A 796840-nucleotide genomic window follows, 5' to 3' on the forward strand; every position below is an offset into this window, starting at 1 on the left:
CGGTCGGCGCGGCAAACCAGTTCGGCTTGCTGGCGGTCGTGTTCGAGGCGGCCCTTGCACAGGGGGCAGACGAGGATGTCGAGCAGTCGGGATTCCATGACCGCGATTCTAAAACAGTTTGGGTAGAGGATGGACCGGCACGTCCTGGGAGAAGTCCGATTTTTGCCGTGCGAAAAAAGCGATCGGCACTCACCTGGTTAATTAATGTTATGAATTGACGGGCTTGTCTCGAAATGTGGGATGCATCCCCGCGGTGTTCCGCAGCGCCTGCGCCAGCCAATCAAACAAACCCGGGTCTGAAAACGCAGCCTGGACCGGTACTTCCCACAAGCGCGCGTCGTGCAAGGCGGCGCACTTGATGGCGTCCTTGGACGTGACCAGGACGGTGTCCGCCGCCAGCGCCTTAAAGGGGGATTCCGCGTAATCGTGATGGTCGGGCAGGGGCAGCGTCGCCTCCAGCGTGATGCCCGCCGCACGCAGCGTCGTGAAGAAGCGTTCCGGGTTGCCGATGCCGGCCGCCGCCGCGATGCGGGGCTGCCCGGCATAAGCGGACAAGGGGCGCGTAGCGCCAGTTTCGATCTGACGGGTATCGCCCGGCTCCAGCCACATCCGCACCTGGCGGGGCCGGCCATTGCCCGTGTGGGCCGGGCGGCCGTCCGCCGTACCGATGTTCGTGACCACCACATCCACATCCTGCAAGCGGCTGGCGGGTTCGCGCAACGGGCCAGCCGGCAGCAGCCGGCCGTTGCCCACGCCGCGCGCATCCTGCACCACGATTTCGATATCCCGGGCCAGCGCCAGATGTTGCAGGCCGTCGTCAGAGACGATGACATCGACGCCGGGGTGGGCCTTCAGCAGCGCTTGCGCCGCCAGTGCGCGCTTGGGGTGCACGGAAACGGGGGCGCCGGTAGCGCGGGCGATCAGCGCGGGTTCATCGCCAAAGCGGGCGGCCTCCAGCGCGCCGGTGCCGACGCGAGCATCTGGGCCGATCTTCACGCCGTACCCCCGGCTCACGACGCCGGGCGTGTAGCCGCGCGCGCGCAGGCCTTCCACGGTGGCGATGACCATGGGCGTTTTGCCCGTGCCGCCGACGTAGACATTGCCCACCACCACCACCGGCACCGGTGCGCGGTAGCTGGGTTTGGCCCCGCTGAGATACGCAGCGCGCTTGCGGCTCACGGCCCAAGCGGTCAGTGCGGACAGCGGCAGCAGCAGGGTCGACAGCCAGCCGCCATGCTGCCACTGGCGGGCCAGCAGCGAAGGGGACGAACGCGGTTGGCTCACCGGGTGGTCTGGGCAGCGAAGTTGACGCGGCCGATGCCCGCCAGACGGGCGGCTTCCATGACGTTGATCACGGATTGATGGGTGGCTTGGGCGTCGGCATTGATGACGACCAGCGCATCGGGTTTGCCGGCGGCCGCCTGACGCAGCGCGTCGGCGATTTCGGGCGGGGTGGACACGTCGATCAGCGTGCCGTTCAACGCATAGCGCCCGTCCTGGCTGACGGCCACTTCCAGCGCGGGCGGCGTGTCTTGTTCGGACGAGGCTTGCGGCAAGGTGACCTTCAGCTGCGTGAAGCGCGCGAACGACGTGGTGGCCGCCAGGAAGATCAAGATGACCAGCAATACGTCGATGAGCGGAATCAGGTTGATGTCCAGCTCGTCGCGATCACCCCGGGAGCCGCGGAAATTCATGAACGCCCCTCGCGGGCCGCGGAATGCGACGACACGGCGCGCACCAGGCGCGATGCGGATTGCTCCATGGCGCTGAGATAACCGTCGACGCGGCTGCGCAGGTAGCGGTGCGCGATCATGGCGGGAATGGCGATCAGGATGCCAAAGCCGGTGTTGTACAGCGCCATCGAGATCCCGCGGGCGAGCTGCGCCGGGTCGCCGCCGCCAGGGGTGTAAGAGCCAAAGATTTCGATCATGCCGACGACGGTGCCGAACAGGCCCATCAGCGGCGCCACCACGGCAATCGTGCCGATGGCGGGGATGTAGCGGCTAAGGTCGTGCGCCACGGCGCGGCCGGTGTCTTCGACCACGTTGCGCAGTTCTTCGCGGGGCAGGTGACGGTGACGCATCACTTCGGCCAGCACGCGGCCCAGCGGCGAATTGCGTTCCAGCCGGTTGATGGATTCCGGGGTGTCCTGATGATTGCGCAGCATGTCGGCGACCTGTTCATTCAGGCCGCGCGGCAGGATCAGGCTGCGGCGCAGCGACAGGAAGCGCTCAAAGATCAGCGCCAGACCCAGCACGGAGGTGGCCAGCAAAGGCCAGATAGGCCAGCCGGCCTCGCGCAGAATGGATAGCAAAGCGTTCAACTCCTGGGGGGAATCCGGGCGCGCAGGACGGCGCGTGCAGACGTCTGATCAAGACGAAACTGTAACGGTGCGGCGGGGTTGTGGCAAGGCGGACAAGTGCCGGATTTATCCACAGAACTTGTGGATAATTCTGTGTAAAACTCTGCCGAAACGCTTGTGGGCACGGGGCTGGCGCTTGTTTGCTTCAATTGAGCGCAACGGGGTTTTTATAAAAATCCTATAAAAATCAGTACCTTGTGCGGAATTTATTGGCTGTCAGGGCCGCCGCTGCAAAAATCTGTGGACGCGGTATCATTGCGGCCCGCTACGTATGCCCTGTGGACAGGTACGCATCGGAAAGCCTCATGACAATTGAATTTGCAGTCACAAACAACGCATTCACGCGGGATATCCTGACAGTTGCCCAGCTAAACCAAGCAGTGGGGCAGTTGTTGGAGCGCAGCATCCCGGCGTTATGGGTGCGCGGAGAGATTTCCAACTTCACGCAGGCGGCATCCGGGCATTGGTACTTCACGCTCAAGGACAGCCGGGCCTCTGTGCGGGCAGTCATGTTCCGAAGCCGCGCCAGTGCGGTGGGTTTCGTGCCGCGCGCTGGCGACCAGGTCGAAATTCGGGCCAGGGTGTCGCTGTACGAGCCCCGGGGCGACTACCAGTTGCAGGCCGACGCCATGCGGCGCGCCGGGCTGGGCAATCTATATGAAGCATTTCTGCGGCTGAAAGAGCAATTGGCCTCTGAAGGCCTGTTCGATCCCGCCCGCAAGCGTGAGCCCGTCCGGCTGCCGCGCGCGATCGGGGTGATTACCTCGCTGCACGCCGCGGCGCTGCGCGATGTGTTGTCGGCGCTGGCCCGGCGCGCGCCCCAGGTGCCGGTCATCATCTATCCGGCCCCGGTTCAGGGGGCGGACGCGGCCGGCAGGCTCGCCGCCCAGGTGCGCCTGGCCAACGCGCGCGCCGAAGTCGACACGCTGCTGCTGGTGCGCGGCGGGGGCAGCATCGAAGACCTGTGGAGCTTTAACGACGAAGATCTGGCGCGCCAGGTTGCGGCCAGCGACATTCCCGTGATCAGCGGCGTGGGCCATGAAACCGACTTCACCATCGTGGATTTCGTGGCGGACGTGCGCGCACCCACGCCCACTGCCGCCGCCGAACTGGCTTGCGTGCCCAGGTCAGAATTGATGGGCCGGGTCATGCAATCTGCCCAGACCATGGTGCGAGGCCAGCAACGCCGGCTGGAACGCGCCGCGCAGCGGCTGGACCGCGCGTCGGGCCAACTGGTGTCGCCTGCGCAACGGCTTGAGCACCAGCGCGAACGCTTGAATGGCCTGCGCTTCCGGTTGGCGTCCGCGTGGTCGGGTCCGCAAGGCCGGCGCACGGCGCGCGTCAATCTGTTGGCGCAGCGTTTGACCCATCGCGTGCCCGATACCGGCCGCGCGGCCGATCGCCTGGCCAGCGCCACGCGCCAACTCGGCCAGGCGCATGCGCGGCTGCTCGTCCAAGGCCGCAACCGGCTGGCGGCGGCCTCCGCTCAGTTGCGTGCGCTGGACCCCGGCAATACGTTGTCGCGCGGTTATGCCATTGCGCGCGACGCCGATGGCCGTATCGTGCGCGACGCGTCTGGCTTGGCGGCGGGCCAAGCGCTGGACCTGAGCTTTGCGCAAGGCGGCGCCCAGGTTGAAGTTCAGCAAACCCGCAAGACGCGCGACCCCGGCTGACGTAGCCATTGCGGTTGGTCCCGGCTACAGGTTCCTAAACGCGCTGACGCTTCCACGCACCAATGGTTCGACGCACTGACGCTTCGACGCACTGACGCTTCGACGCCCTGACTTTACGACGCACTCTAAGGCGACGCGATGCAGCATAAGGCAAGCAAGGCTTGGTTTACCGGCGTTCTGGCCGGCGCGGCAATCGCGATGGGGCAGCCGGTCTACGCGCAGGCCGAAGCGGCGGCCTTTGAAGGCGTAAAGCTCGACCCGGCCGCCGTGGAATCCAGCAAAGCCCAACAAGCGGCGGACCAGCCACCCGGCAAACCCTGCGACTGCGAATCGCCTTACCGCGAATACAAAGCCGCCGACACGCCGCAAACGCAGGCGCTGTTTGCCGCCGTGCGCGCAAGCGACGACGCCGCGTTCCTTGCGGCGCTGCCTGCGGTGGATCATCCCGGCGACTACGCGCTGGATGGCGTTCCGCTGCTGCATGCCTTGCTGATGCCGCCGCGCGCTTTGCGCTCCAAAGACGTGTACTGGAGCATCACGCCAGAAGACGCTGCGAACATCCGCAAGGCGTATCACGCGATCTTGCCGGCCCGCACCCGCATGCTGGCCGCGCTGCTGGCCACGAAGCCCGCGCTGGATGACGTCACCTATGAATCGCGTCGGCCGCCTCTCCATCTGGCCCTGCTCTACGGCACCCCCGAGATCATGGACAGACTGCTTGCCGCCGGCGCCAAGCCAAACCAGCGCGGCGATGAAAACCGCACGCCGCTGGATTTCCTGCTGCACCGCGATTTTGAATTTGCCGTGCGCATGACGTATCTGCCGCGCATGGTGGATCGCGCGTCAATGACGCAGATGGTGCTGGCCTTGTTCAAGGCCGGTGCGGCCAAGCCCTTTGCCGATTTCGAGCCCGACGTTGCAAATTACCTGGCGTGGGGGCCGATGGTGGAATTGACCGAAGGCGCCGCGCCCTTGAAAGCGTTGGCCGCAACCGGCAGCAAGCCCGCCTACGAAGACGACCTGACCGCATTGGCGTTGGCGGCCTACCTGGGTAACGCCGGCGCGGTGCCTGTCCTGATGGAGTTGGGCCCGCGCCATATTCCCGCAACGAGCTACGGGGAAAGCGGCGGGCGCGACATCTGGCTGGACGCCGCCCAAGCCGCGGTGGCAGGCGGGCACCCCGATATTGCCGCGCAATTGCTGCGTGAAGGCATGCCGTTCGCACAGCGTGGCCCGCAGACGCGAGGCAGCGCCACGGTGTTCACGAAGTTGGAAATTGAGGCGCGGCCCATCATGAATCTTGCCGCGCGGCAGGGTGACGTGAAGACGCTGCAACGCCTGCTGGAATTGGGTGCAGCAGTAGAGGGCGACCCGCGCGACGAGTATGGCAACACGCCGCTTGCCGACGCCGTCCAGGCCCGCAAGCCCGATGCCGTCAAGCTGCTGCTGGCGGCGGGGGCGGACCCGCGCGTCAAGCGTACCGGTTATGACGTGAAGTCGGCAGTGGATGTCGCGCTTGAGGCCGGCGACGCGGCAACATTGCGGCAGTTCGCCGACGCCGGATTCGATTTGAAGTCATTGGGGGCGAACGCCATTCGCCGTGCGCTTGAGAACCGCGACACGGCGCTGGCCTTGATGCTGATCGACGCGGGCGCGTCCATCGAACTGCCGCGCGACAGCGCCGGCGACCCCACGCCCCTGCTGGTATTGGCCGCCACCTCCGGCCAGGCGCCGGTCGTCGACGCCTTGCTGGCCAAGCGTGCCGACCCGGCGGGCCTGGCGCCCAATGGCGAAAGCGCCTTGTATTGGCTGATTGGCCGGCAGGACACCGCGATGCTGGATCGTCTGCTGCGCGCAGGCGCCAAGCTGGATGACCCGCGCCTGCCGCGCGCGCCCGCCCCGTATGCCTTGTTGAACGCCGCAGTGGCGTCGGGCGACATGGCGCTGGTGCAGCGGGTCAGTCAGGCCACGGGCCAGCGCATCGCGGACGCGTGTGTGCCGGAACGGGGCGAGCTCAATCTCTTGGACAAACCGGAGGTCTTTGCGCAATTGCGGGCGGCGGGCTTTACGGGCGAGCAGGGCGCGTGCGCGAGCGACGCTGCGCCATTGCCGCAACGTATGGTGTTGCAGTTGCTGCACAGCCGGCAGTTGATCGTGGCGCGGCACGGTGAAGTTGTGCCCATGCTGCAATGGGTGAACGCATCGAAGGGCGCATTGGATGCGGTGCTGGACGATGGCCAAACGCCGTTGATTGCGGCCATACAGTTGGGCCGCGAAGACCTGGCGGATGCGATGTTGAGCGCGGGCGCGCAGCCGGATCTGGCCGACGCGGCGGGCCGCAGCCCCGCGTGGGTGGCGCTGGAAACGGGGCAGCCGCGCATGCTGGCCTTGCTGGCGCGTCACCATGCCCGTTTCGACAATGCGTCTGCGCCGCCGGGGCAAACGTTTTCGTACGTGCTGGCGTGCCAATCGTCGCCGGCGTTCGCCGCGGTCTTGCAGGACGCTGGCGTGTCATTGCCTGCCGAGTGTGCAACGCCTCTGTCCGCCAACGCACCCGCAGCGCGCGCCCGCGCCAAAGCCGCCAGCAAATCCGCCGACGCATCCGGGTTGCCCGGCCACTACTTTCTGCGCGGCGTGCGGGAAGTCGGCAGCGAATTGTTGTTGTCGCAGGATGGCAGCTTTGACTACATCATGAGCTACGGCGCGGTCGATATCGCGGCGCGCGGCACGTGGCGCAGCGACGGCAAGCAGGTGTTCCTGGACACCCCGCCGATACAACCGGATTCCCCCATTGCAGCGGTGCACGCCGAGACGGGGGCGGGCAGCGCCGATCCCCTGACCGTGCGCGTGTACTACCGCGACCGTCCCGTCAAAATCGATGTCGCGATGTCTTCTTCGGACGCTGACTATGGCGGCGGGCCGCGCTCCTCGGAAGGCGCGGACGGCGTCACGGCGCCAATCGCGCCGGGTGCGTTGAAGGCCTTGTCAGTGTTCCTGCCGCTGCCCTCGGGCGCGCGCTGGCATCAGGTTGATATCAGTAAGATTGATGCCGGCGCACGCGCCATCCGCATCGATGTCGAGGTGCCTGAATCGGCCGCCGGCACGCCGATGCACAAGACGTTCACGCGGGACAAAGACGGCGCGCTGGTCGAGTCCAACGCGGGCAGGGAACTGCGATACGAGAAAGAGTAGCGTTTACACGATCAACGCACGCCATGGCATAAGCACATGCATCCGTTAACCCCGCACGGGCGCGGGTTTAACAAGGTATCCTCATTAGTTGCCGATACAATTGAACGGCTTGATCGTGCACTCAACAGAAGGAACCAACACATGGCACATACTCTTCCCCCCCTGCCTTACGAACTGGACGCGCTGGCTCCGCACATCTCCAAGGAAACGCTGGAGTTCCACTACGGTAAGCATCACCAGACGTACGTCACGAACCTGAACAACCTGATCCCGGGTACGGAATTCGAAACGCTGTCGCTGGAAGACATCGTGAAGAAGTCCTCGGGTGGCATTTTCAACAACGCCGCTCAAATCTGGAACCACACGTTCTACTGGAACAGCCTGGCCCCCAAGGCCGGCGGCGCACCTTCGGGCAAGCTGGCTGACGCCATCAACGCCAAGTGGGGCAGCTTCGACGCTTTCAAGGAAGCGTTCAACAAGTCGGCAGCCGGCAACTTCGGTTCGGGCTGGACCTGGCTGGTCAAGAAGGCCGATGGCTCGGTTGACATCGTCAACACCAGCAACGCCGCCACCCCGCTGACCACGGCCGACAAGCCGCTGCTCACCTGTGATGTCTGGGAACACGCCTACTACATCGACTACCGTAACGCGCGTCCCAAGTATCTGGAAAACTTCTGGGCCCTGGTGAACTGGGAGTTCGCCGCCAAGAACTTTGCCTGATCGGTAAAGCGGGACGCCGCCGCGGTGCTTGCACCGAGGCCCCCGATGAAAACCCCTTGCGTGCCGCGAGGGGTTTTCTTTTTTCGTTCAGGAAAAATTCAGCTTACGAAACCCTGTCGATTGTCGAATTCATTGCGGCGAAATGACGAAGAAACTGGCTTTTCTTTAGGGTTCTCCCTAGGAATTCATCCCGCTATTGTTCCCATCGGTCTGAGACTGAACCACGGGGCCCAGGACTGCGGCTTGCCCGCCATAAACCGGGGTATCTACAGGGAAGGGAAGCATGTTGCGGTTATTTTCGGGCTTGCGTATTGGAGCGCGGCTGACGGGCGCGTTCTTGCTGGTGGCGGTGATTGGCGGCGCGATTGGGGCCTTTGGCGTTTGGGGGCTGTCTCGCATCAACGAATTGAATGATCGGCTTTATGACACCGAGCTGCGCGGCATCTCGGATCTGAAAGAAGCCAATATCAACCTGATTTACGCGGGCCGGGCCCGCAGCGGTTATCTGGCCGCCAGTACCGAGCAGGATCGTCAGGCGTTGAAGAAGCAGTTTGACGATGCGGTAAAGAACATGGACCTGCTGCGCGAGAAGGCGGCGAAGAACTTCCACGAAGAAGAAGGCAAGCGCCTGCTGGCTCAGTTCGTGGAGACCGAGCAGGTTTGGAAGCGTGAGTCTGAGGCATTCTTCGCGGCAGCGAAATCGCAGTCGTTGACGCAAACGGACCCGCGCGTGACCGAGATCGAAAAGCGCGTCATTGCGTCGTCGCAAAAGCTCGATGACTTGATGACCGACCTGGCCGTGGGCAAGGAAAAGTCCACGGCGCAATCCGTCGACCAAGCCACGGATCTGTACGACACCGTCCGCACGGTCATGATTGTGCTGGCCGTGGTGGGCGTGGCGATCGGCATGCTGCTGGGCTGGCTGGTCACGCGAGGCATCGTGCGTCCGTTGCAGCAAGCGGTATCGGCCGCGCGCCAAGTCGCCGCAGGCGATCTCACGACGGACATCCAGGTCGCTACGCGCGACGAAACCGGCGAGCTGATGAGCGCGCTCAAGGCCATGAACGAAAGCCTGGCCCGCATCGTTGCCGACGTGCGTGACGGCTGTGAGAGCATTGCCTCGGCGTCGTCGCAGATCGCGCAAGGCAACTCCGACTTGTCGCAACGCACGGAAGAGCAGGCGTCGTCGCTGGAAGAAACCGCCGCGTCGATGGAAGAGCTGACCAGCACCGTGCAGCAAAACGCCAACAACGCCAGCGAAGCCGACCGTCTGGTCACGCAGGCCTCCAGCGTTGCCGTGCGTGGCGGTGAAGTGGTTGAAGGCGTGGTGCAGACCATGAGCGCCATTTCCGACAGCTCGCGCCGCATCGCGGATATCACGGGCGTGATCGACGGTATTGCGTTCCAGACCAACATCCTGGCGCTTAACGCCGCGGTGGAAGCCGCGCGTGCGGGCGAGCAGGGCCGTGGCTTTGCGGTGGTGGCAGGCGAAGTGCGCACCTTGGCGCAACGCTCGGCCGTGGCCGCCAAGGAAATCAAGGCGCTGATCGATGAGTCGGCCACGCGGGTTGAAGGCGGCACGCGTCAGGTCGATGAAGCCGGACGCACCATGCGTGAGGTGGTCGACAGCGTGCGTCAGGTGGCGATTCTGGTGCGCGAAATCGCCAGCGCGTCGGAAGAGCAATCGTCTGGCATCGGCCAGGTGAACCAGGCCGTGGCGCAGATGGACACCGTGACGCAGCAGAACGCTGCGCTGGTGGAAGAAGCGGCGGCGGCAGCGGCCAGCATGCAGGAACAAGCCGGCCGTCTGGCGCAGGAAGTGCGCCGTTTCAAGGTCGATGCAAACGCCGGTTCGGCAGGCCATGCGCAAGCCCGCCTGGTGCAGGCCGTGCCGGTCTCGGCGAGAAAGCCTGCCGCATCGGCGGCGCGTCCGGCGCAAGCGCGTCCCGCGCTGGCCAACGCGTCGGACGACGACTGGTCGACCTTCTAAGCCGCTAGCAGAACGCGCACGGAGGCGAATGCACCGTGCGCGTTTTGTCTCGGTTTTTGAGCTGCGGGTCAGGTTGGAATGGTAAGGTTAGCCACTTTCCGCCGTCTGCCAGCAGCCATGAGCCTGACTGATTCTTTCCGCCGGACCTCCACCGGCGTCCGCCGCCTGATGCGCCGAAAGGTGCGCCAAATCAATCGTCTGTCACGCAAGAGCCTGCAAATGGCGCTGTTGCTGGGCGGCGCTGGTTTGGTGGCGTTGATGTCGCTGGGCTTTGCGTATCTGGCCGACAAGGCTTTGGACTGGAACCGCGAATGGGTGGGCCACAACGGTTGGCTTGCCTTGATTGTGCTGCCGTTCAGTCTGGCCGCTTTGCGATGGCTGACGCTGCGCTTCGCGCCCAATGCCGCGGGCAGCGGCATTCCTCAAGTCATCGGCGCGCTGTCACTGCCGCCCGGCCCCAGCCAACGCAGCTTGGTGTCGCTTGTCCAGACCCTTTGGAAAATTCCCCTTGCGTTCTTCGGCATGCTGGCCGGCGCCTCGATCGGGCGCGAAGGCCCGTCGGTGCAAGTCGGCGCGGCGCTGATGCTGGCCTGGGGCGACTTCTGGAAGCGACGCGGCGTGCAGTTGCGCGGTTTTCACTCCAATGAACTGATCGCCGCCGGGGCCGCAGGCGGCCTCGCCGCTGCTTTCAATGCCCCGCTTGCCGGCGTTATTTTCGCTATCGAAGAGCTGGGCCGCGGCACGGTGCTGCGCTGGCAGCGGCTGGTGCTGATTGGCGTGCTGGCGGCCGGCTTTCTGGTCGTGGCGGTGCAAGGCAACAACCCGTACTTCGGGGTGTTCGGCGGCGCGCCTTTGGCGCACGGCATGGTGATGTGGATTGTGGTTTGCGGCGCGCTCAATGGCGCGCTGGGCGGCATTTTTGCGCGCTTGCTGGGCAAGGGCGCCTCGGGGGCGGCGCCTGCCGCGTGGCGCGCCTGGATACGCGCGCATCCCATCTGGACGGCGTTCATCATGGGGCTGATCCTGGCCGTCATCGGCCTGTGTACCGCTGGCACCGTGTACGGCACGGGCTATGGCGTGGCGGCCAATCTGCTGTCGGGCCAAGACACCGCGCCGGCGGGGTTCGGCCTTGCCAAACTGGCGGCGACTGTCGCGTCGTATTGGGCAGGCATACCGGGCGGCATCTTCACGCCCGCGCTGACCACGGGCGCGGGCATTGGCCAGCACATCTGGGAATTGGCGGGCGACGGCGTGGACCAGCGCGTGCTGGTGTTGGTGTCGATGGCGGCGTTCCTGGCCGCAGCCACCCAAGCGCCGCTGACCGCCAGCGTGGTGGTGATGGAAATGACGGGCAGCCAGCCGATGCTGTTCTGGCTGCTGGTGTGTTCGCTGCTGGCCTCGGGCGTGTCGCGCCAGTTCTGCCCGCAACCGTTCTACCATCTGGCGGCAGGGCGCTTTCGCCGGCAGGCCATTGTCGAGGCCGCCCGCGCCGCGAAGGGCGATGCAGGCGCATCGCAAGCGAAGGCGCCGGCGGGCTGATGGTGTGCGTGCTCAGCACGCAGCTTCAGCCACGCAGCGACGGCCACGCACCTTCACTACGCACCGCAGCCGTGCATGCGCGGTGCACAATCAGGGTGAACACCTACTGGACACTGTCCGTGTAGCGGACATCCTGGTCGTGCACCAATATGGCGCGAAAAGCGCTGCGTTAAGATCGTCCGATCCCGTTTTTCTCACTTCACTCCGAGCTTCTCATGACCGTGAATGCCTTTATTTGTGATGCGATCCGCACTCCCTTCGGCCGCTACGGCGGCGCGCTGGCTTCGGTGCGCCCCGACGATCTGGCCGCTGTCGCCATCAAGGCGCTGGTAGCGCGCAACCCCGGCGTGCGCTGGGAAGAACTGGATGACGCGATCATGGGTTGCGCGAACCAGGCTGGCGAAGACAACCGCAACGTCGCCCGCATGGCCACGCTGCTGGCCGGTCTGCCGATCGAAGTGCCTGGCGCCACCGTCAACCGCCTGTGCGGTTCGGGCCTGGACGCCATTGGCACCGCCGCCCGCGCCATTCGCGCCGGCGAAGCCGGCCTGATGCTGGCTGGCGGCGTCGAAAGCATGAGCCGTGCGCCGTTCGTCATGGGCAAGGCCGACAGCGCGTTTTCGCGCAACGCCGCCATCTATGACACGACGATCGGCTGGCGCTTCATCAACAAGCTGATGAAGGCGCAGTATGGCGTGGACTCCATGCCGGAAACCGCGGAGAACGTTGCCGACGATTTCAACATCAGCCGCGAAGACCAGGATTTGTTCGCGCTGGCCAGCCAGCAAAAGACGGCTCGCGCGCAGAAAGAAGGCGTGTTCGACGCCGAAATCGTGCCGGTCTCGATTGCTCAAAAGAAGGGCGACGCCATTGTCGTTTCCAAGGACGAGCATCCGCGCGAAACCAGCCTGGAATCGCTGGCCAAGCTGAAGGGCGTGGTTCGTGAAGGCGGTTCCGTCACGGCCGGCAACGCGTCGGGCGTGAACGACGGCGCCGCTGCGCTGCTGCTGGCCGACGAAAAGGCGGCCGCCCGCCACGGCCTGACCCCGCGTGCTCGCGTGGTGGGCATGGCAACCGCTGGCGTTGCGCCGCGCATCATGGGCATTGGCCCGGCGCCCGCCACGCTGAAGGTGCTGGCGCAAACCGGCCTGACGCTCGACCAGATGGACGTCATCGAACTGAACGAAGCGTTTGCTGCTCAAGGCCTGGCGGTGATGCGCCAACTGGGCCTGGCTGACAACGATCCGCGCGTGAACCCCAACGGCGGCGCGATCGCCCTGGGTCACCCGTTGGGCGCTTCCGGCGCGCGTCTGGCCACCACCGCGATCAACCAGCTGCACCGCACGGGCGGCCGCTACGCGCTGTGCACGATGTGCATCGGCGTGGGTCAGGGCATTGCGCTGATCATCGAGCGCGTCTGATTCCCTGAAGTGTTGTTTTTTCCGCCGCTTCTGTCCGCGGCGGAAATGAAAAGGGAGCCCCGCGGGGCTCCCTTGCTGTATCTGGAGGGGGCGTAGCCGCCTCTGGGCGGGCCGTTCAGGGCAGGCCGTCGATTTTCCGGCCGGCCTTGATGCCATGCTGGTCGAACCAGCCCTGGGCCATTTCCAGGGCGTAGCGCACGGGCTTCTTTGCGCAGTGCGGGTCTTCGGTCTGGGGCGCCATGTCATCGATGTTGACGATCGTGCCGTCGTCGGCGATAAAGGCAATCGAGAGCGGCAGCAGGGTGTTGCGCATCCAGAAGCACTGCACGTCGGGCTGCTCGAACACGAACAGCATGCCGTCGTTACCGGGCAGCTCTTTACGGAACATCAAGCCGCTTTGGCGGGTGGCGTCAGTATTGGCGACTTCTGCGCGGATAATATGGATGCCCGCCGACAATTGCGTGGTGGGCAATTGCGGTTGCGGTCCGGTTTGTGCGTGGGCGCTGGCAGACAGTGCGAATGCGGCGGCGGCCAACGCCGCGGATAACGCTTTCAACCATGCGGGTTTAACGATTGAGGACGCTGTCTTAAGCAACGTACGACTGACAGGGAACGACTCGGTATTCTTCAGCATGGCCTGGCGCAGTAATTAGAAAATAACAAGGCGGGGCTCGAAAGCCCCGCCTGATAATGGTGCAACCTTACCGTTGCACTTTAAGGGTAACTCAGGCAGCCGTGATATTAAGTGCCTGCTTACCTTTGGGCCCCTGGATAATTTCGAAGGCCACTTTTTGGCCTTCTTTCAGGGTTTTAAAACCATTCATCTGGATGGACGAAAAGTGGGCGAACAGATCTTCACCGCCGTCGTCGGGCGTAATGAAGCCAAACCCCTTTGCATCGTTGAACCATTTGACGGTGCCCGTCGATTTGGGATTGTCCCCTTGGACGGCGGTTGCGGTCGGATCAGACATGCGGACTGCCTCATTGAATCGTATGTTGACAGAAGGGCATCGCGGTCTAGACCTCTGTCCCCCCCTCCGGCTTCCTGGCAGATTTTCGATGAGTTGAAAACCCCAGAATGCGCTGATAATGCGCCGCTTTTCTTCGTGTCGTCAAGTATGGAAACTACGTATTTCTGCGTGTAATTTTGCGTAAGTTGCGCGTTAGGCGTCCCCAGTTTAAATAGAATAGCCGCCCTATGAGTTCTACCTTGGATACCCAGCATGATTTGGCCGTCGAGAAGGCACCGGCACGCGCCGCGCCGCCTCCGATGTATCAAGTGCTGTTGCTGAATGACGACTACACGCCGATGGAATTCGTCGTGAAAGTCTTGCAGAAATTTTTCAATAAGAACCACGAAGAGGCCACGCGGATCATGCTGCAAGTGCATCACGAAGGGCGCGGAGTATGCGGGGTGTATCCCCGCGATCTCGCCGCGACCCGTATTGCGCAAGTTGGCCAGTATGCGCGGGCGCGTCAGCACCCGCTTCAATGCGTGATGGAACCCGTTTAATACTAAGAATGAAGACGCCGCCAGCAATGGCGGCGTTGTGCTGTCCATGATTTGAACAGCAGTATCCGCGCACCGGGAAGCGCGCGGATTGCGTTGGTCGGCAGCTCCGCCGCTAAGGAGCGTTGTGGTTGAGTAGGCGGAGGGGTTTGCCGTGAGTGGAAAGATCAGTAAGACCTGGCTGGCGGTTGCCGGCGTTGCGGTATTAGCGGGCGCGATTGGCGCGGGCTGGTGGATGGGCAAGGATCGCCAGACGGCGAACCCGACGCCGCCTGCTGCCGTGTCAGCCCCCGCAGCCGGTTCGGCAACGACAGCGACTCCGGCTACGCCGGCCGCTGGTGAAGCCAAGCCCGTGCTGCCTGCCAGCGCAACGGTGGGCGCGGCAGATCCGTTTGCGGCATTGACGTGCCAGCCGCGTCAATACAACGATGCCCTGGCGCTATCTGTCACCTTCACGCAGCCGGTAGACGCCAAAGGCAACCTGGACAATTTCCTGCAGGTGACCGACCTGGGCGCGTCCTCGGGCAAGGACGGCGAGAGCAGCGAATCCGCCTCGTCCGACCAGCCCGCCTCGGTCAAGCCGGGCGACTCCGCGCCCAAAGGCAAGATCCTGAAGGGCAACTGGGTCGTGGGCGAAAACCCGCGCATGGTGTATTTCCCCTACATTCAGCCGCAGCGCAAATACGCGATCACGGTCCGCTCCGGTCTGGCCGGCGTGGGCGACAAGGTCGTGCTGGCGGAAACGACCAACTGCGAAGTGAACACGCAGGCCATGCCGCCTTCGTTCTACTTCGCCAGCCGCGGCGTGGTGCTGCCGGCTGGTCAGAACGGCGGGTTGCCCGTGGCCACCGTCAACGTGCCGGAAGTCGACGTGCAGTTCCTGCGCGTGTCGCCCGAGCGCGTGCCTGAACTCTTCGAAACCGTGTTGGGCATTGGCCGCAACACCGCCACCGAGTCCGAGGACGACGAGGGCGGCTACAACGAAGATGATGGCTGGCGCTATTCCGACAACCGCAGCCTGAAGGGTTCGGTCAGCAACTGGGATCTGGACCGCCTGAATTCGTTGACGACCAGCGTCTACCAAGGCCGCTTCCTGACGGACGACAAGCCGAACCGCCGCCACGTGACGTTCCTGCCGGTTGAAGGCGTGAAGGAACTGCAAGAGCCCGGCATCTATATCGCGGTGATGAGCCAGCCCGGCCGTTTCCGCTATGAATACCAAGTGACGTATTTCTACGTCAGCGACATCGGTCTGCATGCGCGCCGCTATAGCGACCGCATCGAAGCCTATTCCGTGTCGCTGAAGTCGGGCCAGGCCATCTCTGGCGCCGTGTTCGAACTGGTGGATGGCAGCGGCAAGTCGCTGGCCAAGGCCGCGGCGGACGCGCAGGGCCATGTCCGTTTTGAGGGCAGCTTCACCAATGCGCGCGTCATCCGCGCCTCGCGCGACAAGGAAATGACGGTGCTGGCGCTGGCCGAGCCGGCGTTGGACCTGTCGGAATTCGACACGGGCGGCCATACCTCGCGCCCGAACAACCTGTTTGTGTACGCCGGCCGTAACCTGTACCGCCCGGGTGAAACGTTCAACGTGTCGGTGCTGCCGCGCGACCTGGACGGCCGCATGCTGACCCCCGCGCCGCTCACCGCCACCATCAAGCGTCCCGATGGCCGTGTGGTGCAGACCACGTTGTGGCAGCCGAACAAAGATCTGGTCGGCTATGTTGAGCGCGCCATTGATCTGCCGCTGGATGCGCAGACCGGTTCGTGGCTGCTTGAGCTGCGTGTGGACCCCGCGTCGCGCGCGCCGGATGCATCGTGGAAATTCCAGGTCGAGGAATTCCTGCCCGAACGCATGAAGATGGCGCTGACGTCCGAACAGGAAGTGCTGTCGCCCGACGAAGAATTGACGGTGGATGTGCAGGGCGACTACCTGTACGGCGCACCTGCCGCCGGCAACCGCCTGCTGTCCACCTTCCAGGTCAAGCGCGACCGCTTTGCGCTGGCGCAGCAATGGCCGGGCTTCATCTTTGGCGACGTGGCCGATGATTCCCGCCGCACCTTTGGCGAACTGCCCGAGGCCGCGCTGGACGACAAGGGTTACGCGCAACTGGAAGTCAATCCGAACACGGCCGGCACGCATTCGCCCATGAAGGTGCGCGTGTCCGCCAGCCTGCTGGAATCGGGCGGCCGCCCGGTTGTGCGTTCGATTGAACGCAGCGTCTGGCCCGCCGACAAGCTGATTGCCGTGCGTCCGCAATTCGATAGCGACGTGGCCCGCGAAGGCGCGCCCGCCGGTTTCGAAGTGATCCGCGTCAACGCGCAAGGCAAGGTCGAACCGCTGGCTCAGGCCCAGATGCGTCTGTTCCGCGAAGAGCGTCAGTACTACTGGCGTTTCGACGACCAGCGTGGCTGGAACAGCGGCTATACCGAAACCGAAGAACTGCTCGATTCGCGCGAGATCGCGCTGAACGATCGCAGCCAACTGACCGTGCCGGTCAAGTGGGGCCGTTACCGTCTGGAAATCGCCGACCCGGAAACGGGCGAGACCATGCGCTACCGCTTCTATGCGGGCTGGAACGCGCAGGACGCCGATTCGATGGGCAACCGCCCCGACCGCGTGCAGCTGAAGCTTGAAGGCGTGCCGGCCAAGCCGGGCGATACCGTCAAGGTCACGCTGACGCCGCCGCACGACGGCCAGGCGCTGGTCACCGTGGAAGGCGACCGCATGCTGTGGTCGAAGTGGGTGTCCGTGAAAGCGACGGGCACGGAAGTTGAAATTCCCATCAGCAAGGACTGGAAGCGTCACGACCTGTACGTGGCCGCCGCCGTGTTCCGCCCGGGTAGCGAAGGCGACCGTGTGACCCCGGCACGCGCGTTGGGTCTGGCGTTCCTGCCGATCGCCAGCGCCGACCGCAAGCTGGACGTCAAGCTGACCGCGCCGCCCAAGGCGGTGCCGGAAACCAAGACGACCGTGCGTGTCAAGGTGGATGGCGCTCAGGGCAAGCAGGCCACGGTGACGCTGTCTGCCGTGGACGTGGGCATCCTGAACATCAACCAGTACGCCACGCCGAATCCGCTGGATTATTTCTTCGGCAAGCACCGTTACGCGCCCGAGTTGCTGGACATGTACGGCAAGCTCATCGAAAAAATGGACGGCACCAAGGGTAAGCTGAAGTGGGGCGGTGACGCCGCCATGAGAGGCGACAGCAAGAGCCTGCCGAAGAAAGTGAAGCTGGTTGACCTGTTCTCGGGTCCGGTGACGCTGAACGCGCAAGGCGAGGCGGACATCCCGCTGGACCTGCCTGATTTCAACGGCACGCTGCGCCTGATGGCCGTGGCCTTCACCGCTGACAACTACGGCAGCACCGACACCGAAATGGTGGTGGCGGCGCCGATCGTGGCCGAGCTGAACACGCCGCGCTTCATCACCCCCGGCGACCAGGCCGCGATTGCGCTGGACGTGTCCAACCTGAGCGGCTCCGATCAGAAGATCACGATCAAGCTGGAAGCGCTGGACCCGCTGGCCATTCCCGATGGCGTGCGCACGCTGACGCTGAAGGACAAGCAACGCACGACCTTGCGCTTTAACGCCACGACGACGGGTTCGTATGGCCTGGGCCTGATCCGCCTGACCGTCGATGGCCAGGGCGCAGGCAAGCCCGTGCACCTGGTGCGCGAATCGGTGCTGCAAGTGCAGCCGGCCTATGCCGGTGAACGTCAGGTGCGCCGTCTGCGCCTGAATCCGGGCGAGACGAACACGGCGCAGGCGTCGTGGGTGTCTTCGTACTATCCCGATTCGGCGCTGGTCAGCGTGACCGTGTCCAACCGCCCGCCGTTCAACGTCAACCGCCTGGTTGAAGGCCTGCTTGCGTATCCGTACGGATGCACCGAACAGACCATCAGCCGCGCCTTGCCGTGGGTGCTGATCGATGCCGACGTCGCCAAGCAATACGGCCTTAAGCCGCATTCGCAGGCCGAACGCGCGGCGCAGGTCTCAAACGCCATCGCCCGCTTGTCCGGCATGCGCAACGCCGTGGGTTCGTACAACCTCTGGAGCGGCTCGACGTCTCGCGATGTCTGGCTGACGGCCTATGCCGTGGGCTTCCTGCAGGATGCGCGTGACAAGGGCTTTGAAGTGCCTGAAGCCACGCTGGACCGTTCGCGCCAATGGCTGCTGGAGCAAGTGCAGCAGACGTCCAATGGCTTTGGCACGTGGTCGGTGAACCTGCGCCGCAACGTTGAAGCCGGCCGTATCGACGGCAGCGACGCCAATATCCTGCGTGAAGACCATCGCCGTTTCGCCGGCCTTGCCACCGCCGTGCTGGCGTTGGCTCGCGACAAGAAGGCGCCGCTTGCTACCGTGCGCCAACTGTTCGACAACTACCAGGAACGCGCGCGTTCGCCGCTGCCGCTGATTCAGCTGGCCGCCGCATTCAAGCTGATGGGCGACGAAGGGCGCATGAAGTCCGCGCTGGACGCCGCCATGACGCGCGAATACGGTTTCCCGCGCCGCGATTACAACGCCTATTACGACGAGTGGCTGGGCGACTACGGCAGCAGCGTGCGTGACTATTCGCTGGCCTATGCGCTGGCGAACCAGTACGGCCTGAAGCATGACCGCCTGGAAAACCTGCTGACGCAACTGACGGCGCGACTGGGCAACCGCTCGTACTTGTCGACCCAAGAGCGCATGTCGCTGTTGTTGGCCGCACGCGTCATGGGCGGTGACAAGAGCACGCCGTGGTCCGCAGCGTTGTTGGTCAATGGCGCCCGCAAGGAGCTCGATGGCGGCAAGAGCGACCAGATGGTGTCTGTGCCGGCGGCCGACCTGGCCAACACGCAGATCATCAACACGGGTTCGCAATCGCTGTTTGTTGAGTACGACATCCAAGGCAGCCCGACGGTGGCGCCCAAGCCGCGCAACGACGTGATCCAGCTCAAGCGTGGCTGGTATCGCCCGGATGGCCGTCCGTGGGATGGCGGCAACCTGCAAACCGGCGACATGCTGGTGGTGTGGGTGCAGGCCAGCGCCAACCAGGTTATTCCTGATGCGTTGATCGAGGACCGCGTGCCGGCAGGTTTCGAAGTTGAAAACCTGAACCTGTCGCAAAGCCCCGAGATGCAGGAATGGACGATTGGCGGCCGCCGCGTGGCGGAAGCGATGTCGGATTCCAACATCAAGCATCGCGAGTTCCGCGACGACCGTTACGTGGCCGCCGTGTCTTTGGGCCGTGGCAAGGTGGATGTGTTCTATCTGGTGCGCGTCGTGACGCCGGGCCGCTATGCGGTGCCGTCGACGGTGGCCGAGGATATGTACCGCCCCGAAATCCGCGGCGTGGGTGAGCAATGGAGCACGGTCGACATCCGCGATCGCGGCGCCAAGCGTCCTTGAACGCCGCCGCTACCTCAACGCCAGGCGCCCAGCGCGCCCGGCGTTGGCGGCGGCGCGGCATCATCGCGGCCAGCGTGTTGTTTGCGCTGGCCGCGTTGTTATTCGTGCTCGACCGCTTGTATCCGCTTCCCCGTATCGACTCGGGCGGCGCGGCCGTGGTCGTCGCCGCCGACGGCACGCCGCTGCGCAACTATCCCAGCCGCGACGGCATCTGGCGTTATCCCGTCAAACCAGACCAGGTTTCCGACCGCTATCTGGAAACCCTGCTGACGTACGAAGACCGCTGGTTCTACTGGCATCCCGGCGTGAACCCGGTGGCGCTTGCGCGTGCTGGCTGGCAATGGGCCACGAACCGCCGCATCGTGTCCGGCGGGTCGACGCTGACCATGCAGGTTGCGCGCCTGATTGACCCTCAACTGGCCGGCAAGCCATCGCGCTCGATGTCCGCCAAATTGCGGCAGGCGTGGCGCGCAGTGCAGCTGGAAATGCACTACAGCAAGGACGAAATCCTGTCGCTGTACCTGACGCATGCGCCGATGGGCGGCATCGTCGAGGGCGTGGAAATGGGCTCGCGGCTGTGGCTGGGCAAGTCGGCCCGCAACTTGAGCGCAGCCGAAGCCGCGATGCTGACGGCCTTGCCGCAGGCGCCATCCCGGCTACGGCCCGACCGCCATCCCGACGCCGCTCAAGCCGCGCGCGACAAGGTGCTGGACCGCATGGCCGAGCTGGGCCGCTGGACGTCGGCAGAAGTGGCCGACGCCAAGATCGAAAACGTGATCGCGCCGCCGCTGCGTGCGCGTTGGCTGGCGCCGCTGGCGGCCCAAAGGCTGTTGCAAGAGGCGGGCGGCAAGTCCGCGGCGCGCCGTCCGGGCGAGCGCCCGCCGCTGGTGCCGTCCACGCTGGATGCCGACATGCAGGCGTCGGTGGAACAAATGCTGCTGGACCGCGTTGATGGCCTGCCGCCCAAGGTTTCCATGGCCGTGCTGGTCATGGATAACGATACGCTCGAGGTCAAGGCCTACGCAGGATCGGCTGATTTTTCCGACGATACCCGTTATGCGCATGTGGATATGGTGCGTGGCGTGCGCTCGCCGGGTTCTACTCTGAAACCGTTTCTGTACGCGCAGGCGCTGGACGAAGGCCTGATTCACTCGGAAAGCCTGCTGATCGATGCGCCCATGTCGTTCGGCGGTTACGCGCCCGGTAATTTCCAGGCGGCATTTTCGGGGCCGATCAGTGTGGCGCAGGCGCTGCAACGGTCGCTGAACGTGCCCGCTGTGGACTTGCTGGACCGTGTGGGCCCCGTCAGTTTTGCGTCAATGATGCTGTCGGGCGGGGTACGGTTACGTTTGCCCGCGGGTGCAGATCCAAATTTGAGCTTGATTTTGGGCGGGGGTGGCACCACATTGGAAGAATTGGTGGGTGCTTATCGGGCCTTGGCCCGGGGCGGCATCTCTGGGCGGCCTCGCCTGCGGGCGGAGCAGCCTCGGATCGAGTCCCGTATGATGAGCCCTGGAGCCGCCTGGATTGTCCGGGATATTCTCGAAGGCGGCGGGCACCCTGACCGGCCGTTTTATCAGTCGGGCAGTCCGGCCCGGCGGCTGGCCTGGAAGACCGGAACCAGCTTCGGATTCCGCGACGCCTGGGCCATCGGGGTGACCGACAGATGGACGATTGGCGTTTGGGTCGGCAGGCCCGATGGAACGCCGAACCCCGGATTTTTTGGGGCGAATGTGGCGGCGCCGCTACTGCAGGATATTGTGGCGGCGTTGCCGGAAGGGGCGCAGCAGGTGCGCAGCCGGCCCGAAACGGTGCAGGCAGCGGTCACGTGCTGGCCCTTGGGTTACAGATTGGGCAGCGTGCCCTCGGGGGAATGCCCCGAACAGCGCGCGGCCTGGCTGCTGAATGACACGGCGCCGCCGTCGTTTGCCGGTTATGCCGACGCCACGCAGGGGCCTTTGCGCTTGGGCGGTGTTGCAAACGGATCGGTGCTTCGGCCCGTGCCAGGCAGCAAGCAAGTGGCGCTGGATGTCGATGTGCAAGGCGCCGAAGGCGAAGTATGGTGGATGCTTGATGGGCGTGTGGTGAAACACGGCGCGTCGAGTCATCCGTTTAATTTAGTGCTGGCGCAAGACGGCCGGTATACGCTTACCGTCATGGACACGCAAGGCCGCCACGACAGAGTGGTTTTTGAAATCGCTGGCGTTACGCCATGATCGGCATAGAATATGAATCGTGTATTTGACCGCTTCGATGCAATACGGAGGAAGCGTGATTTCTCAAGAGCTTGAAGTCAGCCTGCATATGGCTTTCGTCGAGGCCCGTTCGGCCCGGCACGAATTTATTACGGTTGAGCATCTGCTGCTGGCATTGCTTGACAACGCTTCGGCAGTCGAGGTTCTGCGCGCATGCGCGGCAAACCTGGACGATTTGCGCCGCAACCTCCGCCAGTTCGTTTCGGAAAACACCCCGGTGATTCCAAGCGGCGCCGAGGTCGACACGCAACCGACGTTGGGCTTCCAGCGCGTGATTCAACGCGCAATCATGCACGTTTCCGCAGGGGGTACTGGCAAGAAGCCAGTGACCGGCGCGAACGTGCTGGTGGCCATTTTCGGTGAAAAAGACTCGCACGCCGTGTACTACCTGCAACAGCAGGGCGTCACGCGCTTGGACGTCGTCAATTTCCTGTCGCATGGCATTACCAAACAGCCCCAGGTGGAGTCCGCCGCCGTGCAGAAAGAGCAGCAGACCAATGGTGAAGAGCAGGGCGAATCGCGTCAGTCGCCGCTGGATCAATATGCCACCGACCTGAATGCCGCCGCGCTGGCGGGCCGCATCGATCCCCTGATCGGACGCGAGCACGAAGTCGAGCGCGTCATTCAAGTGTTGTGCCGCCGCCGCAAGAACAACCCGCTGCTGGTGGGTGAAGCGGGCGTGGGCAAGACCGCCATTGCCGAAGGCCTGGCCTGGCGCATCACGCGCGGCGAAGTGCCTGAAATTCTGCAAGCGGCTCAAGTCTTTTCGTTGGACATGGGCGCGCTGCTGGCCGGCACCAAGTACCGCGGTGATTTCGAACAACGCCTGAAGGGCGTGCTCAAGCAGATCCGCGGTAATCCCGACGCGATCCTGTTCATCGATGAAATCCACACGCTGATCGGCGCCGGTTCGGCCTCGGGCGGCACGCTGGATGCGTCCAATCTGCTGAAGCCGGCGCTGTCTTCCGGCCAGCTCAAGTGCATTGGCGCCACCACCTATACGGAATATCGCGGCGTCTTCGAAAAAGACCACGCGCTGTCGCGCCGGTTCCAGAAGATTGATGTGCCGGAACCCAGCGTCGAGCAAACCGTGCAGATCCTGCGCGGCTTGAAGAGCCGTTTCGAAGAACATCACAGCGTGCGCTATTCGGCCGCTGCGTTGTCGGCCGCCGCCGAATTGTCGGCCCGCTTCATCAATGACCGCCATCTGCCTGACAAGGCCATTGACGTGATCGACGAAGCCGGCGCTGCGCAGCGTCTGCTGCCGCGTTCGCGCCAGAAGAAGGTGATCGGCAAGGTGGACATCGAAAACATCGTGTCCAAGATTGCGCGCATTCCGCCGCAGTCGGTGTCCAACGATGACCGCAGCAAACTGGCCACGCTCGACCGCGACCTGAAAACCGTGGTCTTCGGCCAGGACGGCGCGATCGACGCCTTGTCCGCCGCCATCAAGATGGCGCGCTCGGGTTTGGGCAAGCCGGAAAAGCCGATTGGCGCGTTCCTGCTGTCTGGCCCCACGGGCGTGGGCAAGACCGAAGTGGCTCGCCAACTGGCGTTTACGCTGGGCGTTGAGCTGCTGCGTTTCGACATGTCGGAATACATGGAACGCCATGCCGTGTCGCGCTTGATTGGCGCGCCGCCGGGATACGTCGGTTTCGACCAGGGCGGTTTGCTGACCGAAGCCATCACCAAGCAGCCGCACTGCGTGCTGCTGCTGGACGAAATCGAAAAAGCGCACCCGGATGTGTTCAACATCCTGCTGCAGGTCATGGACCACGGCACGCTCACCGACAACAACGGCCGCAAGGCGGACTTCCGTAACGTCATCCTCATCATGACGACGAACGCGGGCGCCGAAACCTTGAACCGTCCGTCGATCGGGTTTGCCAATTCGCGGATGCTGGGCGACGAAATGGCGGAAATCCGCCGCATGTTCACGCCTGAATTCCGCAACCGCCTTGATGCAATCATCCCGTTCGCCGCGTTGGACCGCGAGGTCATCCTGCGCGTGGTGGACAAGTTCCTCATGCAGCTCGAAGACCAGTTGCACGAGCGCCGCGTGGAAGCCGTGTTCACCACGAAACTGCGCGAACACCTTGCCAAGGAGGGGTTCGACCCGCTCATGGGCGCGCGTCCCATGCAACGTCTTATTCAGGACACCATCCGCCGCGCGCTGGCCGACGAGCTGCTGTTTGGCAAGCTGGTCGACGGCGGTTCGGTCACGGTGGACCTGGACGATTCGGGCAAGGTGACGCTGGACTTCGACGACAACGGGAAACCGCCGTCATCGGATGCCCCGGATAAGCAGGAAGTCGAATTGATCGATTGATGACCGCGGACCGCCAGCCGCTGATCGAGTGCGAACATTGCGCAAGCGTATATCGCCGACATCAGCTTGAACCTGGCGAGACTGCCAATTGCGCCCGCTGCGGGGCCACGTTGTGGCGCTACAGCGGGCTTACTTTGTCCAATTGGCTGGCCCTCGCCATCACTGCCCTGATCGTCTTCGGGGTGGCTAACGCCTACCCGGTCGCTTCCATGTCCGTTCAGGGCATGGTGCAGCAGGCGTCCTTGCTGGACGCCATTTCCATTACATGGCGCCAAGGCCACTGGGTGGTTGCCGTGATGACGGGCCTGGCCGGATTCGGCCTGCCGCTGCTGCAATTGGTTGTGCTGCTGTGGGTGCTTGGCCCCTTGTCCCAAGGCCGCGAGCCCGCCGGGTTCCGGGGCGCCATGCGCCTGCTGGGCATTCTGCGCCCGTGGTGCATGATTCCCGTGTTTCTGCTGGGCGTGCTGGTGGCGGTGGTGAAGCTGGCCGGCATGGCGGCGGTGTCGCCCGGCATTGGCCTGGGCGCCTTTGGCGTGTTGACCATTTTCCTGACGATGCTCGGCCGCTTGTCGCCGCATGTGTTGTGGCGCTATGCGGAAACCGCTGGCGTGGCGCCTGTACACATCCCCGAGTCCGGGCCGGACACGGTGCTGGCCGGCTGCCACGTCTGTGGCCAGGTGCAGGCGCTGCCGCGAGACGCCGACCCCGAAGAAGAACACCACTGCGTGCGCTGCGAAGCCGTCGTCCACTACCGCAAGCCGGATCACCTGGCGCGCACGTGGGCGTTGCTGCTGGCGGCAGTGGTTTTCTACATTCCGGCTAACGTCCTGCCCGTGATGAAAGTCAGTTCCGTATTGGGCGACAGCGCCCATACCATTCTGGGCGGCGTGGTCGAGCTCTGGCAGATGGGGTCGTGGGACATCGCGCTGATTGTCTTCATCGCCAGCGTGGCCGTGCCGCTGACCAAGCTGCTGGCGTTGATTCTGTTGCTGTTGACCGAGCAGTGGCGTAGCACGACCAACCTGCGGCCGCGTACCCGCTTGTATCAAATGGTTGAGTTCATTGGCCAGTGGTCGATGCTGGATGTTTTTGTCGTTATATTGCTGGCGGCCCTGGCTGATTTTCAGGGACTGATGGAGATCAGCGCCGGCGCGGGTGCGGCGGCGTTTGGCGTGGTGGTGATTTTGACGATGTTGGCGGCCATGAGTTTCGACTTGCGCCGCAGTTGGGACCTGGAAGGCGAGAGTGAAGTCGACGCGCCCGAGGTCGAGGGCGCAAGCCACTCGCACCAAGCAGATCGCGCGGCGCCCCTTGCAGGCAAGGAAGTGGGTTAGCAACAACGATGGTTTCCCGCTCAAGAATAAAAAGGAAAGTAGATGTCCGAGCAAAAGCCTGAAGCCGGTGAAGAGCAGTTCAAGTCGCCAGCGATCTCGCGCAAGCAGAAGAGCCGGATCTCGTGGATCTGGCTGGTACCCGTCGTGGCCGCGCTGATGGGCCTGTCGCTGGTGGTGCGGACCTGGATGCAGGCCGGACCGGACATCTCGATCTCTTTCAACACCGCCGAAGGGCTGGAAGTCGGCAAGACCCAGCTGCGCTACAAAGACGTGAACATCGGCACGGTGAAGTCCATCGGCTTCAATGACGACCGCAGCAAGGTGGTCGTGAAGGCCGAGCTGGCCAAGGAAGTGTCGGACCTGGCCCGCGATGGCACGAACTTTTGGGTGGTGCGGCCGCGCCTGGACGTGAGCGGAGTATCGGGCCTGGGCACCTTGTTGTCGGGCGCCTACATTGGCGTGGACGCCAGCGAAGGCAAGAACGGTTCCGCCAAGGCCACCAAATTCAGTTTTGAAGGCCTGGAAATTCCGCCTGCGGTCACGCATGACCGCGCAGGCAAGCGCTTCAAGCTGAAGGCATCCGACCTGGGTTCGCTGGACATCGGCTCGCCCGTGTATTTCCGCCGCATCAATGTCGGCCGCGTCATCGGCTATGAGCTCGACAAGACCGGCACCGCCGTCAACGTTGAAGTCTTCGTGGACGCGCCCAACGACAAGTTCGTGACCAACGGCACGCGCTTCTGGAACGCCAGCGGTGTGGACTTCAGCGTCAATGCAGACGGGTTGAAGGTGCGCACGCAATCGCTCGTGTCGATGGCGATTGGCGGCGTGGCCTTTGAATCCGTGCAGAGTGCGCGCGACGGCAGTGCGCCCGCGCCCGCCGACGCCAACTTTGATCTGTATGCGACCGAAGCTGCCGCCAAGGCCAATCCGGATGGCGAAGCGTTCCCGATCCGCATGCGCTTTGACCAGTCCATCCGTGGCCTGAGCGTGGGCGCGTCGATCGACTTCAGCGGCATTACGTTGGGCAACGTCACGCAGATCACGCTGGACTTTGACCCGGCCACCAAGCGCTTCTTCTCCATCGTGGACGCGACCTTGTATCCGGAGCGTCTGGGCCGCGTCTATGAAGAGGTGCGCGAACGCGCCACCAAGGATGGCGACGTGGCGGGCAGCCGCTTGCTGGGCGTGATGATCAAGCACGGCCTGCGCGCGCAGCTGCGCACGTCCAACCTGCTGACCGGCCAGTTGTATGTGGTGCTGGACAACTTCCCGAACGCCAAGCCGGTTGATTTCCAGCCGTCTGACCCCGCCGTGATCCCGACGATCCCGGGCAACCTGGATCAACTGCAACAGCAGGTCAGCAACATCGTCGCCAAGATCGAGAAGATTCCGTTCGACAAGATTGGCGAAGACTTGCGCACCACGCTGGCCAGCACCTCCAAGCTGATGAACCGCCTGGACAAGCAGGTGGCGCCGGAAGCGCAAAGCATGCTGAAGCAGGCCAAGGAATCGATGGCGAACATCAACGCGATGCTGGCGTCCGATGCGGCCCTGCCGGTCAATACCGAAAAGGCGATGCAAGAATTGGGCCGCGCGGCGCGTTCGTTGCGCGCCTTGGCTGATTTCCTGCAATCCAACCCCGAAGCCTTGTTGCGCGGCCGTGGCAACGACCCGATTCCCGGTTCAGGCCCTGTCAGGAACTAAAGAACCATGACTCTTACCCACATGCGTCCCGTCCTGTCTTTGCTTGCACTGTCCGCCGCGCTGGCGGGCTGCGGCTCATCGCCGCCCGTGAATTACTACACCTTGCAGGGGCCGGCGGCCCAAACGCCGGCGTCGTCCGCCACCGCGCCCGCCAGCTATCTGATCGAGGTTCAGGGCGTCACCCTGTCCACCCAGGCCGACCAGCCGCAGCTGATGGTGCGCACGGGCGATGGCAGCGTGTCGGCGCTGTATTCCGAGCGCTGGAGCTCGCCGTTGGGCGATGAGCTGCGTGGCGCCTTGTCCGACGCGCTCAAGCGCGAATTGGGGGCGCTGGATGTGCAGGCGGTCAAGCCCGGGCCGGGGGCGCCTGTGTGGCGGGTGCAGACGGACGTGCAACGCTTTGACCTCGTCTCCGGAAAAATGGCGCAGCTGGACGCCACCTGGCGCGTGCGGCCCGTCAATGCCAAAGGCACGGGTCTGTTGTGCCGCAGCGTCGTCACGGAAAACGTGACGGAAACCGGCGTACCTGCGTTGATCGCCGCGCAGCAGCGGGCGGTTGTCAGTTTGGCGGGGGTGATGGCATCCGCGATCCGGGGTCAAACCCCAGCGGGGTCGAGTTCCGTGCAGATGTTGGGCTGCTCAGCGCTCAAAGATTGATAAACCTGCGCGATCTCAACCGGTTAACCATGGCCTAACCTAGGGTTAACCTTAATACAAACGCGGTTGCAACCTGTCTAGCATACGGTCCTACCCATACTGGGATTCATTCGAATCCAGTATTACCTTTGCCATGCGACAGGAAGCAATCTCTTATGGCCAGCACGACCCTCGGCGTCAAAGTTGATGACGCACTACGCGACCGCCTGAAAGCCGCCGCAAACAAACTCAACTGCACGCCGCACTGGCTGCACAAGCAGGCCATCCTGTCTTATCTAGACAAGATCGAGCGTGGCCATCTGCCCGCCGAAATGTCGCATCTGGGCATGGATACCAGCGCGGACGAAGAGGGCGGTGACGCCCACGCTGCGCCGACGCCGCCGTTCTACGAGTTTGGCCAGGATGTGCAGCCGCAGTCGGTGCTGCGCGCGGCGATCACCGCCGCCTACCGCCGCCCCGAACCCGAATGTGTGCCGCTGTTGCTGGGCCAGGCCCGCATGCCCAACCTGGAAAAGGTGCATGCGATGGCGACGGACCTCGTCAAGAAGCTGCGCGGCAAGCGCAGCGGCGGCGGGGTCGAAGGGCTGATCCAGGAATTCTCCTTGTCCAGCCAGGAAGGCGTGGCGCTGATGTGCCTGGCCGAAGCGCTGCTGCGTATTCCTGACCGCGCCACGCGCGACGCGCTGATCCGCGACAAGGTTGCTCGTGGCGACTGGAAGTCGCACATGGGCGGTTCGCAATCGCTGTTCGTCAACGCCGCCACCTGGGGCCTGATGATCACCGGCAAGCTCGTGGCCGTGAGCAGCGAACAGTCGCTGTCCAAGGCGCTGACGCGCTTGATCGGCAAGGGCGGTGAGCCGCTAGTGCGCAAGGGCGTGAACATGGCCATGCGCATGATGGGCGAACAGTTCGTGTCGGGCCAGACCATCTCTGAAGCGCTGGCCAACAACCGCAAGATGGAAGCGCGCGGTTTCCGCTATTCGTACGACATGCTGGGCGAAGCCGCCACCACGGCCGAAGACGCCGAGCGCTATTACGCGTCGTACGAGCAGGCCATTCACGCCATCGGCAAGGCCGCGGCCGGCCGTGGCATCTACGAAGGCCCGGGCATTTCCATCAAGCTGTCGGCGCTGCACCCGCGCTATTCGCGCAGCCAGCGCGAACGCGTGATCGCCGAACTGCTGCCGCGCGTGAAGGCGCTGACGGCATTGGCCCGCAGCTACGACATCGGTCTGAACATCGACGCCGAAGAAGCCGACCGTCTTGAAATCTCGCTGGATCTGCTGGAAGCGCTGTGTTTCGCGCCCGAGCTCGATGGCTGGAACGGTATTGGCTTTGTCATCCAGGCCTATCAGAAGCGTGCGCCGTTCGTGATCGATTACGTCATCGATCTGGCGCGCCGCAGCCGCCACCGCGTGATGGTGCGTCTGGTGAAGGGCGCCTATTGGGACAGCGAGATCAAGCGCGCCCAAGTGGATGGCCTGGAAGGCTACCCCGTCTATACCCGCAAGCTGTACACCGATGTGGCCTACCTGGCGTGCGCCCGCAAGCTGCTGGGTGCGCCCGAAGCCGTGTACCCGCAGTTCGCCACGCACAACGCGTACACGTTGGCGGCCATCTATCAATTGGCGGGGCAAAACTATTACCCGGGCCAATACGAATTCCAGTGCCTGCACGGCATGGGCGAACCGCTGTACGACGAAGTGGTCGGCCCGCTGGCCCAAGGCAAGCTGAACCGCCCGTGCCGCATCTACGCACCGGTCGGCACGCATGAAACGCTGCTGGCGTACCTGGTGCGCCGCCTGCTGGAAAACGGCGCCAACACCTCGTTCGTGAATCTCATCGGCGACGACAGCATTCCCGTCGAAACGCTGGTGGCTGATCCGGTGGAAGCGGCCTCGCGCATCGTGCCGCTGGGCGCGCCGCACGAAAAGATTGCGCTGCCGCGTGAGTTGTACGGCAATGTGCAGCACGGCGCTCGCGCCAACTCGGCTGGCCTGGACCTGACCAACGAGCACCGCTTGGGTTCGTTGTCGGCCGCGCTGCTGGCCAGCGCCGGCACGCCGTGGCGCGCCGGCCCCATGCTGGGCGAAGGCGAACAGGCCTGGGACCCGGCGCGTGCGGTTGAAGTGCGCAACCCCGCCAACCTGCGCGACGTTGTGGGTCACGTGGTGGAAGCGCAAGCCGAAGAAGCGGAAGCCGCGTTGCGTGCCGCCGCGAACACGGCGCCCATCTGGCAATCGACCCCGGTGGCCGAGCGCGCGCAATGCCTGCGCCGCGCGGCGCAATTGCTGGAAGAGCAGATGCAGACCCTGTTGGGCCTGATCGTGCGCGAAGCCGGCAAGTCGCTGCCCAACGCCATCGCCGAAGTGCGCGAAGCCGTGGACTTCCTGCGCTATTACGCCGATCAGGCCGAGCAGGAATTCAGCAACGACACGCACCGCCCGCTGGGCACCGTGCTGTGCATCAGCCCGTGGAACTTCCCGCTGGCCATCTTTACCGGCCAGGTCGCGGCTGCGCTGGCCGCGGGCAATACCGTCGTCGCCAAGCCCGCTGAACAAACCCCGCTGATCGCCGCGCAAGCCGTGGCCATTCTGCGCGCGGCCGGCGTGCCGGACGGCGCGGTGCAATTGCTGCCGGGCCGTGGTGAAACCGTGGGCGCGCAACTGGTGGCCAGCCCCGCCGTGCGCGGCGTGATGTTCACCGGTTCGACCGACGTGGCGCGCATCATTGCGCGCACGCTGGCCGACCGCCTGGACGACAACGGCCACACCATTCCGCTGATTGCCGAAACCGGCGGCCAGAACGCGATGGTGGTGGATTCGTCGGCGCTGTCCGAACAAGTTGTGTTTGACGTGCTGAGCTCGGCCTTTGATTCGGCCGGCCAACGCTGTTCGGCGCTGCGTGTGCTGTGCGTGCAGGAAGACAACGCCGACCACGTGCTGACCATGCTGCGCGGCGCGATGCGCGAGCTCAGCGTGGGCAACCCCGACCGCCTGTCGGTCGACGTTGGCCCCGTGATCGACACCGACGCCCGCAACGGCATCCAGCGGCACATCGAAACGATGCGCACGGCGGGCCATCGCGTGGATCAGGTGGAACTCAATGGCGAATGCCGCCACGGTACTTTCGTGCCGCCGACCATCATTGAAATCGACCACATCAGCGAACTGACGCGTGAAGTGTTCGGCCCGGTGCTGCACGTGGTGCGCTACAAGCGCGACGAACTCGACGCCTTGCTGGACGCCATCAACGGCACCGGCTACGGCCTGACGTTCGGTGTGCACACCCGCATCGACGAAACCATTGCGCACGTGACGGGGCAGGTGCATGCCGGCAACGTCTACGTCAACCGCAACATCGTGGGCGCCGTGGTGGGCGTGCAGCCGTTTGGCGGCGAGTGCCTGTCCGGCACCGGCCCCAAGGCGGGTGGCCCGCTGTACATGTACCGCTTGCTGGGTACGCGCCCGGCCGGCCTGCCGCCGGCGCTGGACGCCGCTGCGCCGTTGCCGCAACGCATTGCGTTGCCGGGCCCCACGGGTGAAACCAACACCTACATGGTTGAGCCGCGTGGCGCGGTGTACTGCGTGGCGGCGACTGACGCCGGTGCGCGTGCGCAGTGGTCGGTGGCGCGTCTGACGGGCAACCATGCCTGGTTTGCGGACACGCCTGCGGCGCAAGCGCTGCTGTCCACCTTGGACGCCGAGCAGCAAGGGCAGGCGGGCATCCTGGCTGATGATGAAGTCGATCAGGCCGATTACCAGGCCGTGCTGTTTGAAGGCGATGGCGACGCGCTGCAAGCGCTGAACCAGCGCATCGCGCAGCGCCCCGGCGCCATCCTGTCGGTGCATGGCTTGACGTCTGATGCTCTGGCGGCGGGGGCCGGATATGTGCCGGAACGCCTGCTGACTGAACGCTCCATCAGCGTCAATACGGCCGCCGCAGGGGGCAACGCCAGCCTCATGACAATCGGTTGATGTGACCGTCTGGGAACCCTCTGGGGACTGAGGGTTATCTCCAATATCGGGCAAGGTTGCACTGGAACGAAAATCCGGTCGCACCTCAAGTCTGGATGTCGCAACCCGGCATCCAGACTTTGCAGAAAATGCATACGCGGGACCCGGCCACCGCTGGGCCCGAGGTAGTGGAAAAAACCAAAAGCCTGGCTAAAAGCTCAGGTATAACAAGGCCTTAGTTACTAAAACAAGTACACGGCCAGTAGTCCGACATCCCGGAGGATTCCCCATGAAGTTCCGCACCACTTTGAAGCTTCTCGCCGCCAGCGTTGCTGCGGTTGGCATGACGGCCGCCGCGCAGGCTGCCGATATCAAACTCGGTTTCGCCGCGCCCCTGACCGGTCCGCAATCGCACTACGGCGAAGACATGCAGAACGGCCTGAATCTGGCGCTGGAAGAGGCCAATAAGAAGGGCATCAAGGTTGACGGCCAGCCCGCCAAGTTCGTGCTGGTCTCGCGTGACGATCAAGCCGACCCGCGCGTTGGCGTGCAGGTGGCGCAGCAGCTGGTTGACCAGGACGTCGTGGGCATTCTGGGCCACTTCAATTCCGGCACGACCATCCCCGCATCGCGTGTTTACCATGAAGCCGGTCTGCCGCAGATCGCCATGGCCACGTCGCCCGAATACACCAAGCAAGGCTACGAAACCACGTTCCGCATGATGACCAGCGACACCCAGCAGGGCGCCGCGGTGGGCAAGTTCATGGTGCAGAACCTGAAGGCCAAGAAGGTTGCGATCATCGATGACCGCACCGCTTACGGCCAAGGCCTGGCCGATGAAGTCGAAAAGGCCGTGAAGGCCGCCGGTGGCGAAGTGGTCCGCCGCGAATACACCACCGACAAGGCCAACGACTTCACCGCCATCCTGACCAACATCAAGGGCGCGGCGCCCGACGCCATCTTCTACGGCGGCCTGGACGCGCAGTCCGGCCCCATGAAGCGCCAGTTGGCCACGCTGGGCCTGAAGGCGCCGCTGGTTTCGGGTGAAATGACCCGCAGCGACACCTTCATCAAGCTGGCGGGCGACGCCGCCGACGGCACCTTCGCCTCGCTGGCCGGCGTGCCGCTGGACAAGATGACCGCAGGCAAGGACTTCGAACAACGCTATCAGGCGCGCTTCAAGAAGGCCCCCGGCGTCTACGCACCGTACGCCTATGACGGCGCATGGAACATGATCACGGCCATCGAACAGGCCGGTTCCGCCAAGCCCGAGAAGTACCTGCCCGTGCTGGCCAAGCTTGACCGCAAGGGCGCTACCAGCGAGCACATTTCCTACGACGCCAAGGGCGATCTGAAGGAAATCTCGGTCACCATCTACGAAGTCAAAAACGGCAAGTGGGAGATGGTTGAAACGATGGTCAGCCAGGCCAACTAAGGCCGGTTGAACGCAGGGCGGACCCGGCCATGCCGGCCTCCGCCCGCTCCGTCCGCACACGCCGCCCGGCGTGGCGGCGCGCGCACCGCACCCGGCCGTGATGGCTTGGGCCGCGTGTCCGGCGCGATTTTTCCAGGCTTATTTCCGCGGCCCCTATGGATATCTTCATTCAACAACTGATTAACGGCGTCACGCTAGGCAGCGTGTACGCCCTGGTCGCCCTTGGCTACACCATGGTGTACGGCATCATCGGGCTGATCAACTTCGCGCATGGCGACGTCGTCATGATTGGCGCAATGGCGGCTACGACGATCGCCATTTCGCTGGTGGGCGGCGACCCTGGCGTCTCCGCCTTCGTGGTGCTGGGCGTAGGCCTGCTGGTGTCCGTGCCGCTGTGCATGGCGGTGGGCTGGACGGCCGAACGCGTGGCGTACCGGCCACTGCGCCGCGCCCCGCGCCTGGCTGCGCTGATCACCGCGATTGGCGTGTCCATCATTTTGCAGAACGTGGCAATGATGGCCTGGGGCCGCAACTACTTGAACTTTCCGCAGGTGCTGTCGCCGCGCGTGTTTGAGTTCGCAGGCGCGCGCATGAGCACCTTGCAGATCGCCATTGTGGTGATTGCATCGCTGATCATGGGCGGCTTGCTGGCCATCGTGCACAAGACCCGTCTTGGCACGGCCATGCGCGCCACCGCGCAGAACCGCGAGGTGGCGGGCCTGATGGGCGTCAACATCAACACCGTGATCTCGGCCGCGTTCCTGATCGGGTCGGCGCTGGCCGCCGTGGCGGGCATGATGGTCGCCACCTACTACGGCGTGTCGCAATACACCATGGGCTTCATGCTGGGCCTGAAGGCCTTCACGGCCGCGGTGCTGGGCGGCATCGGCAACATGGTGGGCGCAATGGCGGGCGGCTTGCTGCTGGGCATTATTGAATCGCTGGGCGCAGGCTACATCGGTGACATCACCGGCGGCTTCCTGGGCAGTCATTACCAGGACGTGTTTGCGTTCTTTGTGCTGGTGCTGGTGCTGATCTTCCGTCCGTCCGGCCTGCTGGGCGAACGCGTGGGAGACCGCGCATGAGCACATCCATGAAAAACAGCGGGCTGTCGGCCCGCAACCTGATTGGCATTGCGCTGATCGGCATCGTGCTGGCGGTGCTGCCGTTTGTGATCGGCATGGCCGGGCAAAGCTGGGTGCGCATTCTGAACTTTGCGCTGCTGTACGTGATGCTGTCGCTGGGCCTGAACATCGTGGTGGGTTTCGCCGGCCTGCTGGACTTGGGCTACATCGCGTTCTACGCGGTGGGCGCCTACACCTGGGCGCTATTGGCGTCGCCGCATTTCGGGCTGCATCTGCCGTTCTGGGCGATTTTGCCGATTGCGCTGGCGGTGGCGTGCCTGTTCGGCGTCTTGCTGGGCGCGCCCACGCTGAAGTTGCGAGGCGACTATCTGGCCATCGTGACCTTGGGCTTTGGGGAAATCATCCGTATTTTCCTGAACAACCTGAATGCGCCCATCAACATCACCAACGGCCCGCAGGGCATTAACCGCATCGACACGTTCAAGGTGGGCGAGTTCACCTTCGGGCGAACGGAAACCTTGATGGGCATCCGGTTCACGGGGCCAGAGAAGTACTACTACCTGCTGCTGGCGCTGACGTTGATCATCATTGTCGTGTGCGTGCGCTTGCAGAATTCGCGCATCGGGCGCGCATGGGAAGCGATTCGTGAAGACGAGATCGCGGCCAAGGCGATGGGCATCAACACCCGCAACATCAAGCTGCTGGCGTTTGCGATGGGCGCGTCGTTCGGCGGTGTGGCGGGCGCATTGTTTGCGTCGATGCAAGGCTTTGTCAGCCCCGAGAGCTTCTCGTTGATGGAGTCGATTTCGATTCTGTGCATGGTGGTGCTGGGCGGCATGGGCCATATCCCTGGCGTGATTTTGGGCGCGTTGATTCTGGCCGCCTTGCCGGAGTTTCTGCGTGCGGTGGTGGAACCCATTCAGCACATGCTGTTTGGCGCCGTCGTGCTGGACCCTGAAGGCATCCGCATGCTGTTGTTCGGTTTGGCGATGGTGTGCGTGATGTTGTTCCGCCCGGCGGGCCTGTGGCCATCGGCCGTGCGCAAGCGCGAGCTGGCGACCAAGACCCAAGGAGGTGCGGCATGAGCAAACTGCTGCAAGCGCAAGGGTTGGGCAAACGCTTTGGCGGCCTGCAAGCCTTGTCGGACGTCAGCTTCGATATCGAGCAGGGCGAGATCTATGGCTTGATCGGCCCCAACGGCGCGGGCAAGACGACGCTGTTCAACGTGCTGACGGGGCTGTACATACCGGAAGACGGCAGCTGCACGTTCAACGGCGAATCCATGTCGGGCAAGAAGCCGCATGAAGTCGCTTATGCAGGGCTGGCGCGCACGTTCCAGAACATCCGTCTGTTCGCCAATTTGTCGGCGATTGAAAACGTGATGATCGGCCGCCACATGCGCACGAAGGCGGGGGTGTTCGGCGCCGTGCTGCGCACACGCGGCACGCGGGCGGAAGAGGCGGCCATCGAAGCGCGGGCGCAAGAGCTGCTGGACTACGTCGGCATCGGCCATCGCGCCAATGATGTGGCGCGGTCGCTGCCGTATGGCGATCAGCGCCGCCTGGAGATTGCGCGCGCCTTGGCCACCGACCCGAAGCTGCTGGCGCTGGACGAACCGGCTGCCGGCATGAACGCATCGGAAACGGTGGTGCTGCGCAAGCTCGTCGAAAAAATTCGCGATGACGGCGTCACCGTGCTGCTGATCGAACACGACATGAAGCTGGTGATGGGCTTGTGCGACCGCGTGCTGGTGCTGGAATACGGCAAGGTGCTGGCCATGGGGAAGCCCGCGCAAGTGCAGCGCGACCCCAAGGTCATTGAAGCGTATCTGGGCGCGGGCGCGGCCCAAGACCCGCTGATTCACAAGGAGAGCCCCGCATCATGACGGCATCCACACCCCTGTTGGAATTGCGCGGTCTGCAAGTGGCGTATGGCGGTATCCGCGCCGTGCGCGGCATTGATCTGCGTGTGGACGAAGGCGAACTCGTTTGCCTGATCGGCGCCAATGGCGCGGGCAAGAGCACGACGTTGCGCGCCATTTGCGGGCTGGTCCCGATGGCGGGCGGTGAAGTGGTCTACGCCGGCCAGTCGATCGGCGGCCAGAAGTCGCACGAACTCGTGCGCCGCGGGCTGGTCATGGTGCCGGAAGGCCGGGGCATTTTCGGCCAGCTGACCATTGAAGAAAACCTGGCGATGGGCGCGTACATCCGCCGCGATGCCGCGCAAGTGCGCCAGGACACGGACCGCGTGTTCACGTTGTTCCCCCGCTTGGCCGAACGCCGCAAGCAGGCGGCAGGCACCTTGTCGGGCGGCGAACAGCAGATGGTGGCGATGGGCCGCGCGATGATTGCGCGCCCCAAGCTGCTGTTGCTGGACGAACCGTCCATGGGCCTGGCGCCGCTGATGGTGGAGAAGGTCTTCGAGGTGGTGCGCACCATCGCCAGTGAAGGCGTCACGATCTTGCTGATCGAACAGAATGCGCGCCTGGCGCTGGAAAACAGCCATCGCGGCTATGTGATGGAATCGGGCGAGATCATTCTGTCGGGTCCGGCGCGCGACATGCTGCATGACCCGAAGGTGCGCGCCGCGTATCTGGGCGAAGTCGAGGAAGCGTCGGCATAGCCTTGGCATCGCGGTTCGTCCGCAATAAAAAGCCCGGCATTTTTGGATGCCGGGCTTTTTTCGTTGTGGGGCCGCGCTATCGCCGCAGCGGCTCGTCGCCGCAGCGGCTTGCAATCAGCGGGCCGGGTTCAGGCGGGTTGCGGCGCGGCTTGCTTCTTGCCGATCCGTAGCGCGATCACGGCGGCGATCAGGCCTGTGGCGCCCGAGATCACAAACGCCATCAGGTAGCTGCCTTGCGCTTCGCGAATGGCGCCCGCCATCCACGCAGCGCTGGCCGCGCCCAACTGGTGGCCCGCGACGATCCAGCCGAACACGATGCCGGCGTCGCGTTCGCCAAAAGCCTCGGTCGTCAGGCGCAGCGTGGGCGGCACGGTGGCAATCCAGTCCAGGCCGAAGAAGATGGCGAAGATCGACAGGCTGTAGAACGAAAAGTCGGAATAGGGCAGGTAGATCAGCGACAGGCCGCGCAGCGCGTAATAGACAAAGAGCAGCTTGCGCGGGTCGTAGCGGTCAGTCAGCCAGCCCGATGCCGTGGTGCCGACCAGGTCGAACACGCCCATCAGCGCGAGCAATCCGGCGGCTTGCACTTCCAGCATGCCGTGGTCGCCGCACAGCGCGATCAGGTGCGTGCCGACCAGCCCGTTGGTGGTGAAGCCGCAGATAAAAAACGTGGCGAACAGGAACCAGAATGTGGTTGTCTTTGATGCCCGGGCCAGCGCGCCGAACGTGGCGGCCACCATGCCGGTGCGCGGCGCGGCGGGGGCGGGCGGGGCGTGCGGGTCACTGCCGTAAGGCACCAGGCCGACGCTGGACGGGCGGTCAGGCACCAACCACCAGGCCAGCGGCACCAGCGCGGCCGCAGCGGCCGCCACCGTCCAGACGACACGCGTCCAGTCGCCCGATGAGGCCAGCGTGGCCAGGATGGGCAGGAACACCAGCGTGCCGCTGGCGGTGCTGGCGGTCAGCAGGCCCATGACCAGGCCGCGATGCTTGGTGAACCAGCGGTTCACAATCGTGGCGCCCAACACCGAGGCGACGGCGCCCGAACTGATGCCCGAAAACACGCCCCAGCTCATAAGCAGGTGCCAGGGTTCGGTCATGTAGGCGCTGACGGCGCTGGATGCCGACATCATGATCAGCGCGCTGATCAGCACCCGGCGCAAGCCAAAGCGTTCCATCGCCGCGGCGGCGAAGGGGCCGACCAGGCCATACAGAAAGATGCCGGCGGCGGCGGCAAACGAGATCGAGCTGCGGCTCCAGCCGAAGCTTTCTTCTAGCGGCACCAGCAGTACGCTGGGCGTGGAGCGCAGCCCCGCCGAGACCAGCAGCGCCAGGAAGATCACCGCGACGACGACAAACGCGTACTTTTGGCCGGCACGCCGAAACGGGATGGGGAGGTGGGATATACTCATGTTACTGACCGGTACGTATCGAGATTTGCGGGATTCGCGAATAGTACGTACCGGTCAGTAACATCGTCAAGCGGTATTTGATTCCGCTCTGATTGATGTTGTCCGTTTGATGCAGCACCTTTGAAGGAACCGTCCATGGCCAGTAAACCTTCCACCTCGTCCGGCGCCGCGCCGCAGTCCGCAGCCAAACCGCTGCTGGCCGCCGACCGCATCCGCAAGACCGCGCGTGAAATGTTCTACCGCGATGGCATCCGCGCCGTCGGCGTCGACGCCATCGTCAACCAGGCCGGCGTGACCAAGCCCAGTCTGTACCGCAGCTTTTCGTCCAAGGACGAGCTGGCGGCCGCCTATTTGCGCGATTACGACGCCGAATTCTGGGCGCGCTTTGACGGCGCTTGCGCGGCCCACCCCGGCGATCCGCGCGCACAACTGCTGGAGTACCTGTCGGGCTTGAGCCAGCGCGCCGTGCAGAACGGTTACCGCGGCTGCGGCCTGACGAATGCGGCCGTCGAGTACCCGGAAGCAGGCCATCCGGCGCGCGCCGTGGCGGTGGAACACAAGCTGGAGTTGCGCCGCCGCCTGAATGACATGGCGGCGGGCATGGGGGCGGCTGAGCCTCAGGCGCTGGCCGATGGCCTGCTGCTGCTGATCGAAGGGGCTTTCGTGTCGAGCCAGTTGTTCGGGGAGGGCGGCCCGGCCGGGCGGGTGGCAGAGATGGCCGATAAGCTGATCCAGACGCATCTGCCCCGCTGAAAGCCGTATGGCGCTGCACAAGACTAGTGCTTAATGTGGTGCCGTATGCACCGTAATGGTGGTGTTTGTACCCATTGCGCAACGAACAAAAAAATGGTTGAAGTTTTTATTGCAACGCAACAAACGCGGATCTAACATGAATTCGTGTTGTCCCACATCGCCTTTCTCAAGGAGAGAATCATGAGCGATACCGCGTTGAAAAATGCCCGTATGTCGGATGCGCTGGAGCGGTCCTTGATCCGCGAGGCCGTCAAAGCGGAAACCTTGTCCGGCCCATTCAACCGTGGCATGTGGCTGCGTTTGAAAGTGCGTCTGGCCGCCTTGGGCGGCGCCGTTGGCGAAGTCCTGCACGACATGGATGCCGGCCGACAGCAACACCCCGTTGTCTCCGCCCGCCACTGAGCACAAGCGGTCAGCCAGAAAAAACGCCAGCGATATTGCTGGCGTTTTTTTTGCGTCTTTTTTTGCGTTTTTCATGGCGCTTAGACCACCATGTCCACCAGCAAGTAGCCGTCCAGAATCACGATGCCCACGGTGGCGCTGATGGCGGCCAATGCCCAGGCGCCACGCAGCGCGTACTGGCCCATCAGCTTTTTGCGGCAGGCCAGCAGCACCAGCGGACCCAGCGCAAAGGGCAGGGCCAGGCTCAGGATGACCTGGCTCAGCACCAGCAGTTCGTCCGGGTCTTTGCCGCCCGTGAAGATCAGCAGGCCCACGGCGGCGGCGCCCGCAATCAAGCGCGTCATCAGGGCGCGGCGGCGGTCTGACCAGTTGCTGCGGATCTGAAACCCTTTGGATAGGATGCGGCCGGCCAACACGCCGGTAATCGTGGAGCTTTGGCCTGCGGCGTAGAGCGCCACGGCGAACACGATGGCGGCGCCCACGCCCAGCGTCTGCCCAATGACGGCGTGGGCATCGTCCAGGCTGGACACGATCAAACCCGAACCCGATAGCGACGCCGCCGCCACGATCATGATGGCTGAGTTGATCAGCATGGCGATGCCCAGCGACACGATGGTGTCGTTGCGGGCAACGCGCATGGCCATGTCGCGGGCAGAAACGGGCAGCGCTTTCGCGCGCTCAGCCAGCGAGCCGGAATGCAGGTACAGGTTGTGCGGCATCAGCGTGGCGCCCAGGATGCCCAGCGCGATCAGGAAGCCCTGCGGGTCGCGCAGCGCACGGCCCGTTTCCGTGACGCCATGCGCCACGGCCGTCCAGGCAGGATTCGCCTTGAACAGCAGGAACACGAACGACGCAGCCACCACCGCCAGCAGCAGGGCGATCACGCGTTCGTGCCGGTCGGCGTTGCCGCGGGTGAGCGCCAGCACGGCGAATGTGCCGACGCCGGTGACGGCCACGCCGGCAATCAGCGGCAGATCGAATAGCAAGCGCAACGCAATGGCGCCGCCGATCAGTTCGGCTAAGGCGGTCGCCAGAATGGCGGCTTCACCCGCGAGCCATGCGGCCTTCGACCAGCCAGGAGACAAATGCTGCGCGGTCAGCGATGCCAGGTCCTGGCCCGTGGCCAGCGCCAGGCGCGACACCAAAATTTGAAAGCCCAGCGCCAGAAAGGCGGACGTGATCACCACCATCAGCAGCCCATAACCGAAGCCGCTGCCGCCGGCGATGTCGGTGGCCCAGTTACCCGGATCGATATAGCCCACGGCCACCAGAATGCCGGAACCGACCATGCGGCGCAGGTTCGCCGACACTTGGGCGTCTTGCGCCAAGGCGGCTTTGCCGCCTGATATCGCGTAGATGAAACCGGTCATACGACACTCCTGAGAATGGTTCTCATTTTCTAGAAGTGATCGCCGACCGTCAAATTGATTTTCAGCAAGCCGGGGATAGGTCCGCCCAATGGGAACCCGCCCCGGCTGCTGGCGCGCCCGCGGCGGACGCACCCAACATCAAGCGTTCGGGATCAAGACTTGAGCTTGGCGTCCATGGTGATTTTGGCCTTCAGCACCTTGGATACCGGGCAACCGGTTTCCGCCTTGCGCGCGGCTTCCTCGAAGGCTTGGGCGGTGGCGCCGGGAATGACGGCTTCGACGGTCAGGTGGACGGCGGTGATGGAAAAGCCATCGTCCACCTTGTCCAGCGTGACTTCGGCTTTGGTGTCCAGGCTCGTCGCAACCATACCGGCTTCGGACAGGATATTGGACAGCGCCATGGTGAAGCAGCCTGCGTGGGCCGCGCCCAGCAGTTCTTCAGGATTGGTGCCGGGCGTGTCGCCAAAGCGGGTATTGAACCCGTAGGGCTGAGCCTTCAGTGCGCCGCTTTGCGTAGAGATCGTGCCTTTGCCAGTCTTCAGATCGCCCGACCAGGCGGCGGATGCGGTTTTCTTCATAGTGACTCCTTGTGAGAGGGGACGCGGCCCATGGCGGGCGCGTCCGGTGCAGGAATGCGCACCCCCGCGAAGGGTGGTGCGCGTTGCCTGAGCGGCATCGTCGATGATACGGCGAGGCCGGGGGGTGGGCGCAGCATCCACCGGTGCGCAACGGCAAGCCGATGTAACGGCGGGCCGCGCAGGAAGCGGGCCGATGCAACGTGGGCAGGTGCAAAGACGACGCGGACAAGCCCATTGCCGGCGCGCGCAGCCACAAACCCGGGCATGCCGGCCTGGCCCGCATCCGCATCAGGCAAAATACCGGCATCCACACACCCTCATCCCAAGAGCTGCTGTCATGTCTCGCAATTTTCTTCGCCTCGCCTGCGCCGCCGCGCTGGTCATTCCCGCTTTGTCCGTCCATGCCGAAATCGTGATTGGCGTGGATGTGTCGACGACGGGTCCCGCCGCCGCCATCGGCATCCAGACCAATAACGCGATCCGCCTGTGGCCCAACACGCTGGGCGGTGAACCGGCGCGCTACGTGGTGCTGGACGACGGCACCGACGTGAGCCGCGCGGTGAAGAACATGCGCAAGCTCACGTCCGAAGACAAGGTTGACGCCATCGTCGGCCCCAACACCACGGCGGCCGCCCTGGCCGCGCTGGACGTGCTGGCCGAGACCCAGACGCCGATGATTGCGCTGGCCGCCTCCAGCGTCATCGTTGAGCCCTTGTCCGACCCCAAGCGCGCATGGGCCTTCAAAATGCCGCAGAACGATTCGCTGATGGCGACGGTGCTGGTCGAGGACATGAAGAAGAAGGGCCTGAAGAACGTGGCCTTCATCGGATTCGCGGATTCCTACGGCGACAGCTGGTGGAAGGAATTCACCGCCGCCGCGGGCAATGATTTGAAGATCGTGGCGCAGGAGCGCTTCCAGCGCACCGACGCATCGGTGGTGGGGCAGGCGCTGAAAGTCATCGCCGCCAAGCCGGACGCCGTGCTGATTGCGGGGGCGGGCACGCCGTCCGCCTTGCCGCAGAAGACGCTGCTGGAACGCGGCTACACCGGCGCCATCTATCAGACGCATGGCATCGGCACGCTGGAATTCCTGCAAGTGGGCGGCAAGGACGTGGAAGGCACCTTGTTCCCGACCGGCCCGGGCGTGGTGGCGCGCGAGCTGCCCGACAGCAACCCGGTCAAGAAGGTGGCCGTGGCGTTTGCCGACAAGTACGAAGGCCAGTACGGCGCGAACACGCTGACGCAGTTTGCGGGCGACGCTTACGGCGCCTGGATGCTGCTGGATTCCGCCGTGGCGCGCGCGCTGAAAACGGGCGCCAAGCCTGGCACGCCGGCGTTTCGCAGCGCCCTGCGCGACGCCCTGGAAAACACCCGCGACTTGGTCGTGCCCAACGGCGTGCTGAATATTTCGAAGGACAATCATCAGGGCTTCGACGAGCGCGCCCGCGTGATGGGCATCGTCAAGAATGGCCGGTTCTCGTACGCGCAATAGGGCCGATGCATGGATTTCTACGGTTCGTAACATTTGCTGACGCTCCATAGGGGATCAGTCCCTAAAAGCAGGCTTAGGCCTGCTTTTTTACGCCTTAATGATTCGTATAGAAATCATTTCTTAGCGTATTATTTTTAGCGAAGCCATGTACCTAGAAATAAATACGGGAGAAATGATTCATGACCTTGCTACGATCCAGACGCTTGCTGTTGGCCCTGAGCCTGGGCGTATTGGCCGCATGTTCCGACTCGGGCGGCGACAAGGGCGCGCCCGCGGCAGGCGGTGCAGCGGCCGGCGCCGCCAATACCCTGGAAGCCGCCAAGGCAACCGGCAAGATCCGCATCGGCTACGCCAACGAGGCGCCGTTTGCCTACATGGACAGCAAGGAAGCCAAGGTCACGGGTGAATCCGTCGAGATCGCCCGCGTCGTGCTCAAGCGCATGGGCATCAATGAAGTGGAAGGCGTGCTGACGGAGTTCGGCTCGCTGATTCCGGGCTTGGCCGCCAAGCGCTTCGACATCATCGCGGCCGGCATGTACGTCACGCCCGAACGCTGCCAGCAGGTGGCGTTCTCGGACCCGACCTACGGCGTGGGCGAAGCCTTCCTGGTGAAGCAGGGCAACCCGAAAAACCTGCACAGCTATGAAGACGTGGTGAAGAATCCCGACGCCAAACTGGGCGTGGTGGTGGGCGCCATCGAAGGCGATTACGCCCAGAAAGTGAATATTCCGTCAGGCCAGGTGGTGGTGTTTCCCGATGCGGTCAGCGCCTTGTCCGGCGTGCAAGCGGGCCGGGCCGACGCCTATGCGGCCACCGCGCTCACCATCAATGACCTGATGGGCAAGACGCAAGAGGGCAGCGGCTTGGAGAAAGCCGACCCCTTCACCGACCCGGTGATCGATGGCAAGGGCGTGCGCGGCTATGGCGCCTATGCGTTCCGCACCGACGACAAGGCGTTTGCCGACGCGTTTAATGCGGAGCTGGCCAAGTTCATCGGCACCGACGAACACAAGAAGCTGGTGGCGCCGTTTGGCTTCACCGATCAGGAGCTGCCTAACGGGGTAACCGCCGCCAAGCTCTGCGCCGGACAGTAAGGGGGAGCCGATGCAGCTCGTATCCGAACATATCGCGGAGCTGGTGCCGCCCCTGCTTGAGGGGCTGGTCGTCACGCTTGAAATCATGGCGGGGGCCGTTGTGCTGGCGGTGCCGCTGGCGCTGCTCTCGGGCATCGGGCGGCTGTCGCCGTTGCGGCCGGTGCGCTGGCTGGCGTCGATTTACGTCGAGATCTTTCGCGGCACGTCAGCGCTGGTGCAGCTGTTCTGGTTCTATTTCGTGCTGCCGCTGTTTGGCGTGCAACTGCCTGCGATGCTGGTGGGCATTGTGGTGCTGGCGCTGAACGCGGGCGCTTACGGTGCAGAGGTGGTGCGCGGCGCCATTCGCGCCGTGCCGCCGGGCCAGCGCGAAGCGGGCGTGGCATTGAACCTGACCCGCGCGCAAATCATGCGCCGCATCGTGGTGCCGCAGGCCATACCCGCCATGCTGCCGCCTGCCGGCAACCTGCTGATTGAACTGATGAAGAACACCGCGCTGGTGTCGCTGATCACCATCACCGACCTGACGTTCCGCGGCCAGCTGCTGCGCAGCGAAACCCTGCGTACCACCGAGATCTTTACGCTGATGCTGCTGCTGTACTTCGCGGTGGCGCTGCTGATCACGGCGGGCGTGCGCATGCTTGAGCGGAGGGTTCGCGTCCGATGACACCGATATTCGATTGGTCTTTCGCACTGGAAATTCTGCCCACGCTGGGCGCTGCGCTGGTCATCACCATTGAAGCGACCGTGCTGGGCATGCTGGTCGCGGTGACTTTGGGCTTGGTGCTGGCGATGCTGCGGCGGTCGCGGTTGCGCATTGTGTCGTTGCCCACGGCGTTCGTGATCGAGTTCATCCGCAGCACGCCGCTGCTGGTGCAGATGTACTTCCTGTTCTATGTGCTGCCGCTGACGGGCGCGCAGATGTCGCCGCTGGTGACCGGGATCATCGCGCTGGGCCTGCACTACGCCACGTATTGCGCCGAGGTCTATCGCGCCGGCATTGAAGCGGTGCCGCGCGGGCAGTGGGAGGCGGCCACCGCATTGAACATGTCGCGCTGGCGCACTGCCGTCGGCGTGGTGCTGCCGCAGGCCATTCCGCCGGTGGTGCCGGCGCTGGGCAATTACCTGGTCGCCATGTTCAAGGACACGCCGCTGCTGTCGGCCATCACCGTGGTTGAACTGCTGCAGCAAAGCAAGATGATCGGGTCGGCAACGTTCCGGTACACCGAACCCCTGACGCTCGTGGGCGTGCTGTTCCTGGCGCTGAGCCTGGTGGCGGCATGGGGTGTGCGCGGCCTGGAGGCCCGACTGCAACGATACGGAGGAAAGCGATGAGCGCCAGCTTGAACATCAAGAATCTGCACAAGCGTTACGGAGAGCTGGAGGTGCTGCGCGGCATCAATCTGGAGATTCCGGCGGGCCAGACGGTGGCCGTGATCGGGCCGTCGGGCTCCGGAAAATCCACCTTGCTGCGCGTGCTGATGACGCTGGATCAGCCCACCAGCGGGGACATTGAAATTGATGGGCAGCCGATGTGGACGGACGAGCAGGGCCGGCCGGTTGGCGTCAATTCCGAACATCTGCGCCGCGTGCGCGGCAAGATCGGCATGGTGTTTCAGCACTTCAATCTGTTCCCGCACATGACGGCGCTGGGCAACACCATGGAAGCGCCGGTGCACGTGCTGGGCATGACCAAAGACCAGGCGCGCGAGCGCGCCGTGGAGTATCTGGACATGGTGGGGCTGGGCGACAAGCTGGACGTCTATCCGGCGCAGCTGTCGGGCGGGCAGAAGCAGCGCGTGGGTATTGCGCGCGCGCTGGCGATGTGCCCGGAGATCATGCTGTTCGATGAAGTCACGTCGGCGCTGGACCCGGAGCTGGTCGGCGGCATTCTGCAAATTCTGCGCGACCTGTCGGCCCGGCGCAGCATGACGATGATCATCGTGACGCACCAGATGAAGTTCGCCGAACGCAGCTCGGACCGCACGCTGTTCTTTGATCAGGGCAATATCGTTGAAGACGCGGAATCGTCCGTGCTGTTCAGCCAGCCCAAGGAGGCGCGCACGCGCCAGTTCCTGGATTCGGTGATCGAAGGGCAGTAGGCGGGCGATGAGCGGGGACGGGAGGCGATGGGGGTGGCGTTGGGGGTGGCGATGAAGGGTCGCGAGCCCCGAGTCCACGGCTGCCGTTTAACCCTGCCGGGGGCGTTGGGATTGGCGTTGCGGGCATGGGCGGTTGCTATGCTGTCGCGTTCAATCTGCCGGAGCCGCCCATGAGTCACCTGTTCAGTCCCACGTCAGTCGGTAACGTCCAACTGGCCAACCGCATCGTCATCGCGCCCATGTGCGAATACTCGGCCGAAGACGGCCGCGCGACCGATTGGCACATGATCCACCTGGGCCATCTGGCCTTGTCGGGCGCCGCGCTGTTGTTCACGGAAGCGACGGCGGTGGAAGCCGATGGCCGTATTTCGCCGGGGGACTTGGGCCTGTGGTCGGACGAGACCGAGGCGGCGCTGGGCCGCGTGGTGGCAGCCATTCGCCGCTACTCCCCGATCAAGCTTGGCATCCAGCTGGGCCACGCCGGCCGCAAGGCTTCAAGCGATGCGCCGTGGAATGGCGGCCAGCTGGTGCCGCCCAGCGCGGGCGGCTGGCAAGGCTGGGCGCCCTCGGCCATTGCCCACAATGCTTCGGAACCGCCGCCCCATGCGCTGGACGACGCCGGCCTGGCGCGCGTGCGCGACGCCTTTGTCGATAGCGCCCGGCGTGCGATTCGTTTGGGTTTTGACGCGATTGAACTGCATGCGGCGCACGGCTATCTGCTGCATCAATTCCTGTCGCCCTTGTCGAACCAGCGTGAAGACGCCTATGGCGGCTCGCTTGAAAACCGCATGCGCTTTCCGCTGGAAGTGTTTCAGGCCGTGCGCGAAATTACGCCGGACCACGTGGCGCTGGGCGTGCGCGTGTCCGCCTCGGATTGGGTCGATGGCGGCTGGGACCTTGAGCAGACCATCGCGTTTGCGCAGGAACTGAAAGCGCGCGGCTGTGAGTTCATCGACGTATCCAGCGGTGGCGTGTCTTCGCAGCAGAAGATTCCCGTGGGGCCGAACTACCAGGTGCCGTTCGCCGACGAGATCAAGCGCCAAGTCGGCATGCCCACCATCACTGTGGGCTTGATCACCGAGGCGCAGCAGGCCGAAGACATCGTGGCGCAAGGAAAAGCCGACATGGTCGCGCTGGCGCGCGGCATGTTGTATGACCCGCGCTGGCCGTGGCATGCCGCGGCGCAGTTGGGCGGCCAGGTCACTGCGCCCCATCAGTACTGGCGTTCGCAACCGCGTGATCAAAAAGACCTGTTTGGCGAAACGCGCTTCGGGCAGCGCTGATCGCAGACTCGCCAGACAAACAAAAACGCCACTTCGAAAAGTGGCGTTTTTTTGTGCGGGACAGCCGCGGATTTACAGGCGCGAATAGGCCAGTTCCAGCTCGCGTTGCATCGCGTCGGCGAAGTCGGCGCTGGCGGGGTCCAACTGCGTCAGCAGGCGGGCCAGCACCACGTTGTCTTCTTCGCCGTTCCAGATCTTGATGTACGTGCCTTCCTTGTAGCCATGCTGCTGGCGGAAGATGTTCAGCACGTTTTTCGACACGTACTGCGTGTAGGCGTCGTTCCACGTCATCTGGCAGGCCATCATGGTCTGCTCCAGCAGCTTGTAGCTGGCGCGGCCGCAAACGGCCAGGCCGCCGATCAGCTCCAGCAGTTCAGGCACGGTCAGGGCGTCAAGCGCATAGGCCTTGCCGTCCAGCGTGACCGAGGCGTCCGTGGCCAGATCGGCCATCAGCGTGTTCGCCGCGCCGTCCTGCTGGCCTTGGGCTTGAACGATGGTGTGCGACAGGTAGAAGTGCAGGATGTCGACCAATTCCATCTGCACTTGGGGCAGGTCTATGGTCTGCTTCTTCCACCACTTCCAGCCATAGTGCTCAAGCGCTTCGGCGGATTCGACGAAGGCGGCGCGCAGGAAACGGGAACCGCCATTGACCCAGTCAGGATTGATCATGCTGTTCAAGTGGTCCTGCAACTTCAGCATCGTGGCCGCCTGGGCCTGGTTCAATCCGACAACGTTATTCACTTTCACTCCGGGGGTCTTTAGGGGGTCTGCTCAATTGCGGCGGAAATGTTAGCACCAATGATTGGCGCCCATGATGGGCATCATTGGGTCGCCCACCCTGCGTAATCATGCATGTCCGCCAGCCTTGCCCGCTTACTTGCCGTCTTTGCGGTAGGACGACGTCTTCAACGGCGGCAGCTTGCCCAGCCCGTTGCGCGGTTTGCGCGCATTGCCCGCCGCCTTGAGCAGCATGAATGCGAAGAAGCCCAGGAACACGGCGGGCATGAAGGCGTCGAGCTCAAACTGGGGGCTGCGCAATGCGCGAAAGGCGATGTTCACCGCTGACCAGCCGGCCAGAATGCCGCCCACCGTCAGCACGATGCCAATTTTGCGTTGGCGCGCGCGCTGCGCCATCGACGCCTCGCCGGTGTCGGACGGGGTGGTAGACCCCGGCGCCTTCGCATTGGACGGCACGGACGGCATGCGCGACGCCGTATTGCCCCAGGGCGCGGTGGACAGGGAATCAGACGTGACGGGGGGCGGGACGGGGGCCGCCACCTTGGACGAAGCCTGCCGCGACGCCTCGCGCTTGTCGGGAACCCGGCCGGGCGTGACGCCGCCCGCGCGCGTCAGGTTCTCGATGTAGCGTGCGAAATCGCCGTTCTTCGGCTCCAGATCAATCGCCATGACTCTCTCTCGGGTTCAATTGCCGCGCCGCACGCGCGCCGGCTGACGGCGCTTGCGCATCATGGCGAGCAGAAGTCCGCATCCTAGCAGCACTGAGAGGCCTGCGCCGATCATCATGGCGATCTGTTGCGCGTTTTCGGCGGTGCCGAGACTGCGCGCGGTGATATAGCCCGGGGCCAGCATCAGCGGCATCCACAGCAAGGCGGACAGCACATTGGCCAGCTGGAAGCGGCTTTGCGCCATGCCCATGACCCCCGCAACCGTGGGAATGGTGGAGCGGATCGGCCCCAGAAAGCGGCCGATCAGCACCGAGGCGAACCCGTAACGGTAGAAGAACAGCCGCGCGCGCGCCACGCCCGTGCGCTGTTGCTTGAGCGGCCAGCGGCGCAAGACGCCGGGGCCGGCCCATCGGCCCAGCCAGTAAGACAGCGCGTCACCCACGATGGCGCCGGCAATGCCCCAGATAATGACGCCCCAGGGGTCGAGCGTGCCCGCGCCAATCAGGCCGCCTGTCAGCAACATCAGGGCGGTGGCAGGAATGAACAGGCCCAACAGCACCATGGATTCGCCCAGGGTCAGCAGGAACGTGATCGGGCCGGCCCAGATCTGGTTGGCCTCGATGAAGAGGCCGATCTTGTCGATATATTGGTCCATGAAGGCGGAGTCTGAAAATTAGCTGAATGCAATCGGGTATCTTAACGCCTGCTTTAATGGCCAAGTGTTATCTAGGCTTTCTGATTGATGCGTACGACTGGGGAACTATGGATTCGGTAACACAAGCGGTGCTGGGTGCGGGGATACAAGGGGCGTTGCTGGGGCGCTTTCAGGGGCGCCGGGCGCTGATCTACGGGGCGGCCCTGGCCACGGTGCCTGACCTGGACGTGCTGATGCGCTACCCCGACCCTGTTTCGCTGATGACCTACCACCGGGGCTTTTCGCATTCCATCTTCGTGCTGACCGGGCTGGCCTTGCTGCTGACCTGGCTGATACGCAAATATTGGCCGCAAGCGCAGTATGGCGGGCGAAGGTTGTTTTTGACCTTGTGGCTGGTGCTGGTGACCCACCCGGTGCTGGACGCGTTCACCGTCTACGGCACGCAACTGTTCTGGCCGCTGGCCGCCATTCCCGAAAGCTGGTCGGCCATTTTCATCATCGATCCGATCTATACGGTGCCCTTATTGCTGGGCGTGGTGTATGCGATTGCCGTGGGCATGACGGGCCGCGCGCGCCGGTTCCTGGCGGGGGCGTTGATCTTCAGCACGGCTTATCTGGGCTTCGGGCTGGCCAGCCGTATCGTCACCGAAGACCGCGTGCGCGACGCCATGCAGCAGCAGGGCATCGCCGTGACCGAGCTGCGCGCGGTGTCCATGCCGTTCAACACGCTGGTGTGGCGCGTCATCGCCAAGACCGCGGATGGCCATTACTACGAATCCGTCAGCAGCCTGTTCGACCGCGGGCAGCCGGAATGGCTGCGCCAGCCGCTGAATCTGGATCTGGGCCAGGCATTGGAGAACGTGCCGCTGCACGCGCGCCTGCGCTGGTTTACCGACAACTGGCTGCGGTATGACGCCATTGGCGATGCGCTCGTCGTGACAGATCTGCGCATGGGCATGGCGGGGCATTACACGTTCCGCTTCAAGATGGCCGAACGCGCGCCGGATGGCGGCTGGACTCCCGTTACGCCGTCGAGCTGGCCCAGCGAACGTGGCGGCTGGGACGAACTGAAGTTGGTGCTGGCGCGCATTCTGCACGCAGAGCCGCCGCTGCCGTTGGCGGAGTGGGCGGAATTGTCGGCGAAGTAGGGCGTGTGCGCAGTCAGGAACAGGCGCTAATCGCCATGTTCCCGACGCGTTGCACGATGTCCTGGATGTCCTTGGGCGACAAGGCCTGGACACCCAGCCGACGCAGCAGGGCCTCGCGCGCTACCGCGAAGGCAAGCGCCTGGCCCAGGATGGCGTGGGCGCGCAGAATGGCGTCGCGATCCCCATGCGTTTGCCCGCGGATGTCCGCCACTAGGTTTGCAATGCTCTCGTGCAGGGGCTGGAACAGCTGCTCATACAACGCGTCGAATTGCTCGGTGGGCTGTAGCTGTTCGCGCGCCAGCAGCAGGCTGCTGGCGGCCGACGCTTCTGAATCCAACAGAGCTGATACAAAATCCTGCATCAGCGACTGAAGCAGCGCACGGGCGGAATCGGGCGACGTCGCCGCCGGGCGCGGCAGGCCCAAACGCCCGGCGATGTGGGCGGCCACCTGCTCAAGCACCGCTGCATACACCCCGTCCTTACCCCCGAAATGATAGGGAATGGCCGACTGGTTCACGCCTGCCGCGTCGACCAGTTGCCGGGTCCGCACGCCGTCCAGCCCATAGCGGCTGAAGAGCGCCAGGCCAGCCCGGATCAGCCGGTCGCGCGTTTCGCGGGAGCGTGCGTTGAGAGTGTCTTGATCGTGCATCGATATCTTGGATTTGGCTGCCCGCGAGTGACTAGTCGTCTGCGTGCATCAGCCACGTTGAGTTCTGGTTCAGTTCCACCCCGGCCGTGCGGCCGACGAGAACGGTGCCGCCGATATTAGCCAGGTGGCGATCAAAGGCGCAATTCGGTTCGAAGGCAAAACACATGCCTTCTTGCAGCGGCACGTCGCGCCCCACGGTGGGCAGGCGCCGCAGGTCTGCATAGCGCGCGGCTTCGGGCAGGGATTCTATGCCAGGGGCAGTGCCAAAGCCTACCGGACCATAGGGATTGATGCTGTGAATCAAGGGATGCACATGCCAGCCGCCGGCCTCGAGCAGCGGCGCTTCCATGGCGTCGACCACATCGCCGAACGTATTGCCCACCTTTAACGCCGTGACCCCGGCCTCGTAGCTGGCGCGGGCAACCACGGCCGCGCGCAGGATGTCCGGGTGCACCGTGCCGATGGCCACCGCCGCCTGGTGCTGGGTTTCCATCATGCCGTACAGCGCAAAGATCTCTGACAGCACCACGTCTCCCTGTTGCAAGATCCGGGGCGCTTGCGCACGGTACTGCCAGGCGGCGGGCCCCCATCCCACGTATTCCGGGCCAGAACCCAGCAGGATTTCGGCGGTATAGCCGCCCATGGAAAAGCACGTGGCAGTGACCGCCGCGACCAGGTCTGCCTCGGATGCTCCCGGCTTGGCCGTAGCGCGCAGGGTTTCGCTCATGGCTTCGCCAATACGGGCGGCGTGCCGGATCAAGGCCTGTTCTTCTTGGCTCTTTACCGCTGCGCGCTGAAAGAAGGGGCGGAACACGGGTACGAATAACGCGTCGGGCAACGCAGCTTCCAGCCCTTGCAGCGTGCGCGCTGGCATGGCGCCGTCGAAATAGAAGGGGGGGTAGGGTTCCAAGCCGATCACGCCGATGCGGGCGCCGTTCAATTGCCGGCTGGCCAGCCAGGCGCCGACGTCGCGGCCTGTCTTGCCGACAAACAACTGTTCCGGAGTGATCCATTGCAGGTCTCCGCGCAGCGCGGCTTGCAGGTGGTCGGCCACCATCAGCGAGGCAAAGGTATAGACACGCGGCGCCTCATCGCCGATGAACACCACGATCGATCCCGGGCGGTCGTTGGTGAAGTAACAGTCATGGGCAAAACCTGCTGGTGCGGCGGCTTCGCGATCGCCGTACACGATCAGGGCGTCCAGGTGTTCGGCCGCCATCAGGTCGCGGGCCAGTTGCCAGCGCCTGTCGCGCTCGGTCAGGGAAAGGGGGGCGGGGGACATGGGTGAGTTGCTCCGTAGGCGGTGTTAGCGAGCGGCGACTATAAATCATTCATATGAATGAATCAATCAAATGAATTAATTGTGGAATAAATAAGATTTTTGAAATCGAGGCAGACCCTTGGGCACCCATCCATGTCCATGTCCCAACAATCCTGATATTGACCAGTTCCTGCGGCATGTTTTATTCTTGTTCTCTATTAAGGAACTTAAGTTCCGTTTTATGGAACAAGCATGAGCATTCTAGATGGTGTTCAACGCGTACTGTCGCTGTATGCGGAAGGCGCGACGGAGCTGAGCTTTACCGACGTCGCCGCGCGGCTGGCCATGCCCAAGAGCACGGCCTCGCGGCTGCTGAACCAGATGCAGCATTACGGGATGCTCGACCAGGACGCCTCAACGCGCCGCTACCGCGCCGGGGCCTTGTTGGCGCAGGCCGTGCGCGCCGGCATGGCCGCAACGCCGCTGGACGAAGCCTGCCGCGCGGTGCTGACCCGCCTGTCCGACGACAGCGGTTTGACCGCGTATTTGTCCACCTTGAACCAACGTGAAACCGTGGTGCTGCAACGCCTGAATGGCTCGCATCCGGTGCAGGTGCTGTCACCCCCTGGCTCGCGCCGCAATGCGTCTGGCACAGCGATGGGCCGGGCGCTGTTGTCGCGCTTGAGCGATGCTGAATTCCAAGCGCTGTACGGCGCCGACCCGGCCCAGCCCCTGCCGATGGAAGGCCGTGATTGTCCGGCTACCGTTGGCGATCTGGCCCGGCTGGTCGAGCAGACGCGCGCGGACCATTGCGGCGTGGCCATCGACCAGGCCATGCCCGGCATCGGCGCGGTGGCGGCCGCGGTGCGTGACCCGGCCACCGGCGAATTGCGCGGCCTGTGCCTGTCGTTCGTGTCGTTTCAGGCCGATGCGGCGCGCGTGACGCGCTTGCGCGAATCGGTGCTGCAACAGGTGGCGGCGTTGGGCCGCGAACTGCACGACCCTTATTGGTTGGCTTGAATCGGTTGGCTTGAATCTTTTGGCCTGAATCTTTTGGCCCGAACTCTTTGGCCCAAATCCTCCTGGCCTGAACTCTTTCTCTTTTTGACGCGCCTTCGCGGGCGCTCCCCCGAACATCCCCTGACGGAACCCACCCCATGAACCTCTTGCTACTCAGCAATTCCAGCAGCGACGCCGGTTATCTGGTCCACGCCATGCCCGACATCCGCGAACTGATCGAATCCTTGCCGCAAGGCGCGCCGGCCGTGTTTGTGCCGTTCGCCGGCGTCACGCGGAGTTGGGACGACTACACCGCGCTGGTGGTGTCTGCCTTGGCGGACACGGGGCTTGCCATTCAGGGCCTGCACCGTGCGGAAGACCCGGTGGCCGCGCTGGAAAGCGCCGCGGTCATCATCGTGGGGGGCGGCAACACGTTCAATCTGTTGGGCCAGTTGCGCCGTCAAGGCTTGCTGGACGTGGTGACGCGCCGCGTGCGCGCGGGTGCCGCTTATCTGGGCTGGAGCGCCGGTTCCAATCTGACGTGCCCCACCATCTGCACCACCAACGACATGCCCATTACCGACCCGGGCGGCTTCGACGGCTTGGGCCTGATCCCGTTCCAGATCAACCCGCACTACACCAACGCGCACCCGCCCGGCCATCGCGGCGAAACGCGCGCCCAGCGTCTGGCTGAGTTCTGCACGCTGAATCCCGCGATGCCGGTTCTGGGCCTGCCGGAAGGCGCGGCGCTGCGCGTGCGCGGGGGCAAGGTCGCGCTGGTCGGCCCGCATGATGCGCCGCTGTTCTTGGGCCACACCGAACCGCGCGTGTTTCGTCCGGGCCCGCTGGAGATCCCGGTATGAAGCATGTGATCGACACCATCGAGCTCTTGTCGTCCGCCCACATCACGGGCGATGTGGTCGCGCAGGTGCTGCGCGAGGCCGGCGAGTGCGAAGTGGAAGTGACCCGCCTGGAACGCGATGGCGCGGCTACGGATTTTCTTTCCATCGTCATTCCCGGCCTGGACGCCTCGGCGCCGCAGCTGGGCATTGTGGGCCGCCTGGGCGGCATCGGCGCGCGTCCCGCCGTGACGGGCCTGGTGTCCGATAGCGACGGGGCGGTCGTGGCGATTGCCGCGGCGCTCAAGCTGATGGCCATGGCGCGTCAGGGCGACGTCTTGCCCGGCACCGTGCGTATCCGCACGCACATCTGCCCGCGCGCCGGCACGCGTCCGCACCATCCGGTGCCGATGATGCGTTCGCCGTTTCCCATGCGCGAAATGATGTCGCACGAAGTCGACCCGCGAATGGACGCGATTCTGTCGGTGGACACCACGCGCGGCAACCGTCTGGTGAACAAGCGCGGCGTGGCGCTGACGCCGGTGGCCAAGCAGGGCTACCTGCTGCGCATTCCTGAAACGATGCTCGACGTGATGGGCTGGGTCAGCGGCGAATTGCCGGTGACCTTGCCGCTGACCACGCAAGACATCACGCCGTATGAAAACGGGCTGTGGCACGTGAACTCGCTGATGCAGCCGGCCATCGTGACCGATGCGCCCGTGGTGGGCGTGGCGCTGACCGCGCAGACCGCCGTGCCGGGTTGCGCCACGGGCGTGACCAACGCCGTGGATGCGGACGTCGCCATGCGCTTCTGCATCGAGATCGCCAAGATGTTTGGCCAGCGCACGATGGCGTTTTTCGATGACGCGGAATGGCGTGCGCTGCAAGGCCGTTATGGCTCGATGGCGCATCTGCAAACCGTGGGCCGCGAAGATGGCGGTGCGGCATGAACGCGCCGCGATCGCGCCGTGTGGCCTTCTTCACCATCGGCCAATCTCCGCGTAGTGACGTCGTGCCGGAAATGGCGCGGCTGTTGGGCGACGCGGTGCGCATCGATGAGTTCGGCGCGCTGGATGGCCTGGACGCCGCGGCGCTCGCCGCGATGGCGCCGCGCGATGGCGAATACCGCTTCGCGACGCGCATGCGTGACGGCGCGCAGATCGAACTGGACGCCGCCCGCGCGGAAGCGCGGCTGGCCGACGTGATGCGCCAAGCGGATGACGCGGGCTACGACGTGCTGGTGCCGCTGTGCACCGGTACGGCCATCGCGCCGATGCGCACGCTGGTTATCGAGCCGCAACAGGTGGTTGATCATCTGGTGGCGGGGTTGTCCACGCACTGCCGCAAGGTGGGGCTGGTGGTGCCGCTGGCGGAGCAGGTCGATTTCTTTCACATGGCCGTGCCGCTGGCTTGCGCGACCGAAGTCGTGCACGCCTCGCCCTACGAGGCCGACGCCGGGCAAGCCGCGCGCAACTTCGCGCAAGCGGGCCAGGCGCTGGCGTCGTGCGATTTGATCGTCATGCACTGCATGGGTTACGCCGAGCGCATGCGCGACGCCGTGGCCCAGGCCTCGGGCCGCCCGGTGCTGTTGTCCAACCGCCTGGTGGCGCAGGCGCTGTCGCAAGTTCTGGAATAAAGCCGCCTAGGTAAACCGATGCGTCGTCGCAGCGTAGACACACCGCGACGACGCCGGTAGAGCGGCAAGGGGAGACGAAGCCGTCTTCGTCAATTTATTGTTTGGAGTGTTCTTCATGTTTAGCCTTACCCTGCATCGCGCCGTGGGCGCTCTGTTTGCCGTCACGGCCCTGACGGCCGCCTCTTCGGCGCTCGCTGCCGACGCGTGGAAACCCACCAAGCCGGTTCGTCTGCTGGTCGGCTTCGCGCCGGGCGGTTCGGCCGATACGCTGGCGCGCCTGTTGGCCGAGCCGCTGTCCAAGCGCCTGGGCCAATCGGTGGTCGTTGAGAACCTGGCGGGCGCGGGGGGCAACATCATGGCTTACCGCCTGTCGCAATCGCCCGCTGACGGCTACACCATCGGCATCGCCGCCGCTGGTTCCATGGCCATTACGCATGTCCTGAACCCGAAGGGCACGAACTACAAGCCCGCGGACTTCACGCCGATCACGCTGGCCGCCGTGCAGCCCAACGTGGTTATCGTGAACAAGGACGTGCCGGCCAATAACCTGGCCGAACTCAAAACGTATTTCCAGAACACGCCGACCGCCACCTACGGCACCGCCGGCGTGGGCATTTCCAACCACCTGATCGCCGAGACCATGCTGTACAAGATGGGCGTCAAGGTTCCGCACGCGGCCTACCGTGGCGCGGCTCCGGTCATCACCGACCTGCTGGGCGGCCACATTGCGATGACGATGGACAACATCTCCACCGCTGCGCCGCTGGCCTCGCAAGGCAAGGTGAAGGCGATCGCCGTGGCGTCGCTGAAGCGCGCGCCTCAATTGCCCAACGTGCCGACGCTGGACGAACAAGGTCTGAAGGGCTTTGACATGCCGACGTGGCAGGGCGTGTTCGCACCCGCCGGCTTGCCGGCGGATGTGCTGGCGGCTTACTACGCGGCGCTGCAAGACGTGCTGAAAGAGCCGTCGGTCATTGAAAAGATGGCCGGGCTGGGCTCGGAGCCGGTCACGGACATGACGCCGGAGAAGACCGCCGCGTTCCTGGAAAATGACCGCAAGCAGTGGGCGGACATCGTGAAGGCTGCGAACATCAGCCTGGAGCAGTAAAAGCAAAGGGGCCCCGAGGGGCCCTTGTTCTGCCGGTGGAAATCGGCTGGCGGTATCGGCCTTGGACGTTGTATCAGGCGGGATACCGCGCTGCGATTTCCGCGATCAAGCGGCGCGCGGCGTCGAGCTTGTCACCCGCCGGCAGCGGGTGCGCGCCTTGCTCGTCGAACAGCACCAGCTCGGTGGTGTCGGCATCCATGACCTTGTGCGCCAAATTGCCCACCAGCAGCGGAATGCCCTTGCGCTGGCGCTTGGCTTCGGCGTGTTCGGCCAGCTTCTCGGTTTCCGCCGCGAAGCCCACGCACCACGGGCCGTTTTCCAGCTTGGCCACTTCGGCCAGGATGTCCGGATTCGGTTCGAATTCCATCAGCGGCGCGCCGCCGCCTTCGCTGGTTTTCTTGAGCTTTTGCGTGCTGACATTCTTCACACGCCAATCCGCCACGGCGGCCACGGCGATGAAGATGTCGGCGTCAGTGGCGCTGGCCATCACGGCGTCATGCATCTGGCGCGCCGTGGTAACCGACAGGGCGGTCACGCCGCGCGGCACGGGCAGAAAGGTGGCGCCGGTAATCAAGGTGACGCGGGCGCCGGCTTCGCGGGCGGCGCGGGCCAGGGCATAGCCCGTTTTGCCTGATGAGCGGTTGCTGAGCACGCGCACCGGGTCCACGGGTTCAGACGTGGGGCCGGCGGTCAGCAGCACATGGCGGCCGGCCAGCAGCTTGGGCTGGAAGAACGCGATCAGGTCGGTCAGCAGTTCATGCGCTTCCAGCATGCGGCCGTCGCCCGTTTCGCCGCAGGCCTGTTCGCCCGCCGACGGGCCCAATACGCTGATGCCGTCCGCGCGCAGTTGTTCAACATTGCGCTGCGTGGCCGGGTTGGCCCACATTTCGCGGTTCATGGCGGGCGCCACCAGAAGCGGACAGGCGCGCGCCAGGCACAGCGTGGACAGCAAGTCGTCGGCCATGCCATGCGCCAGCTTGGCCATGAAGTCGGCGCTGGCGGGGGCGATCAGCACGGCGTCCGCGCCACGCGTCAGGTCGATGTGCGCCATGTTGTTAGGCACGCGCGCGTCCCAGGCATCCACGAACACGGGCCGGCCGGACAACGCCTGCATGGTCACGGGCGTGATGAAGTGCGTGGCCGCCTCGGTCATCACCACGTCGACGGTGGCGCCTTGTTCGGTCATGCGCCGCACCAGCTCGGCGATTTTGTAGCAGGCGATGCCGCCGGTCAGACCGAGGACGATGCGTTTGCGGGCGAGATCGAGCATGAGGGCGTGGCGGCGGGTTCAGCGCCGTGAAAACGAGGAATGGAGGGTGATTTTATTCTGCATTGCGGCATTGCGCCGTTCGCCATGCATTCAGGGGGTATCAAATAGGACAAAACCCTGTGTGAAACAGGGCGGCCGGGGCATTGCGCCCCGGTTCGCAGGCGGGTTCAAGCCAGGTTTGGAATCCTGGCTTGGCCCGGTTCGCAGGCGGGTTCGAGCCAGGTTTGGAATCCCGGCTGGTCCCGGCTCGCAGGCGGATTCAAGTCAGATTTTGAATCCTCGCGAGCGTCGCTCCGCCGGTTGGCGGCAGCGGGTCCGGCGTCCGCCGGTCTGCCGGTCAGGCTTGCGGTTTCTTGCGGGCCCGCAGCAGTTCGTCCAGCACCAACAGCACCGCGCCGCAGCTGATTCCCACGTCCGCCAGGTTGAAGGCGGGGAAGTAGGAGTTGTTCCAATAGAACAGCAGAAAGTCCACCACGTGGCCATAGGCCACGCGGTCGATGACGTTGCCAATGGCGCCGCCCAGAATCAGCGTCAGCGCCAGCTTGAAGCGCGGCTGGCCGTGCGTGCGGCGCAAGATGATCGTGATGACGATGGCGGCTGCGATGCCCAGCCCCGTGAATAGCCAGCGCTGCCAGCCCTCTTCGGATGCCAGGAAGCTGAACGCAGCCCCGCGGTTGTACATCAGCGTGAAGTCAAACACCGGCAGCACGTTGACGCGTTCGCCGTACTGGAACGAGGTGTTGAAATACACCTTTGTTATCTGGTCCAGCACGATGATCAGCAAGGCCAGCGCCAGCCAGCCGCCCACGCGCGCAGGGGCGGCGCGGGCGGGCGCCGAGCCCGTCACTCCCGTATCGGAGGGGCGGGCCATGTTCAAGCCTTGTCGCGGGCTTCGCCCGTGCCGAACAGGTTGGACACGCAGCGGCCGCAGATCTCGGGGTGATCCGCGTCTTGGCCAACGTCCAGGCGCCAGTGCCAGCAGCGTTCGCACTTCTTGTGCGTGGACGGCGTGACCTCAATGCGGGTCTCGCCTTCGCCGGCATGCACGGTGGCGCGCGACACGATCAGCACGAAGCGCAGGTCGTCGCCCAGGCTGGCCAGCAATTGCTGGTCGTCGCCATTGGCGTAGAGATCCACCTCGGCTTGCAGCGACGAACCGATGTCGCCTGCCGTGCGCACTTCTTCCAGCTTGCGCTGGACCTCGGCGCGGATGGCGCGCAAGCGCGTCCACTTGGCCGACAGCGCTTCGGCGTCGGCAAACGGCGGCAGCGCGTGATAGACCTCGGTGAAGATCGTCGTGCGGGCGGCGTCGGCCTGGTGCTTCAGTGCGGAACCCACCAGTTCCTTCCAGGCTTCTTCGGCCGTGAAGGACAGGATCGGGGCCATCAGCTTGAGCAGCGTCTGCGTGATGTCCAGCAACGCGGTCTGCGCCGAGCGGCGCGCCACGCTGCCCGGGGCCGACGTGTACAGGCGGTCTTTCAGGATGTCCAGGTAGAACGCGCCCAGGTCTTCCGAGCAGAACGTCTGCAAACGCGAGACAGCCGGGTGGAAGTCATAGCGTTCGTAGTTGGCCTGCACTTCGGACTGCATCTGCGCCGTCATGGCGAGCGCGTAGCGGTCGATTTCGAAGAGCTCGCCGTACGGCACGGCTTGCGACACGGCGTCGAAGTCCGCCACGTTGGCCAGCAGGAAACGCAGCGTGTTGCGGATGCGGCGGTAGCCTTCGACCACGCGCTTCAGGATTTCGTCCGAGATGGAGAGCTCGCCCGAGTAATCGGTGGAGGCGACCCACAGGCGCAGGATTTCCGCGCCCAGCGAGTCCGACACCTTTTGCGGAGCGATCACGTTGCCCACCGACTTGCTCATCTTGCGGCCTTGGCCGTCAACGACGAAGCCGTGCGTCAGCAGCGCTTTGTAGGGCGGCTGGCCGTACAGCATGCAGCCCGTCAGCAACGACGAATGGAACCAGCCGCGGTGCTGGTCCGAGCCTTCCAGGTACAGGTCGGCAGGCCAGCCGAGTTCAGCGCCGTGGGAACCGGCGAACTCGCCGTCCTTGCCGCCCAACACCGTGGCGTGCGTGCTGCCGGAATCGAACCACACGTCGAGCGTGTCGCGGTTCTTTTCGTACTGGTCGGCTTCGTCGCCAAGCAGGTCGCGCGGTTCAATGGCTTGCCATGCTTCGATGCCGTCTTTCTCCACGCGCTGCGCCACTTGTTCCAGCAGTTCAGACGTACGCGGATGCAGCTCGCCAGTTTCCTTGTGCACGAAGAACGCCATCGGCACGCCCCACTGACGCTGGCGCGACAGGGTCCAGTCCGGACGATTGGCGATCATGGCGTGCAGGCGGGCGCGGCCCCAGGCCGGGTAGAAGGCGGTGGCGTCGATGCCGGCCAGTGCCGATTCGCGCAGGGTCGGGCCGCCATCCTTGGGGGCCACGTCCATGCCGGCGAACCATTGGCTGGTGGCGCGGTAGATGATCGGCGTCTTGTGGCGCCAGCAGTGCATGTAGCTGTGCTTGTGCTTTTCGACGTGCATCAGCGCGCCGGCTTCGGTCAGCGCTTCGACGATCTTGGGGTTGGCGTCCCAGATGGACAGGCCGCCGAACAGCGCCAGGCTGTCCACGTACTTGCCATCGCCCATGACGGGGCTGATGAAGTCGGTGTCTTTCATGCCGTGCGCCTTGCACGACACAAAGTCTTCAATACCGTAGGCCGGAGCCGAGTGCACAACGCCGGTGCCCGAGTCGGCCGTGACGTAGTCGCCCAGGTAGATGGGCGCGCGGCGGTCGTAAGCCGGGTTGAACTGCGCCAGCGGGTGGCGGAATTCAATTTCCGACAGGGCGGCGCCAGGCGCCGTGGCGATGACTTCGCCTTCCAGGTTCCACGACTTCAGGCACGCTTCGACGCGGTCTTTCGCAACCAGCAGCAAGGGACCGAACTTGGGCGCCGGCGAAACGCGCACCAGCGCGTATTCGATTTCCGGATGCACGTTCAGCGCCTGGTTGGACGGGATGGTCCAGGGCGTGGTCGTCCAGATGACGATGGCGCCGTCGTCCACAGAGTCCAGCCCGAAGGCGGCCGCCAGCTTGGCCGGTTCGGCAAACGGGAAGGCGACGTCCACCGCCGGGTCAACGCGGTCGGCGTATTCGACTTCGGCTTCGGCCAGCGCCGAACCGCAGTCAAAGCACCAGTTCACGGGCTTTAAGCCGCGGAACACGTAGCCCTTGTCCAGGATGCGGCCCAACGCGCGGATTTCGTCGGCTTCATTGCTGAAGTTCATGGTCATGTACGGGCGATCCCATTCGCCCAGCACGCCCAGGCGCTTGAAATCCTTGCGCTGGCGGTCGATCTGCTCAAGCGCATAGGCGCGAGCTTTCGACTGCACTTCCGCTACGGGCAGGTGCTTGCCGTACTTCTTTTCGATCTGGATTTCGATCGGCATGCCGTGACAGTCCCAGCCCGGCACGTAATGCGCGTCATAGCCGGCCATGTTGCGGCTCTTGACGATGATGTCCTTCAGGATCTTATTGACCGCGTGGCCGATATGAATGTCGCCGTTCGCATAGGGCGGGCCGTCGTGCAAGACGAAACGCGGCCGGCCGCGGCTGGCCGCACGGATCGCTTGGTAGACGTGATTTTCCTCCCACTGCGAAATCCAGGCGGGCTCGCGCTTGGCAAGGTCGCCCCGCATGGGGAAGGGGGTATCGGGCAGGTTGAGGGTCTTTTTATAGTCCATGAACGGCAAAATAGGCGCGCGCGTTTCGCGCGTCTTCGGCGATGGCGGCAGTCAGGGAAGGGAGGTCAGGAAATTTTTCTTCGTCCCGCAGCTTGTGCAGGAATTCGACGCGTACGAGTTTACCGTAAGCGTTGATGGTGTCGTTGAGCAGGTGTGACTCTAACAGCACGCGGCCACGGTCTTCGACCGTCGGGCGCACGCCCAGGCTGGCCACGGCGGGTAGCGGGTGGTCGGCCAGCCCATACACCTGCACCACGTAAATGCCCGAGCGCGCGGCGCAGCGTTCGGCCACGCGCAGGTTCATGGTGGGATATCCCAGCGTGCGGCCAAGTTTCTGGCCATGGATCACATGGCCGCTGATATGAAAGGGGTGGCCCAGCAGATGGCGGGCGCGGTCCAGGTCGCCCACGGCAAGGGCCGTGCGCACTTCAGAACTGGAAATGCGGTGGCCTTGCTGGTCAGTGACGTCAGCCAGCGTCTGGACTTCAAAGCCATGGCGCATGCCGGCTTCGCGCAGCAGATCAATGTCGCCGCTGCGTTTGTGGCCAAAGCGGAAGTCTTCTCCCACCAGCAGCCACTTGGTCTGCAAGCCTTGCACCAGCAGGTTTTCGATGAAGGCGTTGGCCGACATTTCCGCCAGACGGGCGTTAAAGCGTTCGACGACGACTTGGGACACGCCATAACGCGCCAGCGCCGCGAGCTTGTCGCGCAGCCCGGAAACCCGGGTGGGCGCCAGTTCAGGGCGTTGATTCAACGTGGCGAAATACTCCCGCGGATGGGGTTCGAACGTCATGACGGACGGCACAAGGCCACGTTCGCGGGCGACTTGGCAGACGCGCGCCAGCATGGCCTGATGACCGCGATGGACGCCGTCGAAATTGCCGATCGTCAGCGCGCAAGGAGCGCGCCGGTCGGGCGGGGGCAGGGATCGGTAGATACGCAGCGATGGTTTCACGAGCGAGAGTTTACAATTTTGGATTCCGGGTTTGTTCTAATCCCCCCAACCATTTGTGCGCCGACGGGTTTTCCGGGGTACGCAACGGTGGCGGACAAGCCCTTTGCGCCAAGCAAAGCGCGTCCCTGGCGGGGCGCCTCGGGGGCTCAATATTTGGATTCTTCTATCTTGCCGGAAACACAACTTTCTACGCGCCGACTCGTCATCCTGATTTCGGGGCGGGGCAGCAACATGCAGGCGTTGGTCGAGGCCTGCCGCCATGAGGGCTGGCCCGCCGAGGTGGCCGCCGTCATCGCAAGCCGCCCCGATGCGGGCGGCCTGGAATGGGCCGCCGCCCAGGGCATTCCCACGGCCGCCCTGTATCACAAGGACTACGCCAGCCGCGAAGCCTTCGACGCCGCGCTGGCTGCCGAAATCGACCGCTACGCGCCCGACTACGTCATTCTGGCCGGCTTCATGCGCGTGCTGACCCCCGGCTTCGTCAACCACTACGCGGGCAGGCTGGTCAATATCCATCCGTCGCTGCTGCCGGCATTTCCCGGGCTGCATACGCATGCCCAGGCGCTGGCGACTGGCGTGCGCGTGCATGGCTGTACCGTGCATTTTGTGACGCCGGTGCTGGACCACGGCCCCATCATTGCCCAGGGCTGCGTGCCGGTTCTGGCGGGCGACACGCCGGAACTGCTGGCCAATCGCGTCCTGGCAGTGGAACATCAGGCTTTTCCGGCCGCGGTGCGCTGGCTGGCCGAAGGCCGGGTTACCCTCACAAACGACCACCGGGTGGACGTGCAGGGTGACCCCGCACGCCTGTTCACCTGGTCGCCGGCCGCTTGAGCGGCCCTGAATCGCTTTTACCGGGCGGAACCCTTCCGCCCCACTGGAACACACCATGACTAAACCCCAATCTCCGCGTTCTCGTCCGGCAGGCTCCCCGAGGGCAGCCTCCGAAGGGCGCGACGGTCGGTCCTTTTTCTCGCGCCCCAAGGGCGAGGCCCGCGAAGTCCCGCCGCGCGAGCGCAACGAGCGGGTGCGCGAAGAGCGCCCCAGCCGCGACAGCGGCCGTCCGGCCCCGCGCGCTTCGTTTGACGCGCCGCGTGGCGAAGGCCGCAGCGAACGCGGCGCCTTTGGCGGCGACCGCCGTGAAGGCCAGGGCCGTCCCGCTCCCCGCCCGTCCTACGATGCGCCGCGCGGCGATAACCGCGGCGGCCCGCGTGGCGATAGCCGTGGCGGCGATCGCGGTTCGTATGGTTCCGAACGCGGTTCGTATGGTTCGGACCGCGGTTCCGATCGCCGCGAAGGCCAAGGCGGCCGCCCGGATTCGCGCCCGTCGTACGGCAATGGCCCGCGCGGCGAGAGCCGTGGCGGTGAACGCGGTTCGTATGGTTCCGATCGCCGCGAAGGCCAAGGCGGCCGTCCGGATTCGCGTCCGTCGTATGGCAATGGCCCGCGCGGCGACAGCCGTGGCGGTGAACGTGCTTCCTACGGTTCCGATCGCCGCGAAGGCCAAGGCGGCCGTCCGGACTCGCGTCCGTCGTACGGCAATGGCCCGCGCGGCGACAGCCGCGGCGGTGAACGTGCCTCCTACGGTTCCGATCGCCGCGAAGGCCAAGGCGGCCGTCCGGATTCGCGCCCGTCGTATGGCAATGGCCCGCGTGGCGACAGCCGCGGGGGTGATCGCGGTTCCTATGGTTCGGAACGCGGTTCCGATCGCCGCGAAGGCCAAGGCGGCCGTCCGGATTCGCGTCCGTCGTACGGCAATGGCCCGCGCGGCGACAGCCGCGGGGGTGAACGCGGTTCCTATGGTTCGGAACGCGGTTCCGAGCGCCGCGAAGGCCAAGGCCGTCCGTCCTTTGACGGCCCGCGCGGAGAAGATCGTGGTGAGCGCGGGCAATACGCCGGCCCGCGCGGTGAAGATCGCGGTGAACGCGGCCAATACGCCGGCTCGCGTGGCGGCGATTCGTCGCACGGCCATCGCGATCAGGCGCCGCAAAAGCCGCAGTTCAATCGTCCGCGCCAGTCTTACGCCGCCATCCGCATTGATCAGGTGCAGCGCGTGCTGGGCGAAATCCTCCAGTGGACGTACCCGGCGGACGCCGCGCTGTCGCACTGGCTGCGTCACCACCCGAACCTGGGCGCACGCGATCGTTCCGAAGTCGCTGAAGCCGTTTACGACGTGCTGCGTCATCTGCGCCGTTACCGCCAATTTGGCGAAAGCGGCGTGGGTCCTGCATCCCGCCGCCTGGCCATCCTGGGCCTGAACGCCACGCTGGGCGCCGAGGCGCTGGAAGAGGGCATGGATGCCGCCGAAGCCGAATGGCTCAAGCGCGTGTCGCAGATCGATCTGGCCACCTTGCCCCGCGCCGTGCGCGGCAGCATCCCGGATTGGCTGGACGAACGCCTGGCGCTGATGGACAGCCCGGAAACGCTGGTCGAAGCCTTGAACCGCCAGGCCAGCCTGGACTTGCGCGTCAACCCGCTGAAGGCTGAGCGCGATGCCATGTTGACCGAATTGCAGCAAAGCGCAGGCCGTTACGAACCCGTCGCCATGCCGTTTTCGCCCTGGGGCATCCGCATGGAAGGCCGTCCGGCGATCAACCGCTGGCCGCAATTCGAAAACGGCAGCATCGAAGTGCAGGACGAAGGCAGCCAATTGCTGGCCCTGCTGGTCGCCCCGCGCCGTGGCGAAATGATCATCGATTTCTGCGCCGGCGCAGGCGGCAAGACGCTGCTGTTGGGCGCACTGATGCGCTCAACCGGCCGCCTGTACGCGTTTGACGTATCGGCCGCCCGTCTGGCGCGCGCCAAGCCGCGCTTTGCCCGCAGCGGCCTGTCGAACGTCGTGCCTGTCGTCATCGACAGCGAAAACGACGCCCGCGTGAAGCGCCTGGCCGGCAAGGCCCAGCGCGTGCTGGTCGACGCGCCGTGCAGCGGTATCGGTACCCTGCGCCGCAATCCCGACCTGAAATGGCGCCAGCACCCCGAGGCGCTGGCCGAACTGGGCCAGTTGCAGGAACGCATCCTGAACAGCGCCGCGCGTTGCGTGGCCTCGGGCGGCCGCCTGGTGTATGCCACGTGCAGTCTGTTGGCTGAAGAAAACGAAGTGCAAGCCGAGCGCTTCCTGGCCAGCCACCCAGATTTTGAACGTCTGGATGCCGCTGAAATCCTGGCCGCGCGTTGCGAAACGCTGAAGCTGGAAGGCCCTTACGTCCAGCTGCGTCCCGACGTGCACGGCACCGACGGCTTCTTCGCCGCCGTGTTCGAGCGCAAAAAGAAGGGCGCTGCGGCCGAGACGGCTGAAGCGGCCGTGGCGGCTGATGCCGATGCGGGTATCGACGCTGACGTTGACGTCAAAGCGGATGTCGAGGCTGAAATGCCGGCCGAAGCCATCGCCGACGAGGCGGAAGCCAAGCCCCTGGCAGAGCCGGTGGCGCAAGCTGAAGCCGAGCCCGCTGCGGTGGGCGAGCCGGCTGAGGAAGTGAAGCCGGCTTGAGGAAGTGAAGCCGGCTTGAGCGTCTAAGCGTCCGTGCGACGCCGCGCCGGCTCAGGGAGCCGGCGCGACGCCGACCGTGGTGCTATAGCGGCGGGTGCCCAACGCCTTGGTCTGATATTTCACTTCCCAGCCCAAGGTGTCGGTGCCCGGCTGATCCGCCTGGTACACCACTTGCGACACCGCGACGGCCTTATACGCGCAGCGTCCAGACGCGGCGGATTGGCCGCGCGTTTGCACGATGCTGGCCTTGCCAAGCTGGGGCTGCTGAGTGATCAGCACCCGCGGCGCCCGCAGAGCCAGGCAATCCGACCCCCGGATCTCGTAGTAAGAAGCCAGCACGGCCACATCGCCCGACTTCATCGTCTGGGCCACAGTGGGCGCGGACAGCGCCATTCCCAGCAAGGCCAGGGCGGAAAACAAACGGGGTCGGAACATTTTGGGTGACATCAGTGGGACAAAAGAGACAGTTTGGTCTGCGGTAAGGGCGAAAAGTGTGCGCCACGCGTGTGGCGTTCTCAAGACGAATTCCCTTTGCTGACAGGAACTTTAGTAGCGGAATGTAGCCAAAACCTGGTGCCATTGCGAATACCCCCCACTTTCATGGGGTAGCCGGCCCAAGTGCCGGATGTCTGCAAGGCCCGGCCTCGCGATTTGCCTGAAGTGATCGCGAGAGTGGCTTTTTGTGCGCTCAAACTGGGGCTTAGTCCTTGATTTCGCTCAAAAACTATTTTGAAACTCCCTTGTCATAAGCAGACAAAGGTAAGCTAAACTTCAGGCACTTCTCAAGCGAGGCTCATAACAGCTTTATGGATTACATCCTCTCCTTCATTGCCGGCGGTCTGACCCAAGCCACTTGGTGGCAGATTGTCGTATTCACCTTGGTCGTGACGCACATCACGATTGTTGCGGTCACCGTCTTCCTCCATCGCAGCCAAGCGCACCGCGGTTTGGATTTACATCCGGCTGTCATGCACTTCTTCCGTTTCTGGCTCTGGATGACGACCGGCATGGTCACCAAGGAATGGGTCGCCATTCACCGCAAGCACCACGCCAAGTGCGAAAAGGAAGGCGATCCTCACTCGCCCATGCTGTTCGGTATCTGGAAAGTGCTGTTCCGCGGCGCGGAACTGTATCGCGAAGAATCGAACAACAAGGAAACCATGGCCAAGTTCGGCCACGGTACGCCTGACGACTGGCTCGAACGCAACGTCTACAGCAAGCACAGCTTGTGGGGCGTGCTGTCCATGCTCGCCATCGACGTCGCCCTGTTCGGCGCGGTCGGTGTGACGGTGTGGGCGGTTCAGATGGCCTGGATTCCCTTCTGGGCAGCCGGCGTCGTCAACGGTATCGGCCACTATTGGGGCTATCGCAACTACAACAGCCCGGACACCAGCACCAACGTGTTCCCGTGGGGCATCGTGATTGGCGGCGAAGAGCTGCACAACAACCACCACGCCCATGGCACGTCGGCCAAGTTCTCGGCCAAGTGGTATGAGTTCGACATCGGCTGGTGCTACATCAACATCCTGAAGTTCTTTGGCCTGGCCAAGATCAAGAAGGTTGCGCCGAAGCTGAAGCTGGACGACACCCGCACCGGTATCGACCTGCGCACGCTGCAAGGCGTGATCACGCACCGCTACGAAGTCATGGCCCGCTATGCGGACGTGATCAAGAGCGCGGCTCGTGAAGAACTTACCAAGCTGAAGGCTTCGCGCCAGGAAGGCAACGCGGATTGCGACTACACCAAGCTGCATCAAGTGCGCCGCGCCATCCACCGCAACGAAGACATCCTTCAGCCGGAACAACTGGCTGCCGTGGATAGCGCCATCGCCCAGAACAAGTCGCTGTCGACCCTGGTGCAGATGCGCCGCGAGCTCGGCCGCATCTGGGAAAGCTCCAGCGCCAGCAGCGAACAGCTTCTTCATGACCTGCAGGCCTGGTGCCAGCGCGCCCAGCAAAGCGGCATCGCCGGGCTCGAGCAATTTGCTCAACATCTGCGCCGCTACGCGGCATGATGCTAGAGAAGCTCAACCCTGAACAACGCGCCGCAGTAACGTTAGAACCGCAGCACGCCCTGGTCTTGGCCGGGGCGGGCAGCGGGAAGACCCGGGTACTTACCACCCGCATGGCCTGGCTGATTCAAACCGGCCAGGCTTCGCCTTTTGGGCTTCTCGCGGTCACGTTCACCAACAAAGCCGCCCGCGAAATGCTGGCGCGCATGTCGGCGATTCTTCCGATCGATACGCGCGGCCTGTGGATCGGTACGTTCCACGGCCTGTGCAATCGCATGCTGCGTGCGCACCATCGCGATGCCGGTCTGCCGCAAAGCTTCCAGATCCTGGACGTTACCGATCAGCTTGCCGCCATCAAGCGCCTGATGAAGGCCAATGGCGTCGACGACGAAAAGTACCCGCCCCGCGATGTGCAGCGCTTCATCAACGGCGCCAAGGAAGAGGGCCTTCGTCCGCAAGACGTCGAGGCCTATGACGCCCATCGCCGCCGCCTGATCGAGATCTATCAGCTCTACGAAGCCCAATGCCAGCGCGAAGGCGTGGTGGATTTCGCCGAGCTGTTGTTGCGCGCCTACGAACTGCTGTCGCGCAATGCGCCGGTGCGCGAACATTATCAGCGCCGTTTCCGCCACATTCTGGTCGACGAGTTCCAAGACACCAACACGCTGCAATACAAGTGGCTGCGTCTGTTGGCAGGCGGCGGCGCGGCCATCTTCGCCGTGGGCGACGATGACCAGTCCATCTACGCCTTCCGTGGCGCGAACGTCGGCAACATGTCCGACTTCGAGCGCGACTACGCGCACGGCACCGTGATCCGTCTGGAACAGAACTACCGTTCCTTCGGCCACATCCTGGATTCCGCCAACGCGCTTATCGGCCACAACAGCGGCCGCTTGGGCAAGAACCTGTGGACGGACCAGGGCGAAGGCGAACCCGTGCGCGTCATCGAGCAGCCCTCCGATGGCATGGAAGCCCAGTGGATCGTCGACGAAATCCGTTCGCTGATTCACGAAGGCAGCCTGCGCCGCGAAATTGCCGTGCTTTACCGCAGCAATGCGCAGTCGCGCGTGCTCGAGCACGCCATTTTCTCGGCCGGCATTCCGTACAAGGTTTATGGCGGCCTGCGCTTTTTTGAGCGCCAGGAAATCAAGCACGCGCTGGCGTATCTGCGCCTGATGGCCAACCCCAACGACGATACGTCCTGGATGCGGGTCGTCAACTTCCCGACGCGCGGCATTGGCGCGCGCACGCTGGAGCAACTGGCCGACGCGGCCCGTGCGCATGACACCAGCCTGTACGCGGCGGTGGCGCTGGTGGGCGGCAAGGGCGGGTCCAACCTGGCTCAGTTCGCCCAATTGATCCATCGCCTGATCGACGAAACGCGCGATCTGCCGCTGCCGGAAATGGTCGAGCACATGCTCGAAGCCAGCGGTCTGAATGCCCATTACAAGGCTGAACGCGAAGGCGCCGAGCGGCTGGAAAACTTGAACGAACTGATCACGGCTGCCGCCGTGTTTGCGTCCGAAGAGAATTACGACGGTATGCCGGCCGGCGTGGTGCCTGAACAAGCCACCTCGTCGACGTTGATGCCGGGCGTGGTCGATGCGCCCATCGTGGCGTCTGACGGCTTGACGCCGCTGGCAGGGTTCCTGTCCCACGCGGCGCTGGAAGCGGGCGACAACCAGGCCCAGCAAGGCCAGGACGCCGTCCAGCTCATGACGGTGCACGCCGCCAAGGGCCTGGAGTTCGACGCCGTCTTCATTACTGGTCTGGAAGAGGGGCTGTTCCCGCACGAGAACAGCATTCTTGAGCAGTCCGGGCTGGAAGAAGAGCGCCGCCTGATGTATGTGGCGATTACGCGCGCACGTCAGCGCCTGTACATCAGCCTGGCGCAAAGCCGGATGCTGCATGGCCAGACGCGCTACGCCATGCGCTCGCGCTTCTTGGACGAGATTCCCGAAGAGCATCTGAAATGGCTGTCGCCCAAGGCCGGCCTGGCGCCGGTCAGCAGCACGGGCGCGGGCTGGGGCGGCGGCAATCGTGGCGACGCGTTCGGCCGCAAGGCCACCAACACCATTGCGCCGCGTCAACCTCGCGGCGTGGCAAGCGGTGTCACGGTGGGCGACAAGCAGTATCGTGTGGGTCAGGGCGTGCATCACGCGCGGTTTGGCGATGGCACGATTATTGGCTTGAGCGGCGCCGGTCAGGACGCCCAGGCAGAAATCCAGTTCCGCGATGTGGGCGCCAAAACCTTGGCGCTGGGTATCGCGAAGCTGGATATTGTTCAGGGTTAAACATGGCTAACAATGAGTCCCCGAAAGCCGAGCTAGCGTCGTTGCGCGCTGAGGTCGACGAAATCGATCAGCAGATCATGCTGCTGTTGGGCGTGCGGTTTCGCTGCACGGATATGATCGGTGAATTGAAGACCAAGCACGACATGGACTTGGTGGACCCCGTCAGGGAGTCCCAGCAGGTTGAGCGCATCCGCCGCTTGGCGGAAGAGGCGGGCGTGCCGCCTGCCTTGGCGGAGACCATCCTGCGCGAAGTGATCGACACCGTGGTTGATCATCACACCCGCCTGCGCGAGCGTCCGTACTCGTAACGGCAGGCTGGCGGCGTGTCGGGACTTGCCTTGCGCTAGCCACCGGCATGCCGCTATTTCTTTCTGTACACACCGTTCAATAGCGCCAGCATGGCGTCGACGTCATCCGCGCTGAGCGTCAGCGGGCGGGTGGCTCGGACGTGCGCGGGCCGGCAGTGGCTGTCAACGATGTTGAAGGCAAGGCAAAGGGGGCGGCAAGAGCCGCCGCCCAGTGCCATGCGTCAGGCTTCGCTCTGGTCGATCTCTTCCAAAGAACCCTGGATCTCAAGCCATTGTTCTTCGAGCTCGTCCATGCGCTTGCCGTGTTCGCCGTGCTCGGCCATGACTTTTTGGCGTTCCGCGCGGCGTGCATCGGAATACAAGTCAGCGTCGGCAATGATGGCGTCCAGCGCGTGCAGTTTCGCGCGCAGTTTTTCCATCTCGGTCTCGACCTTGGCCAGCTTCGATTCCAGCGGCTTGCGCAGGGCGGACAGGCGTTGGCGCTGTTCGGCTTCGGCCCGGCGTTGGGCCTTGCGGTCCACAACCGGCTCGCTGCCTTCGGCGCTTTCGCGTGCGGCTTCAGCGCGTTCGCCCGCGTTGCGGGCGGCCAGCCAGTCTCGATAGTCTTCAAGGTCGCCATCGAATTCGCGCACGGCGCCATCCGCAACAATCCAGAAACTGTCGACGGTGGTGCGCAGCAGGTGCCGGTCGTGCGAGACCAGCAGCATGCTGCCGCCAAAGTCGGCCAACGCGGCGGCCAGGGCTTCGCGGGTTTCGACGTCCAAGTGGTTGCTGGGTTCGTCCAGCAGCAGCAGGTTGGGCTTTTGCCAGACGATCAACGACAGTGCCAGGCGTGCCTTTTCGCCGCCCGACATCGGGCCGACTTTGCTGGTGACGGTGTCGCCCGAAAAGCCGAAACCGCCCAGATAATTGCGCAGCTCTTGCTCGCGCGTTTCGGGCGCCAGCCGCGCCAGGTGGGCAATCGGCGTGCTGTCCACGTCCAACATGTCCAGCTGGTGCTGATGGAAGTAGCCGATAGCCAATCCGCGCGAGGCGCGGCGTTCGCCCGCCTGCACGGGAATTTCTTCCGCCAGCGTCTTGATCAGCGTGCTCTTGCCCGCGCCGTTCGCGCCCAGTACACCCACGCGGCTGCCCGCGCGCACCATCAAGGTCACGTCGCGCAGGATGGGAATCGCATTGCCTGCCGCATCCGTATAGCCGGCCGACAGATGCTCAAGCGTGAGCAGCGGGTCGGGCACCTGATCGGGCGAGGGGATGCGGATATCGATGCCGGCTTCGGCGTGCAGCGGCGCCAGCACCTGCATGCGCGCCAGCGCTTTGACGCGGCTTTGCGCTTGCTTGGCTTTCGAGGCTTTGGCTTTGAAACGGTCGATGAAGCCTTGCAGGCGCGCGGTTTCGCGGGTCTGGCGTTCGTAGGCGATATTGGTCTGGCGTAGGCGCTCGGCGCGTTGCGTCAGGAAATCACCGTAGCCGCCGCGATAGCGCACCAGCTTCGCGTGGTCAAAATGCAGGATGGACTTGGCCACCGCGTCCAGAAACTCGGTGTCGTGGGAGATCAGCATGACGGTGCCCGGATAGGCGCCCAGCCATTTCTCCAGCCACAACATTGCGTCCAGATCCAAGTGGTTGGTGGGTTCGTCCAGCAGCAGTAATTCCGACGGCGCCATCAGCGCGCTGGCCAACGCCAGACGCATGCGCCAGCCGCCCGAGAAGCTCTCGACGGGCAGCATCCATTCGCTGGGCTTGAAGCCCAGGCCGGCCAGCAGTTGCTCGGCGCGCGAGGCGGCGCTCCAGGCGCCGGCTTCGATCAGCGCGGCTTCCACTTCGGCAATCTGCGTGCCTTGGTCGTCCGTCAATTCGGCGCGGCGCGCCTGCAATTCGCGCAGGTGCGTGTCGCCGTCGATGACGAATTCGCGAGCAGGGCGGTCGTCGGCGTCGAGCTCTTGCTTGACGCTGGCAATGCGCCAGCCAGCCGGCAGGTTCACATTGCCGGCGTCCAGGTCCAGCGCGCCCGTCAACAGCGCAAACAGCGAAGACTTGCCCGCGCCGTTCTTGCCGACGATGCCTACGCGCTCGCCCGGGTGCACGACGAATTCAGCGCCGTCCAACAACACTTTCGTGCCGCGGCGCAGGGTCAATCCAGTAGCGCGTATCACAGGCTGAGTTGCTCTCGGGTCAGCAGCAGAAGCTGGTCGGACGCTTCTTCCGTATCCAGCCAGACGGGCGACAACTGCGGGAAGGCGGCTTCAAAGAAGTCGCGCTCGTGGCCGATCTCCAGCACGATCACGCCGTCTGGCGTGAGGTACTGCGGGGCCGCCGCCAGAATGCGCCGCACGAGGTCCATGCCGTCTTCGCCGCCGGCCAGCGCCAGATGCGGTTCGTGGCGGTATTCCTGCGGCAGCACATCCATGGAACTGCTGTTCACATAGGGCGGATTACAGATGATGACGTCGTACTGGCGCGCGGGCAGGTTGTCGAACAGATTGCTTTCGTGCAGGTCCAGACGGTCTTGCAGGCCGTAGTCGTCCACGTTGCGGCGAGCGACTTCCAGCGCGTCGGCCGACACGTCCACCGCGTCAACATGCGCGTAGGGGAAGGCCATGGCCGACAGGATGGCCAGGCAGCCCGAACCGGTACACATGTCCAGCACATTTTCCACGGCCGTGGCGTCCTGCACCCAGGGCGACAGCCCTTGGTCCAGCAGTTCGGAAATGGGCGAGCGCGGCACGATGACGCGCTTGTCCACGTAAAAGCGGTGACCGCGCAGCCAGGCCTCGTTGGTGAGGTAGGCGGCCGGCACGCGCTCGGTAACGCGGCGTTCCAGCAGATCCAGCACGCGGTCGCGTTCTTCACGGACGACACGGGCGTCCAGGAACGGCTCCAGCGTGTCCAGCGGCAGGTGCAGGGCGTGCAGCGTCAGATAGACCGCCTCGTCCCAGGCGTTGTCGCTGCCGTGTCCCAGCGCCACCTGGGCGCCGTTCAGGCGCGACACCCCGTAGCGGATGAGGTCGCGCAGGGTGTGCAATTCTTGGCGGGCGGATTGATACATAACAGGCCTTGTATTCCCGGTTCAGCAAGCCGAACCGGGAAAAAACACCCCCCTCTGAAGGGGGGCAGAGCGTCCGCGTAGCGGCGTTTTATTTAGGCAGCAGCAGGTTTTCCAGCGTGCGCCGATAGATGTTCTTCAGCGGTTCCAACGAGGCGACTTCAATACGTTCGTTGACCTTGTGGATGGTCGCGTTACCGGGACCAAACTCAATCACTTGCGGACAGATCTTGGCGATGAAGCGGCCATCAGAGGTGCCACCGGTGGTGGACAGTTCGGCGGTCACGCCCGTTTCGGCGTGAATCGCCTGCACCAGCGCGTCCGTCAACGACCCGCGCGGGGTCAGGAACGGCTCGCCGCCCAACTCCCAGTCCAGGTCGTATTCCAGGCCGTGCTTGTCCAGCACCGCATGCACGCGGGCCTTCAGGCTTTCAGGCGTGCTGGCCGTCGAGAAACGGAAGTTGAACAGCGCCACGGCTTCGCCCGGCACCACGTTCGTGGCACCGGTGCCCGAGTTCAGGTTCGACACCTGGAACGTCGTGGGCGGAAAGTATTCGTTGCCCTGATCCCATTCAATGCTGACGATCTCGGCCAGCGCCGGCGACAACTGATGCACCGGGTTACGCGCCAGATGCGGGTAGGCTACGTGGCCCTGGATGCCCTTGACCGTCAACTTGCCCGACAACGAGCCGCGGCGGCCATTCTTGCAGGTGTCACCCAGCACGTCGCCCGAGGTTGGCTCGCCGACGATGCAGTAGTCCAGCTGTTCGCCGCGTGCTTTCAGCGCGTCGCAAACGATGGCGGTGCCGTCGATGGACGGGCCTTCTTCGTCGGACGTGATCAGGAGCGCGATCGAACCGTCATGTTGCGGGTGGGCCGCCACGAATTCTTCGGCCGCCACCACGAAGGCGGCGATCGAGCTTTTCATGTCGGCCGCCCCGCGGCCGTACAGCCAGCCGTCGCGTTCAGTGGGCACGAACGGATCGCTTTCCCACTTTTCGCGCGGACCCGGAGGCACCACATCGGTGTGACCGGCGAACACGGTCAGCGGCGCGGCGCTTCCGCGCCGGGCCCACAGATTGGTGACGCCGCCCTGTGCGATGGTCTCGCACGTGAAGCCGATGCGCTCGAGCCGGGCGGCAAGCGCCGCCTGGCAGTCTTCATCCGCCGGCGTGACCGACGGGCGGGCGATCAGGTCCTTGACCAGATCCAGTACGGCTGACGTGCTCATTTACGCCCTCAGCAAATCATTGATGCTGGTCTTGGCGCGCGTTTGCGCGTCAACACGCTTGACGATGACGGCGCAAGCCAGGCTGTGCGAGCCATCGGCCGACGGCAGCGAGCCCGGAACGACGACCGAACCCGAGGGCACGCGGCCGTACGTGATCTTGCCGGTGGCGCGATCAAAAATCTTGGTGCTTTGCGACAGGAACACGCCCATGGCCAGCACCGAGTTTTCTTCAACGACCACCCCTTCCACGACTTCCGAACGGGCGCCGATGAAGCAGTTGTCTTCGATGATGGTGGGGTTGGCTTGCAGGGGTTCCAGCACGCCGCCGATGCCCACGCCACCCGACAGGTGGACGTTCTTGCCGATCTGGGCGCACGAACCGACGGTGGCCCAGGTGTCGACCATCGTGCCTTCATCGACGTAGGCGCCGATGTTCACGTAGGAGGGCATCAGGATGACGTTGCGGCCGATGAAGGCGCCGCGGCGGGCGACGGCCGGCGGAACCACGCGATAGCCGCCTTGCTTGAAAGCGTTGTCGCCGTATTCCGAGAACTTGAGCGGCACCTTGTCGTAGAACTGCAGCGGGGCCTGGCCCATGATGGCGTTGTCGTTCAGGCGGAACGACAGCAGCACGGCCTTCTTGATCCACTGGTGCACAACCCAGTCGTCGTTGATTTTCTCGGCCACGCGCAAGCGGCCCAGATCCAGGCCGTCGATGGTGTGTTCCACCGCTTCGCGCACTTCGGCGCTGGCGTCGGCGGGCGACAGGTTGGCCCGGTCGTCCCAGGCTTTTTCGATGGTGGTCTGCAGGTCGAGAGTCATATCGGCTCAGCTTTTAAAGGTTGATCAAACAGAAGTATGTACAAAATGGGCGATGCGTTCGGCTGCCTGCACGCAGTCAGCCAAAGGCGCCACCAACGCAATACGGATGCGGCCGTGGCCGGGGTTCACGCCATGCGCTTCCCGCGCGAGGAAGCTGCCCGGCAGAACGGTAACACCGGTGCGGCCATAAAGGTCGCGCACAAACGCCGTATCCGAGCCCGGCGTGGCCGCCCATAGGTAAAACGACGCTTTCGGGCGTGACACATCCAGCACTTTTTCCAGGATAGGCACGACCGCGTCGAACTTTTCACAGTACAGGCGGCGGTTGTCTTTCACGTGCGCCTCGTCCGTCCAGGCGGCGATGCTGGCCGCGGACACGAGCGGGCTCATCGCACTGCCATGATACGTGCGGTACAGCAGGAACCGGCCGATCAGCGCCGCGTCGCCCGCCACGAAACCCGAGCGCAGGCCCGGCACGTTGGACCGCTTGGACAGGCTGGAGAACGCCACCAGATTGCGGTAGTCGTTCCGGCCCAAACGGCGCGCCGCTTGCAGGCTGCCCAAAGGCGCGTCGCCTTCGTCCAGGTAGATTTCGGAATAGCACTCGTCTGACGCAATCACGAAGCCGTAGCGGTCAGACAGCTTGAAGAGCGTTTCCCATTCGTCCAGCGTCATCACGTTGCCCGCCGGGTTGCCCGGCGAGCACACGAACACCAGGCGCGTCTTTTTCCAAACGTCGTCCGGCACTTGATTCCAATCGCTGGAAAAATTGCGCAGCGGGTCGGCGTTGACGAAATAGGGCGTGGCGCCCGCCAACAGCGTGGCGCCTTCGTAGATTTGATAGAACGGGTTAGGGCAGATCACCACCGACCCGGCCGACGGGTCAATCACCGTCTGCGTAAAAGCAAACAAGGCCTCACGCGAGCCCAGCGCCGGCAGCACCTGCGTGTCGGCGTCCGGGGCGGGGATGCTGTAACGGCGCGCCAGCCAGTCGGCAATCGCCTGCCGCAATGCGGGGTCGCCCTTGGTCGACGGGTACACCGACAGCCCGCCCATGTGGTCGCGTATCGCTTGCGCAATCCGCTCCGGCGCGGCGTGTTTAGGCTCGCCAATCGACAAGTTGATAGGCGTCAGACCGTTCTGTTGCGCGGCGGCGGAAGCCAGCAACGCACGCAATTTTTCGAACGGATAGGGGTGTAAAGCATCGAGGCGCGGATTCATGACGCAAGATTTTAACAAGCAAGCTACAATAGCGGGCTTGACCTTTAGCGAAGGTGGCGAAATTGGTAGACGCACCAGGTTTAGGTCCTGACGCCGTAACAGGTGTAGGGGTTCGAGTCCCCTCCTTCGCACCATTTTTTCCCAATAGATTTTCCCAATAGAATCAACAGCTTAGTTTTTTGGCTTCGTTGATCTGGAATTTTGGGAGTGCTTTGGGTGTGCTCTGGGGTGCGCTTTTGGGTGTGCTCTGAGGTGCGCTCTTGGGTGTGCCTCGGGTATGCCGTTCAGGGCCGTTCTGGCTCCAGAACCTCACCATAGTCCTGCCTCTATCTTGATGCCCGCTGTTCCCGCCACAGGCCCACGGCCTTGCCTTCGGCGCCGGGATCAGTGGCCGGCGTCCCTTTCCCGCAGTTGCCGATGATCATAGCCCCGTTCCAGGGGCTCATTTGTTGCGCCTCCGAACGATGCGGGCATGCTGACGCCTTTGCGTAAAAGCGAAGAGCAGACCCCGTCTTGCATCAGCGTGAGAGCCGGGGAGGGATGTATCATTTGGAAACGGTTATATCTTTGCTGCCGCCAAGCGCCCATAGTCTGCCCGGGAATATTTTTTCCCTGTACATCTAGGACTTACATTGAAGATTGAAACAGGTATCGTGAAGTGGTTTAACAATGACAAGGGCTACGGCTTCATTTCGCCGGAACTTGGTGGGAAGGACCTCTTCGCGCATTACTCGGAAATTCAGGGTGACGGGCACAAATCTCTAGAAGAGAATCAGCGCGTTTCATTCGTTGCCGGCCAAGGACAAAAAGGTCCTCAGGCGACAATGATCAAATCGATTTAAGCGCTAAGCAGCTTGCTGTAAAGCAAGCTGCTTGGTAGCACGTGTGGGGCCGAATCCTTTGAAACATTGGATTCGGCCCTTTCGTTTTGGGCCTCGCGCCACTGCCTAGCCGCATCGACGTCCGTTAACATCCGGGCTCGATCAACCAATTCTTGGGTGTCAGGATGCTGCGCGATCTGGGCTGGTCGTTCTCAAGTGTCTGCGCGCTGCTTTGCGGCGCTGCGACCGCCTACCTGCATTGGTGGGTGGTGATGCACCAGGGGCTGTGGCCGTACATCATCTTTGAATTGATACCCGGGCTGCCGGGGCTGGCCTTCGGCCTTTATGCCATCCACCAATCGAATAGCAAAATCGCGTGGCTTGGCGTGCTGCTGTCGCTATCGCCGTTGGTGACCTGGCTAAGTCTCTGACGCGGGGGGCATTCAGCGAAGGCGCTGCATGCCGCCCGGAGCCTTCCGCACGCCGCCTTTCGCCTTCGACGTTTCGAATTTCGTCTTCAAGCTTCCGCGTCCGGCGCCGGCCGGTTCGGAAAGACGTTCAGCGACATGATGTCGCTTTCGTATTCCGTCATCAGCATGCCGACCAGGTGGCCGTGCAACAGGCCGAAGCGGGTCCAGTTCAAGGGTTCGCTGCCCGGCAGCAAGTCCAGCAGCAGAAGCTGACCCGTGCGCACGGTGCCGACGAAGTAAGCCCGTTCATCCAGGCCGCCCGCCGCGGGCGCATGGAAAATCTTCACGGCGCGCCCGGTGTCGTCTTTGCGCCAGGCGCTTGTGCCGCGGGCGCTAGCGTCGTCGGTGCGCTTCAGATTGTTCTGGATGGTGGTCCAGAGGCCTTTGGCGTTCGGGGTGTGTACAACGATCGTCATGGCGCTGGGTTTCCGTATTGGCGGGCAACACGGAAATTATCCGGATCATGCCGTCCACGACAAGCCCCCATCACATCACACGCTTCGGCCTCTGGAAAATCTGCGCTCAGTTCTTGATCTTGATGCGGTCGCGGCGCTTCTCGGTTCTGGGTTCTACATCCCGGCCCAGTTCCACATCCATCAAGATTGCCGCATGGACTTTTGCGCGGCTGGCTTCGATGCGATGCGCGCATGCCCAGCCCCGGTCGGCGGCCACCGCCAATTTCCTATCCAGCTCTTGATGGCGGCGACGCTTATTTTCCGTCGACATATTGCTGAGTTCTTGATCGGTGATTAAACGCATGGGTTTCTCCTTAGTGAAACGCGAGGGTTGCAAGATTCAAACGGGCGAACGCCCGCATGGCGCGCGTGAACATCACGTCGGGCCACGATGTGTTTTTTTGTTATTCAGAGTTTGGGCAAGCTTCGAGTATCGAGGCCTGCGCAGAGGAAGCAAGATCAAAGCGCGGGCGTAGTTTGACAGCTTAAATATTTAATGCAAGTCGTTGAAAAATAAAGAGAAAAAGATATAAATATTCGACTTTCCATATACTTTTAAGCGGCTTTGGATACTTTTCCCGCACCGCAAAAATCTGTGCGAAACAGGGTTTGTCCTGATGCCCCAACGCCTTGACACCCCTACGCGCAACCCATAAAGTCACCGCACAGATTTAGATAAAAGACCATCTGTAGGGTGGTCTTTTATTGCGCGCAGTTTGCGTCGACCTCTTACAGAAATAATTCCAAGAGGAGACGACTGTGCAATCATCGACCGTAAAAATACGTGGCATCGACGATGTCATCGCTTTTATTGATTCACGCCCAGGCATTACTGGCCGAGCTGGCTTGATTTGGTGGCTGGCGCTGGGTGGCCTGTTCCTGGACGCCTTCGCAAACTCCGCACTGAGCGCGGGCCTGGGGCCCATGACGCGCGACCTGGGCCTGAAAGCCGGTCAAGTTGCGTTGATGACGTCATTTGCCGCCTGGGTCGCCATCGCGTTCAACCCCATCGGGGGCTGGATGGCCGACCGCTGGGGCCGCATCCGTCCGTTGATCATCGCGAAGTTTCTGGCCGTGATTGGCGCGCTGCTGGTGATGTTTGCACCCAGTTTCGAAGTCATACTGGTGGGCCGCTTCTTTGTTGGCGCGGCGTATGGCATTGATTTCGCAATTGCCATGGCGGTGCTGGCCGAGTTCACGCCGGTGAAGTTCAAGAGCCGCCTGAACACCTGGCAGGGCATGTGGTACACGGCGGTCTGCACGAACCTGCTGCTGGCCTTGCTGTTTTTCTCGTGGGACGTGGGCGATTCGATCTGGCGGTATTCGGTTGCGGCCACGGCCATCTTTGCCGTCGTGATTCTGGTGCTGCAACTGAGCTACATGGTTGAAAGCCCGATCTGGCTGGCGCGCAAAGAGCGCGTGGAGCAAGCGGCGCTGGCCATGACCAAGATTTACGCGCAGCCATTCGCCGCCGCGCCCCTGCATGAGCGCATTCCTGTCACGAACCAGGCCAAGCGCGGTATCGCCAACGTGCTGCTGATTTTCCGCGGCGTCTACCTGCCGCGCACCATTCTTGCCGCCACGGTCCAGATCGGCCAGTCGATCCAGTATTTCGCGGTGGGCTGGTATCTGCCGCTGATCAGCGCTGCGCTGTTCGGCAAGGATTTCGTCTTCGCCACCATCGGTGCGCTGGTGTTCAACGTGTTCGGCATCTTCGGCGGATTTTTGTCGCCGTACATCGGCCGCAAGCTCGGCCTGCGGCGCGCCTCGGCGTTCGGCTTTGCAGCCGTGTTTTTGATGCTGCTGATTCTGGGTACCTTCCACGGCAAGATGCCGCTGTGGCTGGCGGTTGTGGTGCCGTCGCTGTTCATCCTGTTCCACTCGGGCGGGCCGGGCGCCAATGGCAAGAGCCTGTCGTCGCTGTCGTTTCGCAGCGAGCTGCGTGCAGGCGCCAACGGCATCATCGGCGCGCTGGGTTCCACGGGTGCGGCGATCGGGCTGCTGATCTTTCCGCTGTTCCGCGAAAACTACGGGCTGGAAAAGACCTTCCTGATCCTGTCCATCGTGCCGCTTGTCGCGAGCATCATTTGCTTTGTGATCAAGTGGGACCCCACCCGCACCCCCATCAACCCGGATAACGAAGCCGGCGCGCCGCAGTTCAAGGACGACGCCGTGCTGCCCGCCTTGAACCCCGTCATTGGGAAAGCCTCGCGATGATGAATAGAAAAGTGATTCTGGCCATTGACGAAGGCACGTCCGGCACGCGGGCGGCCACCGTCGCCGCCGATGGCCACGTGTCTTGCCTGCACTACCAGACGCTGCATGTGGCGTCGCCGCGGCCGGGCGTGGTCGAGCAGGACGCCAACGAGATCCTGAATCGAACCATTGACGTTTGCCGCAGCGCTATTGCACAGGCTCAGGCCGATGGCCAGGAGATCGTTGCGCTGGCGCTCGCCACGCAACGCGCCACGGCTGTGCTGTGGGACACGCAGACCGGCCGGGCGCTGGTGCCGGCCATGGTCTGGCAGGACACGCGTTTTGTGGACGAGCTGTCGCAGTTGGCGCCGGAGTGGGATGCGCGCCTGCGTGACCGCGTGGGCCGTCCCGTTGGCGTGCGTTCGCTGTACCTGTGGGCGGCGCGTCACCTGCGCGACACGCCGCACGTCGCCCGCGCCTGGGCAGAGAAGCGCCTGGCGTTCGGTACGGTCGACACCTGGCTGCTCTGGCATTTTTCGCAACGCCGCGAATGCGTGACCACGCCCACCAACGCCACGTCAGCCGGCGCCTATGTGCTGGCCGACCATCGCTACTACCTGGAGTGGGTGCAGGAGCTGGGCTTTCCGCACGAACTCTTGCCCGTCTTGCGCCAGGATGCCGACGACTTCGGGCATACCCGCTCTGACGTCCTGGGCATCGATGTTCCGATCCTGGCCTCGGCGGGGGATCAGCACGCGGGGGCGATTGGGCTGGGCTGCCTGGACCGCGGGCAGGCGATGTGCGTGCACGGCACCGGCAGCTTCGTGGACCTGATCGTCGGCACCGAACCGCCTGCCAATCCCGGCATGGCCGATGGGTCGCTGACGATGACGGCGCGCCGCCAGAATGGCGCGTCGCACTTTGCCGTCGAGACCTTTGTGGCCACCACCGGTTCCGCATTGGACTGGGTGTGTGAGAAGTTGAAGTGGTTCAAGGACGCGCACGAGATCAGTGCGTTGGCGCAGACGGTGACATCGTCGCAAGGCGTCACCTTCGTGCCGGCGTTGACGGGCCTGCGCGTGCCGCGCATGGAAACCGGCGCGCGCGCGTCGCTGACCGGCGTGTCGATGGCCACCACGCAGGCCGAAGTGGCCTACGCCATTCTGGAAGGCATTGCGCATTCAGTCGCCAGCTGCATCGAAGCGGATGAAGAAGCGTCGGGCGTGCGGGTGTCGGAATTGGTGGTGGGCGGCGGCCTGTCGCGCAGCGATCCGCTGCTACAGATTCAGGCGGACCTGATCGGCATTCCCATTCGCCGCATGCAGGAGGCGGACCGCGCCAGCCTGCGCGGCATTGCCTACCTGGCAGGATCGTCCGGTTTGCTATGGCCGTCGCTGCAAGACGCCCGCAAAACCATCGTGGCCGACGCCGTATTCCACCCGCTGGCCGATGCAACCGAACGCGCGCAGCGCCGCGCTTTGTGGCACGCCCGCGTGGGGTCGGAGCTGGGCCACGTGAAGCAATTCAAGCAGGACAACGAGGAGGCATTGCAGAAATGATCGGTTGGCTATCCAGAAGGCCCAGCAAGGACCGGGCCGACATGACCAGCACCGAACCGTTACGCCTGATACGCCAGGAGCAATTGGACCGGTTGGGCAGTGAGCAATTCGACATCCTCATCATCGGCGGCGGCATTACCGGCGTGTATGCCGCATTGGATGCGAGCCTGCGCGGCTATCGCGTGGCCGTGGTGGAGAAAGACGATTTCGCGTCCGGCACATCATCGAAATCTTCCAAGATGGTGCATGGCGGACTGCGTTATATCGAACAGGGAAACCTGGGCCTGGTGCGCCATTCGCTGCATGAACGCCAGCGGCTGCGGCGCAATGCGCGGCACCTGGTGCAGCGCCTGCCGTTTCTGTTTCCCATCCTGGAACGCGATGGCGTGTTCGACAAGCGTTTGTCCAAGGCCTTTGAAAGCCTGCTCTGGACGTATGACTTGGCGGGCGGCTGGCGGGAAGGCATCCTGCATCAGAAGCTGACGCCGGCCGAGGTGCTTTCGCATTGCCCGACGTTCAAGCAAGAAGGTCTGTTGGGCGGCTTTTTGTATTACGACGCCCGAGTGGACGACGCCCGGCTGACGCTGGCGGTCGCGCGCACGGCGGCCTTTCACGGCGCTACGGTCATCAACCATGCCAAGGCGATTGCCGTCACGCGCAATACGCACGGCAAGGTGGATGGCGCCGTCATCCAGGCCGGCACCCGCGAAATCCGCGCTCGCGCCCGCGTTGTCATCATGGCCACCGGCGTCTGGCTGCGCGATTGGACGGGCGCCAAGGCTGGCGAGCAACCTGCCTTGCATGTGCGCCCGGCCAAAGGGGTGCACGTGGCGGTGCCATGGATGAAGATCCGCAACGATTGCACCGTGACCATTCCGGTGCCAGGCCGCAGCCGCCGCGCCACCATCACGCGCTGGGGCGATGTGTCGTACCTGGGCACGACGGACGAAGACTACGAAGGTGATCTTGACGACGTGTACTGCACGCGCCGCGAGCTGGATTTCCTGCTGGAGGGCGCGCGGTCGGCGTTAAAGACGGATCTGCAACCCGAAGACGTTGTGGGCAGCATTGCCGGGTGCCGGCCGCTGGTTGCGCCGCCTGGCGGCAAGACGCTGGAGATCAAGCGCAATCACGAAATCCGCGTGGCCGCCGACGGCTTGGTCACGATTGTGGGCGGCAAGCTGACAACGTCGCGGCACATGGCGGAACAAACGATCGACGCGGCGCAGCAGGTGCTGGGCCAGCGCAACGCCTGCGTCACGAAGAAGGCGTATCTGCTGGGCGCGGCAGGCTACGACCCGCAGGCCATTGTGGCCTCGGGCGGCATGTCGGCGCATCTGGGTGAACGCTACGGCACCGAGGCGCGCTTCGTCAGCGACTTGATGCAGGCGCAGCCCGCGCTGCTTGCGCCCATTGTGGAAGGCTTGCCCTATACCGAAGCCGAGGTGCTTTACGCGGTGCGCCATGAACTGGCCGGTACCGTCGAAGACGTGCTGTCGCGCCGCATGCGGGCGCGCCTGATGGCGCGTGACGCGTCCGCGCGCGCCGCCGAACGCGTCGGACAACTCTTGCAGGCGGAACTCGGTTTGCCGCCTGCCACCATCGCGCAGCAGGTGAGCGATTACCTGGCTGCCATCCAGCACGAAAAATCCGTACTCATGGGAGACAAAGAATGATCAGCAAAGAAGCCATCAAGCGCGGCTACAACCGTGGCAACTACGTGGTGGGGGCGCATACGCCGCCGGCCTATGCCGCCACGCTCACGGCCACCGGCACGGAACCTGGGCTGCAACGCAAGCCCGTGCGCATCACCGATGCGCAGATCGATGCGCTGCGCCATGTGGCCGATGATGTGTTGACGGCGACGGCCGACGTCGTGACGTGGACGCGTGACTGGTGGGCCGGGTCGATGGTGACGGAAACAGGCGGCAAACCTGCCACGCCGCAAGCGGTGATCGTGGCGGTATCCACGGTCGAGCAGGTGCAGGCCGTGATGCGCATTGCGCACGCGGACGCCATTCCCGTCACGGTGTCGGCGGGCCGCAGTAACGTCACGGGCGCGGCCTTGCCTGTGCGCGGCGGCATCGTGCTGGATGTGTGCAAGCTGAATAAACTGATCGGCGTCGACCGCGAAAGCCAGATCGTCGACGTCGAGGCCGGCATGTTCGGTGACGTGTTCGAAGAGACCATCCAGAATGAATACGGCTTGACGATGGGCCACTGGCCGTCGTCGTTCGGCATCAGCACGGTGGGCGGCTGGGCGGCGTGCCGCGGGGCAGGGCAGTTGTCCACGCGCTACGGCAAGATCGAAGACATGGTGTTTGGCATGGACGTGGTGCTGGCGGACGGCAGCCTCATCACCGTGGGCGGGTACTCGCGTGCGGCGGTGGGCGGTGACGTGCAGCAGATGTTCATCGGGTCCGAAGGCACGCTGGGTGTGATCGTGCGCCTGCGTCTGAAGCTGCACCGCTTGCCTGACTACGGCCGCGCCATCGCCTACGGTTTCAAGACCTTCGCCATCGGCCTGGACGCGTGCCGCGAAATCATGCAACGCGGCGCCAACCCGGCCGCGCTGCGTTTGTATGACGAATTGGAAAGCGGCGTGCAGTTCAATCGCCCCGATCTGAACGTGCTGCTGGTGGCTGACGAGGGCGCGCGCCAGATGGTGGACGCCGTGATGGAAATCAGCGAAGGCGTGTGCGAGGAACTGGGCGAAAAGCTGGACGGCGACGCCATCTTTGAGCGCTGGCTGGAAACGCGCTATCTCACGGGGAAAAGCGCGGAAGGCTTCAAGCGCAGCCCGGGCTTCGTTGCCGACACGCTGGAAATGTCGGGCCGTTGGAGCGACCTGGCCGCCATCTACACCGAAGTGGTGGAAGCGGTGAATGCCGTGCCTGGCACGCTGGCCGGGTCGGCGCATCAGTCGCACGCCTATGTCGATGGCGCTTGCCTGTATTTTTCATTGCGCGGCGATGTCGAGGTCGAGCGGCGCGGCCAGTGGTATCGGGCCGCTTGGGATGCGGCCAATGCGGTGCTGATTAAATATAATGCCGCGCTCAGCCATCACCATGGCGTAGGCCTGCTGCGCGCGCCTTACATGCAGGAATCGCTGGGCGGCGCGTTCGACGTGCTGCGCACGGTCAAGCGCGCGCTGGACCCGCAGAACATACTCAACCCCGGCAAGCTGGGCTTGAGCGATCAGCGCTTTTACGATCAGGAAGATCGATAACCATGGATAGGTCATTCGGGGCATGCCTGGCGCGCCATCCGGTCATTGCAACGATGTTCGGGCTTGAGCAGATCAATACCTTTGTGGGCAGCGTGGCCGAAATCGGCATCGTCGCCAACGTGGAATTGCGTAAACTCGCGCCCGTCATTGCAACGCTGAACCGGGCGGGCAAGTTCGCCATCGTCAACATCGACAGTTGCGAAGGCTTGTCGCAAGACAAGGGCGGCGTGGAGTATCTGGCCGACATAGGTGTGGCGAGCCTGGTGTCCACCCGCGTGGCCACGATCCAGCGCGCCAACCGGGCCGGCATGGTCACGATGCAGAAAGTGTTCGTGACTGACCGTTCGACCTGGCCGCGCAGCGTGAAGGCGCTGGAGCAGAGCGACCCCAACCTGGTGCAGCTGATGCCCGCGCCGATGCTCACGCACATGGCGGCGCAAGACCTGAAGGCCTTGCCGCCGATCATCGCGTCGGGGTTTGTCTGCAATCAGACGGATATCGGCATTGCGATGAAGCACGGTGCGGTGGGCGTGTCGACAAGCGATCCGGAGTTGTGGAGCCTGGACCCCCGGCAGCTCAAGGGATGAAGGGGCGGGGTTGGCGGCGGTCCATCTGTCGAATCAAGGGGCTGGATATATAACCAGTATTCTGATTCAATCGCGGGTGCGGCGGCGCCTGCCCCGCGCCGCGCCAACTTCAACTTTCAGGGGATCACCATGAAATTCGGATACACCATCGTTTATGTGCCCGATGTGGCGGCGTCGCTGTCGTTCTTCGAACAGGCGTTCGGGTTTACGACGCGGTTCTTGCATGAGTCCAAGACGTACGGCGAACTCGAAACGGGCGACACCACCTTGTCGTTCGCGGCGCATGAGTTGGCGGGTATGAACTTTCCTACGGGCCACGTCGAAGCTTCGTCGTCGCCCAAGCCGTTGGGCATGGAAGTGGGATTCGTCACCGACGACGTGGCGGCGGCCCATGCGAAGGCCGTGTCCTTGGGCGCTACCGAACTCAGCGCTCCGACGGCCAAGCCCTGGGGGCAAGTGGTGTCTTACCTGCGTTGCCCGGATGGCACGCTGGTGGAATTGTGCACGCCGGTGCACGGCTGATTGCCCGCTAGCTATGCAAGTCTTTGCGGCCCGACGAATGAACGGCGCCGGTGATGTGACGCAAGCCCCGGGATAGCACGAGAGGCGGGGTTAATTCCCCCTCGTTCGTTTGCTCGATGCCGCAATTTGTAGAGTTGCCCTATGGTCGATACAGACCAGGCATCGGACTTCTCTTAAATACTGTCAAACATATCAAGCCTTTGAAGCTAGGCCGTTTCCTGCGCGCTACCTTGGACATTTCACTTCAGGAGAGGGTCATGGTTTCGCTTTCGAAGCGTTGCGGCGCGGAGTTCTTCGGCACGTTTTGGCTGGTGCTGGGTGGGTGTGGCGCAGCCGTGCTGGCGGCCGGGTTTCCCGCGTTGGGCATTGGCTTTGCAGGCGTCGCGTTGGCGTTCGGCTTGACGGTGCTGACGATGGCGTTTGCCGTGGGCCATATCTCGGGCGGCCACTTCAACCCGGCGGTAACGGTTGGCCTGGTGGCGGGCGGCCGCTTCCCGCCGAAGGAAATCCTGCCCTATGTGATTGCCCAGGTGCTGGGCGCCATTGTGGCGGCGGCGGTGTTGGCGTGCATTGCCAGCGGCAAGCTGGGTTTCGACTTGAAAGGCAGCCACTTCGCGGCCAACGGCTATGGCGCATATTCGCCGGGCAAGTATTCAATGGTGTCGGCGCTGGTGACGGAAGTGGTGCTGACCGCGGGCTTCCTGTTCGTGATCCTGGGCGCCACGTCCAAGCGCGCGCCTGCCGGCTTTGCGGCGATTCCCATCGGGCTGGCCTTGACCTTGATTCACCTGATCAGTATTCCGGTGACGAACACATCGGTGAACCCGGCGCGTTCGACCGGGCCTGCGTTGTTCGTGGGCGGGTGGGCGCTTGAACAGTTGTGGCTGTTCTGGCTGGCGCCGATTGCCGGGGCCATCATCGGCGCCATTGCCTATCGCTTGGTCAGCGAACCCGCAGCGGAGCGCGGCTAACGACGCATGCCAGGGGGAAGTGCTCAAGACGGCTCACGTCACGTCACGGCACTTCGCGGCCGTCCAGCCACGTCACGGCACTTCGTCCAATTGCGCGAGCTGCGCGTCTTCCGGAAAGCCTTGCGTGCGGTACCGGACAGGGTAGCCCCGTTCTTCGGCCAACAAGGGCTTGAGCACGTGCGCGGCTTGCTCCCAAGACACCACCCGCACTTCGCCAATATCGTCTTCGGCGTCCGGGCGTACCAAGGCCAGCCGGTCTACCTTGGGCAACGAGGTGTCGACGCCGCGCGTCCATGACGCCAGCGAAAACGACATAGCGGGATCATCGTCTGCCGTGAACAGGTTGTAGTTCGCAACGTAGAGGTCGGTGCCTTGCTCTTCGTGGATGTGATCCAGCGCGGCTTTCTGCGCGTCGTACTCTGCTTTTTCCAGCAAGCGTGCCAGATGGGCCAGGCGTTGGGCCAGCCCCGGGTCATCAGGCACATAGCGCTGCGCTTGCCGCTCTTCGTAGTGGTACATGTGCGCGCTGACCACGCGGCCGTGTTGCACGGCCTGGTGGCACAGTTCAACCATGGTGACCAGGCCGGCATCATCGTTGTCGCCGGTGACCAGCAGCACGTCACGCGTAGGCATCATGAACACGGGGCGGCCGCGTACCGGCACGCGTTCGAGCATGTCAGGCAACAAGGCGCGGCTGATGTCGTAGCCGTCGGCCCAGGCGCCGCGAAACACCCCGGGCGTCAGCTCAGCGAACTGGTCGGGGGCATCGCGCAAGTTATCGATGGCAATGGCCAACGCCTGGTCAAACGTCAACTGCCACGCGGCCTCGGGGCCATTGGTCAGGGTGGAGATGGCGTCGGGGTGGTCCAGCGCCAACAGCACCACACAGTCATCGCCAAAGGAAAGCGAGGCAGGGTGGAAGGCGGCGTCGTTGCCTTCTGTGCGCACATGATGCAGGCGGATGTCTTCCAGTGCGCTGCGGCTGCGGATGACCGGGCGGAGCATCGGGCGCGCCACCGTTGCCTGTTGCGGCGTGGTTTGCGTGCTGCTGGCCAACGCCGACACGAAGCCTTGCAGCGCGCGCTTTTGCTCCGCGCCGCGCGTGTTGCAGTACGCGTGGTAGGCGTTGTGCAGGTTGAAAAACGAGCCTTCGCCCAGCAACAAGCGGAACTCATCGGCCTTGTAGGTGACGTCTCCGTCAAAGCCTTGTTGCCGCGCCGCCTTCACGAACAACGAGGCGAACTGATCCGGCGTGGGCTTGCGCCGGAACAGCGTATCGAAGAAACCCATTTGCCTGCCTTTGATTCAAATGCGGGACGGCGCAAGGGCCTGTCCGCGACGGGTCATTGTGGACAGGGATGTCTATGGCGTCCAGCGATAACGCCGCGCTCAGGACGCTGTAAGTGGGAAATCAATAATCTGAGCGGTTATTCCCCCGCCCGAGAAAGCCGCTGATGACTCCGTCCCCCATGCCTGCTGCGACACCGGCACCCGCGCACTACGACCGCATGACGATCACCTTGCACTGGCTGACCGCCGTGCTCGTCGTCGGGCTGTTTGCGCTGGCTGAAATCTGGAGCTTCCTGCCGCGCGGCACGCCCACGCGCAAGCTTCTGCAATCGCTGCATATTTCGTTCGGCCTGGCTTTTGCGGCGGTGTTTGTGGTGCGCGTCGTCTGGCGCCTGTCTCGGGGCCGGCGCCTGCCACGCGCGGCCAGCGGGCTGTTGGGCGTGGCTAGTACGGGTGTACATGGTCTGCTGTACCTGTTGATGGCTACGCAGATAGTGCTTGGGTTTCTGTTTCGCTGGGCGCAGGGCGAGCCATTCGCGTTTTTCGGCCTGTTCAATGTGCCCACGCTGATCGCCATCGACCACGAACAGCGCCGCTTTATCGGCGGCCTGCACGACACCGTGGCCTGGATCATCATCGTGCTGGCGCTGCTGCACGCGCTGGCTGCGCTGTTCCACCACTACTTCCTGCGCGACGGCGTGCTGCGGCGCATGCTGTCCAGCCGGTGAATCCTGCGGGGGACGGGTGCAGGGGATGAAATCGAAGGCGGGCAGGTTGTACATTACGCACTGTCTCCCGCCTTATTTCTAGGATGCACCCCATCATGACCGCCCCCGAAGTCGTTATTTCCTCGTCGATCCAATGCGCAAACGATCGCCCCTTTGTGCTTTTTGGCGGCATCAATGTGCTGGAATCCCTGGATCTGGCCTTGCGCGCATGCGAGGAATACCAGCGCGTGACGACGAAGCTGGGCATCCCTTACGTGTTCAAGGCGTCGTTCGATAAAGCCAACCGCTCGTCGATTCATTCCTACCGCGGCCCGGGCCTGGAAGCCGGGATGAAGATTTTCGAAGCCGTGAAAAAGGAATTCGGCGTACCGGTGATTACCGACGTGCACGAACCCTGGCAGGCCGCGCCCGTCGCCGAAGTGGCTGACATTGTTCAATTGCCGGCCTTCCTGGCCAGGCAAACGGATCTGGTGGTGGCCCTGGCCAAGACGCAGCGCATCGTCAACATCAAAAAGCCCCAGTTTCTCAGCCCGACGCAAATGCTGAACATCGTCGAGAAGTTCACCGAGGCGGGTAACGACAAGCTGATTCTGTGCGACCGCGGCACCAGCTTCGGTTACGACAACCTGGTGGTCGACATGCTGGGCTTTGGCGTGATGAAGAAGGTCACGGGCAACCGCCCGCTGATTTTTGACGTGACGCATGCGCTTCAACAGCGTTCGGCGCTCGACGCCGCGTCCGGCGGCCGCCGCGAGCAGGTGGCGGAACTGGCGCGCGCGGGCATGGCGGTGGGTTTGGCCGGCCTGTTTCTGGAAGCCCATCCGGACCCGAAAAATGCCAAGTGCGATGGCCCCAGCGCCTTGCCGTTGGACAAGCTTGAACCCTTCCTGACGCAGCTTAAACAGCTGGATGATCTGGTGAAATCCTTTGCCGCGATTGATATCGAACCGTGACGCCGGCTGTCATGCCGCCTTCGTCAACTTGTTATACGATCCGGGCCACACATTAGGGAGGCCTGGATGTCTTTGTACGTGATCGTCGCCGTTCGAAAAGAACCCGTCAGCGGGCACATTGCCTATGTGCGGTGGGGCCAGGCCGAGCGCGGTGTGCCCGGCTGGGTTACCGAGCCCGTCACGGCGGCGGCGTCCGAAGTCATTGATGTCATCAAAGACGGGGTGGACGTGGAAACGGCCATCAGCGTCGATGGCATGCGCGTGGCGCTGCGTCCGGTGCGGGTGCTGGTCGATGGGAACGGACGCGAGCATCTCGCCTCCGTGCCCGTGCCCAGCTCCACGCTGCACACGCTCTTTGACCTGCCCGAGTTTTAAGCGGCGGCGCGGCGCCCTTCGGCGAAATCGCGCAGCGCGCCGTCCGTCAGGCGGTAGCGCACCCATTCGTCCAGCGGCCGTGCGCCAATCGATTGATAAAAATCGATAGCGGGCTGGTTCCAGTCCAGCACGCTCCATTCCAACCGTCCGCAGCCGTTGGCCACCGCTTCCCGCGCCAGGTGGCGCAGCAGGTCGCGCCCGGCGCCGATGCCTCGTTGCTCGGGCGTGATGTACAGGTCTTCCAGATAGATGCCGTTCTTGCCCAACCAGGTCGAATAGCTGTAGAAATAGACGGCGTAGCCAATGGCCTTGCCGTCCACCTCGCACATCAGCGCCTTGGCCGGGGCTTCTGGCGCGAACAAGGTGCGGGCGACGTCGTCGGCGCTGGCAATCACCTCATGGGCGGCGCGTTCGTAGACGGCCAGTTCAGTGATGAATGCGTAGATCTGGGCCGCGTCCGAGACAGTGGCGGGGCGGATGGCGATATTCACGTTGACTTCCTCCAAAAGGGAAGGCCATGCTACCCGCTAATCTCGGTGTTTGCAGGAGGGTGTCCCGGCCCGTTTCCGGGAATCCCCGCACTTGCGCGGGGCAGGCCCCGGCGCGACCCTGACCAGGGAATCCGCCTTGGAGTCCGGACGCGTACACAAAGGGGTTGTCCTCTATGGCTGAGTCTGGTTCTGCCGCAGGTCAAACGCCACCGCCTGCTCGGCGCCCGCCGCGCCGAGTGTCCTGGATCTGGCTCGTGCCTGCCGTGGCCGCGCTCGCGGGGCTGCTGCTGGTGTTGCAGGTGTGGCTGAACGCGGGCCCCACGGCCACGATTTACTTCCAAACCGCTGAAGGGCTGGAAGCAGGCAAAACGCAGGTCCGCTACAAGGAAGTCACCGTGGGATTGGTCGAGCGCGTCGCGCTGAATCCTGAGCGCTCTGGCGTCGTAGTGACCATACGGGTGGACAAAGACGCCAGCAACCTGTTGCGGGATGGCACGGTGTTCTGGGTGGTCAGGCCGCGGCTGACGTTAAGCGGCGTGTCCGGGCTGGGGACGCTATTGTCGGGGTCGTACATCGGTCTGGACCCGATTGGCAGCAAGGACAAGGCAGGCGAGCGGCCGGGCCGCAAAACAGAGTTTGTCGGCCTGGAAGTGCCTCCCGAGGTGGCGCAGGATCGGGCAGGCAAGCGCTACACGTTGATTGCAAGCGATCTCGGTTCCCTGGATGTCGGCTCACCGGTGTATTACCGGCGCATCGCGGTGGGCCAGGTGGTTGGATACCATCTGGCGAAGGACGGGCAGGGCGTCGAAGTGCAAGTGTTTATCGATGCGCCCAACGATGCTTACGTCAACGACGGCACGCGATTCTGGAATGCCAGTGGGGTGGATTTCAGCGTCGACGCGCGCGGCTTGCAGATGCGGTCGCAATCGCTGGTGTCGGTGTTTGTCGGCGGGGTGGCGTTTGAGACATCGGCCGAACACAGCCGCATTGCGGCGGCGGCCAACGCATCGTTCGAACTCTTTCCCAGTGAAGAGGCCGCCCGCGCGCAGCCCGATGGCTTGCCCTTGCCGATCCGAATGCGATTCGATCAGTCGGTGCGCGGCTTGGTTGTGGGCGCACCCATCGACGCCTATGGCGTGACGATTGGCAAGGTGGATGCGATCAACCTGGACTTTGATTCGGACACCAAGCAGTTCTACACCGTGGTCTCGGCCACGTTGTATCCCGAACGCCTGGGTGGCCAGACGTACAGCGAGGTCAAGGAGTTTGCCGGACCAGACGCGCAGCACCCCAGCGGCAAGTTGTTGTCTGCGCTGGTCGCGCGCGGAACGCGGGCGCAATTGCGCATCGGTAATCTACTGACGGGCCAGTTGTATGTGGCGATGGTGGAATTTCCCAACGCCAAGCCCGTCACGTTCAAAATGGAAGACCGGCCCTTCATCCCGACCGTGCCCAACAATCTGGACCAGTTGCAGCAGCAGCTAAACAGCATTCTGGCAAAGCTGGACAAAGTGCCCTTTGATGAGATTGGCACGGAGTTGAGTGGTGCGCTGCGCGGGGCGTCCCGGCTCGTCAAGCGAATGGACGTGCAGCTGGCGCCCGAGCTGCAGGCGTTATTGCGTCAGGCCAACCGGTCTTTGGCGGCGGTGGGCGGCTTGCTGGCGCCTGAGGCGGACCTGCCTGCAAGTACGGATAACACGCTGCGCGAGTTGGGGCGCGCAGCCCGGTCCTTGCGCGAGCTGTCCGATTATTTGCAGACCCATCCCGACGCGCTGCTGCGGGGGCGAAAGCCCGATCCGGCTGTCCGCCGGTAGTTTATGCATCCCTTTCTGCCTTCCATCGGAAGGTTTGACCACCTCTTTGGCTCGCGCCCGGGCAGATTGGCGGGTACGACACTTGCTGAACAAGCGGGTGCAACCGGCTGCCGGACAACGGGGCGACGGTGCGGTATTCGAGGGGGGACGATCGAATGGACCATAGTGAAATGATGGCGCGCATGATTTCGCAGCCCGTTGCGCCGGGCAAAGTCGATGGGTGGGATGGCATTCTGTCTGCGTACGCAGATTGTTTATTGCAGGTGCAGGCAAAACTATCGGATGCCGATGTGACGCGCTTCCTGGCGGTTGGCGCGCTGGTGTTTCGCACCTGCTGTCAGGAAGAGGCCCGGCAACGCTGGACGGCCGAGGAATTGGCGGCCTATCACCGCAAGCGGGAATTCGGTGTTTAGATGAATTGCGGCCGGATGCCGCAGCCAAGCGGGCTGGCGGCCGGCGCCGGCTTCAGTACAGGCACTGACTAAGCGCGAACTTGCGGCCAAAAGCGTGGACCTCGTCTCCATCCACCGAGGCCGCAACATCCCAATGACTACCGCGGGTCACCAGAAATGATTGACCCGTTAGCGCATGCCGCAGCGCAAACTGCCAGAACGCGGATTCCGACCCCATGGGCTCCAGATCGTGGGGCCCGATCAAGAGCCGCGACGGGCGGGGGGTGGCGCCCATCGTCCATCGCAACGCAATCGCCATGAAGGCGAAGCGCGCCGATATCGATGATGGCTGAACGCAAAGCACTCGGATCTTATTGCTCATGAACGTCACCCTCTACAGGTGCCGTCAGCGTAACAAAGACCCGAGTGACGTTCCATACCGCGTTTGGTGGATTTCGGCGCGTATCGTCGCAGATTTATGACTATGGCTTGGGGTTCAACGTATTGCGGCTGGCGACCGTGTCACGCGCGGCAGCAGCAGTAACGCCAGCGCCGGCGCCACGGCGAATGCGGCGAACAGCCAGCGCGCCGCCTGCTGCGCACCGGCGACGCCACCCGGGTCGGCCAAGCCGGCGCTGTTGGTGATAACGCCTGCCAACGCGGCCGTTAGTGCTGCCGAATAGAGCTGAACGGTGGTGATCGATGACGACGTCAACGTCTCTTCGCCCTGCGGCGCGGCGGTGAACACCTTCGTCAGCAGATGCGGCCAAGCCAGGCCGATGCCGAATCCCACGCCCGCCAACGCCAGGACAAATGCCGCGAATCCCGCCGCCGAAGTCAGGATGGATGCCTGCGGCGTCATGACGGCAAGCCCCACCAGCGATGCCAGGATCACGACTGGGCTCAGCCACACCAATCGGTTGGCCGCCGCGCCGCTGCGCGTGGCGCTGGGCATGGCGGCAAGCGTCCAGCCCGCCGCCATGGCCGCTGTCATGTAACCCGCCGCCAGCGGCGTCATGCCGTGGATGACTTGCAGGAAATACGGCACGAAGATTTCGGTGGTGATGGCGGCCACCACCAGACACATCACCGCATACAGCGCGCCTAGCGGCGCCCGGATCGAATAGGCCCCAGTGGGCAGCAGGCGCTTGCGCGCCCGCGTGTCCACAAAGGCGATCAGTGCGGCAATTCCCAGCCCGCCCGCGATCCCCGCCAAATTCCATCCGAGTTCGGTGGACAGGCTAGCCAGCGTGATGGCCAGCACCGACGCCACCAACAGGCTGAGGGTGCTTAACGGCAACGAGGACGGCGGGGCAGGGGGGACGGACGCACGGCCGCCGACCTTGAACGTCACGATGAGCGCCAGCGCCGCCGCCACGGGCAGCAGCGCCCAGAACGCCAGCCGCCAATGCCCCGTCTGCGCGAAGATGCCGCCGATTGCCGGCCCGCACAACGTCGCCACGCCCCACATGCCCGACACCAGCGCCATCGCGCGCGACCACAATGGCGCGTCAAACACCAGCCGGATCAGCGCGTAGCTCAGCGCAAACAAAATGCCGCCACCCAGTCCTTGTACGCTGCGCCCGGCCAGCAGCGCGGGCATGCTGGGCGCCAAGGCACAAATGACGGCGCCCAACGTGAACACCGCCACGGCCAGCAAATAGGCCGCGCGCGGCCCCACGGTTTCGATCAGCTTGGCGGATAAGGCGGACCCCACGATGGACGTCACGACGAATAGCGTGGTGTTCCAGGCGTAGTACTCCAGTCCGCCGATATCCTGGATGACGCTGGGCAGAATCGTGGTGACGATATACACGTTGATGGCGTGCAGCGCCACGCCGCCCGCGAGCGCAATGGAGCGCAGGGCATTGGCCCCGTGCAGCAAATCACCCCAGGACGCGCCGGGGTCAGGATGGGGGGTGGCAGCCAAAACAATCTCCGGTTTTATTTATACAAGTTAAGACTTGGATAATACGCGGATTCTGGCCGCTTGATCAGCCACGCGCTCAGCCACGCGCTCAGCCACGCGCTCAGCCACTCGCAGATCGCGGCAGGGAATTACCGGCGCAGCAAGCCGCGCAACAAGAGGTCCAGGGCATGCAGCGCCTGTTCAAGACGGGCCTCACCATCCGGGGCGTCGGCAATCCAGAACGCGCTCTCGGTCAGGCTGCCATTGATCAGATGCGCAAGCGCCTGCGGGTCGGCCGCGTCGATCATGTGGTCATCCATCAAGCGTTGCAGCAAGCCGCTAAGCGAGGCAATGCACTGTTGCTGCGTAGGGGGCGAGGCGGGTCCGAGCACCGCGCGCGCATCCTGCAAGACGATGCGGCGAATCTCGGGTTCAAGCGCCATGCGCAAATAGGCGCGGCAACGTTCGCGCAGAGCCGTCCAGACGTCGGGCGCCTGGTCCGAGATTGCGTTCAGCCGTTGATCGATTTCGTCATCGATGTGCGCGGCGACTGCGGCCAGCAAGCCTTTCTTGTCACCGAAATGGTGATACAAAGCCCCTCGCGTCAATCCTGCCGACGCGGTGAAATCGTCCATGGACGTCGCGGCATAGCCGGCTTGCTGAAAGGCAAGGCGCGCGGCAGCCAACAGTTTGGCGCGGGTGGCTGCGATCATCTCGGCGCGGGAACGCGGCATCCAGGTCTCCTATGACATACGGCGCGTAGGTTAATTGACATACGCAATGTATGTGAATACGATTCGGCCGTCTACCCCCGTTTCAAAGGTTATCGGTGCCCAATCCGTATCGCGAGTTGTTCAAGGCGCCTGGCGCTTTAGGTTTTGTGTTGGCGGGCGCTATCGCCCGCCTGCCGTTGCCGATGATCGGCATCGGCATCATTACGATGTTGTCAGAAGTGCGGGGAGCGTACACGCTGGCAGGCGCGGTCGCCGCAACGTTCGCGCTGGCCACGGCGTTGCTGGCGCCGCGCATTTCTCGTCTGGTGGACCGCCACGGCCAGGGGCGGGTGCTGCCGGTGGCGGCCACGGTCTGCGTGCTGGCGCTGATAGGCCTGAGCGCCTGCGTGCATTGGAATGCGCCGGATTGGACCCTGTTTGTGTTCGCCGCCTTGGCGGGCGCCTTGCCCAGCATGCCCGCCATGATCCGCGCGCGCTGGACGGAGATTTTTCGCGATCAGCCACAGTTGCGCACGGCCTATGCCTTGGAATCGGTGGCGGATGAGCTCAGTTTTATCGTGGGGCCGCCCTTTGCGGTGGGCTTGAGCGTCGCGTTGTTCCCGCAGGCGGGCCCGCTTGCCGCCGCGCTGCTGCTGGCGGTGGGCGTCACCGCTTTCGTCCTGCAACGCGCCACCGCGCCCGCCGTGCAACACCGCCAAGCCGGGCGTGCCGAATCTGTGCTGCGTATGCCGCCGATGGGTTCGCTGGTGGCCATGATGTCGGCCATGGGCGTCATCGTGGGCACGATCGACGTATTGAGCGTGGCGTTCGCCCGGGCGCAGGGCGTGCCTGCGGGGGCAAGCCTGATTCTGTCGGCCTATGCTCTGGGTTCCTGCGTGGCGGGTTTGGTGTTTGGGGTGATGAAGTTTCAGATGCCGCTTCCCCGCATGCTGTCCATTGCCGCCGCTGTGACGGCGTTCACGACCTTGCCGTTGCTGCTGGTGAACGACATGATCACGTTGTCGCTGGGCGTGCTGTTGGCCGGTCTGTCGTTTGCGCCCACGATGATCATCGCGATGGCGCTGGTGGAAACCAGTGTGCCGGGTCAGCGACTGACCGAAGGCTTGACCTGGCTGGTGACGGGCCTGGGCGCCGGCGTCGCGGCCGGCGCAGCGCTGGCGGGTTGGGTGGTGGACCATTACGGCGTGGGGGCGGGATTCTGGACCGCTGTCGTGGCCGGCGCTATCGTGCTGCTGGTAGCCCTTGCCGGGGCGCGAAGGGCAGCGGCGGGGCGTGTGGTGTCGTGACACCAGCCCCTCGTTAGAATTCGGGCTCCGGCGCGCTGCGGGGCGCGCCGTTCACAGGAGCACAACATGTCCCGAACTGTCATCAACCCAGACACCGTTTTCAACACTGTCCAGTACGGCTTCAGCCAAGCCGTCATCGTGACGGGGCAGCGCAGGATGCTGCTGTCCGGCCAAGTGGGTGTCGACATTCACGAACGCACGGTCGGACCCGGCCTGCAGGTGCAAACCGAAGCGGCGCTCGACAACATCGAACGCGTGCTGGCGGCAGCAGGCGGCACGATGGCGCAGGTGATCATGCTGCGCATCTACATTTGCGACACGGTCCGCGAAGAGCAGGAAGTCATTGCGCAGGCGCTGCGCGACCGCTTTCCGAAAGACCCGCCGCCTTCGTCGTGGGTCATCGTCAGCGGTCTGTCGCTGCCGGAATGGCTGGTCGAAATCGAAGCGGAAGCCATGCTGGATTAAGCAGGCGGGGCCTTCTCGCGCCACGGCGTCGCGGCAAAGGCCTCACGTAGATGCGCCAGGAAACCTGCGGTGCGCGCAGACAGATCCTGGCGCGATTTCACCAGCGCCACCACATTGGCGTCAGGCAAATTCCAGCCGGCAAGCAAAGGCACCAGCGTGCGTGCCTTCAGATGTTCGGCCACATCCCATTCCGACCGCGCCACGATGCCGTGGCCAGCCAAGGCCCATTCAAGCGCGGCTGCGCCCGTATTGCTGGACAGCACGGGCGCGATGCGCACGCCCACCGCCGGCCCGCGGCCGCGTTTGAAGCGCCACAAGGTGACGTCTTCATCGTTTTCGCGCAAGGCGATGCAGTCGTGGTCGCGCAGGTCTTCGGGTTTGGCAGGGGCACCGTGGCGCGCCAGATACGCGGGCGAAGCGCACAGAATGCGCCGATTCGGCGCCAGCGGATAGGCCACCAGCGTTGAATCCCGAAGCTCGCCAATGTGGACCATGACGTCCCAGTTGTCAGTCGCCAGCCGGGGCGGGCCATCGGACAGCGTCAGGCTGGCGGTGACGTTTTCCCCGGTCTTGCGAAAACTGGCGACCAGACCCGCAACATAGCGCTGGCCAAAGCCCAATGGCGCGATGACACGTAAATGTCCCGCCACCACGCCGCGCCGCCCCGCGAGTTCGTCTGCCAGATCGCCCAGCTCCCCACAGATCTGCCCTGCGCGCAGCGCCAGCAGCCGGCCTTCATCGGTCAGTGCGGTGCCGCGTCCAGAGCGGTTCACCAGCCGCACCCCCAGACGTTTTTCCAGCGCATGCAGCCGTTGTGTGACTGCGGGCGGCGTCACATCCAGCGCGCGCGCGGCCTGCGCAAGCGACGGCGTGGCGGCCAAGCTCAGGAAAAAACGCAGGTCATCCGTCGTGATCATTCAGATTGGTATTAAGTGAAAATTAAGCCCACATTAAACACGCAAAGGCGTGGGCGCGCCATACTGCAAACCTTCCACGCCGCACGGAGCCGGCGTTTCTGTATTTGCCTGAACGAGACCTGCCCATGATTGCCACTGCCTCTGCCACTGCCACCCTGGATACGCTGGAAACGCCCTGCCTGTTGCTGGACGAAACCCGTATGACGCGCAACATCGAGCGCCTGAACGCTTTGATGGCCGACCATGGCGTGCAACTGCGCCCGCATCTGAAGACGCCCAAGTCGATCGAGGTGGCGCGCCGTGTCATGAGCCGCCCGCAGGGGCCTGCCGCGGTGTCTACCTTGCAAGAGGCTGAGCAATTCGCGGACGCTGGCGTCACGGATCTGCTCTATGCCGTCGGCATCGCGCCTGCCAAGCTGGAGCGCGTGCTGGCGCTGCGTGAGCGCGGCGTTGACCTGACGGTGGTGGTCGACAGCATCGACGCCGCGCGCGCCGTTGCCGCCCGCGCCAAGGTGGCGGGCGAGGGCATCCCCGCCCTGATCGAGATCGACTGCGACGGCCACCGCGCCGGCGTGCAGCCCGGCAATCACGAACAGCTGCTGGCCATTGCGCATGTGCTGAACGACGCTGGCTGCCTGCGTGGCGTGATGACGCACGCGGGGGAATCCTACGGATGCCGCAGCCTTGAAGCCATTGCAGACATGGCCGAACAAGAACGCGCGGCCGCGGTCGGTTGCGCCGAAGCGATCCGGCAGGCTGGCCTGCCGTGCCCGGTCGTGAGCGTGGGTTCCACGCCCACCGCCCACTTCGCACGCCACCTGGACGGCGTAACCGAGGTGCGCGCGGGCGTGTATGTGTTCTTCGACTTGGTCATGGCGGGCCTGGGCGTATGCGCCGTGGACGATATTGCGGCTACCGTGTTGACCACCGTCATCGGCCATCAGCCCGATAAGGGATGGATTCTGGTGGACGCCGGATGGATGGCCATGTCGCGCGACCGCGGCACCGCCAAGCAGCCGGTCGACCAGTTGTATGGCCTGGTGTGCGACGCCCAGGGCAAGCCGTATCCTGATCTTCTGCTCGCGGAAACCAACCAGGAGCAGGGCATCATCAAATTGCGCGCGGGCAGCAATGCCAGCCTGCCTGATTTGCCGATTGGCGCGAAGCTGCGCATCGTGCCCAACCATGCCTGCGCGACATGCGCCCAGCACGATGCCTACGAGGTCGTGCGTGGCAGCGACCCTGGCGTGGTGGCCCATTGGGAACGTTTCCGCGGCTGGTAAGAATTGATCTGAACAGGAAGTCGATATGGACATCATTCACACCCCCAACGCCACGCCGCCTGCGGGCCACTATTCGCAGGCGGTGCGTGCCAATGGCTTTGTTTTTGTGTCGGGGCAATTGGGCTTTTTGCCCGCTACAGAGACTGGCGCGCGGCCCAGTCTTGCCGTCGGTGCAACGGCCCAGACCGAAGCGGCGCTGCGTAGCGTCAAAGCCATTCTCGAGGCCGCAGGCGCGTCCATGGGATCGGTCGTCAACGTTACCGTCTACATCCCCGATATCGGGCTGTGGGACGAGGTCAATCGGGTGTACGAACGCGCATTCGGCGATCATCGCCCCGCACGAGCCGTGGTGCCCACCCGCGAATTGCACTATGGCGCGCTGGTCGAAATCAGCGTCGTTGCGGTTGCCGCTCAAGGGTGATGGCAGGCGCGAGTCGACGCCTATAATGCGGGCGCCTCAATGCCTTCGGGGGAGCACGTTCGCATGCAGTACGAATATCTGTTCTGGTCCATGGCCGCGATGGTGGCGGCCGCGCTGATCGGCGGCTCGCTCTGTGGCCGCTTGCGCTCGGTCAAGCACGTGCTGATGGGGGTTGCCGCCTTGGCCGCCGCCATTTTCGTCGCGGTGCTGCTGCTGGCGCGGCATGGGGGGTTTAGCGACTTGGCGGCGATGCTGTCCATCGCCGCCTTCATGTTCAGCCTGGTGATCGGCACGGCCGCATCACTGCTTACGCGGCGCATCCTGCAGCGCCGCTAAGCCCAGGCTTCAGCCTTATTCTTCGGCGTCGAACTCGTCGGCGTCGTCTTCGTCGTCTTCATCCTGTTCCAGGGCGTCGTAGCCCTTCCAGGTAATGCGCCAGCGCGCCGCGCCTGCGTTGGCGGCCGTTTCGCTCACCTGTTTGACCAGGCCTGCATCCTCAAGCAGGTCCAGGTGGTGCGCAATGACCTGCAAACCCTGCTCTTCGGGGTGCGGCGCCAAGGCGGCGTTCTTGATGTCGTGCGTGCTCAGGTTGGGGCCGGGCGCGTCGCGCAGGGCGCCCAGAATCGTGACGACCAGGTCGAAATCGCGTTGCATGATATTCACCGTTTTGGAAATAGGTAGGCCGACAATAGCAGAGTTCCGTGGCGCCGATGCGACAGGGCGCAAGGCCGGGTTACAGTCCAAGGTTCTCGACAACAGAACACGTAGAACCCTATGAAGAAACCCGCTGAACGCGATTGCCTCGCGGTGATCCCTGGCTACACGGGCCAGGCCGCCAAGCTCTTCCTGACGCGCGGCGAAGACGAAAGCATCACTGGCGTGACGGTTTATGACCTGCTGGGCCACATCAAGCTGCAAGCTGATGCTGAGGCCGCATCGGTCTGGATTCGCGACTGGCTCGCCCAAGAAGCCGACAACCGCAAGGCGCGTCGTACGCAATTGCAGGCGCAGATGTTCATCTGCAAGCTGGCCGGCGATGACAAGGCGGCCTTCCTGGCCGCCCAGAAGCCCCTCATCCGCGTCCTGACCGACGCCGGGGTGCGCTGCCGTACCGTGGCAGCAACGTCCGGGGCCGCGCGCCAGTCCCTTGGTCCGAATGTCAAGAAGCATTAGCCTAAGGCTGTTATAGTCGCGCCTGGGCGTGAGATTGCACCTGCACGGTGCGTGCGTCCAAGCGGGCTAGAGCCCGCAGATCAAGGAAGATTGAACATGGAAATAGTAAGTCGGCACCTTGCCGACGTGGCGGGCGGCGTCGAGCTGCTCACGACGCTGGATGGCGAGCCCATCAGCGTCTATGTCGTGGTGGGCGTAACCGATCTCAATGCGATCGCGGACATCGTCCCCATCGAAAAAGTCGAGGCCGGAGCGGATATACACGCTTCTAATGTCGACAATGTTGATAATGCGCAAGAACAAATCGACCAAGTCCTGGAAAATATGAATCCCGGCGACGTGGCGGTTTTCCTTTGCTCGGGTTCCGATGCTTTTGGCGCGGCGCTTGATCTGTTGGGTTTACCTATCGACGAGTAAGCCTGACGGCAAACCAAAGTGCCGATCTGAACGGCGTATGAAGGATGTACGCGTTTAGACGGCATTTATATAAGCCTTGATTGTTTTTTTATGTTGTATGGGTGTTTACACCTATGCAGGGACAAGTTTTGCCTATGAAAACGTGCAAATTTTCAACGCAGTTTCTCTTTGTTGCATTATTGGCACGTATTTTTTAGGATTATGTTGACTTGTGAGGGGAACATAACGATAGTGTCGGCACACGATCACAAGCGTTGCGATTTTCGTTCAGTGCCGTGCCTTTTCCGGCTCAGCGTTATTGTTCTACTGTCCCCTCCTTGATTGATTCGTGACCTCCGGGCATTTGCCCATTATCTCTAGGAAATACAGTATGGAAACCGGCGTCGTTAAGTGGTTCAATTCGGAAAAAGGCTATGGCTTCATCACCCCGGAAGCGGGTGGTAAGGATCTGTTCGCTCACTTCTCCGAAATCCAGGGTTCTGGCTTCAAGTCTCTGGAAGAGAACCAGCGCGTCAGCTTTGTGACGGCCAATGGCCCCAAGGGCCCGCAAGCCACGAAAATTCAGGTCCTGTAAAGGTCTGACTTTTCGCAAAAAGCCCCTTCGGGGGCTTTTTTGCGTTTGGACGCGGTATTCTCACTGCGTTCCGTTGTTCCGTTGTTCCGTTGTTCCGTTGTTCCGTTGTTCCGTTGTTCAGCTTGTTCGGGCTTTCTGGCCATATCCTGGCCGCGCCTGGAAGCTCCACAAGCGCCGCCACGCCTCTGGCGCCGCCATTGCCATCAGGACCCTCGCCATGACCTCTTCCTCGCCCCAGCCCGTTGCTATGCACCCGCAAGACGTCGTTGCGTTCTGGCGGGATGCGGGGCCGCAACAGTGGTTCAGCAAAAGCGATGCGTTTGACGCTGAATTCCGCCAACGCTTCGAAGCGGCGCACTGGGCTGCGGCCGGGCGTGAATTGGATGCGTGGCTGGAAGATGCCGACGGGGCGCTGGCGCTGATGATTTTGCTGGATCAGTTTCCGCGGAATGCCTACCGCGGCACGGCGCATATGTTCGCCACCGATCCGCTGGCTCAGAATTTCGCTGAACGTGCGATCGCATCTGGGCTGGATCTGGCGGTCGAACCGCAGATGCGTCAGTTTTTCTACATGCCGTTTGAGCACTCTGAAAGCCTCATGATGCAAAACCGGGGCGTTGCGCTGATGGAATCTTTGGATGCGGATACGCTGCGCTGGGCCGTCTTGCATCGCGACATCATCAAACGCTTTGGCCGTTTCCCCCATCGCAACGCCGCGCTGGGCCGGCAGACAACGCAGGCCGAACAACAGTTCCTCGATGCGGGCGGGTTTTCCGGCTAAGACCGCCTTGCCGGCAAGGCTTGGCGTGCGGCCAGACGGAACATCGCGTCGGTATCGCCATGTATCCGTTCATACCAATCTGAAAATTATCCGCGCTGGGCAGCCCCGCAGGGCTGCTGCCGCGTGCCCCGATCCGTATGCACCCGTGCCTGCGTCCTTCCATCATTCGCATATTTGACGTTTTTTGGCGTTCACCAATACACTGGGTTCAGCGAGATTTTCAAGAGACGCGGTCTGCGTTACTTGTCGCCGTCAGTGGTGCTGCGGTTGCTTCCTCTCCCATCCTTGATGATCTGGCGCCCCGCGAGAAATCGCTTCTTCTAGGTTCAAGGACACTCCATGGCAACCGGCATCGTTAAGTGGTTCAACGCCGAAAAGGGTTATGGCTTCATCATGCCCGATGACGGCAGCAAAGACCTTTTCGCTCATTACTCCGAAATCCGCAGCGAAGGCTATAAATCGCTGCAGGAAAACCAGCGCGTCACCTTCGAGGTCGGTACCGGCCCGAAAGGTCCCAGCGCGAAGAACATCAAGGTCGCGGCCTGATGTCTTTCGGGTAGCGCGCCGGCAAGCCCGGTGTTCGGCCCATAAAAAAGCCCCCATACCTGCGTATGGGGGCTTTTTTTGTCCTGCTTTTTCGTTGACCGTTTTCTCAGTGCTTGTGCGCGGGCGGCGTGGCCAGGCGATCCACCACGGCAATGCCGATTGCCGACAGGATGAACAGCGCGTGGATGATGGTTTGCCACATCACGCCGGCTTCGGTGAAGCGCGCATTCGGCGTACCGATCGTGCCGGCTTCGATAAACGTGCGAAGCAGATGGATGGACGAGATCCCGATGATGGCCATCGCCAGCTTCACCTTGAGCACGCTGGCATTGACGTGGCTGAGCCACTCCGGCTGATCCGGGTGGTTCTGCAGGCGCAAGCGCGACACGAAAGTCTCGTATCCGCCGACGATCACCATCACCAGCAAGTTCGAAATCATGACCACGTCGATCAGGCCCAGGACGAGCAGCATGATTTCCATTTCGCCAAAGCTGGTGGCGTGCGTCAGCAAGTGCCACAGCTCTTTCAGGAACAGCATGACGTAGACGCCTTGCGCGACGATCAGGCCCAGGTACAGCGGCAGTTGCAGCCAGCGCGAACTGAAGATCACGCTGGGCAAGATGCCTAAGCGGGGAGGGGGGTTCTCAATCATTGTGGGTGCGAGCCGTTTTGAGTTTGCAATAAAAGTGCGGCGGCAATTCTATCAATGCCTGACCGCGGCAGGCAGCAGTTTTTTATGACGGATGCGTGACGCAAAAGGCGCGCTATTAGCACGCTTGTTCAGCGCTTGCAGCGCTTTTATGTAAGCGAAACTGGCATTTGCGAAACTCTGTGGCGAAACGCTTTGAGAGCTTTGGCCGTATATAGAATTGCCGCCTCACTCGCATAGAGCCAGTCAAGAGGAGTTTGTTCCCATGAAGATCCGCTACACCGTTGCCGCGTTGACCGTTGCGCTTGCCCCTTTCTCCGCGTCGCATGCCCTCGATATCGGTGGCCTGGTGGGCGCCGGCAGCAAGGTCGTGCAAGCGGCCACCCTGAGCGATGCTGAAATCAAGACGCTGTCGGACAAGGCTTGCGCGCAGAGCGATTCGCAGGAAAAGATCGCCGCGCCGGGCAGCAAGTACGACGTGCGCCTGCAGAAGATCGCCAAGTCGCTGGGCGGCACGGTCAATGGCCAGAAGGCCAACTACAAGGTCTACATCACCAAGGACGTCAATGCCTGGGCCATGGCCAACGGCTGCATCCGCGTCTACAGCGGTTTGATGGACATGATGACCGACGACGAAGTGCTGGGCGTGGTTGGCCACGAAATCGGCCACGTGGCCCTGGGCCACAGCAAGAAGGCCATGCAGACCGCCTACACGGTGTCGGCCGCGCGTGACGCCGCTGGCGCTGCCGGCGGCGCGACGGTCGCCGCGCTTAACTCGTCGCAGTTGGGCGACCTGACCGAGAAGTTCATCAACGCGCAATTCTCGCAATCGCAGGAAAGCGCGGCCGACGACTATTCGTTCGATCAGCTGCAGGCCAAGAAGCTCAACACCCGTGGTCTGGTGACCGCGTTTCAGAAGCTTGCCGAGCTGGATGGCGGCAAGAGCGATATGATGAGCTCGCACCCGTCCTCGGCTAAGCGTGCTCAGCACATCGAAGATCGCATCGCCAAGGCAAAATAAGGCGTCTAATCGACGTTTGCCCTCCCTTTTCGGGCGGAAAACGGGGCGCGAGCAGCCGGGCAAATCCGGGGCTCGCGCCCCTTTGCGTCAGGGTTCCGGAAGTTTCCGGTAAAATGCCGCGTTTATCCGCCCGTAATCTCATCTCTCGGAAAATAGGTCTTTTAATGCAGCCTGTGGTTGAAACCCTCTCCGGCCTGGAGCGCCGTGTTGATCTGGCCGTCTCGGTGGCCGACGTCGAAAAGGAAGTCCAGGCGCAATTGAAGCGCGTGGCTCGCACCGCCAAGGTCCCCGGCTTCCGCCCGGGTAAAGCTCCGCTCGCCATGCTCGAGCGCAGCCATGGCCCCAGCATCCGCTACGACGTGATCAATAGCCAAGTTGGCCGTGCCTTCGAACAAGCCATCGACGGCGCGAAGCTGCGCGTCGCTGGCGCCCCGAACCTCGAACCCAAGACTGAAGGCGTTACCGACGACACGCTGGCGTTCACCGCCACGTTCGAGGTCTACCCTGAAGTTGCCGTGCCGGATCTGTCGGCGCTGGCCGTCACCCGCTACGAAACGGCCGTCACCGACGCCGAAGTGCAACAAACCCTGGACGTTCTGCGCAAGCAGCGCGCCACGTTCGAAGCCCGTGAAGGCCGTGCGTCGCAAGACGGCGACCGCGTCACGCTGGACTTCGCCGGCACCATCGACGGCGTGCCGTTCGAAGGCGGCAAGGCCGAAGACTTCCCGTTCGTGCTCGGCCAAGGCCGCATGCTGCCGGAATTCGAAGAAGCCGCTCGCGGCCTGAAGGCTGGCGAAACCAAGGTTTTCGAACTGAAGTTCCCGGATGACTACCAAGGCGTGGAAGTTGCCGGCAAGACCGCCGAATTCACCATCACCGTCAAGGAAGTGGCTGAAGGCGTTCTGCCCGAGCTGAACAGCGAATTCGCCAAGTCCCTCGGCCAAGCCGAAGGCGACGTCGAAAAGCTGAAGGCCGACATCCGCAGCAACATCGAACGCGAAGTCAAGGTCCGTTCGGCTGGCCGCACCAAGTCCAGCGTCATGGACGCCCTGGTCGAAGCCGGCAAGTTCGACGTGCCGAAGGCCCTGGTCGACAACGACGTGCAAGGCCGTGTCGCAGCTGCCCGCGAAGAGCTGAAGCAGCGTGGCATCCCCAACGCCGAGTCCGTGCCGATCCCGGCAGAAGCCTTCTCGACCGAATCCGAACGCCGTGTCCGTCTGGGCCTGCTGGTGTCGGAACTGGTCAAGCAAGAGCAACTGCAAGCCAAGCCCGAGCAAGTGCGCGCGCGCATTGAAGAGTTCGCAGAAAACTACGAACAACCCGCTCAGGTTGTCAGCTATTACCTGGCTGACCGCCAGCGTCGTGCTGAAATCGAGGCTATCGTGCTGGAAGACAACGTCGTCGCGCACGTGTTGGAAAAGGCCAAGGTCACCGAAGAGAAGGTGCCTTTCGATCAGTTGATGGGGATGGCGTAACACTATGCAGAGATTCACCGATTTCTATGCGGCAATGAATGGCGGGTCTTCGGTGACCCCCACCGGCCTGGGCTACATTCCCATGGTTATCGAGCAGTCGGGGCGCGGCGAACGCGCCTACGACATCTATTCGCGTCTGCTCCGCGAACGGCTCATTTTCCTGGTGGGTCCGGTCAATGACGCAACGGCCAATCTGGTTGTGGCGCAGTTGCTGTTCCTGGAATCGGAGAATCCTGACAAGGACATTTCCCTGTACATCAACTCGCCTGGCGGGTCGGTGTATGCGGGAATGGCCATTTTTGACACCATGCAGTTCATCAAGCCGGACGTATCGACCCTGTGCACGGGCCTCGCGGCCAGCATGGGCGCGTTCCTGCTGGCGGCTGGCAAGAAGGGCAAGCGTTTCACGCTGCCCAACTCGCGGATCATGATCCACCAGCCGTCGGGCGGCGCCCAGGGTCAGGCGTCCGACATCCAGATTCAGGCTCGCGAGATCCTGGACCTGCGCGAACGTCTTAACCGGATTCTGGCCGACAACACCGGCCAGTCGATGGAGCGCATCGGCCTGGACACGGAGCGTGACAACTTCATGTCCGCCGAAGATGCGGTATCGTATGGATTGGTGGACAAGGTGATGAGCTCCCGCTCGGAAGGCTGACTTCCCGGTTGATCTGAACCCGCTGCCATCAAGTTTGAGTAAGCGCATGCGCCGGGCCCGTTACCGGTCTGGCGCATCTTTACCTGAGATACGAAACAAATATGCCTGAAAAAAAGGGATCGGCAGACGCAAAAGTGCTGCATTGCTCGTTTTGCAATAAAAGCCAGCATGAAGTCCGCAAGCTGATCGCGGGTCCGTCGGTATTCATCTGCGATGAATGCATCGATTTGTGCAACGACATCATCCGCGAGGAAGCGCAGGCTACCGCGCGCGCGGCGATTCGTTCCGAGCTGCCCACTCCGGCTGAAATCAAGACCTTCCTGGATCAGTACGTGATTGGGCAAAATTCGCCCAAGCGCATGCTGGCCGTGGCGGTCTACAACCATTACAAGCGCATTCGTCACGGCGAGATCAAGGGTGACGAAGTCGAGCTCTCCAAGAGCAACATCATGCTGATTGGCCCCACCGGGTCCGGCAAGACGCTCTTGGCTCAGACGTTGGCGCGCATGCTGAACGTGCCGTTCGTCATGGCTGACGCCACCACGCTGACCGAAGCCGGTTACGTGGGCGAAGACGTCGAAAACATCATTCAGAAGTTGCTGCAGAACTGCAACTACGAAGTCGAGAAGGCGCAGCGCGCCATCATCTACATCGACGAAATCGACAAGATTTCCCGCAAGTCCGACAACCCCTCGATCACCCGCGATGTGTCGGGCGAGGGCGTGCAGCAGGCCTTGCTCAAGCTGATTGAAGGTACGGTTGCCTCGGTGCCCCCGCAGGGCGGCCGCAAGCACCCCAACCAGGACTTCGTTCAGGTCGACACGACCAACATCCTGTTCATCGTGGGCGGCGCCTTCGACGGACTGGAAAAGGTCATCCGCGACCGCACCGAGAAATCGGGCATCGGTTTCTCGGCGTCGGTACGCGCCAAGTCCGAACGCGGTGTGGGCGAGCTGTTCTCCGAAGTCGAACCGGAAGATCTGATCAAGTTTGGTCTGATCCCCGAGCTGGTCGGCCGTCTGCCCGTCGTTGCGACGCTGGACGAACTCGACGAAGCGGCGCTGGTGCAGATTCTGACCGAGCCCAAGAACGCCTTGCTCAAGCAATTCCAGAAGCTGTTCGCCATGGAAGGCGCCGAGCTCGACTTGCGGCCTGCCGCACTGAAGGCTATCGCCCGCAAGGCGCTCAAGCGCAAGACCGGTGCTCGTGGCCTGCGTTCGATCATCGAACAGACGTTGTTGGACACCATGTACGAGTTGCCTTCACAAGGCAACGTGAAGCGCGTGGTCGTTGACGAGAACGCGATCGAAGGCGAGGGCAAGCCCTTGCTGATCTACGCGGACGAAGCCAGCGAGACCGACAAGCCCGAGCGCGGAGAAGTCCGCGACGCGGCAGCCTGATATTTCAAAAAAGCCCGTTCCTGTAACGGGTTTTTTTGCCTTTCCGCCGCCCTCCGGGGCATTTTTTTTCCCCTTACGGATATCTGGCAGCCGAGATCTTGAATTTTCGGCTATTGTTCCCATAACAGACGTAACTGACGTGGATAGCTCGGGGTATACCCCGGCCTCCTGTCCCCGATACGCCGAGTCATACCGAGGAACCTCCTATGTCTGCCAGCCAGACCCTGCCTTCCGACCCGATCGACCTCCCTCTGCTCCCACTTCGTGACGTCGTGGTGTTTCCGCATATGGTCATCCCGCTGTTCGTCGGCCGTCCGCGCTCTATCCGCGCGCTCGAGGTTGCGATGGAAGCGGGCAAGAGCATCATGCTGGTGGCCCAAAAGTCCGCCGGCAAGGATGATCCCACCCCTGAAGACGTCTACGAGATCGGTTGCGTGGCCGGTATTCTGCAGATGCTCAAGCTGCCCGACGGCACCGTCAAGGTGCTGGTCGAAGGCACCCAGCGTGCCCGCATCAACAGCATTGAAGATGCCGATTCGCACTTCACCTGCCAGGTGACGCCGATCGAACCGGACGCCATGCAGGGCTCCGAGACCGAGGCCCTGCGCCGCGCGATCGTCGCCCAGTTCGAACAGTACGTAAAGCTCAACAAGAAGATCCCCCCGGAGATCCTGACCTCGCTGGCTGGCATTGATGATGCCGGACGCCTGGCCGACACGATCGCCGCGCATCTTCCGCTGAAGCTCGAGCAGAAGCAAAAGATGCTCGAGATCGTCGGCACGTCTGAGCGCCTTGAAGGTCTGCTCACCCAGCTCGAAACCGAAATCGACATTCTCCAGGTCGAGAAGCGGATTCGCGGCCGCGTGAAGAAGCAGATGGAAAAGAGCCAGCGCGACTACTACCTGAATGAGCAGGTCAAGGCCATTCAGAAAGAGTTGGGCGAAGGCGAAGAAGGCGCGGACATCGAAGAGCTTGAAAAGAAGATCATCGCTGCCCACATGCCGAAAGAGGCGCGTAAGAAGGCCGATGCCGAGCTCAAGAAGCTCAAGCTCATGTCGCCCATGTCGGCTGAAGCCACGGTGGTGCGCAACTACATCGATACGCTCATCAACCTCCCCTGGAGGAAGAAGAGCAAGATCAACAACTCGATCGCCAACGCCGAGACGGTGCTGGACAACGACCACTACGGTCTGGAAAAGGTCAAGGAACGCATCCTCGAATATCTTGCCGTGCAACAGCGCGTGGACAAGGTGAAGGCGCCGATCCTGTGCCTGGTCGGCCCTCCGGGTGTGGGCAAGACCTCGCTCGGGCAATCCATCGCCAAGGCGACGAACCGCAAGTTCGTGCGCATGGCGCTGGGCGGCGTGCGCGACGAGGCCGAAATTCGCGGCCACCGTCGTACGTACATCGGCTCGATGCCGGGCAAGATCGTTCAGAACATGTCGAAGGTTGGCGTGCGCAATCCGCTGTTCCTGCTTGATGAAATCGACAAGCTGGGCATGGATTTCCGCGGCGACCCGTCCTCGGCGCTGCTCGAAGTGCTGGACCCGGAACAGAACCACACGTTCCAGGACCACTACATCGAAGTCGACTTCGACCTGTCCGACGTGATGTTCGTGGCCACCAGCAACACGCTGAATATTCCGCCGGCCCTGTTGGACCGTATGGAAGTGATCCGCCTGTCCGGTTACACGGAAGAGGAAAAGATCCATATCGCCCGCGACCATCTGCTGCCGAAGCTGATGAAGAACAACGGCGTGAAGGACAGCGAGTTGACGGTCGATGACAGCGCGCTGCGCGACATCGTTCGCTACTACACCCGCGAGGCTGGTGTGCGTGCGCTCGAACGCGAAGTGGGCAAGATCTGCCGCAAGGTCATCAAGCAATTGCTGACCCAGACGGATCGTGCCAAGGCCGAAGGCAAGACCCTTGAGGTCAAGCCGGTCAACGTCACGGGCGACAACCTGAGCGACTATCTGGGCGTGCGCCGCTACACGTTCGGTATGGCCGAAAAGGAAAACCAGATTGGTCAGGTGACGGGTCTGGCGTGGACGGAAGTCGGTGGCGACCTGCTGACGATCGAAGTCGCGGATATGCCCGGCAAGGGTGTCATCCAACGCACCGGTTCGCTGGGCGACGTGATGAAGGAGTCGGTTGAAGCGGCTCGTACGGTAGTGCGCTCGCGTGCTCGCCGTCTGGGCTTCGCTGACAGCGTCTTCGAGAAGCACGACATGCACGTGCACGTGCCGGAAGGTGCGACGCCCAAGGACGGTCCGTCCGCGGGTATCGCCATCACGACGGCCATGGTGTCCGCGTTGTCGCGCATCCCGGTGCGCGCTGATGTCGCCATGACCGGCGAGATCACGCTGCGCGGCGAAGTGCTGCCGATCGGCGGCCTGAAGGAAAAGCTGTTGGCGGCGCACCGTGGCGGCATCAAGACGGTCTTGATCCCGGAAGAAAACGTCAAGGATTTGGCGGAGATTCCGGACAACGTCAAGAACCACCTTGAAATCGTGCCGGTTCGTTGGATCGACAAGGTGCTGGAGCTGGCGCTGGAACGTCTGCCGGAACCTCTGGCAGAGGATGAAGCCGTCAAGGAACCTCTGGTTGCCAAGCCGGCCGAGCCGGGTTCGACTGATCCGGTGCTCAAGCACTGATCGTGACACCCAGGGCGCCTTCGAAAGCAGGCGCCCAATAAAAACCCCGCTGCGGCGGGGTTTTTTACTGGCTGGAAGTTTCGTGGAAAACCATCTTCCACGAAGCTTCCGCGCTTAATGCAGGGCGTGAGTTCGGATCAAGCCAACCGCGATGCCTTCCAGTGCGAATTCCTGATCGGCTTCAACGATGATGGTTTGGAAGTCAGGGTTTTCGGGCAACAGCTCGATATGGCCGTTTGTGCGTTGCAGCCGTTTGACGGTGACGTCGTCACCCAGGCGGGCCACGACGATTTGGCCATTGCGGGCTTCGGACGCTTTCTTCACAGCGAGCAAGTCGCCTTCAAGAATGCCGGCGTCGCGCATGCTCATCCCACGAACCTTCAGCAGGTAATCGGGCGCTTGCGCAAACAGGTGCGGGTCGACGCCCACTTCGCGTTCGACGTGCTCGGCCGCAAGAATGGGGCTGCCAGCGGCCACACGGCCCACCAGGGGCAGCAGCAACTGTGCAAGTGAGGGCAGGGGCAGGGAAGTCTGCGAGGATGCAGCGGCGCTGTCCTTCAAGCGGATGCCGCGCGATGCGCCGGCGGTAAGCTCAATGGCGCCCTTGCGGGCCAAGGCTTTAAGGTGATCTTCCGCTGCGTTAGGTGAGCGAAAGCCCAAAGCCTGGGCAATTTCGGCACGCGTGGGCGGGAAGCCGGTGCGCGTAACCGTTTGCCGGATGAGGTCCAGAATTTGTTGCTGGCGATCTGTAAGTTTGCTGGCCATGGCGATGATCCGGTGCGAGCGGACTGTACATATATACAGCGCCATTCTGGGGGACGCAGCGCAAAAATGCAAGCCGTGGGTGGCGCCAAAAACAAAACGGAGCCCGAAGGCTCCGTTCTTTAGGGCGCAGGCCTTCAGGCTCGCTCCGATTCGGCGCTTACAGAACGGCTGCGATGCCGGCTGCGACCTTGTCGATGTTGCCGCTGTTCAGGGCGGCAACGCAGATGCGGCCGCTGGACACCGCGTAGACGCCGTGCTCTTCACGCAGGCGATCAACTTGAGCCGAGGTCAGACCCGAGTACGAGAACATGCCGCGTTGTTCCAGCACGAAGCTGAAGTCCTGCTTGCCGCCGTGTTCCTTGATCTTCTCGACCAGTTGCTTGCGCATCAGGCGGATGCGGTCACGCATGCCGGCCAGTTCTTCTTCCCACATCGCGAAGAGTTCGGGCGAGTTCAACACCGTGGACACCACCGTGCCGCCATGGGTCGGCGGGTTCGAGTAGTTGGTGCGAATCACGCGCTTCAGTTGGCTCAGCACGCGAACGGCTTCGTCCTTGCTGCCGGCCACAACCGTCAGGGCGCCCACGCGCTCGCCGTACAGCGAGAACGACTTCGAGAACGACGAGCTGATGAACATGGTCATGTCCAGGTCGGCGAACAGGCGCACGACCGCAGCATCTTCCTTCAGGCCTTCGCCAAAGCCTTGGTAGGCGATGTCGAGGAACGGGACCAGGTTGTTTTCTTTGACGACGGCGGCGATCTGCTTCCACTGGTCGGCGGTGGGGTCCACGCCGGTCGGGTTGTGGCAGCAAGCGTGCAGCACGACGACGGTCTTGGCCGGGGCGGCCTTCAGGTCGGCCAGCATGGCGTCGAAGTTCAGGCCGCGGGTGGTGGCGTCGTAGTACGAGTACGTGCCAACTTCAAACCCGGCGCGTTCGAACAGCGCGCGGTGGTTTTCCCAGCTGGGGTTGCTGATCAGGACCTTGGAGCCCGGCAGCAGGTGATGCAGGAAGTCGGCGCCGATCTTCAGCGCGCCGGTGCCGCCCAAAGCTTGGGTGGTCAGTACGCGGCCGGCAGCGGCCAGCGCGGAATCTTTGCCCAGCAGAAGCGCTTGCGCACCCTGGTTGTATCCGGCAATGCCTTCGATCGGCAGGTAGCCACGGGCGGCAGCGGCTTCAATGCGGGCGGTTTCAGCTTTGCGAACGGCGCCCAGCAGGGGAATACGACCTTGATCGTCGTAGTACACGCCCACGCCCAGATTGACTTTTCCGGGACGCGTATCCGCGTTGTATTGTTCGTTCAGACCAAGAATGGGGTCGCGCGGCGCGAGTTCGACGGAATCGAAAAGGTTGCTCATGGGACTCTGATGAGGATGGGTGGACGCAGTACGATGTGCTGTGGATAATGGGGGGTTTACCCTGGAACAGTCTAGCATGCCCAAGAGCCCAATAGACCCGAGCAGCGCGGGAGATCTGACCGATGATCTCGCTGCGGATCTGACGGCGGCGCCGGCATCGGCTGCGGCCTTGCCAAGCGGGGAGGTCAAGCCCGGCTTCGTCGAGTTTCCAGATAGCCCATTCCAGCTGTATCAGCCGTATCCGCCGGCAGGTGACCAGCCTGCCGCCATCGAGGGCCTGACCCAAGGGGTCGAAGATGGCCTCATGTTCCAGACGCTGCTGGGCGTGACGGGGTCGGGCAAAACTTACACCATGGCCAACGTGATCGCCCGTATGGGGCGCCCCGCGCTGGTGCTGGCTCCTAACAAGACGCTTGCCGCGCAGCTTTATGCAGAAATGCGTGAGTTCTTTCCCAAGAACGCGGTTGAGTATTTTGTGTCGTATTACGATTATTACCAGCCCGAGGCCTACGTGCCGACGCGCGACCTGTTTATTGAAAAGGATTCGTCCATCAATGAACACATCGAGCAGATGCGGCTGTCGGCCACCAAGAGCCTGCTGGAGCGCCGCGACACGATCATTGTGGGTACGGTCTCCTGCATCTACGGTATTGGTAATCCGGGTGATTACCACGCGATGGTGCTGATCCTGCGTAGCGGCGATCAGATTTCCCGCCGCGAGATCCTGGCGCGCCTGGTGGCCATGCAATACACGCGCAACGATGCCGAATTCACGCGGGGTGTGTTCCGGGTTCGTGGCGAAACCATTGACATTTTCCCGGCTGAAAGCGCCGAGTTGGCGCTGCGTCTGACCCTGTTCGATGACGAGATCGAAAGCCTGGAGCTTTTCGACCCGCTGACGGGCCGCATTCGCCAAAAGCTGCCGCGCTTTACGGTTTACCCGGGCTCGCACTACGTAACGCCGCGCGATACTGTCCTGCGCGCCATCGAAACCATCAAGGAAGAGCTGCGTGATCGCGTGAAGCGCTTCGTTGACGACGGGCATTTGGTTGAAGCGCAGCGCCTTGAGCAGCGCACCCGTTTTGACCTGGAAATGCTTCAAGAGCTGGGCTTCTGCAAAGGCATCGAGAACTACTCGCGGCATTTGTCGGGCGCGGCGCCGGGCGAGCCGCCGCCCACGTTGATCGACTACCTGCCGTCCGATGCGCTGATGTTCATCGACGAAAGCCACGTCACGATCGGCCAACTGAGCGGCATGTACCGCGGTGACCGATCGCGCAAGGAAACGCTGGTTCAGTATGGGTTCCGCCTGCCATCCGCCTTGGATAATCGGCCCCTCAAGCTCGAAGAGTTCGAAGTCCGCATGCGCCAATGCGTGTTCGTTTCGGCGACCCCGGCCGCGTACGAAAAAGAGCACGCCGACAACGTTGTCGAGCAGGTGGTGCGGCCGACGGGCCTCGTCGACCCCTTGGTTGAGGTGTTGCCCGCCCGCACGCAGGTGGATGACTTGCTGGGCCAGATCAAGGCCCGGGTTTCGCTGGGCGAACGCGTGCTGGTCACGACCCTGACCAAGCGCATGGCGGAAGACCTGACGGACTTCCTCAGTGAGCATGGCGTGAAGGTCCGGTACCTGCATTCGGACATCGACACCGTCGAACGCGTGGAAATTCTGCGCGACCTGCGGCTGGGAACGTTCGACGTGCTGGTGGGGATCAACCTGCTGCGTGAAGGCCTGGATATCCCCGAGGTATCGCTCGTGGCGATTCTGGACGCGGATAAGGAAGGTTTCCTGCGTTCAGAGCGCAGTCTGATTCAGACCATTGGCCGTGCTGCCCGCAATTTGAATGGGCACGCGATTCTGTATGCGGACCGCATTACGGATTCCATGCAGCGCGCCATGGAGGAAACCAGCCGCCGCCGCGCCAAGCAGCTGCAATTCAACATTGACAACGGCATCACGGCGCGCGGCGTGCAGAAGGCGGTGCGCGAGCTGATTGACGGCATTGTGGCGCCGGTGCAGCACGACGCACTGGAAGCCGCGGTTCCCGCCGAGTTCCTCAAGGACGAAAAGGCGTTGGCACGAGAGCTCAAGCGCCTGGAAAAGTTGATGATGGATCACGCGCGGAACTTGGAGTTCGAGCAGGCTGCCGCCGCCCGCGACGCCCTGACTGCATTGAAGCAGAGGGTGCTTCTGGATGGCGCAGTGTGAAGGAATTCGCGTTTCTGAATGTATCTGGTTGCTGACAGCTAGCTGAACTGTTGTAAAGACTACTGCACTGCAATCAGGCTTTCATAAACCTTGTAATTTATGGGATATCAAGCTAAGAGTTTACTTGTTAAGAAATCAGTAAGTTACTGATTTTTAAGGATAAATTAAGCTGATGTATTTGCTCTTATCCAATCGGAGATTTGCAAAAAAAGCTTGCCTTATCTCGGGTTTTCCCGCACACTTACTCCCATGATGACCAAGGTACTTTTCGTTTGCATGGGCAATATCTGTCGCTCGCCGAGCGCAGAGGGCGTGTTTCGCCATTTGGTGAATGACGCGGGTTTGGGCGACGTCGTTCGCATCGACTCTGCGGGCACGCACGCGTTTCACATCGGCGAGGCGCCTGATGCCCGGGCGCAGGCTGCGGCGCGTAAGCGCGGCTACGAGATCACGCACTGTGAGGCGCGTCAGGTCACCGCGGAAGATTTCCGCGATTTTGATCTTATCCTCGCCATGGACTGGGACAATCTGTCCGCCATGCAGCAGCAGTGCCCCAAAACCTATCAGCACAAATTGATGCTGCTGATGCGTTTCGCCAACGAGTTCGAAGAGGCCACCGTGCCTGATCCGTACTATGGCGGCGCAGACGGCTTCGGCAAGGTGCTCGACTACCTGGAAGACGCCTGTCAGGGTGTTCTTGAACTGGTCCGTAAGCGCGCTACTCAGTATCAAGCGGCTTGATCGCTTTTCCGTAGAGCCGCCTGTAGTGCGGCTCTTGGCGTACTGGGGCAGTGAAAAAACCGCGCAACTGCGCGGTTTTTTCTAGCCGGGAGCCATACCAAATTAGTCGGGAATAGGCTATACTTGACCCAATTACTCGGGTATTGACCGCTGGATTCGCTGGCGGCCATTGCCGAATCACAGGGAACCCACCATGCGGCTAACTACCAAAGGGCGTTTCGCCGTGACTGCCATGATCGATCTGGCTATGCGGCAGCATAGCGGCCCGGTCACTCTTGCGGCCATCAGCCAGCGTCAGAATATTTCGCTTTCCTATCTGGAACAGCTGTTCGGAAAACTGCGTCGCCACGAACTCGTGGATAGCGTGCGCGGTCCGGGCGGCGGTTACTCGCTTGCGCGTCTTGCGCGCAACGTTACCGTTGCCGACATCATCTTTGCGGTTGATGAGCCGCTGGACGCCACCAGCTGTGGCGGCAAACGGGACTGTACGAGCGGCAATGACGGCAAGCCGGGCAAGTGCATGACGCACGAGCTCTGGGCCACATTGAATCGCAAGATGGTCGATTACCTGGATTCGGTGTCCCTGCAAGATCTCGTTGATCAGCAGCGCGTGCGCCAATTGCAGGAAGCCAGCAATCAAGCGCAGGCCTGCGCGGTACGTGTGAATCGGGTGGGTGGGGCGAACGCCGCCGCCAATGCCCCGACCACGGCCGTCGCCGCCAATGCCACCGTATAAGCAGTATCAGGAGTTGTAGATATGACCACCCGCCCGATTTATTTTGACTATTCGGCCACGACACCCGTCGACCCCCGCGTCGTGGACAAGATGGTGCCCTGGCTGTACGAGAATTTTGGCAATCCGGCATCGCGCAGCCACTCGTTTGGCTGGGAATCCGAAGAAGCCGTTGAACGCGCCCGCGAAGAAGTCGCCAAGCTGGTCAATGCTGACCCGCGTGAAATTGTCTGGACTTCCGGCGCTACGGAATCCAACAACCTGGCCATCAAGGGCGCTGCGAACTTCTACGCCGAACGCGGCAAGCACATCATTACTGTGAAGACCGAGCACAAGGCGGTGTTGGACACCTGTCGCGAGCTCGAGCGCCAAGGCTTCGAAGTCACGTATCTGAATGTGAAAGATGATGGCCTGATCGATCTGGATGTCTTCAAGGCTGCGCTGCGCCCTGACACCGTGCTGGTGTCGGTGATGATGGTCAACAACGAGATCGGCGTGGTCCAGGACATCGAGACCCTGGGCGAGATCTGCCGCGAGAAAGGGATCATCTTCCACGTGGACGCCGCTCAGGCGACCGGCAAGGTGGAAATCGATCTGCAAAAGCTGAAGGTCGACCTGATGTCGTTCTCGGCGCACAAAACGTACGGCCCCAAGGGGATCGGTGCGTTGTACGTGCGCCGCAAGCCGCGCATCCGCATCGAAGCGCAAATGCATGGCGGTGGCCACGAGCGTGGTTTCCGTTCGGGTACGTTGGCTACGCATCAGATCGTCGGCATGGGCGAAGCTTTCCGCCTGGCCCGCGAAGAAATGGGCACCGAGAACGAACGCATCCGCATGTTGCGTGACCGTCTTTGGAATGGCCTGTCGCAGATCGAAGAGGTCTATCTGAATGGCGACATGGACCAGCGCGTGCCGCATAACCTGAACGTCAGCTTCAACTATGTCGAAGGCGAGTCCCTGATCATGGCGATCAAGGAACTGGCCGTTTCCAGCGGTTCGGCCTGCACTTCGGCCAGCCTGGAACCTTCCTATGTGCTGCGCGCACTGGGCCGCAACGACGAGCTGGCGCACAGCTCGATCCGCTTCACCTTGGGCCGTTTCACGACCGAAAAGGAAGTGGATTACGCGATCGAACTTCTCAAGAGCCGTGTTGGCAAGCTGCGCGATATGTCGCCGCTGTGGGAAATGGCCAAGGAAGGCATCGACCTGAACACCGTGCAGTGGGCTGCGCACTAAGCGCCCGCGCCAAGAAATACGTGGAGAACTAATATGTCTTACAGCACTAAAGTCCTGGATCACTACGAAAACCCGCGCAACGTCGGTTCGTTCGACAAGTCGGACGAGTCGGTTGGTACCGGCATGGTCGGCGCACCCGCCTGTGGCGACGTGATGAAGCTGCAAATCAAGGTGAACGAAGCTGGCGTGATCGAAGACGCGCGCTTCAAGACCTATGGCTGCGGTTCGGCGATTGCGTCCAGCTCGCTCGTGACCGAATGGGTCAAGGGCAAGACGCTGGACCAAGCCATGAACATCCGCAACACGCAGATCGCCGAAGAGCTGGCTCTGCCGCCGGTGAAGGTTCACTGTTCCATCCTGGCCGAAGACGCAATCAAGGCCGCGGTGCAGAACTACAAAGAAAAGCACTCGGCTCCGGCTGAAGCGGTGGCAGGCTGATCATGTCCGTTACCCTGACCCAACAGGCTGCCACCCATATCGGCCGCTACTTGCAAAAGCGCGGAAAGGGTATCGGCTTGCGGCTCGGCGTTAGGACGACGGGCTGCTCCGGCATGGCCTACAAGTTGGAATACGTGGACGACTCGGCGCCGGAAGACGCCGTGTTCGAAAGCTTTGGCGTGAAGGTTTTCATCGACCCCAAGAGCCTGGCTTACCTGGATGGCACCGAGCTGGATTACGCCCGCGAAGGCCTGAACGAAGGTTTCAAGTTCCGTAACCCCAACGAAAAGGCGACCTGCGGCTGCGGCGAGTCGTTCACGGTGTAAGTCTTGGCTGGAGACGACCACTTCAGCCTGTTCGGCTTACCGGCACGCTTCGACCTGGACGCGCAAGCGTTGGAATCGTCGTGGCGCGCTGTCGCCGCGCAAGTGCATCCCGACCGTTTTGCCACGGCCAGCCCCGCGGAACGCCGCGTCGCCATGCAATGGGCGGCGCGTGCGAACGAGGCTTACCGTGTGCTGCGCGACCCGTTACTGCGGGCGCGTTACCTGTGCGAGCAGGCAGGCGTTGATTTGCAGACCGAGAGCAATACGTCCATGGACACCGCTTTTCTGATGCAGCAAATGACCTGGCGCGAAATGCTGGATGATGCGCGAGACGACGCTGCCGCGTTGGCCGCCCTGCAATCGGAATTGGAAGAGGCGCGCGTTGCGATGCGCGCCACGCTGACCCGCCTGCTGGATACCGAACGCGACTACGCGACCGCCGGGCTCAAGGTGCGGGAATGGATGTTCGTGGAAAAGCTGGCTGAAGAGCTGGCACACGCTCAGCCCGCTGGATAGCCCTACGCTGCGTTGGGGCGCCCCGGAGACGGGCGCCAGGACTTCGCCGCCTACTGACCAGAAAAATAGAATCATGGCCTTATTGCAAATATCCGAGCCCGGTGAATCGCCCGCGCCGCACCAGCGCAAGCTGGCGGTCGGGATCGATCTGGGCACTACCAATTCTCTCGTCGCGGCGGTGCGCAGCAGCGTGGCCGAAGTGTTGCCTGACGCGCAGGGCCATGCCTTGCTGCCGTCGGCGGTGCGTTATTTCCCCGGCGGGAAAGTCACCACGGGCCGCGAGCCGCTGGCTCAGCAAGCCGAAGACCCCTTGAATACCGTTGTGTCCGTGAAGCGATTCATGGGCCGTTCGTTGGAAGAAGCGCGCGCCACGCGTGCTCCCTACGAATTCGTGGACGCGCCCGGCATGGTGCGTATCCGGACGGCGCAGGGTGATCTGAGCCCCGTCGAGGTGTCCGCGCAGATTCTGGCCGTGCTGCGACAGCGCGCGGAAGACGTGCTGGGCGACGACCTGGTGGGCGCGGTGATCACCGTGCCCGCATACTTTGACGATGCTCAGCGGCAAGCCACGCGCGATGCGGCGCGTTTGGCCGGCCTGAACGTACTGCGCCTGCTGAATGAACCCACGGCCGCGGCCATTGCCTACGGTTTGGATCACGCGTCCGAAGGTGTGTACGCCGTGTACGACTTGGGCGGCGGCACGTTCGATATTTCGATTTTGCGTCTGACGCAGGGCGTGTTCGAAGTGATCTCCACCGGCGGCGACACCGCGCTGGGCGGCGATGACTTTGATGCGCTGATTGCCGATCACGCCGTGGCCAAGCTGGCGGCGGGCGAGTTTTCGCCGGCGGATCGCCGCGGGCTGCTGATGGCCGCTCGCACTGCGCGTGAAGCCTTGTCGGATGCCGAGACCGCCACGCTGAAGCTGGCTCTGTCTGACGGCCGCGATGTGAATCTGACGCTGACGCGCGCCGAATTTGAAACGCTGGCGCAGCCGCTGATCGAGCGCACGCTGGATTGCGCGCGCCGCGCTTTGCGCGACGCGTCGCTGAAGCCCGCCGATGTGCGCGGCGTCGTGATGGTGGGCGGTGCGACGCGCATGCCCGTTGTGCGCGCCGCGGTGGGCAAGGTGTTTGGCACCGAGCCGTTGACCGATCTGGACCCGGATCAAGTTGTGGCGCTGGGGGCGGCCTTGCAGGCCAATCTGCTGGCGGGTAATCGCGCGCCGGGTGAAGACTGGCTGCTGCTGGACGTGATTCCGCTGTCGCTAGGGCTGGAAACCATGGGCGGGCTGGTTGAGCGGGTGATTCCGCGCAACAGCACGATTCCGGTGGCGCGCGCGCAAGAGTTCACGACGTTCAAAGATGGCCAGACGGCCATGAGCATCCACGTGGTGCAGGGCGAGCGTGATCTGGTGGCGGATTCGCGTTCGCTTGCACGCTTTGAGTTGCGTGGCATCCCCCCGATGGTGGCGGGCGCCGCGCGCATCCGCGTGACCTTCCAGGTGGATGCGGATGGCCTGCTGAGCGTGACCGCGCGCGAGCAGAGCACGGGCGTGGAAGCCGCGGTATCCGTGAAGCCGTCGTACGGGCTGACCGACGATGAGATCGCGCAGATGCTGGCCGATAGCGTGGCGCAGGCCGATACCGATGCCCGCGCACGCATGTTGCGCGAGCAGCAGGTGGACGCGCGCCAACTGGTCGAATCCGTTCAGGCCGCGCTGGCGGTCGACGGCGACTTGCTGGACGCCGACGAGCGCAAGCAGGTGGACGACTGCCTGCAAGCCGCCATCGATGCGCAGAATGCAGAGAACGTGGACACGGTGAAAGACGCCTTGCAGGCCTTGTCGGCCGCGACCGATGACTTCGCCGCTCGGCGGATGGATCGCAGCATCCGCGCCGCGTTGGCGGGCCGCAAACTTGATGAGATCGCCTGATTAGACGTTATGCCGAAACTGACTGTATTGCCTCATCCCGATTACTGCCCGGAAGGCGCCGTGATCGAAGACGCGCCCAAGGGCGTGTCGATCTGCCGCGTGCTGCTGGATAACCACATCGACATCGAACACGCGTGCGAGCTGTCGTGCGCGTGCACGACCTGTCACGTGGTGATCAAGCAAGGCTATTCCGCGCTGGAAGACGCGACGGACGACGAAGAAGATTTGCTGGACAAGGCCTGGGGCCTGACGCCGACGTCGCGCTTGTCGTGCCAGGCGCTGGTGACCGATACCGATCTGACGGTCGAGATTCCCAAGTACACCATCAACCACGCGAAAGAGGGCCATTGATGAAGTGGACCGACACCTACGAGATTGCCACCGCGCTGGTCGACGCGCATCCTGACGTGGACCCGAAGACGCTGCGTTTTACGCAGCTGCGCGAATGGGTCATGGCCTTGCCGGATTTCAGCGATGATCCCGCCCACTGCGGCGAGAAAATCCTGGAAGCCATTCAGATGGCCTGGATCGACGAAGCGGACTGACCCGCTGGCAAGAACGCTCCCCACGGGGAGCGTTTTGTTTTGGCGCCTGCGATGCCGCGGCGATGACGGCCACGGTATTATCAGGGGTCCGATTGTTGTGTTCCTATTTGCCTGAGTCTACCGATGCCCGCTGCCCAATTGCGTTTTGGCCTGGCCGCCAATCGACTGCACCACGAAACTCCCGACGCCGCGCTGTTCACCTGGTTGCGGGCCTGTTCGTCCACCATACGCGAGATGGGCGTGCAACTGCACACCGTTGGCCGCACGCACGACGCCATCGTGCGCGAAGGTATGCTGCAAGGCTATAACGGCCTGGTGCGCTACCCCTATGGACGCGAAGGCGGCTTGATGAAGCTGGTGGCGCGCGTCACCGAGGGCCGTGATGGGCAGGCGCCGTTTGATGGCGCCATCTATCTGATTGATCCGGTGGACCCGTCGTCGATTTTCCCCGAAGCGTTGGCGTTGAAGCGTCAATGCATTACGCACGGCCGGCCGTTTATCTCGACGCTCGCGGGCGCCATCGAATGGATGGAAGTCGAACGCGTGCATGCCGGACTCGCGCCCGATGTGTCGGCCTCGCGCCTCTTTAATTTTGCAGGCCAGACGCTGGCAATGATCGCCCACGATGCGCTTAAAGACGAGATGGTGGCGTTTGCCCGCGAGCACTTTGATGTGCTGTCGCAGTTTGCGCGGCGCGTCGCCACCGGCACCACCGGCGGGCGTCTGAACGAGCTGGCGTGGTCGCGTGGCTGGCCGAAGGAGACGCCGTGGGTGCATCGTTACTTGAGCGGGCCGCTGGGCGGCGACGCGCAGATTGCCGAACTGGTGCTGGAGCATCAATGCCAGCGCGTGATCTTCTTTGAAGACCCGCACGTGGCGCGTCAGCATGAAGCGGATATCCAATTGCTGGAACGCGCCGTGCGCGTGGTGACGGAGTCGGCCACGTGCGCGACGTCGCCAACGGTGGCGCGGCGCTGGGCGCAGGCCGTGGAAAAGCGCGCCGGGCTTGTCTGATCTGGCTATTGCCGGGATGATCTGCGATGACCCGATGACCGGCCATTGTCCGGTCGCCCGCCATTATCCGGCCGGCTCACCATTATCCGGCCATCCGCGATAACCGCGTGAACAACGATCGGCCTTATCGGCCATTCCCAGCTCTTATTCGCCCTTGAACGCGGGCGCCCGTTTTTCGCGGAACGCTTGCACGCCTTCCGCGAAGTCGGCGCGCCGCGCGGAATCCAGAAAGCGCGCGGTTTCGTCCGCCAGCTGGGTTTCCAATGTGGCGTGCGCAGCCGAGCGCAGCAGCGCTTTTGCGCCGGCGATGCCATGCGGCGCGTGGCGGGCTAGGTCATTCGCATATTGTTCCGCCGCAACGCCGAGTTCGCCTGCCGGCGCCACGCGCGTGATGATGCCCCAGGCCAACGCATCGCTGGCGGTGAAGGCATCGTGGCGCAGCAGCAAGTCCAGCGCACGCTTCGGACCCAGCACGCGCGCCAGCCCGTGTGTCATGCCGGCGTCTGGTGTGGCGCCGAGTTTGAGATACGCCGTCATGAAGCGCGTGCCCGCATCGGCGATGGCCAGGTCGCACGCCAGCACCAACGACAAGCCCGCGCCCGCCGCCACGCCATGCACTTGCGCCAGCCACACCTTGTCCATGCGGCCGATGCGCGAGATGAAATCATTAAGCGGCGTGAACAAGTCCAAGAGCGTGTTGCGCACGTCATTGGGCTCGCCCGTGAACATGCTGATGTCGCCGCCCGCGCAGAAGGCTTTGCCCGATGCGCGCAAGCGCACGACGCGAATTTGCTTGCGGGTTTCCAGCCATTGGGCGGCGCGTTGCAGGTCGCGCGCCATGGCGACATCAATGGCGTTAAGCGTGTCAGCGCGGTTCAGCGTGACGGTCGCAAGTGGGCCTTCGGCCTCCAGCAGCACCGTCTGAAACGTGGGAAGTCCTTGGGTCATGGCGTGTCTCCGTTATCGGGTAAGTACCAACTGTCGATCCAAAAACCGCGATGCTATGGTCTGAACCGAGCGCTTGCTTGGTTTTGTTTTGAGCACGCTTAGCGTAACGCATCGCAGTACCGCATGAACGATTTTCCGGCGCTGAACAGGCAAAGGTAAAGACAGGTTCGTTGCATCTCCTGGCTCGCGGGTCGCCTGATTCACCGCTTAAAAAATGTCCGTCCCAAGGCGGCAAAAAAACTTCGCGATCATTCAGCGAGGAGACAAATGGTGGATCAGTCCGAGCAACCTCCCTTGCTGGAGGTGGATGGGGTTACCTTGGCGTTTGGCGGGGTCAAAGCGCTGACTGGCGTGGGCTTTCGCGTAGCGCCGGGTTCCATCACCACGGTCATCGGCCCCAATGGCGCCGGCAAGACCTCGCTTTTCAACACCATCTCCGGGTTCTATAAACCGGCCGCCGGGCAGATCCGTTTTGAAGGGCGCGACATTACGCGTGTCGCGGCGCCGACACGCGCCAAGCTGGGCTTGGCGCGCAGCTTCCAGAACATTGCGCTCTTTCGCGGCATGACGGTGCTGGACAACATCAAGCTGGGCCGCCACGCGCATCTGCGCACCAATGTGCTGGACGCCTTGTTCTACCTGGGCCGCGCGCGCCGCGAAGAGATGGCGCTGCGGGCTGACATCGAAGAACGCATCATCGATTTTCTTGAAATCGACCACATCCGCCACGCGCCCGTTGCGGCCTTGCCGTATGGCTTGCAAAAGCGCGTGGAATTGGCGCGCGCGCTGGCCATGAACCCCAAAGTGCTGATGCTGGACGAGCCGGTTGCCGGCATGAATCGCGAAGAAACCGACGACATGGCGCGCTTCATTCTTGACGCGCGTTCGGAGTGGGGCGTGACGGTGCTGATGGTGGAGCACGACATGGGCATGGTGATGGACCTGTCGGACCACGTGGTGGTGCTGAATTTTGGGCAGGTCATTGCCGATGGCACGCCCAGCCAGGTGCAGGCGAACCCGGAAGTGATCAAGGCGTATCTGGGCGCGGGCGATGTGGGCGACTTGCGCCGCCGCTTGCGGGAGGCCGCCTGATGGACATGCTGTTCTTTCTGGAAGTGTCGCTGGCCGGTCTGGGCAGCGGCGGCCTGTATGCGCTGGCGGCGCTGGCCTTCGTGATTGTCTACAAGGCGACGCGCGTGGTGAACATCGCCATCGGCGAATTCCTGATGCTGGGCGCCTATGTGTTCTATGCGTTCGCCACGAGCATGGAGTGGCCGATTTGGCTGGCGATCGTGGGGGCTGTGGTGGTGTCAGGCGCCTTGGGCGCGCTGGTCGAGCGGCTGACGATACGGCCCATGCTGGGCGAAGCGCCCATCTCGGTATTCATGGTGACGGTGGGGCTGGCGTCCATTCTGGTGGGCGTGGTGGAACTGATCTGGACGGCCGACCAACGCCGCTTGCCCGAGTTCATGCCGCGTTCGCCCGTGATGGTGGGCGAAGCCTTTGTAGCGCCCAAGGTGTTCTACGGATTCTGGGTGGCGGTGGTGCTGGCCTTGCTGGTGCTGGTGGTGTTTCGCTACTGGCGCGGCGGCGTGGCCTTGCGCGCGACAGCGTCTGACCAAGGCGCGGCGTATGCGATGGGCATCAACGTGCCGCGCGTGTTTTCGTTGGCCTGGGTAACGGCGGGTGCGTTGGCGGCGGTGTCGGGCGTGATTGTGGGGGCGATTGGCGGCATCTCGTCGTCGATGGGCGTGTTTGGCTTGTCGGTGCTGGTGGTGGTGATCGTGGGCGGGCTGGACAGCGTGGCGGGCGCCTTGGTGGGCGGCGTGTTCATCGGCTTGCTGGAGGCGTGGGCGGGCGCGTACCTGGGCGGCGAGTTCAAGCTGTTGGCCACGTTCATCGTGTTGGTGGTGGTGCTGATGGTCAGGCCCTATGGTCTGTTCGGCACCCGTGAAATCGAGAGGCTCTGACCCATGCGTATCGCTACTGCAAAGCAGACGTACCTGGCCGACGAAGCGCTATTCGATACGCGCACGCAACATCTGTGGCTGGCGTTGCTGGCGGCGTCCCTTGTGCTGTTCCCGTTTGTGGCGGACGCGTACTGGCTGTACCTGGCCTGCCTGGTGGCGATCAACATCGCCAGCGCGACCGGGCTGAATATTCTGACGGGCTACACCGGGCTGGTCAGCCTGGGGCAGGCGGCCTTCATGGGGCTGGGCGCCTACACCGTGGCCGTGATGGAGCTGCGCCTGGGGACACCGGTGCTGGTCAATCTGCTGGGCGGTGGGGTGGTGGCCATGGTGGGCGGGCTGCTCGTCGGCATTCCCTCGCTGCGGGTGAAGGGCTTGTACCTGGCCATCGCCACGATTGCCGCATCATTCATCGCGCATTTCATCTTTGCCAACTGGCAATTCACGGGCGGCACCACGGGCCTGCAAGTCCCGCCAGCGCGGCTGTTGGGGGTGGACCTGGACACCTCGTTCAAGATCTATTGGCTGATCGTGCCGGTGACGGTGCTGATGGTGCTGGGCGCCGCCAACCTGTTCCGCACGCGTATCGGGCGCGCCTTCATCGCCATTCGTGACCGCGACATTTCGGCCGAAGTGCTGGGCATCCGGCTGCTGCACTACAAGCTGCTGTCGTTTGGCTTGTCGTCGTTCTACGCGGGCGTGGCGGGCGGCCTGTGGGCGTATTTCTTTCGCGTCGTCACGCCCGAGAGCTTCCCGCTGATCATGTCGATCTTCTTTCTGGCCGCGATCATCGTGGGCGGCATGGGGTCGATTTTGGGCTCCATCCTGGGCGCCATCTTCATGACGATGGTGCCGGAATTGTTGAAGCTCATCGTGGGCTGGCTGCCGGTGGGCGGCGACGCGCTGCGGCTGGTGTCGCCCGTGCGCACCATTGTTTTCGGCCTGCTGATTGTGGGCTTTCTGATCTTCGAGCCGCATGGGCTCGCGGAAATCTGGCGGCGAGTGCGCCGCTTCTTCCACCTGTGGCCTTTCCGGACCTGAGCGCTGGCTGGCCGACTTCAATACCCATAAGACCCAAGGAGACACATCATGAAGCGCATCCGGATAGGCAGCGGTTTATCGAAGTTGTTGGCCCCATTGGGCCTGGCGGCGGCCTTGGCGGCGGCGCCGGCGGCGCAGGCCGCGGACGATCTGGTGCTGGGCGGGTCGATTCCGCTGAGCGGCGTGTTCGCGTTCGCGGGCCAGGGCATTCACGCGGGTATCACCGACTACGTGAAGATCATCAACGACCAGGGCGGCATCAAGGGCCGCAAGCTGCGCTACGTGCCTGAGGACACGGCCTACAAGGTGGATGCGTCGGTGGCGGCGTTCAAGAAGATCACCAGCCAGAACAAGGTGAACTTCTACTACGGTGATTCGACCGGCTTTTCGAAGACCATCAACGCCGAACTGAACCGCACGGGCGACATCCTGATGACGGGCGCCTCGTTCGCGACCGAGCTGAACGACCCGGCCAAGTATCCGGCTCAGTTCATGCTGGGGCCGGACTACACCGAGATGTTCGGCATCTTGCTGCGCTACATCGCCAAGGAGCAGCCGGGCGCGAAAGTCGCGTTCGTGTATTCCGACACCGAGTTCGGCCGCGACCCCATCGCCAGCTCGCGCGCGGTGGCGGAAAAGCTGGGGCTGAAAGTCGCCACCGAAATCATGACGCCGCCGGGCAGCGTGGATGTATCGACCGAAGTCATCAAGCTGCGCCGCGCCGACCCTGACTTCACGATCTTTCACGGCTATGTGCTGGCGCCCATTCCCGAATTCGTGGGGCAGGGCAAGCGCATGGGCCTGAAGACGCGCTACATGGGCACCTTCTGGACGATGGACAACTCCACCGTGATGCAGATGGGTGAAGACGCCGAAGGCTTCATGGGCGTGATGCCGTACCGCTACTACTACGACACGGAAGGCGACGCGCCGATGCTGAAGAAGATACGCGAAATGCGTCCGCAGTATCAAAGCACGGGCTACATGCAGGGCTTCCTGGCGGCGATGCTGTTTAGCGAAGTGGCCAAGCGCACGCTGGACGCGGGCAAAGAACTGACCAGCGCCAACATGAAGGCCGCGCTGGATGGCATCAAGGACTTTGACACGGGCGGCTTGATCGGCGTGCCAATCACGATCAAGGGTAATTCCATTCCGGTGGGCCGGATCTATCGCGCTGACGTGAAGCAAAAGCAGATGGTGCCGGCGTCCGATTGGATCGTGTTGAAGTGAGGCCACAGTGAACCCGGGACATGACGCGCAACCGGCGACGGCGCCGCCCGCAGCGGTGCTGGACATCAACAATATCGAAGTCGTCTACAACAAGGCGGTGCAGGTGTTGCGCGGCCTGTCCCTGTCGGTGCCGGCTGGCAGCATCGTGGCGCTGTTGGGCAGCAACGGCGCCGGCAAGTCCACCACCTTGAAGGCCGTGTCCGGCTTGCTGGACCTGGAAGACGGGGCGCTGGTGCGCGGGCATATCGTCTACAACGGCGGCGACACCGCGGGCGCCAAGCCGCAGAATCTGGTGCGCGCGGGGCTGGCGCATGTGATGGAAGGGCGGCGCGTGTTCGAAGACCTGACCGTGGAAGAAAACCTGGTGGCGGCCACCTACGCGCTGACGGGCAGGCCGGGGGCGCGCGTGGACTTCGATCTGGTCTACGGCTATTTCCCGCGCTTGTTCGAGCGCCGGCGCGGGCTGGCGGGTTACTTGTCCGGGGGCGAACAGCAGATGCTTGCCATCGGCCGGGCGCTGATCGCGCAGCCTCGGTTGATGCTGTTGGATGAACCTTCGCTGGGCTTATCGCCAATGCTGGTGGAAAGCATTTTTTCCATCATCGCGCGCATTAACGCCGAGCAGGGCGTGTCGATGCTGCTGGTTGAACAGAACGCCTCGGTGGCATTGGCCGTGGCGCATTACGGCTACATCATGGAAACGGGCAAGGTGGTGATCGACGGGTCTGCCGACAAGCTGGCGGCCGACCCGGACGTGCGCGAGTTTTATCTGGGCGTGGGCGGCACGGGCGAAGCGCGCGGCTTTCGCGACATCAAGCACTACAAGCGCCGCAAGCGCTGGCTATCATGAAGGACAAGACCATGATTGCCCCCATCGACCTTGCCGTCTGGCCCGAGCTGACCTTGCCGCAGATGCTGCGCGAGCAGGCGCGGCGCCAGCCTGCCGGCATTGCCATCCGCCAAAAGGACTTCGGCATCTGGAAGCCGCTGACCTGGGCCGGATATTGGCAGCGTGCGTGCCGCGTGGGGATGGGGCTGCGCGCCTTGGGGTTGAGCCGCGGCGGCCGCGTGGCCATCGTGTCCGAGAACCGCGTGGAATGGCTACTGACGCAGTTGGGGGCGGGCACCGTGGGCGGCGTGGCGGTGGGCGTGTATTCCACCAGCCCCGCCGAAGAAATGGGCTATGTGCTGGAGCACGCAGACGTTGAGCTTGTTGTGTGCGAAGACCAGGAGCAAACCGACAAGGTGCTGCAAGTGGCCAGCCGCCTGCCGCGCTTGCGCCGCATCGTGATGATGGAAACCAAGGGGCTGCGATCGTATGGGCCGGCCGAGCGCGAACGCATCGTGACCTTTGCTGAGGTCGAAGCCGATGGCGCGGCGCGCGAGGCCGCCGAACTTGCCGCGCTGAACACCGCGCTGGATGCCCAGGGCCTGGATGAGACCGGGCTGATGATCTATACGTCGGGTTCCACCGGCAAGCCCAAGGGCGCGATGCTGAGCTTTCGCAATATGCGCGGCGTGGCGCCGGGCATCGCGGACCGGCTGTCGATGGATGCGCGCAGCGTGCATCTGTCTTACCTGCCGCTGTGCCACGTGGCCGAGCAGATGCTGTCGACCTTTGTGCCGTTGTACCTGGGGTCGCAGGTGAATTTTGGGGAATCGATCCGTACCGTGCAGGAAGACCTGCGCGAAGTGGCGCCGACGATCTTCCTGGGCGTGCCGCGCATTTGGGAAAAGCTGCACGCGTCGATATCAATCAAGATGCAGGAAGCGGGGAGGCTACAGCAATGGCTGTACCGCCAGGCGCTGGCGCGTTGCGCGCCGTTTCTGGAAAAGTCGCCTGCGCAGTACAGCGTGGGCGAACGGATGACGCATGCCCTGTGGTACTGGCTGGTGCTGCGCGCCCTGCAAAACTTCATCGGCTTGCGGCGCGCGCGCGTGGCGATGACGGGTGCTGCGCCCATTCCGCCCGACGTGGTGCGCTACTTCCGCAATCTGGGTGTGCCGCTGCTAGAGGTGTACGGGCTGACGGAGTCCTCGGGCATGATTTTTGGCCAGCATCCTGACCGCGTGAAAGTGGGCACGGTGGGCGAGCCGATTCTGGGTGTCGACTGGAAAATGGGCGACGCGGGCGAACTGCTGGTGCGGGGCGATATGGTCTTCCAGGGCTACTACAAGAACGCCGACGCCACGGCCGATACCGTGCGTGATGGCTGGCTGCACACGGGTGACGTGGTGGCTGAACAGGATGGCCGCGTGCGCATCGTTGACCGGCTGAAAGACATCATGATCACGGCAGGGGGCAAGAATTTGACGCCGTCTGAAATCGAGAACGCCGTCAAGGGCAGCCCCTACGTGAAGGAATGCATCGTGATCGCGGACGGGCGCAAGTTCGTCTCGGCGCTGATCCAGCTGGAGTTCGATACGGTGGGCAAGTGGGCGGAGTCGCGCCGCATCGCGTTCACGCATTTCCGGTCGCTGGCCGAATCGGCGCAGGTGCGCGAGCTGGTGCAGCAGGAAGTGTCGCGCGCCAATGCCGGGCTGGCCCCGGTGGCGCAGATCAAGCGCTTTCACCTGCTGACCAAAGAACTGGATCATGACGACGGCGAGGTGACGGCGACGATGAAGGTGCGCCGCGCCAGCATCTATCGCACGTATGCGAAGGAAATCGAAACGCTCTACGTTGAGGAGACGATGGCATGAATGAAGCCGTGATCGTGGAAGCGGTGCGTACGCCATTCGGCCGCCGCGGCGGATGGTGGGCGGATACGCGGCCTGACACGCTGTTGGCCCAGACGGTGCGCGGGCTGCTGGCGCGCGCTGGGCTGCCGGGAGACAAAGTCGAAGACCTGATCGCCGGCTGCGTCAGCCAGGCGGGCGAGCAGGGCGCCAACATCGGGCGTTTGGCTGCCATGCTGTCCGGCTTGCCGGAAAGCGTGCCGGGCGTTTCGTTGAACCGCATGTGCGGCTCCAGCCAACAGGCGGTGCACTTCGGTGCGCAGGCCATCGCGGCGGGCGATATGCGCTACGTGGTGGCGGGCGGCGTTGAAAGCATGAGCCGCGTGCCGATGTTCCTGGACGTAACCTTGGGCCAGGGGGAATTCAAGGGGTTTGAATCGCTGAACCCCGCGCTGCTGGAACGCTATCCGTTGATCCATCAGATTGAAAGCGCGGAACGCATCGCCGACCACTGGCAGCTGTCGCAAGCCGCGATGGACGAGTGGGCGCGCGAAAGCCATGCGCGCGCCTGGGCGGCGGCGCGTGCCGGCTGGCATGCGGAACTGCTGCCGGGGCCGCAAGACGCTGCGCATCGCGACGAAGGCATCCGCGAGAAAACAGACCCCGCCCGCATGGCCGCCATGGCGCCCGCCATGCGGCCAGCGGGGCAGGGCGGCGTCACCGCAGCGAATGCCAGCCAGCTGGCGGATGGTGCGGCGGCGGTGTTGCTGGCCGACCGCGATACGGCGTTGTCAGACGGGCTGCGTCCGCGTGCGCGATTCCTGGTGCGCGTGGTGGTGGGCGCTGACCCGGTGATGCAGCTGACGGGCGTGATTCCGGCCACGCGTCTGGCGTTGGCGCGCGCGGGACTCAGTCTGGAAGACATCGATTGGATCGAAATCAATGAGGCCTTCGCCAGCGTTGTGCTGGCGTGGCAGCGCGAGCTGGACGCCAAGCCATCGCGCGTGAATCCCTGGGGTGGCGCAATTGCGCATGGGCACCCGCTGGGCGCGACGGGCGCGGGGCTGATGGCCAAGATGCTGACAGGGCTTGAAGCAACGGAAGGCGAGATCGGCATGCAGCTGATGTGCATCGGCCATGGCATGGCCACCGCGACGATTATCCAGAGGCTGTGACGCGTCATGACCAAGACCGTGGCCGCCGTGCCGCGCGACGAAGGCACCGATTCCGAACGCCGCCGCGAACTGGTGCTGACGGCGGGGCGGCTCTTTTGCAAGCACGGCTATGAGCGCACCACGGTGCGTGAACTGGCGCGCGCGGTCGGGCTGCAATCCGGCAGCTTGTTCCACCATTTCCGCAGCAAGGAAGAAATTCTGGTGGCAGTGATGAACAACGGCATCCAGGAAGTGATCGACGACGGCGAGCGCGCGCTGGCGCGATACCAGGCCCCGGCCGATCGTCTGGCGGCGCTGTTTCGCGTACATATGTGGAGCATGCTGCAAGGCGCGGGTGGCGACGCGATGAACGCGCTGGTGTACGAATGGCGCAGCTTGTCGGCGCCCAGCCAGGCGGCCGTGAAGGCGCTAAGCGACCACTATGAAGCCATGTGGCAGGCGGCGGTGGCGGGCGCGGTGGACGCGGGGCTGATCCAGGGGGATGCACGCGTCATCAAGCGCTGTGTGCTGGGAGCGATGAACCTGACGGTGCAGTGGTACAAGCCCGGCGGGCGCCTTGCGCCTGCCGAGTTCATTGATGCGATGTTGTTGGCGTCGCTGCCGGCTTTGCCCGCGGGAGCGGGGGCGTGGCCCGTTGCGGCATGACTGCGACTCAAGCACGACTCAAGCGCTACTTAAGCGCGGCATAACCGCGACTTAGCCGCGGCGTTTGATGAAGGCGCCGACGGCGCAGGCCACGGCCAGCGCCAGCAGCGAACCGGACACCGGCAGCAGGTAATCGGCTTCGCCGTGATAGCCGCCACCGGTGACGCCGCCCGCCACGCCGCCCATCCACAGCAGGGCGGTCATCAGCGCCGCCACGGCCGAGATGGCGGCGGCGATGCATAGCGCAATGAATACCGGACGTCGCGCTCGCACGGGCGCGTAGGACGCGCCCTGCGAGCCCGGCTGGATGCGGCGGGGTTGCTTGATCCAGTAGACCAGCCCCGCCACCACCAGCAACAGCATCAGGATCTTGAAGATCATGATGCCGCCGTGGCCTTGCGGCCTTTAGTCTTCACGGCGCAGGTGCGGGAAGAGGATGACGTCACGGATGCTGGGGCTGTCGGTCAGCAGCATGACCAGGCGGTCGATGCCAATGCCGCAGCCGCCCGTCGGAGGCATGCCGTATTCCAGCGCACGGATGTAGTCCGCGTCGTAGAACATGGCTTCTTCGTCGCCGGCGTCCTTAGCTTCGACTTGCGAGCGGAAGCGTTCGGCCTGGTCTTCGGGGTCGTTCAACTCCGAGAAACCGTTGGCGATTTCGCGGCCGGTCATGAACAGTTCGAAGCGCTCGGTGATGCCTTCGCGCGTGTCGGAAGCGCGCGCCAGCGGCGACACTTCGACCGGGTAGTCGATGATGTAGGTCGGGTTCCAGAGCTTGGCTTCCGCCGTCTCTTCGAACAGCGCCAGTTGCAGCGCGCCCAGGCCGGCGCGCGACAGCACGGGGCCGTCGGCGTCCGCGCCCAGCTTCTTCAGTTCGGCGCGCACAAAGACCGGGTCATCCAGCTGCGCCTGGGTGTAGCCCGGCGCGTACTTCAGGATGGCTTCGCAAATGGTCAGGCGGTCAAACGGCTTGGACAGGTCAAGCTCGCGTTCCTGATACGTCAGCACGGCGCTGCCGGTGGCCGAAATAGCGGCCTGGCGGATCAGCTCTTCGGTGAAGTCCATGAGCCAGCGGTATTCCGCAAAGGCCGCGTAGAACTCCATCATCGTGAATTCAGGGTTGTGACGCGGGCTGACGCCTTCGTTGCGGAAGTTGCGGTTGACTTCGAACACGCGTTCAAAGCCGCCGACAATCAGGCGCTTCAGGTAGAGCTCGGGCGCAATGCGCAGGTACATTTCCATGTCCAGCGCATTGTGGTGCGTGACGAAGGGCTTGGCCGCCGCGCCACCCGGAATCGGGTGCAGCATGGGCGTTTCCACTTCGAGGAAGCCGGCGTTCAGCATGAACTGGCGGATGCTGCCCACGGCCTTGCTGCGCGCTTCAAACGTGCGGCGCGTGGCGTCCGTCATGATGAGGTCAACGTAGCGCTGGCGGTAACGCAGTTCCTGGTCGGCCACGCCGTGGAACTTGTCAGGCAGCGGGCGCAACGACTTCGACAGCAGGCGGGCGGTGGCGGCGTGCACCGACAGTTCGCCCTTGTTGGTCTTGAAGACCGACCCTTCGATCGCGATGATGTCGCCGATGTCCCATTGCTTGAACGCGGCGTAGTTGTCTTCGCCCAGCGTGCCGCGGTCCAGGTAGATCTGGATGCGGCCGGTGCTGTCTTGCAGCGTGGCGAAGCTGGCCTTGCCCATGACGCGCTTGAGCATCATGCGGCCGGCGACCTTGACGGTGACGGCGGCGGCGGCCAGGGCTTCCTGTTCTTCGCCGTCGTACTTGTCATGCAGGGCCGCGGCGCGGGCGTCCGGGACGAAATCGTTGGGGTACGCGACCCCGGTTTCGCGCAGTTTGGCCAGCTTGGCGCGCCGTTCGGCGATCAAGCGGTTTTCATCCTGGGCGGGGGCCGGAGTGGTCGAGTGGTCGGTCATGGTCGGGGGATCAGTCGTAATTGCGGATGTCGTCGATTTCGGTTGTGCCGAAATCTTCGCGATCCAGGTAGGCGAGGATGCGGGTGGCCACATTGGCGGGCGAAGACAGCTTGCCCGTGGCGTGGAAGTCCTGGAACTTGGCCAGGGCCGGGAAGCTTTCCGGGTCGCTGGAACGGATGGCGACCTGCATGTCGGTGTCGACAATGCCGGGGGCCAGCGCAACGATGCGCGCGCCGTCGGCGCCTTGTTCCTGCTTGACCACGCGCGAGTACATATCAAGCGCGGCCTTGGTGGCGCAGTAAACGCCCCAGCCGGCGTTCGGGTTGCGGCCCGCGCCGGAGGAAATGTTCAGCACGCGGCGGTCGGCCTTCAGGTCTTCGACGGCGGCCAGGAAGCGCGCGGTCAGCAGCATGACGGCGGTGACGTTCAGATTGAAGGCGGCGGTGATGGCCGCGCTGTCGATCAGGGCGTCGGTGCCGGTCACGGGGTGCACCGTGCCCGCATTGTTGATGAGCAGATAGCGTTTGGCGTCGCGCGGCAGGGCCGAGCAGATGCGTTCGGCCGCGGTTTCAGCCGCCTTCAAGTCCGAGAGGTCCACGGACAGTTGTTCCAGCTGAACATCCTGCGACCGCGCATAGGCGGCCAGTTCGGGGTCTTCGCGGCGCGCCAGCGTGATCAGGCGCGTGCCCGGTTTGGCCAGGCCGCGCGCCATGGCGGCGCCGATGCCGCGCGAGGCGCCGGTAAGGATTGCGATGGTGTCAGACATTCGTGGACCTCTGGGTACGGTGAGGGGAAAAATCGCGGAACTTAGACGCCTTGCTTCAGGCTGGCCTGGATGAAGGGGTCCAGGTCGCCGTCCAGCACTTTCTGCGTGTTGGAAATTTCAACGTTCGTGCGCAAGTCCTTGATGCGGCTCTGGTCCAGCACGTAGGAACGAATCTGGTGGCCCCAGCCCACATCGGTCTTGGAGTCTTCCAGCTTCTGCTGTTCGGCCATGCGGTTGCGCATTTCCAGTTCGTAGAGCTTGGACTTCAGCATCTGCATGGCTTCGGCGCGGTTGCGGTGCTGTGAACGGTCGTTCTGGCACTGCACGACGATGCCCGTGGGGATGTGGGTCAGACGCACGGCGGAGTCGGTCTTGTTGATGTGCTGGCCGCCCGCGCCGGAAGCGCGGTAGGTGTCCACGCGCAGGTCGGCGGGGTTCACTTCAACTTCGAATGATTCGTCGACTTCCGGGTACACGAACACGCTGGCGAACGACGTGTGGCGGCCGCCGGAGGAATCGAACGGGCTCTTGCGGACCAGGCGGTGCACGCCGGTTTCGGTGCGCAGGTAGCCGAAGGCGTATTCGCCTTCCATCTTGATGGTGGCCGACTTGATGCCCGCGACGTCGCCTTCGGATTCTTCCAGCACTTCGACCTTGAAGCCCTTGCGCTCGGCGTACTTCAGGTACTGGCGCAACAGCATCGACGCCCAATCCTGCGCTTCCGTGCCGCCGGCGCCAGCCTGGATGTCCAGGAAGCAGTTCAACGGGTCGGCCGGGTTCGAGAACATGCGGCGGAATTCAAGGTTTTCCAGCTTTGCCTGGAAACCGTCGGCGTCTTGTTCAATGGCTTCAAGCGTGGAATCGTCATCGTCGGCCTTGGCCAGTTCAAACAATTCGTTGGCGTCGGCCAGGCCTGTGCCAAGCGCGGTGAGCGTTTCCACCACGTCTTCCAGGGCTTTCTTTTCACGGCCCAGGTCTTGGGCGTGCTTGGGGTCGTTCCAGACCGCCGGGTCTTCGAGCTCGGCGTTTACAACGTGCAGGCGTTCAGCTTTGGCATCGTAGTCAAAGATACCTCCGTAGAGCCTGTTCGCGCTCCGCGTAATCGGCGAGGCGGGCTGCGAGCTGGTTCTGACGTTCGGCTTCCATGATGATTCCTGATGACTTTTGTGCGAAACCTGGCATTTTACCGTGGATGGAACAACTACGCGGGCGCGTGTTGCAAGAAGAGGGACGGATTGGTCTCTAGGGGTTTGCGTGGGGATTACGCGAAACTGCCTGAGTTGTTCAGTTTTTTGTCATCCCGCGGGTTCTAGGCTAGGACCAGCGGCCATTGCGTCCCCGACCCGGGGCGGGGGCCGCAAGATGCCGGCGCACAGCCGGCCTATCCCGCTAGAGGACAGGAGACATAGATGGAAAACACGATGACCCCCGGGGTCACGCCGGCGATCCCGGCGAGTGAGGAGGACCGCATCTACCGCAAGGTAGGCTGGCGGCTGGTGCCACTGTTGGTGGTGTGCTACGTCGTGGCCTACCTGGACCGCGTGAACGTGGGCTTTGCCAAACTGCAAATGCTGCAGGAGCTTCAGTTCAGCGAAACGGTGTACGGGCTAGGCGCAGGCATTTTCTTCATCGGCTACTTCCTCTTCGAAATCCCCAGCAACATCATCCTGCACAAGGTCGGCGCGCGAATCTGGATCGCGCGCATCATGATCACGTGGGGCATCATTTCCGCCTGCATGATGTTCGTGACCAGCGTGCATATGTTCTACGCGTTGCGCTTCCTGCTGGGCGCGGCGGAAGCCGGATTCTTCCCCGGCATCATCCTGTACCTGACCTATTGGTATCCGGCCGCGCGCCGCGGGCGCATCACGACGTTCTTCATGACGGCGGTGCCGATGTCCGGGCTGATTGGCGGCCCGATCTCAGGCTGGATCATGGCCACCTTCCATGGCGACCACGGCTTGTCGGGCTGGCAGTGGCTGTTCCTGCTGGAAGGCATTCCTTCGGTGCTGATCGGGGTGCTGGTGCTGATCTATCTGGACGACCGCATCAACAAAGCCAAGTGGCTGACCGCCAACGAGAAAGCGGTGCTGATCCGCAACATCGCGGCCGAAGAGCAGCAAAAGGAAGACCCGCCGATTCGCGCCGCGCTGACGCGCCCGCGCGTGTGGGCGATGGCGCTGATCTACTTTTCGTTCGTGATGGGTTTGTATGGCGTGGGCTTCTGGATGCCGAGCCTGATCAAGAGCACGGGCGTGCAAAGCCCGCTGGCGATTGGTTTGCTGACCGCCATTCCCAACCTGTTCGCCGTGATCGGGATGATCTTGATTTCGCGCAATTCGGATCGGCTGCGTGAACGCCGCTGGCACGTGGCGCTGCCCGCGCTGTTTGGCGCGCTGGGGCTGTTCTTCTCGGCCGTCTGGAGCGGCAATACGGTGCTGGCGATTTTGGCGCTGACGGTGGCCAACATCGGCATTTGCACGGTGCTGCCCCTGTTCTGGAGCCTGCCCACGGCTTTGCTGGGTGGCACGGCGGCGGCAGCCGGCATTGCGCTGATCAACTCGGTGGGCAACCTGGCGGGTTTTGTCAGCCCGTATCTGGTGGGCTGGCTAAAGGACATGACCGGCACGACGAACACCGGCCTGTACATGCTGTCGGGCTGCCTGGTGGTGGGCGCCCTGGTGGCGCTGGCGCAGCCGGCCAAGCTGGTGAATAAATAACGGGGCGGCCCGGGGGCGTGCCTCGGGCCATTTGGGAAAAACCGGCGGCGGCTTTGACGAGCCCCCGCCGTTTTGTTTTCACCCCGCGTGTTCAATCACCAATTGCACCGACACCATCCCGTTCCACACGTTTTGCTCCAGCCGGTACGCGGCCTGGATGTGTTCGGGCAGAGACTGGTCGTGGCCGAACCAGATGGCGTCAAAGCGTTGATGGCCGCGTTCCAGCGACAGCTTCAAGTGCTTTTCACCGACCAGGCGCTGGTTGCGCACGGTGAATTCATCCAGGAACAACGGCGCGGCAAAGCCCGCGCCCCACACCTGTTGTTGCAGCATGCCCGCCACTTCCGCGTTGGCGTAACCGGACTCCAGCGAACCGTCGGTTTCGATGACGGGTTCGAAGGTGTCGCGCCCGGTCAGCTCGCGCACGGCGGCGTCGAAAGCCGGAGCGAAGGCGGGGAAGTCTTCGCGGCCCAGCGTCAGGCCGGCCGCCATGGCGTGGCCGCCGAACTTGCGGATCAGGTTGGGGTGGCGCTTGGACACCAGGTCCAGCGCGTCGCGCAAATGCACGTCGGGAATCGAGCGGCCGGAACCCCGGATTTCGTCGTCGCCCGCGGGGGCGAACGCTAGCGTGGGGCGCCAGAACTTTTCTTTCAAGCGCGACGCCACCAAGCCCACCACGCCCTGGTGCCAGCCCGGGTCGAACACGCAGACCGTGGCGCCCGCTGACGCGTTGGGTTCTTCCATGGCGGCCAGCGCCTGCTCGCGCATCTCGGCTTCGATGGTGCGGCGTTCGCGGTTGATGTTGTCGAGCTCGCGCGCCATTTCCAGCGCTTGGGCTTCGTCGTCGGTGGTCAGGCAGGCGATGCCCAGGCTCATGTCGGCCAGACGGCCCGCAGCGTTGATGCGCGGCCCCAGCGCGAAGCCCAGGTCGAAACCATTGGCGCTGCGCGGCTCGCGGCCGGCCACGGCGAACAGCGCACGCAGCCCCGGTTGCAGACGGCCGCTGCGCATGCGTTGCAGGCCTTGGGTGACAAGCAAGCGGTTATTGGCGTCCAGCTTGACCACGTCGGCGACCGTGCCTAGCGCCACCAGATCAGACAGCGCATCCAGGCGCGGGCCGCCGTCGGCGGCATAGACGCCACGGCGGCGCAGCTCGGCGCGCAAGGCCAGCATCATGTAGAAGATGACGCCAACGCCCGCCAGGTTCTTGGACGGGAAGCCGCAGCCGGGCTGATTCGGGTTCACGATGGCCAGGGCGTCGGGCAGGGTGTCGCCCGGCAAGTGGTGGTCGGTAATGACCACGCCGATGCCGGCCGCGTTGGCGGCGGCCACGCCGTCCACGCTGGCGATGCCGTTGTCGACGGTGATGATGATGTCGGGCTTGCCGCTGCGGTGCGTGACGGCCAGGTCCACCACGGCGGGCGACAGGCCGTAGCCAGTCTCGAAGCGGTTGGGCACCAGGAAGTCGACATCCGCGCCCATGGCGGCCAGCGCGCGCAGGCCGACCGCGCAGGCGGTGGCGCCGTCGCAGTCATAGTCGGCCACGATCAGCAGCTTCTTGCCGGCCTGGATGGCGTCGGCCAGGACGCCGGCGGCATGCGCCGAATGCGTCAGGCCAGCGGGCGGCAGCAGCGACGGCCAGGCCAGTTTGGTCTGGTCGGGATGGGTGACGCCGCGCGAGGCCCACAGACGGGCGAGCAGGGGGTGGATGCCCGAGGCTTCCAACACACGGCTGGCGTCCAGGTCGGCGGGGCGAATTGTTAAGCGGGGTGAGACCACCAGGCGCTCCAGTTTTTCTTGGGCGCGGGCAGCAAGCCAAGCAGGCCCCCGCGCGGTTTCAGGGTGAGGGCGACTTGGCGGTCGTCGCCCAGCAGCAGCAGGTCGGTGGGCGTATCCGGTACGCCTTTCTTGCCGGCCAACGGGCGCAAATGCTGCGCGTCCAGTTCAGCCAGCGCATCCAGCCAGGCGGACCAGTCGCCTGCGCGTTGCGGGGCGTCAAGCCCGGTCAGTACGCGTTCAGGGCCGGCCGGGGTGATGGGCCATGGCCTGCCGCCGCCGTACAGCCATAAGGCGTTGACGGGGGGCAGCCCGCGCGCGGCGCGGTCGTCGTTGACGGGGTGTTCATGCCACGCCATCTGTATTTCATTCAGCAACCGGCGCCACGGACGCGTTTCGGCATCCTGGCGCCACCACTCGTTCAAGCGGTGACCGGCCACGACGTGGGGCGATGCCGTCTGCGGCCGCAGCCCGTCGGGCAGCGTCAGCCGCCAACGCTGTGGCGACAAGGCCTGAACCGTGAAACCGGTGCCGTCGAACAGCGGACGAGCAGTGTCGAGCAGGGCAGCGGTTTCCTCGGGGCGCAGGTCCATCTGGCCCGGGTCCAGCAGGTTGGCCTGATCGGCCCCCAAGGCCAGGTGCACCAGTTCGGCGAGCCAGACGGGGCCGTCCGTGGCGGCATGGCCTGCCGTGGCATCGGCTGCCGCAGGATCGCCTGCCGCAGCATCGGCTGCCGCAGGATCGCCTGCCGCGGGATCGCCCGCCGCAGCATCACCCGCCGCAGCTTGACCGGCTGCGAGCAGCGGCCCCAGGCCTGCGCCTTGCAGCAGGCCGGGCTCGGGAGCGTAGCCTGCGCGGCTCAACTGCCAGGACTCAAAGGCGGTACAGCCGTGGGCGCGCGCATCGAAAGCGGCCGGGCGGGCGGCGCCCGCTTGCAGCCAGCTGTGCAGGGTGGGCGCGCGTTCGGGCAGGAGTTTGGCCAGTTCGGCGGCCACGGGTAGGGCGGGCAAGGCGCCCGGAATGACGATCAGCATGGCGGGGATTGTAGTCCGGGCGGGGGCAGGGAACTAAGGGGCATTGGCGCTTGCCATAGGTTGACACGGCTGGTCGTGGAACCGCACATTCGCGGCGCGATTTTCCAGCCGTTAATGCCATAATGCGCACGTGCTGAAAATACCCTACGAACTATGGATAGGCGCCCGCTATGCCGGGTTGGCCCGAATCCGCCAGCGACGCGGGCGCCGCGATCGCTTCATCTCCTTCATCGCCGCCAGCTCCATGGCCGGTATCGCGCTGGGCGTCGCCGCCCTGATCGTCGTGCTGTCCGTGATGAACGGGTTCCAAAAAGAAGTGCGCGACCGCATGTTGTCGGTGCTGCCGCACATCGAACTCTATATACCCGGGGCCTTGCCCGAACGGGTGCTGGAGCAGTGGCAGCAGTTCTCTGACGCCGCCAAGAAGAACCCCGAGGTCAAGGCCGGCGCGCCATTCGTGGCCGCCCAAGGCATGCTGGTGCGCGGACAGGCGTTGCGAGGCGTGCAGGTGCGCGGCATCGACCCCGCCACGGAAGGCAACGTATCTGACCTGCCGCGCCAGATGGTGTCGGGAAAACTGACCGACCTGAAGGCGGGCGGCTTCGGCGTGGTGCTGGGCAACGAACTGGCCGACGGCCTGGGCGTGAAGCTGGGCGACACGCTGCTGATGATGGCCCCGCAAGGCTCGATCAGCCCCGCCGGTTTTGCGCCGCGCATGCGCCAGTTCACCGTGGTGGGCGTGTTCTCGTCGGGCCACTATGAATACGATTCGTCGCTGGCGTTCGTTGACAACGAAGACGCCGCGCGCGTGTTCCGCGAAAACGGCACGGCCGGCGTGCGCCTGCGTATCGCCGACATGCAGAAGGCCCCGGAAGTGGCGAACGAGCTGAAAAAAGTGCTGCCGCCTTACGTGATGGCCAGCGACTGGTCGCGCAACAACCGCACCTGGTTCGCCGCCGTGCAAACCGAAAAACGCATGATGTTCCTGATCCTGGCGCTGATCGTGGCGGTGGCGGCGTTCAACCTGCTGTCGTCGCTGGTCATGGCCGTGAAGGACAAGCAATCGGACATCGCCATCCTGCGCACCTTGGGTGCGGGGCCGGGCGAAGTGGCGCGCATCTTCCTGGTGCAGGGCGCGCTGATTGGCGTGATCGGCACGTTGCTGGGCGTAGCCGGCGGTATCGTCATTGCCTATAACGTGGACGTGATCGTGCCGTTCATCGAGCGTCTGCTGGGTGTGCATTTCCTGCCGCGCGAGGTCTATTTCATCAGCGCCTTGCCGTCTGATCCGCAAGTGGGCGACATCGTCACGATTGGCCTGACGTCACTGGTGTTGTCGCTGCTGGCAACGCTGTATCCCAGCTGGCGCGCCTCGCGTCTGCAACCGGCTCAGGTGCTGCGCCATGATTAAGATTCAAAACGCTGACGCCCTGACGCCTGCGCTGCAGGCCGAGAACATCGTCAAGGTCTACGACGAGGGCCCCGCCCGCATCGAAGTGCTCAGCAATGTCAGCCTGTCTGTTGCGCGTGGCGAGATGGTTGCCATTGTGGGCGCATCGGGTTCGGGCAAGAGCACCTTGCTGCATATCCTGGGCTTGCTCGACGTGCCGACCAGCGGGTCGGTGTCGGTGGATGGCCAATTGGCCGTCGGCCTGTCCGAAGCCAAGAAGAGCGCCGTGCGCAACAGCAGCCTGGGCTTTGTCTATCAGTTCCACCATCTGCTGGCGGAATTTTCGGCGCTGGACAATGTGGCGATGCCGCTTATCGTGCGCCGCGAGAACCGTGACAAGGCCCGCGAGGCCGCGCGCGAGGTGCTGGCGCTGGTGGGCCTGGCCGCGCGCCAAGACCATTTCCCGGGCCAGTTGTCGGGCGGTGAACGCCAGCGCGTAGCGCTTGCGCGCGCGCTGGTGACGCGCCCCGTCTGCGTGCTGGCCGACGAACCCACGGGCAACCTGGACCGCAACACCGCGCACAAGATGTTCGAACTCTTGACCCAGGTGAATCAGGAATCGGGTACGGCGTTCGCCATCGTGACCCACGACCAGGAGCTGGCCGGCCGCGCCGACCGCCAATTGCTGATGGAAAACGGCCGCCTGGTATCGGGATAAGGGATGCGGGTGGATAATCCGCAACAGGAGGCCACGCCCATGCTGATCGACACCCACTGCCATCTGGACGCCGCAGAGTTCGACGCCGACCGCCAGCAGGTGGCCGACCACGCCTGCGAGGCCGGCGTCCAATCCATCGTCATCCCCGCCATCGAACGCGCCAATTTCGGCATCGTGCGGGACATGGCGGCCGAGGTGGCAGGCGGCGCCTACGCGCTGGGCATCCACCCCCTTTACGTCCAGCGCGCGGCCGATGCCGATCTGGACGCGCTGCGCGACGCGATCAAAGCGTCGCTAGGCGACCCGCGCTTTGTCGCCATTGGCGAGATCGGCCTGGACTTCTTCGTGCCTGAAATCTCATCGGGCGAACCCCGCGAAAAGCAGGAACGTTTTTACGCCGCGCAGTTGGCGATGGCCGCCGAATTCAAGCTGCCGGTGCTGCTGCATGTGCGCCGCTCGCAAGACATCCTGCTGAAGTATCTGCGCCGCCATGGCCGCATCGGCGGCATCGCGCACGCCTTTAACGGCAGCGCCCAGCAGGCGCAGGCCTTTATTGATCTGGGGTTTGCACTGGGCATGGGCGGCGCCATGACCTACGAGCGCGCCTTGCAGATCCGCCGCCACGCGGTGGACGTCGACTTGTCGCATCTGGTGCTGGAAACCGACGCGCCAGACATTCCGCCCGCCTGGCTGCACCCTCCGCAGCGCCGCAACCGGCCGGGGGAGTTGGCCCGCATCGCCCAGGTGCTGGCCGAGCTGCGCGGCATCACGGCCGCCCAGGTGGCGCACGCCACCACCGCGAACGCCATGCGGGTGTTGCCGCGTTTGCCGGCCGCCATTCTCGCTGACGACTGAAATCCGTCCCTGGATGTTGCCTGCGCGATAACGTGAGTTGTCGTGCGGATGCGTCACTTTTCTAAGATTTTTCTCAAAACTTTCTAAAAACTGAATAAACACTGACAAAAAGTTGAATGACATATTGGGAATGAATATCATTGCCGTTCATTGAAATTATCAATCAGCGCAATGCGCGCCGCCCGGTTCGGGCGGTTCCCTTTGATTCCCTATGTCGACTCTTCAACGCATCCACGGCTCGGTCCGAGCTCGTCGTTCACCTTCCCATTCCTTGCGTCTGTTGCCGCTGGCTTTGCCCCTGGCGCTGGCGCTGGCCACGATCGGCGCCGCGCATGCGCAACCCGCGCCACCCGCGCAAACCGTCGCGGGCCCCAAGGAAGACACCCTGGGTGTCGCGCAGCTGGACACCGTGGTGGTGACCGCGTCCGGCTTCGAGCAGGACATCAAGAACGCGCCCGCATCCATTTCGGTGATCACGCGAGAGCAGCTGGAGACCAAACCCTTTCACAATCTGGCCGATGCGGTGTCGGACGTGGAAGGCGTGACGGTCGAGCGGGGCGGCAAGGCGGGTGGCATGAATATCAGCATCCGCGGCTTGCCCAGCGACTACACGCTGGTGCTGGTGGACGGCAAGCGCATGAGCCAGAACAGCTCGGGCGCGCGCCCGAACGGCTTTGGCGACGTCGACACCAACTTCATTCCCCCGATGGCCGCCATCGAGCGCATCGAGGTGGTGCGTGGCCCCATGTCCACCCTGTATGGGTCGGATGCGATGGGCGGGGTCATCAACATCATCACGCGCAAGGTCAGCCAGGACTGGATGGGCCAGATCACGCTGGACGGCACGGCGCAGGGCGACAACACCTTCGGCAACAACTACGGCGCGGCGTTCTACCTGAGCGGCCCCATCAAGACCGACAAGCTGGGCCTGACCTTGCGCGGCGGCCACTATCGCCGCCTGAGCGCCAACGGCAGCTACCCCGTCAACCAGGCCGAGTACAACAGCGGCAACTACACCGGCGATATCGCCAGCTTCACCGGCCTTGGCGACAGCACGCAGCAGAACGTTGGGCTGCGCCTGTCGCTGACGCCGAACCGCAATCACGACGTGTTGCTGGACGTGGACAGCTACTGGCAGACGTATGACAACGCCAATGGCGAACTCGGCACGCTGAACACCAGCATCGCGCCCAATCGCCAAGGCGGCGGCTACGAGCCCGAAATGAAGTTCAACCGTCAGCGCTATGCGTTGACGCATCTGGGCCGATACAGCAATTCCATCAGCTCGGACACGAGCTTGGTGTACGACACCACCGAAACCATCGGCCGCACCAATCCCATGAACGCGCCCCGCATGCCGACGGACGGCGACAAGCGCGATCTGGAATACGACAACTGGGTGCTGGACACGAAGTGGACGATGCCGCTGTTCAACGACCGGCACAACCTGACGCTGGGCGGCCAGTGGCGCGAGCAGCACTTCAAGGACACGCTGGTATCCGCGCCGCTGAACCTGCGCCAGTATCAATGGGCATTGTTCGCCGAAGACGAATGGCGCATTGTCGACGACCTGGCCTTGACGGCGGGCGCCCGATACGACCGCAACGAACAGTTCGGCGGCAAGTGGAGCCCGCGCGGCTATCTGGTGTGGAACGCCACGCCGATGTGGACGGTCAAGGGCGGCGTCAGCAAGGGCTACAAAACGCCCGACATCAACCTGATGACCGACGGAATCATCGGCCTGGGCGCGCAAGGCACCATGCCGCTGCTGGGCAATTCGCAGCTGACGCCGGAAAGCAGCACCTCGTCGGAACTGGGCCTGCTGTTTGACGATGGCGAAGGCCTGTCCGGCAATCTGACCGCCTTCCACACCAAGTTCAAAGACAAGATCGACAGCCAGAACGTGCCGAACTGCCTGGCGGTGGGCGGCCCCGCGCCGGGCTGCCTGGACCTGGGCGTATGGGAGCGCAACGGCATACCGGTGGCGAACTTCTCGCAGCGCGTGAACATTGATACCGCGACCATCCAGGGCGTTGAGCTGGGCGGCCGGATTCCGCTTTATGGCGGCGTGTCGTTCAACGGGAATTACACGCTGACCGCCAGCGAAGTCACCTCCGGCGCCAAGCAAGGCCAGCCGCTGGGTTCGCAGCCTCGCCACAGCTTGAACCTGGGCCTGAACTGGCGCATCAACGACCAGTTCAACGCGTGGGTGCGCGGCGAGTATCGCGCCAAGCAATTCAATGACATGAACTGGGAGAAGGAGCAGGTGTTCTACAACCCGTACTGGCTGGCCAGCATGGGTGGCTCGTATGTAGTCAACAAGAACGTGACGCTGTCGGCGTCGGTGTTCAACCTGTTCGACAAGAACTTCGTTAACTACGGGCCCACCAAAATCGGCACGAGCGAGCCCGCCGCCAATGCGAACTGGGCCAACTCGTACCGCCAGGTGCTGGAAGGCCGCCGCCTGTGGGTGTCGGCGAACATCACGTTCTAAATTGCCGAGGTTATGCCGGGGATTGGCGCGGCAGCTCCATCCGCACGCTCAGGCCTTGCGGAGACATGTTGCGCGCCGATATCCGGCCCTTGTGCGCGGCGATGGCGGCTTGGGCGATGGACAGCCCGAGCCCCGCGCCAGAGCCCGCGAGGTTCTTGTCCGACGCCACCCGGTAGAACGGTTCGAACAGCGACTCCAGATCTTGCGCCGGTACGCCCGGCCCGCGGTCTTCGATTTCCAGGCAGGCTTCACGCGCGCTGATCAGCAGCCGCACCCGGATGGCGCTGTGCGCGGGGGCGAAGCGCAAGGCGTTGCGCAGCACGTTTTCAATCGCGCTGGACAAGCTGTCGCGTTCGCCCGTCACCATGACCGGCGCGGGCGGTTCCCAGGTGATGCGCACATGCAGCGCGTCGGCCTCAAAGCGCGCATCGTCCACCACGTCGGACACGATGGCGGTCAGGTCCAGCGTGTCGCTGGGTTCAGGCAATGCGCCAAGCCGCGCCAGCCGCAAGGTATTGCCCACCAGCGCATCCAGGCGTTCACATTCGCGTTCAATGCGATCCAGTTGCACGTCCTGGCGTTCGTCTTTGCGCCGCGCAAGTTCAGACGCGAGCCTTAAACGCGCCAGCGGCGAGCGCAGCTCGTGGGCGATGTTGTGCAGCAGCTGTTCACGCGTATCGACCAAGGCCTTGAGCCGGTCGGCCATGGCGTTGAAATCACGCGCCAGCAAGCCCAGTTCGTCTTTGCGCCGGGCAAGCTTGGGCGGTGTGTGGGCACCGAGCCGGCCCGCCGCCAAGGCTTGCGTGGCGTGGCGCAGCTGCGTCAACGGCGCGGTGACGTGCCGTGTCAACGCCCAGCAAAAAGGCGCGGTCACGGCCAGCGCAAACAGCAGCAAGGCCAGCGCCACGGGCGACAAGCCCAACACTTCCCAGTGCGAAGAGTCGAACGGCAGGAACAGCATCAGCAGCTGCGTGCCGTCGGGCAGCACCAGCAGTTGGGGCTGCCACCACGACACGCGTTCGCCGACGGGGTCGGGCTGAAGGTAGTCCGCTTGCGGCGGATGGTCTGACGCCGCGCGATACGCGCTAAGCCAATCGTGCATGCGCGCGGGCAGGGTGCGCCCCAGAATCTCGGTGTCTTGCGCGTCCAGCACGTAGATCTTCAGCGCGGAATAACGCTCGTCCATGGCGCGGACCCAGCGTTCCAATCCTTCCACACCGTGGTTGCGGGCCACTTGGCGCGCGTCTTGGGTGAGGCTGGCGGGGTTCAGGCCATCCAGCGAGTTGATGCGATACCAGGCCACCGTGGCGGTGAACAGCATGCCGCACACCAGGATGATCGCCATGGCGCACCAGAAGGTCAGAAAGGCGCGCCAGAAAAGGGACCGCGTGGGCAGCGGCCAGCTCATGCCGACGCGCCCGCCAGCACGTAGCCCAGCCCTCGCAGGTTACGGATCGACAGCGTGTCGCCGGACGCATCCAGGCGCAGCTTCTTGCGCAAGGTGCTGATGTGGGTGTCGATGCTGCGGTCGTAGCGTTCGGGGCGGCGGCCCAGCGCGTACATGCCGATCTGCTCACGCGCGACGACCTGGCCGGGCACGCGCATCAGCAGTTCCAGGATGCGTTGTTCGGCCCCGGTCAGCAGGACTTCTTCCTGACCCAATCGCGCCCGGCCGGACGCCGGGTCCAGCGACAACGCGCCCAGCGTCAGGCAGGGCTTGGTGGTCTCGGGCACTTCTTCAAAGCGGCGCATCACGGCGGTGATACGGGCCTTGAGTTCGCGCGGGCTGAACGGCTTGGCCAGATAGTCGTCGGCGCCGAACTCCAGCCCCAGCACACGGTCGGTCTCACTGCCGTGGGCCGTGAACATGATCACGGGCCGGCGCGATCGCGCGCGGTATTGCTTGAGCAGGTCCAGGCCATTGCCGTCGGGCAGCATCAGGTCCAGCAGCACCAGGTCGTAATCGTCTTGCGCCAGCAGGGCAAGACCCTGGGCGCCGGTATGGGCCAGTGTCAGCAGGCAGTGATTGGGTTCGAGGTATTCGCGCAGCATCTGAGCCAGTTCGACATCGTCGTCGATCAGGAGGATGCGGCGCGTAACCGCTGTGTGTGAGAAAAGCATCCGTTATCTGTGTTCCGCACCCGGTAGTGTGGCTGATGGCCGAACCGCCAAGTGTCAAGAAGTGCGAAGAAAGTAAAAGTTGCGGAAAGGCGTTTGCCGGATTCCGACAGCCTCAATTCTAATATGAGAATAGTTTTCATTAAGAAATAAGAGGTGGGCCCGGGGTTGCACGTGGGGTGCGGCAGGGTCCGGTACGGGAGAAAGCGGAATCATGAGCAGCAAAGATCTGGCCTTGGGCGGGCGCGTCACGGTGTCGCGTACGCAACTGGCGGTGGCCCTGTGCGCGGCCGGTTTGGGCATGAGCCCGGCGGCCGCTTGGGCGCAAAGCGACAGTTCGGCCAAGACCCTGGAAACCGTCGTGGTGACGGCCAGCGGCTACGAGCAGCAGATTCAGGACGCGCCGGCGTCCATCAGCGTGATCACCCGCGAAGATCTGGACAAGAAGTTCTACCGCGACGTGAATGACGCGCTGATCGACGTGCCGGGCGTCATCATCACGGGCGGCGGCGACCGCCAGGACATTTCGCTGCGCGGCATGGGCCCGCAATACACGCTGATCTTGATCGACGGCAAGCGCCAGAGCTCGCGCGAAACCCGTACCAACTCTGATTCTGCCGGCGTTGAAGGCGGCTGGACGCCGCCGCTTGCCGCCATCGAACGCATTGAAGTGGTGCGCGGCCCGATGTCGTCGCTGTATGGCTCGGATGCCATGGGCGGCGTGATCAACATCATCACGCGCAAGGTCCCCAATGAATGGCATGGCGAGATCCGCATGGATACGACCATTCAGGAAAGCAGCAAATCGGGCGACATCTATCAGGGCAACTTTTATCTGGCAGGCCCCATCAAGAACGATTTGCTGGGCTTGCAAATCTACGGTCAGGCCTCACAGCGCGATGAAGACAACATTGTCGACGGCTTCCGCAAGCGCAATTCGGATAGCGTGACCGCCAAGCTTGCGCTCACGCCGAACCGCGACCACGACATCGTGCTGGAAGCCACCACGATGCGCCAGAAAAACCAGGAAACGCTGGGCAAGACGGTTGCGCCGCTGGCCCCGGGCGAGGCCTGCGGGCGCAACGGCTGCCCGGCATCTGCCCAGACGGACTATCGCAGCAACAAGTGGGCGCTGTCGCATACCGGCCGGTGGGGTTGGGCGGTGTCTGACAGCTACGTGCAGCAGGAAGAGTTCGACAACCGCTCGCGGCAGATGAAGGTCAAGAACCTGAACCTGCAATCGAGCTGGACGCTGCCGTTGGGTTCGCACATGCTGACCTTGGGCGGCACCTACCTGAGCCAGCGCCTGAATGATCAAACCGGCAATCAGCTGGCGGGCGGCCCCAGCAAGATCGACCGCTACCAGTGGGCCTTGTTCGCTGAAGACGAATGGCGCCTGACCGACAGCTTCGCGCTGACCGCCGGCCTGCGCATGGACGAAGACGAAAACTTCGGCACGCACTTCAGCCCGCGTTTGTACGGCGTGTGGCACATGGCGGAGCGCTGGACGTTGAAGGGCGGGGTGTCCACGGGCTTCCGTGCGCCGGACCTGCGCCAGACGGTGGCGGGCTGGGGCCAGGTCAGCCGCGGCGGCAACATGTATGGCAACCCCGACCTGACCCCCGAGAAGTCGGTTACCGAAGAAATCGGCATCCTGTATGACGACGGCGAAGGCTTCAACGCCGGCCTGACCGTGTTCAACAACGACTTCAAGGACAAGATCACCCGCGTGGCGTGCCCGTTGTCGCAATGCACGGAAGGCCCCAACCAGTTCGGCTCCAACCCCACCACCTATATGAACGTGGACAAGGCGGTGTCGCGCGGCGTGGAAGCCAGCATGAAGCTGCCGTTGGCGCGCGACTGGTCGTTGACCAGCAGCTACACGTTCACCAAGTCGGAACAGAAGTCGGGCCAGTACAAGGGCGAGCCCTTGAACCAGTTGCCCAAGCATCTGTTCACCACCACGGTGAACTGGGAAGCGTCCGACGCGCTGCAAGCCTGGGCGCGCGTGAACTACCGCGGCAAGGAAAGCCAGCCGACGACGGGCGCGTCGTCGTCGTCGGTGGTGGCGCCGTCCTACACCTTTGTGGATATGGGCGCGTCGTACGCGGTGAACAAGACCGTGTCGGTGTACGCCGGCATTTACAACCTGTTCGACAAGCAAGTCACGTATGACGACTACGCATACGTGGAAGACGGCCGCCGTTACTGGCTGGGCGTGGGCGTGAAGTTCTAAGTTTCAGTAAAGGGGGGCGCTTGCGTCCCCCGCAACACGAAGAGGGTTCTATGACGAAGCAAGGAAAAACGGGCTGTGCCCGCCGCTGGTTGCTGCAAGCCGGCGCCGCGCTGGCCTTGGGCGCGGTGACGGCCGTATCCGCCGCGCAAACCACAGTGCCTGTCAAACATGCGCGCGGTGAAACCGCCGTGCCGGCCAAGCCCGCCAAGACCGTGGTGATGGACCTGGCCGTGCTGGACACGATGCATGCGCTGGGCGTTGAAGCGACGGGCGTGCCGGCCGTTGCCAAGTGGCCGCCGCAATTGGCGCAGTACGCCGATGCGCGCTATCTGAAAGTGGGTTCCATGTTCGAACCCAACTACGAAGTGATCCACGCCGCGCAGCCGCAGGTGATTTTCGTGGCGGGCCGCTCGGCGCCCAAGTATGACGAGCTGTCCAAGCTGGCGCCCACCGTCGACCTGACGGTAGACGCCAAGGACTTGGTCGGCAGCGTCACGCGCAACACCGAAACGCTGGCCGCCTTGTACGGCAAAGAGGCAGAGGCCAAGCAGAAGCTGGCGGCCTTGCAGGCGTCGATCAAGACGCTGCACGACAAGGCGGGCTCGGCCGGCACCGCGTTGATCGTGTTGACCACAGGCGGCAAGATGAGCGCCTACGGCCCCGGCTCGCGCTTTGGCGTGATCCACGACGCCTTTGGCGTCAAGCCCGCCGCGCCCGGCCTGAACGTGTCGAACCACGGCCAGGCGATCTCGTTTGAGTTCATCGCCCAGACCGACCCCGACTGGCTGTTCGTGATTGACCGCGATGCCGCCATCGGCCGCGAAGGCGTGTCGGCCCAGCGCATGCTGGACAACGATCTGGTGCGCCCGACCAAGGCGTGGAAGAACAAGCGGGTGGTGTATCTGAATGGCTTTAACTGGTATTTGCTGGGCAGCGCCGGGCTGACGGCGATGCAGCAGAACGTGGATGACATCACCGCGGCGTTGGCGCAAGGAAAGTAAGCGGCATGTGGGAAGCGTGGGAAGCGTGGGAAGGCCGCCCGTGAGTTGGCGGCAGACGATTAGCGGTTGGGGCGGCCTGGCCGTCGTGTTGCTGGTGCTGGTGCTGTTGTGCGCGGCCAGCGTCAGCCTGGGCGCGGGGCAGCTGTCATTGACGGCGTTGTGGGGCGAGGGCGACGCCGCCGACCGCGCCTGGCGCCTGATGATGGTCAGCCGCGTGCCACGCACCTTGGCCTTGCTGCTGGCCGGCATGTCGCTGGCGGTGGCCGGGCTGATCATGCAGATGCTGGTGCGCAACCGCTACGTCGAACCCACGACGGCTGGCACCGTCGAGTCCGCCACGCTGGGTATCCTGGTCATTACCTTGCTGGCGCCCGACACGCCGGTGATCGGCAAGATGCTCACCGCCACCGCCTTCGCGCTGGCGGGCACCTTGCTGTTCCTGGCGCTCCTGCGCCGCGTGCCGTTGCGCACGCCGTTCATCGTGCCCTTGATCGGGCTGATACTCGGCGGCGTGATTCATGCGATGACCACCTTCGTGGCCTTTCGCTTTGACCTGCTGCAATCGCTGCACGCCTGGACCACGGGTGATTTCTCGGGTGTGCTGCGCGGCCGCTACGAATTGCTGTGGATCGGTTTTGCGCTGGCCTGCGCGGCCTACGCCGCCGCTGACCGCTACACGGTGGCGGGCATGGGCCGCGAGTTCGCGTCCAACCTGGGGCTGAACCACGCGCGCCTGACGCTGGTGGGCCTGCTGATCGTCTCCGCCATCTCGGCCGTGGTGGTGGTGACGGCGGGCGCCATTCCTTTTCTGGGCCTGATCGTGCCTAACGCCGTCAGCCTGATTCTGGGCGACAACATGCGCCGATCCATTCCCTGGGTGGCGGCGCTGGGCGGCATCTTTGTGCTGGCCTGCGACATCATCGGCCGGCTGGTGATTCACCCCTACGAAATTCCTATCGGTACCGTTGTGGGCGTGCTGGGCAGCATCCTGTTCCTGTGCCTGCTGCGCCTGCGGAGGAATCGTCTTGGCTGAACATGTGAAAGCCGGCTTTGCGCTGCACGCGACGAAAACCCCGCCCCAAGCGATGCGCCTGTTCTGGCTGGCTGCGGCCGCGCTGGCGTGCGTGGCCGCGTTCATGACGTTGGGCGCCAACGGCCAATGGTCGTTCGTGATTCCATTTCGCGGCGGCAAGCTGATTGCGATGCTGCTGGTGGCGTACGCCGTGGCCGTGTCGTCGGTGCTGTTCCAGACGATCACGCACAACCGCATCCTGACGCCCGCCATCATGGGCTTTGACGCGTTGTATCTGTTGATTCAGGCCGTCGTGGTGTTCGGCTTTGGCCAGGCCGCCACGGCGGCGAACCACCCCGTGGCGGCGTTCCTGTTGGAAGTCTGCGCCATGACGGCGTTTGCGTGCCTGCTGTTTCGCTGGTTGTTTTCAGACGCGGTACGCAGCCTGCATTTGATGATGCTGGTGGGCATCATCTTCGGGCTGCTGTTTCGCAGCCTGTCCAATTTCATGGTGCGGCTGATCGACCCTAACGAATTCCTGGTGCTGCAAGACCGCATGTTCGCCAGCTTCAATTCGGTGCGCGTGTCGCTCTTGCCGATTGCGTTTGCCGCCGTCTGTGTGGCCACGCTGGTGATCTGGCGCATGCGGCATCGCTACGACGTGTTAGCGCTGGGCCGTGAGATTGCCGTGAACCTGGGCGTGGACTATCGCCGCAGCCTGATGCTGACGCTCGGCGCCATCGCCGTGCTGGTGTCGGTGTCTACCGCGCTGGTGGGGCCGGTGACGTTCTTCGGCCTGCTCGTCAGCAACCTGGCGTATCAGGCGATGGGTTCCGACAAGCACAAGTACACCATTCCCGCCGCCACGATGCTGAGCGTCATCTTCCTGGTGGGCGGCCAGACGCTGCTGGAACGCGTGCTGGGCTTGAACACCACGGTCAGTGTGGTGATTGAATTCGTAGGCGGCGTGATGTTCCTCGTCCTGATTTTGCGCAAGGGGCGCCGATGATTGAAATTACCGAAGTCAGCAAGCAGTACGGCGACAGCGTGGTCGTTGATGGCGTCAGCCTGCAATTGCCCGCCAACGGCGTCACCGCCATCATCGGGCCAAACGGCGCGGGGAAATCGACCTTGCTGTCGATGGTCAGCCGCTTGCTGCCGCTATCCGCGGGCCAGATCCAGGTGGATGGGCTGGACGTAACGAAGGCCGACAGCCGCGAACTGGCGCGCCGCTTGTCCATCTTGCGGCAAGACAACCATCTGCCGCTGCGGCTGACGGTGAAGGACTTGGTCGCGTTTGGCCGCTACCCGCACACGGGCGGCCGGCTCACGCTGGACGACAAAACCCACATCGACCGCGCCATTGCGTATTTGAACCTGGAGCCCCTGGCGGACCGCTATCTGGATGAGATGTCGGGCGGGCAGCGTCAGCGCGCGTTTGTGGCGATGGTGCTGTGCCAGGACACGCGCTACGTGCTGCTGGACGAACCGCTGAACAGCCTGGATATGAAGCACGCGGTGGCCATGATGGGCACCCTGCGCCGCGCGGCGGATGAGCTGGGCAAGACGGTGGTGCTGGTGCTGCACGACATCAACTTTGCGTCCACCTGCGCGGACCGCATCGTGGCGATGCGGCAAGGAAAGATCGCGCATCAAGGCACGCCGGATGAATTGATCCGGCCCGAGGTGCTGAGCCCTTTGTATGAATTGCCGATCGACGTGCACGAGATCGGCGGCAAGCGGATCTGCGTGTACTACCGGTAGGGGCGGGGGCGGGCGCAGCCCACCCCGCTGGGTCGTGAGCGCAGTGCGTTCTGGCAGTAGGTTCCGACAGGGTGCTAAGACCGCCCGTAGACTCAGCGCGCCGATTCCGTGCTGGCGACCAGCCCGCTGCGACGCGCGGCGCGATGCTGGCGTTCCAGCAAGACGGCCCACAGCCACAAAGGCAGGCTGGCCAGCGCCAGCAGGCTGCCGACCCAGCCGGTCGACGTCCAGCCATAACCCGCGGCAATCGCCAGCCCGCCCAGTAGCGGGCCCAGGGCGTTGGCGGTGTTGAAGGCCGAGTGATTCAGCGCCGCCGCCAGGCCTTGCGCATCGCCCGCGACGTCCATCAGCCGCGTTTGCAGCACCGTGCCCAACGCGCCGCCCACGCCCACCAGGAATACGTTCAGCGTGATCAGCCAGACGTTGTGCGCCATCAGCGGGAACAACGCCAGCACCACGGCCGACCACACCAGCAGCAGGCCGGCAGTGCGCATGACGGCGCGGTCGGCAAAGATCGGCACCACCATATTGCCCACGGTCAGGCCCACGCCAAACGCGCTGAGCACGAACGGCACCACCGACGGCGATACCTGCGTGACGGCGGTGAGCGTGTCGGCCAGATACGTGTAGACCGAGAACAAGCCGCCAAAACCCACCGCGCCGATCGCCAGCGTGATCCATACCTGGCCGCGGCCCAGGGCGCTTAGTTCGCGCAGCGGGCTGGCCTTGTGGTCGGCGGGGGTGTCGGGCGCGTAAATGGCCACGCTGATCATCGTCAGCACCGCCAGCAGCGACACCAGCCCGAAGCTCCAGCGCCAGCCAATCACTTGGCCCAGCCAGTTGGCCAGCGGCACGCCGACGATGGTGGCGACGGTCAGCCCCAGAAACACGCGGCCCACGGCCATCGTGCGCCGGTTGGCCGGCACAAGCGAACTCGCCACCAGCGATGCAATGCCGAAGTACGCGCCATGGGGCAAGCCGCTAAGAAAGCGGAAGAACAGCATCCAGTGGTAATCGGGGGCGATGGCGCTCAGGCCGTTGCCGACAGCGAACAACGCCATCAGCGCGATCAGCAAGCGGCGGCGCGGCATCTTCGCGCCCAGCACGGCAAGAATGGGCGCGCCAACGACCACCCCCAACGCATAGGCGCTGATGACGTGGCCCGCGGTGGGCGCGTCAATGCCCAGCGACTGGGAGAAATAAGGCAGCAGGCTCATCGTGGCGAACTCGGTGGTTCCGATGGCGAAGCTGCCGACAGCAAGGGCAAGCAGCACCAGCGCGGGCCGGTGCTGCGTAGAAGAGGGGTGAGACATGGATGGACGAGAGGAGATTCGGCGGATGTTGCGGCGCAACAGCGCTATTGTAAGCACCGAAAGCTGTCATTTGTCTGTGTCGGGATTGACGTTGCTGACAAGCTTTGGTGATAAGGCGGGGCGCCCCACCCGCAAAGGCGCCCCGCCTGTACGGCGGCTACTGGCTGAGATCCACCGCATAACGCGACAGCTGCGTCGTCGCATCCGGCGTCGCGTCAAACACCGACACGTTCGTCACGCCGTGCGCGGCGGCCATCGCCACGGTGCCAGGCACCGACCAGAACACCACCGGGCCGGCCAACGTAGCAAGCGGCTTGAAGCGCCAGCTGCGGTCCAGGCCGTACGTGGCCAGGTCCAGCGACGGGTTCTTCTTGATGTAGCTGATCAGCACATCACGGCTGGCGTCCGGCGCTTGCAGCACGATGTCACCCTTGCCGCCGGCCAGGCCGGGGAAGTCGCCGCCGCCGCTTGCGCGGTAGTTGTTGGTCACCACCAGGAACTGCGCGGCCGGGTCCAGCGGTGCGCCTTGGTACGTCAGCCCCGAAATGCGCGAGCCCTTGGGTTGGCTGACGTCAATCTCGTACTTCAGCGCATTGCCCGCCGCGTACAGCACGTCGAAGTTGAACGTGGGAAAGCTCGTATCGATCAGATCTTGCGGCGCGACCTGGGCGGGGTCGATCTGCTTGAACTGTTCGGCCGTCTTCTCCAGCCATTGGCGCACGGTGTCGCCCGTGACGCGCACCACTTGCAGCGTGTTGGGGTACAGATAAAGGTCCGCAGCATTGTTGATTGCCACATTGCCTTGCTTCACGAACGTGAAGTCGCCCGGGCCGTTACGCCCGCCTTTGAAGGGCGCGGCGGCCGACAGAATAGGCAGGTTGGCATATGACGGGTTGTTCTTCGCGATGTAATCCGTCAGGTAGTCGATCTGCGCCATGTTCACGATCTGCAACGCCGACACATCGCCCGTCAACGCGTAGTAGGTCGCCATGTCGAACTGGCTTTGGCCGATGGGCGTCTTCACGTAGTCGATAGTGGCGGCGTGTTCAGCCTGCACCAACTGCTGCACGGCGGTGTCGGGCGCCACATAGGTGGCCGGCGTGGAGCCGCTTTGCGCGGTCAGGCGCGTGGAAATGCGCGCGACCGTGGTCGCGTCCTTCTGCACCTGCCAGCCCTTGTCATAGGCAAGCTTTAACGTGATCTGGCCCAGGTTGTTGCCCCATTGGCCGGCCTGCACGGCAGGCACGCCATTGATCAGGCCCTTGGCCAGATCAATGCCCGGCTGGCCCGCGAATTGCGACGTCGTGCTGGTGTCGGGAAACAGCAAGTGCTGGTGGCCGGTGATCAGCGCATCAATGCCCGGCACCTGGGTCAGGTAGCCCGCGCCGTTCTCCATCGATGGGCTGTACGCCGTCTTCATGTCGATGCCGCCATGCGCCAGCGCCACGATGATGTCCGCACCTGCGGCCTTCATGTCGGGCACATAGCGCTGCGCCGTTTCCTTCCAGCCCGTGACCTCGACATGGCCTTCCAGATTGGCCTTGTCCCATTGCAGAATGGGCGGCGGCGCAAAGCCGATGACGCCCACCTTCAACGCCACATCGATGGCCTTGCCGCTGGCGTCCGTGGCCTTGAACGTCTTGTCCAGCACCACCCAGGGTTTGAAGATGGGTTGCTTGCTGGCGGCCGACACCACGTTGGCCGACACGAACGGAAAGCCCGGCGCGGCGCAATCGCGCGCGCCTGTGGGGTTGGTCTGCGCGGTACCTTTGCCAATGCCGGCCAGGCCGAAATCCACATTCGTGATCTGCGACAGAAAGGGCAGGCCGTAATTGAATTCGTGATTGCCCATGGTGCCGGCGTCATAGGCCAGCAGCTTCATCTGCTTGTAGACGGCAATCATGTCCGAGCATTGCACGGGCGAGACCAGCGCCTGGTAGTCGGACAGCGCGGTGCCTTGAATGGTGTCGCCGTTGTCAAACAGCAGCGTGTTGGCGTGCTGCTTGCGGGCGTTGGCGATCAGCGTCGCGGTGCGATCCACGCCGTAGCTCTTGTCTTCGGCCAGCTTGTAGTAGTCGTACCCCAGCACGTTGGCGTGCAGGTCGGTCGTGGCAAGAATCGCAACGTCCAATGCCGCGCCTTGCGGCACGCTGGCCGCAGGCGGCGTGACCGCGCCGGAGTCTTCGTCATCATCATCATCGTTGCCGCAACCGGCCAGGCCGGTCAGGAGCAGCACGCTGGCGGATACCGCAAACAGTTTTCGTACGTGTGGCTTCACTGTCTTTCCTTCCGTGTCATGAAGGAAATCGATTTTGGGGACAGTGTGTGACCTGGGCGTGACACGGCGGCGGTTCGGAGCCGCTGCGGCGATCCATGCCTTAGCAGCGCGGTACATCAGCGCATCGACGCGTTCCTGCATCGACGCGTCGATGCCTTAGCGCAGCGGCGATTCCCGCGTCAGGCTTTCCACTTCCAGCGCCGCCAGCGCATCCAGGAACCGCCATGCGAATGAGCCCGGGCCTTGGGCCAGCATGCCGGCGCGCTCGCCCGCAATAGCAAAGCAGGACAGGGCGGCGACAGCGGCGGTGAACGGGTCATCTTTTGCCACCGCTGCAAACGCGCCGACCAGTGCGCTCAGCGCGCAGCCGGTGGCGGTGACGCGCGGCATCAGCGCCGACCCGCCCGTGATGTGCACGGCACGCGTGCCATCGGTGACGTAATCCATTTCACCCGTCACGGCCACGACCGTGCCATGCGCGCGTGCGATGACGTCGGCGGATCGTTCCGCCTGCGCCACCGCGTCGCGCGCATCCACGCCCTTGCCGCTGCTTTGGCCACCCGCCAGCGCGATGATTTCCGAGGCGTTGCCGCGGATGATGGCCGGACGCAGCGCCAGCAACTGCTGCACGGCGCCGCGGCGAAAGGCCGTGGCGTGGTGGGCCACCGGGTCCAATACCCAGGGAATGCCGGCCTGGTTGGCAGATGCGGCGGTGAGCAACATGCTTTCCAGCCAAGGCGCGGACAGGGTGCCGATGTTGATGACGACCGCACCAGCCAGGCGCGCGAATTCCGGCGCTTCGTCCGTGGCATGCACCATGGCGGGCGACGCGCCCATGGCCAGCAGCACATTGGCGGCAATGTTCATGGACACAAAATTCGTCAGGCACTGCACCAGCGGCGCATCACGGCGCACGGCGGCGTACAGGTCTTGCGAGGCTTGGGCGAGGGCAGTGTGGGCGGATAGGTCAGTCATGCGTTGAATCGTAAGCGCTGCGGCGTTGCGCCGCGGAAGGCGGGGGTATGTTCGGGCGGCGGCCGGCGGCTTGTCAAGCGCGGAACAGCATTTTCCTTGAGCGGTGTCTTTGCCTTTGCGTTTGCGTTTGCCTTTGCGATTGCTTTTGCCTCTGCCTTTGCTTCTGCCTCTGCCTTTGTCTCTGCTTCTACCTCTACCTCTACCTCTGCCTTTGCCCTTGCCGTTGGCTAGCGCGGGCTTGGCCGCCTTCTATTCACGCACGCCGTCATCATGGCGCGCCGCCACCCCACCGCAATGGCGGACGGGAGCGTAGCCCCAAGCTGGCGGTTTTCGTCAGGGATGCGGCGCTACGGTCTGCGTGCGGGCGTCGGCTGACATTTACTGTGATTCACGGCGTGACCTGGTAGCCACGCTGTTGCATGCAACTGGTGTAGGCCGACGAGGCGTTGGCATTCGTCTTTGCGTCTTGGCGGCGGTCCTGGCGCTGCCGCGAACCGCCTACCACCGCGCCCGCCACGGCGGCATTTTTCGCCTTTTCCTGCCGGTAGTCTTGCTTGACGTCATCGTCGACGCGGTCAGAGATCTCGTCGTGTTGATTGGTGCGCGCACCTGCAACGGCCGCGCCGGCAACCGCGCCAGTGGCGGCGCCCCGGGCGCGTCCGCCTGATGAGGGTTGGCTGGCGGTGCTGTTGGCGCCCGACTGCGATTGGCACGCCGCAATGTCTTGTTGAGTCAGTTCAGGAGATTGGCCTTTCATCGGTGTCACGGTCTGCGCCGTGGCGCTCAGGCACACCAAAGTGAGTAAAGACGCTGCACAGGGGAATAGGGACGTTTTCATGAAAACTCCATTGAGATGATGGGGGTCCCCGGAAATTTCAGTCTAGCTCTGCAAGCAGACACCCTGCGCGAATCATCCATACCCCAGATGGGGTATGGGCGTATCCAGGGCCGGATGGGCAACATCATGGCCGCCCCTGCCACGGCCATCCTGAGGATCTGTTATGCGTATCGCGTTTGCATCCTGTATTGCCACCGATGTGTTCAGCGACCAACCCGTCTGGGATTGGATTGGTGCGCACGCGCCCGATCATCTGGTTCTGCTGGGCGACAGCATGTACCTGGACATCCTCGTCGAGCAGTCGGTGCATCCCAAAGACATGAGCGAAAACGATTTTGCGAAACATGCCTTTGGCCGATACCGCGAACTGCTGCATCAACCGCAATTCTCAACGCTGGTGAAATCGATGCCGGCAGGCTCCGTCTGGGCGACGTGGGACGATCATGATTTTCTTTGGAATGACGCCTTGGGAGCCGTCGCCGCGGCGAACCCCCAGCATGCGCCAAAGATACGCATGAGCACGGCCTTGCATGAGGCGTATCGACGCACGCTAGAGCTAGGGTTGGCCGCCGGTTCGTTTCCTGAATCCTATGCGGCGCCCGAGCTCTGGAACGTCAATCAGCCGGCGCTGGAAACGCCCAGCGTCTGGCTGTCGGACGACGTGATGCTGCATCTTGCGGATGTTCGCACCTGGCGCACAGGCACGTGGCTCGTGCCGAAGAACATATGCACCATGCTGGGCGCCCCACAACGCGCTGCGTTCGATGCGGCGATGGATGCGGGGCCGAACGCGGTTCATCTCTTTGCAAGCGGCTCGGTCTGTGCCGACTACAAAATCGGGTACGCAGCAGACTGGCGTTGGCTGCTGGGCAGGGCCGCGGTTAGCAAGACCCTGGTGCTCAGTGGCGACATCCATCGCAATGAGTCGGATGCCTTCTACACAGGCGGGTGGCCCCTGCATGAAGCCACATCGTCGGGCGTGGCGGTGAAGGACGCCGTGACCGTAGGAGACACGTGCAGAAACTACGGCTTGGTCGACATCGACAACAAGCACGTGTCGTTTTCTTTCTTCGCAGAGAATCAGCTTGAACCGCTGCATTCACGCACGTTGAGCCGCAAGACCTGGCTTCCGGTTTAAGGCAGTGGCGCGGTGGCGCTTGCGTGAGCGGCGCGCTGACTATGCCTGCGGTGTTTGCGGAATTTCGATGTGAAACGCAGGGTCGCCATTGGCGGGAGAGTAGAACTTCGAGATCTCGCCCGCGGCCTTTGCCTGTTCAAGCGCGCTGAGAAAGCGCGTTCGGTTGGCAATGGAAGAGGGGGCGATATCGATAACGTTCAGGGCGGAGGGGTCCGCACAATGCCGGCTGACCTTGCCTGGACCGAGCTCAAGAATTTTTGCTTCCATCGCGCCAAGTATGACTTGTCGGCCATGGCCCAGCGGTTTCAAGCGCTGATATTCCCGAATCACGGTTTGCCCGGCGGGGCCATAAAGGTCGAGTTGCTTCTGAATGCTTGCGGCCTCGATGTTCACGAACATGGCGCGGGCTTGGCCGGCGGGCGTGCGCACCGTGCTGGTGATGACGCAGGAGGGCAGCCCCGCGGAATCCAGGATCGAATTCAGGATGGATCGGGAGTGTTCGCTGACGACTGATGCGTCTGCGCTGGGTACAAATTTGATGCTGGCCATCGTGTCGGTCTCCTGTTGCAGATGCTAGGGATCAGTGGCGGGCTTTGCGTCCTGTGCGGGTAATCGGAATGTCACCGCCGGGCGAGTTACGGGAAAGATTTGTCGACCGGCTTATCGGTGTAGGTCGAGGACTGTTCAATGGGAGGCGAGGTTTCGCGCGGCAGCGTCGCGGCCAAGGGCGCCGGCGAATCTTTACCGAGCAGGTACCCGGCAATGGCACCGAAAAGTCCAATGATCGGCGTGAGCTGTTCGTTGCTGTAGCCGACGACCAAGAGCAAAGCGGAGAATCCCAGAATGCTGATGACTCCCATCGTTCGCAGCACTTGAACGCTAGTGGCGCGCGACCGCCACAGCAGCACGGCCGAGATGATCAATGAACATAGGGTGAAAGCGAGGAGCGACAGCGCCAATAGTTTGATCAGGTCAGGCGACCAGCCTTGCTGGGGAAGCTCTGCATTGCTTGCCATGGCCGCGTTGAAGTCGTTTTGCGCTTTCATCAGCGCATCAACGGAAGCCGTGCTGGCGGATAGTACGCGCGCCGTCATTTCTGCTGCTCCGCCACTTGCGCTTCAAGTGCTTGAATCTTCGCCTCTAGCTTTTTGACTCGTTCATCGAGCTCGGTGATCGCCTCGGTCTGCTTGGCGATAAGGTTTGATCCGGCCAGATTTAACGTGGTCTGTCCTGAATGGCCGGGCATCCAGGGATTACCTGAGGGTGTAGACGGCGCGTAACCCGGCTTGGAACTGCTCCAGTCTTTTGGCAGCGTCATCGTTTGAGGGAGCGTTTGGCCACTGGCGCCCGCCATCCCTAGGGTAAATAAGGAAATCGATAGAAACGCGCGCTTCATACTCGCTCTCCTGTTTCGGGGCGCCTGAATGCCAGCGAAGGGGATGATGCGGTGACTTTGCTCGCCCCGTACATACGCAGATTTTGGTATGTACCTTGAAAGCCAAATTGGATAGCCCGCCGCACGACGCCTTGAGGCGCTTGCGGCTTGCCGAGGTGGACAATTCCATTCACTCGATGATCCGGTTGAATCATCCTCGTCCTACGCTTCTGGCTTTAGGAGAAGGACATCACCGGTCGTTCATTTTGCTTTGGCGTCGTGGCGGGGGCGGCGGGCGTGCAGTGTTTGCCGGCGTTGCCTGGGTTTTTTGCGCTGCTGTTGATTGCCGGCTCAGGCGGCGTCGCATGCGTGGTTTGGGTCCGCTGCCGCGGTGACAGCGTTCGCATCTTTTGTTCTTTTTTGTTGGGCCTGAGCAGCGGCACGCTCAACGCCTGTGTTCAAGCGCATGTCCGCGTGAACGATGCGTTGTCAGACTTGCATCAAGACCAGGTATCGCGCCTGATTCTGCGCGTGGCGGAGCTGCCGGATGGCGATGATCGGCATCAGCGTTTCGTGGGCGAACTTGCTGAACCGCCGCGCGCGGGAATTCCCTCGCGTGTGCAGGTCACATGGCAGACGCCGCCCGGCGCGTCGTCCGCCATGCCTGCGGTGGTTCCGGGTCAGGTATGGCGCATGGCCGTGGTGTTGCGGCGGCCGCACGGGGTGTTGAACCCGGCAGGGCCGGACGCCGAGGCGCGGATGTTTGCGCGTGGGCTGCGTGCGGTGGGCACGGTGCGAGGGCAGCCGCGCTTGTTGGATGATCAGCCGTGGGCGTCGGCGGGCATCGCCATCGAACGCGCGCGGCACCATGTGCGGGCGGGTTTGCGTAAGGCCTTGGGAGAACACCGCTATGCGCCGGTGTTGATTGCGTTGGCGATCGGGGATCAGGCGGGGGTGGCGCGCGATGACTGGCGCATCTTCAACCGCAGTGGCATTACGCATTTGGTCTCGATCAGCGGCATGCACGTGACGTCGATCGCCGGCATTGCGGGCGTGCTGCTGGCGGCGTTGTGGCGGCGGGCGCGCTGGCGGGGCGTGGGCTTGGCGGAGTTTGCGCCGTCGCGCATTGCGGGTGGCGCGACGGCGGCCGTGGTGGCCTTGCTGTATTGCCTGCTGGCGGGGTGGGGCGTGCCAGCGCGGCGCACGTTCTTCATGTTGTCGGTGGTGTTGGTGGCGGCGGTGTCGCGCTTGCCGTTGACGGCGGGCAGGGTGCTGGCGGGTGCGGGGGCGGCGGTGGTGGCGCTGGACCCCTGGGCGCCAATGTCGCCGGGGTTCTGGTTGTCGTTCGGGGCGGTGGCGATTCTGCTGCGCATTGCCGACATGCCCTTCGATGCCGAAGCCTCTTGGCGCAGGCGCCTGGCCAGCCGCTTGGAGCAGGCCACGCGGTTGCAGTTGATCGTCACGCTGGGGCTGACGCCGTTGCTGGCGTTTCTGGTCCATCAGGTGTCGGTGGGGTCGCCGCTGGCGAACGCGGTGGCGATTCCGTCCGTGACGTTCATCGTGACGCCGCTGGCCTTGTTGTGCGCGGCGTTATCCGTGGTGCCGGGCGCGCAAGCGGTTGCCGGCTGGGTCGGGCAAATTGGGCTGGCGGCGTTTGATTACACAATGGTGCCGGTCGCCTGGGTGGGCAACGCGCAGTGGGCAAGCGTGTCCGTCGCGGCGGCCCCGTGGCCGTGGCTGCTGTGGGCGGTGGCGGGCATGGTCTGGGCGTTGCAGGCGCGGGGCTGGCCGGCGCGGCATCTGGGCTGGGTGTGCATGCTGCCCTTGCTGTGTTGGCGGCCCGACCGGCCTGAACTCGGCCACTGGCGGATGAGTGCGCTGGATGTGGGGCAGGGCAGCGCCATTCTGGTTGAGACCGCCAGCCAGACCTTGCTGTTTGACGCCGGGCCAAGGCACTACGGCGGCAGCGACGCAGGCGAGCGCGTGGTCGCGCCGTTCCTGCAAGCACGCGGCATTTCGGCGCTGGACGTGCTGGTGTTGTCACACGCCGACCAGGACCACGTGGGCGGCGCGCGTGTGGTGCTGGCGGCAGTGCCGGTGCGGCGCAGCTACGCCTCGTTTGACGTGGCGGCGTTTGTGAGACGGGACGCTAGCGTGTGGCCGGAGGCAGGGAAAGCCTCGCCCGGCGCGCAAGCCACGTTGCCCGATCGCATGTTGCGCTGCCGTCGCGATGACGCTTGGGAAGTCGACGGCGTGCGGTTCACGTTTCTGCATCCGGCCGATGACGGCGGTGGCGCACCGGCAGACCGCAATGCCGATAGCTGCGTGCTGCGTGTGCAGGGCGCCAGCCATTCGTTGTTATTGACGGGCGATATTGGCGTGGCGCAAGAGCGGCAACTGGTCGCGCGTGGCGTGCCGCCTACGGACGTCGTCCTGGCCCCGCACCATGGCTCGGCGTCCTCATCCGGCCGTGATTGGGTGATGGCGGTAAAGGCCAGCCATGCGATTGCGCAGGCCGGCCACTTGAACCGCTTTCGTCATCCCGCCCCGGCAGTGGAACGGCGTTGGTCGCGGGCCGGGGCCGTGTTCTGGCGTAGTGATCGTGACGGGGCGGTAATAGCGGAGTCGACCGCGCACGCGCTGCGCGTGGAGTCGCAACGGGATCGCGCGCGGCGGTACTGGCATGGGAGGTAGATAGGGTTCGCGTCAACGTCGACAGGCACGCGCTGCCAAGAATCACCGCGCACTGATTCCCACGCCATCCCGAATCTGTCTAAACGCCGGCAACGCGGCGGCCATCGCGTCGCGTGCCGTCGCGCACGCCAGGACGACGCGCGCTTGTGGCGCGTCGTATAGCGCGGTGTATTGGAGAATGCCGCCCGCGCCCGCCTTGCCTTGCGCGCCAGGCGCCACCACGTAATCCACGCCGGGGATGCCGGCCTGAACAAAACTATCCAGCGTTTCCAACGTTGCGCCTTGCGCCGTCTGCACGTTGCGCACGGCGGCCAATCTGGCGGCTTGGGCTTCGGGCGAATCGGGGGCGTGCTTGCTGGTGGATTTCGAGGTGCGTAGGGCTTGGTAGCCGACCGTGCAAACGATGTTGCCGCCACCCACCGCCGACGGGCCGCCGGCGGCGCTGGCGATTTCCACCAGCACGTCGTAGCGGGAGGTCTTGCGATGGCCCGCGATGTGGAAGGGGGCCGGCACGCTGACCTGGAATCCCAATTCGTTGTTGGCATAACTGCGCGGAAGGGGGGCCGCAGGCGCAGCGTTGCCGCTGCCTTCCACCACATATCGCACGGGCAGCATCAGGCTTTGCTTTTCCGCTTTCATATCGGGCGTGAAGGCGGGCAGGCGGCCGGCGCGGCGGATCATGGCGACGGTGGCGTTGTCGACTGCCGGGTCGCCGGATGACTGGCTGATCGTGACAGCATCCAGCGTGCCGTCCGCCAGGATGTCGATGCGCAACTGGACGTTAAGCGTGCGGCCCGCGCGCAGGACGGCGGGCGGCGTGACGATCTTGCGCTGCAATTGCTTGCGGATGGCGGTGTTCCACTCGGCTTGCGTCGCCAGGGTGTTGGCCGCGACGGGGGCGGACAGGCTAAGGACTAGCGCGGCAATGCAGGTTGCGCGGAACCGCCAAGGCATGGGGTGATCTCCTGGATGGGGGGCGTGCGGCATGCTGCCGGACAAATCAGGGGGCAGCATAACCGACGTGAATTCGACGCCAGCCTAAGCCCCAGCCCCAGCCACCCGGGTCAGCCCTTGCCCGTCACCAGATCGTCGAACAGCAACTCCCCGCCCATCTGTCCGCCCTTGAGCATCAATTCCACGCCGTCGACCAACGCGTTGTCGCTGCGCGCGATGCTGACGGTGACGCCGGGCGCCAGCACGCAGCGGAACGCCAGGCCCCACAGGCCCAAGGCGAGCGTTGCCTGACTAGAGGTGTCGCCGCCCGCGATGCCGATGCGCGACAGGCGCGTGCCGCGTTGCGCGCTGGCGCTGATGATGTTCGCGGCCAATTGCGCGGTGGCGCGCGCGGTGGACGCAGCCTGATCGGCGGTGACGGCATCTTGGGGCCGATCAGTGTGGACCAGCACGTTCTGGCCGCGCTGCAAGGTGGCGGCGGCCTGCTGGACCTGCGCGTTCGCATACGTTGGGTCGTGCAGCAGTTGTTGCACGTTCAAGGGCTGATGCACGTAGCGCTGGCACGCCGCGATCTGCCGCGCGGTGACAGGCGACAGGCTGCCCGCCACGACCAGCACCGGCCCCGATGCGGGCGTCAAAGGCGGGGCGGAGGGGGCGGTGGGGTTCGCGTAACCATCGTGGCCGGTGTGGCCAGGGGAAGCGGCCCGCGCCAGCGCCTGCTGCACGCTGCTGGGGCCCACCGCCAGCAGCGGCACGCACGCCGCGGCGCGCCAGATCAGGCGGCCGATGACGGCGAGTTGCTCGTCATCGGTCAGGTCGAACAGCACCGGGCCGTCGGACGTTTCGATGATGCTGTCGATCCAGTCTTCCACGCGCGGCGCGTCGTCGGCCTGGCGAAGACGCGGGTAGGCGGTGTGCGGCACCGAGCGGATACCGGGCAGCCCCTGCTCGGCCAGATGCCGGCGCAAGTCGGCCTCGTGCATCGGCGTGACGGGGTGCTGGCTCATGACCGGATGGCGGTCGATACGATGAATCTCGGGCGATGCGCCGGCGCGCGCGAACAACTGCGCGAAGCTGCAATAGCGCCCGATGCTGGGCTGCCCGCCAACGATGGGCACCAGCGGGTTGGGCATGTGGCGGCGCAGTTCGCGTATGGCCACGCCGATGCTGCCGACGTGCGGCGCGCTGTCGAAGGTGGAACAGCATTTGTAGTGCAGCACGCGCGCGCCCGTGCCGGCCATGAAGCGGCCGACGGCGCGCAGTTCGGTTTCCATGTCGGCGGGCGCCATGGCGCGCGCGGCGCCGGCGATGCCGATGGCGTCCAGCGGCCCGGCGCGGCGCAGGTGCTCGGGCGTTGGCACGCCCAGAAACAGCAGGCCGCGCAGGCCGGCGCGCGCTACCTCGGCCAGCGTGTCAGTGGCGCCGGTGAAGTCGTCGCCATACCAGCACACGCGCGGCGCGTGAACAACGGGCGCGTCGCGATGGGCTTCGCTGCCTGCCGCAGTCATGCGCGGTTTCCGAAGAAGGCCAGCGCACGTTGCAGTTCGGGGGCGTTGCGGGAGTAGTCTTCCAGCGTCTGGCCTTCGCGCACCGCTTGCCAGGCTTGGCGAATGCTCTGCACGCCCGCTGCCGGGCCATCCGGGTGGGCCAGGATGCCGCCGCCAGACATGAACATCAGGTCGTCGGTGCGCACCGCGGCCCACGTGGCGGGCACCGTGCCGGCCCATTGGCCGGACGAGAACGCGGGCATGACGGCGTCGTCGATGCCGGGCGTCAACGATGCCAGGCAGTCGCGCGCGGAGTCGACGACTTCGCGGTCGTCTTGCGCAAATTTTCCATGCAGGCCGTGCACATGCATATGGTCCACGCCCGCCAGCCGCCACAAGGTTTGATACGCCTGAAAGCCCATGCCCAAAAGCGGATCGCGCGACAGCGCGCCGTAGCCGTTGCGATGGCCGTGCAGCGCCAGCGGCGTGCTGCGGCGTAGCGTCTGGATGGCCGAGAAGCCGCACCAGTTCAGGCTCGCCATGACGCAGGTGCCTTCTTCGCGTTCGATCAGGTCGGCGTGGCGGCGCATGGCGTCGGTTTCGTCGCTGATGTTGAACGCCACCATGACCTGCCGGCCCGTGCGTTCGCGGTGCGCGCGCACCACCGCCATGACGGCGGCTACGCGTTGCGCCAGCGGGGCGTGGGCGGGGTTGGCGCAGACTTCGTCGTCCTTGATGAAGTCCACACCCGCCGCGCACAGCTGCGCCACCAGATGCGCGGTCTGTTCAGGCGACAGGCCGACGTTGGGCTTGATGATGGTGCCCACCAGCGGCCCTTGCGTCACGCCCGTCAACTGGCGCGTGCCGGCGATGCCCACTTGCGGCAGCTCAAACTGCGCGCGGTAGTTGGCAGGCAGCTCCATGCTTTCCAGGCGCAGGCCGGTGACTTCGCCCAGGTCGTACAGGTTGCCGCCGACAGTGGCGGCCAAGGTCGCCAGGTTGGCGCCTACGTTGGCCACCGGAAACGAAATGCGCACGCGGGCGCGCTGGTACGTACCCGGCATGCCGCCCGGCTGGCGCGCCAGCCACGCGTTGGGCAGGCTGGGCGCGGTAACGGTGTCCAATAGTTCAATGGACTCGACACGCGCGCGGGCCCGGGCGCGCAGCTCGTCGGTTTCACCTTGCACGCGGGTGAAGGTGCCGCAGGACTGTTCGCCGGCCATGACCTCCGCGACCCGCGCGGGGTCCATCGGGGTTTCGATCAGGTAGGTGGCGCTAAACGATTGGGAATTCATGGTGGCGGCGGACAACGGTGTCGAGTCGAAGGGGGCTTCAGAGGCGGGACAGATCGGGGAAGGGGCGGACGGGGTCTTTGCCATCCCAACCCGAAGCGCTTTCGCGGATCAGGTCGAACAAGCGGCCTTTGGGGCCGGCCACTTCGGACAGCTCGATCACGGTGCCCGGGTGGTATTCGGTATCGAAATAGATGAAGCGGCCTTTCTCGCCCACTTCACCGCTCATCTTGGGCTTAAAGCCTTGGGCCAGCAGGCGCTCCAGATCGGCGTCGTAGCTTTCGGTCCAGTACGCCACGTGTTGCAGGCCGGTGCGGCCGGCTTGCAGGAAGTCGCGGTACATGGACGGCACGTCGTTGCGGGTCTGGATCAGTTCCACCTGCACGAAGCCGGAGTTCGCCAGCGCAACCGAGTTGTGCGGTTCGTAGTGCTCGCCGTCGTACTGGTAGTTCACGATCGGCACGCGCGGGTTGTAGTACCACGGGCCCACGCCCAGCGTGGTGCTCCAGTACTCCATGGCGGCTTCGATGTCGTGCACGACATAACCAAGTTGGCGGATCTCGCCCAGGAAACGACTCATGATGGATCTTTATAAAGAGGGAGACGGAAGGGGAAGCGGCCCGGCGCTGAATCACATCCGGGCCGCGTCAGGTCACAGGAAGCCGATGGAGAACCAGGGGAAGGCCGCCACGATGATCAGCCCCACCAGCAGCGCGGCGATGTAGCCCCAGATCGGGCCGATGCCCTCGTTGGGGTCGACGCGGCTGATGGCGCAGGCGCCGTAGTAGCCCACGCCAAAGGGCGGCGCGAACAGGCCGATGCCCATGGCGAAGATCACGACCATCGCGTAGTGCACTTCATGCACGCCCGCCTGCACCGCGATCGGGAACAGCAGCGGCCCGAACAGCACGATGGCGGGGATGCCTTCCAGCACGCTGCCCAGAATGATGAAGGCCACGATGGACACGGCCAGGAAGCCGTAGCTGCCGCCGGGCATGCCGGCCATCAGGCGGGCCAGATCGCCCGAGAAACCCGATTGCGTCAGCGCCCACGCCATGGCGGTGGCGCAGCCCACGATCAGCATGATGGCGCCCGACAACGAGGCGGTTTCGATCAGCATGGGCTTCAAGCGCGCCCAGTCAAAGCGGCGATAGATCAGGATGCCGATCACCGCCGAATACACGATGCCGATGGTTGAGACCTCGGTTGCGGTGGCCACGCCTTCGACGACGGCCGCGCGGATGACGAAGGGCAGGGCGACGGCGGGCAGCGCAATCACGAAGAAGCGGCCGATTTCCTTGAAGGAAAAGCGCTGCACCAGGCTCAGGTCTTCGCCGCGATAGCGCCACCACACCACCGAGCACAGCGCCAGGCCTAGCACCACCGCGGGCAAGAGGCCGCCCGTGAACAGCGCCGCAATCGACACGCCCGTGACCGAGCCGATGGTGATCAGCACAATGGACGGCGGGATGGTTTCGGTTTGCGCGCCGGTGGCCGACAGCAGCGCCACCAGATCGCCCGGCTTGGCGCCGCGCTTTTGCATTTCCGGGAACAGCACGGGCGCAATGGCCGCCATGTCGGCGATCTTCGACCCCGAGATGCCCGACACCAGGTACATCGCGCCAATCAGCACATACGACAGCCCGCCGCGCACATGGCCCAGCAGGCTCGCCAGGAACTGGATCATGGCGCGCGCCATGCCGGTCATCTCGATCAGCGAACCCAGGAAGATAAAGAGCGGCACCGCCAGCAGCATCAGGTGCGACATGCCTTCGTCCAACCGGCCCACCATCACTTCCATCGGCGTGTTGGTCGTCAACGCCAGGTACGAGAACGTGGCCAGCGCGAACGAGAACGCAATCGGCACACCCGAGAACACCGTGGCCGCCACAATTCCCACAAAGAAGATCACCAGGTTAAGCTTGCCCAGCCCCTTGAACATCGGCTGCGCAAACCAGAAGAGGGCGACCACAACCGCCACGCCCGCCAGCGCCATCAGCACTTGCGGCAAGGGCTGCGTGCGCAAGAGGCGCAACAAGGCCACCACCGCCATCAGCGCCATGCCGATGGGAATGGCCGATGCGCGCCACGCGTTGCTGAGCTCAAGCGCGGGCGTGATGATGAAGTGTTCTTCGTGCGCGTACTCGATGGCGGGTGCCAGGATCATCACCAGAAACGCCAGCGATGCGGCCAGCGCCACGGTTTCCAGCTGCGCGCGCCGTGCGGGGCTGACGTTGTTGACCAGCGCCGTCATACGCATGTGCTCGCCGCGCCGCAGCGCAACCACCGCGCCCAGCATCGACAGCCACAGGAACAGGATGGAGGCGAGCTCATCGGACCAGACCAGCGGGCTGTGGAACGCGTAGCGCGCCACCACCCCGGCAAACAGCACAATGATTTCGACAAGCACAATCGCGGCCGCGACGTGTTCAACCACGCTGCCGAGCACACTGTCCAGGGCGTTGGCCGCCCGCCGCAAGGGGTTGGCGGGCAGCACGGGGGCGGCCGGGTGGGGGGCGGACAAGGAAGACATGGCGCGACCTCAGGCCAGCTTGCCGACACTTTGTTCCAGCAGCGACCAGGCTTCGTTGCCGAAGCGGCCTTGCCATTCCTTGTAGAAGCCCGCCGTGCGCAATTGTTCGCGGAAGCTGTCGGCGGCCGGCTGATTGAATTGCAAGCCCTTGGCTTCCAGGTCGGACTGCACCGAAGCGTTCAGCTTCTTGATGTCTTCGCGCTGCGCAAGACCCGCTTCGTTGATGCCGCGCGCAACGACCGTCTTCAGGTCTTCCGGCAGGCCTTCCCACATGCGGCCGTTGGCGATGAACCAGTAACCGTCCCAGATGTGATTGGTCAGCGAGCAGTACTTCTGCACTTCGTACAGCTTGGCGACCTGGATGATGGGCAGCGGGTTTTCCTGCGCGTCCACCACCTTGGTCTGCAACGACGAATACACCTCGCTGAATTGCAGGCTGGCGGGCGCGGCGCCCAGGCCCTTGAACATGGAGATCGGCAGCGAGCTCACGGGCACGCGGATCTTCAGGCCGTTCATGTCGGACGCCGATGCCACCGGCGCCTTGCTGCTGGTGGTTTGGCGAAAGCCGTTGTCCCACATCTTTTCAAAGGCGTAGAGCTTGCGCTGCGCGATGGCGGCGCGCACGTGGGCGCCGAGTGCGCCGTCCATGGCGCCCCAGACCTGGTTGTAGTCCTTGAACGCGAAGCCCACGGCGTTGATGGCGGCCACCGGCACCAGGGTGGCGATCACCAGCGCCGACGGCGTGAAGAAGTCGATACCGCCCGAGCGCACTTGCGCCAGCATGTCGGTGTCGCCGCCCAACTGGTTGTTCGGGAAAATCTTGATGTCCACGCGGCCGTTGCTTTCCTTCAGGATGCGTTCGGCGGCTTCCTGGGCGCGGATGTTCAGCGGGTGCGTCACCGGCAGGTTGTTGCCGTACTTGAGCGTGTAGTCGGCGGCGCGGGCAATCAGCGGGAATCCCCCGCCCAGGGCGACGGCGGCGGGAACGGCGCAAAGGCGGCGCAAGGCACTGCGGCGTGTCAGCAGCTTCATGGTTGTCTCCATAATCGTAGTTATGATGTTTTTTGATGTGCCACAAATACGCCAATACCATGCGGCAGACTGGACAATAGTGAATAGGCAGTATCATCGTCAAACCTTATTCATGATGGTTTTTGATGTGAATAAACCTGCTCCCGAACGCAAGCTGGCGCGCTTGGCCGATGTGGCCGAGCGCGCTGGTGTCTCCACCGCCACAGCCGACCGCGTGTTGAACCGCCGGCCGGGCGTGCGCGCCAATACGGCGCAAAAGGTCTTCAAGGCCGCCATCGAACTGGACTACCTGCCCGAACAGGAACTCAGCGCCGCGGCGCCCGCGGAACCGATGCGGCTGGTGTTTCTGCTGCCGCGCGGCAGCAACCGCTATCTGCGCATGCTGGGCGACACCGTCAGCTACGCGCATGAACATTTCGGGCCGCTGAACGCCAAGTGCCAGATCGAATACGTGGAAAGCTTCAACCCCGATGCGCTGGCGCAGGCCTTGGCCAAGCACGGCAAGCGCGCCGACGGCATCGCCTTCATGGCGCTGGAGCACCCGGTGGTGCGCGAAGCCGTCAATGCGCTGGCGCAGCAGGGCGTGCCCACGGTGACCTTGATTTCCGATATTGCCAACAGCGCGCGCACGGCTTATGTGGGGCTGGACAACCGCGCCGCCGGCCGCACGGCGGGCTATCTGATTGCGCGCTTCATTGGCATGCGCGCGGCGCATGTGGCGCTGATCGCCGGGTCGCGCCATTACCGCGCGCACGAAGAACGCGAAAGCGGTTTTCTTCAGCTGTATGCCGAACAGTTCCAGGCAATGCAGGTGGTGGATTTGCGCGAAGGCTATGACGACGCGCAGCGCAACTACGAACAGACGCGCCAGCTGCTTGAGCAGTATCCGAATCTTGCCGGCATCTACAACATTGGCGGCGCGTCCGACGGCGTCGCCCGCGCCCTGAAGGAAGCGGGCTTGCAACACCGCGTGGTGTTCATCGGCCACGGCCTGACGCCCGACACGCGTTCGTTGCTGATCGACGGCACGATGGATGCCGTCATCACGCAAAGCCCGATGGAAGCGCTGATGAGCTGCGTGCGCATCTTCTGCAACCTGCGCGACAAACGCAGCGCGATGAACGGCGTCGAGCTGGCGCGCAGTCAAGTGATTTTTCGTGAAAATCTGCCGTAGCCGCGTGATGGATTGAAACGGCAATTCTTTTTATGGCCATGCCTGTCTACAATCCGCCATCTGCGGACCACGGCTTTCATCGCTACCTTGCCATCCCCATCCTCTGCTTCGCGTCCCTTGGACTGGCTGAATTTTTTCGCAGCCGATGTCCGGGATGGCCTTGGGCCTTATCTGGCTATTTACCTGCTGGCGGTGCACCAGTGGCGGCCTGACAGCATCGGCTTGGTCATGACTATTTCCGGGCTGGCGGCGCTGGCGGCGCAAACGCCGGCTGGCGCGCTGGTCGACCGCACGGCGAACAAGCGCAGGCTGCTGATGGCGGCCGCCATTCTGGTGACGGTGGCGTGCATGGCGGTTCTGGCGAACGGCAATTTCGCGTGGGTCACCGTCACGCAGGCGCTGGCGGGCATCGCGTCATCGGTGTTCGCGCCGGCCATCGCGGGCATCACCTTGGGGCTGACGGCCGCCAACGGTTTCACCGGGCGTATCGCGCGCAACGAATCGTATAACCACGCCGGCAATGCGTTTGCCGCCTTGCTGGCCGGCGGCCTGGCGTATGTGTGGGGGCCGGTGGCGGTGTTTTACTTGATGGCCGTGATGGCGCTGGCCAGCCTGGCCGCGGCATCGCGCATCCCCGCGCATATTGATGTGGACCGGGCGCGCGGCCTGGACCACGACGCCGCCGCCAGCGCACACCCCGTTGCCTTGCGGCAGTTGCTCAGCAACCGGTCACTGCTGTTGCTGGCCTTGAGCTGCGCCTTGTTCCACCTGGCCAATGCCGCCATGCTGCCGCTGGTGGGCCAGAAGCTGGCATTGGCCAACCCGGCGCTTGCCACGCCGCTGACCGCCGCCTGCATCGTCGCCGCGCAGTTCGTCATGATTCCCGCGGCGATGGCGGTGGGGCGCTATGCCGACCGCCTGGGCCGCAAACGCTTGTTGCTGATCGGATTCCTGATCCTGCCGTTGCGCGGGGTGCTGTACACCTTTTCGGACCACACCGCCTGGCTTGTCGCCGTGCAGTTGCTGGACGGCGTGGGCGCGGGTATCTTCGGGGCCGTTCTGCCGTTGATGGTGCTGGACCTGACCCAAGGCACCGGTCGTTTCAACGCCAGCCTGGGCGCGGTGACGACGGTGTTTGGCATCGGTGCGTCGCTGAGCAACGGCGTGGCCGGCGTGATCGTTCAGCAGGCGGGTTACCGCGCCGCGTTTCTGGCTTTGGCCGGCATTGCGGCGCTTGCATGTATCACCTTGCTGGCCTTGCCCGAGACACGCAAGACGCACGCAAAACCCGCCACCTCCGTTTCCTCTATTTCCTGATTCCTTGCCGGTAAGCATGTCTTTGTCCAATGCACTGATCTGGTTGATTGCCGCGGCAACCACCATGGCCATCTTGTTCCGCCCCTGGCGTTTGCCTGAATACGTGTGGGCCTGTGCGGGCGCCGTCGCGTTGGTGGCGTTGGGCTTGCTGCCCGTCGCCCAGGCGGGCAGCGCCATCTTGGAGGGCACGGATGTCTACCTGTTCCTGATCGGCATGATGCTCGTGGCCGAGGTGGCCCGGCAGGCAGGGCTATTCGACTGGCTGGCGGTGGCGGCGGCCGATCATGCGGGCGGCTCGGCGCGGCGGCTGTTCGATCTGGTCTTCCTGGTGGGGACGGTGGTTACCGTGCTGCTGTCCAACGATGCGACGGCGGTGGTGCTTACACCGGCTGTCTATGCCGTGGCGCGCGTGGTGGGCGCGCCGCCATTGCCGTATCTGTACGTGTGCGCATTCATCGCCAACGCGGCAAGCTTCGTGCTGCCGATTTCGAATCCCGCCAATCTGGTGGTGTTTGGCGACCGCATGCCCGCACTGATGCCTTGGCTGGCGCACTTTGCGCTGCCTTCCGTGCTGGCGATTGCGTCTACCTACGTCACGCTGCGGCTGGTGTTTCGCGACGACTTGCGGCAGCCGCTCAAGCCTTCGCCGCCGCTGCCGCCGATGACGCCGGCCTTGCGGATTGCGGCGCTTGGCGTGGCGGGCACGGCGTGCACCTTGCTGATCACGTCGGCGCTGGGCTACCGGCTGGGCATGCCCACCCTGGTCGCGGGGGCGGCTTCGGCGGTGCTGGTGCTGGGCGTGACGCGGTCCAGCCCATGGCGCCTGATCAAGGGCGTCGCCTGGGGAGTGCTGCCCCTGGTGGCCGGCTTGTTCGTGTTGGTGCAAGGCATGGCCGCAAGCGGCGTGCTGCAAGACCTGGCGCAGTTGATGCGCGGCTTGTCCGCCAACGCCGCGCTGTGGGCCAGCGGCATCGGCGCGGCGCTGTCGGGCAATGTCATCAACAACTTGCCGGCGGGTCTGATGGCGGGGTCGCTCGCGCGCATGGCTGACCTGCCCAGCGGCACCACCGCTGCGCTGCTCATCGGTATCGACCTGGGTCCGAACCTGTCCGTGAGCGGCTCGCTCGCCACCTTGCTCTGGCTGCTGGCGGTGCGCCGCGAAGGCATGCACATCAGCGCGTTCAGTTTCCTGCGGCTGGGACTTGTGGTGATGCCTCCCGCCCTGTTGCTGGCCCTGGCGGCGTTGCACCTGACGAATTGACGCAATGCCCGTTCCCCCGGCCGCCCATTCCGGGCGGCACATTGTGCTTGTGTTTTTACTGCCTAGGCAGATAAAATCCGGGAATCGCGTTTCGCCTTGATGTTCCAGACCGCCATGCCGCCTGCCAAACCTTCCGTGCTGGACAGCTTTTACACCGGTGAACTCGGCTTCATGGTGACGTCCGTGCGCGCCAGCATTCACGATGCGCTCGAGCGCGAACTGGCGCCGTATGACCTGACGACGCCGCAGTATGTGGTTCTGAACTGTCTGGCCAAGGGCTGGGGCCGTACGCTTAGCGACTTTTGCCGGGTGCTGGCTTATGACTCGGGCGCCATGACCCGCTTGCTGGATCGCATCGTGGCCAAGGGCTTCATCCGGCGCGTCGAGAATGAGGCGGACCGCCGCAGCTACCTGATCGAACTGACCGAGCTGGGGCAGGCCGCCTTGCCGCAAGCGCTGGACGCCACCGAAGTCGCCATGCGGCGTTTGCTGAAGGGCTTTTCCGAAGATGATGCCGAGACGCTGCACAAGCTGTTGTCGCGGCTGCTGATCAACGCGGGCAAGGACTGAATCGGTTCGGCCGAATTCCGCGTCACCTTTTCCGCTTTTTTTTATCTATTTATCTGCCTAGGCATATACAGCCTGGGCATAAAGTCCAAAACCCTCGCCGCGCCATGCCAGCTTCCCCGCAACCTCCCATTCCGCCCGCCTTGCTGATGACGATCGGTGCGTTGACGTTTGTCGACTTTCTGCAAAACGGCATGGTCACGTTTGCGGCCTCGCCCATCATGGGCGAGATCGGCGCCAGCCCCGAGGAATACACCACCGTCGCGGTCATTTACGCCTGCGTGGCCGTGGTGATGATTGCGCTGCAAGGCTGGCTGGTGCATCACCTGGGTTTGCGGCGTTATCTGCTGGCGTCGTTGGGCGCCGCGGCGGCGGGGGCGGTGGTGTGTGCGCTGTCGCGCAGCGAAGCGGGGTTTCTGCTGGGCCGGGTGCTGATGGCGATGGGCTGCGCAGCCATGCTGACGTCATCGCGGCTGACGGTGAACCTGATCCCGCCAGGCCCCGCGCGGTTTCAGGGCATCAAGGCCTTGGCGACGGGGTTGTGCACGGGCACGGCGCTGGGGCCGTTGCTGGCCTCGGTGGCGGTGGATCAAACCGGCTGGCCCGTAATGTTCTGGCTGGTCGCCGCGCTGTCGTTGCTGGCGATGGTTCCGGTTGCGGTGTCCATGCCCGATAACGGCGGGATGACCGTCGCAGGGCAGGCGCGGCTGGCGCCGATTGCGGCGTTGGGGCTGGGCAGTTTCTTGCTGCTGCACGCGTTGCAGCGGTCTTACTACGATTTTTTCAGCGACCGCCATCTGCTGGTGCTGGTCGCCGCTGCGGGCGTGGCGGCGCTGGCGTTCTTCGTGCGCGCGGAAACGCGTCATGGCGCGCCGTTGCTGAAGCTGGGCGGCATGAAGGAAGTGCGCTTTCTGAGCGGTCTGGCGCTGTTCATGTTTTGTTATCTGATGCTGGGCGCCAACGGCTATCTGGTGCCGCTGATGCTGCAACGCGCGCTGGGCTTGTCGTGGGCGAACACGGGCGTGTTCTTCGCGATGGGGCTGGGCGCGGGCGTGCTGACGTTTGCAGTGATGTCGCAGTTGCTTGCCCGCTGGCCGTCGCCGCGCAAATTCTTCGTGGCGGGCTTTATTGCGCTGGCGGCGTTTGCCGTGTTGATGTCACGGCTGACGCCTTCGGCTGACCCCTGGACCGACGTGTTGCCCGCGCTGGCGTGTTACGGCGTGTTCATCATGATCGTCATGCCGGCCACCGCCATGAACACCTTTACGGGGCTCACCCACGACCCCGCCGTGTTCGCGCATGCGCAGCAGGTGAAGAACATGCTGGCGCAGGTGGGGCAGGCGCTGGGCATCATGGTGGCGACGGTGGGCCAGCAGTGGTTTACGTCGGAACACTACAACGTGCTGAAGGCCGGCATCGCCGAAGGCAACGCCAATTTTGAAGCCGCGAAGGCGCAGTTGACCGGCGTGTACGCGGCGGTGGCGGACCCGGCGCGGGCGCAGCAGATGGCCTTGGCGCACCTCTCGCAATGGCTGGACCAGCAATCTGTGCTGCTGGCGAACCTGGATCATTTCCGGGTGCTGGCCGTGCTGGCGTTGGCCGGGGTGGTGGTCAGCATGACGCAGCGGGTGTTCCGCTAGGCGGCGCGGCGGATCAATTCCCGGCCAGCTCGCCGATCACCTGGCGCGCCACGTCCGACAAGGACAGGCCGCCATCCATCGCCGCGCGTTGCAGCCGTTCGTGCGCCGCGTGCTCGGTCAGGCCGTAATGGCTGATCAGCAGCAGCTTGGCGCGGTCGATACGCTTTTTTTCTTCCAGCGCCCCGCGCATGGTGTGCAGCGCGTCGTCGGCGCGCTGCATGCGCAGCGTCTGCTCGCGCATCATGTCCAGAATTGACCGCTCCAGTTCGCTGCCCACGCCGTCGGGCGCGGGCGTGTCGACAATGCGGCTTTGCACGCTGAAGACCATGCTGGGCGCGTGGCCGCTGGCGTGCTCGGCATAGCGGCTGAGCAGCAGGCGGCGGTCGTCCAGTTCTTTGCGGGTGTCGGCGATACGGCGTTCGCACTGCTGCGCCAACGCCTGGGCCAGCAGGCTTTCCACTTCACGCATGGCGTCGATGCGCGCGGTGCACAGGTCGAACCACAGCTCGGCCAAACTGCCGTCCACGCGTTGCCCCTCGGCGGTGCGCTGCGCCATGTCGCGCATGCGTTCTACGGGTTCGCCTTGTTGCTGGATCTGTTCCCAAACCGTGCGCGGTGCGCCGTCAGCGTGTTCGGCGTAGATGTCGAAACTGCGGCGCTGATTGGCCGCCAGGCCCAGCATGCGGGCCTTTTGCGCCTCGGTGAAAAACCCGGCGGTAAAACCCATGACGCCGCAAGCGCGTTCCTGTCCGCTCAGCTCTTTGCCTTGCATGAAGTTCAACAGCGCGACCAGGATGCGGGTGACGCCGGGGTCCAGCGCTGAATCGGCCGCTTCGAACACCACGGCCAGCAGGCTGCCAATGACCTGCGTGAAGCGCGCATCGGCGTCCGCCACGGCGATGGCGCGGTCGCGGATCTGGCGGCGCAGGGCGGGCAGTTCGTCCAGCCGGAACAGGGCGAAGGCGATACCGTTGAGCAGGCGGGCCTTGCCGCTGCCATGCGCGGGGTCGGCCGCCAAGCCATCCAGAAAATGGCGCGCGTCGGCCTCGATGCGGACGGCGGTGTCGCTCAAGCCTGCCAGCGTTTGTTGCAAGCGTTCTTGCGGGCTGCACAGCGTCAGGTTGGAGTAGCCGCGTTCCTTTTGCAGCGCGTGCACCAGCGCGCTGATGCGCACCACCAACTCACAGGTGCCGGCCAAGGCTTCCAGCCCGTGGAGCTCGCTGCGCCGGGCGGCAAGCAGAAAGCGCAAGGGCGGCGGCATGTGGCGTTCGGCCATGGCGGTCTCTTTGTCAGTCTTTGAAAGTCAGGCGCGGCGGCGCAAAACGGGTTCGGGGGACGTCAGCAGCGGCGTATCCATGGCGCCGAAGACCTGGCAGGCGGCCACGTTGCCAATGACCAGCACGGCGGGGCTGCGCAATTGAAAGTCCAGGGCGTCGTGCGTCATGTTGGCGAGCGTTGAGCGGCATTCACGCTGGTCGGCCAAAGACGCGCGTTCAATCATCGCCACCGGGGTGTCGGGCGCCATGCCAGCGGCCAGTAATTGGCGGCTCAAGTCGTGCAATTTGGCTACCCCCATATAGACCACCAGCGTGGTGCCGCTGCGTGCCAGCCCCGTCCAGTCGGGCATCGTGCCGTCCTGGGAATGCGCGGTGATCAGTGTAACGCCCTGGGCCATGCCGCGTTGGGTCAAAGGGATGCCGCAGGCGGTGGCGGCGGCCAGGCCGGCGGTGATGCCGTTGATGATTTCGCAGCTTACGCCGTGGTCGCTCAGCCACTGCGCTTCTTCGCCGCCGCGGCCAAAGATGCAGGGGTCGCCGCCTTTCAGGCGCGCCACGCGCAAGCCTTGCCGGGCATAGCGCAGCATCAAGCGCTGGATGAAGGCTTGCGGCGTGGAGCGGCAGCCGCCGCGCTTGCCGACATGGACCAACCGGGCTTGCGCGCAGTAGTCCAGCACCTGCGGGTTGACCAGATCATCCACCAGCACGACGTCGGCCAATCCCAATGCACGCACGGCTTTGAGGGTCAGCAATTCCGGGTCGCCGGGGCCGGCGCCAATCAACCAGACGGAAGTGTTCATCAGAGGGCTCCTGGATTCAACGATCAAGAAAAAGGATAAGGATGACAATCAGCTGCGCCACGCACAGGCCTTTCCAGAAAGCGAGCGGATTGCGTTCCAGCAGCGGCAGGCGCGCCTGGTGGGCGGCGGACGCCGGCGGGTGGCGCAGCGCATGGGTGAACTCCGATAGCTCGGGCGTGCGCTTGGCCGGGTCGGGATGCAGGGCGCGGCTTAGCACGCCGTCGATCCAGGCGGGCAGTTCGCGCTCGCGGTCCAGCACCGACACATAGTTCAAGCGCAACTGCGCGGCCCGGCTGCGCGCACGCGCCACGTCGGCGCCATAGGGCAAACGGCCGGACAGCATCTGGTAGAGCATGGCGGCCAACGAATACAAGTCAGACCGCGCCGTGCCGGCTTCCCCCAGAAACAGCTCGGGCGCGGCGTATTGCGCGGTGCCCAGCATCGGGGGCGCGTCGTCATCGTGCGCGCTGCGGTCCAGAAGGCCCGCCGCTTGCGTGGAGCCCAGGTCGATGATCGTGGCCTTGCCGTCGTCGCCCACCAAAATGTTGTCGGGCCGCAAATCGTTGTGCACGATCTCCAACCGGTGAAACGCTTGCAGGCCGCGCGCAATCTGTTCGATCAGCGCCACCGCATGCTCCAGCGTGGGGCGGGGGTGGTCGGCCATCCATTGCGTCAGCGTGCGTCCCGCAATGCACTCGCTGACCGTGTACAGGTAGCGGCGCGCACGCGGCATCGGCCACGCGCGCACCACGTGGCGGCTGTCGATGCGGCGGGCGATCCACTCTTCGGTCATCAGCCGTTCCAGATACGCCGGGTCATGCCGCAAGTCCAAAGACGGAATCTTGATGACCACGGCGTCGCCGCTGGCGATGTCGCGGGCCAGGTAGACATGGCTGCGATGGCTGGCGCGCAGCTCGTCCTGAATGCGGAAGCCTTCGAATTCCATGCCGGCCGCCAGCAACGGCGGGCAGGGCAGGTTCAGGCTGTAGCGCGCGATTTCGTCGGCGCGGCGTGGGGGCAGGGCATCGATGCGCACCAGCTGCACGGTCAGGTTGTCGTCGCTGCCGCGTTCGAACGCCAGTTGGACCAGCGCGCGCGCCGCATCGTCCAGCGCGTCGGGATGCAACGCAATGGCGTGCGCGACGTCATGCGCATGGATGTGTTCGTACACGCCATCGGTCGCCAGCAGGAAGACGTCGCCCAGCTCCAGCGGCTGGGTGTGATAGTCGATTTCCAAGTGCGGCGCTAAACCCAGCGCGCGCGCCAGATAGCTGTTGTCTTGCGAGATCCACACGCGATGGTCGTCGGTCAGGGGCTCCATTGCGCCGCCGCGCAGCCGGTAGATGCGCGCATCGCCAATGTGCAGGATGTGCGCCGTGGTGGCCTTCAGCACCATCACGGTCAGCGTGCAGACGTAGCCGCGGTCGGCATCGCGCGGCTGGTCAGGGTGATGGCGCTGGCGGGTTTGCGCATGCAGCCAGCCGTTGGTGGCGCTTAGCACCTTGTGCGCCGACTTCTTCACCGACCACGTTTCGGGCGTGCAGTAATAGTCTTCCAGGAAGCTGGCCACGGCGGTTTCGCTGGCGATGTGGCTGACCTGGCTGCTGCTGATGCCGTCGGCCAGCGCGATGGCGATGCCCTTGGCGCCCAGCAGCGGTTCGGCCGGCACGCACAGGCCGTGAAAGTCCTGGTTGACCAGTTTGCGCCCCGGCTCGGTGTGCTGGCCCACCGCCACCTGCAAGCAGGCGGCGGCGCCGGGGGCGGGGCGGTCCATCACGGCGTGCGTCCTGGCGGGATCAGTTGAAGCGGCGCTTGGGCGCGGTCTTCATGTGGGTCGTGTAGAGCGTCAGGCCGGTCAGCGAGATGCCGCCGATCAGGTTGCCCAGCACCACCGGGATTTCGTTCCAGATCATGTAGTCCATGATCGAGAAGTTGCCGCCCATGATCATCGCCGACGGGAACAGGAACATGTTGACGATGGAATGCTCGAAGCCCATCGCGAAGAACAGCATCACTGGCATCCACATGGCGATGACCTTGCCGCTGACCGACGTCGAGATCATCGCGCCGACCACCCCCAGCGACACCATCCAGTTGCACAGCACGCCGCGAATGAAGATGGTCAGCATGCCGCCCGCGCCGTATTCCTTGTAGCCCAGCGTGCGGTTTTCGCCGATGTGCGAAATGACTTGGCCGACCTTGTTGGGCGGCACGGAAAAGCCGTAGGTGAACACGATGGCCATCAGCACCGCCACCGTCAGCGCACCGGCGAAGTTGCCGATGAAGACAAACCCCCAATGCTTCAGGATGGCTTTCACGGTGACGCCGGGCCGCTTGTCAAAGAGCGCAAGCGGCGTCAGCACGAACACGCCGGTCAGCAGGTCGAATCCCATCAGGTACAGGATGCAAAAGCCCACGGGAAAGAGGGCCGCGCCCAGAATGGGCGACTCGGTTTGCACCGTGACCGTCACGGCGAACACGGCGGCAATCGCCAAAATGGCGCCGGCCATGAAGGCGCGGATCAGGACGTCGCGGGTCGCCATGTAGATTTTCGACTCGCCCGCGTCCACCATTTTGGTGACGAATTCGGAAGGTACCAGGTAGGACATGATGATTCCCTATTGCGTTGTAGGTAAGGGGGGCGTGGCGCTTAGGCGACTTCGACGGCGTCGCCGTTAAAGCGCGCCTGCCAGGTGCGCAGGCGTTGTTCGGGGTATTGCACGCAGGTGCCGTCGGCCAGACGGAAGTGCTGCTTGTATAGCGGCGAGACCACGATCAGGTCGCCGCCCAACTGGCCGATGAGACCGCGCCCGATGACGTTGGCGCCGGATTTCGGGTCGCGGTTGTCGATGGCGTACAAGGGCGCGCCGTCGGCGTCAGGCAGGTAGAACAGCGCAATCTGCTGCCCGTCCAGCAGCGCGACGACGCCAGAGCCGGCGACCAGGTCCTGGCGGGTGCAGACGGCGCGCCAGACGGGGGCGGAAGCCGGGGGCAATGCGGGGTTCAATGCAGAGTTCAATGCGGCGTTCAATGCGGGGTTCAACGCGGCGTTCAATGCGGCGTTCGGGGCAGGTTGTGTGGCAGCCATCAGACGATCTCCTCGGCAATGGGAATGACGCGCGCGGCACGAGCCGGGGCGGGCCGGGGTTGGCCGCGTTCTTGCACGAATTGGATGTCGGGGTCGCCGCCGCGCTCGTTGACGAAGGTGCGAAAGCGCTTGAGCTTTTCCGGGTCGGCGATGGCGTTGGCCCATTCGCATTCGTAGCGGTCCACTACCAGCTGCATCTGCGCGTCCAGTTCGGCGCACAGGCCCAGGCTGTCGTTCAGCACCACGTCTTTCAAATAGTCCAGCCCGCCTTCCAGCGATTCGCGCCAGACGGATGTGCGTTGCAACTTGTCGGCGGTGCGGATGTAGAACATCAGCACGCGGTCGATGCTGCGGATGAGCGTGGCGTCATCCAGGTCGGTGGCGAACAGCTCGGCGTGGCGCGGGCGCATGCCGCCGTTGCCGCACACGTACAGGTTCCAGCCGTTTTCGGTGGCGATGACGCCGATGTCCTTGCTCTGCGCTTCGGCGCATTCGCGCGTGCAGCCCGACACCGCGAACTTCAGCTTGTGCGGCGCGCGCAGGCCCTTGTAGCGGTGCTCGATGTCTAGCGCCATGCGCACGCTGTCTTGCACGCCGTAGCGGCACCACGTGCTGCCCACGCACGACTTCACGGTGCGCGTGGACTTGCCGTAGGCATGGCCCGTTTCGAAACCGGCCGCGATCAGTTCAGCCCAGATGTCGGGCAATTCATGCAGCTGCGCGCCGAACAGGTCGATGCGCTGGCCGCCCGTGATCTTCGTGTACAGCTGGTACTTCTTGGCCACCGCGCCGATGGCGATCAGCCCATCGGGCGTGATCTCGCCAGCGGGTATGCGCGGCACCACCGAGTACGTGCCGTTCTTCTGCATGTTCGCCATGAATGTGTCGTTGGTGTCTTGCAGCGGCACCAGATGCGGGTCTTGAATGGGGCGGTTCCAGCACGACGCCAGAATCGAGCCCACGGCCGGCTTGCAGATGTCGCAACCGACGTGGCCCTTGCCATGGCGGGCCAGCAATTCGTCGAACGTTTCGATGCCGCCCACGCGCACCATCGCGTAGAGCTCCTGGCGCGTGTAGGCAAAGTGCTCGCACAGGCTTTTGTCGACTTCCACGCCGCGGCTGGCCAGTTCGTGTTCGACCACCTGCTTGAGCAACGCGGCGCACCCGCCGCAGCCCGAGGCCGCTTTCGTGCATTGCTTGACGCTGCCCAAGTCGGTGCAGCCGCCATCAATGGCCGCGCTGACCGCGCCTTTGCTGACGTTGTGACAGGAACAGATCGTGGCGGTGGCGGGCAGCGCGTCCACGCCGAGTGCGGGCGCGGCCTTGCCCAGCGGCAGGATCAGGCTGGCGGGGTCGGCGGGCGGCGCGATGCCATTCTGCGCGTATTGCAGCAGGGTGTCGTAGTAGCGGTTGTCGCCCACCAGCACCGCGCCCAGCACGCGTTTGCCGTCTTCGGACACCACCAGGCGGCGGTAGCTGGAACCGGCTTCGTCGATGTAGCGATAGCTGCGTGCGCCTGGCGTTGCGCCATGCGCGTCGCCAATGGAGCCCACGTCCACGCCCAGCAGCTTCAGCTTGGTGGACATGTCGGCGCCGGTGAAGGGCGCTTCGTCCGCGCCGCACAAGTCGGCCGCGACGATGCGCGCCATCTGATAGCCTGGCGCCACCAGCCCGAACACCGTGCCGTTCCAGGCCGCGCATTCGCCGATGGCGTAGATGCGTTCATCGCTGGTCAGGCAGCGGTCATCAATGGCCACGCCGCCGCGTTCGGCCAAGGTCAGCCCGGCTTTGCGCGCCAGCGTCACGTGCGGGCGGATGCCGGCCGAAAACACGATCAAATCGGTTTCCAGCGGCTCGCCTTCGGCAAAGCGCATGCGGTAGCGGTAGCGTGTGCCCGGCTTGATGTCTTGCGTGGCGCGCGACACATGCACGCCCACCCCCAAGGCTTCGATCCGCGCCTTGAGCGCCGCGCCGCCCGCCTCATCCAGCTGCACCGGCATCAGGCGCGGCGCGAATTCCACCACGTGCGCTTCCAGGTTCAATGACTTCAGCGCGTTGGCCGCTTCCAGCCCCAGCAGGCCGCCGCCCACCACCACGCCGCGCCGCGCACCGCGCGCGGCCTCGCGGATCAGGTCCAGGTCGTCGATGCTGCGATACACCAGCCGCGACGCGCCTTCCGCGCCCGCAATGGGCGGCACGAAGGGATACGACCCGGTGGCCAGCACCAGCTTGTCGTAGGCCTGGCGGCCGCTCTGCGTGACGACTTCCTGCGTGTAGCGGTCGATCTCAAGCACGGGTTCCCCCAGGTGCAGGTGCAGCCCGTCTTGTTCATAGAAGGCCGTGTCGCACATCGCCATCGATTCCGCGTCGCGGCCGTTCAGGTATTCAGACAGGTGCACACGGTCATAAGCGCGCCGCGTCTCTTCGCCGTAGACGTGAATGCGATAGCGCTCGAGTGCGCCGCGCGCGATCAGTTGCTCGACGCAATGGTGTCCCACCATGCCGTTGCCGATGACGACGAGCGTCTGCAAGGAATCGGGAGAGGCCGCTGCTTTCATGAATATCCCCAAGCGCTGAATGTGAATCAAAAGACAAAAGGCGCCCTGGACCTGTTGGTCGGGGCGCCTTTGCCGGTACTGCTCAAGTTGTGGTGCGGCCTTGCGGCCTGCATGAACCTTTAAGCAAAGACCATGCCAACGGGGCTGGTGCCCGATGACGGCAGCACGTTTAAACGCGCGGCTCATAGGGGAACGGGCGATCGGCAGGCGGCGTGTGCCGGGGCGCGATATGGCCTGGGCATGGCGCGGCATCAGGCTTGCGCGCCAAACTGGTGCAAGGCGTTGTGCGTTGCCGCACCGCTTTGGGTCTGCGCCGGCTCGCGGCAAGCGCGCGCGCGCGCCGCGCCGCAATGCCAGTTCATTGCCGCGGCGGAATGGGATATGCCTTTTTTGCCCGGCCTGACCGTGGGCGCTCCGTTGACCGTGCTGTTGTCGGTGACCGCAGAATTCTGATTGATGCGATGTGGGCGGGCGGCTAGGGGGTGGCCGTCTTGCCCACGCGCATCACTTGCCGCCGCACCCGCAGGCTGCCACGCACGGTTTTCTTTGCGCCTTTGATTGATGTCGGCTTTCGTCCCTTGTTCCGGTCGCTGCGGGCTTGGGCCCGCGCCCGCGCGGTGCAGGCCGCGGCCAACGCCAGCAGCTTGTCTTCATCCAGTTGCTCGGCGTCAACCAGCCCTTCATCGGCGCCTTTGAGCGCGATCAGCAAGTCGTCCAGCTTCAGGTGCAGGGCGCGGGCATCCTTGTTCTGGTTTTGCTGGATCAGAAACACCATCAGGAACGTCACGATGGTGGTGCCCGTGTTGATGACCAGTTGCCAGGTTTCGGAATACGCAAAGGCCGGGCCGGTGGCAGCCCATATCAATACCGCGATGAGCGCGGCGCCAAACGCCGTCGGCGACCCCGCCCATTTGGTGACGCGCGCGGCAAAGTGGTCGAAGAAGCGCGTGATGGCGTGCGACTGGGCAGGCGGCGTCTGCTCAAGTTTTGCGTTCTGCGCATGGGGCTTCGACATGGACGCCTCCTATTTCGGCCGGGGGCTGCGCAGGCCTTTGTCCGCTGGCGCCAGCTCGCCCGAGCGCAAGCGGGGCAGGCAATTGATCATGGCGCGCGCCACGTTGCGCACCTCTTCCTGCACGGCCTGATCGTGGTCCAGATCGGCGTGGCTGGTGGCGTAGGGCTCGTAGTAGCCGATGTAGCGATCCAGCCTCGCCATCGCCCCGGCGTCAACCAACCCCATCCAGTCCAGCCAGTCGCAAAGCGCGCGCCGCTGGACTTCTATGCCCGCGACATCCCCGTGCACCACCACGCCGTAAGCGCGGCCGGCAAGGTGCTTGGGGTAGGGCCAGCCGGCCAGTTCAAGCTGCTTGGCCTTTTCCACGTTTTTGCCGGACGTGGTCGTGGGATCAGGGTTGCCGCCATCGGCGCATACCAGGCGGTCGATCATCAGCTTTAACGGGCTGGGCGATTGATACCAATACGTGGGCGCCACCAGCATCACGCCGTGCGCCGCCACCCACTGTTCGTAGATCTCGTTCATGGCGTCGTTGTCTTGCCCCAGCGAATGGTTGGGGTAACAGCTGCACGGCCAATGGCACAGCGGCATGGCTGAAGACACGCAGCCTTTGCAGGCATGGATCTGGTACTGATATTCGGAGGTGAGCCGGCTCAGGTCGAGCATGTCGGCTTGCAGGCCCGCGTTTTCCACTTCGGCTTGCAGCAGCCCCGCCAGCCGCCAGCTTTTTGAGACTTCGCCCGGACAGGTACCGTCGTTGCGGGCGGACCCGATGACGATCAGCACACGCGAACGGGTGCCGGGGTCGCGCTGGATGTACGCGGCCTGCTCCAGGCGATCGTGCGCGTCTTTCCATTCCACGGACAAGTCATAGCTTGGGTCGGCGTAAGCCGCGCCGGCTTTCTCGGTGATGGGCGCCTTGCGGCCGTCTTGATAGGCATCCCACGCAATGGCCTCCAGCCGTTCCAGCGCTTCTTTTTCAGCGTTGAACGCGGGGTCGTAAAAGCGGCGCATGAAGCGCAGCGTGAAGGTGTTGCGCGAAAGCGGGCCGGAATATTGCCCCTTGCGGATGTCGGGCTTGGATGCGGTCATCGGCGTCTGCCTGCGGGGGATGATCCGCAGGGTCAGCAAACCCCGTGCCTGCCGCGTTACCCGTCGTGCCCGCCCGTCATCACGACCATGATTTCGGCAGGGGCGGCGCTACAGGACAAATAGATATGCCCCACGCCGCTGTCGAAGTAGGCCGTGTCGTGTTTGGCCAGCCGCATCGATTCGCCGTTCTCGAAGCGGAGCTCGATTTCGCCTTCCAGCACCATCAGGAATTCCTGGCCGGCATGGCGCATGTAGTCCTCGAACTCGGACGCATCGCGGGCCAGGATGCGGCCGTACATGGGCGTCATGCTGCGGCGGGGGTATTGGCCGGCCAGCAGTTTGTAGTCGTAGGTGCCCGTCAGGTAGCCGGGGGCGTCGGCCAGCGTGCAGCGCAAGGCGGTGGGCGGGGCGTCGCCGGGGGCTGCGTGTTCGACGGGGCCGAACAGTTCCGCGATGTCCACGTCCAGCGCGCGGGCCACGGCGGCGAATTTCGCATAGCTGATCGACACCTGGCCCAATTCCATCTTCGATAAGGTGGACAGCGCCACGCCGGTCAGCGCCGACAGCTCCTTCAAGGTCATCGAGCGCGATTTGCGCAGCGCGCGCAGGCGCACGCCCAGGCTGCTGCGGTCGGCCAGGATGTCAGCGGCGGGCGAGGGCGGGCGAACGGGGGCCATATCGGTGCTTTCCCTTAGCGGCACGGGCTAGCGTGTTTTTCGCTGGCCTTTTTGGTTGACGGGTATTTTGTCATATCCGAGAATTCTCATATCCGAGAATTCCGAAGGGCATCATGAGCACGCAGCAGTTTGATGTTGTCATCGTGGGGGCCGGCATTGCCGGCGCGTCGCTGGCCTACCGGCTGGCGGCGGAAACCGAGGGGCCGTCCGGTGCGCCGCCCCGGGTGCAGCGACGGGTGCTGTTGCTGGAGCGTGAGCCGCAACCGGGCTATCACTCCACGGGCCGTTCCGCCGCGATGTTCATGGAAACCTATGGCACGCCGCAGATCCAGGCGCTGACGCGCGCCAGCCGCGCGTTCTACGAACAGCCGCCGGCGGGCTTTTCCGAACACCCGATTCTTCAGGATCGCGGCTGCCTGTATATCGCCAGCCAAGCGCAGCGCGACACGCTCATCCACAGTTTCGAGGCCGCGCGGGCGCTGGCCGGCAATGTGGAATTGCTGGATGGCGATGACGCGTTGGCGCGCGTGCCGTGCCTGCGGCCCGAGGCCGTGGCGGGCGGCGCGATGTTTGAACCCGATGCGCGCGACCTGGACGTGCATGCGCTGCACCAGGGCTTTCTGGCGGGTGCGCGCCGTCATGGCGCGGTGCTGCATTGCCACGCCGAAGTCGCGTCGGGCGCGCGGCAGGGCGACGGCCGGTGGGCGCTGACCTTGACGGACGGCACGCATCTGGACGCCGGCGTCGTCGTCAACGCCGCGGGCGCCTGGGCCGATGAACTGGCCAAGCGCTGCGGCGTGGCGCCGGTGGGCTTGCAGCCGTGCCGCCGCAGCGCCTTCACGTTCACCGCGCCCGAAGGCGTGGACTGCACGGCGTGGCCGGCCGTGGTGGGCATCGACGAAAGTTTCTATTTCAAGCCGGATGCGGGCCAGTTGCTGGGTTCGCCCGCCAACGCCGACCCGGTCGACGCGCACGATGTCGTGGCCGAAGAGCTGGACGTGGCCACCGGCATCTATCACATCGAAGCCGCCACCACGCTGACGATCCGCCGGCCCGCCCACGTGTGGGCCGGGCTGCGTTCGTTTGTGCCGGATGGCGATCTGGTGGTGGGCTTTGACGCCACCGCGCCGGGTTTTTTCTGGCTGGCGGCGCAGGGCGGCTATGGCATTCAGTCGGCCGCGGGCGTGTCGGCGATGGCGGCCGCGCTCTTGACCGGGCAGCCGCTGCCGGACGCGCTGATCGATGAAGGCGTGGCCCCGTCGTTGCTGTCGCCCATGCGGCTGCGCAAGACGCCGGCGGCCCAGGCTTAGGCCTAAGCCCCAGGCTTTCAACGCATTATTTGCTGTGACTTCTGCTCAGACCAATTGAACAACAAGGGGAAAATAACCATGTTCATGCAACGCAGGAAGTTTGCCGTGGCGTGCGCCGCCATCGTTTTGGCCGCCAGCGCCGGGGCTGTGCAGGCCGCCGGGTATCCGCAACGGCCGATCCAGCTGATCGTGCCTTTTCCGCCGGGCGGCGCGGGCGACGTGCTGGGCCGCATCATCGCCAAGCGCATGGGGCAAGAGCTGGGGCAGTCCATCATCGTCGAGAACAAGGCGGGCGCAGGCACGATTCTGGGCGCGCAGACGGTGGCCAAGGCCGAACCCGACGGCTACACGCTGCTGCTCAGTTCGGGCACGACGTTCACGGTGAACCCGGCCGTGTACGACAAGCTGCCGTATAGCCCGTCGCAAGACTTCCAGCCGGTGGGCATGGTGGGGCGCGCGGCGCTGATCATTGTCGCGAATCCGCAGACGCCGTATTCAGATGTGAAGGGCCTGGTCGACGCCGCCCGCAAGCAGGGCGACAAGTTTTCGTATGGCTCGTTCGGCATCGGCACCGTGTCGCACTTTGCGGGCGAGATGTTCCAGGAAGCCGCCGGCACGCGCATGACGCACATTCCGTACAAGGGCAGTTCGCCGGCCATGACGGACTTGATCGGCGGCCAGATTCCGGTTCTGTTCGATACCGTGGTGTCGGCCATGCCGCAGATCAAATCGGGCAAGGTCAAGGCCATTGCCGTGACTACGCCGCAGCGCTCCGGCTTCCTGCCGGACGTGCCGACCGTCGCCGAGGCCGGCTACCCGGACGTCAGCATGGACACCTGGATTGCCGTGTTCGCGCCCAAACGCGTGCCGGCCGATGTGGTCGCCACACTGAACACCGCCATCGCCAAGACCTTGCAAGACCCCGACACCCAGGCCCAGTTGCGCGCCAGCGGTTTTGAACCCACGCCGATGGACGGCGCGGGCGTGGCGCGCATCATCGCGGAAGAAACGCCGCGCTTCGCGCAGATTGCCAAACGGGCGGGGATCAAGGCACAGTAAGCCTGCCCGCGCGCCGCTAAAGGCGTGCACGCGAAATGCACGCCGCGCCGCGTATTTCGCGCATCAACCCGGGGGGGGGCGGTGACGGCCGTCCCCGCGCTGTTTTCCAGACTGACAAGGAATTTTGCATGAGCCATTCCAACGATCTGCTGTCGCTATCCGCGGTTGAATTGCGACGGCGCATCGGCGCCCGCAGCCTGTCGCCAGTGGAGCTGCTGGATGCCTGCATCGCCCGCATCCAGGCGGTGAACCCGGCGATTAACGCCGTGACGGCCACGTGCTTTGACCGCGCCCGCGACGAAGCGCGGCGCGCCGAAGCGGCCGTGATGCGCGGCGATGCGCTGGGCGCGCTGCACGGCTTGCCCTTGGGCGTGAAAGACCTGGAAGACACGGGCGGCTTGCTGAGCACTTACGGGTCGCCCAACTTCCGCGAAAACGTGCCGGTAGCCGACAACATCCTGGTGGCGCGCTTGCGGGCGGCCGGCGCCATTGTGGTGGGCAAGACCAACGTGCCGGAAATGGGCGCGGGCGCCAATTCCCGCAATCCCGTCTGGGGCGCGACAGGCAACCCCTTCAACCCCATGTTGAACGCGGGCGGCTCATCCGGCGGTTCGGCCGCCGCGCTGGCCACCGATATGCTGCCCTTGTGCACCGGGTCAGACACCGGCGGGTCGCTGCGCATCCCCGCCGCCAAGTGCGGCGTGGTGGGCTTTCGGCCCTCTCCGGGCTTGATTCCCGTTGACCGCCGCCAGCTGGGCTGGACGCCGATTTCCGTCGTCGGCCCCATGGGCCGCAGCGTCGAAGATGCCTGCCTGCAAATGGCGCCCACCGTCGCCATTGATCCCTTGGACCCCTTGTCGTATTCCGATGACGGCGCGTTGTACGCGGTGCCGGGCCGGGTGGACTTGGGATCGTTGCGCGTAGCGTATACCGAAGACTTCGGCGTGTGCCCGGTGGACGACGACATCCGCCGCACCTTCCGCGCCAAGATCGAGGCCATGCGGCATTTGTTCCGCAGCTGCGATCCGGTATCGATAGACATGGGCGAGGCCGACCGCTGCTTTGACGTGGTGCGCGCCGAGAGCTTTGTCGCCGCGTTTCGCGACACGTACGAAAAAGATCCCAGCCTGCTCGGCCCCAACGTGCGCGCCAATTACGAGATCGGCGCCAACATGACGCTGGCCGATCGCGCGTGGAGCCATCTGGAGCAGACGCGCCTGTTCCGCCGTTTCCAGGCGCTGTACCGCGATTACGATCTGGTGCTGTCGCCGGTGACGCCGGTGTCGCCGTTTCCGTGGTCGGAGCTGTATGCGCAGACCATCGAAGGCAAGCCTGCGCGCAATTACTACCACTGGCTGGGTCTGACCTACGTGGTGACGCTGGTGGCCAACCCGGCGCTGTCCTTGCCTTGCGGCGTGGACGAACGCGGCATGCCATTCGGCCTGCAAGTCATCGGCCCGCATCGGGGCGATGCGCGCGTGCTGGCCTGCGGCCATGCGATGGAGCAGGCGTTTGCGGCCAGCGACGCCTTGCGCCGTCCGCGCCCCGATCTGACCAAGCTCGCGCAACCCGTGCCGGCGCTGCGTGAGCTGGCCACGCATCCCGCGCCTGAAGCCTTGGCGACGCGCGCGTTCACGGCAGAAGAGGCCGCCTCATTGCGGGCGGGCGGTTCGACGTCGGCCGCGGTGTAAGAGCGGGGGATAGGTTTGGGGGCAGGAGCCGGAGCGGGAGCAGGGGGGGCAGGCGAGGTTCAGTGCTGCGATTCGGTGCGGCGATTCAGTGTTGCGATTCGGCCCCGCGATTCGTGCGGCTTCGGCCGCTTATCCAAACGCCGCCTCGACCGCCGCAAACGCCGCCGCCACCAGCGGGTCGGTGCGGCGCGGCGTCTGCGTGATGAACGACAGCTCGGCCTGAATCGACAGCCCCTTGATCAGCAGCAAGCCATTGGCCTGCGACTCACGCAGCGCGATGGAGTCCCGCACCAGCGACAGCCCGACACCTGACCGCACCAGGTCGAGCATTGACGCTTCCTGATCCACCTCCGCCACCGCGTTGGGCGCGATGCCCAGCGTATCGAACTTGTCCGTCAGCAGGCGGTGGTGCACGGAATCTGGCGGGGTCCAGATCCACGGCAGCGCGGCAATTTCCGCCCAGCCGCGTCCGGCCACCTGCGCGCCCCAGCCCTTGGGCGCCACCACGTAATAGGTAAACGCCGCCAGCGGCAGCGCGTCCAGCCCTGCCCCGCCGGAGGTCCTTGCCGGCCCCAGAAAGAAGCCTACATCCAGTTCCCCGGCCCGCACCTGCCGGCCCACTGAGCCAGACATGCCGTGGCGCAGCGTGGGGCGGATCTTCGGGTAGTGCTCGACCAGGTATTGCAGGGTCGCGCCCAGCCGCAAGAATTCCGGGTCCAGGATGGTGCCGATACGCAATTCGCCTTGTACCGTGTCGCGCAGGGCGCCGATGGCGCGCTGAAAGTCGTCCAGCGCGTCCAGGATGCGCAGCGCCGACGGCAGCAGCGCCCGGCCATCGGCGTTGGGCGCCAGGCCCTGCGCGGTGCGCGCGAACAGGGTCAGGTCCAGCGATTCCTGAAAGTTCTTCAGTTGCAGGCTGAGCGCCGGCTGGGTCAGGTGCAGATGCTCGGCCGCGCGCGTCAGATTGCCTTCACGCGCCACGGCGGCAAAGGTGCGGATGTGCTTCAGGTCCATGGCGATGTCCGGAATCGGGGGATGAGCATTATTAAAGATGCTTATAAACCGGTTTTCAACATTTCATTGGACAGTTGCGGGCCGCTGCGCCAGAGTCTTGCCAGATGCCCGGCGCGCGCGCACGCGACGCAGCCGGGTCGGCTCATCGTGACGGCGGCCTTCAATGGCGGGCTACCGGATAAAACCAGATAAGAAGAGCTTATGGAGACATACGACATCATCATCGTCGGCGCAGGCTCGGCCGGCTGCGTGCTGGCCAACCGGCTGAGCCAGGACCCGGACACGCGGGTGCTGCTGCTGGAGGCGGGCGGGCGCGACAACTACCACTGGATTCATATTCCGGTGGGCTATCTGTACTGCATCGGCAACCCGCGCACCGACTGGATGTACCGCACGGTGAAGGAACCGGGGCTAGGCGGGCGTTCGCTGATCTATCCGCGCGGCCGCGTGCTGGGCGGCTGCTCGTCCATCAACGGCATGATCTACATGCGCGGCCAGCGTGAAGACTATGAAGATTGGGCGGCGCTGTCCGGCGACCCCGCCTGGAGCTGGGACCAGGTGCTGCCCGTGTTCAAGCGCAGCGAAGACTATCACCGCGGCGCCGACGAATTCCATGGCTCGGGCGGCGAATGGCGCGTGGAAGCGCAGCGCTTGCGCTGGGACATTCTGGAAGCCTTTGCCAGCGCAGCCGAACAGGAAGGCATTCCGCGCGTGCAGGACTTCAACCGGGGCGACAACTTTGGCAGCGGCTACTTCGAAGTGAACCAGCGGCGCGGCTGGCGGTGGAACACGTCGAAGGCGTTTCTGCGCCCCGTGCAAAAACGCCCGAACCTGCATGTGATGACGGGCGCGCATGTAGAGCAGCTGATGCTGGAAGGAAAGCGTTGCGTGGGTGTGCAACTGCGGCGCGATGGTAAAAGCCAGACCGTGCGCGCGCGGCGCGAAGTGGTGCTGGCGGCGGGGGCGGTGAACACGCCGCATCTGCTGGAACTGTCGGGCATCGGCGAACCCGCGCGGCTGCGCGAAAGCGGTATCGCGCTGCGCCATGCCTTGCCCGGCGTGGGCGAAAACCTGCAAGACCATCTGCAACTGCGCGTCATCATCAAGGTCAATGGCGTGAAGACGCTGAACCGCATCACGGCGTCGTGGTGGGGCAAGGCGGGCATCGGCCTGGAATATTTGATGAAGCGCAGCGGCCCGATGAGCATGGCGCCATCACAGCTGGGGGCGTTTGCGAAGTCGGACCCGGGGCAAACGCGCGCCAACGTGGAATTCCATGTGCAGCCGCTGTCGCTGGGCGCGTTTGGCGAACCCTTGCACGGCTTCGATGCGTTCACGGCCAGCGTCTGCAACCTGCGGCCGACGTCGCGCGGCAGCGTGCATGCGCAGGGGCCGGTGCAGGCGGGCGAGGCCAGTGCGCCCGTCATCGCGGCGAACTACCTGAGCACGGAAGCCGACATTCAAGTGGCGGCCGATTCCATCCGGCTGGTGCGGCGCATTACCGCCGCGCCCGCCTTGCAGCGCTATCAGCCGCAGGAATGGCTGCCCGGCCCGGACTATCAAACGGATGCGCAGCTGCGCGAAGCCGCTGGCAAGATCGGCACGACAATCTTCCATCCGGTCGGCACTTGCGCGATGGGCAAGAGCGCCGACAGCGGCGCCGTGGTGGATTCGCGCCTGCGGGTGTTTGGGCTGGAAGGCTTGCGTATTGCGGACGCGTCGGTGATGCCACTGATCACGTCCGGCAATACGAATTCACCCACCATCATGATTGCGGAGCGCGCGGCCGACATGATCCGTCAGGACGCCATGCCGGCCTGACGCGTTTAACGCAACGAGCGGTACGTCTCCTGACGTTGCGGGTGGGTCAGCATCACTTGCCAGAGCTGGCCCTCGCGCGACCGGAAGAAGCCCGCGCAACACATCAGATAGTATTTCCACATGCGGTAAAAGCGCACGCCATACCGCGCTTGCAGCGTGGGCCACGCGCGCTCGAAGTTGTCCCACCAGGCCATCAGCGTGCGGTCGTAGTCGGCGCCGAAGTTGTGCCAGTCTTCGATGATGAAGCGGTGTTCAACGGCGGTGGCGATTTCGCGCGCGGATGGCAGCTTGCCGTTGGGGAACACGTAGCGGTCGATCCACGGGTCGGTGCTTTGGCTGGTGGCCGCGATGCCGATGGTGTGCAGCAGGAACACGCCGTCTGTCGCCATCAGGCGCTGCACGTTGCTGAAGTACGTGTCGTAGTTTTTGGGGCCGACGTGTTCGAACATGCCCACCGACACGACCTTGTCGAAACTGCCTTGCAGGTCGCGGTAGTCTTGCAGGAGCAGCGTCACGGGCAGGCCTTTGACGCGTTCTTGCGCCAACGCCAATTGCTCTTTCGATACCGTTACGCCGGTGACCGTAACGCCGTAATTTTCCGCGGCAAACTTGGCCAGCCCGCCCCAGCCGCAACCGATGTCCAGCAGCGTCTCGCCGGGTTTGAGTTGCAGCTTGCGGCAGATCATGTCCAGCTTGGCCAGTTGCGCGTCTTCCAGCGTCTGGGCGTTTTCCCAGTACGCGCACGAATAGATCATGCGGCTGTCGAGCATGGCTTCGAACACGTCGTTGCCCGCGTCGTAATGCTGTTCGCCCACTTCAAAGGCGCGGCCCTTGGATTGCAGGTTGAATAGCTTGTGGCGCAGGTGCTCGGCAATCAGCTTGATACGCGCCACGCCCAGCGCGGCCGAACCCATGTCGGCGCGCAAGAGCCGCGTGAACAATTCGTCCAGCCGCTCGCAATCCCATTCCCCATCCATATACGATTCGCCCAGCCCCAGCGACCAGCTGGCGAACACGCGTTCGTACATGTGCTTGTCATGCACCTGGATGTCCCACGGGCGCGAGCCGTTGATCTGCACGTCGGCGCGCGACAGCACATCCTGGAGCACTTTGGGAGGTTCGGGGGGAGGGGGGCTGACCGCGGGGGGGGAACGGTCGGGGGTGGTCAGCGGAGAGGCAGGACTGCTTTGCTGCATACGGACTCCATATCAATTTTGGGATGACTGATCTGGCAATGCCTGAAGCTCATAACTCTCGCCCTAAGCGGCGGCCGATTCCAATTTAATGAATGGATCGGCGCGATAGAAAAATGCAATTTCCTGCCGGGGGCGCCGAAGAGAATGGGGTGATCGTAGCGAGGCGCGGGCGCAGTGTCCAGCACGGGCAAGCAGTGCGGCGCGCGGCCGACATTGCGCAGGCCTGCCCGCCCCATTCATGTGCATGTGCGGGTAGCGCGATTACACTAGTCCGCCCTGTTGTGCCGCCGTCTTGGCGTGCGCCGGTTTGTGGAGTGTATAGATGGTGGACGCCACCCAGCAGCCCCGATTGGACTTCGTCACTTGCGCCAGCCCGGCCGGTTTGCACCGGATGGCCTACTGGGAATGGGGCGACCCCGCCAACGACCGGGTGCTGCTCTGCGTGCATGGCCTGACCCGCAGCGGCCGGGATTTCGATGTGCTGGCCCGCCGGCTGGCCGGCGAATACCGGGTGGTTTGCCCCGATGTAGTGGGGCGCGGCCGGTCAGACTGGCTGGCGAACCCGGTGTTCTACACGGTGCCGCAGTACGTGTCCGACATGGTCACGTTGATTGCACGGTTGCAGCCGGGCCGGCTGGCGTGGGTGGGCACTTCGATGGGCGGGCTGATCGGAATGGCGCTGTCGGGCGCGGCTGTGTTTGCGGCCGCCATGCAGGCCATGCGCCCGCACGCGGGCATGCTGCCGCCCGGCCAGGGCATTCGATTGGACAAGCTGGTGCTGAACGATGTCGGCCCGCGCCTGGAAACGGGCGCCTTGTCGCGCATTGGCCAGTATGTGGGCGAGCCGGGCGAATTCGCCACGTTTGAGGAAGCGGTGGCCACCATGCGCGCCAATTCCGAGACCTTTGGCCCGCATACCGATGCGCAATGGGCGGACCTGGCGCAGTACCTGTACCCGGAACAGGGCGGCAAATGGGTCAAGCACTATGACCTGGCGCTGGCCCAGGCGCTGGCCGCGCAAACGCCTGAAGAACTGGCGGCGGGCGAACAGATTCTGTGGCGGTCCTATGATGCGACGCCTTGCCCCGTGCTGATCGTGCGCGGCGAAAAGTCCGACTTGCTGACGCGCGCCACGGTTGACGAAATGCTGAAACGGCATCCGCGCGCGCAGGCCATGGAAGTGCCTGGCGTGGGCCATGCCCCCACGCTGATTGCGGACGCGCAGGTAGAACCGGTGGCGGCGTTCTTGCTGGCGTGATCTGCGGCCCGGCATGGCAGGCGCGGAATTGTGGTCCTGATTATTGGGCCTGATTATTGGTCCGGATTCATTGCCCTGAATGCCGCCGTGACCGTCCGCCCCGCGATTATGGGGACAGCCCGGCGCTATCCACCGCGCCGGGCCTTCTCTACAATAGCCCGATGACATCGCCCACCTTGAACATCGATCTCCACTGCCATTCCACCGTTTCGGACGGCGCGCTTGCGCCCCGCGACGTGGCGCAGCGCGCGCACGGCAATGGCGTGGACGTCTGGGCGCTGACGGATCACGACGAAGTGGGCGGCCTGGCCGAAGCCGCGCGGGCGGCCGAAGACCTGGGCATGCGATTCGCCACGGGCGTGGAAATCTCGGTGACGTGGGCGGGGTTGACGGTGCACATCGTGGGCCTGCGCTTTGACCCGGCCAACACTGCGCTGGTCGAGGGCTTGCGCAAAACGCGCTCGGGCCGCGCCGAACGCGCCAAACGCATCGGCGACCGGCTGGCCGATATGGGCATGCCCGGCGCGTATGAAGGCGCGCTGCCTTTCGCCGGCAACCCTGAACTGATCAGCCGCACGCACTTTGCGCGCTATCTGGTCGAAGCCGGCTACTGCCCCGATGTGCAAACCGTCTTCACCAAGCACCTGGGCGACGACCGCCCCGGCCACGTGCCCATGCAATGGGCCACCTTGGCCGAAGCGGTGGGCTGGATTCGCGGCGCGGGCGGCCGCGCCGTCATCGCCCACCCGGGCCGCTACAAATACACCCCCTTGCAATTCGCCGCGCTGTTCGACGAATTCCTGCAACTGGGCGGCGAAGGCATCGAAGTTACGACGGGCAGCCACACCGTCGAAGAGGCCCGCCAATACGCCGACGTTGCACGCCGCTACGGCTTTCTGGCCTCGCGCGGTTCGGACTTTCACAGTCCCAAGGAAAGCCGGATCGACCTGGGCCGTTTGCCCTCGCTGCCGTCCGACTTGAAGCCAGTCTGGCACGACTGGTTCTGACGCGGGCGGCGCCGCCGCCCATCCTGCAAGCCATTGACTGGGATCGCGCCATTGCGGCGCAGCCGCTATGAACAAAGCCTTTGTGAAAGAGTCGGACAACGACGACGATGACGATCTGCCGCAAGCCCAAGCGCTGCCGGCAGGCACCAAGAACTACATGACGCCCGAAGGCTACGAACGCCTGCGCGCCGAACTCACGCACTTGATGAACGTCGAGCGCCCGTCGGTTGTGCAAGTGGTGTCCTGGGCCGCCTCCAACGGCGACCGCTCGGAAAACGGCGACTATCTTTACGGCAAGAAGCGCCTGCGCGAAATCGACCGCCGCATGCGCTTTTTGACCAAACGGCTGGACATCGCCGAAGTGGTTGACCCGGCCATCCAGCCCAACCGCGACCAGGTGTTCTTCGGCGCCACGGTGCTGTATTCGGACAAGGCCGGCGAAGAGCACAAAGTCACCATCGTGGGTGTGGACGAAGCCGAACCCTTGGCCGGGAAAATCAGCTGGATTTCCCCCGTGGCGCGCGCGTTGATCAAGGCGAAGGAAGGCGACACGGTGGTGCTGCGCACGCCGGGCGGCATTGAAGAGCTGGATATTCTGGAAGTCAGCTATCCGGGCTGATCGGCCCATACCCCCAAAAGGAAACAGGCGCCAGCTTGTGGCTGGCGCCTGTTTGGTTGGGAGGGATCTGACGTCCCTGCCTCGGTTTGGCGGCTTGCGCCGCCGTTCCCCTGGGGCTTGCTGCTAAGTCGGTACGGTTTACTTCTTGCGCGCGGCGATGGACTTCTCGGCCATGTTGACCAGGTCTTCGCCGATCTGCTTTTTCCACTTGTCGTAAACGGGCTGCGTCACCTTGGCGAACGCGTCGTGCTCGGCCGGCGACAAGGACGTGACCGTGACGCCGTGGCCTTCAATTTCCTTCAGCAACGACGGGTCTTCCGGCGTGACGCCCTTGCGCGCAATCACGATCTGCTGCTTGCCGGCATCCAATGCCGCCTGGCGCACGATGTCGCGGTCTTTTTCCGACCACGAATTCCACACTTCGCGGTTCACCACGAAGATCAGCGGGTCGGCCACGTAGTTCCACAGGGTCAGGTACTTCTGGCCCACGGTGTACAGCTTGGAGCCGGTGTAGATGGACAGGGGGTTTTCCTGGCCATCCACCGCGCCGCTGGCCAATGCCGGCTGCGCATCGGCCCAGCTCATCTGCGTGGGGTTGGCGCCCAGCGCGGTGAACGTGTCGATGTACAGCGGCGAACCCACCACGCGCAGCTTCATGCCCTTCATGTCTTCGGGCTTCTTGATTTCACGCTTGGAATTGCTGATCTGGCGGTAGCCGTTCTCGCCCCATGCCAGCGGCACGACGCCCGCCTTTTCGATCAGTTTGAACATCTCTTTGCCCACATCGCCTTGCACCAGCGCGTCGATGGCGGCGTAGTCGGGCATCAGGAAGGGCAGCGAGAACAGGTTCAGCTGCTTGACCTGCGGCGACCAGTTGATGGTTGAGCCCACGGCCATGTCGATCACGCCTTGGCGGATGGCGGTGAATTCGCGCGTCTGGTCACCTTGCACCAGCGATGTGCCCGGATAGACCTTGATGTTGATGCGGCCATCGGTGCGCTCGCGCACCAGCTTGGACCAGATCTCGGCGCCCTGGCCCCACGGGAAGGTGGTGCCCACGACAATCGACAGCTTGTATTCGGGCTTGTAGTTCTGCGCGTGCGCCGGCGTCATGCCGACGGCGGCTGCGGCGCACAGCGCGGCGCCGATCAGGTTGCGGAAGTTCATGCGATGTCTCCTCTCTTTGCGAGTGTGTCTGTTGTTGTGTTGAGAACCTGCACTTCAATAGCCCAGCTTTTTTGGCAACCACAGCGCCAGCTGCGGGAACACCAGCACCGCCACCAGCACCAGGAACATCGCGCCTAGCAGCCACACCACCCAGCGCACCGTGGACTCCATCGGCACGCGCGCAATGCGGCACGACACCATCAGGTTCACGGCCAGCGGCGGGGTGAATTGGCCTAGCGCCACCTTCAATGTCAGGATCACGCCGAACCACACCGGGTCCCAGCCGTAGGCGTTGGCGATCGGCATCAGCAGCGGCACGAAAATCAGAAAGATCGAAATGCCATCCAGGAACATGCCGACCGTCATCAGCAGCAAAATCAGCAGCGACAGCACGCCCCATTCGCCCAAGCCGGAATTGACGATGGCGTTGGTGATCGGGTCGATCACGCTCAGCGTGGACAAGGCCCAGGCGAAGATGCCGGCCAGCGTCACCACCAGCATGATTACGGCGGACAGCTCGGCGGCTTCGCGCAGAATCTTGTACAGGTCGCGGAACTTGATGGTGCGGTGAATGAAGCCGCCCACGAACAAACCGTAGAACACGGCGACGACGGCGGCCTCGGTTGGCGTGAACCAGCCCATGCGCATGCCGCCCAGAATCAGCACGGGCGCGGCCAGCCCCCACGACGCTTCGCGCAGGCTGGCCCAGAAAGGCGGGCGGGGCAGGTGGGCTTCCAGCGCGCCCATCTTGTATTTGCGCGACAGCCACACGGCCGGAATGATCAGCGCGAAGCCGGCCAGAATGCCGGGGATCATGCCCGCGGCGAACAGGGCCGGCACGGACGCGCCCGGCACCAGCACCGAGTAAATGATGAAGGCCACTGACGGCGGGATCAGGATGTCGGTAGCCGCGCCGGCGGCCACAACCGCTGCCGAGAACGAGCCGGGATAGCCCGCGCGCGACATGGCCGTGATCATCACCGCGCCCACTGCCGCCGCGCAGGCCGGGCCGGAGCCCGAGATGCCGCCCAGGAACATGGCCACCGCAATCGACACCAGCGGCAGCATGCCCGGGCCACGGCCCACGATGGCGATGGCAAAGTCCACCAGCCGCTTGGCCACGCCCGAGCGGTCGAAAATGGAGCCCACCAGCACGAACATCGGAATCGCCAGCAGCGGGTACTTGGCCAGCCCGGCGTAGAAGTTCTGCGGCACGGTCAACAGGCCATACCAGGGCGTGTCCAGGTTGGACAGCACGATGGCGACGGTGCCGCCAATACCCAGCGCCACGCCAACCGGCACGCCGATCAGCATCAGCACGATGAAGACAACGAACAAGAGGGTGGCGATCATTTTGTGTCGGCGCCCCGGGCGATGCGGCGGATCGTGCCGATCGTGCGCAGCGAAATCGCGGCCGCCATCACGGGCAGCCAGATCGAATACCACCAGGTCGGCACGCCGATCGCGGGCGAGGTTTCTTCGTAGAGGTATTCGTCAGACACGAGCTTTACCGACAGCACGGTCAGCAGCAGGAAGAACGCCAGCACGCAGCCGTTGGAAATCAGCGCCATGATGCGCTGGCGGCGCGGGGAACCGCTGTCGGCCAGGATTTCGATGCGGATGTGGTGGTTGCGCACGAACGCCACGCTGCCGCCCGCCATGGTCAGCACGATCAGCAGGAATACCGAAATTTCTTCGGTCCAGGCGAACGACTGGTCGGTGAAATAGCGCACCAGCACGTTGGCGAACGTGATCAGCGCCAGCGCCGCCAGCAGGATCACGGCCAGCCAGTCTTCAATGGCGAGCGGCACCCGGACGGCGGGATCGGATTCAACAGGGATGATCGGTTCGACAGGCTCGGCGGGGGCTTCGGAACGGGACATGGGGTGAGGCGACGGCAGGGCGCTAGGCGCGCTTTCTATTGAGAGTCGCTGCATCCTACCGTTGCCCCGGGGGCGCGATAGCTCGTGTTTTCCCGTGGTGCGGGGCGACAACAACATGCTGCATTGCGTCAGGCGAGGCCTGGGCAGGGCCGCGGGGCGGCGGATAAACCGCGATGCCTCTAGGGCTTTACCGGAATATTGCTACGCACCATCCGGGTGCAAGGTCCGCGGAATTCTTTTGTAACAATGGCGAAAAGCGGGCGTTGGCAAGTTTCTTGAACGGTTCTTGAACGCTTGTTGAATAAGCACTCCGGGAAAACCCCCTAAACAGGTAAAATCACTTTTTGCACCCATCCTTATACGGCGCCCGCATCGTGTCCCTAGTTCAGCATCTGCCTGGTTCCTCCGTCCTGTCCTCCTTTCGTCGCGATCGCCTACTGGCGCAATTGAAGGAAGCCGGCCTGCCGGTGGCCGACATCTCCGCTCGTTACGAGCACTTCGTCAGCACCGACGCCGCGTTGACGGCCGAACAGCAGCAACACCTGACCCAACTGCTGGACTACGGCACGCCCAGCACGGCCGACGCACCGGCCAAGAGCCTGTCCCTGCTGGTCATTCCCCGCCTGGGCACCATTTCCCCGTGGGCCAGCAAGGCCACCGACATCGCCCACAACTGTGGCTTGTCGTCGGTGCACCGCATCGAACGCGGCGTGCGTTACGTGATCACCCCCGAACGCGGCCTGCTCGGCACCAAATCGTTTGACGACGCCATGCTGGCGCGCGCGGCCGATTGCCTGCACGACCGCATGACCGAAACCGTGGTTGACGCCAGCTTCGACGGCCAGGCGCTGTTCCAGACGCTGGCCGGCAAGCCCATGCGCACGGTTGGTGTTCAGGCCAACGGCGTGCAAGCCCTGGCCGAAGCCAATATTTCGCTGGGCCTGGCCCTGTCGGAAGACGAAATCGAATATCTGGCCAAGTCGTTCACCGACCTGGGCCGCGACCCCACCGATGTGGAACTGATGATGTTCGCGCAAGCCAATAGCGAACATTGCCGCCACAAGATCTTCAACGCCGAATGGGTGATCGACGGCCAGTCGCAGCCCAACACGCTGTTTGGCATGATCCGCGCCACGCACAAGGCGCAGCCGGAAGGCACCGTCGTGGCGTACTCGGACAACGCCGCCATCATGGAAGGCGGCCCCGCGCAGCGCTTCCAGGCCGGCGTGCCCGGCGTCACGGGCGAGGGCGCTGACGGCGCCAAGTACATCCGCCGCGACACCACCGTGCACACCTTGATGAAGGTGGAAACGCACAACCACCCGACCGCCATCGCCCCGTTCCCGGGCGCGTCCACGGGCGCGGGCGGGGAAATCCGCGACGAAGGCGCAACGGGCCGCGGCTCCAAGCCCAAGGCCGGCCTGACCGGCTTCACCGTGTCGCACCTGCGTTTCGACGACGCGCTGCAACCCTGGGAAGCCGACCACCACGGCCTGCCCGAGCGCATTGCATCGCCGCTGTCCATCATGATCGACGGCCCCATCGGCGGCGCGGCGTTCAACAACGAATTCGGCCGGCCCAACTTGCTGGGCTACTTCCGCTCGTTCGAGCAGACCGCTGGCGGTACGCGCTGGGGCTATCACAAGCCCATCATGATTGCGGGCGGCCTGGGCAGCATCGACGCGGGCCTGACCCACAAAGACGTGATTCCCCCTGGCGCACTGCTGATTCAGCTGGGCGGCCCGGGCTTCCGTATCGGCATGGGCGGCGGCGCGGCCTCCAGCATCAGCATGGGCAGCAACTCGGCCGAACTGGACTTTGATTCCGTCCAGCGCGGCAACCCGGAAATCGAACGCCGGGCGCAGGAAGTCATTGACCGCTGCTGGCAGCAGGCCGAAAACAACCCCATCATCGCCATCCACGACGTGGGCGCGGGCGGCTTGTCCAATGCCTTCCCGGAATTGGTCAACGACGCCGGCCGTGGCGCCATCTTTGATCTGAAGCGGGTGCCGCTGGAAGAGTCTGGCTTGTCGCCCGCTGAAATCTGGAGCAATGAATCGCAGGAACGCTATGTTCTGTCGATTCTGCCGAAAGACCTGGAACGCTTTGACGCCATCGCCCGCCGCGAACGCTGCCCGTACGCGGTGGTGGGCGTGGCCACCGAAGAACGCCAGCTGCGCGTGGTGGATGGAGAGGGCTTGCCCGGCCTGGATACCATTCGCCCGCAAGGCGACGCCGAAGTGCGCCCCGTGGATGTGCCGATCGACGTCATCCTGGGCAAGCCGCCGCGCATGACGCGCGACGTGCGCCGCCTGCCGGGCGTGTCCGCGCCGCTGGATCTGGCCGGCATCGACCTGACCGAAGCCGCCTACCGTGTGCTGCGTCACCCGACGGTCGCCAACAAGTCCTTCCTGATCACCATCGGTGATCGCACCGTGGGCGGGCTGTCCAGCCGCGACCAGATGGTGGGCCCGTGGCAAGTGCCGGTGGCTGATTGCGCGGTGACCTTGGCTGACTACGAAGGCTTCCGCGGCGAAGCGATGTCGATGGGCGAACGCACCCCCATCGCCATGCTCGACGCCCCGGCGTCCGGCCGCATGGCCGTGGCCGAAGCCCTGACCAACCTGGCCGCCGCCGACGTGGCGCGCCTGGAAGACATCAAGCTGTCCGCCAACTGGATGGCCGCTTGCGGCGTCGACGGCCAGGACGCCGCGCTGTATGACACCGTGTCCGCCGTCAGCGAACTGTGCCAGGCGACCGGCCTGTCCATTCCGGTGGGCAAGGATTCGCTGTCCATGAAGACGTCCTGGGAACAGGACGGCGAACAGCGCCAAGTGGTGGCGCCGGTGTCGCTGGTGGTGACGGCGTTTGCACCCGTTGCCGACGTGCGCGCCAGCCTGACGCCGCAGCTTCGCACCGACGCGGGCGACAGCGTGCTGATCCTGATTGATCTGGGCCGTGGCCGTCACCGCATGGGTGGTTCGATTCTGGCGCAGACGTACAACCAGGTCGGCGAAACCGTGCCGGACATCGACGCGCCGCAAGAGCTGCGCGCGTTCTTCATCACGATCCGCACGCTGGCCGAAGCCGGCACCATTCTGGCTTACCACGACCGTTCCGACGGCGGCCTGTTCGCCACGCTGACCGAAATGGCCTTCGCTGGCCGCACTGGTATCTCGGTGAATCTGGACATGCTGACGTTCGATCCGCAATCGGCGGATTGGGGCGACTACAAGATTCGCCCGGATCAAGTGAAGGTGCAGCGCGAAGAACTGACGCTCAAGGCGCTGTTCTCGGAAGAGGCGGGCGCCGTGATCCAGGTGCCGGCATCGCAACGCGACGCCGTCATGCAAGTGCTGCGCGGCGCGGGCCTGTCGGCCCACTCGCACGTGATCGGCGGCCTGAATGGCGCCGACGAAGTCGAGTTCTATCGCGACGGCAAGAAGGTCTGGGGCCAGCCGCGCGCTGAACTCGGCCGCGCCTGGAGCGAAGTGTCTTACCGCATCATGTCGCGCCGCGACAACCCGGCGTGCGCGCAGGCTGAACTTGACGTCTGGAACGATACGACCGACCCGGGCATGAGCCCGAACGTGTCCTTCGACCCGCAAGAGAACATCGCCGCGCCCTTCATCAACACCGGCACGCGTCCGCGCGTGGCCATCCTGCGCGAGCAGGGTTGCAACAGCCAGGTGGAAATGGCCTGGGCGTTTGACACCTCGGGCTTTGAAGCCATCGACGTCCACATGACCGACCTGTTGGCTGGCCGCGTGGACCTGGCGCAGATGCAAGGCCTGGTGGCCGTGGGCGGCTTCAGCTACGGCGACGTGCTGGGCGCAGGCGAAGGCTGGGCGCGCACCATCCGCTTCAACAGCAAGCTGTCGGATCAGTTCGCCGCGTACTTCGCGCGCCCCGATACGTTCGCGCTGGGCGTGTGCAATGGCTGCCAGATGATGGCCGCGTTGGCCCCGATGATTCCGGGCGCCGAGCACTGGCCGCGCTTCACGCGCAATCAGTCGGAAAAGTACGAAGCCCGTCTGTCGATGGTGGAATTGGCGAAGTCGCCGTCCATCTTCTTCGCCGGCATGGAAGGCGCTCGCATTCCCGTGGCCGTGGCGCACGGTGAAGGCTTTGCCGACTTCTCGCAGCAGGGCGACGCTAGCCGCGTGCTGGCCGCCGCGCGCTATATCGACAACCGTGGCCAAGCCACCGAGGCCTACCCGTTCAACCCGAACGGCAGCCCGGGCGGCCTGACGTCCGTCACCACTGCCGATGGCCGCTTCACGGTCATGATGCCGCACCCGGAACGCGTGACCCGCAACGTCATGATGTCGTGGGCGCCCGAGAAGTGGGGCAATGCCGACACGGGCGGCGCGTACAGCCCGTGGATGCGCATCTTCCGCAACGCGCGCGTTTGGCTGAAGTAACTCCGCCCCACAAGCCACAAGCAACAATGCCTGCCAAACCGGCAGGCATTGTCACGTGGGAGCGAACGGAAAACGCGCTAGGTCTTGCTGCTATGACGCGGCGTTGCGAAAGTGCGTGGCTTCGCGCTCGAATTGCGTCGCCAGTTCTTCGGCGGCCGGCGTCAGCGGATGTGCGCTGCGCTGGAACAGGCCGATGGCATAGCTGGGCAAGGGTTCCGACACCGGCACGATTTCAAGCTGTTCGCGCAGCATGCCGGTGGTGATCAGCGCGGTGGGCAGCAGCGCCATGCGATCACTGTTGGCCACCAACGCTGCCGCGTCGATCAGGCCATCCGTGTACATATCCACGCGCGGCGCGCCCAGCCCGGCGTCGTCAAACACCTTGTAGACCGCCGCACCGGGCTGGCCGGGCGGCCCGGCAACGGTGAACACCACGTCCTGCAATTCATACATCGTGCGCGCTTGGCGCAGCGGGTGATCCCGGCGCGCCGCCACCACCAGCGGACTGTCGATCAGCGCGCGCACCTTCAGCTGTGAATCCGCGTTCTCTGCATTCACCGGGCAGATGGCGAAGTCGAGTTGGCCATCGCGCAGCAACGGCGTCAGCGTGTGGTAAAGCCCGCTGCGGCAACTGAGCTGGACTTCGGGGTAGACCTGCCGAAAGCGCTGGATGGCGGACGGCGCCAGCAACACCGATGCCGCCGCCGAGATGCCATATTGCACCGTGCCCATGCGTTCGCCGCGTATTTGCGACATGGTGTCGCGCGCGCGTTTGGTTTCATGCACCAAATGCTGGGCGTGAGGAAGAAAGCGTTTGCCGTAGTCGTTGGGCCGCATGCCTTTGGCGTGCCTGTCGAACAACGGTAATCCCAGCGTGCGCTCCAGCCGTCGCAGGGATTTGGTCATTGCCGGTTGAGTTTGCCCGGTGGCGCGGGCTGCCGCGTGCACGCTGCCATGTTGCGTGACCGCCAGAAAGTCGAACACTTGCTGCAACTTCATGTTGATGCCTCCCCGTTATTACTCGGTCGATCTTGCTAATAGCGTCCCCGCTTGCTCGCATCTAGAGTGCTCAGCGACCGTAATCTAGAGTGCTCAGCGACCGTAGTTCATTCACACGTTAGTGGCAAGCATGCGCGCCGGAAAACGGGGCGCCGTGGGGCTGCCGCCAGAGGGAGCGCGGTCAGCGCGCTGTAACCCAATGAGATATTTAACTTTTCATTGCATGAGGTCGTTAACCCGGGGAGCGTTATGCAAACCGGAGTGACCTATATGTTCAAGAATTTAAGTATCCGCGCCATTTTGACGACCGCCCTGGCCGTCTTTTTTGGCCTTTTCCTGGTCACCGGCGTGGCCGTCTATCAGCAACTCACGTCTAACCGCACGTCCATTGAAGTCTTGCTGGACACGAACCTGGTGCGCGCCAATGCCGTGGACGGCGCGGCTGCCGAGCTGCTGCGCGCGCGTCTCGTCTTGCTGGCCGCCCAGAGCGCGCTGATCGAAGGCAAGAGCATCGACAGCCTGCCCAGCATGCAGCGTTTGGACGGCTATACGAAAAAAGCGTCTGCCTTGATAGACGTAGCGCGCAAGCAACCCGAAACGTCGGCAGTAGGTAAGCCCTTGTTCGACGCCGCGTTGGCCGCCTATGACGTCTATCAGCGCGACGCTATCGCGCCGATGGTGGCGGCCATTCGCGCTGGCAAGCCGCAGGACGCCAGCCGCCTGAACCTGGAAAAGGTCACGCCGCTGGGCATCGCCTTTACGCAGGCCATCGAGAAGTACGTGGACTACGCGGACGAAATCGGCCAGCGCGTGGCGCGCGATGCGTCCTCGCGCATCAACGGCGCCATCGTGCTGCTGATTGGTTTGCTGGGGGTGGTGGCGGTGCTGGTGGTGAGCCTGTACGTCATCTTCGCCCGCTCCGTTTTCCGCCCCTTGCATGAAGCAGGCCGTTTGTTTGACCGCATCGCGGGCGGCGACTTGAGCAACCGCATCGAGCAACGCGGCGACAACGAAATCGGCGTGCTGTACGCCGCCGTCAAGCGTATGCAGGACAGCCTGGCGCGCACCGTGTCGGCCGTGCGTCTGGGCGTGGAAGAAATCCACACCGGTTCGCGCGAGATCGCGGCCGGCAACATCGACTTGTCTTCGCGTACCGAGCAGCAGGCAGCTTCGCTTGAAGAAACGGCCGCCAGCATGGACGAGCTGTCGTCCACCGTGAAGAACAACGCCGACAGTTCGCGCAGCGCCTCGCAATTGGCGACGGCGGCGTCCGAAGTGGCCACGCGCGGCGGCAAGGCCGTGGGCGACGTGGTGGGCACGATGCGCGGCATTGCTGATAGCTCCAAGCGCATCGCCGACATCGTCGGCGTGATCGACGGCATTGCGTTCCAGACCAACATCCTGGCCCTGAACGCCGCGGTGGAAGCCGCGCGTGCGGGCGAGCAGGGCAAGGGCTTTGCCGTGGTGGCCAGCGAAGTGCGCGCCCTGGCGCAGCGCAGCGGCCAGGCGGCCAAGGAAATCAAGGGCTTGATCGACGATTCCGTGCAAAAGGTGTCGATCGGGTCGGATCAGGTGGAAGCCGCGGGCGCGACGATGGAAGAGATTGTGACGTCGGTGCGCCGCGTGACGGACATCATCAACGAGATTTCCAGCGCGTCCGAAGAACAATCGCAAGGGATTCAGCAGGTGAATCAGGCGGTGTCGCAGATGGACAGCGTGACGCAGCAAAACGCTGCGCTGGTGGAACAGGCCGCGGCAAGCGCCGCATCGCTGGAAGCGCAAGCGCAACGTTTGCGCGAGGCGGTGGCCGTGTTCAAGTTGCAGGCGGGCGGGCAGGTGATCGATGCCGATGCGCCGGCGCTGGGCCGGGGCGCGCAGGCCGCGCTGATTGGCGCTTGATGCTTCAGACTAAGGCCGTATCGGGATGAAGCAATAGCCGAATTCCGAATCGGCTGACGCGAGCCACCCATGCATCGGCTGGCCGCCAACGTCAAACGCCCCGGGAAAGCCTGGCTTTCCCGGGGCGTTTGACGTTGTGCCGCGAGTTATTGATCCAGCTGGATCTTGGCGTCGGCCGCCACGTTCTTCCACTTCTTCACGTCGCTTGCGATCACTTGCTGGAATTCATCCGACGTGCCGGCGACTACGGTGCCGCCCAGGCTCGCCATCTTGGCCTTCACTTCGGGCGTGTTCAGCGCCTTCACGGAAGCGTCGTGCAGCTTCTTCTTCACGTCTTCCGGCAGGCCCTTGGGCGCCAGCAGGCCGTTCCAGGCGTTGGCTTCGTAGCGCGGCAGGCCGGCTTCCTTGAAGGTCGGCGTGTCGGGCAGTTCCGGCGAACGCGTGTCGGCGGCGATGGCGATGGGACGAATCTGGCCGCCCTTGATGTAGGGCAGCGAGGCCGGCACCGGTTCCCAGATCATCGACACCTGGCCGCTGATCACGTCGGTGAAGGCCGGGCCCGCGCCACGGTAGGCGATGTGCATGAGCTTGGAACCCGTCATCGACTTCATCAGTTCCATGGCCAGGTTGCCCAGGCCGCCCGCGCCCGACGAGGCGTAGGTGTACTTGTCCGGGTTGGCCTTGGAAACCGCGATCAGCGCGTTCAGGTCGGTGGCCGGGAAGTCCTTGGTGACGCTCAGCACGCCCGGCACGGTGACCAGTTGCGTGATGGCGGTGAAGTCCTGCACGGCGTCATACGTCAACGACTTGTACACGGCCGGGTTGGTGCCGTGGGTGCTGGACGACGCCAGCAGCAGGATGTAGCCGTCGGGTGCGGAATCGGCCACGTAACGCGTGCCGATCGAGCCGCCTGCGCCCGCCTTGTTTTCCACGACGACGGTGGCGCCCAGCTCGGTGCCCAGTTGGGCGGCGAACACGCGGCCGATGATGTCGGCCGTGCCGCCCGGGGCGAACGGCACGATCAGGCGCAGGGGCTTGGCAGGGTAGTCGGCGGCTTGCTGCGCCGAGGCGGCGCCGGCGGCCAGCGTCGCGCCGGTCAGCAGCGCCAGGGCAAGGGTGGATTTCTTGAAATTCATCGGTGTCTCCAGGCGAAGGTTAGTCGAGGCTGCGGTTCAGCCAATCGACGATCAATCCGGCTATCTGGTCGCTGTTGCGGTCCAGCATGCAGAAATGGGAATTGCCGGCGATGCCGGCGGCGGGCAGGTCCAGCACATCGGCGCGTTGGCCGGCTGTGCGCAGAGCGTTCCAGTAGGCGTCCGTCTGGGCGCGGTAGCGCTGCCAGGTGTCGTCCGCGCCAAAGTGATCGCCCCAGACCAGCAGTTGCGGCGGCAACTGGCAGGGAGCCGTGGCGGGCGTACCCGTCGGTTCGACGGCGACCACCGCGCGCACGGTGGCCGCGTATTCCTGGGCGAGCAGGGTGGCGAAGCCGCCGCCCTGGCTGTGTCCGATGACAATGCAGGGGCCGGCCAGGTCCAGCAATTGGCGGTAGGCGTCCAGCGCCATGTCGCCGTGAGTCAGCCAGCGCGGCACGAACTGCTTGGAAAACGTGTCGAAGGCGTCGATGGGAAATTGCTGCGCGGGGTACGCGTGGCGGGGCTGGCCCGCGGGCGCATAGCCGTCGGCCGGGCCGATGCGGAACAGCCGCCACGCTTCTTCCTTGGAGCGGAAGATGGGCGCACTGTCGTACACCTGCGGATACATCGCCCACGACGCGCGGCCCCGTTCGGGCGCGTCGGACACAAACACGTCATAGCCCGCTTGCAGCAAGCGCCACAGCCAGCCCTCGCGGCCATCGGGCGTGCTTTCCCATTGCGCGCCCGTCATGCCGCCGCCATGCCAAAGCAGGATGGGGTAGGGGTGGCGCGGCTGGGCCAGCCGGTATTCCTGCACGTACAACTGGCCGACGCTGTAGCCGCCGTTCATGTCGACCAGCCGGGCCGACGCGTTGTCCACCACTTGCTGTTGCTGCATCGGCACGCCGCCCGCCACGGCCTCGGCGCCGCCCAGAAAGTGGCTGCGGATGGATTTGAGCAAAACAGGGGCGTCGGGCATCAGGGTTTTCCAGAAGTCGATGTCGGGATGTTAGTTGCCAATTGTTTCTGGGTTGTGCAAAATGAGCACCCGCTGTGCCGAATCGGCACAACGCATAACGGCGGCGCCAGCGACGAACACCCGAGGGCCGACCCGGGACCCGACGAGAGAGACAGATGGACACCAAATGGCTGGAAGACTTCGTCGCGCTATCGAAGTCGCGCAATATGTTCCAGGCGGCCGAGGCGCGCAGCGTGACGCACCCGGCGTTCGGCCGCCGCATCAAGGCGCTTGAGGAATGGGCGGGCGTGGCGCTGGTGGAACGCGGCCATCAGGCCACCACCTTGAACGCGGCCGGGCGCAGCATGCTGGCCGCCGCCATCGACGTGCTGGATATCCTGCGCGACACCCGGCTGGCGCTGCAAAAGCCCGAGCAGGAACGCAACCGCAAGATCATCATCGCGTCGGGCAAGACGCTGGCGCATTCGGTGCTGCCCGGGCTGATGGCCAGCGTGCAGCAGGGCATGCCGGCGTTCCAGCTGAAGGTCATCACCACCACGCTGAACTACGGGGTGGACATGCTGGCGGATGGCGAGGTCGACTTCCTGCTGTGCCATGCGCACGAGCCGCTCTACGCCAAGATCGACAACCCCGGCTACCGTTGCCGGCGCGTGGGCGCCGACAAGCTGGTTGCGGTCAGTGCGCCCGTGGCGGACGGCGGCCGCCACCCCCGTTATGCCGTGCCTAAGCTGGCGTCGGACCCGGCCGTGCCGTTCCTGGCTTATGCCGACAGCATGTCGCTAGGCCGCATCCTGCACGACCGCCTGCGCGGGCTTTGTGTGGTGCCGCAGTTGCAGACTTTGTATGAATCAGATCTGGCCGATGCGCTGCACGCCATGGCGCGCCAGGGCTTTGGCCTGGCCTGGCTGCCGCACACACTCATCGAGGACGACTTGCGCGCAGGCAAGCTGGTGCGGGCCGACAGCGCGCGCAACGACATCCATATGGAGATCCGGCTGTATCAGTCGGTGGACAACGCCAAATTGCTAGCCCGCCAGGTCTGGGGCTGCATCGAAGCGTATTCGGCCCGGTAGTGGCCCGATAGCCGCCCGATGGCCGCCCGATGGCCGCCCGATATCGGCCGCGTTCAGGCATAAAATAGAAAAATTACCCCATTCCCGCACACAGGATTTCAGCGCCATGAACGCCCGTATCCCCGAAGACGCACTGCCGCCCACCCTGGACCCGAAAGCGCTCCAGGAATTTGTCGACGACAAATGGGACAACGAAATCATCCCCGCACTGACCGACTACATCGCCATTCCCGCCAAGAGCCCGGCCTTTGACGCCGACTGGGAAAAGAACGCGTTCATTGAACGCGTGGTGCGCGATGCGGCGCAGTGGGTCGAAGCGCAGAAAGTATCGGGCCTGAAGCTGGAAGTGGTGCGCCTGCCGGGCCGCACGCCCGTCATCTTCTTTGACGCGCCGGCTACCCGCAGCGACAACGGCGACACCGTGCTGCTGTACGGCCACCTGGACAAGCAGCCGGAATTCTCGGGCTGGCGCGCGGGCCTGGGCCCGTGGACCCCGAAGTACGAAGACGGCAAGCTCTATGGCCGCGGCGGCGCGGACGACGGCTACGCCGTGTACGCCTCGCTGACCGCCATCATGGCGCTGGACAAGCAAGGCATTCCGCGCCCGCGTTGCGTGGGCATCGTTGAAACCTGTGAAGAATCCGGCAGCTATGACTTGCTGCCTTACGTAGACGCGCTGCGCGACCGCCTGGGCAATGTCGCCCTGGTCGTCTGCCTGGATTCGGGCGCGGGCAACTACGACCAGCTGTGGATGACCACGTCGCTGCGCGGCATGGTGTCCGGCACGCTGGAAGTGCAGGTGCTGGACGAAGGCGTGCACTCGGGCGACTCCAGCGGCGTTGTGCCGTCGTCGTTCCGCATCTTGCGCCATCTGCTGGACCGCCTGGAAGACAGCGGCACCGGCCGTCTGCTGCCGCAAAGCCTGCACTGCGAAATTCCCGCTGACCGCGTCGAACAGGTGTCGGCCACGGCCCGCATTCTGGGCGACGAAGTGTGGCGCCGTTTCCCCTGGAGCTGCGGCGCCGACGGCGGCTTTGTGCTGCCGATGACGACCGAGCCCGAACAGGCCCTGCTGAACCGCACCTGGCGCCCGACCTTGTCGGTGACGGGCGCCGAAGGCCTGCCGCCGCTGTCCAGCGCCGGCAACGTGCTGCGCCCGCGCACCGCGTTCAAGCTGTCGCTGCGCTTGCCGCCGCTGGTGGACGCCGTGGCCGCGTCGCAGGAAATCAAGGCATTGCTGGAAGCCGACGCGCCGTACAACGCCAAGGTGATCTTCAAGGCTAACGAAGGCGCGGCCACCGGCTGGAACGCGCCGGCCGCCGTGCCCTGGCTGACGCAGGCGCTGGACGCCGCCTCGCAGCAGTATTACGGCCAGCCTTGCGGCTATATCGGCCAGGGCGGCACGATTCCGCTGATGAGCATCCTGCAAAAGGGCTTCCCCAAGGCGCAGTTCATGGTGTGCGGCGTGTTGGGCCCCAAGTCCAACGCCCACGGCCCCAATGAATTCCTGCACGTGCCTTACGGCAAGAAGCTGACGGCTGCCGTCGCGCAAACCATGGCGGCCATGCCGGCATGATTTCGACTTCTGACGCTTACGCCAATGTGGTGGCTGAAACCCGCCACTGGCTGAATCAGGCCGTCATCGGCCTGAACCTTTGCCCGTTTGCCAAAGCGGTTCAGGTCAAGGACCAGATCCGTTTTGCGGTCAGCGACGCCACCGACGCCGAGGGCGTCCTGACTGACTTGCAGGACGAGCTTGCCTTACTGTCCGAGGCCGACCCGGAACAGATCGACACCACCTTGCTGATCTTGCCCGACGCGTTGGACGACTTCCTGGATTTCAACGATTTCGAAGACCTGTCTGACCGCCTGCTCAAGCGCATGCGGCTGGTGGGCGAGCTGCAAGTGGCCACTTTCCACCCGCAGTTCCAGTTTGCGGACACGCAGCAGGACGACATCGAGAACTACACGAACCGTTCGCCGTACCCGATTCTGCATCTGCTGCGCGAAGACAGCATCGACCGGGCGGTGGAATCGTTCCCGGACGCGGCCGACATCTATGAAAAGAACATCGACACGATGAAGAAGCTGGGCCTGGAAGGCTGGAAGAAGCTGATGACCAAGGCGTAGCCGGTGTAGCCGGACTAGCCGGCCGCCTGCGCGCATCCAAATCCGTGCCGCCTTCGTATATGGGGCATGGGGCCACACACCACTGGCCCCATGCCCCATGTTCTTCACAAGGAGACGACCTTGCCGCCCCGTGATTCCTTCGTTCAGGCACGCCGATGCGCAGCGTGATGATGCTTGCCGTGCTGGCTTCGGTACTGGTGCTGGGGCTGGCGGCGTGTTCGCCGCTGGCCGTGCTGAATGGCGCGGTGCCTGATGACGCCAGCCGCGTCGTGTCAGGCGTGGCGTATGGCGACAGCCCGCGCCAGCAGCTGGACATCTACGCGCCGCCCGGCGTCAGCCGCCCGCCCGTGGTGGTGTTCTTTTACGGCGGCAGCTGGCGCAACGGTTCGCGCGCCGACTACAAATTCGTGGGTGATGCGTTGGCCTCGCGCGGCATCATGGCCGTTATTGCCGACTACCGGCTGTATCCCGACGTGTCGTACCCGGACTTCGTGGACGACTCCGCACGCGCCGTCGCCTGGACCTTGCAGCACATCGCCAACTACGGCGGCGACCCGGCGGAAGTCTTCGTAGCCGGGCATAGCGCGGGCGGCTACAACGCGGCCATGGTGGCGCTGGATGCGCGCTGGCTGGCGCGCTTTGGTGCGTCGCCCGCCATGCTGCGCGGCTGGATCGGCATGGCCGGCCCCTACAACTTCCTGCCCATCGTCGCGCGCAGCCTGAAACCCGTGTTCCATTTCCCTGGCACGCCGGCGGATTCCCAACCGATTGCCCACGTCAGCGCCGCCGCGCCGCCGGCCTTGCTGATGGTGGGCATGGCCGACACCACGGTCGACCCCGAGCTCAACACGGAACGCCTGGCGGCGGCGCTGCGGGCGGCGCACGCGCCGGTCGATGTCGTGCGTTATGACCGCTTGGGCCATGCGCTGTTGGCGGGCGCCTTGGCGCGTCCGCTGCGCTGGCGCGCGCCGGTGCTGGACGACCTGACGGCGTTCGTCTGGCAGACGGCCCGGGCGGGCCAGGGGGACCGGGCAGGGCAATCGGACCGGGCAGCGCAATCGGACCGGGCAGCGCAAGCGGACCCGTCGGACCCGACCGGCCAGGCCGCCACCTCGGACCGCGGCCCCTCGCAAGCGGCGGCCGCCCGTTCACAGCCATGATTTTGGGCCGTCAGTCGTGACCCACCCCCCGGCCCACCCCCCGCCCCAACCCCGCGCCCCTACTCCCGCCCCAACCCCCGCCCGATGCAAGGCTCGCCGCAATCGGGCATTATTTGCGCCACGGGTCGTGTTGACCAGCATAGAGGGGTAAGTCGTGCCGCAAGACATGCGCTTGGCGTTGGATGCACCAGACTGGATCTCGATGGCGCTGATGCCGATTGCACAAGCACAGGCAAGCGATATTGCGCGTACCGACGCCGACGCCCGGCGTCTGGAAACCGACATGCAGCCCATGGGCGCCAAACGGCGCGGCGAATTCCTGGCGGGCAGAGTGTGCGCGGCGCGCGCCCTGGAAGCCGCCGGCGCCGGGCGCATCGGCTACGTCCCGCGCGGGGAAGACAAGCTGCCCGTGTGGCCCGCAGGCTGGCACGGCAGCATCAGCCACAGCACGGCATGGGCGGCTGCGGCGGTGGCGGCGTCCCGCCATTGCGTGGCGCTGGGATTCGATATCCAGGAACGGGTCAGCCCGCGTGTGATGACCGAAGTCTTGCCCTTGATCGCGAACACCGCCGAATTGGCCCGCGCCAGCCCTTACTTCGAACGCCGCAGCGCGCTGACGCTGTTGTTCTCCGCCAAGGAATCGCTCTACAAGGCGCTGCATCCGCTGGTGCGCACGTTCCAGGATTTTGATGGCGCGGAATTGACGTCAATCACGCCCACCCGTTTGCAGCTGACCCTGACGCGCAGCTGGGGGCCGGGGGGCTGGGAGGCAGGGACGGCGGTGTGGATGCATTACACGTGGCAAGACGACCTGGTCGCCACCCTGTGTTGGCTGACCGGCGATCCCGGGGCGTGATCTAGGGTTTTCCCCAGGCATCTGACGGGCATCGGCGTTCGTATATGGCAATGTCCCCGCCAGATTCGCCAAGAGATGCCCACTATGACGCCGCACTCTGCCTCTACGTCTTCCGAGCCCTATGCGCCCGAGCCCGACGCGCCGCCGATGTCGTTTGCCGACCGCCTGCTGCGTGAGCACTTGCAGAGCCGCTTGGGCGGTTTGCGAGGCGGATCGCTGACCATCGAAGACGCCATGGGCCCGATGCGAGCAGGCGTCAGCGGAGCCGGCGTCAGCGGTTCAGCCCAGAGCCACAGCCCGGCCCACGCCCACCCATACCATCACCATCAGGCCCGCCCCGTGCACGTGCGCGTGCGGAACCCGGCTTTTTACCGGGCGCTGGCGGGCAGCGGCAGCGTGGGCGGCGGCGAGGCGTATGGCGACGGGCATTGGGAATGCGATGACCTGGTCGGCCTGATCCGCCTGCTGGTGCGCAACCGCGAGTGGCTGGACAGCATGGAAACCGGCAGTGCGCGCTTGGGCGGCCTGGCCATGCGCGCGCTGCATGCGCTGCGCCGCAACACCCGCGCCGGCAGCCGCCGCAACATTGCCGCGCACTACGACCTGGGCAATGCGTTCTTTCAGCTGTTCCTGTCAGATGACATGATGTATTCGTCCGCCATGTGGGACGGGGAGGACGACACGCTGGAGCAGGCGTCCACGCGCAAGCTGGATGTGATTTGCCGCAAGCTGAACTTGCAACCCGGTGACCACGTGGTCGAGATCGGCACCGGCTGGGGCGGCTTTGCACTGCATGCCGCACGCCATTACGGTTGCCGCGTCACCACCACCACGATTTCGCGCGAGCAGCATGCGCTGGCTTCCGAGCGCATCCGCCGCGCCGGGTTGCAGTTCCGGGTGGACGTCTTGCTACAGGACTACCGCGACCTGCATGGCCAGTTCGACAAGCTCGTCTCGATAGAGATGATCGAGGCCATCGGCGCGGCCTATCTGCCCACGTACTTCGCCAAAGTGGGTGAATTGCTCAAGCCCGAGGGCGTGGCGCTGATCCAGGCCATCACCATCGAAGACCACCGCTACGCGCAGGCGTTGAAAGCCGTGGACTTCATCAAGCTCCATGTCTTCCCGGGCAGCTTCATGCCATCGATTCAGGCGATGCTGAACGCCAAAACGCGCGCCAGCGACTTGAGCCTGGTGCATCTGGAAGACTTCGGGCTGTCTTACGCGCGCACGTTGCAAGCGTGGCGCCAACGCTTCGTGGCGCGGCTTGACGCGGTGCGGGCGCAGGGGTTTGATGAACGCTTCATCCGCCTGTGGGAGTTCTACCTGGCCTATTGCGAAGGCGGATTCCGCGAACGCGCCATTGGCGTATCGCATCTGCTGCTGGCGCGCCCGGCAGCCATGCCCGGCGCGCCGCGCTGGACGGCCCGGGAGGCGAAGGAGTTCCCATGACATTCTGGGCCAACCTGATCGGCTACCAGATCGTCTGGTTCGGCGCGGTAATCGGCGCCAGCCGGGGCAACCCGTGGTGGGGCGTCGTGCTGTCGGCAGGCTTCGTGCTGATCCAGGCCTGGGTGTCCCACAGCCGCCGCGCCGATTTGCGGCTGGTTGCCGTGGCCTTGTACCTGGGCTTGGCGCTGGATGGCCTGCTGGCCGCCAGCGGCTGGGCGCTGTACGCGACGCCCCGGCCCGCGTTGCCAGTGGGGGGCGCACCGCTCTGGATCTTGGCGCTCTGGGCCGCCTTCGCCATGACCTTCAACCATTCGCTGGCGTATCTGCGTGACCGCCCTGTCATGGGCGCAGCGTTGGGGCTCGTGGGCGGGCCGCTGGCGTATTGGGGCGCGGCGCGAGGGTGGGGCGCGATGGTGTTTGTGCCGCCCGTCTGGCGCAGCTTGACGTGGCTGGCCATCGGCTGGGCGCTGGCGATGTGGATACTCTGCCGTCTGGCCGGCCGTTGGGAACGGAATTTGCGGCGGCCAGCCGGTTCGATCACAGGGGGCGCAACATGAGCCCGGGTATGCAGATTCTGATGGTGGCGGTGATGGGGGTGGTGCTGATGGCGGCCGGGTGGCAGTGGCAGCGCCGCCATCGCAATGCCGGCATCGTTGATGTGATGTGGACGGCGGGTGTCGGGCTGGGCGCGGTGCTGACCGCATTGACGGGGCCGGGCGCCGTCATGCCCCGGCTGCTGCTGGCGGTGCTGGGCGGCGTGTGGGCGGGCCGGCTCGCGCTGCATATCTGGCGCCGCGTGCGCGAGGGCGAAGAAGACGGCCGCTACCGCGCGCTGCGCGCCCACTGGAACGGCAGCCAAACCAAGTTCGCGCTGTTTTTTCTGGCGCAGGCCGGCTTGATCGTGCTGTTTACCTTGCCCTTCATTGCGGTTGCCGCCAACCCAATGCCCGGCATGACGCCGTGGTTGTGGCTGGGGCTGCTGATCTGGATTGTGGCGGTTGCCGGTGAATCATTGGCCGACCGGCAACTGGCGGCCTTTCGCGCGGACGCGGCCAATGCCGGGCGCGTGTGCCAAGTCGGCTTGTGGCGCTATTCCCGCCATCCCAATTACTTCTTCGAATGGCTCCACTGGTTCAGCTACGTGGCGCTGGCCGTGGGCGCCAGCTTCGCGTGGCTGGCGTGGCTGGGGCCTGTCGTGATGTTCATCTTTCTGCGCTGGATCAGCGGCATCCCCTACACCGAGGCGCAATCGATCCGCTCGCGCGGCGACGCCTACCGCGAATATCAGCGCACGACGCCAATGCTTTTCCCCTGGTTTCCGAAACCGGCTTCCGCCGCCGGCTCCCCGCCACGCCACGCAAAGGGCAAATCATGAACACCGCCATTCTTAGCGACGTCCAACTTCCGTCGGATCGTCCCGCCCCGGGCTTGCTGGGCTGGGCCGAACGCGGGTGGGTGCCCGACGCCCTGGTGCGCCACGGCATCCGCCGCCTGTGCGCCGACCGGCTGCGCGACGAAAGGGCGGGCGGCCCGGCGGCCGAGGCAAGGCGCTATCAGCATTTGATGAACGAATTGCAGCTTAGCCCGCTGGCCATCCACACCGACGACGCCAACGCCCAGCACTATGAATTGCCTGCCGACTTTTTCAAGCTGTGCCTGGGCAAGCGCTTGAAGTATTCAGGCTGCTACTACGCCACCGGCCGCGAAAGCCTGGACCAGGCCGAAGCCGCCATGCTGGAGCTAACCGGCATGCGCGCTGAACTGGCGGACGGCCAGCGCATTCTGGAGCTGGGCTGCGGCTGGGGGTCGCTCACGCTGTGGATGGCGGAACGCTATCCACATGCGCGCATCACCGCCGTGTCCAATTCCGCGTCCCAGCGCCAGCACATCCAGCAGCAATGCCAGTTGCGCGGCCTGGGCAATGTGGAGGTCATCACCTGCGACGTCAACACGCTGCAACTGCCGCCTGCCGAATTCGACCGCTGCGTGTCCGTCGAAATGTTCGAGCACATGCGCAACTATCAGGACTTGTTGGCGCGTATCGGCACGTGGCTGCGGCCCGCGGGCAAGCTGTTCGTACACATCTTTGCGCACCGCAGCCTGATGTACCCGTTCGAAACCGAGGGCGCCGACAACTGGCTGGGCCGCCACTTCTTCACGGGCGGCATCATGCCCGCGGCAGACACCTTACTGTGGTTCCAGCGCGATCTGCACATTGAAGCGCGTTGGCTGATCGACGGCAGCCATTACGAACGCACGGCGAATCACTGGCTCGCGAACCAGGACGCGAACCGCGCCGCCGCCATGCAGGTGCTGGAGCACGCGTATGGTCCGGCGCTTGCGGCCTTGTGGTTTCAGCGCTGGCGCATGTTCTGGATGGCGTGCGCCGAATTGTTCGGCTATGAACAGGGGCGGCAATGGATGGTCGCCCATTACCGCTTTACGCGCCCTGACTAAGAGAGGAGTGCCATGCGCAATATCTTTCGCAGTTCCGCGTTGGCCGTGGCGGCCATGCTGGCAGGGTGCAGCAGCCCGCCGCCGATGCCGCCCGTGGCGCAGGTCGACATCCCGCGTTTCATGGGCGACTGGTATGTGATTGCCGGCATCCCCAGCTGGCCCGAACGCAAGTCGTTCAATGCGGTGGAGTCATACGCGTTGATGCCCGACGGCCGCATCCAGACCACGTTCCGCTACCGCCATGGCGGCTTTGACGCCGATGTGGAAACCATGCATCCGGTAGGTACCGTGCAGCCGGGCACAGGCAACGCCATCTGGGGCATGCAGTTCATCTGGCCGATTCAGGCGGAATACGTGATTGCTTACGTGGACGACGCCTATCAGCAAACCATCATCGGCCGCTCTAAACGCGATTACGTGTGGATCATGGCCCGCACGCCCACGCTGCCCGAAGCCGATTACGCGCGCCTGGTCGCCAAGGTCGGCGAGCTGGGGTATGACACCAGTCAGCTGCGCGTGGTGCCGCAACAGTGGCCGGAACCTGCGGCGCGCCCGCGCTAGTCATTGCATACCAAATACCACCCGGCGGAATTAAGCCCGCCCCACGCGCCTTAGCTTCCCCAGCCGCACCGGGATATCCCTAGATAGCCCATCGGCGGTATTGCATACAACATACGGCCATTGTGACCGCTGCTGTTCGGCTGGCGGCCTGTGCGTCCTTCCCCCTTTCCTCGTCTTGCCACGCGGCGCTTGCCTGAGCGCGCGCGGGGCTGGTGCCTTTGCCCTTGCTCGGAGAGCCGTATGCGATTGTCCCGCCGTCACGCCCTGGGTGCGCTTGCCGCGCTGCCCCTGATGTCCCTGAGCTCGCGCCCGGTCTGGGCGCAGAACACCTTTCCGACGCGCCCGGTGCGCCTGCTGGTGGGCTTTGCCCCCGGCGGCCTGACCGACATCGCGGCACGCGCCTTGGCCGAACGCATGGGCAAGACGCTCAAGCAAAACGTGGTTGTGGAAAACCGCCCGGGCGGGCAGGCCATCATCGCCACCGTGGCGGTGGCGCGTGCGGAACCCGACGGCTACACGCTGGGTTTTGCCGGCACCAACGGCATGATCCTGAACCCCTTGCTCTACAACAATCTGCCGTACCAGCAGTCTGACTTCAAACAGCTGGGGTCGATGGGCAAGTCGCCCATGCTGCTGATCGTGCACCCGGATCTGGGCGTGAAGAACGTGCAGGAATTCATTGCGCTGGCGAAGAAAAAGCCGGGCGACATTACCTGCGCCCACGCGGGCCGCGGCGTCATCAATCACCTGGCGCTGCTGCACTTTCAATCCAAGACGGGCACGCAATTCCAGGATGTGCCCTACAAAGGCAGCGGCCCCGCGTTGCTGGACCTAATGGCCGGCACGGTGCAAAGCACGTTCGACTTTCCGACGTCTGCGCTGCCCAACATCAAGTCGGGCAAGTTGCAGGTACTGGCCGTCACCGCCGACAAGCGCCTGTCCAGCCTGCCGGACGTGCCCACCATGAAGGAGGCGGGCGTCGACGGCTTCGAGCTGTACACGCGCATGATGATTTCCGGCCCCGCCGCCATGCCCGCAAACGTGGTGGCGGTGCTGGAAAACGCCGTGCGCGAAGGCACGCGCGACCCCAGCCTGATCCAGCAATTCGCGGAGCAGGGCGTGGCCGTGGAATTCACGTCGTCAGCCGATCTGGACAAAGTCATCGCCGATGAGTCCGCCATGTGGGCGCAGGTGATCAAGGCCAATGGCGTGCCCAAGACCGATCTGAAAGCCTGACGCCACCTTTAAGGACTCTTCCAAGGACACCCCGTGACTGAACAAGCCCGCATCACCGTCACCCCCGAATTTGCCTTGATCGACGTTGCGCGCGACATCCGCATCGACGGCTTTCCGGCCTATGCCTTCATCACCGTTACCGCCAGCATGCAGATGTGCGGCGCGCCGTGGCGCTCGCAGGCCGTGTTCGTCGCAGGCTTCGATGGCAGCCTGGACCTGGGGCGCGACAGCCCCGTGTCGGGCAGCTACGCCGAGCCCTCGGCCATGGGCATCGTGTGGTCCATGGTCTGCGAAGACATGAGCCGCGTGGTGTTCCCGCCCGACCGCACCGAGCCGCTGGTGATCCAGATCGAGGCCACGGATGGCGTGCGCCACGCGTCGGCGCAGCTGGTGCAAGACTTCCTGGAAGAGGGCGTCACGCACCGCGCCGTCCGCGAAACCGTGGGCGGCATGACGGTGTCTGGCGAGCTCTATACGCCGGCCGGCCCCGGCCCGCATCCGCTCGTGATCTACATGAACGGCTCGTCGGGCGGCGTCAACGCGCCACGCGCCGCGCTCTTTGCCGCACGCGGCTTCCAGTGCCTGGCGCTGGCCATCTTCAATTACGAAGGCCGGCCCAAGTACTTGAACGACATGCCGCTGGAGTATTTCGAGCACGCCCTGCGCTGGGCGCGCGACACGCTGGCGCCGCGCGACGGCTTTGTGGCGCTGTCGGGCATTAGCCGTGGCGGAGAAACGTCGCTGCTGGTGGCCTCGCACTATCCCGATCTGGTCAGCGCGGTGGTGGCGTACGTGCCGTCGCCCGTTACGCACGGCGTGGTCAGCGCCCGTTCGCCCGGCACCGGCCGCAATGCCCAGGTGTGGACCCAGGGCGGCGAACCCTTGCCGCATCTGTGGGAAAACAACGCCAGCGCGGATTGGGAAGCCGCCTACGCCTCCGAGCCGCCGTATCGGCAGACGCACGCGTTCCTTAGCGCCACGCGCGATAGCGCTGCGTTCGAGCGCGCGCGGATTCCGGTTGAAAACTATCCGGGTCCGGTCATGCTGGTCAGCGCGTCAGACGATGGCTTCTGGCCTAGCACCGCGTATTCGGAAATTGTGATGCGCCAACGCCAGGCGCACGGTCTGCCCACGTTTCATCACGTTTGCATGGGGGCGGGGCACCACGTGCATTACCCCTACCTGCCGGCCACGCTGATCAGCAAACCGCATGCGATGTCGGGCTTGCTGCTGGATGCGGGCGGCACGCCGGCCGCGAATGCGGCGGGCAACGAAGGCTCGTATGTGGCGGTGCTGGAATTTTTGGGAAGGGCGGCGGGCAAGCCGTAATCCGGCGCGTTCCCGCCGCCGCCGCGGCCACCGCGGCCGCCGCGCCCGCCGCAGCCACCGCGGCCACGCGCGTGCATGCGGTGGCCGGCCCGCCACCGCGCCACCGCGCTGCCGCGCGCTATCGCACGCTTATTCTTCGCTTGTCCATTCCACCTGCACGCCCAGGCTGCGCAGGTTTTCCACAAACTGGGGATGGGCGCGGCGAATCGGCGTGGCGTTGCGGATTTCCGAGCGGCCCTTGATGCTGCTGGCCACCATGAACAGCGCGATCGCCACGCGGATGATGTAGGGGCTTTCCACCACGGCGGGCGTGAGCGGCATGCCGCCAAACGTCACCACGCGGTGCGGGTCGGACGAGAACACGTGGGCGCCAAACTTCGACAGCTCGCCCGTCCAGCCCAGCGCGCCGTCATAGACCTTGTTCCAGAACATCGCGTTGCCCTCGGCGCACACGCCCAGCGCAATGAAAATCGGCAGCAGGTCCACGGGGAAGTACGGCCACGGCGCGGCTTCCACCTTGGTCAGCACATTGCTGGTGAAGGGCGTCTGTACCTTCAGCGGGCCGGAACGCAGCGCGCGCGACCAGCCGTCCTTATGCTCGATCTGCACGCCGAACTTAGCGAATGTGCGGTCGATCAGCGGGAAGTTGCCCGGCGTGCGGTTGCGCACCACGACGTCGCCGCCCGTGATGGCGCCCAGCGCCAGAAAGGTCGTGATCTCGTGGAAGTCTTCTTCAAAAGTGAAGTCGCCGCCCGTCAGCGTGGCGCCGCCGCGCACCGTCAGGCGCGACGTGCCGATGCCGTCGATGTCGGCGCCCATCATCACCATGAAGCGGCAGAACTCCTGCACGTGCGGTTCCGACGCCGCGTTGGTCAACGACGATTCGCCAACGGCTGCCGCCGCGCACAGCACGAAGTTTTCGGTGGTGGTGACGGACGCGTAGTCCAGCCAATGGTGCGTGGCTTTCAACGGGCCGCTGCTGCGCACCAGCAGCGAACCGCTGGCGCGTTCCACTTCGCCGCCGAACGAGCGGAAGATGTCCACGTGCGGATCAATCTCGCGCACGCCCAGCGTGCAACCCTTCACGTTGTCTTCCAGACGCGCCACGCCAAAACGCGCCAGCAGCGGCGGCACCAGCATGATCGACGAACGCATCTCCTCGGGCAGCCGGTGCGACGTGGCGTCAAACGTGGTGTGGCGGTGATGCAGGTTCAGCGTGCGCGTGGCTTCGTCCAGCTTCACGTCGCTGCCCAGCGTGCGGAAGATGTCGAGAATCTTGCGGACATCGGTAATGTCCGGCACGCCGTGCAGCGTCAGGGGCTGGTCGGTCAGCAGCGTGGCGCACAAGATCGGCAGGACGGCGTTCTTGTTGGCCGAAGGAATGACGCGGCCACGCAAAGGCGTGCCACCGTGGACGATGAGGTTGGACATGGGTGAGGCGGCGGGGAAGGGTTTTGTAGCGAGGAGTGGCGGGAATTGTACTGTTGTCGCCATAGGGCGGCCGGCCAGCCCGGTGATGAAACGTTTCAAACTGCAAATTGGCATGGCCGCCCGGGGCGCAATGCCCCGACGCGTAGCGTCCCCGCGCGGTCAATGCCCCGCCACCACCATGCCTGACGTTCGTAATCCGGGCCGGAACGCATGCGCGCGGGCCAGCCACGCGATCGCGAACGCCAGGGCGATCAGCGCCACCAGCGCCCACGGAAACGCCCCAACGCCCCAGGCCTCAAGCAGCATGCCGCCTGCCACCCCGGCGCCAGCGATTGCGCCATTCCACGCCACCACGTTCATGGACAGCGCCACGTCCGCGCCGCTGCCGGCGGCATCGGCCAACGCGGTTTGCAACAAGGTGGCGGCACCGCCAAAGCTCACGCCCCAAACCGCCACGCCCAGATAGACCACGGCCGCATTCGCAGGCGCCAAGCCGAAGACCAGCGCCGTGGCGCCAAACGCGGCCAGGCTCGCCAGCACCGTCACGCGCAAATGGTGGTCGACGAGCTTGCCGGTGATCCAGATGCCGGCAAGCGCCGCCGTGCCAAACACCAGCAACACCAGGTCCACCCGTTCAGATAAACCGGCAGGTGCGACAAAGGGCGCGATATACGTGTACAGAATGTTGTGCGCCAGCATTCACGCCACCACCACCGCCAGCACCGGCCGCACGCCAGGCGTCGTGAACACCCGGCGCAGCGGCAGGCGTTCATGGGCGGACTGCCCTGGGTAGTCAGGCACCTTGGCCAGCACCCAGACAATCAGGGCGAGCGTCAGCGCCGACATGATCCAGAACGCGACGCGCCAGCCCACAGTAGCCCCCAACAAGGTGCCAAGCGGCACCCCCAGAGACAGCGCAATGGGCGTGCCTACCATCGCCAACGCCATCGCGCGCCCTTGTTGCCAGGGGGCGACCATGCGCCGCGCGTAGCCCGCCAGCAGGCTCCACGCCAGCCCCGCCGCCATGCCCGCGAAGAAGCGCGCTACCAAGGTTAGCCCGTAGTTCGTCGACAGCGCCGTGGCGGAATTGAAGAGTAGAAAGCCGATGATCGTCATCAGCAGCACGTTGCGGCGGCGCCAGCCGCGGGTGGCGATTGTCAGCGGAATGGCCGCCAGCAAAGAACCCAGCGCGTAAGCGGTTACGGTCTGCCCGGCCAGCGCCTGGCTGACGTCCAGCCCGGCGCTGATCTGCGGCAGCAGCCCGGCGGGCAGGGTTTCGGTGACGATGCATAGAAAGCCGGTCATGGCCAGCGCCAGCAGCCCGGAGACAGGCAGGCTGTCAGACGCGGGTTGCCCGGTTGAAGTGGTTGAATGGTGCACGCAAAAGTCCTTTGTAGAGGGGCCGGATCGATATCGGCGGCGGTTCGGGCGCGGGGAAAGGGCGCCCAGGCATGTCGTGTTGATGGCCGCTAGTTATGTATCTATCGGTATAAATGTAGGCGCGTAGCTTTCGCGTTGTCAATGACTTTTGTATCGATTAGTATTGATGTCGCGTTCGAAAAAGGGAGACGGCTATGGCGCAAATGGGCAGGCCGCGCGCGTTTGACCGCGAGCAGGCGGTTGAACAGGCGATGCATTTATTTTGGGAACACGGCTATGAATCAACATCGCTCAGCCAGCTGAAGGCCGGCATCGGCGGCGGCATTTCAGCGCCCAGTTTTTATGCGGCGTTCGGATCAAAAGAGGCGCTGTATGCCGAAGCCGTTCAACGCTATCTGGACACCTACGCCCGCGTGAACGACAGCCTGTGGGATGACGCCATTCCCCCGAAATCCGCCATAGAACTGGCGCTGCGCCGGTCGGCGAAGATGCAGTGCGAACGCACGCATCCCAAAGGCTGCATGGTGGCGCTGGGCGTCATGAGCGCGCCCACCCCCGAACACGCCGGTGTCGCCAAGCCCTTGGCGGCATCGCGCCAGCGCACGCATTCGGGCTTCATCCGCTGCGTGGAACGCGGCATCGCCAGCGGCGAGCTTGCCGCCACCACCGATGCCAAAGTGCTGGGCACCTTGTTCAACAGTTTTTTGTTGGGCGTGTCGCTCGCGGCGCGGGACGGCGTGCGTTATCCGGTGTTCGACGCCGCGATCACGCAGCTGATGCTGCAATGGGACGCGGCGCGCGGGCCAGCAAACTAGGACAGCCAGCTAAGACAGGACGCGAAGACAGCACGCGAAGACAGCACGCCATGACAGCACGCTAAGTCAGCACGCCATGACAGCACGCCACAACCGCCCAGCGCTGTCTCACACGTCCGTTTCGCCTCGCCCAAACGTCAGCTCGCGGCCACGCGCATCCACGCGCGCGCGGGCCTGTTCCATGCGCCGCCGCAAGCGCCAGCCGCCAAACCAGCCGCTATCGTTATTGATTTCGCCGCTCAAGCGCTGCAAGTAATCGTCTTCGGGCGATAGCGCGCATGCGCGTGCAATCCACACCTTGGCCAGATACGCATTGGGCTCGCAACCGCGTCCTTCCATGAACGCGATGGCGTAGCTGCGTGCGGCGGTTTCGCGGTCGCCGTCATCGCTTTGGTCCCACATCCAGGGCAGCACGCGGTCCAGGGCGGCGCGCTGGTCCTCATCCGACCCGCTGTGCATCAGCATCAGCCAGCTCAGGTTGCGGGCGGCCATGGCTTCCATGCGGGAACCGCGATCGGCCACGCGCCAGTTGTTTTCCAGCCAGAGCCGGTACGCCTGGTATTCACCTTGCGGAATGTCGCGGCCTTCGTCGATGGCGGCATAGGCCAGGTTGTTGCGCGCCACCAGATGGCCGGCTTCGGCGGCACGCGCAAGCCAGTCGCGCGCGGCGGTCTTGTCGATACCGGCGTAGCCGGCGTCGATCTTGCCGGCATACAGCTCGCTTAGCGACATCAGCGCATCGGGGCGCTCGCGCGCGGCGCCTTCCTGCCACAGGAACATTGCGGCCTCTGGCGACACGTCGCCCCACAGGTTGCGGCCCAGTTGCGGCAGATTGAACGCGCGGTCCTTGCCGTCCAGCGCGAAGCCGCGTTCCAGCAGCGCCTGCGTGTCGAGCTCGCCCGCCTGCAAACCGAACAGGCCGAACTTGCTGCCCGCCGCCGCCAGCAGCACGGCTTCGACATCGTCGCCCCAGCGCGCGCCGCGCAGCAGAATCTGCCGGAACAGGCCGTGCGTGTCGGGCATGCCCTTGAACCACAGGCACGCCTGCAAGGTGAACACGGTGCCGGGGTAAGCTTCGTCGGTCAGGTCGATATCCGCCGGCGCCGCTGCGCAGGCTTGCGTCAGCAGTTCGTAGGCGTGTTGCAGCAGCGCGGCATCCCAATGCACGTCACCGTCATCATCGACATGGCGGGCGCGCATGGTTTCGAAGTTGGCGTAATGGCACAGGGCCACGGCGCGCTGCTCGGCGGGCAACTGCAAGGTCAGCCATTGTTCGAACGCGTCGCGAAACTGGGCGTTCTGCGCGTCGTCGTCCGCGTCGGGGTAGAAGGCGGAATAGCCGAGATAATCGAATGCTTTGTGAAACCGCAGTTCATCGCGCTCGGCGTCAGTCAAACCGGCGCATACGGGGCCGTTGATGAACGCGTCCATCGCGTCGTGGCTGCCGCCCCAGCGCGGATACAGGAAGTACAGGTACGTGGTGAGCACGCCCACATCGTTGGGGCGCAAGGCCAGCGAGGTCCGCAGCCAATAGGTTTTGGGATCGTTGTTGTCGTCCGCCTGGCGGGCGGGCAGGCCGGCAGGCAAGGACGCCGGCAGCTCGGCCAGGCCCATGCGGCTGTGTTCGGTAAGCAGGCTCAAGCCTTGTTCCCAGACGTCGGCCGGCCAGCGTTCCTGCAACGCATTGTGTGACGCCGGCGCGCCGGCTGCCAGCGCCGCCAGCCATTCCGGTTCGCCCAGGTAGGAGCAGACCCGCATGGTTCTCTGCACGGCCACCACGGGCCGCTCATGCAACGCCATCGCTTGCAGGAAGGCCCCGACGGCATGATCGCGCGCCATCATTGCGCCGGCCCATTGCTCATCGTCCACGTAGTCCGCCGTGTTGCTGCTGCGGATATTGCCGGCAATGGTTTCCCACTGGTTGCCGTAGGCAAGATGCGCGTGATACGACGCCGGCCGCGCCTCGCGCCAGGCGCGCAGGCGGGCAAGATTGTCGGCCGCTGAAATTTGCGGGTCGCTGATCTGGTCCAACAACCACCGATATCCGAACGACTCGCCTTTGCTATCCAGCCACCGCAGCGCGGCGGGTTCCAGGATGGCGTCCAGTTCATCAAACTGGCCGCCTAGCAGCCGCTGCCGAAGTTCCGCGCGGCGCGCAAGATGGGTATCGATCGTGTCAGAGGATGAAGTCATTCGCTACGCAGGTGGGTTCAGGAAAGGGCGAACCCACGCCGGCAGCGCGTGGCGCATGCGGGGGCCGCATGCTTATAACAACGGCAGATTGGCGGATTAGTTAAGGACGGGGTCTTTTGCCGCCGGATTTTTCCGCACCAGCACCGAGCCCAAAATCGCCAGCACCAGCCCGCCGCCCACATAGGGCAGGCCAAAAATAAGCGCCCAGAAAAACAGGGCGGTGTTGGCGTCGCGGGCGTCTGCGCTGCTGCCGGTGTGCGCGCCCACGTCCATCGTCAGCAGTGTGGCGGGAATCGTCAGCACCATGGCGGCGCCCAGCACCACGCAACCCCAGCCGATCAGGCGGCGCAGGTTGGCAATGCGCGCCAGCAGCACGCTGGCGATGACAGTGATGACGAGCCAGATGACGAGCCCGGCGGCGATCATCGTGTCCGGGTCGCCTGACGTGGCGGCTTGCTCACCGGGGCCCAAGGCCAGGATCACCGGCAGCAGCACGCCGTAGCTGACTCTGCCGATGAGCAATCCCAAGACGATGCTGACAATCCATTTGACGGTGTTTGAGGGCATGCCGAAGGTCCTGGCCGTTAGGCGGTTTGTCCATGGGGCGTTTGAGCCGGTCGGACGTTTAGCCATTCATCGAGTAGTGATCTTGCACCGGGAAAAATACCACGGCATCGCCTACGCCCGGCGGCGCACGTTCTCCTGGTGCAGCAGCTTGATCTGTTCCGCAAACTCCGGCACCGGGCCGTCTACGGTTGCGCCATCGATGACGTCTTGGATCGCCAACGGCTTGACGCGCGACGGCGCCACGCCCCATTCCCGCATCCACTGCGCATACTGCTTGGACGACGCGGCATACACGATGCGGCCCAAGCCCACCCAGCCATGCGCCGCCGAACACATCGGGCAGTGCTCGCCGGAGGTGTACACGGTGCACGATGCGCGCTCGGCTTGCGGCACATTGTTGGCCGCCCAACGGGCGATTTCGAATTCGGGGTGTTGCGTGTGATCGTCGCCCGAAACGTGGTTGTGGTCTTCGAACAGGACCTTGCCCGTGCCGGACACCAGCACGGAACCAAAGGGCTGATCACCCAGCTCCAACGCGCGCTTGGCCAGCTCCAAGCACCGGGCCAGGTGTTTCTTGTCCAGGTCATTGATCATGCGGTGTCTCCTTGTAGGGTTGGGGCGCTTGCGCAGAATTGCTTGCGGTAGGCCGACGGTGAAATCGCAAAGGCATGGGTGAAGTGTTGGCGAAACGATACCGAAGATCCGAATCCTACGTCTTCGGCGATGCGGTCCACGGCCAGCCGGCCGGTTTCCAGCAGCCGTTGCGCGGCGGCCAGCCGGTGGTTCAACAGCCATTCCGACACGGTGGCGCCCGTCTTCGCCTTGAAGTGGCGGGTGAATGTGCGCCGGCTCATGCCGCTTTTTTCCGCCAGCAGGTCCAGCGACAGCGGCTGCCGCAGGTTCTCGATGGCCCAGTCCAGCGTGGCGCTGAGCTTGTCCGAGCCGCTGCGTTCGGGCAGCGGCTGTTCGATGTATTGCGCCTGTCCGCCGTGCCGGTGCGGCGCGACGACCATGCGGCGGGCGACGCGGTTGGCCACTTCCGCGCCATGATCGCGGCGCAGCAGATGCAGGCAGCAATCAATGGCGGCGGCGGTGCCGGCCGAGGTCAGGATGTCGCCATCGTCGATGTACAACGATTTGCGGTCCAGCTTGACCTTCGGATAGCGGCGTTCGAAGTCGTCGCCCCAGACCCAGTGCGTGGCGGCCGTGCGCCCGTTCAGCAAGCCGGCTTCCGCCAGCACAAAGGTGCCCAGGCATAGCCCCACGATGCGCGCGCCCCGGGCGTGCGCGGCGCGCAAGGCCTGCAACAGGGCGGGGGAGGCGGCGGCTTCGGGGTCGGTCCAGGCGGGCATGATGACGGTGTCGGCCTGGGCCAGCACCGACAGATCATGGCCGACTTCGATCTTGAAGCCCGACATGGTGGAAATCAGCCCGGCCTTTTCTGCGCAGATCAGCAGGCGGTAACGCGGCACGCCAAGGCGCGCCAGGTCGTCGCCAAACACCATGCACGGCACGGACAGGTGAAACGGGCTGATGTCTTCAAAGGCGATGACGGCGACGGTGTGCATGGGGTGGGAGCGGGCAAAGAGATGGTCCAAAAGAGTTGGCCCAAGGGTTTGGCCCGATTCTAGCAATAGTTGTCCATCGGGCCACTATCAAGAAACCCGCATCGGCGTGACACTGGGTGTTCTTTCCCCTACCGACAAGAGACAAGCCATGAGCCATCCCACCATTCGCACCCTGGCCGGCGCCACCGCCCCGGCATCGCTCGACGCGTCCAGCACCGCCTTGCTGGTCATCGATTTCCAGAACGAATATTTCAGCGGCAAGCTGCCCATCCCCGCCGGCAAGACGGCATTGGGCAATGCGCAACGCCTGATCGCGCACGCCGACCAGGCCAAGATCCCGGTCTTCCACGTGCAGCATGTCACGCCCGCCGGCGCGCCGGTGTTCGCCGATCAAAGCCAGACCGGCGAGTTCCATCCCGACTTGCAGCCAGCCGCGCACCACAACGTGGTCCGCAAGACATCCGTCAGCGTGTTCCCCACCACAGACCTGGACCAGCAACTGAAAGCCGCCGGCGTCAAAACGCTGGTCATCACCGGCCTGATGACGCACGCCTGCGTCGCCGGCGCCGCCCGCGACGCCGTGCCGCTGGGCTATGACGTGATCGTGGCCGAAGACGCCTGCGCCACCCGCGACCTGGACCGCGCCGACGGCAGCGTCGTCAGCCACGACAACCTGCACCGCGCCGCCCTGGTCAGCATCGAAGACACGTTCGGCGATGTGATGACGACTGAGCAGGTGTTGAAACTGCGGGTGGTGTAAGCCACCCAGCAATCAATAAAAAATATCCACGTAATCCGTCAGACGGCCGCAGCTTTCCATCTCCTGCAGGCGCCAGTATTTGCGCTTGCCGGTGGCGCGGAATTCGTAGTCGCCGGTGCGTTCGCAGCGGCGGCCTTTTTCGGGGGCGTCCAGGATCAGGATGGTGCCGCGGAAGATGAAGCGGTCGCTGTCGATCGACACGATTTCGCCGTTGATCTTCAGCGTGCCCTCAAAGTTGGCCTGCTCGCCATCGATGCGGACGACGTCGTTCACGTCCTTGGCGTTCAGCTTGCCGCGCTGGGCGGACCACAGCCATTGCACCGTGACGCCGCTGTTGTTCAACAGGCGTTCGTAGGCGGCCTGGTTCTTGATTTCGGTTTTTTGAACCGGGGCGAGCTGGGTGGCGCTGTTTTGCTGGGCCGGCGAATGCGCCCGCAGCGAGCCATCCGTTTGCGCGGCGATGATCGGCGAGGCCGAGGCAAGGGCAAGGCCGAACATCAGCGGCACCAGCCGGGCAATGCGCGGCATTCTCTTGGGGCTAGTCGTATCGCGATCAGGCGTCATGGGCATGGTCATGAATGAAGTGGCTAAGGACAGCGCCACCCTCGGACGAGGGCAGCTACGGGCGCATAAAATAGCACGCAGCTTGCATCCAATTAATGCCGGTTTTCGGTGTTATGTATCCATCGGTTAACCGATGGGCGCGCCGGGCCGTTCACCAGGAGTCCGAATGCTGATCGTCCATCATCTGGGAAAATCACAATCCGAGCGCATCGTCTGGCTGTGCGAAGAACTCGCCATCCCCTACGAGCTGAAGGTCTATGACCGCGACCCGGTCACGCGCTTGGCGCCGGTTGAATACAAGGCGCTGCATCCGCTAGGCACCGCGCCGATCATCACCGATGGCGATATCGTGCTGGCGGAGTCCACCGCGATCGTTGAGTACATTCTGGCGAAGTACGGCAACGGCAGCCTGACGGTGCCCGCCACCGACGCGGCGTTTGCCGATTATCTTTACTGGTTCCATTTCGCCAACGGCTCGCTGCAACCGAGCTTGATGCGTTGCATGGTGCTGTCGCGGGCGGAAGTGCCTGAGGACAAGCCAACGATGCAGTTCGCCCAGGCGCGCCGCAAGCAGGCGTTGAGCCTGATCGACACGCAGCTAGGTAAAACAGACTATCTGGCCGGCCAAGCACTGACCGCCGCCGATATCATCGCGGTGTTTTCGCTGACGACGATGCGCATCTTCTATCCGTTCGATCTGTCGCCTTACCCAAACATCGTGGCGTATCTTCAGCGCATCGGCGCCCGTGATGCGTACCGCCGGGCCATGAAGAAAGGGGACCCGGACCTGGCGCCGATGCTGACCTGAAGCGCGCGGGCTACAGCACCAACGGCGAGATCTTGTTGCCGTCGACCGACACGCCCGCCATCAACCCGCCGTTGTTCATGACGAAGCCCACGATGGGTTGCTGGGCGGTGTTGGAATCGATGCTGCCGTTGGCGCCAACCGATGCGACGGCGACGGTGGCGTCGGCGCCGATCGTCCAGCCGCTGCTGGCGCGGAACTTGGCCAATGCGTCATCCGTCATGAACAACAACACCATGGCCTTGGATTGGGCGCCTGCCTGAAAGCCGATGGAGCCGCCCGTGATGCTGTAGTAGCCGGTATCCTGGCCATTCACACGAAGTACGCCCGAGCCGGATTGCCCGCCCACGATGAAGCTGGCGCTAAGCACCGACGGAAACACCAGCACGCCGCGCGCGCGCTCGACCAGCTGTTTGGATTGCGGAGAGGCTTCGTAAAGCCGGGACAAGGTAGCGTTGGTGGCGGAAGTTAACTCCTGGCGCTTTTCAGCGGGAGTGGCTTTCGCACTGGGCCCATTCATCGTGCAACCGGCGAACATCACGCTCGCCACGCCCAACGTTACTGCCGCCAGAGTGGTCCTACGCCATGTTGAAGAGATCTTATTCATAAGCGTTTCCTTTTGGATGCAGACGAATCTTTCAGATGGGTCATGCCCGGGGCGGCATGCCCTGCAATGCAGATTACTCTCGTTGGCGCGTATTGGCGCAACCTTCTTCACGCGTCCCGGCAAAAAATAGACGCCGTGCGGCGGTTTACTATCGCGCCATGTTCCTGTTTATCTTTTTCTGGATCGTGTTCGCCCTGGTGGTGGGCGTGTTGGCGGCCGGCCGGGGGCGCAAGGGCTTTGGCTGGACGATCTTGGCCTGCCTGATCAGCCCGCCGCTTGCCGCCGCGTTCTTGTTCGCCATCGCGGACCGGTCGCCGCATGCCCGCGAACCCGTGGCGCAAACGCATACCGGCTGCCCGCATTGTGAAGGCCGCATCCTGTGCGAAGCGCGGGTGTGCCGGCATTGCGGGGCGGACGTCAGCGTGTGACGGCGCAGGCGCCGAAGCGGGGGAACGCAAAGGCGCCAGAGCGTCGGCCGCCGAATCGCCTGCCCGTCATCTTTCTAGTCGAGCTTGATATTCGCCTTGCGCGCCACCTCGCGCCAGCGTTGCAGATCCGTCCGTAATTCGGCCGTGAACTGGGCAGGCGAGTCCAGCACGGGTTCCACCCCGCGCGACACCAGCGCCTGGCGCGCGTCGGGCGTGTTCAAGCCTTTGCGCAAGGCGTCGTATAAGCGGTTTGTCAGCTCGGCGCTTAAATGGGGCGGGGCCAGCACGCCAAACCAGGTGGTGGTCTGAAACCCCGGCACGCCTGCCTCTTGCACGGTCGGAATGTCCTTGGCGGTGCCAGAACGCACGGCGCTGGTCACGGCCAGCGCCCGCACCTGGCCGCTTTGAATCAAGGGCAGCGACGAGGGCAGGGTATCGAAATAGGCGTCGACGCGTCCGCCGATCAGGTCGGTCATGACCTGGCTGCTGCCCTTGTAAGGCACATGCTGGAAGTTCGAGACGCCGGACGACTGCACGAACAGCTCGGCGGCCATGTGCGTGATGTTGCCGATGCCGGCGGAGCCATAAGGAATGGGCGTCTTGCTGGCTTTGGCGTAACGCAGGAATTCATCCAGGGTCTTGACCGGCAGCTTGGGGTTCACGACCAGCACCAGCGGCGTGTAGCCCACTTCGGTGATGGGTGTGAAATCGCGTTGCGGGTCATATGGCAGCTTGGGCGACAGGGCGGGGCTGATGGATTGCGACGCCGTCACGCCCAGCAGCAGCGTGTAGCCGTCGGCGGGCGCGCGCGCCACTTCGGCGGCGGCGATGATGCCATTGGCGCCCGCCTTGTTGTCGACCACCACGCTGGCGTTCAGCGCCGCGCCCAGCCGTTGCGCCACCTGCCGCGCCACGAAATCCGCGCCGCCGCCCGGCGGAAACCCTACGATCAGACGGATCGGCTTGTCGGGGTATCCCTCGGCCGAGCCGGCCAAGGCTGGCGCAGGCGCCGCGCACAGCACGGCGATGCCTATCATCGCCGCAGACGTTATTGCCCCAGCCATGGCCTTGCTCAGGCCCGACATCATGTTGAGCTGTTTCACTTGCAGTCTCCTTGATTGATTGTCGGGCGATCTGTGCGCCCTTGTTTTGTTTTTTGCGCCTGAACAACAGGCGATTTATGCCTGCCGCCGTACCGGCGCCCACGCAAAATCGCCGGAACGAATCGCGGATACGGCGCCGCTTTCCAGCAAGGCCTTGCATTCGTCGGCCGACACTCCTGCCGCCCGCAATACCTCCAGCGTGTGTTCCCCCAAATCCGGCGGCGGCAGCGTCGGCACGCCGTTATCATCGGCATGCAAACGCGGAAACTCCGGGACATCGAATGCCAGATCGCGATAACGCACGTTGCGCAGCGTGCCTGCCTGCCGCGCCTGTTCGGCATCCAGCACGCGTTCCAGCGGCAACACTTCCGTGCAGCCCACCCCCGCCGCCTTCAACCGCGCGACCACGTCGTCAAAGCGATGCGCGCCTACCGCCGCCTTGACGATTTCCTCTACCTGCTCGCGCGCCTTCTTGCGGTCTTTCAACTGCGCGAGTGAGGCATCGGCCGCCTGCGGCAATTCCATCGCCTGACAGAATTTCAGCCAGTGTGCGTCCGTCAGCATCAGCAGGTACATCCAGCGTTCGTCCGAGGTCAGGTACGCACCATACCCCGGCATGCTGAATTCACCGTGCGGTTCGCGCTCGGGGCGGCCCAGCAATTGCGTCTTCAGTTGCACGCCAACCAGGTCGCGTGAGGCCACGTGCAAACCGGTTTCGTACAAGCCGATTTCGACGTGTCCGCCTTCAGTCGCCGTCTGGGGTTGCAGCAACGACGCCAGGATGCCAATGACGGCATACGCGCCTGCAAACTGATCGTGATACGACGGCCCCAAGCGGCTCGGGCGGCCATTGATGCGATTGGCCTCCATGACGCCGGTGGACGCTTCGGCCACAGGGTTCGAGGCCAGATCGTCGGCCTGCGGGCCATCGGCGTAGCCGCGAATGTGGCAGTAGATCAGGCGGGGGTTGACGGCCTGGCAGTCGGCGCGCGTCAGCTTCAGCTTGCGCGCCGCCTTGGGCGCCAGGTTATGGACCAGCGCGTCGGCCGTTTCCAGCATTTTCAGGAACGCAGCATGGCCGTCGGGGTGGGCCAGATCGATGCACACGCTTTTCTTGCCGTGGCTGTACGCAATGAACGTGCCGCTGGGGCCGCCGCGCACCAGGCTGCGGGTGGGGTCGCCGCGCGGGGGTTCCACTTTGATCACTTCGGCGCCCAGCTGCGCCAGGATGTGCGAGGCGAAGGGCGCGGCCAGCATGGTGCCCAGTTCAATGACCTTGCGGCCGGAAAGCGGTGCGTTCGGCATGATGTCTCCTGGCTGTTTTGTTAAAAGAATGCATTCTATATGGGTAGAGATTGCGCAATAACAGTCTTTTCACTAGGGAAAGTCCGTATTTTGCGGCTAGCTTAAAAATATAGAATGCATTCTTAGTCGCGCATCAGACAGCGGCCGTCGAAGAACAACCAGGAGACATCACCGTGCTCAGAAGGACATTTCTTTCCGGCTGTGCTGCGGCAGCCTCGATCTCGCTGCCAGGCTGGGCGCAATCCCAATCCCAATCTCAATCCGTCTCTCCGGGCATTGACGTGGCCAGCAAGACGGTCACGGTTGGCGCGTTCACGCCCATCACGGGCCCCGTGCCGTTCTATGCCATTCTTTCGCGCGCCGCCGACGCCTGCTTCAAGTGGGTGAATGAAACCGACGCACTGAAGGGCTGGAAGATCAAGTCCGTCAGCTACGACGATGGCTACGAGCCGGCGCGCAGCGTGGCCGTGACCCGCCGCCTGGTGGAAGAGAACAAGATCTTCGCGTTGGCCGCGCCGGTGGGTACGGCGCAATCCGTTGCGGTGATTCCCTACGCCAAGGAAGTGGGCCTGCCGATGATCGGGCCAATTGGCGGCGCGACGGCGCTGTTCGCCGAACGGCTCGTGTTCCCGCTGCTGCCGGACTACGGCTGGTCTGCCGCGTCCAACCTGGACTACGCCTTAGTCGGGCTGAACGCCAGCCGGGTCGCGCTGCTGTGGGAAAACGACGAACTGGGCCGTTCCGCCAAGCGCGGCTTTGATCTGCTGATGGCGGCCAACAAGAAGCAGCCCGCGGAATCCATTCCGTTTGAAGTGCGCAGCACCGACTTCACGCCGCATATTCGCCGCATCGCCAATGCCCGCGCGGATGTCGTGATCCTGTTCGGGTCCAACGCGAACTTGGCCGCCGCCTTGAAAACCGCCGACCGCCTGGGCTTTCAGGGCAAGTGGATGGCGCCGTTCTTCACCGCCGACCCCACCACCTACAAGCTGGCCGGCCCCTTGCTGGATGGCGCGTACTTTTCATCGTGGCTGATGCCCGTGGATGCCGACGACGCCAACATCAAGGCGTACCGCGACACGGTGGCCAAGCTCTATCCCAATGACCCCATCGGCGTGTTCGGCCTGAATGGCTGGAGCAATGCGGCGTTGTTCGTCAAGGGCTTCCAGATGCTGTTGGCCAGCGGCAAGCCGCTGACCCGCGCCAATCTTGTCGACGTGATGGAAACCATGACGAACGAAACCGTCGGCGGCGCACGCCAGGTCACGTTCAAGGCGGGCGACCACCGCGGCGCGCGCCAGGAAGGAATTATTCAGGCGGTGTCCGGCGGCGGCTTCAAGCTCGTGCGGGACTTCAAACCCTATCCCGCCGACGTGTTCGACGCAAAACTAGCCTAGGAGTCAGGGCGTGACCTCTATCTACGACGAATGGATTGGCCGCGAAGAATCGCGCACGCAGCACATCGACGCGACGGCGGTTGCGGCCATGGCGGCCACGCTGGACCGCGACGCGGCGCCCGGCGTGGGCGAGCCGCTGCCGCCGGGCTGGCAGTGGCTGTTCTTCAACCCGGTGGCGCGCCGTAGCGGCTTGGGCACGGATGGGCATCCTCAGCGCGGCGGTTTTCTGCCGCCCATTGAGTTGCCGCGCCGCATGTGGGCGGGCAGCCGGGTGCGGTATCTGGCGGACATGAAGATTGGCGCTGAGGCCACACGCCGCAGCCGCATCCTGAAAGTCGAGAACAAAGCGGGCAAGCGCGGATCACTATGGTTTGTGACCGTGGAGCACACCACGGGTTGCGATGGCGCAGACTGCATCATCGAAGAGCAGGACATCGTCTACCGCGAGGCCACGCCGCCCGGCGCCGCTGCCGCAAGCGCGCCCGAACCTTATGCCGGCCAGGCACGCTGGGGCCGAGAGGTGCAACCCGACACGACGCTGCTGTTCCGATATTCAGCGCTGACCTTCAATGGCCACCGCATTCATTACGACCAGGCCTATGCGCGCAACGAAGAGGGCTATCCCGATCTGGTGGTGCATGGCCCGCTGACCGCCACGCTGTTGCAGCAGTTGGCGCTGGACCATGGCGAAGGCCGCGCGCTGGCCAGCTTTGCGTTCCGCGGCGTCAGCCCCTTGTTCGTGTCGCGCCCGTTCCGGCTGGAAGGGCATACCAATGAAGACGGGTCGCTTGCGCTGTGGGCGCGCGGACCGGACGGAGAACTGGCGATGTCCGCCACGGCGACGCTGCGCTGACCGCCAGCGCACGCCCCAATAAAAAAACGATCAGGAGACAAGAAAAGATGGCACAGCATTTGAGCGGCCCCGCAAGTCTTGAAGGCCAGGTTGCGTTGATTACGGGCGGCGCGGGCGCCATGGGGCAGGCGATATCCAAGGCGTTCCGGCAAGCCGGCGCGCGCGTCATCGCCACCGACCGCGTCGAGCAGCAAGAGATCGGCGGCGGCATTGATTACCGGCGCTACGACGTGACCTCGCGCGCCGAAACGGATCAGGTCATCGACAAGATCATCGAGGACTACGGCCGCGTTGACATCCTGGTGCTGTGCGCCGGCATCATCGCCCGCACGCCGCTTGCCGACAGCACCGACGATGAATGGGACGCGGTGATGTCCGTTAACGTGCGCGGCGTGGTGAACCCCGCGCGCAAGCTGTTCCCGCTGATGTGCAAGCAAGGCTTTGGCAAGATTCTGGCGGCGGGCTCCATTGCGGCCAAGAACGGCGGCGTGGCGTCGGGGCCGGCCTATGTGGCGTCCAAGGCGGCGGTGCACGGCATGATGCGGTGGATAGCCAAGGCCGGCGCGCCCCACGGCGTGTACGCCAACACGCTGGCGCCCGGGCCGGTCGAGACCGCCATGTGGGCCAGCGTCACGGGCGGCGGCGCGCCGTCGGCCAACGGCACCGTGCCGCTGGGCCGCTACGGCAACCCGGACGACATTGCGCAGGCGGCGCTGTTTCTGTGTTCGCCCGCTTCCAACTGGATCACAGGCACGTCGCTGGATATCAGCGGCGGCATGTGGATGGACTAAGGCCCGGAGCACGCCATGACAGCAGACAAGCACCCCGTGATCGGCTTTATCGGACTGGGCGTGATGGGCGGCCCGATGTGCCGCAACGTTGCGCTGAAGCATCCGGCGGACGTGATCGCGTTTGACATGAACGCCAGCGCATTCGCGGTGCTGGAAGGCACGAAGGCGCGCCGCGCGGCGTCGGTGGCCGACGTGGCCGCGCAGGCGGACGTGGTGTTCCTGTCGTTACCGGGCGGGCCGCAGGTGGAGCAAGTGTGCGTGGCGCCCGGCGGCCTGACTGACGGGGCGCGCCGGCCCGCTGTAATTGTCGACCTGAGCACCACCACCGTCGCGTCGGCCCGCGGCGTGGCCGAGCAGCTTGCCGCGCGCGGCGTCGCCTTTGTGGATGCGCCCGTGGCGCGCACCCGCGAAGCGGCCCAGCGGGGGGAGCTCAGCATCATGGTGGGCGCAGACGAAACGCTGTACCCGCGCATTGAGCCGCTGCTGCGCTACATGGGTTCGGACGTGACGCGCTGCGGCGACGTGGGCTGCGGCCAGGTGGTCAAGCTGATCAACAACGCGCTGGTGTTCGAGAACACCGTGGCGCTGGCCGAAATGATGGTGCTGGGCGAACGCGCCGGCGTGCAGCCCGATGTGCTGCTGGACGCCGTGTCCAAAGGGTCGGGCGACAGCTTCGTCTTGCGCAACCATGGCCGCAAGGCCATGCTGCCGCGCCAGTTCCCAGACAAGTCATTCCCGCCGGAATATGTGTTGAAAGACCTGGGCTATGTGCTGGAGCTGGCCGCGCAAACTGAGCTGACCGCGCACGTGGCCGAGCTGGCCCGGCGGTATTACGCGGCGGCGGCCAGCGGCGGTTTCTCGGGGCGGTATTTCCCATCGGTGATTGAACTGATCGACCGGGGCGACGGGCCGGCGGCGGCGCAGTCTGAAGCGGCCGTGACCGCAGCCCCCGGTCAACCCGATGCGTCAACGCAAAGGAGCCGGGCTCATGGATGACCTGATCGGCTTGGTCTGGGCGGGCGTTGTCAGCGGCTGCCTGTACGCCATGGGCGCAATCGGCATTGTGCTGATCTACAAAAGCTCCAATGTCGTGAACTTCGCGCACGGCAATCTGGCGGGGCTGGCGGCGTTTCTGGTGTTCGGCTTCACGGCCGGCCTGTTCGCCAACATGGCCTGGGGCGCGGCGGTGTTGCTGACGCTGGCCATCATGGTGGCGGTAATGGCGGTCAGCTACTTTCTTATTGCGCCGCTGGTGTTCAAGTCGGACCTGACCAGCACCATCGCCACGCTGGGCGTGGGGCTGATTGCGCAGGGCGCGACCCAGCTGCTGTTCGGGTCGAACGTGGTGTCGCTGGACTTGCCGTTGCCGAAGTGGCGTGGCGAGCTGGGGCCGGTGTTCGTCACCGCGTATGACCTGGCCGTGCTGGGCACCACCGCGGTGGCGATTGGCCTGCTGTACTTGCTGATCGAACGCACGCGCATCGGCATCGCGTTTCGGGCGGTGTCGGCCAACCCTTTCGCCAGCCGCGTATGCGGATTGAATCTGCGCCGCGTGCATTTGTTTTCGTGGGTGGTGGCTGGCCTGCTTGGGCTGGTGGCGTCGCTGCTGATTGTGCCCACCACCTTTCTGTCTTCGACCAGCGTGTCGTCCTTCATGCTGCAAGCCTTTGCGGCGGCGGTGGTGGGCGGGTTCAACAGCCTGCCGGGCGCGGTGCTGGGCGGCATCTTCATCGGCGTCATCATGAACCTGCTGTCGTTCTACGTCGCGGCCGAATTCAACAACAGCTATCTGCTGCTGACGATACTGCTGGTGCTCAATGTCTTCCCCAAAGGCGTGCTGGCCATACGCGGAGGTGCCCGTGTCTAGTGTGATGCTATCCACCAATGCGTTGCCCGCGTCCCCGGCGCAGGGCCGCGCCGCCGTGTCGCCGCTGAAGCGCTGGTCCGCGGGAATAGGCGCGGCGGGTCTGCTGGCGCTGGTGCTCTTGCCGATGGCGGCGGGCGGCTACTGGACTTACACCCTGGGGCTGTGCTTTGCCAACGCCATCGCCATCATGTCGGTGAGCTTTCTGGTGCGCTATGCGGGCGAGGTCTCGATCGGCCACGGCGTTTTCGTTGCGGCGGGCGCGTACACGGTGGCTTTGATGGAAAAGTACCTGGGCGTATCGTTGCTGGCCAGCCTGCCGGCAGCGGCGGTTGCCGGCGCCGTGTTGGGCATGGCCTTCGCCTTCCCGTCGCGCTTTCTATCGGGCATTTATCTGGCGGTGGCCACCATGGCGCTGGCCTTGGCCTTGCCGGAAGTGCTGCTGCATTTCTCGTCGGTATCGGGCGGTTATGAAGGCCTGTACGTGAAGCTGGACGCGCTGCCCGGGCTGGCCAAGGAGACGCAGCGCTACTACCTGCCGTTGGCCGGGCTGGTGGCGGTGGCGCTGCTGCTGCGCCATTTCCGCCGCTCGCGTCAGGCGATGGCATTGCTGCTGATCCGCACGTCACCGCATGCGGCCGAATCGTTCGGCGTGCGGCGCAGCTGGGCGCGGCTGTCGTGCATGGCCTTAAGCGGCGCCATTGCCGCCATTGCCGGCGCGATGCTGTCGTTCAGTTCATCCACCGTGTCGCCCAACAGCTTTACGTTGTGGACGTCAATCTTCCTGCTGGTGGGGTCGGTGGTCAGCCTGTATTCGCTGTCGATACTGGGCAGCTTGCTGGGCGGCTTGTTCCTGACGCTGATGCCCTTGCTGTTGGCGGGGGCGGGTGACTGGGTGCCCATTCTGTACGGGTCGGCGCTGCTGATCGTGGTGCTGGGTTTCAATGCGCTGCCGGCGTCGCTGCGCGCCCGTTTGCACGGAGGCAATCCATGACGACCGCGCACGCGATGCCCCACACGGACGCCCTGGTGGTGGATGACCTGTCGCTGTCGTTCGGCGGCATTCAGGTGCTGCAACACATCGGGCTGCATCTGAAGGCCGGTGAAATCACGGGCCTGATTGGCCCTAACGGCGCGGGCAAGACCAGCTTCTTCAATTGCCTGACGGGCTTGTATTCGCCGCAGCAGGGCAGCATCCAGTTTGGCGGCCGCCGTCTGGAAGGCATGCCGCCCACAGGCCGCGCCGCGCTAGGCTTTTCGCGCAGCTTTCAGCATGTGGCCTTGTGCCCGGAACTTACCGTGGCCGAGAACGTGATGGTGGGGCTGGACCGGCAGTCGTCGGCGGGTTGGTTCGACGCGTTCCTTCCACTGCCGCGCGGCAAGGCCGAACGCGCGCTCAACCGGCAACGCGCCTTGACCGCGCTGGAGCGCTTGGGCGTGGCCGAGGTGGCTGATGAATATCCGTCGCAGCTGCCGCCCGGCGTGCTGCGCTTGACCGAGATCGCGCGCGCCATTGCGGGCAACCCCCGGGTGCTGTTGCTGGATGAACCGGCCGCGGGCTTGAACTCCATCGAGACCGCCGATTTGTCGTCCGCCTTGTTGCGGCTGCGTGCGCCCGGCCTGGTGCTGGTGGTGGTTGAACACGACATGGACCTGATCATGGAAGTCTGCGACACCATTCATGTGCTGAACGTGGGCCGCCTGCTGGCCTCGGGCGGGCCGGAGCAGATCCGGCTGAACCCGGACGTGGTGCGCGTCTATCTGGGAGACGAAGATGAATGACGCATCGCCGCGCTTGCTTGATGTTGACGGCCTGACGGTGCGTTACGGCGCGGGGCCGGTTGTGCATGGCATCGGCCTGTCTGTCAGCGCCGCGACCGTGGTGGCGTTGCTGGGCGCCAATGGCGCGGGCAAGTCGAGCACCTTGCGCGCCATTGCCGGGCTGGAACCCGCGCAAGGCCGTATCCGGCTGGACGGGGAAGACATCTCCGGGCTGTCGGCCGCGCAGCGCTTTCGCCGGGGCATCGTGTACGTGCCGGAAGGGCGCGCCATCGTGACGGACCTGACGGTGGCGGAAAACCTGGTGCTGGGCTCGTACTTTGTGGATGCCCGCACGCGGGCGCGCCGCGAACAGATGGTGATGGACTTCTTTCCCGAAATCGCCGGGCGTCGGAATGCGCCCGCCGGCCTGCTCAGTGGCGGTGAACAACAGATGCTGGCGATCGGGCGCGGGCTGATGTCCGGGCCGCGCCTGCTGTTGCTGGATGAGCCGTCGCTGGGTTTGGCGCCCTTGCTGGTTGCGCGGGTGTACGAACGGCTGGCGGTGATTCAACGCGAACAGCAACTGGCGGCCTTGCTGGTCGAGCAGAGTTTTCATGTGGCGGCCAAGTTGGCGGCGCACGCGTGGGTGCTGCGCCACGGCCATATCGTGGGCGAATTGGATGAACACGCGCTGCGTAGCCGCGAAGGGCGGCAGCAAGCCATCGACGCGTACTTGGGCGCGCGCCAGACCACGCAAGCGCCGTCCCCCACCATTCACGCATAGAAAAGGATTGGGCATGAAGCAACTGAAGCTGCAAGGTGAAGTCTTGGCAAGCGGGCTGGAATTTCCCGAAGGCCCCGTGGCGATGCCCGACGGCAGTGTGCTGGTCGTGGAGATTGCGGGCGGACGCCTGACCCGCGTGCTGCCCAATGGCGAACTGCGCAAAGTGGCGGACCTGGGCGGCGGGCCGAACGGCGCGGCGCTGGGGCCGGACGGCCATTGCTATGTCTGCAACAACGGCGGCTTCAGCTGGCGCACCGACGCGGGCTTTACCCGGCCCACCGGCCCGGCAGACGGCTACGACGGCGGCAGCATCCAGCGTGTGGATGTCGCATCCGGCGCGGTGCAAACGCTATACACCCATTGCGACGGCGTGCCGCTGCACGGCCCGAACGACATCGTCTTCGATGCGCACGGCGGCTTCTGGTTCACGGACTTCGGCAAAACCTTTGAAGACAAGATTTTGCGCGGCGCGCTGTACTACGCCCGCACGGACGGCAGCGCCATCCGCCGCGCGGCGCATCCCGTGCTGACGCCCAATGGCGTTGGTTTGTCGCCTGACGGCTCGCGGCTCTATGTATCTGAAACGGAAACCAGCCGGCTGTGGTCATACCCGATCCCGCGTCCGGCGTCTGCGCCCGGTGAGTTGCAGTTGGCGGCGTGGCCCTCGCCCAACGGCGGGGAACTGGTGCACGGCTTGCCGGGTTATCAACGCTTTGATTCGCTGGCGGTGGAAGCGGGCGGCAACATCTGCGTGGCGACGTTGGTACGAGGCGGCATCAGTGTGATCTCACCAGAAGGCGAACTCATCGAATTCCACGAAGCGCCCGAAGGCTATTGCACCAACATTTGCTTTGGCGGCAGTGACCGCCGCACGGCCTACATCACGCTGTCGGGCTACGGGCAGCTGTTCGCCGCGCGCTGGCCGCGTGCGGGTTTGGCGCTGAACGGATGATGATCATGAGGCTATCTTCGAAAGACGCGTTGGTGACTTCCCGCCCGGGTTCGGTGTTCGTTAGTGGCAGGGGGTTGCGCATGGGGTCGCCCGCGGGATTGCGCATGGGATTGCGCGTGAGTTTCCGCATGGGCTTGCGCATGGGATTTCGCATGGGCTTGCGTAGGGCCCTGGCCGGTGTCTGCGCCGCCATGGCCATCGGCATCCTGCCGCAGGCCCAGGCCGGCAGTTGGCCCGACAAACCCGTGCGCATCATCGTGCCGTATGCCGCGGGGCAGGGCGCCGACTTACTCGCGCGTCTGGTGTCGCAGGAATTGGCCAAGCGTTTGAATCAGCCCATCGTGATCGAAAACCGCGCGGGCGCGGGCGGCAATATCGGATCGTCCGCCGCCGCCCGATCCGCCAACGATGGCTACACCTTTCTGTTCGGCACCAACGCCACCAACGCCGCCAACGAATTCCTGTACGCCAGCCAGGGCTACGACGCGACCGCTGATTTTTCCGGCGTGGCGATGATCGGCCTGTTGCCGATGGTGATCGTTACGTCCGCAGCCGACCTGCCCGCCAACAGCGTGGGCGAATTGGTCAAGCGGGCGCGCGCCCGGCCCGACACGCTGAACGTCGGCTTGCCCAGCACCACGGCGCAAGTGGTGTTCGCGGAATTCGTGAAGTCGGCGCAGGCGCCCCTGTTCGCCGTGAAGTACAAGGCGTCGGGCCAATCGTTGACCGACACGATGGGCGGGCAGATCCCATTGGTGATCGACACCGTGACCGCCGCGCGCCCGTACCTGACCAGCGGCAAGCTGCGCGCCGTGGGCATCACGTCCTTGAAGGCCAGCGACATGCTGCCTGGCGTGCTGCCCGTGTCTGAGCAGGGCGTGCCGGGCTTTGACGTGGTGGCGTGGGACGCCTTGTTCGCGCCGCGCGGCACGCCGCCGCAGATCATCAAGGAAATGAGCGAGCACGTGCGCCACGTGCTTGAGCAACCCGACACCCGCCGCAAGATGCTGGACATCGGCGTCGAGCCGCTGGTGATGGGGCCCGCGCAACTGGATGCATTCGTCAAGGACGAACGCCAGAAGTGGGGCGCCATCATCCAGGCGGCAGGTATCCGTATCGAATAGTCATTCCGCATTCCCCCCCGCGATCAACGCGTTTTTTTAAGTTCTCAAAGAATGCATTCTGCATTCTCTTTATAGGTAGAGGAGTCGCAACCGTGAGCAATGTCATGAATCTTCCCCAAGCCGATGTCGGCAACGCACCCGCCGAAGGCCGTATTACTGACGAGGCCGTCGCCGCCGCGCGCGCCATGATCGGCTTGCACCTGCGTCCCGAAGGGCCGTACTTGCAAGACGCCACCGCGGACACGCTGCGCAATTGGTGCAATGGCATTGGCGACTTGAACCCGCTGTACCGCGACGCCGGCTACGCCGCCGGCACGCGCTACGGCACGCTGCTGGGCCATCCCATGTTCCCGATGGCGTTCGGCTGGCTGGGCCGTACCCGCTGGGGCCTGCCGGGCGTGCACGGCTTTTATGCCGGCAACGATTGGGAGCTATTCCGCCATGTGCGGCCGGGCGACCGCATCACGGCCATCGAACGCGTGGTGGGCGTGGAAGAAAAAGAAAGCAAGTTCTCGGGCCGGCTGGTGTTGCAGTACGTGGAAGCCAGCTACTACAACCAGCGCGGTGAACTCGTCGCCCGCGCACTCGGCACGTGCACGCGCCACGAACGCAAGGCCGCGCGCGATACCGGCAAGTACAAAGAAATCGTGCAGCACGAATACACCGATCAGGAACGCGACCGCATCGACCAGATGGTGCTGGACGAGCCGAAGAACATCCGTGGCGCCAACGTGCGCTATTGGGAAGAGGTGCAGGAAGGCGAAGAGCTGCCGACGATTGCACGCGGCCCCTTGTCGCTGATGGACACGATGGGCTTTCTGGTGGGTTGCGGACGCGGCCATACGCACGGCGTGGTGCTGCAAGCGGCGGTCAAGCATCCGGGCCACTTCTTCCGCAACCCGGAGGCGGGCGGCGGCGTGGAATACACCGGCATCGGCCACCATCGCGAATCGGTCGCCAAGGAAGTGGGCGTGCCTGGCACCTATGACTACGGCCCGCAGCGTTCGTCTTGGATGTGCTCGCTGGTGACCAACTGGATGGGCGACGCGGGCGTCATCAAGCGCGTGCGCACGGAAATGCGGCGCTTCAACATCATGGGCGACACCACGTTCTGCAAGGGCAAGGTGGTGCGCAAGTACGTCAAGGACAACACCGGGCTGGTCGACATTGAACTGGCCGCCGAAAACCAGCGCGGAGAACTGACCACGCCGGGGATCGCCACCGTCGCCTTGCCGTCGCGCGATGTGCGTCTGCCGGCCTTCCTGGATGGCTCCGGCGTGGACCTTGAACTGCCCGTGACCCGCTGACCGGCCCGCGGCCGCAACCTTGCGAGACAGCCCCTATGCAGTCCAACGATACGCAACAAACCGCCATGCTGCCCTTGTCCGGCTGCCGTGTGCTGGAGCGCTCGAACACGGTCGCGGCCGCTTATGCCGGACGAATGCTGGCCGTCATGGGCGCGCAGGTCGTCATGCTGGAGCCGCCTGGCGGCTCACGGCTGCGGCGCGCGCCGCCGTTGATTGGCGATAGCGATGAGAGCGCGCTGTTCGCCTATCTGGCGGTGGGCAAGCGCAGCCTGGAAGCTGACCTGACCACGCCCGCGGGCCGCGACGTGTTGGCGCGCGAGCTGTCGGCCGCAGACATCCTGATCGACGACACCCCCGTGCGCCAGCGCGAGGCGCAGGGCTTGTCGCCCGCGCAGATCGCCCGCGACTGGCCGGCGCTGGTCCACGTCAGCGTGTTGCCTTTCGGGGCGACAGGTCCCAAAGCGGATTGGGATGGCGAAGAGGTCAACCTGCTGCACGCGGGCGGTGAAGGGTTCCTGCTGCCCAACGGCTTGTCGCACGAGCTGTTCCCTGACCGCCCGCCCTTGAAAATCTATGGCCACTTCGGCGGCTACCAAGGCGGCGCGATGGCCGCGCTTTGCGCGCTGTCCGCCTGGTGGGCCGCCCCATCTGGGGGCGGGCAATACGTGGATGTGTCGGTGCAAGACGCCGTGCTGTCGGTCGGCGCATTCGCCCTGCAACGCCTGGGCGATGGGTCGCTGGAACACCGCAGCAGCCGCCGCTTCCGTTACGGCGGCGTGTTCGAGGCGCAAGACGGCTTTATTGAATTGCTGACGCTGGAAGACCGCCAGTGGCGGTCGCTGGTAGACCTGCTGGGCCAACCGGCCTGGGCGGCCGACCCGGGCTTGCGCGACCCCCTTGAACGCAGCCGCCGGGGCGATGAAATCAACGGCCACATTCGTGAGTGGATGGCGCGCCACACGGTTGAAGACATCGTGCGGCGCGCGCAGGAACTGGGCGTGCCGGCCGCCAAATACCGCTTGCCCGCCGAAGTGGTTCAAGGTGAACAAGAGCGCGCACGCGGCCTCTTCGCACCCGCCGTGCTGGCCAGTGGCCGCGACGCCCAGATTCTTGTCGCGCCGTTTCAGTTTCGCTGTACCCCATTGCCGCGCGCGGGCGCCGTGCCCGCCTTGAACGAGATGGCACAGGAGGCCACCGCATGAGCCAGGCTCTGGCACGTTCCCCGCAGACCGATCCCCTGCGTGCGCCGCTTGCCGGCGTGCGCATCGCGGACTTCACCATTCATGCCGCAGGGCCGTTCTGCACTCATCTGCTGTCCCAACTTGGCGCCGAGTGCATCAAGATTGAAAGCGCCACGCGGCCCGACGCGTTTCGTAAACCGCATGCGGTGTATGGCCGCATGTCGGCCGCCACGTTTGATCAGGTGTCGGCCAACAAGCTGTCGGTGCGCCTGAACCTGAAACAGCCTGAGGCCGTGGCGTTGGCCAAGCGCATCGTTGCGCTGTCAGAAGTGGCCGCCGAGAGCTTCCGCCCCGGCGTCATGGCGCGGCTGGGCTTGAGCTTCGATGCGCTGCGCGAAGCCAAGCCAGACCTTGTCCTGCTGTCCTTGTCATCCTGCGGCCAGAGCGGCCCCGACTCCCACTTCGCCGGCTACGCGCCGCTCTTTGGCGCATGGGGCGGGCTGGGCTGGATGAGCGGATACAGCGACGGCCCCCCCGTTGAAATGCGGCACGTCATGGACCACGCCGCGGGCGTGCACGCGGCGCTTGCCACCTTGGCCGCATTGAACCAGCGCCGCCGCACGGGCCAGGCGCAGCACGTCGACCTGGCGGCGCGCGAAGTGGCGTCCGCCATGATCGGCGACGCGCTGGTGCTGGCCAGCCTGGGCATCACACCCGAACGCCCGGGCAACGCCGACCTGGCCATGGCGCCGCACGGCGTCTATCCCACGGCGCAACCCGACCGGTGGCTGACCTTGGCCGTGCGCGACGACACCGAATGGCGCGCGCTGGCGCACACCTTGGGGCAGGGCGACGGCGGTGAACGCTATGCCACGGCAGCCCTGCGCCGCGAGCACCGCGCCGAACTGGACCAAGCCTTGACCCAATGGTTGCAGACGTGCGACGCCGAAGCCACGGCGCAGCGCTTGCAACAGGCGGGGGTGTGCGCGCACGTGTCCTGGACGATGCAGGACGTCGCCTCGGACCCGCATCTGCAAGCGCGCGGCGCAGTCACGCCGGTGCAAGCGCCCGACATTGCGCCGCGGCTAGCCGTTGGCGCGCCTGCGCGTTTCAGCGGGTCGGATCAAGTGGGTATCCGGCGCTTGACGCCCGCCTTGGGCCAGGACGAGGATTATGTGTTCGGGCAACTACTGGGCCTGAGCACCGCGCAACGCGCCGACCTCGAAGCCCGCGAAGTGATCTTGTGAGCGCAATCAGACATCCCAACCCCATCACGCAAAGGAATCCCTGATGAAAGACGCGATCTATCTGGTGCTGGACATGGAAAATGATCTGGTCCACGCCGACGGCCCCAACGGCCGCGCCGCCTACGGCGAACAAGTGCGCAGCCGCGGCATCCTTGAACACACACGGCGCGCGCTGGACAAGGCCCGCGCCGCTGGCCTGCACATCGGTTTCGTGCGCGTGGGCTTTTCTCCCGACTACCGCGAATGCCCGCCCAGTTCCCCGATTTTCTCGGGCGCACGCAAGAACGGCATCTTCAAACTGGGCGAGTGGGGCACGCAGACGCATCCCGATCTGGGGCAGCAGCCGGGCGACTTCGACATCATCAAACACCGCGTCAGCCCCTTCTACAGCACCAGCCTGGAAGCCATCCTGCGCGCCAACGGCATCAAGCGCATCTATTGCTCGGGCATTTCGACCAACGCCGTCGTGCAAGCCACCGTGCGCGAGGGCCACGACCGCGACTACGACATGATCGTGCTGGAAGACTGCTGCTGCGGCCTGTCCACCGAAGAGCACGACATCGCGATCAAGAGCCTGCAACGCTTTTGCCGCATCACCAATTCCCAAGACGTCGTTTTCGAATGAGCCGCCCATGAATCCGCTTGCCCGTAGCCTGTTGTTCGTTCCCGGAGACCGCCCAGACCGCTACGCCCGCGCCGTAGCCAGCGGCGCGCACGCGGTGATCCTGGACCTGGAAGACGCCGTCGCGCCGGCCGCCAAAGCGCAGGCGAGGGCGGAGGTCGTGGCCTGGCTGGCCCAGGGCGGCCAAGGCATCGTCCGCATCAATGCCGCCGACACCGAGTGGTATCACGAGGACGTGCAAGCGTTGCAAGGGTTGGAAGGGGGGGAAGGGTTGCCAGGGTCGGAGGGGCAAGGGCTGCATGGACGGCCAGGGCAGCAAGGGCCAGGGCGGCAAGTACCAGGGCAGCAAGGACAAGCGCAGCAAGGACAAGCGCAGCAAGGGGCGCCCGGCGCGGGCGTCATGCTGCCTAAGGCCGACGCGGCGACTGTGGCGCAAACCGTGCAAGCCTTGCCCGGCCGCCCCATCATCACCTTGCTGGAAACCGTGCGCGGCTACATGGACCTGCACAAGATGGCGCGTCTGCCGGGCGTCGCGCGCATCGCCTTTGGCAGCGTGGACTTCGCGGTCGACAGCGGCATCGCCGACGAAGGCGACGCCATGACCGCTATCCGCACCGAGATCGTGCTGGCCTGCCGTCACGCCGGTTTGGCCGCGCCCATCGATGGCGTCAGCCTGGAATTCAACGACCCGGAACAAATGCAGGCCGACGCCCGCCGCGCGCGCCAACTGGGATTCGGCGGCAAGCTTTGCATCCACCCCCGTCAGGTTGCCGCCGTCAACGCCGCCTTTCAGCCCACCCCCAGCGAGCAAGACTGGGCGCGCCGCGTGCTGGCCGCCTTTGACGCCAGCCACGGCGCGGCCACCGCACTGGACGGCAAAATGATCGACAAGCCGGTCGTCGAACGCGCCCGCCGCATCGCCGCCGAATCCCGGGGTGCGGCCATGGCTTAGCGGTTAGAATCAGGCCCACAGGGGCTTCGCGGCCTGTAATCAGGGTTAGCCCCAGGGGGTTTAACCCAAGGTTTAACCGGCAAGTCCGGGCCAATCAGGCTTAATAAATGGAATACCGAACGAAAGAGGAACAAGTCGCGGATTATTTGCGAGAGCGAATCATCTCGGGCGTGTTCCCGCGCGGCTCGCGCTTGAAGCAGGCAGAGATTGCCGAGCAACTGAAGCTAAGCATCACGCCCGTGCGCGAAGCGCTCAAGCTGCTGGAAGCCGAAGGCTACATCAGCGGCGACTCCTACCGCGGCGCGCGCGTCGTGCCATTCGACGCCGGCGCGTCGGCCGAAATATTGCAACTGCGCCTGCTCTTGGAATCGCAACTGGTCCGCGCCGCCATCGAACGCATCACCACCCAAGACATCACCGAATTGCGCGTGCTGGCCAACGACTTCGCCAAGTCCTTCGAAACCGGCGACCGCGCCACCGCACGCGGCATCAACTACCGCTTCCACCGCCAGCTCTACGACATCGCCCAACTGCCCCAAACTCTGCACTTCGTGCAGATCCTGTGGGCGCGCTATCCGTTTGACCTGATCAACTCGGCGTCGGGCCGCGGGCAGGACGCGGTAAGAGAGCATGAAGAGATCTTGCAGGCGTTCGCATCAGGCGACGCGTCCGCTGCGATGCTGGCGATGCGCAAACATATCGAGTCGGGGTGGACGGTGCTGAAGTCGTTGAGCGGGGCGGGGGAGTCTGACTAGGTGCTGTGCTTTGCTTTCTGAGTTTGGACGCTAGCCCGCACTGCGTGATTCAGCGTCCATTTCCGCTGGCCATTGCACCTTGGGTGCTAAACGAAGGGCCAGGTTAAGAGGCGGAACCTCGTTGGGATCATGAAGATCTTCGACAGGCGGCAAGGCTTGTGGGCCGAGTTGCATGTAGACGCGAACGTAGTCCCATGAACTGCCTTCGTCTTGCCCTACGCTTAACGGGAACCGGTCAATGACTTCGTTGGTGTCAGGTTTGACGACGGCGATGGAAACCCCCCATGTGATGAGCAGGCCGCCTTGCGCAGTGAAGCCGCGCTGGCGCCAAAGCTCGGCGCGCAAGTCGCCCCAGTTGTAGGTCTTGGTGGTGACGTACCAGCGTCCAAATGGGTTCCACCAGATGATGCGGAAGCTGTAGACGTATACCTTGCGACGAAGGCGGTTGAAGCGGATGGGTTCGTCGCGGGGGATGGCGGTGTCAATTCGTAGGCACAAGAGCGCGATTGCGGCAAAACTGCACGTGGGGGCCAACGCTCTTGCCGTCCTCACGAGACCTAAGCTCCACATTCTTTTCATAGTTGCCAGATCCGGCATCAAAAATAAAAAGAAGCCAACGCCGATCAGGAAGTACACGAACATTAAGCCGCGCATCTTTGCGGAGCGGCGAGAGATCTCCAAGTATGTATCATCGATGGCATTCAAGGTTGGTTGAACGTCCGCATGAATGTCTCTCTCAAACGCGGCGCTAGGCTCTGGTAAGTCGCGCTGCCATCCCGGAGAGGGCTTGCTCAGTGCTGGCCTTCTTCGTGTCATTTCGTGCCCCGGCTGCTGATTTCTCAGGTAATTACTTCGTCTACTGCCTTGATTGATGGACGCTTACCGAAGCTCTGTAAGGGTGGATTCTCCAAACACGTCTACATCATCCTTATTTGGCCAATATTTCGCGTGCACCGTCACAGCTTCAATGTCTGTTTCACAGAACTCGATAAGTAATGTTCCTGCTATCGCGGGCGCTGCAATCGAAGGTGTTCGTCTTGCGTACGCGTCAATTTGGTAACCATGGCCCGGCTCTCGCACTGACAATGTATTTAGCGCAGTGGCGTTATGTTGTTCTGCGACGGCGATATGTTCGCCCTTGTAGCTATGTAGGCTGACTGTCATGGTGTAAGCCGCCTTATCTGGATCCCATACCGGTAGTTCAACGTTGTAGGTCAACGCTTCGCCCCAGATGAAGCTAACCCCTGTAGTGTCGACCGCAGCCGGCTCTGGATTTCTTGAAAATGTGGCTTCAACCCTCAACCCCAGAATGGCAGCATTAAGTGCGCCAATCGCAACGTCTCTGTCGCGATTCGCAGAATTGGTCTTGGTGATTGCATCGGCTGTATTTGTATAAGCGGGTATTGACGGTATGGTTTTGGCGCTATTCCACCAAATTGGCGGTAATTCATCATGAAAGCCGAAATAGCAGCGTCGACACCATCGTTCTAATTCGGTGGATTGGAGCTTTTTGGCACTTTGTGATGCTGCGTAGGCAATAAGGCCAAACGCAAGGGCCACGCCCAAAGGGCCTAAAAGGGAATTTAGACCCAAGTAAGCTGCGCTGCCTCCAGCGGCACTCCCTAGGAATGCCAGTATCGCCGCCCATTCGTACCGTTCACTTGCGTTCAAGTCTCCAGCCCGCTTGCTTCGTTCCGCTGCGATGACGAACTGCACCGCATCTGCCGTGCCCGCCATCGCGCTCGTAACGCCTCCAAACCGTATAAATCCTTTCCCTAATTCCAGCGCGTTCAAGGTTCTGACTCCTCCTGCGCCTGCCTTGTTTGCTGCGTTCGCCAGCTCTCGAATTCCCACCCCCGTCAGCTCAACCCCCACCCCCAACACCCCAACCGCACTCGCCGCAACCCCCGCGACCGCCTCCGGGTACTTCGCTCCGATCGTCCGCTCCAGCTCCTTCACGCTGCGCTCCAGCCCGTCCTGCTGAAAAAACAGCGCGCCCATCGACAGCGCCAGATCCAAGCTGGCCAACCCTCGTAACCCCGCAAGCGCCTGATTGGCGCGCAGTTTTGCATCGACGGCGGTGGCGCGCAGCTCACCCGCCATCGCGCGCGCCTGCGGTTCCAAACTCTCTATGCCAACGACAATCCTGCGCCAGCCGCCAGCCGCCATCCACCGTGGCGCTTGCACCCGTCGCCATCGCCGCAAGCTTGTTCTTCAAGCCCTCAGCCGTATCCGCAATCCAGAACGACGCTTTGAATATCTGCTTCTGCGCCGGCCCAGGCAGCGCGATCATTCCGCTGAATATCATCGCGCGCACTTTCTTGCTCGCTGGTTGCGCGGCTTTGTCGAATGCTTCCCGCATCTGTTGAGTCAGCAGTTCCTGGTATTCACCCAGCGTCAGTTCAATCTCGACGCGGATCATCTGCATCTGGCTGCATAGCAGCAGGCTGGTTTGATGCAGAGCGGTCACGACCGGCCGGAGCTGCTCCTTTACCTGCGCGTCCAGGCCGAGGAATGCGTTGTTCAGCGCGCCTTGCAGTAGACCGATGGCTTCCAACACGGACGCGCGTAGGTATATCTCGCCCTCTAGGGAACCCAGCACGTCTTTCGCGGCCGCATAGAGCTTGCCGGAATCATTCGCCTGAAACCCTTGCGTGAAACTTGGCTTCAGCCCGGCAAGCAGGCTGTCGTTCTTGGCAAGCATGGCTTTGTATAGAACGCTGTCCGGGTTCTCCAGCAGGGCTTTCCATAGCTTCTGCGTGGGGCCTAGGGCGGTGGAATCGTTCGCCACGGGCGCCTCGCTCGGTCCGCCATCCAGGCAAGCCGCGACCATCTTCGTGAAGCTGGCAGCGGAATACGAATCCGCGGCCGAGTAGTCGTGTTCAGCAATGCGCTGCCAACTGTCAGACAACAGCCATTCGGCATAGCGCTTGCCGACCGTATCGATCAGGGCCTGACGACGTTGCCATTCCTTGTCGTGCTCCTGTTGAAACCGCAGGCGCAGCGGCTCGTCGTAGCGTTGTTCCAGACGCTCGTGGTATTCGGTGGTGATGCGTCGGGCGACGATCTCGGTTTCTCGCGCTATGTCCACGGGCGGCAAGTGTGTATGCGTACCCAGCACCGGGTGATCATTGTGCTGTTTGCGATATTCGATCTCTTTTTCTACCTCTTGCTGCGCTTGCCCCTGCGCCCAGGATTTCTCAAGCTCTTTGATTTGCAGCAGCGCGGCCGACGTGAACAACAAGTACTGGCGTTCGGCATTGCCGGCCCACGCCAGGCGATCTTGAATCAGAATCTGGCGTTGCTGATTCAGTTCCAGCACGGTGCCTACTGGATCGGGCAATACCAGAACGGGCACGCCTTGCGGCAGCGCGTGGGTGCGCGCGGCGTTGTCGACATAGTCATTCAGCGGCACGAGGCGGTGGGTGCGCTGGTGCAGCCCATGGCGGCTGCCAAAGTCGCGTGCGTCGTAGCGATACTCCCAGACCCGGTCCGTCAGAAAGCCATCCGCATACGTGAGCCCGTGGCCCAGCGTATTGGGCGTATCGCGCAACGCGGCCAGATCCACTTTCAAGAACCGCGACGACGGCGCGCGTTGCGACTTGTAGGCGTCCAGCACCGGCTCGGGCCAACGGTCGTGCGAGAACGCGATCCACGCTTCCTTGTGCTGCTTCGTATCAACGTGAATGAACGACGCGCGTATGTCGTGGCCTTCGGTGGTGCAGGCCTTGGACAGGGGCTTGGCCGGCCCCTTGGGCATACGATAGGGGTCGTATTGCCGCAGATGACCGTGCGCGTTGACCTGATAGGCGTGCCAGATTTCCTGATCGAGCAGCACATACACATAGCCTTCGCGCAGCATGCGATGCCGGTCTGCCTGGACGTCGATGTGATGGCGGTCACGATCGGGGTTGAAGTCGGCCGATGGAGGCAACGGCGATTGCCGCAGCAACAGCACGGGCATGCCGCCTCGCTCACAAGTGCGGCAAGCGCCCGCCGGCACCGAGGACGTTTCGTGCACGGCCAGCCTGATCTGATTGGCAAAGGAACCCATCGTTCAACTCCGCTCGCGAGCTAATGTTTTCAGGATGTAGTGCCATTCCCCGTCGCTCATGCGAGCAAGGGAGGCCTCTAGTGACGTCTTGCCGGATACGGCGTCGTGTATGCGCTGCTGAATGTGCGGGTGCGTTTCCAGGCGTGCGTGCACGGTCAGGTGCTGTAGCGCAAACGTCATGCGGTCCTGCGCGTTGCGTAGCCCAAGCGTGTGGCTACGCTGTAATAACGACAAGACCTTTGCCACGGCCTGGTTGGCGGGACCGCCCTCGTCGCGCAGCCTCGGTGCGAACCCGCGCGCCGCGCGAGGCATGGGCTGCGCCGCCAAGCGTTGCCACGCGGACAACACGCAGCTCACCAGCGGGGCAAGGTGTTGCGTGGCAATGTCCGAGGCGCTCAGCGGCGCGGCGGGTCTTGCGGCTTTGCCGCACAGTTGCAGCAAGCCGCCGCAGCTGGGCAATATCCATTGGCTGACGGGCCACAGCCAAGGCGGAACGCGGTCTTGCAGGCAAGTGGCCAGCAGTTCCAGACGCAAGGGCTCGAACAGCGGGATGAAGCGTTGCCCTTGCGCGTCGGGCACGACGCAGCGTTGGGCCAGATCGTGCGCCAGCTCGTCCAATGGCGACGGGCTGCTCAGCCAGCCACAGATCAAACGCTTCGCGCCAATGGGCTCCGCCAGCGCTGCGTCCACCGTCAGGCGGACAAGATCCTCGTCGAAGGGGTGTCCGGCGTCGGCGAGCGTGATCAGCTTGGGGCAGATTGACGGCGCGTAGGCCAGATCGGCGCGCAAGACGGTCTCGACGGCGTCGGAGGGAAACCGCTGCAACAAGGCGTCGGGGTGAATGGGTAGGTCGTCATCGCAATCCGCCAAGGGATCGATCAGCAGAAAGAAGTTCTGGTCCGCGAGTCGGGAACGGGTCAATAGCGCCGCGTACGGGGTCATCGTGGCGCCTGAACTTGCTGGATGCCGCAGCGGACTGAAGCGGGCTTGAACATGACGGATTCCTGGTTGCGGGAGCGGGCCGAAAGATCGGCGGCATCTCAAAAGACGCGCTATCCCGACTAATGCAAGATCCGTGCCATGCGTGGGGAAAGAAAAAATATCGTCGTTCTATCAATGGCTTAGCGCGCTTTGCATGCTTCACGACAACCAGTCGCAAGCGCAAACCCCATGAAAACCGCGTGTTTCAGGGAAGAATCGAGCCAGATTTGACCCGATAAAAAATTAGCGGTGCGATATCAACGACTTAGGGTGAGTCAAATTTGGCCCGGTCAGGTCAAATCTGGCCCGGCCTCGCTATACTGCCCCGCGACTTCACTTGATACCGGCTCATGCCCACATCGCCGCAATCCTCCGCATCCCCCATGGAAGGCTATTGGTTTGACCTTCCCGACGCGTCCGACACGTTGATCAGAAACGGCAATCACGTCAGGCTGCCGACCGCCGCGCCGCCGTGGATGGTGGTGGATCAAGCGATTGCGTCCATCACCATCGGCAGCCGCTGGCCCGGGCAACTGTGGCGGGTGCGCGTGCAGGAACTGGGTGACATGTCGGGGCTGGTGGCGCAGCCCGGCTACTGGCGCGCGGCGGCGATCGAGCTGCTTGAAGCCTTGCCGCTGTCGACGTTGTTCGGCGCGCATGGGGAGGCCGTGCTCACTATCCTGACGTGCATCAACGGTCTGACCCGCGCGCAAGCCGAAGCGCTGGCTCAAAATGTTGACCCGCATGCAGCGGCGGCCTACGGCCAGGCGTGGATACGATGGGCGCAAGCGGGCGGAGACACCCGGTCTGCCGACCCCGGCGAATGGCAAGGCACGCTAGCCGCGTCCCGTGGGCGAGACAAGGAGCGGTCGCCGATTCATTCCGGTTTTCTGCTGATTCATACGCAGCTTCGGCAACGCGCTAAAGCCATTGATGGCGACGATGCGTTCGTGTTGATAGAAGAGGACGGCGAAACAGAACAAGTGTTGTCGCCGCTGTGGCAACAAGCCTGCGACGCGTTGTTGTTCGCCGCCATGGCGCAGGGCGCGCCGCAGTATGTCTTGGCCGATGAGGCGCGGGCGTTGAATCGGGCTTGGGATGCGGCCCTCGGTTTGGCGACGCCGCCCGTTTAGCATTTTCATTTAGATTATCTGGCCACATGGCCCGCATTCAATCAGCGCCTTTTACCCATGTCTGAACACCACCAATTCATCTGCCCGCGCGATTTTCATTTGGCGCCCCCTGACTGGCCGGCACTTCAAGCGCGGCTCTTGGACGGCGGCTACCTGCTTGAGGCACGTGGCAAACAGGTGCCTTATCGTGCGTTGTCGAACCTGGGCTTTGGTCTAGCCCGATTCGATGAAGGCACGTACCAGCATCTTCACACCATCGACACACCAAGCGATTTGCTTGCGCAATATGTAGATGCGGGCGCTTTGCCTGACGGCCTCTCGGCCGGGCGCGACGCATCCCTTGACGAGGTAAGGGCGTTGCTCGCCAGCCATGGGATTACGCCTGATCCGCTCTATGACGATCACGAAGACAGTGACTGGCATAGCCCTCAATATTGCCTAGGCCCGGCCGCCCGGCCTTACCTGAGCGACCATGTGCGCGCCGGCTATGACGCGGACCCGCGAGAGGTTGCGCTGATGTTGCTGGCGTATGACACCGAAAATCCGGTTGTGGCGGTGGGCGAAAATCTTTCCGAACCCAGCCTGCCAGGGGTTGACGAACCGTTAGCGTCCTTGCCGCCGTTTGAGTCGCATGTGGATTTCATCGGTGCGGCGTTTGATAATCCGGGCGCGCAGTGGCATTGCCCCGAGAATGGCCTGGATTATCGAATTCTGGAGTTGGATTGGCATTACACCTTGGCGATGGGCTTTCGCCTGTTACGAGCCGAAGGGCTGGACCGGGAAAGCGCTGAAGGGCTGGCGGCGCTGATTGCGGAATTGACCGGGCAGCCTATGGTGTGCAGCCATCGGCATTTGTAATGCCGGCAGTTCGACTACCAGCCCTATGATCCGGCTTGGGCTTATTCATCTTCGCGCCAAGGCTTGCGTCGTCGCGATTTTGGTTTAGGCACAACGCCAAGACGCGGGTCACGCAACTGCGCAAGTGCCACGAGCCTTTGCGCAATGGCTTCAAATGTTTCATCGGTCTGTGGCAAATACAGCCACTTTCCGAGCTCCGGGTGCGGTACCAACGCAGGCATGTCGGCGATTAACGCCGCCTGACGATCGTGTGACGTGCACACCATCACGCCATTCCACGGCGCTTCGCGGTCGGCCACCACCAGATACAGCGAACCATCCAGATAGGCCGCTTCACACCCGAACATCTTGCGACGCGTATAGCCGGGGTCGCGTTCCAAGGGTTCAAGAATCCATAGCAGCGAGTTCAGGCGGGCAGGGCGCTGCTTGTTGGGCGGAGCGAAAGGATCGTGGTGATTGCGCATGGTCTGACAAGGGATCGGTCTGCGCCAATTATGATGGAAGCCCGGTCTGCAAGACGAGAATCCGGGCCTGCACGCCGCCCGGGCAGGGCCTGCCGCCACACTGCCTATAATTCCCCCATATTTCCCCCAATCTCCGCTTTGACGGCAACCCTGCCGTGCCTCATGTCCACTTCGCCCCTACGCGTGCTGTCGGTCATCCCGCCGATGACGCAGCTGAATACGCCTTACCCGTCCACCGCTTATCTGACGGGCTTCTTGCGCTCTCGCGAGGTGACGTCCTTTCAGGAGGATCTGGCGCTGGCGCTGGTGCTGCGTCTGCTGTCTGCCGATGGCCTGCGCGCCGTGGCGGACAAAATCGCCACGCTGCCGCTTGAAAAGCACACCCCCGCCATCCAGGCCTTCGTGGCGATGGAGTCGCGGTATTTGTCCACCATCGGACCCGCCATCGCCTTCCTGCAAGGCCGAGATTCCACGCTGGCGCATCGCATCGTCGGCCGCCACTTCCTGCCCGAAGGTCCGCGTTTCAGCTCGCTGGACGTCTATATGGACGAAGACGGCGGCGACCCCTTGGGGTGGGCGTTCGGCGCGTTGGGCTTGCATGACCGCGCCAAGCATCTGGCCACGCTGTACCTGAATGACCTGGCCGATGTGCTGCGCGACGCGATCGACTCGCGCTTCGAGTTCGTTCGCTACGCGGAATCGTTGGCGGGCAGCCAGCCCACGTTCGACCCCTTGGCCGCGTCTCTTGCCGCGCCGCTGAACCTGATCGACGAGACGCTGCGCGAGCTGACGATGGACGCGCTGGCGCGCCACACGCCCACCATGGTGCTGCTGTCGGTGCCGTTTCCGGGCGCTGTCTATGCCGCGTTTCGCATCGCCCAGGCCATCAAGGCGCACGACCCCAGCATCGTCACCGTGCTGGGCGGCGGCTTCGTCAACACCGAGCTGCGCGAACTGAAAGACCCGCGGGTCTTCGACTACTTTGACTTCGTTACGCTGGACGCCGGCGAACGCCCCTTGCTGGCCCTGCTGGATCACGTGCAAGGCAAGCGCTCGCGCCAGCGCCTGGTGCGCACCTTCCTGCGCGACAAGGACACGGGCTTGGTCCAGTACGTCAACCTGGTCGAACCCGACGTCGCCTTCGCGGAAGTGGGCACGCCCACCTGGGACGGCCTGCCGCTGGACCGCTACCTGTCGCTGCTGGACATGCTGAACCCCATGCACCGCCTTTGGAGCGACGGCCGCTGGAACAAGCTCACCGTCGCCCACGGTTGCTATTGGAAGAAGTGCAGCTTCTGCGACGTCAGCCTGGACTACATCGGCCGCTACGAAGGCGCATCGGCGACCGTGCTGGCCGACCGCATCGAAGCCATCGTGCGCGAGACCGGGCAAACCGGATTCCACTTTGTGGACGAAGCCGCGCCGCCCAAATCGTTGAAGGCGCTGGCAACAGAGTTGATCGACCGCAACGCAGGCATTTCCTGGTGGGGCAACATCCGCTTTGAGAAAACCTTCACGCCGGAACTGTGCGAGCTGCTGGCCGACAGCGGCTGCATTGCGGTATCGGGCGGCCTGGAAGTGGCGTCAGACCGCCTGCTGAGCCTGATGAAAAAAGGCGTGTCGGTGGATCAGGTGGCCCGCGTCACGCGCGCCTTCACCGACGCCGGCATTCTGGTGCATGCGTATCTGATGTACGGCTTTCCCACCCAGACTGTCCAAGACACCGTTGACGCGCTGGAGTACGTGCGGCAACTGTTCGAAAACGGCTGTATTCAAAGCGGGTTCTTTCACCGCTTTGCCTGTACGGTGCATTCCCCGGTGGGCAAGAACCCCGAGGAATACGGCGTGACCTTGCAGCCGCTGCCGGACGTGACGTTCGCCAAGAACGACATCGGCTTTCATGACCCGACGGGCGTGGACCACGACGCGCTGGGCCGCGCGCTGAAGAAGGCCATCTACAACTACATGCACGGCATCGGGCTGGAAGAAGACGTGCGGACGTGGTTCCCGTTCAAGGTGCCAAAGACGACGGTATCCAGAAACCGGATCAGCCGGGCGTTGAGCCAGCAGGGGTAGAAGGCGGAAAAAATGCAGTCTAAAAAATGCAGTCTGACTGCAATTCAATAAGTAATGCAGTCAGACTGCAATTTCGGTGCTTGGTGTCACGGTGCTTGGTGTCAGACTGCATTTTCAGTAGTGTTAATTGCAGTCTGAGTCCCTGGATACGTGTTCACCGTCCGACTGCGCGGGCAGTCATAAGGTAGCTTGATGATAAAAAATACTGCGTTCCTGGCACTGTTGGCCGCGCTCCTGACGGGATGCGGCCCAAACAAAATCATTGTGGATCTGCCTTCGCCCCAGGGCCAATACCACGTTGAAGTCCGCAAATGCCCTCAGCCGGGCTCTATGTCATCGGCCGAGCAAACCCAGGTTTCAATCCTGAAGTCTGGCATTTCAGAAAACTGCCAGTCTGCGGTGAATGCGTTGGCGCAGTTCCAGTCGTATTCGCCCGACGAGCAATTGCAACTGGAATGGCTCTCGGAGGCGGAGCTGCGGGCTTGGCATCCCGGATTTGATCCGAAGTCCGGGCCGGCATCGGCTTCGTACAAGGCGGATAACCCGGTCAAGGTGATATTTGCGCCGGCGAAGTGATCCGGGTGTCAGACGGCAATGCCGGCAGTGCTGATTGCAGTCTGACTGCAATTTGTGCTGGTTGCAGTCTGACTGCAATTTGCGCCGGCCTGCCCGTTAGCCAGATCCAATCGCGTCAAATCCCGCTGGCGTCGTGCTCGACGATTCCGCTGAAACTGCATGCGGCCCCGTGATAGTACGAGCACCCCGACACCTCTTCGATCTTCAATTTGTACTTGTCGAGGAAAGTCAGCTTGATCTCGCAGTACGCTTGATTCTGCGCGGATTCTGGTGACTTGGGGTCGTAGCCTTCGTTCTTGATCCTCATCGTGGCGCGCTTGTCTTTGATGACCGCTTCGCCCTCGACGCTGCCTGCGCATCCCGGCCGCTTGTCATTGATGGGGACGACCGTGGACAGCTTCACCGAATAGCGGTCTCCGTCTTTGCGGACTAGATCCGCGGACAAGGCCATCGCCTGATTATTCGAGTAATGCCCTTGATACGAGCCCTGATATTGGGCCAGGGCAGGAAATGCCGTGACCGCGATAGACACGCCTAGCAGTAAAGATCGAAACATCGGCCACCTCGTTTTCATGGTTGCGCCGCAATGTCATTGCGGAGGTTCGTGGATGGATGTTGCCGGAGGACCCCCGCGCTTTGCCAGCAACGCCAGCGCGTCAGCAAGCGACAGCACGGTGCTGCGCGACGCAAACGCCGTCGCAAACAGGTGCTCGTGCACAATCGAATCCGGGTCGTAGCAGCAGTCTTTGACGGTAAACAATCGATAGTCCGAATCGCTTGCATGCGCGATTGACGACAGCATGACGCCGGTGGAAGCAATGCCCACCATCAGCAGCGTATCGATGCCTTGCGCCGACAGCCGCAGTTCCAGGTCCGTACCAAAAAACACGCTAGCGCGATGGGCGATGATGATCGGCTCGTCGGGCTGCCGTCCCAATTCCGGCGAGATCTGATCGTCGATGAATAATCCCAGTTGTTTGATGCCTTGCCCGTTCTTATTTAACGGACTGACTTCGGGATAGCCCGGGCTGAACCGAATCTGCACGAAATAAACCTTGATCCCTTGACGCCGTGCCGCATCGCAAAGCGTGCGCGTATTCGCCAGCAAGGTGGGCGCGACAGAGGGGAACAGGTTGATGATGTCGGTCTGATAATGCATGACCAGCAACGCGCTGCGGGCGGGATCAAGGGTGGAGGCCGAGCTCATTTTCTCCGGCTCCTCATGTGAGTCAGCCTAACCGCGCCACACCGTTTCGATATTGTTGACATCAACATCCTAGTTGGGAATCAGACTGCATTTTTTTAGCACGAGCCGATGGAAATATTGCAGTCAGACTGCATAAAAAGTGTCAGACTGCATCTTTTCTCGGGGAAGGGCAGGCATTCGCCCTTTGGCCATTGCGCTGGGTCATTCAGCCACCCGGCGATCAATATGCAGTGTGTACGTATGACGTTGATAAAGGTCTTCCGATGCGTCTGAACCAGTGCCAGAATTTCCACGACTTTCGCCGCATGGCGCGCGAGCGCCTGCCTGGCCCCATCTTCAACTACATCGACGGCGCCGCCGACGATGAAACCACCTACCGCCGCAATACCGACGCCTTCGAGTCCTGCGACCTGGTGCCCGACGTGCTGCGCGGCGTCGAAAACGTGGATATGTCGGTCACCGTCATGGGTCAGAAATTAGCGCTGCCCGTGTACTGCTCGCCCACGGCCTTGCAGCGCCTGTTTCACCACGACGGCGAACGCGCCGTGGCTGCCGCCGCCGGCAAGTTCGGCACGATGTTTGGCGTGTCGTCGCTAGGCACCGTCAGCCTGGAAGAAGCCCGCCAGATCAGCGGCGGCCCCCAGGTTTATCAGTTCTATTTCCACAAAGACCGCGGCCTGAACCGCGAAATGATGGCCCGCGCCAAGACGGCCGGCGTCCAGGTCATGATGTTGACCGTCGACAGCATCACCGGCGGCAACCGCGAGCGCGACAAACGCACCGGCTTCGCCATCCCGTTCAGGCTGAATCTGGCCGGCATCGCCCAATTCGCTGCGAAACCCGCCTGGGCCATCAACTACCTGACGCATGAACGCTTCCGGCTGCCGCAACTGGACACCCACGTCGACATGGGCGGCGGCGCCATGTCTATTAGCCGCTACTTCACCGAGATGCTCGACCCCGCCATGACCTGGGACGACGTCGCCGCGATGGTGCAGGAATGGGGCGGCCAGTTCTGCCTGAAGGGCATCATGTCAGTCGACGACGCCAAGCGCGCGGTCGATATCGGCTGCACCGGCATCGTGCTGTCCAACCACGGCGGCCGGCAACTGGATGGGTCGCGCAGTGCGTTTGATCAGCTGGCGGAAATTGTTGATGCAGTCGGCGACCGCATCGACGTGATGATGGACGGCGGCGTACAACGCGGCACGCATGTGCTGAAGGCCCTGGCGTTGGGCGCGAAAGCGGTGGGGTTAGGGCGGTATTACCTGTTTCCGCTGGCAGCCGCGGGGCGGCCGGGGGTGGAACGGGCGTTGGAGCAGATGCGGGTGGAAATCGAGCGGGCGATGAAGTTGATGGGGTGTAGGACGGTGGGGGAGTTGCGGCGGCGGCAGTTAAGGTTTCGGTGAGGCGGCGGCGGGGATCTGTCCGGCTTAATGAAATTGCAGTCTGACAGCTCCCCCTCGGTACGAAATTGCAGTCTGACACCGGGCCATCAAGGGCGCCCTAGATTCACGTTGAACGCCCTTCCCGAGTGATGCGGCATGCCTACGTCGACGGCTTAGCGCCTTCGCAATGCTCCCTGAATGCCTTCTCCCCGGCGTCAGACACCTCAACCCATTTCTGATCCGGCGGCGCGTCCGCGACATAGCTGTCGTGCCAGTTCCACCACTTGTACGTCGGCGTTTGCGGGTAGCCTTCGGGGGAATCCTCCCAGACTTCCTGCCTGCCCAGCGGCGTAATGTCCAGGTAGTTCCACGTGCCGCCCATCTGCTCGTCGCCACGATTATTCAGAAAGTACGTGCGGAAGATGCGGTCGCCATCGCGAAAGAACACGTTGGTTCCGTGCCATTCATCCACGCCAAAGTCCGCATCGAAGCTGTCGGTGAGCGTGAACCACGGCATCGTCCAGCCCATGCTGGCTTTCAAGCGGGCGATGTCGGCCTGCGGGGCGCGCGAGACAAACACCAGCGTGGTGTCGCGCGCGTTCAAGTGAGCCAGATGCGCGACCTGATCGGCCACCATCGAACAGCCTCGGCACGCGTGCTCGGGCCAGCCGTAGACGCCGGGTTCGAAGAAGGCGCGATAGACAATAAGTTGGCGGCGGTTGTCGAAAAGCTCGCGGAGCGTTTGCTTGCCGTTGGGGCCGTCGAACGTGTAGTCCTTGTCGACGGGCGTCCAAGGCATGCGGCGGCGCTCGGCGGCCAGGGCGTCGCGGGCGCGGGTTTGGGCTTTTTCTTTCAGCAAGAGCTGCTGGCGGGCGGCTTCCCATTCGTCGGCCGTGACAACCGGCGGCGTGTGCATGCGGCCGGTGGGTGGGGTGGGGGTGGTCATGGTGTGATGCCTCCGGTGGTGATTCCTTCTCGGCGGGGATGAACGGCGGGTCGCATGGCAGCCCGCCGTAAAGGTGCTGAGGGATAGTGTTGCGCCGGAGGCCGGGAACCGGGAGTAACAAATGTGGCGCTATTTCAATGGCACGGCGTCCGTGGCAACGCCACCGAAGTTTCACGGAACGGAGCGCTACGCAACGCGTCTGCGCGGTGCCGGCGGCTAGTTCTGCTGCGCGTCAAACTCGCTTCGATTCATCAAGTCAAAGTACAGCGTGTTTGGCGAGCAGTTCGTCAGCAGATGCGCGAGCGGATAGCGATAAAGCTTGGGCGTCTGCGTGTGAAGACATGGTGCTTGACGACGCCTCTTGCCGAGGCGCGAATATGTGCTTCAGCCGATTGATAAGGGAAGCAGATTGCGGTCCGGGGGCCGCTGCGGGTTCAGCCGTGGCAGGCAAATCCGCCACAGCCGCCCGGACGATTTCCGTGAAGCGTTTGACGCGTGCCAAACCCGTATCGAAGTGACTGCTGATCGCGTATAGCGCGGTCTTGCTCTCGGGTTCGTCGCTGTCGAATCCGTCGGCGACCAAAGACGCGCACAGTTGCGGATCACCTGACATCAACGGTTGGCCATGGGTTAGTATTCAACCCCATTCAACGGGTCGTTATGCCCTTTAGGGTTAAGCCGTAATCTCCGGCCAGATCAATCCCTTATTTCGATATCCACTCCAAGGACGAAGAATTGCATTGCCAACAATGTGGGGCTGAGCACGATGGCAATCAGCGGCTGTGTCTTGAATGCCAGCGCGTGTTGCGGGGTACGTCGACGCCCAGCCTATTCAACGCCGGTGAAAGTGGATTTGGTATCGTCAAAGGCGGTCTGGCGCCGCTAGATCAGCCGCTCGGAGCCAAAGGCAGGCTGTATGCGGGTGGGATCGAGAGGACACACGTTTACGCCGCCACCTTCCGCGGAAGGCCAGCCAGGATTTCAGAGTTTCGCGAGTATGGTGTTGCGATAACGGTGTTCTCGGTATTTGGTTTCGTGTTCGCCCCTTCGGCTTGGTGGCTCGCTTTGCTGTTACCTAGCCTTTTTTCGATCAACGTGGGCACGGGCTTGAGAAGCAAACGCGTCCATCGCGTCGCGTCAGTGTTGACCGTGGAAGCGAATAAGTCTGGTCATGTGTTTCTCACCCGAATTGGCGGCGAATGTCCGATTTGCTGTGGCTCGCTAGCCCTAAGAGAAATAAAAGACGGCAAACTGACGAAAGCGATTATCGAATGCAAAGAGAATTCTCTTCATCGTTGGGATTATGACCCGGCGGTGTTGGAGGAGTTATCGGGGTCTGTGTGAGTTTGATCTGTCTATGCAGCATCAAACCCCCGCGAACCGCGCCGCCAACTGATCGCAGTACCGAACCAGGATCGCCGCGTCCACGCCCACCGCGGTAAACAAACTGCCCGCCTCGATATACCGACGCGCCAGCGTCTCATCCGTCGTCAATACCCCCGGCGCCTTGCCCGCTGCGCGCACTCGCCGGATAGCGCGTTCCACCTCTGCCACCACTTTCGGGTGCTGCGGCTCGCCCGGGTATCCCAGGCTGGCGGCCAGATCCGCGGGGCCAATGAACACCCCATCCACGCCATCCACGGCAATCATGGCGTCCAGGTTCTCAAGCGCCTCGCCCGTCTCGGCCTGCACCAGCAAACACAGTTCATCTTCGCACCGGCGCATGTAGTCTGGCACGCGCCCATACCGCGTTGCGCGCATCGTGCCGCTAACGCCCCGCACGCCACGCGGCGCATAGCGCATGCCGGCCACCGCGCTTTGTGCCTCATCTGCGTTCTGCACATACGGCAGCAGCAACGTCTGCGCGCCGATATCCAGATACTGCTTGATCTGCACCTTGTCATTCCACGACGGGCGCACCACCGGATGGCTGCTGTACGCGGCGGCCGCTTGCAACTGCGCCATGACGGTCGGCAGCACCACGGGCGTGTGCTCGGTATCCAGCAGCAGCCAATCAAAGCCGCTGGCCGCCACCAGTTCGGTGCTGTTCGCTGCCCCAAGCGTGACCCAGAGCCCGGTCTGATGGCGCTGTTCACGCAGCGCACGCTTAAAGGTATTGATGGGGAGTTCCATGCGCGCCGCCTTATGAAAAATGCACCGAGATGCTGCCCAGCTTGCCGTAGTCCGCATGCAGCGTATCGCCGCGCGTCACCGCGACGGTGCGGGTGAAAGACCCGGCCAGCACGATGTGTCCGGCTTCCAGCCCGGCGTGGTGCTGCGCAAGCTTGTTCGCCAGCCACGCAATGCCCAGCGCGGGATGCCCTAGCACCGCTGCCGACACGCCCGATTCCTCGATCACGCCATTTTTAAGAAGCAGAGCGCCGACCCAGCGCAAGTCGATATCCATCGGCCGTACCGGCCGGCCGCCCAGCACGATGCCGGCGCACGCCGCGTTATCGGCAATGTTGTCCACGATGCGGCGCGGATACTTGCTGCGGCCGTCGATCAGTTCCAGCGCGGGCACCACGTAATCCGTGGCGTCCAGCACATCGAACAGGCTCACATCCGGGCCGCGCAACGGCTTGCCCAGCACGAAAGCCAGCTCGACTTCCACGCGCGGCACGATCAGCTTGTCGGTGGGAATGGTCTGTCCGTCTTGATAGAACATCGTGTCCAGCAAATGGCCGTAGTCCGGCTCATCGATGCCCACGGTGCTTTGCATGGCCTTGGACGTCAGGCCAATCTTGTGGCCGCGCAGCTTTGCGCCGTCGGCAATTTTTTGGTCGATATTGCGTTGCTGGATGGCGTACGCATCCGCAATCTCAATGCCGGGAAACGCCTGGTCCAACTGCGTGGTGGGCACGCCGCTGCGTTCGGCCTCCAGCAGCAGGCTGGCCGCGCGGGCGCGGTCTTCGTCGTTAAGCATGGGGGGCTCCTGATCAGTGCGCGGCGACTTCGTCGGCCACGGGGTTGGACAACACGCCGATGCCGGCCACTTCCACCTCGACCACGTCGCCCGGTTTCAAGAAGCGCGGCGGCGTAAAGCGCACGCCTGCGCCGATGGGGGTGCCGGTAGAGATGACGTCGCCGGGCTTCAGCGTTGTCCAGATGGAGATGTAGCGGATCAGTTCCGCGAACGGAAACATCAGGTTGTCGGTAGCGTCTTGCTGGCGTAGTTCGCCGTTCACGCGCGTGGTCACCGTTAACGGCGCGGCGGGGTCGAATTCGTCGGCCGTTACCATCCATGGCCCCATCGAACCGCTGGCGTCGAAGTTCTTGCCCTGCGTCACGTTGAACTTGCCGTGCTTGATCCAGTCGCGCACGGTGCCTTCGTTCAGGCAGGTCAGGCCCGCGACGTGGCTCCAGGCGTCGTCCGCCGAGATACGGCGGCCGGCCTTGCCGATGATGATGGCGATCTCGCCTTCGTAATCCAGCTGCTCGGATTCCGGTGGGCGCAGCAAGGGCTCGCCATGGCCCACGAACGAACCAGGAAAGCGCGGGAACACGCTGGGGTAGGCGGGCGGCGCGCTGCCGTCCTGGTATTCCTCGTTGCGCTTGCCGTAGTTCACGCCCACGCAGATGATTTTTTCTGGCGAGGGGATGGGCGGCAACAGCCGTACCTCGTTCAGCTTGTGCGTGGGGGCAAGCGTGTCCGCCAGTTTGGCCAGCGCGGGCAGGGCGCGGGCTTCCAGCGCGTCGCGCAGGCTGGCAAAGGCTTGGCCGTGGCCTTGACCCTGACCATGGTCGTGGCGGTGGCCGTCCAGCGCCACGATCTGGTCCTGTCCGCGCAGTGCGCCAAAGTGCGTGCGGCCTTGATGCGTATAGCTAAGCAGTTTCATTCGTCGAATCCAAACAAGCGAGCAGGGTTGTCCACCAGGATTTTCTTAAGCGTCGCGGCGTCGCCCGCATAGCGCGCCAGCTGATCCACCAACTGGCCCTCGTCAGGCGTGGGCTTGACCGACACCGGATGCGGCCAATCGCTGCCCCACACCACGCGGTCGGGGTTGGCGGCGATCAGCGCTTGCGCAAGCGGCGTCACGTCGTCCCAGGGCGGGCCGCTGCGCGAGATCTTCTCGGTCAGCGACAACATCACCCAGAAATTGCCGCGAGCGAGCAACGACTCCAACAACTGCCGAGTCGGATCTGCCGCGCCCGCAGTGGGAGCAGCACGCCCCATGTGATCCAGCAGCACCGGAATCTCCAGCCGTTCAAACTGCGCCGCCTGCGCCATCATGCCGTCGGGCTCCGGCTGAAACTTGGCGTACCAACCCAGCTCTCGAACGCGGGCGATGGCGCGGTCAAACACGGCGGGCGCCATGCTGATGCCCAAGCCCTGCCGCGTGAACCGCGCCCCGCGCACGCCTGCATCGTGCAGCTTCTGAATATAGGCATCGTCACGCTCGGCCAGCACCACCGCATTCGCGCAACCGCGGTACGACGGGCCAGCGGCGGCCAGACCGTCCAGCACCACCTGGTGGTCGGCGCCATAGGTCGTGGCCTGCACAATCACGCCGCGCTCAATGCCCAGCAGGCGGTGCAGGCCCAGCGCGGTCTCGATGGTGGCGCTGGGCATCTCGTAGGCCGCGCCGGGACGCACCGGGTAACGGTCGGCGGAACCGAACACGTGAAACTGGCTGTCGCAGGCGTTAGGCGGCAGGCGGGTGGCGGGCGCGGAGGGGCGGGGATTGAAGGGCTGGTATTGCGAGGGTTGGTAGTGAGGTGATTGATGCTGGGGGGCTTGAGTCTGCCGCGGTTGGCTCTGCTTCATCGTTTGTCTCCCTTACTCGATCACGGCCACAAAATCGCATTCGATCAGCTTGTCGCCATCCAGATCGGCCTGCATCGTGTGCCGCGCCGGGCGGTTATCCGCATCCGGAAACGCTTGCAGCCACACGGCGTTGAGCGCCGCGCGCTGGCTCCGGTCGCGCATCCACACCGTCATCTTGGCGATGTGATCCAGCGTGCCGCCGCCCGCTTCCACAATGCGGCGCACGTGGTCGAACATCAGTTCGCACTGGCGCTCCAACGTCGCGCCATAGGCGCCGGTGGCGGGGTCGGTGCCTTGGATGCTGCCCGAATACAGCATGGGCCCAATCCGGCACGCGGCCGGAATGGGATTCTTGTGGCTGAAGCCTTCGGCATAGATGCTGCGTCTGCTCATGGCGGGTTCCGTGTGAAGAATAGGGGGGTAGGGCGGCATCGCTGTCATGGCCAGGCAGGGCCGCGATGCGTTCGGTTGGCGGCGCGTAGCCGCTGGTGGGGTGGGTCAGGCAGTCGTCGGCCTTAGTTCGCCGTGATGCCCGCACGCTTGATGATCGGCGTCCAACGCGCATCTTCCGCCGCCAGATAGCGCGTGAATTCCTCGGGCGTACTGCCGCGCGCCTCGGCGCCCAGCTCATCAAAACGCTGAATGATCGTCGGCTGCGCCAGAATCTGGGTCAGCGCCTGGCTCAAGCGCTTTTGCACATCCGGCGGCGTACCCTTCGGCGCAAGCAGCCCGGTAAACGTGGCCGCCTCCATGCCCTGCACACCCGCTTCCGCAAACGTCGGCACGTCCGGCATCGACGGCACGCGCTTGGCCGTCGTTACCGCCAACGCGCGCAAGCGCCCATCCTTCACATACGGCAGCGCCACCGAAATCTGATCAAAGTTGAAATCCACTTGGCCACCCAGCAAATCGGTCGTGGCTGGCGCGTTGCCCTTGTACTGCGCCGTCGTCCAACGCGCGCCCGTCAACGACTGCAACAGCTCGCTGACCAAGTGATTCGTCGTCCCCGCACCGGGCGACGCCATGTTCAGCTTGCCCGGCTCCTTCTTCGCCAACGCCAGCAAGTCAGCCAGCGTCTGCGCCGGCAAGCCCGGCTTCACCTGCAACACCAGCGGCGTGTACGACACCGAACTGATCGGCGCAAAGTCCCGATCCCATTTGTACGCCTCGCGCTTGAAAATCAGCGGCGAGAACAGCAGCGGCCCGTTTGCCGCCATGAACAAGGTGTAGCCATCGGGCTCGGACCGCGCCACCTGCTCACCGGCAATCATGCCGCCCGCACCCGGCTTGTTCTCGACAATAAACGGCTGCCCAAACGCCGCCTGCAAACCCGGCGCAATCAGCCGCGCCGCCACATCCACATTGCCACCCGGCGGGTAGGGCACCACGATCTTCACGGGTTTCTCGGGCCACGCGGCGTGCGCCATGGAAGTCAGAACGGTCAGCGCCACCGTGGCGCAGGCGCGAAGCGCATTGCGATGCATGGTTTGTCTCCTGGTCGTGTCACGTTTTGTTTGTTGTGTTTGACGACACTCTAGGAATTTCCCGGCTGCGGAACAACGCGAATTTCTATAAAAGTTCCAGATGTTGGACTCTTTTGGCAGGTTGCTTTGCGGGTGGCTTTTGGGGTGACTGCATTTCGCCGCAGAATTAGCCTGGGCGCTTATTGCGCGCGCGGTTTTATTCATTGTTGAATGTTCAATATCCGGACTACGGAGCCACACCCACCATGCACTTTCCCGCCAGCGACCTGAACCCCGAACAAACCTACCGCCTGATGAGCGGCATCGTCGTGCCACGGCCCATCGCCTGGATCAGCAGCGTCAACGCCCACGGCGGCGTCAACCTGGCGCCGTTCAGTTGCTACACCTTCGTCTCAAACAAACCGCCCATGATCGGCGTGAACATCGGCCGCAAAGCCGGCAAACGCAAAGACACCGCCGAAAACATCCTGGCCAACCGCCACTTCGTCGTCAACGTCGGCGACGAAACCCTGCTTGATCCCCTGCACGACAGCGCCCAAGAACACCCGCCCGAAATCAGCGAAGTCGACGTGCTGGGTTTAAGCGTGCTTCCCGGCGCGGTTATCGACACCCCAAGACTTGCCGCCGCACCCATCAGCCTGGAATGCCGCTTTCATAGCGTCACCCCGTTTGGCGACACCGGCGCCGAGTTCTTCGTGGGCGAAGTGGTGATGTTCCATATACGCGATGGCCTGCTGCAAGACGGCAAGATCGACACGGCATTACTACGCCCCATCTGCCGCATCGGCGGGCCCAACTACGCATCGCTAGGCCCCATCGTCACCAAGCGCGGTATTCAGCAAACGCCAAAATCCATTATCAAACCGGAGGCCGCGTGAGCGAATCAGAAGATAAAAGCGCATCCGGCGCGCAGACGGTACGCAGGGCTTTGGCGCTGCTGCGCCTGATTGCCTGCGGACAAGAGCGCGGCGTGCGGCTGGTGGATCTGGAACGCATGTCCGGCTTGAATCGGCCAACCGTGCATCGCTTGCTGAAGACGCTGGTGCAAGAGGGCGCGGTTGAACAGGATTCAGAAACTCGGAGGTATTTGATCGGGCAAGAAATCAGTTTGCTGGGGCTGGCGCGGACAAGGCGCTTTCCGCTGCTAACGCTGGCGGACCCGTATATGAGCGAGCTGGCCGATCAGGTGGGGGATACGGTGTTTTTGAGTATTCGACATGGGCACGATTCGATTTGTATTGGGCGGCGGACGGGCAGGCATCCGATACAGGTGCTGTCGATTGAGGTGGGGGTTAGACGGCCGCTGGGAGTGGGAGTGTCGGGGGTGGCGTTGTTGGCGAGTTTGGGGAGGGAGGAGAGTGAGGAGTTGGTGAGGGGGAATGCGGCCAGGTTAGAGGTGATGGGGGAGCGGGTGGAGGATGTGATTGCGCGGGTTGATGTGGCGAGACGGGAGGGGATTGCGTATGCGGCAATGGGGTTAATGCCGGGGACTAGTGCGGTGGCGGTGCCGGTGTTGACGGAGGGAGAGGTGGCGCTGGGGGCGATTACGGTGACGGCGATGGCGGAGAGGTTGGGGGTGGAGAGATTGGGGATGGTGGTGGAGAGGATGAAGGCGGCGGCGGGGGGGATTGCGGGGAGGTGGGGGCGGGTGGAGGGGCGCGGCGGACAGTGAGCGGCCCTCCGAGTCAGGAACTGTCAGAAATTCTGTGTTCTCGGTCGTTCCCTTGCTGACTGTAGGTTTTGAGCTCTTCAAGAGCGGCGTTAGTATCGCGCGCTAAGGCATTCAGGGAGGCGATCTACAACCCCACGCAAATCGAACCGTCGGAGCAAAGGCAGCCGAGTCAGTCGGCCACGGTGTCGAACCCAGTAATGCCGATCAAGGCGATTCAATTCGGCGCTGAATCGTCCGTAGGGAGCGCACGATGTTGCGACGGCCATGCATGCGCATGGCCGTCCTTTAGCAACGCCAGTCAGCGTACTCCGGGTAGTGAAGCTCGTGGTGTGTTGGCGTGCAATTCGGCCCGTCGCGATGGCGACGTACACGCAGGTGTCGACTATTTCGAACGCGGCTTCTGAGTTAAAGCCGAACCTGCTGCGGATTTCGCTGACTTGCCTGCGGACCCGCTGAGCGCTTTCGAGGCCGCAGAAGCGGCACCACTTGATGTCACTTTCGTCGTGCCTCTCTGGGACAGGGCCGAACCGGCGGCTGACTTCGCGGCTGAAGATGCTCCTGGGCTGCGCAACACTTTCGATGCCGCAGTGGCCGCTGACTTACTGGTTACTTCTGACTTGGCCATTTATTAGCTCCTTATTGAAGAAGTACACACTTGACGGTTCGTCGCATCTATTTAGCGCTGCTTGTGACACAATGCAACTACTTTCGAATTGAAGCGTCCTTCATCCTTAGGTCATCGAACTACCACGTACACCTAAACGACCATGCTTAAAACACCTAGAGTCTCGCCGGCCTGGGCATTAGCTTTTGTTGGCTTTCTCGTCCTTGCTGAATGGCTGGGCGCAGGAATCGCCGTTTTTCTAGTGCTCTTGATGGTCATCGCCTATTGCATTCTGAATGAGTGGTTTTGGTGCCGACACGAGGCTGCAGAACAGGAACGTCAACTGGCACGCGAAGAGCGCTTGCACGGAGTAATCCTCAAGCACAAACGTGTGTTGCAAAGAAAACGCCGCCAAGGAAGATTCCAAGATGAATACGGAATTTGGAACGAAGAGAAATGGCACCGTGACTTACGGCACTTTGTGACTAAGGTGCTTCCCTACGAAATGGACCCTGACGACCTTGATCAGCTCGGCGACGCCGCATCGTTTGTAGTTGCGTATTTGGATGAGCTCGAGGATGGCGCTGATATCAGTGACGAAGTTGATCTGCGTGGCAAAGGTTCTCCGCAGTCACAGGGGCACGCATTCGAACATAGTTGCGCCCAGATTCTGCGTGATCAGGGTTGGCGAGCGAGAGTCACAACTGCGTCTGGAGATCAGGGTGTGGACATCGAAGCAGAACGCGAGGGCTACCGGGTTGTCGTTCAGTGCAAGTTCTACAGCTCGACGGTCGGTAACGGTGCGGTACAGGAAATCGCTGCGGGCAGATTGCACTATCAGGCAGATCTTGGGATCGTTGTTAGTAGGACTTCCTTTACGCCTGCGGCGCGACAACTCGCTCAAACTACCGGCGTCGTTCTCGTGGACTACGACGACCTGCACGATATCAATATGTTGATACCTGCGCTCGCGCACGAGAACTCGGATTTGGATGAGGAAGTTCATTCGTCAGACATAGAAGATCAGCCTAGAAAAAAGATTCGCATCGAGCCTCGGCTGTCAACTGACTAAAGCGATATTAGGTTGAATGTAAACCAGAAAACCAGATAGTTAAAATGGTTGGTACTGAAAATCGGGGTATATTTTTGGAATCGGGCGTATGTAATCATGCGGTGACGTCGTGTACTTAGCCCTTGTGTCGGACACGGTCGCGCACGTGAAACTTTCATTCTGGTCGTATTAATAGGTGTAGCTAAAATGCCTACGATTGCCAACTCTTCACTTCCTATACCAAAGTCATGGGCTGAGTTTGAGGATATCTGTAGAGATTCATTTGGTGAGCGCTGGGCCAATCCGAATCTGGTGAAGCACGGGCGTGCGGGCCAAGCGCAGCAAGGCGTGGATATATACGGATGGGACAGCCGCCAGGAATTGGTTGCCATCCAATGTAAAAACACTACTGGAACTATTACTCCAGCGCTCATCAAGGCCGAAACTGCAAATGCAGAAAATTTTACTCCATCGATTAAAAATCTGTACATAGCGACTACCTGCAGCCCCGATTCTCATATTCAAAAGGAGGTCAGAGCTATATCGCGTGCAAGACTGAAACAAGGAAAATTTGGCGTAGAGATTGTTTTTTGGGATGAGGTCGTACAAGATCTGAGCAAGAATGTAAGTCTTGCCATAAAGCATTATCCCCAGTTCTTCGGCAGGAGCTGCCTTGAATCTCATCAAAAATTGTACGTTCCACCTCAGGTGAGTTTACTCGACCAAAACGGAAACCCGACCCAACGCCTTTGCTTGCCATTCAAACGCGTCCGAATAAATAATTCTAAATCTCTTCCCGATTTCACTGAGCGTCGTGGTTGGTTGATGAGGAAGTTTGATGGGGCTCCGAATCTCAATTACTGGCGAGAGTTGGCAGCGTATGAGTCGGTTAGATTAAATAGCGCGTGGCTAAGACTTGAAATTTTAAATGCGTCAAATAAATATTTGACTGAATGTGTGGTTCATATAACGGTAAGCTCGCCTCAAGGGCGACCTTTACCAGCTAACGTCGGCATGCCTAACGAGCCACTACGTTACGGTAAGAATGAAAAATGGCATCATACTTGGGCGGAATTTCTCTCAGAACAAATGAACCCTGCGAAATGCTCGCTGACGAGGGAGTTGCCGGTTCGCAGCTTACGTTCCGGTGAAAGGTCGGGCTTGAGTTACGGCGTACTTCTATATTTCGGCGATCATGAATACTTGAGAATTAAATACAAAGTTCTCGCAAAAGAATTGAGCGAACCAGCAGAAGGAGTGCTTATTGCAATTATGGATAGCGCTTCTGATGGTTGGGATTTTGAGCGATTAAAATCTCATGCGTCCCAAGATGCTCTTGCGCGAACTCCTCGTGCAGTGATCAAAACTCTCTGACTAACGTTATAGTCGCCTAGAAGATATACGTGATTTGATTCACATAAGCATAGGGAAACTTTAATGCCATATGATTTTAGTCAATATTTGGTGATTGGAATTTCCTCCAGGGCTCTGTTTAATTTGAACGCTGAACATGATATTTTTGTGGATCAGGGTTTGGAGGCGTACGCGAAATTTCAGTTGAGTCATGAGGATGAGCCTCTAGCTCCGGGGTCTGGCTTTCCGTTGGTGAGATCTATTCTGAATCTGAATAACTTGGTTCCGGGGAAAAGAAAAACTGAAGTTGTGGTTATGTCGAGGAATAGCGCGGAGACAAGTTTAAGAATTTTCAATTCAATTGATCATCATCAACTTGATATAACCCGTGCAGCGCTTACCGGCGGCGGGGCAATGTCCCCGTATCTTAATGCGTACGGCGTTGACCTATTTTTGTCGGCAGATGAGGTGGACGTGCAAGCAGCGATAGATGCTGGGATCGCAGCGGCCCGCATCTATAGTGTGCCCGAAGGGCATGAAGCAGTGCCCGATCAAATTCGCATTGCATTCGACGGCGACTCAGTGCTTTTCTCTGATGAGTCTGAAAGGATTTATCAGCAGCATGGACTGGACACATTTCTCAAGCATGAACGAGAAAATGCGCGAAAGCCAATGGCGGAGGGTCCATTCGCCAAGCTTTTGAAAACGCTGTCATATTTGCAGTTTGATGTCGAGTTACCTCGGCCTCCTATTAGAACAGCCTTAATAACGGCTCGAAATGGGCCTGCCCACGAGCGGGTGATTCGAACGCTTCGCGCTTGGAATGTGAGGGTGGATGAGGCTCATTTTCTGGGAGGAGCACCCAAAGCCCCTGTACTGCAGGCTTTCAAGCCTCATATCTTCTTTGATGACCAGCACCTTCATCTCGAGGAAGCGGCAAAGTCTATGCCTGTTGCGCATGTGCCGTATCGCAAATTAAAGGTTGGAAATATGGATAATGAGAATCTGTGATCTCGATGGATGTCAGTTGTGCAGGCCAGTAGCGAGCAAGCAGTCGGACTGCAATCTGGTATTGGGCGTTTGATGAAATTGCAGTCTGACATCGTTATTTTCTTGTGTGGTTAATTTAACCGTGAATAAAAAAATGCGTGCTTTTTTTGTTTCGTCTCTTTTTGATCGATCAAAATTCTTTCGGCGCGTCAAGATAAAAAGGGGCAACGGAGGGGCTTATTTTGAATGTAATATAAATTTCGGAGAAGGTGTTGTTCACGTTAAGAGCGCGGTGTTCAGGGGCTGCCTCTTTGATAAAAATGAGATTTCTAACATGACATTTACAGACTGCACCTTTATCGAGTGTAGATTTGTGGCTGTGAAAATGTCAAATTTAGAATTTCATCGTACAAAAATAATTAATTGCCTGTTTATGAAGCCTGTCTTCACTAATGTATATTTAGATCCAAGGAGTTTTTCCTTTGATTTTAATGAGTGGAAGTCTGGGGCTGCAAATATAAACACTTCGTTGTTTCAGCGATTGGAGTCAAATTTAAAATCCATGCACCAAGATGAGTTTGCTCGAACTGCCTATATTCAGTTCCGGCGATACGCGCGTTGGCAAAAAGTGCACCGATTGGATGGTTTGAAATTTCGTGAGATCATAAAGAGGCGAACTGCATTTTTGGTGGATTGTCTTTACGATCGGTCCATGCTTTACGGTTATGGGATATTTAATGTATTTATCACTACCGTATTAGCTATGGGTGCAGGAATCTTGGTGTTGAATTGTTGGTGGAGTTATTTTTCAATAACCTCTAATTTAAACGGAAATTTTCCTTATTTTGAAGATCCGGATATTATTCAAAAGATATACTATTTAGTCGTGACGGTTACAACGGTTGGTTACGGCGATCTATCCCCAAAACATGCCTCTGGGATGATTTTTGTTATTTTTGTTCTTCTTTTTAGCGTCGTTTGGACTGCGACGTTGACTGCCATAATTGTGAAAAGAATCGTGAAGTGATGACCTATTCTTTATACTTAATTGGTTCCAGAGCGCGCGGCGATAGTCACGAACTTTCGGATGTGGATTATGTCTGCATTCACGAGGGCAGAAAGCCGACGTTGCATCTTCCATATTCTGGGAATGTTTCGTATTACACGCCTGGTCGCATGATGTGGATGGTTAAGAATAGTAAATTATTTGTGAAACATGTTTTGGAAGATGGGATTGCGATTAATGAAAATTCCAAGCATAGAGCGATAATTTCATCGTTCAGAATTGATGCTTCCATTTTGACACGCGATCTGCTTTGTTTTAAATCAATGCTAAGTTGCTTGGGTTGGATTCCTCCGGGCGATGCTGGAAGAATGTGGGCGTGCGATTATATATATGCTGTGAGCAGAAATATATTATATATTTCAAATGCGCTGAATGGATTTTATGACTTTGGCTACGAGCGAGCGCTGAAGTTCTTTTTTAGGAATAGTGATTACTGCTACCTATCTGATTTTCTGCTCATTAGGGATGGGAAGTATAGGTACAGGTCCAACGGTAGTGGGGTTCCCGAGCATTGTGTGGCTTCGATGGCCAGAGTGTGCCAATCATTGATAGGAGATCCTATCTCCATCGCGATTGGCGGAAAATCGTCTCTAATCGTTGAGCAGCGGGTTTCCTATGAGACACTTCGACTGGTCGAGCGAGCGGTGATTAATAGAGAGGTTGAAGACGACGGCTTTGTAGCTAGGTTAAAGAGTCATGGTGAGTATTTTTTTTTGCTAAGGACGGCAGCGAAAAAAATTCTCTTAAAACTGAATAGATGAAGGTGCATCAGGCCTCCTATTGAGTGGGTAAAAATTTTTGCAAGTTTTTTTCCGATTGGGGCCTAGTCAACTACTTCGATTGTGAATTTCGGAAATCATTTCCGAACTTGGGCTCTTCGGGGACCCTTCGGCTACTCCAGCTATCGCGAAAACTGTGGAGATGATTCGGTTGAAAAGCCTTCATGAAATTCAGCGCAGATGCGCGTACGCGCTCGCACCCATCGGAACGAGCCGAATCTCGTGAGATTCTTGTCCACCTATCTCAGCATGAAAATCCGTCCCTGCGCGAGTACGGAAGAGAAGGCCTAAGCCGCTGGCCGCTTCCCTTCGAGCGCTCTTAAGCGTCTCGGTTCAAAGGCCGGAGCATCGTTCGGGGTGGAAAGCCGCAGTCAACCCAGAACTGATTCAGACATACAAGGGTGGCGCGAGCCGATATTGCCTATATGTTGGGTTGACCCGACTACACCTTTATAAGGCTGGCGCAGACGTCTATATCGACTGTGAAAGCTCTGACGGTGGTTCATCAATTGCGGCCGCTATGAGGTCGGCTAGATGATCGCAAAGACTCTCGACACTACCCATCAAGTTCGACATGACCCAGGTATCTGGCGAATTCGCGTGAGCGACTGTCGGTTCATTCATACGATTCCCCACAATCCTCGCAATAGCCCAAATCCCCAAGCAAGCCCGCTCGATCTTCCTCAAATCATCAACTCGAACAACCCCAAACTCCGGATCATCCGGCGTGGCCCAACGGTCATAGGTCAAAGGGTGGTCGCTCATATCGACGCTCCGGTGTTATTGACGCGATGAAAGAAAGGAGGCCGCCATTGCAGCGGCCACTTGTTCTGTCTTTCCGGCTGTCAACCCGGGCGATCCTTTGGACCACGGGGCGAGTATGCCCCGATAGGCGACGGACGCGAAGCGGTTCCGTGCCAAATTGATCACGCTTTCTCTTACGTAAGCGCAATCGCGGACTACTGATTAGGGAAGTATCAGCAGCCCACACCAGCGAAAGCTATCTCTGGTTCATGCCAATCGGCCAAGTAAATACCTACTCAGCGACGGCCACCCCAGCCACCGGCACAAAAAACCGATCCTTCAACTCCTGCAACCCAATCCTCTCCAACATCTCCGTCAACCTCTCCGCAGGCTTCCTAGTCGGCAAATCTTTAAACTGCGCCACGATCAGCTCATTCTTCATCGAATGCTCCCACCCGACCAGCTCCGTCACGCTAACCTGATACCCATGCGCTTCCAGCTGCAAGCACCGCAGCACATTCGTAATCTGGCTTCCAAACTCCCTGGTATGCAACGGATGCCGCCAAATCTCCGCCAGCGGATCAGCCAGCGCCTTGCCCTTATTCTTCCTTAGCACCGAAGCCACCTCCGCCTGGCAGCAAGGCACGACCACGATGTACTTCGCTTTCTTCTCCAACGCAAAGTGAATCGCGTCATCGGTGGCGGTATTACAAGCGTGCAGCGCAGTGACCACATCAATCGTCCCCGGCAACCGACTCGAAGTAATCGATTCCGCGACAGACAGATTCAAAAACGACATCCGGCCAAACCCGAGCCGCTTCGCCAGTTCCTCTGACGACTTCACCAGTTCTTCGCGCGTTTCGATCCCATAAATATGGGACCCATTCCCGACGGCATCCTTCTGTTCCTTGAAAAACAAGTCATACAGAATGAACCCCAGATACGACTTACCAGCCCCGTGATCCGCAAGCGTGACCGCGCCGCGTTCTTGTTGGACGTCTTTCAGCAGCGGCTCGATGAACTGGAACAGGTGATAGACCTGCTTCAATTTACGGCGGCTGTCCTGGTTCATCTTGCCGTCGCGGGTCAGGATGTGCAGGGCTTTTAGCAGTTCGACGGACTGGCCGGGGCGGATGTCGTGGGTTTTTTCTGACATGGGGGAAGGCAAAGCGCCCCGCACGAGGCGGGGCGCGTAGTGGCGCGGAAAGCGTCAGTTTAACGAAAACTGGCGCGCCCACAGGGCGGCGGAAAAGCGGGTCTTAGCCTACGGTGGCAAAAACCGGCTCGCCCAGGTTCAGCATCAAACGATTTGCCCAGGCGAAGATCGCGTCCGAGTGCAGCAGATCCAGCACTTCACCCTCGCTCAAGCCGGCATCCTTCAACGCCTGGATGCTGTTTGCGTTCACATCGGCCTCGGCTTCCGTGATCTGGATCGAGAACTGAGCAATCGCCAGTTCACGTGCCGTGGTGCCGGCGGTGTAGGGATCTTCGAACACTTGCGCGATCACCTCATTGCGCTTGGCCAGCTGCTCAAAGCGCTGCGCATGGACCGACGCGCAGTACACGCAGCCGTTCACACGCGAGACGACCGTGGAGCCCAACTCGCGTTCTGCGCGCGACAGGCCGCCCGGGGCGTACATGATGGCGTTGAAGGCGGTGGAGCGCTGGCGCAGGATTTCCGGTTGGTGGACCAGGAACAGGTAGTAGTCCGAGACCTTGGCCTTGGGGTGGCTTTCTTCCAGGACGGCGACTTGTTCCGGGGTGGCGGTGTCGACGTTGACGACGTCGAGCCATGCCTTCCACTCCAGCACTTCGTTGGTGAAGCCGTGGGCCTTGATGACGGCGCCGGGTTCGGTGGCGGCGGTGTTGGGTTCGAAGGGCGCGGGCGGGACGGCGGCGGCGCGGGGGGCTTGGCCTTCCAGGTCTTTCATCGCGGCCAGGCCTGCGACCAGACGGGTCTGGTACGACAGGAAGGCGATCAGTTGCGACAGGGTGACGACCGCCGGCGTGGAGACGCCTGCGGCCGGCAGGGTCTTCAGCGCAGCTTCGTCGCCTTCGACGGGGTTTTCGATCAGCTTGCGCGTGAATTCCAAGACCGCAACCAGGCGCGGGGTGGAGGCGTCTGACGGCTTGCCGGATTCTGCGGCGGCGATGTCGGCGGGGGCGGCATCCGTTTCGGCCAAGCGTGCACGGTAGTGCGAGGCCAAGAGCGGCGACGGGCTGATGCGGGTGGCGTACAGCGCGACCAGCAGGCGTTCGGCCAGCGACAAGCCGGGCAGCGCCGGGTCGAACAGCGCGTCGTAGCTGCCTTGCGTGGCGGCGGCGACTTTTTCGCGTTGGTGGCGGACCTCAAAAGTTTTGCTGCCGGGCGTCAGGCCGACAAGCTTGTCGACGAGATCGTTGGCGGCGTCATAGACGATGGGTTGTTGTGCCATGGGGATGTACTCCTTGGTGTCTGTTCAGCCGGCGTTGCCGGAAGTGCTTGCCGAATGTGCAGCCGCACGGGCTTTCACCGCCGCGTCCAAAAACGTCTTCACGCCTTCCCACGATTCCTGGTCGGCGCGTGCGTTGTCTTTGGGGTTGCCGCCGCTGGTGCTGATCTTGCCCGACACGGGGTGGGCGTAGACGAGCTGGGTGGTGGGCACGTACGGGAACAGGATCGAGTGGCCGCCGTTTTCGTAGTCGAGCCATTCGACGGGGTAGGGGTGTTTCACTTCGCGCAGCTTGTCCTGCACCATCTTCGAGTACAGGCTTGACGGCCACGAGCCGTCGTCGGTGGCCGACAGCAGCATGACCGGGCCTTCGATGTCTTCCACGCGAATGCGGGCGCGGGCGACGGCGTCGGGGTCTTGCAGCGCGGTCAGGATGGCTTTCTCGTGACGATGCGGCGATGGGCCTTCATCAAACGGCGCCCAGGTGGCGGTGCGGTTGTTTTCCCAGACGTGGGGCAGGGGCTTGCCGCCCAGCAGCCAGGTCGGGCCTTCGCGGCCGATCTTGGGGTCGCAGGCGTTCTGGCCGCTGTGGACGACGGCGCCGGGTACGTAGGCGACGACGGCGGACACTTCCTTGGGGAAGGTTGCGCCCAGCAGCAGCACGAGTTCACCGCCGCGCGATTGGCCGCTGATGGCGACGAAGTCGTGCTTGGGCTGAACCTTTTTGCGCAGCCAGCGCAGGCCGGTCTGGAAGTATTCCAGCGGGGTGTTCGAGATGTAGTCGGACAGGCCCGGCGCTTTGAAGTAAGCCAGCGCAAAGGCGGCGTAGCCGCGGGACGCATACAGCGCCGCGCGCGGTTCGTTGATGCCGCCGCCCGAGCCGTTCAGGATCATGACGGCGGGGTGCGAACCGGGCTTGCTGCCTGCAGGCAGGTACAGCGTGCCGACCAGACCTTCTTCGCGGACCTCGTGGCGCGTGACGCCGTCCAGCGCCAGGCGCTGCGTGAAGGAGGCTTGCGTTTGCGCACCCGCCGCGCGGGCGACCACTTCGGTGACCAAGGCGTCAGTGACCGGGTGGTTGAAGTGTTCGCGGCTGGGTGAGTCCACGGGCGCTTGCGACCAGACCAGCCCCATCGGGGCCACGCCGGTGTAGTCGCCCGAGACGGGCGCGTCGCGGGTCAGGTCGACGACGCCGTCGTCGCCTGCCTTGAACGCGGCTTGCGCTTGCCAGAGCACGCCGTTGCGGCGGGTCAGCGCGGTGATTTCCACCGTCTGGCCCGGCTCAACGTGCTCGACCCGGATCTGGCGCGGCACGTCGATCAACGCGTCCGCGGGGGTGATGGTTAGGGTCGGCGCCATGGCTTACTTGCCCGCGGGTTCTTTGGTGACCATCATGGCGGCCGTGCGGTCGCTGGTCATCGGGGTAACCTTCAGGCCCTTCTTGGTAGCCCAGATGTTCTTGTAGTGGTAGAGCGGGATGATGCCGACGTCGTCCGATACGAGCTTGACCGAGTCGCGCAGGATGGCTTCACGCTTGGCCACATCGAATTCCGACGTGGATTGTTCCAGCGCGGCGTCAACCTTGGGGTTGGAGTAGTGGCCCCAGTTGGACGCGCCCAGGCCCTTTTTGGCGTCGACGGTGGCCAGGATGTTGACCAGCGCGTAGCTGGCTTCACCCGTGCCATTGCCCCATGCCAGCATGCTGACGGCGAATTCGTTCTTGTTGGCGCGGCCCGAGTACACGGCCCATGGCACCACTTCCACTTGGGTCTTCACGCCCACGCGGGTCCAGAACTGCGCCACGGCTTGGGCCGTTTCCGGGCCTTGCGGGTAGCGGTCGTTCGGCACGTGCATGGTCAGCTTGAAGCCGTCGGGGAAACCGGCTTCGGCCAAGAGCTTCTTGGCTTGCGCGACGTCGTTGGGGATGTCCTTCACGTCGGGGTTGTAGCCGAAGGTGCCCTTGGGCATCCACTGGTTGGCTTCGGTGGCCGCGCCTTGCAGGATGCGGTCAGAAATGGCCTTGCGGTTGATGGCCAGGTTCAGCGCTTGGCGCACACGCAGGTCCAAGAGCGGGTTCTTGTCCAGCGGCTTGCCGTTGTTGTCGGTGATGTACTGGTTGGGCGCGGGGTTGAAGCTGGGTTGCAGGATCATGACGCGCAGGCCGTCGTACGGGTACACCGAGATGTTCGGGGCCTTTTGCAGCTTGGCCAGGTCCGACACCGACACCTTGTCGATCACGTCCACGTCACCGGCCAACAGGGCGGCGGTGCGCGAGGCGGCGTTGTTGATGTAGCGGTAGTTGACCTTGTCCCAGGTGGCTTTGTCGCCCCAGTAGCCGTCGTTGCGTTCCATGATGACGCGGTCGCCCGGCGTGTAGGACACGAACTTGTACGGGCCGGTGCCGATTACGGCCTTGCCCGAGTTGTAGTCTTCGGTGGTGGACTTTTCACCGACGTGCTTGCTGACGACGTGCACCGACGCCAGGTTCAGCGGCAGGTCGGGGTTGGGGGCCTTGGTCTTGACGATGAGGGTCAGCGGGTCCTTGGCGGTCATCGTGTCGATGGTGCGCAGGTAGCCGGCGTAGGTGGCCACGCTGCCCGGCACGGCGCGCGCGCGGGTGTAGGAATAGATCAGGTCGTCGGCGGTGAACGGCGTGCCGTCTTGCCACTTGACGCCTTCACGCAGCTTGAATTCCCAGGTGGTGGAGTCCAGCGGCTTCCAGCTGACGGCCAGGCCCGGCTGGAGCTTGTTCCACTTGTTTTCGATCAGCAGGTCCCAGAAGTGCAGGGCCACGGAACGGTCGCCGGCGTGGTTGTTCAGCTGCGGGTCCAGGGACGACAGCGGGTCGGCGAAACCGATCGACAGGTTGTCGGCGGACGCGGCGGCAGAGGCGCCAAGGATGGCGGCGGTCAGGGTCGAAAGAATCAAGCGTTTCATGTTCGGGGTCCTTGGTAGGGGGGGAACGATTGCAGTGTTCCGAAGGCTGCGCGGTGCCGGAGCACCGCGCGGCCGATTAGGTTCAGGCCATGTCGTTCAAATGACAGGCGCTTAAATGGTTGATGGCGATTCCCTTTAACGTGGGAACTTCGGTCTTGCAGCGCGGCATCGCATGCGGACATCGCGGATGGAAATGGCAGCCGCCGGGCGGGTTCAGCGGGCTGGGAATCTCGCCCTTGATCGCGGTAAAGATCTTGTGGCGCGACTTCAGGCTGGGAATTTCCGCCAGCAGCGCTTGCGTGTACGGGTGGTTGGGGCGCTGGAACACTTCGTCCACGGTGGCCGTTTCCACGACGCGGCCCAGGTACATGATGACGACGCGGTCAGACAGGTGTTCCACCACGCCCAGGTCGTGGCTGATGAACAGATACGTCAGGTTCAGTTCTTCGCGCAGGTCCATGAACAGGTTCAGGATCTGCGCTTGAATGGAAACGTCCAGCGCGGCCACGGCTTCGTCACACACCAGCATGGACGGCTGCACGGCTAGCGCGCGTGCGATGCCGATGCGCTGGCGCTGGCCGCCGCTGAATTGGTGGGGATAGCGTTGGCGCAAGGCGGGGTCAAGGCCCGCGCGTTCCAACTGGGCGCTGACGTAGTCGTCAAAGCCCGCGTTGTCGACCAGGCCGTGGATGCGGGCCGCTTCGCCGACGATCTCGTCCACGCGCAGGCGCGGGTTGAGGCTGGCGTAGGGGTCCTGGAAAATCATCTGCACGGTCAGGCGTGCGGCGTGGGCCTCAGCGGATGTCATGTCCGACGGGCGCACGCCGTTGATGCGCACTTCGCCGCCCGATGGCGTCAACAAGCCCGCGGCGATGCGGCCCAGCGTGGATTTGCCGCAGCCGGATTCCCCGACCAGGCCGACCACTTCGCCGGGGTTCACGATCAGGTCCACGTTGTCGACCGCGCGCGTGATGGCGGGCGGCTTGGACAAGCCCAGCGTTTGCATGGCGCGGCCGGCGGCGCCGACCTTTTTTTCGCCGAAGCGCTTGCTGACTTGAGCAAGGTCAATCAGCGGCGTGGGGGCGGCGGATACAGTCATGCCGTCACCTCGTTGTGGATCTGGATAGTCGGATGGAAGCAGCGCACGTCGTGTTCGGGCAGGGCTTGTGTGATGCCGGGTTGCTGGCCACAGGCGGCGGTCGCGCGCGAGCAGCGCGCGGAAAACGCACAGCCGGCGGGCAGGTGCAGCAGGTTGGGCGTCATGCCGGGAATCTGGCGCAGGCGCTGGCCCCGCTGGTTATTGCTGGGCAGGCTGTCGATCAGGCCCACCGTGTAGGGATGCTGCGGGCGGTCCAGCACATCGTCGACCTTGCCGTGTTCAACGATGCGGCCGGCGTACATCACGGCCACGTCATCAGCCAGGCCCGCCACGACCGACAGATCATGCGTGATCCAGATCAGGCTGGTGCCGTGTTGCTGCGCCAGCTTCTGCACTTCAGACAGAATCTGCGCCTGGATGGTGACGTCCAGCGCGGTGGTGGGTTCGTCGGCAATGATCAGGTCAGGGCGGTGCAGCATGGCGATGGCGATCGCCACGCGCTGGCGCATGCCGCCAGACAGCTGATGCGGGTAGGCCAGCAGCCGTTCTTCCGGGCTGGGAATGCCCATCATGCCCAGCGTGTCGCGCGCCAGCGTGCGGGCTTGGGCCTTGCTCATCTTGTTATGCGCGCGCACGGTTTCGATCATCTGCACGTCGACGCGCAGGACCGGGTTCAACGTCATCATCGGATCTTGGAAGATCATGGCGATGCGGTTGCCTTGCAACTTGCGCAAGTCACGCGGGGCCAGCTTGGTCAGGTCGCGGCCCTGGAACAGGATTTCGCCGCCGACGATGCGGCCGGGGGCGTCAACCAGACCCATGATGGAAAAGCCCGTCACGGATTTGCCCGAGCCGGATTCTCCGACCAGGCCCAGAATCTTGCCGCGCTCCAGCGTGAACGACACGTCGTCCACGGCGGGCAGCACGCCCGCGCGGGTATGAAAGTGCGTGCGCAGGTTGCGCACTTCAAGCGTGGCCGGCGCGCCGGTAGCGGTGCGGTCGGTCATTTGTGAGTCCTTGGGTTCAGCACGTCGCGCAGGCGGTCGCCCACCAGGTTGATGGCGACGATGGTGATCAGCAGCGCGATGCCGGGGTAGAAGCTGATCCAGTATTCGCCGGACAGCATGTATTGAAAGCCGTTGGAAATCAGCAGGCCCAGCGACGGTTCGGTCACCGGCACGCCCAGGCCCAGAAAGCTCAAGGTGGCCTCCAGCGTGATGGCGCGCGCAATCTGCAAGGTGCCAATCACAATCAGCGGCGGCAGGCAGTTGGGCAGAATGTGCTTCAACATGATCCGCCAGTTGGGAATGTCCAGGCAGCGCGCGGCTTCCACGTATTCACGGCGGCGTTCCACCAGGGCCTGGCCGCGCGCAGTGCGGGCGTAGTAGGCCCATTCCAGAATCACCAGCGTCAACACCACGTTGCCCACGCCCTTGCCCAGGTAGGCCAGGATCATCATGGCCACCAGAATCGACGGGAACGACAGAATCAGGTCGACCAAGCGCATGATGAAGGCGTCGACCTTGCCGCCCGCGTAGGCGGCCAGCAGGCCAAGCAGCGTGCCGACGATGCCGGCAATTACGGCCGAGCCCACGCCCACCATCAAGCTGATGCGCAGGCCGTACAGAATGCCGGACAGCAAATCGCGCCCTTGGCCGTCGGTGCCCAGCCAGTAGTGGAAGGTGTCCAGGCCGTTCATGGAACCCGGCGGCAAGCGGGAATCCAGCACGTCGATTTGCAGCAGGTCATACGGATTCTGCGGCGAAATCCACGGCGCGAAGATGGCGGCCAGGATCAGCAGGGTAGCGATGACCAGGCCGAACACCGCCGTCTTGGACGACAGGAATTCGCTCAGGTTGCGGCGCCAGGGCGATTCGCGGCGCAGAGCGGGAATCTTCTCGGGGGTTGCAGTGGTGCTCATGCCGAGCCCTCCAGCCGTACCCGGGGGTCCAGCACTTTATAAAGAATGTCGACGATCAGGTTCAGCGTCACGAACAGGCACACGACCACGATCAGGTAGGCCACGATCACGGGGCGGTCCAGCGCGTTCAGACTGTCAAGAATCAGCTTGCCGGCGCCCGGCCACGAGAAAATGCTTTCGGTGATGACGGCGAACGCAATCGTCGAACCCAGCTCCAGGCCCAGCACGGTCACCAGCGGGATCATCGTGTTGCGCAGCACGTGCACACACACCACGCGAAACGGCGACAAGCCCTTGGCGCGCGCGAACTTCACGAAGTCCAGCGGAATCACGTCGCGCACGCCGGCGCGCGTCAGGCGGATGACAAGCGAAATCTTGAACAGCGACAGGTTCAGCGCGGGCAGGATCAAATGGCGCCAGCCATCGGCGGTGAGCCACGACCACTGAAAGCCCAGGAACTCCACCGTCTGCCCCCGGCCGCTGGCGGGCAGCCAGCCGAGCGACACGCTGAACGTCATGATCAGCATCAGCGCCACCCAGAACGTGGGCAGCGAGAAGCCGACGATGCTGCCGGCCATGATCATTTTGGAAAAGCGGCTGTCGGGATACAGGCCGGCAATCAAGCCCAGCGGCAGGCCGATGATGACGGCCAGGCCCAGCGCGCTGATCGCCAGTTCAAGCGTGGCGGGCAGGCGCTGGATGACGAGCTCAATGGCCGGGATGTTGTAGACGAAGCTATTGCCCAGGTTGCCGTGCAGCGCCCCGTTCAGAAAGCCCAAGTATTGCTGCCACAGCGGCTTGTCCAGGCCCAGCTCCGCAATGATGCGGGCGCGGTCGACCTGGTCCACGTCCTGGCCGATCAGGATGTCCACAGGGTTGCCGATGGCGTGCAGGCCCACGAAGACAATCAAGGTCATCAGGAACACGACCACCGCCGCTTGCGCGACACGGCGTATCAACCAACCGGTCATTGCGCGGTCTCCGCTTGCGAGGCCGGGGTGGCCGCTGCGCTGGCCGCGCTGCCTGTGGCGTGCAGCGGAGCCGGGGGCGGGGCGGGGGTCCACTCATCGCCAAACACTTCCGGTTCGGAAAACGCTTCCATATTCGCGTAGTACGTTTCGACGTCTTCGCGGTAGAACAGGCCGGCGATGCCTTGCGCCAGGCGCTTGGCGCCGTCGCTGATGGCCGGGATGTCGCCCGAGATCGTGCCTTGCGTCAGCGCGGCGGGGTAGGAAAAGCAGTGCACGCGGTCCAGGCCCGGGCAGGCGCCGGGCACTTTTTCTTGCAGCTCGAAGACGGCGCCCAGGTCGGGCGAGTCATGCAGTTCCTGGTCTTCTTCGCCGGCGGGCGGGGTGAACCGGTCGCCCCAGTTGCGCACGTGAGGCGCCAGCGGCGCGAATTCCGGGCGCACGGTCCAGTCGATACGAAAGCCCGTGGAGAAGATCAGGAAGTCCAGCACGAACACGCTCTTGGGCGTGGTGACGTGGATGTCGTTGCCGATCATCTCCAGCTTTTGTACGCCGCAGCCCAGGTTGAAGCGGGCGTTCGGGAAGCGCGACACGCGCAAGGTGCTGCCGCGCGGGGGCGGCACTTGGGCGGCGTTGATGTAGTGGCGGATCTTCCACTTCCATTCGTCGGGCAGGGTCAGGTGGCCATGGGTCAGGCCGGGGTTGCCCGCGCCCTTGCCCTTGTTCACGCGCGGAATGTCGTTGCGGCGGATCAGCAGGTCGACGCTGGCGGCGCCGGCTTCCAGCGCGGTGCCTGCGCTGTCCATGGCGGACGCGCCCGCGCCCACCACGCCGACGCGCTTGCCGGCCAGCGTGGCGTAGTCCATGACGTCGGACGAGTGCGCCCAGCGGTCACGCGGCAATGTCTTGGCAAAGTCAGGCACATACGCGCCGCCCAAGCCATCGCGGCCCGTGGCCAGCACCACACGGCGCGCCAGCACCGTGCTGCGGCCGGCGGGGGATTCCACGTCCAGCTGCACCAGCCGGTCGGCGCGCGGCTGTACCGACAGCACGCGGTGTTCGTTGCGCACGTCCAGGTTCAGCACGCGGCGATACCAGCGCAGGTAGTCCATCCATTGCAGGCGCGGAATCTTGTCCAGTGCGTCCCATTCGGCCGAGCCGAATTGGGCTTCGAACCAGGCGCGGAAGGTCAGCGCCGGCAAGCCCAGGGCAGGGCCGGTCAACTGCTTGGGCGAACGCAGCGTTTCCATGCGGGCGGTGGTGGCCCACGGGCCTTCATAGCCTTCGGGCGCTTGGTCGAAGATGGGCGCGGTAATGCCCAGATGCGTCAACGACGCCGCCGCAGCCAAACCGGCCATGCCGCCGCCGATGATGACGACGTCCAGCACTTGCTGGCCGTCCACGAGCCGGGGCGCAACCCAGTTCTTGGCGGGAATTTCCAGCCAGGACAGGTCTTGCCGCAGGCGCGCTTCCAGCGCGGCTAAGCCTTGCGGCGGGGTGGCGATGGGCAAATTCATAGTGCGGGGGTTTCCAAAACAGGGGCGTCATCACCGTAGATCGACTGCAACAGCGCCGAATGCTCGCAGGCGTCGTGCAGCACAAAGCCGGGCAGCAGGGCGGCAGCGGCATCGGCCAGCGCGTCGGCCATGGCCTGGCAGGCGGGCGTCAGGGGTTGCGACTGCGGGGTGATGACCCCAAAGAAAAAAGGGATGTCCAGGTTGATGGGCCGGATCGCCACGCCCGGCATCGGGACGCCGTAAGCGGTGATCGGTTCCAGCACCGACACACCCAGGCCAGCGCGCACGGCGGCCAGGGCATTGACGGACGAATTGGTTTCGATGGTGCCGGGGGCGTTGCCGCCAGGCGCCAGCGCGGCGTCCAAACGACGGCGCAAGCGGTAAGGGTTGGCCATGGTGATCAAACGGCGCTCGGCCAGCGCCGACACCGGCACCACGTCCAACGCGGCCAGCGCATCGTCTTCGGGCAGCGCAGCCACACAGGCGGCCTGCCCAATCCAATGCACGGTCAAACCGCGGTGTTCCAACGGCAGGCTCGTTGCGCCCAATTGCGCGGCGCCGGTCAATACCGCATGCACCACGCGTTCCGGCGACGCGCTGCGCACTTGAATGCGAACCGCGCCGGCTTGGGATTCAATGCGCTTCAATGCGTCGGGCAACAAGCCCGCCGCCAAGGCAGACGTTGCGGCCAGCAGCAACGGCTTGGCCTGGCCGCGCGCGATTTCTTCGGCACGCCCGCGTATCTGCTGCAGGCTGGCCAGCGCGCGTTCCACATCGTCATACAGCAGGAAGCCCTGTTCGGTGGGCGTGACCCGCGGACCACTGCGCGCGAACAAGGCGTAGCCGATCTCGGCTTCCAGCTCCTGAAGCAAACGGCTGATGGCCGGTTGCGAGCGTCCAAGCACACGCCCGGCAGCGGTGACGCTGCCGGTGGACATGACGGCCGCGAAGGCCTCGAGTTGGCGAAGTTCCATCTGTCTTGCTTTATGCTCAGAGCGAATTCTTGCCCAGCAAGTATGCGCGCTGCAAATAGTTAAAAGGCATAAGCAAATACCCTAATTGGGGATTTCCTTATGCCTTTTCATAACTGCGCGTTATTTCAATGACTTAGCGGAGCCGCTATTCGCGCTTATCGGGCGCACGACGATGGTCGGCTGCTAGAGGAATCGAAAGCGTCAATCTTCCTCGAAGCCGAAAGCTCAAGCGGCGCCGGAAATTCGTCTGTGCGTACGACGTTGGCGTAACGCGATCAGGCGGGGCGGTGGTACACCGCCTCAATGTTGTAGCCGTCCGGGTCCAATATGAAGGCTCCGTAATAATTCAGGTGATATTGCGGACGAATGCCGGGGCCGCCGTTATCGCTGCCACCGGCAGCCAAAGCCGCGCGGTGGAAGGCGTCGACCTCGGCGCGACTGCGGGCACGAAAGGCGATATGCACGCGTGGGGTGCTCGGTGTGCCCTGGTGAATCCAGAATTCGCCGCCAGGGTCGCCGCCGTCATCGGGCTCACCAACGCCGAAGCCCATTCCTGTCGCCAGTGCCTTGCGCGGCACATAGCCGATAGCCGCGAGTGCGCTTAGGTAGAACGCCCGGCTGCGCTCAAAGTCGCTCACGTGAATTTCAATATGGTCCAACATGCGCAGGTCTCCTGTGTATTGCGGCCGCGGACGGCCAATCAAGCCAAGATAGGCCAGGTGTGCAGGCCACGAGGCTTCGATTTGCAACAGCGTTTGGGAGCGCTACTTGCGATGCCCGGGTACGGCTATGTGGCCGCACAAGGTGAAGCACTGACTTCACCCTTTCAAGAGAATCGTATGGCTACCAACAAAAGTGGTGACATGGCACGCATCCATGATTTGCTTTATCAGGCGCTGGAAACGGAGCTGGGCGGCATCAACGTCTACACCGCGGCGCTTTCCTGTGCCACGAACGAAGACCTGGCGAAGGAGTGGCAGAGCTATCTTGACGAGACCAAGACGCATCGGCAGGTACTCCTTACCGTGTTTGAAGAACTCGGCCTTGACCCTGACAAGCGGGTGCCCAGCCGCGACGTGGTCAAGCACCATGGTGATTCACTGGTGAAAGCCATTGCGCTGGCGAAGTCCAAGGGCGACGCGGTGGCGGCGCAGGTGGCCGCGGCGGAATGTGTCGTCCTGGCCGAAACGAAAGATCATCAGAACTGGGAGCTGATTGGTCTGGTCGCCGACAAGCTGAAGGGCAAAGAGGCCAAGATCTTGAAGAAGGCCCATGAAGCGGTCGAGCAAGACGAGGATCATCACCTGTATCACACGATGGGCTGGACCCGCGAACTGTGGATCGAAGCGCTGGGCTTTCCCGCCGTGCTTCCCCCGCCCGAGGAAGTGAAGAAGGTCGAGACGGCGATTGGTGCGGCGCGCGCCGAGCAGGCGCGGGACACGATGCTCTGACGCCTTGGCCCTTGGCCCTTGGCCCATGGCCCATGGCCTGACTACGGCTCATCCCAATCCGCGTGCTGGCGCGGCCCATGGCCGTGGCCGTTGATGACGGCATCGCGGTCGTCGGCCCGCCCGGCAGAACGCGGCGTTGCGGCGGCGCCTGTGGGCGACTTGCTCCAGTGCGGGGGCGGGGGTTTTGGGGTGGCCGCGGGCCGTGCTTCAGGCCGGTCGGTCTCTGGTTTCAGACCCGTGTGCCCGGGTGATGAGTTGCTTGAATGCTTCATGATGATCTCCTCTGCCGAATAGGCGGGTGATCTGTCCTGCTGGTGCCGTACGTGGAACGAGGGCTGACTTCAGTCCCGCCCCGGGCGACGGGCCGGACTCAGGTCTTGTCGCCTTGCAAAGCGCTGGCCTTGCTGGCGTCAACCTGTGCTTGTTTCTTAGCGGCGTCATCCTTGGTCGTGGCCTGGGCTTCCTGCGGCTTGCCGGGAGGCTGGGTTTTGTCTGGATGAGCGCCGGTCGCGTTAGCGCCAAAGCGGGTTGGGAATGTCATGGTGCGCACCTTTTTAAGGTTGTGGTGACGGTTTGCCACCTACCCACAGTAAGTCTTAAAAATCCGATCCCCTACGGATCAATTGAAACAGGCAATCTTGTTTTCGGCCGTTGCCCGCATGGCGGCAGCCGGCCAGATCTATCAAGTTGAAACATCCATATGCCATCCACTTGGATGGTTTTATGATCCGTTTCATGCCTCCTCGTCCCCCACGCCTCGCTTCCGCTCCCAAGCCTTCCGACGAAAAGATCACCATCAACCTGGGTTATGTCGACCTGGGTCAGATTGATCTTCTGGTCCAGGAAGGCTTCTACGCCAATCGGACTGACCTGATCCGCACCGCGATCCGCAACCAGCTCGCCACCCACGGTGAAGCCGTGCGGCAGGCGGTCAGCCGGAAAACGTTGGTGCTGGGCATTCAGCACTACACCGCCCAGGATTTGCTGGCGGTGCAGGCCGCCGGGGAAATGCTTCAGATTCGGATTTTGGGTCTGGCGACCATTGCGCCGGACGTGACGCCCGAGCTGGCGCTGGCCACGATTGAATCCGTGACGGTGTTGGGGGCGCTGCACGCCAGCGCCGCCGTCAAGGCCGCCCTGCGTCAGCGCATACGCTGACAGTCCTAGCCGCTTTAAAGGTCACACCATGCACCCTGAATTTCAGCAGCTCATGAGCCAAGCCACCCGGCTCACCCGTTCCGGCAATCTGGCCGCAGCGACGGCCGCCATTCAAGCCGCGTTGCTTGGCGTGCAACCCACGGCCACCGCCGCGCAGCCGCGTTTCGATGATGCCGACGTCATCGACGTCGAGGCTTGGGAGGTTCCGGAATCCAAGCCCGTTGCCGAACCCGTTTCTGATGCGCCTTCGCAGCCCGCTTCCCAACCTGATGTCTTCCTCTCAGGCGCCTTTCGCAACGCCGCTGGCCAGCGTAGCTACAAGCTCTACGTGCCGCCCGGCGCGGGCGATCAGCCCCGGCCGCTGGTGGTGATGCTGCATGGCTGCACGCAGGACGCCGATGATTTCGCCGCTGGCACTGCCATGAACGACGCCGCGCGAGAGCAGGGCTTTTATGTGCTGTATCCGGTGCAGCCGCGCGAGGTGAATCCGCAGAAATGCTGGAACTGGTTCAAGCACAACCATCAGCAGGCGGGCAAAGGCGAACCGTCGATTCTGGCGGAGATGACGCGCCACATCATCGCCGAACACAACATCGATACGCGCCGCGTTTACGTGGCCGGCCTGTCGGCGGGCGGGGCGATGGCCGCGATTCTGGCTGGCGCTTATCCGAAGCTGTATGCGGCGGCGGGCGTGCATTCTGGCTTGGCCGCGGGCGCCGCCAAGGATTTGCCAGGCGCCTTGGCCGCGATGAAAGGCATGGGCGCCGGGCCGGTGACGGCGTCGCCCAATGCGGTGCCGACCATCGTCTTTCATGGGGATCGCGATACCACCGTCCACCCCAGCAATGCGGACGCGGTGGTCGCCGCAAGCGCCGGGGCGAGTGCCCGCGCGGAAAGCCAACGCGTCGCAAGCGCGAACCAAGGGCGCGACAGCACCAAGCGCGTGTATCGGAATTCGGCGGGCGACGTGGTCGCGGAATACTGGGTGGTGCATGGCGCCGGCCACGCCTGGGCCGGCGGTTCCGCGCGCGGTTCCTATACAGACGCCAGCGGCCCGAATGCGACCCAAGAGATGCTGCGATTCTTCTTCGAACACCCCTTGGCCGCCCAGCACTGACGCACGTCGCGGCCTTGCTGTGCACCATGACTTGTGCAGCACGACTTGTGCAGTACAGGTATACGGCCAATGGGCGCGGCCTTCCGTTTCGGAAGGCCGCTAGCCGTAAGGGGTAAGACGTGACGGCAATCCCCGCGCCGCGCGATCAGACCAGCGTGACTTTGCCCGTGGCCAAGTCGTAGACGCCGCCCGCCACCATCAGCTTCTTCTGTTGAACCATGCCTTGCAGCACCGGTTGCGCCGTCTGCAATCGCTGGACGGCCAGGCGGACGTTTTCAGCGATGGCGGCGCTCAGCAGGTTCTTGGGGTCGCCCTTGCTGGCGCGCTCCACCGCGGGCTTGATGGCGTTGACCAGTTCGGGCAGGTGGCCAGGCAGTTCGGCTTGCTCTTTCAGTACCTTCACCGTGGCGTCCACCGCGCCACAGTTGTTGTGGCCCAGCACCAGAATCAGCGGCACGTTCAGGAACTTGGCGGCGTATTCAAAGCTGGCCAGGCCGTCGTCATTGACGAAGTTGCCCGCCACGCGAACGATGAACACGTCGCCCGGATTCTGGTCGAACGCCAACTCCGGCGCCACCCGCGAATCGGAACAGCTCAAGATCGCCGCAATCGGCTTTTGCGTTTTGACGCGCGCGGCGCGGCCCGCTGAAAAGTCTCGAACGTTGGGTTTGTTGGCGGCGTACCGCGCGTTGCCGGCCATCAGGCGCTTCAGGGCGGCGTCACCGCCAATATCGTTCGACGGGACTTCGGCGTGGGCGGCTTCAAGCCAGCCCGTGGCTCCGATGGCGGCAATTCCCGCCGCGCCCAATAGCAGGCGGCGGCGGGGATTCTCAGGGGTGGAGGGGGACAAACAGTTGGCGCAATCGCACATAGGGTTCTCCCAAAGGACGAGATGTCCAGAGAATTCGTGCGCGATCATTGTGCGGCGATAACGGTGTTTCGGCGCAGTAACCCGTGTGGACTTAACCATTGTTTAAAGCGACGGGCGCTTGACCTTGCCCACGTGGGCATCTTTAGGCTCGGGGTCTTCTCTTGGACAGGCCAAGACAGATAACTAAGGTGGCCCAATATGCCAAAAATCACCGTTCTTCCCCATCCTGATCTTGCCCCCGCCGGCGCAGTGCTGGACGTGTCCGCGGGCACGTCCCTGTGCGACGCGTTGCTGGATCACGGCATCGCAATTGAACACGCGTGCGAGCAAAGCCGCGCCTGCACCACGTGCCACTGCATCGTGCGCAGCGGCTTCGATGCGCTCAATGACGTGGAAGAGGGCGAAGAAGACTTGCTTAACCGCGCATGGGGCGTCGAGCCGCAGTCGCGCTTAAGCTGCCAGGCCATCGTCGGCGAACAAGACGTGACGGTCGACATCCCCAAGTACACGGTCAATCACGCAAAGGAAAACCACTGAAATGCGTGCGGCGATGGCGCTAAGCCTCCCGCGCAACACGCTCCACAATTTGCACGGACCGAAGGCCGCGAACTATGGACGTTTGTGTGCCACTGCCACTGCGACGGCGCCATCTGGCAGCCGGTACTTTCCATCACCCAGCCAAATGACTTGCTCGCCGGATTCCAATGTGCAGACATAACGATGTTCTGGCGACGCGTCTGCGCTACGAATAATGACCAGGCGACGTTCGACGCGCACCGTCGACCGGTCCGGCAGTTTGACAATTACGTCAGACAGTCGTGAGCCTGAGGCCATGACAAAGCCCTCCCTCAGATCGCCTATCCGCATCGGGCCGGATGTTGTTATGCCAGCGGATGGCGGTTTCTCCCTTGGCGCTTTTATTGATAGCACTCAAGGCGGACAGGGGAATATCGCCCGTGTGGGTGATTGCCGTGTGGATGTTTCGCCGGAAAGGCGTGGCCAGCCGATCAAGTTTCCAGCGGGGCTTGTATAGTTGCAAGATGCGCGTCCGGAGTCCGGGCAGCGGCAATATTGGCAAGCGAGGCAGCGATGGAAATTTCGTACGGTGAAAAGTTGTATGGCTACAAGTTAGTGCAGCGGGAGAAAATTCAACCCGCTCGCGAACTGCCGCCCGTGATGACCGAGAAGGACAAAGAAAAGGTGGCATCGGCGGCGAAGAGTGTCATTGCTGTCCATCGGGATGTGCTCATTGCACTGAAGGATCGGTAGGTGCTCGATTCTCAGTTTGTGATTGCCATTCACGATGAAATCCTGGCCGAGACCGGTGGCCTACCCGGTCTGGCGGGCGGTGGCGTCGGCGCGGTAGAGGCAGCGCTTTTCCGCATAGAGATGCATGCGCACTATGCCGGGTTGGATGATGTGTTTGGTATTGCCGGGCTCTATGCCGAAGCGGTGGCTCGCGGCCATGTCTTCAATGATGCGAACAAGCGGACTGCGCTGACTTGTGCGTTGACCTACCTGTATCGGCAAGGCATTCAAATTCCACGGGTTGCAGAGCTCGAAGAGGTCGTTGTCCTGCTGGCATCCGGTGAAATTTCTGGCGCGGCATTTGCTGATTTTCTCAGTGCAGTATGGCTTGCGCATGGAAAGCCAGCTGTAGATTTCCAGCCTGAGTAACGCTCGCGCGGATTGCGGCGGATCGTCGGCAGAAGGGCGCTCAACGCCCTTGAAGGGCTTGTTTTCGAACCCTTACATCGCTGTTACGACTGCGCAGATAGGATTCCTATATTCGCAAATTGGAGTCCATCATGAATAACGAAAAGCCGACCCCTGAACCGAACAAGCGGCGCTGGCCTTTTGGCTACGGCGACCAAGAATCGTCACGCTAACGGAGTCAGCCATGGATTGCTCAGTTGAAGGAAAGGTTGCTTTTGCGGACGGGCATTCGTACCACTTCGCCACGGTAGATGCCGCGCTGGCGTTTGCGGAATGTGTGAAAAGCTCGCAGCAGCCTGGCCAGTGTGCGGCGGCCAATGGCTGTACGCAGACGGTCAAGCTGCAAGCGGTGAAGACCGAGGCGGAAGAGAAAGAGGAAGCGGAAAAAGCAGAGGAACGGTCAGCGGCCAAGGGCGTCTGATCGCTAATCCCCTAATCCTCTAATCCTTTAATCCGCTAATCCCCTAATCCCCTAATCCGCTATTCCTCTGTTCCTCAAATCGGATAGCCCCTATCCCATCGCCCGCTACGCAGCAGCCCGCGCCGCATCGCGATCGGCCGGGCGCGTACTGCCGGGTTTGCCGTAGAACCAGATCGCGCAAAGAAAGGCGCTGAACATGCCCGCCGGGCCGCCGATCGCCAACGAGCCGTTAAGTTCTTCCCATGAAAACGCGCGGCTCGTGATGCCTTGAACAAAGCCCACGCCGAAGACGCCGCCCACCAGCGCAACTTTTGCGTAGGACCACCACGTGGTCCGAGCGGGCCGCAAGGCGCCTGCCACGCCGCCGCATAACAAGGCTGGCACGGCGCCAAACACATAAAACCAGGGCAAGCCGAAGATCAGCATCATCAGATTTTTCGGCGCCATCGCGATGGCGCTGATGGTGATGGTGACCGCCGCGCCGCCGATGGCCGGGGCAAACAACGCGAACATGATGGCGCCGGCCAAGACGTCGCTGCCAATGCGGCGCGGCGTGTCGTCCGGCGCACGCCGGGCATAGCGGTAAGCCACAAAAGCCAGCGCGGCCAGAGTCAGGATGCAAACGGAGATGAGTAGACGCATGGCGCCATTCTGTCATAAACCCTTTGCGCGCAAGGCAAGGCTAAACCGGTTTGCCCAACAGGCCGCCGCGCCGCGCCACCAGCGATGCTTGCGTGCGATTCGGCACGCCCAGCGTGGCCAGAATGACGGAGATATGCGCCTTGACCGTTTTCTCGGTAACACCAAGCTGCTCGGAGATGTCGCGGTTGCGGATGCCGTCGCACATCAGCCGCAACACCTCGATCTGACGCGGCGTCAACTCGCTAAGCAGGGCGGCGGCGTCGGGCCGCATATCGTTCTGCACACCGGACGGCGTGATGACCGGCGCGGTGGCCGGCGCGAATGCGGCTTGGCCGCCAGGCGCGGTATCAGCCTGGGCATCCGGCAGGCCATCAGGTAGATAAGGCAGGTCGATTTGTTCAAGGGCCGAGAGCAGCATCTGGCTGCTTGCCGATTTGTGCAGGAACGCGCGCGCGCCGGCAGTCATTGCGCTGTGGCGGTCGTGCGCATCTTCAGATGCCGACAACACCAGGATGCGCACGCCGGGCCGCACTTGCCGCAGCCGCTTCAAGAGAGCCGTGCCGCCAATGTCGGGCAGGTAGTAATCCATGATGACGCGGCTGATGTCAGCGCGCGATTCCAGAACGGCCAGCGCTTCAGCGCCGCTTGCGGCGGGGCAGATATCCAGCGAGGGCGCCATGTGTCCGATCGTCATCATCAGCCCCTCTCGGAACATGGTGTGATCTTCGATCATCAGCACTGCGGTCACTGGAGGTCTCCGGAAAGCGGGCCGCGCCAGCCAATCGGCCGAGTCGGATAGGGGGATAGCAGGGGAATCTGGCGCCGATGCGAGGGCCCGTGCAGGGCGGATCGGCTGTGACATAGTCGGAAATAAATTAACAAAGCTTGACTTGCCGGTCAACGAAATATCCCGCCCCGGCCGCATCGGATTGTGTTGCGGACTAGGACTAAAGTCCAATGCGGCCCTCATTCATTCGCGTTAATTTTCGGCGTCAGCGCAAGCATCAAGTTACCGGCTAATTAGTAACTTAATGTTTTATACCGCCCATTCGCCCCGGGCGGGAGACGGCCTGATTATTCATTTCTTGTCCATTTATCCCGAAAAATTCCGGGCCATTTTTGATGTGATGTGAAATATTTCGGTTTATGTCTGGACTTGCCCGCATTAGCCGGCAAGTTAGTGTTCTACATAGGGAAAATGACCAATTTCAGGTATGGACGAAGTTTGACAAAACCCGTCTAATTCTTGCGGTCGTTCACCCTTATGACGGATGGATTTTCCGGCAAAACTTCGTGCTGAAGTTGCGCATAATCCTTGCCGAAAACGTGGACAAAGTGACAAACACCGGGTAAGGAGAAATTAATAATGTCAGCAACTGTGTTTTACGAACGTGCCGTTGCACTGGACCGTGCGGCGCACCAGAACACCAAAATCCAGATCCAGCCGGACCACTACGCGTTTGCGCACGACACGAATGCGCTGCCCATCGCGGCCAGCGAATTCGCCGATGCCGGCCGTCATTACCCCATCGTTTTCGTGGGCGACGACGCCGGCAATTTCCACGTTGCCGTGCTGCTGGGCCTGGAAGACAAGTCCAACCTATTCGTGACCGAGCAGGGCACCTGGAGGGCCGACACCTACGTGCCGGCATTTGCCCGCCGTTACCCCTTCGTGCTGGGCACGACCTCCGAAGCCGACCGCCTGGCGGTGTGCATTGACGAGTCCTACCCCGGCATCAACACCGCCGACGGCGTGGCCTTGTTCGAAGACGGCAAGGAAACGGGCTACCTGACGCAGATGATGGAATTTCTGCGCGTGTTCCAGGGCGAAATGGAACTGACCAAGAACATGGCCAAGCGCTTGAACGAACTGGGCTTGCTGTCGGCCAAGACGATCACGATTTCGCAAGCCGATGGCGACCGCTACCTGAGCGGCTTCTGGGTGGTGGACGAGCAGAAGTTTGCCGGCATCGATGACGCGCGCGTGGTCGAGCTTCAGCGTTCGGGCATCCTGCGCCTGATCGAACTGCATCGCGCGTCGCTGGGCAACATCCAGCGTCTGGCCATGCAGCTGGACGAGCAGCGCCGCCTGAAGGCGCAGCAGCAAAAGGATGTGGCGTCCAGCACCGACGCCGCGCCCGCCGAGTCCGCGGCCTGATACCGCCACCCGGGCCATGCTGACCGCTACCTTGACTCCCGCGATCGGCCCGGCCGCCAGCCAACCCGGCGCCGAGCCGGAGATTCACATCCCCCTGCACACGCTGCGGGGGGAACGGCGGATCTGGGCGGATCGCCTGCTGTCTGTCTTCAAAGGCAGGCAGATCGACGGGGTCGAGTGGTCGATGAAGTTTTCGGCCGCGGGTCTGGTCGGCAACCGTTTCATGCTGGGCATCCAGCGTGAACACTGGCATCAGCTGGACATGGCCACGCTGTCGCAGGCGCTGGCCATTCCGCAATCGCTGTGGATGCGCGTGCAGCAAGACATGGAGCACGCACGCGCCATGTTCTTTGCCTACGAGCCCGACGGCGCGGCAGGCACCTACCGCATCTACCTGGAATTCATGCCCACGCCCGAGGCGCTGCGCCAGCACGGCGTGTTGCCCTTGGGTTGCGGCTACAAATGGCATCCGGCCACGCAGCAGGAAGCGGCCATCACCGCTTACCGCATGCGCTATCTAGCCGACCGCGCCGCGTTTGACGCGCATCTGGCGCCGCGTTTGGCCAAGCTGGCCAACCCGGTGTTGCGCCAAGTGGCCGAGCGCATCGTGCAGGCGGCCTGCGAGCAAGCCGACCACAGCGGCTTCATGTTTCTTGAAGTGGACGAAGCCGACACCCGCCGCGATTCGTTCACCGTCACTTTCCGCGGGGCAGACCTGCCTTTGCGAGCCTTCATCCCCGACCTGTTGCGTGTTGCCGCCAGCCTGGCGCTAGCCGAAAGCGAGGTCCTGGGTTTTCTTTTGCCCGACGAACCGCGCAGCCTGTACAGCCTGGCTGCCGGCGCCGCGCGGGACGGACACGAGTTCCTGACTGTCTACTATGACTGACAACGACAAGCTTCTCTTGCGTCCCGCGCCTGCGCGCACGGGCATGATCGCGCTGGCCGTGTTGACGGCAATGGGTATGGCGGGCTGCGCCGCGCAAAAAAGCGCACCGGCTGCGAAGGCTGACACCGCGCCGGTCTCGGCCGCGGGTGTCGCCACGCCGGACGCTGCCGCAACCCCAACTGCCGCAACCCCTTCCGGTGGCGTGCAGACCGAAGCTGGCACCTTGAAGATGGGGCAGCGCACGCCGGAGCAGGACTCGGGTTTTGGCAAGACGACGCCCAGCGCCCAGATGGACGAGGTTGCGCCCACGCCCGCGCCGCGCTTTGACGAAACCACTGTGTTGCCCGCGCCCGTGTCCTACCTGCCGCAAGACAACCCGGCGTACAACGGCGCGCAGCTGCCGGATCAAACCGATCCGATGACGCTTGATCAGGTTTACATGATGGCGCTCCAGAACGACCCACAATTGCAGGGCGCGTACCAAGAGCTGCAAGCGGTGGGTTACGGCGTGACGTCCGCGCGCGCGGGGCTATTGCCCAGCGTCACCGGCGAAGTGAACCGCAGCCGTGTGAAGCAAAACGTGGTCGATAGCGAAAACGCCGTCTACCAGACGGGCCGCGCCAACTGGGCCGAGAACGGCTGGGCGCTGACCTTGAACCAGCCTATCTTTGAGCTGGGCGCGTATCACAAGTGGCGTCAGGCGCAGGACGCCGAGCGCAAGGAAGTGGCCAGCTACGCCTACGCGCAGCAAGATCTGATGCTGCGCACGGCGACGGCGTACCTGAGCGTGCTGGCCGCGCAAGACCAGATCGAACTGACCGAGGCCGAACGCCGCACGACGCAAAAGCAGATGGAACTGGTTCAGGCGCGCTATCACAGCGGCCAGGAAACCCGCGTGGGCTTGAGCGAAGTGCAGGCGCGCCTGGACATCCAGGACGCCAACACGCTCTTGGCGAAAAACGATTATCTGGACAAGCAACAGGCCATTCAGGAAATCATCGGCTACGGCAACCTGAAGCTTCGCCCCGTGCGCAAAGACTTGCCGATGACTTTGCCTGTTCCCAACGATGCCCAGACCTGGCTGCGCACCGCGCTCGACCAGAACTGGTCCATTCGCGCGGCGTCGGCGGGCGTGGCCGTGGCCGAAAAGGAAGTGGCGGTGCAAAAGGCGGGCTACTACCCCAGCGTGAACCTGCGCGCCTCCACCGGCCGCAACGAAACGGGCGGCAGCTTGTTTGGCGGCGGCAGCACCGTGGCCGACACCCGTTTCACGGTGAACCTGTCGGTGCCGATTTTCCAGGGCGGCTACACGTACGGCATGAGCCACGCGGCCGCCAGCCGCTTAAGCGCCGCGTCGTCGGACTTAAGCCTCACGCGCCGCAAGGTGCAGCGCCAGGTGTTCTCGTCGTTCCAGAACATCGTCATCGGCGTGGACCGCATTCGGGCGCTGAACAGTTCGGTGACCTCGTTTGAAATGGCGTTGAAGCTGAAGGAAGAGGGCTTCACGGCGGGGCTGAATGACATCGTGAGCGTGCTGGACGCCTCGCGCAATCTGTACAACGCCAAGCGCCAGCAGGCCGAGGCTGGCTACAACTTTGTGCTGGACGGACTGAAGCTCAAGCAGGCGGCGGGAACGCTGAGCGCGGCGGATATCGCGGCGATCAGCCAGCAGATGCAGTAAGGCTGTCAGGCGGCAAGCAGGCCAACCGCAGGGCCATCGGGCGCGACGCCGGATGGCTCCGAATCGTTTTAATTCAGGGCGTGTCATACGCCCGCTTTCACAAATGTCGAGCGACGATATGAGCATGAAGAAACTGGCGCGCAAACTGTGGACCGGCCGTTCCTCCCGCGAGGTGCAGCAATCCTTGTTCCGCAGGCGGCCTCTCTTCGAGGCGCTGGAGCGCCGTTATCTCATGTCGGCCGACCTGCTGGTGCCGCCGCCGCCTCCTACCAGCGAGCAGGCGCCCGTGGTGGCGCCGGCCGATCCGGCCGCAGGCGCGCATCAGGGCAAGAAGCCCAGCGCGCCCGGCACGCATCCTTATCTGGTCGAGCGCGCGGCCTTCAAGGCGGTGGCGCAGCACAGCGAGATGCTGACGCTGGACCAATACGCCAAGGCCAACGCCACGCGCCAGGGCGACGCCAAGGCCTGGCTGCCCGGCCAGGAAGCCAACTCGGCCAAGCCATCCGCGCTGGCGGCGAACATTGCCGGCTACACCACGCAGTCTGAACAGACGCCGGTGCGCCAGATCATCTTCGTAGACCCCGCCGTCGATAACGCCGAGCAGATCGTGCAAGGCCTGTATGGCTTGATCAGCGGCAAGACCGAAGGCCTGGACGGCCTGATCAAACCCACGGGCGACGGCCCGCAAGTGCAGGTGCTGCGCGCGCACGACACCGAGATCATCGTGCTGGACGGCCGTTACGACGGCGTGGACCAGATCACGCAGATTCTGGGCCAGCACAAGGACCTGGCCGCGGTGCAGATCATGAGCCACGGCAGCGCCGGCTCGCTGACCTTGGGCACGGCCACGCTGGGCGAAGGCCAGCTCGACACCTACAAGGAACAGCTGCGCGCCTGGGGCGACGCGCTGTCCGACGACGGCGACCTGCTGCTGTACGGCTGCAACGTGGCTGCCGGCAAGGGCGGCATCGCCTTCGTGGACAGCCTGTCCGCCATTACGCGCGCAGACGTGGCCGCCGCGACGCACACGGTCGGCAGCGCCGCATTGGGCGGCGACTGGGTGCTGGACTACCGCAACGGCGTCATCGACACCAACTCGGTCACGGTCGCCAGCTGGAACGGCGTGATGGCGAGCGCCACCGGCCTGCAATCGGGCGGCTCGACCTTGCAGGGCGTGGCCACCAACGACCACCTGATCGGCTACGGCAGCAACAACACCTTCGTCTTCAACAACAGCTCCACCGCTGCGGTCACCACGATTGAAGTGCGCCAGGGCATGAAGCAGGAAAACGGCGTCTGGGTGCGCAACGACGACGACGAGAACAGCAACAACACGCTGGACTTCTCGGCCATCAAGGGCAACGTCACTGCCATCATCAGCAACGACGACGCCTACCAGATCCAGTACTCGACGGTGGACGCCGCCAACGTCTGGACGCAGCACACCGTGAACGTGGTGTTCAAGTCGGCCGACGGCACGCAAAGCCTGAAGATCGGCGGCAAGACCTTCAACCTGATCGGCACCGCGCTGGACGGCAAGACCTTGTTGGACTACAGCGGGTACGCCACCGGCGTCACGGTGGACCTGTCAGGCCCCACGGCGGATGCCAATGGCGAAGACGTTCCGCCGCCGCCGCCGACCGGATTCGGCTATGTGCGAGCGATCAGCGGCGTCAAAGGTTCGACGCAGGGCGGCAACAAGATCACGGTGGTGGGCGACACCACCGTCACAATCAACCACTCGCAAGACATCATCAGCGGCAGCGGCGGCGGCAACACCTACATCGTTGCAGGCGGCGCCATCGGTTTCACCCTGACCCAGCAGGCTGGCCAAAGCGGCAACACCCTGGACCTCTCCCAATATGGCGTTGACGTCACGGCCCGCGTGCAAACAAGCGGCGGCATTTCCGTGTACCTGGGCGCGGGCGTGGCCGCCGACGGCAGCGTCAACAACCTGAATGGCGCCACCGCGCTGGTCAGCAATCTTGATGTGCAGATGTTCTTCGGCGTGGCCGGCAAGACCACGCTGGACTACTCGGCCTACGAAGACAACGTCACCGTCAACCTGAACTTCCAGGACGGCAACACCGGCCTGTACGACGCCAGCGGGATGGCCGGCGTGCTGAACATCAGCAACGTCATCGGCGCAGGCGGCACCTACGGCAACGACATCGTCGGCAGCCTGGGCGACAACATCATTACCGTGGCCAATAGCCGCGGCCAGAACCGCATCAGCGGCGGCGGCGGCAACGATCTGGTGATCGGCAACCTGGCCACGGGCGGCGCCACCGAATACATCGCGGGCGTGGACAGCAACGCCACGTTAAGCGGCGACAAGACCTCGGCCACGCTGACGAACACGCCCGTGGGCGCAGGAGCCGCCACGACGGTGACCCTGCGCGGCGTGAACGCCGTGACCTTGCAGGACTATCGCACCATCGACCCCACCGCAGCGGCGGGCACGGCCGCGCACGCGGGCACCATCGTTACGCTTGATGGCACGAATTATCGCGGCGATCTCACCTTGATCGGCAGCGCGGGCGCCAACGTCCTGAAGGGCGGCTTGGGCCACAACACGTTTACCGGCTACCAGGGCGCAAACGAGCTCTGGGCGCAGGCCGGCTCCTTGAGCAACACGCTGGACGAGAACGGCGAGTGGAATTTCACGCTGACCAACACTGGCTTGTCGGCGACGTACCAAACGGACGGCACGGCGCTGGCGGCGGGCCAGGCGGCGCCAGTGCTGGCCAACACGCTGCATGGCGTCTTCAGCGACGCGCGCCTGAACGGCGGCCTGGGTTCGACGCTGATTGACGCGTCGGCGTTCAGCGGCAACACGGTGCTGGTCAGCGGCTTGATGGCGGGCGGCGTCATCAAGTCCGGCTCTGGCGCGAACACCAAACATCAGGTCATGCTGCTGGGCGGCCGCTACGCCATCACGGGCGGCACGGGCGCTAACGCCACCACCGAACTGGTCGTGGCGGCCGACGGCCTGACGGGCATAGACGGCGCGGGCTATACCGCGCAGATGGCCGCGACAGGCGGCGTGGGCTATGTGTCGTTCGAGCAAAGCGGCGCCACCACCTGGATCAAGCGCGCGGCCGGCGAAACGCTGGCCACCGCGTCCACCTACACCGGCATCACCAGCGCCCGCATCGTCAGCGGCGAATACGGCAACTGGATCGACACCTCGCGCTTTGCCGGCGCGGCGGTGCTGGACGGCGTGGCCGGCTTGTCGAACTATTTCGTCATCAGCAACGCCTACGCCACGCAGGTGATCGGCTCGGCCGGTTCGAACACCATCGAGCTGTCCACGGGCGGCAAGAACGTCACGCTGAACAACAGCCAGGTCGCGATCGGCACGGGCGGCCTCGCCATCAACAGCGCATTCACCAATGTGAATGACTTCCGCTTCGTGGTGCAGGGCGGGGCATCGGCCAACACCGTGGACACCACCGCCTTCACGGGCGTCACCACGCAGACCTATCTGGCCGACCTGACCTCGGGCTACACGCCCGCCGAAGGCCCGGCGCTGGCGTTCGTGTTTCCCAACCACGCGAACGCGCGGGTCGATGTCGGCCTGGAAGGCGTGCGCACCATTCAAGACCTGCTGGACGCCATCGGCGCGGGCATCATGGTCAACGCGGCGGGCGAGCCGTTGCGCATTGCTGTCAGCGGCCCGAACGCGGGCAAGCTGATTCCGAACACGGACACCACCACGCAATGGGACTATCTGTACGCATTGACGGCCAGCCTTGACGCCCAAGGGCGCTTGCAGGTGGCGTACAGCCAGGACGCCATTGCGGCGGGCTTCTCGGGCGTGTTCTCGTTGGCGCCGGGCATGCAGGCGGCGCTGAACGCCGACGGCACGGTGTCGAACTCCACGGTCACTCTGTCGGACGCGGCCTACAAGCTGGGCCTGATCGCGGCGGGCCAACTGCAAAGCAGCTCCACCAGCGGCGGCGTGTTGACGGGCGCCGCGCTGGCGATTGGCCATCAGACGGAGTTCGTGCTGGCGGGCTCGAATTCCATGATCCGCTCGGGCGGCGGCGACAACACCTTTGTCGTCAACTACGGCCAGTCGGCCAACAACACCGGCATCGCCAACAACATTGCGACGCAAACCGCGGCCAGCAATCACCTGGTGGTCAACACCAGCGTGGGCGCGGTGTTGAGCGGCTCGAACCTGCATTACGTCAATAGCGGCAGCAACACGTCGATTGTGAACTTCGGCGGCAACGCGTTTTCTGACGCCACCCTCATCGCCACCAACACCACGGGCGCCACCACGCTGGACGCGTCCGCTTGGGTCAACCCCGTCACGCTGGCCACCAGCGGCGGTTACGACACCTTGAAGGGCAACACCAGCAACGTCTCCTTTGTGGTGACGCAGCCCGCCGACACCACGTCAGGCACCGTCACGGTGTCGCTGGCGTCGAACGCCGGCGCGGGCAACAGCCTGCAAGTGATGGCGCTGGGCGCAGGCACGGCCCTGTCGAACCTGATCTCCACCACCGGCTCGATTGTTGGCGTGACGATGGGCGCCAACACCGACAAGCTGGACTATGTGCTGGACATCGGCAACGGCACGGTCGACAAGGCGCTGACCGTGACGGGCCGCAACGTCATCATCCGCGGGCAATCGTATTCGGTGCTGACCGACATCACGGTCGACACGGCCCATACCCTGCGGCTGGAAGGCGAGAAGATCACGGTAGGCGCGACGTCAGGCGCGAACATCGTGCTGGCGGCGGGCGCCGTTGAATTGGCGGCGCAGCGCTACCGCCCGTGGCGCAGTGGCTTCGCCCAGATCTACACGCTGGAAACCAGCATCACCATCAACAACGCCACGTTGTGGGCCAAGGACGGGGGCGGTTCGGGCGTCAGCTTGACCACCAAGATCGACAGCAAAGACTACGATCTGGACCCGCTGATCAAAAACGCCGCTAACCAAAGTGGCGTGCTTGGCACGCTGGCCGGTGGCGTGAATTCCGCGTTCGACGCGTTGATGAAGTTCCTGGATGGCGCCAGCGCCATGGCGTCGTGGGCGGGCATCACCTACAAGTCGTCCATCAATGTGGGCGCGCAGGCGCGGCTGGTGTCCAACAGCGATGTGACGATCAAGTCGACCTCGTCGGCCACGGTTACGCTGAGCCCGCTGGTCGCCAAGATTGCCGGCATTGCCGTTGGCGTGCTGCAAAACTACTCCCGCATCGACGTGCAAGGCACGGTGCTTGCCGCCAAGAGCATCACCGTCAAGTCCGAAGTCACCAACGAGATGTCCATTGCCCTGTTGCCGGGGCATATGGGCGCGGTGCCTGCCGTGATCGGCGTGGGCGTGGCGGTTGTGCTGAGCGAATCCACGGTGCATATCGGTGCAACCGCGCGCCTGGAAACCGGCTTGCAGCACACGGCGAACCCCACGACGGCTACCGTCAGCGGCGTGGGCGGCGACGTCACCATCCAGGCCATTACGAACCACAAGAGCACGATTTCAATCTCGGCCAATGGCGCGATGGCCGAAAGCGACGACACCCAGCCGGTGAAGGGCGCGGACGGCAAGATCGACCCGTCGAAAGAAACCGGCAAGTACAAGGCCAGCGTGGCCAAGGTGGGCGTGGCGGTGGGCTTTGCCTACAACCAGCTCACCACCGAAGCCTTCATGGACGGCACGATCGTGACGCGCAACGGGGGCAACGTCACCGTTGAAGCCAAGGCGGTGGACACGGGCAGCGCCATTGCGGTCAAGACCGTTCTGGGCGGCCGCGCCGCCACCGGCAGCGACTATCTGACGTCGGCGCAAACGGAAGCCAAGAACGCCGCCATCGCGAAGACGGTAACGCCCGTTGTGGGCGGCGTGGTGAGCGGTTTGGGTACCGGCACACAGTATGTGAAGACCTTTTTCAGCGCGCTGGTGTCCGAGAGCCGGGGCGGAAAGTTCAGCGAAAAGATCACGCAGATCAAGCAGGAAAAAGATTTCGAAGACCGCGCCAAGTACGACTCGGATATCCAGAAGGAAATCGACAATCCGTCCACCGAGTTTCAGGTAGGCGCGGCGCTGGGCATGTCGATGGCCAACATCACGACCACGGCCCGCATCGGTAACGGCGTCAACGCCGCCACGGTCACCACGGCGGGCGGCGATGTCACCGTCAATGCGGTGACGCAGTACAACACCAAGCTCACGGTCATGAGCGGGGTGGATGATCAGGCCATCGCCGACAAGCAAGACTTCCTGAACAAGAAAAACAACCTGACCACCAACCAGCCGGAACGCGCGGCGGGGCCGGATGGCTCCGACTTTGGCGCGGCGGCGGCGGTGATCATCGGCATCGACAACGTCAAGACGCAGGCAAGCCTCAGCAACCTGGCCACCGTCACCACGAACGGCGGCGACGTGGACGTAACGGCCAGCACGCTGAACCAGATCGACCCCAACAAGCTGTGGCTGGTGAACCTGTACGCGCCGTTCGATGGCATCGACGCCAAGTGGAACGCCGCCGATGGCACCAAGGCCAAGATGACGGTAGCCGGCACGGCCGCCGCCAGCTTCCTGAACAATCTGCAAGCCACGCTGACCAGCACGGGCGGCATTTCGTCCAGCTTCAGCAGCTGGGCCAGCGCCACCGCCAAGAGCAAGAAGCTGGCCCTGTCGGGCGCCTTCACGGTGCTGGTGCAAGACACCAAGACGCTGGCGAACGTGGCGGGCAAGATCGACACGCGCCTGGCGGGCGGCGCGGCGGGCGACGTCACGGTTGACGCCGAGAATTCCTCGCAGCGCTTAAATCTGGTGGGCAACATCATCCTGCCGTCGATCTCCATCGGCGGGGCGAAGTCATTGCAAAAGGCCGATCCCAAGGCGGACGGCCAAAGCCGCATGAGCTACGGCAAGGACCTGGTCAAGGGCTTCCTGACGCCGAAGTACCAAGGCTTTGACTACGGCAGCAGCTCGAAGGAAGGCTCGGCCATTGGCGTGTCGGTGTATGTGAACGCCGCAAAGCACGACACGCGTGCGCTCGTCAGCGATACGGCGGTGATCAACACCGGCAAGCTGACGGTGAATGCCGACAACGAATTGATATCGGTCACCTTGGGCGCCTCGGGCGGCCAGGCGAAGACGCTGGCGGTCAACGGCGTGGTGCTGGTCAATTCAACCAGCGCGACCACGCTGGCCCAAGTGGGGCGCGGCGCGACGGTGGACGCCAGCGGCGCGGCCGTCATCCAGGCAACCGACGCCACGTGGGTGGGCACCATTGCGGGCGCCGCCGCCAGTTCGCAGGCGGCGGGCGTGGGCATGAGCGTGTCGATCAATGATGTGAACCGCTGGACGCAGGCGCTGATCGGCGACACGCTGCGCGTGTCCGATGGCGCGCCCACCGGCTTGCCGGCCGGTTCGTTCTCGGCGGCGTCGCTGTCGGTGCGTGCGGAAAACAAGGGCTTTGTCGGCAACTTCGCGGTGGCGGGTTCGCGCGTGTCCAGCCCCGTGGCGGGGGCAGGCACCGGCACCGGCACAGGCTCCGGTGGCAGCGGCGGCGGCAGCGGCGGCGGCAGCGGCACCGATATGTCGGCCATCAAAACCCCTGGCAGCCAGGGCGACGGGTCGTCGTCTACGGATGTGGCGACGAAGCTCGATGAGCTGAGCAACCAGGTCAGCCAGCTGACGCAAGATGCGGGCGGGGGGGCTGGGGGCGGCGCGGGCGGCGGCGCGGGCGGTGGCGCAAGCAGCCAGCCGTCCAAGGCTGGCGTGGCGATCTCGGGCGCGGTGGCCGTCAATATGGTCAGCGACTTTGCCCAGGCTTACGTCAATGCGGCGGGCATGGTCATCAAGATCGGCGGCGATGCGTCAATCACGGCGTTGAACAACACGCACGCGCTGGCCCTGTCGGGGTCGGCGGCGCTGGCGCAGTCAGACACCGCGAAGTCGAACGTGGGCATTGCGGGCGCCTACAGCATGAACATGCTGGGCGGCGAAGCCCGCGCCGAAGTGATGGCGGTGGGTGAGCTGGCGGTGACAGCGAACCTGGCTCTGGCCGCGCGCCGGACTGGCGTGGCGGTGACGATTGCCGCCGGCATGGCCGGGGCGAAGGGGCAGAAGGGCGTGGCGGTGGCGGGTTCGGCCGCCGTGGGCGTGGCGGACTACGCCAACATCGCCGTGCTGAGCAACGCGGCCAAGGTATCGGCGCGCGACATCACGGTGCAGGCGCGCGACCTGAGCGTGCTGGCGACCGTGGCGGGCGCTGTCGCCACGACGGACGGCAAGGCGGGCGTGGGCGCGGCCATCGCGGTCAATGTCAGCACCAGCAATGTCGAGGCGGGCATCCGCCAGGTGACGGACCTGCTGTATACGGGCCGTATCGATGTGTCGGCGGAATCCACCCAGGTCGTCGTCGGCTTTGCCGGCGCGATGGGCATGGCGCGCGACGGCGCGGGCGTGGGCGGCTCGGTGTCCGTCAACGTGGTGTCCAACCGCATTGAAAGCTATCTGATCAACAGCAAGGTCACGCACGACGGCGCAGCCACCGGCAACCACGACGTCAACGTTACCGCGCAGGACAAGACCACGCTGGTCGCCATCACGGGCGCGGCGGGGGTGGGCAAGAAGGCGGGCGTAGGCATCGCCATCAGCTACAACGAGATCGGCAATGCGGTCACGGCGGGCATCCAGGGGTCGACCGTGGATACCCAGGGCCACGGCGCGGTGAAGATCAGCGCCGAAGACACGTCGTCCTTGGGCGGCGGCGCGGTGGGCGTCGGCGTGGGCATGGGCACGGCCAAGTTCGCGGGCGCGGGTTCCATACAAGTCAACCGCATCAGCTCGGCCGTGGCGGCCTATGTGCTGCCGCGCTACGACGCCAATGGCGCGGTCGCGGCGCGCAGCAGCATCAACGCCACGGCGTTGACGGTGACGGCCACCGAGAACAGCACGCTGGTGGCGGTGACGGGCGGCGTGGCAGTGGCGGCGGGCGGCTCGATTGCCGCGGGCGCATCGGTCAGCGTCAACGAGGTCAGTTCACGCGCCAGCGCGCTGATTGAAAACGCGGACGTGGACGTTGCCGGCAAGGTGGACGTGTCGGCGCATTCGTCGCCGTTGCTGGTGTCGGTGGGCGCGGCAGGCGCGTTGTCGAAGAATTTTGCGTTGGCCGGGGCGGTCAACGTCAACATGATGCGCGGCGCAACCGAAGCGCGCATCAGCGGCAGCACCATCAAGGCCGGCAGCCAGACGGGCTACACGGGCGACGCCGTGCGCGTGAACGCGTCGGACGCCTCGGCGCTGTACGCCATCACGGTCGCGGGTTCCATCGCGACCCAAGGCGCGGCGGTGGGCCTGGCCGTGGCGGTCAACATCATGGGCGGCAACACCGCCTTTGACCGCAACCTGCTGGGCTTTAACAACAGCACGCTGGCCGATTCCGGCGCGGCGGTTACGACCGTGGACGTGGCGGACAACGCGGGCGCGACGCCCAATCCGAAGGTCACGGCCGCCATCCTGCGCAGCGATGTGCATGCGGTGGCCGGCAACGTCAACGTGTTCGCCGGCCTGGTGGATCCGATGGCGGCGGGCGGCAATGCGCAACTGAACGGCGGCGACCAGCTGTCGGTGGGCGGCAGCGACATCAAGGTGGACCAGGGCGGCAGCACGCTGACCTTCACGGGCAACGCCGCCGCCGTCATCAACGGCACAGAAGACACGAGCGGCAACGCGGGCATGCCCGGCCAGACTGGCAGCACAGGCGGCGAATTCTCGGGTTGGCAAACCGGCGACGGCATTTACCTGAGCGCGGGCGCGGCCAACATCAAGCTGGCCGATGGCTCCAGCCTGCGCAACGACCGCGTGTACTACGTGATCCGCCGCGAGGCCGCCAATGGCGAAGCCGTTATTCAGCTGGCGGACACGCAGGAAGACGCGCTGCGCGGCAAGGCCTTGCAGTTCAGCAGCGTAAGCAATCTGGCCGCCGTGGGCTTTGCCCATGTGCGCATGCAGAATTCCACGAGCGTCAACCTGCAACCGTTCCACGGCGTGGATGCGGGCGTGACGCTCAACCCCGCCACCAACACGCTGACGCTGAACGCGCCGTTCGCGGGTGTGCAGGAAGGCTCGGCCATCGTGTATAGCGGGTCGGTGGGCAGCAACGGCCAGATCGACGACGTGCTGGCCAACCGCATCCTGGCCCAAGGCAAGGATGTGTTGAAGGTGGGCGTGACCTATTACGTGGTCAACCTGAGCGCCGATCAGACCTCGTTCCAGCTGCGCGACGGCCAGGGCAACCTGATCGACTTGTCCGGCGCCACGGTGGGCAGCGCCTTGCAGCGCTTCAGCGTGAACAACCCCGCAGGCGCGGTGCTGAACGCCGATGGCAGCCTGACCTTGCCCAAGGCGCACGGCTTGGCCACGGGCGACAAGGTGGTGGTCAGCGTGGGCGCCAATGGCGTGCTGACCGGCCTGGCGAATGACGGCGTCTACGTGGTGGAAGTGGTGGACAGCACCACGCTGCGCTTCAAGGACGTGAACGGCGCGGCGGTGACGCTGGCCGCGCGGGGCTATGTGGCCGAGTTCAATACCGGCACCAAGCGCTACGAATATTTCCTGACGGACGCGGCCGGCAACAAGGTGCTGGACGCGCAGAGCAAGCCGGTCTCGGTCAACCCGGATGCGATGATCGCGTTCACGCAAGTGGAGTTGCAGCGCCAGACGTCGCAAACGACGACCAGCACGGGCAGCGACGGCACGCAAAACACCAGCATCACGCAAGGCACGCCCACGGACGCGACCTTGTCGGCCAGCAGCAGCAAGACGCAGGTGACGGGCGAAAACAGTTTCACGTTTGCCGCCGACGCCGGCTTGGCCACGGGCGACACCGTGATCTACCGCAGCCAAGGCACGAACATTGCCGGCCTGGTCGACGGCCAGCGCTATTACGTGATCAACGCCTCGCAGGGCGGCGCGTTCCGCTACCAACTGGCCAGCTCGCTGGAAAATGCCCAAGACGGCATCGCCATGCAGCTGGGCGCGGCAACCGGCACGGGCGGCATCAGCTTGCAGAAGGCCGTGGACCGCGTCACCTCCGGCGGATTGATTTCGCTGGACATCGGTTCGCTGACCCAAGGCCATGCCCTGACCAACAGCATGCTGAGCATCACCGTGGCGGGCGCAGGCGGAAAGTCGCTGGGCGGCGCGGGCGCCATTGGCGTGAACCTGTCGCGCGCGGACGTCACCGCCATCATCGACAACACAGGCGCGGCCGCTGGCACGAAGGTGCTGGCGGACAGCGGCGCGGTGTCGGTGTCGGCGCAAGACGCCAGCCGCATCGTTACCGCCACGGGCGCGTTGGGCATTTCGCTGACGCAAGGCGCGTCGGCGGCCATCGGCGCATCGGTAGGCGTGGCGGACATGCGCAACAACGTGCGCGCCGCCATTGCGTCGGCGACGGTCACGGCGGATTCCGTCCAGGTGCGCGCGGAAGAACGCGCCAGCATCTACAACGTGTCGGTGGGCTTGGCGGGTGGCGCGGGCGTGGCGGTGAGCGGCTCGGTGGCCGTCAACACGATTCAGAACACGGTGCACGCGCAGATTCGCGACGCCGCGGTCACCGCGACCACGGGCGATATCCGTATCGCCGCGCGCGACATGGCCAGCATTTCGGCGCTGGCCGGCAATGTGTCGGTGTCGGTGGGGGGCCGCGTGGCGGCCGGCATGGCGTTTGCTGTGAATCAGATTTTCGACACGGTGTATGCGGGCGCGGTGCGCTCGTCGCTGTCGGCGGCGGGCGACATCGTGGTGCAGGCCACCTTCGCCAAACCCGATGATTTGTCGCCGGGCTTGAATGCGCAGATCTCCGCCATGGCGGTCAGCGGCGCGGTCGCGGCGGGTGGCTCAGGCGCCAACGTGGGCTTTGGCGGGTCGGCGGTACTGAACTGGATCGCCAACAACATCACCGCTGAAATCGGCGAAACCGTCAGCGGCCAGGACGTGGTGGCCGACGGCGATATCGTGGTGCAAGCTAGCGACGCTTCCACCATCAACAGCTTGGCGGGCGCGGTGGCCTTGGGCCTGGGCTCGCAAGGCGCGGGCGTGGCGGTGGGCGCCAGCCTGTCCTACAACTACGTGGGCGGCGCACCGGCTGGCACGGTGCGCGAACACTCGGTGTCGGCCTTGATCCGCGACACGCAGGGCGCGGTACGCGGCGCGCATGTGCAGGTGGCGTCGCTGTTTACCGGCCAGATCCACAACGTAACGGTGGCCGGCAGTGTGGCGGTGGGCACGGCGGCCGTGTCGGTCGGCGGCGCGGTGTCGATCAACCGCGTCAACAGCAAAACGGAAGCCGGCATCCGCAACGCGCGTCTGGTCGAGGCGCTGTCCTCGGGCGGTGCGCCGGGTGTGGCCGTGCAGGCGCGTGACGACGGCTATGTGCTGGCGGTGGCGGGCGGCTTGGGCGTGGCGGTGTCGCCGGGCAGCGGCGCGGGCATCGCGGCTGGCGTATCGGCCACCGACAACACGGTGCGCAACAACACGCGTGCCTATATTGATGGCACGTCGGCAACCGACGCGAGCCTGCGCACGCAGATCGGCTCGGCCAACGGCATCGCCGTGGATGCGATCAATGATTCGCGCATCGTGTCGGCGTCAATCGGCGTGGCGGCGGCGGTGGCCGTGGGCCAGGGTTTCGCCGGGGCCGGCGCGGGCGCGGGCAGTGGCAACACCATCGGCGGTTCGGTCGAGGCCACGCTGCGCAATGTGGACCCGCAGGCGGGCGGCGTCATGGACGGCGGTGTGCGCGTCAACGCCGAGAACACTGGCAGCATCGTGACCGTAGCCGGTGCGCTGGCCGTGGCCGTGTCGGCAGGCGGCATGGGCGCGGGCGCGTCCGTGGGCGTGTCGGTCGCCATCAGCGACATCAGCACCGTCGTCAAGGCGCTGGTGGACAACGCCGTCATTCGCACGCGCGGCGGCAGCCAGGGCGTGACCGTGTCCGCCAGCGACCGCGCGTCGATTACCGCCATCGCCATCGGCGGGGCGGTCAGCGTGCAGGCCGGCAGCGCGGGCGTGGCCATTGCGGTCGGCACGAGCGTGGCGGTCAACAAGGTGTTCAACACCGTGCATGCCCACATCCAGGGCGGCACGGTGGAAACGGGCGGGGCGGCGCTGACGGTCAGCGCCACGCAGCAGGCTGACATTACGTCGGTGGTGCTGGGCGCATCGGTCGCGGTGTCGGTGGGCGATAGCGCCAATGCCGCCATTGGCGGCGGCGGCGCGCTGGCGCGCAACGTAATCTCGGCCAGCGTGCAGGCGGGCATCTCGAATGCCAGCATCAATACGTCTGGCGCGGGCAATACGCTGGGCGCGCTGGATGTGCTGGCGCTGGGCCTGTCGCAGATCAACGCGGTGGTGCTGGGCATGTCGGCCTCGGTGTCGGTCAGCCATTACGCGGCGGCTTCCGCGTCCATCGGCGTGGCCATGGCCGAAAACGTCATCGGTTATGACGTCAACAGCGCGGGCCAGGTGGTGGCGCTGGGCGCGGGCCGTCCGGTCAATGAGATCGTGGCGTTCATCGACGGCAGCACGGTGACGGCGGGCGCGGTGCGTGTCAACGCCAGCAACGCCACGTTCAAGGCCGACGGCAGCGTCGACCAGCAGCAAAGCATCGACGCCGTGGTGGTGGCGGGCGCGGTGGCGGTGTCGGTGGCCTACGCGCCGCCCATTGTGGACGGCGCGAGCCTGGCGGTGTCGGGGGCCGGCGCGGGCGCGCGGGCCGTCAATAAGATCAAGACGGGCATCACCGCCCGCATCACCGACCAGAATCAGGCGCACGCCTGGAACGCGGCCAGCGTGTCGGTGGTGGCGATGGACGTGGCGCGCATCGACAGCACGATTGCCGCCGTGGCGATTTCGGTGGCGGTGTCGCTGGGCGCGACGGCGTCCTTGTCGGTGGCCGCTTCGCTTGCGCAGAACGACGTGGGCAATGCGGCGCTGGCCAAGGTTGACGGGGTGAACTTCGTCAACGCGCCGGCCATTACCGTCAAGGCGGACAGCAAGGCCAGCATTCACACCGTGTCGGTGGCGGCATCGATTGCCGTGGGCGTGAGCCTGGGCGGCATATCGCTGGCGGGCGGCGGGGCGGATGCGCGCAACGTGATCAGCTCGTCCGCAACCGCGATGATGAACGGCTCGCGTATCAGCGGCAACGGCGCCAATGCGCTGACCATTGATGCCGACATGAGCGGCACGATCAAGGCCACGGTGGTGGTCGCCAGCGTGGCCTTTACGGCGGCGGGCGGCTCGCTTGCCATCGGCGCATCGGTGGCCGAAAACACCATTACGCAAGAGGCGGGCGCACGCGCCACGCTGTCCAACACGCAGGTGTCGAACCTGGGCGCCATCAACGTCACCGCCGACACAATCCAGACGCTGGAAACCGTGGTGGTGGCGGGCGCGGTGGGCATTGCCTACAACGGCGTCGCGCTGGCGGCGGCCGGTTCCAACGCATCGAACACCACGCGCGCCGTGACGCGCGCGCAGGTGGACGGCCTGACGCAGATTGACGCCAACGTGCGCGGGGCGGACAGCTTGTCCGTCAAGGCGACGAACACGACCACGCTGAAAGCTACGGCGGCGGGCGCCAGCCTGTCTGGCACGTCGCAGGGCCTGGCCCTGTCGGTGGGCGTGGCGCTGGCCAGCAACAAGGCGCTGGGCGCGGTGGACGCGTCGGTGGCGAATTCGACGCTGAACGTTGGCACGGGCGCGCAGATGACGCGCGTGTCCGTCGCCGCCGAAGACACCACGACCCTGGACGCCAAGGCCATTGGCGCATCGCTGGCGTTTGCGATGGCAGGTGGGTCGCTCGCCGTGGGCGCTTCGGTGGCGAACAACGTGGCGGCGATGAGCGTGCAGTCGTACGTGTCGGCGTCCACCCTGAATGTGTCCCACTCGGTGGCCGTGTCGGCCAAGGAAACCGCCAAGGTGGATGGCGTGTCGGTGGCGGCGTCGGTGGCGGCGGGGTTCTCGGGCGTGTCCGTGTCCGGTTCGGGCGCGGAAGGCACGCACATCATCGCCAACGATGTGAGCGGCTACATCACCGGTTCCACCATCACGGCGGGCACGGGCGTGTCGGTCAAGGCGGACAACACGTCCACCATTTCGGCGGTGACGGGCGCGGTGTCGGTCAGCGCAACGGGCGCGGGCCTGGCGGCCAGCATCGGCGTGTCGCTCGCCAACGATACGTTTGGCGCGTACGCGGGCGACGGCGTCAGCCGCAGCAACCGTGCACAGGCATATATCGACAACAGCACCATCACGGTCAACAAGGGCAACCTCGATGTGCTGGCGACGTCTACCGAGACGCTGATCAGCGTCAACTTCGCCGGCAGCGTGGCGGTGGCGGGCGCGGGCGGCTCGGCTGCAGGCTCCGGCGTGCAAGTCACGAACCGCTTTGCCACCACCACGTCCGCCTACATCCAGGGTTCGGACGTGACGGTGGGCATGGCCGGCAGCGCGGGCTCGGTGACGGTGCGGGCGCAAGACACCAGCACCATTCTGAAGTCGGGCGCGTATGGCGTGGCCGTGGCGGCCTCGCTGCCGGTGCCGGGCAACTTTGGCCTGAACCTGGCCCTGGCCGTCACGCTGGTGGACAGCGTGGCCGAAAACCAGGTCAGTGCGTACATCAATACCGCCAGCGGCAAGAACGTGGGCGGGTATGACGCCCTGTCCGTGCTGGCGCTGGAAAAGACCGACTTCAAGGGCCTGGATGCCGTGACCGCGTCGGTGGCGGTGGGCGGCGGCATCGCGGCCTCGGGCGCAGGCGTGCGGGTCACGAACACAACGCGTAACAACGTCAGCGCCAAGGTGACGGGCGGGGGCAAGGTGGGCTCGCTGGGCAAGGTCGAGATCACGGCCGACACTCAGGTCACCGCCCAGATTGACCTGACGCAAGTGAGCGTGGCCGTGGGCATGGTGGGCGTGGCGGTAGGGGTCGGCATCGCCGAGAACGTCGCGCGCGACACCACCACGGCCTCGGTGGACGGCGCTGAGGTGGCCGCCCCGGTGGTGGACATGAATGCGCTGGTCAGCGTGGATTTCAGCCAGACCCAGACGGCCGGCGTGGCCGCCACGACGGGGCTGGCCGTCAACGTCAACAAGGCGTTGGTGGACATTGCCACGACGACGCTGGCCGAAGCCAAAAACGGGGCAAAGCTGACCGGCGCGTCGGTGACGACGCCCGGCTTGGGCACGGCGCCCGGCCTGGTCAACATCAATGCGCAAGGCACGTATTACGGCCGCGCCTATTCCAAGGCGATCACGGGCGGCGTGATCGGCGTGGGCGTGATGAGCGCCGAAACGCGCCTGGGCGGATCGCTGAAAGCCACGGTCGATAGCGCCACCGTGCGCGGCGACATCGTGGGCATCACGGTGGGCGCTACCACCGAACGTAACGGCGAAGCGGGCCTGCTGGCCGAAGCGCGTTCGCTGGAAGTGGGCGGGGTGACGGTGTCAGTCGACTCCGCATCGCTGACGACGAACCTGGACGCGCGCGTATCGATCGGCAATAACGCCCACGTGGACGGCGCCTTGCTCAGCATCACGGCGGGGCAGGTGCAGTCGGTGGACGTGAAGATGGACGCCGGCACGATTGCGCTGGTGGCGGGCCGCCAGGGCAAGATCGATGTGGAAGTCGGCGGCAAATCGGCCATCGACATCAGCAGTGGTGCGCAGGTCACCGGCAACAAGCTGGACATCCGCAGCAACAACACCGTACGCGGCACGTCCACGCTAAGCGGCTATTCCGTCAAGGTGGCGGGCGCCGACGTCAGCAAGCACACGGTGTCGATCAAGCCGGAATCCACCATCACCATCACGGGTGCGCGTCAGGCGGGCGACACCATCGCGTCGGCGGGCATGACGGTGGTGAGCGCGCGCGGCGACTATGCCACGCCCGGCATGCTGGACCTGGTCACCACCAACGACATCATCTACACCCAGCGCAACAAGATCACGGGCGTGTCCGGGGTTTCGGTGACGCTGTCGACCAACCACCTGAGCACCGACGGCAGCCTGTCCAAGGTCAAGGTGGACGGGGCCTTCCTGCGTAACGCCTTTGGCGATGTGGTCATGGCGGCCAACACGCGCGGCGTCACGACCACCATCAGCGACCTGCTGGTGGTGGCGGTATCCAGCTTCAGCAAGTCCGACAGCAATAACAACCTGACGGTGCGCAACGCCATCGAGATCGACAATTCGTCGATCGAGGCGGACAGCATCCTGGCGCTGGCGGGCAACGGCAAGGCGTCCGACCCCTTGTCCACCGGCTATCTGCTGGCCAACGACAATGTGTCGTTCACGCTAGTGGGCATTGCGCAGATTCCCGACGTGGACAGCGGCGCGAAGGCGCGCCAGATCAACACGGTGCTGATCGACGGCGTGTCGTCCAATGGCTCGCTGCTGAAGGCGCAGCGCAATGTGCGCCTGGAAACGAATCCGTCGACGCTGGACCAAGCCAAGGTGAATGGCACGGTGCAGGTCATCGGCCTGAACCTGAACCCCACGGCCAATCTGGCCGATGGCGTGGTGGACACCACGTCCAGCAAGGTCGCCACCGGCTCCGCCACGCAGATCATCGCGGGCGTGAACAACGCGGCCAACCTGTTCGTGATTCCGGCCGAACTGCTGAAGGAACTGGGTCTGTCGGGCCTGAGCGCGCAGGCGGCGGGCGGCGCGGTGAAGTTCGATTCGAACTCGGCCGTCGTCAAGGCCATTCTGGAAAAGCTGCTGGGCGCGGGCAAGACCAGCCTGGATGGTGCGCCCGGCACGGTCAATATCGACGTGAACTATGAGCTGACCGCATTCACCGCCGCGGACATCAAAGTCAACGTCACGACCGGCATGATCATTCGGGACGCCAATAACAACTACTACCGTTACAACAGCCTGGACAGCCGCGACCTGAACCTGGCCAACGAGAACTACAACAACAGCTACTGGCTGCGCCTGAATAACCCGACGCAGGCCCAGAAGGACGAAGCGCTGGGAACGGACTTTGGCGCCACGGCCGCCGCCCAGGTGGGCAGCCTGTACTTTGTGCTGAAGACCCTGGACGTGGGCATGCCCACGCTGCGTTACGCCAGCCAGCAGAACGTCATCAGCGAGCAGATCCGCACGCTGACGAAGATGCAGACCGAACACGCGTCCGACCCGCAGGCGGTGGCGCGCTACCAGGCCAACATCGCCGCGTTGCAGCGCCAGCTGCAAAGCATCCAGATGGCGACGGTGGTGGATGGGCAAGTCCGCTACCTGGATTCGTTCTCGACGTTCTATGTCGAAATCCCCGACATGTACGCGTCGGGCGGCTCGGTGTACGTCAGCGCCACCGACACCAGCGGCGTGAACCGCGCGGGCATTGATGCGCGCGCCAACACGCAGATCAACATCGTCAACGATTCGCCGATGCTGATGAACGTGTATGACGCCGTGGTGCTGGATGGCACCATCATCCGGCCGGGTTCCGATGGCCAGCTGAAGGTCTTCAAGACCGGCCATCTGTACATCAACGACGTGTCCGTCAAGGGCGCGTCGGGTTCCGACACGGCCGAAGTCAATATCAGCCAGGTCAAGAACACCTGGGCGGCGGACCCGTTTGGCGGCATGCTGGACGAGATCAGGCCCGATGGCAGCAGAGACACATCGCTGGCCACTCTGATTGCGAATGCGCCGGTGGACCTGGGCCTGCTGGGCGCGGTGGTCAACCCGCTGGGCAAGGTGTCGGTGATCAACACGCTGGGCAGCATCAATGTGTCTGGCACGATTCAGGCGGTTAGCCTGGATATTGTGGCCAAGGGCAATTTCAGCCTGCAAAGCGACGGGTGGTTCAACACCGGCTCCGATCCCACGCTGCTCAATGACAGCTGGGCCAGCGTCGTCAACGCCTTGAAGAGCGGCAGCACCAGCACCGGTATCAGCGACACGATGCAGAACGTGTTGCTGAAATGGGGCTACATGAAGCTGGACACCTTCGCCCAGTACATGAACAACAACTCGGCGGCGCGCGACTCGCGCATCTTTGCGCTGGGGGCGGTCAGCATTTCGGCGCTGACGCTGAACATCGACGGCAAGATCCAGAGCGGCCTGACCGACGCCTATATCAAGATCGATAGCTCGTTCCGCGGCGACCAGGACAAATCCCTGCAAGACGGCAACGGCTACGCCATCAGCGGCGTGTCGTTCAGCGCCGACGGGTCGCTGAACCGGTACGGCGCCATCACCGGCCGTTTTGACTACGCCACGCAGACCATCATCCTGGACCCGATCCGCCTGGCGGGCGGCAGCATTTCGCTGACCGGCCAGATCGTGTCGGTGGGCAACGGCAACCTGATTGTGGCCAATGGCTACGCGTCGGTGCACATCGACAACCAGACGACCTACGCGCTGGTTACCGGCGACATCGACGTCAGCACCTACCGCCGCGGCCGGATCGAAATCATCGACACCGCGCGCGGCCAGAAAGACCTGTACGAGCTGCAAGGCACGAACAACGTCGTGCATACGGTGTGGAACAAGTTCGTGCAGGTGCAGCCCACGCCGGGCGAAGTCAACCCCTTGACCTGGATCTGGGTGTACGACAACGGCAACGGCCAGCAAAGCACGGCCGGTTCCAGCAACACCGCAGGCGCGTTGCAGGACGGCCAGACGCTGACCTTGAGCTACAAGCCGCAGGCCGGCCAGATGATGGTGTGGGTCATGGGCTGGAGCTCGGGCGAAACCACCACCACCGTCTACACGACCAAGCAGTTCAACCTGTTCGGCGACTTCGACCCGTTGGGCTGGCTGACGGACAAGAACACCAGCAAGTCCGGCCCGGTCACCGTGTTTGAGACGCCGCGCCCGGTGCTGGTGTCGACGGTGGTTGCCTATGACGGCGTCAATTCCGTACCGGATGCGCTGAAACAGCAGCTGATTGCCAGCGGCAAACTGAACGACGCGCTGCTGCCCACCACCATCGAAGGCAGCGGCACGCAAACGCTGGTGGAAGACGCGGGCGGCAGTATCGAAGGCCCGGACGGCAAGCACTACCGCCTGGAAACCTCGGGCGGCACGGCGCTGGATACGTCAGTCTTCAGCGTGGCCTATCGTAAGTTCAACACCGGCGTCATCGTGCGTAACGATGGGCCGCACACCAGCGGCGGCGGCTGGCTGCGCACCAAGACCACGACCTTGACGCAGGTGGTCGAGAAGAAGCAGCAAGAGCTGTTCACCTTCTACATGCCGGCTTCCCAAGAGATCACGCTGAGCTTCATGGGGTCCAGCAACGCCGCCAACGCGATCTACATCCGCAGCAACGGCGACATCACGCTGGCGGGCAACCTGATCGTGGGCAACGGCAAGACGGTGCACATCGAGGCGGTCTCGGCGTCCAAGCCGACGTCGATCACGATGCAAGGCGACGTCGGCATCATGGCGCGCGACGTGAACGGCCAGATGCCCACGGGCGCGAACGCGCAGCTGAACGTGGACGCCATCGCGCTGGGCGGCGCGATCAAGCTGAACGTGATGGGCTCCAACGGCTACACCCGCGCCGAGGCGCGTAACGACATCCGGCTGAACTATTTTTCGGATGGCGGCAATAGCTCGTGGGCCACGCTGAAGAACGTGAACTCGTCGGCGGGCACGGTGTACATCGAGGCGCGTAACGGCATCTTCGCCCACGCATCCACGAGCAGCACCGACACCGTCGTGTCGGGCAACCGCATCGAACTGAACGCGGGCTACGGCGCCATCGGCACGGCGTCCAAGGCGCTGACCATCCATGCGCGCCAGGGCTTTGCCGCCCAGGCGGGCCTGGCGGGCGGCCCGGCCGGCGCCGACAAGAGCATTTACTTGTCGCAAAACGTGCTGAACGCCGACCTGACGCTGGTCAAGCCGGTGAACTGGACGAACCCGCAGGCATCCGTCTACGCGGAGCTGGGCAGCGTCAACATCACGTTGAACGGCGGTTCGCTGCTGGATGGCGAGCTTGCCGATACCCGCACCGCGACGGAAAAGGCGTACCCGACCGTCACGGCCAAGATTCTGGCCGACCTGAACGCGCAGTTGGCGCAGTACGACAGCTATTGGTCGGGCGTGCGGTCGTTGCAGACCGCCACGATTACGCTGGGCGGCGTCGGCACGTACCTGAGCACGCAGGCCGAAGGCGGCCAGTACCTGGCGCTGAACCTGACGGCGGACCAGTACAGCGCGGCGCTCAAGGCGGCGGTGGATGGCCACCATCTGGTGCGCCTGGCCTACAACGACAGCCTGAACGGGAACGTCCGCAAGGAAATCCTGGGCTATCTGGGCTTGGTGGCCGGCAGCGGCGCGAACAACATCTACCAGTTCACATTCACGGTGTATGACCCGCTCAACCCGACGGCGAACGCGGGCCCGGTGTCGCTGGCCTCGCTGGGTTACACGGCAGGCAGTCAGGGCGTGCTGTACGGCCCGTCGTATGCGCTGGCGGGCGCCACGGATCAGTCGAACGCCAATCTGCCGATCTCGTTCACGTTGCCGTCTGGCGCGTTGTCGGTGCAGCAGGGGTCCAGCACCTTGCGCCTGCAACTGACCAATGACCAGTTGAATACCTTTGCCAGCCTGTCGGGCCAGACGCAGGGCGACCTGTATCAGCGCGCGCTTGCCGGCCTGCGCACCTACACCTACATCCTGGTGGACGGCCAGCAGCTGACGATAGACCAGATCGTGCCAACGGGCGGCCAGTGGTGGGGGGCGAACACGTTCGACACGATTTTGGTCACGCTGAAGTCGCCGTATGTGGGCGACCTGACCAGCGTGGACAATACCGGCCATCACAACCTGAACATCGTGTTCGGCAATGCGGCCGGCACGCTGGGCGGGGGCGAGATCACCGGCACGCAGAACGCCACGCCTCCCGTGGTGCCAGCGCCGGGAACGGCGGCGCCGGCGCTGGGCGCCAACGACCAGAACATTTCGGCCGGCATCATCGCGGCGATTGATCAATACAACCTGGACCACCCGCAAGGCCAGATCAACACCGGCGTTGGGTCGCTGTACGCAAACCTGACGTCGACTACGCCGGGCAGCACGTGGACGGTGATTGAGCGCACCATCACCAGCAACCAGCTTCAGCTGGCTGGCAATACGCTGGGCTGGCAGGTGCCGTCAGGCAACACGGTGCAGCAGTACAACCAGTGGATGAACGACGCCGCCAACGGGCTGATTGGCAGCGAAATCACGTTCACGATTGACGGCGTCAGCTACACGCGCCGCATCGAATCGTTGAGCTTGGTCCAGGCTGACGGCACGCCCGCCACGAACGTCTACAACTCGCAGAACCAGATTTCGATCACGTTCTCGGGCGCGGCGGTGTCGCTGAAGAGCTTCTACGTGCGCAATGGCGCGAACACGGTCTCGTCCATGATGCTGCCGTCGCAACTCGTCTACGGGCTGACGGGGCTGGGCCACGGCGCCACGGGTTCCACGGCCGTGGCTTACACGATTCAGCGCGGCTTTGGCGCCGCGGCGTTGAAGCAGGGCGTGCTGACGTCGGATACCCCGAACAACAACTGGGGCTGGTTTGGCACGAACCTGCTGCCGTTCTACACCTATACGGAAATGGCGGGCGCCGGGTATGCCGAGTTCGTCGACATGGGCGACGGCTTCAGCTGGGATCTGACGAAGGCCAACCTGAGCGACGTGGCGCGCACGCAGCTGGCTAACAGCATCAAGGCGCTGCTGCAAAGCGGGCAGTCGATCTCGCTGGCCGGGCTTGAGCTGTACATGACCAACCAGAACGGCAAGCTGCAAGGCCATGATCTGGGCGTGTACGACAACGGCACGCTGCACATCCTGACCATCGTGGACGCCGACGGCAATCCGCTGACGGCGTCCAGCCCCGATAGCGCGTGGCTGACCGGCCGCATCACGTTCACGGGCAAGGTGTATGCGCAGAAGTCGCAGCTGGAAGACCTGAACGTCTACCAAAACACCAACGTGCATGACACCGCGACCTCGGGCAGCTACACGCCTGATTTGCACGGCATGACGGTGAACGCCGGCATCCGCCTGGTGGACAACGGCTTTACGCAGCAGTCGCTGACGCAGTTTGGCGCCGCTACGCTGACCTTGCCGGGCAACGACCGCCTGGTGCAAGGCCAGCGGGTGGAGCTGAGCTTTGCGAACTCCACGCAGACCGCCATTTATTACATCCAGAGCGTGAACGGCCGCGTCGTCACGCTGTCGAGCAGTGTGGATGGGGCCTTCAATGGCGGCACGCCGGTATCGATTGCGCAGATCTTTGCCGTGGCGGGCAGCACGCCGGGCGCGGTAACGGTGAAGCTCCTGGACGCGGCCGCCAGCGGCGCGACCGTGTCGGCGGACAACGTCATCACCTTGACCGACATGAATATCGTGCCGGTGACGGACGCCAACGGCCAGGTGACGGGCTACCGCGCCTTGCAGAACTACGACCGCGTTTATCTCAACGACGTGCGCGTGCAGATCGGCAAGACGGCCAGCCTGCAAACCAACGTGGCCTATTACGTGCTGGTGGGCGCGAACAACACCATCCAGCTGTTCGCGTCGAAGGAACAGGCCGTGCTGCATCAGCAGATTGAACTGCTGAACCAGACGGCCGCGGGCAGGGAACTCGCCAAGGCGCTCTTCACCGACGCCGGCATCACGGGCGAGCTGCTGCGCGGGTTTGCCGCGGCGGACGTGAGCGGCATGTTCACCGTGTCGACCCACCTGTTCCAGACGCAAGCCGCCGGTTCGACGGCAGGCTTGAACGCGTCGATGCTGGCGCTGCACGAACAGCTGAAGAATCAGGGCTTTGACCCCAACTACCTGCCGGCAGCGCTGGATATCACCGCCGCGCAGAACCTGGTCAAGTCCACGCGCAACCAGATCGTCTACGACTACGTGGTCGACAAGGAACTGGCGCAAACGGCCGAATACCACAACTACTGGCGCGACCGCCTGGAGTCCGCCCCGGGTGCGGTCAGCTCGGGTCTGACGGCGGTGGGGGCGGGCAGCTTCAAGCTCGCCAACATGAACATCGTGGACGACGGCACGGGCCAACTGCGTGCGCTGCGCACGGGCGACGAGATTTACTTCCGCCAGTCGGTGGGCAACGTGCGGGCCGACACGGCGTACTACGCCATTGTTGGCGCGGACGGCACGATTCGCCTGGCGGCATCTTTGGCCGACGCCATGCTGTACCAGACGGGGGCAGGCCAGAACGACGGATTGCTGGCGTTGTATCCCAACATGGGCGAGGCCATCACGCTGGCGTTCGACGCGTCCAGCCTGAACGGCGCGGGCGTAGAGGCCTACACGCGCACCTATACCGTGCGTGCGGATGCGCCGGCGCAAACGGCGGCCGAGATTGCGCAGTACGGCCAGACCTATGACGCGGGCTACTTCTTCTATTTCTCGACGGCCACGCTGCGCAATATCGAGAACAACCTGCTGTATCCGGTGTCGGCGGCCATCAATGAACAGGTCTTCGACGTGGACGGCGATACGGACGGCGCGCCGTCCGTGGACCGCTTCCTGAACGTGAAGGCGGGCGGCGGCATTGTGTTGCGCACGTCGGGCCAGGGTTCGATTGGTGCGCAGCTGGGCGACTACACGCTGCAACTGCCCAGCCTGGGCGGCTTGACCGATGACGAACGCGCCAACGTGTTTGACTCGCTGCCCGAGGCCGACAAGGCCATACTGTCGCGCGCCAACGCCGTGAACCTGGCGGGCGTGTATCACACGCTGTATCGCTACATCGGCCCGGCCGGCACCACGCCGCTGGACCGCGCCAGCGTGGACTTCAGCGACACGAGCCTATGGCAGCGCTTTGAGCCGGTGTTCTCCAACGACGCATCGCTGAAGCTGGGCACGACCTTGTCGGCCAATAGCGCGGTGCAGTTCCTGTTCGCTGACCGCTTCGGCCTGTACGAGAACAGCCGCGACGTCTTCATCTACAACAGCAAGCTGCTGGAAGGCGCATCGGCGGCTGACATCAGCCAATGGCAGGCCAACATGGCCGCCGCGCGCGCCAATGGCGTGCAGGTGGTGGATATAGGCAGCGGCTTCCTGGACCCGGTCTGGAAGCCCGTCAACGTGCCGTACATGGCGCAAGACGGCGCCAGCCCGCAGGCGCTTGCCAGCGGCATGCTGGTGGGCGACATGCGCGACCCGCGCTACCTGACGCTGAAGCTCACGCGTTCGCTGGCGGTAGAAGCCGTGAACGGCGTGGTGTCTGCCTACAGCGACACCACCGTCGGGCTGGATTCGCCCAAGGGCAGCATCCGCCTGGGCGATATCCACGCCAAGGACGGCATCACCATTACGGTCAGCGCCCAGGGCGGTTCCATCATTGGCACCGATGCGGGCACGCTGGAAAGCGCCGGCCAGGTCAGCCTGGTGGCGGATAAAGACATCGTAGGCAGCACCCGCGACGCCAATGGCATCTATCAGTACGACGCCTCGAAGCATCTGCAACTGAGCCTGTCCGCGGGCCACGCGCTGTATGTGGAAGCGGGCGGCGTGGCGCGCGTGTCGCAGTTGGGCGCGCAGGACTTGAACCTGGTTCTGGCCAATACCAAGGGAACGGCGGCAGGCGGCTCGTCTTACCAGACGGACGCGAACCTGCGCGTGGGCCAGGTGGTGTCGGCCGGCAGCGTGACGTTGAAGGCGGGCTTGTCCATCCTGAACGCCACGTCTGATGGCCAGCGCCAGTACGCCAACGTGGTGCTGTCTGACCTGAGCGCCGCCCAACTGGCGGGCCTGGGGTATGTGCGCGAAGTTGCGCTGATCGCCGGGCAGTCGGTGGGCCTGCTGGGGGCCGACGTATCGCAGGAAGGCACGCCACTCTTGATCAGCGTGTCGGCTGCCGATACGCAAGCCACGGTGCGGGCATCGGCGACGCAGGGCGTCAACCTGTATGGCATGCATGGCTTGCGCTTGGGCGGTATCGATGTGGTCGATGCCGGCGGGGTGCGCGGCGATGTGCGCCTGTATGCGTTGGACGCCATCTTGAACGGCACGGCTTCGGGCCAGGCCGCGATCACGGCGCGCAACGTGTGGCTGGAAACGCTGTCCGGCACCATCGGGGAGCTGGGCTCGCCGCTGTTGACGGATATGTCGGGTTATCTGGTGGCGTCGGCCTTGGAGTCGGTGTCGATCAGCCAGCTGGGCGCGCATGACCTGGTGCTGGCGCGGGTGGAGTCGCGGTCACGCGATGAGGTCCACTTGAGCAGCGCCACCAACATCGTCAACGACAAGACGGCGCATCCGGGCCTGTCCCACACGCGCGGCGATGCGGTCGTGACGGGCGGCAGCCTGTTCTTTGTGGCGGGCGGTTCGGTGGGCGGCTACGTGCAGTCCGACACGGCGGGCGCGGCGGTCAACGACGCGCTGATTGTGGCGTCGGTGGGCGCGCAGTCGACCATCAATGTGCAGGCGGGCGGCGACGTGGCGCTGGTGCAAGTGGGCGCCGCCACCGATGCGCAAGGCGTGTCACAGGCGCTGTCGTTCAACGTGGGCCAGATTGATGCGCGCAACGCGTGGCTCGTGGCGCGCTACGAAGGTGCGCAAGCGGGCTCCTCGGGCGATATCGTTGTGGCGCCGGACGCGGTGATCAGCACCGTGGGCGTGTTGAGCCTGCTGGCGGGCAACAACCTGGTGGTGGCGGGCCGTAGCGGCCTGCAAGCCGGCGGTTTGATCCAGGCCGGCCAGCGCATGAACCTGCGCGTGGACCGCGATGACCGCGGCGCGGCCGGCTACGGCAAGGCCTCGGCGGTGGATATCAACGGCCGCCTGCTGGCGCCTGAGATTTATGTGTACGGCAGCGACGCCGGCAACAACACCATCACCTTCAGCAACACCGCCGACGTTGGCGGCGCGCTGGACGGCAACGGCGCGTTGACGCAAGGCGTCTTGCTGGATATCACGGGCGGTTCGGGTCAAGACCAGATTCTGGTCAACGCGCTGCTGATCAATCAGCAGCAGACCACGGTACGCACCTTGGACGGCGCCGACACGGTCACGTTCGACGCCACGCAGGTGCGCGGCGATGTCACAGTGCTGGCCGCGGCGGGCGACGACGCCGTCACGTTCCAGCAAAGCGATATCACTGGCGCGCTGACGGTAGACGCCGGCGAAGGCGCCAACATCGTGCTGCTGGATACCGTGACGGTGGGCGGCGATACGACGATCACAACCGGCGCGGGCGCAGACCAGATCACGGTGGCAGACAGCAGCCTGACCGGCGCGCTGACGATCTCGGCGGGCGACGGCGACAACACCTTGTTGCTGGATACGAGCATGGTGGGCGGCGATACCGTCATCACCACCGGCTTGGGCCTGGATGCGATTGTGCTGCTGGACAGCGGTTTGACGGGCGCGTTGACGGTGGACGCGGGCGACGGTGACAACGCGGTGCTGCTGAATACCGTGACCGTGGTCGGCGGCGCGACGCTGCTGTCCGGCGCGGGCGCTGACCTGATCACGTTGACGCATAACAATTTCGGCGACGCGGTCTCGGTGCATGCCGGCAGTGGCGACAACGTCGTGCTGCTGGACGTCGTCACCATCGCCGGCGCAACGGTCATCACGGCGGGCGCGGGCGTGGATCAGATCACTGTGCAGCAAAGCGCGCTGACCGGCGCGTTGACGGTGGACGCGGGCGACGGCGACAACGCGGTGCTGCTGGATACCGTGACGGTGGGCGGCGATACGTCCATCACGACCGCCTCGGGCGATGACCTGATCGGGCTCGTGGACAGCGGCCTTGCCGGTTCGCTGACGGTAAGCGCGGGCGAAGGCGACAACGTCGTCGTGCTGCAAGCCTCGACAGTGGGCGGCGATACCACCATCACGGCCGGGTCGGGCGTGGACGAGATTGTCTTGGTGGACTCGGCGCTGATCGGTTCCTTGACCGTGAACGCCGGGGACGGCGACAACATCGTGCTGCTGGATACGGTGACGGTGGGCGGCAGCACCACCATCACCACCGGTGCAGGCGCCGACCTGATCACCCTGTCTGACGCCGATTTCCTGGGTCTGCTGTCTGTGGACGCAGGCGCCGGCGACGACAAGATCTGGATGGCGCGCATTCTATTGGGCGACGGCGCAACCGTGCTGGCGGGCGAGGGCGACGACACTATCTATCTGTCGGCGCGCGCGCTGGCCGGTGGCGTGTCGCTGCATGGCAATGACGGCAACGACCTGATCGTGCTGGATCAACTGCCGTCGCTGACCAGCCAGCAAGGCGCGCCTGGCGTGACCGACCGCGTGGATGTGGATGGCGGCCGGGGTTCGGATCACATCATCGTGAACCTGGCCGAAGCGCTGACGTCCATTGTGATCAACGTGCATGATTCCGACGACAACGGCCATGAAAACCTGTCGGACGTGAACTATCTGACGATCAACGGCACCACACAGGACGAAACCTTCCTGGTGCGCGAACACTTTGTCGCGAAGATCACGCCGCAAGGCGCGGGTTATGCGAATGAGGTGCAGCGCGTGAATTACGACCGCAGCATGACGGGCGGGCTGCGCCTGAATGCGGTCGACGGCGGCAACCGCTTCTATATTGATGACACCAGCACCTATGTGGTCATCGACGGCGGTCTGGGCAGCGATGCGTCCAAGCACAACGAATACCAGGTCGGCCAGCTGTACGCGCTGGACCGCCAGTTCCCGAACGTGGGCGCGGGCGACCAGATCGATACGGTGCAAACCACGCAGGGCTATCTGTCACGCGGCAACCGTTTCGGCCTGACGCTGTACGGCGCGGAAAACAGCAGCAACGTCTTCCGCATCTACAGCAACGCCGCGCCGCTGGCGCTGTTTGGCGGAAAGCGCGATGACGAGTTCATGGTCTACGCGTTCAAGGAAGCGCAGCAACAGCCCAACGGCGAACGCAACTATGTCATCAACGGCGCGGTGTCGATGGATGGCGGCGACGGGATCAATACCTACACCGTGCTGGGCTCGGAAGACGCCGACGCCTTCGTGCTGACGCAGGAAGGCATCCGTGGGGCAGGGCTGAACACCAGCTACCAGAACATTCAGCGCGTCAACCTGGATGCGCGCGAAGGCAACGACCACATCTATGTGCTGTCCACGCGCAGCAATGTCATCACGACCCTGATCGGCGGACGCGATAGCGACACCTTCGATCTGTCGGGCGACGTGGCGGGCAACACCATCGTGACGGGCCGCGGCGGTTCGCGCGACGTGCTCGATGGCGCGCAGCCGGTCAGCATCACGGCGCAGCCGGGCCAGTTGGACGCCAACGGCGGCAATACGCTGTCGCTGGCGATCAATCTGGATGCCAGCGTGCTGCCGCGTCCGGCTTCGGGCCAGGCGTATGTGTCGCTGAGCAGCGCGATGGTGGCGTCCGCCCTGTATGGCTCGCTGACGCAAGGCGTAGGCCTGAACGCGGCGGATTCGATGGCGGCGGCGCTGCAAAGCCTGCAAGGGCGCGGGCTGCTGCTGTCCACCGACGGCGGGCTGACGTGGCACCAAAGCGTGGTGCTGACGTTTGACGCCAACGGTGTCGGCGCGCAAGCGTGGGGCGCCATGCAGCAGGTGCTGGTCAAGGTGGAAGACGGCGCGGGCGCTGGCCTGCCGCCGCTGAGCCTGGCGGGCCTGGACTTGCACCTGTCGGCGTCGCTCTTTACGACGCTGCCCGGCCTGCAAGACGTGGCCTTGCCGCCGATTCTGGTGCGCGTGGCGGACCCGGCCTATGCCGGCCCCGCCAACGAACCGGGCAAGGTGCGCAACCCGCGCGCAAGCGACCAGCCCTTCATCACGGTGGACCCGGTGACGGGCATCAGCTACGCCAATTATGGCGACCAGCCGCATGACGTGTCGGGCATCCAAGGCACGCTGCTGATCGAGGGCGATACGCTGGACCGCCCGGATTACGATGGCGCGCTGCACGCGGGCGTGGGCCTGCCGGGCGAGACCGATGGCGTGCTGGGCGCGCGCAATGACGGCGTGGCGTCTACCGCTCCAGTCAATGACCGCATCCGCATTTTCAATGACGGCACCACGGCCGGCCAGACCGGCATGCAGGACCAGGTCGACAACATGAGTGGCCTGGACCGCGTGTACAGCAACGCGCAAGCGGGCGACTTCGGCCGCATCACCGGGCTGGGCATGACGCCGGGCTTGGGCGGCGCGGGCGGCACGGTGTTGCAGACGAGCCAGGCGGGCGCGCATGTGTTTGACCGCGGCATCGTCTTCCACGGCGTGCAGTCGGTGAACACGATGCTGGGCCAGGGCGACGACACCTACACGGTGCGCCACGCCACGGTTGGCACGGTCACGCTGGTGCAGGGCGGCGGCGGCAATAACCTGCTGGTGGCCGAAGGCAACACGGTGGGCGGCGCGGACCGGCCGGTGCTGCTGTTTGGCTCGACCAGCCAGGACGACGCCTACTACACCGCCTTGCCCGGTCAACGCGTGGCGGGCCAGGCGCTGCACTTTGGAAACGGCGGCAACAACGTGCTGGACGCGCGCACCACCACGCAGGGCGTCATCCTGTACGGCGGCGCGGGCAACGACGTGATCTATGGCGGCTTGGGTAATGACCTGATCGCGGGCGGCGGCGGCAACAACGTCATCCACGCAGGCCAGGGCAACAACATCGTGTTTGGCAATGCCGGCATGAACATCAACCTGGATACGCCGATGAACATGGGCGTGGCGGCGGTGGCCGACCTGCAATCGCTGGCCGCGCTGACGCTGGTGCTGACGCCGCAGCAGGCCGCGGGGCTGGCGGTGGGCGCGTCGGCAGATGGCTTGTCCGCAGGCGCCAACACGATTACGGCGGGCGACGGCAACAACATCGTGTTCGCCAACTTCGGCCGCATCGTGACCGTGGAGCCGGTCAACTACTTGCGCAATCGCGGCGACTTCATTGACGCCGCGGCGCCGGGTGCGGACGCGCGCTATCTGGCGGGCGCCGGCCTGCAACTGCTGGAGACCATCAACCTGCCATCGGGCGGCGTGAACGCCATCACGGTGGGCGCGGGCCGCAACGCGCTGTTTGGCGGCATGGGCGACGACATCATCCGCGCGGTGGGCGCGGGCGGTTTCAACCTGATCGCCGGCGACGGCGCGCGGGCCGTGTTCACCGCCGCAGGCCGCATCGCCCTGTTTGAATCCACCTACCCGTCGGTGGGCGGTTCGGACAGCCTCTATAACAATGGCGAAGGCGTGATGATCGGCGGCATGGGCGCCGACCAGCTGGAAAGCGGCGCGGGCAATAACGTGATGTTCGGCGACAACGGCCGCGTGGTGTTCGTCAACGACCGCTGGAGCCAAATCGAAACGATCGACATCGCGTTGGGCGGCAACGACATCCTGTTGGCGGGCGCGGGCGGCAACTACATGTTGGGCGGCATCGGCTCGGACAGCTTCCGCGGCAGCTTCGCGAAGGACGTGATGGTGGGCGACTTTGCCGCCATCTATATCGAACCGGAGAGCGGCCGCGTGGTGAACCTGACCCGCTTCGGCATGGGCGGCAATACGCCTGACCTGATCACCCGCGCGCTGGAGGATCTGTATTCCTGGAATGGCAACTTCGGCCAATGGCAGCGCCCGGTGTTCGAGCCGCTGCTGACCCGCTCGAATGCGGGCGCGTGGTACCTGCCGGGGCAGCTGGATGCGGTCAACACCATCCGTCTGGGACCGACGGCGCCAGACATCGTGATTGCGCGCCACGACGGCGGGCTTTCCGATTATGCTTCGTCGGGCGCGCCGGACGAGGTGTCCATGCGCACCGATCAAACGGTGCAGGACGGGGGCGGCCAGAGTTATGCCAGCGGCGGGAATCCGGCGTCCATTCCGGTGTCGAAGCCCGCTCCGGCGTCGACCCAGGACGCAGCGCCGCAGGACGCAGCGCCGAAGGACGCAGCACAGCAGGGCGCGGCGGTGTCGGACGCGGATCAGCCGGCTGACAACGTGGCCGCTGCTGAAAGCGCCCATGCAGCCACCCCGGCCGAGCGCGTCGCCATGGCGGCGGGCGTGGGCATCCTGGGCTTGAGCGGTGCGTTGGGCAAGTCGGGCAACGCCACGGTCGTGTTCAATTCAAAAACCAATACCTGGGAGCCGAAGGCCAGCCGCAAGCGCGGACTGAGCGTGCGGCAGCCGGCGCTGACGGAGAGTGGTAGCAAGGATGAATGATGCTGTCGTGCCCGCGCAGGTGAAGCGCGCGGACCTGGCCTGGTGGTCGGCGCTGTCTGCCGCAAGCGACCGCCAGTCTTTCCTGGACGCCTGGCTCGCCTTGCAGGCGGGTCAGCTGCCGGGCGTGCGTCACGCGGCGCTGATCCTGGGCGAGCCGGACACCGGGCCGTTCGAAGCGGTGTCGCAAACCCCGGCGGGCAGCCGCGCAGGCGCGGTGTTCTACAGCGCGGTGGACGAAGCCTTGCAGGGCCGCGAAGTGGCCGTGTCGGCGGATGCCAGCGGGCTGGTCGTGGCGTACCCCATCGTGCTGGGCGGGCGTATCCACGGCGTGGCCGCATTCGAAACCGCCATGCAGGCGCCCGAACCGCTGGTGCAGGCGCTGCGCTGGGGCGCGGGCGTGCTGGAAGCGTGGCTGGTTCAGCATCAGGAAACCGATAGCGCGCAGACGGTCGAACGCCTGATGGTGGTGATCAATTGCGTGGCGCGTTCACTGAAGGAAGGGCAGTTCAAGGATGTAGCGCTGACGCTGGTCACCGACTTGGCGACGCGGCTGGAATGCGACCGGGTCAGCATCGGCTTCCGGCAGGATGGCCGCAGCAAGGTGTATGCCTTGTCGCACAGCAGCCGGCTGGTGCAGAACATGAATCTGGTGCGCAGCGTGGCCGAGGCCATGGACGAAGCCATCGACCAGAATTCGACCTTGTGCGTGCCGCAGGACGAAGGCCGCACCATCCAACTGCGCGCGCACCAGAAGCTTGCGCGCGAATTCGGCAACCGCAACGTGCTGACGGTGCCGTTCGCGCCCGATGGCGACGCGCGCGGCGCGCTGGTGTTTGAACGCCCGGACGACCTGCCGTTCGACAAAGCCAGCATCGAACTTTGCCAAAGCGTGGTGCTGCTGGCCGGCCGCGTGCTGTATCAGCGCTTGCAGCAGGAACGCCCGTTCTGGCGCAAGTGGCGCGACGCGGTGCTGCGCGAGTCCGGCCGGTTGCTTGGACCCCGCTACATTGGCCGCAAGCTGGCGGCCGTCGCCGTGGTCGCGATGGTGGCGTTTGCCGTCTTCGCGCACGGCCCGTATCGCATCAGCGCGACGGCCACGGTGCAAGGCGTGGTGCAGCGCGTGCTGGCCGCGCCCTTCGATGGCTATATCAGCGACGCGTCACGCCGCGCGGGCGACGCCGTGAAGCAGGGCGACGCCCTGGCAGCGCTGGACACGCGCGAAACGGAACTGGAACTGCTGCGCGCGGGCAACCTGGAAGTGCAGTACCGCCGGCAAGCCGAAGAGGCATCGGCGCGCGGCGACAGCGCGGCATCCGCCATCGCCCAGGCCCAGGCGCGCCAAGCCATGGCGCAGATTCAGTTTTATCGGGAACAGATCCAGCGCTCGACGTTGCGCGCGCCGTTTGACGGCATCATCGTCAGCGGAGACCTGAGCCAGCAGCTGGGCGAGGCGGTCAAGCGCGGCCAGGAGCTGTTCAAGCTGTCGCCGCCCGATGGCTACCGGCTGTGGCTGGACGTGGAAGACCGCCTGATTGATGACGTGGCCGTGGGCCAGACGGGCCGCGTGGCGTTGGCCGCGATGCCCGACCGGCAGATTCCCTTTACGGTGACGCGCATCGTGCCGCTGGCGCAGGTGCAGGAAGGCAAGACCGTGTTCCGCCTGGAGGCCAGCCTGGAACCCCAGGCGGCGCAGGCGTTGCGCCCGGGCATGGAAGGCGTGGGCCGGATCGATATCGACGAGCGCCGCTACGTCTGGATCTGGACGCACGGATTTTTTGATTGGCTCCGCCTGAAGTGGTGGGGCTGGTTCGGCTGACGAGAAGATGTCTGGTACCGCGCTCTATAGCAATTCCTGGCACCGGGTCAGCACACTGCGCCCGCGGCTGCGTTCGCACATCCATATTCATCGCCACGTGTATCGCGGCGAGGTCTGGTACGTGATGCAGGACCAGAGCAATGGCGAATTTCATCGTTACACGCCCGAAGCCAATCTGCTGATCAGCCTGATGGACGGGCGCCGCACGGTGCAGGAGATCTGGGAAATTGCCTGCGGCCAGCTGGATGACGACGCCATGCCGCAAGATGAAGTTATCCGGCTGATGGCGCAGCTGCATCGCGCCGACGTGCTGACGACCGACCGCGCGCCCGACGTGCGCGACCTGGTCGAACGCCGCAAGCGTCAGCGCATGCAGAAGATCAAGCAATACATCGGCAACCCCAGCGCGCTGAAGATGCCGCTGGTGGACCCCGACCGCTGGCTGACGCGCACGCTGCCTGCGTATCGCTGGCTGTTCACGTGGGTGGGCGCGCTGTTGTGGCTGGCGGTGGTGGCGGCCGGCACGGCGCTGGGCGCCATGCATTGGCAGACGCTGACCCACAACATCTGGGATCAGGTGTTTTCCACGGGCAATGTGCTGGCCATGGCGCTGGTGTATCCGGTGGTGAAGGCCATCCACGAGCTGGGCCATGCCTGCGCGGTGAAGGCGCGCGGGGGCGAGGTGCATGAGATTGGCCTGATGTTCCTGCTGCTGGTGCCCATTCCGTATGTGGATGCGTCCGCGGCATCCGCCTTTGCCGATAAGCGCTGGCGGATGCTGGTGGGCGGCGCGGGCATTTTGGTGGAGCTGTTCCTGGCGGCGGTTGCGATGATTGCGTGGACGCAGCTGGAGCCAGGGCTGGGCCGGTCGCTGGCCTATACCGTCATCATCCTGTGCGGCATGTCGACGCTGTTCATGAATGGCAATCCGCTGCTGCGCTATGACGGCTATTACGTGCTGTCTGACGCCATCGAAATTCCCAACCTGGGGCAGCGGGCCAACGGCTATCTGGGCTATCTGTTCAAGCGCTATGCGCTGGGGCTGCGCGGCGTGGAAGCCCCGCGCGCGACGCCGGGCGAACGCGCCTGGTTCGTGGGCTATGCGCTGCTGTCGTTCTGCTACCGCATGTTCATCATGTTCCTGGCCATCTTCATCATGGCCGGGCAGTTCTTCTTCTTTGGCGTCTTGCTGGCCATGTGGGCGCTGTTCAACACAATCGTGATGCCGCTGTGGCGGCTGGGCCGGCAGTTCTATGCCGACCCGCAGATCCAGGCGCATCGCCTGCGCTCGTACGCCATCTGTGCGCTGTGCATCGCGGGCATCGTCGGGCTGGTGGGTGCGGTGCCGATGCCGTCGTCCACCGATACCGAAGGCGTGGTGTGGGTGCCGCCCACGGCGCAGGTGCGGGCGCCGGTGGCCGGCTTCGTGCGCGCGCGGCAGGCGGCCGATGATGCGCCGGTGGGGCTGGGCGCCCCATTGATGGCGCTGGAAAACGATGAACTTATCCGCCGCGACGCCATGCTGGCCGCGCAGGTGGATGAATACCAGGCGCGTTATGTGCAGGCCTACGCGCAGAACCAGGTGCAGGCGGCCATCATGCGCCATCAATGGACCAGCTTGCAGACCGAGCGCCGCGCCATCCAGGAACAGGTGCAGGCGCAGCAGGTGCGCAGCCCGCACGCGGGCCGCTATGTGTCGGCGCAGCCCGAGGACATGACGGGCCGCTATGTGCAGCGCGGTGAATTGCTGGGCTATGTGCTGACCGATGCCGAGACCGTGCGCGTGGTGGTGCCGCAGTCGAGCCTGGAGCGCATCCACCGGTCGCTCAAGGATGTGCGCGTGCGGCTGGTGCAGGACAGCGGGCAGGAGTTCGTCGCCCAGATTGCGCGCGAAGTGCCGGCTGCGACCGACGAGCTGCCCAGCCTGGCGCTGAGCTTGCAGGGCGGCGGCAGCATAGGCGTGGACCCGCGCAAGTCGCAGGAAGGGCGGGCGAAGTCGTCCGAGAACCTGTTCGTGATGGACTTGCGTTTGCCCGACGACGCGCCGCGTGCGTACTTGGGCGCGCGCGTGTATGTGAAGTTCTCGCACGAGCCGCGGCCCCTTGCGCTGCAAGCGTATGACGCCGTCCGGCAGATGGTCTTGCGCCAGTTCCGCTTGTGATGCGCGCGCCCTGACATGCACGCCTTCGCTACCTTGAACCCCGACCCGCTCTATCCTGAAAAGGAGAGCGAGCGGCATCCGAACAAGCTCGAAGCCTGGGGTACGGCCGCGTTGCGCTGGCTGGGCAGAAAGCGCCGGCAGCCGCTGTCGCGCACCCGCCGCATCGTGGCCCGCGTGCACCGCGAAACCGAGGCGTTGGGCGACATCGACCTGGCCGGCGTGCGCCGGCGCGCCGACGAAATTGCCTACGACTTGCGCTGCAACGGCATCACGCCCGCCAGCGCGGCACGCGCCTTTGCGCTGATCCGGCAGGCGGGCCGGCTGACGGTGGGCAAGGCGCATTTTGATGTGCAGCTGATGGGCGGCTGGGCCATGCTGCAAGGCATGGTCGCCGAAATGAACACGGGCGAAGGCAAGACGCTGACCGCCACGCTGCCCGCCGCCACCGTCGCCATGGCGGGGCTGCCCGTGCATGTGATCACCACCAACGACTATCTGGTCGAGCGCGATGCGCAGATCATGGGCCCCATCTACGAAGCGCTGGGCCTGTCGGTGGCGTGGGTCAGCATGGAAATGGACATCCCCACGCGGCGCAAGGCGTATCAGGCGGACGTGGTGTATTGCTCGAACAAGACGCTGGTGTTCGACTACCTGCGTGACCTGATCGTGCTGGACGGCGGCAAGGACGAAGACGCGCTGCGTTTGGAACGGCTGCGGGGCGAACAGGGGCGGCTGGCGCAGCTGTATCTGCGCGGCTTGTGCTTCGCCATTGTGGACGAGGCCGACAGCGTGCTGGTGGATGAAGCGCGCACGCCGCTGATCATTTCGGGCGTGCAGGAAGACGACACCACCGACGTCACGCGCCAGGCCATGGAACTGGCGGGTGCGCTGGACCCCGCGCACTACCGGTTGCTGCGCGGCGAACGCCGGGTGACGCTGACCGAGCTGGGCCGCGAACATCTGCGCGCCGAATGCGCCGCCTTGCCCGCGCCCTGGAGCATTCCGTTTCGCCGCGAAGAGCTGGTGCTAAGCGCGTTGACGGTGCTGCACATGTACCGGCTGGACGAGCAATACATCATCCGCGACGAGAAAATCATGGTGGTGGACGAGTTCACCGGGCGCGTGATGCCGGACCGGTCTTGGGGCCAGGGCTTGCACCAGATGCTGGAGCACAAGGAAGGGCTGGCGCTGAGCGAACCGCGTTCCACGTTAAAGAGCATCAGCTACCAGCGCTTTTTCAAACACTATCTGCTGCTGTCGGGCATGACGGGCACCGCGGCGGAAATCCGTTCCGAGCTGGGCCGTGTGTATGACCTGCCGGTGGTGCGCATTCCCACGCATCGCCGCTCGCGCCGCCGTCATGCGCCCGATGCGGTGTACGCCACCTTGAACGAAAAGTGGGCCGCCGTCTGCGACCGCACCCGCGTTCTGCACGCGCAAGGCGTGCCGGTGCTGATCGGCACACGTTCGGTGGCGGCGTCGGAACAGGTGGCTGAGGTGTTGCTCCAAGCCGGACTGCCTGCGGTGGTGCTGAACGCCAAGCAGGACGCGGACGAGGCCGACATGATTGCGCAGGCCGGCCAGATGGGCAGCATCATGATCGCCACCAATATGGCCGGACGCGGCACCGACATTCCGCTGTCCGACGCCGCGCGGGACGCGGGCGGGCTGCACGTGATTCTGACCGAACGGCACGAGTCGGCCCGCATCGACCGCCAATTGGAAGGCCGCTGCGGCCGCCAGGGCGACCCCGGCCACGTCGAAGCCATTCTGTCTTGGGAAGACGCGGTGCTGGATAGCGTGGCGGGCAAGGCATGGGCGAAGCCTGCGCAATTGCTGCGTGCCATGGGCGGCCATGGTGTGGCGGCCCGCTGGCTGCGCTACGCCCAGGCCCGCACGGAAAAGAAACTGGCCCGCGAGCGCCGCCATATGGTGGCCGCGGATGAAGAACTTGAAAATTCCTTGTCCTTTTCCGGGCAGGGGGATTGATCTCTACAAACCTATGACACATCGCCTACGTTTCTTTTGCCTTGGTCTATCTGGTCTATTCAGCGGCCTGATCGCAAGCGCCGCCGTCACCGCGCAGGGCCTGCCGCCCGATGCGCGGCTGCCGGTGCTGGCGGAACCCGCCTTGTCTTCACCGGCCGACACGTTGCAAACCCCGATGGCCTGCCTGATCGAACCCTTTCAGGTGTCAGAGCTGGGCAGCGCGTCGGCAGGGGTGTTGAGCAATGTGCTGGTACAGCGCGGCGACGTGGTGAAAAAAGGCCAGGTGGTGGCCGAACTGAACACCAGCGTGGACGAAGCCACATTGGGCCTGCGCCGCGCCGAAGCGGCCTACCTGGGCCGTGTCGTCGACCGCAATGCAGACCTTTTCAAGCGCCAATTGCTGCCCGCAGGCGACTACGACGAAATGACCTCGCGCAGCCGGCAAGCGCAGCTGCAAGTGGCGCTGCAACAGGCGATTCTGGCCGAACGCAGCATCAAGAGCCCATTTGATGGGGTGGTTGCCGAGCGCTACGCCGGGCCGGGCGACCGCGTCAACGACAACAAGATCGTGAAGCTGGCGCAGATCAATCCCTTGCTGGTCAAGGTGGTGGTGCCGGAAGGCTTGTACGGCCAGATCAAGGCGGATGCGGCCGCGCAGGTGACGGTGAATGCCGCCATCAGCGACAAGCCGCTGCAAGGCAAGGTATGGCGTATCGACCGGGTGATGGATGCGGCCAGCGGCACGTTCACCGTGCTGCTGCGCGTGCCGAACGAGGGCAACACGATCCCCTCGGGCATCCGGTGCTCGGTCAAGTTCTGAACTCGCGCCCGGCGCGGGAGCGCTAAGCGCGCGGGTGCTGCAAGCCGGCTAACCGCCGCGGTGGCCGCCGTGGTAACGCGGCGCGGACAGGTTGCGCGGGCTGTCTTTATGCTGCGCGCTGGCCATGGCCTTGCGGCGCGCTTCTTCTTGCTGATGCTCGGCGCGGACGCGATCTTTATCGGCGTGCGGGGGCGTGGGCGTGTCGGCGGCAGGCGCCGATTGCGGATGCGTCGTGCGGGAAGTCGGGGACGTCATGGTGCGACCCTCTCAAGGTGACGCGGCATATGCCGTGCAACTACGTTACGCCTGGCGCGGCGGGGCTTCCAGCGGTCAATTGCAACAGGCCGCACAGGTCGGACCCCGCCTGCGGCGTATAGCCGGTAGACTGGCGAACGCCGCCGTGCTGATTGTCAGGACGCGGCGCTAATCAGACGCCGGCCCAAGCGGGAGGCCCGGCGCGCATTACCAGGGGCTTTTACGACCATGAAAATAAAAAAACTCATAGAAGAACGGCGCCAGGGCGACCGGGCGGCCGTTCGCGAACGCGCCGATCCGTCCGAGGCCGAAGCGCTTGCCGCGCTGGATCAATTGGACGGCGCAGAGTTCAGTTCCATCGCGTTTGTGACCGAAGACGAAACCGTCATGGCGGTGGGAGGCGGCGCGGGCACGTTCGTGGTGTCAATCACGCTGGACGACGACGCGCGCATCTATACGCTGATTGATCCGTCGCGCTCGGAAGATCACGATGAAGACGTGGTGGTGGGCGGCCAGTCAGGCAGCTACCAGCAATATCAATGCGTGAGCCGCGAGCTGGCCGCGGCGGCCATCCTGTACTTCCAACAAGAAGGCGCGCCGTCGCCGGAGTTGAAGTGGGTCAGCGAATAGACTAGGCGGCGCGCGCTGCCCGTTCGACAGCGCCGCCAGCTTGACGCGCACGATGCAAGCGACGCGGACGTTCTAGATGACGCGCACGTTCTAGACAACGCGCGTCAGCACTTTCTCTTCCCGGAACCAGCCGTCCAGGTTGGCCACCATCAGGTCGGCCATGGCGCGGCGGGTTTCGTGCGTGCCGCTGGCGATGTGCGGCAGCAGCACGACGTTGTCCATCGCGTTGAACGCGTCCGGGGTGGCGGGTTCGTGTTCGAACACGTCCAGGCCCGCACCGGCGATACGCTTGCCCTGCAAGGCGCTGACCAGCGCGGCTTCGTCTACGACGGTGCCGCGCGCGATGTTGATCAGCCAGCCTTTCGCGCCCAGCGCGTCCAGCACGCGCGCGTTCACCATGTGGCGCGTGGCGGCGCCGCCCGGCACGGCCAGCACCAGAAAGTCGCACTCGGCGGCCAGTGTTTCGATGTCCGGCACGTAGCGGTACTCCGCGGGGGCGTCGGCGCGCGGCTTGCGGTTCGTGTACAGAATTTCCATATCAAAGGCGGCAGCGCGGCGTGCGATCTGCAAGCCGATATTGCCCAGGCCGACAATGCCGCAGCGCTTGCCGCTCATGCGGGTGCCCAGCGGAAAACCTTCATTGGGCCAGCGGCCGGCGCGCACGAAACGGTCGGCTTCGGCGATGCGGCGCGGCGCGGCCAGCATCAAGGCCAACGCGGTGTCGGCCACGCAGGCGTCCAGCACGCCCGGCGTGTTCGTGACGACCACGCCGCGTTCTTTGGCGGCGGCCAGGTCGATGGTGTCGTAGCCCACGCCAAAACTGAAAATGCCTTCCAGCGCGGGCAGTGCGTTGATCAATTCGCGCGTGGCGCCAAAGCGGCCGCTGGTGGCGATGCCGCGTATGGACGCGCCGTGTTCGCGCAGCAGCGCGTTGGCGTCGGCGGCTTCCCACAGGCGATGCACGTGGTAGCGCGACTCAAGGTCCGCCACCAGATCAGGCAGCAAGGGGCCGACCATCAGCAGGTGGGCGGCGGAGGAAGGCAGGGAATCTGTCATGGATACGGCTTAATCGGAAAGGGCGGGTTGAGTTGGCCCGGAGACCGGGCCGCCGGGGGTAGGTCAATTAGTTTGAATATTGCGGGTCTTGATGATCTGCCCGTAGCGCGCGCGTTCGCTTGCGGCCAGCGCTTGCAACTGCTGCGGGGTGGAGCCGTGCGCCACGGCGCCTTGCGACTCCAGCTTGGTTTTCATGGCGGGGTCGGCGGTGATGTCGCGAATCGCTTGCGACAGCTTTTCAATGACGGCAGGCGGCGTGCCGGCGGGCGCCAGCACGGCCGTCCACGAACCCGATTGCGCGTTCTTCACCCCGGCTTCGTCGATGGTCGGCACGTCCGGCATGGCGGGCGAGCGCGTTGCGCCCGTGACCGCCAGCGCACGCAGCTTGCCGCCGGTGACGTATGGCATGGTCTCCAGCACGGACGCGAACAGCATGTCGACGCGTCCGGCCATCAGGTCGGTCATGGCGGGGCCGCCACCCTTATAGGGCACGTGCATCAAATCCACGCCGGTTGCCTGCTGGAAGATTTCGCCCGACAAGTGCGGCGCCCCGCCCGTGCCGGAACTGGCAAACGTGTGCTTGCCCGGTTCAGCTTTGGCCAGCTTGACCAGGTCCGCCACGTTCTTGGCAGGCAGGTTGGTCGGCACGACCAGTACGAAAGGCAGGTCCGAGAACAATGACACCGGCGCGAACGCGGTGGCCGGGTCGGAATGCAATTTGTAGATCCATGGGTTGATCGCCAGCATGCCCGAGTTGGCGAACAGCAGCGTGTAGCCATCAGCCTGCGAACGCGCGACCAGATCGGCGGCGATCTGCCCGCCCGCGCCCGGGCGGTTGTCTACCACCACCGACGACGCGAGCTTGTCGCCTAGCGCGGCCGCCAACAGACGCGCCGAAATATCCGTGCCGCCGCCTGGCGAAAACGGCACGATCAGATTGATCGGCCGTTCGGGGTAGCCAGCCGCGTGGGCGCTCCAGGGCAACGCGGCGGTGGCGGCCAGGGCCAGCGCCGCGGCGATGAGCCGGACGCGGGGTCGGGCGATGGGGGTTGTCTCCATGTCTCTTCTCTTTTTTGGGTGAGTTTTGGGTTGGCCCGCGGCTTGCGCCGCGAAAACTTCGTGCTGCGGTGATGCTCCTTTGGGTCTTGCGGGCCGGTGTGCGGCCTTTTTTTCGGAGTATAGAAACGGCTTTCGATGGATAGCCGTTCGAGCTATAAATAGCATTGATCAATTCAAGGATTGAATCGATGGAATTCCGTCAGCTTGAGTGTTTCATTGCGGTTGCCGAAGAACTGCACTTTGGCCGGGCTGCTGAACGGCTCTGCATGACGCAGCCGCCGCTCTCGCGCCAGATTCAGCTGTTGGAACAGGATCTGGGCGTGACGCTGTTCGAACGCAATAGCCGCCAAGTGCTGCTCAGCGCCGCAGGCCGGCGCTTTCTGCGCGATGCGCGCCACTTGCTGGAATTTTCCGCGCGCGCGGCCGCCACCGCGCGGCGCACGTCAGGCGGAGAGGCCGGCCACATCACGCTGGGCTTTACCGCCGTGGCGTCGTACCGCTTGATGCCGTCGATGATCATGCAGGCGCGCAAGCTCTTGGCGGGCGTTGAGATTCAGCTGCGCGAAACCGTCAGCACCGATCTTGACCGCTTGCTGGTCGCGCGCGAGCTGGACGCCATTCTGGCGCGCAGCGTGCCGCAGCAGGCGGGTATCGAATCCCGCTTGATTGAGCGCGAACCCCTGGTGCTGGCGCTGCCCGCCGGGTCGCCCCTGTGCGAACACGAGACCGTGCCGCTGCGCCTGTTGCAGGGCCAACCCTTCGTGCTGTATTCGCCGCGCGAAGGGAAGTACTTTTATGACCGCATCGTGGGGGCGTTTGGGCTGGCCGATGTGCAGCCCGACTATGTACAGCGGGCAGGGCAAACCCATACGCTGCTGGCGTTGGTGCGCGCGGGGCTGGGCGTGGGCATCGTGCCGGATTCGGCGCGTGAACTGCGTTTCGATGGGGTCGAATTCCGGCCGATTGGCCAACGCAATCTGTATGCGGACATGTATCTGGCGTGGCATGCGCAGCACGACAACCCGGCGCTGGACGCCTTCCTGACACGCGTGGTGGGCATTGACACCGTGGAACCGCCAGGGCGCAAGTCGCCTGTCTGAGGGCGCGCGTGCTGCGTGTGGCGCGTCGCCTCTTGCCTACATCTGCATCTTCTTCTTGCCCAGCAAGGTCAACGCCAAGCTGCGGCCCGTGCGCATGAAGGGGTACAGCGTGGTCGACAGGCAGGGGTTGCGGAAGACGGCGGCGTTCACGCTATTGAAGAGATCGTTGCCGGTGCTAAGCAGCGCCAGCCGGTTGATGCAGTCGGCGCCCCAATAATCCTGGCCGTCCAGATGCAGCAGCATGCCTTGGTTCAGGTCATACCCTTGCGCCTTGTAGGCCACGGCCAGATCAGGGTGGTCGCGCATATTGAGCAGCTCGATCGGGCCCACCGCTTTTTGCAATTGCAGCATCCGCACATAGTTCGAGCAGAAGGGGCAGTCACCGTCGTAGAGCAGGAAATTCTTGGGCGTAGACATGATGCTCCTTGGTTGAAATGCACGGGTCCATTAAAGCGCAACGAGCGGCCAGCGGGGAATTCAGGCCAGCCGTTCGATCAGCCGCGGCGCCGACGCCGCCAGCAGCGCGACGCCGGATAGCGTCAGCAGGCCCAGCACAATCTGCCGAAAGCGCGCCTCGCTGATCCCGATATAAAGCTTGGCGCCCAGCAGCGTGGGCACCAGCATCGCGGGCGCCACGATGGCGAACAGCGGAAGCATGTCGCGGGTGACGATGCCCGTAGCAAGGTACGTGCCCATCGTCACGGCCAGCATCGACAAGTTGAAATTCTGGATGATGGCGCGCTGCTTGTCCTTTTCATAGCCGCGCAGCGTGCACCACAGCGTGGGCAAGGTTCCCGAAAACCCGCCGATGCCCGCCAGCACGCCACCCGAAAAACCGACCGCGCCGTCGGCCGCGCGTCCGCCCGCCGTGATCTTGGGGATGTTGCGAGCCAGCAGCATGGCGGGGCACCACACCATCAAAAATGCGCCCAGCATGGCCTTGAACCAGTCCATGTCCAGATGGGGCAGCACGGCCACGCCCAGCGGAATGCCGGCCAGCCCGCCCAGCACGAAGGGAGCCAATTGCTTGAGATTGAAACCGCGCCGAACCGTGACCGCGGCAAGCACCTGGCCCACCAGCGCGCCGAACACCGCAAGAGTGGCCGCCAGCCGCGGCTCCAGCGCCCAGGCCCAGAACGACATGGCGACCAGCCCGAATCCAAAGCCCGACAGGCCTTGCACAAACCCTGCGGCTACCGCCCCAACCACCACGACCAAATACACCGAATCCATCGTCATCCTCGAATTGTTATGGGCGCCTCGCGCATCTTGCCGACGGCGGGCTGAAAACATTCTGCTTCAGACCCATAAGGAAAAAATTCGATTTCTTGATGGAGGGATAAGGTGGGGCTGATGTTTGCGGGCGGGCGTTCAGGCCGGCGGCCGGCGCAGCGGCGCGTCGCGGTCCTGCTGGCGCCAGTTGGCGCGCAGTTCAGCGATGCGGCGCAGCGCCGCCTGCGACATCTTCCACCAGCCAAATGGCCGCGGGTCAGCCAGCATGCTCATGGCGCGGGCGTAGTCCAGCGTCAGCCCGGGCGTCCACGCCATCGTCAGCGCGCGTTTGCGTATCTGCGACGCCACCCACAATTCAGGCGTCAACAACAGCCGGATCAGCACGCGCCAACCGGCCTGGCTGCCATGCAGCCGTCCCACCACACCGTCCAACGCCGCGTCCAAGGCGCGCGCAACCGAGCTTGAACAATTGCGGTGCGTCAGGTTGTAGGTGCTGGTCTGCCGGTACACGTTCCAGAACGCGGCAAGCTTTTCGGCGTCGTAGTTCCGAATGCGTACCCGTGTGGTGGACGGGCACCAGGCTTGGGATTCGGTGGCGTAATCCGGCTGGTACACGCCGGGGATATCGTTCTCGGCGGTAGCGCGCAGCAGGTTGCCGAACTCGTCGGGCGAGCGGTCGATTTCGTCTCTGGGGTACAGGCTGATGTAAATGCCTTCGGGCGATTCCAGCGCGGCGTGGCCGGTCGAGATAACGCCGTTCACGTCTACCGCGGCGATGTAGCGGTCAACCAACGGGTAGTTGCGCGTTTGCGCTTTGGCCGACCCCGACGGCGTCCACACGTGCACCGTCAGCGCGCGTTCGGAATCGCTGGGCGGCCCATCCCACACCGGGGCGGGGGCGGCGGGCGAGGCCGGCATGAAGTCGGATGAATCGTTTTCCGCAAAAGCCGGGTTGGACGCCAGATGCCGCACGCGCCGCGCCAGCCACAGCAGCTTGATTGCCGCAATGCACAGGAACAGGCCCAGGCAGTAGGGCAGTGTGCCAACGTAATTGGTGGGGTAGGGCTGAAAGAAAAAGATGGCCAGCAGAATTTCGCCGATGCCGCCTGCAAACGCATAGCGCCAGCGGCTGTAGCGCACGACGTACGCGGCCAGGCATTGCAGCACGCCATCAACCAGGAACAGCAAGCCGAAGATCATCGACAGCACGAAGTGCCCATGATGCTGGCCGGCCAGAATCAAACCGCCTGCCAGCAACACGAACATCCCCTTGGCGTAGCGCAGCACGCGCTGACCGCCCACGCCGCTTGACGCAATCAATAAGGTGGCCAGCCCTTCGATGATGAAGAGCACGGCGAACACCTTCAGCGGAAAGTACAGGGCGTTGTCCAGCGCATCGATCAAGAGAAAGATGCCCGCCAATAGAAAGATCACGCCCGCGCCCGCCAAAGCACGCCAACGCTTGCGCAGATACGGAACTCCCAACAACAGCAATACGAGTTGTGGCATGCCAGCAATCCGGTGGAGGTGGGTCGGCTGAAGTCAGCATCGTACCGAAACCTTGCCGGGTTGCCGATCAGGAATTCGTAGCGATCAGGCCGCTGTTTGCGCCGGCCAGGCCAGGCTCATGGCGTAGCCGCGCACATCTTGCGGCCATGATTTCACGCACTGAACAAAGCGGCTTTCGTCCCCCGCATACAGCGCGCGCGTGGCCTCTTCGAAGCCGGGCAGGTCGCCCGCCATGCTGGACATGAAGCGATACGCGGCCTCTTGCTGTTGCCGCTGCCGGTCTTGCGCCTCGTTGTCGCGGCGTGCCTGCTCCACCAGCTTGCGCAGCGCAACAGATGCGCCACCGGGTTGCGCGCCCAGCCAGTCCCAGTGGCGCGGCAGCAGCGTCACTTCGCGCGGCACCACGCCCAGCTTGGGACGGCCGCGTCCGCGCGGCGGCGCGTCGGGCGTTTCGGCGGCGTCTGCTTGCGCCGGGGGCGCGCTGCCGGCCGGGGCTTGAGCGTGGCGCGCAATGATGTCGGCGTCGTCGCCGTGCAGATCCAGGTCGGTCTGCTGGCCGGTGCAGTCGTTGAACACCAGGGGGTTGCCGTGGCTTGCGTGCATGGCGCGTTTCACTGCTAGCGCGACGTCGGCGAGCGGGCCGGCGGCCAGAATGCGGTGGCCGTCAAAGGCGGTGTAGCGCGGAGTAGGGTGGGTTGTCATGATGTCCGGTTCCGATTCGTTTGATCGCAAAATCAATCACGGAGCGGATTATGATCCGGGTAAAAATAATCGTCAATATAATCCGGGTAAAAATATTGCCTTGTTGAATGTCGACAACAAGGCTATAAAACGGGGTCGGATTATCGGCGTTCTGGTGCCGGTTCAGCGGCGCCGCCGTCGCAAAAATTCCGTACAAACCTAGGGTCAACACCTAGGCAAAACATCCGGGCGGCGTATAATCTTGCTTTGCGCCCGGAGTTACCCATGCGTCTCGTTCAAAAAGCGCTCACCTTCGACGATGTGTTGTTGGTGCCTGCGTATTCCGAGGTGTTGCCGCGCGACACCTCCCTGGCCACCCGCCTGACCCGCAATATCAGCCTGAATATCCCGCTTGTGTCCGCCGCCATGGACACCGTCACCGAATCGCGTCTGGCCATCGCCATGGCGCAAGAGGGCGGCATCGGGATCATCCACAAGAATTTGACTGCCGATCAGCAAGCCCGTGAAGTGGCTCGCGTGAAGCGCCACGAATTCGGCATCGTGATCGATCCGGTCACCGTCACCCCCCAAATGAAAGTGCGCGACGCCATTGCGTTGCAGCGCCAGCATGGCATTTCGGGCCTGCCGGTGGTTGAAGGCCGCAAGCTGGTCGGCATCGTGACCAACCGCGATCTGCGTTTCGAAGAAAACCTGGATCAGCCCCTGCGCAACATCATGACGCCGCAGGAACGCCTGGTCACCATGAAGGAAGGCGCCACGCTGGACGAAGCGCAGGCCCTGATGCACAAGCACCGTCTGGAACGCGTGCTGATCGTGAACGACGGCTTTGAGTTGCGTGGCCTGGCCACCGTCAAAGACATCGTCAAGAATACCGAACACCCGATGGCCAGCAAAGACGGCCAAGGCCAGTTGCGCGTTGGCGCAGCGGTTGGCGTGGGCGCAGGCACCGAAGAGCGCGTGGAAAAGCTGGTTGCTGCTGGCGTTGACGTCCTGATCGTCGACACCGCGCACGGCCACTCCAAGGGCGTGCTGGAAGGCGTGCGCTGGGTCAAGCAGAACTACCCCAAGGTTGAAGTCATTGGCGGCAACATCGCCACCGCCGCCGCCGCGCGCGCGCTGGTCGAGTACGGCGCCGACGGCGTCAAGGTCGGTATCGGCCCCGGCTCCATCTGCACCACGCGTATCGTCGCTGGCGTAGGCGTGCCGCAAATCCATGCCATTTCCGAAGTGGCCAAGGCGCTGGAAGGCACGGGCGTTCCGCTCATCGCCGACGGCGGCATCCGCTACTCGGGCGACGTCGCCAAGGCGCTGGCCGCCGGCGCGTTCTCGTGCATGATGGGCGGCATGTTCGCCGGCACGGAAGAAGCTCCGGGCGAAGTCGTGTTGTTCCAAGGCCGTTCGTACAAGTCGTACCGCGGCATGGGCAGCCTGGGCGCCATGACGGACGGCTCGGCCGACCGCTACTTCCAGGACCCGGCCAACAACGCCGACAAGCTGGTCCCCGAAGGCATCGAAGGCCGCGTTCCCTACAAGGGCAGCGTGCTGGCCATCATTTACCAACTGGTCGGCGGCATCCGCGCCTCGATGGGCTACTGCGGCGCCGCCACCATTGACGACATGCGCACCAAAGCCGAATTCGTGGAGATCACCTCCGCCGGCGTGCGCGAGTCCCACGTCCACGACGTGCAGATCACCAAGGAAGCGCCTAACTACCGCGCCGACTGATCCGTACAGTCAACGACAATGTCATGCATCACGCACCGGCAGAATCGCATTCACAATAGCGGTTCTGCCGGTGCGGTTTTATTTAATCGGTAGAGCTCAATGCACCAGCGCATCCTCATTCTTGATTACGGTTCGCAAGTCACCCAACTGATTGCCCGCCGCGTCCGCGAAGCCGGCGTCTATTCCGAAGTGCACCCCGGCGACGTCGACGACGCCTTCGTGCGCGACCAGATGGCGCAAGGCTTGAAGGGCATCATCCTGTCCGGCAGCCACGCGTCCGCCTACGAAGAAGGCTCGATGCGCGTGCCGCACGCCGTCTTCGAACTTGGCGTGCCGGTGCTGGGCATCTGCTACGGCATGCAGTCCATGGCGCAGCAACTGGGCGGCGTGGTCAGCTTCTCGGACCACCGTGAATTCGGCTACGCCGAAGTCCGCGCCCACGGCCACACCAAGCTGCTGGAAGGCCTGGACGACTTCACCACGCCCGAAGGCCACGGCATGCTGAAGGTCTGGATGAGCCACGGCGACAAGGTCACTGAGCTGCCCCCGGGCTTCAAGCTGATGGCGTCCACGCCGTCGTGCCCCATCGCCGGCATGGCCGACGAAGACCGCCGTTTCTACGCCGTCCAGTTCCACCCCGAAGTCACGCACACCGTCCAAGGCAAGGCCATGCTGGCCCGCTTTGTGAACGAGATCTGCGAATGCCAGGGCGACTGGAACATGCCCGACTACGTCGCCGAAGCCGTCGCCCGCATCCGCGAGCAAGTCGGCACCGACGAAGTCATTCTGGGCCTTTCCGGCGGCGTGGATTCCTCGGTAGCCGCCGCCCTGATCCACAAGGCCATCGGCGACCAGCTCACCTGCGTGTTCGTCGACCACGGCCTGTTGCGCCTGGACGAAGGCAAACAGGTCATGCAGACCTTCGCCGAAAACATGGGCGTGAAGATCATTCACGTCGACGCCACCGCCCAATTCATGGGCAAGCTGTCTGGCGTGGCGGACCCCGAAGCCAAGCGCAAGATCATCGGCCGCGAATTCGTCGAAGTGTTCCAGGAACAAGCCGGCAAGCAGCAAAGCGCCAAGTGGCTGGCCCAGGGCACGATCTACCCCGACGTCATCGAATCCGCTGGCGCCAAGACGGGCAAGGCCACGTCGATCAAGTCGCACCACAACGTGGGCGGCCTGCCGGACACGCTGAACCTGCAACTGCTGGAACCCCTGCGCGAACTGTTCAAGGACGAAGTCCGCGAACTGGGCGTGGCCTTGGGCCTGCCGCCGCAGATGGTCTACCGCCACCCGTTCCCCGGTCCGGGTCTGGGCGTGCGCATTCTGGGCGAAGTGAAGCATGAATATGCTGAACTGCTGCGCCGTGCGGATGCGATCTTCATTGAAGAACTGCGCAATACCAAGGATGAGGCCAGTGGCCTGACTTGGTACGAGCTGACGTCGCAAGCGTTTGCCGTGTTCCTGCCGGTGAAGTCGGTGGGCGTGATGGGCGATGGCCGGACGTATGAGTACGTTGTGGCGCTGCGTGCGGTCCAGACGTTCGACTTCATGACCGCCGATTGGGCGCCGCTGCCGCACCCGCTGCTGGCTCGCGTTTCTTCGCGGATCATTAATGAAGTGCGCGGAATTAATCGCGTGGTGTATGACGTGTCGAGCAAGCCGCCGGCGACGATTGAGTGGGAATAACGTCTGTCGGCTTGGCGGCCGCTAGCGGCCTTCAATCGCCAGAACGGTTTGATATTCAATCAGTACATTAGGCCGAAAGTCAGCGGATATTTCTGATCCGCGAAAACGCTTGGCGGTAGACGTGGAAATAAGAACGGGAGGACTCGAATTCGAGTCCTCCCGTTTTTTTGTTCGCATGCAAAGCAGTCTCGCCAAGCCCCGCTTGCTCGTCGCCAGCAAACTAGGGTTATCCGGGATTCTTTATGCTTAAACTTTTGTGAAGAATAAGCGCCAGATGCAGGGCTCCACCGTGATGAGGCATCAAGGTGGTTCACCGGGGTGCGGCACCTGACGCACCGTACGCAGGATCGCGCGGTGGCGCCCCATAGGAGAATCGCATGCTGCTGCGTAGACATTGCCTGGCCGTGATGATGCTGGCGCTGACGGGCTGGGCGACGGGCAGCCAAGCGCAAACGCCGTCTCAGGCCTGGCCCAACAAGCCGGTGCGCCTGGTCGTGGGGCTGGCCCCTGGCGGGCTGGTCGACGTGCTGGCGCGCACGGTGCAGCCGCATTTGGCCGAGGGCTTGAAGCAGACCGTTATCGTTGAGAATCGGGGCGGCGCGGGCGGCAACCTGGCGGGCGCCGAGGTCGTGCGCAACGGAGGAGACAACCATACCTTCTTGCTCAATCCATCGACCACCGAGTCGGTCAACCCGCTGATGTTCGCCAGCATGCCGTTCGATCCGCAGCGTGACCTGCGGCCGGTCGCCTTGTTGGCCAACAGCCAGTTGTTCCTGTTCGTCCGGTCCTCGCTGGGCGTTGATACGCTCGAAGCCTTCGTCGAATACGCGCGCAAGCAGCCCAATCCGCTTAACTATGGGTCGGCCGGCAACGGCACGACGCCGCATCTGGCAGGCGAGCTGCTCAAGCAGGCTACCGGCATGCAGGCCACCCATGCGCCATATCGCGGCGTGGCGCCGGCGATACAAGACCTGGCCGCGGGCCAGATCGACTTTGCGTTTGGACCGGCCACGGTCTTTCCCATGGTGCAAGCGGGCAAGCTGAAGGTGCTGGCGGTGGCGAGCCGGCAACGGGCTGCTGTCGCGCCCGACATCCGCACCTTTTCTGAGGCCGGCATTGACGGCGTTTTCGCGGACAGCCTGTTCGGCGTGTATGCCGCCGCCGGCACCCGCGATGATGTGGTCGCTCGCATGAATGGCGAAATCAACAAGGTGCTGGCGCGGCCGGAGATCAAGGCGCGCTTCCTGGACGCCGGCGCTGAGGCGCTACCGCTAAGCGTGGCCGACTACGCCGCGCGTGTGCAGGACGAGAAGAAATTGTTCGCCCCATTGATGAAGTCGTTGGGGCTGAAGGAACAGTAGAGAAATCAGGTGTCAGACTGCCATGCCGCCGGTGCCAGCAAGAAATCAGGTGTCAGACTGCAATGTCGCCGATGCGAGCGCAACATGCAGTCTGACACCCTGGCGCACAACGTGCAGTCTGACACCATGGCGCATCAGCCCAACAGTTCCTTGCGAACGATTTCCGCGCCTTCGCTCAAAGCGAGCAGCTTGCCCTTCGCAATAGCCCGCGACAACGGCGCCATGCCGCAGTTCGTGCACGGATACAGCTTGTCGGCGTCCACAAACTTCAGCGCCTTTCTCAGCGTATTGGCCACTTCTTCCGGCGTTTCAACCTTATCGCTGGCCACGTCAATGGCGCCCACCATCACCTTTTTGCCGCGAACCAGTTCGAGCAGATCGATCGGCACGTGCGAGTTGTGGCATTCCAGCGAAATGATGTCGATATTGGACTTCTGCAGCTTGGGGAACGATTCCTCGTACTGACGCCACTCGGAGCCCAGCGTCTTCTTCCAGTCGGTGTTGGCCTTGATGCCGTAGCCGTAGCAGATATGCACGGCGGTTTCGCATTTCAGGCCTTCAATCGCCCGTTCCAGCGTGGCGATGCCCCAATCGTTGACCTCGTCGAAGAACACGTTGAACGCCGGTTCATCGAATTGGATGATGTCCACGCCCGCGGCTTCCAATTCGCGGGCTTCCTGGTTCAGGATCTTGGCGAATTCCCAGGCCAGTTTTTCCCGACTCTTGTAGTGCGCGTCGTACAGCGTGTCGATCATCGTCATGGGGCCTGGCAGCGCCCACTTGATGGGTTGCTTGGTTTGCTGACGCAGGAATTTGGCGTCTTCCACGAACACCGGCTTCTGACGGCTGACGGCGCCCACCACGGTCGGCACGCTCGCGTCATAGCGATCACGGATGCGAACGGTTTCGCGCTTTTCGAAATCGACGCCGTCGAGATGCTCGATGAACGTCGTGACAAAGTGCTGACGGGTTTGCTCGCCGTCGCTGACGATATCAATGCCCGCGTGCTGTTGTTCTTGCAGCGCCAGCCGCAAGGCGTCTTGCTTGCCCTCGATCAGCTCGTCGTCTTGCAGTTTCCAAGGCGACCAAAGTTTTTCAGGCTGTGCAAGCCACGAAGGCTTGGGCAGGCTGCCGGCGGTGGAGGTGGGCAGTAGTTTTTTCATGATCAGGGGTCTCGTGTGTTTTCTCAGTGATTAGCGCGCGTAGTTGGCGGCCCAGCTTTCCAGCACGTGCTTGTAGGGCTTGATGAAGTGCTCTTCCGTGAACTTTCCCTGCTTCACGGCGAGCTGGCTGCGCTCTTCGCGGTCATAGACAATCTGCGTCAGCGAGTAATCCTGATTCTTCAGGCTCGGTTGATAAAGCTTCCCCGCAGCGGAATTGGCGTTGTAGATCTCGGGGCGGTAAATCTTCTGAAACGTTTCCATCGTGCTGATGATGCTGATCAGCTCAAGATTCGTGTAGTGGCCAAGCAGGTCGCCCTGAAAGTAGAAGGCCAACGGCGCGGCGCTGCCCGGGGGCATGAAGTAACGGACCTGCAAGCCCATTTTTTCGAAGTACTGGTCCGTGGGCGAGAATTCGTTTTGTTGATATTCAACGCCCAGGATGGGGTGCTGATTTTCAGTGCGCAGGTACGTCTTGCTGCTCGAGGCGCTGATGCAGATAACCGGCGGTTTGCTGAACCGCTCTTGGTAAGCGCTGGAGCTGACAAAGTGCTTGAACAGCTTGCCGTGCAGATCGCCGAAACCGTCAGGCGAGCTGAACGTGGATTTGTTCTTGTTGTGCTCTTGCAAAAGCACGCTGAAGTCGTAGTCGCGCACGTACGAAGAGAAGTTATTCCCGACGATCCCTTCGATGCGTTCGTTGTTCTGGCGGTCGACGATATTGGTCTTCAGGATTTCAATCAGCGGAAAGACAGCGCTGCCGGCGTTGGCGGCGATGTTCATCTCAACGGAGATAATCTCGAGTTCGACCGTGTAGCGATCCCCCTTTGGGTTGTCCCAATGCGCCAGATTATTGAAGCGCCTGTCGATCATCTTCAGCGTGTTGCGCAGATTCTCCTGGCGGCTCGCGCCCCGGGCCAGATTGGCGAAGTTGGTCGTGATGCGTGTGCTGTCGGAGGGCTGATAATTTTCATCAAAAGGAATGCTCTTGATGTTGAATGTGAACGCGTTGCTCATGGTGTTGGGGGGTGCTGATTTGGGCGAAAGGAATACGAAGTCCGGCTGCCGCGTGGCGGCGGACGCTATCGCCGCTGCGGGCGGCGCTTGAACGGGCTTTGCGTCAGGCCGCGACGGCTTCTTCTGCGGCGGCGGTGCGTGAATGGCGCATCAATTCGATGAAGGGCAATGCGCGCTGGACCGCCAGTCTGGCCCGTTCGAGCAGGGCCAGGTCCTGCACGCGGTAGTCGGCAAAATCCTTGTCGGTCGCGTAGACGCCCAGCGGCAAGGTGCGTGCCTGGAAGAAGCTGAACAGCGGCCGCAACTGGTGGTCGATCATCAAGGCATGGCGTTCGCTGCCGCCGGTGGCCGCCAACAAGACGGGCTTGTCGATCAAAGCGTCCTGATGAATGAAGTCGAAGAAGTGCTTGAACAGCCCCGTATACGAGCCGCGGTAGACCGGCGTGGTCACCACCAGGATGTCGGCTTGTTCGACCGCGCCAAGCTCGCGCTCCACCGTGTCGGGCAATTGCGAGCGCCAGACGGCGCCAGCAAGTTGCGGGGCGAGCTGGCCCAGTTCAACCAGGTGCTGTTCGCACGGGACGTCGTCGGCGATCAGATCCAGCAGGTGCTCTGCCAGGGCCGCTGACTTGGAGGGGCGTTGCAGTCCGCCGGAAACTGCGACTAGACGGAGTGGACGTGTCATCTTTGCTTTACATGAATGAATCTGCCCGGCGCCGCATCTGATTTTGTGCAGTTGCAGCATCAAGCTGGAACCGCATGCTAAAGGGCGGTAACGATGAAGTAAAATGGTTTTATTTCAACAATCCATGAGCAAGAATCATCTGAATGCTTGAGCGCATCCACCTTAGCATCGTCCAGCAGGTCGAAAAGCAAGGGTCGCTGACGGCCGCCGCGGGCGTGTTGAACCTGACCCAGTCGGCCCTGAGCCACAGCATGAAGAAGCTGGAGCAGCAGTTGGGCACCGACGTCTGGCTGCGCGAAGGCCGAAGCCTGCGCTTGACGCAGGCCGGCCAATACCTGCTGGCGGTGGCGAACCGCGTGCTGCCGCAACTGGACCTGGCCGAAGAGCGGCTGGGCCAGTTCGCGCAGGGCGAACGCGGCGCGCTGCGCATCGGCATGGAATGCCACCCTTGCTATCAGTGGTTGCTAAAGGTGGTTTCACCGTATCTGGCGGCGTGGCCCGACGTGGATGTGGACGTCAAGCAGAAGTTCCAGTTCGGCGGGATCGGCGCGCTTTTTGGCTACGAGATCGACCTGCTGGTTACGCCCGACCCGCTGTTCAAGCCGGGCCTGAAGTTCGAGCCCGTGTTCGACTACGAGCAGGTGCTGGTAGTGGCCAAGGGCCACCCTCTGGCCACGGCTGCTTACGTGAAGCCGCAGCAGCTGACCCAGGAAGTGCTGATCAGCTATCCCGTGGACATCGAGCGCCTGGACATCTACAACCAGTTCCTGCTGCCGGCCGGGGTTACGCCCAAGCGCCATAAAGCCATCGAAACCACCGACATCATGGTGCAGATGGTGGCCAGCGGACGCGGTGTGGCGGCGCTGCCGCGCTGGCTGGTCGAGGAATACGCGGCCCGGATGGATGTGGTGCCGGTGCGGCTGGGCATGCGTGGCATCGCCAAGCAGATTTTTCTTGGGGCGCGCGAGGCGGACAGCGCCATCGATTATGTGCGGGCTTTCATCGAACTGGCCCGTCACCCGGTTCTGATCACCCCGGTCCCGGTCGCCCCGGCCCCCGTCGCCCCGGCCGCCATGGGGCACGAAGCCAAGGCATGAACGTCACCGTGGTGCGCAAGCGCTTAGAACATATGCCGCATCCCCGTCATCACCCCAATGCGCGTCGTGCTGCCAACGCCGGTTGCCGCCTGGCCGCTCCAGTACTCGGTTTCCCGGCCGACCGCGCCGCCCCGTGCTCGGGTGGCGTCAAGTTCTAGAAAAACGCTGGTGCGCGGGGATAGGGCGTAGTCCGCCACGGCCGCAACGATGTCGCCATTGCCGCTGCCAAGCAGCACCGGCGCGGGCTGGTACTGCGTCGTGACCTTGCCGCGTTGCTGGTAGCGATAGTAGGCGCCGGATACATGCAGTGCGGGCGTGACCTGATAGCCCAGGCCGATAAAGCTGATGGCGTAGCGCGGATGCTGCGCGGTTTCGCGCCGGCCCATGTGGCCTAAGTAGGCGGTGGCCTTGCCGACCGCGTACGAACCGCCAATGGAATAGTTGTGCAGCGTGTTGTCCCCGGTACGCGCGCGATGCTGGTCATAGGCCACGCCGACTGACAGCGGCCCTTGCTGGTACATCAGGCCGCCGCCAAACGTGGAGCCGCGCGACGTGCTGCCGGCCTGTTGCCCAAAGCCGTAGTCCACCTGCAAGGTGAGCGGCCCCGTATTGCGGCTGTAGACCACGCTGTTGTTGATGCGGTAATCCTGAAAGAAGACGTCGCCGCCGGTGTAGAGCGGGTCCGACCAGAAGTTGCCCCAGCTTTGGTCCAGCGGGTTGTATGCCCAGCCGATGTTGTTCAAGGCGTTGTATTGCCGGCCGAGGGTCAGGCTGCCCCAGGCGCCGGACACGCCCACATAGGCCTGGCGGCCGAACAAGGCGTTGTAGGCGGTCTTGCCATTATTGGTGCCGAAGCCATTTTCCAGCACGAAAATGGTCTGGTTGCCGTTGCCGAGGTCTTCGGAACCCTTCAGGCCCCAGCGGCTGCCGCCGATGCCGCTGGAGACGAGCTGGCTCAAGCTGCCATGTTCACCATCGATGTTGGAGGTGTAACGCAAGGCGGTGCTGATGACGCCATACAGGGTGACGTTGGTCTGCGCATGCGTGGCGAAAGGCAGCACTGCGCCCGCCAGCAGCCAAAGGCCGGCTATCTGTTTCATTGGTGGTTTCCTCCCCCTTTGATGCCCGGCACTCGGTGGCGCCGGGGCGATGTTGTGGTTTACAGGTCGAGCACGAGCTTTTCACCCTTGGCGCGCGACACGCAGATCAGCAGCGTCTGTTGCGCCGCCTTGTCTTTGTCAGTCAGGTACTGATCGAAGTGGACGGCTTCGCCTTCCAGAATGCGGGTTTCGCAGGTGCCGCACACGCCTTCGCGGCATAGGCAGTCGACCGGGGCCGTGCCGTCACGCTCAATCGCGTCTAGGATGGATTCGCCGCTGGCCACTTCCACGGTGACGCCGGACTTGGCCAGCACCAGCGCGAACGCGGCGCCAGACGGCTTGGCCGCGGCGAACTTCTCCACGTGTACACGCCACGGCGCAACGCCCACGCCCTGAGCCGCGCGGTGCACGGCGTCGATCAGCGTGCCAGGGCCGCACACATAGACGTGCGCGTCGGGTTTCAGGTCACGCAGCAGGCTGGCGACGTTCATGGTTTGGCCATTGCTGCTGTCATAGAACCTGACGCGGCCCGGGCAAGACTGGGCCAGCTCATCTTGGAAGGCGCCGTGCCCCTCTGCGCGGAAGGCGTAGTGCAGTTCGTATGAATCGCCACGGTTGAGCAATTCATGCAGTTGCGACATGAACGGCGTGATGCCGATGCCGCCCGCGATCAGCACGTGGTGGCCGGCCGAGCCGTCCAACGCGAACAGATTGTTCGGCGGGGTGATGGTCAGCAGGTCGCCTTCGCCGACCTGGTCGTGCAGGTAGGCCGAGCCGCCCTTGGATGGCGTTTGCCGCCGCACGCCTATCTGGTAGCTGGCAAGCGCGTGCGGTGAACTCATCAGCGAATAAGCGTTGTTGTAGTGGCTGTCGCCGTTACGCATCTGCACGATGATGTGGCTGCCGCCCGAGAAGGGCGGCAACGCGCTGCCGTCGCTGGATTCCAGCGTGAAGCGTTTGATCAGCGGGGTCACGCGCTCAATGCGCGCAACCCGCACCTGCATAGCCTGATGAAGAAGGGGCGCGTTGGCGGTCATGATCATGCGGGGGCGTGTTGAGACGTTGGCGCCGTGTGAGAAGGCGCCGCACCCTGGCGCTCGGCATCCTTATGCGCAGCGCCTGCGTGGTCAGCGCCGGCGTGTCCAGCACCCGCTTGACCAGCACCCGCGTGTCCAGCGCCCTGGTACTCCGTCGCCAATCGCCGATGAAAATGCACGATGCCGTGTTCGCTGATGCCGCTACGCTGGCGGTCGACCATGATGCGGCCCTGGCCGCGATACCCTCTAGACTTCAACCCCTTCTGCACGCTCTCAACCAAACGCAGGTCTTCAGGGCGGAACACATCGCGGTACCACTCCACCAGTTTCTGCTGTTCGTCGGTCAGCTCCTTGTTCAGAAAGTAAATCTCGTAGTGCTGCAACGTCACGCCAGCGCTGGCCGGGAATTCATAGATGACGGTCATGAAGTCGGCGCCCGGCGGCACGTTGAACATCGTGCAGGGCCAGGTCCAGAAGCCGGCGAAGCTGGGGTCCTTCACCGACGGGTCGACCTTGAATGACTTTTCGGAAGACTTCGCCAAGCCAAACTGCAACGTCCAGTTGCCGTGCATCGTGTGGGCGTATTTGTCGACTTGGACGGAGTCCGCGAAGCTGGGGTGCACGGGGCCGCAGTGGTAGCACTCCAGGTAGTTGTCGACGATGGACTTCCAGTTGGCGGGCGTGTCGGTGACAAAGCGGGCGGCCAGGTGCAGGTCGTCCACGACCGGGCACGCAGCGCGCAGGCGGGCTTCGAAGCCGGGCAGTTGTTCTTCCACGGAGCCAGCGTCCGGGTTCAGGTTGATGAACACAAAGCCGGCGGTTTCTTCGACCCGGATGGGGACCAGGGTCGCCTTGTCGCGGTCGAAGTGGGGCACGTTGTCGCAGTTGCGGGCAAGGGCCAGCTCGCCATCAAGCTTGAAGGTCCACGCGTGATACGGACAGGTGATGACGTTCTTGGCGCGGCCGCTGCCTTGCAGCAGTTGGTGGCCGCGATGCGGGCAGACGTTGTAGAAGGCGCGCAGGATGCCTTCGCGGTCGCGTAGCACGATGATGCTTTCGCCGATGATCTCGCGCGTGACGTAGTCGTTGGGCGCCGCCAGTTCGCTGCGGTGCGCGACGCAGATCCAGCTGTTGGCGAACACCTGTTCTTTCTCGTAATCGAAGACCGCGTCCTGGGTGTAGTACGAGGCGGGCAGGGTCCAGGCGTGTTCTTCGTCGGCGCAGAAGTTGGCGGGCAGTTGGGGGATGCGGTTCATGATGGTCTCCATGGAAGCGTTGGCGTGGGGGCCAGCGATTGATTGGGAAGCGATAGATTGGGAAGCGATAGATTCGGAAGCGATAGATTCGGAAGCGCGCAGCGCTTGCTGCGCGCGCTTTCGTTCAGGGCTATCCGTTTGCGACGGCGCGCGCGGTCTTGATCGGCTGGCGCAGGTCTGACACGACCGCGTCTTCTGATCCCGGCTGCGCGGCCGATTCGATCAAGTACGCCGGGACATCCCGGTAGTCCTGCATCAGCCAGCGGAACAGGCCGAACAGCTTGATGGCGAGGATGAACAGGAAGGGGATGGCGGTGAGCACCACTGCGGTCTTCATCGTTTCCAGCGATGCTTTGGCGAACAGCATCGCAAGCGGCACGAGCGTTAGCGCGATGCACCAGAACACGCGGCTGGTGGGCGAAGGGTCTTGGCCCTCGGACAGGTTGCGAGTGGTGGTGGCGGCCACGGCATAGGCGACGGCATCGACGTGCGCCGCCAGGAAGACGATCATGATCGCCAGGTAGAGGCCCAGGAAAAGTTTGCCGGCGGGCAGCGCGCTTAGCAGCATTTCGACGGCCGTTTCGCCGCCTTGCGCCTTCAGGATGTGCGGGACATCGATGGCGCCCGACAGGAACTGATGCATCGAGTAGCTTTCCAGCGCGCCAAAGAAGAACCAGCAACCGGCGCTGCCGCCCAGCAAGAGGGCGCCGATGACGTCCTTGATCTTGCGCCCCTTGGATACGCGCGCCACGAACATTGCCACGCCCGGCGAGTACGACACCCACCACAGCCAATAGAACACCGTCCAGCCGCGGTTGAAGGCGCCGTCGCCGGCGGGGTCGGTGAAGAGGCTCATGCGGACGTAGTTCTGCAACATCAGCCCCAGGCCGTTAACAATGTTGTTGCCGGAGAACTGGGTGGGGCCGACGACAAAGACGACGGCGGCCAGCAGCAGCGCGCCCCAACAGACCATATGGCTCAGGCGTTTCATGCCGCTGGCGATGCCGATGTAGGCGCTGGCTGAAAATAGCGCGGACACGCCGACGATCACGATCAACTGCATGGTGAAGGTGTCGGGGGTGCCGGCCAGGCTTGCGAGGCCGCGCGTGAAGGTGGTGGCGGTCAGGGCGATGGAAACCGTCAGCGCGCCGAACATCGTCAGCAGGAAAATCAGGTCTGCTAAGCGGCCGACCGGCCCCGTGGCGCGAAACCCGGTAATGGCCTGGATGATGGACGCAAGGTTCAAGCCCGCCTTCTTGCGCACATGAAAGTGGTAGGCCATCGCAAGCGAGGGCAGGGCGTACACCGCCCAGGCGCTCAGGCCCCAGTGAAAGAAGGAATAGCTGATGCTGTATTCCAGCGCGTCGCGCGTGCCGGCGGCAACGTTCAGGCCGGGCGACTGGTAGTAGTAGGCCCATTCCATTACGCCCCAATACAAGGTCGACGACCCCATGCCGGCGCAGATGAACATGAAGATCCATGACAGCGTCGAGTATTCGGGCTTGCCGTCGCCCAGGCGCACGTTGCCATATTTGCTGAACGCCAGCGCGATGCAGGCGATGACACAGGCAAAGACGAACACCTGGATCAGCGAGCCGAATGAACGGGTGGACCCGTCGAACAACAGGGTGGCGATGGCGGCCGCTTCAGCGGGCCAGCAGACCATGGCGATGACGGTAATCAGCACGGCAGTGAGCGTGCAGAGGGTTAGGAACCCGTCGCGGCGTGGCGCGGATGTTTTCACGTTGTCTCCTCCGATGCGTCTTGGCGCATGGGTATTTTGGTGTCGAGTCTGGGGGGTATCGCCTGCCCAAGCGCAACGCAAGCGCGCGGCTTCGGCAAACGATTATTCTTGCTGGGTGTTAACTAGTGGTTTACATTAACCAACAATTAACCAGACTGTAGGCACTACTTTCTTGATGGACAAGCATCGATCGGAAATCCGCGCGTTTGTAACGAGTCGTTTGGTTTGCCCGCGCGCAGGCACCGTATTTTTCCTTCGGCTGCGCCTCGGCGTTGCGCCTGCGGGGGCGATGTGATGACGGAAGATAGCTTTGCGTTTCGCTTAAAAGAACTGCTTGAGCACAAGCAGCTGACACTGCAAGCCGTCGCCACGGCGCTCAACGTGTCGCGTCCCGCCGTTCATAAATGGACCAAGGGCGGCGAGATCGACTACGAAAAGCTGCGCAAGCTGGCGGCGTTTCTGGGGGTGAACTGGATCTGGCTGCGCTACGGCGAGCAGGCGCGGGAAGAGGCGGGCGCATCAAGCGCGGTGGCGATGCCGATGACCGATACGCGCCGCCGCTACATGGCCGAGATCATGGAAAGCGAAGCGCGCATGAAGCTGGCGCAAGAGGGCGCGCGCATTGTGACCTGGGAATGGAACCTGATCACGGACGACGTCAGCTACTCGTCCAACGTCGAAGCTGTCTACGGCTGGCGTATCGTCAGCAACGAAAGCTTCTGGAAGCACGTGCACGCCGAAGACGTGCCGATGATGAACGCCGCGTACGAGGAATCGCTACGCACCGGCAACGCGCATGAATTCGATTTCCGCCTGATCCAGCCGGACGGCAGCCTGCGCTGGATTTCGTCGCGCGCGACCCCCGTGCGCGACTTTGATGGGCGCATCGTCAAGATTGTGGGCATCAGCATGGACAACACGGCGCGCAAGCTGACGGAACAGTCGCTGCGGGACCAGCAGGCGCGGTTCGAAGCCGTGTTTGAGTTGACGTCGCAGGGGATGGCGTTGCTGGACGCCGAGCTGCGCTGCGAGTCCGCCAACACGGCGCTGGCGGAAATGCTTGGCTATGCCAAGGCCGCGCTGATGGGCGACGGGCTGATGCGCGTGTTTGCCGATGGCGGGGCGCGTTTGAAGAAGATGCTGCACGGCAAGCCGACCGCTGTTTTTGGCGCGAAGATGCGCGCTAAAGACGGCAGCGCGCAGCGCGTGCGGGTGCGCGCTGTGCTGACGCGCGGCAGCGAGGGGGCGGCTGCGTACTTTGCGTTGGCGGTCGAAGGAGAATGAGCGTGGTGAAGGCCAGCCAACGGTAAGGGCCAGCCAACGGTGAAGGTCAGCCAGCGGTGAAGGTCAGCCAGCGGTGAAGGTCAGCCAGCGGTGAAGGTCAGCCAGCGGTGAAGGCCAGCCAACGGTGAAGGCTACTCTGGGCTGCAGACACGCCCGTCATTTATCCTTCTCGCCTTTCTCCCTCGTCCCTCTATCCCTCGCCCCTTACTCCATCGCCCCTTAGTCCCCGCGACGCTGCACCACCAAATTGCTGACGAAGATCTGCACTATCTCATCGTTCTGATTCAGCGTTGTCGTGCGCGCTTTTACCAAGCCTTGTTGGGGCCGCGTCTTCGACGGCCGTACCTCCAACACTTCGCCTTCGATCCTTAATTCATCATCCGGGCGGACTGGCAGCGGCCAGCGGATTTCGTCCACGCCCGCGCCGATGATGCCGCCTGCCGGTTTGAACTCGCTGGCGACCAGCAACTGCATCGTCAACGCCGCAGTGTGCCAGCCGCTGGCGGCCAGGCCTTTGAATAGCGTGCCGCTGGCGGCGTCTTCGTCCAGATGAAACGGCTGCGGATCGAATTCCGAGGCGAAGGCTTTGATGCGTTCGCGGGTGACGCGTACGCGGGCGGTGCCGATGAAGCGTTGTCCAGGGGTCAGGTCTTCGAGGTAGTGCTCGGCCATGTCGGGGTGCTCCGTCAAATCGGCGTTAAGCGCTAAGTGTTAAGCGCTAAGTGTTAAGCGCTAAGTGTTAAGCGTTTAGTGGTAAGCGTTAAATGCGGGGAAAACGTAGATCAGCCGGCGGCTTTCGGCGCCAACGACGCCAGCAGTTCGCTGCGGCAGGCTTCAAGGATTTCGTCCGCCAGCGGGGAATCATCGGGGCAGGCGCGCGACAGCGCGACGGCGCCAATCACATGGGCCAGCAGATCGATCCGCTTGGCGCGGGCGCGCTTGGCGGTTGAATCCGCGTCTGCCGTCAGGTCGGAATCTTGCATCGGATTTTTGGGCGAATCTTGCCTCGGATTCCGGGCCGAATCATGCGTCGCATTCGGGTCGGAATCTTGCGTCGAACCCTCCTCCTTTCCCAGCGCCGCCAGCATGTCTTCGATGCCCGCTGCGAAGGTGGCTTTGACGTCTTCTGTCTGGCGCGCGGCGTCGCCGCACAGCGCGGCCATGGTGCAGCCAGCGCCGCGTCCGTCTCGGTGCGCGCGTGACACGTAGACGTTGATGAATTTGGCAAGGTCCATCTTGCCCGTCATCGCCAGGGATTGCGACAGCCCCGACGCGGCGGTTTCGGCCATCAGGTCGGCCTTGGACCGGAAGTGCTTGTAGAACCCGCCGTGGGTGAACCCGGCGGCGGCCATCAGCTCGGCCACGCCGACGCCGTCGTAGCCGCGCTCTCGGAACAGGGCAGAAGCGGTCTCGACGATGTGCGCACGGTTGGCCTGCGCCTGCGCCTTGGTTACCTTCATTTAATGACCTTCATGTGGCGATCCCGATTTCGCGTGCCTGCGCGTCAACGCCGCGCCAACTCCTCATCCAGGCAGTGAATATACATTGATGTCGATCATCATCAAAGTGCTTGATGATATTTCTTCAGTTGTGGCAGGTGGCCCGCGTCTCGCACGTCGGCTTGCAAGAGAATGGGGCCGCGCCGGTGGCGCCGCCCGCCTTGGCCGTCTGCGCGGGTTATTGCAGCATCGGCGCCGTCAATCCGATGGCGCCCGTGTTGATTAGCCGTTGCAGGTAGAGCGTGCCCTCGCGCAACGCCTCGGCGGGCGTTTCCCATGGCGTGTGGGGGCAAGGCATGCACCAATCGACCAGGATGTCTGTGCCACGCACTACCTGCACCAGCGAAATAAAGCCGGCGGGCAGCGAACCAGGCTTTTCAAGTGCACGCAACGGAATCGCGCGAACGCTGAGTACGTAGCCGCGATATGGCGTGATGACGGAATGCTCCATGGCTCCCCTCCTCAAGATCTTTACAAGATCTGCACACGACGGCTCAAACGCCCATGCGCCCGGCATAGGCCGGGCGCATGGGCGTTGCCTGAAAATCACGTCACGGTGACCGAGATTTTGCGAGGCTGTGCTTCGCGCAGCCGCGGAATCTGCAACGTCAGCACGCCGTGCTTCAAGTTGGCCGAGATGTTGTCCTTGTCCAGGTCGTGGCCCAGGGTGAAGCTGCGCCGGAACAGCGGCTCGCGCAGTTCGTTGTGCACCAGGCGCACCTCGGCAGGCACTTGCACCGCGGCTTCACCTTCGATCAACAGCTCGTTGGACTGCACCTTGATCGACAGCCTTTCCTTGGACACGCCCGGCAGATCGGCCAGCAGCGTAATGCCGGTGGCGTTCTCGTAGATATCCACGGCGGGCAGGGTGGCCGGGCGCTGGCTCGCGTTCGAGACCTTGGCCAAGGATTCCGAGCCGCGCGAGGTGGCGACCGGGTTCCGTTCTTGCATGTTCCGTTCTTCCATGATGATCCTCCTGTGTCGTCGGCTAGTTCATTGGATAGTGATCTGGCGCGGCTTGGCGGATTCGCGCTTGCCGATGGAAATGCAAAGGCAGCCGTCGGTGTAGCGCGCCTGGATGTTTTCCGGGTCCGCGTCGCTGGGCAGCTCCACCACGCGGCTGAACCGGCCGCGCGCGCGTTCGCGTGCGTACAGGGTGGCTTGCCCCGAAGGTTCTTCTTCGCGCCGTTCGCCGGAAATCGTCAGCAGGCCTTTTTCCATGGTGACCTCAAGCGCGTTTGGGTCGATGCCCGGCACAAACGCCACGACTTCAATCGAGTCAGCGCTTGTGCCCACGTTCACGGGCGGAAAGCCTGCGCGCGCGGTGGACCGCAGATTCGAAGGCGCAGTCGAAGAGCGCAGGAGGTTGTCCAGCTGTTGCAGGGTGTCCAGCGCGGAACTGATACCGCTATCGAAAAATGGATAAGTTGCCATGTTCGTCTCCCGATAAGGTCTGGTTCAGGCGGCCGTAGGGCGCTGCGGCCTGAGACTTTTTCATGCTGCGTTGCCCCGCCATAGCGCAAATGTGGCAGCGGGTTCGCAGGTTTCAAGAGACGGATTGATTGATTTTTTCAATCAAGGCGGCGGAAAAAATTACCGGTTTTTAGCGCCGCATTTGGACGAATTCAGCTGGGTTGCCGGGCGGCGGCATCACGCGTCGAACGACGCTTTTTCGACGGCTTGCCGCAGCGCCCGGCGCGGTTGCCTTCAGGCGTGGCGGCCTGGGGCACGTTGCCTTCAGGCCGGGCGGCTCATGATGCTCAACGCCACCGCTTCGGCGATCTTGATCCCATCCACGCCCGCCGACAGAATCCCGCCCGCATAGCCCGCGCCTTCACCCGCCGGGAACAAGCCCTTGGTGTTCAGGCTTTGCAGCGTGTCGTTATCGCGCTTGATGCGAATGGGCGAGGACGTGCGCGTTTCCACGCCGGTCAGCACAGCGTCGTGCATGCCGAAACCCTTGATGGTCTTGTCGAAGGCGGGCAGCGCTTCGCGGATAGCCGTGATGGCGAAGTCGGGCAGGGCGGTGGCCAGGTCGGTCAGATGCACGCCCGGCGTGTACGACGGCAGCACCGAACCAAATTCCGTCGACGCCTTGCCGTCCAGGAAATCCCCCACCAGCTGACCCGGCGCGCTGTAAGTTTCGCCGCCCAGCACAAACGCCTGCGACTCCCACTTGCGCTGAAAGTCCACGCCGGCCAAGACGTGCTCGGGGTAATCCACCTCGGGTGAAATCCCCACCACGATGCCCGCGTTGGCGTTGCGTTCGTTGCGCGAGTACTGGCTCATGCCGTTGGTGACGACGCGGTTCGGTTCCGATGTGGCGGCGACCACCGTGCCGCCCGGGCACATACAGAAGCTGTACACCGAGCGCCCGTTGCTGGCGTGGTGCACCAGTTTGTAGTCGGCCGCGCCCAGAATCGGGTGGCCAGCGCTGGGGCCGAAGCGGGCGCGGTCGATCAGCGATTGCGGGTGTTCAATCCGGAAGCCGATCGAGAACGGCTTGGCTTCCATGAACACGCCCTGGTCGTGCAGCATCTGGAACGTGTCGCGTGCGCTGTGGCCAATGGCCAGCACGACGTGGTCGGCTTCGATGTGTTCGCCGCTGGCAAGCGTCACGCCCGTCACCTGGCCGTTTTCGCGGTGCAGCGTTTCAACCTTGCTGGAAAACCGAACTTCGCCGCCCAGCTTGGTGATGGTGTCGCGCATGACTTCCACCATGCCCACCAGGCGGAACGTGCCGATGTGCGGCTTGCTGACGAACAGGATTTCTTCCGGTGCGCCGGCCAGCACGAATTCCTTCAGGACCTTTTCGCCGTAGTGCTTGGGGTCTTTGATCTGGCTGTACAGCTTGCCGTCCGAAAAAGTGCCTGCGCCGCCTTCGCCAAACTGCACGTTCGATTCCGGGTTCAGGACGCGTTTGCGCCACAGGCCCCAGGTGTCTTTGGTGCGTTCACGCACCGCCTTGCCGCGTTCCAGGATGATGGGTTTGAAGCCCATCTGCGCCAGGACGAGCCCCGCGAACAGGCCACAGGGGCCGGTGCCGATGACGATGGGGCGCTTGCTCAGCGTGGCGGGCGCTTGGGCGACGAATTTGTATTCGGTGTCGGGCGTCGGCTTGACATGGCGATCATCGTGAAAGCGCTGGAGCAGCGCGGCTTCGTTTTCGATGTCGATATCCAGCGTGTACGTCAGCAGGATATTGTGTTTCTTGCGCGCGTCGTAGCTGCGCAAAAAGATGGTGAAGCCGCGCAGATCGCTGGCCGGAACGCCTAGTTTTTTAAGAATCGCGGCAGGCAATTCTTCGGGCGTGTGGTTCAACGGCAGCTTGATTTCAGACAGTCGCAACATGCTTTGGTCCAGAGGGTGGGCGATCACAACGTCGCCAAACCTCGGATTGTACTGGAGCGTTTATGGCGTGACGCCGCCCTTTCTCCACCACGGCGTGCCCACCCCCGGCGCCGTCATGTTCACCCGCACGCCCATCATGGGCGTGGTCAGCGAGACGTCATTTTCCTTTGCCAGCGCCATGATCCGTTCGAACGGTTCTTCCCACGGATGCAGCGCCAGGTCGAACGTGCCGTTGTGTATGGGCAGCAGCCAGCGGCCGCGCAGATCCTGATGCGCTTGCAGCGTTTCTTCGGGCTGCATGTGGACGAAAGCCCAGCGCTTGTCATAGGCGCCGGTTTCCATCAGCGTCAGATCGAAGGGGCCGTAGGCGTCGCCGATGGCTTTGAAGCCGTCGAAGTAGCCGCTGTCGCCGCTGAAGAACACGCGGAAGTCGGCGTCCTGGATCACCCATGACGCCCACAGGCTGCGGTCGGAGTCTGTCAGCCCGCGGCCCGAGAAATGTTGGGCCGGCGTGGCGGTCAGGCGCAGGCCGTCAGCGTCGGTGGACTGCCACCAGTCCAGCTGTTCGACGCACGCCGGGTCCACGCCCCAGGCGATGAGCTGGTCGCCCACGCCCAGCGGCGTGATGAAGCGGGCGGTCTTGCCGGCCAGCTTGGCGATGGCGGCGCGGTCCAGGTGGTCGTAATGGTTGTGCGACAGGATCACGCCGGCAATCGGCGGCAGGTCTTCGATGGAGATCGGGGGCGCATGGAAGCGCGCGGGGCCTGCCCATTGCACGGGGGACGCGCGTTCGGAAAATACCGGGTCGGTCAGCCAGTAGCGGCCGCGCAGCTTCATCAGAATCGTCGAATGCCCCAGTCGGTACAGGCTGCGGTCGGGCGCGGCTTCCAGCGCTGCGATGTCGATAGCGCGCACGGGGATGGCGCGGTCCGGCACGGTGTGCTTGGGCTTGGCGAAGAAGAACGTCCAGGTCAGTTTCAAGCCTTGCCAGAAGCCCAGCGACGGGCGCGGCAGCGGGTTGCGAAAGCGGCCATCGCGGTGTTGGGGCGATTCGGCGTAGCGGGGCGGCGAGGATTGCGGGCAGGAGGTCAGGGCGGTCACGGTAAGCATTCCAGGCAGAAAAATTACACTGCGCAGTGTAGTTTCGTTTTTCTGAAAAGTACACTGGCCAGTGTAAAATTCGCCGCACGTTAACCATTCGAGCCTGCAGCCGCCATGCCCCGTCCCCCGCAACGTCTGACCGATCGCAAACGCGAGGCCATTGTGCGGGCGGCCGTGGAAGAGTTCCGAACGGCCGGCTTTGAGGCCACCAGCATGGACCGCATCGCCAGTGCGGCGGGCGTGTCCAAGCGCACGGTCTACAACCATTTTCCCAGCAAGGAAGAACTGTTCTCTCACATTCTTGAGGAGCTATGGGCCAGCAGTATCGCCAGCGTTGACCTCCCGTATCGGGCCGACGTCGCCCTGGACGAGCAACTGCGGCAGTTGCTGATGCAAAAGCTCGCGCTGCTGGCTGACCCGAATTTCATTGATCTGGCGCGGGTGGCGATGGCCGAAATCATCCATTCCCCCGAACGCGCGCAGGGCATCGTGTGCCGCATGGGTGAAAAAGAGGGCGGCGTAACGGCGTGGATACGCGCGGCGATTGCAGACGGAAAGCTGGCGGATGTGGACCCGGACTTCGCCGGGCACCAGTTGCAAGGGCTGGTAAAGAGCTTCGCGTTCTGGCCCCAGGTCACGCTCGGGCAACCGCCGCTGGGCGAAGCCGAGAGCAAACGCGTGGCGGATGCGGCGGTGGAAATGTTCTTGGGGTGTTATGGGCGGCGGGGGTAAACGCCGCGATTGCAAACATCGCCACTAGCGCCCGATACGTTGCGTTAACCGCAAAAAATCAGACCGATTCACCGGGGGTAGGCATCTTGAACATCTGCTCGCCTGATACGGTTTCGCGCGCTTACCCCGGCCTTAGCTTCCCCCTCGTTCATACACGCCCCACGCATCTTGTGCGCTGGCGTTTTGGTGAATCATCGCCATCAGCGCCTGCACCACCGCTTGCGGGTTGGCGTGTTGGTAGACGTTGCGGCCGTACACCAAGCCCACCGCGCCTTGATCCAGCAGTTCGCGCGATCTTTCGAATACGCGTCGCAGATCTTCCCGGCCTCCGCCGCGCACCAGCACCGGGCAGCGCGCGGCCTGCACGACGCGGTGGAAGTCCTGGGTGTGGGTCGTGGGGTCGGCCTTGATGATGTCGGCGCCCATTTCGCGGGCAAGGCGCACCAGCGTCACGATTTTCTCGGCGTCGCCGTCGACCATGTACCCGCCTTTGGCAGAGTGCGGCGCCATGACCAGGGGTTCGATCATCAGCGGCACGCCATAGCGGTCGCAATCAGCCCGCACTCGCGCGATGTTGGCCACGCACTGGCGGAACAGGTCGGGCTCGTCAGGCAGCATGAACAGATTGACGACGACGCAGGCCGCGTCCATTTGCACGGCGGGCAACACGGGGTCTTGCGTGTTTTGCAACACCGCCCACATCACGCGGTGCGTGGTGGCGTTATAGGGGTTGCCCATGTCCAGGCGCATGACCAGCGCCGGTTTGTTGCGGCCGGGGCGATGTTGCAGCAGGTCGGCCTGGCCGAAGTTGAGCTGGATTGCGTCGGGCTGCGCGGCAGCCAGTTGCTCGATGACGGCGGGCATGTCTTCCAGGCCATCCAGGAAGCTGGGTTCGTTGCAGACCCCGTGGTCGACGGCGATGTCCAGGCAGCGTCCGCCGTTCAGCAGTCGGTTCAGGCGGGCGGTTTTATCTTGCGGCATCTTGGCGTCCTTGAGGTGGAATGGGGGGCGGCGCGCTTGTAGCGAAACGGATGTTCAATCCAGCGCCGACAGATGGCGTTGCGCCGCCGTGTTGATAGCGGTTATGGCGCCGGCGTTCAGGGTGATCGACGCGGCGCCTGCGTTCTGGCGCGCCTGCTCGGGCGTGCGCGCGCCGCACAAGGCCAGCGTGACGCCGCCCGGGCGGGTGGTCCAGGCGATCATCAGTTGCGCCAGCGAACATCCCAAGCGTTGCCGCACCGGTTCCAATTCCTGGAAGAAGGTCTGTAGCCGCAAGCGGTTGGCGGCGGAAAAGCGTGGGTTGCCTGCGCGCTGGTCGTCGCCGGTGAATTGGCGCGCCGGGTCGATCGGGCCGGCCAGCAGGCCAAGCGCCAGCGATGAATACCCCAGCGACGCCACGCCATGCTCCCGGCACAGCGGCAACAAGGTGGACTCGATGTCGCGGTCAATCAGGCTGTACCGTTCCTGGATGGCGTCGACCTGGCCATGTTGCAGGTACTCCGCCAGCGTGTCGGCGGACACGTTGCTCACGCCGATGGCGCGGATCTTGCCTTGCCGTTTCAGGGTCAGCAAGGCGTCCATGGTCTGGGCGACGGGCGTGGTGCTGTCTTGCCAATGCGTGATGTAGAGATCGATGTAGTCGGTCTGCAAACGCGCCAGGCTCTGTTCGACTTCATGGAAGATCGAGTCGCGGCCAAGAAAGCGGTGCACGGGCTTGCCGTCTTCGTCAAAAAAATGCGCGCCTTGCTGGGTGTGCCACACCAACCCGCATTTGGTGGCGATGATGGCGTCGTGGCGGCGGCCTTTCAAGGCCGTGCCTACCAGGGATTCGGCATGCCCCAAGCCATAGGCGGGCGCGGTGTCGATCAGGCGCACGCCCGCGTCAACGGATGCGCGGATGGCGTCGATGGCGGCGGCGTCATCGCCGCCTCCCCACATCCAGCCGCCCATTGCCCAGGTGCCCAGCCCGACGGAGTCGCAGGTGATGCCGGATGCGCCCAACGTGGTGATGTTCATCGGTGTCCCTTCTTGACGTTCATAAGATGATCGACGGTGACCGCGGCAAGCAGAATCAAGCCCTTGACCACGTCTTGCCAGTACGGCGATACGTCCAGCAGGATGAGTGAGCTGGTCACTACCGACAGCAGCGCCAGCCCCAGCACGGCGCCCAGCACGGTGCCCGAGCCGCCTTTCAAACTGGCGCCGCCAATCACGACGGCGGCGATGACGTTCAGTTCCATGCCCAGGCCGAACGTGGGCGTGGCGGCGCCGAAGCGCGCGGTGTAGACCACGCCCGCCACCCCCGCCAGCGCCGAGCACAACACGGTGACCCAGAATTTCACGTGGCCGGTGCGGATGCCGGAATAAAGCGCGGCTTTCTCATTGCTGCCGGTGTAGAACACCTTGCGCAGCAGGGCGGCGCGGCGCAGCGCGAAGTCGCTGATAAGAACAATCGCGGCGAAGATCAGGATTACCGCCGGGATGCCGCCGATGACGCCCTGGCCGATGAACTTGAATTGCGCCGGCAGGGAAAACAGCGACTGCGGCGTGCCTTGGGTAATGGCCAGCGACAAGCCGCGCACGATCACCATGAAGGCCAGTGATGCAATGAAATGGCTGAGCCCGATCCGGGTGACGCACAGGCCAATCAGTGCGCCGACGATGGCGCTTGCGCCGATGGCGGCTAGGCTGGCGGTCCAGGGGTCGACCCCCATCAGGAACAGCTTGCCGGTAATGACCATCGCCATGCAGACGACCGAACCCACCGACAGGTCGATCCCGCCCACGATCACCAGTAAGGTCATGCCGACGACCACGATGCCTTCGATGGAGAATGACAACAGCATCGCCCGGATGTTTTCCCACGTTAGAAAGTGGGGCGACGCGAAGCTCATGCCGATGGCCAGCAGGGCGATGATCAGCAGCAAGCCCGCTTCGCGCATGCTGGCCAGCTTGTGCCGCAGCTTGCTTTCGAGCGCGGGCCGGCGGGCGGTGAGACCGGCCTCGGGCATCAGCGCCGCGTCGGCCGAGGGGGAGGGTTTAAGTTCAGACATCAGATTGTCTCCTCGGCAGTGAGCCCCGACGCCAGTCTTAGCAGGCGCTCTTCGCTCATGTCGCTTGCCGCCAATTCACCGGCCAGCCGGCCGTCGCGGATCACCAGCGCGCGGTCGCACAGGCCGATGATTTCAGGAAGTTCAGACGAAATCACCACCACGCCCACGCCCTGGTTGGCCAGGTCACGCAGGATGTGGTGGATCTCGGATTTCGCGCCCACGTCCACCCCGCGCGTGGGTTCGTCCATCAGCAAGATGGCGGGCCGGGTGGCTAGCAGTTTTGCGATGGCCACCTTTTGCTGGTTGCCGCCGGACAGGCTGGCGGTGTCGATCGCCACGCCGTCGGACTTGAGCTTCAAGCGCGCGCCCAATTCCAGCGCCAGACGCCGTTCGGCCTGCCGGCGCAGCAGCCCGAAGCGCGAGCTGATGCGTTTGAGCGCCATGGACGATACGTTCTGTTCGATGGGCAATTCCAGGAACAGGCCGGCGGCCTTGCGGTCTTCGCTCAGGTAGGCGATGCCATGGCGCAGGGCGTCGCCATAGCGGCGCAGGCGCAGCAGCTTGCCGCGCAGGCGGACTTCGCCGCGGCGGGCGCGGCGCAAGCCGCACAGGGTTTCGGCAAGCTCGGTGCGGCCCGCGCCCATCAGCCCGGACACACCCAGAATTTCCCCGCGTTTGAGCGTGAACGAGATGCCGTGCACGGCAACGCCGTCGGCAATGTTGTCGACTTGCAGCAGCGGGGCGTCGTCGTTGTGATCGCCCAAGTGATCACCCACCGGATCGCCCACCTGATCGCCCACCTGATCGCCCACGTGATCGCCCTGCTTGGGCGGGTAGTAGCTGCCCAAGTCCCGCCCGACCATGCCGCGCACCAGCGCATCGGGAGTCAAGTCCGCAAGCGGGGCGCACAGTACGTCGCGCCCGTCGCGCAACACGGTGACGCGATCGCAATGTTGAAAGATCTCGGCCATGCGATGGCTGATATAGATGATGCCGATGCCTTGCGCCTTCAGGTCGTGCAAGACGCGAAAGAGGGCGGCGGACTCCACTTCGGTCAGCGCTGCGGTGGGTTCGTCCAGGATCAGCACCTTGCAGTTCAGCGTCAGCGCTTTGGCGATTTCCACCAGTTGCTGGCTGGAAATGCCCAGGTCGTCCACGCGCCGCGCGGGGTCGATGTCTTGCCCCAGCCGGGCCAGCACTTGGGCTGCGCGCGCATTCAGGCTGGCGAAGTCCATCCAGGCGCGCGGGCGCGTGGAAATTTCCGGCATGAAGATGTTTTCCGCCACCGTGGCGTCGCCGCACAGCGCGATTTCCTGGTGGACCAGCCCGATGCCCAGTTGCATGGCGTGCGCGGGGCCATGGATGACCACGCGTTCGCCATCCAGATGGATGTCGCCTTCGTCGGGCGTGTAGATGCCGTCGATGATCTTCATCAACGTTGACTTGCCCGCGCCGTTCTCGCCGCACAGGGCGTGGATTTCGCCCCGTTGCAGCGAGAAGTGCACGCCGGCCAGCGCCCGCGACGCGCCGAAGCGCTTGGCGATGCCGTGCAGCGCCAGCAGTGGCGGGGGGGCGCTCATTCGTTAATGCCCTTGGTGCCGCGGCGGGCCAGGTATTTATCCCAGTAGAAGTCGTCGGCGTTGGCCTTGCTGACAATGGACAGGCCGTTGTCCAGGAACGGCACCGCCATGGGATTGGTGCCATTGCGCTTGGCGTCGTTCATGGGGTCGATCAGTTGCTGGTTGCGCGCCAGGAACAGCAGCATCATGCCCATGTAGCCCTGCACGCCCTGGTTCGGATTGACCGCGCCATAGACCTCGCCCGACTTGATCATGTCCAGAATCTTTGCGTTGACGTCGCAACACAGCACCTTGATGTTCTTCTTGGTCTCGATGCTGGCCTGGGCGGCGCCCAGCGCCGAATTCGCCTCGGGCATGAAGAGCGCGGCCAGGTTGGGATTGGCTTGCGCCAGGCTCAAGGTGGCTTGATACGCCTTGTTGGGATCTTGATTGCTGGCCGCGCGGCCCACGAGCTTCATGCCCGGGTACTTGGTCTTCATGCGGTTGATGAAGGCGGCGATGCGGCGGTCGTGATTGTCCTGGCCCGGGTTCTCCAGCACGGCGTAATCGCCCTTGCCGTCAAGCGCGCCCGCAATGGCGTCGGCGGCTTGCACGCCTTCGCGTTCGTTGTCTGACGTCACGAACGACACGCGCTTGGAATTGGGGGAGTCGGCCGCGAAGGTAACGACCGGGATGCCCATGGCGGCGGCGCGGTTGATGGGTTCGATGAAGGGGTCAGGGTTCATCGGATGCAGCAGGATGCCAGCGGGCTTGCGGGCCAGCTCTTGTTCAAACGAGGCCAGCTGTTTGTTGACGTCGTACTCCGGCGTGCCGGAATAGCGCGTCTTCACGCCCAGGGTCTGGCCCAGCTGTTTCATCATTTCGTACACCGGGAACCAGTACTCCACCCCGGACACCATGACGTTCATCACATACACGTCGTTGCTGGCGCCTTTCAGCCCGGTTCCTTGCGCCGCGGGCGCGCTTTGGGCAAAGGCATTGGCTCCTGCCAGGCTGGCGCCCGCAGCAGCTACGGTCTTCAAGAAATCTCTTCTCATGTTGCGCTCCTTTTCCTCGCATTGATCCAATGCCTGGTGGCTCCGATACCCGGTTGGTGGGCCTAATTGGCTCACTCGTTGTTATGACATCGACTGAACTATATGGCAGCGTAATTATTTCTTTTACTAGGGGAAACACTGCTATCCTGCGAAAAATATCTGTAGACAATGTCATAACATGAACGCCGACATATTCCTGGGTATCGACATGGGGTCCACGGGCCTGAAGGCAGTTGCCTTCGAGGCCGGGACGGGGGCTACGCTGGCCGCTTCCGGGGGCGCGTTGCCGTATACGCACTTGCCAGGCGGCGGGTGCGAGCTGAGCGCGGACGCCATCGAATCCGCACTGATGCACGCGCTGCGCAGCGTGGCCGACCAGTTGGGGCCGCGCGTGGCAAACCTGCGCGCCTTGAGCTGCACGGGCCATGGCGCCGGGCTCTATGCGCTGGACGAACAGGGGCGGTTGTTGGCGGGGCGGGCAGTGGCTTCCACTGACCAGCGCGCCGCCGCTCGCGCCCGCGCCATGGCGCAGCGTTGGGGCGACGCCCTGTATCAGGAGGTGGGTTGCCGGCCCTGGGCGGGCCAATCCAGCCTGATCGCCGCCGAACTGTTCAAGGTGCAGAGCGGCGAACACCGGAAGATCCGGCGGCTGCTGTTTGCCAAGGACTACCTGACGTTTCTGTTAAGCGGCCAGGCCGCGACGGATGCCAGTGATGTCAGCACGGCGGGCTTGCTGTCCTTGGAAACGGGCGCGTGGTCAGCGATGGCGTTTGAGGCGGCTGGCTTGTCAGACCTGATGGCGCGCGCATTGCCGCCCATCGTGCCGTCTGGCACGGTGATTGGGCATCTGCTGCCTGCACGCGCGGCGGCTTGCGGCTTGCCCGCGGGGCTGCCTATCGCAGTCGGCGCGATTGATCTGCTGGCGTCGCTGGCGGCGGTGGGCGCGGTAAAGAGCGGCCACGCGGTGGCGGTGTTTGGCACGTGGTGCGTGAACGCGGTGGTGGCGCCCGCGCGCGAGCCCAAGCCTGACGTGGGCGCCATCGTGCGGTATGGGCCAGCCAGCCATCGGCTGTATCTAGAGAACAGCCCGTCGTCGATGGCCAACGTGGCCTGGCTGGCGCGAACCATGCCGTTCAACGATACGGCGGCGGTCGATACCGAGGCGGCCGTCGCCGCGGCGGCAGTCTCTACGGCGGCCGTGGTGGACTGCGCCATGTCGATGCCGCTGGGCGCGGAGGGCTTGCGCTTTCTGCCCTTCATCAATGGGGGCGGGGTGGCGGCGGGCGCTACGGCCGGCTTCGTGGGCTTGAAGGGACACCATGGCCGCGCCCACATGGCGCGCGCTGTCGTCGACGCGGTGGTGGCCTTGCATGCCTGGCACTTGAAGCGCTTGGCGGCGCGAGGCCTGGGCGTGCGGGCAGACAACGGCGCGGGTGCGAGCGCGGTCGTGGCGGCGTTGGGCGGCGGCGCACGCGATCCCCGGATGGTGCAACTGCTGGCGAATTTTATGGGGCACCCCGTGCAACGCTGTGGCGACGATGAGACCGGCGCGCGCGGTGCGGCGGGCTATGCGGCGCTATCGCAGGGGGCGTGCGCGGACGATGTGCTGCCGGTGCGCTGCGTTGCGGTCGCGCCCGACGCGGCTGCCGAGCACGCGCATGCGGAATACTTCGCCGGGTTTGAAGCGTTGATCGGCAGCATGGCGCCCGCCTTCGAACAGCTTGCAAGGTCCGCACCATGATGGCCGCCAATGTGCCGGAAACGTCGCCGGGCAGCAGACCGGAAATCGCGCCGGATTGCTTGCCCTATGTGCGCCCCGCCACGCTTGCGGGCCGCCACTTTTCAACGGTGATCGTGGGCGCAGGCATCAATGGCGTCGGCGTATTCCGCGACCTGTCTCTGCAAGGTGTTGACTGCCTGATCGTGGACAAGGGCGACTTCGCCGCCGGCGCCAGCAGTGCGCCGTCGCGAATGATTCACGGCGGGCTGCGCTATTTGGAAAGCGGTGCGTTCGGGCTGGTGGCGGAAGCCACGCGCGAACGCAATCTGCTGCTGCGCAATGCGCCGCATCTGGTGCACCCGCTGGAAACGGTGGTGCCGTTGTCCAGCCGCTTTGGCGGATTGTTGGGCAGCGTGCTGCGCTTTGCGGGGTTTGCGGCAACGCCCGGCGCCCGAGGCCTGTTCGTTGTGGCGCTGGGCTTGCGGCTTTACGACCGCCTGGGGCGGCGCCAGCGCGTAATGCCGGGCCATCGCATTGCCCGCACGCCGGTTGCGGACGCTGCCCTCTTCCGCAACACCGTGCGCTGGACGGCCACTTACTTTGATGCCTGGATCAGCCATCCCGAATGGCTGATTCTGGAATTGATGGCAGATGCGCACGCGGACCACGCCGCGTCGCTTGCCGCCAACTATTGCTGCGTGACGGCCTGCCGGGGCAAGACGCTCAGCTTGCGCGACGAGATCACCGGCGAGACCGTGGACGTCACTGCTGATACCGTCGTCAACGCCACCGGCGCCTGGCTGGACCGGTCGGCCAGTGCGTTGGAGGGGGCGGGCTCGCGCGTCATGGGCACGAAGGGATCGCATCTGATACTGGACCATCCGGCTTTGCGCACGGCGCTGGGCGGACGCATGGCGTACTTCGAGGCATCGGACGGGCGCGTCTGCATCGTCTACCCGTTCATGGACCGCGTGCTGGTGGGCTCAACCGACATTCCGGTTGATGATCCTGACCTGGCGGCGACCGAACCGGCCGAAATTGATTACCTGCTGGAGGTGCTGGGCGAGGTCTTTCCGCGCCTGCACTTTGCGCGCAAAGACGTGGTCTACACTTACGTCGGCGTGCGCCCGTTGGCGCAGTCTGATGCCGACAAGCCCGGGCAGATTTCTCGCAGCCATGCGGTGGCGGTCGATCCGCCAAACGCGGTGCGCACCGTACCGTTGATATGCCTGGTCGGCGGCAAGTGGACCACCTTCCGCTCGCTGGCCGAGCTAGCCGCTAATCACGTGTTGGCGCAATTGGGCCGGCCGCGGCTGCGCTCGACCGAAGCGCTGCCCATAGGCGGTGGCGCGGACTGGGCCTTGGATGGCGCCAAGCGGGGCCTCTGGATAGACGACGTGCAGGCGCAATCGGGCCTGCCGCGCGCGCGCATCGCGGCGCTGGGGGACCGCTACGGTTCTCGTGCCGCCGCGTTGGCGCAGGCCTTTGCGGCGGCGGGCGATACGCCCTTGCAGCACGCGCCGGCCTATTCGGCAGCCGAGATCCGCATGCTGTGCCAGGACACCGGGGTGAGGCATCTGGCTGATCTGGTGATCCGCCGCACCTTGTTGGCGATAGGCGGGCGCGTGAGCGCCGCGCTGTTGGAAGAATTGGCCGATGTGGCCGCCGCGGCGCTGGGCTGGAGCGCCACGCGCCGGCGCGAAGAGTGGCTGGCCTGCGCCGCCACCCTGCGTGACCGGCATTTTGTAGACCTTGCCGCAAGCAAGGGGGCGTTGGGGGCCAGCCCGAACGCCGCCTTGCCTGCGGATTCGATTTCAAGCCCCATCACGACATGAGCAGCTCCATTTCCCCCCAAGACACCCTGGACCGCAACGCGGGCGCACCGCTCTGGACGCAGTTCCGGGATGTGGTGCGCGGCAAGATACTTCAGGGCGAACTGCCGGTAGGCGCCAAACTGCCCACCGAGGCCGAGTTCGGCGAACAGTACGGCATTTCCCGGATCGTGGTGCGCGAGGCCTTGGCCGATCTGGTGCGCAATGGGCTCATCTACAAGATCCGAGGGCAGGGCGCCTTCGTGTCGGCGCGCGAACGCGATGAGGACTTCGTGTCGACCGTGCTGGGCTTTTCAGATGAAATGGCGCGCAAGGGCCGCACGGTGCGCACGCAAGTGCTGATGCAGGAATTGCGTGCGCCGACTGCGCAAGAAGCGTCGTCGTTGGTGTTGACCGAAGCGGACATGGTGGTGGCGTTAAAGCGCCTGCGCAGTGTCGATGGGGAATTGCAGCTGCTGGTGGAAACGGCGGTACCCGCGGATCTTGCCCCGGGCCTGCACCGCGCCCGTTTGGAAAACCGCTCTTTGTATGACGTGCTGCGCCGTCAATATGGCCTGCGCATCGTGCGCGCTGAACGGTGGATCGATGCGGTGGCGCCCGATGCGCAAACCTGCGAATTGCTGGGCATGGCCAGCGCCGAGCCGTTGCTGCGCATCGAGTCGATTGCGTATGGGTCTAACGGGCGGCCCTTGGAATACTACCGGGCGCTGCACCGCTGCAAGTCCAGCCGTCTGCATGTGCAGACTACGACGTAATGCGCTGAGCGCGCTGAATGTGCTGAATGCGCTGAGCCCGCTGCATGTGCCGAATGAGCTGAATATGCTGAATGCGCTAATTGCTCGCCGCTAGTCTTAAAACAGATTCAGCGCCCGCGCCACCCACAGCCCCAGGCCGATGGCGATGCCAATCAATAATGTGCGGCGAAATCCGCCACGAGCCGGCACCGCGCCGGGCGACAGGGCAGAGCCCGCGTTGATGGCCGGGGGCGATAGCGGCATCGCTCGTGATATGGGCCGCGTCGTCGTGGCGGCGGGCGAATCGGCGGCTTCTCCTTCAGTTTCAATCGTGAACGCGGGCTTGCCGCTACGCGCCGCCGCGCCGCCACCCAGCTCGCTCACGTCCACGCCGGCGCTTTTCAACATTCCCCACAAGCCTTCCATCCCCTGGCCGCTGCGCAACGCTTCGATGCGTTCGCGCTCCGCGCGCGGGACGTCGTCCAGGCTGTCGTAGCGGCGGCCGTTCACGGTGACTGCGCCGTTGTCGATGTCGACCTTGAACGTCTCGCCGTTTTCAGTGCCGGCGTAGCTCCATTTTTCCGACACGCTGACGCCGTCCATTTTGCTGTCCAGCAATTCTTCGATGCTGGCTTGTTGTTCCGGCGTCAGGTCGGTGGTGGAACTCCAGCTGCGGGTGGTCGTCGAACTTTTCCAGACCTTCGTGTTGTTGTCGCTCATGCTCGTTTTCCGTGAGGGTTCCTGTCGCGGAATATACAGAATCCATTCACCTTGCTGTCAGAAAAGCCCGCTTTTGCGGGCTTCTTACGTTGTCCTTAAAGCAAAACACTTTTCCATGTCAAGAAATTGAAACTGATCTGGTCATTCGAGCAGATCAGATGCGTTTCTGGGCGCATAATGCGTGCACCTTCTCTTACGTCCCTTTTCAAGAGCAGGTTCGATTTCAGCAGCACAGAGCGTGTTGTCACTAGCTCGGCAGTTCGTGTTTCCAGGGTTCATGTTCGGTAGCGCGCTAGGACAACTTGGAATATTCACGGAGATGTCTATGACAGATGATGCAAAGCCGCGCCGGCGGTTTCTGCAGGCGCTGGCCATTGTGCCGGCGTCGACGTTGGCGGTAGGTGCACTCACCACCGGCTGTACCAACGCGGCAGATGGCAAGGTCGCCCAGGCCAAGCCTTACGAGCCCACCTATTTCACCAAGCCCGAATGGGCCTTCATCGTTGCCGCGGTGGATCACCTGATCCCCGCCGACCAATATGGTCCGGGCGCGATCGAAGCGGGTGTGCCGGAATTCATTGATCGTCAGATGGAGACGCCGTTCGGCCACGGCAAGCTCTGGTACATGCAAGGCCCGTTCCACCCTGACCAGGTGCCGGAACTGGGTTATCAGCTGAACCAGAATCCGCGCGAGGTCTATCGTCACGGCATCGAAGCCTGCGACGCCTGGTGCGGAAAGACGCACGGCAAGGTGTACGCCGAACTGGATAAAGGCTTGCAGGAGCAGATTCTGAAGGATCTGCAAGGCGGCAAGATCGAGTTCGAAAGCGTGCCTTCCAAGACGTTCTTCAGTTTCCTGCTGTCCAACACCAAAGAAGGTTTCTTCGCCGATCCGATCTACGGCGGCAACAAGAACATGGTGGGTTGGAAGATGGTGGGCTTTCCCGGCGCGCGCGCCGACTATATGGACTGGGTTGACCAGCCCAACGTGAAGTACCCCTATGGCCCCGTGTCGATTTCTGGGGAGAAGGGTTAATCATGGCGATCAAGAAAGACAAAGTAGATGCGGTACTGGTCGGTTTCGGCTGGACCGGCGCGATCCTGGGTCAGGAACTGACCGAAGCGGGCTTGCACGTGCTGGCGCTGGAACGCGGCGGCATGCAAGACACCCCGAAGGACGCTGAATACCCCAAGGTCATCGACGAGCTGGCGTACTCCGTGCGCGGCAAGCTGTTCCAGGACCTGTCCAAAGAAACCGTGACGATCCGCCATGGCGTGGATGACGTTGCGGTGCCTTACCGCCAGAACGGTTCGTTCCTGCTGGGTACGGGCGTGGGCGGCGCGGGCTTTCACTGGAACGGCATGCACTATCGCGTGTTGCCGGAAGAGCTGGAACTGCGCACGCGCTACGAAACCCGCTACGGCAAGAAGTTCATTCCGGAAGGCATGACCATCCAGGACTTCGGCGTCACCTACGACGAACTGGAACCTTACTTCTCCAAGTTCGAATACGTGTGCGGCACGTCGGGCAAGGCCGGTAACCTGAACGGCAAGATCGTTGAAGGCGGCAACCCGCTGGAAGGCAAGCGCAGCAAGGAATTCCCGCTGCCGGCGCTGCCCAACACCTATGGCGCACAGTTGTTTGAGAAGGCCGCGCGCGAGGTCGGGTTCAATCCGTATCCGGCGCCCGCCGCCAACGCGTCGGGTCCGTACACGAACCCGTATGGCGTACGCCTTGGCCCCTGCAACTTCTGCGGCTTCTGCGAAAACTACGGCTGCTACATGTATTCGAAGGCATCGCCGCAGACGACGATTCTGCCGGTGCTGCTGAAAAAGCCCAACTTCGAACTGCGCACGCATTCGCAAGTCATCAAGGTCAACCTGGATTCGACGGGCAAGAAGGCCATCGGTGTGACGTACATCGACGCCCAAGGCCGCGAAATCGACCAGCCGGCCGATCTGGTGATCCTGTCGGCCTACCAGATGCACAACGTGCGTCTGCTGCTGTTGTCGGGCATCGGCAAGCCGTATGACCCCAAGACCAACGAAGGCGTGGTCGGCAAGAACTATGCGTACCAGATGAACGGCGCGGTCAACGTGCTGTTGCCCAAGGGCACCCAGCTGAACCCGTTCGTGGGTACCGGCGCGGGCGGCGTGGGCATGGACGATTTGAACGGCGACCAATTCGACCACGGCCCCCTGGGCTTTGTGGGCGGCGCCAGCATCCGCCACGTGCGCTACGGCGGCCGTCCGATCAAGCAGACGCCGACGACGCCGGGCACGCCGTCGTGGGGCACCGCCTGGAAGGCCGGCGTGCAGGACGCTTATCAGCGCTTCATGACCATCGGCATTTCGGGTTCGGTGATGTCGTACCGCGACGCTTATCTGTCGCTGGACCCGACCTACAAGGACGCCTACGGCCAGCCGCTGCTGCGCATGACCTTCGACTGGCATGACAACGAGTTCGACATGCTGGGCTATATGGGCAAGCGCATGGAGACCGTGGCCAAGGCCATGAACCCCGAGAAGCATTTCGTGGCGGTGCGCAAGAAGGGCGCGCGGTATGACACGCGCGTGTATCAGAGCACGCACAACACGGGTGGCGCGATCATGGGCTCGAACCCCAAGGAAAGCGTGGTCAACAAGTACCTGCAAAGCTGGGATGTGCCGAACGTGTTCGTGATGGGCGCTTGCGTGTTCCCGCAGAACATGGGCTACAACCCGACCGGTCTGGTGGGCGCCCTGGCTTACTGGGCCGCGCAGGCAATTCGCGACCAGTATCTGAAGAACCCCGGCCCGCTGGTCCAGGCTTAAGGAGACGGAACAATGTTGAAGCAAACCATTGTTGCGGCCTTTTCGGCCCTGGTCGCAAGCGCGGCGTTCGCCGCCGACGGCACGCCCGCCGCGCCCGATGCGCAGATGATCAAGCAGGGCGAATACCTGTCGCGCGCCGGTGACTGTATCGCCTGCCACACGGCCAAAGGCGGCAAGCCCTTTGCGGGTGGGCTGGGTATCGAGTCGCCGTTGGGCACGATTTATTCGACCAACATCACGCCCGATAAAGACACCGGTATCGGCAACTACACGTACGAAGACTTCGACCTGGCCGTGCGCCACGGCAAGGCCAAGGACGGGCATTCGCTGTATCCGGCCATGCCGTACACGGCATACGCCAAGGTCACGCCGGATGACGTGAAGGCGCTGTACGCGTACTTCATGCATGGGGTGGAACCGGTCAAGCAGGAAAACAAGGACACGGATATTTCGTGGCCGATGTCGATGCGCTGGCCCTTGACCGTGTGGCGCTGGATGTTTGCGCCCGACGTCGTCACCGGCCCCGCCACAAGCGACCTGAAGGGCGCTGACCGCGAAGCCTTGCTGCGCGGCCAGTACCTGGTGGAAGGCCTGGGCCATTGCAGCACCTGCCACACGCCGCGCGGCGTCGCCTTGCAAGAAAAGGCGCTGAGCGACAAGGACGGTTCTGCCTTCTTGTCGGGCGGTGTGGTCGAAGGCTGGCTGGCCAAGAACCTGCGCGGCGACGTTACCGACGGCCTGGGCAGCTGGACGAAGGAAGACATTGCCGTCTTCCTGAAGTCGGGCCGCAACGGCCATTCGGCAGCCTTTGGCGGCATGGCGCAAGTGGTGGAAGACAGCACGCAGCATCTGACCGATGCTGACCTGAACGCCATCGCGGTGTATCTGAAGAGCTTGCCGCCGGTCAACAAGGACGCCACCAAGCCGTTGGCGTACGACGAGTCCGTGGCCCAAGCGCTGCGTACGGGTAAGGACAAGGGCGACGGCGCCATGGCCTTCCTGAACAACTGCGCGGCCTGCCACCGCAGCACCGGCAAGGGCTACACCGAAACGTTCCCGCAACTGGCGCTGAGCTCGACGGTGAATTCGGCGGACCCGACGTCGCTGATTCACATCGTGTTGAAGGGCGCCCAGATGCCGGGCACGACGGCGGCTCCCACGGCCTACGCCATGCCGGGCTTTGACTGGCGCATGACCGACAAGGAAGTGGCTGACGTGGTGACCTTCGTGCGCGCAAGCTGGGGCAACAAGGGGGCGGCAGTCAGCGCTTCGGATGTGGCCAAGGTGCGCAAGGACGTAGGCGCGGCGGCTCAGCCGACGCGTTAAGCGGCGGCAGGTCCCGGCCAGCATCGCTTTGCGAATTTGCGAACCGATGCGAACCCGCGGCGCTGGAAAGCTCAGGCTTTCCAGCGCCGTTTTGTTTTTCTGAGGGAATTGACACGCGGCGTCGTCAGGCGCAAGCTCTGCTTCATGCGCCGACCCCTGACCCCGTTCGCCCTGATTATTACCACCATTACCATCATGGTGGGTTAGCGCGCGTCGGAACATCGCTACACAAACCCGCCAAGAGGCGGGTTTTTTGTGGGCTCGCCTTTTGCTTGTTTTTTCAAACGGAGAGCCCTTCATGACGTCATCAAATCCTTCAAGTCCTGCCGCTTTTTCCACGCCCACGCTGCATTTTCTTTGCGGCAAGATCGCCGCGGGTAAATCCACGCTGGCGGCAGCGCTGGCCGCGCAGCCCGGTACGCTGTTGATCAGCGAAGACAGCTGGCTGGCGGCGTTGTATCCGGGGGAAATCGTGGACATCACCGACTACGCGCGGTGCGCGAGCCGGCTGCGCAACGCGATGGGCAGCCATGTGGCGGCGCTGGTCGGGGCAGGGTTGTCGGTGGTGCTGGACTTTCCGGCCAACACCCGCCGCAGCCGTGAATGGTTGCGGCAGGTGGCCGAGCAGGCCGGATGCCCGCACCAGCTGCATTACCTGGACGCTTCTGACGCGGTGTGCAAAGCCCGGCTGCAAGCGCGAAACGCATCGGGCGCGCATCCGTTCACGACCACGGACGAGCAGTACGACGCGATCACCGCGTACTTCGTGGAGCCAGGGGCGGACGAAGGCTTCAACATCGTGCGGCACCCGCAGCGTTGAAGGGGGTGCTGAAGGGCGTGCTGAAGGGGGTGCTGAAGGGGGGGGCTGAATGTGCTGCTGAATGCCGTGCCAAATCCAGCACTATTTCCGCCACTGGCTGCGGATGCGCCTGCTATGATTACTGGATAAATACCCAGCTATCTGGCCAGGCCCATGTTTCCCCCGCACCGCTATTACTACCTGCACAATTTCCAGCGCGCCTTGGCGTGGGTCTCTGACCGCTACGCCGATCTGCTGGACGCCACTGAACGGCGCTTCCTGGCCGATTTTGCGGCCTTGCCGCAGCCGTCGCAGGCGTTGATGGTGCGCATGCTGATGCGGCGCGGGCCGTGGTTTCGCGCCAGCCGGTTGGTGTACGAGGAAATCGAAAGCACCGAAGCCGCCGCCGTGCCGCTGGTGGCGCTGGGGTGGCTGGATGCGCACGCGCCCATGTCGCTGGACGAACTCTTCACCCTGCATACGAAGCCAGAACTGGGCAAGATGTTTGCCGATGCGCCCGTCAAGGCCACGGCGCGCAAGGGGGATCTGCTGGAAGCCCTACGCGTCTTGCAGCCTGAACCCAAGGCCTATCCGTCCTGGAATCCCGCGGCGGACGAGCCCGTCTGGCGCGTGACGGTGGGCGATCTCTGCGAACGCTTTCGGCTGATGTTCTTTGGCAACCTTTATCAAGACTGGTCGGAATTCGTGCTGGCCGACTTAGGGGTGTTCCAGTACGAGGCCGTGCCGTTCGAGGCGTCGTCCCGCGCGTTTCAAACGCGTGCGGATGTCGATGGCTACCTGGCCTTGCAGGCGTGCCGGGCGGCGCTGGATGAAGGCGCGGACGTGGGCGCGCTGCTACAGGCGGTGGATGCCTGCGCCAGCCAGAACCCCTGGCTGGAAAAGCGGCGCGCCAAGGTCTTGCTGCGAATCGGACTCGCGTGTGAACGCGCGCAGCAGTGGCCTGAAGCGCAAGCCGCGTACGAACGTTGCGCCTACCCCGGCGCGCGGCATCGGCGTATTCGGGTCCATGAACGCATGGGGCGGTTTGACGATGCGCTGGCCTTGGCGCTGCTGGCGCAAGACGCACCCGAAAGCGAAGAAGAAAGCCAGCGCGTGGCGCGCATGCTGCCGCGCTTGTATCGCAGCGCGGGCAAGGGCAAACCGGCCCGGCCGGCGGCGCCCGCGTTGCTGCGTACCGATTTGGTGTTGCCGCGCCCGGCCGCGCCTGCGGCCGTGGAATTCGTCACGCGCGACCATCTGCATCAAGACGACGCGCCGGTGCATTACGTGGAAAACGCGCTGATCAATTCGCTGTTTGGGCTGCTGTGCTGGCCCGCCGTGTTCGCACCATTGCCGGGCGCGTTCTTTCATCCTTTCCAGCGCGGCCCCGCCGATCTGGACGCACCCGATTTTCATCAACGCCGCGTCGCCCAGTTCGCGGATTGTCTGGCGCAGTTGGACACGCCGGCTTATCGCGACGTGATCTTGCAGCGTTACGCGGACAAGGCGGGTGTGCAGTCGCCGTTCGTGTTCTGGGGCGCCTTGTCCGAAGGGCTGCTGGCGCAAGCGCTGGATTGCCTGCCCGCCACGCACCTGAAGCTGTATTTCACGCGGCTGCTGCGCGACGTCAAAACCAACCGTTCGGGCTTGCCTGACTTGATTCGCTTTTGGCCGGCCGAGCGCCGCTATGAACTCATCGAGGTCAAGGGGCCGGGCGACAAATTGCAAGATAACCAGATCCGCTGGCTACAGTACTGCGTGTCGCACGGCATGCCCGTGCGCGTCTGCCATGTCAGCTGGCAGGAGGGCGCGGCATGAGCTACGCCGTAGCGGTGCGCGCGCTGTGCGAATTCACCGCGCGGGCGGGGGATTTGGATTTACGCTTCACGCCCGCCCCGACGGGGCTGGAAGGCATGGCGGGCCATGCCGTCGTCACGGGCCGCCGTGGCCCGGACTACGAAACCGAAGTGGCGCTGTCCGGCCAGCATGACGCCTTGCTGGTGCGGGGCCGCGCTGATGGCTATGACCCCGCGGCCAATCAGCTTGAAGAGATCAAGACGTATCGCGGTTCGTTGGACAGCGTGCGTGAGAATCACCGCGTGGTGCACTGGGCGCAAGCGCGCGTCTACGGCCATCTGCTGTGCCAAGCGCGCGGGTTGGAGCAGGTGCGCGTGGCGCTGGTGTATTTCAATGTGGTCACCGAAGAAGAGACGGTGCTGGTGGAAACGCACCAGGCAGCAGAACTTGCCACGTTCTTCCAAGAGCAATGCAATCGGTTCCTGGCATGGGCCAAGACCGAGCTTGCGCATCGTCAGACGCGTGATGCGGCGTTGGAAAAGCTGGCGTTTCCGCACGGAGAGTTTCGCGCTGGCCAGCGCGACCTGGCGGTTGCCGTGTACCGCACGGCGCGCGATGGCCGTTGCCTGATGGCGCAGGCGCCCACCGGCATTGGCAAGACCTTGGGCACGATCTTCCCGCTGCTCAAAGCCAGCCCCGGCACGGGGCTGGACAAGGTGTTCTTCCTGGCGGCCAAAGGCTCGGGCCGCGGTTTGGCCATTGAGGCCCTGGACACGCTGAACGCCCAGCCCGCGGCGCCCGGCTTGCGCGTGCTGGATCTTCAAGCGCGCGACAAAACCTGTGAACACCCTGACCTGGCTTGCCACGGCGATTCCTGCCCGCTCGCGCAGGGCTTTTACGACCGCCTGCCTGAAGCGCGCGTAGCGGCGCTGCAACACGTGCGGCTGGATGCGCCCACCGTGCGCGCCACGGCGCGTGAACATCAGGTTTGCCCGTACTACCTGTCGCAAGAGCTGATCCGCTGGAGCGATGTGGTCGTGGGTGACTACAACTATTATTACGACTCATCGGCCATGCTGTATGCCATGACGCAGGCGTATCAGTGGAAGGTGGCGGTGCTGGTCGACGAGGCGCACAACCTGGTTGACCGCGCGCGCCGCATGTACACGGGCGAGCTGGATCAGGCGTCGTTGTCGGCGGCGCGCTATGCCGCGTCCAAAGCGTTGAAGAAACCGCTGGACGGCTTGCAGCGGTCCTGGAATGCCCTGAACAAGAAGCAGACCGAACGCTATCAGGCCTATGAGATGGTGGCGCCTGGGGTGCTGTCTGCCGTGCAAAAGGCGGTGGGCGCCATCATGGAATCCATGGCGGAAACCCCGTTGCCGCAAGATGACCCGGTGCTTGTTTTCTATTTCCAGGCGCTGCAATTCATGCGCCTGGCCGAACAGTTTGGCTCGCACGCGTTGTTCGATGTGACCTTGTCCGACGTGGGCGTGGCCAGCGCCAAGACGCGGCCTTCAACCTTGTGCGTGCGCAACGTGATTCCGGCGCCGTATCTGGCGGCGCGTTACGCGGCGGCGCACGCGACGGTGCTGTTCTCCGGCACGCTCAGCCCGCAGCAGTTCTACCGCGACACGCTAGGGTTGCCGAAAGACACCCCGTGGATCGACGTGGCCGCACCGTTTCAAGCGGCGCAACTGGCGGTGCGCGTGGTGGGTAACGTGTCTACGCGCTATCGCGACCGCGAACGGTCGCTTGCGCCTATCGTCGACTTGATCGCCAGCCAGTACGCCGACCGGCCGGGCAACTACCTGGGCTTCTTAAGCAGCTTTGATTACTTGCGGCAGGTGTCGGACCTGATGCGCGAGCGCCATCCGGGCGTGCCGATCTGGTTGCAGACGCCGGGCATGGGCGAAGCCGACCGCGCGGCGTTTCTGGCGCGCTTCACCGACACGGGCCAAGGCGTGGGCTTTGCGGTGTTGGGCGGCGCGTTTTCCGAAGGGGTGGACTTGCCGGGCAAGCGCCTGATCGGCGCCTTCATCGCCACGCTGGGGCTGCCGCAAGTGAACCCGGTGAACGAAAACATGAAGCGGGCCATGGACTTGCGCTATGGCGAAGAGAACGGCTACGACTACACCTACCTGTATCCCGGCATGCAAAAGGTGGTGCAGGCAGCGGGCCGCGTGATCCGCACCGAACAGGATGTAGGCACGGTGCATCTGATCGACGACCGCTACCGGCGCGCCAAAGTGCGTGGTCTGCTGCCAAGCTGGTGGCGGGTGGATTAGCACCGGTTGCTCTGCTGCGGCGATACGGCACGGGCAGCGGTTCGGTCAGTGGCCAGCGCCCCGTGCCGCGACGCGATGCGCTCACGCCGGCATAGCAACGCGTAGATCGCCAGCGCGGTCAACAGCGCGATGCCGGCCAACACATGCAGCACCACGCGGAAGGCGTCGTCATACGTGCGTTGCAGCAGCGCAATAGCGCTCAGGCCGCTGCTCGGTGCTGCCGCCGGCGTCTGCGGAATCTCCGTCAATCCGGTATGCAGTGGCTCGGCCGGCAGCAGCGCCGCGGCTTCCTCCAGCTGGCCCAGCGCTGCGCGATTTGCCGCCATCAACAGGGAAGGGGCATCGGTGGCGCCGGGCAGCGCTGCCGACAGCTGCGTCTGAATCAACCCAGCCAGCAGGGCGCTGACCACCGCAATCGCCACGCCGTCCGCCGACACGCGTACGGTGTTGAAGATGCCGGTCGCCATGCCGACATTGCGCGCGTCGACGACGCTGACTGCCATCGCATCCATCAAGCCCCACGGCAGGCCGATGCCGATCCCGATCAGGCACATGGGCAGCCACAACCCCACCGCGCCGGTCGTCATGATGCTGGCTAGCCACAACAGGCCGATGGCCACGGCGATCAAGCCGACGGCCGACAGTACGCCGGGCTGGAACCAGCGCGTCAGCAGCGCGGCCACGAACGGCACGATCAGCAACGGCGCGGCCAGGCCGATCATCAACTGCCCGGCCTCCCAGGCGCTGTAGCCGTCGATGCCGATGAAGCTGCTGGGCAAGAGCGCAATCAGCACGATGAACAAAAACGCGGGGGACGCCGCCAGCACCTGCACGCCCACAAAGCGCGAGCTGCGAAACAAGCTCAGGTCCAGCATGGGGCGGGCGACGCGGCGCTCGATGCGCACGAACGCCACGGCTAGCAGCACGGAGGCGAGCAGCGTGCCGATGACGTGCACATCTGCCCAGCCGGCTTCGGGCGCCAGCAGCATGCCGTAGGTGAAGAAGCCAAGCGCGCCGGTAAACGTGAGCGCGCCGGGCCAGTCCAGCCGGCCGTGCGCCGCCACGGCAGCCGGGCGCACGCTGATGGCGACCATCACGGCGCCCAGCACGCCCACGCCGCCCGTGGCCAGGAACACCCATTCCCAGCCCGCCGCCTCCACCATCCACCCCGACGCGAGCGGGCCGAACGACAAGCCGATGCCGAAGGTGGTGCCCAGCAAACTGAACGCGCGGGTGCGCGCCACACCATGAAAGAGCGGCGCCAGCGATGACATGGCAGCGGCGAACGCGGCTGCGCCGCCCATGCCTTGCAGGAGCCGCAGCACGTCGATCCAAGCGGCCGTGGGCACAAACGGAATCACGAAGGTGGCGGCGCAAAACCCCACCAGACCCCACAGCCAGACCCGGCGCGGTCCGTACAGGTCGGTCAGGCTGCCCGACACCATGATGACGCTGCCATACGCCAGGATGTAGCCGTTCAAGATCCAGTTCAGCTCGACAGGCGTGCCGCCCAGCGTGTGGCTGATGGCGGGCAACACGACGGCGGGGCCGGTGAAGCACAGGGGTATCAGCAGCGCCGTCAGGCAGGCGGACAGCAGTTGCAGCCATCGGTGTTGATGCGAGGCGGGCAGGGCGGGTGAAGGGGGCGAGGAGGGCGTGGGGGTCAATGATGACGCAGTCGCGGGGGTAGACATCAGGGGCATCCATACACAGGGAGGCCAAGCATAGGGGCCGGGTAATAAAAGAAAAATAGGCTAGGATTCCAAAGATTCCGGACAAATATGTCCGCATTGGTGTTTGCGTTGATATCTGCATAGATATCTGCATTGATAGCTGCATGGGAGTGCGTGGGATGGATAGCTTGAGCGGCATCGGCGTGTTCGTGCTGGTGGCGGAGACGCGCAGCTTTTCTGAAGCGGGCCGTGTGCTGGGCGTGTCGCCGTCGGCCGTGGGCAAGAGCGTGGCGCGCATGGAAGCGCGCTTGAAGGTGCGCCTGTTTCATCGCAGCACCCGGCATATCGCGCTGACCCCCGAGGGCGAAAAATTCCTGGACCGTTGCCGCCGCATTCTGAGCGAGGTCGAAGCGGCCGAGCTGGAATTGTCCGCCGCGTCCGATGCGCCGCAGGGCAAGCTGCGGGTCAGCCTGCCGCGCTACAGCGGGCTGTTCGACACCACCATCGCCAGCTTCATGCGCCACTACCCCGAGGTAGAACTGGACCTGGATTTCACCGACAGAATGGTCGACGTGATCGGCGAAGGCTATGACGCGGTGGTGCGCACCGGCGAGATGGACGACTCCGGTCTGAAGCGCCGCCGGCTGGGGCCATTTCGCCGCGTGCTGGCCGCAGCCCCTGACTACCTGCGCGAACGCGGCACGCCCAAGCGCGCGGCCGATCTGCTGCGCCATGCCTGTTTGCATTACCGCTACCCGGCCACGGGCCGGCTGGAGAAATGGCCGTTGAAGCTGGGGCCGGACGCGCCGCCGCCCGAGCTGCCGTTGACCTTGGTGTGCAACAGCGTAGAGATGCGGATTGCGCTGGCGGTGGGCGGGCAGGGCATCGTCTGCCTGCCCGACTTCACGATTCGCCGGGAATTGGCCGCAGGCCAATTGCAGATTGTGATGGAGGACCGCACGCGCGGCAGCGGCACGATGTGGGCGCTATGGCCCGCCAGCCGCCAGGCGTCGCCCAAGCTGCGCGTGTTTGTCGACCACCTGGCGCAGCATTTATTTCCGTGACATTTACAGCACGAGAGGGCTGAATTTGCCAGCTTGTGTCCAAGCGGACCCGCCATTAGCATGACGTCCATCATATGCAGTGGCGTCGTACGCGACCGCCGTGCTGACAACAAGGATCACTCCAGGAGACCCGCATGCCCCCCGCCACGCCGGCCGATTCCGCCCGCTTGAATCCCATCGTCGCCATGCCGGCCCACGCCTTGTCGGACGCCATCCGGCGGCGCGAGCTGTCTTGTGTCGAAGTCATGGCCGCCTATCTGGCCCATATCGACCGCGTCAACCCCAAGCTCAACGCCATCGTGGCCCGGCGCGATGCCGATACGCTGCTGCGCGAAGCCGCCGAACGCGACGCCCAGCTGGCTTCGGGACAATGGCTGGGCTGGATGCACGGCATGCCTCAGGCGCCCAAGGATTTAACGGCGGTGCGCGGCATGGTCACGTCGATGGGCTCGCCCGTCTACCAAGACCACGTCACGCCGCACGATTCCATCATGATCGAGCGGGTGCGCGCGTCGGGCGCGATTTTCATCGGACGCACCAACGTGCCTGAATTCGGCTTGGGCTCGCATACCTATAACGCGGTGTACGGCGCCACGGGCAACCCCTATGACCCTGCCAAGACCGCAGGCGGCAGCAGCGGCGGGGCGGCGGCCGCGCTGGCCGCCCGCCTGTTGCCAGTGGCCGACGGCAGCGATTTCGGCGGTTCGCTGCGCAACCCGGCCGCGTTCTGCAACGTATATGGCATGCGCCCGTCGGCGGGCCGGGTGCCATTCGGGCCGTCGACGGATGTGTTCTTGAAGCAGTTGTCGTACGAAGGCCCCATGGGCCGCAGCCCGCGCGACGTGGCCCTGCTGCTGTCGGTCATGGCGGGGCACGACAAGCGTTCGCCCTTGTCACTGCGGGATGACCCTGCGCAGTTCAGCGCGCCGTTGGACGCGGACATGCACGGCAAGCGTATCGGCTGGCTGGGCGACTGGAACGGGTACTTGCCCATGGAGCCGGGCATTCTGGACCTGTGCACGCAGGCGTTGGGCGAGCTGGGTTCCGCGGGTTGTGATGTCGTCGACTACCAGGTGCCGTTCGCGGGCGACCGCTTGTGGCGCATGTGGCTGGCGCACCGCCACCTGATGGTGGGCGGCCAATTGCACGCGCTGGTTGAAAACCCCGAGACGCGCAAGCTCGTGAAGCCCGCGGTGATCTGGGAAGTGGAAGGGCTGGACGGCATGACCGCGCGCCAGGTCTACCAGGCGACTGAAGAGCGCAGCGCCTGGTATCAGACGGTGTTGCGGATGTTCGAAGACGTCGATTTCCTGGCGGTGCCATCGGCGCAGGTCTTTCCATTTGACGTCACGCTCGACTGGCCCAAGCACATTTCCGGGCGCCCCATGGACACCTACCACCGCTGGATGGAGACGGTTACGCCGTGGACGCTGGCAGGTTGCCCCGTCATCAGCGTGCCGGTGGGTTTCAGCGCGCAGGGCTTGCCAATGGGGATGCAGTTGATCGGCCCGCCGCAAGCGGACTTGGAAGTGCTGCGTCTGGCGCACACCTACGAGCAGGCGGGGGCCGGGGCCAATGATTGGGTCAATACCCGCCTGCCAGACGCGCTGTGGACGGCGGCGGCTTGACCGCCAATCGGGTAGGCACGGTCGGCGGAAAAAACAAGTGCTTGTAAGCGAACTTTGCTTTTTTCCGACGATCGCGCCCAAAATGCAGGGGTTTCCCTTGTTTTTTCGTGGCTGACCCCACCCGCCTTTGCAATAATTAGCGAAAATCTCCACATCCCGTAATGGGCGCACGTCGGCTCGCGCGGCAACGCGCGCCTTGGTATTCAGGGGCGTCCCTTCGGGGGCGCTGTAGCGTTGGTCCGCACAAAGGTCTCCCGGCATGAAGAATCTGACACTCCGCCAGCGCATCCTGGCCAGCTTCCTGGTTATTCTGGCCATCATGGCGTTGATGGTGGTGGTGGACTACCGGCGCTTGCTGCACATCGAAACGGAAGTCGCCACGATCAATACCGACGCCGTGCCGGGCATTTACTACAGCACGTCGATCCGCGCGTCGTGGTTTGCGGGGTTCGTGGTGCTGCAGGACGCCTACAACGCCGACACCGATCAGGAACGCCGCGCCGCGTTGGAAGCGCTGCCGAAGAACGATCAGCAGCTGGATGAAAGCATCGAACAGTACCGCCGCACGATTGCGCGTGGCGATGACCGCAAGATGTTCGATGAGTTTGAAAAAGAATTGCAGGAATACAAGCGCATTCGCGCTGACATCCTGGCCCCCACCGCCGTCGGCGACGTCGCCCGCACGCAAGCGCGCATCAAGTCCGAGCTGCGCCCCGCCTTCTATAAAGGCCGGGATACGCTGGCCAAGATGGTGGCTGAAAACAAAGCGCAGGCCGATGACTCGGCCATCAGCATCCAGAAAGCGGTGGACACGGCCGAAGCCGGCATGTTGATTTCGCTGGCGCTGGCCATTGCCGCCGCCATTATCTGCGGCGTCCTGTTGATGCGCGCCATCGCCAACCCGATGCGCGACATCGTCAAGACCTTGGAATCCACGGGCGGCGGCGACTTGACCCGCCGCTTGTCGCTGGCGCGCAAAGACGAATTCAACGCCATCGAAACCGGCTTTAACGGCATGGTCGACGAGCTGACCGGGCTGGTCGGCAAGACGCAGCGTTCCGCCGTGCAGGTGGCGACTTCCGTCACGGAAATTGCCGCCACGTCCAAGCAGCAACAGGCAACCGCATCTGAAGTGGCGGCCACCACCACCGAGATCGGCGCGACCTCGCGCGAGATTTCGGCCACGTCACGCGAACTGGTCCGCACCATGACCGAGGTGTCCAGCGCCGCCGAGCAGACCGCGTCGTTGGCAGGCAGCGGGCAGGTCGGCCTGGCGCGCATGGAAGACACGATGCGCAATGTGGTGGGCGCAGCCGGTTCCGTCAACGCCAAGCTGGCCATCCTGAACGAGAAGGCCGGCAATATCACTCAAGTAGTCACAACCATTACAAAGGTGGCGGACCAGACCAACCTGCTGTCATTGAACGCGGCCATTGAAGCCGAGAAGGCCGGCGAGTACGGCCGCGGCTTCGTGGTGGTGGCGACCGAGATTCGCCGTCTGGCTGACCAGACCGCCGTCGCCACCTATGACATCGAGCAGATGGTGCGCGAGATTCAGTCGTCGGTGTCCGCAGGCGTGATGGGCATGGACAAGTTCTCGGAAGAAGTGCGGCGCGGCATGGCTGACATGCAACAGGTGGGCGACCAGCTGTCGCAGATCATTCAGCAAGTGCAGACGCTGGCGCCGCGCGTGCAGATGGTTAACGAAGGCATGCAGGCGCAGGCGACCGGCGCCGAGCAGATCAATCAGGCCTTGCAGCAACTGAGCGATGCCGCCCAGCAAACCGTGGAGTCGCTGCGTCAATCCAGCCTGGCCATTGAAGAGCTGACGCTGGTGGCCAACGACCTGCGCAGCGGCGTGTCGCGCTTCAAGGTGTGAGCCAGGCCATGGCGCATTGGGCTCCGGCATCTGACGCAAGCGCGGCCCGGGCGGCCGCGCGGCGGCTATACCTGCTGTTTCGCATCGGCGGCGACCGCTATGCGCTGGATGCGGGCGATGTCGTCGAGGTGTTGGGGCTGCGGGTGTTGAAGCAGGTGCCTGGCGCGCCGGCTTGGGTGGCGGGCATGCTGGACCGGCGCGGCGTGCCGGTGCCGGTGATAGACATGAGCCAATTGGCCGGCAAGGGCGCCGCGGCTGCCGTGACCAGCACGCGCCTGGCGCTTGTGCGCTATGGCGTGGACGCCACGGACGCCGCGGATGCCGCGGACGCCGGGAACGGCGGCCGTTTGCTGGGATTGATCCTGGAGCAGGCAACCGAAACCGTGCACTACGACCCGGCTGCGTTCAAGCCTTACGGGCTGGATAACCCCGGCGCGCGTTACCTGGGGCCGGTGCTAAGCGACGCGCAGGGTATGGTGCAGGCGGTCAAGGTGGCAGACCTGTTGCCGGCGTCGGTAAGGGCCTTGTTGTATCCGCCGCAGGATCGCGGGGAGGCGCACGGCGAACCGAACGCCGTCGCACACCACGGAGGCCAGCCGTGAATCTGGTCGACGATTTCAGCGCCTTGCTCAAGCGCAAGATGGGGCTGGACAGCGGCTCCATCGGCAAGGCCGCTGTCGAACGCGCGGTGCGCCACCGCATGGGCGCGGCGGATGCGGCGGACGAACGCGATTATCTGCTGCGGGTGCAGACCGACCCCGCCGAAATGCAGCAGCTGATCGAAGCGGTCATCGTGCCGGAGACGTGGTTTTTCAGGTATCCGGAATCGCAGGCCGCCATGGCTGGGCTGGCGCGTGAGCGCCTCTTCGCCGTCGGCGTGCCCGACACCCGCGTGTTGCGCGTGCTGAGCTTGCCGTGTTCCAGCGGTGAAGAACCGTATTCCATCGCCATGGCCTTGTTGGACGCGGGCATACCGGCCTCGCGTTTTGAGGTGGACGCGGTGGACATCAGCGAGCGCATGGTTGAATTCGCCCGGCGCGCCGTCTACGGCCGCAACTCTTTCCGCGGTGATGATCTGGCCTACCGCGGCCGCCATTTCACCGAAACGGCCGACGGCCATCAGCTTGCCGACCTGGTTCGTGCGCGGGTGCGCTTCCACCAGGGCAATCTGTTCGACACCCATCTGTTGGCGGGCGCTGCGCCGTACGACTTTGTGTTCTGCCGCAACCTGTTGATCTATTTCGATGGCCCGACGCAGGAACGCGCCGTGCAGGTGCTGCGCCGTTTCACGCGTGGCGACGGCGTGATTTTCGTCGGTCCGGCGGAAACCAGCCTGATGACCGCGCGCCGCCTGCCCGCCGTGCCGGTGGCGCGGTCATTCGCGTTTCTGGCGCAAACGCTGCCGCCGCCCGCCGAGACGTTCGCGCCGCCCAAGCCCATGGTGCACGCGTGGACGCCGCCGCGCCGGCCCGTCGCCCAAACGCCGGCCGCGCACTTGCCGCTGCCGCATACCGCGATCGCGCCGGGGACGATGGCTCGACCATCGATGCCGCCTACGCCGATGGCTTCCGCGTCGGCGGCGATCACGCCCGCCGCTCGCCCTGACACGCCCAGCGCCGATGTCTCGCTGCGCCAGATTGCGGCCCTGGCCGACCAGGGGCGGGTGCAGGACGCCCTGGCGAAGTGCCAGGCGCACCTTGATAGCCATGGCGCCAGCGCCGATGCGCTGCACCTGCTGGGCTTGCTGCAAGATGCGGCAGGCGACGCGCGCCAGGCGCAAACGTCGTATCGCAAGGCCCTGTATCTGGACCCGACGCACCGCGAAGCGCTGCTGCATCTGGCCGCGCTGATTGCGTCGGCGGGCGACATCGAAGGCGCGCGCCGCCTGCAAGCCCGCGCGGCGCGCCAGGAGGCCCGACGTGACTGAATCTCTTGCGTTCATGTCCGACGTGGACGATTGCTGGAACCGCATCGGCATCCGCGGCGACAAAAGCTGCGAGCAATTGCCGGGGCATGTGCATTGCCGCAACTGTCCGGTCTACGCGACGGCGGCCAAGCGCATCCTGGACCGACTGCCGCCGCAGATGGAATCGTTGGAAGACGAGTCCGACGGGCAAGACACCACCCGGCTGTCGTCTCTGCTGGTATTCCGCCTGAACCGCGAATGGCTGGGCCTGCCCACGCGCTCGCTGGACGAGGTGGCCGCCACGCGCGCCATTCTGAGTTTGCCGCATCGGCGCGACCCCGCCGTGCTGGGCGTGACGAACGTGCGCGGCACGCTGACCGTCTGTGTGTCGCTGGCGCGCTTGCTTAGCCTGGATGCGACGACGGTGGCGTCGCGTGACCGGCCGGCCGCGGCCCGCATGTTGATTTTCGGCGGCGCGGGCCGGGCGGTGGTGTTGCCGGTGGACGAAGTGGAAGGCATCCACGCCGTTGACCTGGACCAGTTGGAGCCTTTGCCGGCCACGGTGGAAGGCGCCAGCTTGAAATACTCGCGCGGCGTGGCCCGCTGCGGCACGCGCAGCGTGGGCGTCCTGGACGAGACATTGTTGATGCAAGCTTTGGAACGGAGCCTGGCGTGAATCCGGACGAAATGCGCGACGCATCGTTGCTGGAGCTGTTCCAGCTGGAAACCCGCACGCAGGTGCAGGTGCTGAACAACGGCTTGCTGGCGCTGGAGCACAACCCGACTTCGGCGCCGCAGCTCGAGGCCTGCATGCGCGCGGCCCATTCGTTGAAAGGCGCGGCGCGCATTGTGGACCTGCACCCGGCGGTGCGCATCGCGCACGCCATGGAAGATTGCCTGGTCGCCGCGCAGGAAGGGCGCCTGCGCTTGCAGGCCACTGACATTGATGCGTTGTTGTTGGGCGCGGACTTGTTGCAGCGCGTGGCCACCCCTGGTGTGGAGCTGGGCGCCGAGATCGATGACCTGGTTCTACGCCTGAGCAACGCGCCCAATGCGCCGCCCGCCGCGCCGCCCACGCCGCCGCGCCAACCCCGGCCGTCCGATTTCTTGCCGCCTATCCAGCGGCCGGATGATCCGCCGTCCACGTTTACGGCTGCTACGTCAGCGGCCGCCACGTCAGCGGCCGCCGCGTTATCAGCCGCTACGTTATCCACCGCGACGTCAGCGGCATCCCTGTCATCGGCACTCCCGCCATCGGCGCCCCAGGCGCCCGCCGCGCAGGCCATGACGCGCCGCACGTCGGACCACGGGCTGACGGACGGCGAACGCGTGCTGCGCGTGACGGCGGATACCTTGAACAAACTGCTGGGGCTGTCTAGCGAAACGCTGGTGGAATCGCACTGGATTGGGCCATTCGGCGCGTCCATGCTGCGCTTGCGCCGTTTGCAATCGGGCGCGGGGCAGGCGCTGGACGGCGTGCGCGCTGCGCTGGCGGGCCAGCAGGTGGATGCGCGCGTGCAGGCGGCGTTGGACGACGCGCAGCGCATCGTTGAACAATGCCAACAAGAACTCACGCAGCGCACCAGCGAAGTCGACGAATTCGGCTGGCGCATGAGCCATCTGGCGCAACGCCTGTACGACACCGCGCTGGCGTGCCGCATGCGGCCGTTTGGCGATGGGTTGGCCGGCATGGCGCGAATGGTGCGGGACCTGGGCCGTTCGTTGGGCAAGCAGGTGCGGCTGGAGATCGAAGGCGACGCCACGCAGGTGGACCGCGACATCCTGGAAAAGCTGGACGCGCCGTTGATGCATTTGCTGCGCAATGCGGTGGATCACGGCATTGAAATGCCGATGGACCGCATGGACGCCGGCAAGTCGCCCGAAGGGCTGATCAAGCTGTCGGCGCGCCACGCGGCGGGCATGCTGCTGATTGAATTGAGCGACGACGGCGCAGGCATTTCGCTGGACCGGCTGCGCGTGGAAGTCGTGCAGCGCAAGCTGACCAACACCGACACCGCCGCCCGCTTGAGCGAGGCCGAGCTGCTGGAATTCCTGTTCCTGTCGGGCTTCAGCACGCGTGGCGAAGTCACCGAAATTTCGGGGCGAGGCGTGGGGCTGGACGTGGTGCAGACCATGGTGCGGCAACTGCGCGGCGCCGTGCGCATCCATCAGACAACGGGCCAAGGCACGCGCTTTGTGCTGGAAATGCCCTTGTCGCTGTCGGTCGTGCGCAGCTTGCTGGTCGAGGTGCAGGGCGAGATCTATGCGTTCCCGCTGGCCTACGTCAACCATGCCTTGCAGGTGCGCGCGCAAGACATCGAACAATTGGAAGGCCATCAGCATTTCCGCTTCCTGGACCGGCAGATTGGCCTGGTCTCGGCGCGCCAGATCCTGCATGCGGGCGAACCCGCGCCGGGGGCGGAATCGGTAGCGGTGGTGGTCGTGGGCGATCACGACAAGCAGTACGGCATCGCCGTGGATCGTTATGTGGGCGAACGCACGCTGGTGGTGCAGCCGCTGGACCCGCGTCTGGGCAAGGTGCAGGACGTGATGGCGGGCTCGTTGATGGATGACGGCACGCCGCTGTTGATCCTGGATGTGGAAGACATGCTGCTGTCGGTGCAAAAGCTGATCGAAGGCGGCCGGCTGACGCGCGTGGATGGCGGCGGCGTCATCGCCCAGACGCGCCGGCGCAAACGCGTGCTGGTGGTTGACGATTCGTTGACCGTGCGCGAACTGGAACGCAAGCTGCTGGTCAACCGCGGCTTTGATGTGGCGGTGGCGGTAGACGGCATGGACGGCTGGAACATGCTGCGCGGCGAAGATTTCGACCTGGTGGTCACCGATGTGGACATGCCGCGCATGGACGGCATCGAACTGGTGTCGCGCATCAAGGCCGATCCCAAGTTGCAAAGCCTGCCGGTAATGGTAGTGTCCTACAAAGATCGTGAAGAGGACCGGCGGCGCGGGCTGGATGCCGGCGCTGATTACTATCTGGCCAAGGGCAGCTTCCACGATGATGCGCTGCTTGACGCCGTCGAAGATTTGATCGGAAAGGCACTCACGTGAGAATCGGGATCGTCAACGATCTGCAAATAGCGGTTGAGACGCTGCGGCGCGCCATCGCGCTTGAACCGGGCCTGCAAGTGGCCTGGGTGGCGTCCAACGGCGAAGAGGCCGTTGCGCAGTGCGCGCGAGATCGGCCCGATGTGGTGCTGATGGACTTGATCATGCCCGTCATGGACGGCGTCGAGGCCACGCGCCGCATCATGGCGGAAACGCCGTGCGCCATTGTCGTGGTGACGGCCGACGTGGCCCGGCACACGTCGCGCGTGTTCGACGCCATGGGCCATGGCGCGCTGGACGCGGTAGATACCCCTGTCGTCGGCGGCGCGGATATGCGCACCGCCGCCGCGCCCTTGTTGCGCAAGATCCGCAACATAGGCTGGCTGATCGGACGCTACGGCAACCGCCCGGCGCTGACGCCCGTTGAGAAACCCGCGCCTAAGCTGGATGCCCAGCGCTTGCTGGTGATTGGCGCTTCCGCTGGCGGACCCGCCACGCTGGCCCAGCTGCTGCGCGATTTTCCGCTGGATTTTCCGGCGGGCATCGTGCTGGTGCAGCACGTAGACGCCTCATTTGCCGCCGGCATGGCCGATTGGCTGAACGATCAGGTGCTGCTGCCGGTGCGGCTGGTGCGCGAAGGCGAACGGCCGCTGCCGGGCCAGGTACTGCTGGCCGGCACGGACGACCACCTGCATCTGCTGGCCGATGGCACCTTGCGCTATACCGAAAACCCCAAGGAAAGCCTGTACCGGCCTTCCATCGATGTGTTCTTCCATAGCGTGGCGCAGCATTGGCGCGGGCTGGCGGTGGGCGTGCTGCTGACCGGCATGGGGCAGGACGGCGCGCGCGGCTTGAAGGCGCTGCGCGAACGCGGCTGCCTGACCATTGCGCAAGACCAGGCCACCAGCGCCGTGTACGGCATGCCCAAGGCGGCGGCCGCGATACAGGCCGCCGTGGAAATCAGACCATTGGACCAAATTGCTCCCCGCTTGATTCAGGCGTTCGCCTGAGCGGTTTGCTATTGCCAGACATCAAGGAATGACTATGCACCCTCCCATTGACAGCTCGGCCTCCGCGGACCTGAATTCGCACGCGGCCATGGTGCTGCTTGTCGACGACCAGGTCATGGTGGGCGAGGCGATCCGGCGGGCGCTGGCAACCGAAGGGAACATTGATTTTCACTATTGCTCTGACCCGTACAAGGCGCTGACGGTGGCCATTCAGACGCGGCCCACCGTCATTCTGCAAGACCTGGTGCTGCCGGGCGTGGACGGCTTGAGTCTGGTGCAGGAATACCGCAACCACCCGGTCACGCGCGATATTCCCATCATCGTGTTGTCCACCAAGGAAGACCCCGCCATCAAGAGCGCGGCCTTTGCGGCCGGCGCCAACGACTATCTGGTGAAGCTGCCCGATTCCATTGAGCTGGTGGCGCGCATTCGCTACCACTCGCGTTCGTATCTGGCGCTGGTGCAACGCGACGAAGCCTATCAAGCGCTGCGTCAAAGCCAGCAGCAACTGCTGGAAAGCAATATGGAATTGCGCAGGCTGACCAATTCCGACGGGCTGACGGGCTTGGGCAACCGCCGTTACTTCGACGAATACTTGAACGCGGAATGGATGCGCGCGCGCCGCGATGGCCGCGAGATCAGCATGCTGATGATCGATGTAGACCACTTCAAGGCCTACAACGACACCTATGGCCACATCGCCGGCGACGAAGCGTTGAAACGCGTCGCCAACACCATCTTCGCCAGTTGCGACCGTTCAACGGATCTGGCGGCGCGCTTTGGCGGCGAGGAGTTTGCACTGGTGTTGCCCGGCACACCAGCCGGCAGCGCGCGTTTGGCGGCCGAGAAGCTGCGCCGCGCGGTGGAAGCCATGCAGATTCCGCAGAAGGACACGGGCTCCGGCCCGTGGCTGACAGTCAGCATCGGTACGGCCACGGCCATTCCCGCCGAGGGGCAGGCTTGCACCGATCTGATCCAAGTGGCCGACCGCGGCCTCTATCAGGCCAAGCGCCTGGGCCGCAACCGCGTCGTGCCGGGGCAGATGCCCGCGGCTGCGGAGTAAGCCGCAGGGCGGCGCCACTACCGGGGCCGCAACATAAGCGCTACTGCAAAGCGCTACGACAAATCGCTACTACAAATGCAGCTTGGTCGATGACTTCACTTCGTGCATCGACAGCGTGCTGAGCAGTTCCTTCACCCCCGGCAACGTGCGCAAGCGGTTGCGCACGAATTCCGAATACGCATCGAAGTCGCGCGCCACGATGTGCAGCAGGTAATCGTGCTGCCCGGTCGTGTTGTGGCAGGCCAGCACTTCGGGCATGGCCGCTATCGCCGCTTCGAAGGCGTGGCACAACTTTTCGGTGTGGTTTTCCAGCGAGATGCTGACGAACGCCACCACCCCCATGCCTAGCGCGCGGCGGTCCAGAATGGCCTGGTAGCCGCGGATGACGCCGGACGTCTCCAGCCGTTTCAACCTTTTCCAGCAAGGCGAAGCCGACAGCGATACGCGTTCGGCCAGTTCCGCATTGCTCAACCGCCCATCTTCTTGAAGGATTTTCATGATTTTCCAATCGATCGCGTCAAGTTGATGTAACAAGGCAGTGTCTTTCATGGATTCGTTCTAATGGGAAATAACGTTTCACATTATCGCGGTCTTGTGGACGAATTGGAAAGATAATTGGCGTGGCCTGCGCCCATACTGCAATACATTCCGAGGCGGCCGGCGCTATCGTCAAACCCTGTTAGACGCGCCTGCCCGATCGGCTGGACCCCCAGAGAAAGAGGCACACCATGACATATTCGACTTATCACAAGAAAGATATTTTCGGCCGGCCCCTGCATGCGGAAACGCAGATGATGTCTTACGGCTACGACCCGTTCCTGTCGGAAGGCGCGGTCAAGCCGCCGGTATTCCTGACGTCGACGTTTGCGTTCAAGTCGGCCGAAGACGGCGCGGAGTTCTTTGATCTGGTGTCGGGCCGCAAGCCCTTGCCGCAGGGCGAAACGGCGGGTCTGGTGTATAGCCGTTTCAACCATCCCAACCTGGAAATCGTGGAAGACCGGCTGGCGTTGCTGGATGGATCGGAAGCGGCCGCCGTGACGGCAAGCGGCATGGCGGCGATCAGCGCGGTATTGATGGCGTTCCTGCGCCCTGGCGATCAACTGGTGCAGTCGTTGCCCTTGTATGGCGGCACCGAAACGCTGATTGCCAAGATCTTTCCGGAATGGGGCATCGGCTCGCATCCCATTCAGGATGGCTTGTCGCCTAAACACATGCGCGCCGCGCTGGAAACGGCCGCCGCCAAAGGCCCGGTGCGCGTTTTCTATGTGGAAACGCCCGCCAACCCCACCAACGCGCTGATCGATTTCGAAGCCATGAAGAACGAGCTGGACGCCTTCGAAACGCGTCACGGCTATCGCCCGGTGTCGGTGTGCGACAACACGCTGCTGGGGCCGATTTTCCAGAAGCCCGCCGAGCATGGCGTGGACTTGTCGGTGTATTCGCTGACGAAGTATGTGGGCGGCCACAGCGATCTGGTGGCGGGGGCCGTCACCGGTTCGAAGGAACTGATCAAGAAGGTGCGCGGCATCCGCAGCGCGTTCGGCTCGCAGCTGGACCCGCATTCATGCTGGATGATCACGCGGTCAATGGAAACGGTGGTGCTGCGCATGAAGCAGGCGGCGCGCACGGGGACCAAGGTGGCGCAGTGGCTGGCCGGCAATCCGTATGAAAAGGTGCAGATCTTTCACCCCGAGATGATCACCGACCGCACGTATCAAGAGGTCTACAAGCGGCAATGCACGGGGCCGGGTTCGACCTTCGCCTTCGTGGTGGAAGGCGGCCGCGAGCGCGCGTTTCGCTTGATCAATGCGCTGCATCTGTTCAAGTCGGCGGTCAGCCTGGGCGGCACGGAATCGCTGGTGTGTCACCCGGCGTCGACCACGCATTCGGGCGTGCCAGCGGCCGAGCGCGATGCGGCGGGCGTGTCAGAAGGGCTGATCCGCATCTCGATCGGGCTGGAGCACGAGGAAGACCTGATCGCCGACATGGACCACGCCTTCCAGCGGCGCTGACACGTACAACGCGGCTATAAGGCTGACGCCGAGGCCGACGCCGATGCCGACGCCGTGGCCGCAGCGGTGGCCGAAGCCGAAGCCGAAGCCGAAGCCGACCCCGCCGGCCGCCGCGAGCGGTTCAGCAGCACGAACAGCGCGGTGGCCAGCAGCATCACCGTCGCCGTGGCGATGACGGCGGCGTAGCCGGTGTCGAATGCCGTCTTGGCCACGTGCGTCAACGCGGTGGCCAGATCGGCCGGCAGGCCTTCCGCCACGATCAGCGCTTCGTCCAGGCTGTCGCGCACGATGCTGACGCCTTCCACCCCCTTCGGCACGGCGATGGTTTGCGCATACACGCCGGTCAGGATCGAGCCCATCAGCGTGACGCCCAGCGCGCCGCCCAGCTCGTAAGACACCTCTTCAATGGACGCCGCCATGCCCGCGCGTTCCGGCGTGGCGCTTTGCATGATGGAGCTGGAGGCCGCCGTCATGGTGGCGCCAATGCCCACGCCCAGCACGCTCAGGCTGATCATCTGCGGCATGACGTTGCCGTCATAGCTCAGCAGATAGCCGCCCATGCCGGCGCCCGCCACGGCCAGCGCCACGAACATCAGGCGCGGGCCACGTATGTATCCCAGCAGCCAGCCCGCCAAAGGACCCGCCACGAAGGCGGCCAGCGGCAAGGGCAGGATGAACAGCGCGGCTTCAATCGGCGACATGCCCATCACCAGTTGCAGGCGCTGGCTGAACACGAGCTCCATGCCGAACAAGGCGGCGCCCGCGAACAGCGCGGCGGCCACGCCCGAACTGAAGGTGGCGTTGCGGAAGATGGAAAAATCGATCAGCGGATACGGGCGGCTGCGCTGGCGGCGCACGAACCAGGTCAGCATCGCCACGCCCGCCACGCAGGCTGCGCCGGCATGCAGCCATGACGTCGTGGCCTTGCCCAGCTCTTTCAGCGCGTAGGCGCACAAGATCAGTCCCACCATGACTTGCAGCGATCCGGCCAGGTCCCAGGGGCGTTCTGCGTTCGGACGGCTGGCGGGAATGAAGCGCCACGCCAGCGGCAGCGCCAGCAGCACGATGGGCACGTTGATAAGGAAAACCGAGCCCCACCAGAAATGCTCCAGCAGCACGCCGCCAATGACCGGCCCCAGCGCCGCGCCGCCCGAGGCGACCGAGGCCCAGATGCCGATGGCCACCGAGCGTTCGCGCTCGTTGGTGAAGGTAAGGCGGATGATGGACAGCGTGGCCGGCATCATCATGGCCGCGCCCAACGCCAGCAGCACGCGCGCGGCGATCAAGGCGGCGGCGCCCGGCGAATAGGCGGCGGCCAGCGACGCCACGCCGAACACGGCCAGCCCCATCATGAACAGGCGCTTGTGGCCCAGCCGGTCGCCTAGCGTGCCCATGCCCAGCAACAGGCCGGACACCACCAACGCATACACGTTCACGATCCACAGCTTGGCCGACGCCGATACGCCCAGGTCATGCGTGAGCCGGGGCAGGGCGGTGTACAGCACCGTCATGTCGACAACGATCAACAACAAGGCGATGGACACAATGCCCAGCACCAGCCAACGGCGCGGATCGGCCGTGGCGACAGCGTTCGAATGAGTCCGCTGCATAGTTCTACTCCTTGAATTCCACAACCGGTGGGCGCGGGAAGATGTGCTCTCCCGCAGGCCCGACGGATGCAAGGGCGCATTATCTATCTGGTTTGTTGCCGAAAAAAGTTTGATTCCATCTATAGAATGGATGGATAAAAGGAGGCTCTATGCAATGGACCCTGGATCAAATCCGGCATTTCGTGGCGGCGGCGGACGCCGGTTCGTTCTCGGCCGCCGCCCGCAGCCTTGGCCGCGCGCAGTCGGCCGTCAGCACCTCGGTGGGCTTATTGGAAGCGGATCTGGGCGTGGAACTGTTCGACCGCTCCCGCCGTAACGCCACGTTGACGCCCGCAGGCGAAGTGCTGCTGCAAGAGGCGCGCGAGCTGCTGCGCCAGGCAGGCGGGCTGGATCAGCGGGCGTTGTCGTTTGCGGCGGGGCAAGATGCGCGGCTGTCGATCGCGCTGGACGAAGCCTTGCCGTATCAGGTGCTGGGGGCGCTGGTGCTTGAATTGGCCGAGCGCTTTCCCGCCCTGGAATTGACGCAGCTAAACGGCACCGCGACCGAAGTGGCCGACTACGTGCAGCAAGGCCGCGCCAGCATCGCTTTTCATTTTGACCGGGGCGACCCGGGCAGCGCGTTCGCGCACCGGTACTTGGGCAATGTGGCGCAAGCGGTGTTCGTGGCGGCGCGGCACCCGTTGGCGGCGCTGGCCGAGGTCACGCGTACCGACCTTGCGCACTACCGGCAATTGGTGATGCAGATGGATGGGGTAGACGACGTGGTGCTCAGCCCCACGGTCTGGCGCACCGACAGCTTCTACAGCATCGCCGGCATGGTGGCCGACGGTCTGGGCTGGGCGATTCTGCCGTTGAACATTGCCGAGTACGAGAGCTTTCGCACAACGCTTGCGCGGGTTCCATGCGCGGGCCTGGCGCTGCCGATGCTGTCGGTCCGAACGCTATGGCTGCAAGGCGCAACGCCCGGCGCCACGGAGCTGTGGTTGCAGCAACGCATGGGGCAACTGCTGCGGGCGTGACGGAAAGGGAAAACGGACGCTGGGGATCAGCTTAGCAACGCGGTGACCAAATCGCCGCCCGCCTGGCTGTCGTCAGTGAAGTTCAGCGCGGTCTGGACATGTTCCAGGTGCTCATCCATCAGCGCGCAGGCACGCTCGGTGTCGCCCGCGCGGGCGGCTTCGATGAAGGCGTGGTGCTCTTGCGACGAGCAACTGGCGTCGTGCGAGCTTTGGTACAGCACGGTGATGACGGCGCTGCGCGCGGACAGCTCGCGCAGCATGCCCGTCAGCACCGAATTGCCCACGGCTTCGGCCAGCAGAATGTGGAAATGGCCCAGCAGATGGTTGCGCTTCTGAACGTCGCCGCTTTCCAGCGCCGCGCGTTCTTCAGCCAGGTGGGCGTCAATGCGGCGGTAGTCGGCCGCGGTGGCGCGGGCCACGAATTCCTTGGCCAGCGCCGCTTCCAGAATGCGGCGCACGGCGTAGACCTCGCGCGCTTCGTTCGCGTCCGGCTTGCTGACGAAGGCGCCCTTGTCAGGCACGATGTTGATCAGCTTGTCTTTGGACAGCATCAGCAAGGCCGCACGAATCTTCGTGCGGCTGACCTTATAGACGCGCGCCAGCGCTTCTTCGCGCAGCCGGGTACCCGGGGGCAGCTTGTGGGCCACGATGGCGGCGGCCACTTCGCGGGCGATATCGTCGGCGCTGGGGTCTGGCTGAACTTCCTGGGTCATGGGGCGCGGCAGCGGCTGCCGGGAGGGAAAAACCAATCGGGCAGCCAGTCTATCAAAAAGCCGAACAGGGAAGACAAACATTTTTTGAATACAAAGAATGAATTCAAAAAAGTCTGGCTCCCCGTTTGGCCCCGGCGTCGCCTGCCCGATGTTCGGTGCAGCCCAGGTTATGGCCGGGCTATTAGTCCTTCGCCATCAGCCCCAGATACTCAATCAGGCCCTTTTCCTTCACGTAGGTCGCCTGCGCCCATTCCTTGTAGTCCTGGCTGTTGCGGTACGCCGGCTGTTGGTTCAGCTGGTTCATGACGTCAATGCTGGCCGGGTCGAACAGCGCTTTCTTGAACGCATCGTGCAGCGTCTTCACCACGGCCGGGTCCATGCCCTTGGGGCCGGCCAGGCCATAAGGCGACGTGGACACGACCTTGTAGCCGAGCTCTTGCGCGGTGGGCACGTCGGGCCAGCGCGTGGTGCGCTTGTCGCCGAAAGTGACCAGCAGGCGCATCTTGCCGGAGTCCACAAACTGATCCCAGCCGGTTGCGTCGCTTTGCGCCATGACGTGGCCGCCCAGCAGCGCTTGCTGCATGTCGGCGTTGCCCTTGAACGGCACGTGGTTCAGCTTGACCTTGGCGTTGATGGCGATTTCTTCGATCAGCAAATGCGGCGACGAGCCGATGCCGGTAGAGCCGTAATCGATGGTGCCCGGCGCCTTGCGCGCCGCTTCGATGTATTCGTTGAAGGTCTTGTAGGGCGAGTCCGAGCGCACGGTGAAGCCGAACGTGTAGCCGGACAAGCCAATGATGAAACTGAAGTCGTTGATTGGGTCCCAGCTGCTTTTCTGCATGTAGGGCATGCGTAGCATGGCCAGCGTGTAGAGCGCGATGGTGTAGCCGTCGGGCTTGGCGGTGCGCGCCATGGTGGCCGTGCCAAGCGTGCCGCCCGCGCCCGGACGGTTTTCCACGATGACCGGCTGGCCCAGGTATTTGGACGCGTCCTGCGCGACGATGCGCAGGTGGCGGTCGGTGGAACCGCCTGCGGGGAAGGGCACGATCAGCGTGATGGGCTTGGTGGGAAACGCGGCTTGCGCGCTGGCGGACAGCGGCAGGGCGGCGCCTGCGGCGGCCAGCAGCAGGGCGCCCAGGCAGGCGCGGCGCATAGGCATCTTGGGCATGAGGGTTGTCTCCAGGGTGTTGTTATGGTTGGTGTTGATACGTCATCCGGCTGCCGGCGCGTCGCGTAACGCGACCTTTACCGGCAAGCGCGACAAAGCCTCGCGCAGCTGCTCCTTCAGCGGCGCGGATGCACCCGGCGCCGCTTCGACGGCGACATCCGGTTGCGCATCGGCCAGCACCCGGAAGACATCGCTGTCTTCGAGTAGCCCGGCCTCGTGCAGGGTGCGCGCCACCACGGCCTGCACCGATACGGCGGTGGCCAGGCGGCGCAAATCCGGTTTGTAGATCTTGCCCACGTTGGTCATGGGCATCGCGTCTAGCACGATGACGCGCTTGGGCCGTGCAGGCCCTTCGTCCACGTGCGCGGCGGCATAGGCGACGAGTTCGGCTTCGGTCGCTTGCGCGCCGTCTGCCAGCGTCACGAACGCCACGGGCAGCTCGCCCGCATACGCGTCCGGCGCGCCGACGGCGGCGCACAGTTGCACGGCGGGGTGCGAGGCCAGCGCGTCTTCGATGGTCTTGGGATCGATGTTGTGGCCGCCGCGAATGATCAGGTCCTTGGCGCGGCCCTGCAAATGCAGCCGGCCTTCGGCGTCCAGGAAACCGACGTCGCCGCTGATCAGCCAGCCGTCTTCGGTGAAGGCGCGCGCGGTGTCTTCGGGGTCGAGAAAGCCGGGGATCACGTTCGGCGCCTTGAACAGCACCATGCCCGCCGTGCCAGCGGGCAAGTCGCGCGCGGCTTCGCCTGCCGGGATGTCCAGGCCGACGATGCGCACCTGCACATAGGGCAAGGGGTAACCCACGCAGTTCACGGGGAATTCCGAGCCGGGCGGGGTGATGGATGAAATGCCCGCCATTTCGGTCATGCCCAGGCTTTCGTTCACGTGCAGGCCGAACAGGCGCTTGAAGCGCGCAGCCAATTCGGCGGGCAAGGGCGCCGCGCCCGTGCGGCAGTAGCGCAGCGTGGAAATATCGGCGCCCGCAAGCGGGATGTCGGCCAGCGCCGCCAGAATGGTCGGCACGCCCTGCAGGGACGTTGCGCGATGCTTCTCAACCAGCCGCCAGTAGTTGCGCAGCACATCGCGGTTGCGCAGCAGCAAGGTCGTGGGGATGACGGTTTCCACGCCCGCTGACAATGCGGCCAGCGACGCGGGCAGCACGCCCGCCACATGGAACAAGGGGTAGCCGTTGATGACCACGTCGTCCGGCCCTGCGTTTTGCAATTGCACGGCGGCCCAGGCCGTGAAGACCTGGTTCGCGTGAGTGTGAATGGCAAGCTTGGGCGCGCCCGTTGTGCCGCCCGTGTGAAAGTACGCGGCGACGTCGCTTGCGCGGATCACGCGTTCGCTGACCAGGCGGTCGGCCGGCTGCGCCAAACGGTTGGCGTTGAAGTCCAGCGCGTAGTCGGGCAGCGCAGGGCGTTCGGACAGCGGTTCGTCCAGCGGGGCCACGCGCAGCAAGGTCTGCAAGGTGGGCACGCGCTCGTGCAGCCGCAAGGCCTTGGACCACGTGCCGCATTCGGCGTCCGAGCCATAGGCGATCAGCACCTTGGCGCGCGCCGTCGTCATCAACGACGCCAGCTTGTCTTCCGACAGCAGCGGGTTCAGCGGCTGGACGATGCCTGCCGCTTCACCGCCCCACAACGCCAGGTGATATTCCAGGCAGCCGGGCAGCATCACGCCGATGGCGTCGCCCGCCCGCACGCCCAGATCGTGCAGCAGGTTGGCGGTTTGGTGAATGCCCGCCAGCAGTTCGCGGTAGCTCCAGCGCAGCGCATCGTCAGCGGGGTCGGCGGTGCGCAGAAAGGTCAGCGCGGTCTTGTCGCCGAAGGCGGCGGCGGAATTGCGGAATATCTCGTACGTGCTTTGCACCGTCAGCGTTTCCGCCAAGGGGCGCGCAGCCAGCCGCTGCACGTCGGCGGCGCTGCGCACCGGGAACGGCGCCGAGAACGGGCGCGACAAGGGCGGGGCGGCGTAGACCAGCGTCATGTCCGTAGCCCTCCGCTTACGCCTGCCCCAGCGCGATGTAGCGGCGCAGGTGGTGGTCTTCGTCGCCCAGCTGGTGGTCGATCATGACCAGGCGTTTGGCGTAATGCGCCAGCGGCAGCTCCCACGTCATGCCGATGCCGCCGTGCAGCTGGATGCTTTCTTCGGCCACCAGCGTGCCGATGCGGCCGATGGTGGTCTTGGCGGCGGACAGCGCGCGTTCGCGCGTGGCGCGGTCAGGGTGGTCAAGGGCGGCGGCGGCGTTGATGACGGCGGACCGGGCTTGTTCGATTTCCAGCAGCACGTCGGCCATGCGGTGCTGCAAGGCCTGGAAGCTGCCGATGGGGGTGCCGAACTGGCGGCGCGTGCGCAGGTATTCCAAGGTGGCGTCGCGCGCGCAATCCATCGCGCCCACGGCTTCCGCACACAGCGCCAGGATGCCCCGGCCCACGGCGCGTTCCAGCACGGGGTAGCCCGCGCCGGCTTCGCCCAATAGCGCATCGGGGCCGAGCTTGACGTTATCGAAGGTGAGTTCCGCGGCGCGCCCGCCGTCGATCAGCCCGTAGCCGCGTACCGTCAGGCCCGGCGTGCCGGCGCTGACCAGGAACAGACTGATGCCGGCTTCGTCGTCTTCCGCACCGGCGCTGCGCGCGGACACCAGGAACAAGTCGGCATGTTCGCCTGCGGTGACGACGGCCTTGGCGCCATTCAGTACCCAGCCATCGCCCGCGCGTTCGGCGCGCGTGCGCACTTGGTTCAGGTCGTAGCCGGAATCGGGTTCGCCCTGCGCCAGCGCGGCCGTGATGGCGCCTGCGATCAAGCCGTCCAGCGCTTCGCGTTGCGCGGGCGTGCCGGTGGCGGCGATCGCGCTGCCGACCATCAACGCGTCCAGGAAGGGTTCGACCACCAGCCCCCGGCCCAGCGCCTCAAAGACGACCGAGATATCAAAGCCCGCGCCGCCCAGGCCGCCATCGGCTTCGGTGAACAAGGCGCCGATGGCGCCGAGTTCGGCATAGCGGCGCCAGAATTCCACGCTGTAGCCTTGCGGCGATTGCGCGTGGCGTTCGCGCGTGGCGAAGTCGTATTGCTCGCTGACAAAGCGGCGCAGCATGTCGGACAGCATGCGCCGGTCTTCGGTGTGTTCAAAGTTCATGGCCGGCCCTTACAGTCCCAGGATCATCTTCGAGATGATGTTCTTCTGAATTTCATTGGAGCCGCCGAAGATCGACAGCTTGCGGTTGTTGAAGTACTGCGCGGCGGCGCTCTCGGCGCCGTCCGGCCCGATGGGCGGGGCGTCGTAGCCATCGTGCAGCGCTTCTGGCACGAAAGGGCGCGCGTACGGCCCCATGGCGCGGCGCTGTAGCGCTGTGATTTCCTGGCGGATCTGCGTGCCGCGTATTTTCAGCATCGAGCTTTCGGCGCCGGGCGCGCCACCGCCCGCCACGGCCGCCACCACGCGCAGATTGGTGGTGCGCATATTGGCCAGTTCGATTTCAACGCGCGCCATGCGTGCCGCAAAATCCGGGTCTTCGGCCAGCGGGCGGCCATGCTTTTTCTGCTTGGCGGCCACGGCCTTCAGGCGTTCCAGCGCGGCGGTGGACTGGCCCACGCCGGCGATGTTCGTGCGTTCATAGGTCAGCAGATACTTGGCGCACGTCCAGCCGCGGTTCTCTTCGCCCACCAGGTTTTCAACCGGCACGCGCACGTCCGAGAAGAACACTTCGTTGACTTCGTGCTCGCCGTCCAGCGTGATGATCGGGCGCACTTCCACGCCCGGGCTGTTCATGTCGATGAGCAGAAAGCTGATGCCTTCCTGGCGGCGGCCTTCTTGCGAGGTCCGCACCAGGCAGAAAATCATGTTGGCGTACTGGCCCAGCGTGGTCCAGGTTTTCTGGCCGTTGACGATGTAGCTGTCGCCCTCGCGCACGGCGGTGGTCTTGACGGAGGCCAGGTCGGAACCCGCGCCGGGTTCGGAATAGCCCTGGCACCACCAGTCGCTGCCGTCCAGAATGCGCGGCAGCCAGTGGCGGCGCTGCGCTTCGTTGCCGTACTTGATCAGCACCGGGCCCAGCATGCTCAGCCCGAAAGGCACGATGCGCGGCGCGGCGGCCAGTGCGCATTCGTTGTCGAAGATGTATTTCTGCGTGGCGCTCCAGCCGGTGCCGCCGTATTCCACGGGCCAGTGGCTGGCCAGCCAGCCTTGCTGGTTCAGAATGGCGTGCCATTCGGCCATGTCGTCGCGCGTCAGCAGCTTGCCTTGCGTGACCTTGTCGGACAGGCGCGACGGCAGTTTGGCCGCCAGGAAGGCGCGCACGTCGTCGCGAAAGGCGTTTTCTTCAGGGGTGAATTCCAGGTCCATGTCGGTCCTTAGTAGATTTCAAACAGGCCGGCCGCGCCCATGCCGCCGCCGATGCACATCGTGACGATGGCATAGCGCGCGCCGCGGCGGCGGCCTTCGATCAGCACATGGCCCGCCAGGCGCGCGCCCGTCACGCCAAACGGATGGCCCAGCGCAATGGAGCCGCCGTCCACGTTCAGGCGGTCCATGGGGATGCCGAGCTTTTCCTGGCAGTAAATGGCTTGCGACGCAAAGGCTTCGTTCAGTTCCCAGAGATCGATGTCTTCCACCTTCAAGCCGTGGCGCGCCAGCAGCTTGGGCACGGCGTAGACGGGGCCGATGCCCATTTCGTCGGGCTCGCAGCCGGCGATGGCCAGGCCACGGAACGCGCCCAGCGGGCGGATGCCGGCGCGTTGGGCTTCGGACGCTTCCATCAGCACGCAGGCCGCCGCGCCGTCGGACAGCTGTGAGGCATTGCCCGCCGTGACGAACTGGCCCTCGCCGCGCACCGGAGCCAGCCCGGCCAGCGCGTCGTAGGTGGTGCCGGGGCGGTTGCAGGTGTCTTTGTCGACCGTGACTTCGCGTTCAGAAACGGCGCCGGTGGCGCGGTCTGTGACCGACATGGTGGTGGTGACGGGGATGATCTCTTCGCGGTAGCGGCCCGCGGCTTGGGCGGCTTCGGTGCGGGCCTGGCTTTGTGCCGCGAAGCGGTCTTGCGCTTCGCGGCTGATGCCGTAGCGGGCGGCCACGATGTCCGCCGTTTCGATCATCGGCAGGTAAAGCTCGGGCTTGTTGGCGAGTATCCACGGGTCCATGCCGCTGACGCCATCGTCGCGCGTGCGGATTTGCGAGACCAGCTCAACGCCGCCTGCGATCACGGCGGGCGCGCCGTCCATCACGATGCGGCTGGCGGCGGACGCAATGGCTTGCAGGCCCGACGCGCAATAGCGGTTGATGGTGGCGCCGCCGACGCTGACCGGCAGGCCGGCGCGGATGACGGCCTGGCGGCCGATGTTGCGGCCCGTGGCGCCTTCGGGGTAGCCGCAGCCGATGAAGGCGTCTTCGATCAGGGCGGGGTCAATGCCGGCGCGGTCTACAGCGGCGCGCACCGCGTGGCCGGCGAGCGTGGGGCCAGCGATCAGGTTGAACTCGCCGCGCCCCGCCTTGGTGATGGGGGTGCGGGCGGTAGAGACGATAACGGCTTCGCGCATGAAGGTGTCCAGTATTGAAAAAGTGGAATCAGGCAGCCTGATTCAGGCTGGCGAAGTTGCGGCCGGATTCGGCCAGCTGCACGAGCAGCGGCGACGGTTTCCAGAACGCCGGGTCTTCCTTGGCGTAGCTGCGGATGTCGGCCAGCACGCGGTCCAGCCCAACGCTGTCGGCGTAGTGCATCGGGCCGCCGCGATAGCGTGGAAAGCCGTAGCCGGACAGGAACACCACGTCCACATCCGATGGGCGCAGCGCAATGCCCTGATGCAGCACATTGGCGGCTTCATTGATCATGGCGGCCAAATAGCGGCGCTGGATGTCTTCCTGCGTGAATGGGCGGGGCGTGACGCCTGCGCGGCGGCGCTCTTCGTCGATGATGGCCAGCACTTCCGGGTCGGGCGTGCCAACGCGCGCGCCATCTGCGTACTGATAAAAGCCGCGGCCCGTCTTTTGGCCGAACCAGCCGCGTTCGCACAGGCGGTCGGGAATTTGCACGTAGCGCAGGGCCGGGTCGCGCGTGGCGGCGCGGCGCTTGCGCGTGGCCCAGCCGATGTCGCCGCCCGCCAGGTCCGCCATTTGATACGGACCCATCGGGTAGCCGAATTCGCGCACCGCCGCGTCGATGTCATAGGGCGATGCGCCGTCTTCCATCATCATGTCGGCCGCCTGGCGATGCACGGCCAGGATGCGGTTGCCGATAAAGCCGTCGCACACGCCTGCCCGCACGGGCGTCTTGCGCAGCTTGCGCGCCAGCTCAAATCCGGTGGCCACGGTTTCAGGCGATGTGTGCTGGCCGACCACGATTTCCAGCAACTTCATGATGTTGGCGGGCGAGAAGAAGTGCAGGCCCAGCACATCGGCCGGCCCGCGCGTGGCCAAGGCGATGCGGTTCACGTCCAGGTAAGACGTGTTGGTGGCAAGCACCGCGCCGGGTTTGGCCACCCGGTCCAGCTGCGCGAAGACGGCCAGCTTCACGTCCATGTCTTCGAACACGGCTTCGATGATCAGGTCGGCGTTGTCCAGGGCGTCGTAGGTCGTGGCGCCCGTCAGCCGCGCCAGCCGGGCGTCGCGTTCTTCCTGCGTGATGCGGCCTTTCTTGACGAGCAGGTCGTACACCTGGGCCACGCGCCCGCGGCCACGTTCCAACGCGGCGTCGTCCTGTTCCACCATCACCACTGGCAGGCCTGCGTCCAGGACCGACACGGCGATGCCCGCGCCCATCGTGCCGCCGCCCACCACGCCGATTGTGTCCAGCCGGCGCGGCCGCGCTTCTTTCAGTTCGGGGATCTTGGTGGTTTCGCGTTCCGCAAAGAAAGCATGCACGAGGCCTGCGCGTTGCGGGCTGTCCAGGCATTGCAGGAACAGCGCGCGTTCGGTGCGCAAGCCTTCGTCAAAGGGTTGTTCGATGGCGGCGCGCACGGCTTCAACAATTTTCGCGGGCGAATACAGGCCGCGCAGGGTTTTGGCGACGTGTTCGCCGGCCGCCGCGGCTTGCGCCAAGGCGGCGGCCTTGTCGGCAAGCGCGGCCGTGGCGTCGCGGCTGCGGCGCGGGCCTGCGCCTTGCGCGAGCAACTGCCGGGTGTAGGCCAGGCCAGCGGCCAGTGCGCTGTTGCCGTCACTTTCGCCGTCGGCCAGCGTGTCGATCAAGCCGGCCTTTAGCGCCGCGTCGGCGGACAGGTGCTTGCCCGACAGCATCAGGTCCAGCGCGGCGGTGGCCCCGATCAGCCGGGGCGTGCGCTGCGTGCCGCCCGCGCCGGGCAGCAGGCCCAGGTTCACTTCAGGCAAGCCCAGCTTGGCGCTGGGCAAGGCCACGCGATAGTGCGCGGCCAGCGCCACTTCCAGTCCGCCGCCCAGCGCCGCGCCGTGCAGCACGGCCACGACGGGCTTGGCGCTGGCTTCGATCTGATTGCACACGTCGGGCAGGGCGGGCGGCTTGGGCGGTTTGCCGAATTCGCGGATGTCGGCGCCGGCAATGAAGTTCTTGCCTGCGCCCACGAGCAGAATGGCGCGCACTTGCGGATCGGATTGCGCGGCGTCAATGGCGTGGGCCAGATCGCGGCGCACATCGGCGCTGAGCGCATTGACGGGAGGGTGGTCCAGGGTAATGACCAGGATGTCGTCTTCACGGCGCGCGTGGGCGGCGCCGGCAGTGCTGCTGTCGGTCATGGATGCGTGTCTCCTGTAGGGCGTCCGCCGTCGCGGCGCCTGGCGAGCCAGGAACGGCTCATTTTTTATTTCTTATCGCTGATTTCTTTATTCTTTCCCAGTAAAGAAGTCTTGACAATGACATCAAGAATTGACACGGCGGATAAGAAAATTTGACAATCACGGCCAAGGAGACGCCGATGGACACCAAATCCCTGACCTTGCTGGTGGAAATTCTGGATGCCGGCAATTTGAGCGAGGCCGCGCGCCGGCTGAAGATGACGCGCGCCAATGTCAGCTATCACTTGAATCAGCTGGAGCGATCCGTGGGGATGCAGTTGGTGCGGCGCACGACGCGCCACATCGAAGCCACCGAAATCGGCCTGAAGCTGTATCAGCATGGCCGCAGCATTCAAGACGAACTGGTGGCCGCCCGCGAGTCCGTGGAAACGCTGGGCAAGACGCCACAAGGCCGGGTGCGGCTGAGCGTGCCTAGCGGCTACGGGCAATTCGTGATGACGCCGTGGCTGCTGGAGTTCAAGCAGGCGTACCCCGACATCGTGCTGGACGTGCTGTTTGAGAACAGCGTGGACGACCTGCTGCGCGATGAAGTCGATATTGCCGTGCGCATCATGTCCGAGCCGCCGCAGAATCTGGTGGCGCGCGAGCTGGGGCAGGTGCGCTATGTGGCTTGCGCGTCGCCGGCGTATGCCGAGGCGCACGGCTTGGCGCAACGGCCCGAAGATCTGGCGCAAACCCGGATCATCAGCGCCGCCGTCATCGGCCGGCCCTTGCGCCTGTCGGCCTACTATGGCGGCCAGCCGCGGCAGCATGTGGTGCTGGAACCCACCGTCATTTCGCGCAACTACGCGTTCCTGCGGGATGCGATCCGGGCCGGGCTGGGCGTGGGCGTGGTGCCTGACTACGTGGTGCACGATGACATCGCGCGGGGCGAACTGCTGCCGATGCTGTCGGAATGGCGTTTAAGCATCTTCGGGCGCGGCATGTACATGCTGTACATGCCAAACCGCCATCATCCGCGCGCCATTTCAATGATGATCGAGTTCATTCTTGAGCGCGCGCAGCGCGGGCATGAAGGCCAGGCGGGGTTGTTGGCGGTGGCGGGCTGAAGGGCCGGGGCTGAAGGGGGGGCTGAAGGGGCGGGAACGATACTTGCTGAGCGCATTCAACAATGACATGCGAGGGCAGGATGGAAAGCACGACACCGGCGGTCTTGACGCCACAAGGGGAGGACGCCGGTACGCGCGCGTCTGCGCCGCAAGCGGAGGCGGGCAAAGAAAGCACGGACAAGGAAAGCAAGGTCACCGTGCAAGACGTGGGCCTGATCCCCGAACCTGCGCCCAACGTCACGCATGTCTGGGCGCGCGGCGCGTGCCTGACGACCCTGACGGTGCTGGCCGTGCTGTTTTCCTTGAAGCTGGCGCAGGAATTCATCGTGCCGGTGGTGATGGCGATTGTGGTGGCTTATGCGCTGGACCCCGCCGTTACCCTGATGGAGCGCGCCCGCCTGCCGCGCGCCGTGGGCATTCTGGTGCTGATGGCTGTTTTGGCGATCGGCCTGACCGGGCTGCTTTACGCCACGCAGAGCCAGGTGGGCTCCATCGTGCAGGCGCTGCCGGAAATCTCGGGGAAGTTGTCGCGCACGCTTAGCGGCTTTACCAGCGGCGACGGCTCGATGATGGAACGGATCAAGGGCGCGGCCAGCGTGCTTCAGGACACGGGCGGCATAACGCCGGGCCGGCAAGTGGTGGTGGCCAAGTCCGATTCCGGGCTTAGCGACTTTCTGTTGTGGGGCTCCAAGGGGCTGGCCGCCTTTATCGGCCAGGCGACCATGGGCGTGTTCCTGGTGTTCTTTCTGCTGTTGTCCGGCAACGCGTTCAAGCGCAAGTTCGTGAAGGTGGCGGGCAAGACCTTGTCGCAGAAAAAAATCAGCGTGCACATGCTGGACCAGATCAACAACGCCATTCATCTCTACATGGCGATGATGCTGGTGACCAATCTGGTGCTGGGCCTGCTGTCCTGGGTGGCGTTTCGGCTGTTGGGCCTGGAAAACGCCGCGACGTGGGCGGTGGTGGCCGGGGCGCTGCACATCATCCCGTACTTCGGGCCGCTGCTGACGGCGGTGGCCACGGGCATCGCCGCGCTGGTGCAGTTCGGTGAGGTCGGGCCGGCGCTGGCGGTGGCCGGCAGTTCGGTCGCCATCGCGCTCTTGATCGGCGTGTTGGTCACGACCTGGATGTCTGGCCGCATCGCCCGCATGAACGCGGTGGCGGTGTTCATGATGTTGTTGCTGTTCACCTGGCTGTGGGGCATCTGGGGCACGCTGCTGTCGGTGCCTATTGCGTTCATTGCGAAGGTGGTGGCGGATCACATCGAAGGGCTGGAGGCGGTGTCGGAGTTTCTGGGCGAATAGGGTCTGCTGTCCGGGCGTGCTGTCCGGGCGTGAAGCCAGGGCGCGAAGTCAGGGCGCGGAGCCAGGGCATAACGCTGGAGCGTGCCGCCCAGGCTGCCGCACCCAATCCCCGCGTACGGAGCGTGAACGTGAACATCGAAGCGGTCTGGTTCCTGGTGATCGGCGCGCTGTTCGCGCTGATGGCGCTGGCCAAGCGCTTCATCGACGCGCTGCCGATGACGGGCGCCATGATCTACCTGGCTGTCGGTTTCGTGATTGGCCCGGCAGGCCTGGGCCTGCTGACCTTGGATGTTTACGACGACCGCCATGCGCTGCGGCTGATCACGGAAGCCGCGCTGCCGGTCTCGCTGTTCGCCATCGGCATGCACCTGCGGGTGGCTTGCGGACACACGCTATGGCGCCTGCCGCTGCGGCTGGCCGCGCCCGCCATGTTGCTGACGATTGGCTTGATGACGGCGCTGGGCATGGCGGGCTGGGGCTTGGCGCTGGGGCCGGCGGTGCTGTTGGCGGCGGCGCTGGCGCCCACCGACCCCGTGCTGGCCAACGAACTGCGCCCGCTGGAAGCCGGCGATGACGACCCGCTGCGCTTTGCCTTGTCAGGCGAGGGCGGGGCGAACGATGGCGCGGCCTTTCCCTTTGTGGTGCTGGGCATTGCCTTGTGCAATGCCGGGCCGGAGGGTTTGCTGCACCCCTGGACGTTGGCCGCCGAACTCGTCTGGGGCGTGGCCGTGGCCATTGCCATCGGCTGGCTGATGGGCACGCTCAGTGAACGGCTGATTGCCATGTTGCGCATCCGCTTTGGCAACGCGCTGGGGGTGGATGAGTTTCTGGCGCTGGGCCTGATTGCGCTGTGCTATGGCGCCACGCTGCTGGCGCATGGCTACGGCTTTCTGGCGGTGTTCTGCGCGGGCGTGGCCTTGCGCCAGCAAGAGCTGCGCGCAACCGGCAGCAGCCAGACCCCGCGCGCGGCGGTTGAGGACGTGACGCCCGCCAAGCAAGAGGAAAGCGCGCAAGACCCCAAGCTGGCGCATGCGCATCTGGCCGAATCGATGATGGCGATTTCGGTTGGGCTGGAACGTTTTGTGGAACTGGCGTTGATGCTGATCATCGGCTGCGTCGTGTCGGCATGTTGGCGCGACCTGCTGGGCGTGATGCCGCTTGTCGTCATCGCCGTGTTGTTCGTGGCGGTGCGGCCGGCGAGCGTGATGGTGTCGCTGGCGGGGTCCACGCTGGACAGGCGCCAACGCTGGCTGGCCAGCTGGCTGGGCATCCGCGGTGTGGGCACGTTCTATTACCTGCTGCTGGCCATGGAGCAAGCGCCGCGCGGCGTCACGCAGGGGCTGGCGCCGGTGCTGCTGGCGGCCATTGTGGGGTCGGTGCTGGTGCATGGCGTGTCGGCGCAACCCTTGCTGCGGCGCTATCACCGGGCGCGCGCGCCGTAATGGCCCGGCGCGCCAGACGCCTTGGGTCCGGTGGATTGGCGCATGGCCATCGCACCGTCCGCGCGTCTTCTGTCTTCTCTTACGCCGGCCCGCCCCGCCTGTTGTTATGCTGACGCATCGCCCCGCCGGATATTTCATGCCCGACTCTGCCCGTACCGTTCCGCCGCCTTCCGCTTCCACCGTTCACCCTTCGGCCTTGGCGTCCGACGTGCGCCGCACGCAATTGCGGCGCATGAAAATTGCTGCGCTGGCGTTGCTGGTGGCCATGGTTTGCGGCTTCATCACCAGCCACGTCATGGGCGGACAGGGCGCGTGGGCCTGGGTGCGGGCGTTTTGCGAAGCGGCTACCGTGGGCGCGCTGGCCGATTGGTTCGCCGTGGTGGCGCTGTTTCGCCGGCCCATGGGCCTGCCCATTCCGCACACGGCCATCATCCCCAGCAACAAGGACCGCATCGGCGACAACCTGGCCGTTTTTGTTCGCGACCATTTTCTGGACCCGGACACGCTGATGGAGAAGCTGCGCGTCTTTGACCCCGCCGCGCGCCTGTCGCGCTGGCTGGTGCGCCCCAAGCAGGCGCATGCACTTAGCGATGGCGCGCGCCGCGTGGCCTTGCAGACGCTGGACATGCTGGATGAACAGGCGGTGCGCGGCGTCATCCAGGAATTCGTGGTGAAGAATCTGCGGCGCTGGGATGCAGCCGGCACCGTCGGCGAAATTCTGGGGCTCTTGACGCGCGACGGGCGGCATCAGGAACTGCTGGATGCGGCCATGGAACGCCTGGGCGGTTACCTGGGCGAAGACGACGTGAAAGAGCGCGCGTCGACGCTGCTGGTGAAGTTTGCGCGCAAGGAATGGCCGCGCATCATCGCGGCGGTGGATGTCATCAAATCGGTGGATGGCATTGCCGACAACCTGGCCGACCGCCTTGCGCTGGCCCTGGTGCAGGAAGTGCGCGACGTGCTGTCCGAACCCGATCACCCGGTGCGGCGCGATTACGAGGCCTGGGTGCTGAACTACATCGAACGCTTAAAGAGCGATCCGGCCTTGGCGGCGCAAGTGGAAGACTTGAAGCAACGCGCCATCGACCATCCCAAGGTGCAGGAGTACGTGCAAGGCCTGTGGGACGACATTCATGCTGCGTTGCGGCGCGATCTGTCCGACGAAGATTCGGCGCTGGCCCGCCATCTGGAAAGCGCCTTGCTGGCGCTGGGCCGCAAGCTGGGCGAAGACCCGGGCCTGCGCGACGCCATCAACAACCACGTGCTGGGCAGCGCGCGCCGGCTGACCGGCCGGCTGCGCATTGGCGTCACCGAACACATCTCACGCACCGTAAAAAATTGGGATGAACGCCATCTGGTCGACGAACTGGAACTGAGCGTGGGCCGCGACCTGCAATACATCCGCTTCAATGGCACGCTGGTGGGCGGGCTGATCGGCGTGGCGCTGCACGCGCTGGTGCTGCTGGTGAATCGTTAACAAGCCTGCCCGCTTGTATCAGGAATGAAGATTGCTGGCTGTTCGTGCCGCCCCGGTGCTATTGTTTTCTGCGCCATGGGCCAGGGCGGCGCGGTTCGCCCGGCCGGGCATCCGCACCTTGTGTGCATGATTCCAGGAGGCACTTCATGAAGAAAATCCCGATGCTAGTTGCGACGCTGGCACTCGCAGGCGCGTCCAGCGCTGCGCTGGCCGAAAACGTCACCATGACGTTCCTGACGGCCGACGGCCTGGGCAAGAGCGCCGGCACGATTTCACTGAAGGACACCAAGGGCGGCTTGCAAATCACGCCGAACCTGAAGGGCCTGCCGCCAGGCGAGCACGGCTTTCACGTCCATGAAAAGGATTCGTGCATGCCGGGCATGGTGAATAACCAGATGGCGCCGGGCGGCGCGGCGGGCGGCCACCTGGACCCCAAGGGCACCAAGGCCCACAAGGGGCCGATGGCCACCGACGGGCATCAGGGCGACCTGCCGTTCATCGTGGTAGCGGCCGATGGCACCGCCAAGAAAGCAGTCGTTGCGCCGCACTTGAAACTGGCCGACGTGAAGAAGCATGCAGTGATGGTGCACGTGGGCGGCGACAACTACAGCGACACGCCCGCGCCGTTGGGCGGCGGAGGCGGCCGCCTGGTGTGCGGCGTGGTGAAGTAAGCCGGGTTTTGACGTCAGCCGGGTGGTTTTGAAGTCAGCCGCGTTTACGACAAACCCGCCCGCCTCGTCAGGCCGTGCCGTTGCGGCCATACAGCCGGTAGCCCTCGCGGGCGGCAAGCCGGTCGTAGTAGGCCGCGATGGCGGGCAGGGCGGTTTTAGCGACGCTGCCGAAAGGCGTGCAGAACCAGCGGTTGACGGATAAACCAATAGGAATATCCGCCAGCGTGAAATCCTGCCCCGCCACATACGCGCCAGTGCGCGCCAGTTGTTGCTCCAGAATGCCCATGGTGTGCGACCAGCTCTGGCACGATGCCTCGATGCTGGCCGCATCCGTATGCGCGGGCGATTGCCGCGCAAGCGCCATGAAGGCGTAGCTCCATGACCGGTTCAGATCGGTCGCCTGCCAGTCCATCCACTGATCGATACGCGCCCGCAGTTTTGGTTCGGCGGGGTAGAGAAGCTGCCCGTCATATTGCGCGCATAGGTATCGGATGATGCTGTTCGATTCCCACAGCACGAAATCACCGTCTTGAATGACGGGCACGATGGCGTTGGGGTTCAAGGCCAGAAAGGCGGGGTCGCTCGTCGGCTGAAAGCCCGCACCCCAGTCTTCCCGCGTGAACGGCAGGCGGAGTTCGGCGCAGGTCCACAACACTTTGCGCACATTGATGGACGAGGCCTTGCCTAGTATGTTCAGCATCTTGCAGCGGTGGCTGGAGGGGAATGTGCGCCAGTCTATCGGCGTGAAAGGCGCGCCGCCAGATACAGATCGGGGCTGCGCCGGGGGTAACAGCGCAGGGCGGGATCAACCCCCGTCCCTTCAACCCCCCGCGGCATCCGGCTGGCTGCGCAAGCGCCTCACGGGTGACGCGAACAACACCAGAAACTGCACCAGGAACCCGGCCGTGGACACCCACAGGCAGGCGTCCAGGCTGACGCGCGCGGCCAGCGTTGCGCCGATCAGCGCGCCCACGGGCCGCGCGCCGAACGTCGCGGTCAGGATCACCGCCGACACGCGGCCCAGCAGCGCATTCGGCGTCACCGCCTGGCGCAACGTGGTGGTGGTGATGGTCCATAGAATTGGCCCGGCGCCAAACAGAAAGAAGCCCACCGCGGCCCAGGGGCCGGACGCATAGGCCAAGGTCGACAGCAGAATGCCGCTCGCCACAAGCGCCGATAGCGGACCCAACGCGATCATCGCGCCGAACGACAGCCGGCGCGCAAGCCAGGGCGCGGCCAGCGCGCCCGCCAGCATGCCGGCGCCATACACGCCCAGCGTCACGCCCACCCCAGCCGCCGACAACGCCAGCCGTTCAATGGCGTACACCACGTACACGGCCTGGAGCACGAACCACGCAGTGTTGAAGAACACAGCGGTGATCAGCACCGGCCGCAACAGCGGATGCGCCACGACAAACGCCGCGCCCGCGCGCAGTTCGGCCAACACATCGCGGCGGGCCGTGGGCGTGGGCGCGTCCGGCGGCAAACCCGCCAGCAGCACGGCGGCCAATAGCGACAAGGTGGTGGCCAGCACATAGGCCGTGGACGCGCCCATCCAGCCCACCAGCGCGCCGCCTGCGGCCGGCCCCGCGGAAAACGCGCAGCTGCGCGCCAGTTCCAGCCAGCGGTTGGCGCTGGCCAGTTCGCGGGCAGGCACCAGCCGCGGCACCAGCGCCGGGGCGGCAACGTTATAGGCTACGGTGCCCACCGCGCCTAAAAACCCCAGGGCCTCCAGCCACACCAGGCTGAGCCCGCCCAGCCATAGCAGCGCCAGCAAGGCCAGCAAGCTGCACGCGCGCACGCACTCGGCCGCTGTCATCAGCGCGCGGCGCGACTTGCGGTCGGCCAGCACGCCCGCGGGCAGGGACAGCAGCAGGAAGGGCAAGGTCTGCGCGGTTTGCAGATAGCCCGTCTGCGCGGCGGTGGCGTCCAGCGCCAGCACGGCCACCAGGGGCGCGGCCGCCAGCGCCATCTGTTCGGAAAACTGCGCGGCCAGATTCGAGGCGGCCAAACGGCGGAAGGCAGAGGGCAGGGCAGGCATGGGCAACGCCATCAGGCGCTCGAAAACAACAAGGGCACGATCATGATCGCGCCCTTGTGCGCCCGCACTCCGGTCCTTGCCATGGGCAAGGGCGGAAGAGGTGATTAGGTCAGGGAATGGGCGGATAGTCGCCGTAGCCGTCGGGCCAGGGCGTCAGCACTTCGTAGCCGGTTTCCGTCACGACGACCATGTGTTCCCATTGCGCCGACAGCGAGCGGTCTTTCGTGACCACCGTCCAGCCATCCGGCAATTGCTTGGTGGCGGGCTTGCCGGCGTTAATCATCGGTTCAATCGTGAACATCATGCCGGGCTGCAGCACCAGGCCTTCGCCCGGGCGGCCGTAATGCAGCACTTGCGGTTCGTCGTGATAGATCTGGCCAATGCCGTGGCCGCAGTATTCGCGCACGATGGAAAAGTGTTCGCGATGCGCCACCGTTTGAATGGCGTGGCCAATGTCGCCCAGCGTGGCGCCGGGTTTCACCGCCATGATGCCGGCGCGCGTGGCTTCGTACGTGGTGTTGACCAAACGGCGCGCCAACTGGCTGGGCTGGCCCACGTAGTACATGCGGCTGGTGTCGCCGAACCAGCCGTCTTTGATGACGGCCACGTCAATGTTCAGGATGTCGCCGTTCTTCAGCACCTTGGAAGACGGAATGCCGTGGCAGATGACGTGGTTGACCGACGCGCAGATCGTCTTCGGAAAGCCGTGATAGCCGACGTTGGCCGGAATGGCTTTCAGCACGTTCACGATGTAGTCGTTGCAGATGCGGTCCAGCTCATCGGTGGTGACGCCGGGGCGCACGTGTTCGCCGATCATATGCAGCACTTCCGCCGCCATCGCGCCGGCCTTGCGGGCCATTTCGATATCGGCGGCGGTCTTGATGGAAACCTTTCTTGCCATTTACGCGGCCTCCTGCTGGATGCCGTCCGGCAAGCGCCGGGACAAGGACGCAATGGTGAAGCCTTCGGCCTGCTCGATGCGGATCAGCAATTGGCAGATGTCCGCGTGGCGCAGTTCGGGATAGAGCTCGGACAGCATGCCGATGCGCATCCAGTGTTCAGCTTGGGAATTGATCGAGCGGCTGAGTGCGCCGCTGGCGACGCGCAGATTTTCGTGCATCTGCTCGGAGACTTTGACGAGGCCCATGAGGGAATGATCCGTATATGGTTTGTATATGGATCGTATGGTAATGCCGAAAAGGGGCGGCGCGCAAATCAGGCGGCTGGAAGGTGACGAAGCCGCCTTCAGCGCGATCCGCGCGATCAGCGCGATCAGCGCGATTAGCGCGTCTTGGCGCGCGACGTTTTTTTGGCTGCGCCGGATTTGGCTGCGCCGGCTTTGGCGGCCCCCGCCTTGGCCGCGCCCGAACGCCCCGCCTCTTTGGGGGCGGGCGCCGTTGCGGCTTGAATCTGCTCCATCCACATCAGCGCGTCGGTGTACGACAGGAACTGCTGCAAATATCCCGGAGACAGCTCGCGCATCAGCGACAGCGCGCGGTGCACCAGCTGATTCGAATTCAGCGGGCCGGCGTTCTTGTGGACCTGTTCCTGCGACTGCCGCACCTGACGGTCGGCGCTGACGCGCGACCACACCGCGCGGAAATACTCCAGCATCTGCACATCGGGGTAGGCTTCGCGCAGCCCCAGCGCGTCGCGCGTCCAGGCGGCGTCGCCGTCCGGCGCATCCGGATACGCCAGGTAATCGATCAGGCCGGCCAGCGCGCTGCGGGCATCGTCGGCAGGGGGCGTTTCCTGCTCGGCGGCGGGCGCGTCCAGCAAGGCTTCATAGGCGCCAAGCAAGCCCGCCAATTTCTCGTCCAGCAACTGCCGCGCGGGGCCATCCAAGGCGGCCGTGCGCCGCGCCATGGCGGCCAGGAACTGAAAGCGCACCGGGTCGGCGCGGTCAGCGCCGCTGTCGCGCCAGGCGTCCAACGTGGCTTGTGCGTCGCAGGGGAGGCCCGCGCTACCGTCACTGCTCACGCGGCTTTCCCGGCTCGTTGGACGGCTTGGGGATCGGGGTGATCTCCACGCGGCGGTTCTTGGCGCGCCCTTCCTCGTCGGCGTTGGACGCTACCGGCTGCTCCGAGCCGAACGCGGCGGCGAACACGGTGGACGACGGCACGCCTTCGTCGATCAGCGCACGCGTCACCGTCAAGGCGCGCTGCGCCGACAAGTCCCAGTTGTCCGCAAAACGGCGGTTGCCTTCGCGCACCTGCTGGTCGTCGGTATAGCCGCTGACCATCAGGATTTCGTCGTGCGTCTTCAGATACGCGGCCAGCGGCTCGATCAGCGTCTTCAGAATCTCCCGCCCTTCGGGCTGCAACTGGTCAGAGTTCAGCGCAAACAGCACGCTGCCGCTGATGCCGATGCGGCCATTGATCAGGGTGACGCGGCCCGCCGCAAGCGGCCCGGCCAGCGCCTGCTCCAGCGTTTCGCGCCGTTGTGTTTCTTCCTGGCGCTGCTTGACCTCTTCTTCCAGCTGCGTCGACAACTGCAACTGCACGCCGATCACGCTGACCAGGATCAGCACAAAGGCGCCCAGCAGCACCGACATCAGGTCGCCAAAGACGGCCCAGGCGGGGGAGGAGGCCTCGACGCCGCCGTCGATGTCTTCGCTCATGCGGCTTCCGCTCCGGCGGTGGCGCGCTGGACGGCCAGCTGTTGCAGGTTCTCGATGATCTGCTTTTGCGACATCAGGCTCAGGTCAACCACTTCACGCGCTTGCGCCACGTAGTAAGACAGCTGCTCGTCGCCCCGCGCGATGGACTTGTCCAGCGCCGCTTCGATGCGTTGCAGGTGCGCAACCAGCTTGTCGTTGGACTCGCCGAACAGCTGCACCGCCGTGCCGAAGGATTCGCCCAGGCTGGCGACTTCCACGGCGCTGCTGGTCACGTGCGCCGCCACGTCGGCAAGCTTGCCGGTTTCGGCTTCGACGCGGTCGGTGAACTGCGTGCCGACGCGTTCCAGCAGCTCGGCCGACGAGGCCACCAGCGCGTCCACGGCCGTGCGTTGCTCGGCGGCGGTGTGGTTGACGGCGTTCAGCAGCGTGTCCAGCGTGTCGAGCAGGCGGTTGCGCTCTTCGAGCATGTCGTTGTCGCGCACCATGCTGTCCGACAGCTTCTGGCGCAGTTCGCCGATGACGTCCGCCGCGGCCTTCGGCGCTTCGGATGCGGCTTGCACCAAGCGGCTGATCTCGGCAATGGTCTCGCTGGCGTGCGCCTGCGTTTGCGACGTGATGTCGTGCGCGGTCTGCGCCAGCGTGTCGGCCACGGCGGCCAGCTTGCCGGTCCAGGCGGCCAGGCGCGCTTCGTCCTTCGCAGCCAGCTCGGCTTGCAGCGCCGAGTGCGATTGGTCCAGCGTTTGCAGCAGCGACGCCGAGTGTTGTTCGAACGTAGCGGCCGCCGTTTCCAGCGCCTGTTGATGGCTCGCCGCCAATTGCTGGCCGACCTGCTCTTGACGCGTCTGGGCGTCGGTCCAGGCCTGTGTCACGTGGCTGGCCGCCGTCTCCAGACGGGTCGATGCGGCCTCCAGCACGGTTGCCTGCGCTTCTGTTTGTGCGGTGATGTCGCGGGTGGTTTGCGCCAGGGCCTGCGTCAGCGCTTCCTGACGCGAGGCCGCCTGCACGCCCGCCAGCTCCCATTCCTGGCCCAGCGCGTCGGCCAGCGCGGCCAGCTTCGCGGTCCAGGCGGACAGCCGTGCCTCATCCTTGGACGCCAACGCCGCTTGCAGATCCGCGTGCGACTGGTCCAGCGTACGCAGCAACGACGCCGAGTGTTGTTCGAACGTGGCGGCGGCGGCTTCCAGCGCTTGCTGGTGGTTCGCCGCAAGCTTTTCGCCGACCTGTTCCTGGCGCGCCTGCGCATCCGTCCAGGCCTGCGTCACGCTGCTTGCCGCCGTTTCCAGGCGGGCCGACACGGTCTCCAGCAGGCGGGCTTGCGCTTCCGTCTGGCCGGTGACGTCCAGCGCGGTCAAGGCCAGCGTGTCGCTGATTTCCTGCTGGCGGGCCACGGTGTGCTCGCCCGCGGCCTTCCATTCCTGGCCCAACGTGGCGGCCATGGCCGTCAAGGTGCCGGTCCACGCCGCCAGACGCTCGTGGTCTTGTGCGGCCAGCGCGGCATGCAGATCGGCGTGCGATTGTTCCAGCGTGCGCAGCAAGGACGCCGAATGCTGTTCGAACGCGGCGGCGGCGGTCGTCAAGGCTTGCTGATTGTCGGCGGCCAGCTTCTCGCTGACTTGCTCCTGGCGGGCCAGCGCGGTGGTCCAGCGGTCAGACACGCTGTTCGCGGCGGACTCCAGACGGGCCGACACGCTTTCCAGCAGCTGCGCCTGCGCTTCGGTTTGCGAGGTGATGTCGCGTGCGGTGCGCGCCATCGACTCGCTGATGGCTTCTTGCCGGGTGGCGGCCTGCGTGCCAGCCTGTTCCCATTCCTGGCGCAGCGTGGCGGCCATGGCGGCAAGCGAATCCGTCCAGGCGGACAGACGCTCGTGGTCCTTGGCGGCCAGCGCCGATTGCAGGTCGGCGTGCGACTGATCCAGCGCGCGCAGTAGCGACGCCGAGTGCTGTTCGAACGCGGCGGCGGCGGTGGTCAGGGCCTGTTGATTGTCGCGGGCCAAGGTCTCGCTGACCTGTTCCTGGCGCGACAAGGCCGAGTCCCAGCGGGCCGACACGTTGTTGGCCGCGGCTTCCATGCGCGCCGACACTCCTTCCAGCACGCTGGCTTGCGCGGCGGCCTGGGCGTTGATGTCGCGCACGGTTTGCGCCAGCGTGTCGCTGATGGCTTGCTGACGGGCGGCGGCTTGCGTGCCAGCCTGTTCCCATTCCTGGCGCAGCGTGGCGCCCATGGCGCCCAGCGTTTCCGTCCAGGCGGCCAGGCGTTGCTGATCGCGCGAGGCCAGGTCCGATTGCAGCAACGCGTGCGAGTCGTTCAGCGTGCGCAACAGCGACGCCGAGTGTTGTTCAAAGCTGGCGGCGGCGGCCGTCAGGGCTTGCAGGTTGTCGCCCGCCAGCTTTTCGCTGACGCGCTCCTGGCGCGACAGCGCCGAGGTCCAGGCCTCGGACATATTGCCCGATGACGTTTCCAGGCGTGCCGACACGCCATCCAGCAGGGCGGCCGAACGTTGCTCAAAGGTTTCGGCAAAGCGGTCGAGCGACGCGCGCAAGTCTTGCGCCAGCGTTTCGCTTGCGCGCTGCTGGCCGGCCAGCGCCTGGTTCCAGATGTCGGCCACATTGGCGGTAGACGATTGGAAGCCGGACGTCAGGCTGCTCAGTTGCTGCTGCACGGCTTGCGTCACCGTGTCTTGCAGGCTGGCGGTTTCGCGCGACAGGCTGGCCATCGTGGCTTCCACGACGGGCTGCAAGGCCACGCCGGCGGAACGCGCGCTTTCGGCCACGCCTTCCTTCATGGACTGTTCCATCACCGAGGCCAGGCGGGCGTAGGCGGCTTCGGCCTTGTCCTGGAACGCATCCTGGCTGGCCAGTTGGCGGTCATTGATGGCGCGGGTTTGCTGCTCCATGTTTTGCATCATGGCTTGCAGGCGGTCTACCAGCGTGGGCATGGCTTCGGCCTGACGCTGCATCACTTCCGCTTGCCGTTGCAGCAGCTTGAAGGATTCTTCGCGTTGATAGCTTTGCGAGTAAACGCGCAAGGTCGTGGCGATCTTGGTGTCCAGCGATTGGGCCGCCTGCACGCGTTCACGGCGGCACAGCGCGGCCAGCAGGCCCAGCATGGCGGAGGTGGCCACGCCGGCAATCGACGTGCCAAAAGCAAAACCCAAGCCCTTGACCGGTGCGGCGAGGGATGCGCGGATGGCGCCCAGGTCGGTCGCGCTTTCCAGCGCCATGCCGGTGCCGCGCAGCGTCACGACCATGCCCAGGAATGTGCCCAGCATGCCCAGCAACACCAGCAGGCCGACCAGATACGGCGTCAGCGCCGGGCCGGGCAAGCCGACCCGTTCGCCTTCCACGCGCAGGCGCGCGGCGTTGCGCAGGCTGGGATGCAGCTGATCCAGCCACGACCCCAGGCTGGCCGGCGCTTCGGATAGCGATGCCGTGGACCGGGTCAGCGTGGACGTGGCCTGCTGATACCGCAGCAGCTCCCACGCGCCCGCCAGATAACAGACGCCAATCAGCAGCGTCACGGCCAGCGCCAGCGGGTTCGTGCCCGCATAGCCCGCGCCAATCCAGCCCACAACGGCCAGACCGGCCAGGAATACAACGAAATTGATCAGAGTCTTGGACATAGTGTCCTGGTTAGCTGGCGCGAAGGGCGGCAAGCAGCCCTTCGACCGGTTGTAAACGAACATCCAATTCGGCAAGCAGGACGCTACGCATATCCTTGCGGAACACGTCCAGCCAGGCGCCGGGGGTAATCGGCTGGGGGGCGGTTGCTGACCCGGGTACGGACGAGGATGGCCTGGCGGCCGTTGCCGCCGCATCCTCGGCCAGGCCGGCATCGCCGCCTTGCGCTTCAGCTTGCGCGTCAGCTTGCGCTAGTGCTTTGGCGTCGGCGCTGGCTTCTCCTTCCGGGGGCGCCAACGCCGCCGCCTCGGCCAGCCGCAGGCGCTCAAAATGCGTCTGTAGCAGCTTTGGAATCAGCCCAAACAGCGCGCGTTCCTTGGGCAGCAGTGCGCGGTCCATGATGGCGTCCACGACGGCCAGCCGTGTCATTTCGCCATTTCTGGCCGCCACCATGCCGCGCAAACGGCTGCGCAAATTGCCCACGCTGGTCTCCATCGTGTGCTGCAACGACTGATACCGCTGACGAAAATTCGAGTAATCGGCCTCGGCTTGCTCTACGGCCGCCGACTTCTTGGCGGGCGCTTGTCCGGGAACGAGCCGCTTGGCGGCCGTGGCCGCCGTATCGCTGGCGATGGCGTCGGCCAGCGTGGTCCGGACACGCACGCATTCGCGCTCTTCGGCACTGCTGAACTGACGCGCGCCCGGGGCGATCACCGGCGGGCGGGTATTCAAGGCCGCGGAAAGCGCGATCGCATCCGTCCAACCGAGCCACTGGCTCAAATGGTCGGACAGCGATTGCCTCGATTCCGGAACGTCGACATCCGTCAGGCGAGTCAGCAAGCGAATGAGCGTCGGGCCGCTTAAACCTGTGCGCTGTGGGGCTTGCAACATACCACCAGAGTCAAAAAGGGGGGAGTTTACACGCTGACGGGCAGGTTAAGGGTGGGGTGAGGGCGGGGTGATGGCTGCAAGTGTCATAAATAGGGACGCATTGCTTTGGCCCTGATCACTCCCTGTCATCCCCGCTGGCCCATTGGCTCAGGTCGTCGACGGGGCGGGGCAGATACCCTTCCAGCGTCTGCGCGATCCAGGCGGGGTCTATATAGTTGTAGGTCGATTCAATCACCCAAGACAAAAAGTCCTGCGGGCCGCCATTCAGATACGGGGGCGGCGACACCGGCTTGAAGACGGTGGGCAGCTTGTCGTGGATGGACGCGTCGTTCAGCACAAAGCCCAATTCCTGCACGACTTGCCAGGCCAGCGGGTTCTGAAGGTCGATATTGAACTTGACCCACCAATAGGCATCGCTTGTCACCTGCGAAGACAGCACGTTCACGCCTGGCATCCGCGACAGATAATCCACCAGCTTGGGCAGCCCGGCTTTCAGCACGGCGGGGTCGATGGCTTCAACCGGCGGGGTGATCGATTCCAGCTTCTTCAGAATGTGCGCGTGCAGCGTACGGTTGGCGTCCGCGGCCTCGCGTTCCAGCGGTTTTTGCAAGCTCTTGGGTAGCGTCAGTTCCATACGTTCCTGTGATGGCGGGTTGAACCCGGAGGCGGGCGGCCCCGCATTGTGCCAATTTGCGCGCCATCCGGCACGCGCCACGGGCCAAGCAGCAGTGGTAGATTGTTTCGCACCCGAATGCCAAGGCGGATAGGGACGTGGCCGAGATATCCATGGATGTTCTGATTGCGAGCGCGGCGCGCGCCTTGGCCGCGGGCGACCCGCTGGGCGCGCTGAACCTCGTGGCGTTGCGTGACGAGGCCCCCGCGCTGGCCTTGCGCGGCATCGCCATGGCGCAACTGGGTGATTTTTCGCGGGCGAAGGCGCTGCTGCGCAACGCGGCGCGGGCCTTCGGGCCGGCGCATCCCCTGGCGCGCGCCCGCTGCGTCGTGGCCGAAGCCGAAGTGGCGCTGGCCTCGCGGGATCTGGCCTGGCCCGAAAAATCGCTGGCCGCCGCCCGCGCCACCCTGGCGTCCCATGGCGACCCGGCCAACGCGGCGCATGCCGCGCACCTACAGGCGCGGCGGCTGTTGTTGCTGGGCCGCCTGGACGACGCCGATCAAATGCTGGCGGACATGAATGTCAGCGCGATGCCCGCCGCGTCGCGCGCCATCCACGCGCTCATCGCGGGCGGAATCGCGTTGCGCCGGGTGCAGGCGAACGCAGCAGGCGCAGCGCTGGCTCGCGCCCAACACGCCGCACGGCTTGCCGGCATTCCCGCCTTGATGGCCGAAGTGGATCACGCGTTGCAGACGCTGCATGCCCCCGCCGCGCGCGAAGTCCTGCCAGACGGCGCGTGCGATCTGCGGCTGGATGAGGTCGAGGCGCTGCTGGCGTCCCCCGCGCTGATCATCGACGCGTGCCGTAACGTCGTGCGCCAAGAGGGCCAGTCGGTGCCGCTGGCCGGCCGCCCCGTCTTGTTCACGTTGGCGCGTCTGTTGGCCGAGGCCTGGCCGCAAGACGTGACCCGCGAGCTGCTGATCGCGCAGGCGTTTCGTACCGGCTTTCAAGATGATTCCCATCGCGTGCGGCTGCGCGTGGAAATCGGACGCTTGCGCACGGCATTGCGGCCGCTAGCGGGCATCAGCGCCACGCGGCACGGCTTCGTGTTGCGGCCGCATGCGGGCGCCAAGGTTGTGGTGCTGGCGCGCCCCGTTGACGTGCCTGACCGCGACCACGCCGCCGTGCTGGCGTGTCTGGTCGATGGCCAGGCGTGGTCCAGTTCTGCGCTGGCGTTGGCGCTGGGCGCAAGCCAGCGCACGGTGCAGCGGGCGTTGGATGCATTGGCGGCATCGGGTCAGGCGCAACCGTTGGGGCATGGCCGCGCACGCCGTTGGACGACGCCCGCCGTGCCGGCATTCACGACAAGCTTGTTACTCCCGGCATTGCTGCCCGGTCAGTAGCATGAAGTCTCCTCTTTCAAGGACACAGTCATGAAACGAACCCAAGCCCAAATCCTCCGTGAATACGGCCCGTTCCCGGGTGTCGACAGCGTGCATGGCGTCACCTACGACGGCCATCAGGTCTGGATTGCCGTTGGCGAAAAGCTGATTGCGCTGGACCCCGATAGCGGCGACACCCCGCGCGCGTTGAACGTAGTGGCCAACGCCGGCACGGCCTTCGACGGCAAACACCTCTATCAAATCGCCGAAGGAAAAATCCAGAAGCTGGACCCGGCCAACGGCAAGGTCCTGTCCACCATCCCCGCGCCTGGTGGCGGCGGCGATTCCGGCATGGCCTGGGCCGATGGCTCGTTGTGGGTCGGCCAGTATCAGCAGCGCAAGATCTATCAGGTGGACCCCGGCACGGGCAAGGTGCTGCGCACGATCGACTCCGATCGCTACGTCACGGGCGTGACCTGGGTGGACGGCCAGCTCTGGCACGGCACATGGGAAAACGACGCCAGCGAATTACGGCGCCTGGAGCCGGACTCGGGCGCTGTATTGGAAAGCGTGGAAATGCCTGCGGGCGTGGGCGTGTCGGGTTTGGAGTCGGATGGCGCCGGCCGCTTCTTTTGCGGCGGGGGCAATTCCGGCAAAGTCAGGGCGGTGCGGCGCCCCGAGTAGAATCGGCCGATGTCCGCCATGGCTGCTGGGGGGCGGCAAGCGGCGCCACGTCGCGTTATGCGCCGCTTGCCCGCACCACCCGGCGCTATCCCGCAACACGCAGCGCGAATCCGCTGCACGCTAGGAACCGCATGAAATTTGCTCCGCTAGGCATATTGGGCTTGGCCGCGATCGGCTTCACGGCCCAGGCCCAGCCCCAGCCCCTTGTCATCCCCACGCCGGAAGAGGCTCACGCCGCCGTGCTGACCCTGCTGGGTGATGATCTTCCCGGAATGAAGACGTCGCAACTGGCCATCGGCACCTGCCTGCCCGCACCCAAGCCGTCGCACAAGGGCCGGGTGTCTTGCACCACCATGCTGCTGATGCCTGCCGGCACGTCCGAGGCGCCGATGGACTTCTATCAGGACGGCGGCAAGTGGGTGGCCTCGCCGCCGACCAATATGGAACTGCCGTTTCCCGACCCCAAGCTTACCGACAAGCATTGGGTGGACGGCAAGGGCAAGCCGTAGGGGCGTCAAGCCGCGGCGTCCCGCAGCAGCACATCCTCGTAAAACGCGCCGATGGGCTGGTGCTGATCGCGCACCTGAATCTCCAGCACCCAAATCCCATCGCCCGGCACGAAATCCGCATTGGCCAACTGATGCTTGCCATACAGCGCATGCGGAAAATCCGACACGCGATGGCCGGGTATCTCGTGCACCAGCTTGCAGCCCAGCGCGTGCGCGTAGGTGTCGGCCAGCGCATACAGCGCTTGGCCCGTCATGCCTTGCAGCCACGCCAGGCGCGTGCGTTCGAAGACACTGCGTGCGGCGTCGGCGCAGCGCTGCTGGTCGGCGTTGGCGCCGGTGACGAAGGTGTCGCCATAATCGCCTTCATACCCGTCCCAAACCGGGCCGATATCGATGACGAAGATGTCGTCTTCGCCCAGCCGCCGCTGGCGGTCGGTGGCTTGCACCGCAGGCGATTGCGAATCGGCGCCGAAGCGGATGTAGGTGGGGTGCCAGTTGTGTGACGCGCCCATCTGGCGCAGGTGCGCGTCGGCCAGTGCGATGGCGTCGGCGGTGGTGATGCCGGCCGTCATCAGCGCGGCGATCTCATGCACGGCGGTGATGGAACGTTGGCGGGCGTGCAGAATGCCGTCCATCGTAAAGCGTTCGCTGACGCGTTCCCAAGGGTGAGCGGGAAGGGAGGGCGCAGACGCAAGCGTGGCGCTTGCCGGTAGAAACGCTTCCGACTGAAAGCGGCCGTCGGGCAGCCCGGCATCACGCAAGCGCGCTTGGGCTGCGCGCACCATTGCCCCGTTGCCGCAGGCGTAGACCAGCGTGCGCGCCCAGTCATGGCCGGCTTGCGCGGCGCGGTCTTGCACGTAGTGCGCGCCGTCGGGCCGGGCAGTCGCATCGCCTGACAGAACGGCGTGCCAGCGGAACGCCGGGCCTTTGCCTTGCAGCGCATTCAAGAGGCCGCTGGCGTAGCAGTCCTCTTGCTGACGCGCCCCCCAGTACAGCGTTACGGTGGTGTAGTGATCGCTTTCCAAGGCGCGCATCAAGATCGGAAACACGCCGGCCAAGCCCGTGCCGGTGGCCAGCAGCACCAAGTGGCTAACCCCCTGTGGCGGCGTGCATGGCAACACACACGCGCCGTGCGGGCCGTCCAGCGTCAAGGCGTCGCCGGGCTGTAATGCAGGCAAGACGCCGTTGGTGAAACTGCCTTGCGGGGTGCGGCGGATATGGAATTCCAGCCGACAGGCGCCTGCCGCGCCGGGCGCATTGGCAATCGAGAAGCTGCGGCGTCCGCCATCCTTCAGCAGCAGCTGCACGTGCTGGCCGGGCAGATAATCGAACGCGTCATTGCCTTGGATTTCGATGATCAGTTGCGTCACGTCCGTGGCCAGCGGCCGGCACGAGACGACGCGCGCCTCACGGCGCTGCGCGGGGCGGGCGGGCGCGGTCCAGTGCGTAAAGCGCAAGCTCAGATCGCTGACGGCTCGGCATTGGCACATCAGCAATTCGTTAGGCGCTGGCACGTAGGAACGTTCGGTCGGCGCGGTGATGGGTTCGAAGTCACCGGCCACCACCTGCGCCCGGCACGAGCCGCATTCACCGCGTTGGCACGAGAACGGCACGGGCGCGCCCTGAGCCAAGGCCGCATCCAGAATGGACGTGCCGCCATCGCTTGTGAACGAGCCGGTTTCCAGTGTGATGGTGTAGGGCGATGACATCGATGTCTTCCTGATTGACGTAGGAAAAAAGGAATCTGGTGACGCCAATCTATCGATAGAATGGCTTATCGAATAGAGCCATATTCATAAAAATGAGCAAGCCACTTAGCGAGCGAAACAGCGCGCACCCACGCCTTGGTGACGGCACGGGCGCGGGCACCGGCACCGGAGCGAGCTCCAGCACAGGAATGCGCGCCGGCGCCGGCATACGCGTGCGCACAAAACAGGAGTCCAGCCTGGACCTGCCGGCCGACCCGCCCCGCGCAGGCGAATCCAAACAGGCCTGGGTGTACCGGCAGATTCAGGAACGCATCTTGAATGGCGTGCTGGCGGAGGGCGCCCGCCTGCCATCCACGCGTGAACTGTCGGCGAGGTGGCAGGTGTCGCGTTCGACGGTTGAAGCGGCCTATGACCAGTTACGCGGCGAAGGCTACACGGCGGGCACGGTGGGATCAGGCACCTACGTGTCGGCGGTGATTCCCGACAACTTCTTCCGCAGGGGCTTGCCTGGCGGCGGCGCCAGCATCGGCACCCGCCCCGGGCAGACCGGCCATGGCGGCGCTGCTCAGTCCGCAACCCTCGCATCCCCCGCATCCCCAGCAGCCCCAGCAGCCCCAGCAACCCCAGCCACCCCCACGCTCTTGTTCGCCGCGCGAACCGCCGACGCATCGCTCTTTCCGATGCCGGCGTGGCGCAAGGGCTTGATGCTCAGCGCGCAGCACGTCACGCCCAGCCAGTTGGCCAATGAGGAATCCCAGGGCTGGTTGCCATTACGCGAGCAGATAGCGCGCTATCTGGGCGCGGTGCGCGGCATTCCGTGTGAGCCGGATCAAATCGTCATCCTGACGGGCATCCGCGATGGCCTGGACCTGAGCGCCCGCTTGTTGCTGACGCGCCAAGACAAGGTGCTGATCGAAGATCCCGGCTACCTGACCGCCGTGCCGCTGTTCAGCCAGTTCACCCCCAAGGTGATTCCCATCGCCATTGATGAGCACGGCTTTTCCGTTGCGCGCGCCAAACGCCAGCGCGGTGTGAAGCTGGTGCACGTGACGCCCGCGCACCAATCGCCCACCGGCATCACCATGCCCGTCTCGCGCCGCCTGGAGCTGCTGGCGTGGGCCGCGGAGCAAAACTGCTGGATTGTCGAAGACGACTACGACAGCGAATTCAACTACGACAGCGCGCCGCTGCCCGCGTTGAAAAGCCTGGACACCGCCGACCGCGTCATTCACCTGGGCAGCTTCAACAAGACCCTGTTCAACGCGTTGCGCATCGGCTATGCCGTCTTGCCCAAACGTTGGGTGCCTGCCTACACGCGCGCGCGCCACACCACCGGGCGGTCCAACAGCATGATTGAACAGATGACGTTGGCCCGCTTTTTGGAAGACGGCAGTTTCGCGCGCCATATCCGCAAAGCGCGCGCGGTGTATGCGCAGCGGCGCGATCTGGTGATGCACGAACTGGCGCAAGCCGTGGGTGATGAACCCTTGCGCGTCAGCGGTGAACACGCGGGCTTTCATATGCTGTGGTGGCTGCCTGCGGATGCGGATATGGCCGGGATGCAGGCGCGGGCGCGGGCCATGGGCATCGGCGTGCTGCCGCTATCGGATTTCTGCCGTCGCGTGACCTTGCCGCCTGGGCTGGTAATCGGCTACAGCGGCTTGTCAGCGCCCCAGATCGCGCAACAGGGCGCGCAGCTGCGCACGCTGCTGGCGGGCGGCGGGCCCGCCGCATGAGCCGGCCGGGTTCGGCCACGCCGGGACGCGCGCTTAGAATATCGCCCCGGCCATCGGCCACCCCCATCGGAGTAAGCAGGCATGAATTCGTATCCCGCCTTGGCGCAAGCCCACGGCATCCCGTTGCCGGCCTTGTTGCGCCATTTGATTGAAGCGGGCCTGGCGGATTACGGCGCGGACGTCAAAGCCTGGGTGGCCAGCTGGAAGGCGAACACGCTGGCGGCGCAGCCCGCGTTGTCGTGCATCGACGACTTCGAATGGATCAAGGCGGACGAGGCCGCAGAAACCATCGATGAATGGTTGAATCCCGCCTATCAGCATGGCCGCCGTTTTCTGCCTTTCGCGCAAACGGGGGCGGGCGATATGTTTTGCCTGACGCCGCTTTCCAACGGCGGCGTGGGCGTGGCGCTGGTCTGGCACGACGACGACACCAGCAAGGTCGAAGCGGTGTCATTCGACGTGTTCGCCTATGAGGCCTTGGTGCGCAGCGCGGCGGATGTCTCGCACCGGATCGATGAAAAATTCAGTCGGGCTGAAGCCGCGCAGTGCGTGGCCGCAAACATCCGCGCCGTGGCGCCGTTGCTGCCGCAAGACCTGCGCGCGGAACTGGATGGCATCGCCCAGTTGTTGGCGGGCTCTGACGGGCAGGCGGACGGCCCGGCGCTGATTCCAGACACAGCGGTCAACGCCGCATTGGCGCGGGTGCCTGCCGTGCAAGACGCGCCATTCGCCGTGGTGGCGCGCTGGGAGTGCGGTGAGGTCTGACTAGTGCTTTCGGCTAGGGTAATTCCTGACAACAAGCTGATTGTCAGCGGTTTGTCAGGAAGGTTTAATCAGCACAAAGTTGCAAAGCAGTCGTAGCCCCGACACCGGGAAGCTCGCAGCAGGCGTTTCCCCGCGTCCTCGCAGGTGCAGTTACTACAAGCTGGTCCGTGTAGTCCACCCAAGGAGACAACAAGCCATGCAACAGGTCACCAAGCCCCGCCGCAAGTTCATTTCCGGCGCTGCCGCCGCAGGCGCCGCCGCCCTCGGATTCCCCGCTGTCACCCGGGCGCAGAACGCGCCCATTTCCCTGCGTTTTCAAAGCACCTGGCCCGCCACCGACATCTTTCACGAGTTCGCCCGCGACTACGCGCAAAAGGTCAACGATATGGCCGGCGGCCAGTTGAAGATCGAAGTGCTGCCAGCGGGCGCCGTCGTGAAAGCGTTCGACTTGCTGGACGCGGTATCGGCCGGCACCTTGGATGGAGGACACGGCGTGGTGGCCTATTGGTACGGCAAGAACACGGCCGTGGCGCTGTGGGGCTCGGGTCCGTCGTTCGGCATGGACGCCAACATGTTGCTGGCCTGGCACGAGTACGGCGGCGGCAAGGAATTGCTGGTTGAAATCCAGAAGGCCATGGGCGTGAACGTGGTGTCGCTGATGTACGGCCCCATGCCGACGCAGCCGTTTGGCTGGTTCAAGCGGCCGGTCACCAAAGTCGAAGATGTGAAGGGCGTGAAGTTCCGCACCGTGGGGCTGGCCATCGACATGTACACGGCCATGGGCGCGGCGGTAAACGCCTTGCCGGGCGGCGAAATCGTGCCGGCGCTGGACCGCGGTTTGCTGGACGGCGCGGAGTTCAATAACGCGTCTTCCGACCTGGCGCTGGGCTTTCAGGACGTGTCCAAGATCTGCATGCTGCAAAGCTTTCACCAAAGCGCCGAGCAGTTCGAAGTGCTGTTCAACAAAGCCAAGTACGACTCCTTGCCGCCGCACCTGAAAGCGGTGCTGAGCTATGCCGCGCAGGCGTGCAGCGCGGACATGTCGTGGAAGGCGGCCAACCGGTATTCGCAAGACTACGTGAAGCTGCAAAAGGATCACAACGTCAAGTTCTACAAGACGCCAGACGCCATTCTGCAAGCGCAGTTAAAGATCTGGGACGAGATGATCGCCAAGCGCTCGGCCGAAAACCCGCTGTTCAAAAAGGTGCTGGATTCCCAGCGGGCCTTTGCAGAAAGAGTGGGGCGCTGGCACGGCGACGTGTCGGTGAATTACCGGATGGCGTACAACCATTATTTTTCGCGCAGCACGAAGCCGGCCTGATCGTTGACCAGGCCTAGCGATGATCCGTCTTATCCGCCTGATTGACCGCGTCTCCACCTTCGTCGGCAAAACCTTCGCCTGGCTGATTGTGGTGCTGGCCCTGCACGTGTGCTGGGAGGTGGCGGCGCGGTATCTGCTGAATCAGCCCAGCGCGTGGGCGTTCGACTTGCAGATGATGTATTACGGCATCCTCTTCATGATGGCCGGCGCCTACACGCTGGCCAAGAACGGCCACGTGCGCGGCGACATCCTGTACGGCTTTCTGCCGCCGCGCGTGCAGGCCGGATTAGACCTGCTGTTGTTCATCGTGTTCTTCTTTCCCGGCGTCATCGCGCTGGTGTGGGCGGGCTGGTATTACGCCGCTTATTCGATCGCCATCGGCGAGCATTCGTCGCTGATGGCCAACGGGCCGCCCATCTATCCCTTCAAGGCGTTCATCCCGATCGCAGGCGCGTTCCTGCTGCTGCAAGGCGTGGCCGAAGTGTTGCGCTGCGTGCTGTGCCTGCGGCGCGGCGCGTGGCCATCGCGCGAAGAAGACGTCGAAGAAGTGGACGTGGACAAGCTGAAGAAGATGGTCCACGTGAAAGACGAAGACATCGCCCAACTTGACCGCTATGTGACCGCCCCCGGGGAGCCGCGCCGATGAAGATCCACAAGGCGTTGTGGTTTGGCCTGTCATGCATCGGGATCGTGCTGGCGATGATTGCGTTCCTGACGCCGTGGGGCCAGCTAACAACGGGGCATATCGGGCTGCTGATGCTGGCGCTGATCGTCGTGGCCATCATGCTGGGCTTTCCGACGGCGTTCACGCTGATGGGCATGGGCGTGCTGTTCACGTTCCTGGCCTATTACATGCAAAGCGCCGACGCGGGGCGGTCGATCGGGCAGACGCTGGACCTGATGGTGCAGCGCACGTACGCCACGATGACGAACGATTCGCTGATCTCGATTCCGCTGTTCGTTTTCATGGGGTATCTGGTTGAACGCGCCAACCTGATCGAAAAGCTGTTCCGGTCGATGCATCTGGCGCTGGCGCGGCTGCCCGGCGCGCTGGCGGTGGCGACCTTGGCCACCTGCGCCATCTTCGCCACGGCCACCGGCATCGTCGGCGCGGTGGTCACGCTGATGGGGCTGTTGGCCATGCCCGCCATGTTGAAGGCGGGCTATAGCGTGCGGCTGACGGCGGGCGCCATCACGGCGGGCGGCTGTCTGGGCATACTGCTGCCGCCGTCGGTGATGCTGATTGTCTATGGCGCCACCACCGGCGTGTCGGTGGTGCAGCTGTACGCGGGCGCGCTGTTTCCCGGAATCATGCTGGCCGGGCTGTACATGATTTACGTGATCATCGTGGCCAAGCTGCGCCCCGACATGGCGCCGCCGCTGCCGGTCAGCGAACGCGGCGTGCCGCTGTCGCCCGAAGCGAAGACGCTGGCGGCCACCGGGTACACGCGCGCGCTGACCGGCATGGTGGCGGCGCTGTTCAAGGGCCGGCGCAATCGCGATGTGCCGTTCGGTTTTCTGGTGCGCAACATGGCGACGGTGCTGGCGCCGCTGGCCGTCACCGTGCTGCTGGTGGCGGTGGTGCACCACGGGCTGACGCGGCCGTTGGTGGAATATGAAATTCCGGCCGAGTTGCAGCTGGGGTCCGGCGGGTTTGATGCTGGTGGGTTTGATTCTGGCGGCTTTGATTCGGGTCTGAGTGAGCCGCCCGCCGATGGGCTTGCCGAGCCGCCCGGGTCCAACGACCCGTCTCCCGGGTTGATGGAACCGCCAGGCACGCCGCAAAACCCGGCCTCAAGCGCAGCGGTCGAGCCTGCCCCGGAACCCGCCGCTGCGGCCGCCAATGAAACGCGCCCCGCACCTACCGGCTTCTGGATCTTCGCCGCCATCTGCGCGGTCGTGCTTGCCGTGTTCTACGCCGCGCTGACCTGGGCGCGGCTGGAAATCTTCAAGATGCTGATGGGGTCGTTCTTCCCCTTGGCGGTGATGATCGCCGCTGTCTTGGGCTCTATCGCGTTCGGGCTGGCGACCCCCAGCGAAGCCGCCGCCATGGGCGCGATGGGCGGCGCCTTGCTGGCGCTGGCGTACCGGCGGCTGAACCTGCCGGTGCTGCGCGAATCGGTGTTCCTGACGGCCAAGACCAGCGCCATGGTGTGCTGGCTGTTCGTGGGCTCGTCGATTTTTTCTGCGGCCTTCGCGCTGCTGGGCGGCCAGCGCATCATCGAAGAATGGGTGCTGTCGCTGGGGCTCACGCCGATCCAATTCCTGCTTCTGGCGCAGGTCATCATCTTCCTCTTGGGCTGGCCGCTGGAGTGGACTGAGATCATCGTGATCTTCATGCCCATCTTCGTGCCGCTCTTGAACGCCTTCGGCATCGACCCGTTGTTCTTCGGCCTGCTGGTGGCGCTGAACCTGCAAACGGCGTTCCTGTCTCCCCCCGTGGCGATGTCGGCGTTTTATCTGAAGGGCGTGTCGCCGCCGCATGTGACGCTGAACCAGATTTTCCTGGGCATGATGCCGTTCATGGGCATTCAGGTCGTGGCGATCTTCCTGCTGTACATGTTCCCGGGTATCGGCATGTGGCTGCCCACGGTGCTGTACCGATAGGCGGGTGATCCAGAAAGACCGGCCCATGCGAAACCTGGCCGGTCGGCGTATGCTTTCGTCAGCACCATCCTGGACACACTAACAGGGAAGCTGACGATGACATCTACACCCCCCTCAGCACAGCAGGCACGGCCGTTGGAGATCGGTGATATCACCGTCATCGACAACTCCAAGCTCAAGAAGGCCGTGACGGCCGCGGCGCTTGGCAATGCCATGGAATGGTTTGATTTCGGCGTCTACGGGTTTGTCGCCTTTGCGTTAGGCAAGGTTTTTTTCCCCGACGCCTCGCCCGCCGTGCAGACGATTGCCGCCCTTGGCACGTTCTCGGTGCCGTTCCTGGTCCGCCCGTTGGGCGGCGTTTTTTTTGGCGTGATGGGCGACAAGTTCGGGCGGCAGAAAGTGTTGTCGCTGACGATCATCATCATGGCGATCAGCACCTTTTGCATCGGGCTGATTCCGTCCTATCAGTCCATCGGCATCTGGGCGCCGGTGCTGCTGCTGGCGTGCAAGCTGGCGCAGGGGTTTTCGGTAGGGGGCGAATACACGGGCGCGGCGATCTTCGTGGCCGAGTACGCGCCCGACCGGCAGCGCGGCTTTCTAGGCAGCTGGCTGGATTTTGGCTCTATCGCCGGCTTCGTGCTGGGCGCAGGCATGGTCGTTCTGCTGCAAACCATATTGCTGGAGCAGACCTTCCTGGACTGGGGCTGGCGCGTGCCGTTCTTCGTGGCGGGGCCGCTGGGCCTGCTTGGCCTGTACTTGCGCCACGCGGCGGAAGAAACGCCCGCGTTCACGCAGCAGCTGGAAAAAATGGAAAAGGAAGACCAGGACGCGGTGCAAGAGCGGCCCACGGTTTCCTTTCGCGAGATTTTTTCCAAGTACCGCAAGGCGCTGCTGATCTGCATTGGCATGGTGCTGGTGACGAACATCACCTACTACATGCTGTTGACGTATATGCCGACCTACCTGACGAGCAATCTTGGGTATTCCGAAGAGCATGGCGTGCTGATCATCATTGTTGTGATGATCGGCATGCTGTTCGTGCAGCCCGTGGTGGGCTTCGCCAGCGACAAGGTCGGCCGCAAGCCGTTCCTGCTGGCAGGCAGCGTGGGCCTGCTGGTGCTGGCGGTGCCGGCGTTCACGTTCGTGGGCAGCGACAACACCGGGCTGATCTTCCTGGGCCTGCTCTTCATTGCCGTGCTGCTCAATTGCCTGACGGGCGTCATGGCGTCGACGCTGCCCGCGCTGTTCCCCACGCGCATTCGCTATAGCGCGCTGGCAAGTTCTTTCAACGTGGCGATCATCATCGCCGGCTTGACGCCGACGCTGGCGGCCTGGCTGGTCGAAGAAACGGGCAACCTGATGATGCCCGCCTATTACCTGATCGTCGCCGCAACCATCGGCTTGATCACGTCGTTCTTCCTGCCAGAAACCGCGAACCGGCCGCTGCGGGGCGACACGCCCAACGCGTCCAGCAAGCACGAAGCCAAAGCGCTGCTGAAAGAGGCTTACGAGACCATCGAGCAAAGCGTGCAGGACGTCGACGCCGAAATCGCGGAAATGGAAGCCAAGCTGGAGGTCTTGCGCCAGCGGCGCCAACGGCTGGCGGACCGGCATCCTTCATTGGAATAGCGCGCGGCGCGCTGCTGGCATCGCGGGAGGGTCTACTCGGTCACCAGATAGGCCTGGCCGCCGGGCTTCACAATCGGCGCCAGGTCCTTGAACGGCACCGTCGCGTGCGTGCCCAGGCACACGCCCATCGCGTGGCCGATGCCGGATATCGACAAGCTCAACACGCCCGGCGCTTCCGTTCCCAAGGCCAGATAGCTGGGCCACAGGTCCGAGCAGCTCTCACGCAGTTTTTCTTCGGTGTCGCCCGTGATGGCTTCGGCGGCCACCCGCGCGCGGGCTTTTTCCATCAGCGCCAGCAGGGTCGGCGTTTCCTTGCGCCAGCCGTTTTCATCGGGCACATAGGCGTCGAAGATGCGGTTCCAGTCCAGGTATTCGCCGCGCAGCAGATCGAACGTATAGGGCTCGAAATGGTTGTCGGGGTGCGCGCCGCCGCAGTACAGGCTGCCGGATTCCGTCACCGTCATCAGCGCGGGCGACAACCACTGCACGGTGATGGCTTCGTCGTCGTAGCTGCCCAAGGTGCCAGATGCCGGGTTGCCGTTGGTATAGGCCGACGCCATGCACGCCAGCGCGGCCAGATTCATTTGCCAGTGGCGTTGTTCCAGCAGGTGGTTGATGCGGGCCAGCACCTGCGGGTTGGGGTGCCGGCTTAAACGCGGGTAGCTGAACTTCGTGCGCGGGTCGCTCCATAGCCGGTACGCAACCGGGCCTGCGCCGCTGTCCGGGCCGACCGGCGCCGCGTGGCCGGCAAGCTTCAGGGTGTCGTAGGGCGCGTTAGCGGCATTGATGCCCACGTGGCGATTGATACCGCTGCCTGTGCCGCCGCTGATCGCGTCGGTGACGGCCTGCGCGCTGTCTGGCGCCAGCTTGTCGGGGTCGTACTCTGCGACGCGGCGCAGCGTGAATGTGCGCGTTTTTCCCGTGCGAGCGTCTTTCCATTGCCCGCGATAGCCGCTGGCATCGCGCTCGCCTTGCCACGTTGCAGCGGCGGCGGCGGGGTCCGTTTCCGGGTCTATGCCCAACTTGGCAATCTCTTGGTAAAGCTTCGGCTCCACCAGCGCCTGCGCCGTGCCCTTCAACGGAATGTCGACGCCGTGCTTCGGGTAGAAGTAGCGCCCGTTCAGCTCGCCATTGGCGCCGGCCTGGCTATCCAGTTCCATGACCACATCGCCCGCGCCTTGCAGCGTGCCGGTGTAGACGGTGCGTGAAGCGGCATCGGCCGTGCCCCCAAACAGCGGAAACACGGCCAGCGCCAGGGCGCCAAGCAGCAAAGGGGACGGGCGGCGAGCGGGCAGGGTCATGGGAAGGGCTCAGTCTTCAGAGGCGGACAACGTGACTTGTCCGAAGGTCATCCACACAAAGGCGGTCTCAGAGGCTTGCGCCCGGTACGTGCCGGTGGCTTCACCCAGGCGCATCGCAACGGCCGTGAATTCCCAGGCCAGCGCGTCATCGCATTGCACCTTGCGATGCGTATACGCGGGCAGGCCATGCGCCTGGCCAAACGCCAGCGCCAGTTGCGCGTGTTCCGACAATTCGACGGGCACCGACGGGTGGTCCCAACCCCACAAGAAGCTGCCGTCCGCCGTGTTCGACGTACCCACAATCTGCACCGGCGCCGTCGCGGTGATACCGCCCGGCAGTTGGAACACGATGCTCTCTTCGTCCATGTCCACCGACCACTGCTCGGCCTCGTCCAGATGCCAGGTGGCGCAGTGCGCGCTGGTCGCGGCTTGCATGCCCTCCAGGCTTTGGGCAATAAAGGCTTGAACGTCAAAAGGCTGCGTGGTGTCGGTCATGCTGGACGGTTCTTTGTAGGAGAAAAATCAGGATGATAGGGCATTGGGGCGAGGCAATACGTAGACATTCGTGTCGCGGTGGTAGTGCCGTTCTCGGGCGCTGAACACAAAACCCAGTTTTTCCAGGACGCGCCCGGATGCGTGGTTGCCGGGCCACACCACGGCGACCAGTTGGGGCACGTCCAGCGTGCGCCAGGCGTAGTCGCATAGAAGCTTGCCGGCGAGCGTTGCGTATCCATGGCCCCAGGCCGCGCGGCTCAGACGGTAGGCCAGCTGAAGCCGGCCAGAGTCCTCCAGCGGAACCAGGCTGATCCAGCCGACGGCGGCTTGGCCTACGACGATGGACCAATGGCCGATATCGGTTTGCGGTTCGGCCAGCCAAGCCAGAAGCTCCTGCCGCCGCGCTTCGGTCGCAGGCTTGACGCCCGTGCTGTGCTGCATGACGACGGGGTCGGCTTCCATCGCCAGAATCATGGGTACGTCGTCAGCTTGCACGCGACGCAAGGTCACAGTGTTGGACGGGGTGAGCATGGGCGCGAGTGGGGGAGTCAATGCCATGCCAGATGATACCGGTGGATTGTGGCGGTAGTGCCTGTTTGCATCAAACTGATTAGGTGCCTTACTATCGGCCGCTGAATCAAACTTGGAATGCGATCTTGCTCCCCACGCCACCCATGCTTGAACCCAAACACCACGCGCTGCTGGACGAAGCTGCGCGGCGGGGGTTGGACTCGGCCGACGACATCGGCCTGTGTTTTCAACTGCTGTCTTTAGCCAATGCGATCGACCGTGATTGCGCGGCTCGTCTTGCGCCGCGCCAGTTATCGGAAGGGAAATTCGTGCTGCTGTTCCTGTTGCACGAGCAGGCGGACGGGCTGTCGCCGCATCAGTTGGCGGACGGGGCGGGGGTGACGCGCGCCACCATTACGGGTTTGGTGGATGGGCTGGAACGTGACGGCTATGTGTCGCGGCAGGCGGGCACTGAAGACCGCCGCAAGATCATGGTGACGTTAACCTCGAAAGGAAAATCCATGGCGGCGAAATTGTTCAAGGAGCACACGGACTGGATTGCGTCCTTGTTCGGCAACCTGAGCGCACCCGACAAGGCGCAGTTAAGCGAATTACTGGCGCGCGTGTGGCATGGCACCGACACCGGGCGCGCCGCAATGAGAAAGGGCCAGCGGTGAGCGCGGCCGCATCGACCCGCGCGAAGCGCACCGCCGCTACGCTGCCCACTAAGCGTACCGCCGCTTCGCCGCCTACTAAGCGTACCGCCGCTTCGCCGCCTACTAAGCGTACCGCCGCTACGCCACCTGCTAAGCGCACCGCCGCTTCGCTGCCCACGAAGCGTACCGCCGCTTCCTCCGCTGCCAAGCCCGCCGGCCGCGGTGTGAAAGACATCAGCCCGGCGCGGCTGGCGCAGCTGAATGCGGGCGCGCCCGCCACCACGCTGACGGAATGCCTGGCCGTGGATTTCGCCGCGCTGATGCAGGCGGTGGCCCCGCAAGTCGGGCGCGAGGCCATTGCGCAGATGCAGGCGCACGCTGGCACAGGCATTTCCAAACGCATGGCGGTGGCGGCGCGTCTGCTGGCGGATCAACTGGGTGCCGACTGTGGCGCGATGCTGGCGGCGCATGCGTCTGACACAGTGCGCGGCTGGGCGTGCTTCGTGATCGGCGGGGTTCCTGATTTGACGCCCGGCGAGCGTCTGGAACGGATTCGCCCATTGGCCGACGATGCGCATTTTGGCGTGCGCGAATGGGCTTGGCTGGCGGTGCGTCCGCGCCTGGCCGCTGAACTGGAAACGTCCTTGCAAGCCCTGCAATCATGGACGCAAGACCCCTCGGAACGGGTGCGCCGCTTTGCCAGCGAATGCTTGCGTCCACGCGGCGTCTGGTGCGCCCACATTGCGGCGCTGAAGGCTGACCCGGCGCAAGCCTTGCCGCTGCTCTCGGCCTTGCGCGCCGACCCCGCCGTGTATGTGCAGGATTCGGTGGCGAACTGGCTGAACGACGCCAGCAAAGATCAGCCGGACTGGGTGCGCGACGTCTGCGCGCGGTGGCTGGCCGGCCAGCCGTCCGCCGCAACCGAACGCATCTGCAAGCGCGCGCTGCGTTCGATTGCGGCGTAACCGCTCAGAGCTGGCTCATCCCGCCATCGACGATGATCTCGGTGCCGACAATGAACGCGGATTCCGGCGCGGCCAGATGCAGCACGGTCGACGCCAATTCTTGCGGCGTGCCAAAGCGGCCCAACGGAATCTGCGACTGGATGCTGGCGGCGGTCTTCTCGAGCGTGTCCGCGTCCAACCCCAGCTTGCCGTAGATGGGCGTTGCGATCGGGCCGGGGCTGACCACGTTCACACGGATGCCGCGCGGCAGTAACTCTGCCGACAAGGTCTTGGCCAGCGAGATCAGCGCGGCCTTGCTGGCGGCGTAAATGCTGGATGCCGGCATGCCGATGTGCGCGTTGATGGAGCCATTAAGCACAATGGACGCGCCCGCGTTCAACAGCGGCTCCAGCGCTTGCAGCTGGAAGTACACGCCCTTGATGTTCGTGTTGAAGGTTTGGTCCCAGAGGTCTTCGGTGGCGTCCGCCAACGTTGCGAACTTGGCGATGCCGGCGTTGACGAAGACGGCGTCCAAGCGCACGTCCGCGGCCTTCAATGCCAGGGCCAGCTCGGCGGCGGCCCCCGGGGCGCCCGCGGCGTTACGGATGGCCAGGGCGTTGCCGCCCAGCGCGGCGCGGGCGCTTTCCAGCGCAGCTTTGTCGCGCCCGGTGACGATGACGCGGGCGCCTTCGTCGGCGAAGGCTTGCGCCGCCGCCAGGCCGATGCCGCTGGTGCCGCCGGTGACCAAAACGGTCTTATGTTCAAAACGGTTCATGGTGATCTCCTTGGGAGTCGTTCGATAAGGTGTAGCCATGTTGCGCCTGGGCTGGCGCTTTGTCGTACGATCTTTCGGACGAACACGTTCGAAGGAATCGCACATGTTGACGGCAAATGAACTGGCGCTGCTGGAAGCCATCCGGGACAGCGGCAGCCTGTCCCGCGCGGCGGCAAAACTGGGGCGGGCGCCCTCGTCGGTGTCGCACGCGGCCCGCCAACTGGAAGAACGCTTTGATGCCTTGCTGTTTGACCGCCGCCGCTACCGGCTGCAACTGACGCCCGCGGGCCACATCCTGGCCGAGGAAGCCGCGCGGCTGATGCTGGACGTGTCGCGGCTGACGCAGCGCGTCAAACAAGTCGCCAGCGGCTGGGAAGACCGGCTGCATATCGTCAGCGACGAAATCCTGGAATTCGAATTGATGGCCCCTTTGATCCACGCGTTCGACCGGCTGAATTCCGGCGTCAGCCTGCGTCTGACGCATGAAGTGCTGGGCGGCACGTGGGAAGCGTTGCGGGAAGGCCGGGCCGACCTGATCGTGGGGGCGACGAACGAGCCTCAGTCTATGCCGAACCTGCAATGGGCGGAACTGGGCGCAATGGAATGGGTGTTCGCGGTGTCGCCCCGCCATCCGCTGGCCAGGCTGAAACCCCCATTGCGGCAGGACCAGATTAAACAGCATCGCGCCGTGGTGGTGGCGGACACGTCGCGCACCAGCGCCGCGCGTGGCTACGGGCGGGTAGGGGGGCAGGCGGTGCTGGCGGTGCCCAGCATGCGCGCCAAAATTCTGGCGCAGCGCGAGGGGCTGGGCGTGGGCTGGCTGCCGCGCCATCGCGTGGCGTCCTTGCTGGCGCGCGGCGATCTGGTGGAAAAAGCGATCGAGACGCCGCGCGAACCCAACCTGCTGTATCTGGCGTGGCGCGGCGGCCACGAGGGGCGCGCGCTGCAATGGTGGCTGGAGCAACTGCGCCAGCCCACGATGGCGGCGGCGCTGATGCGGGGGATTGATGTGGGGGATTGATGTGGGGTGATCACTCTTCCGCCAACGCGGCCTGCACGCTGGCCCGTTCGCCTACGCGGGACATATACCCCGGCAGGGCGGGCCAGCGCGCCAGGGCAATATCGAAGAACGCCGCCCAGCGCAGCACGGTGTACAGATAGGCGTCCGCCACGCTGAACCGGCTGCCAGCCACATACCGCTGGGCGTCCAGCACGCCGGCAACATAGTCCAGGCGCTTTTCCAGCCGCGCCTGCCACCAGTCGCGCGCGGCTTGCGGCAGGGCGCGGTTGAACAGCGGGCCAAAGCCGCCATGGATTTCGGTGCTGATGAAGTTCAGCCACTCTTGCAGGCGGCTGCGTTCCCAGGTTCCGTTGGGCGGGGCGAGCCCGGCTTCCGGTTTCAAGTCCGCCAGGTACTGCACAATGGCCGGCCCTTCGGTCAGCACTTGCCCGTCGTCGCGTTGCAGCGCGGCCACGTAACCCTTGGGGTTGATCGCCAGAAAGTCACCGCCGTCGGCGGTGCGTTTGGTCTGGTTATTCACGCGCACCAGCGTGAAGGGCAGGCCCAGCTCGCGCAGCACGATGTGCGGCGACAGCGAGCAGGTGTCGGGGGCGTAATACAGCTTCATCGGGTCAGTCCTGAATTCAACAAGGCGTTCATGTTGAAGCCGCGGAAGGCATGCGTAAAATTACTTCTTCAGAAAATAGACATAAGAAGAGCTAATGCCATGATGAACCTGATGCACTGGCGGCTGGTGCTGGCGGTGGCGGATGCCGGCAACATTACGCACGCGGCGGCGCAGGTAGGCATGACGCAGTCGGGCGCCAGCCAGGCCATCGCACAGTTGGAAGACATGCTGGGCGCGCCGCTTTTCACGCGTGACCGGCGTCAGACGCTGCCCACCGCGTTGGGACTGCGCGTGGTGGACGAAGCGCGCGCCATGCTGGACGCGCTGGGCCGCATTCAGGCGCTGTCGCAGGATGCACGCGGCGCGGCGCGCGGCACCTTGCGGCTGGCCAGTTTCCCCATGGTGTTCTCAACCATTCTGCCGCCCGTGCTGCGGCGGTTTCGGCAATTGCATCCGGCGATTGATGTGGTGTCGCTGGAAGCCAGCGATGACGAAGTCGAAACCTTGCTGGCGGCAGGCACGGTGGATGTGGGCGTGGTCTTGAACGCTGCGCCGGGCCGTCACGTGTGCCCGTTGGGTGAAGACGAATGGATGGCGGTGCTGCCCGCTGCGCATCCGCTGGCGCGTGCGGGCAGCGCCATCGGCTTTGCGGCGCTGGCCGCGCAACCGTTCGTGCTGGCAACGGGCGGTTGCAGCGTGCACGCACAAAGCCTGGCGCAAGACGCCGGCATCGCCATCAGCGACGTGCGCGCCACGGTGCGCGATTGGGCAAGCGCATTCGCGCTGGTCCGCGAAGGGCTAGGCGTAACGCTGGTGCCCGCCTTGACCTTGCCCGAAAACCGCCGGGGCTTGCGCGTGTTGCGGCTGGCGGCGCCGCAGTACCGGTCGTTTAGCTTGGCGGCGTCCCGGCATGCGGCAAACAGCGCGCCGGTTCAGGCCTTGTTTGAGATGTTGCAGCCGCCCTCAACCCGCGCCAGCCGCAAACCGTAGCAGATAGCCGTCGGGGTCTTGCACCAGGAATTCCCTGCACACGGACCAGCCGTCGCCGACCCGGTAGCGCTTTTCTTCAATCGGACGAAAGAGCGGCCAATTCGCTTCGGCCAGCGCATCGGCGATGGGCTCGATGCTGGGCACCGTCATTTGAAAATTGATGCCTCGGCCGAAGGGGCGTTCAAGCGGTCCCGTGTCCCATTCATGGTTGATCTGGCACAGCATGATCTGTAACGGCCCGCGCTCCAGGTACGCAAAGCCGGCCTCGGGCCGCGCATAGGCCACGTCAAAGCCCAGCAGTTTGCACCAGAAGGCCAGGCTGGCGTCCAGGTTGGATACGTCAAGCTCCGGCACCATCGCCGCAAAGCCGCCGGTGGGCGGCCGTCCTTCCGAGGAAGCGTTGTTTCGTTCTTGTTGGTCCATGTCTCTGGTGGTTGTCATCTGTGCCGGATTTGCGACATGCTAACGGCACGCCGACGATTATCCTGGCAAATGCGTGATCGCGCGTTTCACTGCAAGATTGACCGCGAGATCCGCCGCAAGATCAATCGCTACGGCGCACAACAGTCCAAAGGACGGAAATGGAAGAGACAACGCACGACGCGGCCATGAACTGGCCGCAGCTGGTGGACGACCTGAACAAGCTGCTGCGCCTGAAGACCACGGTCATCGGCATGAAGCTGTTTGAAGATGAAGCGGACATGGCGAACGTTAAGGGGTTGCGCCGCCCGCAAGCCACGCACACCACGGACCAGATCGTGGGCATGGCCGCGCGGCTGGGCTGGACGGTGGGAATCACCGGCGACGATCTGGTCGGCGCGCAGTGCCGTGCGGTGATCGGCCTGGGTCCGCAAGATGAAGACTGGAAAAGCGGCAAGGACTACGTGGGCGTCTGGCATGCCACCGAAGCCGACGCGCGGGCGCGCCAATCGGCCCTGTCCTGCGTGCCGGCGGGCAAGTATCGCGGGCTGGTGGTGTCCCCCTTGGCATCGGGCCGGCTTGATCCGCCCGACATCTGCCTGGTGTATGCCACGCCCGGGCAGATGATCATTCTTATCAACGGCTTGCAGTGGAAAAACTACCGCCGCTTTGACTGGAGCGTGGTGGGCGAGACCGCCTGTGCGGACTCCTGGGGCCGGGCGCTGGCCACGGGCGAACCCAGCCTGTCCTTGCCCTGTTTTGCCGAGCGCCGATACGGCGGCGTGCCTGATGAAGAAATGCTGATGGCCTTGCCGCCGCGTTATCTGCCGATTGCCATCGACGGCATGAAGGCGCTGGCGGCCAACGGCTTGCGCTACCCGATTGCGCCCTATGGCATTCAAAACGATGTGCGCGCCGGCATGGGCGTGAGCTATGCGAAGAGGGCGCAATGATCGCGAGTGACACGCGCTGGGCCGCGGTGCTGGCGGTGGTGGGGGCGGGCGTCGTCGCGTCGTTGCAGGTGGGCAAGGTGATCATCGCCGCGCCGCTGCTGCGCACGGACATGGGCCTGGACCTGGCGTCGATTGGCACGCTGACGGCGGTGTTTTCCATTTTGGGCGTGGTGGGCGGCATCGCCGCAGGCGGCGTCATCGCCCGGTTCGGCGCGCGGCGCATGTTGCTGTTGGGGCTGTTGGCGACGGCGCTGGGCACCGTCATCGGTGCGATGGCGCCCGGCTACGGTGTGCTGTTGGCGTCGCGCGTGATCGAAGGGCTGGGTTTTCTGATGATTACCGTGGCCGGGCCCGCCGCGTTGCAACGCATGGTGTCGGCCTCGGGCCGTGACTTCGCGTTTGCGCTCTGGAGCTGCTACATGCCGGCGGGCATGGCCATTGCGATGCTGGCGTCGCAAGCCTTTGATCAGTGGCAGGCGTACTGGTGGTGCGCGGGGGTTGCGGTGGCGGTGGCGTTCGTGAGCGTGGTCGCGCTGGCGCCCGCATCGCCGCCGGGGCCGCCGTTGTCGTGGCGCGGCATGCGGCAAGACACCACCGACACGCTCGGCGCCGCAGGCCCGGTGCTGCTGGCGTTGTCGTTCACGCTCTACAGCCTGATGTTCTTTGCGCTGTTCACCTTCCTGCCCGTGCTGCTGATGGAGCAGATGGGCTTGACGCTGGCCCAGGCGGGGCTATACAGCGCCATTGCCAGCGCGGCGAATCTGATCGGCAACCTGGGCGCGGGCGTGCTGCTTGCGCGCGGCTGGCGGCGGTCGACGTTGATTGCGTGCGCCAGCGCGGCGATGGCCGTGGTGGCCTTATTGATCTTCCGCTCGGTGCTTCCCGCCATGCCCACTTTTCTGCTCTGCGTGCTGTTCTCGGCGGTGGGCGGTTTGATCCCCGCTACCTTGCTCGGCACCGCACCGCTGGTGGCGCCGCGGGCGGGGCTGGCGGCGGCGTCGGTGGGGCTGGTCATGCAGGGCAGCAACTTGGGCCAGGTCATTGGCCCCGTCACCGTCGGGGGCGTGATCGACCGTTACGGCTGGGGCGCGGCGTCTTACGTGGTGGTGGCGGCGGGCGTGGCGGGGGTGCTCATTGCAGGCGGCTTGCGGCGGGTGCGGGCGGCCAGACTCTAGCGGCATTGCGCAGCCTCAATCCACGCCATCGAAGCCCGCATGCACCCGTCATGAACGAGGCCTATCATGAAGGCCGACCTTGTTGGAGCCGATATGCAACCGTCTACCACCCGCCTTGTCATCTTCGATTGCGATGGCGTTCTGATCGATAGCGAAATCATCGCCGCGCGCGCACAGTCGCGCGCGTTGGCCGAACATGGCATTACGATCACGCCCGAAGAAGCCGCCCACCGTTTCGCTGGCATTCCCGATGCCGACATGTGGCAAACCCTGCAAAGCGAAAATTCCTGCACCTTGCCCGACAGCTTCGCGCGGCAGTATGCCGACCGCCTTGCGCACACGTTCCGCGAAGAACTGCGGGCCTTGCCGCATGTGCACGAAACGGTCGCCGCGCTGCGCGCACGGGGGATGGACGTCTGCGTGGCCAGCAGCAGCACGCCGCCCAAATTGGAAGCCGCGCTGAAGCTGGTGGGCCTGTGGGACGACTTCGCGCCCAACGTGTTCAGCACGGCGCAAGTGGCCAAGGGCAAGCCCGCGCCGGACGTCTTCCTGTTCGCCGCGCGCCAGATGCGCACGGCGATTCTGGATTGCGTGGTGGTGGAAGACAGCGTGCCGGGCGTGCGCGCCGCCCGCGCCGCGCGCATGCGGGCGGTGGGCTATGTGGGCGCGTCGCACAATGGGCCGAACCAGCGCCAGCGCTTGCTGGACGAAGGCGCGTTCGACGTCATTGATGACCTGAGCCGCTTGCCGGACTTGCTGTAGCGGGTATCGGTACGGGTATGGGCTTCACGCGCACCGCGCGCAGCACGCCCACGACCAGGCAGCCGATGCCAACCAGCGTCAGCGGTTCAGGCGCCGTGCCGCGCAGGATGAAGGCGTAGGCTAGCGCGGCCAGCGTTTCAAACACGATAAGCTGGCCGGCCAAGGCGGTGGGCAGCCGCTGGCTGGCTTCGTTCCAGCACAAGGTGCCCAGCCACGATGCGAACAGGCCGATGATGATCATCAGACCCAGGAACACGTCGGGGCGCGGGCCCAATGGCATGTCGAAGGCGCTGCCGGCGGCGGCCATGCCGCCCCAGAGTATGGCGTAGCCTGCCAAGGCCAGCGGCAGCGTGGCCACGCCCTGCGCCGTGGCCCAGGTGCTGGGGCTGCGGTCGGGATGCGCGCGCAACCAGTCGGCGTTGCGCAGCGGATACCAGGTCCAGCAGGCGACGGCGGCCAGCGCCAGCAAGGCGCCAACCGCGTAGCGCGACAGATCGGCATCGGCGTCCTGGCGCAGCGCTTGCAGCTCCACCTGATTGACGCAGCCTATGCCCAGCGCAATCAACGCAAGCGAAGGCGCCAGACGCTTCCAGGGCAGTTTGCCGTCGCGGCGCGCGTTGCGCAGATTGGCGCAGATGGCGATCACCACCGGTAAGGTGCCGATGATCATGGTGGGGACGGGGCCGCCCGCGCGCTGGATGGCGCTGGCCAGGCACAGGTAGTACAGCAGGTTGCCGATGGCGGCCAGCTTCAGCGCTTCCATCCAGTCGGCGCGGCGCAACTGCCGCAAGCGGTTGCGATCCAGCCACGCGAGCGGCAGCGCGATCAGCCCGAACGCCAGGTAGCGCGCCACGGATTGCAGCGCCGCCGGGTATTCCGGCAGCAGCAACGGCCCCACGAACACCAGCCCCCACATCAAGCCGGCGGCCAGCGCATAAAGGGTTCCTGCCCACATACCTTGCTCCTGCGAATCAATGCGGGCAGTCTAGCCACCGCGGGCAGGGCGGGTCTTGTACCAGATTGCGGTGGCGACGCGGTTCAAGTGTTGGCGTGGTTAAGACGCACCGGTTCAAGCGCGAACGGGGTGAAGGCAGAACCGATTCAAGTGCGAATGGGGTGAAGGCAGAACCGGTTCAAGCGCGAACCTGCTTCTGGTAACGGGCGGGCGTGACGCCGTAGCGGCGCGAAAAGGCGCGCGTCAGGTGCGCCTGGTCGGTCAAACCGGCCGCCAGCGCCACTTGCGCGGGTTCAATACCGGCGGCCAGCAGGCGCTTGGCCTCGAACAGGCGCAGCGCCATCAGCATCTGCTGCGGCGTGGCGTGATAGTGCGACTGAAAGCGCCGCAGGAAGTGAAACGGGCTTAAGCCGGCCACCGCGGCCAGGTCGTCAAGCGTGAGCCGGCGCGACAGGTTCGCGCGCAGGTAGTCGATGACGGGCGCAAAGCGCGGTGCGCCTTCCGCTTGTGCATCGCGCGGCACGCGGGCGTGGCGGCGGAATTCGTTCAGCAGGGTGTAGAGCGCGCTGTCGAAGGCCAGCGGTTCGTGCGCTTGCCACAGGGTGTCGAGCAAGAGGGTGACGCGCTGCGCGCTGGCGGCGTCATGGCCCACCGCGGTATCGAACCACCAGCCGGCTTCGCCCGTCACGCGCGCCACGACGTCCGCATCGATGTAGACCATGCGATAGCGCCAGCCGCCTTCCGTTTCGGCGCGGCCGGTATGCAGTTCGTCGGGGTTCATCAGCACGACGGAGCCTGACGGGGCCAGATGATCCGCGCCCCGGTAGCGGAAGCGTTCGACGCCGGATTCGATTGCGCCCAAGCCATAGGCTTCATGCGTGTGGGGTTCGAACGCGTGCCGGATGATGTGGGCGCGGTAAAGCTCCACGCCGGGCTGATGCGCGGCGTGACGGAATTCGGCGCGGTCATTGGGGTGGTCGAATGCCGCCGGCACGCCCGTCAGTACGGGCGCGCCCGGAGTGGGCGAGGGGGCATGCACGGAACACATGCCTGGGATTAAAGCACGGCCGCCGGCCGCAGCCCGTGGCTCGCCCGTGCAATGAATTCCCCCAATTTCTGGATGCTCATTGGGCGGCCGAACAACCAGCCCTGCGCATATTGCACGCCGCGCGCGCGCAGGATGTCGCGCTGCGCTTCGGTCTCTACCCCTTCGGCAATCATCTGCAAACCCAGCGAACGCGCCAGTTCGATGATGTGAAACGTCACCAGGCTGGTCGGGGCGTCGGTGCCCAGCGTATCGACGAACATCTTGTCGATCTTCAAAAAGTCCAGCTCGTAGGTCGCCAGGTACGACAGGCTGGAATGGCCCGTGCCAAAGTCGTCGATCGCCACGCGAAAGCCGCCCGCCCGCACGGCGAGCAACACGCCGCGCGCTTTGTCGGGCGACATCAATCCGCGCTCGGTGATTTCGAACATCAGGCTGGCGGGACCCATGCCGGCGTTTGCCGCCAGTTCCTTCATGCGCGTGTCCATGCCTTCCGAATGCAGATCGTCGGGCGACAGGTTGATGGCGATGTGCAGGTGGGGGTCGGCGCGCAGCAATTCGGCGGCGTCGCGCACCACGATTTCCATGACGCGGGTGGTGATGCGTTGGATCATGCCGTTGGCTTCGGCCAGCGGAATGAACACGTTGGGGCTGACCAGCGCGCCGTCTTCATTGCGCCACCGCGCCAGCGCCTCGGCGCCCACGCATCGGCCGTCTTGCAGGTCGATGATGGGCTGGTATTCCACGAAGAATTCGTCGCGGTCGATGGCGGCCTGCAGCTCGCCGCTGAGCGACAGGCGGCGGCGCGCGACGAACACCACGACGCCCGTCAGCAACAGCCCCAGGATCAGGCCGACGGGGCCCAGGATGTAGGCGAACCGCTGTACCTGCGCCTGCACCAGCGCCGAGGGCATGGCGGCCAACGCCGCGCTGTCGCCCGTGTCGGACGGCTGAATCACCACGAAGTAGCCGCCGTCTTCAAACTGGATGGGCTGGCCTTGGTAGCGGTCGATCCACTCGTCCTGGATGGCGCCGCGGCGGCCCAGAATCAAGCGCTGTCCGGTGGAAAAGAAGGCCAGCGAGACGGGCGATTCGCGGTTCAGCAGGTCGATCGCTAGATCGGGATACACGAGCGCGGCGTAACCGTCGCGGCCCAGCACGCTGAAGGTTTGCCCGGGCAGGTTGGGCAATTCGATTGCGCTCCAGAAGCGCAAGCCGTATTGGCGGTTGCCATGCGGTGCGCCCAGGTTCAACGGCACGCTTTGCGCGCCCAGCGTGGTACAGACCAGCGCGTCATGCTCCAGCCGCGCCATGCCCGCCACGTGGCTGAACGCCGCCGACAACATGCCCATGCGCGTCAGTTGCTCGGGCGAGCAGGGCGGTTCGGCGGGGTTGTTGTTCAGGGCGTCGATGGCGTCGCTGATTTGCAGGCGGGCATTGTCGGCGCGGTGCAGCACGTCTTCGGCCAGGTCGTGCAATGAGGCCAGCGCGTCGTCACGGCCCTGCGTCTGCGCCAGATAAAGCGACAGCGAAAAAGGCACGATCAAGGCCAGGACACCAACCGTTGATGCCAATAACACCATGCCTGTCTTGTTCATGCGACGCTCCGCAACCTGCTTTTCACGATACGGATCAGGCTACTCCCGGCCCGCGCGCGCGTTGCGTGCATTGACAATATTTGACAGTCGTCCAGGTTACGTGGGCATATCCTTGGCGCGCGCCAGCAACAGCGCTTGTTCGCGGGCGTTGCGTGTCATGCCGGCCGCGCGTTCAAATTCTGCGCGGGCTTCGGCGTGGCGGCCCAGCTTGGCGAGCAGGTCGCCGCGCACGCTGGGCAGCCAGTGGTAGTTGGCCAGGGCGGGGTTGGACGACAGCTCATCGGCCAGATCCAGCCCGGCTTGCGGGCCAAAGGCCATGCCGACGGCGACGGCGCGGTTCAGCGCCACGACCGGCGACGGCATCACCTGCGCCAACGCGTCGTATAGCGCGACGATGCGCGGCCAATCCGTGTCTTCTGGCTTACGGGCGCGCGCATGGCAGGCGGCCAATTCCGCTTGCAGCGCATACGGGCCGCGTGCGCCGCCCTGCGCGTCCGAACGCGCCAGCGCGGCCAGCCCACGCCGGATCAGCAGCGGGTCCCAGCGGCTGCGGTCCTGTTCCATCAACAGGACGGGGCGGCCTTGCGCATCGGTCCGGGCGTGCAAGCGTGACGCCTGCAATTCCATCAGCGCGACCAGGCCGTGCACTTCCGCTTCTTGCGGTGTGAGTTCGGCCAGGATGCGGCCCAGCCGCAGCGCTTCATCGCAAAGCGCCGGGCGCATCCAGTCATCGCCCGAGGTCGCTGAATAGCCTTCGTTGAAAATCAAATAGATCACTTCCAGCACCGAGGCCAGCCGGGGCGCGCGGTCTTCTGCACGCGGCACTTCAAACGGCACGTTGGCTGCCGTCAGGCTGCGTTTGGCCCGCACGATGCGCTGGGCGATGGTGGATTCGGACGCCAGAAACGCGCGCGCGATCTCGGCGGTAGACAGCCCGCCCAGCAGGCGCAGCGTCAACGCCACCCGGGCGTCGGTGGACAGCACGGGGTGGCAGGCGGTGAAGACCAGGCGCAAGAGGTCGTCGCCAATGTCGTCCTGGCGCGCGGCGTCCAGGGCGTCGACAAAGTCGGGCTCCACATCCGCATGCAAGGCTTCCAGCTCGTGGCCGATCTGCTCGTGCTTGCGAGTGTGCAGCGCGTCCAGACGCAAGCGGTCGCGGGCGCGGTTCTTTGCGGTGGTCATCAGCCACGCTCCGGGGTTGTCCGGCACGCCGGTATCGGGCCAGCGTTCCAGGGCGGCCACCAGCGCATCCTGCGCCAGTTCTTCGGCCAGCCCGACGTCGCGCACCAGCCGCGCAACGCCGGCGATGACGCTGGCGGCCTCGATCCGCCAGACGGCTTCAATGGCGCGATGCGTGGCCGCTTGCGTCATGCTGCGGGGACCTCGCCGGGCACCATGTAGACCAGTTCCCAGATGTGGCCGTCCAGGTCTTCGAAGCCGTGGCCATACATGAAGCCGTGGTCTTGCGGCTCGCGCGGCACCGAGGCGCCGGCGGCCCGCGCGCGGGCGACCAGGTCATCGACTTCAGCGCGGCTTTCGCACGACAGGCAGATCAGCACTTCGGTGGCCTGCTTCGCGTCCACCAGCGGCTTGTCGGTAAAGCCCTTGAAGAAATCACGGGTCAGCAGCATCGCGTAGATGTCGTCGCTGATCACCATGCAGGCGCCCTGGTCGTTGGTGAACTGCGGGTTGAACGTGAAGCCCAGCTGCTTGAAGAAGGCTTGCGATTTCTGCATGTCGCCGATGGCGATGTTGACGAAGATTTTCTTGTGCATGACGTGGTCTCCAGAGGATCAGTGGCTGACGCCGGTGATGTCGCGAAATCGTTCGACTTCCTGGCTGGGGGCGAATTCGTCCAGCTCGAAAAGCTGGCGCACCTCGATCTCGCAGCGCTGGCCGGGAAAGGGTGTGGGAAAGCGCATCGCCCATTGCATGGCTTCCTCGCGCGAGCGCACCTGAATCAAGGTGTAGCCCGCGATCAGTTCCTTGGTTTCAGCGAAGGGGCCGTCGATGACGGTGCGCTTGCCGTCCGGCTCGCCGTCGTATTGCACGCGCCAGCCTTTGCTTGTGGGGTGCAGACCGTTGGCGTCGAGAAGTGCCCCCGCTTTGGCCAGGGCCTCGTGGTAGGTCAGCATCGACGCAAGCAAGCTTTCGTCCGGCATCTTGCCGGCTTCACTATCGGGCGTGGCCCGCACGATGATCATGAATCGCATCTGAGTCTCTCCTTGGGGTAGGACATCGCCGCCTGGGTTCCAAAGGGAGCTTCGGGGGCTTGTAGGGGGACGACGAACGGGGGTGACTCAGATCGACAGGAATGTCGCGAAGCTAGGGTAAATACTAGGACTTCAGCGGTGTCGGTTCCTTTGGCTGAATAGCAACGCTTCCTCGTCGGTAAGGTTCAACTGCCGACCGATACGCGCGAGCAATGAACCCAGCCTGATGCGTTTTTCTGACCGGGTGGCCTCTTTCAGGATGGCGCGGACTTCGGCCTCGATAGTCCGTCCATGCTGCTCTGCCCGCATGCGCAGTGCGCGGAGCACGTCTTCCGAGAGATTTCTAATGGTCAATGCAGGCATGGTGCCGTTACTCCTAATTGCTTGTTGGGTGCCTGCAAATGCCTACATAAAGCACGGCCCCAGTTCCCGGACTTCCACCGTTGCCCATTGCGCCGCCGGGCATTCGGCGGCTAGCGCAAGCGCTTCTTCGCGAGACTCACAGGTCAGCAGGAAAAACCCGCCGATCATTTCCTTGGCTTCGGCGTAGGGGCCGTCCAGCAGCGAGCGTTCGCCGTCGCGGATTTGCAGGCGGACGCTTTCGGAGTCGGACTTCAGGGATTCAGCGCTGACGAGCAGGCCGCGGCTTTTCAGTGCTTCGGCGTAGCGCACCATTTGCGCATAGGCCTCGCGGCCTTCTTCGGGGGTGCGCTGGGCGCGCTGGCCTACCGGTTCAACGATCAGCAACATATAGGACATGGCGTTTCCTGTTCTGGCCTGAGGGTGGAATGGCCGAAGCTTAACGCCGTTGCCCGGCCACACGCCAGCTTGGATGGGAGACTTTTGTCACCCTTCCTGGAAGATCGTCATGGCGGCGCGCGATGCCGCGCGCCGGCCTGTTGCGGGGGGCTTAGGACCGAGCCGGGGCCGGCTGCGCGGCGGGCGTGGGAGCGGCAGCGGCAGATTCGGGCGCCGTGACGGCTGGGGCCGGGGCAGCCGAAGCCGCGGCTTTCGCTTCCTTCGCCGGCGCCTGCTTCGGTGCAATATCCATGATTAATTCGACGCGGCGGTTGGCGGCGCGGCCGGCCGGCGTGTCGTTGGACTCGATGGGGCGCGTTTCCGCATAGCCCACGGCCCGCAGGCGCTGGCCGGCGACGCCGTCGCGCACCAGCTCGCGCAGCACGCTGGTGGCGCGGCTGCTGGATAGCTCCCAATTCGAGGCGAACTGGCGCGTCTGGATCGGCACGGGGTCGCTGTGGCCTTCGACCGACACCTGGTGTTCGTTCTTGTTCAGAATCGTCGCCAGGCGTTTGATCACGTCCAGGCCGGCCGGGCTGAGCGTGGCCTGGCCCGACGGGAACAGCAGTTCGTTGCTGATGCGGAAGCTGACGGACTGTTCGTTGATGATCACGTCCACCGACTTGCCCAGGTCGCCCAGCCCCAAGGATTCCTTGGACGGCGCCATCAGCGGCGGGGCGGCATCGGCCACCTTGACGCTGTCGTCGTCGGCGGGGGCGGCGGGGGCCGCAGCCGTGGCCGCAGGGGCCGCGGGCGGTTCGGCCCAGCTGGCGGGAATGGCGGGCATGTCGAATTCAGCGTATTCGCCGTCGTACTTGGGCAGGCCGGCCTTGGCCAGCGTCCCGACAAGCTCCATCGGCTCGTCCGACGGGCCGGAGGCCTGGCCGTGCAGGCGCGACACCGCCAGCATCACGACCAGCATGGCCAGCAGCAGCGTGATCAGGTCCAGGTAGCTGAGCAGCCAGTTTTCAGAATCCTGTTCGACTGTCTCTTCAACGTGCCAGCGGGAATAGCGGTCCTTGCGGTCGCTCTTGGTGGGGCGCCAGCCGCTGTTGTTGGCCGCCGCTTTCTGCGCGCGCAACTGGGCCTGGCGGGCCTGCTCGATCCGCTGCGCCAGGGAAGGAGAAATCAGGCTCATTGACGCGCGGGGGCCGGGCGGTTGATGGAGACGGGCTGGGCGGCGGGTTTGACCTGGCCTTCCGTCTTGGGTTTGGGCTGGGCCGCGGCGCCCGCGCCACCGTCGTAGATTTCGTCTTCAACGTGCAGCACGAAGGAATTCAGCGTCTCGCGCACCACCGCCGGGCCGCGCTTCTCGCACATCATCGAGATGCCTTGCAGCACCATGTTCATGGATTCCACGCGGCGCGCGGTGCGGCGTTCCAGCTTCAGCGCAATCGGTTTGCAGATGAGGTTGGCCAGCAAGATGCCGTAGAACGTCGTCATCAGGCCCACGGCCAGATGCTGGCCGATCATCGTCATGCTGCCGTCACCCAGCACCGCCATCAGGTTGATCAGCGCAACCAGCGTGCCCAGCATCCCGAAGGCCGGCGCAAAGGTCGCCATCACGCGGAACATCTGCGCTTCGGCCTGCTCGCGGGCGCGCAAACGCGCCACGCGCCATTGCAGCACTTCAATGATCTGGTCTTCGGGGGTGTTGTCGATGATCAGCTGCACGCCGGTGCGCAGGAACGGGTTCGACACCTTCTTCAGTGCTTGCTCGACCTTATGGACGTCGGTGTTCATCCACAGTTGCGCCATCGTCGCGAGTTCTTCGATGTCGCGCTGCTGGTCATGCTGGTCGTTGCGGAACACGGTGCGCACAAGCGAGAACACGCGCAGCACTTCATTCAGCGGGTAGGCGATAAACAGGGCTGCGCAGGTGCCGCCCAAGACGATGGCCAGGCCTGGCAAGTTGAAGTACATGCTGGCGTCGGTGGCGGACAGCGCCACGACGATAAGCAGGGTAAGCAGGCCAACAACGGCGCCGATGACGGAAGACGGATTCATGGATCTTGCCCGAAGGGGAAGGCACCCCTACGCGCGGAATGCCGGAATGTCGGGAATTCTAGCCAGGAGTCATTCGGGTCAATTCGCCGGAAAGCGGGCCTAAAGGGCCGGTAAGCGCCGGCTTAGGCTGCCTGTCAGGGGGCGGCGGGGCAGGGGCAAAATAAGGGGCGGATCGGTGCAGTCAACCGCGCTGAACCGGTGGCGCCTGCCGACCTTGGGCGGCTTGCTGCGCTTGCCGCGCTTGCCGGGCTTCCCACTCCTCGCGCGTGATTTCCCAGATCTCGGCGGGGTAGCGCCCGCTGACAAACCCGCGTTCTTCAACCGCGACGACGCGCATGCCGCCGCGTTCCGAAATCTTGCGCGAACCGGTATTGACGATGGCCTTGGGCGCGCGCAGCAGCGGCTTGCCCAGCACGTCGAACCAATAGGCCGTGACGGCGTCGCTGGCTTCGGTCATATAGCCTTGCCCGCGAAAATCGGGGTCCAGCCAGAAGCCGCGATTGTTGTTGGCCTCGTTGTCCATCAGGCTGACCATGCCGATCATTCGGCCCGGGTCGGCATGGGTGCGCAGCGTCCAATGCCACTCGTCGCCCCGATGAATGGCGGGCAGCGCCACGTGCTCAAGATAGTCGCGCGCGCCGTTTTCCGGGTAGGGCCAAGGCACCTGATCCGCCAGGAACTGCACCACTTCCCATTGCGGAAAGATGCGCTGAATGGCCTCGGCGTCCTGCATGGACAGGGGCTGCAACGTCAGTCTGGGGGTGGTCAGGGCGGGGTAGGCAGGGGTGTCAGGCACGGCGGTTGATCGCGCAAAATGAGGGGCTGAAGCCGGATATGTATATCATGAGCGCTATCTGGCGGCCCGGTGTAACGTGGCCGCCTCGGCTTTGGAGAAGAATATGAATACCCCCAACGAAAACGTCAGCATGGCGCTTTTCTGCGACTTCGAGAACGTGGCGCTGGGTGTGCGCGACACGAAGTACCAGAAATTCGACATTCGTCCCGTGCTGGAACGTCTGTTGCTCAAGGGCAGCATCGTCGTCAAAAAAGCCTATTGCGACTGGGAACGCTATAAGGAATTCAAGGCCCCCATGCACGAGGCCAATTTCGAACTGATCGAAATTCCGCACGTGCGCCAATCGGGCAAGAATTCGGCCGACATCCGGCTGGTCGTGGACGCGCTGGACTTCTGCTACACCAAGTCGCACGTCAACACGTTCGTGATCATCAGCGGCGATTCTGATTTTTCGCCCCTGGTATCCAAGCTGCGCGAGAACAACAAGAAGGTGATCGGGGTGGGCGTGAAGCAATCCACGTCGGACCTGCTGATCGCCAACTGCGACGAATTCATCTTCTATGACGACCTGGCGCGCGAAGTGCAGCGCACCGCCGACGGCCGCCGCGACAACCGCGGTAGCGCCAGCACCGGCCAGCGCCGCACGCCCGACGAAGAAATCCGCCGCAAGGAAGAACTTGACGCCCGCAAGGCGCAGGCCGTCGAGATGGTGGTCGAAACCTTCGAAGCGCTGATGGCCGAACGCGGCGACAGCGGCAAGATCTGGGCATCGGCGTTGAAAGACGCGCTCAAGCGCCGCAAACCGGATTTCAACGAGTCGTACTACGGCTTTCGCGCCTTTGGCAACCTGCTGGACGAAGCCAAAAAGCGCGGTTTCCTGGAAGTTGGCCGCGAGGAAAATGCGGGCACGTATGTGTACCGCGATAGCGTGGACGGCGTGGATGCGGGCGAGGTTGCCGACAGCGCACCGGCTACGGTTCGGGCGGATCGCACGGAGCGCGCCGACCGCGGCGACCGCTCTGAACGTACCGACCGCGCCGAACGCGGCGACCGTGGCGAACGCACCGACCGTACCGACCGCTCCGACCGCTCCGACCGCGGCGAACGCAGCGACCGTACCGACCGCTCTGATCGCACCGACCGTGGCGGCCGGAATAATAGCTCGCGTTCCGCGCATGGCCGCCACGCCGCAGCCGAACCGTCGGCCGTGTCGGCGCCGGCTGATACGGGCGACACGCACACCGACGCCGTTGCCGTTCAGGAAGACACCGATTCCCGGCCCTCCCGCAGATCGCGTGGCGGCCGCAAGTCGGGCCGAGGCGCCAGCCAGCGCGGCGATCAGAACGCAAACGTAGCGTCCATGAACTCGCCTGGCGCAGCTGCCCCGGCTGACGCGCTTGCCGATGGGCAGGCCGCGGCGCCCGAGGCCGCGGCGGACGTGGCGCAAGCCCCCGCCGCCGCGTCGCCTGCGGCACAGGCCGAGGCGTTTGCCCAAGCCAGCCAGCAAGCGGAAGCCGACCGCGCAACCGCGCAGGAGCTCGCCAAGGAAGCCGCCAAGCTCGAAGCCATGCGCGCCGATGCGCTGGCGCGTGCGCAGGAAACCAAGCCGGTTCAACCGTCGCGCCTGCCGCCCATGCCGACCCCGTTGCCGCAGGCGCGCCAGCCGCTGCCCGCTGTGAACATCGCGGAATGGACCTTTGTGGAAACGCCGCCCGAGGCGCGCCGCGAGTCGGTCAAGACGCCGGTCAAGGTGTCGGACCCGTTTGAAGGCGGCGCCGCGCGCATCGCCGCCGAGGCCGCCGCCCGCGCGGCGTCCGAGCAGGAAGCCAAGAAGGCGCAAGAGAAGGCGCAAGAGAAGGCCCCGGAGAAATCGGCGGCCAAGACGGCAACGAAGACGCCCGCCAAGAAGACCACAAAGACGGCGACTAAGACAGCGACTAAGTCTGCAACTAAGTCTGCAACTAAGTCTGCAACTAAGACGGCAACTAAGACGGCGACTAAGACGGCGACTAAGTCTGCAACTAAGACCGCAGCGGCCAAGACGGCAGCTCAACCCCTCGCAGACGCGGCCCCCACCGATGCCGGCGCAGCCCCCGCCCAAACGGCCAGCCGTAGCCGTCGCCCGCGCAAGTCGGATGAATCGGCTTCCTGATCGTTCAGGGCGTCATTTTTCTGCGCAGACGTCGCCATGCAATATGTGTTGATCAGTTCCTGCCTGTTGGGCAACCCCGTGCGCTACGACGGGCGCGGGGTGCCCCACGATGACGCCGTCCTCGCGCGCTGGCGCGCCGAGGGCCGGGTCGTCTCGGTCTGTCCGGAAGTGGCGGGCGGGATGCCCATCCCGCGTCCGCCCGCTGAAATCGAACCCGGTAAACGTGCCGCCGACGTGCTGGATAGCGGCGCGCGCGTGGTTGCGGTAACGGGCGAAGACGTCACCTTGCCGTTTGTGCAAGGCGGTCAAGCGGCGCTGGCGCTTGCCCAACAGCGCGGCATTCGCATTGCGGTGCTGAAGGAAGGCAGCCCATCCTGCGGCAGCGGCTATGTTTACGACGGGCATTTCGCAGGCGCTCGCCAACCGGGCGTGGGCGTGACGGCCGAATTGCTTACGCGCGCGGGTGTGCGGGTCTTCAGCGAAAAGCAGTGGGGCGAAGCCGACGCCAGTTTGTTGCGGCTGGAGGCCGAAGATGGGGCGTAGGACGGGTATCGTCATGCGTATCGGCGCCGTGCTGTGCCTGGCGCTGTCCGCCTTCTTCTACTACGCCTGGTACGCGTTCTACTTGAAGTGGGACTTCAACGAACTGGGCCGCTACTACGACCCCGTCGACCAGGTGGTCTACACGTCTTCGGGTTTTGTCTGGGTGCTGCCGGCAACCGTGTTGCTGGCGGCCGGCGCCGTCTTTATCTGGCGCGGCAGGCGACGTTAAGCACGCCGCCTTGCCGCCGCTAATTCACTGCGGATAACCGGGGTTGCGCGCTCAGTTGGCGCGGTAGCCCCGGCTGGTCATGCAGGAATCCAGCGAACGGTTGTACGTGTCCACCATCACCTGCGTGGTCCATTGCGAAATGGTGGCGGGGTCATAGCCGCTTTGGTTCATGGCCCAGCGCTGGCATTCGTGGGTGGCGTTGGCCTGGGCCGAATTGACCTTGGGCGCCGACTCATATTGCACGGGCGCGTATTGCGGCTGCGGTTGCGAGTAGGCAACGGGCGGCGCGCTGTACACAGGGGGCGCTTCGTAGACGGGCGCGGCATAGGCAGGTGCGGCATACACGGGCGCGGCATACAGCGGCGGACTGGTGTAAGCCACGCCCGGCGACGCATAGACGCCCGTTTGCACATAACTGGGGCCAGAGTCAGCCGCCAGCAATAGGCCAACCGCGGCCAACGCAAACGCGCCGCCCACCCACCACCCGGCCGAGCTGCTGCCGCCACCGCCATGGTGGTGATAGTTACTGCCGCCGTAATACCCGCCGTGGTAGCCGCCGCCGCCATAGCCGCCGCCGCCCCAACCACCCCCGCGTCCGCCAGCCATCACGGGTGCGCTTGCAACGGCAAGCGCCAACGCCACGACAACCATCCGGCCTGTAAACCGTTTCATGATCTTGCTCCTGATTCGCCGAGCACCGCCTTTCAGAAAAGGCCCACGGCGATAGCCCTACTTTACTGCTGCGCGCGCCGGTGCGTCCGCATCAAAAGTGGTTGCAAACGCTACTGCTATTTCAAGTGACTTCAAACCGGGCCAGTGGAACGCGGCATGGCGCCCACCCCCTTTCTCGCGAAACTGGGACGGCATTTGTTTCAGGGTTTTGTCAGTTTGAAAAGCTGTACCTTTACGCGCTGTGTCAGCGCAGTCACAACGCGTTTCGCAACGCCTGGGAAGTAGTAGCGGAAAGCGGTGAACGGTAGTACTTTCTCGCGATGATTACGGCACTACCCCCATCTTTATCGCAAGACAAGCGTCTCACCAAAGGTGAACGCACCCGCTTACAGCTGTTGGAGGTTGCCGCGGCGGAATTCGCCGAACGCGGTTTCCAGCATACCCGGATCAGCGACATCGTCGCCCGGGCCGGCGTGACGCAGCCCGTCTTTTATCAATACTTCTCAAGCAAGCAAGCGGCCTACGACGAATTGGTCGGCATGTTCGCGCAACGCTTGCGGCTCGCCATCAGCCAGGCGCGTTTACCGGCCAGTCTTGGCGGCACCGAGCTGGCGGACCGCATCCGCCGTGGCGTCCTGGGCCTGCTTGCCATCTTGCAGGAAGATCCCAACCTGACCCGCATCGGCTTCTTTCAAGTGGCGGCGGCGGAAGCGTTGAAGGACGAACTGGTGGCGATGATCGCCGACAACATCCGCGCCGAACAGCAGGCGGGCCTGTTCCGCCCGGAGATTTCGGCGGACTGGTTTGCGCAGTCGCTGATGGGCGTCATCGAACGCTTCACGCGCCAGATGCCCGACGCGGCGCAGCAGCAGGCGTTGGCGGAGTTCATCACCGACTTACTGCTGGATGGCATACGCCACCCTCAACGACAAGCCTCCTAGCCGGAGGCTTTTTTTTTGGCTGTGGCGGATGCAACCGGCTGCAAGGGGCCGGCGTGGTTCGCCACTTGCAGCCGGCGCCCGGGGCTTACTCCACCCGTGCGCCTGACGCCACGACCAGCTTGCCTGCCGCTTCCCAATCGGCTTTCAGCAAGTCCTGAAACTGAGCCGGGGTTTTCGCTTCGGCTTCCACGCCCAGCGATGCCAGGCGCGTTTGCACCTTCGGGTCCGCCAGCACTTTGTTCACGGCTGCGTTGATCTTGTCGCGCTCGGCGGCGGGCAGGCCAGCGGGGGCCAGCAGGCCCAGCCAGGAGTCGAAGGCGTAGCCGGGCAGGCCGCTTTCGGCGACGGTGGGCAGGTCGGGCGCGAAGCGCGAGCGGGTCTTGCCCGTGTAGGCCAGGAACGTCACGCGCGGGTCGTTGCGATACGCGGTGACGCCGATGGTGGCGGCGGTTACCGCCTGCACGCGGCCGGCCAGCAGTTCGGTGACGGCGTCGCCCGTGGACTTCATCGGGATGTGCTGCATCTGCGCGCCGGCCGTGGCCAGGAAGGACGCCATGCCCAGATGCGATGCGCTGCCGTTGCCGGCCGACGCGTAGTCGTACGCGCCGGGTTTGGCTTTGACGGCCTGGATGAAGTCGGCGGTGGTCTTGGCGTTCAGGCTGGAGGACGCCAGGATGATGTAGCCGGTGTTGCCCAGGTACGCCACGCCCGTGAAATCCTTGTAGGGGTCGTAGCTCAGGTTCTTGTACAGGTAGCCGGCAATGTTGTGGCTGGCGGCGGCCAGCACCAGGGTGTTGCCGTCGGGGTTGGCGCGCGCCACTTGCGACGTGCCCACCGTGCCGCCCGCGCCTGCGCGGTTTTCCACCACGATCGAGGCGTTCAGCGCCTGGCCGAGTTCGTCGCCGATGGCGCGCGCGATGGTGTCCTGCACCGCGCCGGTGCCGTAAGGCACGACGATGCGGATGACGCGTTGTTCGGCCTGTGCCGTGCCGATGCCGGCGAGGGCCAGCGTCAGGGCGAGCAGGGTGGTGCGGCGTACAGCTTGGAATTGGGTGGGCATGACAGCGGCTCGTAGCGTTGGTGCGCCCGCCCGATATTTGGGGGCGCGAAGGCGTTGGACTCTAAAGAGTCAGGGCGCGCCCGCCAACGATTTATTTGCCGCTTGTTTATAGCTATCAGGGATATAGCGCCCGGGTCACGCCCAGGTTTCGTGCAGATGCGCCCGTGGCGCCCGGGCTCGCCGCGTTCGCCAGGCAGCATCCTGCGTTGCGCGTCAGCTATCAGGCGGGGGCGGCGCATGCGGACTTGATGCCGTCTTATGCGTTGCCGCCGCAGGCCGTGTATGCGGTGTATCCCGATACGCGCCATGTCAGCGCCAAGGTGCGGCGCTTCATTGATTTTCTGCGGACGGGGAAATAGCCCGTCCGCAGAATAAATCAGCGCGTGATGGCCGGTGTGCCGCCCGCGCCCAAGTCCCAGTACAAGCCCGTCATCAAACCCAGCGCCTGACGCAGCAGTGCCGGCGGCAGATGTTCATTGGGCGCATGCTGCGAACACCCCGGGTACGAATGCGGCACCCAGATCGTGCGCAGACCCAGCACATCCGTGAAGATGTCGTTGGGCAGCGACCCGCCCAGGTTGGGCAGCAGCGCGGTCTTCTGGCCCGAGGTGCGCTCCAGCGAATCCACCGCCCATTGCACCCAGGCGTCGTCGGGGTCAATGCGCGTCGCGCAGAACATCGACTCGCGCGTCAGCGCAATCTTCACCATCGGAAAGCCATGGCTATCCAGGTGCCGGCGCAGCGCGGGAATCAAGTCGTCAGGGTTCACGCCGACCACAAAGCGCAGTTGGCAACGCGCCCAGGCGCGCGGCGGAATGGCGTTGACGGGTGTGTCGGGGTTGCCGGTCTTGTAGGCCAGCACTTCAAACGAGCACCAGCCAAACACGCGTTCCGCGGGCGACAAGCCGGGTTCGCCCCAATCGGGTTCGATCTCGGGGCCATCTGCGCCGCCATCCACCTGGCAGTCGGCCAGCGCCCGGCGCACGGCGGCGGGCAGTTCAGCGGGCACCCATTCCGGGATGCGGATCTGGCCGGTGGGCGACACGATGGTGGAAATGGCGTGCGCCAGCTGGATGCCCGGGTTGGAAATCAGCCCGCCCCAGTTGCCGGAATGGTGGCCGCCTGCGCGCGCGTCAATGCTCAGGTCAAAGTTCAGGCTGCCGCGTGCGCCCAGGAAAATGGTGGGCCGCTGCGCGGCCAGGCGCGGGCCGTCGGACGCAATCAGCAGGTCGGCGGCAAGCAGGTCGCGGTGTTCGGCGCAGAGTTCGCGCAAGCCCATCGAGCCCGTCTCTTCGCCCATTTCAATCAGATATTTGGCGTTGAACCCCAGCTTGCCGCGCGCTTCCAGCACCAGGCGCAGCGCTTCCATATTGATGGTGTGCTGGCCCTTGTTGTCGGCGATGCCGCGTCCGTACCAGCGGCCTTCGGCTTCGGTCAGCGCCCAGGGCGACAGGCCTTCCTTCCATTCTTTTTCCAGCCCGCGGATGACGTCGCCATGTCCATAGCCCAGCACGGTGGGCAGGGCGGGGTCTTCAATGCGCTCGGCATACAGGAACGGCGCCAGCGCTTTGGGGTGCGTCAGCGTGCGGCAGGTGAAGCCCAGCGCTTCAAACGCCGGGCGGATTTCGGATTCCAGGTAGTCCGCCAGCACGGCGGCGCGTTCGGGATTCTGGCTTTCCGTGGGCAGCGCCAGCCGGCGCGCCAGCAGCGCGCGGAAAGCGCCCGAATCAAAACAGTGTTCCGCTTGGGCGATGGCTTGCTCACGGGTCATGATGGTCGGGCTCCGGTGGAAGTGGGGATCGAAGAGGGCGGTGAAGACGCATGCGATGCGGCAGCGGAAGACGATGCCGCGGGATACAGGTGGCAGGCCACGACCGACGTGTCACGCAGCGTCAGCGCCGGCCGTTCGGTCTTGCATTGCGCCATCGCGTACTGGCAGCGCGGATGAAACGGGCAGCCCGGCGGCGGATGCAGCGGGTCGGGAAACGACAGCCCCAGCCCCATGTCGGGAATGCCCAGGCCGGGTTCGGGCGTCAGCACCGACGCAAGCAGCGCCTGCGTATACGGATGGCGCGGGTCGTGAAACAGCTTGGCCGTGGGGGCGGATTCCACTACGCGGCCCAGATACATGACGGCCACGTCGGTGGCAATGTGCTCCACCACCGCCAGGTTATGGCTGATGAAGACATAGGTCAGGTTGAATTCGCGGCGCAGGTCCATCAGCAGATTCATGATCTGCGCCTGCACGGACACGTCCAACGCGGAGGTGGGCTCGTCGCAGATGACGATTTCCGGGTTCATGACCAGCGCGCGCGCAATCGCCACGCGCTGCCGTTGCCCGCCCGACAACTGCCCCGGGGTGTTGTGCGCCAGACGCGGCGGCAGGCCCACGCGTTCCAGCATCTCGATGGCCTTGTGCAGCTTCGGGTTGGCGATGCCGTGCACCTCCAGCGGCAGCGACACGATGGACGCAATGGAGCGGCGCGGGTTCAACGACGAATAGGGGTCCTGAAAAATCGGCTGCACGCGGCGGGCGAGCGCGCGGCGGTCCATCTGCCGGATGTCCTGGCCGTCGAGCTTGATGGCGCCTGCGCTGGGCGGCGTCAGGCCCAGCAGCATGCGGGCCAGGGTAGATTTCCCGCAGCCCGATTCGCCCACGATGCCCAGCACCGCGCCGCGCTCCACGGACAGGTCCACGCCGTTGACGGCATGCAAGGTGCTGCGCGGACGAAACATGCCGGTGCGGATCGAAAATTGCCGGCTGACGGCTTCCGCTTGCAAGAGCGCGCTCATGCCGGAACTCCTTCTTCTTGGCGGATGCAGCGCCATTGCTGTTCGGGCGGGTGGCCGTAGACGGGAATGGTGTCGCGGCACTGCGGTTGCACATAGCGGCAACGGTCGGCAAAGGCACAGCCGCGCAAATCCCCCACCAGCGATGGCACCACGCCGGGGATGGTGCCCAGCGATTCGCCGGGCGGCGTGCGGCCAGGCACGGGGATACAGCCCAGCAGCCCTTGCGTATACGGATGGCGCGGCGTGGCGAAAATGTCTTCGACCGGGCCTTCCTCGACGATCTGCCCCGCATACATCACGGCAACCTGCTGCGCGATGCGCGCCACCACGCCCAGGTCGTGCGTGATCAGCACCATCGCAATACCCAGCTCGGCTTGCAGGTCGGCCAGCAGGCGCAGAATCTGCGCCTGAATGGTGACGTCCAGCGCGGTGCTGGGCTCGTCGGCAATCAGCAGTTCCGGGCCGCACATCAGCGCCATGGCAATCATCACGCGCTGGCGCAAGCCGCCGGACAGCTGGTGCGGGTATTGCGTCAGCCGTTGTCCGGCCGAGGCGATGCCTACCTTTTCCAACAGTTCAACGGCGCGGTCGCGCGCTTGCTGCGCGCTGGCGTGGCGATGGTGGATGTAGTGTTCGGTCAGTTGTTCGCCGATGGCGTAGGCGGGGTTCAACGCCGTCATCGGTTCCTGGAAGATCATCGCCATCTTGCTGCCGCGCAGCGCGTTGATACGCCGTCCGCGCGCGGCCGACAGGTCTTCGCCCAGCACCGACAACCGGCGCGTCGTGCGCTTGGCGGCCTTGGGCAGCAAGCCCATGATGGCCAGCGACGTCATTGATTTCCCGCAGCCCGATTCGCCCACCAGGCACAGCGTTTCGCCGCGCTTGACCTGGAATGACACGTCGCGCACCGCATGCAGCGTGCCGCGTGGCGTGGCGATGTCGACCGTCAGCCCCTGCACGTCCAAAACGATTTCTTTGTCGGCCATGGTCAGGCCCTCTCTTCAGGCGTCAGCAGTTGATGCAGCCCGTCGCCCGCGAGGTTGATCGCGAAGATCAACAGCGCCAGCGCCGAACCCGGAATGGCGATGAGCCAGAACGAGAAGAACATATAGGCCTTGGCTTCCGAGATCATCAGCCCCCACGACGGCAGCGGCGGCTGCACGCCCAGTCCCAGGAACGACAGCGATGCTTCCAACAGAATGGCGCTGGCGGCTTCCAGGGTGGCGATCACGATCAGTTGCGGCACCACATTGGGCAGCACTTCGCCCCACACGATGCGCCACGTGGACGCGCCCGCGGCCTGCGCCGCCGCCACGTATTCCAATGAGCGCACCTGCTGCGTGGCGCTGCGCATGACGACGGCGTAGCGGTCCCACTTCAGAAAGCCCAGCACCAGAATCACCACCCACAACGAGCCGCCGACGATGGCCACCGTAGCCAGCGCCACCAGGATCACGGGCATCGACAAGCGGGTCGTGATCAGGAACGAAACCGCCATGTCGACCTTGCCGCCGAAGTAGCCGGCGGCCATGCCCATGGCCGTGCCGATCAGCCCGGATATCAGCGCAACGCTGATGCCGATCAACAGCGAAATACGCGCACCGTAGAACAGACGCGACAGATAATCCCGGCCCAGCTGGTCTGTGCCTAAAGGATGCAGCCAGGTGCCTTTGGCGTACCAGACGGGCGGCGCGGTGCGGTAGGCCAGGTCCTGGAAGTAGGGGTCGTGCGGCGAAATCCACGGGGCAAGCAGCGCAATCATCACGATCACGAACAGGATGCCGCCGCCTGCCAGCAGCGCCTTGTTGCGGCGCAGCCGGCGCCAGCGCAAGGTCGACGCGGTCAGTTCGATGGGCGCGGGAGCGCCGGGCACGATAGGAGTCAAGGTAGGCGTAGTCATGTCAGGACACCCGGATGCGCGGGTCCAGCCACGCGTTGGCAATATCAGCGGCAAGCGTCAGCAGCACGTACAACACCGACAGCAGCAGCACGATCAGCTGCATCACCGGATAGTCCTTGTATGTGATGCTCTGGTAGGCCAGATACCCCAGCCCGTCCAGCGCGAAGATGGTTTCAATGACAACCGAACCGCCCAGCAGATAACCCAGCTGCACGGCGGCCAGCGCCACCACCGGCACGATGGCGTTGCGCAGCGCATGCTTGAAGATGATCTTGCGGGCCGGCAGGCCTTTGGCGCGCGCGGTGCGGATGTAGTCCGCGCCCAGCACTTCGATCATGCCGGCGCGGATCAGCCGCATGAAGGCGGGTGCCACGTAGTAGCCCAGAGCAATGGCGGGCATCACGAAATGCTGCCAGGTGCCGCTGCCCGACACGGGCAGGATGCGCAGCGAGATCGAGAACAGCATGATCAGGATCAGCGCAAAGAAGAAGTTCGGCAGCGCCTGGCCCAGCACCGCAATGGCCAGGCACAAGCGGTCAATCGCGCTGCCCTTGTAGATGGCGGCCAAGACGCCCAGCGGAATCGAGATCAGCAGCGCAAAGCCCAGCGCGCCCATCCCCAGCAGCAAGGTGGTCTTGAGCTTGGACAGAATCAGCGGGCCGGCTTCGGTCTTGAAGTATACCGACGTGCCGAAATCGCCTTGCATGATGTGCCAGAGCCAGTCGGCGTACTGCACCACCAGCGGCCGGTCCAGCCCATAGGTCTTGCGGATCATGTCGATGTCGGCCTGGCGCGCCCCTTCGCCGGCCAGCGCCAGCGCCGGGTCGCCCGACAGATGCAGCAGCAGGAACGCCAGGATTGATACGGTCAGCGCCACCAGCGCCGCCAGGCCCAGGCGCCTGATCGTGAAATAAAGCATTGGACTTCCTCTAACGGTTCAGCCCGCCGGGCGCGCGCCATGCCCGCCCGGCGATTCCCTGGCGCTTACTTCCAGCTCATGTCCCAGAAGCGGACAAGCTCATCCGAATAGGGCTTGAAGTTCACGTCCTTGGTGGCCACGTAGTAGGCGGGCAGTGTCCACAACGGCACGGCATACGCCTTCTGCGCAATCAGGTCCAACGCTTCTTTGTAGGCGGCGTTGCGCGGGGCGCTTTCAATGGTGTGGTCGCCCTTGTTGAGCAGGTCGCGCACTTGCGCATCGCGCGTGACGTCGTCGTTGCCGAAGGCGAAGTACACGGGGGTTGAGGCCGACACGTCGTTGACCAGGTTGGAACCCCAGGTCTGGTGGGTCAGCGCCGCCTTGTTCGCGCGGATCATGTCGCGCATGGCGGCGTATTGCAGGAAGTTCAGCTTGGCGCGGATACCCACGGCCTGCAGGTAGTTGATGATGGCTTCGGTCTGGTTGCGTTCGCGGTAGGCCACGATGTCGATGTCGAAACCATTGGCGTAGCCCGCATCGGCTAGCAGCTTCTTGGCCAGCGCCGGGTCGTACTTGTAGGTGGGCGCGCCGTCTTGCGTGCAGCCCACTTGCGACGGCGTGCAGATGGTGTTGATCAGCCCGCCGCCTTCACCCACGATGTTCTTCAACATGGCGTCGCGGTCAATCGCGTGAATGATGGCCTTGCGCACGCGTTCGTCTTTCAACTGCGGCGCAGGAGTTCCGTCCTGAATGTTCATCTGCATGAACACGATGCGCATGGTGTTGCCGGTGACCATTTGCAGGTTCGGCATCTGGCCCAGCTGTTCCGCCTGGTCCTTCGGCACGCTCATGATCAGGTCTTCGCCGCCCGAGATGACTTCGGCCATTTGCGTCTGGCGGTCGGGAATGAAGCGGATGACGACCTTGCCGATCTTCGGTTGCGCCTTGGGCGAATCCTTGAAGTAGTCGGCGTTGCGTTCCAGCGTGATGGATTTGCCGGGCTGGTAGTCCACCACCTTGTACGGGCCTGACCCCACGGGCTTGGCGTTCATGCCCTTGGGGCCGACTTCCTGGTAGTACTTGGCGGGGTGGATGGCGGCGGTGGTGGACAGGTATTCCTTGGCGCCGGGGAAGGGCTCTTTCGTGGTCAGGCGCACCTTGTACTGGTCGATTTTCTCGACCTTGTCGATCCACGACACGTTCTGCTGCGTCACCGCCTTGTTCTTCGGGTCGGCCACGTAGTTCAGCGTGTACACGACGGAGTCCGCATCGAACGCTTCACCGTTATGGAATTTGACGCCTTCGCGCAACTCGAATTCCATCGTCTTGTCGTCAATCTGCTTCCAGCTCTTGGCCAGTTGCCCCTTGTACTCGTTGGTGACGGGGTCGCGGTAGAGCAGCGTGTCCCAGACGTTGGCGGCGATGATGACGCCGATCCGCACGTTGTTGAAATACGGGTCGACGCTTTCGGGCGCCTGGTCATACGCCATGCGCAGGGTGTCGTCCTTTTTGCCGGCCAGCACGGGCTGGGAAGCCAGCGTGGCGCAAGCGAAGAGGGCGGCGGCCAGGGCGCGCAAGGGCGTGATGCCGCGCAAGGGCGATGCAGATACAGCGGACGTGAAGCGATGCGATTTGAAGCGTTGCGGTGTGACGCGAAAATCAGCCATGGTGAAGGCTCCTCTGGAAGGCACTACATGTACTGCGTATCCATCATCTCGCTCCGGGCCGCGCCACCCTTGTGCTTATCGTTATCGTCCGTGCGCTGGGAATGGGCTCAACCAGTTTCGGACGATTGCGCGGTCTTGGGCGCCGCATCGGGGTTCAAGCTTTTCAGCGCGGCCTCGCACTTGCGCTGCAAGTGCTGCCGCATGATGCCGGCCAGCCGGTCCGCGTCGCGCGCGTCCAGGGCCTCGGCCATCTCGATGTGTTCCCGCATCGCCAGATCCCATTTCTGGCGGTTCTCGTTCGACACGAAGCGCAGGTTCTGGATGCGCGCGTTCTGCGCGTCGTACAGCTGCTTGAGCAGGCTGTTGTGCGAGGCCAGGCTGATGCGTTCGTGGATGTCGCGGTTGGTGCGGAAGTAGGTGGGCAGATCGTGGCGCGCGTGGCTGGCCATCATTTCGTAGGTCAGCGCGCGGATTTCGGCGATTTCGGTATCGGTGGCGCGCTCGCACGCCAGCCGGCACGACATCGCTTCCAGCCCGCCAATCACTTCAAAGGCTTCGCGGATGTTCGCTTCCGACAGCGCCACCACCTGCGCGCCCCGGTTGGGTTCAATCTGCACCAGCCCTTCAGCCGCCAGCACCCGGAACGCTTCGCGCATTGGCGTGCGGGACACGCCCAGCATGTCGCACAAGGCGCGTTCATTTAAGCGGGAGCCGGGGGGAAATTCACCTTGGATGATGCGTTCGCGCAGCGCGCTGGCCACCGCGCCGGGCAGCGTCCGGCTGTTGCCGGCCACGCGCGCCGCCGTCGGCGCAGCGGCCTCTTGCGGCGCGTCGGGCATGGCGGAACCGGCGCGCGCCGGCCCGGCCAAATTCGGCATCAGGCTAGGATTGCTGCTCATTGGTATACCAACTTTTCCCCGTGTTTTTTTGAACTATAAACCTGTCGCAACCACTTCAATCATGGGTGTATACCCTAGGTTATCGGTGCAAAAACAATGGGATAGAGTGGCGCATGCCGCAAGTCCGCCTGCGCGGCCGGGACGGCGTCCACCGCCGGTTGAACCGCCGCGCAACTTTCGCTGGTATACAAAAATTTCCACTTTGGGGCGTCGCATGCTTTCCCTGAATTCCCATCCGTCCGGCCGGCACTTCCTGCAAATTCCGGGGCCCACCAACGTGCCCGACCGCGTCTTGCGCGCCATTGACCAGCCCACCATCGACCATCGCGGACCCGAATTCGGTGCGCTCGGACGCGCCGTGCTGGAAGGCGCCAAGCACGTCTTTCAGACGCAAGCGCCCGTGGTGATATTTCCGTCGTCCGGCACCGGCGCGTGGGAAGCGGCGCTGGTCAACACCTTGTCGCCGGGCGACCGCGTGCTGATGGTGGAAACCGGGCACTTCGCCAGCCTGTGGAAGAAGCTGGCCGGCCGTCTGGGCCTGGACGTGGATTACATCGAAGGCGACTGGCGCCATCCCGTAGACGCCGCCGTGATCGGCGCGCGGCTGGCCGAAGACACGCAGCACCGCATCAAGGCCGTGTGCGTGGTGCATAACGAAACGTCTACCGGCGTCACCAGCAACATCGCCGCTGTGCGCGCCGCGATCGACCGCGCCGCGCACCCCGCGCTGTTGATGGTGGACACGATTTCGTCGTTGGGCTCCATCGACTACCGCCACGACGAATGGGGCGTGGACGTCACCGTGGCCGGTTCGCAAAAGGGCTTGATGCTGCCACCGGGCCTGGCGTTCAACGCCGTCAGCGCGCGTGCGCTGGCCGCGGCCGACACGGCGAAGCTGCCGCGTTCCTATTGGGACTGGCGCGAAATGCTGACGGCAAACGCCAAGGGCTATTTCCCCTACACGCCGTCCACGAACCTGCTGTACGGCCTGCACGAAGCCTTGGCCATGCTGCAAGCCGAAGGCCTGCCGCGCGTGTTCGCGCGCCATGAACGGCATGCCCGCGCGACGCGTCTGGCGGTCGCGGGCTGGGGGCTGGAGCTGCTGAGCCTGGACGCGTCCGCGCACAGCCCCGCGCTGACGGCCGTGCTGCTGCCCGAGGGCCATAGCGCCGATGCGCTGCGCAAGGTCATTCTTGACCGCTTCGATATGTCGCTGGGGCAGGGGCTGGGCAAGCTCACCGACCGCATTTTCCGCATCGGCCACCTGGGCCATTTCAATGACCTGACGCTGTGCGGCACGCTGGCCGGCGTCGAGATGGGGCTGGCGGCGGCGGGCGTGCCGCACCGCTCGGGCGGCTTGCAGGCCGCCATGGAATTCTTGGCGCGCACGCCTGAAGGCGCGGCCGCCTGACACACCACACAACATAAGGGAAACCATGAACACGCTTATGCAGCAGGCGATCCAGTTCGCCAACGACCACGAATCCACCTGGGACCGCAGCGTCAAGGGCAACTTCGGCGTACACCTGAACGACCCGCCGCCCTGGAACAAGCTGCTGGGCCCCATCCATGACCGCGGCCCGGTGTCGGGCGTGGTGGTGGTGGACGGCAAGACGGTGGCGCAATGGGGCGAGCCCGAGCGCGCCGACCTGACCTTCAGCGTGGCCAAGCTGTACCTGGCGATTCTGGCGGGCGTGGCGCATGACCGCGGCCTGTTGCCCGACGTGGATGAACCCGTGGGCAAGCGCGTGCCGGGCATCGGCTTTGATGACGGCCAGAACGCCGACATCACGTGGCGCCATCTTTTGCAGCAGACGAGCGAATGGGAAGGCGAACGCTTTGGCGTGTCGGACCAGGCCGACCGCTATCGCGCCGTGACCTTCGGCGTGCCGCCCGATGGCAAGAAGGGCGACGCGCGCCCCTTGCAACGCCCCGGCACGTACTGGGAATACAACGACGTGCGCATCAACCAGCTGTCGTACGCGTTGCTGCACCTGTTTCGCAAGCCCTTGCCCGACGTCTTCCGCGAAGCCGTCACGCGCCCCATCGGCGCCAGCGAAGATTGGCAATGGGTGGGGTACGACACCGCCTGGGTCGAGATCGACGGCCAGCGCATGCCGTCCGTGCCGGGCGGCTCGCACTGGGGCGGCGGCATGTCCATCAGCGCGCGCGACCAGGCGCTGATCGGGCAGATGCTGTTGAACGATGGCCAGGCCAATGGCAAGCAGATCTTGTCGCGCGAATGGATTCAAGCGATGCGCACGCCTTGCGCCATCGCGCCGTATTACGGCTATCTGATCTGGCTGAACCACGAAGGCCGCGTGTTCCCCAGCGTGTCGGCATCCAGCTTCTTTGGCGTGGGCGCGGGCAGTTCGTTCACTTGGGTGGAACCGGAACGCAAGATGGTGGTGATCGTGCGCTGGCTGAATTCCGCGCATGCGGATGCGCTGTTCGGAAAAATCCTGGCGGCAGTTGATGCGGGCAAGGAAACGCAGGTGTAGGATGGACGCCGCGCGAGCCGCCGGCATCGGGCTCGCGCCGCGCCGACCTCATTGATCAGAAAGGAATTGACCCCATGAAATACCGCCGTCTGGGAACCAGCAACCTCCGCGTCTCGCCGCTCTGCCTGGGCACCATGATGTTTGGAGAACAGACGCCGGATGACGAGGCCGCGCGCATTGTGGCGTCGGCGCGCGACCATGGCGTCAATTTCATTGATACGGCCGACGTCTACAACGAAGGCCGTTCGGAAGAAGTGGTGGGCAAGCTGCTGCAAGGCCAGCGCCACGACTGGGTGCTGGCCAGCAAGATCGGCAACATCGTGGGCAAGGGCCCGAATCAATCGCATTACTCGCGCCAATGGCTGATGCGCGGCGTTGAGCAAAGCCTGACGCGCATGGGTACGGATTTCATGGACATCCTGTACCTGCACCGCGACTATCACGAAGAAAATCTGGAAGAGGCGCTGTGGGCGCTGGGCGACCTGATCCGCGCGGGCAAGCTGCGCAGCTTTGGCTTGTCGAACTTCCGTGGCTGGCGCATCGCGGAAGTGATGCGCCTGTGCGAAAAAATGGGCGTGCCGCAGCCGGTGGTGTGCCAGCCGTACTACAACATGCTGAATCGCGGCCCCGAGGTGGAAATTCTGCCGGCCTGCAAGCATTACGGACTGGGGGTGGTGCCGTACAGCCCCATCGCGCGCGGCGTGTTGACGGGCAAGTATCAGCCGGGCCAGGCGCCCGCGTCCGATACGCGCGCCGGCCGTGGCGACCGCCGCATGCTGGCGACCGAGTTCCGTGAAGAGTCATTGCAGATTGCGCAGCAGCTGGTGCAGCACAGCGCCACGCGTGGCGTGCAGCCGGGTCATTTCGCTACCGCGTGGGTGCTGGCCAACCCGGTCGTGACCGGCGTCATCGCCGGCCCGCGCACCTTGGCGCAGATGGAGGATTACTACGCGGCGCTGGACGTGACGATCACGCCGGAAGACGAAGCCATCGTAGACGGCTGGGTCACGCCCGGCCATGCCTCCACCCACGGCTACAACGACCCCAACTATCCGTTCTTCGGCCGCCCCGTCGCGTCGGCCTGAGTGAACTCGCGGGCGTTAGGCCGGGGCGCGCGCCGGTTCGGTGGCGATGCCGTGCAGCATCATCTGTTCCACCACCGACGCGATGCCCAGCCGGGCCACGCGCCCGCGCCGTTCGGCGTCCACCATGCTGGTCAGCACGCCGAACAACATCTCGGTTAGCGCCGCCGCCGTCATGTCCACGCGGAAGGCGCCTTCGCGCTGTCCGCGCAGAAAGAACGCATCCAACGATTCCTGGTAGCCCGACCAGCTGTTCATGATGTCGGGCTGCTGCTCGTTGTCCGGCTTCCAGTTGTACATGAGGAAGGCCGTCAATTCCTTGTGTGCGAGATTCTGATTGATCAGGTTGCGCAGCGCCTCGCGCGGCGGGGCGGAGTCCAGATGCGAGTCCGCCAGCGCCTTTTTCATGACGTGCGCGCAATGCGTGGTGAGGCGCAGGACCAGTTGGTCCCGCGTCTGACAGAAGCGATACAGCGTTGCCTTGCTGACGCCCACGGCCTTGGCCAGTTCCTGCAAGGTCGCGCGCGGCTGATCCACCATCGCCAACGCCAACGCTACCAAAAAGCGTTCGTGCCCCGCCTCGTCAGACATTGCCTGCCCCTCATCGTGTGTGTGGAATCCCCGTTTGCCGGGTATTGGAGCATGTGCGATTCACTTTGTACAAACTTTCGTGATTTTGACAAGTAAAGACTTGTGAAGCGACTTTGTTGATCTTCACAAAATCAAATGAATCATTATTGATTCAAATCAATCGTTAAGGTAGCATCGCCCACTTGGTAAATGACAGTGCCGCGGGGCGCGAGGTTACAAAAATGAAAACTCACATGAAGCGGCGCTTGCCCTTGACGGCATTGTTGGCGGCGATGGTGTTGGCCGGTTGCGGGGGCGACAAGGCCGAACCGCCCCAGGCCCAAGCGCCGCGCGCGGTTCAGGTGCTGGCGGTGCAGCCCGAGCGCTTCACGATGACCAGCGCGCTGCCGGGGCGTGTTGAACCCGTGCGGGTGGCGGAAGTGCGCGCCCGCGTGGCGGGCATCGTGCTCAGCCGCAATTTCGAAGAAGGCGCCGACGTGAAGGCGGGCGACGTGCTGTTCAGAATCGACCCCGCGCCGTTCAAGGCCGCGTTGTCGCGCGCGCAGGGCGAACTGGCCAAGGCCGATGCCGCCGTGTCCGACGCGCAGGCGATCCTGAAGCGCTACACGCCGCTGGTGAAGATCGAAGCGGTCAGCCAGCAAGACTTCGATACCGCCGTGACCACGCTGAAAAGCGCCCAAGCTGCGCGCCGTTCGGCACAGGCCGATGTGGAAACCGCGCAGTTGAATCTGGACTACGCCACGGTCAAGGCGCCCATTTCCGGCCGCATCGGCCGGGCGCAAGTGACCGAAGGCGCGCTGGTGGGCCAGAACGAAACCACCGTGATGGCGAAGATCCAGCAACTGGACCCGATCTACGTGGACTTCACCCAGCCCGTGGCCGACATGCTGCGCATGCGCGCCGCCCTGCAGAACGGCAGCCTCGCGCAGGGCGAAGGCGCAAGCATCTCCATCACCATCGACGGCACCGACGAAAAGCGCAGCGGCAAGCTGCTGTTCTCGGACATCGCGGTGGACCGGACCACCGGCCAGGTGTCGGTGCGCGGTGAATTCGCCAACCCGGACGTGCTGCTGTTGCCGGGCATGTACGTGCGCGTGCAGACGCAGCAAGGCGTGGACGCCAACGCCATTCTGGTGCCGCAGCGCGCGGTCACGCGCAGCACTGATGGCAAGCCGCAAGTGATGCTGGTGGGCAAGGACGATGTGGTGGAGTCGCGTGCGGTGCAGACCGGCGCGATGCGCGGTTCCGACTGGCACATCGTTGACGGGCTGGCCGCGGGCGACCGCGTCATCGTCGGCGGCGTATCGGCCGCCGTGCCGGGCCAGAAAGTCACGGTGGCGCCCGCCGAGCAAGCCCGCGTTGCCGCCTCTGGCGAGGCGGCCGCCCGTGCCACGAACTAATCGGCCGCCCACGCACAGCGTGCAGCCCTAAAGGTAGATCATGTCCAAGTTTTTCATTGGCCGCCCCAATTTTGCGTGGGTGGTGGCCATCTTCATTTCGCTGGCCGGCTTGCTGGCGATTCCGTCGCTGCCGGTATCGCAGTTTCCCGTCGTGGCTCCCCCGCAAGTGACCATTGCCGCCACCTACCCGGGCGCGTCCGCGTCCGTGCTGGTGGACTCGGTCACCAGCGTCATCGAGGAAGAGCTGAACGGCGCGAAGAACATGCTGTACTACGAGTCGTCCAGTAGCTCGAGCGGCAGCGCCGAAATCACCGTGACGTTCGAGCCGGGCATGGACCCGGACCTGGCGCAGGTGGACGTGCAGAACCGCATCAAGAAAGCGGAAGCGCGCCTGCCGTCGGCGGTGACGCAGCAGGGCCTGCAAGTGGAGCAGGCCAGTTCCAACTTCCTGATGATCTACGCCCTGACGTACAAGGGCGAAGACGCGCACAAGGACGTGGTGGGCTTGTCCGACTACGCCGCGCGCCACATCAACAACGAAATCCGCCGCGTCAACGGCGTGGGCAAGGTGCAGTTCTTCGGCGCCGAAGCCGCCATGCGCGTGTGGATTGATCCGCAGAAGCTGCTGGGCGTGGGCCTGTCGGTGGCCGACGTCAACGCGGCCATCGCTGCGCAAAACGTGCAGGTGCCGGCTGGCAGTTTCGGCAGCCGCCCGGGTTCGCCCGAACAAGAGCTGACGGCGACGCTCGCGGTCAAGGGCATGCTGGACACGCCGGAAGAATTCGGCAACATCGTGCTGCGCGCAAACGACGACGGCTCCACCGTGCACCTGCGCGACGTGGCGCGGCTGGAGGTGGGCCGCCAAAGCTATGACTTCGAAACCCGTTTGAACGGCAAGAAGTCGGTGGGCGCGGCCGTGCAGCTGGCGCCCGGCGCCAACGCCATCGACACGGTCAAGGCCGTGAAGGCGCGCTTGCAGGAGTTGTCCGCGTCGTTCCCTGAAGACGTGGAATTCTCGGTGCCGTTCGACACGTCGACCTTTGTCAGCGTGGCGATCACGAAGGTGGTGCACACGCTGCTGGAAGCGATGGTGCTGGTGTTTCTGGTGATGTTCCTGTTCTTGCAGAACTTCCGCTACACGCTGATCCCGACGATCGTCGTGCCGGTCTGCCTGCTGGGCACATTTGCCGTGATGTCCGTGCTGGGCTTCTCGGTGAACATGATGACGATGTTCGGCATGGTGCTGGCCATTGGCATTCTGGTGGACGACGCCATCGTGGTTGTCGAAAACGTGGAACGCATCATGGCCGAAGAGGGCTTGTCGCCGCGCGAGGCCACCATCAAGGCGATGGATCAGGTGTCGGGCGCCATCGTGGGCATCACGCTGGTGTTGTCGGCCGTGTTCCTGCCGCTGGCCTTCATGAGCGGGTCGGTGGGCGTTATTTATCAGCAGTTTTCGTTGTCGCTGGCCGTGTCGATCCTGTTCTCGGGCTTCCTGGCGCTGACCTTCACGCCGGCATTGTGCGCAACGTTCTTGAAGCCCATTCCGAAGGGCCACCACGATGAAAAGAAAGGCTTTTTCGGCGGGTTCAACCGCGTCTTCAACCGCCTGACCGGCCGCTTCGAAGCGCTGAACACGCGGCTGGTGAAGCGCACTGGCCGCTATATGGTGATCTACGTCGCCATCGTGGCGGTGCTGGGCGTGCTGTATGTGCGCGTGCCGGAGTCGTTTGTGCCGGCCGAAGACCAGGGCTATGTGATTGTTGACGTGCAGTTGCCCCCGGGCGCCACGTACACCCGCACCGACAAGGTCGTGGCGGATGTCGAGCAGCACCTGATGTCGTTGGACGCCATGGGCGACGCTTTTACTGTGATGGGTTTCAGCTTTTCTGGCACGGGCCAGAACGCGGGCATCGCGTTCCCCACGCTGAAGGACTGGTCCGAGCGCGGCAAGGGCGAAGCGGCCTCTGATGTGGCCGATGGCGTCAACGCACGCTTTGCGGCGATCGATGACGGTTCGATCATGGCCGTGAACCCGCCGCCGATCGACGGCCTGGGTAACTCCGGCGGCTTCGCGCTGCGCCTGCAAGACCGGGGCGGCTTGGGCCGCGCGGCGCTGACCGAGGCGCGCGACCAGTTGCTGGCCAAGGCCAACAGCTCGCCCGTTATCGCTTACGCGATGATGGAAGGCCTGGCGGATGCGCCTCAACTGCGCCTGGATATCGACCGCCAGAAGGCCGAGGCGCTGGGCGTGGGCTTTGACACCATCAGCACCGCGATCTCGTCGGCTTATGGTTCGGCCACGGTCAACGACTTTGCCAACGCCGGGCGCTTGCAGCGCGTGGTGGTGCAGGCCGACGTGCGTGACCGCATGACGCCCGAAAGCATTCTGATGCTGAACGTGCCGAACAAGTCGGGAGGCATGGTGCCGCTGTCCGCATTCGTGAAGACGGATTGGGAGACCGGCCCGGTGCAGATCTCGCGCTACAACGGCTACCCGGCGTTCAAGATCGCGGGCGACGCGATGCCGGGGCACAGCACGGGCGAGGCCATGGCCGTGATTGAAAAGATCGTGTCCGAACTGCCCAACGGCATTGGCTATGAATGGACGGGCTTGTCCTATCAGGAAAAATTCGCCGGAGCGCAGGCGCCGATGCTGTTTGCGCTGGCGTTCCTGGTGGTGTTCCTGTTGATGGTCGCGCTGTATGAAAGCTGGGCGATTCCCGCGTCTGTGATGCTGATCGTGCCGATTGGCGCGCTGGGCTCGGTGTTGGCGGTGACGGTGCTGGGCATGTCGAACGACGTGTACTTCAAGGTGGGCCTCATCACCATTATCGGCTTGGCGGCCAAGAACGCCATTCTGATCGTGGAGTTCGCCAAGAGCCTGCGCGAGCAGGGCCATTCCCTGGCTGACGCGGCGATTCAGGCGGCCAAGCTGCGCTTTCGCCCGATTGTGATGACGTCGCTGGCGTTCATTCTGGGCGTGGTGCCGTTGGCGCTGGCCAGCGGTGCAGGCGCGGCCAGCCAGCGCGCACTGGGCGTGGGCGTGATCGGCGGCATGCTGAGCGCCACCTTGCTGGGCGTGATTTTTGTGCCCATCTTCTTTGTCTGGGTACTGTCGCTGCTGCCCAAGAAGCGCAGCGAGCCGGCCGCGGACGCCTTGCCTGCACCGCGCACGGCCGAGGAGTGAGAGTCATGATGCAAATGAATTTTCCCCGGAGCCTGGGGGCGCTGATCCTGACGGCGGCGCTGGCTGGGTGCTCGATGGCGCCGGTCTACCAACGGCCCGACGCGCCCATTCCCACGCAGTTCGGCCAGCCGGATGCGGTGGCCCCATCGGCCGCCGCGGCATCGGCTGCCGCAGCAACGGCTGCCGCAGCATCGGCCGCTGGCACGCTGGATTGGCAGCAGTTCGTTACCGATGAGCCGCTGCGCCAACTGGTGACGCTGGCGCTGGACAACAACCGCGACCTGCGCCAGGCGGTGCTGAACATTGAAGCGGCGCGGGCGCAATACCGCATCGAACGCGCCGACCGCCTGCCGGGCATCAATGCGCAAGGCACGGGCACGCGCCAGCGGGTGCCGGGCGACTTGAACAGCACCGGCAGCGCCGGCGTGCAAAGCAGCTATCAGGCGGGTATCGGCCTGACCTCGTTCGAGATCGATCTGTTTGGCCGCGTGCGCAGCTTGTCTGACGCCGCGTTGCAGGAATATTTCGCGACCGAGGAAACCGCGCACAGCACGCGCATCAGCCTGGTGGCCGAAGTGATCCAGGCCTATCTGACGCGTGACAGTGCGCTGCGCCGGATGCTCGTCACCGAGCAGACGCTGGCCAGCCGCGAGGCGTCGCTGGAGCTGATCGTCAAACGGCGTCAGGCCGGCACCGCCACGGCGCTGGACTACCAGGAAGCGCTGGGCTTGACGGAGCAGGCGCGCGCCGAGCGCGAGCGCATGGACCGCGAAGTCCGTCAGGCGGGCAACGCGTTGGGCCTGCTGGTGGGCGTGAATGACCTGAGCCCGTACCTGCCCAAGCAACTGGCGGCCACACCCGTGCTGGTGCAGGAAATTGCCGCGGGCGCACCGTCGGAATTGCTGGAGCGCCGGCCGGACATTCTGGCTGCCGAGCATCAGCTGCAATCGCGCAACGCCAGCATCGGCGCGGCGCGCGCGGCGTTCTTTCCCAGTATCACGCTGACGGGCTTGTTTGGATCGTCCAGCGCCGACTTGTCCAATCTGTTCGACGGCGGCCAGCGCGCGTGGTCGTTCACGCCGCAGATCACGCTGCCGATTTTCTCGGGCGGCCGTAACGTGGCCAACCTGGATCTGGCGACGGTGCGCCGCGACATCGCGGTGGCGAAGTACGAGCAGACCATCCAGACCGCGTTCAAGGAAGTGGCCGATGCGTTGGCGGCCACCGACACGTTGCGCCGCGAAGAGGCGTCGCGCCGCGCGTTGGCCGAATCCAGCCAGGAAGCGATGCGCTTGTCCGAAGCCCGCTATCGCGGCGGGGTGGACAGCCACCTGCGGTATCTGGACGCGCAGCGCAGCGCGTTTACGGATCAGCTGAGCTACATCGACGTCAGCACCCAGCGCCAGATCGCGTTGGCGACCCTGTTCAAGGCGCTGGGTGGCGGCTGGACGGGAGCCCAGCCGCCCGTGGCGCAGGCTGACTGACTGACTGACGGGCGGCCCGGGGTTACGCCTTGCGCAGCCCCGGCCGCGCCAGCGGCGCCGACGACTGCGCGACCGGGTCTTCGGCGGGCTTGCCGCGCCCGATCAGCCACGCGCACCACGCCGATACGGCGCCGGCAAACAACACGTACAGGCAGATCAGCCACGGCTGCCCGCCGCCCGTTTTCAACAGCGCAGTCGCGATGATGGGCGTGATGCCGGACGCAAAGATGCCCGAGAACTGATAGACGAACGAGATCCCCGTGTAGCGCACCTTGGCGTCGAACAGCTCGCAGAACAGCGCGGCCTCGGGGCCGTACACGGCGGCGTAGAAGATGCCGAAGGGAATGATGATGGCCAGCCAGATCAGCATCACGCTGCCCTGGCTGTTCAGCATCAGCCAGAAGCCGGGAAACGACGCCAGCGCCGTAATCAGCGAGCCCCAGAAGTACACGCGCGTGCGGCCGATGCGGTCGGATAGCCGGCCAAAGAACGGGATGAAAAAGCACATCACCAACGCGGCCGCCATCACGCCTGTGAGCGCTTCGGTGCGGGTGATTTGCACCGTCTGCGTCAGGTACGAAATTGAGAACACGCCGAACACATTGAAGAACACGCCGTCGATGTAGCGCGCGCCCATGCCCTTGAAAACATTGCCCGGATAGCGCTTTAGCATGTCGAAAAAAGGAATGCGGCTTTCGGCGTTGTTGGCTTTGACAGCGGTGAATTCCGGCGTTTCCTTGATGTTCAGCCGGATGTACATACCGACCAGCACCATGGCCGCCGAGGCCAGGAACGCCACGCGCCAGCCCCAGGCCATGAACTGCTCGTCGGTCAGCAAGGTGGACAGCAGCGCCACCGTGCCGGAGGCCAGGCACAGGCCTATCGCCAGCCCGATCTGCGGCAAGGACGCGTAAAACCCTTTTTTGCCGGGCGGCGCGTATTCATAGGCCATCAGCACCGCGCCGCCCCATTCGCCGCCCAGCCCGATGCCCTGGAACACGCGCAGCAGCAACAGCAGGATGGGCGCCCAGACGCCGATGCTGTCGTAGGTGGGCACCAGCCCGATCAGAAAGGTGGACACGCCCATGATCATCAGCGTCATCACCAGCATGCTTTTGCGGCCGATGCGGTCGCCGAAGTGGCCGAAGATGAGCCCGCCCAAGGGGCGCGTCACAAAGCCCACCGCAAAGGTGGTGTAGGCCAGCATGGTGGAGACGAGCGGGTCGCCCGTGGGGAAGTACAGCTTGTTGAATACGATGCCGGCCACGACACCGTAGAGGAAGAAGTCGTACCACTCGATGGTGGCGCCGATGAGTGACGCCGTGACGACTTTGCGTACCGCGGCTTCATTTTGCTTGGGCATTGCAGTCTCCTTTGGTGGGGCGGGGTGCCGCTGCGCTTGTTTGAAGTCTTCCAGCATTAAGTCGGCCGCGCGTTCGGCCAGCATCACGACCGGCACATTGGTGTTGCCGGAGACGAGCGTGGGCATGATGGAGCAGTCCACCACGCGCAAGCCCGCCACGCCATGCACGCGCAGGCGTTCGTCCACGACGGCCATCGGATCGCTGCGCGGACCCATCTTGGCGGTGCCGGACGGGTGGAAGATGGTGGCGCCGTATTCGCGGCAGAAATGCAGGATCTCGTCGTCGGTGCGCACGTCAGGCCCGGGGCGGAATTCCCGCTTCATCAGGCTCGCCAGCGGTTCGGTGGCGGCCACTTGCCGCGCGTAACGCACGGCGGCTACCGTCATGCGCCGGTCCCATTCCGTGGACAGGTAATGGGGTTGCATGGCGGGCGCTTCGAACGGGTCGGCGCTGCGCAGGCGCACGTGGCCGCGTGACGTGGGGCGCAACTGGCAGACCGAATACGTGCAGCCCGAGAACGGGTGCACCTTGCCGCCCGCCATGTCGGCCGACAGCGTGGCGAAGTGAAACTGCGTGTCGGGCGTGCGGCTGGCGGGGTCGACACGGCAGAACAGGCCGCCCTGGTTGATGCCGACCGCCAGCGGGCCGCCTCGGAACAACAGCCATTGCAAACCCATGCCGACGCGGCCGTGCAGCGTGCGCAGTTGGTCGTTGGTGGTGATGGGCTGGGTGGTCTCGTAGATCAGCCGGATCTGCAGATGGTCTTGCAGGTTTTCTCCCACACCGGGCAGGTCGCGCACGACGGGAATGCCGAATTCGCGCAGCAGGGCGGCCGGCCCCACGCCAGACAGCTGCAACAGCTGCGGCGTTTGCAGCGCGCCGGCGCACAGCACCACTTCACGGCGCGCGCGCAACGTGCGGACCTGTCCGTCTTGCCGGTAGCGCACGCCGCAGGCGCGGCCGCCTTCGAACAGAATGGCCATGGTGTGCGCACCGGTTTCCACGCGCAGGTTGGGGCGGTCTTCGGCGGGGCGCAGGTAGGCGACGGCGGTGGAGCAGCGGCGGCCATTGCGCGTCGTCAGCTGGTAATAGCCCACGCCGTCCTGCTCGCCCGTGTTGAAGTCCCGCACGTGCGGCACCCCCAGCGTGCCGGCCGCGGCGATCAGCGCTTCCACCAGCGGATGTGGCGTTTTGATGGAGGTTGCGTTCAAGGGGCCGTCGATACCGCGCGTGGGGCCCGCGCCCAAATCATTGGTTTCCAGCTTGCGGAAATAGGGCAGGCAGTCGTCCCAGCGCCAGCCGGGGTTGCCGGCATCGGCCCAGGCATCGTAGTCGCTGCGCTGGCCGCGAATGTAGATGAGTCCGTTGATGGCGCTGGACCCGCCCAGCGTGCGCCCGCGTGGCCAGTAGATGCGGCGGCCAAGCATGTTGGGGTCGGGGTCGGTGTAGTAGCCCCAGTTCACCACCTTGTGGAACATCGTCTTGCCGTAGCCGATGGGGATGTGTATCCACGGATACGTGTCGCGGGGGCCGGCTTCCAGCAGGCAGACGGCGTGCGCGCCGTCGGCGCTTAGCCGGTTGGCCATCACGCATCCGGCCGAGCCGGCGCCCACCACGATGACATCCACGGTATCGGACATATCGCCTTGTCTCCCTGTTATCGCCCGGCTGCAAGACCGGGGCGGAACGGCGCGTTTTCCCTGCTTGCCGCAGCGGGGCGCACTTATATACTGGGTCGGTCCCGCCGGCTTCGCGCGGTGTGCGACGTGGCCGGGATCTGTGACGATTCTAGGAATCAGGCGCGTAGAACAAAGCACAACACGCGTGGGGGCAGACAAATGGAACGGAACATGCAACTTCGGTTTCAAAATCGCAGTGCAGCATCGGCGGCGGCTGCGCAGCCGCCGGAGCCCGCCGCCCAACAGCAAGAGGCCGCGCGGTCATTACGCGCGCTGATCGTGCTGGAGCATCTGGCGCGCGCGCAGCATCCGCCCACCTTGGCGCAACTGGCGCAACGGCTGGACATGCCCAAGACCACCTTGATGCGTTTGTTGGCCGCGATGCAGCGCACGGGTTTCGTGGCGGCAACGCCCACCGAACACGGCTTTGTGCCCGGGCCGCAAGCCACCTCGCTGGCGCTGGCGACGTTGCGCGCATCGGCATTCACGCGCGCGTGCCGCGCGGTGCTGGCGCAACTGGTGGGCGCCTTGGGCGAAACCTGCAACCTGACGGCGCCCGACGGCGATCGCGTGGTCTATATGGAACGCGTGGAAACGTCGGAGCCCTTGCGTCTGTTTTTCGCGGTGGGCAGCCACGTGCCGATGCACTGCACGGCCAGCGGCAAGTTGTTCCTGGCGTCCATGAACCGGCTGGAGCGCGGCCGCGTGCTGGCGCGTTTGCCCTTGACGCGCAACACGCCGCGCACGTTGACGGACCCGGCGCAGTTGGAAGAAGAGTTAGAACGCCTGGCCGCGCGCGGCATCGGTATCGACAACGAAGAATTTGTGCGCGGCATGAGCGCGGTGGCGGTGCCGGTCAGAGACGCCGAAGACCGTGTCGTGGCGGCCGTGGCCTGCCATGCGCCAACCGCGCGCGTGATGCTGGACGATCTTCTGCGCGCCGTGCCGGTGATGCAACGCGCGGCGCAATCGCTGCATGACGTGCTGGCCTTGCATCGGCCGGGCAGCTGATGCAAGGCGAAGGCAGCCGCTTAGATCGTCACATGCGCGCGCGCCGCACCTCGCCGCGACACGCTTTCCCACACGGCGACGGCCATCATGATCAGCGTGGTCAGGCCGCCCACCATCAGGTTGTCGGTGACAAACGACACGGGCGCCAGCACCGCCAGCAACACCAGCCCCACCACGTGCGACAGCGGAAAGCGCGCATACACCACCGTCTTGTAGATGGCGTTACCCAGCAGGTACAGCGCCGGGCCGCCGATCAGCGCGGCGGCGGCGGGCGGGGTGATGCGGCCATCCGGGTGCAGGATGACCAGCTCGTTGGCCACGGCTGACACGATCACTCCCGCAATCAGAATGACGTGCACATAGTGGAAGTACGCGCCGATACGCCCCGGGTCGTTGGAGTGCACGATGGCCTCGCTGCCGTCCTTGCTGCTGGTGTCGAAGTACACCCACCACATGGCCGCCGTTCCCAGAAACGCGACCAGCAGCGCAATCAAGGTGGGAATGTCCCAATGCGGGTGCTCGCCCAGCGTGGCGCCCGTGATCAGCAGCGTTTCACCCAACGCCACGATCACGAACAGCTGGCAGCGTTCGGCCAGATGGCCGCCTTCGATCGTCCAGTCGCTGGTATGGGAACGGCCCATGCCGGGCAGCCGGAAGCCGATCATCGGCGAAATGTATTCGCAGGCCACGGCCAGTATCCATAGCGCCAGACGCCATTGCCCGGACGCCAGGCCGCCTGCAATCCACAGCACGGCGGAAATGCACAGCCAGCCCAGCATGCGCCGGAAGTTATCGGACAGCGGATGCTTGCGGCCCAGGTGCAGCACGATGAAGACCGTGCGGCCGACCTGGATCAACGCGTAGCAGATGGCGAAGATCAGCCCGTTTTCGCCGAACGCGCCGGGCAGCACGGCGGCGGCGATCAAGCCCACCAGCATCACCGCGAACAGCATGATGCGCATGGGAATGGCGTCGGGGTCGAACCAGTTTGTGACCCAGCAGGTGTATTGCCACCCGAGCCACACGGCGAACCACAGCACCAGCGTTTGCACCGCGCCCATCAGCGTCAGGTCGTGCAGCAGGCTGTGAGACAGCTGGGTGACGGCAAAGACGTAAACCAGGTCGAAGAACAGCTCGACGTAGGTGACGCGGGCTTCATGGCCGTCGCGGCGGCGTAGCAACGTGGCGCTGGCAAGAAAAGTCATGGCGGGCGCTTCCTGTGGAATGGAGCGCTGCCAGATTACTGCAAGGTTCGCGTGGAAGAATGCAAAAGATTTAAAAGCTGTGGGACGTTTGCCGCGTCACTGCGTCAATCGGCCGCCGCTTAGCATCCAACGCGTTCCAAACCGGTCGATGAGCGCCCCGTAGGCTTCCGCCCAGAACGTTTTTTGCAGCGGCATCGTGACGTTGCCGCCGTCGGCCAGTTGGTCGAAGACGCGTTGCGCGTCAGAAACGGTGGGGTAGACCAGCGCCAGCGCCATGCCTTTTTTGCCGGGGTAGGGGTGGCCTGCCGTGGCGTCGCTGGCCAGCAGCGTTTGTTCGTCCAGCGCCAGCCGGGCGTACATGATGCGTTCGGCGTCGTCGGGCGACAGGGCGGGCATGGCGGCGTCGGCGGGGGCGTCGGCGTAGCGGATCAGCGCCTCGATGCGGCCGCCCAGCACGCGTTCATAGAAGCGCATGGCGTCGGCGCAGTTGCCGTCAAAGCTGAGGTAGGCGGAGAGTTGGGGCATGATGTTTCCCGTGTGGGGACCGGGCCGTGGCCGATCTATGATGGAAGGCCCGATTCACGCTGCCGGCGGGCCTGGCGACTGTTTGCACTGTAGCTTGCCCCGCGTATTTTCGGCCCTGAACGGCCCAGAACGGCCTTAACCCATAGGAACCACGGCATGAGCACGGTCAAATTGTTATCGGACGATGAGGTCCGCAAGCACCCGGACGCCTGGGCGGTGTTCGAAGATATTCGTGCAACCCGCAAGTCGGATTTCGTCAACAATTTCTGGCGCGCGCTGGCCAATGACCCGCCGCAACTGCAACGCGTGTGGGCGCAACTTAAGCAGGTGATGATGGCCGACGGCGAGCTTTCGCCGCTGGTGCGTGAAATGATCTACATCGCGGTATCCACCGCCAACGGCTGCTCGTACTGCGTGCATTCGCACACGGCCGCCGCCCGGGCCAAGGGCATGACCGATGGCCAGCACGCCGAACTGCTGTCAGTGATAGGCATGGCGGCGCAAACCAATGCGATGGTGACGGCCATGCAAGTGCCGGTGGACGCCGCCTTCGACGTCAAGTAGGAGACAGCCATGGCGCTGATTCCGCTGTTCCCCTTATCCAATGCGCTGTTTCCCGCCGGCGTGCTGCACCTGCGTATTTTCGAGGTGCGCTACCTGGATATGATCCGCCGCTGTATCGCGGAGGGCAGCGAATTCGGCGTGGTGGGCCTGCTGGCGGGCAGAGAGGTCCGTACGCCCGAGGGCGAGGAGACCCTCGCGCCCGTAGGCACGATGGCGCGGATCGCGTCATGGGAAGCGCCGATGCCCGCCTTGCTGCAAGTGCGCTGCGTGGGCACGAGCCGTTTCCGGCTGCTTTCCAGCAAGGTGGCAAAATACGGCCTTTGGATGGGCCAGACCGAGCCCATCGCCGACGACCCGCCCACGCCCGTGCCAGCGGCCATGCAGCCCAGCGCCGATGCGCTGGGGCGTCTGGTGGCCCAATGGCAGCAAGAGGGCGTTCCCGCTGAAAGAATGCCGCTGGCGCCGCCATACCGGCTGGATGACAGCGGCTGGGTGGCAGACCGCTGGTGCGAGCTGCTGCCCTTGCCGCCGGACGACAAGGCTGTATTACTGGGCCTGACCGACCCCGTGGCGCGGCTGGCGGCCATTCAGGATCTGCTGCGAGGCCAGGGGCTGACGTAGCGGAAGTTGGCAAGACACCTATTGGACATCATGGATATCAGGATTGACGAGGGCCTGCGCGCCTATATAGACCCTTTGACCGAAGACGAGCACGAGGCGCTGGAGCGCAGCCTGCTGGCCGAGGGCTGCCGCGACGCGCTGGTGCTGTGGGGCGACCTGCTGGTGGACGGCCACAACCGTTACGCCATTTGCAAGAAGCACGGCATCGAATTCCAGACGCGTCAGAACACGACGTTCAAGTCGATGGAAGACGTGCATCTGTGGATGATCGAAAACCATCTGGGCCGGCGCAGCGTGTCGGACTTCCAGCGCGGGGTGCTGGCCTTGCGTAAGAAGGAAATTTTGCTGGCGCGCACGCCGCCGGAAGGCAGCGCGCCGGCTGACGCCGCCGCCAACGGCGCTTCGGCAGATGGCTCGCCGCCTTGGGACGAGGATGACACGGGCGCAGCCGGCGCTGACAATGCGCCGCGCCTGCCGCCCAATATCTCGTGGACGCCGCCCGTGCCTAGCCGTCAGGCCTTGGCGCGCGCCGCCCGGATCAGCAGCAATACGCTGGGCCAGATCGAAAAAATCCAGAAGGAAGCCGCGCCGGAACTGGTGCAGGCGGTAAAGGCGGGGGCGATTTCGATCAACGCCGCCGCGGCGGTCGCGTCCTTGCCGCCCGAGCGTCAGGCCGCCGCCGTAGCCGGGGGCAGGAAAGAGCTGCAACAGGCTGCGCGCGAAGTGCGCCTGGCCAAAGCCCCGCCGCCGCGTGAAGCGCCGCCCGAGGTGCCGATTGAAAGCATCGAGGACTTGCCCGCTGAGGTCGCACGCCTGCGTGGCGTGCTGACGCGCGTGACGGAAGAACGCGATCAGCTGAAAAAGAAAGTTCAGCATCTGACGGTAGCGCTGGCAGAGGCCCGCCAAGCCATCAGCGGCGGCGACGACTGAATGCGATGCACGAATTAGGGATTACCCTAATCGCTGTTATGTACGAATAAAATTCCTGAATCGCTGGGAATTTATATCGTTTTGAGGAAAGGCATGTGGGGCTTTGTAATGCATGTTCGCTTAATCGCCTCACGCATTCACCCCTGACTTTCCTTATGAATCCCATCGGATACCGCATTCTTTCCCGGCCCGCCCAGGCCGTCGCCGCTGACGTGCTGGCGGGCTTTGCCGAGATCGGCTCGGCCCAGATCAGCGACTGCATGAACCGCCTGTATGGCGTGTCGGGCCTGCGCCCGATGCATGCCGCCACGCGCCGCACTGTCGGCCTGGCGCTTACCGTCAAGACCCGCCCCGGCGATAACCTGATGATCCACAAGGCGATTTCGCTGGGTGGCGCGGGTGACGTCATCGTGGTCGACGGCTCGGGCGACACCAGCAACGCGCTGGTCGGCGAACTGATGATGATGGACGCGCAATCGCGCGGCATCGAAGGCTTCGTGATCGACGGCGCCGTGCGCGACTTCGACGTGTTCGCCCAGGGTGAATTCGGCTGCTTCGCGCGCGCCGTGTCGCATAAGGGTCCGTACAAGGATGGCCCGGGCGAAATCAACGTTCCCGTGTCCGTGGGCGGCCAAGTGGTCAACCCGGGCGACGTGGTCGTGGGCGACGCCGATGGCGTGGTGGTGATTCCCGCCGAACTCGCCGCCGCCGTGCTGGCCCTGGCGCAGAAGAAGGAAGCCGACGAAGCCGTGGCCAAGGAAAAGCTGCGCGCTGGCACCTACACCAAGCCCTGGCTGGAAAAGACGCTGGCCGAGAAGATGGGAGCCGCCAAATGAGCATCGTTGCCGACCGCATCAAGCGCATCAAGCTGTCGCCCAGCGTGGCCGCGCGCGCCATCATTGCCGAACTGCGCGAGCAAGGCCGCCGCATCATCGACCTGACGATTGGCGAGCCGGACTTTTCGACGCCGGAACATATCCGCCAGGCCGCCACCGCCGCCATGAACCGCGGCGAAACCAAGTACCCGCCGGCCCAAGGCACGGTGGCGCTGCGCAAGGCCGCCCGCGGCCATCTGCTGGAGGCGACGGGGGTGGACTACCCGGTCTCGCAGATCATCGTCAGCACCGGCGCCAAACAGGTGATTTTCAACGGCCTGGCCGCCACGCTGAACGACGGCGATGAAGTGCTGATTCCCGCGCCGTTCTGGGTGTCGTACCCCGACATGGTGCTGGTGAACGGCGGCGTGCCGGTCGCCGTGGAAACCTCGCCCGCTACCGATTACAAGGTCACCCCGGAAGCCCTGGAACGCGCCATCACGCCGCGCACCAAGTGGCTGATGATGAATGCGCCCAGCAACCCGACGGGCTCGGTCTACACCGCCGACGAACTGCGCGGCCTGACGGAAGTGCTCAAGCGCCATCCGCACGTCTGGCTGATGACGGACGACATCTACGCCCGCCTGAATTTCACCGGCGAACCCACGGTGCACCCGCTGCAAGTCGCGCCGGAACTGGCCGCCCGCACGCTGGTGGTGAACGGCGTGTCCAAGGCTTACGCCATGACCGGCTGGCGCATCGGCTACGGCGCCGCGCCTGACGAACTGATCAAGGCGATGGCCATTCTGCAATCGCAAAGCACGTCGGGCGCGTCGTCGGTGAGCCAGGCGGCGGCGCTGGAAGCGTTGTCAGGCCCGCAGGACTGCGTGGCGGAATTCGCCAAGGTGTTCCGCGAACGCCGCGACCTGGCGATTGCCGAACTGTCCGGCGCGCCGGGCCTGGAGATCGTTGTGCCGCAAGGCGCGTTCTACGTCTTCCCGGATTGCTCGGGCCTGCTGGGCAAGAAGACGCCTGCGGGCGACGTCATCGCCACCGACACCGACCTGACGCACTACCTGCTGCGCGAAGCCGGCGTGGCCGTCATCGATGGCCATGCTTACGGCGCGCCGGGCACGTTCCGGCTGTCGTTCGCGGCGTCGCTGGATGACATCAAACAAGGCTGCTCGGCCATTCGCGACGCCTGCGCCAAGCTGGTTTGATCCCGCGCCGCGCCCATTTATTCAGTACGACCACCACACAATCAGACAAGGGGAATCACGCATGAAACGCCACTCTCTTTTCGCGGCCTGCCTGGGCCTGGCCACGCTGACGCTGGGCGCTGCCGCCCAGGCCGATCAGATCGACGACATCAAGGCGCGCGGCGAACTCGTCTGCGGCACGCTGGGCACTTCGCAGCCGTTCAGCTTTCAGGACGCCGCCACGCGCCAACTGGTGGGCTACGACGTGGACGTGTGCAAGCTCGTCGCCGACAAGCTGGGCGTCAAGGTCAGCTACAAGCTGTTGTCGGTGGCGGCGCGCGTGCCGGAACTGAATGAAGGGCGCGTCGACATTCTGGCGGCCAACCTGGGTTATTCGCCCGACCGTGCCGAACAGATCGCGTTCAGCCACGCCTATTACGTCAGCCCGCAAAAGCTGCTGGTGCGCAAGGACTCGGGCTTTGACAGCATTGAAGCCCTGAATGGGCGCCGTGTTGGCGCCACCAAGGGCTCCAGCTCGGAACGCGAAATCAAGCGCATTCTGGACAAATCCCAGGTCATCGGCTACGGCGACAGCTCGGCCACTTACCTGGCCTTGCAGCAAAAGAAGGTGGACGCGCAGTTTGCGTCGGAGCTGGTGCTGGCGCGTCTGGTGCTGCAAAGCCCGCCGACGGCGCCGGTCACCGTCATCGCCAAGTCGGTGTTTGACGAGCCCTGGGGCCTGGGTGTGCGCAAGTCCGAACCGCGTTTCCTGCAAACGGTGAACCAGGCGCTGGACGAGGCCGAAAGCTCGGGCGCAGCCGCCAAGCTGTTCGACAAGTGGTTCGGCGCAGAGACGCCTTACAAGCTGGAACGCGGTTTCAAGATCGGCCCCATCGCGGGCTGAAGCGCGAACCCCAGCGCGGATCTCGGCCAGATACCTCATCAAGGCCCGAACGCCCCCGTCACGGTTTCCGGCGCCTGCCCAGGCGGGCGGTCGGAACCCGTGACGTTTGGCGTGGTCCGCGCGATTGTTGGAGATTGACTGCTTTATGAGCCTACTTGACGCTTCCCAATACCAGCTGCTGCTCAGCGGCATGGCGATCACCGTGCAGCTGTTTCTGGTTGCCTGGGTGCTGGCGTTCTCCATCGCGGTGACGCTGGTGGTGGTGCGCGCGACCAATCTGGCGCCGTGCCGCTGGGTGGTCGACGCCTATGTGGAATACCACCGCAACGTGCCGCTGCTGGTGCAGGTGCTGTTCTGGTATTTCGGCATGCCCGAACTGCTGCCGGAAGGCCTGCGCCTGTGGCTGTACGACCATAACGCCGAGATGTCGCTGGCGGCGATTGCGCTGGGGCTGGGGTCGGCGGCCTACATCGCCGAAGACATCCGCAGCGGCCTGCGCGCCATTCCCGGCACGCAATTCGAAGCGGCGCGCGCGCTGGGCGCGAGCTACCTGCAATGCATGCGCTTCGTGATCGTGCCGCAAGCGCTGCGCATTTCCATTCCGCCGCTGGTGGGCCGTGCGCTGCTGCTGTTCAAGAACACCAGCGTCGCCATGGCGATTGGGGTGATGGAGCTGACCTACCAGGCGCGCGAGATCGAAAACGAAACCTATCGCACCTTTGCCACCTTCGGCGCGGCGACGATCATGTACCTGCTGGGATCGTTCCTGATCATGGCGCTGGGATCGCGCATCTACGCCCGTTATCGTCTGAATCGCGGAGGCCACGGTGCTTGATCTGCTACTGCAATACTGGCCGACGCTGCTGGTCGGCCAATACCCCAACGGCCCCTTGGGCGGCCTGGCGCTGACGCTGATTCTGGCCGCGCTGGGCTTGGCGATGTCGATGCCGCTTGCGCTGTTGATCGCGCTGGCGCGAGTCAGCCCGTTCGGCTGGCTGCGCGTGGCCAGCAAGGCGCTGGTCAACGTTGTGCGCGGCATGCCGCTGCTGATGCTGATTTTCTGGGCCTACTTTGTGGTGCCCAAGTTGACGGGCCAGGTCGTCAGCGGTTTCTGGACGCTGATCTTCGCGCTGGTCGTCTACGAAAGCGCGTATCTGTCGGAGGTGATCCGGTCGGGCATCGAGGCGGTGCCGCGCGGCCAGATCGAGGCGTCGCGCTCGCTGGGCGTGGGCTACTGGACGACGATGCGCAAGGTGGTGCTGCCGCAAGCGCTCTTTAACGTGCTGCCCAGCATGACCAGCCAGTTCGTGTCGACCATCAAGGAAACGTCGCTGGGTTACGTCATCAGCGTCAATGAACTGACCTTCGCGGCCAACCAGGTCAACAACCTGGTGCTGACTCAGCCGCTACAGGTGTTCGGCATCCTGGCCATCATCTATTTCCTGGTGTGCTTCAGCCTGAGCCGCGGCTTGAGCTGGCTGGACCTGCGTATCCGCCGCTCGCGCGCCATGGCTTAAAGGAACAAACATGATCAAGCTTGAAAAAGTGAACAAGTGGTACGGCGCGCATCACGTGCTGAAGGACGTGGACCTGTCGGTGTCGCGTGGCGAAGTGCTGGTGGTGTGCGGGCCGTCGGGCTCGGGCAAGTCGACCATGATCCGCACGATCAACCGGCTGGAACCGATTGAGAAGGGCCGCATCCTGATCGACGGCGCCGACATCTACCAGAAGGGCGCCAACCTGAACGCGTTGCGCCAGAAGATTGGTTTCGTGTTCCAGCAGTTCAACCTGTTCCCGCACATGAGCGTGCTGGAAAACGTGATCTTCGCGCCGGTGAACATTCGCAAGCAGTCGCGCAAAGCCTCCGTGGAGCTGGCGAAGAGCCTGCTGGATCGCGTGGGCCTGGCGCATAAGATCGACGCCTATCCGGGGTCCTTGTCGGGCGGCCAGCAGCAGCGCGTGGCGATTGCGCGCGCGCTGGCCCTGCAACCGCCGGTGATGCTGTTTGACGAACCCACCAGCGCGCTGGACCCGGAGATGGTTGGCGAAGTGCTGCAAGTGATGAAGGGCTTGGCCAAAGACGGCATGACGATGGTGTGCGTGACCCACGAAATGGGTTTCGCGCGCGACGTCTGCGACCGCGTGGTGTTCATGGACGGCGGCGAGATCCTGGAAATGGACACGCCCGAGCGCTTCTTCAGCGCGCCGTCGCATCCGCGCGCGCAGCGCTTCCTGGCCGATATCCTGCATCCGCGCGGCTAAGGCCGGGCCGGACAGCGCGGCGGCGATGGTAAGGTGAGGGTTTCCATGCGTTTCGCATCGACCGCCGCGATGTACACCCTTAAGCAGCTAGAGGCTTTTTACTGGAGCTCCGAACTCGGCAGCTTCAGCGCATCTTCCCGAAAATTGCACACCACCCAATCGGCGGTCGCCAAGCGGGTGGGCGAACTGGAAGCCTTTGCCGGTTCGCCCTTGTTTGAACGCCGCGCCAAGAAATTGCTGATGACCCCGCAGGGCCGCAAGCTGTTCGAACTGGCGCGCGAAATGCTCGACTTGAACAGCCGCATCGTGCAGAACATGGCCGACCCGGCCAGCTTCGAAGGCGTGGTGCGGCTGGGCGTGACCGAACTCGTCGGCATGACCTGGCTGGCGCGGCTGATCAACCAGATCAGCCTGCGCTACCCGCGCGTGCAGCTGATGCCGGAAATCGATGGCGGCATCACGCTGTATGAACGGCTGGAGCAAGACCAGCTGGACCTGGCCATCATGCCCGGCCCGTTCTGGAGCTATCAGTACGACTGCACGCACCTGGGGGCCGTGACGAACGTGTGGATGGCGAGCCCCGCGCTGGACATTGATTTGTCGGCGCAACTGACGCCGCAGGATCTGGCGCCGTATCCGGTGATTTCACAACCCACGAATTCCGCGCTGTCGCATCTGTATGACGCCTGGTTCGCCGAGCAGGGCCTGCCGGTTAAGCGCGTGCTGACGTGCAATAGCTTGGGGATGATGGCGCAGCTGACGATGCTGGGCCTGGGCATCAGCTATCTGCCGGGCGCGTATTTCGCGCCGCTGGTCGAACGCGGCGCGCTCTGCCAGCTGAACGTGCAGCCGGACTTGCCGACCATCAATTACTACGCGGTGCACAAGAAAAACATCGTCAACCCGATCGTGTCACGGGTGATCGACATCGCGCGCGAGGAATGCGCGTTTGAGGTAGCGGGGGCCTTCCTGCCTCACGTGCCGCCCGCGGCCATGAACAAGGCATAGCGGCGGGCCGGGCGGGTCGCCGGCTCCGGCTAAACGCTCCGGCTGAACCCTCCGGCTAAGCCCTCCCGCTGAACCCTCCGACTAAGCCCTGGCCCCGTCTAAACCCCGGCCCGTGGTAGATGCCGGCCTCCGGGGCAGGACAGCAGTGCGATCATCCGCAGCGGATGGCGGTCATGACATCTTTGTCATCCACGATCAGGTTCAGGCGGGTTGCGTTGTATTCCATGGTGACCAACTGCCCCGGGCGCAGGATGCGGGCGGTGGTGCTGCCACTGCGCGAACGCAAATCTTCCATGACCGACTGGCTGGCCTTCTGGCCAATCTGCGATTGCAGCGCGCCCGCGTCGCACGTCTTGCTGCCGCCCATGCTGCTGCCAGGCATATTCGACGACGACCCATACGAAGACCCGCCATACGTTGCGCCACCGGACGAATCGGACGAGCTGGAGGAGCTGGAGGCTGCCGGCGCGCGGGCAGACGAAGACGACGTCCCGGTATTGGCGCACGCGCTCAGGGTGGCAACCAGAAGGAAGGGGATCAGCTTGCGGATCATGTAAAGCTCCTTACAACTACGCGACAAAAAAGCCATGATAGACCAGCCTTGGCGGGCTGTGATGGGGGGCGGCGGCAGCGTGGCAAAAAATGAAAAACCCGCATTGATCTGATGTCAAGGCGGGCCTGATAAAAGGAAACCGGGGCAGGGGCGAAGTCAGTTTGCGTCGGGCAAGATCGGATAAGGACGGAAAACCATGAACGGCTGACGTGCGCGGGCTGCCATTTCAGCCCAAATGCCCCGCGTGACTACCGGGATACCCTTCATGGATACCTTGATCACCCGGCCTGTCTTGTCGCAGCCTGTCTTGTCGTAGCCAGTCTTATCGTAGCCAGTCTTATCGTAGCCAACCTTATTGGCGCATTTCAGCGTAGTTTGGTCATTCATATAAGCCTCCCTGGCGCGATTTGATTGCTGATGTAGGGTACTAGCTTTTGCCACGAGGCGCTATGAGGTTCCAGATCAAAAACCATGGGCCTTTGCGATCCCGCTCGGTCCCACCAAGCTTCATCAACGGCCAACACCTCTTGCACGGTAGTGCATCCCGTTAACCTCGTTTGCCCAGCGGTTTCACCGGTATGTAGCGGGGCATCGAACCCGAGTTTCGGCCAGAAGCGATAGCCAATGTAGCGAGCGCTGTAGCCGAGGCCGCCCGCAGCCATCAGGGATATTCTGACAAGCCCAGACAGATACGCCGTAATGGCGCAAAGCGCAAAAGCGAAGCGGCCCAGGTAAGGGGGCGCCAAGGTGGCGCTCAAGTAGAAATGATCGATGTGCAGCGCGTAAATGAGGCGGCGATTGGTGCCGGCGTCTGTTGCATACAGGCCAAGCTTGTTCTTGAATGGCGCCTGTATCAAACGGGGGTTGACCACGGTGTAGTAGAGGCCGGGGGGCGCATTATCCAGCCCCAATTTGTGCTCTGCCTGTTGATGCACGCGACTGCCGTCGAAGACCGAAAACATGCGGGCGAATGCCAAGGCTGAGATATTGCCGAAGGGCGTGGAGAACGTGTCCTCGGGTAATAGCGCTACACCATCAAGGCGGATGTTCCGGCCGCTTAAATGCTTCAGCACGATCGGATGTTGAACCAAAGCCTGATGCAGATCAGCCAGGTGCTCTTGATAGAAATGAATTCGCGATGGCGACATGGGTCGGGCCCCGGCAACGATGGTGAGTCGAGGCGCAAAGCATAGGCCGCGCGCGTCGGAGATTGCCGCTGAGCGTGACGCTTATGTCACCCGGAATGCCCGCACTTCACAGGTCTAAACAACCTCTCAATGCAACCTCTCAATGCCACCCCTCAATGCCACCCCTCAATGCCACCCCTCAATGCCACCCCCCAATGCAACCCCTCAATGAAAATTCCGGCTTTGCGCCGCCAGCCCGCCCAGCAGGTCGGACATATCCACCAGCCGTTGGGCGATCAGGTGGCGGACGCCGTCTACGCTTTGCCAGGCGCCGTAGACGCCCAGCAGCGTGGCGCCCAGCAGTTCGCGGCGTTGGCGTTCGATGAGTTCGGGGCGTACGACAACGTTGACGGGGCCGGTCTCGTCTTCCAGGGTGACGAAGATCACGCCCTTGGAGGTTTGTGGCCGTTGGCGCACGGTGACGATGCCGCAGGCGCGTGCCGAGCGTTTGTTGGGATAGCGGTTCAGCACGTCTGCCGGCTGGAAATTGCGGGCGGTGAGTTGGGGGCGCAGCAGGGCGACGGGGTGGCGGTGCAGGGTCAGGCCGACGCTGCGGTAGTCGGCGGCGACCGTCTGGCTTTCGGACGGGGCTGACAGGCGGGGCGCTTGGGTTTCTTCGATGGCGGCGTCGCGCAGCAGGTCGCGGCTGTGTACGCTGGCGGCGGCTTCCCAACTGGCCTGGCGGCGGTGGCCGGCGAGCGTGCGCAGGGCGTCGCCCGCGGCCAGCGCATTCAGGTCATGGCGGTTAAGGCCGGCGCGGCGCGCCAGATCGCCCGTGTCGGTAAACGGGTCTTGGGCGCGCGCGGTTTCGATGCGCCGGACGGCGTCTTCTCGCATGCCCTGGATCAGGCTCAAGCCCAGCCGGACGGCGGGGCGGGTTTGCTCGACCGGGGGCGCGTGGGGGCGGGCGGGCCGGCGGGCGCCGGGGTGCTCGGGCGGCAAAGTTTCCAGTGCCGAATCCCAGCCGCTGACCGTGACGTCTGCGGGCAGTACGCACACGCCGTGGCGGCGGGCGTCCTGCACCAGTTGCGCGGGGGCGTAAAAGCCCATGGGCTGGGAGTTGAGCAGGGCGGCCAGAAAGGCTTCGGGTTCGTGGCGCTTCAACCAGGAACTGAAGTAGGCCAGCAGGGCGAAGCTGGCCGCGTGGCTTTCGGGAAAGCCGTATTCGCCAAAGCCTTCCACCTGGCGAAACAGCGCTTCGGCGAAGTCCAGCGTGTAGCCGTGCGCCAGCAGCCCGCCCACGAGTTTGACGCGGAATTTGTCCACGCCGCCTTTACGTTTCCAGGCCGCCATGGAGCGGCGCAACTGGTCGGCTTCGCCCGGCGTAAAGCCTGCGGCCACCACGGCAATCTGCATCACCTGTTCCTGGAAAATGGGCACGCCCATGGTCCGGCTGAGCACGCCGCGCACCTTTTCGCTGGGATAGGTTTCTTTTTCTTTGCCCTGGCGGCGGCGCAGGTAGGGGTGGACCATGCCGCCCTGGATGGGGCCGGGCCGCACGATGGCCACTTGCACCACCAGGTCGTAGTATTTGCGCGGCCGCAGGCGGGGCAGCATCGTCATCTGCGCGCGCGATTCAATTTGGAAGACGCCCACGGTGTCGGCGTCGCAGATCATGTCGTAGGTGGCGTCGTCGCCTTCGGGGATGTCTTGCAGCGCCAGCGGCTGGCCGCGGCGCTGGCCGGCCAGCTCCAGCGTGCGGCGCAGCGCCGACAGCATGCCCAGCGCCAGCACGTCCACCTTCAGCAGCTTCAGCGCGTCCAGGTCGTCTTTGTCCCATTGCACGACGCTGCGGTCTTCCATAGCCGCGTTCTCAATCGGCACCAGGCGCGACAGCTTTCCGCGTGAGATCACGAAGCCGCCCGGATGCTGCGACAAGTGGCGCGGAAAGCCCATCATCGTCTGCGCCAGCGACGCCCATTGCCGCGCCACCTGGGATTCCGGGTCCAGCCCGCAAGCGCCCAGCGTGCGCAGCATTTCCTTTTTGCCGTCCCACCATTGATGGGCGCGCGCCACGGCGTCGATGACGCCTAAGTCCACGCCCAGCGCACGGCCGGTGTCGCGCAGGACGCTGCGGGGGCGGTAGGAGATGACGACGGCGGTCAGGGCGGCGCGCTGCCGGCCGTACTTGCGGTAGATGTACTGGATGACTTCTTCGCGGCGCTGGTGCTCGAAGTCCACATCGATGTCAGGCGGTTCGTTGCGTTCCTTGCTGATGAAACGTTCGAACAGGTTATTGCCGCGCACCGGGTCCACTGCGGTGATGCCCAGGCAATAGCAGACGGCCGAGTTGGCGGCCGAACCCCGCCCTTGGCACAGGATGCCGACGCTGCGCGCGTATTGGACGATGTCGTAGACGGTCAGGAAATAGGCTTCGTAGTGCAGGTCGGCGATCAGGTCGAGCTCTTTTTCGATCTGATCGGACACGCTTTCCGGCACGCCTGCGGGAAAGCGGCGCGCGGCGCCCGCCAGGGTTTCCTGGCGCAGATAGGTGGCGGGCGTGTGGCCGGGCGGCACGATTTCGTCGGGGTATTCGTAGTGCAGCTCGTCCAGCGAAAACGCGCAGCGGCGCGCGATGACAAGGGTTTGCGCCAGCGCCTCGGGCGGATAGAGGTTGGCCAGCCGCATGCGGGTGCGCAGATGCTGTTCGGCGTTGCCCGACAGCTCGTAGCCGCATTGGGACACGGGCCGATGGGTGCGGATGCCGGTCAGCGTGTCGTGCAGCGGTTTGCGCGACCGCACATGCATCTGCACCTGGCCCACCGCCACGATGGGCAGTTCGGCTGCTTGCGCGGCGTGTTCGATGGCGGCGCGGTGCTGGTCGTCGCGCGAGCGGTACAGCAGATTCAGCCCCACCCAGGCGCGGTTCGGAAAGACGCGCGCCAGCCAGCGCGCCTGTTCGGCCAGGCGGTCGGCATCGGTGCCGTAGGCGGGCGTCAGGATGGCCAGGCATTCGGGCAGGTGGCGCAGATGCGCGCTGCCTTCGGGCGGATCGGTGAAGTCATCGGGCGCCAGCCGGTATTCGCCCTTGGGCGCGCGGGTGCGGGCCAGCGTGATGAGCTCCGACAGGTTGCCGTAGCCCTCGCGCGTTTGCGCCAGCAGGGTCAGCCCCAGCGGCGCGGCGTCGGGGGCGGCGCGCAGCTGGAAGGTGGCGCCGATGATGAGCGGCAGCTTCTGGGTCTTGGCTTCCATGTGGGCGCGCACGACGCCCGCCAGCGAACATTCGTCGGTCAGCGCCAGCGCGGCGTAGCCCAGTTCGGCGGCGCGTGCGGTCAGTTCTTCGGGGTGGGACGCGCCTTGCAGAAAGGAAAAGTTCGACTGGCATTGCAGCTCGGCGTAGCCGGGCAGCGTCGCCAACAGGTCGGACGGGTCAAGCGCGTCGTAGGAATCGTCGTCCATGCCGGCGGCCTCAGGCGTACAGCCCGTGCAGGAACCAGCGCGCGTGCTCCGCGTCGCGTTCGCGGTAGATCCAGTAGCGCGCGGCGGCCGCGTCTTCGGCGACGAAATAATCGCGCACGGTCAGGGCTGGGTCCCACCAGCCGCTTTCGATGCGTTCGGGGCCGCGCATCAGGCGCAGCGCCTGGCCGCCGTATTGCGGGCGATGGCCCGACAGTTTCAAGGGCAGCGGCGTTTCCAGCAGCCAGAAGGGGCGGTCCAGCAAGGGGGGCAGGGGCTCGGGCGGGCGGGGCGCGGCCAGCGCGTCGCCCCAGGAATTCGCGGCTTCGGGGCGGTGGTCGGGGGTGGGTTGAGCATGGCGGACCTGATCGCGGCCCAGCCGGGCCACCAGCAAGTCCAGCAGCCGGGCATGGTCGGCCGCCGTGCCGCCGGGCTCGGGAAACAGGGTGGTGCTGGCGGCCGGCTGCTCAACCGTGTCGGGCGCCAGCAGGGACACGGCGATGACGGGGGCTTCCAGAGTGAAGTGGTTCAGCTTTTCGCGCAGCAGGTGCAGCAGTTGCGGGGCTTGCCATACCGGCTGCGCCAGCGCCAGTTCCAGCTCGGTGGGCGGGCGGGCGTGGCGGCCGCGTTCGTGTTCCATGCTGAGCACCACGCGGCGCACGGCCAGTTGGCGCGCGCTCAGCCAGCCGCCCAGTTGTTCGGCCAGCCGGCGCGCCACCGCCAGCACGGCGTCGGTGTGCTCGACATAGTCCATGAGTTCGATGCGCCGCGAGAACTGGTTGGGCGGTTCGATCCAGCGATAGAGCTCGGGCTTCTGGCCGTAGGCGGCGTCCAGCGCTTGCAGCAATTCCGGCGTGCTGCGCCGTTGCAGGCCGGCGCGCGGCAAGGCGCGCAAGTCGGCCAGCGTGTGGCAGCCGATGTCGTCCAGCCAGTCGCGGCGGGCCAGCGCCTGCGGCAGCAGCGCCAGCGGCAGGGCGTCTAGCCGGCGCGTCAGCGTGGGTAGCGTCAAGGTGCGGCGGGGCATGCGGCGGCCCGGGCGGTGCGCCAGCAGCCAGGCGCCCGTGGCAGTGGGCGCCATGCCCAGCGACACGCGCAAATCCAGCGCGCGCAGGGTGGCGCGGATACGCTGGCTGAGCGCGCGCGGCCCGCCAAAGAACATCAGGCTGGCGCCCACATTCAGGAGCACGGTGTCGTCGTCGCCCAGGGCGATTTCGGGCGTGTATTGCAGCAGGGCCAGCGCCGCGCCGTGCAGCGCATCGGCTTCGGTTTGCGGCTGGCGCGGCAGCAGGTCGACCTGGGGGGCGATGGCGGCCGCGCCGGCGCGGCGCATGCCCGGCTTGACGCCGGCCTGGCGGGCGGCGGGGGTAAGGGCGGCAACGCGTTCCTGGTCCAGAACGGCGAATGCCAGACCCTCATGCGGCCAGTGCGGGCGTAGTGCGTCCAGCGGCAGGCAGCGCAGGTAGGCGGCGATCCAGAGGCGCATGGCGGGGGGAAGAAGGCGTAAGCGCGCCGGGTTCCAGGCCCACGTATAGCGGCGTGTCGCAGACAGGCCCCCGGCGCTTCAAAATATGGACAGACAGACCGCCCGGCGCGGGCGCAAGCGCCAGCCGCAACGGGGCGGGGGTAGCGTTCTGCGCGGCGTTGGCCGGGCGTACGGCAATAAAGAGCAGGTCACTGGCCTGCGCCGCAAGATGCAGGCGGCGTAAGGATTCGGGGCGCACATGCGGCAGCCAGCAGATCAGCGCGCCGCAACTGCCGTTTTTCAGGATCTGTTCGGCGGCCCACAAGGTATCAATGGGTTTTTTCGGGGCCACCCACAGCAACTGCCGGGGGTCCAGCCGCCAGCTCATCCAGCTGGCGATGTGGGGGGCATGCGGGGGCTGCACCAGGGCGATCGCGCGGCGCGTTTCCAGTTGGGCCAGCGCGGGACGCAGCAGGCGGATTTCACCGATACCGGGGTGCGGGGTCAGCAATTCAACCAACGCGCCCAGCGGCCACCCCCCGTCCGGCAGCTCGGCGGAAAGCGGAGCATGCCCGGTGGGCAGGGTGCGGGCGGCGCCTTTGGCCAGCTGGGTGGCGCGCCACAACGCGGGGTGGATGCGTTCGGGGGACTGCATGGCGGTGGGGCCCGGTATCGGGCTTGAGGCTTCTAGGGTGAATTTACACTGTATAAATATACAGTATTTCAACCCAGCCGGCATCCGCCATGCCTGCGTCACCTTCGATTTATGCGCCGCCGTAAAACCGCATGTCCTGGTATTTGACCCAGCGCGACCGCCTCACCACGCGATGCCCGATCCACAACGCCAGGAACAGCGGAATAGCCAGATAGGTCGACACCACGCCGATCCAGTCGATCCGCTCTTCCAGAAACGCCTGATAGTTCTGGCCCAAGGTCACGATCAGGCACAGCACAAACGCCAGCACCGGGCCAAACGGGAACAGGCCGGCCTTGTAGGGCAGGTCGTTCGGGTTGAAGCCATGCTTCACATAGCCCTGGCGGAACCGGTAGTGGCTGATCGCAATGCTCAGCCAGACGATGAATTCCGTCATGCCCGCAAAATTCAGCAGCCAGATATAGACCGCCTTCGGGCTGTACACCACGCTGAACAGGCACAGGCAGGCCAGGGCTGTCGTCGCCAGCAGCGCGTACAGCGGCACGCCATTGGCGGTCAGGCGTTTGAAGACGGCCGGCGCCTGGCCTTCGGCCGCCATGTTGAACAGCATCCGCGTGGCGGCGTACATGCCCGAATTGCCGGCTGACAGCACGGACGTCAGGATCACGGCGTTCATCACCGTGGCAGCCGACAGCAGCCCCGCATGCTGGAACACCAGCGTGAAGGGGCTGACGGCAATGTCTTCCACTTCGTTGCGCAGCAATTGCGGGTCGGTATAGGGCAGCAGCAGGCCGATGATCAGAATGGCCAGCACGTAGAACAGCAGAATGCGCCAGAACACGTTGTTGATGGCGCGCGGCACGTTGCGGCGTGGGTTCTCGGATTCGCCGGCGGCGACGCCCACCAGTTCGGTGCCTTGGAAGGAATAGGCCACCACCATCGCCACGCCCACCCACGTTGCCGCGTTGCCCACGAACGGGGCATCGCCCACTTTCCAATTGGCCAGGCCCACTTCACTGCCGCTATGGATGATGCCCACCAGCATGCCCAGCCCGACGGCAATGAAGCACAGCACGGCCACCACCTTGATGATGGCGAACCAGTATTCGGCTTCGCCAAAGCTGCGCGCCGAAAATGCGTTCAGCCCGAAGGTCAGCGCCAGAAAGGCCACGCTCCATATCCAGCCTGGCGTGTCCGGCAGCCAGTACGCCATGACCAGTTGGGCGGCCACCACGTCCACGGCAACCACCGTGGCCCAGCTGATCCAGAAGTTCCAGCCCAGCGCAAAACCAAAGCCCGGGTCCACATAGCGCGACGCATAGGTGCAAAAGGAACCGGACACCGGCATGAAGGTGGCCAGCTCGCCCAGGCTGGTCATGATGAAGTAGACCATCAGGCCAATCACCAGATACACCAGCAGGGCGCCGCCGGGGCCTGCTTGGGCGATCGCCGCACCGGAGGCGACGAACAGGCCGGTGCCGATGGCCCCGCCCAGCGCTATCATCGTGAGGTGGCGCGCCTTGAGCACGCGGTGCAACTGGTTCTGGCTCGCCGGCGTGGCGCCCGAGTCGGTGGTGGGTGTTTGCATTGCTGTCATTCGCATTAAGGCGCGCATTTTACAATGCGGTCATCAAGGCGTAGCCGGACGGTGCTACGCCAGCACGGAGCAGTTTTCATGGCATCTTCCCGCTCATTGGAATTCCTTCCTGAACCTGGCGTCGACGTACGCCAGTTGTTCATCCTGCTGCACGGCGTGGGCGGTTCGCCCGATAACCTTCGGCCATTGGCCGAGGCCGTGCGCGCGGCGTTTCCGGCAGCGGCGGTGCTGGCGCCCGAAGGCTTCGAGCCCTTCGATGGCGGCGGCTCGGGCCGGCAGTGGTTCTCGGTGCGCGGCGTAACGGAAGACAATCGCGCCGAACGCGTGGCGCAAGCCATGCCGCCCCTGGAAGCCTATGTGCGCGAGGCGCAGGCGCGCTTCAGCCTGTTGCAGTCCGACACCGCGCTGGCCGGTTTTTCGCAGGGCGCCATCATGGCGCTGGAATTGGTGCAGGCGCACGACGGCATGGCCGGGCGCGTCATCGCGTTCTCGGGCCGCTACGCGCAACTGCCCAAGGCCGCGCCGCAATACACCACCCTGCATCTGTTGCACGGCGCCGATGATCCGGTAATGAGCGTGGCCCACATCCAGGCCGCTCAGGCCCGCTTGGAAGAGCTGCATGGCGATTCCACCATCGACATCGCCAGCCACGTCGGCCACGAACTGCATCCCGCCCTGATCCAACGCGCCATCGTGCGCTTGCAGACCTGCGTGCCGTTGCGCGCCTGGGAAGCGGCGCTGGGGTTGAACCAGACGCCGCCGGACGGCACCACGGTGCATTGATGGCGGCCCAGGCCCCGTTGCCGCACGCTACTGATTCGGTGGGCGGCGCGCAAAGCATCTTCCGCGTGTTGCGCATCCTGAAATATGTGGGCGCTGCGCCCGCGCGCGGGGTCGGGCTGACCGACGTCGTGCGCGACATTGGTCTGACACCGCCTACCGCGCACCGCATGTTGGCCGCGCTGCTGCAAGAAGGGTTTTTATCGCTGAACCCCAAGCTCAAGACGTACAGCCTGGGGCGCGAGTCCTACATTCTGGGGCTGGCCGCGGAAGGGCGGCACGGCATCAAGGCCATCGCCGAATCGGCGGTGCTGCGCCTGGCGCAGTCCACCGGCGACACCAGTTTCCTGTCGGTTCGATCCGGGCATGAAGCCGTCTGCGTCGACCGCAAGACGGGCGACTTTCCCATCAAGATCCTGACGCTGGAAGTGGGGCATCGCCGGCCGCTCGGTGTGGGGGCGGGCAGCCTGGCGCTGCTGGCTTTCTTACCCAATGACGATATCGAACGGGTGCTGGCGCGTTACGACGCCACGGCGGCGCCTGACCTGCCGTCCACCGACATGCTGCGCGACGACATCGCCGCCGCCCGCAAGAACGGCTATGCGCTCAACCCGGGGCGCATCATTCCCGACATGCTTGGCGTGGGCGTTCCGGTGCTGGACCGCGAGCAGCGCGTGGTGGCGGCGCTGAGCGTGGCGGCGATCCGTTCACGCCTGTCGGGAGCCCGTTTGCAGGACGTGGTGGCCGCGTTGCAGCGGGCGGCGGCCGAGCTATCGGCCGACTTGGCGCCCCGCGTTTGAGAAAGTTGACGCTACCGACGGCGTCTTAGCGCCCGGCGCAGGCCTTGCCGCCGTCCACCGGCAGGCAGACGCCGGTGATGTACTTGGCTTCATCGCTGGCCAGGAACAGCGCCGCATGCGCCACGTCCCACGCATCGCCCATTCGCCCCATGGGGCTGGCGGCGTTGCGCCGGCGGCGCATTTCATCCACGTCTTCAAACTGCCCGGCGATCTGCGTATAGATCAGCGGCGTATCGATCACGCCCGGCAGCACGGCGTTGACGCGGATGTTGTCGGGCGCATACCGCACGGCCAGCGAACGGGTCAGGTGGTTCAGCCCCGCCTTGGCCGCGTAGTACGACGTGTACGGATACGTGTTGACCTGAATCGACGCCAGCGACGAGATGTTCACGATGCTGCCGCCGCCTTGCGCCAGCATGGCGGGCAGCACGTGCTTGCACGTGAGGAACACGCCGGTCAGGTTGGTGTCCAGCACGCGGTGCCAGCTTTCCTCGCTGGCTTCGATGGGGTCGCCCATTTCGGTGATGCCGACATTGTTGTGCAGCACGTCGATGCGTCCGGCCGTGGCCAGCACCGCCGACACCGCCGCCAGGATCTGCGCGGAATCGGTTACGTCGGCGGTCAGCGCCACGCAGCGGCCGCCCTCGGCCTCGATGACGCGCCGGGTCTCGTCGGCGGCGTCCGTGCGCACGTCCACCGCGAACACCCACGCGCCTTCCCGCGCATACAGGGCGGCCGCCGCCTTGCCGTTGCCCCAGCCGGGGCCTGACGAGCCGGCGCCGAACACCAGCGCCACTTTGTTCTTCAAGCGCTGGCCCATATCATTCCGCCGAAATGTGCGCGAAGTCGGCCACCTTTTTCCACTTGGCGACGTCGTCGCGAATCATCGCGGCAAACGCGTCGGGTTTGTCGGCGACGACATACGCGCCCACCCCGGCGTACTTGGCCTGCACGTCAGGATCGGCCAAGGCCTTGCGCGATGCGTCGTTCAGCTTGGCAAGAATGTCTTTCGGCAGGCCGGCAGGCGCCAGCAGGCCATTCCACATTTCCGCGTCGTAGTCGGGCAGGCCCATTTCGGCGAACGTCGGCACATCCGGCAGTTGCGGCAGGCGCGCCTTGGCCGCCACCACAATCGGCCGCAGGCTGCCGGATTGAATGTGCGCCATCGACGAGGCCGCCGTGTCCCACAAAATAGGCACCTGGCCCGCGATGACATCGTTGAGCGCCGGGCCGGTGCCGCGGTACGGCACATGCATCATGTCCAGCCCGGACAGCGATTTGTAGTATTCCATCGCCATATGGGTGGCGCCGCCGTTGCCCGACGACGCATACGAATACTTGCCTGGCGCGCCTTTGATCAGCGTCACGAACGACGCGTAATCCTTGGCGGGAAAGTTCTTGTTCACGACGATCACGCCAGGCACGCGGATGATCTGCGTGACGGGTGTGAAGTCCTTGACGGCGTCATACGGCAGATTTTTGTACACCGCAGGGTTCGTGCCGTTGGTGCTGGACGTGCCCAGCAGCAGCGTGTAGCCGTCCGGCGCGGCGGACGCGACCGCGCGTGAACCCACCGAACCGCCCGCGCCGCCCCGGTTTTCCACCACGACGGCCTGGCCGATCTGCTTGCCCAGCGCTTCGGCAAAGATGCGGCCCACCACGTCCGACGTGCCGCCGGGCGGGAAGGGCACGATCAGCCGGATCGGCCGGTCGGGGTAGCTGCTTTGCGCCACCGACGCGCCAGTCAGCGTCATGGCCAGCGTTGCGGCCGCCAGCGTCATCCAGGTTTTTGCTTTCATGATGGGTTGTCTCCTCGCTTCGATATTGTTGTGTGCGTTGCCGCTTTGTTGTTATGTCCAGGCTCAGGCGATGCGGTCGCCCGGCTTGATCTTGGCCGCCCGGCTGTCTACGCCCGGCAGCATGTGCGCGGGGTCGCGCGTGACCACCACGTCAAGAATGGTGGGGCGGTCTTTGCAGGCGAAGGCCTGGGCCAGCGCGGCCGGAATGTCGGCCGGGTCTTCCACGCGTATGCCCTGGCAGCCCAGCGCGCGCGCCACGTTGGCGTAGTTGGTTTCCACAAGATCGGACGATTGGTAGCTGCCGCTGCCGTACATCAGATGTTGCAGCGCCTTGATGTAGCCCGACGCGGCGTTGTTGACGACCACCAGCGTAAACGCCAACCCCATGCGCACGGCGGTTTCCAGTTCGCCCAACGACATATTGCAGCCGCCGTCGCCCGTCAGGCTGACGACTTGCCGCCCTGGCGCGGCGGCCGCAGCGCCGATGGCGCCCGGGATGCCATAGCCGATTGACGCAAATCCGCGGTCCGGCACGAAGCCGCGTCCCGCGCGCTTGGTGTCGAACAGCAAGCCGCCCCAGTGCGCGGCGAAGCCGCCGTCGGCCACCAGAATGCCGTCTTCCGGCAGCGCGGCGTTGATTTCATGCATCAGGCGCGCCATGCCGATGGGGCTGTCGGCCGACGTCAGCTTGCCGTTCACGGATTCGCGCCACGTGTGCATGGCCTGGCCCACTTCGTCCACATAGTCCTGGCGGCCTTGCGCGGATGCGGGTTGGGCGGCCAGGCGTTCGCCCAGCTCTTGCAGCGTGGCCCGCACGTCGCCCCACAAACGCAAGGCGGGCGTGGTGGTGCGGTCGAACTCTTCGGCCACGATGTCCAGGTGAATGATGGGCGTGCCCGCCGACAGCAGGTCGTAGCGGCGTGTGGCCACTTCGCCCAGCTTGCAGCCCACGACGAACAGGCAATCGGCCTTGGCGATCAGGTCGTTGGCGATGCGGCTGTAGCGGCCAAACAGGCCCGCGTTCAGCGGGTCGTTGCAGGCGACGGCGCCTTTGCCGCTCATGGTGTGCGCCACGGGGATGTTGAATTGCCGGGCAAAGGCTTGAACGGTATCGGCGGCATCACTGATGTGTACGCCGCCGCCGCACAGCATCAGCGGGCGGGAGGCGCCGGCCAGCATGCTGGCGGCTTGCGCCAGATCGTCAGCGGCTGGGCGGCAGCGCAGGGCGGGGGCGCGGCGGTAGTTGGCGCTGGAGTAGAAGACGTCGGCATCAAAGGCGTGGACTTCATGCGCAATGTCTTCCGGCACATCCAGCACCACCGGACCCGGCCGTCCGCTGGTGGCCACCGCGAACGCGCGGCGCACCAGTTCCGGGATACGCTCGATTTTTTCCACGCGCAGCACGTCCTTCACCACGGGCCGCAACACCTCCAGCTGGCGCGCTTCCTGCGTCATGTTCTTCCAGGAATGCATCCGGTGCGAATCGCCTACCAGCGCCACCATTGCCGTGCCGGCGTTGTAGGCTTCGGCCAGTCCGGTGACCAGATTGGTGGCGCCGGGGCCAAGGGTGGCGTCGCAAACGCCGGGGCGGCCGCTGACCTTGGTGTAGGCATCGGCGGCGAACACGGCGCAGCGCTCATCGTTGATCAGGTTGTGGTTCAGCTTCAGACGCCGCACGGCGTCGTAGAACGGCAGCAACTGAAAGCCGCCCATACCGAACATCAAGCCCACATCGTGCGCGGCGAACATGCGTGCAATGGCTTCGCCGCCCGTGATTTCCAGTTTTTCCGACATGCGGGTAATGCTCCTAGTAAGTGCCGCGCCCGTTCAGCAGGGCGTCGATAAAAGTTTTCAGCGGCGTGCCAACGCGGCAGCCCCATTCGCGGGCGCGGGCGTTGGCGCACGAAATCATTCCTTCCTGGTAGCACGAGCGGGCGTCGCCGATGCGCGCGCTGTAGGCCGACACGGTCAGCGCCGCGATGCCGCGCTGTTGCAGCAGCGGCAGCCGGCCGATGCCGGCGCTGTCTTTGCCGATACCGGCGTCGTTGAAAGTCACCAGCCGTGGCGAGGCTTTCACGCCGTCGGTGTCCAGGCCGGCCAGCCGCTCGCCATGCGAGGCCGTGACCACGATGCGTCCGTCGTCACCGGCATCCAGCAGCGACACGGAATCAGCGCCAATGACCAGCGGCGTGCCGTCGGCGGCGGTTTTGAAAATGGAGCGGGATTCTTGCTGCGCAGCGGGCCGCGTCTGGCCGGCAGGCGCTTGGCCCAGCACCCGGGCGGCGTCGGCGACGGCCATGCCCGTGCGGCAGCCCAGCGCCTGCGCCAAGGCATTGGCGTGGCTAATGACACCGTGGCGCGCCATGTCGGCGCCGTCGCCGATGCGGCAACTGCGGTAGTCGGCCGTGGCGGCGGGTACGCCCCATTGCTGCAAATCTGCCAAGCCCGCAATGCCCGCCTGTTCCCAGCCGACCCCGGCGTCATTCAGGATGACGGCGCGTACGTGGCCGCGCGCCGCGCAATAGGCCGCGTAGCTGCCGCCGTGCGAGCCCGCGATCACAACGCGGCCCGCATCGTCAGGACTTAGTTTGGTGATGCTGTCCAGGACGCGCGCACCCGCCGCCCCTGATGGATGTTCCATATTATGGATTTGTCTCATTGCCTGAACGGCTGTGGCGCCATCTGCCGCGCCACGCTGTTCATTGATAGTTGTAAAAATCAGCGATGAGACAATTCTACGGGCGGCCATTTCCCGCGAGCAATGTCATATCCATATTATGGAAACGACATTGCCGGCCTGCTGCTTACTTTTCCCAGCCGCCACCCAGCGCCAGGAAGACGGCGATCTGGTCGCTGCTGAGTTCCGCCTGCGAGGCGGCCAGCGCGCTTTCGTTGGTGGCCAGAGTGCGTTCGGCGTCCAGCACGGTCAGGTAGTCGGTCTTGCCGTACTGGAACAACTGACGCGCTTGCGAAGCGGCTTCGGCGCTTTGGTCGCGGGCGGCGCGCAACGACGCATCGCGGTCCAGCTGGCGGGCGTAGACGACCAGCGCGCTTTCCGTTTCGCGCAGGGCGTTCAGCACCGTGGCGTCAAAACGCGCCACGGCGGCCTTGGTGTTGGCTTCGGCTTCCGCGATGCGGGCCTGCACCGCGCCTGTGTTCGGCAGCGTCCACGAGATCAGCGGGCCGACGCTCCAGCCGAAGGTGCCGCGATCGCCAAACATCGAAGCGGGGCCGCCCGATGCGCCGGACAAGCCCAGCGTGATCTTCGGATAGAGGTCCGCCGTGGCCACGCCGATGCGCGCCGTGCTCGCGGCCAGCGTGCGCTCGGCCTGGCGGATGTCGGGGCGGCGGCGCAGCAGTGCGGCGCCATCGCCCACGGGAATGGTGTCGGTCAGGCGCGGCGCGGCGGCGCATTGCAGCAGCGATGCGGGAATCTCGTTGGGCGTCTGGCCCGTCAGCGCGGCCAGTCGGTACAAGGCGGTGCGTTGCTGCGCCTGGAAGGGCGGCAGGTTGGCTTGCAGCTGTTCGAGCTGGCTGCGGGCGCGGGTCACATCCAAGGTAGTGCCACGGCCTGCGCGTTGCAGGCGGCTGACGGCGTCCAGCGATTCCTTTTGCACCTGCACCGAGTGTTGCGCCGACGCCAGCTGCATGCCGGCTGCGCACATGTTGGCATAGGCGCGTGCGGTTTCGGCTGCCACTGTCACACGCGTGGCGTCGTAGGCGGCTTGCGCGGCCTGTGCGTCGCCGCTGGCGGCTTCAACCGCGCGGCGAATTTGCCCGAACAGGTCAAGCTGGTACGACACGCTGGCGCCCGCCGAGTACGACCAGCGGTTGGGGGGATCAATGCCCGGTTGCAGCTCTTGCAAGCCCGACACATGGCCGAATGTGGGCGAGGCGTTCACGCCTATCGTCGGTTGCTGCTGCGCCTGCGATTCCTGCACCGCGGCCTGCGCACGCTCCAGGTTGGCGCTGGCCACACGCAAGTCCGTATTCGCCGACAACGCTTTTTCAACCAGGCCGTCCAGTAGCGGGTCGTTATACAAACGCCACCAGTGGCCCGACACCGCTTGCTGCTGGAACACGCCCGACTGCGCTTCCAGGAAGGCGCCTTGCGCCGCCTGTCGCTGGACGACCGACTCGGCAGGCACCTGGTAATCCGAGCCCACGGTGGTGCATCCGGCCAGCGCAAGGGCCAGCATCAGCGGCAGAAGGTGTTTGGTGTTCATGGCAAGTACGGCTTGGCGTTGATAAGAAGGTTGAAAAATAGGTCGTCAGAAATCGGGTTGCGGAAAAATGGCGATCAGGCCGGCGGATGCGCGCCGGACGCGGCGCGTTGCGAGGTGCTCTGCGCCGTGGCCGGCGTTGCGCCAGGGTTCGTGTTTTGCGTTGTGTCTTGCTTGGCTGCCTGCGCGGGCTTCGGGTCGACCGACACCGTGGCCGTCTGGCCGGCGACCAGACGCACGCCGTCCGGCACGTCGTCAATCTTCACGCGCACCGGAATGCGTTGCGCCAGACGCACCCAGTTGAATGTCGGGTTCACGTTGGGCAGCAGGTTCGCGCCCGTGCTGCGGTCGCGGTCGGCAATACCCATGGCGATGCTTTCCACATGGCCGCGGATGTGGCGCGAATCGCCCATCAAGGTCACGGTGACGGGGTCGCCTTCATGTATGCCGGGCAGCTTGGTTTCTTCGAAATAGCCTTCGACGTAGAACGACCCGGCGTCCACCAGCGCCATCACGCCGTGGCCTGCGGTGGCGTACGAGCCCGCGCGCAAATCCAGGTTGGTGATGCGGCCATCGCTTGCGGCCAGCACGCGGCTGCGTTCCAGGTTCAGACGCGCGGTGTTCAGCTGCACCTCGGCCTGCGCCAGCGCGGCTTCGGTCTGCTGCACCTTGGTCTGGCTTTGTTCAACGGCTTCGGCGGCCACCAGCTGGCCCAGCGAGCGGTTGCGCTTGGCGTCGCGCAGCGCCTGGTCGTGCGCCACTTGCTGCGAACGCACCGAGGCTTGCGCCTGGTCGAACGCCAGCTGGAAGCGGGCGCGGTCGATTTCAAACAGCAGGTCGCCGGCTTTGACGTCCTGGTTGTCGTGCACGGGCACGGCAGTCACCAGGCCCGACACGTCGGGCGCTACCTGCACCACATAGGCTTTGACGCGGCCGTCGCGCGTCCAGGGTTCAACTTCGTAGTGCACCCAGAGCTGCCAGCCGGCGTAAGCGGCGGCGGCGACGACAACCGCCGTCACCGCGAACTTGCCGATAGCAGCAGGGCGAAGAGCATTGGGGAGTTTCATACCTATCTCTGGAGAAAATAAGGGGAAATCAGGGAGACGCCATACAGCAGCACCACAAACAGCGCCAGATCAAACAGCGCGGGGTGCCACACCAGGCGGTACAGGCCGGCGCGCGCCAGCACGCGGCGCAGCGCCCAGGCCACGCCAAGCGTGACCACGCCCAGCACCAGCAGCCATGGGAAGTAAATACCGTAGAGATTGAATTCGCCGATCATGATGCGTGGCCCTCCATGGCGGGATGGGCGGGTTGGTAGTCGGGGGCGTCGGGGAAGAAGGCGCGGCGGATGCCCACCAGGGCCACCACGGCGCGGTCGCGTGCGGCCAGGCCTTGCGGGGTAGCGGCCACGCTGGATAAGGCGCGGTCGATCTGCGCCAGGAACTCCGGCGTTTTTTCGCCGATGCGCCACGACGAACGCGCGCGGAAAAAATGCGCCAGGCTATTGAGCACCGGCTGTATCGTGGGTTCCGCCATCGGCAGATGACGGCGCGCGCGTTGCAGCTCGGTGATGTCGCGGCCCACGCGCAGGTCTTTCAGGGCGTCGGCGGCAACCAGGTCATCCGGGCGTTGGGCCAGCGCCAGGCGCGGCTGCAACAGGCCGATGCGGTCCAGCATGCGCGCAGTGTAGGTGTGGCGCGACGGCGCGCGCGGCGAGCTGGCCAAGGTCGCCAGTTCTTTCCAGTTGGCGGCCTGGATGCGGCGGGCGCTCCAGTCGGCGCTGACCGTACGGAAAATGGCGGCGATGATGGCGGCCGTAGCCACGCCCATGCACTGCGCCACTTGCGTGTCGATGAACGAGACGACATCCGCGGTGTTGGTGTCTTGCAGCGCCATCGTGCCCAGAAAACCGAACAGCATCGCCATGGCCTTGCCGGCGCTGGCGGGGCGGGCGATGAAAATACCCAGCACGAAGGCGGTGGGCAGCATCGCCAACGCCAGCATTTCAAACGAATGGATGGCGGGCATGATGCCCAGCAGATACAGCGCCGACAGCGGGATGGAATACACCGTGTAGGTCAGGAACTGCATGATGCCCGGCACGGGGTTGTCTTGCGACGCGAAGAAGCAGCTGAAGATGGCGGCCATGAGCGCGGCGGTGGCGCCGTTGCTCCAGGCCGTGCCGATCCAGAACGCGCAGCACACCGAAATGGCCACGCCCGCTGCCAAGGCCGACAACAGCGCCATGCCGTGGTCGCGGTGCAGCGCGGCGTTCGGGTCGCGGTTGGAACGCTGTGTGCGCATGGGCGTTCGCAGCGGCGCGCCTTCCAGTCCGGCGCGAATCTCGCGGCGCAGCGTCAGACATTCGTCATAGGTGTCGATCAGTTCGCGCAGCCGCGTCATCAGGCTGGCCAGCAGCGCGTCGCGCCACGTGGAATGGCTGTCGATGGCGGGGGTCAAACGGGTGACGGCCGCGCGCAATTGCACGGCGGTTTCATGCGAAGCCTGGGCGCCGGCATTGATCCATTCCGAGATGTCGTTCAGCAGCGCCGACACGGGTTCCGGCAGCGGTTGATCATTGGCTTGCAAGGCGCGCAGCCGGTCTTCCACGGCCGAGACGGCGGGCGTCAACGCTGAAATCTGGTCCTGCATGGCGCGCACCGCGCCGGACGTCCAGCGCAGGTTGCTGGTGTCAAACGGCACGTGGGTCGACAAGAGACGCAGCTGCGTGATGTCGTTGGCCAGCACGCGGCGGTCGCGGTCGCGCTGTTCGGCGTTCTGCCCGCTAAGCGTGTCGTGCATCCAGTTGCGCGCATCGCGCACGGCCTTGTCCAGTTGCAGCGTCAACGCAGGCGCCAGGCCTCGCGGCAGCACAATGCTGTGGACGAGCGTGGCGCAGACGATGCCCAGGCTGATCTCTTCCACGCGGGCCAGCGCGGTGTCGAACACCAGGGAAGGGTCAGTCACGCTGGGAAAGCCGATCATCGCGGCGGTGTAGCCGGCCAGCATGAACAGATAAGAGCGCGGCGTGCGGTCCAGCACCGACATGTACAGGCAGGCGCCCACCCACAACACCATGGCGCCCGTCATGACGACGGGCGAATTCGACAGCCGCGGCACCATGTACACGGTGGCGGCCGAACCGAAGAAGGTGCCGACGAGCCGGTACAGCGCCTTGGAGCGCACGGCGCCCGACCAGGGCTGGGCCACGACATAGGCGGTGGTCATCGCCCAGAACGGACGCGGCAAACCCATGCTGTAGGCCAGATAAAGCGCCATGATGGCGCTTAGGTAGCTCTTCAGCGAAAAGATGGTTTCGCGGACGTTCGGCAATTTCACGATTGATTGTCCTGTTGATGGCCGCCTGCGGCGCCGCGTCCCAGGGACACTTTCAGCGCATCGAAAACGCGCAGACAGGCTTCCAGGTCGGCTTCGCTGACGCCGTTGAACAGGCGGCGGCGCAGTTCCACCAGCACGTCTTCGACCTGCGCGCGCAGCGCATGGCCGGCGTCGGTCAGGTGCAAAGTCTTGGCGCGGCGGTCGTGCGCGTCTTCGCGGCGTTCCATCAGGCCGGCGGCCACCAATTGATCCAGCACACGAACCAGCGACGGGCCTTCAACACCCAGCGCCTCGGCCAGCGCGCCTTGGCGCACCCCGTCGCCCAGGCGGCCAGCCAGGATGACGGGCCAGGCCGTGGCTTGCGACAGGCCGTAGTCGGCCAGCGCTTTATCGGCGGCGCCACGATAGGCGCGGGACAGCACCATCAGGTTTGCGGTGGTGGCCATGAGTTGGGAGTCGGAAGGCGTGTTCATGGAGATAGATTGTATCCTATCTATTAGCTTACTAATAATTGAAAATGGCGAATATCCCCATTGATTTTTTCAATTGGCTAGATAGGAGGGGGTCTTTCCACAGATGGAAAAATGGGGCCAGCTACGCGGCGAACGTGGAACCAGCCGGCGTGGGCAGGGTGAGGCGCGCAATACCCGGGCCGAAAACTCGCCGGTCCACCGCGCGCCACCCGTGAATCACCCGTTGCAGTCCGCCCAGCAGTTGGGCGTTTCATAAAGACGCACGCGCGACAGGCGCAAGTCGGCGCCGTAGTGGCCGTGATAGTGCGGGGCCAGCGTGTCGAACACGATCTTGGCCAGGTTCTCGGCGGTGGGAATGCGGTCCAGCACCACGGTCTTGTGGCCGGGCAGGGTGTCCAAAAAGCCGCGCACGGCGGCGTCGCCTTCGAACACCAGGAACGCGTGATCCCATACGTCCACGATGTGGGTCTTGGCGATGTGCTTGATTTCGGAGAAGTCCATCAACATGCCGTTGTCGGATTCGCCGGGGGCTTGCACGATGTCACCCGTCAGGGTGATTTCCAACACATAGCGATGGCCATGCAGATTGCGGCACTGGCTGCGGTGATCAGGAATGCGGTGGCCGGCGTCGAATTCCAGCCTGCGGGTCACGGAAATCATTGCGTGCTCCGCCGCGCGTTCGGGTAAATCATGGAATGCCTATGTATTTGTGAGTCTGCAAACTGAGCCGCCATTGCGGGTGCTGCATACAGTATTGAACGGCTTGTTCGGTGTTCTTCACGCGCGTGGGGCCGTCCATGGGTTGCAGGAAAAAGTGCTCGAAATCCAGATGCACAAAGGATTCCGGCAGCGCATTGAGCTGCGGGTAGACAAGCTTCAATTCATTGCCGCGCTCAATGATCAGCGGCGCGGTGCCTTTGGGGCTGACGCAGATCCAGTCGATGCCCTTGGGCGGCTTGACGGTGCCATTGGTTTCAATGGCCACGGTGAATCCGCGCGCATGGACGGCGGCCAGCAGCGCGTCGTCCAGTTGCAGCAGCGGTTCGCCACCGGTGAAGACGACGTAGCGGTCTTTCGTGCCTGGGCCCCAGGACGCGGCGATGGCGTCGGCCAGCAGTTCGGCCGTGGTGAATTTGCCACCACCCTCGCCGTCGGTGCCGATGAAGTCGGTGTCACAGAACGTGCAGGCGGCGCTGGCGCGGTCGCTTTCACGGCCGGTCCAGAGGTTACAGCCCGCAAACCGGCAAAACACCGCCGCGCGGCCCGCATGGGCGCCTTCGCCTTGCAGGGTCTTGAATATTTCTTTGGCGGAGTAGGTCATAGGGGGGGAGTCATGGCGCGGTGCAGAGCCGGACGCCGTAAATTCACGCAAAAGCGGATTATTTTACTTGGTATAGACTCGCGGCCATGTTTCATGTTCAAGATTCCCTGTATATCGACGAGCGCGACCTGACGTTCTCCATGATCCGCGCCCAGGGCGCGGGCGGGCAAAACGTCAACAAGGTGTCCAGCGCCGTGCACCTGCGCTTTGACGTGCGCGCCTCCCGCCTGCCGCTCGAGGTCCAGGACGCGCTGTGCGCCGTCAGCGACCATCGCATCTCAAAAGATGGCGTTATCGTCATCAAGTCGCAGTCGTTTCGCAGCCAGGAGAAAAACCGGGCCGAAGCCATTGAGCGCTTGATCGGCATGGTTCGGGCGGCGATTCAGGTCGACAAACCGCGCCGCGCCACCAAACCGACCCGTTCTTCGCAGCGCCGCCGCGTGCAGCGCAAGGTGCAGCACGGCGAGGTCAAACGGCTGCGTGGCCGGGTGCAGGGGGACTGATCTTCTATGTTGCCCCAAGCAAAAACCCCAATCCGTACAGGGGCATGACTATATATCGATCGTTCACGATATATGATTCGATAAATTGCGATATACCAATATGACCGCATCCTCTTCACCGACCGATCAGACCGGCAACCTGCCGGGCATTGACGCCGACGCCATTCTCAAGGCGCTGGCCAATCCCGTGCGGCGCGACATCCTCGCGTGGCTGAAGACACCGCAGGCGTACTTCGAAGAGCGCCCCGGCCACACCTTTGAACACGGGGTGTGCGCGGGCCACATCGATGACCGCTGCGGCTTGTCACAGTCCACCGTGTCATCGCACCTGGCCGTGTTGCAGCGTGCAAGCCTGATCACGTCGACGAAGGTGGGGCAGTGGGTATTTTTCCGTCGCAATGAACCCGTGATTGCCGCGTTTTTGCGGCAATTGAATCAGGATATGTAGTCAGCCGCAGGCCCTTGGCCGCGGCCCCAGCGCCCCGTGATCCGGGACGGAAGGATTTTGCATGAGCTCCCTGTTTGACCCCCTGCGCGTCGGCGACCTTACGCTGCGCAACCGCATCATCATGGCCCCGCTGACCCGTCAGCGCGCCAGCGAAGGCCGCGTGCCCAACGACTTGATGCTTGAGTACTACACCCAGCGCGCCGACGCCGGCCTGATCCTGACCGAGGCCACCTCCGTGACCCCGCAAGGCGTGGGCTATGCCGATTCCCCCGGCCTGTGGTCGACCGAGCAAGTGAAGGGCTGGCGCAAGATTACCGCCGCCGTGCACGAGAAGGGCGGTTTGATTGCCGCGCAGCTCTGGCACGTGGGCCGCATTTCCGACCCGATCTTCCTGAATGGCGAACTGCCCGTTGCGCCCAGCGCGATTGCGGCTGGCGGCCACGTCAGCCATGTGCGCCCCAAGCGCGCCTACGTCACCCCGCGTGCGCTGGAAACGGCTGAAGTGGCGGGCGTGCTCGAAGCCTATCGCCATGGCGCGAAGATGGCGCAGGAAGCCGGTTTTGACGGCGTTGAAGTGCATGCCGCCAACGGCTACCTGCTGGACCAGTTCCTGCAAGACAGCACCAACCATCGCACCGACCAGTACGGCGGTTCGCTGGAAAACCGCGCCCGCCTGCTGCTGGAAGTGGTGGATGCGTGCGTGGAAATCTGGGGCGCGGGCCGCGTGGGCGTGCATCTGTCGCCGCGCGCCGATGCGCACACGATGGGCGATTCGGATCTGGCCGGCACGTTCACTTATGTGGCCACCGAACTGGGCAAGCGCGGCATCGCATTCATCTGCGCCCGCGAACACGAAGGCGAAGACAGCCTGGGCCCGAAGCTGAAGGCCGCGTTTGGCGGCGTGTACATCGCCAACGAAGGCTTCACGCGCGAATCCGCCGAAGCCGCCATCGACGCCGGCCGTGCCGATGCCGTGGCGTTTGGCGTGCAATACATCGCCAACCCTGACCTGGTGCGCCGCTTTGAATTGAACGCGCCGCTGAACACGCCGGACCCGTCCACGTTCTACGCGCAAGGCGCGGTGGGCTACACGGATTACCCGGCGTTGCCCTGAACGCAGGGGCGGGCCGCGCCGGGCCGCATAAGCCCGCGCCGGCTCGGGCTTACATCACCGCGCGCATCGGGTAGGTAAACAAACCGAAGTGCGCGGCGTTCAAGCCCAGATGCGCCAGCACGGCGGCGGCCAGACCGCCGTAGCGGTACGCCACGCCGTAGGCCACGCCGGCGCAACTGGCCAGCAATACCCACTGCCAGCCGCCCGCGTAATGCGCCAATCCGAATAGCGCGGCGGCAATCGCCAGCGCCGCCCAGCCGCCCCAGGCATGGCGGCGCCAGCGCATCGACAACTGCTGCTGCACATAGCCGCGAAACAACGCCTCTTCGGCCAGTGTGACCAGCAACGCGTTATTGATGAGCCAGAGCCAGGCGGGTTCCGGCCACTTGGGCGCCCAGCCCACCACGTTCAACGCCAACCCCAATCCCAAACACACCAGCACCGCGCCCGCGCAGGCCAGCACGGCGGCGGCGAGGGTTGCGCGCCCGGTCGCGCCCGCCATCGGCGGGGCCAGCGCCAGCACCACCCAGAACGCAACCAGCGGTTTGTCCAGGTTCAGATACATGCCGAACGGCAGCGCGTCCGGGCTTAGCGGCGCGGGCGCGATGACTTGCGGGTTGTGAAAGCCGGGCAGCAGATGCAGGAACAACGCCGCGGCCAGCAGCAGAAATAAAACATGGCCGGCCGCGCGGGTCCCGTTCGCCGCCGCTGGCCGCACCCCCACGGCCGCCAGCAAAAGCAGCGCGGGCGCAATCAACCCCACGGGATCGATCGCCCCATCCGTCAACGCCCAGCCCCACGCCACCATCAACGGCGCCAACGCCCAACGGCGTGTGGCGGGCGGCCAGAGCAGGGCGGCGGAAAGAAACAGCGCGGACCAGGGGCTAAGCAAGGGCATGGGAAGTGAAGGTGCGACGGCAACGCGCAGAGTGTACGTGTCTGCGAGGGGTGTCAGGGGTATGCAACCCGCCTAGCCAACCGGGGAATTCAACCGGGGATTCAACACGGGAATTCAACGCGGGTTTCAACGCGGAAATTAAACCCGGCCATCCAACTCTCCCGCTTTCCATTTCGCCGCTTTCAGGCGACCATGCCGCAGCGGCGGCGCAAGGCCCGCCATGTATCCGGCGGACCCGTTCGTTCGCCAGCACCGGGAGTCACAATGAAAATGATCGCGTGGTTGATGTTGGCGGCGGCGATTTTGCCGTTCGTATCGGCGCTGCTTGCCAAGGCGGGCGGCAAGAAGTACGACAACAACGATCCCCGGGCGTGGCTGGCCCGTCAGGAGGGCTGGCGTGCGCGGGCCAACGCGGCGCAGGTCAACACCTTTGAAGCGCTGCCATTCTTCTTCGCGGCCGTGTTGTTCGCGCTGTACAACCAGGCGCCGCCTGCGCATGTCGCCACCTTGATGGCGTGCTGGCTGGGCGTGCGGCTGGGCTATATCGCAATGTATCTGGCGGGCTGGGGCGCGCTGCGCTCGCTGGTCTGGGCGGTCAGCGTGGGTTTCGTGATCGCCATCCTGTTCTCTGGCGTCTGACGCGCGGGCGGTTTCACCGGGGCGGGGCGCTCAGCGGCGCTCCGCCCTAGTGTTGCCATGCGGTCCCGGGTTGACGTGCCTGCGCCCGCTTACTTCCACTCAAATACCGCGCGGGCGGTGCCGGTGTTCTGCACCGTCACTTCACGTTCCTGCGTCTTGCCTGCGTAGCTTGCCGAAATCTTGTAGGCGCCTGCCGGCAGTTTGATCAGCATGTACGGGCCTTCAGCCGTGGCCTTCAAGACTTCCTTGCCATGCGCGTCATGAATGGCGACGCCCACGCTGGCCACATAGTCCGCCTTGCCGTCGCGTTGCGCGGCGAAGGTGAGCGCGAGCGGATAGTCCTTGGCGGCCGCCTTCATGGCTTCCGATTCGTCAATGCCGATGCCGCCGCTCACGTACTGCACCGTGCCCTGATGTTTGACGGGCGGCAGCGCCGCTTGCGCGGTCGACAAGACGCCAGCCAGTGCGATGCTGCCCACCGCCATCATGGCGGCCAGGGTGCAGCGTTCAATGCGTTTGTTCATAAGGGTCTCCTGAAAAGGACCTACGGGTTTCGACTGGGACGCCGCCCGGGAGTTCGCGTTCGCCAAGCATATCGCCGCGTTATGCGGCCTGCCAATGAAACGCCAGCCGGCTTTCCCCGCTGACCGTGCCGTCAGGCGCAAAGCGCCTTTCATCCAGCTGTCCGGCGCCGTCTTCATGCAGCGCCAACACGCTGGAGCTGCGGGTGCCATAGTCGGGGCTGACAATGAAAGGGCTGCTCAATAGTTTTTCGCGATCTCGCGGCAGGCCCGTGGCGGGCATTTCTTCGTCGCCTGCGGTTTCGCGGTCGGCCAGGGCATTGAACAGCGCCGGCAGGTCGGGCTGCGGCGACCGCGCCAGCACGGCGGTGAACGCCGCCTTGGTGCGCGCCAGCTTGGGCCACGGCGTGTCCAGCAAATGGTTTGACAGCGCATAGATACCGGGTTCAAGCGCGCGCGGGCCGCCATTGCGGTTGCTCAAATACCAGGCTTCGCGCGTGTCGCCCACGATCAGGTTGAAGCCGTTGTACGCCTGGTCACCGGCGTGCGTACGCGCCAGGTAATCGGCAGGCGAGGCTGCGCCGCGCAAAAAATCTTCCACCAGCGCGCCGCGCGATGGCGCCGGGTTCAGGTGCTTGCCGGGCTCGCGGAAATTGGTCACCAGCGCAAAACGCCCCGACGTGGTCACGCCCATCCAGGTGCCGCCCGCCAAGCCGTCGCGGCCCGCGTAGATGGTCGGCGCGTCATCCCATTGCGCGGCGGGGCGCGTGGGTCGCGCGTGAAATTCATCGCGGTTGGCGGCGATCAAGACGGGGATGCCCGGCAAGGCATGCAGGGCCAATACGGCAAGACACATGGTTCAGACCTGGTGGACGGGGTGTTTGGGGGCGCCAGCGCCGGGGGCCGCCGCAAAATCCGGGCCGGCCAGCACGGCGCGCAAGGCTTCGATTTCGGCGGCCACATCGGCCAGCGCGGGCGAGGGGGCGGTGACGGCGGTAGCGGGCATGGCCACGCCTTGGCCGACGGCCACGCTCATGGCGTGCAGGGCGTCGGCCAGTTGCGCGACTTCGGCGGCGGGGGGCGGCGTCTGGCCTTCCGGCCATGACCACGCCGTGTCCGAAATGGCGTTGGCCACGCGCTCCAGCGCCACCTCAACCGGCCACCATGCCAGCGCGCGGCGGCTGACCAGACGCGGTTCGGACAGCCCGCGCTGCAAGGCGATGCGCAGGTCAGACAGCCGCGCATAAGCGCGAGCGCGCAGGTCGTGGCGGTTGGCTGGGTCGGCCTGAAACACGGTATTCAGATAGGCCGCCAAGGTGTCCATCGCCGCGGACACGGCGTGGTCCAGGTTGCTGCGTTCGATGCGTATCCAGGGCAGGTAGCCCACGACCAGCACAATGCCGGCCGCCACGCCCACATCCACCAGCCGGGCCAATGCGATGGTCCAGGTGCCGGGTTGCAGCGCGCCAATCAACAGCATCAGGATGGGCACCAGAATGGCCGAGAACAATCCGTAGTTGCGGCGAATGGACCAGGGCAGCAACGCGGCCAGCGCCGCCACCGTCAGCAGGCTGGCGACGCCGCTCTGGTCCACGGCCAGCACCGTCGCGCTGATGGCCACGCCCACCACGCTGCCGGCGCAGCTTTGCAGCGCACGCGCAAAGACCGATCCAAAGTTCGGTTTGAAAATGACCACGACAATCAGCGGCACCCAGTACGACCGGGGCAGCGATGCGGCCATCGCCACTGCTTCCGCCGCGATCAGGCACAGCGCCAGCCGGATCAGGTAGCGCACCGTCGTGGGCCCGGGCCGATACGTGCGAGCCAGCACCCGCCAGGGCGTGCGCGGCCGCACGGGCGCAAGGGTTGCCAGCGGGTCCGGGTTGGGAGGCTTTGCGCCGTCCAGCAAGGGCAAGGCCTGCGCCAGGGCGTCGGCCAGTTGCGGCATATTGGCGAGGCGCAAGGCGGCGATGTCGTCGCCGGGGTCAGGGTCGGCGTCGTTTTCCACGCGGTCGGCCAAGCGGTTCATGACGCGCGCGCATTCAGGCGGCAGCACGCGGCCCGCGCGCGCCAGCGCCAGCGCGGCGTTGGTCAGCGGCGTGCAGGCCTGCAACTGCGCGGCCAGCCGCGCCAGCCGGGGCGATGGCCCCATCGCCCGGCCACGCGCCGCCAGCACGGTGTCGTAAGCGGTGGTCATGGCCGCTTCCATGTCGCGGCGCGCCACCATCGTGCGCGACGTGCCAATGGCGGCGAACATGGCGGCCAGCTTGCGGTAGGCCAGCGCCACGGCGGCGCGTTCGGGCGCGATGGGGTTCACCACCCACCCCGACAAGGTCAGCCCCAAGCCGAACAAGCCGCCCACGCCCACCAGCACCGACGGCAGCCAGGGCGGCAGGGTCGAGGTCAGGCTCGCGCCCACAATGACGTACACCGCGAATTGCAGCGTAGCAACGGCGGCGATGTTGTTGAACGTGCCGATCAGGCTGGCGATGAGCACCAGCAGCGTCATCGCGGCGCTGGTCAGCAAGCCATGCCCGGCCACCAAATTACCCAGCAGATAGCCCAAGGCGCCGCCAAACACGGTGGACCCGATGGACAGCGCCCGGTTGCGGTAGGGGCCGCCGTTGTCGCCGGTAATGGCGGGCAAGGCGCCCAGCGCGACCAGCGCGGCAGCCGCGCTTTGGTCCAGCGCCAGGCCCACCGCCGAGGGCAAGCCGATGGCCAGCGCCGCCCGCAGCGCCACCCATCGGCTGACGGGCGAGGGCTCCATATGCGCCAGGCTCATCAGCCAGCGCATGTTCGAGCTGCGCGCGCCGCGGGTCAGGGATGAACGGGACACGGCGGTTTCATGGGTGATGACATCGGAGCGGCGACATCATGGTGGGCGGCGTCAGGCCTTGATCAGCGGCGCCACGTCGGGCGCGGCCAGCCGGAAGTAGTCTTCCGTGTTCAACAGGATGGACGCGTCCAGGCGGCCGGCATTGAACACGATTTCATCGTGGCGTGAACGCAGGCTGGGGTCCACCAGCAAGTGCAGGTCAGGGTTGAAGGAAAAGGGCGGGATGGCGCCGATCTCGCAGCCGGTCAGTTCGCGCGCCAGGTCTTGGGACGCCAGCGACGCCTTTTTGCCGCCCGCGGCGCGCGCAATGGCGTCCAGGTCGGCCTGCTTGTCGGCCGGAAACACGGCCAGCACGTTCTTGCGCACGTTCGACGAGATCTTCACCCGGCAGACCAGCGCCTTGGCGCCCTGGCTGACTTCGGTGCCGCGTATGGCGGCGACTTCGACGGATCGGCCCGCCGCAGCGTGTTCGATCAGGCGGTGGCGAACCTGGTGCTGGGCAAACAGGGCTTGCAGGCGTTCAAAGACTTCCATGGCGGCAATAGGTAAGTGGACGGACGGGGGCCGCAAGCCGCGGCCCCGCACGTCGCATGATACGCCCGCCAGCGGCGCTCAGATGTCTCCGGTGAAGGCATAGCCCCAGCCCCAAACGGTGCGGATGGGCAGCTCCACATTCACATCCAGCGCCTTGCGCCGCAAGCGGCTCACGACGACGTCGGTGCGGCGGATGGATTCGCGCCCGGCTTGCGGGTCCACGCCCGGCGGGTCGCTGCGCGGCAGCCGTTTGTCGGCGGACGCCGTGAGCTTGAGCAGGAACTCGCGCTCGGCCAGGGTCAACGACAGCCGCGTGCCTTGCGGGCTGACCAGCGTCCAGGCGGCGTCGTGGAATTGCCATTTGCCCGGCGCATCGGCGAGAAGCGGCGCGGCGGGCACGACGCGCGGCTCGACGTCCGGCACAAGCGGGCGGCGCCCCGTGGCGGGCACGCGGCGCACCAGCGCCTGCAACGCCGCGGCGATTTCGGCGGTGGCGACATCGGGCTGAAAGCAGGCGTCGGCGCCGCAATGCAGCCCCAGAATGCGGTTTTCGGGCGTGTCGAAGGTTGAGACCGCAACAATGCCGGCGGTCGTGTCCATGGCGCGCAGACCTGCGACGGCCATGCAGAGGTCGGTTAATTCGGCTTCCATTACCAACAATGGCGTGCGCCGCGCCTGAAACAGGCGGAACAGGCCATTGGAGTCCTCACAGCGTCGAGGCGAAAATCCCATGCCAGCCAGTGCGTCGCTGCGGCGCACTCGTTGGTCGGGATCGGGAGAGAAGACGATCAGGTCTAGTAGGTCATTCATGAATCGTAGTGATCTGTGCAGCTTGAGCGCATGCATGATGCTACGGATACCACCATTTCCCAAACGTCGCACAACGCCACTTTCGTACCCGAATTCTCAGACATGATTACGGGCCATCTGCTACGCGCGGGCGGGGTTTGACCGCCCGATTGAATCGAACATTGTTTGAATCAAGGCAGGGTGGCACCCCGCTGACTCGGGGTTGAACGCGCGCGGGCTATCGGGTTGCTGTGGCGGGCGGGGAAGCCGCGGGTTCGTTCCACCAGCCGCCGCCCAGCGCTTGCAGCAGCGCCGCCGTGTCCGCATAGCGCGCGGCATCGGCTTGCGTGCGTGCAATACGCGTTTGCAGCAGCTGGCGCTGGCTGTCCAGCAGGCTTTGATGGCTGATGCCGCCCGCGGCATAACGGCCTTGCGCGATGCGTTCGGCGTCTTCGGCGCGGCGCCAGGCCTGGTCATAGGCGGCGAAGGCTTCGCCGTCGGTTTGCACGGCGCGCAGCGCGTCCGCCACTTGCCGGAAACCGTCCAGCACGGTTTGCCGGTACGACGCCGCGGCGGCGTCATAGGCGGCTTCTGCCGAGCGTTTGCGCGCCCGAAGTTCACCGCCGCGAAATAAGGGTTGCACCACACCCAGCCCCAGGTTCCACACGTTTACGCCGTTGGCAATATCCCCCACACTGGTGCGTTGCGACCCAAAACTGGCCGTCAACGTGAACTGCGGATACTGATTTGCCGTGGCCACGCCCACATCCGCCGACGCTTTATGCCACAACGCTTCGGCGGCCAGGATGTCGGGCCGCTGCCGTGTCAGGGCGGACGGCACGCCGGTGGGAATATCGGCAGGCAGCGTCAGATCGGCCAAGCGCAACGGCGGCGTCGTCAGCGCCGCGGGCGGCATGCCCAGGTACACGGCCAATTGGTGCGTGGCCTGCGACAGCTGTTGATCCAGCGGCGGCAACGTGGCGCGCGTTTGCGCCACCAGCAATTCCTGATTGCTCAAGTCCGCCTGCGCAACCCCGCCCGCCGCCACGCGTTGCCGCATGATGTCTTGCTGGCGCAGTTGCGCCGCCAGCAATTCGCGGGTGGCGGCCAGCCGTTCGGACACGTCCGCCTGGCGGATGGCGGCGGTAACCACGTTGGCGGCCAGCGCCATGCGCGCGGCCTGCCATTCGTGCGACTGATAATCCACTTGCGCCGCCATGCCTTCCAACGCGCGGCGGTTGCCGCCAAACACATCCAGCGTGTAGGACACATCAATCGACGCGTTGTAGAGCGTGAAGGGCGGCGGCAATTCCGCAACGGGCACGCCGTAAGCGGACGGGTCCACTTTCTTGCGCGCGCCCGACAGGTTGGCGTCAACCGATGGGGCGAGCCGGCCGCCCGTTTCGGCATCCAGATCTTCGGTGGCCTGGCGCAGCCGCGCGCGTGCTTCATCCAGCGTGGGGCTGGCGTCCAGCGCCTGGCGCACCAATTGATCCAGCGCGTCGGAATGAAACAGCGTCCACCATTGCGCGGGGATATCCACGCCGGGCTTCAATTGCTGTGCGCCGGCCGTTGGGGCGTTGTCTTGCGAGGAATACGCGGCCACATCCGGCGCGGCGGGCGCTTGAAAATCAGGCCCCACCGCGCATCCGGAAACCAGCAGCAGAAGCAGGCTCAGCGCCGCCAGGGGCGGGCGGTGCTGCGGCAAAGCAAGAGGCGTGAACAGTGACATGGCGCGTTAATCCAGGGTTCGGCGGTAGAACTTCACGGCAAGGGTCATGACGACCGCGGTGAACACCATCAGCGGCCAGATGCTGGGCCACAGGTCCCACCAGCCGTTGCCTTTCAGCAGGATGCCGCGAATCAGCCGGTTGAAATGCGTCAGCGGCAGCAGGTTGCCCAGGTACTGCGCCCACATCGGCATGCCCTGGAACGGGAACATGAAACCGGACAGCAGCATGTTGGGCAGGAAATAAAACATGGTCAGCTGCATGGCTTGCAGCTGGTTCTGCGCCAGCGACGACAGCGTGATTCCCACCGTCAGGTTCGCCGCCACGAATAGCAGCGCCGCCAGATACACCGACAGCAGGCTGCCCAGAATCGGCACATGGAACACGAAGTGCGCGGCCAGCAAGATGATGGTGGCCTGGATCAGCCCGATGGCGATGTAAGGCACGATCTTGCCCGTCATCACCTCAAGCGGGCGCACCGGCATGGCCAGCAGGTTTTCCATCGTGCCGCGCTCGCGTTCGCGCGTCATGGCAAGCCCCGTCATCATCACTAGCGTCATCGTCAGAATCACGCCCATCAAGCCCGGCACGGTGTTGTATTGCGAGATCTGCTCTTCGTTATAGAGCTGGTGCACGCGCACGTCGAACGCGGGTTGCCCGCCCGCCAATCCGGCAAGCGGCCCCGTCAAATCCTTCTGCGCCACGGCCTGCGTCAGCTGCGTCGCCGCGCCAATCGCCATGCCGGTGGCCATGGGGTCGGTGGCGTCGGCTTCAATCAACAACGCGGGGCGCTCGCCGCGCAATAAGCGGCGCGAGAAGTCCGGCGGTATCGTCACCACGAACAGCACGCGGCCTTGCGCCAGCGCCGCGCGGCCGGCTTCCTCGTTGTCCAGCTCTTCGGTGATGTGGAAGTAGTCTGACGACTTCATCGCCGCGATGAAGCTGCGCGTGAAGGGGCTGTGGTCGGCCGTGATGACCGCCGTGGGCATCTGCTTGGGGTCCGTGTTGATGGCGTAACCGAACAGCGCTAGCTGCATGATGGGCAGGCCCACAATCATGCCGAACGTGATGCGGTCGCGGCGCAGTTGCAGGAACTCTTTCAGCACCATGCTCCACCAGCGCGACCACGAAAAGCCTTGCAGATGGCGCATCATGGCGGGCTCGCGAAGTTGTCGGTGGACCGGTTCATCAAGTAGATGAAGACGTCTTCAAGACTGGTGTCGATGCGTTCCAGCCACAGGTCCTGGCCGTCGATGGCCTGGCGCAGCGTGCGCTCCAGCTGGCCGGCGTCGCGCCCGCTGATGTGCAGCGCCGAGCCGAACGCCACGGTCTGGTCTACGCCCGGCGCGCCGCGCAGGCGCTTGCCCAGCGGCACCAGATTGTGGCCATGGATGGCCCAGGTGGTCAGATGCTGTTCGGCGATCACTTCGTCGGCCGTGCCTTGCGTCAGCAGGCGGCCGTACGAGATATAGGCCAGCTTGTGGCAGCGCTCGGCTTCATCCATGTAATGCGTGCTGACCAGCACCGAGATGCCGCGCGCGGCCAGCTCGTGCAGCTGCTCCCAGAAGTCGCGGCGCGCGGTCGGGTCCACGCCCGCGGTGGGTTCGTCCAGCAGCAGCAGGCGCGGTTCGTGCAGCAGGCAGGCGGCCAGCGCCAGCCGTTGCTTCCATCCGCCCGACAGCGACCCCGTCAATTGTTTGGCGCGGCTTTGCAGGCCCAGATCTTCCAGTGCGCGGTCCACGGTTTCCTTGCGCTGCGGCATGCCATACATGCGCGCCACGAAGTCCAGGTTTTCGCGGATCGTCAGGTCGTCCCAGTACGAGAATTTTTGCGTCATGTAGCCCACATGCCGCTTGATCTCGGCGCTTTCGCGCAGGATGTCGTAGCCCAGGCAGGTGCCGCTGCCTGAGTCGGGCGTCAACAGGCCGCACATCAGGCGGATGCTGGTCGTCTTGCCGCTGCCGTTGGGGCCAAGAAAGCCGAAGATCTCGCCTTCCTGCACACGCAGCGACACATCGTTGACGACGTGCTTGTCGCCGAAATGCTTGTTCAGCCCGTGCACGTCGATGACGGCGCGCCCGGCATCGGGGGGGGCGTTGTCTGGCGCGTTCATTGCAGCGTGGCCTCAACCGGCTGGCCGGGATGCAGCCGCGTGGCGGCTTCAGGCGTGGGGCGCGCTTCGACCATGTACACGAGCTTGCTGCGGCTTTCGCGGCTGTAGATCACCGGCGGCGTGTACTCGGCCTGATTCGACACGAAGTCGATATGCACGGGAATGGGGTCGCCGCAGCCGTCGCAGCGCAGCGTGGCCTGCTGGCCCACCTTCAATGCGCCCACCACGGTTTCCGGCACGAAGAAGCGCACCTTGATATTGCCGGGTGGAAGCAGGCTGACGACGGGGCTGCCGGCGGGCACCCATTCGCCCACGCGGTACATCGTGTCAAACACCTGGCCCGCTGCCGGGGCGCCCAATTGCTTTTGCGCCAGCGTCCATTCGGCTTGAGCAAGCGTGGCGCGGGCGGCCTCGACTTGGGCGGCCTGCGCGCGGCGCTGATCCTGCCGGCCCGGCAAGTTCGCCACTTCCAATTGCGCGCGCAATTCGCGCACGCGGGCGGCGTCTGACTGCGCCTGCTCGCGGCTGTCTTCCAGCTGCGCGCGCGCAATCCCGCCGATGCGGAATTGCGCGGTATCGCGTTGCAGTTGCGCGGCCGAGCGGCGGCTGGCGGCTTCGGCCTGCGCCAACTGCGCACGGCTTACGTCCACTTCTTCGGGGCGCTTGCCGGTGGCGATGTCTTCCAGCTGCGCGGTGGCCGCCGCCAACTGCGCGCTGGCCTCATCGCGGGCGGCGCGTTCGCGCGTGGCCTCCAGCGTGAACAGTGGAGCGTCGGCCGCCACCTGCTGCCCGCGCTTGACGGCCAGCGCATCCAGCCGGCCGGCTTCGGACGAGGCCACATACACGTAGTCGCCTTCGACATAACCTTGATAGAAGGGGTGGGTGTCGTTCCCGCAACCGCCCAGCAACAGCAGCGCCAAGGCGGGCAGGGAACAATGCAAAAGCGGGCGCGGCATGCTCATGGTTGGCATTCCTGGGGGGCAGGGGTGGGCGGGGCGGGCGGTGAAAACAAACCGCCGGTCAGCATGGCGATGGCGTGAGCGGCAATGGCGCGGGTGTCGATGGTTTGCGCTTGCGCGTCGCCTTGCCAGATGCGCCGCCACAGGTTGGACGTGGCAAGCGGCAGCAAGGTCAGGCCAAGTATGGACAGGAACACCAGCCGCGGTTCAACGCCGGGTGTGATTCCGCCTTGGCCTTGCGCTTGCGCGATCAGGCCGGCGAACACCTGCAAGCGTTCGGTCGGCAGATGGGGCAACACGCGTTCGCGTAACTGGCCGCCTTCGTTTACGACTTCATGCATCCACAGGGCGGGCAGCCACGGGCGTTCGGTGGCGCTCTGCACGATGCGGTTGACGATTTCAACCAGGTAGCGGCGTGCGGCGGCGGCGGGGTCGGCGTTCGTGCCGCCTGCGGATTCCGCCATCAGCGGCACCGGCGCCCACACGAAGCCGATCACCGGCAGAACCCGCTCCTGCACCACCGCATCAATCAACTGATCCCGGCTCTTGAAGTAGTAATGCAGCATCGCCGGCGTGACGGCGGCGCGCTGGGCGATATGCGAAATCGTGGTGGCCGCCACGCCTTGGGCCGCGAACAGACCCGTGGCGATGTCGAGCAAGTTGGCGCGCATGGCGGCATTGTCGGGGCGCACGGGGCGCCCGGGACGGCGCGGGGAAGGGGATGACGAAGACATGGGCCGCAGTTTAATTAAGGCTTTAATTAATTAAAAGGGGATCAAGCGTCAGGGTTACAAAACAGTGCGCGGGGCTTCGATGGTGTAATGGGCCGGTTCCCCATCTTGCCACCCGGGCCTTGCCCGCAAGACCCGGGCGGCTTCCCCGTAGGAGGCTGGATTCATGTCGCAATCACCGTCAATCAACCGCCGCATCGTGCTGGCCGCTCGCCCGCATGGCGAACCCGCAGACAGCGATTTCCGTCTGGAAACAAGCGAAGTCCCCAAGCCCGGCCCCGGCCAGGTGCTGCTGCGCACCGTGTACCTGTCGCTGGACCCTTACATGCGTGGCCGCATGAGCGATGCGCCGTCCTACGCCGAACCCGTGCAAGTGGGGCAGCCCATGGTAGGCGGCACCGTCACGCGGGTTGTGGCGTCCAATCATCCTGATTTCCCCGTTGGCGAATGGGTGCTGGGCCAGTCGGGCTGGCAGGACTACGCCTTGTCGGATGGCGCGGGCCTGCTGCGTTTGGGCGCAAAGCCGCAACATCCGTCGTATTCGCTGGGCGTGCTGGGCATGCCCGGCTTTACCGGCTACATGGGGCTGTTGGACATCGGCAAACCCAAGGCGGGCGAGACGGTGGTTGTGGCCGCCGCCAGCGGCGCGGTGGGCGCGGTGGTGGGGCAGATCGCCAAAATCCACGGCTGCAAGGTCGTGGGCATTGCGGGGGGCGCCGACAAGTGCCGCTATGTGGTCGATGAGCTGGGTTTTGACGACTGCGTGGACCACAAGCTGCCCGATCTGGCTGGCCGCTTGGCGCGCGCCGTGCCGCAGGGCATCGATGTGTATTTCGAAAACGTGGGCGGCGCGGTGTTCGATGCTGTGCTGCCGCTTTTGAACCCGCGTGCGCGCGTGCCGGTCTGCGGCCTGATCTCGGCCTACAACGCCACCAGCCAGCCCGAAGGCCCCGATCGCCTGGCGCTGCTGATGCGCACCATCCTGACCAAGCGCCTGACGTTCCAGGGCTTCATCATCTTCAACGAATACGCGCATCGCTACGGTGAATTCCGCGACGCGATGGAAGGGCTGATCCAGCAAGGGCGCATCAAGTATCGCGAAGACGTGGTCGAAGGCCTGGAGAACGCGCCGCGCGGCTTGATGGGCCTGTTGAAGGGCGAAAACGCGGGCAAGCGCATTGTGCGTGTCGGCCCGGACGAGCAACCTGCAAGCTAAAGGGGCGCACCATGAAAATCCTGATTGTGCTGACTTCGCACGACACGCTGGGCAACACCGGCCGCAAGACCGGCTTCTGGCTGGAAGAGTTTGCCGCGCCGTACTACGCGTTTGTGGACGCGGGCGCGACGGTGACGCTGGCCTCGCCGTTAGGCGGCCAGCCGCCGCTGGACCCCAAGAGCGATGACCCCGACGCGCAGACGGACGACACGCGCCGTTTCCGCCAGGACGCCGAGGCCCAGCGCCTGTTGGCGTCCACCCGCCGCCTGGCCGAGGTGCAGGCGGCCGACTACGACGCGGTGTTCTATCCGGGCGGCCATGGCCCCTTGTGGGACTTGGCGGAAGACGCCAAATCGGTGGCCTTGATTGAAACGATGCTGGCGGCCGGCAAGCCGGTATCGGCGGTGTGCCATGCGCCCGGCGTGCTGCGCCACGCCAAGACGGCCGACGGCAAACCGCTGGTGCAGGGCCGTCAGGTCACGGGCTTTTCCAACGCGGAAGAGGCGGCGGTGCAACTGACCGATGTGGTGCCGTTTCTGGTCGAAGATGAGTTGGTGCGCTTGGGCGGCGTGTACAGCAAAGGGCCGGATTGGCAGCCCTACGTCGTCAGCGATGGTTTGCTGGTCACCGGGCAGAATCCGGCATCGTCGGTAGGGGTGGCGCAGGCCTTGTTGGCGCGGTTAAAGAGCTGATAGTGGCCTGAAATCGTTGCCAGCCGGACCCGGGCGGCGGCAGACGCAGTATCTGCGCCGCTTCCCGGGCTGTCTTCTGTTTGGGTTGAAGTTCGGCACACTGTGTCAGAATTGCTACTTTCTGACACAAGCGTGCCTCTCCGTTGCAGCGGCGCGCCTTCCCTGATGCCTCCCGACGTACCCGAAAACTCTGATGCTTCCCACGGCCGCCCAGCCGGCGCGGGCTCTTGCGAGGCCGCGCTGTTTGCGGCCATGCAAGCACGTGACCTCGCCACCGGCCGCCACTGCGACCGCGTGGTCGCCCTGAGCGTGGCGCTGGCCCAAGCCTGCGGCCTGAGCGAATCCGAACAAGCGGCGGTGGCGGTTGCCGCCCGCCTGCATGATGTGGGCAAGATCGGCACCCCCGACCGCGTGCTGTTTTCGCCGAACCGGCTGGAAGCGGAAGATTGGGAAATCATGAAGGGGCATGCCGCAACCGGCGCCGACATCATCATGCACAGCGACATCCCGCAGCGCGATCTGGTCGCGCTGGCGGTACGGCATCATCATGAACATTTCGATGGGTCGGGCTACCCGGCCGGGCTGTCGGGACACGACATCCCGATGCTCTCGCGCGTGATTTCGCTGGCCGATTCGTACGACGCGCTGGGCGATACGCGGCCCTACCATCCGGCCCGGTCGCACGCCGAGATCATGCGCATCCTGAATCGCGAAGCGGGGTCAAAATGCGACCCCGACATGCTGCGCGTATTTGAAGCGATGATTCTGGTCAGCCCATTACGGGTGCCGTGAATTACAGCCGGTACTTCGCCGCCACCACCGCCAGATCTTGCAGCGTGCGTTGCTGCCATGCGGCGTCGTGGCCCAGTTCTTCAGCCAGGATGCGGGCCACTTCCGGGGCGGCCAGCATGGCGGCTTCGCTATCCAGGAACAGCGCGCGGTTGCGGCGCGCCAGCACGTCTTCGGCGCTGCGCGCAAGTTCAAAGCGCGCGGCGAAACGCACGTGCGCTTCAGACAGGCCGCTGGCCTTGACCAGCATGCGCTCGGCGCCCGGCAAGGCCTTCAACGTGGCCAGATCGCTGCCGTAATAGCTGTCGGGCGTGCCCGCGTGTTCTTGCGACGGAGCCAGGCCCGATGCGCCGTGCAAGGGCAGGGACTCCGTGCGGCAGCTGGCTTGCGTCAGCAGCTGATGCTGAATCGCCGTGTCCACCACGTCTTGCGCCATGCGGCGGTAGGTCGTCCACTTGCCGCCCGTGACCGTCACCAGCCCGGCGTTGGACACCAGAATGGTGTGCTCGCGCGACAACTGCTTGGTCGATGCATCGCCCGTGGCCTTCACCAACGGACGCAGGCCCGCCCAGACGCTGGTGACGTCATCGCGTGTGGGCTTGCGGCTGAGATAGCGCGCGGCCGTGCTCAGAATGAAGTCCACATCCTGCGCGCCCGCTTCCGGGTCCAGCGGCAGGTCGTTGCGCGGCGTGTCGGTCGTGCCGACGATGGTGTGGCCGTTCCATGGCACCACGAACAGCACGCGGCCGTCGTCGGTTTTGGGGATCAGGATGGCGCGCTTGCCCGGCAGGAAATCCTGCGGCAAGGTCAGGTGCACGCCCTGGCTGGGCGCCACCATGGTCTGCGCGTTCTTGTCTTCCATGCGGCGCACGGCATCCACCCACACGCCCGTGGCGTTGATGACGCAGCGCGCGCGCAGCGAAAAGCTGGCGCCGCCGATCACGTCTTGGGCGGTCACGCCGTCGACCTTGCCGTTGCTGGTGGTCAGGCCCGTGGCGCGCACGTAGTTCACGGCCGTGCCGCCCAGGTCGAACAGCGTGCGCATCAGGCTCATGGCCAAGCGCGCGTCATCGAACTGGCCGTCGTAATACAGCACGCCGCCCTTCAGACCGCGGCCGTTGACCTTTTCAGCCAGCGTCGGCGCATTGGCCAGCGTGTCGCGGCGCGACAGCCAGCGGCTGGGCGCCAGGTTCAGCTTGCCGGCCAGCATGTCGTACATCTTCAGGCCGATGCCGTAGAAGGGCTGATCCAGCAGGTTGTAGGCCGGCACCACAAAGCCCAGCGGCCACACCAGATGCGGCGCGTTGCGGTTGAGCAGGCCGCGTTCGTGCAGCGCTTCGCGCACCAGGCTGACGTTGCCTTGCGCCAGATAGCGCACGCCGCCGTGCACCAGCTTGGTGGCCTTGCTGGACGTGCCTTTGGCGAAGTCGGCGCCTTCGATCAGCAGCGTGCGAAACCCGCGCGAGGCGGCGTCCACGGCGGTGCCCAGGCCCGTCGCGCCGCCGCCGATGACGATGACGTCCCAGGACGGCGTGTTGTCCAGCGTGGACAACAGGCGGTTGCGATCGGGCGGGGTGACGTTGGCTAGCGGTTGGTTCATAAGTTGTCGCGGCAAAGCCGCCAAAAAAATACGGGGTGGATTCGTGCGGGGCGTCAGTGGCGGGCGGATGGCCCGGGTCTGGGGCTCCCGTTCAAGCGGGGGTGGCCGACGGGTTCGTAGAGGCGGCGGCGCCTGCCGGGTTCGGGGCCGCCGCAACGTCGCAGCGCACGCCGGAATCCAGCAACACCTGCGCCAGCGGTTCCTGCGGATGCGCGTCGGTAAAGAAACGGTCGATCTGCGAGATATGCGCCAGTTCCACCATGGCCTGGCGTTTGAACTTGCTGCTGTCTGCTGCCAGCCAGACTTCGCGCGATTGCTCGATGATGGTTCGCGCCACGCGCACTTCGCGGAAGTCGTAGTCGCGCAGCGTGCCGTCGGCTTCGATGCCCGAAATGCCGATCAGCCCGATGTCCACCTTGAACTGGCGGATGAAATCCATGGTGGCTTCGCCGACGATGCCGCGGTCGCGCGAGCGCACCACGCCGCCCGCCACGATGACTTCGCAGTCGGGGTTGTCAGACAGAATGTCCGCCACATGCAGGTTGTTCGTGATGACGCGCAAGCCGCGGTGGCGCAGCAGCGCGCGCGCAATGGCCTCGGTGGTGGTGCCAATGTTCAGAATCAGCGAACAGCCATCCGGCACGGCGCGCGCCACGGCTTCGGCAATGCGCTGCTTGCCGGCCGCATGCAGCCCCTGGCGCTTGCGGTAGGCGATGTTCTCGATGGTGGACGCTTCAATGCGCACGCCGCCATGAAAGCGCGACAGCAGGCCGGCTTCGGAAAGAATGTTCACGTCCCGCCGCACGGTTTGCAGCGTGACGTCAAAGCGTTTGGCGAGCTCTTCGATCGTGGCCGAGCCTTGGGCTCGCACCATTTCGACCAAGGCGCTCTGTCGTGGATTTAATGTCATATGCGAATGATAAAACAACAAAAGCGAAAAATAATGCCGCAGTGCAAGATTGTTTTTTGTTCGCTTCTTCGGTAAAACGCACAAAAAACGAAAGCCATCTGAAAGAGTATGCTCATCGTGTTGCGCCCTGGCGCGCAACGGCTGGGAAGTTGTGCCGCGCTGTACCGAATGCCGAAGTCCGTTTGTAAAAACAGGGACATATAAGTAGGTTGAGGAGACTAGATGCAGCTGACCCTGGACAGGATAGGTTTGCGCGCCGGTTCGCAAACGCACCTGACTCCCATGAGCCTGGCCCCCGTTCCGGGCGCCATGACAGTGCTGCTGGGGGTGACCCTGGCCGGCAAAACCTCGTTGATGCGCATCATGGCCGGGCTGGACCGGCCCACCGAAGGCCGCGTGCTGGTCGACGGCGCCGACGTCACGGGCGTGCCTGTACGCCAGCGCAACGTTGCGATGGTGTATCAGCAGTTCATCAATTACCCGTCCATGTCGGTCTACGACAACATTGCGTCGCCGCTGAAGCTGCGCGGCGAACGGGACCTCCGCGAAAAAGTCCGCGCCATGGCGGCGCGCCTGCACATTGACCACTTGCTTGAGCGCTATCCGTCTGAATTGTCGGGCGGGCAGCAGCAGCGGGTGGCGCTGGCCCGGGCGCTGGTCAAGGATGCGCCGCTTATCCTGCTGGACGAGCCGCTCGTCAATCTGGACTACAAGCTGCGCGAAGAATTGCGCGACGAGCTTTCGGAATTGTTCGCGGAAGGGCGCTCCACGGTGGTCTACGCCACCACCGAACCGGGCGAAGCGCTGTTGCTGGGCGGCCACACCGCCGTGCTGGATGCGGGCGAACTGCTGCAATACGGCCCCACCGCCGAAGTCTTTCACCGGCCCAATTCCATCCGGGTGGCGCGCGCGTTCAGCGATCCGCCCATGAACCTCTTTTCCGCCCGGCGCACGGACACGGGCTTCGTGCTGCAAGGCGAGCTGGCCGTGGACCGCTCGTTGCCCGCCAACGCCGGGGGCGACATCACCGCCGGCCTGCGGGCGGGCGCCCTGGACGTGGAGCCGCGCGCGGGGCATCTGAGCCTGCCTGGCACGGTGAAGCTGGCCGAAATTTCGGGTTCCGACACCTTTGTGCATGCCGAAACGGCGGCCGGCGATGTCGTGGCGCAGTTGCCAGGCGTGCACCGGTACAAGCTGGACGAGCGCGTGCAGCTGTATTTCGACCCGGCGCAGACCTACGCCTTTGGCGCCGACGGCGCGCTGCTGGCCGCGCCGCGCCAGCCCGCGGGGGCGGGGGAGCTCACCTGATGGCGCAGATTGAGCTGGACCTTTCGCATTCCTACGTCGCCCATCCCCAAACCGACGAGGACTACGCGCTGCTGCCGCTGAAGTTCACGTTCCGCGATGGCGGCGCATACGCTTTGCTGGGGCCGTCGGGCTGCGGCAAGACCACATTGCTCAATTGCGTGTCGGGGCTGCTGCGCCCATCGCACGGGCGGATTCTGTTCGATGGGCAGGACGTCACGGCCAAGACGCCGCAGGCGCGCAACATCGCCCAGGTGTTCCAGTTCCCTGTCGTGTACGACACGATGACGGTGGCCGACAACCTGGCATTCCCGCTGCGCAACCGGGGCATCCCGCCCGACCGCATCCGCGAACGCGTGGGCCGCATCGCCGAGATGCTGGAAATGTCGTCCGTGCTGGACCGGCGCGCAAGCGGCTTGACGGCGGACGCCAAGCAGAAGATCTCGCTGGGCCGGGGTCTGGTGCGCAGCGACGTGTCGGCCATTTTGTTTGACGAACCGCTTACCGTCATCGACCCCCAGTTGAAATGGGAGTTACGCAGAAAGCTCAAGGAAATCCACCACGAATTCAAGCTGACGCTGATCTACGTCACGCACGACCAGACCGAAGCGCTGACGTTTGCCGATCAGGTCATGGTGATGGCGCGCGGCCGCGCCGTGCAGGTGGGCAGCGCGGACGACTTGTTCGAACGGCCCGCGCATACCTTCGTGGGCCATTTCATCGGTTCGCCCGGCATGAACTTCCTGCCCGCGCAGTGGCGCGACGGCGGGCTGATGGTGGGGCAGGCGCGGGTGGAAGGCGCAAGCGGCGATCTGGCGACCAAACTGCGCGATGCCGGCCCCGTCAAGCTGGGCGTGCGGCCCGAATACCTGCGCGTCGCCGAACCCGGTGCGGCCGGCGCCGTGCCCATGCGGGTGGATCGCGTGCAGGACGTGGGCACCTACACCTTGCTGGTGGCCGACTTCGAAGGCACCGCTGTGCGCGCCCGGCTGGGCAGCAACATCGTGCCCGTGGCGGCGGGCGGCACGGTGTGGCTGTCAGTGCTGAATCCGCACACCTGCTTTTATCGCGACGAGGTGCTGATCCCATGAAACCCATCGATCATCGGGCCTGGTTCCTGGTGCTGCCCGTGGTGCTGTGCGTGGCGTTTTCGGCGATCTTGCCGCTGATGACCATCGTCAACTACTCGGTGCAAGACATCATTTCCCCCGAGCGTCGCGTGTTCGTCGGCACGGAATGGTTTGCCGCCGTCTTGCAAGATGAAGAGCTGCACGGCGCGTTGTTCCGGCAGATCGGCTTTTCGCTGGCGGTGCTGGCCATTGAGATTCCGCTGGGCATTCTGCTGGCGCTGTCCATGCCCGCCAGCGGCTGGCGCGCGTCTGCCGTGCTGGTGATCATCGCGCTGTCGCTGCTGATTCCGTGGAACGTGGTGGGCACCATCTGGCAGGTGTTCGGCCGCACCGACATCGGCTTGTTGGGCGCGACCTTGACCTGGCTGGGGGTGGACTACAACTACACCGGCAACGACCTCGACGCCTGGGTGACCGTGCTGGTCATGGACGTGTGGCATTGGACGCCGCTGGTCGCGCTGCTGTGCTACGCGGGCCTGCGCGCCATTCCCGACGCCTACTACCAGGCCGCCCGCATCGACGGGGCGTCCCGGCTGGCCGTGTTCCGCTATATCCAGCTGCCCAAGATGCGTGGCGTGCTGATGATAGCCGTGCTGCTGCGCTTCATGGACAGCTTCATGATCTATACCGAACCGTTCGTGCTGACGGGCGGCGGGCCGGGCAACGCCACCACGTTCCTGTCGCAATACCTGACGCAAAAGGCCGTGGGCCAATTCGACCTGGGCCCGGCCGCCGCGTTCTCGATCATCTACTTCCTGATCATCCTGCTGCTGTGCTTCATCCTCTACAACTGGATGCAGCGCGCAGGCACGTCCGGCGGCCTCGACGAGGAGCATCCCCATGCGTGATTCATCCACCTGGTGGCGTAACGGCTTCCTGGCCCTGTACCTGGTGTTCGCCATCTTGCCGCTGTACTGGATGCTGAACATGTCGTTCAAGACCAATACGGAAATCGTCAGCACGCTGACGCTGTGGCCGCGTGACTTCACGTTCGAGCATTACCGCACCATCTTCACGGACCCCGCCTGGTATTCCGGCTACATCAATTCGCTGATCTACGTGGTCATCAACACCGTGATCTCGCTGGCCGTGGCGCTGCCCGCGGCCTATGCGTTTTCGCGCTACCGCTTCATCGGCGACAAGCACGTGTTCTTCTGGCTGCTCACCAATCGCATGACGCCGCCCGCCGTGTTCCTCTTGCCGTTCTTTCAGCTGTACAGCTCGTTTGGCCTGATGGACACGCACCTGGCCGTGGCGCTGGCGCATCTGGTGTTCAACGTGCCGCTGGCCGTGTGGATTCTGGAAGGCTTCATGTCGGGCGTGCCGCGTGAAATCGACGAAACCGCCTACGTCGACGGCTATTCGTTCCCGCGCTTTTTCCTGACTATCTTCCTGCCGCTGATCAAGTCAGGCGTGGGCGTGGCGGCGTTCTTCTGCTTCATGTTCAGTTGGGTGGAATTGCTGCTGGCGCGCACGCTGACGTCGGTCAATGCCAAACCCATCGTCGCCACCATGACTCGCACCGTGTCGGCCTCCGGCATGGATTGGGGCGTGCTGGCGGCGGCCGGTGTGTTGACCATCGTGCCCGGCGGCATCGTCATCTGGTTCGTGCGGCACTACATCGCGAAGGGGTTCGCGATGGGCCGCGTGTAAAGGGGGCGCGACATGTTCAGTTGGATGGTATGGACCACCCCCGTCGCCGTGTTCTTTTCGTGCATCGTGCTGATGCTGATCGGCATGACGGTGTGGGAATTGAAGTCGCCCACGGTTGAGCGCAAGGGCTTTTTGCCGTTGCGCACGACTCGGGGCGACCGCTTGTTCATCGGCTTGATGGCCGCGGCCTGGCTCAACCTGGCGTTTCTTGGGTTTGGCCAGAAGGCGGTGGAATGGTTTTCGCTGGACGAGCCGCCATCGGTATGGATCAGCTTCGTGCTGTCCATGTTGCTGCTGGCCTTCATCATGAGAAAAGGCTGAAAGGGATCAGGAAGGACTACGGCCCGTATCTTCCCCGGCCAGCGGTCCGCAGCAAAAGATGGGGAAGGACATTCGAGGAGACAGGTCATGAAAATGCGTATGCACGCCGTGGCGGCCGCTATCGCCCTGATCGGAACGTCAGGGGCGTGGGCGGGCGAGCCCGAGGCAAAGAAGTGGGTGGACGCCGAGTTCCAGCCATCCACGCTGTCCAAAGACCAGCAGATGGCCGAGATGAAATGGTTCATGGACGCCGCGGCCAAGCTCAAGGCCAAGGGCGTCAACGAAATCAGCGTGGTGTCGGAAACCATCACCACGCACGAGTACGAATCGAAGACGCTGGCCAAAGCGTTCAGTGAAATCACCGGCATCAAGGTCAACCACGATCTCATCCAGGAAGGCGACGTGGTTGAAAAGTTGCAGACGTCGATGCAGTCCGGCAAGTCCATCTACGACGGCTGGATCTCGGATTCGGATTTGATCGGCACCCACTACCGCTACGGGGCCATTCTGCCGCTGTCCGACTACATGGCCGGGGCGGGCAAGGAATGGACCAACCCCAATCTGGACATCAAGGACTTCATCGGCACCAAGTTCACCACCGCGCCGGACGGCAAGCTGTACCAGTTGCCCGACCAGCAATTCGCCAACGTGTACTGGTTCCGCGCGGACTGGTTCGCCCGCCAGGACCTGAAAGACAAGTTCAAGGCCAAGTACGGCTACGACCTGGGCGTGCCAACCAACTGGTCCGCCTATGAAGACATTGCCGACTTCTTCTCCAACGACGTCAAGGAGATCGACGGCAAAAAGGTCTACGGCCACATGGACTACGGCAAGAAAGACCCGTCGCTGGGCTGGCGCTTTACCGATGCGTGGCTGTCGATGGCGGGCGCGGCCGACAAGGGGCTGCCCAACGGCATGCCGGTGGACGAGTGGGGCATCCGCGTCGCCGACGACAAGTGCACGCCGGTGGGCGCGTCGGTGTCGCGCGGGGGCGCCACCAACAGCCCGGCCGCCGTCTATGCCCTGACCAAGTACATCGACTGGATGAAGAAATTCGCGCCGCAGCAGGCGATGGGCATGACGTTCTCGGAGTCCGGCCCCGTGCCGGCCCAAGGGCAGATTGCGCAGCAGATCTTCTGGTACACGGCCTTCACCGCCGACATGACCAAGAAGGGCCTGCCGGTCGTGAACGATGACGGCACGCCGAAGTGGCGCATGGCCCCGTCGCCTTACGGCCCGTACTGGAAGGACGGCATGCAGAACGGCTATCAGGACGTGGGCTCGTGGACGTTCTTCAAGTCCACCAACCCCGACAAGATGGCTGCCGCCTGGCTGTACGCGCAGTTCGTCACGTCGAAATCCGTGTCGCTCAAAAAGTCCATCACCGGGCTGACCTTCATCCGCGACAGCGACATCCATAGCGACTTCTTCACGAAGAATGCGGCCAACTACGGCGGCCTGATCGAGTTCTACCGCAGCCCGGCTCGCGTGGCCTGGACGCCCACCGGCAACAACGTGCCTGACTATCCGAAGCTGGCGCAACTGTGGTGGAAGAACGTGGCCACCGCCGTCACGGGCGAAAAGACCCCGCAGGCCGCCATGGACAACCTGGCCAATGAAATGGATCAGGTGATGGCGCGCCTGGAACGCGCCGGCATGGCGCAATGCGCACCCAAGCTCAACGCCAAGAGCGACCCCAGCAAGTGGCTGTCGGACCAGCACGCGCCGTGGAAGAAGCTGGCGAATGAAAAGCCCAAGGGCGAAACCATTCCGTATGAAAAGCTGCTGGCGGCGTGGAAGGAGGGCAAGGTGCGGTAAGCGGTAAGCGGTAAGCGCCTAGCGGTAAGCGTTAAGCGTTAAGCGTTAAGTGCTAAGCGCTAAGCGCCAAGCCGCTAAGTGCGTATCGCCAACCAGGCGCTGCGGCAACGCAGCGCCTTTTTCGTTCCTGTTTTTTCTGGTGGCGGCGATGGGATAATGCCGGCTTTCCTGCTTTGCCTCTTCGCGGAATTTCCATTCAGCATGTCCACGCATCTACTTGGCCATATCAGTGCAGTCGCCGTTTTCAGTCTGGCCATGGCGTCATCGCACGCCGCCGGTTTCCAACGCTTGAACATTCCCATGGACATGAACGGCCCCGGTTTGACCGGCGGCATCTGGTACCCGTGCGCCACGCCCGCCACCGACATCAAGGTGGGCGCGGCGACGATACCCGGCGTGTTGAATTGCCCGGTGCCAGATGGCCGGCATCCGTTGATCGTGATCTCGCATGGTTCGGCGGGCGCGTTCCTGAGCCATCACGACACCGCCGCCGCGTTGGCGAATGCGGGCTTTGTGGTGGCTGCAATCAATCATGTGGGCGACAACGCGCAAGACCGGTCACGTCAGGGGTATCTGTCGATCTTCTCGACGCGGCCTCGTGAAATGCGGCGGCTGGTGGACTACATGACTACGGCGTGGCCGCAGCAGGCGAAGGTGGACGCGTCGAAGATCGGCGTCTTCGGTTTTTCGCGCGGCGGCTATACCGGGCTGGTGCTCGCGGGCGCCAAGCCGGATTTTCAGGCGGGGCTGGCCGCGTGCCAGGACACGCCCACGCTACCGATGTGCCGTGACATCGCCAGCGGAAAAATTCCGCAGCAGCCCTATGTGCAAGACGAACGCATCAAGGCGGCGGTGATTGCCGACCCGTTGAACGCGTTTCCGGGCGACGCCTTGAAGGCCGTGAAGATTCCCGTGCAGCTGTGGGCGTCGGAGCAGGGCGGTGATGGCGTGACGCCTGCCAGCGTGGACGCCGTGCGTCAGGCGCTGCCTGCCGCGCCGGATTTCCAGCGGGTGCCGGGCGCAGGCCATTTCGTTTTTCTGGCGCCGTGCAGAGCGGAGCAGGCGGAACGCTTGCCCGCCCTGTGCCAGGATGCGGCAGGGTTCGACCGCCCGCAGTTCCATCAGGACTTGAACGCCAAGATCGTGGAGTTCTTCAAGGCGAATCTGTAGGAAGGCGGGTTCGCGATTCGCAGGTTGCAATTCGCGATTCGCGGGTTGCGATTTGCCTGCGCCCAATTCTCCAATTCCCAATTCCTATTCCATCACCAGCGAGCGGTGCACGCACACGCCCGCCATGACGCCAGATGCGCTGGCGAGCGTGGCGTTGCTCATCGGAATGGCGGCGTCGCCTGCGGCATAGACGTTAGGAATCGATGTCTGCCGCAGCTCATCCACTCGGATCAACGGCCCCAGCGGCCCCTCGTTGAATGCGCAACCCAGCTGCATGGCCAAGGGGCTGGCCATGTGCGTTTTGCTGGCGACAAACAGCGCGTGGATCGCCATGCGCCGCCCGTCGGCCAGCTTGACGGCATCCAGCGCTGGCGCGGTGCCCATCAGTTCCACAATGGGCGTGCGTTCGATGCGCACGCCGCGTTTTTCCAGCACCGCGGCTTGCTCCGCATCCGGTTCGAACTCGCCCTGGGTGAAGTAAGTGGTAGGCCCCCAGTCCGGCAGCAGCATGGCCTGGTGCGCCGACAGCGGGTGCGCCGCCATCACGCCCAGCGGACTGCCCGCGACTTCATAGCCGTGGCAGTAGGGGCAGTGCAAGACCGTCTGCCCCCAGCGTTCCTGTAGGCCCGCAAGCGCCGGCAATTCGTCGCGCAAGCCCGTCGCCAGAATCAGGCGCTTGCCTTGAACGTGCTGTCCGTCTTCGATGGTCACGTGCAGCAGGCCGGCGTCTTCGCGCGCCATGACGGCCTGGCCATCCAGAAACTTCACGGTGGGGTACTGCGCCAGCTGCTCACGCGCTTGCCGCAAGATCTCATCGGGCGCCTTGCCGTCCTGGCCCAGAAATCCGTGTGAATGCGCAGCGTACCGGTTGCGTGGCAAACCGCCGTCGATCAACAGAATGCGCCGTCTGGCGCGAGCCAATTGCATGGCGGCGGACAGGCCGGCAAAGCTGCCGCCCACGATGATGGCGTCGTAGGTCATCTGAAAATCTCCTTCAGCGGTTATCAAGATACTTGGTAAGTTGCATGATAGTGCGAAGCTGGGAATTCACGCAACTTATGTTGTTCTTTATTGGTGGATGCCGGGATGTCGCGCGCACCATCGTGCGGTGTATTCTCGATTCCGTGCCACGTTCGCCAACCCGCTGCGGCCGTGCAAAACAAAGCAGGCGGCACCGACCCCGCGCCAGCCCGCTCTCGCATCTCAGGAGACAAAAACATGTTGTTGACGGAAGAACAGCTCAGCATTCAGGAAATGGCGCGCCGCTTCGCGACGGAACGTCTGGCGCCCAATTCCGAACGCTGGGACCGAGACCACCACTATCCCGCCGACGCCATTCAAGAGATGGCGCAGTTGGGGTTCTTCGGCATGCTGGTGCCGGAGGAATGGGACGGCAACGCCAGCGGCTACGTGTCGTACGCGGTGGCGCTGGAGGAAATTGCCGCCGGGAACGGCGCGTGTTCCACCATCATGAGCGTGCATAACTCCGTGGCCTGCATGCCCATCCTGAAGTTCGGCACCGAGGCGCAGAAGGATCAGTTCCTGCGCCCCTTGGCAACCGGCGAGCACATTGGCGGCTTCGCGTTGACGGAGCCGCAAGCCGGGTCGGACGCCAGCAGCCTGCGCACGCGCGCGCGCCGCGATGGCGACGACTACATCCTGAACGGCGCCAAGCAGTTCATCACGTCAGGCAAAAGCGGCCAGACGGTCATCGTGTTCGCCGTGACCGACCCGGACGCGGGCAAGCGCGGTATTTCCGCCTTCATCGTGCCCACCGACACGCCGGGCTATCAGGTGCTGCGCGTGGAAGACAAGCTGGGGCAGCACGCGTCGGACACGTGCCAGATCGCTTTTGAAGACATGCGCATTCCGGCCACATACCGGCTGGGCGCGGAAGGCGAGGGCTACAAGATCGCGCTGGCCAACCTGGAAGGCGGGCGCATCGGCATTGCCTCGCAATCGGTGGGCATGGCGCGCGCGGCGTTTGAATGCGCCCGCGACTACGCCCGCGACCGCCAAGCTTTTGGCAAGCCCATCATGGAGCATCAGGCCGTCGCGTTTCGGCTGGCGGATATGGCGACGCAGATTCACGCGGCGCGTCAGATGGTGCTGCATGCGGCGGCGCTGCGCGAAGCGGGCCGCCCGGCCTTGACCGAGGCATCGATGGCCAAGCTTTTCGCCTCTGAAATGGCCGAGAAGGTGTGCTCGGCTGCGATCCAGACGCTGGGCGGCTACGGCTACCTGAAAGACTTCCCGGTGGAGCGTATTTACCGCGACGTGCGCGTGTGCCAGATCTACGAAGGCACCAGCGATATCCAGCGCCTGGTGATTGCGCGGGCGTTGTAAATCACTGCGCCTGCGCTCCCATTTCCTGCTCTCTCATTGCCGGCGCAGGCGCGTCAGGCTGTTCCTTGCGCCAGCTCGCGCTCCCAATGCGCCAGGTGCTCTTTCCAATCGGGGCGATTCATCGCGTGCAGCTGATCCAGAATGCGCCGGGCTTCGTCGTGCTGGCCCAGATGCAGGTGCGCCTTGATCAGGTTATTGCCCACTGGCAACCCGTGTGCGTGGGCCACGAAGTGCGGCCCCGCCAGTTCCAGGATCTCGGCAATGCACCCTGCGTTGCCGAGGTCGCCGCTCATCTGCATCAGCAGGTCGCCCGGCACGGGTTGCCCCGCGCGCGATAGCGATTCCCGGTACAGCGCAAGCGCGCCCGCCGTGTTGTGCGAACCCAATTCGCCGCGCGCAAGCCACAGCTGCGCGCGCCAGCTTTGAGGCAGCGCGGCGACTTTGCGCATGGCGGTGATGCCCGCCGCATCGCCACCCACATCGCGGTGGATGGCTTCGTACCAGCCCAGCCCGTTGTCCTGGTTCGGGTCCCGTTGCAGCGCGCGCCACAGCGTGTCGAGCGTCTTGGCCTCATCATCGCGCTCGGCATGAACCTTGGCCAGATTCGTCAGCACGATGCCCGTTTCGCCATGCTGCGCGCAGAAGTCGAGCAGCACGCGTTCGCAGTCGTCCAGACGGCCCAGCTTCATGTAGACGATGGCTTGCAGCACGATCGCGCGTTCATGGTTGGCGTCCAGTTCCACCAGCCGTTCGGCGGGGCGGACCATTTCCTCGAAGAAGCCATCGTTCAAGGACTGGATGATCAGGCCCGCCAGTTGATCGGCATCGTTCCAGTTTTTTTGGATGGCGCCCAATAGCACGTTGTCGCGCCATTGTTCGCGGGTGACGAGAATTTCGCGGCCATCGGCGTCAAACGCGCGGATCATCTGGGGGGTGTCGGGGTGGGAGCTCATGCGGGGGAGATCGTGGGGGCGGCGGGGCGCCGGGTGCCTGACATGATAAAGCAGCGGGCGCGGCTGACGCCGCTGCGGGTCAGTTCGTGGCGTCTTATCGCTAGCGGGTTTATCGCTTGCTGGCCTATCGCCTGCCGGGCAATCGCTTCCTGGCAATCGCTTGCCGGCCTATCGCTTTCTGGCCATCGCGTGCCGGTCTATTTCGTGCTGGCGTCCAGCCGCGTGCTGGCCCGGTCACGGCGGCGGCGTCGCGTCCACAGTGTGTAGACGATCAGGTTTCCGGCGACGAGCAGCGCGGCCAGCACGATTTGCGACGTCCGCGTGATGCCTTCCGGGTAGATGACGCCCAGCAAATAATGCTCGATGAACCCGCCCGCATAGCCTTCTTGCCCCGCCTGCTGCCGCAGCGACACTTCCAACGGCGTCAGCGGGCATATCCAACCCATGCCGATGACCATGGCGCCCCAGGCCAGCGCGGGCAGATGCCAGTACGCGGCGCGCGGCTTCCATAGCGCCAGCAGGCCGCCGAACACCACGAAGGCAACGAACAGGCCATGCAAGACAAGCACCAGGTCGGCAAGAATGCGGTAGGTCATGCAGGGGTCTCAATGAATAATCAGGAACTGCGCAGACGCAGCGGGATGCGCATTTAATCGTAATCGCGCGTGCGCCGTGCAAGTCATTGGCAACAAGGCACGACGCTTGGTGTCGGAATAGAATGCCGGCGATGGACCGACCCGCCGGGGGATCGACGCCGCAACAGATCGACGCCGCAACAGATCGACGCCGCAACAGATCGACGCCGCAACAGATCGACGCCGCGGCGGATCGACTCCCCGGCAGATCGATCCCCACGGCAGATCGATCCCCACGGCATACCCCTATCAGGCAAGCATGATGACCCAAACAATCACGGCGCGGATTCAAGCCGCGGAAGAGGAACTGCGGCAGGCGATGCTGGCGTCCGACATTGCGGCGCTGTCGCGCTTGTTAGACCCTGGCCTGCTGTTCACAAACCACATGGGCTGGACGTTCACGCGCGAAGACGATCTTGAGGCGCATCGTTCGGGCTTGTTGAAGATCCACGGCCTGGATTTGTCTGAATGGAACATCGCCGTGCGTGAGGCGTGCGCGGTAGTGTCCGTGCAGGCCCGCATCACCGGCAGCTACAACGGCGTGCCGGCCAACGGCACGTTCCGTTTCATGCGGACATGGGCGCCGGATGCCGAGCAGAATCAGTGGCGCGTGATTGCCGCCAGTTCGGTGATGGTGGTGTAAGGCCCGCGGCGGGGCGTCCCGCCGTTTGCGTCAGACCTGCAAGTCGCGCAGCAGCTTGGTCAATTCCGGCGCCGTCATCAGCGACACGCCTTGGGATTTGGCGTAGCGCGCCGCGTTGTCCGACACGTCGCCCAGCGCGATATAGATCGCTTCACGCGCGCCGCGCTTTTCGCGTACCGCTTGCAATTCGCGCAGCGGCTCCACGCCCACGCGGGCGGCCTTCCAGCGTTTGGCGCTGACGATGGCCACGTGGCCGTCCTTGCTCAACGCGAAGTCCGCGCCGGGCGATTGCAGGCGTTCGACCTCGCAGCCGTCACGCTTGAAGCCGGCTTCGACCGTGGCCGCAAATTCTGTCCACGACATGGCGGCGGCGGCCTCGGCCACGGCCTGTACGCGCGTGCCGGACGGCGCGCGCAATTGCTTGTACGCCGCCATGATGGAGATGACCGCGAACGGCACCGCCGCGAACACGCCCATCGCCGCGAACTCCAGGGGCAGGGCGGCAAACCCGCCCACGCACAGCACGACGGCCACGCCCGCGCTCATCCACCACGGCGAACGCAGCAGGACGGCGAAGATGGAGTTCTGGGACATCTTGAGTTTCATGGGGGCTCGCGGTGTGGCGGTGTCGAAAGTCGGAAAGGAAGAAAGCTCAGGCGTCGGCAGGCGGCGTGTCGGCCGCGCGCACCACGATGCGCACGTCCCCGCAGGTGACGATCTGGCCACCGCGGATCTTGGCGGTCTTGCGCGTTTCGACGACGCCGCCCACGCTGACCAGGCCGTCGGCCACCATCATCTTGCCCGCGCCGCCGCTGTCGCAAACGCCGGTGGCTTTCAAGAGCTGGTTGATTTCAATGTAGGGGCTGCCTTCGGCGAGCGTGAATTCAATAAGAGGCATGGGTTGCGCGTAAACGAATGAAAAATCCGGTCAGACCGGGCCGCCGCTACGGGGGGGCGCGGGCGGCAAATCAGAGGGAGCCGAGGCGGAAGGGGCCGTGGCAGAAGGGGCCGCGTTCGGCGGGACAGGGGCCGGCGTGTCCGTTGCCGCCGTATCCGTTGCCGCGGGCGCAGCCGGGCGGTGGTTGCTTTCAGCGCGCGCCATCCAGGCGATGAGCGACGAACGCATCGCTTCTTCCACCGACATTTGAATCGGTTGCACCCAGTCTTGCGGCACGAAGACGGTGTAGCCGCCAATCATGTAGCCCATCGGCAGGTAAACCGCCACGCGGTCGCCCTGCGTGAAGCCTTCGGGCAGGCCTTCCATGCTGCGGCGGGTGACCAGGCCGACCAGCTCCAGCTGCTGGCCCGGCACGCGCAGAATCACGACCTGCTGCGCCGTGTTCTTGGAGCTGGGCGAAAAGTAATCGGCAAAACTCTTCAGCGACGAATAGATGCTCTTGACCACCGGCAGGTTGGTGAAGGGCATTTCCACGACGGTCAAAAAGCGCTGCACGCGCTGCTTGGACACCAGGTAGCCAATGGCCAGAATGCCCAGGATGCCCAGCGCCAGCCCCATGCCCGGCACGTAGAACCCGCCGATGAAGGGGCGCAGGAACGTCAGCGCCACGGCCTCGGTCCAGGCCAGGAAGATGTACAGCAGGTAGATGGTCAGCGCCAGCGGCAGCACCGTGATCAGGCCGCGGAAGAAGTATTTGTAGAGACGAGTCATAAGGGGGGCTAAAGACCGGGACTAAAGAATGTGGGGTCGGACCTAGCGGTCCACGGGCAGGTACAGCGTTTCCTTGATTTCCTCCATCACGACGTAGCTGCGGGATTCCGCGGACGCTGGCAGTCGTTTGAGGATTTCGCCAAGAAGGCGGCGGTATTCGTTCATTTCCGTCAGGCGGGCCTTGACCAGGTAGTCGAAATCACCCGACACCAGGTGGCATTCCATGACTTCCGGCACATACAGCAGCTCTTTCTTGACCTTGTCGAACACATCGCCCGATTTGGCCGACAGCTTGATTTCCAGAAAGACCAGCAGGTTCTTGCCCAACGCGGCCGGATTGACGCGCGCATGGTAACCCGTGATGACGCCTTCGCGCTCCATCCGTTTGACGCGGTCGGAGCAGGGCGTGGCGGACAGACTTACGCGCTCGGCCAATTCCGTGACCGAAATGCGGCCTTCGCGCTGCAGGATATCCAGAATTTTCAGGTCGATTCTATCGAGGTCGCGCATTTCACTTTTGGCGATCGGAAAAAGGGGGGCGCCCGAGAAAAAGCACTGGCAAAGCAAAATAATCAGTGCTTTTCACTGCGACGAGGGTCATAGACTACCGAAATTACTGAGCAAATCCAAATACGGAAAGAATCATGCATGTGATCGTCCTAGGTAGCGGCGTTATCGGCACCACGACCGCGTATTACCTGGCCCGCCAGGGCGCCAAGGTCACGGTTCTGGACCGCCAGCCCGCCGCTGCCCAGGAAACCAGCTACGCCAACGCCGGTCAGGTCTCGCCGGGCTATTCCACGCCCTGGGCGGCGCCCGGCATTCCGCTGAAGGCGATCAAGTGGCTGTTTCAAAAGCATGCGCCGCTGGCGATCCGCCTGGACGGCAGCCTGTATCAGCTGAAATGGATGGCGGCGATGCTGGCCAATTGCTCCGCCGACCGCTATTCGGTCAATAAAGAACGCATGCTGCGCCTGGCCGAATACAGCCGCGATTGCCTGCGCGAGCTGCGCGCGTCCACCGGCATTCATTATGAAGAGCGTACGCGCGGCACGTTGCAGCTGTTCCGCACCGACGCGCAAATGGAAGCCGCCCGCCGCGACATCGCCGTGCTGGAAGACGTGGGCGTGCCGTACGAACTGCTGGACCGCAACCGTCTGGTAACGGCCGAACCTGCGCTGGCGCGTTCGATCCATAAGCTTGCCGGCGGCCTGCGCCTGCCCAATGACGAAACGGGCGACTGCCGCCTGTTCACCACCCGGCTGGCCGAGATGGCCGTGGCGATGGGCGTGGAGTTCCGCTACAACCAGACCGTGTCGGGCCTGAACACGGCAGGCGGCCAGATTACCGGCGTGCGCGTGGGCAATGAAGTGCTGACCGCCGACCGCTACGTGGCCGCCTTTGGCAGCTACACGCGCGGCTTCCTGGAACCGCTGGGCCTGGATCTGCCGGTGTACCCGGTCAAGGGCTATTCGCTGACCATCCCGCTGAAGGACGAAAGCGCCGCGCCCGTCTCCACCATCCTGGACGAGACCTACAAAATTGCCGTCACCCGTTTCGACGAGCGCATCCGCGTGGGCGGCATGGCCGAGCTGTCGGGCTTTGACCTGCGTTTGAAAGACGCGCGCCGCAAGACGCTGGAGCTGGTCGTCAACGACCTGTTCCCCGACAGCGGCCACGTCGCGCAAGCCGAGTTCTGGACGGGCCTGCGCCCGATGACGCCGGACAGCACGCCGGTTGTCGGCCCCACCCGCTACGGCAATCTGTACCTGAACACCGGCCACGGCACACTGGGTTGGACCATGGCGTGCGGCTCCGGCAAGCTGGTGGCCGATCAGGTCATGGGCCAGCGCCCCGCGATCCGTACCGACGGCCTGAGCTTGTCGCGCTATGACCGCAACGCGGCCGCCGAGCCGACGCTGGTGCTGGGCGGCAAGGGCGCTTGAGTTTGCTTGTGCCAAAATCGGCGCATGACCCATTTTCTGCATACCGCCGATTGGCAGATCGGCCGTCAATACGGCCAGTTCGAAACCGATGATGCCGCCATGCTGGCCGAGGCGCGCTTTGACGTCGTCGGCCGCATCGCCCAGCTAGCCACCGAGCGCGGCGTGGACGCCGTGCTGGTCGCCGGTGACGTATTCGACACGCAAGGCGTGTCCGACCGCACGATCCGCCGGCTGTTCGCCGCTATGTCCGGCTACGCTGGACCCTGGGTAATGATTGCGGGCAACCACGATGCCGCCTTGGCCGACAGCGTCTGGAGCCGCGCGATGCAGCTGGGCTGCATTCCCGCCAACGTGCACGTGCCATTGCGCGTAGGCGTCGTCGACCTGCCCGCCATCAACCTGGCCGTGCTGGCGGCGCCGCTGACGCAACGCCACACCTACGACGATGTCACTCAGGCGTTCGACACGCTGGACACCCCTGCGGGGCGCGTGCGCGTGGGCCTGGCCCACGGCAGCGTGTCTGGCCGGCTGCCCGACGCCATCGACGCCACCAACCCCATCGCACCCGACCGCGCCACGCGCGCCCGGCTGGACTACCTGGCGCTGGGCGATTGGCATGGCTGCCTGTCCATCGACGCGCACACCTGGTATGCCGGCACGCCCGAGCAAGACCGCTTTCGCGGCAACGAGCCCGGCTATGTGCTGGACGTGCGCATCGATGCGCCGGGCGCGGCGCCGGTTGTCGAACGGGTCGCTACCGGCAAGTACCGCTGGTCGGCGTGGGACGAAACCATCAGCCTGCCCAGCGACGCGCACGCGTTGGCGGAACGGCTGGCGCAAACGCGTGCCGAAGACGTGTTGCGGTTGGACGTGCAAGGCCACGCCAATATGGAAACGCTGGACACCTTGCAGCGCGCCGTGGACTTGGCGGCGGCGCAGGCCCGCGCCTTGTTGCCCGACCTGTCCGGCCTGCGCCTGGAACCCGATCTAGCGGACCTGGCCGAGCTGGGCGCCAGTGGGTATGTGGCCGACGTGGCGGCGCAGTTGCAAGCGATGCAAGGCGAGGGCGAGCAGGCTGCCGTCGCCAGCGAGGCCTTGCGGCTGCTGCTGCGGTTTCAGCGCGATAGCGCCTCGGGAGCCGCCAAATGAAGCTCTCGCGCATTGCATTGGAGGAATTCCGCAAGTTCCGTCAGCCTCTGGTGCTGGACGGCTTGCAAGACGGGCTGAACCTGTTCGTGGGCGCCAACGAGGCCGGCAAGAGCACCGTCGCCACCGCCATCCGCGCCGCGTTCCTGGAACGCTACAGCACCAGCAAGGTCGCGGACCTGGCGCCGCGTGGCGAGTCGGGCGCGCGGCCCAGCGTTGAGCTGTCGTTCGCGCATGCGGGCCACGACTATGTGTTGAAGAAGCAATTCCTGTCACGCGCGCGCTGCGAGCTGCTGATCGACGGCGGCGCGCAGCGCCTGGATGGCGAAGAGGCCGAAAATGCGCTGGCGGCGTTGCTGGGCTTCGAGCTGCCCGGACGCGGCCAGAGCAAGCCCGACCTGGCTGGCATTCCCGGCCTGCTATGGATACAACAAGGCGATGGCCAGAATCTGCAAGAGGCGGCGGGCTATGCCGGTTCGCATCTGCGCGACGCGCTGACGCAGCTGTCGGGCGAACTGACGTCGTCTGATGGCGACCGCCTGTATGAACGCGTATCGGCCGAGCGCGCCGCGTTGCTGGACGCCCGCAACGGCCGCCCCAAGGGCATCTACAAAGACGCCGAGGACGCCTTGGCGCGCGCCACGGCCGAGCGTGATGACTGCGCCGCCGCCATGGCGCAGTTGAATGCCGATGTGGACCGTCTGGCCGAGCTGCGCCGCGACCACGAGCGCGCGCAAGCCACCGAACCCTGGAAGGAATTCGAGGCCAAGGCCGCTGATGCGCGCGCCCGCCTGGCCACACTTGCCAAAGAACGCGAGGCCTTCGAAGGCCTGCGCCGCGAACAGACGCAAGCCGCCCAGACCTTGGCCCTGTTGCAGGACCAGGTGCGCCGCGATCAGCAGGACGAATCCGACTACCAGGCGCTGGTGAAGGAAGCGCAAGCCGCAAGGGCGCGCGTGGATGCCGCGCAGGAACCCTTGGCGCGCGCGCAGCAGCAGCGCCAGACGCACGCCGCCGCGGTTGACGCGGCGCGCTTGCGGGTGGCGGCCGTACAAGCGGTGGCGGATCGCCGTGACGTCGAGCGCCAGCTCGCGCAGCTGAACGCCGAAATCGAACGCCTGGACGATGCGCTGAAAGCCGCCACGGCGCTGATCGAACAAGGCTCGCTGCTGAAGACCGAAGCGCTGCGCATCGAGATTGCCGACGCCGATATCGACGCCTTGCGCCAGTCCGAACGCGCGCTGGCCAATCTGCAAGTGCGCCAGCAGGCCATCGCCACGCGCTTGTCGTACGAATTGAACGCCGGGCAGCAGGCCACGCTGGATGGCAAGTCGTTGACGGGCGCTGATCAGGTGTTGCTGACGTCGCTTGCCGAGCTGGATCTGCCGGGCGTGGGGCGCTTTCGCATCGAGCCGGGCGGCCAGGACTTGCCAGCGCTTAAGCGCGAACGGGACGATCTGCAACGGGCATGGTCCGCGTTGCTGGAACGCCTGGGCGTGGCGACGCTGGCCGATGCCGAACAACGCCACGCCCGCTACACGGCGTTGCAACGCGAACTGGCCGGCATGCGCAATACGCTGGCCATCCATGCGCCCAAGGGCATGGATGTGTTGCGTGGCCAGCGCGACGACGCCCTGGCTCGCCGCGTGCCTTTGCAAGAGCGCTTGGCGAAATTGCCTGCGGCCGTCGAAGGCGGGAACGACGATTTGCCCGCCGCCACGCAGGCCTTGCGTGAAGCGGAAGCCGTGGCCGCGCAGGCCGAAGCGTCGCTGGCGGCTGCGCAGCGCGCGCTTGATGCGGATATGGCGCGCGCGCAATTGCTGGAAGGGCAGGCGGCGGCTCGCGGTGCCGACATGCAGTCCGCTGAACGTGCTTCGCAACGTCAGGCGCGCGCGGGCCGGCTGGCAGAGGTGCGCAGCGGCCACGATGCATTGGACCGCCGTGTGCGCGAGGCGCAAACTGCGCTGGCCGAACACCGGCCGGAACTGGTCGAGCAGGACGTCAAGCGCTATGAAAAGTCAGCCGGTATCGAACGCGAGGCGCAGCACAAGCGCCACGGCGAGATCCTGCAACTGCAAGGCAAGCTGGATCAGGCGGGCGCACAAGGCTTGGGCGAACGCTTGTCCGAGGCCGCGGCAGACTGCGAGCGCCTGACCCGCCGGCGCGATGAGCTGGCGCGCCGTGCGGCGGCGCTGGACTTGTTGCTGAAGCTGCTGACCGACAAGCGTGCGGCGGCAACACAACGGCTGCAAGCGCCGCTGGCCCGCCGCTTGAATCACTATCTGGCCTTGCTGTTTCCCGATGCGGCGCTGCGCCTGGACGATGCCTTGTTGCCCACGGCCTTGCGTCGCGGGGATGGCGAAGATCTGCTCGACGCGCTGAGCTTCGGCACCCGCGAGCAGCTGGGCATTCTTGCGCGTTTCGCTTATGCCGACCTGCTGCAAGAAGCGGGGCGGCCTACCTTGCTGCTGCTGGACGATGCGCTGGTGCATACGGACGACGCGCGGCGCGACTTCATGAAGCGCGCCTTGTTCGATGCCGCAACCCGTCATCAGATTCTGATGTTCACCTGCCATGGCGACGCGTGGCGGGACATGGGTGTGGAGCAGCGCCGCATCGGCGGGTAACGCAAGCGTAGCGGCGCGGCTTGACGAGTTTCACGCCCGTCGCTACGCTACGCAAATGCCCGACGCCACCAACCTGTTTGCCTCGACCGCCGCTGCCCACGCAGACGGCGGTTTTGCGTGCGCGCGGGGGTTGTCGTCTGTCGTCTTTTCACCTGTCCTCTCGGTGGTGCTGTCACCGCCGGTCTCGCCGCCGATTGACTCTCCGCCTTCCGGCGTAGTCGTCGGCGCGTATCCGCCCTCGGCGGTCGTATCCGGCTAAACGCCGGTTCGTCTTCCCGACTCCAGCCCTTCGAATCGTTCGCACGGTCATCCGCATGACGCGTTGACGCCTTCGGCGTTCGCCTGCGCCGCGGATCTGTGCGCGACCCGCCCGGCACGCGCCAGGCCGGGGCTGGAGCCTGTGCTTACCCTGACAGGTGAAATCTCATGTCTTTGAATCGATCTTCGTGGACGGCCTATGGCTCCACGGCCTTGTTCGTGCTGCTGTGGAGCGGCGGCGCAATCTTCGCGAAATGGGGGCTGTCGCACGCCTCTGCTTTTGGCTTCTTGTTGTTGCGCTTCATTCTGGCGTTGGCCGCGCTGGCGCTGATCTGCCTGTGGCGCAAACGCTGGCTGCCCGCGCCCGGCACGCGCTGGACGGTGGCGGCCACGGGCCTGCTGCTGATCGGCAGCTACTCCATCTGCTATCTGCTGGCCCTGGACCACGGCATTACGCCGGGTGTGCTGGCCACATTGCTGGGCGCGCAACCCATCCTGACCTTGGCGGTGATGGAACGCCGCTACTCACCCGCGCGTCTGGCGGGCATGTTGCTGGCGTTGTCGGGCCTGGTGATGGTGGTGTTCCAAAGCATCGGCATGGCGCGCTTTTCGGTGGCCGGCATGACGTTCGCGCTGGCGGCCTTGCTCAGCATGACAGCGGGCGCCATGCTGCAAAAACGCATCAAGCAGGCGCCGATGGACGTGCTGCCCTTGCAGTACGGGGTCAGCTTGGCGCTGTGCCTGCTGTTCGCGCCGTTCCAGCCCCTGCGCGCCGAATGGAGCGTGGGGCTGGTGCTGCCGCTGATCTGGATGGGGCTGGTGATTTCGGTGGGGGCGACGCTGCTGTTCTACCGGATGATCCAGGTCGGTAACCTCGTCAACGTCACCAGCCTGTTCTATCTGGTGCCCGCCGGCACCGCCGCGCTGGATTACCTGATTCTAGGCAACCGGCTGTCGGCGCTGAGCCTGGCGGGGATGGGCGCGATCCTGTTGGGGCTGATGCTGGTGCTGCGCCATCCGGCAGCGGCGATCACGCCAGCGCGGGAGTCGCGTGCAGCGGCCGGGCGGGGCGGTTAGCGCTGGCCTCGGCGCTGGGGTTGTCCTGCGCCGCCTGCGCGTGCGGCTCGCTTGCCGGGTCGTGCGCGCCTGCCCCTGCCCAATGTCCGCTGACCAATTGGGCAGGGCGGGCCTGGGCGATCACCAGCGCGCACACGGACCAGGCGTCCAGCCGGACGCTCAGGCCGGCGTACACGCCGTGGCCGTCGCCTGCCTGGATCAGGCCGTCGGCTTGCACGCCTTCACCGGCGCGTATCGACCCCTGGGCGCGGATGTCGCCGCCGGCGATGATGCCCCAGCCGGAGGCCAGGTGTTCGCCGCATTCGATCGCGCCGCCCGCCTGGATACCGCTGCCCGCATTGATTTCCTTGTCGGCGCGCACGTCGCCGCCCGTCTTGATGCCCTGGCCGCATTTGATGGCGCCTTGGGTCTGCACGTCTTGGCCGGCATGCAGGTGGCCGGTCACGGCCAAGTCCTGGCCCGCGCAGATGTCCCACTTTGCGCGCACGTTGCCGCCGCAATCCAGACGCGTTGCGACGTCGATACCCCAGTCGGCCATGATGTCGCCGCCTGCGCGCAGGTTGCCGCCGCTGGCGATATTGGCGGCCGCCGTGATGTTTTCGCCCGCCATGATGGTTTCGCCCGCGCGGATGCCGCCGCCCGTGATGATGCTGCGGCCGGCGCGCACGACCGAGTCCACGTTGATGCCCATGCGCACTTCCAGCGTGCCGGCGAACACGATGGCGTTGGCGTCCACGGCCTCCAGTTTCAGCACCGCATCGGTGGGGCCGAACTGGTCCAGCAGCCAGCAGGCGTCGCTGACGCGGCCGTCGGCGACCAAGGCGTCAAGCACGGCCTGGTAGTCCCCCTGGCCGTTGTGGTCGCGGATGAACCATTTGTAGCCTCCCGCGCAGGGGTTCTTGGCTTTGACGAATTTCTTGGTGAGTTGCATGGCGCTTAGACGAAGATCGGTGCGTGGCCGGGCCGCCTGCGCGCGGCAGGCAGCAAAGATTCAGGCGCGGGCGTCCGGCCACGCGGCAGGACAACCGCCGGCCGATGTGTGGCGGCAACCCGTAGCGATGTGCTCAGGCCGCCGGCGGCAGGCCGGAATGAAAGAGGGGGGAGCGAAGACGCCGGCGGATTAGCCGGGCTTGGAGCGCGCGTAAGCGGAACGCGCGGCGACTTCCTGCGAGCTCAACAGAGTCGAGCGCAGGGCGCAGAGGACGCAAGCAGCGGGAGGGATGGGAGAAAAATCGGATCGCACGGGGGCAGATGCTAACACCCAGGCATCGCTAGTCAAGTGGGCAAACCGTCCCCCTGACAGAGAACGGCTTGCCCGCGGTGACGATCAGTTCGTCGAAACGATGTTGCGTTCCTTGGCGATGCGCTGGCGCAGTTCCAGTTCACGCTGGATCTGGGCGGCGTACTCGGCGGGCGTGTTGCCGTCCACCAGCGATCCGCCGTCAGCCAGACGTTGGACGATCTTCGGGTCTTTCAGCGCCTTGACGGCGGCGTCATGAATGCGGTCCACCACCGCCTTGGGCGTGCCGGCAGGAGCCACCAGCCCGTACCAGGCCATGTTGTCCATTTCAGGCAGGCCGCCTTCCTTGAAGGTAGGCACGTCCGGCAGAGCGGGCAGGCGCTTGGGGGCGGCCACAGCCAGAGCGCGCAGCTTGCCGGCCTGGATGTGGGGCATGGACGACGGCAGGTTGTCGAACTGGGCGTTCACCTGGCCGGCGATCACATCATTCAGCGCCGGGCCAGAACCGCGGTAAGGCACGTGCACCATGTCGGTCTTCGTCAGCGACTTGAACAATTCGCCGTCCAGGTGGCCGATGCCGCCCGCGCCCGACGAGGCGTAGCTGTACTTGCCCGGGTTGTCTTGCAGCAGCTTGATGAATTCAGCCAGGTTCTTGGCGGGTACGGCCGGGTTCACCGTCAGCACGTTCGGCACGTTCACCAGGTTGGTGATCGGCGTGAAGTCCTTGATCGGGTTGTACGGGTTCTTGGGGTTGGTGGCCGGGTTGGTGGCCATGGTGCTGACGGTGGCGACACCCAGCGTGTAGCCGTCCGGCGCGGAACGGACCAGCGCGTCAGCGCCGATCGAGCCGCCGCCACCGCCGCGGTTTTCCACGACCACGGCCTGGCCGAGCTCACGGCCCAGGCCTTCGGCCACGATGCGGGCCACGATGTCGGTGGTGCCGCCGGCCGCAAACGGGACGATCAGGCGGATGGGTTTGTTGGGGTAGGGGTCAGCGGCAAGAGCCGCCGAGCTAAAGCAGACGCCTGCAATGGCGGCGGCCAGAACGGCCTTGGCATGAGACAGCACGGTCAAGAGTCTTCTCCATATTGTTGTTCCGAGCCGGCCGGCTTCTTGGGCGGGCGTCGGTGAAGCGTGCGTAGCCGGATACGGGAGTTGCATACACTTCGTGGACGCAATTCCACACAGGAATCCCCCTAGGGTCAACTCAGGATTCACCCTGCCTGCCGAAAATATTTTTTGAGCGCCGTGACGTTGCCTGAAAATGACGGCAGTTCGCCGAAAAAGCCAAGCCTGACAATAAGATGAACAAATGTCGATTAGCTGTCATTGCGCAATCATTGCGCAGTCATCGTGCTGTCATTAGCCGGGTTCACGCATAAATCTCTGCATAACTTACAAGAATCTGATATTTTTCGGATGAGATTCTTGGCCGGTCTTGCAAGAAAGCTATTGCGTTTGTTTCTGTCTGCGCCGTTCAATGGGCGTTGGTTGATGTCCCCGCGGGGCAACGTGTAGTGCAGCGACGCACCGGGCCAGGGTTCCGTCTTTGTTGTTAATCCCCGGTCTGTTTCGTCTTTCGCTGCCACGTGCTGGCGGGAGGGGGCCCGGACATTCTCGGAACGCCATGTCGCTGATCCTGATCCTCGCTCTGCCGTTTGCCGGCAGCCTGTGCGCCGCGCTGCTGCCATCCAACGCTCGCAATGCCGAGGCGTGGCTGGCCGGCCTCATCGCGCTGGCCTGTGTGGTTCTGATTGCCAGTCTGTACCCGGAAGTCGCCAACGGCGGCGTGATCCGGGCGGACATGCCCTGGGCGCCCGCCCTGGGCCTGCAATTCACCCTGCGCATGGATGGTTACGCGTGGCTGTTTGCGCTGATCGTCTCCGGCATGGGCGCGCTGGTGGTGCTGTACGCGCGCTACTACATGTCGCCGGAAGACCCGGTGCCGCGCTTCTTCTCTTTCTTCCAGGCCTTCATGGCCGCCATGCTGGGCGTGGTGCTGTCCGGCAACCTGATCCAGCTGGTGTTGTTCTGGGAAATGACCAGCCTGGCGTCGTTCATGCTGATCGCCTACTGGCACCATCGCCTGGACGCCCGCCGCGGCGCGCGCATGGCGTTGACGGTAACGGGTGCGGGCGGGCTCTGCCTGCTGGCGGGCGTGCTGATCCTGGGCCATATCGTGGGCAGCTACGACATGGATCGCGTGCTGGCCTCGGGCGATCTTGTGCGCGCCGACCCCTGGTATCCCGCCGTGCTGGTGCTGGTGGCGCTGGGCGCGCTGACCAAAAGCGCGCAGTTCCCATTCCATTTCTGGCTGCCCAACGCCATGGCGGCCCCCACGCCGGTGTCGGCCTACCTGCACTCGGCCACCATGGTGAAGGCTGGTGTGTTCCTGCTGGCGCGGTTCTGGCCGGTGTTGGCAGGCACGGATCAATGGTTCTGGATCATTGGTGGCGCCGGGCTGATCACCCTGGTGCTGGGCGCGTACGCCGCCATCTTCCAGCAGGACATGAAGGGCGTGCTGGCGTATTCCACGATCAGCCATCTGGGCCTGATCACGCTGCTATTGGGCTTGAACAGCGAGCTTGCGCTGGTGGCCGCCATTTTCCACATGATCAACCACGCCACCTTCAAGGCGTCGCTGTTCATGGCGGCGGGTGTGGTCGACCACGAAACCGGCACGCGCGACCTGAGCCGTTTGTCAGGGCTCTATAAAGCCATGCCCATCACCGCCACCTTGGCGATGGTGGCGGCGGCGTCCATGGCGGGGGTGCCGTTGCTGAACGGCTTCCTGTCCAAGGAAATGTTCTTCGCCGAAACCACCTTTGTCAGCGGCGACCGCTTTACCGAAATCGGCCTGCCGCTGATGGCGACCATCGCCGGCGCGTTCAGCGTGGCCTATTCGCTGCGCTTCATTCTGCAAGTCTTCTTCGGCCCGCCGGCCACCGACCTGCCGCGCGCCCCGCACGAGCCGCCGCGCTGGATGCTGTTCCCCAGCGCATTGCTGGTGTTCATGTGCTTGCTGGTGGGCGTGTTGCCTGGCCTGACGGTCGGCCCGTTCCTGGCGACCGCCGCGCGCAGCATTCTGGGCGAGAACATGCCCGAATACAGCCTGGCCGTGTGGCACGGGGTGAATCTGCCGCTGGTGATGAGCATGGTCGCAACCGCTGCGGGCGTGCTGCTGTATCTGGCGTTGCGGGCGCATCAGCGCGCGAACCCCGGCCGCGTGCCGTTCATCTATCGCCTAGATGGCCGGCGCACGTTTGAGGCCTTGCTGGACGGCTCCAGCGTAGCTGCTGCCTGGCTGCTGCGCTGGGTGTCATCCACGCGCCTGCAAGTGCAGATGCTGCTGATTGTGCTGGGGACCTTGTTCGTGGCCTGGCTGCCGCTGCGCGGGGGCGGCTGGCTGGACGGCACCGAACGCATGTCGGCCATCGACCCGGCGTTTGCGCTGATGTGGGTGGTGGGCGCGGCCTGCGCGCTGGGCGCCGCCTATCAGGCCAAATACCACCGTCTGGCGTCGCTGGCCCTGGCCGGTGGGGCGGGGCTGATCACCTGCCTGACCTTCGTCTGGTTCTCGGCGCCTGACCTGGCGTTGACCCAGTTGTCGGTGGAAGTCGTCACGGTGGTGCTGTTGCTGCTGGGCCTGCGCTGGTTGCCCCGCCGTATTGAACAGGACGACGAAGAAACTCTGAAGGCCACGTTGCGCGCCCGCGGCCGCCGCCTGCGCGACCTGTTAATGGCCACGGCCGCCGGCACGGGCATGGCGGCCTTGGCCTACGCCGTGCTGGTGCGCCCGCAAGGCGAGACCATTTCGTCCTACTTTGTGGACCGCGCGCTGCCTGATGGCGGCGGCACCAACGTGGTGAACGTGATTCTGGTGGACTTCCGCGGCTTCGATACCTTTGGCGAAATCACGGTGCTGGGCATCGTGGCGCTGACGGTCTACGCGCTGCTGCGCCGCTTCCGTCCGGCCGCCGAAAGCGCCGACCTGCCGCGCCAGCAGAAGGAACAGGATGGCGGCGTGCCGGCCGCGCCCGATATCAAGTCGGTCGTGCCGACGGGTTCGATGATGGTGCCGACGGTGCTGGTGCGCCTGTTGCTGCCTACCTCGGCGCTGATCTCGGTCTACTTCCTGCTGCGTGGCCATAACCAGCCGGGCGGCGGTTTTGTGGGCGGCCTGATCTTCGCCACCTCCGTCATCCTGCAATACATGGTGGGCGGCGTGTACTGGGTGGAGTCGCGCAGCCGCCTCAACCCGCAGAACTGGATCGGCCTGGGCTTGCTGGCGGCAGGCGCCGCCGCGGTCACGGCGTGGCTGGCATACAAGCCGTTCCTGGCCGCGCTGGCCTGGGATGTGGCGCTGCCAGTGATCGGCCATATTCATTTGTCCAGCGTGCTGCTGTTCGACCTGGGTGTGTACATGCTGGTCGTTGGCTCCACCGTGCTGGTGCTGGTGGCGCTGGCTCACCAATCGCTGCGCGCGCAACGCAAGGCCGCCGCCGAAATGCAAGCGGCCGCCGCACAAACAGGGGAAGCCTGATGGAATTGATTTATGCCATTGCGATCGGCGTGTTGGCGGGTTCGGGCGTCTGGCTGCTGCTGCGCCCGCGCACCTTCCAATTCATCATGGGGCTGTCGCTGGTGTCCTACGCGGTGAACCTGTTCATTTTCGGTATGGGCCGCCTTACCTCGGGCCGCCCGCCGGTGCTGGACCCCGCCGCGGCGCATGACCCTTCCTGGTACGCCGACCCCTTGCCGCAAGCCTTGGTGCTGACGGCAATTGTGATCGGCTTCGCCACCACCGCGTTGTTCCTGGTTGTTCTGCTGGCCTCTCGCGGCCTTACGGGTACCGACCACGTTGATGGACGGGAGTCCCAATCTTGAGTTTCTGGCTTCAACACCTTCCCATTCTGCCGATCATCACGCCGCTCGTTGCGGGCGCGGTGATGCTGTTGCTGGCCGATACCAGCCGCTACACGCGGGGCGCCATTTCAATGGTTGCGACCTTGGCGCAACTGGCGGCCGCCATCGCCTTGCTGGTGGTGGCGGGCGGCGGCGTGCCGGATGTCTGGCCAACCGGGGTAGGGGTCTACCTGGTGGGCGACTGGCCGGCTCCCTTCGGCATCGTGCTGGTCGTCGACCGCCTGGCCGCCGTCATGCTGACGCTGACCGCCGTGCTGGGCCTGGCCACGCTGACCTACGCGCTGGCCCGCTGGGACCGCGCGGGCGTTCACTTCCATTCACTGTTCCAGTTCCTGTTGATGGGCTTGAATGGCGCCTTCCTGACCGGCGACCTCTTCAACCTGTTCGTGTTCTTCGAAGTGCTGCTGGCCGCCTCCTATGGCTTGCTGCTGCATGGCTCGGGGGTTGCGCGCGTCAGCGCCGGCTTGCAATACATCGCCGTGAACCTCGTGGCGTCGTTCCTGCTGCTGATCAGCATTGCGCTCATCTACGGTGTCACCGGCACCTTGAACATGGCTGACCTGGCCCTGCGCGCGGGCAATCTGGCAGGCCCCGACCGCATGCTGTTCGAAGCCGGCGCAGCCATTCTGGGCGTGGCCTTCCTGGTGAAGGCGGGCGCGTGGCCGCTGAACTTCTGGCTGGTCAAGGGCTACGGTTCGGCCGGCGCGCCCATTGCGGCCATGTTCTCCATCATGACCAAGGTCGGCATCTATGCGCTCTTGCGCATCGGCTCGCTGTTGCTGCCTTCGGGAGCGCCCGCGGCCTTCAGCCTGGACTGGATGTTCGCAGCGGGCCTGGCCACGCTGCTGTTCGGCGCGCTGGGCTTGCTGGCCACGCAGCAGCTGGAGAAGATGGTGGGCTACTGCGTCATCGTCTCGGCTGGCACGCTGCTCACAGCGCTGGGCATGCCGGGCGTCACCTTGACCGGCCCGGCGCTGTTCTACCTGATCAGTTCCGTGCTGACCACGGGCGCGTTCTTCATGCTGGCTGAACTCATCGAACGCACGCGCAGCTTTGGCGCGAACGTGCTGGCGGTGACGCTCGACGCCTTCGACCTGGACGACCCGGCCTCGGTCAACCGCTCCGACGACGTGGTGGGCGTGGCCATTCCGGCGGCCATGGCCTTCCTGGGGCTGGCCTTCATTTGCTGCGCCTTGCTGGTGACGGGCTTGCCGCCCTTGTCCGGTTTTGTGGCCAAGTTCTCGCTGTTGTCGGCGGCCGTGTCCGCCGCCACGGAATCCGCGCCGCCGATGGACGCGTGGATTCTGGTGGCCGCCGTGCTCGTGTCGGGCCTGGCGGGGCTGATTGGGCTGGGCCGCACGGGCATCCGCGTGTTCTGGGCCAGCGACGATCGCAGCACGCCGCGCCTGCGCGTGATCGAAGCGGGGCCGGTGGCCGTGCTGCTGTTGTTGTGCGTGGGCTTGGCGGCGGGTGCAGGCCCGGTGTCGGCCTATCTGGACGACGCAGCGCGCTCGCTGGATCAACCCAAGTCTTATATTGATGCCGTCATGTCCGCGCAGACCGTGCGCGGCGCGCAAGGAGGAAGCTGATGCGCCGCCTTTACTTCCTTTTCCTGCCGGTATTCCTGTTCGTCCTGTGGCTGGTGCTGAACGAAAGCCTGTCCGCCGGGCAGGTCGCGCTGGGCGCAGCGTTGGCGCTGTGGTTCACCTGGGCGGCATCCCGGCTGCGTCCGCTGCATGGGCGTCCGCACCGGCTCTGGAAGGCCGTGCCGCTGTTCCTGCACGTGACGGTCGACATCATCAAGTCGAACATTGCCGTAGGCAAACTGATCCTGAACCCCCGGCGCAATGATTTTTCGCCTGGCTTCATCATGATCCCGCTGACGATGCGCGACCCGCACGGCCTGGCGATGCTGGCCTGCATCGTCACCTATACCCCTGGCACGGTCTGGGTGGACCTGACGCCCGACCACAGCCTGAAGCTGCACGTGCTTGACCTTCAGAACGAAGACGACTGGGTCAAGCTGGTGCAGGAGCGCTACGAGCGCCCGTTGATGGAGATGTTTGAATGACTATGAACACCGCACTGTATTGGGCGGCGTCCTTCGCCCTGGTGTGTTTCGCGCTGGGCATGGTGTTTGCCGCGATCCGCCTGCTGCGCGGACCCACCGCGCAGGACCGCGTGCTGGCGCTGGACACGCTGTATATCAACGGCATGCTGACCATGCTGGTCTTCGGCATCCGCTCGGGTTCGTCGCTGTATTTCGACATCGCGCTGCTGATCGCCTTGTTCGGCTTCGTCGGTTCCACCGCCATGGCGCGCTTCCTGCTGCGCGGCGAGGTCATCGAGCCATGATCGAGGCCACCATCCCCCTGTGGGCCGGCATTCCCGCCTGCATCCTGCTGGTGCTGGGCGGCCTGCTGGCGCTGACCGGTTCGGCCGGCCTGCTGCGCTTTCGCTCGTTTTACGCCCGCATCCACGCGCCCACCTTGGGCAACACGCTGGGTTGCGGCTGCGTGCTGGCGGCATCGATCCTGGTGTTCTCGGCCTTGTCCGCGCGGCCCGTATTTCACGAAGTGATCATCACGCTGCTGCTGGTGGTGTCGTCGCCGGTGACGGCAATGCTGCTGATGCGCGCCGCCACCTACCGCAAGCGCCTGACCAAGGCCGACGCCGATCTCGACGCCCGCTAGCACTGGTAACAAGCGCCACGGCTTGTGAACGGCTCATGCCGTGCTGCGCTGCGGCAATCAACGCAACAGGGGCCAACCGCCCCTGTTTTTTCGTCAGGATCGCCTTCCGGGATCTGGCCTGCGCGCATCCGATGTTTGATACGTCAACTTACGAATTCACGTTGCTGGACATGTCCCCGACGCGGCATCGTGGGATAGTGGATTCCAAGCAAGCGGCGTGACCGCTGTCGGGTCATCGCCGTTTTCGGTTCAATTCTTAAAGGAGCTGGCCATGAACAAACGACCCATGCATACCAAACGCCTTGCGGCATCCCTTTGCGCGGCGGGCTTGATGATGGCCGCGGGAGCGGTCCACGCGGCAGATGCGATCGGCCGCGCCGGCATCCAGTCCCAGTACGAGCAGGATGTGGCCAAGTGCAAGAGCGGCCAGACCAACCAGGACCGCGCAACCTGCATGCGCGAAGCCGGCGCGGCGCGCGATGAGGCCAATCGCCAGAACCTGAAGGATGGCACCACGGACCAGCATCAGCAGAACATGGTTGACCGCTGCAACCGCCTGCCCGCGGAATCGCGTCAAGACTGCCTGACCCAGATGTCGTCGCCCACCAACGTGCGCGGCAGCGTGCAGGGTGGGGGCGTGCTGCGCGAAACCGTGATCCAGGTGCCGGCGGGCAGCGTGCCGCCTCCGGCCCCCGGCATGGCGCCTCCGCCTCCCGCCCCGGGCTCGGTGCCCGCCGCCGGCACGATGAACGCGCCGATGCGTCAGTAATCGGCAAGGGCGCACGGCCACGGGCTTAACGTGGCCGTACGCAGGCACCGCGCACAGCCGCCACCACATTCAGGCAAAATGGCGGCTGTGCGCTTTTTTGCGCCCTCTGTTTGCGTCACCCGCGCGTGCCGTTTCGTTTCCACTCGCCCTTATCCCCCAATTCCATGTCCGACGTCATCGCCCTGATTTTCGACTTCGACGACACGCTGGCGTCTGACAGCACGTCGGGTTTTCTCGAAAGCATCGGGGTGGACACGGCCTCGTTCTGGAAAGACGAGGTGGACCCCTTGCTGTCGCAGCAAGACTGGGACCCCGTGCCCGCCTATCTGTACAAGATGATTCAGCTGTCGCAGGCCGGCACCCACGGCCTGATCACGCAGCAGCGCTTGAAAGAGTGGGGCGCGCGGCTGGACTTGCATGACGGCGTGCCAACCTTGTTCCAGCGTTTGCGCGCGGCCGTGCGCGCCGAACAGCCGCAAGTGCAGCTTGAGTTCTATCTGATCTCAAGCGGCATTGGCGACGTGGTGCGCTCCACGCCCATCGCGCATGAATTCACCGAGATCTGGGCGTCTGAATTTGTCTACGGCGAAGACGGCGGCATCACGTTCCCGCGCCGTATCGTCAGCTTCACCGACAAGACGCGCTACCTGTTCCACATTCAGAAAGGCATCATCGGCCGCGACTTCCGCAACAAGCCCTTCGAGGTCAACCGCAAGGTGCCCGAAGACCGCTTGCGCGTCCCGTTCGACCAGATGGTGTTCGTGGGCGACGGCTATACCGACATCCCGTGCTTCTCGCTGATCCGCCGCGCAGGCGGTTTCGCGTTCGGCGTCTGGGACCCGAAGCATCGCGACAAGCGCAGCCGCGCCTGGGGCTTCATCGAAGAAGGGCGGGTGTCGAACCTGAACCAGGCCCGCTACGACGAAGAAGCCGAGCTTTACCAATGGCTGGAAGAGGCCGTGACCAGCCTGGCCGGCCGCATCGCCCTGAAATCGCGGGTGTACCGTGGTTGAAGCCGGCGTCACCGCCGCCAGCGCCGCTACCGCCGCTAGCGCCACCAGCGCCGCCGCGTTTTCGCCCTGGACTGAAGAAGACGCCCGCTACATCCGTTTGGCCCTGGAAGAAGCGCAGGCCGCTTATGACATCGGCGAAGTGCCGGTGGGCGCGCTGGTCGTGTCGGCCAAGGGCGAGATCCTGGGGCGTGGCTATAACCGCACCATCATCGACCACGACCCCACCGCGCACGCCGAGATCGTCGCCTTGCGCAACGCGGCGCGCCAGCTGGAAAACTACCGTCTGCCCGGCATCACCGTGTACGTCACGCTGGAGCCTTGCGTCATGTGCATCGGCGCCATGCTGCATGCGCGGCTTGCGCGCGTCGTGTTCGGCGCCTACGACCCGAAGACCGGCGCGTGCGGCAGCGTGCTGGACGTGGGCGCGGTCCCGAAACTCAATCATCACACTTCAGTCACCGGCGGCGTGCTGGCGGAACCCTGCGGCGACCTGCTGCGCCGGTTCTTCCGCGAACGCCGCGCCAAGGAATCCATCGCATGAGCACCCCTAAGCATGACCACGATCACGGCCCCGCCTGCGGCGATGATTGTGGGCATGACCACAGCCATGATCACGCCCACTCGCTGCCGGACGCGCGTGGCATCTACCTGATCTCGCCGTCTTCGGCTGTGCGCGACCCGGCCACCGTGGAGCTGGCGCGCGAACGCTTGCAGCAGCAAGGCTTCAAGACCGCGCTGGACCGTACCGCCTTTGCCGAGCATCAGCGCTTTGCCGGCACGGACGCCCAGCGTCTGGCCAGCCTGACGCGCGCCGCCAAGCAGAAGCTGCCGATCGTCATGGTGACGCGCGGCGGCTACGGCATGGGCCGTCTGCTGGACCAGATCGACTGGAAGGCCATGGCCGACAGCGGTAAGCGCTTCGTGGGCTTGAGCGACTTCACCGCCTTCAACCTGGGCCTGTTGGCCAAAACCGGCGCGGTCAGCTATACCGGTGCGACGGCCGTGGCGGACTTCGGCGGCAAAAAGGTCGACGACCTGACCGAAGCGCTGTTCGGTGAAGTCATGCGCGGCGAACTGGAAATCCTGAGTTTCGAAACGCAAGACGCCGACGCCGTCGACGCCCGCGGCATTCTGTGGGGCGGCAACCTGGCGATGGTGGCCTCGCTGATCGGTACGCCCTACATGCCGAAGATTCGCGGCGGCATCCTGTTCCTGGAAGACGTGGCCGAACATCCGTACCGCGTCGAACGCATGCTGATCCAGCTGTGGCAGGCGGGCATTCTGGCCAAACAAAAGGCCATCGTGCTGGGCCGTTTCACCGATTACAAGCTGGCGCCGCACGATAAGGGCTACGACCTGCATGAAGCGGTGGCGTGGCTGCGCAAGACGGTCAAGGTGCCGGTCATCACCGGTTTGCCTTACGGCCACGTGGCCACCAAAGCCACCTTGCCGATCGGGCAGAAGGTGGGCATCGCCACCGAAAAGGGCCTGGCGCATCTGGTGCTGGACGAACACCACCACTGACCGCCGTCGCCAGCGTCACCCTTACGGGTCCCGCGCAAGCCGGACCCGTAAAGTCATTTGCTACACTATCGGGTTTCCTCGCATGCGTCTTCGGACGCCTACAGACTCAAATACACCGTGATATCCACAGCCAATCTCACCATCCAGTTCGGTCCCAAGCCCCTTTTCGAGAACGTCAGCGTCAAGTTCGGGGAAGGCAACCGGTACGGGCTGATCGGGGCCAATGGGTCCGGTAAGTCTACGTTCATGAAGATCATCGGCGGCGACCTTGAGCCGTCCGGTGGCAACGTGTCGCTGGAGCCGGGCGTGCGCCTGGGCAAGCTGCGCCAGGACCAATTCGCGTTTGAAGACCTGCGCGTGCTGGACGTCGTCATGATGGGCCACACGGAAATGTGGGCCGCCATGTCCGAGCGCGACGCGATCTACGCGAACCCGGAAGCCACCGAAGACGACTACATGCGCGCGGCCGACCTGGAAGCCAAGTTCGCCGAGTACGACGGCTACACCGCCGAAGCGCGCGCCGGCGAACTGCTGCTGGGCCTGGAAATCGCCGTTGATCAGCACAACCTGCCGATGCGCGAAGTGGCCCCGGGCTGGAAGCTGCGCGTGCTGCTGGCGCAAGCGCTGTTCTCGAACCCCGACGTCCTGCTGCTGGACGAGCCCACCAACAACCTGGATATCAACACCATCCGCTGGTTGGAAAACGTGCTCAACGGCTACCAGAGCACGATGATCATCATCAGCCACGACCGCCACTTCCTGAACCAGGTGTGCACGCACATGGCTGACGTGGACTACGGCGAAATCCGCATTTACGCGGGCAACTACGACGACTACATGCTGGCCTCGACCCAGGCCCGCGAACGCCTGGTGTCCAACAACGCCAAGGCCAAGGAACGCGTCGCCGAACTGCAAGACTTCGTGCGCCGCTTCGCCGCCAACAAGTCGAAGTCGCGCCAGGCGACCTCGCGCTTGAAGCAGATTGACCGCATCAAGGCCGACCAGGTCGTGGTCAAGCCGTCGTCGCGCCAGAACCCGTACATCCGTTTCGAGCAGAACAAGGTCATGCACCGTCTGGCCGTCACGGTTGAAAACCTGACCAAGGCCTACGACGCGCCCGTCATCACCAAGTTCTCGGCCATGGTCGATGCGGGTGAAAAGATCGCCATCATCGGCGCGAACGGCGTGGGTAAGACCACCTTGCTGCGCCTGCTGGCTACCGAATTGCAGCCGGATTCCGGCTCGGTGAAATGGTCCGACAACGCCGACCTGGGCTACATGGCGCAGGACGTGTCCGACCAATTCCTGCAAACCGACATCAACCTGCTGGACTGGATGGGCGACCACCGCCAGCCGGGTGACGATGACCAGTCGATCCGTTCGGTGCTGGGCCGCCTGCTGTTCTCGGCAGACGATCTGCCCAAGGCCCCCAAGGTGCTGTCGGGCGGCGAAAAGAACCGCATGACCTTCGGCCGCCTGATGCTGGGCCGGCACAACGTCATGCTGCTCGACGAGCCCACCAACCACTTGGACATGGAATCGATCGAATCGCTGCAATTCGCACTGGAAAAGTACGAAGGCACGCTGGTGTTCGTGTCGCATGACCGCGAATTCGTGAACGGCCTGGCGACGCGCGTGATCGAAATCCTGCCGACTGGCGAGATCATCGACTACCGCGGCGGCTACGAAGACTACCTGGAATCGCGCGGCATCGAAGCCTGATGATTGCCGCCTGATGTGTTCCAACACGGCGCGTCCCTTCGGGGCGCGCCGTGTTGTTTTCAGCCCGCCGATGTTCAGCCCGCTGCAATATTGATTGCGCTATCATCGGGTTTACCCTGAACCGTTCGGTCAGGTATTTTCCCCGCCTTCCATGTCTCCCACACCGCATATCGCGCCCGACGGCGCGCAGATCAGCACGTTCACGCTGACCGCCCGCATTGTTTCCATCGCGTTCTTCACGTTCATCTGCTATCTGGCCATTGGCTTGCCGCTGGCGGTGTTGCCGGGCTACGTGCACGACAAGCTGGGCTATGGCACCGTGCTTGCGGGCTTGGCGATCAGCGTGCAGTACGTGGCGACCTTGCTCAGCCGTTCGCACGCAGGCCGCATGGCCGACACGGTGGGCCCTAAGCAGACGGTCGTGATCGGCATGGTGGCCTGCGCGGCCAGCGGCGTGTTCCTGCTGCTGGCCTATGCGTTTGAACGCAGCGCCTGGCTGAGCCTGGCCGCCATTATCGTCAGCCGGCTGGCGCTGGGCTTTGGCGAAAGCTGGGTGGGAACTGGGTCAGCGACCTGGGCCATTGCCCGCGTCGGCCCGCTGCATACCGCACGCGTCATTTCATGGAACGGCATCTGCACCTACGGCGGGTTGGCGCTGGGCGCGCCGCTGGGCGTGCAGCTGGAAAAGGAATGGAGCATGGGCGCGCTGGGCGGCGCGGTGCTGCTGCTTGGGCTGGCGGGCTTGGGCTTGGCGGTGTCGCGCGCGGCGGTCGCTATCGTGGGCGGCCATCGCATGGCGTTCAAGAGCGTGGTGCTGCGCGTCTTCCCGCACGGGATGGCGCTGGGACTGGGTTCCGTGGGCTTCGGCACGCTGGCGGCGTTCGTGGCGCTGTATTACACCAGCATGACCTGGGAGGGCGCGGCGCACGCGCTCAGCGCATTCGGCTGCGCCTTCATTGGCGTGCGTCTGCTGTTCGCGGGCACCATCACGCGCTTTGGCGGCTTCCGCGTGGCGCAGGTGTCGTTCCTGGTTGAGGCGGCAGGTTTGCTGCTGCTGTGGCTCGCGCCCAATCCCACGGCCGCGCTGCTGGGCGCAGCGCTCACGGGCTGCGGCTTTGCGCTGGTCTTCCCGGCGATCGGCGTGGAAGCGGTGGCGCGGGTGCCAGCCGGCAGCCGTGGCGCGGCGCTGGGCGCGTATTCCGCGTTCCTGGACTTGGCGCTGGGGGTGACCGGCCCCGTCGCCGGGTACATTTCCAACGGCTATGGCTATCCGTCCATCTTCCTGTCCGCCGCACTGGCAGTGCTGATCGGCTTCATGATCGCGTTTGGCTTGCAGCGGCACGCCAATCGGCAAGCGGCGCAGGCTTCAACGCGGGCCACCGCAGGGTGATCGTGGCGCCCTGGGCGGGGTGGGCCAGCCGCGCTTGCGTATCAGCTGGATATAACCTGAAGCTTTAAAGACATTCAATATTGATCGTTTGAATTCATATAACGAATTGTTAGATTTAGGCCTCGTCTCCACGCGCGCCCACGATTCGTTCCATGAACCTGACCTTCGACCACGTCCACAAACACTTCGGCGACCTGCCCGTTGTGGATGGCTTTACCAGCGAAATCAAGACCGGTGAATTGGTCGCCCTGGTAGGCCCGTCGGGCTGCGGCAAATCCACGCTGCTGCATCTGGCGGCCGGCCTGGAAAAGCCCACGCAAGGTAGCGTGCTGGCCGACGGCCAAGCCGTGGCCGGCCCGCACCCTAGCCGCACGCTGGTGTTTCAGGAACACGCGCTGTATCCGTGGCTGACCCTGGAAGACAACGTGGCGTTGGCGCTGGAATTCCAGAACACCCCCAAGAAGCGCGCTCGCGAGGCCGCCCGCCACTGGCTGGCGCGTGTCAGCCTGGGCGGCTTCGAACACTATTATCCGCACCAGGTGTCCGGCGGCATGCGCCAACGCGCCGCTTTGGCCCGCGCTTTCATCGCGCAGCCCAAGACGATGCTGATGGACGAACCCTTCGGTGCGCTGGATGCGCTGACTCGCCTGAGTCTGCAAGACGTGCTGCGCCAACTGATCGCCCAGGAAAAGCCTACCGTGCTGCTCGTCACGCACGATGTGGATGAAGCCTTGTTCCTGGCCGACCGCATCGTGGTCTTCAGCCCGCGCCCGGCGCGCGTGCTGCGTGAATTCAATCTGGCGCATCGCGAAAAAACGCACGACCTGTCGGACCTGGCGGCTGAAAAGCGCGAGATCCTGCGTTTGCTCGGCATCGCGGTCGATGGTTCGCAAGCCCATTCCGATCTGGCCCTGGCAGCCTGATTCACCTCTCTCATTTGTGGCGGCGCTGCGCCGCTGCCGACCTTGAATTCCCTGGAGCTCCCTCTCATGAAATTGAAGCAATGGCTGTCTCTGCCGCTGGCGGCTGCGCTGCTGGCCGCGGCCCCCGCAATGGCTGCCGAAAAATTCCGCGTGGGCTATCTGCGCGTCATGGACGATGCGCAAGCGATCGTGGCGCAAGAGGGCGGCTACTACAAAAAGGCGGGCCTGGATTCTGAACTGATCGAATTCAAGTCGGGCACCGATCTGATCAAGGCGATTGTCGGCGGCCAGCTCGACATCGGCGTGCTGGGCTTCACCAACGCGGTGGCCTGGGCATCGAAGGGCGCTGACCTGAAAGTGGTGGGCGGCGCGCAGCAGGGCTATCACTCGCTGATCGTGCGTGACGATTCCGGCATCAAAGACATCGCCGGCCTGAAGGGCAAGACGCTGGCCTCGCAAGCCGAAGGCAGCACGGCCGACGTCGTGTTGAAGGGCGTGGTGCTCAAGCAAGGCAACCTGGGCGCGGACGACGTCAACGTCATGGGCGTAAGCCCGGCCGTGGCGGTGCAATCGCTGGTGGGCAAGCGCGTGGACGCGGCCTTCCTGTTCGAGCCCTATGACCGCATCGCGCAGCTGGTGGCGCCGGTCAAACAAATCTACGAAGTGGGCCAGGCCTGGCCGTTCCCGTGCATGGTCGTGATCACGTCGGGTGAAACGCTGGCCAAGCGCAAGGATGATGTCTGGAAGGCGCTGGATGCGCAGAACCAGGCCATCACGCTGCTGCAAAAGGAACCGGCGCAAGCGTCCAAGCTAATCGCGTCGTACTTCATTGCCGAGCCCACGCTGAAGACGCTGACCCGTGGCGAACTGCCGCGCGAAACGGTCATTGCCGAAGCCATCAGCACGCAAGTGTTCACGCCCAAGCTCACGCAGAAAGACACCGCGCGCATGCAGGAAATTGCCGACATCCTGCAAGCCCAGGGTTCGCTGAAGACGCGCGACGGCAAGCCGTATGACGTGTCCAGCATCGTTGACCTGTCCTGGCAAGAGGCGCGCAAACTTTGAGCTCGTCTACCCGAGTGACCGGCGCCCGCAAGCATTTTGCGGGCGTTTTGGGCGTCCTGTTCATTCTTGCGTTGTGGCAGCTGGCGGCGTTCGCGCTGCCTGATTTCCTGATGCCGGGCGTGCCTGCGGTGGTCGAACGCTTGTTCGAAGACCTGGGCAAGCAGTCGTTCCATCAAAGCCTGATGGGTACTTTGGGCCGCCTGGGCGCGGGCTACGGCTTGGCGCTGGCGGCGGGCATTGGCTTCGGTCTGGTGGCCGCGGTGCTGTTCTTCTTTCGCGAAGTGCTGCGCAGCGCGATCGTCATCTTGCAATCGATTCCGTCGATTGCGTGGGTGCCGCTGTTCCTGATCGTGATGGGCTTCGGCAATACGCCGATTATCGTGGTGGTGGCGCTGTCGGCGTTCTTCCCGGCCGCGCTCAGCGTCATGAACGCTACCGAGTCCGTGCAGCGCGTGCACGTGTCGGCCGCGCGCGTCATGGGGGCCACGCGCTGGGGGCTGGTCAAGCGCGTGTACCTGCCCGCCGTCATGCCTGAACTGATCACCGGCGCGCAACTGGCGTTTGGCAACGCGTGGCGCGCGTTGATTTCGGCCGAGATGCTGATCGGCTTCGGCAAAGGCCTGGGCCGTTCGCTGGCGTATTCAGGCGAGATCGCCGACATGACCGGCGTCATGACCAACATTCTGGTCATTGCCGTGCTGGCCGCGCTGATCGATCAGTTCGTGCTTGAAAACCTCAAGCATCGGCTGCTGCGCTACCAGTACGTGTAAGCGCCGGACACGCATCATGCGCCGCCTATCCCTAACCATGCTGACGGGATGCGCCTTGCTGACCGGCATGGCGCATGCGCAACCCGCGGGCTTTGCCGCTGCGAAAGCACGCGGTGAGCTGGTGGTGGGCGTGCCGTATCTGGCCCCGCCTCCCGTGGCGGGCGCGAAGATCCGCACGCCCGATGGGCTGGATGCCAACATGGCCGACAAGCTCGGCCAGAGCCTGGGCCTGCCGGTGCGCTTGCATCAGGTGGCCGCGGCAGACGCGGCCGCCGCCTTGTCGGCAGGGCAGGTGGATGTGGTGCTGGCGGATAGCGCCGCCGGCCAGCCGCAAGCCGTGGCAGTGCAGCCCACGGGCTACGGCACGCGCCCCAAGGCCGTTATCCGCAGCGATACGCGCTGGCGCAAGCCTTCCGATGTGCAAGGCCGCAGCGTCTGCATGGCCGAAGCGGCAACAGAGGCGCGCAAGCTCGCCGAGAGCTGGGGCGCGGTAGTGCGCACATACCGCGTGCCGTCCGATGCGCTGGTTGCGGTGCGCGAAGGCGCGTGCGATATCGGTCTGGTGGACGACACGGTTTGGGAACCGCTGGTGCGCTTTCCCGAATGGAAAAAATTCTCGTCGACCTTGGCCCCCGATGGCGTGCGGCGCGATCGCGTATGGCTGCTGCCCGCCAATGACGCCGCAGGCCGCGCCTGGCTGGCGGACGAAATGCGGGCCTGGGATCGGGCAGGCGCCTGGAAAGCCATGACGGCGAAATGGGCGCGCGACGTGGCCTTCGACGTTTATCTGGATCAGGAAGTCCCCGACTGCCACGGCTAGAGGCGCGCGTGCGCCAGCACTTACAATGCCGGGCATGACGCACACGTTGACCGCTCCTTGCTCGTATCAGGAAGACATTAAGAAAAGCCGCTTTGTCGCCTACGCTGCACCGGTGGCCACCGTAGACGAGGCGATGCGATTCTTTGCCGAGCGCAGCGACCCCGAAGCCACCCACAATTGCTGGGCCTACCGCATCGGGCAGGAATACCGGTTCAACGATGATGGTGAGCCCGGCGGCACGGCCGGCCGTCCCATTCTGCAAGCCATCGAAGGGCAGGACATGGACCGCGTGGCGGTGCTGGTCGTGCGTTGGTATGGCGGCATCAAGCTGGGGGCAGGAGGGCTGGTGCGCGCCTATGGCGGCTGCGCCGCGAATTGCCTGCGTCTGGGCGAACGCACCGAAATCGTGGACCTGGCCACCGTCACCTGCACGTGCGGCTTTGCGGAGCTGGCGCTGCTGAAGTCGCGGCTGGCGCAGGCGGGCGCGGTGGTGCAGCAGGAAGATTTCAATGAAGAGGGCGTGGCGCTGTGCTTCGTGGTGCCGCGCACCGCGGTAAGTGACCTGGAGGTCACCGTCGCCAACATCACGCGGGGGCGCTCTGCCTGGGAACAGGTGTCGTGACCCAAGCGTATAAAAATTCCGCGCAACAATGAAAAGGGGCCCGCGGTATCGGGCCCCTAGGTTGTTTACGCGTTCTGGCTGTCTTGCGCCGCGGCGATTTCCTGGTGGACCTTTTCCATGTCCACTTCCTTGATCTTGGCGAGCAGCTCGTTCAGCTGGCCGCCCGACAAGGCGCCGGGTTGCGAGAACAGCAGGACCTTCTCACGGAAGACCATCAGCGTGGGGATCGAGCGGATACCCAGGGCGCCGGCCAATTCCTGCTCAACGTCGGTGTTCACCTTGGCGAACGTGACGTCGGTGTGCTCGGTCGCGGCTTGCTCGAACACGGGAGCAAAACCACGGCAGGGGCCACACCAGGGAGCCCAGAAGTCGACGATCAGGGTGCCGTCGGGGGTGATGGCGTCCTGGAAGCTGTCTTTGGTGAGTTCAACAATACTCATTTTGTATCCTTGCCGCGATGCACGGCGCAAAAAGGCGGTGTCAGAGATTCAGGGTGTGCCAGCCCCGGACCTGATTCGGCGACGCTTGATGTGCCACGTGCTCTGTCGTTAATAGTAGAGCCGTCGATAGCTGCGTCGCAATGGTTAGCGCTATGAAGAGCGCATTCAGCGGTGCTTTAGACCGCGGTTTTTGTAGAGACGCCGGCGTCGTTCTTCAACGACGCGACAATTTCAAAGGAGCGCAGGCGGTCGGCGATGTCGAAGAAGTCGGACACGATCATGACTTCGTCGGCTTCCGTTTCGGCCACCAGCGCTTCCAGACGGCGCTTGACGGTATCAGGGCCGCCCACGATGGCGGCGCCCAATCTTTGATTGACCGCTTCACGCTCCCATTCGTTCCACAATCCGTCCATATTCTCGACCGGCGGCTGCAGTTGCAGGCGGTGGCCGCGTACGAGCGACAGGAATTTCAGCTGCTGCGTGGTGGCTTGGCGCTGAGCGGCCTCGTCGGATTCCGCCGCCACCACCGGCACGCCGATCATGGCGTACGGGCGGGCCAGCGTGGCCGATGGCTTGAACAGATGCCGGTACAGGCGCATCGCCGCCATGCCCTCGGGCGAGAAGTGCCCCGCAAACGAGAAGGGCAGACCCAATTCGGCAGCCAGACGGGCGCTGAAATCACTGGAGCCCAGCAGCCAGATCGGAATGTCCAGGCCTTCGCCGGGAATGGCGCGCACAGGCTGGCCGGGGCGCGATGCCGCCAGGAAGCCGCGCAATTCTTCCACCAGCGCCGGGAATTCCAGGCCACTGCGCGGACCGCGGCGCAGCGCGTGCTGAGTCGCGCCGTCGCTGCCTGGCGCACGGCCAAGGCCCAGGTCGATACGGCCCGGATACAGCGTTTCCAGCGTGCCGAACTGTTCGGCAATGATCAGCGGCGCATGGTTGGGCAGCATGATGCCGCCGGACCCGACGCGCAGCGTGCTCGTATGGCCCGCCACGTGGCCAATCAGCACTGCCGTGGCGCTGGAGGCCACACCATTGATGTTGTGATGCTCGGCCAGCCAGAAGCGCTTGTAGCCCAAGCGTTCAACGTGCTGGGCCACCGCCACGGTATTGCGGAAGGCGTCAGCGGCGTCGCGGCCCTGAACAATCGGGGCCAGGTCGAGGACCGAGAACGGAATGCGGGCGAGGGCGCTCATGCGGACACCTCAGCGTGCAAGGCGTGACAGGGCGGCAAGGCGGGGGCAAATCGGGTAAGGCGCAAGGTGGACTCCATATACCGTGATACATGGGGAGTGTATCGGCGAAATCAAGCTGAACCGGCAGCAACCTTGTGGGCGGGCGGGTTGTATTGCCTGAGACTATCTTGATGATTGCCTGGGCTGATCGGCCCCGCGCGCGCAATAAAAAAGCCGCCACGGCCATGCCGGGCGGCTTGTTGTCCGTGCGGGCGGGCGCCCGTTATTCCGGGAAGAACGCGTAGCGGATCACGAAAAGCACCGCCACCAGCCACGTGGCCGGATGCACGTCGCGGACCTTGCCCGTGGCGGTTTTCAGCACGACGTAGCTGATGAAGCCAAAGGCAATGCCGTTGGCGATGGAGTACGTAAAGGGCATGACCAGCGCGGTGAGCGCGGCCGGCGTGGCTTCGGTGACTTCGTTCCAGTCGATGTCGATCAGCTCGCGCATCATCAGGCCGGCCACATAGAGCAGGGCGGGGGCGGTGGCGTAGGCCGGTACGGCGCCTGCCAGCGGCGAAATGAACAGCGCGGCCAGGAACAGCAGGGCGACGACCAGTGCGGTCATGCCGGTGCGCCCGCCTGCCTGCACGCCCGAGGCGCTTTCCACAAACGCCGTCGTGCTGCTGGTGCCCAATGCGGAGCCTGCGACGATGGCGGTGCTGTCGGCGAACAGGGCGCGGCCCAAGCGGTTGGGCTTGCCTTCCGGGACCAGGCCGGCGCGCTTGGCCACGCCCACCAGCGTGCCGGTGGCGTCGAACACTTCCACCAGCACGAACACCAGAATCACGTGGACGAAACCGCTGTGCAGCGCGCCCATGATGTCCAGCTTCAGGAACGTGGGCGCCAGGCTGGGCGGGGCCGAGAAGATACCTTTGAACTCGTTGTAGCCCATCGCCATCGACAACACCGTCACGACGATGATGCCGATCAGAATCGCACCCCGCACGCGCAGCGCGTCCAGCGACGCGATGATGAAGAAGCCCAGAATTGCGAACAGCGGGCCATGCGTGGTCAGGTTACCCAACGAGACCTTGGTGGCCGGGTGGGCAACGACGATGCCCGCGCTGGACAGCGCGATAATGGCCAGAAATAGCCCGATGCCCGCGGCAATGGCGCTTCGCAGCGAATGCGGAATGCCTTTGACGAGCCATACCCGAATGCCCGATATCGTCAGGATCAGGAAGATCACGCCCGAGATGAACACGGCGCCCAGCGCCTGTTCCCACGTGTAGCCCATGGTCTTGACCACGGTGAAGGCGAAGAACGCATTCAGGCCCATGCCCGGCGCCATGCCGATCGGCCAGTTGGCGATCAGCGCCATCACCAGCGAGCCCAGCGCGGCGGCCAGGCAGGTGGCGACGAAGACCGCGTCGCGGTCCATGCCGGTGGATGACAGGATGTCCGGGTTGACGAAGATGATGTATGACATCGTCAGGAAGGTCGTCAGACCGGCCACGATCTCGGTGCGCGCGGTCGTCCCGTGCTCACGCAGCTTGAATAGCTTCTCCAGCATTCGAGTCCCCAATGGGTTTGCAGGCTTATAGGTTGTTGTGGGCGGCGGCCAAAGGGCCTCCGCGATTTTGAAACAGGCGTATTTTCGCATCAGTTGTAAACTCTGCCGCCATGATTATTCTCGGCTTTGAAAGCTCCTGCGACGAAACCGGTGTCGCAGCCGTATGTACGGAACGAGGTCTGCTCGCGCACGCGCTGCATACCCAGATCGCCATGCACCAGGAATATGGTGGCGTGGTGCCGGAACTCGCCTCTCGCGACCATATCCGCCGCGTCGTCCCCCTGACCCGTCAGGTGCTGGAAGAGGCGGGCCTGCAAATGTCGGACATCGGCGCCGTGGCCTACACGGCCGGCCCGGGGCTGGCGGGCGCGCTGCTTGTGGGCGCGAGCGTCGCGCAGTCGTTCGCGTGGTCGCGCCATCTGCCCGCCATCGGCATCCATCACCTGGAAGGGCATCTGCTGTCGCCCATGCTGGCCGACCCCCGGCCCGACTTTCCCTTCGTGGCGCTGCTGGTGTCGGGCGGCCATACGCAGCTGATGCGGGTGGACGGCGTGGGCCGCTACGAATTGCTGGGTGAAACGCTGGACGACGCCGCGGGCGAAGCCTTCGACAAGTCGGCCAAGCTGATGGGCCTGGGCTACCCCGGCGGCCCCGCGCTGGCCAAGCTGGCGGGCCAGGGCGACGCATCGCGCTTCGATCTGCCCCGGCCAATGCTGCACAGTGGTGACCTGGATTTCAGCTTCAGCGGCCTGAAAACGGCGGTGCTGACGCGGGTGAAGGCGGCGGAAAAGGCGGGCGGGCTGGACGACCAGACCCGCGCCGATCTGGCGGCGGCCACGCAGGGCGCGATTGTGGATGTGCTGGCGGCCAAGGCCATCAAGGCGTTGAAGCAGACCGGACTGCGCCGGCTGGTGGTGGCGGGCGGGGTGGGCGCGAACCAATTGCTGCGCGCCAAGCTGGCCGCGGCCCTCAAGCCCTTGCGCGCCCAGGCGTACTTTCCGCCGCTGGAACTGTGCACCGACAACGGCGCGATGATTGCGTTTGCGGCGGCCGAACGGGTCAAGGCAGGCTTGGTGACGCTGGACCCGGATGCGCACAGCTTTACGGTAAAGCCACGCTGGGATTTGGCTGATATCGCGTAACGGTAGGCAATAGCGGTCAGCAAAGGCAGCCGGCAAAGGCAGTCGGCAACAAGGCAGCCGGAAAAGGCCGGCGAATGCAGCCGGCAACATAGAAAAAGGCGGCCATGCCGCCTTTTTCATCGAAAATCGCGTCTCGGAAGACCGCGCTTATTTTTTCTTGCCGCCGCCGATTTTGCTTTCGGTGCCTTGTATCAGGCGGGTGATGTTGGCGCGGTGGCGGTAGAACAACAGCACGCCGATCACCGCCAGCGCGATGCCCATGGCGGGCTGCGCATACCAAGCCAGCCCTGAGCCGAACACGTAGTACACGGGCGCAAAGAACGCCGCCACCAGCGAGGCCAGCGAGGAATAGCGGAAGAAAATGGCAATGATCAGCCAGGTGGCCGCGGTGGCCACGGCCAGCCAGGGCTGAATCGCCACCAGCACGCCCAGCGCCGTCGCAACGCCCTTGCCGCCCTTGAAGCCCAAAAACACGGGGTACAGGTGGCCGACAAAGGCGGCCAGCGCCACCAGGGCCAGGCCAGCGGGAGCGATGCCCGGCGCGAGCCTTTCGGCCAGCCAGATCGCGAACCATCCCTTGGCGGCGTCGCCCAGCAAGGTCAGCGCGGCGGCCGTCTTGTTGCCGGTGCGCAGCACGTTCGTCGCGCCAGGGTTCTTCGACCCGTAGCTACGGGGGTCTTGCAGCCCCATCAGCTTGCTGACCACTACGGCGAACGGCACGGAGCCGATCAGGTAGGCCAGCAGGATGAGCGCAGCGGTGAACGCCAGGGAGGGTTCGGTAATCGCCATGGAAAGGGAGTCCGTTGTTGTCGTAATGGCGCGGATTCTACCGCGCCCGGGGGCGGCTCTGGGTACGGGTTATCGAGCGTGGCGTCGGCGCCCGCTTGTCGCAGGCAGTCATACAGGGTCCGGCTGCGGACGGTACAATCCGACACGTCCACGCGCGTTTTATTTTCTTTCGGATGCACAATGCGAATTCTGGTTTCGAACGATGATGGTTACTCGGCCCCTGGGCTTGAAGCGCTGGTTGCCGCGCTGGAAGGCCTGGGCGATCTCACCGTCGTTGCGCCCGAGACCAACCACAGCGGCGCCTCGAACTCCCTCACGCTGAACCGCCCCTTGTCGGTGCGTACGGCGTCCAACGGCTTCATCGCGGTCAACGGCACGCCGTCCGACTGCGTCCACGTGGCGCTGACGGGGTTGATGGATACGCGGCCGGATCTGGTCGTGTCCGGCATCAACAACGGCGCCAACATGGGCGACGACACGCTCTATTCGGGCACCGTCGCCGCCGCCAGCGAAGGCTATCTGTTCGGCATCCCCGCCATTGCGTTTTCGCTGGCCGAAAAAGGCTGGGAACACATCGACTCCGCCGCGCGCGCCGCCCGTCTGGTCGTCGAACGCCATCTGGCCAAGCCCCTGGCCGCCCCTGTCTTGCTGAACGTCAACATTCCCAACCGCCGCTTTGACGACCTGCACGGGTTCGCCGTGACGCGCTTGGGCAAGCGGCATCCGTCGCAGCCCGTGGTGCGCACCACCACGCCGTACGGCGATACCGTTTACTGGATCGGCCCCGTCGGCTTGGCGGCCGACGCCACCCCCGGTACGGATTTCCACGCGGTGGAGCAGGGCATCGTGTCGGTGACGCCGCTGCGGCTGGACCTGACGCAGCACAGCCAACTGGATGAAATCCGCACTTGGGCAGAGCCGCTATGCGTAAACGCGTAAGCCAACCTGACGTGTCCCAGGCCGTGCCGGGCCGGCCCAGCCCGGTCCGCTACGACTCGGGCCGCCTTGGCCCGGGCATCACGGCCACGAACAGCAACACGCGTATCTCTGCGCCCACCTTGCAGCGTCCGGCGCAAGCACCCGCGCCTGCGGCCGGCAGCAACCTGGGCTTGAACTCCGACCGCTTGCGTCAGGCCATGGTGCAGCGCCTGCGCGGCCAAGGCATCAGCGACGAGCGCGTGCTGAACGCCATGGCCGCCGTGCCGCGCCATCTGTTCGTGGACGAGGCCTTGGCCAGCCGCGCCTATGAAGACGCGGCGCTGCCCATCGGCCATTCGCAAACCATCTCGCAACCGTGGGTGGTGGCGCGCATGATTGCCGCCGCCTGCGAAGACCGCGCACCCACGCGCGTGCTGGAAGTGGGCGCCGGTTGCGGCTACCAGGCCGCGGTGCTGGCGCAGTTCGTGCGCGAGGTCCATTCCATCGAACGCATCCGTGGGCTGTACGAGCTGGCGCGCGAGCATCTGCGCGCTTTGCGGCTGACGACAAGGATTCGCCTGATCTATGGCGATGGCACCTTGGGCCTGCCCGGCGTGGCGCCGTTCGATGCTATCGTTGTGGCTGCCGCTGGCCTGGCCATTCCGCAAGCGCTGCTCACGCAGCTTGCGCCTGGCGGACGCCTTATCGCCCCGGAAGGGGGCACGAACCAGCGCCTGGTGCTGATCGAACGCACGGGCGCGGCCAGCTGGAAAAGAACGGAATTAGAGGCCGTGCGCTTTGTGCCGCTACGCGCCGGAATACAATCTTGAGCAAACAGGAGAAACGTATGCTCAACGGGCAGTCGCAACTGACCGCTATGACTATGGGCGCGTCCATGACGCGCCTTCGCCGTCCGCTTTTTATTGCGGGGGCACTCAGCCTGGCCATATTGGCGGGCTGCGCATCAAAAGGAACTCGCGCTCCGGTGGTCGACATGACCGGCGGGCAACCTGCACCGACGGCCGCGCCCGGTGGCAGCTATGTGGTCAAGCCGGGCGACACGCTCTACAAGATCGCCCGCGCCAACAACGTGGACATGGAAAGCGTCAAGCGCTGGAACAACCTCAGCGATCCCAACCAGATTTCGGTTGGCCAGGTGTTGAAGATGTCGGCCGGCAGCGGCGGTGGCGCGCAGTCGGCGCCTATCGCTAGCGCCAAGCCGCAGCCGCGTCCGCTGGATCAGCAGCCCGACGCGCCGGTCGCGTCGTTGCCGCCTCCGGACGCCACGCCCACGCCGGCGCCCGCTCCCGTTGACACCAAGCCCGCCCCGCGCGCGGCGGACGCCAACGTCATCAACTGGGCATGGCCCGCTAATGGCTCGATCGTGCAAACGTTCAACGCCAGCAGCAAGGGTATCGATATCTCCGGCGCGCTGGGTGACCCGGTCACCGCCGCAGCCGATGGCCTGGTCAAGTACAGCGGCAACGGCGTGCGCGGCCTGGGCAACCTGATCATCGTTGAACACCAAAACGGGTTCATCACCGCCTATGCGCATAACCGCGCCTTGCTGGTGAAGACGGGCCAGAACGTCAAGCGCGGCGCCAAGATTGCCGAACTCGGCCAAAGCGACACCACGTCGCCGCGCCTGCACTTCGAGATCCGCCGCCAAGGCACGCCGGTTGACCCGATGCAGTACCTGCCCACCAAATGACGCCGACCCTGGTATTCGACCTTGAAACCATCCCTGATGCCGATGGGCTGCGCAAGCTCAACGGCTGGGGTCCCGAGGTCCCTGATCAGGAAGTAGTCGAGCGCGCGCTGACGGCGCGCCGCGAAGCCGTCGGGCACGACTTCCTGCCGCTGCATCTGCACAAGGTGGCGGTGGTGGGCTGCGTGTTTCGCGACGACCAGGGTTTCCGCGTCAAGACGCTGGGCCAGCCTGATGATCCCGAAGCCGCCTTGCTGGCCGGTTTTTTCAAGACCATCGAACGCTATACGCCCAAGCTGGTGAGCTGGAACGGGTCGGGTTTCGACCTGCCGGTTCTGCATTACCGCAGCCTGATCCTGGGCGTGCCTGCGCCGCGCTATTGGGACATGGGCGAAGAAGACCGAGACTTCAAGTTCAACAACTACATCGCCCGCTACCACACGCGCCACGTGGATTTGATGGACGTGCTGGCCAAGTACAACGGCCGCGCCAACGCGCCGCTGGACGACCTGGCCAAGCTGTGCGGCTTTCCCGGCAAGCTCGGGATGGACGGGAGCAAAGTGTGGGAAGCCTGGAACACGGGCCGCGCCGACGAGGTCCGCGCCTATTGCGAAACCGATGTCGTCAACACCTGGCTGGTCTATTGCCGCTTCCGCTTTTTGCGTGGCGAACTGGACCGCACGGGCTACGACGCCGAAGTTGCGCTGGTGCGCGACACGCTGTCGGCTAGCGACGCGCCGCATTGGAAGGAATACATGGCGGCGTGGGACGCCACCTGATCCGTTAGCGGGGGAAGTCAGAATTCTGCCGTCAGCAGCGCGAAGCAGGAAGCACGCATCGCCAAGCACGGGGCCGTCATGGCCCCGTCTTCACGTCTGGCGCAGACGCAATCGACTGAAACATGGGCGGCAGGCACGAAACCTGGTTGAAACCAGGCGGACCGCACAATGGCCTCGCTTTCTTCACTTTCAGGAGACACACATGTCCCGATTCGCGATTCGCACCAATTTGGCCGCTCTTGCATTTGTCGCCGCGACGAGCGCTCTGGTGGCGGGCTCCGCCGTGGCCGCACCGCCGCCTCCCGCTGATGGTGGCCCCGCCGCCATGCAGCACCACGGCCCGCGCGGCGAGTTCCATAAGGGCATGCGCGACGGCTTGTTCATTCCCGGCCTGGGCCCCGTGTCCAAGGCGCAGGTTGACCAGCTGAAGCTCGACGACAAGCAGCAGGCCTTGTTCAAAACCGCGCAGGACGGCCAGCGCAGCTTGCATGACGCCATGCGCGCCGCCGGCGCCAAGCGCCATGATCTGCTGAAGTCGCAGCTGGACAGCAACAAGCTGGACCCGCGTGCGCTGGCGACGCAATCCGAGCAGTCGCGTGATCAATTCAGCACGCAGGCCAAGCAGGTGCGCGACCAATGGCTGGCCGTTTGGGACAGCCTGAACGATACGCAGCGCGGCCAAGTGACGAAGATCGTCAAGGAACGCGAAGCCAAGATGCAGGAACGTCACGCCAAGATGGAAGAGCGCCATGGCAAGGGCCGCGGTGGTATGCCCCCGCCGCCGCCTGCCGGTGACGTGCCCCCGCCGCCTCCGCCCGCAGCGAACTAAGCCCGCTGGCGCCCGCTGCCGCCTCGTTCGGCAACGTCAGCCCGCCAACACCCGCTGCCTGAACGGCAGCGGGCAAGGCCCGCCCAGCCCCGGCCATGCCCCACGCATGCCAGGGCTTTTTTTATCGGCCCCCGCGGCCACCCGTTCCTACGCACCCGGGACCCTATTTCGCCCGATGAACCACGTTGGCGCGGATTCCCCGTTTTGATGCATCCGCCCACATCGCCACGCCGCCGCTTGCACGCTTCTGGTGCAGGGCCGCAAAAATTCAACGCGCTGCAAGCCGTTTGTCACCGGGTTGAAACCTGGCACGGACATTGCTTCATGGAAAGTGAGCCGGTAATAACCGCTGCAAAGCCGGTCAGATGGATGCGCCACAGGCCGTCCTCCTCCTCGTTAAATCCGATCAGGACTCCGCACCATGAAGAAGACGTTGCTAGCCTTGCCTTTTGCGCTTGCCGCTTGTTTCGCCTCGACGGCTCAGGCCGAACCCACCGATCTGGGGGGCGGTTTTTCGCTCAGCGGTAACGCCACCATCGCCAGCGACTACCGTTTCCGCGGCTACTCTCAGACGGACTTCCGGCCGGCCGTGCAACTGGGCATCGACCTGACCCATAGCTCGGGCTTCTACCTGGGCAACTGGAACTCCAACGTGTCCAACTTCGTCTTCACCGACGGCAATCTGGAGATGGATTTCTACGGCGGCTGGAAGGGTGACGTGGGCGGCGGCTTCACGCTGGACGCCGGGGTGCTGCACTACTACTACCCGGGTTCGAGCTCGCCCAAGGGTGGCAACTACAACAACACCGATCTTTATCTGGGCGCGTCTTACGGCAACTACTCGCTGAAGTATTCCTACACGCCCAGCGACTTTTTCAGCACGCCTGACAGCAAAGGCACCTGGTATCTGGACGGCACCGCCACGTTTGATCTGGGCGACGGCTGGGGCTTGCTGGGCCACTTGGGCTATCAGAAGCTGAAGAACCAAACGAACATGGACGGCGATTCCATTGGCCACTACGTCGACTACAAGCTCGGCGTGACGAAGGACTTGAAGGGCTGGGTACTGGGGCTGGCCGCCGTGGGCGCCACCAAGGACAACTGGCTGCCCACCAAGTACGGCCACCCGTCCGGCCGCCTGGGCGCCGTCTTCTCCGTCGCGCGCTCGTTCTGATGTGAAATCCGTGGCGGCGCTTTCATCGGCGTCGACCTTTGGGGGGATTGATGGAGACTGCCTGATGGGGCAGTCCCCTTCAATTCCCCTTTTTTTATTCTGAACATCCGCGCCCGGTTTGCGGGAATCCCGATAATTGCCTTTAATGGTCGCGGCCGCGACGCCGCGCACACGCGTTTTGCGCGGCGTCGACGCATGTCCGCCACCGTGGCGGCAGGCTATTCAAGGAGCTTCGAGCGCAGTGACCATCGATTTTGAAGAATCAATCAAGCCATTTTCCTGGACGGAATATGAAGGCAGCTATTCGGTAATCCTCACCGCGGGGGAGTACAAGGCCGAAGTCTTCAGGCGCAGAAGGGAAGAGGGCTTTTTGGGTACCGGTTACGACTGGGTGTCGTTGGCGGTAGTCTTCCTGAACGAGAAGATGCCCGAACTTTCTGATCAGATCGATTTTGATCCCGAAGCGGATACCTTCTGCGCGTATTCGGAGGACAGCGACGCCCTCAAGGCGTTTAGCCTGGCATTCAAGGCCGCGTGCGAAGACAAACGCCTGGTGCAAGATCTGTTTTCGCGCGCCGAGCTGGATTGATTTTTCGAAGCGGGCCAAACGAATGGGGCAGCCGACTATCTCGATGATTGAAACGCGCTTGTTGCGGCAGTTTGTCGCCGTTGCTGAAACCTTGCATTTCAATCGCGCGGCGCAGCGGCTGCATATGGCGCAACCGCCGCTTAGCCAGGCCATACGCCGTCTGGAAAGTGAAATCGGCGCCACCCTGTTCGAACGCACCAACCGCAGCGTCGCGCTCACGCCCGCAGGCACGGCGTTTTTGGAATCGGCCCGCCAAATTCTGGATTCGCTGGAATCAGGCGTGGCGCACGCGCGGCGGGTGGCGCAGGGCATGGATGGGCATCTGACGCTGACGTTCATCAACATCGCGCCTTACCCGTCGCTGCTGCGCGCGCTGCGCGACTTTCGCAACGCTTACCCGGCCGTCGCGTTCACGCTGCAAGAGGCCACCACGCAGGAGCAGGTGCAGGCGCTGGAGGCCGGCCGGGCGGATATCGGCTTCATGCGCGCGCCAGGGGCCACCACGCCCAGCCTGCAATTCAAGACCTTGCTAAGCGAGCCCATCCACGTGGCGTTGCCGGCGGCGCATCCGCTGGCGGCCGCCGCCGTGGTGGAGCTGGCCGCCTTGAAACACGAGCCCTTTGTGGCGTCGCCGCGTCGGCTGGGGCAGGGCTTTCACGATCAGTTGATTCAGCTTTGCCAAGCGGCGGGTTTCGTTCCGCGCGTGGCGCAAGAGGCCCGGCAGTTGCAAACGGTGGCCGCGCTGGTGTCGGCGGGCTTTGGCGTGGCGCTGTTGCCCGCGTCGCTGGCCCAGCCGGGGCGGGGCGATATCGTGTTCCGGCCCATTGCGGTGGATGCGCCTGCGCCGATGCAGCATTTGGATCTGCTGATGGCGTGGAATCCGGGCCGGGATTCTCCAGTCCGCGATCGCCTGATCGACGCGATTCTCCCCATCAAATAAGACGTTTTTCGTCTTATTGATCCACAAATAATATATTTTACGGCGTGAGGGCATTTCCTTAACCTCGGCATTCCTGTTGCTGAGCCGGGATGCGCCATGCCTGTTGCTGTCTATTTGTTTTCCGTTTGCACGTTCGCATTCGGCCTGTCTGAATTTGTGGTGGCGGGGCTTGTGTCCGCCATGGCCGATGGCTTGCACGCCCGGATCGAGGCGGTGGGCAGCGCCATCGCCGCCTACGCCTTTGGCGCGGCCATTGGCGCACCCTTGATCACCGCGCTGGTGTCCCATTGGCGCGACCGCCGCATTCTGGGCTGCGCGATGGCCGTGCTGGCGATGGGCAGCGCGTTGATGAGCGTGTCCGCCACCCTGCCCATCTTGCTGGTCGTGCGATTTGTCGTGGGCTTGGCGCATGGCGTGTTCATGGCGGTAGCGTCCGATGCGGCCACCCGGCTGGTGGACGAGGCGCGCGCGGGCAGGGCGGTGGCGGTGGTGTGGATCGGCCTGACCCTGGCGCTGGCCTTGGGCGTGCCGCTGGGCACTTTTCTGGGCAGCGTCTGGTCCTGGCGCGTGGTCTTTGCCGCCATCGGCGGGCTGGCGCTGGTGGGGATGGCAGGCTTGTGGTGGTGCATGCCCGCCAACGACGCCGGCGCGCAATCGCCGCAAAAGCGGCCGGGCGCCTGGGCGGGTTTGCGGGCCATCGCCCACCCGCGCATGCTGATGACAGCTGGAGTGGGCGCGCTGGTCAGCGTGGCGACGTTCTGCTTCTTCACCTTCATTTCGCCTTACCTGCTGCAACTCTCGGGGGCAGACGTCACCTGGCTCAGCACCGCGATGCTGCTGTTCGGGCTGTTTTCCATTGCCGGCAACCTGCTGGGCGGTTATCTCGTCGACAAAATGGACCCGGACCGCGCCGCGCTGCTGGCGCTGACAGGGCTGGCCGCCACTTTGCTGGGGCTGTACCTGGCCCGGCATTCCGCCTGGATGGTGGCGGGGCTGGCGGGGGCGCTGGGGCTGGTGTTTTTCTGCATCGTGACCGTGCTGACGCTGCGCCTGTTGAAGCTTGCGCAACGCCACGCGCCGCAATCCACGGCGGTAGCGGCGGGCCTGAACATTGCCTCGTTCAACCTGGGAACCGCGGTGGGCGGCGGGCTGGGCAGCCTGACGATCGCCTGGGCGGGGCTGCCGGCGCTGCCCTTGATGGGGGCGGTGGCGGCTGGGGCGGCGATGGTGGCGGTATGGCTGCAATCGTCTCAGCGCCGCGTCCGGCAAGCCACCTGACCCCCAGTGCAGGGCGCGGTGCTCCGGCCCTCTCAAAGACCATTTCCGTGAAAGCCCGGAGTCCTTTTACAATCATGGGTTGCGTGTAATTCTGGACTGCGTGAGATGTCAGACGTTTTGAGTATCGAGTCCCTGGATCTGGAAGCCAGGGGGATCGCCCGCCGCGACGGGAAAGTGGTGTTCGTGGAAGGCGCTTTGCCGGGCGAGCGGGTCACCACCGTGACGCTGCGCCGCAAGCCGTCCTATGAGATTGCGCGGGTGGACGAAGTGTTGCGCCCGTCGTCGCAACGGGTTGCGCCGCGCTGCCCGCACTTTGGCGTCTGTGGCGGCTGTGCCATGCAGCACCTGGAGCCCAGCACGCAAGTGGCCATCAAGCAGCGTTCGCTGGAAGACACCTTCTGGCACGTGGGCAAGCTGCGCCCGGCGCTGATTCTGCCGCCGTTGCAAGGCCCGACCTGGGGCTACCGCTATCGCGCGCGCCTGTCGGTGCGGGTCGTGCCGAAGAAGGGCGGCGTGCTGGTGGGCTTTCACGAGCGCAAGAGCAGCTATGTGGCCGACATGCGCGAATGCCATGTGCTGCCGCGTCACGTCAGCGACTTGCTGATGCCGCTGCGCGCGATGATCGGCTCGATGTCCGCGCCCGACCGCATGCCGCAAATTGAAGTGTCGCTGGGTGAAGGCGTGACGGCGCTGGTGCTGCGCCATCTGCTGCCGCTGACCGACGGCGACATCGCCATCCTGCGCGCTTTCGCCGCCGAGCACAACGTGCAGTGGTGGTTGCAGTCCAAAGGTCCGGAAACCGTCCATCCGCTGGAGCGCGAACACGACGACACGCTGTGCTACACGATGCCGGAGTTCGGCCTGCGCATGCCGTATCGGCCCACTGACTTCACGCAGGTCAACCACGCCATCAACCGGGCGATGGTGTCGCGCGCGTTGAAGCTGCTGGACGTGCAGCCCACTGACCGCGTGGCCGACTTGTTCTGCGGCCTGGGCAACTTCACCTTGCCGCTGGCCACTCAAGGCCGCGAAGCCGTGGGCGTGGAAGGCAGCAAGGCGCTGACCGACCGCGCGTTTGACGCCGCATCGCGCCATGGCTTGGGCGACCGCACAAGCTTCGCCACGCTGAACCTGTTTGAAGTGGATGCGCATTGGCTGCGCAGCCTGGGCTACTTCGACCGCATGCTGATCGACCCGCCGCGCGAAGGCGCGCACGCCGTGTCGCAGGCGCTGTCGGAATTGTCGGCGGAAGAACGGCCGCGCCGCATCGTCTACGTGTCCTGTAACCCGGCCACGCTGGCGCGCGATGCCGCCATCCTGGTGCATGAAGGCGGCTATGTCTTGAAGAGCGCCGGCGTGATCAACATGTTCCCGCACACGGGGCATGTGGAATCCATCGCCGTGTTCGAATCGCTGGATGCCGCGGGCGTTGCCGAAGTGAAGGAACGTGCCCGCCAGCGCGCCATCCAGGCCGCGGCGGATGCTGCTGCGGCGGAAGAAGCCAAGGCTGCCGCAGCGGCAGAAAAGGCGGCGTCCAAGCAAGCGGCAACGGATGCGTATCACGCGCGCGTTGCGGCGGAAGCGGAGGAAGCGCAACAGGCTGAACAGGCCGGGCAAGCCACGGGCGAAGTGCAGAGCTAGTCCGATGCAATCGGGCCGGTCGCAATGCCGGCCCGTTGTAATGCATTGTCCCGCCGGGAAAAACCCGGCTGAAGGCATGCGCCGTAGTCTTATTTCGGCTTAGTCTTAGTTCGGCTCAGTCATATTTTGGCTCAGTCTTATTTCGCCTTAGCCTTAATGCGACTGCCCCAGGTTCTCAAGAATCGGGCAATCCGGGCGGTCGTCGCCATGGCAATTCTGCGCCAGATGCTTGAGCGTAGCCGCCATATCGCGCAGGGCTTGCGCCTTGCGCTCCAATTCCTTGACGTGTTCCAGCGCAATGCGCTTGACGTCGGCGCTGGCGCGGCTGCGGTCTTTCCACAGCGCCAGCAGCTCGTTCATCTGCTCTACAGAAAAGCCCAGGTCGCGCGCGCGGCGCACGAAGCGCAGCGTGTGCAGGTCGTGGTCGCTATACACGCGGTAGCCCGAGTCCGTGCGCACGGCCGGGCCGATAAGGCCGATGCTTTCGTAGTAACGGATCATCTTGGCCGAAATGCCCGAGCTTTTCGCGGCTTCACCAATATTCATGAAGGGTCTCCGGTAGATCAGGCCTGCGCCGCGCGCGGCCGGAACGCCTTCAGGCGCAACGCATTGCCCAGCACGAACACGCTGGACAAGGCCATCGCGCCCGCGGCGAAGATGGGCGACAAGGACAAGCCGAACGCCGGGTACAAAGCGCCGGCCGCCAGCGGAATCAGCGCGGCGTTGTAGGCGAATGCCCAGAACAGGTTCTGGCGGATGTTGGCCAGCGTGGCGCGGCTGAGCGCGATGGCGTTGGACACCCCGTGCAAGTCGTCGGCCATCAGCACCACCGACGCGGCTTCGATCGCGACGTCGGTACCCGTGCCAATGGCGATACCCGTATCGGCCGCCGCCAGCGCCGGCGCATCATTGATGCCGTCGCCCACGAACGCCACCTTGCGGCCGCCTTCGCGCAGCGTGCGTATGGCGTCCACCTTGCCGTCGGGCAGCACTTCAGCGCGCACTTCATCAATGCCCAGTTGGCGCGCGACGGCGTGGGCCGTGTAGCGGTTGTCCCCGGTGATCATCGCGGTTTTCAAGCCCTGCGCATGCAGCGCCGCGATGGCGGACACGGCCGACGGCTTGATCGGGTCAGTCACGGCCATCATGGCGGCCGCCTGGCCGTCGATCGCCACGTAGATGGGCGTCTTGCCTTCATTGCCCCAATCCGTGGCGCGCGCGCCAAACGCGCTGACGTCCACGCCGCGCTCGGCCATCAAACGCGCCGCACCCGCCAGCACCTTGCGGCCGGCGACGGTGGCTTCGACACCCGCCCCGGTGATGGCGGCAAAGCCGTCGGCAGGCAGCAGTTCCATCTTTCGTTCCGCTGCGGCGGCCACAATGGCCAGCGCAATCGGGTGCTCGGAGCGCGCCTGCACCGATGCCACCCATTGCAGCACCTCGTCGCCATCATGGCCCGCAGCGGGTTCCAGTTCGGTCAGCGTGGGCTTGCCCAGCGTCAGCGTGCCGGTCTTGTCAAAGGCCACCACGTTCACGTCACGCAGCGTTTGCAAGGCATCGCCCTGGCGGAACAGCATGCCCATGTCGGCCGCGCGGCCCGTGCCCACCATGATGGACGTGGGCGTGGCCAGCCCCATGGCGCAGGGGCAGGCAATGATCAGCACGGCGACGGCGTTCACCAGCGCATGCGACAGCGCGGGCGAGGGCCCCAGGAAAAACCAGGTCAGGAAAGTGAGCAGAGCGGCGGCCATCACGGCGGGCACGAACCAGGCGGTGACCTGATCGACCAGCGCCTGGATGGGCAAGCGCGCGCCTTGGGCCGCTTCCACCATGCGGATGATGCGGGCCAGCATGGTGTCGGCGCCGGTGTGCGTGACGCGCAGCGTGAAGCTGCCCGATGTGTTCAAGGTGCCGCCCGTGGCTTGCATGCCGGGCTGCTTTTCAACAGGCACGGGTTCGCCGGTCAGCATGGATTCGTCCACGTAGGACGTGCCTTCGATGATGTCGCCATCCAGCGGAATCTTTTCGCCCGGCCGCACGACCACGATGTCGCCCGTTTTCACTTTTTCGATTTCCACATCCAGCGCCTGGCCATCCCGCATGACGCGCGCCGTGCGCGGTTGCAGGCCGATCAGGCGCTTGATGGCGGCGCCGGTCTTGCCCTTGGCGCGCGCTTCCAGCATGCGGCCCAGCAAGATCAGCGTCACGATGACGGCGGCGGCCTCGAAGTAGACGTTGCGCGCCGCCTCGGGCAGCCAGTCGGGGGCGAAGGTCGCCACCACCGAATAGCCCCACGCCGCGCCCGCGCCCAGCGCCACCAGGGAATTCATCTCGGGCGCGCGGCGCCACAAGGCAACAAACCCCTTGGTGAAGAAATGGCGGCCGGGCCAGACCAGCACGGCGGTGGTCAGCACAAATTGAAGCAGCCAGCTGTTTTGCTGGCCGATATTGGCCAGCACCCAATGGTGCATGGCGGGAATCAGGTGGGAACCCATTTCCAGCAGGAACACCGGCAAGGTCAGCACCAGCGCCACGGTGAAGGCGCGCTGCAAGCGCTGCGCTTCGGCGTCACGGGCTTGGGATTGGCGTTCGGCGTGATCGTCCTGCGCGGCAATGGGCCGGGCTTCGTAACCCATCTTGATGACGGCGTCGACCATCGCTTGCGGCTGGGCCGAAGACGGGTCATACGACACCAGCGCGCGTTCGGTCGCCAGGTTGACCTGAGCCAGGGCAACGCCGGGAACGTGGGTCAGGGCCTTTTCCACGCGCTTGACGCACGACGCGCACGTCATGCCTTCAATGGCAAGTTCCAACTGGGTGGTTGAGGGGCTGGCAACGCTCATGGCTGTTCTCGTTTTGGTGAGGAGGTTGCAGTGTCATCCTTCCCATGGTGGGAAGGTCAAGCGGTATTCTACGCTTGACCTTGCCATGATGGGAACGTTTAAAGTGCGCGACATGGCGTGGAAAAACCGTCCCGCCACCCTGAAGACCTTACGGAGAAAAACGATGAGCATCGAATTCCAAGTGCCTGACATGACCTGCGGCCATTGCGTGAAGACCATCACGGGCGCGGTGAATCAGGCGGCCCCCGGCGCGACCGTTTCCGTGGACTTGCCCACGCACCGCGTGACCGTCACGGGGACGGACCAGGCCGACAAAGTCGAAGCCGCCATTCGTGACGCGGGCTACGAGCCGGCGCGCGTGTAAGCCCGCGTGTAAGCCGCGCGTGTAAGCCTTAGCGCTGCCCCGCTGGGAAAGCGGTTTATGATAGTTCGTCTTTTCCAGCGGTTATTTGTTCATTGCAAAAAGCTATCGATCAATTTAGTTAATTAAATTTGATTAATCGATAGCTGGGATTTATCATTCTTTCCATGGTGGTTACACAAACCCCGCTACCCAAGGAGAGATTTGAATGCTGCAAAACCGCGAAGGCCAACGTGTTCCGAACGTAACGTTCCCCGTCCGTGAAGACAACACGTGGAAGAAGGTCACGACCGACGATCTGTTCAAGAACAAGACGGTTGTCGTCTTCTCGCTTCCCGGCGCTTTCACGCCGACCTGCTCGTCCACCCACTTGCCGCGCTACAACGAACTGGCTCCCGCGTTCTTCAACGCCGGCGTTGACAGCATCGTCTGCGTGTCGGTCAACGATACGTTCGTGATGAACGAATGGGCCAAGGACCAGGAATCGGCCAACATCACGCTGCTGCCCGACGGTAACGGCGCGTTCACCGAAGGTATGGGCATGCTGGTCGACAAGAGCGACCTGGGCTTCGGCAAGCGCAGCTGGCGCTATTCGATGCTGGTGAAGGACGGTGTCGTCGAAAAGATGTTCATCGAACCGGAAAAGGAAGGCGACCCGTTTGAAGTGTCGGACGCCGACACGATGCTGGCTCACATTGCCCCGACGGCCAAGAAGCCCGACCAGGTGGTCGTGTTCTCCAAGCCGGGCTGCCCGTTCTGCGTGGAAGCCAAGGCGCTGCTGGATGAAAAGGGCTACGCCCCGATCGAAATCCCGCTGGAAAACAAGGTCCGCGGCCGTGTGATCGGTGCTGTGTCCGGCAAGGGCACCGCTCCTCAGGTGTTCATCAATGGCGCGCTGATCGGCGGCCTGGAAGACCTGAAGGCGCACTTCGCAGCCTAAGTCAGTCAGCCAGTTTGTCAGCCGGGCAGGGGAGCATTCCTTGCCCAACTGGCGGCAACGGGGCGGCGCAGGTTCGCCGCCCCGTTGCCGCCAGGCTGAGGCTGATACGCATTGAAGCTGACCAAGTTGTGCTGGCCAAGTTAAAGGCCAGCCCAGGCCGATCGAGTTTCCCTTTTTACGCACCCTTATCGCATGCCTGCTGCGGCCCCTCACGGGCGCCGCCGGACGCCGTTCGTCGCAAGGATGCGTAATAAGGCGGAACTCAAGGCGGAACTCGCCTTTTGAATCCCTGCTACCCGCAACCGATAGGGGAACCCCAATCATGAAAACTCTGCACACCGACATCGCCGTCATTGGCGCCGGCACCGCTGGTCTGGCCGCTTATCGCGCCGCGAAGGCCGCGGGCAAGCGCGCGCTGCTGATTGAAGGCGGCCCCTATGGCACCACCTGCGCCCGCGTGGGCTGCATGCCGTCCAAGCTGCTGATCGCCGCAGCCGAAGCCGCCCACAACGCCGCGCATACCGAGGCGTTCGGCGTGCACGTCAGTGGCGAGGTCTCGGTGGACGGCGTGGAAGTGATGGACCGCGTCAAGCGTGAGCGTGACCGCTTTGTGGGCTTTGTGCTGGAAGGCGTTGAGAACATTCCCGCCGAAGACAAGCTGCGCGGCTATGCCCGCTTTGTGTCCGATACGGTGCTGCGCGTGGATGAACACACTGAAGTGCATGCGTCGCGCGTTGTCATCGCAACGGGGTCGCGCCCGTCGGTGCCGCCGCCGTTCCGTGCGCTGGGCGACCGCCTGGTCGTGAACGACGATGTGTTTGCGTGGGACGACCTGCCGCGCCGCGTGGCCGTGTTCGGCCCCGGCGTGATCGGGCTGGAACTGGGCCAGGCGCTGGCGCGGCTGGGCGTGGATGTGCGCGTCTTTGGCGTCAGCGGCAGCCTGGGCGGCATCAGCGACCCGCAAGTGCGCCAGTCCGCCCGCAAGATTTTCCAGCGCGAGTTCTATCTGGACCCGGACGCGCGCGTGCTGGAAACCACCCGCGTGGGCGACGAAGTGGAAGTGCGTTATGTCACGCTGGACAACAGCGAACGCACGGAACGCTTTGACTATGCGCTCGTGGCCACGGGCCGCCGCGCGAACGTCGACGGCCTAGGCCTGGAGAACACGTCGCTGGAATTGAATGCGCACGGTGTGCCGGTGTTCGACCGGGAAACGATGCAGGCGGGCGATTTGCCCATCTTCATCGCAGGTGACGCCAATGCGGATGCGCCCTTGTTGCATGAGGCCGCTGACGAAGGCCGCATCGCAGGTGAAAACGCGGCGCGCTTCCCCGAAGTGCGCCAGGGCCTGCGCCGCGCGCCGCTGGCGGTGGTGTTCTCGGACCCGCAAATTGCCTTGGCGGGGCAGGGTTATGGCCGGTTGATCCCGGGCACCTTCGTGGTCGGCGAAGTGGACTTCAGCGATCAAGGCCGTTCACGCGTCATGCTGAAGAACAAGGGCATGCTGCATGTGTACGCCGACATCGCGTCGGGCCGCTTCCTGGGCGCCGAGATGGTGGGCCCGAGCGCCGAACACATCGGTCACCTGCTGGCCTGGGCCGTGCAGCAGGAACTGACGGTGGCGCGCATGCTGGAAATGCCGTTCTACCACCCGGTGATCGAAGAAGGCCTGCGGACCGCGTTGCGCGACGCCGCGGCGAAGCTGGCTCGGGCGCAGGAAGCGTTGCGCAGCGAGGCGGCGGAGCAGGAAACCGCTTGATGGCGATGGGGCGCGCGCGATCGTCGTATCGCGCGCCCTCCATCAGCGCCGTCCATCAGCGCCGTCCATAAAAAAAGCCGCGATGAAAATCGCGGCTTTTTTTCGCACAAAACCCGTCAGTCGTCCGACTGCTTCTTCGGCACGGGGAACGGATTCTCGCGGTATTGCAACGTAAAGCCCGCGCGTTCGTCCTGCCCCAGTTCGCGGGCCAGGTACGGCATCGCTTGCTTTAACCCTTCGTGCAAGGTCCACGGCGGGTTGATCAGGAACATGCCGCTGCCGTGCAGGCCGTAGCCGTCAATCGTCGCCTTCTTGACGGTTAGCGTCGCGTGCAGCCAGCTCTTGACCTTCAGGTTTTCAAAATGGCGGGCCATTTCGCTGGCTTCACGGCGTTGCACCAGCGGATACCACACGGCGATCGTACCGGTGGCGAAACGCTTGATGCATTCCTTCACCGTGATCAGCGTGCGGCGGTAGTCGTGCTTGTCTTCGTACGATGGGTCGATCAGCACCATGCCGCGGCGCGTCGGCGGCGGCAGCAGGGCTTTGACGCCTTCGAAACCGTCGTCACCGTAGATGGTCGTCTGGCGTTGAGCCGCACGGCCCTGGTGTTCCAGGTTGACGACCAGCGTGTCGATTTCGGTCGGGTGCATTTCAAACAGGCGCAGCCGGTCCGACGGGCGCATCACGTCCAGCGCCAGCCACGGCGAACCGGGGTAGCGCTTCAAGCGGCCATTGGTGTTGTAGTCGCGGATGCGGGCCACGTAGTCGGCCAGCAGCGGCGGCAAGTCCTTGGCCTCCCACAGGCGGCCGATGCCGTCGACGAACTCGGACGTCTTGTTCGCCCAGTCGCCGTCCAGGTTGTACAGGCCGGCGCCGGCGTGCGTGTCCACGACCCAATAGGGCGCGTCTTTTTTGTTGAAGTAATCCAGGGTGTGAACCAGGATGGCGTGCTTGAGCACGTCGGCATGGTTGCCGGCGTGAAAGGCGTGGCGGTAACTGAACACGGGGCGTTCTGCCTCAGGCGGCCGGCCGGATCGCGGCCAGCTCGTCGGTGAAAATGCCGTCAATACCCCAGTCCAGCAGCAAGCGGGCGCGTTCGGGGTCGTTGACGGTCCAGGCCGCGATCCGGTAGCCGGCGGCATGCACGGCGTCGATCAGTTCGCGGGTAGCGTCTTTCTGGTTGATGTTCAGGGCGACGCAGTCGTATTTGACCAGACGTTCGCGCCAATCGGCCGGCACCTTTTCCACCAGCAGCGCGCGCGGGATCTCGGGCGCCACTTCCAGCGCGGCTTGCAGCGCTACTTCGGCGAAGGAAGACAGCAGCGGAGGCGTGCTGGCGCCTGCCCACAATTGCTTGCAGGCCAGCGCCACGGCGGCGCCGGTTTCGGCTTCGCGGCCGGGGCAGGGCTTGATTTCGACGTTGCTGGCGATGTGGTTGGCGACCGTGTAGCGGGCGACGGCGGCAAACGTGGGCAGCGGTTCGCCGGCGTAGGCGGCCGAGTGCCAACTGCCAAAGTCCAGTTGCGCCAGTTCGGCGTAGGTTTTGTCCGCGGCCGGGCCTTGCCCGTTCGAGGTGCGATCGACGTTGTCGTCGTGCATCAGCACCAGCACGTTGTCGCGGCTCAGCTTCACGTCGTATTCAAACATTGTGAAACCGTGCTCGGCGCCCACGCGCATGGCGGCCAGCGTGTTCTCCGGAGCCAGACGGCCGCCACCGCGGTGCGCGATGTAACGGGAATAGGGCCAGGACGGGAGTTTTGCGGTCATTTTGGTGTTGCTTGGGGTTCTTATGGACAGGGTTGCAAGGATACTCCTTCTTGGGGGGCGATTTGCCGCCCGGCCCCGACGGGCCGCGGCGGCGGAAAGCGGCTTACTTGGCCGGCACCTTGTCCTGCGACACGTCCATGATCATCCGGCTGGCCAGATACAGGCGCGGCACGATGCTGTTGATCTGGATGTATTCCGCATCATTGGAGTGCGCGCCAAAGCCGCTCAGACCCATGCCTTCGATGACCGGGCCACGCGCCTTCAAGGCCGCAAAGGCGGCATCGGTGCCGCCGCCGCTGGCGCGGTCAACCACCTTCATCGGCAGGTCCAGCTCCTGGTAGATCTTCACGCCGTGCTGCGCCAGCGCGCGCGACGCTTCGGTGGCTTCCAGCGGCGGGCGGCGTACTTCGAACTTCACGCTGACCTTCGATTCCGGCAGCAGCTTTTTCTGCACGCGCTCTTCCAGCGTGCGCGCCAGGGCGTCGAAGTCCGACACGCGCAGCGCGCGGGCGTCGGCTTGGGCGGTGGCCTGGCCAGGAATAACGTTGCGGTTGGTGCCGGCTTGGGCGACCGTCCAGTTCAGCTTCAACCCGTCTTCGGGCTTGGACAGCTTGTCCAGTTGCAGCAGCTGGTGCGCCAGTTCATAGAGCGCGTTCACGCCGCCCTCGGGGCGGGCGCCCGCGTGCGAGGTCTTGCCTTGTACCGTGAGGTAGGCTGCGCCGATGCCACTGGTGGCCAGCGTCAGGCGGGGTTCCACACCGCCGCCTTCAAATGAAAAGATGGCGTCCTGGTCGGCGCCCAGGCGCGTGATGGTGCTGCGGGCGCCGGGCGAGCTGATTTCCTCATCGCCGTTGATCAGCACGGTCAAGGTGCCGAAATCTTTGAAATCCAGCTTTTGCAGGAGCGTCAGCGTGTGGATGATGGTGGCCACGCCGTGCTTGTCGTCGGCGATGCCCAGGCCGTAAGCCTTGTCGCCATCCACGCGGAACGGCTGGTCTTTCAGCATGCCGTTGCGGTAGACCGTGTCCATGTGGGCGATCAGCATGATTTTCTTGGTGCCGGTGCCCTTGAATTCGGCGTGGACCATGGGGCCGACTTTCTCGGGGGTGTCGTCCAGCCGGAACACGTCGGTGGCCGGGATGATCTCCACCTTGCCGCCCAGCGCCTTCAGCCTGTCGCGGATCAGTTCGGCGATGCGTTCGACGCCTTCAACGTCCTTGCTGCCGGATTCGATATTGACCAAATCCCGCATGGTGTCGAGCATGCCCTGCTTTTGGGCTTGCGCGGCCTCGTGCACGGGGCCGACGGGGGCGGCTAGCGCGGCGTGAGCGCCGCCCAGAAAGGCCAGAGCCAGGCAGGTGCGCAGGACGTGCAGGCGGGGGGAGGTGAGTGGCATGAATCGAACCCTTTAACTGTTGCGTGGGAAAGGGGCGCCGGCGGAAGTCGCGGCGTCGGGCGGCCGCGCATTGCGCGGGGCCAAACCCGGAAACCAAGATACGGACGCATAAACGCGCCCGAAACAGGTATTTCCCGGGTTGACGGCGCCAGGGTTCCATGCGGCGGGGACAGATTGAACGAGCTCAGAAAAATCTGAAGAGAATCTCAAGCTCCCATATGAATGAGAAATGCTAAAATCCGCCCGCTGATCCGGTAATAACCGGTATGGGAATAGGGCGAATCAAGTTCGCCTTTTTTTATGCGTTTTCGTGCGGCTCTGGGTGGACACCCCTGGAGTGCGGCAACAGGGATTCCATGTTCGAATTTATTCGCAGCCATCGGCGCTGGATGCAGCTCATCCTGCTGCTTCTGATTGTGCCGTCCTTCTTCCTGGTCGGGATTCAAGGCTATGACAGCTTCATGCGCAAAGAGCCTGAGTTGGCGACCGTCGCCGGCCAGCCTATTTCGCGTGCCGAGTTTGATCAGGCCCACCGCAACCAGTTGGAGCAGATGCGTGCCCGTATGGGCGCACGCTTTGACCCGGCCTTGGTCGACACCCCGGCCATGCGTGAGCGCCTGCTGAACGAGCTGATCAATGCGCGTTTGCTAGCCAACGTTGCCGTCGACAACCGTTTCACGGTGTCTGACGAAACGCTGCGCAACACCATCGCCGCCATTCCGGAAGTGCAGGACAACGGCCGCTTCTCGCCCGAGCGCTATCGCCAGGTGCTGGCGGCGCAAGGCATGTCGCCCACGTCGTTCGAAGCCGGCCTGCGCCGTGATCTGGCGGTTGCCCGCGTGCTGGAGCCCGTTGGCCAGTCGGCCCGCGCGCCCGCTGAAGTGGTGGCCTCGCTGGAAACGGCGTTGACGCAACAGCGTACGGTGCAACTGCGCCGCTTCGCCGCCGCCGACTTCCGCTCGCAAGTCACCGTTACCCCGGCCGACATCCAGGCCTGGTACGACGCCAACAAGCAGCAGCTTCAGATCCCCGAGCAGGTTCAGGTGCAATACCTGGTGCTGGACGAAGCCGCCGCCACGCAGGGCATCCAGGTCAAGGACGAAGATCTGAAGTCCTACTACGAGCAGAACAAGAACCGCTTCGGCCAGCCCGAACGCCGCCGCGCCAGCCACATCATGATCGAGCTGGCCCCCGGCGCCTCGGAAGAGGCTCGCAAGGCCGCTCGTGTGAAGGCCGACGACCTGGCTCGCCAGGCGGCCGCCGATCCGGCGCAGTTTGCTGAACTGGCCCGCAAGAACTCGCAAGACGCCGGCTCGGCCGCCAATGGTGGCGATCTGGGCTGGCTGGCGCCGGGCATGTTGTCCGGCCCGCTGGAAAAGGCCATCTTCAGCCAAGCCAAGGACCAGGTGTCCGGTGTGGTTGAAAGCCCGTCCGGCCTGCACATCATCAAGGTCACTGAAATTCAGCCCGCCGCCATCAAGCCGCTGGCCGAGGTCAAGGACCAGATCACCGGCGAAGTGCGCAAGCAGCTTGCCGCCGTGCATTTCTCGGAAATGGCCAGCCAGCTGAACAAGCAGGTCTATGACCAGCGCGACAGCCTGCAACCCGCCGCCGATGCGGTCGGCCTGAAGCTGCGCACCGCCTCGGGCGTGACTCGCGAAGGCCTGCTTCCCGCCGACAAGGTTGGCCCGGGTTCGGCTGCTGACAGCCCCGATGCCGAAGTGCTGGACAACCCGCGCGTGCGCCAGGTGCTGTTCTCGCCCGACGTGCTGCGTGAAAAGCAGAACTCCGGCGTGATCGAACTGTCACCCGCCATGATGGTGGCCGTGCGTGTCGCCAACATTGAACCCGCGCACATTCCCGCGCTGGACAAGGTCAGCGAATCCATCCGCGCCAAGCTGATGGACGAGCGTTCGGCCGAAGCCGCCAAGAAGGCCGGTGAAGCGGCGCTGGCCGCCGACAAGGCCAACCCGGCCGCAGCGCCGGAAGGCTTCTCGCCTGCCGTGGTCGTGTCGCGCCAAGATCCGAAGGACGTCCCGCAAGCCGTGGTGGACGCCGCCATGCGCCTGCCGTCGTCGCCGCTGCCTGGCTACGCCGGCGTGCAGTCGGGTGTCGACTACACGCTGGTGCGCCTGGAAAAGATCGAAGCCGGTTCGGTGGATGCGTCCGCCAAGGAACGCCTGACGCAGCAGTTGTCGGGTGGCCTGGGCCAAGCCGAAGCGGAAGCGGTCGTGAAGATGCTGCGTGAACAGTACAAGGTGCAAGTGCTGCCCAACGCCGCTGAAGTCATCCGCGGCGAAGCGCCGCAAGCGGCGGGCTGACCCGCCGGGGCCTGCTGATCGGCAGGCCCTAGTTCAGCAGAGGCCGCAACGTCGGCCACACGTTGTCCAGCAATTGCGGCTGGGCGTCCTCGTTCGGATGGATGCCGTCAGCCTGAAACATCGCCCGGTTCGTTGCGATACCTTCCATCAGGAAGGGCACGAGCCGGGCGTTTTCGTCTTTGGCGACCGTAGGAAACAGCTGGGCAAAGCGTTGCGTGTAGTCGCGGCCGTAGTTGGGCGGGATCTGCATGCCCACGATCAGCACTTGCGCGTCCGCCTTCTTGGCGGCTTGCGTCATGGCGCGCAGGTTCTGTTCGGTCATCGACAGCGACAACCCGCGCAAGGCGTCATTCGATCCTAGCTCCAACACCACCACGGCCGGCGCATGCTGGCGCAGCAGCGCGGGCAAGCGCGCCACGCCGCCGCTCGTCGTGTCACCGCTGATGCTGGCATTGACGACCTGGTACTTAGGGTATTGTTCGGAAACCCGAGCGGACAGCAACGGCACCCAACCCGTGCCGCGCTTGATGCCGTATTCGGCGGACAGGCTATCGCCCACCACCAGCACGGTGCGCGACGCGGAACCCTCGGCCGCCGCAGCGGTCTGAGCGTGGGCGGGAAACACCGTGGCGGCGATCGCCAGGGCAGACGTAAGACGCAGAAGGGAAAATAGGCGCATGGATAGCAAGAATTCGATCGAGGTGAAAGGGCTGGGCAAGCGGGTAGCCGATGCCGGCGGGACGCTGTCTATCCTGGAAGGTATTGATTTTACGGTGCAGGCGGGCAGCGCCGTGGCCATCACCGGAAGCTCCGGTTCGGGCAAGTCCACGTTGCTGGGACTGCTGGCAGGTCTTGATGTTCCCAGCATGGGCAGCGTGCACCTGGCCGGGCAGGACTTGTTTGCCCTGGACGAAGACGGCCGGGCGCGGCTGCGCGCCAATCACGTCGGGTTCGTATTTCAGTCATTTCAGCTCTTGCCCAACCTGACGGCGCTGGAAAACGTCATGCTGCCGCTGGAGCTGGCGGGGCAACCCGCGCGCGAAGCCGCGCAGGCCATGCTGGAACGTGTGGGTCTGGGCGCGCGGCTGCATCATTACCCGCGCACCTTGTCGGGTGGCGAACAGCAGCGGGTGTCGCTGGCGCGCGCCTTTGTGGTGCAACCCGATCTGCTGTTTGCCGATGAACCCACCGGCAGCCTGGATGCCGCGACCGGCGTCACGGTCATCGATCTGATGTTCGACCTGCACCGCGAGCACGGCACCACGCTGGTGCTGGTGACCCACGACCCGCAATTGGCGGCCCGTTGCGGGCGCCAACTGGTGCTGGCCGCAGGCAGGATGGTCCAGAACGACTGAGGCGTCCTGGCCAGCCCCTGATTACTTCGACTTCGCGACCGCCTGGTTCCAGGCCGCAACCACCGCTTCATAATCGGTGGCCGCCGCTTCCTGGCTGACCGGGAAGATCTTCACCTTCGCCAGGTCAGGCAGCGTGGTCAGGCTGGCCACCGCGACGTCGGTACGGGTGGGGCGGCGGAAGTTCTTCACCAACTGCGCTTCCTGCGATTCCTTGCTCAGCAGGCCGTCGTACAAGGCCTTGGCCGCGTCCAGGTTCTTGGCGCCCTTGATGATGAACATGCCTTCGGGCGCCAGGTAGCTGCCTTCGCTCGGGTAGACGAGCTTGATCTCTTTCTGGCCGCCCGCCACATATTCCTGCGCCGCATATTCCAGCGTCATGCCCACGGCGTATTCGCCTGCCGCCACGCCCTTGTAGGTGGTGCCGGACGAAGCGGTGATGACGGCGTTGGCCGCGATCTTGTCCAGGCCTTCCTGGCCGAACTGCTTATACAAGCCGTACACCAGCATGTAGGCCGTGCCGCTTTTCGACGGGTCGGTGATGGCGAACTTGTTCTTCCATTGCGGCTGCATCAGATCCGACCACGTGGCGGGCGCGGGCACGCCTTTCAGCTGGCGCTCGTTCACCATCATCACCATGACGTGCACGTTCGTGCCTACCCATAGATCGTCCGGGCCACGGAACTCGGCGGGTATCTTGTCCAGATCGGCCGGGCGATACGGTTGCAGATGCTGGCGGTACGCGCCCAGCGTGCCGAAGCCGCCGCTCCAGAACAGATCGCCACGCGGGTTCTGCGATTCGGCTTCGATACGCTTCATCATCGTGCCCGTGCCGCCGGTGACGGGCTGCACGTTGAGTTTGGGCTGCGTCTTCTTCACCGCATCCAGCGCGGTCTCGATGGTTTCCGTGTTGTTCGACGAGTACAGCACGACGTTCTGGGCGTGCGCGGCGCCGGCGGCAAGCGAGGCGGCCAGGACGCTGGTCTGAATCAGGTGCTTGAGTTGCATGATGAGCCTTTGGGTCGAGAGGGTTATTTGCCGGAAAACAGCTTGATGCGGAATGCTTTGACCGACACGATGATGGGCAGCACGATCACCGTGACCAGCGCCGCGCCATAGGCCGACGCCATGCCGAGCCGCCCGCCGTCAACCTGGCGGAAGATGGCGATGGGCATGGTTTCCAGGCCGCCGCTGTAGGCCACAATGGATGCCGACAGCTCGGAAATCGTGGTCAGCCACATCAGGATGGCGGCCGAGATGATCGACGCCTTCATGGCGGGCAGGATCACCTTGAAGAACGTCATCAGCGGCGACACGCCCAGGCTGATCGACGCTTCCTCGATGGAGTCGGGAATGTTGAACAGCACCGACGACGCGTTGCGCACCGCAAACGGCAGGCGGCGCACCGTGTAGCACAGCACCATGATTCCCGAGGTGCCTGCCAGCACCAGCCAGCCGGTGTTGAAGGTTTGCACCAGCGCAATGCCCAGCACCGTGCCGGAAATGGTCAGCGGCAGCACCACGATGTAGTCCAGCACTTGCGTAAAGGCGCTGCGCTTTTTAATGGTCAGATAGCTGACCAACACCGCGAACGCGACGCCCAGCACAGTGGCCAGCGACGCGAACTTCAGCGAGTTCAAGATCGGTTCAGGCGCGCCATGCAGCGCGCGCTGCATGCTGGCGAGCGACCATTGGCCCCATTGCATGACGGGTCCGCTGGTCTTGGTGAACGCGGCGATGAACACGATGATGAGCGGCAGCATCGACACCAGAATCACGAAGCCCACGCCGCCCGCATACAGCACGGCCGTCCACGAGCGCACGCGCACAGCGGCAGGCGCCCGGCCTTGCGTCATGGTGTAGACCTTGCGTTCCACCACGCGCTTTTGAAAGAACAGCACGATGGCGACGATGGCGATCGACACCACCGACATCGCGCTTTGCAGCGTGGGGCTGCCGCCCATTTCGCTGACGAAGGTGTTGTACGTCATGACCGACAAGAGCGGCACGCGGCTGCCCAGCAGCATCGCCAGCGCAAAGTTGCCGACCACCAGCGTGAACACCACCAGCGCATTGACCAGCACGGCGGGCAGCAGCACCGGCACCAGCACGCGCAGCTTGGTCAACAGCGGCGGCGTACCCAGGCTTAGGCCCGCTTCTTCAAGTTGCCCGTCAAAGCCGCGCAGCGCGGCCAGCACGCCCAGATAGATGTACGTGTAGTAGACGAGCGTCATGGAAAACACCATGCCCGTCCAGCCGTAGAACGACGGCAGCGAAATGCCGGCGTCGCCCAAAAGATTGGTCAACAAGCCGTTGTTACCCAAGAGCAGCAGCCACGACTGGCCCACGATGATCTCGGGGATCACGATGGTCAGCACGGGCAGAATCGCCACCAGATTCTTCAGCGGAAAGTCGTAGCGCGCCACCAGATAGGCGAACGGCACGCCCACCAGCACGGTGCAGGTGGTGACCGCCAAGCCCAGGATCAGCGTATTGCCGAAGGCCTCAAGGTATTGCGAATCGGCCAGCAGGGCGTTGAAGCCTTCCAGCGAAAAGCCGCCGTCCTGGCCGGTGATGCTGTTGCTGAACAGCACGCCCAGCGGATACAGCACGAAGAACAGCAGCAGCACTAAGCTGATTGCGGTCAGGATGCCCCAAGGCCACCATTTGATTTTCATGGCGTGCGCGTCCTCAGGCGTTGACGACGCGGCTGTCGGCGGGGATCAGCACCTGCACGGCTTCGCCCGGCTGGAACTGCGCCACCATGTTGCCCGCATGCAGCTCCACGCGAATCTCGGCGCCGTTGTCCAGCAGAATGCGGTAGGCGGTTTTAAAGCCCAGGTATTGGCGGCGCAGCACCTTGCCGGGCAGCGTGTTGGGCACGTAGGGCGCGGGCGACATCAGCGCCAGTTCTTCAGGCCGCGCGATCAGCACGCCATTGGCGTCCAGGCGCGCGCTGCCTTGCACGCCATCAAACCCCAAGCCGCACAATTCATAACGCACATGCCCATCCGGTGCGCCCTCAAGACCTGTTTGCGCCGGCACCGGAATGACGTTGGCCGAGCCAATGAAGTCGGCCACATACGCGTTGACCGGCGTGCCGTAGAGTTCTTCGGGTGTGCCCAGCTGCGCGATGTTGCCGTGGTCCATGATGGCGATTCGGTCTGACATTGCCAGCGCTTCTTCCTGGTCGTGCGTGACGAACACGGTGGTGATGCCAGCTTCGCGCACCAGGTCCAGAATGACGTCGCGCATTTGCAGGCGCATCTTCGCGTCCAGGTTGGACAGCGGCTCATCCATCAACAGTACGCGCGGCCGGATCACCAGCGCGCGTGCCAGCGCCACGCGTTGCCGCTGCCCGCCGCTCATCTGGGCGGGGTAGCGGTCTGCCAGCGCCAGCAGGCCCACGTTGTCCAGTGCTTCGTTGGTGCGGCGCGTGAGCTCGGCGCGCGCCACGCCGCGCGCCCGCAAGCCATACGCCACGTTGTCAAACGCGGTCTTGTCGGGGAATAGGGCGTAGTCCTGGAACACCATGCCGATGTCGCGGCGGTGCGCGGACACATGCGTGACGTCGTCCTGATCGAACAACAGGCGGCCGCCATCCGGCGCGTAGAAACCCGCAATGCAGCGCAGCAAGGTGGTCTTGCCGCAACCGCTGGGGCCAAGCAGCGTATAGAACGCGCCGTCGGGAATGTGCAGCGACAGATTGCGCAACACCTGCTGCCCGCCGAAAGTCTTGGCGATGCCGTCTACTGTGATCGATGCCATTTCAGTTCCTGCTTAGGTTCCCGGCATCATAGGAACGGCTGTTGCGGTCGACCAGCAGTGTTTTTTAAGACATGGCGTTAGATTTTCTAAGAGGTCGGCGCCGCCGCTATCCCCTAGAATGCGGCAGAACAGAATAGGGCAGGCGCGGACGGCACGGCCACGCTGCCCATACATAAATCACAAGGGTAAACGTGAATAAGAGCAGCACAGACTTGCGCCGCGCCAGCGCACGGGCGGACGCGCGCTGAGATGGCGGGGCCGAGTCTGCCGCCACTGAAGGCGTTGCGCGTGTTTGAAGCGGCGGCGCGTTTGCGCAGCTTCACTGCCGCCGCCGACGAGCTGAGCATTACGCATAGCGCCGTCAGCCAGCAGATCCGCATTCTTGAAGAGTATGTGGGGCAGCCGCTGTTCGCGCGCGAAGCACGTGGTGTTGCGCTGCTGCCGTGCGCGCAAGCGTACTTCCCGGAAGTGCAGGCCAGCCTGGAACGCATCGCGGCTGCCACCGCCAAGCTGAAGTCGCCCGCCTATGGCGGCGTGCTGCGCGTGTGCGCCACACCGTCGCTCACCATGAAGTGGCTGATCCCGCGCCTGTCGACGTTCCAGGCGCAGCACCCGGGTATCGACGTGCAGCTCAGCACGCAGGCGCGGCCATTTCTGGATCGCGGCGGTGACACAAGCAGCGATGTGCTGATTCGCCACGGTTTCATGGCGCATGCCGAATTGGCTTGTGTGCATTGCCTGGATGATTTTCATGTGCCGGTGGCGTCGCCGCGTTTCATCGAACGCAACCGCTTGAACGCGCCGGCCGATTGCCTGGCTCATCCGCTGTTGAAAATTTCCGGCGGCATGGACCACTGGCCGCGTTGGTTCGCCTTGGCCAAGGTGGATGTGCCGCCGCAATTGCCAGGCCCGGTCTTCGACCATCAATTTCTGTGCATGCAGGCCGCCATGAATGACTTGGGCATTGCGCTCGCGCCGTGGTGCTTGCTGGAAGACGATATCCGCGCAGACCGCCTGCGTCCGCTTTTTGCCCAGCCGCACCTGCCCAACGCCGGCATCCATGCGCTCTACCGCCAGGACGGCCCGGCGGCGGCGTCGGCGCAATTGTTCATCGCATGGCTGTGCGCGCAGCAGCAAGGCTTGGCTCATCCCTGAAAGACAAAGGACTCCCCATGTTTCCCTCAGCCATTCCCGGCGTGCAGTGGCGCGGCATCACGCCGCCGCTTGCGTTGTCCCACTACGCCGTCATCGCCTTCGACATGGACTCCACGCTGATCTCCATCGAGACGCTGGACGAAATGGCCGACCTGATGGGCAAGAAAGCCGAAGTCGCCGCGCTGACCGAAGCCGCGATGCGAGGCGACATCGTCGACTACAAGCAAAGCCTGCGAGACCGCGTGGCCTTGCTGGCTGGCATGCCGGAAGCCTTGCTGGATGAAGTCTACGAACAGCGCGTGCGCATCAACCCGGGCGCTGAAACGTTGATCGCCGCATGCAAAGCGGCCGGCTTGACGTGCCTGCTTGTGACGGGCGGCTTCACGTGTTTCACCGACCGCTTGCGGGTGCGGTTGGGGCTGGACGACGTGCGCGCCAACGTGCTTGACATTGCCGATGGACGCTTGACGGGCAAGCTCGTGCCGCAAGCCTGGGGTGACATCTGCGACGGCGAGGAAAAGCGCCGCAAGTTGTTGGAGGTGTGCGCACAACGTGGCGTTGGGCCAGAGCGCGCGATTGCCGTGGGCGATGGGGCGAACGACCTTCCCATGATGCGCGCCGCAGGCTTGTCAGTGGGTTATCACGCCAAACCTGCGGTACGCCAGGAAGTGAACGTGGCCATCGACGAAGGCGGGCTCGATCAGCTGTTGACGCTGATTCGGACAGAAGACGCAAAGTAAGCGCCGCTTTTAGATAAATTTCGGATTGATCCGAATAAAACTTGAGCGTAGTCTGATTGACATTGTTAGGCGTCGCAGGTTACGGCAGACAGCGTTCAGGGAATCGGCACGGCCATGCGCGCCGTGCATGGTTTAAGTTTTTCGCGATGCAGTCGTAATCACTAACAAGAAAGACATTTATTCGTGTCTTTTTGCCAACGACTGGGAGTGATCATGACTATTCGCGTCTCCGTTATTGCCGCCACGATGTCTGTGTCGATGTTGGTTCCGCTGGCAGCCAATGCCGCGGGGGGCACCATTCGGTTTGTGGGCGCCATTGTTGAGCAGACCCGCTGTCAGGTGGGTACGACGGGCCTCTCCGCCCAAGCGATGCCTCAGGTGAATTGCGTGGCGCCGGCAGGCCAGCCCGCCTTGGTGCGTGACAATGTCGTCAAGGTCAGCACCAGAACCTTTACCCCCGAACCCGGCCTTAATGGCGCGCCCGAGCGGCAGCGCCGCGTGGTGACGCTGGAATATCTCTGATGCGCTAACGGCGGCGGGGGGCAGAAGCCCCCCCGCGCTACGTTTGACGCCCGGCGATCAGATCAGGCCGCGAATTTCCACGGCCGGGTCCACATCCGCTTCGTAATCCACGCCGTCTATTTCAAAGCCGAACAAGCGCAGAAAGTCCTGCTTGTAGCCGGCGAAATCGGTCAGCTGATAGATGTTGTCGCTGGTGACCTGATTCCACAGCGCCTGCACCTGTTCCTGCACGCTGGGGTCCAGTTCCTTGTAGTCGGCGCGCAAGCGGCCGTCGGCATCCAGGATGGGCGTGTTGCTGCACAGGCTGTCTTTGTACAGGCCGTAGACCTGTTCAATGCAGCCTTCGTGCGTGCCTTGCGCCTTCATCACCTTGAACAGCAACGACAGGTATAGCGGCATCATCGGGATGGCCGAGCTGGCTTGCGTCACCACGGCTTTCAGCACCGATACGCGCGCATCGCCGCCGCGTGCGGCCAGCTTGGCGCGGATGTCCAGCACCTTTTCATCCAGGTCTTTCTTGGCGGCGCCGATCGAGCCATTCCAATAGATGTCGTGCGTGATCTTTTCGCCCAGGTACGTGAAAGCGGTGGTGGTGGCGCCTTCGGCCAGCACGCCCGCTTCCAGCAATGCGTCGATCCACATCTGCCAGTCTTCGCCGCCCATGACGGCAACGGTGGCGTCGATCTCAGCTTGCGTGGCCGGCTCCAGCACAGACTCTTTCACCACTTCGCGGTCGGTGTCCAGGCCGCGCAGGTTCACGGCCTGGCCGATGGGTTTCAACGTGGAGTTAAAGACCTGGCCCGTCGTCGGGTGCGTGCGGCGCGGGGCGGCCAGGCTGTAGATCACCTGGTCAACCTGGCCCAGATCCGCCTTGATGGCGGCGATGGTCTTTTGCTTGATCTCATCAGAGAAGGCGTCGCCGTTGATGCTCTTGGCATACAGGCCCGCGGCATCGGCCGCGCGATGGAACGCGGCGCTGTTGTACCAGCCGGGCGTACCCGCCTTGGTGGCTTCGGCCGGGCGTTCGAAGAACACGCCCAGCGTTTGTGCGCCACAGCCGAACGCTGCGCTGATGCGCGCCGCCAAGCCATACCCGGTCGACGCGCCCAACACCAGCACGCGCTTGGGGCCGCCGGCTATCGGACCTTGCGCCTTGACGTAGTCGATCTGGTTGTTGACATTGGCTTCGCAGCCGACGGGATGGGTGGTGACGCAGATGAAGCCGCGCACACGGGGCTTGATGACCATGAAGACCTCGCTCGGGGAATTGCCAGATGCCGGGGGCGCCCATGCGCGGATGCGCAAAAAGCGACGAGCATTGTACGGGAGGCCGCCCGAGCGCGCTGGGGCGGCCGCCTGCATCGGGATGCGGTGGATTCAGCGGGCGGCTTGCCGTGCGATGGCCGCGCCGTTCGCCAGGCTGCGGCGCCATTCCACCAGACCAATGCCGATGCCGCTGGCGCAGATGATGGCGATGCCCAGCCAGGTCAGCGGATCAGGGAAATGGCCCCAGACGAGCCAGCCCACCGACGTTGCGCTGATGATCTGCAAATAGATGAAGGGCGCCAGCGTCGAGGCCGGTGCGCGCCGGTAGGCCGCTATCTGGAACAGATGCCCGACACCGCCCGTGATGCCGGTGGAAATCAGCAGGAACCAATCGAAGGCGGACAAGGATTGCAGCACCGGCAAGGCCGCCGGCAGCACGAAGGGCAGGGTGAGCGTCAGGCAGGCCGTGCCTACCGCGCCGCTCCAGATCAGCGATGTGAACGGATCGTCGCCCGCGACACGACGGGTGGCGATGAATTGCGCGGCGAAGCAACAGGCCGTCAGCAGCCCGAAAATGGTGCCAATAGGATGCAGGCCGCCGCCCGGCCGGATGACGATGATCACGCCGATGAAAGCGATGCCGGCCGCGACGAAGCGCGACAGGCGGGCAGGTTCTTTCAGAATCCAGGGCGCCAGCGACAGCACCAGCAGCGGCGCCAGGAAGTTGATGGCGGTGGCCTCGGCCTGCGGAATGTAGCTGAGCGTGGTGAAGAACATCAGCGTGGCCAGGAACATCGAGCCGCCGCGTATCAGTTGTTCGCGCGGGCGATTGCTGCGCAGCACGCCCACGCCCTTGGCGGGCAGCACCAGCGCCAGCACCAGAATCAAATGCACCACGTATCGGAACCAGGACAGCACCAGCAGCGGCACGCCTGCGTTCATCACCCATTTCCCGCTGGCGTCCAGACACGACAGCGTCCACATCGATAGCACCAGCAGCAAAATTCCGACGAGCGGACCGCGGGTGGCGGGCGCGGCGGCTGGCGGGCGACCGGGGGACATGGACAAGCTCCTGGATGGGGGAATGGGCGGCTGCCATAATACGCCCATCGCGCAGGGGAAACAGACCAATCAATGATCGAATTACGCAACATCGAGACTTTTTTCTGGGTCGCCCGCCTGGGCAGCTTCCGCGCGGCCTCGGATAAGCTCAACACCACGCAGCCTGCGGTGTCGCAGCGCATCGCCTCGCTCGAGGCCGATCTGGGCGTGTTGCTGTTCGAACGTGAGGCGCGCGGCGTCAAGCTGACGGCCAAGGGGCACGAACTCCTGTCGCATGCCGAACGCATGCTGCAAGTGCGGCGCGATATGTTCGAAGCAGCCCGCGAACAAAACGTCATGACCGGCACCGTGCGCATCGGTGTGGCGGAAACCATCGTGCAGACGTGGCTGCCGGCGTTGATTGAATTGATCCACGCCACGTATCCGGCGCTGGTGCTGGAAATTGAAGTGGACACCACGCACGTGCTGCGCCCGCACCTGATGGCGCGTCAGATCGATCTGGCCTTCCTGATGGGGCCGGTGCTTGAAGCGCGTGTGGAAAACCTGCCCTTGTGTAGCTATCCGCTGGCCTGGGTCGCCAGCCCCGCGCTGGACCTGGGTCCTGAACCCTTGACTCTGGAACGTATCGGCAAGCTGCCCATCATCACGTACCCGTCTAACAGCGCGCCGTACCGGGTCGTGCGCGACATGCTGACGCGCGCGGGCGTGACGTCGCCGCGCATGTATGGCAGCGCGTCGATGTCGATGGTGGTGCGCATGACGCAGGACTGCATCGGCACCAGCGTCATTGCGCCGGTGTTTCTAGGCAAGGAGCTTGCACGGGGCGAACTGCGCATTCTGCACGTTCAGGCCGACCCCTTGCCCGAGCTGAATTTCACGGCGACGTGGGTGCAGGGGCCGGACAGCCATGCCGTCCGCATCATTGCGCAGATGGCGCAGAAGGTCGCGGCGCAGGCCGAAGGCGGTATTTCGCTCTAGGTGTTTTCCCCTGGATGGGGCGTGCAGCCGCTACGCGCCCATCGGGTGACGCCGCCGAACCGGCCGGGTTCAGCTGCCCGCAAACCCGCGCCAATGCTGGGTCTTGCAAAATTTCGCCGCGCCCGTGCGGCGAGACCCAAGAAAAATTTATACCCCCACATCGCAACTAACGATTGGACGCTGGACGCCCCTGACGATGCAATGGCGTCACATCAATAAGTAGCGCCTGGATACACAGTGCGGGGGAAAAACATGAATTGGCCAACGCTTGACTCCCGTCCCTGAATCCGACATTCCACCCGCGTGCGACCAGGATAACGGGAACCCGCGCGCGATAGACCATCCCGCCAGCCAGGAGTTTTGTCCATGAAGAAGTCTCTTGTTTTCGCCGCCGTCGCCGCCAGCTTGTTGGCCGGCGCCGTCCACGCACAAGATCTGCCCAAGACCCACTTGAAGGTCGTGGGTGGCTTGTCCAACTTGACCGCGTACAACGACTACGAAAAGCCGTTCTGGACCAAGACCATTCCTGAGCTGTCCAAGGGCCAGGTCACGGCCGACATCAAGGGCTTTAACGAAATGGGCCTGAAGGGTCCGGAGCTGCTGCGCCTGATGTCGCAAGGCGTGGTCGAATTCGGCACCGCCACCTTGTCGTACTTCGCCAGCGACAACCCCATCAACGAAGCCATCGACCTGGCCGGCCTGGCGCCGGACGTCAAGACGGCGCGCGCCGTCACCGACGCCTTCGAGCCCGTCTACGCCAAGCTCTACGGCGAAGGCAACAACGTCAAGCTGCTGGGTATTTCGACGTATCCCGCGCAAGTGCTGTTCTGCAATGCAGACATCAAGGGCCTGGCCGACATCAAGGGCAAGAAGGTTCGCACCAGCAGCCGCACCACCGCCGAATTCGTCGAAGCGCTGGGCGGTTCCAGCGTGACGATGGCTTTCGGTGAAGTCGTGCCGGCCTTGCAGAACAAGGTGGTGGATTGCGCCATCACGGGTTCGCTGTCGGGCTACTCGGCCAAGTGGTACGAAGTGTCCACGCACCTGGTTGCGCTGCCGATCAACTGGAACCAGCAGATCCACGCCGTCAACCAGAAGGCCTGGGACAAGCTGGACCCCGCCGTGCGCACGTTCCTGCAAGCCAACGTGAAGACGCTGGTCGACAACATCTGGGAAGCCGCCGCGCGCCAGACCCAGGAAGGCTATGACTGCAACACGGGCGCTGCCGCTTGCCCGTTCCCGGTCAAGGGCAAGATGGTTCTGGTTCAGCCGTCGGAAGCCGACAAGGCGCTGTTGAAGAAGGTTGCGCAAGAAGCCGTGCTGCCGAAGTGGGCCGCCCGTTGCTCGGCTCAGTGCGTGAAGGACTACAACGCCACCATCGGCAAGACGCTGGGCCTGACCGCCAGCAAGTAAGCATTGCAGCGCGCCGCCGCCCGATGCGGCGGCGCGGTGTCTGGCTTGTCATTAAGGGTTTACGTCCGATTAAGGGCCTATGTCCGACTAAGGGCGTATGTCCGACTCAGGGCTTATGTCCCATTAATGGCTTCTGTCCAATTGCGGACGCAGGTCCGCAGAGGTTCCACTCATGACCCAAACCGAACACTTCCGCCTGCTGGGCGGCCTGTTGCGGCGCGCCGAGAGTTTTTCGCGCGCCGCTGTATGGGCCGGCGGCGCCTTGACGGTGGCCAGCGTGCTGCTGATCTCCTTTGACGTTCTGGCCCGCAAATTCCTGGGCTTCAACACCGGCGGCGCGGACGAACTGTCCAGCTACGCCTTCGCCATCAGCACCTCATGGGCGCTGGCGTTCGCCACCTTGCAGCGCGCCAACGTGCGCGTTGACGTGCTTTACCAATATTTGCCGGTGCGCCTGTCGGCCGTGCTGGACTGGATTTCCATGGTCGCCATGGCCGTCTTCATGGTGTTCCTGACGTACTACGCCTACGACGTGGTGCAGACCTCATGGGCGCAGAAGTCCGCCGCCAACACGCCGCTTGCCACCCCGTTGTGGATTCCGCAGGGCTTGTGGATGTTGGGCCTGGCCTGGATGTGCATCACCGTGGCGTTGATGCTGGCGCGGGCGTCGGCCGCGCTGGTCACCGGTGACATCGAGCTGGTCAAGCAGATCTGCGGCGTGCGTTCCGCGCAGGAAGAAGCTGACGAAGAAGCCGCCGCGGGCGAGCGCATGGTGAAGGGAGAAGCGGCATGATTTCCACCGCATTGACGTTGTTGCTGGTGCTGATCGGCCTGTCCATTCCCGTGGGCGCGGCGCTTGGCGTATTGGGTCTGATCCTGGACCCGCTGTTTTCGATGCTGCCGCTGTCGCGCGCCATCGGTGAGATCTCCTGGAGCTCGAACAACGAGTTCCTGCTGGTGGCGATTCCGCTGTTCATCATGCTGGGCGAAGTGCTGCTGCGCGCAGGCTTTGCGGAACGCATGTATGGCGCGATGAGCCTGTGGCTGTCGTGGCTGCCGGGCGGGCTGATGCACGCCAACATCGGCGCCTCGACGCTGTTCTCGGCCACCTCCGGTTCCAGCGTGGCTACCGCGGCCACGGTGGGTACGGTCGCCATTCCGCAGATCCGCAAGTATGGCTACAACGAGCCGCTGTTCCTGGGCAGTTTGGCCGCAGGCGGCACGCTGGGCATCCTGATTCCGCCGTCGATCAACCTGGTCATCTATGGCGTGCTGACGAATTCGTCGGTGCCCAAGCTGTACCTGGCGGGCATCATCCCTGGCTTCGCCATGGCCGCGTTGTTCATGTTGACGGTGGTTATCGCTTGCGTGGCCAAGCCGTCCTGGGGCGGTAAGAAGATCCATGCTACGTGGGGCCAACGCTTCGCCAGCCTGGTGCATCTGGCGCCGCCGATGGGCATCTTCTTCCTGGTGGTGGGTTCCATCTACGCGGGTCTCGCCACGCCGACGGAAGCCGCTGCGCTGGGCGTTCTTGGCGCGTTCATCCTGGCCGCCTGGTTCCGCCGGCTGACGTGGACGATGCTGCGCGAAGTGATGGAAGGCACGATGCGTTCCACGGCGATGATCATGCTGATCGTCATCGCAGCCAGCTTCCTGAACTTTGTGATGTCGGCTACCGGCCTGACGGATGCGCTGACCACGTCCATCACCGGCCTGGGCCTGTCGCCCGGCTGGATGCTGCTGATCGTGGTGATCTTCTACCTGGTGCTGGGCTGCTTCATGGAAACGCTGTCCATGATGATCACGACGATTCCGATCGTTGCGCCCATCATGATCGCGCTGGGCTACGACCCGATCTGGCTCGGCATTGTGATCATCATCCTGGTCGAAGCCGCGTTGATCACCCCGCCCGTGGGCCTGAACCTGTTCGTGGTGCAGAGCCTGCGCAAGGCCGGTTCCATGAGCGCCGTCATCGTGGGCAGCCTGCCGTTCGTGTTGGCCATGTTTGTGATGCTGGCCCTGCTGGCGTTCTGGCCTGATCTGGCGCTGTGGCTGCCGCGCGCCTTTGGTTGAACTTCATTTGCTTGATTTGGGTGCGGCCCCCGTGCGGCCGCACCGTTTTCCACTCATAAATTCGCAGGACTGATATGAAAGCCGTATTCAATCTCAACGACGCCAATCCCCGCCAGGTGGAAGTGGACTTCAACACGCTGATCGTGGCCGGCTGGGCGGGCCGCGATATCGCCGCCATCGAGCATCACATCGAAGAACTGGCCGCCATTGGCGTGCCGCGCCCGACCAGCGTGCCGCTGTACTACCGCATCGCCGACAACCAGCTGACGCAAGCCGAACACGTGCAGGCCGTGGGCGAAGAGTCGTCGGGCGAAGTGGAAACCTTTGTGTTCGCCGTGGACGGCGAGATGTACGTCAGCATCGCTTCCGACCACACCGACCGCAAGTTGGAGACGGTCAGCGTCGCCATGTCCAAGCAGGTCTGCGTGAAGCCGGTGGCCACCGAAGCCTGGCGTTTGGCCGACGTGGCCGACTACTGGGACGAATTGGTCATCCGTTCGTACATTGTTGAAAACGGCGAAAAGGTCTTGTACCAGGAAGGCCCGCTGTCCACCCTGCGCACGCCGCAAGACCTGATCGCCGGCTACACGGGCGGCGCAGCGGTCTTGCCGCAAGGCGCGGGCATGACCTGCGGCACCGTGGGCGCCATTGGCGGCATCCGCGCCGCGGCCGACTTCACAATGGAACTGTTCGATCCGCGCCGCCAACGCACGATCAGCCACCGCTATCATGTGGAATCGCTGCCTGTCGTCGCCTGATTCCGATCGCGCACGGCATTGAACAGCCGGCGCGTTCCCAGGGGGGGCGCGCCTGTTCGCACTTTTTACGCCGCTAGTCGGCACGAGGACAATGATGGTTTCGACCTTGAATGAACTGACCTTGGCCCTGAGCGAGGGCCGCACCAGCTCCGTCGAGCTGACCGAAGCGGCGCTGGCGCGCGCGCAGGACGCCGCGGGCGAGGGCGCCCGCGTGTTCACCAAGCTGTACGCCGAGTCGGCGTTGGCCCAGGCGCGCGCCTCGGACACGCTGCGCGCGGCCGGCATCGTCCGCTCGGCGGTGGAAGGCTTGCCGATCAGCATCAAGGACTTGTTCGACATCGAAGGCGAAACCACGATGGCCGGCTCGGTCGCCCGCGAAGGCGAACCGGCGGCCGACGCCAATGCCGAAGTCGTGCAGCGTTTGATCGCGGCCGGGGCCGTCATCATCGGCCGCACCAACATGACCGAATTCGCGTATTCGGGCCTGGGCATCAACCCGCACTACGGCACGCCGCTCAATCCTTATGACCGCAAGACCGGCCGCATTCCGGGCGGCTCGTCCTCGGGCGCGGCGGTGTCTGTCGCCGACGGCATGGCCGCGGCCGGCATCGGTTCGGACACGGGCGGCTCGGTGCGCATTCCGGCCGCGCTGTGCGGCTTGACGGGCTTCAAGCCCAGCGCCTGGCGTGTCTCGATGACGGGCGTGCTGCCCTTGTCGGCCAACCTGGATTCCATCGGCCCCATCGCGGCCAGCGTGCGCTGCTGCGCCGAGCTGGACGCCATTCTGTCGGGTGACGGCGGCCCGGTGCCGGAAGCCATGCCGCTGCGCGGCCTGCGTCTGGCAGTGCCGACCACGCTGGCGCTGGACGCCATGGAAAAGCACGTTGCCGACACCTTCGCCGCCACGGTCGCGCGCCTGAAGGAAGCGGGCGCGCTGGTCGATGAAATCGCCATCCCCGAATTTGCCGAGCTGGGCAACATCAACAGCAAGGGCGGCTTTACCGCCGCGGAAGCGTGGGCCTGGCACCGCGGCCTGATCGCGCGCGCCGGCAAGCGCTACGACCCCCGCGTGGTGTCGCGCATCATGCGCGGCCAGGACATGAGCGCTGCGGACTACCTTGACCTGCTTGACGCGCGCGAAGCGTGGGTGGCGGCGGTGGACCACCGCATCGCCGGCTACGACGCCCTGATCATGCCGACGACGCCCATCGTGGCGCCCGCAGTGGCGGACCTGGCCGCATCCGATGACGCCTACTACGCCGCCAACGGCCTGATTCTGCGCAACCCCACGCTGATCAACTTCCTGGATGGCTGCGCCTTGTCGTTGCCGTGCCATGCCGAAGGCACCGCGCCGGTAGGCCTGATGATCGCCGCCAGCAATGGCGCCGACCGCCGCGTGCTGGCTATCGGCCAAGCGGTGGAAGATCTGCTGGCGGGCCGCTGACGGGCAGGGCGCGCGTCGGGCGCGGCGGCGACCCCGCGTGCGCCTGACGCGACGTGATGGCTGCATTCCGATAGCTGCATTCTGATGGCGGCAGGGGCCGCACGGCGGTGTCATGATTGATCTGCGCAACATCGAGACCTTCTTTTGGGTCGCCACGCTGGGCGGGTTCCGGGCTGCGGCGGAAAAGCTCAATGCCACGCAACCCGCCATTTCCCAACGCATTGCGTCGCTGGAATCGGATCTTGGCATCCGCCTGTTCGACCGCGACGCGCGCGGCATCAAGCTGACGGGTAAAGGGCGCGAGCTGCTATCGCACGCCGAACGCATGTTGCAATTGCGCCGTGACATGCAGGAAGCCGCGGCCGCCAAAAGCGTGATGAGCGGCACGCTCAGGCTGGGCGTCTCGGAAACCATCGTCCACACGTGGCTGCCCACGCTGATGGAATACTTGCACGACGCCTATCCCGCCTTGATGGTCGAAATTCAGGTCGACACCACGACCATGTTGAAATCGCAACTGGCGTCGCGTCAGATCGACCTGGCGTTTTTGCTGGGCCCGATGGAAGAGCCCCGCATCGAAAACCTGTATTTATGCAGCTACCCCTTGAGCTGGGTGGCCAGCCCCAAGCTGAAGGTGGGGCGCCAGCCGATCAGCCTGAAGCGGCTGGCGGAGTGGCCTGTTATCACCTATTCGTCAACGACCGACCCGCATCGCGCCGTGCGTCTGCTGCTGCAACAGGCTGGGGTAGAGTCGCCGCGCATGTACGGCAGTTCGGCGCTGAGCGTTATCGTGCGCATGGCGCAGGACGGCATCGGCACGGCGGTGATTGCTCCGGTGATTCTGCACAAGGAACTGGCCCAAGGCGAGTTGCGCATTCTGGAAGTGAAAGCGCCGGCCTTGCCCCCCTTGCACTACACGGCATGCTGGATGCAGGGGCCAGACAGCCAGATTCCGCGCGTGGTGGCCGAAGCGGCACAACAAATTGCGCGTGAAGAAGCCATGCGCCATCCGGCAAAACCCTGATAAGTAATTCTGATCGGGGTCTATCGCAACATGTGATTGGACGTCTGCTTGTACTTCCGGTGCAATGGTTTCCATACCAATCACGGCATCAGGGGAATCGGCATGGCATTGGATCGGGCGGTACGCAGCAGTGTGGAATTGGCGCGCCAGGCGCGTCTGGATGCGCGTAGCGGCGCGCTGACCGGGCCAACGGCCAATCTGGCGCCGGGTCATGTGCAGGCCAATCTGGCGATTTTGCCGCGTGCGCTGGCGGCAGACTTTCTGCATTTTTGCCAACGCAATCCCAAGCCGTGTCCCTTGCTGGCGATGTCCGAGCCCGGCAATCCGGCGCTGCCCGAATTGGGGCAAGACATCGACATTCGCAGCGACATCCCGCGTTATCGCGTCTGGAAAGGCGGCGAGCTGGTGGCGGAACCCACCGACGTGCGCGACCTGTGGCGCGACGATCTGGTGTCGTTCTTGATTGGATGCTCGTTCTCGTTCGAAGAGGCCATGCTGGATAACGGCTTGCCGGTGCGCCACATCGAGCAGGGCTGCAACGTTCCGATGTACCGCACCAACGTGCCCACGCATTCGGCGGGCGTGTTCGGCGGGCCGCTGGTGGTGTCGATGCGGCCCTTGAAAGCGGCCGACGCCATCCGCGCCATCCAGGTGACGTCCCGCTTTCCGTCTGTGCACGGCGCGCCGGTGCATATCGGCGACCCCGCGTTGATCGGGATTGCCGATATCAACCGCCCGGACTATGGTGATCCGGTGGAAATCCGCGATGGAGAATTGCCGGTGTTCTGGGCCTGCGGCGTCACGCCCCAATCCGTGGTGGCCGCCGTGCGCCCCGACTTCTGCATCACCCATGCGCCCGGCCACATGCTGGTCACCGACCTGATCAATAGCCGGATGGCCATCCTTTAAGCAGTGGGTTAGCACCCAAGTTTTTTTGCCGTACCAGTTGTGCCACCAAAACGATCCATTAAAGGACAAGGGGAAAGGCGACAACAACCATTCAGGACCTGGCGCCTTCCGGCATGCCGGAGGGACGGCGGCTGCCGCCTATACGCCCGATCCTGACCGGGGCATTTGGCCTCGGGCATTGCTTACCTAATTGGTTTATTCCAGGAGTCTAGTAATGAAGATGAAGCTCATTGCGGGTGTTGCCGCGAGTCTGGCGCTGTTGTGCGCCGTGCCCGCCCAAGCGCAGCAAAAAACGGTGCGTATCGGCGCGATCTATCCTTTGTCGGGCGCCTTGGCGTCCACCGGCGCCGAAATCAAGGCGGCGGTGGAATTGGCCGTCGATATCATCAACAATCCGCATCCCGAGCTTGAGGGCCTGCCGTTGGCCGCAGGCAGCGGCTTGCCGGCCCTGGGCGGCGCGAAGATCGAAGTGGTGTTCGGCGATTCGCAAGGCAAGCCCGAAGTGGGCCTGGCCGACGCGCAACGCCTGATCGACCAGGAAAAGGTCGTGGCCTTGACGGGGGCATATCAGTCGGCCGTGACGAAGACGGCCAGCCGTATTGCGGAACAGCGTGGCATTCCCTACGTGAACGGCGAATCCAGCAGCCCGGACCTGACCGAGCGCGGCTACAAGTGGTTCTTCCGCACCTCGCCCAACGACGACACCTTCGTTGAAAACATGATGCAGTTCCTGGACGGCATCAAGGCGGTGCCCACTGGCAAGATCGCCGTGGTGTATGAAAACACCGACTTCGGCGTGAACACCTACAAGGCCGTTGAGAAGTTCGCCAAGCAGTACAAGCGCGAGCTGGTGGCCAACATTGCGTATAGCGCGGGCTCGGCATCCGTGACGGCGGAAGTGCAAAAGCTGGCGGCCGCCAAGGCGGATGTGGCGATCTTCGCCAGCTACACGTCTGACGCCATGCTGTTTGTGCGCACCATGCGCGAAAGCAAATACGCGCCGCCCGTGCTGTTGGCCAACGACGCCGGGTTCATCGATTCGCGCTTCGTGCAGGAAGTGGGCCCGCAGGTGCAAGGCGTGCTGACGCGCGACGTGTGGGGCAACGACGTCGCCGCGGCCAAGGCCGGCTTGAAGAAGATCAACGACATGTACAAGGCCAAGACGGGCAAGGACCTGAATGGCAACAACGCGCGTTCCATGCAGGGCGTGCTGGTGTTGGCCGAAGCCATCAACCGCGCTGGCTCGACCGACCCGGAAGCGATTCGTAAGGCATTGGCCGCCACTGACCTGAGCGAAGCCCAAGTCGCCATGCCGTGGGCCGGCGTGCAGTTCGACGCCAAGGGCCAGAACACCAAGGGTTCGGGCCTGATCCTGGAACTCAAGGGCTCGTCGTATCAAACCGTCTGGCCGGAAAAGTACCGTACCGACAAGACGCTGCCCACGCTGCCGTTCTCCTGGAAATAAACCCGGTTTGACGTGGCGGCCCGCGAGAGGCCGCCACAGGAGCACTCCATGTTCGAAGCTCTCTCGGCAGGCCTGTTCAACGGCCTGATCTATGCCGCGGTGGCGGTGGGGCTGGCGCTGATATGGGGCATTACCGACGTCATCAACTTCGCTCACGGCGAGTTCCTGATGTTGGGCATGTATGCCGCCTATTGGCTCTATACCCTGGGTCATATCGACCCCACGATGTCGGCGCCACTGGTGGCCATTGTGCTGGCCTTCGTGGGTTTCCTGACCTACGCGCTGATTATCCGCCGCTTGCAAAAAGGCCCGCCCATGGCGGTGATCCTGGCCACCTTCGGCCTGGGGCTGGTGTTGCGCCAGGTGGCCTTCATTGCGTTCACGCCCGATTACCGCAGCCTGCCTAACACGCTCGTGTCTGGCAGCGTAACGGTTGCAGGTATATCCCTGGGCCGGCCGCAAGTAATTACTGGCTTGATCGCGCTGGTGGTGGTGGCGGCGTTGTTCATCCTGGTGTACCGCACACGGTGGGGGCATGCCCTGCAAGCGGTGGCGGAAGATCGCCAGGTGGCGGCGTTGGTCGGCATTTCTCCTGATCGGGTCAATGCTCAGGTCTGGATGCTGGGCAGCGCAGCGGTCGGCCTGGCCGGCGCATTGCTGACCACGTTCTTTTACGTGTTTCCTTCGGTGGGTACGGTGTTCGGTTTGCTGGCGTTTGTGGCCGTGTGCATGGGGGGCTTTGGCTCCTTGCCCGGCGCTTTCATCGCCGGCATTTTGATCGGCATCATCGAAGCCATGACGGGGTATTTCGTCGCGCCGGCTTTGAAGACGGTCAGCGTATTCATCCTGTTCATCCTGGTGCTCTGGTATCGGCCGCGCGGCCTGTTCGGGCGGTGGTGATATGACGACACAGAAAATCGATACCTCGTCCTCGGGCGTGCCAAAGTGGCCCATCGCCGTCGCGCTGGCGGCCGCCATCGTGATGGCGATGGTGCCGCTGGTAGTGACGGATTCATTCACCTTGCAGGTGCTGCTGCTGGCGATCATGTTCGGCGCGCTGGGCGCTTGCTGGAATCTGGTGGGCGGCTTCCTGGGCCGGATCTCTTTCGGCCACAGTGTGTTCGTGGGCGTGGGGGGCTACACGACCTTGTTGTTGCTGCATCATCTGAAGCTCACGCCTTTGCTTGGCATTCCGCTGGGCGGGCTGATCAGCGCGGCGTTGGCGTGGCTGGTGGGCGGGCCCACGTTGCGGCTGTCGGGCCACTACTTTGCGATGGCCACCATTGCGCTGTTGCAGATTGGCTTGCTGCTGCTGATCAATTGGGAGTGGGCGGGTGGCGCCGTTGGCCTGGAAGCGCCCATTGGGGATGCCGCCTGGATGCTGCTGTTTCGCAGCAAGGTGCCGTATTACTGGATTGCCGTGGGCTTGGCGTTCCTGACCTTCTGCGCGACCTACTTCCTGGTGCATTCCAAGACCGGCTTTTATTGGCGTGCCATCAATGGCGACGAGGCAGCTTCGCGCAGCCTGGGCGTGCCAGCCGACCGCTACAAGATGCTGGCATTCGTGCTCTCGGCCGGCATGACCGGCGTGTGGGGCGGGTTTTTCGCCATGTATGTGGGCTTTATCGACCCGGAATCCATGTTCAGCCTGACGATGTCGGTGCAGGTGGTGCTGGTGACCATTCTGGGTGGTGTGGGCTCTTTGATCGGGCCGTGGCTGGGGGCGGCGGTGCTGCTGCCGCTGTCAGAAGGCACGCGGGTGTTGTGGGGCAGTTCGGGCCTGGGCCTGGACCTGCTGATATTCGGTCTGGCGATTCTGCTGGTCACGATGTTCTTGCCGGGTGGTCTGGTGACATTAAGGAGGCGCCGTGGCTCTGCTGGACGTTAAGAATCTGACCAAGCGCTTCGGTGGACTGGTCGCGAACAAGGATATTTCGCTGTCGGTTGAGGCTGGCGAGATCGTCGCCATCATCGGCCCCAACGGGGCAGGCAAGAGCACCTTGTTCAACGGGCTGGTCGGTCACCATGAACCCACATCGGGGACGGTGGCCTTCAACGGCCAATCGATGATCGGCTTGCGGCCCGAACAAGTGGCGGCGATGGGCCTGGTGCGTACCTATCAGATCCCGCGCAGCTTCGGGCAGATGACGGTGCTGGAAAACGCCATGGTGGGGGCGCTGCTGCGTCATCCGAGCCTGGCCGAGGCGCGCCGCGAATCCGTGCGTGTGCTGGAGCTGGTGGGCCTGGCTGAACGCGCCAACGTCAAGGCGGCGGAACTCAACGTGGCGGGGCAGAAGCGGGTGGAACTGGCGCGTGCGCTGGCCACCGAGCCTCGCATGTTGCTGCTGGACGAAGTGGCGGGCGGCTTGAATCAGGCCGAAGCCATCGCGCTGGCGGAAATTCTGCGAGGCATCCATGCCGCCGGGGTGACGTTGATCATTGTGGAACACGTGCTGGAGGTGGTGATGCGGCTGGCGCATCGGGTGCTGGTGCTGAACTTCGGGCAGATGATCGCCGAGGGCACGCCGCAAGACATCGTGCGCAACCCCGCCGTGATTGAAGCCTATCTGGGGAGGAAGCATCGTGCCTGAAGTGATGCTGCAAGTGGAAAACCTGAGTGTGTCCTATGGCGGCGTGCAGGCGGTGCGAGGGGTGTCGCTGGAAGTGCGCCGGGGCGAAATCGCGGCCTTGCTGGGCGCTAACGGGGCAGGCAAGTCCAGCACCTTGTTGGCCATCATCGGCTCGGTGAAGCCCAAGGAAGGGCGCGTAGTTTTCGAAGGGCGCGACATCACCGGGACGTCGCCCGACAAGCTCGTGACGCAAGGCATTGCAATGATCCCGGAAGGGGCGCGTGTGTTCGCGCGCCAGCCGGTCGAGCAAAACTTGCGTCTGGGCGCCTACACGGTGCGAGACGAACGCGTCTACCGCGAGCGCCTGGAGCGGGTCTACACCCTGTTTCCACGGCTCAAGGAGCGGCGTGAACAGCTTGCTGGCACCATGTCGGGCGGTGAACGCCAGATGCTGGCCATCGGCCGCGCCTTGATGAGCGGTCCGCGCCTGCTGCTGATCGACGAGCCCAGCCTGGGCCTGTCGCCATTGCTGGTCGAGCAGGTGTTCGATGCGTTGGCCGCATTGAACCGGGACGACGGGCTGTCGGTGCTGTTGGTTGAGCAGAACATGGCGCAAGCGCTGGAAGTGGCGTCGCGCGCCTATGTGATGCAGAGCGCGCGGGTGGCACTGTCGGGCGAGGCCGCGGAGCTGGCGGCGTCGGACGAAGTGCGCCGGGCCTATTTAGGGATGTAATGGCGCGCGGTCCGCACGAAACAAAAAGCCCATCGCAAACGCGATGGGCTTTTTTTATGCGGCGGGGGTTCGCCGCAATGCGTGCAGGTCTTAGAAGATGTGGCGGAAGCCCACGGCTGCGCCGATCTGGTTGCTCTTGCCGGCGATTTCGCCGCTGGCGGCATCGCTGACCTTGTTCCAGTCCACGGTGCCATAGACTTGCGAACGCTTGGACAGCGAGTATTCGGCCACGGCAACCAGCGCGTAGCGCTTGCCCTTGTCGCCGTCGGTGACCACGTTCTTGCTTTGGTCGTAGTAACCGGCGCCGGTGATGGCCCAGCGCGGGGTGGCTTGCCACGTCACGCCAGCGAAGTAGCCGTTGTCCTTGCGGTCCAGGCTGGCGGTGGTGGTGCCGCCCATGACGGCGTTGACCCAACCCGTTTCGTCACGGCCGTTGAAGTAGCCGGCGAACACCTTGGCGCTATCGAACTGGTAGGACGCGTTCAAGTTCCAGACGCGCTGGCGCAGGTCGGAATTGCCGCCGTCATAGGTCTGCTGGTAGGCCGCGCCCAGGCCCAGCTTGCCGACCATGTAACGAAGGCTGGCGCCGTATTGCTGGCCAGCCTTGTGGTCTTTCCAGTCTTCGCCATTCGCCCACGACAACGCCAGCGACAGGTCGCCAATGGTGTTGGCGTACTTGGTCATGTTGTTGGTGCGCACGCGCGACATCGCGGCGGGCAGCCAGGCGTTCTGGTCGTAGTTGCCGACGGTCAGCGGGTCGAAGTAGTCAGCCAGCAGGTCGAACATCGGCGTGTTTTGCAGACCCAGGGTCAGCTGGCCGATGTTGCCGCCGTCCAGGCCAACGTAGGCCAGGCGGCCAAACGTCTTGCCGGTGGCCGACGAATTGCCGTTCTGCATGTTGAAGCCGTTTTCCAGGCGGAAGAAGGCACGGTTGCCGTTGCCCAGGTCTTCCGAGCCGCGCAGGCCCCAGCGGCTGTTAGAGATGGCGCCGTTTTCCATCGAGATGCGGCTGTTGTCCTGGCCAACGCTGCCGGCGCTGGTGCTCAGGTAGCGGATGCTGACGTCGGCAATACCGTAGAGCGTGACGCTGGTTTCAGCAGCGGCGGTGCCGGCGGCCAGGCCGAGGCCGGCTGCGGCGAGCGTAAGGGTGATGCGTTTCACTGGTGACTCCTCCTGTGTAGCTGTTTTTGGTTGCTCCAGGCTTGTGGCCTGGTCTGTTGCGCCTGGCGGATCGTCGGACGCTGGGCCTAGGCACCGACGCTTTGAATAAGCGAGGGGTCCGGAGCGTAGGCCCAATAGCTTTAATTGCAGGGTCGACTGCGCCAACGTGGTGCAACGGATTAGCGCCAGGGGATTCTAAAAAAGTTACGGGTTGTGCAGTACCAATTTGTTTTTGGCGTTTTCCCTGGTTTACAGATTGGGAAAACCGCGCCGTCAGCGGAACAATGGCGCGATTGTTCCAAAAAAAACCCCGGTGCAGGACCGGGGTTTTGGGTAGGGCAACACGCGTTACAGCGTCATGTGCAGGGGCAGCCACGTCGCGATGCCGGGCACCACATAGAGCAGCAGCACGGCAAGAATCATCAGGAAGAACATGGGCAGGGATGCGCGCGCAATGTAAGGCAGCTCGCGTCCGCTCATGCCCGAGAGCACGAACAGGTTGAAGCCCACAGGCGGCGTGATCTGTGCCATTTCCACCACGAAAACGATGAAGATGCCAAACCAGATCAGGTCGATACCGGCTGCTTGCACGGTCGGTAGCAGCACGCCCATGGTCAGCACGACAATCGAAATGCCATCCAGGAAGCAGCCCAGCACGATGAAGAACACCATCAGCGCCATGATCAGGCCGAACTGCGACAGGCCCAAACCACCGATCCATTCCGCCAGCGCGCGGGGCAGGCCGATATAGCCCATGGCCAGCGTCAGGAACTGCGCGCCCGCCAGAATCAGCGCAATCATGCAGTACAGGCGCGTCGCGCCCAACAGCGATTGCATGAAGGTGGAACGGTTCAGCGAGCCTTGCAGGCCGGACAGGATCAGCGCGCCCACCACGCCCACCGCCGCCGCTTCCGTGGCGGTAGCGATACCGGTGTAGATGGAGCCGAGCACGGCGCCAATCAGCAGCATCACGGGGATCAGGTGCCGCGATTGCGACAGCTTCTGCATGAACGACATGCCGGGGTCGGCAGCCGGCACCTGGCCGGGATTGCGAATCGCCCACCAGGCGATATAGCCCATGAACAGCAAGGCCAGCAGAATGCCTGGCACGATGCCCGCGATGAAAAGCTTGGCGATCGACACGTCCGCCGCGACGCCGTAGACGATCATGATGATCGACGGCGGAATCAGCAGGCCCAGCGTACCGGCGCCCGACAGCGTGCCCAGGATCTTGTCCTCGGGGTAGCCACGGCGCGTCAGTTCGGGGATGGTCATTTTGCCGACCGTTGCGCAGGTGGCGGCCGACGAGCCCGACACCGCCGCGAAAATGGCGCAGCCGATCACGTTCGTGTGCAGCAGCCGGCCCGGCAGGCGGTTCAGCCAGGGCGCCAAGCCCTTGAACAGATCCTCTGACAAGCGGGTGCGGAACAGGATTTCACCCATCCACAGGAACAAGGGAAGGGCGGTCAGCGTCCAGCTGGACGACGCGCCCCAGATCGTAACGGCCATGGCGTCGCCGGCCGGGCGGCTGGAGAAAATCTCCATGCCGATCCAGGCGGTGCCTGCCAGCGTCAAGCCAACCCAGACGCCGCAGCCCAGCAGCGCGAAGATCGAGACGACTAATAGGGTAATGACGAGAAGTTCATTCATGGGTTTGCTGCGAGGTAGCGGCGGACAGACCGCGCGAACGCCGGACCAGTTCGTCGATAAGAGCGATCAGGAATAACACCGTACCCACCGCCATCGTGATCTGGGGAATCCAGAGCGGAGTCGCGTCGTTAGACGTGGAGATGTCGTTGAACAGCCAGGAGTCATACGTCAGCTTGACGCTGAAGAAGGCAAAGGCGGCGGCGAGCAGGCAGCCAACCGCCAACGCGAAAATGTCCAGCCGGCGGCTGCCTGCGGGGGCCAGCGAATTCAACAGCAGCGTCACGCGGATGTGTTCGCCGTGCTTGAACGTGCTGGCCAGCGCCAGGAAGCCGGCGGCGGCCATGAAGTAACCGGCGTAGGCGTCGGTGCCAGGGATATTGAAGCTGAGCTGGCGGGCGATGATCGCCGCCAGCACCGACACCAGCACGCCTATCGTGCACAAGCCGGCCAACAGGCCGGCCGCGCCGTAAAGACCATCTAGAAAGCGGCGCATGGCGATATCACTGCTTCTTATAGGCGTCGATCATGGCTTGGCCGTCGGCGCCCGCCTTCTTCAGCCAGTCGTCCAGCATGCGCTTGCCGATAACCGACAGGCCTTCCTTCAATTCCACGGTGGGCTTGATGGTTTCCATGCCGTTCTTGGCCAGCTCTTCCTGATACCACTTGTTCTTTTCCTGCGACAGCTTCCAGCCACGTTCCTCGGCTTGCGCACCGGCCTTCTTCAAGGCGGCTTGGGTCGCGGGGTCGAGCGCGTCGAAGGCCTTCTTGTTCACGATGATGGCGTTCTTGGGCAGCCAGGCTTGAGTGTCGTAGAACTTCTTGATGTACTCGTAGGTCTTGGTGTCGTAGCCGGTAGAGGCCGACGACATGTACGAGTCGATCACACCCGTTGCCAGCGCTTGCGCCAGTTCAGCCTGCTGCACCGTCACCGGTTGCGCGCCCACCAGTTCGGCAATCTTGGCCGTGACCGGGCTGTATGCGCGCCACTTCAGGCCCTTCATGTCGCTGATCTGCTTGATGTCCTTGTTGGCGAAGATGCCTTGGGGCGGCCACGCCACGGCGTACAGCAGCGTCATGCCTTGCGAGGCCAGCTTCTTTTCCAGGAACGGCTTTTGGGCTTGGTACAGCTTGAACGACGCTTCGTAGCCGGTGGCCAGGAAGGGCAGGCCGTCCAGTTCGTAGATCGGGTCTTCGTTGGCGAAGTTGGTCAGCAGGATTTCGCCGATCTGCGCCTGGTTGCCTTGCACGGCGCGCTTGATTTCCGGCGCCTTGTACAAGGACGCGTTGTTGTGCAGCTGAATCTTCAGCTTGCCTTCAGACAGCGTGTCGACGTCCTTGATGAAGGTCGTCAGGTTTTCAACGTGGAAGTTGCTCGCCGGGTAGGCGCTGGGCAGATCCCATTTGGTTTGAGCCTGTGCGCCCGCGCTGAACGCCAGGACGATGCTGCCAGCCAGCAGCGAGATTTTCTTGTACATGGATGGGTCCTTCTTTGCGAATGATGAAGACGGGTTGTGCCCGATAGGCATTGCGAAAGAGACTGCTGCGCGCGTCACGCGCTGCCGAAAAGCCGTCACATTCTATGTTGCTGTGCGGTAACAGAGCGCGGGAATTCGCGTGTTTACGGGTAATTCCTAGGGACGCCTGTTGTTCATTGGTTGAAGGTTCAAAGTTCTTGGTAACCGTCGCGGGGACACATTCATGCGCACATTTTTCTTCTAACATTGCGAAGTCAAAAAAAGCCGTGCAGAGGCCCTTGTGAATTTCGTTTTCCGCCGTGATGAATTGCTGGTCGAAGAAGTGTCCAGCGTGTTGCCGGATACGGCGTTGTGCGAACGCATTGGCGTGGCGCCTGCGGCGTTGCAGCCCGTGTGGATGGCGCCTGATTCCCCGTATCGCACCACGCAGGTCGACCCCGGTCTTGAAGCGCCCGAGGGCTACGCGTTCAAGAAGCTGCGTTCCTTGTTTGGCGTGTTCGACGAAGAGCGCATTGCGCTGGCGGGCCGGGCGTATCAGATTTCGGAATGGGCGCGCACGCATCGTTTCTGTGGCGCTTGCGGCACGCCCACCGAACGCGTGTCGCACGAGTTCTGCCTGCGCTGCCCGTCTTGCGGCTTTTCGGCGTACCCGCGCATTTCGCCGGCAATGATGGTGCTGATCCGCAAGGGCGACAGCATCCTGCTTGCCAAGCACACCACCACCGCCACGGCGCGCTACACGGCGCTGGCCGGTTTTGTCGAACCGGGCGAAAGCATCGAGCAGACCGTGCATCGGGAAGTCTATGAAGAGGTCGGCCTGAAGGTCGGCAACCTTCAATACTTCGGCAGCCAATCGTGGCCGTTCCCGCATTCGTTGATGGTGGCGTTCACCGCCGACTATGTATCGGGCGAGATCCGCGTGCAGGAAGACGAAATTGCCGACGCGCGCTGGTTCGGCCCGGGCGACCCGATGCCCGAGATCGCGCCACGCATCTCGATTGCGGGCTGGCTCATCGGCGCCAACCTGCCCATGGGCTGGTCGGTGCCTTAGCGCATATGCCTTAAGCGCGCGCATAGGCCTTAAACGCGCGCATACGCCTCAACACGCTAGGGGTATTCCCTTGAAAGAGGGCGTTTCGGCCGTCTTCGACTAATTTTTTATGGATGAAGTATTCATAAATTATTAGTATTTCGCTCAGATAATTTTGGCGAAAGCGTGTCATGAGCCCTACGTTGATTGCCTCGTCCGCCCACTTGGCGGGCGGTAGCGCACCCGATCTGTCCGAAGTGGAATTCGGGCTGATGATCGCCAGCCATGCCTTTGACCGCTGGACCGTGCGCTGCATGGCCGCGGCCGGGCTGCCCGACCTGACGCCCACCGACGTGATGGTGTTTCACCACGTCTATCACCGGCAGCGCGCCAAGAAGCTGGCCGATATCTGCTTCACCCTTAACGTCGAAGACACCCACATCGTCAGCTACGCGCTGAAGAAACTGGAGCGTCTGGGCGTGGTCAAGGGCGAACGCAGCAGCAAGGAAGTGTTCTACAGCGTTACGCCCGACGGCGCCGCCGTGCTAAAACGCTACGGCGACATCCGCGAACAATGCCTCACCGCCGGCCTGGATGGGCCAGGCGGGGGCGGGCTGGATTTCAGCCGCCAGCTGGCGCACACCTTGCGCGCATTGTCCGGCCTGTACGACCAAGCGGCCCGGGCGGCAACCTCACTCTGATTCCCATTCGGGCACGGCCCCGTTTACCTGCAACTGACCGCGGCGCGACGCGCCGTGGCCGTTCGTTCTCAAGGACTACGCATGAAGAAGTGGCAATTCTGGATTGATCGTGGGGGTACCTTTACCGACATCGTGGCGCGCCGCCCCGATGGCACGACGACGACAGCGAAGATGCTGTCCGAGAATCCCGAGCAGTATCGTGACGCGGCGGTTGCCGGTATCCGCAAGCTGCTGGGCGTGGCCCCGGGCGAGCCCGTGCCTGCCGACTTGGTCGAATGCGTGAAGATGGGTACGACGGTCGCCACCAACGCCTTGCTCGAACGCAAGGGCGAGCGCACCTTGCTGGTGACGACGCGCGGCTTTCGCGACGGCCTGCGCATTGCGTATCAGAACCGGCCGCGCCTGTTCGACCGCAACGTCATGCTGCCCGAAATGCTTTACGAGTCGGTCGTTGAAGCCGATGAGCGTGTGGCGGCCGATGGCGAAGTCATCCGAGACCTGGACGAAGCGGGCCTGCGCGCCGGCATGCAGGCGGCCTTTGACCGCGGCATCCGCGCCGTGGCCATTGTGTTCATGCACGCCTGGCACGCCACGGCGCACGAACAGCGCGCCGCCCGCATCGCACGCGAAGTGGGCTTCACGCAGGTGTCGGCCTCGCACGAGGTCAGCCCCCTGATCAAGTTCGTGTCGCGCGGCGACACGACGGTGGTCGACGCGTATTTGTCGCCCATCCTTAAGCGCTATGTGGACCAGGTGGCGGGCGAACTCCCGGGCATCCGCCTGATGTTCATGCAGTCCAGCGGCGGCCTGACCGACGCGCATCGCTTCCGTGGCAAGGACGCCATTCTGTCCGGCCCGGCAGGCGGCATCGTGGGCATGGTGCGAACCAGCGAAATCGCAGGCTTTCCGAAGGTGATCGGCTTTGACATGGGCGGCACCTCCACCGACGTGTCGCACTACGCTGGCGAATTCGAACGCGAATTCGAAACGCAAGTCGCGGGTGTGCGCATGCGCGCTCCGATGATGAGCATACACACGGTGGCGGCAGGCGGCGGGTCGATCCTGCATTTCGACGGCGCGCGTTTGCGCGTCGGCCCCGATTCGGCGGGCGCCAACCCTGGCCCGGCCTGCTATCGCCGTGGCGGCCCGCTTGCCGTGACCGACTGCAACGTGCTGCTTGGCAAGATCCAGCCCGACTTCTTCCCGAAGGTGTTTGGCCCCGACGCCAATGAAGCGCTGGACCGCGATGCCGTGGTCGAACGCTTCTCGGCCATGGCCGACGACGTGCGCGCCGCTACCGGCCGCGAAATGACGCCGGAACAACTGGCTGAAGGCTTCTTGGAAATCGCCGTGGGCAACATGGCCGAGGCCATCAAGCGCATCTCGGTGCAGCGCGGCCACGACGTCACCGAATATGCGCTGACCGTGTTCGGCGGCGCGGGCGGGCAGCACGCCTGCCTGGTGGCCGACGCCTTGGGCATGACCACCGTCTTCGCGCATCCGCTGGGCGGCGTGCTGTCTGCCTATGGCATGGGCTTGGCCGACCAGACGGACATGCGTCAGAAGACCGTTGAAAAGGTGCTGGACGCTGACTTGATGGGCGTCCTGCAAGACGAACTGGACACGCTCGCTGGCCAAGCCGTGGGCGAATTGCGCCGTCAGCATGTGCCGGAAGCCGACATCAGCGTGCAGCGCCGTCTGCATCTGAAGTACCGCGGCACCGACACGGCGCTGGAAGTGGCGTTCACCGATCTGGACCAGGCGCGCCGCGACTTCGAATCTGCTTATCGCCAGCGGTATTCGTTTTTGATGCCCAACCGCGAACTGGTGGTGGAAACCATTTCGGTGGAAGCCACGGGCGGCGGCGAGCGCGTCACGGAAGCCAGCGTTTCGCGCACCCGCGAGGGCGCGTTGGCGCCGCGCCGCGTCGTCAGCATGTACAGCGCCGGCGAGTGGCGCGACACGCCCTTGTATGTGCGCGAAGACATGGCGGGTGGCGATGTGGTGGCGGGCCCCGCCATCATTTCCGAGCCCAATCAGACGACGGTCGTCGAACCCGGCTGGCAGGCGGAATTGACGCAGCAGGATCACTTTGTGATCCGCCGCGTGCAAGAGCGCGCCGAACGCCGTGTGGTGGGGACGCAGGCGGACCCCGTCATGCTCGAGGTGTTCAACAACCTGTTCATGTCGATCGCCGAACAAATGGGCTACCGCCTGCAGAACACGGCGTACTCGGTCAACATCAAGGAACGCCTGGATTTCTCGTGCGCCATCTTTGATGCCCAGGCCCGCCTGATCGCCAACGCGCCGCACATGCCGGTGCACTTGGGGTCGATGGGCGAATCGGTGCGCACCGTCATGAACGCCAACGCCGGCCGCATGATGCCGGGCGACGCGTACGTGGTGAACGACCCGTATCACGGCGGCACGCACTTGCCTGACGTCACCGTCATCACGCCGGTGTTCGACCATGCCGGACGCGAGATCCTGTTCTATGTGGGTTCGCGCGGCCATCACGCCGACATCGGCGGCACGACGCCAGGTTCCATGCCGCCGGATTCCAAGACGGTGGAAGACGAGGGCGTGCTGTTCACCAACTTCCAGTTGGTGAAGAACGGCGAATTCCGTGACCAGGCCGCACGCGACATTCTGGGTTCGGGCCGCTGGCCCGCGCGCAATCCGGATCAGAACATCGCTGACATGCACGCGCAGATCGCCGCCAACGAAAAGGGCGTGCAAGAGCTGTTGCGCATGTGCGACCACTTTGGTTTGGATGTGGTGCGCGCTTACATGGGCCACGTGCAAGACAACGCCGAAGAGGCCGTGCGCCGCGTGATCTCGGTGCTGAAAGACGGCAGCTATGAATACCCGCTGGACAACGGCGCGGTGATTCGTGTGGCGGTTACCGTCGATACGCAGGCGCGCAGCGCGGTGGTGGACTTCACTGGCACGTCGGCGCAACTGGACAACAACTTCAACGCACCCGGCGCTATCGCCGTGGCGGCGGTGCTGTATGTGTTCCGCACAATGGTCAATGACGACATTCCGCTGAACGATGGCTGCCTGGTGCCGCTGTCCATCATCGTGCCGGAAGGCTCGATGCTGCGCCCGAACCCGCCGGCCTCGGTGGTGGCGGGCAACGTGGAAACGTCCATGTGCATCGTCAACGCGCTGTATGGCGCGCTGGGCGTGCTGGCGGCCAGCCAGGGCACGATGAACAACTTCACGTTCGGCAACGCGCGCCACCAGTATTACGAGACCATCTCGGGCGGCACGGGCGCAGGCCCGGTACGCATTGACGCGGCAGGCCCGCATGACGAAGGTTTCGCTGGCACGTCGGTGGTGCAGGCCCACATGACGAATTCGCGTCTGACGGACCCCGAAGTGCTGGAGTTCCGTTTCCCGGTGCGCCTGGAGTCCTACGAGATCCGCAAGGGCTCGGGGGGCGCCGGCCGGTATCCGGGCGGCGAGGGCGGTGTGCGCCGCATTCGCTTCCTGGAAGACATGACGGCGGCCATCCTGTCGAACAACCGCCGCTTTGCGCCGTTCGGTTTGGCGGGGGGGCAACCCGGCGCCATGGGCCGCAACACGATCGAACGCGTTGACGGCACAATCCAGGAACTGGGTCCGCAAGACAGCGCCCAACTGCATCCGGGCGACATCTTCGTGATCGAGACCCCGGGCGGCGGCGGCTACGGCGCGGCGTAATCCGCGCAGTTGCTTGCGGTCGTGAAAGTAAGGCCCGCCTGATCAGGCGGGCCTTTTCAATCCGGGTCCGACATCACATCCAAGGCGATATCGGCCATGGTCTTGCGGTCATACACTCGCAAGGTCACTTCCTCATCCCGAATCTCGAACACGGCGGTCGCCAGCGTATTTTCGCCGTCAGGGTCTTTCTCGTCCGTACGCAAGATCGGCAACGCGCCCAGCGTATCGTGCAGCGCCGCCAGCAAATCGCTGCTACCCGTTTCGGGCGACCACCCATCCACGATGCCTTCGATGCGGTTCTGCCGTTCACGCGACGATTCGGTGATGATCTGCGCTTGCCCGCGCGTCTTGCCATGCACCATGTGGTTCGCATGCCCATAGCGCGTGCCGATGTCCAGCACCGACACACTGCCGGGCGTGACTTCGGCGCTGATCAATCGCGGGTCGGCCGCGCTGCCCAAGGTGTGATGAAAGCCGCCTGAGTGCGGCAGATCCTGCAATAGCGAAATCGCTTGATCCAGCGTCGTGCAGTCCAACACGGCGCGCGCCAAAAACATGCGCGGCACGCCGGGATGGCGTTGCCGCGTGCGCAGGTTGTTGATGGTTTGCACAAGACCGGCGCGGTTGGCGCCGAACGTATGGCCGGGCAATGACCCCGGGTAATAGAAGCTGAGATAGCCGGGCGCGTCGTCCAGCGCCACATCCACCAGGTGGCAGCGGCCATACAGATACGGGTCGCCGTCTTCGTTGTGACCAATCCAGCGGGACCCGTCCGCCGCTTTCAATGCCACGGTGGTGCAGCCATCAGTGGTGCTGTGCAGCAGGTCGCCCCGGCAATTCCACAGCAGCACGTCTTCGATCGGCATGCGTAAGCCGTCGGCCAGCCCTTCGAGTTCTTCCCAGATCTCCGGCAGCGCGGCTTGCGCCTGCCGGCCCAGCTCTGCCACATAAGGGTGGCCACGCCAGCGGCGTAGCGCATCCCAGGTGCTGCTTTGATTCAAATACACCGACATCAGCGGCCGCGCCAACTTACCCAGCGCCTGACCTGCCTGACGGCGGTTTCCGGCAATGCGTACATATTTGTAGGGCATGGGGATTCTCCGGGGTGTCATGGGGATTGTAATTTTTCTAAGCTCTGCCGGGTGGGGACGGATGCAGTAAGATCGCCAGTAAGTTGCACCGGAGACCCCGGCGCAGCCCAGGAATCATGCCCCTACAACAACCCCGGGGTGCCGGACGGTCCCCAAGAGGAGAGTTTCATGATCAAACGTAAAGTCGCCGCCGCCTTGGTCGGCCTGTCCGTGGCCATGTTTGGCGCCGTCTCCGGCGCCCAGGCCCAAGGCAAGGAATTGGTGGTGGCCACCGATACCGCTTTCGTCCCGTTCGAATTCAAGCAGGGTAATACCTATGTGGGTTTCGACATTGATCTGTGGGCGGCGGTCGCCAAGGAACTCAACCTGAAGTACAAGCTTCAGCCGATGGACTTCAACGGCATCATCCCCGGCCTGCAAACGAAGAACATCGACGCCGCGCTGGCGGGCATCACGATCCGCGACGACCGCAAGAAGGTCATCGACTTCTCTGACCCGTACTACGAAAGCGGCCTGGCCATTCTGGTTGGCGAAAAGAACACCGACATCAAAGACGCCAAGTCGCTTGCCGGCAAGACGGTCGCCGTCAAGACCGGCACCGCCACGGTCGACTTCCTGAAGGCCCAGGTGCCGGACGCCAAGCTCAAGCTGTTCCCGAACATCGACAACGCTTACCTGGAACTGGCCACCGGCCGCGTCGATGCCGCCGTGCACGACACGCCTAACGTCCAGTACTACGCCAACACGGCGGGCAAGGGCCGCGTGAAGGTGGTGGGCTCGGTCAAGAGCGGCGACTTCTACGGCATTGCTTTCCCCAAGGGCAGCGAACTCGTTCCGCAAGTGAACAAGGCGCTGGCCACCCTGAAGGCCAACGGCCAATACGACGCCATCTACGAAAAGTGGTTCGGCAAGAAGCCGTAAGCTGACGGATTCTGCGGTGCATTCGGGGCCGTCCGGCGGACGGTCCCGCCATTGCAAGGCGCAATGGCGCCAGAGGGGGAATCGTGGAGTTTGACTGGACCGTAATTGAAGGCGCGTTACCCAATCTGCTTGAGGGTACGCTGATGACCATCAAGATCACGTTCTGGGGATTGTTCGGCGGCTTTCTATTGGGGGCGCTGTCGGGCGTGACCCGGGCTTACGGGCACCCCATCTTGTCGGGCATCGCGCAAGTGTATGTGGCGGTCATCCGTGGCACGCCTATTGTCGTGCAGGTGATGTTCATCTACTTCGCCTTGCCGCTGTTGGCCAACATACGCGTGGATGCGGAATGGGCGGCCATCGTCACCCTAATCATCAATTCGGGCGCTTATATTTCCGAAATCGTGCGCGGCGCGCTGCTGTCCGTGCACAAGGGCTTGAAGGAAGCCGGGCAGGCGATGGGGCTTCCCTTTCATAAGATCCTGTTCCATATCATCGGGCCGGTGGCGTTTCGCCGCATGATCCCGCCGCTGGGCAACCAGTGCATCATCAGCCTGAAAGATTCCTCGCTGTTCATCGTGATCGGCGTGGCCGAGCTGACGCGCCAGGGTCAGGAAATCATGGCCAGCAACTTTCGCGCCGTTGAAATCTGGTCTGCGGTTGCGATCATCTACCTGATCCTGACCGGCCTGATGGCTTTGACCCTGCACTTGGTGGAAAAGAGGATGCGCATACTATGAGCATGGTTGAATTTCACAACGTCACCAAGCACTTTGGTGAGTCCATGGTGCTCAACGGCATCTCGCTGAACATCGATGCGGGCGAAGTCGTGGTGGTGGTCGGCCCCTCGGGGTCCGGCAAATCCACCTTCCTGCGTTGCATCAATGTGCTGGAAACCATCAACGACGGCGACTTGCTGGTCGATGGCCTGAGCGTCAAAGGCGATGCCGCGCAGGTGCGGGAAATCCGCCGCGAAGCGGGCATGGTGTTTCAGCAGTTCAACCTGTTTCCGCAAATGACCGCGCTGGAAAACGTCATGTTCGGCCCCGTGCACACGCGCGGCCAAGGGCGCGACGAAGCCCGCGAGCTCGCCAAGGCGCTGCTGAACAAGGTGGGTTTGGGCGAACGCATGAACCACTTTCCGGCGGAGCTTTCCGGCGGGCAGCAGCAGCGCGTGGCGATTGCCCGGGCGTTGGCCATCAAACCCAAACTGATGCTGTTCGACGAACCCACGTCGGCGCTAGACCCGGAATTGCGCCACGAAGTGCTGAAGGTGATGCGCGACCTGGCGGAAGAGGGCATGACGATGGTGGTTGTCACGCACGAAATGGAGTTTGCGCGCAAGGTGGGCAGCCGCCTGATTTTCATCGACGCGGGCAAGATTGCGCACGATGGCCCGCCGGCGGAACTGCTTAGCAATCCGCCCAGCCAGCGCTTGAAGGATTTCCTGCAACACGTGAAGTGATGCGCTTGCGCATATAAAAAGCCCTGTATCTCGCTGGATACAGGGCTTTTCCTTTAGGGCCGCGACGATCCCCGTCAGGCTGGCTGCAATGCCTTCACCGCCGTTTCGATGGCCGCCAATGCTTCGGATAACGCTTCACGGCTGGCCGCGAACGACAGGCGGAAGTAGGGCGACATGCCGAACGCCGCGCCCGGCACCACCGCCACGCCACCGCTTTCCAGCAGATACGTCGCCACGTCCACATCCGTTTGCAGCACCTTGCCGTCGGGCGTCTTCTTGCCGATCAGCGCCGAACATTCGGGATACGCATAGAACGCGCCCAGCGGCGCTTGCGCCAGCGTCAGCCCGTTGATACGGCGCAGGCCCGCCACGGTCAGTTCGCCGCGCGCCTGGTATTCGGCACGGCTGGCGGTGACGAAGTCTTGCGGGCCATCCAGCGCCTGGATGGCCGCGGCTTGCGACACGCCGCTGGCGCTGGTGGTGCTTTGCGATTCCAGCTTGTTCAACGCCGCGATCAGCCCGCGCGGGCCGGCGGCATAGCCCAAGCGCCAGCCGGTCATCGCGTAAGCTTTGGACACCCCGTTGATGATGAGCAGCCGTTCGCGCAATTGCGGACACGCTTTTCCGAACGACACGAAGGGCGCATCGCTTAACAGCACGTGCTCATAGATCTCGTCAGAGATGATCAGCACGTCCGGATGCGCATCCAGCACGCGGCCCAGCGCTTGCAGTTCGGCTTCGCTATACAACGCGCCCGTTGGGTTGCACGGCGAATTCAAAATGAACCAGCGCGTGCGCGGCGTGATGGCCGCTTCCAATTGGGCGGGCGTCAGCTTGAAGCCCTGGGACGGCGGGCAGGGCAGCACGACCGGCACGCCGCCGTGCAGGCTCACCATGTCGCTGTACGACACCCAATACGGTGCGGGAATCACGACTTCGTCGCCGGCTTCCAAGGTGGCGAGCCAGGCGTTGAACAACAGTTGCTTGGCGCCGTTGGCCACCGTGATTTCATCCGCCGCATAGTCCAGCCCGTTTTCCCGCTTGAACTTGCGGACGATGGCGGCGCGCAGTTCCGGGCTGCCGGCAGGCACGGTATAGCGCGTCCAGCCCTGGCGCATGGCCTCGGTTGCGGCGTGCTGGATGTGGTCGGGCGTATTGAAGTCGGGCTCGCCCACGCTTAAGTCGATGATCTTGCGGCCTTCAGCGCGCAAGGCGCGGGCGCGTGTCGACACCGCCATGCTGGGCGAGGTCGGCAGATCCCGGGTTCGTTGATTCTCATACTTCATTGGGTCGCCTTGGTGTTGAGCTGTTCGGGCGTCAAGCCGTAGTGCTTCAGCAGGCCCGGTTCGTCGATGTAGCCGTTGGCCAGATCATGGCGCAGCGCATCGCGGTCCCGCTTGGCAGGCGCGCCGAAGCCGCCTCCGCCAGGAAGTTCCAGCACCAGGCGCTCGCCGGGCGGCACATGCTGCGTGCCTTTGCCGCGCAGCACGGTGCCGTCGCTCAACGACACCTTGCCCGGTTCGCCCGGCATGCCGCCGGCGCGCCCGCGTGCGGGGTTGCCGATGCGGTCGAACATGGCGTTAAAGCGGAAGACATAGCCTTCGCGCGGGCCCAGTTCCATCACCTGGCCCAAGCCGCCGCGGTATTGGCCCGCGCCGCTGGAGTGTTCACGCAGTTCTTTGCGCCATACGACAATCGGGCCGGTTTGCTCGGTGGCTTCGGCCGACATGGCGTGTACGCCGCTGGGGAACGCGGTGGACGACAGGCCGTCGAGCGTCGGGCGCGCGCCGGTGCCGCCACTGTTGAACATCAGGATTTCGGCGGGCGGCAAACCGGAATCGGCTTGTGCGGGGCGCGCGCTGACGTGCAGGTTCCACAGCGCGCCCGAGCCTTCGGCGGGGATGCGTTCCGGCAGGAAGTGGTGCAGGGCGCCGAGCACCAGATCGGGCACAAAGTGGCCCAGCACGTGGCGCACGGCCACCGGGCTGGGGCGTTGCGCATTCAAGATGCAGCCTTCGGGTGCGGCCACCGAAAACGGTGCGAGCGATGCGGTGTTGTTCGGCACCTCGGGGGCGATCACGCATTTCAGGCCGTAGCATGCGTAGGCTTTGGCGTAGGCCAGCGGCACGTTGATGCCATAGGTGCTGGCGGGCGATGTGCCGGCAAAATCAGCCAGCAGGCCGTCGCTGCCCACCTCCAGTTCCACCTTCAACGTAACCGGCTGGTCGTAGCCGTCCAACGTCATTTCGTTTTTGTACTTGCCGCGCGGTAATGCCGCAATGCGTTCCAGCGTGGCGGCCAGGCTGCGCTCCAGGATGAAGCTGCCGATGCCTTCCAGATCGCTCAGCTCGAACTCGTCCATCATCTCCATCAGGCGGCGATGGCCGGTATCGTTGCACGCGGCCAGCGCGTACAGGTCGCCCACGACCTTGTCAGATTCGCGTACGTTGTTGCGCAGAATGTTGACCAGATCGCGGTTGATGTCGCCACGCACGGCGAACTTCATGATCGGCACGCAAATGCCTTCCTCGTAGACTTCGCGGGCGTCCGGGCCGAAGCCGCGTCCGCCCACGTCCACCACGTGCGCCGTGGCGGCGAAGTAGCCAATCAGCTGGCCATCCCGAAACGACGGTGTGACGACGGTAAAGTCGTGCAGGTGGCCGGTGCCTTTCCAGGGGTCGTTGGTCAGGTAGACATCGCCTTCGAAGATGTTCTCCGGGCCGATGTCCGCAATGAAGGTGGGCACGGCGTCGGCCATCGTGTTGACGTGGCCCGGCGTGCCCGTGACGGCCTGGGCCAGCATGCGCCCCTGTTGGTCGAAAATGCCCGCGGACAAGTCGCCCGCTTCGCGCACGCTGGTGCTGAATGCGGTGCGGATCAGCGCCAGGGCTTGTTCTTCCACGACCGAGATCAGGCGGTTCCACATGACTTGCATGTGGATGTTCTTCAAGTTGTCGGTGCTCATGGCCGGCTCCTTAAGCGGTGGCGGCGGCGCGCTTGCTCGACACGAGCAGGCAGCCGTCGGCTTGGACGATGGCTTCGAAAGACGAGGTGATCAGCGTGGACGTTTCACGTTCCACCACGATCGCCGGCCCCGCGATACGCGCGCCAGCCGCCAGGCCGTCGCGCTCGACGATGGCCGCATCGACCATTTCGCGCAGCTTCGCGTCAAAGATGCGGCGCTGGCCCACGGCGGGCGCGTCGGCATCGGCCTCGACCAGCGTCAGGCGCTCAACAAGCGGCAGCGGCGAGCTGGCTTTGACGGCCCAGCTGATGGCTTCGATATCCAGCCCGTCGATCGGGCGTCCGAAGTAGCGTGTGTACGCGGCTTCGAAGTCGTCGCGCAGTTGTGCGACGTCGCCGTCCGAGAACTGCGTCGTGCGCAGCATCACAGGAATTTCCCAGCCTTGGCCCACATAGCGCATATAGACCTTGGCTTCGACAACGGGCGTCTCGCGTGAATCGCCTTGCAGCGCGAAGGTCATGGCTTCATCCTGCAATTGCGCCAGCAGGTGGTTGACGGCTGCGCAATCAAAGCGGGTCAGCCGGAAGTTGGCGCTGCGCACGCTTTCATAGCCAAAGGGCGAACGCAGAAAGCCAATCGCGGAGCCCACGCCTGCGCCGGGCGGCACGAGGAAGCGGCTGATACCGGTTTTCTCGCACAAGCGCGCCGCGTGCAAGGGGCCTGCGCCGCCGAAGGTGATCATCGTGTACTTGGAGATCTCGCGGCCGCTTTCCACGGTGTGCACGCGCGCGGCGTTGCTCATGTTCTCGTCGACGACTTCAGCGATGCCATAGGCGCCGTCTTGCGCTGAGAGTTCAAGCGGCTGGGCGACTTCATTCAGCACCGCAGTCTGGGCGAATTCGGTGGAAAGCGAGATCGACCCGCCGGCGAAATTGTCGGGGTCCAGGCGGCCGAGCAGCAAGTCAGCATCGGTGACGGTGGGCAGTTTGCCGCCGCGGCGGTAGCAAGCAGGGCCGGGTTCGGACCCTGCGCTATGTGGGCCGACGCGAATTTGCCGCATGACGTCCAGCCCGGCAATGGACCCGCCGCCCGCGCCAATCTCCACCATTTCCACAACCGGAATGGAAATCGGCATGCCGCTGCCTTTTTTGAAGCGGTAGGTGCGCGCGACTTCGAAAGTGTTGGCGGTTTTGGGCGTTTGCTCGTCGATCAGGCAGATCTTGGCGGTGGTGCCGCCCATGTCGAAGGACAGCACGGAATCCAGCGCATAGCGCGCGGCGATGTGCGCTGCGAAAATCGCGCCGCCAGCGGGGCCGGATTCCACCAGCCGCACGGGAAAGCGCGATGCGCTGTCCACCGAAATGATGCCGCCGCCAGAGTGCATGATGAAGACGGGGCAGTCGGCGCCGGCTTCATGGATCTTCTTCACCAGCCGGTCCAGGTACGACTGCATCAGCGGACGCACGTAAGCGTTGGCGCAGACGGTGTTGAAGCGTTCGAATTCGCGCAACTGGGGCGAGACTTCGGACGAGATCGAAATCGACACATGGGGCAGGCGGCGGCTGAGCACCTCGCGCATGCCCTGTTCGTGCGCGTCGTTCACGTAGGCATGGATGAAACCGATGGCCACGCTGTCGTAGCCGCCAGCTTCGATCTGCTCGGCAAGCGCCTGCATGTCGGCCTCTGACGGGGCGATCAGCACGCCGCCTGCGGCATCGATGCGTTCGCGTAGCGTCAGGCGGTCGCGCCTGTCGATCAGCGCCGGGGGCAGCTTGATGTCCAGGTCATATTGTTCGAATCGGCTTTCCGAGCGCATTTCCAGCACGTCGCGAAAGCCCTCGGTGGTGATGAAGGCGGTGTGCGCGCCACGCCGTTCAATCAGGGAGTTGGTGGCCAGCGTGGTGCCGTGGATGATGATGCCGATGTCCGACAAGGCGATGCCGGCGTCTTTGGCCACGTCGCGCAGCCCCTGGACGATGGCGCGCTCGGGCGCTTCGTAGTCGGTCAGAACTTTTGTTGAGTACAGCTTGCCGGCGAGTTCAAGGGCCACATCGGTGAAGGTGCCCCCGATATCGACCCCCACGCGTGCTTTCTGTTGCGGTGTTGACACTGCTTTCTCCTGGGAAAACAAGGAAATACGGCCATGGCGACGGGTGCGAGATTCCCGGGCTGAATGGCAAGAGCAGACACTAAAGCGGCGATACGTATGATGGGGGTTGTCATACAGGTGGTCAATCAGGGATTTTCCGGCAGCCGAAAAAAAATCGGCCGCAAGGCCGATTTTTGGGGTTCCGGGATGTTGGGTTCAGCGCTTGGCCGCCAACTGTTTCCGATAGCGCGCCACGCTTTCTCCAAGGTGCCGCGCCATGGCCGCGCGCGCGGCGCCAGGGTCGCCACGCATGATGGCGGCCATGATCACGCCGTGCTCGCGCGCGGTGCGCTTTTCATAGTCGCGCAGCTCTTGATCGGACTTGCCGCCGTGCTTGATCTTCAGATCCAGCATGACGTCTTTGACCGCGGATTCAAGCAGATGCGCAAAGTGGGGGTTGTTCGATGCGCGCGCAATCGCCAGATGAAAATTGAAGTCTGCCTGCACGGCAGCGGCGCGGTCGCTTTCGGCGGCATTGAACTCGTCGAACGCCTGGACGATATCGGCCATATTGGCCGGCGTACGGCGTTCCGCGGCCAGCCCGGCGGCTTCCACTTCTAGGCCGACCCGCACTTCCATGATGTGCAGCGCCCAGCGGCTGTCCGCCGGGGGCTGGATGTCGAAGCTGATGGGCGGGTCATGATCTTCCGTGACGAACACCCCCAGCCCAGGGCTGCTGACCACGCGGCCACCCAAGCGCAGCGACGCCATTGCTTCGCGGATAACGGTGCGGCTGACCTTGAATTCCTTGCACAGCGCCTGCTCGGAAGGCAGCCGTTGCCCGGGCCGGTAAACCTGCGTATCCAGCCGTTCGGATAGCGTCTGGATAACGACATCAGTCAAGCGTGTGCGGGGCTTCTTGGGCGTGTTGTTCAAATCGCGGATTCCGTGTTGGATCGAAGGGCGAACGTTCCGTCTGGGTAAGGCGGATGTCTCGCATTGTAGGTGGCCCAAGGTTGTCATATGGGTGCGTGTAATCCCTATGTCTGGGCAACCTGTTCAGGGTGGTGCGCCGATGCGCCATTATGTGCCTAAAACGCACTATATAAGGGATAAATACAGTGCATCAGTGTCTAAAATTGCACCATCTTGGCGGTCGTAATTTTGAGTTGTATGACGGCACCTGTATGAATACAATGAATTGCGAGTCGCGTTCAGCGCGCTAAACGGCAGCTTGGAAACAGTATCTTCGTCAGACCACTACAAGGGGATTTCCATGCAGTTCTTACGCAAGCTCTTGGTGACGGCGGCCTGCGCCTGCCCGATGGTTGCGGCCTCTGCCGCCACGACCTGGACCATGGCTTCCGGTTATCCGGAAAGCAGTTTCTTCACGCAAAACATCCGTCAGTTCATCAAGGAAGTCGAAACCGAAAGCCAAGGCCGGCTGAAGGTGGACTTGCGCTCCAACGACACGCTGGTCAAGCACGACGCCATCAAGCGCGCCGTGCAGGCCGGGCAGATCCAGGCCGGTGAAATCCGCCTGGGCGTCTATGGCAACGAAAATCCGATGTACATCCTGGATGGCTTGCCGAACATTTCCGCGAACTACGAAGAAGCCGCGTTGCTGACTGACGCGCAGAAGCCGTACTTCGACAAGCTGCTGGGCAAGAACGGCTTGCGCGCCATCACCTATGTGGCGTGGCCAGGGCAGGGCTTCTTCACCAAGACGCCCGTTTCCGCACCTGCCGATTTCAAGGGCAAGAAGCTGCGCATCTATTCGCAGCCCACGCAAAAGATGGGCCAGATGCTGGGCTTTCAGGCGACCATCCTGCCGTTCGCCGAAGTGGCGCAGGCGTTTGCGACCGGCTTGATCGATTCGCTGTTCACCAGCGCGCAAACGGGCATCGACACGCAGGTGTGGGACAACTGCAAGTACTTCATGTACACGGGCACGCTGCACAACAAGAACGTCGTCATCATCAATGAACGGGCGTTCCGTGCGCTGGAGCCGGACGTGCAGAAGATCGTTCTGGCGGCCGGCGAACGCGCCACCAAGCGCGGCTTTGAAATGAGCCGCAAGGCGGGCGAAGACACCGTCGAGACGCTGCGCAAGAACGGTATCACGGTCACGCAGGCGGGTCCGGAAGTGCAGAAGGCCTTGGCCGAAGTGGGCAAGACCATGGTCGAAGACTGGCGCAAGAGCGTCAGCCCCGATGAGCAGAAGGTGCTGGACAACTACCTGGCGGCCAAGGCCGCCCAGGCGCCAGCCAAAACTGCCGCCAACTAGCGGCCGGCGGGGCTGCGCGCCCCGCCTTTTCTGCATCTTCCGGAGCGGTACAAGATCATGTTGAGAAAATTTCTTGACGGCCTCTACACGCTTAGCGGCGTGCTGGCTGCGGCATTTCTGGCGGGTATCGCCATCAGCATCATTGCGCAGATCATCGGCCGCGCGCTGGGCTACACGGTGGACTCCACCGAAATCTCGGGGCTGTTCATGGCGGCCTCTACCTTCCTGGGCCTGGCCTACACCTTTCGCGACGGCGGCCATATTCGCGTCGGCCTGATCGTCAGCCGCCTGACCGGCGGTACGCGCAAAGGGGTTGAACTCTGGTGCTGCCTTTCTACCGCACTGTTGATGGGCTACATCGCCTGGCAGGCGGTGCTGTTCGCGTGGCAGTCATTCGAGTTCGATGACATCAGCCCCGGGCTGCTCGCCATCCCGTTCTGGATTCCGCAGTCGGCATTGGCGGCCGGGCTCGTGATTCTGACGATTGCACTGCTTGATGCGGCCCTTGCCGTGGCCCGCGGCGAAGAGCCGGGCTACGACAAGAACAGTGAGGCGGCGTTGGAATAATGCGCCGGGCGACATGGCTGGCGGCGTTGCGCCGGCTTTCACTTCCTATGCAGGAACAAGCATGGATCAATATTCGACTCTGATCGCATCCGGGGCGTTGCTGGTGGTTTTGCTGGTGCTGTTGGCCAGCGGCGTCTGGGTGGCGATTTCGTTGCTGGCGATGGGCGTGGTGGGCTTGGCGGTGTTCACCGACGCGCCCGTGGGATCGCTGATCGTCTCTTCAATGTGGGACGCGAGCTGGGGCTGGCCGATGACGGCGTTGCCGCTGTTCATCTGGATGGGAGAAATTCTGTTTCGCACGCGGCTGTCTGAAGACATGTTCAAGGGCTTGGGGCCGTGGGTCAGCTGGCTGCCGGGGCGCTTGCTGCACGTGAACATTCTGGGCTGCGGCATCATGGCGGCGGTGGCGGGGTCGTCTGCCGTAACGTGCGCAACGGTCGCGCGGATGAGCTTGCCCGAGCTGAAGAAGCGCGGGTACGACGAAGGCATGATGATCGGCACGTTGGCGGGCTCCGGCACGCTGGGGCTGATGATTCCGCCGTCAATCATCATGATCGTCTACGGCGTCACGGCCCAGCAATCGGTAGCGCGCCTGTTCATGGCGGGCATTCTGCCAGGGCTGTTGCTGATTGCGTTGTTCATGGGCTACGTCATCGCGTGGTCGCTGCTGAACCCGTCTAAAGTGCCGCCGCGCGATCCGGCGCTGAGCTTCGGCGCCAAGCTGTGGAACTCGCGCCGGCTGATCCCGGTGGGCCTGCTGATTGCGGCGGTCATCGGCGTCATCTACGGCGGTTTGGCGACGCCGACGGAAGCGGCGACGGTGGGCGTTGTGGGCGCGATGGTGCTGGCCAAGCTGGGCGGCACGCTGTCGCTGAAAAGCTTGGGCGAAAGCTTGATGTCGGCGATGAAGATCTCTTGCATGATTTCGTTCATCGTGGCGTGCGCGGCGGTCTTGTCGATTTCGGTAGGCTTCTTGAACATTCCGCAGGTGCTGGCGGCCAAGGTCGAAAGCATGGCGCTGTCGCCCTATATGTTGCTGGCGGTGCTGACGGCGTTCTTCCTGGTGCTTGGCTGCTTTCTCGAAGGCATTTCGATTCTGGTGCTGAGCAGCGCGGTGATTTTGCCGATGGTGCAGGCAGCGGGTATTGACCTGATCTGGTTCGGCATCTACATCGTCATCATCATTGAAATTGCGCAGATCACGCCGCCACTGGGGTTCAACCTGTTCGTGCTGCAATCGATGACGGGCAGGGATATTTGGCGAGTCACCAAGGCGTCGATTCCCTTTTGCGTGTTGCTGGTGATCGCAATCGGGCTCATCACGATCTTCCCTGGCATCGTGACGTACTTGCCGAATTTGATGTCACAGCGTTGACGTGATTCGCGACGCCAAGAAAAATGCCCCGCGAGTTTCCTCGCGGGGCATTTTTCTTGGCGTCGTCAGAACAAGATCAGCCTTTGACGCGGACGATCTTCTGCACTTGCGGCACGTGGCGGATGGCGCGGATGACTTGCGCCAGATGCTTGCGGCTGTCGACCTGAATGGTCAGGTGCAAGGACACTGTGGACACCGCGTCGTCGTGCATCGTGACGTGCATGATGTTGGCGTCCGCCGCGGTGACTTCCGCCGCCAGACGTCCCAGCACGCCGCGTTCGTTGCGCGTGATGATGTCCAGGCGCGTGGCCAGGTGTTTGGCGGTGTGCGCGTCCCAGCCCACGTTGATCCAGCGTTCCGGTTCGCGCAGGCGCTGGCGCAGGGCCACGGGGCAGTCGGCGGTGTGCACCACCAGCCCATGGCCCATGCGCATGCCGGCAACGATAGGGTCACCGGGCAGGGGGCCGCAGCAAGGCGCCAACTGCACGGCCTGGCCTTCATTGCCCTGGATCAGAATGGGTGCGCTGCGCGCGGATGTCAGCTCGTCCACCGCGGCCGCGGTGGTGGCGACCAGCTGATGCTCGGGCGCGAAACGCCGTGCGACCACGGCCGCCAGCCGCTTGCCCAAGCCGATATCCGCCAGGATCTCCTCGCGTGAGCTGGCGCCAGTGCTGCGCGCAAGCTTTTGCCAAGCGGGGTCGTCGGTGGCCGGCATCGGCATGTGCAGTTCCTGCAATGCCTGGCTAAGCAAGCGTTCGCCAAACGCCACCGATTCTTCGTACTTGACGGTACGCAGGTAGTGGCGAATTTCGGAGCGCGCGCGGCCGGTGCGCACATAGTTCAGCCATTGCGCGTTCGGACGCGACGCAGGCGACGTAACGATTTCAACGGTGTCGCCGCTATTGAGCTCGGTGCGCAACGGCACGAACTCGCCATTGACCTTTGCCGCCACCGCCTGGTTGCCGATGTCGGTGTGAATCGCGTAGGCGAAGTCCACGGGCGTCGCACCGCGAGGAAGCGAAATGATCTTGCCGCGCGGCGTGAACACGTAGACCGCATCCGGGAACAGATCGACCTTGACGTGCTCAAGGAATTCGCCGGAATCGCCCGTCTGGCTTTGAATGTCCAGCAGCGATTGCAGCCATTGGTGCGTGCGCTTTTGCAGGTCGTTCAACGTCAGGTCGGCGCCCTTGTACAGCCAATGCGACGCCACGCCTTCTTCGGCCACATGATGCATGTCGCGCGTGCGGAACTGGAATTCCACCGGCGTGCCGTAAGGGCCGACGAGCGTGGTGTGCAGGGACTGATAGCCGTTCACCTTGGGGATGGCGATGTAGTCCTTGAACTTGCCCGGCACCGGACGATAGAGCTGGTGCAGCGTGCCCAGCGCCAGATAGCATTCCGGCAGCGTGTGCACGATGACGCGGAAACCGTAAATATCCAGCACGTCGGAAAACGACTTCTTCTGGTCAACCATCTTGCGATAGATGCCATAAAGCGTTTTCTCGCGGCCGGTCACTTCGGCTTCGATACCGGCAGCGGGCAATGACGCCCGCACCGAATCGGCGATCTTCGTGATGACCTCGCGGCGGTTGCCGCGCGCGGCCAGCACGGCCTTGTACAGCACCTGATAGCGGTTCGGATGCATCGCCGCAAAACACAAGTCTTGCAGCTCGCGGAACAGCAGGTTCAGGCCCAGCCGATGTGCGATGGGCGCGTAGATATCCAGCGTTTCGCGGGCGATGCGCCGGCGTTTCTCTGGATTGACGGCGTCCAGCGTGCGCATATTGTGCAGGCGGTCGGCCAGCTTGATGAGGATGACGCGCACGTCGCGCGCCATCGCCAACAGCATCTTGCGGAAACTTTCGGCTTGCTGCTCGGCCTTGGTGGCGAAGTCCAGGCGGTCCAGTTTGGACAGCCCGTCGACCAGCTCGGCCACTTCGGGGCCGAAGCGTTCTGCGAGCTCGTGCTTGGCGATACCCTGATCTTCCATCACGTCATGGAGCAGGGCGGCCGACAACGCGTTGACGTCGAGCTTCCAGCCTGCGCAGATTTCAGTGACGGCGATCGGGTGCGAGATGTAGGGCGAACCGCTGGCGCGGAATTGGCCCAGATGCGCCTGATCCGCGAAGCGATAGGCTTCGCGCACGCGCTCTACATCTTTCTTGTCGAGATAGCTGCCGATGATTTCGGTCAGCGGCGCCAGCGATGCAACCGGCGAAGCGGTTGCGTCCGCCGCTTCTTGCGCGGCGACGGACGGTGGCGTAGGGAGATTTTTGTCTTTCTTGCCCGTGCGGCGCCCAAGACGGGAGCCGGCACGTAGTGCGGCAAGCAGACCAGATGAAGCGTACTTCAGCCCGGGAAAAGCCATGCTTGCCGCCCCCCGGAGACTATCAGGTGGGAACTTTACGCAGCATTTCCACGCCGGTTAGGCCGCCCGCGATTTCGCGCAGAGCAGTGACCGTGGGCTTGTCTTTGCTGTCCAGGCGCGGGGCATGGCCTTGCGCCAACTCGCGGGCGCGATACGTCGCGGCCAGCGTGAGCTTGAAACGGTTAGGGATTTGATTCAGACAGTCTTCGACGGTAATGCGAGCCATTAGGACACCTGGTGCTGATGGATGATAGGGAGAATGCGTTCGGCTCAGTGTTCGGCCGGGATACCAAGTTGTGCGAACAACTCGGCATGTCGGGCGGCCTGAGACGAAAAGCGCAGCCTTGCGGAACTGACGATTTGCATCAGTTCCGACAAGGCCACGCTAAATTCTTGATTAATAATAACATATTCGCATTCAGGCGCGTGGGCGATTTCGCCGCCCGCGGCCATGAGCCGGCGCGCGATCACTTGGGGCGCATCCTGGCCCCGCGCCTTCAACCGGCTTTCGAGTTCTTCGATCGACGGCGGCAGCACAAAAATGCCGATGGCGGCGGGAAAACGCTGCTTCACCTGACGCGCGCCTTGCCAATCGATTTCAAGCAATACGTCGCGGCCTTCGCGCGTAGCCAAGTCGATTCGGTCGCGCGGCGTGCCGTAGAAATTGCCGTGGACTTCCGCCCATTCCAGCAGGTTCTGTTCGTCGCGCATGCGCTTGAATTCGTCGACGGACACGAAGCGGTATTCACGGCCGTCTTCTTCGCCCGGACGAGGCGCGCGCGTGGTGCAGGAAATGGAGAGTTCGATGGAGGGGTCTTGCTGGAGCAAGGCCTTCACCAGGCTGGATTTGCCCGCGCCGCTGGGTGCGACGACCATGAAGACGTTTCCGGGGTTGGCGTACATGAATATGACCGGCGTGTGATGCTAAGACCGGAAGTCTAGCAAATCGCGCGGCGCGGCAGGGGGAAAACCCGCTGTCCGGCCGTGCGATTTGTCATGCTTGAACGTGCGAACCGGGTCAGCCTGCGGGTTTGGCCGCCGTTTGTAGCAGCTTGCCGCCAGGCGGCGGCGCATCGCTGCCAAGCAGGTGGCCGTTGACCTCGATGCCGTAAAGCGAGTCGTCCGAGTCGTGATATTTCTGGCGGGTGGCGGCCACTGAATCCTTGTAGCGCGGGTCTTGGGGGCGCTCATGCGCGTTCATGAAATAGGCCACGTCCCACGCTTCCTGATCGCTCAGCATGCCGGCTTGGCCCAGCGGCATATTGGCTTTGATGAAGCCGGCCGCGTTGCCAATCTGGTGCATGCCTGCGCCCCAGTTAAAGGAGTCAGCGCCCCACAGCGCGGGAAAGACCCAGTGTTTGCCGTTCTTCTGCCCCTGGCCCTCGGCGCCGTGGCACACCGCACAGTACTGCGCATAGACCTTGCTGCCGCGCACGTAGTCGGCCTTTTGGGCCGGCGCCGGCAGCTTGCGGTAGCCCTGGCCTTCCAGCACGACGCCCGTTGGCGCCTTGCTGGCCAGCCAGAACATATAGCTTTGCAGCGCCGTCAACGTCGGGTCGTCCGCAGCAGGCGCCTTGCCATTCATGCTGAACCGGAAACAGCCTTGCAACCGTTCGGCCAGCGTGTTGACGTGCTCGTTCTTGGCGCGATAGGCGGGGTACAGCACATAGGCCGCCCACATGGGTGCAGAGTCCGGCCGGCGGCCGGCGTCCAGATGGCAACTGGCGCAGGTGAGATCGTTGCCGACGAACTTGCCCGCCTTTTGCGGCGTGTGCAGGAAGATCTGCTCGCCTTCCCGGACGATCTTGCCGAATTCGGTGTCGGGCAAGGACGCGGCAGAGGGCGGGGTGAAAGCGGGCCGGGGTTCGGCGGCAAAGGCTGGCGCGGTGCAGGCAATACCGGCGGCAATGCCGGCAGCAACACCGGCTGCAATACTGGCCGTGCCCAGACGGAAGCGGGGAAGGCGGATCATGGCTTGGCTCCGTCCGAAGAAGGGGTTTGAGTGGCAAGCAGGTCGGCGGCTTTGGGCAGGCCGGCGTAGTAGGCGGAGACGGCGTCGATGTCGGCGGCGGACAGCCGGGTGGCGACGGCCGGCATCAGCCCCAATGGTCCCGGCGGCCGTTGCCCTTGCTGCCAGGCGCGCAATTGGCCCGCGATATAAGCGGCGGGTTGTCCGGCCAGGCTGGGGAAGTTTTGGCCGACGCCGATGCCGCCAGGGCCGTGGCACTGATTACAGGCCGGGACGTTTTTGTCCCAGGCGCCGCGGGTGGCCAGCCACGCGCCCGTGTCGGCGGGCTTGACGGGATGCATGGCCGTGGCGGCCAGCCGGTCAAGGTTCAGTGGCGAGGGCAAGCTGGCGTAGTAGCTCGCCACGGCCTGTTGCTGGGCGGGGTCCAGCGCTTTGGCGGTTGCCGCCATCACCGGACTGACGCGCGAACCGTTGGCCATGGCTTCCAGTTGCTCCGTCAGGTACTTGGCGCCCAGGCCGGCCAGTTGCGGGAAGCCGGCGGCAGGGTTGCCTTCGCCTTGCGCACCATGGCAGGTGATACAGGCTGGCGCGCCGTTCGCGCCTTGCGTGCTGATCTGCTTGCCATCTGGCGCGCCTTGGGCGCTTGCGCCCGTGGCGAACAAGGCGCTGAGCACCAGCGCGGGGAGGGACCGTGGGGTCATGGCTTGCCTGCTCCGATTTGTTATTGGATTTTGGGTAATAAGCTAATTTCCACAAATTATATAAAGACTTGTGACAGATCAACGCGAAATCCGCCGTTGGATGGTGCACATCCGCGTTTCTTTTGCTTGCGTACGGCTGGAACATTTGTGTCTTTGCTGGAAGGTTTGCTTGCAGCATCGCCGGAATGATTGCGGTAGCATCTCGCCGATTGATAACAAGGAGAATCCGATGCATTCGAACGAGATCGAGCCACCGCGCGTGGCATTAGTCACCGGGGCCGGTACCGGAATTGGGCGAGCCGTGGCGCTGGAGTTGCTGGCGCAGGGCTATCGCGTGGTGTTGGCGGGGCGCCGTCGCGAGCCCCTGGAAGCAACCCGGACGGCAGCCGGCGAAGATGGTGTGCGCGCCTTGGTGGTGCCCACCGATGTGTCCGACGAAAATGCCGTGCGCGATCTGTTCGATACGGCGCAGCGTGAATACGGGCGCCTGGATGTGCTGTTCAATAATGCCGGCCGTGGCGCACCCGCCATGCCGATCGAAGAACTGCCCGTGGCGGTGTGGCGCGAAGTCGTCGACACCAACCTGACCGGGATGTTCCTGTGCGCCCAAGCCGCCATCCGCGTGATGAAGGCGCAGACGCCCCAAGGCGGCCGCATCATCAATAACGGTTCGATCTCGGCGCACGCGCCGCGCCCGTTCTCCATTGCCTACACCGCCACCAAGCACGCGGTAACCGGGCTGACCAAGTCGATTTCGCTGGATTGCCGGCCCTACAACATTGCTTGCGGGCAGATCGATATCGGCAACGCCGCGACCGACATGACCGAGCGCATGGCGGCGGGCATTCTGCAAGCGGACGGCAGCACCAAGGTTGAGCCGCGCATGGATGTGGCGCACGTCGCGCAAGCGGTTGCCGCCATGGCCCGCCTGCCGCTGGAGGCCAACGTGCAGTTCATGACGATCATGGCGACGAACATGCCCTTCGTGGGCCGGGGCTGAACGCGCGAAAGCCTGCCCGGGAATATTTCCTAGGCAGGCTTCGATGCCCCCATCGCAAGGCGCCCGGCAGGCGCCTTTTTTTCGCCGCTACGACAGCCTGGGCGACGCCTTAGGGCGTTGCTTGAGCCAACATCTGGCCCGGCTGCTGCGTATCCAGGTAGCGACGCGCGCCGACATAGCGCTTCGTCCAATAGGGGTTTTTCATTTCGTCCACGCGCACCTTGGTGCCGCGGCGCGGCGCATGGACAAATTTGTTCTGGCCGATGTAGATGCCGACGTGCGACGTCACACCCCGGCCGCGCGTGGCGAAGAACACCAGGTCGCCAGGACGCAGCTGGTTTTTGTTCGATACGGATTCCCCTTCGCTGCGCTGGGCGCGCGCGGTGCGGGGCAGTTCCAAACCGGCGATTTCGCGGAACACATACAGCACCAGGCCGCTGCAATCAAAACCTTCGGCGTCGTCGCCACCCCAGCTGTATGGGGTGCCGATGGCGTCCAGGCCGGCTTGCACGACACGTTCACGCAACGTGGGAACGGTGGGCTCTTGCGCCAGGCGCAGGCCGCTTAACGACGGGCGGGCTTGCTCGGAGGGAATGGATGCCTGGGCGGCGCCGGGTATCCAGGAGAGGGTCAGGGCCAGAATGGGCGCTGATAGAAATACGGGAATGCTGAAATTGGCAATTCGGACTTTTCGCGTGGGCGGCGTCATTACGTCACTTCAAGAATCGGAGTGGGCGGCATGGCTTCGCCTTCAAGAGGCAAGCCGGCGGAAAGGGGGCGATTCCAGGACGGACTCATCCCTGGAAGCTGCCAAATTATAGTGGAATAAAGTTTCATTACATTTGTAGTGCAATGCAGCATTATTCGCCCGATTTCGTTACGCCGCCCCTAGGGAGCGACGTAACGGACGCAGCAAAAATCGTCGGAATCAGAAGCTGCCGCGCAAGCCGACCATCACCGCGCGTCCGCCTTCCGGGGCGACGTCGCGTAAGACAGAGGTGGCGTAGCGGATGTCCTGGTTCGTCAGATTGATGCCGCGCACGTAGGCTTGCCATTGCACGCCGGTCATCTTGAACCGGTAGCCGACGTTGGCGTCCAGGCTGTAGTAGCCCGCTGTGGACGTGTCATTTGCAGGATGTTCATGCTGGGCGAACGCCTTGGACACGCTGACCCCGGCGCTAAATGGCCCGTACCCGTAGTCCAGCGCCACGCGCAGGCGCAACGGCGGAATGCGCGGCAGCGACCGGCCCGTGTCGCGGTTGCGAGAGATCGTGTAGTCGCCCGACAGGCCGAGGTCCAGCGCGTGACCATCGCGTTGCAGGACGCGGGTCACGTTTTCCGCTTCCAGCCCGTAGAGCCGGGCTGAGACACCTTGATAGCGCGCTTCCGGCAGCGCGCCGCCGCTGCCGGCTGCTACCACATCGCCATCGTCATTGCGATAGCGCCCGGTGTTGGTTTCCGCCAGGTAATTGGCGAAGCTGCTGTAGAAGACGCCCACGCTGCCGTGATCGGTGTCGTTCTTGTATCGCAATGACAAGTCTCCCGACCAGGCGCGTTCCTTGCCCAGATTCTGGTCGCCGACCAGGTATTGGCCGGTCGCCGCGTGAGGGCCGTTGGCGTACAGCTCGTAGAACGTGGGCGCGCGCTCGGTGTAGGCGGCGTTGGCGGCCAGCGACCACAGCGGGGTCAGCTTGTAGATGCCTCCCAGCGAAAAGCTGCCGGCGTTGAAGCTGCGCCGACCGGAATCGTCGAAGCGGTCGTTGCCGCCTGCGGCCGGGCTCAAGCGCGTGTGGTCCATGCGGGCGCCTGCCGATAAGGTAAGCCGATCGGTCAGCGTCCATTCTTCCAACGCGAACAGGGCGGCGGAATCGGTGTCGGTGGTGGGCACCAGCGCTTCGTCGCCCAAGGCCGAAAAGCGCGTCTGGCCCAGTTGCAGCCCAACCACGCCATGCAGCGGCCCGATGTCGGCATGGCGCGCTTCGATGCGCGCCTCATAGCCTCGGTTCTTGAAGATCGTGCCCGTTTCGCCGTCTTCGATTTCCTTGTGCTGGTAGTCCGTGTAAGCGAAGTTCAGCTTGACGCTGGTGAACAGGCCATCCAGGTCTCGCAGTTCGCCCGACAGGCCAAAGCGTTCCTGGTGCATTTTGATGCGCACGTCCGATTCGGCAACCGAGCCATAGTTGGCGTCGTAGCCGCTATAAGACAAACCTCCGTAGCCATGTTCCCCCGTCCACGACATCCCGATTGCGCCGCCGCTGGCTTCGCCGTCGCTGTTGGGCAAGCGGCCTTGGGGCTGATCGGCGTCCGGGCCGTCAGCGGCGCGTTGCTGCGCGGTGCGGGCATAGCCGGGGATGCGCAGCGTGCCCGTCTTGCGGCCGAACACGTCGGCATGCAGCGCGAAGGTGCCGTCGCCGCCTTCCAGCTGCACCGCGCCGTTGCGGTCATTGTTGGCGCCGCCGTAGCTGCCGCCCACGTCGCCATGGATGCCGTCGATGGGTTCGGTGGGGATGCGGTTGTCCAAGGTGTTGACGACCCCGCCGATGGCATTGCCGCCATACAGCAACGCGGCGGGGCCTCGCAAGATTTCCACGCGGTTCGTCGACAGCGGATCTTGCGGCACGGCATGGTCAAACGATAACGACGAGGCGTCCAGCGTGCCCACGCCGTTGTTCAACAGGCGGATGCGGTCGCCGTCCAGCCCCCGGATGATGGGGCGGCCCACCATGGGGCCGTAGCTGGTGGTGGACACGCCGGGCAAGCCGTTCAACGTTTCGCCCAGATTGGAGCCGCGCCGCAAGTCCAGCGCCTGGCCTTGCAGCACGCTGGTGGGTGAGGCCAGCGCATCGCTGCCCAGCGGGTTCGCGGTAATGACGACGGGCGATAGCGTCGCCGTGTCGCTGGCGGCGGATTGCGCGTGCGCAGCCGCTGGCATGGCAAACGCAATTGCAAAGGGCAGGGCGGACAAGCACGCGGGCACCAGGGGGCGCAAGGCCGAGACGCGCAGCGGCACGCCTGCCCGGGCTGGGAAGGAGGGGAAATTCATTGTGGCAATCCAGGACACCGGCTCAAGGCCGGCAGATAGAAAACAGGGGAAGACGACGGATTTCAGCCCTGGACGGGCGGGGCGCGGGATTGGAACCAGGTGCTGCCGATGGCGACGGCGCCGGCCGGCAAAGCGGGCGCGGGGCGTGCATGGGGGACATTGCTGGCCGTCCATTCGAACGAAGACGGCAGCGTGGCGTCCAGCAAGTCCCAGAGTTGGCACAGGTCGCAATGCCTCAGCTTTTCATGGGGATGGGCATCGTCCTGACTGGCTGCGGCAGGTTCGCCCAGATGCGTCAACGCATGGTGCAGGCTGCCCGCCGGGGACAACAGCAGGCACAGGCACAGCCAAGCCAGCGCGCCCCACCGCGTCAAGCGCGGCGGGGTCTTGCGGCGGTGGCCTGGCGAAAACGGCATGGAGCAGGGCGGGCCAAAATTAGAAAAACGGAATGATATATTGTTTCCTTATTGTTGGCGACGCCGGTGTACGCGAACCGTGCCTGAATATGGCACTTCATGAAGCGCCGCCTCGGGCATAATCGGCAGACAAGAAAGCGGAGTAAAGCTCAATGATGAATGCAGTTCACCCCTTGTCTTCGATGAACCGGCCCGACGCGCTGCCCTTTGAGCCCTTCCAAGACGCCCGCGCCGCGGTCGACCGGCTGGCCGAAATCTACGCACGCAATACGGCCTTCCTGCGGGCGGCCTTCCGTGAAGTGCTGAAGGGTTCCGGCAACGGCCGTGAACGCGCCCGCGCTTACTACCCGGCCATCCGCATCGTGGTTGAAACGTACGACCCGATCGATACGCGCCTGTCCTACGGCCATGTGGCTGAACCCGGCATCTACCAGACCACCATCACCCAACCCGAACTGTTCCGCGATTACCTGATCGAGCAGGTCGGCCAGTTGTTGCAGAACCACCGCGTTGCCGTGGAAGTCGGCGAATCCGATTCCCCCATCCCCTTGCACTTTGCCTTCCCCGAAGGCGCCTATGTCGAAGGCGAGCACCTGGAAGCGCTCAAGCGCCCGTTGCGCGACCTTTTCGATGTGCCTGACTTGGCCGTCACCGACGACGCCATCGTCAACGGATCGTGGCGCGGCAAGGAAGGCGAACCCAAGCCATTGGCGCCGTTCACCGCGCAGCGCGTGGATTACTCGCTGCACCGCTTGCAGCACTACACCTCCACCGCGCCTGCGCATTTCCAGAATTTCGTCCTGTTCACGAACTACCAGTTCTATGTCGACGAGTTCTGCGCCCGGGCGCGCGCGCTGATGGCCAGCGGCAACGAAGACTACGAAATGCTGGTCGAGCCGGGCAACCGCATCACGCGCCGGGGCGAAAGCGGCCCGGGCGACGAAGCCCATGCCACGCGCCTGCCGCAGATGCCCGCCTACCACCTGGTGCGGGGCGACCATTCCGGCATCACGCTCGTCAATATCGGCGTGGGGCCGTCAAACGCCAAGACCATCACCGACCACATCGCCGTGCTGCGTCCGCATGCGTGGCTGATGCTGGGCCATTGCGCCGGCCTGCGAGATTCCCAGCGGCTGGGCGACTACGTGCTAGCGCATGGTTATGTGCGCGAAGACCACGTGCTGGATGCCGATCTGCCCACCTGGGTGCCGGTGCCGGCGCTGGCCGAAGTGCAGGTGGCGCTGGAACAGGCGGTGGAAGAAGTGGCCGGCCTGTCGGGCTGGGACTTAAAGCGCATCATGCGCACGGGCACCGTCGCCACCATCGACAACCGCAACTGGGAATTGCGCGATCACGTTGAATTGGTCGAGCGTTTCGCGCAGTCGCGCGCCATTGCGCTGGACATGGAATCCGCCACCATCGCGGCCAACGGCTTCCGCTTCCGCGTGCCGTATGGCACCTTGCTTTGCGTGTCCGACAAACCTCTGCACGGCGAACTGAAGCTGCCGGGCATGGCCAGCGTGTTTTATCGCCGGCAGGTCAACCAGCATCTGGAAATTGGTATCCGGGCGCTGGAACGGCTGCGCGACATGCCGCCTGAACGGCTGCATTCGCGCAAGCTGCGCACCTTTATGGAAACAGCGTTTCAATAAAACGGTAATCCGTCCCCCCAGCCCCGTCATTTTTCGTGACGGGGCCGTTTGCGCTATCCTCGCGCGTTGTTTGGTAATCCCAAGGCTGCGCGCGCCGGTTCGCGCGGGGCCTTTCATGACGTTAAGGAATGCATGTTGTCTCCATCGGAACACGATGACCGCCGCGCGGGCGGCGCGCCCGCGACGAAGGCGCAAGCGCCTTCCGAACTGCGCCGCACCTTGTCGGCGCGCCACCTGACGATGATCGCCGTGGGCGGGTCCATCGGGACCGGTCTGTTCGTGGCCTCCGGTGCGACGATCGCCAAAGCAGGCCCCGGCGGCGCGCTGCTGGGCTACGTGCTGATCGGCATCATGGTCTATTTCCTGATGACCAGCCTGGGCGAACTCGCCGCCGCCATGCCGGTATCGGGCTCGTTTTCGACTTATGGCGCGCGCTACGTGGAAGACGGCTTCGGCTTCGCGCTGGGCTGGAACTATTGGTACAACTGGGCCGTTACGGTCGCGGTCGATCTGGTGGCGGCGCAACTGGTCATGGCGTATTGGTTTCCGGACGTGCCGGGCTTTTACTGGAGCGCCTTGTTCCTAACCATTACCTTCGGCCTGAACGCCATGTCGGCGCGCGGTTTCGGCGAAGCCGAATTCTGGTTCGCGCTGATCAAGGTGGTGGCCGTGCTGGGGTTTGTGGCGATGGGCGTGCTGATGCTGCTGGGCATCATCCGCGGGGGCGAGGGCGGTGGTGTCGCCAACTGGACGGTGGGCGACGCGCCGTTCGCAGGCGGTTTTGCGGCCTTGATCGGCGTGGCCATGGTGGTGGGTTTTTCGTTCCAGGGCACCGAACTCATCGGCATCGCCGCGGGCGAATCCAAAGACCCGGCCCGCAACCTGCCGCGTGCAGTGCGTCAGGTGTTCTGGCGCATTCTGCTGTTCTACGTGATGGCCATCCTGGTGATCGGCCTGTTGATTCCCTATACGGACCCCCACTTGTTGCGCAACGATGTCGAGGACATCAGCGTCAGCCCGTTTGCGCTGATCTTCGAACGGGCCGGGCTGCTGGGGGCGGCGTCCGTCATGAACGCCGTGGTGCTGACATCGGTGCTGTCGGCGGGCAACTCCGGCATGTATGCCGCGACGCGGATGCTCTACAGCCTGGCTCGCGATGGCAAGGCGCCGCGCATTTTTGGCCGTATTTCGCGTAATGGCGTGCCGCTGTGGGCGCTGTTGGCGACGACGGTGGTCGCGGCGCTGTGCTTCTTCACGTTTATCTTCAGCCCCAACGCCGTGTATATCTGGCTGTTGAATACATCCGGCATGACGGGCTTTATCGCCTGGCTGGGCATTGCGATCAGCCACTACCGTTTCCGTCGTGGCTATGTGAAGCAAGGCCATAACCTGGCGGACTTGCCCTATGTGTCGCCGTTCTTCCCGTTCGGCCCCATCTTCGCGTTTGTGCTGTGCCTGATCATCACGCTGGGCCAGAACTACCAGGCGTTCCTGCAAGACCGGATCGATTGGGGCGGCGTCGTCGCCACCTATATCGGCATTCCGTTGTTCCTGCTGATCTGGCTGGGATACCGGCTGGCGCGCGGGTCACGCTTTGTCAGCTACCGCGACATGCGCTTCCCTGACGCGCGCGCCCGCAGCCAGTATCTGGACTCCGCATTGCGCGGCGAACCCGCAGCCGGGGAAGCCCGCTAAGCCAAGGTCTGCTAGCCGAGGCCTGCTAGCCAAGGCCACTAGCCAAGGCAAGGCCCGCTAGCCGAAGCCGGTTAGCAAAGACCCTGAATCGCGCGCCCGGGCGACGTCGGCGGGCGCGCGGCACTGCCCGAGTATCCAGTCCCCAAACTCGCGCACCAGCGGGGCTTGGGCGAGCGATTGCGGGTAGACGAAGTAATACGCGTCGCTGCTGTTCAGCGCCTGCGGGAACAGCTGGATCAATTCGCCACTGCCGAGCTCGCGTTCCACCAGGAAGCGGGGCAGCAGGGCAGCGCCCAAACCCGACGCGGCGGCTTGCGCAAGCATCGCCACCTGCTCGAATTGCGGGCCGCGCAGGGCCTGTGCGGTGTTCGCCCCATGTTGTTCCAGCCACGACGCCCATTGCGCCGCGCGTGACATCTGGTGCAGCAGCACGACGCCGCTCAGGTCGGCAATCTGCCGGATGCGATGCAGCCGTTGAAACGCGGGGCTGCACACCACGATCACCTCTTCATGCATCAGGTATTCGCAGACGGCGCCAGCCCAGTCGGGCGCGCCAAAGTGTATGGCCGCATCGAAGGGCTCTTTGGAAAATTCGAAAGGCAGCGTGCGCGAGGTGAAATTGATGGTGACCTGGGGCTTGAGCGCCATGAAGTCCCCCAGGCGCGGAATCAGCCAGCGCGTGCCCAAGGTGGGCAGCACGGCCAGATTGAGCTCGTCGCGCTGCGTGCATGCCATGGTGCGGCGCGTGGCGTCGGACAAGTGGTGCAGCAGGATGCGGACTTCATCGACATAGGCCCGGCCGGCTTCGCTAAGCACCACGCGTTGGCGCACGCGATGAAACAGCGTGACCCCCAACTGCGTTTCCAGCTGATGGATCTGGCGTGAGACAGCGCTTTGCGTCAAGTGCAGCTCATCCGCCGCGCGGGATACGCTGTTGTGCCGCGCTACGGCCTCGAAGGCGAGCAGGTTGGCGACGGGCGGCAGAAAGGTCTTGCGGAACATGGCGATTCCTGATTAATCGAACCCTAAAACAAACCCGCCATGACACCATGCTGCGGACCATCGCCAAATAGGAATAGTCTGAAATGCAACAAGGGCCGCAAGTGCGGCCCCTGTTGCGTGACGAAACTGTCACTGATGCCTGTGCATCACTCGATGTTTTGCGCCTGTTCACGCATCTGCTCGATCAGCAGTTTCAAGTCCATGGCGGCGCGGGTGACCTCCATGCTGCCAGCCTTGGAACCCAGGGTATTGGCTTCGCGGTTCATTTCCTGGAACAGGAAGTCCAGGCGCTTGCCCGCGCTGCCTGCGTTCTTCTTGCCCGACGCGGCCTTGCCGCCGCCGTCCGTCAGCAAGTGACGCAGTTCTTCCAGGTGCGAGCGCAGGCGCGACAACTCTTCGGCCACATCAATGCGCAGCGCAAACAAGTTGGCTTCCTGCGACAAGCGCTCGGACAACTCCGTGCCGGAAATATGCGTGAAGCCGCCGGGGAAGGCGGACTCCACGCTTTCGCGCAGCTTTGCAGCCAATTTGTCGCGATGGTCCGCCAGCAACTGCGGCAGGTGCGTTTGCACGATATCGACCACACGCGCCACGCCGTCCGCGCATTCACGCATCATTTCGGCCAGGCGTTCGCCTTCGCGCGCACGGCCTTCCTGCAATTGCGTCAGCGCTTGCTGGGCGGCTTGCAGGCAAGCGGCGCCCCAGATCTGCGGGTCGAGTGCGTCATTGCCGCGTTGGCCGGGCCAGTTGAACAATTCCACCAGACGGGGCGGGGCGATATCGGGGACGATGCGGCGCGCGGCTTGCAGTTGTTCCGCCAGGCTTTCCAGCCACGCCGGGTCCAGCTTGGACAGGTCGGTGCTGGCGTTGCGCGTGAACGAAACCCGGATCTCGACCTTGCCGCGCGCCAGATTGGCGGTCAGCAATTCGCGCAAAGGCGTTTCCACGTGCCGCAATTCATCGGGCAGGCGGAAGTACAGGTCAAGAAAGCGGCTGTTGACGCTGCGCAATTCGATGGCAAGCGTGCCTTGTTCTAGGTCTGCTCGGGCGTTGCCGAAGGCGGTCATGCTGCGAATCATGATGTGCGTTTCCTGGTGAACTATCGCGGCAGGATACTCCAAGCGGCGATTTCCTGCGGCGCCACCCCGTACAATGCCGCGAATCAATGTTCCTGACTGGAGTTTGCCTGTGACCACACTGCCCACCATCGCCCGTCCGTCTGGCCGCGCTGTTGATGAATTGCGCCCGTTCAGCCTGGAGCGCGGCTTCACGCGCTACGCCGAAGGGTCGGTGCTGGTGAAGGCCGGCAACACCCATGTGCTGTGCACGGCCAGCGTGCTGGAAAAAGTGCCGCCGTTTCTGAAGGGCAAGGGCGAAGGCTGGGTCACGGCGGAATACGGCATGCTGCCGCGCGCCACGCACACGCGCGGCGACCGCGAAGCCGCACGCGGCAAGCAAAGCGGCCGCACGCAGGAAATCCAGCGCCTGATCGGCCGCAGCCTGCGCGCCGTGTTCGACATGAAGGCGCTGGGCGAACGCACGCTGCATCTGGACTGCGACGTGTTGCAAGCCGATGGCGGCACGCGTTGCGCCAGCATCACGGGCGCGTGGGTGGCAGCGGCTGATGCGGTGGCATTGCTGATGAAGCGCGGCGACCTAGCCGTGAATCCGATCCGTGACGCCGTGGCGGCCGTGTCGGTGGGCTTGGTGCAAGGCCGTTCGGTGCTGGACCTGGATTACGCCGAAGACTCGGCCTGCGACGCCGATGTGAACGTCATCATGACGGGCAGCGGCGCTTTTGTTGAAGTGCAAGGCACGGGCGAGGGCGCGACCTTCACGCGTGCTGAATTGGACACGATGCTGGTGCTGGCCGAAGGCGGCATCGCCAGCCTGGTGCAAGCGCAGCGCGCGGCGTTGGTCTGACGCCTGGGTTGCGTCTGAGGCCTCGACGCACGGGCGCTTCGATGCGTCGATGCCTCGACGCACGGACGCCTCGACGCCTGGGCGCTCTAAGGCCCGATGACAAACCGCCGCGAAAAGCGGCGGTTTGTCATGGTGTACCCGCGACAAGGGGATGCTATGCGCGTGTGCGCGTCAGCAGCGCTCCCACCTTTTCAATCTTCTCCAGCCCCCAGATCGTGCCGATCAGGCCGCGCAGTTCCTGTTCCGTTGCCGCATCCGCGTAACGGCCCAGGCTGAGCGTCTTGTCTTCGATCTCGGGACGGCTCAGCGTGTTGCCCGGGTCGCCCTTCGGTTCGTCCACGCGGCCGTGCAGCGTGCGGCCGTCACGCGTGGTGACGGTGACCTTGCCGATCCAGCGCTGCGGATAGGCGTTGTCGACTTCCGGGTCCAGCACCATTTCCACCTTGCCGCGAAACGCCGCCACGGCCGGGTCGTCCAAGCCCGCATCGAATTCGGCAAGCCCGGCGCGGCCTTGGCGTGCAATCAGCGCCAGCACCGTACCCATCGAGAACTTGGACTGGTGCACCGTCTGCGGGTTGACGACCGGCCCCAGCACGTCGATGGCGCCCTGGTGTACATGCGCCACCACGCGTTCCACATCGGCTTCCGTCAGCTTGTTGTCGCGCAGCGCTTGTTGCAGCGCGTCGGCGGCGGGGTGCGTGTGGCGGCACGACGCATGGAACTTGAACGACGTTTCGGCCAACGCCCAGCGTTCGCCCAGGCGGTCGCACAGCTTGGACGGGTCGGCATCGGTAGACATGCCAGCCGCCATGCCCTGCGGGCCTTCCAGAATATGGCGCGCCCCGGTGAAGCCTTCGCGCGCCAGATAGGCGGCGGTGATGCCGTCGGCGGCGGCTTTCGCCGTGTGCAATTGCTTGGAGTCGGCGGCGTCGCGCAAAAATTCCCACAGGCCGGCGGCCTGCGTACCGGCGGAACCCAGCGCGTGCAGCATCTGCTCGGGCGTCAGTTTCAACAAGCGGCCCACCGTAACAGCCGCGGCCAGCGTGCCGGCCGTGCCGGTCGTATGGAAGATCTTGTAGTGCGAGCGGCCCAGGAATTCACCGACGCGGATACCCACTTCGTACCCGGCGACGGCGGCCACGAGCAAGTCGCGCCCCGAGCTGCCCAACGCCTGCGCCACGGCCAGCGCGGGCGGGAAGACGACCGCGGCGGGGTGGAACACCGAGCCGTTATGGACGTCGTCCTGCTCCACCACGTGCGCGGCGGCGGCATTGACCATCGCGGCAAACAGCGGGCTCGTGCGGCGGCGTGTGATCAGCACTTCGCTTGGGCCGTCCGTCGGCCCCATTGCGGCCGCGTAGCGGTCGATGGCTTGCACGGCGCGCGCCGAAGCGCCGGCCAAAATCGAGGCCAGGCAGTCCAACAGCAAATCTTCGGCGCGGCGCAATACCGGCGCGGGGATGTCTTCGTAGCGCAAGTTCGCGGCAAAGGCCGCAAGGCCGGCGCTAAGGTGGGGCGTATCTTGAGTAGCGGTCATGTGCGGAGGGCCAGGGGTCAGAAGGAACGGGGCAAGCCCAGGATGTGTTCGGCGACGTAGGACAGGATCAGGTTGGTGGAGATGGGCGCCACCTGATACAGCCGGGTCTCGCGGAACTTGCGTTCGACGTCGTACTCGGTGGCAAAGCCAAAGCCGCCATGGAATTGCAGGCAGGCGTTGGCCGCTTCCCACGAGGCGTCGGCGGCCAGCAGCTTGGCCATGTTGGCCTGCGCGCCGCAAGGCTCGTGCGCGTCAAACAGGCGGCATGCTTCGTAGCGCATCAGGCTCGCGGCTTCCACGTTGATGTGGGCGCGCGCAATGGGGAATTGCACGCCCTGGTTCTGGCCGATCGGGCGGCCGAACACCATGCGTTCCTTGGCGTAGGCGGTGACCTTGTCCACGAACCAGTAGCCGTCGCCGATGCATTCGGCGGCAATCAGCGTGCGTTCGGCGTTCAGGCCGTCAAGAATGTATTTGAAGCCTTTGCCTTCTTCGCCGATCAGGTTTTCGACGGGAATTTCCAGGTTGTCGAAGAACAGTTCGTTGGTCTCGTGGTTGACCATGTTGGGAATCGGGCGGATCGCCATGCCGTGCTTCACCGCATGGTGCAGGTCCACCAGGAAGATCGACATGCCTTCGGACTTGCGCGTGACCTGGTCCAGCGGCGTGGTGCGCGCCAGCAGAATCATCAGATCGGAATGCTGCACGCGCGAAATCCACACCTTTTGGCCATTGATGACGTAGCGGTCGCCGCGGCGTACGGCGGTGGTCTTGATCTTGGTGGTGTCGGTGCCGGTGGTGGGCTCGGTGACGCCCATGGATTGCAGGCGCAATTCGCCAGCCGCAATGCGCGGCAGGTATTCGCGTTTCTGCGCTTCGGAGCCATGGCGCAGCAGCGTGCCCATGTTGTACATCTGGCCGTGGCAGGCGCCCGAGTTGCCGCCGCTGCGGTTGATCTCTTCCATGATGACGGAGGCTTCCGTCAGGCCCAGGCCCGAGCCGCCGTATTCCTGCGGAATCAGGGCGGCCAGCCAGCCGGCCTCGGTCAACGCGCGGACAAAATCTTCGGGATAGCCGCGTTCTTCGTCGATCTTGCGGAAATACTCGGAGGGGAATTGGGCGCAAAGGTCGCGCACGGCTTCGCGGATGTCCTGATAAGCGTGAGAGGCGTGGGGCATAGGGCTGCTGATGTGAGGAAAGTAAGGGTTCGGTACAGCATCGAATGTGCCGCAAGGGCGTGGCCCTGCCAATTCACAATTCCTTAATACGGGGTTCCTGTTCGCAAAAGCGCAGTTTCATGACGGGCGTTCGTCATGGTTGCCGCCAGGTTGTGTCAAGAAATTGCCAAACTGCGTGTCCATAATCCGTGGCACTGCGCCCAGGCGCCAGGCTACACACGGATGGATATGCGTAAAAATCTCAGGGTCACCACGGCGGTTTCCGCCATTCTGGCGTTGTTTGTGGTGCTGTTTGCGGTGGCGGCCGCTGCCGGCATCGCTGTGTTGCGCGACAACCGCGCCGACATCGAGGCCTTGGGCCGGGGCAGCATCGAACGGGCCAGCGACTTGGCCGACATGACCAGCCGGCTGTTTCAGGCGCGCGCCGCGCTGACGGACGCCAAGACCGGCATGGAAGGCGGCCTGGAAGACGCGCGCAATCAATCGCTGGCGCAAGCGGACACGCTGTTAAAGCAAGCCGCCGCCAGTCTGGCGCGGCTGCGCGGCAACCCGGATGAAAGCGAGCAGGGCGGGCCGTTGTTTGAACAGGTGCTGAACGCTTACACCGCGTTTGCCGACCAGACGCTGGCCCCGATGCAAAAGGCCATCCAGGGCTGGAACGGGATCGAAGTGAACCGGCTGGTGGACAAGGTGCTGCCCGTGAGCGGCGCGGCGTATGTGAAGCAAGCAGACGCCTATCAGACCTATTCGCGTGACCAGGGCCAGGCGGCCGTGGCGGGCGCCAGCCAAACGCTGGAGCGCGTGATTCTCGTGGCCGCCGGCGTGCTGGGGCTGGTGCTGTTATTGGCTGTGCTGATCCGCCTGGCGTTTCGCCGCAGCATCCTGCGTCCGCTGAACGAGGCCGGCGCGCACTTTGACCGTATCGCCGATGGCGATCTGACCGGCGCCATCGCCACGCGGGGCGACAACGAAATCGGCGTGCTGTATTCCGCCATGCGCCGCATGCAGACCGGCCTGTCGGCCGCGGTGGCCTCGGTGCGCCAGGGCGTTGAAGAAATCCACACGGGCTCGGGCGAAATCGCCGCGGGCGGGGCGGACATGTCCGACCGCACCGCCCGCCAGGCCGGGTCGTTGCAAGAAGCCGCCGCCAACATGACGCAGCTGGCGCACACGGTGCAAATGACGGCGGGCAATGCGGACTTGGCCAGCCGGCAGGCCGAAAGCGCCACGCAGTTGGCGCAACGCGGCGGGCAGGCGGTGGACGAGGTGGTGCAAAGCATGCAGGGCATTGCCGACAGTGCGCGCCGCATCGGCGAGATCGTGGGCGTGGTCGACAGCATTGCCTTTCAAACCAACATCCTGGCGCTGAACGCGGCGGTGGAAGCGGCGCGCGCCGGCGAACAAGGCAAGGGCTTTGCCGTCGTGGCGGGCGAAGTGCGTTCGCTGGCGCAGCGCAGCGCGCAGGCCGCCAAAGAAATCAAGGGCTTGATCGAAGACTCGGCCTCGCGCGTCGAGGCGGGCGTGCGTCAGGTGAACCTGGCGGGCGACACCATGCGCGACATGGTGGTGTCGGTGGACCGCGTGACGCAGATCGTGGCCGAAATTTCCAGCGCCACAGCCGAGCAAGCGGCGGGCATCGCGTCGGTGAATGACGCGGTGGCCGACATTGAACGGTCTACGCAGGAAAACGCCGCGATGGTCGAGCAGACCGCCGCTGCCGCTGCCGCACTCGAAATCCAGGCGCAAGGCCTGCGCCGCGCGGTGGCGGTATTTCAGATTGCGCAGGCTGCGCAGAATGCGGCCGCCGTGCACGCGGCAGCCGGCGAGTCAGTCGCTCAATTGGGGCAGGGCGCCGCCGGTGTAGCGTTCGGCCACCAGCGACAGGTTCCTATGCTTGACCTTGTGCTTGACATGCGCGGCAGCCGACGCGATGTCCTCCGGGCGGATGCGCTCGCATAACGACGGGGTGACGGTCAGCGCGCCCACCCCCAAGGTCACGAAGGGAAAGAAGCGCGGCACGCCATAACGGTCTTCGGCTTCGATGCCGCCGTTATGGCGGCCCTGATCGTCATACAGGTCGGTGGCCTGCTCGTTGAATTCCGCAATGATGCGCTGCACGCGGTCCATCCAGTCGGGGCTGCGGAACAGCACGACGAAGTCATCGCCGCCCACATGGCCCACGAAGTCGCGCAGCGGATCGCAGTGGTGCTTGATGACTTCGGCCGTCAACATGATCATGTCGTCGCCGCGCCAGTAACCGTAGACGTCGTTGAACGGCTTGAAGTTGTTCAGGTCGCCGTAGCAGATGGTGAAGTCGGCCGCGTCTTCCAGCAGGGTGGCGATGTGCCGGCTGATGGGGATGTTGCCGGGCAAGGACGTCAGCGGGTTGGCGTAGCGCGCCGCCTCGATACGCATTTCGGTCACCGAGCGCACCAGCGTTTCGCCGGTGGCCAGGCCGTCGTAACGGCCGTCGCGCGTAATGATCAGGCCGTCCATCAGGTAGCGCTGATCTTCAGAGATCAGCACATGGCTTAACTGGTCGATGGACACGTTCAGGTCCACCAACACCGGTTCGGCGTTCATGAAGGTTGAGCAGGCGTCGCGGCCAAAGAGCTCGCGGGTATAACGCTGCGCATAGTGTTCGGAAAAATCGCGGCGGTTGATGATGCCCACCGGCCGGTTGTCAGCGTCAACGACCGCCACCGCGTGCATGGTCTTGTGTTCGATGAACAAGCGGTGCACATCGTCGTTGGTGTGTTTATTCAGCAGCGCGGCGGGCGCTTCCACGCGCAGGCTGGCCGCGGTGCCGCCGGCCGCCCGTTGCGCAAGCGGCGCGGTGCTGCGTACACGCAGTGAATCTCGCAGCGGCGGCGTCAGCTCGGTCAACATCGTTTCTTCCGGGCGGCCCAGAAACCAGCCTTGCGCGTAGCGGATGTCCAGCTCGCGCACCATGGCCAGGTCTTCGGCGGTCTCGATGCCTTCGGCGACAATCGCCGTGCCCAGGTGTTGGGCCACCTTCAGAATGGCGCGCACCATGCTTTGCTTGCGGTCATTCTTGCCGATGCCGTCAAAGAAATAGCGGTCGATTTTCACCAGGTCGGGTTGCATTTCCGACCACAGCTGCAAATTCGAATTGCCCACGCCATAGTCGTCCAGCGCGATGCGCATGCCGTGCTCGCGCAGGCAGGTGAACGCGTTGCTCAGTTCGCCCATGTGTTCGGACAGCGGATCTTGCTCGGTCAGTTCGACGATGATGCTGGACGGCTCCAGCGCGCAATCCTTGAGCAGCCGCGCGGGCATGTCGCTGCCCCATAGCGTCCAGTAATGGATCAGCGCTGAACCCGACAGATTCAGGAACAGCTTGCCGGTGGCTTCGTTATCCCGGAACCCCTGCGCGCCCGCCCGAAAGCTGGCCAGCTCCAGCTGGGGATGCAGACCGCGCCGGCGGGCTTCCGCGAACAGGGCGTCCGGGTAGTGCAGGGCGGTGTCGGCGGGGCCGCGGATCAGGCTTTCATGGCCGTAGATCCGGCTATGAGACAAATCCACCACGGGCTGATAGCGCGGCCGCAACAGCCCTTCGCGCAAAATGCCGGCCAAGCCGATGGATGCGGGCGCATCGCCCGTGGAAGAGTGGGGCGCGCGGGCCGCAGTTGGCCGGGGCATAGCGTGAAGTGAGGTCATCGCCGAGGGCGTTCAGATACGATCAGTGACAAGATTGGTCATATTGACAACAAAATATGTCTGCGTTGTTGCCGCACGCGCGACGCGCAATCTTCCGGCGGGTGTTACATAGCTGTCAACAGACTTGTGTTGACCTGCCTGTTAACAGACTTGTGGAACTGGGCCGTTCCCAAGACTTGGGGCCTTGTCCATTCCCTTCGTAAGGTCATGCCCTAAACACCCGCCGCGCGGGGGGCCACGCCCTATACAATTTGCGCTATGACTTCCCCCAAGATTCCCGAATCCCTGCGCCGCATCGTGCTGGCGTCCAACAACGCTGGCAAGTTGCGTGAGTTCTCCGCCTTGTTTGCTCCCCTGGGTATTGAGTTGGTGCCCCAAGGCGAACTCGGCGTGCCGGAAGCCGAAGAGCCGCATGTGACCTTTGTTGAAAACGCGCTGACCAAGGCGCGCCACGCCAGCCGCCTGACTGGCTTGCCCGCGCTGGCCGATGATTCCGGCCTGTGCGTGGCCGCGCTAAACGGCGCGCCCGGCGTCTATTCGGCCCGCTACGCCAAGATGCATGGTGGCGAAAAATCCGATCAGGCCAATAACGCATTGCTGGTGCAGCACCTGGCCAACGTGGCCGACCGCCGCGCCTGGTATGTGGCCGTGTTGGCGCTGGTGCGCGCTGAAAACGACCCGTGCCCGATCATTGGCGAAGGCCTGTGGCACGGCGAGATCATTGATCAGCCCGAAGGCGCCAACGGCTTTGGCTACGATCCGCATTTCTATCTGCCCGACATGGCGCTGACCGCCGCGTCGCTCGACCCCGAAGAAAAGAACCGGGTCAGCCATCGCGCCCGCGCCTTGCGCGAGCTGCTGAGCAAGCTCAGCCAGGCTTAAGGGGCGCGCCCGCCGCGTCCGCCCCAGGAAACCGCATGTCCATCATCATTCCCATCCGCAACGACATGGGCGCGACCGCCTCGCGCCTGCGCGTGCCGGCCGGCGCCACCTTGTCGAGTCTGCCGCCGCTGTCTATCTATGTGCACGTGCCGTGGTGCGTGCGCAAATGCCCCTATTGCGATTTCAATTCCCACGCCGCGCCGGGCGAGATTCCCGAACGCGCCTATCTGGATGCGCTGCGCAGCGATCTTGAGCAGGCGCTGCCGTCTATCTGGGGCCGCCAGGTTGTCTCCGTGTTCATCGGCGGCGGCACGCCCAGCCTGTTGTCGTCGGCGGGTTTGGACGAACTGCTGGCCATGCTGCGCGCCTGTCTGAACCTATGGCCCGACGCCGAAATCACCATGGAAGCCAACCCCGGCACCGCCGAGGCCAGCCGCTTCCGTGACTATGCGGCCAGCGGCGTCACGCGGTTCTCATTGGGCATCCAGAGTTTTGACGACGTTCAACTGAAAAAGCTGGGGCGCATCCACGATTCGGCGCAAGCGCGCGCGGCCATCAGCATGGCGCAACAGGCGGTGTCCCGCGTGAACCTGGACATGATGTTCGCCTTGCCGGGACAGACGCTGGACGCCTGTGTGGCGGACCTGCGCGAAGCCATCTCGTTTGGCACCGAGCATTTGTCGCTGTATCACCTGACGATGGAACCGAACACGGTCTTCGCCAAGTTTCCGCCCGAAGACTTGCCCGACGACGACACCAGCGCCGCCATGCAGGACGCCGTCGAGGCCGAGCTGGCCGCCGCCGGCCTGGCGCGCTACGAAGTGTCGGCCTACGCCAAGCCCGGCGCCCGCTGCCGCCACAACGTGAACTACTGGGAATTCGGCGACTACCTGGGCATCGGCCCCGGCGCGCACGGCAAGCTGTCATTCCATGACCGTATCGTGCGCGAGGCGCGCTTGCGCAGCCCCGACTCCTGGATGCAAGCCGCAATGGCGCGCGACGGCAGCCACGTGTCGGAGAGCCGCCAGGTCGGGCCTGACGAGTTGCCCTTTGAATTCATGCTCAATGCCTTGCGGTTAAAGGACGGGGTGCCCAGCACCGCGTTCAATGAGCGCACTGGGTTGTCGCTGGCCGCGATTGCGCACCAATTGGAGGCAGCCTCTAAACGGGGCTTGCTGGACGCCGATCCCACCCGCCTGAAGGCCACGCCATTGGGTTGGCGGTTCTTGAATGACCTTCAGGAAATGTTCCTGTAGTGGTGCAGCACCAAACTGGGGCAATCATGCCCCACTATTTGCACCAAAGTGGTGCTACATTTTTCCACGACCGTGCAGCTTTCCCCGGGGAATCCCGGGGTAAAAACCTGGCACGCTTATTGCTTCCCTCTTTTATGCCAGTCGAGCGGCAAAGCCCTCGACCCTTTTATCTAATGGAGATGACATGGCAAGCCCGAAAGACGTCCTGAAACAGATCGCCGATAACGAAGTCAAATTCGTGGATTTCCGCTTTACCGATACGGTTGGCCGTGAGCATCACGTGTCCGTGCCTACCAGCCAGATCGACGAAGACAAGCTGGAAAGCGGCCAGGCTTTCGACGGTTCGTCGATCCCGGGTTGGAAGGGTATTGAAGCTTCCGACATGCTGCTCATCCCCGATTGCGCCACCGGCAACCTGGACCCGTTCCGCGAAGAGCCGACCCTGATCCTGTCGTGCGACGTCGTCGAACCCTCGGACCTGAAGGGTTACGACCGCGACCCGCGTTCGCTGGCCAAGCGCGCCGAAGCCTACCTGAAGTCCTCCGGCCTGGGCGACACCGCCTACTTTGGTCCGGAACCCGAATTCTTTGTGTTCGACGGCGTGACCTGGAACACCGACATGTCGGGCACCTTCGTCAAGATCAAGTCCGAAGAAGCCTCGTGGTCGACCGGCCTGGAATTCGAAGGCGGCAACACCGGCCATCGTCCCGCAGTCAAGGGCGGCTACTTCCCCGTTCCCCCGGTTGATTCGTTCCAGGACATGCGCTCGGAAATGTGCCTGTTGATGGAACAAATGGGCGTGCCGGTTGAAGTGCACCACCATGAAGTCGCTGGCGCTGGCCAGCTGGAAATCGGCACCAAGTTCAGCACGCTGGTTCAGCGCGCCGACTGGACGCAGATCGTCAAGTACGTCGTGCACAACGTGGCCCACGCCTACGGCAAGACCGCCACGTTCATGCCCAAGCCCATCGTTGGCGACAACGGTTCCGGCATGCACGTGCACCAATCCATCTGGAAGGATGGCCAAAACCTGTTCGCAGGTAACGGCTACGCCGGCCTGTCGGAATTCGCGCTGTACTACATCGGCGGCATCATCAAGCACGCCCGCGCCCTGAACGCCATCACCAACCCCGGCACGAACTCGTACAAGCGTCTGGTTCCGCACTACGAAGCCCCGGTCAAGCTGGCTTACTCGGCCCGCAACCGTTCGGCCTCGATCCGCATTCCGTACGTCGGCAACCCGAAGGGCCGCCGCGTCGAAGCGCGTTTCCCGGACCCCCTGGCCAACCCGTACCTGGCTTTCTCGGCCCTGATGATGGCCGGCCTGGACGGCGTGCAGAACAAGATCCACCCGGGCGATCCGGCCGACAAGAACCTGTACGACCTGCCGCCGGAAGAAGACGCAAAGATCCCGACCGTGTGCTCCTCGCTGGAACAAGCGCTGGAAGCCCTGGACGCGGACCGCGAATTCCTGACCCGTGGCGGCGTGTTCAGCAACGACATGCTCAACGCCTACATCGACCTGAAGATGGGCGATGTGAATCGTCTGCGCATGACGACGCACCCGGTCGAATTCGACATGTACTACAGCCTCTGATCGTTTAGAGGCTGTGGCGGGGGGGAGCGCGATGATGTAGGCAGAAACCAGGGCCCACACCACGCGCACCACCAGGTCGCGGCTCGACGGTTTGTCCGCCAGGCATCGCGCCTGGCGGGCAGGGCGCCGGGTTCCGGCGCCGCCGTCGCGGGCGCGTTCCGCTTTCCCCCCTGTCATTCGGGTACGTTGAAAAATGAATGTAGAAGCTCTCGATCTGCTTGCCACGTCCGTTTTCCTGGTCAACGAGCGCGGTCACATTGAGTACGCCAACGCCGCCGCCGAAGATTTGTTCGGCCGCTCGCGCAAGCAACTCTGCGGGCACTCCGCCGCCACGCTGTTCGACACCCCAGAAAACATCCAGTCCTCCATCGACCGCGCCGCCGCCGGCAGGTACGCCGACGTCAGGCAATTAGCCTCGTTGCGCCGCGCCGCCGAGTCCGTCGAAGTCGCCGTCACCACGGTGGGGCTGACTGGCCAACGCTGGCCGGTACTGATCGAAACGCGCGAGATCGAGCAGCGCGTGCTGGCCGACCGCAACCATCGGCTGGTTGATGAAATCGAAGCGCACCGCGAGCTGTTGCGCAACCTGGCGCATGAAGTGAAGAACCCCCTGGGCGGTTTGCGCGGCGCCGCGCAATTGCTTGAAGCCGAGCTGCCGAGCGCGGCGCTGGCCGAATACACCCAGGTCATTATTTCCGAAGCCGACCGCCTGCAGGCGCTGGTGGACCGCTTGAGCGGCCCGCAACGTGTGCCGCTGAATGCGCGGCCGGTGAACATCCACGAAATTTGCGAGCGCGTTTGCGCGCTGATCCAGGCCGAGTTCCGCAACGACGTCACGATTTTGCGTGACTACGACGCGTCGGTGCCTGACTTGAAGGGCGACGCCGCCCGCTTGATGCAGGCGGTGCTGAACGTGGCGCGCAACGCGGCGCAGGAACTCGTCGCGCGGCCGCAAGGCCCGCAGACGGAACCGGGCGTCGTCACCTTGCGCACTCGCGTGGCGCGCCAGGTCATGCTGGCGCACCGCCAACACCGGCTGGCGCTGGTGCTGTCCATTATTGATAACGGTCCCGGCGTGCCGGACCACATCCGTGACCGCATTTTCCACCCGCTGGTCACGGCCAGGGCCGGCGGTACCGGGCTGGGCTTGAGCCTGGCCCAGGACTTCGTGCAGCAGCACGGCGGCATCATCGAATTTGAATCCCGACCCGGGCGTACCGAGTTTCGCCTGGTCCTACCGATGGAGCCCGCACACTGATGAAACCCGTATGGATCGTCGACGACGACCAGGCCATCCGCTGGGTCCTCGAAAAGGCCCTGGCCCGCGCTGGTGTCCCCACCCGCAGTTTCTCCCAATCGGCTGACGTGCTGGAAGCGCTGTCGCGCGAAACGCCCGTCGCATTGGTGTCCGATATCCGCATGCCTGGCGGCAATGGTTTGGAGCTGTTGCGCCAGTTGAAAGAACGGCATCCCGGCTTGCCGGTCATTGTGATGACCGCGTTCGCCGACCTGGACAGCACCGTGTCCGCCTTCCAGGGCGGCGCGTTTGATTACCTGGCCAAGCCGTTCGACGTGAACGAAGCCGTGGCGCTGATCCAGCGCGCCATGCAGGAATCCGCGCAGCCTGAAACCCCCGAAGGGCAGGGCGAGTCCGCGCAGAACAACGAACGCTGGATGATGACGCAGTCGTCCTCCACCGCGATGCAGGAAGTGTTCCGCGCCATTGGCCGCCTGGCGCAATCGAAAGTCACGGTGTTGATCACCGGGGAATCGGGCACGGGCAAGGAATTGGTGGCCCGTGCGTTGCATGGCCACGGCGTGCGCGCCAGCGGCCCCTTCGTGGCGCTGAACGCGGCCGCCATTCCGCGTGATCTGCTCGAAGCCGAATTGTTCGGCCACGAGCGGGGCGCGTTTACCGGCGCCAACAACTTGCGCCGCGGCCGCTTCGAAGAAGCCCATGGCGGCACGCTGTTCCTGGATGAAATCGGCGACATGCCGATTGAATTGCAGACGCGATTGCTGCGTGTGCTGGCCGAAGGCAGCTTCTATCGCGTGGGCGGCGCACAGCCGGTGCGCGTGGACGTGCGCATCGTGGCCGCGACCCACCAGCCGCTTGAACAACGCGTGGAACAGGGCCTGTTCCGCGAAGACTTGTTCCACCGCTTGAACGTCATCCGCCTGCGCCTGCCGCCGTTGCGCGAGCGCGTGGAAGACATTCCCGCCCTGGCCCAGCATTTCCTGACCGCCAGCGCCCGCACGCTGGGCGTGCCGGTCAAGCGTTTGACGCCGGATGCGTTGGCCGTACTGACCAAGTTCGACTTTCCCGGCAACGTGCGCCAGCTAGAGAACTTCTGCCACTGGCTGACGGTGATGGCGCCGGGCCAGACGGTAGACCGCCAGGATCTGCCGCCGGAAATCCGTGCGTTGGAGCATCAGCAGCAAGCCGGTAACGCGCCGTTGCGTCCGGCGGCGTCCGTGCCCAGCATCGGCACGGTCGTGCAGGCATCATCGGCTGCGGACGACGGCGCGCCACGCAACTGGCAAGACTCGTTGCTGCGCGATGCGCAGTACCGGCTGGAACGCGGTGAGCCGGCCGTCATGGCTACGCTGACCCGCCAGTTTGAAAAGATCCTGCTGCAAAGCGCGCTGGACGCCAGCCGCGGCCGCCGCGTGGAAGCCGCGTCGCGCTTAGGGATTGGGCGCAATACCATCACGCGCAAGCTGCGCGAATTGGGGATCGAGGACGAGTAAAACTGAAGGGCAGCGCGCCATGTCATCCAATGCCTATTGGATGACATGGCGCGGTGCAACCCATCCGCCTGATCTTGCTTCCCCCTTCAGCCCATCCCCAACAAGCTTTCGCACAAGCGCGGCGATTTCAGCTTCTGCAGCCACCACTTCAGCGCTTCCCCCGGCGCTTCGGCCCGCCAGGCATACGCTACGTGCTCCGTCAGCGCCATGCCCTCATCCGTTTCGCACACCACCAACAGGCCCTGCGATAAATACGGCGCGGCCATCGTCAGCGGCAGATAGCCGCAGCCCAGCCCGCGCACCTGCGCTTCGATCTTTGCCTGCATCGACGGCATCACCAGCGTGGGCTGATCCGCCAGAATCCCGCGCGATTGCGGCGGCAAATTTCGTGACGTGTCGGCCACCACCACCGCGCAGTACTTTGTGATGTCGGCGCGGCTAAGCGGCTGCGGCAGCGACGCCAAGGGATGATGCGCCGCCACGCAGAAACCGAATTGCGTGGTGCCAATCGCCTGCGAACGATACGGCCCGGTCGGCTCTGCATGCGCGCCCGCGCCAATGACCAGATCCGCCCGGTTAGATGTCAGCGCATCCCAATTGCCGCTTAGCACCTCGCTGGAAAACCGCAGCGTGGTTGCGCTTTCCAGCGTTTGGAATTCGTCGATCAGGTCATAGAGCGGCCGCCAGGGCAGCACGGCGCTAACTGCGATGCGCAGTTCCACTTCCCAGCCCGTTGCGATACGTTTGACGCGGCAAGCCAGGTCGTCTAACGATTGCAAGACATGCCGCCCATCTTTGAGCAACGCTTCACCCGCAGGTGTGAGCAGCGCGCGGTGGCCCGAGCGGTCAAACAGCAAGACGTCCAGCCCGTCTTCCAGCTTGCGGATGGAATAGGTGACGGCCGAAGGCACTTTGCCCAGTTCGCGGGCGGCCTTGGCGAAACTGCCGTGGCGGGCGATGGCGTCTACAAGAATCAGCAGTTCGGGGGTAATGGGTTGCATGGAACAGGGGTGTTCAAAAAAGTTGAATGAACTCGTCAAAATATAGCGCCAAACGGCAGGGTCGGCACGCGCAGAATATCACTCATGCCAGGGATGCAGCGAAACAAGCAGGACAAAAGCCTGAAGCGCTGCACCCGACAATCATTCATATTATTGAAACAGGAGTCCACAATGCTTACGATTCGCCGCGCTGCCGAACGAGGTCACGCCAACCATGGGTGGCTGGATTCGTTTCACACCTTTTCGTTTGCCAACTACTACGACCCGGCTCACATGGGCTTCGGCGCGCTGCGCGTGATCAATGACGACCGCATCGCCGCCGGCCGCGGTTTCGGCACCCACGGCCACCGGGATATGGAGATCATCACCTATGTGCTGGACGGCGCGATTGCGCACAAGGACAGCATGGGCAGCGGCTCGACCATCCAGCCCGGCAACGTGCAGCGGATGAGCGCCGGACGCGGGGTGATGCACTCCGAGTTCAACCCGCTGCCGGACACCGAAACGCACATGCTGCAAATCTGGATCGAGCCCGACGTGACCGGCATTGCCCCGGAATACGAAGAGCGCAGCTTCAGCGATGCGCAAAAGCGTGGCCGCCTGCAAGCGCTGGTGTCGCCGGACGGTGAAGATGGCTCGATGAAGATTCATCAAGATGCACGGCTGTATGGCGGTCTGTTCGATGGCGACGAATCCGCCACGCTGAACCTGGCGGCCGGCCGCCGCTCCTGGGTCCATGTGGCCCGGGGCAGTGTGACCGTCAATGGCGCCCAGCTGTCGGCCGGCGACGCCGTGGCCATCACGGATGAAAGCCGTGTCGAGCTGTCGGGCGGCAAGCAGGCCGAAGTGCTGGTGTTTGACCTGGCGTAAGCCCACGTGCCGGGCGGATACGATCTGCCCGGCACGATTGCGTTTTGGCCATCTGGCCGTGACTGAGATTTAAGATGGCCGTTGGCCTAACCATGCGGAGCGCTACAACATGTCTACCTTGTCCGAAGCAGGCGAAAACCAGATTGAAACCATTGTGGTGCCGCGCACCAGCGACCTGGGCGGTTTCTCCGTCCGGCGCGCCATTCCGTCGGCGCAGCGCCGCACCGTCGGGCCGTTCGTCTTCCTGGACCACATGGGGCCGGCGGATTTTGATATCGGTTCGGGCATCGATGTGCGTCCGCACCCGCATATCGGGCTGTCCACTGTCACGTATCTGTATGAAGGCTCGATGGTGCACCGCGACGGCGCGGGCCATACGCAGACCATTTTGCCGGGCGAAGTGAACTGGATGACGGCGGGCCGTGGCATCGTCCACTCGGAACGTTCGTCGCCGGAAAGCCGGCTTGCGCCGCAGCGCCTCTGTGGCCTGCAGATTTGGGTGGGCCTGCCCAAGCAGCACGAAGAAACGGACCCCGGCTTCACGCATTACGGTTTGGATGCGCAACCGGTGATTGAAGGCGAGGGCGTGCGCGCGCAGGTCGTGGCGGGTTCGTTGTTTGGCAAGACGTCGTCGGTGAAGACGTTGTCACCGCTGTTCTACGGCGACTTGCAATTGCAAGCGGGCGCCACCACCGTTTTGCCAGCCGAATTCGAAGAACGCGCCGCGTATCTGGCGCAAGGCACGGTCGAGATCGATGGGCAAGCGTTTGAAAGCGGCCGCCTGGTTGTCTTCGCGCCGGGCCGCCCGGTGCAGATCCGCGCCAAGACGGCAGCGCGCTTTGCGCTGATCGGCGGCGAACCCTTGGACGGCCCGCGCTTTGTCTGGTGGAACTTCGTGTCCAGCAGCAAGGACCGCATCGAGCAGGCCAAGCAAGACTGGCAACGCACCCGCTTCGATCAGGTGGTGCCGGGCGATGAAACCGAGTTCATTCCGCTGCCTGAAGCCCGGGCCTGATGCGGTTGCGTTAATCCACTGCCGCGCGCGCTCGCGCGGCAGTATCATGCGCCTCCAAACCTTGATAACAACAGGATGGAGACTCATGCATCGCAACCCGTTCAACCTGGTGCGCGGCCTGGCCGCGCTTGCGCTTATTCACGGCGCATCCTCCGCGCTTGCCGCCGGTTACCCGGCCAAGCCCATCACCTTTATCGTGCCCTACACGGCGGGCGGCACCACCGATCTGGTGGCGCGCACGGCCGGGCAGAAAGTGGCCGAAAAACTGGGCCAGCCCGTCATCGTTGAAAACCGCCCCGGTGCGGGCGGCAACATCGGCATGGACGCCGTGGCCAAGGCCGCGCCGGACGGGTACACGATCGGCTTTGGCGCAATCTCGACCAATGCGCTCAATCCCTTCGTCTACCCGAAGATGCCGTTCGACCCAACGAAGGATTTCACGGGCGTCAGCATGTTGGGGGCGTCGTCGGTCGTGCTGGAAACCGGCCCCGCGCTGAAGGTGGACAGCGTCAAGGAGCTGGTCGCCTACGCCAAGCAGCATCCCGGCACCTCGTTCGGCACGCCTGGCACGGGCACGTCCATGCATTTGGCGGGCGTCATGTTCGACCAGCTGACGGGCGCCGGCATGCAGCACATTCCGTACAAAGGCAGCGCGCAGGCGCTGAACGATTTGTTGGGCGGGCACTTGCCGGTGATGTTCGACAACCTGCCTGCCTCGTTGCCGCACATCAAGTCGGGCAAGGTGCATGCGCTGGCGGTCACGGGTACTAAGCGCGCACCGGCCTTGCCGGATGTGCCGACGCTGGCTGAGCTGGGTTATTCGGGCGCGGTCGTAGACCCGTGGTTTGCGGTGTATGGCCCGGCCAATATGTCGCCCGACGCCACGCGCGCGTTGAGCGAGGCCTTCCAATGGGCGCTGGCGCTGCCCGAAGTGAAAGACAAGCTGGAGCAGGCGGGCTTCATGCCCTACGGGTCCAGCCCGGAAGAGGTTCAGCGCTTGACCGCCAGCCAGTACGAGTCGTTCAAGGCCTTGTCGCAGAAGGTGAAGCTGTCGGCGGACTGATGCCGCCGCGGCCCGCCCCGAATTGCTGACGCTTTACCGGCCGCGGGCAAACGCTTGTTCGCGCCGTTCCTCCAACGCTTCGCGGCGGATGAAGTCACGCACGAAATCGTTGCGGGGATGATGGTGCAGGTTGTAAGGCGTATCCCATTGCGCGATGCAACCCTTGCTCATCACCCCGATGCGGTCGGCAATGGCGAACGCTTCGGCCTGGTTGTGCGTGACCAGGATGGCGGTGTGGCCGGTGGTCTTGAGGATGTCGCGCACTTCGAACGCCAAACGTTCGCGCGTGTCCACGTCCAGATTCGAAAACGGTTCGTCCAGCAGCAAGAGATCGGGCGAGGGCGCCAAGGCCCGCGCCAGCGCCACGCGCTGTTGCTGCCCGCCCGAAATCTCGTGCGGATAACTGTTGGCCGCATGGGCCAAGCCCACCAGCGTCAGCATTTCCTCGACGCGGCGAGCGCGCTCGGGGCGCGCAAGCTTACGCAGCCCGAAGGCCACGTTCAGCGCCACCGTCAGGTGGGGAAACAGCGCGTAGTCCTGAAACATCATGCCCACGCGGCGCAACTCGGGCGCAACTTGTTCGGTGGGTGACGAGATGACCGTGCCATCCAGCAAGATGCGCCCGGCGCGCACCGGTTCAAAACCGGCGATAGCGCGCAGCACGGTGGTCTTGCCGCAGCCGGATTCGCCCAGCAGGCAGCCGATGTGGCCGGCCGGCAAGCCCAGTGACAAATCCTGCACCACGGGTTTCAACCCCGCAGGCGTTTCGTAGGCGAGGGAAAGGCGGTCGATTTCTAACAGATCGGGCACGATGATCAATGTCCCATTTTCAGATTGGTGCGCGCCAGCAAGATGACGGGCAAGAGGCCGGCCAGCACGATCGCCAGCGCCGCGACGGCGCCTTCCTCGTACGTGCCGCGCGCGGCTTCGGCGTAAAGCCACGTCGCCAGCGTGTCGAAATTCATAGGGCGCAGCAACAGCGTCGCGGGCAATTCCTTCATGGCGTCCACGAACACCAGTAGCGCACTGGCGGCCAGCGCGGGCCGCAACAGCGGCAGGTGAACGCGGCGCAAAGTGCCGGCAGAGCTTTCGCCCAACAGCCGCGAGGCCTGTTCAAGCGACGGCGGAATGCGCGCCAGCCCGGCTTCCAGCGCGCCCGTGGAAATGGCCAGAAAGCGAATCACATACGCGCAGACCAGCGCAGCCATCGAGCCCATCAGGAACAGGCCCGTGCCGCCGAAGACTTTGGCCACAGCGGTGTCGATCCACACGAATGGAGTCAACAGCCCAATGGCCAGCACGGTGCCAGGCACCGCGTAGCCCAAGCTGGCGATACGCGCGCAGGCACGCGCCGGGTTGAAGCTGGCGCTTTCGCGCAAGGTGCGCCCGGCCCACGCCACAATCAACCCGCAAATCAAGGTGACGAGGGTGGCGCTGAACGCCACGATCAGCGTGTTGCTCAAACCGTTGATCAACTGGTCCGACACGCCGCCCACCAGGTGCAGGCGCTTGTAGGTTTCATAGATCAGGTACGCGGCCGGCGCCACGAAACCGATCACGACGGGAATCCAGCCCAGCAAGGCGGCAATGCCTGCCGCGACACCGTGCAGCCGGCGCGGCTGCATCGGGCGCATGCGCTGCGTGTTGGCATAGCGTTGGCGTTTGCGGCCATGGCGTTCCAGCATGATCAGGCCGATCACAATCGCCAGCATCGTCAGCGCAATCTGCGCCGCACCCGCCAGGTCCGATCGCGTGACCCACGTGGTGTAGACCGACACCGTCAACGTCTGCACGCCCAGGAATTCAGATGCGCCGATATCGTTCAGCGTTTCCAGCAACGCCAGGCTGACGCCCACGACAATGGCGGGCCGCGCTAAGGGCAGGGCGACGCGGAAGAAGACGGCCACCCGGCCAGCGCCCAAAGTGCGCGCGGCTTCCAGCAGGCTGGCCGCTTGCGTCATGAACATGACGCGGGTGCTCAGGTAAACGTACGGATACAGCACAAAGCCCAGCACGAAGATCGCGCCGTAGATGGAACGCAGATCAGGCAAGCGGAACTGGCGCGGGCTGTCGTAGCCCAGCAGCGCGCGGATGGCGGTCTGGATCGGGCCAATGGGGTGCAGCAGGTCCAGGTAGGCAAACGCGATGATGTAAGTAGGCACCGCCAGCGGCAGCAGCAGCGCCCAGGTCAGGATGCGGCGGGTCGGGAAATCGTAAGCGGTGACCAGCCAGGCGGCCCCCGTGCCCAGCAACGTCACCATCACGCCCACGCCGGCCAGCAGCATCGCGGTGTTGGCCAACGCCTGGGGCAACACGTAGGTCGCCAGATGCTGCCAGTGGGCCAACTCGCCGCCCAGCGCCCACCAGGCCAGCGTCAGCACCGGGGCCAGGACGGCCAGCGCAATCAGGCCAGCGCCTGTCAGCCAGCCAGCGCCGCGTTCAGTCCAGCGCAAACGCAGCGGCCGGGGCAAAGATTCAGTGTGCATGCTTCAAGGTCGATTGCATCAATGGCAAGGCCTGTTCCCTTCAAAGGAAGGGAACAGGCCCAATACTGCCTCATGGTTGCGTCACGCCAAGGGGCGTAACGCGCCACGGGTCGATCAGTTGTCGAAGCCGACCTTGTCCACCAATTCGCTAGCTTGCTTGCGATGCTTGGCGATCTCGGTCAGGGGCAGCGGATCAACCTTCAATTCGCCAAAGCTGGCGATGACGGGGTCCAGCTTCACGCCCTTGCGGACGGGGTATTCGTAGTTGGCTTGGGCGTACAGCGCCTGCGCGGGTTCGGACACCAGGAAGTCCAGCAGCTTGATGGCGTTGGCCTTGTGCGGGGCGTGGGCGGCAACGGCGGCGCCGCTGACGTTCACGTGCGTGCCGCCGCTTTTCTCATTGGCGAACGTCGGGCGGATGACCTTGATGGCGTCGCCCCACTTGCGGGCGTCGGTGCCAGCTTCGGCGTTCTTCATGTGGCCGACATAATAGGCATTGGCCAGGCCGATATCGCAGATGCCGCCCAGGATGTCGCGGGCCACGTCGCGGTCGCCGCCAGCGGCCTTGCGGGCCAGGTTGGCTTTCACGCCGCGCAGCCACTTTTCCGTGGCTTCGGCGCCGTCATGCGCGATCATCGACGCGACCATGGCGGTGTTGTAGGGGTGTTGGCCCGAACGGATGCAAACCTTGCCCTTCCACTTCGGGTCGGCCAAGTCTTCGTAGCGGAAGGATTCCAGCTTCAAGTCCTTTTCCACATACAGCACGCGGTCGCGCAGCGACAGCGCAAACCACTTGCCATCAGCGCCGCGCAGGTTGGCGGGGATCACGGATTCCAGGGTTTCGGACTTGATCGGCTGGGTCACGCCGCCATCGACCAGGTCCAGCAGGTTACCGATGTCCACGGTCATCAGCACGTCGGCAGGCGACTTCGAACCTTCAGCCTTGACGCGTTCCAGCAGACCGTCCTTGACGAAGACGGTATTGACCTTGATGCCGCTTTCCTTCGTGAACGCATCCAGCAGCGGCTGGATCAGCTTGGGTTCCCGGGTGGTGTACAGGCTGACTTCTTCGGCGGCGTTGGCCGAAACGGTGAAGGCGGCGGCGCCAGCCAGCGCCAGGGCGCGCAGCAGCGAATTCAATTGGGGACGCTTGGTCATGTCGGAAACTCCGGCTAGGGCTGCAAGGGGCGCGCCCCTTGCCAATGCTGAAAGTGCTTGAAAAGCGGTCTGCTAACGAAAACGATTATCAACTGAGACCGCGACAATAACAGGAAGCATTGCGCTGTTCAACTCTTAGTCAGCATGACTGCGGGAAGGGGTTCAGAAGCTTGATCCCTATCAATTCGGCATAAGCGTATTACGGAATAATGAGAGCAATTCCCATCGAGACCCTGTAGAATAGGGCTTACCCTAATGCCGGCCGCGTCTTTTGTGCGGCGCGGAACGACCACGCGGCGCCCTCGGGCTCACACCCGGAAGCCGCCCTAACTGAATTCGACATGGCTGCTTTCAACACTGAGCGCGTACTTAGCGTGCACCACTGGAACGACACCCTGTTTTCCTTTACCACGACGCGTGACGCGGCCTTGCGGTTCCACAACGGCCACTTCGTCATGATCGGCCTGGAAGTTGAAGGCAAGCCCTTGTTGCGCGCCTACAGCATCGCCAGCGCCAACTATGAAGAGAACCTCGAGTTCCTCAGCATCAAGGTCCAGAACGGCCCGCTGACGTCGCGTCTGCAGCATCTGAAAGAAGGCGACACCATCCTCGTCAGCCGCAAGCCGGTTGGCACGCTGGTCGTCGACGACCTGAAGCCCGGCAAGCATCTGTTCCTGTTTGGCACGGGCACGGGCCTGGCGCCGTTCATGAGCATCATCAAAGACCCGGACATCTACGAACGTTTCGACAAGGTCATTCTGGTGCACGGCGTGCGTTGGGTCAGCGAACTGGCCTACGCCGACTTCATCGAAAAAGAACTGCCGAACAACGAATTCTTTGGCGACGTGGTGCGCGACAAGCTCGTGTACTACCCCACCGTTACGCGCGAACCGTTCCGCAACCAGGGCCGCATTACGGAACTGATGGAAAACGGCAAGCTGTGCGACGACATCGGCATCCCGCAAATCAACCCCGAAACCGACCGCGCCATGATCTGCGGCAGCCCGCATATGCTGGCTGACATCAGCGCCATGCTGGACAAGCGCGGCTTCACGGTGTCGCCGGGCGTGGGTCAGCCGGGTGACTACGTGGTTGAACGCGCGTTCGTGGACAAATAAGCCACCGTCTTGCGCCAGTAAAAACCCCGTCGCATGCGATGGGGTTTTTTATGTGCTTCTTTATATTCGTCGGCGAGAAACGATGGCGATCATTCCGGCTGGATGCCGGCCTTCTTGATGATGTCGCCCCACTTCTTCGATTCGGCCTGCTGGAACGCGGCCAGCTCGTCCGGGGTGGACGTGGCTGCGTCCGTGCCGGTCTGCGCGTAGAACTGCTGCGCAGGCTTGGTCTTGGTCGCGTTCACCAGCAGCTCGTTCAAGCGCTTGACCACATCAGGCGGCGTGCCGGCCGGCGCGTAGGCCGCAAACCAATAGCCCATCTCGTATCCCGGCACCCCGGCTTCTGCAATGGTCGGCACGTCCGGCGCCAGCGGCGAGCGGGCTAAACCCGTCACGCCCAACGCGCGCAGCTTGCCGGATTTGACTTGCGGCAGGCCGGTGGCGGTGTCGGTGATCATCATGTCGATCTGCCCGCCCAGCAGGTCCGTGACCGCCAGCGGATTGCTCTTGTACGGCACATGCAGCAGTTGCACGCCTGCCATTTGCTGCAACAGTTCGCCCGCGATGCGGCTGCTGGAGCTGCCGCTGCCAAAGCTCAGCTTGCCGGGCGACTGCTTGGCCTGGGCCAGAATCTCGCCCACGGTCTTGGCCTGCGAGTTGGGGTTCACGACCATGATCTGGCCACCTTTGCCCAGCAACGAGATCGGCGCAAAGTCCTTCACGGGCTGATACGTCAGCGTCTTGTACAGATGTTCGTTGGCGGCGTGCGTGGTGTTGGTCGTGATCAGCACGGTATAGCCGTCGGGCGCGGCGCGTGCACCGGCAGCCGCGCCGATCATGGCGCTGGCGCCCGGCTTGTTTTCGATCACCACGGCCTGGCCGGTCTGCTCGGTGACGCCCTGGCCAATGGCGCGGCCGATCTGGTCGGTAGCGCTGCCCGCCGCAAACGGCACGATAAACGTGATGGGCTTGGCCGGAAAGTTCTGCGCCATGGCGGTCAGGGGCAGGGCGGCGGCCAGCAGCAGGGCCAGGCGGCCCTTGGAGGAAATGCGCATGTTGTGTGTCTCCTGTGGTGTTTTTTTATGGTCGGGCGGGGGGGTATCAGGCGGCCGCGGGGCGGTCGCCGGGTATGTCTGGCAGGCGGGCGGCCAGTTCTGCGCTGACCTCCACCGTCAGGTCCAGCAATCGGAACGACAAGCTCTTGCCGTGCGTGTCGAGATTCAACGCATCGTTCACGCCGCCGTCCAGCACGCCTTCCAGCACGAAGTTCATGGCGTGCAGCGTGGGCAACAGGTAGCGCGTCACGCGCGTGGGGTGGCGGTACGCGAACCAATCGGCGACGCGGGCTTCGGTGAGTTGTGCGGTCAGCACGTCGTAGCACTCGGGGTCCCAGGCGATCAGGCTCAGGTTCGAGATGTTGCCTTTGTCGCCGGAACGGCTATGGCCCAGGCGATACAGCGGTACTTTTTGCAGATGGGGGGCGCGGGTCATGACGCGATTTCCTCCAGGAATTTCCAGCCGCTTTGCACGGCGTCGCGAGGGATGGTGCAAGACAGCATGTTCAGGCGCGGCCGCAACGCGGTGCGCACGCCGCCGCCGCCTGCTGGGCCGCAGGTATACAGCGCATTCACTTCGCGCAAAATGCGTTCGGCCTGCGCGCGATCCGCATGTTCGCCGGCCAGGCGCAGGCGCACATCGCGGGCGTGGGAGTCGGGCAGGGCGCGGCGCATTTCACCGGCGTCATCGCCCAGGATGCTGATCGCGCCGATCAAATCCGCGCGCAGTGTGAAGGCCGAACCCAGCCGCTTCTGGACAATGTCCGCAGCCAGGCGCGCCCGGGCTTCGGCTTGCACCCCTGCGTAGGAAATTTCCGCTTCGGCCAGCCAGCCGCCGCGATAGCAAACGTTGACCTTCAATTCAGCGGGCCGCGCGTGGCCAGTGACGCCATGCACCGCCACCCGGTTGCCGCCCAGCTCGACCACGCGCGCCTGGCTCAAGTCGGCCACGACGTCGGGCGTCAGATAGCGCGCGGGGTCGTGGACTTCATATAGCAGCTGTTCCTTCACCGTGCGGGCATCCACCACGCCGCCCGTGTTGGCCGCTTTGCCGATGACGAATTCGCCGTCGGCATCGATTTCGGCAATGGGAAAACCGGCCGCGTGGACGTCAGGCACATCCTTCAGCCCCGGCACGCAGAAGTAGCCGCCGGTGACTTGCAGGCCGCATTCCAGCATATGGCCCGCCATGGTTGCGCGGCCCAGACGCGGCCAGTCGGCGGCGTCCCAGCCAAAGTGCGCCATTGCCGGGCCGAGCGTCAGGGAAGGGTCCGCCACGCGTCCCGCCACCACGATTTGCGCCCCGGCCGACAAGGCTTCAGCGATTTCGGCTGCGCCCAGATACGCCGTGGCGCTGACGACATCTTGCCCCGCCAGCCCCGCGCCCAAACGGTCTTGCAACAGGGCGCGTTGCTCGGGCGTGTTCAAGGCATCGCCATGCACGACGGCGATGCGTGGCGCGGGCAGGCCTTGTTCGCGGGCAATCGCGGCAATGCGCCGGGCCGCCGCTTCGGGGTTGGCCGCGCCAAAATTGCTGACGATGCTGATGCCATGGCGCAGGCAATCTGCCAGCACGGGCGAGACCAATTCGTCCAGCAGCGGCTCGTAGCCCCGATTGGGGTCGTCGTTGCGCGCCAGTTGCGCCAGCGCCAGCGTGCGTTCGGCCAGCGTTTCGAAGATCAGCGTGCCGCCGCCCTGGGCAGCCAGGGTGCGCACCACGTCGGCAGCGCCGTCGGTCCGGTCGCCAGAGAATCCTGACGCGCAGCCAATCAGCAGAGGGGTTTGAGGCATAGAGGAGTCCAGTCGGGCCTTGCAGGTATCGAGGCCACTATAGGCACGTGATGATCATCAGTAAAATAGAAAAATCGGATCAATTGATAGAAGAAAGCCATGAATCTATCTGCACGCCAACTCCGCGCTTTTGTGGCGCTGGCTGAAGAACGGCATTTCACGCGTGCCGCGCAGCGCTGTCACCTGACGCAGCCCGCCTTCAGCGCGCTGATCCGGTCGCTGGAAGACACCGCCGGGCTGCGTCTCTTCGACCGAAGTACGCGTCATGTGGAGCTGACGGCCGAAGGCCGTGTGCTGGACGCGTCCGCGCGCAGGCTTTTAGCAGACATGGATCTCGTCATGGAAGACCTGCGCGACCACGCCGCCCGGCGCCGTGGCCGCGTGGCGCTGGCGGCGCTACCGTCATTGGCGGCCGGCTGGCTGCCCAATCTGCTGGCGCGCTTCAGCCAAGCGCACCCGGGTATCGTGCTGGACCTGCGCGATGCTTTGCTGGAACCTTGCCTGAATATGGTGCAAAGCGGCCAGGTCGATTTTGCGGTGGCGTCGCGGCGGGCGGACATGACAGACCTGGATAGCGAATTTCTGCATGCCGACCGCTACTTCCTGGTGTGCCGCGCCGATCACCCGCTGGCCGCGCAAAAGTCAGTGCGCTTGCGCGATATCGTCCGGCACCCCGTCATTCAGCTTGCGCGCGGCAGCAGTGTGCGCAAACATCTGGACGAGGCTTTTGGCGCCGATGCGCCATTGCCGGTCTTCGAAGTTGAACACCTGGCCACCGTGACCGGGCTGGTGCGAGCCGGCTTGGGCGTGAGTGTCGTGCCGGCCATGACGCTTTTTCATTTCGCCAGCGACGATCTGCGCGTGGTGCCATTGGCCGGCCGTGCGCTGACGCGGCCGCTCTATCTGGTGCAGCGCAAGGGCCGCAGCTTGTCGGTCGCAGCCCAAGCGCTGGTGGATTTGCTGATCGCCCATCGCGGCGATATTGGCGGCGCCGGCCATCAGGCAGAGGCATGAAACCGGGATTCATTCGTCCCTGCGTCATCCGGCCACTTTCGCAAACGTCTATTGCTAGATAAACTTCGATAGTTGTAGCTTCTATCCGTCACCTGAAGGATTCCGCCCATGAGCAAGCAAATCATCCATACCGACGCCGCACCCGCCGCCGTTGGCCCTTACTCGCAAGCGGTTGCCGTAACCGGCACCAAGACTGTCTACCTTTCGGGCCAGATCGGCCTGGAGCCCGGCACTGGCGATCTGGTCTCTGAAAACTTCGACGCGCAAGTGCGTCAGGCATTTGCCAACATGCAGGCCGTTATCACCGAAGCCGGCGGCACGCTGGACAACGTCGTCAAGCTGACTTTGTTCCTGACCGACCTGGGCAAGTTCACCGCCGCCAACTCGATCATGGCCGAGATCATTCCGCAGCCGTTCCCGGCCCGCTCCACCATCGGTGTGGCCAGCCTGCCCAAGGGCGCGCAGTTCGAAGTCGAAGCGATTCTGGTCCTGTAAGGCGCACCCGGACGGTCAAGCCCAGAGGTTCGTTTCTTCATGCCGGCCGCGGCAGTGGCTTCCAAGCGACCCGGCGCCGATACCAAAGGCGCCGGCAAACCGATGACGGATACCGAGCGCAAGCTTCGGAATCTGGGCTTGGTGCTGCCCGAGGACTTCGTGCTGCACCTGCCGCTGCGCTACGAAGACGAAACCCGCATCATCCCGATCAGTTCGCTGCGCCCTGGCTTTGCTGGCCAGGTCGAAGGCGAGATCACGAAATCCGAGGTGCAGTATCGGCCTCGGCGTCAGCTCACCGCCACCTTGGCCGACGAAACCGGCGAGCTCCAATTGCGCTGGCTGAATTTCTATCCCAGCCAACAAAAGCAGGTTGCGGTCGGCAAGCGGTTGCGCGCTCGCGGTGAAGTCCGCGGCGGTCTGTTTGGCCGCCAGATGGTGCACCCCCGCATGACCAATGCGGACGCGCCACTGCCCACGGCGCTGACGCCTGTTTACCCCACTACCGAAGGGCTGCCGCAGCTGACGCTGCGCCGCGCCATCGCGCAAGCGCTGGATCGCGCAGACCTGTCCGATACGCTGCCGGACGAAGCGCGCGCCCGCTACGATTTGCCCCCCTTCGAACCCGCCATTCGCGCGCTGCACACGCCGGCGCAGGGCGAGTCCGAACAAGCACTGCTGGACCGCGTCCATCCCGCCTGGCGCCGCATCAAATTCGATGAGCTGCTGGCGCAGCAGTTGTCGCTAGCCGCCGCGCGCGCGGCCCGCCGCAGCAAGGAAGCCGAATCGCTGCCGATACGCAACGAGGCCGGCGGCCTGGTCGCCAAGCTATACGCCAACTTGCCATTCAAATTAACGGCCGCGCAAGAACGCGTGGTGCAGGAAATTTCCGCCGACCTGGCCAAGCCGTATCCCATGCATCGCTTGCTGCAAGGCGATGTGGGCAGCGGCAAAACGGTCGTCGCCGCCATCGCCGCCGCACAGGCGATTGCCGGCGGTGCGCAGGTTGCGTTGATGGCACCCACCGAAATTCTGGCCGAGCAGCACTTCCGCAAGCTTGTGTCGTGGTTACAGCCGCTGGGCATCAACGTCGCGTGGTTGAGCGGCAGCCTTACCGCCAAAGCGCGGCGTGAAGCCGCCGCCGCCGCGGCAGATGGCAGCGTGCAGCTCGTCGTCGGCACGCAGGCCATCATTCAAGACCATGTTGAATTCCATCGGCTGGGCCTGTCCATCGTCGACGAGCAACATCGTTTTGGCGTCGGCCAACGGCTGGCGCTGACCAAGAAAGGCGAGACCGTGCGCGGGCGCATCGTGCCGCATCAGCTGAACATGAGCGCCACGCCCATTCCGCGCACCTTGGCGATGACGTTCTTTGCCGACCTGGACGTTTCCGTCATCGACGAACTGCCCCCGGGCCGCACGCCCGTGCTGACCAAGCTGGTGTCTGACGCGCGGCGCGAAGAAGTCATCGCCCACGTCGCGCAGGCGGCGCGTGGCGGGCAGCAGGTGTATTGGGTCTGTCCTCTGGTTGAAGAAAGCGAGGCGCTGGAACTGCAAACCGCCGTCGACACCTATGAAGGCATGCGGACTGACTTGCCCGACCTGCGCATCGGCTTGGTCCACGGCCGGCTGCCCCAAGCGGAAAAAGCCGCCGTCATGCAGGCGTTTCGCGAAGGTGAGGTCGATTTGCTGGTGGCCACCACCGTCATCGAAGTGGGCGTGGACGTGCCCAATGCATCGCTGATGGTCATCGAGCACGCTGAACGCTTCGGCCTTGCGCAGTTGCACCAGTTGCGTGGGCGGGTAGGGCGCGGCACCGCCGAGTCCGTCTGTGTGTTGCTTTACCAAACGCCGCTGTCGCAAGTCGCACGCGAACGGCTGCGCGCCATGTTCGAAACCTCGGACGGCTTCGAGATTGCGCGGCGCGACCTGGAACAGCGCGGTCCGGGCGAATTCCTGGGCACCCGTCAATCCGGCATGGCGCTGTTGCGCTTCGCCGACCTGGAAACAGATGCCGCCATTGCCGAAGACGCCCGCGATGCCGCCGTCTGGCTGCGCGCAGAACACCCGGCCGCCGTCGAAGCGCACCTGGCGCGCTGGATGCGCGGCCGCGAAGACTTCTTACGGACCTGACGCCATGCGCCCCGTCCATCACCTGAATCTTTTAAGCGCAGGCCAAAACGCCCGCGCACAACTCCCGGGGGCGTAGTCCACCATGACTCTCACCGAACTCAAGTACATCGTCGCGGTCGCACGCGAACGGCATTTCGGCCGGGCTGCCGAGGCCTGTTTCGTCAGCCAGCCCACGCTGTCTGTGGCGATACGCAAGCTGGAAGACGAACTGGGCGTAACGCTGTTTGAGCGCGGCGGCGCCGAGGTGGGCGTTACCCCCATCGGCCAGCGCATCGTCGCGCAGGCGCAAAAAGTGCTGGAAGAAAGCGCCAGCATCAAAGAGATCGCGCGGCAGGGCCACGACCCGCTGGCCGGCCCCTTGCGCGTCGGCGTCATCCACACCATCGGGCCGTACCTGTTGCCCAAACTGGTGCCGGTGCAAATCGGCCGCACCCCGCAAATGCCGCTGCTGCTGCAAGAAAACTTCACCGTCCGCTTGGTGGAGCTGCTGCGGCAGGGTGAAATCGACTGCGCCATCATGGCCTTGCCGCTGCCCGAAGCCGGCCTGGTCATGCAGCCGCTATACGACGAACCCTTCATCGTCGCCGTGCCCAACGACCACGAACTGGCGCAGCGCAAGTCCATCGACGCCCAAGACCTGAAGCAACAGACCATGCTGCTCTTGGGCAGCGGCCATTGCTTTCGCGATCAAGTACTGGAAGTGTGCCCGGAACTGTCACGCTTCTCGGCCGCCAGCGATGGCATCCAACGCACCTTCGAAGGCTCGTCGCTGGAAACCATCCGCCACATGGTTGCTGCCGGCATTGGCGTCACGGTCTTGCCGGTGACGGCAGTGCCCGAGCATCCGCCCAGCAACAGCCTGCTGCGCTACCTGCCGTTTGAAGGCCACGTGCCCGAACGCCGCGTGGTGCTTGCATGGCGCCGCAGCTTCCCCCGCCTGGCCGCCATCGAAGCACTGGCGCAAGCCGTTTATGAATGCGAATTGCCCGGCGTGAAGATGTTGGCGGATGAAGTCGCGGCCGTGCAAGATTGATGCAGTAGTATCTTCACTCGTACTTTTACTAAGGAGCTAGCAATGGCCAAGTCCACCAAGAAGACCCCGAGCGTTCCGCGCATCAACATCGGCATTTCGGACAAGGACCGCGCCGCCGTCGCCGGCGAATTGTCCAAGCTGCTTGCCGACTCGTACACGCTGTACCTGATGACGCACAACTTCCACTGGAACGTCACGGGGCCCATGTTCAACACGCTGCACCTGATGTTCATGACGCAGTACACGGAAGAGTGGAACGCGCTGGACAGCATCGCCGAACGCATCCGCGCGCTGGGTCACTACGCGCCGGGTACGTATCGTGAGTACTCGAAGCTGTCGTCGATTGCGGAACCGGAGTCGGTGCCGGAAGCGCTGGAAATGGTGCGCCTGCTGGTCAGCGCGAACGAGTCTGTCGCGAAGACCGCGCGCTCGGCTTTTGAGAAGGCCGACGCGGCCAATGACCAGCCGACGGCGGATCTGCTGACGCAGCGTTTGGATGTGCATGAGAAGAATGCGTGGATGTTGCGTAGCTTATTGCAATAAATCGATCGATTGATCGCTTACAATGGCCGGCCATCTACCCATCCGGGGAGATGGCCGTAACTTTGTGAACACCCCGATAATGGCCGCCGCAAGGCGGCCATGTCCATGTAACCGTGCCACAGATCACGCCCGAACTCGATCGTATTTCTGCTTTCTCTCCTCTTGCCGCGCTACTCAAGCGCCGGCTCTGCGCGCCGTGTGCTGACGCCGCGCGCTTCTTGGCGACACCGCCCACTCATTCCCTTAAGCATGCACAACACCGATAGCCTGGAACCCGGCTTTCCCCGCTGCGTTCTCATCACCGGCGCAACCGGAGGCATCGGGGGCGCACTTGCGCTGGAATACGCCAGCGCTGGCGCCAAGACGTTGATCTTGCAAGGACGCAACGCGGCCCGCTTGCAAGAATTGGCGGCGGCCTGCTCGGCGCTGGGGGCGCGTGTCATCACGCATGAGCTGGATGTACGCGACCACGACGCCCTGATGTCATGGTTAAGCGCCGTGTGTGAAGCAGAGATGCCCTCCTTGGTCATCGCAAACGCGGGCGTGAACATCAACACCGGCCCCGAAGGGCAGGGCGAAGCCTGGCAGGACGTTCATCGTCTGTTGGACGTGAACGTGAAAGGGGTGTTTGCCACGGTGCATGGCGCGCTGCCCGCCATGCGACGGCGCGGGCATGGGCAAATTGCATTAATCAGTTCGTTGGCCGCGTGGCGCGGCCTGCCCGAAACGCCAAGCTATAGCGCCAGCAAGGCCGCAGTGAAAGTCTATGGCGAAGCCATGCGCGACGCGCTGGCCGGTGAAGGCATCAAGTTCAATGTGGTCATGCCGGGGTATGTGGAATCACAAATGTGCTTCGACATGCCGGGCCCGAAGCCGTTCTTGTGGAAAGCGGACAAAGCGGCTCGGGTAATACGCCGCGGCTTGCAGCGTAACCGCGCTCGGATCAGTTTTCCGTTCCCATTGAATCTGGGGTGCTTTCTGCTGTCCGTGATTCATCCTGCGGTGTCAGGGTGGATCCTGAAGAGGATGGGCTACGGTGATTGAAGCGTTCTGGATCCCGCTGCTGCCACCGTATTTGATTGGGCTGGTGCTGTCGTTTGCGGTGGAGGCGTTGCTGACGCCCAGGCCGGTCGCGCCATGGCGTAGGCCGGTGGCGGCAGTGGGCGTGCATGTGGGGGTGTGGACGCTGGCGTTTGCGTTGGAGCTGATGCTGTTTCGACGGCCGTATTTTGCAGTAGCGAATGTGCTGGCGATTGAGTTGTTGATTGTGCTGGTGAGCAATGCGAAATATCAGGCGTTGCGGGAGCCGTTTGTTTATCCGGATTTTGAGTATTTTTTAGATGCGGTGAAGCATCCTAGGTTGTATTTGCCGTTTTTCGGGGTATGGCGCGCCATGCTGTCCGGCGGGGGCTATGGCGTCGCGCTGTGGGTCGGGCTATCGTTGGAAGACTCAGTCACCGCCGGCGCGGGCGTGTGGTTCGTGTCCTTCGCCGACTTACCGCAAGAACACATGTTCGATCCAATAGCGCCAGCCGGGCTGTTTTTCCTTCACTCGGTAGGGCTGGCATTATTGGGTTTAGCTCTGACAAAAGTCGCGGTAGTTTGCCCCGATGCTCCCGTTGACGCCAGTGCCGACTTGCGCCGGATGGGTTTGTTTGCGGCATTGTGGAATTACTTCCAGCTAGAACGTCGGCCCACTGCCGGGCTGAAACAGCTAGCGCCTTTCAATATAGTCAGCAAACCTTTGCAACGCTTGAGCGTCATTCCCGACCTAGTCGTGGTGCAAAGCGAGTCATTTTTTGACGTTCGGCGCGCCTATCCACAAGTGGGGCGCGGATTGTTGGCCAATTTTGACCAGCTCAAATCAGAGTCCGTAATGCACGGCCAATTGAGCGTTGCAGCTTGGGGCGCTAACACGGTCCGGACGGAATTTTCTTTTCTCTCTGGTATGTCCGCGGCGGCCTTGGGAGTTCATCAATACAATCCGTACAGACGCCTCGCGACGGGCGGGTTCCCCACGGTGGCGTCATACCTGAAATCGCTGGGCTATCGAACGGTGTGCATCCATCCATATTACGGCGGCTTTTATCGTCGCGATAAGATCCTGCCACTGCTGGGATTCGAGGAATTCCTGGATATTTCGCATTTCGCGGGCGATCTTTTGGATGGCCAATATATTGGCGATCGTGCGTTGACGGACCGTGTGGTGGCGCTACTGGGCAAGTCGGGGAACCGACCGTTATATCTGCACGTAATCACGATGGAAAACCACGGACCTTTGCACTGGGAAAGCGTTGATAAGGGCGACGAGCGAGAGCTGATGACGCAACCGCTGCCAGGGGGGTGCGATGAATTGCTGGCCTACTGCCGCCATTTGGGTAACGCCGACGCGATGTTCGGCGCGCTGCGTCGTTACCTTCTGGATCGGTCTCGGCCAGCCGGCCTGTGTATCTTTGGTGATCACGTACCTATTATGCCCGGTGTCTACAAGCAGCTTGGCGCCGTGGATGGCACCACTGACTACCTGATATGGCATTCGCGAGGCGGGCAAGAGGCGAACGAAGTCCCCTTAAGCAGCGCTGCCTTGTCTGGCGCCTTTTTAGAGGCCCTAGAACTATGGTCGCCGATGCCGATAGCGGCGAAGGGAAAATTAAAGTAAGTTCAGCCAAAAGTTACTTGTTGTTGTAATTAAAAATAAGTAGTCGTGATATTGCTTCTCCAAGAAACAGATTGTGTGCCATCTTCCTTTACAATTGGTTCGCCTTGAAAAAGGGACTGTTTGAGCACTCGAAAATTGTCGCATTTGTTCGATATTCTTGAACATAGCGTACAGTTCGAAAGAATTAACAAATCAACGAACTACAAATGAATGCTTGTTTAGTTAGTTGGTTTGTTTCTATATGTTAGTAAACCCAGATTGTTTCATCCACCGGCAGGACGCCCGCCGAGGAGTTCGTCCCAGTGGGAACAACATTGCAGCAATCGCTGCCCGTAATTAGTTTGTCAGTGCGGAAAATCGCGGCAGGGCTCCACGGCACCTCAAAGCGTTTGTTTTGCATATTTATTCATCTTCGCTCTAATAGTCGCAATGATCAAGTTGGATTTCTTTAAAGGCCGCAGTCTGATTCTGTTGATGATAGCGTTGCCCATGGCTGTAGCTATTTTCTATTACGGCTTCTTTGCGCAAGATCGTTATCTCAGCACCGCACAGGTCGCCGTCAGGCAAGTGGGGAATAATGACGCGCCTGCTGTGCCTGGCCTCGCGATAATGCTTAGCGGCTTAAACCCGACATCCCGGGAAGAAACGCTTTATTTGCGGGAGTTCCTGGGCTCGCAGGATATGCTTAATGTGCTCGAGGGGCAGCTGGATTGGTCAAAGCATTATTCGACGCAACTCCGCGACCCCATTTATTGGCTGGAAAAGGATGCTGCGCAGGAAGACAGGCTGGAATACTTCAGGCGAGTAGTGCGGACCCACTTTGATGAACAGACGGGTCTGCTCAGTGTGAGTGTCCAGGCATTCGATCCAAAGTTTGCCAATGCCACGCTCAAGATCATGCTTGGCGAAAGCGAACGGTTCGTTAATGAGCTATCGCATCGCATGGCACGTGAACAGATGGCGTTTGCGCAAGGCGAGTTGTCGAAGGCGCGTGAAAACTATGAGAAGAGCCGAGAGGCGATGCTCGAGTTCCAGGGTAAGAATAGTGTGTTAGATGCGGAAGCTACCGCGAAAGCGCGAGGCGACATTATTGTTGAACTAGAAGGGAATCTGACCAAAGAACGTACGACGCTTAAGAATTTGCAGAGTCGCCTCGCTAACGACACGCCCCAGATTCGTCAGCAACGCAATCGAATTCGTGCGCTTGAGCAGCAACTTGAGTCCGAAACGCGCCGCCTGGTATCGCAGAATACTGGCAGTCAGTTCAATGTGGTGGCTTCCCACTATCGCAGCTTGACCATTGATGCTGCTATTGCCGAAGAAACCTATAAGTTCGCGGTCAGTTCGGTGGAGTCAGCTCGGATTGAGGCCAGCAAAAAATTGCGCAGTTTGATTATGGTGGTGTCTCCGAATATGGCTGAACGCCCAAGCTACCCCGAGCGGCTGTATGACTTGCTGACGATCTTCATCGGGTTGATTTTGCTCTTCGGCATTGTTCGATTTGCTGTTGCTACTATTGAAGACCATCGCGACTAGGCCATAAATCATGATATTCAGTTTTGATGGGCGTATGTCGCTCCGTACCTTTGCTTTATCCATTCCCTTGTTGCTCACTGGGTGCGGAAGTTTGCTGTCTGGCGCTGGGCCATCGCGTACTGCAATTTCGGCAGAGGAAGGGCCGCAGAATTATGAGTTGGTCGACATTTCGGCTGAGACGATCGGTCAATACATGCGACCTACAGACAGACCGCTGGCAACGCATGTCGCCATGCCCGACCTACCTGAAGTGCGTCTTAAGCCTGGTGACGTCCTGCGCGTCTTAATCGCCGACAGCGTCACGGAAGGGGCTATTTTTGCACCATTGGCATTGGGGGGGACGACCTTCGAAAGTGTCAGGGTTGATAACAAGGGCAATATCTCGCTTCCTTATGTTGGCGCAGTGAACGTCGATGGCGCAACTCTGAGCGAAATTGAAAAGACCATACGCAAGCGGTTGAAGGGTATTACTAGCGATGTGCAGGTCCGCGTTTCCGTCACCGGCGACTTGTCCGGATCGGTCTTGGTCGCGGGTGCCGTCAAGACCCCGGGACGCTTTTCGGCCTTGGAGGGTCCATTGACGTTGCTTGACGCAATCAACCGCGCTGGTGGACCGTTACTTGAACCGCATCTGATACGTGTGCTGGTGCGTACGGGCACGCGTTCGTTTGCCTATAACTACGAAGATCTTCTGACTGGCGCTAACCATGTGGTTGCACCTGGCGCAGAAATCATTCTTGAACGTGCTCGTAAGCGTTTCGTTGCCATGGGATCTGTGGGCGATCCTGGCTTGCATGATTTGCCGTCGAACAATCCGAGCCTGCTTGAGGTGCTGGGAAAGATTAAGGGGCTTGATGAATCCAAGGCCGATCCCAGTGGCGTATTTGTTTTCCGCATGCCAGAGCAACCGGATCCTACGGATGGGCTGGACGATAAGCCGGCAGCTGAACTGGCTGTTGTCGCGAACCGTCCAATCGTTTTTCGACTGAATATGAAGGATCCAGCGGCAATTTTCTTGGCGCGCCAATTCCTTGTTAGGCCTGAAGACGCCGTATATGTCACGTCTGCAATGGTGTATGAATGGCAAAAAATTATTACGCCAATCGTTCAAGTAATGTTGCTTGGGCGCACTATCAGTAAATATTAGATTATCGGCAGTTCCTAATGTTTCAAAAGAGAACTTCATTTCGAATATTTCGTGATGTCTTGTTTTCGCTCGTCTTACGTGAACTCAAGGCGCGCGTTGGACTGGATCGCCTGGGCTTCCTGGGAATGTTCATCTCCCCGGCAATCCAGATGATCGGCACCATGGTAATTTTCACGTTCCTACGGGCACGGACGATTCCAGGGGTGGATTTTCCGGTATTTCTGTTGAATGGTATCGTTCCTTACATCCTTTTCAAGAATATTGCTTTGAAGGGTATGGAAGCGGTTAATGCCAATAGAGCTTTGTTTGCCTATAAGCAGATTCAGCCGCTGGATTGTATTTTGGCGCGAGCGGTCGTTGAATCATTTTTGATGGTCGTCATTTACGCCATTTTTCTGTTTGCGCTGGGTTTTTGGATGGATTTTGATGTTGCGATTCATCATCCGCTCCAGTGGGCCTATTACATGATATGCGGGGCTGTATTCTGCGTCGGTCTGGCCATGTTGCTGTCCGTTCTGGTTCAGAAAGTTCCAGAGTCAAAGCTTGTTGTACGTATTACATTTTTACCGTTGTATTTCATGACGGGCATTCTTACCCCCATCTGGCATTTGCCGCAGTCCGTCCAACAGTTCATGGCGTACAACCCGTTCTATCACATTATTGATATGTTGCGGCGTTCTGTGTTTGAATTTTATCCGCATACCGATACGGTAAATCCCGGAGTGCCCCCTACAGTTGCACTGGTCACGCTTGCCGCCGGATTGTTGATTTATCGATACGATCGCAGGAGCCTGGCACAAGCATGATCCGGTTTGTGAACGTACAGAAGACCTATGTCTCGGCTGCAGGTAGGTATACCGTATTCAAGGATCTATCTTTCGAGATACCGTCGAACCGTAACGTGGCCCTAATTGGTCGCAATGGTTCAGGAAAGTCGACGTTGCTTCGCCTGATTGCTGGACTGGATAAGCCGGATCGCGGCAGTATCGTTACGAGTAGCAGAATCTCTTGGCCCATTGGGTTAAGCGGGGGGTTTCAGGGGTCGCTAACAGGTCAGGATAATGTGAAGTTTGTGGCGCGCGTGATGGGTGCCGGCGGAGATCAGATGCGAAAGATCGTTGAGTACGTTCGAGACTTCGCGGAAATCGGCGAGCATTTTGATTTACCGGTGAAGACTTATTCGTCAGGGATGCGTTCGCGCGTTGCTTTTGGGCTTAGCCTAGCTTTTGATTTTGATTATTACTTGGTTGATGAGGCTATGTCGGTCGGGGATGCACATTTTCGCGAGAAAGCCGCCGCTGCATTTAAAGAGCGGGTACAGAAATCACGATTGTTGCTGGTGACTCATGGTATGGGGCAGGTCAGGAAAATGTGCGATATGGTATTTTTCATGAAGAATGGAAATATTGAAGTTTATGAAGATGTGGAAGAGGGCATAAAGCGATATGAAACTGATGGTCGCTCTAAGCAATAAAATCTTCCAACTCTATATTACGGATTCAAAATGATTTCCAAGATTGAAACACTGCGCCAACAGCTGCGGACCAAGAAAATCGATGCCGATAAGCATTGGAAAATTCTATTCCTGGGCCGCTCGGTAAATGGTAGCACCGACATTGTTTCTTGCTTGATACGTGCGCTTCAGAACCTTGGTCATCAGGTCCTTAATATCGATATCGGCAAACACAAGGATATGACCGAAAACCCTACGCGCGCCCAGGGGGGGAATGGTCCTATTTATGTGAAACTGTCCAAGATTGAAACAGCAGTGACTGAATTCAACCCGCACATCATCATTTTCGGTGCCGGCGGGCTGTGCTTCACAGAAGAGGATGCCAAGGTTGTTCAATCCATGGGTATTCTTTCACTTGGCATTACGTTGAGTGATCCGGACGTATTCCCTACGGTATCCACGTACGCGAATTCGTTCGATTTTCATACAACTAATGCCATGCGTGCAATGGATATGTACAAGGAAATCGGCGTCAAGAACACGCTGTATTTCCCTTTCGCGATCGATCGGGGATATGTGACACAGGAAGTGGCACACGTGCCGGGTATGGATGCGGATGTCATCTGCTTGGGCCATGCAACGTCTCGCCCTGAACGCAATGACGTCATGTTGGCTTTGGCACAACGCTTCAATGTGAAGACATATGGCCGAGGCTGGTTGCTGCCGGGCAGTGAAGTGGTGGAAGGCACGCGCCAATTGCAGGCGTCGCGCCAAGGCAAGTGTCACGTCAACTTCGCCGCCACCCGGGCCGGTTTTATCAATATAAAGTGCGGCGTTTTTGAAACGATTGCCAGTGGTCGTTTGCTTTGCACTGCGCGCTTTGACGAGATGTCGAACTTCTTCGACTACGACACTCAGATCCTGGGCTGGGACAGCGAGGCGGAGCTTGAGTCAGAGCTGTCGCGTGTGCTGTCGAATCCAGCCGTCTATCAGGCGGCCGTGGAGAGCGCGTTTGAGCGGCTTGTGAACGAGCACCTGTACGAACACCGTTGGCTGCAGCTGTTTAAGGATATCGAGGCGTCGCTGGTTTCGGATAACTGCCCTATTGCCGAGCCTGCGCGCACTATTTTCCGTCAACGTCTGTCCGAAGATCTTGGACGGACCAAGCGGGTCATCTTGTCCGGCTTTTATGGCGCGAACAACGCAGGCGACGAGATGATACTGCGCTCGATCTCGAAGCGCATCGCCGCGGCCGACAAATCCACGCAGGTTGTCATCGCTGCGGAGAATCCGTTGTTTGTGGAACTGACGCACGGTTTGCCAGCGTTTCGGCGCAGCCTGCATCACGTGGCAGACAGTTACAGCCGCAATGCGTCGGCTATAGTCGTAGGCGGCGGTGGTCTTTGGCACGACTACACATTCAGCAGAGCTGGCGGTATTCGCAGCTTGTTCACCGGGGCCAAGATATCGATCGCGGGCTTTTCGATCTTGCCAATGATCGGCATGGTCCGGCAAGTGCCGTTCTTCGGCGTTGGGCTCGGCGTGGGGCCGCTTCACGATCCTGAGGCGAAGCAATTGCTGAAGTGGGTGGCGAATCACGCAACTTCCATACAAGTGCGCGATCAGGAGTCTTTAGATGCCCTGCAAGAACTCGAACTGAAGACGCAATGCTCGTTGGAGCCGGACGTTGTGTATGCAGTGGACCTGGGTGATGTTACGCCGGATTCTGCCCTGCGCGAGCGGGCAGCTGGTCGGGCCATTGTCGGCGTCAACGTCCGGCATTGGCAAAAGGAAACGGGGCAGCCGAACTTGGTCGCCCTGGCCGCCGCTCTGGATGCTATTGCCGCGAGGGGCAATGTCTATTTTGTTGGCATCCCCATGCAGGAAGGTGGGGGCCATGATCGGGATGCCTTGGAATTCGTGTTCGCAAGGATGCAGGATCGTTCTTCTAGCGAGATCTATGCAGAAATTATTGGTGTTCACAATATTGCCAATGTACTGAATAGCTTTGATTATTTGATAGCAATGCGTCTGCATGCTGCATTGATCGCGCATCGGTTGCATAAGAGGGTGCTTGGGCTATCGTACGATCCAAAAGTTCGGAAGCACTTTGCGGAAGTCAGCCGTTCGGATTTTGTGTTAGATATCTCTGCCCGCGATACACAGATTGTCGAGAAATTCGACGCATTAGTGGCCGAGTTCGGTGCTTTGTCTTCGCAAACTGTAGCTGATCTTGCCAGGTTGGAATTTGATGCTTCGAACGCATTGGATCGGGTTGCGGCAGATATCGCGCGAGTTCCTGTAGTGGACAAAGCGTTCGAGTTGCCCCTGGCAGAAGCTATCCATGAGGCGACGCCCCGTGCGACTGCCAACGCACAAGCGTTTACCACGGACAAAGTGTGGCAACGCAAAACGAGTCGGCCGGCGCTGCGTTCCTTCGAACGTCGGAGTGCGGACGCTTCGAATACCGGAGAGGATTGGCTCTCCGGAAGACTTCAAATGCGCTCCTTTGACCTGGCGTTGGCAAGTCCTGCCTCCGACGACGAATTCGCTTCTGACTATGTTAATCACTTCGGAGATTTGGCAACGAACACGGCAATGCGCAACGGGAGCGCAGGCGGCGAGTATGTCTCGAATGCCTTTGTGTCAAATGCAAGCGAAGGGGCATTGGACTCCGACGCACGGCAATTTCGCGCTGACCTGGGCGGGAGTGGGCGTATGGCCGGCAACCCCTTCGAACAATCCCAAGAAGTGGATGACCGGCGTTATGTTCTGCGATTGGACGAAGGCGTGACTAGCCATGTAAAGGCGCATGTTTCAGTCGAAGGGGCGGTCGTGACTTCAGCTGCGGCGATTTCGCTCCGATTGCCGATTTCGGCACCGCGGCGCAAGGACTCGACGCAGGCAATTATAGAAGTACCACTGATTGCCGGTCGGGGGCACGAACTATCATTCCAACTAAACAAGCACTATGAACGACCGCGGAACAAGGGCTATATTTATTGCCTGCTCAAAGTCGACGGCACGCCTGTGTGGATGGAAGATATCGCATTGCGCCGGGGCGATATTAATCTATCTATTTTGATCGGCAAGAAACAGGCGGAGGTAGGCGTGTCGCGGCTGACGTTTGAGTTGGTCGCCGCTCGTAATTGCAAGAACTGGAATTGGGAAAAAGCTGCAAAGGTGAAGATCAGCAACGCATGCATTCGCCAAACAGACTACGAAGGCGTTGCACGTGCGGTGGCATCGAGTCCTTACTCGCTGATCAACCAAAACGCAAAGCGTGAATACAAGTGGCTGGGGAAGGCCTGGGCGGCATATCTGCCTCGCTGGTTTTAAAGATGCATATTGCTATATTTGATTCTTTACTCGAAGAGCATCTGGCGCGCAGTCTCGCAGATGCCCTGAGGGGTTTAGGTCACAAGATCATCGCGACGGGTCTACTGGGAAGAACAGTATTCCCGCTGCAATCCTGGCAATCGCGGGTGAAGATTGAGCGGGAGTTCGAAGCCATTATCGCGGCAAAACCGGATGTGCTTGTGAACTTCAGACCGGGGTCGCTCTCGCCCGAGATGTTGGTGCGCCTAAATCAGGCCGGAATTAGATCAGTCGTGTGGTTGGCGGACGATCCTGTGCTTTATAAGTCACTGTATCAGCATGTTGTCGATCTCTATGATGTTGTGTTGCATGCGGGCGGTGCTGATGTTTTGGCTTTCTATCAGAAATTAGGCCACAAGCCTGGCGTGAATTTCCCGTTCTGGTGTGAGCCTTCCAAGGGCGACGACGTGTACGACGTCAAACGGACGTCTTCGGAATTTGTTTTTCTTGGAAATGCAATAGGGCCTGTGAAAACGAGGCGCAATGACATACTTGCGCGGTTCGGAACGGGGATTTCCTGCTATGGAAAGACAGATAGACCTGAGCTTGGAATATTCAAGTCCTATCTTAGTGACCCGCAGTCGATTACTCGAGCCTTGCTCTCCGGGCGCATGGCAATAAATATTCCGCAGTTTTTCAGTGACTATGTTAACTCTGAAAACTACTTTCCCGGGATAGAAAGCTTCGGCAGTTTCTATCTCCCCAGTCGAGTGGTTCAGTACGCGGCGTTAGGGCTTCCTTATATTTCAATTGGAGTTGAGGAGGTAAATAAACATCTGCCGGAATTTCGAATTATTGACACTTTAAGCTTGGGAAATATCAAGGCTGAGTTGGGTGGAATAGATACAGCTCAGCTTCAGGCCTTCTCGACGGCATTACTATTGCAGCATCGAGAGCACTTCTCTCCATCTGCTCGAGCAGATTTTCTGCTTTATCTTATTAATAGAGAAAACGTATCTGCGGGTTCGAATCTTAAACAAGCCGAGTTTTTATACAGGGACTACAAATGACTACCGAAACTACTCAAGAGCCCACCATTTTGGAACTTGAAGAACGAGTTAGGCTTTTGGAACAGCGGGTGAAACGCATCGCTAATGAGCGAAATGAAGCTCGGGCAAAGCTGGCAAGGCTGTGCCGGGTGGCTGAACCCTTCGCAGATCACACTGCGACCAGCCTGAAAGAACTAATCGAAAGCGAGACCCCACAGTCTATCCGAGCTTGGTCGAAGGCCTTGGCGGTCGCTATTGAGGATCAAGATGCACATAAGGTCGTCTATCGCGCTCTGCGTGCTGCCGAAGCGCTGGCGACCAACGTATTAGAAGAAAGCCCTCGCGATATTCGCGCAAATCGTGTAAGCAAGATTCTTGACGAAGTCTTTGTGTTGGACTGATTGCTCAAATGACGCAGCAGCATACAGCGACAGATAGCACAGTTGGTGTTAGGAGGACGCACAATACGTCCCCTGGTGTGCCCGTAGATTTGATGCCATCTTTTCAAGGGCTGTCTTCCCCTCTCTCTGACGACAAAGAGACGTCTGGATCGGCAATTTCGACTAAAGAGGCGGGGGCCTACGGGGTGTCGGAAGGCGATAGATCGTATCGTCGAAAGCTGGCTGCGCTTTCCGAGCGCATCTATGAGCTTGAATCAGCCTTGGTTCGCAAGGAAGGCACGATTTCCTTCCAACTCGGCAAGACATTGCTGGATGGCCTGAAGAGCTTGAGTTCAGCGGTGAGACTGCCTGTCGCCTTGTGGCGGATTCACAAATATGCCGAAGAACGAAAGAACCTCTCTAAGCAGTCGAAGGGATTGCTAGGGCAAGCGAAGCAGTTTGAGTTGGCTGTTCAGTTCGCCGTGATCAATGAGGATGTCAGTGGCTTGCCGTCGCTTGGCGCCGAAAAGCTGGCCCCCGAGATCGTCGTCGAGATCTGTTTTCGGATTGCTCGATGCTATTTCGCTGGATTTCCTGAAGCTTCGACGGCATTGATTGATTATGCGATGAGCATCGGAAACCCCGATGTACGTTCTGGCTTTTGGACGGCTTCGACGTTGGATGCTGCAGGCAATGTAACGACCGCCTGCCAAATCATCAATGCCATCCAGGCGGACCTTCATGAATTGAACGACGTACAGCGCTTACGTGCGCGTAGGATCCTGGCGTTGCAACAGACCCAACAGTTGATTGCGTCCTTGCCTCCACCAACACACGACGTTTTGGCCGAAGCCGCTGAGGCTAATCAGCGTTGGAAAGTGGGTTACTTCCTCCATTGTTCGTACCCGTTTCACGCTAACGGCTACAGTCGGCGTTCCGAGGCGCTATGCAGATCGTTGATCGCGCTAGGAGTGGATGTGCTTTGTTACACCCGCTTGGGATACCCGGAGGACCGAGATGATGCGATCAAGGACGGAAATCCCCCTTTGCCGCACGAGTTCAATGGCTATCGGCGCATGCCCCTGCGGGACAGCCGTAGGTTGACCGCCGCCGACTACATCACTCGATCACGCGATGAAATTCTCGCTGTGATCCGGCAAGAAAATTTAAATCTTGTCCAGGCGCCTTCGAATTACGTCAACGCCTTGCCGGCGCTATTGGCTGCCAGAGAGGCCAGGGTTCCATTTGTGTACGAAGTCCGAGGCTTGTGGGAGTTGACTGCGGTTTCGAGAATTCCAAGTTTTGAAACTACCGAGAAATTTAGCTGTATGAAAGACCTGGAGCTTTCCATTGCGCAATCCGCAGATCTGGTGTTGGCTATCTCAGCAACTCTGCGCGACGAGCTGGTTTCCAGAGGTTGTGATGGCGCCAAAATTCGAGTTGTGGAAAATGGCGTGTTTCTTCAAGACTTTCCGGTATTGAACGAAGAGTCGACCAATCGTAAAAAACTGGGAATATCCGAAAATACGTTTGTCGTTGGGTTTCTTGGATCGGTAGTGGGCTATGAAGGTTTGAACCTGCTGGTGGCTGCGATTCGGAAGCTGGTGATCCGCGGACTAGACGTGGCCTTGATCGTAGTCGGCGATGGCAATGACCGGGCGGCGGTGCAGCACGCGATAGCTCAGTTTCCGGCTGATGTTGCCAATGCCTTTAGATTAGTTGGCCGTGTACCGCCTGACCGGGTTCGCGAATACTATTCGCTGTTTGATCTTGCCGCGTATCCCCGTTTGCCCGAAATGGTGTGTCGCATTGTGCCTGCTTTGAAGCCATTGGAAGCGATGAGCATGGGTATTCCCGTGCTGATCTCCAATGTACCTGCATTGAAGGAGCTATGTGGTGATAGTGTTTACTCTTTCATTGCTGGCGACGTTGAAGATTTGGCCGAGAAGATAGCCCACGTGTCCATGAATAGTGCGGACGCCAAAGCTCGGGCGATTACAGGCCGCGAATTTGTCGCTTTAAGGCGTGATTGGCCCATTATTGCAAGCCAAATGATCAAGGCTTGGGGTACGCTACGAGCGCGGAACTCGAATTGTGAAGATTATCCGTAAATAACTTCGGATATTTGTGCTAAACGGTGGGACCATGTGTGATTTCGGGCAACATATTCAGCTCCTGACATGGCGCGTTCTATGTCCAATGACGAAGGACCATCGATCAGAAATCGAGAGAACAATTCCCTGGCTTGGTCGGCGCTGTCGATAACGTGACAATAATCCTTAAATAGTGCTTGGACCGAGGCTGCAGGATTGCTGACTGCAATTCCACCACAAGCTAGAATCTCGACAAGTCTGCGCGAATACATGGTTTTCGAGTCGGTTACCGTGTTCACGTTCAAGGAAATGGCATTGTTTCGATAAATATTTGCTGTTTCACTGTAGGGAACGCGTTGAGAAACAGTTATGTTGGAAAGGGAGGGGTAACGGTAAGTGTCGTTTTTTCTATCGGAATTCCTATCGACGACTAGTATTGGATATTGGACGTCGGTTGCCGCTTGAAAAACCATGTCCTGCCATGCGCGCCGTGCGTCGTGTATATGTTTTCCGTAGCTTCCAATAAATGTTGCTCGGTTTGCAGGCCGACCGCGTGGAATAGGGTAATGAATAGATGGTTGCACGGCGAACATTAATGTGTTTATGGTTGTCGCGGTTGGCACTATTCGGCGGTAATCGTCAATGCAGTTTTCATCAACAGTGAAAATATGATCGAAAAGCTTGGCGCTATCGATGAATCTTGAAAAGTGAGCGCCATCCTCTTTGTTCCAGAACACCGTGGGAATCCCGCAGTTCTTTGCAAAATCCACTAGGTTGCGAAGGATTTTATTATTTCTTTTTGGATGATCTGGATAGTTTGCGATCTTGTACTTCCACTGATTGTTTTGACCTTGCCAGGCTGATTCGACAAGCAAATAGTCGGCGCGTTTGAAGTATGCCTTCAGCCGATAATTAAGGGGTGACAGGTGTATTAAGTCGACGTCATGCTTAAGTGCATCCGCAGTGAGGTCGTCGCTGACGAGATAAATACGCCCGGTGGTGAGAGGAGACCATTCCTCAGATTGCGATTGCGCTGGGTATACCATTGATAAAATTTTTTGACAATTTAAATTAAGTGGATCATAGAATGCAAGTAGCCGTATACGGTTTGGGGTATATCGGGTTGCCGACTGCGGCAGTTTTTGCTGCGGAGGGAAATCGCGTACACGGTGTAGATATTAATAAAAATCTAGTTGATGCAATCAATTCTGGGACGCTTTCACATCCTGAACCTGGACTTGACGAGCTGGTCAATGCCAGTGTGAAGTCAGATAGGCTGCGTGCTAGCGTAACGCCGGCTGCAGCGGATGTGCATTTGGTATCTGTGCCAACGCCGCTCGATGAAGAATTCAGCACCGATCTAGCCTTCGTGTTCTCCGCTATTGATAGCATCTGCTCGGTTCTTGAAGCAGGCAATATTATCATTCTTGAGTCGACCTGCCCGGTCGGAACGAGCGAGCGTGTGCTGGACTACATTCGTGAAGCCCGCCCAGAACTTTGGGCTGGGGGTAAGCCCTTAATCTCGATCGCGTATTGTCCCGAGCGGGTCATTCCCGGCAACATTTTGTCTGAATTGACGCAAAATGTCCGGATTGTTGGGGGCGTCGACGAAGCTTCCGGGCATAGGGCGGCAGCGGTACTACGGCAGGCCCTAGGTGTCGAAGTAGTTATTACCAGCAGCCGAGTCGCGGAACTTGCGAAGGTTACTGAAAATACTTATCGCGACGTTAATATTGCCTTTGCCAACGAACTAGCGATGGTTTGTGAAGATGTTGGTATCAATGCGAAAGAATTGATATCAGTCGCCAATCTGCATCCCCGCGTAAATATCCTTAATCCTAGTTGTGGCGTCGGTGGGCACTGTATCCCGGTATCGCCGTGGATCCTGATGGGCTCGACCAATCATGAAACTAAATTGATTCGCGCGGCGCGTTCCGTCGATAACCAGCGCCGCAACTTTGTCGCGGATAAGGTGCTGAGTATCGTAACTCCAGCATTGGAAATGGATGCGGATGTTCGGGTGGCCATTTTAGGTGTCACGTACAAGGCCGATAGCAGCGACTGCAGGAACAGCGCGGCGATGGCACTGGCAAGTGCAGTTTCTGATCGCTGGAATAACAGAGTAGATATTTATGACCATTTGGCCATAGATCATTCTGCCCAGCTGAAAATACTTCGGGAAGAGCTAACTGTCGCTACGCTCTTGAAGCGGAATATAGGGATTGTTATCTTGCTTGTGCCACATCAGGGCTATAGGCAGATCGCGAAGGATGCGGAAAAATCTGGTGCGGTATACGTTGATTTTTCGTGAGTCTATACGGCAATATGATACGGGTGATTGAATGAAGGTTCTAAGTGTTTTTGGCACGCGTCCCGAGGCGATAAAGATGGCGCCTCTGGTCAGAGCGCTGCAAGTGGCGGAAGACATAGACGCGAGGGTGTGCGTAACTGCGCAGCATCGCGAGATGCTTGACGTAGTTCTGGAACTGTTTGAGATCAGGCCGGATTTCGATTTGAACATTATGAGGCCAGGACAAGACCTCACGGATATTAGCTGCGGCATTCTTACCGGACTTCGTTCGGTTTTTAAGGATTTTCGTCCAGATTATGTCCTCGTGCACGGTGACACGGCCACGACGTTTGCTGCCAGCCTGGCCGCTTACTATGAAGGCATAGCAGTCGGCCACGTCGAGGCGGGCCTGCGGACCGGGAATATTTATTCTCCTTGGCCAGAAGAAGGTAACCGGAAGTTGACCGGCGCAATCGCGTCCATCCATTTTGCGCCGACGGACTCTTCGCGGAACAATCTACGTCAGGAAGGGGTCCCAGGGGAGTCGATTCTGGTAACGGGGAATACCGTCATTGACGCGTTGCAGTGGGTTAGCAAGAAGGTCGAAACAGATGTTGAGCTCTCTCGGAAGATGGGCCGTCAATTTGACTTCTTAGCGGATGACCGACGTTTGGTGTTGATTACCGGCCACCGGCGCGAGAGCTTTGGTTCAGGATTTGAGAGAATTTGCGAGGCAATCGCCGGTTGCGCGGATCAGTATCCTGATGTGGACTTCGTTTACCCCGTACATATGAATCCAAACGTGCGCGCCCCGGTTAACCGGCTGCTACACGGACGTACCAATGTGCATCTCATCGAGCCGCAGGACTATCTGCCGTTCGTCTATCTGATGTCGCGGTCTTATCTGATCCTGACCGACTCGGGCGGGATCCAAGAGGAAGCGCCATCTTTGGGTAAGCCGGTCCTGGTAATGCGAGATACGACTGAACGTCCTGAGGCGGTGGAGGCGGGCACAGTGCGCCTAGTCGGTACGGACGTGGCAAGGATCCGCGAGGAACTGTCGCTGCTACTTGACGATGCGGAGGAGTACCGCCGCATGAGTTTCGCACACAATCCGTATGGTGATGGGACCGCGAGCCAGCGCATCATTGCCGGTCTACGCGACGCCAAAAAGGTTTAGGGTTGAGTGGGTACCGGCGCCAAGTACACTGGTACCCAACTTGCGAACATGTTTACGCCTGAAGGCGTGGCAGGGCAGCGGCAATGGCCAGGTCAATACCGCGGGCGCAATAAAAGCCGCCGTTCAGTTGGCAGGTATGGATCACCACATTGCGAAACGCCTTGAACAGTTTCAAATCCGGACGTTCATCGGCAGACCAAAAGTGATCCAGCTCGCCTTGGTAGGTCAGCCCTGCCATGTCATAAATTGCTCTGCCCAACGCAATGGTCCGTTTGCCGTGTAGGATAGCTGAAGCGCCTACGGTACTGTTGACCGTAATGACTCCCGCTGTGTGGGTCAGCAGGGGTGGTAAGTTGCCGGATTCCAGAAAAAAAACGCGATCCGGAATCTGCAATTGCCGGGCCCATGCCTTGGTTAATCTGCGATAGTTGACCAGACCAGGGTCCAGAGGATGGATCTTGATGGCTAGGCGGGTGTGGCTTGGGGCATGTAAGGCAAACGACTGCATCACATAGTGCGCGGCTTCAGCCATGCTGGCAAACTGCGAGTGGTGCACGATTTGCGCGTCGGTAGCCAACTGTAGCGGTAGCAGGAAAAAAGGCTTTAAGTCTTTTTCTGCCAACAACGCCAATTCGGATTTTTTGGCATCCTTCGCATAATATTTCAGCCGGAGGCCACGACGGGCGTAGCCGAGATATTCAGTCAATGGGCTATATGGGATGTGGCTCCGTACCCCGTAATGAAGGATGGGATTAAGGCCGGCCCAGAAGTTATAGCCAACGTCGTAAGCAGCACGTTTCCAGAACGCGGTATTGAATGGCTGGCCATTGTCATAATGAGGAAGTTGATTTGCCTGCTCCCGATACCATGCCGGGTCTCGGGGCATGGTCGAATTGCCATTTACGCCCTCGCGTTCAAGGGTAATCCAGTGCGGGCGGAAATAGCCCTCTTCAAAAACGTGAATTCGCATACCAACCGAGCGCGCCAGCGATATGGCGGGCCGGTGTATGGGCCTGCAGTCGCCGAACAAGACGATGTCAGTTATACCTAGGCTTGAATAAGTCTGCTGATAGAAATGCGGCAGATTCTCCATTGACCCCCGATAATTCAAGGCTTGGCCTTGCTGCCAATACACCCGATCTCCAACGGTGAAGTTCGCTTTGGTGACGGCATGACCTTGACGGCGGAGCGCAGTCGCAAGTCGTGGGAAGAACGGTGAGCAGACCCCTTGCAAGAATAGAAAATGCTGGGTCATGCTTTGCGAGTTGGTCGTTGGTCGCTGGCTTGCGCGATTAAAAAGTGGACGAGCGGTGTGTCCGTGGGTTGTTTGAGCATTTTGCAAGTTCAACGTTTTTGTACAAAGCCAGCCCGGGCCCAGAGTTTGAGCTTGTGCCATTGCCTTGCGCTGTATCCAAGATTTGTCGATAGCGACCCTCGGGTCTTGACGATGTGATCCCGGCGGTTGACCAGTTGGGTGAGAACCGCCTCGCAGCGCGTATAGCCTCGAAGTGTCCAATCCCAGTAAATTGGATAGTGCAGCAAGGACCCAGCCACAAGTTCATCCAGCGTCAGTTGACGACAGCGTCTGGCAATGACCAATAAATCTCGTGTTAGTCCCCACCCTGCATAGAAGGGACGCCCGTACACAGTTACGTTTTTTCCGCGCAACAGTGCATCAAATCCCGTCAACGATGTCATGGTATGCACGTCGTCACAAGCGTCCAGGCAGCTAACCACCGAGATTTCCTTCTCCACGACATCCGCGTAACGCAATGCTGAGGACAGGCCCACGTCGCCGCTACGATTGCGAGCCAAAACATCGGGGTGGGGTTTGTAGACAATTAACGAATCGGGGTGGGCGAGCCTGGCCGAACGCAGCAGGTCCAGATTGGTTTTGACGCCATCACAACCCAGCCGGATGGAGGCGTCATCCTCGACTTGTCCGGGCACCAGAACGACATGCTGGCTGTTCGATGCCCAAGCGGGCCTGCGCCGCGGCTCAACGTTATATTTCGTCAGTCCGTTCTGCAGGATTTGCGCCCGGACTCGCTGCGCGCGGTGCCTGTCCTCATCGGAAAATTCGTAGCGATTCAGAATATTTTCAAGGTCGCTCGGGCGCGATGGGTCGAAATATATGCCGCCGGAATCCATGACCAATGACGAGGGTGGGACAAAGTCCGATCCTAGGCCGACAGACCGCAGGAAACCGTCTTCCATGCGCAGTAGTGATGCCCCGCTCCGCATTGCCAGTTGCACGGTTTCGGTGTTCGAATTACCGCCCCAGACGACGAGGCGGTCTTCTGCCGTCGGTTTCAGGCGTGCAGCACTGTTCGCCGAAGGGACAAAATGCACCTGCGTAGCGTCGAAGTGCAGAAAGGGCAGGACATTCGTCGCTTTCCATCGCTTAAAGCCGACAACAATGCACCTGCCGGTGTGGCGTATGGCATTGGAGCGTTGTGTTTGCAGCCAATCAGTCGCGTCGAAGATGGTTCCGCGTTGATGCGTTACCGGATTTAAATACCGCGTGTAGTGCATGTATGCCGCGGAGAACAGTTCGATGGGGCTTCGCTGGCGCTGGCGTCGGTGGCAACGCTGACGGTCATCCGTCGCGCCCCAGCCCGCATACCACGGCATTCCAAAGCATGTGACGGACTTTCCCGACATGACGGCTTCGAAACCAAGTTGGGACGTCACGACGTAGACGCGGTCCATGTGAGAGACCAAGCTCAGCGGATTAACGGACTCGCGGATTAGGACAGTCTGCGCATCTTCCTTGACATGGGTTAAATACCCGCGTTTCGCGCCGTTGTTGACCTCGGGATGGGTCTTCACATAAATCGTCGCATCGGGATTCTCGCGTCGCGCGGCTTCCAACATCTGCATGAAGCTGTTTGGAGTGGCCAAGCCATGGAAAATGGACGCATCGCCTTGTGTTTGGTCTACAACCAGCACAGATTTCGAACCGTGCTTTGCTTGATCAGGTTGGAAGTCCTTCGCGAAGTTGTACTTGCTCAGGCGCAGGCGCAGGACGGTCTCGAAAGCGGCTTGGGCGTTTGCGCCTTCGCCCGTGAGCAGATTAGCATCAGACTCCAACAGAGCTTCAAGCCGGGAAGGGCGTGTAGCGCAGTAGTAAATGCCCAGGTCATCGACAACTAGCGACACGGATGGGTTTTTCCGCCCCGTACCGAAGGAACGCAAAAAGCCATCTTCCAATGCAATGAATGGCAGCCCTCTCGCAGCCGCCCACTGTCGCGCGCGATAGCTCGTTGGTCGCAACCCCCATCCCAAGACGGCAGACAGTCTTCTGGATGATGTCATGTGGGGCCATTTGACATGCCGAACGTGCGCGCCCAGCAGTGCCTCAATCCCAGGAACTTCTGCGATCTCTCGATAGAACGTGCCGAATAATCGGGGGTCTTGCATGCGCGTCAAGCCTTATCCCGTTGCAATGCTCTGAGAATTTCTTGAATCGTCTCCCGAATCTGCTCTTCCGTATGCATACAAGAAATAAAAAACCTCAACCTAGCTGATTTCTCCGGCACCGCCGGATACAGAATCGGCTGCACATTAATACCGTGCTTAAACAGCGCCGCTGACACCCGGGTCGCCTTCAACGAACTCCCCGTAATCGCCGGCACCACTGCCAAGCCGGTGCTCGTCCCGGTATCAATCCCCGCCGCCTTCGCCTGTTCCAGAAAGAACTTCCCGCGCGCCTGCAACGTTGACACGCGCTCTGGCAATTCCTTCATCCGCCGCAGCGCTGCCAGCGCCGACGCTGCCACACTAGGCGGCATCCCGACGCTATACAAAAAGCTCGGCGCCAGAAACTTCAAATGCTCCACCAGTGCGGTTTCCCCGGCGATATACCCGCCGCATCCCGCCAGCGTTTTGCTCAGCGTGCCCATCCAGATATCGACATCCTTACCGTCGACGCCGAAGTGCTCACGGATGCCATATCCGCGCGCGCCCATCACGCCCAACGAATGCGCTTCGTCAACCATCAGGAACGCACGATGGCGCTGCTTGATTTCGATGAAGCGGGGCAGTGCGGGAAAGTCGCCGTCCATGCTGTAGATGCCTTCCAGCACGATCAGCACGCGTTCGAATTGATGGCGTTGCTCGTTCAGGATGGCGTCCAGTGCTTCCCAGTCGTTGTGCGGGAAGGGCAGGCGGCGCGCGCCTGACAGCTGGATGCCTTGCAGGACGCTGTTGTGGATCAGTTCGTCGTGCAGCACCAAGTCGCGCGGGCCGAACAGGTAGCCGATGGTGGATACGTTCGTGGCGTGGCCGCTCACGAAGGTGATGGCGTCGTCGACGCCGTACAGGGCGGCGATTTCTTGTTCCAGTTCGCGGTGTATCGGGCGTTCGCCTGACACCAGGCGGCTGGCGGATACGGACGTGCCATATTGGTCGATGGCTGCCTTCGCGGCTGCGGCCACGACCGGGTCGCCGGACATGTTCAGGTAGTTGTAGCTGGCGTAGTTGACGAACTCGCGGCCGCTGATCTGCGTATCGGCGCCGGCGGTGCCTTCGTGCAGTTTGAAGAACGGGTTCTTCACGCCCAGGCGCTTGGCGCCGTCGTTGATGATGCGCAATTGTTGGTAGCCCGGATGCAGATGGAAGCGGTAATGCTCCTCAGGAATCTCGGGCTTCTTTTCAGCGGGGCGCGCGGGCGTCTGGCCGGCCGGCGTGGACGCCTGGCGCAGCTTGCGCTCCAGCGCTTGCTGGATGAGTTTGTCCTTGATGCCGGCCGCCAGGCCGGGCAACTTCTTCATGGTGCTCAATTAATTCTGGCCTACTGGATCATGCGTTGCATGGGGAGACTGCCGTTCATCTTGATTTCGTCGACGAACTCGGACACGGAGCTGGACCCGACTTCGGCGGCGTGGCTGGCCACCACCTGTTGCACGCTGGCCGTGACCGCATCGCTAGTCGCGTCGTCATGCTCATCGCGCAGCAATAACACCAGGCGCTCGGCCAGCTTGGCGGGCGTGGGGCTTTCGTTCAGCGCCATGACGGGCAGCCGGATACCAAAGCGGTTCTCCAATGCAACCACCAGTTCGACGCCCATCAGCGAGTCCAGGCCCATGTCGTAGACAGAGCGAGTGGATTCAATCTTGTCGGGCGACACGCGCAGAATCTCGCCGATTTCGGCTTTGAGCATGTCAGTAAATCGCTCATGCAGCGTGTCGTCGTCCAAGGTGGCGATCATCTGGGCGATGTCGTCGGCGCCGCCGTCGTCATCGCCGTTGTCGCCAGCGCGCCGTGCGATGTCCGAGAACTTGGGCAGGCCCGCGGAGGGCAGGAAGCGGCTGAGGGCGCGCCAGTCCAGTTCCAGTACGCCCAGGCCCGAGGCGTTCGTGACGAGCATGTCTTCCAGCGCATCCAGGGCGACTTGGGATGCCAATGCGCCGCCACCCATGCGGCCTTGCAGGGCGTCCTTGATCTTTTGGTTGCGAGCCAGGAAACCGACGTCGTCGATGGCTCCCCATCGCACGCAGGTTGCGGCCAGGCCATCGGCGCGGCGTTGGGCGGCCAGGCGTTCCAGCCAGGTGTTGGCGGCGACGTAGTTGCTTTGTCCGGGGTTACCGAACAGCGTAGTGGCCGACGAGTAGAACACGAACAAGTCCAGCGGCAAGTCGCGGGTCAGCTCGTGCAGGTACTGCGCGCCAAGCACCTTGGCGGCGAGCGTGCGTTGAATTTGAGCGGGGGTGGCGCTGCGCGCCAAGCCATCATCGATGACGACCGCCGCGTGCACCACGCCTTTCAGCGGGGGCAGGGTGGCGGAGGTTTCGTTAAGCAGGCGGGCGAGGGCGTCGCGGTTGGTGACGTCGCAGGCTGCGGCGTGGACTTGCACGCCTTGGCTGGCGAAGGCGGCCAGCGCGGATTGTGCGTCCTGGCTGGAGGGGCCGCTGCGGCTGATCAGGATCAGGTTGCGAGCGCCTTTGTCGACAAGCCATTGCGCGGTACGCAGCCCGAAGCCGCCCAGCCCGCCGGTGACCAGGTATGTGGCGTCGGCGGGCAGCGTCAAGCCTGAGACCGCATGGATGGCTGGCGCGTGGACGCCGCTGATGCCGTTACGGTACGTGATGACGATCTTGCCGATCTGGCGTGCCTGCTGCATGTAGCGGAAGGCGTCGACGATGTCGTTGGCGTCGAAGACGGAATAGGGCAGCGGATGCAGCGCGCCCTGGCGGAACAGCGCCATCATCTCGCCGAACAGGCGTTGCGTCAGGTCGGGGCGTTCGTTCATCAGCTGATCGGCGTCGATGCCGAAGTAGCTGATGTTGTTGCGGAACGGACGCAGACCGATGCGGGTGTTCTCGTAGAAGTCGCGCTTGCCCAGCTCCAGGAAGCGGCCGAACGGTTTCAGCACCCGCAGGTTGCGGTTGATGGCTTCGCCGGCCAGCGAGTTCAGCACGACGTCGACGCCACGGCCATCGGTGTCGGCCAGGATTTCATCGGCGTACGACAGGGAACGCGAGTCATAGATATGACGCACACCCAACAGGCGCAGCAGGTCGCGTTTTTCGTCGGAGCCGGCGGTGGCGTAGATGTCTGCGCCCAGCCATTGCGCGAACTGGATGGCGGCGATGCCGACGCCGCCCGCGGCGCCGTGGATCAGGATCTTCTCGCCTTCTTCCAGACGCGCCAGGTGGTGCAGCGCGTAGTAGACCGTGAAGAAGGTGCTGGGAATGGTGGCGGCCGCTTCGAACGAGAAGCCGTCGGGGATATGGGAAATGGCGCTGGGCTTGGTCAGCACGCGGTCGCCGAAGCTGGCGGGGCCGAAGCCCACGACGGCGTCGCCGACGGCATAGCCGTCCACGTCGGCGCCCACGCGAATAACGGTGCCCGAAAACTCAAGACCCAAGGTGGGGCCGGCGAAACCGTTTTCGATGGCTTCGTCGGACAGCAGGCCCAAGGCGTACATGACGTCTCGGAAGTTCAGGCCGGTGGCTTCGATGCGGACTTCAAGTTCGTCATCCGCGGGTGCGGGCGCGGGGCAGGATTCCCAGCGCAGGTTGCGCAGCTGGCCTGGGAATTCAAAGCCCAGGCGGATGGCCTGCGACGCACGGGATGCGTCGGATGCCTGCGCAGGGCGCGCAGCCTGCTGCAAGCGCGGGGCGTAGCGCGCACCGGCCGTGTCGAGGATGATTTCGTCCTCGTTGTCCGGTTGGGTCAGCTCACGCGCCAGGCTGTCCGTCAGTTGCCCGGCTTGCGCCAGCGGCAGATCAACCAGACGGATGCGGTAGTTAGAAGCTTCGTTGGCCAGTGTGCGGCCGTAGCCCCACAGCGAGGCATCGTTCAACGCGTGCATGCCGGCGCTGGTAGCGGCCTTGCCGCACAAGTACTGGGCGGCGTCAGCCGTGATCAGCCAGACCGTTGCGCTGGTCTGGCTACGTTCACATGCCTGGATGACGGCGGCGGCCAGGCCGCAGCGGCGCGTCTGCTTAGCAAGCAGTTCTTCGGGCGTTTCGTGAGCGTCGGCCCAGGCCAGGCCGGCCAAGTGAACGACATGGTTCACCGGGCCGGTGGCGCCGTTGCGCAGCAGTTCGTCCAGCGCGTCGGCGTCAACCTCAGTGGCGATGCGCACGTGGTGGCCAAGAGCGGCAAGTTTGTCGTTCAGGGATTGCGCCAGACCCGCGCCATGCTCAGAGTTGCGATCCGCCAGGATCAGCCAGTTGGCGGGTTCGATGGCCGTGGCCGTGTGGGACGCCGCATCCGCTTGCTCACCCAAGCGAGACGTCAGCAGATAGGCGCCACTGGCGAATGAGTCCGCGAAGGCCATCGGGATGCCGCAATCCAGGCCCATCGCTTGCAGTTCTTCCCGCCAGAATTCGGCGGGCTGTTGTGTGGACAGCTGTGCGCCGTCTTCGCTGGTTTGCCACCAACTGGGGCGGCCGCCGAAGACGAAGTCACCCCAGGCAGCGGGATGGGCGCCGCAGAGCAACAGGACGCCACCGGGCCGCAGGCTGGCGCGTGCGTGGCGCAGGGCGGCGCGGGCGGCTTCCAGCGTGTCGAATTCGCAGTGGAATAGGGCAAGGTCGCAACGGGCGGTGGCGCTGGCGCCGCCTTCGCCGATGAATTCGGTCTGCGCGTTTGGATAGCGTTCGGACTGCTGGTGGACGACATGGTCCAGCACGTCGCGGTTATTCGACGCGTAGCAGTAGTCAGAGACGTTGAAGTCCAAGGCGTCGCAGCAGCTTGATGCAAACAGCGGCGCGGCTTGCCCGACTTCGATCACGGCAAGGCGTTGGCCGGGCAGCCGATGGGCTTGTGCCTGCACCAGGGCCGCGTTCAAAGCGGAACCCAGGCGCTGGCCGCTGGCGGCGCCGAGCGCGCTGCGGCTGATCGAGGCGGGCGTGCTGGCCCGCGGGCAGACGTCATCCAGCGAGGCTTCACCGCGCAGCAAGGCAGGCAGGTGCAGGCCAACGCGGCCGACCGCATGAACGATCTGGGCGTAGTCGGGATACTCGCGCAGCAGCGTGTTCCAGATATCACCCGTGCCGCTTTCGTTTTCGTCCTTGGGAGGCAGGTGGACGCCTGCGGCAGAGGCCTCGGCGTAGCCAGCGGCCGTCAGACGGGCGATGGTGTGTTGCAGCAGCAAGGCGGAATCTGGCGCGTGGCGGCTTAGCTCCGTGATCAGGGCTTGCGGCAGAAGCAGGCCGTCAGGCGCGATCTGGCGCAAGGCGTCCAGCGAGAAGCCATCGCACAGGCTTTCCAGCAGCGGGTCCACTTCTTCTGCGTAGCGGGCGTGAGCGCCGTGCTCGGCGCAATCGGCGATTGCGTCGCGCAGCGCCGCGCGCAGGACGTCGTGGTCCAGCGGGTTCGGGCCGAACGGCGCATGCGGGCGCGGCGTGGCGACGACGTCCAGAAAACTCAGGTGATCGGCGGCGGGCTTGCGCAGGCGGATGCTGCGAAAGCGTGCTTGCTCGACGGCCGCAATCTGTTCGCCTGCTGCATTGAAGAGTTCAAAGCTGGCGGTCAATGAATGCGGCGCGCGGCGTTCCAGGCGGACACGGGCAGCGGCGGGCTGGCCAGCATTGGCCCGCAGGCTCAGACGGCCGATCTTCGATGGAACGAAGGCAATGCCCTGGCCCATGGCCGGGTCATTGCGCAGCAGCTGGATGATCAGTTGGAAGGCGCAATCCAGCAGGGCGGGATGCAGGTGAGTGACGCCGAGTTCGGCTTGCAGGCTGCTGGGAGCTTGCAGCACCGCCAACACGCTGGTGTCAGATTCTTGCCAGCCGTGCGACACCGCGCGGAAGGCGGGACCGTAGTCCAGGCCCACGGCACGGGTCAGCGCATTGTGCGTGTCGCCAGTGAAGTCGGGCGCGCGGGTGGGCAGGTTCAGCAGATCTTGGTTCAAACGCGCCAAGCCGGGTTCGCGCAACAGGCGGCCGCTGGCGTGCTTCACCCAGGGCTCCGAGCTATTGGTGTCCTTGGCGGTGATGCGGAAGCGGCCATCGGAATCGTCCAGCAGCAGGCGCGTCAGTTTGCTGGGTGACGCGTTCAGCAGCAGCGGGGCGTGGATTTCCAGTTCTTCCAGTTCGGCGCAATCGCCGGTCTGCCATTGCAGCGCCGCAGCCAGCGCGATTTCGGCAAAGCCCGTGCCGGGGAACACGACGGCGTCGCCGACGATGTGGTCCTCCAACGCCGGATGCGACTGCGTATCCAGCTGGTTTTCCCAGGTGTGGTCGTGCTGCTGCATGGGGTAACCCAGCAGGGGATGCACCAGGCGGCGTGACAGCAGGCCCAGTGATTCCGGCGTGGTGGGATGCCAATGGCGTTCGCGCTGCCACGGATACGACGGCAGTTCCACCGCCGGCCCTTCCCACGGGAAAAGCGATTGCAGATCGATTTGCGCGCCGCTGATGATGACCTGGCCAGCTGCGTTCCAGATTTTTTCGGGGTCATCACCACCCCGCGTGGACGTGCTGAGTGCGCGGCCTTGGATGTCGGCGGTCTTGAACGTGTCGTTCAGGTAAGAGCGCAGCACCGGGTGCGGGCCGACCTCGACAAAAACGTTATTACCCTCGGATGCCAGCTGATTGGCGGCCTGTTCGAAGCGAACCGGCTCACGCACGTTGCGCCACCAGTAATCCGCCGTGAGCTCCGCGCCGTCGAGAGGGGCTCCGGTGACCGTGGAGTAGAACGGGATATCGCTTGAGCGGGGCTGGATGTGCGCCAGGGCGTCACGGATGCCGGCCTCGATGGGATTCATCGCGGGGCTGTGGAAGGCGTAGTCCAGGTCCAGGCGGCGGAAGAACAGCGCCTGCTCGGCCAACGCGGCTTCCAGGATGGTCAGGGCATCAGGGGAACCGGCCACCGTCGCCCCGCGGCTGCTGTTGAAGCCCGCCACGCACAACTGGTCGCCCAAGTTGTGCAGGGCGATCAACGCTTGTGCCTCTTCGCCGCTGATGCCCAGCGCCGTCATGCGGCCGTGGCCCTTCGTCTGGCCTTGCAGCCGGCTGCGCTGGAAAATGACGCAGACCGCGTCGGGCAATGTCAGCGCGCCGCAGGCCCAGGCCGCAGCCACTTCGCCGACGCTGTGGCCGATAACGGCCGAAGGCACGACGCCGCGCTGGGCCAACATGCGCGTGATGCCGACTTGCAGCGCGAACAGCGCGGGTTGGGCAATTTCAGTGCGGGCGTAGCGGTCGTCGCCATTTTCGCCGGCCAATTCCTTGTGCAACGAGAAATCGGCGTATTGCGAGAACAGGGCGTCAACTTCGTCGATCGCCGTGGCGAAGACGGGGTCGGCCAGCAGGCGGCGGCCCATGTTCGCCCATTGGGAGCCGTTGCCGGAATAGACCATCACCGGGCCATGGGCGCGGTTAAGCGCCGTGCCGGCCACGACGCCGTGATGCGTGTCGGCGTCGCTGGCGAATTGTTCCAGCAGGTCGGCGACGGTATTGCATTGGGTGCCGAAGACGACGGCCCGTTCACCGTGCCAGTCTCGCCGCATGGCGGCATGGTAGGCGGCGTTGTAGAGGAACCGGGCGGGCTGCCCACGCAACACGTCTGCCATTTGCCGCGCGGAAGCCTTCAGCGCCTGCGACGACTTGCCCGTAACAATGACGGGTATAGGCGCGGTCTTGGCCATCTTGCCTTCGGTGGCGGGGCTGCGCGGGGGGGCGCTTTCCAGGATGACGTGGGCGTTGGCGCCGCCGAAACCAAATGAGTTGACGCCCACCACAAGCTTGCCGGTTTGGCGCAGCTTGCGGTTCTGCGTCACGACGTCCAGATTCCAGTTCTGGAATTCGATCTTCGGGTTCAGCGTCTTGATGCCGATCGTGGCGGGCACGACGCGGTGGCGCAGCACATACATCGCCTTGACCAGACCGGCCACGCCCGAAGCGGCTTCCAGGTGGCCCAGGTTGCTCTTGACCGACCCGATAGGCAGCGGCGCGTCTTTGCTGCGTTGCTGCGCAAGGGCCGCGCCGATGGCGCGCGTTTCGATCGGATCGCCAACGGCGGTGCCGGTGCCGTGAGCTTCCAGGTAGTCGATGTCAGCAGGCGAGATGCCCGCTTGTTCGTAGGCCTGGCGCATCAGCGTGGCTTGTGCATCGGCGCTGGGGACGGTCAGACCCGACTTGCGGCCATCGGTGTTGACGGCGGAGCCGGCCACGACGGCCAGGATGTTGTCGCCATCGGCGACTGCCTGATCGTAGTCCTTCAGCAGGAAGACGCCGCCGCCTTCCGACCGGACATAGCCGTCGCCCGCCGCGTCGAACACGTTGCAGCGCCCACGGGGCGACAGCATCGATGCCTTGGAAAATGTAATAAAGCCGTAAGGGTGCAGGTGCAGACTCACGCCTCCAGCAAGGGCCTGGCTGCATTCGCCGGAGACGATGGCGCGGCAGGCTTGGTGGAAGGCCACCAGCGATGACGAGCAGGCAGTGTCCATGGCGATGCTTGGGCCGCGCAGGTCGAAGAAGTACGACAGGCGGTTGGCGGCGATGCTGGCGGTGTTGCCGGTTGCCATGGAGGCGTCGACAGCGTTCAGATCTTCAGCCAGGCGGTAGGCGTAATCGGAACTGGCGATACCTATATAGACGCCGCAATTGGTGCCGCGCAGCGTCGACGGGCGCACACCTGCCTGTTCGATGGCTTCCCAGCTCATTTCCAGCAGCAGGCGCTGTTGCGGGTCCATGAGGGCAGCTTCGCGCGGGGAAATACCAAAAAAGCCGGCATCGAACCCAGAAACATCGCCAATGGAGCCGGCGGCAAACGTATATGCCGTGCCAGGATGCTCTTTGCCCGGGTGCAGGTAGGCGTCTGCCGACCACCGGTCCTCCGCGACGCGGGTGACGAGATTGCGGCCGTCGAGCAGGGCCGGCCAGTAGCTGTCCGTGGTGGTGCTGGGGAATCGGAACGAGAGTCCGATGACGGCAACGCGCTTAGCCATGCAGTGTCCTTCTACCCCAACGGGAAGCCGACAGGGAATTTGAGATTGCGGTCACGCCGCAGGGGGAAAGAGAGCCGGTAAGGGCCTGGGTACCGAAGTGGAGGCCGATCGCCTGCCGCGTCAGATCAAGTGCTGATCTGGACGCGGACGTCAGGCGTGGCCGTCGGTATGGCCCGAGCTGCTGGTTCTCCGTTGCGCCGCCATCACGAGGATGGCCCCCTTGCGTTGGACACTGCTTTGGCGCTGCTGCCGGCGCGCCATCTGAATGCTCGTTATGGTCATTACTTAGTTCTTGTGCTTCGCCGCTCGGCACATGCCTTCTCTTCCGCTCGCTTGGGCAAGGGCGGGGCATGATTGCGGGCGAGCCGCGGAAACAAATTGATTTAAACGGAATGATTTTACTGTATGCCAAAGATACGGCTGACCTTGGCCTAGGTATGTAACCCCGAGCCCCCCACAGGAAACATTCGAGGTTCAGCTGTCATTTCGCTGTCTCTATGCTTCTGGGCGGGTAGGATATCAATCATTTGTAACTTTTTTCAGGCAAGATTAATCAAAACGATTCAGGCGTAGACAAAGCTGACGCCAATTTCGTCATCTGCCGCAAAAATTGCAATATTTGCCAAAATATCGTTCTACCAGCGGTCAAATGGTCGCAATTGTACGAAGTTGTGGGGTCAGAAAAGACGACGCGCGCCAGAAGGCGCGCGTGAAGATGCAACAAAACGCATTTGTTTCAAGACAACCCGCAGACCGGCACCGGTGGAATTCGTTTAGCCGGCGTCGGAATGCGCCACGACGCCCGGCGGCGCAACGCGCCAAATATCTTCAGCCCTTGCGGCCAATCGTCCAGGCCGCTTTCCGCGTTGATGTGCCCGGCGCCAGGCAGGATGACAACGCGGCTGCCCCAGTCTTGGGCGAAACCGCGGGCGCGCTCCAGCCGGCAGTAGGGGTCGTTGTCGCTGGCGACAACCACGCTTTGGAACGGCAGGGGCTGGCGGGCGATGGGGGCGAAGCCGCGCAGGCAGTCGGGCGCGTCGGGGCGTTCGACATCGGCGGGCGCCACCAGCAGCGCACCGGCCACTTTGACGCGTAAAGGAACAGGCAAGGCGGCGCTGATCAGACAGCCCAGGCTGTGGGCGATCAGCAGCACCGGGCTGCGCGCGTGGTCAACTTCTGCCGCCAGCGTGGAAATCCATTCCGCCGGCGACGGGTTTTCCCAGTCGCGTTGCTCGATGCGCACGGCGTGGGGCAGCAGGGCTGCCCAGCGCGATTGCCAGTGGTCGGGTCCGGAGTTTTTCCAGCCCGGGACGATGATCGGTTGGAGTCTCATGGCGGCCATCATGCCGCGCCACGTTAGTAACTCAAACGAATAAATCGTCTTTTGCATATACGGTGACGGGTATAAGCCGATGCCGCGCCGCGATGCGGCACTCAGGCGTTGGCAATGCGCGCAAAGCCGTGCCGGATCGGCTCTAAATAGGGCGTTTTTTCGGTGTATGCTTGCCGTGCAAATGCACCGTAACGGGGCGTGACCATATCGATATCCGGCGTCCGCCCGGTTAAAAAACCAACGATTACAAGCGATTAAGGGAGTCCACTCATGAAGCCAGTATTTCGTCTGACCCCGGTCATCGCGGCGCTGGGAGTCGCCGCTGGCCTGACGTTTGCCGCGGGAGCGCACGCGCAAACCATCAAGATCGGCGTGGTTGGCCCGACCACCGGCGCCGTCACTCAGTATGGCGACATGGTCCGTGAGGGCGTCGACACCGCAATCGAACGCATCAATGCCGCGGGCGGCGTCAACGGCAAGAAGCTGGAAGCCGTGGTCATCGACGACGGCTGCGAACCCAAGCAAGGCCCGGTTGCCGCCAACCGTGTCGTGAACAGCAAGATCGGCTTCGTCGTAGGCCACGTGTGCTCGGGCGCCACCATCGCCGCCGCTGACATCTACAACAACGAAGGCGTCGTCATGGTCACGCCTTCGGCCACGGCGCCTGCCGTGACGGACGGCAAGAACTACGAGTTCATCTTCCGCACCATCGGCCGCGATGACCAGCAAGGCCCGGCGGCTGCGAAGTTTGTGCTGGAAAAGATCAAGCCGAAAAAGGCCGCCGTGCTGCACGACAAGCAGTCGTACGGGCAAGGCATCGCCACGGCGGTCAAGAACGACCTGGAAAAGGGCGGCGTGCCTGTCGCCATCTTCGAAGGCATCAACGCTGGCGATAGCGACTACTCGGCCGTCATCACCAAGCTGAAAAGCCAGGGCGTGGACTTCGTCTACTACGGCGGCTACCACCCCGAAATGGGTCTGCTGCTGCGCCAGGCCGCCGAGCAAGGCGTGAAGGCCAAGTGGATGGGTCCGGAAGGCGCGGGCAACCCCGACATCAACGCCATTGCGGGCGATTCGGTTGAAGGCATGTTGCTGACGCTGCCGGCCGACTTTACGCAGAACGCCGCCAATGCGGACATCGTCAAGGCTTTCGAAGCCAAGAAGCGCAACGCCGGCGGCGCCTTCCAGATGACGGCCTACACGGCCACCCAAGTCATTGCGGACGGCATCAAGGGCGCAGGTTCCGACGACCCGACCAAGGTCGCCAAGTACCTGCACGCCAATTCGTTCGATACGCCGATCGGCAAAGTGTCGTGGAACAAGCAGGGTGACCTGAACAACTTCGAGTTCGACGTGTTCACCTGGCACAAGGATGGTTCCAAGACCGTCTATAAGTGATGCCACGCGGGCCGAGCGCCCGCGGCATCGGATGCGCTAGCCAGCGTATAACAACCGGGCCGGAAGCCTTAGTCTTCCGGTCCGGTTTTTTTGACCTTCTTTTGTCTGGACACCATGACCAAGGCCCTGTTAGTCGAAGACGATCCGAAACTTTCACGCCTGATTGCGCAGTTTTTGGAGCAGCACGGTTTTAATGTCGCCCAGGCCTATCGCGGTGATCATGCCGTGGAGGCGTTTCGCCGGCACGAGCCCGCCATCACCATCCTGGACTTGATGCTGCCCGGGCGTGACGGGCTGCAAGTCTGCCGCGATCTGCGCGCGTTTTCGTCCGCGCCCATCCTGATGCTGACCGCCCGCGAAGACGATCTGGACCAGATTCTGGGCCTGGAATCCGGCGCGGACGATTACGTCATCAAGCCGGTTGAGCCGCGCGTGCTGCTTGCGCGCATCCGCGCCTTGATGCGCCGTCACAACCAGTTGGACGAACCGCCGGAGCATCTGGAGTTTGGGCCGCTCTCGATCGACCGCCGTACGCGCGCCGTGGTGCACGCCGGGGTTGAGGTGGATCTGACGACGATGGAATTTGAAATGCTCTGGGCGTTGGCCAGCCAGGCCGGGCAGGTGCTGACGCGCGACGATCTGCTCAACGCGGTGCGCGGCATCGAGTTCAATGGGCTGGACCGCAGCGTGGATGTTTGCGTCAGCAAGCTGCGCCGCAAACTGGATGACGACCCGCGCGACCCGGCGCGCATCAAGACCGTGTGGGGCAAGGGCTATCTGTTCTCGCCCAAGGCGCACGAGGGCAGTGATGCTTAAGTTCGTGCTGCGGCTCTTCGTGGTGCTGGCGATTGGGTTTGTGCTGTCAAACGAAGTGGTGGACCGGACTGCGAATTATTTCTTCGAACCGGTCAATGCGAACTACACGCGTGAAGCGGTACGCGGCCAGTTGCACAGCCTGAAGCAGGAGTTGGCTAACGTTGCGCCCGAGGCGCGGCGCGACTATGTGCGCGATACCTTGGCGCCGCACTACGGCCTGGTCTTGCAGGTGCTGGACCCCGCCGACTACAACGCGCCCGATTTTGCGCTGACTGACGACGAACGGCGCACCATCGACGCGGGCGGCTTCTTCCTGCGCGACAAGCTGATGAGCTTTATTTCCGCCATTCCCGGGCCTGGGGCGCAATGGCTGCTGGTCAAGATGCCGCCTGAGCCGGCGGTGGGTACGTGGGTGATTGTCATCATCTACTCCGCATTGGGCTTGCTGTTGTGCGCGTTCATGCTGGTGTGGGCCTTGCCGATCTGGCGCGATCTGGAAGCGCTGAAGACCGCCGCGCACCGTATGGGGCAGGGCGACTTGCAAGCGCGGGCCCGGCTGTCGCGCTATTCCAGCATCCGGGCGCTGGGCGACACCTTCAACCACATGTCTGACCGCATCAGCGCGCTGATCAGCAATCAGCGCGATCTGACCAACGCGGTCTCGCACGAACTGCGCACGCCCATCGCGCGGCTGTCGTTCGAGCTGGACATGATTGACCGCGAGACCGACCCGGCAGCCCGCAAGCGCCTGGTCGAGGAAATGAAGAACGATGTCGCCGAGCTGGACGGCATGGCGTCGGAATTGCTGATGTATGCGCGCCTGGAACACAAGAGCGACGACGTGCCGTTACAGGCGCAGGATGCGCGCGGCTGGCTGGATTCGGTGGTGCAGCACGCGGCGTTTGAAGCCGGCTTGTCGGGCGTGCAATGCGTGGTGGCGCAATGCGACACGGCTGAAGTGCGGCTGCATCAGCGCTACATGACGCGCGCCTTGCTTAACCTGCTGCAAAATGCGATCCGGCATGCCGGCAGGCGAGTGCAGGTTGCCCTGACCAGCCCGGCGCCGCAGGAATACGTGCTGACGGTTGACGACGATGGCCCGGGCGTGCCGCCTGCGGATCGCGAGCGCATTTTCGAACCCTTCATCCGCCTGGATGAAAGCCGCGACCGTGGCACCGGTGGCACCGGCCTGGGGCTGGCGATCGTCAGCCGTGTGGCGCGCTGGCATAACGGGTCGGCGCAAGCGTCCGATAGCCCGTTGGGCGGCGCCCGTTTTGTGATCAGCTGGAAAGCCGCCTGAGCACGCGTCAACGGGCGGCGGCGCAGGCGTAAAGAAACTTCACAAACCGCGCGCCGAATCTTCACAAACTCCATACAAAGCGGGAAAGATCGCGCGCAGGCGCATGGATAGCATCACGGCATTCACCTTTTGCAGGGTTTGCCGCTAGCCATGTTTTCCCTAAGCCGCCTGGTTGCCATCGGATCGTTGCTGCTTGCCGCCGGCGGTTGCCAGAGCCTGCCGCCCGCCGCACCCGCGACGATTGCCCAGGGAGACTACGCGGCGGTGGTCGATTACCTGTCGCAACGCATTCCCTACGACATGGGCGTGTCCAAGGTGCCGGGCGTGTCGATCGCTATCGTGGACGATCAGCGCGTCGTGTGGAGCACGGGTTTTGGCTACGCGGACACGCTGCGGCATCGCAGCGCCACCAGCGACACGCTGTATCGCGTGGGCGCCATCAGCAAGATCGTTACCGCCGCGGGCGTGCTGCACGCCGCCGACGACAACCGGTTGCGGCTGGATGCGCCGGCCAGTGACGCCTTGCCCGACTGGCATGTGGCCCCGCGCCGCAACGCCATGCAGTGGATGGGCGCAGCCCCCTACACCGCGCGCAATCTGCTGAGCCTGCATCCTGGCACGCTGGAAGACACGATGGGCCGCGCCCGTGCAGACATGGCGTATGCCTTGCTGGGCGACATGGTGGCGCACGTGGCGCAGGAACCCTTCGATGGCTATGTACGCCGCACGATTTTCCAACCGTTGAATATGCCGCGTGCGGGGTTTCAGCCGCACGAACGCATGCTGGAGCAGCGCGCTGCGGGGTACCGGCGCGGCCAGCCATGGACGGAGGCCCCGCAGCCCAACGAGGCGGCGGATGGATTATGGGTCAGCGCGTCCGAGATGGCGCGCTTTACCAGCATGCTGTTCGCGGATGGCAGCTATGGCGGCAAACAGGACGGCAAGCGCGTGCTGAAAGAGGAATCCGCGCAGACGCTGCTGGGCCTGGAGACCGTGGCGGGCAGCGGCCTGGATCTGGGCTGCCGCTTCGCCTTGTCGTGGCTGGCCGCGCCCTGTGACGACAACGTCGTCAGCGCGGTGAGCGTGCGTGAGCACAGCGGCGCGACCGAAGCATTCCATTCCCGGTGGGTGCTTGCCCCGCAGGACAAGCTTGCCGTGCTGGTCATGAGCAACTCCGATTCCGGCGAGCCGCTGGTGGCAGCGGTGTCGACGATGGCCATGCGCATGATGCGCCAGGCCAAGCAAGGTTCCGGCACGCCCTAGATGCCGCCCGCGCAGACGCGTGGTGCGCCGGCGCGGGTGCTTCGATGCCGCGATTCAACGTCGCTTTTCAACTTCGTTTTGTGGACTTCCAATGCAGCGATTCTTCCGTTCGTGCCTGTGTTCGCCTGTTTCCCGCCGCCTGCTTGCGGCAAGCTTAGTGGCCTGTGCGCCAGGCCTGTCGTTCGCGGCGGGTGAGGTCGTCGTGGCGGAAGCCAGCTCCGTCTATGGGCAGCGGGGGGCAAGCTCCAGAGGCTTGACGGTGGCGACAGGCGACGAGCGTCCGGAAGGGCAGTGGACGTTCTATGGCACGCTGGGGGTGGGGGTAGCGCCGCGCTATAGCGGCAGTGATGAAAGCTCCGCCGTTCCCATCTTCGGCGCGGGCGTGCGCAGCCCCAACGGCTTCTTTCTTGGCACCGACCACGGTTTGGGCTGGGAAACGCAGGCGCTGGACAGCACGTTTCGCTTCTATGTCTTGCCCAGCGCGTCGCGCAAGGATCACAAGAAGGGCTACCAGGGGTCAGACAAACTGCGTGGCATGGGAGACATCAAAAGCCGGGCGCAGATCGGGATGGATGCCGAGACAATGCTGGGCCCGGTAATGTTGTCGGCCACCTTGGCCCATGCATTCAAGAAGGGCGACGACCGCGATGTAGGCAGCGCCTATACGTTGTTGAATCTGGGCGCGAGCACGACGGTGTATGAGGGGTCTGCGGGCGCATTGTCGCTGGCGTTGAGCGGCACCTTGGGCGACGGCAACTACATGCGCACCTGGTACGGCGTCAGCAGCCAGCAGTCGGCAACGTCCGGCTACCGCCGTTATGACCCGAAAGGGGGGCTGGAAAGCATGAGCCTGGGGGCGACATGGGCGTTGCCGCTTGGCAAGGCCTGGTCATGGTCCGTGGTAGCCGAGGCGCGCCGGCTGTTTGGCGACGCGGCTGATAGCCCGATCGTGAAGGAACGCAATCAATACACGATCGGCACGATGGTGACGTACACGTACTGATTATTGATAGCAGGGGCGGGCGTCCGGTCTGTGCTGAAATCGGGCAGGAGCCAGAATGCAAAACCCGGGCAGAAGCCCGGGTTTTTCGCTTTACAGGTCTTTGACGCGGCGGCCGGTGTCGGCCTCGAACCAGTGCAGCGGGTGGCGGCCGTCCGGGCCGACGTTGACGCGGTCACCCACCTTGGCGGACGATTCCGACAACTGGCGCGTCGTGCAGCGCACGACCAGCGTGGTCTTGCCGCAGCGGCAGTGCACCAGCTGTTCCGAACCCAGCGTTTCAACCATCTCTACTTCAGCCGGCACGCCTTGCGTGTTCAGCAGCATGTGCTCCGGACGCATGCCCATGATGATCTTGCGGCCGCGCACTTGCGCCGGCACTTGCAGCGGAGAAATCTCCAGCGCCAGGCCGTCGGCGGTTTGCACGGTGCCGTCGCCGGCCACTTGCACTTCCATCAGGTTCATCGGGGGCGAACCGATGAAGCCGGCCACGAACGTCGAGGCGGGTTTTTCGAACACTTCCATCGGGGTGCCGATCTGCTCAGGCACGCCCTGGTACATGACGATCATGCGGTGGGCCAGGGTCATGGCTTCGACTTGATCGTGCGTCACGTACAGGCTCGTCGTGCCCAGGCGGCGATGCAGCTTCATGATTTCCAGGCGCATCGCCACACGCAGCTTGGCGTCCAGGTTCGACAGCGGTTCGTCGAACAGGAACACCTTGGGTTCACGCACGATGGCGCGGCCCATGGCGACACGCTGGCGCTGGCCGCCGGATAGCGCGCGCGGGCGGCGGTCCAGCAGGTGGCCAAGTTCCAGGATCTGCGCGGCGATGTCCACGCGCTTTTTGATTTCTTCCTTGGAGAACTTGCGGATCTTCAAGCCATAAGCCATGTTTTCAAACACGGTCATGTGCGGGTAGAGCGCGTAGTTCTGGAACACCATCGCGATGTCGCGCTCGGCGGGTTCCAAGGTGTTGACGACCTTGTCGTCGATGACGATGTCGCCGCTGGTCACGGTTTCCAGGCCGGCGACCATGCGCATCAGCGTGGACTTGCCGCAGCCGGACGGGCCGACGATGACGATGAACTCACCGTCTTTGACATCCATGTCGATGCCATGGATGACCGGCACGTTGCCGGCATAGGTTTTCTTGACGTTACGGAAGCTGAGAGTAGCCATGTTTATTCGTGTTCGGAGTCGTGTTCGGGTGGGTGCGGATGGGCAAGCGTCACTTTTCAGTGTCGACCAGACCCTTGACGAACCATTTCTGCATCAGGATGACGACGAGCGCCGGCGGAATCATGGCCAGCATGGCGGTGGCCATGGTGATGTTCCATTCGGTCACGCTGTCGCCGCCGCTGATCATCCGCTTGATGCCGATGACGACGGGGTACATGTCTTCCTGCGTGGTGACGAGCAGCGGCCACAGGTATTGGTTCCAGCCATAGATGAACTGGATCACGAACAGGGCGGCGATGCTGGTCTTGGACAGGGGCAGCAGCACATCGAAGAAGAAGCGCACGGGGCCTGCGCCGTCGATACGCGCGGCTTCGATGAGCTCGTCCGGCACCGTCAGGAAGAACTGGCGGAACAGGAACGTGGCCGTGGCCGATGCGATCAGCGGCAGCGTCAGGCCGGCGTAGCTGTTGAGCATGCCCAGGTCAGCCACCACCTTGTAGGTGGGCGCAATCCGCACTTCAACGGGCAGCATCAGCGTGACGAAGATCATCCAGAAGAAGAACATGCGGCCGGGGAAGCGGAAGTACACCACCGCAAACGCCGACAGCAGCGAGATCGCGATCTTGCCGATGGAAATCGACAGCGCCATGATCAGGCTGACGTACATCATGCGGCCCACGGGCGCGCCCGACGAACCGCCGGACGAGCCGCCGAACAGCGCCTGCATGTAGTTATCGACAAAGTGCGGACCGGGAATCAGCGACATCGGCGCTTGCGCCACTTCCTGAGCAGTCTGGGTAGACGCGACGAAAGTGACGTAAAGCGGAAATGCCACCATCGCCACGCCGCAGAGCAGAATGACGTGGGCCAGAATATCCAGCCAGGGACGGCGTTCAACCATTGTTATTAGCCTCGAACAAAATCAGTACTGCACTTTGCGGTCGACGTAGCGGAACTGTACGACCGTCAAGGCAACCACAATGAACATCAGGACAACGGACTGGGCCGCGGACGAACCCAGATCCAAGCCGCGGAAACCATCGCTATACACCTTGTAGACCAGGATCGAGGTCGACGTGCCGGGACCGCCCTGCGTAGTGGTGTCCACCACGGCGAAGGTGTCGAAGAACGCGTAGATGATGTTGACGACCAGCAGGAAGAACGTGGTGGGCGACAGCAGCGGGAATACGATGCTCCAGAAGCGGCGTGCCGGGCTTGCGCCGTCGATGGCGGCGGCTTCGATGAGCGAACGCGGAATCGATTGCAGGCCTGCCAGGAAAAACAGGAAGTTGTACGAGATCTGCTTCCACACCGCCGCAATCAGCACCAGCATCATGGCCTGGTTGCCATCCAGACGCGGGTTCCAGTCCACGCCAGACTTGCGCAGCGCAACCGCCAGAATGCCCACGGAAGGCGAAAACATGAACAGCCACAGCACGCCGACGACAGCGGGCGCAACGGCGTAAGGCCAGATCAGAAGCGTCTTGTAGAGCCCGGCGCCGCGGATCACGCGGTCAGCCATGACGGCCAGCAGCAAGGACACGCCCAGACCGACAACCGCCACCAGCACCGAGAACACGGCGGTGACGCGGAAGGAATCAAGGTAGGCCTGTTGCGAGAACAGTTCCATGAAGTTGTCCAGCCCGACGAACTCGGACGACAACCCGAAGGCGTCTTCCAACCGCATGGATTGCCACATGGCTTGTCCGGCAGGCAGGAAGAAGAAGACCACAGTAATGATCAGCTGCGGCAAAAGCAGCAGATAGGGCAAGGTCTTATGCCCAAATACAACGCGTTTTTCCATAGGGGGAACCCAAGGTACAGAAAAGCGGCGGTTGGATTAACCGCCGCTTGAAACCGCTTTCATAAAAATACGATAGGCTTAAAGCCCTAAAAAAACCAGGGCTTTAAGCCTTGCGCTCGTATCCGGATTGGCCGTTAAGTCCTTGTCATGCTTGAAGATTCACGCTTGACTTGGCCCCATCGGAATCCCGGAAAGGGCGTTACTTTACACTCTTCTCGAACTTTTCCAGCAGCTCGTTACCGCGCTTGACGATGTTCTCGGCGCCGTCCTTGGCTGCAACCTTGCCGGACACGATGCGTTCGATTTCAGCGTCTTCGATTTCACGGATCTGCGGCAGGAAGCCCAGGCGCAGGCCACGCGATTGTGCGGTCGTTTCCACGTTCAGCTGCTTCACACCGACTTCGGTGCCCGGGTTCTTGTCATAGAAGCCGTCTTTCTTCGTCAGCTCGTAGGCAGCCTTGGTGACCGGCACATAGCCCGTCTGCTGGTGCCAGCGTGCGGCGATTTCCGGGCTGGCCAGGAACTTGAAGAACGCGGTCACGCCCTTGTAGGTTTCCGGCTTCTTGTTGGCGAAGACCCACAGCGAAGCGCCGCCGATGATGGTGTTCTGCGGCGCGCCTTGCACGTCAGCGTAGTAGGGCACGGTGGAGGTGCCGAATTCGAACTTGGCGTTCTTGGCGATGTTGGCGCGCAGGCCGGACGAACCGGTGATCATGGCGCACTTGCCGCTGATGAACAGCGAGTTCGGCTCGTCGCCGCGGCCGCCGTACATGAAGATGCCTTCCTTGCCCAGCTTGGCCAGGTTTTCCAGATGGCGCACGTGCAGCGGGGTGTTGATGGCGATGCGCGCGTCCAGGCCGCCGAAGCCGTTGTCCTTGGTGGCGTACGGCACGTTATGCCAGGCCGAGAACGTTTCCAGCTGGACCCACGACGGCCACGACGTCGTGTAGCCGCATTCCTGGCCAGCGGCCTTCAGCTTCTGGCCGGCGGCAGCCAGCTCTTCCCAGGTCTTGGGGGGATTGTCGGCGTCCAGGCCAGCCTTCTTGAAGGCGTCCTTGTTGTAGTAGAAGACAACGGTCGAGCTGTTGAAGGGCATCGACACCAGCTTGCCGTCGGCCGACGAGTAGTAGCCGGCCACGGCGCCAATGAATTCCTTCGGATCGATCGGGTTGCCAACCTCTTCGGACATCTGCTGCACCGGCTTGATGGCGCCCTTGGCGTACATCATGGTGGCGGTGCCCACTTCAAACACCTGGAGGATGTCCGGGGCGTTGCCGGCGCGGAACGCGGCGATGCCGGCGTTCATGGACTCACCGTAGTTGCCCTTGTAGATAGCCTTGACCTGGTAGTCAGGGTTCTTCTTGTTGAACTCGTCGACCAGACCGTTGACGCGGTCGCCCAATGCGCCTTCCATCGAGTGCCAGAACTGGATCTCGGTGGCGGCATGCGCGGAGGCGCCTGCGAAAGCCGTCATGATGGCGGCAAAGGTGATAGCAATACGATGGGATCGCATGGTGAGGTTTCCTCCAGTTGGGCGTGTTGCGACCGGGTTGTCCGGGCACAGAAAACACGACACCTTATGAATTGTTTGTGACAAAACCGTGACTTTCACATCACTCCAAACGCCTGTCAAATTGCGCGTTTTAGGCGCGAACGAACATTTTCTTTTTTTTCCCCAACGAAGCTGACCGTTTACAATGCCCGGCTATGAAAAACGAACTTTCGATTGCGTTCATTGGCGGCGGCAATATGGCGGCCGCCCTGGCCTCCGGTCTGGCTGGCAAAGTATGCCCCGCCGGGAACATCCATGTCATTGACATTAATGAGGATAGCCACGCTGCCTGGCAGGCCCGTGGCATGACCACGGCGGTGGCCCCCGGCGAGGCCCTCGCGCGATGCCGCGTTTGGGTGTTCGCGGTCAAGCCACAGAACATGAAAGATGTTGTGGCTTCTACGCGTCAGTGGTTGCAAGACGACACCTTGGTGGTAAGCGTTGCCGCGGGAATCCGCGCGGACACGCTGGCGGCCTGGCTCGGCACGCCCGAGGCGCCGTTCAACCGTCTGGTGCGCTGCATGCCGAATACGCCGGCATTGGTGGGCGCAGGCATCACCGGCCTTGCCGCGCTGGATGGCGTGGGCGAAGCCGACCGCGAACTGGCCGCGCAATTGCTCGCCAGCGTGGGGCAGGTGGTGTGGGTGGCGGACGACGCCGCGCTGGATGGCGTGACCGCGTTGTCAGGCAGCGGCCCCGCGTACGTGTTCCTGTTCCTGGAAGCGTTGGTGTCGGGCGGCTTGAAGGTGGGGCTGACCGAAGCGCAAGCCAAACAATTGGCGCTGGGCACGCTGGCTGGCGCCACCAAGCTTGCGGCGGAATCGGCCGAACCCTTGTCCGTGCTGCGCGAACGCGTCACGTCCAAGGGCGGCACCACGGCCGCTGCGTTGGCCGCATTTGGCGCCGCCGGGTTTAGCGGCATCGTCGAAGACGCCATGGCCGCCGCGGCCCGGCGTTCGGGCGAGCTGGCAGAGGAATTCGGGAAATGAGCCAGGCAAGCCGGGGCTTTCCGGCCATGAGCCGCACGCAGTTCGGTATTGCCGTGCTGTGCATGCTGCTGGTGGTGGTGGGCTCCAATATTCTGGTGCAGGTGCCGCTGAACGATTGGCTGACCTGGGGCGGGCTGTCGTATCCGGTGGCCTTCCTGGTTACCGACGTGCTGAACCGCCGCTTTGGCCCAGGCGCCGCGCGCCGCGTGGTCTGGTTCGGGTTTGCGGCGGCGCTGGTCGTGTCGTTCTGGGTGGCGTCGCCGCGCATTGCGCTGGCCTCGGGGCTGGCGTATATCTGCGCGCAACTGGTCGATATCCAGGTGTTTGACCGCCTGCGCGACCAGCGCTGGTGGCGCGCGCCGCTGGTGTCGGGTGTGTTGGGCGCCATTCTGGATACGGCGGTGTTCTTCAGCGTGGCCTTTGCCGCAACGGGCGCGCCATGGACAACCTGGCTCCTGGGCGATCTGGCCATCAAGCTTGCGGTCAATATCAGCATGCTGGCGCCATTCCGCGCACTGATGTGGAACCTGGCCAAGCCAGCCAACGCCTGATGGGCTGATCCCACCCCTTCAGCGCGGCATAAAAAGGCGCGTATCGCGGCGGTTCAACCCGCCGGATACGCGCCTTTTTATTAACCCGATAATCATTATTCGTAAGTCCGGCGTAAGCACTGTATTTAAATGCGTATTCGAACGCTGTATTAATGATTTTTCATATATCGCGGCAAGCACAAGTTCTTGGTGGGCGCCAGTTGTTAAATAAGGAGAATTTGCGATTTCTCCAGTGAATTCATGGGCTTGTCGTGGCTATCCGTCACGATTAAAGGTTGGATTGAAAATATTGGGGATTACACGCAGTGACAGTATGGCGGCTTGCTTCCAGAATACCGCCCACACCGTGTTTTTGCCCAAGAAGCCGGCGACGCGCGATACGGATTGCGGGGTACCCACCCGATAAACTGTTTCGATCAGAGCCGCTCAAAACCTCGCTGGAGAACTCCGCATGAAGTTTCTGAATCGCCTTACCCCGGTAGCCATGGCGCTTGGGGCACTTGCCTTGGCTGGCGCCGCGCACGCCGCCGACACGATCAAGATCGGCATTCCCCAGCCCATGACCGGTCCCAACACGCAATACGGTGACCAGATCCAGGCCGGCGCCTTGACTGCCATTGAAACCATCAACGCCAAGGGCGGCGTCAAGGGCAAGAAGCTTGAGCCGATCCTGATCGACGACGGCTGCGAACCCAAGCAGGCCGTGCCGGCCGCCAACCGCGTGGTCAACTCCGGCGCCAAGTTCGCCGTGGCCCATGCGTGCTCGGGCGTGACGGTTGCCGCCGTGAAGGTCTACGAGGAAGAGGGCATTGTTGGCATCACGCCGGGCGCGACGTCGCCGCTGGTGACCGACACGATCAAGCCGCATTACTTCTTCCGTACGATCGGCCGCGATGACCAGCAAGGCCCGTACGCCGCCAACTACATCGCCAAGACGCTGAAGCCGCAAAAGGTTGCCGTGCTGCACGACAAGCAGACCTACGGTTCGGGCGTGGCCACGCAAGTCAAGGACGCGCTGGCCAAGCAGAACGTCAATGTGGCGCTGTTTGAAGGCATCAACGTTGGCGACAGCGACTACTCGGCCATCATTACCAAGCTGAAGTCGGCAGGCGTCGACCTGGTTTATTTCGGTGGCTACCACCCCGAACTCGGCCTGCTGCTGCGCCAGTCGCGTGAACAGGGCCTGAAGGTTCAGTTCATGGGTCCGGAAGGCACGGCCAACCAGGATCTGGTGGCGATTGCCGGCCCGGCCATCGACGGCCTGCTGGTCACGCTGCCGGCTGACTTCACCAAGCTGCCCGGCAACGAAAGCATCGTGAAGGCCTTCAAGGACGCCAAGCGCGATCCGGACGGCGCCTTCCAGATGCCGGCTTACGCCGCAGTGCAAATCCTGGCCGACAGCATCAACGCCGTGGGCGAAGATCCTGCCAAGGTTGCGGACTACATGCACAAGACCACCTTCAACACCGGCATTGGCAAGGTTGAATACGATGCCAAGGGCGATCTGAAGAACTTCGAATTCGCCGTTTACAAATGGGACAAGGACGGCAAGAAGACCCAGCTGTAAACTCGCGATCCCGCCGGCTGGTGCCGGCGTGTAGGGCCTGCTGTCTTCGTTGTGCCGTAATCCGCGTAGCGATGCGCCAAAAGCGCTGTGCGGCCGGCAAGCGGTGATAACAGGCCCTTATAAAATACGCCCAGGTTTCCGGCTCCGGGTCTTACTACCGGGGCCGGAACCATTTGGAGCAAGAGAAATATGTCCGACCTCATACCCCAACTTACCCAGCAATTCTTCAACGGATTGTCCCTGGGCGCGATCTATGCGTTGATTGCCATCGGCTACACAATGGTCTACGGCATCATCGGTATGATCAACTTCGCCCACGGCGAAATCTATATGATCGGCGCCTATGTAGGCCTGGTCACCTTGACGTCCATCGGCACCAATAGCGGTCTGCCGGTGCCGTTCATCATTGCCGCCATGCTGCTTGTGGCCATTACCGTGACCGGCATCTACGGCTTCTCGGTTGAACGCGTGGCGTACCGGCCCGTGCGAGGCAGCCCCCGTCTGGTGGCGCTGATCTCGGCCATTGGGATGTCGATCTTCCTGCAAAACTGGGTGGCCCTGGGCCAAGGCGCGCGCGACATGGCCGTGCCTTCGCTGGTATCTGGCGCCGTGCAGTTCCATATGGGTTCCGACTTCGACGTGACGGTGCCGTATTCGCGCATCATGATCATCGTGGTGACGGTGGTGCTGATGATCGCGCTGACGCTGTTCATCAAGTATTCCCGCATGGGCCGCGCCTCGCGCGCCTGCTCGCAGGACATGCACATGGCCAACCTGCTGGGCATCGACACCAACCGCGTGATCTCGTTCACGTTCGTGATGGGCGCGATTCTGGCGGCGGTGGGCGGCGTGCTGATCGCCATCACCATCGGCAAGCTCAATCCCTTCATCGGCTTTTTGGCCGGCATCAAGGCCTTTACCGCGGCGGTGCTGGGCGGCATCGGCAGCATTCCCGGCGCGATGCTGGGCGGTGTGCTGCTGGGCCTGGCCGAGACCTTCGCGGCCGCCTATATCTCGTCACAGTACAAGGACATCGTGGCGTTCTCGCTGCTGGTCCTGATTCTGCTGTTCCGTCCCACCGGGCTGCTGGGCAAACCTGAGGTGGAAAAAGTCTGATGTCGAAAAACAATATCAAAAACGCCACGATGGCGGCCGTGCTGACGGCAGTCATCGTTACGCCGGTCTTTGGCCTGCAACTGATCCGTCAGGGGGCTCGCACCTCGATGGAATCGCACTGGGGCCTGGTGGCGCTTGCCGCCGCCGTGGTGTTCGTGTTCCAGATGCTGCGCCCCTGGATCGCCATCCCGTTCAAGAAGCTGAAGACGTCGCTTCCGACCTTGCCGTCGGCGCCCGCCAAGAGCCACAAGGGGCTTGCGCTATTGCTGTTGGCGATTGCCGTGGTCTGGCCGTTCTTTGCCGGCCGCAGCTCGGTCGACATCGCGACCCTGGTGCTGATCTACGTGATGCTGGGCCTGGGCCTGAACATCGTGGTGGGTTTCGCGGGTCTGCTGGACTTGGGGTTCGTGGGCTTTTACGCCGTGGGCGCTTACACCTACGCCTTGCTGTATCACTGGGGCGGCTGGAGCTTCTGGGAAGCGTTGCCGTTCTCGGGCGCAATGGCGGCGTTGTTCGGCTTCGTGCTGGGCTTTCCGGTGTTGCGGCTGCGCGGTGACTATCTGGCCATTGTCACGCTGGGTTTCGGTGAAATGATCCGCTTGCTGCTGATCAACCTGAACACGCTGACGGGCGGCCCGGACGGTATTTCCGGCATTCCGAAGCCCACGGTCTTCGGCCTGGAAATGACGCGCCGCGCCAGCACGGAAGGCGGCACGACTTTCCATGAATTCTTCGGCCTGACGTTTCAGAACCAGGACATGGTCATCTATCTGTACATGATGGCGTTGCTGCTGGCGCTGATTACGTTGTTTGTCTCCACGCGCTTGATCCGCATGCCGGTCGGCCGCGCCTGGGAAGCGTTGCGCGAAGATGAAATCGCGTGCCGTTCGCTGGGGTTGAACCCCACGCGCATCAAGCTGTCCGCGTTCACGCTGGGTGCCACGTTCGCCGGTTTCGGCGGCGCGTTCTTCGCGGCCCGTCAAGGCATGGTGAACCCGGAATCCTTCACCTTCATTGAATCCGCGCTGATCCTGGCCATTGTGGTCTTGGGCGGCATGGGCTCGCAGGTGGGCGTGATTCTGGCGGCCATTCTGTTGACGGTGCTGCCTGAGCTGGCGCGCGAGTTCGCCGAGTACCGGATGCTGATGTTCGGTCTGGTGATGGTGTTGATGATGATGTGGCGTCCGCAGGGGTTGTTGCCCATGAAGCGTCCCCACGTGGAGCTGTCTAAATGAGCGAGGCATTGCTGAAAGTATCCGGGCTCACCATGCGGTTCGGCGGCCTGTTGGCCGTGGACAGCGTGGGGTTCGAAGTGAAGTCCGACGAGGTGTTCGCCATCATCGGCCCCAACGGCGCCGGCAAGACCACGGTGTTCAACTGCGTCGGCGGCTTTTACGCGCCGACGGCGGGCGAGATCATCATGGACGGCAAGCCGATCACCGGTTTGCCCAGCCACAAGGTGGCGCGCCATGGGCTGGTGCGCACGTTCCAGAACGTGCGCCTGTTCAAGCAGCTGACCGTGCTGGAAAACCTGTTGGTGGCGCAGCACACGCAAGTGGAATCGCGCTTGCTGCCGGGCTTGTTGAAGTTGAAGGGCTATCGGCAGTCGGAGTCGGAAGCGCTGTCGCGTGCGGCGCAATGGCTGGACTTCATGGGCCTGCGCGAATTCGCCAACCGTGAAGCGGGCAACCTGGCCTACGGCCACCAGCGCCGCCTGGAGATCGCGCGTTGCATGATCACCAAGCCGCGCCTGCTGATGCTGGACGAACCGGCCGCAGGCCTGAACCCCCAGGAAAAGCGCGATCTGCAATCGCTGATTGATCAGCTGCGGCGTGAGTTCGGCGTTGCCGTGCTGCTGATCGAGCACGACATGAGCCTGATCATGGGCATTTCAGATCGTATCCTCGTCATGGAGCACGGCAAGCCCATCACGACCGGCACCCCCGATGCGGTGCGCAACGACGAGCGCGTCATCAAGGCGTACCTGGGGGAGGAATGATGCTTAAGCTGGAAAACATACACACCTATTACGGCGCCATCCAGGCGTTGAACGGCGTGTCGGTGGACGTCAACAAGGGCGAAATCGTCACGCTGATCGGCGCCAACGGCGCGGGCAAGACGACGCTGCTGATGACGGTTTGCGGCAACCCCCGCGCGCGTGAAGGCAAGATCACGTTCGAAGGCGAGGACATCACCAACAAAGACACGCACCACATCATGCGTAATGGCATCGCCATTTCGCCGGAAGGGCGCCGCGTCTTCAAGGACCTGACCGTTGCCGAAAACCTGATGATGGGCGGCTTCTTTTCGAAGCGCTCGGAAATCGAGGCGGGTATCGAACACGTCTACGGATTATTCCCGCGCCTGAAGGAACGCTCCGCGCAACGCGCAGGGCTGATGTCGGGGGGCGAACAACAGATGCTGGCCATCGGCCGCGCGCTGATGACGCGCCCGCGTCTGTTGCTGCTGGATGAACCGACGCTGGGCCTGGCCCCGCTGGTGATTGCGCAGATCTTCGACATCATCCGCGAAATCCGCGAGCAGGGCGTGACGGTGTTCCTGGTAGAGCAGAACGCAAACAAGGCGCTGGGCGTGGCCGACCGCGGGTACGTGCTGGAAAATGGCCGCGTCGTGCTGCAAGACACGGGTGCAAATCTCCTGGTCAACGACCAGGTTCGCAAGGCTTACCTGGGCGGTTGATCCGGGCGGCCAGGCAGCATGCTGGCTACTTCCCCGCGAAGGGAAACTGGGGCGCATCGAAAGATGCGCCTTTTTTTTCGGAAAAGAGGAAGGAAGGAGGGTTGCGCGCGAAGGAGGGCGGGGGGCTTGCCAACCGCGACGCGCGCGTCACGCATTACGCTGCAATCTGCTGCTTCGCGAGATCCGCTTCGTAATGCGCAATAGCGGCACGCGCCAGCGCATCGATAGAGTCCGTCAGCGTCACGCCCAAGCTGGCGCGCAGCGCGTGCGGCACGGCCAGCGGCAGTTCGGTGCAGCCTAGCACCACGGCATCGGCGCCGCGCGCCTTCAGGCGGGCGATGCATTCAGCGGCGGGCGCGAAGGCTTCCTCAAGACGGTTGCCCTTGACGGCGCGGATCGAGCCCATGCAGTAGCGCTCGACTTCATCATCATCGGGCACGATGCACTCGTAGCCTTGCGCTTCCAGATGCTTTTGATACAGGCCCAGTTTCAGCGTCGCCGCCGTGCCCATCAGCCCGATGCGGCCACGGGGCAGGCCCAGGCGGCGCAGGTCGTCGATGACGGCTTGGATGATGTGCAGCACCGGCACGCCGGTGGACGCGGCAATCTCGTCGTACCAAAGATGCGCCGTGTTGCACGGGATGGCGATCAGCTGGGCGCCCGCGTCTTCCAGAAAGCGCACGCCGCCCACCATATACGGCAGCGGGTTTTCGCCGCCGGCCATATAGGCGCTGGACCGGTCGGGAATGCGCGGATCGTTGCGCAGCAGAGTGGGTATGTGTTGCTGGTCAATCGCGGCGGGGGTCAGCGCCGCCAGGCGAAGGGCAAAGGCCGCGCCGGCCATGGGGCCCATTCCGCCCAATACACCCAGGTAGCAGCCCTGGGAAAACGTCTTCACTTTATGAACTCCGAGGTAATGCATCACCGGGCGTCAGAACCTGGCCCGGGCGCTGCGTACTGGTTCGTTCCCCATCCCACACCGGCTTGCCGTTGACCCACACCGCGTGGATGCCTTGGCTTGCCTGAACGGGAGCTGAAAAAGTGGCCACATCTGTCACCGTGGCGGGATCGAACAGCACCAGGTCAGCATGATAACCCTCGCGCAGCAGTCCGCGCTGGGCGATGCCATATTGGTCAGCCGCCAAACCCGTCATCTTGTGGATGGCGGCTTCTAGCGACAACAGCTGTTGTTCCCGCACCATCGTGCGCAGCACGTTGGGGAAGGTGCCCCATTGGCGGGGGTGCGGATGCGGGTCAAAGGGCAGGCCGTCCGAGCCGACCATCGTCAGCGGATGCGCAAAGATCCGGTTGACGTCGGCGGGGTCCATCAGAAAGTAGATGGCGCCAGCGGGGGCCAGACGCGCCACGGCGGCCTCGTCATCCAGGCCCAGCTCCTGCATGACGTCGCTGAATTCCCGGCCCGTCGCTTCGGGGTAGCCCTTGGACCACGTGATCATCGTGCGGCTGGCAAGACGTGCGCGGTCCAGCCGCAGCATGGTGGAGGTGGCCGGGTAGGGGTGGCAGTCCAGGCAGACGGGTTGATTGGCGGCGGCGCGGGTGATCATGTCCAGCGTTTCACGCGTGCGGCCATGATTGCGTTCCCCCGCCAGCTTGTGGTGCGAGAACACGACGCGGCAATTCAGCTCGCGCCCGATCAGCAATGCTTCTTCCATGGCGGGCACGATGTGGTCGGCCTCATCACGCAAGTGCGTGGCGTAGATGGCGCGGCGGTCGACACCGCGGCGGTCGATACCGCGGCGGTCGACACCGCGGCGGTCGGTACCTGGGCGTTCAGCATCGCCCGACGGCTTCAACGGCTGGCACACGTCGATGATTTCATCGGTGGGCGCGGCGCTGGCCGGCGGATAGAACGTGCCGGTGGATACACCGAAGGCGCCGGCGTCCATCGCCTCTTCCAACAGCGCGCGCATGGCGGCGCGTTCGGATGCGCTGGCGGCGCGCGAGGTGTCATCCATGACGGCGACCCGCAGCGTGGTGTGGCCCACCAGCGGAATCACGTTCACCGCGGCGGGCGTTTCGCGCAGCGCGTCCATCCAGGCGCGGAAGGTGCTGAAACGGAACAACTCGGCGGGGCCAAGCAGGTCCAACGGCTGCGGGATGTCGGCGCGTTGCAGCGGCGCCAGGCTGATCCCGCAATTGCCGGTGACCACCGTGGTGATGCCTTGCGACACCTTGGGCAGCATGTCCGGATGCGCCAGCAGGTAGCCGTCATCGTGCGTGTGCGAATCGATGAAGCCCGGCGCCAGCACCTGGCCCCGGCCGTCAATCACCGGCACGCCCGCAGGGTGGGCGAAGCTGCCCACCGCCACGATGCGTTCGCCCAGCACGGCCAGGTCGCCCTGAACGGCCGGCCCGCCCGAACCATCGATAAGCGTGGCGCCCGCCACGATGAAGTCTGCCTGCAAGGTGCGATCCGTCATGAGGCTGCTTAGTCCAGTTTTTCGATGCCGGCGGTTTCGATGATCTTCTGCCACTTGGCGGTTTCACGATCGATCAGCTGCTTGAATTCCTCCGGCGAGCCGGTGGCGGGTTCGGCGCCCAGCGTGGCCAGGCCCGTGCGCACTTCCGGCGCTTGCAAGGCTTTCTGAATAGCCGCGTTCAGCTTGGCCACCACATCGGCCGGCGTGCCCTTGGGGGCGACGACGCCACCCCAAGCCACCGTTTCGTAGCCCTTCAGGCCGGACTCGTCTAGCGTCGGCACGTCAGGCATCAGCGCCAAGCGCTTCAGGCTGCTGACGCCAATGGCGCGCACCTTGCCGCTCTTGACCAAAGGCGTGGCTTCGGACGTGTTAACGAACAGGTAGTCCAGGCGGCCGCCAAGCAAATCCTGGATAGCGGCGGGGCCACCGTTATAGGGGATGAACATGACGTCCACTTTCGCCATGCTCTTGAAGAGCTCGCCGCCCATGTGGCCGGTGGTGCCGACGCCGGATGCGCCGTACGACAGGCGGCCGGGCTGCTGGCGGGCGCGGTCGATCAGGTCTTGCACGCTCTTGACGGGCGAGTCTGCGGGCACGATCAGCGCGTTGTACAGGTCGAACATGTGCGCGACCGGCGTCAGGTCCTGGTCCACGTCGTAAGGCAGGCGCTTGAACAGCGAACGGTTCACGGCCAGCGTGTTGATGTTGCCGTAGCCCACGGTGTAGCCATCGGGGGCGGCGCGCTTGACCAGCGCGATACCGATGTTGCCGGCTGCGCCCGGACGGTTTTCAACCACCATCGTGGCGCCGGTATCCTTGGCCAGTTGCGTGGTGATCAGGCGCGACAGCACGTCGGGCGAACCGCCGGCCGCCGACGGCACCACGAAGGTGATGGGCTTGTCCGGGTAGGCGCCCGCGGCCGAGGCGGCGCCGATCAGCGCGGCGCTGACGGCCAGCGCGGAAAGCGTGCGGAACAATGTGCGTTGCATGGTGGTATTCCCCTTGTTTTGTTGTGTTAAGGGGCGCAGATTACACCCGCCATGCCGCGCTGCATCATCGAAAAATGTGGCACTCCTATAATCCGGCGTTATCGATACAAGGGGAAAAAAATGGATGCGGACGCCTATGCGGACGAGGTGGCGCCAAGCGCGGGGCGGCCGTTGAACCTGCGCCAGATTGAAGTGTTCCGGGCCATCATGATGTCCGGCTCGATCAGTGGCGCCGGGCGCATGTTGCACGTCTCGCAGCCCGCGGTCAGCCGCGTGCTGGCGCTGACGGAAAGCCGCTTGGGCTATCGGCTGTTTGAACGCGTGAAGAGCCGCTTGTCACCCACGGCGGAGGCGCGGCGGCTGTATGCGGAAGTGGAGCAGGTGTATGGCGGCATCCAGCGCGTGAACGATCTGGCGGCAAGCCTGGGGCAATCGGGCGCGGGCATGCTGAAGGTTGTGGCCAGCGCCAGTTATGGGCAGCGGCTGATTCCGATGGCGCTTGAGCGCTTCCGAGGCCGCAATGCGGATGCGCGTGTCGATTACCGCAGCGTCACGTTCGATGAACTGGCGGCGTATTTTTTGTCGGGCCAGGCGGATATCGGCATATCGATGCAGCCGCCCGATCATCCCAACCTGACGTCGGTCCGGCTGGCGCGGGTGCCGGTGGTCTGTGTGCTGCCGGTGACCCATCCGCTGGCGAGCCACGACGTGGTGCATCCCGAGGATTTCTCATCGGCGGCGTGGATCGGCTATCCGCGCGATACGCCATTGGGCCGGGCGCTGACGACGTTCTTTGGCGGCGGCCCGCTGTGTGCGGCGGCCATCGAAGTGCATTCGCCCGTGACGGCGTGCGCGTTTGTGCAGCAGGGCTTGGGCCCGGCGCTGGTGGACGCGTGGTGCGTCACGCCCGATCAGGCCGCGCACATGGTGCTGCGGCCCATCGCGCCTCACGCCAGCGTCGAAGTCTGGGCCACGCATTCCAACCTGAGCGCGCCGCCTTTGCTAGCACGGCGGTTTTTGGCGGCGGTGAAGAAGACGCTGGAAGGGGCGGGGTGGGGGGTGTCAGACGACGTGCCCGAAGACCATTGAGGCTTGCGAGAGCGCCGGCAACATAAGGCCGGCGCGGTCCCGCGTTGGGGTTAAAGCAGGTGGGGCTTAAAGCGCCTGGGGCTTAAGCAACTGGGGCTTTAGCACCGGGGGCATAAAAGCGCGTGCAGGCGCGCTTACAGCCCTTCCGCCTTCAACGCCGCCTGCACCGCCTTGTCGGCTTCCATGCGCTTGAAGAATGCGGCCAGGTTCTCTTGGCCCGACAGATCCACTTCCTTGGCGTGCGCCCAGCGCAGCACCACGTACAGGTAAGCGTCCGCGATCGACGGCGCATCACCCGCCAGATACGGCTTGCCGGCCAGTTGGGCGTCCAGTTGCGAGAACAGCTTGGTCAGCAGCTTGGAGGCCGAACCGGCCAGTTCCTTCTGCGCGCCTTCGTCAGTCACGAATCGGCCAGCGCCGAAGATCATCGAGAAGGTTTTGTGGATGTCGGAATTGATGAAGCCCAGCCAGCGGCGCACTTCCGCGCGCGAGCGGGCGGAGCCGTCGCCCAGCAGTTTGCTCTGCGGCGCTTGTTCGGCGATGTATTCCAGGATGGCGGCGTTTTGCGTGACGGTCCAGCCGTCGTCGGTGAGTGCCGGCACGGCGCCCAGCGGATTCACCTTCAAAAATTCAGGACCCTTGAGGGCTTCGCGGCTAAGCTGATGCGTCTCGTAGGGCTTGCCAACCCACTCCAGAACGATGTGGGAAGCGAGCGAGCACGCGCCGGGCATGTAGTACAGTTTCATCTGATGGAGTCTCCTGAAAGGAAGAACGGGAGGCACCCGTCCTTGGGCGTTATGGTACGCCACCGACGGTGCGTTTCGCGTCACGGACGCGTCACATCTTGCGCCATTTGTTCTGCCGTCCCTGCCCGCATTCAACCCCGTTGCCGCCGGAGATGTCCATGCAGTCACGCACCGCCGCGAGCCCGCGCGCGATTCCCCTTTTTGTTTCCTCGATGCTGATGGTGGCGGGTGCGTTATATGCCGCCGCGCCTGCGCGCGCCGCGCAGGAACCGCCGTCGGTCGCCGCGCGCGTCACGGCCGTGGTGGGCGGATTGGATCATCCTTGGGCGATGGCGTTTCTGCCCGATGGTGGCGTATTGATCACTGAACGGCCCGGTAAGTTGCGCTTGCTGCGCACGCCAGGCGGCTTGTCCAAGCCGCTGACGGGCGTGCCCAAGGTGGCGGCGTCGGGGCAGGGCGGATTGCTGGACGTGGCGCTGTCGCCCGACTTCGCGACGGATCGCTACGTTTATCTGTCTTACGCGGAATCGGATGGTGATAAAAGCGGCACGGTGGTCGGCCGGGGACGCTTGTCGGATGACGCGACCGGCCTGCAAGACTTCAAGGTGTTGTTCCGCCAGGAACCCAAGCTGTCTTCCGGGCTGCACTTCGGATCGCGCCTGGTGTTCGACGGCAAGGGCTATCTGTTCATCTCGCTGGGCGAAAACAACCAGCGTCCCACGGCGCAAGACCTGGACAAGCTGCAAGGCAAGGTGGTGCGGCTGAAGGTAGATGGCTCGGTGCCGCCGGACAATCCTTTCGTGGGCAAGGCAGGCGCCCGGCCCGAGATCTGGTCGTATGGGCACCGCAATCCGCAAGGCATGGCGCTGAACCCGTGGTCGGGCGACTTGTGGGAAAACGAGCACGGCCCGCGCGGCGGCGATGAGATCAATCTGATCCAGCCGGGCAAGAACTATGGCTGGCCGCTGGCCACCTACGGCATCAACTATTCCGGCCAGCCCATTCCTGAAGCCAAGGGCGAAACCGCGCCTGGCACCGAGCAACCGCTGTTCTGGTGGGCGAAGTCGCCCGCCATCAGCGGCATGGCTTTCTACAACGCGGATCGGTTTCCGGCCTGGCAGAAATCGGTGTTCATTGGCGCACTGGCCAATCAGAACCTGATCCGCCTGACGCTGGACGGCAACCGTGTGGTGGGGCAGGAGTGGTTGCTGGTGGACCGCAAGAGCCGGATACGCGACGTGCGGCAAGGGCCGGACGGGTACGTGTATGTGTTGACCGACGCATCGCCTGGACAATTGCTGCGGGTGGCGCCGGCCGAATCAGGGGGGTAAGCGATGAAGACCTATGAGCTGATCGGATCTCTGGGCTGCGGCTCGGCCATCGTTGAAATGGCGCTGGTGCTGGCCAATGTGCCGCATACGCTGACGGACGTGCCGTATTTAAAGCCCGGCCCTGAGCGCGACCGCTTGCTGCATCTGAATCCGCTGGGGCAGGTGCCCACGCTGATTACGCCGGATGGCGAAGTCATGACTGAAAGCGCGGCCATGATTCTGCATTTACATGACGTGGCCCCGCAGGCGGGCTTGGCGCCCGCGGCGGACAAGCCTGAGCGCGCGCATTTCTTGAACCTGCTGCTGCGGCTGGTGGGGGCGATCTACCCGACGTTCACGTATGGCGATAACCCGCCGCAATGGACGACGGAAGGCGCGGCGGCCGAGTTACTGCGCGAGCGCGTGCATTCCAGGCGAGCCGACTTATGGCAGGAACTGGAACGGCAGGCGGGCACGCCGCACATGCTGGGTAAGCGCTTTTCGGCGTTGGACCTGTATGTGACGGTGATGACGCACTGGCGCCCCGGCCAGGCGTGGTTTGCCGCGGAATGCCCGGCCTTGACGGCGGTGGCGCGCGAGGCTGCGCTGGAGCCCAACGTGGCGCGGGTACTGCGAAGGAATTTTCCGCCGCCTACTGAATAGCGGCGACGACTAGCGGCAACCTGCCGCCATTGCATGCGCCGCCAGCGCGTTTACGCCTTGACGCGGCGCTTGCCTTTGCCTCGCGCTTCACGCACCGCGATGTACACGCCGCTGCCCGCGATGAACAACGCGCCCAGGTACGCAAAGGCATCTGGCGCTTCACGCCAGAAGATCCAGCCCAGAATCGTGGCCCAGATCAGCCCGGTGTAATCGAAGGGCGCGACGACGGACGCCGGGCCAATCCGAAAACCCTGCGTGATCAGCGCCAGGCCCAATGTGCTGAACAGCGCAATGCCGAAGAAGTAGGGCAGATGCGCCATGGCGGGCGTTTGCCATACCCACGGCAAGGCGACCGCGCTGCACACCAACTGCCCCAGCACGATATAGAACGTGGTCGTCAGCATGCCTTCGCCGCGGTTGATGCCGCGCGCGGTGATCATCATCACGGCATACAGCAGCGCGGTTGTCAGCGGGTACAGGGTGGCCGCCTGGAACGTGGCGGACCCGGGCCGCACCACAATCAGCACGCCCGCAAAGCCGGCCAGCACGGCCAGCCAGCGCTTGCCGTCCACGCGCTCTTTCAGGATCAGCACAGACAGCGCCGTCACGAACAGCGGCGCGGCAAAGGCGATGGCGGTGGCTTCGGCCAGCGGCAGCGCACGCAAGCCCAGATAGAAGCAACAGGCTGACACGACGTTGATGGCGCCGCGCGTCAGATGCAGGCCCGGGTGCGTTGTGCGCAGCACGCGCCGGCCACCCAGCCACAAGGCCAGCGCGGTCACGAAGGGCATTGCGATCAAGGCGCGCAGAAACAGGATCTGGAGCGGGTTGTAATGTTCACCCAGCCACTTGGCGTTGGCGTCGCTGAGCGTCAGAAAGAAGATGCCGCCCACCACGCAGGCAATGCCTGCGGCGGCGGAATGGTCCCGGGCGGCGGGTAATACAGTCGAGGAAGACATCGGAAACCTGCAAAGGCGGCGGTTCCTGCCGCCGTGGGGAAAGAGAAGGGCGCAGCCAGCGTGTGCAAGGGGGGCTTGCGGTGGCCGCGCGGATCAGCCCAGAGGGTTAGCCCTGCGCGCGGTAGGCGGCCAGGGCCACCATCGCCCACGCAGCCAGGAACGCCGTTCCGCCAATGGGCGTAACCGCACCCAGCCAATGGATGCCGGTCAGTGACAGCACATACAGGCTGCCCGAGAACAGCACGATGCCCATGAACATGACGAAGCCGGCGGCGGATAGCAGCGGCGAGCCGAAACGGGCGCCCAGCAGCGCAATCACGAACAAGCCTAGCGCGTGGATCAGGTGATACAAGACGCCGGTTTGCCAGACGGACAACAATTCGGGAGTCAGCATGCGCTTCAAGCCGTGCGCGCCAAAGGCGCCAGCGCCGACCGCCACCATAAGATTCAACGCTGCGAGTATCGTGAGCTGCCGGTCTGTCATTGCCAGTCCTTAAAAGTGATCGTGTGTAACGCCGCCTATGATATGCCCAAATTCGGTGCATGCCCGGCAGACCGCGCCTTGTTTAGCGCATTCCAAATGGGATATCATAAATTCTGTTTGGAAAATACGCGCCTCTGGCTACAGGCCGGAAGTGACGCTACGGGAGCACGCCATGAGCATCGCCATCACCGGCAAAACCGCCGAAAAACGTGACGCATCGTCCAAGCGGCCGCCGCGCCGTGTGACTGCGGCCCGGGCCAAGCAACTCTTTCAGGAGCTGGTGGACAGCCCGCTGAGCGACATGGCCCGCGATGTGCGGCGAGGGCTGCCCGCGCAAATGGTGGACGACGCGGCTGACTTCCTGCAAGTGCCCAAATCCGAAATCATGGCGATCACCGAAGTCAAGGCGGCCTCGTTGTCGCGTTGGACGCGTGAAGGCCAGATGCTGCCGTTGGGCGAATCCGACCGCCTGGCGCGCGTCGCCCGTGTGGCGCGGGTGGCGCGGCAAGTGTTGGGCAGCGACGAAGAGGCCGTGCTGTGGCTGAACACGCCCGTGCCGGCATTGGGCAACGTCAAGCCCTTGTCATTGCTGACCTCCGATGCCAGCAGCCGCATCGTTGAAGACACCCTGGCCCGCGCGGCGGCCGGCGTCTACGCGTGATCGCGCCGCGATCAGATCCGATGCAGGAGCCACGACGCATGCGTGCCGCCCGATGAACGACTACGTTTCCTTATGGCGTATCGGCACCACCGCCGGCACCTACCGCGCCGATGACTTGAGCGGCGCGGGCGCGGCGGCGGTGGGCGGGCGCTACAACAGCCCCGGCACGGCGGTGGTGTACACGTCGTCAAGCGTGGCGCTGGCGGTATTGGAAACCGTGGTGCATTTCGCCGTGCGCGCCTCCGAACAGGCCAACCGCTATCTGATCGAAGTGGCCGTGCCGCGCCCGGTGTATGAGGCCCGGCAGGTGCTGACTGTCGACCAGTTGCAGCGAGACTTTCCGTTCTGGGAGGCGGTGCCGTTTGCCGAGGCGTCGCAGGCGGTAGGCGACAACTGGGTGGAATCCGGGGTGTCGGCGTTGTTGGAGTTGCCCAGCGCCATCGTCGGCTACCGGGGAGTGCCCGATTGCAATGTGCTGATCAATCCGGGTCATCCCGATGCTGAGCAGATTGTGGTCGTGCGTCGCGAACGTTTTATTTACGATCCCAGGCTGCGGCCGGGATAAAAACAGCGCGATAACAAGCAAAAAGGGGAGCGCCTGGCTCCCCTTTGTTGCGTTTCGGCCCGTTGTTCCGACGTCGGATTTGAGCATGCCGCCCGGGACGGCAATCCGGGCAGCCGTCCTGGCAGCCGTTTGGGCAGCCGTTTGGGCAGCCGTCTGGGCAGCCGTCCGGGCAGCCGTCCGGCCCCGCTTCGCCACCGACCGAATAGGCGATGCCGCCGCTTAGTCCGTCGTCAGCACCGCGCGTCCCACCACTTTGCCTGCGCGCAACGACGCCAGCACGCTGTCGGCCTCTGCCAGCGCGTGACGGTGCACCGGCATCGGCGGCACTTTTCCTGCGCGCACCAGCTCCATCAGCTCTTGCAGTTCGGTCAGGTTGCCGACATAGCTGCCGATGATGGACATGGCCTTCATCGGGATCAACGCGATCGGCCACGACGACGCGCCGCCGAACAAGCCCACAATAATCAGCTTGCCGCCCTTGGTCAGGAAGTCGAACGCAAGCGACGTGGTGGCGGGCGCGCCGACGAGATCGATCGCGGCTTGCAGCGGTTTGCCGCCCGCCGCCTTGATGATCTGCTGCGCGGCATCGGGCGCGGCGCCGTCAATCGCGGCCAGCGCACCGGCTTCCAGGGCGGCCTGCCGCTTGGCGGGGTCGATGTCGACCACGATGGCGCCTGCGCCGCCCAGCGCCTTGATCAGCGTCAGGCTCATCAGGCCCAGGCCGCCGGCGCCGAAGATCACCACCGGGTGTTCGCGGTAGACGTCCGCGCCGATCTTCTTCAGTGCGGAGTAGGTCGTCAGGCCCGAACACGCGTACGGCGCAATCTGCGCGGGTTCCAGGTCGCCGATGTCGATCAGGTATTTCGGGTGCGGCACGACGATGTGGTCGGCGTAGCCGCCCGCGCGGTGCACGCCCAGGCAGGCGGGGGCGCTGCAATGGTTTTCCATGCCAGCCAGACACGGCGCGCATTTGCCGCAGCCAATCCACGGGTAGACCAGGTAGTTACGGTCGTTCGACAGCCCTTGCGCGTCGGGCCCGGCCGCCACCACGCTGCCGACGGTTTCATGGCCCATCGTCAAGGGCAGCGACACGCCGCGATCTTTCAGGGCCAGGGTGCGGCCCTGGCCCAGGTCGTAGCCGCCTTCCCACAAGTGGATATCGCTGTGGCACACGCCCGCCGCGCGAACCTTGAGCAGCACCTGCGTGCCCTGCGGCGTAGGCGTAGGCTGCTCCATTTCCTGCAAGGGTTCGCGGAAGTTGACGACGCAATAACACTTCATGGGAAAGTCTCCTTGGGTTTTTTTATGTCCGGGGCCTCAGCCTACACCTGGGGCGAAGCGCTGACGATTCACTTTTTGATGAGGGGGCATTCGCTGTCAGCCAGCGACACGAACACCTGGTCGCCCGGCACCGTGGACAGGATGCGATAGAAGTCACCCGGGTATTTCGATTCGGCGGTTTTTTTCACTTCGACCAGATACAAGTCCATGATGACGCGCCCGTCTTCAGGACGGATACGGGCATTCTTGATGAGTTTGGTGGTGATGGGCAACTCGCGCATCTTCTGATTGACGGCGGCGGCCTCGAAGGTGCCGGCCGCCTGCGCGGCTTGCAGATAATGCGTGGTGGCCACGTAGCTCAGCGCCTGCACGATTGACGGCGGACGCGTCACGCCCATCTTCTTCTGCCAGCGCTGCGTCCAGGCGCGGGTGTCTTCATCGGCGTCCCAGTAAAAACCGGTGGGAAACGTCAGGCCTTGCGCCACGGGCAGGCCCATCGCCTGCACATCGTTGATGAAGGTCAGGAAAGTCAGCATGCGCTGCTTGCCGCCCGTCAGCCCGAATTCCTGCGCCTGCTTGATCAGGTTGACCAGGTCGCCGCCGGCGCTGGCCAGCCCCACGACGTCGGCCTTGGACGATTGCGCCTGCACCAGGAACGACGCGAAATCCATCGCGCCCAGCGGATGGCGGGTGCTGCCCACGACCTTGCCGCCCGCGTTCTGCACAAAGCGGGTGGCATTGCTTTCCAGGGATTTTCCGAAGACGTAGTCGGTGGTGATGAAGTACCAGGACTTGCCGCCGCTTTCCACCACGCTTTTCACCACTGCGTTGGCCAGCGCATAGGTGTCAGGCGCCCATTGCGTGCTGAGATTGCTGCATTGCTTGCCGCTGAAGTCGCCGGCAAAGCCGCCGCTGATCAGCGCCGTGCCGCCTTTTTCCTTGGCCACGCCCTGGGCCGCCAGGCCGGCCGAGCTGGCCCCGCCGTCCACCACCGCCACCAAGCCCTGCGTGTCGAACCAGCGCCGCACCAAGGCCGAAGCCACGTCGGCCTTGTTCTGGTTATCGGCGCCAATGACTTCCACCGTCTTGCCCGCCACCTTGCCGCCGAAATCTTCGACGGCCATGCGTACCGACATTTCTGAACCCAAGCCACCCAGGTCCGAATAAATGCCCGAGCGGTCATTGGACACGCCCAGGCGGACAACGTCCGATTGGGCATGGGCCGGCGTGATGGCGAGCGGGCCGCACGCAGCCGTCGCGGCGGCCAACGCCGCCAACAGGGGTTTGATACGCATCTTTCTGTCTCCTCAGCCCCATCCGGGCCGAATGTTTGAGTTTTTTGGTGATGACGCGAGACTGCTGGCGGGGGCGCCGGTTCTCCAGCCGGCTGAAATTTATTTCTTATTGGTGAATAAAAATTCCTGTGCAAGAATTTAGGTTCGCCCATATGAAAAGTCAACATAGTGGATTACCTAGCAGATTCAGGCATTTCGCTCAGGTAAATCCGAACAGGGGTCGCCACCATGGAAGTGAAACTTGTTGCCCGCACGCTGGATGTGATCGAGCTGTTTGCGCAGGCCCGCCGGCCGCTGCCGCTGACCGAATTGGCCCAAGGCTTGGGCGCGCCGATGTCCAGCTGCCTGGCGCTGGTGCGCACGCTGGTCGCGCGCGGGTATCTGTATGAAGTGCGCCGCCGCGGGGGCTACTACCCCACGGCGCGATTGCACGCGCTGAGCGCGTTGATACAAACGGGTGACCCCTGGCTGGAACAGGTCCGGCCGCATCTGCTGGCCTTGCGCGACGCCGCCAATGAAACCGTCATGCTGGGCAAGATCCAGGATGGCGCGGTGGTGTTTCTGGACGTCGTGGAATCCACGCAGCCTGTGCATTACGCGGCGCGCCCGGGTGAACGGCGGCCTTTGCATACGAGCGCGGTGGCCAAAGCAATCTTGGCGCGCATGAACCCAACGGAGCGCGATGGCGTTTTGGCAGCCGCCGATTTCCGGCGCTATACGGAACGCACGCTCGTCACGCGCGACGCCCTTTGTGCGGAGGTGGAGCGGGTGCAGGCGCAGGGCTGGGCCGCGAACGTGGGCGAGAGCGTGGAAGATTTGACCGGCTTGGCCGTTGCGCTGGATCTGGGGGGTGAGTGGTATGCGCTCTGCATGGCCGGCCCGACACCGCGCGTCTGGGCGCAGCGCGAACCGAACCTGCAACATTTACAGGCGGCGGCAGAGGCCGTCCGGCGCACGCGGGAAGGGTAGCGAATCAGGCCGGCGCATGCGCCGGCCTAAGGGGGGATCAACGGCGCATCAACTGCCGCGCCGCATCAGCGTGGACTTGCCGAACAGGCTTTCGATCAAATCCACCGCCAGCTCGGCCGTCTTGTTGCGCACATCGAAGGCGGGGTTCAGCTCCACCACATCCAATGAACGCATCAGGCCCGTGTCGGCAATCATCTCCATGCAGAGCTGCGCCTCGCGGTAGGTCGGGCCGCCCGGCACGGTGGTGCCCACGCCCGGCGCGATGTCGGGGTCCAGGAAATCCACGTCAAAACTCACGTGCAGATGCGTGTCGGCGTCCAGGCCGGCCAGTGCCGATTCCATGGTGGCGCGCATGCCCATTTCATCCAGATAGCGCATGTCGAACACTTCCAGCCCCGCTTCATGCACCAGCCGCTTTTCGCCCTGGTCCACGCTGCGGATGCCGATCTGGCGCACCCAGCCGGGCTCGATGTCGGGCGTGTGGCCCGACATGCCGGTGATCTGTGCCGGCCCATAGCCGCACAGGCACGCCACCGGCATGCCATGGATATTGCCGGTGGGCGTGAGCGCGTTGGTATTGAAGTCGGCGTGCGCGTCCAGCCACAGCACGCGCAGTTTTTTGCCTGCCTCGCGGCAATGGCGCGCGACGGCGCTGATGGAGCCGATGCCCAGGCAGTGGTCGCCGCCCAGCAGAATGGGCATGCGGCCCTGGCTCAGTTCGGCGTAGACGGCGTCGTGCACGGCCTGGTTCCAGGCGGTGACTTCTTCCAGATGGCGATAGCCGTCCACGGGAGGCAACCACGGGTTGGCGGGGCCGTACAGGTTGCCGCGGTCAGTCACCTCAAAACCCTGGGCTTCGATCACCGCGGCCAGGTCGGCCACGCGCAAGGCTTCCGGGCCCATCGAAGCGCCACGCGCGCCCGCGCCGATATCCGTAGGCGCGCCGATCAGGGTGATGTGGGTGGGCAGGGTGGCGGTGTTCTGCAAAGGGCGGACTCCGGTTGGGTTCATCAAGAGGCGGATAGTACCGCGGTCAATTGGTCGCACGCCCAGTCGATCTGTTCGCGCGTCACGATCAGCGGCGGCGACAGGCGCAGCGTGTGCCCGTGCGTGTCTTTGACCAGCATGCCGCGTGCCTGCAAGCGTTCGCACCAGCGGCGCGCGCCGCCCGCGTCGGGCTCCAGTTCCACGGCCAGCATCAGCCCGCGTCCGCGCACGTCGCGCACCGGGCCGGGCAGGGTGCGCAAGCGCTCCAGGAAATATGCGCCCATGGCCGCGGCGTTGTCGATCATGCCTTCGTCGGTCAGCACCTGTAGCGCGGCGCGGGCCACCGCGCACGCCAAGGGGTTGCCGCCAAACGTGCTGCCATGCTGGCCCGGCTGGAACACGCCCAGCACGTCCGCATTGGACAGCACCGCCGACACCGGATAGAAGCCGCCCGACAGCGCCTTGCCGATCAAGGTAACGTCGGCTTCGATGCCTTCGTGTTCTTCGGCCAGCAGCTTGCCCGTGCGGCCCAGGCCGGTCTGGATTTCATCCAGGATCAGCGTGATGCCTTGCTCGGTGCAGCGCTGCCGCACGCGATTGAAATACCCTGGCGGCGGCAATACCACGCCCGCTTCGCCCTGAATCGGTTCCACCAGAAAGGCGACCGTGTTGGGCGTGATGGCGGCGTTGAAGGCGTCGTAATCACCAAAAGGCACCACCTTGAATCCCGGAGCGAAGGGGCCATAGTGGCCGTAGGCGTCGGGGTCGGTCGAGAAGCCGACGATGCCCAGCGTGCGCCCATGGAAGTTGTTGGCGCACACGATGATTTCGGCCTGGTTTTCCGGCACGCCGCGCACTTCGTAGCCCCATTTGCGTACGGCCTTGATGGCGGTTTCGACGGCTTCCGCGCCGCTATTCATCGGCAGGATCTTGTGCGCGCCGGTCAAGCGCGCCAGGTCTTCGTAGAACGGCGCCATCTGGTCATGGCGAAACGCGCGCGAGGTCAACGTGAGCTTTTGCGCCTGCTCGACCATGGCCGCCAGAATGCGCGGATGGCAGTGCCCCTGGTTGACGGCGGAATACGCTGACAGGCAATCCAGGTATTTGCGGCCTGCTACGTCGTAAACCCAGACGCCATTGCCGCGCGCGATGACGACATCAAGGGGATGGTAGTTGTGCGCGCCCAGCTGGTCTTCGATCTGGTCGCGGCGGCGAGCAGCGGAGCGCAAGCTGGGCAGGGTGGTCAGAACGTCGTTCATGGGGCCTCCCGAGGCGAATGACAGCCAACATCGGTGCGGTCATCTTAGCGCTGTCGCTTGCGCCATGGCATTGCCATTGCGTGACAAAGGCTATTGGCCAGGGGGCGGCCAAGCTGCTGCACAATAGCGCCTATGCCGGGCGGCGCCCGGTTTCCCTATTTTCCGGAAAGGCTTTCATGTTTTTGCACCCCTTGCTGTTGAAACTCACGCGCGGTGCCGCCGTGGCGGCTTTGAGCGTGGCCGCGTGCGCGCCCGCGCTGGCGCAAGACAAGCCCCTGCGCATCGGCGTGATTCCCAGCGTGGCGAACGAAGCCACCGAGCTGGCCATCGCCCAGGCCAAAAAAGAAGGCTTGGACGTGAAGCTCGTGGAATTCAATGATTGGGTGCTGCCCAACATTGCGGTGGCCGATGGCTCGGTGGATGCCAACTTCTTTCAGCACGAGCCGTTCTTGCAGTTGTTCAACCAGCGCCGCAACGCCAACCTGACGCCGATTGCCTATGGGTACTCCACCACGATCGGCCTGTTTTCCAAGAAGCTGAAAAAGGGCGATACGGTGCCCGACGGCGCCACCATCGCCGTGCCGAATGACCCGGTCAATACGGGCCGCGCCTTGCTGCTGCTGGAATCTGTCGGGCTGATCAAGTTAAAGCCCGGAGTGGCGCATCAAGCCACCTTGCAGGACGTGGTGTCCAACCCCAAGCAGCTGAAGTTTGTGCAGATCGAAGGGTCCCAATCCGCGCGCACGTTTGACGACGTGACCGCATCGGTGACCTACACCACCTTTGCCAAACAGGCCGGCTTGAATGAAAAAGATGGTCTGGCGTTCGACAACACCGACCCGGAAAGCATTCGCCGCTACGCCATCCGCTGGGTGACCACGCCCGACAAGGCGCAAGACCCGCGTCTCTTGAAGTTCATTGCCATCTACCAGAACTCGCCGGAAGTGAAGAGCACGCTCAAGCGTTTGTACGGCGACCTGATTTCATTTCCCTGGTAACGCCAGATCAGGCGCCGAATCGGGCACACGATCAGGCGCCCGATTTGGCACAAGATCAGGCACACAATCAGGCACACAATCAGGCGCGCGGCCAAGCGCCACGTCAGGCGGCCGCTTCGCTGCGTGCGGCGCGGCGGCCGTTCAAGCGCCAGTGCAGGCTTAGCGCCGCAATACCGACGGCGGCCGACGCGCACAATCCCAGCGTTTCAAACCCGGCATGGGTGTAGAGCGTGCCCGCCACTGCCGTGCCGATGCTGGCGCCCAGATAAGTCGTGCAGGTGTTCAGGCCCAGCACCGCGCCGCGTTCTTCGGGGCGTGCGCGCGAGAGCAGCAGCACCAACAAGTTCAGGCTCAGTTGCGACGCCGCGCCCCAGAGCGTGGCGATAGCAAGCACCGCCGCCAGCGAATGCGCGGCAGGCAACAAGCCCAGATAGACCAGCGCAATCGCCGCCAACGCTAACGGCAAGGCGCGGCGCGGCCCCAGGCGTTCGATCAAGGGCGCGCCCGCGATACCGGCCAGCAAGAAGCCCGCGCCATAGGCGAAAGCGATAAACCCCACTTGGCCGGCCGACAGCGCCAGCAGCGTGCGCACGTGATCCGCCAGAAAGGCATACACGCCGTAGAACGCCGACGAGAACGCCAGGCAGGCCAGCAGCAGAATCGGCACATCGCGATACGACAAGGGTGCGAGCAGGCGCGACAAGCGCAACGGCGCGGGGTTTTCGGCGCGGCGCTCAGGCAGCGTGCGCAGGCCCAGCAAGGCAATCGTGGCGCACAAGGCCAGCACGCCGTAGGTAGCGCGCCAGCCCACGGCGTCGGAAATCAGCGCAGATAGCGGCACGCCCACCACCAGCGACACCGACCAGCCCGCGATCACGCGCCCCAGCGTGCGCGCTTCTAGTCCAGGCGGCGCCACCAGCGACGCAGACCCATAGGCCGCAGGAAGAATGACGCCCGCTGCCGCGCCCGCCAGCGCTTGCGCCAGCGTCAGCACGATCCAGTGCGGCGCGGCGGCGGACAGGAGCAGGGCGGCAATCAGCGCCACCATCGCGCCCAGCAGCGACCGGCGGATGCCGATGCGATCGATACGCCCGGCCAGGAAGAACGCGCTGGCCGCGGTGGCCGCGCCATAGGCGGAGATCGCCGTGCTGATCGTCAGCGGGGACGTCGAGAAGGAACGCGCAACATCGCCCAGGATCGGGCTGAGCGCCAAGCCATTGGAGCCGACGACGCTGACGGCGAACATCAGGGCGGGTACGGACGAGGCCGCCCGGGTATTTTGCTTGCTACGATTCTGCATGGCCCGGATTTTATTGGAATAAAATAAGGGTTAACTCCAATAAATCCTTATTCCATAAAAGTTCGAATGCCGTAAGGCAGAACCTGATTCCGATGGCAGACCTAGACGATCGCGACCGAAAACTATTAACGCTGCTGGCGGACGACGCGACGCCCAGCTACGCCGAATTGGGCAAATTACTGAACTTGTCCGCCCCGGCCGTGCACGAACGGGTCAAGCGATTGAAGCGTGACGGCCTGATCAAAGGCATTGCCGCCAAGCTCGACGGCGCACGCATTGGCCGGCCTTTGCTGGCGTTTGTGCATGTGGACACCAATAACTGGAGCATCACGCAACAAGTGCTGGGCCTGGCCGAGCTGACCGAGGTGGAAGAGATCCACACCATCACCGGCAAAAGCGCCATGCTGCTGAAGGTGCGCGTGCGCGACACCCAGGCGTTGGAACTGCTGCTGGCGCGCATTCATAAGATCGACGGCATCACCAACACCACCAGCGATATCGCCCTGACCAGTTACCTGGAACGCGGCCCGCTGCCGGATACCGCCAGCTGATCTGTGGGGGGTATAGCGGCTATAGCGGCTATAGCGGGTGTAGCGGGTGTAGCGGGTGTAGCGGGGGTATGCCGGGTATAGCGGGTTTTGGGCAAGCGTAGGGCCGCGTCCTCAGGCGCGGCCTTTTGCCGTGCGCAGGCGCAAGCGCGTGATTTCGGACGGCGCGCCCAGCCGCTTGGGCGGGCCCCAATAGCCGGTGCCGCGGCTGGTGTAGACCCACATCTTGCCCAGGCGATGCAGGCCGGCCGTGAACGGTTGCTGGAATCGCACAAAGAACCCCCACGGAAAGAACTGACCGCCGTGCGTGTGGCCAGACAGCTGCAAGGTATAGCCCACGGGCTCCGCGGCGGCGGCGCTGCGCGGCTGATGCGCCAGCAGGATCTTCGCGCAGGCGTCGGCGGGCGCGCCGGCCAGTGCTGCTTTGGGGTTGCTGCGTTGCTGCGGGTCGAACGCGCCGGCGCTGTAATCCGTAACGCCGGCCACCACCACCGGCAAGCCCGACGGATGAATCACCGCGTGTTCATTCATCAGCACGCGCAGGCCCATCCGGCGGAACTCGGCGACCCAGGCCGCCGCGCCTGAATAATATTCATGGTTTCCGGTGACCAGGTACACGCCGTAAGGCGCGCGCAGGGCGCCCAACGGACTGGCCTGCTCGGACAGATGCTCGACGCTGCCATCGACCACATCGCCCGTGATGGCGATCACGTCGGGCAACTGTGCGTTCACGGCATCGACAATGGCCTGCACATAGCGCTTCTTGATGGTGGGGCCAACGTGAATATCGCTGATCTGCACGATGGTGAAGCCGTCCAGGTCTTGCGGCAGGCCGGCCACAGGCACATCCACATCCACCACCCGCGCCAGCCGGCGCGCGTTATAGAAGCCGATCAGCGTGCTGGCCAGCGCCAGCGCGGCAACCGTCCAGGCGCTGATGCTGCGAATCTGCATCCAGGGCAGGTCCGAGCGTATCAGCAGATTCGCCAGCCACGTCAATAGCAGCACGGCATCGCGCACCACCGTCAATACGAAGAACGACGAGAACAGGCCCATCGCAATCAGCCCGACCCACGCAATGCGGTCACCCCAGGGCGGGTTCACCGATGAGCGCGCCAGCATGCCCAGCGGAATCAGAATGCACGACAGCAGCAAGGCCAGGATGGCGGCGGCAGCGCCTGCGCCGCTGAGGAGCGCGTCGGGAATCAAGCGGGCGCCCACATAGACGTGGGCCAAGGCCCCAAGCGTCAGAAAGCGCAGAAAAAACGAGGATTGGCGTAGGGACACGGCGCGGGCGGAAGGCGCGCCGGCCTTGTGAACCGGCGCGCACGTAGCAAAGGAAACGCCATTCTATGCCGGGCTAGCGTCCCCGGTTCAAGGCAATGGGCCGGATGCGCCAGGCAAGCCGTCGCGCCATAGGAGGCTGGCGTCCATCTCCCGGACGCTGTTGATGCCCAGCATCGCCATGTTGCGGTCCACTTCGGCCCGCAGCAGATTGATGGCGTGCGCAACGCCCGCCTGTCCGCCCACCGCCGACGCGTAGTTGAAGGGCCGGCCCACGAACACAAAGCGGGCGCCCAAGGCCAGCGCCTTGAGCACGTCGCCGCCCCGGCGCACGCCGCTATCCATCATCACTGTCATGCCGCCTGCCGCGTCCACCACCGCAGGCAGCGCGCGCAGCGGCGATATCGCGCCATCCAGCTGGCGCCCGCCGTGGTTGGACACGATGATGCCGTCCGCGCCATGCTGGCGAGCCAGCGCCGCATCGTGGGGATGCAGGATGCCCTTGATGACAAGCGTGCCGGGCCATTGGCGGCGGATGCGCGCCACGTGTTCCCAGCTGAGATGGTCGCGTGCAGTGAAGTCGCGCAGCACCGACGCCGACACGATGGGCGCGCCGCGTGTCGCGAACGAGTTCTCGAAGTGCGGCATGCCATGCGCCAGCAGCGTGCGCAGAAAGGTGCCGGCCAGCCAGCGCGGCCGCGTCAGGCCATCCCACGCGAGCCGCAGGCTGGGTTTGAGCGGCGTGGAAAAGCCCGTGCGCACATTGTTTTCGCGATTGGCCGACACGGGGATGTCCACCGTCAGCACCAGCGTTTCGTAGCCGGCGCGGCGGACGCGTTCGACAAGCGCGTCGATCTTCGCCGGGTCGCCCGGCAGATAGGCCTGGAACCAGGTGCCGGGCGCTTCCTGAATCACGTCTTCCAGCGCGATGAGCGAGGTGCCGCTAAGGATGGCCGGGATGTTCGCTTCGCGGGCGGCTCGGGCCTGAACCACGTCGCCGCGATAGGCCGACAAGGCGCTGATGCCCATTGGCGCTATGCCGAAGGGCGCGGCGTAGGTCCGGCCGAACAATTCCGTTTGCGTCGTGCGGCGCGACACATCGACCAGCACCCGGGGCGCAAAGCCGTACTGTGTGAATGCGCGGCGGTTGTCTTGCAGCGACTGATTGTCTTCCGCGGCGCCTGCGACGTAGCCGAAGATGGGCCGCGGCAAGCGCTTGCGCGCGGCCGCTTCGAAATCGTCCAGGGACAACATGCGGGCAAGTGCGCGCGGCAAGGGCCGGGCAGCGGTGGCGCCAAGGGGCGCGGTGGCGGGCAGGGCGTTGGATGTCATGGCGGGCCGGTAAAAGCCCGTAATCTAGCAACGCCGCTTTATCGCTGAAAGCGAATTAATAAGGAAAACCTTGTTCGCTTTTTGGCACATAGATGCGCCGCGCGTTTCACTCCGCAAACTTCGGCAAGGCCAGCAGTTCGCCCATGCGCACGGGGCCCGTCACCGATGGGGTATCCGCCCAGCGGATTTTGTCAGGCCCGAACAGCACGATGGCGGTCGAGCCCAGCTTGAAGCGGCCCATTTCCGCACCCTTGGCCAGATGGATCGGCGCACGCGCGGCGGCGTCATAGCGCACGGATTTCACACGGCGCTTGAACGGCGTCACCAAGCCCGCCCAGACGGTTTCGATGGACGCGACGATCATCGCGCCGACGAGCACAACGGCCATGGGACCATGTTCCGTGTCGAAGATGCAGACCACGCGTTCGTTGCGCGCGAACAGGCGCGGCACGTTACGGGCGGTCAGCGGGTTCACCGAGAACAGGCGGCCCGGCACATGCACCATCTCGCGCAGCGTGCCGGCTACCGGCATGTGGACGCGGTGATAGTCCTTGGGCGATAGATAGATGGTGGCGAATTCGCCACCCTGGAAGGGCGCAGCGCGTTCGGCGTCGCCGCCCAGCAAGTCCACCAGGCCGTAGCTGTGGCCCTTGGCCTGGAAGATGCGGCCTTGTTCGATGGCGCCCATCTGGCTGATGGCGCCGTCTGCCGGACAGAGCACCGAACCGGGTTCGTCGTCCAGCGGGCGCGCGTCGTCTTTGAGCGCGCGCGTGAAGAAGTCATTGAAGCACTCGTAGGCCAACGGGTCTTCTTGCAAGGCCTGGCTCATGTCCACGCCGTACTTGCGGACAAAGCGCGAGATCATCCAATTCTTGACCGCGGGTTCCCGGCAGTCTGAGGCGTATCCGAAGAAGCGCGACACCAGGTGATGGGGCGCAAGATACTGGCTGGCGAGAAATAGTTGGTCTTTGATCGTCATCTACGAGCGCTGAAAAAACTCGTCCCGCGTACAGCGGGACGGGGTTGAAGGTTGCGTGGCAAGACGTCTAGTGAAGACGGCTGCGTGCAATTCGCGGGATTGTAACGCGATCAGGCGGCTTTGGCGGCCAGCTTGGTTTTGTAGAGCCAGTCCTTGTAGTCGTCAAGGTCGCCATCGAACGGTTTGACGACGCCGTCGGCCACGATGATGAACTCATCGGTAGTGGCGCGCAGCAGATGGCGATCGTGCGAGACCAGCATCAACGTGCCTTCGAACTGCGCTAGCGCCGTGGTCAAGGCTTCGCGCGTTTCCAGGTCCAAGTGGTTGGTGGGCTCGTCCAGCAGCAGCAGGTTGGGGCGCTGCCACACGATCAGCGCAAGCGCCAGGCGCGCCTTTTCGCCGCCAGAGAACGGCGCGATGGAGCTCGTGGCCATGTTGCCGTTGAAGTTGAAACTGCCCAGAAAATTGCGCAGCTCTTGTTCGCGCACGGTCGGCGCGATCTTCATCATGTGCCACAACGGCGATTCGTCGTGGCGCAGCATTTCAACCTGGTGCTGGGCGAAGTAGCCAATCGACAGGCCCTTGTTGAATTGCGTGTCGCCCGCCAACGATTCCAGATCGCCCGCGATGGTCTTGATGAACGTGGACTTGCCCGCGCCGTTGATGCCCAGCAGCCCGATGCGCTGGCCCGCTTGCAACGAGAAGTTGATGCCCGACACGATGATCTTGTCGGACACGGCTTGCGTGTCTTCGTCTTCCACGCGGTAACCCGCGCTGACCTTGTCCATCGTCAGCAGCGGGTTGGGCGCGCGCAGCGGTTCGCGGAATTCGAACGAGAATTCGGCGGCGGCGCGCAACGGGGCCACTTCTTCCATGCGGGCCAGGGCCTTGATGCGGCTTTGCGCCTGACGCGCCTTGCTGGCCTGGGCCTTGAAGCGGTCAATGAACGATTGCAGGTGCGAACGTTGGCGCATCTGCTTTTCCATCATGCCTGCCGCCAATTCCAGCTGGGCGGCGCGTTGGCGTTCGAACGACGAGTAGTTGCCCGAGTAGCGCTTGAGCTTGCGTTCGTCGATGTGGACGATAACGTTGACCACGCCGTCCAGGAAATCGCGATCGTGCGAGATGACGATGAGCGTGCCCGGGTAGCGCTTGAGCCAGTCTTCCAGCCAGATGATGGCGTCCAGGTCCAAGTGGTTGGTGGGCTCGTCCAGCAGCAGCAGGTCGGACGGGCACATCAGCGCTTGCGCCAGGTTCAGGCGCATGCGCCAGCCGCCGGAAAAGCTCGTCAGCGGCAAATGCATTTGCGCCTGCGTGAAGCCCAGGCCGGTCAGCAGCTGTTCGGCGCGCGAGTGCACCGTGTAGGCGTCGGCGTCGGCCAGCGCGGCGTAGATGTCGCCCATGCGCAGGCCGTTCTCGGCGCTTTCGGGTTCGGCTTCCAGCGCGGCGAGTTCCGCTTCCAGCTTGCGCAACGTGACGTCGCCGTCAATCGCGTATTCGATGGCGGGGCGGTCAAGCGCGGGCGTTTCCTGCGCAACGTAGGCCATGCGCCAGCTGGACGGGTAGTCGAGATCGCCTTGGTCGGCGTGCAGCGTGCCGCGCAAAAGGCCGAACAGGCTGGACTTGCCAGCGCCGTTGGCGCCGATCAGGCCGATCTTGTCACCGGGGTTCAAGAGCAGGTCGACCTTGTCGAGCAAGGGCTTGACGCCGCGCATGAGTGAAACTTGTTGGAAGCGGATCATGAATCTTGGGGCAGGGGGTGGCGCGGCAACCGCGCGGCAAGGCTCCCGCCACAAAGGCGCGGCGCAAAAAAGGGAACCGGAGAGGGTTCGCGCCATGCCGGGAACGTGCTTGGGGCTATCGGGCGCGAAAGGCGAAGGGACGGGACGCCGGATAAGCGCGTCGTCGGATCGTGGGCGGTATTGTACCGGGCCGCGCGCATCGGCGCTATTGCGCCGCGATGGCGGCGGCCAGCGCCAGCACCCGTTCGGCGTCTTGCGCGTGCAGGTTTTCCACCAAGGCGCCATCGACGACGGCAACGCCCAAGCCCGCGGCTTGCGCGGCGCGCCAGGCGTCCAGCCGTTTGCGCGCCGTGGCCAGTTCGTCTTCCGTGGGTGCGAATGCCGCATTGGCTGCGGCGATCTGCTTCGGATGGATCAGCGTCTTGCCGTCAAAGCCCTGGTCGCGCCCTTGGCGGCACGCGGCTTCCAGGCCCGGGTCGTCCTGCAAGTCCAGATGCACGCCATCCAACACGGCCAATCCATGCGCGCGCGCGGCCATCACGGCCAGTGAACGCGCCAGCAGCGTTTCTTCGCGGCCCGGCGTGTGGCGCGCGTGCAGATCTTTCACCAGGTCTGACGTGCCGACGACAATGGCGGCCAGACGCGCGTGGCCGCCCGCAATCGCGTCCAGGCGCAGAAAGCCCAACGGCGTTTCGGCCATGGCCCAGAGCGGCAAGTCCGGCGGCGCGCCGGCGGCGTTCAGCGCATCAGCCAAGGCCGCCAGTTGCGCTGCGGATTGCACCTTGGGCAGCAACACCGCGTGCGCGCCGGCCTGGGCGATGGCGTTGATGTCGTCGTGGCCCCAGGGTGTGTCCAGCGCGTTGATGCGCACGATGCATTCGCGGCGTCCATAACCGCCTGCGCGCAGGGCAGCGGCTACTTGTTCGCGGGCCTGCGACTTGGCGTCGGGCGCAACAGCGTCTTCCAGGTCAAGAATCAGCGCATCGGCATCCAGGCTGCGGGCTTTGTCCAGCGCCCGTGCATTGGCGCCGGGCATGTAAAGGACGGATCGGCGGGGGCGGATGGGAAGCGTCATGGAATGCGGATCAGGGTTTGAGGTTGCCAACAATCTGCACCGGCGTTGTGCAGACATAGCCCACGCCATACACCGTGCGGATGCCGATGTCGCCGCCCGCCAGCGCGCGCAGCTTGCGGCGCAGCCGGTGCATGTGCGCGTCCAGGCGGTGCGTGTCGTAGGCGTCGGCGCTGGCGCCCAGCGCTTCCACAAGACGCGCGCGGGTCAAGGGCAGCGGTGCGGCCTGGATCAGCGCGCCGATCAGGCGGCTTTCGGTATCGGTGATATCCACGCACACTTGGCCCGGCGACGTCAGCATGCGCCGTGCGGGGTCAAAGCGCCAGGTGTCTGATTGCGCATCGTCAGTCGCAGGCACGACGCGCAAGCGGCGCGACAAAGACACCAGCGTTGCGCCCAATTCATTCAGGTTGACGGGCTTGGTCAGGTAGTGGTCGGCCCCCAGGCTCAGGCCCGACACCTTGTCTTCGCTGAGCAAGCGGCCAGTGAGCATGATGATGCCCATGGCCGGATACGTCGTGCGCAAGTGCGACACGCGCGTCAGCGCATCGCCGTCGGGCAGCATGGCGTCAAGCACCAGGATGCCGGGCGTGACGCTCAACAGCAGCTGATCCAGTTCCGCCAGCGAACCCGCGGTAAGAATGACTTTGTCCAGACCCAGATCGTGGATGTATTCGGCGATGGTGTCGCGCCAGTCTCCGTGGTCGTCAACGACGATGATCGTCACGGCGTCGCCGCTTGCGTGTGCACGCAAAGCGCTCCAAGTGCAAACACGCTTTTCGCTCCTGACATGCTGGGTTTCTTGGTGGGAGGATGGTCCGCTTGGGCGGGTGCAACGCCGAATGTGTCCTCCGGGGGGAAGACGGGGTTGATACGTTTCGTATCGTTATGCTTGCGGAGAATATCATCATCGGCACTGCGGCGGCGCGGCAATCCAGACGGATGTGATCCAAGGCGCGCACAAACAGCGACTGATCAAAAATTGCGCAGCCCGTTGCGCATCGCCTGAACGGCCTCTTACCGCGCTGGCGTACGCGTTTTATCCACAGAAGTTGTGGATAAAACTCAGCCCTCTGGTTCCATCCGATTTATGTAGGCAGGTATTCCACTGGCACCCCTTGCGGCACCTTGCGCATGCGGTCACGTTCAATACGCGCCGAGGCGAAGCGGGTCTTGCGCGCCGCTGCGTTCTGCAGCAGCACGGACAGCACGGCGCCCTTGTCCTGAATCCACTGCGTTTTGCCCCGCAGCAATTTCATGGCGTTGTCCGCCGAGCCCAATCGGTACGACATGGCGTTGATCTGCACCGAGGTTTTACCGTTGAATGACTCCGGCTCTTGCTCGGTGATCGCGGCGGCGTCCAGGTTGCTGCTTTCGTGGTCGACGCGATAAATGAACTTCAAGCCGCTATGCGGGTCTTGCGCCACGATAAGTTTGTCGGAACCCGATATGTCCGACAGCATGCCGATGACCAGGGATTCGACCAGCTGGTTGCCCCGCTGTTCTTCCGTGTAGATAAAAATGCTGTGCCGGGACTTGGCGCCCGCGGCCGGGAGGAGGGGAGAACTATCCATACCTGACTTGAAAAAGGCGGGGCGGACAAGGGCGTCCGTTGACCTGCCGGTGCTGCGGTACTGCATCGACGGCTCCGCTTGCAGAAATGCGGAGCTGCCTGTGAAAAGAACAATGCGCGCGGTTTACGCGGCGCGGTGCATCCGCGCCAACAGACGCGCTTTGACGGACGGCCAGTCGTCATCAAGGATGGCGAAATAGACCATGTCGCGGGTGCGTCCCGATTGCGCGATCAGATGCTTGCGGAACACGCCTTCCTCAATGCCGCCGATGCGCAGGATGGCTTGCCGCGACTGCGTATTGCTCAATTCCGTTTTAAAGACCACGCGCATGATACCAATTGTTTCAAAGGCGTGCTGCAACAATAGGAATTTTGCTTCCGTGTTAGCGCCGGAACGGTGGCTGGCGGGCGTGAGCCAGGTCGCGCCGATCTCCAGCCGCTTGTGCGCCAGCGCAATGTCCATATAGCGCGTGGCGCCAATGATCTGTCCGGTGCTTTGCTGCACGATGACAAAGGGCAGACACGCCCCGTCGCGCCAACCGGCCAGCGCCCGTTCCACATAACGCCGCATGTCGTCGGGCGTGGCCACCGGTTCCGGCTGCAAGCGCCATAGTTCAGGATGCAGGCCTGCCTCCGCCAGCGCATCGGCATGGTGCAGGGCCATGGGTTCCAGGCGCACGATGTCGCCGTGCAGGGTGACGGGCTGCAAAGGGGGTAGGGGCATGGGGGGGTCCTGATTCGGTTCCTGATTCGGGTCCGGGGGGCGGTCGTCGAATTCTACGCGCGCAATGTCTTGCCGAACATGTGGGGCTGGCGCAGAATTCGGCGCATGAAAACAGACGTTGTGGTTCTTGGCGCGGGCATCGTGGGCGTGAGTACGGCGTTGCATTTGCAGGCGCGCGGGCGTTCCGTGGTGCTGCTGGACCGGCGCGGCCCCGGTGAAGAAACCAGCTACGGCAACGCGGGCCTGATCGAACGGGCCAGCGTCATTCCGTACGCTTTTCCGCGCGACTGGCGCAGCCTGTGGCGCTATGCGCGCAACAACACGCCGGACGTGAGCTATCACCCGCGCTTTCTGCCCCGCATCGCGCCGTGGCTGCTGCGCTACTGGTGGCATTCATCGCCTGCGCGGCTGGCGCGCGCGGCGGACGCCATGCTGCCGCTGATCGAACGCAGCGTGGCCGAACATGACGCGCTGAAAGACGACGCCAACCTCACCCACCTGTTTCGCCGCAATGGCTGGATCGATGGCGCCCGCACCGAGGCCGGCATGACGCGCGCCATTGCCGAAGCCGAGGCCCTGTCGCCCTACGGCCTGAACTATCGCGTGCTGGATCGCCAGGCCTTGACCGCGCTGGAGCCGTCGCTGTCATCGCGCATGGTCGGCGCGGTGCATTGGCTGGACCCGGTGAATGTGTCTGATCCTGGCGCGGTCACGCGGGGCTATGCCGCCTTGTTCCAGAAGCGCGGCGGCCAACTGGTGCGGGGCGACGCCCGCAGTTTGAAGGCGGCGGGCAAGGGCTGGCAGGTGCAGAGCGTGCAGGGGATGGTCGACGCCGGCGATGCCGTCGTGGCGTTGGGGCCGTGGTCGGCTGACCTGTTGCGCCCGCTGGGCTACCGCATTCCGATGGCGGTCAAGCGTGGCTATCACCAGCACTACGCGCTGGAAGACGGCGCGACGTTGTCGCACCCCGTGGCGGATATCGATAGTGGTTTCGTCGTGACGCCGATGACCTTGGGTGTGCGCTTGACGACGGGCGCCGAGTTCGCGTCCCGCGATGCGCCGCCGTCACCGATCCAGATCCAGCGCACGCGCGCGTTGGCGGGGCAATTGCTGCCGCTGGGGGCCGCCGTGGAAAAAGAACCGTGGTTGGGGTGCCGGCCTTGCATGCCCGACATGCGCCCCGTGATTGGGCCTGCGCCCAAGCATCCGGGCTTGTGGATGGCGTTCGGCCACGCGCACCATGGCTTCACGCTGGGGCCGGTGACCGGCAAGCTGATGGCCAGCCTGATTACCGGGCAGGCGCCGGATATGGACCCGGCGCCTTACGCGCTACGCCGCTAGGAAAGCAAAGGCGGCGGCGACCCCCGGCCGAAACCCGGGGCCGAAACTCGGGTCCTGAACTTGGGTCCTGAACTTGGGGACTGAACTTGGGGCCTGAACTCTGGGCCTGAACCCGGGGCCTGAACCCCGGGGCCTGAACCCCGGGCCCGCAGCGTCATTAACGCGCCGCCGCCTTTTTTTCGCGGCGTTGGCGCACGGCCAGCGCCAGCGTGTCCAGCACGGGTTCGGTCTGCGACCAGCCCAGGCAGGCGTCGGTAATCGATACGCCACGGCGCAGCGGCTGGCCCGGCTTCAAGTCCTGGCGGCCTTCTTCAAGATGGCTTTCGATCATGACGCCGGTGATGCGGGCGTCGCCCTGCGCGAGCTGCGCGGCGATATCGTTGGCCACATCAATCTGGCGCAAGTGGGACTTGTTGGAGTTGGCGTGCGAGCAGTCAATCATGACCTGTTCGCGCTGGCCGGCGGCCCGCAAGGCGGCGCAACAGGCGTCCACGCTAGCGGCGTCGTAGTTCGGGCCTTGCTTGCCGCCGCGCAGGATCACGTGGGTGTCCTGGTTGCCGCGCGTTTCGAAAATGGCGGCCATGCCCATCTTGGTCATGCCCATGAACGCATGCTTGGCGCTGGCGGCGACCATGGCGTCGGCTGCAATCTGCACGCCGCCGTCGGTGCCGTTCTTGAAGCCCAGCGGGCAGCTCAGGCCAGAGCTCAGTTGGCGGTGGCTGGGGCTTTCGGTGGTGCGCGCGCCGATGGCGCCCCAGGCGATCAGGTCAGCGATGTATTGCGGGCTGAGCAAGTCCAGGAACTCGGTGGCGATCGGCAGACCCAGGCCGCTGATGTCCAGCAGCAGTTCACGGGCGCGGCGCAGGCCTTCGTTGATGCGGAAGCTGCCATCCAGGCGCGGGTCGTTGATGTAGCCCTTCCAGCCCACGGTGGTGCGGGGCTTTTCGAAATACACGCGCATGACGATCAGCAGGTCTTTCTTGTGCTGGTCCACGGCGGCGCGCAATTGGCGGGCGTAGTCCATCGCTTGACCATGGTCGTGAATGGAGCAGGGGCCCACCACGATCAGCAGGCGGTCGTCACGGCCATGCAGCACGTCGGCGATTTCGGCGCGGCTCTGCTCAACAAGCGTCTGGATGGCGGGGGATACGGGCAGCTCGTCCTGCAGCAACGCGGGCGAAATCAGCGGACGCACGGCGCTGATGCGGGTGTCGTCGGTGCGCGTGTTGTCCTGGGTCGAGTCGGCCGTGCCGACCTCGCGGTCGTGCTGGGGGTCGTCAATGCGGGTCAAGGGATGCTCCGTGCCGTAGATGCGAAAAGACCAACATTATCGCACTGGCCGGCGGCGCGGGCGCCAGAAGGCGGCATCCGTCGGGAGGAAGCCGGCTGGTGGCCGCCGGACAACGGGCGGCGCCGGCGGCGGGACGTTGATCCCAAACCTACGCCTATCGGCCCGGAAATTGCATTAACCCTTTTCCAATCGCCACAGAATGGACGCGGATGCCGTAGGATTGAGTCCGGAAAGTTCAAGCGGCTGCCTGCAGAGGCCCGGCCCTATAAGTTAGGACGGAACGTAATGCCTAAAACCGAAGCCGAAGGCACTCGACGGATTCTTCTGGTCGAAGATCATCCCGTCGAACGCGCCTATCTGCAGAACATGCTGCTGGCGTTGGGCTATCGGCGCGTGGCGGGCGTGGGCAGCAGCACGGAGGCCGTCAGCGCGCTGGGCCGGCAATTCTATGATCTGGTGATCAGCGACATCGTCATGAGTGATGGCGATGGCACGCATCTGCCCAACGAATTGCGCCGGCTGGTGGATGTGGGCCGCTTGAAAAGCATGCCGCCAATAATCTGGATCAGCAGCTTGGCCGACGAATTGCTGGAGTCGCACGTCAGGCTGGCGCTACAGGCCGGCTGCCCGTCGGCGCAGGCGCTGTCCAAACCCGTTTCGCGCACCGCCATGCAGCAGGCCATCAAGGCCGCGCTGGCTGCGGTAGATGTGGCCTTGCCGCGCCAGCAGTCGGTTCGGCGCGAAGTGATCGAGGCCGAGTTAGGGCGGGCGCTGATCACCGGCGAGGGCATGAGCGTGGTGCTGCAACCGCAGATGAGCCTGTCAACGGGCGAAGTTCTGGCGGCCGAGGCGCTGTCGCGTTGGGACCATCCCACGCTCGGCCCCATTTCTGCGGCCGACTTCGTGCCGGCCGCGCATCGTCTGGGCATGGACCGGATGCTGTTCCTGCGGGTGACGGATCGCGTGCTGGAAGTGTTGCAGCGCATGCACGCCGAGGACATCGCCGTGCCGATCGCCATCAACGCGTCGTCCTCCACGCTGTGCTCGCGCGACATGGCGGCGCTGCTTGAAAAGCGGGTCGCGCAAGCCGGCCTGCCCGCAAGGCTGGTGAAAATTGAGTTGACCGAAGATGAACCGGTCAACGACTGGCTGGCGCTGTCGTCCGTGCTGAATCTGTTGCGGGTGCGGGGCTTCGAGCTGGCCATGGATGACTTCGGCGCCGGCATCGCGTCGATGCGCCTGTTTTCAGCCATGCCGTTCACCGAACTGAAGATCGACCGGGATTTCATCGTGCACATGCATCGCGAAGCGGCGTCGCGCGCAGTGGTGGCGGCCGCCATCGAAATGGGCCGGGTGCTGGGGCGGCGCGTGGTTGCCGAAGGCGTCGAACAAGAACGCGATCTGCAACTGCTGCGCGAGCTGGGTTGCGACGTGGCGCAGGGTTACGGGCTGTGCCTGCCGCTTGAAGCCGACGCCTTCATCGATTTCTGCCGCAGCCACTGAAACCCAACAAGGCGGCCAGTGTGTGGCCGCCTTGTTGCGTTTCAGCCTTTAAGCGCCGGGAATCAAATGCCCGACACGTCAATATCGCCCGGGTAGTCGATCGAGAACTTCAGGACGGTTTCGCGAGACTTGCCCGGCTCCATTTCCCATTGCCAGACGAGCTTGCCGTCTTCTTCGCGCTTGACGTCGCGGCCGGCGGGCGACAACAGCTTCACCACGATCTTCTCGTTGCGCGACACGGGCAGGCGGTCCTTGAACGACACCTGTTCCTTCGTCGCCTTGTTGTTTTTCACGGTGATCTTGTATTCGTAAGTCACGCGCTTTCCGCTACCCGAAAAACCCGTGCTTTCCGTATAGCGGTTGACCAATTGCCGCTTGATCGAAATGCCGTCGTCCGCACCCAGCGCCAGCTCAACCTTTTCGCCCGGCATCACCGCTTTCATGGCGCTTGAGGCCACGAACGCGTCGTCCAGGAACGTGTTCAAGGGGCCGGGCAGGAAGGGGAAGTCGGTGTTGTTGCTGGCTTGAGCGGTCAGGAAAACCGCTTCACGCAAGCCCGGCGAGGCCTGGTACTGCAACGTGGCCGGCAGCTTGGCGCTGGCGATGGCGACGCGTTGCGAAGTGTTGTCCGAGGGCAGAGTCGCCGGGTTGCGGATCTGGAACGACGCGCTGGTGGCGTCGTTCTGCAATTGGGATGTCGCGACCTCGATGGCCTCGGCCGCGGGTTCAGCCAGGGCGACGTCCGCATAGGCTTGTGGGGCAGGGCGCATGCGCTTTTGCATCATTTCGCCCGCCACGGACGGCGCGGGAGCGGCGGGCCGGGGGGGCGACGGCGGCGCGGGCGGGGGCGCCACGTCAATGATCCACGGTTGCAGCGCCGGTGCGCCGCCGCCCAGCGCGGGCCGCGCGGTGGACAGCGTGAGCTTCACGTTGTTCCAGTCTTCGCCGGTGTTCTGGCGGATCACACCGAAATAGCCCAGATCGACATTGCGGTCGGCAGGGCGCAAGCGGGCATCGTAGGCTGGCGTCCAACGCGCGCCGCCCACGGCGTACGACACGGCCAGGTCGACCTTGCCCGCGCGCGCCAGGTTCACGCGCAGCGTGACCGTTTTGGTGCGGCGGCTTAACTGCCCCTGCACGGCACTCAGCTGGCTCTGCAAGGCGTTCAGTTCGCGTTCCATCACGGCCCTGCGTTCGGCGACTTGGCGCAGGCTGGCCAACGTCTTGCTCAGGGTGTCTGCGCTAAGCGTCTGGATGGCTTTAAGTTCGTCCAGCGTCAGGCGCGCAGCGTCTTTCGACGGCTCGGTGGCGCCACGCTGCATCATCAGAACCAGTTCACGCTGGTTCTCCAGCACAGTGGCTTCGTCGTCCAGCTCGGCCAACTGGCCTTCCAGCTTGCGCACCTGTTCTTGCAGCGTCCGCACGCGCTCGTTGGGGGTATCGGCTAGATATGCGTCGCGCACCTTGACGTCAAGCAGCGCCGCCTGGCCGGTGCTCTTGGCCGAGACCTGCAAGGAATTCTCTTGCAGCGTGGCGGGCAGATTCTCCAGCACCAGTTCATGTTCACCGGCAGCAAGCTCACTGGTGGCGTTGCGCGTCACCACGGCCCGGTCCTGATAGACCGTGACCGCGCCAATGGAAGAGGCCAGCCCGGCCGCCGCGCCCAGGCCAGGAATCGTTGCGAGGGCCAAGGCCAGGAGGGTACGTCGCACTAGGTCACCTTTAGGAAGGGTGGTTCGTTAAGTGGGTTTCGCGACACCCGTGCCGGTTGTCAGGGACGGATCGCCAATAGCGCGCCAATTTACTCCGCTGTGCGTTCAGCGGGTTTACAGGACGTGACAAACGCGACAGGGCAATACCGCCCCATTTTGCTTGCCGTCAATCGCGCTCCGGATGAGCCAGCCGGCGCAGCATATCGACGGCATTGACGGCCGCAATTGAGCGGTCGTGCCGCCGATACGCCATGTCCAGCAAGGCATGCGGCGCGTCGCCCTTGATGGGCCGGTATTCAATACCTTCGGCACCCATGTGCCGCATCGCGGCCGGCACCACCGAAATCCCCACGCCAGCGGCCACCAAACTGACGATGGACGCCATTTGGGGCGCCTCTTGTATGACGCGCGGCGCAAAGCCCGCCCGCTGGCAGGCGGATTGGATGGCGTCGTACAGCCCCGCACCAATGGGGCGCGGGTACAACACGAAATCCTCGTCCGCCAGCGCCGCGATCGGAACGCTGCGGCGCCGGCTCAAGGGGTGGTCCGGAGGCAAGGCGACAAGCATGGGTTCGTCCAGCACGCGTTCGGATTCAAACTCCGCGTCCAGCAGATAGGGGGGCCGCACAAACGCCACATCCACTTCGCCCAGCCGCAGGCCGCGCAGCAACGAAATGGTGTTGCTTTCGGTGAGGGTGACGCGGACGTCGGGGTAGCGGTCGCGATAGGCGCGAATGGCGCGCGGCAGGTACGGGTGGAACACGGCCGATGCGGTAAAGCCGACGGTGATGGCGCCGCGCTCGCCACGCCCCAGGCGGCGGGCGGTGTCGATGGCCCGATCCGCGCTGGCCAGAATGGCGCGCGCGTCTTCCAGAAACTGCGCGCCGGCTTCCGTCAACGCGATGCCGCGCGGCAGGCGCAGAAACAGCGGCGTGCCGATCTCGCGTTCCAGCTGCTGAATCTGCTGGCTAAGCGGCGGTTGCCCGATCCCCAGCCGCGCCGCCGCCCGCGTGAAGTGCAGTTCTTCGGCAACGGCCGTGAAATAGCGCAGGTGGCGAAGTTCCATCGTTTTAAAATATAGGCAAGGTGGGTTTCATATATTGGACATATGCAGGGCAAAAGTCTACTTTTACTGCACGGGCTGCATGCCCGTTGTCATTCGAGAACCCTGATGTCTACCCCCTCTGCCAGTTCCTCCACCGCCGCATCGCCTGAATATCTGGCGCGCGGCACGCCTGGGCTGCGCCGCGCCCAATGGGCCTTGTTCGCCGCCGGCTTTTCCACCTTTTCCTTGTTGTATTGCGTGCAGCCGCTGATGCCGATGTTCACCGGCGCGTTCGGCGTATCGCCCGCACAAAGCAGCCTGGTCTTGTCGCTATGCACGGGCCTCTTGGCCATTGCGATCTTTTTTGTCGGCCTGTTCTCGCAGGCCTTGCCGCGTAAACGCATCATGGCGCTGTCACTCTTCGCCTCGGCTGTGCTTGGCTCCATCGCCGCCGTGGCGCCGGACTGGCACAGCCTGCTGGCGCTGCGCGCCTTGCAGGGCGTAGCGATGGGCGGCGTACCCGCCGTCGCCATGGCGTACCTGGCCGAAGAAGTCGAGCCGGACACGCTGGGCTTTGTCATGGGTCTGTATATCAGCGGCAGCGCGTTCGGAGGCTTGTCCGGCCGCGTCATCACCGGTTTGGTCTCTGACCACTTTGGCTGGCGCGCGGCAATGGGCACCTTGGGCGTGCTGGGTATCGTGGCGGCGCTGCTGTTCGTGTGGCTGCTGCCCGCATCGCGCCGCTTCACGCCGCAACGCGGCAGAGGCTGGGCAGGCGTGTTGGGCGACATGCGCGCCGGCGTCGGCGCTCACATGAAGAATGGCCCGCTGTGCGCGTTGTTCGCCATGGGCGGCCTGTTGATGGGCGCCTTCGTCACGGTCTACAACTACGTCGGCTTTCGCCTGCTGTTGCCGCCGTTCTCGCTCAGCCAAACATTCATCGGCTTCATCTTCGTCGTGTACCTGGTGGGCATCTTCGCGTCCACGTTCTTCGGCCGACTGGCCGACCGCCACGGCCGCGGCCCCATGCTGTCCGCCGCCACCGGCTTGGCGCTGGCGGGCTTGCTGCTGACGTTGTCCGATTCTCTCGGGATTCTGATCGCCGGCATCGTGCTATTCACGTTCGGCTTCTTCGCCGCGCACGCCGTGGCCAGCGGCTGGGTCGGCCAGATGGCACGCGGCTACAAAGCGCTGGGCGCATCGCTGTACCTGCTGGTGTACTACGTGGGCTCCAGCGTGCTGGGCGCCTGGGGCGGCCACTTCTGGGCGGCAAACCAATGGCCAGGCGTCGCGGCGATGGCGGGCGGGCTGCTGACGCTGGCGCTGATCATTAGCGCGGGGTTGGTGTGGCGCACGGGTGGCGTGCGCGGCGCGAATTCCACTCATCCCGCGGTACTGCGCGGCTGAACCTGCCTGCCGCGATGGTCGACAAAGATCACGCCTTTGTCCATGCCGACGTAGCGGTAGAAATAGCGGGTGCTGGATTTGACAGGGCGGGTGTCATAGCCGGAAAGATCAGCGCCGGGCGCGCACAGACGCTCGACTTCTTCGGGCCAGCGGAAGGAGTTGGCTTTGTGCTTGATCCAGCGGTCCAGCAGGGGTTTGAGGCTCAAGAGGTTGAAGCAGACATCCCAGATCAGGAAGATGTCGCTGAGCCTGCCTGTCCGCACGACTGGATTGTCTCCGGTGGGCTTGCCGACTAATCCTTCTTTGACCATCTTTGGGTTTGGCTGGATCGCGTCCAGGCCGTGTTCCATATAGCGGCGGATGAATTCCAGGCGGGTAAGGTTGCCGTCCAGGGAGTTGTCGTGCGCGTCAAAATCTCCTTCAACGATGAACGGCACTTTCCTTTTTCTTACGCGCTCCGGGTCCAATTCCGGCTGGCTCATGATGTCGGCGTACGGAACAGGAAAGTACAGCCGCAAGCGATAGTCATGACCGAGCTCGGTGTAGGGTCTGACGTCACGCCATGGAACATGCACGACCGAATTCCCGTAGGTGACATGGACCAACTGTGCTTGGCGGTTGAACCGAATGCGGCTTTGCGCCATGCCGCCTCCCATCCAAAGGAAGAACCACGCGATTAGAGAAAATGGAACGCAAATAAACACGCCGCTTAGGTGAAATTCATTAAACAACGGCGCCATGACAAATACGATCAGCAGAGACATCGGTACTCCCAACGTGGACACTTGCATCAGGAACGTGATCTGACCTTCCACTCTGGGTTCGATGTAGCGGTCATTGAACTGTTCTGAGTCCGATACATCGTCGAAAAAGCAGACTTTGTCTGGTTCCATGGCGTAGGTGATATCCGGCAAAGCGGCGTGATCAGTACGCGCGTCCAGCGCCGCGCATTGGCGGATGAATTCGACTTTGGCGTCAGGAACCGTAGCAGGATCAATGACGCGAAGTTGCTTCACCATAGCTGGCTCTCTTGCATCACGAAGTCGGCGTCCGTGAAACCGTTGGGTCGGTACTCCACGTTGGTTTTCCCGAGCACGGTATTGGTGGTGATGCTGATGATGCCCACACCATTTTCAACAGAGACCAGCTTCGGATCTTCATAGCGTCTGGTTGGCCCGATGAAGTTCTCCACGCTCGCGGCGTGCTGTTGAGTGATCGTGTAGTGGCTGATTTGCGGCTGCCATCCCGGTAGGCGAACCGTGATCGTGCGTGCATCTTCGGGAAGGCCGACTCCGTTGGAGATCATTTCGATTGGCTCCAGGCTGCGAGCGATCTTAAGGACAGCGACGTCCGTTTCGATGGTCGGTTCTTGGAACAGTCGGTGGAATTCGTGAAGTTCCTGTTCGTCGCTGGCGAACGGGGCGTGTTTACCCTGGATGCCCCAGATGCTGCGTGCGATCCAGGTTGTGACCTTTGCTTCGTCGGCCGCAGATTGATGAGCATGACGAAGCACAAAGTAAAGGGCCTCCACCGCCAGAAGTATCCAACCGATGGGGCCGGCACCTAAACGGGCGACTGTAGCGCCCGCACGAAATGCGGAGAAGCCCGATTCAGCCCATCCAACGAGAAATCGGGCATTTAGCTTTCCTGATAAATGCAGAAAACCGACTGTTCCCGCCATCATTTGCACAGAACCGCTAGCAAAGCTGATTCCAGCTGCCGATCCCGTGTCTTTGTATGCAGCTTCCCACCAATCCTTCGTACCAATTGCTAACGCTGCTGCTGCCGCGGCGCCAATGGCGCGCAGCTCCCAGCGCTTGGCAACCTTGTCAAACGCCTCCGCCAAGTCCGACTCCCCCCTCAGCTTCGCCAAATCCCGCTGCTTCTCAAAGTGCATTCGCGTCATCGACACCCCGGCCGCGCTGACGCCCAGCACCCGGCCGGTTGCATTCAGTGCGTTCCCTAGCGTCAGCCCGTCCTCTTTTCCCAGCGCCCGGAACGCTTCGCCCGCGCTGTACACCGTGGCGAACGCGGCGACGCCGCCCAGCGACAGCTGGACGTTGTGCCAGAAGCGAATACGTTGAGGCAGCGTTCTGACCTGGGCGAGTTTTTCCTGTACGTCCTGCGTGTCGTAAAGCGTGACAAGCGTATGGGCCGCCCGGTCCACGGTTTTCGGGCGGAAGCCGTTGACGCCTTTCAGGCCCATCTGGTCGCGCACCCAGTTGCCAACGTCGGACAAGGGGACCTCGTGTGCACGGGCGATGGCGCCGTCCAGCACCTCCATGATGGGCCGGTACACGCTGGTCCAGAACGCGCCGGGGGATTTGAGTTGGCCCTGGGCAACGAGTGCCCCCAGCATGACGCTCAACTGATGAGACGCGCCGTCGGCGGGCAGCGCTTCCAGGACTTTTTGCAGGGCGGCCAGCGCGGCGCTGGAGGCTTGTCGGATAGGGCCCGCGCTGAGCTCGGCGTAGCTGATCACTTCCTGAGCGCCGAAGACGGCTTTTTCCAGCAGTCCGGTGGGGCCGGCGGGGCCAACCTGTTCAAGCAGGTAGGCGTTGCCGGCTTGGCAATGGATGAGCGCGGGAAGGGTGTGCCCGACCAGGCAACGCAGATCAAGATGGCCGATCGTGTCGGGCGCGTGGGTCGCGATGATCACGTCGAACAGCTCACGTTGGTCGTTGAACACTGTCCAGAGGTCAGTGGCGGCGCGCCTGACGGCTTCGGTGTAGTGTTTGAGTTTTTCTGGATGCGCTTCTTCAAACCGCTTGCGCTCGGTATTGCGAGCGTAGGCAAGACGCTTGCGTTGGGCGGCCAAGCCGGCCTGGTAGGACCGCTCGCGCCCAGCCTTGTTGCTGCCTCCGGGGATATGCGGCGGTATCGCGCTGCGAATGACGTCGTTCTTTTCCGCGTAAAGCTCGGCCTCGCGTCGTTTCAGGCTACCGAGTTCGTCGATCATTTCCGACACGCGGAGTTTGCGTGCGGCGTCGGCGCTGTAGGTTTGAAGTTGATCCAGACGGCTGCCCACCAGAACGTTGAGCTCGCTGAGCATGCCCGCCAAGTCATGAACGGCCACGGCTTTGGGAACCAGGTCAGTGCGGGGCCGGGCGGCGGCGCTCATCGCGTTCAGGATGGATTGAAAGCCATCGGTGTCCGGCTGGCTTTCGCTCCAGGGATACGGCTTGGGCGCGTCTGGGAGCGCCGGCGCCAACTCTGGCACCTGGCTTAGCAACGATGCCGGGAAGACGTTGGCTTGCGCCACTTGCTCCACATTCACCTGCGTGGACAGCAGGCTGCGCCATCCTGCGCTGTCGTTCTCGATGCGCCATAGCGCGGCGTGGCTGAGGATCGTATCGGTGATCCGCACATGAACGGTGTCGTCTTCGACGCCGGGTGGCACCAGCAGAAAGCGCGCCGCGCCAGCTTCGTCGGGGGCTTGTGCGCGCCCGGGTACGTCGGCGGCGTAGTCGGCGTCGGTCCACCAGATGGGCGCGAAGCGGATGTTGTCGGTGACCTGGTATTGACGCGTCCACATGCGTCCGTGCTGGCGAAAGAACAGATAGACGTAGCTGCGCGGGCGCAGCACGCGCAAGCCAACAGACTTGCCATCGATCAGCTTGGGGTAAAGCCCAACGGTCAACGTGTGGAAGACGTTGGCGTCGAGCGACTTGTCCGTGATGCCATACCGCAAGGGATACAGCGGGATGCCCCGTTCGCAGGGCGGCGGGGAAATGGCTTTGCCCAGTTGTTTGGCGCTGGGGTGGGGCGGTTGCAGCGCCTTGGGGCTGGCTGGTAAAGCGTGGCTCATGTCGCCAGTCCTGATGCGGAGGCGGGCTGAATCTGATTCAGGCGTTGTTCCGCGTGATGCAAGCGTTGCAGGCCGGGCACCGCTTGCTGGGTCAAGAGCTTGCGCAATACGGCGTCCTTCTCGAAAGGCTGTTGGGGAAAGCGCAGCCGCAGCCCGATGTAGTGGCGCACGTCGCGCTCGATGACCAGGCCAATTTCACTGGCCTCGTTGGTGAAGATGTCCAACTGACGCAGCAGCTTGGCTTGCGCAGCGGGATCGGTGGCCGCGAGATCTGGGGGAAGGGTGCGCCGGGCTGTCTCGCGCATGAACCATTCAAAGCTCGCCTGGTTGATCGCGTTTTCGTCGGCTTCATGCAGGGTGTAGATGTCTTCATAAGCGGACGCCGGCGCAGCATCAAAGGCGCGAAGGTCGACGCGCAGCCATTGCGCGCCGTCTACGTCAGCCGTGCGCCAGGTCACCCCGCGAATTGGACCTATCAGTTCAGATAGCCGATGGGGCGCCAGCCCCTCGCACAGCTCTTCCAGCTGGCGCGTCGCGGTAAGACTGAAGCGCAGCGGCAAACCGTCGGGCGCGTTCATACGGTGCAAGCTTTGCAGGCGGGTGCTGGCGTGAGCATCATCGGGCGCAATAATCAGTACTCCCAATTGCCTAGGCGCCCAGTCCTCAACGAAGCGTTGCAGCAGATCCGCGTTGACCCGCGTCAGCAGCGGACCGTGGCGGTAACCCGGCGACGTATAGGCCCACGCGGTGTCGCGCCACAGCCAGTGGTGATCGAAGGCGGGCGTCAACGCCACGACCTGTTCTTCGAGTTCGGCGTCTTGTGCGCCATCCAGCCACAGCCACCCTTGGCCGGCCTCAGCCAGCGTCTCGATGCCGGGCGCTTGCGCGGGCTGCACGATGCGGCGCGGCCATCCGGGATGCGAGGTCATGGGGGGATGCGACGTAATGGGGGGATATAACGTCATGGGCGGCATCACGCGGCTCCCATGCCGCAAGGGCAGGGCACCCGTGGGCAACTGCCATCCGGCTGCATGGCGCAGAGCCGGTCCATGGCCAGCCCCGGATTGGGCGCGCCAGCCATGGATGGTGCGCTGGCTCCGCCAGATTGCTGGCTGATCGGCCCCTTGATTTTGATGGCGACGGCGTCAATCGTGATGCCGCCGCCATCAATCGTGATTGTCCCGCCCGGCCCTTTAATGACGGCGCGCTGGGCGGACTGCAATTCATACACTGCCGTCTTGCGCGCTATGCGCTGACCCGCATGCAGCTGATGATGCCCCTGCACCGTGTGTTCCACATTCCCGCTGGTGTCAATCCAGTGGTTGGCCGCGGTCTTGTCACGCCGGTTGTTGCCGACGTGTTCGGTGCGGTCTTTGCCCGTCATCACCGTGTGATTGCGCCCGATCGTCAGAAAGTCATCCTGGCCGATGTCGTGACGCCGGTCGTGTCCGATGTGCACGTGTTCGTCATTGCCCACCGTTTCCTTGCGGTCGTGGCCGATGACGATGGTTTCGTCATGCTCCACCTGTTCGCTGCGGTCATGGCCGACGAAGGTGGTTTCGTTGTGGTTCACATGAATGTTCTGGTCTTTTTGCGCATGGACGTAGATCTCTTCCTGGTCCCGTTCGTCTTC

General features: G+C 64.0%; 689 protein-coding genes, 1 tRNA gene and 3 pseudogenes (1 of these 693 running past the window's edge). 379 read left to right on the forward strand and 314 right to left on the reverse strand.

Annotated elements, in window-relative coordinates; genetic code table 11:
- From ACFZAI_RS12750 to ACFZAI_RS12765, 4 genes are all read right to left on the reverse strand, one after another.
- Nucleotides 1–98, reverse strand: partial view of a Trm112 family protein gene (locus tag ACFZAI_RS12750; RefSeq protein ID WP_054424959.1) — the 5' portion only. It extends 85 nt beyond the left edge of the window; only the first 98 of its 183 coding nucleotides appear in the window; its start codon is at nt 96–98; its stop codon lies beyond the left edge, outside the window.
- 109 nt (nt 99–207) lie between these two features.
- Nucleotides 208–1284: a tetraacyldisaccharide 4'-kinase gene (lpxK, locus tag ACFZAI_RS12755; protein ID WP_391567210.1), complete on the reverse strand. Its 1077-nt coding sequence runs from the start codon at nt 1282–1284 to the stop codon at nt 208–210.
- Nucleotides 1281–1694 carry an ExbD/TolR family protein gene (locus ACFZAI_RS12760; RefSeq protein ID WP_391567212.1) on the reverse strand — a complete coding sequence of 138 codons (414 nt, stop codon included), beginning with the start codon at nt 1692–1694 and terminating at the stop codon, nt 1281–1283. The genes lpxK and ACFZAI_RS12760 overlap by 4 nt, the downstream gene beginning before the upstream one ends.
- Nucleotides 1691–2314: a MotA/TolQ/ExbB proton channel family protein gene (locus tag ACFZAI_RS12765; RefSeq protein WP_054424968.1), complete on the reverse strand. Its 624-nt coding sequence runs from the start codon at nt 2312–2314 to the stop codon at nt 1691–1693. The genes ACFZAI_RS12760 and ACFZAI_RS12765 overlap by 4 nt, the downstream gene beginning before the upstream one ends.
- A 353-nt stretch (nt 2315–2667) precedes the next feature.
- On the opposite strand from ACFZAI_RS12765, the gene xseA reads away from it, so the two are divergent.
- The 6 genes from xseA (at nt 2668) to pcaF (ending at nt 12897) form a co-directional block, all read left to right on the forward strand.
- Nucleotides 2668–4035: an exodeoxyribonuclease VII large subunit gene (xseA, locus tag ACFZAI_RS12770; protein ID WP_391567213.1), complete on the forward strand. Its 1368-nt coding sequence runs from the start codon at nt 2668–2670 to the stop codon at nt 4033–4035.
- A 138-nt stretch (nt 4036–4173) separates the two neighbouring features.
- Nucleotides 4174–7227, forward strand: coding sequence for an ankyrin repeat domain-containing protein (locus ACFZAI_RS12775; protein WP_391567214.1), 3054 nt, complete (start codon nt 4174–4176; stop codon nt 7225–7227).
- Nucleotides 7228–7368: 141 nt separating this feature from the next.
- A complete protein-coding gene (gene sodB, locus ACFZAI_RS12780; protein WP_006227881.1) occupies nt 7369–7947 on the forward strand; it encodes a superoxide dismutase [Fe] in 579 nt (192 codons plus the stop codon).
- 283 nt (nt 7948–8230) lie between these two features.
- Nucleotides 8231–9937, forward strand: coding sequence for a methyl-accepting chemotaxis protein (locus ACFZAI_RS12785; protein ID WP_391567215.1), 1707 nt, complete (start codon nt 8231–8233; stop codon nt 9935–9937).
- Nucleotides 9938–10054: 117 nt separating this feature from the next.
- Nucleotides 10055–11476 carry a chloride channel protein gene (locus ACFZAI_RS12790; RefSeq protein ID WP_391567216.1) on the forward strand — a complete coding sequence of 474 codons (1422 nt, stop codon included), beginning with the start codon at nt 10055–10057 and terminating at the stop codon, nt 11474–11476.
- 215 nt (nt 11477–11691) lie between these two features.
- Complete coding sequence (gene pcaF / locus ACFZAI_RS12795; protein WP_391567217.1) at nt 11692–12897, forward strand: 3-oxoadipyl-CoA thiolase; 1206 nt, start codon at nt 11692–11694, stop codon at nt 12895–12897.
- A gap of 115 nt (nt 12898–13012) precedes the next feature.
- On the opposite strand, the gene ACFZAI_RS12800 is transcribed toward pcaF, so the two are convergent.
- Nucleotides 13013–13531, reverse strand: a complete 519-nt coding sequence (locus tag ACFZAI_RS12800; RefSeq protein ID WP_391567218.1) for a DUF192 domain-containing protein — start codon at nt 13529–13531, stop codon at nt 13013–13015.
- 91 nt (nt 13532–13622) lie between these two features.
- Nucleotides 13623–13868: a cold-shock protein gene (locus tag ACFZAI_RS12805; RefSeq protein WP_054424977.1), complete on the reverse strand. Its 246-nt coding sequence runs from the start codon at nt 13866–13868 to the stop codon at nt 13623–13625.
- 227 nt (nt 13869–14095) lie between these two features.
- Between ACFZAI_RS12805 and clpS the strand changes: the two genes are divergently transcribed.
- From clpS to ACFZAI_RS12870, 13 genes are all read left to right on the forward strand, one after another.
- Nucleotides 14096–14410: an ATP-dependent Clp protease adapter ClpS gene (gene clpS, locus ACFZAI_RS12810; protein WP_006220276.1), complete on the forward strand. Its 315-nt coding sequence runs from the start codon at nt 14096–14098 to the stop codon at nt 14408–14410.
- A 232-nt stretch (nt 14411–14642) separates the two neighbouring features.
- Complete coding sequence (locus tag ACFZAI_RS12815) at nt 14643–19799, forward strand: alpha-2-macroglobulin (RefSeq protein WP_391567845.1); 5157 nt, start codon at nt 14643–14645, stop codon at nt 19797–19799.
- Nucleotides 19796–22015: a penicillin-binding protein 1C gene (gene pbpC, locus ACFZAI_RS12820; protein ID WP_391567219.1), complete on the forward strand. Its 2220-nt coding sequence runs from the start codon at nt 19796–19798 to the stop codon at nt 22013–22015. Before ACFZAI_RS12815 ends, pbpC begins: the two co-directional genes overlap by 4 nt.
- A 55-nt stretch (nt 22016–22070) precedes the next feature.
- Entirely contained in the window at nt 22071–24383 is a 2313-nt protein-coding gene (clpA, locus tag ACFZAI_RS12825) for an ATP-dependent Clp protease ATP-binding subunit ClpA (protein WP_054425566.1), read from the forward strand.
- Nucleotides 24383–25717, forward strand: coding sequence for a paraquat-inducible protein A (locus ACFZAI_RS12830; RefSeq protein ID WP_391567220.1), 1335 nt, complete (start codon nt 24383–24385; stop codon nt 25715–25717). Before clpA ends, ACFZAI_RS12830 begins: the two co-directional genes overlap by 1 nt.
- 42 nt (nt 25718–25759) lie before the next feature.
- A complete protein-coding gene (locus ACFZAI_RS12835) occupies nt 25760–27424 on the forward strand; it encodes an intermembrane transport protein PqiB (RefSeq protein ID WP_391567221.1) in 1665 nt (554 codons plus the stop codon).
- Between the two features lie 6 nt (nt 27425–27430).
- Nucleotides 27431–28081 carry a membrane integrity-associated transporter subunit PqiC gene (locus tag ACFZAI_RS12840; RefSeq protein WP_391567222.1) on the forward strand — a complete coding sequence of 217 codons (651 nt, stop codon included), beginning with the start codon at nt 27431–27433 and terminating at the stop codon, nt 28079–28081.
- A 155-nt stretch (nt 28082–28236) separates the two neighbouring features.
- On the forward strand, nt 28237–32058 hold the full coding sequence (gene putA / locus ACFZAI_RS12845) for a trifunctional transcriptional regulator/proline dehydrogenase/L-glutamate gamma-semialdehyde dehydrogenase (RefSeq protein ID WP_391567223.1): 3822 nt from the start codon (nt 28237–28239) through the stop codon (nt 32056–32058).
- Between the two features lie 268 nt (nt 32059–32326).
- On the forward strand, nt 32327–33472 hold the full coding sequence (locus tag ACFZAI_RS12850) for a branched-chain amino acid ABC transporter substrate-binding protein (protein ID WP_054424990.1): 1146 nt from the start codon (nt 32327–32329) through the stop codon (nt 33470–33472).
- A gap of 233 nt (nt 33473–33705) precedes the next feature.
- Nucleotides 33706–34557, forward strand: coding sequence for a branched-chain amino acid ABC transporter permease (locus tag ACFZAI_RS12855; protein WP_391567846.1), 852 nt, complete (start codon nt 33706–33708; stop codon nt 34555–34557).
- On the forward strand, nt 34554–35642 hold the full coding sequence (locus ACFZAI_RS12860; protein WP_391567224.1) for an ABC transporter ATP-binding protein: 1089 nt from the start codon (nt 34554–34556) through the stop codon (nt 35640–35642). The genes ACFZAI_RS12855 and ACFZAI_RS12860 overlap by 4 nt, the downstream gene beginning before the upstream one ends.
- A complete protein-coding gene (locus ACFZAI_RS12865) occupies nt 35639–36442 on the forward strand; it encodes an ABC transporter ATP-binding protein (RefSeq protein ID WP_391567225.1) in 804 nt (267 codons plus the stop codon). The genes ACFZAI_RS12860 and ACFZAI_RS12865 overlap by 4 nt, the downstream gene beginning before the upstream one ends.
- Entirely contained in the window at nt 36439–37179 is a 741-nt protein-coding gene (locus ACFZAI_RS12870) for an ABC transporter ATP-binding protein (RefSeq protein WP_391567226.1), read from the forward strand. The genes ACFZAI_RS12865 and ACFZAI_RS12870 overlap by 4 nt, the downstream gene beginning before the upstream one ends.
- A gap of 128 nt (nt 37180–37307) precedes the next feature.
- On the opposite strand, the gene ACFZAI_RS12875 is transcribed toward ACFZAI_RS12870, so the two are convergent.
- Nucleotides 37308–38591, reverse strand: a complete 1284-nt coding sequence (locus tag ACFZAI_RS12875; RefSeq protein ID WP_391567227.1) for an MFS transporter — start codon at nt 38589–38591, stop codon at nt 37308–37310.
- A gap of 135 nt (nt 38592–38726) precedes the next feature.
- On the opposite strand from ACFZAI_RS12875, the gene ACFZAI_RS12880 reads away from it, so the two are divergent.
- Entirely contained in the window at nt 38727–39344 is a 618-nt protein-coding gene (locus ACFZAI_RS12880) for a TetR/AcrR family transcriptional regulator (RefSeq protein ID WP_391567228.1), read from the forward strand.
- Nucleotides 39345–39374: 30 nt separating this feature from the next.
- Here ACFZAI_RS12880 and ACFZAI_RS12885 read toward each other — a convergent pair whose 3' ends face one another.
- The 3 genes from ACFZAI_RS12885 to ACFZAI_RS12895 all read right to left on the reverse strand — a co-directional run bounded on the left by ACFZAI_RS12885 (nt 39375) and on the right by ACFZAI_RS12895 (nt 41694).
- On the reverse strand, nt 39375–39821 hold the full coding sequence (locus ACFZAI_RS12885; protein ID WP_391567229.1) for a hypothetical protein: 447 nt from the start codon (nt 39819–39821) through the stop codon (nt 39375–39377).
- A gap of 5 nt (nt 39822–39826) precedes the next feature.
- A complete protein-coding gene (locus ACFZAI_RS12890) occupies nt 39827–41116 on the reverse strand; it encodes an Nramp family divalent metal transporter (RefSeq protein WP_391567230.1) in 1290 nt (429 codons plus the stop codon).
- Nucleotides 41117–41268: 152 nt separating this feature from the next.
- Nucleotides 41269–41694, reverse strand: a complete 426-nt coding sequence (locus ACFZAI_RS12895; protein ID WP_054425007.1) for an OsmC family protein — start codon at nt 41692–41694, stop codon at nt 41269–41271.
- A 337-nt stretch (nt 41695–42031) separates the two neighbouring features.
- Here ACFZAI_RS12895 and ACFZAI_RS12900 point away from each other — a divergent pair, with 337 nt between their 5' ends.
- The 6 genes from ACFZAI_RS12900 to ACFZAI_RS12925 all read left to right on the forward strand — a co-directional run bounded on the left by ACFZAI_RS12900 (nt 42032) and on the right by ACFZAI_RS12925 (nt 47662).
- Nucleotides 42032–43186 carry an ABC transporter substrate-binding protein gene (locus ACFZAI_RS12900; protein ID WP_391567231.1) on the forward strand — a complete coding sequence of 385 codons (1155 nt, stop codon included), beginning with the start codon at nt 42032–42034 and terminating at the stop codon, nt 43184–43186.
- Nucleotides 43187–43365: 179 nt separating this feature from the next.
- On the forward strand, nt 43366–44280 hold the full coding sequence (gene ehuB / locus ACFZAI_RS12905) for an ectoine/hydroxyectoine ABC transporter substrate-binding protein EhuB (RefSeq protein WP_391567232.1): 915 nt from the start codon (nt 43366–43368) through the stop codon (nt 44278–44280).
- 10 nt (nt 44281–44290) lie between these two features.
- Nucleotides 44291–44944 (forward strand): ectoine/hydroxyectoine ABC transporter permease subunit EhuC, encoded by a 654-nt coding sequence (gene ehuC / locus ACFZAI_RS12910; protein WP_391567233.1) that lies wholly within the window; start codon nt 44291–44293, stop codon nt 44942–44944.
- Nucleotides 44941–45612, forward strand: coding sequence for an ectoine/hydroxyectoine ABC transporter permease subunit EhuD (ehuD, locus tag ACFZAI_RS12915; protein ID WP_391567234.1), 672 nt, complete (start codon nt 44941–44943; stop codon nt 45610–45612). The genes ehuC and ehuD overlap by 4 nt, the downstream gene beginning before the upstream one ends.
- On the forward strand, nt 45609–46379 hold the full coding sequence (gene ehuA, locus ACFZAI_RS12920) for an ectoine/hydroxyectoine ABC transporter ATP-binding protein EhuA (RefSeq protein WP_391567235.1): 771 nt from the start codon (nt 45609–45611) through the stop codon (nt 46377–46379). The genes ehuD and ehuA overlap by 4 nt, the downstream gene beginning before the upstream one ends.
- Nucleotides 46380–46549: 170 nt before the next feature.
- On the forward strand, nt 46550–47662 hold the full coding sequence (locus ACFZAI_RS12925) for an NADH:flavin oxidoreductase/NADH oxidase (RefSeq protein WP_391567236.1): 1113 nt from the start codon (nt 46550–46552) through the stop codon (nt 47660–47662).
- Nucleotides 47663–47734: 72 nt separating this feature from the next.
- Here the strand turns inward: ACFZAI_RS12925 and ACFZAI_RS12930 are convergent, their stop codons facing one another.
- The 3 genes from ACFZAI_RS12930 to ACFZAI_RS12940 form a co-directional block, all read right to left on the reverse strand.
- Nucleotides 47735–48385: a dUTP diphosphatase gene (locus tag ACFZAI_RS12930; RefSeq protein WP_391567847.1), complete on the reverse strand. Its 651-nt coding sequence runs from the start codon at nt 48383–48385 to the stop codon at nt 47735–47737.
- A 150-nt stretch (nt 48386–48535) separates the two neighbouring features.
- A complete protein-coding gene (locus ACFZAI_RS12935) occupies nt 48536–49069 on the reverse strand; it encodes a hypothetical protein (RefSeq protein ID WP_391567237.1) in 534 nt (177 codons plus the stop codon).
- Between the two features lie 15 nt (nt 49070–49084).
- Nucleotides 49085–49723: a DedA family protein gene (locus tag ACFZAI_RS12940; RefSeq protein ID WP_054425024.1), complete on the reverse strand. Its 639-nt coding sequence runs from the start codon at nt 49721–49723 to the stop codon at nt 49085–49087.
- Nucleotides 49724–49830: 107 nt separating this feature from the next.
- On the opposite strand from ACFZAI_RS12940, the gene ACFZAI_RS12945 reads away from it, so the two are divergent.
- The gene (locus ACFZAI_RS12945) at nt 49831–50871 is read left to right on the forward strand and encodes a metal-dependent hydrolase (RefSeq protein ID WP_391567238.1); all 1041 of its coding nucleotides are present in this window, start codon (nt 49831–49833) and stop codon (nt 50869–50871) included.
- A 13-nt stretch (nt 50872–50884) separates the two neighbouring features.
- On the opposite strand, the gene ACFZAI_RS12950 is transcribed toward ACFZAI_RS12945, so the two are convergent.
- Both ACFZAI_RS12950 and ACFZAI_RS12955 read right to left on the reverse strand, forming a co-directional pair.
- The gene (locus ACFZAI_RS12950; RefSeq protein WP_391567239.1) at nt 50885–51520 is read right to left on the reverse strand and encodes a CerR family C-terminal domain-containing protein; all 636 of its coding nucleotides are present in this window, start codon (nt 51518–51520) and stop codon (nt 50885–50887) included.
- Between the two features lie 31 nt (nt 51521–51551).
- The gene (locus tag ACFZAI_RS12955) at nt 51552–52802 is read right to left on the reverse strand and encodes a M24 family metallopeptidase (protein WP_391567240.1); all 1251 of its coding nucleotides are present in this window, start codon (nt 52800–52802) and stop codon (nt 51552–51554) included.
- A gap of 231 nt (nt 52803–53033) precedes the next feature.
- On the opposite strand from ACFZAI_RS12955, the gene ACFZAI_RS12960 reads away from it, so the two are divergent.
- The 5 genes from ACFZAI_RS12960 to ACFZAI_RS12980 all read left to right on the forward strand — a co-directional run bounded on the left by ACFZAI_RS12960 (nt 53034) and on the right by ACFZAI_RS12980 (nt 57363).
- Complete coding sequence (locus ACFZAI_RS12960) at nt 53034–53801, forward strand: IclR family transcriptional regulator (RefSeq protein WP_391567241.1); 768 nt, start codon at nt 53034–53036, stop codon at nt 53799–53801.
- Between the two features lie 137 nt (nt 53802–53938).
- On the forward strand, nt 53939–54643 hold the full coding sequence (gene pepE, locus ACFZAI_RS12965) for a dipeptidase PepE (RefSeq protein WP_391567242.1): 705 nt from the start codon (nt 53939–53941) through the stop codon (nt 54641–54643).
- Nucleotides 54640–55569 (forward strand): DUF1177 domain-containing protein, encoded by a 930-nt coding sequence (locus ACFZAI_RS12970; RefSeq protein WP_391567243.1) that lies wholly within the window; start codon nt 54640–54642, stop codon nt 55567–55569. Before pepE ends, ACFZAI_RS12970 begins: the two co-directional genes overlap by 4 nt.
- Nucleotides 55566–56255 carry an AroM family protein gene (locus tag ACFZAI_RS12975; protein ID WP_391567244.1) on the forward strand — a complete coding sequence of 230 codons (690 nt, stop codon included), beginning with the start codon at nt 55566–55568 and terminating at the stop codon, nt 56253–56255. Before ACFZAI_RS12970 ends, ACFZAI_RS12975 begins: the two co-directional genes overlap by 4 nt.
- A 115-nt stretch (nt 56256–56370) precedes the next feature.
- Complete coding sequence (locus tag ACFZAI_RS12980; protein ID WP_391567245.1) at nt 56371–57363, forward strand: Bug family tripartite tricarboxylate transporter substrate binding protein; 993 nt, start codon at nt 56371–56373, stop codon at nt 57361–57363.
- 73 nt (nt 57364–57436) lie between these two features.
- On the opposite strand, the gene coaBC is transcribed toward ACFZAI_RS12980, so the two are convergent.
- From coaBC to ACFZAI_RS13000, 4 genes are all read right to left on the reverse strand, one after another.
- Nucleotides 57437–58633 (reverse strand): bifunctional phosphopantothenoylcysteine decarboxylase/phosphopantothenate--cysteine ligase CoaBC, encoded by a 1197-nt coding sequence (gene coaBC, locus ACFZAI_RS12985; protein WP_391567246.1) that lies wholly within the window; start codon nt 58631–58633, stop codon nt 57437–57439.
- A 337-nt stretch (nt 58634–58970) separates the two neighbouring features.
- Complete coding sequence (gene lspA, locus ACFZAI_RS12990; RefSeq protein WP_391567247.1) at nt 58971–59504, reverse strand: signal peptidase II; 534 nt, start codon at nt 59502–59504, stop codon at nt 58971–58973.
- Between the two features lie 2 nt (nt 59505–59506).
- Nucleotides 59507–62368, reverse strand: a complete 2862-nt coding sequence (ileS, locus tag ACFZAI_RS12995; RefSeq protein ID WP_391567248.1) for an isoleucine--tRNA ligase — start codon at nt 62366–62368, stop codon at nt 59507–59509.
- Nucleotides 62358–63323 (reverse strand): bifunctional riboflavin kinase/FAD synthetase, encoded by a 966-nt coding sequence (locus ACFZAI_RS13000; RefSeq protein WP_391567249.1) that lies wholly within the window; start codon nt 63321–63323, stop codon nt 62358–62360. The genes ileS and ACFZAI_RS13000 overlap by 11 nt, the downstream gene beginning before the upstream one ends.
- 168 nt (nt 63324–63491) lie before the next feature.
- Between ACFZAI_RS13000 and purN the strand changes: the two genes are divergently transcribed.
- Both purN and ACFZAI_RS13010 read left to right on the forward strand, forming a co-directional pair.
- Nucleotides 63492–64157: a phosphoribosylglycinamide formyltransferase gene (gene purN / locus ACFZAI_RS13005; protein ID WP_391567250.1), complete on the forward strand. Its 666-nt coding sequence runs from the start codon at nt 63492–63494 to the stop codon at nt 64155–64157.
- A 1219-nt stretch (nt 64158–65376) separates the two neighbouring features.
- On the forward strand, nt 65377–66813 hold the full coding sequence (locus ACFZAI_RS13010; protein WP_391567848.1) for an RsmB/NOP family class I SAM-dependent RNA methyltransferase: 1437 nt from the start codon (nt 65377–65379) through the stop codon (nt 66811–66813).
- A gap of 51 nt (nt 66814–66864) precedes the next feature.
- Here the strand turns inward: ACFZAI_RS13010 and ACFZAI_RS13015 are convergent, their stop codons facing one another.
- Nucleotides 66865–67248, reverse strand: coding sequence for a hypothetical protein (locus ACFZAI_RS13015; protein ID WP_391567251.1), 384 nt, complete (start codon nt 67246–67248; stop codon nt 66865–66867).
- A 371-nt stretch (nt 67249–67619) separates the two neighbouring features.
- On the opposite strand from ACFZAI_RS13015, the gene ACFZAI_RS13020 reads away from it, so the two are divergent.
- The 3 genes from ACFZAI_RS13020 to ACFZAI_RS13030 are packed head-to-tail and all read left to right on the forward strand — an operon-like array spanning nt 67620 to nt 71427.
- Nucleotides 67620–68828: a fatty acid desaturase gene (locus tag ACFZAI_RS13020; protein WP_391567252.1), complete on the forward strand. Its 1209-nt coding sequence runs from the start codon at nt 67620–67622 to the stop codon at nt 68826–68828.
- Nucleotides 68825–71119, forward strand: a complete 2295-nt coding sequence (locus tag ACFZAI_RS13025) for a UvrD-helicase domain-containing protein (protein ID WP_391567253.1) — start codon at nt 68825–68827, stop codon at nt 71117–71119. The genes ACFZAI_RS13020 and ACFZAI_RS13025 overlap by 4 nt, the downstream gene beginning before the upstream one ends.
- A 2-nt stretch (nt 71120–71121) precedes the next feature.
- On the forward strand, nt 71122–71427 hold the full coding sequence (locus ACFZAI_RS13030; protein ID WP_391567254.1) for a chorismate mutase: 306 nt from the start codon (nt 71122–71124) through the stop codon (nt 71425–71427).
- A 221-nt stretch (nt 71428–71648) separates the two neighbouring features.
- Here ACFZAI_RS13030 and ACFZAI_RS13035 read toward each other — a convergent pair whose 3' ends face one another.
- The 5 genes from ACFZAI_RS13035 to dapC all read right to left on the reverse strand — a co-directional run bounded on the left by ACFZAI_RS13035 (nt 71649) and on the right by dapC (nt 77747).
- Nucleotides 71649–73583 (reverse strand): ABC-F family ATP-binding cassette domain-containing protein, encoded by a 1935-nt coding sequence (locus ACFZAI_RS13035; protein ID WP_391567255.1) that lies wholly within the window; start codon nt 73581–73583, stop codon nt 71649–71651.
- Entirely contained in the window at nt 73580–74476 is an 897-nt protein-coding gene (gene prmB / locus ACFZAI_RS13040) for a 50S ribosomal protein L3 N(5)-glutamine methyltransferase (RefSeq protein WP_391567256.1), read from the reverse strand. Before prmB ends, ACFZAI_RS13035 begins: the two co-directional genes overlap by 4 nt.
- Nucleotides 74477–74564: 88 nt before the next feature.
- Nucleotides 74565–75704, reverse strand: coding sequence for a succinyl-diaminopimelate desuccinylase (gene dapE / locus ACFZAI_RS13045; RefSeq protein WP_391567257.1), 1140 nt, complete (start codon nt 75702–75704; stop codon nt 74565–74567).
- Nucleotides 75705–76526 carry a 2,3,4,5-tetrahydropyridine-2,6-dicarboxylate N-succinyltransferase gene (dapD, locus tag ACFZAI_RS13050; protein WP_391567258.1) on the reverse strand — a complete coding sequence of 274 codons (822 nt, stop codon included), beginning with the start codon at nt 76524–76526 and terminating at the stop codon, nt 75705–75707.
- Nucleotides 76527–76550: 24 nt separating this feature from the next.
- A complete protein-coding gene (gene dapC, locus ACFZAI_RS13055; RefSeq protein ID WP_391567259.1) occupies nt 76551–77747 on the reverse strand; it encodes a succinyldiaminopimelate transaminase in 1197 nt (398 codons plus the stop codon).
- Between the two features lie 47 nt (nt 77748–77794).
- Between dapC and ACFZAI_RS13060 the strand changes: the two genes are divergently transcribed.
- The 3 genes from ACFZAI_RS13060 (at nt 77795) to ACFZAI_RS13070 (ending at nt 78999) form a co-directional block, all read left to right on the forward strand.
- Nucleotides 77795–77881: transfer RNA gene (locus tag ACFZAI_RS13060), tRNA-Leu, on the forward strand.
- Between the two features lie 504 nt (nt 77882–78385).
- On the forward strand, nt 78386–78589 hold the full coding sequence (locus tag ACFZAI_RS13065; protein ID WP_175169550.1) for a cold-shock protein: 204 nt from the start codon (nt 78386–78388) through the stop codon (nt 78587–78589).
- 164 nt (nt 78590–78753) lie between these two features.
- Nucleotides 78754–78999, forward strand: a complete 246-nt coding sequence (locus ACFZAI_RS13070; RefSeq protein ID WP_391567260.1) for a hypothetical protein — start codon at nt 78754–78756, stop codon at nt 78997–78999.
- Nucleotides 79000–79085: 86 nt separating this feature from the next.
- Here the strand turns inward: ACFZAI_RS13070 and ACFZAI_RS13075 are convergent, their stop codons facing one another.
- Both ACFZAI_RS13075 and ACFZAI_RS13080 read right to left on the reverse strand, forming a co-directional pair.
- On the reverse strand, nt 79086–79454 hold the full coding sequence (locus ACFZAI_RS13075) for a hypothetical protein (protein ID WP_391567261.1): 369 nt from the start codon (nt 79452–79454) through the stop codon (nt 79086–79088).
- 106 nt (nt 79455–79560) lie between these two features.
- Complete coding sequence (locus ACFZAI_RS13080; protein WP_391567263.1) at nt 79561–79797, reverse strand: toluene tolerance protein; 237 nt, start codon at nt 79795–79797, stop codon at nt 79561–79563.
- 455 nt (nt 79798–80252) lie between these two features.
- On the opposite strand from ACFZAI_RS13080, the gene ACFZAI_RS13085 reads away from it, so the two are divergent.
- From ACFZAI_RS13085 to aqpZ, 7 genes are all read left to right on the forward strand, one after another.
- Entirely contained in the window at nt 80253–81710 is a 1458-nt protein-coding gene (locus ACFZAI_RS13085) for a nitrate/nitrite transporter (protein WP_391567264.1), read from the forward strand.
- Entirely contained in the window at nt 81707–83248 is a 1542-nt protein-coding gene (locus ACFZAI_RS13090; RefSeq protein ID WP_391567265.1) for an FGGY family carbohydrate kinase, read from the forward strand. The genes ACFZAI_RS13085 and ACFZAI_RS13090 overlap by 4 nt, the downstream gene beginning before the upstream one ends.
- Nucleotides 83245–84924, forward strand: a complete 1680-nt coding sequence (locus ACFZAI_RS13095; protein ID WP_391567266.1) for a glycerol-3-phosphate dehydrogenase/oxidase — start codon at nt 83245–83247, stop codon at nt 84922–84924. Before ACFZAI_RS13090 ends, ACFZAI_RS13095 begins: the two co-directional genes overlap by 4 nt.
- On the forward strand, nt 84921–86477 hold the full coding sequence (locus ACFZAI_RS13100) for an FAD-binding oxidoreductase (protein WP_391567267.1): 1557 nt from the start codon (nt 84921–84923) through the stop codon (nt 86475–86477). The genes ACFZAI_RS13095 and ACFZAI_RS13100 overlap by 4 nt, the downstream gene beginning before the upstream one ends.
- 2 nt (nt 86478–86479) lie before the next feature.
- On the forward strand, nt 86480–87064 hold the full coding sequence (locus ACFZAI_RS13105; RefSeq protein ID WP_175169288.1) for a glycerol-3-phosphate responsive antiterminator: 585 nt from the start codon (nt 86480–86482) through the stop codon (nt 87062–87064).
- A 129-nt stretch (nt 87065–87193) separates the two neighbouring features.
- On the forward strand, nt 87194–87586 hold the full coding sequence (locus tag ACFZAI_RS13110; RefSeq protein ID WP_391567268.1) for a VOC family protein: 393 nt from the start codon (nt 87194–87196) through the stop codon (nt 87584–87586).
- Between the two features lie 257 nt (nt 87587–87843).
- Entirely contained in the window at nt 87844–88557 is a 714-nt protein-coding gene (gene aqpZ, locus ACFZAI_RS13115) for an aquaporin Z (RefSeq protein WP_391567269.1), read from the forward strand.
- A gap of 72 nt (nt 88558–88629) precedes the next feature.
- Here aqpZ and ACFZAI_RS13120 read toward each other — a convergent pair whose 3' ends face one another.
- Complete coding sequence (locus ACFZAI_RS13120) at nt 88630–89847, reverse strand: hypothetical protein (protein WP_391567270.1); 1218 nt, start codon at nt 89845–89847, stop codon at nt 88630–88632.
- 164 nt (nt 89848–90011) lie between these two features.
- Here ACFZAI_RS13120 and ACFZAI_RS13125 point away from each other — a divergent pair, with 164 nt between their 5' ends.
- From ACFZAI_RS13125 to ACFZAI_RS13135, 3 genes are all read left to right on the forward strand, one after another.
- Entirely contained in the window at nt 90012–90575 is a 564-nt protein-coding gene (locus ACFZAI_RS13125; protein ID WP_391567271.1) for a cytochrome b, read from the forward strand.
- Between the two features lie 95 nt (nt 90576–90670).
- Nucleotides 90671–91528 carry a 3-deoxy-8-phosphooctulonate synthase gene (kdsA, locus tag ACFZAI_RS13130; RefSeq protein ID WP_054425092.1) on the forward strand — a complete coding sequence of 286 codons (858 nt, stop codon included), beginning with the start codon at nt 90671–90673 and terminating at the stop codon, nt 91526–91528.
- 66 nt (nt 91529–91594) lie between these two features.
- Nucleotides 91595–91903: a carbohydrate isomerase gene (locus ACFZAI_RS13135; protein ID WP_391567272.1), complete on the forward strand. Its 309-nt coding sequence runs from the start codon at nt 91595–91597 to the stop codon at nt 91901–91903.
- Here the strand turns inward: ACFZAI_RS13135 and ACFZAI_RS13140 are convergent.
- On the reverse strand, nt 91900–92394 hold the full coding sequence (locus ACFZAI_RS13140; RefSeq protein ID WP_391567273.1) for a GNAT family N-acetyltransferase: 495 nt from the start codon (nt 92392–92394) through the stop codon (nt 91900–91902). The genes ACFZAI_RS13135 and ACFZAI_RS13140 overlap by 4 nt on opposite strands.
- 173 nt (nt 92395–92567) lie before the next feature.
- Here ACFZAI_RS13140 and ACFZAI_RS13145 point away from each other — a divergent pair, with 173 nt between their 5' ends.
- Together ACFZAI_RS13145 and ACFZAI_RS13150 are read left to right on the forward strand one after the other, a co-directional pair.
- Entirely contained in the window at nt 92568–94208 is a 1641-nt protein-coding gene (locus ACFZAI_RS13145; protein WP_391567274.1) for an intermembrane transport protein PqiB, read from the forward strand.
- Between the two features lie 155 nt (nt 94209–94363).
- A complete protein-coding gene (locus ACFZAI_RS13150; protein WP_391567275.1) occupies nt 94364–94621 on the forward strand; it encodes a hypothetical protein in 258 nt (85 codons plus the stop codon).
- A gap of 52 nt (nt 94622–94673) precedes the next feature.
- Here the strand turns inward: ACFZAI_RS13150 and ACFZAI_RS13155 are convergent, their stop codons facing one another.
- The 3 genes from ACFZAI_RS13155 to ACFZAI_RS13165 form a co-directional block, all read right to left on the reverse strand.
- Nucleotides 94674–94982, reverse strand: coding sequence for a hypothetical protein (locus ACFZAI_RS13155; protein ID WP_391567276.1), 309 nt, complete (start codon nt 94980–94982; stop codon nt 94674–94676).
- Nucleotides 94983–95096: 114 nt separating this feature from the next.
- Complete coding sequence (locus tag ACFZAI_RS13160) at nt 95097–96530, reverse strand: MFS transporter (protein ID WP_391567277.1); 1434 nt, start codon at nt 96528–96530, stop codon at nt 95097–95099.
- A 128-nt stretch (nt 96531–96658) separates the two neighbouring features.
- The gene (locus ACFZAI_RS13165) at nt 96659–97243 is read right to left on the reverse strand and encodes a TetR/AcrR family transcriptional regulator (RefSeq protein ID WP_391567278.1); all 585 of its coding nucleotides are present in this window, start codon (nt 97241–97243) and stop codon (nt 96659–96661) included.
- 95 nt (nt 97244–97338) lie between these two features.
- Here ACFZAI_RS13165 and ACFZAI_RS13170 point away from each other — a divergent pair, with 95 nt between their 5' ends.
- Entirely contained in the window at nt 97339–98529 is a 1191-nt protein-coding gene (locus tag ACFZAI_RS13170; protein WP_391567279.1) for an MFS transporter, read from the forward strand.
- A 66-nt stretch (nt 98530–98595) separates the two neighbouring features.
- Entirely contained in the window at nt 98596–98994 is a 399-nt protein-coding gene (locus ACFZAI_RS13175) for a RidA family protein (RefSeq protein WP_391567280.1), read from the forward strand.
- Here ACFZAI_RS13175 and ACFZAI_RS13180 read toward each other — a convergent pair.
- A complete protein-coding gene (locus ACFZAI_RS13180; protein WP_391567281.1) occupies nt 98991–99911 on the reverse strand; it encodes a LysR family transcriptional regulator in 921 nt (306 codons plus the stop codon). The genes ACFZAI_RS13175 and ACFZAI_RS13180 overlap by 4 nt on opposite strands.
- Before the next feature lie 125 nt (nt 99912–100036).
- On the opposite strand from ACFZAI_RS13180, the gene ACFZAI_RS13185 reads away from it, so the two are divergent.
- The 3 genes from ACFZAI_RS13185 to ACFZAI_RS13195 all read left to right on the forward strand — a co-directional run bounded on the left by ACFZAI_RS13185 (nt 100037) and on the right by ACFZAI_RS13195 (nt 101951).
- Nucleotides 100037–101194 (forward strand): DSD1 family PLP-dependent enzyme, encoded by a 1158-nt coding sequence (locus ACFZAI_RS13185; protein ID WP_391567282.1) that lies wholly within the window; start codon nt 100037–100039, stop codon nt 101192–101194.
- Between the two features lie 25 nt (nt 101195–101219).
- Nucleotides 101220–101615: a RidA family protein gene (locus ACFZAI_RS13190; protein WP_391567283.1), complete on the forward strand. Its 396-nt coding sequence runs from the start codon at nt 101220–101222 to the stop codon at nt 101613–101615.
- Nucleotides 101616–101678: 63 nt separating this feature from the next.
- The gene (locus ACFZAI_RS13195; protein ID WP_391567284.1) at nt 101679–101951 is read left to right on the forward strand and encodes a hypothetical protein; all 273 of its coding nucleotides are present in this window, start codon (nt 101679–101681) and stop codon (nt 101949–101951) included.
- 15 nt (nt 101952–101966) lie between these two features.
- Here ACFZAI_RS13195 and ACFZAI_RS13200 read toward each other — a convergent pair whose 3' ends face one another.
- Nucleotides 101967–102269, reverse strand: coding sequence for a DUF2513 domain-containing protein (locus tag ACFZAI_RS13200; protein ID WP_054425587.1), 303 nt, complete (start codon nt 102267–102269; stop codon nt 101967–101969).
- A gap of 120 nt (nt 102270–102389) precedes the next feature.
- Between ACFZAI_RS13200 and ACFZAI_RS13205 the strand changes: the two genes are divergently transcribed.
- From ACFZAI_RS13205 to ACFZAI_RS13225, 5 genes are all read left to right on the forward strand, one after another.
- On the forward strand, nt 102390–102788 hold the full coding sequence (locus ACFZAI_RS13205; protein WP_391567285.1) for a hypothetical protein: 399 nt from the start codon (nt 102390–102392) through the stop codon (nt 102786–102788).
- Nucleotides 102789–102884: 96 nt separating this feature from the next.
- A complete protein-coding gene (locus ACFZAI_RS13210) occupies nt 102885–103205 on the forward strand; it encodes a hypothetical protein (protein ID WP_391567287.1) in 321 nt (106 codons plus the stop codon).
- Between the two features lie 370 nt (nt 103206–103575).
- Nucleotides 103576–103779 carry a cold-shock protein gene (locus tag ACFZAI_RS13215; protein ID WP_006220190.1) on the forward strand — a complete coding sequence of 68 codons (204 nt, stop codon included), beginning with the start codon at nt 103576–103578 and terminating at the stop codon, nt 103777–103779.
- A 217-nt stretch (nt 103780–103996) separates the two neighbouring features.
- Nucleotides 103997–104560, forward strand: a complete 564-nt coding sequence (locus ACFZAI_RS13220) for a DUF924 family protein (protein WP_391567289.1) — start codon at nt 103997–103999, stop codon at nt 104558–104560.
- 339 nt (nt 104561–104899) lie between these two features.
- On the forward strand, nt 104900–105106 hold the full coding sequence (locus ACFZAI_RS13225) for a cold-shock protein (protein WP_006225311.1): 207 nt from the start codon (nt 104900–104902) through the stop codon (nt 105104–105106).
- A 106-nt stretch (nt 105107–105212) separates the two neighbouring features.
- Here ACFZAI_RS13225 and ACFZAI_RS13230 read toward each other — a convergent pair whose 3' ends face one another.
- Nucleotides 105213–105758 (reverse strand): TIGR00645 family protein, encoded by a 546-nt coding sequence (locus ACFZAI_RS13230; RefSeq protein WP_391567290.1) that lies wholly within the window; start codon nt 105756–105758, stop codon nt 105213–105215.
- 262 nt (nt 105759–106020) lie between these two features.
- Here ACFZAI_RS13230 and ACFZAI_RS13235 point away from each other — a divergent pair, with 262 nt between their 5' ends.
- From ACFZAI_RS13235 to lon, 5 genes are all read left to right on the forward strand, one after another.
- Nucleotides 106021–106776, forward strand: coding sequence for a M48 family metallopeptidase (locus tag ACFZAI_RS13235; protein ID WP_054425126.1), 756 nt, complete (start codon nt 106021–106023; stop codon nt 106774–106776).
- A 164-nt stretch (nt 106777–106940) separates the two neighbouring features.
- Entirely contained in the window at nt 106941–108251 is a 1311-nt protein-coding gene (gene tig / locus ACFZAI_RS13240) for a trigger factor (RefSeq protein WP_391567291.1), read from the forward strand.
- A 4-nt stretch (nt 108252–108255) separates the two neighbouring features.
- Nucleotides 108256–108909, forward strand: a complete 654-nt coding sequence (gene clpP, locus ACFZAI_RS13245) for an ATP-dependent Clp endopeptidase proteolytic subunit ClpP (protein ID WP_006220183.1) — start codon at nt 108256–108258, stop codon at nt 108907–108909.
- Nucleotides 108910–109010: 101 nt separating this feature from the next.
- A complete protein-coding gene (gene clpX / locus ACFZAI_RS13250) occupies nt 109011–110309 on the forward strand; it encodes an ATP-dependent Clp protease ATP-binding subunit ClpX (RefSeq protein ID WP_054425132.1) in 1299 nt (432 codons plus the stop codon).
- Between the two features lie 206 nt (nt 110310–110515).
- On the forward strand, nt 110516–112966 hold the full coding sequence (lon, locus tag ACFZAI_RS13255) for an endopeptidase La (RefSeq protein WP_054425133.1): 2451 nt from the start codon (nt 110516–110518) through the stop codon (nt 112964–112966).
- A 114-nt stretch (nt 112967–113080) separates the two neighbouring features.
- Here lon and lexA read toward each other — a convergent pair whose 3' ends face one another.
- Nucleotides 113081–113731 (reverse strand): transcriptional repressor LexA, encoded by a 651-nt coding sequence (lexA, locus tag ACFZAI_RS13260; protein ID WP_054425136.1) that lies wholly within the window; start codon nt 113729–113731, stop codon nt 113081–113083.
- Between the two features lie 157 nt (nt 113732–113888).
- Entirely contained in the window at nt 113889–115088 is a 1200-nt protein-coding gene (locus ACFZAI_RS13265) for an amino acid aminotransferase (protein ID WP_391567292.1), read from the reverse strand.
- A 76-nt stretch (nt 115089–115164) separates the two neighbouring features.
- Here ACFZAI_RS13265 and uvrB point away from each other — a divergent pair, with 76 nt between their 5' ends.
- From uvrB to ACFZAI_RS13320, 11 genes are all read left to right on the forward strand, one after another.
- Nucleotides 115165–117297, forward strand: a complete 2133-nt coding sequence (gene uvrB / locus ACFZAI_RS13270) for an excinuclease ABC subunit UvrB (RefSeq protein WP_391567293.1) — start codon at nt 115165–115167, stop codon at nt 117295–117297.
- A 249-nt stretch (nt 117298–117546) separates the two neighbouring features.
- On the forward strand, nt 117547–118038 hold the full coding sequence (locus tag ACFZAI_RS13275; RefSeq protein ID WP_006225301.1) for a low molecular weight protein-tyrosine-phosphatase: 492 nt from the start codon (nt 117547–117549) through the stop codon (nt 118036–118038).
- A 193-nt stretch (nt 118039–118231) separates the two neighbouring features.
- Nucleotides 118232–118774 carry a Fe-S cluster assembly transcriptional regulator IscR gene (iscR, locus tag ACFZAI_RS13280; RefSeq protein ID WP_391567294.1) on the forward strand — a complete coding sequence of 181 codons (543 nt, stop codon included), beginning with the start codon at nt 118232–118234 and terminating at the stop codon, nt 118772–118774.
- Nucleotides 118775–118795: 21 nt separating this feature from the next.
- Complete coding sequence (locus ACFZAI_RS13285) at nt 118796–120007, forward strand: IscS subfamily cysteine desulfurase (protein ID WP_054425147.1); 1212 nt, start codon at nt 118796–118798, stop codon at nt 120005–120007.
- 33 nt (nt 120008–120040) lie between these two features.
- Nucleotides 120041–120445: a Fe-S cluster assembly scaffold IscU gene (gene iscU, locus ACFZAI_RS13290; RefSeq protein WP_006220174.1), complete on the forward strand. Its 405-nt coding sequence runs from the start codon at nt 120041–120043 to the stop codon at nt 120443–120445.
- 2 nt (nt 120446–120447) lie between these two features.
- Nucleotides 120448–120771, forward strand: a complete 324-nt coding sequence (iscA, locus tag ACFZAI_RS13295; protein WP_006225296.1) for an iron-sulfur cluster assembly protein IscA — start codon at nt 120448–120450, stop codon at nt 120769–120771.
- A 3-nt stretch (nt 120772–120774) separates the two neighbouring features.
- Nucleotides 120775–121287: a Fe-S protein assembly co-chaperone HscB gene (gene hscB, locus ACFZAI_RS13300; RefSeq protein ID WP_054425149.1), complete on the forward strand. Its 513-nt coding sequence runs from the start codon at nt 120775–120777 to the stop codon at nt 121285–121287.
- Nucleotides 121288–121360: 73 nt separating this feature from the next.
- Nucleotides 121361–123223, forward strand: coding sequence for a Fe-S protein assembly chaperone HscA (gene hscA, locus ACFZAI_RS13305; protein WP_391567295.1), 1863 nt, complete (start codon nt 121361–121363; stop codon nt 123221–123223).
- Between the two features lie 9 nt (nt 123224–123232).
- Nucleotides 123233–123574 carry an ISC system 2Fe-2S type ferredoxin gene (gene fdx / locus ACFZAI_RS13310; protein ID WP_006225293.1) on the forward strand — a complete coding sequence of 114 codons (342 nt, stop codon included), beginning with the start codon at nt 123233–123235 and terminating at the stop codon, nt 123572–123574.
- A complete protein-coding gene (gene iscX, locus ACFZAI_RS13315; protein ID WP_391567296.1) occupies nt 123574–123768 on the forward strand; it encodes a Fe-S cluster assembly protein IscX in 195 nt (64 codons plus the stop codon). The genes fdx (ACFZAI_RS13310) and iscX overlap by 1 nt, the downstream gene beginning before the upstream one ends.
- A gap of 123 nt (nt 123769–123891) precedes the next feature.
- The gene (locus ACFZAI_RS13320; RefSeq protein ID WP_391567297.1) at nt 123892–124782 is read left to right on the forward strand and encodes a methylglyoxal synthase; all 891 of its coding nucleotides are present in this window, start codon (nt 123892–123894) and stop codon (nt 124780–124782) included.
- Nucleotides 124783–124926: 144 nt separating this feature from the next.
- Here ACFZAI_RS13320 and ACFZAI_RS13325 read toward each other — a convergent pair whose 3' ends face one another.
- Nucleotides 124927–125730, reverse strand: coding sequence for an enoyl-CoA hydratase/isomerase family protein (locus ACFZAI_RS13325; protein ID WP_391567298.1), 804 nt, complete (start codon nt 125728–125730; stop codon nt 124927–124929).
- Nucleotides 125731–125997: 267 nt separating this feature from the next.
- Here ACFZAI_RS13325 and ACFZAI_RS13330 point away from each other — a divergent pair, with 267 nt between their 5' ends.
- Genes ACFZAI_RS13330 through ACFZAI_RS13365 form a run of 8 tightly spaced genes read left to right on the forward strand, consistent with a single transcriptional unit; the run spans nt 125998 to nt 134470 of the window.
- On the forward strand, nt 125998–126822 hold the full coding sequence (locus ACFZAI_RS13330; RefSeq protein ID WP_391567299.1) for an ABC transporter ATP-binding protein: 825 nt from the start codon (nt 125998–126000) through the stop codon (nt 126820–126822).
- Nucleotides 126822–127700: a branched-chain amino acid ABC transporter permease gene (locus ACFZAI_RS13335; protein WP_391567300.1), complete on the forward strand. Its 879-nt coding sequence runs from the start codon at nt 126822–126824 to the stop codon at nt 127698–127700. Before ACFZAI_RS13330 ends, ACFZAI_RS13335 begins: the two co-directional genes overlap by 1 nt.
- 3 nt (nt 127701–127703) lie before the next feature.
- A complete protein-coding gene (locus ACFZAI_RS13340) occupies nt 127704–128741 on the forward strand; it encodes a branched-chain amino acid ABC transporter permease (RefSeq protein ID WP_391567301.1) in 1038 nt (345 codons plus the stop codon).
- A gap of 48 nt (nt 128742–128789) precedes the next feature.
- Entirely contained in the window at nt 128790–129971 is a 1182-nt protein-coding gene (locus tag ACFZAI_RS13345) for an ABC transporter substrate-binding protein (protein ID WP_346550433.1), read from the forward strand.
- Nucleotides 129972–130026: 55 nt separating this feature from the next.
- Nucleotides 130027–130821 carry an ABC transporter ATP-binding protein gene (locus tag ACFZAI_RS13350; RefSeq protein ID WP_054425593.1) on the forward strand — a complete coding sequence of 265 codons (795 nt, stop codon included), beginning with the start codon at nt 130027–130029 and terminating at the stop codon, nt 130819–130821.
- Nucleotides 130818–132674, forward strand: coding sequence for an AMP-dependent synthetase/ligase (locus tag ACFZAI_RS13355; RefSeq protein WP_391567302.1), 1857 nt, complete (start codon nt 130818–130820; stop codon nt 132672–132674). The genes ACFZAI_RS13350 and ACFZAI_RS13355 overlap by 4 nt, the downstream gene beginning before the upstream one ends.
- Complete coding sequence (locus ACFZAI_RS13360; RefSeq protein WP_391567303.1) at nt 132671–133825, forward strand: thiolase family protein; 1155 nt, start codon at nt 132671–132673, stop codon at nt 133823–133825. Before ACFZAI_RS13355 ends, ACFZAI_RS13360 begins: the two co-directional genes overlap by 4 nt.
- Before the next feature lie 6 nt (nt 133826–133831).
- Complete coding sequence (locus ACFZAI_RS13365) at nt 133832–134470, forward strand: TetR family transcriptional regulator (RefSeq protein WP_391567304.1); 639 nt, start codon at nt 133832–133834, stop codon at nt 134468–134470.
- 51 nt (nt 134471–134521) lie between these two features.
- Here the strand turns inward: ACFZAI_RS13365 and ACFZAI_RS13370 are convergent, their stop codons facing one another.
- The 4 genes from ACFZAI_RS13370 to prfB form a co-directional block, all read right to left on the reverse strand.
- A complete protein-coding gene (locus ACFZAI_RS13370; protein ID WP_391567305.1) occupies nt 134522–134851 on the reverse strand; it encodes a preprotein translocase subunit TatB in 330 nt (109 codons plus the stop codon).
- A gap of 24 nt (nt 134852–134875) precedes the next feature.
- A complete protein-coding gene (gene lysS, locus ACFZAI_RS13375; RefSeq protein WP_391567306.1) occupies nt 134876–136399 on the reverse strand; it encodes a lysine--tRNA ligase in 1524 nt (507 codons plus the stop codon).
- A 10-nt stretch (nt 136400–136409) separates the two neighbouring features.
- On the reverse strand, nt 136410–137165 hold the full coding sequence (locus tag ACFZAI_RS13380; protein WP_054425178.1) for an SDR family oxidoreductase: 756 nt from the start codon (nt 137163–137165) through the stop codon (nt 136410–136412).
- 41 nt (nt 137166–137206) lie between these two features.
- Nucleotides 137207–138311, reverse strand: a protein-coding gene (prfB, locus tag ACFZAI_RS13385; protein WP_391567307.1) for a peptide chain release factor 2 whose coding sequence is annotated in 2 segments (ribosomal slippage) — nt 137207–138229 and nt 138231–138311 — 1104 coding nt in all. Because the reading frame shifts where the segments join, the coding sequence is not laid out codon by codon here.
- Between the two features lie 263 nt (nt 138312–138574).
- Between prfB and ACFZAI_RS13390 the strand changes: the two genes are divergently transcribed.
- Nucleotides 138575–139885 carry an MFS transporter gene (locus ACFZAI_RS13390; RefSeq protein ID WP_391567308.1) on the forward strand — a complete coding sequence of 437 codons (1311 nt, stop codon included), beginning with the start codon at nt 138575–138577 and terminating at the stop codon, nt 139883–139885.
- A 78-nt stretch (nt 139886–139963) separates the two neighbouring features.
- On the opposite strand, the gene recJ is transcribed toward ACFZAI_RS13390, so the two are convergent.
- Together recJ and ACFZAI_RS13400 are read right to left on the reverse strand one after the other, a co-directional pair.
- Complete coding sequence (recJ, locus tag ACFZAI_RS13395; RefSeq protein WP_391567309.1) at nt 139964–141664, reverse strand: single-stranded-DNA-specific exonuclease RecJ; 1701 nt, start codon at nt 141662–141664, stop codon at nt 139964–139966.
- Nucleotides 141646–142695 carry a hypothetical protein gene (locus tag ACFZAI_RS13400; RefSeq protein WP_391567310.1) on the reverse strand — a complete coding sequence of 350 codons (1050 nt, stop codon included), beginning with the start codon at nt 142693–142695 and terminating at the stop codon, nt 141646–141648. The genes recJ and ACFZAI_RS13400 overlap by 19 nt, the downstream gene beginning before the upstream one ends.
- 178 nt (nt 142696–142873) lie before the next feature.
- On the opposite strand from ACFZAI_RS13400, the gene ACFZAI_RS13405 reads away from it, so the two are divergent.
- The 4 genes from ACFZAI_RS13405 to ACFZAI_RS13420 all read left to right on the forward strand — a co-directional run bounded on the left by ACFZAI_RS13405 (nt 142874) and on the right by ACFZAI_RS13420 (nt 148152).
- On the forward strand, nt 142874–144106 hold the full coding sequence (locus tag ACFZAI_RS13405; protein WP_391567850.1) for a lipoprotein-releasing ABC transporter permease subunit: 1233 nt from the start codon (nt 142874–142876) through the stop codon (nt 144104–144106).
- A complete protein-coding gene (lolD, locus tag ACFZAI_RS13410) occupies nt 144099–144803 on the forward strand; it encodes a lipoprotein-releasing ABC transporter ATP-binding protein LolD (RefSeq protein WP_054425190.1) in 705 nt (234 codons plus the stop codon). The genes ACFZAI_RS13405 and lolD overlap by 8 nt, the downstream gene beginning before the upstream one ends.
- Before the next feature lie 39 nt (nt 144804–144842).
- Complete coding sequence (locus ACFZAI_RS13415) at nt 144843–145658, forward strand: TatD family hydrolase (protein ID WP_391567311.1); 816 nt, start codon at nt 144843–144845, stop codon at nt 145656–145658.
- A gap of 211 nt (nt 145659–145869) precedes the next feature.
- Nucleotides 145870–148152, forward strand: a complete 2283-nt coding sequence (locus ACFZAI_RS13420; protein WP_391567312.1) for a TonB-dependent receptor domain-containing protein — start codon at nt 145870–145872, stop codon at nt 148150–148152.
- Between the two features lie 10 nt (nt 148153–148162).
- On the opposite strand, the gene ACFZAI_RS13425 is transcribed toward ACFZAI_RS13420, so the two are convergent.
- Both ACFZAI_RS13425 and ACFZAI_RS13430 read right to left on the reverse strand, forming a co-directional pair.
- Nucleotides 148163–149560 (reverse strand): ATP-binding protein, encoded by a 1398-nt coding sequence (locus ACFZAI_RS13425; RefSeq protein ID WP_391567313.1) that lies wholly within the window; start codon nt 149558–149560, stop codon nt 148163–148165.
- Nucleotides 149557–150273 carry a response regulator gene (locus ACFZAI_RS13430; RefSeq protein ID WP_391567314.1) on the reverse strand — a complete coding sequence of 239 codons (717 nt, stop codon included), beginning with the start codon at nt 150271–150273 and terminating at the stop codon, nt 149557–149559. Before ACFZAI_RS13430 ends, ACFZAI_RS13425 begins: the two co-directional genes overlap by 4 nt.
- A 211-nt stretch (nt 150274–150484) precedes the next feature.
- Between ACFZAI_RS13430 and ACFZAI_RS13435 the strand changes: the two genes are divergently transcribed.
- The 5 genes from ACFZAI_RS13435 to ACFZAI_RS13455 are packed head-to-tail and all read left to right on the forward strand — an operon-like array spanning nt 150485 to nt 156283.
- Nucleotides 150485–152506 (forward strand): ligand-gated channel protein, encoded by a 2022-nt coding sequence (locus ACFZAI_RS13435; RefSeq protein WP_391567315.1) that lies wholly within the window; start codon nt 150485–150487, stop codon nt 152504–152506.
- A 50-nt stretch (nt 152507–152556) separates the two neighbouring features.
- Entirely contained in the window at nt 152557–153507 is a 951-nt protein-coding gene (locus tag ACFZAI_RS13440) for a siderophore ABC transporter substrate-binding protein (RefSeq protein WP_391567316.1), read from the forward strand.
- A gap of 40 nt (nt 153508–153547) precedes the next feature.
- Nucleotides 153548–154540 carry an ABC transporter permease gene (locus tag ACFZAI_RS13445; RefSeq protein WP_391567317.1) on the forward strand — a complete coding sequence of 331 codons (993 nt, stop codon included), beginning with the start codon at nt 153548–153550 and terminating at the stop codon, nt 154538–154540.
- 52 nt (nt 154541–154592) lie between these two features.
- The gene (locus ACFZAI_RS13450) at nt 154593–155528 is read left to right on the forward strand and encodes an iron chelate uptake ABC transporter family permease subunit (protein WP_342065941.1); all 936 of its coding nucleotides are present in this window, start codon (nt 154593–154595) and stop codon (nt 155526–155528) included.
- The gene (locus ACFZAI_RS13455) at nt 155525–156283 is read left to right on the forward strand and encodes an ABC transporter ATP-binding protein (RefSeq protein WP_391567318.1); all 759 of its coding nucleotides are present in this window, start codon (nt 155525–155527) and stop codon (nt 156281–156283) included. The genes ACFZAI_RS13450 and ACFZAI_RS13455 overlap by 4 nt, the downstream gene beginning before the upstream one ends.
- Nucleotides 156284–156375: 92 nt before the next feature.
- On the opposite strand, the gene ACFZAI_RS13460 is transcribed toward ACFZAI_RS13455, so the two are convergent.
- The 4 genes from ACFZAI_RS13460 to ACFZAI_RS13475 form a co-directional block, all read right to left on the reverse strand.
- On the reverse strand, nt 156376–157596 hold the full coding sequence (locus ACFZAI_RS13460) for an MFS transporter (RefSeq protein WP_391567319.1): 1221 nt from the start codon (nt 157594–157596) through the stop codon (nt 156376–156378).
- A 157-nt stretch (nt 157597–157753) separates the two neighbouring features.
- Nucleotides 157754–159874: a 5'-nucleotidase C-terminal domain-containing protein gene (locus ACFZAI_RS13465; protein WP_391567320.1), complete on the reverse strand. Its 2121-nt coding sequence runs from the start codon at nt 159872–159874 to the stop codon at nt 157754–157756.
- 156 nt (nt 159875–160030) lie between these two features.
- On the reverse strand, nt 160031–160849 hold the full coding sequence (gene thiM / locus ACFZAI_RS13470) for a hydroxyethylthiazole kinase (RefSeq protein ID WP_391567321.1): 819 nt from the start codon (nt 160847–160849) through the stop codon (nt 160031–160033).
- Nucleotides 160850–161237: 388 nt separating this feature from the next.
- Nucleotides 161238–161687, reverse strand: a complete 450-nt coding sequence (locus tag ACFZAI_RS13475) for a hypothetical protein (protein ID WP_391567322.1) — start codon at nt 161685–161687, stop codon at nt 161238–161240.
- 274 nt (nt 161688–161961) lie between these two features.
- On the opposite strand from ACFZAI_RS13475, the gene ACFZAI_RS13480 reads away from it, so the two are divergent.
- Nucleotides 161962–162825 carry a hypothetical protein gene (locus ACFZAI_RS13480; RefSeq protein ID WP_391567323.1) on the forward strand — a complete coding sequence of 288 codons (864 nt, stop codon included), beginning with the start codon at nt 161962–161964 and terminating at the stop codon, nt 162823–162825.
- Between the two features lie 39 nt (nt 162826–162864).
- Here the strand turns inward: ACFZAI_RS13480 and ACFZAI_RS13485 are convergent, their stop codons facing one another.
- The 3 genes from ACFZAI_RS13485 to ACFZAI_RS13495 form a co-directional block, all read right to left on the reverse strand.
- Nucleotides 162865–163374 (reverse strand): hypothetical protein, encoded by a 510-nt coding sequence (locus ACFZAI_RS13485; RefSeq protein WP_391567324.1) that lies wholly within the window; start codon nt 163372–163374, stop codon nt 162865–162867.
- An 86-nt stretch (nt 163375–163460) separates the two neighbouring features.
- Nucleotides 163461–163919, reverse strand: a complete 459-nt coding sequence (locus tag ACFZAI_RS13490) for a hypothetical protein (protein WP_391567325.1) — start codon at nt 163917–163919, stop codon at nt 163461–163463.
- The gene (locus tag ACFZAI_RS13495) at nt 163916–164221 is read right to left on the reverse strand and encodes a hypothetical protein (RefSeq protein WP_391567326.1); all 306 of its coding nucleotides are present in this window, start codon (nt 164219–164221) and stop codon (nt 163916–163918) included. The genes ACFZAI_RS13490 and ACFZAI_RS13495 overlap by 4 nt, the downstream gene beginning before the upstream one ends.
- 285 nt (nt 164222–164506) lie before the next feature.
- On the opposite strand from ACFZAI_RS13495, the gene ACFZAI_RS13500 reads away from it, so the two are divergent.
- A complete protein-coding gene (locus ACFZAI_RS13500; protein ID WP_391567852.1) occupies nt 164507–166894 on the forward strand; it encodes a DNA internalization-related competence protein ComEC/Rec2 in 2388 nt (795 codons plus the stop codon).
- Nucleotides 166895–166936: 42 nt separating this feature from the next.
- Here the strand turns inward: ACFZAI_RS13500 and ACFZAI_RS13505 are convergent, their stop codons facing one another.
- From ACFZAI_RS13505 to ACFZAI_RS13530, 6 genes are all read right to left on the reverse strand, one after another.
- Entirely contained in the window at nt 166937–167848 is a 912-nt protein-coding gene (locus ACFZAI_RS13505; RefSeq protein WP_391567327.1) for a TonB family protein, read from the reverse strand.
- A 110-nt stretch (nt 167849–167958) separates the two neighbouring features.
- Entirely contained in the window at nt 167959–169356 is a 1398-nt protein-coding gene (locus tag ACFZAI_RS13510) for a four-carbon acid sugar kinase family protein (protein ID WP_391567328.1), read from the reverse strand.
- Nucleotides 169353–170630 carry a ribulose-bisphosphate carboxylase large subunit family protein gene (locus ACFZAI_RS13515; RefSeq protein ID WP_391567329.1) on the reverse strand — a complete coding sequence of 426 codons (1278 nt, stop codon included), beginning with the start codon at nt 170628–170630 and terminating at the stop codon, nt 169353–169355. Before ACFZAI_RS13515 ends, ACFZAI_RS13510 begins: the two co-directional genes overlap by 4 nt.
- A gap of 37 nt (nt 170631–170667) precedes the next feature.
- The gene (locus tag ACFZAI_RS13520; RefSeq protein WP_054425222.1) at nt 170668–171207 is read right to left on the reverse strand and encodes a VOC family protein; all 540 of its coding nucleotides are present in this window, start codon (nt 171205–171207) and stop codon (nt 170668–170670) included.
- Between the two features lie 72 nt (nt 171208–171279).
- Complete coding sequence (locus ACFZAI_RS13525) at nt 171280–173160, reverse strand: TRAP transporter large permease subunit (protein ID WP_391567330.1); 1881 nt, start codon at nt 173158–173160, stop codon at nt 171280–171282.
- A 9-nt stretch (nt 173161–173169) separates the two neighbouring features.
- Nucleotides 173170–174192 carry a TRAP transporter substrate-binding protein gene (locus ACFZAI_RS13530; RefSeq protein ID WP_391567331.1) on the reverse strand — a complete coding sequence of 341 codons (1023 nt, stop codon included), beginning with the start codon at nt 174190–174192 and terminating at the stop codon, nt 173170–173172.
- Nucleotides 174193–174304: 112 nt separating this feature from the next.
- Here ACFZAI_RS13530 and ACFZAI_RS13535 point away from each other — a divergent pair, with 112 nt between their 5' ends.
- The 5 genes from ACFZAI_RS13535 to ACFZAI_RS13555 all read left to right on the forward strand — a co-directional run bounded on the left by ACFZAI_RS13535 (nt 174305) and on the right by ACFZAI_RS13555 (nt 180151).
- Complete coding sequence (locus ACFZAI_RS13535; protein WP_391567332.1) at nt 174305–175366, forward strand: LacI family DNA-binding transcriptional regulator; 1062 nt, start codon at nt 174305–174307, stop codon at nt 175364–175366.
- Nucleotides 175367–175483: 117 nt separating this feature from the next.
- The gene (locus tag ACFZAI_RS13540) at nt 175484–176683 is read left to right on the forward strand and encodes an MFS transporter (RefSeq protein ID WP_391567333.1); all 1200 of its coding nucleotides are present in this window, start codon (nt 175484–175486) and stop codon (nt 176681–176683) included.
- A gap of 16 nt (nt 176684–176699) precedes the next feature.
- Nucleotides 176700–177944: an arsenic transporter gene (locus ACFZAI_RS13545; RefSeq protein WP_391567334.1), complete on the forward strand. Its 1245-nt coding sequence runs from the start codon at nt 176700–176702 to the stop codon at nt 177942–177944.
- 99 nt (nt 177945–178043) lie between these two features.
- A complete protein-coding gene (locus ACFZAI_RS13550; protein WP_391567335.1) occupies nt 178044–178514 on the forward strand; it encodes a MarR family winged helix-turn-helix transcriptional regulator in 471 nt (156 codons plus the stop codon).
- Nucleotides 178515–178618: 104 nt separating this feature from the next.
- Nucleotides 178619–180151, forward strand: a complete 1533-nt coding sequence (locus ACFZAI_RS13555) for an MFS transporter (protein ID WP_391567336.1) — start codon at nt 178619–178621, stop codon at nt 180149–180151.
- 13 nt (nt 180152–180164) lie between these two features.
- Here the strand turns inward: ACFZAI_RS13555 and ACFZAI_RS13560 are convergent, their stop codons facing one another.
- The 9 genes from ACFZAI_RS13560 to ACFZAI_RS13600 all read right to left on the reverse strand — a co-directional run bounded on the left by ACFZAI_RS13560 (nt 180165) and on the right by ACFZAI_RS13600 (nt 190658).
- Nucleotides 180165–181427 (reverse strand): nitrate- and nitrite sensing domain-containing protein, encoded by a 1263-nt coding sequence (locus tag ACFZAI_RS13560; protein WP_391567338.1) that lies wholly within the window; start codon nt 181425–181427, stop codon nt 180165–180167.
- Nucleotides 181428–181454: 27 nt separating this feature from the next.
- Nucleotides 181455–182228: a uroporphyrinogen-III C-methyltransferase gene (gene cobA / locus ACFZAI_RS13565; RefSeq protein ID WP_391567339.1), complete on the reverse strand. Its 774-nt coding sequence runs from the start codon at nt 182226–182228 to the stop codon at nt 181455–181457.
- 16 nt (nt 182229–182244) lie between these two features.
- On the reverse strand, nt 182245–184002 hold the full coding sequence (locus ACFZAI_RS13570; RefSeq protein WP_391567854.1) for a protein kinase: 1758 nt from the start codon (nt 184000–184002) through the stop codon (nt 182245–182247).
- Between the two features lie 22 nt (nt 184003–184024).
- Nucleotides 184025–184837, reverse strand: coding sequence for a formate/nitrite transporter family protein (locus tag ACFZAI_RS13575; protein WP_054425243.1), 813 nt, complete (start codon nt 184835–184837; stop codon nt 184025–184027).
- 41 nt (nt 184838–184878) lie between these two features.
- Complete coding sequence (gene nirD, locus ACFZAI_RS13580) at nt 184879–185316, reverse strand: nitrite reductase small subunit NirD (protein ID WP_391567340.1); 438 nt, start codon at nt 185314–185316, stop codon at nt 184879–184881.
- Nucleotides 185316–187874 carry a nitrite reductase large subunit NirB gene (gene nirB, locus ACFZAI_RS13585; protein WP_391567341.1) on the reverse strand — a complete coding sequence of 853 codons (2559 nt, stop codon included), beginning with the start codon at nt 187872–187874 and terminating at the stop codon, nt 185316–185318. Before nirB ends, nirD begins: the two co-directional genes overlap by 1 nt.
- Nucleotides 187875–188349: 475 nt before the next feature.
- Nucleotides 188350–188889 carry a low affinity iron permease family protein gene (locus ACFZAI_RS13590; RefSeq protein WP_391567342.1) on the reverse strand — a complete coding sequence of 180 codons (540 nt, stop codon included), beginning with the start codon at nt 188887–188889 and terminating at the stop codon, nt 188350–188352.
- A gap of 9 nt (nt 188890–188898) precedes the next feature.
- Nucleotides 188899–189981, reverse strand: a complete 1083-nt coding sequence (locus ACFZAI_RS13595) for a flavodoxin family protein (RefSeq protein ID WP_391567343.1) — start codon at nt 189979–189981, stop codon at nt 188899–188901.
- 56 nt (nt 189982–190037) lie between these two features.
- Complete coding sequence (locus ACFZAI_RS13600; RefSeq protein WP_391567344.1) at nt 190038–190658, reverse strand: helix-turn-helix domain-containing protein; 621 nt, start codon at nt 190656–190658, stop codon at nt 190038–190040.
- A 110-nt stretch (nt 190659–190768) separates the two neighbouring features.
- On the opposite strand from ACFZAI_RS13600, the gene ACFZAI_RS13605 reads away from it, so the two are divergent.
- The 3 genes from ACFZAI_RS13605 to ACFZAI_RS13615 all read left to right on the forward strand — a co-directional run bounded on the left by ACFZAI_RS13605 (nt 190769) and on the right by ACFZAI_RS13615 (nt 194718).
- On the forward strand, nt 190769–191968 hold the full coding sequence (locus tag ACFZAI_RS13605; protein WP_391567855.1) for an NAD(P)/FAD-dependent oxidoreductase: 1200 nt from the start codon (nt 190769–190771) through the stop codon (nt 191966–191968).
- Between the two features lie 78 nt (nt 191969–192046).
- Nucleotides 192047–193027, forward strand: a complete 981-nt coding sequence (locus ACFZAI_RS13610) for a Bug family tripartite tricarboxylate transporter substrate binding protein (protein ID WP_391567345.1) — start codon at nt 192047–192049, stop codon at nt 193025–193027.
- Nucleotides 193028–193155: 128 nt separating this feature from the next.
- Nucleotides 193156–194718, forward strand: coding sequence for an amidase (locus tag ACFZAI_RS13615; RefSeq protein WP_391567346.1), 1563 nt, complete (start codon nt 193156–193158; stop codon nt 194716–194718).
- Nucleotides 194719–194847: 129 nt separating this feature from the next.
- On the opposite strand, the gene ACFZAI_RS13620 is transcribed toward ACFZAI_RS13615, so the two are convergent.
- Nucleotides 194848–195732 carry a LysR family transcriptional regulator gene (locus ACFZAI_RS13620; RefSeq protein ID WP_391567347.1) on the reverse strand — a complete coding sequence of 295 codons (885 nt, stop codon included), beginning with the start codon at nt 195730–195732 and terminating at the stop codon, nt 194848–194850.
- Between the two features lie 21 nt (nt 195733–195753).
- Here ACFZAI_RS13620 and ACFZAI_RS13625 point away from each other — a divergent pair, with 21 nt between their 5' ends.
- On the forward strand, nt 195754–195924 hold the full coding sequence (locus tag ACFZAI_RS13625; RefSeq protein WP_391567348.1) for a hypothetical protein: 171 nt from the start codon (nt 195754–195756) through the stop codon (nt 195922–195924).
- A 9-nt stretch (nt 195925–195933) separates the two neighbouring features.
- Nucleotides 195934–197553 carry a GMC family oxidoreductase gene (locus tag ACFZAI_RS13630; protein ID WP_391567349.1) on the forward strand — a complete coding sequence of 540 codons (1620 nt, stop codon included), beginning with the start codon at nt 195934–195936 and terminating at the stop codon, nt 197551–197553.
- A 5-nt stretch (nt 197554–197558) separates the two neighbouring features.
- Here ACFZAI_RS13630 and cfa read toward each other — a convergent pair whose 3' ends face one another.
- Nucleotides 197559–198749, reverse strand: coding sequence for a cyclopropane fatty acyl phospholipid synthase (gene cfa, locus ACFZAI_RS13635; protein ID WP_391567351.1), 1191 nt, complete (start codon nt 198747–198749; stop codon nt 197559–197561).
- A 322-nt stretch (nt 198750–199071) separates the two neighbouring features.
- Between cfa and ACFZAI_RS13640 the strand changes: the two genes are divergently transcribed.
- The 3 genes from ACFZAI_RS13640 (at nt 199072) to greB (ending at nt 201633) form a co-directional block, all read left to right on the forward strand.
- Nucleotides 199072–200007 carry an alpha/beta fold hydrolase gene (locus ACFZAI_RS13640; RefSeq protein ID WP_391567352.1) on the forward strand — a complete coding sequence of 312 codons (936 nt, stop codon included), beginning with the start codon at nt 199072–199074 and terminating at the stop codon, nt 200005–200007.
- A 161-nt stretch (nt 200008–200168) separates the two neighbouring features.
- On the forward strand, nt 200169–201014 hold the full coding sequence (locus ACFZAI_RS13645) for a 3',5'-nucleoside bisphosphate phosphatase (RefSeq protein ID WP_391567353.1): 846 nt from the start codon (nt 200169–200171) through the stop codon (nt 201012–201014).
- Nucleotides 201015–201081: 67 nt separating this feature from the next.
- Complete coding sequence (gene greB, locus ACFZAI_RS13650) at nt 201082–201633, forward strand: transcription elongation factor GreB (protein ID WP_391567354.1); 552 nt, start codon at nt 201082–201084, stop codon at nt 201631–201633.
- Between the two features lie 138 nt (nt 201634–201771).
- Here the strand turns inward: greB and ACFZAI_RS13655 are convergent, their stop codons facing one another.
- From ACFZAI_RS13655 to ACFZAI_RS13665, 3 genes are read right to left on the reverse strand one after another with little or no spacing between them, the layout of a single operon-like run.
- Nucleotides 201772–202800 carry a DctP family TRAP transporter solute-binding subunit gene (locus ACFZAI_RS13655; RefSeq protein WP_391567355.1) on the reverse strand — a complete coding sequence of 343 codons (1029 nt, stop codon included), beginning with the start codon at nt 202798–202800 and terminating at the stop codon, nt 201772–201774.
- A 54-nt stretch (nt 202801–202854) separates the two neighbouring features.
- A complete protein-coding gene (locus ACFZAI_RS13660; RefSeq protein WP_054425271.1) occupies nt 202855–204153 on the reverse strand; it encodes a TRAP transporter large permease in 1299 nt (432 codons plus the stop codon).
- On the reverse strand, nt 204150–204683 hold the full coding sequence (locus tag ACFZAI_RS13665) for a TRAP transporter small permease (protein WP_391567356.1): 534 nt from the start codon (nt 204681–204683) through the stop codon (nt 204150–204152). The genes ACFZAI_RS13660 and ACFZAI_RS13665 overlap by 4 nt, the downstream gene beginning before the upstream one ends.
- Before the next feature lie 374 nt (nt 204684–205057).
- On the opposite strand from ACFZAI_RS13665, the gene purL reads away from it, so the two are divergent.
- Nucleotides 205058–209107 (forward strand): phosphoribosylformylglycinamidine synthase, encoded by a 4050-nt coding sequence (gene purL, locus ACFZAI_RS13670; RefSeq protein WP_391567357.1) that lies wholly within the window; start codon nt 205058–205060, stop codon nt 209105–209107.
- A gap of 90 nt (nt 209108–209197) precedes the next feature.
- Here the strand turns inward: purL and ACFZAI_RS13675 are convergent, their stop codons facing one another.
- Nucleotides 209198–210106, reverse strand: coding sequence for a LysR substrate-binding domain-containing protein (locus ACFZAI_RS13675; RefSeq protein WP_391567359.1), 909 nt, complete (start codon nt 210104–210106; stop codon nt 209198–209200).
- Between the two features lie 270 nt (nt 210107–210376).
- Between ACFZAI_RS13675 and ACFZAI_RS13680 the strand changes: the two genes are divergently transcribed.
- Nucleotides 210377–212005: a methyl-accepting chemotaxis protein gene (locus tag ACFZAI_RS13680; protein ID WP_391567360.1), complete on the forward strand. Its 1629-nt coding sequence runs from the start codon at nt 210377–210379 to the stop codon at nt 212003–212005.
- A 146-nt stretch (nt 212006–212151) separates the two neighbouring features.
- Here the strand turns inward: ACFZAI_RS13680 and ACFZAI_RS13685 are convergent, their stop codons facing one another.
- Nucleotides 212152–213141 (reverse strand): Bug family tripartite tricarboxylate transporter substrate binding protein, encoded by a 990-nt coding sequence (locus ACFZAI_RS13685; RefSeq protein ID WP_391567362.1) that lies wholly within the window; start codon nt 213139–213141, stop codon nt 212152–212154.
- A gap of 19 nt (nt 213142–213160) precedes the next feature.
- Entirely contained in the window at nt 213161–214117 is a 957-nt protein-coding gene (locus tag ACFZAI_RS13690) for an alpha/beta fold hydrolase (RefSeq protein WP_391567363.1), read from the reverse strand.
- Between the two features lie 155 nt (nt 214118–214272).
- On the opposite strand from ACFZAI_RS13690, the gene ACFZAI_RS13695 reads away from it, so the two are divergent.
- From ACFZAI_RS13695 to ACFZAI_RS13750, 12 genes are all read left to right on the forward strand, one after another.
- Nucleotides 214273–215190, forward strand: coding sequence for a LysR substrate-binding domain-containing protein (locus tag ACFZAI_RS13695; protein ID WP_391567364.1), 918 nt, complete (start codon nt 214273–214275; stop codon nt 215188–215190).
- 106 nt (nt 215191–215296) lie between these two features.
- A complete protein-coding gene (locus ACFZAI_RS13700; RefSeq protein WP_391567365.1) occupies nt 215297–216766 on the forward strand; it encodes a M20 family metallopeptidase in 1470 nt (489 codons plus the stop codon).
- Nucleotides 216763–217320, forward strand: a complete 558-nt coding sequence (locus ACFZAI_RS13705) for a DUF1415 domain-containing protein (RefSeq protein ID WP_391567366.1) — start codon at nt 216763–216765, stop codon at nt 217318–217320. Before ACFZAI_RS13700 ends, ACFZAI_RS13705 begins: the two co-directional genes overlap by 4 nt.
- 155 nt (nt 217321–217475) lie before the next feature.
- Complete coding sequence (locus ACFZAI_RS13710) at nt 217476–218480, forward strand: alpha/beta hydrolase (protein ID WP_391567367.1); 1005 nt, start codon at nt 217476–217478, stop codon at nt 218478–218480.
- Between the two features lie 154 nt (nt 218481–218634).
- On the forward strand, nt 218635–219336 hold the full coding sequence (locus ACFZAI_RS13715) for a 4'-phosphopantetheinyl transferase (RefSeq protein ID WP_391567369.1): 702 nt from the start codon (nt 218635–218637) through the stop codon (nt 219334–219336).
- Between the two features lie 84 nt (nt 219337–219420).
- The gene (locus tag ACFZAI_RS13720; RefSeq protein ID WP_391567370.1) at nt 219421–220788 is read left to right on the forward strand and encodes a class I SAM-dependent methyltransferase; all 1368 of its coding nucleotides are present in this window, start codon (nt 219421–219423) and stop codon (nt 220786–220788) included.
- Entirely contained in the window at nt 220785–221345 is a 561-nt protein-coding gene (locus ACFZAI_RS13725; RefSeq protein ID WP_391567371.1) for a DUF2878 domain-containing protein, read from the forward strand. The genes ACFZAI_RS13720 and ACFZAI_RS13725 overlap by 4 nt, the downstream gene beginning before the upstream one ends.
- A complete protein-coding gene (locus ACFZAI_RS13730; protein ID WP_391567372.1) occupies nt 221342–222163 on the forward strand; it encodes a DUF1295 domain-containing protein in 822 nt (273 codons plus the stop codon). The genes ACFZAI_RS13725 and ACFZAI_RS13730 overlap by 4 nt, the downstream gene beginning before the upstream one ends.
- Complete coding sequence (locus ACFZAI_RS13735; protein ID WP_391567373.1) at nt 222160–223245, forward strand: SAM-dependent methyltransferase; 1086 nt, start codon at nt 222160–222162, stop codon at nt 223243–223245. Before ACFZAI_RS13730 ends, ACFZAI_RS13735 begins: the two co-directional genes overlap by 4 nt.
- Nucleotides 223246–223257: 12 nt before the next feature.
- Complete coding sequence (locus ACFZAI_RS13740; protein WP_391567374.1) at nt 223258–223806, forward strand: lipocalin family protein; 549 nt, start codon at nt 223258–223260, stop codon at nt 223804–223806.
- Between the two features lie 240 nt (nt 223807–224046).
- Nucleotides 224047–225042 (forward strand): Bug family tripartite tricarboxylate transporter substrate binding protein, encoded by a 996-nt coding sequence (locus ACFZAI_RS13745; protein ID WP_391567375.1) that lies wholly within the window; start codon nt 224047–224049, stop codon nt 225040–225042.
- Nucleotides 225043–225075: 33 nt separating this feature from the next.
- A complete protein-coding gene (locus ACFZAI_RS13750) occupies nt 225076–226371 on the forward strand; it encodes an acyl-CoA thioester hydrolase/BAAT C-terminal domain-containing protein (protein ID WP_391567376.1) in 1296 nt (431 codons plus the stop codon).
- Between the two features lie 129 nt (nt 226372–226500).
- On the opposite strand, the gene ACFZAI_RS13755 is transcribed toward ACFZAI_RS13750, so the two are convergent.
- Nucleotides 226501–227802: a UDP-N-acetylglucosamine 1-carboxyvinyltransferase gene (locus ACFZAI_RS13755; RefSeq protein ID WP_391567377.1), complete on the reverse strand. Its 1302-nt coding sequence runs from the start codon at nt 227800–227802 to the stop codon at nt 226501–226503.
- Between the two features lie 159 nt (nt 227803–227961).
- Nucleotides 227962–229182 (reverse strand): annotated as a pseudogene (locus ACFZAI_RS13760) (MFS transporter).
- Nucleotides 229183–229376: 194 nt separating this feature from the next.
- On the opposite strand from ACFZAI_RS13760, the gene ACFZAI_RS13765 reads away from it, so the two are divergent.
- A complete protein-coding gene (locus ACFZAI_RS13765) occupies nt 229377–229997 on the forward strand; it encodes a TetR/AcrR family transcriptional regulator (RefSeq protein ID WP_391567378.1) in 621 nt (206 codons plus the stop codon).
- Nucleotides 229998–230105: 108 nt separating this feature from the next.
- Here the strand turns inward: ACFZAI_RS13765 and ACFZAI_RS13770 are convergent, their stop codons facing one another.
- From ACFZAI_RS13770 to ACFZAI_RS13785, 4 genes are all read right to left on the reverse strand, one after another.
- Nucleotides 230106–232190, reverse strand: a complete 2085-nt coding sequence (locus tag ACFZAI_RS13770; RefSeq protein WP_391567379.1) for a DUF4034 domain-containing protein — start codon at nt 232188–232190, stop codon at nt 230106–230108.
- 96 nt (nt 232191–232286) lie between these two features.
- A complete protein-coding gene (locus ACFZAI_RS13775) occupies nt 232287–232757 on the reverse strand; it encodes a hypothetical protein (RefSeq protein WP_391567380.1) in 471 nt (156 codons plus the stop codon).
- A 111-nt stretch (nt 232758–232868) separates the two neighbouring features.
- Nucleotides 232869–233351 (reverse strand): nucleoside deaminase, encoded by a 483-nt coding sequence (locus ACFZAI_RS13780; protein ID WP_391567381.1) that lies wholly within the window; start codon nt 233349–233351, stop codon nt 232869–232871.
- Nucleotides 233348–234325, reverse strand: a complete 978-nt coding sequence (locus tag ACFZAI_RS13785) for a GlxA family transcriptional regulator (protein WP_391567382.1) — start codon at nt 234323–234325, stop codon at nt 233348–233350. Before ACFZAI_RS13785 ends, ACFZAI_RS13780 begins: the two co-directional genes overlap by 4 nt.
- Before the next feature lie 148 nt (nt 234326–234473).
- On the opposite strand from ACFZAI_RS13785, the gene ACFZAI_RS13790 reads away from it, so the two are divergent.
- A complete protein-coding gene (locus ACFZAI_RS13790) occupies nt 234474–235085 on the forward strand; it encodes a cysteine hydrolase family protein (RefSeq protein ID WP_391567383.1) in 612 nt (203 codons plus the stop codon).
- Nucleotides 235086–235097: 12 nt separating this feature from the next.
- On the opposite strand, the gene ACFZAI_RS13795 is transcribed toward ACFZAI_RS13790, so the two are convergent.
- Nucleotides 235098–235661: a hypothetical protein gene (locus tag ACFZAI_RS13795; protein ID WP_391567384.1), complete on the reverse strand. Its 564-nt coding sequence runs from the start codon at nt 235659–235661 to the stop codon at nt 235098–235100.
- Nucleotides 235662–235815: 154 nt separating this feature from the next.
- Between ACFZAI_RS13795 and ACFZAI_RS13800 the strand changes: the two genes are divergently transcribed.
- The gene (locus tag ACFZAI_RS13800) at nt 235816–236457 is read left to right on the forward strand and encodes a glutathione S-transferase family protein (protein ID WP_391567385.1); all 642 of its coding nucleotides are present in this window, start codon (nt 235816–235818) and stop codon (nt 236455–236457) included.
- A gap of 10 nt (nt 236458–236467) precedes the next feature.
- On the opposite strand, the gene ACFZAI_RS13805 is transcribed toward ACFZAI_RS13800, so the two are convergent.
- On the reverse strand, nt 236468–237061 hold the full coding sequence (locus tag ACFZAI_RS13805; protein WP_391567386.1) for a YSC84-related protein: 594 nt from the start codon (nt 237059–237061) through the stop codon (nt 236468–236470).
- A gap of 158 nt (nt 237062–237219) precedes the next feature.
- Here ACFZAI_RS13805 and ACFZAI_RS13810 point away from each other — a divergent pair, with 158 nt between their 5' ends.
- Nucleotides 237220–237489: a hypothetical protein gene (locus tag ACFZAI_RS13810; RefSeq protein ID WP_391567387.1), complete on the forward strand. Its 270-nt coding sequence runs from the start codon at nt 237220–237222 to the stop codon at nt 237487–237489.
- A gap of 74 nt (nt 237490–237563) precedes the next feature.
- Here ACFZAI_RS13810 and ACFZAI_RS13815 read toward each other — a convergent pair whose 3' ends face one another.
- On the reverse strand, nt 237564–238592 hold the full coding sequence (locus ACFZAI_RS13815) for a Bug family tripartite tricarboxylate transporter substrate binding protein (protein WP_391567388.1): 1029 nt from the start codon (nt 238590–238592) through the stop codon (nt 237564–237566).
- Nucleotides 238593–238667: 75 nt separating this feature from the next.
- A complete protein-coding gene (locus ACFZAI_RS13820) occupies nt 238668–239897 on the reverse strand; it encodes a CaiB/BaiF CoA transferase family protein (protein ID WP_391567389.1) in 1230 nt (409 codons plus the stop codon).
- A 173-nt stretch (nt 239898–240070) separates the two neighbouring features.
- On the opposite strand from ACFZAI_RS13820, the gene ACFZAI_RS13825 reads away from it, so the two are divergent.
- The 16 genes from ACFZAI_RS13825 (at nt 240071) to ACFZAI_RS13900 (ending at nt 255487) form a co-directional block, all read left to right on the forward strand.
- Nucleotides 240071–241294: an ABC transporter substrate-binding protein gene (locus ACFZAI_RS13825; RefSeq protein WP_391567390.1), complete on the forward strand. Its 1224-nt coding sequence runs from the start codon at nt 240071–240073 to the stop codon at nt 241292–241294.
- Nucleotides 241295–241304: 10 nt separating this feature from the next.
- Nucleotides 241305–242147, forward strand: a complete 843-nt coding sequence (locus tag ACFZAI_RS13830) for a MaoC family dehydratase N-terminal domain-containing protein (RefSeq protein ID WP_391567391.1) — start codon at nt 241305–241307, stop codon at nt 242145–242147.
- Nucleotides 242148–242194: 47 nt separating this feature from the next.
- Nucleotides 242195–242938, forward strand: a complete 744-nt coding sequence (locus tag ACFZAI_RS13835; RefSeq protein ID WP_391567392.1) for an SDR family NAD(P)-dependent oxidoreductase — start codon at nt 242195–242197, stop codon at nt 242936–242938.
- A gap of 15 nt (nt 242939–242953) precedes the next feature.
- On the forward strand, nt 242954–243934 hold the full coding sequence (locus ACFZAI_RS13840) for an NAD(P)-dependent oxidoreductase (protein WP_391567393.1): 981 nt from the start codon (nt 242954–242956) through the stop codon (nt 243932–243934).
- Nucleotides 243927–244805 carry a branched-chain amino acid ABC transporter permease gene (locus tag ACFZAI_RS13845; protein ID WP_391567394.1) on the forward strand — a complete coding sequence of 293 codons (879 nt, stop codon included), beginning with the start codon at nt 243927–243929 and terminating at the stop codon, nt 244803–244805. Before ACFZAI_RS13840 ends, ACFZAI_RS13845 begins: the two co-directional genes overlap by 8 nt.
- Complete coding sequence (locus ACFZAI_RS13850; RefSeq protein WP_391567395.1) at nt 244798–245796, forward strand: branched-chain amino acid ABC transporter permease; 999 nt, start codon at nt 244798–244800, stop codon at nt 245794–245796. The genes ACFZAI_RS13845 and ACFZAI_RS13850 overlap by 8 nt, the downstream gene beginning before the upstream one ends.
- Complete coding sequence (locus tag ACFZAI_RS13855; protein ID WP_391567396.1) at nt 245793–246584, forward strand: ABC transporter ATP-binding protein; 792 nt, start codon at nt 245793–245795, stop codon at nt 246582–246584. The genes ACFZAI_RS13850 and ACFZAI_RS13855 overlap by 4 nt, the downstream gene beginning before the upstream one ends.
- Nucleotides 246577–247347 carry an ABC transporter ATP-binding protein gene (locus tag ACFZAI_RS13860; protein ID WP_391567397.1) on the forward strand — a complete coding sequence of 257 codons (771 nt, stop codon included), beginning with the start codon at nt 246577–246579 and terminating at the stop codon, nt 247345–247347. The genes ACFZAI_RS13855 and ACFZAI_RS13860 overlap by 8 nt, the downstream gene beginning before the upstream one ends.
- 13 nt (nt 247348–247360) lie before the next feature.
- A complete protein-coding gene (locus ACFZAI_RS13865) occupies nt 247361–248299 on the forward strand; it encodes an SMP-30/gluconolactonase/LRE family protein (RefSeq protein ID WP_391567398.1) in 939 nt (312 codons plus the stop codon).
- A 104-nt stretch (nt 248300–248403) separates the two neighbouring features.
- The gene (locus tag ACFZAI_RS13870) at nt 248404–249423 is read left to right on the forward strand and encodes a Bug family tripartite tricarboxylate transporter substrate binding protein (protein WP_391567399.1); all 1020 of its coding nucleotides are present in this window, start codon (nt 248404–248406) and stop codon (nt 249421–249423) included.
- A gap of 104 nt (nt 249424–249527) precedes the next feature.
- Nucleotides 249528–250730, forward strand: coding sequence for a MaoC family dehydratase N-terminal domain-containing protein (locus tag ACFZAI_RS13875; RefSeq protein WP_391567400.1), 1203 nt, complete (start codon nt 249528–249530; stop codon nt 250728–250730).
- A 35-nt stretch (nt 250731–250765) separates the two neighbouring features.
- A complete protein-coding gene (locus ACFZAI_RS13880; protein ID WP_391567401.1) occupies nt 250766–251932 on the forward strand; it encodes a CoA transferase in 1167 nt (388 codons plus the stop codon).
- Nucleotides 251929–253158, forward strand: a complete 1230-nt coding sequence (locus tag ACFZAI_RS13885) for a CaiB/BaiF CoA transferase family protein (RefSeq protein ID WP_391567402.1) — start codon at nt 251929–251931, stop codon at nt 253156–253158. Before ACFZAI_RS13880 ends, ACFZAI_RS13885 begins: the two co-directional genes overlap by 4 nt.
- Before the next feature lie 43 nt (nt 253159–253201).
- A complete protein-coding gene (locus ACFZAI_RS13890; protein ID WP_391567403.1) occupies nt 253202–253783 on the forward strand; it encodes a cysteine hydrolase in 582 nt (193 codons plus the stop codon).
- Nucleotides 253784–253790: 7 nt separating this feature from the next.
- On the forward strand, nt 253791–254732 hold the full coding sequence (locus ACFZAI_RS13895) for an HpcH/HpaI aldolase/citrate lyase family protein (RefSeq protein WP_391567404.1): 942 nt from the start codon (nt 253791–253793) through the stop codon (nt 254730–254732).
- A gap of 107 nt (nt 254733–254839) precedes the next feature.
- On the forward strand, nt 254840–255487 hold the full coding sequence (locus ACFZAI_RS13900; RefSeq protein WP_054425367.1) for a GntR family transcriptional regulator: 648 nt from the start codon (nt 254840–254842) through the stop codon (nt 255485–255487).
- A 30-nt stretch (nt 255488–255517) separates the two neighbouring features.
- On the opposite strand, the gene ACFZAI_RS13905 is transcribed toward ACFZAI_RS13900, so the two are convergent.
- The 4 genes from ACFZAI_RS13905 to ACFZAI_RS13920 form a co-directional block, all read right to left on the reverse strand.
- Nucleotides 255518–256192: a DUF6708 domain-containing protein gene (locus ACFZAI_RS13905; RefSeq protein WP_391567405.1), complete on the reverse strand. Its 675-nt coding sequence runs from the start codon at nt 256190–256192 to the stop codon at nt 255518–255520.
- 174 nt (nt 256193–256366) lie between these two features.
- On the reverse strand, nt 256367–257590 hold the full coding sequence (locus tag ACFZAI_RS13910; RefSeq protein ID WP_391567406.1) for a hypothetical protein: 1224 nt from the start codon (nt 257588–257590) through the stop codon (nt 256367–256369).
- Nucleotides 257580–259541, reverse strand: a complete 1962-nt coding sequence (locus ACFZAI_RS13915) for a T6SS effector BTH_I2691 family protein (protein ID WP_391567407.1) — start codon at nt 259539–259541, stop codon at nt 257580–257582. Before ACFZAI_RS13915 ends, ACFZAI_RS13910 begins: the two co-directional genes overlap by 11 nt.
- A gap of 3 nt (nt 259542–259544) precedes the next feature.
- On the reverse strand, nt 259545–260483 hold the full coding sequence (locus ACFZAI_RS13920) for a hypothetical protein (protein WP_391567408.1): 939 nt from the start codon (nt 260481–260483) through the stop codon (nt 259545–259547).
- 389 nt (nt 260484–260872) lie between these two features.
- Between ACFZAI_RS13920 and ACFZAI_RS13925 the strand changes: the two genes are divergently transcribed.
- Together ACFZAI_RS13925 and ACFZAI_RS13930 are read left to right on the forward strand one after the other, a co-directional pair.
- Nucleotides 260873–261655, forward strand: coding sequence for a hypothetical protein (locus ACFZAI_RS13925; RefSeq protein ID WP_391567409.1), 783 nt, complete (start codon nt 260873–260875; stop codon nt 261653–261655).
- Nucleotides 261656–261793: 138 nt separating this feature from the next.
- Nucleotides 261794–262513 (forward strand): hypothetical protein, encoded by a 720-nt coding sequence (locus ACFZAI_RS13930; protein ID WP_391567410.1) that lies wholly within the window; start codon nt 261794–261796, stop codon nt 262511–262513.
- 41 nt (nt 262514–262554) lie between these two features.
- Here ACFZAI_RS13930 and ACFZAI_RS13935 read toward each other — a convergent pair whose 3' ends face one another.
- Nucleotides 262555–262977, reverse strand: coding sequence for a hypothetical protein (locus ACFZAI_RS13935; RefSeq protein WP_391567411.1), 423 nt, complete (start codon nt 262975–262977; stop codon nt 262555–262557).
- Between the two features lie 162 nt (nt 262978–263139).
- Here ACFZAI_RS13935 and ACFZAI_RS13940 point away from each other — a divergent pair, with 162 nt between their 5' ends.
- Both ACFZAI_RS13940 and ACFZAI_RS13945 read left to right on the forward strand, forming a co-directional pair.
- Nucleotides 263140–265053, forward strand: a complete 1914-nt coding sequence (locus ACFZAI_RS13940; RefSeq protein WP_391567412.1) for a B12-binding domain-containing radical SAM protein — start codon at nt 263140–263142, stop codon at nt 265051–265053.
- 192 nt (nt 265054–265245) lie between these two features.
- Nucleotides 265246–265629: a hypothetical protein gene (locus ACFZAI_RS13945; RefSeq protein WP_391567413.1), complete on the forward strand. Its 384-nt coding sequence runs from the start codon at nt 265246–265248 to the stop codon at nt 265627–265629.
- A 115-nt stretch (nt 265630–265744) separates the two neighbouring features.
- Here ACFZAI_RS13945 and ACFZAI_RS13950 read toward each other — a convergent pair whose 3' ends face one another.
- Together ACFZAI_RS13950 and ACFZAI_RS13955 are read right to left on the reverse strand one after the other, a co-directional pair.
- Nucleotides 265745–266185 (reverse strand): hypothetical protein, encoded by a 441-nt coding sequence (locus ACFZAI_RS13950; protein ID WP_391567414.1) that lies wholly within the window; start codon nt 266183–266185, stop codon nt 265745–265747.
- Between the two features lie 33 nt (nt 266186–266218).
- On the reverse strand, nt 266219–266836 hold the full coding sequence (locus tag ACFZAI_RS13955) for an isochorismatase family cysteine hydrolase (protein WP_391567415.1): 618 nt from the start codon (nt 266834–266836) through the stop codon (nt 266219–266221).
- 263 nt (nt 266837–267099) lie between these two features.
- Between ACFZAI_RS13955 and ACFZAI_RS13960 the strand changes: the two genes are divergently transcribed.
- Nucleotides 267100–268245: an alpha-hydroxy acid oxidase gene (locus ACFZAI_RS13960; RefSeq protein ID WP_391567416.1), complete on the forward strand. Its 1146-nt coding sequence runs from the start codon at nt 267100–267102 to the stop codon at nt 268243–268245.
- 139 nt (nt 268246–268384) lie between these two features.
- Here ACFZAI_RS13960 and ACFZAI_RS13965 read toward each other — a convergent pair whose 3' ends face one another.
- Nucleotides 268385–269170 carry a DUF899 domain-containing protein gene (locus ACFZAI_RS13965; protein ID WP_391567417.1) on the reverse strand — a complete coding sequence of 262 codons (786 nt, stop codon included), beginning with the start codon at nt 269168–269170 and terminating at the stop codon, nt 268385–268387.
- 735 nt (nt 269171–269905) lie between these two features.
- Here ACFZAI_RS13965 and ACFZAI_RS13970 point away from each other — a divergent pair.
- Nucleotides 269906–270514 carry a hypothetical protein gene (locus ACFZAI_RS13970; RefSeq protein WP_391567418.1) on the forward strand — a complete coding sequence of 203 codons (609 nt, stop codon included), beginning with the start codon at nt 269906–269908 and terminating at the stop codon, nt 270512–270514.
- A 21-nt stretch (nt 270515–270535) separates the two neighbouring features.
- Here the strand turns inward: ACFZAI_RS13970 and ACFZAI_RS13975 are convergent, their stop codons facing one another.
- The 6 genes from ACFZAI_RS13975 to ACFZAI_RS14000 all read right to left on the reverse strand — a co-directional run bounded on the left by ACFZAI_RS13975 (nt 270536) and on the right by ACFZAI_RS14000 (nt 275422).
- Nucleotides 270536–271303, reverse strand: coding sequence for an aldolase/citrate lyase family protein (locus tag ACFZAI_RS13975; RefSeq protein WP_391567419.1), 768 nt, complete (start codon nt 271301–271303; stop codon nt 270536–270538).
- A 10-nt stretch (nt 271304–271313) separates the two neighbouring features.
- On the reverse strand, nt 271314–272096 hold the full coding sequence (gene hpaH / locus ACFZAI_RS13980) for a 2-oxo-hept-4-ene-1,7-dioate hydratase (RefSeq protein ID WP_391567420.1): 783 nt from the start codon (nt 272094–272096) through the stop codon (nt 271314–271316).
- Nucleotides 272097–272109: 13 nt separating this feature from the next.
- On the reverse strand, nt 272110–273009 hold the full coding sequence (locus ACFZAI_RS13985) for a fumarylacetoacetate hydrolase family protein (RefSeq protein WP_391567421.1): 900 nt from the start codon (nt 273007–273009) through the stop codon (nt 272110–272112).
- The gene (locus ACFZAI_RS13990) at nt 273006–273938 is read right to left on the reverse strand and encodes an amidohydrolase family protein (protein ID WP_391567422.1); all 933 of its coding nucleotides are present in this window, start codon (nt 273936–273938) and stop codon (nt 273006–273008) included. The genes ACFZAI_RS13985 and ACFZAI_RS13990 overlap by 4 nt, the downstream gene beginning before the upstream one ends.
- Before the next feature lie 12 nt (nt 273939–273950).
- On the reverse strand, nt 273951–274331 hold the full coding sequence (locus ACFZAI_RS13995; protein WP_391567423.1) for a RidA family protein: 381 nt from the start codon (nt 274329–274331) through the stop codon (nt 273951–273953).
- Nucleotides 274332–274453: 122 nt separating this feature from the next.
- Nucleotides 274454–275422 (reverse strand): Bug family tripartite tricarboxylate transporter substrate binding protein, encoded by a 969-nt coding sequence (locus tag ACFZAI_RS14000; protein WP_391567424.1) that lies wholly within the window; start codon nt 275420–275422, stop codon nt 274454–274456.
- A gap of 245 nt (nt 275423–275667) precedes the next feature.
- Between ACFZAI_RS14000 and ACFZAI_RS14005 the strand changes: the two genes are divergently transcribed.
- The 7 genes from ACFZAI_RS14005 to ACFZAI_RS14035 all read left to right on the forward strand — a co-directional run bounded on the left by ACFZAI_RS14005 (nt 275668) and on the right by ACFZAI_RS14035 (nt 282919).
- Entirely contained in the window at nt 275668–276300 is a 633-nt protein-coding gene (locus ACFZAI_RS14005) for a flavin reductase family protein (protein WP_313462423.1), read from the forward strand.
- Nucleotides 276297–277094: an IclR family transcriptional regulator gene (locus tag ACFZAI_RS14010; protein WP_391567425.1), complete on the forward strand. Its 798-nt coding sequence runs from the start codon at nt 276297–276299 to the stop codon at nt 277092–277094. The genes ACFZAI_RS14005 and ACFZAI_RS14010 overlap by 4 nt, the downstream gene beginning before the upstream one ends.
- A gap of 767 nt (nt 277095–277861) precedes the next feature.
- On the forward strand, nt 277862–278770 hold the full coding sequence (locus ACFZAI_RS14015; RefSeq protein WP_391567426.1) for a restriction endonuclease: 909 nt from the start codon (nt 277862–277864) through the stop codon (nt 278768–278770).
- A 186-nt stretch (nt 278771–278956) separates the two neighbouring features.
- Nucleotides 278957–280123: a hypothetical protein gene (locus tag ACFZAI_RS14020; protein WP_391567427.1), complete on the forward strand. Its 1167-nt coding sequence runs from the start codon at nt 278957–278959 to the stop codon at nt 280121–280123.
- A 63-nt stretch (nt 280124–280186) separates the two neighbouring features.
- The gene (locus ACFZAI_RS14025) at nt 280187–281113 is read left to right on the forward strand and encodes a 5'-nucleotidase (protein WP_391567428.1); all 927 of its coding nucleotides are present in this window, start codon (nt 280187–280189) and stop codon (nt 281111–281113) included.
- A gap of 121 nt (nt 281114–281234) precedes the next feature.
- Nucleotides 281235–282119: an ion channel gene (locus ACFZAI_RS14030; RefSeq protein ID WP_391567429.1), complete on the forward strand. Its 885-nt coding sequence runs from the start codon at nt 281235–281237 to the stop codon at nt 282117–282119.
- Nucleotides 282119–282919, forward strand: coding sequence for a nucleotidyltransferase domain-containing protein (locus ACFZAI_RS14035; protein ID WP_391567856.1), 801 nt, complete (start codon nt 282119–282121; stop codon nt 282917–282919). The genes ACFZAI_RS14030 and ACFZAI_RS14035 overlap by 1 nt, the downstream gene beginning before the upstream one ends.
- A 1054-nt stretch (nt 282920–283973) precedes the next feature.
- On the opposite strand, the gene ACFZAI_RS14040 is transcribed toward ACFZAI_RS14035, so the two are convergent.
- The 11 genes from ACFZAI_RS14040 to ACFZAI_RS14090 form a co-directional block, all read right to left on the reverse strand.
- A complete protein-coding gene (locus tag ACFZAI_RS14040; RefSeq protein ID WP_391567430.1) occupies nt 283974–284837 on the reverse strand; it encodes a class I SAM-dependent methyltransferase in 864 nt (287 codons plus the stop codon).
- A 103-nt stretch (nt 284838–284940) separates the two neighbouring features.
- Nucleotides 284941–286116 (reverse strand): CMD domain protein, encoded by a 1176-nt coding sequence (locus ACFZAI_RS14045; protein ID WP_391567431.1) that lies wholly within the window; start codon nt 286114–286116, stop codon nt 284941–284943.
- A gap of 24 nt (nt 286117–286140) precedes the next feature.
- On the reverse strand, nt 286141–287472 hold the full coding sequence (locus ACFZAI_RS14050) for an acyl-CoA thioester hydrolase/BAAT C-terminal domain-containing protein (protein ID WP_391567432.1): 1332 nt from the start codon (nt 287470–287472) through the stop codon (nt 286141–286143).
- A gap of 3 nt (nt 287473–287475) precedes the next feature.
- Nucleotides 287476–289050 carry an ABC transporter substrate-binding protein gene (locus tag ACFZAI_RS14055; protein ID WP_391567433.1) on the reverse strand — a complete coding sequence of 525 codons (1575 nt, stop codon included), beginning with the start codon at nt 289048–289050 and terminating at the stop codon, nt 287476–287478.
- Between the two features lie 82 nt (nt 289051–289132).
- Nucleotides 289133–290149, reverse strand: a complete 1017-nt coding sequence (locus tag ACFZAI_RS14060; RefSeq protein ID WP_391567434.1) for an ABC transporter ATP-binding protein — start codon at nt 290147–290149, stop codon at nt 289133–289135.
- Nucleotides 290146–291156 (reverse strand): ABC transporter ATP-binding protein, encoded by a 1011-nt coding sequence (locus ACFZAI_RS14065; protein ID WP_391567435.1) that lies wholly within the window; start codon nt 291154–291156, stop codon nt 290146–290148. The genes ACFZAI_RS14060 and ACFZAI_RS14065 overlap by 4 nt, the downstream gene beginning before the upstream one ends.
- Nucleotides 291153–292070: an ABC transporter permease gene (locus ACFZAI_RS14070; RefSeq protein ID WP_391567436.1), complete on the reverse strand. Its 918-nt coding sequence runs from the start codon at nt 292068–292070 to the stop codon at nt 291153–291155. The genes ACFZAI_RS14065 and ACFZAI_RS14070 overlap by 4 nt, the downstream gene beginning before the upstream one ends.
- A complete protein-coding gene (locus ACFZAI_RS14075; RefSeq protein ID WP_391567437.1) occupies nt 292067–293041 on the reverse strand; it encodes an ABC transporter permease in 975 nt (324 codons plus the stop codon). The genes ACFZAI_RS14070 and ACFZAI_RS14075 overlap by 4 nt, the downstream gene beginning before the upstream one ends.
- Nucleotides 293038–294555 (reverse strand): SidA/IucD/PvdA family monooxygenase, encoded by a 1518-nt coding sequence (locus tag ACFZAI_RS14080; protein ID WP_391567438.1) that lies wholly within the window; start codon nt 294553–294555, stop codon nt 293038–293040. The genes ACFZAI_RS14075 and ACFZAI_RS14080 overlap by 4 nt, the downstream gene beginning before the upstream one ends.
- Complete coding sequence (locus ACFZAI_RS14085; protein WP_391567439.1) at nt 294552–295529, reverse strand: LysR family transcriptional regulator; 978 nt, start codon at nt 295527–295529, stop codon at nt 294552–294554. Before ACFZAI_RS14085 ends, ACFZAI_RS14080 begins: the two co-directional genes overlap by 4 nt.
- A 275-nt stretch (nt 295530–295804) precedes the next feature.
- On the reverse strand, nt 295805–296191 hold the full coding sequence (locus tag ACFZAI_RS14090) for a VOC family protein (RefSeq protein ID WP_391567440.1): 387 nt from the start codon (nt 296189–296191) through the stop codon (nt 295805–295807).
- A gap of 177 nt (nt 296192–296368) precedes the next feature.
- Between ACFZAI_RS14090 and ACFZAI_RS14095 the strand changes: the two genes are divergently transcribed.
- Nucleotides 296369–296980, forward strand: coding sequence for a ferritin-like domain-containing protein (locus tag ACFZAI_RS14095; RefSeq protein ID WP_391567441.1), 612 nt, complete (start codon nt 296369–296371; stop codon nt 296978–296980).
- A 41-nt stretch (nt 296981–297021) separates the two neighbouring features.
- On the opposite strand, the gene ACFZAI_RS14100 is transcribed toward ACFZAI_RS14095, so the two are convergent.
- Both ACFZAI_RS14100 and ACFZAI_RS14105 read right to left on the reverse strand, forming a co-directional pair.
- Nucleotides 297022–297252 carry a hypothetical protein gene (locus ACFZAI_RS14100; RefSeq protein ID WP_391567442.1) on the reverse strand — a complete coding sequence of 77 codons (231 nt, stop codon included), beginning with the start codon at nt 297250–297252 and terminating at the stop codon, nt 297022–297024.
- 98 nt (nt 297253–297350) lie between these two features.
- A complete protein-coding gene (locus ACFZAI_RS14105) occupies nt 297351–297521 on the reverse strand; it encodes a hypothetical protein (RefSeq protein WP_391567443.1) in 171 nt (56 codons plus the stop codon).
- A 194-nt stretch (nt 297522–297715) separates the two neighbouring features.
- On the opposite strand from ACFZAI_RS14105, the gene ACFZAI_RS14110 reads away from it, so the two are divergent.
- Nucleotides 297716–298138, forward strand: a complete 423-nt coding sequence (locus ACFZAI_RS14110) for a hypothetical protein (RefSeq protein ID WP_054425649.1) — start codon at nt 297716–297718, stop codon at nt 298136–298138.
- Nucleotides 298139–298166: 28 nt separating this feature from the next.
- Entirely contained in the window at nt 298167–299255 is a 1089-nt protein-coding gene (locus tag ACFZAI_RS14115; RefSeq protein ID WP_391567444.1) for an alpha/beta hydrolase family esterase, read from the forward strand.
- A 145-nt stretch (nt 299256–299400) separates the two neighbouring features.
- Here ACFZAI_RS14115 and ACFZAI_RS14120 read toward each other — a convergent pair whose 3' ends face one another.
- On the reverse strand, nt 299401–300105 hold the full coding sequence (locus tag ACFZAI_RS14120) for a carbonic anhydrase (RefSeq protein WP_391567445.1): 705 nt from the start codon (nt 300103–300105) through the stop codon (nt 299401–299403).
- 219 nt (nt 300106–300324) lie between these two features.
- On the opposite strand from ACFZAI_RS14120, the gene fdx (ACFZAI_RS14125) reads away from it, so the two are divergent.
- From fdx (ACFZAI_RS14125) to ACFZAI_RS14140, 4 genes are all read left to right on the forward strand, one after another.
- Nucleotides 300325–300663, forward strand: a complete 339-nt coding sequence (gene fdx / locus ACFZAI_RS14125) for an ISC system 2Fe-2S type ferredoxin (RefSeq protein ID WP_391567446.1) — start codon at nt 300325–300327, stop codon at nt 300661–300663.
- Nucleotides 300664–301215: 552 nt separating this feature from the next.
- A complete protein-coding gene (locus tag ACFZAI_RS14130; protein WP_175169183.1) occupies nt 301216–301395 on the forward strand; it encodes a hypothetical protein in 180 nt (59 codons plus the stop codon).
- Nucleotides 301396–301803, forward strand: coding sequence for a type II toxin-antitoxin system death-on-curing family toxin (locus ACFZAI_RS14135; protein WP_391567447.1), 408 nt, complete (start codon nt 301396–301398; stop codon nt 301801–301803).
- A gap of 223 nt (nt 301804–302026) precedes the next feature.
- Entirely contained in the window at nt 302027–302263 is a 237-nt protein-coding gene (locus tag ACFZAI_RS14140; protein ID WP_391567448.1) for a hypothetical protein, read from the forward strand.
- 105 nt (nt 302264–302368) lie between these two features.
- Here ACFZAI_RS14140 and ACFZAI_RS14145 read toward each other — a convergent pair whose 3' ends face one another.
- Both ACFZAI_RS14145 and ACFZAI_RS14150 read right to left on the reverse strand, forming a co-directional pair.
- Nucleotides 302369–302905 (reverse strand): hypothetical protein, encoded by a 537-nt coding sequence (locus ACFZAI_RS14145; protein WP_391567449.1) that lies wholly within the window; start codon nt 302903–302905, stop codon nt 302369–302371.
- A 40-nt stretch (nt 302906–302945) separates the two neighbouring features.
- Entirely contained in the window at nt 302946–303653 is a 708-nt protein-coding gene (locus ACFZAI_RS14150; RefSeq protein ID WP_391567450.1) for a response regulator, read from the reverse strand.
- Between the two features lie 618 nt (nt 303654–304271).
- Here ACFZAI_RS14150 and ACFZAI_RS14155 point away from each other — a divergent pair.
- From ACFZAI_RS14155 to ACFZAI_RS14190, 8 genes are all read left to right on the forward strand, one after another.
- On the forward strand, nt 304272–305063 hold the full coding sequence (locus ACFZAI_RS14155; RefSeq protein WP_391567451.1) for a SapC family protein: 792 nt from the start codon (nt 304272–304274) through the stop codon (nt 305061–305063).
- Nucleotides 305064–305079: 16 nt separating this feature from the next.
- On the forward strand, nt 305080–305949 hold the full coding sequence (locus ACFZAI_RS14160; protein WP_391567452.1) for a hypothetical protein: 870 nt from the start codon (nt 305080–305082) through the stop codon (nt 305947–305949).
- Complete coding sequence (locus ACFZAI_RS14165; RefSeq protein WP_391567453.1) at nt 305942–307630, forward strand: TolC family outer membrane protein; 1689 nt, start codon at nt 305942–305944, stop codon at nt 307628–307630. The genes ACFZAI_RS14160 and ACFZAI_RS14165 overlap by 8 nt, the downstream gene beginning before the upstream one ends.
- Before the next feature lie 118 nt (nt 307631–307748).
- Nucleotides 307749–339821, forward strand: coding sequence for a DUF4347 domain-containing protein (locus ACFZAI_RS14170; protein ID WP_391567454.1), 32073 nt, complete (start codon nt 307749–307751; stop codon nt 339819–339821).
- Nucleotides 339814–341637, forward strand: a complete 1824-nt coding sequence (locus ACFZAI_RS14175) for an efflux RND transporter periplasmic adaptor subunit (RefSeq protein ID WP_391567455.1) — start codon at nt 339814–339816, stop codon at nt 341635–341637. Before ACFZAI_RS14170 ends, ACFZAI_RS14175 begins: the two co-directional genes overlap by 8 nt.
- 7 nt (nt 341638–341644) lie before the next feature.
- Complete coding sequence (locus ACFZAI_RS14180; RefSeq protein WP_391567456.1) at nt 341645–343798, forward strand: hypothetical protein; 2154 nt, start codon at nt 341645–341647, stop codon at nt 343796–343798.
- Nucleotides 343799–343813: 15 nt separating this feature from the next.
- Nucleotides 343814–345787, forward strand: a complete 1974-nt coding sequence (locus ACFZAI_RS14185) for a preprotein translocase subunit SecA (RefSeq protein ID WP_391567457.1) — start codon at nt 343814–343816, stop codon at nt 345785–345787.
- Nucleotides 345788–345800: 13 nt separating this feature from the next.
- Nucleotides 345801–346607: an efflux RND transporter periplasmic adaptor subunit gene (locus ACFZAI_RS14190; RefSeq protein ID WP_391567458.1), complete on the forward strand. Its 807-nt coding sequence runs from the start codon at nt 345801–345803 to the stop codon at nt 346605–346607.
- 48 nt (nt 346608–346655) lie between these two features.
- Here the strand turns inward: ACFZAI_RS14190 and ACFZAI_RS14195 are convergent, their stop codons facing one another.
- Nucleotides 346656–346862 (reverse strand): hypothetical protein, encoded by a 207-nt coding sequence (locus ACFZAI_RS14195; RefSeq protein ID WP_391567459.1) that lies wholly within the window; start codon nt 346860–346862, stop codon nt 346656–346658.
- Between the two features lie 228 nt (nt 346863–347090).
- On the opposite strand from ACFZAI_RS14195, the gene ACFZAI_RS14200 reads away from it, so the two are divergent.
- Entirely contained in the window at nt 347091–347492 is a 402-nt protein-coding gene (locus ACFZAI_RS14200; RefSeq protein ID WP_391567460.1) for a hypothetical protein, read from the forward strand.
- Nucleotides 347493–347582: 90 nt separating this feature from the next.
- Here the strand turns inward: ACFZAI_RS14200 and ACFZAI_RS14205 are convergent, their stop codons facing one another.
- Both ACFZAI_RS14205 and ACFZAI_RS14210 read right to left on the reverse strand, forming a co-directional pair.
- Entirely contained in the window at nt 347583–348548 is a 966-nt protein-coding gene (locus tag ACFZAI_RS14205) for a 2-hydroxyacid dehydrogenase (protein WP_391567461.1), read from the reverse strand.
- Between the two features lie 63 nt (nt 348549–348611).
- The gene (locus ACFZAI_RS14210) at nt 348612–349607 is read right to left on the reverse strand and encodes a Bug family tripartite tricarboxylate transporter substrate binding protein (RefSeq protein WP_391567462.1); all 996 of its coding nucleotides are present in this window, start codon (nt 349605–349607) and stop codon (nt 348612–348614) included.
- 188 nt (nt 349608–349795) lie between these two features.
- On the opposite strand from ACFZAI_RS14210, the gene ACFZAI_RS14215 reads away from it, so the two are divergent.
- Nucleotides 349796–350707, forward strand: a complete 912-nt coding sequence (locus ACFZAI_RS14215) for a LysR family transcriptional regulator (RefSeq protein ID WP_391567463.1) — start codon at nt 349796–349798, stop codon at nt 350705–350707.
- A 36-nt stretch (nt 350708–350743) separates the two neighbouring features.
- On the opposite strand, the gene ACFZAI_RS14220 is transcribed toward ACFZAI_RS14215, so the two are convergent.
- The 4 genes from ACFZAI_RS14220 to ACFZAI_RS14235 all read right to left on the reverse strand — a co-directional run bounded on the left by ACFZAI_RS14220 (nt 350744) and on the right by ACFZAI_RS14235 (nt 354151).
- Nucleotides 350744–351124 (reverse strand): DCC1-like thiol-disulfide oxidoreductase family protein, encoded by a 381-nt coding sequence (locus ACFZAI_RS14220; protein ID WP_391567464.1) that lies wholly within the window; start codon nt 351122–351124, stop codon nt 350744–350746.
- A 60-nt stretch (nt 351125–351184) separates the two neighbouring features.
- Nucleotides 351185–351940 carry a sulfite exporter TauE/SafE family protein gene (locus ACFZAI_RS14225; protein WP_391567465.1) on the reverse strand — a complete coding sequence of 252 codons (756 nt, stop codon included), beginning with the start codon at nt 351938–351940 and terminating at the stop codon, nt 351185–351187.
- Between the two features lie 138 nt (nt 351941–352078).
- Nucleotides 352079–353449: an HdeD family acid-resistance protein gene (locus ACFZAI_RS14230; RefSeq protein ID WP_391567466.1), complete on the reverse strand. Its 1371-nt coding sequence runs from the start codon at nt 353447–353449 to the stop codon at nt 352079–352081.
- A gap of 84 nt (nt 353450–353533) precedes the next feature.
- Entirely contained in the window at nt 353534–354151 is a 618-nt protein-coding gene (locus ACFZAI_RS14235) for a DUF2239 family protein (protein WP_391567467.1), read from the reverse strand.
- Between ACFZAI_RS14235 and ACFZAI_RS14240 the strand changes: the two genes are divergently transcribed.
- The 4 genes from ACFZAI_RS14240 (at nt 354150) to ACFZAI_RS14255 (ending at nt 358929) form a co-directional block, all read left to right on the forward strand.
- On the forward strand, nt 354150–354353 hold the full coding sequence (locus ACFZAI_RS14240) for a hypothetical protein (RefSeq protein ID WP_391567468.1): 204 nt from the start codon (nt 354150–354152) through the stop codon (nt 354351–354353). The two genes, ACFZAI_RS14235 and ACFZAI_RS14240, sit on opposite strands and share 2 nt — an antisense overlap.
- 62 nt (nt 354354–354415) lie before the next feature.
- Nucleotides 354416–355876: an IMP dehydrogenase gene (gene guaB / locus ACFZAI_RS14245; RefSeq protein ID WP_046805860.1), complete on the forward strand. Its 1461-nt coding sequence runs from the start codon at nt 354416–354418 to the stop codon at nt 355874–355876.
- 99 nt (nt 355877–355975) lie between these two features.
- Nucleotides 355976–357568 (forward strand): glutamine-hydrolyzing GMP synthase, encoded by a 1593-nt coding sequence (gene guaA / locus ACFZAI_RS14250; protein WP_046805861.1) that lies wholly within the window; start codon nt 355976–355978, stop codon nt 357566–357568.
- A gap of 377 nt (nt 357569–357945) precedes the next feature.
- The gene (locus ACFZAI_RS14255) at nt 357946–358929 is read left to right on the forward strand and encodes a Bug family tripartite tricarboxylate transporter substrate binding protein (RefSeq protein WP_391567469.1); all 984 of its coding nucleotides are present in this window, start codon (nt 357946–357948) and stop codon (nt 358927–358929) included.
- A gap of 134 nt (nt 358930–359063) precedes the next feature.
- Here the strand turns inward: ACFZAI_RS14255 and ACFZAI_RS14260 are convergent, their stop codons facing one another.
- The 3 genes from ACFZAI_RS14260 to msuE all read right to left on the reverse strand — a co-directional run bounded on the left by ACFZAI_RS14260 (nt 359064) and on the right by msuE (nt 361791).
- On the reverse strand, nt 359064–360092 hold the full coding sequence (locus ACFZAI_RS14260; RefSeq protein ID WP_100856114.1) for a methionine synthase: 1029 nt from the start codon (nt 360090–360092) through the stop codon (nt 359064–359066).
- A 30-nt stretch (nt 360093–360122) separates the two neighbouring features.
- Nucleotides 360123–361106, reverse strand: coding sequence for a DUF1852 domain-containing protein (locus ACFZAI_RS14265; protein ID WP_391567470.1), 984 nt, complete (start codon nt 361104–361106; stop codon nt 360123–360125).
- A 103-nt stretch (nt 361107–361209) separates the two neighbouring features.
- Entirely contained in the window at nt 361210–361791 is a 582-nt protein-coding gene (gene msuE, locus ACFZAI_RS14270; RefSeq protein ID WP_391567857.1) for an FMN reductase, read from the reverse strand.
- A 143-nt stretch (nt 361792–361934) separates the two neighbouring features.
- On the opposite strand from msuE, the gene ACFZAI_RS14275 reads away from it, so the two are divergent.
- A complete protein-coding gene (locus ACFZAI_RS14275) occupies nt 361935–362888 on the forward strand; it encodes a LysR family transcriptional regulator (protein WP_391567471.1) in 954 nt (317 codons plus the stop codon).
- Between the two features lie 23 nt (nt 362889–362911).
- Here ACFZAI_RS14275 and ACFZAI_RS14280 read toward each other — a convergent pair whose 3' ends face one another.
- The 4 genes from ACFZAI_RS14280 to ACFZAI_RS14295 form a co-directional block, all read right to left on the reverse strand.
- Nucleotides 362912–363988, reverse strand: coding sequence for a porin (locus tag ACFZAI_RS14280; RefSeq protein WP_391567472.1), 1077 nt, complete (start codon nt 363986–363988; stop codon nt 362912–362914).
- A gap of 59 nt (nt 363989–364047) precedes the next feature.
- On the reverse strand, nt 364048–364962 hold the full coding sequence (locus tag ACFZAI_RS14285) for a PDR/VanB family oxidoreductase (protein ID WP_391567473.1): 915 nt from the start codon (nt 364960–364962) through the stop codon (nt 364048–364050).
- A gap of 65 nt (nt 364963–365027) precedes the next feature.
- A complete protein-coding gene (locus tag ACFZAI_RS14290; RefSeq protein ID WP_391567474.1) occupies nt 365028–366281 on the reverse strand; it encodes an aromatic ring-hydroxylating dioxygenase subunit alpha in 1254 nt (417 codons plus the stop codon).
- Nucleotides 366282–366411: 130 nt separating this feature from the next.
- Entirely contained in the window at nt 366412–368025 is a 1614-nt protein-coding gene (locus tag ACFZAI_RS14295; protein WP_391567475.1) for a BCCT family transporter, read from the reverse strand.
- 294 nt (nt 368026–368319) lie between these two features.
- On the opposite strand from ACFZAI_RS14295, the gene ACFZAI_RS14300 reads away from it, so the two are divergent.
- Complete coding sequence (locus tag ACFZAI_RS14300) at nt 368320–369309, forward strand: PAS domain-containing protein (RefSeq protein ID WP_391567476.1); 990 nt, start codon at nt 368320–368322, stop codon at nt 369307–369309.
- Between the two features lie 219 nt (nt 369310–369528).
- Here ACFZAI_RS14300 and ACFZAI_RS14305 read toward each other — a convergent pair whose 3' ends face one another.
- From ACFZAI_RS14305 to ACFZAI_RS14335, 7 genes are all read right to left on the reverse strand, one after another.
- Entirely contained in the window at nt 369529–369981 is a 453-nt protein-coding gene (locus tag ACFZAI_RS14305) for a MaoC family dehydratase (protein WP_391567477.1), read from the reverse strand.
- 110 nt (nt 369982–370091) lie between these two features.
- The gene (locus tag ACFZAI_RS14310) at nt 370092–370769 is read right to left on the reverse strand and encodes a TetR/AcrR family transcriptional regulator (RefSeq protein WP_391567478.1); all 678 of its coding nucleotides are present in this window, start codon (nt 370767–370769) and stop codon (nt 370092–370094) included.
- 217 nt (nt 370770–370986) lie between these two features.
- Nucleotides 370987–371259, reverse strand: a complete 273-nt coding sequence (locus ACFZAI_RS14315; protein ID WP_391567479.1) for a hypothetical protein — start codon at nt 371257–371259, stop codon at nt 370987–370989.
- A gap of 95 nt (nt 371260–371354) precedes the next feature.
- Nucleotides 371355–371759 (reverse strand): Hsp20/alpha crystallin family protein, encoded by a 405-nt coding sequence (locus tag ACFZAI_RS14320; RefSeq protein ID WP_391567858.1) that lies wholly within the window; start codon nt 371757–371759, stop codon nt 371355–371357.
- 42 nt (nt 371760–371801) lie between these two features.
- Nucleotides 371802–372242 carry an Hsp20/alpha crystallin family protein gene (locus ACFZAI_RS14325; protein WP_391567480.1) on the reverse strand — a complete coding sequence of 147 codons (441 nt, stop codon included), beginning with the start codon at nt 372240–372242 and terminating at the stop codon, nt 371802–371804.
- A 303-nt stretch (nt 372243–372545) separates the two neighbouring features.
- Complete coding sequence (locus ACFZAI_RS14330) at nt 372546–374159, reverse strand: NAD(P)/FAD-dependent oxidoreductase (protein ID WP_391567481.1); 1614 nt, start codon at nt 374157–374159, stop codon at nt 372546–372548.
- Nucleotides 374160–374219: 60 nt separating this feature from the next.
- Nucleotides 374220–375269, reverse strand: a complete 1050-nt coding sequence (locus tag ACFZAI_RS14335) for an MBL fold metallo-hydrolase (RefSeq protein WP_391567482.1) — start codon at nt 375267–375269, stop codon at nt 374220–374222.
- Nucleotides 375270–375374: 105 nt separating this feature from the next.
- On the opposite strand from ACFZAI_RS14335, the gene ACFZAI_RS14340 reads away from it, so the two are divergent.
- Entirely contained in the window at nt 375375–375992 is a 618-nt protein-coding gene (locus ACFZAI_RS14340; protein WP_391567483.1) for a TetR/AcrR family transcriptional regulator, read from the forward strand.
- A 132-nt stretch (nt 375993–376124) separates the two neighbouring features.
- On the opposite strand, the gene ACFZAI_RS14345 is transcribed toward ACFZAI_RS14340, so the two are convergent.
- Genes ACFZAI_RS14345 through ACFZAI_RS14365 form a run of 5 tightly spaced genes read right to left on the reverse strand, consistent with a single transcriptional unit; the run spans nt 376125 to nt 381662 of the window.
- On the reverse strand, nt 376125–376973 hold the full coding sequence (locus ACFZAI_RS14345) for a class I fructose-bisphosphate aldolase (RefSeq protein WP_391567484.1): 849 nt from the start codon (nt 376971–376973) through the stop codon (nt 376125–376127).
- A gap of 54 nt (nt 376974–377027) precedes the next feature.
- The gene (locus ACFZAI_RS14350; RefSeq protein ID WP_391567485.1) at nt 377028–378008 is read right to left on the reverse strand and encodes an aldo/keto reductase; all 981 of its coding nucleotides are present in this window, start codon (nt 378006–378008) and stop codon (nt 377028–377030) included.
- Complete coding sequence (locus tag ACFZAI_RS14355) at nt 378005–379003, reverse strand: ABC transporter permease (RefSeq protein WP_391567859.1); 999 nt, start codon at nt 379001–379003, stop codon at nt 378005–378007. Before ACFZAI_RS14355 ends, ACFZAI_RS14350 begins: the two co-directional genes overlap by 4 nt.
- A gap of 41 nt (nt 379004–379044) precedes the next feature.
- Nucleotides 379045–380625, reverse strand: a complete 1581-nt coding sequence (locus ACFZAI_RS14360; protein WP_391567486.1) for a sugar ABC transporter ATP-binding protein — start codon at nt 380623–380625, stop codon at nt 379045–379047.
- Complete coding sequence (locus ACFZAI_RS14365; protein ID WP_391567487.1) at nt 380622–381662, reverse strand: substrate-binding domain-containing protein; 1041 nt, start codon at nt 381660–381662, stop codon at nt 380622–380624. Before ACFZAI_RS14365 ends, ACFZAI_RS14360 begins: the two co-directional genes overlap by 4 nt.
- 178 nt (nt 381663–381840) lie before the next feature.
- On the opposite strand from ACFZAI_RS14365, the gene ACFZAI_RS14370 reads away from it, so the two are divergent.
- From ACFZAI_RS14370 to ACFZAI_RS14380, 3 genes are read left to right on the forward strand one after another with little or no spacing between them, the layout of a single operon-like run.
- Entirely contained in the window at nt 381841–383403 is a 1563-nt protein-coding gene (locus tag ACFZAI_RS14370; protein WP_391567488.1) for an FGGY family carbohydrate kinase, read from the forward strand.
- Nucleotides 383403–385217: a glycerol-3-phosphate dehydrogenase/oxidase gene (locus ACFZAI_RS14375; protein WP_391567860.1), complete on the forward strand. Its 1815-nt coding sequence runs from the start codon at nt 383403–383405 to the stop codon at nt 385215–385217. The genes ACFZAI_RS14370 and ACFZAI_RS14375 overlap by 1 nt, the downstream gene beginning before the upstream one ends.
- Entirely contained in the window at nt 385214–385969 is a 756-nt protein-coding gene (locus tag ACFZAI_RS14380) for a GntR family transcriptional regulator (protein ID WP_391567489.1), read from the forward strand. The genes ACFZAI_RS14375 and ACFZAI_RS14380 overlap by 4 nt, the downstream gene beginning before the upstream one ends.
- A 96-nt stretch (nt 385970–386065) precedes the next feature.
- On the opposite strand, the gene ACFZAI_RS14385 is transcribed toward ACFZAI_RS14380, so the two are convergent.
- Entirely contained in the window at nt 386066–386668 is a 603-nt protein-coding gene (locus ACFZAI_RS14385) for a hypothetical protein (protein ID WP_391567490.1), read from the reverse strand.
- Between the two features lie 325 nt (nt 386669–386993).
- Between ACFZAI_RS14385 and ACFZAI_RS14390 the strand changes: the two genes are divergently transcribed.
- The 6 genes from ACFZAI_RS14390 (at nt 386994) to ACFZAI_RS14415 (ending at nt 395692) form a co-directional block, all read left to right on the forward strand.
- Nucleotides 386994–387704 (forward strand): gluconate 2-dehydrogenase subunit 3 family protein, encoded by a 711-nt coding sequence (locus tag ACFZAI_RS14390; RefSeq protein WP_391567491.1) that lies wholly within the window; start codon nt 386994–386996, stop codon nt 387702–387704.
- A 2-nt stretch (nt 387705–387706) separates the two neighbouring features.
- The gene (locus ACFZAI_RS14395) at nt 387707–389482 is read left to right on the forward strand and encodes a GMC family oxidoreductase (protein ID WP_391567492.1); all 1776 of its coding nucleotides are present in this window, start codon (nt 387707–387709) and stop codon (nt 389480–389482) included.
- A 12-nt stretch (nt 389483–389494) separates the two neighbouring features.
- Nucleotides 389495–390808 (forward strand): c-type cytochrome, encoded by a 1314-nt coding sequence (locus ACFZAI_RS14400; protein WP_391567493.1) that lies wholly within the window; start codon nt 389495–389497, stop codon nt 390806–390808.
- 298 nt (nt 390809–391106) lie between these two features.
- Nucleotides 391107–391628 (forward strand): AAA family ATPase, encoded by a 522-nt coding sequence (locus tag ACFZAI_RS14405; RefSeq protein ID WP_391567494.1) that lies wholly within the window; start codon nt 391107–391109, stop codon nt 391626–391628.
- A gap of 153 nt (nt 391629–391781) precedes the next feature.
- Nucleotides 391782–393425, forward strand: a complete 1644-nt coding sequence (locus ACFZAI_RS14410) for a VRR-NUC domain-containing protein (protein ID WP_391567495.1) — start codon at nt 391782–391784, stop codon at nt 393423–393425.
- Nucleotides 393422–395692, forward strand: a complete 2271-nt coding sequence (locus tag ACFZAI_RS14415) for an ATP-dependent DNA helicase (protein ID WP_391567496.1) — start codon at nt 393422–393424, stop codon at nt 395690–395692. The genes ACFZAI_RS14410 and ACFZAI_RS14415 overlap by 4 nt, the downstream gene beginning before the upstream one ends.
- Here ACFZAI_RS14415 and ACFZAI_RS14420 read toward each other — a convergent pair.
- Nucleotides 395689–397386 (reverse strand): MFS transporter, encoded by a 1698-nt coding sequence (locus ACFZAI_RS14420; RefSeq protein ID WP_391567497.1) that lies wholly within the window; start codon nt 397384–397386, stop codon nt 395689–395691. The genes ACFZAI_RS14415 and ACFZAI_RS14420 overlap by 4 nt on opposite strands.
- Nucleotides 397387–397544: 158 nt before the next feature.
- On the opposite strand from ACFZAI_RS14420, the gene ACFZAI_RS14425 reads away from it, so the two are divergent.
- The 9 genes from ACFZAI_RS14425 (at nt 397545) to ACFZAI_RS14465 (ending at nt 408981) form a co-directional block, all read left to right on the forward strand.
- Nucleotides 397545–398429, forward strand: coding sequence for a LysR family transcriptional regulator (locus tag ACFZAI_RS14425; RefSeq protein ID WP_391567498.1), 885 nt, complete (start codon nt 397545–397547; stop codon nt 398427–398429).
- Between the two features lie 134 nt (nt 398430–398563).
- Nucleotides 398564–400057: an amidase gene (locus ACFZAI_RS14430; RefSeq protein ID WP_391567499.1), complete on the forward strand. Its 1494-nt coding sequence runs from the start codon at nt 398564–398566 to the stop codon at nt 400055–400057.
- 259 nt (nt 400058–400316) lie between these two features.
- Nucleotides 400317–401936: a methyl-accepting chemotaxis protein gene (locus ACFZAI_RS14435; RefSeq protein WP_391567500.1), complete on the forward strand. Its 1620-nt coding sequence runs from the start codon at nt 400317–400319 to the stop codon at nt 401934–401936.
- An 8-nt stretch (nt 401937–401944) separates the two neighbouring features.
- Nucleotides 401945–402538: a chemotaxis protein CheW gene (locus tag ACFZAI_RS14440; RefSeq protein ID WP_391567501.1), complete on the forward strand. Its 594-nt coding sequence runs from the start codon at nt 401945–401947 to the stop codon at nt 402536–402538.
- Entirely contained in the window at nt 402535–403863 is a 1329-nt protein-coding gene (locus tag ACFZAI_RS14445; protein WP_391567502.1) for a CheR family methyltransferase, read from the forward strand. The genes ACFZAI_RS14440 and ACFZAI_RS14445 overlap by 4 nt, the downstream gene beginning before the upstream one ends.
- A gap of 13 nt (nt 403864–403876) precedes the next feature.
- Nucleotides 403877–404518 (forward strand): chemotaxis protein CheW, encoded by a 642-nt coding sequence (locus ACFZAI_RS14450; protein WP_391567861.1) that lies wholly within the window; start codon nt 403877–403879, stop codon nt 404516–404518.
- A complete protein-coding gene (locus ACFZAI_RS14455) occupies nt 404515–406911 on the forward strand; it encodes a hybrid sensor histidine kinase/response regulator (protein WP_391567503.1) in 2397 nt (798 codons plus the stop codon). The genes ACFZAI_RS14450 and ACFZAI_RS14455 overlap by 4 nt, the downstream gene beginning before the upstream one ends.
- The gene (locus tag ACFZAI_RS14460) at nt 406908–407918 is read left to right on the forward strand and encodes a chemotaxis response regulator protein-glutamate methylesterase (RefSeq protein WP_391567504.1); all 1011 of its coding nucleotides are present in this window, start codon (nt 406908–406910) and stop codon (nt 407916–407918) included. The genes ACFZAI_RS14455 and ACFZAI_RS14460 overlap by 4 nt, the downstream gene beginning before the upstream one ends.
- A gap of 34 nt (nt 407919–407952) precedes the next feature.
- On the forward strand, nt 407953–408981 hold the full coding sequence (locus tag ACFZAI_RS14465) for a diguanylate cyclase (protein WP_391567505.1): 1029 nt from the start codon (nt 407953–407955) through the stop codon (nt 408979–408981).
- 69 nt (nt 408982–409050) lie between these two features.
- On the opposite strand, the gene ACFZAI_RS14470 is transcribed toward ACFZAI_RS14465, so the two are convergent.
- Nucleotides 409051–409530, reverse strand: coding sequence for an Lrp/AsnC family transcriptional regulator (locus ACFZAI_RS14470; RefSeq protein ID WP_082386936.1), 480 nt, complete (start codon nt 409528–409530; stop codon nt 409051–409053).
- 179 nt (nt 409531–409709) lie between these two features.
- Between ACFZAI_RS14470 and ACFZAI_RS14475 the strand changes: the two genes are divergently transcribed.
- Nucleotides 409710–410993 (forward strand): cystathionine gamma-synthase family protein, encoded by a 1284-nt coding sequence (locus ACFZAI_RS14475; RefSeq protein ID WP_391567506.1) that lies wholly within the window; start codon nt 409710–409712, stop codon nt 410991–410993.
- A 14-nt stretch (nt 410994–411007) separates the two neighbouring features.
- Here the strand turns inward: ACFZAI_RS14475 and ACFZAI_RS14480 are convergent, their stop codons facing one another.
- Complete coding sequence (locus tag ACFZAI_RS14480) at nt 411008–412603, reverse strand: MFS transporter (RefSeq protein ID WP_391567507.1); 1596 nt, start codon at nt 412601–412603, stop codon at nt 411008–411010.
- Between the two features lie 149 nt (nt 412604–412752).
- Between ACFZAI_RS14480 and ACFZAI_RS14485 the strand changes: the two genes are divergently transcribed.
- A complete protein-coding gene (locus ACFZAI_RS14485) occupies nt 412753–413622 on the forward strand; it encodes a LysR family transcriptional regulator (protein ID WP_391567508.1) in 870 nt (289 codons plus the stop codon).
- 26 nt (nt 413623–413648) lie between these two features.
- On the opposite strand, the gene ACFZAI_RS14490 is transcribed toward ACFZAI_RS14485, so the two are convergent.
- The 7 genes from ACFZAI_RS14490 to ACFZAI_RS14520 form a co-directional block, all read right to left on the reverse strand.
- Nucleotides 413649–414335, reverse strand: a complete 687-nt coding sequence (locus ACFZAI_RS14490; RefSeq protein ID WP_054421454.1) for a GntR family transcriptional regulator — start codon at nt 414333–414335, stop codon at nt 413649–413651.
- A 181-nt stretch (nt 414336–414516) separates the two neighbouring features.
- Complete coding sequence (locus ACFZAI_RS14495) at nt 414517–415503, reverse strand: tripartite tricarboxylate transporter substrate binding protein (RefSeq protein WP_054421458.1); 987 nt, start codon at nt 415501–415503, stop codon at nt 414517–414519.
- Between the two features lie 42 nt (nt 415504–415545).
- The gene (locus ACFZAI_RS14500) at nt 415546–417492 is read right to left on the reverse strand and encodes an acyl-CoA synthetase (RefSeq protein ID WP_391567509.1); all 1947 of its coding nucleotides are present in this window, start codon (nt 417490–417492) and stop codon (nt 415546–415548) included.
- A 16-nt stretch (nt 417493–417508) separates the two neighbouring features.
- Entirely contained in the window at nt 417509–418642 is a 1134-nt protein-coding gene (locus ACFZAI_RS14505) for an acyl-CoA dehydrogenase family protein (protein ID WP_391567510.1), read from the reverse strand.
- Between the two features lie 9 nt (nt 418643–418651).
- Entirely contained in the window at nt 418652–419848 is a 1197-nt protein-coding gene (locus tag ACFZAI_RS14510; protein WP_391567511.1) for an acyl-CoA dehydrogenase family protein, read from the reverse strand.
- Between the two features lie 8 nt (nt 419849–419856).
- Nucleotides 419857–421038 carry an acetyl-CoA C-acyltransferase gene (locus ACFZAI_RS14515; RefSeq protein WP_391567512.1) on the reverse strand — a complete coding sequence of 394 codons (1182 nt, stop codon included), beginning with the start codon at nt 421036–421038 and terminating at the stop codon, nt 419857–419859.
- A 28-nt stretch (nt 421039–421066) separates the two neighbouring features.
- On the reverse strand, nt 421067–423202 hold the full coding sequence (locus tag ACFZAI_RS14520; protein WP_391567513.1) for a 3-hydroxyacyl-CoA dehydrogenase NAD-binding domain-containing protein: 2136 nt from the start codon (nt 423200–423202) through the stop codon (nt 421067–421069).
- A gap of 179 nt (nt 423203–423381) precedes the next feature.
- Between ACFZAI_RS14520 and ACFZAI_RS14525 the strand changes: the two genes are divergently transcribed.
- From ACFZAI_RS14525 to sodC, 5 genes are all read left to right on the forward strand, one after another.
- The gene (locus tag ACFZAI_RS14525) at nt 423382–424311 is read left to right on the forward strand and encodes a LysR family transcriptional regulator (RefSeq protein ID WP_391567514.1); all 930 of its coding nucleotides are present in this window, start codon (nt 423382–423384) and stop codon (nt 424309–424311) included.
- Nucleotides 424312–424391: 80 nt separating this feature from the next.
- The gene (locus tag ACFZAI_RS14530; RefSeq protein WP_391567515.1) at nt 424392–425615 is read left to right on the forward strand and encodes an AI-2E family transporter; all 1224 of its coding nucleotides are present in this window, start codon (nt 424392–424394) and stop codon (nt 425613–425615) included.
- 128 nt (nt 425616–425743) lie between these two features.
- Nucleotides 425744–427057: a cation:proton antiporter gene (locus ACFZAI_RS14535; protein WP_391567516.1), complete on the forward strand. Its 1314-nt coding sequence runs from the start codon at nt 425744–425746 to the stop codon at nt 427055–427057.
- 232 nt (nt 427058–427289) lie between these two features.
- Nucleotides 427290–428534 (forward strand): DUF445 domain-containing protein, encoded by a 1245-nt coding sequence (locus ACFZAI_RS14540; RefSeq protein WP_391567862.1) that lies wholly within the window; start codon nt 427290–427292, stop codon nt 428532–428534.
- Nucleotides 428535–428680: 146 nt separating this feature from the next.
- A complete protein-coding gene (gene sodC, locus ACFZAI_RS14545) occupies nt 428681–429205 on the forward strand; it encodes a superoxide dismutase [Cu-Zn] SodC (protein ID WP_391567517.1) in 525 nt (174 codons plus the stop codon).
- Nucleotides 429206–429272: 67 nt separating this feature from the next.
- Here sodC and ACFZAI_RS14550 read toward each other — a convergent pair whose 3' ends face one another.
- From ACFZAI_RS14550 to ACFZAI_RS14590, 9 genes are all read right to left on the reverse strand, one after another.
- A complete protein-coding gene (locus ACFZAI_RS14550) occupies nt 429273–429905 on the reverse strand; it encodes a glutathione S-transferase family protein (RefSeq protein WP_391567518.1) in 633 nt (210 codons plus the stop codon).
- Between the two features lie 120 nt (nt 429906–430025).
- Entirely contained in the window at nt 430026–431246 is a 1221-nt protein-coding gene (locus tag ACFZAI_RS14555; RefSeq protein ID WP_391567519.1) for an MFS transporter, read from the reverse strand.
- Nucleotides 431247–431355: 109 nt separating this feature from the next.
- Nucleotides 431356–432147: a type I methionyl aminopeptidase gene (map, locus tag ACFZAI_RS14560; RefSeq protein WP_391567520.1), complete on the reverse strand. Its 792-nt coding sequence runs from the start codon at nt 432145–432147 to the stop codon at nt 431356–431358.
- Nucleotides 432148–432393: a ParD-like family protein gene (locus ACFZAI_RS14565; RefSeq protein ID WP_391567521.1), complete on the reverse strand. Its 246-nt coding sequence runs from the start codon at nt 432391–432393 to the stop codon at nt 432148–432150.
- A gap of 134 nt (nt 432394–432527) precedes the next feature.
- Entirely contained in the window at nt 432528–433226 is a 699-nt protein-coding gene (locus tag ACFZAI_RS14570; protein ID WP_391567522.1) for a DUF2894 domain-containing protein, read from the reverse strand.
- Nucleotides 433216–433866 carry an OmpA family protein gene (locus tag ACFZAI_RS14575; RefSeq protein ID WP_391567523.1) on the reverse strand — a complete coding sequence of 217 codons (651 nt, stop codon included), beginning with the start codon at nt 433864–433866 and terminating at the stop codon, nt 433216–433218. The genes ACFZAI_RS14570 and ACFZAI_RS14575 overlap by 11 nt, the downstream gene beginning before the upstream one ends.
- Nucleotides 433863–437486, reverse strand: a complete 3624-nt coding sequence (locus ACFZAI_RS14580) for a DUF802 domain-containing protein (protein ID WP_391567524.1) — start codon at nt 437484–437486, stop codon at nt 433863–433865. Before ACFZAI_RS14580 ends, ACFZAI_RS14575 begins: the two co-directional genes overlap by 4 nt.
- 10 nt (nt 437487–437496) lie before the next feature.
- Nucleotides 437497–438375: a DUF3348 domain-containing protein gene (locus ACFZAI_RS14585; protein ID WP_391567525.1), complete on the reverse strand. Its 879-nt coding sequence runs from the start codon at nt 438373–438375 to the stop codon at nt 437497–437499.
- 115 nt (nt 438376–438490) lie between these two features.
- Nucleotides 438491–439009: a hypothetical protein gene (locus tag ACFZAI_RS14590; protein WP_391567526.1), complete on the reverse strand. Its 519-nt coding sequence runs from the start codon at nt 439007–439009 to the stop codon at nt 438491–438493.
- A 152-nt stretch (nt 439010–439161) separates the two neighbouring features.
- On the opposite strand from ACFZAI_RS14590, the gene ACFZAI_RS14595 reads away from it, so the two are divergent.
- The 3 genes from ACFZAI_RS14595 to ACFZAI_RS14605 all read left to right on the forward strand — a co-directional run bounded on the left by ACFZAI_RS14595 (nt 439162) and on the right by ACFZAI_RS14605 (nt 441563).
- A complete protein-coding gene (locus ACFZAI_RS14595; RefSeq protein ID WP_391567527.1) occupies nt 439162–440391 on the forward strand; it encodes a helix-turn-helix domain-containing protein in 1230 nt (409 codons plus the stop codon).
- Between the two features lie 30 nt (nt 440392–440421).
- Nucleotides 440422–441054 (forward strand): DUF6923 family protein, encoded by a 633-nt coding sequence (locus ACFZAI_RS14600; RefSeq protein ID WP_391567528.1) that lies wholly within the window; start codon nt 440422–440424, stop codon nt 441052–441054.
- A gap of 131 nt (nt 441055–441185) precedes the next feature.
- Nucleotides 441186–441563: a hypothetical protein gene (locus ACFZAI_RS14605; protein ID WP_391567529.1), complete on the forward strand. Its 378-nt coding sequence runs from the start codon at nt 441186–441188 to the stop codon at nt 441561–441563.
- A gap of 5 nt (nt 441564–441568) precedes the next feature.
- Here the strand turns inward: ACFZAI_RS14605 and ACFZAI_RS14610 are convergent, their stop codons facing one another.
- The gene (locus ACFZAI_RS14610; RefSeq protein WP_391567530.1) at nt 441569–443272 is read right to left on the reverse strand and encodes a M24 family metallopeptidase; all 1704 of its coding nucleotides are present in this window, start codon (nt 443270–443272) and stop codon (nt 441569–441571) included.
- 212 nt (nt 443273–443484) lie between these two features.
- Between ACFZAI_RS14610 and ACFZAI_RS14615 the strand changes: the two genes are divergently transcribed.
- The 6 genes from ACFZAI_RS14615 (at nt 443485) to proP (ending at nt 451330) form a co-directional block, all read left to right on the forward strand.
- The gene (locus ACFZAI_RS14615; RefSeq protein WP_391567531.1) at nt 443485–445008 is read left to right on the forward strand and encodes a PLP-dependent aminotransferase family protein; all 1524 of its coding nucleotides are present in this window, start codon (nt 443485–443487) and stop codon (nt 445006–445008) included.
- An 81-nt stretch (nt 445009–445089) separates the two neighbouring features.
- The gene (locus tag ACFZAI_RS14620) at nt 445090–445773 is read left to right on the forward strand and encodes an SMI1/KNR4 family protein (RefSeq protein ID WP_391567532.1); all 684 of its coding nucleotides are present in this window, start codon (nt 445090–445092) and stop codon (nt 445771–445773) included.
- A gap of 196 nt (nt 445774–445969) precedes the next feature.
- Nucleotides 445970–447094: a TRAP transporter substrate-binding protein gene (locus ACFZAI_RS14625; protein ID WP_391567533.1), complete on the forward strand. Its 1125-nt coding sequence runs from the start codon at nt 445970–445972 to the stop codon at nt 447092–447094.
- 19 nt (nt 447095–447113) lie between these two features.
- Nucleotides 447114–447740: a TRAP transporter small permease subunit gene (locus ACFZAI_RS14630; protein ID WP_391567534.1), complete on the forward strand. Its 627-nt coding sequence runs from the start codon at nt 447114–447116 to the stop codon at nt 447738–447740.
- A complete protein-coding gene (locus tag ACFZAI_RS14635; protein ID WP_391567535.1) occupies nt 447737–449701 on the forward strand; it encodes a TRAP transporter large permease subunit in 1965 nt (654 codons plus the stop codon). The genes ACFZAI_RS14630 and ACFZAI_RS14635 overlap by 4 nt, the downstream gene beginning before the upstream one ends.
- A gap of 96 nt (nt 449702–449797) precedes the next feature.
- Complete coding sequence (gene proP, locus ACFZAI_RS14640; protein WP_391567536.1) at nt 449798–451330, forward strand: glycine betaine/L-proline transporter ProP; 1533 nt, start codon at nt 449798–449800, stop codon at nt 451328–451330.
- 32 nt (nt 451331–451362) lie between these two features.
- Here the strand turns inward: proP and ACFZAI_RS14645 are convergent, their stop codons facing one another.
- From ACFZAI_RS14645 to ACFZAI_RS14655, 3 genes are read right to left on the reverse strand one after another with little or no spacing between them, the layout of a single operon-like run.
- On the reverse strand, nt 451363–452631 hold the full coding sequence (locus tag ACFZAI_RS14645; protein WP_391567537.1) for a hypothetical protein: 1269 nt from the start codon (nt 452629–452631) through the stop codon (nt 451363–451365).
- Between the two features lie 9 nt (nt 452632–452640).
- Nucleotides 452641–453126, reverse strand: a complete 486-nt coding sequence (locus tag ACFZAI_RS14650; protein ID WP_391567538.1) for a DUF6882 domain-containing protein — start codon at nt 453124–453126, stop codon at nt 452641–452643.
- A 27-nt stretch (nt 453127–453153) separates the two neighbouring features.
- Nucleotides 453154–453684 (reverse strand): GNAT family N-acetyltransferase, encoded by a 531-nt coding sequence (locus ACFZAI_RS14655; protein WP_391567539.1) that lies wholly within the window; start codon nt 453682–453684, stop codon nt 453154–453156.
- Nucleotides 453685–453800: 116 nt separating this feature from the next.
- Between ACFZAI_RS14655 and ACFZAI_RS14660 the strand changes: the two genes are divergently transcribed.
- Together ACFZAI_RS14660 and ACFZAI_RS14665 are read left to right on the forward strand one after the other, a co-directional pair.
- Nucleotides 453801–454313 carry a MarR family winged helix-turn-helix transcriptional regulator gene (locus tag ACFZAI_RS14660; RefSeq protein WP_391567540.1) on the forward strand — a complete coding sequence of 171 codons (513 nt, stop codon included), beginning with the start codon at nt 453801–453803 and terminating at the stop codon, nt 454311–454313.
- Between the two features lie 203 nt (nt 454314–454516).
- Entirely contained in the window at nt 454517–455257 is a 741-nt protein-coding gene (locus ACFZAI_RS14665; protein ID WP_391567541.1) for a DNA alkylation repair protein, read from the forward strand.
- A gap of 4 nt (nt 455258–455261) precedes the next feature.
- On the opposite strand, the gene ACFZAI_RS14670 is transcribed toward ACFZAI_RS14665, so the two are convergent.
- Nucleotides 455262–456011, reverse strand: a complete 750-nt coding sequence (locus tag ACFZAI_RS14670) for an SDR family oxidoreductase (protein WP_391567542.1) — start codon at nt 456009–456011, stop codon at nt 455262–455264.
- Between the two features lie 103 nt (nt 456012–456114).
- On the opposite strand from ACFZAI_RS14670, the gene ACFZAI_RS14675 reads away from it, so the two are divergent.
- The gene (locus ACFZAI_RS14675) at nt 456115–457032 is read left to right on the forward strand and encodes a LysR family transcriptional regulator (RefSeq protein WP_391567543.1); all 918 of its coding nucleotides are present in this window, start codon (nt 456115–456117) and stop codon (nt 457030–457032) included.
- Between the two features lie 10 nt (nt 457033–457042).
- Here ACFZAI_RS14675 and gstA read toward each other — a convergent pair whose 3' ends face one another.
- A complete protein-coding gene (gene gstA / locus ACFZAI_RS14680; protein ID WP_391567544.1) occupies nt 457043–457639 on the reverse strand; it encodes a glutathione transferase GstA in 597 nt (198 codons plus the stop codon).
- Between the two features lie 99 nt (nt 457640–457738).
- Between gstA and ACFZAI_RS14685 the strand changes: the two genes are divergently transcribed.
- A complete protein-coding gene (locus tag ACFZAI_RS14685; protein ID WP_391567545.1) occupies nt 457739–458629 on the forward strand; it encodes a LysR family transcriptional regulator in 891 nt (296 codons plus the stop codon).
- On the opposite strand, the gene ACFZAI_RS14690 is transcribed toward ACFZAI_RS14685, so the two are convergent.
- Nucleotides 458603–459052 (reverse strand): bleomycin resistance protein, encoded by a 450-nt coding sequence (locus tag ACFZAI_RS14690; protein ID WP_391567546.1) that lies wholly within the window; start codon nt 459050–459052, stop codon nt 458603–458605. The two genes, ACFZAI_RS14685 and ACFZAI_RS14690, sit on opposite strands and share 27 nt — an antisense overlap.
- A gap of 158 nt (nt 459053–459210) precedes the next feature.
- Between ACFZAI_RS14690 and ACFZAI_RS14695 the strand changes: the two genes are divergently transcribed.
- The 3 genes from ACFZAI_RS14695 (at nt 459211) to ACFZAI_RS14705 (ending at nt 461939) form a co-directional block, all read left to right on the forward strand.
- Nucleotides 459211–460002, forward strand: coding sequence for a DUF169 domain-containing protein (locus ACFZAI_RS14695; RefSeq protein ID WP_391567547.1), 792 nt, complete (start codon nt 459211–459213; stop codon nt 460000–460002).
- Nucleotides 459999–461177, forward strand: coding sequence for an MFS transporter (locus ACFZAI_RS14700; RefSeq protein ID WP_391567548.1), 1179 nt, complete (start codon nt 459999–460001; stop codon nt 461175–461177). Before ACFZAI_RS14695 ends, ACFZAI_RS14700 begins: the two co-directional genes overlap by 4 nt.
- Before the next feature lie 93 nt (nt 461178–461270).
- Nucleotides 461271–461939 (forward strand): HAD family hydrolase, encoded by a 669-nt coding sequence (locus ACFZAI_RS14705; RefSeq protein ID WP_391567549.1) that lies wholly within the window; start codon nt 461271–461273, stop codon nt 461937–461939.
- Here ACFZAI_RS14705 and ACFZAI_RS14710 read toward each other — a convergent pair.
- From ACFZAI_RS14710 to ACFZAI_RS14760, 11 genes are all read right to left on the reverse strand, one after another.
- Complete coding sequence (locus ACFZAI_RS14710; protein WP_391567550.1) at nt 461902–462894, reverse strand: DMT family transporter; 993 nt, start codon at nt 462892–462894, stop codon at nt 461902–461904. The genes ACFZAI_RS14705 and ACFZAI_RS14710 overlap by 38 nt on opposite strands.
- A gap of 178 nt (nt 462895–463072) precedes the next feature.
- Nucleotides 463073–463897 (reverse strand): AraC family ligand binding domain-containing protein, encoded by an 825-nt coding sequence (locus ACFZAI_RS14715; RefSeq protein WP_391567863.1) that lies wholly within the window; start codon nt 463895–463897, stop codon nt 463073–463075.
- A gap of 53 nt (nt 463898–463950) precedes the next feature.
- Nucleotides 463951–465537, reverse strand: coding sequence for an EAL domain-containing protein (locus tag ACFZAI_RS14720; RefSeq protein ID WP_391567551.1), 1587 nt, complete (start codon nt 465535–465537; stop codon nt 463951–463953).
- 96 nt (nt 465538–465633) lie between these two features.
- Complete coding sequence (locus ACFZAI_RS14725; RefSeq protein ID WP_391567552.1) at nt 465634–466908, reverse strand: RNA polymerase sigma factor; 1275 nt, start codon at nt 466906–466908, stop codon at nt 465634–465636.
- Nucleotides 466905–467312 carry a VOC family protein gene (locus tag ACFZAI_RS14730; RefSeq protein WP_391567553.1) on the reverse strand — a complete coding sequence of 136 codons (408 nt, stop codon included), beginning with the start codon at nt 467310–467312 and terminating at the stop codon, nt 466905–466907. The genes ACFZAI_RS14725 and ACFZAI_RS14730 overlap by 4 nt, the downstream gene beginning before the upstream one ends.
- An 18-nt stretch (nt 467313–467330) precedes the next feature.
- Entirely contained in the window at nt 467331–467750 is a 420-nt protein-coding gene (locus ACFZAI_RS14735) for a YciI family protein (protein ID WP_391567554.1), read from the reverse strand.
- Between the two features lie 132 nt (nt 467751–467882).
- Nucleotides 467883–468113, reverse strand: a complete 231-nt coding sequence (locus ACFZAI_RS14740; protein ID WP_391567555.1) for an Arc family DNA-binding protein — start codon at nt 468111–468113, stop codon at nt 467883–467885.
- 42 nt (nt 468114–468155) lie between these two features.
- The gene (locus ACFZAI_RS14745; RefSeq protein WP_391567556.1) at nt 468156–468509 is read right to left on the reverse strand and encodes a YciI family protein; all 354 of its coding nucleotides are present in this window, start codon (nt 468507–468509) and stop codon (nt 468156–468158) included.
- 151 nt (nt 468510–468660) lie between these two features.
- Nucleotides 468661–469686: a flagellar motor protein MotB gene (locus ACFZAI_RS14750; RefSeq protein WP_391567557.1), complete on the reverse strand. Its 1026-nt coding sequence runs from the start codon at nt 469684–469686 to the stop codon at nt 468661–468663.
- Entirely contained in the window at nt 469683–470555 is an 873-nt protein-coding gene (locus tag ACFZAI_RS14755) for a motility protein A (RefSeq protein ID WP_391567558.1), read from the reverse strand. The genes ACFZAI_RS14750 and ACFZAI_RS14755 overlap by 4 nt, the downstream gene beginning before the upstream one ends.
- A gap of 181 nt (nt 470556–470736) precedes the next feature.
- Entirely contained in the window at nt 470737–471351 is a 615-nt protein-coding gene (locus ACFZAI_RS14760; RefSeq protein ID WP_391567559.1) for a GNAT family N-acetyltransferase, read from the reverse strand.
- A 103-nt stretch (nt 471352–471454) separates the two neighbouring features.
- Here ACFZAI_RS14760 and ACFZAI_RS14765 point away from each other — a divergent pair, with 103 nt between their 5' ends.
- Genes ACFZAI_RS14765 through ACFZAI_RS14775 form a run of 3 tightly spaced genes read left to right on the forward strand, consistent with a single transcriptional unit; the run spans nt 471455 to nt 474275 of the window.
- The gene (locus ACFZAI_RS14765) at nt 471455–473503 is read left to right on the forward strand and encodes an NYN domain-containing protein (RefSeq protein ID WP_391567560.1); all 2049 of its coding nucleotides are present in this window, start codon (nt 471455–471457) and stop codon (nt 473501–473503) included.
- Nucleotides 473504–473539: 36 nt separating this feature from the next.
- Nucleotides 473540–474046, forward strand: coding sequence for a DUF523 domain-containing protein (locus tag ACFZAI_RS14770; RefSeq protein WP_391567561.1), 507 nt, complete (start codon nt 473540–473542; stop codon nt 474044–474046).
- Complete coding sequence (locus ACFZAI_RS14775; RefSeq protein WP_391567562.1) at nt 474036–474275, forward strand: hypothetical protein; 240 nt, start codon at nt 474036–474038, stop codon at nt 474273–474275. Before ACFZAI_RS14770 ends, ACFZAI_RS14775 begins: the two co-directional genes overlap by 11 nt.
- Nucleotides 474276–474326: 51 nt before the next feature.
- Here ACFZAI_RS14775 and ACFZAI_RS14780 read toward each other — a convergent pair whose 3' ends face one another.
- The gene (locus ACFZAI_RS14780; RefSeq protein WP_391567563.1) at nt 474327–474947 is read right to left on the reverse strand and encodes a hypothetical protein; all 621 of its coding nucleotides are present in this window, start codon (nt 474945–474947) and stop codon (nt 474327–474329) included.
- Nucleotides 474948–475267: 320 nt separating this feature from the next.
- On the opposite strand from ACFZAI_RS14780, the gene ACFZAI_RS14785 reads away from it, so the two are divergent.
- Nucleotides 475268–475888, forward strand: a complete 621-nt coding sequence (locus ACFZAI_RS14785; RefSeq protein ID WP_391567564.1) for a TetR/AcrR family transcriptional regulator — start codon at nt 475268–475270, stop codon at nt 475886–475888.
- Between the two features lie 85 nt (nt 475889–475973).
- Here the strand turns inward: ACFZAI_RS14785 and ACFZAI_RS14790 are convergent, their stop codons facing one another.
- Nucleotides 475974–476948, reverse strand: a complete 975-nt coding sequence (locus ACFZAI_RS14790) for a tripartite tricarboxylate transporter substrate-binding protein (protein ID WP_391567565.1) — start codon at nt 476946–476948, stop codon at nt 475974–475976.
- A 164-nt stretch (nt 476949–477112) separates the two neighbouring features.
- On the opposite strand from ACFZAI_RS14790, the gene ACFZAI_RS14795 reads away from it, so the two are divergent.
- Nucleotides 477113–477307: a hypothetical protein gene (locus ACFZAI_RS14795; protein ID WP_391567566.1), complete on the forward strand. Its 195-nt coding sequence runs from the start codon at nt 477113–477115 to the stop codon at nt 477305–477307.
- A 17-nt stretch (nt 477308–477324) separates the two neighbouring features.
- On the opposite strand, the gene ACFZAI_RS14800 is transcribed toward ACFZAI_RS14795, so the two are convergent.
- From ACFZAI_RS14800 to ACFZAI_RS14830, 7 genes are all read right to left on the reverse strand, one after another.
- Entirely contained in the window at nt 477325–478719 is a 1395-nt protein-coding gene (locus tag ACFZAI_RS14800; RefSeq protein ID WP_391567567.1) for a M20 family metallopeptidase, read from the reverse strand.
- Complete coding sequence (locus ACFZAI_RS14805; protein WP_391567568.1) at nt 478716–479741, reverse strand: ABC transporter ATP-binding protein; 1026 nt, start codon at nt 479739–479741, stop codon at nt 478716–478718. The genes ACFZAI_RS14800 and ACFZAI_RS14805 overlap by 4 nt, the downstream gene beginning before the upstream one ends.
- On the reverse strand, nt 479738–480727 hold the full coding sequence (locus tag ACFZAI_RS14810; RefSeq protein ID WP_391567569.1) for an ABC transporter ATP-binding protein: 990 nt from the start codon (nt 480725–480727) through the stop codon (nt 479738–479740). The genes ACFZAI_RS14805 and ACFZAI_RS14810 overlap by 4 nt, the downstream gene beginning before the upstream one ends.
- Nucleotides 480728–480729: 2 nt before the next feature.
- Nucleotides 480730–481641 (reverse strand): ABC transporter permease, encoded by a 912-nt coding sequence (locus ACFZAI_RS14815; protein WP_391567570.1) that lies wholly within the window; start codon nt 481639–481641, stop codon nt 480730–480732.
- Nucleotide 481642: 1 nt separating this feature from the next.
- Complete coding sequence (locus tag ACFZAI_RS14820) at nt 481643–482560, reverse strand: ABC transporter permease (RefSeq protein ID WP_391567571.1); 918 nt, start codon at nt 482558–482560, stop codon at nt 481643–481645.
- A gap of 65 nt (nt 482561–482625) precedes the next feature.
- Nucleotides 482626–484227, reverse strand: a complete 1602-nt coding sequence (locus tag ACFZAI_RS14825) for an ABC transporter substrate-binding protein (RefSeq protein ID WP_391567572.1) — start codon at nt 484225–484227, stop codon at nt 482626–482628.
- 107 nt (nt 484228–484334) lie between these two features.
- Complete coding sequence (locus ACFZAI_RS14830; RefSeq protein ID WP_391567864.1) at nt 484335–485066, reverse strand: GntR family transcriptional regulator; 732 nt, start codon at nt 485064–485066, stop codon at nt 484335–484337.
- A 274-nt stretch (nt 485067–485340) separates the two neighbouring features.
- Here ACFZAI_RS14830 and ACFZAI_RS14835 point away from each other — a divergent pair, with 274 nt between their 5' ends.
- From ACFZAI_RS14835 to ACFZAI_RS14845, 3 genes are all read left to right on the forward strand, one after another.
- Entirely contained in the window at nt 485341–486537 is a 1197-nt protein-coding gene (locus tag ACFZAI_RS14835) for a pyridoxal-phosphate-dependent aminotransferase family protein (RefSeq protein ID WP_391567573.1), read from the forward strand.
- Nucleotides 486538–486562: 25 nt separating this feature from the next.
- A complete protein-coding gene (locus ACFZAI_RS14840) occupies nt 486563–487627 on the forward strand; it encodes a serine hydrolase domain-containing protein (protein ID WP_391567574.1) in 1065 nt (354 codons plus the stop codon).
- Nucleotides 487628–487701: 74 nt separating this feature from the next.
- Nucleotides 487702–488712, forward strand: coding sequence for an aldo/keto reductase (locus ACFZAI_RS14845; RefSeq protein ID WP_391567575.1), 1011 nt, complete (start codon nt 487702–487704; stop codon nt 488710–488712).
- Nucleotides 488713–488727: 15 nt separating this feature from the next.
- On the opposite strand, the gene ACFZAI_RS14850 is transcribed toward ACFZAI_RS14845, so the two are convergent.
- Nucleotides 488728–489300 carry a TetR/AcrR family transcriptional regulator gene (locus ACFZAI_RS14850; RefSeq protein WP_391567576.1) on the reverse strand — a complete coding sequence of 191 codons (573 nt, stop codon included), beginning with the start codon at nt 489298–489300 and terminating at the stop codon, nt 488728–488730.
- A gap of 221 nt (nt 489301–489521) precedes the next feature.
- Between ACFZAI_RS14850 and ACFZAI_RS14855 the strand changes: the two genes are divergently transcribed.
- Genes ACFZAI_RS14855 through ACFZAI_RS14865 form a run of 3 tightly spaced genes read left to right on the forward strand, consistent with a single transcriptional unit; the run spans nt 489522 to nt 495374 of the window.
- Nucleotides 489522–490700, forward strand: coding sequence for an efflux RND transporter periplasmic adaptor subunit (locus tag ACFZAI_RS14855; RefSeq protein WP_391567577.1), 1179 nt, complete (start codon nt 489522–489524; stop codon nt 490698–490700).
- A 40-nt stretch (nt 490701–490740) separates the two neighbouring features.
- The gene (locus ACFZAI_RS14860; RefSeq protein WP_391567578.1) at nt 490741–493890 is read left to right on the forward strand and encodes a multidrug efflux RND transporter permease subunit; all 3150 of its coding nucleotides are present in this window, start codon (nt 490741–490743) and stop codon (nt 493888–493890) included.
- 5 nt (nt 493891–493895) lie between these two features.
- Entirely contained in the window at nt 493896–495374 is a 1479-nt protein-coding gene (locus ACFZAI_RS14865) for an efflux transporter outer membrane subunit (RefSeq protein WP_391567579.1), read from the forward strand.
- A 22-nt stretch (nt 495375–495396) separates the two neighbouring features.
- On the opposite strand, the gene ACFZAI_RS14870 is transcribed toward ACFZAI_RS14865, so the two are convergent.
- Nucleotides 495397–496737, reverse strand: a complete 1341-nt coding sequence (locus ACFZAI_RS14870; protein ID WP_391567866.1) for an MFS transporter — start codon at nt 496735–496737, stop codon at nt 495397–495399.
- A pseudogene (locus tag ACFZAI_RS14875) lies at nt 496738–498378 on the reverse strand (GMC family oxidoreductase); the annotation flags it as partial.
- 198 nt (nt 498379–498576) lie between these two features.
- On the opposite strand from ACFZAI_RS14875, the gene ACFZAI_RS14880 reads away from it, so the two are divergent.
- Nucleotides 498577–499428 carry an IclR family transcriptional regulator gene (locus ACFZAI_RS14880; protein ID WP_391567580.1) on the forward strand — a complete coding sequence of 284 codons (852 nt, stop codon included), beginning with the start codon at nt 498577–498579 and terminating at the stop codon, nt 499426–499428.
- Between the two features lie 20 nt (nt 499429–499448).
- On the opposite strand, the gene ACFZAI_RS14885 is transcribed toward ACFZAI_RS14880, so the two are convergent.
- Entirely contained in the window at nt 499449–500633 is a 1185-nt protein-coding gene (locus ACFZAI_RS14885) for a low temperature requirement protein A (RefSeq protein ID WP_391567581.1), read from the reverse strand.
- Nucleotides 500634–500729: 96 nt separating this feature from the next.
- Nucleotides 500730–501158: a VOC family protein gene (locus ACFZAI_RS14890; protein ID WP_391567582.1), complete on the reverse strand. Its 429-nt coding sequence runs from the start codon at nt 501156–501158 to the stop codon at nt 500730–500732.
- A 156-nt stretch (nt 501159–501314) separates the two neighbouring features.
- On the opposite strand from ACFZAI_RS14890, the gene ACFZAI_RS14895 reads away from it, so the two are divergent.
- From ACFZAI_RS14895 to ACFZAI_RS14940, 10 genes are all read left to right on the forward strand, one after another.
- A complete protein-coding gene (locus ACFZAI_RS14895; protein WP_391567583.1) occupies nt 501315–501722 on the forward strand; it encodes a carboxymuconolactone decarboxylase family protein in 408 nt (135 codons plus the stop codon).
- Between the two features lie 9 nt (nt 501723–501731).
- Complete coding sequence (locus ACFZAI_RS14900; protein WP_391567584.1) at nt 501732–502343, forward strand: LON peptidase substrate-binding domain-containing protein; 612 nt, start codon at nt 501732–501734, stop codon at nt 502341–502343.
- A 30-nt stretch (nt 502344–502373) separates the two neighbouring features.
- Nucleotides 502374–503273, forward strand: a complete 900-nt coding sequence (locus ACFZAI_RS14905; protein WP_391567585.1) for a hypothetical protein — start codon at nt 502374–502376, stop codon at nt 503271–503273.
- A 155-nt stretch (nt 503274–503428) separates the two neighbouring features.
- Nucleotides 503429–504109 carry an RraA family protein gene (locus tag ACFZAI_RS14910; RefSeq protein WP_391567586.1) on the forward strand — a complete coding sequence of 227 codons (681 nt, stop codon included), beginning with the start codon at nt 503429–503431 and terminating at the stop codon, nt 504107–504109.
- Nucleotides 504106–505308, forward strand: a complete 1203-nt coding sequence (locus ACFZAI_RS14915) for an aminotransferase class I/II-fold pyridoxal phosphate-dependent enzyme (protein WP_391567587.1) — start codon at nt 504106–504108, stop codon at nt 505306–505308. The genes ACFZAI_RS14910 and ACFZAI_RS14915 overlap by 4 nt, the downstream gene beginning before the upstream one ends.
- Nucleotides 505309–505369: 61 nt before the next feature.
- Nucleotides 505370–506191 carry an ABC transporter substrate-binding protein gene (locus tag ACFZAI_RS14920; RefSeq protein ID WP_391567588.1) on the forward strand — a complete coding sequence of 274 codons (822 nt, stop codon included), beginning with the start codon at nt 505370–505372 and terminating at the stop codon, nt 506189–506191.
- Nucleotides 506192–506336: 145 nt separating this feature from the next.
- On the forward strand, nt 506337–507026 hold the full coding sequence (locus tag ACFZAI_RS14925; protein WP_391567589.1) for an amino acid ABC transporter permease: 690 nt from the start codon (nt 506337–506339) through the stop codon (nt 507024–507026).
- On the forward strand, nt 507019–507708 hold the full coding sequence (locus ACFZAI_RS14930; protein WP_054421595.1) for an amino acid ABC transporter permease: 690 nt from the start codon (nt 507019–507021) through the stop codon (nt 507706–507708). Before ACFZAI_RS14925 ends, ACFZAI_RS14930 begins: the two co-directional genes overlap by 8 nt.
- Before the next feature lie 10 nt (nt 507709–507718).
- On the forward strand, nt 507719–508453 hold the full coding sequence (locus ACFZAI_RS14935; RefSeq protein WP_391567590.1) for an amino acid ABC transporter ATP-binding protein: 735 nt from the start codon (nt 507719–507721) through the stop codon (nt 508451–508453).
- Nucleotides 508454–508498: 45 nt separating this feature from the next.
- On the forward strand, nt 508499–509461 hold the full coding sequence (locus tag ACFZAI_RS14940) for a LysR family transcriptional regulator (protein ID WP_391567591.1): 963 nt from the start codon (nt 508499–508501) through the stop codon (nt 509459–509461).
- 151 nt (nt 509462–509612) lie between these two features.
- On the opposite strand, the gene ACFZAI_RS14945 is transcribed toward ACFZAI_RS14940, so the two are convergent.
- The 7 genes from ACFZAI_RS14945 to ACFZAI_RS14975 form a co-directional block, all read right to left on the reverse strand.
- Nucleotides 509613–510014, reverse strand: a complete 402-nt coding sequence (locus tag ACFZAI_RS14945; RefSeq protein ID WP_391567592.1) for an I78 family peptidase inhibitor — start codon at nt 510012–510014, stop codon at nt 509613–509615.
- Nucleotides 510015–510170: 156 nt separating this feature from the next.
- Nucleotides 510171–510401, reverse strand: coding sequence for a hypothetical protein (locus ACFZAI_RS14950; protein WP_391567593.1), 231 nt, complete (start codon nt 510399–510401; stop codon nt 510171–510173).
- Nucleotides 510398–511162, reverse strand: coding sequence for a hypothetical protein (locus ACFZAI_RS14955; protein WP_391567594.1), 765 nt, complete (start codon nt 511160–511162; stop codon nt 510398–510400). Before ACFZAI_RS14955 ends, ACFZAI_RS14950 begins: the two co-directional genes overlap by 4 nt.
- 204 nt (nt 511163–511366) lie before the next feature.
- The gene (locus tag ACFZAI_RS14960) at nt 511367–514600 is read right to left on the reverse strand and encodes an error-prone DNA polymerase (RefSeq protein WP_391567595.1); all 3234 of its coding nucleotides are present in this window, start codon (nt 514598–514600) and stop codon (nt 511367–511369) included.
- Nucleotides 514601–514610: 10 nt separating this feature from the next.
- Entirely contained in the window at nt 514611–516080 is a 1470-nt protein-coding gene (locus ACFZAI_RS14965; RefSeq protein ID WP_391567596.1) for a Y-family DNA polymerase, read from the reverse strand.
- Nucleotides 516010–516714 carry a translesion DNA synthesis-associated protein ImuA gene (gene imuA / locus ACFZAI_RS14970; RefSeq protein ID WP_391567597.1) on the reverse strand — a complete coding sequence of 235 codons (705 nt, stop codon included), beginning with the start codon at nt 516712–516714 and terminating at the stop codon, nt 516010–516012. The genes ACFZAI_RS14965 and imuA overlap by 71 nt, the downstream gene beginning before the upstream one ends.
- 109 nt (nt 516715–516823) lie before the next feature.
- Nucleotides 516824–518302, reverse strand: coding sequence for an amino acid permease (locus ACFZAI_RS14975; protein ID WP_391567598.1), 1479 nt, complete (start codon nt 518300–518302; stop codon nt 516824–516826).
- An 87-nt stretch (nt 518303–518389) separates the two neighbouring features.
- Between ACFZAI_RS14975 and ypfH the strand changes: the two genes are divergently transcribed.
- On the forward strand, nt 518390–519094 hold the full coding sequence (gene ypfH, locus ACFZAI_RS14980; RefSeq protein ID WP_054421618.1) for an esterase: 705 nt from the start codon (nt 518390–518392) through the stop codon (nt 519092–519094).
- The gene (locus tag ACFZAI_RS14985) at nt 519094–519891 is read left to right on the forward strand and encodes an IclR family transcriptional regulator (protein WP_391567599.1); all 798 of its coding nucleotides are present in this window, start codon (nt 519094–519096) and stop codon (nt 519889–519891) included. The genes ypfH and ACFZAI_RS14985 overlap by 1 nt, the downstream gene beginning before the upstream one ends.
- 25 nt (nt 519892–519916) lie before the next feature.
- Here the strand turns inward: ACFZAI_RS14985 and ACFZAI_RS14990 are convergent, their stop codons facing one another.
- The 11 genes from ACFZAI_RS14990 to queE all read right to left on the reverse strand — a co-directional run bounded on the left by ACFZAI_RS14990 (nt 519917) and on the right by queE (nt 531049).
- The gene (locus ACFZAI_RS14990; protein ID WP_391567600.1) at nt 519917–520711 is read right to left on the reverse strand and encodes an SDR family NAD(P)-dependent oxidoreductase; all 795 of its coding nucleotides are present in this window, start codon (nt 520709–520711) and stop codon (nt 519917–519919) included.
- A gap of 1 nt (nt 520712) precedes the next feature.
- Entirely contained in the window at nt 520713–521690 is a 978-nt protein-coding gene (locus ACFZAI_RS14995) for a Bug family tripartite tricarboxylate transporter substrate binding protein (RefSeq protein ID WP_391567601.1), read from the reverse strand.
- A 63-nt stretch (nt 521691–521753) separates the two neighbouring features.
- Nucleotides 521754–523484 carry a thiamine pyrophosphate-binding protein gene (locus tag ACFZAI_RS15000; protein WP_391567602.1) on the reverse strand — a complete coding sequence of 577 codons (1731 nt, stop codon included), beginning with the start codon at nt 523482–523484 and terminating at the stop codon, nt 521754–521756.
- 13 nt (nt 523485–523497) lie between these two features.
- Entirely contained in the window at nt 523498–524331 is an 834-nt protein-coding gene (locus tag ACFZAI_RS15005) for a hypothetical protein (protein WP_391567603.1), read from the reverse strand.
- A gap of 163 nt (nt 524332–524494) precedes the next feature.
- Nucleotides 524495–525916 (reverse strand): efflux transporter outer membrane subunit, encoded by a 1422-nt coding sequence (locus ACFZAI_RS15010; RefSeq protein ID WP_391567604.1) that lies wholly within the window; start codon nt 525914–525916, stop codon nt 524495–524497.
- Nucleotides 525917–525990: 74 nt separating this feature from the next.
- Nucleotides 525991–526980, reverse strand: coding sequence for an efflux RND transporter periplasmic adaptor subunit (locus ACFZAI_RS15015; protein WP_391567605.1), 990 nt, complete (start codon nt 526978–526980; stop codon nt 525991–525993).
- A gap of 2 nt (nt 526981–526982) precedes the next feature.
- A complete protein-coding gene (locus ACFZAI_RS15020) occupies nt 526983–527195 on the reverse strand; it encodes a DUF1656 domain-containing protein (protein WP_054421638.1) in 213 nt (70 codons plus the stop codon).
- A complete protein-coding gene (locus ACFZAI_RS15025; RefSeq protein WP_391567606.1) occupies nt 527192–529255 on the reverse strand; it encodes an FUSC family protein in 2064 nt (687 codons plus the stop codon). Before ACFZAI_RS15025 ends, ACFZAI_RS15020 begins: the two co-directional genes overlap by 4 nt.
- Nucleotides 529252–529728: a MarR family winged helix-turn-helix transcriptional regulator gene (locus ACFZAI_RS15030; protein ID WP_391567607.1), complete on the reverse strand. Its 477-nt coding sequence runs from the start codon at nt 529726–529728 to the stop codon at nt 529252–529254. The genes ACFZAI_RS15025 and ACFZAI_RS15030 overlap by 4 nt, the downstream gene beginning before the upstream one ends.
- Before the next feature lie 216 nt (nt 529729–529944).
- The gene (gene queD, locus ACFZAI_RS15035; RefSeq protein WP_054421646.1) at nt 529945–530388 is read right to left on the reverse strand and encodes a 6-carboxytetrahydropterin synthase QueD; all 444 of its coding nucleotides are present in this window, start codon (nt 530386–530388) and stop codon (nt 529945–529947) included.
- Between the two features lie 28 nt (nt 530389–530416).
- On the reverse strand, nt 530417–531049 hold the full coding sequence (gene queE / locus ACFZAI_RS15040; RefSeq protein ID WP_391567608.1) for a 7-carboxy-7-deazaguanine synthase: 633 nt from the start codon (nt 531047–531049) through the stop codon (nt 530417–530419).
- 86 nt (nt 531050–531135) lie between these two features.
- Between queE and arfB the strand changes: the two genes are divergently transcribed.
- The 3 genes from arfB (at nt 531136) to ACFZAI_RS15055 (ending at nt 533114) form a co-directional block, all read left to right on the forward strand.
- Complete coding sequence (arfB, locus tag ACFZAI_RS15045) at nt 531136–531552, forward strand: alternative ribosome rescue aminoacyl-tRNA hydrolase ArfB (RefSeq protein ID WP_391567609.1); 417 nt, start codon at nt 531136–531138, stop codon at nt 531550–531552.
- A 100-nt stretch (nt 531553–531652) separates the two neighbouring features.
- A complete protein-coding gene (locus ACFZAI_RS15050) occupies nt 531653–532000 on the forward strand; it encodes a helix-turn-helix transcriptional regulator (RefSeq protein ID WP_054421655.1) in 348 nt (115 codons plus the stop codon).
- A gap of 61 nt (nt 532001–532061) precedes the next feature.
- Complete coding sequence (locus ACFZAI_RS15055; RefSeq protein WP_391567610.1) at nt 532062–533114, forward strand: alkene reductase; 1053 nt, start codon at nt 532062–532064, stop codon at nt 533112–533114.
- A gap of 49 nt (nt 533115–533163) precedes the next feature.
- Here ACFZAI_RS15055 and ACFZAI_RS15060 read toward each other — a convergent pair whose 3' ends face one another.
- Complete coding sequence (locus ACFZAI_RS15060; RefSeq protein ID WP_391567611.1) at nt 533164–534012, reverse strand: CPBP family intramembrane glutamic endopeptidase; 849 nt, start codon at nt 534010–534012, stop codon at nt 533164–533166.
- A 264-nt stretch (nt 534013–534276) separates the two neighbouring features.
- Here ACFZAI_RS15060 and ACFZAI_RS15065 point away from each other — a divergent pair, with 264 nt between their 5' ends.
- Complete coding sequence (locus tag ACFZAI_RS15065; protein WP_391567612.1) at nt 534277–534651, forward strand: MAPEG family protein; 375 nt, start codon at nt 534277–534279, stop codon at nt 534649–534651.
- 89 nt (nt 534652–534740) lie between these two features.
- On the opposite strand, the gene ACFZAI_RS15070 is transcribed toward ACFZAI_RS15065, so the two are convergent.
- The 10 genes from ACFZAI_RS15070 to ACFZAI_RS15115 all read right to left on the reverse strand — a co-directional run bounded on the left by ACFZAI_RS15070 (nt 534741) and on the right by ACFZAI_RS15115 (nt 544870).
- Nucleotides 534741–535175: a carboxypeptidase regulatory-like domain-containing protein gene (locus ACFZAI_RS15070; protein WP_391567613.1), complete on the reverse strand. Its 435-nt coding sequence runs from the start codon at nt 535173–535175 to the stop codon at nt 534741–534743.
- 79 nt (nt 535176–535254) lie between these two features.
- Nucleotides 535255–536028: an NRDE family protein gene (locus tag ACFZAI_RS15075; RefSeq protein ID WP_391567614.1), complete on the reverse strand. Its 774-nt coding sequence runs from the start codon at nt 536026–536028 to the stop codon at nt 535255–535257.
- Nucleotides 536029–536031: 3 nt separating this feature from the next.
- Nucleotides 536032–538011: an FUSC family protein gene (locus ACFZAI_RS15080; RefSeq protein WP_391567615.1), complete on the reverse strand. Its 1980-nt coding sequence runs from the start codon at nt 538009–538011 to the stop codon at nt 536032–536034.
- Nucleotides 538012–538062: 51 nt separating this feature from the next.
- Complete coding sequence (locus tag ACFZAI_RS15085; protein ID WP_391567616.1) at nt 538063–538545, reverse strand: YbaK/prolyl-tRNA synthetase associated domain-containing protein; 483 nt, start codon at nt 538543–538545, stop codon at nt 538063–538065.
- Between the two features lie 78 nt (nt 538546–538623).
- Entirely contained in the window at nt 538624–539355 is a 732-nt protein-coding gene (locus ACFZAI_RS15090) for a DNA-binding response regulator (RefSeq protein ID WP_391567617.1), read from the reverse strand.
- A 217-nt stretch (nt 539356–539572) separates the two neighbouring features.
- Complete coding sequence (locus tag ACFZAI_RS15095; RefSeq protein ID WP_391567618.1) at nt 539573–541066, reverse strand: efflux transporter outer membrane subunit; 1494 nt, start codon at nt 541064–541066, stop codon at nt 539573–539575.
- Between the two features lie 6 nt (nt 541067–541072).
- A complete protein-coding gene (locus ACFZAI_RS15100) occupies nt 541073–542218 on the reverse strand; it encodes an ABC transporter permease (RefSeq protein WP_391567619.1) in 1146 nt (381 codons plus the stop codon).
- Nucleotides 542215–543177: an ABC transporter ATP-binding protein gene (locus tag ACFZAI_RS15105; RefSeq protein WP_391567620.1), complete on the reverse strand. Its 963-nt coding sequence runs from the start codon at nt 543175–543177 to the stop codon at nt 542215–542217. Before ACFZAI_RS15105 ends, ACFZAI_RS15100 begins: the two co-directional genes overlap by 4 nt.
- Nucleotides 543174–544139, reverse strand: a complete 966-nt coding sequence (locus ACFZAI_RS15110) for an HlyD family secretion protein (protein ID WP_391567621.1) — start codon at nt 544137–544139, stop codon at nt 543174–543176. Before ACFZAI_RS15110 ends, ACFZAI_RS15105 begins: the two co-directional genes overlap by 4 nt.
- Nucleotides 544136–544870: a TetR/AcrR family transcriptional regulator gene (locus ACFZAI_RS15115; protein ID WP_391567622.1), complete on the reverse strand. Its 735-nt coding sequence runs from the start codon at nt 544868–544870 to the stop codon at nt 544136–544138. Before ACFZAI_RS15115 ends, ACFZAI_RS15110 begins: the two co-directional genes overlap by 4 nt.
- 163 nt (nt 544871–545033) lie before the next feature.
- Here ACFZAI_RS15115 and ACFZAI_RS15120 point away from each other — a divergent pair, with 163 nt between their 5' ends.
- From ACFZAI_RS15120 to ACFZAI_RS15130, 3 genes are all read left to right on the forward strand, one after another.
- Complete coding sequence (locus tag ACFZAI_RS15120; RefSeq protein WP_391567623.1) at nt 545034–546083, forward strand: NADP-dependent oxidoreductase; 1050 nt, start codon at nt 545034–545036, stop codon at nt 546081–546083.
- 11 nt (nt 546084–546094) lie between these two features.
- On the forward strand, nt 546095–546775 hold the full coding sequence (locus ACFZAI_RS15125) for a type 1 glutamine amidotransferase domain-containing protein (RefSeq protein ID WP_391567624.1): 681 nt from the start codon (nt 546095–546097) through the stop codon (nt 546773–546775).
- A gap of 165 nt (nt 546776–546940) precedes the next feature.
- Nucleotides 546941–547567 carry an HD-GYP domain-containing protein gene (locus ACFZAI_RS15130; RefSeq protein ID WP_391567625.1) on the forward strand — a complete coding sequence of 209 codons (627 nt, stop codon included), beginning with the start codon at nt 546941–546943 and terminating at the stop codon, nt 547565–547567.
- 1 nt (nt 547568) lies between these two features.
- On the opposite strand, the gene ACFZAI_RS15135 is transcribed toward ACFZAI_RS15130, so the two are convergent.
- Together ACFZAI_RS15135 and ACFZAI_RS15140 are read right to left on the reverse strand one after the other, a co-directional pair.
- Nucleotides 547569–549164 carry a glycerol-3-phosphate dehydrogenase/oxidase gene (locus ACFZAI_RS15135; RefSeq protein ID WP_391567626.1) on the reverse strand — a complete coding sequence of 532 codons (1596 nt, stop codon included), beginning with the start codon at nt 549162–549164 and terminating at the stop codon, nt 547569–547571.
- Nucleotides 549165–549255: 91 nt separating this feature from the next.
- Nucleotides 549256–550074, reverse strand: coding sequence for a DeoR/GlpR family DNA-binding transcription regulator (locus ACFZAI_RS15140; RefSeq protein WP_391567627.1), 819 nt, complete (start codon nt 550072–550074; stop codon nt 549256–549258).
- Nucleotides 550075–550296: 222 nt separating this feature from the next.
- Between ACFZAI_RS15140 and ACFZAI_RS15145 the strand changes: the two genes are divergently transcribed.
- The 7 genes from ACFZAI_RS15145 (at nt 550297) to ACFZAI_RS15175 (ending at nt 557471) form a co-directional block, all read left to right on the forward strand.
- Entirely contained in the window at nt 550297–551382 is a 1086-nt protein-coding gene (locus ACFZAI_RS15145) for an ABC transporter ATP-binding protein (RefSeq protein WP_391567628.1), read from the forward strand.
- A complete protein-coding gene (locus tag ACFZAI_RS15150) occupies nt 551382–552470 on the forward strand; it encodes an ABC transporter ATP-binding protein (protein ID WP_391567629.1) in 1089 nt (362 codons plus the stop codon). The genes ACFZAI_RS15145 and ACFZAI_RS15150 overlap by 1 nt, the downstream gene beginning before the upstream one ends.
- A complete protein-coding gene (locus ACFZAI_RS15155) occupies nt 552467–553357 on the forward strand; it encodes a carbohydrate ABC transporter permease (protein WP_054421708.1) in 891 nt (296 codons plus the stop codon). Before ACFZAI_RS15150 ends, ACFZAI_RS15155 begins: the two co-directional genes overlap by 4 nt.
- Nucleotides 553350–554162, forward strand: coding sequence for a carbohydrate ABC transporter permease (locus ACFZAI_RS15160; RefSeq protein WP_391567630.1), 813 nt, complete (start codon nt 553350–553352; stop codon nt 554160–554162). The genes ACFZAI_RS15155 and ACFZAI_RS15160 overlap by 8 nt, the downstream gene beginning before the upstream one ends.
- Before the next feature lie 12 nt (nt 554163–554174).
- Nucleotides 554175–554483, forward strand: coding sequence for a DUF2160 domain-containing protein (locus ACFZAI_RS15165; protein ID WP_054421715.1), 309 nt, complete (start codon nt 554175–554177; stop codon nt 554481–554483).
- 87 nt (nt 554484–554570) lie between these two features.
- Entirely contained in the window at nt 554571–556301 is a 1731-nt protein-coding gene (locus tag ACFZAI_RS15170) for an ABC transporter substrate-binding protein (protein ID WP_391567631.1), read from the forward strand.
- A gap of 201 nt (nt 556302–556502) precedes the next feature.
- The gene (locus ACFZAI_RS15175; RefSeq protein WP_391567632.1) at nt 556503–557471 is read left to right on the forward strand and encodes an alpha/beta hydrolase family protein; all 969 of its coding nucleotides are present in this window, start codon (nt 556503–556505) and stop codon (nt 557469–557471) included.
- A gap of 84 nt (nt 557472–557555) precedes the next feature.
- Here ACFZAI_RS15175 and ACFZAI_RS15180 read toward each other — a convergent pair whose 3' ends face one another.
- Nucleotides 557556–558452 carry an NAD(P)/FAD-dependent oxidoreductase gene (locus ACFZAI_RS15180; protein WP_391567633.1) on the reverse strand — a complete coding sequence of 299 codons (897 nt, stop codon included), beginning with the start codon at nt 558450–558452 and terminating at the stop codon, nt 557556–557558.
- 237 nt (nt 558453–558689) lie between these two features.
- On the opposite strand from ACFZAI_RS15180, the gene ACFZAI_RS15185 reads away from it, so the two are divergent.
- The gene (locus ACFZAI_RS15185) at nt 558690–559817 is read left to right on the forward strand and encodes an acyl-CoA dehydrogenase family protein (RefSeq protein WP_391567634.1); all 1128 of its coding nucleotides are present in this window, start codon (nt 558690–558692) and stop codon (nt 559815–559817) included.
- Nucleotides 559818–559870: 53 nt separating this feature from the next.
- On the opposite strand, the gene ACFZAI_RS15190 is transcribed toward ACFZAI_RS15185, so the two are convergent.
- The gene (locus tag ACFZAI_RS15190) at nt 559871–560770 is read right to left on the reverse strand and encodes a tetratricopeptide repeat protein (protein WP_391567635.1); all 900 of its coding nucleotides are present in this window, start codon (nt 560768–560770) and stop codon (nt 559871–559873) included.
- Between the two features lie 197 nt (nt 560771–560967).
- Entirely contained in the window at nt 560968–561366 is a 399-nt protein-coding gene (locus ACFZAI_RS15195) for a DUF2784 domain-containing protein (RefSeq protein WP_391567636.1), read from the reverse strand.
- A gap of 298 nt (nt 561367–561664) precedes the next feature.
- Between ACFZAI_RS15195 and ACFZAI_RS15200 the strand changes: the two genes are divergently transcribed.
- A complete protein-coding gene (locus ACFZAI_RS15200) occupies nt 561665–562048 on the forward strand; it encodes a nuclear transport factor 2 family protein (protein ID WP_391567637.1) in 384 nt (127 codons plus the stop codon).
- Between the two features lie 30 nt (nt 562049–562078).
- On the opposite strand, the gene ACFZAI_RS15205 is transcribed toward ACFZAI_RS15200, so the two are convergent.
- The 4 genes from ACFZAI_RS15205 to ACFZAI_RS15220 are packed head-to-tail and all read right to left on the reverse strand — an operon-like array spanning nt 562079 to nt 564227.
- Nucleotides 562079–562654 (reverse strand): restriction endonuclease, encoded by a 576-nt coding sequence (locus tag ACFZAI_RS15205; RefSeq protein WP_391567638.1) that lies wholly within the window; start codon nt 562652–562654, stop codon nt 562079–562081.
- Nucleotides 562655–562700: 46 nt separating this feature from the next.
- Entirely contained in the window at nt 562701–562946 is a 246-nt protein-coding gene (locus ACFZAI_RS15210) for an RNA-binding S4 domain-containing protein (RefSeq protein ID WP_391567639.1), read from the reverse strand.
- Nucleotides 562947–562976: 30 nt separating this feature from the next.
- The gene (locus ACFZAI_RS15215) at nt 562977–563717 is read right to left on the reverse strand and encodes a DUF502 domain-containing protein (RefSeq protein ID WP_391567640.1); all 741 of its coding nucleotides are present in this window, start codon (nt 563715–563717) and stop codon (nt 562977–562979) included.
- Between the two features lie 42 nt (nt 563718–563759).
- Entirely contained in the window at nt 563760–564227 is a 468-nt protein-coding gene (locus ACFZAI_RS15220) for a winged helix-turn-helix transcriptional regulator (RefSeq protein WP_054422406.1), read from the reverse strand.
- 134 nt (nt 564228–564361) lie between these two features.
- Here ACFZAI_RS15220 and ACFZAI_RS15225 point away from each other — a divergent pair, with 134 nt between their 5' ends.
- The 4 genes from ACFZAI_RS15225 (at nt 564362) to ACFZAI_RS15240 (ending at nt 570771) form a co-directional block, all read left to right on the forward strand.
- Nucleotides 564362–565663, forward strand: coding sequence for a D-amino acid dehydrogenase (locus ACFZAI_RS15225; protein WP_391567641.1), 1302 nt, complete (start codon nt 564362–564364; stop codon nt 565661–565663).
- 24 nt (nt 565664–565687) lie between these two features.
- Nucleotides 565688–566812, forward strand: coding sequence for an exonuclease SbcCD subunit D (locus ACFZAI_RS15230; RefSeq protein ID WP_391567642.1), 1125 nt, complete (start codon nt 565688–565690; stop codon nt 566810–566812).
- Nucleotides 566809–569436, forward strand: coding sequence for an AAA family ATPase (locus ACFZAI_RS15235; RefSeq protein WP_391567643.1), 2628 nt, complete (start codon nt 566809–566811; stop codon nt 569434–569436). The genes ACFZAI_RS15230 and ACFZAI_RS15235 overlap by 4 nt, the downstream gene beginning before the upstream one ends.
- Before the next feature lie 426 nt (nt 569437–569862).
- The gene (locus ACFZAI_RS15240) at nt 569863–570771 is read left to right on the forward strand and encodes a DMT family transporter (RefSeq protein ID WP_391567644.1); all 909 of its coding nucleotides are present in this window, start codon (nt 569863–569865) and stop codon (nt 570769–570771) included.
- Here the strand turns inward: ACFZAI_RS15240 and ACFZAI_RS15245 are convergent.
- On the reverse strand, nt 570725–571702 hold the full coding sequence (locus tag ACFZAI_RS15245; protein WP_391567645.1) for a hypothetical protein: 978 nt from the start codon (nt 571700–571702) through the stop codon (nt 570725–570727). The genes ACFZAI_RS15240 and ACFZAI_RS15245 overlap by 47 nt on opposite strands.
- Nucleotides 571703–572098: 396 nt before the next feature.
- Nucleotides 572099–573085, reverse strand: a complete 987-nt coding sequence (locus ACFZAI_RS15250) for a tripartite tricarboxylate transporter substrate binding protein BugE (protein ID WP_391567646.1) — start codon at nt 573083–573085, stop codon at nt 572099–572101.
- 553 nt (nt 573086–573638) lie between these two features.
- On the opposite strand from ACFZAI_RS15250, the gene ACFZAI_RS15255 reads away from it, so the two are divergent.
- The 17 genes from ACFZAI_RS15255 to ACFZAI_RS15335 all read left to right on the forward strand — a co-directional run bounded on the left by ACFZAI_RS15255 (nt 573639) and on the right by ACFZAI_RS15335 (nt 590248).
- Entirely contained in the window at nt 573639–576554 is a 2916-nt protein-coding gene (locus ACFZAI_RS15255) for a monovalent cation/H+ antiporter subunit A (RefSeq protein ID WP_391567647.1), read from the forward strand.
- Nucleotides 576554–576898, forward strand: a complete 345-nt coding sequence (locus ACFZAI_RS15260) for a Na+/H+ antiporter subunit C (protein WP_391567648.1) — start codon at nt 576554–576556, stop codon at nt 576896–576898. Before ACFZAI_RS15255 ends, ACFZAI_RS15260 begins: the two co-directional genes overlap by 1 nt.
- On the forward strand, nt 576895–578526 hold the full coding sequence (locus ACFZAI_RS15265; protein WP_391567649.1) for a monovalent cation/H+ antiporter subunit D: 1632 nt from the start codon (nt 576895–576897) through the stop codon (nt 578524–578526). Before ACFZAI_RS15260 ends, ACFZAI_RS15265 begins: the two co-directional genes overlap by 4 nt.
- Nucleotides 578526–579008 carry a Na+/H+ antiporter subunit E gene (locus ACFZAI_RS15270; protein ID WP_391567650.1) on the forward strand — a complete coding sequence of 161 codons (483 nt, stop codon included), beginning with the start codon at nt 578526–578528 and terminating at the stop codon, nt 579006–579008. The genes ACFZAI_RS15265 and ACFZAI_RS15270 overlap by 1 nt, the downstream gene beginning before the upstream one ends.
- Before the next feature lie 2 nt (nt 579009–579010).
- On the forward strand, nt 579011–579292 hold the full coding sequence (locus ACFZAI_RS15275; protein WP_054421755.1) for a K+/H+ antiporter subunit F: 282 nt from the start codon (nt 579011–579013) through the stop codon (nt 579290–579292).
- Entirely contained in the window at nt 579289–579630 is a 342-nt protein-coding gene (gene mnhG, locus ACFZAI_RS15280) for a monovalent cation/H(+) antiporter subunit G (RefSeq protein ID WP_054421756.1), read from the forward strand. The genes ACFZAI_RS15275 and mnhG overlap by 4 nt, the downstream gene beginning before the upstream one ends.
- 271 nt (nt 579631–579901) lie before the next feature.
- Entirely contained in the window at nt 579902–580399 is a 498-nt protein-coding gene (locus ACFZAI_RS15285; RefSeq protein ID WP_391567651.1) for a hypothetical protein, read from the forward strand.
- Between the two features lie 164 nt (nt 580400–580563).
- Nucleotides 580564–581412, forward strand: coding sequence for an HAD family hydrolase (locus ACFZAI_RS15290; RefSeq protein WP_175169048.1), 849 nt, complete (start codon nt 580564–580566; stop codon nt 581410–581412).
- Nucleotides 581413–581503: 91 nt separating this feature from the next.
- Nucleotides 581504–581953, forward strand: coding sequence for a tRNA adenosine(34) deaminase TadA (tadA, locus tag ACFZAI_RS15295; protein WP_054422409.1), 450 nt, complete (start codon nt 581504–581506; stop codon nt 581951–581953).
- Entirely contained in the window at nt 581950–582936 is a 987-nt protein-coding gene (locus ACFZAI_RS15300; protein ID WP_391567652.1) for an LD-carboxypeptidase, read from the forward strand. Before tadA ends, ACFZAI_RS15300 begins: the two co-directional genes overlap by 4 nt.
- A gap of 117 nt (nt 582937–583053) precedes the next feature.
- Nucleotides 583054–584658: an ABC-F family ATPase gene (locus ACFZAI_RS15305; RefSeq protein WP_391567653.1), complete on the forward strand. Its 1605-nt coding sequence runs from the start codon at nt 583054–583056 to the stop codon at nt 584656–584658.
- A 151-nt stretch (nt 584659–584809) separates the two neighbouring features.
- On the forward strand, nt 584810–586048 hold the full coding sequence (locus ACFZAI_RS15310; RefSeq protein ID WP_391567654.1) for an MFS transporter: 1239 nt from the start codon (nt 584810–584812) through the stop codon (nt 586046–586048).
- A gap of 152 nt (nt 586049–586200) precedes the next feature.
- A complete protein-coding gene (locus tag ACFZAI_RS15315) occupies nt 586201–586971 on the forward strand; it encodes an ABC transporter ATP-binding protein (protein ID WP_175169044.1) in 771 nt (256 codons plus the stop codon).
- A gap of 66 nt (nt 586972–587037) precedes the next feature.
- Nucleotides 587038–588036, forward strand: a complete 999-nt coding sequence (locus ACFZAI_RS15320; protein ID WP_391567655.1) for an ABC transporter substrate-binding protein — start codon at nt 587038–587040, stop codon at nt 588034–588036.
- Nucleotides 588033–588806 (forward strand): ABC transporter permease, encoded by a 774-nt coding sequence (locus ACFZAI_RS15325; protein WP_391567656.1) that lies wholly within the window; start codon nt 588033–588035, stop codon nt 588804–588806. The genes ACFZAI_RS15320 and ACFZAI_RS15325 overlap by 4 nt, the downstream gene beginning before the upstream one ends.
- A gap of 16 nt (nt 588807–588822) precedes the next feature.
- Nucleotides 588823–589626 carry a transporter substrate-binding domain-containing protein gene (locus ACFZAI_RS15330; RefSeq protein WP_391567657.1) on the forward strand — a complete coding sequence of 268 codons (804 nt, stop codon included), beginning with the start codon at nt 588823–588825 and terminating at the stop codon, nt 589624–589626.
- A gap of 34 nt (nt 589627–589660) precedes the next feature.
- Nucleotides 589661–590248, forward strand: a complete 588-nt coding sequence (locus ACFZAI_RS15335; protein ID WP_391567658.1) for an IMPACT family protein — start codon at nt 589661–589663, stop codon at nt 590246–590248.
- 65 nt (nt 590249–590313) lie between these two features.
- Here the strand turns inward: ACFZAI_RS15335 and ACFZAI_RS15340 are convergent, their stop codons facing one another.
- The 3 genes from ACFZAI_RS15340 to ACFZAI_RS15350 all read right to left on the reverse strand — a co-directional run bounded on the left by ACFZAI_RS15340 (nt 590314) and on the right by ACFZAI_RS15350 (nt 593442).
- Complete coding sequence (locus ACFZAI_RS15340) at nt 590314–590688, reverse strand: co-chaperone YbbN (RefSeq protein ID WP_006222300.1); 375 nt, start codon at nt 590686–590688, stop codon at nt 590314–590316.
- 176 nt (nt 590689–590864) lie between these two features.
- Nucleotides 590865–591887, reverse strand: a complete 1023-nt coding sequence (locus tag ACFZAI_RS15345; RefSeq protein ID WP_391567660.1) for an LLM class flavin-dependent oxidoreductase — start codon at nt 591885–591887, stop codon at nt 590865–590867.
- A 262-nt stretch (nt 591888–592149) separates the two neighbouring features.
- Entirely contained in the window at nt 592150–593442 is a 1293-nt protein-coding gene (locus tag ACFZAI_RS15350; protein ID WP_054421772.1) for an NCS2 family permease, read from the reverse strand.
- Nucleotides 593443–593552: 110 nt separating this feature from the next.
- Here ACFZAI_RS15350 and tsaD point away from each other — a divergent pair, with 110 nt between their 5' ends.
- Nucleotides 593553–594584, forward strand: a complete 1032-nt coding sequence (gene tsaD / locus ACFZAI_RS15355) for a tRNA (adenosine(37)-N6)-threonylcarbamoyltransferase complex transferase subunit TsaD (protein WP_391567661.1) — start codon at nt 593553–593555, stop codon at nt 594582–594584.
- Between the two features lie 147 nt (nt 594585–594731).
- Here the strand turns inward: tsaD and plsY are convergent, their stop codons facing one another.
- A complete protein-coding gene (plsY, locus tag ACFZAI_RS15360) occupies nt 594732–595373 on the reverse strand; it encodes a glycerol-3-phosphate 1-O-acyltransferase PlsY (protein ID WP_391567662.1) in 642 nt (213 codons plus the stop codon).
- A 180-nt stretch (nt 595374–595553) separates the two neighbouring features.
- On the opposite strand from plsY, the gene surE reads away from it, so the two are divergent.
- The 10 genes from surE (at nt 595554) to rlmD (ending at nt 605229) form a co-directional block, all read left to right on the forward strand.
- The gene (gene surE, locus ACFZAI_RS15365) at nt 595554–596312 is read left to right on the forward strand and encodes a 5'/3'-nucleotidase SurE (protein ID WP_054421778.1); all 759 of its coding nucleotides are present in this window, start codon (nt 595554–595556) and stop codon (nt 596310–596312) included.
- The gene (locus tag ACFZAI_RS15370; protein ID WP_391567663.1) at nt 596297–597121 is read left to right on the forward strand and encodes a protein-L-isoaspartate(D-aspartate) O-methyltransferase; all 825 of its coding nucleotides are present in this window, start codon (nt 596297–596299) and stop codon (nt 597119–597121) included. The genes surE and ACFZAI_RS15370 overlap by 16 nt, the downstream gene beginning before the upstream one ends.
- 17 nt (nt 597122–597138) lie before the next feature.
- On the forward strand, nt 597139–598002 hold the full coding sequence (locus tag ACFZAI_RS15375) for a peptidoglycan DD-metalloendopeptidase family protein (protein ID WP_391567664.1): 864 nt from the start codon (nt 597139–597141) through the stop codon (nt 598000–598002).
- On the forward strand, nt 597999–598778 hold the full coding sequence (locus ACFZAI_RS15380; protein ID WP_054421784.1) for a 3'-5' exonuclease: 780 nt from the start codon (nt 597999–598001) through the stop codon (nt 598776–598778). Before ACFZAI_RS15375 ends, ACFZAI_RS15380 begins: the two co-directional genes overlap by 4 nt.
- A gap of 202 nt (nt 598779–598980) precedes the next feature.
- On the forward strand, nt 598981–599607 hold the full coding sequence (locus ACFZAI_RS15385) for a hypothetical protein (protein ID WP_391567665.1): 627 nt from the start codon (nt 598981–598983) through the stop codon (nt 599605–599607).
- 421 nt (nt 599608–600028) lie between these two features.
- A complete protein-coding gene (locus ACFZAI_RS15390) occupies nt 600029–600781 on the forward strand; it encodes a TorF family putative porin (protein WP_391567667.1) in 753 nt (250 codons plus the stop codon).
- Nucleotides 600782–601022: 241 nt separating this feature from the next.
- Entirely contained in the window at nt 601023–601370 is a 348-nt protein-coding gene (locus ACFZAI_RS15395) for an Imm51 family immunity protein (RefSeq protein WP_391567668.1), read from the forward strand.
- Nucleotides 601371–601392: 22 nt separating this feature from the next.
- Entirely contained in the window at nt 601393–602310 is a 918-nt protein-coding gene (locus tag ACFZAI_RS15400; RefSeq protein WP_391567669.1) for a LysR substrate-binding domain-containing protein, read from the forward strand.
- Between the two features lie 96 nt (nt 602311–602406).
- Nucleotides 602407–603588 carry an MFS transporter gene (locus ACFZAI_RS15405; RefSeq protein ID WP_391567670.1) on the forward strand — a complete coding sequence of 394 codons (1182 nt, stop codon included), beginning with the start codon at nt 602407–602409 and terminating at the stop codon, nt 603586–603588.
- 105 nt (nt 603589–603693) lie between these two features.
- Entirely contained in the window at nt 603694–605229 is a 1536-nt protein-coding gene (rlmD, locus tag ACFZAI_RS15410) for a 23S rRNA (uracil(1939)-C(5))-methyltransferase RlmD (protein ID WP_391567672.1), read from the forward strand.
- Nucleotides 605230–605382: 153 nt separating this feature from the next.
- Here rlmD and cueR read toward each other — a convergent pair whose 3' ends face one another.
- Nucleotides 605383–605775 carry a Cu(I)-responsive transcriptional regulator gene (gene cueR, locus ACFZAI_RS15415; RefSeq protein WP_391567673.1) on the reverse strand — a complete coding sequence of 131 codons (393 nt, stop codon included), beginning with the start codon at nt 605773–605775 and terminating at the stop codon, nt 605383–605385.
- Between the two features lie 17 nt (nt 605776–605792).
- Nucleotides 605793–608072, reverse strand: a complete 2280-nt coding sequence (locus ACFZAI_RS15420; protein ID WP_391567674.1) for a heavy metal translocating P-type ATPase — start codon at nt 608070–608072, stop codon at nt 605793–605795.
- A gap of 163 nt (nt 608073–608235) precedes the next feature.
- Between ACFZAI_RS15420 and ACFZAI_RS15425 the strand changes: the two genes are divergently transcribed.
- From ACFZAI_RS15425 to ACFZAI_RS15435, 3 genes are all read left to right on the forward strand, one after another.
- A complete protein-coding gene (locus ACFZAI_RS15425; protein WP_391567675.1) occupies nt 608236–608436 on the forward strand; it encodes a heavy-metal-associated domain-containing protein in 201 nt (66 codons plus the stop codon).
- Between the two features lie 205 nt (nt 608437–608641).
- The gene (locus ACFZAI_RS15430) at nt 608642–609373 is read left to right on the forward strand and encodes a glutathione peroxidase (RefSeq protein WP_391567676.1); all 732 of its coding nucleotides are present in this window, start codon (nt 608642–608644) and stop codon (nt 609371–609373) included.
- A 322-nt stretch (nt 609374–609695) separates the two neighbouring features.
- Nucleotides 609696–611132: a dihydrolipoyl dehydrogenase gene (locus tag ACFZAI_RS15435; protein ID WP_391567677.1), complete on the forward strand. Its 1437-nt coding sequence runs from the start codon at nt 609696–609698 to the stop codon at nt 611130–611132.
- A gap of 116 nt (nt 611133–611248) precedes the next feature.
- Here ACFZAI_RS15435 and ACFZAI_RS15440 read toward each other — a convergent pair whose 3' ends face one another.
- The 3 genes from ACFZAI_RS15440 to ACFZAI_RS15450 form a co-directional block, all read right to left on the reverse strand.
- The gene (locus ACFZAI_RS15440) at nt 611249–612139 is read right to left on the reverse strand and encodes a 23S rRNA (adenine(2030)-N(6))-methyltransferase RlmJ (protein ID WP_391567678.1); all 891 of its coding nucleotides are present in this window, start codon (nt 612137–612139) and stop codon (nt 611249–611251) included.
- Nucleotides 612140–612152: 13 nt separating this feature from the next.
- Entirely contained in the window at nt 612153–612902 is a 750-nt protein-coding gene (gene ugpQ / locus ACFZAI_RS15445) for a glycerophosphodiester phosphodiesterase (protein ID WP_391567679.1), read from the reverse strand.
- 103 nt (nt 612903–613005) lie between these two features.
- Nucleotides 613006–614298 carry a M20/M25/M40 family metallo-hydrolase gene (locus tag ACFZAI_RS15450; protein ID WP_391567680.1) on the reverse strand — a complete coding sequence of 431 codons (1293 nt, stop codon included), beginning with the start codon at nt 614296–614298 and terminating at the stop codon, nt 613006–613008.
- 356 nt (nt 614299–614654) lie between these two features.
- Between ACFZAI_RS15450 and ACFZAI_RS15455 the strand changes: the two genes are divergently transcribed.
- On the forward strand, nt 614655–616619 hold the full coding sequence (locus tag ACFZAI_RS15455) for a SurA N-terminal domain-containing protein (RefSeq protein ID WP_391567681.1): 1965 nt from the start codon (nt 614655–614657) through the stop codon (nt 616617–616619).
- 28 nt (nt 616620–616647) lie between these two features.
- On the opposite strand, the gene ACFZAI_RS15460 is transcribed toward ACFZAI_RS15455, so the two are convergent.
- Nucleotides 616648–617298, reverse strand: coding sequence for an arylesterase (locus ACFZAI_RS15460; protein ID WP_391567682.1), 651 nt, complete (start codon nt 617296–617298; stop codon nt 616648–616650).
- On the opposite strand from ACFZAI_RS15460, the gene ACFZAI_RS15465 reads away from it, so the two are divergent.
- Nucleotides 617297–617974, forward strand: a complete 678-nt coding sequence (locus ACFZAI_RS15465; protein ID WP_054421812.1) for an ABC transporter ATP-binding protein — start codon at nt 617297–617299, stop codon at nt 617972–617974. The two genes, ACFZAI_RS15460 and ACFZAI_RS15465, sit on opposite strands and share 2 nt — an antisense overlap.
- A gap of 21 nt (nt 617975–617995) precedes the next feature.
- Here ACFZAI_RS15465 and ACFZAI_RS15470 read toward each other — a convergent pair whose 3' ends face one another.
- Genes ACFZAI_RS15470 through ACFZAI_RS15480 form a run of 3 tightly spaced genes read right to left on the reverse strand, consistent with a single transcriptional unit; the run spans nt 617996 to nt 621739 of the window.
- Complete coding sequence (locus tag ACFZAI_RS15470; protein WP_391567684.1) at nt 617996–618979, reverse strand: ABC transporter substrate-binding protein; 984 nt, start codon at nt 618977–618979, stop codon at nt 617996–617998.
- A 23-nt stretch (nt 618980–619002) separates the two neighbouring features.
- Entirely contained in the window at nt 619003–620649 is a 1647-nt protein-coding gene (locus tag ACFZAI_RS15475; protein ID WP_391567685.1) for an ABC transporter permease, read from the reverse strand.
- Nucleotides 620650–620662: 13 nt separating this feature from the next.
- Nucleotides 620663–621739 carry an ABC transporter ATP-binding protein gene (locus ACFZAI_RS15480; protein WP_391567686.1) on the reverse strand — a complete coding sequence of 359 codons (1077 nt, stop codon included), beginning with the start codon at nt 621737–621739 and terminating at the stop codon, nt 620663–620665.
- Between the two features lie 249 nt (nt 621740–621988).
- On the opposite strand from ACFZAI_RS15480, the gene ACFZAI_RS15485 reads away from it, so the two are divergent.
- From ACFZAI_RS15485 to ACFZAI_RS15495, 3 genes are all read left to right on the forward strand, one after another.
- Nucleotides 621989–622894: a LysR substrate-binding domain-containing protein gene (locus tag ACFZAI_RS15485; protein ID WP_391567687.1), complete on the forward strand. Its 906-nt coding sequence runs from the start codon at nt 621989–621991 to the stop codon at nt 622892–622894.
- 17 nt (nt 622895–622911) lie between these two features.
- Nucleotides 622912–623634, forward strand: coding sequence for a phosphoserine phosphatase SerB (gene serB, locus ACFZAI_RS15490; RefSeq protein WP_391567688.1), 723 nt, complete (start codon nt 622912–622914; stop codon nt 623632–623634).
- Nucleotides 623635–623847: 213 nt separating this feature from the next.
- Entirely contained in the window at nt 623848–624156 is a 309-nt protein-coding gene (locus ACFZAI_RS15495) for a hypothetical protein (RefSeq protein ID WP_391567689.1), read from the forward strand.
- Nucleotides 624157–624213: 57 nt separating this feature from the next.
- Here ACFZAI_RS15495 and fabV read toward each other — a convergent pair whose 3' ends face one another.
- Both fabV and ACFZAI_RS15505 read right to left on the reverse strand, forming a co-directional pair.
- Nucleotides 624214–625404: an enoyl-ACP reductase FabV gene (fabV, locus tag ACFZAI_RS15500; protein WP_391567690.1), complete on the reverse strand. Its 1191-nt coding sequence runs from the start codon at nt 625402–625404 to the stop codon at nt 624214–624216.
- A 129-nt stretch (nt 625405–625533) separates the two neighbouring features.
- Nucleotides 625534–626484 carry a DMT family transporter gene (locus ACFZAI_RS15505; protein WP_391567691.1) on the reverse strand — a complete coding sequence of 317 codons (951 nt, stop codon included), beginning with the start codon at nt 626482–626484 and terminating at the stop codon, nt 625534–625536.
- A 72-nt stretch (nt 626485–626556) separates the two neighbouring features.
- On the opposite strand from ACFZAI_RS15505, the gene ACFZAI_RS15510 reads away from it, so the two are divergent.
- From ACFZAI_RS15510 to ACFZAI_RS15570, 13 genes are all read left to right on the forward strand, one after another.
- On the forward strand, nt 626557–627462 hold the full coding sequence (locus ACFZAI_RS15510) for a LysR family transcriptional regulator (RefSeq protein ID WP_391567692.1): 906 nt from the start codon (nt 626557–626559) through the stop codon (nt 627460–627462).
- Between the two features lie 366 nt (nt 627463–627828).
- Nucleotides 627829–628875, forward strand: coding sequence for a TRAP transporter substrate-binding protein (locus tag ACFZAI_RS15515; protein WP_391567693.1), 1047 nt, complete (start codon nt 627829–627831; stop codon nt 628873–628875).
- 172 nt (nt 628876–629047) lie between these two features.
- Nucleotides 629048–629668, forward strand: a complete 621-nt coding sequence (locus ACFZAI_RS15520; RefSeq protein WP_391567694.1) for a TRAP transporter small permease subunit — start codon at nt 629048–629050, stop codon at nt 629666–629668.
- Entirely contained in the window at nt 629665–630948 is a 1284-nt protein-coding gene (locus tag ACFZAI_RS15525; RefSeq protein ID WP_391567695.1) for a TRAP transporter large permease, read from the forward strand. The genes ACFZAI_RS15520 and ACFZAI_RS15525 overlap by 4 nt, the downstream gene beginning before the upstream one ends.
- Nucleotides 630949–631022: 74 nt before the next feature.
- Nucleotides 631023–631706, forward strand: a complete 684-nt coding sequence (locus ACFZAI_RS15530; RefSeq protein WP_391567696.1) for a DUF2848 domain-containing protein — start codon at nt 631023–631025, stop codon at nt 631704–631706.
- 94 nt (nt 631707–631800) lie between these two features.
- Entirely contained in the window at nt 631801–633150 is a 1350-nt protein-coding gene (locus ACFZAI_RS15535; protein WP_391567867.1) for an amidase, read from the forward strand.
- Between the two features lie 112 nt (nt 633151–633262).
- Complete coding sequence (locus tag ACFZAI_RS15540) at nt 633263–634174, forward strand: LysR family transcriptional regulator (RefSeq protein ID WP_391567698.1); 912 nt, start codon at nt 633263–633265, stop codon at nt 634172–634174.
- Nucleotides 634175–634276: 102 nt separating this feature from the next.
- Nucleotides 634277–635083 carry a putative hydro-lyase gene (locus tag ACFZAI_RS15545; RefSeq protein WP_391567699.1) on the forward strand — a complete coding sequence of 269 codons (807 nt, stop codon included), beginning with the start codon at nt 634277–634279 and terminating at the stop codon, nt 635081–635083.
- Nucleotides 635084–635297: 214 nt separating this feature from the next.
- The gene (locus ACFZAI_RS15550; RefSeq protein ID WP_391567700.1) at nt 635298–636548 is read left to right on the forward strand and encodes an ABC transporter substrate-binding protein; all 1251 of its coding nucleotides are present in this window, start codon (nt 635298–635300) and stop codon (nt 636546–636548) included.
- Between the two features lie 48 nt (nt 636549–636596).
- On the forward strand, nt 636597–637448 hold the full coding sequence (locus ACFZAI_RS15555; protein ID WP_391567701.1) for a branched-chain amino acid ABC transporter permease: 852 nt from the start codon (nt 636597–636599) through the stop codon (nt 637446–637448).
- A gap of 1 nt (nt 637449) precedes the next feature.
- The gene (locus tag ACFZAI_RS15560) at nt 637450–638436 is read left to right on the forward strand and encodes a branched-chain amino acid ABC transporter permease (protein ID WP_391567702.1); all 987 of its coding nucleotides are present in this window, start codon (nt 637450–637452) and stop codon (nt 638434–638436) included.
- On the forward strand, nt 638417–639139 hold the full coding sequence (locus tag ACFZAI_RS15565; RefSeq protein ID WP_391567704.1) for an ABC transporter ATP-binding protein: 723 nt from the start codon (nt 638417–638419) through the stop codon (nt 639137–639139). The genes ACFZAI_RS15560 and ACFZAI_RS15565 overlap by 20 nt, the downstream gene beginning before the upstream one ends.
- A 4-nt stretch (nt 639140–639143) precedes the next feature.
- Nucleotides 639144–639851 carry an ABC transporter ATP-binding protein gene (locus ACFZAI_RS15570; RefSeq protein ID WP_391567868.1) on the forward strand — a complete coding sequence of 236 codons (708 nt, stop codon included), beginning with the start codon at nt 639144–639146 and terminating at the stop codon, nt 639849–639851.
- Between the two features lie 90 nt (nt 639852–639941).
- Here ACFZAI_RS15570 and ACFZAI_RS15575 read toward each other — a convergent pair whose 3' ends face one another.
- From ACFZAI_RS15575 to ACFZAI_RS15590, 4 genes are all read right to left on the reverse strand, one after another.
- A complete protein-coding gene (locus ACFZAI_RS15575) occupies nt 639942–641012 on the reverse strand; it encodes a porin (RefSeq protein ID WP_391567706.1) in 1071 nt (356 codons plus the stop codon).
- A 348-nt stretch (nt 641013–641360) separates the two neighbouring features.
- Nucleotides 641361–642662: a TRAP transporter large permease gene (locus ACFZAI_RS15580; RefSeq protein WP_391567707.1), complete on the reverse strand. Its 1302-nt coding sequence runs from the start codon at nt 642660–642662 to the stop codon at nt 641361–641363.
- On the reverse strand, nt 642655–643155 hold the full coding sequence (locus ACFZAI_RS15585; protein WP_391567709.1) for a TRAP transporter small permease: 501 nt from the start codon (nt 643153–643155) through the stop codon (nt 642655–642657). The genes ACFZAI_RS15580 and ACFZAI_RS15585 overlap by 8 nt, the downstream gene beginning before the upstream one ends.
- A gap of 7 nt (nt 643156–643162) precedes the next feature.
- Nucleotides 643163–644137 carry a TRAP transporter substrate-binding protein gene (locus ACFZAI_RS15590; RefSeq protein ID WP_391567711.1) on the reverse strand — a complete coding sequence of 325 codons (975 nt, stop codon included), beginning with the start codon at nt 644135–644137 and terminating at the stop codon, nt 643163–643165.
- Nucleotides 644138–644417: 280 nt separating this feature from the next.
- Here ACFZAI_RS15590 and nudC point away from each other — a divergent pair, with 280 nt between their 5' ends.
- From nudC to ACFZAI_RS15605, 3 genes are all read left to right on the forward strand, one after another.
- Nucleotides 644418–645188, forward strand: coding sequence for an NAD(+) diphosphatase (gene nudC, locus ACFZAI_RS15595; RefSeq protein ID WP_391567713.1), 771 nt, complete (start codon nt 644418–644420; stop codon nt 645186–645188).
- 170 nt (nt 645189–645358) lie between these two features.
- The gene (locus ACFZAI_RS15600) at nt 645359–645868 is read left to right on the forward strand and encodes a winged helix DNA-binding protein (RefSeq protein ID WP_391567715.1); all 510 of its coding nucleotides are present in this window, start codon (nt 645359–645361) and stop codon (nt 645866–645868) included.
- An 81-nt stretch (nt 645869–645949) separates the two neighbouring features.
- Complete coding sequence (locus ACFZAI_RS15605; protein WP_391567717.1) at nt 645950–649576, forward strand: hydantoinase B/oxoprolinase family protein; 3627 nt, start codon at nt 645950–645952, stop codon at nt 649574–649576.
- Nucleotides 649577–649632: 56 nt separating this feature from the next.
- On the opposite strand, the gene ACFZAI_RS15610 is transcribed toward ACFZAI_RS15605, so the two are convergent.
- Nucleotides 649633–650667 (reverse strand): C45 family autoproteolytic acyltransferase/hydolase, encoded by a 1035-nt coding sequence (locus ACFZAI_RS15610; RefSeq protein WP_391567718.1) that lies wholly within the window; start codon nt 650665–650667, stop codon nt 649633–649635.
- 168 nt (nt 650668–650835) lie between these two features.
- Here ACFZAI_RS15610 and glnH point away from each other — a divergent pair, with 168 nt between their 5' ends.
- The 3 genes from glnH to glnQ all read left to right on the forward strand — a co-directional run bounded on the left by glnH (nt 650836) and on the right by glnQ (nt 653053).
- Nucleotides 650836–651588 carry a glutamine ABC transporter substrate-binding protein GlnH gene (glnH, locus tag ACFZAI_RS15615; RefSeq protein ID WP_391567720.1) on the forward strand — a complete coding sequence of 251 codons (753 nt, stop codon included), beginning with the start codon at nt 650836–650838 and terminating at the stop codon, nt 651586–651588.
- 83 nt (nt 651589–651671) lie between these two features.
- The gene (glnP, locus tag ACFZAI_RS15620; RefSeq protein WP_391567722.1) at nt 651672–652328 is read left to right on the forward strand and encodes a glutamine ABC transporter permease GlnP; all 657 of its coding nucleotides are present in this window, start codon (nt 651672–651674) and stop codon (nt 652326–652328) included.
- Nucleotides 652325–653053 carry a glutamine ABC transporter ATP-binding protein GlnQ gene (gene glnQ / locus ACFZAI_RS15625; RefSeq protein WP_391567724.1) on the forward strand — a complete coding sequence of 243 codons (729 nt, stop codon included), beginning with the start codon at nt 652325–652327 and terminating at the stop codon, nt 653051–653053. The genes glnP and glnQ overlap by 4 nt, the downstream gene beginning before the upstream one ends.
- A 74-nt stretch (nt 653054–653127) precedes the next feature.
- Here the strand turns inward: glnQ and ACFZAI_RS15630 are convergent, their stop codons facing one another.
- The 4 genes from ACFZAI_RS15630 to ACFZAI_RS15645 form a co-directional block, all read right to left on the reverse strand.
- Entirely contained in the window at nt 653128–654339 is a 1212-nt protein-coding gene (locus tag ACFZAI_RS15630) for an aminotransferase class I/II-fold pyridoxal phosphate-dependent enzyme (protein ID WP_391567726.1), read from the reverse strand.
- Nucleotides 654336–656018, reverse strand: a complete 1683-nt coding sequence (locus ACFZAI_RS15635) for a hydantoinase B/oxoprolinase family protein (RefSeq protein WP_391567728.1) — start codon at nt 656016–656018, stop codon at nt 654336–654338. Before ACFZAI_RS15635 ends, ACFZAI_RS15630 begins: the two co-directional genes overlap by 4 nt.
- 10 nt (nt 656019–656028) lie before the next feature.
- Nucleotides 656029–658128, reverse strand: a complete 2100-nt coding sequence (locus ACFZAI_RS15640; protein WP_391567730.1) for a hydantoinase/oxoprolinase family protein — start codon at nt 658126–658128, stop codon at nt 656029–656031.
- A gap of 195 nt (nt 658129–658323) precedes the next feature.
- Nucleotides 658324–659010, reverse strand: coding sequence for a FadR/GntR family transcriptional regulator (locus tag ACFZAI_RS15645; RefSeq protein ID WP_391567732.1), 687 nt, complete (start codon nt 659008–659010; stop codon nt 658324–658326).
- Nucleotides 659011–659383: 373 nt separating this feature from the next.
- On the opposite strand from ACFZAI_RS15645, the gene ACFZAI_RS15650 reads away from it, so the two are divergent.
- The 3 genes from ACFZAI_RS15650 to ACFZAI_RS15660 all read left to right on the forward strand — a co-directional run bounded on the left by ACFZAI_RS15650 (nt 659384) and on the right by ACFZAI_RS15660 (nt 662336).
- Nucleotides 659384–660394: a TRAP transporter substrate-binding protein gene (locus ACFZAI_RS15650; RefSeq protein WP_391567734.1), complete on the forward strand. Its 1011-nt coding sequence runs from the start codon at nt 659384–659386 to the stop codon at nt 660392–660394.
- Nucleotides 660395–660451: 57 nt separating this feature from the next.
- Nucleotides 660452–660961 carry a TRAP transporter small permease gene (locus ACFZAI_RS15655; protein ID WP_391567736.1) on the forward strand — a complete coding sequence of 170 codons (510 nt, stop codon included), beginning with the start codon at nt 660452–660454 and terminating at the stop codon, nt 660959–660961.
- Nucleotides 660962–661022: 61 nt separating this feature from the next.
- Entirely contained in the window at nt 661023–662336 is a 1314-nt protein-coding gene (locus tag ACFZAI_RS15660) for a TRAP transporter large permease (protein ID WP_391567737.1), read from the forward strand.
- Between the two features lie 76 nt (nt 662337–662412).
- Here the strand turns inward: ACFZAI_RS15660 and ACFZAI_RS15665 are convergent, their stop codons facing one another.
- The 5 genes from ACFZAI_RS15665 to ACFZAI_RS15685 form a co-directional block, all read right to left on the reverse strand.
- Nucleotides 662413–664707 (reverse strand): RelA/SpoT family protein, encoded by a 2295-nt coding sequence (locus tag ACFZAI_RS15665; RefSeq protein ID WP_391567739.1) that lies wholly within the window; start codon nt 664705–664707, stop codon nt 662413–662415.
- Nucleotides 664708–664729: 22 nt separating this feature from the next.
- A complete protein-coding gene (gene rpoZ, locus ACFZAI_RS15670; RefSeq protein WP_006219679.1) occupies nt 664730–664933 on the reverse strand; it encodes a DNA-directed RNA polymerase subunit omega in 204 nt (67 codons plus the stop codon).
- 44 nt (nt 664934–664977) lie between these two features.
- Nucleotides 664978–665610 carry a guanylate kinase gene (gmk, locus tag ACFZAI_RS15675; RefSeq protein ID WP_082386951.1) on the reverse strand — a complete coding sequence of 211 codons (633 nt, stop codon included), beginning with the start codon at nt 665608–665610 and terminating at the stop codon, nt 664978–664980.
- A 115-nt stretch (nt 665611–665725) separates the two neighbouring features.
- Complete coding sequence (locus tag ACFZAI_RS15680; protein WP_391567742.1) at nt 665726–666679, reverse strand: c-type cytochrome; 954 nt, start codon at nt 666677–666679, stop codon at nt 665726–665728.
- Nucleotides 666676–667377, reverse strand: a complete 702-nt coding sequence (locus ACFZAI_RS15685) for a c-type cytochrome (RefSeq protein WP_391567744.1) — start codon at nt 667375–667377, stop codon at nt 666676–666678. Before ACFZAI_RS15685 ends, ACFZAI_RS15680 begins: the two co-directional genes overlap by 4 nt.
- A gap of 229 nt (nt 667378–667606) precedes the next feature.
- Between ACFZAI_RS15685 and ACFZAI_RS15690 the strand changes: the two genes are divergently transcribed.
- Complete coding sequence (locus ACFZAI_RS15690) at nt 667607–668377, forward strand: SDR family oxidoreductase (protein WP_054421873.1); 771 nt, start codon at nt 667607–667609, stop codon at nt 668375–668377.
- Between the two features lie 109 nt (nt 668378–668486).
- On the opposite strand, the gene ACFZAI_RS15695 is transcribed toward ACFZAI_RS15690, so the two are convergent.
- The 3 genes from ACFZAI_RS15695 to ACFZAI_RS15705 form a co-directional block, all read right to left on the reverse strand.
- Nucleotides 668487–669086 carry a C40 family peptidase gene (locus ACFZAI_RS15695; RefSeq protein ID WP_391567745.1) on the reverse strand — a complete coding sequence of 200 codons (600 nt, stop codon included), beginning with the start codon at nt 669084–669086 and terminating at the stop codon, nt 668487–668489.
- A 219-nt stretch (nt 669087–669305) separates the two neighbouring features.
- Entirely contained in the window at nt 669306–671309 is a 2004-nt protein-coding gene (locus ACFZAI_RS15700; RefSeq protein WP_391567869.1) for a TonB-dependent receptor, read from the reverse strand.
- A 173-nt stretch (nt 671310–671482) separates the two neighbouring features.
- On the reverse strand, nt 671483–671836 hold the full coding sequence (locus ACFZAI_RS15705; protein WP_391567746.1) for a hypothetical protein: 354 nt from the start codon (nt 671834–671836) through the stop codon (nt 671483–671485).
- A gap of 152 nt (nt 671837–671988) precedes the next feature.
- Between ACFZAI_RS15705 and ACFZAI_RS15710 the strand changes: the two genes are divergently transcribed.
- Nucleotides 671989–673488, forward strand: coding sequence for an AMP nucleosidase (locus tag ACFZAI_RS15710; protein WP_391567747.1), 1500 nt, complete (start codon nt 671989–671991; stop codon nt 673486–673488).
- Between the two features lie 132 nt (nt 673489–673620).
- Nucleotides 673621–675183, forward strand: a complete 1563-nt coding sequence (locus ACFZAI_RS15715; protein WP_391567748.1) for an amino acid permease — start codon at nt 673621–673623, stop codon at nt 675181–675183.
- 57 nt (nt 675184–675240) lie between these two features.
- On the opposite strand, the gene ACFZAI_RS15720 is transcribed toward ACFZAI_RS15715, so the two are convergent.
- The gene (locus ACFZAI_RS15720; RefSeq protein WP_391567749.1) at nt 675241–676185 is read right to left on the reverse strand and encodes a LysR family transcriptional regulator; all 945 of its coding nucleotides are present in this window, start codon (nt 676183–676185) and stop codon (nt 675241–675243) included.
- A 146-nt stretch (nt 676186–676331) separates the two neighbouring features.
- Complete coding sequence (locus ACFZAI_RS15725) at nt 676332–677264, reverse strand: YicC/YloC family endoribonuclease (RefSeq protein WP_391567750.1); 933 nt, start codon at nt 677262–677264, stop codon at nt 676332–676334.
- Nucleotides 677265–677337: 73 nt separating this feature from the next.
- On the opposite strand from ACFZAI_RS15725, the gene rph reads away from it, so the two are divergent.
- On the forward strand, nt 677338–678108 hold the full coding sequence (gene rph / locus ACFZAI_RS15730) for a ribonuclease PH (protein ID WP_391567751.1): 771 nt from the start codon (nt 677338–677340) through the stop codon (nt 678106–678108).
- 154 nt (nt 678109–678262) lie between these two features.
- On the opposite strand, the gene ACFZAI_RS15735 is transcribed toward rph, so the two are convergent.
- Nucleotides 678263–679645, reverse strand: coding sequence for an MmgE/PrpD family protein (locus ACFZAI_RS15735; RefSeq protein WP_391567752.1), 1383 nt, complete (start codon nt 679643–679645; stop codon nt 678263–678265).
- 17 nt (nt 679646–679662) lie between these two features.
- Nucleotides 679663–680823, reverse strand: a complete 1161-nt coding sequence (locus ACFZAI_RS15740) for an acyl-CoA dehydrogenase family protein (RefSeq protein WP_391567753.1) — start codon at nt 680821–680823, stop codon at nt 679663–679665.
- A 228-nt stretch (nt 680824–681051) separates the two neighbouring features.
- Between ACFZAI_RS15740 and ACFZAI_RS15745 the strand changes: the two are divergent.
- Nucleotides 681052–682485, forward strand: a pseudogene (locus ACFZAI_RS15745) (methyl-accepting chemotaxis protein); the annotation flags it as partial.
- 165 nt (nt 682486–682650) lie between these two features.
- Here the strand turns inward: ACFZAI_RS15745 and ACFZAI_RS15750 are convergent.
- Nucleotides 682651–684486 carry an EAL domain-containing protein gene (locus tag ACFZAI_RS15750; RefSeq protein WP_391567754.1) on the reverse strand — a complete coding sequence of 612 codons (1836 nt, stop codon included), beginning with the start codon at nt 684484–684486 and terminating at the stop codon, nt 682651–682653.
- 276 nt (nt 684487–684762) lie between these two features.
- On the opposite strand from ACFZAI_RS15750, the gene rdgB reads away from it, so the two are divergent.
- The 5 genes from rdgB (at nt 684763) to ntrC (ending at nt 690990) form a co-directional block, all read left to right on the forward strand.
- Entirely contained in the window at nt 684763–685386 is a 624-nt protein-coding gene (rdgB, locus tag ACFZAI_RS15755) for an RdgB/HAM1 family non-canonical purine NTP pyrophosphatase (protein WP_391567755.1), read from the forward strand.
- 35 nt (nt 685387–685421) lie between these two features.
- Nucleotides 685422–686642, forward strand: a complete 1221-nt coding sequence (gene hemW / locus ACFZAI_RS15760) for a radical SAM family heme chaperone HemW (RefSeq protein ID WP_391567756.1) — start codon at nt 685422–685424, stop codon at nt 686640–686642.
- 184 nt (nt 686643–686826) lie between these two features.
- Nucleotides 686827–688239, forward strand: coding sequence for a type I glutamate--ammonia ligase (gene glnA / locus ACFZAI_RS15765; RefSeq protein WP_006219661.1), 1413 nt, complete (start codon nt 686827–686829; stop codon nt 688237–688239).
- A gap of 193 nt (nt 688240–688432) precedes the next feature.
- A complete protein-coding gene (glnL, locus tag ACFZAI_RS15770; protein ID WP_046804936.1) occupies nt 688433–689497 on the forward strand; it encodes a nitrogen regulation protein NR(II) in 1065 nt (354 codons plus the stop codon).
- Nucleotides 689497–690990 (forward strand): nitrogen regulation protein NR(I), encoded by a 1494-nt coding sequence (gene ntrC / locus ACFZAI_RS15775; protein ID WP_391567758.1) that lies wholly within the window; start codon nt 689497–689499, stop codon nt 690988–690990. Before glnL ends, ntrC begins: the two co-directional genes overlap by 1 nt.
- Nucleotides 690991–691076: 86 nt before the next feature.
- Here ntrC and ACFZAI_RS15780 read toward each other — a convergent pair whose 3' ends face one another.
- Complete coding sequence (locus ACFZAI_RS15780; protein WP_054421900.1) at nt 691077–691991, reverse strand: LysR family transcriptional regulator; 915 nt, start codon at nt 691989–691991, stop codon at nt 691077–691079.
- Nucleotides 691992–692162: 171 nt separating this feature from the next.
- Between ACFZAI_RS15780 and ACFZAI_RS15785 the strand changes: the two genes are divergently transcribed.
- The 3 genes from ACFZAI_RS15785 to ACFZAI_RS15795 all read left to right on the forward strand — a co-directional run bounded on the left by ACFZAI_RS15785 (nt 692163) and on the right by ACFZAI_RS15795 (nt 694939).
- Complete coding sequence (locus ACFZAI_RS15785; protein ID WP_391567759.1) at nt 692163–692861, forward strand: pirin family protein; 699 nt, start codon at nt 692163–692165, stop codon at nt 692859–692861.
- Nucleotides 692862–692970: 109 nt separating this feature from the next.
- A complete protein-coding gene (locus ACFZAI_RS15790) occupies nt 692971–693876 on the forward strand; it encodes a pirin family protein (RefSeq protein ID WP_391567760.1) in 906 nt (301 codons plus the stop codon).
- Nucleotides 693877–693961: 85 nt separating this feature from the next.
- Nucleotides 693962–694939: a Bug family tripartite tricarboxylate transporter substrate binding protein gene (locus tag ACFZAI_RS15795; protein WP_391567761.1), complete on the forward strand. Its 978-nt coding sequence runs from the start codon at nt 693962–693964 to the stop codon at nt 694937–694939.
- A gap of 33 nt (nt 694940–694972) precedes the next feature.
- Here ACFZAI_RS15795 and ACFZAI_RS15800 read toward each other — a convergent pair whose 3' ends face one another.
- The 3 genes from ACFZAI_RS15800 to ACFZAI_RS15810 all read right to left on the reverse strand — a co-directional run bounded on the left by ACFZAI_RS15800 (nt 694973) and on the right by ACFZAI_RS15810 (nt 698583).
- Complete coding sequence (locus tag ACFZAI_RS15800; protein WP_391567763.1) at nt 694973–695749, reverse strand: ABC transporter ATP-binding protein; 777 nt, start codon at nt 695747–695749, stop codon at nt 694973–694975.
- Between the two features lie 5 nt (nt 695750–695754).
- Nucleotides 695755–697425 (reverse strand): ABC transporter permease, encoded by a 1671-nt coding sequence (locus ACFZAI_RS15805; RefSeq protein WP_391567764.1) that lies wholly within the window; start codon nt 697423–697425, stop codon nt 695755–695757.
- Between the two features lie 114 nt (nt 697426–697539).
- Nucleotides 697540–698583: a Fe(3+) ABC transporter substrate-binding protein gene (locus ACFZAI_RS15810; RefSeq protein ID WP_054421913.1), complete on the reverse strand. Its 1044-nt coding sequence runs from the start codon at nt 698581–698583 to the stop codon at nt 697540–697542.
- 341 nt (nt 698584–698924) lie between these two features.
- Here ACFZAI_RS15810 and ACFZAI_RS15815 point away from each other — a divergent pair, with 341 nt between their 5' ends.
- Nucleotides 698925–699701, forward strand: a complete 777-nt coding sequence (locus ACFZAI_RS15815) for a ferredoxin--NADP reductase (protein ID WP_050446870.1) — start codon at nt 698925–698927, stop codon at nt 699699–699701.
- 89 nt (nt 699702–699790) lie between these two features.
- Here the strand turns inward: ACFZAI_RS15815 and ACFZAI_RS15820 are convergent, their stop codons facing one another.
- The 3 genes from ACFZAI_RS15820 to ACFZAI_RS15830 are packed head-to-tail and all read right to left on the reverse strand — an operon-like array spanning nt 699791 to nt 702547.
- Complete coding sequence (locus tag ACFZAI_RS15820) at nt 699791–700756, reverse strand: Bug family tripartite tricarboxylate transporter substrate binding protein (RefSeq protein WP_391567765.1); 966 nt, start codon at nt 700754–700756, stop codon at nt 699791–699793.
- Nucleotides 700757–700802: 46 nt separating this feature from the next.
- Complete coding sequence (locus ACFZAI_RS15825) at nt 700803–701192, reverse strand: hypothetical protein (RefSeq protein WP_391567766.1); 390 nt, start codon at nt 701190–701192, stop codon at nt 700803–700805.
- A complete protein-coding gene (locus ACFZAI_RS15830) occupies nt 701189–702547 on the reverse strand; it encodes an acyclic terpene utilization AtuA family protein (protein WP_391567767.1) in 1359 nt (452 codons plus the stop codon). Before ACFZAI_RS15830 ends, ACFZAI_RS15825 begins: the two co-directional genes overlap by 4 nt.
- Before the next feature lie 99 nt (nt 702548–702646).
- On the opposite strand from ACFZAI_RS15830, the gene ACFZAI_RS15835 reads away from it, so the two are divergent.
- The 15 genes from ACFZAI_RS15835 to ACFZAI_RS15905 all read left to right on the forward strand — a co-directional run bounded on the left by ACFZAI_RS15835 (nt 702647) and on the right by ACFZAI_RS15905 (nt 721415).
- Entirely contained in the window at nt 702647–703561 is a 915-nt protein-coding gene (locus ACFZAI_RS15835) for a LysR family transcriptional regulator (protein WP_391567768.1), read from the forward strand.
- A 108-nt stretch (nt 703562–703669) separates the two neighbouring features.
- The gene (locus tag ACFZAI_RS15840) at nt 703670–704056 is read left to right on the forward strand and encodes a Rid family detoxifying hydrolase (protein WP_054421927.1); all 387 of its coding nucleotides are present in this window, start codon (nt 703670–703672) and stop codon (nt 704054–704056) included.
- Nucleotides 704057–704095: 39 nt separating this feature from the next.
- A complete protein-coding gene (gene recG / locus ACFZAI_RS15845) occupies nt 704096–706186 on the forward strand; it encodes an ATP-dependent DNA helicase RecG (protein WP_391567770.1) in 2091 nt (696 codons plus the stop codon).
- An 82-nt stretch (nt 706187–706268) separates the two neighbouring features.
- Complete coding sequence (locus ACFZAI_RS15850; RefSeq protein WP_054421931.1) at nt 706269–707219, forward strand: LysR substrate-binding domain-containing protein; 951 nt, start codon at nt 706269–706271, stop codon at nt 707217–707219.
- A gap of 42 nt (nt 707220–707261) precedes the next feature.
- Nucleotides 707262–707762 (forward strand): Dps family protein, encoded by a 501-nt coding sequence (locus tag ACFZAI_RS15855; protein ID WP_315132093.1) that lies wholly within the window; start codon nt 707262–707264, stop codon nt 707760–707762.
- 249 nt (nt 707763–708011) lie between these two features.
- Entirely contained in the window at nt 708012–708806 is a 795-nt protein-coding gene (locus tag ACFZAI_RS15860; protein WP_391567771.1) for an SDR family NAD(P)-dependent oxidoreductase, read from the forward strand.
- Nucleotides 708799–710421 carry an LTA synthase family protein gene (locus ACFZAI_RS15865; RefSeq protein WP_391567772.1) on the forward strand — a complete coding sequence of 541 codons (1623 nt, stop codon included), beginning with the start codon at nt 708799–708801 and terminating at the stop codon, nt 710419–710421. The genes ACFZAI_RS15860 and ACFZAI_RS15865 overlap by 8 nt, the downstream gene beginning before the upstream one ends.
- A gap of 429 nt (nt 710422–710850) precedes the next feature.
- Nucleotides 710851–711957: a Wzz/FepE/Etk N-terminal domain-containing protein gene (locus tag ACFZAI_RS15870; protein ID WP_391567773.1), complete on the forward strand. Its 1107-nt coding sequence runs from the start codon at nt 710851–710853 to the stop codon at nt 711955–711957.
- Between the two features lie 10 nt (nt 711958–711967).
- A complete protein-coding gene (locus tag ACFZAI_RS15875) occupies nt 711968–713104 on the forward strand; it encodes a polysaccharide biosynthesis/export family protein (protein WP_391567774.1) in 1137 nt (378 codons plus the stop codon).
- Between the two features lie 59 nt (nt 713105–713163).
- Nucleotides 713164–713910, forward strand: coding sequence for an ABC transporter permease (locus ACFZAI_RS15880; protein WP_391567775.1), 747 nt, complete (start codon nt 713164–713166; stop codon nt 713908–713910).
- The gene (locus ACFZAI_RS15885; protein WP_391567776.1) at nt 713907–714578 is read left to right on the forward strand and encodes an ABC transporter ATP-binding protein; all 672 of its coding nucleotides are present in this window, start codon (nt 713907–713909) and stop codon (nt 714576–714578) included. Before ACFZAI_RS15880 ends, ACFZAI_RS15885 begins: the two co-directional genes overlap by 4 nt.
- Before the next feature lie 30 nt (nt 714579–714608).
- Nucleotides 714609–717896, forward strand: coding sequence for a polysaccharide pyruvyl transferase family protein (locus ACFZAI_RS15890; RefSeq protein WP_391567777.1), 3288 nt, complete (start codon nt 714609–714611; stop codon nt 717894–717896).
- A 2-nt stretch (nt 717897–717898) separates the two neighbouring features.
- Nucleotides 717899–718945 carry a hypothetical protein gene (locus ACFZAI_RS15895; protein WP_391567778.1) on the forward strand — a complete coding sequence of 349 codons (1047 nt, stop codon included), beginning with the start codon at nt 717899–717901 and terminating at the stop codon, nt 718943–718945.
- Complete coding sequence (locus ACFZAI_RS15900; protein ID WP_391567779.1) at nt 718942–719325, forward strand: hypothetical protein; 384 nt, start codon at nt 718942–718944, stop codon at nt 719323–719325. Before ACFZAI_RS15895 ends, ACFZAI_RS15900 begins: the two co-directional genes overlap by 4 nt.
- A gap of 92 nt (nt 719326–719417) precedes the next feature.
- Nucleotides 719418–721415, forward strand: coding sequence for a glycosyltransferase family 4 protein (locus tag ACFZAI_RS15905; RefSeq protein WP_391567780.1), 1998 nt, complete (start codon nt 719418–719420; stop codon nt 721413–721415).
- On the opposite strand, the gene ACFZAI_RS15910 is transcribed toward ACFZAI_RS15905, so the two are convergent.
- Nucleotides 721406–722443 (reverse strand): glycosyltransferase, encoded by a 1038-nt coding sequence (locus tag ACFZAI_RS15910; RefSeq protein WP_391567781.1) that lies wholly within the window; start codon nt 722441–722443, stop codon nt 721406–721408. The genes ACFZAI_RS15905 and ACFZAI_RS15910 overlap by 10 nt on opposite strands.
- A 41-nt stretch (nt 722444–722484) precedes the next feature.
- Between ACFZAI_RS15910 and ACFZAI_RS15915 the strand changes: the two genes are divergently transcribed.
- On the forward strand, nt 722485–723708 hold the full coding sequence (locus ACFZAI_RS15915; RefSeq protein ID WP_391567782.1) for a nucleotide sugar dehydrogenase: 1224 nt from the start codon (nt 722485–722487) through the stop codon (nt 723706–723708).
- 31 nt (nt 723709–723739) lie between these two features.
- The gene (gene wecB, locus ACFZAI_RS15920; protein WP_391567783.1) at nt 723740–724867 is read left to right on the forward strand and encodes a non-hydrolyzing UDP-N-acetylglucosamine 2-epimerase; all 1128 of its coding nucleotides are present in this window, start codon (nt 723740–723742) and stop codon (nt 724865–724867) included.
- A 52-nt stretch (nt 724868–724919) separates the two neighbouring features.
- Here the strand turns inward: wecB and ACFZAI_RS15925 are convergent, their stop codons facing one another.
- From ACFZAI_RS15925 to ACFZAI_RS15945, 5 genes are all read right to left on the reverse strand, one after another.
- Nucleotides 724920–726263 carry a capsule biosynthesis protein gene (locus ACFZAI_RS15925; protein WP_391567784.1) on the reverse strand — a complete coding sequence of 448 codons (1344 nt, stop codon included), beginning with the start codon at nt 726261–726263 and terminating at the stop codon, nt 724920–724922.
- On the reverse strand, nt 726212–728290 hold the full coding sequence (locus ACFZAI_RS15930; protein ID WP_391567785.1) for a capsular polysaccharide biosynthesis protein: 2079 nt from the start codon (nt 728288–728290) through the stop codon (nt 726212–726214). Before ACFZAI_RS15930 ends, ACFZAI_RS15925 begins: the two co-directional genes overlap by 52 nt.
- 5 nt (nt 728291–728295) lie before the next feature.
- A complete protein-coding gene (locus ACFZAI_RS15935) occupies nt 728296–729642 on the reverse strand; it encodes an aminotransferase class I/II-fold pyridoxal phosphate-dependent enzyme (protein ID WP_391567786.1) in 1347 nt (448 codons plus the stop codon).
- 20 nt (nt 729643–729662) lie between these two features.
- Nucleotides 729663–737279: an SDR family NAD(P)-dependent oxidoreductase gene (locus ACFZAI_RS15940; protein WP_391567787.1), complete on the reverse strand. Its 7617-nt coding sequence runs from the start codon at nt 737277–737279 to the stop codon at nt 729663–729665.
- A 736-nt stretch (nt 737280–738015) separates the two neighbouring features.
- Nucleotides 738016–738612, reverse strand: coding sequence for an RBBP9/YdeN family alpha/beta hydrolase (locus ACFZAI_RS15945; protein ID WP_391567788.1), 597 nt, complete (start codon nt 738610–738612; stop codon nt 738016–738018).
- A 270-nt stretch (nt 738613–738882) separates the two neighbouring features.
- Between ACFZAI_RS15945 and ACFZAI_RS15950 the strand changes: the two genes are divergently transcribed.
- The 5 genes from ACFZAI_RS15950 (at nt 738883) to ACFZAI_RS15970 (ending at nt 744392) form a co-directional block, all read left to right on the forward strand.
- The gene (locus tag ACFZAI_RS15950) at nt 738883–740010 is read left to right on the forward strand and encodes a branched-chain amino acid ABC transporter substrate-binding protein (protein ID WP_391567789.1); all 1128 of its coding nucleotides are present in this window, start codon (nt 738883–738885) and stop codon (nt 740008–740010) included.
- 114 nt (nt 740011–740124) lie between these two features.
- Nucleotides 740125–740826 carry a response regulator gene (locus ACFZAI_RS15955; RefSeq protein ID WP_054421957.1) on the forward strand — a complete coding sequence of 234 codons (702 nt, stop codon included), beginning with the start codon at nt 740125–740127 and terminating at the stop codon, nt 740824–740826.
- Nucleotides 740819–742126: an ATP-binding protein gene (locus ACFZAI_RS15960; RefSeq protein WP_391567790.1), complete on the forward strand. Its 1308-nt coding sequence runs from the start codon at nt 740819–740821 to the stop codon at nt 742124–742126. The genes ACFZAI_RS15955 and ACFZAI_RS15960 overlap by 8 nt, the downstream gene beginning before the upstream one ends.
- 150 nt (nt 742127–742276) lie before the next feature.
- Nucleotides 742277–743389: a serine hydrolase domain-containing protein gene (locus ACFZAI_RS15965; protein WP_391567791.1), complete on the forward strand. Its 1113-nt coding sequence runs from the start codon at nt 742277–742279 to the stop codon at nt 743387–743389.
- 91 nt (nt 743390–743480) lie between these two features.
- Nucleotides 743481–744392, forward strand: coding sequence for a MipA/OmpV family protein (locus ACFZAI_RS15970; RefSeq protein ID WP_391567792.1), 912 nt, complete (start codon nt 743481–743483; stop codon nt 744390–744392).
- A gap of 90 nt (nt 744393–744482) precedes the next feature.
- Here ACFZAI_RS15970 and ACFZAI_RS15975 read toward each other — a convergent pair whose 3' ends face one another.
- From ACFZAI_RS15975 to ugpB, 4 genes are all read right to left on the reverse strand, one after another.
- The gene (locus ACFZAI_RS15975) at nt 744483–745571 is read right to left on the reverse strand and encodes a sn-glycerol-3-phosphate import ATP-binding protein UgpC (protein ID WP_391567793.1); all 1089 of its coding nucleotides are present in this window, start codon (nt 745569–745571) and stop codon (nt 744483–744485) included.
- A 49-nt stretch (nt 745572–745620) separates the two neighbouring features.
- Nucleotides 745621–746472: a sn-glycerol-3-phosphate ABC transporter permease UgpE gene (gene ugpE / locus ACFZAI_RS15980; protein WP_391567794.1), complete on the reverse strand. Its 852-nt coding sequence runs from the start codon at nt 746470–746472 to the stop codon at nt 745621–745623.
- A 21-nt stretch (nt 746473–746493) separates the two neighbouring features.
- Nucleotides 746494–747375 (reverse strand): sn-glycerol-3-phosphate ABC transporter permease UgpA, encoded by an 882-nt coding sequence (gene ugpA, locus ACFZAI_RS15985; protein ID WP_391567796.1) that lies wholly within the window; start codon nt 747373–747375, stop codon nt 746494–746496.
- A gap of 199 nt (nt 747376–747574) precedes the next feature.
- Nucleotides 747575–748888 (reverse strand): sn-glycerol-3-phosphate ABC transporter substrate-binding protein UgpB, encoded by a 1314-nt coding sequence (ugpB, locus tag ACFZAI_RS15990; protein WP_391567797.1) that lies wholly within the window; start codon nt 748886–748888, stop codon nt 747575–747577.
- A gap of 194 nt (nt 748889–749082) precedes the next feature.
- On the opposite strand from ugpB, the gene proC reads away from it, so the two are divergent.
- From proC to ACFZAI_RS16025, 7 genes are all read left to right on the forward strand, one after another.
- Entirely contained in the window at nt 749083–749916 is an 834-nt protein-coding gene (proC, locus tag ACFZAI_RS15995) for a pyrroline-5-carboxylate reductase (protein WP_054421977.1), read from the forward strand.
- Nucleotides 749913–750467, forward strand: coding sequence for a queuosine precursor transporter (locus tag ACFZAI_RS16000; protein WP_391567799.1), 555 nt, complete (start codon nt 749913–749915; stop codon nt 750465–750467). Before proC ends, ACFZAI_RS16000 begins: the two co-directional genes overlap by 4 nt.
- 451 nt (nt 750468–750918) lie before the next feature.
- Complete coding sequence (locus tag ACFZAI_RS16005) at nt 750919–752034, forward strand: high-affinity branched-chain amino acid ABC transporter substrate-binding protein (RefSeq protein WP_391567800.1); 1116 nt, start codon at nt 750919–750921, stop codon at nt 752032–752034.
- A 189-nt stretch (nt 752035–752223) separates the two neighbouring features.
- Nucleotides 752224–753150: a high-affinity branched-chain amino acid ABC transporter permease LivH gene (gene livH / locus ACFZAI_RS16010; protein WP_391567801.1), complete on the forward strand. Its 927-nt coding sequence runs from the start codon at nt 752224–752226 to the stop codon at nt 753148–753150.
- A complete protein-coding gene (locus tag ACFZAI_RS16015; RefSeq protein ID WP_391567802.1) occupies nt 753150–754385 on the forward strand; it encodes a high-affinity branched-chain amino acid ABC transporter permease LivM in 1236 nt (411 codons plus the stop codon). Before livH ends, ACFZAI_RS16015 begins: the two co-directional genes overlap by 1 nt.
- Nucleotides 754382–755149, forward strand: a complete 768-nt coding sequence (gene livG / locus ACFZAI_RS16020; RefSeq protein WP_391567803.1) for a high-affinity branched-chain amino acid ABC transporter ATP-binding protein LivG — start codon at nt 754382–754384, stop codon at nt 755147–755149. Before ACFZAI_RS16015 ends, livG begins: the two co-directional genes overlap by 4 nt.
- On the forward strand, nt 755149–755850 hold the full coding sequence (locus tag ACFZAI_RS16025; RefSeq protein WP_391567870.1) for an ABC transporter ATP-binding protein: 702 nt from the start codon (nt 755149–755151) through the stop codon (nt 755848–755850). The genes livG and ACFZAI_RS16025 overlap by 1 nt, the downstream gene beginning before the upstream one ends.
- A gap of 154 nt (nt 755851–756004) precedes the next feature.
- Here ACFZAI_RS16025 and ACFZAI_RS16030 read toward each other — a convergent pair whose 3' ends face one another.
- Genes ACFZAI_RS16030 through ACFZAI_RS16040 form a run of 3 tightly spaced genes read right to left on the reverse strand, consistent with a single transcriptional unit; the run spans nt 756005 to nt 759280 of the window.
- On the reverse strand, nt 756005–756748 hold the full coding sequence (locus tag ACFZAI_RS16030; RefSeq protein ID WP_391567804.1) for an aspartate/glutamate racemase family protein: 744 nt from the start codon (nt 756746–756748) through the stop codon (nt 756005–756007).
- Between the two features lies 1 nt (nt 756749).
- Nucleotides 756750–758291, reverse strand: coding sequence for an amidohydrolase family protein (locus ACFZAI_RS16035; RefSeq protein ID WP_391567805.1), 1542 nt, complete (start codon nt 758289–758291; stop codon nt 756750–756752).
- A gap of 8 nt (nt 758292–758299) precedes the next feature.
- Nucleotides 758300–759280, reverse strand: a complete 981-nt coding sequence (locus ACFZAI_RS16040; RefSeq protein ID WP_391567806.1) for a Bug family tripartite tricarboxylate transporter substrate binding protein — start codon at nt 759278–759280, stop codon at nt 758300–758302.
- Between the two features lie 120 nt (nt 759281–759400).
- Here ACFZAI_RS16040 and ACFZAI_RS16045 point away from each other — a divergent pair, with 120 nt between their 5' ends.
- Nucleotides 759401–760369, forward strand: a complete 969-nt coding sequence (locus tag ACFZAI_RS16045) for a LysR family transcriptional regulator (RefSeq protein ID WP_391567807.1) — start codon at nt 759401–759403, stop codon at nt 760367–760369.
- A gap of 134 nt (nt 760370–760503) precedes the next feature.
- On the opposite strand, the gene ACFZAI_RS16050 is transcribed toward ACFZAI_RS16045, so the two are convergent.
- Complete coding sequence (locus ACFZAI_RS16050; RefSeq protein WP_391567808.1) at nt 760504–761115, reverse strand: glutathione S-transferase family protein; 612 nt, start codon at nt 761113–761115, stop codon at nt 760504–760506.
- A 212-nt stretch (nt 761116–761327) separates the two neighbouring features.
- Here ACFZAI_RS16050 and ACFZAI_RS16055 point away from each other — a divergent pair, with 212 nt between their 5' ends.
- Together ACFZAI_RS16055 and ACFZAI_RS16060 are read left to right on the forward strand one after the other, a co-directional pair.
- Nucleotides 761328–762446 carry a PQQ-dependent sugar dehydrogenase gene (locus ACFZAI_RS16055; protein ID WP_391567871.1) on the forward strand — a complete coding sequence of 373 codons (1119 nt, stop codon included), beginning with the start codon at nt 761328–761330 and terminating at the stop codon, nt 762444–762446.
- A 3-nt stretch (nt 762447–762449) separates the two neighbouring features.
- A complete protein-coding gene (locus tag ACFZAI_RS16060) occupies nt 762450–763088 on the forward strand; it encodes a glutathione S-transferase family protein (protein ID WP_391567809.1) in 639 nt (212 codons plus the stop codon).
- 50 nt (nt 763089–763138) lie between these two features.
- Here the strand turns inward: ACFZAI_RS16060 and ACFZAI_RS16065 are convergent, their stop codons facing one another.
- Complete coding sequence (locus ACFZAI_RS16065) at nt 763139–764047, reverse strand: DMT family transporter (protein ID WP_391567810.1); 909 nt, start codon at nt 764045–764047, stop codon at nt 763139–763141.
- A 106-nt stretch (nt 764048–764153) separates the two neighbouring features.
- Nucleotides 764154–764531, reverse strand: coding sequence for a DUF423 domain-containing protein (locus ACFZAI_RS16070; RefSeq protein WP_054422008.1), 378 nt, complete (start codon nt 764529–764531; stop codon nt 764154–764156).
- A 172-nt stretch (nt 764532–764703) separates the two neighbouring features.
- On the opposite strand from ACFZAI_RS16070, the gene ACFZAI_RS16075 reads away from it, so the two are divergent.
- Together ACFZAI_RS16075 and ACFZAI_RS16080 are read left to right on the forward strand one after the other, a co-directional pair.
- A complete protein-coding gene (locus tag ACFZAI_RS16075) occupies nt 764704–765192 on the forward strand; it encodes an antitoxin Xre/MbcA/ParS toxin-binding domain-containing protein (RefSeq protein WP_391567811.1) in 489 nt (162 codons plus the stop codon).
- A 52-nt stretch (nt 765193–765244) separates the two neighbouring features.
- Nucleotides 765245–765757: an RES family NAD+ phosphorylase gene (locus tag ACFZAI_RS16080; protein ID WP_391567812.1), complete on the forward strand. Its 513-nt coding sequence runs from the start codon at nt 765245–765247 to the stop codon at nt 765755–765757.
- Nucleotides 765758–765976: 219 nt separating this feature from the next.
- Here the strand turns inward: ACFZAI_RS16080 and ACFZAI_RS16085 are convergent, their stop codons facing one another.
- On the reverse strand, nt 765977–767038 hold the full coding sequence (locus tag ACFZAI_RS16085) for an alcohol dehydrogenase (RefSeq protein ID WP_391567813.1): 1062 nt from the start codon (nt 767036–767038) through the stop codon (nt 765977–765979).
- Between the two features lie 68 nt (nt 767039–767106).
- Nucleotides 767107–768333, reverse strand: coding sequence for an ABC transporter substrate-binding protein (locus ACFZAI_RS16090; protein ID WP_391567814.1), 1227 nt, complete (start codon nt 768331–768333; stop codon nt 767107–767109).
- A gap of 228 nt (nt 768334–768561) precedes the next feature.
- Between ACFZAI_RS16090 and ACFZAI_RS16095 the strand changes: the two genes are divergently transcribed.
- Complete coding sequence (locus tag ACFZAI_RS16095; RefSeq protein ID WP_391567815.1) at nt 768562–769302, forward strand: IclR family transcriptional regulator; 741 nt, start codon at nt 768562–768564, stop codon at nt 769300–769302.
- A gap of 48 nt (nt 769303–769350) precedes the next feature.
- On the opposite strand, the gene rocF is transcribed toward ACFZAI_RS16095, so the two are convergent.
- The gene (gene rocF / locus ACFZAI_RS16100) at nt 769351–770313 is read right to left on the reverse strand and encodes an arginase (RefSeq protein ID WP_391567816.1); all 963 of its coding nucleotides are present in this window, start codon (nt 770311–770313) and stop codon (nt 769351–769353) included.
- Nucleotides 770313–771548: an ornithine--oxo-acid transaminase gene (gene rocD / locus ACFZAI_RS16105; RefSeq protein ID WP_391567817.1), complete on the reverse strand. Its 1236-nt coding sequence runs from the start codon at nt 771546–771548 to the stop codon at nt 770313–770315. Before rocD ends, rocF begins: the two co-directional genes overlap by 1 nt.
- Before the next feature lie 176 nt (nt 771549–771724).
- Here rocD and ACFZAI_RS16110 point away from each other — a divergent pair, with 176 nt between their 5' ends.
- Complete coding sequence (locus ACFZAI_RS16110) at nt 771725–772546, forward strand: MetQ/NlpA family ABC transporter substrate-binding protein (RefSeq protein ID WP_156336423.1); 822 nt, start codon at nt 771725–771727, stop codon at nt 772544–772546.
- 103 nt (nt 772547–772649) lie between these two features.
- On the opposite strand, the gene ACFZAI_RS16115 is transcribed toward ACFZAI_RS16110, so the two are convergent.
- Entirely contained in the window at nt 772650–773846 is a 1197-nt protein-coding gene (locus ACFZAI_RS16115; RefSeq protein WP_391567818.1) for an MFS transporter, read from the reverse strand.
- Nucleotides 773847–773938: 92 nt separating this feature from the next.
- Here ACFZAI_RS16115 and ACFZAI_RS16120 point away from each other — a divergent pair, with 92 nt between their 5' ends.
- Nucleotides 773939–774397, forward strand: a complete 459-nt coding sequence (locus ACFZAI_RS16120) for an Lrp/AsnC family transcriptional regulator (protein WP_391567819.1) — start codon at nt 773939–773941, stop codon at nt 774395–774397.
- A gap of 111 nt (nt 774398–774508) precedes the next feature.
- Here ACFZAI_RS16120 and ACFZAI_RS16125 read toward each other — a convergent pair whose 3' ends face one another.
- The 8 genes from ACFZAI_RS16125 to ACFZAI_RS16160 form a co-directional block, all read right to left on the reverse strand.
- Nucleotides 774509–775681 carry a metallophosphoesterase gene (locus tag ACFZAI_RS16125; RefSeq protein WP_391567820.1) on the reverse strand — a complete coding sequence of 391 codons (1173 nt, stop codon included), beginning with the start codon at nt 775679–775681 and terminating at the stop codon, nt 774509–774511.
- An 87-nt stretch (nt 775682–775768) separates the two neighbouring features.
- The gene (locus tag ACFZAI_RS16130) at nt 775769–777010 is read right to left on the reverse strand and encodes an alpha-hydroxy acid oxidase (protein ID WP_391567821.1); all 1242 of its coding nucleotides are present in this window, start codon (nt 777008–777010) and stop codon (nt 775769–775771) included.
- 106 nt (nt 777011–777116) lie between these two features.
- Entirely contained in the window at nt 777117–777989 is an 873-nt protein-coding gene (asd, locus tag ACFZAI_RS16135) for an archaetidylserine decarboxylase (RefSeq protein ID WP_391567822.1), read from the reverse strand.
- A 110-nt stretch (nt 777990–778099) separates the two neighbouring features.
- On the reverse strand, nt 778100–779731 hold the full coding sequence (locus ACFZAI_RS16140; RefSeq protein ID WP_082386955.1) for an ATP-binding cassette domain-containing protein: 1632 nt from the start codon (nt 779729–779731) through the stop codon (nt 778100–778102).
- A 205-nt stretch (nt 779732–779936) separates the two neighbouring features.
- Nucleotides 779937–780806: an HpcH/HpaI aldolase/citrate lyase family protein gene (locus ACFZAI_RS16145; RefSeq protein ID WP_391567823.1), complete on the reverse strand. Its 870-nt coding sequence runs from the start codon at nt 780804–780806 to the stop codon at nt 779937–779939.
- Between the two features lie 10 nt (nt 780807–780816).
- On the reverse strand, nt 780817–781530 hold the full coding sequence (locus ACFZAI_RS16150; RefSeq protein WP_391567873.1) for a response regulator transcription factor: 714 nt from the start codon (nt 781528–781530) through the stop codon (nt 780817–780819).
- A 361-nt stretch (nt 781531–781891) separates the two neighbouring features.
- Nucleotides 781892–782377 (reverse strand): hypothetical protein, encoded by a 486-nt coding sequence (locus tag ACFZAI_RS16155; protein ID WP_391567824.1) that lies wholly within the window; start codon nt 782375–782377, stop codon nt 781892–781894.
- A 123-nt stretch (nt 782378–782500) separates the two neighbouring features.
- Nucleotides 782501–783100, reverse strand: coding sequence for a GNAT family N-acetyltransferase (locus tag ACFZAI_RS16160; RefSeq protein WP_391567826.1), 600 nt, complete (start codon nt 783098–783100; stop codon nt 782501–782503).
- Nucleotides 783101–783205: 105 nt separating this feature from the next.
- Here ACFZAI_RS16160 and ACFZAI_RS16165 point away from each other — a divergent pair, with 105 nt between their 5' ends.
- On the forward strand, nt 783206–784441 hold the full coding sequence (locus tag ACFZAI_RS16165) for an NAD(P)/FAD-dependent oxidoreductase (protein WP_391567827.1): 1236 nt from the start codon (nt 783206–783208) through the stop codon (nt 784439–784441).
- Nucleotides 784442–784598: 157 nt separating this feature from the next.
- On the opposite strand, the gene ACFZAI_RS16170 is transcribed toward ACFZAI_RS16165, so the two are convergent.
- Nucleotides 784599–785732, reverse strand: coding sequence for a 3-deoxy-7-phosphoheptulonate synthase (locus ACFZAI_RS16170; protein WP_391567828.1), 1134 nt, complete (start codon nt 785730–785732; stop codon nt 784599–784601).
- Between the two features lie 285 nt (nt 785733–786017).
- On the opposite strand from ACFZAI_RS16170, the gene ACFZAI_RS16175 reads away from it, so the two are divergent.
- Entirely contained in the window at nt 786018–787235 is a 1218-nt protein-coding gene (locus tag ACFZAI_RS16175) for an EAL domain-containing protein (protein WP_391567829.1), read from the forward strand.
- A 62-nt stretch (nt 787236–787297) separates the two neighbouring features.
- Here ACFZAI_RS16175 and ACFZAI_RS16180 read toward each other — a convergent pair whose 3' ends face one another.
- Both ACFZAI_RS16180 and ACFZAI_RS16185 read right to left on the reverse strand, forming a co-directional pair.
- Nucleotides 787298–788947: a mucoidy inhibitor MuiA family protein gene (locus ACFZAI_RS16180; RefSeq protein ID WP_391567830.1), complete on the reverse strand. Its 1650-nt coding sequence runs from the start codon at nt 788945–788947 to the stop codon at nt 787298–787300.
- 166 nt (nt 788948–789113) lie between these two features.
- Nucleotides 789114–790013 (reverse strand): LysR family transcriptional regulator, encoded by a 900-nt coding sequence (locus ACFZAI_RS16185; protein ID WP_391567832.1) that lies wholly within the window; start codon nt 790011–790013, stop codon nt 789114–789116.
- A gap of 105 nt (nt 790014–790118) precedes the next feature.
- On the opposite strand from ACFZAI_RS16185, the gene ACFZAI_RS16190 reads away from it, so the two are divergent.
- Nucleotides 790119–791399 (forward strand): MFS transporter, encoded by a 1281-nt coding sequence (locus tag ACFZAI_RS16190; RefSeq protein ID WP_391567834.1) that lies wholly within the window; start codon nt 790119–790121, stop codon nt 791397–791399.
- On the opposite strand, the gene ACFZAI_RS16195 is transcribed toward ACFZAI_RS16190, so the two are convergent.
- From ACFZAI_RS16195 to ACFZAI_RS16210, 4 genes are all read right to left on the reverse strand, one after another.
- Complete coding sequence (locus ACFZAI_RS16195; protein ID WP_391567835.1) at nt 791375–792418, reverse strand: hypothetical protein; 1044 nt, start codon at nt 792416–792418, stop codon at nt 791375–791377. The genes ACFZAI_RS16190 and ACFZAI_RS16195 overlap by 25 nt on opposite strands.
- Entirely contained in the window at nt 792412–795207 is a 2796-nt protein-coding gene (locus ACFZAI_RS16200; RefSeq protein WP_391567837.1) for a toxin VasX, read from the reverse strand. The genes ACFZAI_RS16195 and ACFZAI_RS16200 overlap by 7 nt, the downstream gene beginning before the upstream one ends.
- Entirely contained in the window at nt 795204–796136 is a 933-nt protein-coding gene (locus tag ACFZAI_RS16205; RefSeq protein ID WP_391567838.1) for a hypothetical protein, read from the reverse strand. The genes ACFZAI_RS16200 and ACFZAI_RS16205 overlap by 4 nt, the downstream gene beginning before the upstream one ends.
- A gap of 44 nt (nt 796137–796180) precedes the next feature.
- Nucleotides 796181–796840: hypothetical protein (locus ACFZAI_RS16210; protein WP_391567840.1), on the reverse strand; the 660-nt coding region annotated here is incomplete at its 5' end.

Source organism: Achromobacter sp. NPDC008082, assembly GCF_042957345.1.
In the GTDB taxonomy this organism is placed as follows: domain Bacteria; phylum Pseudomonadota; class Gammaproteobacteria; order Burkholderiales; family Burkholderiaceae_B; genus Achromobacter; species Achromobacter kerstersii_A.

Bases quoted from the DNA above. Each gene is read 5' to 3' on its own strand.
- ACFZAI_RS13615 (WP_391567346.1), top strand. From the start codon at position 193,156: ATGAGCCATTCCAACGATCTGCTGTCGCTATCCGCGGTTGAATTGCGA.
- ACFZAI_RS14305 (WP_391567477.1), bottom strand. From the start codon at position 369,981: ATGGCCGAGCACTACCTCGAAGACCTGACCCCTGGACAACGCTTCATC.
- ACFZAI_RS14060 (WP_391567434.1), bottom strand. From the start codon at position 290,149: ATGACTGTATCCGCCGCCCCCACGCCGCTGATTGACCTTGCTCAAGTC.
- ACFZAI_RS14610 (WP_391567530.1), bottom strand. From the start codon at position 443,272: ATGTCATCGCCCTACACCATCACACTGGAAACCGGCTCGTTCACAAGC.
- ACFZAI_RS13335 (WP_391567300.1), top strand. From the start codon at position 126,822: ATGGACATGCTGTTCTTTCTGGAAGTGTCGCTGGCCGGTCTGGGCAGC.
- ACFZAI_RS13960 (WP_391567416.1), top strand. From the start codon at position 267,100: ATGCGTCTGAACCAGTGCCAGAATTTCCACGACTTTCGCCGCATGGCG.
- ACFZAI_RS14115 (WP_391567444.1), top strand. From the start codon at position 298,167: ATGCACCCTGAATTTCAGCAGCTCATGAGCCAAGCCACCCGGCTCACC.
- ACFZAI_RS15430 (WP_391567676.1), top strand. From the start codon at position 608,642: ATGCTGCAAAACCGCGAAGGCCAACGTGTTCCGAACGTAACGTTCCCC.
- iscX (WP_391567296.1), top strand. From the start codon at position 123,574: ATGAAGTGGACCGACACCTACGAGATTGCCACCGCGCTGGTCGACGCG.
- ACFZAI_RS14540 (WP_391567862.1), top strand. From the start codon at position 427,290: ATGAAAATTGCTGCGCTGGCGTTGCTGGTGGCCATGGTTTGCGGCTTC.
- ACFZAI_RS13720 (WP_391567370.1), top strand. From the start codon at position 219,421: ATGACGCCGCACTCTGCCTCTACGTCTTCCGAGCCCTATGCGCCCGAG.
- ACFZAI_RS14275 (WP_391567471.1), top strand. From the start codon at position 361,935: ATGCTTGAGCGCATCCACCTTAGCATCGTCCAGCAGGTCGAAAAGCAA.
- ACFZAI_RS13985 (WP_391567421.1), bottom strand. From the start codon at position 273,009: ATGAAACTGCTTAGCTATACGCATCAAGGCCGCACGCACTTTGGCGCA.
- ACFZAI_RS15275 (WP_054421755.1), top strand. From the start codon at position 579,011: ATGAACACCGCACTGTATTGGGCGGCGTCCTTCGCCCTGGTGTGTTTC.
- ACFZAI_RS14310 (WP_391567478.1), bottom strand. From the start codon at position 370,769: ATGAAGGTAACCAAGGCGCAGGCGCAGGCCAACCGTGCGCACATCGTC.
- ACFZAI_RS13450 (WP_342065941.1), top strand. From the start codon at position 154,593: ATGCGCCTGTTCTGGCTGGCTGCGGCCGCGCTGGCGTGCGTGGCCGCG.
- ACFZAI_RS14585 (WP_391567525.1), bottom strand. From the start codon at position 438,375: ATGTTGCAAGCCCCACAGCGCACAGGTTTAAGCGGCCCGACGCTCATT.
- ACFZAI_RS15075 (WP_391567614.1), bottom strand. From the start codon at position 536,028: ATGTGTCTTGCCGTATTGGCCCTGCATGCCTTGCCGGGCATCCCCGTC.
- ACFZAI_RS12785 (WP_391567215.1), top strand. From the start codon at position 8,231: ATGTTGCGGTTATTTTCGGGCTTGCGTATTGGAGCGCGGCTGACGGGC.
- ACFZAI_RS15955 (WP_054421957.1), top strand. From the start codon at position 740,125: ATGACCAAGGCCCTGTTAGTCGAAGACGATCCGAAACTTTCACGCCTG.
- coaBC (WP_391567246.1), bottom strand. From the start codon at position 58,633: ATGCTCGATCTCGCCCGCAAACGCATCGTCCTCGGTCTGACCGGCGGC.
- ACFZAI_RS13545 (WP_391567334.1), top strand. From the start codon at position 176,700: ATGTCTTTGTCCAATGCACTGATCTGGTTGATTGCCGCGGCAACCACC.
- ACFZAI_RS14700 (WP_391567548.1), top strand. From the start codon at position 459,999: ATGATCGCGAGTGACACGCGCTGGGCCGCGGTGCTGGCGGTGGTGGGG.
- ACFZAI_RS13520 (WP_054425222.1), bottom strand. From the start codon at position 171,207: ATGAGTCGTTTCCTGGGCGAGATCCGCCAACTTGGTTATGTCGTGCAC.
- ACFZAI_RS16080 (WP_391567812.1), top strand. From the start codon at position 765,245: ATGAACGACTACGTTTCCTTATGGCGTATCGGCACCACCGCCGGCACC.
- ACFZAI_RS13090 (WP_391567265.1), top strand. From the start codon at position 81,707: ATGATGAATAGAAAAGTGATTCTGGCCATTGACGAAGGCACGTCCGGC.
- ACFZAI_RS14395 (WP_391567492.1), top strand. From the start codon at position 387,707: ATGGCGATCAAGAAAGACAAAGTAGATGCGGTACTGGTCGGTTTCGGC.
- ACFZAI_RS15895 (WP_391567778.1), top strand. From the start codon at position 717,899: ATGCATATTGCTATATTTGATTCTTTACTCGAAGAGCATCTGGCGCGC.
- ACFZAI_RS14635 (WP_391567535.1), top strand. From the start codon at position 447,737: ATGAAGATCCACAAGGCGTTGTGGTTTGGCCTGTCATGCATCGGGATC.
- livH (WP_391567801.1), top strand. From the start codon at position 752,224: ATGTCCGACCTCATACCCCAACTTACCCAGCAATTCTTCAACGGATTG.
- ACFZAI_RS14990 (WP_391567600.1), bottom strand. From the start codon at position 520,711: ATGGGCCAGCGCTTGAAGAACAAAGTGGCGCTGGTGTTCGGCGCCGGC.
- ACFZAI_RS13205 (WP_391567285.1), top strand. From the start codon at position 102,390: ATGAAGAAACCCGCTGAACGCGATTGCCTCGCGGTGATCCCTGGCTAC.
- ACFZAI_RS14965 (WP_391567596.1), bottom strand. From the start codon at position 516,080: ATGCGCCTCTGGATCGCCGCCTACCTGCGCTGCCTGCCGCTGGACGCA.
- greB (WP_391567354.1), top strand. From the start codon at position 201,082: ATGAACAAAGCCTTTGTGAAAGAGTCGGACAACGACGACGATGACGAT.
- ACFZAI_RS15485 (WP_391567687.1), top strand. From the start codon at position 621,989: ATGGCGGGGCCGAGTCTGCCGCCACTGAAGGCGTTGCGCGTGTTTGAA.
- ACFZAI_RS15590 (WP_391567711.1), bottom strand. From the start codon at position 644,137: ATGTACAAGAAAATCTCGCTGCTGGCTGGCAGCATCGTCCTGGCGTTC.
- ACFZAI_RS13680 (WP_391567360.1), top strand. From the start codon at position 210,377: ATGTTCAAGAATTTAAGTATCCGCGCCATTTTGACGACCGCCCTGGCC.
- ACFZAI_RS14780 (WP_391567563.1), bottom strand. From the start codon at position 474,947: ATGAAACGGTTTACAGGCCGGATGGTTGTCGTGGCGTTGGCGCTTGCC.
- ACFZAI_RS14385 (WP_391567490.1), bottom strand. From the start codon at position 386,668: ATGAGCGACAACAACACGAAGGTCTGGAAAAGTTCGACGACCACCCGC.
- ACFZAI_RS15435 (WP_391567677.1), top strand. From the start codon at position 609,696: ATGAAAACTCTGCACACCGACATCGCCGTCATTGGCGCCGGCACCGCT.
- ACFZAI_RS14195 (WP_391567459.1), bottom strand. From the start codon at position 346,862: ATGACGTCCCCGACTTCCCGCACGACGCATCCGCAATCGGCGCCTGCC.
- ACFZAI_RS15790 (WP_391567760.1), top strand. From the start codon at position 692,971: ATGTCTACCTTGTCCGAAGCAGGCGAAAACCAGATTGAAACCATTGTG.
- ACFZAI_RS13600 (WP_391567344.1), bottom strand. From the start codon at position 190,658: ATGGCCCCCGTTCGCCCGCCCTCGCCCGCCGCTGACATCCTGGCCGAC.
- ACFZAI_RS14960 (WP_391567595.1), bottom strand. From the start codon at position 514,600: ATGGACGACGATTCCTACGACGCGCTTGACCCGTCCGACCTGTTGGCG.
- ACFZAI_RS16055 (WP_391567871.1), top strand. From the start codon at position 761,328: ATGCTGATGGTGGCGGGTGCGTTATATGCCGCCGCGCCTGCGCGCGCC.
- ACFZAI_RS15070 (WP_391567613.1), bottom strand. From the start codon at position 535,175: ATGAACAAACGCATTGAACGCTGCACCCTGGCCGCCATGATGGCGGTG.
- ACFZAI_RS13230 (WP_391567290.1), bottom strand. From the start codon at position 105,758: ATGATTGAGAACCCCCCTCCCCGCTTAGGCATCTTGCCCAGCGTGATC.
- ACFZAI_RS13165 (WP_391567278.1), bottom strand. From the start codon at position 97,243: ATGCCGCGTTCCCGCGCCGAGATGATCGCAGCCACCCGCGCCAAACTG.
- ACFZAI_RS15345 (WP_391567660.1), bottom strand. From the start codon at position 591,887: ATGAGCGCCCTCGCCCGCATTCCGTTCTCGGTCCTCGACCTGGCCCCG.
- ACFZAI_RS16070 (WP_054422008.1), bottom strand. From the start codon at position 764,531: ATGACAGACCGGCAGCTCACGATACTCGCAGCGTTGAATCTTATGGTG.
- ACFZAI_RS14590 (WP_391567526.1), bottom strand. From the start codon at position 439,009: ATGGAACTGACGCTACCCAAGAGCTTGCAAAAACCGCTGGAACGCGAG.
- hpaH (WP_391567420.1), bottom strand. From the start codon at position 272,096: ATGCTTAACGACGAAGACCGCGCCCGCGCGGCCAGCCTGCTGCTGGAG.
- ACFZAI_RS13365 (WP_391567304.1), top strand. From the start codon at position 133,832: ATGACCAAGACCGTGGCCGCCGTGCCGCGCGACGAAGGCACCGATTCC.
- ACFZAI_RS14145 (WP_391567449.1), bottom strand. From the start codon at position 302,905: ATGCGTCTACTCATCTCCGTTTGCATCCTGACTCTGGCCGCGCTGGCT.
- ACFZAI_RS15060 (WP_391567611.1), bottom strand. From the start codon at position 534,012: ATGCCCTTGCTTAGCCCCTGGTCCGCGCTGTTTCTTTCCGCCGCCCTG.
- ACFZAI_RS13100 (WP_391567267.1), top strand. From the start codon at position 84,921: ATGATCAGCAAAGAAGCCATCAAGCGCGGCTACAACCGTGGCAACTAC.
- ACFZAI_RS15315 (WP_175169044.1), top strand. From the start codon at position 586,201: ATGAACCTGACCTTCGACCACGTCCACAAACACTTCGGCGACCTGCCC.
- ACFZAI_RS15580 (WP_391567707.1), bottom strand. From the start codon at position 642,662: ATGAATGAACTTCTCGTCATTACCCTATTAGTCGTCTCGATCTTCGCG.
- ACFZAI_RS15450 (WP_391567680.1), bottom strand. From the start codon at position 614,298: ATGCCACTCACCTCCCCCCGCCTGCACGTCCTGCGCACCTGCCTGGCT.
- ACFZAI_RS13200 (WP_054425587.1), bottom strand. From the start codon at position 102,269: ATGCAACGCGATTTCGACCTGGTCGTCACGATTCTGGGCGCCCTGCGC.
- ACFZAI_RS13740 (WP_391567374.1), top strand. From the start codon at position 223,258: ATGCGCAATATCTTTCGCAGTTCCGCGTTGGCCGTGGCGGCCATGCTG.
- recG (WP_391567770.1), top strand. From the start codon at position 704,096: ATGCCGGCCGCGGCAGTGGCTTCCAAGCGACCCGGCGCCGATACCAAA.
- ACFZAI_RS14690 (WP_391567546.1), bottom strand. From the start codon at position 459,052: ATGGACCAACAAGAACGAAACAACGCTTCCTCGGAAGGACGGCCGCCC.
- ACFZAI_RS13935 (WP_391567411.1), bottom strand. From the start codon at position 262,977: ATGCGCAATCACCACGATCCTTTCGCTCCGCCCAACAAGCAGCGCCCT.
- ACFZAI_RS14495 (WP_054421458.1), bottom strand. From the start codon at position 415,503: ATGCCCAAGATGCCTATGCGCCGCGCCTGCCTGGGCGCCCTGCTGCTG.
- ACFZAI_RS13125 (WP_391567271.1), top strand. From the start codon at position 90,012: ATGACTCCGTCCCCCATGCCTGCTGCGACACCGGCACCCGCGCACTAC.
- ACFZAI_RS13495 (WP_391567326.1), bottom strand. From the start codon at position 164,221: ATGAAGCGCGCGTTTCTATCGATTTCCTTATTTACCCTAGGGATGGCG.
- surE (WP_054421778.1), top strand. From the start codon at position 595,554: ATGCGAATTCTGGTTTCGAACGATGATGGTTACTCGGCCCCTGGGCTT.
- ACFZAI_RS15900 (WP_391567779.1), top strand. From the start codon at position 718,942: ATGACTACCGAAACTACTCAAGAGCCCACCATTTTGGAACTTGAAGAA.
- ACFZAI_RS14900 (WP_391567584.1), top strand. From the start codon at position 501,732: ATGGCGCTGATTCCGCTGTTCCCCTTATCCAATGCGCTGTTTCCCGCC.
- ACFZAI_RS14405 (WP_391567494.1), top strand. From the start codon at position 391,107: ATGACGTCATCAAATCCTTCAAGTCCTGCCGCTTTTTCCACGCCCACG.
- ACFZAI_RS15795 (WP_391567761.1), top strand. From the start codon at position 693,962: ATGCATCGCAACCCGTTCAACCTGGTGCGCGGCCTGGCCGCGCTTGCG.
- clpX (WP_054425132.1), top strand. From the start codon at position 109,011: ATGCCTGAAAAAAAGGGATCGGCAGACGCAAAAGTGCTGCATTGCTCG.
- glnA (WP_006219661.1), top strand. From the start codon at position 686,827: ATGGCAAGCCCGAAAGACGTCCTGAAACAGATCGCCGATAACGAAGTC.
- ACFZAI_RS15600 (WP_391567715.1), top strand. From the start codon at position 645,359: ATGAGCCCTACGTTGATTGCCTCGTCCGCCCACTTGGCGGGCGGTAGC.
- ACFZAI_RS14945 (WP_391567592.1), bottom strand. From the start codon at position 510,014: ATGATCCGCAAGCTGATCCCCTTCCTTCTGGTTGCCACCCTGAGCGCG.
- lon (WP_054425133.1), top strand. From the start codon at position 110,516: ATGTCTGCCAGCCAGACCCTGCCTTCCGACCCGATCGACCTCCCTCTG.
- ACFZAI_RS13530 (WP_391567331.1), bottom strand. From the start codon at position 174,192: ATGAAGCTGCTGACACGCCGCAGTGCCTTGCGCCGCCTTTGCGCCGTT.
- ACFZAI_RS16200 (WP_391567837.1), bottom strand. From the start codon at position 795,207: ATGAGCCACGCTTTACCAGCCAGCCCCAAGGCGCTGCAACCGCCCCAC.
- ACFZAI_RS14785 (WP_391567564.1), top strand. From the start codon at position 475,268: ATGATTACGGCACTACCCCCATCTTTATCGCAAGACAAGCGTCTCACC.
- ACFZAI_RS14810 (WP_391567569.1), bottom strand. From the start codon at position 480,727: ATGGCCGACAAAGAAATCGTTTTGGACGTGCAGGGGCTGACGGTCGAC.
- ACFZAI_RS15130 (WP_391567625.1), top strand. From the start codon at position 546,941: ATGCCTCCCGACGTACCCGAAAACTCTGATGCTTCCCACGGCCGCCCA.
- ACFZAI_RS14800 (WP_391567567.1), bottom strand. From the start codon at position 478,719: ATGACCCGTGAGCAAGCCATCGCCCAAGCGGAACACTGTTTTGATTCG.
- ACFZAI_RS15975 (WP_391567793.1), bottom strand. From the start codon at position 745,571: ATGGCTACTCTCAGCTTCCGTAACGTCAAGAAAACCTATGCCGGCAAC.
- ACFZAI_RS15610 (WP_391567718.1), bottom strand. From the start codon at position 650,667: ATGCCCTACAAATATGTACGCATTGCCGGAAACCGCCGTCAGGCAGGT.
- ACFZAI_RS12815 (WP_391567845.1), top strand. From the start codon at position 14,643: ATGGGCAAGGATCGCCAGACGGCGAACCCGACGCCGCCTGCTGCCGTG.
- ACFZAI_RS12870 (WP_391567226.1), top strand. From the start codon at position 36,439: ATGACGGCATCCACACCCCTGTTGGAATTGCGCGGTCTGCAAGTGGCG.
- ACFZAI_RS16040 (WP_391567806.1), bottom strand. From the start codon at position 759,280: ATGCAACGCACATTGTTCCGCACGCTTTCCGCGCTGGCCGTCAGCGCC.
- ACFZAI_RS13860 (WP_391567397.1), top strand. From the start codon at position 246,577: ATGAATGACGCATCGCCGCGCTTGCTTGATGTTGACGGCCTGACGGTG.
- ACFZAI_RS14390 (WP_391567491.1), top strand. From the start codon at position 386,994: ATGACAGATGATGCAAAGCCGCGCCGGCGGTTTCTGCAGGCGCTGGCC.
- ACFZAI_RS14465 (WP_391567505.1), top strand. From the start codon at position 407,953: ATGCACCCTCCCATTGACAGCTCGGCCTCCGCGGACCTGAATTCGCAC.
- ACFZAI_RS13235 (WP_054425126.1), top strand. From the start codon at position 106,021: ATGAAGATCCGCTACACCGTTGCCGCGTTGACCGTTGCGCTTGCCCCT.
- ACFZAI_RS14955 (WP_391567594.1), bottom strand. From the start codon at position 511,162: ATGTCGCCATCGCGAATTCATTTCTATCAAGAGCACCTGGCTGATCTG.
- ACFZAI_RS15300 (WP_391567652.1), top strand. From the start codon at position 581,950: ATGAGCACCCCTAAGCATGACCACGATCACGGCCCCGCCTGCGGCGAT.
- ACFZAI_RS15965 (WP_391567791.1), top strand. From the start codon at position 742,277: ATGTTTTCCCTAAGCCGCCTGGTTGCCATCGGATCGTTGCTGCTTGCC.
- ACFZAI_RS15260 (WP_391567648.1), top strand. From the start codon at position 576,554: ATGGAATTGATTTATGCCATTGCGATCGGCGTGTTGGCGGGTTCGGGC.
- ACFZAI_RS15330 (WP_391567657.1), top strand. From the start codon at position 588,823: ATGCGCCGCCTATCCCTAACCATGCTGACGGGATGCGCCTTGCTGACC.
- ACFZAI_RS14185 (WP_391567457.1), top strand. From the start codon at position 343,814: ATGCACGCCTTCGCTACCTTGAACCCCGACCCGCTCTATCCTGAAAAG.
- ACFZAI_RS13475 (WP_391567322.1), bottom strand. From the start codon at position 161,687: ATGAAAACGTCCCTATTCCCCTGTGCAGCGTCTTTACTCACTTTGGTG.
- ACFZAI_RS13775 (WP_391567380.1), bottom strand. From the start codon at position 232,757: ATGCCCTCAAACACCGTCAAATGGATTGTCAGCATCGTCTTGGGATTG.
- asd (WP_391567822.1), bottom strand. From the start codon at position 777,989: ATGACGATCAAAGACCAACTATTTCTCGCCAGCCAGTATCTTGCGCCC.
- ACFZAI_RS13095 (WP_391567266.1), top strand. From the start codon at position 83,245: ATGATCGGTTGGCTATCCAGAAGGCCCAGCAAGGACCGGGCCGACATG.
- nirD (WP_391567340.1), bottom strand. From the start codon at position 185,316: ATGGCTGCCACACAACCTGCCCCGAACGCCGCATTGAACGCCGCGTTG.
- ACFZAI_RS16195 (WP_391567835.1), bottom strand. From the start codon at position 792,418: ATGGTGAAGCAACTTCGCGTCATTGATCCTGCTACGGTTCCTGACGCC.
- ACFZAI_RS15700 (WP_391567869.1), bottom strand. From the start codon at position 671,309: ATGCCAGCGGCTGCGCACGCGCAATCCGCCGCCAGCGACACGGCGACG.
- ACFZAI_RS15635 (WP_391567728.1), bottom strand. From the start codon at position 656,018: ATGAGCACCGACAACTTGAAGAACATCCACATGCAAGTCATGTGGAAC.
- proC (WP_054421977.1), top strand. From the start codon at position 749,083: ATGAAAAACGAACTTTCGATTGCGTTCATTGGCGGCGGCAATATGGCG.
- ACFZAI_RS15510 (WP_391567692.1), top strand. From the start codon at position 626,557: ATGATCGAATTACGCAACATCGAGACTTTTTTCTGGGTCGCCCGCCTG.
- ACFZAI_RS13215 (WP_006220190.1), top strand. From the start codon at position 103,576: ATGGAAACCGGCGTCGTTAAGTGGTTCAATTCGGAAAAAGGCTATGGC.
- ACFZAI_RS15010 (WP_391567604.1), bottom strand. From the start codon at position 525,916: ATGAACACCAAACACCTTCTGCCGCTGATGCTGGCCCTTGCGCTGGCC.
- ACFZAI_RS15470 (WP_391567684.1), bottom strand. From the start codon at position 618,979: ATGCAACTCAAGCACCTGATTCAGACCAGCGTCCTGGCCGCCTCGCTT.
- ACFZAI_RS14905 (WP_391567585.1), top strand. From the start codon at position 502,374: ATGGATATCAGGATTGACGAGGGCCTGCGCGCCTATATAGACCCTTTG.
- ACFZAI_RS14165 (WP_391567453.1), top strand. From the start codon at position 305,942: ATGACTGACAACGACAAGCTTCTCTTGCGTCCCGCGCCTGCGCGCACG.
- ACFZAI_RS14485 (WP_391567508.1), top strand. From the start codon at position 412,753: ATGCAATGGACCCTGGATCAAATCCGGCATTTCGTGGCGGCGGCGGAC.
- ACFZAI_RS16095 (WP_391567815.1), top strand. From the start codon at position 768,562: ATGGAAGTGAAACTTGTTGCCCGCACGCTGGATGTGATCGAGCTGTTT.
- ACFZAI_RS12835 (WP_391567221.1), top strand. From the start codon at position 25,760: ATGTCCGAGCAAAAGCCTGAAGCCGGTGAAGAGCAGTTCAAGTCGCCA.
- ACFZAI_RS14280 (WP_391567472.1), bottom strand. From the start codon at position 363,988: ATGAAACAGATAGCCGGCCTTTGGCTGCTGGCGGGCGCAGTGCTGCCT.
- ACFZAI_RS13845 (WP_391567394.1), top strand. From the start codon at position 243,927: ATGGATGACCTGATCGGCTTGGTCTGGGCGGGCGTTGTCAGCGGCTGC.
- ACFZAI_RS14520 (WP_391567513.1), bottom strand. From the start codon at position 423,202: ATGACCGACAGCAGCACTGCCGGCGCCGCCCACGCGCGCCGTGAAGAC.
- ACFZAI_RS13185 (WP_391567282.1), top strand. From the start codon at position 100,037: ATGATTGCCACTGCCTCTGCCACTGCCACCCTGGATACGCTGGAAACG.
- ACFZAI_RS14910 (WP_391567586.1), top strand. From the start codon at position 503,429: ATGAATCCCATCGGATACCGCATTCTTTCCCGGCCCGCCCAGGCCGTC.
- ACFZAI_RS14950 (WP_391567593.1), bottom strand. From the start codon at position 510,401: ATGAATGACCAAACTACGCTGAAATGCGCCAATAAGGTTGGCTACGAT.
- ACFZAI_RS14440 (WP_391567501.1), top strand. From the start codon at position 401,945: ATGGCGCATTGGGCTCCGGCATCTGACGCAAGCGCGGCCCGGGCGGCC.
- cobA (WP_391567339.1), bottom strand. From the start codon at position 182,228: ATGAACACTTCCGTCTGGTTGATTGGCGCCGGCCCCGGCGACCCGGAA.
- ACFZAI_RS12950 (WP_391567239.1), bottom strand. From the start codon at position 51,520: ATGCACGATCAAGACACTCTCAACGCACGCTCCCGCGAAACGCGCGAC.
- ACFZAI_RS15120 (WP_391567623.1), top strand. From the start codon at position 545,034: ATGTCGCAATCACCGTCAATCAACCGCCGCATCGTGCTGGCCGCTCGC.
- arfB (WP_391567609.1), top strand. From the start codon at position 531,136: ATGTTTCATGTTCAAGATTCCCTGTATATCGACGAGCGCGACCTGACG.
- ACFZAI_RS14775 (WP_391567562.1), top strand. From the start codon at position 474,036: ATGGGGCGTAGGACGGGTATCGTCATGCGTATCGGCGCCGTGCTGTGC.
- ACFZAI_RS15695 (WP_391567745.1), bottom strand. From the start codon at position 669,086: ATGACGCCGCCCACGCGAAAAGTCCGAATTGCCAATTTCAGCATTCCC.
- ACFZAI_RS14755 (WP_391567558.1), bottom strand. From the start codon at position 470,555: ATGAATCCGTCTTCCGTCATCGGCGCCGTTGTTGGCCTGCTTACCCTG.
- ACFZAI_RS15905 (WP_391567780.1), top strand. From the start codon at position 719,418: ATGCCATCTTTTCAAGGGCTGTCTTCCCCTCTCTCTGACGACAAAGAG.
- ACFZAI_RS13110 (WP_391567268.1), top strand. From the start codon at position 87,194: ATGAAATTCGGATACACCATCGTTTATGTGCCCGATGTGGCGGCGTCG.
- ACFZAI_RS12800 (WP_391567218.1), bottom strand. From the start codon at position 13,531: ATGCTGAAGAATACCGAGTCGTTCCCTGTCAGTCGTACGTTGCTTAAG.
- ACFZAI_RS16065 (WP_391567810.1), bottom strand. From the start codon at position 764,047: ATGTCTTCCTCGACTGTATTACCCGCCGCCCGGGACCATTCCGCCGCC.
- ACFZAI_RS14410 (WP_391567495.1), top strand. From the start codon at position 391,782: ATGTTTCCCCCGCACCGCTATTACTACCTGCACAATTTCCAGCGCGCC.
- ACFZAI_RS13485 (WP_391567324.1), bottom strand. From the start codon at position 163,374: ATGGCCAGCATCAAATTTGTACCCAGCGCAGACGCATCAGTCGTCAGC.
- ACFZAI_RS15390 (WP_391567667.1), top strand. From the start codon at position 600,029: ATGAAGAAGACGTTGCTAGCCTTGCCTTTTGCGCTTGCCGCTTGTTTC.
- ACFZAI_RS15215 (WP_391567640.1), bottom strand. From the start codon at position 563,717: ATGACTCGTCTCTACAAATACTTCTTCCGCGGCCTGATCACGGTGCTG.
- ACFZAI_RS15720 (WP_391567749.1), bottom strand. From the start codon at position 676,185: ATGTTCCGCAAGACCTTTCTGCCGCCCGTCGCCAACCTGCTCGCCTTC.
- ACFZAI_RS16110 (WP_156336423.1), top strand. From the start codon at position 771,725: ATGTTTTTGCACCCCTTGCTGTTGAAACTCACGCGCGGTGCCGCCGTG.
- ACFZAI_RS16060 (WP_391567809.1), top strand. From the start codon at position 762,450: ATGAAGACCTATGAGCTGATCGGATCTCTGGGCTGCGGCTCGGCCATC.
- ACFZAI_RS13570 (WP_391567854.1), bottom strand. From the start codon at position 184,002: ATGGACCGCCCCGCCCCCGGCGCCGCCGCCTGCTTGCAGGTGGCGGTG.
- ACFZAI_RS15820 (WP_391567765.1), bottom strand. From the start codon at position 700,756: ATGCGCATTTCCTCCAAGGGCCGCCTGGCCCTGCTGCTGGCCGCCGCC.
- ACFZAI_RS14050 (WP_391567432.1), bottom strand. From the start codon at position 287,472: ATGGCGCCGACCCTAACCATCACCCCCGCGGACGCGTTGATCGACGTG.
- ACFZAI_RS13660 (WP_054425271.1), bottom strand. From the start codon at position 204,153: ATGATCGCCACCCTCTTGTTCGTTGTCTTCATCGTGCTGATGCTGATC.
- ACFZAI_RS14940 (WP_391567591.1), top strand. From the start codon at position 508,499: ATGCGTTTCGCATCGACCGCCGCGATGTACACCCTTAAGCAGCTAGAG.
- ACFZAI_RS15220 (WP_054422406.1), bottom strand. From the start codon at position 564,227: ATGCGCGACCTCGATAGAATCGACCTGAAAATTCTGGATATCCTGCAG.
- ACFZAI_RS12955 (WP_391567240.1), bottom strand. From the start codon at position 52,802: ATGTCCCCCGCCCCCCTTTCCCTGACCGAGCGCGACAGGCGCTGGCAA.
- ACFZAI_RS14730 (WP_391567553.1), bottom strand. From the start codon at position 467,312: ATGCACAAGAAAATCTTCGTCAACATCGCCATCGGCGACATGCAGAAA.
- ACFZAI_RS14450 (WP_391567861.1), top strand. From the start codon at position 403,877: ATGTCCGACGTGGACGATTGCTGGAACCGCATCGGCATCCGCGGCGAC.
- lolD (WP_054425190.1), top strand. From the start codon at position 144,099: ATGATTAAGATTCAAAACGCTGACGCCCTGACGCCTGCGCTGCAGGCC.
- ACFZAI_RS14205 (WP_391567461.1), bottom strand. From the start codon at position 348,548: ATGACAGATTCCCTGCCTTCCTCCGCCGCCCACCTGCTGATGGTCGGC.
- ACFZAI_RS14085 (WP_391567439.1), bottom strand. From the start codon at position 295,529: ATGGAACTTCGCCAACTCGAGGCCTTCGCGGCCGTCATGTCCACCGGC.
- ACFZAI_RS13190 (WP_391567283.1), top strand. From the start codon at position 101,220: ATGGACATCATTCACACCCCCAACGCCACGCCGCCTGCGGGCCACTAT.
- glnH (WP_391567720.1), top strand. From the start codon at position 650,836: ATGATCAAACGTAAAGTCGCCGCCGCCTTGGTCGGCCTGTCCGTGGCC.
- ugpB (WP_391567797.1), bottom strand. From the start codon at position 748,888: ATGCGATCCCATCGTATTGCTATCACCTTTGCCGCCATCATGACGGCT.
- ACFZAI_RS14630 (WP_391567534.1), top strand. From the start codon at position 447,114: ATGATCCGTCTTATCCGCCTGATTGACCGCGTCTCCACCTTCGTCGGC.
- ACFZAI_RS16160 (WP_391567826.1), bottom strand. From the start codon at position 783,100: ATGCCCCTACCCCCTTTGCAGCCCGTCACCCTGCACGGCGACATCGTG.
- ACFZAI_RS15235 (WP_391567643.1), top strand. From the start codon at position 566,809: ATGAAGCTCTCGCGCATTGCATTGGAGGAATTCCGCAAGTTCCGTCAG.
- msuE (WP_391567857.1), bottom strand. From the start codon at position 361,791: ATGACACGTCCACTCCGTCTAGTCGCAGTTTCCGGCGGACTGCAACGC.
- ACFZAI_RS13920 (WP_391567408.1), bottom strand. From the start codon at position 260,483: ATGACCCCGTACGCGGCGCTATTGACCCGTTCCCGACTCGCGGACCAG.
- ACFZAI_RS13195 (WP_391567284.1), top strand. From the start codon at position 101,679: ATGCAGTACGAATATCTGTTCTGGTCCATGGCCGCGATGGTGGCGGCC.
- ACFZAI_RS15150 (WP_391567629.1), top strand. From the start codon at position 551,382: ATGGCGCAGATTGAGCTGGACCTTTCGCATTCCTACGTCGCCCATCCC.
- gstA (WP_391567544.1), bottom strand. From the start codon at position 457,639: ATGAAGCTGTATTACGCCCCCGACACCTGCTCGCTGTCGCCGCACATC.
- kdsA (WP_054425092.1), top strand. From the start codon at position 90,671: ATGACCGCCCCCGAAGTCGTTATTTCCTCGTCGATCCAATGCGCAAAC.
- pcaF (WP_391567217.1), top strand. From the start codon at position 11,692: ATGACCGTGAATGCCTTTATTTGTGATGCGATCCGCACTCCCTTCGGC.
- ACFZAI_RS15680 (WP_391567742.1), bottom strand. From the start codon at position 666,679: ATGATCCGCCTTCCCCGCTTCCGTCTGGGCACGGCCAGTATTGCAGCC.
- ACFZAI_RS15545 (WP_391567699.1), top strand. From the start codon at position 634,277: ATGGCATTGGATCGGGCGGTACGCAGCAGTGTGGAATTGGCGCGCCAG.
- ACFZAI_RS14595 (WP_391567527.1), top strand. From the start codon at position 439,162: ATGGATGTTCTGATTGCGAGCGCGGCGCGCGCCTTGGCCGCGGGCGAC.
- ypfH (WP_054421618.1), top strand. From the start codon at position 518,390: ATGGCATCTTCCCGCTCATTGGAATTCCTTCCTGAACCTGGCGTCGAC.
- ACFZAI_RS16075 (WP_391567811.1), top strand. From the start codon at position 764,704: ATGAGCATCGCCATCACCGGCAAAACCGCCGAAAAACGTGACGCATCG.
- ACFZAI_RS13460 (WP_391567319.1), bottom strand. From the start codon at position 157,596: ATGTCTCACCCCTCTTCTACGCAGCACCGGCCCGCGCTGGTGCTGCTT.
- ACFZAI_RS15290 (WP_175169048.1), top strand. From the start codon at position 580,564: ATGTCCGACGTCATCGCCCTGATTTTCGACTTCGACGACACGCTGGCG.
- ACFZAI_RS15340 (WP_006222300.1), bottom strand. From the start codon at position 590,688: ATGAGTATTGTTGAACTCACCAAAGACAGCTTCCAGGACGCCATCACC.
- ACFZAI_RS14985 (WP_391567599.1), top strand. From the start codon at position 519,094: ATGGCGGCCCAGGCCCCGTTGCCGCACGCTACTGATTCGGTGGGCGGC.
- ACFZAI_RS14620 (WP_391567532.1), top strand. From the start codon at position 445,090: ATGAATTCGTATCCCGCCTTGGCGCAAGCCCACGGCATCCCGTTGCCG.
- wecB (WP_391567783.1), top strand. From the start codon at position 723,740: ATGAAGGTTCTAAGTGTTTTTGGCACGCGTCCCGAGGCGATAAAGATG.
- ACFZAI_RS14035 (WP_391567856.1), top strand. From the start codon at position 282,119: ATGACCTATTCTTTATACTTAATTGGTTCCAGAGCGCGCGGCGATAGT.
- ACFZAI_RS15735 (WP_391567752.1), bottom strand. From the start codon at position 679,645: ATGACCGCTACTCAAGATACGCCCCACCTTAGCGCCGGCCTTGCGGCC.
- ACFZAI_RS15930 (WP_391567785.1), bottom strand. From the start codon at position 728,290: ATGCAAGACCCCCGATTATTCGGCACGTTCTATCGAGAGATCGCAGAA.
- cfa (WP_391567351.1), bottom strand. From the start codon at position 198,749: ATGCAGCAAAGCAGTCCTGCCTCTCCGCTGACCACCCCCGACCGTTCC.
- ACFZAI_RS14705 (WP_391567549.1), top strand. From the start codon at position 461,271: ATGCAACCGTCTACCACCCGCCTTGTCATCTTCGATTGCGATGGCGTT.
- ugpE (WP_391567794.1), bottom strand. From the start codon at position 746,472: ATGGTTGAACGCCGTCCCTGGCTGGATATTCTGGCCCACGTCATTCTG.
- ACFZAI_RS15425 (WP_391567675.1), top strand. From the start codon at position 608,236: ATGAGCATCGAATTCCAAGTGCCTGACATGACCTGCGGCCATTGCGTG.
- ACFZAI_RS15970 (WP_391567792.1), top strand. From the start codon at position 743,481: ATGCAGCGATTCTTCCGTTCGTGCCTGTGTTCGCCTGTTTCCCGCCGC.
- ACFZAI_RS14430 (WP_391567499.1), top strand. From the start codon at position 398,564: ATGCCCCCCGCCACGCCGGCCGATTCCGCCCGCTTGAATCCCATCGTC.
- ACFZAI_RS13955 (WP_391567415.1), bottom strand. From the start codon at position 266,836: ATGAGCTCGGCCTCCACCCTTGATCCCGCCCGCAGCGCGTTGCTGGTC.
- ACFZAI_RS14575 (WP_391567523.1), bottom strand. From the start codon at position 433,866: ATGAGCGAAGACATCGACGGCGGCGTCGAGGCCTCCTCCCCCGCCTGG.
- cueR (WP_391567673.1), bottom strand. From the start codon at position 605,775: ATGAATATTGGTGAAGCCGCGAAAAGCTCGGGCATTTCGGCCAAGATG.
- ACFZAI_RS14605 (WP_391567529.1), top strand. From the start codon at position 441,186: ATGAAATTTGCTCCGCTAGGCATATTGGGCTTGGCCGCGATCGGCTTC.
- iscR (WP_391567294.1), top strand. From the start codon at position 118,232: ATGCGGCTAACTACCAAAGGGCGTTTCGCCGTGACTGCCATGATCGAT.
- ACFZAI_RS13425 (WP_391567313.1), bottom strand. From the start codon at position 149,560: ATGAGCTGGCCGCTGCCCACGCGGTCCCTTTTCTGGCGCGCCTTTCTG.
- ACFZAI_RS15105 (WP_391567620.1), bottom strand. From the start codon at position 543,177: ATGAACGCGCCAGACAACGCCCCCCCCGATGCCGGGCGCGCCGTCATC.
- ACFZAI_RS13025 (WP_391567253.1), top strand. From the start codon at position 68,825: ATGATGCTAGAGAAGCTCAACCCTGAACAACGCGCCGCAGTAACGTTA.
- ACFZAI_RS15285 (WP_391567651.1), top strand. From the start codon at position 579,902: ATGAACAAACGACCCATGCATACCAAACGCCTTGCGGCATCCCTTTGC.
- ACFZAI_RS14335 (WP_391567482.1), bottom strand. From the start codon at position 375,269: ATGCTTACCGTGACCGCCCTGACCTCCTGCCCGCAATCCTCGCCGCCC.
- ACFZAI_RS15525 (WP_391567695.1), top strand. From the start codon at position 629,665: ATGATTTCCACCGCATTGACGTTGTTGCTGGTGCTGATCGGCCTGTCC.
- ACFZAI_RS13030 (WP_391567254.1), top strand. From the start codon at position 71,122: ATGGCTAACAATGAGTCCCCGAAAGCCGAGCTAGCGTCGTTGCGCGCT.
- ACFZAI_RS14110 (WP_054425649.1), top strand. From the start codon at position 297,716: ATGCCTCCTCGTCCCCCACGCCTCGCTTCCGCTCCCAAGCCTTCCGAC.
- ACFZAI_RS14400 (WP_391567493.1), top strand. From the start codon at position 389,495: ATGTTGAAGCAAACCATTGTTGCGGCCTTTTCGGCCCTGGTCGCAAGC.
- ACFZAI_RS13015 (WP_391567251.1), bottom strand. From the start codon at position 67,248: ATGTTCCGACCCCGTTTGTTTTCCGCCCTGGCCTTGCTGGGAATGGCG.
- ACFZAI_RS12850 (WP_054424990.1), top strand. From the start codon at position 32,327: ATGAAGTTCCGCACCACTTTGAAGCTTCTCGCCGCCAGCGTTGCTGCG.
- ACFZAI_RS14090 (WP_391567440.1), bottom strand. From the start codon at position 296,191: ATGTTGGACCATATTGAAATTCACGTGAGCGACTTTGAGCGCAGCCGG.
- ACFZAI_RS14835 (WP_391567573.1), top strand. From the start codon at position 485,341: ATGCTTTCCCTGAATTCCCATCCGTCCGGCCGGCACTTCCTGCAAATT.
- ACFZAI_RS12935 (WP_391567237.1), bottom strand. From the start codon at position 49,069: ATGGCGATTGATCTGGAGCCGAAGAACGGCGATTTCGCACGCTACATC.
- ACFZAI_RS13380 (WP_054425178.1), bottom strand. From the start codon at position 137,165: ATGTCTGACACCATCGCAATCCTTACCGGCGCCTCGCGCGGCATCGGC.
- ACFZAI_RS14215 (WP_391567463.1), top strand. From the start codon at position 349,796: ATGGAATTCCGTCAGCTTGAGTGTTTCATTGCGGTTGCCGAAGAACTG.
- ACFZAI_RS13950 (WP_391567414.1), bottom strand. From the start codon at position 266,185: ATGTTTCGATCTTTACTGCTAGGCGTGTCTATCGCGGTCACGGCATTT.
- ACFZAI_RS14555 (WP_391567519.1), bottom strand. From the start codon at position 431,246: ATGCCTGCCCTGCCCTCTGCCTTCCGCCGTTTGGCCGCCTCGAATCTG.
- ACFZAI_RS14860 (WP_391567578.1), top strand. From the start codon at position 490,741: ATGTCCAAGTTTTTCATTGGCCGCCCCAATTTTGCGTGGGTGGTGGCC.
- ehuD (WP_391567234.1), top strand. From the start codon at position 44,941: ATGACACCGATATTCGATTGGTCTTTCGCACTGGAAATTCTGCCCACG.
- ACFZAI_RS13805 (WP_391567386.1), bottom strand. From the start codon at position 237,061: ATGAATAAGATCTCTTCAACATGGCGTAGGACCACTCTGGCGGCAGTA.
- ACFZAI_RS14850 (WP_391567576.1), bottom strand. From the start codon at position 489,300: ATGTCTGACGAGGCGGGGCACGAACGCTTTTTGGTAGCGTTGGCGTTG.
- ACFZAI_RS15465 (WP_054421812.1), top strand. From the start codon at position 617,297: ATGGATAGCAAGAATTCGATCGAGGTGAAAGGGCTGGGCAAGCGGGTA.
- ACFZAI_RS15190 (WP_391567635.1), bottom strand. From the start codon at position 560,770: ATGAGCTCCCACCCCGACACCCCCCAGATGATCCGCGCGTTTGACGCC.
- ACFZAI_RS13735 (WP_391567373.1), top strand. From the start codon at position 222,160: ATGAACACCGCCATTCTTAGCGACGTCCAACTTCCGTCGGATCGTCCC.
- ACFZAI_RS13220 (WP_391567289.1), top strand. From the start codon at position 103,997: ATGACCTCTTCCTCGCCCCAGCCCGTTGCTATGCACCCGCAAGACGTC.
- ACFZAI_RS14475 (WP_391567506.1), top strand. From the start codon at position 409,710: ATGACATATTCGACTTATCACAAGAAAGATATTTTCGGCCGGCCCCTG.
- ACFZAI_RS16115 (WP_391567818.1), bottom strand. From the start codon at position 773,846: ATGCAGAATCGTAGCAAGCAAAATACCCGGGCGGCCTCGTCCGTACCC.
- ACFZAI_RS15875 (WP_391567774.1), top strand. From the start codon at position 711,968: ATGATATTCAGTTTTGATGGGCGTATGTCGCTCCGTACCTTTGCTTTA.
- ACFZAI_RS15460 (WP_391567682.1), bottom strand. From the start codon at position 617,298: ATGCGCCTATTTTCCCTTCTGCGTCTTACGTCTGCCCTGGCGATCGCC.
- ACFZAI_RS13455 (WP_391567318.1), top strand. From the start codon at position 155,525: ATGATTGAAATTACCGAAGTCAGCAAGCAGTACGGCGACAGCGTGGTC.
- ACFZAI_RS13620 (WP_391567347.1), bottom strand. From the start codon at position 195,732: ATGGACCTGAAGCACATCCGCACCTTTGCCGCCGTGGCGCGTGAAGGC.
- fdx (WP_391567446.1), top strand. From the start codon at position 300,325: ATGCCAAAAATCACCGTTCTTCCCCATCCTGATCTTGCCCCCGCCGGC.
- ACFZAI_RS15270 (WP_391567650.1), top strand. From the start codon at position 578,526: ATGCGCCGCCTTTACTTCCTTTTCCTGCCGGTATTCCTGTTCGTCCTG.
- hemW (WP_391567756.1), top strand. From the start codon at position 685,422: ATGTCCATCATCATTCCCATCCGCAACGACATGGGCGCGACCGCCTCG.
- ACFZAI_RS15655 (WP_391567736.1), top strand. From the start codon at position 660,452: ATGTTGAGAAAATTTCTTGACGGCCTCTACACGCTTAGCGGCGTGCTG.
- ACFZAI_RS13630 (WP_391567349.1), top strand. From the start codon at position 195,934: ATGGAGACATACGACATCATCATCGTCGGCGCAGGCTCGGCCGGCTGC.
- ACFZAI_RS15495 (WP_391567689.1), top strand. From the start codon at position 623,848: ATGACTATTCGCGTCTCCGTTATTGCCGCCACGATGTCTGTGTCGATG.
- ACFZAI_RS14360 (WP_391567486.1), bottom strand. From the start codon at position 380,625: ATGAGCGCCCCCCCGCCACTGCTGGCGCTGCACGGCATCGCCAAGCGC.
- ACFZAI_RS14740 (WP_391567555.1), bottom strand. From the start codon at position 468,113: ATGCCTGCATTGACCATTAGAAATCTCTCGGAAGACGTGCTCCGCGCA.
- sodB (WP_006227881.1), top strand. From the start codon at position 7,369: ATGGCACATACTCTTCCCCCCCTGCCTTACGAACTGGACGCGCTGGCT.
- ACFZAI_RS14170 (WP_391567454.1), top strand. From the start codon at position 307,749: ATGAGCATGAAGAAACTGGCGCGCAAACTGTGGACCGGCCGTTCCTCC.
- ACFZAI_RS14515 (WP_391567512.1), bottom strand. From the start codon at position 421,038: ATGCGCGAAGCCGTTATCGTCTCTACCGCCCGCACCCCCATCACCAAG.
- ACFZAI_RS13415 (WP_391567311.1), top strand. From the start codon at position 144,843: ATGCTGATCGACACCCACTGCCATCTGGACGCCGCAGAGTTCGACGCC.
- ACFZAI_RS15475 (WP_391567685.1), bottom strand. From the start codon at position 620,649: ATGAAAATCAAATGGTGGCCTTGGGGCATCCTGACCGCAATCAGCTTA.
- ACFZAI_RS13070 (WP_391567260.1), top strand. From the start codon at position 78,754: ATGCTGCGCGATCTGGGCTGGTCGTTCTCAAGTGTCTGCGCGCTGCTT.
- lspA (WP_391567247.1), bottom strand. From the start codon at position 59,504: ATGGCCCGCCCCTCCGATACGGGAGTGACGGGCTCGGCGCCCGCCCGC.
- ACFZAI_RS15890 (WP_391567777.1), top strand. From the start codon at position 714,609: ATGATTTCCAAGATTGAAACACTGCGCCAACAGCTGCGGACCAAGAAA.
- aqpZ (WP_391567269.1), top strand. From the start codon at position 87,844: ATGGTTTCGCTTTCGAAGCGTTGCGGCGCGGAGTTCTTCGGCACGTTT.
- ACFZAI_RS14370 (WP_391567488.1), top strand. From the start codon at position 381,841: ATGAACGCCGACATATTCCTGGGTATCGACATGGGGTCCACGGGCCTG.
- ACFZAI_RS15810 (WP_054421913.1), bottom strand. From the start codon at position 698,583: ATGACCAAGCGTCCCCAATTGAATTCGCTGCTGCGCGCCCTGGCGCTG.
- ACFZAI_RS15210 (WP_391567639.1), bottom strand. From the start codon at position 562,946: ATGCCTCTTATTGAATTCACGCTCGCCGAAGGCAGCCCCTACATTGAA.
- ACFZAI_RS15480 (WP_391567686.1), bottom strand. From the start codon at position 621,739: ATGGCATCGATCACAGTAGACGGCATCGCCAAGACTTTCGGCGGGCAG.
- ACFZAI_RS13810 (WP_391567387.1), top strand. From the start codon at position 237,220: ATGTTCCTGTTTATCTTTTTCTGGATCGTGTTCGCCCTGGTGGTGGGC.
- ACFZAI_RS14825 (WP_391567572.1), bottom strand. From the start codon at position 484,227: ATGGCTGATTTTCGCGTCACACCGCAACGCTTCAAATCGCATCGCTTC.
- ACFZAI_RS15225 (WP_391567641.1), top strand. From the start codon at position 564,362: ATGCATGTGATCGTCCTAGGTAGCGGCGTTATCGGCACCACGACCGCG.
- ACFZAI_RS15715 (WP_391567748.1), top strand. From the start codon at position 673,621: ATGTTGTCTCCATCGGAACACGATGACCGCCGCGCGGGCGGCGCGCCC.
- ACFZAI_RS14895 (WP_391567583.1), top strand. From the start codon at position 501,315: ATGAGCACGGTCAAATTGTTATCGGACGATGAGGTCCGCAAGCACCCG.
- ACFZAI_RS14815 (WP_391567570.1), bottom strand. From the start codon at position 481,641: ATGACTACGCCTACCTTGACTCCTATCGTGCCCGGCGCTCCCGCGCCC.
- ACFZAI_RS13755 (WP_391567377.1), bottom strand. From the start codon at position 227,802: ATGTCCAACCTCATCGTCCACGGTGGCACGCCTTTGCGTGGCCGCGTC.
- ACFZAI_RS12945 (WP_391567238.1), top strand. From the start codon at position 49,831: ATGGATTCGGTAACACAAGCGGTGCTGGGTGCGGGGATACAAGGGGCG.
- ACFZAI_RS14015 (WP_391567426.1), top strand. From the start codon at position 277,862: ATGCTTAAAACACCTAGAGTCTCGCCGGCCTGGGCATTAGCTTTTGTT.
- ACFZAI_RS13370 (WP_391567305.1), bottom strand. From the start codon at position 134,851: ATGATCTTCAAGATCCTGATGCTGTTGCTGGTGGTGGCGGGGCTGGTC.
- ACFZAI_RS15015 (WP_391567605.1), bottom strand. From the start codon at position 526,980: ATGAAACTCCCCAATGCTCTTCGCCCTGCTGCTATCGGCAAGTTCGCG.
- ACFZAI_RS12775 (WP_391567214.1), top strand. From the start codon at position 4,174: ATGCAGCATAAGGCAAGCAAGGCTTGGTTTACCGGCGTTCTGGCCGGC.
- ACFZAI_RS16050 (WP_391567808.1), bottom strand. From the start codon at position 761,115: ATGAAACTGTACTACATGCCCGGCGCGTGCTCGCTCGCTTCCCACATC.
- ACFZAI_RS14190 (WP_391567458.1), top strand. From the start codon at position 345,801: ATGACACATCGCCTACGTTTCTTTTGCCTTGGTCTATCTGGTCTATTC.
- rpoZ (WP_006219679.1), bottom strand. From the start codon at position 664,933: ATGGCTCGCATTACCGTCGAAGACTGTCTGAATCAAATCCCTAACCGT.
- ACFZAI_RS14840 (WP_391567574.1), top strand. From the start codon at position 486,563: ATGAACACGCTTATGCAGCAGGCGATCCAGTTCGCCAACGACCACGAA.
- ACFZAI_RS13490 (WP_391567325.1), bottom strand. From the start codon at position 163,919: ATGACGGCGCGCGTACTATCCGCCAGCACGGCTTCCGTTGATGCGCTG.
- ACFZAI_RS13780 (WP_391567381.1), bottom strand. From the start codon at position 233,351: ATGATCAATGACCTGGACAAGAAACACCTGGCCCGGTGCTTGGAGCTG.
- ACFZAI_RS15185 (WP_391567634.1), top strand. From the start codon at position 558,690: ATGTTGTTGACGGAAGAACAGCTCAGCATTCAGGAAATGGCGCGCCGC.
- ACFZAI_RS16130 (WP_391567821.1), bottom strand. From the start codon at position 777,010: ATGACATCCAACGCCCTGCCCGCCACCGCGCCCCTTGGCGCCACCGCT.
- ACFZAI_RS15725 (WP_391567750.1), bottom strand. From the start codon at position 677,264: ATGATTCGCAGCATGACCGCCTTCGGCAACGCCCGAGCAGACCTAGAA.
- ACFZAI_RS14045 (WP_391567431.1), bottom strand. From the start codon at position 286,116: ATGGCACAACAACCCATCGTCTATGACGCCGCCAACGATCTCGTCGAC.
- ACFZAI_RS13345 (WP_346550433.1), top strand. From the start codon at position 128,790: ATGAAGCGCATCCGGATAGGCAGCGGTTTATCGAAGTTGTTGGCCCCA.
- ACFZAI_RS14415 (WP_391567496.1), top strand. From the start codon at position 393,422: ATGAGCTACGCCGTAGCGGTGCGCGCGCTGTGCGAATTCACCGCGCGG.
- ACFZAI_RS14830 (WP_391567864.1), bottom strand. From the start codon at position 485,066: ATGCCCGACGCGCCGCAAGAGGCCGCTGCGCCGACGGCGGCGCGCGTG.
- ACFZAI_RS15925 (WP_391567784.1), bottom strand. From the start codon at position 726,263: ATGGCACAAGCTCAAACTCTGGGCCCGGGCTGGCTTTGTACAAAAACG.
- ACFZAI_RS13885 (WP_391567402.1), top strand. From the start codon at position 251,929: ATGAGCCAGGCTCTGGCACGTTCCCCGCAGACCGATCCCCTGCGTGCG.
- ACFZAI_RS15400 (WP_391567669.1), top strand. From the start codon at position 601,393: ATGGGGCAGCCGACTATCTCGATGATTGAAACGCGCTTGTTGCGGCAG.
- ACFZAI_RS16015 (WP_391567802.1), top strand. From the start codon at position 753,150: ATGTCGAAAAACAATATCAAAAACGCCACGATGGCGGCCGTGCTGACG.
- ACFZAI_RS14330 (WP_391567481.1), bottom strand. From the start codon at position 374,159: ATGTTGCGACTGTCTGAAATCAAGCTGCCGTTGAACCACACGCCCGAA.
- ACFZAI_RS14065 (WP_391567435.1), bottom strand. From the start codon at position 291,156: ATGACCGACCGCACCGCTACCGGCGCGCCGGCCACGCTTGAAGTGCGC.
- ACFZAI_RS14040 (WP_391567430.1), bottom strand. From the start codon at position 284,837: ATGTCAGAAAAAACCCACGACATCCGCCCCGGCCAGTCCGTCGAACTG.
- ACFZAI_RS12760 (WP_391567212.1), bottom strand. From the start codon at position 1,694: ATGAATTTCCGCGGCTCCCGGGGTGATCGCGACGAGCTGGACATCAAC.
- ACFZAI_RS13730 (WP_391567372.1), top strand. From the start codon at position 221,342: ATGAGCCCGGGTATGCAGATTCTGATGGTGGCGGTGATGGGGGTGGTG.
- ACFZAI_RS15835 (WP_391567768.1), top strand. From the start codon at position 702,647: ATGAATCTATCTGCACGCCAACTCCGCGCTTTTGTGGCGCTGGCTGAA.
- ileS (WP_391567248.1), bottom strand. From the start codon at position 62,368: ATGGACTATAAAAAGACCCTCAACCTGCCCGATACCCCCTTCCCCATG.
- ACFZAI_RS15705 (WP_391567746.1), bottom strand. From the start codon at position 671,836: ATGCCGTTTTCGCCAGGCCACCGCCGCAAGACCCCGCCGCGCTTGACG.
- ACFZAI_RS13855 (WP_391567396.1), top strand. From the start codon at position 245,793: ATGACGACCGCGCACGCGATGCCCCACACGGACGCCCTGGTGGTGGAT.
- ACFZAI_RS15095 (WP_391567618.1), bottom strand. From the start codon at position 541,066: ATGTCACTGTTCACGCCTCTTGCTTTGCCGCAGCACCGCCCGCCCCTG.
- map (WP_391567520.1), bottom strand. From the start codon at position 432,147: ATGGCAAGAAAGGTTTCCATCAAGACCGCCGCCGATATCGAAATGGCC.
- ACFZAI_RS15385 (WP_391567665.1), top strand. From the start codon at position 598,981: ATGTCCCGATTCGCGATTCGCACCAATTTGGCCGCTCTTGCATTTGTC.
- ACFZAI_RS15180 (WP_391567633.1), bottom strand. From the start codon at position 558,452: ATGACCTACGACGCCATCATCGTGGGCGGCAGCTTTGCCGGCCTGTCC.
- ACFZAI_RS15380 (WP_054421784.1), top strand. From the start codon at position 597,999: ATGACGCCGACCCTGGTATTCGACCTTGAAACCATCCCTGATGCCGAT.
- ACFZAI_RS14880 (WP_391567580.1), top strand. From the start codon at position 498,577: ATGGAACGGAACATGCAACTTCGGTTTCAAAATCGCAGTGCAGCATCG.
- ACFZAI_RS13325 (WP_391567298.1), bottom strand. From the start codon at position 125,730: ATGACCCAAGGACTTCCCACGTTTCAGACGGTGCTGCTGGAGGCCGAA.
- ACFZAI_RS15650 (WP_391567734.1), top strand. From the start codon at position 659,384: ATGCAGTTCTTACGCAAGCTCTTGGTGACGGCGGCCTGCGCCTGCCCG.
- ACFZAI_RS13340 (WP_391567301.1), top strand. From the start codon at position 127,704: ATGCGTATCGCTACTGCAAAGCAGACGTACCTGGCCGACGAAGCGCTA.
- pepE (WP_391567242.1), top strand. From the start codon at position 53,939: ATGAACCTCTTGCTACTCAGCAATTCCAGCAGCGACGCCGGTTATCTG.
- ACFZAI_RS14220 (WP_391567464.1), bottom strand. From the start codon at position 351,124: ATGTCTACGCCCAAGAATTTCCTGCTCTACGACGGTGACTGCCCCTTC.
- ACFZAI_RS15020 (WP_054421638.1), bottom strand. From the start codon at position 527,195: ATGATCGGCGAATTCAATCTCTACGGTATTTACTTCCCATGGCTGCTG.
- ACFZAI_RS14855 (WP_391567577.1), top strand. From the start codon at position 489,522: ATGAAAACTCACATGAAGCGGCGCTTGCCCTTGACGGCATTGTTGGCG.
- ACFZAI_RS15030 (WP_391567607.1), bottom strand. From the start codon at position 529,728: ATGAACACGCCTTCCGACTCCCAACTCATGGCCACCACCGCAAACCTG.
- ACFZAI_RS14380 (WP_391567489.1), top strand. From the start codon at position 385,214: ATGAGCAGCTCCATTTCCCCCCAAGACACCCTGGACCGCAACGCGGGC.
- ACFZAI_RS13330 (WP_391567299.1), top strand. From the start codon at position 125,998: ATGGTGGATCAGTCCGAGCAACCTCCCTTGCTGGAGGTGGATGGGGTT.
- ACFZAI_RS14260 (WP_100856114.1), bottom strand. From the start codon at position 360,092: ATGAAAAAACTACTGCCCACCTCCACCGCCGGCAGCCTGCCCAAGCCT.
- ACFZAI_RS13175 (WP_391567280.1), top strand. From the start codon at position 98,596: ATGTCCCGAACTGTCATCAACCCAGACACCGTTTTCAACACTGTCCAG.
- ACFZAI_RS14720 (WP_391567551.1), bottom strand. From the start codon at position 465,537: ATGAACAAGACAGGCATGGTGTTATTGGCATCAACGGTTGGTGTCCTG.
- ACFZAI_RS14210 (WP_391567462.1), bottom strand. From the start codon at position 349,607: ATGGAGACAACCCCCATCGCCCGACCCCGCGTCCGGCTCATCGCCGCG.
- ACFZAI_RS15200 (WP_391567637.1), top strand. From the start codon at position 561,665: ATGATGACCCAAACAATCACGGCGCGGATTCAAGCCGCGGAAGAGGAA.
- ACFZAI_RS15455 (WP_391567681.1), top strand. From the start codon at position 614,655: ATGTTCGAATTTATTCGCAGCCATCGGCGCTGGATGCAGCTCATCCTG.
- ACFZAI_RS15555 (WP_391567701.1), top strand. From the start codon at position 636,597: ATGTTCGAAGCTCTCTCGGCAGGCCTGTTCAACGGCCTGATCTATGCC.
- ACFZAI_RS12875 (WP_391567227.1), bottom strand. From the start codon at position 38,591: ATGAGTATATCCCACCTCCCCATCCCGTTTCGGCGTGCCGGCCAAAAG.
- ACFZAI_RS13645 (WP_391567353.1), top strand. From the start codon at position 200,169: ATGACATCGCCCACCTTGAACATCGATCTCCACTGCCATTCCACCGTT.
- ACFZAI_RS13265 (WP_391567292.1), bottom strand. From the start codon at position 115,088: ATGAGCAACCTTTTCGATTCCGTCGAACTCGCGCCGCGCGACCCCATT.
- proP (WP_391567536.1), top strand. From the start codon at position 449,798: ATGACATCTACACCCCCCTCAGCACAGCAGGCACGGCCGTTGGAGATC.
- ACFZAI_RS14020 (WP_391567427.1), top strand. From the start codon at position 278,957: ATGCCTACGATTGCCAACTCTTCACTTCCTATACCAAAGTCATGGGCT.
- ACFZAI_RS13925 (WP_391567409.1), top strand. From the start codon at position 260,873: ATGCCCACATCGCCGCAATCCTCCGCATCCCCCATGGAAGGCTATTGG.
- ACFZAI_RS12830 (WP_391567220.1), top strand. From the start codon at position 24,383: ATGACCGCGGACCGCCAGCCGCTGATCGAGTGCGAACATTGCGCAAGC.
- ACFZAI_RS15515 (WP_391567693.1), top strand. From the start codon at position 627,829: ATGAAGAAGTCTCTTGTTTTCGCCGCCGTCGCCGCCAGCTTGTTGGCC.
- ACFZAI_RS13915 (WP_391567407.1), bottom strand. From the start codon at position 259,541: ATGGGTTCCTTTGCCAATCAGATCAGGCTGGCCGTGCACGAAACGTCC.
- ACFZAI_RS14365 (WP_391567487.1), bottom strand. From the start codon at position 381,662: ATGAGAAGAGATTTCTTGAAGACCGTAGCTGCTGCGGGCGCCAGCCTG.
- ACFZAI_RS15690 (WP_054421873.1), top strand. From the start codon at position 667,607: ATGCATTCGAACGAGATCGAGCCACCGCGCGTGGCATTAGTCACCGGG.
- ACFZAI_RS15585 (WP_391567709.1), bottom strand. From the start codon at position 643,155: ATGCGCCGCTTTCTAGATGGTCTTTACGGCGCGGCCGGCCTGTTGGCC.
- ACFZAI_RS15005 (WP_391567603.1), bottom strand. From the start codon at position 524,331: ATGGAACATCCATCAGGGGCGGCGGGTGCGCGCGTCCTGGACAGCATC.
- dapC (WP_391567259.1), bottom strand. From the start codon at position 77,747: ATGAATCCGCGCCTCGATGCTTTACACCCCTATCCGTTCGAAAAATTG.
- ACFZAI_RS12840 (WP_391567222.1), top strand. From the start codon at position 27,431: ATGACTCTTACCCACATGCGTCCCGTCCTGTCTTTGCTTGCACTGTCC.
- ACFZAI_RS14355 (WP_391567859.1), bottom strand. From the start codon at position 379,003: ATGCCCGAGGCCGGTCTCACCGCCCGCCGGCCCGCGCTCGAAAGCAAG.
- ACFZAI_RS14845 (WP_391567575.1), top strand. From the start codon at position 487,702: ATGAAATACCGCCGTCTGGGAACCAGCAACCTCCGCGTCTCGCCGCTC.
- fabV (WP_391567690.1), bottom strand. From the start codon at position 625,404: ATGGTCATCAAGCCCCGTGTGCGCGGCTTCATCTGCGTCACCACCCAT.
- ACFZAI_RS13440 (WP_391567316.1), top strand. From the start codon at position 152,557: ATGACGAAGCAAGGAAAAACGGGCTGTGCCCGCCGCTGGTTGCTGCAA.
- ACFZAI_RS14470 (WP_082386936.1), bottom strand. From the start codon at position 409,530: ATGAAAGACACTGCCTTGTTACATCAACTTGACGCGATCGATTGGAAA.
- ACFZAI_RS14420 (WP_391567497.1), bottom strand. From the start codon at position 397,386: ATGTCTACCCCCGCGACTGCGTCATCATTGACCCCCACGCCCTCCTCG.
- ACFZAI_RS13285 (WP_054425147.1), top strand. From the start codon at position 118,796: ATGACCACCCGCCCGATTTATTTTGACTATTCGGCCACGACACCCGTC.
- ACFZAI_RS15320 (WP_391567655.1), top strand. From the start codon at position 587,038: ATGAAATTGAAGCAATGGCTGTCTCTGCCGCTGGCGGCTGCGCTGCTG.
- ACFZAI_RS12860 (WP_391567224.1), top strand. From the start codon at position 34,554: ATGAGCACATCCATGAAAAACAGCGGGCTGTCGGCCCGCAACCTGATT.
- ACFZAI_RS13745 (WP_391567375.1), top strand. From the start codon at position 224,047: ATGCGATTGTCCCGCCGTCACGCCCTGGGTGCGCTTGCCGCGCTGCCC.
- ACFZAI_RS13870 (WP_391567399.1), top strand. From the start codon at position 248,404: ATGGGATTGCGCGTGAGTTTCCGCATGGGCTTGCGCATGGGATTTCGC.
- ACFZAI_RS14580 (WP_391567524.1), bottom strand. From the start codon at position 437,486: ATGTCCAAGACTCTGATCAATTTCGTTGTATTCCTGGCCGGTCTGGCC.
- ACFZAI_RS13890 (WP_391567403.1), top strand. From the start codon at position 253,202: ATGAAAGACGCGATCTATCTGGTGCTGGACATGGAAAATGATCTGGTC.
- ACFZAI_RS14735 (WP_391567554.1), bottom strand. From the start codon at position 467,750: ATGCGATTCATGATCATCGTGCGGGCCACGCCCGATAGTGAAGCCGGC.
- ACFZAI_RS14340 (WP_391567483.1), top strand. From the start codon at position 375,375: ATGCCCCGTCCCCCGCAACGTCTGACCGATCGCAAACGCGAGGCCATT.
- ACFZAI_RS13690 (WP_391567363.1), bottom strand. From the start codon at position 214,117: ATGCCCGACGCCCCTGTTTTGCTCAAATCCATCCGCAGCCACTTTCTG.
- glnQ (WP_391567724.1), top strand. From the start codon at position 652,325: ATGAGCATGGTTGAATTTCACAACGTCACCAAGCACTTTGGTGAGTCC.
- ACFZAI_RS14075 (WP_391567437.1), bottom strand. From the start codon at position 293,041: ATGACCGGTTGGTTGATACGCCGTGTCGCGCAAGCGGCGGTGGTCGTG.
- ACFZAI_RS15175 (WP_391567632.1), top strand. From the start codon at position 556,503: ATGTCCACGCATCTACTTGGCCATATCAGTGCAGTCGCCGTTTTCAGT.
- ACFZAI_RS13515 (WP_391567329.1), bottom strand. From the start codon at position 170,630: ATGAATTCCCAATCGTTTAGCGCCACCTACCTGATCGAAACCCCGATG.
- ACFZAI_RS15065 (WP_391567612.1), top strand. From the start codon at position 534,277: ATGAAAATGATCGCGTGGTTGATGTTGGCGGCGGCGATTTTGCCGTTC.
- ACFZAI_RS16140 (WP_082386955.1), bottom strand. From the start codon at position 779,731: ATGATCCGCTTCCAACAAGTTTCACTCATGCGCGGCGTCAAGCCCTTG.
- iscU (WP_006220174.1), top strand. From the start codon at position 120,041: ATGTCTTACAGCACTAAAGTCCTGGATCACTACGAAAACCCGCGCAAC.
- fdx (WP_006225293.1), top strand. From the start codon at position 123,233: ATGCCGAAACTGACTGTATTGCCTCATCCCGATTACTGCCCGGAAGGC.
- ACFZAI_RS15710 (WP_391567747.1), top strand. From the start codon at position 671,989: ATGATGAATGCAGTTCACCCCTTGTCTTCGATGAACCGGCCCGACGCG.
- ACFZAI_RS14600 (WP_391567528.1), top strand. From the start codon at position 440,422: ATGAAACGAACCCAAGCCCAAATCCTCCGTGAATACGGCCCGTTCCCG.
- ACFZAI_RS15935 (WP_391567786.1), bottom strand. From the start codon at position 729,642: ATGAAGAAGTTGCCCGGCCTGGCGGCCGGCATCAAGGACAAACTCATC.
- ACFZAI_RS16205 (WP_391567838.1), bottom strand. From the start codon at position 796,136: ATGACCTCGCATCCCGGATGGCCGCGCCGCATCGTGCAGCCCGCGCAA.
- lysS (WP_391567306.1), bottom strand. From the start codon at position 136,399: ATGACCGACCACTCGACCACTCCGGCCCCCGCCCAGGATGAAAACCGC.
- ACFZAI_RS15100 (WP_391567619.1), bottom strand. From the start codon at position 542,218: ATGATGCGCCATCTGCAAGGCTTTTCGTGGTCGCGCTGGTGGAGCATG.
- ACFZAI_RS14550 (WP_391567518.1), bottom strand. From the start codon at position 429,905: ATGCTGAACATACTAGGCAAGGCCTCGTCCATCAATGTGCGCAAAGTG.
- ACFZAI_RS14510 (WP_391567511.1), bottom strand. From the start codon at position 419,848: ATGGACCTGGAATTCACCCCTGAAGAAAACGCCTTTCGCGACGACGTG.
- hscA (WP_391567295.1), top strand. From the start codon at position 121,361: ATGGCCTTATTGCAAATATCCGAGCCCGGTGAATCGCCCGCGCCGCAC.
- ACFZAI_RS16165 (WP_391567827.1), top strand. From the start codon at position 783,206: ATGAAAACAGACGTTGTGGTTCTTGGCGCGGGCATCGTGGGCGTGAGT.
- ACFZAI_RS14235 (WP_391567467.1), bottom strand. From the start codon at position 354,151: ATGACAACCCACCCTACTCCGCGCTACACCGCCTTTGACGGCCACCGC.
- rocD (WP_391567817.1), bottom strand. From the start codon at position 771,548: ATGAACGACGTTCTGACCACCCTGCCCAGCTTGCGCTCCGCTGCTCGC.
- ACFZAI_RS15165 (WP_054421715.1), top strand. From the start codon at position 554,175: ATGTTCAGTTGGATGGTATGGACCACCCCCGTCGCCGTGTTCTTTTCG.
- ACFZAI_RS13435 (WP_391567315.1), top strand. From the start codon at position 150,485: ATGAGCAGCAAAGATCTGGCCTTGGGCGGGCGCGTCACGGTGTCGCGT.
- ACFZAI_RS15350 (WP_054421772.1), bottom strand. From the start codon at position 593,442: ATGCTGGAGAAGCTATTCAAGCTGCGTGAGCACGGGACGACCGCGCGC.
- ACFZAI_RS15560 (WP_391567702.1), top strand. From the start codon at position 637,450: ATGACGACACAGAAAATCGATACCTCGTCCTCGGGCGTGCCAAAGTGG.
- ACFZAI_RS16120 (WP_391567819.1), top strand. From the start codon at position 773,939: ATGGCAGACCTAGACGATCGCGACCGAAAACTATTAACGCTGCTGGCG.
- ACFZAI_RS15160 (WP_391567630.1), top strand. From the start codon at position 553,350: ATGCGTGATTCATCCACCTGGTGGCGTAACGGCTTCCTGGCCCTGTAC.
- ACFZAI_RS15860 (WP_391567771.1), top strand. From the start codon at position 708,012: ATGCACAACACCGATAGCCTGGAACCCGGCTTTCCCCGCTGCGTTCTC.
- ACFZAI_RS14660 (WP_391567540.1), top strand. From the start codon at position 453,801: ATGCTTGAACCCAAACACCACGCGCTGCTGGACGAAGCTGCGCGGCGG.
- ACFZAI_RS14105 (WP_391567443.1), bottom strand. From the start codon at position 297,521: ATGACATTCCCAACCCGCTTTGGCGCTAACGCGACCGGCGCTCATCCA.
- ACFZAI_RS13675 (WP_391567359.1), bottom strand. From the start codon at position 210,106: ATGAAGTTGCAGCAAGTGTTCGACTTTCTGGCGGTCACGCAACATGGC.
- ACFZAI_RS14200 (WP_391567460.1), top strand. From the start codon at position 347,091: ATGAAAATAAAAAAACTCATAGAAGAACGGCGCCAGGGCGACCGGGCG.
- ACFZAI_RS13695 (WP_391567364.1), top strand. From the start codon at position 214,273: ATGGACACCAAATGGCTGGAAGACTTCGTCGCGCTATCGAAGTCGCGC.
- ACFZAI_RS13180 (WP_391567281.1), bottom strand. From the start codon at position 99,911: ATGATCACGACGGATGACCTGCGTTTTTTCCTGAGCTTGGCCGCCACG.
- ACFZAI_RS15115 (WP_391567622.1), bottom strand. From the start codon at position 544,870: ATGTCTTCGTCATCCCCTTCCCCGCGCCGTCCCGGGCGCCCCGTGCGC.
- ACFZAI_RS13665 (WP_391567356.1), bottom strand. From the start codon at position 204,683: ATGTCCCGTTCCGAAGCCCCCGCCGAGCCTGTCGAACCGATCATCCCT.
- ACFZAI_RS14890 (WP_391567582.1), bottom strand. From the start codon at position 501,158: ATGCCCCAACTCTCCGCCTACCTCAGCTTTGACGGCAACTGCGCCGAC.
- ACFZAI_RS13590 (WP_391567342.1), bottom strand. From the start codon at position 188,889: ATGTCGAAGCCCCATGCGCAGAACGCAAAACTTGAGCAGACGCCGCCT.
- ACFZAI_RS14745 (WP_391567556.1), bottom strand. From the start codon at position 468,509: ATGTCCTATATGTTGCTGATCGTTGAACCGGTAGGCCAGCGCGCCCAG.
- ACFZAI_RS14070 (WP_391567436.1), bottom strand. From the start codon at position 292,070: ATGAGCACCACTGCAACCCCCGAGAAGATTCCCGCTCTGCGCCGCGAA.
- ACFZAI_RS13120 (WP_391567270.1), bottom strand. From the start codon at position 89,847: ATGGGTTTCTTCGATACGCTGTTCCGGCGCAAGCCCACGCCGGATCAG.
- serB (WP_391567688.1), top strand. From the start codon at position 622,912: ATGTTTCCCTCAGCCATTCCCGGCGTGCAGTGGCGCGGCATCACGCCG.
- ACFZAI_RS14000 (WP_391567424.1), bottom strand. From the start codon at position 275,422: ATGCATCGCAATGCGCTTCGCGCCTGCGCCACGGTGGCGCTGACCGTT.
- ACFZAI_RS15685 (WP_391567744.1), bottom strand. From the start codon at position 667,377: ATGACCCCACGGTCCCTCCCCGCGCTGGTGCTCAGCGCCTTGTTCGCC.
- ACFZAI_RS13965 (WP_391567417.1), bottom strand. From the start codon at position 269,170: ATGACCACCCCCACCCCACCCACCGGCCGCATGCACACGCCGCCGGTT.
- ACFZAI_RS15085 (WP_391567616.1), bottom strand. From the start codon at position 538,545: ATGGAAGTCTTTGAACGCCTGCAAGCCCTGTTTGCCCAGCACCAGGTT.
- ACFZAI_RS13400 (WP_391567310.1), bottom strand. From the start codon at position 142,695: ATGCTGATCGTCATTCCGGGCGCCTTGCCCGCCCTACCCGTGGCCGCC.
- ACFZAI_RS15530 (WP_391567696.1), top strand. From the start codon at position 631,023: ATGAAAGCCGTATTCAATCTCAACGACGCCAATCCCCGCCAGGTGGAA.
- ACFZAI_RS12880 (WP_391567228.1), top strand. From the start codon at position 38,727: ATGGCCAGTAAACCTTCCACCTCGTCCGGCGCCGCGCCGCAGTCCGCA.
- ACFZAI_RS14675 (WP_391567543.1), top strand. From the start codon at position 456,115: ATGTTGACGGCAAATGAACTGGCGCTGCTGGAAGCCATCCGGGACAGC.
- ACFZAI_RS14935 (WP_391567590.1), top strand. From the start codon at position 507,719: ATGATCAAGCTTGAAAAAGTGAACAAGTGGTACGGCGCGCATCACGTG.
- ehuC (WP_391567233.1), top strand. From the start codon at position 44,291: ATGCAGCTCGTATCCGAACATATCGCGGAGCTGGTGCCGCCCCTGCTT.
- ACFZAI_RS16005 (WP_391567800.1), top strand. From the start codon at position 750,919: ATGAAGTTTCTGAATCGCCTTACCCCGGTAGCCATGGCGCTTGGGGCA.
- ACFZAI_RS14240 (WP_391567468.1), top strand. From the start codon at position 354,150: ATGATGTCCGGTTCCGATTCGTTTGATCGCAAAATCAATCACGGAGCG.
- ACFZAI_RS12885 (WP_391567229.1), bottom strand. From the start codon at position 39,821: ATGAAAAACGCAAAAAAAGACGCAAAAAAAACGCCAGCAATATCGCTG.
- guaB (WP_046805860.1), top strand. From the start codon at position 354,416: ATGCGTCTCGTTCAAAAAGCGCTCACCTTCGACGATGTGTTGTTGGTG.
- ACFZAI_RS15055 (WP_391567610.1), top strand. From the start codon at position 532,062: ATGAGCTCCCTGTTTGACCCCCTGCGCGTCGGCGACCTTACGCTGCGC.
- ACFZAI_RS14005 (WP_313462423.1), top strand. From the start codon at position 275,668: ATGCACTTTCCCGCCAGCGACCTGAACCCCGAACAAACCTACCGCCTG.
- ACFZAI_RS14140 (WP_391567448.1), top strand. From the start codon at position 302,027: ATGGATTGCTCAGTTGAAGGAAAGGTTGCTTTTGCGGACGGGCATTCG.
- ACFZAI_RS14885 (WP_391567581.1), bottom strand. From the start codon at position 500,633: ATGACTTTTCTTGCCAGCGCCACGTTGCTACGCCGCCGCGACGGCCAT.
- ACFZAI_RS12790 (WP_391567216.1), top strand. From the start codon at position 10,055: ATGAGCCTGACTGATTCTTTCCGCCGGACCTCCACCGGCGTCCGCCGC.
- ACFZAI_RS13940 (WP_391567412.1), top strand. From the start codon at position 263,140: ATGTCCACTTCGCCCCTACGCGTGCTGTCGGTCATCCCGCCGATGACG.
- ACFZAI_RS14095 (WP_391567441.1), top strand. From the start codon at position 296,369: ATGGCTACCAACAAAAGTGGTGACATGGCACGCATCCATGATTTGCTT.
- ACFZAI_RS14490 (WP_054421454.1), bottom strand. From the start codon at position 414,335: ATGACCCAGGAAGTTCAGCCAGACCCCAGCGCCGACGATATCGCCCGC.
- ACFZAI_RS14655 (WP_391567539.1), bottom strand. From the start codon at position 453,684: ATGGCATTGACTCCCCCACTCGCGCCCATGCTCACCCCGTCCAACACT.
- clpS (WP_006220276.1), top strand. From the start codon at position 14,096: ATGAGTTCTACCTTGGATACCCAGCATGATTTGGCCGTCGAGAAGGCA.
- ACFZAI_RS13555 (WP_391567336.1), top strand. From the start codon at position 178,619: ATGCCAGCTTCCCCGCAACCTCCCATTCCGCCCGCCTTGCTGATGACG.
- ACFZAI_RS14435 (WP_391567500.1), top strand. From the start codon at position 400,317: ATGAAGAATCTGACACTCCGCCAGCGCATCCTGGCCAGCTTCCTGGTT.
- ACFZAI_RS14350 (WP_391567485.1), bottom strand. From the start codon at position 378,008: ATGAACATCACCACGTTGGGCGCATCCGGCATCACCTGCGACTCCGTC.
- ACFZAI_RS13135 (WP_391567272.1), top strand. From the start codon at position 91,595: ATGTCTTTGTACGTGATCGTCGCCGTTCGAAAAGAACCCGTCAGCGGG.
- mnhG (WP_054421756.1), top strand. From the start codon at position 579,289: ATGATCGAGGCCACCATCCCCCTGTGGGCCGGCATTCCCGCCTGCATC.
- dapE (WP_391567257.1), bottom strand. From the start codon at position 75,704: ATGAGCACGTCAGCCGTACTGGATCTGGTCAAGGACCTGATCGCCCGC.
- ACFZAI_RS15255 (WP_391567647.1), top strand. From the start codon at position 573,639: ATGTCGCTGATCCTGATCCTCGCTCTGCCGTTTGCCGGCAGCCTGTGC.
- ACFZAI_RS12900 (WP_391567231.1), top strand. From the start codon at position 42,032: ATGTCTCGCAATTTTCTTCGCCTCGCCTGCGCCGCCGCGCTGGTCATT.
- ugpQ (WP_391567679.1), bottom strand. From the start codon at position 612,902: ATGACCGCAAAACTCCCGTCCTGGCCCTATTCCCGTTACATCGCGCAC.
- queD (WP_054421646.1), bottom strand. From the start codon at position 530,388: ATGATTTCCGTGACCCGCAGGCTGGAATTCGACGCCGGCCACCGCATT.
- clpP (WP_006220183.1), top strand. From the start codon at position 108,256: ATGCAGAGATTCACCGATTTCTATGCGGCAATGAATGGCGGGTCTTCG.
- ACFZAI_RS13795 (WP_391567384.1), bottom strand. From the start codon at position 235,661: ATGACCATGCCCATGACGCCTGATCGCGATACGACTAGCCCCAAGAGA.
- ACFZAI_RS14180 (WP_391567456.1), top strand. From the start codon at position 341,645: ATGTCTGGTACCGCGCTCTATAGCAATTCCTGGCACCGGGTCAGCACA.
- ACFZAI_RS15940 (WP_391567787.1), bottom strand. From the start codon at position 737,279: ATGGCTAAGCGCGTTGCCGTCATCGGACTCTCGTTCCGATTCCCCAGC.
- ACFZAI_RS15145 (WP_391567628.1), top strand. From the start codon at position 550,297: ATGCAGCTGACCCTGGACAGGATAGGTTTGCGCGCCGGTTCGCAAACG.
- ACFZAI_RS15335 (WP_391567658.1), top strand. From the start codon at position 589,661: ATGACGCACACGTTGACCGCTCCTTGCTCGTATCAGGAAGACATTAAG.
- ACFZAI_RS13835 (WP_391567392.1), top strand. From the start codon at position 242,195: ATGGCACAGCATTTGAGCGGCCCCGCAAGTCTTGAAGGCCAGGTTGCG.
- ACFZAI_RS15205 (WP_391567638.1), bottom strand. From the start codon at position 562,654: ATGAAACTCAAGATGTCCCAGAACTCCATCTTCGCCGTCCTGCTGCGT.
- ACFZAI_RS14230 (WP_391567466.1), bottom strand. From the start codon at position 353,449: ATGCCACAACTCGTATTGCTGTTGTTGGGAGTTCCGTATCTGCGCAAG.
- ACFZAI_RS14995 (WP_391567601.1), bottom strand. From the start codon at position 521,690: ATGAAAGCAAAAACCTGGATGACGCTGGCGGCCGCAACGCTGGCCATG.
- ACFZAI_RS14175 (WP_391567455.1), top strand. From the start codon at position 339,814: ATGAATGATGCTGTCGTGCCCGCGCAGGTGAAGCGCGCGGACCTGGCC.
- guaA (WP_046805861.1), top strand. From the start codon at position 355,976: ATGCACCAGCGCATCCTCATTCTTGATTACGGTTCGCAAGTCACCCAA.
- ACFZAI_RS12975 (WP_391567244.1), top strand. From the start codon at position 55,566: ATGAACGCGCCGCGATCGCGCCGTGTGGCCTTCTTCACCATCGGCCAA.
- ACFZAI_RS16025 (WP_391567870.1), top strand. From the start codon at position 755,149: ATGCTTAAGCTGGAAAACATACACACCTATTACGGCGCCATCCAGGCG.
- ACFZAI_RS14425 (WP_391567498.1), top strand. From the start codon at position 397,545: ATGGATAGCTTGAGCGGCATCGGCGTGTTCGTGCTGGTGGCGGAGACG.
- ACFZAI_RS13945 (WP_391567413.1), top strand. From the start codon at position 265,246: ATGATAAAAAATACTGCGTTCCTGGCACTGTTGGCCGCGCTCCTGACG.
- ACFZAI_RS13700 (WP_391567365.1), top strand. From the start codon at position 215,297: ATGAACGCCCGTATCCCCGAAGACGCACTGCCGCCCACCCTGGACCCG.
- ACFZAI_RS13800 (WP_391567385.1), top strand. From the start codon at position 235,816: ATGCTGATCGTCCATCATCTGGGAAAATCACAATCCGAGCGCATCGTC.
- ACFZAI_RS15815 (WP_050446870.1), top strand. From the start codon at position 698,925: ATGGCTGCTTTCAACACTGAGCGCGTACTTAGCGTGCACCACTGGAAC.
- ACFZAI_RS15950 (WP_391567789.1), top strand. From the start codon at position 738,883: ATGAAGCCAGTATTTCGTCTGACCCCGGTCATCGCGGCGCTGGGAGTC.
- ACFZAI_RS15240 (WP_391567644.1), top strand. From the start codon at position 569,863: ATGTCTTTGAATCGATCTTCGTGGACGGCCTATGGCTCCACGGCCTTG.
- ACFZAI_RS14625 (WP_391567533.1), top strand. From the start codon at position 445,970: ATGCAACAGGTCACCAAGCCCCGCCGCAAGTTCATTTCCGGCGCTGCC.
- ACFZAI_RS14225 (WP_391567465.1), bottom strand. From the start codon at position 351,940: ATGGATTCGGTGTATTTGGTCGTGGTGGTTGGGGCGGTAGCCGCAGGG.
- ACFZAI_RS15245 (WP_391567645.1), bottom strand. From the start codon at position 571,702: ATGCAACTCACCAAGAAATTCGTCAAAGCCAAGAACCCCTGCGCGGGA.
- ACFZAI_RS16090 (WP_391567814.1), bottom strand. From the start codon at position 768,333: ATGCGTATCAAACCCCTGTTGGCGGCGTTGGCCGCCGCGACGGCTGCG.
- iscA (WP_006225296.1), top strand. From the start codon at position 120,448: ATGTCCGTTACCCTGACCCAACAGGCTGCCACCCATATCGGCCGCTAC.
- xseA (WP_391567213.1), top strand. From the start codon at position 2,668: ATGACAATTGAATTTGCAGTCACAAACAACGCATTCACGCGGGATATC.
- ACFZAI_RS14765 (WP_391567560.1), top strand. From the start codon at position 471,455: ATGAATACCCCCAACGAAAACGTCAGCATGGCGCTTTTCTGCGACTTC.
- ACFZAI_RS15870 (WP_391567773.1), top strand. From the start codon at position 710,851: ATGATCAAGTTGGATTTCTTTAAAGGCCGCAGTCTGATTCTGTTGATG.
- ACFZAI_RS13710 (WP_391567367.1), top strand. From the start codon at position 217,476: ATGCGCAGCGTGATGATGCTTGCCGTGCTGGCTTCGGTACTGGTGCTG.
- ACFZAI_RS13480 (WP_391567323.1), top strand. From the start codon at position 161,962: ATGTACCTGGACATCCTCGTCGAGCAGTCGGTGCATCCCAAAGACATG.
- ACFZAI_RS14530 (WP_391567515.1), top strand. From the start codon at position 424,392: ATGGAAAGCACGACACCGGCGGTCTTGACGCCACAAGGGGAGGACGCC.
- ACFZAI_RS14915 (WP_391567587.1), top strand. From the start codon at position 504,106: ATGAGCATCGTTGCCGACCGCATCAAGCGCATCAAGCTGTCGCCCAGC.
- ACFZAI_RS14100 (WP_391567442.1), bottom strand. From the start codon at position 297,252: ATGAAGCATTCAAGCAACTCATCACCCGGGCACACGGGTCTGAAACCA.
- ACFZAI_RS15830 (WP_391567767.1), bottom strand. From the start codon at position 702,547: ATGCCTCAAACCCCTCTGCTGATTGGCTGCGCGTCAGGATTCTCTGGC.
- ACFZAI_RS14265 (WP_391567470.1), bottom strand. From the start codon at position 361,106: ATGAGCAACGCGTTCACATTCAACATCAAGAGCATTCCTTTTGATGAA.
- livG (WP_391567803.1), top strand. From the start codon at position 754,382: ATGAGCGAGGCATTGCTGAAAGTATCCGGGCTCACCATGCGGTTCGGC.
- ACFZAI_RS15840 (WP_054421927.1), top strand. From the start codon at position 703,670: ATGAGCAAGCAAATCATCCATACCGACGCCGCACCCGCCGCCGTTGGC.
- ACFZAI_RS12970 (WP_391567243.1), top strand. From the start codon at position 54,640: ATGAAGCATGTGATCGACACCATCGAGCTCTTGTCGTCCGCCCACATC.
- ACFZAI_RS15195 (WP_391567636.1), bottom strand. From the start codon at position 561,366: ATGACCTACCGCATTCTTGCCGACCTGGTGCTTGTCTTGCATGGCCTG.
- ACFZAI_RS16155 (WP_391567824.1), bottom strand. From the start codon at position 782,377: ATGGATAGTTCTCCCCTCCTCCCGGCCGCGGGCGCCAAGTCCCGGCAC.
- ACFZAI_RS15140 (WP_391567627.1), bottom strand. From the start codon at position 550,074: ATGACATTAAATCCACGACAGAGCGCCTTGGTCGAAATGGTGCGAGCC.
- ACFZAI_RS14315 (WP_391567479.1), bottom strand. From the start codon at position 371,259: ATGGAGCATTCCGTCATCACGCCATATCGCGGCTACGTACTCAGCGTT.
- ehuB (WP_391567232.1), top strand. From the start codon at position 43,366: ATGACCTTGCTACGATCCAGACGCTTGCTGTTGGCCCTGAGCCTGGGC.
- imuA (WP_391567597.1), bottom strand. From the start codon at position 516,714: ATGCAGTCCCCCGAACGCATCCACCCCGCGTTGTGGCGCGCCACCCAG.
- nirB (WP_391567341.1), bottom strand. From the start codon at position 187,874: ATGAAAGCAGCGGCCTCTCCCGATTCCTTGCAGACGCTCGTCGTCATC.
- ACFZAI_RS13595 (WP_391567343.1), bottom strand. From the start codon at position 189,981: ATGACCGCATCCAAGCCCGACATCCGCAAGGGGCAATATTCCGGCCCG.
- ACFZAI_RS13610 (WP_391567345.1), top strand. From the start codon at position 192,047: ATGTTCATGCAACGCAGGAAGTTTGCCGTGGCGTGCGCCGCCATCGTT.
- ACFZAI_RS13655 (WP_391567355.1), bottom strand. From the start codon at position 202,800: ATGAACTTCCGCAACCTGATCGGCGCCGCGCTGTGCGCCGCAGCCGCC.
- ACFZAI_RS14670 (WP_391567542.1), bottom strand. From the start codon at position 456,011: ATGAACCGTTTTGAACATAAGACCGTTTTGGTCACCGGCGGCACCAGC.
- ACFZAI_RS15540 (WP_391567698.1), top strand. From the start codon at position 633,263: ATGATTGATCTGCGCAACATCGAGACCTTCTTTTGGGTCGCCACGCTG.
- ACFZAI_RS13875 (WP_391567400.1), top strand. From the start codon at position 249,528: ATGAATCTTCCCCAAGCCGATGTCGGCAACGCACCCGCCGAAGGCCGT.
- ACFZAI_RS15945 (WP_391567788.1), bottom strand. From the start codon at position 738,612: ATGAGACTCCAACCGATCATCGTCCCGGGCTGGAAAAACTCCGGACCC.
- ACFZAI_RS15405 (WP_391567670.1), top strand. From the start codon at position 602,407: ATGCCTGTTGCTGTCTATTTGTTTTCCGTTTGCACGTTCGCATTCGGC.
- ACFZAI_RS15910 (WP_391567781.1), bottom strand. From the start codon at position 722,443: ATGGTATACCCAGCGCAATCGCAATCTGAGGAATGGTCTCCTCTCACC.
- lexA (WP_054425136.1), bottom strand. From the start codon at position 113,731: ATGGCCAGCAAACTTACAGATCGCCAGCAACAAATTCTGGACCTCATC.
- tig (WP_391567291.1), top strand. From the start codon at position 106,941: ATGCAGCCTGTGGTTGAAACCCTCTCCGGCCTGGAGCGCCGTGTTGAT.
- ACFZAI_RS12865 (WP_391567225.1), top strand. From the start codon at position 35,639: ATGAGCAAACTGCTGCAAGCGCAAGGGTTGGGCAAACGCTTTGGCGGC.
- ACFZAI_RS12855 (WP_391567846.1), top strand. From the start codon at position 33,706: ATGGTGTACGGCATCATCGGGCTGATCAACTTCGCGCATGGCGACGTC.
- ACFZAI_RS15310 (WP_391567654.1), top strand. From the start codon at position 584,810: ATGTCTCCCACACCGCATATCGCGCCCGACGGCGCGCAGATCAGCACG.
- ACFZAI_RS15855 (WP_315132093.1), top strand. From the start codon at position 707,262: ATGGCCAAGTCCACCAAGAAGACCCCGAGCGTTCCGCGCATCAACATC.
- ugpA (WP_391567796.1), bottom strand. From the start codon at position 747,375: ATGGAAAAACGCGTTGTATTTGGGCATAAGACCTTGCCCTATCTGCTG.
- ACFZAI_RS13575 (WP_054425243.1), bottom strand. From the start codon at position 184,837: ATGTCCTACCTGGTACCTTCCGAATTCGTCACCAAAATGGTGGACGCG.
- ACFZAI_RS13995 (WP_391567423.1), bottom strand. From the start codon at position 274,331: ATGAGCAGACGCAGCATCTATGCCGAAGGCTTCAGCCACAAGAATCCC.
- ACFZAI_RS15000 (WP_391567602.1), bottom strand. From the start codon at position 523,484: ATGTCGGAAAAACTGGAAATCACGGGCGGCGAAGCCATTGCACGCATG.
- ACFZAI_RS15630 (WP_391567726.1), bottom strand. From the start codon at position 654,339: ATGAAGTATGAGAATCAACGAACCCGGGATCTGCCGACCTCGCCCAGC.
- ACFZAI_RS15805 (WP_391567764.1), bottom strand. From the start codon at position 697,425: ATGCACACTGAATCTTTGCCCCGGCCGCTGCGTTTGCGCTGGACTGAA.
- rph (WP_391567751.1), top strand. From the start codon at position 677,338: ATGCCGCGAATCAATGTTCCTGACTGGAGTTTGCCTGTGACCACACTG.
- ACFZAI_RS15375 (WP_391567664.1), top strand. From the start codon at position 597,139: ATGCTCAACGGGCAGTCGCAACTGACCGCTATGACTATGGGCGCGTCC.
- ACFZAI_RS15960 (WP_391567790.1), top strand. From the start codon at position 740,819: ATGCTTAAGTTCGTGCTGCGGCTCTTCGTGGTGCTGGCGATTGGGTTT.
- ACFZAI_RS15050 (WP_054421655.1), top strand. From the start codon at position 531,653: ATGACCGCATCCTCTTCACCGACCGATCAGACCGGCAACCTGCCGGGC.
- ACFZAI_RS15170 (WP_391567631.1), top strand. From the start codon at position 554,571: ATGAAAATGCGTATGCACGCCGTGGCGGCCGCTATCGCCCTGATCGGA.
- ACFZAI_RS13505 (WP_391567327.1), bottom strand. From the start codon at position 167,848: ATGCCTTGGCGGTTCCGCGCAACCTGCATTGCCGCGCTAGTCCTTAGC.
- ACFZAI_RS13790 (WP_391567383.1), top strand. From the start codon at position 234,474: ATGAGCCATCCCACCATTCGCACCCTGGCCGGCGCCACCGCCCCGGCA.
- ACFZAI_RS13640 (WP_391567352.1), top strand. From the start codon at position 199,072: ATGGTGGACGCCACCCAGCAGCCCCGATTGGACTTCGTCACTTGCGCC.
- ACFZAI_RS14770 (WP_391567561.1), top strand. From the start codon at position 473,540: ATGCAATATGTGTTGATCAGTTCCTGCCTGTTGGGCAACCCCGTGCGC.
- rdgB (WP_391567755.1), top strand. From the start codon at position 684,763: ATGACTTCCCCCAAGATTCCCGAATCCCTGCGCCGCATCGTGCTGGCG.
- ACFZAI_RS13975 (WP_391567419.1), bottom strand. From the start codon at position 271,303: ATGGAACTCCCCATCAATACCTTTAAGCGTGCGCTGCGTGAACAGCGC.
- uvrB (WP_391567293.1), top strand. From the start codon at position 115,165: ATGCCCAAGAGCCCAATAGACCCGAGCAGCGCGGGAGATCTGACCGAT.
- ACFZAI_RS14750 (WP_391567557.1), bottom strand. From the start codon at position 469,686: ATGAGCCTGATTTCTCCTTCCCTGGCGCAGCGGATCGAGCAGGCCCGC.
- thiM (WP_391567321.1), bottom strand. From the start codon at position 160,849: ATGACTGACCTATCCGCCCACACTGCCCTCGCCCAAGCCTCGCAAGAC.
- ntrC (WP_391567758.1), top strand. From the start codon at position 689,497: ATGAAACCCGTATGGATCGTCGACGACGACCAGGCCATCCGCTGGGTC.
- ACFZAI_RS13895 (WP_391567404.1), top strand. From the start codon at position 253,791: ATGAATCCGCTTGCCCGTAGCCTGTTGTTCGTTCCCGGAGACCGCCCA.
- ACFZAI_RS13360 (WP_391567303.1), top strand. From the start codon at position 132,671: ATGAATGAAGCCGTGATCGTGGAAGCGGTGCGTACGCCATTCGGCCGC.
- ACFZAI_RS14080 (WP_391567438.1), bottom strand. From the start codon at position 294,555: ATGAATTTGCCCATCGCCACCCCGCCGCAAGGCTTAGCCGCGCTGGAA.
- ACFZAI_RS15520 (WP_391567694.1), top strand. From the start codon at position 629,048: ATGACCCAAACCGAACACTTCCGCCTGCTGGGCGGCCTGTTGCGGCGC.
- ACFZAI_RS13765 (WP_391567378.1), top strand. From the start codon at position 229,377: ATGGCGCAAATGGGCAGGCCGCGCGCGTTTGACCGCGAGCAGGCGGTT.
- ACFZAI_RS14565 (WP_391567521.1), bottom strand. From the start codon at position 432,393: ATGGGCCTCGTCAAAGTCTCCGAGCAGATGCACGAAAATCTGCGCGTC.
- ACFZAI_RS14805 (WP_391567568.1), bottom strand. From the start codon at position 479,741: ATGAGCGCGCTCTTGCAAGCGGAAGCCGTCAGCCGGCAATTTTCGATC.
- ACFZAI_RS15825 (WP_391567766.1), bottom strand. From the start codon at position 701,192: ATGACCCGCGCCCCCCATCTGCAAAAAGTACCGCTGTATCGCCTGGGC.
- ACFZAI_RS14870 (WP_391567866.1), bottom strand. From the start codon at position 496,737: ATGCCCAAGCAAAATGAAGCCGCGGTACGCAAAGTCGTCACGGCGTCA.
- ACFZAI_RS16085 (WP_391567813.1), bottom strand. From the start codon at position 767,038: ATGAAGTGTTATTGCGTCGTCAACTTCCGCGAACCCTTGCAGGAAATG.
- ehuA (WP_391567235.1), top strand. From the start codon at position 45,609: ATGAGCGCCAGCTTGAACATCAAGAATCTGCACAAGCGTTACGGAGAG.
- ACFZAI_RS13225 (WP_006225311.1), top strand. From the start codon at position 104,900: ATGGCAACCGGCATCGTTAAGTGGTTCAACGCCGAAAAGGGTTATGGC.
- ACFZAI_RS13105 (WP_175169288.1), top strand. From the start codon at position 86,480: ATGGATAGGTCATTCGGGGCATGCCTGGCGCGCCATCCGGTCATTGCA.
- rlmD (WP_391567672.1), top strand. From the start codon at position 603,694: ATGTCAGACGTTTTGAGTATCGAGTCCCTGGATCTGGAAGCCAGGGGG.
- ACFZAI_RS14920 (WP_391567588.1), top strand. From the start codon at position 505,370: ATGAAACGCCACTCTCTTTTCGCGGCCTGCCTGGGCCTGGCCACGCTG.
- ACFZAI_RS15570 (WP_391567868.1), top strand. From the start codon at position 639,144: ATGCTGCAAGTGGAAAACCTGAGTGTGTCCTATGGCGGCGTGCAGGCG.
- ACFZAI_RS14645 (WP_391567537.1), bottom strand. From the start codon at position 452,631: ATGACCCTGCCCGCTCGCCGCCCGTCCCCTTTGCTGCTTGGCGCCCTG.
- ACFZAI_RS12940 (WP_054425024.1), bottom strand. From the start codon at position 49,723: ATGGACCAATATATCGACAAGATCGGCCTCTTCATCGAGGCCAACCAG.
- ACFZAI_RS14710 (WP_391567550.1), bottom strand. From the start codon at position 462,894: ATGTGGGCAGGAACCCTTTATGCGCTGGCCGCCGGCTTGATGTGGGGG.
- ACFZAI_RS14160 (WP_391567452.1), top strand. From the start codon at position 305,080: ATGCTGACCGCTACCTTGACTCCCGCGATCGGCCCGGCCGCCAGCCAA.
- ACFZAI_RS13785 (WP_391567382.1), bottom strand. From the start codon at position 234,325: ATGCACACCGTCGCCGTCATCGCCTTTGAAGACATCAGCCCGTTTCAC.
- ACFZAI_RS15885 (WP_391567776.1), top strand. From the start codon at position 713,907: ATGATCCGGTTTGTGAACGTACAGAAGACCTATGTCTCGGCTGCAGGT.
- ACFZAI_RS13075 (WP_391567261.1), bottom strand. From the start codon at position 79,454: ATGACGATCGTTGTACACACCCCGAACGCCAAAGGCCTCTGGACCACC.
- ACFZAI_RS15850 (WP_054421931.1), top strand. From the start codon at position 706,269: ATGACTCTCACCGAACTCAAGTACATCGTCGCGGTCGCACGCGAACGG.
- ACFZAI_RS14525 (WP_391567514.1), top strand. From the start codon at position 423,382: ATGGACACCAAATCCCTGACCTTGCTGGTGGAAATTCTGGATGCCGGC.
- ACFZAI_RS13705 (WP_391567366.1), top strand. From the start codon at position 216,763: ATGATTTCGACTTCTGACGCTTACGCCAATGTGGTGGCTGAAACCCGC.
- ACFZAI_RS15665 (WP_391567739.1), bottom strand. From the start codon at position 664,707: ATGGCTTTTCCCGGGCTGAAGTACGCTTCATCTGGTCTGCTTGCCGCA.
- ACFZAI_RS14155 (WP_391567451.1), top strand. From the start codon at position 304,272: ATGTCAGCAACTGTGTTTTACGAACGTGCCGTTGCACTGGACCGTGCG.
- dapD (WP_391567258.1), bottom strand. From the start codon at position 76,526: ATGACTCTCGACCTGCAGACCACCATCGAAAAAGCCTGGGACGACCGG.
- ACFZAI_RS15750 (WP_391567754.1), bottom strand. From the start codon at position 684,486: ATGCCCCGGCCAACTGCGGCCCGCGCGCCCCACTCTTCCACGGGCGAT.
- ACFZAI_RS15125 (WP_391567624.1), top strand. From the start codon at position 546,095: ATGAAAATCCTGATTGTGCTGACTTCGCACGACACGCTGGGCAACACC.
- ACFZAI_RS14290 (WP_391567474.1), bottom strand. From the start codon at position 366,281: ATGAACCGCATCCCCCAACTGCCCGCCAACTTCTGCGCCGACGAAGAA.
- ACFZAI_RS13910 (WP_391567406.1), bottom strand. From the start codon at position 257,590: ATGGCGGGTGAGCTGCGCGCCACCGCCGTCGATGCAAAACTGCGCGCC.
- ACFZAI_RS15155 (WP_054421708.1), top strand. From the start codon at position 552,467: ATGAAACCCATCGATCATCGGGCCTGGTTCCTGGTGCTGCCCGTGGTG.
- ACFZAI_RS13685 (WP_391567362.1), bottom strand. From the start codon at position 213,141: ATGAATTTCAAGAAATCCACCCTTGCCCTGGCGCTGCTGACCGGCGCG.
- ACFZAI_RS14685 (WP_391567545.1), top strand. From the start codon at position 457,739: ATGATGAACCTGATGCACTGGCGGCTGGTGCTGGCGGTGGCGGATGCC.
- ACFZAI_RS13390 (WP_391567308.1), top strand. From the start codon at position 138,575: ATGGAAAACACGATGACCCCCGGGGTCACGCCGGCGATCCCGGCGAGT.
- ACFZAI_RS13560 (WP_391567338.1), bottom strand. From the start codon at position 181,427: ATGGCCGAACGCCACATGCCGCCGCCCTTGCGCTTTCTGCTTGCCGCC.
- ACFZAI_RS15780 (WP_054421900.1), bottom strand. From the start codon at position 691,991: ATGCAACCCATTACCCCCGAACTGCTGATTCTTGTAGACGCCATCGCC.
- ACFZAI_RS14925 (WP_391567589.1), top strand. From the start codon at position 506,337: ATGAGCCTACTTGACGCTTCCCAATACCAGCTGCTGCTCAGCGGCATG.
- ACFZAI_RS15420 (WP_391567674.1), bottom strand. From the start codon at position 608,072: ATGAGCGTTGCCAGCCCCTCAACCACCCAGTTGGAACTTGCCATTGAA.
- ACFZAI_RS15370 (WP_391567663.1), top strand. From the start codon at position 596,297: ATGCGTAAACGCGTAAGCCAACCTGACGTGTCCCAGGCCGTGCCGGGC.
- ACFZAI_RS15505 (WP_391567691.1), bottom strand. From the start codon at position 626,484: ATGTCCCCCGGTCGCCCGCCAGCCGCCGCGCCCGCCACCCGCGGTCCG.
- ACFZAI_RS14480 (WP_391567507.1), bottom strand. From the start codon at position 412,603: ATGCAGCGGACTCATTCGAACGCTGTCGCCACGGCCGATCCGCGCCGT.
- ACFZAI_RS16000 (WP_391567799.1), top strand. From the start codon at position 749,913: ATGAGCCAGGCAAGCCGGGGCTTTCCGGCCATGAGCCGCACGCAGTTC.
- ACFZAI_RS15135 (WP_391567626.1), bottom strand. From the start codon at position 549,164: ATGAACCAACCGCTAGCCAACGTCACCCCGCCCGATCGCAACCGCCTG.
- ACFZAI_RS12895 (WP_054425007.1), bottom strand. From the start codon at position 41,694: ATGAAGAAAACCGCATCCGCCGCCTGGTCGGGCGATCTGAAGACTGGC.
- ACFZAI_RS13725 (WP_391567371.1), top strand. From the start codon at position 220,785: ATGACATTCTGGGCCAACCTGATCGGCTACCAGATCGTCTGGTTCGGC.
- putA (WP_391567223.1), top strand. From the start codon at position 28,237: ATGGCCAGCACGACCCTCGGCGTCAAAGTTGATGACGCACTACGCGAC.
- ACFZAI_RS13770 (WP_391567379.1), bottom strand. From the start codon at position 232,190: ATGACTTCATCCTCTGACACGATCGATACCCATCTTGCGCGCCGCGCG.
- ACFZAI_RS14790 (WP_391567565.1), bottom strand. From the start codon at position 476,948: ATGCCCACCCAATTCCAAGCTGTACGCCGCACCACCCTGCTCGCCCTG.
- ACFZAI_RS13155 (WP_391567276.1), bottom strand. From the start codon at position 94,982: ATGAGCAATAAGATCCGAGTGCTTTGCGTTCAGCCATCATCGATATCG.
- sodC (WP_391567517.1), top strand. From the start codon at position 428,681: ATGAAGAAAATCCCGATGCTAGTTGCGACGCTGGCACTCGCAGGCGCG.
- ACFZAI_RS13900 (WP_054425367.1), top strand. From the start codon at position 254,840: ATGGAATACCGAACGAAAGAGGAACAAGTCGCGGATTATTTGCGAGAG.
- ACFZAI_RS15660 (WP_391567737.1), top strand. From the start codon at position 661,023: ATGGATCAATATTCGACTCTGATCGCATCCGGGGCGTTGCTGGTGGTT.
- ACFZAI_RS13420 (WP_391567312.1), top strand. From the start codon at position 145,870: ATGTCGACTCTTCAACGCATCCACGGCTCGGTCCGAGCTCGTCGTTCA.
- queE (WP_391567608.1), bottom strand. From the start codon at position 531,049: ATGACCTACTCCGCCAAAGAAATATTCAAGACCCTGCAAGGCGAAGGC.
- ACFZAI_RS15090 (WP_391567617.1), bottom strand. From the start codon at position 539,355: ATGAATGACCTACTAGACCTGATCGTCTTCTCTCCCGATCCCGACCAA.
- ACFZAI_RS14255 (WP_391567469.1), top strand. From the start codon at position 357,946: ATGCTGCTGCGTAGACATTGCCTGGCCGTGATGATGCTGGCGCTGACG.
- ACFZAI_RS14325 (WP_391567480.1), bottom strand. From the start codon at position 372,242: ATGGCAACTTATCCATTTTTCGATAGCGGTATCAGTTCCGCGCTGGAC.
- ACFZAI_RS14130 (WP_175169183.1), top strand. From the start codon at position 301,216: ATGGAAATTTCGTACGGTGAAAAGTTGTATGGCTACAAGTTAGTGCAG.
- ACFZAI_RS14695 (WP_391567547.1), top strand. From the start codon at position 459,211: ATGGAAGAGACAACGCACGACGCGGCCATGAACTGGCCGCAGCTGGTG.
- ACFZAI_RS14345 (WP_391567484.1), bottom strand. From the start codon at position 376,973: ATGCCGCAAGATAAAACCGCCCGCCTGAACCGACTGCTGAACGGCGGA.
- ACFZAI_RS13080 (WP_391567263.1), bottom strand. From the start codon at position 79,797: ATGCGTTTAATCACCGATCAAGAACTCAGCAATATGTCGACGGAAAAT.
- ACFZAI_RS14320 (WP_391567858.1), bottom strand. From the start codon at position 371,759: ATGCAAGAACGGAACCCGGTCGCCACCTCGCGCGGCTCGGAATCCTTG.
- ACFZAI_RS15110 (WP_391567621.1), bottom strand. From the start codon at position 544,139: ATGAGCATGCCGCGCCCGCTTTTGCATTGTTCCCTGCCCGCCTTGGCG.
- rocF (WP_391567816.1), bottom strand. From the start codon at position 770,313: ATGAACCCAACCGGAGTCCGCCCTTTGCAGAACACCGCCACCCTGCCC.
- ACFZAI_RS14025 (WP_391567428.1), top strand. From the start codon at position 280,187: ATGCCATATGATTTTAGTCAATATTTGGTGATTGGAATTTCCTCCAGG.
- ACFZAI_RS14055 (WP_391567433.1), bottom strand. From the start codon at position 289,050: ATGAAACGCTTGATTCTTTCGACCCTGACCGCCGCCATCCTTGGCGCC.
- ACFZAI_RS13525 (WP_391567330.1), bottom strand. From the start codon at position 173,160: ATGTCTTCCTTGTCCGCCCCCCACCCGGCCGCCCCCGTGCTGCCCGCC.
- ACFZAI_RS16190 (WP_391567834.1), top strand. From the start codon at position 790,119: ATGTCTACCCCCTCTGCCAGTTCCTCCACCGCCGCATCGCCTGAATAT.
- ACFZAI_RS13820 (WP_391567389.1), bottom strand. From the start codon at position 239,897: ATGCCGAACGCACCGCTTTCCGGCCGCAAGGTCATTGAACTGGGCACC.
- ACFZAI_RS15605 (WP_391567717.1), top strand. From the start codon at position 645,950: ATGAAGAAGTGGCAATTCTGGATTGATCGTGGGGGTACCTTTACCGAC.
- tsaD (WP_391567661.1), top strand. From the start codon at position 593,553: ATGATTATTCTCGGCTTTGAAAGCTCCTGCGACGAAACCGGTGTCGCA.
- ACFZAI_RS13020 (WP_391567252.1), top strand. From the start codon at position 67,620: ATGGATTACATCCTCTCCTTCATTGCCGGCGGTCTGACCCAAGCCACT.
- ACFZAI_RS15550 (WP_391567700.1), top strand. From the start codon at position 635,298: ATGAAGATGAAGCTCATTGCGGGTGTTGCCGCGAGTCTGGCGCTGTTG.
- ACFZAI_RS12960 (WP_391567241.1), top strand. From the start codon at position 53,034: ATGAGCATTCTAGATGGTGTTCAACGCGTACTGTCGCTGTATGCGGAA.
- prmB (WP_391567256.1), bottom strand. From the start codon at position 74,476: ATGTATCAATCCGCCCGCCAAGAATTGCACACCCTGCGCGACCTCATC.
- ACFZAI_RS13840 (WP_391567393.1), top strand. From the start codon at position 242,954: ATGACAGCAGACAAGCACCCCGTGATCGGCTTTATCGGACTGGGCGTG.
- glnL (WP_046804936.1), top strand. From the start codon at position 688,433: ATGAATGTAGAAGCTCTCGATCTGCTTGCCACGTCCGTTTTCCTGGTC.
- ACFZAI_RS15740 (WP_391567753.1), bottom strand. From the start codon at position 680,823: ATGCCCCACGCCTCTCACGCTTATCAGGACATCCGCGAAGCCGTGCGC.
- ACFZAI_RS13210 (WP_391567287.1), top strand. From the start codon at position 102,885: ATGGAAATAGTAAGTCGGCACCTTGCCGACGTGGCGGGCGGCGTCGAG.
- ACFZAI_RS13430 (WP_391567314.1), bottom strand. From the start codon at position 150,273: ATGCTTTTCTCACACACAGCGGTTACGCGCCGCATCCTCCTGATCGAC.
- ACFZAI_RS13880 (WP_391567401.1), top strand. From the start codon at position 250,766: ATGCAGTCCAACGATACGCAACAAACCGCCATGCTGCCCTTGTCCGGC.
- ACFZAI_RS13150 (WP_391567275.1), top strand. From the start codon at position 94,364: ATGGACCATAGTGAAATGATGGCGCGCATGATTTCGCAGCCCGTTGCG.
- ACFZAI_RS14650 (WP_391567538.1), bottom strand. From the start codon at position 453,126: ATGACCGACACCACGCAGCCTTTTGACGTTCAAGCCTTTATTGCCCAA.
- ACFZAI_RS13320 (WP_391567297.1), top strand. From the start codon at position 123,892: ATGCCCGCTGCCCAATTGCGTTTTGGCCTGGCCGCCAATCGACTGCAC.
- gmk (WP_082386951.1), bottom strand. From the start codon at position 665,610: ATGTACGCCAACCCCGGAAACGTCTTCATGGTCGTCGCACCCAGCGGC.
- ACFZAI_RS14820 (WP_391567571.1), bottom strand. From the start codon at position 482,560: ATGCTTTATTTCACGATCAGGCGCCTGGGCCTGGCGGCGCTGGTGGCG.
- ACFZAI_RS15535 (WP_391567867.1), top strand. From the start codon at position 631,801: ATGGTTTCGACCTTGAATGAACTGACCTTGGCCCTGAGCGAGGGCCGC.
- ACFZAI_RS14865 (WP_391567579.1), top strand. From the start codon at position 493,896: ATGATGCAAATGAATTTTCCCCGGAGCCTGGGGGCGCTGATCCTGACG.
- ACFZAI_RS15915 (WP_391567782.1), top strand. From the start codon at position 722,485: ATGCAAGTAGCCGTATACGGTTTGGGGTATATCGGGTTGCCGACTGCG.
- ACFZAI_RS15230 (WP_391567642.1), top strand. From the start codon at position 565,688: ATGACCCATTTTCTGCATACCGCCGATTGGCAGATCGGCCGTCAATAC.
- ACFZAI_RS13550 (WP_391567335.1), top strand. From the start codon at position 178,044: ATGTTCCAGACCGCCATGCCGCCTGCCAAACCTTCCGTGCTGGACAGC.
- ACFZAI_RS13865 (WP_391567398.1), top strand. From the start codon at position 247,361: ATGAAGCAACTGAAGCTGCAAGGTGAAGTCTTGGCAAGCGGGCTGGAA.
- plsY (WP_391567662.1), bottom strand. From the start codon at position 595,373: ATGGCGATTACCGAACCCTCCCTGGCGTTCACCGCTGCGCTCATCCTG.
- ACFZAI_RS13510 (WP_391567328.1), bottom strand. From the start codon at position 169,356: ATGACTGCGGCAGGCAGCGAAGCCCATCGCGACGCGCCCGTTGTTCAC.
- ACFZAI_RS13625 (WP_391567348.1), top strand. From the start codon at position 195,754: ATGAGCATTATTAAAGATGCTTATAAACCGGTTTTCAACATTTCATTG.
- ACFZAI_RS16175 (WP_391567829.1), top strand. From the start codon at position 786,018: ATGCCTAAAACCGAAGCCGAAGGCACTCGACGGATTCTTCTGGTCGAA.
- ACFZAI_RS13535 (WP_391567332.1), top strand. From the start codon at position 174,305: ATGATGGTTTTTGATGTGAATAAACCTGCTCCCGAACGCAAGCTGGCG.
- ACFZAI_RS13355 (WP_391567302.1), top strand. From the start codon at position 130,818: ATGAAGGACAAGACCATGATTGCCCCCATCGACCTTGCCGTCTGGCCC.
- ACFZAI_RS14375 (WP_391567860.1), top strand. From the start codon at position 383,403: ATGGCCGCCAATGTGCCGGAAACGTCGCCGGGCAGCAGACCGGAAATC.
- ACFZAI_RS12805 (WP_054424977.1), bottom strand. From the start codon at position 13,868: ATGTCTGATCCGACCGCAACCGCCGTCCAAGGGGACAATCCCAAATCG.
- ACFZAI_RS13275 (WP_006225301.1), top strand. From the start codon at position 117,547: ATGATGACCAAGGTACTTTTCGTTTGCATGGGCAATATCTGTCGCTCG.
- ACFZAI_RS13145 (WP_391567274.1), top strand. From the start codon at position 92,568: ATGGCTGAGTCTGGTTCTGCCGCAGGTCAAACGCCACCGCCTGCTCGG.
- ACFZAI_RS12980 (WP_391567245.1), top strand. From the start codon at position 56,371: ATGTTTAGCCTTACCCTGCATCGCGCCGTGGGCGCTCTGTTTGCCGTC.
- ACFZAI_RS16145 (WP_391567823.1), bottom strand. From the start codon at position 780,806: ATGACGCTTCCCATCCGCCCCCGCCGATCCGTCCTTTACATGCCCGGC.
- ACFZAI_RS14500 (WP_391567509.1), bottom strand. From the start codon at position 417,492: ATGACGCTGGTCTACGCCGCCCCGCCCTTGTCGCGCCCGTTCTCGGCG.
- ACFZAI_RS16185 (WP_391567832.1), bottom strand. From the start codon at position 790,013: ATGGAACTTCGCCACCTGCGCTATTTCACGGCCGTTGCCGAAGAACTG.
- ACFZAI_RS12925 (WP_391567236.1), top strand. From the start codon at position 46,550: ATGAGTCACCTGTTCAGTCCCACGTCAGTCGGTAACGTCCAACTGGCC.
- ACFZAI_RS14725 (WP_391567552.1), bottom strand. From the start codon at position 466,908: ATGACGCAAGCGGCCACGCATCGCGCCATTGAAGCCGTCTGGCGGATC.
- ACFZAI_RS14975 (WP_391567598.1), bottom strand. From the start codon at position 518,302: ATGCAAACACCCACCACCGACTCGGGCGCCACGCCGGCGAGCCAGAAC.
- ACFZAI_RS16045 (WP_391567807.1), top strand. From the start codon at position 759,401: ATGGATGCGGACGCCTATGCGGACGAGGTGGCGCCAAGCGCGGGGCGG.
- ACFZAI_RS16035 (WP_391567805.1), bottom strand. From the start codon at position 758,291: ATGACGGATCGCACCTTGCAGGCAGACTTCATCGTGGCGGGCGCCACG.
- ACFZAI_RS13990 (WP_391567422.1), bottom strand. From the start codon at position 273,938: ATGAAGCAGAGCCAACCGCGGCAGACTCAAGCCCCCCAGCATCAATCA.
- ACFZAI_RS12890 (WP_391567230.1), bottom strand. From the start codon at position 41,116: ATGACCGGTTTCATCTACGCGATATCAGGCGGCAAAGCCGCCTTGGCG.
- ACFZAI_RS14505 (WP_391567510.1), bottom strand. From the start codon at position 418,642: ATGAACTTTGAACACACCGAAGACCGGCGCATGCTGTCCGACATGCTG.
- ACFZAI_RS15785 (WP_391567759.1), top strand. From the start codon at position 692,163: ATGCTTACGATTCGCCGCGCTGCCGAACGAGGTCACGCCAACCATGGG.
- ACFZAI_RS14300 (WP_391567476.1), top strand. From the start codon at position 368,320: ATGACGGAAGATAGCTTTGCGTTTCGCTTAAAAGAACTGCTTGAGCAC.